This is a genomic window from Metabacillus schmidteae (assembly GCF_903166545.1).
In the GTDB taxonomy this organism is placed as follows: domain Bacteria; phylum Bacillota; class Bacilli; order Bacillales; family Bacillaceae; genus Metabacillus; species Metabacillus schmidteae.
Genome location: NZ_CAESCH010000001.1, coordinates 2,387,207 through 3,309,952, shown reverse-complemented (window position 1 = coordinate 3,309,952; position 922,746 = coordinate 2,387,207). Strand labels below are relative to the sequence as shown.

Annotated in this window: 904 protein-coding genes, 1 other RNA gene, 18 pseudogenes, 7 riboswitches and 4 other annotated features (2 of these 934 only partly in view); of the genes and pseudogenes, 541 read left to right on the top strand and 382 right to left on the bottom strand. The window is 34.9% G+C overall.

Annotated features, from left to right (window positions below; all coding sequences use genetic code 11):
* Both HWV59_RS16005 and HWV59_RS16000 read left to right on the top strand, forming a co-directional pair.
* Positions 1-777: the 3' portion of an IS1182 family transposase gene (locus tag HWV59_RS16005; RefSeq protein ID WP_175639464.1), read on the top strand. The gene continues 762 nt to the left of window position 1, outside the view; only the last 777 of its 1,539 coding nucleotides appear in the window; its start codon lies beyond the left edge, outside the window; its stop codon occupies positions 775-777.
* A 153-nt stretch (positions 778-930) separates the two neighbouring features.
* Positions 931-1,620: a reverse transcriptase domain-containing protein gene (locus HWV59_RS16000; RefSeq protein WP_175640090.1), complete on the top strand. Its 690-nt coding sequence runs from the start codon at positions 931-933 to the stop codon at positions 1,618-1,620.
* Positions 1,621-1,996: 376 nt separating this feature from the next.
* Here the strand turns inward: HWV59_RS16000 and HWV59_RS15995 are convergent, their stop codons facing one another.
* Positions 1,997-2,827, bottom strand: coding sequence for a DUF2935 domain-containing protein (locus tag HWV59_RS15995; RefSeq protein ID WP_175639463.1), 831 nt, complete (start codon positions 2,825-2,827; stop codon positions 1,997-1,999).
* A gap of 158 nt (positions 2,828-2,985) precedes the next feature.
* Between HWV59_RS15995 and HWV59_RS15990 the strand changes: the two genes are divergently transcribed.
* The 6 genes from HWV59_RS15990 (at position 2,986) to HWV59_RS15965 (ending at position 6,510) form a co-directional block, all read left to right on the top strand.
* Positions 2,986-3,465, top strand: coding sequence for a hypothetical protein (locus HWV59_RS15990; protein WP_175639462.1), 480 nt, complete (start codon positions 2,986-2,988; stop codon positions 3,463-3,465).
* Between the two features lie 87 nt (positions 3,466-3,552).
* Positions 3,553-4,383 (top strand): sugar phosphate isomerase/epimerase family protein, encoded by an 831-nt coding sequence (locus tag HWV59_RS15985; RefSeq protein ID WP_102228882.1) that lies wholly within the window; start codon positions 3,553-3,555, stop codon positions 4,381-4,383.
* Positions 4,384-4,502: 119 nt separating this feature from the next.
* Positions 4,503-4,694 carry a hypothetical protein gene (locus tag HWV59_RS15980; protein WP_102228881.1) on the top strand — a complete coding sequence of 64 codons (192 nt, stop codon included), beginning with the start codon at positions 4,503-4,505 and terminating at the stop codon, positions 4,692-4,694.
* 221 nt (positions 4,695-4,915) lie between these two features.
* Positions 4,916-5,329: a GNAT family N-acetyltransferase gene (locus HWV59_RS15975; protein ID WP_102228880.1), complete on the top strand. Its 414-nt coding sequence runs from the start codon at positions 4,916-4,918 to the stop codon at positions 5,327-5,329.
* A 134-nt stretch (positions 5,330-5,463) separates the two neighbouring features.
* Complete coding sequence (fabZ, locus tag HWV59_RS15970) at positions 5,464-5,889, top strand: 3-hydroxyacyl-ACP dehydratase FabZ (protein WP_175639461.1); 426 nt, start codon at positions 5,464-5,466, stop codon at positions 5,887-5,889.
* Between the two features lie 24 nt (positions 5,890-5,913).
* Positions 5,914-6,510, top strand: a complete 597-nt coding sequence (locus tag HWV59_RS15965; RefSeq protein ID WP_102228878.1) for a histidine phosphatase family protein — start codon at positions 5,914-5,916, stop codon at positions 6,508-6,510.
* Between the two features lie 78 nt (positions 6,511-6,588).
* Here the strand turns inward: HWV59_RS15965 and cyoE are convergent, their stop codons facing one another.
* Positions 6,589-7,503 (bottom strand): heme o synthase, encoded by a 915-nt coding sequence (cyoE, locus tag HWV59_RS15960; protein WP_102228877.1) that lies wholly within the window; start codon positions 7,501-7,503, stop codon positions 6,589-6,591.
* 169 nt (positions 7,504-7,672) lie between these two features.
* On the opposite strand from cyoE, the gene HWV59_RS27420 reads away from it, so the two are divergent.
* The 3 genes from HWV59_RS27420 (at position 7,673) to HWV59_RS15950 (ending at position 8,778) form a co-directional block, all read left to right on the top strand.
* Complete coding sequence (locus HWV59_RS27420; protein ID WP_328824288.1) at positions 7,673-7,843, top strand: helix-turn-helix domain-containing protein; 171 nt, start codon at positions 7,673-7,675, stop codon at positions 7,841-7,843.
* Complete coding sequence (locus HWV59_RS15955; protein WP_328824287.1) at positions 7,824-8,303, top strand: TetR/AcrR family transcriptional regulator; 480 nt, start codon at positions 7,824-7,826, stop codon at positions 8,301-8,303. The genes HWV59_RS27420 and HWV59_RS15955 overlap by 20 nt, the downstream gene beginning before the upstream one ends.
* Positions 8,304-8,586: 283 nt before the next feature.
* Positions 8,587-8,778, top strand: a complete 192-nt coding sequence (locus HWV59_RS15950; RefSeq protein WP_102228875.1) for a spore germination protein — start codon at positions 8,587-8,589, stop codon at positions 8,776-8,778.
* Between the two features lie 47 nt (positions 8,779-8,825).
* On the opposite strand, the gene HWV59_RS15945 is transcribed toward HWV59_RS15950, so the two are convergent.
* Positions 8,826-9,269, bottom strand: a complete 444-nt coding sequence (locus HWV59_RS15945) for a DUF2512 family protein (RefSeq protein WP_102228874.1) — start codon at positions 9,267-9,269, stop codon at positions 8,826-8,828.
* Positions 9,270-9,410: 141 nt separating this feature from the next.
* On the opposite strand from HWV59_RS15945, the gene HWV59_RS15940 reads away from it, so the two are divergent.
* The 7 genes from HWV59_RS15940 (at position 9,411) to HWV59_RS15910 (ending at position 12,976) form a co-directional block, all read left to right on the top strand.
* Positions 9,411-9,614, top strand: a complete 204-nt coding sequence (locus HWV59_RS15940) for a hypothetical protein (protein ID WP_102228873.1) — start codon at positions 9,411-9,413, stop codon at positions 9,612-9,614.
* 19 nt (positions 9,615-9,633) lie between these two features.
* Positions 9,634-9,927, top strand: coding sequence for a spore coat protein (locus HWV59_RS15935; RefSeq protein ID WP_175639460.1), 294 nt, complete (start codon positions 9,634-9,636; stop codon positions 9,925-9,927).
* A 114-nt stretch (positions 9,928-10,041) separates the two neighbouring features.
* Complete coding sequence (locus tag HWV59_RS15930) at positions 10,042-10,254, top strand: YozQ family protein (RefSeq protein ID WP_102228871.1); 213 nt, start codon at positions 10,042-10,044, stop codon at positions 10,252-10,254.
* Between the two features lie 119 nt (positions 10,255-10,373).
* Positions 10,374-11,372 carry a DUF3231 family protein gene (locus HWV59_RS15925; RefSeq protein ID WP_235991757.1) on the top strand — a complete coding sequence of 333 codons (999 nt, stop codon included), beginning with the start codon at positions 10,374-10,376 and terminating at the stop codon, positions 11,370-11,372.
* Positions 11,373-11,491: 119 nt separating this feature from the next.
* On the top strand, positions 11,492-11,779 hold the full coding sequence (locus HWV59_RS15920; protein ID WP_102228869.1) for a hypothetical protein: 288 nt from the start codon (positions 11,492-11,494) through the stop codon (positions 11,777-11,779).
* A 99-nt stretch (positions 11,780-11,878) separates the two neighbouring features.
* Positions 11,879-12,742 (top strand): manganese catalase family protein, encoded by an 864-nt coding sequence (locus tag HWV59_RS15915; protein WP_175639458.1) that lies wholly within the window; start codon positions 11,879-11,881, stop codon positions 12,740-12,742.
* 78 nt (positions 12,743-12,820) lie between these two features.
* Complete coding sequence (locus HWV59_RS15910) at positions 12,821-12,976, top strand: hypothetical protein (RefSeq protein WP_175639457.1); 156 nt, start codon at positions 12,821-12,823, stop codon at positions 12,974-12,976.
* A 73-nt stretch (positions 12,977-13,049) separates the two neighbouring features.
* On the opposite strand, the gene HWV59_RS15905 is transcribed toward HWV59_RS15910, so the two are convergent.
* Entirely contained in the window at positions 13,050-13,274 is a 225-nt protein-coding gene (locus tag HWV59_RS15905; protein ID WP_102228867.1) for an HPr family phosphocarrier protein, read from the bottom strand.
* Positions 13,275-13,547: 273 nt separating this feature from the next.
* On the opposite strand from HWV59_RS15905, the gene HWV59_RS15900 reads away from it, so the two are divergent.
* Positions 13,548-14,654 (top strand): HD-GYP domain-containing protein, encoded by a 1,107-nt coding sequence (locus HWV59_RS15900; RefSeq protein WP_175639456.1) that lies wholly within the window; start codon positions 13,548-13,550, stop codon positions 14,652-14,654.
* 224 nt (positions 14,655-14,878) lie between these two features.
* A complete protein-coding gene (locus tag HWV59_RS15895; protein WP_175639455.1) occupies positions 14,879-15,337 on the top strand; it encodes a hypothetical protein in 459 nt (152 codons plus the stop codon).
* Between the two features lie 33 nt (positions 15,338-15,370).
* Here the strand turns inward: HWV59_RS15895 and HWV59_RS15890 are convergent, their stop codons facing one another.
* On the bottom strand, positions 15,371-16,099 hold the full coding sequence (locus HWV59_RS15890) for a DsbA family oxidoreductase (RefSeq protein ID WP_175639454.1): 729 nt from the start codon (positions 16,097-16,099) through the stop codon (positions 15,371-15,373).
* 450 nt (positions 16,100-16,549) lie between these two features.
* Positions 16,550-16,628: riboswitch (ZMP/ZTP riboswitch) on the top strand.
* 135 nt (positions 16,629-16,763) lie between these two features.
* On the opposite strand from HWV59_RS15890, the gene HWV59_RS15885 reads away from it, so the two are divergent.
* From HWV59_RS15885 to HWV59_RS15865, 5 genes are all read left to right on the top strand, one after another.
* Complete coding sequence (locus tag HWV59_RS15885) at positions 16,764-17,963, top strand: phosphoglycerate dehydrogenase (RefSeq protein ID WP_102228863.1); 1,200 nt, start codon at positions 16,764-16,766, stop codon at positions 17,961-17,963.
* Between the two features lie 158 nt (positions 17,964-18,121).
* Positions 18,122-19,123: an LLM class flavin-dependent oxidoreductase gene (locus tag HWV59_RS15880; protein ID WP_175639453.1), complete on the top strand. Its 1,002-nt coding sequence runs from the start codon at positions 18,122-18,124 to the stop codon at positions 19,121-19,123.
* 165 nt (positions 19,124-19,288) lie between these two features.
* Complete coding sequence (locus tag HWV59_RS15875; RefSeq protein ID WP_175639452.1) at positions 19,289-19,957, top strand: DUF421 domain-containing protein; 669 nt, start codon at positions 19,289-19,291, stop codon at positions 19,955-19,957.
* A 374-nt stretch (positions 19,958-20,331) separates the two neighbouring features.
* Positions 20,332-20,769: an SRPBCC family protein gene (locus HWV59_RS15870; protein WP_175639451.1), complete on the top strand. Its 438-nt coding sequence runs from the start codon at positions 20,332-20,334 to the stop codon at positions 20,767-20,769.
* A 154-nt stretch (positions 20,770-20,923) separates the two neighbouring features.
* Positions 20,924-21,982, top strand: a complete 1,059-nt coding sequence (locus tag HWV59_RS15865) for an LLM class flavin-dependent oxidoreductase (RefSeq protein WP_175639450.1) — start codon at positions 20,924-20,926, stop codon at positions 21,980-21,982.
* A gap of 99 nt (positions 21,983-22,081) precedes the next feature.
* On the opposite strand, the gene HWV59_RS15860 is transcribed toward HWV59_RS15865, so the two are convergent.
* Positions 22,082-22,198 carry a biofilm-forming protein gene (locus HWV59_RS15860; RefSeq protein WP_102228858.1) on the bottom strand — a complete coding sequence of 39 codons (117 nt, stop codon included), beginning with the start codon at positions 22,196-22,198 and terminating at the stop codon, positions 22,082-22,084.
* 195 nt (positions 22,199-22,393) lie between these two features.
* On the opposite strand from HWV59_RS15860, the gene HWV59_RS15855 reads away from it, so the two are divergent.
* From HWV59_RS15855 to gnd, 8 genes are all read left to right on the top strand, one after another.
* On the top strand, positions 22,394-22,921 hold the full coding sequence (locus tag HWV59_RS15855; RefSeq protein WP_102228857.1) for a hypothetical protein: 528 nt from the start codon (positions 22,394-22,396) through the stop codon (positions 22,919-22,921).
* 117 nt (positions 22,922-23,038) lie between these two features.
* Positions 23,039-24,082 (top strand): flavin-containing monooxygenase, encoded by a 1,044-nt coding sequence (locus tag HWV59_RS15850; RefSeq protein ID WP_102228856.1) that lies wholly within the window; start codon positions 23,039-23,041, stop codon positions 24,080-24,082.
* 83 nt (positions 24,083-24,165) lie between these two features.
* Entirely contained in the window at positions 24,166-25,038 is an 873-nt protein-coding gene (locus HWV59_RS15845; RefSeq protein WP_175639449.1) for an AraC family transcriptional regulator, read from the top strand.
* Between the two features lie 82 nt (positions 25,039-25,120).
* The gene (locus HWV59_RS15840; protein WP_102228854.1) at positions 25,121-25,705 is read left to right on the top strand and encodes a cupin domain-containing protein; all 585 of its coding nucleotides are present in this window, start codon (positions 25,121-25,123) and stop codon (positions 25,703-25,705) included.
* A 223-nt stretch (positions 25,706-25,928) separates the two neighbouring features.
* Positions 25,929-26,198 (top strand): hypothetical protein, encoded by a 270-nt coding sequence (locus tag HWV59_RS15835; RefSeq protein WP_102228853.1) that lies wholly within the window; start codon positions 25,929-25,931, stop codon positions 26,196-26,198.
* A 22-nt stretch (positions 26,199-26,220) separates the two neighbouring features.
* Positions 26,221-27,033, top strand: coding sequence for a sulfite exporter TauE/SafE family protein (locus tag HWV59_RS15830; RefSeq protein WP_102228852.1), 813 nt, complete (start codon positions 26,221-26,223; stop codon positions 27,031-27,033).
* A 157-nt stretch (positions 27,034-27,190) separates the two neighbouring features.
* The gene (gene zwf / locus HWV59_RS15825; protein WP_102228851.1) at positions 27,191-28,702 is read left to right on the top strand and encodes a glucose-6-phosphate dehydrogenase; all 1,512 of its coding nucleotides are present in this window, start codon (positions 27,191-27,193) and stop codon (positions 28,700-28,702) included.
* Positions 28,703-28,736: 34 nt separating this feature from the next.
* Entirely contained in the window at positions 28,737-29,630 is an 894-nt protein-coding gene (gene gnd, locus HWV59_RS15820) for a phosphogluconate dehydrogenase (NAD(+)-dependent, decarboxylating) (RefSeq protein ID WP_102228850.1), read from the top strand.
* Between the two features lie 386 nt (positions 29,631-30,016).
* Here gnd and HWV59_RS15815 read toward each other — a convergent pair whose 3' ends face one another.
* Positions 30,017-30,322 (bottom strand): YuzF family protein, encoded by a 306-nt coding sequence (locus tag HWV59_RS15815; RefSeq protein ID WP_235991756.1) that lies wholly within the window; start codon positions 30,320-30,322, stop codon positions 30,017-30,019.
* 213 nt (positions 30,323-30,535) lie between these two features.
* Positions 30,536-30,638: riboswitch (SAM riboswitch) on the top strand.
* Positions 30,639-30,795: 157 nt separating this feature from the next.
* Here HWV59_RS15815 and HWV59_RS15810 point away from each other — a divergent pair.
* Positions 30,796-31,899, top strand: coding sequence for a 5-methyltetrahydropteroyltriglutamate--homocysteine S-methyltransferase (locus HWV59_RS15810; RefSeq protein ID WP_175639448.1), 1,104 nt, complete (start codon positions 30,796-30,798; stop codon positions 31,897-31,899).
* Positions 31,900-31,956: 57 nt separating this feature from the next.
* Here the strand turns inward: HWV59_RS15810 and HWV59_RS15805 are convergent, their stop codons facing one another.
* Together HWV59_RS15805 and HWV59_RS15800 are read right to left on the bottom strand one after the other, a co-directional pair.
* Positions 31,957-32,103 (bottom strand): hypothetical protein, encoded by a 147-nt coding sequence (locus HWV59_RS15805; protein ID WP_175639447.1) that lies wholly within the window; start codon positions 32,101-32,103, stop codon positions 31,957-31,959.
* A gap of 216 nt (positions 32,104-32,319) precedes the next feature.
* Positions 32,320-32,910, bottom strand: a complete 591-nt coding sequence (locus HWV59_RS15800; protein ID WP_175639446.1) for a TetR/AcrR family transcriptional regulator — start codon at positions 32,908-32,910, stop codon at positions 32,320-32,322.
* Between the two features lie 206 nt (positions 32,911-33,116).
* Here HWV59_RS15800 and HWV59_RS15795 point away from each other — a divergent pair, with 206 nt between their 5' ends.
* The 4 genes from HWV59_RS15795 (at position 33,117) to HWV59_RS15780 (ending at position 40,573) form a co-directional block, all read left to right on the top strand.
* Positions 33,117-35,117 carry an efflux RND transporter permease subunit gene (locus HWV59_RS15795; RefSeq protein ID WP_175639445.1) on the top strand — a complete coding sequence of 667 codons (2,001 nt, stop codon included), beginning with the start codon at positions 33,117-33,119 and terminating at the stop codon, positions 35,115-35,117.
* Positions 35,117-36,946: a coiled-coil domain-containing protein gene (locus tag HWV59_RS15790; protein ID WP_102232660.1), complete on the top strand. Its 1,830-nt coding sequence runs from the start codon at positions 35,117-35,119 to the stop codon at positions 36,944-36,946. The genes HWV59_RS15795 and HWV59_RS15790 overlap by 1 nt, the downstream gene beginning before the upstream one ends.
* Before the next feature lie 432 nt (positions 36,947-37,378).
* Positions 37,379-39,313, top strand: coding sequence for a fructose-1,6-bisphosphatase (gene fbp, locus HWV59_RS15785; RefSeq protein WP_175639444.1), 1,935 nt, complete (start codon positions 37,379-37,381; stop codon positions 39,311-39,313).
* An 84-nt stretch (positions 39,314-39,397) separates the two neighbouring features.
* Positions 39,398-40,573 carry a serine hydrolase domain-containing protein gene (locus HWV59_RS15780; RefSeq protein WP_175640089.1) on the top strand — a complete coding sequence of 392 codons (1,176 nt, stop codon included), beginning with the start codon at positions 39,398-39,400 and terminating at the stop codon, positions 40,571-40,573.
* Positions 40,574-40,622: 49 nt separating this feature from the next.
* On the opposite strand, the gene HWV59_RS15775 is transcribed toward HWV59_RS15780, so the two are convergent.
* The 8 genes from HWV59_RS15775 to HWV59_RS15740 all read right to left on the bottom strand — a co-directional run bounded on the left by HWV59_RS15775 (position 40,623) and on the right by HWV59_RS15740 (position 45,496).
* A complete protein-coding gene (locus tag HWV59_RS15775) occupies positions 40,623-41,099 on the bottom strand; it encodes a glutathione peroxidase (RefSeq protein ID WP_175639443.1) in 477 nt (158 codons plus the stop codon).
* A gap of 159 nt (positions 41,100-41,258) precedes the next feature.
* Complete coding sequence (locus tag HWV59_RS15770) at positions 41,259-41,405, bottom strand: BH0509 family protein (RefSeq protein WP_142385660.1); 147 nt, start codon at positions 41,403-41,405, stop codon at positions 41,259-41,261.
* A gap of 187 nt (positions 41,406-41,592) precedes the next feature.
* Positions 41,593-42,354, bottom strand: coding sequence for a hypothetical protein (locus HWV59_RS15765; RefSeq protein WP_175639442.1), 762 nt, complete (start codon positions 42,352-42,354; stop codon positions 41,593-41,595).
* Between the two features lie 96 nt (positions 42,355-42,450).
* Positions 42,451-42,726, bottom strand: coding sequence for a DUF4176 domain-containing protein (locus tag HWV59_RS15760; RefSeq protein ID WP_407941580.1), 276 nt, complete (start codon positions 42,724-42,726; stop codon positions 42,451-42,453).
* Position 42,727: 1 nt separating this feature from the next.
* Positions 42,728-43,444, bottom strand: coding sequence for a hypothetical protein (locus HWV59_RS15755; RefSeq protein ID WP_175639441.1), 717 nt, complete (start codon positions 43,442-43,444; stop codon positions 42,728-42,730).
* Between the two features lie 42 nt (positions 43,445-43,486).
* Positions 43,487-44,815: a ribonuclease YeeF family protein gene (locus HWV59_RS15750; protein WP_175639440.1), complete on the bottom strand. Its 1,329-nt coding sequence runs from the start codon at positions 44,813-44,815 to the stop codon at positions 43,487-43,489.
* 15 nt (positions 44,816-44,830) lie between these two features.
* Positions 44,831-45,106 (bottom strand): DUF5344 family protein, encoded by a 276-nt coding sequence (locus tag HWV59_RS15745; protein WP_102232653.1) that lies wholly within the window; start codon positions 45,104-45,106, stop codon positions 44,831-44,833.
* 15 nt (positions 45,107-45,121) lie between these two features.
* On the bottom strand, positions 45,122-45,496 hold the full coding sequence (locus HWV59_RS15740; RefSeq protein WP_175639439.1) for a DUF5082 family protein: 375 nt from the start codon (positions 45,494-45,496) through the stop codon (positions 45,122-45,124).
* Between the two features lie 431 nt (positions 45,497-45,927).
* On the opposite strand from HWV59_RS15740, the gene HWV59_RS15735 reads away from it, so the two are divergent.
* Entirely contained in the window at positions 45,928-46,992 is a 1,065-nt protein-coding gene (locus tag HWV59_RS15735; RefSeq protein WP_175639438.1) for a DUF5105 domain-containing protein, read from the top strand.
* A gap of 385 nt (positions 46,993-47,377) precedes the next feature.
* Here HWV59_RS15735 and HWV59_RS15730 read toward each other — a convergent pair whose 3' ends face one another.
* From HWV59_RS15730 to HWV59_RS15720, 3 genes are all read right to left on the bottom strand, one after another.
* On the bottom strand, positions 47,378-48,100 hold the full coding sequence (locus HWV59_RS15730) for a ZIP family metal transporter (RefSeq protein ID WP_175639437.1): 723 nt from the start codon (positions 48,098-48,100) through the stop codon (positions 47,378-47,380).
* Positions 48,101-48,364: 264 nt separating this feature from the next.
* Positions 48,365-49,594: an MFS transporter gene (locus tag HWV59_RS15725; RefSeq protein WP_175639436.1), complete on the bottom strand. Its 1,230-nt coding sequence runs from the start codon at positions 49,592-49,594 to the stop codon at positions 48,365-48,367.
* Between the two features lie 24 nt (positions 49,595-49,618).
* Positions 49,619-50,653, bottom strand: coding sequence for an ROK family protein (locus HWV59_RS15720; protein WP_407941579.1), 1,035 nt, complete (start codon positions 50,651-50,653; stop codon positions 49,619-49,621).
* Between the two features lie 177 nt (positions 50,654-50,830).
* On the opposite strand from HWV59_RS15720, the gene HWV59_RS15715 reads away from it, so the two are divergent.
* From HWV59_RS15715 to HWV59_RS15705, 3 genes are all read left to right on the top strand, one after another.
* Positions 50,831-51,016 (top strand): hypothetical protein, encoded by a 186-nt coding sequence (locus tag HWV59_RS15715; protein ID WP_175640087.1) that lies wholly within the window; start codon positions 50,831-50,833, stop codon positions 51,014-51,016.
* A gap of 11 nt (positions 51,017-51,027) precedes the next feature.
* Entirely contained in the window at positions 51,028-51,282 is a 255-nt protein-coding gene (locus HWV59_RS15710) for a spore coat protein (protein ID WP_102232646.1), read from the top strand.
* A gap of 159 nt (positions 51,283-51,441) precedes the next feature.
* The gene (locus tag HWV59_RS15705; RefSeq protein ID WP_175639435.1) at positions 51,442-53,499 is read left to right on the top strand and encodes a catalase; all 2,058 of its coding nucleotides are present in this window, start codon (positions 51,442-51,444) and stop codon (positions 53,497-53,499) included.
* A gap of 230 nt (positions 53,500-53,729) precedes the next feature.
* On the opposite strand, the gene HWV59_RS15700 is transcribed toward HWV59_RS15705, so the two are convergent.
* Complete coding sequence (locus HWV59_RS15700; protein WP_175639434.1) at positions 53,730-54,857, bottom strand: glycoside hydrolase family 88/105 protein; 1,128 nt, start codon at positions 54,855-54,857, stop codon at positions 53,730-53,732.
* A gap of 183 nt (positions 54,858-55,040) precedes the next feature.
* Between HWV59_RS15700 and HWV59_RS15695 the strand changes: the two genes are divergently transcribed.
* The 7 genes from HWV59_RS15695 (at position 55,041) to HWV59_RS15665 (ending at position 62,281) form a co-directional block, all read left to right on the top strand.
* Positions 55,041-55,835 (top strand): AraC family transcriptional regulator, encoded by a 795-nt coding sequence (locus HWV59_RS15695; protein WP_328824282.1) that lies wholly within the window; start codon positions 55,041-55,043, stop codon positions 55,833-55,835.
* A gap of 155 nt (positions 55,836-55,990) precedes the next feature.
* Complete coding sequence (locus HWV59_RS15690) at positions 55,991-56,980, top strand: N-acetylglucosamine kinase (protein WP_175639433.1); 990 nt, start codon at positions 55,991-55,993, stop codon at positions 56,978-56,980.
* The gene (locus HWV59_RS15685) at positions 56,970-58,310 is read left to right on the top strand and encodes a 6-phospho-beta-glucosidase (protein WP_175639432.1); all 1,341 of its coding nucleotides are present in this window, start codon (positions 56,970-56,972) and stop codon (positions 58,308-58,310) included. Before HWV59_RS15690 ends, HWV59_RS15685 begins: the two co-directional genes overlap by 11 nt.
* Positions 58,307-59,431: a polysaccharide deacetylase family protein gene (locus HWV59_RS15680; RefSeq protein ID WP_175639431.1), complete on the top strand. Its 1,125-nt coding sequence runs from the start codon at positions 58,307-58,309 to the stop codon at positions 59,429-59,431. Before HWV59_RS15685 ends, HWV59_RS15680 begins: the two co-directional genes overlap by 4 nt.
* Positions 59,432-59,613: 182 nt before the next feature.
* Positions 59,614-60,018 (top strand): VOC family protein, encoded by a 405-nt coding sequence (locus HWV59_RS15675; protein ID WP_102232640.1) that lies wholly within the window; start codon positions 59,614-59,616, stop codon positions 60,016-60,018.
* A 264-nt stretch (positions 60,019-60,282) separates the two neighbouring features.
* Positions 60,283-61,113, top strand: coding sequence for a DUF817 domain-containing protein (locus HWV59_RS15670; RefSeq protein ID WP_235991755.1), 831 nt, complete (start codon positions 60,283-60,285; stop codon positions 61,111-61,113).
* Between the two features lie 169 nt (positions 61,114-61,282).
* Positions 61,283-62,281 carry an SGNH/GDSL hydrolase family protein gene (locus HWV59_RS15665; protein ID WP_175639430.1) on the top strand — a complete coding sequence of 333 codons (999 nt, stop codon included), beginning with the start codon at positions 61,283-61,285 and terminating at the stop codon, positions 62,279-62,281.
* Between the two features lie 29 nt (positions 62,282-62,310).
* On the opposite strand, the gene HWV59_RS15660 is transcribed toward HWV59_RS15665, so the two are convergent.
* Positions 62,311-62,727, bottom strand: a complete 417-nt coding sequence (locus tag HWV59_RS15660) for a (deoxy)nucleoside triphosphate pyrophosphohydrolase (RefSeq protein ID WP_102232637.1) — start codon at positions 62,725-62,727, stop codon at positions 62,311-62,313.
* A gap of 226 nt (positions 62,728-62,953) precedes the next feature.
* On the opposite strand from HWV59_RS15660, the gene HWV59_RS15655 reads away from it, so the two are divergent.
* From HWV59_RS15655 to HWV59_RS15615, 9 genes are all read left to right on the top strand, one after another.
* Positions 62,954-64,093 (top strand): M20 family metallopeptidase, encoded by a 1,140-nt coding sequence (locus HWV59_RS15655; protein ID WP_235991754.1) that lies wholly within the window; start codon positions 62,954-62,956, stop codon positions 64,091-64,093.
* 305 nt (positions 64,094-64,398) lie between these two features.
* Positions 64,399-64,743 (top strand): PadR family transcriptional regulator, encoded by a 345-nt coding sequence (locus HWV59_RS15650; RefSeq protein ID WP_175639429.1) that lies wholly within the window; start codon positions 64,399-64,401, stop codon positions 64,741-64,743.
* Positions 64,740-65,078, top strand: coding sequence for a DUF1048 domain-containing protein (locus HWV59_RS15645; RefSeq protein ID WP_175639428.1), 339 nt, complete (start codon positions 64,740-64,742; stop codon positions 65,076-65,078). The genes HWV59_RS15650 and HWV59_RS15645 overlap by 4 nt, the downstream gene beginning before the upstream one ends.
* A gap of 460 nt (positions 65,079-65,538) precedes the next feature.
* Entirely contained in the window at positions 65,539-66,300 is a 762-nt protein-coding gene (locus tag HWV59_RS15640; RefSeq protein ID WP_175639427.1) for an ABC transporter ATP-binding protein, read from the top strand.
* Positions 66,301-67,050, top strand: coding sequence for an ABC transporter permease (locus HWV59_RS15635; protein WP_175639426.1), 750 nt, complete (start codon positions 66,301-66,303; stop codon positions 67,048-67,050).
* A gap of 553 nt (positions 67,051-67,603) precedes the next feature.
* On the top strand, positions 67,604-68,107 hold the full coding sequence (locus HWV59_RS15630) for an RNA polymerase sigma factor (RefSeq protein WP_175639425.1): 504 nt from the start codon (positions 67,604-67,606) through the stop codon (positions 68,105-68,107).
* A complete protein-coding gene (locus tag HWV59_RS15625) occupies positions 68,097-69,002 on the top strand; it encodes an anti sigma factor C-terminal domain-containing protein (RefSeq protein ID WP_175639424.1) in 906 nt (301 codons plus the stop codon). Before HWV59_RS15630 ends, HWV59_RS15625 begins: the two co-directional genes overlap by 11 nt.
* Positions 69,003-69,182: 180 nt before the next feature.
* The gene (locus HWV59_RS15620) at positions 69,183-69,518 is read left to right on the top strand and encodes a hypothetical protein (RefSeq protein WP_142385659.1); all 336 of its coding nucleotides are present in this window, start codon (positions 69,183-69,185) and stop codon (positions 69,516-69,518) included.
* Positions 69,519-69,674: 156 nt separating this feature from the next.
* Positions 69,675-70,358: an HAD family hydrolase gene (locus HWV59_RS15615; RefSeq protein WP_175639423.1), complete on the top strand. Its 684-nt coding sequence runs from the start codon at positions 69,675-69,677 to the stop codon at positions 70,356-70,358.
* An 87-nt stretch (positions 70,359-70,445) separates the two neighbouring features.
* On the opposite strand, the gene HWV59_RS15610 is transcribed toward HWV59_RS15615, so the two are convergent.
* Positions 70,446-70,940: a GNAT family N-acetyltransferase gene (locus HWV59_RS15610; RefSeq protein ID WP_102232626.1), complete on the bottom strand. Its 495-nt coding sequence runs from the start codon at positions 70,938-70,940 to the stop codon at positions 70,446-70,448.
* A 338-nt stretch (positions 70,941-71,278) separates the two neighbouring features.
* On the opposite strand from HWV59_RS15610, the gene HWV59_RS15605 reads away from it, so the two are divergent.
* The 14 genes and pseudogenes from HWV59_RS15605 (at position 71,279) to HWV59_RS15540 (ending at position 83,631) form a co-directional block, all read left to right on the top strand.
* Positions 71,279-71,743, top strand: coding sequence for a hypothetical protein (locus HWV59_RS15605; RefSeq protein ID WP_102232625.1), 465 nt, complete (start codon positions 71,279-71,281; stop codon positions 71,741-71,743).
* Between the two features lie 92 nt (positions 71,744-71,835).
* Entirely contained in the window at positions 71,836-72,429 is a 594-nt protein-coding gene (locus tag HWV59_RS15600) for a dienelactone hydrolase family protein (RefSeq protein WP_175639422.1), read from the top strand.
* Between the two features lie 283 nt (positions 72,430-72,712).
* Positions 72,713-73,639: a 2-dehydropantoate 2-reductase gene (gene panE / locus HWV59_RS15595; protein ID WP_102232623.1), complete on the top strand. Its 927-nt coding sequence runs from the start codon at positions 72,713-72,715 to the stop codon at positions 73,637-73,639.
* 532 nt (positions 73,640-74,171) lie between these two features.
* Positions 74,172-74,876 carry a class I SAM-dependent methyltransferase gene (locus tag HWV59_RS15590; protein WP_175639421.1) on the top strand — a complete coding sequence of 235 codons (705 nt, stop codon included), beginning with the start codon at positions 74,172-74,174 and terminating at the stop codon, positions 74,874-74,876.
* Positions 74,877-75,056: 180 nt separating this feature from the next.
* Positions 75,057-75,632, top strand: a complete 576-nt coding sequence (locus HWV59_RS15585; protein WP_175639420.1) for a GNAT family N-acetyltransferase — start codon at positions 75,057-75,059, stop codon at positions 75,630-75,632.
* A 286-nt stretch (positions 75,633-75,918) separates the two neighbouring features.
* Positions 75,919-77,151 carry an ATP-grasp domain-containing protein gene (locus HWV59_RS15580; RefSeq protein WP_175639419.1) on the top strand — a complete coding sequence of 411 codons (1,233 nt, stop codon included), beginning with the start codon at positions 75,919-75,921 and terminating at the stop codon, positions 77,149-77,151.
* 266 nt (positions 77,152-77,417) lie between these two features.
* Positions 77,418-78,284 (top strand): alpha/beta fold hydrolase, encoded by an 867-nt coding sequence (locus tag HWV59_RS15575; protein WP_102232618.1) that lies wholly within the window; start codon positions 77,418-77,420, stop codon positions 78,282-78,284.
* A gap of 180 nt (positions 78,285-78,464) precedes the next feature.
* A pseudogene (locus HWV59_RS15570) lies at positions 78,465-78,673 on the top strand (hypothetical protein).
* A 104-nt stretch (positions 78,674-78,777) separates the two neighbouring features.
* Positions 78,778-79,290 carry a GrpB family protein gene (locus HWV59_RS15565; protein ID WP_175639418.1) on the top strand — a complete coding sequence of 171 codons (513 nt, stop codon included), beginning with the start codon at positions 78,778-78,780 and terminating at the stop codon, positions 79,288-79,290.
* Positions 79,291-79,518: 228 nt separating this feature from the next.
* On the top strand, positions 79,519-80,418 hold the full coding sequence (locus HWV59_RS15560) for an ABC transporter ATP-binding protein (protein WP_175639417.1): 900 nt from the start codon (positions 79,519-79,521) through the stop codon (positions 80,416-80,418).
* Positions 80,419-81,159: an ABC transporter permease gene (locus HWV59_RS15555; RefSeq protein ID WP_175639416.1), complete on the top strand. Its 741-nt coding sequence runs from the start codon at positions 80,419-80,421 to the stop codon at positions 81,157-81,159.
* Positions 81,160-81,166: 7 nt separating this feature from the next.
* Positions 81,167-82,303 carry a sensor histidine kinase gene (locus HWV59_RS15550; RefSeq protein ID WP_175639415.1) on the top strand — a complete coding sequence of 379 codons (1,137 nt, stop codon included), beginning with the start codon at positions 81,167-81,169 and terminating at the stop codon, positions 82,301-82,303.
* A complete protein-coding gene (locus tag HWV59_RS15545) occupies positions 82,300-82,902 on the top strand; it encodes a response regulator transcription factor (RefSeq protein WP_102232612.1) in 603 nt (200 codons plus the stop codon). The genes HWV59_RS15550 and HWV59_RS15545 overlap by 4 nt, the downstream gene beginning before the upstream one ends.
* A gap of 270 nt (positions 82,903-83,172) precedes the next feature.
* Entirely contained in the window at positions 83,173-83,631 is a 459-nt protein-coding gene (locus HWV59_RS15540) for a DinB family protein (RefSeq protein WP_175639414.1), read from the top strand.
* A 71-nt stretch (positions 83,632-83,702) separates the two neighbouring features.
* Here the strand turns inward: HWV59_RS15540 and HWV59_RS15535 are convergent, their stop codons facing one another.
* Positions 83,703-83,987, bottom strand: a complete 285-nt coding sequence (locus HWV59_RS15535; protein WP_175639413.1) for a transporter — start codon at positions 83,985-83,987, stop codon at positions 83,703-83,705.
* A 270-nt stretch (positions 83,988-84,257) separates the two neighbouring features.
* On the opposite strand from HWV59_RS15535, the gene HWV59_RS15530 reads away from it, so the two are divergent.
* Together HWV59_RS15530 and HWV59_RS15525 are read left to right on the top strand one after the other, a co-directional pair.
* The gene (locus HWV59_RS15530; RefSeq protein WP_175639412.1) at positions 84,258-84,884 is read left to right on the top strand and encodes an NUDIX hydrolase; all 627 of its coding nucleotides are present in this window, start codon (positions 84,258-84,260) and stop codon (positions 84,882-84,884) included.
* 24 nt (positions 84,885-84,908) lie between these two features.
* Positions 84,909-85,223, top strand: coding sequence for a hypothetical protein (locus HWV59_RS15525; RefSeq protein WP_102232609.1), 315 nt, complete (start codon positions 84,909-84,911; stop codon positions 85,221-85,223).
* A 103-nt stretch (positions 85,224-85,326) separates the two neighbouring features.
* On the opposite strand, the gene HWV59_RS15520 is transcribed toward HWV59_RS15525, so the two are convergent.
* Positions 85,327-85,659 carry a hypothetical protein gene (locus HWV59_RS15520; RefSeq protein ID WP_235991838.1) on the bottom strand — a complete coding sequence of 111 codons (333 nt, stop codon included), beginning with the start codon at positions 85,657-85,659 and terminating at the stop codon, positions 85,327-85,329.
* A 436-nt stretch (positions 85,660-86,095) separates the two neighbouring features.
* Here HWV59_RS15520 and nikA point away from each other — a divergent pair, with 436 nt between their 5' ends.
* Genes nikA through nikE form a run of 5 tightly spaced genes read left to right on the top strand, consistent with a single transcriptional unit; the run spans position 86,096 to position 91,173 of the window.
* Positions 86,096-87,691 carry a nickel ABC transporter substrate-binding protein gene (nikA, locus tag HWV59_RS15515; protein WP_407941637.1) on the top strand — a complete coding sequence of 532 codons (1,596 nt, stop codon included), beginning with the start codon at positions 86,096-86,098 and terminating at the stop codon, positions 87,689-87,691.
* 26 nt (positions 87,692-87,717) lie between these two features.
* A complete protein-coding gene (gene nikB, locus HWV59_RS15510) occupies positions 87,718-88,662 on the top strand; it encodes a nickel ABC transporter permease subunit NikB (RefSeq protein ID WP_102232607.1) in 945 nt (314 codons plus the stop codon).
* Positions 88,659-89,492, top strand: coding sequence for a nickel ABC transporter permease subunit NikC (gene nikC / locus HWV59_RS15505; protein ID WP_102232606.1), 834 nt, complete (start codon positions 88,659-88,661; stop codon positions 89,490-89,492). Before nikB ends, nikC begins: the two co-directional genes overlap by 4 nt.
* Positions 89,493-89,507: 15 nt before the next feature.
* Positions 89,508-90,335 (top strand): nickel import ATP-binding protein NikD, encoded by an 828-nt coding sequence (nikD, locus tag HWV59_RS15500; protein ID WP_102232605.1) that lies wholly within the window; start codon positions 89,508-89,510, stop codon positions 90,333-90,335.
* 28 nt (positions 90,336-90,363) lie between these two features.
* Positions 90,364-91,173: a nickel import ATP-binding protein NikE gene (gene nikE, locus HWV59_RS15495; RefSeq protein ID WP_175639410.1), complete on the top strand. Its 810-nt coding sequence runs from the start codon at positions 90,364-90,366 to the stop codon at positions 91,171-91,173.
* Between the two features lie 101 nt (positions 91,174-91,274).
* Here nikE and HWV59_RS15490 read toward each other — a convergent pair whose 3' ends face one another.
* Positions 91,275-91,646 carry a VOC family protein gene (locus HWV59_RS15490; RefSeq protein WP_175639409.1) on the bottom strand — a complete coding sequence of 124 codons (372 nt, stop codon included), beginning with the start codon at positions 91,644-91,646 and terminating at the stop codon, positions 91,275-91,277.
* A 391-nt stretch (positions 91,647-92,037) separates the two neighbouring features.
* Between HWV59_RS15490 and HWV59_RS15485 the strand changes: the two genes are divergently transcribed.
* From HWV59_RS15485 to HWV59_RS15375, 24 genes and pseudogenes are all read left to right on the top strand, one after another.
* A complete protein-coding gene (locus HWV59_RS15485; protein WP_175639408.1) occupies positions 92,038-93,699 on the top strand; it encodes a glycoside hydrolase family 13 protein in 1,662 nt (553 codons plus the stop codon).
* 60 nt (positions 93,700-93,759) lie between these two features.
* Entirely contained in the window at positions 93,760-95,400 is a 1,641-nt protein-coding gene (locus HWV59_RS15480; protein WP_175639407.1) for a PTS transporter subunit IIBC, read from the top strand.
* A gap of 2 nt (positions 95,401-95,402) precedes the next feature.
* Positions 95,403-96,221 (top strand): endonuclease/exonuclease/phosphatase family protein, encoded by an 819-nt coding sequence (locus HWV59_RS15475; protein ID WP_175639406.1) that lies wholly within the window; start codon positions 95,403-95,405, stop codon positions 96,219-96,221.
* Positions 96,214-96,699 carry a PTS sugar transporter subunit IIA gene (locus tag HWV59_RS15470; RefSeq protein WP_175639405.1) on the top strand — a complete coding sequence of 162 codons (486 nt, stop codon included), beginning with the start codon at positions 96,214-96,216 and terminating at the stop codon, positions 96,697-96,699. Before HWV59_RS15475 ends, HWV59_RS15470 begins: the two co-directional genes overlap by 8 nt.
* 223 nt (positions 96,700-96,922) lie before the next feature.
* Complete coding sequence (locus HWV59_RS15465) at positions 96,923-97,795, top strand: LysR family transcriptional regulator (protein WP_175639404.1); 873 nt, start codon at positions 96,923-96,925, stop codon at positions 97,793-97,795.
* Between the two features lie 161 nt (positions 97,796-97,956).
* The gene (locus HWV59_RS15460) at positions 97,957-98,886 is read left to right on the top strand and encodes an AEC family transporter (RefSeq protein ID WP_175639403.1); all 930 of its coding nucleotides are present in this window, start codon (positions 97,957-97,959) and stop codon (positions 98,884-98,886) included.
* A gap of 156 nt (positions 98,887-99,042) precedes the next feature.
* The gene (locus tag HWV59_RS15455; RefSeq protein WP_102232662.1) at positions 99,043-99,321 is read left to right on the top strand and encodes an ArsR/SmtB family transcription factor; all 279 of its coding nucleotides are present in this window, start codon (positions 99,043-99,045) and stop codon (positions 99,319-99,321) included.
* Between the two features lie 71 nt (positions 99,322-99,392).
* A complete protein-coding gene (locus tag HWV59_RS15450) occupies positions 99,393-99,776 on the top strand; it encodes a VOC family protein (RefSeq protein WP_102232596.1) in 384 nt (127 codons plus the stop codon).
* Between the two features lie 161 nt (positions 99,777-99,937).
* Positions 99,938-100,318, top strand: a complete 381-nt coding sequence (locus tag HWV59_RS15445) for an SET domain-containing protein (protein WP_175639402.1) — start codon at positions 99,938-99,940, stop codon at positions 100,316-100,318.
* Positions 100,319-101,103: 785 nt separating this feature from the next.
* Entirely contained in the window at positions 101,104-101,586 is a 483-nt protein-coding gene (locus HWV59_RS15440; RefSeq protein ID WP_102232594.1) for a DUF2975 domain-containing protein, read from the top strand.
* A gap of 10 nt (positions 101,587-101,596) precedes the next feature.
* Positions 101,597-101,821, top strand: coding sequence for a helix-turn-helix domain-containing protein (locus HWV59_RS15435; RefSeq protein WP_102232593.1), 225 nt, complete (start codon positions 101,597-101,599; stop codon positions 101,819-101,821).
* Between the two features lie 236 nt (positions 101,822-102,057).
* Positions 102,058-102,216 (top strand): annotated as a pseudogene (locus tag HWV59_RS27310) (GntR family transcriptional regulator); the annotation flags it as partial.
* 90 nt (positions 102,217-102,306) lie between these two features.
* Positions 102,307-102,717 carry a GntR family transcriptional regulator gene (locus HWV59_RS27100; protein WP_235991753.1) on the top strand — a complete coding sequence of 137 codons (411 nt, stop codon included), beginning with the start codon at positions 102,307-102,309 and terminating at the stop codon, positions 102,715-102,717.
* Between the two features lie 518 nt (positions 102,718-103,235).
* Positions 103,236-104,831 (top strand): BCCT family transporter, encoded by a 1,596-nt coding sequence (locus HWV59_RS15425; protein ID WP_175639401.1) that lies wholly within the window; start codon positions 103,236-103,238, stop codon positions 104,829-104,831.
* Between the two features lie 78 nt (positions 104,832-104,909).
* Positions 104,910-105,605, top strand: coding sequence for a GntR family transcriptional regulator (locus tag HWV59_RS15420; RefSeq protein ID WP_175639400.1), 696 nt, complete (start codon positions 104,910-104,912; stop codon positions 105,603-105,605).
* A gap of 39 nt (positions 105,606-105,644) precedes the next feature.
* Positions 105,645-106,796 carry an LLM class flavin-dependent oxidoreductase gene (locus HWV59_RS15415; protein WP_102232590.1) on the top strand — a complete coding sequence of 384 codons (1,152 nt, stop codon included), beginning with the start codon at positions 105,645-105,647 and terminating at the stop codon, positions 106,794-106,796.
* Entirely contained in the window at positions 106,796-107,374 is a 579-nt protein-coding gene (locus tag HWV59_RS15410) for an amino acid synthesis family protein (protein ID WP_175639399.1), read from the top strand. The genes HWV59_RS15415 and HWV59_RS15410 overlap by 1 nt, the downstream gene beginning before the upstream one ends.
* Positions 107,374-108,183 carry an alpha/beta fold hydrolase gene (locus HWV59_RS15405; RefSeq protein ID WP_175639398.1) on the top strand — a complete coding sequence of 270 codons (810 nt, stop codon included), beginning with the start codon at positions 107,374-107,376 and terminating at the stop codon, positions 108,181-108,183. The genes HWV59_RS15410 and HWV59_RS15405 overlap by 1 nt, the downstream gene beginning before the upstream one ends.
* Before the next feature lie 15 nt (positions 108,184-108,198).
* Positions 108,199-109,680, top strand: coding sequence for an aldehyde dehydrogenase (locus HWV59_RS15400; RefSeq protein ID WP_175639397.1), 1,482 nt, complete (start codon positions 108,199-108,201; stop codon positions 109,678-109,680).
* A gap of 48 nt (positions 109,681-109,728) precedes the next feature.
* Positions 109,729-110,289, top strand: a complete 561-nt coding sequence (locus tag HWV59_RS15395; protein ID WP_102232586.1) for an NADPH-dependent FMN reductase — start codon at positions 109,729-109,731, stop codon at positions 110,287-110,289.
* Positions 110,290-110,578: 289 nt separating this feature from the next.
* Positions 110,579-110,851 (top strand): hypothetical protein, encoded by a 273-nt coding sequence (locus HWV59_RS15390; protein WP_102232585.1) that lies wholly within the window; start codon positions 110,579-110,581, stop codon positions 110,849-110,851.
* A 23-nt stretch (positions 110,852-110,874) separates the two neighbouring features.
* The gene (locus tag HWV59_RS15385; protein ID WP_175639396.1) at positions 110,875-112,317 is read left to right on the top strand and encodes an aldehyde dehydrogenase family protein; all 1,443 of its coding nucleotides are present in this window, start codon (positions 110,875-110,877) and stop codon (positions 112,315-112,317) included.
* An 11-nt stretch (positions 112,318-112,328) separates the two neighbouring features.
* The gene (locus tag HWV59_RS15380) at positions 112,329-112,583 is read left to right on the top strand and encodes a YciI family protein (protein WP_102232583.1); all 255 of its coding nucleotides are present in this window, start codon (positions 112,329-112,331) and stop codon (positions 112,581-112,583) included.
* A 153-nt stretch (positions 112,584-112,736) separates the two neighbouring features.
* Positions 112,737-113,714 (top strand): 3,4-dihydroxy-2-butanone-4-phosphate synthase, encoded by a 978-nt coding sequence (locus HWV59_RS15375; protein WP_175639395.1) that lies wholly within the window; start codon positions 112,737-112,739, stop codon positions 113,712-113,714.
* A 251-nt stretch (positions 113,715-113,965) separates the two neighbouring features.
* On the opposite strand, the gene HWV59_RS15370 is transcribed toward HWV59_RS15375, so the two are convergent.
* Complete coding sequence (locus HWV59_RS15370; RefSeq protein ID WP_175639394.1) at positions 113,966-115,657, bottom strand: MFS transporter; 1,692 nt, start codon at positions 115,655-115,657, stop codon at positions 113,966-113,968.
* 282 nt (positions 115,658-115,939) lie between these two features.
* On the opposite strand from HWV59_RS15370, the gene HWV59_RS15365 reads away from it, so the two are divergent.
* The 3 genes from HWV59_RS15365 (at position 115,940) to HWV59_RS15355 (ending at position 118,610) form a co-directional block, all read left to right on the top strand.
* Positions 115,940-116,893: a DnaD domain-containing protein gene (locus tag HWV59_RS15365; protein ID WP_235991752.1), complete on the top strand. Its 954-nt coding sequence runs from the start codon at positions 115,940-115,942 to the stop codon at positions 116,891-116,893.
* Positions 116,890-118,125, top strand: coding sequence for a replicative DNA helicase (locus tag HWV59_RS15360; protein ID WP_175639393.1), 1,236 nt, complete (start codon positions 116,890-116,892; stop codon positions 118,123-118,125). The genes HWV59_RS15365 and HWV59_RS15360 overlap by 4 nt, the downstream gene beginning before the upstream one ends.
* 62 nt (positions 118,126-118,187) lie before the next feature.
* Positions 118,188-118,610 (top strand): hypothetical protein, encoded by a 423-nt coding sequence (locus tag HWV59_RS15355; RefSeq protein WP_102233027.1) that lies wholly within the window; start codon positions 118,188-118,190, stop codon positions 118,608-118,610.
* 127 nt (positions 118,611-118,737) lie between these two features.
* On the opposite strand, the gene HWV59_RS15350 is transcribed toward HWV59_RS15355, so the two are convergent.
* Together HWV59_RS15350 and HWV59_RS15345 are read right to left on the bottom strand one after the other, a co-directional pair.
* A complete protein-coding gene (locus tag HWV59_RS15350) occupies positions 118,738-119,079 on the bottom strand; it encodes a hypothetical protein (RefSeq protein WP_102233026.1) in 342 nt (113 codons plus the stop codon).
* Between the two features lie 853 nt (positions 119,080-119,932).
* Positions 119,933-121,354, bottom strand: a complete 1,422-nt coding sequence (locus HWV59_RS15345; RefSeq protein ID WP_175639392.1) for a Na+/H+ antiporter NhaC family protein — start codon at positions 121,352-121,354, stop codon at positions 119,933-119,935.
* Between the two features lie 177 nt (positions 121,355-121,531).
* Between HWV59_RS15345 and HWV59_RS15340 the strand changes: the two genes are divergently transcribed.
* Positions 121,532-122,026, top strand: coding sequence for a hypothetical protein (locus tag HWV59_RS15340; RefSeq protein ID WP_175639391.1), 495 nt, complete (start codon positions 121,532-121,534; stop codon positions 122,024-122,026).
* Positions 122,027-122,268: 242 nt separating this feature from the next.
* On the opposite strand, the gene HWV59_RS15335 is transcribed toward HWV59_RS15340, so the two are convergent.
* The 3 genes from HWV59_RS15335 to HWV59_RS15325 all read right to left on the bottom strand — a co-directional run bounded on the left by HWV59_RS15335 (position 122,269) and on the right by HWV59_RS15325 (position 123,604).
* Positions 122,269-122,667: a YkvA family protein gene (locus HWV59_RS15335; protein WP_102233018.1), complete on the bottom strand. Its 399-nt coding sequence runs from the start codon at positions 122,665-122,667 to the stop codon at positions 122,269-122,271.
* Positions 122,668-122,930: 263 nt separating this feature from the next.
* On the bottom strand, positions 122,931-123,230 hold the full coding sequence (locus HWV59_RS15330; protein WP_102233017.1) for a hypothetical protein: 300 nt from the start codon (positions 123,228-123,230) through the stop codon (positions 122,931-122,933).
* 65 nt (positions 123,231-123,295) lie between these two features.
* Complete coding sequence (locus HWV59_RS15325) at positions 123,296-123,604, bottom strand: hypothetical protein (RefSeq protein ID WP_102233016.1); 309 nt, start codon at positions 123,602-123,604, stop codon at positions 123,296-123,298.
* 469 nt (positions 123,605-124,073) lie between these two features.
* On the opposite strand from HWV59_RS15325, the gene HWV59_RS15320 reads away from it, so the two are divergent.
* The 30 genes and pseudogenes from HWV59_RS15320 to HWV59_RS15180 all read left to right on the top strand — a co-directional run.
* Positions 124,074-124,583, top strand: a complete 510-nt coding sequence (locus HWV59_RS15320; RefSeq protein WP_175639390.1) for a DinB family protein — start codon at positions 124,074-124,076, stop codon at positions 124,581-124,583.
* A 529-nt stretch (positions 124,584-125,112) separates the two neighbouring features.
* Entirely contained in the window at positions 125,113-125,817 is a 705-nt protein-coding gene (locus tag HWV59_RS15315) for a nucleotidyltransferase domain-containing protein (protein ID WP_102233013.1), read from the top strand.
* A gap of 77 nt (positions 125,818-125,894) precedes the next feature.
* Entirely contained in the window at positions 125,895-126,188 is a 294-nt protein-coding gene (locus HWV59_RS15310; RefSeq protein WP_102233012.1) for a hypothetical protein, read from the top strand.
* Between the two features lie 83 nt (positions 126,189-126,271).
* A complete protein-coding gene (locus HWV59_RS15305; protein ID WP_175639389.1) occupies positions 126,272-126,793 on the top strand; it encodes a DinB family protein in 522 nt (173 codons plus the stop codon).
* 45 nt (positions 126,794-126,838) lie between these two features.
* Entirely contained in the window at positions 126,839-127,315 is a 477-nt protein-coding gene (locus HWV59_RS15300; protein WP_102233010.1) for an NUDIX hydrolase, read from the top strand.
* A gap of 399 nt (positions 127,316-127,714) precedes the next feature.
* Complete coding sequence (locus tag HWV59_RS15295) at positions 127,715-128,152, top strand: NUDIX hydrolase (RefSeq protein ID WP_102233008.1); 438 nt, start codon at positions 127,715-127,717, stop codon at positions 128,150-128,152.
* Between the two features lie 4 nt (positions 128,153-128,156).
* Positions 128,157-128,561 carry a GNAT family N-acetyltransferase gene (locus HWV59_RS15290; protein WP_175639388.1) on the top strand — a complete coding sequence of 135 codons (405 nt, stop codon included), beginning with the start codon at positions 128,157-128,159 and terminating at the stop codon, positions 128,559-128,561.
* 471 nt (positions 128,562-129,032) lie between these two features.
* The gene (locus tag HWV59_RS15285; RefSeq protein WP_175639387.1) at positions 129,033-129,563 is read left to right on the top strand and encodes a GNAT family N-acetyltransferase; all 531 of its coding nucleotides are present in this window, start codon (positions 129,033-129,035) and stop codon (positions 129,561-129,563) included.
* 123 nt (positions 129,564-129,686) lie between these two features.
* Positions 129,687-130,790, top strand: coding sequence for a GerAB/ArcD/ProY family transporter (locus HWV59_RS15280; protein WP_175639386.1), 1,104 nt, complete (start codon positions 129,687-129,689; stop codon positions 130,788-130,790).
* Positions 130,791-131,348: 558 nt separating this feature from the next.
* Positions 131,349-132,254: an aminoglycoside phosphotransferase family protein gene (locus tag HWV59_RS15275; protein ID WP_175639385.1), complete on the top strand. Its 906-nt coding sequence runs from the start codon at positions 131,349-131,351 to the stop codon at positions 132,252-132,254.
* A 270-nt stretch (positions 132,255-132,524) separates the two neighbouring features.
* A complete protein-coding gene (locus HWV59_RS15270) occupies positions 132,525-133,034 on the top strand; it encodes a hypothetical protein (RefSeq protein ID WP_175639384.1) in 510 nt (169 codons plus the stop codon).
* Positions 133,035-133,189: 155 nt separating this feature from the next.
* Positions 133,190-133,513: a hypothetical protein gene (locus tag HWV59_RS15265; protein WP_235991751.1), complete on the top strand. Its 324-nt coding sequence runs from the start codon at positions 133,190-133,192 to the stop codon at positions 133,511-133,513.
* 181 nt (positions 133,514-133,694) lie between these two features.
* Positions 133,695-133,910 carry a hypothetical protein gene (locus tag HWV59_RS15260; protein WP_142385671.1) on the top strand — a complete coding sequence of 72 codons (216 nt, stop codon included), beginning with the start codon at positions 133,695-133,697 and terminating at the stop codon, positions 133,908-133,910.
* A 611-nt stretch (positions 133,911-134,521) separates the two neighbouring features.
* Positions 134,522-134,734 (top strand): hypothetical protein, encoded by a 213-nt coding sequence (locus tag HWV59_RS15255; RefSeq protein WP_102232999.1) that lies wholly within the window; start codon positions 134,522-134,524, stop codon positions 134,732-134,734.
* A gap of 136 nt (positions 134,735-134,870) precedes the next feature.
* On the top strand, positions 134,871-135,077 hold the full coding sequence (locus HWV59_RS15250; RefSeq protein WP_102232998.1) for a hypothetical protein: 207 nt from the start codon (positions 134,871-134,873) through the stop codon (positions 135,075-135,077).
* 108 nt (positions 135,078-135,185) lie between these two features.
* The gene (locus tag HWV59_RS15245) at positions 135,186-135,380 is read left to right on the top strand and encodes a hypothetical protein (RefSeq protein ID WP_102232997.1); all 195 of its coding nucleotides are present in this window, start codon (positions 135,186-135,188) and stop codon (positions 135,378-135,380) included.
* 250 nt (positions 135,381-135,630) lie between these two features.
* Positions 135,631-135,876, top strand: coding sequence for a hypothetical protein (locus tag HWV59_RS15240; protein WP_102232996.1), 246 nt, complete (start codon positions 135,631-135,633; stop codon positions 135,874-135,876).
* A 141-nt stretch (positions 135,877-136,017) separates the two neighbouring features.
* Entirely contained in the window at positions 136,018-136,995 is a 978-nt protein-coding gene (locus HWV59_RS15235; RefSeq protein ID WP_175639383.1) for an HD domain-containing protein, read from the top strand.
* Between the two features lie 517 nt (positions 136,996-137,512).
* On the top strand, positions 137,513-137,953 hold the full coding sequence (locus HWV59_RS15230; protein WP_175639382.1) for a YaiI/YqxD family protein: 441 nt from the start codon (positions 137,513-137,515) through the stop codon (positions 137,951-137,953).
* A gap of 43 nt (positions 137,954-137,996) precedes the next feature.
* On the top strand, positions 137,997-138,188 hold the full coding sequence (locus tag HWV59_RS15225) for a hypothetical protein (protein WP_175639381.1): 192 nt from the start codon (positions 137,997-137,999) through the stop codon (positions 138,186-138,188).
* Positions 138,189-138,271: 83 nt separating this feature from the next.
* Positions 138,272-138,421 carry a hypothetical protein gene (locus HWV59_RS15220; protein ID WP_235991750.1) on the top strand — a complete coding sequence of 50 codons (150 nt, stop codon included), beginning with the start codon at positions 138,272-138,274 and terminating at the stop codon, positions 138,419-138,421.
* Between the two features lie 277 nt (positions 138,422-138,698).
* Positions 138,699-139,418 (top strand): MFS transporter, encoded by a 720-nt coding sequence (locus tag HWV59_RS27095; RefSeq protein ID WP_235991749.1) that lies wholly within the window; start codon positions 138,699-138,701, stop codon positions 139,416-139,418.
* A gap of 15 nt (positions 139,419-139,433) precedes the next feature.
* Positions 139,434-139,868 (top strand): annotated as a pseudogene (locus tag HWV59_RS27090) (MFS transporter); the annotation flags it as partial.
* Positions 139,869-140,164: 296 nt separating this feature from the next.
* Positions 140,165-140,359 (top strand): hypothetical protein, encoded by a 195-nt coding sequence (locus HWV59_RS15210; RefSeq protein WP_102232992.1) that lies wholly within the window; start codon positions 140,165-140,167, stop codon positions 140,357-140,359.
* A gap of 167 nt (positions 140,360-140,526) precedes the next feature.
* Positions 140,527-140,958 (top strand): hypothetical protein, encoded by a 432-nt coding sequence (locus HWV59_RS15205; protein ID WP_175639380.1) that lies wholly within the window; start codon positions 140,527-140,529, stop codon positions 140,956-140,958.
* A 576-nt stretch (positions 140,959-141,534) separates the two neighbouring features.
* Positions 141,535-141,942: a hypothetical protein gene (locus tag HWV59_RS15200; protein WP_175639379.1), complete on the top strand. Its 408-nt coding sequence runs from the start codon at positions 141,535-141,537 to the stop codon at positions 141,940-141,942.
* Positions 141,943-142,096: 154 nt separating this feature from the next.
* Positions 142,097-142,381 carry a hypothetical protein gene (locus tag HWV59_RS15195; protein WP_175639378.1) on the top strand — a complete coding sequence of 95 codons (285 nt, stop codon included), beginning with the start codon at positions 142,097-142,099 and terminating at the stop codon, positions 142,379-142,381.
* Between the two features lie 336 nt (positions 142,382-142,717).
* Positions 142,718-143,143 (top strand): GNAT family N-acetyltransferase, encoded by a 426-nt coding sequence (locus tag HWV59_RS15190; RefSeq protein ID WP_102232987.1) that lies wholly within the window; start codon positions 142,718-142,720, stop codon positions 143,141-143,143.
* 173 nt (positions 143,144-143,316) lie between these two features.
* A complete protein-coding gene (locus HWV59_RS15185; protein WP_102232986.1) occupies positions 143,317-144,144 on the top strand; it encodes a dihydrodipicolinate synthase family protein in 828 nt (275 codons plus the stop codon).
* A gap of 67 nt (positions 144,145-144,211) precedes the next feature.
* Positions 144,212-144,346, top strand: a pseudogene (locus tag HWV59_RS15180) (metallothiol transferase FosB); the annotation flags it as partial.
* Between the two features lie 530 nt (positions 144,347-144,876).
* Here the strand turns inward: HWV59_RS15180 and HWV59_RS15175 are convergent.
* Both HWV59_RS15175 and HWV59_RS15170 read right to left on the bottom strand, forming a co-directional pair.
* Positions 144,877-145,968: pseudogene (locus tag HWV59_RS15175) on the bottom strand (NAD(P)H-dependent flavin oxidoreductase).
* A gap of 44 nt (positions 145,969-146,012) precedes the next feature.
* Positions 146,013-147,179, bottom strand: coding sequence for a YbfB/YjiJ family MFS transporter (locus HWV59_RS15170; RefSeq protein ID WP_102232985.1), 1,167 nt, complete (start codon positions 147,177-147,179; stop codon positions 146,013-146,015).
* Between the two features lie 126 nt (positions 147,180-147,305).
* Here HWV59_RS15170 and HWV59_RS15165 point away from each other — a divergent pair, with 126 nt between their 5' ends.
* Entirely contained in the window at positions 147,306-148,166 is an 861-nt protein-coding gene (locus tag HWV59_RS15165; RefSeq protein ID WP_102232984.1) for a LysR family transcriptional regulator, read from the top strand.
* A 182-nt stretch (positions 148,167-148,348) separates the two neighbouring features.
* On the opposite strand, the gene HWV59_RS15160 is transcribed toward HWV59_RS15165, so the two are convergent.
* On the bottom strand, positions 148,349-148,972 hold the full coding sequence (locus tag HWV59_RS15160) for a hypothetical protein (RefSeq protein WP_175639377.1): 624 nt from the start codon (positions 148,970-148,972) through the stop codon (positions 148,349-148,351).
* Positions 148,973-149,379: 407 nt separating this feature from the next.
* Between HWV59_RS15160 and HWV59_RS27085 the strand changes: the two genes are divergently transcribed.
* From HWV59_RS27085 to HWV59_RS15120, 8 genes are all read left to right on the top strand, one after another.
* Positions 149,380-149,499, top strand: coding sequence for a glycerol-3-phosphate acyltransferase (locus HWV59_RS27085; RefSeq protein WP_235991836.1), 120 nt, complete (start codon positions 149,380-149,382; stop codon positions 149,497-149,499).
* A gap of 35 nt (positions 149,500-149,534) precedes the next feature.
* A complete protein-coding gene (locus tag HWV59_RS15150) occupies positions 149,535-149,954 on the top strand; it encodes an NAD(P)-binding protein (protein WP_175639376.1) in 420 nt (139 codons plus the stop codon).
* A 398-nt stretch (positions 149,955-150,352) separates the two neighbouring features.
* Positions 150,353-151,129, top strand: coding sequence for a DUF3891 family protein (locus HWV59_RS15145; RefSeq protein ID WP_175639375.1), 777 nt, complete (start codon positions 150,353-150,355; stop codon positions 151,127-151,129).
* A 462-nt stretch (positions 151,130-151,591) separates the two neighbouring features.
* The gene (locus HWV59_RS15140) at positions 151,592-153,157 is read left to right on the top strand and encodes a histidine kinase N-terminal 7TM domain-containing diguanylate cyclase (protein WP_175639374.1); all 1,566 of its coding nucleotides are present in this window, start codon (positions 151,592-151,594) and stop codon (positions 153,155-153,157) included.
* A 731-nt stretch (positions 153,158-153,888) separates the two neighbouring features.
* Positions 153,889-155,652 (top strand): alkaline phosphatase D family protein, encoded by a 1,764-nt coding sequence (locus tag HWV59_RS15135; protein WP_102233215.1) that lies wholly within the window; start codon positions 153,889-153,891, stop codon positions 155,650-155,652.
* 25 nt (positions 155,653-155,677) lie between these two features.
* Positions 155,678-155,878, top strand: coding sequence for a twin-arginine translocase TatA/TatE family subunit (locus HWV59_RS15130; protein ID WP_175639373.1), 201 nt, complete (start codon positions 155,678-155,680; stop codon positions 155,876-155,878).
* Between the two features lie 471 nt (positions 155,879-156,349).
* A complete protein-coding gene (locus tag HWV59_RS15125) occupies positions 156,350-156,847 on the top strand; it encodes an LURP-one-related/scramblase family protein (protein WP_175639372.1) in 498 nt (165 codons plus the stop codon).
* Positions 156,848-156,930: 83 nt separating this feature from the next.
* Entirely contained in the window at positions 156,931-158,199 is a 1,269-nt protein-coding gene (locus HWV59_RS15120) for a SpoIID/LytB domain-containing protein (protein WP_175639371.1), read from the top strand.
* A 38-nt stretch (positions 158,200-158,237) separates the two neighbouring features.
* Here the strand turns inward: HWV59_RS15120 and HWV59_RS15115 are convergent, their stop codons facing one another.
* Entirely contained in the window at positions 158,238-159,152 is a 915-nt protein-coding gene (locus HWV59_RS15115) for a class I SAM-dependent methyltransferase (RefSeq protein WP_175639370.1), read from the bottom strand.
* 367 nt (positions 159,153-159,519) lie between these two features.
* Here HWV59_RS15115 and HWV59_RS15110 point away from each other — a divergent pair, with 367 nt between their 5' ends.
* Together HWV59_RS15110 and HWV59_RS27080 are read left to right on the top strand one after the other, a co-directional pair.
* Positions 159,520-160,770, top strand: coding sequence for a methyl-accepting chemotaxis protein (locus tag HWV59_RS15110; protein WP_175639369.1), 1,251 nt, complete (start codon positions 159,520-159,522; stop codon positions 160,768-160,770).
* Entirely contained in the window at positions 160,722-161,267 is a 546-nt protein-coding gene (locus HWV59_RS27080; RefSeq protein WP_175639368.1) for a methyl-accepting chemotaxis protein, read from the top strand. Before HWV59_RS15110 ends, HWV59_RS27080 begins: the two co-directional genes overlap by 49 nt.
* Positions 161,268-161,469: 202 nt before the next feature.
* Here the strand turns inward: HWV59_RS27080 and HWV59_RS15100 are convergent, their stop codons facing one another.
* The 4 genes from HWV59_RS15100 to HWV59_RS15085 all read right to left on the bottom strand — a co-directional run bounded on the left by HWV59_RS15100 (position 161,470) and on the right by HWV59_RS15085 (position 163,984).
* Entirely contained in the window at positions 161,470-162,288 is an 819-nt protein-coding gene (locus HWV59_RS15100) for a carbonic anhydrase (protein WP_175639367.1), read from the bottom strand.
* A gap of 271 nt (positions 162,289-162,559) precedes the next feature.
* Positions 162,560-163,042: a DUF456 domain-containing protein gene (locus HWV59_RS15095; RefSeq protein ID WP_175639366.1), complete on the bottom strand. Its 483-nt coding sequence runs from the start codon at positions 163,040-163,042 to the stop codon at positions 162,560-162,562.
* 230 nt (positions 163,043-163,272) lie between these two features.
* Entirely contained in the window at positions 163,273-163,497 is a 225-nt protein-coding gene (locus HWV59_RS15090; RefSeq protein WP_102231521.1) for a helix-turn-helix domain-containing protein, read from the bottom strand.
* 10 nt (positions 163,498-163,507) lie between these two features.
* Entirely contained in the window at positions 163,508-163,984 is a 477-nt protein-coding gene (locus HWV59_RS15085; protein ID WP_175639365.1) for a DUF2975 domain-containing protein, read from the bottom strand.
* A gap of 249 nt (positions 163,985-164,233) precedes the next feature.
* Here HWV59_RS15085 and HWV59_RS15080 point away from each other — a divergent pair, with 249 nt between their 5' ends.
* The 8 genes from HWV59_RS15080 to HWV59_RS15045 all read left to right on the top strand — a co-directional run bounded on the left by HWV59_RS15080 (position 164,234) and on the right by HWV59_RS15045 (position 174,148).
* On the top strand, positions 164,234-165,313 hold the full coding sequence (locus tag HWV59_RS15080; protein ID WP_175639364.1) for a GntR family transcriptional regulator: 1,080 nt from the start codon (positions 164,234-164,236) through the stop codon (positions 165,311-165,313).
* A gap of 304 nt (positions 165,314-165,617) precedes the next feature.
* The gene (locus HWV59_RS15075) at positions 165,618-167,378 is read left to right on the top strand and encodes a glycoside hydrolase family 2 protein (RefSeq protein WP_102231524.1); all 1,761 of its coding nucleotides are present in this window, start codon (positions 165,618-165,620) and stop codon (positions 167,376-167,378) included.
* Between the two features lie 27 nt (positions 167,379-167,405).
* Complete coding sequence (locus HWV59_RS15070; protein WP_175639363.1) at positions 167,406-169,199, top strand: glycoside hydrolase family 2 protein; 1,794 nt, start codon at positions 167,406-167,408, stop codon at positions 169,197-169,199.
* Between the two features lie 186 nt (positions 169,200-169,385).
* A complete protein-coding gene (locus tag HWV59_RS15065; protein WP_175639362.1) occupies positions 169,386-170,639 on the top strand; it encodes an extracellular solute-binding protein in 1,254 nt (417 codons plus the stop codon).
* Positions 170,640-170,734: 95 nt separating this feature from the next.
* The gene (locus HWV59_RS15060; protein WP_175639361.1) at positions 170,735-171,667 is read left to right on the top strand and encodes a carbohydrate ABC transporter permease; all 933 of its coding nucleotides are present in this window, start codon (positions 170,735-170,737) and stop codon (positions 171,665-171,667) included.
* Positions 171,668-171,679: 12 nt separating this feature from the next.
* Positions 171,680-172,519, top strand: coding sequence for a carbohydrate ABC transporter permease (locus tag HWV59_RS15055; RefSeq protein WP_175639360.1), 840 nt, complete (start codon positions 171,680-171,682; stop codon positions 172,517-172,519).
* A 44-nt stretch (positions 172,520-172,563) separates the two neighbouring features.
* On the top strand, positions 172,564-172,986 hold the full coding sequence (locus tag HWV59_RS15050; RefSeq protein WP_175639359.1) for a hypothetical protein: 423 nt from the start codon (positions 172,564-172,566) through the stop codon (positions 172,984-172,986).
* 214 nt (positions 172,987-173,200) lie between these two features.
* On the top strand, positions 173,201-174,148 hold the full coding sequence (locus HWV59_RS15045) for a glycoside hydrolase family 43 protein (protein ID WP_328824273.1): 948 nt from the start codon (positions 173,201-173,203) through the stop codon (positions 174,146-174,148).
* A gap of 331 nt (positions 174,149-174,479) precedes the next feature.
* On the opposite strand, the gene HWV59_RS15040 is transcribed toward HWV59_RS15045, so the two are convergent.
* Entirely contained in the window at positions 174,480-175,490 is a 1,011-nt protein-coding gene (locus tag HWV59_RS15040; RefSeq protein WP_175639357.1) for a DUF3231 family protein, read from the bottom strand.
* A 1,070-nt stretch (positions 175,491-176,560) separates the two neighbouring features.
* On the opposite strand from HWV59_RS15040, the gene HWV59_RS15035 reads away from it, so the two are divergent.
* The 3 genes from HWV59_RS15035 (at position 176,561) to HWV59_RS15025 (ending at position 180,286) form a co-directional block, all read left to right on the top strand.
* Positions 176,561-178,180: an extracellular solute-binding protein gene (locus HWV59_RS15035; protein ID WP_217708465.1), complete on the top strand. Its 1,620-nt coding sequence runs from the start codon at positions 176,561-176,563 to the stop codon at positions 178,178-178,180.
* 240 nt (positions 178,181-178,420) lie between these two features.
* Positions 178,421-179,350 (top strand): ABC transporter permease, encoded by a 930-nt coding sequence (locus tag HWV59_RS15030; RefSeq protein ID WP_175640080.1) that lies wholly within the window; start codon positions 178,421-178,423, stop codon positions 179,348-179,350.
* 87 nt (positions 179,351-179,437) lie between these two features.
* Positions 179,438-180,286 carry a carbohydrate ABC transporter permease gene (locus HWV59_RS15025; RefSeq protein ID WP_407941636.1) on the top strand — a complete coding sequence of 283 codons (849 nt, stop codon included), beginning with the start codon at positions 179,438-179,440 and terminating at the stop codon, positions 180,284-180,286.
* A 92-nt stretch (positions 180,287-180,378) separates the two neighbouring features.
* Here HWV59_RS15025 and HWV59_RS15020 read toward each other — a convergent pair whose 3' ends face one another.
* A complete protein-coding gene (locus HWV59_RS15020; protein ID WP_175639355.1) occupies positions 180,379-181,032 on the bottom strand; it encodes a YesL family protein in 654 nt (217 codons plus the stop codon).
* 410 nt (positions 181,033-181,442) lie between these two features.
* Between HWV59_RS15020 and HWV59_RS15015 the strand changes: the two genes are divergently transcribed.
* Both HWV59_RS15015 and HWV59_RS15010 read left to right on the top strand, forming a co-directional pair.
* Positions 181,443-182,732, top strand: a complete 1,290-nt coding sequence (locus tag HWV59_RS15015) for a glycoside hydrolase family 27 protein (protein ID WP_175639354.1) — start codon at positions 181,443-181,445, stop codon at positions 182,730-182,732.
* 64 nt (positions 182,733-182,796) lie between these two features.
* On the top strand, positions 182,797-185,088 hold the full coding sequence (locus HWV59_RS15010) for a glycoside hydrolase family 127 protein (protein WP_175639353.1): 2,292 nt from the start codon (positions 182,797-182,799) through the stop codon (positions 185,086-185,088).
* Between the two features lie 98 nt (positions 185,089-185,186).
* On the opposite strand, the gene HWV59_RS15005 is transcribed toward HWV59_RS15010, so the two are convergent.
* Positions 185,187-186,038, bottom strand: coding sequence for a DegV family protein (locus HWV59_RS15005; RefSeq protein ID WP_175639352.1), 852 nt, complete (start codon positions 186,036-186,038; stop codon positions 185,187-185,189).
* A 296-nt stretch (positions 186,039-186,334) separates the two neighbouring features.
* On the opposite strand from HWV59_RS15005, the gene HWV59_RS15000 reads away from it, so the two are divergent.
* Both HWV59_RS15000 and HWV59_RS14995 read left to right on the top strand, forming a co-directional pair.
* Complete coding sequence (locus HWV59_RS15000; RefSeq protein ID WP_102231545.1) at positions 186,335-186,826, top strand: YehS family protein; 492 nt, start codon at positions 186,335-186,337, stop codon at positions 186,824-186,826.
* Between the two features lie 25 nt (positions 186,827-186,851).
* Entirely contained in the window at positions 186,852-187,559 is a 708-nt protein-coding gene (locus HWV59_RS14995; protein WP_102231674.1) for a M48 family metallopeptidase, read from the top strand.
* A 77-nt stretch (positions 187,560-187,636) separates the two neighbouring features.
* On the opposite strand, the gene HWV59_RS14990 is transcribed toward HWV59_RS14995, so the two are convergent.
* Complete coding sequence (locus HWV59_RS14990) at positions 187,637-188,563, bottom strand: alpha/beta fold hydrolase (RefSeq protein WP_175639351.1); 927 nt, start codon at positions 188,561-188,563, stop codon at positions 187,637-187,639.
* Between the two features lie 277 nt (positions 188,564-188,840).
* Between HWV59_RS14990 and aspD the strand changes: the two genes are divergently transcribed.
* The 7 genes from aspD to melA all read left to right on the top strand — a co-directional run bounded on the left by aspD (position 188,841) and on the right by melA (position 199,417).
* Positions 188,841-190,454: an aspartate 4-decarboxylase gene (gene aspD / locus HWV59_RS14985; RefSeq protein WP_175639350.1), complete on the top strand. Its 1,614-nt coding sequence runs from the start codon at positions 188,841-188,843 to the stop codon at positions 190,452-190,454.
* A gap of 269 nt (positions 190,455-190,723) precedes the next feature.
* Complete coding sequence (locus HWV59_RS14980; RefSeq protein ID WP_175639349.1) at positions 190,724-191,041, top strand: heterocycloanthracin/sonorensin family bacteriocin; 318 nt, start codon at positions 190,724-190,726, stop codon at positions 191,039-191,041.
* Positions 191,042-191,190: 149 nt separating this feature from the next.
* Positions 191,191-193,089 carry a putative thiazole-containing bacteriocin maturation protein gene (locus tag HWV59_RS14975; RefSeq protein ID WP_175639348.1) on the top strand — a complete coding sequence of 633 codons (1,899 nt, stop codon included), beginning with the start codon at positions 191,191-191,193 and terminating at the stop codon, positions 193,087-193,089.
* 2 nt (positions 193,090-193,091) lie between these two features.
* A complete protein-coding gene (locus HWV59_RS14970; RefSeq protein ID WP_175639347.1) occupies positions 193,092-195,038 on the top strand; it encodes a TOMM precursor leader peptide-binding protein in 1,947 nt (648 codons plus the stop codon).
* A 17-nt stretch (positions 195,039-195,055) separates the two neighbouring features.
* Positions 195,056-196,624 (top strand): SagB family peptide dehydrogenase, encoded by a 1,569-nt coding sequence (locus HWV59_RS14965; RefSeq protein WP_175639346.1) that lies wholly within the window; start codon positions 195,056-195,058, stop codon positions 196,622-196,624.
* Between the two features lie 281 nt (positions 196,625-196,905).
* Positions 196,906-197,796 carry an AraC family transcriptional regulator gene (locus tag HWV59_RS14960; RefSeq protein WP_175639345.1) on the top strand — a complete coding sequence of 297 codons (891 nt, stop codon included), beginning with the start codon at positions 196,906-196,908 and terminating at the stop codon, positions 197,794-197,796.
* 94 nt (positions 197,797-197,890) lie between these two features.
* Complete coding sequence (gene melA, locus HWV59_RS14955; RefSeq protein ID WP_175639344.1) at positions 197,891-199,417, top strand: alpha-glucosidase/alpha-galactosidase; 1,527 nt, start codon at positions 197,891-197,893, stop codon at positions 199,415-199,417.
* Between the two features lie 231 nt (positions 199,418-199,648).
* Here melA and HWV59_RS14950 read toward each other — a convergent pair whose 3' ends face one another.
* Positions 199,649-200,566, bottom strand: coding sequence for an AraC family transcriptional regulator (locus HWV59_RS14950; protein WP_175639343.1), 918 nt, complete (start codon positions 200,564-200,566; stop codon positions 199,649-199,651).
* A gap of 226 nt (positions 200,567-200,792) precedes the next feature.
* Between HWV59_RS14950 and HWV59_RS14945 the strand changes: the two genes are divergently transcribed.
* From HWV59_RS14945 to dgoD (HWV59_RS14910), 8 genes are all read left to right on the top strand, one after another.
* Positions 200,793-201,776, top strand: a complete 984-nt coding sequence (locus HWV59_RS14945) for an aldo/keto reductase (RefSeq protein ID WP_175639342.1) — start codon at positions 200,793-200,795, stop codon at positions 201,774-201,776.
* Positions 201,777-201,812: 36 nt separating this feature from the next.
* Positions 201,813-202,664, top strand: a complete 852-nt coding sequence (locus HWV59_RS14940) for an aldo/keto reductase (protein ID WP_175639341.1) — start codon at positions 201,813-201,815, stop codon at positions 202,662-202,664.
* Between the two features lie 487 nt (positions 202,665-203,151).
* Complete coding sequence (locus HWV59_RS14935; protein ID WP_175639340.1) at positions 203,152-204,195, top strand: LacI family DNA-binding transcriptional regulator; 1,044 nt, start codon at positions 203,152-203,154, stop codon at positions 204,193-204,195.
* Between the two features lie 61 nt (positions 204,196-204,256).
* Positions 204,257-205,390, top strand: a complete 1,134-nt coding sequence (dgoD, locus tag HWV59_RS14930; protein ID WP_175639339.1) for a galactonate dehydratase — start codon at positions 204,257-204,259, stop codon at positions 205,388-205,390.
* Between the two features lie 37 nt (positions 205,391-205,427).
* Positions 205,428-206,750 (top strand): ABC transporter substrate-binding protein, encoded by a 1,323-nt coding sequence (locus HWV59_RS14925; protein WP_175639338.1) that lies wholly within the window; start codon positions 205,428-205,430, stop codon positions 206,748-206,750.
* 62 nt (positions 206,751-206,812) lie between these two features.
* Positions 206,813-207,688, top strand: a complete 876-nt coding sequence (locus HWV59_RS14920) for a carbohydrate ABC transporter permease (protein ID WP_175639337.1) — start codon at positions 206,813-206,815, stop codon at positions 207,686-207,688.
* Complete coding sequence (locus HWV59_RS14915; protein ID WP_175639336.1) at positions 207,678-208,517, top strand: carbohydrate ABC transporter permease; 840 nt, start codon at positions 207,678-207,680, stop codon at positions 208,515-208,517. Before HWV59_RS14920 ends, HWV59_RS14915 begins: the two co-directional genes overlap by 11 nt.
* Before the next feature lie 23 nt (positions 208,518-208,540).
* Positions 208,541-209,659 carry a galactonate dehydratase gene (gene dgoD / locus HWV59_RS14910; RefSeq protein WP_175639335.1) on the top strand — a complete coding sequence of 373 codons (1,119 nt, stop codon included), beginning with the start codon at positions 208,541-208,543 and terminating at the stop codon, positions 209,657-209,659.
* A gap of 216 nt (positions 209,660-209,875) precedes the next feature.
* Here the strand turns inward: dgoD (HWV59_RS14910) and HWV59_RS14905 are convergent, their stop codons facing one another.
* Together HWV59_RS14905 and HWV59_RS14900 are read right to left on the bottom strand one after the other, a co-directional pair.
* On the bottom strand, positions 209,876-211,387 hold the full coding sequence (locus tag HWV59_RS14905) for a glycine betaine uptake BCCT transporter (protein ID WP_175639334.1): 1,512 nt from the start codon (positions 211,385-211,387) through the stop codon (positions 209,876-209,878).
* 263 nt (positions 211,388-211,650) lie between these two features.
* Positions 211,651-212,238 carry a TetR/AcrR family transcriptional regulator gene (locus HWV59_RS14900; RefSeq protein ID WP_175639333.1) on the bottom strand — a complete coding sequence of 196 codons (588 nt, stop codon included), beginning with the start codon at positions 212,236-212,238 and terminating at the stop codon, positions 211,651-211,653.
* A gap of 140 nt (positions 212,239-212,378) precedes the next feature.
* Between HWV59_RS14900 and HWV59_RS14895 the strand changes: the two genes are divergently transcribed.
* The 4 genes from HWV59_RS14895 to HWV59_RS14880 all read left to right on the top strand — a co-directional run bounded on the left by HWV59_RS14895 (position 212,379) and on the right by HWV59_RS14880 (position 216,430).
* Positions 212,379-213,254, top strand: a complete 876-nt coding sequence (locus HWV59_RS14895; protein WP_175639332.1) for a hypothetical protein — start codon at positions 212,379-212,381, stop codon at positions 213,252-213,254.
* Positions 213,255-213,392: 138 nt separating this feature from the next.
* Positions 213,393-214,253, top strand: coding sequence for a gamma-glutamylcyclotransferase (locus HWV59_RS14890; RefSeq protein ID WP_175639331.1), 861 nt, complete (start codon positions 213,393-213,395; stop codon positions 214,251-214,253).
* Positions 214,254-214,611: 358 nt separating this feature from the next.
* The gene (locus HWV59_RS14885; protein ID WP_175639330.1) at positions 214,612-215,517 is read left to right on the top strand and encodes a glycerophosphodiester phosphodiesterase; all 906 of its coding nucleotides are present in this window, start codon (positions 214,612-214,614) and stop codon (positions 215,515-215,517) included.
* A gap of 178 nt (positions 215,518-215,695) precedes the next feature.
* Positions 215,696-216,430: a polysaccharide deacetylase family protein gene (locus HWV59_RS14880; RefSeq protein ID WP_175639329.1), complete on the top strand. Its 735-nt coding sequence runs from the start codon at positions 215,696-215,698 to the stop codon at positions 216,428-216,430.
* Positions 216,431-216,733: 303 nt separating this feature from the next.
* Here the strand turns inward: HWV59_RS14880 and HWV59_RS14875 are convergent, their stop codons facing one another.
* On the bottom strand, positions 216,734-218,005 hold the full coding sequence (locus tag HWV59_RS14875) for an erythromycin esterase family protein (RefSeq protein WP_175639328.1): 1,272 nt from the start codon (positions 218,003-218,005) through the stop codon (positions 216,734-216,736).
* 376 nt (positions 218,006-218,381) lie between these two features.
* Between HWV59_RS14875 and HWV59_RS14870 the strand changes: the two genes are divergently transcribed.
* The 6 genes from HWV59_RS14870 to HWV59_RS14845 all read left to right on the top strand — a co-directional run bounded on the left by HWV59_RS14870 (position 218,382) and on the right by HWV59_RS14845 (position 224,358).
* The gene (locus HWV59_RS14870; protein WP_175639327.1) at positions 218,382-218,543 is read left to right on the top strand and encodes a hypothetical protein; all 162 of its coding nucleotides are present in this window, start codon (positions 218,382-218,384) and stop codon (positions 218,541-218,543) included.
* A gap of 475 nt (positions 218,544-219,018) precedes the next feature.
* Positions 219,019-219,786 (top strand): IclR family transcriptional regulator, encoded by a 768-nt coding sequence (locus tag HWV59_RS14865; RefSeq protein ID WP_175639326.1) that lies wholly within the window; start codon positions 219,019-219,021, stop codon positions 219,784-219,786.
* A gap of 73 nt (positions 219,787-219,859) precedes the next feature.
* Positions 219,860-220,756: a fumarylacetoacetate hydrolase family protein gene (locus HWV59_RS14860; RefSeq protein ID WP_175639325.1), complete on the top strand. Its 897-nt coding sequence runs from the start codon at positions 219,860-219,862 to the stop codon at positions 220,754-220,756.
* 64 nt (positions 220,757-220,820) lie between these two features.
* Entirely contained in the window at positions 220,821-222,293 is a 1,473-nt protein-coding gene (gene gucD / locus HWV59_RS14855) for an alpha-ketoglutaric semialdehyde dehydrogenase GucD (protein ID WP_175639324.1), read from the top strand.
* A 192-nt stretch (positions 222,294-222,485) separates the two neighbouring features.
* On the top strand, positions 222,486-223,244 hold the full coding sequence (locus HWV59_RS14850) for an SDR family NAD(P)-dependent oxidoreductase (protein ID WP_175639323.1): 759 nt from the start codon (positions 222,486-222,488) through the stop codon (positions 223,242-223,244).
* Between the two features lie 154 nt (positions 223,245-223,398).
* Positions 223,399-224,358: a phytanoyl-CoA dioxygenase family protein gene (locus HWV59_RS14845; protein WP_175639322.1), complete on the top strand. Its 960-nt coding sequence runs from the start codon at positions 223,399-223,401 to the stop codon at positions 224,356-224,358.
* A gap of 188 nt (positions 224,359-224,546) precedes the next feature.
* Here the strand turns inward: HWV59_RS14845 and HWV59_RS14840 are convergent, their stop codons facing one another.
* Positions 224,547-225,305: a CPBP family intramembrane glutamic endopeptidase gene (locus tag HWV59_RS14840; protein ID WP_175639321.1), complete on the bottom strand. Its 759-nt coding sequence runs from the start codon at positions 225,303-225,305 to the stop codon at positions 224,547-224,549.
* A gap of 681 nt (positions 225,306-225,986) precedes the next feature.
* Between HWV59_RS14840 and HWV59_RS14835 the strand changes: the two genes are divergently transcribed.
* The 12 genes from HWV59_RS14835 to HWV59_RS14785 all read left to right on the top strand — a co-directional run bounded on the left by HWV59_RS14835 (position 225,987) and on the right by HWV59_RS14785 (position 237,556).
* Positions 225,987-226,961 carry an SIS domain-containing protein gene (locus HWV59_RS14835; protein ID WP_175639320.1) on the top strand — a complete coding sequence of 325 codons (975 nt, stop codon included), beginning with the start codon at positions 225,987-225,989 and terminating at the stop codon, positions 226,959-226,961.
* A 36-nt stretch (positions 226,962-226,997) separates the two neighbouring features.
* Positions 226,998-227,495, top strand: coding sequence for an ABC transporter substrate-binding protein (locus HWV59_RS27075; protein WP_235991748.1), 498 nt, complete (start codon positions 226,998-227,000; stop codon positions 227,493-227,495).
* On the top strand, positions 227,434-228,285 hold the full coding sequence (locus tag HWV59_RS14830) for an ABC transporter substrate-binding protein (RefSeq protein WP_235991747.1): 852 nt from the start codon (positions 227,434-227,436) through the stop codon (positions 228,283-228,285). The genes HWV59_RS27075 and HWV59_RS14830 overlap by 62 nt, the downstream gene beginning before the upstream one ends.
* 73 nt (positions 228,286-228,358) lie before the next feature.
* The gene (locus HWV59_RS14825) at positions 228,359-229,243 is read left to right on the top strand and encodes a carbohydrate ABC transporter permease (protein ID WP_175639319.1); all 885 of its coding nucleotides are present in this window, start codon (positions 228,359-228,361) and stop codon (positions 229,241-229,243) included.
* A gap of 5 nt (positions 229,244-229,248) precedes the next feature.
* Positions 229,249-230,139 carry a carbohydrate ABC transporter permease gene (locus HWV59_RS14820; RefSeq protein ID WP_102231576.1) on the top strand — a complete coding sequence of 297 codons (891 nt, stop codon included), beginning with the start codon at positions 229,249-229,251 and terminating at the stop codon, positions 230,137-230,139.
* Positions 230,140-230,145: 6 nt separating this feature from the next.
* The gene (locus HWV59_RS14815) at positions 230,146-230,970 is read left to right on the top strand and encodes a PfkB family carbohydrate kinase (RefSeq protein ID WP_175639318.1); all 825 of its coding nucleotides are present in this window, start codon (positions 230,146-230,148) and stop codon (positions 230,968-230,970) included.
* 59 nt (positions 230,971-231,029) lie between these two features.
* Positions 231,030-231,755, top strand: a complete 726-nt coding sequence (locus tag HWV59_RS14810; protein ID WP_175639317.1) for a GntR family transcriptional regulator — start codon at positions 231,030-231,032, stop codon at positions 231,753-231,755.
* Positions 231,756-232,201: 446 nt separating this feature from the next.
* Positions 232,202-232,897 (top strand): GntR family transcriptional regulator, encoded by a 696-nt coding sequence (locus HWV59_RS14805; RefSeq protein WP_175639316.1) that lies wholly within the window; start codon positions 232,202-232,204, stop codon positions 232,895-232,897.
* Between the two features lie 167 nt (positions 232,898-233,064).
* On the top strand, positions 233,065-234,126 hold the full coding sequence (locus HWV59_RS14800) for a tartrate dehydrogenase (RefSeq protein ID WP_175639315.1): 1,062 nt from the start codon (positions 233,065-233,067) through the stop codon (positions 234,124-234,126).
* Between the two features lie 95 nt (positions 234,127-234,221).
* Positions 234,222-235,568: a 2-hydroxycarboxylate transporter family protein gene (locus tag HWV59_RS14795; protein ID WP_175639314.1), complete on the top strand. Its 1,347-nt coding sequence runs from the start codon at positions 234,222-234,224 to the stop codon at positions 235,566-235,568.
* A 153-nt stretch (positions 235,569-235,721) separates the two neighbouring features.
* Complete coding sequence (locus HWV59_RS14790; protein ID WP_175639313.1) at positions 235,722-236,909, top strand: mandelate racemase/muconate lactonizing enzyme family protein; 1,188 nt, start codon at positions 235,722-235,724, stop codon at positions 236,907-236,909.
* Positions 236,910-236,974: 65 nt separating this feature from the next.
* Positions 236,975-237,556: a CPBP family intramembrane glutamic endopeptidase gene (locus tag HWV59_RS14785; RefSeq protein ID WP_175639312.1), complete on the top strand. Its 582-nt coding sequence runs from the start codon at positions 236,975-236,977 to the stop codon at positions 237,554-237,556.
* Between the two features lie 158 nt (positions 237,557-237,714).
* On the opposite strand, the gene HWV59_RS14780 is transcribed toward HWV59_RS14785, so the two are convergent.
* A complete protein-coding gene (locus tag HWV59_RS14780) occupies positions 237,715-239,160 on the bottom strand; it encodes a DEAD/DEAH box helicase (RefSeq protein ID WP_175639311.1) in 1,446 nt (481 codons plus the stop codon).
* A gap of 280 nt (positions 239,161-239,440) precedes the next feature.
* Between HWV59_RS14780 and HWV59_RS14775 the strand changes: the two genes are divergently transcribed.
* Positions 239,441-240,472, top strand: coding sequence for a fatty acid desaturase (locus tag HWV59_RS14775; protein ID WP_175639310.1), 1,032 nt, complete (start codon positions 239,441-239,443; stop codon positions 240,470-240,472).
* A 75-nt stretch (positions 240,473-240,547) separates the two neighbouring features.
* Positions 240,548-241,090, top strand: a complete 543-nt coding sequence (locus HWV59_RS14770) for a response regulator (protein ID WP_102231581.1) — start codon at positions 240,548-240,550, stop codon at positions 241,088-241,090.
* Between the two features lie 311 nt (positions 241,091-241,401).
* Here the strand turns inward: HWV59_RS14770 and HWV59_RS14765 are convergent, their stop codons facing one another.
* Positions 241,402-242,160, bottom strand: a complete 759-nt coding sequence (locus tag HWV59_RS14765) for an MIP/aquaporin family protein (RefSeq protein ID WP_175639309.1) — start codon at positions 242,158-242,160, stop codon at positions 241,402-241,404.
* 12 nt (positions 242,161-242,172) lie between these two features.
* Positions 242,173-243,387, bottom strand: coding sequence for a formaldehyde dehydrogenase, glutathione-independent (gene fdhA / locus HWV59_RS14760; protein WP_175639308.1), 1,215 nt, complete (start codon positions 243,385-243,387; stop codon positions 242,173-242,175).
* 238 nt (positions 243,388-243,625) lie between these two features.
* Here fdhA and HWV59_RS14755 point away from each other — a divergent pair, with 238 nt between their 5' ends.
* From HWV59_RS14755 to HWV59_RS14715, 10 genes and pseudogenes are all read left to right on the top strand, one after another.
* Positions 243,626-245,389 (top strand): sigma-54-dependent Fis family transcriptional regulator, encoded by a 1,764-nt coding sequence (locus tag HWV59_RS14755; RefSeq protein WP_175639307.1) that lies wholly within the window; start codon positions 243,626-243,628, stop codon positions 245,387-245,389.
* Between the two features lie 172 nt (positions 245,390-245,561).
* Complete coding sequence (locus HWV59_RS14750; protein WP_175639306.1) at positions 245,562-246,236, top strand: NAD(P)H-dependent oxidoreductase; 675 nt, start codon at positions 245,562-245,564, stop codon at positions 246,234-246,236.
* A 513-nt stretch (positions 246,237-246,749) separates the two neighbouring features.
* Complete coding sequence (locus HWV59_RS14745) at positions 246,750-247,604, top strand: DUF3100 domain-containing protein (protein WP_102231586.1); 855 nt, start codon at positions 246,750-246,752, stop codon at positions 247,602-247,604.
* Positions 247,601-248,047, top strand: coding sequence for a hypothetical protein (locus tag HWV59_RS14740; protein WP_102231587.1), 447 nt, complete (start codon positions 247,601-247,603; stop codon positions 248,045-248,047). Before HWV59_RS14745 ends, HWV59_RS14740 begins: the two co-directional genes overlap by 4 nt.
* A gap of 38 nt (positions 248,048-248,085) precedes the next feature.
* The gene (locus HWV59_RS14735; protein ID WP_175639305.1) at positions 248,086-249,432 is read left to right on the top strand and encodes an amidohydrolase family protein; all 1,347 of its coding nucleotides are present in this window, start codon (positions 248,086-248,088) and stop codon (positions 249,430-249,432) included.
* Between the two features lie 56 nt (positions 249,433-249,488).
* Positions 249,489-250,268, top strand: coding sequence for a sulfite exporter TauE/SafE family protein (locus HWV59_RS14730; RefSeq protein WP_175639304.1), 780 nt, complete (start codon positions 249,489-249,491; stop codon positions 250,266-250,268).
* A 48-nt stretch (positions 250,269-250,316) separates the two neighbouring features.
* The gene (locus HWV59_RS14725) at positions 250,317-251,072 is read left to right on the top strand and encodes a GntR family transcriptional regulator (RefSeq protein ID WP_175639303.1); all 756 of its coding nucleotides are present in this window, start codon (positions 250,317-250,319) and stop codon (positions 251,070-251,072) included.
* Between the two features lie 466 nt (positions 251,073-251,538).
* Positions 251,539-251,631, top strand: coding sequence for a putative holin-like toxin (locus tag HWV59_RS27555; RefSeq protein WP_407941578.1), 93 nt, complete (start codon positions 251,539-251,541; stop codon positions 251,629-251,631).
* Positions 251,632-251,922: 291 nt separating this feature from the next.
* Positions 251,923-252,174, top strand: a pseudogene (locus HWV59_RS27305) (hypothetical protein); the annotation flags it as partial.
* 198 nt (positions 252,175-252,372) lie between these two features.
* The gene (locus HWV59_RS14715) at positions 252,373-253,593 is read left to right on the top strand and encodes an endo-1,4-beta-xylanase (RefSeq protein WP_175639302.1); all 1,221 of its coding nucleotides are present in this window, start codon (positions 252,373-252,375) and stop codon (positions 253,591-253,593) included.
* A gap of 852 nt (positions 253,594-254,445) precedes the next feature.
* On the opposite strand, the gene HWV59_RS14710 is transcribed toward HWV59_RS14715, so the two are convergent.
* Entirely contained in the window at positions 254,446-255,018 is a 573-nt protein-coding gene (locus HWV59_RS14710) for a LysM peptidoglycan-binding domain-containing protein (protein WP_175639301.1), read from the bottom strand.
* A 597-nt stretch (positions 255,019-255,615) separates the two neighbouring features.
* Here HWV59_RS14710 and HWV59_RS14705 point away from each other — a divergent pair.
* Both HWV59_RS14705 and HWV59_RS14700 read left to right on the top strand, forming a co-directional pair.
* Positions 255,616-255,903 carry a hypothetical protein gene (locus HWV59_RS14705; protein WP_175639300.1) on the top strand — a complete coding sequence of 96 codons (288 nt, stop codon included), beginning with the start codon at positions 255,616-255,618 and terminating at the stop codon, positions 255,901-255,903.
* 306 nt (positions 255,904-256,209) lie between these two features.
* Positions 256,210-256,878 (top strand): DNA alkylation repair protein, encoded by a 669-nt coding sequence (locus tag HWV59_RS14700; RefSeq protein ID WP_175639299.1) that lies wholly within the window; start codon positions 256,210-256,212, stop codon positions 256,876-256,878.
* 388 nt (positions 256,879-257,266) lie between these two features.
* Here HWV59_RS14700 and HWV59_RS14695 read toward each other — a convergent pair whose 3' ends face one another.
* Positions 257,267-258,751, bottom strand: a complete 1,485-nt coding sequence (locus HWV59_RS14695; protein WP_175639298.1) for an aldehyde dehydrogenase family protein — start codon at positions 258,749-258,751, stop codon at positions 257,267-257,269.
* Positions 258,752-259,135: 384 nt separating this feature from the next.
* Positions 259,136-259,480: a hypothetical protein gene (locus HWV59_RS14690; protein ID WP_102231603.1), complete on the bottom strand. Its 345-nt coding sequence runs from the start codon at positions 259,478-259,480 to the stop codon at positions 259,136-259,138.
* Positions 259,481-259,906: 426 nt separating this feature from the next.
* On the opposite strand from HWV59_RS14690, the gene HWV59_RS14685 reads away from it, so the two are divergent.
* Both HWV59_RS14685 and HWV59_RS14680 read left to right on the top strand, forming a co-directional pair.
* Complete coding sequence (locus HWV59_RS14685) at positions 259,907-262,903, top strand: PD-(D/E)XK nuclease family protein (RefSeq protein ID WP_175639297.1); 2,997 nt, start codon at positions 259,907-259,909, stop codon at positions 262,901-262,903.
* Positions 262,896-266,126, top strand: coding sequence for a UvrD-helicase domain-containing protein (locus HWV59_RS14680; protein ID WP_175639296.1), 3,231 nt, complete (start codon positions 262,896-262,898; stop codon positions 266,124-266,126). Before HWV59_RS14685 ends, HWV59_RS14680 begins: the two co-directional genes overlap by 8 nt.
* On the opposite strand, the gene HWV59_RS14675 is transcribed toward HWV59_RS14680, so the two are convergent.
* Positions 266,123-267,673, bottom strand: coding sequence for an IS1182 family transposase (locus HWV59_RS14675; protein ID WP_175639295.1), 1,551 nt, complete (start codon positions 267,671-267,673; stop codon positions 266,123-266,125). The two genes, HWV59_RS14680 and HWV59_RS14675, sit on opposite strands and share 4 nt — an antisense overlap.
* 215 nt (positions 267,674-267,888) lie before the next feature.
* On the opposite strand from HWV59_RS14675, the gene HWV59_RS14670 reads away from it, so the two are divergent.
* The 6 genes from HWV59_RS14670 to HWV59_RS14645 all read left to right on the top strand — a co-directional run bounded on the left by HWV59_RS14670 (position 267,889) and on the right by HWV59_RS14645 (position 274,498).
* Entirely contained in the window at positions 267,889-268,890 is a 1,002-nt protein-coding gene (locus HWV59_RS14670) for a helix-turn-helix transcriptional regulator (RefSeq protein ID WP_175639294.1), read from the top strand.
* A gap of 79 nt (positions 268,891-268,969) precedes the next feature.
* Entirely contained in the window at positions 268,970-269,533 is a 564-nt protein-coding gene (locus tag HWV59_RS14665; RefSeq protein WP_235991746.1) for a hypothetical protein, read from the top strand.
* Between the two features lie 42 nt (positions 269,534-269,575).
* The gene (locus HWV59_RS14660) at positions 269,576-271,816 is read left to right on the top strand and encodes an McrB family protein (protein ID WP_175639293.1); all 2,241 of its coding nucleotides are present in this window, start codon (positions 269,576-269,578) and stop codon (positions 271,814-271,816) included.
* Entirely contained in the window at positions 271,813-273,081 is a 1,269-nt protein-coding gene (locus HWV59_RS14655) for an McrC family protein (protein WP_175639292.1), read from the top strand. Before HWV59_RS14660 ends, HWV59_RS14655 begins: the two co-directional genes overlap by 4 nt.
* 111 nt (positions 273,082-273,192) lie before the next feature.
* Complete coding sequence (locus HWV59_RS14650; protein WP_175639291.1) at positions 273,193-273,825, top strand: hypothetical protein; 633 nt, start codon at positions 273,193-273,195, stop codon at positions 273,823-273,825.
* Positions 273,826-273,859: 34 nt separating this feature from the next.
* Positions 273,860-274,498 carry a hypothetical protein gene (locus HWV59_RS14645; RefSeq protein ID WP_235991745.1) on the top strand — a complete coding sequence of 213 codons (639 nt, stop codon included), beginning with the start codon at positions 273,860-273,862 and terminating at the stop codon, positions 274,496-274,498.
* A gap of 114 nt (positions 274,499-274,612) precedes the next feature.
* On the opposite strand, the gene HWV59_RS14640 is transcribed toward HWV59_RS14645, so the two are convergent.
* Both HWV59_RS14640 and HWV59_RS27065 read right to left on the bottom strand, forming a co-directional pair.
* Entirely contained in the window at positions 274,613-275,149 is a 537-nt protein-coding gene (locus HWV59_RS14640; RefSeq protein WP_328824270.1) for a cupin domain-containing protein, read from the bottom strand.
* A gap of 140 nt (positions 275,150-275,289) precedes the next feature.
* Positions 275,290-275,388, bottom strand: a pseudogene (locus HWV59_RS27065) (ketose-bisphosphate aldolase); the annotation flags it as partial.
* 433 nt (positions 275,389-275,821) lie between these two features.
* Here HWV59_RS27065 and HWV59_RS27060 point away from each other — a divergent pair.
* The 7 genes from HWV59_RS27060 (at position 275,822) to HWV59_RS14605 (ending at position 283,297) form a co-directional block, all read left to right on the top strand.
* Positions 275,822-275,914 carry a putative holin-like toxin gene (locus tag HWV59_RS27060; RefSeq protein ID WP_235991744.1) on the top strand — a complete coding sequence of 31 codons (93 nt, stop codon included), beginning with the start codon at positions 275,822-275,824 and terminating at the stop codon, positions 275,912-275,914.
* Positions 275,915-276,862: 948 nt separating this feature from the next.
* Positions 276,863-278,506, top strand: a complete 1,644-nt coding sequence (locus HWV59_RS14630; protein ID WP_175639290.1) for a DUF2075 domain-containing protein — start codon at positions 276,863-276,865, stop codon at positions 278,504-278,506.
* A gap of 4 nt (positions 278,507-278,510) precedes the next feature.
* Positions 278,511-278,849 (top strand): nucleotide pyrophosphohydrolase, encoded by a 339-nt coding sequence (locus tag HWV59_RS14625; protein WP_175639289.1) that lies wholly within the window; start codon positions 278,511-278,513, stop codon positions 278,847-278,849.
* 304 nt (positions 278,850-279,153) lie between these two features.
* Complete coding sequence (locus tag HWV59_RS14620) at positions 279,154-279,636, top strand: HXXEE domain-containing protein (protein ID WP_175640075.1); 483 nt, start codon at positions 279,154-279,156, stop codon at positions 279,634-279,636.
* 445 nt (positions 279,637-280,081) lie between these two features.
* Positions 280,082-281,389: an ABC transporter substrate-binding protein gene (locus HWV59_RS14615; RefSeq protein ID WP_175639288.1), complete on the top strand. Its 1,308-nt coding sequence runs from the start codon at positions 280,082-280,084 to the stop codon at positions 281,387-281,389.
* 98 nt (positions 281,390-281,487) lie between these two features.
* Positions 281,488-282,372 (top strand): carbohydrate ABC transporter permease, encoded by an 885-nt coding sequence (locus HWV59_RS14610; protein ID WP_102231614.1) that lies wholly within the window; start codon positions 281,488-281,490, stop codon positions 282,370-282,372.
* Positions 282,373-282,388: 16 nt separating this feature from the next.
* Entirely contained in the window at positions 282,389-283,297 is a 909-nt protein-coding gene (locus HWV59_RS14605) for a carbohydrate ABC transporter permease (RefSeq protein ID WP_180967976.1), read from the top strand.
* 4 nt (positions 283,298-283,301) lie between these two features.
* Here HWV59_RS14605 and HWV59_RS14600 read toward each other — a convergent pair whose 3' ends face one another.
* A complete protein-coding gene (locus tag HWV59_RS14600) occupies positions 283,302-284,198 on the bottom strand; it encodes an AraC family transcriptional regulator (protein ID WP_235991743.1) in 897 nt (298 codons plus the stop codon).
* A gap of 131 nt (positions 284,199-284,329) precedes the next feature.
* Here HWV59_RS14600 and HWV59_RS14595 point away from each other — a divergent pair, with 131 nt between their 5' ends.
* The 8 genes from HWV59_RS14595 (at position 284,330) to HWV59_RS14560 (ending at position 294,100) form a co-directional block, all read left to right on the top strand.
* Positions 284,330-285,967 (top strand): DUF6259 domain-containing protein, encoded by a 1,638-nt coding sequence (locus HWV59_RS14595; protein ID WP_175639287.1) that lies wholly within the window; start codon positions 284,330-284,332, stop codon positions 285,965-285,967.
* A gap of 150 nt (positions 285,968-286,117) precedes the next feature.
* The gene (locus tag HWV59_RS14590) at positions 286,118-288,055 is read left to right on the top strand and encodes a glycoside hydrolase family 127 protein (RefSeq protein ID WP_175639286.1); all 1,938 of its coding nucleotides are present in this window, start codon (positions 286,118-286,120) and stop codon (positions 288,053-288,055) included.
* Positions 288,056-288,222: 167 nt separating this feature from the next.
* Positions 288,223-288,399, top strand: a complete 177-nt coding sequence (locus tag HWV59_RS14585) for a hypothetical protein (protein WP_175639285.1) — start codon at positions 288,223-288,225, stop codon at positions 288,397-288,399.
* 153 nt (positions 288,400-288,552) lie between these two features.
* Complete coding sequence (locus HWV59_RS27300) at positions 288,553-288,762, top strand: hypothetical protein (RefSeq protein ID WP_175639284.1); 210 nt, start codon at positions 288,553-288,555, stop codon at positions 288,760-288,762.
* Positions 288,763-289,036: 274 nt separating this feature from the next.
* Entirely contained in the window at positions 289,037-291,283 is a 2,247-nt protein-coding gene (locus HWV59_RS14575) for an McrB family protein (protein ID WP_175639283.1), read from the top strand.
* Complete coding sequence (locus HWV59_RS14570; RefSeq protein ID WP_175639282.1) at positions 291,258-292,745, top strand: DUF2357 domain-containing protein; 1,488 nt, start codon at positions 291,258-291,260, stop codon at positions 292,743-292,745. The genes HWV59_RS14575 and HWV59_RS14570 overlap by 26 nt, the downstream gene beginning before the upstream one ends.
* Positions 292,746-292,769: 24 nt before the next feature.
* Complete coding sequence (locus HWV59_RS14565) at positions 292,770-293,093, top strand: nucleoside triphosphate pyrophosphohydrolase (protein ID WP_175639281.1); 324 nt, start codon at positions 292,770-292,772, stop codon at positions 293,091-293,093.
* Between the two features lie 17 nt (positions 293,094-293,110).
* Positions 293,111-294,100: an HNH endonuclease gene (locus HWV59_RS14560; RefSeq protein WP_175639280.1), complete on the top strand. Its 990-nt coding sequence runs from the start codon at positions 293,111-293,113 to the stop codon at positions 294,098-294,100.
* A 795-nt stretch (positions 294,101-294,895) separates the two neighbouring features.
* Here the strand turns inward: HWV59_RS14560 and HWV59_RS14555 are convergent.
* Positions 294,896-296,182, bottom strand: coding sequence for a DNA cytosine methyltransferase (locus HWV59_RS14555; protein ID WP_175639279.1), 1,287 nt, complete (start codon positions 296,180-296,182; stop codon positions 294,896-294,898).
* A gap of 122 nt (positions 296,183-296,304) precedes the next feature.
* Here HWV59_RS14555 and HWV59_RS14550 point away from each other — a divergent pair, with 122 nt between their 5' ends.
* The 22 genes and pseudogenes from HWV59_RS14550 to HWV59_RS27550 all read left to right on the top strand — a co-directional run bounded on the left by HWV59_RS14550 (position 296,305) and on the right by HWV59_RS27550 (position 318,987).
* Complete coding sequence (locus HWV59_RS14550) at positions 296,305-298,035, top strand: hypothetical protein (RefSeq protein WP_175639278.1); 1,731 nt, start codon at positions 296,305-296,307, stop codon at positions 298,033-298,035.
* Between the two features lie 899 nt (positions 298,036-298,934).
* A complete protein-coding gene (locus HWV59_RS14545) occupies positions 298,935-299,318 on the top strand; it encodes a MazG nucleotide pyrophosphohydrolase domain-containing protein (protein WP_175639277.1) in 384 nt (127 codons plus the stop codon).
* Between the two features lie 51 nt (positions 299,319-299,369).
* On the top strand, positions 299,370-300,059 hold the full coding sequence (locus tag HWV59_RS14540) for a response regulator transcription factor (RefSeq protein ID WP_175639276.1): 690 nt from the start codon (positions 299,370-299,372) through the stop codon (positions 300,057-300,059).
* A 1-nt stretch (position 300,060) separates the two neighbouring features.
* Positions 300,061-301,068, top strand: a complete 1,008-nt coding sequence (locus tag HWV59_RS14535; RefSeq protein ID WP_175639275.1) for a sensor histidine kinase — start codon at positions 300,061-300,063, stop codon at positions 301,066-301,068.
* A 122-nt stretch (positions 301,069-301,190) separates the two neighbouring features.
* Positions 301,191-301,874 (top strand): ABC transporter ATP-binding protein, encoded by a 684-nt coding sequence (locus tag HWV59_RS14530; protein ID WP_175639274.1) that lies wholly within the window; start codon positions 301,191-301,193, stop codon positions 301,872-301,874.
* On the top strand, positions 301,871-304,468 hold the full coding sequence (locus HWV59_RS14525; RefSeq protein WP_175639273.1) for an FtsX-like permease family protein: 2,598 nt from the start codon (positions 301,871-301,873) through the stop codon (positions 304,466-304,468). Before HWV59_RS14530 ends, HWV59_RS14525 begins: the two co-directional genes overlap by 4 nt.
* Before the next feature lie 412 nt (positions 304,469-304,880).
* Positions 304,881-305,212, top strand: a pseudogene (locus HWV59_RS14515) (NAD(P)-binding domain-containing protein).
* Positions 305,212-305,772 carry an NAD(P)-dependent oxidoreductase gene (locus HWV59_RS14510; RefSeq protein WP_407941635.1) on the top strand — a complete coding sequence of 187 codons (561 nt, stop codon included), beginning with the start codon at positions 305,212-305,214 and terminating at the stop codon, positions 305,770-305,772. Before HWV59_RS14515 ends, HWV59_RS14510 begins: the two are co-directional and overlap by 1 nt.
* 167 nt (positions 305,773-305,939) lie before the next feature.
* Positions 305,940-306,914 carry an aldo/keto reductase family protein gene (locus tag HWV59_RS14505; RefSeq protein WP_175639270.1) on the top strand — a complete coding sequence of 325 codons (975 nt, stop codon included), beginning with the start codon at positions 305,940-305,942 and terminating at the stop codon, positions 306,912-306,914.
* 96 nt (positions 306,915-307,010) lie between these two features.
* Positions 307,011-308,027, top strand: coding sequence for an aldo/keto reductase (locus HWV59_RS14500; protein WP_175639269.1), 1,017 nt, complete (start codon positions 307,011-307,013; stop codon positions 308,025-308,027).
* 430 nt (positions 308,028-308,457) lie between these two features.
* Positions 308,458-308,643, top strand: coding sequence for a DUF2187 family protein (locus HWV59_RS14495; RefSeq protein ID WP_175639268.1), 186 nt, complete (start codon positions 308,458-308,460; stop codon positions 308,641-308,643).
* A gap of 676 nt (positions 308,644-309,319) precedes the next feature.
* On the top strand, positions 309,320-309,889 hold the full coding sequence (locus HWV59_RS14490; protein WP_175639267.1) for an RNase H family protein: 570 nt from the start codon (positions 309,320-309,322) through the stop codon (positions 309,887-309,889).
* A gap of 550 nt (positions 309,890-310,439) precedes the next feature.
* A complete protein-coding gene (locus HWV59_RS14485) occupies positions 310,440-312,386 on the top strand; it encodes a ribonuclease YeeF family protein (RefSeq protein WP_175639266.1) in 1,947 nt (648 codons plus the stop codon).
* Positions 312,387-312,390: 4 nt separating this feature from the next.
* A complete protein-coding gene (locus HWV59_RS14480) occupies positions 312,391-312,774 on the top strand; it encodes an immunity 22 family protein (protein WP_175639265.1) in 384 nt (127 codons plus the stop codon).
* Positions 312,775-313,195: 421 nt separating this feature from the next.
* A complete protein-coding gene (locus tag HWV59_RS14475; protein ID WP_175639264.1) occupies positions 313,196-314,212 on the top strand; it encodes a pre-toxin TG domain-containing protein in 1,017 nt (338 codons plus the stop codon).
* A gap of 142 nt (positions 314,213-314,354) precedes the next feature.
* A complete protein-coding gene (locus HWV59_RS14470; RefSeq protein ID WP_235991742.1) occupies positions 314,355-314,759 on the top strand; it encodes a hypothetical protein in 405 nt (134 codons plus the stop codon).
* Positions 314,760-314,772: 13 nt separating this feature from the next.
* Complete coding sequence (locus HWV59_RS14465; protein WP_175639263.1) at positions 314,773-315,285, top strand: Imm6 family immunity protein; 513 nt, start codon at positions 314,773-314,775, stop codon at positions 315,283-315,285.
* Between the two features lie 475 nt (positions 315,286-315,760).
* A pseudogene (locus HWV59_RS14460) lies at positions 315,761-316,212 on the top strand (hypothetical protein).
* 329 nt (positions 316,213-316,541) lie between these two features.
* Positions 316,542-316,772, top strand: a complete 231-nt coding sequence (locus HWV59_RS14455; protein ID WP_175639262.1) for a DNA/RNA non-specific endonuclease — start codon at positions 316,542-316,544, stop codon at positions 316,770-316,772.
* On the top strand, positions 316,772-317,257 hold the full coding sequence (locus HWV59_RS14450; protein WP_235991741.1) for an immunity protein YezG family protein: 486 nt from the start codon (positions 316,772-316,774) through the stop codon (positions 317,255-317,257). Before HWV59_RS14455 ends, HWV59_RS14450 begins: the two co-directional genes overlap by 1 nt.
* Before the next feature lie 346 nt (positions 317,258-317,603).
* Positions 317,604-318,057, top strand: a pseudogene (locus tag HWV59_RS14445) (immunity protein YezG family protein).
* 483 nt (positions 318,058-318,540) lie between these two features.
* Positions 318,541-318,987, top strand: a complete 447-nt coding sequence (locus HWV59_RS27550; protein ID WP_175640072.1) for a pre-toxin TG domain-containing protein — start codon at positions 318,541-318,543, stop codon at positions 318,985-318,987.
* Positions 318,988-319,132: 145 nt separating this feature from the next.
* Here HWV59_RS27550 and HWV59_RS14435 read toward each other — a convergent pair whose 3' ends face one another.
* Together HWV59_RS14435 and HWV59_RS14430 are read right to left on the bottom strand one after the other, a co-directional pair.
* Complete coding sequence (locus tag HWV59_RS14435) at positions 319,133-320,344, bottom strand: MFS transporter (protein ID WP_175639260.1); 1,212 nt, start codon at positions 320,342-320,344, stop codon at positions 319,133-319,135.
* Positions 320,345-320,389: 45 nt separating this feature from the next.
* Positions 320,390-320,767, bottom strand: a pseudogene (locus HWV59_RS14430) (ankyrin repeat domain-containing protein); the annotation flags it as partial.
* A 144-nt stretch (positions 320,768-320,911) separates the two neighbouring features.
* Between HWV59_RS14430 and HWV59_RS14425 the strand changes: the two are divergent.
* From HWV59_RS14425 to HWV59_RS14395, 7 genes are all read left to right on the top strand, one after another.
* Positions 320,912-323,020, top strand: coding sequence for a BglG family transcription antiterminator (locus HWV59_RS14425; protein ID WP_175639259.1), 2,109 nt, complete (start codon positions 320,912-320,914; stop codon positions 323,018-323,020).
* Between the two features lie 66 nt (positions 323,021-323,086).
* Positions 323,087-323,395 carry a PTS sugar transporter subunit IIB gene (locus HWV59_RS14420; RefSeq protein WP_102231649.1) on the top strand — a complete coding sequence of 103 codons (309 nt, stop codon included), beginning with the start codon at positions 323,087-323,089 and terminating at the stop codon, positions 323,393-323,395.
* A gap of 37 nt (positions 323,396-323,432) precedes the next feature.
* A complete protein-coding gene (locus HWV59_RS14415; RefSeq protein ID WP_175639258.1) occupies positions 323,433-324,722 on the top strand; it encodes a PTS sugar transporter subunit IIC in 1,290 nt (429 codons plus the stop codon).
* Positions 324,723-324,752: 30 nt separating this feature from the next.
* Positions 324,753-325,151: a tetratricopeptide repeat protein gene (locus HWV59_RS14410; protein ID WP_175639257.1), complete on the top strand. Its 399-nt coding sequence runs from the start codon at positions 324,753-324,755 to the stop codon at positions 325,149-325,151.
* A 42-nt stretch (positions 325,152-325,193) separates the two neighbouring features.
* Positions 325,194-326,078, top strand: coding sequence for a class II fructose-bisphosphate aldolase (locus tag HWV59_RS14405; protein WP_175639256.1), 885 nt, complete (start codon positions 325,194-325,196; stop codon positions 326,076-326,078).
* Between the two features lie 95 nt (positions 326,079-326,173).
* Positions 326,174-326,800, top strand: coding sequence for an AAA family ATPase (locus tag HWV59_RS14400; RefSeq protein ID WP_175639255.1), 627 nt, complete (start codon positions 326,174-326,176; stop codon positions 326,798-326,800).
* 56 nt (positions 326,801-326,856) lie between these two features.
* The gene (locus HWV59_RS14395) at positions 326,857-327,123 is read left to right on the top strand and encodes a phosphocarrier protein HPr (RefSeq protein WP_175639254.1); all 267 of its coding nucleotides are present in this window, start codon (positions 326,857-326,859) and stop codon (positions 327,121-327,123) included.
* Between the two features lie 245 nt (positions 327,124-327,368).
* Here HWV59_RS14395 and HWV59_RS14390 read toward each other — a convergent pair whose 3' ends face one another.
* Positions 327,369-328,355, bottom strand: coding sequence for an NAD(P)-dependent alcohol dehydrogenase (locus HWV59_RS14390; protein ID WP_175639253.1), 987 nt, complete (start codon positions 328,353-328,355; stop codon positions 327,369-327,371).
* Between the two features lie 226 nt (positions 328,356-328,581).
* Here HWV59_RS14390 and HWV59_RS14385 point away from each other — a divergent pair, with 226 nt between their 5' ends.
* The 8 genes from HWV59_RS14385 to HWV59_RS14350 all read left to right on the top strand — a co-directional run bounded on the left by HWV59_RS14385 (position 328,582) and on the right by HWV59_RS14350 (position 336,609).
* Positions 328,582-328,923, top strand: coding sequence for a PadR family transcriptional regulator (locus tag HWV59_RS14385; protein ID WP_175639252.1), 342 nt, complete (start codon positions 328,582-328,584; stop codon positions 328,921-328,923).
* The gene (locus HWV59_RS14380) at positions 328,920-329,306 is read left to right on the top strand and encodes a hypothetical protein (RefSeq protein ID WP_235991740.1); all 387 of its coding nucleotides are present in this window, start codon (positions 328,920-328,922) and stop codon (positions 329,304-329,306) included. The genes HWV59_RS14385 and HWV59_RS14380 overlap by 4 nt, the downstream gene beginning before the upstream one ends.
* A 46-nt stretch (positions 329,307-329,352) precedes the next feature.
* Complete coding sequence (locus tag HWV59_RS14375; RefSeq protein ID WP_175639251.1) at positions 329,353-329,790, top strand: hypothetical protein; 438 nt, start codon at positions 329,353-329,355, stop codon at positions 329,788-329,790.
* 167 nt (positions 329,791-329,957) lie between these two features.
* Positions 329,958-331,760 carry a sigma-54-dependent Fis family transcriptional regulator gene (locus HWV59_RS14370; protein ID WP_175639250.1) on the top strand — a complete coding sequence of 601 codons (1,803 nt, stop codon included), beginning with the start codon at positions 329,958-329,960 and terminating at the stop codon, positions 331,758-331,760.
* Positions 331,761-331,958: 198 nt separating this feature from the next.
* Positions 331,959-333,314, top strand: coding sequence for a dihydrolipoyl dehydrogenase (gene lpdA, locus HWV59_RS14365; protein ID WP_175640071.1), 1,356 nt, complete (start codon positions 331,959-331,961; stop codon positions 333,312-333,314).
* Positions 333,315-333,332: 18 nt separating this feature from the next.
* The gene (locus HWV59_RS14360) at positions 333,333-334,289 is read left to right on the top strand and encodes a thiamine pyrophosphate-dependent dehydrogenase E1 component subunit alpha (RefSeq protein ID WP_102231661.1); all 957 of its coding nucleotides are present in this window, start codon (positions 333,333-333,335) and stop codon (positions 334,287-334,289) included.
* Between the two features lie 26 nt (positions 334,290-334,315).
* Entirely contained in the window at positions 334,316-335,353 is a 1,038-nt protein-coding gene (locus tag HWV59_RS14355) for an alpha-ketoacid dehydrogenase subunit beta (protein WP_175639249.1), read from the top strand.
* 11 nt (positions 335,354-335,364) lie between these two features.
* Complete coding sequence (locus tag HWV59_RS14350; RefSeq protein WP_235991738.1) at positions 335,365-336,609, top strand: dihydrolipoamide acetyltransferase family protein; 1,245 nt, start codon at positions 335,365-335,367, stop codon at positions 336,607-336,609.
* Between the two features lie 198 nt (positions 336,610-336,807).
* Here the strand turns inward: HWV59_RS14350 and HWV59_RS14345 are convergent, their stop codons facing one another.
* Complete coding sequence (locus HWV59_RS14345; RefSeq protein ID WP_175639248.1) at positions 336,808-337,680, bottom strand: AraC family transcriptional regulator; 873 nt, start codon at positions 337,678-337,680, stop codon at positions 336,808-336,810.
* A 269-nt stretch (positions 337,681-337,949) separates the two neighbouring features.
* On the opposite strand from HWV59_RS14345, the gene HWV59_RS14340 reads away from it, so the two are divergent.
* The 11 genes and pseudogenes from HWV59_RS14340 (at position 337,950) to HWV59_RS14295 (ending at position 350,589) form a co-directional block, all read left to right on the top strand.
* Positions 337,950-339,062 carry a glycoside hydrolase family 88 protein gene (locus HWV59_RS14340; protein ID WP_175639247.1) on the top strand — a complete coding sequence of 371 codons (1,113 nt, stop codon included), beginning with the start codon at positions 337,950-337,952 and terminating at the stop codon, positions 339,060-339,062.
* A 116-nt stretch (positions 339,063-339,178) separates the two neighbouring features.
* Complete coding sequence (locus tag HWV59_RS14335; protein WP_175639246.1) at positions 339,179-340,330, top strand: DUF2264 domain-containing protein; 1,152 nt, start codon at positions 339,179-339,181, stop codon at positions 340,328-340,330.
* 294 nt (positions 340,331-340,624) lie between these two features.
* Entirely contained in the window at positions 340,625-341,407 is a 783-nt protein-coding gene (locus tag HWV59_RS14330) for an IclR family transcriptional regulator (RefSeq protein WP_175639245.1), read from the top strand.
* Between the two features lie 84 nt (positions 341,408-341,491).
* Positions 341,492-342,958, top strand: coding sequence for an alpha-ketoglutaric semialdehyde dehydrogenase GucD (gucD, locus tag HWV59_RS14325; protein ID WP_175639244.1), 1,467 nt, complete (start codon positions 341,492-341,494; stop codon positions 342,956-342,958).
* Between the two features lie 28 nt (positions 342,959-342,986).
* Entirely contained in the window at positions 342,987-343,898 is a 912-nt protein-coding gene (locus tag HWV59_RS14320; protein ID WP_175639243.1) for a dihydrodipicolinate synthase family protein, read from the top strand.
* Positions 343,895-344,842, top strand: coding sequence for a U32 family peptidase (locus HWV59_RS14315; protein WP_175639242.1), 948 nt, complete (start codon positions 343,895-343,897; stop codon positions 344,840-344,842). The genes HWV59_RS14320 and HWV59_RS14315 overlap by 4 nt, the downstream gene beginning before the upstream one ends.
* A 138-nt stretch (positions 344,843-344,980) precedes the next feature.
* Positions 344,981-346,438, top strand: a complete 1,458-nt coding sequence (locus HWV59_RS14310) for a GntP family permease (RefSeq protein ID WP_175639241.1) — start codon at positions 344,981-344,983, stop codon at positions 346,436-346,438.
* Between the two features lie 32 nt (positions 346,439-346,470).
* Positions 346,471-348,675: a dihydroxy-acid dehydratase domain-containing protein gene (locus HWV59_RS14305; RefSeq protein ID WP_175639240.1), complete on the top strand. Its 2,205-nt coding sequence runs from the start codon at positions 346,471-346,473 to the stop codon at positions 348,673-348,675.
* Between the two features lie 140 nt (positions 348,676-348,815).
* A pseudogene (locus tag HWV59_RS27545) lies at positions 348,816-348,887 on the top strand (hypothetical protein); the annotation flags it as partial.
* Between the two features lie 273 nt (positions 348,888-349,160).
* A complete protein-coding gene (locus HWV59_RS14300) occupies positions 349,161-349,916 on the top strand; it encodes an RQC-minor-1 family DNA-binding protein (RefSeq protein ID WP_235991737.1) in 756 nt (251 codons plus the stop codon).
* 19 nt (positions 349,917-349,935) lie between these two features.
* The gene (locus HWV59_RS14295; protein WP_175639239.1) at positions 349,936-350,589 is read left to right on the top strand and encodes a DUF1801 domain-containing protein; all 654 of its coding nucleotides are present in this window, start codon (positions 349,936-349,938) and stop codon (positions 350,587-350,589) included.
* Between the two features lie 287 nt (positions 350,590-350,876).
* On the opposite strand, the gene HWV59_RS14290 is transcribed toward HWV59_RS14295, so the two are convergent.
* Positions 350,877-351,287, bottom strand: coding sequence for a hypothetical protein (locus HWV59_RS14290; RefSeq protein WP_175639238.1), 411 nt, complete (start codon positions 351,285-351,287; stop codon positions 350,877-350,879).
* A 286-nt stretch (positions 351,288-351,573) separates the two neighbouring features.
* Between HWV59_RS14290 and mscL the strand changes: the two genes are divergently transcribed.
* The 5 genes from mscL (at position 351,574) to HWV59_RS14265 (ending at position 356,589) form a co-directional block, all read left to right on the top strand.
* Positions 351,574-351,957, top strand: a complete 384-nt coding sequence (gene mscL / locus HWV59_RS14285) for a large conductance mechanosensitive channel protein MscL (protein ID WP_102231306.1) — start codon at positions 351,574-351,576, stop codon at positions 351,955-351,957.
* 240 nt (positions 351,958-352,197) lie between these two features.
* The gene (locus HWV59_RS14280) at positions 352,198-352,902 is read left to right on the top strand and encodes a response regulator transcription factor (protein ID WP_175639237.1); all 705 of its coding nucleotides are present in this window, start codon (positions 352,198-352,200) and stop codon (positions 352,900-352,902) included.
* Complete coding sequence (locus HWV59_RS14275; RefSeq protein ID WP_102231308.1) at positions 352,899-353,900, top strand: sensor histidine kinase; 1,002 nt, start codon at positions 352,899-352,901, stop codon at positions 353,898-353,900. Before HWV59_RS14280 ends, HWV59_RS14275 begins: the two co-directional genes overlap by 4 nt.
* Positions 353,901-353,987: 87 nt before the next feature.
* Complete coding sequence (locus HWV59_RS14270) at positions 353,988-354,752, top strand: ABC transporter ATP-binding protein (RefSeq protein ID WP_175639236.1); 765 nt, start codon at positions 353,988-353,990, stop codon at positions 354,750-354,752.
* The gene (locus HWV59_RS14265) at positions 354,727-356,589 is read left to right on the top strand and encodes an ABC transporter permease (protein WP_175639235.1); all 1,863 of its coding nucleotides are present in this window, start codon (positions 354,727-354,729) and stop codon (positions 356,587-356,589) included. The genes HWV59_RS14270 and HWV59_RS14265 overlap by 26 nt, the downstream gene beginning before the upstream one ends.
* A gap of 73 nt (positions 356,590-356,662) precedes the next feature.
* Here HWV59_RS14265 and HWV59_RS14260 read toward each other — a convergent pair whose 3' ends face one another.
* Entirely contained in the window at positions 356,663-357,271 is a 609-nt protein-coding gene (locus tag HWV59_RS14260) for a LysE/ArgO family amino acid transporter (RefSeq protein ID WP_175639234.1), read from the bottom strand.
* A gap of 122 nt (positions 357,272-357,393) precedes the next feature.
* Between HWV59_RS14260 and pdxR the strand changes: the two genes are divergently transcribed.
* Entirely contained in the window at positions 357,394-358,851 is a 1,458-nt protein-coding gene (gene pdxR, locus HWV59_RS14255; RefSeq protein WP_175639233.1) for a MocR-like pyridoxine biosynthesis transcription factor PdxR, read from the top strand.
* 136 nt (positions 358,852-358,987) lie between these two features.
* On the opposite strand, the gene HWV59_RS14250 is transcribed toward pdxR, so the two are convergent.
* Positions 358,988-360,100, bottom strand: a complete 1,113-nt coding sequence (locus HWV59_RS14250; protein ID WP_175639232.1) for a chitobiase/beta-hexosaminidase C-terminal domain-containing protein — start codon at positions 360,098-360,100, stop codon at positions 358,988-358,990.
* Between the two features lie 236 nt (positions 360,101-360,336).
* Between HWV59_RS14250 and HWV59_RS14245 the strand changes: the two genes are divergently transcribed.
* The 7 genes from HWV59_RS14245 to HWV59_RS14215 all read left to right on the top strand — a co-directional run bounded on the left by HWV59_RS14245 (position 360,337) and on the right by HWV59_RS14215 (position 367,675).
* A complete protein-coding gene (locus HWV59_RS14245) occupies positions 360,337-361,740 on the top strand; it encodes a sigma-54 interaction domain-containing protein (protein WP_175639231.1) in 1,404 nt (467 codons plus the stop codon).
* Between the two features lie 282 nt (positions 361,741-362,022).
* Complete coding sequence (locus tag HWV59_RS14240) at positions 362,023-363,360, top strand: acyclic terpene utilization AtuA family protein (protein ID WP_175639230.1); 1,338 nt, start codon at positions 362,023-362,025, stop codon at positions 363,358-363,360.
* Positions 363,332-363,658 carry an AtuA-related protein gene (locus HWV59_RS14235; RefSeq protein WP_102231316.1) on the top strand — a complete coding sequence of 109 codons (327 nt, stop codon included), beginning with the start codon at positions 363,332-363,334 and terminating at the stop codon, positions 363,656-363,658. Before HWV59_RS14240 ends, HWV59_RS14235 begins: the two co-directional genes overlap by 29 nt.
* 49 nt (positions 363,659-363,707) lie before the next feature.
* Positions 363,708-364,994, top strand: coding sequence for a CitMHS family transporter (locus HWV59_RS14230; RefSeq protein ID WP_175639229.1), 1,287 nt, complete (start codon positions 363,708-363,710; stop codon positions 364,992-364,994).
* 235 nt (positions 364,995-365,229) lie between these two features.
* Positions 365,230-366,063 carry an SPL family radical SAM protein gene (locus tag HWV59_RS14225; protein WP_175639228.1) on the top strand — a complete coding sequence of 278 codons (834 nt, stop codon included), beginning with the start codon at positions 365,230-365,232 and terminating at the stop codon, positions 366,061-366,063.
* A 192-nt stretch (positions 366,064-366,255) separates the two neighbouring features.
* Positions 366,256-366,723 carry a hypothetical protein gene (locus HWV59_RS14220; protein WP_235991736.1) on the top strand — a complete coding sequence of 156 codons (468 nt, stop codon included), beginning with the start codon at positions 366,256-366,258 and terminating at the stop codon, positions 366,721-366,723.
* A gap of 91 nt (positions 366,724-366,814) precedes the next feature.
* Entirely contained in the window at positions 366,815-367,675 is an 861-nt protein-coding gene (locus HWV59_RS14215; RefSeq protein WP_102231319.1) for a cation diffusion facilitator family transporter, read from the top strand.
* Between the two features lie 151 nt (positions 367,676-367,826).
* Here HWV59_RS14215 and HWV59_RS14210 read toward each other — a convergent pair whose 3' ends face one another.
* The 3 genes from HWV59_RS14210 to HWV59_RS14200 all read right to left on the bottom strand — a co-directional run bounded on the left by HWV59_RS14210 (position 367,827) and on the right by HWV59_RS14200 (position 371,229).
* Positions 367,827-369,473 carry a hypothetical protein gene (locus HWV59_RS14210; RefSeq protein ID WP_175639227.1) on the bottom strand — a complete coding sequence of 549 codons (1,647 nt, stop codon included), beginning with the start codon at positions 369,471-369,473 and terminating at the stop codon, positions 367,827-367,829.
* A 2-nt stretch (positions 369,474-369,475) separates the two neighbouring features.
* Positions 369,476-370,252, bottom strand: a complete 777-nt coding sequence (locus HWV59_RS14205) for an ABC transporter ATP-binding protein (RefSeq protein WP_175639226.1) — start codon at positions 370,250-370,252, stop codon at positions 369,476-369,478.
* 800 nt (positions 370,253-371,052) lie between these two features.
* Entirely contained in the window at positions 371,053-371,229 is a 177-nt protein-coding gene (locus HWV59_RS14200; protein ID WP_175639225.1) for a hypothetical protein, read from the bottom strand.
* A 262-nt stretch (positions 371,230-371,491) separates the two neighbouring features.
* On the opposite strand from HWV59_RS14200, the gene HWV59_RS14195 reads away from it, so the two are divergent.
* On the top strand, positions 371,492-372,310 hold the full coding sequence (locus tag HWV59_RS14195) for a polysaccharide deacetylase family protein (protein ID WP_102231322.1): 819 nt from the start codon (positions 371,492-371,494) through the stop codon (positions 372,308-372,310).
* 33 nt (positions 372,311-372,343) lie between these two features.
* Here HWV59_RS14195 and HWV59_RS14190 read toward each other — a convergent pair whose 3' ends face one another.
* Positions 372,344-372,523, bottom strand: coding sequence for a DUF4083 family protein (locus tag HWV59_RS14190; RefSeq protein WP_102231323.1), 180 nt, complete (start codon positions 372,521-372,523; stop codon positions 372,344-372,346).
* Between the two features lie 88 nt (positions 372,524-372,611).
* Entirely contained in the window at positions 372,612-373,988 is a 1,377-nt protein-coding gene (locus HWV59_RS14185; protein ID WP_175639224.1) for an aminotransferase-like domain-containing protein, read from the bottom strand.
* Between the two features lie 159 nt (positions 373,989-374,147).
* Here HWV59_RS14185 and HWV59_RS14180 point away from each other — a divergent pair, with 159 nt between their 5' ends.
* The 9 genes from HWV59_RS14180 (at position 374,148) to HWV59_RS14140 (ending at position 381,929) form a co-directional block, all read left to right on the top strand.
* Positions 374,148-375,071, top strand: coding sequence for a DMT family transporter (locus HWV59_RS14180; RefSeq protein ID WP_102231325.1), 924 nt, complete (start codon positions 374,148-374,150; stop codon positions 375,069-375,071).
* A gap of 63 nt (positions 375,072-375,134) precedes the next feature.
* Positions 375,135-375,335 carry a hypothetical protein gene (locus HWV59_RS14175; protein ID WP_102231326.1) on the top strand — a complete coding sequence of 67 codons (201 nt, stop codon included), beginning with the start codon at positions 375,135-375,137 and terminating at the stop codon, positions 375,333-375,335.
* Between the two features lie 53 nt (positions 375,336-375,388).
* Positions 375,389-376,333 (top strand): nucleoside hydrolase, encoded by a 945-nt coding sequence (locus HWV59_RS14170; protein ID WP_102231327.1) that lies wholly within the window; start codon positions 375,389-375,391, stop codon positions 376,331-376,333.
* 14 nt (positions 376,334-376,347) lie between these two features.
* Positions 376,348-377,304 (top strand): nucleoside hydrolase, encoded by a 957-nt coding sequence (locus HWV59_RS14165; protein ID WP_102231328.1) that lies wholly within the window; start codon positions 376,348-376,350, stop codon positions 377,302-377,304.
* 160 nt (positions 377,305-377,464) lie between these two features.
* The gene (locus HWV59_RS14160; RefSeq protein ID WP_102231329.1) at positions 377,465-378,133 is read left to right on the top strand and encodes a response regulator transcription factor; all 669 of its coding nucleotides are present in this window, start codon (positions 377,465-377,467) and stop codon (positions 378,131-378,133) included.
* On the top strand, positions 378,130-379,467 hold the full coding sequence (locus HWV59_RS14155) for a HAMP domain-containing sensor histidine kinase (protein WP_102231330.1): 1,338 nt from the start codon (positions 378,130-378,132) through the stop codon (positions 379,465-379,467). The genes HWV59_RS14160 and HWV59_RS14155 overlap by 4 nt, the downstream gene beginning before the upstream one ends.
* Before the next feature lie 123 nt (positions 379,468-379,590).
* The gene (locus tag HWV59_RS14150; protein WP_175639223.1) at positions 379,591-380,505 is read left to right on the top strand and encodes an ABC transporter ATP-binding protein; all 915 of its coding nucleotides are present in this window, start codon (positions 379,591-379,593) and stop codon (positions 380,503-380,505) included.
* Positions 380,502-381,209, top strand: coding sequence for an ABC transporter permease (locus tag HWV59_RS14145; RefSeq protein ID WP_102231332.1), 708 nt, complete (start codon positions 380,502-380,504; stop codon positions 381,207-381,209). Before HWV59_RS14150 ends, HWV59_RS14145 begins: the two co-directional genes overlap by 4 nt.
* Positions 381,210-381,929, top strand: a complete 720-nt coding sequence (locus HWV59_RS14140) for an ABC transporter permease (protein WP_102231333.1) — start codon at positions 381,210-381,212, stop codon at positions 381,927-381,929.
* 170 nt (positions 381,930-382,099) lie between these two features.
* Here the strand turns inward: HWV59_RS14140 and rbsK are convergent, their stop codons facing one another.
* Positions 382,100-383,014, bottom strand: coding sequence for a ribokinase (gene rbsK, locus HWV59_RS14135; RefSeq protein WP_102231334.1), 915 nt, complete (start codon positions 383,012-383,014; stop codon positions 382,100-382,102).
* 4 nt (positions 383,015-383,018) lie between these two features.
* Positions 383,019-384,011 carry a LacI family DNA-binding transcriptional regulator gene (locus HWV59_RS14130; protein ID WP_102231335.1) on the bottom strand — a complete coding sequence of 331 codons (993 nt, stop codon included), beginning with the start codon at positions 384,009-384,011 and terminating at the stop codon, positions 383,019-383,021.
* 258 nt (positions 384,012-384,269) lie between these two features.
* Here HWV59_RS14130 and rpiB point away from each other — a divergent pair, with 258 nt between their 5' ends.
* From rpiB to HWV59_RS14095, 7 genes are all read left to right on the top strand, one after another.
* On the top strand, positions 384,270-384,740 hold the full coding sequence (gene rpiB, locus HWV59_RS14125; RefSeq protein WP_175639222.1) for a ribose 5-phosphate isomerase B: 471 nt from the start codon (positions 384,270-384,272) through the stop codon (positions 384,738-384,740).
* A gap of 56 nt (positions 384,741-384,796) precedes the next feature.
* The gene (locus HWV59_RS14120) at positions 384,797-386,131 is read left to right on the top strand and encodes an ABC transporter substrate-binding protein (RefSeq protein WP_175639221.1); all 1,335 of its coding nucleotides are present in this window, start codon (positions 384,797-384,799) and stop codon (positions 386,129-386,131) included.
* Positions 386,132-386,205: 74 nt separating this feature from the next.
* Entirely contained in the window at positions 386,206-387,153 is a 948-nt protein-coding gene (locus tag HWV59_RS14115; protein ID WP_235991735.1) for a carbohydrate ABC transporter permease, read from the top strand.
* A 26-nt stretch (positions 387,154-387,179) separates the two neighbouring features.
* Positions 387,180-387,995: a carbohydrate ABC transporter permease gene (locus tag HWV59_RS14110; protein WP_235991734.1), complete on the top strand. Its 816-nt coding sequence runs from the start codon at positions 387,180-387,182 to the stop codon at positions 387,993-387,995.
* 40 nt (positions 387,996-388,035) lie between these two features.
* Positions 388,036-389,106, top strand: coding sequence for an ADP-ribosylglycohydrolase family protein (locus tag HWV59_RS14105; RefSeq protein ID WP_102231339.1), 1,071 nt, complete (start codon positions 388,036-388,038; stop codon positions 389,104-389,106).
* A 476-nt stretch (positions 389,107-389,582) separates the two neighbouring features.
* Entirely contained in the window at positions 389,583-390,161 is a 579-nt protein-coding gene (locus tag HWV59_RS14100) for a GNAT family N-acetyltransferase (RefSeq protein ID WP_102231340.1), read from the top strand.
* 113 nt (positions 390,162-390,274) lie between these two features.
* Positions 390,275-391,042 (top strand): MerR family transcriptional regulator, encoded by a 768-nt coding sequence (locus tag HWV59_RS14095; RefSeq protein ID WP_102231341.1) that lies wholly within the window; start codon positions 390,275-390,277, stop codon positions 391,040-391,042.
* A gap of 126 nt (positions 391,043-391,168) precedes the next feature.
* Here HWV59_RS14095 and HWV59_RS14090 read toward each other — a convergent pair whose 3' ends face one another.
* The gene (locus HWV59_RS14090; RefSeq protein WP_102231342.1) at positions 391,169-391,690 is read right to left on the bottom strand and encodes a hypothetical protein; all 522 of its coding nucleotides are present in this window, start codon (positions 391,688-391,690) and stop codon (positions 391,169-391,171) included.
* Entirely contained in the window at positions 391,659-392,153 is a 495-nt protein-coding gene (locus HWV59_RS14085) for a hypothetical protein (RefSeq protein ID WP_102231343.1), read from the bottom strand. Before HWV59_RS14085 ends, HWV59_RS14090 begins: the two co-directional genes overlap by 32 nt.
* Before the next feature lie 457 nt (positions 392,154-392,610).
* On the opposite strand from HWV59_RS14085, the gene HWV59_RS14080 reads away from it, so the two are divergent.
* The 10 genes from HWV59_RS14080 (at position 392,611) to HWV59_RS14035 (ending at position 401,856) form a co-directional block, all read left to right on the top strand.
* Complete coding sequence (locus HWV59_RS14080) at positions 392,611-393,861, top strand: MFS transporter (RefSeq protein ID WP_102231344.1); 1,251 nt, start codon at positions 392,611-392,613, stop codon at positions 393,859-393,861.
* Positions 393,862-394,000: 139 nt separating this feature from the next.
* A complete protein-coding gene (locus HWV59_RS27050) occupies positions 394,001-394,462 on the top strand; it encodes a hypothetical protein (RefSeq protein WP_235991733.1) in 462 nt (153 codons plus the stop codon).
* A gap of 132 nt (positions 394,463-394,594) precedes the next feature.
* A complete protein-coding gene (locus HWV59_RS14070; RefSeq protein WP_102231345.1) occupies positions 394,595-395,734 on the top strand; it encodes a sensor histidine kinase in 1,140 nt (379 codons plus the stop codon).
* Positions 395,727-396,359: a response regulator transcription factor gene (locus HWV59_RS14065; RefSeq protein WP_102231346.1), complete on the top strand. Its 633-nt coding sequence runs from the start codon at positions 395,727-395,729 to the stop codon at positions 396,357-396,359. The genes HWV59_RS14070 and HWV59_RS14065 overlap by 8 nt, the downstream gene beginning before the upstream one ends.
* Positions 396,360-396,484: 125 nt before the next feature.
* On the top strand, positions 396,485-397,417 hold the full coding sequence (locus tag HWV59_RS14060) for an ABC transporter ATP-binding protein (RefSeq protein ID WP_175639219.1): 933 nt from the start codon (positions 396,485-396,487) through the stop codon (positions 397,415-397,417).
* Positions 397,418-397,429: 12 nt separating this feature from the next.
* Positions 397,430-398,695 (top strand): ABC transporter permease, encoded by a 1,266-nt coding sequence (locus tag HWV59_RS14055; RefSeq protein ID WP_102231348.1) that lies wholly within the window; start codon positions 397,430-397,432, stop codon positions 398,693-398,695.
* Positions 398,695-399,795: an ABC transporter permease gene (locus tag HWV59_RS14050; RefSeq protein WP_102231349.1), complete on the top strand. Its 1,101-nt coding sequence runs from the start codon at positions 398,695-398,697 to the stop codon at positions 399,793-399,795. Before HWV59_RS14055 ends, HWV59_RS14050 begins: the two co-directional genes overlap by 1 nt.
* A gap of 89 nt (positions 399,796-399,884) precedes the next feature.
* Positions 399,885-400,310, top strand: a complete 426-nt coding sequence (locus tag HWV59_RS14045; RefSeq protein WP_235991832.1) for a VOC family protein — start codon at positions 399,885-399,887, stop codon at positions 400,308-400,310.
* A 171-nt stretch (positions 400,311-400,481) separates the two neighbouring features.
* Positions 400,482-400,829, top strand: coding sequence for a PadR family transcriptional regulator (locus HWV59_RS14040; protein WP_175639217.1), 348 nt, complete (start codon positions 400,482-400,484; stop codon positions 400,827-400,829).
* Positions 400,816-401,856: an HAAS signaling domain-containing protein gene (locus HWV59_RS14035; protein ID WP_175639216.1), complete on the top strand. Its 1,041-nt coding sequence runs from the start codon at positions 400,816-400,818 to the stop codon at positions 401,854-401,856. Before HWV59_RS14040 ends, HWV59_RS14035 begins: the two co-directional genes overlap by 14 nt.
* Before the next feature lie 144 nt (positions 401,857-402,000).
* On the opposite strand, the gene HWV59_RS14030 is transcribed toward HWV59_RS14035, so the two are convergent.
* A complete protein-coding gene (locus HWV59_RS14030; protein WP_235991831.1) occupies positions 402,001-402,423 on the bottom strand; it encodes a ribosomal maturation YjgA family protein in 423 nt (140 codons plus the stop codon).
* 205 nt (positions 402,424-402,628) lie between these two features.
* Between HWV59_RS14030 and HWV59_RS14025 the strand changes: the two genes are divergently transcribed.
* The 3 genes from HWV59_RS14025 (at position 402,629) to helD (ending at position 406,681) form a co-directional block, all read left to right on the top strand.
* Positions 402,629-403,594 carry an alpha/beta hydrolase gene (locus HWV59_RS14025; protein ID WP_175639214.1) on the top strand — a complete coding sequence of 322 codons (966 nt, stop codon included), beginning with the start codon at positions 402,629-402,631 and terminating at the stop codon, positions 403,592-403,594.
* Between the two features lie 301 nt (positions 403,595-403,895).
* Positions 403,896-404,027 carry a YjcZ family sporulation protein gene (locus HWV59_RS27540; protein WP_102231506.1) on the top strand — a complete coding sequence of 44 codons (132 nt, stop codon included), beginning with the start codon at positions 403,896-403,898 and terminating at the stop codon, positions 404,025-404,027.
* Positions 404,028-404,332: 305 nt separating this feature from the next.
* Positions 404,333-406,681 carry an RNA polymerase recycling motor HelD gene (helD, locus tag HWV59_RS14015; protein WP_175639213.1) on the top strand — a complete coding sequence of 783 codons (2,349 nt, stop codon included), beginning with the start codon at positions 404,333-404,335 and terminating at the stop codon, positions 406,679-406,681.
* Positions 406,682-406,856: 175 nt separating this feature from the next.
* On the opposite strand, the gene HWV59_RS14010 is transcribed toward helD, so the two are convergent.
* Together HWV59_RS14010 and kdgD (HWV59_RS14005) are read right to left on the bottom strand one after the other, a co-directional pair.
* Positions 406,857-408,407: an IS1182 family transposase gene (locus HWV59_RS14010; protein WP_175639212.1), complete on the bottom strand. Its 1,551-nt coding sequence runs from the start codon at positions 408,405-408,407 to the stop codon at positions 406,857-406,859.
* 339 nt (positions 408,408-408,746) lie between these two features.
* On the bottom strand, positions 408,747-409,679 hold the full coding sequence (gene kdgD, locus HWV59_RS14005; RefSeq protein WP_175639211.1) for a 5-dehydro-4-deoxyglucarate dehydratase: 933 nt from the start codon (positions 409,677-409,679) through the stop codon (positions 408,747-408,749).
* A gap of 382 nt (positions 409,680-410,061) precedes the next feature.
* Here kdgD (HWV59_RS14005) and HWV59_RS14000 point away from each other — a divergent pair, with 382 nt between their 5' ends.
* From HWV59_RS14000 to HWV59_RS13850, 31 genes are all read left to right on the top strand, one after another.
* Positions 410,062-411,390: an MFS transporter gene (locus tag HWV59_RS14000; protein WP_175640066.1), complete on the top strand. Its 1,329-nt coding sequence runs from the start codon at positions 410,062-410,064 to the stop codon at positions 411,388-411,390.
* A 34-nt stretch (positions 411,391-411,424) separates the two neighbouring features.
* Complete coding sequence (gene gudD, locus HWV59_RS13995) at positions 411,425-412,783, top strand: glucarate dehydratase (RefSeq protein WP_175639210.1); 1,359 nt, start codon at positions 411,425-411,427, stop codon at positions 412,781-412,783.
* A 163-nt stretch (positions 412,784-412,946) separates the two neighbouring features.
* A complete protein-coding gene (locus tag HWV59_RS13990) occupies positions 412,947-413,651 on the top strand; it encodes a FadR/GntR family transcriptional regulator (RefSeq protein ID WP_102231364.1) in 705 nt (234 codons plus the stop codon).
* A 387-nt stretch (positions 413,652-414,038) separates the two neighbouring features.
* Complete coding sequence (locus HWV59_RS13985; protein ID WP_175639209.1) at positions 414,039-415,055, top strand: mannonate dehydratase; 1,017 nt, start codon at positions 414,039-414,041, stop codon at positions 415,053-415,055.
* Between the two features lie 19 nt (positions 415,056-415,074).
* Positions 415,075-415,584, top strand: coding sequence for a tripartite tricarboxylate transporter TctB family protein (locus HWV59_RS13980; protein ID WP_175639208.1), 510 nt, complete (start codon positions 415,075-415,077; stop codon positions 415,582-415,584).
* A 12-nt stretch (positions 415,585-415,596) separates the two neighbouring features.
* Positions 415,597-417,102: a tripartite tricarboxylate transporter permease gene (locus HWV59_RS13975; protein WP_175639207.1), complete on the top strand. Its 1,506-nt coding sequence runs from the start codon at positions 415,597-415,599 to the stop codon at positions 417,100-417,102.
* A gap of 63 nt (positions 417,103-417,165) precedes the next feature.
* A complete protein-coding gene (locus HWV59_RS13970) occupies positions 417,166-418,170 on the top strand; it encodes a tripartite tricarboxylate transporter substrate binding protein (protein WP_175639206.1) in 1,005 nt (334 codons plus the stop codon).
* Positions 418,171-418,341: 171 nt separating this feature from the next.
* Positions 418,342-419,280, top strand: coding sequence for a 5-dehydro-4-deoxyglucarate dehydratase (gene kdgD, locus HWV59_RS13965; RefSeq protein ID WP_175639205.1), 939 nt, complete (start codon positions 418,342-418,344; stop codon positions 419,278-419,280).
* A 34-nt stretch (positions 419,281-419,314) separates the two neighbouring features.
* Positions 419,315-420,778 carry an alpha-ketoglutaric semialdehyde dehydrogenase GucD gene (gene gucD / locus HWV59_RS13960; protein WP_175639204.1) on the top strand — a complete coding sequence of 488 codons (1,464 nt, stop codon included), beginning with the start codon at positions 419,315-419,317 and terminating at the stop codon, positions 420,776-420,778.
* A 48-nt stretch (positions 420,779-420,826) separates the two neighbouring features.
* Positions 420,827-422,074, top strand: a complete 1,248-nt coding sequence (locus HWV59_RS13955; protein WP_175639203.1) for a nickel pincer cofactor-dependent isomerase, group 22 — start codon at positions 420,827-420,829, stop codon at positions 422,072-422,074.
* Positions 422,075-422,202: 128 nt separating this feature from the next.
* Entirely contained in the window at positions 422,203-423,735 is a 1,533-nt protein-coding gene (garD, locus tag HWV59_RS13950; RefSeq protein WP_175639202.1) for a galactarate dehydratase, read from the top strand.
* Positions 423,736-423,847: 112 nt separating this feature from the next.
* On the top strand, positions 423,848-425,179 hold the full coding sequence (locus HWV59_RS13945; RefSeq protein WP_175639201.1) for a TRAP transporter large permease subunit: 1,332 nt from the start codon (positions 423,848-423,850) through the stop codon (positions 425,177-425,179).
* A 143-nt stretch (positions 425,180-425,322) separates the two neighbouring features.
* A riboswitch (cyclic di-GMP riboswitch) is annotated at positions 425,323-425,418 on the top strand.
* Positions 425,419-425,526: 108 nt separating this feature from the next.
* Positions 425,527-427,569, top strand: coding sequence for a methyl-accepting chemotaxis protein (locus HWV59_RS13940; protein ID WP_175639200.1), 2,043 nt, complete (start codon positions 425,527-425,529; stop codon positions 427,567-427,569).
* 551 nt (positions 427,570-428,120) lie between these two features.
* On the top strand, positions 428,121-428,582 hold the full coding sequence (locus HWV59_RS13935; protein WP_175639199.1) for an SRPBCC family protein: 462 nt from the start codon (positions 428,121-428,123) through the stop codon (positions 428,580-428,582).
* A 118-nt stretch (positions 428,583-428,700) separates the two neighbouring features.
* Positions 428,701-429,096: a VOC family protein gene (locus HWV59_RS13930; protein ID WP_175639198.1), complete on the top strand. Its 396-nt coding sequence runs from the start codon at positions 428,701-428,703 to the stop codon at positions 429,094-429,096.
* A gap of 17 nt (positions 429,097-429,113) precedes the next feature.
* Positions 429,114-429,491, top strand: a complete 378-nt coding sequence (locus HWV59_RS13925; RefSeq protein ID WP_175639197.1) for a VOC family protein — start codon at positions 429,114-429,116, stop codon at positions 429,489-429,491.
* A 150-nt stretch (positions 429,492-429,641) separates the two neighbouring features.
* The gene (locus HWV59_RS13920) at positions 429,642-430,922 is read left to right on the top strand and encodes an MFS transporter (RefSeq protein WP_175639196.1); all 1,281 of its coding nucleotides are present in this window, start codon (positions 429,642-429,644) and stop codon (positions 430,920-430,922) included.
* A 110-nt stretch (positions 430,923-431,032) separates the two neighbouring features.
* A riboswitch (cobalamin riboswitch) is annotated at positions 431,033-431,221 on the top strand.
* A gap of 189 nt (positions 431,222-431,410) precedes the next feature.
* Entirely contained in the window at positions 431,411-432,382 is a 972-nt protein-coding gene (locus HWV59_RS13915) for an ABC transporter substrate-binding protein (RefSeq protein WP_175640065.1), read from the top strand.
* Positions 432,345-433,412: a FecCD family ABC transporter permease gene (locus tag HWV59_RS13910; RefSeq protein ID WP_175639195.1), complete on the top strand. Its 1,068-nt coding sequence runs from the start codon at positions 432,345-432,347 to the stop codon at positions 433,410-433,412. The genes HWV59_RS13915 and HWV59_RS13910 overlap by 38 nt, the downstream gene beginning before the upstream one ends.
* The gene (locus HWV59_RS13905) at positions 433,412-434,905 is read left to right on the top strand and encodes an adenosylcobinamide amidohydrolase (protein WP_175639194.1); all 1,494 of its coding nucleotides are present in this window, start codon (positions 433,412-433,414) and stop codon (positions 434,903-434,905) included. Before HWV59_RS13910 ends, HWV59_RS13905 begins: the two co-directional genes overlap by 1 nt.
* 3 nt (positions 434,906-434,908) lie before the next feature.
* Complete coding sequence (locus tag HWV59_RS13900) at positions 434,909-436,294, top strand: cobyrinate a,c-diamide synthase (protein WP_175639193.1); 1,386 nt, start codon at positions 434,909-434,911, stop codon at positions 436,292-436,294.
* Entirely contained in the window at positions 436,291-437,334 is a 1,044-nt protein-coding gene (gene cobT, locus HWV59_RS13895) for a nicotinate-nucleotide--dimethylbenzimidazole phosphoribosyltransferase (protein ID WP_175639192.1), read from the top strand. Before HWV59_RS13900 ends, cobT begins: the two co-directional genes overlap by 4 nt.
* 14 nt (positions 437,335-437,348) lie before the next feature.
* The gene (locus HWV59_RS13890) at positions 437,349-437,885 is read left to right on the top strand and encodes a cob(I)yrinic acid a,c-diamide adenosyltransferase (protein WP_102231382.1); all 537 of its coding nucleotides are present in this window, start codon (positions 437,349-437,351) and stop codon (positions 437,883-437,885) included.
* A gap of 24 nt (positions 437,886-437,909) precedes the next feature.
* Positions 437,910-439,439 carry a cobyric acid synthase gene (locus tag HWV59_RS13885; RefSeq protein WP_175639191.1) on the top strand — a complete coding sequence of 510 codons (1,530 nt, stop codon included), beginning with the start codon at positions 437,910-437,912 and terminating at the stop codon, positions 439,437-439,439.
* A 39-nt stretch (positions 439,440-439,478) separates the two neighbouring features.
* Positions 439,479-440,411 carry an adenosylcobinamide-phosphate synthase CbiB gene (cbiB, locus tag HWV59_RS13880; protein ID WP_328824261.1) on the top strand — a complete coding sequence of 311 codons (933 nt, stop codon included), beginning with the start codon at positions 439,479-439,481 and terminating at the stop codon, positions 440,409-440,411.
* Positions 440,412-440,424: 13 nt separating this feature from the next.
* Positions 440,425-441,510 (top strand): threonine-phosphate decarboxylase CobD, encoded by a 1,086-nt coding sequence (gene cobD, locus HWV59_RS13875; protein WP_175639189.1) that lies wholly within the window; start codon positions 440,425-440,427, stop codon positions 441,508-441,510.
* The gene (locus HWV59_RS13870) at positions 441,507-442,043 is read left to right on the top strand and encodes a bifunctional adenosylcobinamide kinase/adenosylcobinamide-phosphate guanylyltransferase (RefSeq protein WP_175639188.1); all 537 of its coding nucleotides are present in this window, start codon (positions 441,507-441,509) and stop codon (positions 442,041-442,043) included. The genes cobD and HWV59_RS13870 overlap by 4 nt, the downstream gene beginning before the upstream one ends.
* Positions 442,040-442,798, top strand: a complete 759-nt coding sequence (gene cobS, locus HWV59_RS13865) for an adenosylcobinamide-GDP ribazoletransferase (RefSeq protein WP_175639187.1) — start codon at positions 442,040-442,042, stop codon at positions 442,796-442,798. Before HWV59_RS13870 ends, cobS begins: the two co-directional genes overlap by 4 nt.
* The gene (locus HWV59_RS13860; RefSeq protein ID WP_102231388.1) at positions 442,750-443,379 is read left to right on the top strand and encodes a histidine phosphatase family protein; all 630 of its coding nucleotides are present in this window, start codon (positions 442,750-442,752) and stop codon (positions 443,377-443,379) included. Before cobS ends, HWV59_RS13860 begins: the two co-directional genes overlap by 49 nt.
* Positions 443,334-443,762: a bifunctional adenosylcobinamide kinase/adenosylcobinamide-phosphate guanylyltransferase gene (locus tag HWV59_RS13855; protein WP_175639186.1), complete on the top strand. Its 429-nt coding sequence runs from the start codon at positions 443,334-443,336 to the stop codon at positions 443,760-443,762. The genes HWV59_RS13860 and HWV59_RS13855 overlap by 46 nt, the downstream gene beginning before the upstream one ends.
* Before the next feature lie 19 nt (positions 443,763-443,781).
* Complete coding sequence (locus HWV59_RS13850) at positions 443,782-444,597, top strand: cobalamin-binding protein (protein WP_102231390.1); 816 nt, start codon at positions 443,782-443,784, stop codon at positions 444,595-444,597.
* Between the two features lie 51 nt (positions 444,598-444,648).
* Here HWV59_RS13850 and gdhA read toward each other — a convergent pair whose 3' ends face one another.
* Positions 444,649-446,031 carry an NADP-specific glutamate dehydrogenase gene (gdhA, locus tag HWV59_RS13845; protein ID WP_175639185.1) on the bottom strand — a complete coding sequence of 461 codons (1,383 nt, stop codon included), beginning with the start codon at positions 446,029-446,031 and terminating at the stop codon, positions 444,649-444,651.
* Between the two features lie 170 nt (positions 446,032-446,201).
* Between gdhA and HWV59_RS13840 the strand changes: the two genes are divergently transcribed.
* The 3 genes from HWV59_RS13840 to HWV59_RS13830 all read left to right on the top strand — a co-directional run bounded on the left by HWV59_RS13840 (position 446,202) and on the right by HWV59_RS13830 (position 450,201).
* Positions 446,202-447,107 (top strand): LysR family transcriptional regulator, encoded by a 906-nt coding sequence (locus tag HWV59_RS13840; protein WP_102231392.1) that lies wholly within the window; start codon positions 446,202-446,204, stop codon positions 447,105-447,107.
* Positions 447,108-447,406: 299 nt separating this feature from the next.
* Positions 447,407-448,057 (top strand): YdeI/OmpD-associated family protein, encoded by a 651-nt coding sequence (locus HWV59_RS13835; RefSeq protein WP_175639184.1) that lies wholly within the window; start codon positions 447,407-447,409, stop codon positions 448,055-448,057.
* An 833-nt stretch (positions 448,058-448,890) separates the two neighbouring features.
* The gene (locus HWV59_RS13830) at positions 448,891-450,201 is read left to right on the top strand and encodes an aminotransferase family protein (RefSeq protein WP_175639183.1); all 1,311 of its coding nucleotides are present in this window, start codon (positions 448,891-448,893) and stop codon (positions 450,199-450,201) included.
* Between the two features lie 71 nt (positions 450,202-450,272).
* Here HWV59_RS13830 and HWV59_RS13825 read toward each other — a convergent pair whose 3' ends face one another.
* Both HWV59_RS13825 and HWV59_RS13820 read right to left on the bottom strand, forming a co-directional pair.
* Entirely contained in the window at positions 450,273-451,385 is a 1,113-nt protein-coding gene (locus HWV59_RS13825; protein ID WP_235991731.1) for an ABC transporter permease, read from the bottom strand.
* 1 nt (position 451,386) lies between these two features.
* Complete coding sequence (locus HWV59_RS13820) at positions 451,387-452,316, bottom strand: ABC transporter ATP-binding protein (protein WP_175639182.1); 930 nt, start codon at positions 452,314-452,316, stop codon at positions 451,387-451,389.
* Positions 452,317-453,734: 1,418 nt separating this feature from the next.
* Between HWV59_RS13820 and HWV59_RS13815 the strand changes: the two genes are divergently transcribed.
* From HWV59_RS13815 to HWV59_RS13800, 4 genes are all read left to right on the top strand, one after another.
* Positions 453,735-454,226 carry a hypothetical protein gene (locus tag HWV59_RS13815; protein ID WP_102231395.1) on the top strand — a complete coding sequence of 164 codons (492 nt, stop codon included), beginning with the start codon at positions 453,735-453,737 and terminating at the stop codon, positions 454,224-454,226.
* A 211-nt stretch (positions 454,227-454,437) separates the two neighbouring features.
* The gene (locus HWV59_RS13810; protein WP_175639181.1) at positions 454,438-454,575 is read left to right on the top strand and encodes a hypothetical protein; all 138 of its coding nucleotides are present in this window, start codon (positions 454,438-454,440) and stop codon (positions 454,573-454,575) included.
* A 155-nt stretch (positions 454,576-454,730) separates the two neighbouring features.
* A complete protein-coding gene (locus tag HWV59_RS13805) occupies positions 454,731-455,672 on the top strand; it encodes a DUF4145 domain-containing protein (protein ID WP_175639180.1) in 942 nt (313 codons plus the stop codon).
* A gap of 53 nt (positions 455,673-455,725) precedes the next feature.
* Positions 455,726-456,199: a hypothetical protein gene (locus tag HWV59_RS13800; protein ID WP_175639179.1), complete on the top strand. Its 474-nt coding sequence runs from the start codon at positions 455,726-455,728 to the stop codon at positions 456,197-456,199.
* A 158-nt stretch (positions 456,200-456,357) separates the two neighbouring features.
* On the opposite strand, the gene HWV59_RS13795 is transcribed toward HWV59_RS13800, so the two are convergent.
* Entirely contained in the window at positions 456,358-456,654 is a 297-nt protein-coding gene (locus HWV59_RS13795) for an RNA polymerase alpha subunit C-terminal domain-containing protein (protein ID WP_175639178.1), read from the bottom strand.
* A gap of 299 nt (positions 456,655-456,953) precedes the next feature.
* Between HWV59_RS13795 and ilvD the strand changes: the two genes are divergently transcribed.
* Together ilvD and HWV59_RS13785 are read left to right on the top strand one after the other, a co-directional pair.
* Positions 456,954-458,630, top strand: a complete 1,677-nt coding sequence (gene ilvD, locus HWV59_RS13790) for a dihydroxy-acid dehydratase (protein ID WP_102231399.1) — start codon at positions 456,954-456,956, stop codon at positions 458,628-458,630.
* 214 nt (positions 458,631-458,844) lie between these two features.
* Positions 458,845-459,813 carry an NAD(P)-dependent alcohol dehydrogenase gene (locus HWV59_RS13785; protein WP_175640063.1) on the top strand — a complete coding sequence of 323 codons (969 nt, stop codon included), beginning with the start codon at positions 458,845-458,847 and terminating at the stop codon, positions 459,811-459,813.
* Between the two features lie 176 nt (positions 459,814-459,989).
* Here HWV59_RS13785 and HWV59_RS13780 read toward each other — a convergent pair whose 3' ends face one another.
* Entirely contained in the window at positions 459,990-460,625 is a 636-nt protein-coding gene (locus HWV59_RS13780; protein ID WP_175639177.1) for a cell wall hydrolase, read from the bottom strand.
* Between the two features lie 215 nt (positions 460,626-460,840).
* Here HWV59_RS13780 and HWV59_RS13775 point away from each other — a divergent pair, with 215 nt between their 5' ends.
* The 3 genes from HWV59_RS13775 to HWV59_RS13765 all read left to right on the top strand — a co-directional run bounded on the left by HWV59_RS13775 (position 460,841) and on the right by HWV59_RS13765 (position 463,985).
* Complete coding sequence (locus tag HWV59_RS13775) at positions 460,841-461,956, top strand: M20 metallopeptidase family protein (RefSeq protein WP_175639176.1); 1,116 nt, start codon at positions 460,841-460,843, stop codon at positions 461,954-461,956.
* A gap of 117 nt (positions 461,957-462,073) precedes the next feature.
* Complete coding sequence (locus HWV59_RS13770; RefSeq protein WP_407941577.1) at positions 462,074-462,304, top strand: YdbC family protein; 231 nt, start codon at positions 462,074-462,076, stop codon at positions 462,302-462,304.
* Between the two features lie 211 nt (positions 462,305-462,515).
* Positions 462,516-463,985, top strand: coding sequence for a methyl-accepting chemotaxis protein (locus HWV59_RS13765; RefSeq protein ID WP_175639175.1), 1,470 nt, complete (start codon positions 462,516-462,518; stop codon positions 463,983-463,985).
* A gap of 196 nt (positions 463,986-464,181) precedes the next feature.
* Here HWV59_RS13765 and HWV59_RS13760 read toward each other — a convergent pair whose 3' ends face one another.
* From HWV59_RS13760 to HWV59_RS13745, 4 genes are read right to left on the bottom strand one after another with little or no spacing between them, the layout of a single operon-like run.
* On the bottom strand, positions 464,182-464,862 hold the full coding sequence (locus tag HWV59_RS13760; protein ID WP_175639174.1) for a hypothetical protein: 681 nt from the start codon (positions 464,860-464,862) through the stop codon (positions 464,182-464,184).
* A gap of 53 nt (positions 464,863-464,915) precedes the next feature.
* The gene (locus HWV59_RS13755; protein WP_175639173.1) at positions 464,916-466,598 is read right to left on the bottom strand and encodes a site-specific integrase; all 1,683 of its coding nucleotides are present in this window, start codon (positions 466,596-466,598) and stop codon (positions 464,916-464,918) included.
* The gene (locus HWV59_RS13750) at positions 466,582-470,076 is read right to left on the bottom strand and encodes a hypothetical protein (RefSeq protein ID WP_175639172.1); all 3,495 of its coding nucleotides are present in this window, start codon (positions 470,074-470,076) and stop codon (positions 466,582-466,584) included. The genes HWV59_RS13755 and HWV59_RS13750 overlap by 17 nt, the downstream gene beginning before the upstream one ends.
* Before the next feature lie 22 nt (positions 470,077-470,098).
* Positions 470,099-471,493, bottom strand: coding sequence for a site-specific integrase (locus HWV59_RS13745; RefSeq protein ID WP_175639171.1), 1,395 nt, complete (start codon positions 471,491-471,493; stop codon positions 470,099-470,101).
* Between the two features lie 710 nt (positions 471,494-472,203).
* Between HWV59_RS13745 and HWV59_RS13740 the strand changes: the two are divergent.
* From HWV59_RS13740 to HWV59_RS13725, 4 genes and pseudogenes are all read left to right on the top strand, one after another.
* A pseudogene (locus tag HWV59_RS13740) lies at positions 472,204-472,915 on the top strand (SDR family NAD(P)-dependent oxidoreductase).
* A 30-nt stretch (positions 472,916-472,945) separates the two neighbouring features.
* Positions 472,946-473,380, top strand: a complete 435-nt coding sequence (locus HWV59_RS13735) for a putative periplasmic lipoprotein (protein ID WP_235991730.1) — start codon at positions 472,946-472,948, stop codon at positions 473,378-473,380.
* Between the two features lie 95 nt (positions 473,381-473,475).
* Positions 473,476-473,664 carry a hypothetical protein gene (locus HWV59_RS13730; RefSeq protein WP_175639170.1) on the top strand — a complete coding sequence of 63 codons (189 nt, stop codon included), beginning with the start codon at positions 473,476-473,478 and terminating at the stop codon, positions 473,662-473,664.
* 147 nt (positions 473,665-473,811) lie between these two features.
* Positions 473,812-473,991: a hypothetical protein gene (locus HWV59_RS13725; protein WP_175639169.1), complete on the top strand. Its 180-nt coding sequence runs from the start codon at positions 473,812-473,814 to the stop codon at positions 473,989-473,991.
* A 133-nt stretch (positions 473,992-474,124) separates the two neighbouring features.
* Here the strand turns inward: HWV59_RS13725 and HWV59_RS13720 are convergent, their stop codons facing one another.
* A complete protein-coding gene (locus HWV59_RS13720; RefSeq protein ID WP_175639168.1) occupies positions 474,125-477,634 on the bottom strand; it encodes a hypothetical protein in 3,510 nt (1,169 codons plus the stop codon).
* A 569-nt stretch (positions 477,635-478,203) separates the two neighbouring features.
* Between HWV59_RS13720 and HWV59_RS13715 the strand changes: the two genes are divergently transcribed.
* From HWV59_RS13715 to HWV59_RS13695, 5 genes and pseudogenes are all read left to right on the top strand, one after another.
* Positions 478,204-478,530 (top strand): hypothetical protein, encoded by a 327-nt coding sequence (locus HWV59_RS13715; RefSeq protein ID WP_175639167.1) that lies wholly within the window; start codon positions 478,204-478,206, stop codon positions 478,528-478,530.
* A gap of 146 nt (positions 478,531-478,676) precedes the next feature.
* On the top strand, positions 478,677-479,690 hold the full coding sequence (locus HWV59_RS13710) for a hypothetical protein (RefSeq protein ID WP_175639166.1): 1,014 nt from the start codon (positions 478,677-478,679) through the stop codon (positions 479,688-479,690).
* A 358-nt stretch (positions 479,691-480,048) separates the two neighbouring features.
* Positions 480,049-480,204, top strand: a pseudogene (locus tag HWV59_RS13705) (dihydrofolate reductase); the annotation flags it as partial.
* A gap of 265 nt (positions 480,205-480,469) precedes the next feature.
* Complete coding sequence (locus HWV59_RS13700; RefSeq protein WP_175639165.1) at positions 480,470-481,030, top strand: GNAT family N-acetyltransferase; 561 nt, start codon at positions 480,470-480,472, stop codon at positions 481,028-481,030.
* Between the two features lie 166 nt (positions 481,031-481,196).
* On the top strand, positions 481,197-481,622 hold the full coding sequence (locus HWV59_RS13695; RefSeq protein WP_175639164.1) for an HIT family protein: 426 nt from the start codon (positions 481,197-481,199) through the stop codon (positions 481,620-481,622).
* A gap of 124 nt (positions 481,623-481,746) precedes the next feature.
* On the opposite strand, the gene HWV59_RS13690 is transcribed toward HWV59_RS13695, so the two are convergent.
* Positions 481,747-481,941: a hypothetical protein gene (locus HWV59_RS13690; protein WP_175639163.1), complete on the bottom strand. Its 195-nt coding sequence runs from the start codon at positions 481,939-481,941 to the stop codon at positions 481,747-481,749.
* A 215-nt stretch (positions 481,942-482,156) separates the two neighbouring features.
* Positions 482,157-482,384: a binding site (T-box leader), on the top strand.
* Between the two features lie 62 nt (positions 482,385-482,446).
* Here HWV59_RS13690 and HWV59_RS13685 point away from each other — a divergent pair.
* The 17 genes from HWV59_RS13685 to HWV59_RS13610 all read left to right on the top strand — a co-directional run bounded on the left by HWV59_RS13685 (position 482,447) and on the right by HWV59_RS13610 (position 494,801).
* Entirely contained in the window at positions 482,447-483,394 is a 948-nt protein-coding gene (locus HWV59_RS13685) for an acetamidase/formamidase family protein (RefSeq protein ID WP_175639162.1), read from the top strand.
* 332 nt (positions 483,395-483,726) lie between these two features.
* Complete coding sequence (locus HWV59_RS27410; RefSeq protein WP_328824259.1) at positions 483,727-483,912, top strand: NUDIX hydrolase; 186 nt, start codon at positions 483,727-483,729, stop codon at positions 483,910-483,912.
* Between the two features lie 13 nt (positions 483,913-483,925).
* Positions 483,926-484,198 carry an NUDIX hydrolase gene (locus HWV59_RS27405; protein WP_328824258.1) on the top strand — a complete coding sequence of 91 codons (273 nt, stop codon included), beginning with the start codon at positions 483,926-483,928 and terminating at the stop codon, positions 484,196-484,198.
* A 246-nt stretch (positions 484,199-484,444) separates the two neighbouring features.
* Positions 484,445-485,245 (top strand): protein phosphatase 2C domain-containing protein, encoded by an 801-nt coding sequence (locus tag HWV59_RS13675; protein ID WP_175639161.1) that lies wholly within the window; start codon positions 484,445-484,447, stop codon positions 485,243-485,245.
* Between the two features lie 184 nt (positions 485,246-485,429).
* Entirely contained in the window at positions 485,430-485,990 is a 561-nt protein-coding gene (locus HWV59_RS13670; RefSeq protein WP_175639160.1) for a histidine phosphatase family protein, read from the top strand.
* Between the two features lie 191 nt (positions 485,991-486,181).
* Entirely contained in the window at positions 486,182-486,976 is a 795-nt protein-coding gene (locus HWV59_RS13665) for a class I SAM-dependent methyltransferase (protein WP_175639159.1), read from the top strand.
* Between the two features lie 141 nt (positions 486,977-487,117).
* Positions 487,118-487,585: an NUDIX hydrolase gene (locus HWV59_RS13660; protein ID WP_175639158.1), complete on the top strand. Its 468-nt coding sequence runs from the start codon at positions 487,118-487,120 to the stop codon at positions 487,583-487,585.
* A 190-nt stretch (positions 487,586-487,775) separates the two neighbouring features.
* Positions 487,776-488,246 (top strand): HIT family protein, encoded by a 471-nt coding sequence (locus HWV59_RS13655; RefSeq protein WP_175639157.1) that lies wholly within the window; start codon positions 487,776-487,778, stop codon positions 488,244-488,246.
* Positions 488,247-488,960: 714 nt separating this feature from the next.
* Positions 488,961-489,350: a tautomerase family protein gene (locus HWV59_RS13650; RefSeq protein WP_175639156.1), complete on the top strand. Its 390-nt coding sequence runs from the start codon at positions 488,961-488,963 to the stop codon at positions 489,348-489,350.
* A gap of 168 nt (positions 489,351-489,518) precedes the next feature.
* Positions 489,519-489,965: a GNAT family N-acetyltransferase gene (locus HWV59_RS13645; protein ID WP_175639155.1), complete on the top strand. Its 447-nt coding sequence runs from the start codon at positions 489,519-489,521 to the stop codon at positions 489,963-489,965.
* Positions 489,966-490,133: 168 nt separating this feature from the next.
* Positions 490,134-490,478 carry an HIT family protein gene (locus HWV59_RS13640; protein ID WP_175639154.1) on the top strand — a complete coding sequence of 115 codons (345 nt, stop codon included), beginning with the start codon at positions 490,134-490,136 and terminating at the stop codon, positions 490,476-490,478.
* A 112-nt stretch (positions 490,479-490,590) separates the two neighbouring features.
* Positions 490,591-491,136 (top strand): 2'-5' RNA ligase family protein, encoded by a 546-nt coding sequence (locus tag HWV59_RS13635; RefSeq protein WP_175639153.1) that lies wholly within the window; start codon positions 490,591-490,593, stop codon positions 491,134-491,136.
* Between the two features lie 120 nt (positions 491,137-491,256).
* Positions 491,257-491,515: a binding site (T-box leader), on the top strand.
* A 128-nt stretch (positions 491,516-491,643) separates the two neighbouring features.
* Entirely contained in the window at positions 491,644-492,114 is a 471-nt protein-coding gene (locus HWV59_RS13630) for a DUF5662 family protein (protein ID WP_175639152.1), read from the top strand.
* 218 nt (positions 492,115-492,332) lie between these two features.
* The gene (locus tag HWV59_RS13625) at positions 492,333-493,031 is read left to right on the top strand and encodes an HAD family hydrolase (protein WP_175639151.1); all 699 of its coding nucleotides are present in this window, start codon (positions 492,333-492,335) and stop codon (positions 493,029-493,031) included.
* 167 nt (positions 493,032-493,198) lie between these two features.
* Entirely contained in the window at positions 493,199-493,645 is a 447-nt protein-coding gene (locus HWV59_RS13620) for an NUDIX hydrolase (RefSeq protein ID WP_175640061.1), read from the top strand.
* Between the two features lie 36 nt (positions 493,646-493,681).
* Entirely contained in the window at positions 493,682-494,182 is a 501-nt protein-coding gene (locus HWV59_RS13615) for an NUDIX hydrolase (RefSeq protein WP_175639150.1), read from the top strand.
* Positions 494,183-494,240: 58 nt separating this feature from the next.
* Positions 494,241-494,801 carry an AAA family ATPase gene (locus HWV59_RS13610; protein ID WP_175639149.1) on the top strand — a complete coding sequence of 187 codons (561 nt, stop codon included), beginning with the start codon at positions 494,241-494,243 and terminating at the stop codon, positions 494,799-494,801.
* An 85-nt stretch (positions 494,802-494,886) separates the two neighbouring features.
* Here the strand turns inward: HWV59_RS13610 and HWV59_RS13605 are convergent, their stop codons facing one another.
* Together HWV59_RS13605 and HWV59_RS13600 are read right to left on the bottom strand one after the other, a co-directional pair.
* Entirely contained in the window at positions 494,887-495,105 is a 219-nt protein-coding gene (locus HWV59_RS13605; protein WP_175639148.1) for a Spo0E family sporulation regulatory protein-aspartic acid phosphatase, read from the bottom strand.
* Between the two features lie 56 nt (positions 495,106-495,161).
* Entirely contained in the window at positions 495,162-495,542 is a 381-nt protein-coding gene (locus tag HWV59_RS13600; protein ID WP_175639147.1) for a hypothetical protein, read from the bottom strand.
* Between the two features lie 116 nt (positions 495,543-495,658).
* Here HWV59_RS13600 and HWV59_RS13595 point away from each other — a divergent pair, with 116 nt between their 5' ends.
* The 11 genes from HWV59_RS13595 (at position 495,659) to HWV59_RS13545 (ending at position 500,450) form a co-directional block, all read left to right on the top strand.
* Positions 495,659-496,291, top strand: a complete 633-nt coding sequence (locus HWV59_RS13595) for a YolD-like family protein (RefSeq protein ID WP_175639146.1) — start codon at positions 495,659-495,661, stop codon at positions 496,289-496,291.
* Between the two features lie 80 nt (positions 496,292-496,371).
* Positions 496,372-496,731, top strand: a complete 360-nt coding sequence (locus tag HWV59_RS13590; RefSeq protein WP_175639145.1) for a hypothetical protein — start codon at positions 496,372-496,374, stop codon at positions 496,729-496,731.
* 261 nt (positions 496,732-496,992) lie between these two features.
* Positions 496,993-497,199, top strand: coding sequence for a hypothetical protein (locus tag HWV59_RS13585; RefSeq protein ID WP_175639144.1), 207 nt, complete (start codon positions 496,993-496,995; stop codon positions 497,197-497,199).
* The gene (locus tag HWV59_RS13580) at positions 497,199-497,753 is read left to right on the top strand and encodes a hypothetical protein (RefSeq protein WP_175639143.1); all 555 of its coding nucleotides are present in this window, start codon (positions 497,199-497,201) and stop codon (positions 497,751-497,753) included. Before HWV59_RS13585 ends, HWV59_RS13580 begins: the two co-directional genes overlap by 1 nt.
* Before the next feature lie 5 nt (positions 497,754-497,758).
* Positions 497,759-497,902 (top strand): hypothetical protein, encoded by a 144-nt coding sequence (locus HWV59_RS13575; RefSeq protein ID WP_175639142.1) that lies wholly within the window; start codon positions 497,759-497,761, stop codon positions 497,900-497,902.
* A gap of 135 nt (positions 497,903-498,037) precedes the next feature.
* Positions 498,038-498,637 (top strand): hypothetical protein, encoded by a 600-nt coding sequence (locus HWV59_RS13570; RefSeq protein ID WP_175639141.1) that lies wholly within the window; start codon positions 498,038-498,040, stop codon positions 498,635-498,637.
* Complete coding sequence (locus HWV59_RS13565) at positions 498,630-498,818, top strand: hypothetical protein (protein WP_175639140.1); 189 nt, start codon at positions 498,630-498,632, stop codon at positions 498,816-498,818. The genes HWV59_RS13570 and HWV59_RS13565 overlap by 8 nt, the downstream gene beginning before the upstream one ends.
* A gap of 94 nt (positions 498,819-498,912) precedes the next feature.
* Positions 498,913-499,080, top strand: a complete 168-nt coding sequence (locus HWV59_RS13560) for a hypothetical protein (protein ID WP_175639139.1) — start codon at positions 498,913-498,915, stop codon at positions 499,078-499,080.
* A 3-nt stretch (positions 499,081-499,083) separates the two neighbouring features.
* A complete protein-coding gene (locus HWV59_RS13555; protein WP_175639138.1) occupies positions 499,084-499,470 on the top strand; it encodes a hypothetical protein in 387 nt (128 codons plus the stop codon).
* Positions 499,471-499,614: 144 nt separating this feature from the next.
* On the top strand, positions 499,615-500,031 hold the full coding sequence (locus HWV59_RS13550) for a hypothetical protein (protein ID WP_175639137.1): 417 nt from the start codon (positions 499,615-499,617) through the stop codon (positions 500,029-500,031).
* Positions 500,032-500,180: 149 nt separating this feature from the next.
* Positions 500,181-500,450, top strand: coding sequence for a hypothetical protein (locus HWV59_RS13545; RefSeq protein ID WP_175639136.1), 270 nt, complete (start codon positions 500,181-500,183; stop codon positions 500,448-500,450).
* 343 nt (positions 500,451-500,793) lie between these two features.
* Here the strand turns inward: HWV59_RS13545 and HWV59_RS13540 are convergent, their stop codons facing one another.
* On the bottom strand, positions 500,794-501,339 hold the full coding sequence (locus HWV59_RS13540) for an ATP-dependent DNA ligase (RefSeq protein ID WP_235991729.1): 546 nt from the start codon (positions 501,337-501,339) through the stop codon (positions 500,794-500,796).
* 304 nt (positions 501,340-501,643) lie between these two features.
* Between HWV59_RS13540 and HWV59_RS13535 the strand changes: the two genes are divergently transcribed.
* The 13 genes from HWV59_RS13535 to HWV59_RS13475 all read left to right on the top strand — a co-directional run bounded on the left by HWV59_RS13535 (position 501,644) and on the right by HWV59_RS13475 (position 510,933).
* Positions 501,644-503,761 carry a penicillin-binding transpeptidase domain-containing protein gene (locus tag HWV59_RS13535; protein ID WP_175639135.1) on the top strand — a complete coding sequence of 706 codons (2,118 nt, stop codon included), beginning with the start codon at positions 501,644-501,646 and terminating at the stop codon, positions 503,759-503,761.
* 178 nt (positions 503,762-503,939) lie between these two features.
* Complete coding sequence (locus HWV59_RS13530) at positions 503,940-504,296, top strand: cupin (protein ID WP_175639134.1); 357 nt, start codon at positions 503,940-503,942, stop codon at positions 504,294-504,296.
* A gap of 151 nt (positions 504,297-504,447) precedes the next feature.
* A complete protein-coding gene (locus HWV59_RS13525; protein WP_175639133.1) occupies positions 504,448-504,945 on the top strand; it encodes a kinase in 498 nt (165 codons plus the stop codon).
* A 228-nt stretch (positions 504,946-505,173) separates the two neighbouring features.
* Positions 505,174-505,386, top strand: coding sequence for an ASCH domain-containing protein (locus HWV59_RS13520; protein ID WP_328824332.1), 213 nt, complete (start codon positions 505,174-505,176; stop codon positions 505,384-505,386).
* 242 nt (positions 505,387-505,628) lie between these two features.
* Positions 505,629-506,132 carry a DUF402 domain-containing protein gene (locus HWV59_RS13515; RefSeq protein ID WP_235991728.1) on the top strand — a complete coding sequence of 168 codons (504 nt, stop codon included), beginning with the start codon at positions 505,629-505,631 and terminating at the stop codon, positions 506,130-506,132.
* Positions 506,133-506,185: 53 nt separating this feature from the next.
* Entirely contained in the window at positions 506,186-506,608 is a 423-nt protein-coding gene (locus HWV59_RS13510) for a GNAT family N-acetyltransferase (RefSeq protein WP_175639131.1), read from the top strand.
* Positions 506,609-506,714: 106 nt separating this feature from the next.
* Complete coding sequence (locus tag HWV59_RS13505; RefSeq protein WP_175640060.1) at positions 506,715-507,236, top strand: DUF4269 domain-containing protein; 522 nt, start codon at positions 506,715-506,717, stop codon at positions 507,234-507,236.
* Positions 507,237-507,423: 187 nt separating this feature from the next.
* Complete coding sequence (locus HWV59_RS13500) at positions 507,424-507,975, top strand: GNAT family N-acetyltransferase (protein WP_175639130.1); 552 nt, start codon at positions 507,424-507,426, stop codon at positions 507,973-507,975.
* Between the two features lie 144 nt (positions 507,976-508,119).
* Positions 508,120-508,602: an NUDIX hydrolase gene (locus HWV59_RS13495; protein ID WP_175639129.1), complete on the top strand. Its 483-nt coding sequence runs from the start codon at positions 508,120-508,122 to the stop codon at positions 508,600-508,602.
* Positions 508,603-508,990: 388 nt separating this feature from the next.
* Positions 508,991-509,407, top strand: a complete 417-nt coding sequence (locus HWV59_RS13490) for a hypothetical protein (protein WP_175637770.1) — start codon at positions 508,991-508,993, stop codon at positions 509,405-509,407.
* A gap of 57 nt (positions 509,408-509,464) precedes the next feature.
* Positions 509,465-509,902 (top strand): DUF3997 domain-containing protein, encoded by a 438-nt coding sequence (locus HWV59_RS13485; RefSeq protein ID WP_175639128.1) that lies wholly within the window; start codon positions 509,465-509,467, stop codon positions 509,900-509,902.
* Positions 509,903-510,292: 390 nt separating this feature from the next.
* Positions 510,293-510,451, top strand: a complete 159-nt coding sequence (locus HWV59_RS13480; protein WP_175639127.1) for a hypothetical protein — start codon at positions 510,293-510,295, stop codon at positions 510,449-510,451.
* Between the two features lie 146 nt (positions 510,452-510,597).
* Positions 510,598-510,933 carry a hypothetical protein gene (locus tag HWV59_RS13475; RefSeq protein WP_175639126.1) on the top strand — a complete coding sequence of 112 codons (336 nt, stop codon included), beginning with the start codon at positions 510,598-510,600 and terminating at the stop codon, positions 510,931-510,933.
* Positions 510,934-511,051: 118 nt separating this feature from the next.
* Here HWV59_RS13475 and HWV59_RS27535 read toward each other — a convergent pair whose 3' ends face one another.
* Positions 511,052-511,297, bottom strand: coding sequence for a DUF4083 family protein (locus HWV59_RS27535; protein WP_407941634.1), 246 nt, complete (start codon positions 511,295-511,297; stop codon positions 511,052-511,054).
* A gap of 285 nt (positions 511,298-511,582) precedes the next feature.
* Here HWV59_RS27535 and HWV59_RS13465 point away from each other — a divergent pair, with 285 nt between their 5' ends.
* From HWV59_RS13465 to HWV59_RS13435, 7 genes are all read left to right on the top strand, one after another.
* Positions 511,583-511,948: a GntR family transcriptional regulator gene (locus tag HWV59_RS13465; protein ID WP_175639124.1), complete on the top strand. Its 366-nt coding sequence runs from the start codon at positions 511,583-511,585 to the stop codon at positions 511,946-511,948.
* A gap of 14 nt (positions 511,949-511,962) precedes the next feature.
* Complete coding sequence (locus HWV59_RS13460; protein WP_175639123.1) at positions 511,963-512,652, top strand: ABC transporter ATP-binding protein; 690 nt, start codon at positions 511,963-511,965, stop codon at positions 512,650-512,652.
* A complete protein-coding gene (locus tag HWV59_RS13455) occupies positions 512,649-513,485 on the top strand; it encodes a hypothetical protein (RefSeq protein ID WP_175639122.1) in 837 nt (278 codons plus the stop codon). The genes HWV59_RS13460 and HWV59_RS13455 overlap by 4 nt, the downstream gene beginning before the upstream one ends.
* Positions 513,486-513,499: 14 nt before the next feature.
* Positions 513,500-514,699: a hypothetical protein gene (locus tag HWV59_RS13450; protein WP_175639121.1), complete on the top strand. Its 1,200-nt coding sequence runs from the start codon at positions 513,500-513,502 to the stop codon at positions 514,697-514,699.
* 354 nt (positions 514,700-515,053) lie between these two features.
* Positions 515,054-515,824: a hypothetical protein gene (locus tag HWV59_RS13445; protein ID WP_175639120.1), complete on the top strand. Its 771-nt coding sequence runs from the start codon at positions 515,054-515,056 to the stop codon at positions 515,822-515,824.
* Between the two features lie 144 nt (positions 515,825-515,968).
* Positions 515,969-516,457, top strand: a complete 489-nt coding sequence (locus HWV59_RS13440) for a DUF3888 domain-containing protein (protein ID WP_175639119.1) — start codon at positions 515,969-515,971, stop codon at positions 516,455-516,457.
* 166 nt (positions 516,458-516,623) lie between these two features.
* Positions 516,624-517,118: a hypothetical protein gene (locus tag HWV59_RS13435; protein WP_175639118.1), complete on the top strand. Its 495-nt coding sequence runs from the start codon at positions 516,624-516,626 to the stop codon at positions 517,116-517,118.
* Positions 517,119-517,996: 878 nt separating this feature from the next.
* Here HWV59_RS13435 and HWV59_RS13430 read toward each other — a convergent pair.
* Positions 517,997-518,596 (bottom strand): restriction endonuclease, encoded by a 600-nt coding sequence (locus tag HWV59_RS13430; RefSeq protein ID WP_175639117.1) that lies wholly within the window; start codon positions 518,594-518,596, stop codon positions 517,997-517,999.
* Between the two features lie 83 nt (positions 518,597-518,679).
* The gene (locus HWV59_RS13425; protein ID WP_175639116.1) at positions 518,680-520,179 is read right to left on the bottom strand and encodes a restriction endonuclease; all 1,500 of its coding nucleotides are present in this window, start codon (positions 520,177-520,179) and stop codon (positions 518,680-518,682) included.
* Between the two features lie 168 nt (positions 520,180-520,347).
* Here HWV59_RS13425 and HWV59_RS13420 point away from each other — a divergent pair, with 168 nt between their 5' ends.
* Positions 520,348-521,328 (top strand): helix-turn-helix domain-containing protein, encoded by a 981-nt coding sequence (locus HWV59_RS13420; RefSeq protein WP_175639115.1) that lies wholly within the window; start codon positions 520,348-520,350, stop codon positions 521,326-521,328.
* A 174-nt stretch (positions 521,329-521,502) separates the two neighbouring features.
* Here HWV59_RS13420 and HWV59_RS13415 read toward each other — a convergent pair whose 3' ends face one another.
* Positions 521,503-522,111, bottom strand: coding sequence for a hypothetical protein (locus tag HWV59_RS13415; protein ID WP_175639114.1), 609 nt, complete (start codon positions 522,109-522,111; stop codon positions 521,503-521,505).
* A 394-nt stretch (positions 522,112-522,505) separates the two neighbouring features.
* On the opposite strand from HWV59_RS13415, the gene HWV59_RS13410 reads away from it, so the two are divergent.
* The 7 genes from HWV59_RS13410 to HWV59_RS13380 all read left to right on the top strand — a co-directional run bounded on the left by HWV59_RS13410 (position 522,506) and on the right by HWV59_RS13380 (position 527,171).
* Positions 522,506-523,537, top strand: coding sequence for an SMODS domain-containing nucleotidyltransferase (locus tag HWV59_RS13410; protein ID WP_235991727.1), 1,032 nt, complete (start codon positions 522,506-522,508; stop codon positions 523,535-523,537).
* Positions 523,530-523,943, top strand: a complete 414-nt coding sequence (locus HWV59_RS13405; RefSeq protein ID WP_175639112.1) for a hypothetical protein — start codon at positions 523,530-523,532, stop codon at positions 523,941-523,943. Before HWV59_RS13410 ends, HWV59_RS13405 begins: the two co-directional genes overlap by 8 nt.
* 23 nt (positions 523,944-523,966) lie before the next feature.
* Positions 523,967-524,935: a CBASS cGAMP-activated phospholipase gene (locus HWV59_RS13400; RefSeq protein ID WP_175639111.1), complete on the top strand. Its 969-nt coding sequence runs from the start codon at positions 523,967-523,969 to the stop codon at positions 524,933-524,935.
* Between the two features lie 131 nt (positions 524,936-525,066).
* On the top strand, positions 525,067-525,210 hold the full coding sequence (locus HWV59_RS13395; RefSeq protein ID WP_175639110.1) for a hypothetical protein: 144 nt from the start codon (positions 525,067-525,069) through the stop codon (positions 525,208-525,210).
* Positions 525,211-525,245: 35 nt separating this feature from the next.
* A complete protein-coding gene (locus tag HWV59_RS13390; RefSeq protein ID WP_175639109.1) occupies positions 525,246-525,443 on the top strand; it encodes a hypothetical protein in 198 nt (65 codons plus the stop codon).
* 213 nt (positions 525,444-525,656) lie between these two features.
* Positions 525,657-526,514: a hypothetical protein gene (locus HWV59_RS13385; protein WP_175639108.1), complete on the top strand. Its 858-nt coding sequence runs from the start codon at positions 525,657-525,659 to the stop codon at positions 526,512-526,514.
* A gap of 435 nt (positions 526,515-526,949) precedes the next feature.
* Positions 526,950-527,171 carry a hypothetical protein gene (locus HWV59_RS13380; RefSeq protein WP_175639107.1) on the top strand — a complete coding sequence of 74 codons (222 nt, stop codon included), beginning with the start codon at positions 526,950-526,952 and terminating at the stop codon, positions 527,169-527,171.
* 323 nt (positions 527,172-527,494) lie between these two features.
* Here HWV59_RS13380 and HWV59_RS13375 read toward each other — a convergent pair whose 3' ends face one another.
* Positions 527,495-527,677, bottom strand: a complete 183-nt coding sequence (locus HWV59_RS13375; RefSeq protein ID WP_175639106.1) for a hypothetical protein — start codon at positions 527,675-527,677, stop codon at positions 527,495-527,497.
* A gap of 900 nt (positions 527,678-528,577) precedes the next feature.
* Positions 528,578-529,765, bottom strand: coding sequence for a hypothetical protein (locus HWV59_RS13370; protein WP_175639105.1), 1,188 nt, complete (start codon positions 529,763-529,765; stop codon positions 528,578-528,580).
* Between the two features lie 253 nt (positions 529,766-530,018).
* On the opposite strand from HWV59_RS13370, the gene HWV59_RS13365 reads away from it, so the two are divergent.
* From HWV59_RS13365 to HWV59_RS13340, 6 genes are all read left to right on the top strand, one after another.
* Complete coding sequence (locus HWV59_RS13365; protein WP_217708461.1) at positions 530,019-530,519, top strand: methyl-accepting chemotaxis protein; 501 nt, start codon at positions 530,019-530,021, stop codon at positions 530,517-530,519.
* A 454-nt stretch (positions 530,520-530,973) separates the two neighbouring features.
* Positions 530,974-531,771 carry an amino acid ABC transporter substrate-binding protein gene (locus HWV59_RS13360; RefSeq protein WP_175639104.1) on the top strand — a complete coding sequence of 266 codons (798 nt, stop codon included), beginning with the start codon at positions 530,974-530,976 and terminating at the stop codon, positions 531,769-531,771.
* Positions 531,755-532,450 (top strand): amino acid ABC transporter permease, encoded by a 696-nt coding sequence (locus tag HWV59_RS13355; RefSeq protein ID WP_175639103.1) that lies wholly within the window; start codon positions 531,755-531,757, stop codon positions 532,448-532,450. Before HWV59_RS13360 ends, HWV59_RS13355 begins: the two co-directional genes overlap by 17 nt.
* A gap of 14 nt (positions 532,451-532,464) precedes the next feature.
* Positions 532,465-533,223 (top strand): amino acid ABC transporter ATP-binding protein, encoded by a 759-nt coding sequence (locus tag HWV59_RS13350; protein WP_175639102.1) that lies wholly within the window; start codon positions 532,465-532,467, stop codon positions 533,221-533,223.
* A 392-nt stretch (positions 533,224-533,615) separates the two neighbouring features.
* Positions 533,616-534,827, top strand: coding sequence for a Bcr/CflA family multidrug efflux MFS transporter (locus HWV59_RS13345; protein WP_102231407.1), 1,212 nt, complete (start codon positions 533,616-533,618; stop codon positions 534,825-534,827).
* An 82-nt stretch (positions 534,828-534,909) separates the two neighbouring features.
* Positions 534,910-535,734, top strand: coding sequence for an aldo/keto reductase (locus HWV59_RS13340; protein ID WP_175639101.1), 825 nt, complete (start codon positions 534,910-534,912; stop codon positions 535,732-535,734).
* Positions 535,735-535,780: 46 nt separating this feature from the next.
* Here the strand turns inward: HWV59_RS13340 and HWV59_RS13335 are convergent, their stop codons facing one another.
* The 4 genes from HWV59_RS13335 to istA all read right to left on the bottom strand — a co-directional run bounded on the left by HWV59_RS13335 (position 535,781) and on the right by istA (position 538,964).
* Positions 535,781-536,137: a hypothetical protein gene (locus HWV59_RS13335; protein ID WP_235991726.1), complete on the bottom strand. Its 357-nt coding sequence runs from the start codon at positions 536,135-536,137 to the stop codon at positions 535,781-535,783.
* A gap of 173 nt (positions 536,138-536,310) precedes the next feature.
* Positions 536,311-536,640, bottom strand: coding sequence for an MGMT family protein (locus tag HWV59_RS13330; protein ID WP_102231409.1), 330 nt, complete (start codon positions 536,638-536,640; stop codon positions 536,311-536,313).
* A gap of 177 nt (positions 536,641-536,817) precedes the next feature.
* Positions 536,818-537,543 (bottom strand): IS21-like element helper ATPase IstB, encoded by a 726-nt coding sequence (gene istB / locus HWV59_RS13325; protein WP_026562898.1) that lies wholly within the window; start codon positions 537,541-537,543, stop codon positions 536,818-536,820.
* Positions 537,540-538,964 carry an IS21 family transposase gene (istA, locus tag HWV59_RS13320; RefSeq protein WP_034333605.1) on the bottom strand — a complete coding sequence of 475 codons (1,425 nt, stop codon included), beginning with the start codon at positions 538,962-538,964 and terminating at the stop codon, positions 537,540-537,542. Before istA ends, istB begins: the two co-directional genes overlap by 4 nt.
* Positions 538,965-539,259: 295 nt before the next feature.
* On the opposite strand from istA, the gene HWV59_RS13315 reads away from it, so the two are divergent.
* Positions 539,260-540,219 (top strand): aldolase catalytic domain-containing protein, encoded by a 960-nt coding sequence (locus tag HWV59_RS13315; RefSeq protein WP_175639100.1) that lies wholly within the window; start codon positions 539,260-539,262, stop codon positions 540,217-540,219.
* Between the two features lie 520 nt (positions 540,220-540,739).
* Here HWV59_RS13315 and HWV59_RS13310 read toward each other — a convergent pair.
* On the bottom strand, positions 540,740-541,327 hold the full coding sequence (locus HWV59_RS13310) for a DUF6434 domain-containing protein (protein WP_175639099.1): 588 nt from the start codon (positions 541,325-541,327) through the stop codon (positions 540,740-540,742).
* Between the two features lie 77 nt (positions 541,328-541,404).
* Positions 541,405-542,253 carry a helix-turn-helix domain-containing protein gene (locus tag HWV59_RS13305; RefSeq protein ID WP_175639098.1) on the bottom strand — a complete coding sequence of 283 codons (849 nt, stop codon included), beginning with the start codon at positions 542,251-542,253 and terminating at the stop codon, positions 541,405-541,407.
* A 200-nt stretch (positions 542,254-542,453) separates the two neighbouring features.
* Between HWV59_RS13305 and HWV59_RS13300 the strand changes: the two genes are divergently transcribed.
* Together HWV59_RS13300 and ffs are read left to right on the top strand one after the other, a co-directional pair.
* Positions 542,454-543,059, top strand: coding sequence for a cell wall hydrolase (locus HWV59_RS13300; RefSeq protein WP_235991725.1), 606 nt, complete (start codon positions 542,454-542,456; stop codon positions 543,057-543,059).
* A 186-nt stretch (positions 543,060-543,245) separates the two neighbouring features.
* An RNA gene (gene ffs / locus HWV59_RS13295) (signal recognition particle sRNA large type) lies at positions 543,246-543,512 on the top strand.
* A gap of 57 nt (positions 543,513-543,569) precedes the next feature.
* Here ffs and HWV59_RS13290 read toward each other — a convergent pair.
* Positions 543,570-544,028, bottom strand: coding sequence for a hypothetical protein (locus HWV59_RS13290; RefSeq protein WP_102231413.1), 459 nt, complete (start codon positions 544,026-544,028; stop codon positions 543,570-543,572).
* Between the two features lie 283 nt (positions 544,029-544,311).
* Here HWV59_RS13290 and HWV59_RS13285 point away from each other — a divergent pair, with 283 nt between their 5' ends.
* The 6 genes from HWV59_RS13285 (at position 544,312) to HWV59_RS13260 (ending at position 550,850) form a co-directional block, all read left to right on the top strand.
* Positions 544,312-544,467, top strand: coding sequence for a hypothetical protein (locus tag HWV59_RS13285; RefSeq protein WP_175639097.1), 156 nt, complete (start codon positions 544,312-544,314; stop codon positions 544,465-544,467).
* A 208-nt stretch (positions 544,468-544,675) separates the two neighbouring features.
* A complete protein-coding gene (locus HWV59_RS13280) occupies positions 544,676-546,790 on the top strand; it encodes a transglycosylase domain-containing protein (RefSeq protein WP_175640057.1) in 2,115 nt (704 codons plus the stop codon).
* A gap of 189 nt (positions 546,791-546,979) precedes the next feature.
* Complete coding sequence (locus tag HWV59_RS13275) at positions 546,980-548,338, top strand: MATE family efflux transporter (RefSeq protein WP_175639096.1); 1,359 nt, start codon at positions 546,980-546,982, stop codon at positions 548,336-548,338.
* 165 nt (positions 548,339-548,503) lie between these two features.
* Complete coding sequence (locus HWV59_RS13270; protein ID WP_102231415.1) at positions 548,504-548,782, top strand: hypothetical protein; 279 nt, start codon at positions 548,504-548,506, stop codon at positions 548,780-548,782.
* A gap of 15 nt (positions 548,783-548,797) precedes the next feature.
* Positions 548,798-550,063 carry an MFS transporter gene (locus HWV59_RS13265; protein ID WP_102231416.1) on the top strand — a complete coding sequence of 422 codons (1,266 nt, stop codon included), beginning with the start codon at positions 548,798-548,800 and terminating at the stop codon, positions 550,061-550,063.
* Positions 550,064-550,241: 178 nt separating this feature from the next.
* Entirely contained in the window at positions 550,242-550,850 is a 609-nt protein-coding gene (locus HWV59_RS13260; protein ID WP_175639095.1) for a chloramphenicol phosphotransferase CPT family protein, read from the top strand.
* 12 nt (positions 550,851-550,862) lie between these two features.
* On the opposite strand, the gene HWV59_RS13255 is transcribed toward HWV59_RS13260, so the two are convergent.
* Positions 550,863-551,018 (bottom strand): hypothetical protein, encoded by a 156-nt coding sequence (locus HWV59_RS13255; RefSeq protein ID WP_175639094.1) that lies wholly within the window; start codon positions 551,016-551,018, stop codon positions 550,863-550,865.
* A gap of 447 nt (positions 551,019-551,465) precedes the next feature.
* On the opposite strand from HWV59_RS13255, the gene HWV59_RS13250 reads away from it, so the two are divergent.
* Together HWV59_RS13250 and HWV59_RS13245 are read left to right on the top strand one after the other, a co-directional pair.
* A complete protein-coding gene (locus HWV59_RS13250) occupies positions 551,466-552,023 on the top strand; it encodes an HPP family protein (protein ID WP_175639093.1) in 558 nt (185 codons plus the stop codon).
* Positions 552,024-552,559: 536 nt separating this feature from the next.
* The gene (locus HWV59_RS13245) at positions 552,560-554,080 is read left to right on the top strand and encodes a potassium/proton antiporter (RefSeq protein WP_175639092.1); all 1,521 of its coding nucleotides are present in this window, start codon (positions 552,560-552,562) and stop codon (positions 554,078-554,080) included.
* Positions 554,081-554,106: 26 nt separating this feature from the next.
* On the opposite strand, the gene HWV59_RS13240 is transcribed toward HWV59_RS13245, so the two are convergent.
* A complete protein-coding gene (locus HWV59_RS13240) occupies positions 554,107-554,700 on the bottom strand; it encodes a CBO0543 family protein (protein ID WP_328824331.1) in 594 nt (197 codons plus the stop codon).
* Positions 554,701-554,895: 195 nt separating this feature from the next.
* Here HWV59_RS13240 and HWV59_RS13235 point away from each other — a divergent pair, with 195 nt between their 5' ends.
* From HWV59_RS13235 to HWV59_RS13210, 6 genes are all read left to right on the top strand, one after another.
* On the top strand, positions 554,896-555,315 hold the full coding sequence (locus HWV59_RS13235) for an SRPBCC family protein (protein ID WP_175639090.1): 420 nt from the start codon (positions 554,896-554,898) through the stop codon (positions 555,313-555,315).
* Positions 555,316-555,645: an ArsR/SmtB family transcription factor gene (locus HWV59_RS13230; RefSeq protein ID WP_175639089.1), complete on the top strand. Its 330-nt coding sequence runs from the start codon at positions 555,316-555,318 to the stop codon at positions 555,643-555,645. It abuts the gene before it with no gap.
* A 192-nt stretch (positions 555,646-555,837) separates the two neighbouring features.
* Positions 555,838-556,365, top strand: coding sequence for a nitroreductase family protein (locus HWV59_RS13225; protein ID WP_102231423.1), 528 nt, complete (start codon positions 555,838-555,840; stop codon positions 556,363-556,365).
* A gap of 14 nt (positions 556,366-556,379) precedes the next feature.
* Positions 556,380-556,529, top strand: coding sequence for a hypothetical protein (locus tag HWV59_RS13220; protein WP_175639088.1), 150 nt, complete (start codon positions 556,380-556,382; stop codon positions 556,527-556,529).
* Between the two features lie 157 nt (positions 556,530-556,686).
* The gene (locus HWV59_RS13215; protein WP_175639087.1) at positions 556,687-557,217 is read left to right on the top strand and encodes an HXXEE domain-containing protein; all 531 of its coding nucleotides are present in this window, start codon (positions 556,687-556,689) and stop codon (positions 557,215-557,217) included.
* A gap of 65 nt (positions 557,218-557,282) precedes the next feature.
* A complete protein-coding gene (locus HWV59_RS13210) occupies positions 557,283-557,807 on the top strand; it encodes a DinB family protein (RefSeq protein WP_175639086.1) in 525 nt (174 codons plus the stop codon).
* 91 nt (positions 557,808-557,898) lie between these two features.
* On the opposite strand, the gene HWV59_RS13205 is transcribed toward HWV59_RS13210, so the two are convergent.
* Positions 557,899-558,846 carry a C40 family peptidase gene (locus HWV59_RS13205; protein WP_175639085.1) on the bottom strand — a complete coding sequence of 316 codons (948 nt, stop codon included), beginning with the start codon at positions 558,844-558,846 and terminating at the stop codon, positions 557,899-557,901.
* 270 nt (positions 558,847-559,116) lie between these two features.
* Between HWV59_RS13205 and HWV59_RS13200 the strand changes: the two genes are divergently transcribed.
* Positions 559,117-559,572, top strand: a complete 456-nt coding sequence (locus HWV59_RS13200; RefSeq protein ID WP_175639084.1) for a GNAT family N-acetyltransferase — start codon at positions 559,117-559,119, stop codon at positions 559,570-559,572.
* 77 nt (positions 559,573-559,649) lie between these two features.
* Here HWV59_RS13200 and HWV59_RS13195 read toward each other — a convergent pair whose 3' ends face one another.
* Positions 559,650-560,471, bottom strand: coding sequence for a hypothetical protein (locus HWV59_RS13195; protein WP_175639083.1), 822 nt, complete (start codon positions 560,469-560,471; stop codon positions 559,650-559,652).
* Positions 560,472-560,611: 140 nt separating this feature from the next.
* Here HWV59_RS13195 and HWV59_RS13190 point away from each other — a divergent pair, with 140 nt between their 5' ends.
* Both HWV59_RS13190 and HWV59_RS13185 read left to right on the top strand, forming a co-directional pair.
* The gene (locus HWV59_RS13190) at positions 560,612-561,112 is read left to right on the top strand and encodes a GNAT family N-acetyltransferase (protein ID WP_102231429.1); all 501 of its coding nucleotides are present in this window, start codon (positions 560,612-560,614) and stop codon (positions 561,110-561,112) included.
* 112 nt (positions 561,113-561,224) lie between these two features.
* A complete protein-coding gene (locus tag HWV59_RS13185; protein ID WP_175639082.1) occupies positions 561,225-561,518 on the top strand; it encodes a hypothetical protein in 294 nt (97 codons plus the stop codon).
* A gap of 138 nt (positions 561,519-561,656) precedes the next feature.
* Here the strand turns inward: HWV59_RS13185 and HWV59_RS13180 are convergent, their stop codons facing one another.
* Entirely contained in the window at positions 561,657-562,040 is a 384-nt protein-coding gene (locus HWV59_RS13180) for a GtrA family protein (protein WP_175639081.1), read from the bottom strand.
* Positions 562,041-562,316: 276 nt separating this feature from the next.
* On the opposite strand from HWV59_RS13180, the gene HWV59_RS13175 reads away from it, so the two are divergent.
* Complete coding sequence (locus HWV59_RS13175) at positions 562,317-562,628, top strand: hypothetical protein (protein ID WP_102231431.1); 312 nt, start codon at positions 562,317-562,319, stop codon at positions 562,626-562,628.
* Positions 562,629-562,731: 103 nt separating this feature from the next.
* Positions 562,732-563,313 carry a YitT family protein gene (locus tag HWV59_RS13170; protein WP_175639080.1) on the top strand — a complete coding sequence of 194 codons (582 nt, stop codon included), beginning with the start codon at positions 562,732-562,734 and terminating at the stop codon, positions 563,311-563,313.
* Between the two features lie 43 nt (positions 563,314-563,356).
* Here HWV59_RS13170 and glsA read toward each other — a convergent pair whose 3' ends face one another.
* Both glsA and ndk read right to left on the bottom strand, forming a co-directional pair.
* On the bottom strand, positions 563,357-564,286 hold the full coding sequence (gene glsA, locus HWV59_RS13165; RefSeq protein ID WP_175639079.1) for a glutaminase A: 930 nt from the start codon (positions 564,284-564,286) through the stop codon (positions 563,357-563,359).
* A gap of 75 nt (positions 564,287-564,361) precedes the next feature.
* Positions 564,362-564,811, bottom strand: coding sequence for a nucleoside-diphosphate kinase (ndk, locus tag HWV59_RS13160; RefSeq protein ID WP_102231515.1), 450 nt, complete (start codon positions 564,809-564,811; stop codon positions 564,362-564,364).
* Between the two features lie 404 nt (positions 564,812-565,215).
* On the opposite strand from ndk, the gene HWV59_RS13155 reads away from it, so the two are divergent.
* The 12 genes from HWV59_RS13155 to HWV59_RS13100 all read left to right on the top strand — a co-directional run bounded on the left by HWV59_RS13155 (position 565,216) and on the right by HWV59_RS13100 (position 577,798).
* On the top strand, positions 565,216-565,503 hold the full coding sequence (locus HWV59_RS13155) for an aromatic amino acid lyase (RefSeq protein ID WP_175639078.1): 288 nt from the start codon (positions 565,216-565,218) through the stop codon (positions 565,501-565,503).
* Entirely contained in the window at positions 565,475-565,885 is a 411-nt protein-coding gene (locus HWV59_RS13150) for an arginase family protein (protein WP_328824255.1), read from the top strand. Before HWV59_RS13155 ends, HWV59_RS13150 begins: the two co-directional genes overlap by 29 nt.
* A 179-nt stretch (positions 565,886-566,064) precedes the next feature.
* Positions 566,065-567,603, top strand: coding sequence for an ABC transporter ATP-binding protein (locus tag HWV59_RS13145; RefSeq protein ID WP_328824254.1), 1,539 nt, complete (start codon positions 566,065-566,067; stop codon positions 567,601-567,603).
* Positions 567,600-568,724, top strand: coding sequence for an ABC transporter permease (locus tag HWV59_RS13140; RefSeq protein ID WP_175639076.1), 1,125 nt, complete (start codon positions 567,600-567,602; stop codon positions 568,722-568,724). Before HWV59_RS13145 ends, HWV59_RS13140 begins: the two co-directional genes overlap by 4 nt.
* 26 nt (positions 568,725-568,750) lie before the next feature.
* Positions 568,751-569,680: an ABC transporter permease gene (locus HWV59_RS13135; protein WP_175639075.1), complete on the top strand. Its 930-nt coding sequence runs from the start codon at positions 568,751-568,753 to the stop codon at positions 569,678-569,680.
* Positions 569,681-569,756: 76 nt separating this feature from the next.
* Positions 569,757-570,884 carry a BMP family ABC transporter substrate-binding protein gene (locus HWV59_RS13130; protein ID WP_175639074.1) on the top strand — a complete coding sequence of 376 codons (1,128 nt, stop codon included), beginning with the start codon at positions 569,757-569,759 and terminating at the stop codon, positions 570,882-570,884.
* A gap of 7 nt (positions 570,885-570,891) precedes the next feature.
* A complete protein-coding gene (locus HWV59_RS13125; protein WP_175639073.1) occupies positions 570,892-571,884 on the top strand; it encodes an aromatic ring-hydroxylating dioxygenase subunit alpha in 993 nt (330 codons plus the stop codon).
* A gap of 442 nt (positions 571,885-572,326) precedes the next feature.
* Positions 572,327-573,391 carry a M14 family zinc carboxypeptidase gene (locus HWV59_RS13120; RefSeq protein WP_175639072.1) on the top strand — a complete coding sequence of 355 codons (1,065 nt, stop codon included), beginning with the start codon at positions 572,327-572,329 and terminating at the stop codon, positions 573,389-573,391.
* A 216-nt stretch (positions 573,392-573,607) separates the two neighbouring features.
* On the top strand, positions 573,608-574,612 hold the full coding sequence (locus tag HWV59_RS13115) for a TAXI family TRAP transporter solute-binding subunit (RefSeq protein ID WP_102231440.1): 1,005 nt from the start codon (positions 573,608-573,610) through the stop codon (positions 574,610-574,612).
* A gap of 75 nt (positions 574,613-574,687) precedes the next feature.
* Complete coding sequence (locus HWV59_RS13110) at positions 574,688-575,197, top strand: DUF1850 domain-containing protein (protein ID WP_175639071.1); 510 nt, start codon at positions 574,688-574,690, stop codon at positions 575,195-575,197.
* A complete protein-coding gene (locus HWV59_RS13105; RefSeq protein WP_175639070.1) occupies positions 575,190-577,160 on the top strand; it encodes a TRAP transporter permease in 1,971 nt (656 codons plus the stop codon). The genes HWV59_RS13110 and HWV59_RS13105 overlap by 8 nt, the downstream gene beginning before the upstream one ends.
* A gap of 134 nt (positions 577,161-577,294) precedes the next feature.
* Positions 577,295-577,798 carry a GNAT family N-acetyltransferase gene (locus HWV59_RS13100; protein WP_175639069.1) on the top strand — a complete coding sequence of 168 codons (504 nt, stop codon included), beginning with the start codon at positions 577,295-577,297 and terminating at the stop codon, positions 577,796-577,798.
* 46 nt (positions 577,799-577,844) lie between these two features.
* On the opposite strand, the gene HWV59_RS13095 is transcribed toward HWV59_RS13100, so the two are convergent.
* Positions 577,845-578,030, bottom strand: coding sequence for an alpha/beta-type small acid-soluble spore protein (locus tag HWV59_RS13095; RefSeq protein WP_026562562.1), 186 nt, complete (start codon positions 578,028-578,030; stop codon positions 577,845-577,847).
* A gap of 162 nt (positions 578,031-578,192) precedes the next feature.
* On the opposite strand from HWV59_RS13095, the gene HWV59_RS13090 reads away from it, so the two are divergent.
* The 6 genes from HWV59_RS13090 to HWV59_RS13065 all read left to right on the top strand — a co-directional run bounded on the left by HWV59_RS13090 (position 578,193) and on the right by HWV59_RS13065 (position 582,449).
* Positions 578,193-578,333, top strand: coding sequence for a hypothetical protein (locus HWV59_RS13090; protein WP_175639068.1), 141 nt, complete (start codon positions 578,193-578,195; stop codon positions 578,331-578,333).
* 268 nt (positions 578,334-578,601) lie between these two features.
* A complete protein-coding gene (gene bluB, locus HWV59_RS13085) occupies positions 578,602-579,252 on the top strand; it encodes a 5,6-dimethylbenzimidazole synthase (protein WP_175640055.1) in 651 nt (216 codons plus the stop codon).
* Between the two features lie 94 nt (positions 579,253-579,346).
* Positions 579,347-580,666, top strand: coding sequence for a M48 family metallopeptidase (locus tag HWV59_RS13080; protein ID WP_175639067.1), 1,320 nt, complete (start codon positions 579,347-579,349; stop codon positions 580,664-580,666).
* Positions 580,667-580,854: 188 nt separating this feature from the next.
* On the top strand, positions 580,855-581,139 hold the full coding sequence (locus HWV59_RS13075) for a DUF3219 family protein (RefSeq protein ID WP_175639066.1): 285 nt from the start codon (positions 580,855-580,857) through the stop codon (positions 581,137-581,139).
* Between the two features lie 12 nt (positions 581,140-581,151).
* Positions 581,152-582,147: an LLM class flavin-dependent oxidoreductase gene (locus HWV59_RS13070; protein ID WP_175639065.1), complete on the top strand. Its 996-nt coding sequence runs from the start codon at positions 581,152-581,154 to the stop codon at positions 582,145-582,147.
* Positions 582,148-582,215: 68 nt separating this feature from the next.
* Positions 582,216-582,449 carry a hypothetical protein gene (locus HWV59_RS13065; protein ID WP_175639064.1) on the top strand — a complete coding sequence of 78 codons (234 nt, stop codon included), beginning with the start codon at positions 582,216-582,218 and terminating at the stop codon, positions 582,447-582,449.
* 41 nt (positions 582,450-582,490) lie between these two features.
* On the opposite strand, the gene HWV59_RS13060 is transcribed toward HWV59_RS13065, so the two are convergent.
* Complete coding sequence (locus tag HWV59_RS13060) at positions 582,491-583,048, bottom strand: NUDIX domain-containing protein (protein ID WP_407941576.1); 558 nt, start codon at positions 583,046-583,048, stop codon at positions 582,491-582,493.
* Between the two features lie 235 nt (positions 583,049-583,283).
* On the opposite strand from HWV59_RS13060, the gene HWV59_RS13055 reads away from it, so the two are divergent.
* Both HWV59_RS13055 and HWV59_RS13050 read left to right on the top strand, forming a co-directional pair.
* Positions 583,284-586,466 (top strand): DEAD/DEAH box helicase, encoded by a 3,183-nt coding sequence (locus tag HWV59_RS13055; RefSeq protein WP_175639062.1) that lies wholly within the window; start codon positions 583,284-583,286, stop codon positions 586,464-586,466.
* Positions 586,467-586,595: 129 nt separating this feature from the next.
* Positions 586,596-587,750, top strand: a complete 1,155-nt coding sequence (locus HWV59_RS13050) for an alpha/beta hydrolase (protein ID WP_175639061.1) — start codon at positions 586,596-586,598, stop codon at positions 587,748-587,750.
* 50 nt (positions 587,751-587,800) lie between these two features.
* Here the strand turns inward: HWV59_RS13050 and HWV59_RS13045 are convergent, their stop codons facing one another.
* Positions 587,801-588,094, bottom strand: coding sequence for a Dabb family protein (locus HWV59_RS13045; protein ID WP_102231453.1), 294 nt, complete (start codon positions 588,092-588,094; stop codon positions 587,801-587,803).
* Positions 588,095-588,240: 146 nt separating this feature from the next.
* On the opposite strand from HWV59_RS13045, the gene HWV59_RS13040 reads away from it, so the two are divergent.
* The gene (locus tag HWV59_RS13040; RefSeq protein WP_102231454.1) at positions 588,241-588,615 is read left to right on the top strand and encodes a nucleotide excision repair endonuclease; all 375 of its coding nucleotides are present in this window, start codon (positions 588,241-588,243) and stop codon (positions 588,613-588,615) included.
* 68 nt (positions 588,616-588,683) lie between these two features.
* On the opposite strand, the gene HWV59_RS13035 is transcribed toward HWV59_RS13040, so the two are convergent.
* Positions 588,684-589,595, bottom strand: a complete 912-nt coding sequence (locus HWV59_RS13035) for a DMT family transporter (protein ID WP_102231455.1) — start codon at positions 589,593-589,595, stop codon at positions 588,684-588,686.
* Between the two features lie 278 nt (positions 589,596-589,873).
* Here HWV59_RS13035 and HWV59_RS13030 point away from each other — a divergent pair.
* A pseudogene (locus HWV59_RS13030) lies at positions 589,874-590,869 on the top strand (LLM class flavin-dependent oxidoreductase).
* Between the two features lie 37 nt (positions 590,870-590,906).
* Here HWV59_RS13030 and HWV59_RS13025 read toward each other — a convergent pair.
* The gene (locus tag HWV59_RS13025) at positions 590,907-591,119 is read right to left on the bottom strand and encodes a hypothetical protein (RefSeq protein WP_175639060.1); all 213 of its coding nucleotides are present in this window, start codon (positions 591,117-591,119) and stop codon (positions 590,907-590,909) included.
* Positions 591,120-591,430: 311 nt separating this feature from the next.
* Here HWV59_RS13025 and HWV59_RS13020 point away from each other — a divergent pair, with 311 nt between their 5' ends.
* The 3 genes and pseudogenes from HWV59_RS13020 to HWV59_RS27530 form a co-directional block, all read left to right on the top strand.
* Positions 591,431-591,748, top strand: coding sequence for a YjdJ family protein (locus HWV59_RS13020; RefSeq protein ID WP_175639059.1), 318 nt, complete (start codon positions 591,431-591,433; stop codon positions 591,746-591,748).
* Between the two features lie 804 nt (positions 591,749-592,552).
* The gene (xerS, locus tag HWV59_RS13015) at positions 592,553-593,641 is read left to right on the top strand and encodes a tyrosine recombinase XerS (RefSeq protein WP_175639058.1); all 1,089 of its coding nucleotides are present in this window, start codon (positions 592,553-592,555) and stop codon (positions 593,639-593,641) included.
* 222 nt (positions 593,642-593,863) lie between these two features.
* Positions 593,864-594,028: pseudogene (locus HWV59_RS27530) on the top strand (hypothetical protein); the annotation flags it as partial.
* Here the strand turns inward: HWV59_RS27530 and HWV59_RS26925 are convergent.
* The 3 genes from HWV59_RS26925 to HWV59_RS13000 all read right to left on the bottom strand — a co-directional run bounded on the left by HWV59_RS26925 (position 593,992) and on the right by HWV59_RS13000 (position 596,100).
* A complete protein-coding gene (locus HWV59_RS26925) occupies positions 593,992-594,201 on the bottom strand; it encodes a hypothetical protein (RefSeq protein WP_217708499.1) in 210 nt (69 codons plus the stop codon). The pseudogene HWV59_RS27530 and the gene HWV59_RS26925 sit on opposite strands and share 37 nt — an antisense overlap.
* Positions 594,202-594,335: 134 nt before the next feature.
* The gene (locus tag HWV59_RS13005; RefSeq protein ID WP_175639057.1) at positions 594,336-595,505 is read right to left on the bottom strand and encodes an MFS transporter; all 1,170 of its coding nucleotides are present in this window, start codon (positions 595,503-595,505) and stop codon (positions 594,336-594,338) included.
* Between the two features lie 196 nt (positions 595,506-595,701).
* Entirely contained in the window at positions 595,702-596,100 is a 399-nt protein-coding gene (locus HWV59_RS13000) for a hypothetical protein (protein ID WP_175639056.1), read from the bottom strand.
* Positions 596,101-596,436: 336 nt separating this feature from the next.
* Between HWV59_RS13000 and HWV59_RS12995 the strand changes: the two genes are divergently transcribed.
* The gene (locus tag HWV59_RS12995) at positions 596,437-596,643 is read left to right on the top strand and encodes an aspartyl-phosphate phosphatase Spo0E family protein (protein ID WP_102231466.1); all 207 of its coding nucleotides are present in this window, start codon (positions 596,437-596,439) and stop codon (positions 596,641-596,643) included.
* Positions 596,644-596,764: 121 nt separating this feature from the next.
* Here HWV59_RS12995 and HWV59_RS12990 read toward each other — a convergent pair.
* Positions 596,765-596,971 (bottom strand): annotated as a pseudogene (locus tag HWV59_RS12990) (hypothetical protein); the annotation flags it as partial.
* A gap of 476 nt (positions 596,972-597,447) precedes the next feature.
* Between HWV59_RS12990 and HWV59_RS12985 the strand changes: the two are divergent.
* A complete protein-coding gene (locus HWV59_RS12985; protein WP_175639055.1) occupies positions 597,448-597,942 on the top strand; it encodes a CBO0543 family protein in 495 nt (164 codons plus the stop codon).
* A 311-nt stretch (positions 597,943-598,253) separates the two neighbouring features.
* A complete protein-coding gene (locus tag HWV59_RS12980; RefSeq protein ID WP_102231468.1) occupies positions 598,254-598,742 on the top strand; it encodes a pyridoxamine 5'-phosphate oxidase family protein in 489 nt (162 codons plus the stop codon).
* Between the two features lie 93 nt (positions 598,743-598,835).
* On the opposite strand, the gene HWV59_RS12975 is transcribed toward HWV59_RS12980, so the two are convergent.
* The gene (locus HWV59_RS12975) at positions 598,836-599,591 is read right to left on the bottom strand and encodes a class I SAM-dependent methyltransferase (protein ID WP_175640054.1); all 756 of its coding nucleotides are present in this window, start codon (positions 599,589-599,591) and stop codon (positions 598,836-598,838) included.
* Between the two features lie 256 nt (positions 599,592-599,847).
* Here HWV59_RS12975 and HWV59_RS12970 point away from each other — a divergent pair, with 256 nt between their 5' ends.
* The 5 genes from HWV59_RS12970 (at position 599,848) to HWV59_RS12950 (ending at position 603,013) form a co-directional block, all read left to right on the top strand.
* Complete coding sequence (locus tag HWV59_RS12970) at positions 599,848-600,435, top strand: ECF transporter S component (RefSeq protein WP_175639054.1); 588 nt, start codon at positions 599,848-599,850, stop codon at positions 600,433-600,435.
* A gap of 155 nt (positions 600,436-600,590) precedes the next feature.
* The gene (locus HWV59_RS12965; protein ID WP_102231471.1) at positions 600,591-600,905 is read left to right on the top strand and encodes an ArsR/SmtB family transcription factor; all 315 of its coding nucleotides are present in this window, start codon (positions 600,591-600,593) and stop codon (positions 600,903-600,905) included.
* An 85-nt stretch (positions 600,906-600,990) separates the two neighbouring features.
* Positions 600,991-601,419, top strand: a complete 429-nt coding sequence (locus HWV59_RS12960; protein WP_102231472.1) for a DMT family transporter — start codon at positions 600,991-600,993, stop codon at positions 601,417-601,419.
* A 13-nt stretch (positions 601,420-601,432) separates the two neighbouring features.
* Positions 601,433-601,906, top strand: coding sequence for a DMT family transporter (locus tag HWV59_RS12955; protein WP_175639053.1), 474 nt, complete (start codon positions 601,433-601,435; stop codon positions 601,904-601,906).
* Positions 601,907-602,383: 477 nt separating this feature from the next.
* Entirely contained in the window at positions 602,384-603,013 is a 630-nt protein-coding gene (locus tag HWV59_RS12950; RefSeq protein WP_102231474.1) for a helix-turn-helix domain-containing protein, read from the top strand.
* Positions 603,014-603,654: 641 nt separating this feature from the next.
* On the opposite strand, the gene HWV59_RS12945 is transcribed toward HWV59_RS12950, so the two are convergent.
* Positions 603,655-604,872 carry a sugar efflux transporter gene (locus tag HWV59_RS12945; RefSeq protein ID WP_102231475.1) on the bottom strand — a complete coding sequence of 406 codons (1,218 nt, stop codon included), beginning with the start codon at positions 604,870-604,872 and terminating at the stop codon, positions 603,655-603,657.
* A gap of 363 nt (positions 604,873-605,235) precedes the next feature.
* Between HWV59_RS12945 and HWV59_RS12940 the strand changes: the two genes are divergently transcribed.
* Positions 605,236-606,138, top strand: coding sequence for an AraC family transcriptional regulator (locus HWV59_RS12940; RefSeq protein ID WP_175639052.1), 903 nt, complete (start codon positions 605,236-605,238; stop codon positions 606,136-606,138).
* Between the two features lie 98 nt (positions 606,139-606,236).
* Here HWV59_RS12940 and HWV59_RS12935 read toward each other — a convergent pair whose 3' ends face one another.
* From HWV59_RS12935 to HWV59_RS12925, 3 genes are all read right to left on the bottom strand, one after another.
* On the bottom strand, positions 606,237-610,001 hold the full coding sequence (locus HWV59_RS12935; protein ID WP_175639051.1) for an alpha-L-arabinofuranosidase C-terminal domain-containing protein: 3,765 nt from the start codon (positions 609,999-610,001) through the stop codon (positions 606,237-606,239).
* 681 nt (positions 610,002-610,682) lie between these two features.
* On the bottom strand, positions 610,683-611,375 hold the full coding sequence (locus HWV59_RS12930) for a hypothetical protein (RefSeq protein ID WP_175639050.1): 693 nt from the start codon (positions 611,373-611,375) through the stop codon (positions 610,683-610,685).
* The gene (locus tag HWV59_RS12925; protein ID WP_175639049.1) at positions 611,347-611,883 is read right to left on the bottom strand and encodes an RNA polymerase sigma factor; all 537 of its coding nucleotides are present in this window, start codon (positions 611,881-611,883) and stop codon (positions 611,347-611,349) included. The genes HWV59_RS12930 and HWV59_RS12925 overlap by 29 nt, the downstream gene beginning before the upstream one ends.
* 310 nt (positions 611,884-612,193) lie before the next feature.
* Here HWV59_RS12925 and HWV59_RS12920 point away from each other — a divergent pair, with 310 nt between their 5' ends.
* Together HWV59_RS12920 and spoIIP are read left to right on the top strand one after the other, a co-directional pair.
* Positions 612,194-612,733, top strand: coding sequence for an RNA polymerase sigma factor (locus HWV59_RS12920; protein WP_235991724.1), 540 nt, complete (start codon positions 612,194-612,196; stop codon positions 612,731-612,733).
* Entirely contained in the window at positions 612,723-613,682 is a 960-nt protein-coding gene (gene spoIIP / locus HWV59_RS12915; protein WP_175639047.1) for a stage II sporulation protein P, read from the top strand. Before HWV59_RS12920 ends, spoIIP begins: the two co-directional genes overlap by 11 nt.
* A 92-nt stretch (positions 613,683-613,774) precedes the next feature.
* On the opposite strand, the gene dat is transcribed toward spoIIP, so the two are convergent.
* From dat to yeiL, 3 genes are all read right to left on the bottom strand, one after another.
* Complete coding sequence (dat, locus tag HWV59_RS12910; protein WP_102231481.1) at positions 613,775-614,620, bottom strand: D-amino-acid transaminase; 846 nt, start codon at positions 614,618-614,620, stop codon at positions 613,775-613,777.
* Positions 614,621-614,688: 68 nt separating this feature from the next.
* Positions 614,689-615,534, bottom strand: a complete 846-nt coding sequence (locus HWV59_RS12905) for an aldo/keto reductase (RefSeq protein WP_102231482.1) — start codon at positions 615,532-615,534, stop codon at positions 614,689-614,691.
* A 94-nt stretch (positions 615,535-615,628) separates the two neighbouring features.
* The gene (gene yeiL, locus HWV59_RS12900; RefSeq protein WP_102231483.1) at positions 615,629-616,300 is read right to left on the bottom strand and encodes a transcriptional regulator YeiL; all 672 of its coding nucleotides are present in this window, start codon (positions 616,298-616,300) and stop codon (positions 615,629-615,631) included.
* Between the two features lie 79 nt (positions 616,301-616,379).
* Here yeiL and HWV59_RS12895 point away from each other — a divergent pair, with 79 nt between their 5' ends.
* Positions 616,380-617,552, top strand: a complete 1,173-nt coding sequence (locus HWV59_RS12895; protein ID WP_175639046.1) for an MFS transporter — start codon at positions 616,380-616,382, stop codon at positions 617,550-617,552.
* Between the two features lie 1,169 nt (positions 617,553-618,721).
* Here the strand turns inward: HWV59_RS12895 and HWV59_RS12890 are convergent.
* From HWV59_RS12890 to HWV59_RS12875, 4 genes are all read right to left on the bottom strand, one after another.
* A complete protein-coding gene (locus HWV59_RS12890) occupies positions 618,722-618,985 on the bottom strand; it encodes a hypothetical protein (RefSeq protein WP_175639045.1) in 264 nt (87 codons plus the stop codon).
* A gap of 163 nt (positions 618,986-619,148) precedes the next feature.
* Positions 619,149-619,565 carry a VOC family protein gene (locus tag HWV59_RS12885; RefSeq protein ID WP_175639044.1) on the bottom strand — a complete coding sequence of 139 codons (417 nt, stop codon included), beginning with the start codon at positions 619,563-619,565 and terminating at the stop codon, positions 619,149-619,151.
* Positions 619,566-619,785: 220 nt separating this feature from the next.
* Complete coding sequence (locus tag HWV59_RS12880; protein ID WP_175639043.1) at positions 619,786-620,229, bottom strand: SRPBCC family protein; 444 nt, start codon at positions 620,227-620,229, stop codon at positions 619,786-619,788.
* 108 nt (positions 620,230-620,337) lie between these two features.
* On the bottom strand, positions 620,338-621,552 hold the full coding sequence (locus HWV59_RS12875; RefSeq protein WP_175639042.1) for a translocation protein TolB: 1,215 nt from the start codon (positions 621,550-621,552) through the stop codon (positions 620,338-620,340).
* Positions 621,553-621,735: 183 nt separating this feature from the next.
* Between HWV59_RS12875 and HWV59_RS12870 the strand changes: the two genes are divergently transcribed.
* Positions 621,736-622,833 carry a GerAB/ArcD/ProY family transporter gene (locus tag HWV59_RS12870; protein WP_235991829.1) on the top strand — a complete coding sequence of 366 codons (1,098 nt, stop codon included), beginning with the start codon at positions 621,736-621,738 and terminating at the stop codon, positions 622,831-622,833.
* 155 nt (positions 622,834-622,988) lie between these two features.
* Here the strand turns inward: HWV59_RS12870 and HWV59_RS12865 are convergent, their stop codons facing one another.
* The 9 genes from HWV59_RS12865 to HWV59_RS12825 all read right to left on the bottom strand — a co-directional run bounded on the left by HWV59_RS12865 (position 622,989) and on the right by HWV59_RS12825 (position 631,975).
* Entirely contained in the window at positions 622,989-624,176 is a 1,188-nt protein-coding gene (locus HWV59_RS12865) for a Ger(x)C family spore germination protein (protein WP_175639040.1), read from the bottom strand.
* Positions 624,173-625,777 (bottom strand): spore germination protein, encoded by a 1,605-nt coding sequence (locus HWV59_RS12860; RefSeq protein ID WP_217708459.1) that lies wholly within the window; start codon positions 625,775-625,777, stop codon positions 624,173-624,175. The genes HWV59_RS12865 and HWV59_RS12860 overlap by 4 nt, the downstream gene beginning before the upstream one ends.
* Positions 625,778-625,979: 202 nt before the next feature.
* Positions 625,980-626,687, bottom strand: a complete 708-nt coding sequence (locus tag HWV59_RS12855; RefSeq protein ID WP_175640052.1) for a DNA alkylation repair protein — start codon at positions 626,685-626,687, stop codon at positions 625,980-625,982.
* Positions 626,688-626,812: 125 nt separating this feature from the next.
* The gene (locus tag HWV59_RS12850; protein ID WP_175639039.1) at positions 626,813-627,364 is read right to left on the bottom strand and encodes a hypothetical protein; all 552 of its coding nucleotides are present in this window, start codon (positions 627,362-627,364) and stop codon (positions 626,813-626,815) included.
* Positions 627,365-627,540: 176 nt separating this feature from the next.
* Positions 627,541-629,247 carry an arginine--tRNA ligase gene (argS, locus tag HWV59_RS12845; protein WP_102231493.1) on the bottom strand — a complete coding sequence of 569 codons (1,707 nt, stop codon included), beginning with the start codon at positions 629,245-629,247 and terminating at the stop codon, positions 627,541-627,543.
* A 52-nt stretch (positions 629,248-629,299) separates the two neighbouring features.
* Positions 629,300-629,510: a binding site (T-box leader), on the bottom strand.
* Positions 629,511-629,724: 214 nt separating this feature from the next.
* Positions 629,725-630,150, bottom strand: coding sequence for a histidine phosphatase family protein (locus HWV59_RS12840; RefSeq protein WP_175639038.1), 426 nt, complete (start codon positions 630,148-630,150; stop codon positions 629,725-629,727).
* 199 nt (positions 630,151-630,349) lie between these two features.
* A complete protein-coding gene (locus tag HWV59_RS12835) occupies positions 630,350-630,631 on the bottom strand; it encodes a DUF2277 domain-containing protein (protein WP_102231496.1) in 282 nt (93 codons plus the stop codon).
* A gap of 141 nt (positions 630,632-630,772) precedes the next feature.
* Positions 630,773-630,943 carry a hypothetical protein gene (locus HWV59_RS12830; protein ID WP_175639037.1) on the bottom strand — a complete coding sequence of 57 codons (171 nt, stop codon included), beginning with the start codon at positions 630,941-630,943 and terminating at the stop codon, positions 630,773-630,775.
* A gap of 120 nt (positions 630,944-631,063) precedes the next feature.
* Positions 631,064-631,975, bottom strand: coding sequence for a glycine-rich domain-containing protein (locus HWV59_RS12825; protein ID WP_175639036.1), 912 nt, complete (start codon positions 631,973-631,975; stop codon positions 631,064-631,066).
* Positions 631,976-632,279: 304 nt separating this feature from the next.
* Between HWV59_RS12825 and HWV59_RS12820 the strand changes: the two genes are divergently transcribed.
* Positions 632,280-632,756, top strand: a complete 477-nt coding sequence (locus tag HWV59_RS12820) for a small multi-drug export protein (RefSeq protein ID WP_407941575.1) — start codon at positions 632,280-632,282, stop codon at positions 632,754-632,756.
* Between the two features lie 53 nt (positions 632,757-632,809).
* Here the strand turns inward: HWV59_RS12820 and HWV59_RS12815 are convergent, their stop codons facing one another.
* Both HWV59_RS12815 and uidA read right to left on the bottom strand, forming a co-directional pair.
* Positions 632,810-633,307, bottom strand: coding sequence for a GNAT family N-acetyltransferase (locus HWV59_RS12815; RefSeq protein WP_175639035.1), 498 nt, complete (start codon positions 633,305-633,307; stop codon positions 632,810-632,812).
* 340 nt (positions 633,308-633,647) lie between these two features.
* Positions 633,648-635,456, bottom strand: a complete 1,809-nt coding sequence (gene uidA / locus HWV59_RS12810; protein ID WP_102231499.1) for a beta-glucuronidase — start codon at positions 635,454-635,456, stop codon at positions 633,648-633,650.
* A 115-nt stretch (positions 635,457-635,571) separates the two neighbouring features.
* On the opposite strand from uidA, the gene HWV59_RS12805 reads away from it, so the two are divergent.
* Positions 635,572-636,717: a helix-turn-helix domain-containing protein gene (locus tag HWV59_RS12805; RefSeq protein ID WP_175639034.1), complete on the top strand. Its 1,146-nt coding sequence runs from the start codon at positions 635,572-635,574 to the stop codon at positions 636,715-636,717.
* A 58-nt stretch (positions 636,718-636,775) separates the two neighbouring features.
* On the opposite strand, the gene HWV59_RS12800 is transcribed toward HWV59_RS12805, so the two are convergent.
* The 4 genes from HWV59_RS12800 to HWV59_RS12785 all read right to left on the bottom strand — a co-directional run bounded on the left by HWV59_RS12800 (position 636,776) and on the right by HWV59_RS12785 (position 641,760).
* Positions 636,776-638,188: an MFS transporter gene (locus HWV59_RS12800; RefSeq protein ID WP_175639033.1), complete on the bottom strand. Its 1,413-nt coding sequence runs from the start codon at positions 638,186-638,188 to the stop codon at positions 636,776-636,778.
* Positions 638,189-639,102: 914 nt separating this feature from the next.
* Positions 639,103-640,008 (bottom strand): gluzincin family metallopeptidase, encoded by a 906-nt coding sequence (locus HWV59_RS12795; protein ID WP_175639032.1) that lies wholly within the window; start codon positions 640,006-640,008, stop codon positions 639,103-639,105.
* A gap of 47 nt (positions 640,009-640,055) precedes the next feature.
* Positions 640,056-640,856, bottom strand: coding sequence for a GNAT family N-acetyltransferase (locus tag HWV59_RS12790; RefSeq protein WP_102229918.1), 801 nt, complete (start codon positions 640,854-640,856; stop codon positions 640,056-640,058).
* A gap of 226 nt (positions 640,857-641,082) precedes the next feature.
* The gene (locus HWV59_RS12785) at positions 641,083-641,760 is read right to left on the bottom strand and encodes a GNAT family N-acetyltransferase (RefSeq protein ID WP_102229917.1); all 678 of its coding nucleotides are present in this window, start codon (positions 641,758-641,760) and stop codon (positions 641,083-641,085) included.
* A gap of 240 nt (positions 641,761-642,000) precedes the next feature.
* Between HWV59_RS12785 and HWV59_RS12780 the strand changes: the two genes are divergently transcribed.
* Positions 642,001-642,477, top strand: a complete 477-nt coding sequence (locus HWV59_RS12780; RefSeq protein ID WP_102229916.1) for a hypothetical protein — start codon at positions 642,001-642,003, stop codon at positions 642,475-642,477.
* A gap of 268 nt (positions 642,478-642,745) precedes the next feature.
* Here HWV59_RS12780 and HWV59_RS12775 read toward each other — a convergent pair whose 3' ends face one another.
* The 8 genes and pseudogenes from HWV59_RS12775 to HWV59_RS12735 all read right to left on the bottom strand — a co-directional run bounded on the left by HWV59_RS12775 (position 642,746) and on the right by HWV59_RS12735 (position 648,815).
* Entirely contained in the window at positions 642,746-643,042 is a 297-nt protein-coding gene (locus HWV59_RS12775; protein WP_102229915.1) for a hypothetical protein, read from the bottom strand.
* Between the two features lie 71 nt (positions 643,043-643,113).
* The gene (locus HWV59_RS12770; protein WP_102229914.1) at positions 643,114-643,824 is read right to left on the bottom strand and encodes a class I SAM-dependent methyltransferase; all 711 of its coding nucleotides are present in this window, start codon (positions 643,822-643,824) and stop codon (positions 643,114-643,116) included.
* 123 nt (positions 643,825-643,947) lie between these two features.
* Positions 643,948-644,798: pseudogene (locus HWV59_RS12765) on the bottom strand (glycoside hydrolase family 95 protein).
* A 290-nt stretch (positions 644,799-645,088) separates the two neighbouring features.
* Complete coding sequence (locus HWV59_RS12755; RefSeq protein ID WP_102229911.1) at positions 645,089-645,844, bottom strand: isoprenyl transferase; 756 nt, start codon at positions 645,842-645,844, stop codon at positions 645,089-645,091.
* Positions 645,845-646,200: 356 nt separating this feature from the next.
* A complete protein-coding gene (locus HWV59_RS12750) occupies positions 646,201-647,448 on the bottom strand; it encodes a GGDEF domain-containing protein (RefSeq protein ID WP_102229910.1) in 1,248 nt (415 codons plus the stop codon).
* Positions 647,449-647,723: 275 nt separating this feature from the next.
* A complete protein-coding gene (cotJC, locus tag HWV59_RS12745) occupies positions 647,724-648,293 on the bottom strand; it encodes a spore coat protein CotJC (protein WP_102229909.1) in 570 nt (189 codons plus the stop codon).
* Positions 648,294-648,312: 19 nt separating this feature from the next.
* The gene (locus HWV59_RS12740) at positions 648,313-648,573 is read right to left on the bottom strand and encodes a spore coat protein CotJB (RefSeq protein WP_102229908.1); all 261 of its coding nucleotides are present in this window, start codon (positions 648,571-648,573) and stop codon (positions 648,313-648,315) included.
* Positions 648,570-648,815, bottom strand: coding sequence for a spore coat associated protein CotJA (locus HWV59_RS12735; RefSeq protein WP_102229907.1), 246 nt, complete (start codon positions 648,813-648,815; stop codon positions 648,570-648,572). The genes HWV59_RS12740 and HWV59_RS12735 overlap by 4 nt, the downstream gene beginning before the upstream one ends.
* Positions 648,816-649,508: 693 nt before the next feature.
* On the opposite strand from HWV59_RS12735, the gene HWV59_RS12730 reads away from it, so the two are divergent.
* On the top strand, positions 649,509-649,667 hold the full coding sequence (locus HWV59_RS12730) for a hypothetical protein (RefSeq protein WP_175639031.1): 159 nt from the start codon (positions 649,509-649,511) through the stop codon (positions 649,665-649,667).
* A 60-nt stretch (positions 649,668-649,727) separates the two neighbouring features.
* Here HWV59_RS12730 and HWV59_RS12725 read toward each other — a convergent pair whose 3' ends face one another.
* The 5 genes from HWV59_RS12725 to HWV59_RS12705 all read right to left on the bottom strand — a co-directional run bounded on the left by HWV59_RS12725 (position 649,728) and on the right by HWV59_RS12705 (position 654,469).
* The gene (locus HWV59_RS12725) at positions 649,728-650,381 is read right to left on the bottom strand and encodes a lysozyme inhibitor LprI family protein (protein ID WP_102229906.1); all 654 of its coding nucleotides are present in this window, start codon (positions 650,379-650,381) and stop codon (positions 649,728-649,730) included.
* Positions 650,382-650,707: 326 nt separating this feature from the next.
* The gene (locus HWV59_RS12720; protein WP_235991723.1) at positions 650,708-651,562 is read right to left on the bottom strand and encodes a sugar phosphate isomerase/epimerase family protein; all 855 of its coding nucleotides are present in this window, start codon (positions 651,560-651,562) and stop codon (positions 650,708-650,710) included.
* Between the two features lie 46 nt (positions 651,563-651,608).
* Positions 651,609-652,430, bottom strand: coding sequence for a phytanoyl-CoA dioxygenase family protein (locus HWV59_RS12715; RefSeq protein ID WP_175639030.1), 822 nt, complete (start codon positions 652,428-652,430; stop codon positions 651,609-651,611).
* 222 nt (positions 652,431-652,652) lie between these two features.
* Positions 652,653-653,219: a MobV family relaxase gene (mobV, locus tag HWV59_RS12710; RefSeq protein ID WP_102229903.1), complete on the bottom strand. Its 567-nt coding sequence runs from the start codon at positions 653,217-653,219 to the stop codon at positions 652,653-652,655.
* A gap of 209 nt (positions 653,220-653,428) precedes the next feature.
* Positions 653,429-654,469 carry an NAD(P)-dependent alcohol dehydrogenase gene (locus HWV59_RS12705; RefSeq protein WP_175639029.1) on the bottom strand — a complete coding sequence of 347 codons (1,041 nt, stop codon included), beginning with the start codon at positions 654,467-654,469 and terminating at the stop codon, positions 653,429-653,431.
* A gap of 337 nt (positions 654,470-654,806) precedes the next feature.
* On the opposite strand from HWV59_RS12705, the gene HWV59_RS12700 reads away from it, so the two are divergent.
* A complete protein-coding gene (locus HWV59_RS12700) occupies positions 654,807-655,211 on the top strand; it encodes a MerR family transcriptional regulator (RefSeq protein WP_175639028.1) in 405 nt (134 codons plus the stop codon).
* A 172-nt stretch (positions 655,212-655,383) separates the two neighbouring features.
* Here HWV59_RS12700 and HWV59_RS12695 read toward each other — a convergent pair whose 3' ends face one another.
* The 8 genes from HWV59_RS12695 to glyA form a co-directional block, all read right to left on the bottom strand.
* The gene (locus HWV59_RS12695; RefSeq protein ID WP_102229900.1) at positions 655,384-655,689 is read right to left on the bottom strand and encodes an iron-sulfur cluster biosynthesis family protein; all 306 of its coding nucleotides are present in this window, start codon (positions 655,687-655,689) and stop codon (positions 655,384-655,386) included.
* A gap of 221 nt (positions 655,690-655,910) precedes the next feature.
* Positions 655,911-657,401 (bottom strand): aminomethyl-transferring glycine dehydrogenase subunit GcvPB, encoded by a 1,491-nt coding sequence (gcvPB, locus tag HWV59_RS12690; RefSeq protein WP_175639027.1) that lies wholly within the window; start codon positions 657,399-657,401, stop codon positions 655,911-655,913.
* A complete protein-coding gene (gene gcvPA / locus HWV59_RS12685) occupies positions 657,394-658,764 on the bottom strand; it encodes an aminomethyl-transferring glycine dehydrogenase subunit GcvPA (protein WP_175639026.1) in 1,371 nt (456 codons plus the stop codon). Before gcvPA ends, gcvPB begins: the two co-directional genes overlap by 8 nt.
* Positions 658,748-659,143: a glycine cleavage system protein GcvH gene (gcvH, locus tag HWV59_RS12680; RefSeq protein ID WP_102229898.1), complete on the bottom strand. Its 396-nt coding sequence runs from the start codon at positions 659,141-659,143 to the stop codon at positions 658,748-658,750. Before gcvH ends, gcvPA begins: the two co-directional genes overlap by 17 nt.
* 31 nt (positions 659,144-659,174) lie before the next feature.
* Positions 659,175-660,287 (bottom strand): glycine cleavage system aminomethyltransferase GcvT, encoded by a 1,113-nt coding sequence (gene gcvT / locus HWV59_RS12675; RefSeq protein WP_175639025.1) that lies wholly within the window; start codon positions 660,285-660,287, stop codon positions 659,175-659,177.
* A gap of 14 nt (positions 660,288-660,301) precedes the next feature.
* Complete coding sequence (sdaAA, locus tag HWV59_RS12670; RefSeq protein ID WP_175639024.1) at positions 660,302-661,183, bottom strand: L-serine ammonia-lyase, iron-sulfur-dependent, subunit alpha; 882 nt, start codon at positions 661,181-661,183, stop codon at positions 660,302-660,304.
* A complete protein-coding gene (locus tag HWV59_RS12665) occupies positions 661,180-661,695 on the bottom strand; it encodes a serine dehydratase beta chain (protein ID WP_175639023.1) in 516 nt (171 codons plus the stop codon). Before HWV59_RS12665 ends, sdaAA begins: the two co-directional genes overlap by 4 nt.
* A 15-nt stretch (positions 661,696-661,710) precedes the next feature.
* Positions 661,711-662,961, bottom strand: a complete 1,251-nt coding sequence (gene glyA, locus HWV59_RS12660; RefSeq protein WP_175639022.1) for a serine hydroxymethyltransferase — start codon at positions 662,959-662,961, stop codon at positions 661,711-661,713.
* A gap of 242 nt (positions 662,962-663,203) precedes the next feature.
* Positions 663,204-663,305: riboswitch (glycine riboswitch) on the bottom strand.
* A 637-nt stretch (positions 663,306-663,942) separates the two neighbouring features.
* Between glyA and HWV59_RS12655 the strand changes: the two genes are divergently transcribed.
* Positions 663,943-665,529: a BCCT family transporter gene (locus HWV59_RS12655; protein WP_175639021.1), complete on the top strand. Its 1,587-nt coding sequence runs from the start codon at positions 663,943-663,945 to the stop codon at positions 665,527-665,529.
* A 753-nt stretch (positions 665,530-666,282) separates the two neighbouring features.
* On the opposite strand, the gene HWV59_RS12650 is transcribed toward HWV59_RS12655, so the two are convergent.
* The 9 genes from HWV59_RS12650 to HWV59_RS12610 all read right to left on the bottom strand — a co-directional run bounded on the left by HWV59_RS12650 (position 666,283) and on the right by HWV59_RS12610 (position 679,795).
* Positions 666,283-667,302, bottom strand: a complete 1,020-nt coding sequence (locus HWV59_RS12650; RefSeq protein WP_175639020.1) for an NAD(P)/FAD-dependent oxidoreductase — start codon at positions 667,300-667,302, stop codon at positions 666,283-666,285.
* Positions 667,303-667,428: 126 nt separating this feature from the next.
* On the bottom strand, positions 667,429-668,589 hold the full coding sequence (locus tag HWV59_RS12645; protein WP_175639019.1) for an aromatic ring-hydroxylating oxygenase subunit alpha: 1,161 nt from the start codon (positions 668,587-668,589) through the stop codon (positions 667,429-667,431).
* 99 nt (positions 668,590-668,688) lie between these two features.
* Positions 668,689-669,840, bottom strand: a complete 1,152-nt coding sequence (solA, locus tag HWV59_RS12640) for an N-methyl-L-tryptophan oxidase (protein WP_175639018.1) — start codon at positions 669,838-669,840, stop codon at positions 668,689-668,691.
* A gap of 31 nt (positions 669,841-669,871) precedes the next feature.
* Positions 669,872-672,301 (bottom strand): GcvT family protein, encoded by a 2,430-nt coding sequence (locus HWV59_RS12635; RefSeq protein ID WP_175639017.1) that lies wholly within the window; start codon positions 672,299-672,301, stop codon positions 669,872-669,874.
* Positions 672,302-673,676: 1,375 nt separating this feature from the next.
* The gene (locus HWV59_RS12630; RefSeq protein WP_175639016.1) at positions 673,677-675,377 is read right to left on the bottom strand and encodes a 2-isopropylmalate synthase; all 1,701 of its coding nucleotides are present in this window, start codon (positions 675,375-675,377) and stop codon (positions 673,677-673,679) included.
* A gap of 67 nt (positions 675,378-675,444) precedes the next feature.
* Positions 675,445-675,675 (bottom strand) — a binding site (T-box leader).
* A gap of 136 nt (positions 675,676-675,811) precedes the next feature.
* Positions 675,812-676,702: a TIGR01777 family oxidoreductase gene (locus HWV59_RS12625; RefSeq protein WP_175639015.1), complete on the bottom strand. Its 891-nt coding sequence runs from the start codon at positions 676,700-676,702 to the stop codon at positions 675,812-675,814.
* 74 nt (positions 676,703-676,776) lie between these two features.
* Entirely contained in the window at positions 676,777-677,589 is an 813-nt protein-coding gene (locus tag HWV59_RS12620) for a cytochrome c oxidase assembly protein (protein WP_175639014.1), read from the bottom strand.
* Positions 677,579-678,043 carry a DUF2243 domain-containing protein gene (locus HWV59_RS12615; protein WP_175639013.1) on the bottom strand — a complete coding sequence of 155 codons (465 nt, stop codon included), beginning with the start codon at positions 678,041-678,043 and terminating at the stop codon, positions 677,579-677,581. The genes HWV59_RS12620 and HWV59_RS12615 overlap by 11 nt, the downstream gene beginning before the upstream one ends.
* 135 nt (positions 678,044-678,178) lie before the next feature.
* A complete protein-coding gene (locus tag HWV59_RS12610; protein WP_175639012.1) occupies positions 678,179-679,795 on the bottom strand; it encodes an ABC1 kinase family protein in 1,617 nt (538 codons plus the stop codon).
* Between the two features lie 219 nt (positions 679,796-680,014).
* Here HWV59_RS12610 and HWV59_RS12605 point away from each other — a divergent pair, with 219 nt between their 5' ends.
* Positions 680,015-680,365 (top strand): hypothetical protein, encoded by a 351-nt coding sequence (locus HWV59_RS12605; protein WP_175639011.1) that lies wholly within the window; start codon positions 680,015-680,017, stop codon positions 680,363-680,365.
* Between the two features lie 187 nt (positions 680,366-680,552).
* Here HWV59_RS12605 and parC read toward each other — a convergent pair whose 3' ends face one another.
* The 3 genes from parC to HWV59_RS12590 form a co-directional block, all read right to left on the bottom strand.
* Entirely contained in the window at positions 680,553-682,991 is a 2,439-nt protein-coding gene (parC, locus tag HWV59_RS12600; RefSeq protein ID WP_235991722.1) for a DNA topoisomerase IV subunit A, read from the bottom strand.
* A gap of 4 nt (positions 682,992-682,995) precedes the next feature.
* Positions 682,996-684,963, bottom strand: coding sequence for a DNA topoisomerase IV subunit B (gene parE, locus HWV59_RS12595; protein WP_102229884.1), 1,968 nt, complete (start codon positions 684,961-684,963; stop codon positions 682,996-682,998).
* Between the two features lie 268 nt (positions 684,964-685,231).
* Positions 685,232-685,645 carry a CoA-binding protein gene (locus HWV59_RS12590; RefSeq protein WP_102229883.1) on the bottom strand — a complete coding sequence of 138 codons (414 nt, stop codon included), beginning with the start codon at positions 685,643-685,645 and terminating at the stop codon, positions 685,232-685,234.
* Positions 685,646-685,881: 236 nt separating this feature from the next.
* Between HWV59_RS12590 and plsY the strand changes: the two genes are divergently transcribed.
* Together plsY and HWV59_RS12580 are read left to right on the top strand one after the other, a co-directional pair.
* Positions 685,882-686,466 carry a glycerol-3-phosphate 1-O-acyltransferase PlsY gene (gene plsY, locus HWV59_RS12585; protein ID WP_102229882.1) on the top strand — a complete coding sequence of 195 codons (585 nt, stop codon included), beginning with the start codon at positions 685,882-685,884 and terminating at the stop codon, positions 686,464-686,466.
* A 153-nt stretch (positions 686,467-686,619) separates the two neighbouring features.
* On the top strand, positions 686,620-686,907 hold the full coding sequence (locus tag HWV59_RS12580; RefSeq protein WP_102229881.1) for a HesB/YadR/YfhF family protein: 288 nt from the start codon (positions 686,620-686,622) through the stop codon (positions 686,905-686,907).
* 100 nt (positions 686,908-687,007) lie between these two features.
* Here HWV59_RS12580 and HWV59_RS12575 read toward each other — a convergent pair whose 3' ends face one another.
* The 8 genes from HWV59_RS12575 to acnA all read right to left on the bottom strand — a co-directional run bounded on the left by HWV59_RS12575 (position 687,008) and on the right by acnA (position 692,653).
* Positions 687,008-687,316, bottom strand: coding sequence for a hypothetical protein (locus HWV59_RS12575; RefSeq protein WP_102229880.1), 309 nt, complete (start codon positions 687,314-687,316; stop codon positions 687,008-687,010).
* Positions 687,317-687,733, bottom strand: a complete 417-nt coding sequence (locus HWV59_RS12570) for an acyl-CoA thioesterase (protein WP_102229879.1) — start codon at positions 687,731-687,733, stop codon at positions 687,317-687,319.
* Between the two features lie 113 nt (positions 687,734-687,846).
* Entirely contained in the window at positions 687,847-688,092 is a 246-nt protein-coding gene (gene tlp / locus HWV59_RS12565; RefSeq protein WP_102229878.1) for a small acid-soluble spore protein Tlp, read from the bottom strand.
* A gap of 134 nt (positions 688,093-688,226) precedes the next feature.
* A complete protein-coding gene (locus HWV59_RS12560) occupies positions 688,227-688,370 on the bottom strand; it encodes an acid-soluble spore protein N (protein WP_102229877.1) in 144 nt (47 codons plus the stop codon).
* Positions 688,371-688,517: 147 nt separating this feature from the next.
* Positions 688,518-688,649 (bottom strand): FbpB family small basic protein, encoded by a 132-nt coding sequence (locus HWV59_RS12555; RefSeq protein ID WP_175639009.1) that lies wholly within the window; start codon positions 688,647-688,649, stop codon positions 688,518-688,520.
* A 137-nt stretch (positions 688,650-688,786) separates the two neighbouring features.
* Positions 688,787-689,296 (bottom strand): TlpA family protein disulfide reductase, encoded by a 510-nt coding sequence (locus tag HWV59_RS12550; RefSeq protein ID WP_175639008.1) that lies wholly within the window; start codon positions 689,294-689,296, stop codon positions 688,787-688,789.
* Between the two features lie 11 nt (positions 689,297-689,307).
* Positions 689,308-689,739: a hypothetical protein gene (locus HWV59_RS12545; protein ID WP_175639007.1), complete on the bottom strand. Its 432-nt coding sequence runs from the start codon at positions 689,737-689,739 to the stop codon at positions 689,308-689,310.
* Positions 689,740-689,926: 187 nt separating this feature from the next.
* On the bottom strand, positions 689,927-692,653 hold the full coding sequence (gene acnA / locus HWV59_RS12540) for an aconitate hydratase AcnA (protein WP_102229873.1): 2,727 nt from the start codon (positions 692,651-692,653) through the stop codon (positions 689,927-689,929).
* Positions 692,654-692,957: 304 nt separating this feature from the next.
* Here acnA and sspO point away from each other — a divergent pair, with 304 nt between their 5' ends.
* Positions 692,958-693,107 (top strand): small acid-soluble spore protein O, encoded by a 150-nt coding sequence (sspO, locus tag HWV59_RS12535; RefSeq protein WP_102229872.1) that lies wholly within the window; start codon positions 692,958-692,960, stop codon positions 693,105-693,107.
* Positions 693,108-693,285: 178 nt separating this feature from the next.
* On the opposite strand, the gene HWV59_RS12530 is transcribed toward sspO, so the two are convergent.
* Positions 693,286-693,546 carry a hypothetical protein gene (locus HWV59_RS12530; protein ID WP_102229942.1) on the bottom strand — a complete coding sequence of 87 codons (261 nt, stop codon included), beginning with the start codon at positions 693,544-693,546 and terminating at the stop codon, positions 693,286-693,288.
* Positions 693,547-693,676: 130 nt separating this feature from the next.
* Here HWV59_RS12530 and HWV59_RS12525 point away from each other — a divergent pair, with 130 nt between their 5' ends.
* Both HWV59_RS12525 and HWV59_RS12520 read left to right on the top strand, forming a co-directional pair.
* Complete coding sequence (locus tag HWV59_RS12525) at positions 693,677-693,823, top strand: small acid-soluble spore protein P (RefSeq protein ID WP_102229871.1); 147 nt, start codon at positions 693,677-693,679, stop codon at positions 693,821-693,823.
* A gap of 175 nt (positions 693,824-693,998) precedes the next feature.
* Entirely contained in the window at positions 693,999-694,388 is a 390-nt protein-coding gene (locus HWV59_RS12520; protein WP_175639006.1) for an Hsp20/alpha crystallin family protein, read from the top strand.
* A 336-nt stretch (positions 694,389-694,724) separates the two neighbouring features.
* Here the strand turns inward: HWV59_RS12520 and HWV59_RS12515 are convergent, their stop codons facing one another.
* The 20 genes from HWV59_RS12515 to HWV59_RS12425 form a co-directional block, all read right to left on the bottom strand.
* Positions 694,725-694,943 (bottom strand): hypothetical protein, encoded by a 219-nt coding sequence (locus HWV59_RS12515; RefSeq protein ID WP_102229869.1) that lies wholly within the window; start codon positions 694,941-694,943, stop codon positions 694,725-694,727.
* Positions 694,944-694,970: 27 nt separating this feature from the next.
* Positions 694,971-696,389 (bottom strand): PAS domain S-box protein, encoded by a 1,419-nt coding sequence (locus HWV59_RS12510; protein WP_175639005.1) that lies wholly within the window; start codon positions 696,387-696,389, stop codon positions 694,971-694,973.
* A gap of 216 nt (positions 696,390-696,605) precedes the next feature.
* Entirely contained in the window at positions 696,606-700,037 is a 3,432-nt protein-coding gene (locus tag HWV59_RS12505) for a glycoside hydrolase family 2 TIM barrel-domain containing protein (protein WP_175639004.1), read from the bottom strand.
* 83 nt (positions 700,038-700,120) lie between these two features.
* Complete coding sequence (locus tag HWV59_RS12500) at positions 700,121-700,798, bottom strand: GntR family transcriptional regulator (RefSeq protein ID WP_175639003.1); 678 nt, start codon at positions 700,796-700,798, stop codon at positions 700,121-700,123.
* A 61-nt stretch (positions 700,799-700,859) separates the two neighbouring features.
* A complete protein-coding gene (gene uxuA / locus HWV59_RS12495; protein WP_175639002.1) occupies positions 700,860-701,966 on the bottom strand; it encodes a mannonate dehydratase in 1,107 nt (368 codons plus the stop codon).
* Between the two features lie 93 nt (positions 701,967-702,059).
* Entirely contained in the window at positions 702,060-702,857 is a 798-nt protein-coding gene (locus tag HWV59_RS12490) for a Nif3-like dinuclear metal center hexameric protein (RefSeq protein WP_175639001.1), read from the bottom strand.
* A 36-nt stretch (positions 702,858-702,893) separates the two neighbouring features.
* Positions 702,894-703,607: a YesL family protein gene (locus tag HWV59_RS12485; protein WP_102229864.1), complete on the bottom strand. Its 714-nt coding sequence runs from the start codon at positions 703,605-703,607 to the stop codon at positions 702,894-702,896.
* Between the two features lie 77 nt (positions 703,608-703,684).
* Complete coding sequence (locus tag HWV59_RS12480; protein ID WP_102229863.1) at positions 703,685-705,313, bottom strand: ABC transporter substrate-binding protein; 1,629 nt, start codon at positions 705,311-705,313, stop codon at positions 703,685-703,687.
* Between the two features lie 155 nt (positions 705,314-705,468).
* Positions 705,469-706,338 (bottom strand): carbohydrate ABC transporter permease, encoded by an 870-nt coding sequence (locus HWV59_RS12475; RefSeq protein ID WP_102229862.1) that lies wholly within the window; start codon positions 706,336-706,338, stop codon positions 705,469-705,471.
* Between the two features lie 12 nt (positions 706,339-706,350).
* Positions 706,351-707,274, bottom strand: a complete 924-nt coding sequence (locus tag HWV59_RS12470; protein ID WP_235991827.1) for an ABC transporter permease — start codon at positions 707,272-707,274, stop codon at positions 706,351-706,353.
* A 324-nt stretch (positions 707,275-707,598) separates the two neighbouring features.
* Complete coding sequence (locus HWV59_RS12465) at positions 707,599-708,693, bottom strand: Gfo/Idh/MocA family protein (RefSeq protein ID WP_175639000.1); 1,095 nt, start codon at positions 708,691-708,693, stop codon at positions 707,599-707,601.
* 290 nt (positions 708,694-708,983) lie between these two features.
* Entirely contained in the window at positions 708,984-711,074 is a 2,091-nt protein-coding gene (locus tag HWV59_RS12460) for an alpha-glucuronidase family glycosyl hydrolase (RefSeq protein WP_175638999.1), read from the bottom strand.
* Positions 711,075-711,144: 70 nt separating this feature from the next.
* Positions 711,145-712,476, bottom strand: a complete 1,332-nt coding sequence (gene xylA, locus HWV59_RS12455; RefSeq protein WP_102229859.1) for a xylose isomerase — start codon at positions 712,474-712,476, stop codon at positions 711,145-711,147.
* A gap of 204 nt (positions 712,477-712,680) precedes the next feature.
* A complete protein-coding gene (locus HWV59_RS27400; protein ID WP_328824250.1) occupies positions 712,681-713,019 on the bottom strand; it encodes a hypothetical protein in 339 nt (112 codons plus the stop codon).
* A gap of 251 nt (positions 713,020-713,270) precedes the next feature.
* Complete coding sequence (locus HWV59_RS27395) at positions 713,271-713,405, bottom strand: hypothetical protein (protein ID WP_321197519.1); 135 nt, start codon at positions 713,403-713,405, stop codon at positions 713,271-713,273.
* A gap of 201 nt (positions 713,406-713,606) precedes the next feature.
* Complete coding sequence (glnA, locus tag HWV59_RS12445) at positions 713,607-714,971, bottom strand: type I glutamate--ammonia ligase (protein WP_102229858.1); 1,365 nt, start codon at positions 714,969-714,971, stop codon at positions 713,607-713,609.
* 348 nt (positions 714,972-715,319) lie between these two features.
* Positions 715,320-715,856, bottom strand: coding sequence for a PepSY domain-containing protein (locus HWV59_RS12440; protein ID WP_175638998.1), 537 nt, complete (start codon positions 715,854-715,856; stop codon positions 715,320-715,322).
* Between the two features lie 111 nt (positions 715,857-715,967).
* Entirely contained in the window at positions 715,968-716,684 is a 717-nt protein-coding gene (locus HWV59_RS12435) for a PepSY domain-containing protein (protein WP_102229856.1), read from the bottom strand.
* A 94-nt stretch (positions 716,685-716,778) separates the two neighbouring features.
* Positions 716,779-718,026, bottom strand: coding sequence for a sensor histidine kinase (locus tag HWV59_RS12430; protein WP_328824249.1), 1,248 nt, complete (start codon positions 718,024-718,026; stop codon positions 716,779-716,781).
* 92 nt (positions 718,027-718,118) lie between these two features.
* Positions 718,119-718,826 carry a response regulator transcription factor gene (locus tag HWV59_RS12425; protein WP_175638996.1) on the bottom strand — a complete coding sequence of 236 codons (708 nt, stop codon included), beginning with the start codon at positions 718,824-718,826 and terminating at the stop codon, positions 718,119-718,121.
* A 201-nt stretch (positions 718,827-719,027) separates the two neighbouring features.
* On the opposite strand from HWV59_RS12425, the gene HWV59_RS12420 reads away from it, so the two are divergent.
* From HWV59_RS12420 to HWV59_RS12400, 5 genes are all read left to right on the top strand, one after another.
* Positions 719,028-719,747 carry a 3-ketoacyl-ACP reductase gene (locus HWV59_RS12420; protein WP_175638995.1) on the top strand — a complete coding sequence of 240 codons (720 nt, stop codon included), beginning with the start codon at positions 719,028-719,030 and terminating at the stop codon, positions 719,745-719,747.
* A gap of 213 nt (positions 719,748-719,960) precedes the next feature.
* The gene (locus HWV59_RS12415; protein ID WP_102229852.1) at positions 719,961-720,509 is read left to right on the top strand and encodes a cysteine hydrolase family protein; all 549 of its coding nucleotides are present in this window, start codon (positions 719,961-719,963) and stop codon (positions 720,507-720,509) included.
* A 111-nt stretch (positions 720,510-720,620) separates the two neighbouring features.
* The gene (locus HWV59_RS12410) at positions 720,621-722,090 is read left to right on the top strand and encodes a nicotinate phosphoribosyltransferase (RefSeq protein WP_175638994.1); all 1,470 of its coding nucleotides are present in this window, start codon (positions 720,621-720,623) and stop codon (positions 722,088-722,090) included.
* 36 nt (positions 722,091-722,126) lie between these two features.
* Positions 722,127-722,951, top strand: coding sequence for an ammonia-dependent NAD(+) synthetase (gene nadE, locus HWV59_RS12405; RefSeq protein WP_102229850.1), 825 nt, complete (start codon positions 722,127-722,129; stop codon positions 722,949-722,951).
* Between the two features lie 268 nt (positions 722,952-723,219).
* Positions 723,220-723,726 carry an acyl-CoA thioesterase gene (locus HWV59_RS12400; protein ID WP_102229849.1) on the top strand — a complete coding sequence of 169 codons (507 nt, stop codon included), beginning with the start codon at positions 723,220-723,222 and terminating at the stop codon, positions 723,724-723,726.
* Between the two features lie 95 nt (positions 723,727-723,821).
* Here the strand turns inward: HWV59_RS12400 and katA are convergent, their stop codons facing one another.
* On the bottom strand, positions 723,822-725,276 hold the full coding sequence (gene katA, locus HWV59_RS12395; RefSeq protein WP_102229848.1) for a catalase KatA: 1,455 nt from the start codon (positions 725,274-725,276) through the stop codon (positions 723,822-723,824).
* 394 nt (positions 725,277-725,670) lie between these two features.
* Between katA and HWV59_RS12390 the strand changes: the two genes are divergently transcribed.
* Both HWV59_RS12390 and HWV59_RS12385 read left to right on the top strand, forming a co-directional pair.
* Positions 725,671-726,627 (top strand): phosphatidylglycerol lysyltransferase domain-containing protein, encoded by a 957-nt coding sequence (locus HWV59_RS12390; protein WP_175638993.1) that lies wholly within the window; start codon positions 725,671-725,673, stop codon positions 726,625-726,627.
* A 33-nt stretch (positions 726,628-726,660) separates the two neighbouring features.
* Positions 726,661-727,980, top strand: coding sequence for a YheC/YheD family endospore coat-associated protein (locus HWV59_RS12385; protein WP_102229846.1), 1,320 nt, complete (start codon positions 726,661-726,663; stop codon positions 727,978-727,980).
* A gap of 43 nt (positions 727,981-728,023) precedes the next feature.
* Here HWV59_RS12385 and HWV59_RS12380 read toward each other — a convergent pair whose 3' ends face one another.
* From HWV59_RS12380 to rfbA, 7 genes are all read right to left on the bottom strand, one after another.
* Entirely contained in the window at positions 728,024-729,400 is a 1,377-nt protein-coding gene (locus tag HWV59_RS12380; RefSeq protein WP_175638992.1) for a Mur ligase family protein, read from the bottom strand.
* A gap of 12 nt (positions 729,401-729,412) precedes the next feature.
* Positions 729,413-730,714, bottom strand: a complete 1,302-nt coding sequence (locus HWV59_RS12375) for a YheC/YheD family endospore coat-associated protein (protein WP_175638991.1) — start codon at positions 730,712-730,714, stop codon at positions 729,413-729,415.
* A 681-nt stretch (positions 730,715-731,395) separates the two neighbouring features.
* Positions 731,396-732,298, bottom strand: a complete 903-nt coding sequence (locus HWV59_RS12370; protein WP_175638990.1) for a hypothetical protein — start codon at positions 732,296-732,298, stop codon at positions 731,396-731,398.
* 26 nt (positions 732,299-732,324) lie between these two features.
* The gene (locus tag HWV59_RS12365; protein ID WP_175638989.1) at positions 732,325-733,239 is read right to left on the bottom strand and encodes a hypothetical protein; all 915 of its coding nucleotides are present in this window, start codon (positions 733,237-733,239) and stop codon (positions 732,325-732,327) included.
* 39 nt (positions 733,240-733,278) lie between these two features.
* A complete protein-coding gene (locus HWV59_RS12360) occupies positions 733,279-734,598 on the bottom strand; it encodes a UDP-glucose dehydrogenase family protein (RefSeq protein ID WP_175638988.1) in 1,320 nt (439 codons plus the stop codon).
* A 71-nt stretch (positions 734,599-734,669) separates the two neighbouring features.
* Positions 734,670-735,371, bottom strand: a complete 702-nt coding sequence (locus tag HWV59_RS12355; RefSeq protein WP_175638987.1) for a putative nucleotide-diphospho-sugar transferase — start codon at positions 735,369-735,371, stop codon at positions 734,670-734,672.
* A 64-nt stretch (positions 735,372-735,435) separates the two neighbouring features.
* Positions 735,436-736,305 carry a glucose-1-phosphate thymidylyltransferase RfbA gene (gene rfbA / locus HWV59_RS12350; protein ID WP_175638986.1) on the bottom strand — a complete coding sequence of 290 codons (870 nt, stop codon included), beginning with the start codon at positions 736,303-736,305 and terminating at the stop codon, positions 735,436-735,438.
* A gap of 252 nt (positions 736,306-736,557) precedes the next feature.
* Between rfbA and HWV59_RS12345 the strand changes: the two genes are divergently transcribed.
* Positions 736,558-737,265: a glycosyltransferase gene (locus tag HWV59_RS12345; protein ID WP_175638985.1), complete on the top strand. Its 708-nt coding sequence runs from the start codon at positions 736,558-736,560 to the stop codon at positions 737,263-737,265.
* Positions 737,266-737,485: 220 nt separating this feature from the next.
* On the opposite strand, the gene HWV59_RS12340 is transcribed toward HWV59_RS12345, so the two are convergent.
* From HWV59_RS12340 to HWV59_RS12305, 8 genes are all read right to left on the bottom strand, one after another.
* Positions 737,486-738,670: a hypothetical protein gene (locus tag HWV59_RS12340; protein ID WP_175638984.1), complete on the bottom strand. Its 1,185-nt coding sequence runs from the start codon at positions 738,668-738,670 to the stop codon at positions 737,486-737,488.
* Positions 738,671-738,748: 78 nt separating this feature from the next.
* Complete coding sequence (locus HWV59_RS12335; RefSeq protein ID WP_175638983.1) at positions 738,749-739,954, bottom strand: hypothetical protein; 1,206 nt, start codon at positions 739,952-739,954, stop codon at positions 738,749-738,751.
* Positions 739,955-740,089: 135 nt separating this feature from the next.
* Complete coding sequence (locus tag HWV59_RS12330) at positions 740,090-741,016, bottom strand: polysaccharide pyruvyl transferase family protein (RefSeq protein WP_235991721.1); 927 nt, start codon at positions 741,014-741,016, stop codon at positions 740,090-740,092.
* A 40-nt stretch (positions 741,017-741,056) separates the two neighbouring features.
* Positions 741,057-741,758: a galactosyltransferase-related protein gene (locus HWV59_RS12325; protein WP_175638982.1), complete on the bottom strand. Its 702-nt coding sequence runs from the start codon at positions 741,756-741,758 to the stop codon at positions 741,057-741,059.
* A gap of 89 nt (positions 741,759-741,847) precedes the next feature.
* Positions 741,848-742,711 carry a glycosyltransferase family A protein gene (locus HWV59_RS12320; RefSeq protein WP_175638981.1) on the bottom strand — a complete coding sequence of 288 codons (864 nt, stop codon included), beginning with the start codon at positions 742,709-742,711 and terminating at the stop codon, positions 741,848-741,850.
* A 527-nt stretch (positions 742,712-743,238) separates the two neighbouring features.
* Entirely contained in the window at positions 743,239-743,682 is a 444-nt protein-coding gene (locus HWV59_RS12315; protein WP_175638980.1) for a CotY/CotZ family spore coat protein, read from the bottom strand.
* Between the two features lie 135 nt (positions 743,683-743,817).
* Complete coding sequence (locus tag HWV59_RS12310; protein WP_175638979.1) at positions 743,818-744,855, bottom strand: YheC/YheD family protein; 1,038 nt, start codon at positions 744,853-744,855, stop codon at positions 743,818-743,820.
* A gap of 13 nt (positions 744,856-744,868) precedes the next feature.
* A complete protein-coding gene (locus HWV59_RS12305; protein ID WP_235991720.1) occupies positions 744,869-746,101 on the bottom strand; it encodes an ATP-grasp domain-containing protein in 1,233 nt (410 codons plus the stop codon).
* Positions 746,102-746,285: 184 nt separating this feature from the next.
* Here HWV59_RS12305 and HWV59_RS12300 point away from each other — a divergent pair, with 184 nt between their 5' ends.
* Positions 746,286-746,843 (top strand): DUF2179 domain-containing protein, encoded by a 558-nt coding sequence (locus HWV59_RS12300; protein WP_175638977.1) that lies wholly within the window; start codon positions 746,286-746,288, stop codon positions 746,841-746,843.
* Between the two features lie 78 nt (positions 746,844-746,921).
* Here HWV59_RS12300 and HWV59_RS12295 read toward each other — a convergent pair whose 3' ends face one another.
* From HWV59_RS12295 to HWV59_RS12285, 3 genes are all read right to left on the bottom strand, one after another.
* A complete protein-coding gene (locus tag HWV59_RS12295) occupies positions 746,922-748,004 on the bottom strand; it encodes a YheC/YheD family endospore coat-associated protein (RefSeq protein ID WP_175638976.1) in 1,083 nt (360 codons plus the stop codon).
* 320 nt (positions 748,005-748,324) lie between these two features.
* Positions 748,325-750,580 (bottom strand): YheC/YheD family endospore coat-associated protein, encoded by a 2,256-nt coding sequence (locus HWV59_RS12290; RefSeq protein ID WP_175638975.1) that lies wholly within the window; start codon positions 750,578-750,580, stop codon positions 748,325-748,327.
* Positions 750,581-750,820: 240 nt separating this feature from the next.
* Positions 750,821-751,549, bottom strand: a complete 729-nt coding sequence (locus HWV59_RS12285; protein WP_175638974.1) for a YheC/YheD family protein — start codon at positions 751,547-751,549, stop codon at positions 750,821-750,823.
* Positions 751,550-751,758: 209 nt separating this feature from the next.
* On the opposite strand from HWV59_RS12285, the gene HWV59_RS12280 reads away from it, so the two are divergent.
* Positions 751,759-752,370: a hypothetical protein gene (locus HWV59_RS12280; RefSeq protein ID WP_175638973.1), complete on the top strand. Its 612-nt coding sequence runs from the start codon at positions 751,759-751,761 to the stop codon at positions 752,368-752,370.
* 296 nt (positions 752,371-752,666) lie between these two features.
* Entirely contained in the window at positions 752,667-753,026 is a 360-nt protein-coding gene (locus HWV59_RS12275) for a coiled-coil domain-containing protein (protein ID WP_175638972.1), read from the top strand.
* A gap of 85 nt (positions 753,027-753,111) precedes the next feature.
* On the opposite strand, the gene HWV59_RS12270 is transcribed toward HWV59_RS12275, so the two are convergent.
* Entirely contained in the window at positions 753,112-753,594 is a 483-nt protein-coding gene (locus HWV59_RS12270; RefSeq protein WP_175638971.1) for a phosphatase PAP2 family protein, read from the bottom strand.
* Between the two features lie 156 nt (positions 753,595-753,750).
* On the opposite strand from HWV59_RS12270, the gene HWV59_RS27295 reads away from it, so the two are divergent.
* Positions 753,751-753,876 carry a hypothetical protein gene (locus HWV59_RS27295; RefSeq protein WP_268921765.1) on the top strand — a complete coding sequence of 42 codons (126 nt, stop codon included), beginning with the start codon at positions 753,751-753,753 and terminating at the stop codon, positions 753,874-753,876.
* A 37-nt stretch (positions 753,877-753,913) separates the two neighbouring features.
* Here the strand turns inward: HWV59_RS27295 and HWV59_RS12265 are convergent, their stop codons facing one another.
* From HWV59_RS12265 to HWV59_RS12255, 3 genes are all read right to left on the bottom strand, one after another.
* On the bottom strand, positions 753,914-755,227 hold the full coding sequence (locus tag HWV59_RS12265) for a DEAD/DEAH box helicase (RefSeq protein ID WP_175638970.1): 1,314 nt from the start codon (positions 755,225-755,227) through the stop codon (positions 753,914-753,916).
* Between the two features lie 156 nt (positions 755,228-755,383).
* Positions 755,384-756,949 carry a fatty acid--CoA ligase gene (locus tag HWV59_RS12260; RefSeq protein ID WP_175640050.1) on the bottom strand — a complete coding sequence of 522 codons (1,566 nt, stop codon included), beginning with the start codon at positions 756,947-756,949 and terminating at the stop codon, positions 755,384-755,386.
* A 159-nt stretch (positions 756,950-757,108) separates the two neighbouring features.
* Positions 757,109-757,894 carry a rhamnogalacturonan acetylesterase gene (locus HWV59_RS12255; protein WP_235991719.1) on the bottom strand — a complete coding sequence of 262 codons (786 nt, stop codon included), beginning with the start codon at positions 757,892-757,894 and terminating at the stop codon, positions 757,109-757,111.
* A gap of 150 nt (positions 757,895-758,044) precedes the next feature.
* On the opposite strand from HWV59_RS12255, the gene HWV59_RS12250 reads away from it, so the two are divergent.
* On the top strand, positions 758,045-758,206 hold the full coding sequence (locus HWV59_RS12250) for a Fur-regulated basic protein FbpA (RefSeq protein ID WP_175638969.1): 162 nt from the start codon (positions 758,045-758,047) through the stop codon (positions 758,204-758,206).
* Positions 758,207-758,300: 94 nt separating this feature from the next.
* Positions 758,301-758,429, top strand: coding sequence for a hypothetical protein (locus HWV59_RS27290; RefSeq protein WP_268921764.1), 129 nt, complete (start codon positions 758,301-758,303; stop codon positions 758,427-758,429).
* Between the two features lie 33 nt (positions 758,430-758,462).
* Here the strand turns inward: HWV59_RS27290 and HWV59_RS12245 are convergent, their stop codons facing one another.
* From HWV59_RS12245 to HWV59_RS12210, 8 genes are all read right to left on the bottom strand, one after another.
* The gene (locus HWV59_RS12245; protein WP_235991718.1) at positions 758,463-759,620 is read right to left on the bottom strand and encodes a glycoside hydrolase family 18 protein; all 1,158 of its coding nucleotides are present in this window, start codon (positions 759,618-759,620) and stop codon (positions 758,463-758,465) included.
* 76 nt (positions 759,621-759,696) lie between these two features.
* A complete protein-coding gene (locus HWV59_RS12240; RefSeq protein ID WP_175638968.1) occupies positions 759,697-760,827 on the bottom strand; it encodes a hypothetical protein in 1,131 nt (376 codons plus the stop codon).
* Positions 760,814-762,142 (bottom strand): F390 synthetase-related protein, encoded by a 1,329-nt coding sequence (locus HWV59_RS12235; RefSeq protein WP_175638967.1) that lies wholly within the window; start codon positions 762,140-762,142, stop codon positions 760,814-760,816. Before HWV59_RS12235 ends, HWV59_RS12240 begins: the two co-directional genes overlap by 14 nt.
* Positions 762,135-762,986: an MBL fold metallo-hydrolase gene (locus HWV59_RS12230; protein WP_175638966.1), complete on the bottom strand. Its 852-nt coding sequence runs from the start codon at positions 762,984-762,986 to the stop codon at positions 762,135-762,137. Before HWV59_RS12230 ends, HWV59_RS12235 begins: the two co-directional genes overlap by 8 nt.
* The gene (locus HWV59_RS12225; protein WP_175638965.1) at positions 762,976-763,968 is read right to left on the bottom strand and encodes an NAD-dependent epimerase/dehydratase family protein; all 993 of its coding nucleotides are present in this window, start codon (positions 763,966-763,968) and stop codon (positions 762,976-762,978) included. The genes HWV59_RS12230 and HWV59_RS12225 overlap by 11 nt, the downstream gene beginning before the upstream one ends.
* Positions 763,965-765,113: an ATP-grasp domain-containing protein gene (locus HWV59_RS12220; RefSeq protein ID WP_175638964.1), complete on the bottom strand. Its 1,149-nt coding sequence runs from the start codon at positions 765,111-765,113 to the stop codon at positions 763,965-763,967. The genes HWV59_RS12225 and HWV59_RS12220 overlap by 4 nt, the downstream gene beginning before the upstream one ends.
* The gene (locus HWV59_RS12215) at positions 765,103-766,092 is read right to left on the bottom strand and encodes a beta-ketoacyl-ACP synthase III (protein ID WP_175638963.1); all 990 of its coding nucleotides are present in this window, start codon (positions 766,090-766,092) and stop codon (positions 765,103-765,105) included. The genes HWV59_RS12220 and HWV59_RS12215 overlap by 11 nt, the downstream gene beginning before the upstream one ends.
* A 167-nt stretch (positions 766,093-766,259) precedes the next feature.
* Positions 766,260-766,826 (bottom strand): hypothetical protein, encoded by a 567-nt coding sequence (locus tag HWV59_RS12210; protein ID WP_175638962.1) that lies wholly within the window; start codon positions 766,824-766,826, stop codon positions 766,260-766,262.
* A 248-nt stretch (positions 766,827-767,074) separates the two neighbouring features.
* Here HWV59_RS12210 and HWV59_RS12205 point away from each other — a divergent pair, with 248 nt between their 5' ends.
* Entirely contained in the window at positions 767,075-767,668 is a 594-nt protein-coding gene (locus tag HWV59_RS12205; protein WP_175638961.1) for a TetR/AcrR family transcriptional regulator, read from the top strand.
* A gap of 33 nt (positions 767,669-767,701) precedes the next feature.
* Positions 767,702-767,836, top strand: a complete 135-nt coding sequence (locus HWV59_RS12200; protein WP_235991717.1) for an anti-repressor SinI family protein — start codon at positions 767,702-767,704, stop codon at positions 767,834-767,836.
* A gap of 71 nt (positions 767,837-767,907) precedes the next feature.
* Here HWV59_RS12200 and HWV59_RS12195 read toward each other — a convergent pair whose 3' ends face one another.
* The 6 genes from HWV59_RS12195 to HWV59_RS12170 form a co-directional block, all read right to left on the bottom strand.
* Entirely contained in the window at positions 767,908-768,087 is a 180-nt protein-coding gene (locus HWV59_RS12195) for a hypothetical protein (protein WP_102229813.1), read from the bottom strand.
* Positions 768,088-768,117: 30 nt separating this feature from the next.
* A complete protein-coding gene (locus tag HWV59_RS12190) occupies positions 768,118-768,789 on the bottom strand; it encodes a serine/threonine protein kinase (protein ID WP_175638960.1) in 672 nt (223 codons plus the stop codon).
* Positions 768,790-769,130: 341 nt separating this feature from the next.
* Positions 769,131-769,964: a pentapeptide repeat-containing protein gene (locus HWV59_RS12185; RefSeq protein ID WP_175638959.1), complete on the bottom strand. Its 834-nt coding sequence runs from the start codon at positions 769,962-769,964 to the stop codon at positions 769,131-769,133.
* A 90-nt stretch (positions 769,965-770,054) separates the two neighbouring features.
* Positions 770,055-771,008 carry a ribose-phosphate diphosphokinase gene (locus tag HWV59_RS12180; RefSeq protein ID WP_175638958.1) on the bottom strand — a complete coding sequence of 318 codons (954 nt, stop codon included), beginning with the start codon at positions 771,006-771,008 and terminating at the stop codon, positions 770,055-770,057.
* 273 nt (positions 771,009-771,281) lie between these two features.
* On the bottom strand, positions 771,282-773,582 hold the full coding sequence (metE, locus tag HWV59_RS12175; RefSeq protein WP_175638957.1) for a 5-methyltetrahydropteroyltriglutamate--homocysteine S-methyltransferase: 2,301 nt from the start codon (positions 773,580-773,582) through the stop codon (positions 771,282-771,284).
* Positions 773,583-773,733: 151 nt separating this feature from the next.
* A riboswitch (cobalamin riboswitch) is annotated at positions 773,734-773,924 on the bottom strand.
* An 81-nt stretch (positions 773,925-774,005) separates the two neighbouring features.
* A riboswitch (SAM riboswitch) is annotated at positions 774,006-774,117 on the bottom strand.
* 135 nt (positions 774,118-774,252) lie between these two features.
* Positions 774,253-775,353 carry an NAD(P)-dependent alcohol dehydrogenase gene (locus tag HWV59_RS12170; RefSeq protein WP_235991716.1) on the bottom strand — a complete coding sequence of 367 codons (1,101 nt, stop codon included), beginning with the start codon at positions 775,351-775,353 and terminating at the stop codon, positions 774,253-774,255.
* A 314-nt stretch (positions 775,354-775,667) separates the two neighbouring features.
* On the opposite strand from HWV59_RS12170, the gene HWV59_RS12165 reads away from it, so the two are divergent.
* Positions 775,668-776,228 carry a peptidoglycan-binding domain-containing protein gene (locus HWV59_RS12165; RefSeq protein WP_175638956.1) on the top strand — a complete coding sequence of 187 codons (561 nt, stop codon included), beginning with the start codon at positions 775,668-775,670 and terminating at the stop codon, positions 776,226-776,228.
* Positions 776,229-776,449: 221 nt separating this feature from the next.
* Here HWV59_RS12165 and HWV59_RS12160 read toward each other — a convergent pair whose 3' ends face one another.
* Positions 776,450-777,280: a sugar phosphate isomerase/epimerase family protein gene (locus tag HWV59_RS12160; RefSeq protein WP_175638955.1), complete on the bottom strand. Its 831-nt coding sequence runs from the start codon at positions 777,278-777,280 to the stop codon at positions 776,450-776,452.
* A 72-nt stretch (positions 777,281-777,352) separates the two neighbouring features.
* Positions 777,353-778,426 (bottom strand): Gfo/Idh/MocA family protein, encoded by a 1,074-nt coding sequence (locus HWV59_RS12155; RefSeq protein ID WP_175638954.1) that lies wholly within the window; start codon positions 778,424-778,426, stop codon positions 777,353-777,355.
* A gap of 142 nt (positions 778,427-778,568) precedes the next feature.
* Between HWV59_RS12155 and HWV59_RS12150 the strand changes: the two genes are divergently transcribed.
* The gene (locus HWV59_RS12150) at positions 778,569-779,429 is read left to right on the top strand and encodes an AraC family transcriptional regulator (protein WP_175638953.1); all 861 of its coding nucleotides are present in this window, start codon (positions 778,569-778,571) and stop codon (positions 779,427-779,429) included.
* Between the two features lie 110 nt (positions 779,430-779,539).
* Here the strand turns inward: HWV59_RS12150 and HWV59_RS12145 are convergent, their stop codons facing one another.
* The gene (locus HWV59_RS12145; RefSeq protein ID WP_175638952.1) at positions 779,540-780,292 is read right to left on the bottom strand and encodes a sugar phosphate isomerase/epimerase family protein; all 753 of its coding nucleotides are present in this window, start codon (positions 780,290-780,292) and stop codon (positions 779,540-779,542) included.
* A 446-nt stretch (positions 780,293-780,738) separates the two neighbouring features.
* On the opposite strand from HWV59_RS12145, the gene HWV59_RS12140 reads away from it, so the two are divergent.
* Positions 780,739-780,948, top strand: a complete 210-nt coding sequence (locus tag HWV59_RS12140; protein WP_175638951.1) for a hypothetical protein — start codon at positions 780,739-780,741, stop codon at positions 780,946-780,948.
* 118 nt (positions 780,949-781,066) lie between these two features.
* Positions 781,067-781,492 (top strand): DUF2621 domain-containing protein, encoded by a 426-nt coding sequence (locus tag HWV59_RS12135; RefSeq protein ID WP_175638950.1) that lies wholly within the window; start codon positions 781,067-781,069, stop codon positions 781,490-781,492.
* Positions 781,493-781,613: 121 nt separating this feature from the next.
* On the opposite strand, the gene HWV59_RS12130 is transcribed toward HWV59_RS12135, so the two are convergent.
* From HWV59_RS12130 to HWV59_RS12120, 3 genes are all read right to left on the bottom strand, one after another.
* On the bottom strand, positions 781,614-782,093 hold the full coding sequence (locus tag HWV59_RS12130) for a CcdC family protein (RefSeq protein WP_175638949.1): 480 nt from the start codon (positions 782,091-782,093) through the stop codon (positions 781,614-781,616).
* Positions 782,094-782,291: 198 nt separating this feature from the next.
* On the bottom strand, positions 782,292-782,651 hold the full coding sequence (locus HWV59_RS12125) for a response regulator (RefSeq protein ID WP_175638948.1): 360 nt from the start codon (positions 782,649-782,651) through the stop codon (positions 782,292-782,294).
* A 285-nt stretch (positions 782,652-782,936) separates the two neighbouring features.
* Positions 782,937-783,644, bottom strand: a complete 708-nt coding sequence (locus HWV59_RS12120; RefSeq protein WP_175638947.1) for a cytochrome c biogenesis protein CcdA — start codon at positions 783,642-783,644, stop codon at positions 782,937-782,939.
* 238 nt (positions 783,645-783,882) lie between these two features.
* Between HWV59_RS12120 and HWV59_RS12115 the strand changes: the two genes are divergently transcribed.
* The 3 genes from HWV59_RS12115 to HWV59_RS12105 all read left to right on the top strand — a co-directional run bounded on the left by HWV59_RS12115 (position 783,883) and on the right by HWV59_RS12105 (position 785,166).
* Positions 783,883-784,044 (top strand): aspartyl-phosphate phosphatase Spo0E family protein, encoded by a 162-nt coding sequence (locus HWV59_RS12115; protein ID WP_328824329.1) that lies wholly within the window; start codon positions 783,883-783,885, stop codon positions 784,042-784,044.
* Between the two features lie 185 nt (positions 784,045-784,229).
* Positions 784,230-784,415 carry a hypothetical protein gene (locus HWV59_RS12110; RefSeq protein WP_175638945.1) on the top strand — a complete coding sequence of 62 codons (186 nt, stop codon included), beginning with the start codon at positions 784,230-784,232 and terminating at the stop codon, positions 784,413-784,415.
* 319 nt (positions 784,416-784,734) lie between these two features.
* The gene (locus tag HWV59_RS12105) at positions 784,735-785,166 is read left to right on the top strand and encodes a YkvA family protein (protein WP_175638944.1); all 432 of its coding nucleotides are present in this window, start codon (positions 784,735-784,737) and stop codon (positions 785,164-785,166) included.
* A gap of 279 nt (positions 785,167-785,445) precedes the next feature.
* Here HWV59_RS12105 and HWV59_RS12100 read toward each other — a convergent pair whose 3' ends face one another.
* The 5 genes from HWV59_RS12100 to yneA form a co-directional block, all read right to left on the bottom strand.
* Entirely contained in the window at positions 785,446-785,664 is a 219-nt protein-coding gene (locus HWV59_RS12100; RefSeq protein ID WP_102229796.1) for a YneF family protein, read from the bottom strand.
* An 86-nt stretch (positions 785,665-785,750) separates the two neighbouring features.
* On the bottom strand, positions 785,751-786,200 hold the full coding sequence (gene sirA / locus HWV59_RS12095) for a sporulation inhibitor of replication protein SirA (RefSeq protein WP_175638943.1): 450 nt from the start codon (positions 786,198-786,200) through the stop codon (positions 785,751-785,753).
* A 279-nt stretch (positions 786,201-786,479) separates the two neighbouring features.
* A complete protein-coding gene (locus HWV59_RS12090; protein ID WP_175638942.1) occupies positions 786,480-786,710 on the bottom strand; it encodes a DUF896 domain-containing protein in 231 nt (76 codons plus the stop codon).
* A 170-nt stretch (positions 786,711-786,880) separates the two neighbouring features.
* Positions 786,881-787,537: a YneB family resolvase-like protein gene (locus HWV59_RS12085; RefSeq protein ID WP_175638941.1), complete on the bottom strand. Its 657-nt coding sequence runs from the start codon at positions 787,535-787,537 to the stop codon at positions 786,881-786,883.
* 35 nt (positions 787,538-787,572) lie between these two features.
* The gene (gene yneA, locus HWV59_RS12080; RefSeq protein WP_175638940.1) at positions 787,573-787,884 is read right to left on the bottom strand and encodes a cell division suppressor protein YneA; all 312 of its coding nucleotides are present in this window, start codon (positions 787,882-787,884) and stop codon (positions 787,573-787,575) included.
* A 155-nt stretch (positions 787,885-788,039) separates the two neighbouring features.
* Here yneA and lexA point away from each other — a divergent pair, with 155 nt between their 5' ends.
* Positions 788,040-788,660, top strand: coding sequence for a transcriptional repressor LexA (gene lexA, locus HWV59_RS12075; protein ID WP_175640045.1), 621 nt, complete (start codon positions 788,040-788,042; stop codon positions 788,658-788,660).
* Positions 788,661-788,739: 79 nt separating this feature from the next.
* On the opposite strand, the gene glnA (HWV59_RS12070) is transcribed toward lexA, so the two are convergent.
* The 4 genes from glnA (HWV59_RS12070) to hflX form a co-directional block, all read right to left on the bottom strand.
* A complete protein-coding gene (gene glnA / locus HWV59_RS12070; protein ID WP_175638939.1) occupies positions 788,740-790,074 on the bottom strand; it encodes a type I glutamate--ammonia ligase in 1,335 nt (444 codons plus the stop codon).
* A gap of 62 nt (positions 790,075-790,136) precedes the next feature.
* On the bottom strand, positions 790,137-790,538 hold the full coding sequence (locus HWV59_RS12065; protein WP_102229789.1) for a MerR family transcriptional regulator: 402 nt from the start codon (positions 790,536-790,538) through the stop codon (positions 790,137-790,139).
* Between the two features lie 105 nt (positions 790,539-790,643).
* Positions 790,644-791,918: a methionine gamma-lyase family protein gene (locus HWV59_RS12060; protein ID WP_175638938.1), complete on the bottom strand. Its 1,275-nt coding sequence runs from the start codon at positions 791,916-791,918 to the stop codon at positions 790,644-790,646.
* 2 nt (positions 791,919-791,920) lie between these two features.
* Positions 791,921-793,192, bottom strand: a complete 1,272-nt coding sequence (gene hflX / locus HWV59_RS12055; protein ID WP_268921763.1) for a GTPase HflX — start codon at positions 793,190-793,192, stop codon at positions 791,921-791,923.
* Positions 793,193-793,471: 279 nt separating this feature from the next.
* Between hflX and HWV59_RS12050 the strand changes: the two genes are divergently transcribed.
* Entirely contained in the window at positions 793,472-794,101 is a 630-nt protein-coding gene (locus tag HWV59_RS12050; protein ID WP_175638937.1) for a trimeric intracellular cation channel family protein, read from the top strand.
* 73 nt (positions 794,102-794,174) lie between these two features.
* Here HWV59_RS12050 and HWV59_RS12045 read toward each other — a convergent pair whose 3' ends face one another.
* On the bottom strand, positions 794,175-794,519 hold the full coding sequence (locus HWV59_RS12045; RefSeq protein WP_175638936.1) for a hypothetical protein: 345 nt from the start codon (positions 794,517-794,519) through the stop codon (positions 794,175-794,177).
* 332 nt (positions 794,520-794,851) lie between these two features.
* On the opposite strand from HWV59_RS12045, the gene HWV59_RS12040 reads away from it, so the two are divergent.
* Positions 794,852-795,175: a hypothetical protein gene (locus HWV59_RS12040; RefSeq protein ID WP_175638935.1), complete on the top strand. Its 324-nt coding sequence runs from the start codon at positions 794,852-794,854 to the stop codon at positions 795,173-795,175.
* A gap of 38 nt (positions 795,176-795,213) precedes the next feature.
* Here the strand turns inward: HWV59_RS12040 and HWV59_RS12035 are convergent, their stop codons facing one another.
* From HWV59_RS12035 to HWV59_RS11950, 18 genes are all read right to left on the bottom strand, one after another.
* Positions 795,214-795,549, bottom strand: a complete 336-nt coding sequence (locus HWV59_RS12035; RefSeq protein ID WP_175638934.1) for a hypothetical protein — start codon at positions 795,547-795,549, stop codon at positions 795,214-795,216.
* 230 nt (positions 795,550-795,779) lie between these two features.
* Positions 795,780-796,736: a stage V sporulation protein K gene (spoVK, locus tag HWV59_RS12030; protein WP_175638933.1), complete on the bottom strand. Its 957-nt coding sequence runs from the start codon at positions 796,734-796,736 to the stop codon at positions 795,780-795,782.
* A gap of 339 nt (positions 796,737-797,075) precedes the next feature.
* Positions 797,076-797,303 (bottom strand): RNA chaperone Hfq, encoded by a 228-nt coding sequence (gene hfq / locus HWV59_RS12025; RefSeq protein WP_175638932.1) that lies wholly within the window; start codon positions 797,301-797,303, stop codon positions 797,076-797,078.
* 38 nt (positions 797,304-797,341) lie between these two features.
* Positions 797,342-798,280, bottom strand: a complete 939-nt coding sequence (gene miaA, locus HWV59_RS12020) for a tRNA (adenosine(37)-N6)-dimethylallyltransferase MiaA (RefSeq protein ID WP_175638931.1) — start codon at positions 798,278-798,280, stop codon at positions 797,342-797,344.
* A gap of 277 nt (positions 798,281-798,557) precedes the next feature.
* Positions 798,558-798,731: a hypothetical protein gene (locus HWV59_RS12015; RefSeq protein ID WP_175638930.1), complete on the bottom strand. Its 174-nt coding sequence runs from the start codon at positions 798,729-798,731 to the stop codon at positions 798,558-798,560.
* A gap of 124 nt (positions 798,732-798,855) precedes the next feature.
* A complete protein-coding gene (mutL, locus tag HWV59_RS12010; protein WP_175638929.1) occupies positions 798,856-800,757 on the bottom strand; it encodes a DNA mismatch repair endonuclease MutL in 1,902 nt (633 codons plus the stop codon).
* Between the two features lie 38 nt (positions 800,758-800,795).
* Complete coding sequence (mutS, locus tag HWV59_RS12005; protein ID WP_175638928.1) at positions 800,796-803,393, bottom strand: DNA mismatch repair protein MutS; 2,598 nt, start codon at positions 803,391-803,393, stop codon at positions 800,796-800,798.
* Positions 803,394-803,558: 165 nt separating this feature from the next.
* Positions 803,559-804,101, bottom strand: coding sequence for an outer spore coat protein CotE (cotE, locus tag HWV59_RS12000; RefSeq protein ID WP_102229779.1), 543 nt, complete (start codon positions 804,099-804,101; stop codon positions 803,559-803,561).
* 358 nt (positions 804,102-804,459) lie between these two features.
* On the bottom strand, positions 804,460-804,894 hold the full coding sequence (locus HWV59_RS11995) for a RicAFT regulatory complex protein RicA family protein (protein ID WP_175638927.1): 435 nt from the start codon (positions 804,892-804,894) through the stop codon (positions 804,460-804,462).
* A 1-nt stretch (position 804,895) separates the two neighbouring features.
* Entirely contained in the window at positions 804,896-806,422 is a 1,527-nt protein-coding gene (miaB, locus tag HWV59_RS11990; protein ID WP_175638926.1) for a tRNA (N6-isopentenyl adenosine(37)-C2)-methylthiotransferase MiaB, read from the bottom strand.
* 245 nt (positions 806,423-806,667) lie between these two features.
* The gene (locus HWV59_RS11985) at positions 806,668-808,020 is read right to left on the bottom strand and encodes a YheC/YheD family endospore coat-associated protein (RefSeq protein ID WP_175638925.1); all 1,353 of its coding nucleotides are present in this window, start codon (positions 808,018-808,020) and stop codon (positions 806,668-806,670) included.
* 140 nt (positions 808,021-808,160) lie between these two features.
* A complete protein-coding gene (locus HWV59_RS11980; protein WP_175638924.1) occupies positions 808,161-808,757 on the bottom strand; it encodes an SCO family protein in 597 nt (198 codons plus the stop codon).
* A 40-nt stretch (positions 808,758-808,797) separates the two neighbouring features.
* On the bottom strand, positions 808,798-812,463 hold the full coding sequence (locus HWV59_RS11975; protein WP_175638923.1) for a multicopper oxidase domain-containing protein: 3,666 nt from the start codon (positions 812,461-812,463) through the stop codon (positions 808,798-808,800).
* Positions 812,464-812,480: 17 nt separating this feature from the next.
* Complete coding sequence (locus HWV59_RS11970; RefSeq protein WP_235991715.1) at positions 812,481-812,792, bottom strand: hypothetical protein; 312 nt, start codon at positions 812,790-812,792, stop codon at positions 812,481-812,483.
* Positions 812,793-812,825: 33 nt separating this feature from the next.
* Positions 812,826-813,212 (bottom strand): hypothetical protein, encoded by a 387-nt coding sequence (locus tag HWV59_RS11965; protein ID WP_235991714.1) that lies wholly within the window; start codon positions 813,210-813,212, stop codon positions 812,826-812,828.
* 22 nt (positions 813,213-813,234) lie between these two features.
* Positions 813,235-814,023 carry a hypothetical protein gene (locus tag HWV59_RS11960; RefSeq protein WP_175638922.1) on the bottom strand — a complete coding sequence of 263 codons (789 nt, stop codon included), beginning with the start codon at positions 814,021-814,023 and terminating at the stop codon, positions 813,235-813,237.
* Positions 814,024-814,059: 36 nt separating this feature from the next.
* A complete protein-coding gene (locus HWV59_RS11955; protein WP_175638921.1) occupies positions 814,060-814,524 on the bottom strand; it encodes a hypothetical protein in 465 nt (154 codons plus the stop codon).
* 21 nt (positions 814,525-814,545) lie between these two features.
* On the bottom strand, positions 814,546-814,965 hold the full coding sequence (locus HWV59_RS11950) for a hypothetical protein (RefSeq protein ID WP_175638920.1): 420 nt from the start codon (positions 814,963-814,965) through the stop codon (positions 814,546-814,548).
* A gap of 204 nt (positions 814,966-815,169) precedes the next feature.
* Between HWV59_RS11950 and HWV59_RS11945 the strand changes: the two genes are divergently transcribed.
* The gene (locus HWV59_RS11945) at positions 815,170-816,003 is read left to right on the top strand and encodes a hypothetical protein (RefSeq protein WP_175638919.1); all 834 of its coding nucleotides are present in this window, start codon (positions 815,170-815,172) and stop codon (positions 816,001-816,003) included.
* A gap of 87 nt (positions 816,004-816,090) precedes the next feature.
* On the opposite strand, the gene HWV59_RS11940 is transcribed toward HWV59_RS11945, so the two are convergent.
* From HWV59_RS11940 to HWV59_RS11445, 100 genes are all read right to left on the bottom strand, one after another.
* The gene (locus HWV59_RS11940) at positions 816,091-816,675 is read right to left on the bottom strand and encodes a hypothetical protein (RefSeq protein ID WP_175638918.1); all 585 of its coding nucleotides are present in this window, start codon (positions 816,673-816,675) and stop codon (positions 816,091-816,093) included.
* 132 nt (positions 816,676-816,807) lie between these two features.
* The gene (locus tag HWV59_RS11935; RefSeq protein ID WP_175638917.1) at positions 816,808-818,970 is read right to left on the bottom strand and encodes a DNA topoisomerase III; all 2,163 of its coding nucleotides are present in this window, start codon (positions 818,968-818,970) and stop codon (positions 816,808-816,810) included.
* A 184-nt stretch (positions 818,971-819,154) separates the two neighbouring features.
* Positions 819,155-820,027: a 2-oxoacid:ferredoxin oxidoreductase subunit beta gene (locus HWV59_RS11930; RefSeq protein ID WP_175638916.1), complete on the bottom strand. Its 873-nt coding sequence runs from the start codon at positions 820,025-820,027 to the stop codon at positions 819,155-819,157.
* Between the two features lies 1 nt (position 820,028).
* Positions 820,029-821,765 (bottom strand): 2-oxoacid:acceptor oxidoreductase subunit alpha, encoded by a 1,737-nt coding sequence (locus tag HWV59_RS11925; protein ID WP_175638915.1) that lies wholly within the window; start codon positions 821,763-821,765, stop codon positions 820,029-820,031.
* A gap of 185 nt (positions 821,766-821,950) precedes the next feature.
* Positions 821,951-822,874, bottom strand: coding sequence for a dipeptidase (locus tag HWV59_RS11920; RefSeq protein WP_175638914.1), 924 nt, complete (start codon positions 822,872-822,874; stop codon positions 821,951-821,953).
* Positions 822,875-822,974: 100 nt separating this feature from the next.
* Entirely contained in the window at positions 822,975-823,235 is a 261-nt protein-coding gene (spoVS, locus tag HWV59_RS11915) for a stage V sporulation protein SpoVS (protein WP_003181955.1), read from the bottom strand.
* A 215-nt stretch (positions 823,236-823,450) separates the two neighbouring features.
* Positions 823,451-824,245 (bottom strand): TIGR00282 family metallophosphoesterase, encoded by a 795-nt coding sequence (locus tag HWV59_RS11910; RefSeq protein WP_175638913.1) that lies wholly within the window; start codon positions 824,243-824,245, stop codon positions 823,451-823,453.
* Positions 824,246-824,501: 256 nt separating this feature from the next.
* Positions 824,502-826,064, bottom strand: a complete 1,563-nt coding sequence (rny, locus tag HWV59_RS11905; RefSeq protein ID WP_407941574.1) for a ribonuclease Y — start codon at positions 826,062-826,064, stop codon at positions 824,502-824,504.
* 478 nt (positions 826,065-826,542) lie between these two features.
* Positions 826,543-827,574: a recombinase RecA gene (gene recA / locus HWV59_RS11900; protein ID WP_175638912.1), complete on the bottom strand. Its 1,032-nt coding sequence runs from the start codon at positions 827,572-827,574 to the stop codon at positions 826,543-826,545.
* A gap of 311 nt (positions 827,575-827,885) precedes the next feature.
* A complete protein-coding gene (locus HWV59_RS11895) occupies positions 827,886-829,133 on the bottom strand; it encodes a competence/damage-inducible protein A (protein ID WP_328824246.1) in 1,248 nt (415 codons plus the stop codon).
* A gap of 23 nt (positions 829,134-829,156) precedes the next feature.
* Positions 829,157-829,735, bottom strand: a complete 579-nt coding sequence (pgsA, locus tag HWV59_RS11890) for a CDP-diacylglycerol--glycerol-3-phosphate 3-phosphatidyltransferase (RefSeq protein WP_175638911.1) — start codon at positions 829,733-829,735, stop codon at positions 829,157-829,159.
* 134 nt (positions 829,736-829,869) lie between these two features.
* On the bottom strand, positions 829,870-830,751 hold the full coding sequence (locus HWV59_RS11885) for a helix-turn-helix domain-containing protein (protein ID WP_175638910.1): 882 nt from the start codon (positions 830,749-830,751) through the stop codon (positions 829,870-829,872).
* A gap of 16 nt (positions 830,752-830,767) precedes the next feature.
* On the bottom strand, positions 830,768-831,559 hold the full coding sequence (locus HWV59_RS11880; protein WP_175638909.1) for a DUF3388 domain-containing protein: 792 nt from the start codon (positions 831,557-831,559) through the stop codon (positions 830,768-830,770).
* A gap of 108 nt (positions 831,560-831,667) precedes the next feature.
* The gene (locus tag HWV59_RS11875; RefSeq protein WP_175638908.1) at positions 831,668-831,925 is read right to left on the bottom strand and encodes a DUF3243 domain-containing protein; all 258 of its coding nucleotides are present in this window, start codon (positions 831,923-831,925) and stop codon (positions 831,668-831,670) included.
* A gap of 69 nt (positions 831,926-831,994) precedes the next feature.
* A complete protein-coding gene (gene ymfI, locus HWV59_RS11870) occupies positions 831,995-832,705 on the bottom strand; it encodes an elongation factor P 5-aminopentanone reductase (protein ID WP_175638907.1) in 711 nt (236 codons plus the stop codon).
* Positions 832,706-832,802: 97 nt separating this feature from the next.
* Complete coding sequence (gene yfmH, locus HWV59_RS11865; protein WP_175638906.1) at positions 832,803-834,089, bottom strand: EF-P 5-aminopentanol modification-associated protein YfmH; 1,287 nt, start codon at positions 834,087-834,089, stop codon at positions 832,803-832,805.
* Positions 834,086-835,363, bottom strand: a complete 1,278-nt coding sequence (gene yfmF / locus HWV59_RS11860) for an EF-P 5-aminopentanol modification-associated protein YfmF (RefSeq protein WP_175638905.1) — start codon at positions 835,361-835,363, stop codon at positions 834,086-834,088. The genes yfmH and yfmF overlap by 4 nt, the downstream gene beginning before the upstream one ends.
* Positions 835,364-835,523: 160 nt before the next feature.
* The gene (locus HWV59_RS11855; protein WP_175638904.1) at positions 835,524-836,756 is read right to left on the bottom strand and encodes an MFS transporter; all 1,233 of its coding nucleotides are present in this window, start codon (positions 836,754-836,756) and stop codon (positions 835,524-835,526) included.
* 148 nt (positions 836,757-836,904) lie between these two features.
* On the bottom strand, positions 836,905-837,858 hold the full coding sequence (locus tag HWV59_RS11850; RefSeq protein ID WP_407941633.1) for an ABC transporter permease: 954 nt from the start codon (positions 837,856-837,858) through the stop codon (positions 836,905-836,907).
* A 6-nt stretch (positions 837,859-837,864) separates the two neighbouring features.
* Entirely contained in the window at positions 837,865-838,911 is a 1,047-nt protein-coding gene (locus HWV59_RS11845; protein WP_175638902.1) for an ABC transporter permease, read from the bottom strand.
* Positions 838,908-840,437 (bottom strand): ABC transporter ATP-binding protein, encoded by a 1,530-nt coding sequence (locus tag HWV59_RS11840; protein ID WP_175638901.1) that lies wholly within the window; start codon positions 840,435-840,437, stop codon positions 838,908-838,910. Before HWV59_RS11840 ends, HWV59_RS11845 begins: the two co-directional genes overlap by 4 nt.
* 292 nt (positions 840,438-840,729) lie before the next feature.
* Entirely contained in the window at positions 840,730-841,806 is a 1,077-nt protein-coding gene (locus HWV59_RS11835; RefSeq protein WP_175638900.1) for a BMP family lipoprotein, read from the bottom strand.
* A gap of 193 nt (positions 841,807-841,999) precedes the next feature.
* Positions 842,000-842,725 carry a GntR family transcriptional regulator gene (locus tag HWV59_RS11830; RefSeq protein WP_102229748.1) on the bottom strand — a complete coding sequence of 242 codons (726 nt, stop codon included), beginning with the start codon at positions 842,723-842,725 and terminating at the stop codon, positions 842,000-842,002.
* A gap of 296 nt (positions 842,726-843,021) precedes the next feature.
* The gene (locus HWV59_RS11825) at positions 843,022-845,394 is read right to left on the bottom strand and encodes a DNA translocase FtsK (RefSeq protein ID WP_175638899.1); all 2,373 of its coding nucleotides are present in this window, start codon (positions 845,392-845,394) and stop codon (positions 843,022-843,024) included.
* Between the two features lie 136 nt (positions 845,395-845,530).
* Entirely contained in the window at positions 845,531-845,755 is a 225-nt protein-coding gene (locus tag HWV59_RS11820; protein ID WP_175638898.1) for a YlzJ-like family protein, read from the bottom strand.
* The gene (locus tag HWV59_RS11815) at positions 845,752-846,486 is read right to left on the bottom strand and encodes a ClpP family protease (protein ID WP_175638897.1); all 735 of its coding nucleotides are present in this window, start codon (positions 846,484-846,486) and stop codon (positions 845,752-845,754) included. Before HWV59_RS11815 ends, HWV59_RS11820 begins: the two co-directional genes overlap by 4 nt.
* 168 nt (positions 846,487-846,654) lie before the next feature.
* Positions 846,655-848,322: a ribonuclease J gene (locus HWV59_RS11810; protein ID WP_328824327.1), complete on the bottom strand. Its 1,668-nt coding sequence runs from the start codon at positions 848,320-848,322 to the stop codon at positions 846,655-846,657.
* A 280-nt stretch (positions 848,323-848,602) separates the two neighbouring features.
* On the bottom strand, positions 848,603-849,481 hold the full coding sequence (dapA, locus tag HWV59_RS11805) for a 4-hydroxy-tetrahydrodipicolinate synthase (RefSeq protein WP_175638895.1): 879 nt from the start codon (positions 849,479-849,481) through the stop codon (positions 848,603-848,605).
* A 258-nt stretch (positions 849,482-849,739) separates the two neighbouring features.
* Entirely contained in the window at positions 849,740-850,957 is a 1,218-nt protein-coding gene (dapG, locus tag HWV59_RS11800; protein ID WP_175638894.1) for an aspartate kinase, read from the bottom strand.
* Positions 850,958-851,026: 69 nt separating this feature from the next.
* Complete coding sequence (gene asd / locus HWV59_RS11795) at positions 851,027-852,070, bottom strand: aspartate-semialdehyde dehydrogenase (protein ID WP_175638893.1); 1,044 nt, start codon at positions 852,068-852,070, stop codon at positions 851,027-851,029.
* 125 nt (positions 852,071-852,195) lie between these two features.
* Positions 852,196-852,798: a dipicolinate synthase subunit B gene (locus HWV59_RS11790; protein WP_175638892.1), complete on the bottom strand. Its 603-nt coding sequence runs from the start codon at positions 852,796-852,798 to the stop codon at positions 852,196-852,198.
* 5 nt (positions 852,799-852,803) lie between these two features.
* The gene (gene dpaA / locus HWV59_RS11785; protein WP_175638891.1) at positions 852,804-853,697 is read right to left on the bottom strand and encodes a dipicolinic acid synthetase subunit A; all 894 of its coding nucleotides are present in this window, start codon (positions 853,695-853,697) and stop codon (positions 852,804-852,806) included.
* A gap of 219 nt (positions 853,698-853,916) precedes the next feature.
* Complete coding sequence (locus HWV59_RS11780) at positions 853,917-854,174, bottom strand: YlmC/YmxH family sporulation protein (RefSeq protein WP_175638890.1); 258 nt, start codon at positions 854,172-854,174, stop codon at positions 853,917-853,919.
* A gap of 84 nt (positions 854,175-854,258) precedes the next feature.
* A complete protein-coding gene (locus tag HWV59_RS11775; RefSeq protein WP_175638889.1) occupies positions 854,259-855,500 on the bottom strand; it encodes a M16 family metallopeptidase in 1,242 nt (413 codons plus the stop codon).
* Between the two features lie 23 nt (positions 855,501-855,523).
* On the bottom strand, positions 855,524-856,507 hold the full coding sequence (locus HWV59_RS11770) for a polysaccharide deacetylase family protein (protein WP_175638888.1): 984 nt from the start codon (positions 856,505-856,507) through the stop codon (positions 855,524-855,526).
* 135 nt (positions 856,508-856,642) lie between these two features.
* Positions 856,643-858,763 (bottom strand): polyribonucleotide nucleotidyltransferase, encoded by a 2,121-nt coding sequence (gene pnp / locus HWV59_RS11765; RefSeq protein ID WP_102229735.1) that lies wholly within the window; start codon positions 858,761-858,763, stop codon positions 856,643-856,645.
* A gap of 212 nt (positions 858,764-858,975) precedes the next feature.
* Positions 858,976-859,245, bottom strand: a complete 270-nt coding sequence (rpsO, locus tag HWV59_RS11760; protein WP_026559305.1) for a 30S ribosomal protein S15 — start codon at positions 859,243-859,245, stop codon at positions 858,976-858,978.
* 123 nt (positions 859,246-859,368) lie between these two features.
* Positions 859,369-860,316, bottom strand: a complete 948-nt coding sequence (gene ribF / locus HWV59_RS11755) for a bifunctional riboflavin kinase/FAD synthetase (RefSeq protein WP_175638887.1) — start codon at positions 860,314-860,316, stop codon at positions 859,369-859,371.
* A 59-nt stretch (positions 860,317-860,375) separates the two neighbouring features.
* Positions 860,376-861,299 carry a tRNA pseudouridine(55) synthase TruB gene (gene truB, locus HWV59_RS11750; protein WP_328824326.1) on the bottom strand — a complete coding sequence of 308 codons (924 nt, stop codon included), beginning with the start codon at positions 861,297-861,299 and terminating at the stop codon, positions 860,376-860,378.
* Between the two features lie 106 nt (positions 861,300-861,405).
* Positions 861,406-861,762: a 30S ribosome-binding factor RbfA gene (rbfA, locus tag HWV59_RS11745; protein ID WP_026559308.1), complete on the bottom strand. Its 357-nt coding sequence runs from the start codon at positions 861,760-861,762 to the stop codon at positions 861,406-861,408.
* 17 nt (positions 861,763-861,779) lie between these two features.
* A complete protein-coding gene (locus tag HWV59_RS11740; RefSeq protein ID WP_102229732.1) occupies positions 861,780-862,058 on the bottom strand; it encodes a DUF503 domain-containing protein in 279 nt (92 codons plus the stop codon).
* Positions 862,055-864,223, bottom strand: coding sequence for a translation initiation factor IF-2 (gene infB, locus HWV59_RS11735; protein ID WP_175638885.1), 2,169 nt, complete (start codon positions 864,221-864,223; stop codon positions 862,055-862,057). The genes HWV59_RS11740 and infB overlap by 4 nt, the downstream gene beginning before the upstream one ends.
* A 19-nt stretch (positions 864,224-864,242) precedes the next feature.
* Entirely contained in the window at positions 864,243-864,548 is a 306-nt protein-coding gene (locus HWV59_RS11730) for a YlxQ family RNA-binding protein (protein WP_102229730.1), read from the bottom strand.
* A gap of 4 nt (positions 864,549-864,552) precedes the next feature.
* Complete coding sequence (gene rnpM / locus HWV59_RS11725; protein ID WP_175638884.1) at positions 864,553-864,825, bottom strand: RNase P modulator RnpM; 273 nt, start codon at positions 864,823-864,825, stop codon at positions 864,553-864,555.
* Positions 864,826-864,838: 13 nt separating this feature from the next.
* Positions 864,839-865,972: a transcription termination factor NusA gene (nusA, locus tag HWV59_RS11720; protein WP_102229728.1), complete on the bottom strand. Its 1,134-nt coding sequence runs from the start codon at positions 865,970-865,972 to the stop codon at positions 864,839-864,841.
* A gap of 118 nt (positions 865,973-866,090) precedes the next feature.
* A complete protein-coding gene (rimP, locus tag HWV59_RS11715) occupies positions 866,091-866,561 on the bottom strand; it encodes a ribosome maturation factor RimP (protein WP_175638883.1) in 471 nt (156 codons plus the stop codon).
* Between the two features lie 378 nt (positions 866,562-866,939).
* The gene (locus HWV59_RS11710) at positions 866,940-871,253 is read right to left on the bottom strand and encodes a PolC-type DNA polymerase III (protein WP_175638882.1); all 4,314 of its coding nucleotides are present in this window, start codon (positions 871,251-871,253) and stop codon (positions 866,940-866,942) included.
* A gap of 163 nt (positions 871,254-871,416) precedes the next feature.
* Positions 871,417-873,120, bottom strand: a complete 1,704-nt coding sequence (locus tag HWV59_RS11705) for a proline--tRNA ligase (protein WP_175638881.1) — start codon at positions 873,118-873,120, stop codon at positions 871,417-871,419.
* A gap of 31 nt (positions 873,121-873,151) precedes the next feature.
* Positions 873,152-874,411, bottom strand: coding sequence for an RIP metalloprotease RseP (gene rseP / locus HWV59_RS11700; protein ID WP_175638880.1), 1,260 nt, complete (start codon positions 874,409-874,411; stop codon positions 873,152-873,154).
* Positions 874,412-874,426: 15 nt separating this feature from the next.
* On the bottom strand, positions 874,427-875,578 hold the full coding sequence (dxr, locus tag HWV59_RS11695) for a 1-deoxy-D-xylulose-5-phosphate reductoisomerase (RefSeq protein WP_175638879.1): 1,152 nt from the start codon (positions 875,576-875,578) through the stop codon (positions 874,427-874,429).
* Between the two features lie 42 nt (positions 875,579-875,620).
* Positions 875,621-876,418 (bottom strand): phosphatidate cytidylyltransferase, encoded by a 798-nt coding sequence (locus HWV59_RS11690; protein ID WP_102229722.1) that lies wholly within the window; start codon positions 876,416-876,418, stop codon positions 875,621-875,623.
* 17 nt (positions 876,419-876,435) lie between these two features.
* Positions 876,436-877,215, bottom strand: coding sequence for an isoprenyl transferase (locus HWV59_RS11685; RefSeq protein WP_175638878.1), 780 nt, complete (start codon positions 877,213-877,215; stop codon positions 876,436-876,438).
* A gap of 177 nt (positions 877,216-877,392) precedes the next feature.
* Positions 877,393-877,950 carry a ribosome recycling factor gene (gene frr / locus HWV59_RS11680; protein WP_102229720.1) on the bottom strand — a complete coding sequence of 186 codons (558 nt, stop codon included), beginning with the start codon at positions 877,948-877,950 and terminating at the stop codon, positions 877,393-877,395.
* Positions 877,951-877,952: 2 nt separating this feature from the next.
* Positions 877,953-878,675, bottom strand: coding sequence for a UMP kinase (gene pyrH / locus HWV59_RS11675; protein ID WP_102229719.1), 723 nt, complete (start codon positions 878,673-878,675; stop codon positions 877,953-877,955).
* A 159-nt stretch (positions 878,676-878,834) separates the two neighbouring features.
* Entirely contained in the window at positions 878,835-879,716 is an 882-nt protein-coding gene (tsf, locus tag HWV59_RS11670; protein WP_102229718.1) for a translation elongation factor Ts, read from the bottom strand.
* A gap of 193 nt (positions 879,717-879,909) precedes the next feature.
* Positions 879,910-880,614, bottom strand: a complete 705-nt coding sequence (rpsB, locus tag HWV59_RS11665) for a 30S ribosomal protein S2 (protein WP_026559324.1) — start codon at positions 880,612-880,614, stop codon at positions 879,910-879,912.
* A gap of 378 nt (positions 880,615-880,992) precedes the next feature.
* Positions 880,993-881,538 carry a hypothetical protein gene (locus HWV59_RS11660; protein ID WP_175638877.1) on the bottom strand — a complete coding sequence of 182 codons (546 nt, stop codon included), beginning with the start codon at positions 881,536-881,538 and terminating at the stop codon, positions 880,993-880,995.
* A gap of 12 nt (positions 881,539-881,550) precedes the next feature.
* Positions 881,551-881,853 (bottom strand): hypothetical protein, encoded by a 303-nt coding sequence (locus HWV59_RS11655; RefSeq protein WP_175638876.1) that lies wholly within the window; start codon positions 881,851-881,853, stop codon positions 881,551-881,553.
* 79 nt (positions 881,854-881,932) lie between these two features.
* Positions 881,933-882,700: a FliA/WhiG family RNA polymerase sigma factor gene (locus HWV59_RS11650; RefSeq protein ID WP_175638875.1), complete on the bottom strand. Its 768-nt coding sequence runs from the start codon at positions 882,698-882,700 to the stop codon at positions 881,933-881,935.
* Between the two features lie 92 nt (positions 882,701-882,792).
* Positions 882,793-883,293, bottom strand: a complete 501-nt coding sequence (locus tag HWV59_RS11645) for a chemotaxis protein CheD (protein WP_102229714.1) — start codon at positions 883,291-883,293, stop codon at positions 882,793-882,795.
* The gene (locus tag HWV59_RS11640) at positions 883,283-883,924 is read right to left on the bottom strand and encodes a chemotaxis protein CheC (RefSeq protein WP_102229713.1); all 642 of its coding nucleotides are present in this window, start codon (positions 883,922-883,924) and stop codon (positions 883,283-883,285) included. Before HWV59_RS11640 ends, HWV59_RS11645 begins: the two co-directional genes overlap by 11 nt.
* A 10-nt stretch (positions 883,925-883,934) precedes the next feature.
* Entirely contained in the window at positions 883,935-884,399 is a 465-nt protein-coding gene (locus HWV59_RS11635; protein ID WP_175638874.1) for a chemotaxis protein CheW, read from the bottom strand.
* Between the two features lie 66 nt (positions 884,400-884,465).
* Positions 884,466-886,487 carry a chemotaxis protein CheA gene (locus HWV59_RS11630; RefSeq protein WP_175638873.1) on the bottom strand — a complete coding sequence of 674 codons (2,022 nt, stop codon included), beginning with the start codon at positions 886,485-886,487 and terminating at the stop codon, positions 884,466-884,468.
* A gap of 82 nt (positions 886,488-886,569) precedes the next feature.
* The gene (locus HWV59_RS11625) at positions 886,570-887,658 is read right to left on the bottom strand and encodes a protein-glutamate methylesterase/protein-glutamine glutaminase (RefSeq protein ID WP_175638872.1); all 1,089 of its coding nucleotides are present in this window, start codon (positions 887,656-887,658) and stop codon (positions 886,570-886,572) included.
* Positions 887,659-887,664: 6 nt separating this feature from the next.
* On the bottom strand, positions 887,665-888,531 hold the full coding sequence (locus HWV59_RS11620) for a MinD/ParA family protein (RefSeq protein ID WP_102229710.1): 867 nt from the start codon (positions 888,529-888,531) through the stop codon (positions 887,665-887,667).
* A 6-nt stretch (positions 888,532-888,537) separates the two neighbouring features.
* A complete protein-coding gene (gene flhF / locus HWV59_RS11615) occupies positions 888,538-889,692 on the bottom strand; it encodes a flagellar biosynthesis protein FlhF (protein WP_175638871.1) in 1,155 nt (384 codons plus the stop codon).
* Positions 889,689-891,725 (bottom strand): flagellar biosynthesis protein FlhA, encoded by a 2,037-nt coding sequence (gene flhA, locus HWV59_RS11610; protein ID WP_102229708.1) that lies wholly within the window; start codon positions 891,723-891,725, stop codon positions 889,689-889,691. Before flhA ends, flhF begins: the two co-directional genes overlap by 4 nt.
* A 55-nt stretch (positions 891,726-891,780) precedes the next feature.
* Positions 891,781-892,863 carry a flagellar biosynthesis protein FlhB gene (gene flhB, locus HWV59_RS11605; protein ID WP_102229932.1) on the bottom strand — a complete coding sequence of 361 codons (1,083 nt, stop codon included), beginning with the start codon at positions 892,861-892,863 and terminating at the stop codon, positions 891,781-891,783.
* Positions 892,850-893,641, bottom strand: a complete 792-nt coding sequence (fliR, locus tag HWV59_RS11600; RefSeq protein WP_102229707.1) for a flagellar biosynthetic protein FliR — start codon at positions 893,639-893,641, stop codon at positions 892,850-892,852. The genes flhB and fliR overlap by 14 nt, the downstream gene beginning before the upstream one ends.
* A 1-nt stretch (position 893,642) precedes the next feature.
* Positions 893,643-893,912: a flagellar biosynthesis protein FliQ gene (gene fliQ / locus HWV59_RS11595; protein WP_026559338.1), complete on the bottom strand. Its 270-nt coding sequence runs from the start codon at positions 893,910-893,912 to the stop codon at positions 893,643-893,645.
* A gap of 15 nt (positions 893,913-893,927) precedes the next feature.
* Positions 893,928-894,593 (bottom strand): flagellar type III secretion system pore protein FliP, encoded by a 666-nt coding sequence (gene fliP / locus HWV59_RS11590; protein WP_175638870.1) that lies wholly within the window; start codon positions 894,591-894,593, stop codon positions 893,928-893,930.
* Positions 894,586-895,290 (bottom strand): flagellar biosynthetic protein FliO, encoded by a 705-nt coding sequence (gene fliO, locus HWV59_RS11585; protein WP_175638869.1) that lies wholly within the window; start codon positions 895,288-895,290, stop codon positions 894,586-894,588. The genes fliP and fliO overlap by 8 nt, the downstream gene beginning before the upstream one ends.
* Before the next feature lie 13 nt (positions 895,291-895,303).
* Positions 895,304-895,666 (bottom strand): response regulator, encoded by a 363-nt coding sequence (locus HWV59_RS11580; protein WP_026559341.1) that lies wholly within the window; start codon positions 895,664-895,666, stop codon positions 895,304-895,306.
* Positions 895,667-895,691: 25 nt separating this feature from the next.
* Positions 895,692-896,957, bottom strand: coding sequence for a flagellar motor switch phosphatase FliY (gene fliY, locus HWV59_RS11575; protein WP_175638868.1), 1,266 nt, complete (start codon positions 896,955-896,957; stop codon positions 895,692-895,694).
* Positions 896,947-897,945 carry a flagellar motor switch protein FliM gene (fliM, locus tag HWV59_RS11570; protein WP_102229703.1) on the bottom strand — a complete coding sequence of 333 codons (999 nt, stop codon included), beginning with the start codon at positions 897,943-897,945 and terminating at the stop codon, positions 896,947-896,949. The genes fliY and fliM overlap by 11 nt, the downstream gene beginning before the upstream one ends.
* 32 nt (positions 897,946-897,977) lie before the next feature.
* A complete protein-coding gene (fliL, locus tag HWV59_RS11565; protein WP_175638867.1) occupies positions 897,978-898,406 on the bottom strand; it encodes a flagellar basal body-associated protein FliL in 429 nt (142 codons plus the stop codon).
* Positions 898,399-898,620, bottom strand: coding sequence for a flagellar FlbD family protein (locus HWV59_RS11560; protein ID WP_102229701.1), 222 nt, complete (start codon positions 898,618-898,620; stop codon positions 898,399-898,401). Before HWV59_RS11560 ends, fliL begins: the two co-directional genes overlap by 8 nt.
* Before the next feature lie 51 nt (positions 898,621-898,671).
* Complete coding sequence (locus HWV59_RS11555; protein WP_175638866.1) at positions 898,672-900,183, bottom strand: flagellar hook-basal body complex protein; 1,512 nt, start codon at positions 900,181-900,183, stop codon at positions 898,672-898,674.
* A gap of 63 nt (positions 900,184-900,246) precedes the next feature.
* A complete protein-coding gene (gene flgD / locus HWV59_RS11550; RefSeq protein ID WP_102229699.1) occupies positions 900,247-900,672 on the bottom strand; it encodes a flagellar hook assembly protein FlgD in 426 nt (141 codons plus the stop codon).
* A gap of 12 nt (positions 900,673-900,684) precedes the next feature.
* Positions 900,685-903,000, bottom strand: coding sequence for a flagellar hook-length control protein FliK (locus tag HWV59_RS11545; RefSeq protein ID WP_175638865.1), 2,316 nt, complete (start codon positions 902,998-903,000; stop codon positions 900,685-900,687).
* A gap of 19 nt (positions 903,001-903,019) precedes the next feature.
* A complete protein-coding gene (locus HWV59_RS11540) occupies positions 903,020-903,616 on the bottom strand; it encodes a MotE family protein (protein ID WP_175638864.1) in 597 nt (198 codons plus the stop codon).
* 10 nt (positions 903,617-903,626) lie between these two features.
* Positions 903,627-904,070 (bottom strand): flagellar export protein FliJ, encoded by a 444-nt coding sequence (gene fliJ, locus HWV59_RS11535; protein ID WP_102229696.1) that lies wholly within the window; start codon positions 904,068-904,070, stop codon positions 903,627-903,629.
* Positions 904,070-905,389 carry a flagellar protein export ATPase FliI gene (gene fliI, locus HWV59_RS11530; RefSeq protein WP_175640040.1) on the bottom strand — a complete coding sequence of 440 codons (1,320 nt, stop codon included), beginning with the start codon at positions 905,387-905,389 and terminating at the stop codon, positions 904,070-904,072. Before fliI ends, fliJ begins: the two co-directional genes overlap by 1 nt.
* Before the next feature lie 13 nt (positions 905,390-905,402).
* Positions 905,403-906,155, bottom strand: coding sequence for a flagellar assembly protein FliH (gene fliH, locus HWV59_RS11525; RefSeq protein ID WP_175638863.1), 753 nt, complete (start codon positions 906,153-906,155; stop codon positions 905,403-905,405).
* On the bottom strand, positions 906,148-907,164 hold the full coding sequence (fliG, locus tag HWV59_RS11520; protein WP_102229693.1) for a flagellar motor switch protein FliG: 1,017 nt from the start codon (positions 907,162-907,164) through the stop codon (positions 906,148-906,150). The genes fliH and fliG overlap by 8 nt, the downstream gene beginning before the upstream one ends.
* 12 nt (positions 907,165-907,176) lie before the next feature.
* Positions 907,177-908,778, bottom strand: a complete 1,602-nt coding sequence (gene fliF, locus HWV59_RS11515; RefSeq protein ID WP_175638862.1) for a flagellar basal-body MS-ring/collar protein FliF — start codon at positions 908,776-908,778, stop codon at positions 907,177-907,179.
* 70 nt (positions 908,779-908,848) lie between these two features.
* On the bottom strand, positions 908,849-909,163 hold the full coding sequence (gene fliE / locus HWV59_RS11510; protein WP_102229691.1) for a flagellar hook-basal body complex protein FliE: 315 nt from the start codon (positions 909,161-909,163) through the stop codon (positions 908,849-908,851).
* A gap of 9 nt (positions 909,164-909,172) precedes the next feature.
* Positions 909,173-909,622 carry a flagellar basal body rod protein FlgC gene (gene flgC / locus HWV59_RS11505; RefSeq protein WP_102229690.1) on the bottom strand — a complete coding sequence of 150 codons (450 nt, stop codon included), beginning with the start codon at positions 909,620-909,622 and terminating at the stop codon, positions 909,173-909,175.
* A 2-nt stretch (positions 909,623-909,624) separates the two neighbouring features.
* Positions 909,625-910,017 (bottom strand): flagellar basal body rod protein FlgB, encoded by a 393-nt coding sequence (gene flgB, locus HWV59_RS11500; protein ID WP_102229689.1) that lies wholly within the window; start codon positions 910,015-910,017, stop codon positions 909,625-909,627.
* A 338-nt stretch (positions 910,018-910,355) separates the two neighbouring features.
* Positions 910,356-911,135, bottom strand: a complete 780-nt coding sequence (gene codY, locus HWV59_RS11495; protein ID WP_102229688.1) for a GTP-sensing pleiotropic transcriptional regulator CodY — start codon at positions 911,133-911,135, stop codon at positions 910,356-910,358.
* Positions 911,136-911,171: 36 nt separating this feature from the next.
* Entirely contained in the window at positions 911,172-912,572 is a 1,401-nt protein-coding gene (gene hslU / locus HWV59_RS11490; RefSeq protein ID WP_102229687.1) for an HslU--HslV peptidase ATPase subunit, read from the bottom strand.
* Positions 912,573-912,591: 19 nt separating this feature from the next.
* On the bottom strand, positions 912,592-913,134 hold the full coding sequence (gene hslV, locus HWV59_RS11485) for an ATP-dependent protease subunit HslV (RefSeq protein ID WP_102229686.1): 543 nt from the start codon (positions 913,132-913,134) through the stop codon (positions 912,592-912,594).
* A 24-nt stretch (positions 913,135-913,158) separates the two neighbouring features.
* On the bottom strand, positions 913,159-914,061 hold the full coding sequence (gene xerC, locus HWV59_RS11480) for a tyrosine recombinase XerC (protein WP_102229685.1): 903 nt from the start codon (positions 914,059-914,061) through the stop codon (positions 913,159-913,161).
* 70 nt (positions 914,062-914,131) lie between these two features.
* Positions 914,132-915,442: an FADH(2)-oxidizing methylenetetrahydrofolate--tRNA-(uracil(54)-C(5))-methyltransferase TrmFO gene (gene trmFO, locus HWV59_RS11475; RefSeq protein ID WP_102229684.1), complete on the bottom strand. Its 1,311-nt coding sequence runs from the start codon at positions 915,440-915,442 to the stop codon at positions 914,132-914,134.
* A 135-nt stretch (positions 915,443-915,577) separates the two neighbouring features.
* A complete protein-coding gene (gene topA, locus HWV59_RS11470) occupies positions 915,578-917,653 on the bottom strand; it encodes a type I DNA topoisomerase (protein ID WP_175638861.1) in 2,076 nt (691 codons plus the stop codon).
* Between the two features lie 302 nt (positions 917,654-917,955).
* Positions 917,956-918,822 carry a DNA-processing protein DprA gene (gene dprA, locus HWV59_RS11465; protein WP_102229682.1) on the bottom strand — a complete coding sequence of 289 codons (867 nt, stop codon included), beginning with the start codon at positions 918,820-918,822 and terminating at the stop codon, positions 917,956-917,958.
* A 75-nt stretch (positions 918,823-918,897) separates the two neighbouring features.
* Positions 918,898-919,800 carry a succinate--CoA ligase subunit alpha gene (sucD, locus tag HWV59_RS11460; protein WP_175638860.1) on the bottom strand — a complete coding sequence of 301 codons (903 nt, stop codon included), beginning with the start codon at positions 919,798-919,800 and terminating at the stop codon, positions 918,898-918,900.
* 18 nt (positions 919,801-919,818) lie between these two features.
* On the bottom strand, positions 919,819-920,979 hold the full coding sequence (sucC, locus tag HWV59_RS11455; RefSeq protein ID WP_175638859.1) for an ADP-forming succinate--CoA ligase subunit beta: 1,161 nt from the start codon (positions 920,977-920,979) through the stop codon (positions 919,819-919,821).
* 221 nt (positions 920,980-921,200) lie between these two features.
* A complete protein-coding gene (locus HWV59_RS11450) occupies positions 921,201-921,491 on the bottom strand; it encodes an EscU/YscU/HrcU family type III secretion system export apparatus switch protein (protein WP_102229679.1) in 291 nt (96 codons plus the stop codon).
* Positions 921,488-922,746 carry the 3' portion of a hypothetical protein gene (locus HWV59_RS11445; RefSeq protein WP_102229678.1) on the bottom strand. Its footprint extends 1 nt past the window's final position, so 1,259 of the gene's 1,260 nt are visible here — the last part of the coding sequence; its start codon straddles the right edge of the window (only 2 of its three bases are visible, at positions 922,745-922,746); the stop codon is at positions 921,488-921,490. The genes HWV59_RS11450 and HWV59_RS11445 overlap by 4 nt, the downstream gene beginning before the upstream one ends.

Genomic DNA, 922,746 nt, shown 5'->3' with positions numbered 1-922,746 from the left:
GTTGTTGACCCAGAAGCAAGAACAGGTCATAAATCTGATATGCGTAAAATTCAAGGATACAAAGATCATATTATGATAGATGAAGAAAGTGAAATTATTACTGCAGTTAAAGTCACTCCTGCAAACGCTGAAGATGGAGATCAACTTATGGATTTGGTAAATCAATTTCAAGAAAATCATGGTTCATTACCTTCTGAACTTTCTGCAGATAAGGGTTATTGGTCTGGGAAGAACCTTCGGTATTTACATAAAAATAGTGTTACTGGACATATCAGTGTAATGAAGACAAAACAACATACTCAAGGACTTTTTGCCCCAGAGGATTTTACATTTGATGAAGAAAAAATGACTGTAACTTGTCCAAACGGTGTAAGTACAAAAAGTTATAAAGAAAAGATTAGAAATGGAGAAAAAGAAGGCTATGATTTTCGTTTTACTAAAACCCAATGTAAAGGATGTCCACTAAGAGAAAAATGTACAAATAGTAAAACTGTACGATTCGTTTATATTAGTAATTATTACTTTGATTTAGAAAGAGGACGTCAACATTACAAAACAGATGAGTACAAAGAAGCTAGTAAGAATAGATGGTTAATTGAGCGTCGACATGCAGATAAAGTGAGAAATCATAGTTTACGTCGCAGCCGTTTCAGAGGATTAGAAAGAACATCTATTCACTCTCTTTTATCAACTATTGCTTGTAATGTAAAACGTATGAGTAAATTAATTACTCAAAAACGCCAACGGGAGAAGTCTGCCCTTTTGACGGTTTCATAAAACAAAAATAGGATAAAGGGGCAATAGTTTTACCTCTTCTAACCGATTTCCTCACAAAATTACTCCAAAAACACTTTCATTATCCAACAAATGTAAATCGAGGGCGCGATTAAGTGATTTTACCCCCTCTTTTTCGGAGGTCTCCAAGGGGGGATCATCTCACCAGTACTAGCTAATGTGTATCTACATTATACACTTGATTTATGGTTCGAAAAGGTGGTTAGGAAACAGTGTAAAGGTCAAGCCTATATGGTTCGCTATGCAGATGACTTTGTGTGCTGTTTCCAATTCAGAAGCGATGCAGAAGCCTTTTACTTAGCTTTAATCAAACGACTACAAAAGTTTAACCTCGAAGTGGCGGAGGACAAAACGAAAATCATTACCTTTGGGAGATTTGCCGAGAGGGACTGTAAACTAAATGGTAAAGGTAAACCTCCAACCTTTGACTTCTTGGGTTTTACTCACTATTGCAGCAAAAGCAAGAATGGGAAGTTCCGGGTTAAACGCAAGAGTAGTCAAAAGAAAGTAAATGCCAAATTAAAGAATCAAAAGGAATGGCTCAAGGCTCATCGAACTATGAATATAAAAGACATAATGACCAGACTGAAACGGTCGCTCACAGGCTACTACAATTACTATTGTGTCACGGACAATCTACGAACGGTGGAGAACTTTCTTGATTGTGTAAAACGATTATTGTTCAAGTGGATGAACCGAAGAAGTCAAAGAAAATCCTTTAGCTGGGACAAATTTAAACTCTTTCTTAAGAAGTACCCTTTGCCAAGACCTAAAGTAAAAGTGAACATATACGACCTGAAGAAAGACATTATCTATATTCTGTGAATGATGATAGGAAGAGCCGTGTGCGGTAGTACCGCTCGCACGGTTCTGTGAGGAGTGAGGAACACGCTCTCTCTATTTAGCGATAGGGAGTGTGTTCCCGCTTACTCGACCGGGAAGTGAGGAAAGGCTGAGACCCCGCAGGCGAAGCCGAGGAGGCTCAGCTTCCTCCCCGCGGAAAGCGAGTGTCTGCAGCGAAATGGAACGAAATAATTTTCAACTTTACTTTATCAAAACAACAAAGTATGCGAAAACAGCCTTGTAAAATAATTTTTATTTTTAAGGTTCATAAGTAGTATACAAAACGTCGAGTATTGATTACTCGACGTTTTTTCATTATGACTAACGTTCAGCGCTTTTAATTTACTTTTTGCAAAAATTATGAGGTATAAGAAAGTCTTTTCAGGGAACACTTACTGGCTTCTTCATACAATTCTGGAGCATAAAAACTTAACTTTTTAATAAAATAGCAGGTTTCCGGAAAATGATGCTCAAGGAAGCGAAGAGTTGATTTGTTTAAAATTGTTTTTTCTTTATATTTTTTCACCATTTGATAAATAAAGCCGCTCATTTCAATTGTGGTTCTACCAACATCGTTGGCAAATTCTTTTTGACGAGCAAAATTAGGTTCTTTAAAACGTAAATAACCTTTTAAATGACGATTCTGAATAATAAATGCTTGATAACTATTGATATAAACCTCTGCTTGTCTAGATGCTATCAATTCTATTGGATCAAGTAAATCTTCAAAAAGAAGAACATGTCCTAATTGATCTTCTAACCATAAATCCATTAAATCTGATAAAGGTAATGGAACAGGATTTTTTCCTTGGACTAAGAAAGTCAAAATACGAAGATATTCCTGATTTTCGGCAAGTGTTCCATTTAAATATGTAGGAGACAAATTTAAATTCACATTGTTATCAATTCGAAGGGATTGTAGATTTCCTTCAAATTCATAATAGCCTTTTGCTACAGGCCAAGCACTTTTAGCAAAGTAAACCATTGTTTCATCAGTTGGTTGTGCTGTTCTAGGAATAGTATTTAACATAGAAATGAGGTCACCAAATAAATGAATATACTGTTGTGACATATTTACATATTCAGCTTCACTTACTGAAAGATGGTCTCTTACAAAATAAGCATGATCCTGAAGTATTTCTAACCAAAATAAATGCTCATCCCATACAGGTATTAAATTATTTTTCATTCTCTCACCCCTATATCAAGATGTTTTTTATATTTTATGAATGAAAAGAGATAGAAATGAATGATTGAAAAAGATATCTTATTTATTGTGAGAATTTACATAACATATCCTTAACTTGGCAAAATAACATTATTACGAAAAAAAGGGTGTCTAGCAGAATGAGGAACACAAAACTCTTTATGATTTTAATGACTTTATTGCCTTGGGTATCCGCTCCACTATTAAATGTAAAAACATTTAAAAGATTTCTTCCAAGTTCACTTTTCATTTGTGTATACCTTATAGCAGAGGGATATCTAGCGGAAAAGAAAAAATGGTGGTGGTTTCCAATCACTGTAAAACCAAATGTTGTAGGTGAGCTGCCATTAATTTTCGGACCTTTCTTTGTCGGTTCATTATGGATCCTAAAATTCACCTTTGGAAAATTTAAAATATACGTGTTGATTAATCTTGTAATTGACGCCATATTTATATATTTTGCTTTAGATTGGTTCAAAAAAATAGGATATGTTTCGCTAATTAGACTAACTAAGTTTCAACTTTCCCTTTTATTTTTAATAAAATCATTTTTAATGTACGGAATTCAAGTTATATATGAGAAATATTTTTACCGTGATACAAATGCAAATGTAGATTGAATAAAGTTATATTAGTATTATCAAAAAGCAGGAAGATCTAACTCGCTCGGTGAATGTTTAAGTGATCAAGATTAGGAGGGGTTTGATATGCCACATCTATCACTTACTACATGGAGTCTTCACCGAGAGCTTGGCCCATTGAATTGGACTTATTGGGATGAAAAAGAAAAAACGCATAAAACGAGACAAGAACAACAGCCTGAAAACACAACTTTACTTGAATTACCTTCGATTATAGCGGAGCAACAATTTCAATCATTAGAAGTTTGTCATTTTCATTTTCCAAAACTCGATCAAGATTATTTGATACAACTTAAACGTTCATTTGAAAAGGCTGGTATCAATTTTCATTGTTTACTAGTTGATTATGGAGATATTAGCTCATCAGATGCTGTAAGGAGAAAAGAAGATCTTGAATTTTTAAAAAATTGGATTGATATAGCATCAGTTGTTGGGGCTAAAAATATTCGGATTATTGCCGGAGAAGCACCGCCGTCAGATAAACAAGCTTTACTGCGTTCAAAGCAAAGCTTAAATGAACTAATTTCATATGCTTTACCAAAACAAGTGAGAATACTGACCGAAAATTTCAAATCGCTTTCCTCAACGAAAGAAAACTGTATTGAATTAGCTACTAACAACAAGAGATTAGGGCTTACAGTAGATTTTGGGAATTTTAAAGCAGACGTTAAATATGATTCTATTAAGCAGTTAATGCCCTATGCGGAATCAATTCATGCAAAAGCTAATTATGACCAAAATGGGATCATTGATGAAAAAGAGTTTCGCAAATCCTTAGATATTGTAGCGTCTCATGACTATAAAGGTCCAATTACTCTAGTATACGATGGACCTGGAAACTCTTGGGCAGGAATTCAACGAGTTAAGGACATTGCTGAAGAATATTGCAGCAGTTAAATTAGCACTAAGTAAATGATTTAGCAATTATATATGCAAGAACCAAAGATAACGGCCCATACCTTTTCCCTAATCTCGAATAAAATGTAACGATTTAATTGAGATTGGGGAGATGGAATATGTCAAAGCCAAAAAAAGAACAAGTGATTAAAGTAGACAAATTGGTTATTCATGCCAATGAAGTAAAAATTATCACAGAAAAAAAACATGATCATGAAGATGATCATCATGAAAGAAGAAGAGATCCATGGGGACTGCTTTGGGGGAGAAGACCGATTTTGGATCGTGAAGACGATAGGGATGACACATAGGTAAAGCACATTAGACGGGGAAACTCGTCTTTTTTTTATCGGAAAATATATCATTTTAAGGATGAAATTATAAGAGAAACAAGGCTTTCACCATTAGAACATGGCGACAAGTCAAGTTTTTCTGATGTAAATTTAAAAAAACGTTGAATTTTTATTCAATCTAATGTATAAATATATGTATAGATACATAGAAAATCACGATTTATATAGAAGGTGAAAAAATGAATTATACGTATTCAAATGAACTTCCTTCTTTTGATCAATTTGTTCAACTGCATGAAGCAAGTGGACTAATAAAAAGCAAAAAAGGAACATATACACGTGAACAATTGTACCAAGCTGCAGAGAATAGCTGGTTTCATATATCGATCTATGATCAAGATAAATTAATTGCATTTGGAAGAATGATCTCAGATGGTGTCTATCAAGCACTCATTTGTGATGTAATGGTAGATCCGAGTTATCAAAAGCAGGGACTTGGCAAACAAATTATTGAACAGCTTCTTATAAAATGTAAAGAATCTGGCATACAATCTGTCCAACTTTTTTCGGCAAAAGGTAAACAACATTTTTATAAAAAATTAGGTTTTGAGGAAAGAGAACAAGATGCACCAGGAATGTCTCTTATTATATGAAAGGCTCAGTGATGATAACAACACTGGGCTTTTTATTTTATGAAAATGGTTGAAATCTTTTTTGTTAATTATTAGTACCAAGTACTAATAATAAGTGTTAAAATGGAAAAAGATACCTTAATAGGAGAGATGAGATGTTAAACATAGAAGGAATTAAAGAAATCATTCTGCATCGCTATCCATTTTTACTGATTGATAAAATTACGGACTTACAATTAGGGAAACGTGCAGTAGGAATCAAAAATGTTACTGCAAACGAAAAATTTTTTGAAGGGCATTTCCCTGATTACCCAGTTATGCCAGGTGTTCTCATTGTAGAAGCATTGGCACAAGTTAGTGCTGTTGCAATGCTAACGAAAGAAGGTAATAAAGGGCGTTTAGGTCTTTTAGCTGGAATTGATCAATGTCGATTTAAGCACCAAGTTAAACCGGGAGATCAATTAATGCTTGAAGTAGAAATCACAAGGGTCAAAGGATCGATAGGGAAGGGAAAAGGAGTAGCGACTGTTAACGGGATACTCGTATGTGAAACAGAACTCATTTTTGCTATTGGTCAGTAGTTTTTTAATAAGGGAGACAAGCTAATGGAAATCTCATTGATTAGACATGGTAAATCATCTTTGAATGACAACAAAAGAAAAAATTGTGAAGAATTTAAGGAATGGATTAACAAGTATAATCTAAATGGAGTTGTAGAGGAGGAAAATTTCCCTGAGACAACTTTTCAAAAGGTAGCTCTTGCTAACGTGTTGGTTACAAGTGATTTAAAGAGATCAATAGATTCAGCAAGATTTCTACGTAGTAATGGAGATGTTATGACAGATCCTTTGTTTCGTGAAGTGGAATTGCCTGTACCTTCAATCAAACTAAGGATGATAAAACTTTCACCTTCAGTTTGGTCCGTTCTATTGAGATTACTATGGTTCAGTGGTTATTCCAACAACTGTGAATCGTATACGCATGCGAAGTTTAGAGCAAAACAGGCAGCAAATCAACTAATCGACTATGCTAAAAACTATCACTCTGTTGTTCTAGTAGGCCACGGATTTTTAAATATGTTAATCGCAAACGAATTGCTTAATATGGGGTGGGAAGGTAAAAAAATGAAAAGCTCAAAGCATTGGAGTGTTTCTAGTTTTACTTTGATAAATGAATCTGAAGGTAAGAGATTAATGTATTAACTATTTCCTTAGAAGAAGGAGCGGATTGTTACCGATGTTGGTAATATGCACCGCTCGTTTAAGGAAGGTTAGGGTGTATTAATAGAGATGAAAAATGATCCCCATGAGAGAATAAATAATAACGGTAGAAAAAAGGACTGTCATGTGGATTAAGGAATAAATGAACAATGATTTTGCCCATTTCTCTGGATCCATCCTTTTATACCCGATAACACTTATTAAAAGCCAGATCACACTTAAAAGAAGTGCAACTAACATAAGACCAATGCTCAAAGAACTAAAAAGGAAACTGCTACCAATCAAAATGAGTAAGTAAATATTCGTTTGTAAATATGTTCTCTTAACTCCTTTTACAACAGGTAACATAGGAACATTAGCAGCCTTATACTCATCATGTTTCCTAATGGCTATAGCATAGAAATGAGGCATTTGCCAAATAACTGTGATAACAAATAGTCCAAGTATAGCAGGGTGTGAGATATCAGGATAAATAGCTGCCCACCCAATAAGAGGTGGCATTGCTCCTGAAATGCTTCCGATTTCGGTATTGTAAATTGTTTTTCTTTTGCTCCACATTGTGTACGGAAAAACATAAAAAAACAAACCTAGAAACCCTAGGAATGCAGCCAAAGGAGTTGTTAATGCGAGTGATAGTATTCCGAAAATAGACATTAGGATGGCAAGCCATAGGACCACTTTAGAGTTAATTTCTCCCGTAACAGTTGGACGGTTTTTGGTTCTCTCCATTATTGAATCAATATCGCGATCATACAGGTTGTTAAAAGCTCCAGCTGCCCCTATGATTAAAAAAGATCCAATAAATGCAAATATAATATCAGGTAATTTTTCAATAAGTCCGTATTGATAAGTATAAAGAGACAAAGTTAATCCAGCAAACATTGGGATTAAGTTTGATTTTATGATGCCTGTTTTTATCGTCAGTGCCAAGATTTGGGATAAAGGCTTTTTTTGTCGGATATCTGCTTGTTCCATGTTTCTCTGCTCCTTTTACCTTAATCATCTATTAGTTGTAAATAGATTTCGAAAATGCTATTATTCATGATTACAATAGAAAAAACAGGCACTAACAAAATTTATATACTACTTGGTATATTAATTATATATTGTATGATTGTCAAGGAATGGAGCAGGGGGAGTAAATGTGAGAAAAAGGTTAACTCAAAAGGAGCGCAAAGAGATAACAAGAAAGTTACTATTAGAGTCAGCAGTTGAAATCTTTGCGAAGTTTGGTTTTCACGGTGCGTCTGTTGATAAAATTGCGGATCATGCGGGATTTAGTAAAGGAGCAGTTTATGGTCATTTTTCAATCTAAAGAAGAACTCTTTTTAGCACTTTTGGAAAATAGAATGAATATGCATGCAGAAAACATCAATAATTTAATCGAACAAGAATATACAGTTTCTCATACGATTGAAAAAATAAATGCTTATTTTAATAGTGTAAAAGAGGAAAATCGAACAATGAGTATGCTAAATATGGAATTTCTGCTTTATGCAATGCGTAAAGAATCTGTTCGTGATAAATGGTCAGGTATGATTTCACAATCTGTTGGGAGAATATCAGAATCTATTGAAGTATTAATGAAAAAAGAGAATCATAAACTTAGTCTTCCATCACAAGACATCGCATGGATTATTCTTTCATTAGAAAACGGTATGTCAATATTCCATTATATTGGTGAAAATAGCGTTCCTTCTGATTTATATGGTAAAGCATTGAAAACTTTGCTGCTCGCATCAAAAAGAGAGAATGAAGACCATTTATTAACTTAAGTAAAGAAGCAATAAACTAGGCGGAGTGCGAATCTATATATGAGTACGTGTATTTTTCTGAAAGTCCTTTAGTAGAAAGAAAAATGTACAAAAAAGTATAGATATTTCAAATCTAACTAATTGAAAGCGTTTTATCAATTGCTTAGTTATAAACGTTTGCTTTTTCTATATGTATTTTTACTGTTTAATGTCCAATTTCTCCTTTCATAGGGACGTGTCCACAACAATGGACATTCCGTACATAGTATGCAACAAGGTCTCATGTGAAAAGGAGTTAATAACGATGCCGTGTTTTATTAAGAAAGTAACAATTGAAAGTGTTAATGGTGGAGTTGTCAATTTTGGAGATTCGCAATACATCTCTCCTAAAACGGTTGAATCAACGACTTCAGGTTCTGGTGGAGGAGGAACAGGTGATTTTCAGCTAGTAATACATGGTCAAAGCGTAACTAACAGCTCAGAAACAGATAGTTAAAACCGAATGAAATTGGCAAAGAAGGCACAAATGATAGTGCCTTCTTTTTATTCTTCATCTTTTATTTTATAAGGATCGGGTGTAATCTCTTCAGATATCTCTGTATTGTATCGTAAAGTACTAATTCTCCCAAAATCATCTTTTCGATGAAGAATACGGTTTATCATATAACGATGGAAGAACATTTCAAATAAAGCTACACCAATTGCGGTAAGAAAAGAAGCAAAAAATACGTTTGTCGTTGAAACAGTGATGTTGGCTAAGTAAAACCAAGTAATAAGCATTGCTATGGCAAAATCCGAAATGGTAGCCATAATGTTCGTTGTTCTAGGCAAAAGCATAAGATCTCCAAGCAGATAAGAAACGACACCAATGATCAATGTTAAGATAAATACATCTCCAATTGTATATTGAAACAGTAAACCTAAAATGATCAGAAGCAACAAGAAAGTAGCAGCTGTTTTGATCAAAAACGCCTGTAAATGGTTCACCTGAGATTCCTCCTATTTTTTTTCTTACTATTTACTCCAATCAAATAGCTTATGTAAGAAATTGTATCCAATTGGATAAAAGACATAGTCATAATCAATACTAGATTAGAAAAGGGTGAGATTTTGGAGGTGAGAAGAAAGATGAAACAGCTCACAATGAAAGAGCTTTCCTTTATAGAAGATGAAATAAGAGCGGAGGAAATTTTAGGGAAAACCATCAATTGGTGTGCCTCCCAATGTGATGATCAAATGTTAAAAAATGAATTAGAACAAATTGCAGAACAACATCAATTAAATGTTGCCGCTCTATCCCAGTATTTTAATCAATCAAAAATGATTCAATAAATTAAAAGGGGACAAGTTTATGCCAAACAATATGGAAGGGCGCGGTTTAACAGACCGTGAAATGATTCAGCTTTGTTTGGAGCTGGAAAAAGGAAGATGCCAAAGCATTAGCCACACGATGTTAGAAACATCACATAGAGAACTCCGTGAAATTTATAAAAACTGTCTTGAAATGGCAACTAATAATCATTTTCGATTTTATCAAATATTAGAGCAAAAGGGCTGGTACAAAACCGAGCTTGCATCACCGGATCAAATGGAAAAGGTTCAGGAATATATGCAAAATAATCTACATCCCGATCAACATTTTTGACACGATCCTGTTATTGAAAGGTCGAATACCTGAACAAAATAAGGTACATGGTTTTAGTACCTTTGGACATAATGGGAAAGAATTCATATTTTACGGGTGAAAAGGAGTGCAGACATGAAAAAAACCAATAAAACTGAATCATCTACTATTGCAGGAAAAACGTATGAGGTGGAAGATTACCAAGCAAGTAATACATTATCCTCAGGCTTAGCAACAACTCATGAGCAAGCATCAGATGCATATATGGAAGGCGAAGTTAATGCTGTCATTGATAATGTTGATGGTGAGGATGTTCAAGTAAAGAGAGAGAGCTATAAAGATCAGTAAGTATTGATAGAATAGGTTCAGAACATAATAGTTCTGAACTTTCTTTTTTGTGAATAAGTAAATATTTTACATAATTAAGGTAACAATACAACTAGCTGATTTTATGGAGGTAGTAGTTGATGGAAGGACATCATATTAGGCTTACATCATCAGAAATTGGATCACTTTGGAGTAATTATGTAGCAGATAGTATGTTTAAATGTGTCTTTAAATATTATTTAGCACATGTTGAAGATAAAGAAATTAAACTTGTCTTAGAGCACGCCCTTGATTTATCTCAACAACATATTGATGTCATAACAAAAATTTTTAAGGAAGAAGAGCATGCCATTCCTGAAGGATTTACAGATCAGGATGTGGATATTAATGCACCAAGGTTATTTTCCGATGAATTTTTTCTCTTTTATACATTTCAAATGACAAAGGGAGCATTAGTGACCTATGGAGCGGCACTTCCACATACATTTCGCAATGATATTCGTGAGCATTTTATGTCATGTATATCATCGGCTATGGAGCTTTTTAATGAGGCATCTAATCTTCTACTAGAAAAGGGACTATTGGTTAGGTCTCCACACATTCCATATCTTAAAGAAGTAGATATGGTTGAAAAACAAAGCTTTTTAGCAGGGTGGATGGGAGAGCAAAGACCGCTAACAGCAATGGAAATTACTAATCTTTTCTCAAATGTTCAAACAAACTTTATGGGTGGATTACTTGTCACAGGGTTTGGACAGGTTGCTCGTTCTGAGGATGTTCGTCGTCATATGAGAAGAGGAAAAGAGTTGGCAAAAAAGCAAGGTGATGTCTTAAATGAATATTTAAAAGAAAATGATCTTTCAGCATCAACATCATGGGCTGCTGAAGTACTAACAAACAATGAACCACCATTTTCGGATAAATTAATGACCTATCAGGTGGCCATGATGTCCGCAGCCGGAATTGGTAATTATGGAACATCACTATCAGCTAGTCCAAGGCGTGATATAGCGATGCAATACATGAATTTTCTCACTGAGGTTGGTTTATATGCAGAGGATGGTGCAAATATTTTGATTAAGCATAAGTGGTTGGAAAGACCTCCACATGCTGCTGACCGTGATTCATTAATGAAATAAATGATTTACTTAGAAGGTTTAAAAAAAATGTGTCATTAATGAGATAGCTGTTAATAGTAGGATTTTAACAAAATTTTCCAGGTCCTACTTCTAACAGTAAATAAAAACGGGGTGTATTGTTGAAAAAGAGAAAACCTATTTTTTCAATAATTTCATTACTTCTTTCGATTATTTCAATTTTTAACTTCTATTTACTCATTCCGTTCCCCTTTGACCCACCTGATATTCTGCTTGGAAACTTTCCAGCCTTAACTGCCTTAATTGGAACAGCTTTAAGCATTTTTGCTCTTATATATAAAGAGCCTTTCTACCTTTCTTTAATTGGGTTAATTATAAATGGCTTATCTTTATTAAATTTTATCCTTATCATCATTTTTATGTTCTTGTCCTTTGTTGTCGGGATTTAAAAGAAGTAAAGCATAAATGGTGATATTTGGTCACTATAATCCTTTAGTGGTCTCTCATACTAGAAAGGAACGTTATGTTAAATGTAAAGGGGAGTTTTGATGTTTTATCATGTAAAGGAATTGCAATATACCGCAAAACCTAGCAAGCCAGATCCCGTATATGCGAAGAAATTACAAGAAGTACTTGGCGGTCAATTTGGTGAGATATCTGTCATGATGCAATATCTATTCCAGGGATGGAACTGTCGTGCTGAAGGAAAATATCGTGATATGATTTTAGATATAGGAACTGAAGAAATTGGTCATGTTGAAATGCTTGCTACAATGATTGCACAGCTACTGGATGGAGCACCTGTCCAAGACCAGGAGGAGGCAGCGAAAGATCCTGTAATTGAAGCTGTTTTGGGTGGAATGAATCCTCAGCATGCAATTGTAAATGGTCTTGGTGCTCAACCGAATGACAGTGTAGGTTATCCCTGGACAGCCCGTTACTCAATTGCAAGTGGAAATCTATTAGCAGACTTTCGAGCAAATTTAAATGCAGAATCTCAAGGGAGACTGCAAGTTTGCCGACTATATGAAATGACAACAGATCCTGGTGTTAGAGATATGCTTTCATTCCTAATTGCACGTGATACCATGCATCAAAATCAATGGATGGCAGCGATTGAGGAAATTGAGCAAACACAAGGTTCTATTGTTCCAAGTAATTTTAATCAAGAGTTTGAAAAACAAGATGTATCTTATTCATTTATGAATTTCTCAGAAGGTGAAGATAGTAGCGCAGGCAGCTGGGCAAATGGACCGACTTTAGATGGACAAGCGAACTTCGAATATGTCCAAAATCCTGAACCAATGGGGCAAAAGCCATCTCTTCAGCCAGGTCCTGCCTCTTTGCATGGAACAGCTCCAGAAGAGTTAAGAATAAGACAGGGGTTAGGAAAAATGGAACCACTAAAATAACTTGCGAAGAAACACTATATTATGTGGACAGCCTGATAAATTTGGCTGTTCACTACAATGAGAAAGGAGTATTGGAAGATGGAAAAAGAAAAGAAAATAGAAAATGTAAGTTTAAATGGGAACAGAAAAGAAGAGCACTTAGAAATTAGTTCAACTGGCTATGGATTGGAATCTGTTACTACCTCCACAGAAGCTCTAGTGCAGGGTACAGAAAGGGAGTTTAATCAGCAATAGAAAAAAAGAAGTGGTTGCTCCACCTATTTAGACGGGGAGCAAATTTCTTATGTAAGTCAAACCAGGTAGAGTATTATCGAAATGCCTTCATATCCTCAAGTAAACCTGTAAAGTTAACATCTTCTTCAACTACCAACTTTAACTCTGTTTTAAAAGGTAGAGTATACAAAGAAAGGATAGAAGTTGCGTCATACTTTCGATCCTCACTATGAATCCATATATCGAAAGGATATTTTGACGCAATTTGGTTTAATTTTGGTACTTGTTCTTTATCAGATAATGTAAAATGAATGACCACGCAATCAACCTCCCTCTTTTAGAATTATAGTTTAATAATTCAAAATTGCAAGAAAAAATAACATAACAATTTCTTACTCTCAATTATTGAGATTGGAGTTTAGGGGGGATATTTCATTGAAATTCAACTAGATGTTGACTATAATCGACATTAAGATACATAATTCAGCATACATTTTGGTATAAGACATAATGGTCAAAAATGCAACACACAGACGTGAACGCATTTACGGTCACTTATAATAGAATATAGAAGGGGACAGGGGAAAGAAGGATGCGTTTAGTAAAATTAGATCATTGTCAATCAGGTATCAAATTAGGTAGATCCATCTACAGTGAAAAAGGAAAAATTCTTCTAACAAAAGGCACAGAGCTTACAAGTAGTTTTATAAAAAGATTGAAAAACTTAGGTATTTCCACGGTATACATAGAAGATCTAGCTTCAGAAGGTATTGACATTGTTGAGTCAATACCGGAAGAGCTTTTAATTGAAGCCACAAATGTCATTACAGAAGGGCTAGAATCAATTGCTCGGTTGAATGGAACTAAGCCTACATTTCACGCAATGATCGAAACAGAAAAAACAGTCAAAACCTTTCAAAAGATCTTTAAAGATATTATGACAAGCTTAACAGAAAATCCAAGTGTTCTTAATTTACTCGCTACAACAAAAATTCATGAAAGCCATGTTTACACACATAGCTTACATGTTACGATCTATTCTTGTCAGCTTGCCATTAAAAATAGTATGTCAACTAAGGAAATTGAAGAAATTGGTTTAGGTGCCTTATTACATGACTTAGGAAAGATTTTTGTTGCACCTGAAATATTAAATAAACCAGGAAAACTGACTGTGGAAGAATTTCAGCAAATGAAAGCACATTCTCAATTAGGGTTTGATATCCTTCGAAAAGTACATGAAATTCCATTGGTTGTGGCACATTGTGCTCTTCAGCATCATGAGCGAATTGATGGAAAAGGGTACCCAAGAGGGATCAAAGGAGACAAAATTCATCCATATGCGAAAATTTTAAGTGTAGCGGATGTTTTTGATGCTGTTACTAGTCATCGAGTCTATCGACCGGCAATGCTGCCTCATCAAGGAATGGAATTACTTTATTCAGGAAGTGGAACTCAATTTGATACAAAGCAGTTGAAGCTGTTTAAAAATTGTATTGCCATTTATCCACAAGGGCTAACAGTTAAATTAAATGATGGAAGATTAGGTATAGTCACCAAGTACAACTTTCACTCAGTAGGAAGACCAACTATTCGAATTATTAAAAATGAAGAGGGGCAAGAGGTTTCGCCTTATGAGGTGGATTTATCTGAAATAGGAAATTTAACTCTGGAAATTGTTGAGGCGGATGCGCTGTTATGATGAAATGACTTGTCAAGCTACTCTAAAAGTGCGCTTATAAGTCATTTTTGTATTTTCCAATATTTTCAAAATAGGGATAATGTTTTTCAATAAAGTAAAGGATAGAAGGGAGATTATAAAGTAGAACGGAGATATCTTTATGGTTTATTGCCTTTTTAATCCTAATAGTTATATTATCTATAAAAAGATCTTCTTTGTTACTCTATTTAGGAAGGAGTACTAAGTTGATTTTATTACTTCTTTCGGTCTTAATTTTTAATTTTCTAGCTTATATAACAAATAAGAAATTAACAAAAAATCAAATAGTCCATATTTGGGTTTTTACAATAGCTTTTCAGCTAATATTTGATATTTTTGTTGACCTGAAATATCACGGCTACTGGTACATAACGCCAGAAGTAGATTGGGAGGCATTTCCTGCCTATACTGTTTTAATTCCTCCTGTTAATATTATGTTTCTAAATTGGTTTCCATATAACCAAAGCTTATTTAGAATTGTACGTTATATTTTTATATGGGAATTATTTTTATTATTTTATGAATGGTTAGCTAGTTTTCCCTCTCCATGGGGATATTTTGAATATGGTTGGTGGAATTTAGGGATTTCTGCCTTTGTGAATCCCATTTTGTTACTTATTTTGGTTGGATATTATAAATGGATTCTAATAATCGAAAAAGAATGACTAGTTTCCTTAGACATTCTTTTTCGATTATGTTTACTTTTCGTTGTTTTTGGGTATGATGCAACCTTCATCAGAACATACATCTTGGTCAGATGTTGTTAGATCTTCAAATATTGGTTTTTGATGTTCCTCTTCCCATACCTTTTGAAGTGCATTTGCAAATGTTTCACTAGACTGTGCACCTGAGATAGCATATTTTTGGTTGATTAGAAAGAAAGGCACCCCTTTTATTCCATATTGCTGTGCTAATCTTTGGTCAGTTCGTACATCTTGCTCGAATTCTATTTCGTTTGATAAAATCTCTAGAGCTTTTTTTCTCTCGATTCCAGAATCCTCCGCAATAGCAATCAATGTGTCTATATCACCAACATTTTTCGATTTTGTAAAATAGGCTGATAATAGATTTTCCGTAAGTTCTTTGTCTTTTCCAATTATCTTGGCATATTTCGCTAAGCGATGAGCATTGAACGTATTCGTCGGTTTCATTTGTCCAAATTCAAAATCTAATCCTAGCTCAGCAGCTTGTTGTATAAGTCCTTTATTCATTTGCTTCATTTGTTCAACCGTTGAACCGTATTTTGCAGCTAAAGATTCATATATCCCTTGCTCTGAATGTGTCGGTGCATGAGGATCTAATTCAAAACTTTTATATTCAACTTCTACTTGATCCTTATGAGGAAATTGTTCCAGTGCCAGTTCCAATCTACGTTTTCCTATATAACAAAATGGACATACAAAATCAGACCAAATTTCAATTTTCATCTAATTCACCTCTATGATTTAATGAAGCTATTTTAGCAATAGGAACATTACCGTTGCAAATAGTTTAACCTGATCAATTACATAGCACCTTCTATATACATATAATCGACATTCATACCGCGAAAAAAGTCAGCTTATGCGCTTACCCAGGAAATGTTTTATGAATTATCAAACATTTTCTAGTAGGATAGAGCTCTTTATTATTCATACGTGAGCACTAATTAAACAAATGTTTATTTAATTGATATAGAATGTTTTTTGCTAAAGTTACTGTAAGTAAACTATTTAGGTTGATTGAAGCGGAAGGTGCGAGACTCCTGGAGCTGCAATCAACCATCCCTATACTAATTACTGTATATTACTGTAAAAAAATAAAATGATTAAAATAATAATATTCCGCAAATTACCCTTGAAGTTCGTTCAAAATATGATATGATATAAGTAATTAAAAAGGCTATGTGTAACTGGCGAAACACGGATTACCGTGAGGGAGCACATAGTGTCGAAGCCGTTCGCCTGGGCAAAGGTAAGGGAGTTTAATCCCTTACCTTTTTCTGTTTAATAAAGGTAGGATGTTTATGTCGAACTATGATATAATTCCATTATCTTATTAAAATGAAAATATTCATAAAATTTTAAAAACACCCGAAAAGAGGAGATTTCAATGAGTACAACAACATTAGAAAAAGTAAAAACAATTAAAACACTAAATAATATTGCAGAAGTTGGTTTAAATGTTTTTAGCAAAGGCAACTACGCAATTGATAATGATAGTGATAATCCTGATGCCATTGTTTTACGAAGCTTCAACATGCACTCAATGGAATTTGAGAACAACTTAAAAGCTATTGCACGCGCAGGTGCTGGTGTAAATAACATTCCTGTTGAAAAATGCACAGAGCAAGGAATCGTTGTATTCAATACACCTGGTGCAAATGCAAATGCGGTTAAAGAAATGGTTTTAACAACACTTATGGCTTCTTCTCGTAATTTATTTGCTGGTGTTGAATGGACGAAATCACTTGAAGGTGAAGGAGATCAAATTCCGAAGCTGGTAGAGGCAGGTAAGAAACAATTCGTTGGTAAAGAGATTAAAGGGAAAACTCTAGGGGTTATCGGGTTAGGTGCAATCGGTGCACTTGTAGCGAACGATGCACTTGGATTAGATATGGACGTAATTGGTTTTGACCCATTCATTTCAGTTGATACAGCTTGGAATTTATCTCGTAAAGTACAGCGTGCAATGAGCCTGGAGCAATTATTTGCAAACTCTGATTACATTACAGTTCACGTTCCATTAACTCCAGATACAAAAGGAATGTTCAATGAAGAAACATTTGCGATTATGAAGACAGGTGTTCACATCTTAAACTTCTCTCGTGGTGAGTTAGTAAATGAAGAGAACATGAAAGTAGCACTTGAAAATGGTAAAGTAGGCAAATATGTAACAGATTTCCCTAATGAAAATGTAATAAAAATGAAAAACGTTGTTCCAATTCCACATTTAGGTGCATCTACAAAAGAATCTGAAGAAAATTGTGCAATTATGGCTGCTCGTCAAGTAAAGGACTTTTTAGAGACTGGTAATATTAAAAACTCTGTAAACTTCCCGAATGCTTCACTACCATTCACTGGTAAGCGCCGTGTAGCGTCATTCCATAAAAATGTTCCAAACATGGTTGGTCAAATCACACAAGCGATTTCAAGTTATAACTTAAATATCGCAGACATGGTGAATAGAAGCCGTGGTGAGTATGCATACACAATGATCGACATTGATAACGAAGTTAACGGTGACATCATTCCTCAACTAGAAGCTCAAATCACAAAAATTGAAGGAATTGTGACAACTCGTTTAATTTAATAGTAAAAGAAGGCTGCTGTTCAAGGTAACAGCAGCCTTTTCGTATTTTTAAAGGTGAATTGAATCTAAATCGAAGTGAATCATAAGCATAAAAGTTTTTTTCTGGAGTTGGAATTGTTACTATAGAATCGTAACTTAATGAAGAAAGGAAAGTAGTAATGTCAAATATACAAATTCCTGTTTCAGTGTTAAATTTAGTGCCTATTCGTGAAGGTGAGGACAGCAAAGCAGCAATCGATTCAATGGTTGAGTTAGCTCAAGCTACAGAAGCAATGGGTTATTCTCGTTATTGGATTGCTGAGCATCATAACACGTCAACTTTAGTAAGCTCAGCCACTTCTATCTTAATGAAACATACGTTAGAACATACAAATAAAATCCGTGTTGGATCCGGTGGAATCATGCTGCCAAATCATTCACCTCTAGTTGTGGCCGAACAATTTGGAACGATGGCTACCATTTATCCTAATCGCCTAGACCTCGGCCTTGGACGTGCACCAGGTACAGATATGATGACAGCAAGTGCCCTTAGACGATCACAAAATGACTCAGTTTACACATTTCCAGATGATGTAAATGCTTTGCTTACGTATTTTGGTCCATTAGAAGAACAAGAATATGTGAAGGCATTTCCAGGAGTAGAAACTAATATACCTATATATATATTAGGTTCATCTACAGACTCTGCTTATTTAGCAGCAAAATTAGGGTTACCTTATGTGTTTGCTTCACACTTTGCACCAAGATACATGGAAGAGGCAATCTCCATTTACCGTAGTCGCTTCCAGCCATCTGAATACTTAGATAAACCATATATGATGGTTTGCTTGAATGTAATTGCAGCAGAAAGCGACGAAGAAGCAAGAAGAGAACAAACAACGATGCAGCAATTTTTCCTGAATGTTGTAAGAGGTACACAAAGTCCTTTACGTCCGCCAGTAGATAGCATGGATACTATTTGGCAGCCACATGAAAGAGAAATGTCGATGGCAATGTCAAGTGTTACTCTATTAGGATCAAAAAACTCGATTAAAGATCAATTGACAAGCTTTCAAGAAAAATACAATGTTGATGAAATTATGGCAGTATCTTATATTTTTGATCAAGAAAAACAAAAGAGATCATATGAAATATTAAAAGAAGTTGTTGATGGAAAATAATAGATAAAAACCCCCCTTAAATGTTAACAAAACGAGCATTTAAGGGGTGTTTTTTTATTTTTTAAAACTTAATAAATTGTTTTTTCAAATGGATGGAATGTACATACAGCATAGTACCGTAAAAAGTGGGGAAAATAGGGAAAAAAATAGTATGAGGTGAACATAATGGAGCTGCTCCTCAAGATTTTTGTTATTTACCTTTTAACGATTATGATCATGAGGTTAATGGGGAAATCCACCATCATTCAAATGACACCATATGATTTAGTTGCAATCATAATTGTGGGTACAGTTGCATCAGAACCCCTCATTAGCACAGAGTTTCTTCCTACTGTTTATGCTCTAGGAATTCTTGTCATCATCCATATATTGTTCTCGAAGCTTACATTATGGCAATGGGGAAACCGATTTTTTTTGGGAGAACCTACAATTTTAATTAAGCATGGAGAATTTGTTGAAGATAATATCGAAAAATCAAGGCTCTCCATTGCACAAATATTATCTATTTTAAGAAGTCAGGGTTTTCCAAAGGTATCTGATATTGACTATGCAATTTTAGAGCCAATTGGAGAAATTAGTGTCATAGCAAAACCTGAAAATACACCGGTAACTGTCCAGCATCTGCAAATTCAAATCAAAGATGAAGGGCTACCTATTTCGGTTATTATTGATAGAAGAATTCAAGTGCGTAATTTGAAATTATTAGGCAAAAACAAGGAATGGCTCAAAGATAAATTAAAAGAACAAAACCTCACGGAAAAAGATATCTTTTACGCCTATGTGAATGAAAAAACAAAAAGCTTAATTATTAAGAAAAGGATCAGTAATGTGTGACGTGAAAAATTCTTAAATATAAATTATTATCATATAGTCTATACATAAAATAATAATATTGAAAGGCGTGAAAACTAGATTTAGGTTTTCATGCTTTTTTATTTCAGCTTAAAGTACTTTATAGATACGAACTCCAAAAACAACCGGGGAACTTAATGATTCATTTCCTGAAGTAACCAGATATGCGATCATGAAACATTTGAGTATTTTAGAGGAAGGGAATTTGATTGTTACAAGACGGAGTGGGAAATTCAAGCTTAATTATTTAAATGCGGTTCCCCTTCAGGAAATGTATAACCGATGGGTCGAAAAGGAACATTATTAAAAAATTATGTAGAAAATAAAAAATAGGATGTAAGCTGGAGGAACTAAAGATGGTAGACGTACGAACAGACATAGAAATTAATCAACCGATTTCCATCGTTTCAGATTATGCAACAAATCCGGATCATGCTCCTGAATGGTATGTGAATATTCATTCTGCTGAGTGGAAAACTCCAAAACCCCTTACAATAGGTAGTCAAATTGCATTTAAAGCTAATTTTCTAGGACGGGACTTAGCATATGTATACGAAATTGAAGAGTATGAACCAGGAAAAAAATTAGTCATGAAAACTACAAACGGGCCATTTCCGATGGAAACAATTTATACCTGGGAGGAAATAGATTCGGGGCGGACACGTATGACATTACGGAATAAAGGAATTCCATCCGGCTTTTCAAAACTCTTTACACCAGTTATGGCAACGATGATGAAAAAAGCGAATAAAAAAGACTTAGAGAAAATAAAGCTTATACTCGAAACAAAATAACTAATAGGGACATCCACTAGTTTTAAGGGTGTTCCTATGAGTTGTTTTACTTCAAAGTATGAAATAAAAAGATTAGAATAGATTAAGTATACAAAATAGTTAAAAATACCTAATTGTTATACATACTATTTATCAGCAAAGGAGTAAAACAGATATGGAAATAGGGATTAGTACATTTGTTGAAACAACACCAGACGTAAAAACTGGTGAAGTGATTAGCCATGCTCAGCGAATTCGGGAAGTAGTAGAGGAAATCATTTTAGCTGATCAAGTAGGATTGGATGTATTTGGAGTTGGCGAGCACCATCGGGAGGATTACGCTGCTTCTAATCCAGCAATCATTCTAGCGGCGGCTGCACCTCAAACGAAAAACATTCGATTAACAAGTGCTGTAACAGTTCTTTCGTCAGCTGATCCAGTCCGAGTGTTTCAGGATTTTGCGACACTTGATGGGATATCGAATGGACGAGCAGAAATTATGGCAGGCAGAGGTTCCTTTATTGAATCTTTCCCATTATTTGGTTACGATTTGCAAGATTATGATGAATTATTTGAAGAAAAACTTGAATTGTTACTAAATATAAGAGATTCTGAGAAAGTAACATGGAGAGGCGGTCACAGGCCGGCGATTCAAAACAGAGGGGTGTATCCAAGACCTGTTCAAGATCCGCTTCCCGTGTGGATAGGCAGCGGGGGTAACTCTGAATCAGTTGTCCGTGCGGGTATTCTTGGACTACCATTAGTGTTAGCTATTATCGGTGGAAGTCCAATTCAATTTGAACCATTGGTCCAACTATATAAAAAAGCAGTCGCACATGGAGGACATAATATCTCAAAACTAACAATTGCCTCTCATTCTCACGGCTTTATTGCTGAAACGACTGAAAAGGCAGCAGATAAATTTTTCCCTTCCACACAACAAGCGATGAATAAACTTGGAAAGGAACGTGGATGGGGACCTTATACCAGAGCAAGCTTTGATGCTGCACGCAGTTCAAATGGAGCTCTGTATGTAGGGGATCCAAATACCGTTGCGGAGAAAATTATTCACCTTCGCAAAAATGTTGGAATTACAAGATTTTTGCTTCATGTACCTGTAGGGACAATGCCTCATGATGATGTGATGAGAGCAATTGAATTATTAGGAAAAGAAGTTGCACCGAAAGTTCGTGAGGAAATTGCTGAATGGGAAGCTCAAGGTGGAGTGAAATAAAAGGACATACAGAAATAATGAAAAAAGCACTTTGTAACTCGAGTGCTTTTTTTTCTGTTAAATTTTAAAAAGGAACCTATTGGCTCTTTTATCAGTGTTTTACTTTTTAGCCCCTTTGTTCTTTTGTTTTGCTCCCTCATTTTTAAACGCTGATTCTGTTTCATGATCATTTCTTTGTTGCTCAAGACTTGAATTTTGGAGACCTTTTTTCATTATCTGTTCACCGCCTTTTAAATGGTATGTTTGTCCTCATTATTATGATAATTATTAAGAAGAATATACCGGACTGATCAATTTTTATTCTATATACTATCGATGGTAAATAAAAAGGTATTGAAAGTTGGTTATTTTTTATTGAATTACAATAAAAAATATATTAAGCTATTATTATGAAGAGAGGAGATGTGAAAAATGATTTCACTATTATTTTTTGGTTTAATTGGACTTGTGATAATGATTATATATAAGAATCGGATAGGAGAACATTTAGCGAAAAATAATTCACTGGTTAATCAACTTGGACAACGACATTGGTTTCAAAATCAATGGTTAGCAGGGTTAAGTTTATTTGGATTAAATGCTGTTTTATTTTTCCTAACCGGAGGAGTATTGTATGGACTCATGTTTCTTTTAATTCCATACATCCACTTAGTCATCATGATTTTAGCGGTAATCGTTAGTATCTATCTTTGGGTTGTAATCAACAAAGCATGGGAAGGATCAAAAGTAAACCGATTGAAACTTGGAGCTGTTGGCAGTAGTTTTTACCTCATATTAACAATCGTTTCTATCTTTATGATGATAACATTAGAACCTCAATATCCTGGTGAAGATACGTTTATGAGATTTATTGGTTTATTCTTTTCTGGATTTGTTACGGCAGTTGCCTTTTTTACTTGTTTTTTTATCACGGGATTTTCAAAGTCTCGAAAAAATTAGGTATTTGGTGAGTGTTCTATTTATTTTCAATTAAATAATGAAAAAATGTGGTAAGTACAAATATTTCCAGGTAAAATGTTTATATGAGCATTCTTTCATATAACGGAGGTGTTTGTATTGTACGACACAATTATAATAGGAGCAGGTCAAGCAGGCCTTGCTGTTGGTTATTATCTTAAGCAGTTTAACAAAAATTTCATTCTTTTAGATAAAGGTCATGAGGTTGGTGAGAGTTGGAAAGAAAGATATGATTCATTAGTGTTATTTACTCCTCGAATGTATAGTGGCTTACCGGGTATGAAATTTCAAGGTGAGTTACATAGTTTACCAACTAAAGGTGAAGTAGTGGATTACTTGGGGGATTATGCTGAGAAGTTCAACATTCCTATTCATTTTCAAACAGAAGTTGAAAGTGTTTCAAAAATGGACGGTCATTTTTTTATTGAGACAAATAAAGGTGAATATGTAGCAAAAAATCTTGTTATTGCAACAGGTCCTTTCCACATACCATCTATTCCACCATTATCAAAGAAATTATCAGGCAGTATCAATCAACTTCACTCATCACATTATAGAAATCCAAAACAATTGGTTGATGGAAATGTTTTAGTCGTTGGTGGTGGAAATAGCGGTGCACAAATTGCTGTTGAAATTTCCAAAGAAAGAGAGACATTTTTAGCTGTTAGTCAAAAATTAAGTTACTTTCCTTTATTCCTATTGGGAAAGAGTATTTTCTGGTGGTTTGATAAGCTAGGAATCTTAAAAGCGACGAATACATCTTTTTTAGGGCAACTCATTCAAAAAAGAGGGGATCCTATCTTTGGATTTGAATTAAAAGATGTGATAAAACAAGGAAATATTAAATTGAAGAAACGTGTAACAGATGGGAATCAACACAAAGTATTTTTTGAGGATTCATCTGAACTGGAAATTCAAAATATCATATGGGCTACAGGTTTTAAAACTGATTTTTCCTGGTTGAAAATAGATCATGTTATGAATCATAAAGGACATGTCATACATAACCGTGGTGTAACAAATATAAAAGGGCTATACCTTATCGGTCTCCCATGGCAATATCGTCGTGGTTCTGCATTATTGGAAGGAGTAGGATATGATGCAGAGTACATTGTTGAGAAAATAAATAGTCCCCAAAATTAATCATACCCTACAAAATTGAACTCAAAAAGTCGGGTCGCTTCAATTATTATTTGTTATCTTGTTGGTAAAGGGAGGTCACCTGAATGGATTCGCTGAAAAATATGAATGATGCCATAATGTATATTGAAGATCATCTTACAGATGAAATTGACGTAAAGGAAGTTGCTAGACGGACACTGTGTTCTGAATTTCACTTTAAAAAAATGTTTTCCCTGCTGGCGGGTATTCCTTTATCCGAATACATCCGCAGGAGGCGCTTAACCCTTGCAGCTTTTGAACTTACACATAATCAAATGAAAGTGATCGATGCCGCCGTTACATTTGGTTATTCTTCGGCTGATTCCTTTACAAGAGCATTTCAGCAATTACATGGCATAACACCATCAGAAGCAAAACAGAATGGTCAATCATTAAAAGCTTTCCCGCCAATGACCTTCCAGTTAACCATTAAGGGAGGAAGCGAAATGAATTATCGAATTGAAGAAAAAGCACCATTTACTATTATAGGATTGATGAGGCGAGTTCCCATTGTTTTTCAAGGGGAAAACCCGGACATCACTGCCATGACAAAATCAATCACACCTGAAAAGATTCATCAATTAAAACAACTTTCAAATATTGAACCAAAGGGCATCATCAGTGCTTCAACTAATTTCTCAGAAGAGCGGATGGAGGAAAAGGGTGAACTTGATCATTATATTGGTGTTGCAACTACAAGAGATTGTCCTGAAAACTTTTCTCAACTTGAGGTTCCAGCTTTAACTTGGGCTGTGTTTGAGTCTGTTGGACCATTTCCAAATAAGCTTCAGGAAACATGGGGGCGCATTTATTCAGAATGGTTTCCATCTTCAAGCTATCAACAAGTAGAAGGGCCTGAAATCCTGTGGAATGAAAACAATAACTACTCATCACCAACATTTAGGAGTGAGATATGGATCCCGATTCAAAAAAAATAAAAAAGAAATTACGAGGTTCAAAGTCCATTCTCTCTTCCTATGCATAGGATATTCCTAGAACCTAGGAAAGGAGTTGAGGTAAATGTATTTTGTTCCTTATGTGCATCAGAATCAATATCCATACTATGCTCCAGCACCGGTGCCTAACTATGGAGGGCACTCAATATATTGGCCATACCCTGATGTAACAGAACAATCAAACTCAAATCATTCATATCGATTTTCAAATCCGAGAGTGGCAATTGCAGACTATGGAACGAAACCCTATGTCGTAAACATTAATGAGGCAACAAAGCAAAATAATACATTTCGAACTGCTATATGGACAGGTAAACATCTCCAAGTTACATTAATGAGCATAAACGTCGGCGAGGATATTGGCTTGGAAATCCATCCAAATGAGGATCAGTTTCTCCGGATTGAACAAGGACAAGGAATTGTTCAAATGGGGAAAAGCAAAGAAAATTTAAACTTTGAACGCAATGTCTATGATGATTCAGCAATCATGATTCCAGCTGGAACATGGCACAATTTAACGAATACAGGGAATGTTCCATTAAAGCTTTACTCAATCTATGCCCCTCCGCACCATCCATTTGGGACTGTTCATGCTACAAAAGCCGAGGCGATGGCAGAGGAAAGAAACCGAAGCTATAGAAGACCGTAAAATAGAGCACCTTACGGAATACTCTATCATGATAATTTCTAGCAATGAAGCGATCCTTATTTAAAGGGTCGTTTCGCTGTGTTCGTTAGGAAATTATAAAATTCCTGAACTGTGATAAAGGCGCTTGCGCGTTTGTTCATAGTTCATTCATAAAATAAATTGCTTAACATATATCAATCCTTCATACTAGAAAAATAAAATAATAGAAAAGGGGTGCAGGACTATGGCTGTGGTGAAAAAGAAGCCTACCCAAAAAAGCAAAAAAGACATAAGCTTCATGCAAAAACTCCGCCCGATTTTTTTGATCATTTTTTGCTTATTTATTGTTTATGTTTATTATCTATCTACAATAGATCAATTACTTCCGCAAATAATAAAAATCTTTTCTGCCCTTATATCGTATGCTCAGTCAATTCCTACATCGATTTTGCTGATCATCGGTTATACTCTTATTATTTTTTATGTGGGTTTTATAGTAGGGAAAAAAGCTTAAATCATAAATGGGAGATTTACATATGTTGTTGGTTTTATTATTAATGATAGGTTTAGTTGGAGGTATGCTTGGGAGCCTTGTAGGATTAGGGGGAGGTATCATTATTGTGCCTGCTCTGTTATTTATTGGTACATATACGAACCTATTGCCTTCCATTACACCACAATTTGCTGTGGGGACCTCGATGTTCATATTAATTGTGACAGGTTTATCCTCTACAATTGCGTATATGAAGCAAAAAACAGTTTACTTTAAAGCAGGCATTATCTTTTTTATCGGAAGTGGACCGGGAGCTTTAGTTGGAGCTCTTGTAAATAAAGAGATTGAACTGAATCAATTTTATATATGCTTTGGTATATTTGTTATTTTCATTTCCATCCTCCTAAGTGTTCAAAAGTACATAAAGCCTAAAACGAATCAAGTAGGCTCTGTTCATATCTTTGAAGATAAACAAGGGATAAAACATACATTATACTTTCAACCTGTTTTAGCAGTTGTGATTGCATTTATTGTTGGGGTTTTGTCTGGTTTATTTGGGATTGGTGGAGGTTCTTTAATGGTCCCGACGATGCTTCTATTATTCCGATTTCCTGCTTCAATAGCGGTAGCAACATCAATGTTTATGGTGTTTTTGTCATCGATTATTGGCTCAATTACACATATTCAACTCGGCAATGTTGACTGGTTATGGATCTTGGGATTAGCACCTGGAGCATGGATTGGCGCAAAACTTGGTGCTTATATTAATGGTCGTTTAAAAGATGGGACAGTTGTTGTAATACTAAGACTTGTGTTAGTAGTGGTTGGAATACGGTTAGTTTTTCAAGGTTTATAACGATCAATTAATGGGAATTAAATCCTTTATGTATAAACATGAAGGATTTTTTTGTTGTCGAATTGATCAATCATTGTAGATAAATTCAAAAAAGAACGGAAAGACTACTTAGTAATCAATTCTATCAAAATGATGTATGACTTATGGAGGTCGGAAAATGGATCATTCAACTTTTGTCTTATTTGGTGCTACAGGAGATTTAGCAAAAAGAAAAATCATCCCGGCCTTATTTGAGTTGTTTCTTCACCAAAAGCTGCCAGCCTCATTTTCAATCATAGGTTCAAGTATTACGGAATACACGGATGAGGAATTTCACAATTATGTACAACAATCTATTGAAACATACTCAGATCATTCAGCAAGTGACCCAAAAATGAGTGGTTTTTTACAACTTATTCGATATTGTAAGGTCGATGTGACACAAGGTTCAGAATTTGAAAGATTATTATCATTAATAAAAGCTCGTGAAATTGAGTTACATATCCCAGGAAACAGATTGTTTTATCTTTCGGTAGCTCCACAGTTTTTTGAGATCATTGTTTTAAAGCTGCAAGAGTCTAATTTAGTTCAAACAAAAGGCTGGAAGCGTCTCCTCATTGAGAAACCATTTGGGCATGATGTCACGTCAGCACGTGAATTGAATGAAAAACTTTCTAGTGTTTTTGATGAAGAAGAAATTTACAGAATTGATCATTATTTAGGCAAGCCAATGGTTCAGAACCTGGAAACATTGGAATTTGCAAATCCTGTCCTTCAAAGTTTATGGAACAATGAACATATCGCGAATGTCCAAATTACTGCAAGTGAAACAGTAGGAGTTGAGAAGCGGGCTTCCTATTATGACAAGGCAGGGGCGATTCGTGATATGGTTCAAAACCATATGATGCAGTTGCTGATGATGGTTAGTATGCATTTTCCTAAAAGCTTTTCTGCAAATACGGTACAACAAGAAAAGAGAAAGATAATGGAAGCTGTTCGTCCATTGAAAAAGGAAGACGTTTCTAAAGACGTTGTTAGAGGTCAATATGGTTCTGGAGAAATAAATAGTCAGCAAGTAATTGGATATAAGGATGAACCAAATATTGATCCATCTTCTATGACTGATACATTCATCGCTGCACGCCTTTGGATTGATGATCCGTTATGGAAGGGTGTCCCATTTTATATTCGAACAGGAAAGCGAATGAGAGAAAAATCCACTCGGATTGTGATTGAATTTAAAAATCTATTACCGAAATACGATGGAAAAACGGAGCCAAATCTATTGGAAATCGGAATTAACCCTGATACAGAAGTGTCATTCCAACTAAATAGTCGTAACCCTTTGAAAGAAGGGAAGATTGAACCGATCCATGTTGACTTTACACCTGAACAGAGTGACATTCCCGAGGCTTATGAAATTATATTGGTAGATGCATTAGAGGGTGATGCTACTTATTTTGCTCACTGGAAGGAAGTAGAATTATCTTGGCAACTTGTTCAACCAATTCTTGATGCATTTAAGGAAAATCTTGTCCCGCTTCATGAGTATCCATCTGGATCATATGGTCCAACTGCTGCACACAAACTACTTGAAGAAGATGGATTTGCATGGTGGTCAATTGACAACACAATTGAAAATGATATTCAAACTGAAAATAGATCTCAAAAGCTGAACAACAACAAGTAACCGTTGAGTCGGACTAATTAAAGGAGTGGTAGTAATGAAAGTAGGCTTAATTGGATTAGGTAAAATGGGGTTAAATATTAGTAAAAATCTCATCGATCACCAACATGAAGTGGTTGCGTTTGATATTAATGAAAAAACAGTAGATGAGATAAAACAATATGGTGCTCGAGGAACCTCGGATTTAAAGGAACTGGTACAGTCTCTTGAAAGTCCAAGAATTGTGTGGATCATGGTGCCACATAAAGTCGTTGATCAAGTGATACAGGATGTTAAGCCACTGCTATCTAGTGGTGATATCGTCATTGAAGCAGGTAATTCTCATTATAGTGAGTCAATGCGAAGATATGATGAGTTTAAGGAAGTGGGGGTAAGCTACCTTGATGTTGGAACATCAGGCGGGATGGAAGGTGCTCGCAATGGCGCAAATTATATGATTGGAGGCGACCAGGAGGCATGGGAGGTCGTTGAACCAATCTTCCGGGACACGGCAGTTGAAAAAGGCTATTTATATACAGGGAAATCAGGAAGTGGCCACTTCTTAAAAATGGTTCATAATGGGATTGAGTATGGAATGATGGCAGCTATCGGAGAAGGATTCGAGGTTCTAGAAAAAAGCCAATTCGATTATGATTATGAACGAGTAGCAAGAGTTTGGAGTAATGGTTCTGTCATTCGGTCATGGTTAATGGAACTTACAGAGAATGCATTTGCCAAAGATGCCAAACTACATGATATTAAGGGAATTATGCACTCATCTGGTGAAGGGAAATGGACGGTTGAAGAAGCGTTAGATCTCCAAGCAGCAACTCCTGTTATTGCACTTTCATTAATGATGAGATACCGATCGCTGGAAACAGATACCTTTACAGGTAAAGTTGTTGCTGCATTGCGAAATGAGTTCGGTGGACATGCGGTGGAAAAGAAATAAAGTAGTCGCTATGCCAAGGCATTTCTGCCAATTCAATTGGCATGTAAAAAAGCGTCCATCTGTCCCATGATCATCCTGGTCAGATAGACGCTTTTTATGTTTTACTTGATTTACTTTTTCATGTTTTGTTTTCGTCACTCTAGTGTTCATATCGGCTAATGCATATGTTCCTCGATTTAATACTGGATCTCTTTTACCTTCCCGCAATAATTTTTCTCTTTGCTTTTTTGCTTTTGATTTTGTCATCTGCTTCACTCCAATTTATAAAATTAATGTTCTCATTTCTATTATATTTTATACGAATATGTTTTGGTTAAACTAAAAGAAAGCTTATGTAAAAAAACTTTACCTCTCTAATGAGAAATAAAGTCTTATTCTCTGTAAGGTCATTTTTGAGAAGTGTCAGGCATAATCCAAACAACTTCACATAAGCGAACAAAAAAAGTAGATTCACGTTCTTGAAGAACAACATGATCTGGTTTTACATCCATAACAAGTCCAGCTACTCTTCCTCTTGTTGTTTCAAGTACTGCCCGCTTTCCAACTAATGTACTTGTTGCAGCATACACGTATGGTTCTACTACCATCACTTGCTTGGGCTGCATCATATTTTCCATGTGCATAGGCTGCTGCATCATATTCATATTGTCCATATGCATTGGCTGAGTCATAGTGTGATACATGTTATTCATTTATTATTACCTCCATCATCTGTTTTTCCCACAATCACAACATATTCAATGGTTTGGGTATTGCTATGGGTATTCACCCAATTCCAAAAATTCTATTAAGGATAAATATACTGTTACTTAATAGTTTATAAACTAGAAAATTTTACAATTAATGTTTGACATCTTACTTAAGGAAAGAGTATATTAATTGTATTAACTTAATATTTTGATATTTTCTTATCAAGAGAGGTGGAGGGACTGGCCCTATGATACCTCGGCAGCGGACTTTAATAAGTACTGTGCCAACTCCAGTAGCATGATGCTATAGAGATAAGAGGAGCAAGGTATAACTATGCTAACGAACCCCTCTTCTTATTTATGAAGAGGGTTTTTTAGTTTTAAGGTATTAAGTACTACAGTTAATTCGATTTGTTTATCGATATACATAGAAATTCTATACTGTAGGTAAATTTTTTAATAAGGGAGAGTTCTACATGACAAAAACATTAGTAAAAGCACCATTTAGAGCAGATCACGTGGGAAGTTTATTAAGACCGGAACGAATTCATAACGCTAGAAAAGATTTTCAGGCAGGAACAATTACAGCTCAACAATTACATGATATTGAAACAGAAGAAATAAAAAAAGTTGTAGACAAGCAAATTGAAGTTGGCCTGCAAGCTGTAACAGATGGAGAATTCCGCCGCAGATTTTGGCATACAGACTTTTTAGAGCATTTAAATGGTGTAGAAGGATATGTGCCAGGTCATGGGTTTAAATTCAATGGTGAAGAAACAGAAAGATACGATGTACGAGTAACTGGAAAAATCTCATTTAATCCGGATCATCCACACGTAAAAGAATTTATTGAATTTAAAGAAATCGTTGGTGATCGTGCGGTTGCAAAACAAACAATTCCTAGTCCTAACCAATTATTCAATGCAGGAATTCGCAATTTAGACATTTATCCAGACCTTGAAGAATATACAAATGATGTTATCCAAACATACCGTGATGCTATTAAAGCTTTTTATGATGCTGGTTGTCGGTACCTGCAGCTTGATGATGTATACATTGCAGGACTGAACGCACCGGAAATTCCGTTTAATGATAGTGGCTATTCTCGTGAACAGTTAATCGACTTAGCCTTACGAGTGGCAAATGGTGTATTAGAGGATAAACCGGAAGATCTTATTATTACAACACATCTTTGCCGTGGTAATTACCGTTCAACATGGGCATTTGAAGGCAGCTATGCTAAAATCGCGCCAACATTATTTGCAAAAGAAAAAGTAAACGGATTTTTCTTAGAATATGATGATGATCGTTCTGGAGATTTTGCACCGTTAGAATACATTCCAAATGGAGGACCACAAGTCGTTCTTGGGGTATTCACATCAAAGCATGGCAAGCTGGAAGATAAAGAAAACATTAAGGCACGTGTGGAAGAAGCAACAAAATATGTACCACTTGAGCAAATTTGTATTAGTCCACAATGTGGCTTTGCTTCAACTCATCATGGAAATATCCTAACAGAAGAAGAACAATGGGAGAAGTTAAAGTATATCGTTGATATTTCGAAAGAGATTTGGGGATAACATAATAAAAGCGAACATCAATTGATGTTCGCTTTTATTCATCTATTAAACTAATCATTACATATAATCGTAAACAGAATCTTCAAAATAGAGCCAGTGATAGTATTCAATTTGTGCATCTGACATTTCGGACACTTGTTTTTCACTAAATTTTTGTTTATCTAATAATTTATTCACTTTATAATCTCTGGCTACTTTGCTCATTTTAAAATCCTCCTTATGTATAAACCAAGACTTAATCTTTTGTTGTTATAATGTTGTAATCGCTTTCCTTAACTTCTTGTCTTTATTATATATCTCAAACTTAGATAAAACAAATATCAATTTGATATGATTTTGCGAAAACTAATATAGAATTGTTATTTATACATAGAGATGTAGTTTTATGGGTCAAGGGGACAGGTTCACTGTCCCTTTTTTTTACTTTGGGACAATTGACCTGTCCCCATGTCCCTTCATTCCATTTAATCCATTTTTTATTACATGATTAATGATTTCTGCCATTTCTTTTGGGGATTTATCCATACCTTGATTTAGCCATGATTTAATCGTATAGATACTCCCGCTAATAGTAAAAATACTTAAATACATAGACATTTCCTTACTTAGTTGTTTATCAGCTTTCCAGTTTTTCATAAAGATATCCTGTGCAAATTTGTTTTGAAATGTCGTGTCTACTTTTTCATTAAGAAGTGTCTGACACACCTCGTGCTTTGATGCGAAGTATTCCAATAATTTCTCAATCATCTGGAGATCGTCTTGATCATTTTCAAAGTTACACTGATGTAAATACCCAGCCATATCATCAATCAACTCATTTTCTATTTTGTCAAGAAGATCAAACTGATCTGTGAAATGAGAATAGAATGTAGATCGATTAATATCAGCCCATTCACATATTTCTTTAACTGTAATAGAGGAAATCTGTTTTTCCTTTAATAGTTGCATAAGACTATCCTTTAATACCATTTGCGTATATTTTTTACGTCGATCCAGTTTTGAACTAGACATAAAAATCACCTTTTCATATGCATTATCCAACATATATTGTAAATATGTTGTTCAACTAACGGATGTTAAATAACTGATTGTTGAATAGCCAACACCGTGTCAATATAATGATAGGGTGAACATGAAAAAAAGGCAAGAGAGGGTGAAAACTTATAAATAGTGCAGCACGAATTATTAAACATAAAAAAGCAGTCGTCATTACATTTATGATCCTTACCATCATCTGTTCCTTGGCATCATTAACAGTATCAGTAAACTATGATATGACAGATTACTTGCCGGATGATGCACAGTCAACAAAAGCATTGGACATCATGGAGCAGGAGTTTGAGGGGGGTGTTCCGTCGAACCGAGTTATGGTTAATGATGTGACCATTCAGGAAGCTCTTGCTTTTAAAAAGGAATTAGCTGTGATTGATGGTGTGTCAGATGTTACGTGGTTAGATGATGCGATCGATATAAAAGCTCCACTCGAAATGGCAGATGAAGAGACTGTTGAAACCTATTATAAGGATGGAAAAGCATTATTTTCGTTTAGTATTCGCGATGGAGATGAAGTTGCCATAACAGATGAAATCTATAAGCTTATTGGTGAGGAAAATGCGATGGCAGGGGAATCTCTGAATACGGCCACACAACAAAAAATGGCTGGAACGGAATCTATGTATGCAGCTGCTTTGTTAGTTCCTATTATTATTATCATTTTAGTTGTTTCAACAACATCCTGGGTAGAGCCGGTGTTATTTTTAACAGCTATAGGTGTGTCAATCTTAATAAATATGGGTACAAATATGTTTCTCGGCGAAGTATCCTTTGTGACTCAATCTGTTGCTCCAATCTTACAGCTGGCGGTATCACTTGATTATGCGATTTTCCTTCTACATAGTTTTTCAGATTATCGGAAGAAAATAGCTGATCCACAAGAAGCTATGCAGCTTGCCATGAAAAAATCGTTCTCTGCGATCACGGCAAGTGCGTCAACAACCTTTTTTGGGTTTATTGCACTCTCGTTTATGAACTTTGAAATTGGTTCAGATTTAGGGATTAACTTAGTAAAAGGTATTTTATTAAGTTTCATTAGTGTAATGGTCTTTTTACCGGCACTTACGCTAGTGTTTTATAAATGGATTGATAAAACGCAGCATAAACCATTACTTCCTTATATAAAGAACAAAGGTAATGCAGTAATGAAAATGAAAATTCCCAGCTTACTTATTGTTTTTTTATTAGTTGTACCGGCATTTTTGGCACAAAGTCAGACAAATTTTATCTATGGAATCGGTGATCAACCAGAAGAAACAAGAGCTGGCAGCGATATAGTCAAAATTAAAGAGCATTTTGGTGAAAGCACACCACTCGTATTGCTGGTACCAAAAGGAGATATTGCGAAAGAAGAAGAGTTAGTTCAAGAATTAGAAAATATTGAGAATGTGTCCAGCGTACTTGCTTATGTAAACACTGTTAGTTCGGCGATTCCACCTGAGTATTTGGATCCTTCTGTAACAGAGCAATTTTACTCAGAAAATTATAGTCGATTAATTCTTCAAACAGATACGAAAACCGAGGGAGAAGAGGCGTTTAAATTAATTGATCAAGTCCATAGCAGCGCAGAAAAATATTATGATCATGTCTATTCAGTTGGTGAAAGCGTCACATTATATGATATAAAAAATACCGTTCAAAAGGATAATACGTTGGTGAATCTTTTGACCATTATTACGATTGCGTTTGTCCTGATCGTTACATTTAAATCGATCTCCATTCCAATCGTCCTGCTTTTGACGATTCAGACAGCGGTATGGATTAATCTCTCGGTTCCATATTTTACAGATTCTTCATTAGTTTATGTGGGATACCTGTTGATCAGTATTATTCAGCTTGCGGCGACAGTTGATTATGCGATTCTTTTAACAGATGCTTATAAAGAATATCGACAGGACATGACGGCACTCGAAGCGATGAAGAAAACATTAGATGAGAAGATTTTCTCTATTGGAATTTCCGGAGCTATTTTATCGAGCGTAGGGTTTATCTTATGGATTACATCCACAAATCCAATTGTTTCTTCAATCGGGTTATTGCTTGGAAGAGGGGCAATGCTTGCCTTTATTATGGTCGTTTTCTTCCTGCCGGCAATGTTTTTGGTTTTTGATAAGCTGATTGCAAAAACAACGTTAAAAGCAAACTTTTATAAGGAGAAGAAATGATGAAAAAAAGCATAAGTAAAATACTACTTGTCTTGACAACAACGATTATCGTCATACCTTCTATACAAGTTACGGCTGCTACAAATGACAGCAACTCAAATGCTGAGTCTTCTCAACAAATAGGAGAAGTTTCATCTAAAGATGAGGTTGTCTATGCAAAACTTAGTGCCACTGGAGAAAGACAGGAGGCGTATGTTGTCAACATCTTAGATATAGAAAAGCCCGGTGAAATTATTGATTATGGGCCGTATACCAGCTTAAAAAACTTAACAGACTTAACACAGCTGGAACAAAAGAATCATACAGTCGAATTTACAGCCGATTCAAAGGGGAAATTTTATTATCAAGGCAATATGAAGGAAGAACCATTGCCTTGGAATATATCTATTTCCTATCTATTAAATGGAAAACAAATCAACCCTGATGAATTGGCTGGACAAAAAGGCCATGTGCAAATTGTGATTAATACTTCTGCCAATGAACAAGTAGATCCGCTATTTTTTGAAAACTACTTATTACAAATATCTCTTTCACTTAATACAGAATTATATAGCAATATAAAAGCACCAGACGGGATGCTGGCTAATGCTGGGAAAAACAAACAAGTGACCTTCACAGTCATGCCTGAAAAAGAGGAAGAACTAACAGTTGAAGCTGATGCTCTAGGTTTCGAATTAGATGGCATCGATATCACAGCTATTCCATCTTCCATGCCAATCGATGCACCAAACATTGATGATATGACAGGTGATATGGAGTTATTAACAAATGCGATTCGTGACATTAACAATGGTGTTGGCGATTTAAATGATGGAGTATCTGAACTAAATAATGGAGTCTACGAACTGAAGAAAGGATCACAAGCATTTAAAGAAGGAATGTCGAAAATAGATGGCTCTTCTAAAGAACTGATCAGTGCCTCCAAAAATATTCAACAAGCACTCGAAACATTGAATACCTCTCTTAGCAGTAGCTCAGAGGAAATGGGTCTCGGTGATTTTAAAAAATTGGAAGATGGACTCGGCCAAATTGCGGGTGGACTAAGAGAAATAGGTAAAGGCTTGACTACATTTAATGAAAATTATGCCAAGGCATACAATGAGCTAAAAAAAGCAATGGAAGCTATTCCTGAATACGAGATTACAGAAGAAGAAACGAAAGCGTTATATAGTAGCGGGGCAGATCAAGAAGTCTTGAATCAATTACTTGAAACATATGCTGCGGCACGCACAGCAAAGGGAACCTATTCGGCTGTAAAGGGAGCATTTGATGGAGTAAGTGCAACACTAAACCAGGTGAACGGTGCTTTAATAGAGATGGCGAACAATCTTGAAACGATGAAAAACGGAATTGCATCCTCACTCGAGCAGATGGACGTTGCTGACTCAATTGCGCAACTGCAGGACGGAATAAATAAACTTTCTTCTAATTATGGCGCCTTTCACTCAGGCTTAGTAGAATATTCAGGCGGAGTAGGTCAATTGTCAGACTCCTATGCTAAGTTACACACAGGTATCGAAGAGCTTTCAAATGGAACAGGTGAACTGGAAAATGGAGTAAGTAAGCTTCATGACGGAACAGAGGAACTTTATGAATCAACTAGTGATTTACCTGATCAAATGAAACAAGAAGTAAATGAAATGATCGACGACTATGACAAATCTGATTTCGAAGCAGTATCCTTTGTATCACCTAAAAATGAACAAGTAAACTCCGTCCAATTCGTCATCAAAACAGAAAGCATCAAAAAAGAAGAAAAACAAGAAACGCAAAAACCAAAAGAAAAAGAAAAAGGATTCTGGGCACGACTAAAAGATCTCTTCTCATAAAAATACTGGGTAAGAGTGGGTTGGGTCAGAGGGACAGGTAAACTGGACCACTGGCCCTTTTTTTATACTATCAGAAAGTATATGAATTTTCTGGCTTATAGCTTAAATATAACGAAGGCTATCACCATTAGGATTTGGCGAAGACCTGACCATTTCTAACTTTGACCAAGGAGTAAATCCCCTGACCTCTTGACCGTTTTCATAATGACATCTAGAATATAAATAATCCAAATTTTCATAATCTTGTATAATAATTTATGGATAAATGTGGGACAAGGGACCTGTCCCTCCGACCCACCTCTTGTAAATAAAGATAATAAAAAGATCATTTTCATTTTAATAATAAAAATAGTTTTCTCTAATAATATTAGTATTTCATCTCTATCAAGTCATTGTATAATAAAGAGAGAGTAGTGAAAGGGGATACAAAATTTGCACACTAAACACTTGGATTTATTAGCGCAAAAGTATGATTGTGAGGAAAAGGTCGTTACTGAGATTATTAATCTTGAGGCGATCTTGAATTTGCCAAAAGGAACAGAGCATTTTGTTAGTGATTTACATGGAGAGTTTCAAGCGTTTCAGCATGTATTACGTAATGGATCTGGGAAGGTAAGGGAGAAAATAGAAGATATTTACAAAAAAGTGTTAACTGAAAAAGAAATCAAAGAGTTTGCGACTTTAGTGTATTACCCTGAAGATAAAATCAAGCTAATGAAAAATCATTTTAGCAATGAAGAAGAATTATTCCAGTGGTACACCGTTATCATTGAGAGAATGATTAAGCTCATTTCCTATGCTTCTTCTAAATATACCAGATCAAAGTTACGTAAGGCTCTGCCTAGTCAATTTGTCTATATTATTGAAGAACTTTTATACAAAACAGATGAGTTTACTAATTTTAAAGAACCATATTATACAAGCATTGTTCAGCAAATTATAACTCTCGGCCAAGCTGATAAGCTTATTATTGGACTAGCCTATACGACACAACGTTTGGTAGTTGATCATCTTCATGTTGTAGGGGATATTTATGATCGTGGACCGGAGCCGGATAAAATTATGGAAGCTTTGATTAATTATCACTCGGTTGATATTCAGTGGGGGAATCATGATGTGCTGTGGATCGGTGCATTTGCCGGTTCAAAGGTTTGTCTTGCTAACATTATTCGTATTTGTGCGCGCTATAACAATTTAGATATTATCGAAGATGTATATGGAATAAATCTCCGACCACTTATGAACCTGGCAAATAAATATTATAAAGATAATCCTGCATTCAGACCGAAAATTCAGCCTGATGATAACGTTTCTGATGAAGAAAAACTGCAAATAACAAAAATTCATCAAGCAATCGCCATGATTCAGTTCAAGCTCGAAAGTCCGATCATTAAAAGACGTCCGACATTCAATATGTCTGAGCGACTTTTACTTGAAAAAATCGATTATGAAAATAACGAAATAACCATCGGAGGAAAAAAATATCCTTTAGAAAATACGTGCTTTGCTACTGTAAATCCTGAACAGCCGGACCAATTATTAGAAGAAGAGAAGCAAGTAATAGACAAGCTTTTATTTTCAGTACAGCATTCGGAAAAGCTTGCACGTCACATGAATTTTCTAATGAAAAAAGGAAATCTATATTTAAAATATAATGGTAATCTGCTGATACATGGCTGTATTCCATTAGATGATGAAGGAAATATGGAAGGAATGGTCATTGAAGGAAAAACATATGCAGGACGTGAATTACTCGATGTGTTTGAGCGTCATTTACGTCTCTCCTTTGCACATCCTGAAAAAACAGATGACCTTGCAACAGATATGGTGTGGTATTTATGGACAGGTGAATATTCCTCACTCTTTGGAAAAAGAGCGATGACAACATTTGAACGCTATTTCATAAAGGATAAAGCAACACATAAAGAGAAGAAAAATCCGTATTACCATTTACGTGAAAACGAAGAAATCTGTCAAAAAATCTTATTAGAGTTTAATCTAAATCCTGATCATGGACATATCATAAATGGCCATACACCTGTAAAAGAAATTGAAGGAGAAAATCCGATCAAAGCAAACGGGAAAATGATTGTAATTGATGGCGGGTTTTCAAAAGCATATCAATCAACAACAGGGATTGCCGGATACACCTTGTTATATAATTCCTACGGTATGCAGCTTGTCGCACATAAACACTTTAATTCCAAAGACGATGTCCTATTAAATGGAACAGACGTATTATCCGTTAAGAGAATCGTAGATAAAGAATTAGAGAGGAAAAAAGTGTTGGAGACAAATGTTGGAGAGGAATTATTACAGGAGATCTCAATTTTAAATAGTTTGATGGAATATCGATATATGAAATAATATACGATGAATCTAAGGGAAGGGAACTTATCTCTTCCCTACTAGTTTGAAGTGATAAATTTCATAGAGGAGTAGATCGAATTGATGGACCATAACGCAATAAGTCAACTAAAAAAAGTTGTTAGAAAAAGCATTGAAAATCAAGACCTTGCCGGTGCGAACATGCTTGTGTTAAAAAAAGGAGAAGAAATCTTTTATCATGAAGATGGTCTTGCTGATATTGAGGCGGGGCTTCCCATTCAAAGAGATTCTATTTTTCGTTTATATTCGATGACTAAGCCGGTCACTGCTGCTGCAGCAATGATTCTAGTAGAGCGTGGAGAAATCGAGTTAAATGAGCCGGTCAGTCAATTTTTAAATGGATTTCAGCACCAAATGGTCGAAAAGAAAGGAAGCTTAGTTCCTGTTGATCGGGATGTTACATTGCATGATTTACTTTCCATGACTTCAGGGTTAGTGTATGGTGGAGATGATAAAGCAGGACAGGGCACAACGGCTGTGTTTGAAGAAGTGGATCGAAGGCTTTTAGGAGATTCACCACTCGGGACCGTAGAAGCTATGAACAAACTGGGTAAAGTCCCACTTGCTTTCCAACCCGGTACATCGTGGCAATATGGAACTTCATCAGATGTGCTTGGTGCTGTCATTGAGGTTGTGAGTGGTCAGAGGTTTGGAGAATTTTTAAATAAAGAGTTGTTTGAACCACTTCAAATGAAAGATACAGGGTTTTGGCTCCCTGAAGAAAAACGATGCCGTCTTGTGAAAACGTATACAAATTCAGAAGATAGAATTTTAGAGCAATACACCGGCAACCACTTAGGGATCATTCATCAAATGGATCGAAATCCCGCCTTTGAATCTGGTGGAGCGGGTTTAGTCTCAACTGTTGATGATTATGCGAAGTTTGCTAATATGCTGATGAAAAAAGGAAGAGTAAATGGCACTCGACTATTACGGGAAAAAACAGTCGACTTTTTAACAACAGCTACGTTGAGCGCAGACCAGCAAAAAGGATTTGACTCGTGGGGGCAATCAGGATACAGCTACGGTAACTTCATGCGCGTCTTAACAAACCCGTCTCATGCTGCGAATTTAGGAAGCCTTGGTGAATATGGCTGGGACGGTTGGCTTGGTTGTTATTTCATTAATTGTCCAAAGGATGACCTTACATTCTTATTTATGATGCAGAAAAAAGAAGCAGGTACAACATCTCTTACAAGGAAATTGCGGAATATCGTTTTTAGTGCTTTGTGTGATTAAAGTTAAGCAGAGATTAACTCTCTGCTTATTTGGTGAATCAAAGAAGATATTACAATTGTTCTTTAATATCTTTATCTATTTTTTCAGGCTCTGTTGTTGGGGCATATCTTTTTACTACCTGACCGTCTTTATCGATGAGAAATTTAGTGAAATTCCATTTAATTTCTTTAGAAAGTAAACCTTTTTTCTGATCCTTCAGGTGTGAAAAGAGAGGATCTGCATTTTCACCATTTACATCAATTTTTGCAAACATAGGGAAGGAGACACCGTAATTCAACTGACAAAACTGAGTCGTTTCTTCAATATTGTCAAACTCTTGATCATTAAATTGGCTACAAGGGAATCCTAGAATTTCGAGCCCTTCATCTTTATATCGATCATACAGTTCTTGAAGTCCACTAAATTGTTTTGTTAACCCGCATTTACTCGCGGTATTGACAATTAATAATGGTTTCCCCTCAAATTCTTTTAATGATTTTTCCTCACCATTTGGTTTTTTTACAGTAAAGTCATATACGGTTTTCACAAAATTTCCTCCTAATAGAATAGATTAAATTGTGCGCAATTTAATTGTAGCAAATTAAAAGTGATTCTTCAATATTTTTGTGTTCAAGCAAGTTTGATTACAAATAAAAAAGCTTTTGTACGAGGTACAAAAGCTTTGTCAATTTATAGTTTATAGTTTTTACATATAGTCGTATACAGAATCTACAAAATAGAGCCAGTGATAATACTCGATCTGTGAATCAGACATTTCTGAGACTTCTTTTTCATTGAATTTTTTCTTTGCTAATAATGCCTTCACTTTAGATTCTCTCGCTAATTGGCTCATGTTTAATCCTCCTTAAATATCAGAAGTATCAATTGTTAGTTTGTTAAAACGTTCTTCTGAACTTCTTGATTTTATTATATATCTCAATTTGATATTAAACAAATATCAAATTGAGATGATTTTTCCAGAAATAATATGGATTGGTTATTTAAGGGGAGATTGGTCGAGAAAGCCATATTAAAAAAAGTTACCTAATTGTACTTCTTTCTTTTTCAGCTTGTTGTTCTGCTTTTTTTAACTCTCGATACTTTCTGTTAAGGGCCTTATTTGCAAATCGAACATGATATATGTTTTGTTTAATAAAAAAGTATCTGTGAAAGCTATTGGTCATAAATAAAATAAAAACAATAGCAAATGTCCAGAATATAAAGAATGAAATCAAACCAAAAAGGAATGCTGGGTATGGACCCATTATAAAATTAGCAAGTATACAAAGAGTCAATGGTGTTATGTATGTTACATACCAATATAAATGTGGAATTTTCTTTCTTTTAGGGATGTCAAATGACGAATATTTTTTATGTTCTGCTATAAAGAACAAATAGATAGAAAACAAATAGTGTAGGAACAAAATAAGTAAATAAAACGGCGATGTTAACCCTATGTAAAATTGAATAATCAATATTAATAAAGTTAAAAGAAAGGATCCAATTAAGCCTAAAAAACCAATGTAAAGAAGGAATTCCATTTGAGTGTTTTTCTTATTCTTAATTAGTAAACGAAAGGCCCAAATGTGTAATCCAACAAGCGGCAGTAGAAAAGAATAGAACAATAAAGGGGAACTTTGGAATAAAATATATACAGGCCATGCCAAAGGAACATCTAACAATAAAAAAGTTGAAACCCAAATTGTTTCTTTAATTGATAGAAATCCTATGTGAGGAGATAATCCTTCTTCAATATGGTCTGGCAAACTGCTGGTTTTTTTATTAATGTTAATTTTAAGCATACAAGGTAAAGCCTCCGTTATTATCTTACCGCTTAAACTTTCAGTTACTAAGTAATATAAAGCCTTAGTAAACCTAAGGCTTCGATGTTTTTAACGCTACTGCTTAGCATTAATCAATACTGATTGAAAGTCTTCTTCTTCTTCATTAACAAACCCTTTAAAAATAACTTCAGCAATATCTTTATGGTTAAATACGTAGGTGTATTCTGGAGACATAAAGCCTTCTGGAAAAGGGACAGCGAGGTAATCATACAATTTTCCATTACGCTCATCTTCTGTGAGGAGTACTTGTTTTCTTCCATAAATCATGAGTTTAATATTTCCGCCTTTTAGTAAAACAATAGAACCATTTGAGAGTAAAGTTTCATTCAATTTAATTACCTACCTTTTTAGCATTTAGCTTTTGATTTAATTCTTTATTCGCAAATCGAACGAGGTGAATATTTTTTTTAATGAAAAAGTACTTATGAAAACTTCTTGCAAAAATAAATATATAAGTTATGGATATCCCCCAGTATATGACAGACATAATGGAAAGCTCTAAAAAAGAGCCCAACCCAATTAGATAATGAGCAAATATATATCCTGCACTTGGTGCGATAAATGCCAAACCAAATTGCCAAGCAGGAGTCTTCTTTTTACCTTTTACTTCGAGTGAAGAATACTTCTTATGTTCATTTCTAAAAAAGAGAAAATTTATTAATAAATAGATTAAAAACATAGAAATATAATAGATAGGAGACTTTATTCCGACCATATAATTATATTTCATACCAAGTACAAAATAACTAAACGATCCTACAATTCCTAGATAGCCTAAGAATAAAAGTGATTCCATTTGTATATTCTCTCGCTTTCTAAAAAGTAGAGAAAATGCCCATAAGTTAATCATAACCATTAATGGTATCGTAATATATAATACAATTTTGTAAGTAGGAAAAAGAAGGGGGATCAGTATGAGAATATCTAGTAAAAAGAATGTTAAGACACCAATTACAAACTTTATTTGTTGAACAGGTAACGGTGCCAATCCTTCTCTTATATGATCAGGTAAATTATTGCGTTTTAGTTCTTTATTTATTTCAAACATATAGTAACTCCCTTTGTTAGCAGTAGTAAGCTTTTAGTCCAATTAATCAAACCAACCCGCTACAGTTTTTATACCACTTTGAACACCGTCTTTAATTGTATCGGAAACTGTCTTTTCGCCTTTCCCAAACTTAACTCCTTCTAGTATATACGCTGTTGCAGTTGATGCAAAAAATCCAATTGCTGCAACTCCAAGTAGGGGAATTGCACCCCCCGCCGCAACAGCAGCAACTACAGCAGCACCTCCAGCCAAGGATACAGCTCCTAAACCAACATCAACTATTGCATCACCGACAACTTTGGATGTCGATGCATTTGATTCAATGTTTTTATAAACATTTTCCCCAGCAGTTACTGCTATTCCCGCAATACCTAGCTTGCTTTTAAAAGCAGAAGTAACGGCAGCGGAAGGCCGGACTCTATTAGCAATTTCAAGTGAATTGCCTAATTTAGCTTGTGAATCTATGTAATTATTATGGTAGACCTTACCTTTTATCCCTATATACTTGCCATTTTTTACTCGAACATCCTGATCAGTAACATCTATTCTAACACCATGCCGTTTTACTACATAAGCTGTTTCAGTTAGGGCAGCTCCCTCAGAAAGGGTACCAAAGGAATTTCCAATTGAAGAAAAAGCTGTATAACCATCGACTAAGATAGATGGTGTTGATGAAATTGAGTAATTTGACCAATCTTTTTTATTTACCTCTTCTTGTAACTTTATAAAACTCTCCGTTTCCCTAAACCTATTCAGATCTGATGTATTAACAGAAATTTTTCCACCTTTAAACATAGAGGCAATTTCATTTATGTAATTTATGAGAGTAGTCATATCTTCTTCTATTTCTTTCAGTTCTTTCGTTTGATTTACATCAAAGTCTTCAAGATCTTCTATAGTATTTGTGATTTTTTTATGTACATAGTCAATTCCTTTAATCACGTCATCATCATTTAATTTTGGAAGTGAAACAATGTCGCTAACTTTATTTACGATTTCGTTTACATTGTCAGTCATACTAACAGTATCGTTTTTGAAAGTGTTTAAACCGGTTGTTAAGTCAACTTCCAAAAAGTCCTGAGAGACGAAACCATTTTCCTCAGGTTCAACAACAGGGTAAGCGTCCTTCATTCCGTTTAACGCACGACGATATTTAACTAGTAGTTGATCATAAAAAAGAAGAAAGGGAACATGACATTCCTCATAAAAAGCTCTGATTGCATCAGCACCTTTTCCAGAAAAAGCATCACCAATTGAAAGGAATGATTTTAAATCTGTTGCGAGTTGATTGATTTGATCCTGATGATCATTGATGGTTTGGATCGTACCATCGATACCTGATAATAAGGATTTAACATCTAAGGTTTTCATCTTCGTTTTCCTTCCTTATTTCTGTTTTATCGTTGAAGACAGTTCTTCATCAGCTTCTTTTAATGCTGATATCGATTGTTTGCTTGCATCAATATTTGAAAGTAATTGCTCTTTATAGGTGAGAGAAAGAGTTTGTAAGCCTTCATTTAGTGTAATGAGTTTGTTAACAACATCAAGTTTGTTACTGCCGGTAATGTCTTTAGCCGTTGCTGATAGTTGAGAAGCAGAATTTTTTAATTTATCTAAGGATGTCTCGACTTCTTCGTAGTTAACTTTAATTTCTTTACTCATTTATTTCCACGTCCTTTATCTACTTTTCTCTCTTTCTCTTTGCCTTCTTTCCTCAGCTTCTGCTTCGGCTCGTGAAATGGCATCGTAAAGGGAATCGATATCATTTTGTAACTCTACAATTTTATTATCGAGTACTGCGAATAAGAGAGGAAATTGCTGACTTATAATAGTTTGGTAATTAGTTTGTATTTCAGCTTCGCGAGCATCATCGAAGCTTTTGGCGATTTTTCCAGCCCATGTTTTTGAAGTTAAGGCAGGTTCCATACTGTTCTTTAAATTTACGGCATAGTCACTATATGCTTGATCAAGATCTGGAACAATAGCAGTCAGCCGTTGAAGTTGTTCCTGCTTTGCATATAGCCTGTTATATAAAGTGGAAAGTGAAGCCACTTGATCACACCTCTTTATCAAAGAATTTATCCTAACATTTCCATTTTAGCTGATGAAAGTATTGGTAAAAAGGTGATCATTAAAAAATAAGATAAAATACACAAATGTCTAAATTATTTAAGATAAATGAATAGGTATATAGGTTGGTACTGGTGTGACAAAAGTAGTAGAAAACTCCAAATAATGTGATTAGAGTGAATGCCTTAATCATACAAAGAATATTGAGATATTTATAAATATTGAGTATTTACGTCTGTTTCTAATATATTAGGAGATAATCATTATTTTAGTATCTGGAATATTTCGTATCAAAAGGTATTTGGAACTACAATACATTCATTTTGGTAAATTATAACTATTCCAAATCCAGGAATTTCTCTTTAGAATAATGGATGTTGTGTTTTTATGAAGATTCATCTAGGAGGAGAAAAATGATTAAAAAAAGAATTAGCATAGTGTTTTCTTTACTGATCGTCATGATACTGGCTTCAGCTTGTTCATCCTCAACGACAAGTAAGGAAAAAGAAGATGGGAAAAGCGCTGCAGGATCATCTGATTCAGTGGAGATTGCTGTTGATAAAGTTGAATATGTTCTCCCATCCGAGTATGATAGTGTGAACGAGAATCAACTTGTTCTTAAGGTTGATATCGCGATGACGAATAAACTAAAAGAAACACTCGATATTGAACCATCCAGTTTCACTCTGTACCAAGGGGATACAAAAGCGACTGAAGGTGAGCCTGAGGATTATAAGCAAAAGTTGGATTATACTCGTCTAACGGAAGGTAAGAAGGTGACGGGAAGTTTATTTTATGTTGTAGATAAAGGTGAAAAATATCAGCTTGTGTACACTCCAATATCATATGGTGACGAAAAACAGGATCCAATTGAAATCGATATAAATGGAGCCGATGAAAAGCTATTAAAAACAGCTGATAGATTACAAGACCCTGCAAAAGCTTTATCAGCATACTTAGATATTTTATTTTATAATGTTGATAATCCACGATTTGAAAAATTAACAGGTGAAAAGAAAGATACACTTCTAAAAGAATTTGATGCTGCGATTATGGAAGGCTTCACAAGTACAACTTATATGTCTGAAGATGAAATTGATCAGGAAGTTGTGATTAACTTAGTTAATTCCATGAAATCTGCTTTTAAAGAAAAAGTTGGCGCAACAGCCGTCACAAAAACAAGCAGTGGCGATAAAGCGATTGTTGAGTTAAAGGGGAAACCACTTGATGTTCCTTCCTTACAACCTGTACTGCAGCAGGAAATGGAAAAATACATCACATCAAATTCAAATGCAACTGAGGCAGAAGCATTAAACTTTGTATTTGAAAAAATGTCAAATGAGTTCAAAAACGTACAAACGGCTGAAGAAGTCGTTATTGAAATACAAATGGTGAAACATGGGGAAAATCAATGGAAGATCGATCCAAATGATTATCGATCGGAAGAAATTGCTTCTCCGTTTGTGAAGTTTTATTGAGATTCCATTTAGTAAAGTAAATAATCTAATATAATAGAAGAAAACCTACCTTAATTGATCGGATACTATTTTCTTAATAGTAAATGTATTTCAAAAAAGGTAGGTTTTCTTTTTTATAATAGTATAGGAAAAACTTGCACTCATGGAGAATATATCTTTCTATATAAGCAAAGGCGCTTTCAATCAAATGCTAAACGAGATATGGGTGGAGATAAAGCAACAGGAACACCCGAAGAATCAGCAAGGGGCATTATGGGTATCGTTGAGAAAAAGGTAAAATTGGCCGAAAATTTAACTTTTATAACTGCTAAGGGAGAACAAATGCCTTTATAAATAAAATAGACCCTCAAAGGTTGTTTGGGGGTCATTTATTATATGTGAATTTTCATCTAAAAAACTCTGTTAAACATATCATCGTAATAAATCCAAAGATAAAGGTAATTGTAGAAGCTCTTTCATGACCATCCCCGTGACTTTCGGGAATTAATTCCTTATAGACAACAAATAACATGGAACCAGCAGCGAAAGCCAATCCATATGGAACAATAGGCTGAAAGAATTCACCAAATAAATGTCCAATGATTCCCGCAAATAATTCGATTAAGCCCGTTACAGCTGAGTACAAGATTGCCTTCAATCGACTAATTCCCTGCGTAACTAAGAATAAAGCAACCAAAAAGCCTTCGGGTATGTTTTGTAATCCAATGGCAAAGGCAACGAGAGAACCAACCTCCAGGTTATGACCCACATTCGAAATCCCTACAGAGAGTCCTTCAGGAAAATTATGAATGGACATAGCGATCATAAACAACATCACATGAGCATGTCCTACCGAATGATTGGTGTGATCCAGGTCAGTGTGAGGAATGATACTTTCTATTAATGTAAGAACAAACGTACCGATTAATATCCCGATAACCAGAGTCGTCAAACTTGAGAGTTTTAAGGCAGACGGAATCAATCCATAGGATGAAGCGGCAACCATGATACCCGCTGTAAAAGCTAATGTTACATCTTTTCCTTTATGAGATAGGTTTTTTATAAATAGTACGGGAATTGCTCCAATGCTTGTACAAAGTGAGGAAATAAGGATAGGTAATAGGGACATAGATCTTCCTCCGATAAGGTAATTGATATATCCTATGTCAGTCCTGTTAGAAAAATGTTAAGTCAAAAGGAGGAATGCCCTGAACACGTTTATTGAAAACTTGGAAAAGATCAAATATATTTGAGCATAATAAGTGGTGTATTTGATTATTCGTGAAAATGAACAACATTGGGAAGTACTGATTGTGAATAATAAATCAAGAAGAGAGATAAATGAACCTCAGGATTCAAGGGAATTGAGGTTCATCTTAATCATGTTGAAACATCAAATTGTCGAGTTAGTACTTTTTGTAATTACTAATGTCTTTTTAAGTGAGTGATTCAATTTCTCAGAACATAAAAACATAACGACTACAAAACCGACAATACAAACAGGGAAGATCCCGATAGTCGATTGCGCCGCAATGAAACCAATAAGTGGAGGCATAAATGTACTGCCTGTATAAGCAATAGCCATTTGATAGCCCATAATCGTTTGGGAATGCTTCTTGCCAAAACGAGCAGGTGTTTCATGCAGCATACAAGGAAATATTGGGGCTAATCCTAAGCCCACCATAATAAATCCTATAAGCGAGAAAATGGATGGTAATGGCAGAAAAAGAAGGGCGGCACCTGCAAGTGCTAGTAATTGACCTGTTCGAATAAGAGTTAGATTATTCATTTTAAAGGTAATAAAACCAGTAATAAATCTTCCAACTGTAATTCCTCCGTAATAAAGGGAAACCCATTGTGCAGCAACCCCAGCCGGTAACTCTTTTACTTCTACCAAAAAACTACTTCCCCAAAGACCCATTGTGGCTTCAACCGCACAATAAAACAGAAAAGATAGTAAGGCTAGTTTAACACCTTTAATTTGTAAGGGTTTTATTTTTTCATTTTCCTCATGTTGTTTTGAAAAATCTGTTGTATCTACTGGCTCTTCGCTTAAGGCGGCAGAACGACTTTTAGTAACTTTGCCCCACAATGGTAAAGTAAGTAAAAGGATGATGACTAATAGAAATTGAATACCTGCAATGGTAAGATAGCCATTTTTCCAAGAATGTTGTCCTGAAATGAACTGAGCCATTAAGATAGGACCAAGAGTAGCTCCAACTCCCCAAAAACTATGTAACCAACTCATATGATGTGCTTTGTAATGTGTTGCGACATAATCGTTTAATCCCGCATCAACTGCTCCTGCACCTAATCCAAGAGGAATCGTACATAGAAATAACCAAATAACGGATGGAGAAAAGTGAAATCCGAGCAATGCACATGCAGTCATGAGACAACTGACAAATGTAACATTGCCTGTTCCAAATCGTTTAAGTAATCTTCCACTAACAATGCTGGATATAATGGTACATCCGGCAATTGCCATATAAAGGTATCCAGCAGTCTCAAGTGGGGCATTGAAGTCCGTTTGCATAACAGGCCACGCTACTCCCAACAAAGAGTCAGGTAGACCTAAGCTTATAAAAGCCAAATAAATGATGACTAAAAGGAATGTTGCCATAAATAACCCTCGACTTTCTATATTTTAGATGGTTGTTCCACTAAGCATTAGATCAAGTCCGAGACTTTGTAGTCCGTCTAAATAATCTTGTTCCCAATTACTCGTAGTAAGTTTTGGAACATGTTCAGATGGAATGTATTCAGAGCTGCCTTTGGCAACTTTATCTAAACTCATATCATCCATTTCATCGTTACAAAAAATGATCGTTTTAGGATTAATGATCGCAACAAATGTGGCTATTAATCTACTAATTGCGTCCATTTCATCATCTTTATTGATTGCTATTTTTTTAGAGCCGTTACCATTTTCTAAAGCTTGTCGAAAGTTACGGTCATCGTACATTGGGACAAAAGAAATTTCTCCAGAGAAAAATGTACTTCCACGCACCACATCACCATTAATCATAATCCCTGCACCAGGACCATTTTGACCAGAATACAAGTATATTAGTGATTGATTGTCTTTCATTCCTCTCGTGTTGTGATATCCAAGAACGGCAGCATTCATATCGTTCTCAATCACAACAGGTATAGAAAAATGTTCCTCGAAATACGCTTTTAAATCGAAATGTTGAAACTGCTCATACCCAGGTATATAAAAGATCTTTCCATTTTCAACAGACCCGGGAACGCCAATGGCTATAGAACTGATTTTTGGATAGGTGGTTATTAAATCTTCAATGAACGTAGTTAATAAACGTAATCCGTCATCCACTAATACACTCGGTGCTTTTTCCTGTTTTTTTATTTCTCCAATGCAATTAAAAATGGAATAATTCGTTTCTGATTTCTCTAAAAAAATAGCAAGACCTAAGGAATACTCTGGATTGTATGTAAATCTTTTTGCTCGTCGTCCACCACTGGACTCATCTAATCCGATTGTTCGAATTTCGCCATCCTCCTCCATCTGCGCCAAAAATTTACTTATTGTCGGGAGACTAACTTCTAATATATTGCTTAGCTCAAGCTTTGTTGCACTTCCAAGTTCTAACAGATTTTTACGAATACCACGGAGGATGATCTTTTTCATTGCTTTTGGAGTAGCTATTAATTCATCCACAAACATCAACACCTTAAACACTTTTTTAACTACTTTATAAAGTTCTTTAATAAGTCGTGATTACTATATCATATAAAGTTTTTGAAAACAATGGAATTATACATCATGCTAATACAACAATTTTTACATGAAAAGGAACAGAAAAGCACACATTATAAGAGAGGAAAGGAGGGGAAAATCGTGAATTTAAATGAACTTGAGCTTCAACACCTTCGACACTTAATCGGTGGACATGAAACTTGTGCAACAAAGCTTGATACATATGCGCAGCAATGTCAAGATCCACAAATTAAAGCGATGCTTCAAAACCACGCAAACAGTGCAAGACAAACAAAACAACAATTAATGTCATTTTTAGGATAGGAGGACAAATCATGCTACAAGAAAAGGATATGGTCTCAGATTACTTATCAAATTTAAACTCCAGTCTGGCAAGCTATGCACAAATTATTGCTCAATGTAACAATCAACAATTACGAGATACGTTAATCCAAATCCGTAATAGTGATGAACAAAAACAATGGGAAGTATACCAAGCAGCTGTTCAACGTAATTATTACAAACCAGCTTCACAAGCTGAACAACAAGATGTTATGGAAGTAAAGCAACAATTTCAGCAAGGAAGTTAAAAAAGCAGTCAAAAGGGACATTTCACCACACAATTTTGTGTTGGTTGGAATGTTCCTTTTTATTTTCATGGAGTTTCTCTAAAATTGTAGGAAGAGGTCTATAACCAAATGAAATACATATAAATTAGTGGTTGAATACTACCGAGGCGGTGATTACATATGGATAAGTCCTCTAGAAACAACAAGAAAGATAATCAAAATAAGAAGAGTGAACAGCTTGATAAATATCGTATAAAAAATGCCGGTAAGAGTATAACGACCAATGAAGGACTTAAGGTCGCAAATAATGATAGGACCTTAAAGGCTGGAGAACGTGGTCCGGTATTAATGCAGGATTTTCATTTTTTTCAAAAGCAAATGCATTTTGACCAGGAGCGTATACCAGAGAGAGTTGTTCATGCAAGGGGTGCAGGGGCTCATGGTGAATTTGTATGCTATAAATCGATGAAAAAGTATACAAGGGCAGGTTTCTTACAAGAACCTGGACTTTCTACACCTGTTTTTGTTCGGTTTTCAACCGTACAGGGTGGGAGAGGCTCAATGGACACAGCGCGTGATATAAGAGGCTTTGCTGTCAAGTTTTACACGGAAGAGGGAAATTATGATCTATTAGGCCTCCAATTTCCTATTTTCGTTCTTTTTGATGCGTTTAAATTTGTTGATTCTCAGCATGCACTTAAACCTGAACCACATAATGAAATGCCAACTGCATCTGCAGCGCATGATAATTTTTGGGATTTTGTTGCAAATAATCAGGAATCCGCTCATTTTGTGATGTGGGCGATGTCAGATCGAGCTATTCCACGAAGCTGGAGGATGATGGAAGGTTTTGCAATTAACACATTTCGATTTGTAAACGAAGAAGGAAAAGGAACTTTTGTTAAGTTTCATTGGAAGCCGATTCTTGGTGTCCATTCATTAGATATGGAGCAGGCACAAATAATTGGTGGAGTGGACCCGGATTTCCACCGACGGGATTTATGGGATGCTATAGATCGGGGAGCATATCCTGTTTTTGAATTGGGAGTCCAAATGATTGAGGAACAGGATGAACACAAATTCGAGTTTGATGTGCTAGATCCTACAAAGCTTTGGCCAGAGGAAATTGTTCCAGTAGACATAATTGGCAAGATGACTTTGAATAAAAATGTCGATAATTTTTTTGCTGAAACAGAGCAAGTTGCATTTGATGTGACAAATGTAGTACCGGGAATTGCTTTTACAGATGATCCGATCCTACAAGGTCGAACATTCACGTATAAAGTGACACAGCTGCACCGGCTTGGCGGACCAAATTACCAGGAGCTCCCGATCAACCAATCCCTTTGTCCATTTCATAATAACCAGAGACAAGGATTTAACAGAACTCGAATTGATGTGGATCAAGTCAACTATTATAGGAATTCTATTGCCAACAACACACCAGGTCCAACCAGTCCGGATAAAGGCGGATATGAGCACTATTCAGAGAAAGTAGAAGGTTTCAAGGTAAAAGCAAGTAGTGACTCTTTCAAAGATTTCTTCTCCCATGCAAGATTATTCTGGAACAGCATGTCTCCTGTTGAGAAAATGCACATTATTGATGCTTTTAGCTTTGAACTTGCTAGTGTAAAAAACAAGTCTGTACGTCAGCAAGTTGTCGATATGTACGTAAATGTTGATAAAGAAATGGCGAAGACAATTGCTGAAAATGTTGGGGTAAATCCTCCAAAAGGAGATCATGTGCCCGTTACAGCCTCTTCACCTGCACTTAGTCAGGAGAATACTCCTCACTATCCACATACATTAACAGTAGGTGTTTTGATCGGAAATGGGTTTAATGACAAAGAAGTTTTGAATGTTTTTGAAATTCTCCGTCAACATGGTGTGTTTATTGAAACGGTTAGTGAACAGCTTGGGACTGTAACTGGAGCAGATGGTACCAAAATAGCAGTCACGAAAACATTTCTTTCAACACACGATGTTCTTCATGACTCGCTATATGTTGTTGGGGGGCAAACTGACAATCAACGATTTTTCAATAGTAAAGTTACTCAATTTATTCACGGAACATATAAGCACTTTAAACCAATTGGTATTGCAACGACAGGGGAGGCGTTTATTCAACCATCAGAGCAAAATAATTTAGCAGGAGTATTCTTTGCCAGAACAAACAAGAACTTTGGTGACGATTTTGTCAAAGCTATTGCGAAGAAGCGGTTTTGGGAAAGGAAATAAAAGTGGATACATCTAAAAAACAGAGGCTTATGCCTCTGTTCAGTTTGTAGACAAAGTAAAAATCGCTAGCCCTTCAGACTGATTGCTAACGCTTGCTTTCGAGGCACGAAGCCTTGTGAGGAGCGGAGTTACCGGGGTTGGTAATGAGCACCGCAGCAAGGTGAGTAACGAAGAAAGCGAGCGTTTGTCAACAGTCTGAACAGAGGCTTATGCCTCTGTTTTTTTATTTTTTATATCTTGTTTTGTGCTTTGCTCATTTCCACACACATAAGAATAAACGCTCCTGCTCCGTGAAGGTCATTCTCGCTCGTAGGTCGTGCAATATAATGAGCGTAATCACCAATCCCGGTACCTATGCAGATATTGCCAATGAGTACGTTTCCATTATTATCGTAGTTCAGCGTATCAATCACACCTTGATACCCTTTCTGAGCATATTCCATATATTTGCTGTCAAGATAACCTAAACGAACCGCTTTCGCAATAGCTTGAACATATAAGGATGTGCAAGAGTTTTCCAACCAATTATCAGAAAGGTGTCCTTTGTCAACTACTTGATACCATAAGCCAGTTGCAGGATCTTGGTATTTGGTTAACGCTATAAGCAGGTCCTGAAGGATACTTATCAGCTTTGGTTTATCTTTATGATCCTCAGGAAGATAATCAAACATTTCCAATAAGGCTACAGGGTACCAGCCGATTGCACGGCCCCAGAACTCAGGTGCCATTCCAGTGATAGGATCTGCCCAATTTGCCGCTTTCGTTTCATCCCAGCCATGATATAACAAACCTGTATCCGGATCTTTTGTATGCTTTTCCATGAGTATTGCTTGATAGGTCATCATATCGAAATAGTCACTTTGATCGAAGGTTTTACCGAATTGAACGGCAATAGGTCCTGCCATGTATAAACCATCGAGCCACATTTGATTTGGGTAATGCTCTTTATGCCAGAATCCTCCTGATGGATTCGTCTTCCATGATTTTAACAAAGGAACCAGGTTGAATAATGCTTTTTTATAGCGTTCATCTCCTGTTTGCTCATAGAGGGTAAAAAGAAGCACACCTGGTTGTATATCATCGAGTTCGTTTGAGTTAAATTTCAATACGGTACCATCAGCAAGAATATGGCTATCTACCCATTTTTTCATATATTCATAGTATTTACTTTTGTTCGTTTGCCTCCAGCATTTTTCCATGCCAGATAGAAAAACACCTTGATGATAATGAAATCGTTCCGGCGGCAACAATTCCGGTTCAAATTTTGCCATTAACGTCTCACAAGCTTTTTCAGCCCATTCAAGTGGAGTAAGCGTTTCCTTTGATGTTTTATATGTACTAGATTCAGAAAAACTCATAGTAATCTTCCTCCTTCATTTGTTTAAAACTAGAGTAGCACAATGAAATGTACATTTTTTGCAGTAATTCATTAAAATCACTCATATCTTGCGGTAATATAAAACTAAATAAAAAATTGGGTTATGAAGGAGGGGTATCTTCTGAAGAATATTTTATACAAAAATGATGAGGAAACCTTCACAGTGTCATACCGAGAAGCACTTAGTCATCATATGCCAACAAATCATTTTCACAGTACATTTGAAGTATATTACTTAATGTCAGGTACACGGGAATTTTTTATAAAGGATCGGACGTTTGTTGTAAAAGAAGGGGATGTTATTATTATTTCTCCTAATATACTTCATCGAACGACGAATACAGAATTGCCAAAGCATGAGCGGTTTATTGTCAACATCCATGAAAGCTGCATGGGATCCTGTGACCAGTCTAATAGGGGAATTTTTCAGCCACTATTCGAGCAGGAGTACATGATTTTGAGATGTTCACTTCAAGAGCGGATATTGATTGAAGCACTCTCGAATAATATCATTCAGGAAATTCAGGATAAAATGCAGGGCTTCGAGATGTATGCTCAAACATTAGTGCAGCAGCTGCTCATAATATGTTGCCGGCATATCAAACAAAACAGAATACAGTCATTAGAATTTCCAAGTCCAATGCATGAAAGAATTTCAGAGGTTGTCCGTTATATAAACAACCATTATATGAATGATTTATCACTCAATTTACTAGCAGATAAATTCTACGTAAGTCCCTACTATTTAAGCCGATTCTTTAAAGAAGCAACAGGCTTTACATTTATTGAATATCTCAACAGCGTAAGAATCAAAGAAGCTAAAAAACTTCTGGAGCAGTCTACCATGAAAGTCAACTTCATATATAAAAAAGTAGGTTTCCGAAGTATTACTCATTTTGGAAGGGTATTCAAATCAGTTACAGGATATGCTCCATTACACTACCGGAAAAGAAAGTAGCGCTGGGCACAGAGGTGGTCCGTGGGACAGGTCCCTCGACCCACCCGTGGGACAAGGAACCTGTCCCCATGGACCATCTCTAGAATTTGTCATGTGCAGGTGAATTGTAGAATAGTTATATATGATAAGAAACGTGGTCATCAGGGGGGAGATAGATGCGTTATTTAATGGGTGTTGATGGTGGAGGTAGTAAGACATATACCGTGATTACAGATGAATATGGAAATAAAGTAGGGGAGGGTTTGTCAGGTAGAGGAAATCATCAAGATGTAGGAATTCATACTGCATTGAGGAACATTAAAGAATCGATTGAGAAAGCACTGGCAACTTCCGGTCTTCAATATGAAGATATTTCCTTCACACAATATGGGCTTGCCGGAGCTGATCGTGAAAAAGATTTTGCCATATTACGTCCAGCTCTGAGTACCTTACCCCTTAAGTCTTGGAATGTTGTATGTGACACTTTCGAAGGGTTAAGAATTGGCAGTGAAAATAACATCGGAGTAGTGCTTGTATGTGGCACAGGCACAAATGCAGCAGGAAGAAATAAGGAAGGGAAAGTCGTTCAAATAGGAGGTATGGGATATCTTTTCGGAGATGCTGCAGGTGGAATATATATGGCACGAGAGACTTTTCGTTCAGCCGTAAGATCATGGGAGCAGCGGGAAATCCATTCTATATTAACCGACAAAGTTTCCGGATTTTTTGGCTTTCAAACAATGGAACAACTTGTTAATGATTTTTTGGACCGGGATATTTATGAGGTACCTGGTGAATTAGCGATTGTTTTACATGAAGCAGCAGCAGAGGGAGACCACCTTGCGATTCAACTATTGAGGAAAACGGGTGAAGAGTTAGGGATTGCGGCGAATTCTGTGATAAAAAGATTAGGTGATTTTGAAAGCGATACCATACCAGTTGTACTAGTCGGTTCAATTTTACAAAAGGGGAGAAGTCATCATTTAATTCAATCATTAAAGTCGAAAATAGAAAGTGAAAATCCTAACATTTCAATCATCATTCCTGACATTGAACCTGTATATGGATCCATTCTGCTAGCAATGGATCATTTAGGAATCGAGACAACTGGTGAAATCTATCAAAAATTTAGGAACGATAGGAGGAAGAAAGAAAATGACAACTAAATTGAAAGTTGTTGTTATAGGCGGGGGCTCCTCCTACACACCAGAACTGATTGAAGGTTTTATTAAACGATATGAGGAATTTCCTATCGAAGAGCTGTATTTAGTTGATATAGAGCCAGGACATGAAAAACTGGAAACAGTCGGTGCACTTGCAAAGCGAATGATTGAAAAAGCCAATTTGCCTATTGATGTCCATCTGACGTTAGATCGAAGGGAGGCCATAAAGAATGCAGCCTTTGTAACAACACAAATACGCGTAGGAATGCTTGATGCCCGATCGCGGGATGAAAAGATTCCGTTAAAATATGGACTTTTAGGCCAAGAAACAACAGGTGCAGGTGGTTTTGCCAAGGCATTAAGAACGATTCCGGTTATTTTGGATATTTGTCATGATATAGAGGAGCTTTCTCCACATGCCTTTTTATTAAACTTTACCAACCCTGCAGGTATCGTAACAGAAGCTGTAACGAAGTATACAAAAGTAAAAACAATTGGTTTATGTAATCTTCCAATCGGTACCAAAATGTCAATAGCGAAAATGATGGATGTAGATGTGTCAAAAGTTGATATTGAAATGGTCGGAATTAACCATTTGAATTGGACAACAAAAGTATGGATAGAAGGGAAAGAGATAACAAGCGAAGTACTAGACATTATGTCCGGTGCAAAGGGTGTGACTGTTAAGAATATACCTGATATAGAATGGGATCCTGAATTTATTCAATCGGTTGGGATGATTCCATGCAGTTACTTAAGATATTACTATATGAAAGATAAGATGATAGAAAAGCAATTACAAGATTTTGAGACGAAAGGAACAAGAGCAGACGAAGTGAGGAAGGTGGAGGAAGAGCTTTTTAAACTCTACAAAAATCCTAATTTAAATAGTAAGCCTATTCAGCTTGAAAAACGCGGGGGGGCCTACTATTCTGAAGCTGCAGTTCAACTTATGACATCCATTTATAACAATAAAAAGGACATTCAAATTGTTAATGTTAAAAACAATGGACTCATTTCATGTTTACCAGATGATGTATCAGTAGAGGTGAATTGTGTCATAGATTCAGAAGGTCCGACACCATTACAACTTAAAACAACCTTACCGCCACATATTCGAGGCTTGCTACAAATAGTGAAAGCATATGAAGAGCTTACCGTAGAAGCGGCAGTACATGGTGATATTCAAGCCGGATTGCAAGCATTGACGATTCATCCTCTCGTTGGATCCGCAGAATTAGCGAAAAAGATTTTTAAAGATATATTAGATAAAAATAAGGAATATCTCCCTCAATTTAATAAGTCAAATGATAATAATGGAGGCATAAAATGATAGATAAAACAATTTCAAAAGGTAATCCAACTATAAGTACGTGCGCTTTTACATTTGATGATGGTCCAAGCAAACAGCCGTTAGAAGAATGGTTGGAAGCACTTGAACAATTCTCTGTATCAGGCACATTTTTTTTCACTGGAGAATGGATTGACAAACACCCGGAAAAAGCAAGAATGCTGATCTCACGCGGTCATGAACTTGCATCACATTCTTACCATCACCGTCGAATGTCAGAACTATCAAAAGAAGTATTTTTAAAAGAATTAAAGGAAACAGAACTAGCCTTTCAAGAAGCAACGGGACAGCCATGCCCGAACTTTTTCCGTTTTCCCTATCTAAATTATAACGAGCAAAACCTTAGTTGGCTTTCAGAATGGGGCTATCACAGCATAAAAGGGAATGATACAGGTGATTGGGCAGGAATTCCAGCTCAGAAAATTATCGATAACAGCCGGGGGTTTTTTTATAATGGTTCAATACTTGTTCTACATAGCAATGATATAACGAAAGAAACTCCCGCTGCACTAAAACAGCTTATTCGAAGTGCTCAGGAAAGAGGCATACAACCCGTAAAAATATCTGAATTAATAGAAGGGATCGGAATCACACCAAATTATAGGTCTTGGAAAATTTCAATTGATATTCCTGTTTCTGAATCTATTCCGTTACATGAGTGGACAATAGTAGCGAGCTCACAGGATAGACAAAGATTAGCTGCTGAAACATTGGAGTGGAGGTTAGATAAAATCCCTTCTGGAAAAGGTGCAGAAAATCAATGGATTCAGCATTTATCAGAACCATTAAAAGCGAATCATATTGTTGAGGACAGAGAGTTGTTTTCTGGACAGATGAAAGCAGACACGTTTTGGGGTTATGCCCGTTTCGGTATAAACAAAGATGAGTTAATATTGCTGGATTTTGGATTTAAGGAAGCACAAGCTGACACATTGGTAGATTTGCTGCGATGGTCAGTTAGTATTGCAAAAAAAGCAGGATGCTCCAAAATTGTTGCTAGACAGGACATGCGCAGAATTCATAAAATGTGTCAGCAGATGGGGTGGAAGTCAATGATTGAGGCTGATGAAAAATTATCAGCAAAACAATTAATACACTTATAGTTGTTTATTAAGTAGTTTAATCATGTAAAAAATAGTAAACATACTATATCAATTTTTTCAATGGAGCATTACACCAAGTGGGTAGTGCAGTTATTTTTTTATTAGGGAACATATGTTTGATTTTTGGTTTTGATTATGGTAAGATGTTAATGTAAAAACTATCCAAATAAAGGAGTGGTAATATGGCATTGAATCCCTACTTAATTTTTGACGGAAATACACGAGAGGTAGTCCTCTATTATGCAGAAGTGTTTGGTCTTGAGGAGCCTGAATTTATGACCTTCGGATCTATGCATTCAGAACATCTACCTCCGGGATCAGAAGACTTAATTATGCATACATATCTAGAGGTTTCCGGGACTAAATTGATGTTTTCGGATAATTTTCCTGGGACTCCTTATCAAGTAGGTAACAACATTACAATCGCATATGTAAGCGATAACGAATCTGCAATCAGAGATGCTTTTGGAAAACTAAAGGATGACGGTTCTGTTAAGATGGAGCTTCAAGAGACACCTTGGAGTAAATGTTACGGAAGTGTAACGGATAAGTATAATATCCATTGGCAATTTAGTCATGAAGATTAATGAATAATAATAGCATTTGTGTAACGATTGAGCATTCCTTCATAATGGGGAGTGCTTTTTTTTATGGGAAAAATGAAAGTGTTGTGAAATTAACAATAACAATTAATTAAAAAACACTATTTATTTATTGTAAATCAATAAAATGTGTGTTAAATTCAAATTGTTATAAATGATGGTTGTTAAATGTTAACAAGGGTCACTGATTTTCATTAAACCGTTCTTTAGGAAATATCTACAGTCAATCTTTCTATGGAGGTAGAAATCATGAGAGCACTAAAACAGCTCGCTTATTTTGGTTGGGAACAGGCCTTATCCTGTTTGTTTCCTGTCGTCATATTTGTTTCTTTGGCTATCACAAAATTTATATCACTTCCTTTTCTACCACGGTACGACTGGCTGCTTATCATCTGCCTTTTCATGCAGTGGTGGATGGTTCGTTCAGGACTTGAAACACGGGATGAACTAAAGGTTATTACACTGTTTCACATTATCGGGCTTGCTCTGGAACTTTTTAAAGTACATATGGGGTCATGGTCCTATCCGGAGGAAGGGTTCTTTAAAATTTTTGGAGTGCCTTTGTATAGCGGTTTCATGTATGCAAGTGTAGCGAGTTTTCTTTGCCAGGCGTGGAGGAGGCTTAAGGTCGAACTGGATAAGTGGCCGCCGTTTTTGGTCGTTGTGCCTCTGGCAGCTGCGATTTATTTGAATTTTTTCACCCACCATTATTGGATTGACATTCGTTGGTGGTTATCTGGACTTGTAATAGTAGTCTTTTGGCAATCAGTGGTCACATATGAGGTAAACGGAACTCGATACCGTATGCCGCTCGCACTTTCTTTTGTACTCATCGGTTTTTTTATATGGATCGCCGAAAATATTGCCACGTACTTTGGAGCGTGGGAATATCCAAACCAAACAGATGCATGGAGCCTGGTTCATTTAGGGAAGGTAAGTTCATGGCTATTATTAGTCATTGTTAGCTTTTTAATCGTAGCAACGTTAAAGCTTGTAAAGCGGGACATCATACAGGAAAGCGCTCCTGAAAAATCGGGAAACAGTAAACCGGATCGTGTGTCTAAGGGTATAATTTCCTAGAAGTGTTTATAAACATTTATAGTACAATGGATAAGAAACGATTCAATGTTCGTGAACTATAACATATATATACTAAAAAACGATGTTTATTATTTTAGGTTTTGGTTATTATTCATGTACAATAAAAAAATCGTTAAAACAGTACTATAAATTGTTAGGTGTGTTAAACATGGTGAAACAGAAAATATTGATCCTAATTGTTAGTTTGCTAGTGGTGTCCTTTAGCCTTTACTTCTTTCTTTCAGATTCTAATCAAACGAAACCGGCATCTGTCGAAACAAAAATTATGAATGAAGAGACAGATTCGAATGAAAATACAGAACAATCTTTAGCGGAAGAAAACCAAAATTCTAAAGAAACAGAACGTGAGAAAGAGGCAGTGGTTGAGGATGTTTCTGTTGAAATGGCAAAAGACGAAGAGAAGGAAAAAGTAGATGGTGAGAGTGATAAAGAGGACACAAAAACGGAAGGAATTAGGGAAAAGGTTAAGGGAGTAGTAGAAGGTGTAATCAAATTATTTGAAAAAGATCTAAATGTAGTAGCCATAGGTGATTCCCTTACTCAAGGTGTTGGAGATGAAACAAAAAACGGCGGTTATGTCGGGATCTTAACGAATACGTTTAAAGAAAATAATTTAGATATTTCCATTGAAAACTATGGGAAAAGAGGAAATCGAACAGATCAATTATTAAAACGTCTAGAAAAGAAAGAAATCGAAGCATCCATTCAACAAGCTGATGTTGTGTTAATTACAATTGGGGCTAACGATATAATGAAAGTAGTAAAAAATAATATTATGAATCTTCAAGTAGATCAATTTGACCAAGCAAAAACAGGCTATCTCGAAAGATTAACAGCCATTCTTGACAAGGTTAATGAAATAAATCCTGACACAAAAATATATTTAATCGGTTTTTATAATCCATTCGAACATTATTTTGGCGACATTAAGGAATTACAAATGATTGTTAACGATTGGAATGCGTCTAGTGAAGCCGTTACCGAACAATTTGAAAATGTAAATTATATCCCCACCTCAGATTTATTTAGTGATTCTGACATAGAATTATTATCTAAAGATCAATTCCACCCAAACACAAGCGGATACAAACTAATGGCAAAGCGGATTTTAGAGAACATTGATGAAGTTACCGTAGAACCAAATTAAGGTCCGAAGGGACAGGTTCCTTGTCCCATTTAATTGGGACAAGGAACCTGTCCCCCTGGACCAATTAATTTTTCAACGGCGGGAATGTCAGCGGGTGCCCATTTTAAGGAGACGAGATTTTCTCTTTTTAACCAGAGTAATGCAGAGTGTTCACGAGCTTCGGGTTGACCGCTAATCATGTTACATTTAATACATAGTAATTGAATGATAAAATGTTCATATTCATGAGTATGTTCATGAAATAGATCAACAGTTTCAATTGTGCAATTGAGCTCTTCCTTTATCTCTCTAACTAAGGCAGTATAAATATCCTCTTCCTTTTCTACTTTACCACCCGGAAATTCCCACATATTCGCCATGGTCATGTTAGGTGATCTTAGTGCACAGAGAATTTCGTTTTGTTCATTTTCAATAATGGCAGCGACTACTTTCACTAGTTTTTTCATTATCTCCTCCAACATTGTTTTTCTACATCTTCAATTACCGTTATTCTATACATGAAATCGAGCAACGTTGTAAAAACATGTTCCCCCTAATTATTTTACCAAATTTCTAGTGATTTGAATGCTTGGATTAAGAGACATCAGAATCGAGTCTGTTATTTGAAATAATATGTTTATTCCTCTAAATACAGTGGGTAATGAATTTATAAACAAGCATAAGGAGAGAGAAATGATTGAAACATATTTAGAATCAAAGAAACAAGAAATGTATGAGCTTTTGGAACGTTTAGTGAATACAGACAGCGGAACTTACAATAAGAAAGGGGTAGATGCAGTAGGTAACATTTTAATAGAGAAATTTGAGGAGATAGGAATGGATGTTAAGATTCATTCCGAACAAAAGCTGGGTAATCACTTAGAAATAAAAGCTTCAAGTGATAGTGACCCAAAAATTCTAATCATTGCCCATATGGACACCGTCTTTCCAAAGGGAGAAGCTAAAAAAAGGCCATTTCAGGTAATTGGCCATAAAGCTTTGGGTCCAGGTGTAAATGATGAAAAAGCAAGTCATGTTCAGGTTTTATATGCACTAAAGGCTTTAATGGAAGCAGGATCTGATGCGTATAAAAATGTGCATATTATTTTTAACAGTGACGAAGAAATCGGATCGCCTTCCTCAAAGCCATTAATTAAACAGGTTGCTGAAAACAAACAGTATTCTATCGTGGTCGAATGTGCGCGCCCAAATGGCGGAATTGTCACTGAACGTAAAGGTGTTGGCCATTTCACGTTGTATGTAAAAGGGAAAAGTGCCCATGCCGGCGTAGAACCTGAACTGGGAAGAAGTGCGATTGAGGAAATCTCTCATAAAATTCTCAAACTACAGCAGTTGAACAATTATGATGAGGGAATATCAGTGAACGTTGGATTAGTTAAAGGGGGAACATCAACAAATACAATCCCTTCGGTAGCGAGAGCTGATATTGATGTACGATATAAGCATGAAGATCAGGCAACAGAGATTGTTAGGAAAATAACGGAAATTTCACAGGAAGAGCATGTATCAGGAACATTTACCAAATTAAAGGGGGATATGAGTCGACCTCCGATGCAGAAAACAAATGAGACCGAGCAGTTGATAAATGTTATCCATGAAGCTGCAGCTGATCTTGATATGTCAATCCGAGAAGTAAGTTCAGGGGGAGGTTCTGACGCCTCCTTTACGGCAAGTGAAGGCATACCTACCGTGGATGGAATGGGTCCAATGGGCGAGTTTTCTCATAGTGAAAAGGAAGAATATACAGATTTAAAAACATTCCCTCAGTATACAGCATTACTTGCTAAGACGATTGAAAAACTAAGTAGATAATGTGTTAACTTAAAATGAATGTCTCTATATCATATGCTTCGATCCTATTTGTAAGCAAGATCAGACCAGGATAAAAATTATCCTGGTTTTTTATTTATGTAATCTTCTCAATAGGCAGGAGTAATTTCAGAGCTATCAAAATAAAAAATTATTAAGACAATAAAATTGGGCTTTTTTTGACTGAAAGTTTATTGACAACTAATGCTATTCTGCATTACTATATAGTGGTAGTGAGTAATACTAAATATCAGTATCACAAAATACTGGTAATAATAAGTACTGAAATATAAAGTGAGGGAAAACATGTGGAAAATATTACAGAAATGCTGAAAGGGGTGCTTGAGGGTTGTGTGCTTGAAATCATCAGTCGCGGCGAAACTTACGGCTATGAAATTACGCAACAACTGCGAGAACTTGGCTTCACCGATGTTGTTGAAGGCACAGTTTATACGATTACCATGCGGCTTGAGAAAAACAATCTGGTGGACATCGAGAAAAAGCCATCAACAATGGGACCGCCGAGGAAATTTTACACTCTCAATGAAGCAGGTCAAGAGCATTTGAAGAATTTTTGGAAAAAATGGGAGTTTGTTTCAAGTAAAATAAACGAACTCAAATCAAAAGTAAAAACAAAAGGAGAATTTTTATGAGTATATTTGATAAAATTATCGGAAGTATGGAAGACAAGCGGGAATGGAAGGCAATGGAGGCGCGAGGGAAGGCACTCCCAAGTGAGTATAGCAATGCTTACAACGCGATCAAAAAATATTTGTGGACAGCTGGTGGTCCAATCGACTGGAAAGACACGAGTCGTATTTTTGGTGGCATTCTCGATCTCTTTGAAGAAGGTGCAGCGGAAGGCAAGAAAGTCACTGACCTCACGGGTGAGGACGTTGCCGCTTTCTGCGACGAGTTAGTGAAGGATACGAAAACTTGGAATGATAAGTATCGCAAGAGGTTGAATGATACAATTGGTCGTGGCTAACGGAAATATTCTAATGTATTTTCCCTAGTATCGACACTAACGATCGTAACCTGTGTGGCAGAAGGAAGATAGTTGCTTAAAATACAGGGGAAATGTGGCGTCTTTAGCTGTTGAACTAGTGGCAAAGCTAAAACCTACTTCGTCAAGTAACGTGATAATATGATTCAGTGTGTCAAGTAGTTATTGAGAAAAAAGTAAATTCAATAGAATTATACCGGCTGAATAGATGGTCCAAATAGGAATGATACCTTCACTATTCAGTTCTATTTTTTATCCAGTAGTTAGTTATACAGATTATCAGTCAGACTAAGTAGGTGATCTTTTATGATAAGGAGATCGACCTGATAATTATACCTTTTCGTCTGAAGGCGAGAAATCAGTTCGTTAATTAAGACAAAGATCTCAAATTTCCGGATTTCGCAAGCGGCCTTGTTGCACTTTTAAAAAGGAGGAGAAAAGGATGAGCAATGAAGTGGTTTCTGTAAAAGGGTTAATAAAGTCTTTTAAAGACAAGGAAGTGTTAAAAGGGGTTGATTTTGAGGTGAAACGTGGCGAAATTTTCGCACTGTTGGGTTCTAATGGAGCTGGCAAGACAACGACGGTGAACATCCTCTCAACACTAATGAAGCCTGACGGCGGCGAAGTAGCTATTTGCGGGTATGACGTCAAGCGTCAACCGGATTATGTTCGCCAAAGCATCAGCCTGACAGGGCAGTTCGCAGCTTTAGACGGCATGCTCACCGGACGGGAAAACCTAATGATGATCGCCAAGTTACGGGGAGTTCCCAATCCTGCTCAAGTCGCCGACATTCTGCTGGCAAAATTCAGCCTAAACGATGCGGCCGATCGCCGGGCTGATAAGTATTCCGGCGGGATGAAGCGCCGGCTAGATCTTGCTATGAGCCTGATCGGAACGCCAGCAGTCATTTTTCTTGACGAACCGACGACAGGACTTGACCCGGAAGCGCGGATTGAAGTCTGGGAAACTGTTAAGGAGCTTGCCGAAGGAGGCACGACCATCCTGTTAACAACACAGTATCTGGAGGAAGCTGAACAATTAGCGGATCGTATCGCCATTCTGCATGATGGAAAAATCATCACAACCGGTACCCTTACCGAGCTTAAGAAGATGTTCCCGCCAATGAAAGTGGAGTACGTTGAGAAGCAGCCGACATTGGAGGAAATTTTCCTTGCGATCATCGGGAAAAAGGAGGAGATGTAAATGAATAGTAAAACAGGGGTATTATTGGGACGATTAATGCGGAATATCATGCGCAGCCCGGATACGATAATCACGGTGGCGATTACACCGATTATGATGATGTTGTTGTTTGTCTACGTATTTGGCGGCGCCATAGAGGCTGGCACGGACAACTACGTCAATTATTTATTGCCGGGAATTCTGCTGATGGCTATCGCTTCCGGAGTCGCTTACACGTCCTTGCGGCTGTTTACAGATGTAAAGAGCGGACTGATGGCACGTTTTATTACCATGCCCATCAAGAACTCGTCAGTATTGTGGGCTCATGTATTGACATCGCTTGTTTCCAATGCGCTAACTGTCATGATTGTTATCCTAGTTGCGCTCTTGATGGGTTTCCGTTCCAGTGCTGATATCCTTGAATGGTTATTGGTAGCTGGGATACTAGGGCTTTTTACGCTAGCGCTGACATGGTTGTCAGTCATTCCCGGATTGACGGCAGGGTCAATGGAAGGCGCGACAGCTTACTCCTACCCGTTGATTTTCCTGCCGTTTATCAGCTCTGCTTTTGTACCGACCGAAACCATGCCTAAAATTGTCCGTGCATTCGCTGAAAACCAGCCTGTGACGTCAATCGTGAATGCGATTCGTGCCCTCTTGTATGAAGAGTCTGTTGGCAACGATATCTGGACTGCACTTGCCTGGTGTATCGGCATCATGGTCATTGCATACTTCTTCGCCAATAAAGCATATAAACGTCAGTTAGGGTAGTTACATTAATAACTAAACAAAAAGGATCTTCCGAGAAAGATCCTTTTTAAATATTGAAGATTCAGTTATCGTTTTGAGTGATTAGTTATGTCTTCTGAAACATGTCGGATCATTTTTTACTTCGTTCATTTATTAGATGCTATTTCGCATCAGTTACTTGGTACTTTAAGTTACGCGTTACCAATTCAAATTGAAATTTTAGGATTATTAGGATTCTATTTATCATTACCTTTGTCGGTAGCAGTAATAATTTTAAGTGTTAGACTGATAAGAATAAAAAAATATGAGTTTTTTTCTTATGTTTCATTAAGTGTTTCAATTTTACTATTTTTAGCTGTTATGTATTCTTTATTTAACTGGAGCCAACCATAAATCTAACACTGGAATTCTAATTTTAGTACAGTAAATAGGACTAGACGTCCTTTTTTTATTGGAGAAAAAGAAGTGTGTGCCTCAAAGTTTTCAGGTGAAATTACATTTTTTATATTTTTCACCCCAAAAAATAACAACTTTTTTTACACGTAAACGTCTTATAAACATAGGGGGAGGGAGAATGGAAGAAACAATAAAGAATGAAGTCTTAAATAGAGAACTTAATATTGTTTTTCGTTATCTATTAAAAAAAGGTGTGCCTCACCTGGATGCTCAAGACGCTGTACAAGAAACAGCATACAAATACCTAAAATACTCTGACTCTATTCGTTCAACAAAGGTTCGAAGCTGGTTAATTCGCGTCGCATTGAACTATTATTATGACCAATGCCGAAAAAATAAAAAATACATATTGCATTTAGAGGAAGAAATGGTTGGTCTCCAGGTCGATGAACTTCCGGAGTTTATTATCCTAGCCAAGGAGCGTGCAGAGGAATTTAGTAGATTACTAATTAAATTAAAGCCGCTTTATTCAGAACTTCTTCTGTTAAAGTATGAATCTGATTTATTTTATGCTGAAATTTCTCAACTAATGGGAATAAGTACAGGTTCGGTCAAAGCGAATTTATTTCGAGCAAGAAGAAGTTTATTAAAATATTATAAGGAGGATCATGATGGACGATAAAAAAAATTCTAAACAAATCTCGGAAATTGACTTTTTAAGCGATTCTTTATTCCAACGTTCCATAAAGAAAACAAGATGGAAACAAATCGGTTTATATACACTTATTTCAATTATTACTGTGATGGTTTGTATTGTTATCATTCATCTTGGGACACAGTATCTCATTCATAAAAAGATACAAGCGGATGTCGTTCAGCAGTCTAGTGCCGGTAATGGAGACCCTGTAAAAGGAGCTGGAATTATCGGAAGCAGTACAAGGTATCACTATAATATTTTTAGCGTAACAGGTGAAACCATCTACTATAAACAAATAGGGAATAGACAATTCGTTTGGGACACAGTGACTAAGAAATATCCTGCCATAGGGAAAGTAGAAGTAATGGATCTTGGGAGTGGTATGACTGAATTAAATCGAATAGACGAAGAAGCAAAACGGTCTGTTAGGTACAATCAACTAAATAACGAACGTATTATCGACTTTTATTATCCCGATATAAAATATACCTTTTTACCACAGGAGTTAGATATTGCCACAGAGTTAGACGAAAACACTTTAATCGAGGTAGCCCTTTCCTTTAATAAACCAATGACACCAAATGACTTAGGTGAAGTATTAGGATATAAGAATGTGGATTGGCTATGGATTAATTCAAAAACAAAGAAACAAATGAAAAAAATCGAAGATATGCCAGGTTCTGATTCAGTAAAAGTTTTAAATGGAGATAATGCTTATGGTTTTGGAGTTACAAAAGAACATCCCTACTCTGATTTTCCTATAGAAGATACAATGATAAGCGGGGCAGTAATTAGTGGAACACCTAAAGAATTGAAAAGATTTCTAGATATGAATATTATTAGAACTTCAGTGATAGGTGCAACGATAGATAAATATTAGCATTAAAATTTTGGGTTAAGGGTGAATAAGCCATTGCGGCAACGGTCTTGAACAATCGAGCGCATTTCATTAATAAAAAATGTGCTCATTGTATTATGTAAATGATTATGGATAATTCATGAAGAAATATATTAATGGTAATTTAAATGGTAGTATTTAACAATAGAGAGGTATATTATGGTGAAATTTAGATTAAATTTATTAATCTCACTTTTTATTATTGGAGGTTGTAGTAATAGCTTACCAACTTATGAGCTGGAGGAAAACTTTAATACAACTGTAATTGATGGTGTTGAATATGCCCTTCATAAATTAATGATTAACGGTAACACATATATATCTGAACCGGAACAGTATATCAAATCTGACTATTATGATGAATTCAAAATTGGCAGAAAGATTGGAAAAACGGATGATGGCATGGAAATTTATCAAGTAGAAAATGATGAAAACCGGTTAGTTATCAAAGGATTTATGTATCCAGCAGATTTCTTTAAACTAGAAAGCTCTCCATAAAGTATAGGTTACCAATCAAGTGTTTTTATGAAAATGATTCCACAAAAAAGCCTGTAGCTAAATCTAAAGAAGTGGTATTATGATTGCAAATTATATTCAGTTGAAAAGATATATTGTAAATGGTGTAACCAGTCCAATTGTATTGGGAGGATGAATATGATTAAAACAGTTATATTCGATTTAGATGGAACATTGTTGAATAGAGATGAATCAGTTAAATTGTTCATAAATGCTCAATATGACAGGTTAAATAAGGTAGTAGGTCATATTCCAAGAGAAAACTATGTAACAAGGTTTATTGAATTAGACAGTCGTGGGTATGTATGGAAAGATAAGGTGTACCAACAATTAGCAAATGAATTTGAGATAACTGACATAACGTGGGAAGAGCTACTTCAGGATTATATTTGTGAGATGAAAAATAATTGTGTTCCTTTTCCTAATCTTATAAGTATGTTATATGAATTAAAAAGAAGGAACCTTAGGTTAGGTATCATTACAAATGGAAAAGGTCAGTTCCAGATGGACAATATAAAGGCATTAGGTATTGAGGATTTTTTTGATACTATTTTAGTGTCTGAATGGGAAGGAATAAAAAAACCTGACCCGGAAATTTTTAAAAGAGCTTTGAAACAGCTTAATGTTTCACCTAACATAAGCATATTTGTAGGGGACCATGCTGCAAATGATGTGAAAGCTGCTCAAAATGCCGGCATGATAGGGATTTGGAAAAAAGATATTCAATGGAGTAAGGTTGAAGCGGATTTTATTATTAATGATTTAGCCGAATTACCATTTGTTATAGATAATATCAACAACAATATGTTTAAATCTTACTGAACAAATGGGTAGCTCATAAAAAGCCGGGCTCCATTTTACATTTGGAAACCGGCCTTTTCCATATACAAATCTCTAATTATATCAGGTTTATTCATTTACTAATGGCTCATCCAAGTTCTTTAAATACCATGCATCCATAGCAGAATGTTCGGAACCTGCTAGTGGTTCCTGTAAAAGAGTAAAACCAAATTTCTCGTATAGTTTACATGCGGTTTTTAATTCAAGCTTTGTTTCCAAGTAACACTTTGTATAGTGTTCAGAAGCAAATGTTAAAGCTGTTTCCATTAGCTTCATTCCAAATCCTAAGCCTTGTGTTTTTGAACGTAAATATAGCTTTTGCAATTCACAAACGTTATCTTGTTCGTTAAATGGTGCAATACCAATTCCTCCAACAACTTCTCCATCAACTTCTACTACCCAATACTTTGCATGGTTTAAATGATGATAATATTGATAAAGCTCGTTAAGTTGAGGATCAAAATAAGCGGTTCCAGGAATCGCTAATCCAAGTGATTTTAATGAATCTTGTATGATTTCTTTTACTTTTGCATTGTCTTCTTTTTTCATTTCTCGAATAATCATAAACGAACTCCTTCTAGTAAGCCTGAAATAAATTGCACAGAAAATGGCATTTCTAAAACGTTGGCTTAGTCTCCATTTTTTTAAGATGCAGTTATGTTAATGGTAAAAGTGGACTAAGTCAACACAAGAAAGGAAGCTCTTAAATAGAAAATAGAAAAAACCATTTAATTTCTTAAAAGAAGAAGTAGTATTAATGTTAAAATTAGGAAGGGATTGGAGTTAAGGAAATGTCCTTTTCTTGGTTTAGCTGCTTCAATTGTGAGCCTTCAATTATATAAAATGAATAGTAATATTAAAAAATAATTCAACTAATTAAATTATTGAAATGGGGTTGGCATATGTCTGAAATTACATTTTTAGCTTCATCCAAACCTTTTAAAATACCCGAAGAAATCCAAGAGTACAATAATCGTACATTTTTTAAAAGAATGGAAGAGTTTATGAGTTTATGGGTGATCGAAGTGGATGCGGATGGATGGGGTGATTTGGTCAAAGGGCTTTTTAGCTTGCCGTACATTTATGAAGTCTCTGGTGCTGATAATCAATTATTTTTATTGTATCTTGAAAAATATATGGAAGAAGGAGATGTTTTGGAACTATTATACTTTCCCAATCAGCACGCCTATGAATACTATCAGAGTAAGTTGATGAATAACCCTGAACCAATACTAATAAATGTCAGGAGTTTCACCTATCAAAATAAATATGGAACTTATCAGTTAAATCCTAAAAAATGGGTAGAAGAGTTGAGTCATAAAAATTATTTATCAGAATACGGTATCACAACAATTGTTAAGTATTAATAAGTGCTTTTTAAATTTAAATCATGAATCAGTAGTCTTATTCTAGGAAGATATTAATTGTATAAAGTAAAATATTATATGTGAGGTTTAACATGATATTTAAACATAATAATTCAGAAGCTGTTATAATTGTTAATCACGAAATTTATGGAGTTAATCTCCATATAAAGGGAGTGTGTGAATCTCTTTTTAAACAAGGGTTTGATGTTATCTGCCCTAATTTGTTAGATCAAGAGGTAGCTTTTGACTACGCACACGAAGATGTTGCTTATAGCAATTTTATAGACAACATTGGATTTACAAGAGCTTCAGAAACAATAAATAAATTATTATTTCAAGTGAAAGATAATTATCATAAGATTTTTATTGTCGGTTTTAGTGTTGGAGCTACTATTGCCTGGTTGTGCGGCAATAAAGAGTTTATAAACGGTGTTGTAGGATATTATGGATCGCGAATTAGGAATTTTTTAGACGTAGTGCCTCAATGTACTACATTATTATTCTTTCCTCATGAAGAGGAATCAATTAATGTGGATAAATTAATAACCAAATTAGAAGAGAGGAACATAAAATCAATTAAGTTTGATGGTTTTCATGGTTTTAGTGATCCGTATTCCACAAAGTATCATGCAGAATCCTCATCAAAAGCATATAACGCAATGCTGGAATTTTTAATGAAAAATTGATGTATTTAGACTATGGTTATTTCATAAGATAGTATTTTGTGAAATTTATTGATTTCTAATGGATGAAAATATTTTGATATGTAAGGTAATCATTTTTCTATATCTTCTTTAACACAAGCATAAGGTTTATATATTGGAAGGAAAATTTGGTTTTTGTCGAATTGTTTTAAACCTGAAGTAGGATCTCAACAACCGATTCGCAAACAACTGTTGGAATAGTTATCATTAAAATATTATCTCATCCTATAATTTAGAGCAGAAACAGTGAAATGGAGGCATAAATATGCGGATTTTAGTAGTAGGAGCTGGAGGAATTGGCGGCTATTTTGGCGGCCGTTTAGTAGAAAAGGGAGAAGACGTTACGTTTTTGGTTCGTAATAGACGAAAACAACAGCTTGAAAAAAACGGCTTAGTCATTCGTAGTATAAAAGGTGATTACTCATTTACACCTAAATTAGTCACAAAAGATGAAAAATCAGATTCATTTGATATCGTCTTACTCTCAATAAAAGCTTATCATTTAGAGGAAACCATTAATGATTTGAAACCATTTATCGGTGAGAAAACGGTCATTATTCCTTTATTGAATGGTGTAGCACACCTATCTCCAATACAACAAGCATTTGGAAAGGATAAAGTGGTTGGAGGCTTATGTATTATAGAAACAACCTTAAATGAATTAGGTGAAGTAGTGCATACGAGTACATTTGATCAGCTTGTGTTTGGTGAACTGGATCATTCAAGTACAGAGAGAATTCAACAGATTGCTACTACATTCAGTGGGACAAAAGCCAACTTTATTTTGAGTCATCATATCAAGCAAGATATATGGAAAAAATATTTGCTAATCACAGTTATGTCAAGTGTGACAACACTAATGAGAGCAACAATGGGTCCAGTACGTGAAAGCGATGGTGGGATCGAGTTTATTAGAGGTTTGTTTGATGAAGCAGCAAAAATTATGAGAGCTTGTGATGCACCGCTTCCAGACGATATTGTTGATGTGCATATGAAAACAGTAGCCAACGTTTCTTATGATTTTAAAACTTCAATGCAGCGTGATATGGAAAAGGGCTTATCAATTGAAGGTAAGCATTTACAAGGATATTTATTACAATTGGCAAAAGAATTTAATATTGAAACACCAATGTTGAAGGTTGTTTATCAGAATTTAAAAGTATATGAAAAACAGCTGAGGGACGTTCATTAAATTAGGAATAAAATACATGAGGTAAGATCGAATAATTGTCTATGGCTTCCTACCTCAAGTCAAAGAGAGTGAGGGTGATTTTATAAAAAAGTATCTTGGTTTAATCTCATTGTTATTGATTTTTACTTTTATTATTTTATGTTTTATTATCCCACAAGCATTGAATCCCTTACCTGATTCTTTGGATTTATGGTTGTTATTACTACTACTGCTCGGTTCATTTTTCACCGCATTATTTAGTGTCAAAGGGCGCTTGAAAATAATTACTTTAACAATTTCTTCTCTTGGTATGGCAGTATTAATAGTCTTATGTATTTTCGTTATTGGTATGATGCTGTTTGGTAATTTTGGGACATAGACTAAAAAAGATTGCTTACAAAAGGGTTGTTTAAATCAATATTGATCCTCGCCTTCGGAGCGTCTTTCAGAATGATGGAAAGACGTCTTTTTTTGTTAGAAGTTTTAAAAAAGGTTAACATTACCAATTAATTTTGATAAAATGGATTTAATCTTTTATAAGAGGTGAGCTAAGTTGAGTATAGTTGAGCGGAGTACAAAGTTAGATTTAGATCGAATTGTTTTTATTGGAAGAACCTATGACGAGTATTTGGATATGCTCTCGCTTTCAGAGAAAGAGCTGTATGGAAAGAAAATACTCGATTGTCCAGCAGGAGCTTGTTCGTTTACTGCTGTTGGTAACAAATTAGGTTTAGATGTAACAGCTTGTGATATTGCATATGATCACCCGGTTGAAGACTTAAAAAATAAAGGGCTCCAAGATATTGAACATGCGATGGAGCACATGCAAAAAGTCCAAAGTAATTATAAGTGGGATTATTTCAAGGATATAGAAGGTCTTAGAGAAAAGCGTTTAAATGCCTTACAAGATTGCACCAATGATATGAGGAATTTCAGTGAAAGATACATTCCTGTTACTCTACCATCTCTACCATTTAAAAACGAAGAATTTGATCTTGTTCTCTCTGCACATTTTCTATTTATGTATGCGGATAGATTAGAATATCAGTTTCACATTGAAACGCTCAATGAATTATTGAGAGTAACGAAAGAGGAAGTTCGTATATACCCTTTAGTTGATTTAGAGGGTAATAGATATAAGCATTTGGATAAATTAATAAGCTATCTGACCGATAATAGGTATACAGTTGAAGAAGTGAAAGTACGGTATGAATTTCAGAAAAATGCTAAATCGATGTTAAAAATAATAAAAGGGTAGTAAAAAAGATCAACGTGTATGCGTTGATCTTTTTTACTTTCCTCTTGTTAAAAATCGGGTGAAAAGCTTATATATGTTTCATATTAATTGATGCCACGTTTTATCTTTAATGGTGTTCGTATTACATTTTTTAACATTTGATGAGTAGAGTGATAGAATTAAGAAAAGGGAGGTTGCTAAATGAATATGAAACTTGAATTATTAGAAGGCGAACAAGTTAACATCATTCCTATGAGGGAAGATCACATACAAGGGTTGTACGAAATAAGTTGTGATCGTAAAATATGGATTCATTTACCTAGAGAAATCACAACGTTTGAAGAAATGAAAAGTTTTGTAGAATCAGCTCTCTATAATAAAGAGAATGGTATGGAAATTCCTTTTGTCATTATACATAAAGAAACGAATAAAATAATTGGAAGTACCCGTTTTCTAACAATATCTCCTGTAAACAAAACACTAGAGATAGGATGGACCTGGTTATGTCCAACTGTATGGGGAACAGGGATAAATAAAGAGTGTAAATATCTATTATTAAGGTATTGCTTTGAGAGACTTGGAATGATTCGCGTTCAATTTAAAACAGATGAACAAAACAATAGATCTCAAAGAGCTATTGAGGGAATTGGTGCAACAAGAGAAGGAATCTTAAGAAACCACATGATTCGAAAAGATGGTTCTTATAGAAATTCGGTATTCTATAGCATTATAGAAAGTGAATGGGAAGCAGTAAAAGAGAAAATTTGTTCATGCTGATTTTCGGGCTTGTTTATTTTTAGGTATTATTAAAAAGGGAACCGTTATAAAGGGATCGTCATTCCTTTGTGTAACGGTTCCTTTTTTGTTTATTACAATAACAATTTCAATAGTTGTTTTTCTTTTATTAATAAAAAAATAGTAGAAAAATAAAAAAAATTAGGTTTAAGGATTGTCCTTTTCGTGAATTAAGAGGGTATAGAAATAATCAAGATTACTAGAATGCTGAAATGAAAGTTTTAAAATATTATTTTACCAAAACAAGGATTATAGGGAGGTTTTTTTAATGGGAGAAGCAGCTAAAAAATTATCGTTAACACAAAATCATCAGTTGGATTTTCGTCCGGAATATTCCATTCAAGACATTTATGGGGAAGACATCATCTTTAATCCTAAATTATATGCTGAAGATTATGAACATTTTTCAGGAGATTTATTAAGCTTAAATGCTTTAACAGGGAGAGAGTTAGGTGCCGTAGGAAACACACCGGTTGTATGTCATGCGGCATGTGCAACAAAACCGGCTTTAGACTTACTTAAAAAAGCAGGTCTACAATTGCCGCCAAAGATTTATATGTATGGAAATGAAGAAGAATATATCAATACACTTCAACTATTATCAAAACAACAGAAAAAAGTTATTTTTCAATATCCACATCCTGAAGATAAGGTGGCAAGGGAACTTTATCGTGTTGGTCCTGACGTGTTAGCCTATCTTTGTGATAAGCGAAATATTCCTAAGCTTGTTCCGGCTGAACATATACCGAAGCGAAAAATGATGAGCTTGGAACAAATTTTAGACGAAAAACCGCAACTGCCATTTGTTTTAAAGACAGGTGATGGTCGTCCAACTTCAGGTGGATATGGTGTTCTACTTATCAAGGATGAAAAACAACTTGAAGAAATAACTGAAAGCTTTGGGGATTTAACATCAATCATTGTTGAGGAGCAAATTCCTTACGAGAAAAACATTTCCGTTCATTATATGGCAGACAAAAATGGTGTAATCAACTTTTTAGGTCAATCAGAGCAACTCGTAACAGATGGAGGCAACTTCTGTGGTAGTTGGATTACTACTGAAATTGATGACAGTATAGCTGATATCGTGAAAACAGGTTATGAAGTGATGGGAAATATAGCTGATAAAGGATACGTCGGTGTAGCCGGCTTTGACGTCTTACTATACAATGGAAATTACTACTTTATTGATTTAAATGTCCGTTTTAACGCATCAACAAGCGGACTGCTACTATATAACGATATTCGTGAAAGATTTGGAACAAAATGTGTCCGTCTATGTAACTTCGACTGGAAAGACAATTTTAATGGTGCTATTCAGGCAGCCGAAAAATTCTTGGACAAGACTCAGTTTATTCCTTTAAGTGTATTAGATCCTAGTTATTTTCCGGAAAACCCTCAAGTAACAAAGGTGATTGGTTTGGTAATCGGACATTCTGCAGAAGAAGTCGAGGATGTGATTGAGGAGATGAATAAAGCTGGGTTTTGTTTAAAAGAATAATGAGAATAGAGATAGGTAATAGAAAATGGGGTTGCTGCAAGAGGCTAAGGTCTATGCAGCAGCCTTTTTTATGGTATGAGTTATCATCTTTCAACTAAAACTGCTAAATGCTTTTCAAAAGTAGTATGCCATGTACTTATTTAACTCTTAATTAGTGTAATAAATAGGAATTACATGTTAACATTTTATGGAAAAAACATATTTTATGGATTAAGATGATAGTAGTATATTCAAATTGATGTCATAGAAACCGGGAGATCGGACAAATGGAAAGAAGAATAGAGGCATATACTGTAGATGGGTTAACAATTGAATATTCTATCATTGGCAAAGGAGTTCCCATACTCGTATTTCATGGTGGACACTCAAACTGTTATGAAGAATTTGGGTATAAAGCATTAATAGAGAAGGGATTCTCACTAATTACTCCTTCTAGACCAGGCTATGGAGCAACATCGAAAGAAATCGGAGAAAGCCTTTTAATAGCGTGTAAGTTTTATAGGAAACTATTAGACTATTTAAACATAAAAAAAGTTCATATTCTAGCAATCTCTGCAGGGGGGCCGACAGGAATATATTTTGCTGCAACATACCCTGAATACGCACATACTCTTATTTTACAATCAGCAGTTACAAAGGAATGGCTTACTCCAGCAGACAAAGAATACAAAGTTGCCAATATCATATTCCGTCCTAAAACGGAAAAATTCACGTGGAAACTCATTTCTATGATTAATAATGCTTTTCCTCAATTTATATTTAAACAAATGTTTCCATCATTTAGTACACTTACCTTTAAAGAAGCAATAGATAAAATAGACATGACAGATATAGATGCGATAAGGAAAATGAATAATCGCCAACGATCTGGAAATGGTTTTATGATTGATGTGGTACAAGTAAATGAAGCGTCGACAGAAATTTTACAAGCCATAAATTGTCCCACTCTAATATTGCATAGCAAACATGACGGATCAGTACCATTAGAACATCCCTATTTCGCTCATGAAAAGATTCCTTTTTCAAAAATGACTTTATTGGACACATGGGGACATTTAATTTGGTTAGGTAAATCAGGAGAAGAAACAGATAAAAAGCTAATTGAGTTCTTAACATCTTATAAAATACAATGAAACATTGATTTTTGTTAGTGTCATTATTTAGTTAGTTAATACAAATTGTGCATACTATAGAAGTCATTTCTATATTTTTAAACAAATGATATAATGATAAGGTTAGGGAATTAACGAATACGCTTATAATAGAACGGATGCCAAGTAATAAATGCCTCCGCCTATAGGGAGGTGTAAGAGATGAATAAACGATGGACAATCAGTAAAATCAAAGAATTTATTGAGAGCAATTCGGAAACAAAGTTGTTAACAACGGAATATCACGGTTTTTCTCAAAAGTTACAATTAAAATGTGGATGTGGAAACGAGTTTGAAAAAACATTCACGAAATTCAAAAATAATAATCAACGAAAATGTGACGAGTGTCACCGCCAAAAGCGTCGCGTTAAATCTGAACAAAGTGCCAATTTCTATTTTTTAGAAACTGGCACTTTTTATATAATAGGTAGAAATGACTTGAATAAATCCAGGTTCTACAAAAGGGGGAATACAGATGAAAGTGAGGCTTGCAGAATATAGTGAGGATTGGATACAAATGTTTCAAATTGAGGCTCAATTGCTAAAAAGAATATTTATAAATGAAATTATTACAATTGAACATTTTGGGAGTACAGCAGTTCCAGGAATGAAAGCAAAACCGGTGATAGATATGATGTGCATCGTTAAAAACATTGAAAAAATTGATTTATTTAACGAGAAAATGGAATCTCTAGGCTATGATGTTGCAGGGGAATGGGGCATAAATGGCAGAAGGCTATTTCGTAAAGGCGGGGAAAACAGAACTCATCATATTCATTTTTATCAAGAAGAAAATCCTCACATAGAACGACACCTAGTCTTTCGAGATTACCTCCGTTCTCATCCAGAAGAGGTTGAAAGGTACAGCTCCTTTAAAGAAAGTTTGACTCAACAATTCGAAAACACAAGTGAATACAGTCCAGCTAAAAAAGCATTTGTAAAGGAAATGGAGCAGGAAGCGCTAAATTGGTTTAATGTAAATAAATAAAACAATCAATCTAATTTACAGGGTTAGCTCTTGCTCCAACTAATTAATTTCTATACACTCATAAACAATTATTTACTGTTTGTGAGTGTTTTTTTGGGGGTAAACTTTTCGCCTTCATCCTTTTTTCCGTTATACATGACAAATGTCACCTCACATCATGACATAATCTACTAACTCGATTTCACCCTCCATTGTAAACTTAAATTATAAATAATGGAGGTGTCACAAATGGAAGCTGTAATTGAGCTAAAGAACATAAAGAAGGTATTTAAAAATAAAACAGCTGTTGATGGGATAACATTTTCTATCCATAAAGGAGAAATTGTTGCCATTCTTGGACCTAATGGAGCAGGGAAGACAACTACAATGAATATCATGCTTGGTCTTATGGAGCCTAGCGAGGGAAGCATCCAGTTATTTAATAAACAACCGAAGGACAAATTCGTTCGTGAGAAAATCGGAGCGATGCTTCAAGAGGTAAGTGTTATTGATGCTTTAAAGGTTCGAGAAGTAATTCAGCTTTTTCGAAGTTATTATCCAAAGCCTTTGTCCTTCGAAGAGCTAGTTGCTTTTACCGGCTTTAGTCAAAGTGAACTACAAAAACGGGCAAATAAGCTTTCTGGTGGGCAGAAGAGGCGTCTTGGTTTTGCCCTTGCTATGGCAGGTAATCCGGATGTATTATTTTTTGACGAGCCAACGGTAGGCTTGGATGTCACCTCAAGAAAGGTGTTTTGGAATACCATAAAGGAGTTAAAACAGCGAGGAAAAACGATACTTTTCACAACTCACTACCTTCAAGAAGCAGATGATGTGGCTGAACGAGTAATTCTATTTAACGAAGGAAACATTGTCGGTGATGGAACCCCGAACGATATCAAGAGTAAGCTCACAAAACAAGCAATATCTTTTGCAGCTGATCCAACCATTCGACAAGATGAATTAACCTGCATACCTTTTGTTACAGAGGTGTATGAAAAGGATGGACGGGTGTTTGTCTTAACAGAGCAGCCTGATGATGTGCTTAAAGCCATAATCGTTAAGAACCTACCTATAAGAAACATTGGAATTGAACAGGGACGTCTAGAAGATGCGTTTGAACAAGTATTGGAAAAAAGGGAGGTTGTTTAAATGAATGGACTTTTGATGCAATGCAAGATTGAAATATTGAGGATTTTGCGAAATCCCTATTATGTGTTTTGGTCGTTGTTCATGCCTATTGCCTTTTACATTTTGTTTACAAGAATCTTTAACTCGGCAATGGAGGATGAACAACTATGGCAGGCACATTATTTAATGTCAATGACTGCCTTTAGTTTGATGGGCTCTGCTATTATGACACTCGGTATCCGTCTAGTTGAAGAAAGAGCCCAAGGATGGTCTACTTTTATGAGAATTACTCCTTTATCAGATCACGTTTATTTCTTTGCGAAAATGGTCGCGCAAACGATGATTCATATTCTGTCCATTGTCATTATTTTCACAGCAGGAGCCATTATTAATGGGGTATCTCTGACAGCTTTGGAGTGGTTGATGTGTGGGTTATGGTTATTGTTTGGTTCTTTGCCATTTCTTGCATTAGGAACATTGGTAGGAATGATGAAGAGGGTAGACACTGCTGCAGGGGTATCGAATATGGTGTATATGATTCTTGCTCTTGCAGGAGGAATGTGGATGCCGCTTGAGATTATGCCGAAATTTGTCCAGGCAATTGGAGAATGGCTTCCGTCTTATCATTTTGGAAATGGTGCATGGCAAATTGTTCGTAGTGAAAGTCCAGATTGGTCTAATTTTATTCTTTTAATTGGGTATCTTATCCTATTCGTGGTAATATCAGGGTATATAAGGAGAAAACAAGAAGCGGCGGTGTAAGCTAAAAATGAGAAATAAATTGAAGGGGTTTAAGGTTTTTCCAGATAGATATGGATTCTTTCCATTTGTATTCTTAATTTATCTTGTCATGCCTTCCTATTATGTAGCAATTGAAAAAGGTTGGAAACAAATGGCTGGAATAGGGTTGCTGTTATTGTTCCTCGTAACATATCGGCAGCTCTATAACTCCTTTGATAAGAAATCGTATACGTATTGGCTTGTAATACAGGTTGTAATCATTATCTTTCTAGCAATCTTTTATAATCTCTATAATATTTTTTTAGGTTTTTTTGCGGCTCATTTTATTGGATGGTATAAGGATAAGAAGACCTTTTACAGAGCGTTGGGTTTGTTTGCGTTTGCTATTATTTTTCCTTTAATTGTTCAATGGAAAACACTTGAATTAGCAAATGTTTTTTATTATGGGGTTTTTATTGTCATTATGTTCATCTCTCCATTTGGCATCAGATCAATGAGCAGTCGGATGGAGTTGGAAAAAAAGCTGGATGAAGCAAATGAACAAATCAAAGAATTGGTCAAACGGGATGAGAGGATGCGCATCGCGAGAGATCTCCATGATAATTTAGGGCATACATTATCACTCATTACATTGAAAAGCCAGCTGGTCCATAAATTAATCAGTAAAGATGCTGAAAAAGCCAAGTTGGAGACAAAAGAGATTGAAAGAACTTCTCGTTCTGCATTAAAGCAAGTAAGAGAATTAGTATCTGATATGAGAGCTATTACTGTGGCAGAGGAACTGATTGAGACTGAAATCCTTTTACAGGCAGCAGGGGTCTCATTTCAATTTAAAGGTGATTCAAAGCTCGAAGAAGTTCCTTTGCTCACTCAAAATATTCTCAGCATGTGTCTGAAAGAAGGAGTAACAAATGTGGTCAAACACAGTCATGCAAAAAACTGTTTCGTTCAGCTGGTGAAAAGAGATGGCGAAATTGAATTATCTGTCTTAGATGACGGCAAAGGACTTGATGAAACAAATGAGGATGGTAACGGATTAAAGGGAATAAATGAACGTTTAAGATTAATAGAAGGATTTATGAAAATCATTTCACACAAAGGAACAAAATTAATTATCACTGTACCCATCATTGTAAAGGAAAAGAAAGCTGGTGTTGGTTCTTGATTAAAGTAATGATTGCAGAAGACCAAGGAATGTTAAGGGGGGCATTGGGCTCTTTACTGAATTTTGAAGACGATATCGAAATTGTGGGAGAAGCATCTAATGGCAAAGAAGCATTAAAAATGATACTCTCCCTTCAACCAGATGTTTGTTTAATGGATATAGAGATGCCTTTTATGAGCGGCCTTGATGTAGCAGAAGAGGTAAAAAAACGTTTATTATCATGCAAGGTGATCATTTTAACTACATTTGCCCGACCGGGTTATTTTGAACAAGCAGTAAAAATTGGTGTACATGGTTACATGCTGAAAGACGGTTCCATTGATGAGCTCGCTGAATCAATTCGAAGTGTAATGAAAGGGAAACGCGAATTTGCCCCAGAACTGATATTTGGAAGTATAAAGAATAATAACCCACTTACCGATCGGGAAAAGGATGTATTGTTATTGGCTTCAGAAGGAAAGACCTCAAAAGAGATTTCATCAGAATTATATTTATCAGCAGGAACTGTACGAAACTATATGTCTGAAATCATCAATAAACTCGAAGTGAAAAACCGAACCGAAGCTGTGACGGTGGCGAAGGAAAAAGGTTGGATTTAGTCGTTACAAAATAGATTTAAATAAAATTTACATAATAAAAAAGGAGCTAAGAAATGAATTTATTAACAATGAAAAATGAGCTGTCTTAAAAAATAAGAATGTGTTCATCTCGTTGGTGGTTTTAAATTTATTCCTTATTATCGATTATAAGAAAAAACTGTTGATTTCATCTAAATTGAAAAAGATTACAACTTATCATCTTAGAGCAGCTGCATATAATGAAAGATAATATCAATAATTTAAAATTGTATAAAAGGGGGATAAGTTCTTTTGAAAACAATAAAAAGAATGTATGATCATTTACATTGGGCTAATCAGAAAATTTTAGAAGCTTTAAAAACGATGGAAGCTGTAGACAATCACAATGCTAGACGTTTATTTTCTCATATCCTTTGTGCGGAAAGAGTATGGTTAAGCAGAATTCAAGGAAGAGATAGCTCGCAATATCCAATATGGGCTGAACTTGAAATAGAAGAAGTTGAAATCCTTGTTAAACGTAATGAAAATGGCTTTTCTGAATTACTATCGGCATTAACAGAAGTAGACCTTGATCAAGTAATCATCTACAAAAATAGTAAAAAAGAAGAATTTCAAACTCCACTTATCGATATTTTAACTCATGTTGCTCTTCATGGACAGCATCACCGAGGTCAAATTAACTTACAACTTAGAGCAGCTGGTTTTGAGACTGTTCCTATAGACTTTATTACGTTTGCGAGAAAGGGTTGATAGATTTATAGTTATGGTCAATGAAAGATAAAAAAGCCCTGTGGTTATAGTCCCACAAGAGGCTATTGTTTTTAGTACAAAGTTGGGATTGGGTAACAAGCAACCGTTTCAATGAATCTTTCATCAAAGCCATAGAACGTCCAGAATGTACCGTTCCACCTATATCCTGCAACTTCTCCGTATTGCAGGTAAGTCGGGTAAAACCAGAATCCCTCACCATTTACTAACCAGACATAAGTGTAGTTATATAAGCAATCGACTATATAGTGTGAAGGAAACGGTTTCGGTGGAACGTAAGGAGGTGGAGGGGATTGTGGTTGTTGTCTCACCGTACTATAAGGTTGAAAGAATGCCATTTATTTTCACTCCCTCTTAAGATCATTACCCAACATAATATGCTGAATAGTATTAAAGAGTTAAAAATTAGGGTGAAAAAGATGAATAATTATCCAGCTTGTGAAGTATTGTACTTTTACTAAAATCCATGAATCCAATATTAATCAGTGAAACAATTTCTTCATCAGGGGAAGTAAAATTCGTTGTTAATTCTACGTAGACTTTTTTCAAAGCAGACTAAAAAATGGAACTATATGTTAAAATGAAACAAAAATAGGTAGGAGAAAACAATGGGAGAGCAAGAAAAATTAAAGATTTATGATGATCAGCGAAATCAAATAGGAGTCGCTACCCGAAGTGATGTGCATAAACTTGGGTTTTGGCATGAAGCGTTTCATTGCTGGTTTGTCCAAAATGATAAAGGAATCCATTATATTTATTTACAACTCCGCAGTAAAAAGAAAAAAGATTATCCTAATCTATTCGATATAACGGCTGCCGGACATTTATTGGCTGATGAAACAGTTGAGGATGGGGTAAGGGAAATTAAAGAAGAAATTGGCATTGATGTCAATTTTGATGATTTAATACCGCTAGGTGAATTAAAGTATTGTGTTGTGAAAAACGAATTTATTGATAAAGAATTAGCAAATGTTTTTTTGTATAAAAACGAAGAAGAATTCGATGATTTCACTCTTCAGGCAGAAGAGGTTGCTGGGATTGTAAGAGTAGAATTCACAAAATTTTCCCAACTTTGGTTTGGTGAAAGAAATGAAGTTGAAATCTTTGGATTTGAAATAAATAATGATGGTAAAAAAGTTGAGATTAAAGCACATGTAAACAGAGATCAATTTGTGCCACATGAGGTTTCTTTTTACAAAGAAATAATTCAGAGAATACAAGAACAAATTAAATGAAAATAGTAAAAAGGAGGACTACATTTGATTGGTTTGCTTAATGTTGGCAGCCTCTTGCTTGGACTCATAGCCTGGACACTTCCTGAAGTGAATCTAATGCGAGAAAAAAATTATGAGCAAAAGAATTGGATTGTGCTTTCTATTATAAGTTTGAGTGCCTGTGCGGTTTCACTATGTTTCAAGATGTTTTACAACTATCATCTTGTAAAGATTGAGGACTGGAGTGCACTTATGGACACAACTGGTGCAGTTGTGTCCATTGGAGCTTTTCTTCTTGTTATTACCTTACTATTAAATGCATTGACGTTAATTGTTTATCGTAATAGAACAGTAAACTAGAAGTGAAAAACTCGTCACATGACGAGTTTTATTTATTTTATACTATGTTTTATTAGTGTTCTTTTATTAAAGGAGTTTCCAAGGTGCATGTACTGTCGCAATATCAATTGTTTGGATGTATATAAGAGTTGTAAGTGTTTAACATTGATTTTCGTCTTATAAATAACATGATAATTAAAATTGCCTCGCTTATGACCAACATAACGATTCCTAATACTAATCCTCCAAAAAACATAAATTCATTTACACGCCACGAATAGAGAAACCAACCCACTATCGCAAAAACTCCTAATAGCAAAGTAAGTATACTAGAAATAATAGTTATTGGACCAAATAAACCGGTTTTTTTAATCATTTTTGAGCCGAAAATATAACTCATGATCAAGGAAAACACCATAAATACAACATAAATAGTTAAGGCTACTTCAATGTTCACTAATGTCAAAGTCTTTCACTCCTTTGTTAAGGTTATCATTAATTACAAAGTAACTTGAATTAATAAATACTAAAATCAGTCAATACTAAGGTATCATAAGTAACTTTTCTTGGAATCCCTCATCATTTTCCCAACAGATTCGTTGTTAGTTTTTGTTAATTAGTATGCCTAAAAATTAATCCAATTTAAATAATTATCGTGAAATAATCCTTAAATCTAACCATTTATTCGTCAGTAACCATTAAATTTAGTAAAGTAAAGTATAAATAGACAAAATTGTCTGGAAAAGAGAAATAGAGTAAATAAACTCTCAAATTTTATGAAAATTTCTACTATTATATTGACATGTTAACACTTTGAAATTATCATTGAAAATGATTATCATTACTGGCAGGAGGAAACAACATTGGTTAATAAATTATATAGTCAAAAGGCTATCATATTATCGGCATTTATTTTAATATTATCAACAATATTATTAGGGTGTACAAATTCTAGTCAAGACGTTAAAGGTTCGGGGGAGAAGAGTGAAAAGAACGCGCTAACATTTGCTTGGTCTAGAGATATAGGTGAAATGAATCCGCATGTTTATAACCCGTCTCAATTATTTGCGCAATCAATGGTATATGAACCATTAGTCAGCTATCAAGAAGGGGGAGAGTTAAAGCCTCACCTTGCAGAATCATGGGATATTTCTAAGGACGGTAAGGAATACATTTTTCATCTTCGTGAAAATGTGAAATTTTCTGATGGATCGAGCTTTAATGCAGAGGTTGTTAAAAAGAATTTTGATACAATATTAAATCATTTAGATATGCATAGCTGGTTAGGATTTCTTTCAAAAATCGATCAAACTGAAGTCATGGATGAATATACGTTTAAACTCACTTTAAAAGAACCATATTATCCGACGATTCAGGAGTTGGCAGTTGTCCGACCGGTTCGTTTCTTGGGTGAAGCTGGATTTCCTGAAGATGGTGATACCTCAAAAGGTGTTGTAGATCCAGTTGGTACAGGTCCATGGGTTTTAGAAGAGTATAAAACAGACGAATTTGCTGTATTCAAACGTAATGAAAATTACTGGGGTGAACTTCCAAAGGAAGAAAAAATCACAGTAAAAATTATTCCTGATGCAGAAACAAGGGTGCTTGCTTTAGAAAAAGGTGAAATTGATCTGATTTATGGAGAGGGATCTATTAGTCTGGATGCTTTTAAACAGTTAGAGTCAACTGGAGACTATGAATCAAGTATTTCTGAGCCTGTCGCCACTAGACAGCTTGTGATTAACTCGAAAAAAGAAAACCTCTCAGATGAAAAAGTTCGCCATGCACTACATTATGCTTTTAATAAAGAAGCATTGGTAGAGGGTGTCACGGCTGGATACGAAGAAAAAGCAGATTATATTTTACCAACAAATTTACCTTACACGAAAGACGTTGATGTATCAGTTATCAACTATGATGTAGAAAAAGCAAAATCGTTATTAGATGAAGCAGGCTGGACACTTTCTAAAGGGGAAACTGTTCGTGAAAAAGATGGACAGTTACTTGAAATTGAGTTAATGTATGATTCAGCAGATACCATTCAAAAAACAATGGCAGAAGTCCTGCAATCTGAGTGGGCAGCTATTGGAGTAAAATTAAATATTGTAGGCGTTGAACTCACTGAGCAGGTTCAACGATTTAAAGATAATAAATTTGATATTAATTTCTTTAGTAACTATGGAGCTCCTTATGATCCACATACTTTCTTAAATATTGTGGCATCAGTAGGGTTTGGATTTAATGAGGCGATATCAGCATATCCGAACAAAGATGAATTGTTGAAACAAATTGCACAGGTACCTCAGACAACAGATGAGGAAAAACGTCAGCAGCTTTACACATCAATTTTATTATCAATACAGAATCAGGGAGCGGTTATTCCTGTTTCATATATTAAGAAAACAGCAATCTATCAAAAAGATTTGAAAAACTTTACATTCCCTGCAAATCGTGATGAACATCCATTTACAGGTATTGAAATCGAATAGCAAGCAGCAACAGCAGGAGGTTTTTTATGGGCACCTTTATTTTGAAACGAATTCTCTCAATCGTTCCGGTTTTTCTTTTGGCAGCACTTTTTACATCTGGAATGATTCACCTTTCACCGGTAGACCCGGCTGAGGCTTATTTAACGGCTGCCCATATTCAACCTAATGATGAAATTTTGGAACAGAAAAGACAGGAGTTTGGATTAGATCAACCTTTTTTTATCCAATATTTGAATTCTATTATGAAGATAAGCCAGCTTGATTTTGGCATATCTTATGTTTCGAATAAGCCTGTTTGGGAAGAGGTTATCACGCGCATACCAGCTACAATCCAGCTCGCTGTGGGAAGTATTTTAATAGCGGTTATCGTTAGTATACCGCTTGGTTTTCTTGCTGGAGTTAAGAAAAATAGTGTAATAGATCATTTTAGTCGGTTTCTTTCCTTTATGGGGGCATCCATTCCTTCATTTTGGCTTGGGTATTTATTAATTTTTTTCTTTTCTGTGAAGCTTGATCTTTTTCCGGTCGAAGGAACAGGGACATGGCAGCATCTTGTTCTTCCATCCGTTACGCTGGCTCTTCCTTTAATTGCGATTTATACAAGACTGTTACGTGCCAGTGTACTTGAAAATTTGGAAGAGCCTTATGTCCTTTATGCGAGGACAAGGGGTATTAATGAAAAAACCATTATGGTAAAGCATGTGTTGAGGATTGCTATTTCACCAATGATTACCGGGTTAGGAATGAATCTTGGAAAATTGCTAACAGGAACCATTATCGTGGAAGCTGTCTTTTCATGGCCTGGCTTCGGCCGTTATTTTATAGAAGCAATTTTCAATCGTGATATACCTGTTATACAATGCTATGTGTTGATTGGAGCCACCTTGTTTATCATCAGTAACTTACTCGTTGATTTAATTCAAATGTATATAGACCCGCGTATTTCTAGGAAAGAAGGATACAATCAATGATCAAAAGTATACGTCAAATATTCATCAGTCAAAAAGTTATTCCGATCTGTTCGATTATTTTAGGTGTTCTTTTCATCATTGCTATATTTGCTCCTTGGATCGCACCGAATGACCCTATCGCTGTGAACATTGTGAATAAATTACAGCCTCCTTCTATGGAGTATCCGTTAGGAACTGATCAGCTTGGAAGATGCAATTTATCACGTATTTTATATGGTGCACGTATTTCGTTAGGGTTTGCGATTCTTATTTTTGTCTCATCGATACTCATTGGTTTGATTGTAGGAACCTTTTCAGGTTACAAAGGCGGTCTCGTTGATCAAGTATTAATGAGGTTCTGTGATGGGGTTATGGCTTTTCCTAGTTTAATCTTAGTTCTCGGTCTTGTTGGAATCTTTGGGCCAGGCCTCACACAAGTGATTATTGCCATTATGCTCGTGCAATGGGTTTATTACGCAAGAATGTTCAGGGGAATGGTGCTAAGCTTAAAGGAGCAAAACTTTATTGCGGCTGCCAGGGTGAGTGGCTCGTCTCAATGGAAAATTATTAAGAATCATATTATTCCAAATGTTCTCCCGCCATTAGTCGTAATGGGCACACTGGAAATGGGCTGGGCGATTATGGATATATCTGCCATGTCGTTTCTTGGTCTTGGAGTTCAAGCTCCTACACCTGAATGGGGAGCGATGATTCATGAAGGAAAATCGTTTATTCGGACAAATCCGGAATTAATGCTTTATCCTGGCTTGATCATAATGGTGGTTATCGTTACATTCAATTTATTAGGCGAAGCTTTATCAGAACGTTATGGTGTTAAACGCAGATTTTAAAAAGGGATGAGAAGGTTGGATACAGAACAAACAAATGTGCTGCAGGTCAAAGATTTACATGTAAAGATAAAAACAAAAAACGGTGAAATGCCTCTTGTTCAAGATGTCAATTTTGAACTGAAGAGAGGAAGTGTACTTGGGCTTGTTGGAGAAAGTGGCTGTGGTAAAACCGTTACAAGCATGTCTATCCTTCAGCTTCTTAACAAAAAAACAACAGCAATTGAAGGCAGTATAGATTTACAAGGACGTGAACTAACTGGATTAGATGATAAAGAAATTCGTAAAATTCGCGGCAAGGATATCGCCTTTATTATGCAAAATCCGATGAACGCATTTACACCTGTTTTTACTATCGGTCATCAATTTGTTGAAACCATCCGTGCTCATACACCTTGTAGTAAAAAAGAAGCAAGAGAGCTTGCGATTGAGACAATGAATTCTGTTAATCTACCTGATCCTGCTAGACTGCTGAAATCCTATCCTTTTCAATTAAGTGGCGGCATGCTTCAAAGGGTGATGATTGCGATTGCCGCTAGTACACATCCTGCTGTCATTATTGCGGACGAACCAACAACTGCACTTGATGTCAAAAATCAAAAAAAGGTCTTATATCATTTAGATAAAATTCGTTCTGAATATGGTTCAGCGATATTATTAATTTCCCATGACTTAGGAGTTATTTCTGAAATGGCAGATGAAGTAGCTGTTATGCAAAATGGAAGAATTATCGAAAAAGCAAATGTGTTTCAACTATTTGATGAGCCACAGCATGAATATACGAAAAAACTATTAAATGCTCATTCAACTTTTGATGTAGCTGGATCAAGTATCCATATGGCATAATTTTATTTTTTATTAGGAGGGATTTTACATGAGTTTATTACAAGTAAATAAAGTAACTCATAGCTACGGATCCCGATCTTTTTTTAACTGGAAAAATCGCTCGCAAAAGGTACTTTCCGATATTTCTTTTTCGATTGCTGAAGGAATTTGTATGGGAATGCTTGGCTCGAGTGGGGCCGGAAAAAGTACGTTAGGAAAGATTATTCTTGGATTGGAACGTCCACAAAGCGGGCAAGTTTTGTTTCAAGGACAAGATCTTCATACAGTAGATAAGCAAACACGGCAAAAATTTCGCCGCGACCTTCAAGTTGTTTTTCAAGATTCATACTCTTCCGTTAATCCTCGAATGACCGCAGAACGTATTATTTCAGAGCCGTTGGAAAACTATGAAAAGCTAACAGTTTCTGAACAAAAACGGACTGTTATAGAATTGTTAGAAAGGGTCGGGTTGAGTGAAAAAGACTTACGAAAATACCCGCATCAATTCAGCGGGGGCCAATTACAAAGAATAAATATTGCCAGAGCCATCTCACTGAAACCTAAGCTGATTGTCTTAGACGAATCAGTAAGCAGTCTGGATATGGTTACTCAAACCCTTATATTAGAATTACTCAAGGAGTTAAAAGAAGATTACCTATTATCGTACTTTTTTATTACACACGATATTAAAGCTGCTTACACGATTAGTGATAAATTAGGTGTTCTAGAAAAAGGTGAGTTAGTGGAGTTATACAACTCTAAAATTGAGTTTTTTACTTCCCAGCACCCGGTAACAAAAGAAATGAGAGATTCAATACTTGCAGAGCATCCACGGAATCGTTCAGTTAGAGTGAAATGACTATTCATTGAAGTCAAAATCGAGTGAGTTTCATTTATTAATAAAAATAACCTCAGTAATTAGAGCGCCTTTCTAGAACAAGGAAAGGCGCTTATTTCATTTTATCTGTGTTGATCAATAAGTATCGGATTTCCATCCGGGTCTTCTATAGTTATGAATGCTGGACCTGTACTTGATTCATCAGCTTCAGACTGAATAGTAATGCCATTTTCTTTCAACATTTTTTGCAGGTCACGTACGTCTGTAAAAGATTCGAGATTTTCCGCATTTTCGTTCCAACCTGGATTAAACGTAAGCATATTTTTTTCAAACATTCCTTGAAACAACCCAATAATACAGTTTTCGTTTTTCATGATAAGCCATTTTTGGGAAATATCCCCGCCTAATTCTTTAAATCCAAGATTAGAATAAAATTCTTTTGATTTCTGAATGTCTTTTACATTTAAACTAATAGAAAATGCACCTAATTTCATTCGTCTTCATCCCCTTATAAAGAATGTTGTTTCTCGTCATGTATAAATAAATATCATGTCATAAAATAGTATAAATGACAGTGTTGAAATTCACAAATAGTTCCATATTGTAAAGTTAGTCTGAACAATGGGAAAAGTAGATGTGCAATCGATTGCTCATAAAATATAACATTGTAGAGAGGAAATGATAATTAAATGATAGAAAGGTAAAATACACAAATTTATAAGTGATATTTGTGCAAGGCTATATATATGATTCTGTTTATTTTGCAGATTTATGTAAAGGTGATATATAATACTCACTAAATTTTTTTATGAAATTTAATGCAAACGATTGCTCAAATTCTAATAGTCTGCTATATTAGTTGTAGATTAAGAGGAGGAATGCTTCATGAATAGAATGTGGTGGAAAGAAGCAGTAGCTTACCAAATCTACCCTCGCAGCTTTATGGATGCGAATGGTGATGGAATTGGTGACCTGCAGGGGATTTTGAGTAAGTTGGATTATTTGCAGGATTTAGGAATTGATGTGATTTGGATTTGTCCAATTTATTCTTCACCAAATGATGATAACGGTTACGATATTAGTGATTATAAAGGAATTATGGAAGACTTCGGTACAATGGAAGACTTTGATCAGCTACTAGCCGAAGTTCATAAGCGTGGGATGAAATTAATAATGGATTTGGTTATCAACCATACATCAGATGAACATCCTTGGTTTATTGAATCTCGCTCATCAAAAGAAAATCCTTATCGAGATTATTATATTTGGCATCCTGGTGAGAACGGTGAACCTAATAACTGGGAATCGATTTTTGGAGGTTCAGCATGGGAGTTTGATCCGGAGACAAAGGAATATTATATGCATGTGTTCTCCCGCAAACAGCCTGATTTAAACTGGGAAAACCCAAATGTTCGAAAAGATTTATACAGCATGGTTAATTGGTGGCTTGATAAGGGTATTGATGGTTTTCGGGTGGATGCAATTTCACATATTAAGAAAGTTCCCGGATTTCCGGATTTACCAAATCCAAACAACCTTAAATATGTTCCATCATTTGAAGGCCATATGAATCGAGATGGTATTGAAGTTTTTCTTCAGGAGTTAAAACGCGAAACGTTTGCAAAATATGACATTATGACGGTTGGTGAAGCGAATGGTGTGAAGTCGAACCAAGCGGATGAATGGGTTGGAGAAGAAAAAGGCGTTTTTAATATGATATTTCAATTCGAACATCTAGACCTGTGGGGAAAAAGTGTGACAGGGGGAATTGATCTTCAAGCATTGAAAGAAACGTTTAACGACTGGCAGACAGCACTTAATGGGAAAGGCTGGAATGCATTGTTTTTAGAAAATCATGATCAGCCGCGCTCTGTTTCTACATGGGGAGATGATGATCAATACTGGGAACAATCTGCGAAGTGTCTTGCTACCATGTATTTTCTCATGCAGGGTACACCATTTATTTATCAAGGACAGGAAATTGGGATGACAAATGTTCAGTTTTCTTCAATTAATGATTATAATGATGTAGCGATTAAAAACCTTTACCGAAACGGAATAGAAGATGGTCAAAGTCATGATGAGTTAATGGAGGTCATTTGGAAAAATGGCCGTGATAATTCAAGAACACCAATGCAATGGACAAATGGGGAAAATGCCGGTTTTACGACAGGTCAGCCTTGGTTAAAAGTTAATCCGAATTTTAGTAACATCAATGTTGAACAGGCTATGAATAATCGTGATTCAATTTACCATTACTATAAGAAACTGATTCAATTACGAAAAGAACATTTGACTCTGGTTTATGGTAGTTTTAAGCTTATATTGGAAGATCACCAGCAAATCTTTGCCTATGTTAGAACTTCGGGAGATGACACCTTTCTGATTTTGACAAACCTATTTGCTAAAGAAGCATCATATCAACTACCTAGTGAATTCCAAAACAAAGAGGCGAAATTGTTGGTAGGAAATGAAAAGTTCACTCAATTGGATTATACTAACGGTATATTAAAGCCATTTGAAGCAAGAGTGTATCGATTAACATAATAGACTGCAACCGTTTATGCAAACGGTTGCCTGTATACTGAATAGTAGGGAGAGAAAAAAATGAAATTTATGTCGTTTGATTTTTGGCAAAAATTTGGGAAAGCTTTACTCGTAGTTGTAGCCGTTATGCCAGCTGCTGGTATTATGATATCACTTGGAAAGCTAATTGGAATGGCAAGTGGAGATATAGGTTTAGTGCAAACGATTTCTTTAGTCATGGAAGAAATAGGTTGGGGAATTATTGGAAATCTCCATGTACTATTCGCAGTGGCCATTGGGGGATCATGGGCTAAAGAACGTGCCGGAGGGGCATTTGCTGCATTGATTGCTTTTGTGTTAATCAATCGAATTACAGGTGCTATTTTTGGTGTTAATAGTGCTATGTTAAATGATCCGGAAGCAACTGTGACGTCCATTTTCGGAAGTGAATTAATCGTTAAAGATTATTTTGTCTCCATTCTTGGTGCACCTGCCTTAAATATGGGTGTCTTTGTTGGGATTATTTCCGGTTTCTTAGGAGCAAATATTTTTAATAAATACTATAACTTTGACAAGCTGCCACAATCACTTGCCTTCTTTAATGGAAAGCGTTTTGTACCGTTTGTTGTAATTGGGGGTTCTATTGTAACTGCCATCATCCTTTCATTAGTATGGCCATTTATTCAAGGTCTTCTCAATGATTTTGGGCGTTGGATTGCCACATCACGTGACACAGCTCCAATTATTGCCCCGTTTATTTTCGGAACATTAGAAAGGTTATTACTGCCATTTGGTTTACATCATATGTTAACAGTTCCAATGAACTACACAGAGTTAGGTGGAACATACACGATTTTAACTGGTTCAAGTGCTGGGACAACGGTTTCAGGTCAAGACCCTTTATGGCTTGCGTGGATTGCTGATTTAAACAATTTACTTGCAGCAGGTGACACAGCAGGGTATGAAGCATTATTAAATGAAGTCACTCCAGCTCGTTTTAAAGTTGGTCAAATGATTCTCTCTTGTGCTTCCTTAATCGGTATTGCATTGGCTATGTATAAAAATGTGGATAAAGATAAGCGTACAAAATATAAGTCAATGTTCTTTTCAGCAGGTTTAGCAGTATTCTTAACAGGTGTGACAGAACCGATTGAATTTATGTTTATGTTTGTTGCGCCAGTTTTATATGTGGCATATGCCGTTATGACGGGATTAGCCTTTGCGATTGTTGATATTGTTCATATCCGAATTCATTCCTTTGGCATCATCGAATTATTGACAAGAACACCGATGATTATGAAAGCAGGCTTATGGTTGGATTTAGTGTATTTTGTATTAGCTTGTTTACTATTCTTCGCCCTAAACTTCTTTGTTGCGAATTTCATGATTAAAAAGTTTAAATATGCAACTCCAGGTAGATTAGGAAATTATATTGAAGAAGAATCTCCGACAACTTCACAAAGCGGTGCAAATGTACAAGATGACACACTTGCTACAACTGTGATCGGATTATTAGGTGGAAAAGATAATATCGAAGACGTTGATGCGTGTATGACTCGCCTTCGTGTCACAATTAAAGATAAGAATGCTGTAGCTTCTGAGCAGGAATGGAAGAAAAACGGAGCACTTGGTTTAATCTTAAAAGATAAAGGTGTTCAAGCTATTTATGGGCCAAAAGCTGACGTATTAAAATCAGATATCCAAGACCGTTTAGGGGTTTAAAGATGAAATTATTAACACTTAATTGCCATTCCTGGCAGGAAGAACATCAACTAGAGAAAATAAAGATTTTAGCCGAAACAATTATGGAAAAATCATATGATGTGATCGCCCTGCAGGAAGTGAGCCAGTCCATTGATTCGGAAGTAATCTTTGGGGTAGTAAAAAAAGATAATTTTGTCCAAATTCTAATTGAGGAATTAGAAAAACTAGGGAATACTGACTATCAATTTGTATGGGATTTTTCCCATATAGGATATGATGTATATGAAGAGGGAATTGCGTTATTAACAAAACACTCAATTAATAAAACAACTTCCTTTTTTATTAGCCGTTCAGAAAATACGGAGTACTGGAAAACTAGAAAAATTGTTGGAGCGAAGATTCGGATTCACGCTGAAACTTACGCCTTTTATTCCTGCCACCTTGGCTGGTGGGGTGATGAAGAAGAGCCGTTTAAACACCAAATCGATGCTTTATGTCATCAGGCGAATGAAAATGAAAAGTATTTTCTTATGGGTGATTTTAATAATGGTGCACATATACCTGATGAAGGTTACGATTATTTGATTAGTAAAGGTCTTTATGATTCTTACAGTTTAGCTAAAGAGAAAGATCTAGGAGTTACGGTTTCCGGAAACATTGCCGGCTGGGACAAAAACAAACAAGATTTACGGATTGATTATATCTTTACCAATTTTTTCGCTAATGTAAAAAAGTCATCCGTCATTTTTAATGGAGAGAATAAACCGGTTATTTCGGACCATTATGGGGTAGAGATTAATATTGATGAAAAAGATGTGGGAGGAAAAGTAGATGTTTAAATCATTGTTTACACAAAAAAAGGAGCCCGTTCATGCTCCTTTAACAGGAAAACTGGTTTCATTAGAAGAAGTTCCTGATCCTGTTTTTTCTCAAAAAATGATGGGAGACGGAATTGCGATTGATCCATCAGAAAATCAAGTGTTTTCACCGGTTGACGGTGAGGTTGTAAGTGTGTTTCCGACAAAACACGCCATCACGATTCGATCAAAATCAGGTGCAGAGCTTCTCATTCATATGGGACTTGAAACGGTGAAACTAAATGGAGAAGGTTTCCATGTTTTGGTTGGTGAAGGTGACAAAATCAAAATAGGTAATCCAATTGCAGAATTTGATATTAACAAAGTATCAAATACTGGCACAAAAATCATTACACCGATTGTTCTTCTTAATGGGGAACAATTTAAAATCGAAAATAGGCAGAGCAATCAGTCCGTAACAGGTGGACAAGATATGATTATGGAAATTACTAAAAAGTAAATTTGTTCAAGAGGTCTTAGTTGGTATTCAGCTAAGGCTTTTTTAATTTTGTATAAAGGATTTGTCTTAATCTGATAAAATAGAAATAGAAGAAAGTTGAATTATTCAATTGGAAAGGTAATCCAATGTCTATTAATGGAAAAATCAAGTAATACAGTTTAATATAATGATATTATGTAAACAAGATGAAAGGGAACTACTAGGTAAAGTTTGGAGGAAACAGATGGATGAACGAGACTGGCTGATTTTAAAGGTTCTTTATGAAAAAAAGAATATAACGAAAACAGCACAAAGTTTATATATTTCACAACCAACATTAACAAAGAAAATTCAGCAAATCGAAAAAGAGTTTGAAGTGGAAATCATCAAGCGGGGAGCGAAGGGTGTTCAATTTACACCACAGGGGGAATATCTCGTAACATGTGCAAATGAAATGCTTACACGCCTTTGTGAAATGAAAGAGTCAGTTCAAAATATGTCTCATGAAGTAGGTGGGACGTTGCGATTAGGGGTTTCGAATTATATTACAAGACACAAGTTGCCAGGACTTCTTAAGCGTTTTCGTGAACAATTCCCAAATGTAAACTACAAGGTTACGACTGGATGGAGTCAAGAAGTATATAACCTCGTTTATAACAAAGATGTACATATTGGGATTGTAAGAGGGGAGTATCAATGGGCTGATGCTAAGCAACTGCTTTTTGAAGAAAATATTTGTATAGCCTCAAGGGAGAAAATTGAACTTAAAGATTTGCCAACATTACCAAGAATTCAATACGAAACAGATATTACATTGAAGACGCTAATTGATAATTGGTGGACAGGCACATTTCCTACACCCCCGATTATTGGGATGGAGGTAGATAAAGCTGATACATGCAAAGAAATGGTGTTAAACGGATTAGGGTATGGAATTCTTCCTAGTGTGCTTGTTGAAGATCAGCCTGATCTTTATCGTATTAATATAAATAATGAAATGGGCATTCCTTTTATAAGAAAAACATGGATGTTTTATCACAAAGAATCTCTAGATATGAACGTTGTAAAAGAATTTGTTGAATTTGTTAAGGGAATTGATGTTAAACAAGATATTTAGGAACAGAGCATAGTTACCAAACTATGCTTTTATTTATTCGTTTTTTGAATACCTCCCGATAGAAATTTTGTATTTTTGTTTCAATTTTAATGTTTTTATAATTTAAGTATATGTGGCTACTTATACTAGCTCAATGTAATTGGTAATGGAGGTTTAGGCTTATGGACGTTTTTTTTCTGATTTTATTACATGTTATATTACCCGTTTTTACTCTAATAGGCATTGGTGCATTTCTTCATCGGAGATTTACCTTTGATATGGGAACATTATCAAAATTAACTACATATCTATTATTACCTGTAGTAGGCTTTGTAAATGTTTATGAAAGTAAAATGGGAGGAGAAACCATTCTGAAGATACTTGGCTTTCTTGTGGTACAAAGTTTTTGCCTTATCATCATAGCCGAAGTGATTTCGAAGGTATGTAAATTTGAGAAAAGTTTATCTTCTACTTTCAAAAACAGTGTTGTGTTAATTAACTCAGGGAACTTCGGATTACCTGTCAGTCAACTTGTGTTTCAACATAACCCATTAGGTGCATCCATTCAAATTATTGTTATGATTTTTCAAAACCTTTTAACATACACATACGGTTTGTTTAACTCTGTTTCGGTTGGCAGTAATAAACTGCAAGCAATGAAAGTGTTCCTGAAAAATCCTGTCATATATGCGGTTTTATTAGGAATTTTACTCCATGTAACATCTATTGAACTTCCAGAATTTGTGTGGACACCTATTGAAACGATCTCAAATGCGTTTTTGGCTATTGCTCTTATCACACTTGGTGCACAAAGTGCCTATTTAAAAATAACCAATATATCTCTTCCTTTGGCACTAAGTCTTCTTGGTAGATTACTAGTAGCTCCTAGTCTTGCATTTATAATGATATCTATTTTACATTTGGACGGAGTAACAGCTCAGGCGTTGTTTATCGCAAGTTCATTTCCTACTTCAAGAAATAGTTCACTATTTGCTTTGGAATATGGAAATCATCCTGAATATGCTGCGCAAACGGTCTTATTGTCTACTTTATTTAGTATGATCACCGTTACGGTTGTTGTTTATCTTTCAAAGATACTTTTTCCAATATAGAGTGCAATACTTTTTAAATATGCATGTATGCAAAACTCTCTTTTTTAAATGAGAGTTTTTTTGCATACATTAAATCTAATTATTTTATATTCTGATATGCAACAATTTAGTTGCCTATCCTTGACAAGCAACCGTAAAGTTGCATATAATCAATATATGAATTGGGACAAAGACGCGATATTCAAAGCACTTGGCGATTCAACTCGTCGGTTAATATTAGACGAACTTTCCGAACATAATGAACAGACGTTGTATGAACTGACGGTACGTCTTATAACAAATCATGAACTTTCTATTACTCGGCAGGCGATAGCTAAACATCTTTCTGTACTGGAAGATGCAGGGCTCGTCACATCACAAAGAAAGGGAAAGTATCGAGTACTTATCTTTAACAATGAACCACTTAAAAATTTGCTAAAAGGATGGATTGAGTAATTTATTCATAAGGCTTTTCTACTTGGTTTACAGAGAACTAGTGTGATACATATTAAAGGAGGCAAAACATAATGAAAATCATTGTAACGAGTTTATTCGTCCAAGACCAAGATAAAGCACTGGAATTTTATACAGAGAAACTAGGATTTGCAAAAAAGCATGACATTCCTATGGGGAAACATAGATGGATTGCACTTGTTTCTCCAGATGATCAAAACGGCACTGAACTTATACTCGAACCAAATGAACATCCTGCTGCCCAGGAGTATCAAAAGAAAATCTTTGCTGATGGTATCCCTGCAACAATGTTTGGTGTTGCTGATATTCAAACAGAACACAAACGATTAGTAGAAAAAGGCGTGGAGTTTACGATGGAGCCGACCAAGATGGGCGACATAACAATAGCAGTTTTCAACGATACATGTGGTAACCTTATTCAGATTGCAGAGCAGTAGAAGTAAAATAGTGTCAAACGACTTCCATTTGACCCTGTCCTTATTTTAGGATAGGGTTATACTTTTGTCTAAATCATTGTTTCAGACTAACGTAAATTAACTTTTTTATTAATTTAATGTTATAGTTAAAAAATAACTTATTATGTGAAAAGGGGACTAACATGATTGAAATAAAAACATCACAACTTAGCGATGGAGAATTTAATAGAGGGGTATTTGCAACACGTGATATAAAAAAAGGGCAGCTTTTACATGAAGCACCAGTCATTGCTTATCCAAATGACGAGCATAAGCATATAGAGAAAACACTGCTTGCAGATTACGCATTTGAGTATGGAATCAATCACACGGCAATTCTTCTTGGATATGGAATGCTGTTTAACCATTCTTATCAACCAAATGCAACATATGAAATTAATTTTGACAATCACACATTTGACTTTTTTGCCTATACGGATATAAAAGCAGGGGAAGAGATTCTCATTAACTATAATGGGGAGGTTGATGACCAAGAGCTACTTTGGTTTGATAAAGAAAAGTAAAAAAGTGATTGGGAACAAGAGGGTCCGACCTTATCGGTTGGGGGATAAGGTAAAGCAACTGAGTTTAAAAAATAGACGGGAAAATTTCGCTTATAGTAGAAAAAGCATAAATAGACGGAGAGATTCCGACTATTAACTCGAAAAATGCGAAAAAGATAGATTTTGCTTTGCATAATCGGAATACATCCCCTTATTTATCCCGAAACGAGCTCCATTCTGCATCTAACAGGAAAATCTCCGCTTATTTTCTTTTTCCTGGTTACTCAATTTAGGACAAAACATCCTATTAAGAGTAAGTGAGGCTTTATAAAAAAAGGGAAAACTCATCAACAATGGCGAGTTTTCCCTTTTTATATACTAATAACAATTGCATTCGACTGTTATATCGGCACGTATTTAAAGAAAAGCACCTCAAAATGGAATCCTTTGTCAAAATAAAATTCGCATTTTAATTTAGTACTGATATAAATAAAAAAATCCCCTTACTTAATAATAATTTATTGAAAAACAATAAATAATAAGGTAAAATCTACTTTACAATAATGAAGTGAGTGAGGTGATCATCATTAATTGTAATAATGCTGGGATTTATCTGTACTTCAGCGTCAGCATTATTGCAACATTTGTGAATCTTCTACAAAAATTACTAAAAGAGACCATCGTTAGACAGGTAGAAAATGATCTAACGGTTTAAGTATAGACATATAAAATATATAATATTTTGTCGAAATTCACTAAATCACGTATGATAATTTATTGTACAATAAATCTGTGAGGTGTTTCTTATGAACCGAGGAACAACATTATTTTTAAAGATCGCTGTTATCCTTATTGGATTACCAGTTCTCGCTATTTGTATTTTTTTAGTGCCTGAGATAGGAATTTTTGCAGCAGAATTGTTTCCTGATTTTCCTTATATCAAATATCTAGTACTAATTGATTTGTATGCATCAGCTATCCCTTTTTATTATGCTCTGTATCAAGCTTTTAAACTTTTGAACTATATAGATGGCAACAAGGCTTTTTCGGATTTATCTGTGAGAGCGTTACATAAGATAAAGTTTTGTGCGGTTGCAATCTGTATTTTTTATGCTGCAGGAATGCCGCTTTTTTATTTAATGGCAGAAGTTGATGACGCTCCAGGTATCATTGTCATTGGATTAGTCGTTATCTTTGCGTCTATGGTCATTGCAGTCTTTGCAGCTGTGCTCCAAAGGCTTTTACAAGAGGCGATCGATATAAAATCAGAAAATGACTTTACGGTCTGAGGTGAATTACATGGCAATTATCATCAATATTGATGTGATGTTGGCGAAACGGAAAATGAGTGTTACGGAACTTTCGGAGAGAGTTGGCATCACGATGGCTAACCTTTCGATATTGAAAAATGGCAAGGCAAAAGCAGTACGATTTTCTACTCTGGAGGCAATTTGTAAGGCTTTAGATTGTCAGCCCGGGGATATATTAGAATATAGAAGTGATGATGACACTCAAGATACATAAATACAAACTTAGCGACACTTCTTAGGTGTCGCTAAGTTAGTTTTTCCTCATCTTTTTATAAAGACCTGAATCCCCGAATACTCAAATGTAAAACATAAATATGGTATTGTTACTATGAAAATAAACAAAAAATCCTGTCAATCCGAATTCCAAACCCAATTGATGTTATTTATTTTTTCCTTTATAATACAATTAAACTATTCTTGTATGGTACATGTTACGTGTAGAAATGAGGGATTATTATTAGTGATATATTAACAACAAGTATAACTTCTCAGGTCACAAATGCGATTCGAGAGGCCATCGTAAGTGGAGAGTATGAACCTGGTCAAAAATTATCAGAGGTTAATTTATCGGAATATTATAAAGTCAGCCGAACACCGGTAAGAGAGGCTTTAAAGCAATTAGAAAGAGAAGGTCTGGTTGATATCATTCCAAGAGTAGGAACTTGTGTAACTAAGCCTACTGAAAAAGAATTGAATGAATTGTTCAAAGTCAAGGAAGTGTTGGAAGGACTTGCTGCAAGGTTAGTAGCCGAAAATGGAAGAAAAGAGGATGTTGAAACCCTTAAGAACTCAGTTGATGAGATGGAAGAGGCAATTGCTAAGTCAGATAATAAACAATATGTCGAAGCTAATACAACATTCCATAAAGCGATTTTAGATGGTGCAGATAATTCAAAGCTGAGTTTTATGTTGAATTTGTTACTCAATCAAATACCGTATAATCGCTATGTTTACCTGACAATTGAAGATCCAAAAAGATTAAAGAAATCGTTAAGTGAACATAAGGCTATTTTAGCTGCTATTGAAAAAGGAGACCAGCTACTTGCTGAGAAAAAGATGCGTGAACATGTGAAATTAAGTGGATTGCAATTGGAGAACAAAGAAATTTAATTCTTTTTTAATTGTTGTGACACCCAATACTCGGTTATAGAGCAACTTTATAACATCATGTTGTAAGGTTGCTTTATTATTAATCTATTTTGTATACAATAACTTTATTGCTAGAGTAATAAGTTGTGCTTAAATGATTGAGGCTCCCACAGTTTTTGCAGAAACTTCGCATATCCGCCGTCAATCTACCTAGGCTTTTTAAAAAAATAGGTAACTAAAGTTGACAAGATCCTTTCCCAACTTGTGAAATATTACTAGAATGAAGTAGTAGTAAAGGTTGAGGTAGTTTTCAGATAAATGCCGGCATTAACTTTCAGAATTTATTGACAATTTAGAGGTTTTATATTATTTTATCTTGTATGGTACATGTAATGTGTTAATATAAAAAGGAATATTATATAAAAACAGAAAGGAGTTGATTGTGAAAAAATATAATGTAAGCGTATTCTTTATTGCTGGGATTATGGTATTGTATAACTGTGAGTTGGTTGATCAAGACAATATTGGGGAGGTAAACGATGAAGAAGGTACTAGGAGGCAACGTAAAAACAAAGGTTGATTGGCCGGTTTTTCTTCTAAGTGGTGGTATTCTTTTACTCTTTGTCCTTTTGTCAGTTTTTAACGTGGAGGGTATTTCATGGCTTGTAAATAAAGGGTTTGATTTATCTATTAAATATTTTGGAGCCTATTGGCAATTATTGCTCATCGCCACTTTTATCGTAGGGTTAGGATTATCACTGTCTAGGTATGGAAAAGTACGCCTTGGGAATATATCAAAACCGGAAACTAGTTTTTTAAAATGGACAGCAATTATTGTGACTTCTGGACTGGGAGCGGGGGGAGTTTTCTGGGCAGCAGCTGAGCCGATCTACTACTTTATGGAAGTTCCTCCAATGCATACTGGAATTGAAGCAGCGACGTCGGCAGCGATTGGTCCTGCATTAGCTCAAAGCTATATGTCATGGGGATTTACAGCTTGGGCCATCTATGGAGCTATTAGTACACTCGTCATCATGTATGCACATCATAATAAAGGAATGCCATTGAAACCGAGAACACTTTTGTATCCGATTTTCGGGGAGAAAATAAAAACGAGTGCATGGGGGACATTTGCTGATGTTGCCTGTATTATTGGCGCAGCAGCAGGGACGATTGGGCCAATAGGATTTCTTGGTTTACAAGTAAGTTATGGTGTTAATTCGATATTTGGATGGGCAGATAATTATACAACACAGGTGTTAATCATTGTTTTGCTAACGATTGTTGTTCTATTTTCTACTTTAACTGGTATTGAAAAAGGAATTCAATGGTTGAGTAATTTGAATGTAACAATAGCTGTAGCCATTGGAATCTTTTTATTGCTGTTTGGACCAGGTCAATTTATTGTTGATTCTTTTGTTTCTTCCTTTGGAACCTACATGTCTGAATTTATAACGATCAGTACATATAGAGGGGATCAGGAATGGTTAGGATATTGGATGCTGTTTTTCTTTGGGTGGTTTATTGGTTTTGGTCCATTAGTTGCGTTACTTGTAGCAAGAATTTCCCGTGGCCGCACAATAAGAGAAGTGTTCCTGGTGGTGTCGGTTGTTGCATCTTTGACGACTAACTTTTGGTTTACCATTTTAGGTGGGACAGGAATTTCATATGAATTAGAAAACCCAGGTTCAATTAGCGGGCCATTATTTGAAAATGGATTACCAGCTGCGATCATTGCAATCGCAAATAATATGCCATTAGGTTCCATTATGCCAAGTGTATTCTTGATATTAACCATTCTATTTGTTGTGACAACCGTCGACTCCATGTCCTACTCAATTGCCATGAGTGTAACGGGAGAAGGAGATCCTCCAAAAATAATCAGGGTATTTTGGGCATTGGTTATGGCCATTATTGCCATCATCTTAATCAAAATTGGCGGTGGAGGAATAAGTGCATTACAATCATTTGTAGTTATAGCAGCTGTACCCGTTTCAATTATTATGCTGCCATTACTATGGCACGCACCTAGGATTGCAAAAGTTATGGCAAAGGAACAAGGAATTATTAGCAATCATGAAGAAAATGTCGTTAGTTCTCCTGATAAACCTAGTATAAAAGTAACAGAGATTTAAGAGATTTAAATTTTCAAAAAATTAGAGTTGACGAAGTGGAAGATAGTTCCTATAATTGTAATTAATCTTGTATGGTACATGGTACATGTAACGTCTTATGTGAAAGGAGGGATTTCTATCGTTGGAATTTTAACAACAAGTATTACAGCGCAGGTTTCAAATGCAATTCGTGATGCAATTGTGAATGGAGAATATGAGCCTGGACAGAAATTGTCTGAGATAACTTTATCTGAATACTACCAAGTTAGCCGAACACCAATCAGAGAAGCTTTAAAACAATTAGAAAGGGAAGGCTTGGTTGAAATTATTCCTCGTGTAGGAACATGTGTAGCAAAACCGACTGAAAAAGAACTAAAAGAATTGTTTAGAGTCAAGGAGGTTCTTGAGGGGCTTGCAGCCGGATTATTAGCTGAAAATAGAAACAGAGACATCATCAATCACTTACAATCAACGATCAATGGTATGGAAAAAGCGATACAAGAGTCCAACAATAAACTTTATGTTCATGCTAATACAACGTTTCACCAAGCGATTTTAACAGGAGCAGATAATTCTAAATTAAGTTATTTGCTTAATTTGCTACTAAATCAGATCCCTTACAATCGCTATGTTTATCTCACAATTGAAAATCCAAAGCGTTTGGAGAATTCACTAAATGAACATAAAGCAATACTTTCAGCTATTGAAAAAGGTAATCGGGAACAAGCAGAAAGAGCCATGCGAGATCATGTGAAAGCAAGTGGATTACAGCTAGAGAACACAGGGGTAAGTTAAACTATTTACGCATGAAAATTGATCAAAGGGGATGAGGAAATGAAATTTGGAATTTTTGCAAACCTCGCAGGTCCAGGGAGACATGAGGAATTTGATAGAGTACTAGATGAAGCACGTGAACAGGCAGTTTATTGTGATCAAAATGGCTATGATTCCATCTGGTATACAGAACATCACTTTGGTCATGAGGGAAATGAATTAATCTCTAATCCTATTTTAATGGGAGCGGATATAGCTGCACGCACAAAAAATATTCGAATTGGTCAAGCAGCAAATGTGGCAACATTTTGGCATCCTCTTCGATTGGCAGAAGATATTGCGATGCTTGATCAATTAAGCAAAGGACGTGTAGAGGTTGGGTTAGCCCGCGGTTTGTATGGTCGCGAAGCAGCAAATCTTAATACACTAGCTGATCCGAAAAACCAAGAGCAAAACCGGGCACTGTTCGATGAAACGGTAGAAATTCTACAAAAAGCGCTATCAAACCGATTCTTCTCACATAAGGGAGATATCTACCAATTCCCACCAGAGGGATTAAAGTGGAGTCATCCAATGAGTCCTTCAACATCTGATTTTATGGATCTAGATAAAAATGAAATTAATAAAATATCCATTATGCCACCACCATACCAAAAACCATATCCATCATTATGGCAAACAATTGATTCCCCGCGTTCGATTGTTTCAGCTGCCGAGCAGGGAATTAAAGGGATTTTCTGGATGCCAACTGTGAAGGAATTGAAATTACGTTTTGAGCTATATCGTGAAACAGCTTCTAAAGCACGTGGATACGAAGTTCCTCTTGGTGAAGGTTTGGCTTTAGTACGTGATGTGTATGTTGCTGAAACTATGGAGCAAGCACAACAAGATGCGGCTGAAGCTGTACTTAACAACTACCGCTGGATTTGTCATTGGAGAGGACTTAGCAATCTAATGGACCCAGGTGAACAAGTAAAACCAGGTCAAGAGCTGGATTACGAGTTCTTACATCCAAGAAATTTACTATTTGGTACACCAGATTATGTAGCTGAAAAAATACAAGAATTGAAAGAAGAATTAAACATTCAAAATCTATTATTATGGGTAAACCATAATGGGCTACCACATGAAAAGATGATGAAAAGTTTAAAATTATTCACTGAAGAAGTTATGCCGAGATTTTCAACTAAAAAACAGGGGGTAGAGGTGTAATGGTAGAAATTAGAAAGGTTTATACAGCGATTGAAGAAACAAGAGTGGAGGGAGGCAGATCATTAGAAGAACCAATTAAAATGGTAGCAACAATGGCAGTCATTAAAAATCCTTGGGCAAACAGAGGCTTTGTTGAAGATTTAAAGCCTGAAATTGATGAATATGCACCACAAATTGGCGAACTGTTAGTTAGCGAGTTGTTTAAGCAAATTGGTTCTGCTGACGATGTTGAAGCATTTGGGAAAGCGGCTGTTGTTGGGGTTGATGGGGAAATCGAGCATGCTTCAGCATTTATTCATACATTAAAGTTCGGAAATAAATTCAGAGATGCTGTCAAAGGAAAAAGCTTCTTAAGCTTTACGAATACACGTGGTGGTGCCGGATCTAAAGTTGTCATTCCTATGATTCATAAAAATGATGATGCAGAGCGCTCTCATTATATTACATTTGAAGCGAATATTCCTGATGCACCTAGAGCAGACGAAATTGTTGTCGCAATTGCGATATCGACTGGAGGCCGTCCACATCCTAGAACAGGTAATCGCCATCAAGACATGATTGAAATGGGGCTTGTTTAATGGCAGTTGCTATGTATGATCAGGGGATGATTCATTATGAGGAACATGGTTTTGGTGAACCCCTCATTCTCATACATGGTGTTGGATTGGATCTTACAATGTGGGAAAGACAAGTGAAAGGCTTATCTGGAAAATTTCGCGTGATTTGCTACGACATGATCGGACATGGGGGATCAGAGCATCCTCCTGGTCCTTATTCCCTTTCCCAGTTTGTAGATCAGCTTCTAGCACTAATGAATCATTTGCAAATTAAACAATGTCATCTTGTTGGATTTTCAATGGGAGGAATGGTGGCACAATCTTTTGCCTTACACCAACAGGAAAAATTAAAATCGTTGACGATTATGAGTGCCGTTGCGAACCGAACGAATGAACAGACAAAGGCGATTTTATCGAGAGTTGAAGAGGTGAAACAAAATGGTCCATTGGCAACGATTGATCCAGCGATAAAACGATGGTTTTCTCCAGAGTTTTTAGAAACGGAAAAAGACATAATTGCCAAGATAAAAACACGTCTACAAACAAACAATCCACAATCGTATATAGCTGCATATTCATTGTTCGCAACAGCTGACCAGGAATTATCGCCAATTTTGCATCAAATAGACGTTCCAACTTTAATTATGACTGGCGAACATGATATTGGATCAAATCCATTGATGTCAAAACAGATGCATGAACAAATAAAGAACTCTGAATTAATTATCGTAGATAAGATGAAACACATGTTACCAGTAGAAGATGCTGAAACAGTAAATGAAATCATTCAAAAGTTTATTGAAAAACAACAAGTGATATCCGCCAATTAAAGGGGAGAAGTAATAATGGAACTAAAAAAATACAAAATGTTTATAAACGGCGAATGGATGGAGCCATCAAGTGGTGAATATTTTCCAAGCTATAATCCCGCAACAGCAGAGCCATGGTGTTATGTAGCGAAAGGGAGTTCTGAAGATGTTGATCGTGCTGTTCAAGCTGCACATCAAGCATTTTTACATTCTGAATGGGCTAGTATGACATACACTGAACGCGGACGATTAGTCCGAAAGCTGGGAGATCTAATTGCGGAAAAGGCTGATGAGTTAGCTCAGTTTGAATCACTTGATAATGGAAAACTGATCCGTGAAATGCGTGGTCAATTATCCTATTTACCGGAATTCTTCTATTATTTTGCTGGTCTTGCCGATAAGATTCACGGGCAAACATTGCCGATCGATAAAAAAGATATGTTTGCCTTTACAACAAGAGAACCACTGGGAGTTATAGCTGCCATTACACCTTGGAATTCACCCCTCTATTTAACTACATTAAAATTAGCTCCTGCACTTGTAGCAGGAAACACAATTGTCATTAAACCTTCTGAAGTAACCTCAGCCTCTCTCTTAGAGCTTATGAAACTTGTTGAAGAAGCCGGTTTTCCAAGAGGGGTTGTCAATGTTGTCACTGGTTTTGGAGATCCGGTTGGAAGCACGTTAACCTCCCATCCGCTTGTAAGACGTGTTGCATTTACTGGAGGAGCAGAATCAGCACGACATATAGTGCGCAATACGGCAGAAAATTTTGCCCAGCTATCTCTCGAACTTGGTGGTAAATCACCAAACATTGTGTTTGAGGATGCAAACATTGATAATGCTGCAATGGGGATTATTGCCGGTATTTTTGGAGCATCAGGTCAGAGCTGTGTAGCAGGTTCACGTGCCTTTTTACATGTTGATATTTATGACAAGGTTTTACAAAAATTAGTTGATCGTGTGGAAAAAATCAAAGTTGGAGATCCATTTCAAAGTGATACAGAAATGGGGCCATTAGCTACCGAAGCTCAATTAGAACGAGTAAAACAATATGTATCCATCGGTTGCAGTGGAGGAGCTAATCTCATTCATGGCGGGAAACCCCCTGAGAATTTAGATAAGGGCTGGTATTTTGAACCAACCATTTTTGAGCACACCGACCATAAATCCCGTATTACTCAAGAGGAAATTTTTGGACCAGTATTAAGTGTTATTCCATTTAAAGATGAAAAAGAAGTAATTGAATTGGCAAATAGTACAGATTATGCTTTAGCAGCAGGAATATGGGTAAGTGATATCGCTAAAGCTCATCGTGTTTCAAAAGCTGTTCGAGCAGGCATTGTTTGGGTCAATACGTATCGAAGTATTTCACCGATCGCACCAATTGGCGGCTCTGGGCTTAGTGGATACGGAAGAGAAGGCGGCTATGAGGCTATTCATGATTATACCCAAAGTAAAGTTGTCTGGGTAAATACATCAACCGAACCGATACCGGATCCGTTTATAATGAGATAAGTTACTAGTAACGAACAGACATATAAATAAGTTGGGAGGAGTTTTATTATGAAATTACTAGGAATATCCGGAACAATTACAGGTTCAAAGACAGGAATTGTTGTAAACAAAGTAGTAGAAGAAGTAAAAAAATTGTATCCGGAAATAGAAGTTGAACTTCTTGATATGAAAGAATATGATGTTCAATTTTGTGATGGCCGAAATCCATCTACATATACCGGTGAAACAAAAACAGTGATTGATAAAATTTCATCAGCAGATTTTTATCTGATTGGTACTCCGATTTTCCAAGGTTCCTTTACAGGAGTTCTAAAAAACCTATTTGACTTAGTGGATCCTAAAGTTTTTCGTCATAAAGTAATGGGATTTATTGCGACTGGCGGTACATACCAGCACTTTCTCGTCATTGAAAATCAATTAAAACCAATTGCAGGCTATTTACGTGCCTATACTGCACCAAGCTATGTGTATGCTCATAATGATCACTTTTCACAAGGTGAATTAGTAGACAAAGAAGTCATAGAACGTGTAACAAACTTGGCAAAAGAACTGGTTTTCATGCAGAAATCTCTAAAGCTAGAGAAAGAAGTAATTGGTGAAAGAGAATAATAGTTTTTATTTGTATTAAAGAATAATATCGCAAAACTGTTCCTATCGAAATCTATCTAACTCTATAGTGGAATGAAGCGGAAGACACTCGACTCCTGCGGGATGCAGAGGAAAGGCTGAGAACCCGCAGGCAAAGCCGAGGGAGGCTCAGCTTCCTCCCCGGCGCATCGTGTGTCTGAAGCGAAATGGAACGAACTAATTATCAACTTTTAATTTATATTTAAATTTTTTTCTAGACAGCCTTGTTTTACTAATAGATTTAATTCATTAAATTGTTAGGGGGAGCAAAATGTTATCAAACCCGGATAATATCATTCATTTAACTGATTTAGATTTTGCTCAACTCTGTCATAAGAAATATGGGTTGAATAAAGGAATTTATAATACAATCGATTCGTGGTTTTACAAACAGGGAATACAGAATATTCTAGAACGGCGAAAAAACATTTTATTTTTCCTTGAATTTCTTGATGGAAAAGTAGAAACAAAAAATCTCCGTCCGAAGTTTGGCAGTGGTGGATTAACAATTAAACTACAAGATTATTTTCTACATTCTATGTAAAAGAAGGAGGTTACGATAAATAAATGGCTACGATTGAAAATGTAACAAAAAAAAATCTACTTATTGGCGGAGAATGGATACAAGCAAAGGAGTACAGTCTTTTACGCTCTCCATATTCACAAGAGGTGATTGCTGAAATACCTGCTGCAACAGAAGCAGAAGCAAGTAAAGCGATTGAAATTGCCTTCCAAGCACGGGAAACGATGAAAAAAATGCCTGCATATAAGCGTGCTCAAATTTTAGAGAAAGTGGCAAGTCTTCTTGAGGAGCGGGCAAATGAAGCAGCGAACATCATTTCAACTGAATCAGCTAAACCGATCACTACAGCATTAGGAGAGGTTGCTAGAACAGTTGAGACTTACAAGTTTGCTGCTGAAGAGGCAAAACGGATCTACGGAGAAACTATTCCATTAGATGCTGCTCAAGGTGGAACCAATCGCATTGGGTATACTGTTCGTGAGCCAATTGGAGTGATTGGTGCCATTACTCCCTTTAATTTCCCTATGAATCTAGTTGCACATAAAGTTGGCCCGGCAATTGCTGCTGGTAATACAATCGTTCTAAAGCCGGCAAGCCAAACCCCGCTATCATCATTTTTTATCGCTGAGCTTTTCCAGGAAGCAGGGTTACCGCCGGGTGCACTAAATGTGGTGACAGGTTCTGGTCGGGTAGTAGGTGAATTGCTGGTGAAAGATCCGAGAGTAAGCATGATTACCTTTACTGGTAGCCCGGGAGTCGGGATTGATATTCGAAACAAGGCAGGATTAAAACGTGTGACATTGGAACTCGGCTCAAATGCAGCTTTAATTGTTGATGAAGGAATCGATCTAGATAAAGTCATATCACGCTGTGTAATGGGAGCTTTTTCGAATCAAGGTCAAGTATGTATTTCCTTGCAACGAATATATGTGTTGGAAAATATGTATGATGAATTTGTTCAAAAATTTCTAGAACATACAAAAACGTTAAAAATTGGGGATCCACTTGACCCAAAAACAGATGTATCTGCCCTTATCTCACCAGCAGAGGTTGAAAGAACATTAAACTGGATTCATGAGGCAAAACAAAGTGGAGCTACGATTGCAACAGGCGGGAAAGCTGTTGGACATATTCTTCAGCCCACAGTCATTCTTAATGCAGATAAGTATTCAAAGGTGTCCTGCCAAGAAGTATTCGCTCCAATTGTTCTGATTAATAAGGTAAAAACAATTGAAGAAGCTGTTAAGTTCGTGAATGATTCTACTTATGGACTGCAAGCTGGTATTTATACGAACAATGTCCATACAGCCATGGCTGTTGCAGAAGAACTATATGTTGGCGGTGTGATGATTAATGACATTCCTACATTCCGTGTTGATCATATGCCATATGGTGGTGTGAAAGAAAGTGGAACCGGGAGGGAAGGTTTGAAATACGCAGTGGAAGAAATGACTGAAATGAAATTGGTTGTTTGGAACCGTAATTAAGGAGTGAATGAATGGCTTATTTTGCAGCTTTTTTACACATGATTGACATAGAAAAAAATAATGAGGTACGCCCACTCCATATCAACTATTTAGAAGAACTTGATAAACAAGGAAAGATCTTTGCAAGAGGGCCATTTTCAGACCAATCTGGAGGATTGGTTGTATATATTGCCGATTCGTTTGAAGAAGCCATGTCACTTGCGGAAAATGATCCTCATGTTGTTCAAAAAGTGCGTAGACTTGAATTGAAAGAGTGGGTTATTTAATAATTCTGCTTTTAAATACGTAGTTAATTTTAAAAAGAGAACTTGATAAAAAGAAAGATTAAAAAGAGGGAAACTGATTTGTCGGATTCCTTCTTTATTATATTAAAGAAATAAGTGCATCAATGAGTGATTCAAAGAGGAGGTAGTATATGTATGGAAACCAAATTAGATTCTTTAAATATCGATGAAGGTCTAATAATTTTATTTGATGATGTGAATTCTCAAGTTGGTTATCTGATGGGTTTAGCTGAACATGTTAGTGGTGAAAGTATAAATTTTATGACACATGTGGCAAAAGGTTTAACATATGTATGTATCACGAAAAAACAAGCAATGAAATTGAATCTACATCTGTTTGAAAAGGAAGACAATTCAAATAGTAAAAGTTTCACAGAGTCTGTTGATTATATGACAAACTCAACAGGAATATCAGCATTTGAACGATCGGATACAATTAAAGCTTTTACCAGGCTGGAGGCAAAACCTGATGATTTTAAACGACCTGGCCATCTTTTTCCATTAGTAAGTAAAGACACAAACATGCTTGAACGAATTGGTATTGCAGAAGTAGCTGTTTTTCTTGCAAAACATAATCATAAAACCCCTGTCGCTTATGTAAGTGAAATTCTAAATGATAATGGAGAAATTGCAACGAAAAATGAAGTTATTCGATTGAGCCAATATTATCATCTACCAATTTTGACTTTTAGTGAAGTGGCAAAATTTCAATATGAGAGAACAAAATGGCTGACAATACTAGATTATAAATGTATAAGTAACTTAGAAAACATACTCGTTTATCATGTTAAGAATCACTTTAGTAATCAATTATTAAAAATGTACGTAAGATTGGGGGCAAGTGAAAACATAAACACCATCTTCTATCGTGAATGCCAGTTTGAACTCCTAAATGGCGACCAATGTAATTGTATAAGGCATTTTAAAGATTATTATTCGTTGTTAAAAAACAAAGAAATAGATGTAATTGTTTTTGAGCATGAGCATGACCATCACGGTTATCCCGATTATGAAATGATGGATGGAATAATTACCGCACAAATCAATGAATTAATTGATGAGATCAATCAGAAGCATAAAGTGGATAAAAAGGTAGTCTTAAGTAACTATTAATAGAGAAACTATTCTCTTCTAATTCTCAAATTCATAATTTTAAAAAAGCCAATGATGACGCATAGGAGGACCATTGGCTTTTTTACTTTTACTCTTAAATAAAATATACAAGCCTTTAGTGTGAAAAAACAATTAGGTTGTAATAATACTTAAGTGAATAATATTTTGTAGAGAGAAGGGCACCTAAGGATACTGTCATGTAAATCTTAAGCAGAAGTTAAGAGGGTACGTCTTGTAAGCGAGTTAGATATTTATTCCAAGCCCTCAATAACCATTTCCTTTACTGGCAGGAAATTTTCTCCTGTCTCTAAATAAGTTATATTCACATTATCCTGTTCTTGCAGGTAAATGGCTAATGGGTAATTTTCAGATGAGATGACGAAATTTTTATGATTGTCTAACAGGAATGATACAATCGTGAAATCTCCGGTCTTTTCTTTGTATACACGGACAACTGTACCTAATAAAGTCTTTTCTTCAGCATTAGACGTCCCATCAACACTACTTCCGCCTTTTTGTATGGCTAGTTTATATTTCTTTAAAGCATCATTAGGGGTAGTACCATACACAGATATTTCCGGATTGGCTGCAGAAACAATAAAGTAATTTTGTAAGAATCCGTTAGAGTCTAAAACAGGTGTTAACCAGCTGGCCTCTCCATAAAAATTATATAAAACCGGCATTTCTCCATGCCATTTTTTCTCAATAAATTTCTTTTCTATGATCTGTAGAGCACCTTGAGAATCCATATAAGACTCTTCTAAATTACCTGTATAATAGGTTGCTTTTCCTGTTCTTGAATTTGTAAGGGAGTACCCCAACATAGAATCTACGCCTTCTTTAGGACTGGTAAAATCGGTAAAGTAAAACATCTCCCCATTTTCATCAAAAATTGGGCTCACATTTGCTTCAGTTCCTTCATCGGAAGGCAGCTTTACATCTGATTTACCAAAAAGACTATTCCAAAATCCATGAATATAATTTCCGTAATAACTGTTCTGTAAGCTCACTGCTTCAGGTGAAACAGCTCCATCAATAAATGAAGGTACTTCAGCAAGTTTATAAGCCTTAGTATCCCCATTCTTAGGGTCAACAACGACTATTCCTTCAACCTTAAAACCATTACGAGCTGAAACAAATTGTCCATAGGTACGGATATAATGCGGCTGACCATCTTCGTCAATTTCTAATTGGACATCACCATAAAAAATGTGTTTTGGATAATTCATCCTGATATGACGTTCAACATTCTTATTAAAATAAGCGGAAGGTGTATACTCCATTTCATTTTTAATAAATGTTGGATTCGCTGAAGAGTCAGTGGCACTTAACGTGAAATAACCCGGTATTTCATCCCCATTTAACCATTTGAAAAAACCGGAAAATTCAACTGGTGCAATATAAATAAATTCTCCATTCACTTTTTGAATTTGAAGATTTCCAAGTTCATAATAACTTGTATTAGGTACCTGACCAAATGCCTTTTTCATTTTATTTCTAGCAAACTCCGGTGGAACACTTGCAGGTGTTTTGTTTTCGTCAAAAGCTTTTATTTCAACTTTTTCATTCATTTGGGCATATTCAAATTTTTCATTTGCATTAAATAGAGGGGCTGCGAGAATATAAATTCCAAACACAAGACTTCCCAGGAAAATAACACCCTTCACGATTCTTTCCTTACCTGTGGAAATGATTGCTCCTAATGCAGAAATGACAATGATAAAAATCCATAAAGAAGAAATATTGCGGTCTAAGTTACTTAGATAATAAAACGCAAACATAGCAATAAAAATTAAGACGAGTGAAAGGCTAAGTATTTTTATACTTGGAGTATTTTGACCGGTTTTGTTGTCTTTTTTTGCCTGTTTCTGTTTGCTAAAAGGAATAATGAGAATGGCTGTTACTAATCCAATGATAAGAGAAAAGATTAGAATATTTATCATGATGTTCTCCCTTCAATTTGTTTATATGTTTAATACGATTCACTTGGGTAAATAGTTTCAATTATTTGTTTGGGTTATTGTTCATAGAATGATAATTTTTGAAAAATCTATAAAAATATGAAAACGTTTCTTACACAGTGTGAACATCGTTTTTAATTTTAAGTAGGAGGTGTAATAAGTACTCCCCTAAAAAATAAAAAAATTCTATAAATTTTACGCTACTCTTTTCTTCAATTTTTATATATAACAGGCGAAGGACATTTTATAAATGAAAGGGTAGTGATGGAAATGACAAGATACCGTATGTTGAAAACTGATTTTTGGATGTCGCCGATTGTTGGAGAGGAATTAAAGAAAGATGAAAAGTTTTTATACATCTACTTACTTACCAATCATCTTACAACTCAAATTGGAATCTATCGCATATTAAAGAAGCAAATAGCGATAGATATGGATATTTCGATTGAGGAAGTGGAATCGTTAATGGCAAGTTTAATTGATCGTCAATTGATTCGTTACAATGCTGAAACAAGAGAGGTTGCGTTAAGAGACTGGGGGATAGCGATTCAGAGTAGAGGTGGAAAACCTGTCTTGGATTGTATTGAGTCTGAATTAAGAAAGGTCGTTGATACCTCGCTTATTTCTTTTGTTTTAGAATCTATTCAAAAAAAGGATATCCGTGACTTATATGAAAAATTTTGTGATCGAAATGTTATGACTTATGAGGATATTGACGATACGTCTACGACTTGTTATACGACTTGTGGGCAAGAAAAAGAAAAAGAAAAAGAAAAAGAACAAGAAAAAAAACAAAAAGCTTTTAACCCAAGTGTAGAGAATAAACCTGAAGAAGAGGTTCAGTCACAAATGGAAAAATCAAGTGATGTGAAAGAAATCATCGAGTTTTGGGACAACAATGGTTTTGGTTTCTCTAACGTGAATGCTAAACAACAGCTGTTATCTTGGCTTGATGATTCTCAGTTTTTACGGCCAAAAGAAGTGGTGCTAAAAGCCTTAACGATCGCCTGTTCGTATAACAAGCGAAAGCTAAACTATGTAGTTGGGATTCTTAGAAACTGGGAAAATGAATCGTTACTGACTCTTGAGGAAATAGAGTCTTATCAAGACAACAAAAAGTCTCATTCTCAAAATAGGCAATCACCCCCATCATTCCAAGCAGGGAGAGATATCCCAAGAGATGTTAACCTTGACATAACAGCAGGTGAAGAGGAATGAATATTGCAGAAAAAGCATTTCTTGGCAGCCTGATAAAGGCGGAATATCTTCTCAAAGATACGGTCATACAACCTGAACAACTGGAAAATACACGTCATAAAGAGTTAATGAGACGAATGTTGGAATTAAAAAAGGCGGGGAAGAATGTGTATTTATTCTCCTTAACCACTTTACCGGATCTTGAATCATTTGGTGGAATGTCTTACCTTTCGGAGCTGGAATCATATGCAGATCCTGAAAAATTTGAAGATCTGGAGAAACTCATTCTTGACATGTGGAAAGAAAGGGAAAAGCGCAATATTTTAAACATTGCGGCTATAAATGATTGGGAGATTTCTAAGGTTATAGCAGAATTGGATAATATTAACCAAGCGAAAATGGATGATCACACTCCTCTGGAACTAGCACTGTCAACAATTTATGAAGCTCCATGGGAAGATCAACCATTATCGAAGGGAGCAACAGCAGGTATTAAAAAGCTTGATGAAATGACAGGAGGCTTTCAAAGAGGAGAAGTAACAATTATAGCCGCAAGACCCTCCATGGGAAAAACAGATGTGATGCTTCATTTTGCGAAAATGTCTGGTTGGGAAGGATATTTACCACTCATCTTTTCATTAGAAATGCCCGAAAAGCAAATAACAACTCGATTAATTGCGTCAACAGGGGGATTCAACCGTAGAAAAATGAGAGATCCGAAGCAAATGCTGAATGATCGTCAGAAGCAGAAATGGTCCGATGTCATAGGTGAGCTTAATGAAACGTCTATGCAGATTTTTGACGGGGCTGGACAAACAATTGCTGAGATGAGAGCGAAAACCCGGAAATTAATTAACCAATTTCCCAACAAAAAACCAATTATTTTTATTGACTACTTAACCCTCATCAAAGCAAGTGAATCATACGGGGGGAATGCTCATTTACAAGTAACAGAAATCTCAAAATCACTCAAAACAATGGCGAAGGATTTTGATTGCCCGGTCATTTGTTTGGCCCAGCTCAATCGTTCGGTGGAATCAAGAGCCAATAAACGACCGATGATGTCGGATATCCGGGAATCAGGAAGTGTTGAACAAGACGCAGATGTCATTTTGTTTTTATATCGTGAAGCATATTACGACAAGGAAACAAAAGATCGTACTCTTGATATCATTGTCTCAAAAAATCGAAACGGTCTGGTTGGAACAATTAAGGTGAATTACAACGAGTTTACAGGAAGAATAGAAGAGTAAATGAAACAGAATCATACGTGGATAACTTTAAGAACGAAGGAGAAAAGGCGAGGTGTTAATACATGATTGTGAAAGATCTTTACCTGGAATCGATCCGCTCTGAGGAATCCTCATTGGCCCATTATATTTACCATCTACTTGAGGAAAGGAAAATATCATTGGATGATGACAAATCCAAAATAGACTTTGAACAAGCAGATCATCAAAAAGTAGCAGAATTGATTGAAAAGAATATTTTAGGATTTCATAAGGTCAGGATTTTTGCACTAAAGATGAGCCAAAATCATTTCGTTTTTATTTTTGCTGAAAACCAGGAAAAAGCCGTTCAATTCTATTCTAAAACATTTCATCAAGCCCCATTAACCTGTCAAGAATACACCTTGGATTTTCAACTCACCAGAGGAAACGGAGCCATTACATTCCGCGAAATGAGAAAAGAATTCGAAAGCTTTCCGGTTATAGCCGGGTACACGGGGACAGGTTAAGTGTCCCACCATTAATTGGAAAAGGTTGATCTAATACAACTTGAGATTAAGATATTATGTACATAATGTATCTTACATATTTAGATACAAGGGAGAATTTTAAAAAACTTTTGAAAAAGGAAGGTATTTATTTACTGGTAAATCCTTTTCCTACAACATTTTTCTTATCGATATCAACAAATACAGTGAGCGTTCCGGAGGTATCTGTCTCTGTATTATGAAAAGTAACACAATAAACTTCGTCCTTGTTATATTCACGATTAATGAGAGGTTTGTTCTCATGATCAATTGCTATTTTCTTAACAGTCGAATCTTTTGGACTTACTGGAATTAACTCTAATTCCTCACTTGTAAGGCTATTGAATGCTACCATTTCGATAGGTAAATCAGACTTTGAATCAAATAAATGGCAACCAGTTAGAGTTATTGTTAATAGAAGTAGTATTTGTATATAAACTAATTTGTTCATCTTAACCTCCCTTTTTATCTTTTTAGACGTTTTTATTTGTAGGAAGTTTCGTTTTGATAGTGTTTCATGTGAACAGTTATAAAATTTTACAAAGGGTTCCGTTTTGAGGTGCTTTCATAAAATACGTGATGATATGACAGTGGTATTGAAAACGATATTGATATATAAAAAGGGGAAACTCGCCATAGTAATGTAATGAGTTTCATTATTAGGAATTCAAAGCCTTAATTTATATAAAGTCTCACTTACTTTTAATAGGATGTCTTGTCTTGAATCGAGTAACCAGCAAAAGGAAAAATAAGCGGAGATTTTCCGGTTAGATGCAGTATTGAGCTTGTTTCGGGATAAATAAGCGGAGGTTTTCCGATTATGTAAAGCAAAATCTCTCTTTTTCACATTTTTCGAGTCAATAGGCGGAATCTATCCGTCTATTTATGAATTTTTTAATAATAATTCCTAAAATAAGCGAAATTTTTCCTTCTATTTTTTCAATCCAGGTGCTTTACCTTACCCCCAACAGATAAGTGCGCGGCCCCTCAATGTCTCAATAATTTGGTATTCAAAACAGCACTGTAAATTTAATGGTACAATTCTCATTGCCATCATAATAATGATGGCGATTGCTATGCCAAAGTTAAGGGGATTTCGTAGAAACCTTATAAATAAGGAAAAGGACGTATGCCAATCCATACGTCAATTTTTGTGTCATTTAGTAAGAATGCACCCGATTAATTTTAATTGTGGGATTTTTTAATCAGAGATAAATCTTTAACTTTATTAATTCTAGTTAAAGTTCTGTTTCCAGTAAATGGAGGGACAACAAACCTGTCCCTCCGTCCCTATCCCTCCGTCCCTAAAGAAACAAAGCACTCACAACAAATAACACAGCTGCAATAACCCCGCCAATCGTTGAGACCTTCAATTTGTAGCGTGCGTAGTCGATGAGGTCCATGTCGAGAATGGAGGCTGTTGTGATGGTTGTGTCACCCAGCGGAGAGGTGAGTGCACCAAATGCTCCGCTTGCAAAGACAGCACCAACTGTTAATGGGATGGAGGCTCCAGTGGCTACAGCTAGTGTGATGCCAAGTGGCATGAACAGTCCCCAAGTCCCCCAGGAGCTTCCAATAAAATACCCGACAACAGACCCAAGAACAAAAATTGCTGCAGGAGTTAGATATGCGGGCAGAAAGCTTCCTAGCGAGTTGCTGATAAACTCAGAAAAACCCAGATCTTCAGCCGCTAATGTTAATGCCCAAATGAGAATAAGGAGGCTGATTGCTTCCATCATTTGATTGCCGCCATCGTAAAAATGATAGAGAATTTCGTTCATTTTCACGCGTCTGACGACATAAAAAACATAGGTTAAGATAAGTGTAATAAAAACAGCCAGGAGCATCACAAACGTTGCATCCGCCATAGAAAAGGCTTCAAATATCGTCTCAGCTCCCTGTGCAACACCGTTTTGCCATAACAGAGATAAAGACAATGACAGCAATAAAAAGACAGGAACAATCAAATGCCAAGGCTGTGCTTTTACAAGGGATAATTCTTTTTTAATCCCCATGCGGTGGTATTCATGTTCCTCTTGTTCCAAATCCTTCTGTTCCTGGTTGCCCCTTTGTTTCGTTTTTCTAGGTTTCCAAAACGTCTGCACAATCCCTATAATTAGCATAATGATCGCATAAAAGTTAAACAAAATACTTAACAAAAACACTTCATAAGGAGACATCCCCAGATTTAACCCACTAATGCCGCCTTCCACCAAAGAAACCATGAACCCAACAAAAGCCGTTGCAACCGGAAGCAGCACAATGATAGATTCTGTTGAAATATCCAATGTCATTCCTACTTTTTGCTTAGAAAGGTTCATCTTTTTTATGAGTGATTTAATAATCGGCCCAATCATCATAATCCGAAACATCGGCATCATAAATGTAAAGGGTAGGGTAAGCCAAATAAAAATGAGCAATCCCCGTTCGGTACGGATTTTCGTCCCGGCCCATTCTGAAAACCCCTTAATACCTCCGGCGATATTCATCATCCCGACAAGACCGCCAAATAAATATAAAAAGCCGATAATTTTAATGTTCGTTGCATCGGAAAGTGTGGTGACGATATAGGATACCGCTTGCTCCATTCCCACCAACAGATTAGCAGAAACAATGATGGACCCCACTAAAATGCCAATCACTAAGCTAGGCAGGATGTTTTTTAGCCATATGGACATGGCGATGACGATGATAAAAGGAATTAATGAAAGCCAGGTTTGATTCAAGGTTATTCCTCCCGAGACAAAGAAATCCATTTCTCACATTAGTTTGCCAAGGGAGGGAGGGATTATGAATTCTTTTTACTAATACGAATTCTTGACGTACACAAATAAATAAATAATATTTTTTTGCTTAGAATATGAGTAGGAATGTTTATTCTAAGGAGGATAACTAACACGTATATGGATAAGTTTATCGAAAACTTAGATTTGTCTTCAAAAGGAATCTGGGTTCCCATTTCATTAGGTGTCATAATGTTAGCATATGTATTTTTTATGCCAAAGCGATTAAGCTGGGGAGAGATTTATTTTATCTTTTGTACCACGGACTATGTAGCAATAGTAATAGATGTATTCATTATGTTAAATTATCTTGATGTATTTGATCTGGGGCATGATATACAGAAAGAAGGAATAGGTGATTTCATAAGTTACGCAATCATCCCTTCGTGTTATGCCGTCATATATCTAAATTACTTTAAACAGGAAAAGAAATGGCTGTACATTGTTCTTTTCACAATCTTATCCTCCTTATCTGAATGGGCGCTTGTTCAAGTAGGATATATGAAGTTAAAAGGATGGCAAACTTGGTGGTCTATTCCTGTATTCATTGTTGTTTATGGTTATTGGTTGCCTTGGCAATTAAGCTTATTACGAAAAGTGCAAAGGTCGGTGTGAGAAAAAATACATTCTTTCTTTTTAATCTCTTTTGCAGAAAGAACAAGTTTTCAAACACAGTGGAGTGATAAAATGATTTATTTAAAAATTGCTAAAACAATATACTTAAAACGGGACTATTGGTCAACAACAATCTTCAATAGTTGAGCACATTGTTTCATTATGAATGCGTTTTTTTCTGTGCATGAAAAGAAAATTGCGAAGTAATGAAAAAAGACGAAGTAATCATCACATCGCCCTAGTTACAGAAAAAATCTATATATCAATTTACTAATCCATATTGCAAAGATAATCCATATAAAAATAAATAGAAAACCTACAAACCAATTTTTAGGCTTACCATTTTTTCTAATTTCTTCTGCTTTGGCTCGATTCTCATCGATAACTATTGTTGGAATTAATTTTAACGCTAATGAAATTCCAAGTGGGACAAGGACCAAATCATCAAGATAGCCCAGAACAGGTATAAAATCTGGTATTAAATCGATTGGACTAAAAGCATAAGCCACGACACAAATAGCAACTACTTTTGCAAACCAAGTGACTCTTTGATCATTATATGATAAATAAAGTACAAATAAATTAAGTTTTAATTTTTTTGCAAAGCTTTTTAATTTAGTTAATGTATTTTGTTTTTGCATTATGTTCATAACCTCCACTTTAATATGATTATAAATCAAAAAGGAGGTTTTTTTAATGAACTATTGGCTTAAATATTGAAGGAGTAAAATTCAGCAATACAGCGCTGTTCTACTATCCTATAGACAATAGCATCGTTCTTGTGGGCCAGATTATTGAAGGACACCTGCTAGCTTTTAATGGGTGGAAGTAAGTTTGTAAATATATACCTATTAAAAAGAAGTTTAGAGCTCTCTAATGGTACTATGTAAAGAAGAAAGGTGGTTTATAACCAGCTTCTTCTTCTTTTGTTGCTTTGAGGATAATCGTTTAATTTGGGTTTACTCTCAATGACTTTGTTTTGATTTAATTGGTCTCTTTTCTTATCCCTCTCTATTAATGAATCCAGCTTATCAATTGCCTTTTCTAATTGGAGGTCATCTAAATCCCCCTTAGCATATAAACTGCATATTAAACCATAAGCAATCGCTTTTGTTTCGATATCTATATTTACTACAAGGTCAACGTCTGAGTTTCCACTATTATCTATTACGGTTTTAAGTATGTTCTCAGCTGGAATCCTCATCCTTAATTCCTCCTTATTTTTACTAAAAGAGATACTAGAAAAACTAGTATCCCTATAAAACTTTATTAATCTTGTTCTTGCTCTTGTTCTTGATCCTGATCAGAATCAGCATCTGATCTAGCCCTTACTCTTGCTCGAGAGTCGCTATCTACAGTAATATCGACATCCAATCTAGAATTCCCACTATTAAACACCTTTGCTCTTGCAATATTTGTATTTTTATCTTTTAAATTAATATCGTTTTCATTATCTAGGTCGTTATCAAGGATAGATTCTACATCTGTGTCTACGTCATTTTTGACGTCATTTTTAACTTCATTTCTTGAACGTTTATTACTGCCGAAGATATCTTCGTTTCTCCAAACTCTACTCATTTATTTCTCCTCCTTTTATTGAGATGATTTATTCTATTCAAAAAGTAATTTATAGTTTGGACAGTTAGATCAATTTTATATAAACTATAGTATATTTTTAAAGGTTAATAGGTACTCATCATATAGAGATTTATTCAGTGTTCTTTAATTATCCGCTCTTGCAATGAATTATTAATTTAAACTTTATTTATTGACTAATGTGTGCTAATTAAAAGAAAAAAACTAACAAAAGTCATTTGTTGCACAGCACAGGAATCAATCAACGGTCTTCAGTAATAGAGCTCAAAAGAAAAGAATAGAGGGTTAAGGGTATGTTAGGTATTCTATGATCTTCAGAAATCGAAGCGCTGCTCTTGATTATGGGTGTCGCTCTTTTTCATTATAGGGCCATATATTAGATGTTACTCGTGGTACTAATTAGTGTATAGTAAAAAGAAAAATTTCACTTTATTAAAGGAGGGAAAAAACTATGGAGAAGATAGAATATGAGTGGGTAAAACAAACGCGTCAAATTTTATTAGATCAATGTAGAAAATTAACTGAAGATGAACTTACAAAAGAGTTTGAATTTGGTTTTCAGAGTATTAGAGATTCATTAGTTCATATGGCAGGATGCTATCATGCGTGGATAGGTTCTTTTTTGCTATCTGAGACATCATCTCCATTATTAACGAAAGAAGTAATTCATAATATGAAGGTAGATGATATTCAACGCTATTATAAACAAGCTGATGAATATGTAGAGAGTTTATTTGATCAATTCAAAGACAAATTTGAAGAGTATATCGAAAAAGAGCCTTCTTGGAAACCGGGTAGTGGGTTAGTAAGTAAAACTCCACACCAATTACAGTTCCATTCAATTACTCATGAATTCCATCATAAAGGGCAAATTGTAACGATATTGCGTTTACTTGGCCATATACCTAAAAACACAGACATTTTGGGGTTGTCTGATAAGGAATTCGCAAAAAGATCATAAGGAAATCTTTCGCAAACAAGCATCTTTCTGATATAAGAGGGGTGCTTATTTCAATTTATGTTATAAATTTTAGAAAAACAAGGATGATGGTTATGTTAAAATTAGGAAGATGCTGTAAGAAATGTACTTAACGACAGGCAGGGTAATAGAAGCTTAGTTTGATAATGGAGATTAGAATAAATGAGTACAATCACTTTAAAAACAAAAATATTATACTATCTTTCCTTAACTCTTTTTCTTTTTAGTGTTATTTCATGGGTACCTTATCTGGTGCTTAACATCCAAAAACCCTATGGAATGCTAACATTCATCCTTAGTCCAATAGGCTTTTGTTTCGGTTACCTAGCAAAGAATAGACTTTTGGCAATAATCAATTTAGCTATGCTATTTAGTTTTATCCCAGTAATGATTTATGTTTACTTTACTAAAGGATATATACCTATGTGAGATTTTTTTAAAAATATAGTCGTCGTACTTGTTAAACAATTGTTAAGCAGAAATAAAAAGATGGTTAGAGGTGCAGTGAGTGATGAAGATAGATCCAATAGTAGCAGCAAAACAATTTATTGATAAGAACTTTTCAAATTGCCAAGGAGCTATATTAGCTGGAAGTGTTGTTAGGGGGGAGGCTACAGAAACATCTGATCTGGATATTGTCATTTTCGATGAAAATCTCACATCATCATATAGGGAATCAATGTTTGACTTTGGATGGGCTATAGAGGTTTTTGTTCATAATTTAACTTCATACAAATACTTTATAGAAATGGACTGCAAGTCTGCTAAGCCTTCTATGCCAAGAATGATTTCCGAAGGGATTATCTTAAGAGATGTAGGAATCTTAGAATCTATAAAAAAGGAAGCTAAAGAAATTTTAGAAAAGGGGCCGGAAATATGGTCTAAAGAAATGATAAATACGAAACGATATTTTATAACTGATGCACTGGATGATTTTTCAGGAAGTAATAACCGAGCTGAAGACATATTTATAGCCAATACAATAGCTTACCTTGTTCACGAATTTGTATTAAGAACAAATCGTCAGTGGATTGGTTCTTCGAAATGGATTGTACGGGCTCTAAACCAATATGATGAGAATTTTACAGAAGAGTTTGTAGCGGCTTTTAATGTTTTTTATAAAACAGGTGAGAAAAAGAAGGTTGTTCAATTAGTTGATAAGGTATTGGAACCTCATGGGGGTCGTTTATTTGATGGGTTTTCACTTGGAAAATGAAAAGATATTCCATATTACCTTATAAAACAATTTAGAGAAATACTTTAAGGGTTTATTAAGTTTAGGGGGGGATCTATTTGTTAAAGGAACATAGTAAGGCATTAAGTATTATTTCATCTTTATTAGCAATAGCAGGATTAGTTCTGATGTTTTCAAGTATTTCTTTTGCAACAGCTCTAGGGGATTCTTGGCTCCTTGAGCAAGCAGATGGTATCGCTGATACAAGCCAATACAACATGATTGTTAATACGTATAAAAATAACTTTGTCATTATTGGAAGCATATTGTTTGGTGCAGGTCTATTAACTGCTATATTTACTTACTTTACATCTGTACTATTTGGAAAAAAGGAGAACAACCATATCGACTAATTGTTCATAAACAATCAGGCTATTTTTTGATTGGAAAGGAAAATTATGTTGGAAAATACAAAGAGGTCTGGGAGGCAGGATTTATGCTTTACGATTTAAAAGGTGAAAAAGATATGACACCCATCGTAGGAATGTTATATTCAGCTGTGAAAGAAAATAGTCAAAGACTACAATTTATAACTAATGGCATGTCGCAAGAAGAAGTAGAATACAAGGGTCCAAATGACAAGTTTAATAGCACAGCTCAGTTAATAAAACATATCATGTTTGTTGACCTCAATTGGGTTTATAGAATAAAAGGAGAACCACTTCCTGCTTCATTAAACGAACAATTTGGTCCCATGATAGATGCGAATGGCAGGCTTCCTATGTCCAAAGGCAAGACTTTGGAAGAGCTTTTGAATGAATATGAAAATGTATTAAAAATGTTAAATGATACATGTATACAATTGACAGATGATGATTTAGATTCAGTTGTCACTTTTGGTCATGGAAATGAAAAGAAAGCAACCATTCGATGGGGACTTTGGCACATCGCTGATCATAATCGCTATCATCAAGCTCATATTAATCAACTTAGAAAATGGTATAAAGAAAAAATCTAAATTCATTTGTCTATTTGCAGTTTTAAATAGTTGGGAGGAAATAGTTTGGAGCTCTGGGATCTATATGATTTCAATAGGAAAAAAATAAATAAAACACATAAACGCGGAATCCCATTACTAGAAGGTGAATATCATATAGTTGTTCATGTATGGATTAGAAATAAGAAAGGGGAAATTCTTGTAACTAAGCGACATCCAGATAAAACCCACCCCAACCTATGGGAGTGTACGGGAGGATCTATTTTAGCAGGTGAGGAAAGTCTGGAAGGAGCCCTTCGTGAAGTAAAAGAAGAAATAGGAATAGATTTAATAAAATTGAACGGTAAGTTAGTAAGAAGTGAACGTCGAGAAAATAATTTCTGTGATATTTGGGTCTTTGAGCAAACTTTTGATCTTTCAGGTGCGATGCTGCAACATGATGAGGTAATTGATATTAAGTGGGTGAACAAATCAGAGCTTGATAGTATGTATGATTCGGGTCTAATTGTTCCAACGCTTAGTTACTATAAAGAAATATTCTAATTTTAATTATATTACATATACTCTTCAAGCGCTTTTCTGGAACAAGGAAAGGTGCTTATTTTAGTTCGAATTCATCCTCTTAAAGAAACCTTACAAAGTTATTTGGATATTTATGTTAATATATATGGAAATAGTAGCTAGGATTTCGCTGACAGAAATGAAACGATCATTGATTTTCTATTTTTCTTATTGGAGGATCTTTTTATGAAACTAATTCAACAGAACAGTCATTTGTTTCGCATACCCGCCATTATTAGAGAGTTAAGTCATTTACTATGATTGAGTATAGTTGGATAGGAAGTAAAAACCATTATGTAGATGAAATTCACACCGAATGGTTGATCAATAATGTTGTAATAGGTCATTACGGTGGTAACTCTTCAGGGGGGATTTTAATTTATGAAACGAGTAGATGTCACGTATGTTCTTCTCTTTGATGACCAGGAGGAGAAAGTATTAATGGTTAAAAATAAAGGAGAAAATCATTCTTATTATACACTTCCTGGAGGAGCAGTTGAACCAGATGAAACACTTGAAGAAGCAGCAATTCGCGAAGTAAAAGAAGAAACGGGCTTAGATGTAGAGATAGATGGTGTTTTTTCTGTAAGTGAAACGTTTTTCGAAGAAAGAGGTCATCACGCGATTTTCTTTACTTTTAGAGGGAGAATAATCGGTGGAGACGTAAATATATCAATGCCAGAGGAAATCGAAGAAATTACATGGATGGACCCACAGCAAGCAGAAGAATATATACACATAACTGATTCAAAGGGATTGATAAAAAGTAAGTCATCAGTACCCTATTTACTTAGAAAAAGAGTTATTCATAACGCATAGTAATATGAAAAAAATAAATGCGAAAAAAATCCATCCGTCTATACGAGTCCTTCTTTCCTGTGCCACCTTAGATAATAAGATAGACCAAGAATATGAAAAATATATAAATGATCAAAACCGAAAGTTATTTGGTTTTGAATGTAACGGGAATTTTGTTGGATGTGTAGGAATTGAAATAACTAGTTTAAAAGAGTGTGTAATAAAACATATTGCTGTATCTCTAGAACAAAGAGGAAATGGCATCGGTAGCAAAATGATTAAATTTTTGACAGAACAATACCCAATCATTACTGCTGAAACGGATAAGGATGCAATCGATTTTTATCGAAAATACGGTTTCGAGATAAAGAGTTTGGGTGAAAAGTATCCAGGAGTAGAGCGTTTTTTATGTGAATATATTAATGAATGACCTTATTGAGTTTACAGTAGCTTTAGTTGAATAACGAACTCCAACTTTTAAAGCGTCACTTCAAAAGATTAAATGTATTTAGGAGGATAATAAGTGGAGATAAGAGGGAGGTTTTTATTATATTAACGCTTACATGATGGTTCAGCAAAAAAGGTTTTTCCTTTTTTGTAAGGATGTTGCCAGGTATTCTGGTATTTTTAGCTGCTGTAAGTATCTTCTATATTAGTATTGTTAAAATTAGAGGATTTGAGGGCGGAGTTTATGGTGTTCTTAGTTTCTTTTTAATCATTTTTGCCATAGTATCCTTTTTCATAGGAATCAAGGTTACTGCTAAACGATAAGAAAGATTAATCTACTTCTAAGGGCTTCCCAAATAATAGAGCTTGATTACTAAATATTGTTCTCTAATTTGTTTGGTAAATAAATGATTAGAATAATGCATTACATTACAGAGAGTGAGTGGAGTATAACATGTTTCCAATATTAGAGACAGATAGATTGATATTAAGAGAAATTACTAGGGATGATGCAGAGGGCATATTCTCTTGTTTTTCTGATGAGAATGTGACGAGATATTATGGTCAAGAGACGTTGAAAAATATAGAACAAGCAGAAGCATTTGTTGATTTCTTTGCAAACAGTTATAAAGAGAAAAAAGGAATACGTTGGGGAATTGAAAGAAAAGGAACTTCAGGAATCATTGGCACAATTGGGTTTAATGCTTGGTCTCCTAAACATAAACGAGCAGAAATAGGATATGAGATACATCCTAAACAGTGGAGAAAAGGTTATACTACCGAAGCATTATCAAAAGTAATTCAATATGGTTTTGACGAATTAGCTCTTACTCGTTTAGGAGCTGTAGTTTTTATAGAAAATGAAGCTTCTAATCAGTTGCTTTCCAAAATAGGATTTCAAAAAGAAGGCATTCTGAGGAATTATATGTATCAAAATGGAGAGGTATATGATACATATGTTTACTCAATATTGAAAAATAGGTAATGTTCCTATTTTAGTTAAACGAAACATTTAACAGGGTTTTCCTCTTTTTATTTTTAGACTAAATTGCCTAACTTAGGAAAGAATAGGAGGTGTTTACATAGTTTGTAAAAAGGTGGAATCTTCGTGTTAGATAACAAAAAAATATCACCACTTCAATTTGGTTTATTAGTGGTTGTTTTTACGATAGGAAGTTCGATTCTCCTTATACCTTCAGGGCTTGCTGGTATAGCTATGCAGGATGCGTGGATTGCATCACTAGTTGGGATCGTAATATCAATGATGATCATTATTTTATTTAGTATATTAGCTAAACTTTATCCCCGTAACACGTTTGTTGAATATTGCGAATTAATATTCGGGAAATGGATAGGGAAAATAATGGCTGTTCCATTTATCTATTTTTCTTTTATCGGGGCTTCGGGTTTATTATTTAATATGGGAAATTTTATGGTTACTCAAATAATGCCTGAAACTCCAATCGAAGTATTTAATACTGTGTTTGCGCTTGTTATTTTGTATGGCTTGCGCCTAGGAATAGAAGTAATCGCCCGAACTGCAGAAATCTTCTTTCCTTGGATGGTTCTATTAATACTCCTCCTTGTTATCGCTGTTATTCCTCAGATTGAAATCACAAGAATTCAGCCTATTCTTGAGGCAGATGTAAAAACAATTATTCATGGTGCCATTGTATATGCAAGCATAAGTGGGATGCCTTGTATAGTATTTGCAATGCTGATACCTTCATTACATAAACTAAAAAGTATTGGAAAGACTTTCGTAACGGCAAATATCATTGGCGGAATAGTCATTGCAGTCATTACATTTACTTGTATTGGTGTTTTAGGTGCTGATGTGACGTCACGTGCTGCTTTTCCAAGTTACGTGTTAGCAAAGAAAATCAGTGTAGCAGATTTTATGGAAAGAATTGAAGTTATTGTTGCAATCATATGGTTTATAACCCTTTTCTTCAAATTAACATTATATTTTTATGCAAGCATTTTAGGTACAGTTCAAATTTTAGGTTTATCCGATTATCGCACCATTTTAATTCCGTTTGGACTCCTGGTAGTTATCCATTCACTAATTATGTATCCAAATACAATTTATGAATCTGAATTTAACAATGGTGTATGGGTGCTTTATGCTTTGACAATTGGGGTTTTTCTTCCGATAGTATTATTGGTGATATCTAAAATGAAGCAGAAAATGAAAGCCATCTTAAAATAAATGACATGATCTAGGTGGTTCTATTTTTCTTGTTCCATGAGATATAGAGGAAAAGTCTACAAAATGGAAATGATAATGAAAGGGGAAGTTTGCTATCGAAAAAGAGACAAGCATTGATAAAGCTGTTGGTTACGCAAAAGCTTCTTTGGCACTAGAAGGGTTAACTTTAACTGAAAAAGAGGAGTTACTTGTAAGGGCTAAGTTGGAAGGCAAAATTTCGGAAGAAGAGTTTAACAAAAGAGTAATGGAAATAGTTAATGAGTGATATACAGAAAACCATCAGTCTGTCTATTGTTATCCTGGACAGATTTATTAAATTAGAAGAATTTTTACATCGATCACTAGACAGAACATTTTATTAAAAGTGAAATATAAAAACATTAAGAATTAATTAAACAAACATAATATCTGTTAAAATCTAAAAAAATTCTAAGGATAGCAGTCAAAGAGCTCTTTTTCATTAGTGCTGGATTGTTGAAGATTCCTAGAAGGAAAAATAATCCTCTTATAGATCATGTTTGAGAATATTATTTCATTTAAAAAAGGTGGGGGAAGGTTATGATTGAATCACTATCTAAACAGATACCCTTAATAAGTAATTGTAAGGAAATCAAACAGATTACAAAGGGGTTTTCTTTTGATGATAAATTTTTAATATATACACAGGACGAGAATAAAAAGTTACTACTTCGATTGTTTGATCTAGATGACTTTGAATCAAAAAAGAAAGAATATTCTATTTTAGGGAAAATGAAGGACTATAACGTTACTTGTTCAGAACCTATTTCTATTGGTGAAGTAGAAAATAGAGGATATATGATCACATCGTATATAGAGGGGAAGGATGGAGAGGAAGAAATCCCCAAATACTCACATAAAGAACAATATAATATTGGTGTTGAGGCTGCAAAAGAACTAAGAAGAATGCATCAATATACTGCCCCAGACAATGTGTCTTCATGGTATTCAAGAAAGGTAAAGAAACATAAGAATTACATGAAAGCATACTTAGAATGTGGAATAAAAGAAAAAAATGATCAAAAAATAATGAATTTTATTGAGAAGAACATTCACCTCATGAAAAATCGCCCAAACTTATTCCAACATGATGATTTTACACTCGGAAACATCATTGTGAATAATAAAGAATTTGCAGGAGTTATAGATTTTGGCAGGTATGATTGGGGTGATCCTATTCATGAATTTCTTAAGATTGGTATTTTCACTAGAGAAATAAGCATACCTTTTTCAATAGGACAAATTAGAGGTTATTTTAATAACAATGATCCTGATGAATATTTTTGGAGGTTGTATTCACTTTACCTAGCGATGTGCGTTTTTTCAACTGTCATATGGACGTTAAAAGCTATTCCAGAAAGCTTAAATGATATGCTAGATAAAGTGTATATGTTTTTAGATGATCATGATTATTTTGAAAAATTAATGCCTAAATGGTACATCTGAGAAACTGAATATCCAATTGTAGATTAGATTTACAAGTATCTAGAGATGAAGGCGCTTTATATATAAGGGGAATTGTATAATGGAAGGTGAATAATTGGATATAAGAAGAGCTTATTTAGATGTTATTTGGAGGTTTATTGAATAAGGGGGAGAATTTTCCTTAAGGGATAAAGCTTTTTCTTATTGGAGTAAGGTAGAAGTGATTAGCTTAGAAAGATCCTGAAACTTTCCTACATAGTGTTCCGTATTTTAATAGAAGGAAGTGATTAGTTGGAAGAGAAAAAGTTTTATAATTCAAGAATTTATATGTTTGTAATATTAATTGTTTTTGCTCCCTTGTTAATCTATGTGGCAGTGCTTTTTTATTCTAATTTAGGCGGTGAAATGAATTGGCTTTATTGGGCAGGACTGATCTGTAGGTTATTATTTGGGATGCTTTTCATATATATAACCGTTTATTCGTTTAAACAATTAATAAATCCTGCATTACTTATCACAGTGACAGAAACCGGTGTAATTGTTGAGAAAGATAAAAGAAACGTTGAAATTGGATGGAGAGATATCGAATCTTATATGATTTGTGGAAGGCCTAGTCAAAGTGGCAGCTTTCTTTATTTTTATATTTTCCTAAAAGATAAAATAGCTTCTAGCACTATTCCTAAGGAGCTGAAAATTGAATATCATTTTATGAAAAATAAAAAAATATTGAAAAAAGTCTTCGACGAAAATAAAATTAAAGAACTTCCACCGAATTATGAAGCCGTTAAACACATTAAATAAAATTAAGCTAATAAATACTGGAGTCTTCCAGAAAATCGCCTTTTCTTTTTTACTAAAGGAGCAGGATACTTTACTAAGCAACACAGAAGATTAATGAAACATTTATTCGATAACCCCGTATAATTATTAAGACTTTTAAAGTGGGGGGAGTTATTGTGGAAACAAATGTTCAAACGTCTCAAAACTTTGATATTGTAACTAAAAAAGAAGTAAGTATGAGAAAGTTATTAAATATAATAGGTACATTCATTTTTGCTGGATTAGCATTTAGTAATGTCACAACTCCACTTCCTTCGAGTGAAGACACCAAAGAATTTTTACTATTTATTGTTGGAAGTGCTATTATCTATTACTTTTTAGTGAATATCTATTTCATAAGGCAGATAGGGAGAATGATTGTTTTTACAATTCTTAGTCTTTTAGGTTGTTTTAGTATATTTATGGCTTTTTATCTTGGAACTAATTCAGTACCACACTAATAACTAAATTGAATTATTCTTTTTGTTCAAGTAACGGGTGCAAGAGTTTAAGTACGAGCGGTCAATGAGTCAGCTTTTTCCGTTCTTGAACTATAGGGCAGGTGAGTTGAAATGGAAAATATATCCCAATTAAGGAGTTTGAGTGTTACAATTAAAGTGTGCTAATTATAAGGGGGATAATGTGAACGAGAAAAAACCAAGGTTATCTTTGACGGGTGCAATAGTTATTTTAAGTATATGCATACTATTTTCTGCGTTTACTATATCAAGTGCTATAAGGGATTCAACAAGAAACAATTCAGATAACGAAACTTATGAATACGAATTAAACAGATTTAATGATAATTTTGAAGAACTGATAAAAACACTACAAGAAAATAATGAGGTGGGACAATAACCTTATTTGATATGATTGCTGAATGTAAAACACCATTTCTTGTTAAAGAAAAGGGTGCAAGATTGCAGGGGCTGCTACGACAGTCCTGTTTCTTCTTGTGCTAACGGGGGAGTTTTGTGAATGAATAATTGGTGGTACAGTTTTTACTTCTTGATTTTAGGTGTCATTGCTTTTTTTACAGGAGAAATTATAACCTTTATAATGCTTGGCTTTATATTATTAAGCCTAAATAATATAAACAACACACTGAAAAAGATATACAAAATTAACAGATGATCCTTTTATCGATACAACATTAGTACGATCTTTAGAAAAAGTAAACGAAGTACTATTAAAAACTCAATCAATTGGTTTAGAGAAACACAATAGACTCTCTAATTTTTTAGATGATTTGCAAAACGATATTCAATTGGTGTTCAAACAATTAAAAACACTTTAAATGGTTTAGAGAAGACAGCATATTGACATCTTTTTCTACTAACAGTTGTTTTACATAAATTAGGAGTAGAACACTTTTCTTATTATGCTAACGAAGCAGGTTAGTTTAATAAATGAGTTTGGGTATTTATGGTGAAATTTATTGAAGGGATTTTCAGAAAGGAGTTAAACCAATGTTGAGAATTATTGAATGGATTGGTTATATAATCTGTTTAGGTTCCGTACTGGCAAACGGTTTAATACGTCATAATGGCAATCATAATACCCTTTGGGATAGAGTTACATTTTTTTCAGTTTTCGTAGGTGCAATCATCACCATAGTTGCATTCTTGTTTAGAAAATATGGTGGTCACAATAAAGAAAATAGAAAAGAGTTTATGAAGTGATTATTGCACTAACAGGTGCAATAGTTTTACAAGGGGTTGCTGCGGCAACCTTTTTCTTATTGTAGTAACGGAGCAGAATACTTCAATAAGGATTATGGGTTTTTATGGTAAAATGTTACCTAATGGGGTGTGAGAAATGAGAAAAATAATTATGATTTCGTTTCTAATTGTTGCCATAGTGTCGATTGGACTTTTTACTTTTATAAAATCCAATCCACCTTTAGTTAGTGGGACGGTTGGTTCATCTGGGGATAAACATACAGTTGTTGTTGAAATAGGAAATAAAGGTTTTAGTGATGTAAATATTAAGAGTGTGTTTATAAATAATAATGCAGTACCATAAGACAAAAAAATTCAAATAAGTAATCCATTAAAAGGCTTCATTATTTCTGATGGTTTTGATGGTGAAGCAAAAGAATATGGAATTAAAAACATCAAGGATGTAAATATCTTGGCAAATACTTCTCCATCAAGACAGTTAGAAAAAGTAAATAATGGCACTGCTTCTGAAAATGATAAAAGCTATTGGTTAACAGTTATAAACAATAAACCTATAAACGAAGTAATTATACACTATAACTATATAGGGCTTTCCTTTGAAAAAAGTATTTTTGTTAAACTAATAATCGGATTAATTGAAGAATAATCGAAACCATCACTAATAAATTAACGTATACCTAGTAACTAAATATGAGGGATGTAAAATAGCTTCCACTATAGTTGTCATAATCATTATATCAGCTGTACTTCTCGATTACTTCTGGTTTGATGTTGATAAAAAAAGATGGGGATGGATGGAAAGTTGGTCTAAGTTTAATAAAGGATTATGGTTAGTGGTTTAGGTTTATCAAAGAAGACAATTAAATGTATTCACGAAGTAAAATAGGGGTGTTTTAATGGACATGAGAAACTTTATACTTCATCGAGATATACTTTCGGTTGAAGTAACAATAGATAAAAAGGATTACATTATTGGTGTTCAATGGAAAGCACCAGAAAAACCTTATGGTGATACATGGGTATTAAAGTCTTATTCAACTAAAGAGACTGGAAACAAGGATTTATCAAAAGAACAAATTAACGAGTTTTTAAAAACTATCAATGCTAATTGGAATTGGAATATGGATGACTTTAAAAAATAAGTTGTTAAGCTAACGGGTGCTTTATTCTATGATCATTCTTCAGCAATAGAAGCGTAAGAGTGGAAGATAGGGTGATTGCTATGTCAACTGCGTGCTATTTGTACTTAAAACCAACTACTTATGCAAGTTAAGGGGGAAACGATGGTTATAAGTGATGAGATTTATGGTGATTTCGAGGTAGATCAAGTAATAGAAGAAATAATAATGAGTAAGCCAATTCAAAGGTTAAAGGGCATACATCAGGGTGGAGCAAGTTACTTGGTAAATGAAAAATGGAACGTCACTCGTTATGATCATTCAGTAGGTGTCATGTTACTAATAAAAAAGCTTGGTGGTTCGCTAAAGGAGCAAATTGCAGGATTATTACATGATGTTTCTCATACTGCTTTTTCTCATGTAATTGATTTTGTCCTTGAAAATAAAGAAGAAGATTATCATGAAAAAATATATGATTCAGTTGTTAAAAACTCAGAAATTCCAACTATTTTAGCTAAATATAATCTGAATTATGAGGATGTTTTGCTTGATGATACTAAATGGACGTTGTTAGAACAGCCTGCACCAGATTTGTGTGCGGATAGGGTAGATTATACTCTTCGTGATATGTATGTGTATGGACATATAACGATAGAAGAGGTTAAGCGCTTCTTGGAAAACATAATGATTTTCGAAGGAAAAATGTATCTTACTAACATTGAAATTGCAGAATGGTTCGTCCAAACGTTTTACAAAGAAGTTATAGACTTCTTTATGGATCCGTTAAATATCTATGGCTATGATATATTGGCTAAGATCTTAAAACGATCGTTAGAGAAAAACATTGTGAACTTTAACGATTTTCTTGGTAAAGATGATGACTTAATAAGAAAAATAAAACTTTCAGAAGATAAAGAAATACTTAATTTATTTAGCAAGCTTCATCCAAATGTACGAGTAAAAGAGGACAAAGAAAATTATGATTTACATAGGAAAAATAAACTTCGAATGATAGACCCTTCAATCTTAAAGGAAGGTAAACTAATACCTGCGTCGAAATTATCAGAAAGAGTTAGAGCTATGAGGAATATAGCATATGAGAAAGCCGAGAAAGGGATGTATGTAAGAATCCTATCTAGCTAAAGTTAGCATTTAATGTTTTGAGATTTACCACACAACAATCTTCAACAATAGAGCGCTTTTCTGGTTAATGGCCAGATTGGAGAAGAACAATTAGAATGAAATTAAGATTATTAAGAGTTACACTTAAAGTAACGGAGTTTAGTTCAAGATGAAGTGATAAAATATTTAAAAAAGTTAATGAGTGAGGTTAATTTGAGTATTGAAGAAATTTAGGGAAGATGGGAACCAGTTCAGAGTTTTCCGAAGAGAATTTATTTATAGAGTCTAATTGATAATGAAAATGGTCTTGCTTTACTATTTGAAACAGAGGATGATAAAACAATAGCATTTAATTTCGACAGTGGAGTTTTATCTTATAGAAACGCCGATGAAGGAGATTTGTATTAGACATTATGCGATTTAGATAAGGAGTATGGGGTTGAATTTTATAGTAATTGGTTACTTTTCAAAGTGAAAATTCTTCTTATCTTAATTGGTTTTAAATAGTAAGTCGAACTTCTTAACAGGAGGAAGAAAGATGAAAATTTATGTGGATGCAGATGCTTGTCCGGTGAAAGATATTATTATTTCTGAAGCAAGGAATTTAGAAATCCCGGTTATCCTTGTTACAAGCTTTTCTCATTTTTCTAATGCAGAACAGCCAACAGGAGTGGAAACCATTTATGTTGATTCTGGAGCAGATGCTGCAGATTATCGAATTGTGAAGTTGGTAGAAAAAGGAGATATTATTGTGACACAAGATTATGGTCTTGCGTCGCTAGGTTTAGCAAAAGGAATTATCGTCCTCCACCATACAGGATTCAGTTATACAAATGAAAATATCGACCAATTATTACAAACACGTTATTTAAGTGCAATGGCTCGAAAAAGCGGACAGCGAACAAAGGGTCCAAAGCCTTTTAAAGCAGAAGACCGGGAGCAATTTAGGGATCTTTTTATACAGGTTATTACTAGTTAAAAATTTAGGCTAAACTCAGAGATTAAGAAAGGAGCTAAATATTTTGAAGTACATAAAATCGCAAATGCAACAACTAATTAAGGAAAATAAAGAACTGCATACCCGCTTTAAAGAACTGAAGTCAGAAATGGGTCTTGAAAAAAACAATGCCCTCAAGGCCTTGTACCATTCAGAAGTTGCCGATAGAGGAAAGTACCAGGTAGCTTACCAAGCACTTGATCAGCCCAAAAAGTAAATTCTTTTCTATTGTTTATTCTTACTAAAAGTTTGTTATAAATGTTAGATCGTTATATGTGAATTAAGTTAAAGGGGTGATTAGTGGGAGATGCGAAGGAAATAGCAAAGCTGTTACAAAAAGAACAAGAACAATATGGATTTGATGAAGCAATGATTATCAGTATTCCCCATTCACAAGAAAAACGCTTGGATGTCTATCGATTATTAGCAAGGGAATTGTTGTCAGTTTGAGTGAAGAATTACCTTAAACAAACGGGGGTATTGATCCAATAAGGATCAATACTCTTTTTTTATTCAGCAAAAGAGCAGCAATCCTGTAATAAAAGAAATAGCGAAAAAACAAATTTGTGAAGGAATGTACTTACACTAACGGGTGCTAGAGTTGAAGATTCAGGGTTGCTGCGGCAGCCCTTTTTGTTGTTCCACTAACGGGAGTTAACTGAACAAGAAGTCCTTTTTATGACTCTAAAGAATATACATATAACAATAAGTGTAAATGGAGGATGTAATGGACTCGCAAGGGAGAGTAAGTTTAAGTGTTGCTTGGATAACTTTGTTTCTAATGGGTACTGATTTATTTGTAGTGTCTCCGTTACTACCGTTCATTTCGGAGGCGTATAATGTTAGTTCAGCTATGACAGGATGGAAGGTAACTGTTTTTGCTGTAACATATGCTATTGTAGCACCTTTCTTTGGTTGGGCTTCAGATAAAAATGAAAGAGGGATTTTTATTACATTTGGGTTATTGTTATTTTCCTTCTCTAATATCTTAACTGCTTTTTCACCTTCTTTTACCTGGTTAATCATTAGTCGTATTTTAGCTGGTTTGTCGGTTGCTGCGATTACCCCATTGATTTATGCCATTATCGGGGATATTGCACCATCACATCGGAGGGGAACTTGGCTTTCTATTGTTGTTTCAGGACATTTAACAGCTCTTTGGGCAGGAGCACCAGTCGGTACGTTACTAGAGCATTTTCTTGGTTGGCGTTCAGTATTTGTTGTAATGGCTATTATAGGGACTATATTGGCAGTAGTAAATTTCAAAACGTGGAAATATGTTCCTAAAAGTGATTTTACAAGAAATCTATTAGAAGGAAATCTGCTAAGAATACTTGGTTCGGTAAGTGTTACCACCATTTGGGCGATTTCAATGTATGCTCTTTATGTTTACTTAGGTGCGGCTCTATATTCCGAAAATAGATTCTCATCATCAGAAACCGCATAAGCTGTTACTTTTTATGGTATTGGTGCTGTTTTAGGAAGTCTTATAAGTGGACAATTTACAGATAGGTTTGGAGCAAGGAAGATTTCGAAAGCTGCGCTAATTTTTTTGACTGTAATACTCGTTTGTTTAGGAATATTCTTCTCATCTGGAGATTGGATTTATTTCTTTCTGTTCATATGGGCTTTGGTTGGGTATGCAGGATTTACATCATACCAAGCACGATTAGCAGTCGAATATCCAAAGGACCGAGGAATTGTTATGGCGTGGAATAATACGGCTCTGTATATTGGTATTACCATTGGTTCAATGATTGGTGGTTATGTCATATCTAATTGGGGATACCCTTTCCTCCCGTATATTTGTAGCATTGCAGCAATCATTAGTTTTGTCCTTAGCACCCAAAAGGTCCAAGAAACAAAAAAAGAATCAGCTTTTTCAGCAAATAGATGACCTCAGAATGAAGTCTTTTTATTGAACTACCATGAAAATAAACTTCTGTAATAAAGCGAAAAAGGCAATACTGAAGAAGACGCAGCTCATTCGTTTTTTAAAAAAGAGGAGAGCGCCAATTTCATTGATCTTGTTAATAAATAAATTGGACTAACGGGTGCTCGAGATGAATACCAGGGGTTGCTACGGCAATCCTTTTTTATTCGACTATCGGAACAGTTTAGTGTAATAAGAAGGAATACTGTAAACTGTAATTATTGGGGAATTTATACAGAGTTAAATAGGAGGAGGAGCCAATGGGTAAGACAGTTACCTTTTCATTCAGTAGTACAAAATATGAAGGCACAGAGGCGACAGAAACATTTACCTTTAAAGAATTGGGTATTGTTGAAGATTTGAATGACGAAGCATTAAAAATAGAAATAGAGAGAATTTTTCAGGCTTGGGTTTGGGATAAACTTAATATTTCTTATAGTGTAGTAATAGAATAACAGAAACACACATAGTACAGATAGTTGACTAATGATTGAGATACCTAAAGTGGTATCGCATTCTTATTGTACTAAATGTGCAGGTTAGTATTAGAAACTACCTAAACCAGCAAATTCAAATTATGATATTCTTAGCTTATAACGGTTTTCTTTTAGGAGAGTTAATAATGATTGAAATAATATACGATGCTAGTTTCCTTGAAGGTTCTTGTTTTATAGAGATTCTCCCTGACAATTATAAAGGAGAATGTTGGAGTAATTCTTCTATATTCTTTTCAGAAGATAACTTTGGCTATATAATGCCTGTCTTTGAAAAGTGTTACAAAAATTTTGATTATTATGGATTCAATGAAATAGATATTGATACGTGGAAATCGATTATAAAAGAATTGCAAAAAATGAAGGATTATCTATCTAATAATCCTGAACCAAATTCGCTAAAAGCAGTTATTGGTTTTCCATTCATCTATTCTGAGGAAGAATTTATGGAAACCTATGATAATAATATAAAGCAACTTATAACTATGATTACGGAATTCCAAAAGTGGATAGAAGATAAAATCTCTTCAACTAAGGTTATTTCCATTTTAGGAATGTAATTTAGAAAGGTATGAATTTTACAGTAATCAAGCTAAATATGCATTTTTTTGTATAAGTTTTTGAAGCATTACACTTACACTAACAGGAGCAAGAGTTTAAGAACGAGCTGTCATTGAGGCAGCTTTTGTTATTGAACTATAGAAGCAGGTTAGTGCAATAAGGGTTTTTTTTGAGGAATGCTAAAGAAAACTTCAAATATACAAATTGAATCAAGGTGAGTTAAATGAAATTTAAAGTAAAACATATTTTGATAACAATAATCACAATACTTGCTGTATTTATGGTTGGTAAATATGTATTGGATACATTGTTTAGAGATATGTGTGGAAATGATATTATACAAAAAACTAAAGGGTGCCTTAGTTCGATAGCCATCTTCAACAAGAGAGCGCCATTCCTGAACAAGGATGAGCGCTCTTGTTATTGAATAAAGGATAGCGCTGATCTTATTTTAGGGCAGGGCAAATATATAAAACCTTCAAACTTAAAATTGGATATTTATGTTAAAATGTAATGAGGTTACGAAAGATTAGAATTTCTTAGAGGGTATCTTAAAAGAAGTAGGGAGATTTGATTTGAGAAAACTTATTTTTTTCGTTCTTTTACTACTACTATTACTAACAGGATATAGCATTCTTAATAAAGTTCCCCATAATGTAGAACTAGGGAAGTCCATAAATTCTATAGTAGAAAATGTAAATAATACTGAAATCAGTATTAAAACTTTAGCTGATTTTGACTGGGATAAAGGCTTCCTTTTTACACCTTATAGTACCCAAAAAGGTATAGATGAGCAATTAGGTGTTCATTTTAAAGATCCTAGTAATATTGATTGGAGAGACGATATATATCTTTTGGTTTTCATGGAAAATGATAAAGTTGTTCAATATGTAGAGATTGATCGTCAAGGTGCTGATTTTAAATTAGGGGAAAAGGAGTACCTTACTCCTTCCGATGATGTGATAATTATAGAAAGGTATTAAAGTATCTTTCATTATACTCTAACAAGCGCTGTTATTGAATAAGGATAGCTGCTTTTTGTTTATAAGGCCCGCTTTCATTAGGAAAACTGGACCTTCTAATATATTTTTTAAGATAAAAGTTCATCTTTAATAAAAGTTTAATGGGGGCATAATTATGTCGTTAATATTAGGACTCATTGCTATAGTATCAACTTTTATAAATCTTTATATGTATAAAACAGGAAAAGACTATAAACTTGCGATGGCAATGGGATTATCATTTACAGCATTGACAGTCTGTGCTGTAAATAGCCTTGTATCTAATTGGGTAAAAGCAGAGGATTGGGGAGCATTGTTGGATGTTGTACCTACTATGGAAAAGGCATTATGGTTTCTGACAATTGTTTTTATTTTACTAAATATAGTACCTATACTTTTAGAACTAAAGGATAAAAATTAATTACTTATTGTCACAACATTTATATAAAATGCAATTAATGTGTAAGTCATTATGTATAACAGTTTAATATGAATCTAATTAACATTGAAATAAAATTACTACTGTTAAAAAGGCTTTGCAAAGATCTTCAACAATCAAGCACCATTCTGGAATAAGGATGTCGCTCATTTTCATTTATAGAGTCATATTGTTGAGGATCAATGAGTTGCATAATAGTGATTGTGAAGAATTACACTTAAAGTAACGAAGCAGGTTACTTGAAGAAGGATTTTTAATTATCTTTAGTGAATGTTTATAAATTATCTATTTATTCTTAATTCACTGGGGGGAAAGAAAATGACCGTTAAATTGAATGAATTAAACATAAGTGACGATAAATCACTTTTAGATATTGATACAATTTTCGATTTTATGCAACGTAGTTATTGGGCAAATAGGAGACCAAAGGATAAAATCAAGAAATCTATTGAAAATTCCTTATGTTATGGGGTTTATTATGGTGGTAAACAGGTGGGTTTTGCCCGTGTTGTTACCGATTGGGCAACTATGTACTATCTATGTGATGTATTTATTGATGAAGAATACAGAGGACAAGGGATAGGAAAGAAATTGATTGAAGAAATAATAAGTTCTGAGAACTTAAAGAATTTATTTGGTTATTTGGGTACTAAAGATGCACACACACTTTATGAACAATATGACTTTATTCGAGAACAAGAAAAAGTAATGACTCGGATACCTGACTTTTTAAGAAATAAATAAAGGCATTTTGTTAAACTAACGGGGGCAAGAGTTGAAGATGGGAGCTGTCATTATCGGCAGCTTTTTCTTTTTGCGCATTACTTCAAGAAGGGTAATGCACTTTCATATTAAACTAACGAAGCAGATTAGTTAAAGTTAAAGTAGAAATAAAAAAGGATAAAGGAGATTATATTATGCTAAAAGAAACATATCACATTGCTGTACCAACTGCATTTTTTGAAGACGAATCTGTAAATATTCAGGGGACAATAGATCATATAAGAGATCTGTATAAACAAGGAGTAAAGTCTGTTCTTGTCTCTGGATCCACTGGTGAACAGCATAGTCTGAACCTTAAAGAGAAAATCGAATTAATAAACTGTTTAGTATTGGAAGAAGAACTTATTAATAATATGGAAATTTTATTTGGAGTGTCATCTATTAGACAGAAAGAGGCAGAAGAACTAGCTAAAAAGATTAGTACTACAAAAATATCAGGTATTTTGCTTGGATATCCGCCGTATGTTTTACCGACACAAGAAGAGGCATTAGTTTATACAAAAACCATTATTAATCTTAGTAATAAGCCTACTATCTTATATAACAATCCAAAAAGAACTGGATTTGATTTATCAGTAAACAGTATCATTCAGTTAAGTGAGATAAAATTAGTGGTTGGGTTAAAAGAAGCTGGCAATAAAGAAAAAGTTGGACTACTAAAAAAAGATATTAACAGAAACAACTTTCATTTTTATGCTGGGGGAGAAATGGAATTAGAGGAAAAAGTATTACAGGGGTTTGATCGTCTTTCTTCAATCGCTGGAAATATTTCACCAATTGAAATCAATCAATGGTTTAATAAAATGCTTACGAAAAATAATATTACTCAACAAGAAAGAGTAAAGGTAGAATCCATTATTCAACAAGTTTATCAAGGGTCACCTTTAGTAAACTTAAAGAAAAGTATTAATCAAAAGGGAATTGCAATGGGAATTTGCAGAAGTCCAATTGGAAATATTTAATTAGATAGAGCATAAACTTCTAAAACTAATGTGATAATTACATAGTTAGTGCCATTTTATAAGGACCAGTATTTATTTTACTGACCCAGATGGTCATAAGTTTGAGTTTCATACAGGTACTTTGCAAGATAGAATAGATTGCTACAAACAAGAAAAAGCACATATGGATTTTTTCGATTACAGGATTTCCTTGATGAACTAACGGGTACTTGAGTTGAATACCAAGGGTTGCTGCGGCAATCCTTTTCTTATTCGACTAAAGGTCATTTATATACAGTATCGACTTAAAATGATTGATAGAATGCACCTTTTATCATTGTTTACATATAAGCATAGTTAAGTGGTTAAGGACTTGACTTGGAGCCTCTGTGGGTATGATTGGTCTTGAAAGGCTGAAGCAGTGGTTTCAGTGGCACACAAGCCTATCATACCCACCCCTCCAAGTAAAGTCCTACCGTTGTTTACGTTGAAAACTATAATTACTTACTGTATATAATATGGTAAACAAAGTTAGAAAATAGCTAATTTTGTTTCGTTATTAACGATGAATACGGTCAAAAATCATACTGTATATAAGTGGCAGGTTAGTTGAATAACACAATATGCGTTACTGTACTACCCTGTCTACTTTTAGTAAAACTTTATAAAAAAGTTCAACTAGAAATATTTGGTTGACCTTACAAAAACCTATAGAAATTTAGATTAAAAAGAGATCTACATAAGAGCAATGAGTTAGTACAACCTTTGTATATCTAAATTTATTTTATTAGCTTCTACAATAATATTTTTAATTAATGATTCAACTGTTTGACTTTTAGCTAACCTTGGGCTTTGACCAGACCAAAGTGACACGTAATCTAGATTATTTTGATCACTAGAAGTCTTCCTAATATCCTGGGTTAGTATATTATCAACAGGGAAATCTGGTAAAAATCTTTCGTGCCTCTGCATTTCTAAAATAAATTTATTTTTTATTCCTCTTGCCCATTTACCAGAAAATGAACGAGTTAATATAGTATTGTCTTCGGTAGCATTAAGTATAGCCTCTTTATGTACCTTATGTGCTCCACTTTCAATACAAGTCAAGAAAGCCGTGCCCATTTGTACACCCTTCGCCCCTAAACATAAAGAAGCCATTAACCCTCTTCCGTCCATAATTCCTCCAGCAGAAATAACAGGAATATTTACATTGTCAACAACTTGTGGGATAAGTGACATTAAACCCACTAAACTCTCCTGATACCCATCGATAAAGTTCCCACGATGTCCACCAGCTTCACTACCTTGAACAACAACAATATCCATCCCTGCTTTTTCATTTTCAATTGCTTCTCTAACAGTAGTAGCCGTTCCCACCAAAGTTATGTTATTTTTTTAAAATTCAGCAATTACTTTCTTAGAAGGAATGCCAAATGTAAAGGAACAAATAGGAACCTTCTCTTCAATTACAACCATTATTTGGTCAATAAATGTTTCAAAAACAGTATTAAAATTAGGAATTTCAAAGCTATCTTTTCCTGGTAAATTCAGTTTCTCCCGAATAGGGTTTAATATCTCGTTAACTGATTTTACTTCTTCCTCTATAACATCATATTCATCGGGAACAAATAGATTTATACCAAAAGGGTTTGATGTTAAATGTTTTATTTCTTTAATTTGTTCTCACATTTGGTTAGGTGTCATATAACCTGCACCAATCATTCCTAGACCTCCAGAATTTGAAACCTCGGCTACTAATTTCGAAGTTGTTACTCCGCCAGCCATAGGAGCTTGTATAATAGGATACTGAATTTGTAAAAGTTCTGTCATTTCATTCTTTAGCATAAATCTCACCTCGTGATTTTAAATACATTCTTTTATTGTATTGATCAGTGATACTCTCTCTTAAATTGAATTCCAAATAAAAGAATCCCTGCTCCAATTAAAATGACACTAGCTGCTCCTATCAATGCTGAATTAAAATTATGAGTGAAAGATGTTAAGGCTCCAGCAAGTATTGGACCTATTAACTGTCCAATAGCATAAATAGCTGTAAGTGTGCCAATAGTACGACTACTATTAGATGGATTCATTTGTTGTCCCAATGTCGTAGCAATTGTAGTGATACCCATAAACGTAGCTCCAAACAATATTGCACTAATAATAAAACTAGATTGAGAGCCCCATAAGGCTGGCATTGCAATACCAAAGGCTTGCAAAGTCATTGCAAACACTAATGAATTAACATAACCCCATTTTTTAGAAAGAAAAGACCAGATGAGACAGGAGGGAATTGCAGCCAATCCAACAATCATCCAAACTAAGGTAGCCCCATTCTGAAAGGATGAGGTGTTTTCAGCGATAGATACGATAAACGTTCCTGTAACTATATAACCTAATCCTTCTAAACCATAGGCAATGTTCAACAATAAGAGTCCTTTATTGGAGGGGTCTTGTGTAAAAGTTTCTTGTTTAGTTTTCAACTCATCAGGGTTGGGTTTTTCATCTAGCCAGATCCATACGAAGAAAGTAAGGATTCCACTGACAACAGCTAGTCCTATCCAAGTTCCTTCCCACTGAAATAAATGGTTTAAACTCGGAATAAGTAGACTGGATAAAAAGATTCCAAGACCTACCCCTCCATAGAATAAGCCAGACCAATTGGTTTTGCTTATAGTAGCAAGCTTATCTAACACAATACCGGAGGCTATGACCAACACATAAGCACTAGAAATTCCTGATAGAAAGCGAAGTACATTCCAAAGTAAATTAGAGTATGTGAGACCCATCAGTGCAGTGGATAAAATTGTGATGATTAGGCTTATTCTTAACAAAATGGTTCTATACTTCTTAAAAGGAAAGGAACCTGCTAAAATTGCCCCAAGCAAATATCCTGCGTAATTACTTGATGCTATATAGCCAGCTATTGTATTTGAAAAAGAAAGTTCTTTTTGCATAAGTGGAAGAATGGGAGTATATGCAAATCTTCCAATCCCCATAGCAATGACTAAAGACAACATTCCCCCTATTAAAAAATGATAAGTTTGCTTCTTCAAATGAAAACCTCCAAAAAGTTAATCTATTTAAAGCATATATGTTTTTTGGTATATTGAATAATACATAATAATAATAGTTGCTATCAGATAATTAGATGGCAAAAAGTTAGGTGGGGGAGGAATACAATGGATTTGCATACATTAAAAATTTTTCAGACCGTTGCTAAGAAGGGGAGTATTTCTCAAGCAGCAAGAGATCTTCAATATGCACAGTCAAATATCACAATGAAAATACAGCAGTTGGAATCGGATCTTCAAACAACTCTTTTCTATAGACATAATCGCGGAACTGCGTTAACAGCCAAAGGAAGCTTGTTGCTAACGTATGCAGAAAAAATATTCGATCTTATTGAAGAAACTCAAAATATGATGACTGATGATCAAACACCTAAAGGTCCGTTAGTTATTGGTTCAATGGAAACAACCGCAGCAGTTCGATTACCAAGCGTACTTTCAAAGTATCATAAAGACTTTCCTGAAGTTGATCTAACATTAAAAACAGGTTCTACGGAAGAAAATATTCAAGGGGTTCTTCAGTATGAACTTGATGGAGCATTTGTAGCCGGACCTATTACGCACCCTGAACTGATTCAAAAGGAAGTATTTGAAGAGGAATTGGTACTAATAACTGATACAAAACATCCACCTATTTCTTCTATTAAAGATATTCAAACAAGGACAATGCTTGTATTTCGTACTGGATGTTCTTATCGGGAAAAGCTTGAACAATGGTTACACCAAGAGAGGGTTATTCCAAATAAGATAATGGAATTTGGCACCCTGGATGCAATCGTTGGTTGTGTATTTGCTGGACTTGGACTAAGTATGCTACCACTGAGTGTGGTTGCAAAGCATATACAAGAAGGAACCCTTAGACAGCATTCAATTCCGAATGAATATGGACTAGTTAAAACAATATTCATTTATAGAAAAGAAAGGTATGTATCTACGTCTTTAATTAAATTTATAAATACGTTAGGTGATTAAAGTTAGCTTTTATTTTTAATGGGTTAAAATTGTCTTAAATCAAAAGTTTGTGAAGAATTGTACTTAAATTAACGGGTGCTTTCCTTAAAGAAGGGGAAAGCACCCTTTTTTTGTATATTAAAAAATGGTATTTAGTGAAAAGAAGAAATAAATAAAATCTTTTCACAGTAAAAAACCTGCCCTTAGGCAGGTGTTGGAAGTTGTATTTTTTTCATTAATTCCAGAGCAAAGTCTTTGTGAGTTATTTGTTTCTCTTCATCAAAGATAGCAACGTAGACAAAAGTAGTTTCTTCGCCCATTTTAAATGCAGCGTATTTAGAACCACCATTGCCATTATGAATCTCAGCAACATAGTCGAATTTTCCCTTTAAATTCGGATATTCATTCAAATCAATTTCTTTGATTTCCGTACCTGGACCACCTGCTGCTTTAACAAGTTTAGACCAATCATAAATTTGTTTTTCTACATCAGGCATTGCTCTGCCTTTTTCAACAAAAACATTAATGTCCTGATACTCTCCGGTTCCAATGGCCTCGAATTGTTTTCCGTTCACTTGTTTAGTTTCAAAACCTTCAGGTAAATATACTTTTTTTGCTAATTGTGGTTGAACATCAGCTTCCGTCAATTCTACTTCCACTTTTTCACTATCAACCTCAAAAGCAAGAACATTTTCATCGTGTTTTTTCTCGACCACTTCTTGCGTTGGCTCTTCTTTATCCACCTTGGTTCCGCCTGTTTCTTCTCCACTACAAGCACCTAACACCAAAGCTGAAGAGAATAATAATAATAATAATCTTTTTTTCACATTTGTTCCCCTTTTTATGTAATATCCTATCTGAAAAGTATTCTCTGTAAATTAAATCTAAAATAATGGTTAATAATATACCATCCTTTTACTAAAGTAGAGAATTAAAGGTATATTTTAACTATATTAGTTGGTTCAGTCAATAGAGATTAGTATCTTTATTGATCTAAAAGGTGCATTACTTCAAGTAGAGGTATGTACCTTTTTATTGAACTAAAGGGCACCCATTAGTTGAAAAAGGTTTTTGAGTTTAAAAGGAGAATATGAACATTTGATAAAGGATTGTGTTGTTGGGGAAATAAAGTAATAAATTTACTTATATTATGGAAGAAGAGCGATGATTGATAATCTAAAGGTAATTTTTGCCGTTAGTTTTTGGCTATCTTTTAGGGAGTCTTAATACCGCTGTGATTGATTGGAAAATATACGGCCAGTACATAAGAAGCAACGGAAGTAAAAATGCTGGGCTTACTAATACTCTGAGAATTCTTGGGATATCTGCTGCGGTATTTGTTCGTATAATTTAAAAATGGGATTATAACTATTTGAAAGTGGTGATAAGATGAAAGCAATCATCATAGGTGCAGGAATCGGAGGGCTTTGCACGGCCATCGCCCTTCGTAAAATCAGGATGGAAGTGAACGTTTTTGAAAGCAAGCAAGAAGTGCGTTTCGCAGGTGCTGGGCTTGCAATCAGTGCGAATGCTATCCGGGCATTGCAACAGTTAGGTGTAGGCAATCAAGTTGTTCGGGAAGGGAAGGTATTAGAGGAACTTCGCATCTTAACACCTTCAGGGAAAATCCTGCAACGGAAAGAGACAGCTATAATTAGCCCCAAGTATGGACTTGACAATGTGGCGATTGAGCGAGGAAACCTCCTGGAGTTCCTAATGAGCGCTTTAGGTCAAGAGCAAATTGTCTATACCGGAAAGACCTGTAGGCGTTTTGAACAAAATGACTCCGGGGTGAAAGTATGGTTTTAAGACGGTTCAACGGAGGAAGGAAATTTGCTGATTGCTTCAGATGGCATTCATTCCACCATTCGTAAGAAACTGATGCCTAATGTAAAACCGCGGTATGCTGCAGGCTTTGGAAAGATATGAGGACGAACGAACTGAGCGAACCAGTGTAATTACCAGAATGTCAAACCGAATTGGAAAGGTGGCACAGTTGAATGACTGCGTTTCTGTAACTCTTCGGAATGCAATATTCCCGCATATCCCAGCCGGGGTTATGGAAAAACAGTTGAAATACCTGTATGAAGTAAAGTTTGAGGGGTTTCTGTAAATATGTTGCATTTAAATTATATAGACTGCCATAGTAAAAAGTGTTTTTTACATTTTTTATTATTGAGATGATAACAAAAACAGGGGGGATACGATTGATTATTAATGAACGAGAAAGAGAGTTTGTAATAATAGAACAACATAACCATGCTGTTTTATCAGGTGATCTATTTAGTTATTTGCAGGAAGAGTTTTTTACGGGTAAGGAATTCAAACAAGATATTCTTTTTGCCACACAATATCATGATTGCGCATGGATAGGACTAGATGCTGCCCCTCTTTGGGATGATAAAGAAAATTCTCTATACTCATTTATTAATTTACCTTCATCACTTAAACTTCCTCATTATAGATATGGGATTGATTGGATTGAACAACGAAACAAGTATGCTGCATTGCTTTGTAGTCGGCACTATTCATCTTTTTTTAGCAACACTAAGAGTGAAGGTGAGATAAAATATGTACAATATGAAAAGACACGGCAGAACAGATTATGTCGAGAATTGGGTATAGCAATAGAGGATAGTAATATTCATCTTGAGATATTAAAATTCTTGGATAACTTATCAATTTATATTTGCATTAATGAACCAGGTGTGAAAAAAAGTGATGAATTTCCTTGGTATCAAAATGGCTTTGAAGGTACAGAACTCTTTTCAATTGAGAAAAGTGATAGAATTGTAGCATATTGGCTTAATGAAAGGTATATCGGCTTAACTCCCTTTCCTTTTAGACGGGCATTCGAAGTAACCGTGCCAACAAAAATAGTAAGCAAATGTGATATTAAAGAAAAAGGAATTATTGAAGCCTATAAAGATGTACCTTTAGTATTTAGAACCTTTAAAATAGGTCCTAAGGGTTCAATCAGTTAAATAACTATTTATGAATATCTAATTTCACGTTTTATCTAACTATGCTAAGTCAAATGTCTTTCCATTTGGATATAATAATGAACAGTTTTGAAGAGAGGGAGGAAATTCCCTATTATTCTTAAAGTCTTAACTTCGTGTAAAATATCAATTTTACGATGACTGTATTTGATTTAGCGTGTATAAATTCAAGAATATAAAGCCCAATAACCTAAATTTGAAAAGTATAATGTTGATCATAATACCACTGCTAACGAAGTTCTATGTAAATCAAAGAGGTTGATTTAAACAAAAGTATATTACAAGATGGCAGGTTTTACAGAAAAAGCATAAATAGACCAGTAATAACGGTGCGGATATTTATCTGCATCCTTTTTATTTTACTACGATAGTACTAGTCAGAAATTCCATTGCTACATTATAATAGTTATAGCAATGCTTTTTGCAACTTATGGAGTTGAAATTATGACAAATGAAGCTTTCGTATACATAGTGGTCGTTTTTATTGCCGGAATATTAAGTTCATTATTATGTTTGTATGCTTACTTTCGCCTGAAGGATGTCCCCGGGGGAAAGCCGTACATATTTGTTACCCTGTTATCTGCTATGTTCACATTTTCCTATGCATTTGAGCTTTCAAGTACATCTTTGAAGAAAATGTTACTTTGGTTAAGTGTTGAGTACTTGGTTCTACCATTTATACCAGCATGTATCCTCTTAATGTGTCTGGGGTATGTAGGGAAAAAACTAAAACAATGGATGTACTATTTTCTATTTTTACCTCCTATTTTGACCATTTTCATGCATGGAACGAATGAGCTTCATCACCTCTATTACACATCGATTAAATTAAATAGTGACAGTCCATTTCCAATTTTAAAGCTGGAATATGGTCCTTGGTTTTATGTTCATTCTATTTATTTCTTTTTATGTTTTATGTTGAGTGTAATCTTTTTACTATTGGAACTAAGGAAAACAACGATTTTTCGGTTCCGTATGCAAATCATTTTAATGGTATCAGGAATCATTGTGCCGATCATCGCTAACTATTTTTATTTAAATGATTTGAGTCCATATGGCGTTGATTTGGGACCGGTTTCCATGAGTATTTCCTTTTTCCTTCACGGTGCTGCGCTTTTATCTTATCAAATGTTTGATGTCACCCCTGTTGCAAGAGAGACAGTTTTTGAAAACATGAAAGAAGGGGTCATTGTGCTAAATCAAAACGGGATACTTATTGATTATAACAGTGCAATGAGTGACATCATTCCAATATTAAACTCTCAATCTATTGGAAAATCCCTCGTGGATGTCATTGGAAAAGAACCTCAACTCGCTGAAATCATCGTTCTTGAAAAAGAATGTGATTATAGGTTACCTTTACGGGATAAAAATACCTATTATCATATTCGATTTTCAGATGTAAAAGTGAAAAATAAAATCATGAAAATTATTACCTTTATTGATGTCACTGAACGAGTTGATTTACAGGAAAAATTGCAGTATTTAGCTCGTATTGACGGCTTAACACAAGTCTTTAATCGTCATTTTTTTAAGGAAGAATGCGAAAGAATTGTAGAGTCTCAGAAAGGAAGATATGTATCCATTATCATGTTTGATATCGATCACTTTAAACAAGTAAATGATACTTTTGGACATGAAGCTGGTGATCTGGTTTTAGCTCAGGTAGCCAGTATTGTGAAGAAGTGTGTAAGTTCGCGTGATATGGTTGGGCGGTATGGCGGAGAAGAATTTATCCTATGTATGCCCGATACGTCTCTAAAGGTAGCAAAAGAGATGGCTGATTTCATTCGAATGAATATTTATCAAACAGATATACCGTATATGGAAAAAGAGATTCGTGTTACATCTAGCTTTGGCGTATCTTCCGTTCTAATAAGTGATGGAGATCATAGTCAAACCCTCCAAACTCTTATGAGAGAAGCTGATCAAGCTCTTTATGTTGCTAAACGTAATGGCAGGAATTGTGTTGAGCTTTTTGAAAATATAGGATCAGAGTTTATTCATTAGAAGGATCAATTCTTTAACTCATTTATAAAAGCTTTCCTGATTAATAAGCAAAGGGTTCCGTTTTGAGGTGCTTTTCATAGAATACTTGCCGATATGACAGTGGTAATGGCATCGGTATTGGTATATAAAAAGGGAAAACTCGCCATAGAAATAATTGAATTCGCGAGTTTCTTTATTAGGAGTACAGGATGTCTTGTTCTGAATCGAGTAACCAGCAATAAGCGGAGGTTTTCCGATTATGCAAAGTAAAATCACCTTATTTCGCATTATTCAAGTCAATAGGCGGAATCCCTCCGTCTAATTTATGCTTTTTTAAATAATAATTACTAAATAAGAGAAATTTCTTCGTCTATTTTTTCAACTCAGGTTCTTTCCCTTATCCCCCAACCGATAAGTGCGCACCCTCTCGAACCTCAATGAAACTGGTACTCAAAACAGTATTATGTTTTCCAATAAATGGTGGGACAATTAACCTGTCCCTCTGTCCCTGAAAGTAAACTTTTGATTACGTTACTGTTAAGTTTTATGGGGAAATTGTCGGAATTTGAGATAGTTTGGCTGGCTCATTTTTTCTTGTAATTTATTTAATTTGTTTTATTTTGTTCTTAATTACTACAATAGGTCTGGATAAAATCTACCTGAAGCGGAATGAGGATCTTTACATATCTTAACACTACCTTCAAATACTTTTTTTATACTTTCCCTGTAACTCAATTTGAGGAGGGATATCAATGACAAATGAAGGTAATTTTGATGAGTTGGTAAAGAAGTGGAGTGAAACGGCTTTAGAGAAAAATATGGACCGCAGGAATTTTATCTCGGGTGCGAGCAAGCTTGCCGGTTTATCTCTTGGACTTGCTCTTACCCAATCTGTAACAGGGATTGAGGTTATTAATGCGGCACCGAAATTTAATGATTATCCTTTTTCTCTTGGTGTAGCTTCTGGTGATCCACTACCTGATAGTGTAGTTTTATGGACAAGGCTTGCTCCGGATCCGCTGAATGGCGGCGGCATGCCAAATGAAGCGGTAAAAGTGAAATGGGAAGTGGCAAAGGATGAAAATTTCCGCAAAGTAGTTCAGAAAGGCAAAGTGGCGGCAGTTCCTGAACTCGGACATAGTGTTCATGTAGAAGTGGATGGCCTGAAACCAAATCAAGTCTATTACTATCGTTTCACTTGCGGAGGGGAAGTCAGCCAAACTGGAAGAACAAAAACATTGCCAGCAGAGGGTACAAGTGTAAAGAGTCTCACATTTGCTTTCGCATCCTGCCAGCAATTTGAACATGGTTTTTTTACTGCATACAAGCATATGGCAAAGGAAGATCTAGATATGGTCTTTCATCTCGGTGATTACATATATGAGTACGGACCAAATGAATATATTTCATCAACTGGTAATGTCCGGGTTCACAGCGGACCAGAGATTATGACAATTGATGACTATCGAAACAGATATGCTCAATACCGCTCAGATGTCCATCTACGCGCTGCCCATGCTGCTTTTCCTTGGGTAGTAACCTGGGATGATCATGAGGTAGAAAATAATTATGCCAATCTAATCCCAGAAAAAGGACAATCTGTGGAAGCATTTGTAAAACGCAGGGCTGCAGCTTATCAGGCTTATTATGAACATATGCCGCTACGCAAATCATCTCTTCCTGAAGGGGCAGATATGAGGCTATATAGAGGATTCTCATATGGAGATCTTGCTAATTTCTTTGTTTTAGATTCCCGCCAATATCGCGATGACCAGGCAAACGGAGATACAAGTTCTCCGCAGACAGAGGAATCATTGGATCCAAGCAGGACTCTCCTTGGTACAGAACAGGAAAAGTGGCTTGCTGATGGCTTGTCACGTTCAAATTCAAAATGGAATGTTCTCCCACAGCAGATCTTTTTTGCAGAAAGAAACTATGGGACACCTACGGAACCACGCTATAGTATGGATTCATGGGACGGATATCCGGCTGCGCGCGAAAGGGTAATGGAAGTGGTAAAGGCAAATGACATAACCAACCTTGTTGTCCTGACAGGAGATGTTCATGCAAGCTGGGCATCAAACTTAAAAGAGGATTATTCAGACCCTAATTCCAAAACAGTAGGTGTCGAGTTTGTCGGGACTTCCATTACATCTGGAGGCAATGGCGCTGATAAGCGTGCTGATACTGATAAAATATTAGCTCAGAATCCTCACATTAAATTCTTTAATGATTACCGTGGCTATGTGAGATGTACAGTAACACCGGAGCAATGGAGGACGGATTACCGTGTTGTTCCATTTGTAACTGAGCCAGGAGCAGACATATCAACAAGAGCATCACTTGTCTATGAAAAAGATCAATCAGGACTTAAGAAGGTTTCTTCTGCATTAGTGTCTGAAGGAGTCCAAAAGACGAATGAAGTGGAAGAAGACAGAACCCGCGCACATAACCGTGCACATGAAAAACAGAAACAAAAGAAGAAACAAAATGATAAACAAAAAGTCACTAATTAATTCACGAATGAAAGGAGCTGTATAAATGCTTTCAAATATAGGCATTCCCGGATTAATCCTTGTCCTTGTTTTAGCATTAATTATTTTCGGACCAGCAAAACTGCCGGAATTAGGTCGTGCTGTTGGTTCTACATTAAAAGAATTTAAAAAATCCACTAGAGACTTGGTTTCTGATGAAGAGCCAAGCAAGGAAGAAGTTGTCCAGGTCAAGAAAAAAGCACTTTAGTTATTAACATATTAAAGGGAGATGTAAGCAGTGTGCTTACATCTTCTTTAAATAAGTTATTTTTAGGTTTGAGAATAGGTTCTAAGTTTTTGTTTTGTGATGATGTTATTGGAGTAAAGGAAAGGTTGTATAGTTTTAGAAGGATAAATTTACCTTTTATAGAATATAAGAAATATGAGGGCCGATCTTTGATGCAAAGTAGGCTTTTTTTATTGTTGCAAAAGATTAATTTGTTTAAAGAAAAGATGTGAAAATGTGATATTTATAAAGGATGTTGTAAAAAAGAAAATTGGTTAGCAGAACTGAAATTTTATGAAATTTAGCTATAGCAATTTTTTGCATACTTATTTTATTACTTCAGTACTATTATAACTATCATAAATGGAAAAATATGAAAAGTAGTATGCAATGCAATACTGGTAAGAGGATATCATTTTACTTTATTCGCAGCTAATTGGAAGGAAGTGTAGGATGAAACAACTTTATATAAAACAGAAGGTATTCAGTCTAAGTGGTAAGTTTACGGTGAAGGATCAGCAGGAGAATGATGTTTTTTATGTGGAGGGAAGCTTTATGCAAATTCCAAAGACTTTCTCCATTTTGAATACAGCAAGAGAAGAGGTTGCGCTCATTACGAAAAAGGTGTTTAGCTTTTTACCGAAGTTTTTTGTAGAGGTAAATGGTAGTGAAGTGGTCATGATTAAGAAAGAATTTTCTTTCTTTAAAGCACGATATACGATTGATGCGGGAGGCATAGAGGTACAGGGTAACTGGTGGGGTATGGATTTTCAAGTCTTACAGCATGGTGAAGTAATCGGTAAAGTGAGCAAGGAGTGGTTCACTTGGGGTGATAGCTACAAAGTCCAAATAATAAATGAAGACATGGATGCCATCGTAATCGCACTAGTTGTAGCGATTGATTGTGTGAAGGCTGATCAAGCAGCTGCCTCATCAGCTTCTACTGTTTAAATGCTGATGAATCCTAATTTGAAAAACAAGGCAGTTAAAAAGAGAGAAGAATACGATCAGTCAAACTTTCGAATACTAAAACTATGAAACGTATAATTGCACTTTTCCTATTCGTTGTAGTAATGGCAAGTCAAGAATATGTATATGCGAATGAAATCATAAAAGTTAAGTTGAAAAATCACATAGGAGATAAAGAAAAGCTCACAATACAGGTCAGAGGTAGATATACATTATTGGATGGAATTGAAGATATAAAAGAAGATGTTACACATGTTTTATCTGTCAGAAAAGGTTCAATTTTATTAACCAATCAAAACGAAAAACTGGATTTAAATAAATCTTTTGTATTAATACCAGATCAATATGATGAAGAGCATGTTATATCAGTTAATAATAAAAAATACCTTGGTGCAATGGAATTCACCATAGAAGATGGTAAATACATTAGACCGATTAACCAAGTCCCAATAGAAGATTATTTAAAAGGTGTTGTACCTTTTGAGGTGTATCCATCGTGGAAACTGGAAACGTTGAAGGCACAAGCTCTTGCTGCTAGGACCTATACGATTACACATATGGACAAGGACATGGATGACACCATTCAGTTTCAAGTCTACGGCGGGTATGAATGGCATGAACAAGCTTCGAAAGCGGTTGAAGAAACAAAAGGTGAAATCATTACATTTAATAATAAGCCTATCAATGCTTATTATTCGGCGAGTAACGGTGGAGTAACTGAAAACAATGAGAATGTATGGGATGAAGCGGCAGAATCTTATTTTCCTATAAAAATTGATCATTTTGATCCTATTCAACCTTGGACACTCAATTTGCAAAAAGCGCAGCTGTTACTAAAAGATGTAGATGTGACTAGAATGTACTGGTGGGAGAAGTTACAAGAAAAAGAACCTTCTATAACAGAACCTATGAAAAAAAGGTTAACCAAACAAGGGTTTGAAGGAGATATAAAAATCGTATCTATTTCAAATCTAGATATTGCATCAGATCATTACGAATCACATCGTGCTAAAAAAGGTTCAATTAAAATAGAATTCTTAAGACGTTTGATTGAAGGAACAGTCGTCTATGAAGTTGTTGAGTTAAAAGATGTAGCAATCGATTGGATTAGACCTCTTATAGGAGGTTCCACCTTTAGAAGCTACCTGATTGATTCATTTGAAGAACACGATCAATATTATCTGATAAAAGGGAGAGGTTTTGGTCACGGTGTAGGAATGAGTCAATGGGGTGCAAGTATAATGGGGGATAGAGGTTACACATATAGAGACATCATCAATTATTATTATCCGGGAACAACGATTAAAAAAATAGCTGATATGCAAAAGGAATAGGAAAGCCTCTTAATTTTACTAAGAGGCTTTGTTGAGTATTATTTCTTAACAGCATGGATAAAATGAATGGTCTCGAATGAAGATAAATAATCCGTTCTATTTCTGAAAAAATGCTCATTTATTAATGTTGGTGATAAATGTTCATATATTAGTAAACCTGATTTTTCTAACAAATTCTCAATTTCATGATAAGTGAAACTTGATTTCATTGGTTCTCCACCTGCAGAGGCCATTTTTACCATATTCTCAACTCTATTAGACATCCCTTTTTCTTTAAAGAGTTTTTCGTCTGCATAATCAAAAACAATTGAGCTGCCTGTTGGGACGTTATTAAATAAATGTTGTATCAAGCTCGCATTTTCCTCTTTAGTTAAATAATAAGAAACCCCTAGAAGACTAAAAAAAGTTTTTTTGTACTTGAATCCTTCATCTATTAATTCTTGAAAAGAAAACGGAGTTGTGAAATCCTTAGAAACAAAATGAAGATTGGTAGGGATATTTAATTTCTCCTTTTCTATCTTTTTCTTTTTAAATTCTTGGGTAGTTGGATAATCAATTTCAAATATTTCTAAGCTGTTTTCCAATTCTGGATGTCGGAAGCAGAAAGTATCTAAGCCAGCTCCGAGAATGACATATTGTTGTACTCCTAACTTCATTTCATTAAGCAATACCTTTTCACAATAGGCAGAACGTGCTAAGGGTGTAGGGGAAAGCTGGACTTGTATAATCCATTTTAAAATTTCCTTTGGGTCATCTTTAAATCTTTGCCCAATATCTTTGTTGAAAAAATTTATACCGTTAATCATGTTCTTGCTAATCATTGATAATTCTTCTTCGGAAATTAATTTGTCTGCAATAAAATCATCAAAAATTTTTGGTGTGTCAAATCTACTGTGATATGCACGACTGAAAGCCGATACCAAGGAAGTTATACTGGACTTATTATGTTTCATTCCATTTTCCTCCCATACAAAAAATGAGATTCCCCTGGCCAGGAGAATCTCATTATAATATACAGAATAGTAAATGTAAATTATAGCATAAATAGAATTTTTTGTCAAATGTTTTACTTGTGATTCATTAAGTAAGAAGTTAATAACACATGTTTAATTAAAGTAAAGTGTAACTTTATGGAGGTAACTATAAACATGTAAATTCACTATTTTATAATCGGATTTAAAGCGATTCCTATAACTAAGTTTCCCCTTTCTTTTCTTATTTATATTTGAGAAAAATTTTTATTATATAAAGTCAAAAACACCTTAATTTTTTAAAAAATGGTCGATATATACAATGAGAAAACTTATGGGGGAACTAAATTTGAAGAGAAAATTCAAGGTCAACTGGCACAGTATATCAATTAAGATGATGGTATTACTTACTATTATCATTGTGTTTTCAGTAACAACAATGGGGTTAACTAGTTATTTTATAGCGAAAAATCAATTAACGAAAGCTGGTAAACAAGAGCTTTATCACATTGTGAATAGTTCGCTGGCTACATTAGAATCAATAAATAACCAAGTGGAAAGTGGACAATTAACTATAGAAGAAGGTAAAGAGGAAGCAAGGGTGCTTTTAAGTGGACCAAAACTGAAGAATGGGGAACATGATTACAAAAAATCCCATTTTTTATATAAAGGTGAAGGATATATCCTCGGCTATGATGCAAACTTTTCCTCACAAGTTCATCCTAGTAATCCTGTAGGGGATATTCCGGAGGACACGACAAACCGTGAAAAAATGGTTAAAGGTTCACTAGCTTCTACTATAGAAGACCGGTATGTATATTTTGATGATAAAAATGATGAAACAGGTGAGATAAGGGAAAAAATCTCTTATATGGAACATTTTGAGCCATGGGATTGGTACGTTGGTCTAACTGTATATGAAGATGAGTTTTATGAAGGGTTAGAAGTTGTTAAATTTATTATTTTATGGGGCACTTTAGCTATTATCATAATAAGTATATCAATATTTTACGTGGCGATAAGAAAAAAAATATCTTTATTGAAAGAAGTCGCAATATCATCGATAAATATTGCTGATGGAAAGATAAAGGCTACAAATCTATCAGAATCAAGAGATGAAATTGGTCAACTAGCAGGTGCATATAATAAAATGTCGTATCAGCTTCTTGAATTAGTCCAAAGTGTAAAAAGTACAAGTTCACATCTACTTGATTCAGCAACAGAGCTATCTGCAGTATCAGAACAAACTCTAGCAAGCAGCGAAGAGATTGGAACAGCTATCTCGGAAATTTCGTTAGGAACTCAGGAACAAGCTAGTGATCTAGAAAACATTAATCAAAGTGTAGAAACATTGACTCAATCAATTGATTCAATGAATCAACAAAGTAATATTATAAAAGAAGTTACGGGGAAATCTGAAAAATTATCAAACGAGGGAAATGAAATTGTTTCTTCATTGAGACAATCTAATGCAGCTTCTCTAGAAGCGTCGGAGAAAATAAATACAAGTGTAAAAAGTCTATATGATAAGAGTCAGGAAATTCACCATTTATGCAGACGATTGAAAACATTGCAGCCGAAACAAATTTACTCGCATTAAATGCTAGTATTGAAGCAGCTAGGGCTGGGGAGCATGGAAAAGGCTTTTCTGTAGTAGCAAATGAAATAAGAAAGCTTGCTGAACAATCTAAGGAAGCAACTTATCAAGTTCGAGGAGTAGTGTCAACTATTGCAGCTGAAACAAGTAATACGGTAGAAATTGTCGAACAAACCATGATCACATCCAATAAATTAAATGATGACGTATTGGAAACCCAATATAAATTTAATCTGTTATCACAATCAATTATTGAGACGATCTCAGCACTAGGTATTTTAAATGATGAAATTGTAAATATTACGAATCAAACTTTGCTGATAGGAGATGGAATTCAAAGTTCATCAGGTGTTTCTGAACAGACTTCTGCATCTGTTGAGGAAATTAGTTCTTCAATAGACGAACATAACAATGCTATAGGACAGGTAGCTAAATCTGCTGAGCAATTAAATGTCATGAATAAAGAACTCGATGACATGTTAAGGCAATATCAAATCTAAATGTAAACAGTAACTGGGAAACTATTGGCAATTCGAAAATATATGCTATATAAAAGATTTTATATGCAACTCAGCGCCTCACTAAAAATAGCAAACGAACTCTAAAAAAAGATTTGTTAAAAAGTGTACTAAATGTAGAAGCAGTTAAAAAATGACCACTTAACTTTTTCTTAAGTGGTCATCATTTATATAAAATCATTCGTTAATTAATTTCATATAATTCACGATCATTTAAAGATTGGACAGGACGATGGTTGTCGGGAAAAAGTTGCTGAAATGCTTGAACTTGTTCTTTCGACATTTGAATCGGCTGCTCAAATATGACCCATTTCACTTCTTCTGTACAAGGAGGTGTTGTTAACGATCCATTATAATGGAAAGATGTTTGATCTTGTGGAAGTAAACCTTGTAAATCGATCGGTTCTTTTACCGCAATATCTTCTCCTGTTTCTTCCTTTGGTAGTACATCCCAAATAGGTGCAAGTTTTTCATTTTCTTTTCCTTCTTGTATCATCATTCCAAGGACTGCGATGTTTCCATTCTCGTCTTTATGTACAAGGTGGAGCTCCATATCAAGATTATGACCATTAAATTGATGTTCACTAGGAGTATGGAAATGTAATTGAACAAGTTTGTATGTATTTCCTTCGACTAATAAACTGTTGCTATCTGTTGTGGCATTAGCCTGCACGGTATGACCGTTGTTTACAAGTGTAAAAGGTGTGGTCTCATATTGGATCTGAATGTTTCCGGTTTTTTTCTCGGTTTTTACTTGTGAGAATTCAATGTTAATTGGAGATTGTTCACTTCCGTTAACACACATGGAGTTTGCTTGGTCCAATTCTCCCCAGTGTTCCGGACCTGTTTCCCCATTATAGGACCAATGAGCAGTCTGTGTACTGTGATTCTCTTTTCCTTTACTTTCATTTGTATTAGTTGCTTCTTTGGTGTTCTCCGAGCAAGCTACTAATGTAAAGATGAAAGAAACAGCTAAAAACGGATATACGAATTTCTTCTTCATGCTTCATATGCCTCCCTTTTCTACTTTTTAGTATTCATATTAAATGAAATACTAAAAATAAAATGAAGACAAAACATTATCTTCCAGATAACGCTTACAATGTAAAATTAAGGAAAAAAGACTACCACTTTACGGAGTAAAAAGAACTATTATGTTACATGATTTGATATGTTTGTCATACAAATTTTTATATTTAGAATAGCATAGAAAGAAAAAGGACGAAACCCTCTTTAAGAGTATCGTCCTTTTCTTTTTACATGATTCAGAAGGTTTAAAAAATAACAGCCAAAACAAACCAGCCGATCATTAATAATTGAATCAATACTTTGGCAATACTGCCACCCAAGAATCCAATAACAGTAGCAAATCCAACTTTTGTTGCCTTTATTGCATCTTTATGAACAATCATTTCGGTTACAAGCACGGCTATGAACGGGACAAGGATGATTCCAAAAGGAGGCAATATGAACGAACCAACAATAGTCGCTATCGCTGCAACAGTCTCTGAAGTTTTAGAACCACCATATTTTTTAACAAAATAACTGTTTGCAATCAGATCTGCTGCGATAAGCACAGCACTTAATACCACCATACTAACCCAAAACCATAAGGACAATCCATCAGAATTAATGAGAAATTGATAAACTAAAAAGCCGCCCCAAATGGCAACAATAGAAGGGATAATAGGGTATATAATCCCCACAAAACTAAGGATAAACAAGACGATCGTTAATCCCCACCACACAAATTCCATGAAAACTCCACCTTTTATTATCAACATGTCGTTACAATAACATTATATTTGTATTTCGTTATGAAAACCAACATTTAATGTTTATTTAAAATAAGCTAAGTGAATTCCAAGCTGAAAAGAGGGGAGGGTATTCAATATTTTTATTTACTTCATCCATACTTTTCGTAAGCAGGGGTGTAGATAATATAAAAAGCCGAAGATTATACAATTCTCGGCATATTCGTTTAACTTTATGAACGATCTGTTTCTTCGTCTCTTTTGTATTCTAAAATATCACCGGGCTGACAGTTTAAAGCTTTACAAATTGCCTCTAAAGTAGAAAGCCTAATCGCTTTTGCCTTTCCATTTTTCAAAATAGAAAGATTCGCCATCGTGATTCCAACCTTTTCTGAAAGTTCTGTGACACTCATTTTCCGTTTTGCCAACATCACATCAACATTTATAATAATCGCCATTGTTTTCACCTCAGACCGTTAAATCATTTTCAGATTTTATATTAATCGCTTCTTGTAAAAGTTTTTGAAGAACAGCAGCGAATACCGCGATGACCAAGGAAGCGAAGATCGGAACCATCCCAATGATGACAAGTCCTGGCGCATCGTCCATCTCAGCAACGAAGAAAATAAAAGGTAAGATCACGACAAAAAGACCACTGATTGTCACTGCACAGAACTTGATTACCCTTAGAGCTTTAACAGACAACTCAGAAAAAGCCTGGTTTTTGTCAATATAGCTTAAAAGCTTAAAAGCCTGGAACAAAGCAATGAAGAATGGTATCACAGCTACATACACCCCTATAACAATGGGATAGAGAATATGGGCATAATCCGGGTTTGCAGGATTTTTAGCTAACCAAATGAACCCAAATGTACCGAAACCAAGAACCGGAGTTCCCATAAGAAAAACCGCTAACTTTAAAAAGAGTGTTGAACCTATTTTCATAAAAAGCACCTCGCTAAGTTATTTTCGATATAAATTTACCACATAGTTTATTGATTAACAATAAATATTTATTAATTTTTATTATTTTTTTGTTGAGTTATAAATTTAACGAAGCATTTCCATACAGGGAATTGCTTTACTAGTATTGAAGAAAAACAATTGTTCACGATGATTTTTTAAAAGCAATTTGTAGTATTGTATATTAACACTTAGTATAATTAGTATAAGTTAGAATAATATACTCTAAGGGTGAGTGACATTAAAAACGAGCCACTTTATCAGCAAATAAAAAATAATATTATTGAGCAAATACAATCTGGGAAGTTACGAGTAGGCGACAGGGTTCCGTCAGAAAAAGAATTGACTGAGGAATTTCATGTTAGTCAGATCACAACTAAAAATGCACTCGCTGGTCTTGCAGAGGAAGGTATAGTTGAAAGAATCAAGGGTAAAGGTACCTTTGTTTGTGAAAGTAAACTTACAAAATCAATTAGTCATTCAAAAACTTCAAAAGGAATAATTGCTTTAATTCTGCCTAGTATGAAAACGAAGATTGAGCAGGAGTTTGTTAATTATATTGAAAAATATGTCTCAAAAAATGGCTATCATTTAATTATTAAGATAACAAGAGAGTCTCAGTTTGAAGAAGCAGACGCAATTGAGATGTATAGAAAAATGAATATTGAGGGCATGATCATTTTTCCTACAGAAAAAGCATCATACAATGAGGCGGTTCTTAGACTTACATTGGATAAATACCCAATGGTTTTAATCGATAGGTATATGAAAAATATCTCAACCTATAGCGTAACCTCCGAAAATGATGTCGGTACTTCTGATGCCATTTCGTATCTTTTGACTAAAGGACATGAAAAAATAGGCCTTATTTCTCCCATTTTCACAAACACAGTAACAGAAGAGAGGGCGGCAGGATTCGAGAATGCTTTTTTAAAACGAGGAACGACAATTGATAAAAACCTATGGTTAACATTAAACTTCAATGATATTTCCCGAAGTAAAACTCCAACGTATATTAAAGAATTTCTAGTAAGCAAGCCTGAAATAACAGCTGTGTTTACAATGAATGTAGAGTTAGCAAGATATACTTACTTAGCAATAACCTCAATTAAGAAAGAAACCTTACGAGACATAGAATTATTATCCTTTGACCCTCCAGGTCTAGCTGGTGTTTCTTTTATCAAACAGGATATTGATGAGTGTAGTAAAAAAACAGTGGACTTATTAGTTGAACAAATTGAAGGTATCTATAATCCGCAGAGAATTTTTGTACCTGTTCAAGTAATTGTGAACGAAGAAGAACCTCTTTAGACAAATAAATACTAAATAGAAAAAACCAAACAATTGACCTCATCAGTCATATGTTTGGGTTTTTTCATTGGGTAATAAGATTTATATAAAAGTAAGTTAAACACTCTAAAAGTATATTATATACTAACCTTAGTATACAAATAGGATAATTAATATAATACATTAATTATGAAAGCGTTTATAATAAAAGCTTTTGATCCTCGGTTCATTTTATAGTGTGAAAATCTAGGATATTCATCATTAACATGTGCTTGAAGACTTTACTCGATCATTTTTTAGAATCTTATTAAAGGAGATAATTAGAATGACAAATATAAACATACCTAGAAAAGAATACCCGCGACCACAATTTGAACGAGCAGAATGGAAGAACTTAAATGGTGAATGGAATTTCAAATTTGATAAAGAGAATAAAGGTGAGAGAGAAAAATGGTATAAGGATGCTAATCATTTTGACAAAAAAATCAATGTACCTTTTACATACGAAACAAAAGCAAGCGGTATAGGTGAAGAAGGGTTTTGTCCTAATGTTTGGTATCAAAAAAGCGTGACAATCCCTAGTAAGTATGAAAACAAGGAGATTGTGCTTCACTTCCAAGCAGCAGATTATATAACAAAATTATGGGTGAATGGCCACTTTGTTGGTGAACGAAAGGGTGGACAAATCGCATTTTCTTTCAATATCACTGATTTCTTGGAAGAAACAAACGAATTATATATTGTCGTTAAAAACGAAGATAGTCAAAGCTGTTTTCAGCCGCGAGGAAAACAAAGATGGTTAGATCATAGTTATGGATGCTGGTATGTTCAGACAACAGGGATTTGGCAAACGGTATGGCTTGAGTTTTTAAATGAGGCACATATTCAATCGGTCAAGATGACACCAGATATTGATACAGAATCTATTGAGTTTTCTTATGAAGTTTCAGGGAATATTGATACACCATTAATTTTGAGAACCTCGATCTCTTATGATGGTCAGCAAATAAAGTCATTTGATCAAACTGTAAACCGTCCTAATCTAACAATGTCGACAAATCTTGCTAGTGAATTTCATCATTGGAGAGTTGTTCATTGGAGTCCACAATCACCTCATTTATATGATGTAGAATTTGCATTATATAAAAACGGAGACCTCATTGACCAAGTTACGTCATACTTTGGGATGAGAAAAATTTCAATAGAGAATGGAAATGTATTACTTAACAATGTACCACTTTATCAAAAACTAATTTTAGATCAGGGATATTGGAAAGAATCCCACTTAACACCACCTTCCGAGGAAGCCATTATTGAGGACATAGATAAAACCTTAGAAATGGGCTTTAACGGTGTAAGAAAACATATGAAGGTGGAAGACCAACGATTCCTCTATTGGGCGGATAAAAAAGGACTTCTTGTATGGTCAGAAATGGCTGCAACATATGAATTTTCAGATGAGGCCATCCAAAACTTCACAGAGGAATGGATCGAAGTTGTTAAGCAACAATATAATCATCCAAGTATCATTACATGGACACCATTTAATGAATCATGGGGTGTGAAAAATATCTTTACAGATAAAAAACAACAACAATTTACGGAGGGCATTTATCACCTGACAAAAGCTATTGACAGTATGAGACCTGTTATTGTAAACGATGGCTGGGAGCATACAGTGTCAGACATCATTACCTTACATGATTATATAGAATATGGTGATGAGTTCAAGAGTCGTTATCAAGATAAAGAAAAGGTTGTTCAGAACAATATTGCGTTCAATAAACATAAACATGCTATGGCAAAAGGGTATACCTATCAGGGGCAACCAATCATTGTCAGTGAGTATGGTGGTATTGCATTTAATTCGGAAAAAGGTTGGGGCTATGGCAATCAGGTGAAAAGTGAAGAGGAGTTTTTATCTCGTTATGAATCGATTACTCAGGCAATAAAAGATACTCCGTACATTAGTGGATTTTGCTATACCCAAATAACGGATGTTCAACAGGAGATTAATGGTCTTTTAGATGAAGAAAGAAATCCAAAAGTAGATGTAAGTAAAATTCGAGAGATAAATAGGAAGTAATTACGATATCCGAAGGAGAATACAACGATGGATCGAAATGAATATCCAAGACCACAATTAGTTAGACAAGATTGGCTTAATTTAAACGGAGAATGGAATTTTGAATTTGATGATGAGAATATCGGGCTGGAGGAAAAATGGCACCTCAAACATTCGCAATTTACCAAAAAGATTAACGTGCCATTTGCGTATCAAACAAAACGAAGTGGTATTAACGATCCCAGCTTCCATGATTGGGTATGGTACACAAGAGAATTTGACATCCCTGCATCAATGGTTAATAAGCAAATTATCTTGCATTTTGGAGCTGTAGATTATCGGGCAATGGTTTTTATTAATGGTAGTTTAGTAGGTACTCATGAAGGAGGACACACTCCGTTTTCCTTCGATATTACAAACTACTTAATCGAAGGAAAGCAATCGGTTGTTGTAAGAGTAGAAGACCCTTCTGAAGATGAAACAATTCCTCGTGGAAAGCAATATTGGGTTGAGAAGTCAGCAGGAATTTGGTATACAAGGACCACTGGAATCTGGCAAACCGTATGGTTAGAAGCAGTGAATAAAACGCACATTCATAAACTGAGATTTACTCCTGATATTGATGTTGGTGATATTTCAATTGATGTTGAACTAACAGGTGACTATGTAAATAAACAGCTTGAAATTGATATTTGCTTTAAGAATGAAGTTGTAGCAAGTGAAACAGTAAGAGTACATGAGAGTTTTACTAAAAGGTCTATTAATCTCTACAATCGGAAGATATTCAGAACAGGTTTCCATCATGCGGGTTGGAACTGGTCACCTGAAAATCCAAATTTATTTGATGTGACCATTCGTTTGAAAGAGGGAGATAGTGTTCTTGATGACATCACATCCTATTTCGGTATGAGAAAAATACATACTGAAAATGGGATGGTCTTTCTAAATAACAGACCATACTATCAAAAACTCGTCCTTGACCAAGGCTACTGGCCAGAAGGGTTATTGACTGCACCAACAGATCAAGATTTAAAGGGAGATATCGAATTAGCAAAGGAAATGGGGTTTAATGGCTGCAGGAAGCACCAAAAGGTAGAAGATCCTCGTTTTCTCTATTGGGCAGATCATTTAGGCTTCTTAGTTTGGGGAGAATGTGCTGCTTCACCTTCATTTAGCGAAGATGCCGTTGCTCGATTAACAAGAGAATGGATAGACATTATTGATCGGGATTACAATCATCCGTGTATCGTTACGTGGGTTCCGATTAATGAAAGCTGGGGAGTTCCTTTCATTAATCATAATGCCCAGGAAAAACACCATTCTTTAGCTATGTACCATCTCATTCATTCACTTGATAAAACTAGATTAGTCATTTCAAATGATGGATGGGAAATGACAACAACAGATATTTGTGCAATTCACAACTATAATCATGGCCACAAAGACGAACTCGAAAAGTACAATGAGTTTCGTCATTCGTTATTAACGACCGAAAATCTTCTTCATTCAATGCCAGCAGGTAGAAATATTTACGCACAAGAGTTTAATCACAGTGGCGAGCCAATTCTCTTAACAGAGTTTGGGGGCATTGGATTTAAAGCAGGAGACGAAAGTGGTTGGGGCTATACGTCTGTCACCAATGAGGAAGATTATGTAGCAGATTATGAAAGAGTGATGAAAGCAGTATATGAATCTCAATCCTTACACGGTTATTGTTATACACAATTAACCGATGTGGAACAGGAGATTAATGGGATTTTGACGTACGATCGAAAACCAAAATGTGATTTGCAAGAGATTCGTAGAATAAATGATATGTGGCATGTGCATGTGGTAAAGTAACTTGTGCATTTTAATAAGTCTCTTTTGACTGAAGTCTGGTTGGTTTCAGTCAAGAGATTTATATATAAAGCAATAATAGAGGATATTGTTAGTCAGATCTAAAATGTAAACGCTTTAATTGATGGGAGGTAAGGATTTAGTCTTATGTTGGTTGTTTAAAAAAACATATTTTCAGGGGGAGAAAGAATGAAAAAGAAAGCAGGGTTAATGTTTTCAATTCTCTTGGTATTTGTCATGGCATTATCTGGTTGTAGTTCATCTAGCTCTGGCACAGCTAAAAATGAAATTGTCTTTTGGAATCCTTTTACTGGTCCTGATGGAGAAAATATGAAACAAATTGTGAATGAGTATAATAAGACAAATCCAGACTTCAAAGTGAAAAATGTTTCAATTGCTGCAGATGATATGTATGCAAAGATCCCGACTGTCGTAAACTCTGGAAAAGGAATTCCTGATCTGACTATCGTACATGCAGAGAGAATCAAACAGTTTGTTGAGAGTGATATGTTATCAACTTATGATGACCTACTAGCTGACTATCCTGATATAAGTGCAGAAAACTATGTACCAGCAGGATGGGATATTGGGGATATCGATGGTAGTAGATATAGTATACCGTTAGATGTTCATAGCTTTGTTATGTACTATAACAAAGAATTACTAGAAAAATATGCTCCGACTGCACTTGATGATAACGTTATTACATTTGATGAAATTAGAGAAGCAGCAGAGGTTTCTAAGAAAGACGGCGTTGTAGGGATGGGGATTACATGGACTCGACCAATCTTTTTATCACTCTACAATCAGCTTGGAGGAGACATTACAAGTGACGGTGAAACACCAACTCTAAATACGGCAGAAGCGAAAGAAGCACTAGAATTATTAAAAGGAATGGTCGATGACAAAATAACGAACAAAGATGGAGAAGATCCTGGACAGTTATTTAAATCAAATAAAGCCATTTTCTACCCTGAAGGTATTTGGATGCAAAATAGTTTAAATGAAGTGAAAACATTGGATTGGGGTCTCACTAGTTTCCCTCAAGTTTCAGCAGATAAAATTGTAAACTGGACTTCATCACACCAATTCGTTATGTTACAGGACGAAAATCGATCTGAGGAGAAAATAAATGGTATGATGGATTTCCTTGATTATATTAGAGAAAATTCACTTCCTTGGGCTCAAGCAGGACAAAATCCAGCTGCATTATCAACATTGGAAAATCCGGAATTCAAGGAATTACCACATTCATTCTTAGTAGAAGACCCTAAGTTACAAGAGTCTCTTAAAATCTTTGATTATAAATATAATGGGTTTGTAGCGGAAGAGGTTGATAAATTAGTTGGTGATGCCATATTCGGAAAATTAGACATTGAAGAAGGATTGGAAAAAGCTCAAAAAGCAGTTGAGGATAAAATAGCAGCGAATAATAAGAAATAACTCTAAGTTTTTTTCAATCATCTATTGAGAATTCCTTATGTCGTCAGTAAGGAATTCTCACTCTATTCGATAACGGAAGAATAGGAGTTAATCATATGATAAAAACTGGAACAGATAAACAAGTAACTATGTCCACAGCGCTGGGTGGGAATACGAGTAAAAGAAGATTAAATTTATCTCCATATCTCTACATAGGTCCCCACCTCATTTTATTTGGCATCTTTTTTCTATTTCCGACTATATTTGGAATTTACATTTCATTTACCAATTGGGACCTAATAGGTGAGCCTGAGTTTATTGGGATGGCAAACTATACGGAAATCTTGTTTAATAAAGATTCTACTTTTTTCGAACAATTACGAATAGGTTTGGGAAATACATTTAAATTTGTTCTTTTTACAGTTCCTGCTTGTATCATTGTTCCATTGCTCTTAGCTGCAGGTCTAAATACAAAACCTAAAGGGTTGAAATTTTTCCAGGCATTATTTTACATGCCGACATTATTTTCAGTTTCTGCGGTTATGATCATCTTTTCAATGTTATACAGTGCTTCTTTTGGACCAATCAATCACTACCTTAAAATGGATACAAACTTGCTTGCTACTCAGCCGTATGCGTGGATGACATTAGTAACTGTAACGGTTTGGTGGACAATCGGTGCAAATATGATTATTTATCAAGCAGCGTTAAATGGGATTTCGAAAGATTTATACGAAGCGGCCTCTATAGATGGAGCAAACAGTGTTCAAAAATTTTTTAGAATTACTCTTCCCAGTATAAGAGCTCAATTATTATATACAGTCGTTATTACGACAATTGCCCAATTTAATGTATATGGACAACCGCTCATGTTAACAAATGGTGGACCAACAAGTTCAACAACTGTCCTGCTAATGTACATTCAAGAAAACGCATTTGGTTCCGGAATTTCAATTGCCGGTATTGGGGCAGCGATGGCTGTCATTCTCGGAATTTGTATTATGATTGTTTCAGCTATTCAATTCTTCTTTTTAAGAAACCGTGATTAGGAGGTGCTTTCTATGAAGAAAAAAAAGTTTCCTAAGTATATCTCATTCCTCTTCTTATTCATGATGGCTATTATATGGATTGTACCACTATGGTACACATTCTTTTCTACATTCAAAAGTGAAGCAGATATCCAATCAAATGCATTTACGATTTTACCGATAAATTGGGTTATCGGTAACTATCAGGATGTTCTTTTTGAGAATACGAGCGCTCCAGTAGCAAAGTGGTTTATCAATTCACTAATCATTTCTGTTTCTCAAACTGTTTTAGTATTAGTTCTTGTTTCATTAGCCGGGTATGGATATGCAAGAATGAAATTCAAGGGAAGGGATGCTATTTTTCTTTTTCTAATGGCTACGATGATGTTCCCAGCTGTAGTTAATCTCATTCCTCTATATAAAATTGTTGATACACTGGGGTGGGTGAACAGTTATTTGGCAGCCATCGTTCCGGGTGCTGCTGGAGTATTTAGTATCTTTCTTGTCAGACAGTTTATGTTAGGAATTCCTATGGACTTTGATGAATCCGCGCGAGTTGATGGTGCTTCTGATTTTCAAATTTTCACAAAATTAATCTTGCCTCTAATTAGACCTGTATTAACGGTTGTCGCCTTATTTACATTTACTGGGGCTTGGAATGATTTCCTTTGGCCTTCAATTGTGTTTAATGAAGTTGAAATGATGCCAATTACACCTGGTTTACAATTGCTTCAGGGAATGTATGGTTCACTTGAGGTTGCCCATTCTTTAACAGGAGCACTGATTGCCATTGTTCCAACATTTATCCTTTATCTATTTACACAAAAATATTTTATGGAATCACTTTCCTTGTCATCAGGGGTTAAAGGGTAATGATATTCGTTTAACAATCTGCTTCTGATCAAGGAGGTTAAATGATGAATAGAAAGCTAGAAAGAAGATTAGCTCTAATAGGGTCTGTATGGCAAGTCACTTCAGGTCTTCTGACGATTTTTTTGTATGCAACTTATATTAAAGGTGAAGGATTAAAAACATCGTCCAATTCTATTGCAAAGTTAGAGGCAGCAGACTCTGTTTTTGGGAGTTTGTATATGTTCTCCGTTTCTTTTGGGATGATATTTGTTATTTTAGGAATTCTTAACTTTGTGTTAGCAAGGACATTGAAGGATGATCAAACAGAAGTAAAAAAACCTATTTGGTTTATCCTGCTGGGATTAGCATCTTATTTTGTGATGGATATTCTAGGTTCGATATTGTTCCTTTCTGCTGGGATTTTAGCATTAGCTAAAAATAAGTCAATATCTAAACTGGCAAACTATCAAGTGCAAAATCAACAGTAACTTATACCGCGGTGGTCGTTACAATAGGTTAAAAAGTGATAAGTATTATAGCCAAAAGAAAAAAAGGATCCCTTCATTTCCTATTTTAGATTATTTTCAATTACTAAAGTAATATTTCATCAATGAACCTAGTGATTTTATTGCTCACTAGGTTTGTTGACATAGTAAGACGATGAAGCAGTTAAATAGTTCGATAAAAAAGGAGATTATAATGATGAAATCAACCTTTCATAACCCACTTTTAAATCCTGGCGCTGATCCATGGGTGTATAAAGATAATGGAACATATTATTTTATGGTTACTAAAAAGACTAGACTCGATTTATGGAAAGTTAATACATTAAGTGGAATTGCGGATGGTGATTGGAAAACGATTTGGACTGCTCCTGCAGAGGGGATTAATTGTGCCAATATCTGGGCACCCGAAATTCATAGGGTAAATGGGAAATGGTACGTGTATTTCACGGCGAATGACGGAAAAGGTGACGATCAAACAAGGAAAGTTTTTGTTTTAGAGAATCAAGCAAGAGATCCATTTAAAGGGGAATGGCTAGAAAAAGGATATGTTAACACAGAACACCCTGGTTTAGATGGTACAATTTTTGAACATCAAGGTCGTATTTATTTTGTATACGCAGGATATGGCAACTTTCCAGAGTATGGTTCAGCATTATATATTGCTGAGATGGAAAATCCATGGACATTATCCGGACCGAACGTATTATTGTCAAAACCTGAATATGATTGGGAAATGAAGGGTGGAATGGCAATAAATGAGGGACCAGTGATATTAAAACGTAATAATAAGTTGTTTTTGGTCTATTCCGCAAGCACAACCTGGTGTGATGATTATTGTCTGGGCATGTTAACTACTTCAGACGTTAAGAATGTGATGGACCCTAAATCATGGGATAAAGCATCCGAGCCTGTGTTTAAAAAAAGTATCGAAAATGGTGTATTTGCTCCAGGCCATAATGGATTTACCAAATCGCCTGATGAAACAGAAGACTGGATTGTTTATCATGCAATTCCAGAATCAGAAGGTGGTAGTCAAAGACGAAGCACCCGAATTCAAAAAATCAATTGGAATTCTGATGGTACCCCAAACTTTGGAGTCCCTTTGTCAACATCGGTGCCAATTATTGTTCCATCGGGTGAATGAGGGAAGAGTAAAACCTTGTAGGGACGGAGGGACAGGTTTGTTGTCCCAATGGACAACAAACCTGTCCGAGAATAGAGAAAAAGTCGCCCAAGACTTGGTCTTACGAAGTGTACACAAGTGACAGAAAAACTCAGCTGCATGGCATTTGAGTTTTATTTTGTGCGAAAACATGTCGGATTTTGTCAATTCGTAGATAAAATCTAAAAATCGAAGATAAACTCTCTAAAATCGCAGATAAATCACCTGTAATCGAAGGTAATTTGGAAAGATGACAGGTAATAGCTCCAGCTCTTCCACCTTTACATCCTCCTCAACGTTAGCCCCTTATCACTCAGTCATTTCCTTTAATAATTCCGTTTCGATTTTCCATTTGCGGAGGCTCTTCAAACCATCCATTTTTAAATTTAATTTCAATTCCTTCTTCTGCATAGGTATAAACATCTTTTGCTATTAACATGGTTTTCATCACTAAATCATTTCTTAAACTAAAGAAAGCTCCTGTTCCAGCTCCTACAAGTCCAAATCCATTTAGGATGTATATACAATGCATCATAAGTTTATCAGAAAAAGGAGGGACAGTGGATGTAGTGACTGTAGCTCCGGAGGTCGAAGAGAGTTGAACATCACTCTCTAAAAGAAATTTTTCCATGATATTCACTTGTTTTTTTGCTAGTTCTTTTCCTTTAAAGAAATATTTTCTTACTTCTTTGTTTTGTGCACATTGTGCAAAACCTGTTATCAGCTGCATCCCGATATTATTTACTTCAAGATTGTGATGGATAATCCCGACTTCAAGGTCATTTAATGGTCTCTTGTCGCCAAAAAGCTTAAAACCTTCTTTATATTTTTTATCTTTAATAAATTCCGTCGTTTTCGGCATGGTTACTTTGGGAGGAAGTGAGAGGATTCCTCTTTCAAGTAAATAGGAAGTTGAAAGTTTATATATTTTTTGCGTAACCGTAGTAAGTCCTTCATAAATTGCCATCACTTCTTTATTATAGGTCATATTCATTCCTAAAGTGTAAAGGCCCATACTGACTTCTTTTAATATACGAACAAACATAATGTCAAAACCATTATCGTATAATTTGGGGGCATCTAAAAAAACATCCTCTTTATTAAATCCAACCGGCTTAACCATTCCTTGTTTAGTAAATAATACTTCCATCTCAGTAACATAAAAATCTAGTTCCTGCCATAACCCACCCAAGATATTTCGAGCCTGCTGATCATCCGATTTTTCAATAAAGTATTCCAAAAATCTCATAATCAACGTCTTCTCTTGATACGTCTGCCAAATAGATCCTACTTCAGACACATTAATAGGATTCGTCAAAACCATATAAATTGCCTCCTGACAAAAATTGCTCAATATGTATACTTTATAAAATTTCCAATAAAAAGGAAAAACATACTTCGTTGTAGAGAGACAGCTTATAATGGCAGATAAGTCAAACACTAACTTGAGTAAGACCACCATATTTTTATATTTTTTTGGAGGGGATCATAGTCTACTTTCAAGAACGTGAAAGAATATTGAATTTATTCGTACATGTAGGGCAAGATCCATTAAGTCTTTATGCCTTAAATTAGTCAACAATGTAACCTACCATATTAGAGCAGCCTTAATTCAAGTTCTTAAATATGTAATGACTGTTTCATTTAATCGAAAAGCAGAGCGAACTTGTCCGGAACTATAGAGTGTAGGAAACAAATTAAGCATTAGCGTTAGAGGAGTAGTATAAAAGTAAAATAGACCTTTTCCCTTATCATTGTGTATAAAATAAGCATTTATTTAACATTTTTCATTGAAAACAATTAATTCTTAAAGCTTTTAAATCCTTGATGGAAAAGAAGGTAAACATGTAGGCACATGTTATATTCATAAAAATAAAATTTTTGTCATTGAAAAAAGTCTGAACATTCAATATAATTAGATTATACTTGCACATACGTACATATTTAATCCGTGCATTTATGATGGTTTATTCGTTCGTACAACAATGGGGTGGATGTAATTTATGTATGTTGTTCTATTGTAACTTAGGAATTAAATAACTGTAAAATGCTCACATAAATGTAAGCGTTAACAGAAAAATGTTTTTGCTAATTTACTAAGTTATTAGGACGATACTATTAAAAAAGGGGGGATGTTTTAATCGTAAAACATCAAAATTCTGTTAATCTTACCCGATGACACCAACATTTTCGTGTCATTAATACGGATTTATGTTTGTGTAACAAAACGTGTTTGTTGTTTATTTGATAGTTTCAGTAGGTTTGAAAATTAACCAGCATCAACAATATCCTGTCCTGCTAGCATAATTCCAGATTAGTTATAGGACAAATGGCAAGGTAAATTTCATGTCTTAGCGAAGCTCTTTTAAAAAACATGGTCAGGGGGAAGTTACAGTGAAAAAGAAAAAATTAGTGTCGATATTGATAACATCTTGTTTGGCCGCAACTACGCTGGCTGCCTGTAGCGATAAAACGAGTAAGGAGCCGGAGAAAACAGAAGATGGTCGAGTTGTTTTAACTGGTCTTATTACGAAGCATCCATTAACGAAAGATGTAAACGATATGGAATGGTTGGAAGAAGCGGAAAAGCGTGCTGGTGTAGATATTAAATGGGAAGAGGTAACGGCCGATTGGGATCAGAAAAAAGGTGCTATGCTTGCTGGCGGAGACATTCCTGATTTAATTGTTGGACCGAATGCCATTACAGATGCAGATTTTTCGAAATTCAAGGGATTATTTGAAGACTTAACACCGTTAATTGAAGAGCACGGACCAAATATTCAGAAAATGTTTGAAGAAAAACCAGAATCAAAAGTAATTGCTTCCCAGCTGAATGGTGAGATTTATGGATTGCCTAAGTATCAAAGATTTTGGCCTGATACGGCTACAAGACAATTCATCAATCAACAATGGCTCGATAATTTAGGGCTTGAGCAACCAAAAACATGGGATGAGTTATATGAGGTTTTGAAAGCGTTTAAAGAAGAAGATGCAAATGGAAATGGAGATCCAAATGATGAAATTCCAATGGATTTTGCGCCAGTTGGAACAGGTGGATTTGGTTTCTTCCAGCCTACAGTCTTACTTGGAAGCACAGGTATGACGATTGCTGGTGGAGGCGGTCAAGGCTATTTTGCTGAAGATGGTGAAGTGAAAAACTTTTTTGTAGACGAGCGGTATAAAGAAATGGTTGAGTTTTTAAATAAGCTCTGGAAAGATAAACTGATAAGTGCTGAAGCATTTACTCAGGATTATACGAAATTCCAGTCTGTTGCGCGCGGTGAAGGTGATCAGGCAAAGGTTGGATATACGTATGGTTGGGAGCTATCAGACAGATTTGGTAATGAATTAGCAGATCAATATACGACTCTTGCACCATTAAAAGTGGATGAGAGCAGTACAGTCGAGCCATCATGGTCATATGACTACAATGACTTAAACTATGGAGTTAATATGATCCAAATGTCTTCACAAACGAAAAATAAAGAAGCTGCAATGAAGTTTATTAATGAATTATATGATTCTGAAGTGAGCATGCAAGTATTATTTGGTTCTATAGGACCTAATATTAAGGATAATGGAGACGGTAGCTACACTGTCCTTCCGCCGGAAGATGAAAAAATGGATCCAGGTACTTGGAAGTGGACCTCTACATGGGCTGATAATGGTCCAATGTATATCTCAGATTCTGTGAATCTTACGCTAGGTACAGACATGCAATCAGTGGGTAAGCAAACAGAAGCCTTGCAAACTGCACTAGACTCGGTTGATACGAAAAACGATGTCTTACCTGGAACCTTCTTGAAATATTCGGAAGAAGACAATAATAAAATGAGCCTTGTCAATACAGAGCTAATGAACTTAGCGATGGCGAACTTCGCTAAATGGGTAACAGAAGGCGGCATTGATGCTGAATGGGATGCATATGTCGAGAAAATGAATCAAATTGGACTTCCATCAAACTTGGAAATCACCCAGAAATATTTCGACGAGTACAAAGCCAAAGTGGAATAAACGGTAGAAAAGATCGTTTTAAGCAAAAAGTAAATAAATAATTTGGAAGAGGAGGTTGACTTAAAAGGAGCTGTCCTATTCTTAACATATATATATGTATCTTCTAATCTATTAGGAGACTATATAATGTGTTGGAGGAACTGGCTGTATTCTTTGTTTTTATAGTCAACCTCATCTTTCATAATAAAGGAGAATTTATTTATGGCCTTTATAAACTCTCAAACCGAAAAAACAAATAATATGACGGCTCTTCCTACGGCAAAAAAGAAAACCATTTTTAATACGTTTAAGCGTGATTACCAGCTTTGGCTGTTAGTTCTTCCTGCTGTAATATGTGTATTGATTTTTAACTATATCCCAATGTACGGAATTCAATTGGCTTTCCGTGAATATGACTTTACGGCCGGGCTTACCGGGGGAGAATGGGTAGGGTTCAAATACTTTGAGCAATTTATTAATAGCCATATGTTCACTGACCTGTTGAGGAACACAATTGCTATTAGCTTAACAACAATTATCGTAGGTTTTCCAGCACCAATTATTTTGGCTTTATTGATAAACCAAATTCGCTGGAAAAGAGGGAAAAAGATCCTTCAAACGACGGTCTATTTGCCACACTTTATCTCAATCGTCGTATTGGTTGGATTATTAAATGTACTGTTGTCACCTAATACCGGTATAATCGGGCTTTTAGTGAAAAATTTAGGCTTTGCAGATTTAAACCTATTAGCTTCTACAAGTACATTTGTACCTGTCTATGTGCTTTCAGACGTTTGGCAGCATGTTGGATGGAACAGTATTATTTATTTGGCTGCGCTCTCCAGTGTGGATCCGCAATTATATGATGCTGCGAAGATTGATGGAGCTAACAGATGGCAAATTATTCGAAATGTCGAATTACCAGCGATCATCCCAACTGTGATCATTCTACTCATTCTTAACATGGGACATATTATTAGTACAGGCTTTGAAAAAATATTCTTAATGCAAAATTCGTTAAACCTTCCTGTTTCAGAAGTAATTGAAACCTATGTTTATAAAATCGGTATTATTTCGAATCAATTTAGTTATGCAGCAGCCATTGGCTTATTTAATACTGTTATTAACTTCTCATTATTGTTACTGATGAATTATATTGCGAAAAGAACGTCAAGAATTAGCTTGTGGTAAGGACCTGTCTAAAAATCTAGTAATCTGCAAGGAGGGAAGGTCATGGATTTTCCAAAGACTAAATTTAACTCTGACAAAATTTTCGATATGTTTGTCTATACAATTTGTGCCTTGGTATTTTTAGTGGTAGCCTATCCTTTATATTTTGTCGTCATTGCCTCAGTCAGTGATTCAACCCTTGTAGCTACAGGAAAAGTTTTATTATTTCCAAAAGGCTTTAGTCTTTTCGGCTATCAGGAAATCTTTCAGGACACAAGAATCTGGGTCGGATATCGAAATACAATGATTTATGCATTAGGAGGAACTTTTGTTAACCTGCTATTCACGTTACCGGCGGCTTATGCCCTATCAAGAAAAGAATTTAGAGCTAGACGTCCATTAATGTTTTTCTTTGTTTTCACAATGTTTTTTAATGGTGGGCTAATCCCTACTTATCTATTAATGAAAGACTTAAATATGATTGATACGATGTGGGTATTTATCTTTAACCCTGTTACTGTCAATGTCTTTAACCTCATTATTACGAGAACATTTTTTGAAAGTACAATTCCTCATGAAATGTATGAAGCAGCGATTATGGATGGTTGTAATCACTTTAAATTTTTCTCGAAAATCGTATTGCCTTTATCAAAAGCTGTCATTTCGGTTATCGGTCTTTATTACCTGGTATGGCATTGGAATGACTTCTTTACGGGATTGATTTACATTCGTGATTACAGCTTGCAGCCATTGCAAATTGTATTAAGGGATATTCTGATTTCGAACCAAGTATTCGCTGAGGGTGCCGGAAGTACGGGAAGCGGCTATGCTCAACGATATGCAGATCAAATTAAGTACGGAGTTATCATTGTTTCAACGTTACCCATTTTAGTTGTTTATCCGTTTTTACAAAAGTATTTTGAAAAAGGGGTTATGATAGGGTCTGTCAAAGGCTAATTGAATGAAGCTTATTCGTACTTTTATGAAAAGAGATACCGCAAAAACGCATTTGGAATAATATCCAAATGCGTCTTTTGTGTCTTATCTTTCTAACGGTCTGAAAGAGCGGTTAAGGACTGCTCTGCCTGATACTGACTCGAATCGATTGCCGGAAACGAAGCAACAGAAATTTTCATAATAATATAGCAGAATAGACTTACGCCAAAAACAGGAATGATACCAGGAAGCTTGATGTATAAAAACAGGGCAACACACAAGGTGAGAATCATAAGAACTGATTGTAATGGCTTACCAATACTAAGAATAAAGGCATACTTTATATAATCTCTTGTTTTCAAATGAAAATGAACAAAAACAGGGAATACATATAGGTAAGTCAATAAATAAAGAAATGCTAAAATAAATGTGAGGATGATAAATGCAAGATTAATAACATTTGAATCCAATTGTTGTAAAACTCTTATATTAACATACAAGATAAATCCACCAATGGAAAAGAGATAGCCAATTAAATTTGATTTAAGAAATTCAGCTTTAAATGTTTGCCAGAACAGCTTTACCATTGGAACATCATCTTGTGACATTATTAATTTTCTCATAACAGCAAACATGGCAACTGTGGCCGGGAAAATACCAAAAGCAAAAAGTCCCAGAACTGAAAATAAACACCATAATAGATTAAGGACGAATAAATGAAACGTCCATTCTCCAAATCGGATGTACCAACTTGTCACATTTTTCATTGATTTTCCCCCTGTTAATAGTTTAAGAAAGCGCTTTAAAAATAATGATAGCAGATAAAAAGCGAAGTAGGATTTATAGGACTTAAACAATAATTCCAATAGAATAAAAGAGAACGAAGAAGGAACCCATAAACCCTTGACAAATACAGAATTTTCTCATAATCTATATGTACGTACAAATAGTATACCACAGATAGTTGGAAATGTATCATATCCGTTCAAGTTAATTGTAACAAAAAAATGTTAGCGCTTTACTATCGGGTGTTTTGCTAATAGATTAAGAGATTGATACAGATCCAATTCGCTTCCTTTTTTTTCATCAAGTTCAGACCCCGCCGAAACCGATTCAACCAATTGATTCTTATCGTACACCTTTTAACCAATAAAAAAAGGAAGGGCAGGAAAAATACATGAAACATCATCAATATGCATTAACACCTCCAATGGGGTGGAATAGCTGGGATTGTTATGGAGCGACAGTTACAGAGGATGAAGTAAAGGGAAATGCAGATTATATGGCAGAGCATTTAAAACAATTTGGCTGGGAGTATGTGGTTGTTGATATCCAATGGTCAGAGCCGGGTGCTGTTTCTTCTGCTTATCGACCATTTGTGCCTTTGGAAATTGATGAGTATTCTCGATTGGTTCCTGCTGTGAATCGCTTCCCGTCAGCAAAGGATGGTAAAGGTTTTAAGCCATTAGCTGATTATGTACATAAACTTGGTTTGAAATTTGGCATTCATATTATGAGAGGAATTCCCCGTCAGGCAGTCCATCAGAATATGAAAATAGCAGGAACAGATGTAACAGCAAGAGATATTGCCCACCCTAATTCGATTTGTCCATGGAATACAGATATGTATGGTATTGACTCCTCAAAGGAAGGGGCTCAAAACTACTATGATTCTCTGTTTCAGCTATATGCAGAGTGGGAAGTGGATTTTGTTAAGGTCGATGATATTGCAGACTCAAAGCTTTATAGCACACATACAGAGGAAATCAAAATGATTCGAAAAGCAATAGATCGATGCGGTCGTCCAATGGTATTGAGTCTTTCTCCTGGTCCAGCACCACTTGAGCATGCAGGCTTATTCGAAGAAAATGCAAACATGTGGCGAATGACAGATGATTTTTGGGATCTTTGGGATTTGCTGTATAACATGTTTGAACGTTGTTATAAATGGAGTAAAAATATCGGTCCGGGCTACTGGCCGGATGCAGACATACTGCCATTAGGACATATCGGAATTCGATCAGTAGACGGAGGGGCAAGTGACCGTTACACAAGGTTTACGAAGGATGAGCAGGTCACGATGATGACATTATGGTCCATATTCCGCTCACCACTGATGTTTGGCGGTGAACTTCGTGATAACGATGACTGGACATTGTCATTACTGACAAATGAGGAAGTCCTTCATATGCACAGAAACAGCCATGGGGCACGCCAAGTGTATCGAGAAGCTGACAAGGTTGTGTGGGCTGCGCACGGAGAAGATGGAGACCTATATGTCGCATTATTTAATATTGGTGAAAAAGTAACAAATGTATCAGTATCATTAGAGCAACTTGAATTACCTTCAACAAAGGAAGTACAGCTAAGAGATTTATGGAAGCATGAACATTTAGATTCGGTAAAAGAAGTGATTGGTTATGATCTCGAGCCACACTCATCCGTTCTATTGAAAATAACCGTGTAAGTAAGGTGCTAAATGAGCACTAGAAAGGGTCGAAACTATTCTATAAAAGAAGGTGATGATTAAAATGAATGATGTAAAACTGTTAAATGGAATTTACAAAGATTCACAGGAAATTGGAAAAGATTATTTACTGTTTCTTAATGTTGATCGACTTGTAGCTTCTTGCTATGATGCGGCATCGCTGACACCTAAACAGCCACGCTATGGCGGTTGGGAAACAAAGGGAATTAGCGGACATTCAATCGGACACTGGCTTTCTGCTGCTTCTACAATGTATGCGGTAACAGGAGATGAGAAATTAAAGGAAAAGCTGGATTATGCAATCGAAGAGCTTGCCTATGTGCAATCATTTGATAAGGACGGGTATGTCAGCGGGTTTCCGCGAGATTGTTATGATAAGGTGTTTGCAGGCGGTGACTTTGAGGTTTCAAATTTCAGTTTAGGTGATTCATGGGTTCCATGGTACAGCATTCATAAAATCTATGCCGGTCTAATCGATGCCTATCAGCTTGCTCAAAGTGAAAAGGCTCTTGAAGTTGTGATCAAACTCGCAGATTGGGCAAAAAAGGGAACAGATCATCTAACAGATGAAGAATTTCAAAGAATGCTGATTTGCGAGCATGGCGGCATGAATGAAGCAATGGCAGACTTGTATTTGATTACTGGCAATCGCGATTATCTTGACCTTGCGATCAGATTTTGTCAAAAGGCAATTCTCGATCCTTTAGCAAAGGGGATTGATGAGCTGGAAGGGAAACATGCCAATACGCAAATTCCAAAAGTCATTGGAGCAGCTAAGCTTTATGAAATCACTGGTGAAACCTATTATCGTGATGCAGCTATCTTTTTCTGGGATCAAGTAACGAAACATCGCTCTTATGTGATTGGCGGAAATTCCAGAGATGAGCATTTTGGAATTGAGGATTCTGAACGACTTGGTGTCACGACAACAGAAACCTGTAATACGTATAATATGATGAAGCTCACTGAGCATTTATTTAAATGGACACATAAAGCAGAGTATATGGATTATTATGAAAAAGCCTTATACAATCATATTCTCGCATCACAGGATCCTGATTCAGGGATGAAAACCTATTTTGTTTCAACACAGCCCGGGCATTTCAAAGTATATTGTTCAGCAGAAGATTCATTCTGGTGCTGTACAGGAACAGGAATGGAAAATCCGGCACGCTATACAAGAAGTATTTATCATCAAGAAAATAATGACTTGTTTGTAAATTTATTTATTGCTTCAGAAATTACGTTAGATAACAATACGATCAAATTAAAACAAGAAACGGTATCCCCTGAGTCTGCTAATACAACATTAACGATTCTGGAAGCAAAGGACGAGCCATTAACGGTTCATATCCGTGTGCCATATTGGGTTTCGGGAGAAGTAAAAGCAGTTGTAAATGGGGAAGAAACATTCAAAGGTACTAGTGACGAGGGTTATTTATCCATTAGCCGCAGCTGGAACGCCAATGATACGATTGAAATCAGCCTTCCAATGGAGCTTCATACGTATCGGGCAAAGGATGAGGCGACAAAGGTAGCGTTTATGTATGGACCGATTGTCCTTGCTGGAGCATTAGGAAGAGATAATTTTCCAGAAACTGATATTTTAGAAGATCATCTAAAATTAAATAATCACCCATTAATCAATGTCCCAACACTCGTTACCGCAGAATCAGATATAAAAAAATGGATAAAACCTGTTCAAGGCTCTGCATTAATGTTTGAAACTGAAGCGATCGGACAGCCTGGAAACATTAAATTAACCCTAATTCCTTTTTATGCGCTTCATCATCAGCGCTATACATTGTATTGGAACCTAATGGACGAAGCAGCTTACGAGAATTTCTTAACAGAAGAAAAAAGTGAAGCGGAAAAGCTGGAGTCAATTACAGTTGATTACATCCAGCCTGGTGAACAGCAGCCAGAGGTAGAGCACTCAATTAACATGGAAAATTCCTTTTCCGGATATACTAATCTAGTTCATAAAGGCTGGCGCGATTGCCGTGATAACGGATTTTTCAGCTATGAAATGGCAGTCGAGCCAGAAAAAGAAATGTACTTACATGTCACTTATTTTGGCGGAGACCGAAATATCCATTTAGATGGAAAGCATTATGAACGTGATTTTCACCTTCTTGTGAACGGAACAGAAATTGGTAAGCAAAAGCTGAAAGGCAATATGCCTGACCACCTTTTTGATGTGACCTACAAAATTCCATTTAGCTTGACTGAAGGAAAGGACAAAATTGAAGTAAGGTTTACTTCAAGCGAAGGTAAGATCGCAGGCGGAGTTTACGGAGTAAGAATTCTTAATGACGTGATTAAAAAATGGTAAATCCTTTTTATAAATGTAAATTAGAGCAACAAAATTGAACAGGTTGACTATACGAGGTTTGTTGTCCCATTTTAGGAGACAACGAACCTCGTTCTTTCTCAAAATTCTAATCCTGCAATCCCGAAGCCGCCTGGTCCGGCATGGGTTGAAATCATTGCGCCGGCTTGAATCCAAGTGACATTTTTGAAGCCATATTCTTTTGCCATTTCATCCATCCGCTGTTTAATTTTTTCATCAAGTCCGATTGAGTATTGAAAATAAAGTTGATTTTTATCAATATTATATTGAGTTAAAAAATCGTGTACAAGTTTTTCTGAAACAACACTCATATGACCTCGATATTTTTTAGTTGAAACAAGCTTTCCATCTATAAGTTCGATACGGGGCTTTATTTTTAACAAAGCTCCACCAATATAAGCAAAATTACTTACTCGTCCACCCGCTTTTAAGAATGCCAAGTTCCCTGGAACGAAAGAAAGCCTTGATTTAGGAACGACTGATTGAACTTTTTCTATTAATTGTACAGGATCAATCGAAGGATCTTCTTCTACTAGAGATACAGCATACATGACTATAGCTGCTAATCCACCAGTAACGTTGAGAGCATCTATTAGATAAATATCATCATACTCTTCTGCAGCGCTTACCGCATTTTGGAAAGAAGAAGAAGCCTTTGACGTATAACCAATATGAATAATGATACAATCGGGAAAATCCGCTTGAATCTTCGTAAAGAAGGCTTGATATTCGTAGGAATTTGTAGCTGTTGTTGAGGGTATCTGTTTTGTTCGCTCATAATAGTCATAAATATCTTCTACAGGTAACGAACCATCTAAATAATCCTGACCCTCCATAATGACATGCATCGGAACCACTTGAACAGAATGCTTGTCAGCTAAATCTTTTGGTAAATCCGCTCCGCTTTCAGTAGATAAAATAATTCTTCTCATCTAATAGCCCCCTCATTAAAAAACAAAACAATTCTACTTTCACTATACATGAAAGATGATAATGAATGGTAAATAATAATGCAAATGTGCGTTGTTCATCAGATTAAGTTTTAGAAAAAGTGAATTATTCATAAGTACATTTACACTCATAAAAAATTTAAGAAAGAAGCTAAATGGAGAAAATATATGGACATAGAGAATTTCTTCTTCGTTTATAGTAGACGAGAGGTTGTTGTAAAGATGGAATTAAGATAGACTGAATATCTGTAAGTATAGGTACCATAGGAGGTCAAGTAATGGATAATAACGATATATTAATTAGGTTGAGATATGCATTAGAAATCAAAAATAAACAAATGGCAGAAATATTTGAACTTGGCGGTGTGGAGGTATCGGTTCCAGAGGTGACACAGATCCTTACCAAGACGGACGATGATGAAGATGGTGATCAAATACTATGTACGAATAATATGTTAGATTCATTTTTAAACGGACTTATTATTTTCAAAAGAGGGAAGCAGGATCCTAAACCGGGACAGCCTGAACCACCAGCACAATCGTCAATGAATCGTGAACACGTTAATAATCTTCTATTAAAGAAAGTGAAAATAGCGATGGCATTAACAACAGAGGATATGATCGAACTTTTTGAAGATGCGGGAATTAGGGTAACAAAAGGAGAACTTGGTGCCTTATTGCGAAAAGCAGGACATAAAAATTATATGGAGTGCGGAGATAAATTCGCAAGAAACTTTTTAAAAGGACTAGCTATTAAATACAGGGGATAAATAGTTATTGTTTATAGGTGAGGACATGCTGCATACATACGTAGGAAAGACAATACAATTTGAGATAAAATACAAAAATCGAACTTCCATAGGAATTTCAATCAATAACTATGGAGAAATTGAAGTACAGGCTCCGAAAAGGACACCAGATGAAAAAGTTGTTCAGGCACTGGAGGACAAATGGGATCTCATTCAGATGAAACTAAAAGAAATGAAGGATCGGATGAATGGCCCTCAGGAAAAGGTATATGAGAATGATGAAAGCTTTCTATATTTAGGTAAAACATTTCCCATTAAGATCATCGAAGATACAAATTTAACGCAAGACCATGTTGTGTTTGAAGGTGAAAAGCTGGCCGTTTATGTAAAGCAGCTGGAAGATGAAAAAATAAAACAAGCATTAAAACGATTTTATTACCAAAAATGCAAAGAATTGGTCAACAAAAGTGTATCTTCCTATCAACAATATTTTAAAACGAAACCGCGGTCTATACGGATTACGGACAGTAAAACAACATGGGGAACCTGTGATTCCAAATACCAATTAACATTTAATTGGAGACTCGCAATGGCACCACGAGAAGTCATCGACTATGTTGTCGTCCACGAAATGTGCCACATGCTCCACCTAAACCACGACCGCTCCTTCTGGCGCCTTGTTGGAAAAATAATGCCCGACTACAAAGAAAAAGAAAACTGGCTGGCACTATCAAATTGGAAAATGACAGTTTAGGAACAGGGGGTTCGTTGTCCCTAAACGGGACAATGAACCTGTCCCCCTCATCCCTATTAGGACAAGAAACCTAGTCCCTATACAATACTATTCAAAAAGTCTATTATTCCATCCTCAACTTCATCCCTAATATCTCTGTAGTTATGGATTTCATGTCTATAACCAGAATATATCTTTGTTTTTACTTTGTTTCCTGTTTCTGCTAACCAATTCGATACGGCATAAACACCTTCTCCATACAGCCCAACCGGGTCCTGATCTCCGGCAATGTTGTAAACAGGAATGGATGCTGGAACTTTTTCTGCCCATTCTGTCCCGACGATCGTTTCCATCATCATCCCAAAGTAGTATAATGACCGGATATTAGGTGGTGATGTAAAGTTATTGAATGGATCATTTGCATGGTCTGCAACTACGTCAGGATCTCCGGCAATCCAATCGTTTGGTGTGTTGGGATTTTCAATCCGCTCTGTCATCCAGCCTAAAAATTCCCCAAGTAAATCAGGGTTTATTTCATCTCCCTTTCCTTCATCTATCAGTTTTTTCAGGACAGGGACCATTTCACCTGCTTTTGGAAAAATACCTGATGTTCCACATAAGATCAATCCGGAAAGTCCTTCTCCATATTTAGCAGAATACCCTCTGGCAATCATGGAACCCATACTATGTCCAAACATAAAATAGGGTAAATCAGGATACTTTTTCTGTACAATTTGACGAAGTGTATGTTCATCTTCTGCCATCGTCATATACCCTTTGTTTCCCCAATCACTCCAGTTTCCAGAATCAGAGGCCGTTTTTCCATGCCCGACATGATCGTCTGCTGCTACCACAAAGCCAGCCTCATTCAATTTGAGGATCATGTGCAAATATCGACGGGAATGCTCACCAAAACCATGAACAAGCTGAACTATTCCACGTGGTTTACGAATAGGCGTATAAATCCAAGCTTTAATGGAATCTTTTTGACTAAATGAATCAAAACTCAGTTCTTGAAATGACATAAATAAACCTCCAGAACATAGATTTTTTGGTGATGATAGGCGTTTAGAAAACAAAAAGAGACACACTAATTATATCTTTAGATAAGTGTGTCTCTAAGGTCTCTTCACAAATTGATTAACTTATAGATAAGTATAATTCCATTTTGGTAGCGCTGTCAATAATTTGAAATTGTGATATAACTAATTATCACGACTAATGCATGTGTCCAATCATATTCCGTTTCCAATTGTGGAATACTCTTCTAATGAAGATAGCAGTTTGTTTAGGAGGAGCATGATGGATGAATTAATAAAGAAACATCATCAATTAGAAAGATTAAGTCCATTTGAATTAAAAGACAAGCTCATTGATCTTGCAAAAGAAAAAATGAGAATAACGAGAACCATGCTGGATGCAGGACGAGGGAATCCAAACTGGATCGCTGCAACACCTCGTGAAGCGTTTTTTGCACTTGGACAATTTGCTGTAACAGAATCAAGACGAGTATGGGATGAAGGTGATTTGGCAGGGATGCCACATCGAATTGGAATAGCAGATCGGTTTAACAAATATGCGAGAGAACATCATCAGGTTCCGGGAATCCAATTGCTGAAGGATATTGTTGATTATGGAATCAATACAAAACAGTTTGAACCAGATGAATGGGTCTATGAATTAGTAGATGGAATCATTGGTGATAACTATCCTAATCCGGACCGAATGCTCGTTAGAACGGAAAAAGTTGTTCATGATTTTTTATCTAGTGAGCTCTGTGGTCAAGATACGTCTTGTGGAACGTTTGATTTGTTTGCTGTTGAAGGAGCAACGGCCGCGATGTGCTACATATTTGAAACATTATATAAAAATCACTTACTACCTAAAGGGTCAAAAATAGCGGTGATGGTTCCGATTTTTCCACCGTATATAGAGATTCCGGAACTTCCGAACAATACTTACGAAATTGTGAAAATTAATGCAACAGAAATCGATGATGAAGGCCACCATACATGGCAATATCCATATGAGGAATTGGAAAAATTAAAGGATAAGGATATTAAAGCTCTTTTCCTTGTCAATCCGAGCAATCCACCATCTGTGGCAATAAAAAAAGAATCCATCGAACAAATCATACGAATTGTAAACCAAGAAAATCCGAATCTTATGATCATTTCCGATGATGTGTATGGCACGTTTGTAGAAGGGTTTCGTTCTCTAATGGTAGATTTACCTTTCAATACAATTGGAGTCTATTCCTTTTCCAAATATTTTGGTGTGACAGGCTGGCGTTTAGGAACGGTCGCTATCAACCAAACCAATGTGTTTGATAAATTAATTAGTGAGTTGCCTGAAGAAGAGAAAGATGTATTAAATAAAAGATATGCTTCCCTTACGAGGGATCCGGAAAACCTTAAGTTTATCGATCGAATGGTCGCTGATAGCAGAGAAGTTGCTATGAATCACACAGCGGGATTATCTTTACCGCAACAAATCCAGATGGCGATTTTTTCTATTTTTGCTCTCCTAGATAGGAATAATGAATACAAACAAAAAACGATAGACATTTTACATCGTCGAATGATTCTACTATACGAAGGTCTAGGTTTACCGAAAAAACATTTACCAAACGACGCAGACTATTATACAGAAATCGATTTGGAAATATGGTGTAATCATCATTATGAAAAAGGATTCACGGATTACCTTAAAACGAACTATAAACCTGTTGATATTTTATACCGCTTGGCTGAAAAGTCATCGATTGTCTTATTAAGTGGTGAAGGATTTTTAGCACCGGAATGGTCCATTCGCGTGTCTCTTGCGAATTTAAATGATGAAGCATATTCGCGTATAGGCCAAGAATTAAAAAATGTACTGGATGAGTATGTTGTCCAATGGAAAGAGTTGAAATAGTAACTATTCAATAAAGTACAAAAATCGTTAAATGACAGGACCCTACCTGAATATATAGGGTCTTTTTTTGTAATTGAACTATTTAGATAGAATTCTTACTCTTATTAGATTTTAGAATTCAAATAATTAGGCTCTTTCATCAGTAACAATACCCACCCAATTTACATAATTTGTTGAAGAAGTATTTAACTACCAGAAACCCAGCTTGAACTTACATGTTTGTTTCTCGTCATTGTTTCCAGGCCATTATTTTGAGGAGGTTTTTTTAAATGAATAATTTTCAACAAGATCTTCAAATGTTAAATCTAGGTGATTACCAAGCTACTCCGGCGGTACCTTATGACCCGAATCAATACTATAATACTGATGAAAGGCTTTACGTTGGTGTAGGAAGTGTTTTACGCTGTTTTAGCTGCTTTAGTTGTTATAGCTGTTTCAACTGTCATAGCTGCTTTAGCTGTTATAGCTGCTTTAATTGTGGAGGTCGCTGTGGTGGCGGTGGTCGTTGTGGTGGACACCGTTGTAGTGATGGTCGTTGCGGCGGTGGTGGCCGTTGTGGCGGCGGAGGTCGCTGCGGAGGAAGATAAAAAAAGTTTCATAAAGAAATACCGCAAGCCTCTACACTTTTGTAGAGGCTATTTTCATTGAAAATGAACATAACGGACAATTTCCAGTACATAAAATAATAGTAATGAAATGGAAAGATAATAGCAGCTACGTTCTAAGGAGGTTCACTATGGCGAATTTGGACCCTTCTACGCGTCTGAAAGTGAAAAGGGACACGTTTTATCTCCCGGAAGCTAACAGCGGTGTATATTTTCGAAACAATACGAGTTCGTTTCGTATGGAAGGCAGTATGATTGATAAATGGGTTGAAAAACTAGTACCTATGTTCAATGGAGAACACTCTCTGGAAAGTTTAACAAACGGATTACCGGGACCGTATCGTGATCGAGTGTACGAAATCGCGGAAACATTGTATCAAAATGGATTTGTTAAAGATGTAAGTCGTGACCAACCGAACGATTTAACGAAACAGGTTTTAAAAAAGTATGCTTCCCAAATTGAATTTATTGAAAGTTTTGTAGATTCAGCTGCGTTTCGATTTCAGACTTATCGTCAGGCAAAAGCATTGGCAATTGGTTCAGGAGATATGTTAGTTTCAGTAGTTTCAGCATTACTTAATTCAGGTTTACCAAAGTTTCAAATTAACATTACAGGAAGGAATCAGACGAATGTACAGCGACTGCAGGAACTCGTGGCACAAGCCCAAACAACAGATGCAGAGGTGGAAGTTGAAGAGATTTCAGGAAGTTCATGGCGGGAGATTGTGAAGCCGTATGATTATATATTGTACGTATCACAAAAGGGGAATATAGAAGAACTAAAACGGCTCCATCAGATTTGTAGAGAAGAAAAGAAGGTGTTTATCCCGTCTATATGTACTCAACAGATTGGAATGGCGGGTCCTTTCGTATTACCAGAGTCAGAGAATTGTTGGGAATCTGCATGGCGGCGACTGCATCGGTCGGAACTTTTAAAACAAATTAGAATTTCTAATTCTTCCGCTACAGCAGGAGCGATGCTGGCTAATCTCATAGTATTTGAATTATTTAAAAACATAACAGGAGTGAAGGAAAGGGAACAAAATAATCAATACTTTTTATTAGATTTAGAAACAATGGAAGGAAATTGGCATTCATTTCTCCCTCATCCAATAGTAGGTGGAAATACAGTAGCTACAATTGTAGACGATTATGATAAACGAATTCAATTAGATTTGAAAAGAGAAGCAACTGGCGAATTACTTCTTTTTTTCGATAAGTTAACATCAAATGCAACAGGGATTTTTCATTCTTGGGATGAGGGAGATTTGCTGCAACTTCCGTTAGCACAGTGCCGAGTCCAACCCATCGATCCATTATCTGATGGACCTGCTGAATTTTTGCAAAGTATCATTTGTTCAGGATTAACACACGAGGAGGCAAGAAGGGAAGCGGGTCTAGCTGGAATCGAAGCATATGGACATCGATTAACGACCTTACTCGATCTGCCTACACACGTACAAGTTGGTACAGGTGAAACATTTGCAGAAAGTGTATGCCGTGGATTGCAGAAGTATTTAGTTGAGGAAATGAAAATAAAACAAGCAAACCACAAGATTTCTCTAACGCGAATCCAGTTGAATACAATTGATGATGTACGATGCAGATTTTATTTACAGTCATTATCAAAAATCCAGGGTGATCCATTGATCGGATTAGGAGAGGAAGTATCCGGCTTCCCAGTCATATGGATTGGCACGAGGAACGGTTGGTATGGAAGTGTAGATATCAATATAACATTTGCATTAAGAAAAGCATTGCAACTGGCTCTTTATAAAACACAAAACCATGAAGATCCCGTAACATCCGAAGGCTTAGTCGTATCATCCGTGCTACTTGACGAAAAGGCACCTCAACTACTAAATATACTTGATGGTCATGACCAGAACTATTCTGTACTACTGCAATCTGCGAAGGAAGTATTGGATCGAAACGGAAAGCAACTTGTCATTTATGAACTTGATCTAGAACCAAGTTTAAAAGAAGGTTTAGCAGGGACATATGGAGTTGTGGTTCGAGAGGAGGAATGAAGGTGAGTGCTGATTTGTTGGTCGTTGGTGAGGGCTTGCTGGCAGACCTTTTTTGTACAGAACTTTCCTCAGAATATTTAATTGTTCGCAAAACTAATCTTGATTCAGGCATGCCCAAAACAACTGATGTAGCTTTGGTCCTGCAAGATGAATGGAATCCTTCTGTATATCAACATGCAGAAGAGGTGTTTCGGGCAAGCAACACCCCTTGGCTTCGGGGCTTTGTATCATTTGGAGAAGGCATCATAGGCCCGTTGGTTCACCCTGAAATTCCAGGTTGCACACAATGCGCCGATCTACGCCGTGTTCTTACAGGTAGACATCGTAAAGAAATGTGGGATATGCAAAAAAAGTTAGAGAACTCAGGAATAACACAACAAGAAGCATGGGCATCAAGATCAGGTTTTTTGCAAATGGTTCATCTACTTAAAGCAGAGGTTCAAAGGTTTATCAAAGGAAAACAAACTCTTCCAGAGAAGAGGCTGGGCTTCATCAACTTAAATACATTGAAGTGTTCATGGCATTCCTTCCTGCCTGTCCCCCAATGTTCAGTATGCAGTTCCATACCAGACGATTCAGCGGATTTAGCCCGAATTTCTCTTCAAAAAAGTCCGAAAGTCAGCCTGGATAGTTACCGCACACGTTCATTAGATGAGTTAAAAAGTGTGTTAGGTAATGACTATCTTGATGCTCGTGCTGGTCTGCTTAACGATAAGATGTATAATCTTGTGCCTCCATTTGCGGATGTCAGTGTAAACTTACCTTTGTTTGAAGGGGATGAAGGAACAGCCGGTCGTACAAATTCCTACGCGATAAGTGAATTGACCGCTATTTTAGAAGGCTTGGAGCGTTACTGCGGCCTCCAGCCCCGAGGTAAACGGACAGTGGTATATGATTGCTATCAAAATGTAAAAGATCAAGCATTAAATCCTCAATCGGTTGGTATACATGATGAAGAACAGTATCAACGACCAGGTTTCCCCTTTGAAAAATTTGACCCTAACCGGCCCATAAATTGGGTATGGGGTTATTCGTTTTCACAGGAGCGTCCAATATTAATTCCAGAGTTACTTGCCTATTACAGTTTAGGGTGCGGTTCACAGGGATTTGTCTATGAAACGTCAAACGGATGCGCACTAGGAGGAAGTTTAGAAGAAGCCATTTTTTACGGCATTATGGAAGTGGTCGAGCGTGATTCTTTTTTAATGACCTGGTACGCAAAATTGCCATTACAACGTCTTGATCCTTACTCTTCTGAAGATGAAGAATTAGTGTTGATGATTGAGCGGATGAAAGCAGTTGGCGGATATGACCTGTATGTCTATAACTCGACAATGGAACACGGAATTCCAAGCATTGTCGCATTAGCCAAAAACAGAAAGCAAAAAGGCTTAAATCTAATTTGTGCAGCAGGAGCTCATTTGGATCCGGTGCGTGCTGTGAAAACTGCTGTTCATGAATTGGCTGGCATGATGCTAACACTTGATGAAAAATTAGAGACAAACAAAGACGAATATGAGCGAATGATACATGATTCTTCCTTAGTACAACAAATGGATGACCACGGGATGTTGTATGGCTTACCACAAGCAGAAGAGCGCCTGCATTTTTTACTTAACAATAACACTACGATGAAAACCTTTAACGAGGAATTCAAGTGGAAGTCGAACCATGCTGACCTTACTGATGACCTTCGAGATATTCTGCAAGCGTTACAGACCGCAAACTTGGATGTCATTGTAATTGATCAAACAACACCTGAAATTAAACAAAATGGATTACATTGTGTAAAAGTGTTGATTCCCGGGATGGTACCGATGACCTTCGGAAATCACCTAAAGCGCGTAACAGGGTTAGAGAGGTTATTAAAGGTCCCTATGGAGCTGGGGTATACAACAGAACCATTGACACGCGAAAAGCTAAATCCACTTCCACACCCATTTCCATAAGAAGGGAGGCTGGAAGGATGAATCTTGATGAGTTTCTGCATAACTTGCATTTTGACATTGATAAGGCAAGCATACCAAACTGGGAAGTGGATTGGGAAGATGGCCCGCTAGCTTATAAGCTTTACTATGATTTACCCGAAATCCCTCTATCTTCAGAAATACCGCTAACTCTTGAAAGTCAGGAACCACCCAATAAACCTGATCTTAAGAGAATTGGTCACTTCCTTTGGTATGTTTATGGTCTGACACAGTTTAGCCATTCCGTTTTTCCGATGGATTCTTCAGAAAGTCAACTGGAAATCATGCAATCATATAGAAGGTTCGCCCCTTCAGGTGGAGGGTTGTATCCAAATGAAGTATACGTCTATTTAAAAATCGACGATGTACCAGGAGGGATTTATCATTACGATACATCACACCATCGTTTAGTGTTAGTACGTGAAGGTTCTTTTGATGATTATCTTACCCGGGCGCTTGGATGCCGTTGTAATCTAACAACTTGTTTTGGGACCGTTTTTATCTCTACGATGTTTTGGAAAAACTTTTTCAAGTACAATAACTTTTCTTACCGCCTGCAAGGATTAGATGCAGGTGTTCTGATCGGACAGTTAGGAGAAGTGGCAAAACGTTTTGGGTTCTCATCAGGTGTGTACTATCAATATCTTGATCGTGCAATTAATCATCTTCTTGGGCTTAAGGAGCAAGAAGAGAGTGTATATGCAGTCATCCCGCTTTCAGTTGAACCAACCAATTGGTCAGCAAAAAGTCATGGCGTGAATGTATTAGCTGCTGAATTGGTACGAGAAATACCTTCTATTCAGCCTAAACATTATGTTCGGTCAAAAAGAATAAAAGAGTTTCCAATGTTACGAAAAATGAATGAAGTCTCTATGCTCGATTCTACAGTTTTTCGATGGATAAAGGAGAAAAAGAGTAGAACGGTTGAGGGTGGAGTGTTTCCTTTACCACAAGTTAATCGCCTTTCGTATGATTTCATAACAATCTGCCGAAAGCGATTTTCACCTGACATGGATTTCGTGTTGGAAAAAGTAAGCCTACAACAACTTGCTGATCTGCTATACGAGGCAACAGCAGCTTTCCGTTATCGTAATGATTTAATGGTAGAAAAAAATATAGAAGAAACACGGATCTCTATTTTTGTCTGTTTGTATAATATTGAAGGAATTCCTAATGGGGCTTATTTCTATGACAACAGTGAACATGCATTACGTTTGATAAATCCTGGAGACCATCGGCAAATGCTGCAATCAGGTATGTCTTTAGGAAATGTAAATCTCCTCCAAGTGCCTATCACCCTGCATGTTGTCGGTAACAAGGATTATGATAAAAATACACTTGGCTACAGAGGATACCGAATTCAACAAATGGAAGCGGGAATGCTTGTCCAAAAATTATTATTAACAGCATCAGCCCTCGAAATGGGTGGACACCCGCTCCTCGGATTCGACGTCAACCAGAGTGATCAAATATACAACTTGGAATCACTAGGAAAAACATGCTTAATCCAAATCCCAATAGGTCCTCATCGACAACGACCTTGGCTAATGGGAAGCCTTCACACTTAGCGGGACAGTAGGGACAGGTACACTGTCCCACTTTCCCGCCTTTATTCTTCTTCTTTCATCTCTTTTACATAATAAATCTCCAGCCCAAAAAACCTCACATGCAAAAGAGAAATACCTACGAAATTGCTTCAAGATAAAGTATAGTATAGACGCCAATTACATAAAGTACCCAAAAAACTCAATTAGAAAGTCATAGGTTACCTTGATGAAGTTGAGCTGATATAATTGTTTTGTGCGGGACAGAGACAGAGATTCCTTGTTCCTAAGTAGGGAGTGAAAAAATGAATCTAGGTAGTCTGTACTCAATTAATAATAGAGATAACTGTCATCCAAAGGTAACGGCGTATTACTTTAAAGAGTGGAATGAATTTCAGATGATGTATCATTCTCATGAAGCGATTGAAATCATGTATGTACTTTCTGGTCAATGTATAATTGAAATAAATGGAAAAGCTTTGCATTTAAAAAAGAATCAGTTTGTTTTAATTGATAGTCAAGTACCTCATCGTTTAATCGTTAATAAGGATCAGCCATGTCGGATGCTGAATTTAGAATTTACTTTGACCGAGGTTACGAGTAGATTTCCATCCATTAAAGAGTTAGCAAAAGAGAGCAAGGAAATTCTAGGTTTACTCTCTTCTGAACAAGATTATCATCTGTTAAAGGATAATAATGGAGTTTATAATTCTCTTAGAAATTTGGTCCTGGAATTAGATAGTAAAAGTAACGATAACCAATTATTGGTATATCTCTTAATCTCTCAATTATTAGTTCTAATATCAAGAACTGTTGCTGAAGCAAAAGTAAAATCATTTCAGCAATCAGATGTTTATGTTAAAAAAGTAGTCGATTATCTTCATGAAAATTATGATTATGATATTAAAATAGAAGATCTGTCTTCCCTCACACACCTTCATCCAAACTATCTACACCGAATCTTTAAAGAAACAATGGACTGTACGATTATTGATTATCTTACAAAAATAAGAATTAACAAAGCGAAGATGCTTATTTCACAAACAGATATTCCAATTACAGATGTATCCAGCTTTATCGGTATGAACAGCAGTCAATATTTTAGTAAAGTGTTTAAAAAATATACAGGATATACACCAATGGAGTATCGGAAACATGTTTGTGATACGTATAAACGATTTGATGTGAAAAGTTAGAATAGTGCACAAACCTCTTTCAAAACAACGAGTATTTTTAAAGCGTTTCCATTCGTGTTGATGATAACCTGATGGTATGAAAAGGAGGAATAATATGACATTCAAAGTTACCTTCATTGGCGCTGGAAGTATCGGTTTTACGAGAGGATTACTAAGAGATTTACTATCGGTACCGGAGTTTAAAGGAATTAATGTATCATTTACAGATATCAACCAGGATAACTTAGAAATGGTGACAAAACTTTGTCAAAGGGATATTCATGAAAATGGATTAAATATAAAAATTCAAGCTACAACAGATCGAAGAGAGGCATTAACAGGTGCAAGATACATTTTTAACGTCGTCCGAATTGGTGGATTATCTGCTTTTGAAAAGGATATTGAGATTCCATTAAAGTATGGTGTTGACCAGTGTGTAGGAGATACATTAAGTGCCGGTGGTATTATGTATGGACAACGAGGAATTGCGGCAATGTTAGAAATTTGCAAAGACATACGTGAAGTTGCAGAAGAAAATTGTTTGCTATTAAACTATGCAAATCCAATGGCGATGCTAACCTGGGCATGTAACAAATACGGTGGAGTTCGAACTATAGGCTTATGCCATGGCGTTCAAGGCGGGCATAGACAAATTGCAAATGTGCTTGGTAAGAAAAAAGAAGAGGTTGACATCGTTTGTGCAGGAATTAACCATCAAACCTGGTATATTAAAGTGAGTCATGAAGGAAAAGATATGACTGACCAACTATTATCAGCATTTGAAAATCATCCTGAATATAGCAAAACAGAAAAAGTAAGGATCGATATGTTAAGAAGGTTTGGCTATTACAGTACTGAGTCTAATGGTCATCTAAGTGAATATGTCCCGTGGTATCGCAAACGTCCAGAAGAAATAAAAGATTGGATTGACCTTGGAACATGGATAAATGGAGAAACAGGCGGTTATTTACGCGTATGTACAGAGGGTCGCAACTGGTTTCAAACAGATTTTCCTAATTGGTTAAAAGACCCGGCATTAGAGTATACGTCTGAGAATCGCAGTGAGGAGCATGGCTCTTATATCTTAGAAGGTCTTGAAACAGGTCGTGTATATCGAGGCCACTTTAACGTTGTGAATAACGGAGTCATCACAAATTTACCTGATGATGCCATTATTGAAGCTCCTGGATATGTAGATCGAAATGGGATAAACATGCCGGTAGTTGGAGATTTACCATTAGGTTGTGCAGCTGTATGTAACGTCAGTATTTCAGTCCAACGCTTAGCAGTTGAAGCAGCAGTCACTGCAGATGACCAATTACTACGTCAAGCTATGATGATGGACCCCCTTGTTGGTGCTGTTTGTAATCCAAAGGAAATATGGCAAATGGTTGATGAGTTATTAGTTGCTCTTGAAGAATGGTTACCACAATATGAAGATGCTATTCGTGATGCAAAGGTAAGACTTAAGAGCAGTGAATTGCTTCCAACAAAAGAGTACCGAGGTGCAGCTAGATTAGAGGTTAAGTCTGTAGAGGAAATGGCAAGGAATAGAAATGAAGCAAATAAAAATGCCGGTGAAGCTGACAAAGCAAAGGAACGGCCGGCCAGAGATGTAAAAAATTCTGTACCTCTTTTATAATTTCTTACTCGAGATATGATGAACTCTCTTGGATTTGTCACTGTGACATATAGAATCGTAGTAATTTAAAAACTCTACTCTAAAGTAGGATAAAGTAAGCGGATACAAAGATAGATATATGGCAGAATAAAAAAGTGCATGAATCTTTAATTAAGATACATGCATTTTTTTATATAAGTTAAATTGTAATTAACACTAAAAGGAAATAGAATTAGACCACATGTTAAGAAATTAAGCTTTTACCCTCTGTTCATATTGCTCCCTCAGAAGCTTTATATCTTCTTTTGGTGGTAAACCAAACATGCGCGAATATTCACGACTGAATTGTGAAGGACTCTCATAGCCTACACGGAAAGCGACATCCGCTGCATCCGATGACTCGGTTAGCAACAGGCTTCTAGCTTCTTGAAGTCTTAGTTGTTTTTGGTATTGAATTGGACTCATCGCAGTAACTACTTTAAAGTGCCTATGTAATGAGGAAACACTCATATTTGCTAATTCCGCAAGCTCCTCGATCTTAAAAGACTTTTCATAATTTTTCATAATATGTTTTATCACGTCACTGATTTGATGAGTAGAACTGCCTGCTATTGCTATTTGTTTTAGCATACTACCATGCTCTCCATGTAGAGCCCTATAGATAATTTCTTTTCTGATTAAAGGAGCAAGTACTTTGATGTCATTTGGAGAATCTAGTAAACGCGCTAATCTTGTTACCGCATCAAGTAAAGGTTGATCTAATTTGCTAACATACATACCTCGTTTTGCATTTCCCTTCTTATCGGCTTCCATTTGAAATTCACGTAACACATCTAAAATTTCACTCGGTGTGAATTCAAGTTTAAGAGCTAGATAAGGAGCTTCAGCAGAGGCTTCAGTGACTTGTCCGGTAATAGGAAGGTTAACAGATGCAACAAGGTAATCGGCCGGACCGTATCTGTAGAGTTCCTGTGAAAGCAATACCTCCTTCATTCCTTGAACAATAATACATAAAGAAGGCTTGTAAACTCCATAATTTGGTCCAGTTGCATAACAATAATGGGAGAAATATAAAGACGGTATGGAAGTTAGTTGAGTTCCGTTTCTTCCCGAGTGCCTCTCAATGATTTTTGCAAGCTCAACTCTTTGTCTATATAATTGTTCAAACATAAAATCCTCCTTTGTTTCCTTATATGGTGGTTCCATTATAAAGAAAATTCTCTTATTACGTAAATAGCAGCGCGAGGATTATGCAATCATTTGATACGATCGTGATACCATTCATATTTTCAATTGCTGCATAATAAGGTTACTGAGTTATTTATATTCTATTTTATGCTCACTGTATGTCTCTAACAACTAAGAGCAAATTATAAAAAGGAAGGATGAATGAGAATTGGAAAAACGTATATTAGGAAAAAGCAACCTGGAAGTTTCTGCGATCGGACTTGGATGCATGGGCATGAGCCATGGTTATGGCCCTGCATCCGACAAAAACGAGATGATTTCCCTTATTCACTCGGCGATTGACCGAGGTGTAACATTCTTTGATACAGCTGAAGTGTATGGTCCATTTGTAAATGAAGAGTTGGTAGGCGAAGCACTTGCCCCTTTCAAAGGAAAGGTTGCCATTGCTACTAAATTTGGTATCCAAATGGAACATGGCAAGCAAGTTCTTAATAGTAAACCAGAACAAATCAAAAAATCGGTTGAGGGTTCACTTAAACGTCTAAATGTTGAAACGATTGATCTTTACTATCAGCATCGTGTTGATCCTAATGTACCAATTGAAGAAGTAGCTGGAGTTGTAATAGAACTAATAAAAGAAGGGAAGGTCAAGCACTGGGGTCTTTCCGAAGCAGGGGTGGAAACCATTCGTCGTGCACACGCGGTTCATCCGCTTACTGCTATCCAAAGTGAGTACTCCATGATGTGGAGAAGTCCTGAAGAACAACTGCTTCCTACCCTTGAAGAGCTTGGAATCGGCTTTGTTCCGTTTAGTCCGCTAGGCAAAGGCTTTCTTACCGGGAAAATTGATAAAAACGCAACATTTGAAAGCTCTGATTTCCGGAGTATTGTTCCTCGTTTCAAATCAGAGAATATCGAAGCGAATCAGGTTTTGGTCGATTTGATAAAGACGATTGCTGAAGAAAAGGAAGTAAAACCAGCTCAAATTGCACTAGCATGGGTACTGGCTCAGAAATCATGGATTGTTCCGATTCCCGGCACAAGGAAATTAGAGCGATTAGAAGAAAATCTTGGTGCAACGGAAATTGAGATAACTCCTAAAGAACTATTAGATTTAAATGAAGCACTCTCAAAAATTGAAATATCGGGAGAGCGCTACCCGGCAGAATACGCAAATAGAGTGGGGAAATAAAAGCCACGTAAATTTAATAAACAGGAGGAATTTTTTATGCAACAAGTTAGGTTAAATAATGGAGTTGAAATGCCGATACTAGGTTTTGGTGTTTTTCAAATACAAGATGAAAAAGAATGTGAACAAGCTGTTTACGACGCTATTACAGCAGGCTATCGTCTGATAGACACTGCTGCCTCTTATCTAAATGAAGAAGCAGTCGGCAGAGCTATCAAGCGTAGTGGAGTATCAAGAGAGGAATTGTTTATTACCACAAAACTCTGGGTTCAGGATGCTGGTTACGAGAGCACAAAGAAAGCATTCGAAAAATCACTTGAAAGACTACAATTGGATTACCTGGATTTATATTTAATTCATCAACCATACGGCGATGTATATGGTTCTTGGCGTGCAATGGAGGAATTGAACGCGCAAGGAAAAATCAAGGCAATTGGCGTTAGTAACTTCCATAGTGACCGTCTAGTAGATTTAATTCTTCATAATCAAGTAGTTCCTGCCGTAAACCAAGTTGAAACACATCCTTTCTGCCAGCAAATAGATAGTCATAACTTTATGAAAGGGAACAATGTTCAAATTGAGTCTTGGGGACCATTTGCTGAAGGGAAAAATAACATGTTCCAGGACGAAATGTTAGTATCAATAGCAGATAAGTATAATAAATCTGTTGCCCAGGTTATTTTACGATGGTTAACACAAAGAGGAGTCGTGGCGATACCGAAGTCTGTTCGTAAAGAAAGAATCATTGAAAACTTCAATATCTTTGACTTTGAATTAAACCAGGATGATATGAGGAAAATTGCGGCATTAGATACGAAAGAGAGTTTGTTCTTCTCACATAGGGATCCTGAAATGGTGAAATTGCTTGGTACCCGTAAGCTGGATATTTAATGTTTCTTCATATCAACACAATCAATAATAATATATTATATTTTGTGTAATAGTTAGTTGTTAGTTAAAATCTATAAAAAAGCGTGTGAATTTTATTGTGAATTCACACGCTTTTTTATTTGAATGCAATATCCTTAAATTGAGTGGAACAGGCAAAGTAGCAAAAAATCGAGATAATGGATAAAGGTATTTTGCGAGTGATTTTTGTCTATCAATTTATGCAACTACTGTTTTTTTGAGGATCTCTTCATGCTGATCGAACAATTAACTGAACAGAATACGTCAATTCTTTGAAAAAGAAACATATTTTCTTCTTATTATTCGAACGAGTTATATTATTTCCAATAAATGGTGGAACGACGAACCTGTCCCTCTGTCCCAGTGAGGGACTTTTTTTGATTTTCTGTAATACTTGGTTACACATTGTAATAAGCTTTAACATAAAACCGATTTCAGAAACCGTTTCGAGACTTTAGGAGGACCAATTATGACGACAATAGAAGATGTTGCAAAAAAGGCAGGTGTTTCAAAAAGTTCTGTTTCGAGAGTGTTAAATCACAACTATAAACATATGTCAGATGAAATGAAAGATAAAATACTTAAGGCAATTGAAGAATTAAATTATCGTCCTAATTCTGTAGCCCAAAGTTTAAAAAAGAAAGAGACAAAGGTAATTGGTCTCATTGTAGCGGATATGTCTCCTTTTTGGGCAGATGTGATTAAGGGAATACAAGAGGAATGTGTAAAAAAGGGATACAGCTTAATGGTGAGTGACTCGTCTATGAGTGCAAAGCAAGAGGAAGAAAATATTAAAATGCTAATTGGAAGACAAGTTGATGGATTAATTATTAATACAATTCAGCCACAGTCAGAGCTTTTTGCTTACCTGCAATCTATCAAGTTTCCAGTTGTATTTATCAATAGTTCCCCATCGAATATTCAGGAGGATATGGTCATTGTTGATAATACAACAGGAACGATGGAAGCGATGAATCATCTCTTATCTTTAGGTCATGATCGAATTGCGATAATGCTTTATCCTATTGAAAATATCCTTGTTCGCGGAGAAAGATTGGAAGCTTACAAAGAAGCATTAGAAACAAATCGTGTACCCGTTGATAAGCAGTTAATTAATATCATTAAACAAGAGAAGGGACATGGTGTAAAGACAACACTACGATTACTAGAAAGTCCGGATCCTCCAACTGCATTTTTATCTACCAATATCAATTTAACGTTAGAAGTGATAAAGGCCGTTAGAGAAAAAGGCCTGGAAGTTCCGAAAGATGTTTCGGTAATTGGGTTCGATGACTTTGAGTGGACTGGATTGTTGGATCCTCCACTTACAACTGTTGCCACTCCCGTTCTGGAGATGGGGGCAAAGTCTTCCGAGCTGCTATTTAAAAAAATCAAACGTAAAAAGCATACGAAACCTGTTAAATTCGAGGTTATACCGGAACTTATGATCCGCAAATCGACATGTAAAGCAAAAATAGAAGATACATCCATGCCGCAAATCATTGGCAAGTAGGCTAATTCGATCGATGGAGATGCCCATTCAGTCATTTTTGTATAAAAAAGGAGGGACATGATTGAAGATTAGTAAGCTGGAACTATTTCATATCTTACCAAGATGGCTAATTCTTAAAGTTGAAACAGATGAAGGGATTGTTGGGTATGGTGAGCCAATTGTTGAAGGAAATTCCCATACGGTAGAAGCTGCAATAAAAGTACTCGAATCCTATCTTATTGGTCAAGATCCACTTAAGATTGAGCACCATTGGCAAGCAATGTATCGAGGAGGATTTTATCGTGGAGGCCCTATTCTAGTAAGTGCAATTAGTGGAATTGAGCAAGCACTATGGGACATAAAAGGAAAATATTATCATCTCCCAATCTATGAAATGTTAGGAGGGGCATGTCGTGACAAAATTCGAATGTATGCCCATTGTCATGGAGACACGATTGAGGATGCTGTTCATTTAGCACTTAAAAGAAAAGAACAAGGCTTTAATGCGATTAAAATAGCTCTTGATGGACCGGTGCAAATTGTTGATAGCCTCGCCTATGTCAACAAACAGGTTGAGAAATTGTCTGCCATTCGTAATGCAGTTGGAACTGAAATGGATATTGCTATTGATTTTCATGGAAGAGTGAGTCCTGCGATGGCCATTCGGCTTGCCGCAGCATTTGAACCATACTATCCAATGTTTATTGAAGAGCCTTGTTTACCGGAGAATGTTGAGGCAATGGTGAAAATAGCGAATTCGACTACCATTCCAATTGCTACAGGTGAAAGACTGTATACGAAATGGGGATTCCGTGAGGTGATTGAAAAACAAGCCGTTTCAATCGTTCAGCCTGATTTATGTCATGCGGGTGGAATCTTTGAATCTAAGAAAATAGCAGCACTTGCAGAAACCTATTATGGTGCGGTTGCTCCTCATAATCCCTTAGGTCCTATTTCATTGGCGGCATGTATTCAATTAGATGCTTGTACACCTAATTTTTTAATACAAGAACATCCAACTTTAGATGATAAGTCTGATTTAGGGCATGGTATTCTTAAAAATTCGTTCAAAATTGAAGACGGTTACATTGAAATACCAAAAAGTCCTGGATTGGGAATTGAAGTTGATGAAGAAGCATTAAAAGAAAGAATGTATGAAGGAGACTGGGAGACACCCCGTCTTTATCATAGTGACGGTTCTATAGCAGATTGGTAGTCTGCTTTTGGAATAATTAAATTCTAGGAGGTTCAACATGAGAAAAACTAGATTTCCAAAGCTTTTTACAGTAATAGGACTTATTTTTATGATGCTTGTTGCAGGTTGCTCTAATCAAAGTAGTGGTTCTGGAGGAAGTGATTCTGACAGTAGTGACACAATTACCCTGAAAGTTCTATCACCGACAGTTGTAGAGAGCCCTGAAGGAGATGTAGAAAAACAGATTGCTGAAGATTTTATGAAAGAAAATCCGAATATTAAAATTGAGTTTATTGGTGTACCGATGAATGAAATTTACACAAAACTAACAACTATGGCAACGGGTGGTGAAGTCCCAGATATCTTTATAAATAGCCCGGAGTTTTATGGGAAAGCACATGAAATGGGAATTGTCGAAGATTTAACTCCACTGTTAGGAGAAGAGTATATTAATGGTTTTTATCCAGCAACATTAGATGAAGCCATGATTGATGGTAAGCTGCAATACGCTCCATGGTTTACGATTCCTACGGGTTTATTATATCGAAAAGATTGGTTTGAAGAAGAAGGGCTAAACCCTCCAAAAACATGGGATGAATTTTTGACAGCAGCGAAAACGCTAACAGGCGATACAAATGGAGATGGTGAAGTTGATCGCTGGGGCTTTGCGATGGTTGGGACAAATAATGGCTCTGGTGGATCGCGATTCATTCCAATTATGAGAACATTTGGAGCTGAAGAACTTACGAGCGAAAATGGTGAATGGACAACAGGATATGATTCGAAAGAAGCAATTGATGCGTTTTCATTCTTTAGTGAGCTTGTAACTGAGCATGAAGTTGTTCCTCCTGGTCCACTTCAAACTGGGTATCCAGAGGCGGTCAGCCTAATGGCGTCTGAAAAAGCGGCAATGATGGTCACTGGTCCGCATTCAATTGGAAGTATCCTAAATCAAAACCCTGAATTGGAAGGGAAAATTGCTGGTGTTCCTCTCCCACATGAGGAGGGGCAAACGCATAAAGCGGTTTTAGGCATGTTAGGTTTCTCCATCTCGGCAACAAGTGAGCATAAAGATGCTGCAGTAAAATACTTAAAATTCTTATTAAACAAGAAAAATCAATTAGCTTGGAATGAAAAAACCGGACGGATTCCTGCAAGAATGGAAGCAGGAAATGATCCTGCTGTTAGCACACCTGAGTTGCAAGGGTTCATTGAAGCATTGGATTACGCATTCCCATTACCAAATACACCTTATTACCCGAGTGTACAGTTAGCTTCAGCAGAAGCGTATCAAGCAATTATCTCTGGAACAATGACAGCGGAAGAAGCAGCAAAGAATGCCGCTGAAAAGGTTCGCCGAGAAATTGAAAATAATAAGTAAAAGTTTATAGAGGGAAAGGAAAATTCCTTTTCCTTTCACTACCTTTAAAGGAGGAGGAGAGGTTGAAGAGCAGCTATTCACATCAAGGAAAATGGGCTGGTTATTGGTTTATCTTTCCAACAATCATTACCCTTCTTATTTTAATTGCCTATCCATTACTTTACGGTGGATATATTAGTTTATTTGATACGAATCTATTAAATAAATGGGATTTTGTTGGACTGGAATATTATATTCAGGCTTTTAAAGATCCTGAGTTTATTCAAAAGATTGCTCTTACTTTTCAATTTACCATTCTTGTTGTTGGTGGGAACTTAGTTGTTGGTACTCTCTTAGCCATCATCTTAAATATGAATATAAAAGGAAGGGTGTTCTTTCGAGCCCTGCTCATTTTACCATGGTTATTCCCGGAGGTTGTTGTAGCTCTATTATGGAAATGGCTATTTAACCCGATGTATGGGTTATTAAATCATATTCTTAGTGGTTTACATATAGTTAGTGAACCGATAGCCTGGCTCGATTCTCCATCATTTGCCTTAATTGGCGTAGTGATTGCATGTATTTGGAAAGGGTATCCATTGGTTCTGATATTAGTTCTTGCTGGTTTACAAGCTATTTCTAAAGATTTGTATGAGGCTGCAGAAATAGATGGGGCTAATAAATGGCAGGCGTTTCGTCACATTACAATTCCAGGTCTTATGCCAGTACTAATGGTGACAATAATATTAGAAACAGTATGGTGGTTTAAGCACTTTACAATCGTTTGGTTATTAACGGCGGGTGGGCCAGTCAATTCGACAAGTGTCATCAGTATTGATATATATCAAATCGCCTTCCAAGATTTCAGATTTGGTAGAGCAGCAGCAACAGCTGTCATTGTATTCTTTATCTGTCTGCTTATGAGCTACCTTTATAGGAGGTTTTTAGATGACAAATAAACGGAGGAAACTCGTAAACAATATTACAGCTTATCTTATTCTCGTCTTTTTTTCACTTATAGTCATTATCCCCGTGTTTTGGATGTTATCAACTTCTATAAAAAATGATCAAGCTATTTTTACGATTCCACCTAAGTGGATTCCAGATGAAATAACGTTCCAGTCATTCTCAAGAATATGGACCGATTATCCATTCGGACAATACTTCTTTAATAGTATTTTAGTCGTTTCCGCAGCAACATTTATATCATTAGCATTTTCGTGTTTAGCAGGATATGGGGCATCACGGTTTAACTTTAAGGGAAAAGGTGCTTTCCTTACGTTTCTATTAGTTACCCAAATGTTTCCTTCCATTATGCTGTTAATTCCATTTTATAAAATTATGCAAACACTCGGACTTGTAAACACCTATCTTGGATTAATTCTAACATATATTTCCTTTACCATACCGTTCTGCTCGTGGATGATGATGGGCTATTTTAATAGTATACCAAAAGAATTAGATGAAGCAGCAGCTATTGACGGATGCAGTCCATTTCGGACATTCCTGCAAATTATTTTCCCGCTAAGTTTACCTGGAGTGGCTGCAACAGCCATTTATGCGTTTATCGTAGGTTGGAACGAGTATATGTTTGCCCTAGTTTTAACACAATCGGAAACGATGAAAACAGTACCTGTAGGAATTGGGCAGCTCATTGGCCAATATCGGATCATGTGGAATGATATGATGGCAGCCTCATTAGTAGCTACAATTCCATTATTAATTTTCTTTTTATTTTTCCAGAAGTATTTAATTAGTAGTTTAACAGCAGGATCAGTAAAATCTTAAAAAATTTTGAGAGGAGATAGTCAATGAAAATCACAAAACTGGAAGTCGTACATGTAAAACCGAGATATTCATTTTTAAAAGTGCATACAGATGATGGGATAGTTGGGTTAGGGGAAGCTTGTTTAGAAGGTAGAGCAAAGGTAGTAGAAATGGCGATAAAAGAGTTTGAATATCTGTTAATTGGGCAGGATCCGAGGGAGATCGAGCATCTCTGGAACTTGATGTACCGTGGGACTTTTTACAGAGGCGGTGCTATTCTTTGTAGTGCCATAAGTGCTGTAGATCAAGCATTATGGGATATCTTAGGGAAAAGTTTAAACGTTCCTGTATATACACTCTTAGGAGGAAAGGTTCGTGACAAAATTCGAGTTTACCAGCATGTGCACGGTGATGACCTGGAGGAATTCAAAAAAAATGCGAGAGAGGCTGTAGAAGAAGGGTATACGATGATCAAAACAGCCGTTCATGAAAAAGCACAGCATCTTGAAACTTCAGCATATATAAATAGACAAGTAGAAAGGATGTCCATTTTAAGAGATATCATTGGACCAGACCGTGACTTTGGCATTGATTTTCATGGTAGAGTAAGTCCTGCATTAGCAATCCAGTTGGCAAAGGAATTTGAGCCATTTAAGCCACTCTTTATTGAAGAACCATGTCTTCCTGAAAATGTTGATACGATGGTAACAATTGCTCGATCAACATCCCTTCCTATTGCGACTGGTGAACGACTTTATACGAGATGGGGATTCCGGGAAGTGTTAGAAAAACAGGCCGCATCTGTGCTGCAACCAGATTTGGCTCATTGCGGCGGAATTACAGAAGCAAAAAAAATCGCGGCAATGGGTGAAGTGTATTATGCAGGGTTTGCTCCTCATAATCCGTTAGGACCTATTAACCTTGCTGCAAGTATCCAATTAGATGCGACCGTTCAAAATTTTGTTGCCCAAGAACAAATCACACTGGGAGAAGGTCTGATTAAGCAGCCATTTGTTATGAAAGACGGATATATCGATCTTCCAAAGGCACCTGGATTGGGAATTGAATTGGATGAAGAAGCATTTGCTTCTGACATTTATGAAGGTGACTGGAGGTTACCTCACTGGTTTCATGAAAAAGATAACTCATTAGCGGAATGGTAGGATGAGTGCGTTTTTTAAAATAGGTAACAAAACCAGTAAGAACTACAACTGCAAATTCTCACAATGGCTGTTTAGTTCTATCACCAAACAATCTTTTTATTCATAAGATCGTATCAATTGTCAGCAAGGAAGTTTAATCGACTTAGTAGCCAATATAATAGTTTCTGGAAGTCAAGATATAAACGACATAGTATCCCAACTATGTCGTTCATAATATCATGCCTTCCTTTTTTTAATCTTTCCAATTCCAAGCTGTTTGGCTTCTGTGCGTAAAGCCTTAACTAAACTGATGGTCATTAAAGCGATAATGATTGAAAATGGTAATGCCGCAATAATCATCATATTTTGTAATGCTTGAAGACCGCCTGAGTATAGAAGTGCTAATGCAATAGCTGAAAGTAATATTCCCCATGTGAATTTTACTTTATTACCAGGTGAGTGTGATCCATTTGTTGTCATCATTCCTAATACATATGTCCCTGAATCGGCAGATGTAATAAAAAATGACCCGATAAGCAACATGGCTGTAATGGATGTTACGAGAGGAAATGGATAATTCGCAAATACACCAAATAACGATTCCTCTGCAGATAATGTAGAAATTTGTGCAATACCATTGTGTTCAAGTTCAATGGCTGAACCTCCGAAAGCGGAAAACCATAGAAAAACAACGATAGAAGGGATAAGCAGGACATAAAAAACAAATTCCCTTATACTTCTACCTTTGGAAACACGGGCAATAAAGATCCCTACAAATGGAGACCATGCAATCCACCAAGCCCAATAGAAAATCGTCCAGCCATTGATCCATTCCCGAATGTCTTCATTTAAAGGCGCAATTCTAAAGCTCATTTGTGGTAACGTTTGAATATACTGACCAATTGTATCGGTAAATAAATTTAAAATGAATAATGTTGGACCGAATATAAACATCAGCAACAATAAAGCACCAGCTAAAATCATATTCGCGTTACTTAATATTTTTATTCCTTTCCCTAATCCAGACATTGCCGATAGTAAAAATAAGACGGTAACAATCGCAATAATCAAAAATTGAATTCCAATTGTTTTAGGAATGTCAAATAGATATGCCAGGCCTCCATTAATTTGAACTGCCCCAAAACCGAGTGATGCTGCTACACCGAGTACAGTTGCCAATACAGAAAAAACATCAATCGCTTTTCCTGCAACGCCGTTTACCTTATCACCGAAAAGGGGCTCCAATGTTGCACTAATTAAACTCAATTTCTTATGTCTAAAATGAAAATAGGCAATTGCTAGTGCAACCATGGCATATATACTCCAAGCGTGAATTCCCCAATGAAAAAAAGTAAAGCGGAGGGCATCCTTTATCGCTTGATTTGTTCCAACTTCACCTGTAGGAGAACTAATTGCATAATGGCTAATTGGTTCGCTCGTTCCATAAAAGACAAGCCCGATCCCCATACCTGCACTAAACAACATCGCAATCCAGGTGGGCGTAGAAAATTCAGGCTTTTCATCTTGGTTTCCAAGCTTAATTCGTCCAATAGGTGAAATGAGCAGAAACAAACAAATGACAAGAACAATAGTGACGAGGATTAAATAATACCATCCAAACGCATCAGAAAAGAAAGCTTGTATATTAGCAGTGACCTGCTCTAATGCATTCGGAATCATAAGTCCGGCAATAACAACTAAAGAAAGAATAATTAATGATATATAAAACACAATAAACTTTTGTTTCATAAAATAACCTCCCACATGTGTTAACGCATAAGTTAGTATCTTCTTTTTTCCTAATTTCATGTAAACATAATGGGGAAGGAAGACTGACGGAGGCAAAAAAAATAACTCACCCTATACAATAGGTAAGTTACCCAGGATTTACTTCTTTAAAACCAAATCTGTATGATAATCTTTTTTGTGTAACATGGTCTGGAAATTGCTCATTAACTCCTTATCCTTTTTTACTACTTGGTCTTTACAGGAATAATTTTTGTAAAGATACATCAAAAAAGCTCTTTCTTAGAAAGAGTCTGCTTCATGATTTTAAAAACTTCTTCTGAAGTGAATAATTTCTCATTATCAGAAATCATGGATTGAACTCTCATTCCATATCCTAAAATAGTAAAAAAAGCAGAAACCCGATCAGCATCGAGGTCACTTGGGATAGGACCTCCATTTTGACCGGACTTTATCCAGTTTACGGCAAGCTGATAGTTAAGTTGCTGGAAGTCCAGAAGAATTTGCTGATCTTCCTCATCATTTTGGTGACTTAATAAATAAAAAAAGATTTGGTTAGAAACACTAGTTTTTGTATGGATAAAAGATCTTAGCGTTTCCCGCAGCGGGTCTCCAAGCTCTGCTCTTTCTTGTTTCCCTATACTCTCATGAAACCTTTCATCCACTTGCTTTAATTGTTGCTTTAAGACAAGGGCAAAAAGTTCATTTTTACTGTTAACGTAATGATAAATAGCTCCTTTCGATAACCCGCTGCGCCTGATTATTTCGTTAAGTGTTGTTTTTTGACAACCTTTTTCAGCAATAATTTTTTCTGTAACATCAATTAATTTATGTAAGCTTTCACTCTCAATCATGATAAAACACTCCATTTTGTAAGGTAGTTTAACTATACAACTGAAGAAAGAAGAAGTAAACCATTTACAAACCGACGGTCGGTATGTTAAATTCGAGATATTAAATTTAGTTAATTTCATTAAGAAGGGTTGATGAATAAATGGTTCATTTTATCGGTCGTATTGTAAATCATCGAATACTTTTAGAAGAAAGGTACATGTTTTTAACAGGATTGTTAGGGATTTTATTAGGTGCTGTTTGTTTGGTGACCATTTTATTTACTGGAGCCTCTATACCACCAGAAGGTGATTTATATAAAGCGGTGTCCTTCAACATCGCGATTGGTACTTTTATTATGACAACTGCCGTCATTTTACGATATGTCAATTTTTCAATAAGAAAAAGGCGGTTTTTTCGTTGGATGTTGATTATTTCCACGTTATATAGCTACGGAGTGGAAACCATCCAACACATGAGAGGCATTAACCCGAGATTTACACAGGTTGGAGAGATACAAGATCAGATTCTCGGAGGGCTGTTTGGATTAGTCTCATTAGTCATTATTATTTTATATATTGTATTAGCGGTATCGATTTTTAAACAAGGTGATAAGAAGCGAAATCCTCTCATGTCAAACGCTTTACGCTATGGAATACTCTCAACGTTAATTGCCTTCTCAGGTGGCATCTGGATGATTGTGCTTCAAGGGCGATTTACCGGTATAGATGGTAATATCATCTGGCTTCATGGATTAGGCTTTCACGGACTTCAAGTCATTCCTTTGATTGCATGGTTAACGATGCTATCCACGTACGCTAATGAAATGAAAGCAAAGATCATACATTTAACAGGTTTGACTTGGAATCTTGCATTAATCATGCTGGGTATCCACACAGCCATGGGTAAAGCAGTTTTTGAATTAACAGTCAGTTCAATTAGTTTCTATTTCCTTACAATGATATGGATCGTTGTATTAGGTTATACATGTTTAAAACTAGTAAGAGACAAGAAAGTTAAGGTATCGACGAGCTTGTAAGGTAATCGATACGAATTTATAGAAGAAATTCAGAGAGCATAGCTGTGTATCTGCAGAAGTGCTCTTTTTTATTTGGAACTAATCGAACTTTTCAAAGCATATACTTGTGAAAAAATGGCTGGAAAGGAGAATGTAAGGATGGAAAAATTAAACATGATATTTGTTTACGGTACATTACGACAGCATGAAACTAATCACTACTTATTAAAAAATGCGAAGTGTGTCAGTCGTCAATGTTGGACAAATGGGATTTTATATGACACTGGCTATGGATATCCGGCTTTGTTTACAAGCAATAAAAATAGAGTCTACGGGGAGGTATATGAAGTAACCGACAAGCAACTTGCAAGTCTTGATGATCTCGAAGGCTATGAAGGTAAGGGAAGGAACAATCTATATGAACGTATTACACAGGTGGTTCATACAGATTTCCATACAATCGAAGCGTATGTATATGTATATTCTTCAAGTAACGATACTAATCATGAGGAAATTAAGTTTGGTGATTGGAAGTGTCATCGATACTTACAACAAAATGAATTATTGTATTTTGCCTATGGGTCATGCATGGATGATGAGCGCTTTAAGCTGGCAGGTGTTAACCACGAATTTGAAAAAGTAGCAGGCTGTGGTGTGGCAAAGAATTATTCATTAGCATATACCCGAAAATCTCATGATGGTGGTAGAGCAGATCTTATTGAATCGGCGGAGTATGTAGAGGGGAAAGTCTATCATATATCCCGCGAAGCATTAACTTACTTATTCCACCGAGAAGGTGTGATGGGTCAAATTTATCGTCCTTCATTTATTGATGTAATGATAGATGGAAAAACCTATAGGAATGTATTAACGTTTTTCGTCGTTGATAAGGCAAAGGAAGTGGCCCCACCTGAGCACTATTGGACAGAAATTCTTAGAGGTGCAAAAAGCTTTGTAAGTGAAAGCTACTATCAGAAACTGGTGAAGCATTTGCTTGAAAAATTTGGAATTGCAGAATAAGGAAAATACTTTGTTAAAATAAGCTCATCCATGAGTTTTGTAAATTTCTCGTAAAAATATTTCCATTATTCCATCTTTTTTGTAAACAAACAGACGTGTTAATAAAATTTTACTCGCTTTATATAAAATGACTAACAATGAAAACAAGACGATTGATGGGTGATAATAACTACTATTTCATAAGATTATAAGCAAATAAAACTATTATATGACACTAAATGGTAGAAGTGATATTTAATAGAACAGGATTTTTTTCCTGTTTTTATTTGTAAATGAATTATTTACGATCTATCAATCTAAGATTTACATTTCCCTAGTAATGTAAGTATAGAACTTACAAAAAGGGAGTGTAATATAAATGAAGAAAAATTTAAGAAAGACAGCATTACTATGTTTGACATTAGGGTTAACCCTGCAAGTTTCTATACCTGGTGTTGCGGCTGCAGCTGGAAAATCAAGTTCTCCAACAACTGAAACAAAACTATTAAACGTTGCACATCGCGGCGCTTCTGGACATGCTCCTGAGCACACAATTGCAGCATACGAATTAGGTGAGGAAATGAAGGGGGATTATATTGAAATCGACCTTCAAATGACAAAGGATGGACACCTTATTGCCATGCATGATGAAACGGTAAACCGAACTACAAACGGCACTGGATTGGTTAAGGAAAAAACATTAGAGGAAATAAAAGAGCTTGATGCCGGTTCATGGTTTAATGAAAAGTATCCAGAATATGCAAAAGAGGAATATGAAGGACTTCAAGTTCCTACATTAGAAGAGGTATTTGAAAGGTTTGGCCGTGGTGCTGATTACTACATAGAAACAAAATCACCGGACGTTTACCCTGGTATGGAGGAAAAACTACTAGAATTACTTGAAGAATACAAGCTTACAGGTGTAAATGGGCGCTCAAGTCATGTTATTATCCAATCGTTCAGTCAAGAAAGTTTATTAAAAATGCATGAACTTAACTCACAGATTCCATTGGTACAACTTAAATCGTATCGCTCTCCAGCAACAATTACCGAAGAAGAGATCAAGGAAATAAAGGAGTATGCCGTAGGTGTTGGTCCAAACTTTGCACGAATTGACAAGGCATATGTAGAAAAAGTGAGAGAGAACGGTTTGCATATTCACCCATATACAATTAATGAGAAGGATGACCTCAGAAAAGCATTAGAATGGGGAGTTACAGGTGTGTTTACAAATTTCCCGGATCGATTTAATGAGGTTTTGAAAGAATTTAAAAGTGGAAAATAAAATACACTTCAAACAAACATGCGGGTATATTAACCTGCATGTTTTTTGTAGTTTGGATGATCTGATTAGAAAAACTAAAGTGTGGAAAGGGTAAATTTCTATCATCTACATTGTATATCTCTTCAAAATGAATGGAAAAATAAAGAGAAAATAAAGGGGTTAATGAGAGGGGGTTTCTATGAAAGCTATAATCATGTTGTTTATTTGTTATTTAATCTTAATGCTTCCATCTCAAACTTCTGCACAGCAGAAAGTCCCGATTTTAGTTTACCATTCAATCGACGAATATAAGGGTCTTGGTTCAAAAGAGTTATATGTAACCCCGGAAAACTTTGAAAAACAAATGATTTATTTACGAGATCATGGTTATACTTTATTAACTTTTGAAAGATGGAAAGACATTGAGAACGTGAAAAAACCGATTTTTATTACCTTTGATGATGGATATAAAAATAATTTGAATGCTTTTGCAACCTTTCAAAACCTAACAAATGAACAGTTTAAACCAAACGGAACTATTTTTGTTATTTCTGATTTTATTGGTCGTTCAAACCGATTATCGAATTCGGAAATAAAAAAGATGGTTGATTCAGGAATCATCTCAATACAATCTCATACGGCAACACATCCAGATTTAACAAAAATAAATGTATTTGAAAAAGAATTAAAAGGATCTAAAGATACGATTCAAAAAATAACAGGCAAACCTGTTATTGCACTTTCATATCCTTACGGCAATACTAACGACAAGGTTATAGCAGAAACGAAAAAATATTATTCGTTTGGACTCACAACAACTCCTGAATTATTTACTAAGAAGGGCATTAAGGAAGAACTTTATCTTTTACCGCGTATCTATATTAAATATTCAACGACTCTTGATGAGTTTGCAAAGATTGTTGAGGGAAAGTAATGGGGGAAAGGTTTTGACTTCAAGGACCTTAATAATTGTTTGGTGTTGTCTATCATATCTTTTAGAGACAAAAAATAACCCACCCTTGAGCTTTGGACGGCAATAGGGTGAGTCATATACCCAACTTCGCTGATCCCCTTGAAGGGAATAGCTATTGTATGGCTGTTTAGTGTTCCAGCACCGAACAGTCTCTTTTAGTTTATGCAAATTCCTACTATATATTATTTCCAAAGATGTCTGTATTGGAAAGTCTGTTGATTTCATAGGGGTACATGTTAAAAATTCTTAAGGTTTTCTCTCTTTCTAGTTTAACTCGAACATTTTCGTTGGTGTAGCATTCTTCACAATGATAATACTGTCGTAAGCCTGATCCGGCACCATTTCAATCGTATAAAACATCTTTAATAGCTTATACCATGAACGAAAGTCGTCGCCTATATTTGCCATTTTTTGTTCACTTGAAAGAATAGTCTCCAATTCAGCAGATTCACGGCTCATTTCAAAATCAACATAAAAGATATTTTCCTCAACACCGCTAAATGCATCAACTAGTTCATTATGATTCTCTACTGTAAAAACTTTGCGGCTGCCGGAATCATCGCTCTTCGCCTGAAATTCGCTGTTTATAAAATCAGTACCTATTGCAAAATACTTCGTTCCATATATCTCATCCAAATAATTACCCATCGATTTATAGCCAGCAGCCGAGGCAGATGTTTTTTCGACATGACCATTATGTCCGGTGAAGAATACTTTATCATTTCCGCGTTTTTTTTCATATTCAATAATCCATTGTAAATTTTCAGCTAAATATTGATCGCGTAGATGTGTGTAGTTTTCTTCATTTAAAAACAATTGTGCACGCTGCTTCATATTTTGTGCATATGCTGTGGCAAACGCGAAGTCTTCAGGAGACGATTTTTCCAAATACTCCGCTTTGTTTGATTGTAAATCTCCAATGATGTCATCGACCGTATCATCTACCTTTTCCAATTTTTCAGTTGTTAATTCCCGCATTGTTTCGTTGGAAACATGGTTCAACTGTTCTGCATATTTATTTGCAACCTCCTTATTTACACCAGCATAATAAGCAAATAGTTCCTTTTTACTGAAATCATAGCGCTGCATATCATTACCATAAAAACGAATTTTTTCATCCTCTTTTACCGACTCGTTATAATCATGCATCCATTGAACAAGATCCATCATTTGTTTGGTTTTATAAATGCTATAATCAAGGGAGTTTACAACTGCTTCTGCGGTGCCTTCTCCATTTACGATATAGTTGTTGATCTGCTGCCCGCCTCCGAAATCACCTTCCAAGATAAAGACGCGTACATTTTCCTTTTTTATTAATGTTTCAAAGACCTGTTTTTTTAATTCTTGAAATTCAATGTTACCATGTGTTGCTTCTCCTAACCCAATAACTTCTACATCATCTGGAATATCCATTAAATCCACTGTTGAAATATATTGATCCGCATTTTCTATCGGTTCACCTTTCCCACAACCCGAAAATAAAGCAGTAAAAGCAATGACCGCTATGAAAAGTGTACAGCTTTTTAAAAAAGACATTTATTTCCCTCAACTTTCTATTTTGTCTAATACAAACAATTTCTCAATAATTAAATGATACATGACGAAATTTAAATTAAGTTTAAATCTGAGTTATGAATAGTTAAATTTGGCGGAGACAACTAGTTAAATAAGTAGGTGAAAAATTAACAAGGATGTGTATAGAGTATCAACTAAGCTCGTTTTAATTCTTTAAGTTATAATGATGTGAATATAATCACATTTTTAAAAATATTTTTGTGAAAAACGGGATATAAGACTTATATATTGATGATATAATAGAACTACAGACATGAGTTTATGTAGTAGTGTCATTATTATGTTTTCTCATCGTTCTATAACTAAAAGGAAAATATCATAAAAGGAGCAAATGGACATGAGCAAAGAGGAAGTAAAACCAACTTATTATGATGGTTCAGGAAGTACAAATTTTTCTCCTGCAGTGCATACGTCAGATACATATATTATTAAACCTGATTATGATAAAGAAACTCTTGTTAAATATCCTTATTTTCCTTATAAGATTCTAGTTAAATAATAGCCTTTGAGCTTAGGACAACGTTAAGGTGAGTAATTTACTCCATTTTTCTGATCCGCTTGAAGGAAATAGCTGTAGCTGGCTGTTTGGTGTTGATGCACCATACAGTCTTTTTTAGTTTATGCTAAATACATTGGAAAGCCATGGTGTAAGGGGAAGTGAAGATCAAAGGTTTTCAATAAAAAATGTCGAATTAAGAAAATTTAAAATTTAGTATTGAAAAAATAATCATAGTACTATATGATTACCATAAAGTTGCTATAATATAAAATTTAGTTTTACATTATAAAACGTTTATTATGTAAAGAAATGAAAGCGTTATAAAGCTTGTTTTAAAACTATACACATTGTATCAATTGGTCTTTCTTAAAAGGTGTAATTACACTATAATAACGAATATGTTTTAATATCTAGGAAAACAAATGTAATATATAATTATTTTAAATCGCTTAGTTACCAAAAAGGAATGAGAAATGTGCCAATTATCCAATCAGTAGAACGAGCTTTACGAATTTTAGAACTTTTTGATGATCGTGAATACGAATTAAGCATTACAGAGATAAGTAAACGAATGAATCTCCATAAAAGTACAATTCATTCATTATTGAAAACATTACAGGCTCATAGTTACATTAAGCAAAATGAAGAGAATGGAAAGTATTCCTTAGGCCTTAAATTGTTTGAACGTGGTAATTATGTTATTGAAAATATGGACCTTCGTACAAATGCAAGAAAATATTTAGAATTATTATCATATCAAACAAAGAATACTGTTCATTTAGTTATATTAGATGGCCAGGAAGGCGTTTATATTGATAAAGTAGAAGGTCATGGAGTTACCGTGTTTTATTCGAAAATTGGGCGTCGTGTCCCAATACACACAAGTGCTGTTGGAAAAGCTTTAGTAGCTTTTAAAAATGATCGTGAAATTGAGGATATCCTGTCTAACTATCAATTTAAGCAAAGAACTGATAAGACAATAACAGATAAAGAAGAGTTTTTAAATGAACTTCAAATCGTTAGAACTAAAGGGTTTGCTATTGACAATGAAGAAAATGAACCTGGGATCTTTTGTATAGCAGTACCAATTATGGATCATACAGATAAGGTCATAGCTGCTATCAGTATGTCTTTGTCTTCTGCTAAGGCTAAAGATGAAATAATAGATGAGTATAAAACATTATTAAAAGAAACAGGTGAGCAAATATCCGTATCAATAGGTTATGGATATAAGAGGATTTGATTAGAATAGGCTTAGCCTATTTTTATCTATATAACAGAACAGAGTTTTATAATATAAAACAGGAGGGTTTTTAATGAGAATAATACGTTATAAGAAGAATGAAGCCAAACTTCAATTAGCAGCAGTTGATAGGGAGGGTTTTGTTTTTGACTTACCATACTCTGATTTTATGACGTTTGTTAACGACGCAGAGAAACAAGGAAAGACAGTATTAGCATTAGCCCAAGAGTTTATTGTAAATGAACCACTTGAAAAATATGAAAATATGATCCTTACAACACCAATAGATGCACCAGAAGTATGGGCATCTGGAGTTACATACGAAAAAAGTCGTGATGCTAGAAATTATGAAGCAACGGAAGGAAAACTGGATGCTACAACGTTTTATGATAAAGTTTATGATGCTGAGCGTCCGGAAATTTTCTTTAAATCAACAGCTGCACGAACAGTTGGTCCGGGACAGGAAGTTTATCTTCGCTCAGATTCTAATTGGCAAATTCCTGAACCAGAATTAGGATTAGTTCTTAATAAAGGTGGAAAAGTTTTAGGCTATATAGCTGGGAACGATATGAGTTGCCGTGATATTGAAGGTGAGAATCCTCTTTATCTTCCACAGGCAAAAATGTGGAAAAATTCATGTTCAATTGGTCCTGCAATCTTACTTGCTGATGCTGTAGAGGATCCATATGCATTAACGATTACTTGCCGTATTTTCCGTCAAAATGAGAAGGTGTTTGAAGGAAATGCCGGTGTAAATCAATTAAAAAGAAAGCTTGATGAATTAGTTTCATACTTAATACTTGATAACGACATCTTTGATGGCACAGTACTGTTAACTGGAACTTGTGTTGTTCCTCCAAATGAATTCACATTAAATGACGGAGATACAATTGAAATTGAAATTTCAGGAGTTGGCACTCTTAGAAATCCAGTAAAACAACTAGTGAAAAAAGAATCTGTTGCTAACTAAGGGTGATTTTATTTATCAACCTGGGATTTTAATAAGTTAATTTTTTAATAGGGAGTGGATTTTTGTGAGTCAAACTAAAACAGCAGCACAAACATTTTTAAATTTTATTAATAATGAATGGAAACATTCATCTGATCAAGATGTGATTGCGAGCTATAATCCAGCAAATAAAGAAGAGGTTGTAGGTCTTGTACAAAAATCATCAAAGTCTGATTTAGATGAAGCTGTAAATGCAGCACACAATGCCAAAAAAGGATGGCGTAAGTTAGGTCAAGTTGCACGTGGGCAATTGCTTTATAAAGTAGCGGATATTCTAGAAGAAAACCTTGAGGATATCGCAGTAACGATGACACGTGAAATGGGTAAAACATTACCAGAAGCAAAAGGTGAAACAGCAAGAGGAGTGGCTATTCTCCGTTATTATGCTGGAGAAGGAATGCGTTCAGAGGGGGATACAATTCCATCAACAGATCCTGAAGCACTTATGTTTACGAGAAGAACTCCTCTAGGTGTTGTCGGTGTTATTACACCATGGAACTTCCCAGTAGCTATTCCTATTTGGAAAATTGCACCAGCATTAGTGTATGGAAATACCGTTGTGTTTAAACCAGCTACCGAGGCTGCAGTGACTGCTGCTAAAGTTGTTGAATGCTTTGCGAAAGCCGGATTTCCACAAGGGGTTCTTAATTTCATTACAGGTTCTGGGTCCGTTATTGGTCAAGGACTTATCGATCATCCATTACTTAATGGCATTACGTTTACTGGTTCAGAAGGTGTTGGTAAAAACGTTGCGAAATCAGCAACAGATAGAGGGATTAAATACCAACTTGAAATGGGTGGTAAAAATCCAGTAATCGTAGCAAAAGATGCTGATCTACAATTAGCTGTTGATGCTGTATTAAGCGGCGGCTTAAAATCTACTGGACAAAAATGTACGGCAACAAGTCGTGTGATTGTTGAGGCAGATATTTATCATCAATTTAAAGAATTACTGCTTAATAAAATAGATGAAATTACAATCGGTGATGGATTGAAAGATGGTATTTGGATGGGACCTTGTGCAAGTGAGGGCCAATTCAACACGGTATGCAGCTATATTGAAAAAGGTAAGCAAGAAGGTGCCTCACTTATTTATGGTGGTGAAGTGCTAACTGATGCAGAATATCAAAATGGTTTCTTTGTTCGTCCAGCCGTCTTTGAAAATGTAAACTCTGACATGAGCATTGCACAAGAAGAAATTTTTGGACCTGTATTAGCATTATTGAAAGTAGATTCATTAGAAAAAGCAATTGATGTTGCAAATGATTCAAAATACGGATTAAGTGCATCAATCTTCACAAGTAATATTAGTTCCTTCTTACGTTTTATTGATGATATGGAGGCAGGTCTTGTTCGTGTAAATGCTGAAAGTGCTGGTGTTGAACTGCAAGCTCCATTTGGAGGAATGAAGGCTTCAAGTACTGGTTCTCGTGAACAAGGTGAAGCTGCAAAAGAATTCTATACGTCAATTAAGACTGTTTTTGTAAAGGGTTCTTAAACGTTATCTTTTAATTAAATGACTCCTTAACTTACTGAATTAGCATAGGAACATTGACACCACCACATGGTACGATCATGTTCACTACCTGTTTATTTATGTTATCAATAGTAGTATACAGTTCATAAAATTTGTTCCAAGTAGTTCTCTTTGGTTACCAACTTTTAACTAAAAGATAAAAGAGGTGTTACGATGGATTCATTTAAAGGTCAAGTTGTATGGATTACTGGAAGCAGTACAGGTATCGGAAGATCTGCAGCTTTAGAATTTTCTGAAAATGGAGCAGATGTTATTGTTCATGCAAACAGTAACATTGAGCAAGCACAATCTTTAGTAGAAGAAATTCAATCTAAAGGCAATCGAGCTTTTTTAGTACACGGAGATGTTTCAAACAAAGAAAACGTGGAATCAATGGTTCAACAAATAGATCAAGAATTTGGGAAAATTGATATATTAGTAAATAATGCGGGTGCATTAATTAAAAGATCTAGATTAGAAGATTTAGAAGAAGAGTTATGGGATCAAATTATCGATGTGAATTTAAAATCTGTCTATCTCGTAACGAAAGCAGTGCTTCCTCTTATGAAAAAGCAAGGAAAAGGCAGAATTATTAATCTTACTTCGATCGCGGCAAAAAATGGAGGCGGAGCAGGTAGTATTGCATATGCAGCATCAAAAGGTGGAGTAAGCACATTAACAAAAGGTTTAGCCAAGGATTTAATTGAATATAATATTTTGGTTAATGCAGTTGCCCCTGGAGTCATTACAACTCCATTCCATGACAAGTATTCTACATTAGAACAAAGGGCAAATGCGGTGGAACAGATTCCAATGGGAAGAGAAGGTACCCCTGAAGAGACTGTAGGTTCTATATTATTTTTAGCATCAAAATATGCTAATTATATAACGGGAGAAATAATAGAGGTTAATGGCGGACAGTTAATGAGCTAGTTAGTTTGATGATTATGATAAAGTCAGTCAATGACGGATGTTATTTTTAAAATATAGTAATAAGTTGGAAATAGACGAGATTTAGAGACGAAAGATAACACACCCTTGAGCTTTTATTACTTTAGTCTATCCATACTTAAAGATAAGGATATGAATGACGAAATATAAGGTGCTAAATCAGGAACAAGTCAATCAATTCATTGAATTAGGTTGGGTAAAGGTTGAACAAGCTTTTCCAAAAGAGGTGGCGTTAGAAGCTCAAAAAATTGTATGGGAAAATGTTGAGAAACGAGGAGTACTAAAGAATGATCGATCAACTTGGACGGAAGAAATGGTCCATTTACATGAAAACTATGAACATGAAGAATTCCAGAAATGTAATACAAAAAGATTAGCAGATGCAATTGAAGATCTTGTCGGGGAGGGCCGATGGGCGAACAGGACAGTATATGGTGAGAGTGAAAAGAAGGTTGGCTATGGATGGTGGCCAGTTAATTTTTCTCAAGGTGCTGACCAACCATGGAATGTAGCGAATACAGGATGGCATTGGGATGGTATTCATTTTCGCCATTATATTGACAGCCCAGAACAAGGCCTGCTTTGCTTAAATTTATTTTCTGAAATAGGAAAACAAGGCGGGGGAACGCTTGTAGCAGAAGGCTCACATAAAGTGGTAGCAAAATTTCTTTCCAACCAACCAGACGGAATTGAGCTAGGTGACGGCATTCGTACTTTGAATGAGCAGCACCCGTGGTTTTCGGAATTAACTGCCTCTAATAAAAAGGATAATACAGGTACTAGTTTTGAACAAAATGAGCTAAAACATGAGAGTGTTGAACAGTATCGGATAAAGAAATTTATGGAAAGTCCGTATGTTGATGAAGATGGGATCAAGCTTCAGGTTGTTGAAACCACCGGAAACCCTGGAGATGTTATTTTATGTCATCCATTTTTATATCATGCTGCATCACAGAATCACTCAGGCGTTCCTCGTTTCATGTGTAATCGGACCACACCACTAACTGAGAGAATAAACTTAAACCGTCCAGATGGGAACTATTCACCATTGGAGTGGAGTATTAAATCGGTTATACATAAAGAAGCTGCGATTTAAAAAAATAATAGTGGAGCTGCAAGTATTTAGCAGCCCCTCTTTTTTTTGGATTAATTCCTAATATTTATATTTACCAACAACTTCAACTGTACCAGCTATGTCACCTCCTGGAATAGAGAAAAAATTGAGGTAATTTAAATGTTCCTTTATCATTTTGATCCATAAATAAATCCTCTACTTACCATTCTTTATAGTATAAACCCGCTATATACCATTCCTATATTAACGACGATATGAAAAGCAATACTCGGATAGAGACTGTTTGTTTTGAGTGTGATTAACGCATAAATTACTCCTGCGACTGAAATTAACAAACTGAGAAAAATAGAAAAACCAATTGCTAGATGGAGAAGTCCAAAACCAACACTTGTTACGATGACAGAATACCTTGTGGTACTAAACTCCATAAGAGACGAAAGCATGATTCCTCTCCAAATAACTTCCTCAAAAACGGCATTAATCATTGAAAAAAACAAACAAAACAATAGTAGAGATTGGATATACTCTACATCTTTTTGAACAATAAAAAACAAATAGATCATGCCATTAACAATTATTCCAATCAACCAAAACCTAAAAGTATTAATTTTATGGAACGGTAAGACGATCGGATTTTTCCAATCAGGTTTTTCATTATACAAACTAACCTTCTTATGAAAAAGGAGATGGATAAAAACCATTCCTATAATTATAAAAACGAGAAAAAAACGATTAAGAAGGATCTTTACTTCCTTTGAAATGGTTAACGGTTCAACGAAATTATTGGAAACCGTAAATATGATAAAGCCAATTAAAAACGATAACAGCAGCGATATAATGAATTGTCTTTCTTTATCGGTAAATAACAAAATAATGAAGGCAATACATATAAAAGCAGTAAAAACGGCTTGTTGATAGGAAATAGACGCAATGCCTAAAAAAAACAATACCGCAACAAACAGAAACACAAAAAATTCCTCCTTTCCCAAGTAAATGACAAAACCACCTTCCTAAGTACTATTTCTCAATAAACTGTATTAGTTACATTCAATATAATTCCATCAACTTCCTTTTAAATTTTAACATAAATATCCAGTAAAGCTTTTTGAAAATTGGAAGATCGCACTGTATTAGCCCAAGACTAAGCATACACATTCGAACACAGACAATAACTTCTTTATCATTAGCTCCTCATGTTCAATTGTTTTGTAAATTTATTTTGAAAATCATTTCAGTATTCTAACTTTTTGGAAAACGAAAAGTAGATTTTATAGAAGTTTGAACGCTTGATATATAAGGACAACATGTAATAACAAGACTTTAGAAGACTATTAATAGTTACGGCTTCATACCCTCTTGAGTATATAAAACGATCAATCCATCCTTTACTAGGAGAAAGGATATTTAATAGATCCCATTTTAAAAACAGAAATCTTCCTCAGTCGATGAAAATAGACTTTTTCAACTTAACTCTAACCATTTGAAAATAAATATCAGAAAATTTCCACTAAACCGTTGACCTATGACATCATATGATGTACTATTACCTTAGATATGATGTTACATGACATCATAAAACTTAGATAGATAGAGATGACGAAAAAATCACTATCTATCTAATGTAAAACGTAAAGGGGAGAGGTATATTTATGAAAAAAGAACATGTGGAACAAATTGAAAACGTTATCGAGGCAGTAAAAGGAAAGGATATTAAAAACATTTTCTTTGTTGCATGCGGCGGTTCAATGGCAGCGCTTTCAATAGGGGATTATTTTATTACGAAGGATACTGACTTGCCGAGCTTTGTCTATACGTCAAATGAATTTATTCATCGCGCACCAAAAGCATTAGGTGAAAACAGCCTTGTTATATTAAGGTCACATTCCGGAACAACGCCAGAAACAGTTGGAGCTGCTACATATGCTAGAGAACAAGGTGCATTAACTGTTGCCATTTCAATGGAGGTTGAATCTCCTCTATGTCAGGAATCAGAATATACAATACATTACAATTACAAAGATGGCTCCGACGCAATTGATGGGGAAATAGGAATATACTACACATTACTCTTTAAATTACTTAATCAATTAACCGGAGAAGAGAAGTATCTCCGTGGTGTGGAACAACTCTCAAAGCTAAGTCAGTTAATTGAAAGTAACCAAGCTAAGCATAAGGATACAGCTGATGCATTTGGAAAGAAATATAAGCGTGACAAAGTTATTTACACAATGGCAAGCGGGGCATACATCCACCATGCTTATTCATTCACAAGTTGCTTGTTAATGGAAATGCTTTGGATCCACTCAAATGCGATTCATTCAGGAGAATATTTTCATGGACCATTTGAAGTAACTGATTATGATGTACCATTTTTAATAGTAGTTGGTGAGGGGCCAAGTACACCTCTTGATCAACGTGCTCTTGATTTTGTCACGAAATATAGCGAAAAAGTTGAGGTTGTGAATGTGAAAGAGTTCGATTATAGCGGTGTGGACGAAGATCTTAAAGAGTATTTTGGTACAGCTCTAGCAGGTCCTGTATTACGCTTATACGCTGACGGTTTAGCTGAACATACTGGACACCCGCTATCAGTAAGAAGATATATGTGGAAAATGGAATATTAATAGGATAAAAATTGGTTACGAGGAGGGAATAATGTAATGAAAAAGTTAGTATTCTTTTTAGTTATTATTTTAACTAGCTCTATGTTTTTAGCAGCATGTTCTTCCTCCAATGAAAGCAACGGCAAAGCATCTGATGGTGATCAAGTAGTGATTGATTTCTTTCATAGATGGCCGAATGAACCAAGAAAATCATTTTATGATGAAAAAATTGCAGAATTTGAAAAGCAGCATCCTAATGTGAAAATTAATGTTGACGCTGTTTTAAATGATTCATATAAAGAAAAAATTAAAGTATTGGTTTCAAATGATGATCTTCCTGATGTTTTCACCTCATGGTCAGACACGTTTGCCGCAGATTTAGTAAGTTCAGGACGTATTATGGAGCTAAACGATATCATGGCGGAGGATACAGAATGGTCTGGTAATATTATTGAGTCTCAATATGCTGGGTTTACGTTTGATGAGGTTACGTATGGAATACCATTTACTGTTGATGGTAAAGCATTCTTTTATAACAAACAAACAGATATTTGAAGAACATAATATAGCTGTACCAGAGTCATATGATGAACTTATCAATGCATTAGATCAACTGAGGGAAGCCGGCTATGAAACACCGTTAGTAGAGGGGTTGACAAACGGTTGGGCCATCTCTCATTATTTGGGAACTATTTTTGATAGAGTCATAGACAATGATGTACTTCTTAAAGACTATAGCATCGAGACGGGTGAATATACAGACCCTGGGTATATACGCAGTCTAGAGCTCTTTAAAGAGTTAACGAAGTACATGGGTGATGTTTCAACGGCTATTGATCATGAAGCAGCTCGAAACATGTTTGCGGCGGGTGAAGTTCCAGTACTATATATGCAATTTGCAGAGGTTGGATATGTAGAAGATGCTGGCGATGTGGAGTTTGGGTTCTTTAATTTCCCGGCAGTTGAAGGTGGAGAAGGAAGACCTAAATCACTTACTGGTGCACCAGAAGGATGGATGTTAAGTAAAAATGCTCCGCCTGAAGCCGCAGAGTTTTTAAAGTTCCTGACTTCAGAGGAAACGGCTAAAGCATTTACGAAAGCAGATGGTCAGATGAATGCTGTTAAAGGCGGTGTAACAGAAGAAACCTCCAACCCAACAAGTCTGGAAGCCTATCAACTTATTCTGGATGCATCAGATTCGACCCCTTGGTTTGATAATGCGGTTGATATCTCAATTGCTGATATTTTCATGCGGGGTGGTCAAGAATTAGCAACCGGTCAAACGACACCAGAAGAAATTATGGCAAAAGTACAGGAAGCAGCTGCTAAATTACGTAACCAATAAAAGAAACGAATTGCCCTACCTAAGATCGTAATAGGTTAGGGCAATTCTTCAAAATAAGGGCGGGGGGTTTGAAATGAAGGTTAAAAAGGTGAAAATAACACCAATCTTATTCATGTTACCAACCATATTATTTTTAGGACTATTTATTTACATACCACTTATACAAAACTTCTATAATAGTTTTTTTGAATTTAGTGTATTTTCTCAATCGAAAGAGTTTGTTGGTTTGAGCAAACTGAAGGAATTACTTGTTGATGAGGTAGCCATCATTGCATTAAAGAACAATGTCAAGTATGCGATCATTTCCGTATTACTGCAAGTGTTCTTTGCTTTAGTACTGGCTGCTATTTTAGAGGATAAATTGATTAGACGCATCGCTCCGGCTTTACGAGTTATTTATTTTATGCCGGTCATGATTTCAATTTCAGTTATTGCCTTATTATTTGGATTTGTCTATAATCCGCAAATTGGGTTACTAAATAGTTTCTTAGAGCTCATTGGATTAGATCAGTTAGCAAAGCCTTGGTTAGGTAATTCAACAACTGCCATATATAGTGTTATCGCAATGTCTCAATGGCAAAGTATTGGTCTCATTACAATGTTGTTTATCGTTGCGATTCAGAAAATTCCAAAGGAGCTATATGAAGCTGCAGAGATCGATGGTGCTGGAAAAATACGAAGATTCTTTAGTGTAACGGTACCGCAAGTGAAAGAAGCTATGTTTGTTAACTTACTAGTTACAGTGACTGGATCTATTTTAGTATTTAATGAGCCTTATATTCTCACAAACGGCGGCCCGGGAAATAGTTCCATGACATTAGCGGTTCACATGTATCAAACAGGCTTCATTAAAGACGACATGGGCTATGCATCAACATTAGCATCTCTTATCTTCTTATTATCTGCTATCTTTGCACTTATTCAAATCAAAATTTCGAAAACAGGGAAGGAGGATTGAAAGACATGTTAAAAACGAATGTGAAAAAGGCAACTTTCCCTAGTACCATTCCTACAAATAAAATGAAAATCCCAGTTCAGACACGAATCACCCAAAATATTGTATTGCTCGGTTTGCTGTGCTTTGCCGTTCTCATTCTCTATCCACTATTTTGGATGTTCATCTCATCCTTTAAAAGTTATCAGGAAATCTACAGTAATGTATGGGCTTTACCAACGGAATGGAAGTTTGAAAACTATACCCTGGCTTGGTCGAAAGGGATTTCGAACTATTTTATCAACAGTGTTTATGTAACCGCTTTAACGATTATCTTAACTGTTATAATAGGATCTATGGCTGCGTTCGTATTATCCAGGTATAAAAATCGATGGATTGACGCGTCACTTCTAATTATTATTGGCGGGTTAATGATGAATCCGCAAGTTGCATTAATCCCTTTATTTGAAATTTTAACAATAACAAACTTATTAGATACCCATTGGGCACTCATTATGACCTATGTTGCCTATCGGTTACCTTTAACGATTATATTGATTCGGGCATTCTTTTTAACAGTGCCTAAAGAGTTATCAGAATCAGCATTGATGGATGGTTGTAATGAATTCGGGATTTATTGGCGCATTTATTTGCCAATATCATTACCTATCGTCGTTACATCTGTTATTTTAACCGCCTATTTTGCCTGGAATGAATTCTTATTCGCGACCGTATTCATTAATTCCAGTGAATTAAAAACGATTCCATCAGGATTAATGGTCTTTCGTGATGCTCTTCGCACAGACTGGGGAGTATTGCTATCAGGAATGGTGATTGCAACAGTGCCAATGATTGTTCTACTTATTTTCTTACAAAAATATTTGGTTAGAGGTCTTGCAGAAGGATCTGTGAAAGGATGATATCTTATGAAATTAATAACAATTGGTGATAACGTAGTTGACTGCTATTTGGATCAAGATAAGTATTATCCTGGGGGTAATTGTGTCAATGTTGCAGTAAATGCCAAACGTAACGGGGCAAGTGTTGTTTCGTATATTGGGATATTTGGGAATGATGAGCCTGCTAATCATATTAAGTATGTACTTAGTCAAGAAGGGATCGATTATCGTTTTTCCCGCGACGTGATTGGTATTACTGGGCAGCCGCAAGTTACATTAACAGAAGACAATGACCGTGTATTTGTTGGCGGACCTAAAAATACCGTTCAGCATAAATTTAAAATTCAGCTCATACAAGAAGAACTGGATTATATAAAAACCTTTGATTTAAGCCATGTGAGCTGCTATTCCTCCATGGAAAGTGAACTGCCAAAATTGTCACAAGTGGTGAAAGTATCGTATGACTTTTCGAATAGGAAAGAACTGCCTTATATTGAATCAATTGCTCCGTATATTTCGTATGCTTTTTTCTCAGCTGCCGAGCTTTCTGATGAAGGTCTCGAACGTTTCATTAGAGATTTGAATAATTTTCAGTTTGAAATCATTGGGTTGACGAGAGGAGCAAGGCCGGCGATTTTTATCAAAAATGGAGCGATTTATGAGCAGAAGATAAAGAAAATTGAGGTGGTTGATACAATGGGTGCAGGTGATAGCTTAATCGCAGGATTTTTAACTTCTTATATGAGTGGTGATGACATAGAAGCTGCGATTGAAAAAGGAACGAGGTCCGCAGAAAAAACCTGCCAAGAATACGGTGGATTCGGTTACCCTAAACAAATACAAAAAGTTTAACGAGTATACAATGTTAATGTATAATTATTGGTAACGCTAAAAATATAGGAGCGAACATGATGAGTAACCGCGATCAAATTCAAAATTATTTATATGAAGAAATTATGACCGGAATTAAACAATATATTGAATCGAATCAGCTAAATCAAGGTGATCAAATTCCTACTGAAGCTGAATTATGCGAAATTTTTCAAGCCAGCAGAATATCCATTCGTCGTGCCATTAAAGAATTAGTAGACGAAGGTGTTCTTCAAATTATTCGTGGAAAAGGTACATTTGTGAATACGTTTCGTAAAGAGATTCACCTTTTACATTTTCAGGGTTACACCGAAGGCTTGACGACTAAGAGTGATTTTATTACAAAAGATATTATTTCAATAGAGAAAATAAAGGGTACACCCCATATTAATCATAAGTTTGACAATAAATTTGACGAGTATATTGAGCTGGTTAGAAAAGTCTATCGAAATAACCAAATCCTAAGTTTGGATTATGCCTACTTTCCAACAGCACTTTATCCCTCAATTGAAAATAAAATAACATCAGAAAGTTCAACGTTTAAGATTATTAATGACGAGTATGGAATAAATTTCAAAAAAGTTTGTAAGGATCTTGAATTTGTCCATCCAACAGAAGTGGTACAAAAGCATCTTGAGGTCAATAGAATGACACCTATCATTTTAGTAGACAAAATTATTTATAATGAAGAATCAATCCCTGTCCATTATTCAAACTACTATTTAATTGCAGATAGGGTAAAGTTACGGCTGGAAACGGATTATTAGCGGAAGATGTAAATTAACGTACATTGCAACGGCTGCTTAGTTAGGAATTGATAAGGATTTTGCCGGTGATTATCATGTTGATAACATTGGGACAAAATTAAATGATGAATATGTAGTAATGATGCTGTAGTAACGCATCAAGCTGGTAAAGGGAATTGATCGCAGTTGGAAACAAGGGATTGAGCGAGAATAAGTCGTTGACGAAATATTGATTAAAAGTTAGTTTATAGTAGCCAAAAGTAATTCCCCGCTTCGATAAGTGGGGAATTTTTAATCCAAGTAAATTGCCGTTCGTTAATTGAAAATACATTTTGTCTTGTTAAATTTACTGTTTCCAATAAATGGCGGTACAGTTGACCTGTCCCCTTGTCCCATTTAAAATTATGAAGAGATACATAATTTTTAAAAAGAAGAATAGATAAAAGCCGATAGGTTGAGGTGATAGAATGAGTGATGTTTCTATAGAAAAGTCACAGCCGTATTACGAGCAGTTTTACCATATGATTAAAAAGATGATTTATGAGGGGAAGTTTCAGCCTGGAGAACGGATTAATGAAACGCAATTAGCAAAAGAGTTTAATGTAAGTAAGAGTCCGATTCGAGAGGCGATTCGGATTTTAGAAAAAGAGGGTCTATTAGTTGTAGAAAAGTTAAAGGTGGTTGTGTATGAGCCGACATTAAAGGAAGTAAGGGATATTTATTTTTGTCGGAAGGCTTTGGAGTCCTTTGCGGTGAGCTTGACCACCCAAATAGCGAGCGACGAGGAACTCCGGGAAATTGAAGATTTGTTAGAAAAAACAGAACAAGCTATTCAAGCTAATGAAGAGCCGAACACAATCATTTCACTCAATGAACAATTCCATAACCTAATTATGAACTTTACCCGGAATACACGCCTTCAAAAGCAAGTAGCTGATTTAAGAGGATTAATTACCTACTTCCGCATATTAAATTTTAAAGGTGAAAGTAGAGCCGAAACCATACTAGATCAGCATCGTCATATTTTTAACTTTATGAAAAAGAGAGATGAAAAATTAGCCGCAGAGGAAATGATTAAACATCTTGAACTGGATGTAGAACATTTAATTGAAGTTCTTTCAACACCGGATGAAGGGTCGAAAATCGTACTTAAAGATAAATAAATTATGTCTGAAAATGCTGTGTCTTCTAATAGACAGAGCTTTTTTTCTTATAAATATATTTTGAAAATACAAATGTTAACCTTGACTGTTTTTAGAATATTTTTTATTATTTGATTATAAACTATAAAGAGTCGACCGACGACTCTCTGTTATAAGGGGGCTATATTATGAAAAAATTGAAGGTCGCTTCCATTCCAGGAGACGGAATTGGAAAGGAGGTTGTTCCTGCAGCAATCGATGTTTTGAAAGCGGTATCTGAGATCCACGGTGGGTTATCTTTTGAATTTACGGATTTCCCCTATAGCTGTGAATACTATTTAGAACATGGATCCATGATGCCGGAAGATGGACTTGAAAGGTTAAAAGATTTTGATTCTATCTTTTTGGGGGCTGTTGGAAATAGTAAGCTTGTACCGGATCATGTATCATTATGGGGCTTGTTAATTAAACTTCGTCGCGAGTTTGAACAACAAATAAACATTCGCCCGGCCAAGCTACTTAACGGTGTTCGTTCACCACTAGTAAACCCTAAAGACTTCGACCTTATTGTCGTTCGCGAGAATAGTGAAGGGGAATACAGTGAAGTCGGCGGTCGCATTTTCCGTGAAGAGGATGAAATTGCTATTCAAAATAATATCTTCTCCCGAAAAGGAACAGAACGTGCTATGCATTATGCCTTTGACCTGGCTTCTAAGAGAAAAAAGCATGTGACAAGTGCGACAAAGTCAAATGGAATCGTTCATTCCATGCCATTTTGGGATGAGGTATTTAAAGATGTTAGCAAGATTTACCCGGAGATTGAAACAGATTCTCAGCATATTGATGCGTTATCGGCCTTCTTTGTCACACATCCGGATAAGTTTGATGTAATCGTAGCTAGCAATCTATTTGGAGATATCTTAACAGATCTTGGTGCAGCCATTATGGGAAGTATCGGTATAGCACCGGCTGCAAATATCAATGTTAATGGGAAATATCCATCTATGTTTGAGCCAGTTCACGGATCCGCACCTGATATTATTGGAAAGGGAATTGCGAATCCAATCGGTCAAATCTGGACGGCTAAGATGATGCTGGATCACCACGGAGAACATGAAATTGGCAGCGTATTATTGGATGTTGTTGAAAGCATAACTGCTGATGGGATTATGACTCCGGATATCGGTGGAAAGCATTCAACAAACGAAATAGCAGAGGAGATTATTAAACGATTGAAAGCAAAAGCATAAGAGATGAACCTACTGAATCTATTTGACAAAGAATAGATTCAATCTTTCCAACATAATGCAAACGCTTACTTTACCTTGAAAAGGAGTGTTTTACAATGAGTAATTTGCAAAATGATCCTAATGTTGAAAGTATTGGTTTAAAATCAAAAACAAAGTGGAAAATTGCAGGAATCGAAGCACCTATTTTTCTAGCTATTGTCGTTATCCTATTAATTGGAATTTATATGGAAGCTCTGCCACAAAACCTCGCTGGCGGACTGATTGTAGCGATGGTGTTAGGAATTCTTTTAATGTGGATTGGAGATCAAATACCTGTCTTTAACACGTTTGGTGGCGGTCCAATTCTATGTATCTTAATTCCGGCATTATTCTTATATTGGGGTCTTTTACCTGAAAGTGTGGGAACTCTGACAGACCATTTTTACAACGAAATAGGATTTTCTGATTTTGCCGTAACAGGCATCATCGTAGGTAGTATCCTAAGTATGGATCGAAAAATGCTCATGAAAATAGGAAGTCGCTTTTTTATTCCTCTTCTTGGTGGTGTAATTTCCACGTTACTTATTGGAGGACTTGTTGGAGAGTTAATTGGATTTGGTTTTGCTGAAACGTTATTCTTTGTCGTAGGCCCAATTATGGGTGGAGGAATGGCCGCTGGAGCTGTTCCAATGTCTGAAATATTGGCTGAGAGCAGCGGCGGAAGCGCTGGTGATATCCTTGCCAAAATTGCTCCTGCCGTAATGGTAGGGAACATGATCTGTATCATTGTTGCAGGTGCCCTTAACGGGTTAGGTAAAAGAAAGAATCGTCCCAAAAACTTCTCCGGTGATGGGGAAATGATCAGATTGAAAGAAGGTCAGAAAAAAATCGACCTTAGCGGCAGTGGTTCTTCTAAATTTGCATTTTCTATCAATAGTTTAATAATAGGGATCATTGTGGCAACAACAGTATTTGCTTTCGGAAAAATTGTCTCGACTATTTTCCCAACATTCCATTCTTACGTATACATTATTCTAGGTGCAGCAGCTTTAAAAATTTTTAACGTACTTCCTGAATACATTGAAAAAGCCGCGGAAGATTGGTACGACCTCATTACAAAAGCGTGGGTACCTGCTATCTTAGTAGCGATCAGTGCAGGTATGGTTGACTTTAAAAGCGTGATCGAAATAGCGACTAACCCAAGCTATATCTCATTAGTCATATTAACGGTTGTTATCGCTGTATTAGCAGCTGGTTTCCTTGGAATATTAGTAGGCTTCTATTTTGTAGAATCTTCTATCTCTGCTGGTCTTGGAATGGCAGACATGGGCGGTTCCGGAGATGTTGCCGTATTAAGTGCTGCTAATCGCATGGGCTTAATGCCATTTTTGCAAATTTCATCACGTATAGGCGGCGCGATCATGTTAGTGATTCTATCGTTAATTGCACCGTTCCTGATGTAGCTAGTGCACTAGTAAAAAAAGGAAAATATGATGGATTTCCAATATCCGTTGTATTTTCCTATCTTTTTTAAGGACAGATAAAGATAGGTGTGTTGGGTAATTAAAAAATCTCACCTTATTTTTTCATGCAGATAAAATAGAGGAGGTACTAAAGTGAAAATTGCTGATATTCAAGTCATTCGGGCTAATCGTTTTTTATATGTCAAAGTATTCACAGATGAAGGCTTAACAGGCTTAGGAGAGTCGGGAGCATGGGGATTTTTAGATGCATCTGCAGAGGCTATTATCACGTTTAAATCTTACTTAATCGGTAAGGATCCTTTACAAATTGAACATCACTGGCAATATATGTACCGTTCCTTTCATTTCAGAGGAGCAGCCATTATGGGAGCCATTAGTGCCATTGATATAGCACTATGGGACATTGCGGGTAAACGATTTAACGTCCCAACGTATATGCTTCTGGGTGGAAAAACGAGAGAAAAAGTAAGAACCTATTACCATGTTTCCGGTGAGACGACGGAAGAACTAGTTGCCAACTGTGTGAAAGCGAAGGAAATGGGCTTCACCGCCATAGGTCACCTCTCACCATTTCTCGATGAACCGCGAAATAAACCTTATTTTCTCTCCTATGCCAGGATGATCAATGAAGCAGCAGATCGTGTCGGCATGATTCGCGATGCAGTTGGAGATGACGTAGACTTATGCTTAGAGCTGCATCGCCGCATGAAGCCGGGCGAAGCAGTAGCCTTTGCACAAGCCGTTGAACAATATCGTCCATTCTTTTTAGAAGACCCGACAACACCGGATAATTTTGATTCCATGGGGTTGATCGCAAGTAAATCAACAGTTCCAATTGCAACCGGTGAACGAATCCACACGATTCAAGAGTTTGAAATGCTGCTATCCAGAAACGCCATGTCCTATGCCCGTGCAAGTGTTTGTTTATGCGGCGGAATTACGGGCGCGAAAAAAATTGCAGCCATTGCAGAAGCTCACGGTGTTCAGGTTGTACCACATAACCCATTAAGTCCCGTTAGTACAGCTGCTTGTATGCAAATTGCGATCTCAACTGAAAACGTAGCAATACAAGAGTTGCCGGATCATGAAACAGTATCGGCCACAGAAAGATTTACAAGTTCTAATACAGTTGATGTAAGCAAATTTAAACAAAGTGATATGGTCACATGGGTACCTACGGTGAAGGAAGGATTTATTGAAGTGGAGGAACGTGTTGGAATTGGGATTGACTTGGTTGAAGATATTGAAGAAAGATTTCCTTATGAACGGCGAGTTGTTAATACTAGATTACATGTTGATGGATCGATAGTTGATCAGTAGGAGTATTTTCAAGAAAGACTTACCAGCTTTTATTAACGTCAAGAATATTAATAGTGATATTTATAGTGTCTAATAATTTCATTGAAACGATGACAATTTCAAATGAATTCAAAATTATTGTTAATCGTCTTTTTCTTGTTGTTATTTTACTAGGAATCTTTTTTCATTTACGGCTTTTTAAGAAGAAGGTTTCTTGGTATAATGCAAAACCTGATTGGAAAAACCCGATCAACTTGCCGTTTCATAAGGTTAATACATTTTGGTTTTGGATGATTGGAATAGTAGTTAATGGAATCGTATATTTGTTTTTTATTGTTCAAAAAGATGTAGAATATATCGTATTGCTCTTCTGGTTTTGTTTATTTTTTTCTCTAATTAATGCCGTTTTTGAGGAAGTTATTTGGAGAGGGGTTATGCTTTCGGCTCTTAATGAATTCACATCGACAGGGTATGCTATCTTTGTTACAAGTGTTGGTTTTGGGCTACTCCATCTCGCAATTGGTTTTTCTATTCCCCTTAGTTTGTTGATTTCAGTTGCAGGAGTAATATACGCAGTAATCACACTTAAAACAAACAGTGTCTATCCAAGTATTGTTTTTCATATCATCATTAATATTGGAATGGTGTACAGCGGATTTATTATTTAATGAAAGATAGGGAATAGGGTTCTGAAAGTAAATTCCTAATCTAACAATAAATGGTCCATGTAATACAGCTAAGTAAAAAATAGGGAAGTGATTTAGATATTTCATAACTTCCCTTATTTTATTTAGTTGGGAATTTTCTTCAGCAATATTGATTAAAATTATTTAATTGCTTTGCTCACTTTCAGTTTCTTACCTTTGATTGTTGCATTTTCCATTGCTTGTAAAACAAGTGAGCCTTTTCCATTAAGAATATCAACGTATGACATATTATCATGGATAGTAATAATACCAATATCATCTGCTGTTACTCCAGGAATTTTCGCTATAGTTCCGACAAAATCTACAGTCCGAATCTTTTTCTTTTTTCCACCATTGAAATGAAGTTTAATAATATCTTGGTTAATTCGAGCAGTTTTATTGTTCTTCACGATCCTGCGTCCACTCATTTTTTCTTCGAAAGCGGCTGTTCCTTTAGCAACTTCCTGATTTGTAGGAGCTTCCCTTACAGGTATTTCAAAACCAATGTACTTTTCTATTGCTTTTATAAATTTCTCTTCATAAGGTGTCGCAAATGTAATGGCTTTTCCTTTATTACCAGCACGACCAGTTCTTCCTGTTCGGTGAACATAGCTCTCTTTTTCCATTGGAGTGTCATAATTGATAACAAGTGTTACATTATCAATATCAATTCCTCTTGCGGCAACATCGGTTGCGACAAGATAACGGAAATTCCCCATTTTGAAACCATCCATCACAGCAAACCGTTCCTCTTGCTCTAAACCTCCATGGATTTTTTCACAAGAATATTGAGATCTTTCCAATTCGCTATACACTGTATCTACGTTTTCTTTAGTTTTGCAGAAAATGATACAGCTCTCAGGGTTTTCAACGATTGTAACGCTTTTAAGAAGTGAAATCTTATCTCCCTCTTTAACTTCAATTAACTGGTGTTCAATACGATCTGTGGTTATCTCAGTTGCTGCAATTTCGATATTAATAGGCTTTTTCATATATTTGTGGCATAGATTTTCTACATCTCCAGGCAATGTAGCAGAAAAAACCATCGTTACTCTGTCTAAAGGTAGCTCCTTTATTATTGTTTCTACGTCGTCAATAAATCCCATATTAAGCATTTCGTCAGCTTCATCAATAATAAAATACTTAACTTGGTCTAAAACAAGGGTCCCTCGTTCGATATGGTCAAGAACACGTCCTGGTGTACCGACGACAACATGATTTTTTTGTTTCAATTCTTCTTTTTGTTTCGTAAAAGGCTCTTTTCCATAAACGGCCAAAGCTTTAATCCGCTTTAACCTTCCAATATTCGTTATATCCTCTCTAACTTGAACAGCCAGCTCCCTTGTAGGTGTAAGAATTAATGCCTGTGGCTTTTTTTCTTCCCATTTAACCATTTCGCAGATAGGTATACCAAAGGATGCGGTCTTGCCACTACCTGTTTGAGATTTAACGACAAGATCTTGATTTTCCAATGCTAATGGTATTACTTCGTTTTGAACCTCTGTGGGGGTTTCATATTTTAACACTGCAAGTGCTCTTTTTATTTCCTTGCTTAACTGATAATCCTCAAAACTTTTTTTACTCATGAATTAACCTCTTTTTTAGTATTATCCGACTTATGTATAGGATTCTCTTAAAAAAATCCTCATATGCAAAATCTGAATATCGTTCATTATACTTGAAATGCCACACAAATCATCTTTTATTTTGAATTTTATACGGATAATGAATATATTTTCCCTTTTTAGATTAACGGTATATGACATGTATCATACCATGTACATGATACATGCTACTAACAAGTCCATTATTTTTCGTTTATAATTCACTTAATCACACATAACAAGGAAGGAAACTTCAAATATAATGAACTTACAAAATACAAAAACTTTAAGAAAACAAGTTGCTCCATTTGAAAAAACAACAACAATGAAAAGTACATGGCAGATTACCAATACAATCGTTCCATTTATTACATTATGGTATCTTGCCTATATATGTCTGTCCGTTTCTTATTGGTTAGCATTAGTGCCAATAGTGTTAGCAGCTGGGTTTCTGGTAAGAGTCTTTATTATTTTTCATGATTGCACCCATCATTCCTTTTTTAAAAGCCGTCGCGTCAATCGAATAGTTGGAACAGCTATGGGTGTTTTAACTTTATTCCCGTTTGATCAATGGGGGCATGAGCATTCTATTCATCACGCTACAAGTGGTAATCTGGATAAGCGTGGTACAGGAGATATTTGGACACTTACAGTGGATGAGTATTTGGCAGCACCGCTAAGACTTCGTTTAGCATATCGTTTTTATCGTAATCCTTTCGTGATGTTTGGATTGGGGCCAATCTATGTTTTCCTTCTAAAAAATAGATTTAATCGCAAAGGGGCCAGAAGGAAGGAACGCTTGAATACTTATTTGACGAACGTTTTATTGGTTGCATTAATTGGAATTCTCTGCTTGACAGTAGGATGGCAGTCGGTGCTTTTAGTACAAGGATCTATTTTCTTGCTATCAGGGTCACTAGGCATTTGGCTGTTTTACGTTCAGCATACTTTTGAAGATTCTTATTTTGAGGAAAATAAAGAATGGGAATATGTAAAGGCAGCTGTGGAGGGAAGTTCCTTCTATAAGCTTCCAAAATTTATTCAATTCTTGACGGGGAATATTGGTTATCACCATGTTCATCATTTAAGCCCTAGAGTCCCAAACTATAAATTAGAAGAAGCACATAATAACACACCTCCCTTACAAAACGTACCAACAATTACACTTACTACAAGTTTAAAATCGCTCCGTTTCCGTTTATGGGATGAAAAAACTAAGAATTTCGTAAGCTTTAAAGACGTTAAAGAGTTAGCTAAAAAAAGAGTTTCGGTTCAAATAAAACCTGAATTGTAACTTTACTAAATAGAGCTCCCCATTATTTATGGGGAGTTTCTGTTTAACAGTAGCTTTCAGAAGGAGAGAACTAAAATGATTCGAATTGTCATTGCTGAGGATCAGGAGATGCTGTTAGGGGTAATAGGTTCCCTTCTTAATTTGGAAGAGGATATGGAAGTGGTTGGTCGGGCTAGGAATGGGGAAGAGGCTGTTACTCTTGTGTCCCGATTGCAGCCTGATGTTTGTATCATGGATATAGAGATGCCTAAAATGAGCGGACTTGAGGCAGCTGAAGCATTAATGCCAGCTGGATGCAAGGTAATCATTTTAACAACATTTGCTAGGAATGGTTATGTAGACCGTGCACTAAAAGCTTGTGTAAATGGTTATTTATTGAAGGATAATCCAAGCAAGGAGTTAATCTGCTCGATCCGAAGCATTATGGATGGAAAACAAATTTACTCCCCCGAACTAATGGATGTTTCAAGAGATAGCAGACTTGGAACTGAAGTGTTAGAACTGTTTGACGATGGTCAAACTATAGATAAAACCTCTAATGGACCTAGAAACAAAAAGGGATCTGTGAGGAATTATTTTTCAGCAATTATTGATAAAATAAAGTTACAGACAGGTTAGGAAAATGTTTTCTAGTTACCATAAAATAACAAACAGAACAGGCCTGCAAAATAAATGGATCCCTGTTTTAAAACGATTCACACCGACTACGAAGCCGGAAGATATAGCAGGGGATATTGAGAAGTTATTAGTGAAGTAAAAACTGATAGAAAAGTATCGTAATTAATAAGGGGAGAACCAATCAACGGTTTTCCCCATAAGTATTAAAATTAATTTGATTTAAGTTTTGAACCTGAATTTTGTTCTTTACTAAAATCGGCTAATTATAAAGGGTATCGAACCGCCCCACACTTCTCAAACAATTTAACTCTTCACACTTTAACAGAGTGGGGGTCAGACCCCGTGACCTGCTTCTTTGTTTTTGTTAATCCTTTATATGCAACTGCTCCGCCTATCGCACCGATAATCGGTCCAATCACATAAACTGGAAACTGTGCCCAGCTGATCGTACCACCTGCTAAACTATTCATCACATAGGGACCAAAAGTCCGAGCGGGGTTAAACGAAGCACCAGTTGCCCCAGCCGTTAACATGATAATTCCTCCTACCGTCAATCCAATCACAAGTCCTGCCCAGTTTCCCGGGGCTTCTGAATCAACAGCAATTCCCATAATTACAAACATAAGTACAAATGCTGCAATCGCTTCCACAACTATGCCTTGTACATAGCCCGTACTTGAACCAAGTGAAGTTGCACCTAACCCACCAAGATGGATACCATCCATTCCAAGAACAGCAACAATTCCCATTGCACCGATGATACCGCCAACACACTGAGAGATGATGTACGCGGGGACGTCTTTCCAAGCAAAGTGACCGGTGACGGCTAAACCAATCGTAACGGCAGGATTAATATGACAACCAGAGATTCTTCCAATTGTAAAAATCATCGCCATGACGACAATCGCAAAGGCAACACTTATAACGCCGATATCCGCAAGCGTCGCCGCCGCATTATTACTTGCTGTAATGACCCCATTAAACGCCGCTGTTCCAGCACCAATGAGTACGAGTAAAGCAGTTCCAATACCTTCAGCTACACATCGTTTGAACAGAACTGGGGGTTCCATGACAGACCTCCTCTATTTTACAAGTCCATGCGGGTCAATGACAAACTTTCTCGCTGCACCTTGATCAAACTCTTGATATCCTTTTGGCGCATCATCTAAAGTAATAACCGTTGCATTAACAGCTTTCGCAATTTGTGCTCTTCCACTTAAAATCGCTGCCATTAAGTCACGGTGGTATTTCATAACAGGTGTTTGTCCGGTTACAAAGGTATGGGCTTTTGCCCAACCAAGGCCAAGGCGTACCTTTAATGTCCCAATTTGTGCATCTTCATCAATTCCACCAGGATCACCTGTTACATAAAGCCCTGGAATACCAAGTCTCCCGCCGGCACGTGTTACGGTCATAATTGAATTAAGTACGGTTGCCGGCGCTTCTCCTGCATTTGCTCCATGTCCTGATGCTTCAAATCCCACGCAGTCAACGGCACAGTCGACTTCAGGAACCCCTAAAATTTGTTCAATTTGCTCACCAAGATCCGGATGTTCACGAAGATTTACTGTTTCACATCCAAAGCTTTTTGCTTGTTGTAGACGCTCCGCGTTCAGGTCACCGACGATGACAACAGCCGCACCGAGTAATTGAGCTGAGTGTGCTGCTGCTAATCCAACTGGACCTGCTCCAGCAATATAAACCGTCGAACCTGGTTTAACTCCAGCACTGACTGCACCGTGATAACCTGTTGGAAAAATATCTGAGAGCATGGTTAAATCTTTAATCTTTTCCATTGCCTGGTCTTTATCCGGGAATTTTAATAACTGAAAATCAGCATATGGAACCATAACATATTCTGACTGACCTCCAACCCATCCGCCCATATCAACATAGCCATAGGCTGAACCCGGACGATCAGGATTTACATTTTCACATATATGAGTATCACGCTCTTTACAGCTGCGACAGCGTCCACAAGCAATATTAAAAGGCACAGATACGAGGTCGCCTTTTTTAATGAACTCAACATCACTTCCAACTTCAATAACTTCACCTGTAATTTCATGGCCAAGAATAAGTCCGGTTGGAGCAGTCGTTCTTCCGCGCACCATATGTTGATCGCTTCCACAAATATTCGTTGTGACAACTTTTAAAATGACACCATGGTTACATTTGCGACCAACATTTAGTGGATTAACACCAGGGCCATCTCTTAACACTAAATCGGGATAACCTATATCCTGTATTTCCACCTTACCTGGTTTTATATACGCGACTGCTCTGTTTCCACTCATTTGCAATTCCCCCTCAAGATAAATGTTAGGTAGTACACTTTACAAATTGCAAGAAGCGTGCCAAGATCCAAACTTTTATTTAGAGCCACTTTTTATGATGAGTGGGTATTAAACCTGCTAATTTTCTGAACAATAACTGTCCTATTTTAGGACAGTTGTTCATTTGAACTTGGAAATATTTTACCAAGTAGTATAATAGAATTAGAGTAAACCTTTCTATTTAAAGGGGGACAAGCAAATGCTACAGGGAAACCTTGTCGAGCGGGTTGATATAATCGACCGTTCTTGGAAGCGTTGTCAAACCTATGGACTTTCACCCTTCGACCCTATGGATGACTCAATTTTAACTGGTAGTGATTTAGAGGAGGTATTAACTGAAAATCAGTCGATGATTCGGCACGCAACATTCATTTTAGAAACCCTTTATCCTGCCATTCACTCACAAGGACTCGTCACGGTGATTGTTGATCGAAATGGAACCATTATTTACAAAGTAGGTCATTTGGATCGTAATGAGACGATCGATTATTTGCCAGTTGGTTCCAATTGGTCTGAAAAAAGAAAAGGCACCAATGCGATGGGACTCGCCATCTACGAAAAGAAACCAATCATTACGCACGCTGAGCACCATTTCTACGTAAAAAATCACTTTCTTACCTGTGCAGCTAGTCCCATTTATTCTCCAACTGGCGAGTTAATTGGTGCGATTAATATTAGTGCAAAAAAAGAGAGGTATCACCCTTTTACAATTTCCTTAACCATGATGATCGCCGAAAGTATACAGACCCGGCTACTTCTTGACCAGACTAAGCAAGAAAATGTGTTAGCAATAAAAGAACTTGAGGCAACATCAAACTTATCAACCGTTCCGCTTCTTACCCTTGACCGTGAAAATACGATTATTCGTGCCAATCAAAAAGCCCGCTTAATCTTAGGAGAAGATTGTATCGGGGATGAGTTTCATGTCGCAAAAGGGTACTCTGTTGAGGTCATCTCAGATCAATTACATAAAGTTTACAGCTCAGTTGTTTCTTTAAACAAAGCAAACAAAATGGACGAGGTGGCAAAAAAACTATATAGCACCTCAGATATCATTGGCTCTTGTCCCAAAATAGAAAAGGTCCGAAATATGATAACAAAGGCAGCTGTTTTTGATTACCCTGTTATTATTTACGGGAAAAGTGGAACAGGAAAGGAACTTATTGCACAATCATTACATAGCCATGGAACACGATTCGGGAAACCATTTGTCGCTGTAAACTGTAGCGCGATTCCGGAAAATCTTATCGAAAGTGAATTATTTGGCTACGAAAAAGGGGCATTTACAGGGGCAAACATCAAAGGATCTCCAGGCAAATTTGAAGCAGCAAATGGCGGAACCATCTTTCTCGACGAAATTGGCGATATGTCCTTAAAGGCCCAAGCAGCTTTACTCCGTGTCTTACAAGAAAGTATTGTTACACGAGTCGGCGGTGTAAAAGTCATCCCGATTAACACAAGGGTTATCGCGGCTACAAACAAAAACTTACGAGAAGAAATGAAAGCAGGACGCTTTCGAGAGGACTTGTACTACCGGCTTAAAGGAATTTTCATTACCCTTCCGCCACTGAGAGAGAGAACCGACATCCTTGAATTAGCAGAGCATTTCATCCATACATTAGACTATTCATCAGTCTCGTTATCGGATGAAGCAAAGGAAAAAATCCTTGCCTATCATTGGCCGGGAAACATCAGAGAACTTATAAGTGTTCTCACTCAAGCCTCCTTTTTGGCCGTAGGAAACGAGATTAAAGCAGATGATTTACACTTTGAAGATGTGTATGAACAGCAAACTCGGCAAATAGCCATTATAGAAAATAAACCTTCTTCACTCGGACAGACGGAAAAAGAAGCCATCACCCAAGCACTAACATCTTCTGGATGGAATATAAGCAAGGCTGCGAGGATGTTGAAGATTAGTCGAAATACGCTGTATCTTAAAATGAAGAAGTATGAATTGTGAAGCAAGGGGAAGGTTCGAGACGGGTGAAAAAGAAGCGAAGTAACTTTTATAGAGGGAGAGGGAATAGCTTAAAAGGTAGAGCTAATTCTTTGATAAAAGTAAGCTAAATTATATACAATATGTCTTGAACAAACCATGTTTTGTAATCTATTAAGAAGAGGATGATTTCATCATGAGCAATCATGACGCAAAAAAACAAAATATCCTTGCTGCATTTAATTTTCGCCATGCAACTAAGGTATTTGACCCAACGAAGAAAATTTCCGATGAAGATTTTACATTCATTCTAGAAACAGGCCGTCTGTCTCCAAGTTCGGTTGGATACGAACCGTGGAAATTTCTTGTTGTGCAAAATAAGGAGTTTCGTGAAAAGCTAAGAGAGGTTTCATGGGGTGCCCAAGGACAGTTGCCGACTGCAAGTCATTTTGTAGTTATTCTTGCACGTACAGATGTAAGATATGATTCTGAGTATGTGCAGCAGCTGCAAAAGCATGTAAAGCAGATGCCTAATGATTTACTAGAGACCCTAAAGCCTAGATATAGAAGCTTTCAAGAGGAAGATCAGCATCTTTTTGAAAACGACAGGGCATTGTTTGATTGGGCGAGCAAGCAAACATATATTGCACTAGGCAATATGATGACAGCTGCGGCGCAAATCGGTATTGACTCTTGTCCAATTGAAGGCTTTAGTTATGACAAAGTTAATGAGATTTTGGCGAAGGAAGGACTTCTTGAAGATGGCAAGCTTGCCGTATCTGCTATGGTTGCATTCGGCTATCGCAAAGAAGATCCGGTACGTCCGAAAACGCGACGAGCTATGGAAGATGTTGCACAGTGGATTAACTAACAATAAGAGAGTAAAAACTTATGTGAAATAATTGATAAACTACATTTTATTATATTTTAGTAATCCAAACACCGGTTTTTCTCAGCTCTATTTAGAAATAAAAATGATGACAGAGCGCCGTTGTATTAAAATTTAACAGCAATAAATTTAAGTCTTTCCAAAAGGGAAAGGCTTTTTTTTCGTTATAGTTTTATATCTTGGTGCTTTAAAAACAGATTAGGTAGGCTCCAATTTCTCATTAAAAAGTTTTTGGAATTGGTAAAAAAGACCGAATGGAATCTACAGGTTTACATATTCTTGTAAGGATCTCATAATAAAAAGATGAACATTAATATAAAAATAGTAAATATCGTTAAGTTTTTAAGTGTTTTAAGAACGATAAATGGTGATATAAAGAATAAATTTAAATAAATGGTCAAAAGTTGTTTACTTATCAGATAAGTTAGTGGTAGTATTCTAATATAAAATTTTAATAGTTTAAAGCAATCATTATTTATTTGATGGAGGGGTTTTATGGAAGGGTATAGTTCACTTTCAAAAAGGTTTAAGAAAGAATACAAGATATATATTGTAGCTTTTCTAATTCTGTTAATTGCAGATTCGATTGGTTCATTCGCAATTCCGCTTGGTCCTGGTATGGTGTACATATTCCCTATTTTTTATGGGATCATTATTGGTTTGATTTTAGGCCCCGACCTAATAGGATTTTTTAAAAAGGAAGAGGTAAAAGCAGCATCTCCTTTAGTTTTAGTGGCCATTGCTCCTTTTATTGTGAAGCTTGGAATTCTAGGGGGAGGCAATATCCCGAAACTTCTTGAGGTTGGACCGGCTTTATTACTTCAGGAACTGGGAAATATTGCTACCGTGTTTATTGCTTTGCCATTAGCACTTTTTCTTGGGTTGAAAAGGGAAGCTGTAGGTGCAGCACACTCCATTGATAGGGAAACGAATCTAGCCTTAATAAGCAATCTATATGGTCCATCGTCACCTGAAATGAGAGGAACGTTATCTGTCTATATCATTGGCGGGTTAATTGGAACCATCTACATGGGTTTTTTAGCTACTTTAGTCGCATCAACAGGGTTATTTCATCCATATGCGTTAGGAATGGCATCAGGTGTGGGTTCAGGAATCATGATGGCTTCTGCTACTGCCAGCTTGGCTCATATGTATCCTTCATTCGCTGAAGAAATCTTAATGCTTGGTGGGGCAAGTGATATGCTGACAGGATTAACCGGTATCTACGCTGCGTTATTCATTGCATTGCCTCTTGCAAACAAGCTTTATAGCGTTTTAGAACCCAAAATAGGTAGAAGTAGAAAATCCAAAACAGACATGTCGAACAACGAAGAGAGGGAAATAGGATGAAGATGAAGGAATGGGTTGCTGTATTAGTTTTTGTTGCCATTGCCATTATCACTTCTAATCTAATAGGGTACGATGTATCCGTCTTTGATTCTTTAACTGGAGTTCTGATTTTATGTGGCATTGCTCTCATCGCGGTATTATTATCAAAGGTCATTCCATTGAAAGTGCCAGTTATTCTTTTATGTTCATTATTAGGTTTATTATTCGCTTCGCCTATCTCTCCGATAGGTGATCTAGTCACAGAATCAACAAGTGTAATTGAATTTAAAGCTCCTCTTACGATTGTAGGTGCATTAGCTGGGATTTCTATTGGGGCAAGTTTTCACTTATTTAGAAAACAAGGCTGGAAAATGATTGTTATCGCTCTGGTTGTGATAACAAGTACGTACGTTGGTTCTTTAGTCATTTCACAGCTCGTCCTAAAACTTACAAATGCAATTTAATAGAGAGAATTCTATAAAAAAACTAGAGGTTGGATCATATGAAAAAATTAACCGAAATTGATTTAATGATTAAAGACTGTTCCATCTTAACAGCTGATTTTGAAATAAAACATAAACAGTCGATTGTCATTAAAGACAGTACAATTTTAGCCGTGGATGATGCTTCTGTTATTGGTAAAACCTATCAATCAATGTCATCTATCGATGGTAAAGGAAAGCTATTCATGCCTGGTTTTGTAGATGCGCATATGCATACATGCCAGCAACTATTAAGAGGGAGAATTGCTGACGAATATCCAATGATTTGGACTCGCATTATGGTTCCGTTTGAAAGCAACCTAAGAGAAGAGGATGTGCATATAAGTGCACAACTAAGCTGCTTAGATATGATTAAGAGCGGAACAACTGCCTTTGTAGATGCGGGTGGTACTTTTATGCATAAAGTTGCGGAAACGGCGATACAATCCGGACTAAGAGGCACGATTACCTGCTCAACGATGAATGCAGGAAACCAAATTCCCGAAAACATGAAATCAACAGAAGAGGAGTTACTAAAAAGGAACACTCAGTTATTTAATGAGTTTCATGGTTTAGGAGATGGAAGACTAAACGTTTGGTTTTCTCTTCGTTCGATCATTTCATGTACCCCAAGCTTGATTACAAAAGTATTTGAAAAAGCAAAAGAACTAAATACGGGTGTTCAAGCACATATGAATGAATATCCAAATGAAATTAGCTTTTGTTTGGAGAATTTCCAGAAGAGACCTTTTGAATTTCTCGAATCATTAGGTGTTCTGGATTTGAATTTCCTGAGTGCACATAGTATCCTTCTTTCCGAAAATGAAGTTGACATCCTTAAACATTACGATGTAAAAGTTGCTCACTGTCCAATAAGCAATGCGGGGAAGGGAATCCCAAAAACCCCAAGCTTATTACAAAAAGGGATTAGTGTCGGGATTGGGACAGATGGCGCTGCACACTCCGGATTAAGTGTGTTTGATGAAATAAAAACATTTAAATCGTTAATGAGGGCTTTTTGGGGAACACCGATTTTCGATCCAAAGGTCATGCCTGCAAAGAAATTATTAGAACTAGCTACATTAGGGGGCGCAAAGTCCATGTTGCAGGGTGATAATTTTGGTACGATAGAAGCAGGTAAAAAGGCAGATTTAATCGGTATAAATATTGATCAGCCACATATTCTACCAACACATAATTTGGTCAATAGTTTGGTAGAATCAGTAAATAGTACAGATGTATCCGATGTGATTGTAAATGGACAAGTCATTATGAAAAATCGGGAAGTACTTACACTGGATGAAGAAAAAATTATGTTTGAAAGTAAATTGGCTATGGAAAGCATGTCACTCAGAGCTGGAATTTAGGCAGCTTAAACCTCCTAAAATGGTAAAAGCAATAATGAAAAGAAGTGAGGGTTAACATGCTGACATATTTATTTGTAATGATTTTGATTGCTAATTTTTTTGTAGGAGTACTACTAGGAATCTCCAGTATTGGGGGATTCCTTCTTCCTTTGATCTTTGTAGGTTTTTTAGATATGCCATTAAGGGATTCACTTGCGTTAAGTTTTTTTTCATTTGCTGTGGCTGGCTTAATTGGCGCTTATTATTATTGGAAATCGGGGAACATGGATGTAAAGCTAGCTACGTTTCTTTGTATTGGAAGTATCCCCGGGGCTTTGATAGGAGTAAAGCTTAATAGTTTAATTCCTGATCATACAGCCAAACTCCTGTTGTATCTTTTCGTTCTTATATCGGGTGTTTTACTGTTATTAAAAAGTAAAAAGAGCAATCGTAACGTTTCAGCTAAAGCTCACAAACCCTCCAAACTACTGGAAAGTAAGACTTCAACCATTATTATCGGTTTAATCTCGGCTGCTATCTGCTCGTTAACGGGGGCTGGAGGTCCAATATTATTGGTGCCGTTGCTTTCTAATTTAGGAGTAAGCATAAGAGTAGCGGTCGGAGTCTGTTTATTAAATTCTGTCGTGATCGCCATCCCTTCTGTATTTGGTTATTTTCAATATTCGGATATGGAGAATTTCTCACTATTGTTAGTTGCCAGTATAATTGGGCAGATTATTGGAACGATAACAGGCTCAATTTTTTCAAATAAAGTTAAATTAAACCACTTAAGTATTTCCATTGCAGCGCTAACGATGATATCATCAACTTATATGATCATCATGCTATTCATATAGCATGATGTATTGTTTTTAGTTTATCAAAGTAAGGATAAGGATGGTAAAATGTCTCTTCGAAATATCCCAAAGGTACATAAACAAACAGCTGTTAAACAAGCTATTGAATATTTGAAAAAATATATATTAGAATCGGATAATCCAGATCAAAAAAAACTTCCCTCGGAAGCTCATTTAGCCGCGGAACTGGGAATTAGCAGGTTAACGGTCAGAGAAGCTCTTACCGTACTCGAAAATGAAGGGTTTATTACAAGAAGCCAGGGAAGCAGTAGTACGATTACTACTTTTGCAAGAAAGCTTACTGAGAAAATTGACCATGCCGGAGAACTAAAGAAGTTTATAAAAGACTGCGGCTACGAAGTGTTGATTGATAACATTACGTATTCCTGGGAAAAGTCTACTAAAGAACAAGCAGAAGCTCTAAACATAAACCGCGGCGATGAATTACTTATCGTAAAAAAACGGTTTTGTGCAGACAATAAGCCGGCTGTTTACTGCATTAACAGAATACCAAGAATCTATATGAACAAAAAAACGTTCACTGACCAAGAGGTAGGAGAAGACATCTTTTCCTTCGCTGAAGAAAATAATAATTTTTACTTTAGTAATGATTTAATGGAACTTGTCCCAAGTGTAGCTGATGATGAAATTGGAGAAATGCTACATTTAGAAAAAAACACTCCTTTATTGCGACTGGATATCACAAAATATACAGACAAAGGGATTCCTGTCATGCTTAACACAGAGTACTATGTTCATGAGCTGATAAAATTCACTGCGAGTAGAACGATTACTCATCATTGACAGCTGACTAAATATAGTTTGGACCTTGTAAACAAAAAGGATTTTCGGATTGGATATTCTAAAGCTAATAATTGGAAATTTGAATATGACTATAAGAACTTTAATAAATCTGAACCCTCCCTTTGGAGGGTTTTTCTTGCTTCTTTTTGAGAATTTTTCAGTTGGAATTTGGGTCTTTACTCTAAGCTGAAGTCCTTAAGTTAAGAGAGTTCTTGCAAAATCTTAAAATGTTGTAAAGGATTCAGAAGATATGTATTAAGATAGTAAAAACTTGCTACTTGCGATAAGATTGACGGTACAATTACGTTTCAAGGGCGACAGTACGGATAAATTAGGATAGAAAAAGAAATAACAAGAAGAGGATTTTTCGAAATAGGAACGTATGTTCTGTTTTGTGTTATAATAGAATTGCAATAGCTAGATAAACTCAAGGGTGGTCGGCGTTCCCCCGGATTGAAAGGGGGTGATGCTTATGTTGACAATATTTCAAACGTTAATGCTGATGATTGCATTTGCAAGTTTGGTACTGTCTATCATAGATTTTAGAGACAAAAAATAACCCACCCTTGAGCTTTGCCGGCGATAGGTGAGTTATCTTCCAAAATCGCTGATCCCCTTGATGGGAATCAAGCTATTGTATGACTGTTTGGTGTAATAACACTGAACAGTCTTTTTTAGTTTATGCAAACTACTATTATTATTATAACCAAAGATATCTGTGTTGGAAAGTTATTGTATAAGATAAATAACTAATAGGATCTAATTTATGAAAATAATTAGAACTTAATTTATGAAGGGAAGGATAACTTTGTCAGTATATTCATTTTAAACAAAGCTAGCAAATGGAGAAGAAATTAGTCTGGGTGCCTATAAAGGAAATGTCATGTTGATTGTCAATACAGTCAGTAAATGTGGATTTACACATCAATATGTAGGACTCGAAAAATTAGGCACGAGCAAGGCTAAATACCGGGCTCGTGTCCTTTTTTTGCCTTCATTCAATTTTTGTTGTAATAGGGGTAACATCATGAAACGATGGAAATCTCCTTCCTCTTTGAGAATAGTGGATATTTTATATCTATATGAAATCGATTTCCTTTAGAAATTAAAGTAAGATATTTAGTTTCTTGGTATTGATAAAATCTAGTGGTTGATATAATAACTCTGTAATAAAAATTAGCAGATAAATAATGAAAACTATAGTAAGCCTTTTTATTCTTTATCTGCTAGCAAACTATTAATAGGAGGGTGGATTGCAAATTTTTTGTAAGCCTTTTCAAATGATGAAGGAGTTGAAAACATGCTAAAAGTTTTACGTAAACCTATTATTACTGGATTAGCTTTGGCCTTATTATTACCAACAGGATCGAATGCTTTAGCTGACACTACGAAGATTGAAAAAAAACCCACTATTAGCGCATTAACAGCACCAAAATTGGATCAGAGATATAAAGATTTTTTCACTATTGGTGCAGCTGTTGAGCCTTATCAATTATTAGATAAAAAAGACTCTCAAATGTTAAAACGCCATTTTAATAGTATTGTGGCAGAGAATGTCATGAAGCCTGTGAATATTCAGCCAGTAGAAGGTCAATTTAACTTTGAAGAAGCAGATAAAATTGTCAAGTTTGCAAAGGAAAATAAAATGGACATTCGCTTCCATACCCTTATTTGGCATAGCCAAGTACCAAATTGGTTCTTCAGTAATAAACAGGGTGAGTGGATGCCAAATGAAACAGATCCAGTAAAGCGTGCGGCAAACAAAGAGCTATTATTAGAGCGTTTAGAAACTCATATTAAAACAATTGTTGAACGCTATAAAGATGATGTGAAATCTTGGGATGTAGTCAATGAAGTCATCTCTGATGGAGGTGGGTTACGTACCGATTCTAATTGGTATAGAATTGCAGGACCAGACTATATTAAAGTTGCTTTTGAAACAGCGAGAAAATATGGTGGAGAAGACATTAAGCTTTATATCAATGATTACAATACAGAGGTAGAACCAAAGAGATCTAGTCTTTACAATCTAGTTAAGGATTTACTAGATCAGGGTGTTCCAATTGATGGTGTTGGTCATCAGGGACACATCCAAATTGGATGGCCTTCTGAAGCAGATATTGAAACGTCAATTAACATGTTTGCCGAACTGGGATTGGATAACCAAATTACAGAACTTGATGTTAGTATGTATGGCTACCCCCCAAGAGCGTATCCAACTTATGCCGCTATTCCAGAATTTAAATTTATGGATCAAGCAGCTCGCTATGATCGTTTGTTCAAGTTGTATGAGAAATTGGGCAATAAAATTAGTAATGTGACATTTTGGGGCATTGCCGATAACCATACCTGGCTCGATGACCGTGCAAATGTTTACTATGATGCAAATGGTAACGTTGTAACAGATCAAAATGCACCATATGCAAAAATTGAAAGCGGAGCAGGAAAAGATGCACCTTTCGTATTTGATCCAGATTACAATGTAAAACCAGCCTATTGGGCAATTATCGACCATAAATAGGAGTAAAGTAAATCAGCTTTGTGTTGACAGAGCTGATTTTTATATTGGAAAGAACACATATATAATGGCACCCTTAAGACAGGATGCCATTTTTGTATTGATTAGATCATTACAGCACTTCTCGGATTTAAAACACATCCTAATAAAAACACAGAAATTAAAGTGACCATGAAGTAGGTTGGCATTATATTTTTTTAGGTTTGAAGGAACTAGTAGAAACAGGAAAAATTTCATATCCATCATTATAATTTAATTTAAAAGTAACAGAGGTTTTACTTAATAATGGATATAGCCTTTCATATGTGAAAGATGTCTATGCACAATTGAACTAGGTTAAATTTAAGTAAAAGGGCGCCAATCTTAAGGAATTGCCGCTCTTTTTGCATTTTAGGGCTATATTGTGGAACAACTCTTTTATTACGTTGTAGACTTTATACTATTCAGTAGAAAAAGATATTCTAAAAAGGTGATAATCGTTAAATACACTTCTTTAAAAGGTAAACACTACTACATCCTTATGTCTGCGAACACCACTCAAACCACGTTGAGTGTGTTGCGTTAATTAGAGCGGATATTTAGAAGGTTTTATGTCCCCTCACTGGAAGGCTTGGGATTTTAAAAGAAAGTAATATTCTTACTGGGACAAGATCGAGGAATTTATATCTAATGAAATGAGTGTATTAAGCGAAAAGTTAGTGCGCCTGTCCTTATTTCAATTCTCTCTGAGAGTTTTAATCCAAAAGCTGGCGGACCAGCTTTTTTTCGGAGACCTGTTGCATTTTGAAAACAAATGCAAGGAGCTGCCTCTCAGTCACACATGACCAAGGACAGCTCCTTTTGCTTCTATTGATTTTATTGACAATTCCAAAGAAGAATAATACCTTCTAAGACAGGTGCACCTGAAGTGCCGGCCAACGAATTAGTAGGACGTACTAACACTCGCGAGTTTGGCGTAACGGCTGCAGCGGTAGGAAGTTCTATTCGGGATGACCAAGTAGGTGGGTCTTCGGGAGTAGCAAATAACTGGTTTATAAAGGTTCCAGTCCCGGGAATAAGAATTTCACATGTATACTTGTCAAAATCACCGAAAAATTGAGGTTGCGGTAAGGTTACCATAATGCTTACAGCCTGACCTCCTCTTGGACCAAAATTCACAAAAGCTACGCCGCCTGTACCGAATGGTGCCCTCCCTCGGGGCTGTAAAGACGTACAACACGGGTAAGGAATTAAACCTGGAACGCAGAGAATGTCACCGGGGAATAATACATTAGGATCTGGAATATGGGGATTGTTGACTGCAAGTGCTTCTATTCTTACTCTAAACATCTGTGCAATGGCATAAAACGTGTCTCCTGGTATTACGGTATACCGACCCAAAAACCCCTGTGGACAGTTTCCTGGTATTCTTGCTCTCTGTCTATTCATAAATACTGCCTCACATTGTAGAAACCTTATTTATGGTATGTGGTAACGTTTAAAATGGGTATGATTTTTTGTAATCTTGAATTATTTATCATCAAAACAGTATTTTTTTAGTAACCATTTTAAAGCATCTCTGAAAAAGGTTAAGTTTTGTCCGTTTAGTTTGAGGCCCAATAGTGGTTACGCAACTCTTACGGATAAAAGTAACAGATTCATTTTGCTGCGCTGAACAAGAAAAGGAAAACACCAGAAAACACCAGGACGGTTCGTATGTTTCAAAAAGTTTTCGAAAGGAAACAGTAGATCCTTCCCCGTGTTTTCCCTGAGATTGCGGAGTAACCCTTATGTTCTGTATTACACAATTACTTCACAGTAAACTAATACCGCACAATAATATGATGATTATTAGGTGACTTTGTGAAACAATGTACTTAAGCTAAACGTGGCAGGTTTGTTCAATAAGAAATCACAAAAGGAGGATCATTTACTATAAAATAAGATTTGACCTATTAGTGTCTAATAAAAAAGTAATGCAAAAAATTGAGATGATGCACATTAGTATTATTACACGACAAAAATAAAAAAATATGGAGGTTAGTAATGTTATTCATGATATTTGGAGTTATTGCAATAGTAGCAACTTTTATAAATCTTTATATGTATAAAGTAGGAAAGGATTATAAGATTGCTATGGCGATGGGATTATCATTTACAGCATTAACACTTTGTGCAGAATACAGTCTTGTATCGGTGTGGGTAGAAGTGGAAGATTGGGCAGCTTTAATGGATGTAGTACCTGGAATGAAAAGGGCATTATGGTTTTTGACAATTGTTTCTATCTTACTAAATATAGCACCTATACTTTTAGAACGAAAAGGTAAGAAATAATGACTTATTGTCACATCATTTATATAATATGCAATTATTGTGTAAGTCTTATGTATAACTAACGGGGTCGTTTCTTTAAAAAGGAATGCTCTTCTCGTATCTAATTAAAAGGAAGTAAAGGTTATTATTATATTAAAGATGGTTGCTCCTCTATTATAGGTGGAGATAGCTTTAAAACGATATATACTACAATATTAACTTTGGAGGCACACCACTGAATTAAGACTTTTAACGGAAATTGAGTTCTTGATATATCCCGTCAAGTACATATTATGAAACAGTGCTTTAATAAAGGAGTTATATAAAATGAATGAAAATAAAGGTACAGAAATAAAACACTCTTCAAAAGCAGAAAACATTCTAACTCAGATCAATAGTAAAACTAAGCTAGGCGACTTACGAAAAATCGCGAAGGACATTAAAAAAGATCACGAACTAGCTATGGAACTTTGGTCAACCAAAGAGTTTTTGCCCAGACTATTAGCAATCTTAATTATGGATAAAAAACTTCTTTCACAAGATGTGCTAAATAAGCTTGATAAGGATATGCAGACTCATCCTTTTGTTGAGCGAAATAACTTAATGGATTGGTTAATGGCTAATCAGCTCACTAAAGACAAGAAGAAAATTGCATTGATGGAGTCATGGGAAAATAGTCCTTCTGCTCTTCAAAGGAGAGCTTTCTGGTATTATCAAGGGCGATTAAGATGGACTGGACAAACACCGCCTGATAACACCGCAGACTTACTATCTGCTTTAGAAGCTAATATTACGCAGGAAGAACCGGAAGTTCAATGGGCAATGAATTTCACCGCAGGCTGGATAGGCGTTTATGATGAAAAGAATCGCGCACGTTGTATTAAACTTGGTGAGAAAACGGGTCTTTACAAAGATGAAATGGTATCAAAAGGATGTACTCCCAACTATTTGCCAGAGTTCATTACCATTGAAGTTAACAAACGACAAAATAATTAGTTACCTCTGAAAAATTATTAGGGTTAATGCCAAAAATAAAGGAATTCAAAGCCTCAATATGAAAATTGTAATAGGCTTGGACCGAAAAATATAGAAAACAACGTGTTTTGGCAGCTAGTTAGTAAAATATGCAAGGAAGAGGTAAAGGATTAACCCACTATCTTATCTTTTGGAGACAAAAAAACCCACCCTTGAGCGTTGGAGTTCAATAGGGTGAGCCCTTTACCTTAAAACGCTGACTCCCTTGTAGGGAACCTGCTATTGTATGACTGTCTGGTGTTACAGCACCGAACAGTCTTTTTTTAGTTTATTCAAATCTACTATTATTATAACCAAAGATATCTATGTTGAAAAGTCATTGTGTTAGAGATGCCAAGAAATTCAGTTGTTATTTCTTAGAAATCCAAACGCTCTTAACTTCAGTGTAGTTGTTCAATGCGTAAGATCCCATTTCACGGCCAATACCCGATTGCTTGTAACCGCCAAATGGTGATGCTGCATCAAAGACATTGTAGCAGTTTACCCACACTGTTCCTGCACGAAGGTTTTCCGCAATATAGTGGGCTTTTGCCACATCCCTTGTCCAAACTCCTGCAGCAAGTCCATACTCACTATTATTTGCACGAGCAATCAGATCATCTATATCATCATAAGGCATAGCTGAAATAACAGGACCAAAGATTTCTTCTTTCGCAATTGTCATGTCATCATTCACATTTGTGAAAATAGTAGGAGAGACGAAGTAACCTTCTTCATACGGTTTTGATCCACCTACTAATAGTTCAGCACCTTCACTTACACCTTTTTCAATATAGCCTAATACACGGTTTTGTTGTTCTGTTGAAACAAGTGGACCAATTTCTGTATCAGCGTGGATTCCTGATCCTTGTTTGATTTTTTCTGCGTGACTCACCATATCTGCCACGACATTATCGAATTGTTTCTTTTGAACGAATACGCGGGATCCAGCACAGCAAACCTGCCCCTGGTTAAACATAACCCCGTTTAATGCACCTGGAATGGCTTGTGTAAGGTCAGCATCAGGTAAAATGATGTTCGGAGATTTTCCGCCTAATTCAAGTGTGACTCGTTTTAGCGTTTTAGCGGCCTTTTCCATAATTAATTTTCCAACTTCAGTTGATCCTGTGAAGGCAATTTTATCTACTTGTGGATGGTCGACAAGCGGCTGACCTGCCGTCTCACCAAAACCAGGAACAATATTAAGTACTCCTGCCGGGAATCCAGCTTCTTGAGCTAATTCTGCTAAGTATAATGCAGATAAAGGTGTTTGTTCGGCAGGCTTTAATACAACTGTACAGCCAGTTGCCAAAGCAGCGCCCAGCTTCCACATTGCCATTAATAATGGGAAGTTCCAAGGGATAATTTGTCCGACTACACCAACAGCCTCATGACGGGTAAAGTTAAAATACGGTCCATTGACTGGAATTGTTTGACCGACGATCTTTGTCGTCCAGCCTGCGTAATAACGCATATGTTCTATAGCTAAAGGAATATCAGCATTCGTTGTTTCTCTAATTGGTTTACCATTATCTAATGTTTCTAATTGAGCTAAATCATCTTTATGTTCTTCCATTAAATCTGCCAGCTTGTACATTAAGCGGCTTCTCTCAGCAGTTCCCATCTTAGACCATGGACCTTCATCAAAGGCTTTGCGAGCAGCTTTTACAGCTAAATCAATGTCCTCACGACCTGCTTCAAATACATGTGCTAGCACTTCACCTGTAGCCGGGTTATAAGTCTCAAATGTTTTTTGCGAAACACTCTCCACAAACTCTCCATTAATAAAGAGCTTCTTCTTTCCATTCAGAAACTTTTCTACTCTTTCTCTTAATTGAACTACTAATTGGCTCATGCTATTCCTCCTCATGATTTGTATTATGTAATGGTCGACACAAGAAAAATAAGTGTCAAAATATTACACTTACAAAACTAGTTTTACATAGTAATAGGAAGAAGTGCAAGGAAAACGCTTCCAAATAATTTGACAAAGTATTTGGATTGGGTGCCAGTTATCATCATTTCTTGTCGAAGTTGATAGAATTTTAGATGGTAGGTTTTATCAGAAATATCTCCTACAGATATTTGTGACTTGATTGAAACTATGTAATGTCCGATTAGAAACAAAGCGTCCTGCATAAAAATTCTGGACGCTTCTAAAATAGGAAACTAAACATATTACGATAAAAATATAAAATTCAGATTGTTAGTAATCAAGAGAAATCAAATACATAAACAATTATTGACAACATACGCAATAGAACAATGTACCGGACATTATAGCATTACCAAAGGAACTTGGATTATCAGAAAAGGTTGCAGTTACTAATTGTACTGAAGAGAATGATCGGCTAGTTGACCCATTTGGTTCTGGGGTAATTGCTAACACTTCTTCATCATTTTCATCAAATACTCTGAATGTTACTGGACAATCGGAAAAATTTGAAAAACTAAGTACTGCGCCGACATTTACAGAACTAGTTTCTGCTTCATATAACACTACTTCCTGACCAACACATGGTCCAGATTGAAAGGTATTGATATTCGCAGAAACTACATTACAATTTACATGCCTTAATCCCAAATATAACACCACTTTCTGTTTAATTTACTAAATACTATGAACATAATGATCGATTGATTGGACCAATCACCTCAAATGAGCTAGCTTTTTTATAAGTCATTTAGTAATGGTAGTTGTAATCTTTAATAAAAGGATGCTACTTTCTACATTAAATTAAGGTAATAAGACTCAATAATTGTTGATGTAAATCAAAAGAGAGGTGCTGAACACTATGTGATTTGCACCCCTTTTACATTCCTTCGTTAAAAGGGTGTGCCAAAACTGGTACACCCTTTTGTTTATACTAAAAACAGGAATAACAACCCATGAATAAACTGGATATTTAAAGCCTATTCAATAATAGATCATTCATCACAAGACAAACCTACCATAACTGGATGGAAAAAGTGTAAAATAATAGGGGAACTTGTAAAAGGAGGAAGTAGAATGAATTCACTGATGAAAGAATTAGTTACTATTAATACGAAATTTCCTTACCAAGAAAAAATAATTCTTGTTGATTCTTATACAGTAGGTGCACATATTTTAGAGGCATTTACAGATCTCGGACACAGGGCCATAAATGTAACCTTTAAAACAGTAACAGATCTCGCCGAAGAATTAATCGAACTTCACCACCCTAATCAAAAAGAAGTAGTTACTGATACGATTGGATCTCAATTCGTGTATACCATTCTATCTCAATTAAAAGAAAATCATTCATTAACATATTTTAAAAATATGGAAATAACATCCTCATTTAGTCGCGCGATGTATCAGATACTCCATACACTCCGAATGGCTGGGTATACGAGTGATACTTTAAACACTGACGATTTTCTGACAGCTGATAAAGGGAAAGATATGAAATTGCTACTATCACAATATGAAAATTCCTTACATACATATCAAATGACAGATCATGCCGAAACTCTTCGATTGGCAACACAATATGCAATCAAAACAGCAAATCGGGTTTATATTCTTCAATCGAATCTATCTTTATCTCAATTAGAAGAAGAATTTCTCTATACACTATTACCAGACCATACATATAAATTGCCTCTGCAGAAAGTGTTAGGTGTGAAAGTATCGGAAAGGTCAAATCTTCGGTCGATTGTTTGGGGAGAACCTACTCCATTAAGCTATCTTTATGACTTGGAACACAAAGTAGAGACAGAAAATGTCACTCTTTTTACAGCTAAAACCGAGGAAGTGGAAATAAAGCAGATTCTCCATAAAATAAAAGAATCCCAAGCGAAACTGGATAAGCATGTGGTTTATTACACGAATCGTGAACCGTATGTAACTCACTTTTACCATTTATCACAAAAAACCGAACTCCCGATTACATTTGGTCAAGGTTTACCAGTTTTAACGACTCGTCCAGGACGGTTAATAGCAGGGATATTACAGTGGACTTCATCAAATTATAGTGTCAATGTGTTTCTTGATTTAATACATGAAGGCCTGCTACACCTGGAGGAAGACATGCCATCGGGTGTGAAAATGACAAGGATTCTTCGTGATGCTAGTATTGGTTGGGATAAAAAGCGTTACATAAGTCAGTTGACGGAAGAAATAAACCGCCTTGAACTAAAACAAAATGAAGCAACAGATGAACTAAAGGCAGAATATTATCAAGAAAAAATGAATCAATTAATCACTATCCAAAAATGGTTTGTAAAATTGTTCAAAAACTTACCTGACTATAAAAATGAGTTGAATTATCGAGAATGTTTACAAGCAATTGCCTATGTACTCAAACATTATTGCCGAACATCTTCAGCCGCTGATCAAGTTGCGAAAACAGAACTGCTTGAAGAAATTGAAAAATTATTACCATATTGTGATGAAACGTTGACACGTTTTAAAGTTTTTGAAAAGATGAAGGATTTATTACTAAGTATTAATGTACTAAAGTCAAGTGCCAAGCCGGGTCATCTCCATGTTACTTCTTACGAACGTGGAATATATGAAGCACGCCATTTTGCTTATATAGTTGGTCTGGATAGTCGGAAATTTCCCGGTAGTGTCAACGAAAACCCACTACTACTTGATACGGAAAGGAATCGTTTAGGTAAAGGCTTGAATGTTAACGAACATAAAAGTCAAGAAAATCTTTATCATCTCGTTCAATTACTTGCACAACAAGAGGGACATGTATCACTAAGTTATTGTAATTTTGCTGTAACCGATAACCGGGTTGTTCATCCCGCACATGTCTTTTTACAAGCCTACAGAATGACAAGTGGGCACCATGACGCAGATTTTAAAGATGTAGCCAAACTTCCATCTTCCTATGTTGCTGAAGAGCTTATAAATGAACAGGATTATTGGGCACAAAAAGTCATCACAGACCAAAAAGTGAAGGTTAAGAGTGATGTTTTATCCCATTTTTATCACTTAGAGTCAGGAATCAAAGCAATGAACGCACGTGAAGAAATGATGTTTACGGAATTTGACGGGAAAATTACCATCGATCAAGCTATGTTTGATCCACGTATCAATCAAGAACGTTCCATGACAGCAGGTCGATTAGAAACACTTGCGAAATGTCCTTATTCCTACTTTTTAAGTGAAGTGTTAGGAGTTCGACCGATTGAAGAAGTAGCTTTTAACCCTAATAAATGGTTGGACGCTGCAACTCGTGGCAGCTTATTACATAGCGTTTTTGAAACATTTTATAAGACATTGCAATCAAGTGAAGCAAAGCCATCTTTTATTCATCATGAAGAAACCATCCTGGCGATTGCAAACGAACATATCCAAGTTCAGCGTGATATCTCACCGCCACCGAATGAACGGGTGTACGAGCTAGAGTTAGCTGACATTATCGAGTGCTGCAGAATCTTTTTAAAAGAAGAAGAGCAGCATTGTGAAAGCTACAATCCTCTCCATTTTGAGTACACATTTGGTGTCGGTGAATTTGAAGCAGCTGAAATAACATTACCATCAGGTCAAAGCATGAAGATTGCCGGAAAAATTGACCGTGTTGATGAAACAAGCTCTGGTACATATCATATTGTCGATTATAAAACAGGAAGCACATACGGCTATAGTACGAATGGAATGTTCAAAGGAGGCCGACAGCTCCAACATTTTGTCTATGCACTAGCAATTGAGCAACATCTTCAGCTAAAAACTGGTGCAGTCGAGGAAAGTGCTTACTATTTTCCAACAGTTAAAGGACTTGCTCAACGTTTCGTACGTAAACAGGATGAGACTGTTCGTGCTCAAGGATTAACGCTGCTGGAAAATTTAATTGAGTTAGTCTCACAAGGGATTTTCACGATGACTGATGATGAAAATGACTGTAAATTTTGCAACTATAAATCTGTTTGTAAACGACACTTCTATGACGAGGAAACACTAAGTGCCAAGAGAAGTGACAAAACATATGAACCTTTACGTCAATTTTTGGGGGTACGCGCACATGACTAATAAAGTAATTGATCAATCCGCTCGGGATAAAATCAAACATGCACTGAATACTAATTTTCTTGTCGAAGCAGGAGCAGGTTCAGGAAAAACAACAAGCCTTGTTGAACGAATGGTGCAACTCATTTATACGAACACATGTAACATCGAACACATTGTCGCAATAACCTTCACCCGAAAAGCAGCAGATGAGTTGAAAATGCGTTTCCAATCTAAGCTTGAAGCTGTCTGGAAAATGGAGAAAGATGCAGCTATTAAAGATCGATTAGAAGCAGCCCTGCAAAATATCGACCGTTGTTTTTTAGGAACGGTTCATTCCTTTTGTGCAAAGCTTTTGCGTGAACGTCCAGTCGAAGCATCCTTAGATCTTTCATTTAAAGAAATGGAAGAAGCCGACGATATACAATTACTAGAAGAATCCTGGCAGTTATTTCTCCAAAAAGCTCAAACAGACCAGTCTCCGCTACTGGCTGAAATAAACGAACTTGGAATAAAAGTGGATGACTTATACGAGAGTCTTTGTCAAATGAGGCAATATACAGATGTTGAATGGGTAACAGAAGAAACAGAAAAGCCTGATCTACAATCTGCGTATCTTTCATTAATGAATATCGTAAAAGAGGCGATTCGATCCGTACCTGAAGAAGAACCGCCAAAGGGGTATGATGCATTACAGAAAATCATCATCACTGCCCTGCAAAAACAACGTTTTATTAATCCTTCAAACAATCGTGACATCATTGCCCAGTTTGAATTGTTTAATAAAAAGCTAAACGTAACACTAAATCGTTGGCACTCAAAGGAAGATGCAAAATTTTATAAAGAAAAACTAACAGATTATGTAGAGACAACAATTCTACCACTTTTACAACAGTGGAAAGAGTATTGTCATCCTAAAGTTGTTTCTTTTTTACAAGAAGCCGCTTCCGTGTATAGCAACTTGAAAAAGGAAAGATCACTATTAAACTTTCAAGATTTGTTACTACATACAACAACACTTTTAAAAGACAATGCAGAAGTAAGAGGGTATTTTCAAGAAAAATATACTCATCTGTTAGTGGATGAATTTCAAGATACAGATCCGATTCAAGCGGAAATGATGTTTTACTTAACAAGCACGGATTTGGATGAAAAAGTATGGACAAAATGTACACCTAAAACAGGATCATTGTTCGTTGTGGGTGATCCTAAACAGGCAATTTACCGCTTCCGCCGTGCTGATATTGATACATATAATCGTGTAAAGCAATTAATAGAAGTACATGGTGGAGAAGTCCTACAATTAATGATGAACTTTCGAACGGTGGACACGGTAACAAATAAATTGAACAGTGTATTTGTTCAGCACTTACCTGAACAGGAAACAGTCTATCAAGCAGCATACCGACCGTTAAATTCGTTTCACGAAGATGATGGGAAAGGACTATCAGGTATTAAGTCTTTAACAGTACCGGTAGATTTCTCAAAAAAAGATGAAGTCATTGCTGAAGATGCGCGCAACATCACCAGGGCAATCTCATCATTGCTTCAACAAGGCTACAATCCTCGTGATTTTATGGTCTTAACTAGATACAATGACGGAATGGCGACATATGCACAAACACTTGAAGACAGTGGAATTTCCGTCAGCATTAGTGGTGAAGTCATCATTGGCGAAACAAGAGAGTTTCAAGAACTCAGCATTCTACTGCAAACCTTCATTGATCCAACAGACACAGTGGATCTTCTTGCGACGTTACGTGGAGTCTTCTTTGGGTTTAGTGACAATGAATTATATCAATGGAAAAAAGCCGATGGAATTTTCTCCATTTATAGTGAAGTTCCTGAAGGTTTATCAGAACCATTGCAGGAAAAGTTTGCAGGTGCCTTAGCAAAGCTAACAACCTATCAAAAGTGGGTCCGTACTTTTTCACCTACCATTGCAATTGAAAAAATGATTGATGATGTTGGGTTTTATCCGTTGCTCATTAAAAATGGCCGCAATAAACGTGCTTACAAAAGTTTACTTCAGGTGATTGAACATATTCGTCATCAAGAATCAGCTGGTACATCTACATATAAACAAATATGTCAGCTTCTAATGGAAAGCATTCATAACAAAACAACGGTTCTTAATATTGAAGAAGGTGCCAATAGTGTAAGAGTAATGAATGTGCATAAAGCAAAAGGATTAGAAGCACCGATTGTCTTTTTAGCCCATCCGGCAAAAGTTGTTTCTCAAGAATCGTTTTTATCACAACATATTAAACGGGAAGATGATGCATCAAAAGGCTACTTTTCCTTTTCGATCCGCAACGGCTTTCAAACAAAAGAACTGGCTCTGCCAATCGATTGGGATACCTTTAAGCAGGAGGAACTGCGTTATTTAGTAGAAGAAGAGCTTCGCATTCTGTACGTAGCTGCAACACGCGCCGAAAAAGCAATCATAATCAGTTACAGTGCAAAGAATGACAAGAAAAACCCTTGGAATACATTATTTGAAATAAGCAATATTGAAGAATTTGTGAGTCTTGATGAAATGACCGAAAGTACACAAGAAGAAATCGAAGAAATTTCATTACAAGACTACCAGGCGAAAACAGTCGGCATGTCAAGATGGCTCGAACATCGCAAACAACGATCATTTGACTACTGGTCACCAACGAAAGACAAAGATTATTCTAGCGTAGTTTCCATTGAAAGAGAAGCTGGCGGCGGAAAAGACTGGGGAACCATCGTCCATCATGTACTTGAGAAAGTTGTCAAAGGTCATGACGTGACAAATTATATTTCTTCTTTATTAAAAACGTACAAAGTTCCAGCCGAAAAAGCAGAAGAAATAAACCAAATCATAGAAACATTTAAAAACTCGCCAATCTGGGCAGACTTACAAATCGCTGACAATGTACTACCGGAAGTTCCTTTCATGCTTCAAGTGGACAGTGAAGACCCATTGTACAAACTCATTCAGTCACCAAATGGAGAAAAACATCCATACAAAGTAAAAGGAATCATCGACCTGATTTATAAAATAAACGGAGAATGGACCATTGTCGACTACAAAACAGACAACCCGGTAGACAAAGCCGACTTTGCCCAGCTACGGAACTACTACCAAGACCAGCTCCTATTCTACAAAAATGCCTGGGAACAAATAACAGGCGAAAAAGTAAAACACACTGAGCTTTTCTTTATCAATGAGGGACATGGGGACAGGTGGAGACCACTGAAAAAGTGCCCTTTTTAAATACTCATTTTATGAAATTTACGGATTCCAACTATATATTTCAAGAAAATGGAATAAAAAATGACTATAGCTGACTTTTTAGAGGATAGTATCGCTGCTATCCTCTTTAAATTTACTGCTAATGCAGTTAATTTTGCTTGTAAGGCCACGCTTTTTAGATCGTACCCCCTGGCACGATCTAACCCGTGGAAATTCTTCATCTCACCATTTTTCCATTCGTGAGAAGCTCTTTCCCGATATTTTTCTTTGAATTCATCTGACTTTTGTTGTTGGCTGTATTCATAGAATTCTGGAGTATTGATCCCAACCTCTAAAGCTTTCGCTACAGTTTTACCAGAAATACAAACATCTCTAAACGGGCAACTTCTGCAAGTTTCCTTTCCAAAGTAATAACGATAGGATTGTCGGTTTTTAGTCTTTTTGTGGTATTTCCTTACGGAAATATTCCCCTGAATACAGAACCATTCATCAGAATCTTTATTGTAGCTGTAAAGTGCTTCATTTACTCTATAGGCCATTTCACTTACTGGTATGTATGCTTTAGCTCCAATTTCTTTTATTCTATCTAGTATTATCTTACGAAAATAAGCCTTATCGGCAAATATTTCTTCTATGAAAATACCGCCTTTTTTTGTTTGTTCTAATAACTCGTCAAACATTTTACCATCCACATAGGCCCCATTATCAACATGAACTGCTGTTATAATTCGCTCTTTCGGTATCATCATAAATTCTGTTTTATAACCAAAGAAATGGGAAGTTTTACTTTTATGTCCAACTCTAGCGTCTAGATCTACAATGGAACGAACTCCTTTTTGTTCCAGAAATTTAGGGTCCTCCAGAATTTCTTTCGTAACCTCTAGTAATTCCTTCACCTTGGAGTTGTTTTGTATTTCTGTATGTTCTTCTACACTTGAAATTATCTCTTCGAGATAAGACTTCATGGTTGCCTTAGCTTCTTTATGATCTTTTATTTCTTTATAATCTGGAATCTCCTGATTTATTTCCTTCGGTACTTCACCGTTTTCGTTCTCCACAGTTTTAAAAATCTTTTTAGCTAGACGCTTCATTACTCTTTCTGCGGTACATTTAAATGTGTTAGATGCTGTGTGAGTTGTATCAATGCTTATTCCCGTTCCCTGTATAATCCCTTTATCTACACATTGTTTTACGATTTTAGAGATGATGTCATCAATCGTTAAATTTCCTTCTAATTTATTTTTACGAAACTTAGTCAAAAGGCTTGGATGAGGTAGATCATCTTCGGGGTTAATGCCTAGAAAATACATGTAAGCAAGGTTCAATGAAGCCTCTTCAATAACACGTTCGTCTGATAAATTATAAAGATATTGTAAGACTAAAAGTTTTACCATAAGCTCAGGCTCTTTTGCCGGTCTACCATAATACTTACTGTAGGTTTTTTCGAGTTCTATGTTAATGAAACTAAAATCTAATTCGTCTCTAAGAATTTTAAGTTGATGATTTTCAGGAATTTTATTGTATAATACTGAATAGATGCTTAATTGCATATCTTTGTCTTTAAGCATAAAAGAAAACCTTCCTTCTTTTGATTAATTGTTTCTTGGTCGATTCAATTATACCAAAAATAGGAGGGTTTTCTTTTTTATTATATATCCCCATTATTTAGGAGGTGTTTTTCAGTGGCCTCGGACAGGTGATCTGTCCCAATTCCTGATTTTTTCCTTATGAAAATGAGTAACCAAATGATAGGTAACTATTAACCAAATTATGGAGTGATCATGTGAGTGAAGCAAAAACAGGTAGAAGATTGCTAGCCTTAAAAGAAATCTTTCTTCGAGATACAGACGAAAACAAACAGTTTTCCATTAAAGAATTAGTAGAAAAGCTAAAAATAGAAATTCCGGAATGCACAGCAGATGCAAAAACAGTAAAAAGATATATCCAAACATTAAGGGCAACAGGCTTTGATATCATCGAAAACGTCGAAAAATATGGTGAAATCTATTATAGCCATCAAGACCGGCTATTCGAAAGCTATCAGCTTCGATTGCTTATTGACCCAATTTTATCAGCACGTTTCATTACAGAAGAAGAGAAAAAGAACATTGTGAAAAACGTCAAGAAATTAACGAGTAAGCATGTGGCCAAAACGCTGCCAGATCCAATTGTATACCAGCAATCCATTAATCAAGACTATCAATTAATTAAATTGCATATTGATAAAATCCATAAAGCCATTTCAGAAAGCAAAATGATTACATTCCAATATGGCGACTTTGATATACATAAACAATTCCAATTACGCCACAATGCTAAAAACTATCAAATTAAACCATTTGCGTTAATTTGGGAGTCGGATTTTTATTATTTAATTGGTGAAGATATTGATCAAAGCCCAGAAAGTAATCCTCGAAATTACCGTCTGGACCGCATGCGAAATGTCATTGTTACCGAAAATCGCTTTGTTAAAAAACAACAAGACATCAGCACATATGTACATAATTCTTTTCACATGTTTGGTGGAGAAGACCAATGGATCACCTTACAATTCACGTTAAATCAACTTGTCTTAAATGGTGTCATTGACAAATTTGGTATCGATGCTGATATTCGAAAAGGTGAAAACAACACCTTCATTTTAAAGGCAAAAGCAAAACAAAGCATGGGCTTAAAAGGATGGATTCTTGGCTGGGGAAGCTATGTAAAAGTCTTATCACCAACATCATTAGTTCAAGAAATAAATAAAGAAATCGAGAAAATGGCTGCGACATACAAAGAATAGGGTGTGCCAAAAATGGTATACCCTGTTGTTTATAATAAAAGTAACGTAATAGAAATAAAGTATAGGAGGACTGATTAACATGTTAAGCCTATCACAATACATAACCGACTTTTTCAACTATGCAGAAAAAACCAAACTGGAATTATACAACGAATTTAGTCTTCAACATGAACTAGGAATCTATTTGCGAAATGCCCTTTCAGATTATAAAGTTCAGTTTGAAAGAAATATTTCGTTTTTCACACCAGATACACACACGATAAAAAAGGAAATTGACATCTCCATTTTTAATGAAGAAATGAACGAGAAATATGCGATCGAGCTGAAATTTCCTACCAATGGCCAGTATCCGGAACAAATGTATTCCTTTGTAAAAGATGTTAAATTCATGGAAGAAGTAAAAGACAGAGGATTCACGAAGACGGCAGCTGTAGTATTCGTATCTGATAAACTATTTTATGAAGGAAAACTAACACAAGGAATTTATAAGCACTTTAGAAACGAATTTTCTCTCTACGGCGACGTATACAAACCAACAGGAATGAATAAAAACGTGGAATTAGTAACCCTGTCGAAAAGACACGATTTTACGTGGGAAAGCCTGGAGGATCAACGAAAATATTACATAATAGAGATTTCATAGGAAACATAACTCAAAACTATAACAACTGGGAGAGCTGAGTAAATGGACAGAATTCAAGCCATCATTAATAAATATAAAGGAATTACATTAGATGAGATCTTAACAAATCATCGGGATCTATTTGAACAAGAATATGAAAAAGAAGGTAAGTTCCATAAAGACTATTATGACCGTGTCAATGAAACGAACTGGGACGATGAGACAAAAGCAGCGTTTACGAGAGTCATAGACAAAATAAAAAGTTCTTCGGAAATATTCACAGAAAATGATATCGATGATTTAAGTACGTTTATTAAATCAATTGATTCCATCGTCAGAACGAACAATTTTATTAATAATTTCACTCAGACACGAGTGAATCTAGTAACGTTATTTAATGTATCAAAAGAAGAGCAGGACTTCCGTCAAGTGATTGAAAAAATAAAACTGGCAACAGATTTACACGGCCATTTTGTCCATTTATTTTCAATCATAAAGAATATCCAATTTCCAGATGAGTTTGTTGTTGCCTATAAATTTGAACGAAGTATCAACAAACATATTTTAAACAAAAGCGAAGAATACAATGACTTGCTTGAATCATATCGTTCATTCCCGGATACAGAACGTAAGAAAGATCTTGCTTACTATACATATGACATTATCGTGCAAAAACTAATTGAAAAAGAGGTAAATGAATTACATCCTCCTTTAAAGCAAAAAGAAGTGAGAAAACTGGACAGATACTTTTCGATGATCGGTCGTGCCGAAACATTACGAATTGATAGTGAATTATTCTCTTATTTAGATACTGACACCATCACGAAAATTGAACAGCAGCTAACCACTGATTCGGTTGTAGCGATGGTTGAGACAGATGAACTGAACTTGAAAACGTTAGTTACGCTAGATAAGACGAAATTATACATATGTGACCGTTCAACAAAAGAAGTTGGCTGGATCGCAAGCGTTGAAAACGTCTGGCTGAATGAAGAAGATGTACCATCACAATCAATCATTTTACCATTTGGCGAACCTTCTTTAAAAGGTAAAACAGTTTGGATTAACATCACGAAACTACTTACATTACAACCTAAAATGATGTTAGAACAGCTAAAACCAGTCCATAGAAAAATGGAGCAATTATCACCACAAGGACTTCACTTACTATTTAAAACGGAAACGGAGACAGCAAAAGTGGAAAATCAAGAAGAGATCATAACAGAAGAAGTAACACCAGACTATGAAGAAGAACTACTTTATCAAAATCCCAATATTATTCTTTATGGACCACCAGGAACAGGAAAAACCTATCAACTAGCCTCAAAATCTGTGGAAATTATCTATAATAAGCATGCAGATGAGCTGGTAGATCAACTCGGTGATCTAAAACAACTGTTTAAAACATACCAGCAAAAAGAACAAATTCAATTTGTAACATTTCATCAATCATATTCTTATGAAGATTTTATTGAAGGTTTACGTTCAGATCAGGAAGGAAAATTTGTTCCCACAGATGGAATGTTTAAAAAAGTAGTCATTGATGCACTATATGCCGGATTGCAAAATCTGGTTGAAGCAAGTGAATATGAAGCAAGAAAACAGCGTGTGCTTCATGCACTTCAACATAACGAGGAATTTGATTTTTCTCAAGCAAATCGATATGTCATGATTATTGATGAAATTAACCGTGCCAATATATCAAAAGTGTTTGGCGAATTGATTACTTTAATAGAAGACGATAAACGGTTAACAAAAGAAAATGAGACACGTATTCATTTACCATATTCAGGAGAGACGTTTGTTCTACCTCCTAACCTTTATATTCTGGGAACAATGAATACAGCTGATCGCTCAATTGCCTTGCTTGACACAGCATTACGCAGAAGGTTCTCATTTGAAGAAGTAATGCCGATCTATCATATATTACCTATCGTTGAAGATATCGATTTACCATCACTCCTTCATCGAATGAATCAACGAATTGAAGTTCTATACAGCCGGGACCATATGATCGGACATGCTTATTTTAACCGGGTTCAAACAGTTGAAGATATTATGACAACGATGCAAAACAAAATCATCCCGCTTCTAAAAGAGTATTTTTATGACGATTGGGAAAAAATTGCGATGGTACTTGGCGGAGTGGGGAAGAGTGAGACAGATACATGCATTATCTACAAAGAACAAATTGATATAGAGGCATTATTCAAGCGTTCATCTTATACAGCCATGGATCTTCCGGATAAATATCATGTGAAAACAAATCTTACGGTGGAAGACATCAAAGGAATATATGAATGAAACAAGTGATCATAAGAGAAGCATACGACTGGATTTTCTGTAACGAAGAAATGACAAACGGTCTTACTGAAACAGAGTGGGACCACCTTCTTCACTATTTGGAAAATACATATAAAGGTGAAAATGTCATCGAGTATGCACATCAAAAAATCCGATTTATTAACCTTGTCGGTGTCATCCAACTCAAGTCCGTAAGAATAGAAATTTTGCCCAAGATCAATTTAAACCAACATGACGAAGCCTTAAACAGGAGAGCACTGTTAAACATGTTATCAGTTGCGAAAAAACTGCCGGTTGAACTAACAGAACAAACATTAAGTCAGTTTGAAAAAGTAGATCTGCTCCATATTCTTGCAAGGCTGTATATTGTTGAATTAATGAAAACCTTAAACCGAGGAATGTATCGTGAATATCAAGGGAGAGTAGAAAACATTGCAACCTTAAAAGGAAGACTGCTTGTTTCAGACCATATCCGCCATAACGTAAAAAGGTCAGCAAATGCATTTTGTGAATTTGATGAACTAACACCAAATATTTTCCTGAATCAGGTTCTAAAAGCAGCATTGAACATTGTCTTTCGCTATGTCCAACATTCACCGTTAAAAATAAGTTTAATGAACGGCCTTGCCATGTTGGAAGATGTGGAGGATTGCTTTATACCAAAGGAAAAGGTAGAACAAATTCAACTCAATCGTCAAAATACACACTATGAAAAAGCATTGCAATTGGCCAAAGCCATTATACAATCAACATCCATGAGCAGTCAGCAAAATCAACAAATCGCCTTTTCTTTCTTATTTAAAATGAACGATTTATACGAAACATACATTGGAGAAGTTTTAAAACGAATGCTCGTCTCAACCTCTTACGAAGTGAAGCTTCAGCATACAGCAAAAAAACTGCTGCAAAATGCAGATACAGGAAGAGACAACATTCTCTTAAAACCGGACTTTGTCATTGAAACAAGAGAACAAGAAGCGAAAATCATCATTGATACAAAATGGAAAAGTGTCATTGTAAATGGAAAGAGAAATTACAAACAAGGTGATATTTATCAAATGTATGCCTATATCACAACATACAAATCAGCCGAACGGTGCCTACTACTTTATCCTCAAACAAACGAGGAAGGTGATTTGCCTAGATGGATAGTACCTGATTCCTTTCCAAAAAAGTATATTGAGGTTCAAACAGTGCGGCTGGATCGGATGAAGCATACGATGGATGATTTGGGAGAGATGTTGGAGGAGATTGTAAAAGGCTAAGAAGATACCAGAAGAAGTTAAAAATAGATGGGAATCATTGCTATAAATACCTTATGTAAGAGAGTGTAATAGTAAGGGATAAGAGCAAAAAGTACCTTAGGAGGAACCTGTATGAAAAGATTTAGCAACTTATTTATTGTCTTTATGATCTCATTACTTGCAGCTTGTGGAAATAATGAACAAGAAAATACCGCTGGTAAAGGTGAAGAGTCCGGTCAACAAAAAGAAGAACAAAAGGATGAAGGAGCGGTCGATGTTGAAAAAGGCCTTTTAAATGTTGAAGTTACATTACCTGCTTCCATGTTTGAAGGTGAAGACATTGACACTGTTATAGCAGATGCAAAAAAAGAGGGAATAAAGGAAGTCACCAAAAATGAGGATGGCTCACTTACTTATAAAATGTCAAAAGCTAAGCATAAAGAAATGATGGAAGAATTAAGGAAAGGCATACTGGAAACTGTTGAGGAAACAAAAAATAGTGAAGATTACGTGTCAATCAAAGATGTTACATATAATGATTCTTTTACGGAGTTCACGCTATTGGTCAATAAAAGCGACTATGAGAATAGCATGGACGGTTTCGCTGCATTTGGTTTAGGCCTGTCAGGTATGTACTATCAGCTCTATAATGGCGTTGATCCTGATAAATACAAAGTAACCATATCTTTGAAGGACGAAGCTACCAATGAAGTTTTTGATGAAATTGTATATCCTGATGATTTGGAAGAAGAGGAAACAGAATAACATACCCATTCTAAAAATTGAAGGAGGAAGCAAGTTGAATAAAAAGATAAGAAACCTATTTATCTTCGTCGTATTGTTACTCTCTTTACTTGGAGGGTGTGGACAAGATACGAAAGATATCACTGTTGATGAGGAAGAAAAACAACAAACTGATGCATCAGAAGAATCAGAGGAACCAGAGAATAAAGAAGAAACTGAATCAAAATTAGGATCTCGTTCCAATCCTGTTCCTTTCAAAAAAACAGCAACAGTTGACGATGAGTTATACAATGATGAAGGTGACTCTTTCCCAATTAAATTCGATCTGACAATTGTAGAAGTAGATCGCGGTGATGCAGCATATAAAAAATTAGTATCTATGAATGAATACAATGAAGCTGCTCCAGAAGGGTATGAGTGGGTATTAGCAAAAACAAAAGTGAAATTTGTTGAATCTGCAACTGAAGATTTGGCATTCCATATTGACGGAATCATGAATTTCACCATGGTAAGCGAGAATGGAGATATTTATAGTGGTGATATAATTGGAACAACTGAACCCGATTTTAGTTTTGAAATGTACGTAGGAAGTGAAAAAGAAGGGTATATATCCGGCTTAGTGAAAACAGGAGAAAAGGCACAACTTCGGTATGAGGAAATGTTAGGTGGACAAGTTTTCTTTAATTTACAATAACTCTATAAAAACAAGAAATCAAAAAACCAGCGGATTATAAATTCGCTGGTTTTTTATCATGTTACTTAGTTACAATGAATTAAATTCATCCCAATAAATAGAAAAGACGGACTATTATTCTGGTATTCGTTTTATTCTCGGGTCAGTAAAAATATCTGTCTCATCCTCACTATTGGATGAAAATTCAGAGACAATAGCTCCTTCTTCTCCCGCCTTAAACCAGTGCTTCGTATTTTCCGGGATAGTGTATTGTTCACCAGGATGCAATACAACTTCATGAAATACCGTATAGTATTTGAAATCTTCTGCAGGAGGAGATGTTATCGGTGACACTGTAGGTTCTCCTTCTACATAGAGATAAACGGTTCCCCTGCGGCATCGAAACGTTTCTAATTTGCCGGGGTCTCCATTTTTTCTAGGTGGATGACGATGTTCCGGACATGTTTGATGTGGAAATAAAACTAAGTCTTTCGCACAATAACGTTCGGTATTCACATAAGTAATTAATTGAAGTCCTGTCTTTTCAAGATTATTTAAGCCGAAATCTGCTATCTCAATCGCTTCTTGTTCTGCTTGAGTTAAGATAATTCCTGTATCAGCAAGCATTTTCGTTACAATTGCCCGGTAATCCTTTGTTTGTAAATTAGCCATATAAAACAACTCCTCAAATAAAGTGAATTTTTAACAGATATTTTTGTGAAATCTTGTGAGAGGTTCTAAGTTTGGTATATTTGTGAGATTAGAATTGTGAAGTGTCTAGGTGTGGGTTTATTTTGTGAAAATATTACTGATATAAGTGTTAGAAATGTACTATCTGCAACATTAAACGCTCCAACAGCAAATTGATTTTCTTTTGCAACAGTTAATATTTCTTTCATTGTAATTAACATAAGGTGATCTCTCTTTTTATTATAATACTTTTTTGTATACGCTTACTAATAAAAAATAAAAAAGATTTTTAGATTCCAATAATTGATTAGGTGCAGACCTAAGTAATGCAAAAGAGTTTTTTGAGACTGTTTAGTGTTTAAAACTAGACGGTCTTTTTTATTTCTATTGACTACTTATTAATTTTCAAGTAATTTAAACACTTAATGAAAGTAACTGAAAAAAATTAATAATTATTATAAATAAATTTTATAAACTTGCTAAGTATTACTTAAAAAAATAATCAATAAAATGATGATTAAGGAAAAATCTCATTTATTAAACAATTCGACCAAATAGAAACATACGTTCTATAACTATGATATAATAGAATGACAATAGTTAGGTAACTCAAGGGTGGTCAGCATTACCCTGCAAGGAAAGGGGGTGATGCTTATGATGACAGTATTTCAAACGTTAATGCTGATGATTGCATTTACTAGTTTGGTGTTGTCGATCATATCATTTAGAGACAAAGACAAAAAATAACCCACCCTTGAGCTTTTGCACGGCGATTGGGTGAGTTATTTACCAACATCGCTGATCCCCCTTGATGGGAACCCAGCTATTGTATGACTGTTTGGTGTTCGAGCACCGAACAGTTTTTTTAGTTTATGATTTCTCTATTATTATTATAACCAAAGACTAGATGTTTGAAAAGTAAATACAGGCATAGCAAGTAATGTATTATTCGTTTATTGGGACTCATGGGTATATGATTTTCCTAAACAAGGATCAATTTCAAAGTTGACAGAATCAAAACATTAAGAGAATTTCGCTCATCAACGAAAGAAATTGTCGATGAAGTAACAGGTGATGAAACATCAAAGGAAAAAGAGAAAGGAAATGTTTAATACTTGTAAATAGTATAGCAACTTTTCATCCTAAGTTATAAAGTATCACATCAATGATAGAAAATTAACAGGCATCAACGATCTGTATATTAACTTCATTCGATATGAAGTCAGGTGTGGAATTGCTTCGGTAAGCTCTTATTCATGCTGGTGTTAATATGCTGCAGAGATAGAGGGGTGGGTCTTTACTTCCTAAGAGGAAGCGAAAAAGCCGACCCCGTGCTAACTTCCTAATATTGTATTTTTAAAAACGTTTTGTTTCACGTCCATAACCATCAACTTACAATGAATCCTTGAATACGCGAACAATCGAGTAGGAATTTGTATCATCGGTTTCGACCATTCCTTTGAGGTTTACATAGTGAATTCTAGGATTAAACACAGTAGTATCAAAAAAGGAGTTATTTAATCTAAGTAGTTCCAATATATTCCACTATTAATTGGTATAAAAGGTATATAATTGGTGATCAGAAAGAGTGTTACTAGTCTAAAAGTGATATAATTAACAATGCCTTGCCACTTTTGGCAATCTTTTCATTGCGTTTAGAAATGTTATTTTAGAAAAAATATCAAGGTGGTATATATGTCAGAAGTAGAAATTGTTTCATGGCAATTTAGAGAAGATAGCATAAATCAACTTAATAACAGGGAATCATATCTAAATTATCCAGTCATTTATTTATTGAATAATGCTAAAGAAGCATATATCGGTGAAACAGTCTATTTTAAGAAACGTATGCGTGCTCACTTGAAGATATCTGAGCGGCAAAAACTGAATCAAATGCATCTAATTAAACATGATAAATTTAATCGTTCTGCGACATTTCATTTAGAAACAAAGCTAATCAATTACTTTTTAGGTGATGAACGGTACAAGCTTCAAAATAAAAGTAAAACGACGAATGAATTTTCTCATAATTATCATAATAAACCCTATTTTGAACAAATGATTTTTAAGGATATTTGGAAGGAACTTGTTACAAAAGGTGTCGTTACACATGAACAACATGTAATTGAAAATAAAGATATCTTTAAATTGTCACCTTTTAAAGAGTTATCATTAGAACAATTAGATTTAAAAGAGAAGGTTATACAATTTTGTGAGAAACAGGTTCAATCCGAGCGAAGTGAATATGGTAGCTTGTTTGTTGTAAGGGGAGAAGCAGGCGTTGGAAAAAGTGTAGTATTAAGTTCTATATTTAATACAATACAGGAATACACGAAAGAGGCATCTTCACCGTTTCATAATACTGAAAATTATTTAGTAGTAAACCACGAAGAGATGATAAAAACATATAAAGGTATTGCGTCTCAATTAAAGTATTTAAAAGCAAAAAATTTTGTTAAGCCTACACCGTTGATTAATCAACTAAAGAAAAAAGATAGGAAAGCAGATATCATATTAGTTGATGAAGCACACCTACTCTTAACACGATCCGATACATACAATAATTTTCATGATCAAAATCAGTTAGAAGAATTACTAAAGCTAGCAAAAGTAGTTGTAATGGTATATGACGCGGATCAGGTATTAAAGTTAAAAAGTTTGTGGCAGGAGATTACACTAGAAAATTTGATTTCAAAAAGTGGACATGCTGAATTTTATGAGTTATCAAATCAATTCCGTATGCAAGCAAATGATCAAGTTATTGAATGGATAAATGAATTCAAACAAAAACGACTATTACCACTTCCTGTTGACGAAAATTATGAATTTAAAGTATATGGATCTCTAAAAGAAATGCATGAAGAGATTAAAAAGAAGAATTCACGCTTTGGTTTGAGTCGTGTTGTATCTACGTTCGATTATATACACAAGAAAGATGGAGACATTTATTATATTAAGGAAGATAGTGGCAGTTACCAAATTCCATGGAATATAACAGATAGTAAATACACATGGGCAGAAAGAGAATCCACTGTAGAAGAAGCAGGTTCAATTTATACGATTCAAGGGTTTGACTTAAATTATGTTGGAGTAATATTAGGTCCTTCAATAACTTACGATGAAGATAAAGGTCAATTGGTCGTTAATATAGATGCATATAAAGATATTGGAGCTTTTACAGGAACAGAAGGTATCTATAATGTAGATGCAGCAAAAGAACGAATTATCTTAAATTCAGTCAATATTCTAATGAAGCGAGGCATAAAAGGGCTATATTTATATGCTAGTGATGAAGCATTACGAAACCAACTTCTAAATTTTCAAAAAGAAGGAAGGTGAAAATATGAGTGAACTCAAACGATTAACAGATATGGTAGTAGCTTTTAGAGATGAGCGTGATTGGCAACAGTTTCATAATCCTAAAGATTTGGCGTTATCAATCTCATTGGAAGCAAGTGAATTACTTGAGAATTTCCAATGGAAAACAAGTGAAGAAGCTGTTGAAAAAAACGCAGAAAATATAAAGGATGAACTAGCTGATATTGTCATTTATTCTTTATTATTTGCAAATGAAACAGGAATCGATCTTGTGGAAGCTATCGAACAAAAAATCCAAAAGAATAATGAGAAATATCCAGTAGAGAAAGCGTATGGGAGTAAGACAAAATACTCTGAGTATTAAAAATGTTATTAAGAATTGGGTGGGAATACCCGGGAAAATTTTCGCTATGTCCCACAGATCTTTGAGGATTAAAACTTCAATTGCCTACTTTCATAGAAGCATTAAGGTAGAGTTGTACAACATACTCCTTATTCAAGTAAACAAGGCTAATCTTCGAGAAGGAGATTTGCCTTTTGATGTTAAAGTAAAAATCAGAAAAAGATACGAATTTAAAAGGGTTTCCTCCATGTCGAATAATAAACCTAATCAAAGAGGAGGAAAACATGGGAAACTTTAACGAAGAAGATGGATCAAAGTTTAAAAAATATTATTACTTTTTCCACTCCTATATTTCATTCATGATCTTGAAGAAATCATAACAGTAGAAAAATTTATTGAAGAAAAATCAAACATACTATCTTTTAGTATAACAATTTTGGAGTTTTCATTTGCATTTATTCTACTATGGATTTTTGCTTCAATAGGATGTTATAAAGCATTTTTTGTTAAAAGGTTTATGGGCATGAATCCAACTACTTACCTTGCATTTTTAGTACCTGGAATTCTTTTGGCAAATGGTATTGGTCATTTCTTACAATTTATTTTCTTCAAAGAATACGTTCCAGGCATTATTACATCCATCTTTATTTTGTATCCTTATTCTTTTTTTACAGCCAAAGTTCTTATTACTGAAAGATTAATGACTAAAAAAAGACTTCTTAGCTATTTTCTAATAGAATTTGTATTACAAGCACCGCTTGCACTCATTGCACTTTTTATTTCAAAACGCATATTATCTTTATTTTGAGTTAAAGGAGCATTAATTAAGACATGTAGCAAACAGTAAATTTTAATTATCAATTGTATAAATCAGATACCTGAGTTAGTAGCTTAATATATTTTCAAGGGGACTGTTCTCTGAATACAACGTTTGTTGCCAGAGAATCGTCCCTTTATTTATCTTTAGGAAAACATGAAAGGGAACTTAACGAAGATTAATATTTTATTAAAGTAATTTATCTTAAAGCTAACAAAAGTCATTTTTGTACACCTATTGTTATTTTAAGTCCACTTACAAGTTAAGGTCGAGGTGATAATATAAAACTATCGAAATAAAGCGCTTACAAATTAGGTAACGGATTTAATTTAGAGACTAGTTTTAAGGACAATGGTAGAACCTTCACGAATCGCAATGGTTCGTTGAAAGTTATAATAAAAATTTTCAACAATTAATAAAAGGGGAGGTATGTAAGATGAGGAAGTGGATAAAATTGCTTTTTGTGATGGCCATGGTGTTTTCTTTAATTCTAGCAGGGTGTCAGTCAAAAGAGAGTTCATCTGGTGGAGGAAGTAAGGATGGAGTAGTAACTCTAAAGTTTATGGGATGGGAAGCAAGTCCACTGGAAACTGAAAGTGTAAAAAAAGGGATTGCAAAATTTGAAGAGGCTCATCCAAATATTAAAGTTGAGTATACACCAGTACCAGGTGATCAATACGCATCTAAATTACTAACGATGATGGCTGGTGACGCAGCTCCCGATGTATTCTTCTTAGGAGCTAGTGACTACCGTTCTTTCCAGGAACGCGGTGTTTTACTTGATTTAACTCAGTACTTTGAAAATGAGTTAGACATAGACGATTTTATCCCCTCATCTGGTGGAATAATGTCAATTGATGGAAGCATTTATGGAGTGAGTAGCTGTACAGTATCTCCTGTCTTGTATTACAACAAGGATTTATTTGATCAAGCAGGTATTTCTTACCCACCAAGTAACCCTGATGAGGCATGGACATGGGATGAGTTTACAAAAGCTGCTGCACAATTAACTGTTAAAGATGGAGATAAGGTAACACAATTTGGAACTTATGGCTTTGAAACATTTGCAAATACAATAGCAGGAATCCTTGAAAATGAAGGATCTGTTTTTAATGATGATTTCACTGCAACAATAATAAATTCACCACAAACAAAAGAAGTGTTAGAAGCAATCTTAACTGTTAAACAAAATGGTTATAGTCCAGAAGCAAAATTGTTAGAGGAGTCTGGTATGAGTGCTTCACAAATGCTTCAAACAGGTAAAATTGGAATGCTGATTGAAGGTTCATGGGCACTACAACAACTTGCACAAATGGACTTCCCTGTTGGCGTTGCTGCATTACCTAAGTTTGATGTAGCTAGTACCACTGGCCAGGCACACCTTCACTCTGCATCGGCCAATACAAAACATCCTGAAGAAGCATGGGAGTTTATTAAGTTTCTATCCTCAGAAGAGTATCAAACTGACTTAATTAGTTCAGGTCTATGGATGCCTAATAGAACTTCTCTTTATACAGAAGAAGGAATTGAAAAATGGTTTAATGCAGACGTACACCCTAAAGAATTTAAAGAGTTAGTCCCTTATTTCCAAAATGCAGCCGTTGATCCATTTGCAATCAACAAGTTGAATCAGATTGACGATATCATGATCGAAGAGTTGGATAAATTCTGGTATGATGGACAGCCGTCGGAGGATATCTTAGCGAACATCGAGAGAAGAGTGAACGAAGAGTTCGCTAAATAGACTGAATGTTCAGATTATGCAGGTGTATGATGATGATTTAATAGATTAAACTCAGATTATACCTGCATACTTCTTCTATAGATTAAGGGGGGATAAATTTGAAGCAAAAGCTTAAAACACTATTACATAAGGATGGTCCATGGGCGTTTATCTTGCTGCTACCAAGTATTCTTGGATTCTTTATTTTTGTTCTTTTCCCTGTAGTTGCATCATTTCTTCTTAGTTTTACAAGTTGGGATTTACTAACTCCTATAAAATGGGTTGGTTTCGAAAATTATTTCAAACTTTTTAAGGACGAAACCTTTATAAAAGTGTTGTGGAATACATTATATTTTACAGCGGTGACAGTTCCAATTGGGATTATTATCTCTCTCTTTCTAGCTGTTGCCCTGAATCAGAAGATAAGATTTATTAAGTTTTATCGAGCTGCTTACTTTTTACCAGTTATTTCTTCTATGGTTGCTGTGGCTGTCATTTGGCAGTGGATTTATAACCCTGAATATGGTTTGCTAAATTTCATTTTAAGTCTTTTTGGAATTGATGGTCCTAGCTGGTTAAGTGATACAAAATGGGCGATGCCAGCAGTAATGATTACGAGTATTTGGAAGGGCTTAGGCTTTAATATGTTAATTTTCTTAGCGGGTATTCAAGGAATATCGGAATCCTATTATGAAGCAGCTGAAATTGATGGGGCAACATGGTTTAAAAAGTTTATTCACATCACTGTCCCGTTATTAAGACCAACAACATTTTTCGTTACAGTTATGGCAATCATAGGGTCATTCCAAGTATTTGATGCGGTTTTCTTATTAACACAAGGAGGCCCAGCACGATCTACATCTGTTCTTGTCCATTATTTATATCAAAACGGTTTTGAGTATTTTCAAATGGGCTATGCTAGCGCGATGGCTTATATTTTATTCTTTTTAGTTCTTGCCTTCACATTAATACAGTTTACATTGCAAAAGAGAAGAGAGGTATAAAAAAGGGGGGATATGAATGAGTAAATCAACACCACAGGATTCATTGAGTGTTTCACCTGTGAAAATTAGTCCCAATAAAAGACTAAACTTAAAAAGGAGAAAGGTATTTAATTACCGAAACTTATTGGCCCATCTATTTCTGGGGCTAGGTGCGATTATGATGTTATTCCCGTTTGTTTGGATGGTTAGTACTTCATTAAAAGATTTGAGCGAAGTATTTGTCTTTCCACCTACCTTGTTTGGAGAAGAAATCAGATGGGACAATTACTTAAGAATATCTGATCGTTTTCCATTTATGACTTATTTTCTAAATAGCTTAAAAGTAACTGGTGTAATCGTTATTTCACAATTGTTAACTAGCTCTATGGCAGGCTTTGTTTTTGCAAGATTAAATTTTAAAGGTCGTGATTTATTATTTGGCTTGTATATTGCAACCTTAATGATTCCAACACAAGTAACAATGATTCCTAACTTTGTCATTATGCGTTTTTATGGATTAGTTGATACACATGCAGCCTTAATTTTACCAGGATTGGTTAGTGCATTTGGAACGTTTTTAATGAGACAGTTCTTCTTATCTATTCCAAAGTCATTAGAAGAAGCAGCCAGAATTGATGGTTGTACTCCATTCGGTATTTATTGGCGTATATTTGTTCCGTTAACAAAGCCAGCAATGGCAACCCTAGGAATCTTTGTATTTATGGGCGCTTGGAATGATTTCTTTAGTCCACTCGTTTATATTAATACCCAAAGTAAAATGACACTTCCTTTAGGATTAGCATCCATGCAAGGAATGTATGCAACAGACTGGCCAGTACTAATGGCTGGTACGGTAATTAGCGTATTACCTGTGATCCTTGTTTTCTTGCTTGCTCAGGATGCGTTTATTAAAGGTGTTACTCTATCGGGCATAAAAGGTGAGTAATAAATTATTGTTTATTCATTTTCGTCCGAAAATAGGATTCGCGATATTCTGTTGGTGTCATTTTCTCGTATTTTTTGAATAATTTCATAAAATACTTTTCATCTTGGACACCAACATTATATGCGATTTCCTTTATAGAGTCATTCGTACTAGAAAGATAATCCTTGGCTTTTGAGATCTTTAGTAGGTTAATATATTCAATTAATGTCATACCTGTACCTTTCTTGAAATAACGAGATAAATATTCGCGATTATAATTGAATTTATCAGCTATTTCGGTAACAGTAATGTTCTCTAAAGCATGGATTCTTGTCCACTCCATAATTTTATTTAAATTAGTATCAGCTATAACGGAAGAAGAATTGAAGTTAAAATTTGAAATGATTTGCTCTGTTACTTCAATGAGTAGTGAGGTGACTAAATAGTGCCCACTATGATACGTATAATAGTTTGATCGATAGACATGTAATAATTGTCTAAACATGATATTAATCCGGTCAATACTTGCTGGTGTAAAGAACATAGGAATGTAGATATATGTATTAGATTTGTAATAATTAGGATTTCTGCGTAATTTTGCAATCTCTTCATTCATTGTTGCTTCATCAATTAGTGTGAAGTTATCTGAACATAAAAAATGGAACCAGTAAAAGGATACCTTTTCCTCACACGTGGCAAAACCTCCATGTGGTTGATGAGGAAGAATGAGTAAAACATCACCTGGATTGACTTCATATTTATGCTCACCTTGCTCCATATATAGAGTTTTGTTGACGCCAATAATGATTTCAAAGCTATCAATATTACGTTTTGAGTGAATCCAAGGTGTTTCGGACATAAAATACCCACCTGAGATAAACTCAATCGGGGTGTGAATTGAAGTCTTTAAAAACATTGTCATCCTTTTCCCACCTTTATATGTAAGGATTTATTTTTTAAAAGAGATATATACTCTCAATCTAGTTTTTATTAACTATTCGATGGTTATGAATTAATACCTTTAAATTTTTCAAGGAAGATCGGAGGCTTTCTATGTACACAATTGGTTATGATTTTGGAGATACGCTTATTCAATTAAAGCAACTACAATTTGCTGTCAGGTTATTTACTGAAAATAATGTCTATGCACCAGACCCTGATAAAGTAACCGTGAGTAAAGAAGCGAACCTCGTATCTCTAAAGGCAGATGGCCTGTCTTGGGCTGGAAATCAAGAAAAAGCAGACGGTAAAATAGAAGTAGAAATAACGGTTGAAAAAGATGGAAGGTATGTTGTTCATGCGAAGGGTTCGCATTCAACGGAACGTTGTAAATCAATGCTAGTGCAGGTACTAGGTATTAATTTACAGTCTATTCAATTTGATCAAAATAAAAAAGAAGTGATTGAACGAAATAGCTACAAACGAGATATAAAAGCAAAACATTATCCAACTTCGATGAAGATGCCGCTTGTATTTGTCGAAGATCAAGCGAACAATAAATGGTTTGCATTATCAAAAGATGACAAACTTAGATTAAAAGGCTTTGCTAGCCATTATGATCCATATCTTCAAACACAAATACTAGACTTGTCGCATGAGGAAGACAAACGTTTTCGTTCCAATGAGATTGTCATGCCACCATGGCATATAGGCTTCACACAGAATGAGAATGAGATCATTCTAGAGAGATGCAATGACTTGGAACAAAACTTTGGTTTAGTGCCTTTTCACCAGAGAAAGGATACGCCCGAGTGGTTAAAAGATATTAAACTGGTAACCATTCTTCATGGTGAACACTGGACAGGACATGTGTTCAATACTTTTTCCGATATGGAGAAGCGGTTGGAATGGATTACGAATGAAATTGATGGAAAAGAAGTCCTCGTTTTTCTCCCTGGTTGGGATGGAAGATATTATAATAACTATCCGGAATACGAGCCTAGTAAACGGATGGGAGGAGAAGAAGGGCTTAAGAGTTTTGTGAATAGAGCACACGAACTTGGTGTGAGGGTTGTACCTATGCTAGGAGCAAATAATGCAAACATTGAGACGATGAGGAAACTTGGTCTAGAAGATGCCGTAACACGAGATTCCTGGGGCCTTGAGAAAAGATGTGACTGGGTTGATTGGGATTACGATCTATCAACTGAAAATAATTGTATGCTAGCGAATATGGGCCACCCTGGCTTTCTACAGCATATGATAGATAAATCTAACTATCTAGTAGAAACCATTGGTGTAGATGGAATCTTTTTAGATATCAGCATCTTTTGGGCAAATGATCCACATTACTCACCTTATGAGGGCTTAGTTAAGTGGGCGCAGGAGATGAAAAAACATCATCCTGATTTACTATTGTTTGGAGAAAACAGTTATGATGTGCTCTGGGGTGTATTCTCTATTTTCCATGAATTAGGTTATCCTGCTGGTCATGGCCATGCGCTTTATCGATACTGCAGGCAAACCCATTATCTTGCATATCCAGCCCCAGGCATGGGATCCGGTGGTATCCATGAATTTGCATGGAACCAAAGCGGGTTACCATGGGAAAGAGAGGTTCCAGAGTTAATCCCAACGTTATCAGTTGTATCAGATACAATTGATAAAAATGGGCATGGGACTAAGTATCTCATCCATAAAGCAAGAAATTGGAATCAAGTCTATCCTGGAGTGACAGGTTATCAAGAATAGAGATTGATTAGTAGATTCAAAAAGTCATTTTTGTCCACCTATTGTTTGTTTATTCTACCGACTACTTTAGTTGAAACTGCTATTCTTATATTGATGTAATCGCTATCAATCGTTATCTAAAAAAATATTTGTTAGGAGAGATGAAAGCTTATGAAAAAAACAATTGAAAACAAGGCAAATAAAACTCAAATCACAGACAAATTTTGGGGACATTATTTAGAAGTTGTACGCGATCAAGTGATTCCTTATCAATGGGAAGCATTGAACGATCGAATCCCAGGTGCATCACCAAGTCATGCAATTGAAAATTTTAAAATTGCAGCGGGAGAAACTGAAGGTGAGTACTATGGAATGGTGTTCCAGGATAGTGATGTAGCAAAGTGGCTAGAAGCAGTAGCATTTAGTTTGGAAAACCACAAAAATGAAGAACTAGAGAGAACAGCTGATGAAGTGATTGCGTTACTAGGTAGAGCGCAAGGAGAAGATGGGTATCTTAACACATATTATACAGTTAAGGAACCAAACAAACGCTGGACAAATGTCAGGGATAATCATGAGCTCTATTGTGCTGGACATCTAATAGAAGCGGCAGTTGCTTATTTCAAAGCAACAGGTAAAAGAGAATTCCTTGATATTATGTCTCGTTATGCTGACTACATTGATACTGTTTTTGGACCAGAAGAAGAGAAGTTAAAAGGCTACCCTGGGCATCAGGAAATAGAGCTTGCCTTAGTCAAATTATATGAAGTAACTAATAACGAAAAGTATTTAAATCTAAGTAAATACTTTATCGATGAGCGTGGTAAACAACCGCATTACTTTGATATTGAAAAAAAGAACAGAGAAGATGAAAGACCGTTTTGGTTTAATAACGATTATGCATATCATCAGGCACATCAACCTGTAAGAGAACAAGACAATGCGGTAGGGCATGCGGTTCGTGCTACATATATGTATACTGCAATGGCTGATCTTGCTGCAAAAATCGGCGATGAGGAACTAAAGAAAGCATCTGAAAGACTATGGGAGAATGTTACTCAAAAACAAATGTATGTAACAGGTGGCATTGGTTCAATGGTATTCGGAGAGGCATTCTCGTTTGATTATGATCTGCCAAATGACCTTTCTTATACTGAAACATGTGCATCTATTGCGTTAGTATTTTGGGCAAATCGCATGCTTAACCTTGAAGCCAATAGTAAATATGCTGATGTCATGGAAACTGCATTATATAATGGAACAATTAGTGGAATGGATTTAGACGGCAAAAAGTTCTTCTATGTGAATCCACTTGAAGTTTTACCAGAGGCAAGTGAAAAGCGGAACGATAAAAAGCATGTTAAAGCAGTGAGACAGCCATGGTTCGGATGTGCTTGTTGCCCACCTAACTTAGCTAGATTAATTGCCTCAATTGGCCATTATATCTACTCTCAAAAGGAAAAAGAATTATTTGTGCATCTTTATATGGGTAACGAAACAACAGTTGAAGTGGATGGAACGCAAGTCCAAGTTATTCAAAAAACAGATTACCCATGGGACGGAAATGTGTCTATCCAAATCAATCCTGAAAAAGAGCAAGTTTTCACATTAGCATTACGTATTCCAGGTTGGGCAAAAGGAGCAACTGTGAAAATTAATGGAGAAGGATTTGATCATATTCCATTGTTAAAGAATGGCTATGTGTACATTAACCGTAATTGGAAAGCAGAAGATACAGTAGAGCTCGTATTCCCGATGGTCATTGAACGTATCCAATCAAACCCTCAGGTCCGTCAAAATGTTGGAAAAGTGGCATTACAACGTGGACCAATTGTTTATTGCCTTGAGCAAGTAGATAATGATGAAAATCTACATGGTTTCTTCTTACCAAGAGATGCTGAATTAACGGCAGAATTTGTTCCAGACTTACTTGATGGTGTTGTTGTCATTTCTGGTGAAGCTGAACGAATTGTAGAGGCTGACTGGAATAGTTTGTATCGTCCTGTTTCTGATCAAACTACACCTGTTCAAATTAAGGCTGTACCTTACTATGCTTGGTGTAACCGTGAACCAGGAGAAATGATTGTTTGGATTAATGAGAAAAGATAATAGAAGATAGGAAATAATCTAATTTGAAAAGGAACAGGGATCTGTATGAAAATACGGTTCCAATAAAGCAAAATGAGGTTTGAATAAAAAAAGTCCCCTTGGTATGATACTAGGTGTTCAAAGCTGCGCAGCAATAGGACCCTTAAATAGACCAAGGAGGACTCAACATGAATTTTAAACAAAATGATAGGATTTTACAACTGACAGAAAAAACCTTAATTGTGGGAGTGGATATTGCTAAACATAAGCAAGTTGCTCGTGCCCAAGATTATAGAGGTATTCAGTTTGGGAAAGCTCACACGTTTTTAAATTCATTTGAGGGATTTGAAGGCTTTATTCGATAGGTTAATAATAAAGGTGCCTGTCACTGCCCGAAGTATGTTGAAACATATCGACAAACTTCGGGTGGTGACAGGCACTTTTACTAAGCACATTTAGTAGAAGAGCTTGATGAGTCATTTTCGGAACGTTTGTTACGGCTGTTTGATGAAAGAGGGATGACGGACGTTGAGACCTATAAATGGGCGAATATTGATCGTCGTCGCTTGTTTTCAAAAATACAAAATGAAGCCGAGTACTCTCCTAAAAAGAAAACAGCCTTTGCCATTGCTTTAAAGCTAAATGAAGATGAACAGACGAATTGCTGTCTGCCGCAGGATATAACTTTGTCTAGTAGTAGTAAATTTGATGTCATTTTATACAAGTGATGATGTACGAGCGGATAAAGTAATATTCGTCATTACAACGGATGGAATGGAAAATGCAAGTCGCGAAAGTATAAGAGATTGAAAAGTAATGAATACAAAGTAATAAGGATTCACTATCATTAAATTCGTATTTGAAAGTTTGAAATTTGTCCTACATATCAATTAGCCAATAAAAATTGGATTTGACAAAAACCTTCATATTTAGTTAAAAATCTGAATTTTATGTATTAAAATAGTAATAGGTATATTCTTACTATTTAAGGAAGTGACAATCATGATACAAGCAAACAATCTAGTTGAAATAATGAACATAGAAGATACAACCATAAGAAACCAAAGAATCCTAGATGAAGTCCAGCCATTAGCAAGACGACTCATGGACTCTTTTATCGCAAAATACAGTGAACGTGATTCTTATTTACTTCAATTAAAAATACATACACATGAACAAACAATTAAAACGACGATTACAGATTCAAAAAATCCTAAATACGCAGAAAAGAAACAGCACTACGGAAACAAGGGCTTCGTGGAATTAATTGATGAGAAATTATATGAAAGTCCATTATTTATCCTAAAACTTGAGTTCCATTTAGCATCACGTGAAATCCGCATGATGATGAGCTCTGATTTTTATCCATTTTGGGTTTTATCGAAACGATCACAGATCCATGAACTTGAGAGAATGGTAGAGGAGCTAGATGATGATCTTCAAATCTTTACGATTGAAGAGAAAAAGAACTTTATCGATAAAAATGAGTTTACTGATAGAATTTGGCAGTACATAAAAAATAAACGAAAGCCCACCATTTACTTCGGAAAAATTGTACTGCTGGAGGGGTTGATAGAAGAAGAGGAAGTTGTTGATCAGCTTTGGGATACATATCAAAAATTAACCCCGGTGCGTAGCGTTCTAGAAAAAGAAGCAGCTGAGCATAGTCATGCGATGTTATTGATTAAGAGAATCCAAGAAGGAACAGATCCTTTTAATATAGAACTTTTCTCCAAATCATATCAAGTCATCATTGATGAAGAAGTAAAAAAGGTAAAAACAAATGATTATAAGCAAATGTTTTACATATATGATCAAGATCAATTAATTACAGAAGGACATATTGGATACTTTACTCGTGATCCGCACGAATCTATTGGAATATTTATTGGCAATTACGGTCAGATTTTTCATCGAATCCGTAAACTTGCGAATCAAACAAATTTTGATTGGTATATTAAAAAGGCGTTTTACCATCGAGGTAAGTATAACCAAAACAATGAAAATCAAATCTATCAGGAAATTTCAGTAAAAGAATTAAGAAATCATAACTATAACTTAAGTGCTGCAAATACTTTTTATGTTGGAACATATAAAGGAGTTGACGAAAGCTTTACAGAACCTATTTCAACAATAAAAGAACGCCTTGTAACAGCAGCAGCTATTTTTGCTGATACAACTGAGTTTCTAACCTTTCCAAAGGGAGTTCAAGCACCTGAACCTTCTGAAGAAGAGGACGAAGAGTTTGATCCAGAATTGGAGAGTTCCTTCGACTTCGCCAGCATCCTGGACCTTGTCGAACAAAGTGGTTTCACGTTCTCACTCGATATTATAAGAGATTTCTACTTAAACCTAACAAGCCTAGACGACAAGCACTTTGTCATCTTAAGTGGTATTTCCGGTACAGGTAAAACACAGCTATGCCGTGTATTTGCCAATGCCGTATACGGACTTGATTATAGCGAGGAAAATCCATACTTAAAAATCGTTCCAGTCCGACCAGATTGGATGGATGCGACATCACTATTTGGCTACTACAGTTCGTTTGAAAAACGATATATGAGAACCGAGTTTTTAGATATGCTGCTGCAGGCGAACGAAGAAAAAGACAAGCCACACTTTATCGTCTTAGATGAAATGAACCTGGCTCGAGTGGAGTATTATTTAAGCGACTATTTAAGTGCGGTTGAATCAAGAAAACCGATTCAGCTGCACAATATAGATGATCTAAAGGATGTACCTAAAACGATTGAAATCCCGCACAACTTCTATGTCATTGGAACGATTAACGTTGATGAAACAACCCATAGTATTTCGGACAAAGTACTTGATCGCTCCTTTGTTATGACTTTATCAGATGTTGATTTTTCAAGCTTCTGGGATCGTTTAGAAGAAAAATTCAAGAAAACGGTCAAAACAGAATGGGATTTATTATTAACGATTCATCGACATCTTACAACATACGACCTACACTTTGGTTATCGAACAATGAATGAAATGATTCGCAAATTGTATAAAAATAGTATGTTAGCTGAGGAGCTTCGAATGGAGCCTTTAGTTGCACTAGATCGTGTTGTAGCTGAAAAGGTCATCCCAAAAATTAGAGGGGATGAACGAATCACAGATTTATTAGACACCCTAGCAAACTTATTTTTCCAACAGTTTGGCGATAAAGCTCAATCTTATAAACATATAGAACGCATGAGAGAGGAATTAGAGCGATATGGCTCCACTCAATTCTGGCGTTAACATAACTGTATGGGATGATCATCAAAAAAACTGGGTAGCACTAAATAAAATCTATCTTGAAGAAGCAAAAATCTATCGATGGAAAACACGATCAAAGGGAACATTTCAATTTAGAATGCAGCACCTTTCCTTACCAATGACCAAAACACATGAAGGCTGGGAGGGAGTCTTTGAAACTCCCTTTCAAAGTGGAATTGTTTCATTTACACTCAGCACTCAAGAAGCCGAAGATACGATTGAAAACTATGTGTATACCGATCATCGGAAGCTAACAGTGCAGCAATACCAATGCCTTTTAGATGAGTTATTAAAAGAAGCAAGCATTTGTTTTCAACAATCTGGATTAGAAACGAATATATCAACGAGCGGATTCACAAGAGAATGCTCCATGCTACAGTGGATGTATATTGAATCATCCCTATACAAACTAAGAAACACCTTTCAAAAAATCGAAGCACATCCATTACGAAATCTACGCAAAGAAGAATTATTAATGAGACGCGAACGTGTAAAGTCTGTGACACCAAGAAGCATCGCATGGTTGGAACGGTATGGAGAAAGCTTTGGTGGAACACCAACCAAGCTACCAAGCCACATTCAAACAACAAAAGTAGAAGAAACATATAATGTGTACGAAAATCGAGTCATTCTCTTACAGCTTAATGAGCTAGAGTCACTACTAAAAACGTACAGACTTATCAATGATGTTGATATTCAAAGAAAAGCTTCTCAATATCTGGACTGGATCAGTCTATGGAAAAAAACAGAATTCCTACAAGGACTAAGGCCTCATTCAGGACCTGTAAAAATAACTCAAGTGTTTCGAAAGCATCCCGTTTACAGACTTTGGTACCAATGGTTTCAGTCACTTTATCAATTTAAAACCATTACCTTTGATATCGAACAAAAGTTGAGTTTAAAAGACACGTATCTGTTATATGAAATGTGGTGCTTCATGCAGATCATTCGTACCCTACGTGAACTTGGACAACTAAATGATACTGCTGAGTTATTCACCAAAAAGGACGGCTACCATTTCTTACGTTTGGCTGAAAACAAAGAAAGTGTGATAAAGCTTAATAATGGTGGAAAGGTAATCTACCAGAAGATTATTCAATCAAATACAAACCCATACTACACATACACGCAAAGAATGATCCCTGATATCGTCATTGATTATAAGAATCATTTGTATGTCATGGACCCTAAATACCGGATTCCTGCTAATCTTCCGATGGCGCTTGGAGAGATGCATAAGTATAGGGATGGGATTTTAGCAAGAGATGATGATAAGAGGGTTGTGAAAGAGGTTTATATTTTGACTACGACTGAGTGTTATATGCCGAGTGAAAAGGATTTTTATGATGGTGGGTTTCATGAGAGGTATAGAATGGGAGCGTTTTGTTTCTCACCGGGGGAAAATAGTAAGATTTTTAAGGAATGGGTAGAAAGAATATTATAAATAGCACAAAAAGGAATGGGATCTATGCCAACCTATAACAAACTAGTCCGAGATAAAATACCTGAGATCATAGAGGCTTCAGGTAAGGAATTCCGAACAAAACAATTAAATGAAGATGAATATATAAAAGAGTTAAGAACAAAATTAGATGAAGAAATTATTGAATATCAAGAAGCGAATACAGACGAACAAGCACTAGAGGAACTAGCAGATGTGTTGGAAATCATACATAGTCTGGCGGTTGTTCATGGGTCTAATTTTGAAGCAGTAGAAGAAATTCGCAAAGCAAAACAAATAAAGCGTGGAGGTTTTCAGGAAAAAATTTTCCTGATTGATGTGGAAGATTAGATTCAGGAGGAAAGGTATTGAGCCATAAATTAAAAATCGGTGAGCTAAAAGAGACGTACCTAACTGATGAGGACATATGGAGAATATACACCATCGTTTTATCAAGCAAATCTGTCAAATCGTCTACATACAAATATGCACTCATTAAAGCGTTAATAGAAAATTTGTATCAAATAAATGAAGAATTTGAATTAACTTACGATCAACTAGCTTATTCGTTTACTAAGATCTATTGGAACTTAATAGTCCATCACAACTTGTTAAACCAAAACAGAGGTAAAACAGCTAGAGTGGTTTCAATTATTAAAGAGGAACAAAACAAAAATGGCATTCCCTCTGAAATGGTTTTTGATAAAATCGATGATTCATTACAGGTGAAGCTAGTTAATAGAGTTAAGACAACAATGAAAGAAAATGTATACGGTGCACTCTATGGAGATACCAGAGGAAGCTTTTATGCATTTGATCATAAAAAAGAGGTCCTAAAACTTAACCCTTCTGTTCACGCGTTTATGCTGAACTATCAAAGACTAATTGTGAACCTGACAAATTACCATATGGCAGCCATGATTGAACAACTAAATGAAGTACCAAGTATTAATTATCTGTTAGGGAAAGTAGAGAGCATTGCAAAGCGATCCACGCTAAAGCCTTTTGAGAAAATACTATTAACCTATTTTCAAGCTGAATGCTTCTATTGTGGTAAGAAATTATCCGATAGCAAGAGAGAAACTCACGTTGATCATTTCATTCCATGGTCATTTGTTCAGTCGGATCATATATGGAATCTTGTTTTAGCTTGTCATACATGTAACAGTTCGAAAAGTGATAAGTTACCGACGAGAAGCTATTTAGAATTAATTATTGATAGGAATCAAGCATTAAGTGATAAACAGGAGGATTCTTCCATTAAAACTTTAATGAATAATTATCAGTCAAAAAAGATTATTATGCTTTATGATTATTCGATTAAGAATGGGTTTGATTCGATATGGTTGCCTAAATAGTTGGTGCTTCATATCTTTAATGAAATTTTGTACTAGAACCATCATATTTACCAGAAAAATATTATGTAAACTTAATGTTTTCTTTCAAAAATACAAGATCGAATGCCACCAATACGAACAACGGGACGGTTCGTTTGATTCAAAAAGTCTTCCAAGAAAACAGTAGATCCGCCCAGTGTTTTCATAAATTAAATTCGTATTTAAAGGTAGAAAACCGAATATTACACTTATAATGTTCGGTTTTTGCCTCTATTTCTCTTTTCTAACACCTTTAAATGGAGAAGATGAACTAGTCTATTGGTCCATAATTTTTCCTGTTTCTGTAACTCTTATTATCCAATTCCAGTTTTTAGGAAGATTTTTAAACTGATTAATTAGAATTTTTAATTTAGAAATAGGATATTTTTTTGATAAAACATGGCAGGCTTCAGCTTGCTATGTTTTGTTTATATAAACAAAGGTACACTCGAATAATGAATGTACTTAGAAAGAATCGATAAGAACAACTACTGGATTATAATTGCATTGTACAAATCGATAGCTATAAGACCTAAAAGTTTTGGATTTTATCACGAAAGAATATGGATCATTAATTTCGAAAGCCCATAATTATGAAGAATAGATGCGAGAAAATAGCAAGTAGATTAAGGTGTGAAGATGGCATTAGTTGCCAGGTATAAATCCCCCTAGACAATATAGAAATATTTAAAATGTTGTCTAAGGGGATGTAATAATCAAAGTTGTTATTGAAATTTTATAACCATAAGTCAATTATCTGAATATCAATACTAATGTCTAATTCTTGTTGATTGAATCAAATAATTCAAGTTGTTGTGAGTTTATTCTCTTTTCGATTACTGTCTCTATATTTTTCAAACTCCACTCTGCGATAGGATAGGCAATAGCCCTAGCAAGTTCAACAGGGACTGCATTCCCAATTTGTTTATATATTTTATTTAATCTGCCATTAGTACTGATAGCTTGATTCCCATCCGAAAATTTAAACCAATCAGGGAAAGTTTGAATTCGTGCTATTTCTTTTATTGAAAGTCTTCTATGCGACTCTACACTACCGGGTAATTCCCATTTATCAGGTCCAACTTTTCTCATTGGGTTACCACCTGGGTGTAGTGGGGCTTGTCTACCAGAAGCTTGAATTGTGAAGCTTTGTTCGTCCCATTGCTTTTTTCGATTACGTGAGAGGTAAATAGATGAAAAGCTTCCTTCATACCATTCTCCTGGATCTGCTTCTAAATCCCCTATAGCATCTTTTAATGTGACATATGGTTTTTGATTGTCATTGTTACCATGTGTAGGAGCAGGAAAATCATATTCAAAGTCAATGTCTTCTCTAACACCTACAATAAATACACGTTCTCGAAGTTGTGGTACACCATAGTCTCTTGCATTAACAAGTTTATATTTTACTTTATAGCCCGCTGATTCAAAATCTTGAATAATTTGCTTAATTACTTCACCTTTTCCTAGAGTTAACATACCTTTAACATTTTCTGCAATAAAAAAGGCAGGCTTAGTTTGTATTAAGCAGCGAATAAAGTGGATATACAAAAAATTACGTTCATCATCAATTAATCTAGGACCTGCTTCACTAAAGCCAGGGCAAGGAAAGCCGCCCAATACAATATCACATGTTGGGAAAAAATTTATTTTTCTTATGTCCTTTTCTTTCTGAATCACAGAATCTGGAAAATTAAGCATATAGGTTTGATTTGCTTCCTTAAACATATCAACTGAATATATAGTATGAAAAATACTTTTATTTCTATTCTTATTAAAATTATTTTGATTAGATAAGGCAAGATTAGTATTCTGTCTCCCAATTACTGCATCTAATCCTGCTAATTCGACACCAAGATCTAAACCACCACATCCAGAAAACAAACTCACTAAATTAATTTTGTTAAAATCTAGATCTATTTCGTCTATTTCATCTACGTTAGCCATGGCAAGTACCATTTCTTGTTCATGTTTTATTTTATCTATTAATAAAAGTTTAACTTTATCAATATCATATTCCTTTAATGGTCGGTATTTCGCTCTACCTCTTTCTTCAATTCTCATACAAGCACCTCCAAGACTCTTGATTATTTTAACATTAATAATAAAAAAAGGTCAGTATTTATTATTCTGTGTAATACTTTCAAAAAATGAGTTAAAATGTTTGTTAAATAGGAGTGAAAATGATGAAAATATCTCGTAGAATTGGCGATCAACATGTAGTGGATGTTTCTTCAGCATTAAATAACTATATTAATAATGAATCAATAAATGAATACTCTGAAACAACGAGAGAAACTGTTGATTATATCGTTAAGCTTTATCCAAATATTAAAAGTATAATAAATAAATTTGAAACTGAAAAACCTGATTTTAGCCCTGATCTTTGTTTACGTCTTCATAGTTACGAAGAAGTCAAAGTAAACCTTTTCTACATTAAAGGAAATGCTTCCATACAACCCAAAAACATAGGAGCACTAAGTTTCCTTAAAAAATATTTTCTTTCGGAAGAATTACAACATTATTTTAATGATTACTTTAAGAATGAGTATTACAATTTTTTGAAAGTAGTAGTTAATAAACGGGAAAAGAAAACTACTTATGATAATATACAAGGTATTAAGAAAAAAGTAAAAAGCTACTTTCCTGAGTTTACAAAAGAAATTGAATCTAATCGACAAATCTTTTTGTTTAACCTTAGAGAGTATTGTTTTCAATTAATGAAGGATGAATTTAATAAAGGTCAAACAGGGATTAGGAATGCCTTTAAAGTATTATTAATGTCTGATAGTACTAATATTATAACCCGATACACCAAAGAGAACAAATGTTTGTTTGTGGAAGAATTTAAAAGTGATATAAATTTTGAAAAAGACATTAAAATTTATAAAAAAGGAAATTATTCAATAGGTATTAGATGTGATAAAGAGTCGCTACTTCTTAGGTTTAAATTTGAAAGTAGCCCTGTTTCTTCAATTAAATTAGCTACGAGTTATGAACAGTTTCCTACTGAAAAAAATATTTTGCAATTTAATAAAAGTACTTTAATAAAGTTTGAGGAAATCATAAATAAACATAACAAGACAAAATCTCAAAATATTAGTAACGCTGTAGGAAAATGTAATGAAGCCATGGTTTATTATCAAATTCTTAAAACAAAACCAGAAATAAATCAGATAGAGCCGCAAGAATTTCAAATTATTTTAGAAAAATATGCACCAGTAATAACACATAGTGATTTGTTAAATTTAAAAGATGCCTCCGAAATTACTATTAAAAAACTATTTGAATACCTTCGGAAGAAATATAGCCAGTATATAATTGATGGTATTCAGTTAGTACCTAATAATTATATTAAAGATAGACTTGATACTAGTGATTTAAAACTAATATTAATAGTTGACAACAAATATATTGAGGAATCTATATCATTAAAGGCTTTAACAAGAAAAACTAATAAAATTACTGCGAAAAATCCTGGAATTGGTCAAATTTTAAGTGAGCAATATTTTGATATTGGATCTCTTACTAAAGTGGTTAATGAGGTAAGAGAAAAGTTTTTACATGAGGTAATTGATCATACAGAAAGTCTAAAAGAAGTATCAGCAGTTTTAGGTCAAAGATTGAGTGAAGCTAACCAGGGACAATTACGTAAAGGTGTTAAAGCACTTCTTGGTAGTTCAATGATAGTCATTACATTTTATAAACAGAATGATAGCGTTATTTTGGAACACGGTAATGTTAACAGTATGATTACCGTATTTCCGAAGTACCCTAGTCCAATACAGACAACTTTAAGATGGAATGATAACCATGAGGAACTATCATTAAGAGTAAAATTTAGTGCGGGACAAGCTAAGGGGTGGTCTTCATTAAAACTAGCATGTGAATTTAAAGTGAATTTTGTAAGTGAATAATTGTTAAAAGAATTAATCAACTATTTTTAATCGATAGAAGGGGAAAAGATGAAATGCATTTTTTGTGCAATAATAAAAACTACTTGAAAATAATAATTAAGCCTATGTCTTTTTGACAAATACCCCGTAAAGGGAAACACCGTGACGGTTCGTATGTTTCAAAAAGTTTACAAAAGAAAACAGTAGATCTGTCCCCGTGTTTATTATGTTCAGGGCATGTATATAAGTTACATTACCTTATTTTAGCCACACAATTTCCCCAACACATAATAAAGACTTTCTAGAATACTTGAAGATAGTGAGTATTTTTTAAAAGGATATATTTCTTTTTAATAAGTCTCTGTTAAGGGTAAATGTTGATATTTGATACCTTTCTGTATTCTTAGTAAAACTAGCGTAAGAACAAACGTTTATAGTGGGTTTTAAGGGTGAACAAAGCGTTTAGTGAATAGGTAAAGGACATCGATAAACTATGATTTTCATCAACTGTGTGTCAGAGATATAGATATAGCTATCTATGTAAAAGTAAGTTATAAATTTTAGTGAACACCAACAAACTGTGTTTTTAAGAATCGAAATGAGAAAGTGATCACGTTTAGCTATTGTATGATCGTTCGCACATCAGAAATATTAAATCTGACCATGATTAATGGTGAAGAAGATAGTAGATAATAATTAGCTTGTGTACAGTCTTACCTTATATATATAAAACTTCATAACTTTCTATATTTGCACTTCATTCTTCTTAGAAATAATAAGAATAAAGTGTTTTTTCTTATTAAAAAAGACCATCTATAGCGATCAGCTAGTATAGCGGTGAAAGTAACTTATTCTATATTACAATGATAATAAGTTATATAATCATACTAATACACAAGAACAAAAGAGGGATAACAGAGATGAAAAAACTACAAGAGTTTTCAAAGCAATATCAAAACGAGATGAACTGGGAAATCAAAACGGATCATTATGAAAGAACAAAAGCTTCTCTATTAAATAATTACATGCTACTAACCACTGAGGTTGCTGAGATAGCTGAAGAATTACGTAAAGCTTTTAATATGACGAATACACTTATTAATGAGGGAATGGATGAAGAGAAAGCATTTGAAATGGCGAAGGCTAGCGTAAAAAATGAACTCGGGAATGAATTTGCTGATTGTCTTGCCTACATCACTAAATTTGCTAATTACTTCGACATTGATTTAGAGGAAAGCTTTTATCAGAAGATGGAAGAAGTAAGGAATAGAAAAAACAAAGACGTGGGTATCGTTAAAAAATAGTTCAGTTTTTAAATAATAAAGATTGAAACGAATCAAGAAAAGGTGTTAGATATGAAAATATTACTTGTCGAGGATGATAAAACAATTGCAATGGGTCTAGATTACTCATTAAAGCAGGAGGAGTTCGAAACTGTTGTTTGCTACAATACTGAACAGGCAAATAAAGTGATTATGCAGCAGCTACATGATATTGATTTGTGCTTGTTTGATTTGTCTTTACCAGATGGAAGTGGCTATGAGCTATGTGAGTTGGTGAAGAAAAGCTCAGATAAGCCGGTTATCTTTTTAACAGCCTTGGATGATGAAGTCAATGTTGTGATGGGACTTGATATGGGGGCTGATGATTATATTACTAAGCCGTTTCGAATACGAGAATTGCTTTCTAGAATTAAGTCAGTGTTACGCCGATACAATAAGCAAGCAACAGCACAATCAAAAAATATCATTGATATCAAAAACATCCGCATCAATACATTAGAAGGCAAGGTGTATAAAAATGGGGTGGAGGTGCTGCTCACTGCATTGGAATATCGTCTTCTTCTAATCTTTGGGAACCATGTTGGACAGGTTCTCACCAGAACTCAATTGCTTGATCGAATTTGGGATGTAGCAGGTGACTTTGTCAATGATAATACATTAACGGTTTACATAAAAAGATTACGTGAAAAGCTAGAAGATGAACCGCAAAATCCAACCATTATAAAAACGATACGTGGTATGGGCTATAAGGTTGGTGACTAGGATGCTACGAAACAGAGAGATTCAAATTTTTCTACTAGCGTTACTTTTTATTACGATAGTATCTACTGTGGTTACGTACTTTCTTATTTCGGGCGTAGAGGCAGCTTTATTGGTTTTTCTAACCTCCGTTCTGCTCATTACCTGTAGCCTACTTTTTACAAAATGGAGATACCGTGAAATTGAAATGCTGTCGGGATATTTACGTAAAATCTCAAGTGGTGACTATACACTTGATCTTCGTGATAATTATGAAGGTGAACTTAGTATTTTAAAAAGTGATATTTATAAAGTAACGTTAATGCTATCTGAGCATCGTTCACTGTTACAGCAGGATAAAGTGAAGTTAACGAATGCCATTTCAGATATCTCGCACCAACTTAAAACCCCATTAACATCGATGATGGTGATGGCTGATCTTTTAGGTGACGCAAAGCTTGATGAAGGAAAACGAGAAGAGTTCACCAATAACATACGAGTTCAGCTAGAAAGAATTGATTGGCTTGTAACTTCTTTATTAAAACTCTCGAAAATTGACGCTGGAACGGTTCCTTTTAAAAAAGACACGATCTTTATTTCCGAGTTAATTGAAAGGGCTATTCAACCTGTTTTAATCCCGATGGATATTAAGCAGCAAACTATAGAGGTAATAGGCGATCAAGAAGTATCGTTTATTGGTGACTTCAACTGGACAGCTGAGGCGATACTCAATATTTTGAAAAACAGTGTGGAGCATACACAGCAAGGCGGAAAGTTGACCATATCGTTTACTGAAAACGCATTATTTACCGAGATACTTCTTACTGATAATGGCAAGGGAATTCTAAAGGAAGAATTGCCTTATCTATTCAAACGGTTTTACAAAGGAAAAAATGCTGGTGAAGATAGCGTTGGAATTGGCCTTGCAATGTCATATAGCATCATCAAAAGTCAGCAAGGTGATATTGAAGTGAAAACTGAAGTTGGAAAAGGAACACAATTTATTATTAAATTTTATAAACAGGTTATTTAAAGGGGCAACGGACCTGACCGCCTGTCCCATTAATGTGAATAAATTGTCACTTTGCTAGTCACTTTATTGTCATATTAGACAGATAAACTAAATGTAAGATTGATATATGGAGGAAAAAGATAATGAATATTTTACAAATTGAAAATCTGTCTAAGGTATATGGCAAGAGTGATACAGCGGTTAAAGCACTTGATAATGTTTCATTTTCAGTGAAAAAAGGGGAGTTTGTTGCGATTATTGGTCCTTCAGGTTCAGGGAAGTCGACGCTGCTACATCTTCTTGGAGGTGTTGATCGACCTTCAAGCGGGAAGGTTTTCATTAATTCAACAGATATTTATGACCTGGATGAAACGCAACTTGCAATTTTTAGAAGAAGACAAATCGGACTTATTTATCAGTTTTACAATTTGATTCCGATTTTAACAGTAGAGGAAAATATTACTCTCCCAATGCTGCTGGATGAGCATAAAGTCGATCCAGTGCAAATGAAAAACATCGTCACAACATTAGGATTAGAACATCGATTAACTCATTTACCTAACCAGCTTTCTGGTGGTCAGCAACAGCGCGTTTCAATCGGACGGGCTCTTATCAGTAATCCGGCCATTATGTTAGCAGATGAACCAACTGGCAATTTAGATAGTAAGAACAGTGCGGAGATTATTGAGCTTTTAAAAATGTTCAATAAAACGTTTAACCAGACACTGATCGTTATTACACATGATGAACGTATTGCTCTACAAGCGGATCGTGTCATTTCCATTGAAGATGGAAGGGTTGCTAAGGATGAGGTGATCCGTCCATGAACATTATCAACAAACTTACGATTCGACATCTTAAAGAAAATAAACGAAGAACACTCGTAACCATTATAGGTGTAATCATATCGGTTGCCATGATTACAGCGGTTGCAACACTAGGTGTATCGTTTTTGAACTTAACGGTTCGCGAGAATATCGCACAAAATGGTGAATGGCATGTTAAATATAAGGACGTAAATAAAGAACAACTAAAAGCCATTGAAAAGGATCATGAAACTGAAAAGATCATGCTATCAAAAGACGTTGGATATGCATACTTACCAGATTCTGAAAATGATAGTAAGCCCTATTTGTTTATAAAAAAATATGACACAACTGCATTCAAGCAATTTCCGATTGAGGTATCGGAAGGACGTCTACCTCATGCTGAAAACGAGGTAGTGATTTCTAATGAGATTGAAAAAAATGCGAAAGTAAAGTATGAAATTGGTGACAAGCTTACTCTTGATATTGGAACTCGTGTTAGTAACAATCAAGAAGAGGGACTAGATCAATCGTATGGTTTAACAATAGATGAAAATGGAGTAGCGGAAGATCTCAAGATTCAATCAACAGAAACCTTTACCATCGTTGGTAAGATTAAACGACCAAAATGGGAGCCTTCATGGGCACCAGGCTATACAATCATAAGCTATATCGATAAAAGTGTAGTAAGCAATGATGAAAAAGTAGATGCAGTCGTTGATGTAAAAAAGGTGAAAAGGTCACTATTTAAGCATGCGGAAGAACTTGCTAAACAACATAATATAAACATTGAAACAATTAGTTATAATACGGAATTACTTCGATTTTATGGCGTAACGAAAAATGAAAACTTATTTACCACATTGTTCACACTTTTGGGAATCATCATGCTTGTTATTATTGTTGGTTCAGTGGCACTCATTTATAATGCATTTGCGATAAGTGTTTCTGAACGTTCTAGACATTTGGGAATGCTCTCGAGTGTTGGTGCTACGAAAAAACAAAAACGTAATTCTGTATTTTTTGAAGGGTTCATCATCGGAGCCATTAGTATTCCTCTTGGCTTACTTTCTGGAATTGGTGGTATGATGGTCACATTTGCCTTTATTAATGCGTATCTACACGATGCACTTAATACATCGGTAAATCTAGAGGTCATTGTGACGCCAGCTTCTATAATGGTCGCTTGTATTGTTTCTGTCGTAACGATTTTCATCTCAACGTTTTACCCTGCTAAAAGAGCTTCAAAAGTGTCAGCAATCGATGCAATTCGTCAAACGCAGGATGTGAAATTAACGCAAAAAGCAGTGAAAACGTCTAAGTTTGTTCGCCGTTTGTTCGGGATAGAAGCTGAAATAGGTCTTAAAAACTTAAAACGAAATAAACGCAGATATCAAGCAACTGTGTTTTCATTGGTTATAAGTATTGTCTTATTTTTAGCGGTTTCATTTTTCACAGACAATATTAAAAAATCACTAGAGCTAGCTCAAGGCGATGTTAGCTACGATATCCAGGTTCATGGATCCGGGATAAGCATAGAGGAACTAAGACCGCTTAGAAACATTGACTATGTTACGGATTCAACATTGCTAAATGAAGTGAATGTGAATGCGATGATCGATGTAAAAATGGCATCAAAAGAAGTACGTGACTTCGTGAAAGAGGACAATTCTAGTCTTAAGGACGGAAAATATCCTTATTACGCAACGATTCATGCACTAGATACTGATAGTTTTCAAGAATATGCAAATCGAATTGGAGCAGATCGTGACATACTGGAAAATGTCGATCAGCCTAGTGCGATTGTTATAGAAAAAACATCATATGAAGATCCCGAAACCGGTAAAATCATTGTATCAAAAACGATTTTTAGCGAAGTTGGTCAGATGCTTGATTTAGTTACGATGGATTATGAAGGTAATGGAAATCAGGAATTTTTAAATATGGTAAAAATTGCTGGATTAACAGACCAAGTTCCAATGGGCGTCCAAACAGCAAGCGTCGGTGGAATTGATCTTATTGTCACACAAAAAACGCTCGACAAACTAATCGGAACAAATAAGCAGCTAAAAAGTGAAGTTCAACCATATTTGTATATGAATTCATCTGACCCAATTGGCACACAGAAAGTATTGGATGATGCACTATCATCAAATATGTATGCTTATAACGTATATGAAAGAAGACAAGAACAAGAGCAAATGGTCCTTTTGTTGTCAGTCTTCACATACGGATTTATCACATTAATCTCGTTAATATCTATAGCCAATATTTTTAATACCATCTCAACAAGCATTGCCCTCCGTAAACGAGAATTCGCTATGCTACGTTCAGTAGGGATGACACCAAAAGGCTTCAATAAAATGATAAACTACGAGAGTATCTTTTATGGAATGAAAGCACTAACATACGGAATCCCCATTAGCGGAATCATCATGTATTTGATGTACCTTGGACTACGCCAAACGTTTGAATACGGGTTTGCGATCCCATGGATGAGTGTGGCATTTGTCATTGTCATTATGTTCATCATTGTTGGATTGTCTATGCTTTACTCGATTCAAAAAATTAAAAAAGAGAACATCATTGATGGGTTGAAACAAGAGAGTATTTGATTTTTGTCTGAAAATATGAAAGGAAATGGAGCTTGGTAAAAAGAATAGCGTTTATTTCTGTGGCAGCTTTGATAGCATGATTGGGGCAAGCAAGTTGGATGGTAGGCTCTTTATAATGTTGGTGAACAATAAAAGCGAGGAAAATAAAGGCTTTACTGTCGTTCATAAGGCGGATGAACGACAAAAGCTAGGAGAAACACCGTGACGGTTCGTATGTTTCAAAAAGTTTACCAAAGGAAACAGTGGATCCGTCCCCGTGTTTTTCACCCTGAGTAAAGTTACTATAAATTTTATAGTAAGTAACTTATTTATTATTATATCAAAAATATTTCAGTACTATTAAAGGAATAGCGTTACATTTTATACTAAAAATAGAACTTTGTTAATTTAATACAATAATACAAGGAGGATAATGAAAAAAAAAGTTGGCTTTATCGGTTTAGGTACAATGGGTCTTCCAATGGCTGGTCATTTATTAAAAAATGGCTATAAGTTGTTGCGTATAATCGTACGAAAAATAAAGCTGAAGTCCTTGAAAAAGAAGGCGCATTCATTGTATCCTCACCTGAAGAAGTTGTGAAAAAAAGCGAAATTGTTTTTACTATGCTAACTGCGGATCAGGCTGTTGAAGAGGTTATTTTAGGTGAAAAAGGTATTATTAAAGGAGCACACCCTGGCTTAATTGTTATCGATAGCAGTACAATTTCGCCGAATACAACTAAGAAAATAGCAGAAACCTTTTAATCGAGGGTATTGAAATGTTAGATGCACCTGTTACAGGCAGTGAACCTCAAGCAATTGAAGGTATTCTAACTTTTATGGTTGGAGGAAAGAAAGAAATTTATGAAAAGTGTGAGCCTCTATTTTATATAATGGGGAAACAAGCTTATTATATGGGGGAAACTGGATCAGGTTCATATACAAAACTAGCTAATAATACGATGGGTGCTATTAATTTATTGTCTTTCTCAGAAGCCATAACGATGGCAGCAAAATCTGGGGTCGATCCTGAGCTATTTATTAAAGTCGTCAGTGGTGGTGGTGCTAGTAGCGGAATGATGGTAAATAAAGGCCCGAAAGTATTGAACAGAGATTTCTCTCCTAACTTTAAGACTGATCTTATTTATAAAGATTTAGGATTAGCAGCTAATGTTGCAAAAGAACTTGAACTACCTACCCCAGTATTATCCTTAGTAAAAGAAATGTTTCAAATGGCAAGAGCTAAAGGATATGGGGGCGAAGATATGAGTGCAGTAATAAAATTGTATGAAGAATTAGCAGGAATCGAAGTAAAAATGAATTAAAGTTTTGTAAAAGTAAATATCTCTCTTGATCTTTTACATAAAAATAAAAGGTATTCACCGATTGTGCTCAGTCTTATCAATAGAAATAGAATCATTTTTTAGGTAACTCGTCCTTCCTCTTGAAACAAATTTTCATAAACTAAAAATCATAGCAGGAGTGATTCAAAATGAAATATCGTCGTTTAGGGAATAGTGGGTTAAAAGTTAGTGAAATTGGACTTGGTAGCTGGCTAACTTATGGAGAAACAGTAGGGAACCAAAACGCTATTGATTGTATTCATCAGGCTTATGAGCTTGGTATTAATTTTTTTGACACTGCAAACGCATACAATCGAGGCGAGGCTGAAAAAGTGGTTGGTGAAGCCCTTAAATCTTATTCTAGAGAAAGCTATGTGCTTGCAACAAAAGTGTTTTTTCCTATGGGAGATGGTCCGAATGATCGAGGTCTTTCACGAAAGCACATCATGGAGCAATGCGATGCTAGCTTAAAACGATTAGGTGTTGATTATCTTGATCTTTATCAATGTCATAGATTTGATGAAGAAACACCAACAGAAGAAACATTACGTGCATTAGATGATTTAGTTCAGCAAGGAAAAATCTTATATTACGGTGTTAGTGAATGGACAGCAGCACAGATTACGGATGCTGTACATATAACAAAGGAAAAAAATCTACGACCACTCGTTTCAAATCAACCAATCTATAACATGCTTGTACGCTATATCGAAAAAGAGGTTTTACCAGTTTCTGAAAAAGAAGGGATTGGACAAGTTGTCTTTTCACCTTTAGCCCAAGGAATTCTTACTGGTAAATATAAACCAGGTCAGGATATCCCTTCCAACACTCGTGCAGCCAATGACAACATCAATCGTTGGATTAAAAGCTACTTAAATGATGATGTTTTAGGACGAGTTGCCCGCTTGGAAGGAATTGCAAATGATTTAGGAATTAAATTATCCCAATTAGCCGTTGCCTGGATATTAAGACAGCCTGGTGTTAGTTCTGCAATTGTCGGAGCAAGCCGACCGGAACAGGTAATTGAAAATGCGAAAGCCGCTGAAGTTGAACTTTCTAATGATGTATTAACTGAAATCGAAGCCATTTTAAGAGAAATTGATGGATTTGTACCTATTTGGTAAAAGGGTGAACCAACTGGCTTTCATTCAAGTTGTGGCTTCTTTTTGAAAAATAAATTAGGTTTACATTAACTATTATATATTAGGAGTGGTGATTCAATGGAATATCGCTATCTAGGGAAAACAGGTTTACAAGTAAGTGAGCTTTGTCTTGGGACGATGACATTAGGTCGTGAAACGAGTGAAAAAGATAGTTTCAGTATATTAGACCGTTATGCTGAAGAAGGCGGAAATTTTATAGATACTGCTGATGTCTATACTCGTGGTGTTTCTGAAGAAATCGTCGGTAAGTGGCTAAACAACCAAAATCGTGATGATTATGTTGTTGCAACAAAGGTTCGTTTCCCTATGGGGGAAGGGCCGAATGATGTTGGGCTAAGCAGAAAACATATTATCTCTGGTGTTAAAGAAAGTCTACGCCGACTTGGAACCGATTACATCGATCTTTATCAGGTTCACGCATGGGATCCTCGAACACCTTTAGAAGAAACGTTAAGTACATTAAATGATCTAGTTCGTGAAGGCCTTGTTCGATACATTGGAGCAAGTAACTTTAAAGGCTGGCAGCTTCAAAAAGCAATAGACTTAAGTCACCAAAAAGGGTGGGAACAGTTTGTTTGCTTACAACCTCAATATAATTTGCTATGTCGCGCTACCGAGTACGAATTAATTGATGTTTGTGAAAATGAGGGTCTGGGCGTGATCCCATGGAGTCCGCTTCGCGGAGGATGGTTAAGTGGTAAGTTTACACGAGACATGGTCAAGCCACCAGAAAATTCTCGGATATCTGTTGCTGAAGAAAAAGGCTATAGTGAGACATGGGATAAGTACAATAACGATTTCACATGGAATTTGTTAGATACGTTATATAGTGTTGCAGATGAAGCGGGTAAGACTCCAGCTCAGGCAGCAATCAACTGGCTTCTAAACAGCCGCGGTGTTACGGCCCCAATTATCGGAGCACGTACAATGGAACAACTTGAAGCTAACTTAGGTTCTGCTGGATGGTCTTTAACAAATGATCAACTAGAACGTTTAAATAAAGCGAGTGAATTGTTTGTTAGCTATCCTTATGATATCGATGCAATAAATCAGCGCACGAAAGGTAGAGAGTAGAGGTTAGATCTGCCCCAATAAAATAAGATATTCCTTTTACAATTATTTCTTTTCATTGCATTATGTACCTATCAAACTGCTAGAGTAATTAAATGGTTGTAATTAGAATTTAGTTAGACCCTGACCACCAGTAGACGAATTATTAGTTTATAAGAAGAGGACCCTCATTGAACTAATCTTTGAGGTTCCCTTCTTTTTTATCCTTTTTTCTCTCAGTTATACAAAATAAGTTATTTATAGGGGATCTGTATATAATATTAATGAATTATTAGAAAATAACAATGGAGAAAGTATATGTCCATATGATACCCGGAATCTTAAAATTTTATATTGGTAAAGAAAGAATATCTCGATTTTCATTACAAGATGTAAGAAACTGTTTCTGTATTTCTTCGCCCTTTTTGGACATTATAAATGCGAGGTGATGGAAATGGCGACTGCAAAAATTGGTGATGTAATTTCTTTTAAACGCGAGGGTGAAACCTTTGAAGGAGTCGTATCAGGGATCAGGGAAAATTCTGTTATGGTCGATTACGGCATGTCAAAAGAAAAAAATGAACCGCTTAAAACTATTGTGAATCATAAAAATTACAAATTAAAAAAATCGAACGGTTGATCTTATTATTTTTAATATCAATAAATTTTTAAACTTAATTACCTTAAGGATCCAATTAGTAGAAGAGAGTAATGAACATACCCCTTTTATTTTTGAGGATATTTTTTGCATTAACTTAAATCTTTTTACTTGAAAAGATTTCTAGAAGAGAATCATATTATTCCTTGAAGTAAGTCATTATCAAAGACTTGAATTTTCGTGTTGTTTTTATAGTAAAATAAAATACTTAAAAATAGAGCTCATGAGTCGATAAAACTCATGAGCTCTACTTTTTATTCCATAATTTATATATTAGTTATTAGTATAGAGGAGACAACCATGAAACTTAATAAAAATGTATCAGATAAAGTAAAGACATTTTGTTTATCCAATAAAAAGTTTAATGGTAAAGTATATTGCTTTGAGCATCAGAAGATCATAAGTTAAGTTGCATTCTTTGAACCTGAAAAACTATTTAACGACAACCACCTCTTTAAATATTTGACCTAGAACTTTCAAATGTTTTGGGTTTTATCCTTTTTATTTTCCTATTTTATTAAGGGACGGTAATTCTATGGTGCTATTAAATTTGTAAGAATATAGAACTAACTTTATGTGATCACAATGAATAGAAGAATAATGAGCAGGAAGCAGCAGCACCAAGCAAAAATGAGTAATCTTTAAAAAGAGGTGTGAAATGAACAGTAAAAGTAGATCTTCTAATGCTCAGGTGGGAAAACTAAATTTCTGGGGGAAGTATGCTCACCGAATACAAGAGGATAAAAAGGAATGGATATACGAACAGTATTTGAGTAATGACGTTTTATACATATATTGTGATACTTCTATTGCTACTGAAAAAGGCAAGGGTGCTATAGCATGCACGTATGTAATGAATGGCAAGATTATTGTTAAAAGCCAACTTGTATATCTCCCTAATAAAATGAAAAGTTCTAATATATACGGAGAATTAAAGGCTCTTAATTTTGCACTTAGCCATTTTCATAAATACATCGGTACAGGAAGTGAGGTTGTTATTTATTCTGACGTAAGTACGATAGGATTCATAATGGAAGACGTATTTGAACTTAAAGAAGATGAATTAGAGAAAATAAAAAAAGAGACCCATCGAATGTATCTACAAATCATACAGTCTAATGTTAATTTAAATCTATCTATTAAGTATTTGGTTAAAGATTTACAAACTCACAATTCATTTTATAAATCAGCTCATAATACTGCAAGAAAGCTTCTAAATAAAGATTAAATGTACTATTATCTTTTTCGAAAAAAACTACTTTTCACCATAATGCTAAAAAAAGCTCCATATTAGTGTTCTTTATTTTGTTCAGAAGCATCTCCGCTCTAGTTCAAAGTAACTTTCAATTGTAGATTTTAGTAAACACCTTAATCGCTAAAGTATTCGGTTCAAACACCTTCACCATTCTAAGTCCCTTGTTAATTTTGTGTGAGAAAATATAATGTTTATTTTTATTATTTCTATTGAAAAATGGGATACACAGTCCATTTTTTAATACACTCCCTAGAGTCCTCATATTCTTAGTGATTTCCCTTTATCTTAGTACTATATCACTGGTTTTATTATGTTTAATATGTGATTTATTTCCTGGTTACAAAAAGCTATGTAAGTAAAAAGTTTCGATTACATTTACATTTATATGAAATTATCCACTTAAATGGATAAATATGTTATATGTAATAAGTGTGACATTTCGATCAAAGACGAATATAAAACGATACTAACTCATTAGCCATGATTATACATAAAAAACCAGGAAGTGAGGGATGATGACGACTTGAAAGTATTAGAAACAAAGACATTAATAGAATCAATGGAAGATAGGGCGAAAGTGTACACAGATTTTCGCGATAAAATTGACACATTAAAAAAAGAATTTACAGATATTACACAGTTGGATGATGCCTTACAAGGTAAAGGGGCAGACGCCATAAAAGGGTTTTATCAGGCGCAAATAGATGTAGCAGATAGCCTGCTTCGTCTTGTTGACATGCAAATTGCTTTTCTAAATGGTGTATCAGGAGCTATAGCGGATATTGATTTATCAGGTGACACAGTGGTAGACGTCAACTTTCTAGAAACTGATCTATCTATCCATGCTTCGAACCATATCGCAATGGTAGAGAGCCAACGGGAAGATCTACAGAAAATTATTGATGGAATTGACGATATTGTTAATCTCGAAGCATTTTCTGCTGATGATTTCAATACCGCAATGGATGATGCTAAGAAAAAGCGAGAAAACACCGTCAAAGATGTTGATGCATTGGATCAACAATTACTTGAGGAATACAAGTTATCAGAAAATGCAGAATTCCATATTGGGGCTCTTTTCCAAAAACTGTTAGAAGCAACAGCACAAGGTAACGCCATTTCTCCAATCAACTTCGATGCTCAAGCATACAAAGCGAGTGAAGCCTATCAACTTTCAGATGAGGTCCAGCAATACGCAGACGACTACCTTTCTTTTAAAGAAGATCAGGAAAAAATTAGAGAAGAGTTAAAAAAGGCAGAAGAACTAGAAAACCGTCCGATATACGAAAAAGCATGGGATACTGTCAAAACGTTCACTGGAGAAGCAACTGGGTATTATGATTTTCTCCGTGCAAAAGATGGTGTTGACCCCGTTACCGGAGAAGAACTAACAGATGGTCAACGAGTAGCCGCTGGCGCCATGGCCACCGCAGGATTCATACCGATTGTCGGTTGGGGAGGAAGACTCTTCAAAGGTGGAAGTGCAATTTACAAAACCGCCAAAGGAATGAACAGTGCCGAACAAGCACTAAGTGTTTACAAAACAACCAGCACATTTTCAAATCTCCAAAAAGCAGAACTTGGAATCTACGGCCTGGCATCCGCAAACGGACTTAGTGAATATATCACAGGGAAAGATATGTTTGGCAATGAACTAACAGATGTTCAAAGACAAGCGAGTTTATATAATAGTATCCTAGGTGCTTCTTTGGTCGCTTCACCATTCGTGCCAACTTTAGTGAAAAATGGTAAACTAGTAAAAGAAGAAACACTTAACCAGATGCATAAGCTAGCGACAAATACGAAAGCTAGTGCGCGGTATGTTTATGATGAAGTAAGAGGTGGCATGCGGGTTCTTTTTGGAAATCAGAATATGAATTTAGCGTATGCTGGGGCAGATGGGGTAAAACCGATACTATCTAATGTGATGAATTCTCAGGAAGTTAAAAAGAGGATTGAAGAGGCTGTTTCGAGGTTTTCTTTTGGGAAGAATTTGAGTGGTAGTGATGGTTCAGGAGATGCAGTAGGGGTTATTGCTAAGGGTACGGGTAAAGAAGTTCGAATTCCATCAGTTAGAAATAATCAATTTAATATGTGGTTTGATAAATTATCAGTTGAGGAATTTGAGGAAATGTGGAATGTTCCACATTTGAGAAGTAAGATAGAAGATAGGATAAGACGTCCAGGAGGATACCATGAGTGGCATCTTGTTGCAAGAACCCCAAAATTTAAACATTGGGGTATTAGTATGGACGTTATAAAAGAAATGAGATCTTTAACTAAAGATGTTGAATTTGTAAATCCTCCCGGCCGTCATGGAAGTCGAGGTTCAACAAAAGCTCATAATGAAATTTTAAAGATTATAGATTCTGCTACTGATTATGAAAGTTTTGTTAGAGGATTAAATGAATGGGCAAGCAATAGAATGAAAAATGGAGTTATGGATTTACCAGAAGGTCTAAGGAGGTAATATAATGAAAAACGATGTTTCTTTGTGGTTGGGCTGGTTTAATAATTATGATGAAGTCGAAAAATATACTGAAATTAAATATGATGAAGATGGAGATAGTATACCATCAGTTTTTGAAAGAGAATTTAAATTAGGCTATTATGATAGAGGCTTAATTGAAAAAGATTGGATATCGGATGCTGAAGATAATGTAAAGAAGCTCCTGGTCGATTTTTCATATGATGACCAATTAATAAAGCAGTTTAATAATATTATGTTAAACTCTAAATACAATACTATCATTTTACTTTATAACTACAACTATGAAAAAGATGGTAGAGCTGTGAATTCTGTAGATAAAAATGCATATAAATTGGATTTTATTGGTACAGCAGAATATATAGATTAAATTGTTATACTATATTGAGCACTATAAAGCACTTGATTGTTCGAAAGACATCAGGTGCTTTTTGTATTGAATTTTTCTACTTTTAATTAATGGGTTATTACACCCAAACTTACTATATAGTGGTAGCCTTGCTGCGTTTAATTGACATGCAAATTGCTTTTATAAATGGAGTGTCCGGAGTAATATCGGATGTTGATTTACCCGTGACACAGTGGTAGACGTCAACTTTCTTGAAAGTGATTTATCTATCCATGCTTCTAACCATATCGCAATGGTGGAAAGCCAACGGCAGGATCTACAGAAAATTTTTGATGGAATTGAAGATATCGTTAATCTCGAAGCTTTTTCAAAAGATGATTTCAATACCGCAATGTAAGATACAAAGAAAAAGCGAGAAAACACCATCAAGGATGTTGATGCATTGGATCAGCAATTACTTGAAGAATACAAGGTATCAGAAAGTGCAGAATTCCATATTGGTGCTCTTTTCCAACAACTGTTAGAAGCAACTGCACAAGGAAACACAATTTCTCCAATCAACTTTGATGCTCAAGCATACAAAGCGAGTGAAGCCTATCAACTTTCAGATGAGGTCCAGCAATACGCAGACGACTACCTTTCTTTTAAAGAAGATCAGGAAAAAATTAGAGAAGAGTTAAAAAAGGCAGAAGAACTAGAGAACCGTCCGATATACGAAAAAGCATGGGATACTGTTAAAACCTTCACGGGAGAAGCAACAGGGTATTATGATTTTCTCCGTGCAAAAGATGGTGTTGACCCCGTTACCGGAGAAGAACTAACAGATGGTCAACGAGTAGCCGCTGGCGCCATGGCCACCGCAGGATTCATACCGATAGTCGGCTGGGGAGGGAGACTCTTCAAAGGTGGAAGTGCAATCTACAAAACCGCCAAAGGAATGAACACCGCCGAACAAGCACTAAGTGTTTACAAAACAACCAGCACATTTTCAAATCTCCAAAAAGCAGAACTTGGAATCTACGGCCTGGCATCCGCAAACGGACTTAGTGAATATATCACAGGGAAAGATATGTTTGGCAATGAGCTAACGGACGTACAAAGACAATCGAGTTTATTTAATAGTATCCTAGGAGCTTCTTTAGTCGCTTCACCATTCGTGCCAGCACTCGTAAAAAATGGTAAACTAGTAAAAGAGGAAACACTTAACCAGATGCATAAATTAGCGACAAAAACGAAGTCTGGTGCGGTGTATGTATTTGATGAAGTTAGAGGTGGCATGCAGGTTCTTTTTGGAAATCAGAATATGAATTTTGCGTATGCTGGGGCAGCAGATGGGATAAAACCAATTCTATTTAATGTGATGAATTCTCAGGAGATTAAAAGAGGGTTGAAGAGGCTGTATCGAGGTTTTCTTTTGGGAAGAATTTGGGTGGTAGTAAAGGTACAGGTGAAAATGTAAGGGATGTTATTACTAAGGGTGCTGTTGAAGAAAGTAAAATTGATATTGGTAAAACTGATATAGATTCCTAAGGAAAAAATGGAATGTTCCAGAAACTGAAACAGTTGCAGTTGGAAGAACTGATATAAAAGGATTAGAAGATTTGACTTTTGAAGGTGGTTCACCGAAAGTACGAAAAGAAGCAGGATTACCTGATTTAGATGAAATAATGCCTGAAAGGAATATTAAAGCCCCAGGGAATAACCCTTTGTTCACTAGGCATGCAGAGGAAGGGGTACTAAATGAATTTGATTTGGCAGTAATCAAGAAAGGAATAAAATCAGAAGATGTAGTTGGAACTTTAAAACTTCATCAATCAAATCCTTCTGGGGTTTGTAGAAAGTGTTATCAGGGACTAGCGAACGATAAGGTTCCACCTGGTGTGTTAAAGCAGTTAAGTTTAAAATATCCTAATCTAATAATTGAAGTAACTTCGGAAATTGATGAAAGTATTAAAGTAACTGGTAGACTTAATTTAAAGATAAAAAATGGAAAGTATATTGATTAGTTGGGGGTAAATTATGGATAATACTTACTTCAGTAATTTAACAGAGGACGCTAAAGTAATATTTTTTCTTGGGCTTTCAGAAAAAGTTTTGTCAGTATTTTCTCATAAGGAAGATCAATTTTTAGCCCAGGAAGTTATATATAAATGTTGGGATTGGGTAAAAAATAAAGAAAATATAGGAGAATTCCTTTATGAATTATTGGACAACGAGGAAAATGGTATAACTATCATCCAAGAGATGTCAGATAATGAAGTAGATGACAATGCTTGGAACTGTATTATTGACGCTGTTGCTTACACTAGTAGAAAAGCATATGAAAAAGAAGGTGTTAAATATTATCCGGAACCAATTGCTTTAGTTGATGATACATTAGTTGACCATTTTACAGATTGTTTTGAAAAGTGCATAGAGGATACGAACAGTTATATTCAAAAAATAATTTCAGTATTGAATGATTATGAAAATGGTAATTTTGTGGGAGATTTGCGAACAGAACTTTTAAGGAAGCTACAATTAAAAAAATAACCATTTCTCTATTTTTATGAACTTTTATATATTTGAGTTATCTAATTAGAAAAGGTAATGTATATATAGTTTCAAGAAATCTTAATGTATAGAAGAAGCGCTTGATTCCATTTAGGAAACAAGCGCTTTTGTTTACTTAAGAAGTATTTTTAGCTGGTTGATAAATTGCTTGTGTGAAATTCTAAGTGATTATACAGATAGTTTACCAATAAGCTGAAAAGTAAAGAATGATATGTAATAAGTGGGACTAAAAGACTGCACTAAGTTATTTAAATGAGTTTACTAAAAAGTATTCTTCTAGTTTAGAAATTTCAACTGGGAAATTCAATACTAATGCTTTAAAAGGTGGTCGACTTTAAGGAGAATTAATTTTAGAAGTCCCTGTACAAATAAAACCAATTCCACAAAAAATTATTGAAGAGGCTAATAAGAAGGGGATTATTATTCGTGATATTACTGTGAAGGTGTATAATTAATGGAACTTTACTATTGTGATAAATGGTCTAATATTAAAAAGAAACCTTGGAATATAATTGATGAAAAGACAGCAAAGACATTTCATGATAATCGCCAATCGTATACTGCCGTACTAAGTGATGGGGAACAACCAAAGTATCTAGTAAACGGCACTGATAAATGGGTATCAGTAAGTTTTATGATGATTTCACTCGTAAGTATCTAAATTATGACTTTGAAGTTATGAGTGAGGGTAAGATTTTTTTAAGAGCTGCAATGTATTGGGAATATGATGAGGAAACTAGTAGTTTGATTTTGGGTTTCCGCGAAGATGGCTATATAGTTATGAAAAAAAGAGACTTTAACAATGGATTAGTAGAAGAGCGGGAGAGTAGAGATACTCTAGAAAGGAACTGGGATATATTTCCTAAATTTGGTCAGTATTTATATTTGTGCAAAGAAGAAAGATAAGTGTAAGTAGTCACAACGAGAAGTTGATGAGGTTATACGTTTTAATAAAAAGAAAATATCTCATAATATATACAATAATTATATGGAATATGGAATTGCCTATAATACTACTAAATTGAGCACTAAATTGTCTAATTGACAACTAGTGCTTTTTCTTATGTAGTCATGGTAAAGTTTAGGTGAATAAAAGATGCTGAGGGGAAATAAGTACGTTCTAGCAATGTGGATTAGGAAAGTAACTAATCAAATTAAGTAATTGCATCTATGCTTCTTTTTAGTAACATGGATTCTATTATGCTGAAAAAAGTTCTTGGTGAAGTAAAACAAGCTTGAATCTTATACCACAAAATAGCCAAATTAATAGAAGAGGTGTAGTTTGGTACGAAATGGAGACGGAGAGGGCTAACGCCTTGAAAGAGATCCCGCCTAAAAAAGTCTCTGTAAGCATTGAACCAATTTATACTAGTAATTCTATGCGTCCTAATTCATTTATGGTCGAATATGAGATTGAAGGCGAATTCCCAGTGATTCGTGAAATTGCAAATAAGTCAGGAGGCTGATGTCAGTGAGTTTTGAATTAGAATTAAATAGGTTATATAATGAAATCTTACAACAGGTTAATGATATGATTCCAACTGATTGGGAAAATATATATTTCAATGGTGAAGTTAAGGAGGGTGAGGGAGGAGTATTCTTCTTTTTCACTCCGAAAAATGACGGTAAACACATTTTTTCGCATTATATTCCAAAATTATATAGTGTAGATAAGAGAGCTTATAATAAAGAAGTTCATAAATTATTTCAACTAACTGTCGAACTTCAAAAAGTTTTTACTGATAACGATCAAGAGCCATGGTTTTCAGTGACATTATTATTAAATGCATCTGGAAAATTGAATGTGAATTTTGATTATACTAATTGGTTTGAAAGTGAATTTGGTCCAACAGCAAGAATTAAGTATTTTGAATACAAATATTTAAGCCAAAATAATGAACAATTCGATTTAGACTTAATTGAGAAAATGAAAAATTTCGAAGAGAAGTAATCTTATAAAGCACCTGGTTTGTCTTTATGCAAAAGGTGCTATTTTTGGTTAGAACTGGTTTGCTCGAGGAAGTAGAGATTGCATTAGTCATTAAAATAAAAAAATGTTTATAACAAGTATTTGAGAACCTTGATTAGCATTTGCTATTCAAGGTTCTTTTTCGAGGTTTTTCAAGCTGTAAAAAACTTATAGTAATCATCTATGTAAATTTGGTCTTCGCTTGGTGTAGATGTTGAAATAGTCTATTATGAGAAATATGCGCTCAAAGAAATTTGTTGTTATTTATTTAATTGATGGTGAACCGGGCTTTGCAACATTTAACAATTTTTAAAGGAGTGCAGGTAGTATAAAAGAATTTGAATATAGATTTAGTGAATTACAATCCGATATTATTTCAATATGTATGGAATATGTTGAAGATAGAGCTGATAAAGTATACGTCTATGCTTCATGTGAAGAAGGTATGATATCGGGTAAGTTCTTTTATTTAATTAACAATCAATATGTAAAGTGTCACAAGGTGAATGATGCATTGAAGATTGGAGAAGAAAGATATGATGTGTCTCCTGGACGAATGTTTAAGGTTTTACAAATTATAGGAGAAGATATTGAAAAAATTGAAATCTTATGCTAAGAATTTGAGAGAGAAATGCCAACTGAGATGAAATTAATATTTGATGTTAAGAGTGGCAAGTTTCAAGCTGAATACAAGTATGATTTAATACATACAATTGATGATTTAAAAACTGCAGACGATATTGCAGATGAGTGGTGAGGAAATCAAGAACAATAATGTTTAAAATTCTTATAGTTTTTTAAGCATAATAATTCAAATTGTTGTTTGACTTGAATTGTATAAGCATATTGATAAAAGCAAATTCAAAAAATATATAAGGTTATTAACCTAATAGCTAAATTGTTTTACAACTTACTACAAGCACTTGATTGTTCATTAGACATCAGGTGCTATTTTCATAATTAAATAAATTTGGATAATCATTAAAGTTTTAAATTGAAGAACATGAAACTGAAGAAACAGGTTTTTTCGGAATTAGAATAATAATTATGCTTATGCAGAGGCAGACGAAGTTAAACAGATACTTTCTAATGTGATGAACATAAAGGAAATTAGTAAGAAGATTGAAGAATTAGTTCAACCAATGATTTCAATCCCGCAATAGCCGCTGTAAAGAAAAAGAGAGAAAACACCATCAAGGGCGTTGATGCATTAGATCAACAATTATTAGAAGAATACAAAGGTATCAGAAAGTGCTGAATTCCATATTGGAGCACTTTTTCAACAACTGTTAGAAGCAACAGCACAAGGTAACACAATTTCTCCAATAAATTTTGATGCGCAAGCATATAAAGCGAGTGAGGCCTATCAACTGTCAGATGAGGTCCAGCAATACTCAGATGACTACCTCTCATTTAAAGAAGAGCAGGAAAAAATTAGAGCAGAGTTAAAAAAGGCCGAAGAATTAGAAACCGGTCCGATATATGAAAAAGCGTGGGATACCATCAAAACCTTTGCTGGAGAAGCATCTGGATATTACGATTTTCGCCGTGCAAAAGATGGCGTTGACCCCGTAACAGGCGAAGAACTATCAGAAGGCCAACGAGTAGCCGCTGGCACAATGGCCACCTCAGGATTCATACCGGTTCTAGGCTGGGGAGGAAGAATACTCAAGGGTGGAAGTGCGATCATCAAAACCGCTAAAGGAATATAAATGTTTTTAGAACAAATATTAGAGGAACCTTAATCGCAAAGGAAACAATAATCGTTCCTTATTCCATTAAATGGCTATATAGGAGATAACGCAAATACTACCCCAAAAACTAGATTTTGACTCTAACTTTCGGGGACATTGATAGTTAAGACATGTATTTACTTTTGGTTTTTGATAAATTTATTGTATTACTTTTTATTAGATGAACTAATAAGGCGATTAAAGGCAAAGCTGTTCCAATGATTAAAGTTACTTCACTATTAAATTTGTAGTAAGTATAACTTCCAATCCATGAACCAAAGGCTCCTCCCAAGAAGAAAATAGTCATATATAATCCATTAAGTCTGTTTCTTATTTCAGGATTCAAACCGAAGATAACTTTTTGACCTAATAGTACATTTCCGGATACACCAATATCAATACTTATACCTGAGATAGTTATTAAAATAACACTAGTTAGTGAATGATCTCTAACAAAGAATAATAGAACAATCGATAATAATACAAGCATCATTGATACATTAGTCATTATAGAAATAAAACCTTTATCTGCTATTTTACCAATAGTAGGAGTCAATAAAGCTCCCGCAATAGCAACAAAGCCAAATAATGCAATTTCATTATTGGAAAAATGTAATGGCTCAGAACTTAATAAAATTGGCATGACTGTCCAATACAAACTAAATGTTGCAAATAAACACGCGTGATAAAATGCTCTCTGTTGCAAAGGAGATGTATTTATTAGTAGCTTCACCATAGAAGCTATTAATTTTGGATATGACATGTTGCTAGTCGATACTACTTCATAGTTGGGCAAAAATTTTATAATTAACAGTAACATAACAACTAGAGTTATTAATGAAAAAAGAAATACCATTCTCCAACCAAACCAACCCGCTATTCCGATAGATAAAGGGCGAGCAATCATAATCCCAATCAATAAACCACTCATTACTCTACCCACATATTTACCTGTCTCTTCAATTGGCACTATCCTCATTGTTAGTGGAACTAACATTTGAGCCGCACAAGCTCCGATGCCAATTAACGTTGTTAACAGTATAAAAACAATTCCATTTTCTGAAATAAGCGTCCCAATTAATGAAATAATTGTTAGTCCGATAAGAATTCCTATTATTTTCTTACTCTTAATTAAGTCAGCTAAAGGTACGATTAAAAACAATCCCAATCCATACCCAATTTGTGTAAAAGTAGTGAGCAATCCAGATAATTCAGAAGAGATGTTAAGTTCTCTTGCAATGAGTTGTACTATTGGTTGTGCATAATAAATATTAGCAGCAAGTGAACCACAACTAATTGCCAAAATAAATATTAGAAAGTTTGCTTTTTTAGTCAACTGTGTGATGGTTGTATCATCATAGAATATTTACTTTTTAACAGCCTAATCTTTTTCATCCAACTTTTGCTTTAAATATTCTGCAATTTCTATTTGTCCTCTTTCAAAATCAAATTCATATGCTCCCATATCTTTCATAGTACTTAACAGTGATATCAATATCATTCTGAACAAGAAACTCTACAATATCAAGGCACCCACCATAAATCTGAGAATAAAGAATTTCTATTAGAGTCACTTACATCTAATTTCACACCATGATTAATTAAGTACTCTACAATACTTAATTGTACCTTCACTAGTTGCATGTGCTATAGGAGCTGACTTTGGTACACTTTGTTTTATGTTAATATCTATACCAAATTCAATTAGAAATTTTATCATATCCAATTTTCCAGCTCTAGCTGCAACATGTAGCCATAATTTCAAATGGTGTGTATCATCAAGGATGTTGATTCATCGGAACTTTGTTAACGCTTACAAATTTGCAAATTGAACTTGCAAAAAGATGTACTAAACTATCTGATTATTTCGACTTATAATGAAATCGTGAAAGGGGTTACAGATATGAAAGAAAGGACACAGCGTGTACTCACTAGATTTTTGTCAGTAAATACCTTTTTAACTTGTGAAGATTTGAGTAAAGAGTTCAATGTTAGTGAACGTACATTTCGTAACGAATTGACCCTGATTAATAAATATCTAGCTGATAATAATTATCCTTCCATTACATCGACTAGAGGAAAAGGGTTGAAGTTGGAATTGTCTGAGGAGGATCGTAAAGATATCATTTCTAAAATTGGGGATGACAGAAAGTCTGATTTTTATAGTCCCAATGAACGTTTTCTTGCTTTACTCTTAGATATTGCCAATACGACTACAACGACAATGCTCTATGAAATGGAAGAAAAGCTTCAGGTGTCGAAAAGTACCATGGATGAGGATATGAGAAAACTTCGTCAATATCTACAGGATTACGGAATTTCTGTCGTGAGTTTAACGAAGCAAGGAATTGTATTCAAAGGTGATGAACGATCAATACGCTCCATGTTGTACGACGTGATTAATAGTATGACAGATATTGATTTATTAATGGGATATCGAGATATTGACGCTGTGAATACCTTTGCAGACCAATTTGTCTTAGATTATTTGGACGCACATGTTTTGAGGACGATTAGTAAGCTTTATGACAAAGTCATGGAAAAATCTAAGGTAGAGATTAATCATGTGTATAGAAATCAAAGCATTCTGTTTCTAGGTATATGGGTAAAACGGCTACAAGAAGGTAATACACTTACTGAATTATCAAAGGTTCGAAGCGAAATCAGAGAAGGTTTTGTCAGAAATTTTGTCGATTCGATTTGTGTAGAGTTTGGCTTATATCCATCTCTAAAGGAAATCAAATATACGACCTTTACAATTGAATCTTTTAATCCAAAGGATATGAATAATTCCTTCGATTGGGTTACCGCACAGTTATTAGCTATTCAATTAATTGAACATGTGGAAAAGGTAACTAGAATTCCATTTTCTCAGAGAGAAGAAGATTTATATGAAGGGTTATATAGGCATATTACAGGTTTATTAAGCAGGGCAAAGAATGATCTTCAGGTGTTTAATCCGTTAAAAAATACGATTAAAGAGTCTTATATTGAGATTTATCAAGCAATAACAGGCTTTAGAAAGAAAATTGAGGGTTACATTCAAAAACCATTACTAGATGATGAGATTGGATTTTTGACTGTCTACTTTTCAACTTCTGCGAGCCAAATTAAGCAAAAAGAACATCATGTTTATCAGGCTGTTGTTCTGTGTAATCACGGAATTTCAACTGGTAAACTGTTGGCAGCGAATTTGAAGGAGCAATTCAATATCGAGATTGTAGCGGTATTGAGTACGTATGAATTAGCTTTTATTGACAAGCTAGATGTTGATTTGGTTTTTACAACCATTTCAATAGATTATCAAAGAAAGCCTGTCTTGATGCTTAATCCAATTTTAAGAGAAAGCGATAAAAAGGAAATTAAAGATTTTTTATTCAAAAATAAGGATAAGAGAAGAACCGTATCCAATAAAGTGGATGCTACAAAGCTCATGCAGGATATTCTTACTTTAATTGTTGAAAGCGGTGGCAAGGTTACGAAGGAAAGCTATCAAAAGGTAGAAGAAACATTTAAAGAACATCATCTAAAAATTAATACAAGGGAGATACAGCCGATGTTGCAGGATATTTTGAGTGATTCCAACATTCTACTAAACCAAGAATGTAAAGATTGGAGAGATACAATCATAAAAACTGCTCAGCACTTGGTCATTGAAGAGGTTATTGAAGAGAGATATATTGACGCCATGATTAAGTCAGTTGAAGATTATGGGCCATATATAGTGGTAGGAAAGCATTTAGCATTAGCACATGCAAGACCGGAAGACGGCGTAAATAAATTAGGGGTTAGTGTCATGACGTTAAAGGATCCGGTGAATTTCGGAAATCCGGATAATGATCCGGTGAAGATTGTATTTTGTCTAGCAGCAGTGAATTCTTACTCCCATCTAAATATCATGAAAAATCTGATTGCGTTAATTAATGATGAAGAAAAATTAGACCAATTAATTACAGCACAAGATGTAAGTACATTTAAACAGGTGTTATATGGAAGTAAAGTGATGGAGTGAAGGATGTAATGGAAATAATAGGAATTTATGAATAAATAATCCCAAAATGAAAAAGGAGAGAGTGAAATGAAAAAGTTATCGATTTTATTTGTTTGTGGAGCGGGTTTAGGAAGCAGTTTTGCTTGTCAAATGGCGGCAGAAGATGTGTTAAGCAAATTAGGTGTCAATGCCAAACTTGATCATAGTGATATCTCCTCTGCCGTTTCAGTAAAGCCCGATATTATTATTACGGCACAGAATTTTAAATCTCAATTTGAAAAGTTTACAGTGGATCCCAAACTAACGACAATTGTTTATTTGAGAAATATTGTATCTAAACCAGAGATTGAAGAAAAAATCACCCCGATATTAAAAGAAAAGGGAGTCTTAGTTTAAAAATAATGGAGAGCTAATAAGAGAAGGGGGTTAAAAGATGAGTATCGTAAACTTCATTATCGAGAATATTTTAACTCAAGCAGCAGTCACAATCGCATTGATTGCCATGTTGGGATTATTATTACAAAAGAAATCAGCAGGGCAAGTGATTTCTGGATCATTTAAGACGATGCTAGGATTCATGGTATTGTCAGCAGGTTCTAGCATTATTGTTGGAAGTTTAATCTATTTTGGCAAAATTTTCACAGAAGGTTTTCATATGCAAGGGATTATTCCTTCGATTGAAGCGATTAACGGCCAAGCAATGAATGAGTTAGGCTTGGGGCGTGATATCGCACTAACCTTCTTAGCTATCTTTGTTTTTAATATATTAATTGCAAGGTTCACTAGATGGAAATACATCTTTTTAACAGGCCAGGCTATTCTTTGGATGGCTACGATGACAACTGTTTTTGGTTACTTTGCAGGTTTACGCGGAATTGCATTGATAGTAGTAGGCGGCTTCATTGGCGGCGTCTTTGCGGTAGCAATGCCTGCGATTGCACAGCCATTTGTTCGTAAGATTACTGGTATGGATGATATTGCATTAGGACACTTTTGTACGGTTGGGTATGTGTTTGAAGCAGGTGTAGCGAAGCTAGTTGGCGGAAAAGGCGAAAAGAAAAAATCTGTTGAAGATTTGAAATTACCAGCTCAATTTGAATTTTTACAAGATACCTATTTATCTTTGATGGTCGTCATGACTCCGCTTTTTATTATTACAGCAGCGTTTGCAGGTGAAGAGTTCGCTTCTTCATTATCAGGAGATACGCATTATTTAATGTTTGCTTTCTTACAATCTATCCAATTCGTAGTTGGAGTGTATGTTTTACTAGCTGGGGTTCGTTTATTGCTAGGTGAAATTGTTCCGGCATTTAGAGGGATTGCGATGCGCTTGGTTCCTAATGCTAAGCCTGCATTAGATTGTCCAGTTCTTTTCCCGTACAGTCCTAATGCTGTCATTGTTGGGTTTATTACAACGACTATAGGTTCCATTATTGCCATGTTTGTCTTACCAGTCTTTGGGTTGGCAATGATCCTGCCAGGTATGCTTACAGCTTTCTTCGCTGGTGGGACTGCCGGTATCTTCGGTAACTTAACAGGCGGTATACGCGGAGCTATTATTGGCGGTATTGTACATGGTTTCTTTATTACATTATTACCAGCACTGTTAGTAACGACTTTCAACTCAATGGGGTTTGTCAATGCAACAGCTACAGATGTCGATACAGTATCAGCTGCATTACTTTATGCATGGATTATTGGTCCACTTTTAAAAGCTTTCTAGAATGTGAGAAAGAGAGTAGGAGGATAAAAAATGTTTGGATTTGGTAAGAAGAAATCGAAAGAACCGAAAAAGGAAGTAGTCGAAGAGGCAGTGCTAACATCAGAACGAAAAGAAGAATTACTACACATGATCTCTCTTAAAAAAGAGAAGCTGAATCAAGCTGGGGGAGAAGAACAAGCAAAAATGTATGAGGAGATTGGTCTGGCATTTCATGAGCTGGGTGAAGAAGACCATGCAATTGATTCGTTAGAAAAAAGTATTGAGACCAAAAAAACATTAGGAAATGGCTACAAAACATTATTAAAACTATATAACAAGAAGCGTGCAGAGGCTGCCAAAGTAAATGATAACGAAGCATTACAAATATACCTAAAGAAAATGGATCAAATGATGCAAGTTTCAAAGGAAGTTACACGAGGTGTGAGATAAGAAAGAAAATAAAAGTTCATAATAAAAGGAGATTAATTAATCATGTACACAACATTAAAAGAAGTTACACGTATGGCAGAACAATTGAATTATACAGTTGGTTCATTTAATGCACATAATTTAGAGATGTTACCTGACATGATACGTGCAGCAAAAGAATTAGGAGCACCAATAATTATTCAAACAAGTATCGATACTGCGAAATATATTGGTCATGAAAATTTTGTAGCTGTATGTAAATCCATGGCATCAAATGAAATGGTAGATGTAGTATTACATTTAGACCATGCAAGGGATTTTGATGATATTAAAGAGGCAATTGATAAAGGATATACATCAGTGATGTATGATGGTTCTCATTTACCATTTAAAGAAAACATTATGAAGACAAGAGCAGTAGTGGCATATGCACACAAATATGGTGTTTCAGTAGAGGGCGAACTAGGGACTATCGGAGGTACTGAAGAAGGGATTCATGTAGACGAGAATGATAAGGTTTATACCGATCCAAAAGATGCAGAAGAGTTTGTTAAAGCAACAGGGGTAGACGCTCTGGCTATTGCGATTGGTACTAATCATGGGCAATATAAATCTAAAACAGAAGTAAATCTGCCACTACTAAAAGAAATTAATGCTGCAGTAGATGTACCTTTAGTTATTCATGGAGGTACAGGTGTAAATGAAAAGGATATTCCTGAATTAATTCATAACGGAATTCGTAAATTTAATGTTGGAACTGAACTGTTAGTAGCGTGGACACAAACAGCAAAAGAAACATTCGGAGAAACAAAAATAACTAAATCATTACGACATAATATAATTCCCTGTAATAAGGCAGTAAAAGAAATTGTCAAACATAAAATTGCCATCTTCATGAATAAGAAAGACCGTACCTTTCAACTAAATAATTATGAAAAAGTTCAATAATCTTTTTCAATAGGATATTGATAATGTGGCTGATGAAGTGAGTATAGGGAATTCCTTATACTCTTTCTATATTCATTAGATGATGAGGTGGTAGGATGGATAAAGTCTTAATCTTATTAGCCGGTTTACCAGGAACAGGAAAAACCTACCTAAGTAATATCATTCAAAGTAAATTAGGAACATTTTATAACCTTTCTCAGGATAGCTTGAAAGAATATTACTTTGATATGTATGGTTTTCATAATTTAGAAGAAAAGCAGGAGATCGAAAAGATAGCATGGACGAAGTACTATGAAATAATGGAACAGCAAATGCAAGTAGGTAAAAATATGATGTCGGATTATCCTTTTAGTCAGAAACAAAAACCTCATATTCAGAAATTGGTAGAAAAATATGGTTATGAGGTCGTTACTATTCGGCTAATTGCAGACTTAGAAGTTTTGTTTGATCGACAAAAGAAGCGAGATTTGGATCCGACAAGGCATCTGAGTCACATTGTGAATTCTTACAAAAAAGGAGATCATTTACCTAATAGAAGGAATGCGGATAATTTATTAACCTATGAAGAGTTTATCAATAGGTGCACAACAAGAGGGTATGAAACGTTTGAATTAGGAAAATTATATGAAGTGGATGTATCAGATTTTACAAAAGTGAATTATTCTATGTTGGTAGAAGATCTAAGAAGATGGTGCATGACAAAAACTAGCAAAGAAATTTGAAATCAAATCTAAATAAAGAGAATTATTAAAGTTTTAATAGAAACGGAGGAAATAATATGGTTGAAAAAGTATATAAAATCATTAGCGACTCTGGAATTCATGCGAGACCAGCAACCTTATTAGTTAACATGGTTACGCCTTATTCTTCAGATGTATTAATTGAGTATAAAGGAAAACAGATAGATTTAAAATCAATTCTGGGTGTAATGTCTCTAGGAATCCCAGAGGGAGAAACGATTAAAATAATTGCTCAAGGCGATGATGAAGAACAAGTATTAGCAAATATTGACGAAATGATGAAAATAGAAGGATTAGGAGTTTAAATTCAGTTTCAAGTTTGATAATTCAAAATTCACCATTGATTGGAATTGTAAATAAATTATTAATGATATTAGTAAACAATCAAAAATCACCTATTATTTGTTGAGTATTAGGTGATTTTTCCAATTATAAAATTCTTATTTACGGCATTAAAATTAGTTTTTATTCACAAACTTATGATTCTTAATATTGTAATCTACATTACTGACCTATTTACCTAGGGTCGGTCATTTAGGTCTATATTAATTTAGGATTTTAAATTATCTCCCACATTTACCACAACATTCCCTATCTTATGCCCTTTCTCCACATAACGATGAGCCTCAACAATCTCATCAAACTCATAATACCTATCAACGACAACCTTCAATTTCTCATTCTCAACAAGTTCCTTAAGAAAGTCCAGTGCTTCTGAAGTTTCAGGTGCATTTCGACTCAATAACAATTTTTTGCTGCTTGTCAAATGAGTCCATAGCATTTGATCATCTGGCAGCGGTTCAGTGACATTAATATAGGTACCGCCTTTCTTTAACACCTTCATACAAGCTGAAAAGGAACTCTTGTTTACTGCTTCAAAGATCACATCATAAGACTCACCCTTACTAGAAAAATCTTCTGCTGTATAATCTATTACTTTGTCTGCTCCCAGTGATTTAACCAATTCCAAGTTTGCAGTACTGCATACCCCTGTAACGTTCGCTCCGAAATACTTGGCAATTTGAACGGCATAACTTCCTACACTTCCTGACGCACCATACACGAGAACCTTTTGTTCGTTTTGGATATTTGCTTTCCTTATAAAATACAACGCTGTTCGTGCTCCAATTGGAATGGCAGCAGCTTCCCCAAAAGTAATATTTGAAGGTTTAATAGATACAGGACCATCTTCTGATAAACATTTATATTCTGCATAAGCACCAAACCCCGAGAGAGATGCTGCAAAAACTTGGTCACCCACCTTAAACCTTGTGACATCTTTTCCAACAGACTCAATTTCTCCAGCTAACTCCATCCCTAATATCTCTTTTTTTGGTTGTCTAAAGCCAAGTGTTATTCGGGCAGGCAGCCAAAAAGCGGGAGGAACGGTAAAACTCCGTGATCGAATATCTGCTACTGTTACGGTTGTGGCTTTTACTTTTACCAAAATCTCATTTTCTTTAGGGATAGGTTTCTCTACCTCTTTCTGTTGAAGAACGTCGGGGGGACCATAATTGGTATACACAATTGCTTTCATTATCCACCTCTAATTCGTTTTGTTAACTCTATCATACGAATCTTACGAATAAATAGACCATTGGTTCCACTTTTAAATATTAGTTCTAAAGTTAAAAATGGCTGTAGCCATAGTGAAATCTACAAAACAGCCAAAGAAATGAATGCAGATAAATAAATTCCAGAATTTTACTAGTTTTTTCGAATATATACTTGAAAGAAGTATATAATTTTGTTAAATTTATCCTATGGATAGAACAAGTTTAATTAAAGGTCACTTAGAAATGTGTGTATTATCTATTTTGTCAAAAGAAAAAAGCTATGGTTATGAAATTATGAAGGAGCTTGAAGAACATAATTTAAAGCTGAAAGGAGTAGGAAGTATTTATCCCATTTTGACTAAACTTAAAGATCAAGAGTGGGTTGATACATATCGGGAAATGACAGATAACGGAAAGGTTAGAGTTTATTATGAAATCAATGAAAAAGGAAAAAAGCATCTTCAGATAAAAATCAATGAGTGGTTGGAGTTACAACAAGATATAAAATCTTTACTGCAAAGTGGGTTGAAAGGAGATCAGTTGAAATGAATATGAAATTGAACAGGGAAGAACAACAATTTTTAAACGAAGTTCTTGATGAATTAAGACAATATCAAATAAGTACAAAAGCTAGAAGGAATATTAAACAGCAACTTCTGGAACATATTCAGGAATCTCGTGAACACGGGAGAGATAGCTTAGAGGATTTAGGTGATACGCAAGACTTTATAAAGGATTTTTTAGAGATCTATGGAAAAGATCTTCATTCAGAAATAAAGCAGGTACGAAAATCAAAAAGTAAAACAGGTGTTTTATTTGTAATAGGATTCTTTTCTTTAATCCTTACCTACCTTGGCTCCCAGCTATTACTCTCTATGTTTTTAACGGAATCCTTTAATCCGCAAAATACTGACAGTTCATTTAACGCCTGATTCACATGCAGAAGTATTCTATATCCCGGAAAAAGGTTGGGGTGGTGTGATTCTTACTAATAAAAATCATATTTTAGAAGAAGAGGGACTAATATTCCTAAAGCAAGGGATTATCAATCTATTAAATGGAGAGGAGCCAGTTGATATCCCTCCATTCAAGCCTATTACTCAATTCATTTTAATAGGGATTGGATGCCTGCTTTTTGGAATGTTCATTTATCTACTTGTAAAGATTAAATCAAGAAAAATTCGCAAAATAAATGTATGGCGTATCTCCGGTAGTATTCAACTCATTTTATCTGTTGCTATCATTCCTTTACTAATCTATGGTACGGGTTCACCATGGCATTCGATAACAGTATTTGCAGCTGATGTTGCTTTACTTACTAAAATAATTGTTATCTTGTTGGCTTTGAATGGTTTATTATCACTATATATTTCATTTAGACATTTAAGAGTTACTAGATATAAAGTGCCGTTTTAGAAAATGCGTAGGACAACGTCTTGGTTCTTTCTATACAATAACAAAAGAGGTATTTCCTCATAACTAAATAGGAATTGCCTATTGGTTTTAATTTAAAGAACACCAATCCATTTGAACCAAACCCACGACAATTATATAATGAAAGGGGATACAAAGGAGGGGTGTACATGAGTTTGGAGATTCGGCAAACGTGGGAGAAGTACATTCATGAAAATAAACTGGATCCGTCTAATATTGATAAGGTTATTCTTGATTCTTGGAAGCTTAGTAAAAAGTTTAACGTGAACCCGAATAAAGGGATTGGCAGCCGAATTCTTACGGCAAATGATTTTAAAACGAGATTAAGAGAAAATGAGACGATGATTTCATTGGCTAAAAGAAGCTTGGACCGCTTTAGTATGTTGTTTAAAAATATAGAGTTTATCCTCGTCCTAACAGATGCTGACGGGTATATTTTATGGCAATCAGGCCATGAGGGATTGAAAGAAACTGCGAGAGATATTGGGTTTTGGCAAGGTTCTCAGTGGACGGAATCTGTGGTTGGTACGAATGCGATTGGAGTGGCTTTGCGAACAAAAGAAGCGAATATCATCCATGGATACGAGCATTTTGCTAAAGCCTCCCAAAGGTGGAGCTGTGTTTCTTCTCCCATATTTGGAGTAGATGACCAAGTGAAAGGGGTAGTAGACTTATCGATGCCTGCCCATTATCCAAAGGAAATTGATTTTCTCGTAAGGGTCCAGCTGATTGCAGACTTTATCTCGGAAGCATTACAAAGAAAGGCATATGAAGACCAAAAGTATATGCTGCAATATTACTCTAGTAAAAAACAACCTGGTATTTTGTGCGACTCCTCAATGATGATTCTACATTTATCCTCTGAACTAATAGACGAGCCTGATTCTTATATAGGAAAAAAACTTCATGACATAACAAAGAATGAGAGGATTATAGGAAAGCAGGAACCAATTTTGAAAGAAGGTACCTGTATCGGCTACTTTGTACATGGCTTGAAACAAAGAGTAGCAGATCAAACGTTTGAATTTCCATATGTAGCTGGGCGAAGTAAAACATTTCTTGAATTATTAGAAGAAGTAAAAATCGTGGCTCCTACTTCAGCACCTATTCATTTGTTTGGTGAAACTGGGACAGGGAAAGAAGTGTTGGCAAAAACGATCCATGCTAACAGTCCGTTTTCGAAGGGGAAACTCGTTAGTGTCAATTGTGGCTCCATACCGAAGAATTTGATGGAAAGTGAATTGTTCGGTTACGAAAAGGGAGCTTTTACAGGTGCAAACGCTAATGGCTATCAAGGAAAAATTGAGCAGGCCAATCATGGGACCTTGTTTCTTGATGAAATTGAAGATATGCCTGTTTCGATGCAGTCTGACCTGTTGCGCGTTCTTCAAGAGAAGAAGCTGACTCGAATTGGTGGAACCCAAGAAATCCAACTGAATTTTAGACTCATCACAGCAAGCAATCAAGATTTAAAATCCCTGGTCATGAATGGGAAATTTCGAGAAGATTTGTTTTATCGTGTTTATGTTTGTCCTCTACATATTCCACCTCTAAGAGAGCGGAAAGAGGATATCCGTGAGTTCATAAAGTCATTTGAAGACGCGAATAATTGGTATCCTTTATGGGAAAAAGAGTTAATTGAAGTTGCAGAACAGAACCAATGGAATGGAAATATCCGTGAGTTGAATAACTTTTTGGAAAGGTGTCATGTGTACTACAGAGAAAGGACTCCAACTAGGGAACAGTTAGTGCAGTTGATTCATAAAGGCGGGTTATTTACACCGCTTCAAGAAACTAGCAGCAAAAACATCAATTTTAAGGAACAGTTAGAAAAAGAAAACATTATGAATGCCTTAATTCAAAACAATGGCAATATCCCTTTCACCGCCAAACAACTCTCCATGTCAAAAAGCACTCTTTATCGTAAAATCAATAAATATAAGTTGAATTAAAATGATTCAAAATGCGACGATTTGAAACGATTGTCGCATTTTTTATTTTTTGTTTTATAAAATCCGCTTTAGAAGTGGGTGTTGAAATTGGCACGATAATTGCAAGTATAGTTAATGAGATCATCAATAAACAGTTATTGATGTCTTCAATCTAAAACATATTGTAAAAGTCGTATTTTAAGTGATAGGAGGGAAGGAATCTTGCAGCACTTTGATTTAATTGTCATTGGCGCCGGACCAGGTGGGTATGTCGCAGCAATTAGAGCAGCACAAAAAGGGAAGAAAGTCGCGATCATCGAAAAATCGTCTTTAGGTGGCACTTGTTTAAATGTTGGGTGTATCCCATCAAAGACATTTTTGCAGCACAGTGAATGGATTAACAACATAAAAAAAGCGAATCGTCATGGCATATCAGCTGAAGTACAACATATTGACTATGAAAGGCTTGTTGAACGAAAAGAAAAAGTAGTCGGGACGTTGGTACATGGCATCGAATATTTGTTGCGAAAAAACAATATTACCTTGATTAAAGGCGAAGCAACTGTAGGAGAAAGCTTGGTTGTTGTGGTAAAAAATCAACAGTTCAAGGGCAGAGATATCATCCTTGCTACAGGAAGCAGACCTTTTGTTCCACAGATCAAGGGGCTAGACCAAGTCTCGTACCATACGACAGATAGTTTTTTTAATCTCAAAAAACAACCTAAAGATCTGATCATTATTGGCGGCGGAGTAATTGGAATTGAATTAGCCTTTGCGATGGCTCCTCTTGGCACAAAGGTGACTGTTGTTGAGGTAGCAGATGACATACTTTTAACAGAAGATGCCGATGCTCGTGAACAAATAAAAAAGAAAATGGACCAACTCGAAATCGCTTACTATACAAAGGCTAACATTCTTGAAGTAACACCTGATGATGTTGATTTAAAAAATCAAAAGATTCCTTATACAACTCTGCTTGTGGCAGCAGGTAGAAGAGCCAATATCGAAATTGCTCATGACTTACATTTAGAATTAGATGATAAAAAGAAATTTATAAAAGTAAATAGCAACTATTTAACGAGTAAAAATCATGTATATGCAATCGGTGATGTCATAGGAGGATATCAGCTTGCACATGCGGCAAGTCAAGAAGGATTAGTAGCTGTCTCAGCCATTTTCAATGAACAACATCCAACATTACATCAAGATGAAATTCCTAGATGTGTGTACACACACCCTGAAATTGCTTCCTTTGGCCTTAATGAAGAGGAGGCGAAGGCAAAAGGATATGATGTAATCACGAAAAAAATGTCTTTCAATTCAAATGGAAGAGCGATCGCAATGGATGAAACTGACGGCTTTGTCAAAATCATATCCGAAAAGAATGATCATGAAATTTTGGGGGCCGTTGTGGTTGGGGCAAATGCAAGCGAGATACTGAATCAAATACTAGCTGTAAAACATTCAGAAGGCAGAATTGAGGAAATGAGCACCCTTATCTATGGACATCCAAACCTGTCTGAAACGATTAGAGAAACAACTGAGAGTATGTTGTTTAAAGCCATTCATGAATAAGGAAGAGGAGGAAATAGGATGAAAAAGCAGGATGCAATATGGATCTACCAAAAAATGAATGAAATTCGTCAATTTGAAGACAAAGTCCACGAAATATTTGCGAGAGGTGAAATACCTGGATTTGTGCATTTATATGCCGGTGAGGAAGCTGTTGCAACAGGTTTTTGTGCACATTTAAGTGATAGCGATTACATTACGAGCACCCATCGAGGACATGGACATTGTATTGCTAAGGGGTGCGATCTAGATGGAATGATGGCAGAAATTTATGGTAAAGAAACCGGACTTTGTAAAGGGAAAGGGGGTTCCATGCATATTGCTGATATTGATAAAGGCATGCTCGGTGCAAATGGAATGGTTGGCGGGGGGATTCCGCTCGCTGTAGGTGCAGGGCTTAGGAATAAGTATTTGAAAACTGATTCTGTCGTTGTTTGCTTCTTCGGTGATGGAGCGGCCAATGAGGGAACATTCCACGAAGGACTTAATTTAGCGTCCATTTGGAAACTCCCAGTTATCTTCGTTTGTGAAAATAATATGTTCGCAGAAGCCACACCACAATCCTATGCCTCAGGTTCAAAAACAATTGCTGAACGGAGCGCTTCATATAACATGCCTGGAGTTAGAGTAGATGGAAAAGACGTGTTTAAAGTTTATGAGGAAGCGGAAAAAGCGATAAAACGTGCAAGAAACGGGGAAGGACCTGCTTTAATTGAATGTGTCACATATCGTAACTATGGTCATTTCGAGGGAGATGAACAAAAGTATAAAGCTTTAGATGGAGCAGAAAAAGAGCTTGCGGAAAAAGATTGTATTAAACTATTCCGCAAGCAGGCAATTGAACAAAATCTCATGTCAGAGATCGAAGCAGATGAAATTGAAAAAATATCGGAAGAAAAGATCGTTGGAGCGATAAAATTTGCTGAGAAAAGCCCAGAGCCAAGACCAGAATCTTTATATGAAGATGTATTTGCTTAATAAATACAAAGGGAGAGTGTTGGGAAATGGAAAGAAAAATCACAATGATGCAAGCAATTAATGAGGCGTTAGATATCTCAATGGCTCAAGATGAACGAGTGATCCTGCTTGGAGAAGATATAGCAGGTGGTGCGACCGTTGAGCATTTAAATGAAACAGGAGCTTGGGGAGGTGTATTCGGCTTAACGAAAGGGCTAGTGGAAAAGTACGGAACAGAACGTGTAATCGATACACCAATTTCTGAAATGGGTTATATGGGCGCAGCAGTAGGGGCTGCAGCAACAGGCTTAAGACCTGTCCCGGAATTAATGTTTAATGACTTCCTAGGGTTTTGCTTTGACACGATCCTTGGACAAGGATCGAAAATGCGTTATATGTTCGGGGGTAAAGCAACTATTCCAATGACAGTCCGAACCAATCATGGTGCAGGTGCTTCAGCAGCAGCACAACATTCAGGGTGTTATTACGGGATTCTTGGTTCTATTCCTGGAGTCAAAGTCGTGGTTCCTTCCAATCCATACGATGCAAAAGGATTGCTTCTTGCTTCTATTGAGGATGATAACATTGTTGTATTCTCAGAAGATAAAACCATATATGGTCTTAAGGGAGAAGTGCCTGAAGGACATTATACGGTTGAAATTGGAAAAGCAAAAGTGAAAAGAGAAGGTACGGACTTAACGATCGTTTCAATCGGAAAAATGTTATATGTAGCAGAAGAGGTAGCAGATCGTTTAGCAGAGCAAGGTGTCTCAGTCGAAGTTATCGATTTATTAACAGTGGCACCATGGGATCAGGAAACTGTTATCAATTCAGTTAAGAAGACCAACCGATTAATTGTCATTGATGAATCGAATCCACACAATAATACAGCTACTGATATTGCAAGTGTAGTTTCAGATAAAGCGTTTGATTATTTAGATGCCCCAGTTAAATGTGTATGTGCACCGAACACACCTGTGCCTTTTGCAAAAAACCTTGAGGATCTGTACATTCCAAATGCAGATAAAGTGTTAAAAGTAGCGGATGAACTGATCTTTGATTTAAAAAAGACAATCTTAGTGTAAGGTGGTGATCAATGATGGCAACAGATGTTTTAATGCCTAAGTTAGGGTTAACGATGACGAGTGGAAATGTGGATGAATGGTACAAAAAAGAAGGCGAACCTGTTAAAAAGGGAGAACCGATCTGCACGATTAGTTCTGAAAAATTAACGATGGAAGTTGAAGCACCAGCAGATGGGGTGTTAGTAAAAGTCATTGCCCATCAGGGGGCTGAAGTACCAGTTAAAGAAGTAATAGGAATTGTGGCTCAAGAAGGTGAAACACCCCAATCTCAGCCTGTCGAACAATCCCCGGAAGCCAAATTAGAAAGGAACGAAAAAGAACAGAAGAATGTGATTCCGGCCGAAAAACCAATCGAATCGCACACTGGACGTATTTTTGTGAGTCCACTTGCTAGGAAATTAGCAAAAGAGAAGAATATTAATCTTTCTTTGGTTAAAGGTACAGGTGGAAATAATCGGATTACTAGAAGAGATATAGAGGCTTACGAAATTTCTTCTTCTAAGGAAGTAGCTCCTGCGGTGGAAATCCATTCTTTCCCGGTGAACACAGCCGACCGAAATCTTGGTACTGGACTCACGGGAATGCGTAAGATTATTGCCAAAAGAATGAGAAATAGTTTAGCGCAATCAGCCCAATTGACGATCCATCGAAAAGCTGACTTAACTGCATTTATGATGTTTAAAGAGAATATAAAAAATCATCTTACCGAAACAGAAATTGCTGGTAGTCTTAGTCTAACTGTTTGTGTTGCCAAAGCAACAATTCTAGCATTAAAAGAATATCCTGAAATGAATAGCTGGTATGAAACGGACACGAATGGTTTCCAGACCTTTGAAGAAGTCCATCTTGGAATGGCAACGGCCATATCTGTTGGCCTGCTGGTACCCGTTATTCGGAATGCTCACCAAATGAGCTTAAAGGAGTTAAGCGGAAACATCACAAAGACTACGCAAGCTGCACGAGAAGGTAGCCTTGCAAACGATCTAGTAACGGGATCAACATTTACCTTGACGAATCTAGGACAAAGCGGTGTCGAATACTTTACTCCAATTTTAAATACACCTGAATCTGGTATTTTAGGAGTAGGAAGTCTTCAAGACAAACTTACCTTGGATAAAGAAGGCCAAGTGATTCAGAGCAAAGAACTGCCATTAAGCTTAACGTTTGATCATCAAATTATTGATGGGACCCCGGCCGCTGAGTTTCTGGAAAGAATAATCTACTATTTAGAGAATCCTTATTTACTTGTATTATAGAAGATAGCCCCTTTCGAAAATCATTCACTAGAAATGGAGCTGAATAAAAAGACACTTCATATTTTTATGGGAAGTGTCTTTTTTTATAGAAATGCTAAGTCTAAAACTAGGCTGTAGCAGACAAAACTCTTGTTATAATAAATAGGGTTATGATTATGAGCGACCTCCATTGATCCTACTTTAAAAACCCACCATTTCCTATTTATAATTCACCTGATGATAAAGCCTATACTGATGTGGAGTCGTCCCAATCATCTTCTTAAATAACTGAATAAAGTAGGAAACACTCCCAAAGCCCACACTCTCACTAATTAATTCAATAGGTTTCTTAGTGACCTGTAGCAATTGACATGCCTGCTTCATTCTCCGAATGGTAAGATATTCTGTTAAGCTGCTTCCGGTTTCGCGTTTGAAAATCCTTGAGACATATGATTTTGATAAATGGAGATCATCTGACAATTGTCCCAAGTCAAACGGCTCCATATAATGCTCTTCAATCCATTGCATGATTTTTTCCGAATAGTAAAGTGAACGGTAGTTACTATGAAAGGATGAATTTAGATCAATATTGTGTATCTTTGATCGGATACATGACAACAATTGCATGAGAAAAAGCTGACTGTCTTCCTCCCAGTTGCTGGTATGTAATGATTTATTAAATATCTCACATGCTTCATAAATGTACTGATAAGAATCTTCTAAATTAAATGCTTGAGGTTCATTTACACCGTTTTGTAATTGGTTTAAGAGGGCATTAAGACCAGGGAATATTTGTGAAGTGTTCTTCCCGAGTGTAAGTGGATCAAAGTGTATGATACTTCGTTCATAGGGAGTTTTCGGGGAAACTTCAACATGGACTTTATGCAATTGAAAGGGTTGGAAAAAGAAAAGCATCCCTTTTTTGATATCATACGTCTGCTGGTTCACAATGACACGTCCTTGTCCACGATAGACAAATAATAATTCACAGCCTTGATGCCAATGATAAAACCCTTCAAAATTTTCTTCAGAAACCCTGCGATAGACCCAATTAAAAGGCTTTAGGTCAATTTGTTCAAATAAATGCTTCATATTCTCCCCTCCGTTTATTTCATAATTATATATAATGAAAACTTGTTTGTTCATAACGTTCTAATATCAAGTTTTATCTTAATGTTACTTTTAAACTCGAACCTTACTAAGTTATTACCTTATGCCTATTAGCTTCAATATATCATATTTTAGTCACTATTAATCCCGGTACTCTAGAACAACACAACGATATTTTTAGTTATTATACAACAACTTTTATTAGAATAGTGACGCTATACTCTATGTATTAACTTTATAGGAGGGAAAACATGCACAAGTTGAATCAAGAAGAACTATTAAAAAAGCTTGAAGAAAAAGTGGAGCGTATGGTTGATCAAATAGGAGATAAGTCACCACATGTTGCGAAGGCTGATGGGATCTATGATGATATGCCACATGAATGGTGGACATCAGGCTTTTGGCCGGGGTTATTATGGGTTCTATATGATATGACTGAAAATGAGAAGTTTAAAGATGCTGCGATGCCTTGGGATGAAAAACTACAAAAGTGTTTTTCCCACCATCCTAATGAATTGTATCATGATGTAGGGTTTCAATTTTTACTATCTGCAGTGCTGGAACATGAAATCACGGAAAGCGAGAAGGGCCTTGGAATTGGGTTGGAAGCAGCTAACTACTTAGCGGGACGTTTTAACCCTGCAGGAAATTTTATCAGGGCATGGAACGGGGATAAAATAGGATGGGCAATTATTGATTGCATGATGAATCTTTCGCTATTATTCTGGGCAAGCCGCGTGACTGGTGATCCTAGATATAAACATATTGCTACCCTGCATGCGGAAACGACTTTAAAGTATGGAATTCGTGAAGATGGTTCATCCTGCCATATTTTATCGTTTGATCCAGAGTCAGGAGAATTCATTGAATCAATTGGCGGTCAAGGGAACGCCCCGGATTCTGCATGGAGCAGGGGAAATGCATGGGCACTATATGGATTTGCTAATACGTACAAACATACAGGAGATTCTAAATTTCTACATGCTGCAAAACGGATTGCACATCATTTTATCGCAGGTCTACCGGAAGATTATGTTCCATATTGGGATTTCCGATTAGAGTCAATCGAAAATGAGCCTAGAGATAGCTCTGCCGCAGCAATTGCCGCTTCCGGATTGCTTGAAATTGCAGATTCGGTCCCTGCTAATGAAAAAAAACTTTATGAGGATGCTGCCAAAAATATAATAACTTCTTTAACTGAAAATTATGGAACATTGGATCAGCCGGAGCACCAAGGAATTCTGGTCCAAGGGACAGGACATAAGCCGGCTAATGAAAATATTAATGTATCGTTAATATATGGAGATTATTATTATATTGAAGCGATTGCGAAGTTAAATGGCTGGGAACGTCGTATATTTTAAAGATAGAAATGTGTTGATGAAGAAAGGTTTGCATACGCATTCGTCGAATGCGTAACAGCATTGGAGCATATGTGAGGAATTTATGTTAATGGAATAGATCGATTGGGGTGGATAAGATGACATCATTACTAACCAATGACCGAAAGTTCTGGCTCGATTCCATGTTGAAAATAGCAAGCCCTGTTTTGCTTCATTTGAAACATAGAACATTAAAACAAGAAATGCCAGTTGAGATGAAAGAAGGAACCGCTCGCGAGAAGTTTTCACATCTTGAGGCATTATCTCGATTATTAGTAGGGATATCACCTTGGTTGGAAAGTGAATGTGAACATGAAGAGGAAGAAACTCTTCGCGTGAAATATGCTGAACTTGCTAGAGAAGCAGTTGATGCTGGAACAGATCCTAATTCACCGGATTATATGAACTTTTCGGATGATTTCCAACCAATTGTAGACACTGCTTTTCTGGCTCATGCGTTCTTGAGAGCTCCTAATGAATTGTGGGGAAAACTTGATGGTAGAGTGAAACAAAATGTGATTACTGCAATAAAAGCTACCCGAACAAGAAAGCCTGTTTTTTCTAACTGGTTATTGTTTTCTGCAATAATTGAAGCGTTTTTATACAAAGTAGGTGAGGAAGACTGGGACCCTATGCGAATCGATTATGCGATCAAACAATTTGATCAATGGTATCTTGGGGACGGAGTCTATAGTGATGGCCCTGAATATCACCATGATTATTATAATAGCTTTGTCATTCATCCGATGTTAGTAGATTTAATCGATACAGTTGGAGATGAATATAGAGATTGGACTGTACATAAAGAATCGATCATAAAAAGGTCGCAAAGATATGCGGTTATTCAGGAGCGGACTATTTCACCTGAGGGTACGTTTCCGCCTGTCGGTCGATCTCTTGCTTATCGTTTTGGTGTATTTCAAACATTGGCTCAACATGCGCTTCGAAAGGATTTACCAAAGGAACTTCCTCCAGCACAGGTGAGAAGTGCTTTAACAGAAGTAATAAAAAGGACATTATCGGCTCCTGGTACATTTATGGAATCAGGATGGCTTACCATTGGATATTGTGGACATCAACCGAGAATTGGCGAACCATATATTGCTACCGGAAGTCTCTATTTATGCTCGGCAGCATTTTTGCCATTAGGTTTACCAAGCTCGGATCCGTTTTGGTGTGATCCGCCAATGGAATGGACATCTAAGAGAGCTTGGTCAGGGAAGGAAATTCCTATAGATTTTGCATTATAGGTCAAACTATTTCTATCGATCACATTTATAACAACTTATATACAATAACGAAAAATTCTCCTCTATTTGGCTTTGAAATACCAAGCACAAAAAGAGGAGGATTTTTTTATGTAAGAAAGTAGCATATGCAATAAAGCCTCACATTTGTTTCGTATAAAAAAACCAATAAAAAATAAAAACTCAAAAAAACTATTGAGAAATCTGACTATTCCGTTACAATAAGATTATAAGTTTTAAATAAAAAACTCAGTTTATTATATTAAACCGAATGAAACATCAGAGGTGATAACAGGTATGAAAGAAAAATACTGGGTTCCAGCTATAGAACGAGCAGATATGGTATTAAAAGAAATTAGTAAAAAGCCCCACCAGCTCCGGTTGATTGATTTATCAAAAAACTTGGAGATTAACAAAAGCTCTCTCTTCTCTTTGTTAAACACGTTAGAACATTTAGGGTGGATTGTGAAGGATGGGGGAGACAAGTATTCTTTAGGATCTTCAATAGGTGCGTTTAGTTCAGCTTATCTTAGCCAGTTTAATCTCCTGCAATCTTTTCATAAAGAAGCAGCATTATCTGTTTCAAAGGTAAATGAACATATTCAATTAGGTGTTCTTCAAAAGTCAAATGTCGTTTACTTAGGAAAAGTTGAAGGAGATTCCGGTGTACGGTTAGTCACTGATCCTGGCATGCAATTTCCCGCATATGCTTCGTCGATTGGAAAGGTCCAGCTAATCCAGCACACGAAACAAGAGCTCAAAGAAATTTTCCCGTCAGGAGATTGGGAGAAGAAGACACCGTATACAACGTCAAACCTTGATGAGCTATATGAAAAAGTTCAACAAGCAAAACAATACGGTTATGCGACTGAAAATCAAGAATCTGCTTTAGGTTTTCACTGTGTAGCTGCACCGATTTATAATCATGAAAATAAAATAGTCGCCGGTGTTAGTTTTTCCATGACAACTAGTAGCTGGGAAAGTAAAAAAGAGGCAGCGAAAGAGGAAATTATCCATCTGGCTGATCGATTATCACAACTTGCAGGTTATACAGGTCAAGTAAAACAAAGGGTGGATTAATAGGCAGCAACCTGTTGCCTTCTAAAAAGGAGAAAAATTAAAGCGCATTCATAATCACTAAACTTTTGAGAGGAGTATTCAATGATGCAAACATTATCTAAAGAAACGACGTATAAAAATTTTATTAATAACCAATGGGTGGATTCTTCTTCACAAGAAACGGTGAAAAGCATTAGCCCGATGAATAAAGAGGAAGTCGTCGGACTTATTCATAGCTCAACGAAGGAAGATTTAGAGCAAGCTGTAAGCGCTGCTGATCAAGCAAAAAAAGCTTGGAGAAAACTGGGGCAGGCTCAAAGAGGTCAATATCTATATAAAGTAGCAGATATTCTTGAAAAAAACCTCGATGACATTGCTGAAACGCTGACAAAGGAAATGGGGAAAACACTGCCAGAAGCAAAAGGAGAAACAGCTCGCGGTGTTGCCATTCTTCGTTATTACGCAGGAGAAGGCATGAGAAAAAATGGCGATGTGATTCCATCTTCAGATAAAGACGCTTTAATGTTTACAAAGCGAACTCCACTTGGTGTTGTTGGGGTCATTACTCCTTGGAACTTTCCTGTAGCTATCCCAATTTGGAAAATGGCTCCTGCCCTTGTTTACGGAAATACCGTTGTCTTTAAGCCGGCAACTGAAGCGGCTGTCACAGCAGCTAAAGTCGTTGATTGCTTTGCACAAGCTGGTCTCCCTGAAGGAGTTCTGAATTTTATAACAGGCTCAGGTTCTGTGGTCGGTCAAGGGTTAATTGATCATCCATTATTAAATGGCATTACCTTTACAGGGTCTGAAACGGTCGGTGAAATTGTGGCGAAATCTGCTTCTGCACGAGGAATTAAATATCAATTAGAAATGGGCGGCAAAAACCCAATTATTATCACAAAAGATGCTGATCTAAACGCTGCGGTTGAAGCTGTGATAAGTGGCGGATTCCGTTCTACAGGACAAAAGTGTACTGCATCAAGCCGTGTCATTGTTGAATCTGAAGTTTATGATGAATTTAAAGAAAAACTCGTACAAGAAACAGAGAAAATCAAGGTAGGAAATGGTTTACAAGAGGGAATTTGGATGGGTCCTTGTGCAAGTGAAAGCCAGTTCAATACAGTCAAACACTATATTGAGATTGGAAAAAAAGAAGGTGCCGAGCTTATAGCTGGTGGAGACGTTTTAACAGGTGAAGAATTTGATAAAGGATTTTATATTACACCTGCTATTTTTGACAATGTAAATCCGGATATGGCGATTGCTCAAGAAGAGATTTTCGGTCCGGTTATCGCGCTTATTAAAGCTGAAAACTTAGAAGAAGCCATTGAAATGGCTAACAATACGAAATACGGTTTAAGCGCATCCATTTTCACAACTAATATTGGTTCTTTACTAGAATTTATTGATGAAATTGAAGCAGGTCTTGTTCGTATTAATGCTGAAAGTGCAGGTGTTGAACTGCAGGCACCATTTGGAGGCATGAAAGGCTCTAGTACCGGATCTCGTGAACAAGGGGAAGCTGCTCAGGAATTCTATACTTCTATTAAAACTGTTTTTATAAAAGGATAGTAGATTGATAGAAAGGGTGAAACGTAAAATGACATTTCACGGGATCATCCCGCCAGTTGTGACATTATTTGATGAAGCTGGAAATCTTGATGTAGCTTTAAACCAAAAGTATGTAAATGAACTGCTCAAGCATAATATCCACGGTATTTTGCTGATGGGCAGTTCAGGTGAATTCTCATCATTAACCATTAAAGAACGAAAGCTGTATGTAGAAGAAATGATCAAAACCATAAACAAGAGGGTTCCAGTTCTCGTCGGGATTGGTCATACATCATTACAAGAAGTACTTGACCTATCCTGCCATGCTGAAGAACGAGGGGCAGATGGTGTTTTAGTCGTCAATCCGTATTATTGGAAGTCTTCGGAGGAACAACTCTATCACTTTTTCTCTCTTGTTGCCAAGAATACTAAGCTTCCAGTGTTCCTGTACAACATTCCGTCACTAACCGGTCAGACACTATCAGTAGATTTAGTGAAAAAACTGGCTGCCAATCATACCAATATTTGTGGCATAAAAGAAACAATCAGTGATTTTAGTCATATTCGAGAAATAATTATGGAGTTAAGCAAAATCCGAGAAGACTTTAAAGTTTTCACAGCCTTTGACGACCATCTGCTCCCAGCCCTGATGATTGGATCAGCAGGAAGTATTAATGGAAGCTCTGTTTTTGCTCCCGAAATTTCTGTTTCATTGTATGAAAATTATAAACAACGTAATCTAGATGAAGCTGAAAAGAACCACCAAATGATAACAAAATTAATGGATATTTATACAATCTGTCCAACGTTTTTTACGACAATGAAAGAAGCCGTCCACCAAAGATGGTTGACTGAAAAGACAGGACACCGTGCACCTTATGATGTATACCCATCAGATCTTTCAGAAAAAGTTTCATCACTTTTAAATTTATTTGAAGAGAAAGAGGGATTAAAATCATGAAAGAATCACGTGAATTATTAGAAAAGTTAGGATATCCATCATCAGATTTAACAGAACTGCCTACATCTACAAAAAGATTTCCAGATGGTGCTCAATATCGCATTGAATTGCCTAGTACGGAAGGGCCTGCTGCTTTAAGAGAAACTTTAAAAGAAATTGACCGTTACGGATTAACGATCCATCGTATCTCACAAGGAAGCGGAATTATGCTTCTTACAGATGATGAAATTAAAGAAATGTGTGAAATGACAGCAGAACGAGGGATGGAACTTAGCTTATTTGTCGGACCTCGCGGCACATGGGATATTAGCGCAGCTCCTTTGACAAGTGGCGGTAAATCACAGGCACTACGTCATGAAGGTGCCGATCAACTTGTGTATGCAATGGAGGATTTAAAAAGAGGGGCGAGACTTGGATTAAGAGGTGCTTTAGTAGCTGATGAAGGATTGTTGCTGTTGACAAAAGAAATGAAAAAGAACGGTCAACTTCCTGAAGATTTTGTCGTAAAGGTCTCTGTACAAATGGGCGCAGCTAACCCTATTTCAGTCAAGATCATGCAAGACTTAGGTGCAGATACATATAACGTGCCAACAGCTTTAACATTGCCAAAACTAGCAGCTATTCGCCAAGCAACAGATTTACCGATTGATTTGTATGTTGAAGCACCAGATAATTTTGGCGGATTCCTTCGTTACTACGAAATTCCAGAAATCATCCGTGTACTGGCACCTGTTTACATCAAGTTTGGCCTTCGAAATCACCCGGATGTATATCCTTCTGGAAAACAGTGGGAAAGTACAAATATTTCGCTCGTACAAGAGCGTGTGCACCGCGCTTCATTAGGGATACAAATGATTGAGCGCTATTATCCTGAGGCACAAACATCAAAATTAGGAGCTGAAGGTCTCGGTATACCTAAAATCAATCCAATTCTTTCAAATTAAAGCGCTAACAAAAATGGTAGCTTAAGGTAGAATAATATATTACTATAAAGAGGAAGTGAGTACTCCTCTTTATAGTAAGCGTTTTCTCTTAATGGGAGAAGGGTGTAGTATTGACTTCACTTTAAAGGGGTAGATAATGTGAGCACAGTAAGTTTCGTAACGGTTTTGTGTGTAAGTTTATTATTATTAATTTTCATGATCTTAAAATTAAAAGTCCATCCAGTTTTAGCTATGTTTGTTGTTGCCGCGGGGATGGGAGTAGGATTTGGGAATACGTTACTAGAAACGATGGGATTAATTAATGAAGGATTTGGATCAACACTAACCGGAATAGGGTTAACGATCATTCTCGGATCCATATTGGCGATGGGTATTCAGGATATTAGAGCAACTGATTCTGTTGCAAATTTCTTTAATAAATTGTTTCGTGGAAAGAATATGGAACTTGCTCCTGCTTTAACTGGATTTTTTGTTTCCATTCCTGTTTTTTCTGATGTCACAATGATTCTCCTTGCACCAATTGCATCTAAGATTGCTCATTTGAAAAAAATCTCGATGTCTACCATGACAGCGTTTACAGGTCTAGGGTTAGTTCTTACGCATGGCTTAGTTCCTCCGACCCCAGGTATTTTAGCTACAGCGATTACACTGAAAGCTGATCTTGGATTTGTTATCTTTTGGGGACTGGTTGTGGCCTTAGTTTCATTCTTTGGTACATGGCTATTATTAAGAAAATGGACAGAAAAGGAATTTATATTACCGCTTGATAAGTTTTTAGGAGGAGAAGAAACACGTGCTGATCAGTCGGAGGTTGCTGCGACAATAGAGCCTGCTGCCGAAGCTCCGTTAAAAAATGATACTGGTAAACGTTTACCACCTTTTTATCTTGCATTTCTTCCTATTATACTACCAGTGGTTTTTATCGCGTCTTCTTCCTTCGCTAATATTTTTCTCGAAGAAGGGTCATATTTACAACCATTTTTTGCAACATTAGGTGACAAAACGGTTGCGTTATCTGCCGGTGTGCTCGTTGTGTTGATTTTAGCGTTTATGTATAAACAAAACGTCTATGAATCTGCCATGAAAGAAAGCAGTGATGAAGTCAATCGAGATACACCTTTTATGTATATTTTAGTAGAAACATGGGTAACTCGTGCCCTTCTTGTTGCTATTCTACCGTTATTAATCACGGCTATGAGTGGAGCAATGGGAAATATTATTAAAACAAATGAAACAGTTGAAGCTCTAGCGATTAGTATTGCGAATACAAATGTACTGCCAATTTTACTTCCGTATTTTATCGCTTTTGCCATTATGTCTGCAGCAGGGTCAATGACAATGGCTGCCCTTACAACAGCAGCAATTGTTGTACCGATGATGCCAATTTTGGATTTGTCTCCAGTAGCCGTTACATTAGCGATTGGTGCAGGAACGTTGGCATTGAGTCATTTGAATAATAGTGGATTCTGGATCTTGATTAAATTTTTCAACTTACCGACAAAACAAGGTTTTAAATATATTACAATTCCAACCTTGCTGGCATCCATTATTGCGATTGTTACAATCATTGTGATCAATAGTGTTGGCCTGATTTAATACTAATAGAAATCTTTTAGGAGGTTTTACATATGGCTGTCCAATTTCCAAAAATAGAAAATTCAATTAATGCTTATAAAGATAATGTGCAAGGAAAAGCAAATGAACCGATCACGGTTGCCGGTTTATTAGACCGATCAAAACAAATCCTGGGAATGGAATATATGGGTTCTACTCCTGATTGGACATTAGAGGAAATTTATAACCGTTTAGAAGAAAATGCACCTCGTATTGCTATTATCGGTGGTTCTTCTGATCATCCGGCACATATTATGGACTTTAAAACGTCAGCACATGCTGCGATCAGAATCTGGCAAAATGGTGGTGTACCATTCTACTTTTCTACACCTGTTTTGTGTGATGGTACAGCACAAAATAATATGGGAATGAGCTATTCCTTACAAAGTAGAAATGCTGTAGCGCAAATGATCGTCAATCAAATGGAAGCCCACAGCTATCATGGTGCCTTTATTATTCAAGGATGTGATAAACAGCCTCTAGGTGTTGTAAGCGCAATGGTCCATTTAGACCGTCTTCGTCAGGAAAGAGGAGAGGCACCGGTTTTTGCTACATTTGCTCCTGCTCATGTTTTACAGGGAGGAACGATTCCTGAAGATTTGTTCACAGAATTAAGTCAAATAGCAGTGAAGGCAGAAAATCATGGTGCTTCCGATGTAGCAGATGATTTAAGAGATGCTATGGATTATATTTTACAATGCTCCTCTAATACCGCGTTTCAGGGTGTATTAAAACGAGCTCAAGAACGTGGCCTCATTACAGAAGCACAGCATAAAGAGTATGAAAGAAGATTGGCTGTTGCGACATGTGATGGTAGTGGGGGTGTTTGTGCTTTTAATGGTACAGGAAACAGTTCACGACATTTAGTTGCAGGGTTTGGGTTAGTTCATCCAACTTTAGAGCTTTTAACGAGTGCACCTAATCAAGTACAAATAAATGATGCGATTGATAGTTTAGCTACGATGATTAACAATCCTGTCTTTAGTGCTTCCAACATAATGGCCAATAATATCCGGAATGCCATCCGTATTCATAGTGCTTCAGGCGGTTCAACTAATTTGATGATGCATATTGTAGCAGCCATGTTATACGGTGGTTACAAATTTAGTTTATGGGATTTAGATGAAATTCATCATTCACACCCAATTCCGGATTTGTTTAACTATAGCTTAACTGAGGGACGAGATATTTTCTCACTTGCTACACAATGCTGCGGCGGAGATAGCAGGGGAATGGAAACATTATTTTATGAATTAATTCAAAACGGTGTTCCAATGGATGTAGATGCTCCAACTGTAACAGGAACTAGCTGGGGTGAACGTTTAGCAAATACGGATAGGCTACCAGCGTCTAATGTGAAAGAAAACCCGGTAATTTTATCTAAGCCTAGAAGACCGTTTAGTGGTGTAGATGTCTTAACTGGTAATTTCTTTGAAAGTGCCATCGTGAAAATTAGTGGAATGGCCACACCGCAATTGGATCAATTTGATAAAAAAGCGGCATTTGTCCTTTATTATGAAAATGAAGATGAAGCAAATCAAGGATTATTAGACACTCAGCTTTTACCTAAACTAAGAGATAACCAATCATTTTCTCATGAAAATTTATTAGGTCTATTAAAAGCAAATGCACCTGACCAATATGATGAATTAAAAGCCTATGACTATGACAATCTCTTTGATAAATTAGTCGAGAAAAGTATTTTGAAAATTGCGGTCATCGTGTCAGGTCAAGGTCCGGAAGCATTCGGCATGCCTGAAATGTTTACACCAATGCAACATATTAATGCGAATCGAAAACTACAACGGATTGCTGCATTGATTAGTGATGGAAGATATTCGGGAGTTTCCTATGGCGCTGCGATTGGTCACATGACACCTGAAGCGATAAATGGCGGTGGAATTGGATATCTTCAAACAGGAGATTTATTATACCTTGATCTAAGAGGAAGAGAAATTAACTTTCTCGATCAAAACGCTCTACAAAACGGCACAATTAAGTTCGACTTCAGTACGATAAAAGAAGAAAGAACAGCATTAGCAAATGAAAGAAAATCATTGCTAAAAATACGCCAGCGAAAAGTAGCGGCAAGTAACCGATTAGTCGGTCACACAGATGCAGCAAAAGGTGTAGTTCTATCAATAATAGATGAAGAAGCGGAACTTGATTACAATACGGATATCGTAAAGTACGAAGTAAAACAGGTAAGTGAAAAGTAAGAGATTAATTTAATCAAACGGCAAATGGAGGTTACTAGTGAAAAAGTAACCTCCATTTTTAAATATCAGATACACCAATGTTTTTTCTATATGCATGACCTTCGCTTTCAATATCAGTATAATTCCCAAACGAAACAAAACATGTAAAAGTGAAGGCAGTACCTTATTGCTCTTGGGGAAATCGGGGTCCTAGAGAAGAAATGCTTGTTTAGATTAATGAAATGTAGTTTAACACAAGATCCTTGTCTATAATACGTTAATAAAAGTAACAAATTAAACTGGGATCGCAAATGCGGTCCTTTTTCTTGTTAACTTAAACTATTAAAACTTATGTCAAGTAAGTTTGTTTTATTTCAACATTGGCCAATCTGGTATTCCTTATAAGATTTTGCTAGAATCTAAGCATAGCTATAGCAAGTTGGAGGCCTAAAGAACAACCGAAAAAATAAAAATTCTTTAATTACTGAGGATTGGGATGATTTATCGTGTTGAAGAAAATAGAATGTTTATCGGATGAAGAAATAAAGGTGATATTAAGAGCTGCAGATGGAATTATAGCAAGTGGTGGGAGAACACTTCTCGCGAAAATATTAAAAGGCTCACGTGAGAAAAAACTTTTAGAATTAGAGTTAGATAAATGTCCAGTGTATGGTTATTATAAATCAGAAAAACTGGAAGATGTAATGGATAAAATTGATTGGATGATCGATTTTGATTTTCTGGAAATTCAGTATAGTGGTAAACTACCTATGATTGTATACACAGAACGCGGTTGGCAAATTGAATGTGATCAATATGCAGATGAACTTTTAAGTGAATGGAAAAAATGGCTCGAAGAAGAAAAACAAGATATTGATATGACCTATTTAAAAGATCGTAATAGGCAAATGATTTTATTATTGCTTGATAAAGTGAAGGAATCAGGAAATAAAGCGTTTATCCCATATTTAAAATTATGGGAAAAGATCGAGTATAAGAAAGTAAAAGAAGCAATACGAACAACAACTAAAGCATTGGAAAATAACGAACAGGTTGATGAACAACTCATTAAGGAAAGAATTGCAGCAAACACTGAGGCCTTAAAGGGCTCAGCACCGCAAGACCTATTGCTAAAATGTTGGGATTGCGGAGACCGATTTACTTTTTCAATAAGTGAGCAGAAATTTTTTAAGCAAAAAGGCTTCCAGTTGCCAAAAACCTGTAAAAAGTGTCTCGAAAAAAGGAAAGAATTGTTTTATTAAAGAAAAGGAGGGTTCCTAAATGTACAATAGTAGATTACATCCAAAAGTTGATGAGTTTTTAACGAAGGAAAAAAAGTGGAAGGCAGAATTCGAGAAGTTGAGAGAGATCGCTCTTGACTCTGAACTAACAGAAGAATTTAAGTGGATGCATCCTTGTTACACCTTAAACGGTAAAAATGTTGTTTTAATACATGGATTTAAAGAATACTGTGCTCTTTTGTTTCATAAAGGTGCCTTGTTAAAGGATGATCATAACATTCTCATTCAACAAACAGAAAATGTCCAGTCGGCCCGTCAAATCCGGTTCACCAATGTACAAGAAATTAATGAAATGGAATCCATCCTGAAAACGTATATTCAAAATGCCATTGAAGTAGAAAAAGCAGGTTTGGAAGTGAAACTTAAAAAGGATACAGACTACACAATTCCTGAAGAACTCCAAACTAAATTTGAAGAACTCCCTGCCTTGAAAACAGCTTTTGAAGAATTAACACCAGGAAGGCAAAGAGCATACATTCTTCATTTTTCGCAGCCAAAACAATCCAAGACACGAGAATCCAGAATTATAAAATCGATAGAGAGAATTCTTATTGGAAAAGGCTTGAAAGATTGCATTTGCGGTCTATCTAAAAGAATGCCCAACTGTGACGGTTCGCACAAGAATATACAGTAAAAATAGTAACCTACATAAGTATAAAGATACTCATAAGAGCGTCAAAATAGTGTGGATTATAGTAAAGGTAGTGAATTTCAAAAAATTTTTTTCGCCTTCTATATAAAAGAAAGTAATAGATTACATAATATTATTATGTATAGTAGATTAAAGCTAATGTCATTTTATACGTCGTGTCCTTTGCCGGTATGATGCACATTTCCTCAACAAACAGAGCAGAATAATGAAAAGATAATCCCCATTTGTTATATACAAATGGGGATTATTTAAAGCGGATTTAGTTTCAGTTAATCATCAAACTCGATAAATTCTTGATGTTTGAACGTCATTGCTGCTGCAGTACGTCCGTCCTCTTTCCCACCAGACAAGGTTACTACTATTTTATTTCCATCTTTCTCTATATCGCCCTCAACAGCTACACGAAGCATGTTGTTACCTTGGAAGGTACATGGTCCAGCATCTAATTTTAGAACTGCACAGTTCCCCGCAGGTATTTTAACTATTTGGTGACAAATCTCTATCTCTGGTGGAGTAGATGGGTATAGTTCAACATCTCTACAAACATGAACTGATACTTTAACGGTTGAAGTTATATTCGCAAGATTCTTTAAACCAATTAATAGAAATTCAACTGCTCCACTCGGAGTGCCATCAATAGATAGTGGTACAAAAAATGGTCCAGAAGTAAGTTTCCTCATTTGTAAATTTCCCTCCTTTCATCTTTTGTAATACAGCATATTCTGAGAGATATTTTATGAAAGGGACAAAATACTATTTTTACTAGGGAATATTAAAAACTCTTAATTAATAGGACACTTTTAGTATATTTGAATAACAGATGATCACTTAATGCTAATAGAAGGAACCAGGTAAATGGAACTCTTTATCCTTTAATGGGTGCTTCTTTACTTATCGTATTTGGTTTTCACACTGCATTCTAGTATAATAAACATTTATTATGCTAAGAAAGGTGAAATAATCGTAATGTGGAATGAATTTAAGAAATTTGCACTAAAAGGAAATGTCCTGGACTTAGCTGTCGGTGTCGTTATCGGGGCAGCCTTTGGTAAAATTGTAACATCACTTGTTAATGACATCATAATGCCGCTTGTTGGACTTCTAATGGGAGGAATTGATTTTACAGATCTGACTGTAAAAGTAGGCAGTGAAGAACTGAAGTATGGTTTATTTATCCAGAATGTGGTTGATTTCCTGATTGTGGCCTTCTCAATCTTTCTATTTGTGAGAATCATCAACAAATATTTTAAAAAGAAAGAAAAAGAAACCCAGGCAGCACCTGTTGTCGATAAAAATATTGAGTTATTAACGGAGATAAGAGATTTATTAAAGAACAAATCCGAGTCTTAATGGAATAAAATTCTTACATACTGTTAAAAGACTTAACAAATGAAACCTCACATTATAGAGGGGATTCGTTACTATTTTACTTAGATAATTTTTGGACCTTTACTATTATAGTATGGTCCTTTTCTTTATGAAGAAATATTATGATAGAAATTGGTTTAGTTGTGTTGGCATTTCAGAGATTTCTTTTGTACGTCCTTCTTTTATATGCCATAATTAACCATGAACCAAGGAGTGATGAACATGCAAAAAATAATGATCGTAGAAGATGACCCGAAAATATCAGATCATTTAAAAAAACATATAGAAAAATACGGCTACGAGGTAACAACTGTGATAGATTTCGACCATGTTATGGATGAATTTTATCGCACCAAGCCCCAGCTTGTTCTTCTTGATATTAACCTTCCAAGCTTTGATGGGTATTACTGGTGCCGGCAAATTCGAAAGGAATCGGTGTGCCCGGTTATCTTTATTTCTGCGCGCATAGGTGAAATGGATCAAGTGATGGCCCTTGAAAATGGCGGTGATGATTATATAACAAAGCCCTTCAGTGCAGAAATTGTAATGGCTAAGATCCGCAGTCAGCTTCGCCGTGCATACGGAGAATATGCGACAAAGGTAGAAGAGAGGGTGTTGGAAAACAACGGACTGAGTCTTTTCCCGGAAAGATTAGAAATAACATTCCAGACAAAAACTGTGTCTTTATCGAAAAAGGAATCAGACATTATCGAAAGCTTGATGGAACGGTATCCACGTGTAGCAGGACGGGAAGATTTACTAGAGAAACTGTGGGATGATCAAACCTATATAGATGAAAATACATTAAATGTGAATATTACAAGAGTAAGAAAAAAGCTTCAAGAAATTGGCCTGGAAGATGTTGTAGAAACAGTTAGAGGTGCGGGGTATCGATTGCATATTTCGTGGGTGGAGAAAAAGGGATGAAATTATTTTTCAGGGAACATTCCTTATTACTTGTTGTCCAAACGATTCAATTGATCGTTATCCTTTCAATCTTCTGGCTTGATGGGTATCATGATCTCAAGCTGTTTTTATATGCTGCCTTTCTCTGTTTCTTTATCCTAGCTATTTATCTTATTTATTATTACATAAGTCATCGCAAGCTTTACCAACGTCTTCAAAAACCTCTTAATTCACTAGATGATACCTTTCAAACAACAGATAAAGCCGCATTGTCAGTTGCTTTTGATAAGGTATTGCGTGAACAATATGTCCTTTTTCAAAGTCAACTGGAATTCATTGAAAAGCAACAGGAAGAGCATCGAAAGTTTATGGATCAATGGGTGCATCAGATGAAAACACCACTGTCAGTGATTGAATTAACAGCTCAAAATTTAGATGAACCAGATTCATCAAGTATTCGTGAAGAAACAGATCGAATGAAATCAGGATTAAATACTGTCCTCTATATGGCACGATTTAAAACAATTGAACAAGATTTTCATATTAAACCGGTTAACTTATCGAAAGTTGTTCAGGAGGTAAACGGAGAAAATAAGCGGTTCTATATCCGAAACTCAGTATATCCAAAGCTAGTCATAGAAAAGGAAGGAATAACAGTTGAAACGGATGAAAAATGGCTGTTTTTTATCCTATCTCAGCTTATTAACAATGCGGTTAAATATTCTATAGGGAAAAGTAACCAAATTTTAATTTCCATTTATGAAAAAGAGAAGGAAGCTGTGCTTGAAGTAAGAGACTTTGGGATCGGAATTCCTGAAACAGATAAGCGGCGAATCTATCAACCATTTTTTACCGGAGAAAATGGGCGGAAATATCGGGAATCAACAGGAATGGGTTTGTATTTAGTAAAAGAGACATTAGATCATCTTGGACATCGCTTGGAAATGGAGTCAGCAGAGGAAACGGGATCAACCTTTCGAATCATCTTCTCTGAAACCCAAAACCTTACACCACTGTAAGGAAAGTGAAAGAGGAATCGATAGTTTAGCAAGACATGAGCGCGTTATACTAATCACAGATCAGATAACGTGAAAGGAGATCTTGTGATGTTGGAAGTTAAAAACGTAAGTAAAATTTATGAAGGTAAAATCGCATATAAAGCATTAAGGGATATTCAATTATCAATTGAATCAGGTGAATTTGTTGGAATTATGGGTCCATCTGGTAGTGGAAAAACAACCTTGCTGAATATGATAGCAACAATTGATGAACCAACAACTGGAGAAATCTTAATTAATGGAGAAAACCCTCATCTTCTGAAGAAAGAAGATCTGGCGAAATTTCGCAGACGAGAGCTTGGCTTTGTCTTTCAGGACTTCAATTTATTACACACTTTAACTGTTGAAGAAAATATTGTTCTTCCCTTGACACTTGATGGGAAAAAGGTAAAAGAAATGAAACAAAAGGCGAGTGAAATTGCGGAAAAATTAGGGATTTCTCAAATTATGAATAAACGAACTTATGAAATCTCGGGTGGCCAGGCGCAGAGGGCAGCTGTTGCAAGAGCAATGATACATGTTCCAAAGTTACTTCTTGCAGATGAACCAACAGGGAATCTTGATTCTAAATCATCGAAGGATGTAATGCAGATGTTAGAATCAATTAATCGTACAGAACGCACAACAATGTTACTTGTCACACATGATCCGCTGGCTGCAAGCTATTGTAATCGTGTCATTTTCATTCGTGACGGACATTTTTATTCGGAAATTCATCGTGGAAATAACCGACAAGCATTTTTCCAAAAGATAATCGATACACTTTCACTGCTGGGAGGGGATGGAAATGACCTTTCGCAGATTCGCGTTTAACAACGTTTTCCGCAATAAACGATTGTATGCTGCCTACTTTCTAAGTAGTATGTTTACTGTTATGGTCTTTTTTACGTTTGCTATATTTGCTTTTCATCCGACATTGAGTGGAAATGAAATGAATTCTTATGTGAAAATTGGCATGTACACGGCTGCAATTATCATTTATGTCTTTTCGTTTTTCTTCATCATGTATTCAATGAGCTCATTCTTAAATACGCGTAAAAATGAGTTTGGTTTATTAATGATGCAAGGAATGTCAGTAAGGCAAATTCGTCTTATGGTGTTTCTTGAGAACATGGTTATTGGATTTTTTGCAACGATATGTGGTATTTTATTTGGGTTAGTTTTTGCGAAGGTCATTTTACTGGTCGCAGAAAATGTCCTTGTCATTGAAGAAGGTCTTAACTTTTACTTTCCGCTGATAGCCATTCTTTCAACATTTGTTTCATTTATCGTATTATTCTTTTTTATTTCAATATTTGTCTCATATATTCTACGCAGTAGGAAACTAATTGATTTAATAAAAGGAAATAAGAAGTCAAAAGGGGAACCAAAAGCGAATATTTTTCTAACAATTCTTGCATGTGTTTTGATAGGAATTGGGTATACTGTTGCTCTAATAGTGGAGGGGCTGCAAGTAGTAGCAGCACTGCTGCCTGTTGTGATCGTGGTCATTTTGGGGACGTATTTACTTTTTACCCAATTAAGTGTTTATATTATCCGTAAATTTAAAAACAAGAACAATGTCTTCTGGAGAAAAACGAATATGATTTTATTATCCGATCTTTCTTTTCGAATGAAAGATAATGCTCGTACGTTTTTCTTGGTCGCAATTGTTTCAACTGTTGCCTTTAGTGCAATCGGCTCCCTTTACGGTTTTCAAAGCATTCTTACATCCACGTTTAAAAATACAAATCCAACGACATTTTCCTATCGGGTAATAGACAATAATGAAGATAAAGATGTTTCGTTGATTAATAAGACAATAGATCAAGAAAACATGAAAGCGGATCATGAGCAAACACTGCTTCGCTACTATGAGGTAGGGGAAGATACAAATCTCATAACGAGTGAATCAGATTTTAACCGTTTTGCTGCCTTGATTGGGGAAGATACGATTGAGATCGAAAAAGGTCAAATAAAGGTTGTGGAATTTACAGATTCATCATATGGACAGACAGATGAGTTATTAAGGCAATCCATAAAATTGAATACCGGTGAAATCTTAAAGCCAATGGAAGTTATATTCTCAAGGGCGCTTCCTGAGATTGACTCTTACTATGTTGTGTCAGATCAAAACTACAAAGAGCTACAAACTCCAGCAATGGAAGAGATTTATCATGCCTGGCAGGTAACGAAAGGTGAAGAAAACATATTAGAAGCTTCTGAAACGTTAGTAAAAGCACTTCAGCCTTATGAATTCACTTCTGTCGAATACCAAGTCTATGAAATTAATAAAGGTTTCGGACTTGTTATGTTTATTGGACTATTTATTGGAATTGTCTTCTTCGTCTCTGCCGGAAGCTTCCTGTATTTCCGTCTTTACGCCGATTTAGATGAAGATAAACAAAAGTTCAAAAGCATCTCAAAAATAGGCTTAACTGAAAAAGAACTAAAAAATGTGCTGACGAGACAAACGGCGATCCTTTTCTTTGCACCAATAGTCGTCGCACTGATTCATGGAGCGGTTGCACTTACAGCATTGTCACACATGTTTTATTTTAATCTATTCCAACAATCTGTCACGGTATTAGGGACATTCTTAGTGATCCAAATTGTATACTTTTTCATCGTTCGCTTTTTCTACACCAAGCAGGTTAAGAGTGTGCTTTAAGAATAAACTCAAGCGTATTAAAGGAAGGATCCTCGTACAACAAAAGAGGATTCTTCCTTTTGATTTTTTTGAATTAGAATAACTGTAGCCCCATATAAACTGCCATTCCCCAAATAATCAAAGCAGAGACTTGATTCATTCTTTTTAATAGAATCCCAGAAGTATCAATATGTTCGATCTTTTTTCCGATTATCGCTAACGTAAAAAACCAAATCCACGATACCCCAATGCAAGATACAGTAAATAGCCATTTATCAAAGCCTACATAGACTAATGAGCTAGTGCCAATAACTCCGATTGTGTCCAAAATGGCATGAGGATTTAATAAAGATACAGATGCGGCAAACATAATCTGACGTTTAGTTGAAAAGTGGTTCGAGTTTTGATCGTTTCTCACTTCAGATGTGCTTTTCCACATCAGCCATCCCATATATGCTAAGAAAAAGAATCCTATTAAAAACAAAAAAGTCCGCAGCCATTCAAACGTTAAAATCATGATCGAAACACCTGCTACAGCTAATAAAATAAGAATCGTATCACAAATACCTGCCGTAATAATCGCCGGTAAGGCATTGGAAAATCTCTTGTGTGTAGCACCTTGGTTAAAAATAAAAACATTCTGCACACCTAAAGGTAAGATTAATCCGAAGGCAAGCATCATTCCATGCAGTATTGGTTTCAAATCTTTTTTCCCTCCTGTTCCTATCTAGCATAAGGGACGAATCAAGATTTGTCTCCAACCAATTGGTTGGTAATCGACCCAACCATTTTGATACAATGAAAGAAAAAGAACGGAGAAAGAAAATGTCAGGAGAAGATTGGAAACCAATTAAATCTTCATCAGTCCCATTACATGTGCAAATTACCACTTACATGAAAAACAAAATGGTGAACGGAGAATGGACAATTGGTACAAAGTTGCCTTCACAACGAACGTTAGCACTACAATTTAATGTCAATCGCAGTACCGTTGTAACAGCTCTTGAGGAATTAGTTGCTGAGGGCTTACTTGAATCGAAAATTGGGAGTGGGACAAGAGTTATCAATAATACATGGAGTTTGATAGCTTCTGCTCCGCCGCCTGATTGGATTAGTTATGTACAATCAGGTATCCACGAGCCTAATATGAACATCATTCAAACAATTAATAAATCAGAGGCGAATCCAAACATCATCAGACTTGGAACGGGGGAACTTTCACCGGAATTGCTGCCAAATAAACAAACGCTACAATTGCTGCAAACAGATCGTGAGGATATTCTGTCTTTAGGATATGAAGAGCCAAAAGGAAGCTTTGCCTTAAGACAAACAATTAGCTATTACTTAAAAAAGAAAGGAATTAGCGTATCACCTGCATCTATCTTGATTGTCTCCGGAGCCCTTCAAGCACTACAATTAATCTCAATTGGTTTGTTAAAACGAGGTTCTGTCATTTTTCATGAGATACCTTCTTACCTCAATTCAGTCCATGTTTTTCAATCCACCGGGATGAATTTATTGGGAATACCTATGGATAAAGAGGGGCTCAAGTATGACTCGATCGGCCGTTTAAAAAGACAGCACAATGCAGCTTTATTGTATACAATTCCTTCATTTCATAATCCAACCGGTATACTAATGTCGGAAGAAAGAAGGAAACAATTACTAGACGTATGCAAACAGGCAGCACTGCCAATTATTGAAGATGATGTGTATAGTGAGTTATGGTTTGATTATCCACCGCCAAATCCATTGAAAGCAATCGAGTCTCAAGGTAATGTTTTATATATCGGAAGTGTATCAAAGTCATTAAGTCCAGGACTACGAATTGGTTGGGTTGTTGGGCCTGAACCTGTAATAGATCGCCTTGCGGACATAAAAATGCAAACAGATTACGGGTCTAGTTCGATCTCGCAATATGTTGTACATAAGTGGATACAAAGCGGATTGTATGAACAATATTTAACTCAAGTAAGAGAAAACCTGAAACAACGGAGAGATTATACTGTTAACCTTTTACATACTTATTTTTCTGATTTCGCAACTTGGGAAATTCCAAAAGGAGGCTTTTATATATGGCTGCACTTAAAATCAGGTGTTTCAACACGGAAATTATTTGATGCAGCTCTACAGGAAGGGATACTATTGAATCCTGGTAGTGTTTATGATAAATATGATCAAGAGCATCTTCGTATTTCATATTCGTATGCATCATTGGAGGAACTTGAAAAAGGACTAAGATTATTATCGGACTATATAAAAAGGTTAATGGTAAATAATTAGTATTGAAAAAAAGATGAAGGGTGTAAAACAATGTGACTAAGAGTTCAATCCATATTTATAGATCGCATTGGTAGTAAGAATATTCATTATCTTTTGTGCCTGATTCCTCTCAAAAAGAATCAGGCACTATTTTATGTCAACGTTTAACCTGTCTAAACATCCAATCGATCATTTCTTGGTTATCATATGCTGGAACCCATGAGCCGTGGTTATAGCCTAGTTCAGCAGGATATTCTGTATAAATAGGATTTCCGCCTGCTTCTCTGATCGCTTCAATCGCATTTCTCGTGTGAGAAACAGGGATTACTGCATCGTCTTCAGCATGGAATGCCCAAACTGGTTTGTCTTTTAACAAATGAACTTTACCAGGATCCCCACCACCAGCTATAGGAACCATCGCCGCGAAAAGGTCAGGATATGCAACATTTAAATTAAAGGTCCCATAACCCCCTTGGGAAAGTCCTGTAGAATACAGTCGATTAGAATCAATATTGTATTCTTGAGTAACTTTTTGAAGGATATTGTAAGCTGTTCCTAAGTCTTGGGAGAATTCAAAAACTTTAGCTAAATCGACAATATTATCTGAGTTTCGGGTGATTCCGAATCCTCCATCATGTTGGTTTCTAGCCTGTGGTGCCAGGACAAAGGCAGGATGTTTTGCTTGGTTCTCAGGCGCTGCCCAAATAACCGCGCCATCATTTCCCAGCAATTGTTTTTCATTGTCGTTACCACGCTCTCCACCCCCGTGAAGAAATAAAACGAGTGGATAAGAAACGTTAGGATCGTAATTTTCTGGAACATATAGACGATAAGGCATGTTATGATATTCAAGTGTCAAAAACTGATCGGCTATTTCTTGTCTATCAACAAAGTCATAAGTCAATGTTACCACCTCACTGTTAGTTTTTCCGTTACTTTTAGTAAACGCATGTTCGTTCACATTACCGCGTATAGCAAAAGCTTTAATCGTTACATCTTCATTGACCGTAATAGGAACTGAGTACAATTTGCTTTTTTTCGTAGGAGTGCTACCATCTGTCGTATAATAGATTTTTGTGCCCGGAGTACTAGTTTTTAATGTAATCTTCTGTTCCTTGTAATAATGTCCAGGTTCAAGAGAGGGAGAAGGCGGTTGGACTGTCCCGTTGTTTTTTCCAGTAGCAGCCAATGCTGGTAATGTGAAAAGGAAGATCAAAGACAGTGTGATAATCGTGCTTTTGATGAGAATCTTTATTCTGCCATTTAACATAAAAAAATCTCCTCCGAGTTCAGTTTAAGATAACAGAAAGTATAATAGTGAATAAAAAAACTTTTTCAAAAATCAGAACTTTCTGTTAACGCTTTCATAGTAATACGGAAAAATTTAAACTGTCAATATCAACCTTTTAAACTTGTAAGTGAAATAAGTAGATTTTTCCTGTTAAAATAAGGGTCAAATAAACGAAAAAGATTTTTAAAAAGATATTTTTATGAGGAGGGTGAGCATTGACATACGAAAACTTTAAGGGACTTTCCATAGAAGACCAATTAGAGTGGTTTAAAGCTGCAATCTACTCGATTCATGATGGAGTGCTCGTCATAGATTCAAAAGAGATTGTTCGATTAATCAATCCGGAATATTCACGAATTACAGGCGTTGACCCAAAAGATATCATTGGAAAACCACTTCGGGATGTACGCCCAAAAGCTCAACTTGTTGAAACTCTTAAAGATGGTAAGGAACGAATAGGTGTTTACCGCAAAGAGGGAATTGTAGAATATGTTGTTGATATGGCGCCAATTCTTTTAAACGATGAAATAATTGGAGCTGTATCGATTTGTAAAGGGTTAACGGAAGTACATAAACTTTCAAAGGAACTGGAGAAGAATAAGCAAAAGCTTTCACAATTGAAAGAAAGGATGGGGACTTTATATCAAGCGAAATATACCTTTGATCAGATTATCGGTACAGAAGGTGGATTAAAAGATGCTGCCTATCTAGGACAAAAAGCGGCGAAATCAAACTTACCTGTTTTAATTGTCGGTGAGAGTGGAACAGGAAAAGAACTTTTTGCTCAGGCTATACACAACGCGAGTCCTCGGGCAGATCGACCGTTTATTCCGGTAAACTGTGCATCGATTCCTGCTTCACTAATTGAAAGTGAGCTGTTTGGATACGCCGAAGGTACCTTTACGAGTGCGAAAAAGGGTGGAAAGTTGGGACTTTTTGAGATCGCTAACTCAGGAACAATCTTTTTAGACGAGATAGGAGAATTATCATACGATTTACAAGCAAAGCTTCTTCGAGTTTTACAGGAAAACACCCTTAGGCGTGTTGGGGAAGCGAGGGAAAGGCAAATTGATGTCAGAGTGATTGCTGCTACTAATCGTGATCTTCATCAACTTATCGAGAAAAAACGATTTCGTGAAGACTTGTATTATCGGCTTAATGTCTTACACCTTGAGATCCTTCCACTTCGAGAGAGAAAGCAGGATATTCCGTATATTGTCGAGTTTATTTTGAATAAACATGCTGTGCACTCTGAAAGAGAACAATCTTATGAACTAAATGAATCAACTCTTGCCATTCTTCAAGCCTATGATTGGGTAGGAAATGTTCGAGAATTAAAAAATACAATTGACTTTGCTGTTTGTATGACAGATACCAATGAAATTTTACCAGAGCATTTACCAAGTAATCTTCACAGTGATATGATGCATATCCCAAATAAACAAACTAGTCATCTATTAAAGCAGGCAGTAGAGAAGACTGAGCGAAATGTTATCATCGATGTGCTGAAAAAACATGGATCTGACCTCGAAGATAAGAAAAAGGTAGCCAAAGTATTAGGAGTTTCTTTAGCTACACTTTATAATAAAATGAAAAAATATAATATAGGTGATTTCTAATAAATTAGAAATGGGCTTGAAGTATTCTAAAATTTTAGAATATATTGATAAACTACCGATAAGTCAATAAAAAAAGGTTTTACTTTTGGTTCAATTTCTAAATATTTAGAACTCATACTTATAAAACGCTTACAAATAAGCGTTTTTTTATTTTGGCACGGAAGTTGCATTACTACTAATAAAGGAGGAGAACATGATTTAACGTCAGAAATGAAATGTACGATAAACCAAAGCAAGTTACGCGGTAAAAAATACCGGTTAGTCATAAGAGAGGTGAAAGTAATGTTAAAAATAGGTAGTGGAGCCGGATTTTCAGGTGACCGACTGGAACCTGCTGTTGAACTAGCAAAAAAAGTAGACTTAGATTATTTAGTTTTAGAGTGTTTAGCAGAAAGAACGATTGCGATTGCACAAAAGGAAAAGAAAAAAGATCAAAACAAAGGGTATGATCCTCTGCTTGTTAAACGGTTACAGGCATTATTACCAGTTTTGAATGAGAAGCGGTTCCGAATTGTCACAAATATGGGGGCGGCCAACCCAATTGCCGGTGCAAAAAAAGTTCTTGAGATTGCAAGAGAAATGGATATTTCATGTAAGGTAGCTGTCGTAACAGGTGATGATGTAATCCAAGAGCTAGATGGTGATAATGAAATTCTTGAAAACTCCCAAACATTAAAAGATTACCAAGTCATCTCTGCCAATGCTTATCTTGGGGCGGAGGCACTTCTACCAGCTTTGAAAACGGATGCAGATATTATTATTACAGGCAGAGTGGCTGATCCATCGTTATTTCTTGCACCAATGATCTATTATTACAACTGGTCTCTTGAGGATTATGAAAAATTAGGTCAAGGTACTGTCATTGGACATTTGCTTGAATGTGCGGGCCAAATTACAGGCGGTTATTTTGCTGATATAGGAGAAAAGGAAGTAGAGGGATTAGCAGAACTAGGATTTCCTTATGCTAGTATTGACCAAGATGGCACGGGAATCATTATGAAAACTCCTCAATCTGGTGGAGTTATTAATTTAAAAACTGTTAAGGAGCAATTACTTTATGAGGTTCATGATCCAAGTCAATACCTGACACCTGATGTGACGGCAGATTTTTCTAACGTAAAGCTAACACAACTAGAAAAAAACAAAGTAATGGTAACAGGAGGTAAAGGGAGAAATAAGCCCGATTTTTATAAAGTATCGATTGGTTATCATGCTGGTTTTATAGGGGAAGGAGAAATTTCATATGCTGGCTCGACTGCTGTTGAAAGAGCGAAGATGGCAGAAGAAATCTTAAGAATTAGGCTTTCCAAGTCAATTCAAGATTTGAGGGTTGACCTTATTGGACTATCCTCTGTCCATAGAACAAATTTTGGAAATGAACACCCCTACGAAGTGAGGGTTCGCGCAATAGCACTCTGTCCATCTAATGCTGACGCCATTTCTCTAGGTAATGAAGTGGAAGCTTTATACACAAATGGTCCGTATGGTGGCGGAGGTGCTAGAAAAAGAGTTTCAGAATGTATTGGTGTTGTGTCAACGTTTCTAGAAAGAGAACGAGTCGATAAAAGGGTAAAAACGGAGGTATTAACTAATGAAAGGGAAACTAATCAAACTATATAAAGTAGCACACAGCAGAGCAGGAGACAAAGGAAATACATCAAATTTATCCTTAATACCATTCAATGAAAATGATTATGAGTGGATTGGTCAAGAGGTAACAGCAAGTAGAGTAAAAGAACATTTGCAGGATATTCTTAAAGGCGATGTAATACGATATGATTTACCTTCTATTAAATCATATAATTTTGTTTGCAAAAATAGTTTACTAGGTGGCGTAACTACTTCACTAGCGATAGATACCCATGGTAAAAGTTTAAGCAGTGCTTTGTTAGAGATGGAGATACCTCTCCCTAAATAGGAGAGTGTTAAGAGAAATGTAAACGCTTAAAATTACAGGGGGAGAAAATATGATTGCAACTTTGGGGTTTTTAACGATTGCAGTGTTTTTGATTTTGATTTTAACGAAAAAAGTCTCAGTCATTGTCGCGTTAATTGTTGTTCCAGTTGTATTTGCTTTAATAGGAGGATTTGGCCCTGAACTAGGAACACTTATGTTTGATGGTATTCTAAGTGTTGCTCCAACAGGAATTATGTTAGGTTTTGCTATTCTTTTTTTCGGTGTTATGAATAATGCAGGATTATTTGACCCTATCATTTCAAGAGTCTTAAGAATGGTTAAGGGTGATCCCTTAAAAATTGCGGTTGGAACAGCAGTTATCGCTATGGTTACTCATCTCGATGGCTCAGGTGCCTCTACTTTTTTAATCACAATACCTGCACTTCTACCATTATATGACAAATTAGGAATGAGTCGATTAGTGTTGGCCGGTGTCGTTGCTTTAGGAGCTGGGGTTATGAATATCATGCCCTGGGGTGGACCTACTGCTAGAGCAGGTAGTGCATTAGAAATTGATCCTGGGGCGATTTTTACACCACTTATTCCAGCCATGATTGCAGGGATTATCTGGGTAATTTTTGTTTCCTATATTCTTGGAAAAAGAGAGCGAAAACGCTTAGGAATTAAGGATATGGAATATAACTATGATCAAGAGCTTTCAGATGAAGAAAAAAACATGAGAAGACCTAAATTATTTTGGATTAATCTCGTTATCACCATTTTAGCCATTGTGGCACTTGTGAAAGTTTGGTTGCCTCTTCCGATTGTATTTATGGTCGCTTTTGCGATTTCCTTACTACTAAATTATCCTAAACCACAGGATCAACAAGAACAAATTAAAAGTCAGGCAATTGGGATGGTTACGGTTATTTCAATTATTTTTTCAGCAGGAATTTTTACTGGAATTCTAAGTGGAACAGGCATGATTGAAGAAATGGCATTGGCGATGGTAAATATTATCCCTGAGGGTGTTGGGGGATCAATGGCCTTGTTAATTTCCGTCATTAGTATGCCAATCAGCCTTCTCTTTACTCCTGATGCATATTACTTTGGAGTACTGCCGGTTTTAAGCCAATCAGCAGAAATGTATGGAGTGGCGCCAATTGAAATGGCAAGGGCTTCAGTTTTAGGTCAAATGACAACAGGTTTTCCGTTAAGCCCATTAACAGCGTCCACCTTTCTCCTCATCGGTTTAGCCGGAGTCGAGTTAGGTGACCACCAACGCTTTATTTTTAAATGGGCATTCGGAACATCAATTGTGATGGCGATCGTAGCCGTTATTATAGGTGCTATTTAGCTTAAACTAATACTAAAAGGAATAGGGAATTATCAAGAGGTAAGCCAACTATTACAGTTGGCTTTTTGTCTAAGGCTATTCTGCAAGACTTTGTACTAGTTTGCACAAGGTTGGATTAGCTGAGGTTACCAATGATATAGTAATACATATAATTGGAAATGTTATAGTGAATGATTGAGAGGGTTATCTAAATTAAATAAAAAGCAAATCTTAGTAAATATACAAGAGGGATCAAATGAACATACAAGTAAAAGAAACACAGGCAAAGAAAATACTAACAGAAGCAAAAGGATATTTAGACGTTGGATTTACCCATTCTTTAAATCCATACAGTGGATGCGGTTTTTCCTGTTTGTACTGTTATGTTAGGGAGATGCCGATCCAACGCTTCAAAGACATTCCATGGGGAGAATGGGTAGATATTAAAACGAATGCAGCAGAAAATTATCGGAATGAAATACTAAAACTACGCAAAAAAACAAAACCGGTAAATATTTTTATGTCATCTGCAACAGATCCATACCAGCCAATTGAACGTAAAGCAACCATCACAAGAGGGCTTTTAGAAGAAATGAATGAACATCCTCCTAATTATGTGCAAATACAAACACGTAGTCCACTCATCAAAAGAGATATAGAATTAATCGTTAAATTACAAGAAAAATGTAAAGTACTTGTCTCAATGACAATTGAGACAGATAGAGAAGATATCAAGCGGATATTTACCCCGTACGCTCCGGGAATAACATTACGCCTAAAAGCTTTACAAGAACTACATGATGCAGGCATTTCAACTCAAGCATCCATTTCTCCCGTTTTACCCTTTACCCCTGACTTTCCAAAAATATTGGAAGGTAAGGTGGATCATATTTGGATTGATACGTTAAGTATAGGGGATGGTTCAATGGGGAAACGTTCAGAACGTTTAGGTATGCCAACGTTATTTAAAGAGCATGGTTTATCAAAATGGTATCGAAAAGACATCCATGTAGCAGTGGAAAAATATTTTCGAAAATTTTTACCAAGTGAAATGGTCAGAGTTTCTAAAGATGAAGCGTTTCTGGAGTAAATATAATAGTTAGGGATTTATTCGAAAAACAGCCACCATTAAGCATTAGTGGCTGTTTATTTATTTACTTATAAAAAAACTTATATTAAGTGAGTTAGAGCATTTTCAGAATGGATATAATGAGTAAAACAAAGTAAAAAACACATGAGTTAGTTTTATATAAATAAATTCTGTCCGAATCTGGGGGTCATTATGAAGAAACAAAAATGGAAAATGTATATATTGCTTCTTTTGCCATGGTTATCTGTTATGAAGCTTGGTAAGTATTCGTTTATTAGATTCCTGCCAACTATCATTTTTAGTGACCTGGTTATTGCGATCATTAGTGAATTATCACGAGAATTGAAATGGTGGAAAGTGAAAAACCCTATAATCCCTAAATTAGCAACAGATATATCTTTTGTCTTTGGGCCGTTTACGATTCTAAACTTTTGGATCTTCAAGTTAACATATAAAAAATTCTGGTTGTATTTGCTAACTAATATTATTTCTGATTATTTATTTGCCTACCCTTTAACATCCTTAGCAGAAAAACTAGGTGTATATAAAATGGTGAAAATGAGCCGCAAGCAGCTTTTCCTCTTAAGTGTTGTAGTAGCTATATTTAATTATCTCTATCACTCCTTAATTGTTGAAAAACTAAGGAAAGATCAAAATTAACTGATATGAGTTAGGTGTATTACCGTAATAAAATCACCTGATAAAGCAAATTCTATTTGTACATATTAAAGGGTCTAACTAGGAGGATTTAATGGGTAATAACAACCTAAAGAAAGCAGAACGTGGTGTATGGATCAGTATTTTTGCTTATATCTTTTTGTCAGCAGTCAAATTAGTTTCCGGTTATATTGGAAACTCTGATGCCTTAAAAGCCGACGGATTAAACAATTTAACAGATGTGATTGCATCGGTAACAGTTTTAATTGGCTTAAGATTTGCACAAAAGCCTGCCGATGAAAACCATAAGTATGGACATACGAGAGCAGAGACAATTGCATCATTAATTGCTGCGATTATCATGTTCATCGTAGGGGTACAAGTCATTGTTGATGCTTTTAAAAATTTCACTTCCCCTACAGATACCAGACCAGAACTATTTACAGCATTTGTCGCGTTATTTTGTGCTGTGTTTATGTACTTTGTTTACAGATACAACCGAAAGCTATCAGAAAAACTTAAAAGCAAAGCACTATTTGCTGCTGCCCAAGATAACCGTTCAGATGCATTAGTTAGTATTGGGGCAGTTATAGGGATTGTAGGGTCATTTTTAGGTTTTATTCTTTTAGATTCTATTGTAGCTGCCATAGTTGGACTCATTATATGTCATACAGCATGGGGGATTTTTAAAGAAGCCGTTCATGACTTAACAGACGGCTTTGATGCCGAAAAACTAAAAGAAATAGAAGAAGAAATAAAAAATACACCAGGTGTTACCTTCGTAAAAGACATAAAGGCGCGAGTTTCAGGGAATCAAACAACTGTAGACGCAATCGTCTTCGTCAAATCAACCCTGACAATCTTAGAAGGACACAACATCACTGACAAAATCGAACAACGACTCAAAGACACACACAACATCGAAAACGTCCACATCCACCTTGAACCAAACTAGGTCCAGGGGGACAGGTCCCTTGGACCACTTTATCTCTTTATACATAAAAAAGAACCCATAGAGTATCTATGAATCCTCAACATCATCCTAGTGGTTGATATCTATAAAACGCTGTTGATGTTCGTATCAACAGCGTTTTATACATTCCTAATTAGCTTATTACCTGCTCCCACGTAATATTAAAAGCCTTTCTCCACATCAGCCACAGACTGACAATCGAAATGACTAAATACAGATAGATTCCAAATGAAAACAATGTGCTGAGAAAATGCAAACCGGCAAATACTCCGGCAAGCAGCATTAATCCAAACATAAGTGCACCATTGCTAGTTTGATTAGCCTCAAATGACTCTGAAAAAGGAAGAGTTTTTTCAATAATGGCAAAGCAAATAACAGCATATAGACAGGCACTACTAAACACGAGTAAAAGATCCGGTAGAATTCTCACACCAAATAATGCAATGAATAAGACACACAAAAGCAGGTAAACTGGTAAATACAATTTAAAAAGAAAAGCCTTTATTGTACCACTTAACAAAGGTTTTAATTGTTTTAGCGGAGCAACCCTGTATATCCATGAGCCTTTGAACTTTCCAGAAAACTTCAAAAGAATGATGGTAGTAGGGATAATGATTAAGCTAAAATAAATGGAAAAGTATGATTTGCTTGTCGACAACTGATTTAAATCAAAACCCGTATCAAAATCATTCATAATAAATATAAACGGGATCACAACAGAAAACCCCAGAGAAGGGTAAACCTTTAATTTAAAATCTCGTTCATTTTTCATCATTAAACTAGCAAATCGAAAAAACGTTCTCTCCTCATGTGACCGACACAGGATCTTAAGAAGCGCCTGACCGATATTACTGCGTCGTTTTTCTTTTGCTTTTCCTTGATATATCAGCTTTTGGAGGTTTTCCTCAAAAACAGGATTAAAAGTAATATAAAGCCAAATGGATAGGAATGGGAATATGATGCCTAAAGCTGAAAATAATAAATATAGCGGCTGAAAGTCACCATTCATGATACTTTCCATATTTGCTCCATACCACATTGGGAAGATAAATACTTGCCACCACTGAGGCTCAAATGAAATTGCTAAATCAATAATAGTAAAGGAACGTGCAAGTAATTGATATCCAATCATTATCGCAAGCGATAGAAAAATTTGCACATAGTTAATGATATCTTTTAATTTTTCCCCATCAAAGACTACTAAAATAGCCAAATAGAGAAGTGCTGTTAGTCCAACGACAAACATGTCAATTAGAATGACGTTGATTATTGAAACAAGAAAATACACCAATCCATTTTTAATTAATCCAACAACTAAGGGGATTCCTACAATTGCAATGGTTAAAAAGGACAGATAAATGATGACGTGAACCATTTTCGCTGTACTAATTGTTCTTTTATTAACAGGCTTTGGGAACAAAATATTTCGGTCGCGTAGGTCTAGCAAAACAGAAGAAAAATCGGAAATCATGGATGTCATAACAAAAAAGGTAAAAATTCCGTAGAAAAAGCTCATTTGGAAAAGATAATTGTCTCCCATAAATAAAAATGGAACCATAAATAATCCAAATATGACATAAATCCATAACGATTTTATATACTGATTGCTATCGTCTTTTTCTTTTTTTGGTGCATTTTGCGAGAAAATAGTTGGAACGCGCCGTCCGTCCATTGTTAACTTTATTTGGAGGATTTTCCTCATGATTTTATAATCAATGTCAAAGCTTGTGAAAACTTTCTCGAACCGGTCCAATAGTTTAAGTGTACGAAAATCTTTCATGATTACATCTCCCTTACGACAGAAACAAATCGTGAACCAAGTTCTTTATGTTCATTAAATCCGGTAAGTTGGTTGAAAATCTGTTCAAGTGAACCATCCGTTTCTGATTTTAACTCTTCAAACGTACCATCTGCAGCAATCTTACCATCATGCAAAAGTATAATCCGGCTGCTTATTTTCTCAACTACGTCCATAATATGGGACGAGTAAAAAATCGTTTTTCCTTGTGCAGCAAGCTGGGTCATAATTTCTTTGAAAATCATCACACTGTTTGCGTCCAGCCCATTGATAGGTTCATCAAAAAACAATAGTTCAGGGTTATGTATTAAACTGGAGATAATTAAAAGCTTTTGCCTCATACCTTTTGAGTAAGAGGAAATACGAGAGTGATAGACTTCCCCAATTCCAAATAGTTCCATTAAGCGCTTAGCTTTATATTCGGCTATGTCAAAATCAAGACCATACAACTCACCTATAAAGGTTAAATATTCATGGCCAGTTAAATTATCGTACACTTCAGCAATTTCCGGAACATATCCGATTTTTCGTTTATATTCAATATTTCCATCTGAAATATCATGGCCGAATATTTTGACCTCACCGGAATAATCACCTTCAATACCAAGCATAATTTTAACTGTTGTACTTTTCCCAGCTCCGTTAGGACCAATATAGCCAATGATTTCTCCGCGTTTCACTTGAAGAGACACACCATTTAATACCGTCTTAGATCCGTAGCTTTTTTTCAACTCATTAATTGATAATATCGTTTCTTCCATCACCTATATCCTCCATTTTTTCCATATGTTGTTATTTTAGTGTAACATTAACTCCTTTCAAAAGGGGAGATTTACTTTTTAAATCTTTTACATGCAAAAATTGTAGCGGTAAGGAGAGATAGGAAGCCAAGAAGTGAACCAATAATTGGAGAGTATTAAATAATGATCGTAATAAGTTTCTCCAAGTAAGAAGACTACTGTCAAATTTGCGTATTTATACAGAAAAAGTCACCACCTTATACATTATTATTTACGAAAAAACCTTTAAAAAGTTTCGTAGTATCGTAAAAAACAAATAAACTTGCAACATGCAAGTTAAGAAAACTTAGTTAAAAATTATAAGAAAAGACTTAAATGCAGCGATAGAAATGAAGAATAGTACAGATGGCCATTTTGTGGACTTTTTATTTCGATAACTTATTAACACATTTTGTGTAAACTGATGATGGCTAGGGGTATATTTAAAAAAACATGAAAAAAGCCAACCCATAAAAGTTGGCCCTTATTTTAATCTGTAAATCAGATCATCTAAACTAACTAAAATAATCGCGTTTTCCAAGCTTTGGATTTCATATAAACCGTTACCATGTTCAAAGAAGATGAAATGGATTCGACTGTTATATACTACTTTTTGTCCAAATTTAATATATACCACCCTTAGTTTTGTTATAAATAAATATAACAAAGTCTTTAATAGGACTCTAAGTTAATCCAACTCATTTGTATAGTTGGATCAATTATATATTAACATAAATTAACATAAAATAGCCAACCATAAATCTGGAAAAAGAAAGAGCATATCACTCTTCATTTCGCGTTACTTCGAGACCATCAAGTTTTTTTGATATCTCTAAAAGAATATTATTACGATCTTTTTGAGCATTTATAAGAGTAATAGCAAACCAAATAGTGAATCCAATAACAGCAAGATAAATAATACCTATAATTAATACCGGTAATAATGCCAATGCATCCATTGATTATAAGCCTCCTTGATCTTAGCTAAAATTTTCAAAAAAGAAAAAGATAACATAATTTATGCAGCTCAATATGTTTTCATGAGTAATGGCAAACATATAGAAAAAAAGAGTGTTTTAGTGGAATAATTGTAGCCGTTTCATGTGGATAAAGGGTATTGCCTCCAACTTAAATGCTTTTTTGAAGGTATTATCTAATGCAATAGAGAACTTCATATATAGGTAGATTGATAAATTTAAATGATTAAACGGGGTGAACGGAATGCCAAAAGTGGTCATGACCTTTCCAGGAGGAAGGCATAAAGTACTGACAATGAGTTATGATGATGGAAAAGCGGCTGATAGAAGGCTTGTAGACATTTTTAACAGATATGGAATAAAAGGAACTTTTCATATTAATTCCGGTTTGTTTGGAACAGGGGACAGAATTCCTGAACATGAAGTGGCTGAGCTTTACAAAGGACATGAAATCTCAGCTCATACGCTGACACATCCAACTATTGCAAGATCCCCAAAAGAACAGCTGATACATGAAATAGTGGAAGATCGTAAAAATCTGGAGAAGATCGCAGAATATACGGTTAGAGGAATGTCCTATCCAAATGGCTCTTATAATTCATATATAAAAGAATTACTCCCATACTTGGGAATAGAATACTCGAGAACAGTTAATAGCACCGGAGGCTTTTCGATGCCGGATGATTTGCTGGAGTGGAACCCAACCTGTCATCATAATAAAGAACTTATGCAACTAGCTGATGATTTTATTCAACTCCATAAAAAACAGTATTTGTATATGATGTATGTATGGGGGCACAGTTATGAGTTTGACAATGACCAAAACTGGGATCTCATTGAACGTTTTTGTAAGTATGTTGGGTCCCGGGAAGAAATCTGGTATGCAACGAACATAGAAATCGTCGATTATATAAAAGCTTTTAAAGACCTTAAATTCTCTGCAGACAGCCGGTTCGTTTACAACCCTTCAGCGAAATCCGTCTGGCTTAGTGTGGATGAAAGGATTTTTGAGGTGAAAGGCGGTACCCAGATTCAACTAACTAAAAAAGCTTTGACTCAGTAAGTAAACACAATTAATAGAACAGGATAAAAAATACTATTTTCTATCCTGTTCAAGTAACTCAATGATTCTATCAAGCTTTCTCTCAATTTCATTTTCTTTTTTCGGCTGCTGATTCCTTGAAAGCAGGGAACGAACAAGAAAGAAAACGACTGCAAAAGTGCTGAATAGTATCAAAAACATAACCAGTTGAAAAATGACATCACCAATATTCAAAGTATTACCTCGCTTTACAAGTTCTGAATTGATCGTATCACAAAATTCTTCTAAGAGATTAAAAAATTATAAAAATAATAAAATCAGATTAAAAACGAAAATAGTTATTTAATATAATCCGATTTTTTCTACTATTTAATAAAGCAATACATTTAGCCAATCGCTCTACTCCTACTTTAATTTGACTTTCATCCACTTGAGAAATGCATAGTCGTAGAAGATTTTCTTTTTTATATTCGGGTAAAAACATCCGAGAAGCATCATCAACAAATACATGCTGCTCATTTAGCATAAGAACAACCTGTTTTGCTGTCACATTTTTTGGCAATGTGATAGATAGATAAAATCCTGATGTTGGTTTTGTAAAGGAAGTATAATCTGGTAGCAATAACTCACATGCTTCCTGAAGAATTTGCATTTTTCTATGGTATACCTTTTTAATTTTCTTAAGATGTCTATCAAACATACCACTTTTCAAATAGATTTCAAGCGCACCTTGAGAAAGTGCTGAGCTATTAAAATCTGTACTGAATTTATAACGTAAAAAACTGTTCAGCATCGATGAAGGAAGAACCACTCCAGCCATTCTTAACCCCGGGAGGAAAATTTTTGAAAAGCTTTTTATATAAATGACTCTTCCGGTTGGATCAAAAGAAAAGAAAGGATCTGATTTTGTATTTAGATCAAGATCTCCTAAAAAATCATCCTCTACAATGTATACATCGTATTTTTCCGCTAATTCTACTATTTTTTTCTTTTCTTTATTTGTATAACTATGTCCAAGCGGATTATGAAATCTTGGAATGACATAAAAAAATTTAATCTCATTATTCCGAAACATGTTTTCCAGTCGATCAAGATCAATCCCATCCATGGATAACTCAATAGCTAAAGCTTTAGCTTTTTGTAAATGAATGGATTCAAGAAAACCAAAATAAGTAGGCTGCTCTAGTAGTATCTTGTTTTTTCCATTAGGGAAAGGCATGGAAATCAATAAATGAAGGACTTGCTGTGAACCTGAAGCAATGACTATTCTTTCAGGTTGTGTGAATACCTGGAGATTTTGCAGATATTTCACCAGCTGTAATCGTAATGAGTAAAGCCCTTGCTGATCAGAGTATGTAAAAAGCTCTCCTTTATATTGTTCGATAGCTTGATTCATACAATGCTGAAAATCAATATAAGGCATCACATTTTGATCGGGACCTGCTGACAAGAAATCAATCACGTCATAATGATCCGTTTTCTGTTGAAACTCTTTCACAACGAAGTAACCGCTTTTAGGAACAGAATAAATGAGATGCTCTTTTCCAAGTTCTTCGTATGCTTTTATCACCGTATTTTTACTACATGAAAACTGTTCAGACAATTGACGAACTGAAGGGAGTTTGCTCCCTGCGATAAGCGAACCATTTGTAAGTCGTAATTTTATTTCATCGATGATCTGATTATATTTTAAGCTCAAGCAAGGATCCCTCCTAGTCTGTACCTGTACAGTTAGTTAAAAGTGGTGTTTATTTTCACTCTCAATACCTATTAATATGGTAATTATATCACAGCCATTTATTACCACCGGAAAAATGGTACAGATATAATTTGTCCAAAAAGGGTAGGTATAAGATCCATGCAGAATGTAAAAAGAGCGAAAATGGGATTATTTTTAGGGTTAGTAGGTGTTATTTGTTTTAGTTTAACACTCCCTGCGACCAGTATTGCAGTCGAGTATTTTGGGACTACATTCGTCGGATTAGGAAGAACTGTTGCAGCTGCTATTTTAGTAGCTGTTGTGATATGCATACGGAAAGAAAAACTTCCTACTCCTCGTCAATTTAAAAGTCTAGTTATTGTTGCGTTTGGTGCAGTTTTAGGGTTCCCTCTGCTTACTACATGGGCAATGAAATCCTTGCCTGTTTCACATGGAGCAGTGGAATTGGCTCTGTTACCATTAGCCACAGCCGGATTTGCCATGTTAAGAGCTGGTGAGATTCCATCTGTTAAATTTTGGATTTCAAGTATAATGGGTTCTCTTGCCGTAATCGTGTATGCCCTTAATCTTGGGTTCGGACAATTACACGTTGCTGATTTAGCTTTACTGGCTGCAGTGCTTATCCTTGGATTAAGTTACGCAGAAGGGGGGAAATTAGCGAAAGAATTAGGTAGCTGGCAAGTCATAGCGTGGGCAATTATGATTGGTGCACCATTTTTCATGATTCCAGTTGGACTAAATTTTACGTCTGAAATGATTTATGCACCAATTCAAGCTTGGCTTAGCTTTTTTTACCTTGCTGTTGTTAGTCAATTTTTAGCATATGTTGCTTGGTATAGCGGGATGGCAATGGGAGGTATAGCAAGAGTTAGCCAAATACAATACCTACAACCTTTTTTGATGATTCTCTTTGCAACAGTTTTTCTCGATGAATCTATTACATTCTTTACGATCGTCATAGCAGTAATTGTTGTTCTTTCTGTTATATTAGGTGAAAATTCAACTATAACAAAAAAGAATAGTCATTCGGGGAAACGTTCTTCATTTAAGAGCCACAGTTGACAAGCCTTAAAGAACTTGATAATTTCAGATGAGAATAGATAAGGGAGTAACAGGTAAGATATCATGAAGATATACAAACTAAAAAATAACTTTAGAGAGTTTAAGAAAGGTACACAATTTTATTTGATTGCTGAGTCTGAGTTTATAGGTGTGAAAGACTTTGTTTTGCGAACGAAGGATTTAGCGATCAGATTATCTATTAGTGAACGCGAGCTGCTTCACAATTTTATTTTAATAAGTGAAGGTAGTGGAATCCGTATTTAACAGAATTTTATTTTACTTATGTCCTAAATGAACAAATTAGAATGGAGATCAATATGAAAAAGAAAATTTACTTTAATCATGATGGCGGCGTAGATGATTTAATCTCATTGTTTTTATTACTTCAGATGGACACTGTTGAACTAACTGGTGTGTCAGTGATTCCTGCAGATTGTTATTTAGAACCCGCAATGTTTGCGAGTCGTAAAATTATCGATCGATTTGGACATAATGGTTCAGATCTGGATGTTGCAGAATCAACTTCTCGCGCGAAAAACCCTTTTCCAAAAGACTGGCGAATGCATGCGTTTTATGTTGATGCCCTGCCAATCCTTAATGAATCAGGAAAAGTTGATACACCTGTCGCAGACATCCCTGCACATCTACATTTGATCAAAACACTTCGTGAAACCGAAGAAAAAACAACGTTGTTATTCACAGGCCCACTTACCGATCTAGCCCGTGCATTAGATGTTGCTCCTGAAATCGAAGAAAAAATTGAACGACTTGTTTGGATGGGTGGAACATTCCGTGAAGAAGGAAATGTTCATGAACCTGAACATGATGGAACAGCTGAATGGAATGTTTATTGGGATCCGGAAGCAGCGGCTCGCGTGTGGGACACAAACATAGAAATCGATCTAGTAGCACTTGAGAGTACAAACCAAGTCCCGTTAACATTAGATGTACGCCAGCGTTGGGCAGCAGAACGCAACTATATTGGGGTTGATTTTCTTGGCCAATGCTATGCAATGGTACCGCCTCTTGTACACTTTTCAACGAACTCTACCTACTATTTGTGGGATGTATTAACAACTGCGTTTGTCGGTGATCCTGATCTAGTGAAAGTACAAACGATTAACAGCATTGTTGTAACAGACGGTCCAAGTCAAGGGCGAACGGTTGAAACAGCTGATGGACGTCCGGTACATGTCGTTTATGATGTAAACCGTGATGCATTCTTCGATTATATAACTGAACTAGCAAAGAAAAGTAAGTGAGTGAGGATATCTAAATGAACGAAAAAAAACGAGTTATAATTGATACAGATACTGCCGGTGATGACACAATTTCAATCTTAACAGCTCTTCATTATTTTCAAGTAGAAGGAATAATGGTTACTGGAGGAAATGTTGAATTTATACAACAAGTCCAAAATGCACTTTACACCGTTCAAATTGCAGGAAAGAGCGGCCAGGTTCCAGTTTACAAAGGATATGAACGTCCATTAATGGGCCTTGGTGAAAATAAGCATCTTACAGTTGAAGATGTACATGGTAAGGATGGCATGGGTGATTCGTTTTTTGAACAAGCAGTCCAGTCCCCATCAGAAGGGCATGCAGTGGATTTTCTGATTGATACAGTACACAAGTATCCGGGAGAGATACATATATTGGCTATTGCACCATTAACGAATATTGCAATGGCAATCAAAAAAGATCCGACTATTGTTTCAAAAATTCCTCATTTGTATATTATGGGCGGTACCAACAATGCATTAGGAAATATTACACCGAGTGCTGAATACAATTTTTTCGTTGATCCTGAAGCTGCAAAAATCGTTCTTCATTCCGATATTCCGATGACAATGGTTGGCTGGGAAATGTGTACCCGATATTCAATTATGGATGATGATGATCATCATGACATCGAAGCCTTAGCTACAAAGGGTTCTCAATTTTTTAAAGATGTCAATAAAGTCGTCATGAAATTTAACAAAAGTGTTCACAAGTTAAATGGAACAACACATCCTGATACATTATTAGCTGCTGTTGCAGCAAATGAACAAATCATGACAAAATCAAACCTTTATCATGTTGATGTCGAAACCGTCGGAGAGCTTACAAGAGGCTACAGTCTTGTAGATGTAAATAACCGATTGAATCGCCCAAAAAATGTTCGAGTTTGTGAAGCTATTGATCGAGATGGATTTAAAATGATGTTAGTGGATGTATTAGGTGCAATCAAATAAATTATGTAAAGGTGGGGAGGGAGCGTTTTAACCTCACTCCTTTTTTATTTACCCTAATTTTAACGAAAACAAAAGAAAGATACCAAACTTGGCAATTTCAACAAATAATATATGATATAGTTTACATATATTTACTTAAAGAGAAAGAGGATCCTATTTTATGAGAATTCTATACATAGAAGATGAAGAAGAATTAGGCTCATGGGTATATCAAGATCTAACGAAGCGAGGGTATCAAGTAAAGTGGTTAAAAAACGGTGACACAGCCATGGAACACTCCAATACATCTGATCTTGCCATTCTTGATGTGATGCTACCGGGATTAGACGGGTTTTCAATTGGAAAGCGCTTGAAAAAGGCATCGCCATCACTTCCAATTATCATGTTATCAGCACGATCACAAGTAGATGATAAACTCGAAGGTCTGGAATTTGCAGATGACTATATAACAAAACCATTTCATCCAGATGAACTTGCTGCAAGAATTGGGGTGTTGTTACGTCGTTTTGATCGAATTATGCCTTCAGAGGTAAGAATTCAGCATTTACGCTATTTGCCAAATCACTATCAGCTTTTCAAAGAAGATAAACAAGAAGAAATTATATTAACATCTAAACAGCTTCAAATTTTTGATTATTTATTAAAGCATTCCGGTCAAATTATGACAAAAGAACAAATTTACGAATCGATTTGGGAAGAAGATTATTTTGAAGGTGACAAGACGTTAATGGTACACATTCGCTATCTTCGGGAAAAAATTGAAAAAGATCCAGCTAAGCCTACGATCATCGAAACAATTCGGGGTATTGGCTATAGGCTAAAACAATGAAGATACGGAACACACTGCAAACAAAGTATTTGGGATTAATTGTTTGTGCAATGTTGATCCTTCCAATTGCGTTCCCACTCGCATCAATGCTTGTTTACCTCCCGCCACTTATCATTAATTACAATGATATGGATGTTTATGATAGTGAGAAAGTAGAAACAGAGTGGCATGAGAAAGCCATGAACATAAAAGGCCTTACTGAAGCAAAAACAATTGCTAGTTTAAAAGAAACTACCACCAACATGAAAGAAGCTACTGTATTTTGGGTAGATGAACGTGGCACTACACGGTATATATCTGACAAAACAGCACAAATACCAGACCACTGGTCATCAACTTATACAGTCTCATTTATGAAGGAAAGCTATGGTGGAGATCCTTTTACAGTTGTCTCATTCATTGGAGAAGAAAAAAACAACGGATTTATTGTTTTGCAAATAGATAGAGAGTATATGGATTACCCGATTCAACAACTGGAATATTATTTTGAAATTATATATGTAGTTGTTGTCGGATTGTTATTACTACTATTTATCTTTCTTTCCTGGCTGTTCTTTCGGTCCATTCGAAAACGGATTGTACGGCTGCAAACATCAATGGAAATTAAGGATCAACGTATCCCAAGTAAAGTATCTGTTGGAGAAAAAGACGAGGTAGGAGAGCTTGAAGAATCATTCAATAAAATGATTGAACGATTAGAGGAAAGCCGTTTGCGTGAACAAGAGGAAGAAAAGCTGCGTAAAGAGCTTATCGCGAACCTTTCCCACGACCTGCGAACACCATTAGCAACGATTAGAGCTCATACTTATACATTGAAAAATGAAGAGATCTCCTCTGACGGACAAAAATCAATTGACATCATTGATAAAAAAATCGATCATCTGCATACGTTAATTGAAAATCTTCTTTCTTATACCCTATTAACTTCGGGGAAATATACGTACAAACCGCAAAACACAGATGTAAATCGAGCTATTCGTCTGTCACTTTCTGCTTGGTATCCGATTTTTGAGAAAGAAGGATTCACAGTCGATATTGATTTGTTTGAGAAAACAGTCTTCTGGAAGATGGATCCAAACTGGTTTGAGCGAATTTTAGATAATTTATTTCAAAACGTTGTAAGACATGCGAAGACAGGTAACTATATTCGTGTTTTTTGTGAAGGAAATACGATTAATATTATAGATAAAGGACCTGGGATGAAAAGTAAGTCTGAGCATGCTGGTGTAGGAATTGGACTTTCCATTATTGAACTTATGACAAAGGAAATGGACATTAGCTGGAGCATTGACACCTCAAGTGATGGAACAACAATATGCTTAACGAAACACTAAAGAGTACGATTGGAATACCATCGTATTCTTTTTTTATGTCTTCCTGGATTTAAACAAAATTTAAACATAAGTACCACTTCGTTTTAAGATTCATTGTTTATCGTGTAGTTAGAGGTGATCAAATTGAATCAATATGTCGTGGAAACTAATCAATTAACGAAAACATTTAATGGAAAAGCTGCGGTTAATCAAGTGAATTTATCTATTCCGAAAGGAGCAATATACGGTTTTCTTGGACCAAATGGTGCAGGTAAAACAACAGCAATCAAGCTGCTTTTAGGTTTGATGAAGGAAACATCCGGTTCCATCCGAATTTTTGGGAAAGAGTTAAAAAAGGAGAAGCAAACGATCTTGCGAAATATCGGTTCATTAGTTGAATCTCCATCTTATTATGGAAATTTATCAGCAAGAGAGAACCTGGAATTACTTCAAATCATTTTGCAAACTCCTAAAGAACGAATAGAAGAAGTTCTCAGGATTGTCCGATTAGAAAAGGATGCCAATCGGCCTGTTAAAGGATTTTCATTGGGGATGAAGCAGCGACTCGGGATTGCCTCTGCATTACTTGGTAATCCTGAACTCCTTATTTTAGATGAACCTACGAATGGATTAGATCCATCAGGAATCATTGAAATGAGGGAATTGATTAAAAGTTTACCAGAAAAATACGGTGTGACTGTGCTCGTTTCAAGCCATCTATTATCAGAAATCGATCAAATGGCCACTGAGGTTGGGATCATTTCAAAAGGATCTCTTATATTTCAGGATTCCATTGAGGTTTTGCGAAAGAAATCTGTTAGTAAAATTCGGATCCAAACGAACAACCGTGAAGCTGCTTGGAAAGTACTCCTAAAAGAAGGCTTAAAAGGGAATGTAGAGGGTGATTATCTATCATTTAATCAAAGTACAAATAAAGATGTTGCCGCAATCGTAAGGATTCTAGTCCAAAATGAATTGGATGTGTTTCGCGTGGAGGAGGAGAAACGTTCACTTGAAAGTATTTTCCTCGAAATGACGAAGGAGGCACAAAGCCTATGATCCTTCGGTTATTACGTATTGATTTTAAGAAAATATCAATTGGCATGTGGATTCTTGTATTCTTAGGTCCCATTGGGATATTTGCTTTAACCACAGTCAATTATTTAGTTCGCTATGACTGGCTTATCCGTCAAACAGATGATTATTGGCTCCAGCTTCTACGGCAAATTAATCTTTTTCTCGCACCGGCTTTGCTATTAGGAACAACGTTGCTTGCATCCCTTTTTGCCAATGTTGAACATAAAACAAATGCATGGAAACAATTGCTAGCAATGCCGATCAGCAGAATGAAGGTGTATGGTTCAAAATTTATGACAATCAGCTATATGTTATTTATCTCTTCATTGCTTATGTTTATTGGGACAATGATTTTCGGCAGCTTTTTTAGTTGGGAGCAGAGCATGCCTTTAAAGGAGATTGCAATCAATAGTTTTTATCCTTATTTTGCAGCCTTGCCGATTTTAGCCATCCAGCTATGGTATTCTGTTGCATCATTGAACCAAGGTACACCTTTAACCATTGGAATCATTGGTTCAGTAGTGTCGATGTATACTTACGGTGGTCCTGAATGGCTAATTTGGAAATGGCCTTTGCTTCAAAATAAGTGGGAAATTCCGGAAATCAGTGTATTACTAGGAGTCGTAGTTGGTGGGATTATTTTTATCGTTAGTCTCATCCATTTTGAAAGAAAGGATGTGAAGTAAATGCTTAGTAAGCTTATGTACACAGAATGGTTAAAGCTCAAAAAGTCTAAGGTTTTACAAATTTTATTTATTAGTCCGATTCTATCCATGATTGCGGCTTATTTTCCCTTCTTTGATGATCCAGGTAATGAGTGGATGAATTCGTTTTTATCAATGATCATGGTTCAGGCGATTCTTTTTCTGCCATTACTTGCAGGTATATTTGCTGCAGCTGTTTGCAGATATGAACATGAAGAAGGGGGATGGAAGCAGTTATTAGCTTTACCTGTTAATCGGCTTCAGGTGTATAGTGCAAAGCTTATCATGATTTGTACGTTTGTTGCATTAACTCAAATTCTATTATTAATCGGATTGTTACTCGTAGGATTGGTTCATGGCTATAGTGATCCATTTCCATGGCATGAAGTGTTATTGCGTTTATTTATGGGATGGTTAGGATGTTTACCAATTATTACTCTTCAATTATGGGTATCTACCGCTTGGTCAAGCTTTGCAGCTCCTGTTGCACTAAATGTCATCTTAACTCTACCAAACATTCTCATAGCGAATTCAGCGACATACGGACCATGGTATCCTTGGGCACAGCCGTTTTTAGGGATGGTGATGGACCAGGAATCAGGATTTACGTTTTCAGTAGATACATTAGTTTTTGTTATTATCGGTGGGTTTTTAATCTTTACGATAGGAGGCATGGCTTATTTTCATCAGAAAGCTGTTTAGTGTTTTTTAATACACTAAGAAAAAACTATCTTATTAATGCATTTTTAGATTAGAAGGCAGAATTAGAGAAAATCTAGTTTTAATTTGGATATGTATATTTTGTGTATTACAATTCAGGATAACGGTTCTTGTACCTAAAGGATCTTGACAGCAAGAACCGCTCCCATATTTTAGTTATTCCTTTTACCAGTTACCTCACTTCTATTTGGAAATGAAGGCTGAGCACCACTCTTCGTCACGGAATAAGCAGCTACTGTTTGTGCAAAGTGAATGGATTCAGTAATGGTTTTTCCTTCAGCAATAGAGACTCCAAATGCTGCATTAAATGCATCACCTGCACCAGTTGTATCTATAGCCTTTACTTTATGTGCATCAATGTGAATAATTTTTCCTGTTTGGTCGTTAAAAACTACTCCTTTTTCTCCTAATGTTACAATGGTATGTGAAACACCTATTTCTTTTAATGTGTCAATTATTTCCTCTGTATCTCCAAAATCTTTTCCTACTAATTGTTTGCTTTCCGTCTCATTTGGTATTAAATAATCTATTTGTTCCAATAATGCAGGTTCAAGTTTTATTGCTGGTGCTGGGTTTAAAATAACAGGTATGTTATGCCTCTTTGCTATTTTTACAGATTCAACTATAGATTCAATTGGGATTTCTAATTGAAGGAGTAAGACATTAGCTTTTTTAATTAGGTGTTCGGAGTTACGAATTTGTGTTGGAGAAAGGTTGCTGTTAGCACCCTGAGATAATATAATCTTATTTTCACCGTGTTTGTTTACAGTGATGAGTGCAATACCGGTGTTTTTATTTGGTATTATACTTATACACTCAGTCCCAATATCTTCATTATCCAAAATACCTATAACTTCTTTACCGTATATATCATCACCGATACAGCCAATAATATCAACATTTGCCCCAAGTCTTTTTGCTGCAACAGCTTGGTTAGCACCTTTTCCTCCAGGAATTCTATGAAACTCTTCTCCTATAATTGTCTCACCTTTATTTGGAAACCTATTAGTAAAAATGACGAGATCCATGTTGATGCTTCCAACAACTACTATGTTTACGTCATTCATTGCCTCACCTCATTTTCAAACTGGTTTGTCTAATTTTTAAATCAGGCTTCATAAGTTCCTTAACATAGTCAATTTTTTCAGAACGATTATTTATAGTCTCAAGGAGAATTTGTGCTGCTCTTATGCCTATATCATATATTGGTTGCTTAACAGTTGTAAGTTTTGGATTTACATACTTTATAAATGGAATGTCATCGTAACCAACAATACCTATTTGTGCATTTTTTTCTGATATTGCCTCTAATACACCCAGGGCCATTAGGTCATTTGCGACGAAAACAGCATCTGGCGGATTAGAGTGAGCAAGTAAACGCAGCATTGCGTTATAACCACTTTCTTCATGAAAATCACCAATTTGAACCAATGTAGGATCGTATATAATTCCATATTCCTTAAGTATACATAGATAGCCTTTATATCTGTCCTCTGCAGTAGAGCTATCTAAAGGTCCTCGAATATGTGCTATCCTTGAGAAACCTTGTTCAATTAAATGTTTCGTAGCAATTTTTCCACCAAAATGATTATCAGTGCGGACCGAATTAACCGGTAAAGAATCAGTATTTACATCAATCATAACGAGTGGAAGATTTTGTTCAGTAAATTCCTGTATATGATTACTCTTTATTTCACCTGCAATGATAATACCATCTACAGATTTTTGCTTTAAGGTCTTAAAATGATTACTTACTTTTAAAATGTCGTTATCTGAATTGCAAACAATGATAGAGTATTTTTCCCCTTGTACTGTATCTTCGACAGCACGTGCTATTTCGGGGAAGAAAGGGTTAGAGATATCAGGTATGATAAGTCCGATAGTTTGGGTGTCACCACGCACCAGACTCCTTGCTGCCTGATTAGGAGAATAATTAAGCTTCTCTATAGCTGCTATTACTTTTTCTTTTGTTTCTTCATTTACATAACCAGTATTATTAATCACTCTTGAAACGGTTGAGATTGAAATGCCGGATAGTTTTGCTACATCTTTCATGGTAGCCATAAATAACCCTCCTCAAAGAAAAACATGGTAGCCTTTTCATATATTTCAGAAATATGTTTCCTTTCCCAAATACATTCGCATTAAAAATAAAAAAATATTGTTGCATAAACAATGATTACGCTTACATATATTCTTTTTAAGTATTAAAATTTAGCGAAAAAAAGGAGGCGAAATCCCTTTTTTGAAAGGCTTTTCATTTGATTTTCTTGATTGTAAAAAATCATATACCAATAATTAAGAATGAAAGGAGGAGGTAATATGATTATAGCATTAGGATGCGACCATGCAGGTTTTCCATTAAAGGCTGAAGTCATGAATTATTTAAAATCACAAGGAATTACTGTTCTAGATTATGGATGTCATTCTATAGAAGAAGTGGATTTTCCCGATATTACAAGATCCGTTTGTCAGTCAATCAAAAATGGTGAAGCAGATAGAGGGATAATGGTTTGCGGCACAGGAGTGGGTGCCTGCATTGCAGCAAATAAGTTTGTCGGAATAAGAGCTGCAGTATGCCATGATATACATTCTGCTCACCAAAGTGTTGAACATGATGATGTTAATGTCATGTGTATTGGAGCTAAAATTGTAGGTCCTTGGCTAGCAAAAGATTTAATTCATGCTTTTGTTAATGCAGGATTTAGTACAGAGGAGCATTTCAGAAGGAGAGTTGGTAAGTTACATCAGTTAGAATTAGAGATTGCTAGAGAGTTACAAAATAAACTTTAACCGATCTAGAAATTTCTCTTTTAAAAAATTAATATCAAACATCCGGGGGGATACTAATGAACAAGAGGTCTAGACGTATATTCCTATTGTTGATCGTTTCGGTAATTTTCTTATTTAGTGTTATTGGGTGTTCGAACAGTCAACCTAATGGAGAGAAAGACAGTACTAATAAAAATAATTCAAATAGTAAAGAAAAAGTTGAAATTACCTTTTGGCACAACTGGGAAACTGGACCATCTGGAGAATCAATTGAAAAATCTGTACAAAAATTTAATGAAACACATCCAAATATTGTTGTTAAACCCGTCTATGTAGCTCCTGATGGCGGCGACTCTGTTAGTTCAAAACTAGTTACTGCAGTTGCAGGGGGAAATCCACCAGACGTTATGCTTGCCAGTAGATATGGGATTGCTGAATATAAAGAAGCTTTAGAGCCAATTGGAGAGTTAGCAGCAAAGGATGGTATAACAGAAGATACTTTTTATAACTGGGCATGGGGAGAAGCATCTTATGAAGGAGAACTGCTAGCACTTCCATATGATGGTACGGCCAGAGCACTCTTTTATAATAAGGAACATTTTAGGGAGGCTGGATTAGATCCAGAGAATCCACCAACTACTATAGAAGAATTAGAGATTGCTGCTGAAAAATTAACAAAAAAGGAAAACGGGAAATATACTAGATTTGGTTTTATCCCTTGGTTCGGAGAAGGATGGTTATATTCATGGGGATGGGCATTTGGTGGTGAGTTTGTAAATAGTGATAATGAAGTTACAGCAAACGATCCTAAAATTGTAGATGCTCTTAAATGGGAAACAGACTTTGCTGAAAGATTTGGAATAAAAGACGTAACTAGTTTTGTTAGCTCTGCTGGTACGAACGCAACGAATCCATTTTTTACAGGTCAGCTATCCATGATGGTAACTGGAAATTGGATGCTCAGTCAAATTGATGAATATGCTCCAGATTTAGATTATGGTGTCACATATATTCCTACACCTAGTGGAGAAGACTTTAATACTTTTGTGGGAGGTAGAGTGTTACTAATACCTAAGGGAGTGAAGAATTTAGATGCATCTTGGGAATTTGTTAAGTGGATGTGTGCTACTGAAGAAGGGCAAAGTTTTAAAGAGATTACTGGTGAATTTGCAGCAATGCCAGAGGTTAATGAAAAGATGTATGCAGATGATCCAAGACAGGATATCTTCCTTGAGGTATTACCAAATGGTAAACATAGACCGGTCGTCCTGGCAGGAAATATGATGTGGGATGAGTTGGCAAAGGCACCTGATTTAGTAATGAATAAGCAAGGTACACCTAAAGAAATACTAGATTCAATAACAGAAAAAATTAATAAAGAAATAGAAAATAAGAAAGCTCAATTAGAATAATTAGAATAACTCAATAAAGGAGAAGAATTAGCTTTTCTTCTCCTACACTATTTATTTGAAGGGAGGGGTTGTTATTGTCTAATCTTACAGAGGTTACAAATAGTGATGTTAAAGAGAAAGATAAGAAGAAAGCGGTAAGTATGGAAGCGAGAATACAGCGTGCAGGTATTTTATTTGCCCTTCCATGGATTATTGGTTTATTAGCATTTTTTGCATACCCTCTATTTAGCTCTATGTATTATAGTCTTACTAATTATAATGTCATTAGTCCATCCCAGTGGATTGGATTCGAAAATTACGTCACACTTTTTAACGATAATTTGTTTTGGAAAGGTCTCAAAAATACACTCATATATGCATTCATGCAAGTTCCGTTAGCGATAATGTTTGGAGTCACGCTTGCGATGTTACTTAATATCCCGTTATTTGGTCAGGGAGTTCTACGGACAGTATTCTTTCTCCCGTCCTTATTACCTGTAATAGCAACTACAATATTGTGGCAATGGTTGTTAAATCCACAGTTTGGTTTGGTTAATGCGTTCCTTGAAAAAATTGGTATAACAGGTCCTGGGTGGTTAGGTGATACAACCTGGTCTAAACCATCTTTGGTGATTATGACACTTTGGGTATTAGGTAATTCTATTTTAATCTATTTAGCTGGACTTCAAGATATCTCCAAAGATTATTATGAAGCTGCAGATATTGATGGAGCTAATTGGTTTCAAAAAACATTTCACATTACACTTCCGCTATTAACTCCAGTAATATTTTTTAATATGATCATGGGAGTTATTCATGCTCTGCAAGAGTTCACATTACCTTATGCACTAACCTATGGAACAGGTAATCCAGCAGAATCTCTTTTATTTTATAGTATGTATCTCTATAATAATGCATTTTTGTACATGAAGATGGGCTACGCGTCAGCAATGGCTTGGATTTTATTTATTGTTGTAATGGCTATTACAGTGGTCCTATTAAAATCATCTGGTAAATGGGTATTTTACCAAGGAAAGGACTGAGGTGGAAAAAATTGAGGAGCAATTCATTGGTAAAAAGAATAGCTATTCCCATTCTTTTGTTTATAGCAGCAGTAGGTTTTGCTCTTCCATTTATCTGGATGGTATCCACATCATTAAAAGCAGCAGATCAACTCTTCGTACACCCGCCGGTTTGGATACCTAACCCAATAAATTGGGAGAACTATGTGAAAGCTGTAACAGAGATAGCATTTTTTACTCAATTTAAGAATTCACTTATCATAGCTACGATTTCTACTATTGGTGTCATCATATCTTGTCCATTAGTTGGATATACCTTTGCAAGATTAAAATGGAGGGGAAGAGACACTTTATTTCTTATCACCTTGGCTGTAATGATGATTCCTTTTCCAGTAACAATGGTTCCTCTATTTATTGTATGGTCAAAGATTGGTCTTGTTGGAACATTTTTTCCTATGATTATTCCAGCGTTCTTCGGTGTTCCATTCTATATTTTTCTTATGAGGCAGTTTTTTAAGCAATTACCTAGGGATTTAGAAGATGCAGCCAGAATAGACGGTTGTTCGGAATTTGGCATCTATTTACGTATCATGTTACCACTATGTCAACCTGCAGTTTTAACGATTGCATTATTTCAATTTATGGCATCATGGAATGACTTTTTAGGCCCACTTATTTACTTAAATGATGAAACAAAGTATACCTTGCAACTAGGTTTACAACAATTTAGAACCGCACAAGATACTGCTTGGGGACCATTGATGGCTGCTTCAGTATTGGTTGCTTTACCAATCATATTTCTTTATTTTATTGTTCAAAAAAAATTTATACAGGGAATCACCTTTGGCGGTGTCAAAGGTTAATAACATAATATATTAAGATAATAAGAAGGGTGGATATTATATGACTTCAAACGTATCATTAAAAGACAAATTTTTAGGCTGTATTGCAGGTGCACATATTGGATCAGCTATGGGAGCTGCTGTTGAAGGGTGGTCATATCAAAAAATAGAAGAAACATACGGAACTGTCGACCGTCCATTATCTTATGAACACTATAACAATGGTTGGAAAAGAGAGCCAGGTACGACTGAGGATGGTATTGAAAGACAAAAATTAATGATAACAGCGATTATTGAAAAACAAGACCGAGTAAATGCAGAAGATGTAAAAAATATCTGGGTTAGAGATATAAAACCAATATCAATTGGGATGGTATCAGAGCCATTCGAAGCAACTCTGCTAGCAATGGCTAAAAGTGGAATCCCTGCAAGAGATTTAGGAAAATATTGTGATTACGCAGGATTAAACAGTTTCGCTCGTTCCTGTCATCCAATAGGTTTAATCAATGCCGGAGATGTAAAAGGAGCTATTGAGGATGTATTAGAAGTTGGTCAACTCTATCAGACTTCAAATAGCCGTGGACTCAAATGGGCATCAGTTACAGCTGTATCAATTGCTGCAGCGACAAAACCTAATGCAACTGTTGATAGCGTCATTGGTGCTATATATGATAATTGTGATCAAGATCTTGTTGTTAAAGAAATCGATAGAGAATTAAAACATACCGCAAATTGTACAGATTTTAGAGAATTACGTGTTGCTTTTGATGATGTCTATAGTGGAAAAGGAACCCCATATGCTTTTGCTTCTGCAAATGAAGTTGTAACAAAAGGGATCTGTATCTTTAGAATGGTAAAAGGAAATTTAAAGGAAGCTATGATATCTGGTGTTAATTTTGGTAGAGATATTGATTGCATCACTGCAGTTGCTTCAGGTATTTCCGGCTCGTTGACAGGAATTTCCTCTTTACCGGATGAATGGATTAAGCAAACAGACCATGCAACTAGTGTAAACATCTATACAAACTCGCAAAGAACAATTAAAGAAACAGCAGATGGATTATTTGATGCCTATCAGGCAAGACTTTCTAAAATGCAAAATTTCGTAAAAGAAATGGCAGTTTTTAACTAAAAGTATACCAAAAATGTTCATGTGCAAATAGTTTGGTTTTAATCAATTATATATTCTCAGTTCATTATATAAAATATTGAGATACTGAACTTGTATATATAAACACCTATTTATTTTAGATCTCTTCAATTATGGAGAGGTCTTTTTTTATGGTACTTTTTCAATAGCATTAAATTTATGATGAGCTTGGATTCTTAAGCCGGCAAGAATTAACTCATCAGGATAAGAATTTATGGACAACAAAGTTCACACAGTAAAATTGAAGCGCCGCATACGTAATCGGTACGTACGGTATTGTGAGAGGGCGAAAATAAACATCTTATTTTCCCACTATTCGTTTATGTGAAAAACCAAGGTTATTAACGTAGAGAATGTATATAGTCATAGAAAAACAAGCTATAATTTTAATATCAAACAGATAGAAAATGAGATAATCTTTGAATAATATTCTAAAAACCACATTAGGGGATGTAAATATGACTGAACAAAACAAATTTCCTGTCCTTGAAACAAAACGTTTAAGATTAAGACAAATAACAACAGCAGATGCAAATGATATTCTAAAGTATTTATCTGATCAAGAAGTAATGAAATATTATGGATTAGAGCCATTTAATTCAATAAATGATGCGCTAAATGAAATCTCATGGTATCAATCAATATTTGAAAAGAAAACAGGCATAAGATGGGGGATAACTATAAAAGGGCAAGAAAAGATGATCGGAAGCTGCGGTTTTCTGAATATCGTTTCTGAACATTTTCGTTGTGATATTGGTATTGAATTAAGTAAGGAGTACTGGGGACAAGGCATTGCCAGTGAAGCATTTACTGCAATTATTACATATGGATTTGAACATTTAAACATAAGAAGAATACAAGCATTAATTGAAACCCCGAATATATCATCACAAAAATTAGCAGAAAGCCGAGGTTTTATTAGAGAAGGTCTATTAAGGAATTATGAGTTTACATGTGGGAAATTTGATGATTTATATATGTATTCATTGTTAAAAGAAGATTTTATTAAAAATTGGTCTACACATTCAACAGATTGATATCGAGTTCACCAGCCCTTCACGATTTTAACGCGAATAAAAAAATTCCATTCAGGTGTTGACCTTAACGTTGCGTCAAGGTGTAAAGTGAAATTGTCAGGGAGGGAATCAAGATGGAATACACGATACAGAAACTAGCTGAATTATCGGGTGTCAGTACGAGAACGTTACGATATTATGATGAGCTTGGAATTCTTAAGCCGGCAAGAATCAACTCATCAGGATACAGAATCTATGGACAACATGAAGTAAATCTCATGCAGCAAATTCTCTTTTACCGCGAGCTAGGTCTGCAACTCACCCAAATAAAAGATATTGTGAACGATCCTGCATTTGACTTTTCCAAAGCATTACATGAGCATCGGGAGCAACTCCTTGATAAACGAAGCCAATTAGACCAACTAATTGCAAATGTCGAAAAAACAATCGCACAATCTGAAGGGAGAATGAAGATGACGGATAAAGAGAAATTTGAAGGCTTTAAACAGAAAGCTTTAAAAGAAAATGAAGATAAATACGGAAATGAGATCCGTGAAAAATACGGGGAAGAAACAGTTAAGCAATCGAATGAAAAGTTCATGAATATGTCTCAAGAGGATTACGAAGAATCAGTTAGAATCGAAAGTGAAATGAGAGAAATGTTAAGCAATGCAATGAAATCGGGGGATCCTGCGGGTGAATTAGCTCAAAAGGCTGCAGAGTTGCACAAGAAATGGTTAATGTTCCACTGGCCATCCTACAATAAAGAGGCCCACGCAGGTCTTGCTCAAATGTATGTGGATGATGAACGATTTACAATCTACTATGATAAAGAAAAACCTGGTACAGCTGAGTTTTTGAGAGATGCCGTTCATATTTATACTGGGATGAAGGACAGATAAAATGGAGTGCAAACAATAGTTAGAATATAAGATAGTATCGAGTGCATTAATCCTAACAAGATTGATGCACTTTTTTAAGTATACAATAGATAGTAGAATTTTCGATAACAACATTCACACTAATCTTTATCGTTGAACAGATTTTACTCGTTCAGATGAATAGTTCAACTGTTTTGTCATCAATCTATAAAATATAACATGTAATATATACACTAAAATATATACTAAAAATGAGTAAAATAAATGCCAATTTTGATACTGAAAAACATTAAAATAAACGGATGTTCTCTCAGATATCGTGCTTAATAGGGTCCAAGCAAGAACATTAACCCACGATGGAATCGAATGAAATTTATCATAGAAATAATAGAATAAATATCCATAAATCGAATAGACGATAGAATACGTAATTTCATCGAATAATTCATGTTTATTCGCATCAAAGCTATCATAAATATCAAAAGGTGGAATAGCGAGAGTAGTATCCACAGTACGACCTATAAATGAATTAATTAACAAAAAAAGTATTAGTAAATGAATGGGAAATCGTTTTGGTAATAAGATAAAAATGAGAATTAAACCACCTGCAATTATCGAGACAAAAATTTCATTTTGATCAAAACTTATTGGCATTGTTAATATACCCATTTAACATTCCTGCCCTCGCCAGTAATTTTCTATATTTGAAAAAAATGAATAAGTTGACCAATAAAACAGCACACCAATAAAAAACTGAAAAATAATATGGTAAATTTTTAATATTTATTAATCCTAGGTATTCATATAGATAAATAAATGTCGTATGAAGTACTAATGAGATAGAAAAGATTATTATTTTTTTTGAAATCGAAGTTGCCTTTATAAAAATTGATAGAAAACAAATTGTTATCATTGGAATTAAGTATACTTGACCTATAATGACTGTAATAGCTGATAGTTTATCATTTGATGCATTTATCACTTTTAAGTTTGAAATGGTGATGAGAATAAATTCTACATTAATTAAAGCATTAATCATTCCATTTAAAACAATTTCCGCTGGTAAAAAGGTATTTTGACTATTGATCCCTAAGAGAAAGGTTGCACATATAATAAATAAAACAAGTACCAATAAAGTTTTTCTCCCTTCCGTAGTCTTTTTCCTTATCTTTATCCTGTTCATCCTAACATTTGTTTATCCCCAAGATTTCCTCTTCTCAGTTACTCTAAAATGATTGATGCGGGATAGGATTAAAAACCTATTGATTGACAGGGGCTCTTTTGCTATGATTGAAATTAATATGGATGAAATGGAGGTTTTCCTTTTGACAGCATCAATGAGATTAAGATTCCTACACTGCAATCGTTAATTGAATACGTTTGTAAGCTCTGCCTATGTTCAGAGCTACGGGATTGGTCTGTCTATTTTTAAGGAAACCTTTATTTAACGGTTATTAAAAAAAGAGGGGATGCAGATTCCCTCTTTTTTTGTTGCTTAAAAATAACTATCAATAGAACGGTTCAATGTTGATGGATGTGGGTGAAGTGAATCTAAAACTAAAAATTTCATAGAAAAGAGTTGTTAAAACATGAGTACAGTAAATAACAATCTCAAAGAAAATTGGCTAAAGAATATTATTCTCTTTTTAAGCAGTCAGACAGTATCATTGTTTGGATCTTCTTTGGTGCAGTATGCGATTATGTGGTACATCACGTTGGAAACAGAATCAGGTTTAATGATGACATTGTATATCATTTGCGGGTTTATACCTACATTTCTATTGTCTCCAGTTGCAGGTGTTTGGGCAGATAGGTATAACCGCAAAATGCTTATTATGGTAGCAGATGGACTCATTGCAACAGCTACACTTATTTTGGCCATTCTCTTTTTAATGGGATATGATGCAACATGGTTACTTTTTGTCATGGCCGCAATTCGTGCTTTTGGAACAGGGATTCAAACACCTGCAGTTGGAGCAATCCTTCCGCAAATTGTTCCGAAGGATAAATTAACAAAAGTAAACGGAGCGAACGGAAGTATCCAAGCGATCATCATGTTTGTTTCGCCAATGGTAAGTGCAGCACTTTTGGCAACGACGTCAATAGAAATCATCTTTTTCATTGATGTCATTACAGCAGTAATCGCGATTGTTACACTTCTAGCCTTTTTAAAAATCTCTACCCATGAGAAAGCAGCAGAAAAACATACAACAAGCTACTTTAGTGATTTTAAACAAGGCTTACAGTATGTGAATAACCATGCATTTCTTAAAACGTTTTTTCTATATTTTGCTGTTTTCTTTGTCTTAATGGCACCTGCAGCATTCTTAACTCCATTACAGGTTACACGTACGTTTGGTGATGATGTATGGAGATTAACGGCAATTGAAATAGCCTTTTCCATTGGAATGATGATCGGCGGAGGTGTAATTGCTTCATGGGGCGGCTTCCCAAATAAAGTGAAAACAATGGCGTTATCGAGTCTAATTATGGGGATATGTACATTCGCACTTGGTATAGCGCCAATTTTTTGGATCTATTTAATGTTCATGGCATTATTTGGGGTAGCCATGCCAATCTTTAATACACCAACAACCGTATTATTACAGGAAAAAATTGAAGAAGATTATCTTGGAAGAGTTTTTGGTGTCATGGGGATGGTGTCAACTTCAATGATGCCAATCGGAATGCTTATCTTTGGTCCGATTGCCGATTTTATCAAAATTGAATGGCTCCTGATTGGTACAGGAGTATTCATGATTATTCTAACGATCTTCATGAGCCAAAACAAAGTGCTGGTTGAAGCGGGAAAACCGGTTGCTTTGAATGAAGTAAATTAACTAGTTCTTTGTGAATGATGTAAAAGCTCAGCATATCGATATGCTGGGCTTTTTAATGAAAAAAACTAAGATATTGAAACTTTTTCAATGTGTAATCGTATGTAAAAGTAGAACGTCTTCTCATTAGGAGGTCTATTTCATGAACGAACATATTGATCACATAAACACGATGATAAACGAACTAAAAGCTACAAACAACAAAAAAATCAGTGCAAAGCTTGATTTAAATAAATGTGAACGACTTGCAGATAAGCTAGCTTCTTTATCAAAAGATTGTCAGGATTGTGAGCAGCAGCTAAAAGAATTTAAAGATCATATAATACAATTAAATAAGAAGAAAGATCAAATAGACAAATTTGATCTTAAACAACATACTCAAATTATTCATCAAATTTATTCCCATCTTCAGAAACAACATAAATTGCTGCCTGAGGGATATTATATGTCAATCTACATGTCTATTGGAATAAGTTTGGGTGTCGTGTTTGGCTTAACGATTTTCGAGAATATCGCATTAGGAATACCGATCGGCATGTGTCTTGGAATCGCAATTGGAGCTGGGTTGGATGCTGAAGTTAAGAAAAAAGGAAATACAATCTAATCATTGGGAGGACTTTTTTAAAAAACCTCCTTTTTTTATTTTAAATTAAGTCATAACCTATCATTCGTTGTATACTTAAAGAAAAAATGGATATTACTTCCTATGTTTTTTCAGAGGAGCTTGTAAATTAAAATGAAGAAAATGTATCTTATTTGGTTGGCAATTAATTGTACAGTTTGGACAGTAGCTTTTTTTGAAATTCCAACACGTATTAATGAATGGCAACTGCTGGGGACAAGTTTATTTCTGCTTATTTTCTTTTTTCTTCCTCTATTCAGGGAGAAACCAATCCTGCAAACACTCTTCTTCTGTATCCAAGCCCTGTTAACGACAATCATCTTTTATCCGATAGATAGTTTATTAAATCCATATTCTTTTTTAATACACTCATTACTAATAGCAGAAGCTGTTTATTATTTACCGCGATTGAAAGGCTTTTTAGTGGTTGTAGTACAAACAGGTTGTTTAACATCGCTTGTTTTACAATCAAATCTTACAGTTCCACATATAACGTGGTATACCTTTTTTTATTTCTTATTAATCTCAGCATTATTTCATTATCATGGTGTACATAAACGAGAAAAAGAAACTCGTCAAAAGAATGATGCTTTACTTGATGAGTATAGGAAGATGAAAAGACAGCTAGTTATGGCAGAAGAACAAACGAGACAGGACGAGCGTATGCTTATTGGTCATGAAATACATGATTCTGTTGGGCATAAACTCACAGCACTTATTATGCAGTTTGAGGTATTCCGAATACAAGCAGATGAAAAGGATCAGGAAAAAATAGCAACGCTGAAACAACTTGCGGAGCAAAGCTTAGAGGAAACAAGAAGCGCTGTTAAGTCTTTTAAACAGCCGGAAGTTGGCGGCTTACAAGGTGTAATTCGCCTAATTCGGAAATTAGAAATGGAAAACTTTATGAAAATAAATTTTTCTGTTAAACATGGCGCATTTGCCGTCCCGCTAACAGGGGAGCAGTCTTTTGCGATCTATCGTGCTGTACAAGAAGCCCTGACAAATATAATGAAGCACAGCTCTGCGAGAGAAGCACATGTATCGTTTGAATCCCCCGGTGGAAGTATTTTTAGATTTGAAGTATTCAATGAAGCTCCCTCTCATTCTACTTTTCACGAAGGATATGGATTGAAAGCGATGCGTGATCGATTAGAAAAAGTCGGAGGTTCACTAGAAATCGATCAAAATGAACGCCATTTTATCGTGAGAGGGAGTATACGTTTAATTGAACGGAGAGTGTCATATGATTAAAGTTTTACTTGCTGAAGATCAAGTGATGGTACGTCAAGGGTTAAAGGCAATGATTGAAACAGATGATGAGATAAAAGTAACCGGAGAAACTGATAATGGCAAGGAAGCTATCAACCTATGTGAGAAGCAGGGTTTTGATGTAGCCATTTTAGATATACGCATGCCAGTAATGGATGGAATTGAATCAGCAAAAATATTACGGTCACGTTTCCCTCTAATGAAAATTCTAATACTTACAACATTTGATGACCAAGAATATGTGATGGAAGCATTAAAATTGGGTGTAAGTGGTTATATGCTGAAAAATGGTGATACAGAATCACTTATTCGGTCAATAAAAAGCGCATTAAATGGCGGACTTTCACTTGAAGATAAGGTGGCTGCAAAAGTAATGCCTGTCTTGCTTCAAAAGCAGGTGGAGAAATCGATAGATCCGCGACTAACGCCCAGGGAAAGAGCGATTTTAGCTTCTATTGGTGAAGGATTAAATAATAAGGAAGTAGCAGAACGGCTGGGCTTGTCGGTCGGAACAGTCAAAAATCAAACAAGTATGATTTTAGAGAAATTAGAACTAAGGGACCGGACACAGTTAGCAATTTATGCCATTCGCAATCGACTTGTCTGAAGTTAAAAAAGTGACAAAAGTAATAAGTGTCGTTTCATACAGTGACCAGAGTCAGTAGTGACTTTGGTTTTTTTGTTTTAAGATACAAACATGGTATTGATTAAAACATCAAAGGAGGCAAACTCGTGCTTGAGACAATCAATTTAGTAAAGACATTTAAAGGAAAAACCGCTGTGCAAGAAGTGAACTTATATTTGGATCAAGGTGAATCTGTTGGCTTATTAGGACCAAATGGAGCTGGAAAATCAACAACAATTTCAATGATATCAAGTTTGATTAAGCCAACAAGCGGTGAGATAAAGCTAAATGGTGTAAACCTTGTCGAGAAACCAAGTGAAATTCGAAATATTCTAGGTGTCGTACCACAGGAATTAGCGCTTTATCAAGAGCTATCAGCCTACGAAAATCTCAAATTTTTTGGATCTATCTATAAAATCAAAGGAAAGGAATTGGAGAAAAGTATTCAAAATGCTTTAGATATTGTTGGATTAAAAGAACGCCAAAAGGATTTAGTCAAAACATTTTCCGGTGGAATGAAACGCAGGGTTAATATAGCAGCAGCCTTATTACATCAACCGAAAATACTTATCTTGGATGAACCTACTGTTGGAATAGATCCACAATCGAGAAATCATATTCTTGAAATGGTTCGGCATTTAAATAAAAAAGATGGAACAACCATTCTTTACACAAGTCATTATATGGAAGAAGTAGAACAACTCTGTGACAGATTGTACGTTATGGATCATGGTGAAATTATTGCCTCAGGTACAAAGGCTGAGCTCTTAAGCATTTTGTCAACAGAGGATACATTAAAAGTGGAGTTAAGTAAGATGGACGAAGCATTTGTAGAGCATGTAAAGACGATAGAGGGGGTTCGTAAGGTTGAAGCCTCTAATGTGCAAATGAAAGTAATTGTGAAAAAAGGAAGTCATTTAATCAGTGAACTCGTTCATTTAGCTGACCAACATCATATCCAGATCGTTAATTTTCATACTGAAACTCCTAGCTTGGAGGATGTATTCCTTCATTTGACTGGTCGAACATTACGGGACTAAGGAGGCGTACCTATGTTAAGTTTCATAAAAAAAGATTTACTGATATTTTGGCGTGACCGTAAGGAGATCATCACCGTACTTGTGCTTCCAATTATTTTAGTCCTTGTGTTAAACTTCGCTTTTGCCGGGTTGTTCGGTTTCAATGATGATGCGAAGATGGATTTGCAACTAGCAGTCGTGAATCAGGATAACGACACAGAAACAATGACTCAATTAAAGGAACGGTTACTCAAAGAGGCTTCATTAAATGAAGAGCAAACAATGGAAATTATGGGTCAAGTAACTTTAATAAAACCTATTTCAATGTTAGAAGATTATCTTCAAAGTGATGATTTGAAGGAATGGGTAACGGTTTATGAAATGAAGGAAACTGAGGCAGTTGCTAAAGTAAAAGAAGGGGAATTAGACGGAATTCTAATCATACCCGATGGATTTACTGCTGATAGTTTGTATTCAGCGATAATGGAAGAACCGCCAACTACCCTATTGAAATATAAAGTAGAAATGGAAACGAATGATACCAACGCGATATCACAAATAATCCAAGGGTTTATGGATCAAATGAATTATCAGTTTGCCCTACAGAAAATGGGAGGTGCCTCGCAGGAGGAAGTTATCCTGCCAGAAGGAGGCATTGAGAAAATAGGAGCTGGTGAAAGCTTTACACTCACACAGTATTTTCCGATTGCAATCGGAGCGTTGTTTTCATTATTCCTTGCATCAACCGTAGCAACGAAAACAGGAGAAGAAATTAGACAACGAGTATTCCATCGGATTTTATTGACCAATAGTCATCCATTTCATTTTCTAATAGGTAAAGTTGTCTCAACATTCTGTTTAGCTTGGTTACAAACTATGTTTGTATTTATTTCGTCACACTTTATTTTAGATGTATTTCCTGGTCGGACAATTTCCTTCTGGCTTGGTACCATTGGGATTGTGACATTACTATCCTTAGCAATATCAGGGTTATCTGCCGTCTTTACCAGCATATCACTCAGAGTCCCTGATATCGATGCAGCGAATGGTATTTTTATGATCGTCATCATTCTATTTGGTATCATCGGTGGAAGTTTCGTACCTGTTTATCTATTACCTGACTGGCTGCAACAGATCGGTGAGTGGACACCGAACGGTCTTTCCTTAGCTATTATGACACAATGGGTTCAATTTGAGGAGTTTTCCACCATCATCATCCCGTGTATGATCCTTGTTGTGTTTTTTATCGTAATGACAGTCATTGGTTTAGTTCTATATCCTAAAAAGGGGGAAGCGTAGTGAATTCAGTAGTATGGGCACAATTTACAAAGGATAAACGCAACCCTATCTTCATCCTGTTATTTATCGCGGGGAGTATTCTTGCAACGTTAGTCTTTGCCGGAGGTATTTATTCACCGACAAAGGTAGCTATTTTCAGTGAAGAAAAAAACGCCTCAGAAATTGAGAAAAAATGGGAAGAACTGTTGAATGTGGATGACTCCTTTCAGTTTGTTGTTGTAGAACCGAATGAAGCTCGCGAGGACGTAAGGGATGGTAAGCTTGATGTAGCTGTAAAGTTAATGGAGACAGATTACAGGTTAGTTGCTACAAGTGAGCTTCCAACGGTTTCGTATGTTCAGCAGCATGTTGACAAAGTATTTCAACAGGAGGCACAATTTAGTGCAATTGTTCAATCAAAAGGAAACGGAAACGTTAGAGAAGAACTCGAACGGTATTTAAATGAAGCACCTTTTCAAATGGAGACTCAGGGACTTGAAAGTGAGAAAGTTCCGAATTATAACATGAGTACTCAATTATTATTTGCTTTTACATTTTTAATTTCAATGTTTATTCTTGGCCTAAAGGTAAATAATGTCACACATGATAAAGTCTCTGGCATTTGGAATCGAATGATCCTATCACCAATTAGTAAGACCAAGATGTATAGTGGGTATATATTCTATAGTTTTTTGATTACACTATTTCAAGTAGTTGTTGTACTCTTGGTGTTTAAGTACTTGATGAAATATGAGCTGGGAGATCAGCTATGGTTAATTATCTTAATTGCTGCGTTCTTTATTTTTAGTATGATTAGTATAGCGATGTTAATTACCGGGTTTGTAAAGACGCCGGAGCAATTTTATGCCATTTACCCATCAGTTATCCCCCTCATACCGATTGTTAGTGGCGCTTATATGATGCCGGGGACGATTACGAATTCTGGCTTACTGTTCATAGCAGATCTATTTCCGATGGCACATGCAATGGATGCGATTATGTTGGTTATTTTTTACGACGCCGGTTTTCAGGATGTGATTATGTCGTTATTATTTATGCTGCTAATTGGAGTAGTTGCTATGGGAGTGGGAATTAACCTTATTGAAAGAAGAATAAGATAGGCTTCTATTAATTGTGTAGAAGGAATCTTTATCCCCCTTCTAGAAAGTAAACAACAGACATTATTTAATAGGAGGGAATACATGTGGTCATGCAAAGAGTTAGCTTGCTTACAATTGGGGCTTATGATCTGCCTGCTCTTCGGTCTTTTTATCAAAAACTCGGGTGGGAGGAAACTGAATTCAGTTCAGATAACTATGCCGCATTTAAAACTGCAGGTGTGAATGTAACGCTTTTTCCTATTGAAGAATTAACGAAAGATGCAGGAATCCAAATTACACAAAATAGTAAAGAGTTTCGCGGTGTGACGTTTGCCATCAATGTAGATAAACCGGAACAGGTAGATACAACAATTGAAGAGGTTCGAAGTATAGGTGGAAGGATTTTAAGAGAACCTAGTGATGCATTTTGGGGAGGAAGAACTGCCTATTTTGCTGATCCTGAAAATAACCTTTGGGAAGTTGCACATAATCCTTCCGCAGTGTTTGATGAAAGAGGAGCAATGCTTTCATTTTAATTCAGTATAAACTAACTGTTTAACCACATTTTAGATAATGAAAATGTGGTTTTTTCTTATTTTATAACATTATTTAAAATTCTAAATTGATTGCGTCACAACAATAGTGTATGATGCATAGTATAAGACAAATACTGTATGACATATAGTAAAAATAAAGAGGTGGGTGAAATGAGTAATATATTACAATCATTATCGACTGAACTCCGAAGAGGTACGCTGACACTAGCTGTTTTAAGTCAATTACGAACTCCTCAATATGGATATTCTCTAGTTCAGTTATTGGAGGAATCTGGTATTTCAATTGATCAGAGTACGTTATATCCATTGCTGCGGCGTTTAGAAAAACAGGAGTTGGTTTCGAGCAGCTGGGATACATCTGAAAGCAGACCCCGAAAGTACTATGTTTTAAGTGAATTTGGTGTAGAGGTGTTTTTGCAATTGAAAAAGGAATGGATGGCAAATTCAAAAGAGCTTTACAACTTATTGAAAGGGGAGGAAGAAAATGAATTTAATTGACATATATATTCATGAGGTTACAAGGAGATTACCAGAGAAAAACCGTGAAGATATTGCTCTTGAGCTACGTTCTACAATCGAAGATATGCTGCCTGATGAATATAATGAGCAGGATGTAAAGAAAGTACTTGAGAAATTAGGGAGTCCTGTTTTATTGGCCGGCGGTTATCGCGACCAGCCAATGCATCTCATTGGCCCAAGATACTTTGATGTTTATATGTCACTTTTGAAAATGATCTTACCAATCGCTGCAGTGATTTCACTCATATCAATGATGGCGGAATATTTTATTAGCTATACAGGGAATGAAGCAATTATTAATGTTGGGTTGCGCATTATGGGAGAAGGAATATGGAGAATCATTGAGGTAGGGATGCAGGTATTCTTTTGGCTTACACTAATTTTTGCCATTTTAGAAAGAACGGATAAAGGAAAAGATAGAATACCCTTAACAACCAGTCTAAAAACATGGACTCCAGATGATTTACATTCAATCACGTATATCCCTAAGAAAAAAGCAATCTCAAAGTGTGAGATTTTTGGAAGTTTAATGTGGACAGCAATTTGGGCATCACTCTACTTTTATGCTAATCACCTAGTAGGTGTATATAGAGGGGGAAGTGAAGGCCTTGAATTTAGAATTCCTGCATTAAATCAAGACGTATTGCTTCAATACTGGCCGATCGTCGTCGTTGTGATTGCTCTTGAAATCTTATTATCTTTATATAAGTTGATAAAGGGCCAATGGACGAGAAGATTAGCATTATTCAATACAGTCGTTCAACTAGTTGGAACTGTTGGATTTATAGTCATCTTAGTGAACCCTAATCTATTAAGCATGGATTTCATTACTTTTATGGCGGATATATTTACAATAAGTACCAACCAATTCAAATCCTCATTCATAGGCGGCATACTCTTCATCTTCATCATCTCAGCAGCAATCAATATCTACGATGGGTATAAGAAGGCGTGGTACATGGGGACAGGTGAGTTGTCCCATAGACAGAACAAGATTGCGAAGTAACGTAGTCTCCTCTTAAGTTTATATAATGCAAATAGGGTGTCTTAATCAGTCGTGAATTGACAACCATTTGAGCACCCTTTCTTTTTTGTTTTCATTAGTATTTCATTTTACAAGGCGTTCGCTATTCATGTTCGAGTTTTTCAATTAATTTAAAATGCGAGAATGAATCACTGAAGATAGTCTATCAATAAAAAAAGCAAAAATAATACCAACTGAATATCGAATTAAATCCACAAACAGAAAACCCTTGCCCAAAATCAATCCTCCGAGCAATGTGTCACGATTTTGATTTAACCAACCTGCCTGATAAAATTGACTTATCTCAATGCCGAAGCTGAATAAAAAGCTTAGCAATACAGCGATGAGCAGGCTCTTATTTACAAGTAAGAATCTAAGACCAAAATAAACCATCATTGCCCACAACATATCCCCTGCGTTTAATGCAACAAATTCCACTAGGAAGGTACTATATTTTCTGGAAGCAACCCCTAGAATTATTGTGACAATTAGAGAAATGAAATAAAATATTCTTTTAGTACAAATCATTTTATAATGTATGTTATTCATAGATTCCAACAAAATCATTCCTTTTATAGATTGAGATTTATTACTATAAATGGATAAGTTATATTAATATTATAGAATTTTATGAAATTTATTGGGAGTATCCTTGGATAAAACATAAAATATAGTGAAGTGGAGATTGTATAAACAGATTCTGAAATGTAGTAGAGAAATAAACGAATGCATTTTATACTTGGAGAATGAGAAAATGAAAAAGAGACTTATTATTATTGGCTCCCTTATTGTAGGACTACTAGTAACTGCCTATTTCTTAGTCGGCAACTATTTCTACAAATACGCATTAAATGTAGACCGTGAAAAAGAATTTTTAGAAGATAATCCACACCTGGAAGAAAGCGAGGCAGTCGTTGCATCAGTTGCCAAGGAAGCTGAACAAGCTGATGATGTGTTTAAGGAAGAACTAAAGCCATCTCTATTAAATGTTGTCACATCTGATCAGCATCAATTTAAACTGAATGCTTATGTATATGAACATAATCAAGTAAACCATAAGTGGGCAATTGTTGTTCATGGCTACAACAGTAAGGCTAAGTCTATGACGAGATATGTGCGAAATTTTTATGAAAAAGGCTGCAATGTACTGACTCCTGACCTTCGCGGACATGGAGAAAGTGAAGGGGATTATATCGGAATGGGCTGGCACGACCGAAAAGATATGTTACTCTGGATTGATCAGATAATCGAAAAAGATCCAGAAGCAGAAATCATGTTATTCGGCGTATCAATGGGTGGCGCAGCCGTTATGATGACATCAGGTGAAGACTTACCGGATAACGTAAAGGTAATTGTTGAGGATTGCGGCTATTCCTCTGTAAGTGATGTTTTTGTTTATCAATTAAAAGATCTCTTTGGATTACCCGAATTTCCTGTCATGAATGCAGCGAATACCATAACAAAATTACGAGCAGGGTATGACTTATATGAAGCATCAGCAGTAGAGCAAGTCGCTAAAAGTGACACTCCGATGTTGTTTATCCATGGAGATGCAGATACGTTTGTTCCGTTTGAAATGCTTGATGAAGTGTATAATGCAGCAGATGTTGAAAAGGAAAAGCTAATCATTCCGGAAGCGAACCACGGCGATGCGGAAAAAGTAGATCCAGAAACGTATTGGAACACTGTGTGGGGATTTGTAGATTTTTATATTGATTAAATCTTGAAATCAAAAGTATGAGTCTAGGTATATGTCTATGACATATACTATTTTTTATTTTTAAATGAACAGAGGGACAAAGTACTTCGGGTTATTATGAAAAATGGGCTTCATTTTAGGTGCTTTCATGAAGCATTCTTCCTACTAGACGGGCTCCAAATGAAGGGTAAACGTATATACTGTATCGTCTTAGGATTTTCAAAAACGAAAGGAAGATGATTAAATGTACGGTTATGAAAACAGCCCAAATATGATGGCAGCTGCAAATGCACCACATGTTGCAGGTGCATATCAACCTGAAATGTCTTGTGGTTATGTAGCTCCTGCTTACGGATATTGCGCTCCTCATTATGGAAATTCGTTCGCGCTTATCGTTGTACTATTTATCTTATTAATTATTATTGGTGCAACGATCTACGGCAATAAATGTTAACCACATACACTTGAAAAAGACACTATTATTTAGTGTCTTTTTCAAATAGTAGGCGATTTTTCACATACATTATCTTCAATGTGTATATTTTAGATTAGATATTGAATAAAAAGAAAAACCAACCGATATCTCGATTGGTTTTTTTATTAACAATATAGAAATTAGATTGCGAAAGAGTAGCAGGTATGTTAAATTAATATAGAAACACTTTTTCGGTTAATAAGTTAACATATTTGTCCTTATTTTAATTATAATGTAAAACAAAATCCCTGTCAATCCCCAATTTTTTTAAAGGAGTGCTTTATATGAACCAAGAACTTCAAAAAGAACAGAACCGTTTAGACGAGGTAATGCAAACAATTACACAACAAATCAATACAATTGAAGTTGATACGTCTAAACGCAAAGAAGAAGTCATCCATATCCGAAAGCACTTTTGGGATGATCTCAAGGTTAATATGGATACTTTTGACGATTATCTTGAGACAATCATTGGTTTAAGACAACAGGCACAAGACTTATCAGTTAGCCAAAGTACACATAAACATTCCTCAATGAGATTATCAACTTTGCGACGTATGCAGGATGTGCCTTATTTTGGTCGTATAGATTTTAAGGAAGAAGGGACATCAGATTCGGAACAAATTTATATTGGAACATCAACACTCACAGATCAAACTGGAGAAAACTTTCTGATCTACGATTGGAGAGCACCAATTTCCAGTATTTATTATGATTATCCTCCTGGACATGCGGAATACTCAACTCCCGGAGGCATTGTAAAAGGTGAGTTAGAGAATAAGTATCAATATATTATTCAAGATGGTGTAATTAAATCCATGTTTGATACAAGTATCACAATCGGAGATGAGATTTTACAGCAGGTACTCGGCAAAGGGACAAACAAACATATGCGCAGCATCGTTGCCACCATCCAACAGGAGCAAAACAGGATTATTAGGCACGATCGTGGAAGGCTACTGATTGTTCAAGGTGCAGCTGGAAGTGGAAAGACATCAGCAGCCCTTCAAAGGATTGCATACTTACTTTATAAATATCGGGACAGATTAACAGCTGATCAAATCATTTTATTTTCACCAAACACTATGTTTAATAGCTACGTATCGAATGTACTACCTGAACTTGGAGAAGAAAATATGCAGCAGGTAACATTCCAGGAATACTTAGACCACCGTTTAAGTAAATCTTTTGAGGTTGAGGATCCTTATGAGCAATTAGAATATTTGTTAACAGCAGATCATGACGATTTTTATAGAACGAGAACAGCAAGTATTCGGTATAAAGCTTCCATTCATTTTTTTGAGGTAATTAAAAAATACAGAAAATCACTAGAACTATCTGGAATGATATTTAGGGGAATAAAGTTCCGGGGTAAAACTCTGGCGTCTATTCAACAAATTTCTGAAAGATTTTACAACAATGACACTTCATTAGGCTTATACAATAGAATTGAAAAATTGAAAGAATGGTTACATCAACTAATAGACGAAACGGAAAAGAAAGAGCTAAACAAACCCTGGGTACAGGAAGAAATTGAATTACTTAGCAAAGATGATTATCAGAAGGTTTATACCTATTTAGAGAAAAAACACGGCTTTACCGAGGATTCTTTTGATGATTATGAGCAAGAGAATAAATTACTTTCTCGTATGGTCGTTCGAAAAAAGTTAAAGCCATTACGGAGATGGGTTAGAGCCTTACATTTTATTGACATAAAGAAAGTATATCAACAGCTTTTTGAAAATCCTTCGACGATCAAACAATGGAATGAAGGGGAAACGCCTGAAGAATGGGGAGAGATTTGTTTATTAACGCAAGAAATGCTGAGTGAAGGAAAACTATACTACGAAGATGCAACACCATTTTTACTGTTAAAGGAGTTAATTCAAGGATTTCAGACAAATAACATGATCAAACATGTTCTTGTCGACGAAGCACAAGATTATTCTCCTTTTCAATTTGAGTTCTTAAAACAGTTATTTCCTTCAGCGAAAATGACGGTCCTTGGAGACTTTAATCAAGCCATTTTTGCTCATGCAAGTGAACGTGTAAATTTCGAAAGTCTAACCAATCTATATGGACAAAGCGAAACAGAGAGTATCATCTTGAGTCAAAGCTACAGATCTACTAAGCAGATCATTGAATTTACACGTGAACTAGTTCCTGATGGTGCTCGAATTAAAGCTTTTAACCGTAATGGCGAGAAGCCTGTCATTACAAAAGTTTCTAACCGTGGGGATTTACATCAAAAAATAATGGCTAAAGTGAAAGATTTCCGGAATTGTAATTACAATACGGTCGCCATCATATGCAAATCTGAAAAGGAAAGCATTGACGCATACGAAAGCCTTAGTAGCTTTGGAGAATGTAAACTTGTCAAAAGTGGCACGATCGAATATGAGCAGGGAGTGATTATCATACCCGCATATTTGGCGAAAGGCATTGAATTTGATGCAGTAATTATATACGATGCTTCATCTGAAGTTTACGGAAATGAAAGCTTAAGAAGATTGTTCTATACTGCATGCACGCGTGCAATGCATACCTTACAGATTTATAGTCTGGGGGAGCCTAGTCCTTTTTTACATTTGTCACACGATGGAGAACCAGCTATCCTCGATATTAGTAAATGAAAGTAGTTTCAATAAAACAGGGTGGAGCTTTGAGAAGTGGGATTTAGTGATATATTCTGTGAGGGTTTAGATATTGAATTTTGAGGTGTATGTCTTCTTTAGACATACACCTCATTTATTTTATGAGAAGTTAGGGACAATGGACCTGTCCGAGACCACTGAAAAAGTGCCCTTTTTAAATACTCATTTTATGAAATTTACGGATTCCAACTATATATTTCAAGAAAATGGAATAAAAAATGATTATAGCTGACTTTTTAGAGGATAGTATCGCTGCTATCCTCTTTAAATTTACTGCTAATGCAGTTAATTTTGCTTGTAAGGCCACGCTTTTTAGATCGTACCCCCTGGCACGATCTAACCCGTGGAAATTCTTCATCTCACCATTTTTCCATTCGTGAGAAGCTCTTTCCCGATATTTTTCTTTGAATTCATCTGACTTTTGTTGTTGGCTGTATTCATAGAATTCTGGAGTATTGATCCCAACCTCTAAAACTTTTGCTACAGTTTTACCAGAAATACAAACATCTCTAAACGGGCAACTTCTGCAAGTTTCCTTTCCAAAGTAATAACGATAGGATTGTCGGTTTTTAGTCTTTTTGTGGTATTTCCTTACGGAAATATTCCCCTGAATACAGAACCATTCATCAGAATCTTTATTGTAGCTGTAAAATGCTTCATTTACTCTATAGGCCATTTCACTTACTGGTATGTATGCTTTAGCTCCAATTTCTTTTATTCTATCTAGTATTATCTTACGAAAATATGCCTTATCGGCAAATATTTCTTCTATGAAAATACCGCCTTTTTTTGTTTGTTCTAATAACTCGTCAAACATTTTACCATCCACATAGGCCCCATTATCAACATGAACTGCTGTTATAATTCGCTCTTTCGGTATCATCATAAATTCTGTTTTATAACCAAAGAAATGGGAAGTTTTACTTTTATGTCCAACTCTAGCGTCTAGATCTACAATGGAACGAACTCCTTTTTGTTCCAGAAATTTAGGGTCCTCCAGAATTTCTTTCGTAACCTCTAGTAATTCCTTCACCTTGGAGTTGTTTTGTATTTCTGTATGTTCTTCTACACTTGAAATTATCTCTTCGAGATAAGACTTCATGGTTGCCTTAGCTTCTTTATGATCTTTTATTTCTTTATAATCTGGAATCTCCTGATTTATTTCCTTCGGTACTTCACCGTTTTCGTTCTCCACAGTTTTAAAAATCTTTTTAGCTAGACGCTTCATTACTCTTTCTGCGGTACATTTAAATGTGTTAGATGCTGTGTGAGTTGTATCAATGCTTATTCCCGTTCCCTGTATAATCCCTTTATCTACACATTGTTTTACGATTTTAGAGATGATGTCATCAATCGTTAAATTTCCTTCTAATTTATTTTTATGAAACTTAGTCAAAAGGCTTGGATGAGGTAGATCATCTTCGGGGTTAATGCCTAGAAAATACATGTAAGCAAGGTTCAATGAAGCCTCTTCAATAACACGTTCGTCTGATAAATTATAAAGATATTGTAAGACTAAAAGTTTTACCATAAGCTCAGGCTCTTTTGCCGGTCTACCATAATACTTACTGTAGGTTTTTTCGAGTTCTATGTTAATGAAACTAAAATCTAATTCGTCTCTAAGAATTTTAAGTTGATGATTTTCAGGAATTTTATTGTATAATACTGAATAGATGCTTAATTGCATATCTTTGTCTTTAAGCATAAAAGAAAACCTTCCTTCTTTTGATTAATTGTTTCTTGGTCGATTCAATTATACCAAAAATAGGAGGGTTTTCTTTTTTATTATACTGTTTTATTATATATCCCCATTATTTAGGAGGTGTTTTTCAGTGGCCTCGACCTGTCCCTATGTTCCACATCAGTATAGTAAATTATTTCAGATAGGATTTTGTTGCCTTTGATGTTTTTTAGAGAGTCTCTGGCTTCTTGTTCTGTTTGGTATTCATACATGAGAATATTGTTATTTGTGTATAGAGTGATTACCCACATTATCGATCCTCCATTACATGTTTTTTTTAAGTGATTAGTCCATTTACTAAATTTAAATGGATGGAGCTACTGTTTCTTTTGGGTAACGATTTAGGGCATTTTCTAAAATTCTTTCCAGTTCTACATAGTGTTCTTTTTCCACAGGCAGGATTGGAAGTCTTACTGTTTGACCAACAGGAATGCCCATAATTTCCATACCGGCTTTTATCAGGGATACCGCATAGCCATTACGCTGGCGTCTAATATTGTTAATAGGTAAGATAACGTGTTGATATAAATCATCAATTGTTGCTTGGTCATTTTCAATCACTGCATCAAAGAATTTCCGTGAAATATGCGGGATATAGTTTGAAATCGCTGATGAGTAGGAATCAAAACCAAGTGGAACATATGCTGGCATTGTCACTTCAGCCAAAGGCATGCCGTTTAACCACCCAAAACGTTGTTTAAAGGTCTGCGTTAATAGTGTATTTAACTCCATATTGCCTAATCCATCTTTTACACCAACAACTTGCGGCACATCGGCAAGCGTTTCCAATACAGGGATCGATAATGCGATTTTATCACGCTGATAAACAATCGCATTTAAATCCGTACTCTCTGCAATCGTTTTAAAATACTGTGCTAATCCTGCTTGTTCACCTGGCACAAGGTAAGGAGGGAGGATCAAATAACCATCAGCTCCTTTTTCCTTAGAAATTTTTGCAAATTCTAAAGATGTTTGAATGTTACCGCCAACTCCTGTGTAAACAGGTACCCTTTTGTTCGTAACACTAACTGCTACATCTACCATTGCTTCGTATTCTTCTTTACTTAAAGAAGGATATTCACCAGCTGCACATGCAACAAAAATAGCTTCAAGACCTTCATCTAATAAAAATTGAATATTATGAGCAAGTTTCTGTTCATCAAGCTTATTGGTTTCGGTAAATGGTGCGATAGGGAATCCTAAAATACCTTTTGGTGCAGTTCGATTTTGACACATATTTATTCCTCCAATTTTTAAGTTGTATTTTGTAATATTGTAAGACAAATAGAAGAAGAGGTCAATTACTGAGTTTTTAATTTTTATTTTTTAAAAAAAGATCTCCTTAAATATCCGGATTATTTCCTATAAATATATAAAAATAGACAAAAAAATTTTAATTTTTTTCTAAAAAAAAGCATTTGACAACTTTTTTTATTTGTCTTACAATTAGACAAAAATATAAATAAATGTAATTATCAAAAAATAAAGGCGTGATATTTTAATGTGAAATTCGACAAAAAAGGTGATGGATGTATTAGTATTTATGTAAGCGATGTCAATTAAACATAAAGGAAGTGAAGAAATGGGTGCTCCAGAAAAAGTAATTAGTACTTCACCAATGATTCCTGCAACAGAGAAGAAAACACGTACACGTTGGTTTATCGTTTTTATGTTGTTTTTAGTTACAGCTCTTAATTATGCGGATCGAGCCACATTATCAATTGCAGGCTCAGATATGTCCAATCAATTAGGCTTGGATTCCGTGATGATGGGGTATGTATTCTCAGCATTTGCTTGGTCTTATGTAGCAGGACAAATTCCTGGCGGCTGGCTACTTGACCGATTTGGATCTAAAAAGGTCTATTTTTGGAGTATCTTCCTTTGGTCAGTTTTTACTCTATTACAAGGATTTATCGGATTTTTTGGAACTGCCGGCACAGCCGTTATGGTATTATTCGGTCTCCGTTTCCTAGTGGGGTTATCAGAGGCACCATCTTTTCCCGCGAACAGTCGTATTGTTGCTTCATGGTTTCCAAGTCATGAAAGGGGTACTGCAGCAGCGACATTTAATTCAGCACAGTATTTTGCAACCGTTCTCTTTGCTCCTATAATGGGTTACATTACATACCAGTTCGGTTGGGAATATGTCTTCTACTTTATGGGTGTAGTTGGAATTATCGTTGCTTTTTGCTGGCTTAAAGCCATTCACAGTCCAAAGAATCACCCGCGGATTAATCAGGCTGAGCTTGATTATATAGAATCAGGTGGAGCCTTAATTAATATGGATCAAAATGAAGGTAATGAAAAGAAGGAAAAGAAGGGTGAAAACTGGAATAATATTAAAAAATTATTATCCAATAAAATGTTGTTAGGAATCTATCTTGGACAATATTGCATTACAACTCTTACTTATTTCTTTCTTACTTGGTTCCCTGTTTATCTGGTTCAAGAAAGAGGCATGACCATTTTAGAAGTTGGATTTATTGCTTCATTGCCAGCTATTTGCGGATTTTTGGGAGGAATTCTTGGAGGGATGTTCTCAGATTTCTTACTTCGAAAAGGTTTCTCTTTAACCATTGCCCGTAAAACACCGATTGTCATTGGTATGGTGTTGTCAATGAGCTTGGTTGCTGCAAATTATGTGGATGCACAGTGGATTGTTATTTTTGTGATGGCATTAGCATTCTTCGGTAAAGGCTTTGGAGCACTTGGTTGGGCGGTTGTTTCTGATACATCGCCAAAAGAAATGTCTGGAGTAAGTGGCGGTTTATTCAATACATTTGGTAACATCGCCGGAATTACAACACCAATTATTATTGGTTATATTATTGGCACAACTGGTTCCTTTAACGGAGCACTAATTTTCGTAGGTGCAAATGCACTTGTCGCTATCTTTAGCTATCTGTTCCTGGTGGGCGAAATTAAACGTGTCGATTTAAAAGCTTAATTGTTAAAAATATAGATTGATAGGAGAGATAAATATGGAAAATCAATTAGTAAAAGAAACAGTACAAAAGAGTGCACCAGTAATTAAGGAAATGACGGTTATCCCTGTTGCAGGTCATGACAGTATGCTTCTAAATTTAAGTGGAGCCCATGCACCGTATTTCACTCGTAATATTGTCATCTTAAAAGATAATAATGGGAATACAGGTGTAGGTGAAGTACCAGGTGGGGAAAAAATTCGCCAAACACTTGAAGATGCAAAATCACTTGTGGTTGGTCAATCTATTGGAACGTACAACAATATTCTAAATAAAGTCCGCAGTCAATTTGCTGATCGAGATTCAAGTGGACGTGGTCTACAAACGTTCGATTTACGTATTACGATTCACGCTGTAACCGCTTTAGAAGCAGCTTTACTAGATTTAGTAGGTCAATTTTTAGGTGTGCCGGTGGCAGCTCTTCTTGGTGAGGGTCAGCAAAGAGATAAGGTTGAAATGCTTGGCTATTTATTTTATATAGGTGATCGTAACAAAACTGATTTAGCTTATGTAAGTGATCGTGATGCAAATGATGCATGGTCCTACCTTCGTCATGAAGAAGCGTTAACACCAGAAGCGATTGTTCGCTTAGCAGAAGCAGCTCGTGAACGTTATGGATTTAATGACTTTAAATTAAAAGGTGGAGTTCTTCGAGGAGAGGAAGAAATTGAAGCAGTAACAGCTCTGGCAGAACGCTTCCCTGATGCTCGTATCACATTGGATCCAAATGGTGGTTGGTTATTAAAAGATGCTATTAGACTTTGCAAAAATCAGCATCATGTATTAGCTTATGCTGAAGATCCATGTGGTGCAGAAAACGGTTTTTCTGCACGAGAAGTAATGGCTGAATTCAGACGCGAAACAGGTCTTCCTACTGCAACAAATATGATTGCAACTGACTGGCGTCAAATGGGTCACTCTATTCAGCTTCAATCAGTTGATATTCCATTAGCAGATCCACATTTCTGGACAATGCAAGGTTCTGTTCGTGTTGCACAAATGTGTCATGAGTGGGGATTAACTTGGGGTTCTCACTCTAATAATCATTTTGATATTTCTTTAGCTATGTTTACGCATGTTGCAGCAGCTGCTCCTGGAAAAATCACTGCAATTGATACTCATTGGATCTGGCAGGATGGGCAACGCTTAACAAAAGATCCATTCAAGATTAGAGGTGGAATGGTGGATGTTCCTACGAAACCGGGATTAGGTGTTGAAATTGATATGGATCAGATCGAAAAAGCACATCAGCTTTACAAAAAAGAAGGACTTGGTGCACGTGATGATGCAATCGCAATGCAATATTTAATTCCAGGGTGGAATTTTGATCCTAAAAATCCTTGTTTAGTGAGATAAAACTCTTAATTTTAAAAGGCGTTGCTCGACGAGTGACGCCTTTTAGTATAGATGGAGTTTTCAAACTTAATTAATGCTAAATCTTGACAATATACCATAATTGAATTACGATTTAGTATTATTGTCATACAATTATCTATCACAGAAAGGAGGCGGCCTACAAATGGAAAATAAACAAGTGGATTTAAAATCCCTTAGTCGTAAAACACTGTCTAATCAGGTAATTGATGAAATTATCTCTTTACTTAACACAGGTCAACTTAAACCAGGTGATCGACTTCCTTCAGAATTAGAATTAATGGAAATCTGTAATGTCAGTCGACCAGTCATAAGGGAAGCGATGACCTCTTTAGAAGTGTTAGGTATTGTTAATCGAAAAACCCGTAATGGTACATTTTTTTCTGATAAAATTGGAAGCAAGCCATTTTCGATGATGCTAGCGCTTTCCGCAACAGATCTATCTTCTATTATTGATACACGGGTTGCCTTGGAACTTGGTCTCATTACATTAGCAGCCGAAAAAATAACGGATGAAGATTTAGCAAAGTTACGAGAGTTAATTGAAGAAATGAGAGGACTCCCAACAGAGGATTCCTCAGATGTTGATAAAGAATTCCATAAAGTAATAGCACTTTCTGCGAATATTCCTTTATTTGAGGCAATTATCGACCCCTTACAAAGATTTCATCATAAAGTATTAGAGCAAATTCCGTTAAAAGATCGAAATCTAGAGCAAACGATCCAATACCATGTGGATATATATAACGCACTTGAAAAGCGTGATCCAATAGAAGCTTACGCTAGTATGTATCGTCATCTTGATTTCGTAAGGCAGAAGGCACTGAAAAACTTAAAAAATAACAATTAACCCGAACAAGTTTGTTCGGGTTATTCTTATGGGGAAATTAGATAGTATATATCAATGCTCTACACAGTAAACCGTTCTTCACAATCTATTTCATACCATAATTAAATTCTATTTACTGGGTGAAACATCACAATTACCATTAAAACCTACCATTTATTCTACATGAATGAAAATCATTATCAATACAAATAATTGATTGGTAGAAAAATGGGATTATTAGCTTTAACTAAAATGGATTTTTCTGATATATCAGTTTTTTTCGAATTATGGGTTGACTACCTATTTTTATTGTCTTACAATTAAAATGTAATAATTAATAAAATATTTACTATTTAATATAAGCGGATACTATATTTGCTGCAAACATTAACAAGGGGGAATTTTGGGATGATGAAAGTGTCGGTGACGACAACCAAATTTGATTTAACGGATGCTGAGTTACGCCAAATGTGTCAGTTAGGGGTAGATTGTATTGATTTTGGTACAGGTTCTTCATTTCCTGGTGTAAAAGAACAAGGGTTTCCTGATTTGGACGAACTTTTAAAAATGAAGCGGAAAATTAGATCTTTTGGTCTTGATATCAACCGTGTAACTTTACCAGATATATCTTCCAAATTTATGAATAACGAAGATGGTAGTGAGATAGAGCTAGAAAACTCAGTCAATGCTGTAAAGGTGTTTGGAGAAGCCGGGATAAAGATTGTCAGGCAGCGTTTTGCGGGCGACACATTTAATTACATGACAAAAAGCTTCCAGGCAAGACAAAGAGGGGGAGCCATTGCACGTGGTGAAAGCTTAGGGTTTAACAAAGAACCTTATGAAACTCCTACTCTTGAAGAACACGAAAAATGGTGGGGCCGTTTCCGTGACGCTTATTCAAAGCTTGTACCTGTGTGTGAAAATTATGATGTTAATTTAGGGATGCATCCTTCTGATTCACCAAATCATGATACTCCATTTGGCGGTCTTGGTTATCGACGAATTATGGATGAATTCCCAAGTAAAAATGTTGGATATATCTATTGTGTTGGAACCAGGGCTGAAGAAGGCGGACGTTCACTCGTATTAGATGAAATTAATCATTACGGGAGAAAAGATCGTATTTTCCTCGTCCATTTTCGAAATGTAAGAGGAAGTTTGCCGACAGCAGGCGCTTTTGAAGAGGCGTTGCTTGATGATGGTGATATGAATATGTTTAAGATTTTACTAGAGCTTCGAAAGGTTGGCTACAATGGATGTTTAAATCCCGACCATGTTCCGATGATGGAAGGAGATAACCCCGACCTTGATGGAAACTGGGCTCACTCTAATATTGGCTGGAGCTATGGCAGTGTAGGTTTTGCTTATTCCATTGGTTATATTAAGGCATTGTTAGCAGCGTTGGTAGAATTCGAAGGAAGATGATAGAGGGGGGGAAGGAGATATGGCAAGGATCAATAAAGATATATTTGCAAGCGCTTTCTTCATTGTGTTTTCAATTGTAATGTACATTGCCTCTAACAGCATTATAAAGTTAACTGTTTCTAAAGTGGGCGCCGACTTTGTACCGAAATTAGTTGCGATCGGAATGTTAATCTTAAGTATTTTCTATTTAATCAATTCTGTGAAACAACAGATTCGCTCAAAAAAAGAATTGAATTCACAAACCTCAGTGAACAAAGAAGAAGAGGTTGTTGAAGAGAAGAAGAAAATCAGTTCGCTATCTGTGTTAGGAACAGTGGGTTTGTTGGCACTCTATATCACTTTATTACCATATTTAGGGTTTCTTATTATGACAACTGTTTATTTATTTTTCCAAATGTATTTATTAGCAGCTAAAACAGAAAGAAACATACCTTTATTTATTGTCATATCCATTATTACATCAGTATTTATCTACTATATTTTTAAATACGTGTTCCACTTAATGCTACCAGCAGGAATTTTAGGGTAAGGGGGGTTCAACATGTTTGATTTATTTATTGACGGATTTTCCTCTGTTTTAAACATTACGACAATTGTTTATATTCTTGGTGGTGTCGCTTTAGGATTAGTATTTGGTTCAATCCCTGGCCTAACTGCTACAATGGCGATCGCTATCACATTACCGATTACATTTGGGATGGAACCGATCTTGGCTATGTCTTTACTGATGGGGTTATACATAGGTGGAGTATCAGGTGGACTCATCCCTGCTATTCTATTAAACCTTCCAGGAACGCCTTCTTCAATTGCAACAACGTTCGATGGTTATCCGATGGCCCAAAAAGGGCAGGCGGGACCTGCATTTGGCTATGCGATTGTATTTTCCTTCATAGGAGGATTAATTAGTATTATTGTACTAATGCTATTATCTCCTCCACTTGCAAAATTAGCACTTAAATTTGGGCCTTTTGAGTATTTTGCCATTACAATCTTTGCGTTAACGATGATCTCTAGTTTGTCAGGTAATTCATTAATCAAAGGGTTATTAAGTGGATTAATCGGAATTTCATTAGCGATGGTTGGTTCAGCCCCAATCGATGCTTTCCCAAGATTCACGTTTGGATTTGAAGACCTTAATGCTGGTTTTCAGCTATTACCTGTACTAATCGGTTTATTTGCGGTATCGGAAATCATTAAATCTTCTGAAGCGAAGCTAGGAAAGGGACAATCGGTCCAATATAAATTAAAAGGGTTTGGTTTTACTGTTGGTGACTTTTTCAAACAAGGCTGGAATGGGTTACGATCAGCCCTAATTGGGATCGGGATCGGGATTTTACCTGGAATAGGTGGAGGAACAGCCAATATAATCGCTTATGTTGCTGCGAAAAACCAGTCAAAAAAACCTGAAAAATTCGGTACTGGAATTCCAGACGGTATTGTTGCTTCAGAGACATCGAACAATGCTGCAGTAGGTGGAGCACTTGTCCCGTTAATTTCTTTAGGTATCCCTGGAGACACGGTCACAGCCTTGCTTTTAGGTGGATTAATCTTACACGGACTTAGTCCTGGACCTTTACTTATCGAGAATAACGGAGATGTTGTTTATAGTATTTTTGCTGCTTTAATTATCGCAAACTTTTTCATGATTGCCTTACTATTCTGGGGGATGAGACTCTTTACGAAGGTCCTAAGTATCCCGCAATATATCCTTTTACCAATTATCCTTGTACTTTGTGTAGTAGGAGCAATTGGTGTAAATAATCGTTTATTTGATGCAGGAGCTCTTTTATTTTTCGGAATACTTGGTTATGCGATGTTAAAATTTAATTTCCCAATAACACCGGTAATTCTAGGATTTATTTTAGGACCACTTGCCGAAACGAATTTACGAAGAGGACTTATGTACTCAAAAGGAGACTTTACACCATTTATAACAGAACCTATCGCTGCTACTTTCCTAGCTCTAGCCGTTCTATCAATTCTTTTCAAAATAATAAGTAATTTTAAGAAGAAAAGAAATATAGATTCAAATTCAATAGGAGCTTAAGAAGTACCCTTAAAGGTGGTTTATAGGAAATACCTATAGATAAAAAATAATAGGAGGTCTATTATGAAAAAAACATTCAAAGGGATTATGGTATTAATCACAACGATTTTGGTCGCAGCATTATTTGCTGGGTGCTCACAATCGACTAGTAATGAGGGGGACACTAGTAATAAAGACAGTAAAGGTGGAAGCAATTATCCTTCACAACCTATCACAGTTGTCGTACCAGCAGGAGCAGGTGGAGATACGGATGCAAATGCAAGATTACTAGGCAAATATTTGGAAAAGGAATTAGGTCAACCAGTAGTTATTTCCAATGTAACTGGCGCGGGTGGAACAGTTGGGGCAAACGAAGTGTTAGATGCTGATCCTGATGGTTATACAGCTCTATTCTTCCATAATTCTTTATTACTAAACAGAATAATGGGCTTGACAGAAGATAGCTATGATTCCTTCAAACTTGCAGGCATTTCCGTATTAGATCAGGGGAATACGTTTATGGTGAGTGCTGATTCTAAATTCAAAGATCTTAAAGGCATGATTGATTATGCTCGTGATAATCCAGGTGAAGTTTCGATCGCGACTGAGGTTGGTGGGTTTACTCACTTGCAGCTATTAGCATTACAAGAAGACCAAGGAATTGAATTAAATATCGTCGATGTAGGTGGTGCAGCTGAAAAAGTAACAGCTTTATTAGGCGGGCATGTGGATATTGTTCCAACATCGTATGGATTAGTAAAGAACTATGTAGAATCTGGAGACATGAGATCACTTGGTATCATGGCAAGTGAACGAGTTGATCTTATGCCTGATGTACCAACATTTGTAGAACAAGGAGTTAATAGTGAATTTGAAAAATTCTTCTTCTTTGGCTTTAATCCTGATACACCTGATGAAATTGTAGAAGCATTTTCAAAGGCTGTTGAGAATGTAGTAAATGATGAAGAATATGTGAAAGAAGCAGAGAAATTCCTTGTAACACCAACATATATGAATCCGGATGAATCATTTGAATATATGAAACAATCCGAAGAAAAGTATATTGAAATTAATAATGCTAGTAAATAATTCCCGGATTGTGTGCTCATAACAATGAACTGTTGTTATGAGCTTTATCAATTACCGATAAAAGATTAATTTTTTTCTATATTCAAAGTTGACAATCATTTCTATTTGTCTTACAATTTAATTAATTGTAAGACAAATAGACAATTCAAAGTAGGGAAAGGGATGGTTGAGATGACAGAAACAAGGAAAGCTCCAACAGGAATTTTAGGATTTCCAACGGCGCCATTTAATGAACAAGGCAACATCGATGAACAGGCGTTAGCAGCCAATATTAAATTTTTAATTGATTCAGGGCTTTCATCTATTTTTATTGCGTGTGGATCAGGTGAATTTCATGCACTAAACAAAGCTGAATATCAAACAATGCTTGAGGTTGCAGTTGCTGTCACAAACAAGAAAGTTCCTGTCTATTCAGGAGTTGGAGGTTCGATTGCAGAGGCTGTTGAATTAGTCAGACTTTCAGAAGATCTTGGTGTAGACGGATACTTAATACTTCCTCCATACTTAATTGAAGGCGAACAAGAAGGATTATATAATTATTACAAAACGATAGTAGGCAGCAGTGATTTAAATGCTATTCTTTATCAGAGAGATAATGCAGTCTTACAATTACCAACAGTAAAGCGCTTACTAGATGAATACCCGCAAATTGTTGGGATTAAAGATGGTCATGGAAATATGGAATTAAATCTAGAGTTAACACAAACGATTGGGAATCGTGTGGAATGGCTAAATGGCATGCCTTTTGCTGAAATTACAATGCCTGCTTACAAAGGAATTGGATTTAACTCATATTCTTCTGCAATATCAAACTATCTTCCGCATGTTTCTAGGTTATATTTCGACGCATTACGGCAAGGGAATGATCAATTAGCAAATGAAATCTATTTGGATGTGCTTCTTCCAATTAATTATATTAGAAAGCAAAGAAAAGGATATGCCGTTTCCTTAATTAAGGCTGGCATGAATATAATGGGGTTCCCGGTGGAAAATTCGGTTCGACCACCATGTGTTCCAGTCGAACAAGAGCATTATCAGCAATTAAAAAATATTATTGAAGAGACATTGGAAAAATACCCGGCCCAGCAGAGAGAAGTAAGTAATTCTTAAAAATAAATACGTAAAAATTAAAGGAGGAACATACATGGCTGTAGAAACAAAAAATATAACATACAAAAACTTTATTAATGGAACTTGGACAGAATCTTCAAGTGGCGATGTTCAAAAAAGTATCAACCCTGCAAACAATGATGAAGTTGTAGGTTATGTTCAAATGTCAACAAAAGACGAAGTTAATCAAGCAGTTGCTGCTGCAAAAGAAGCTCAAAAAGTGTGGAGAAAATTAGCAGGAAGTGAACGTGGTGCGTACCTTTATAAAGCTGCTGATATTTTGGAAAAACGTTTAGATGAAGTAGCTGAAACGATGACTCGTGAGATGGGAAAAACATTACCTGAAGCAAAAGGTGAAACTGCACGTGGTGTGGCAATCCTTCGTTATTACGCTGGTGAAGGCATGCGTAAAGTAGGTGATGTGATTCCATCTACAGACAGCAAAGCATTAATGTTTACAAGCAGAGTACCATTAGGAGTAGTTGGTGTCATCACACCGTGGAACTTTCCAGTAGCTATTCCGATCTGGAAAATGGCTCCTGCTCTAATTTATGGTAATACTGTCGTACTAAAACCAGCACAAGAAACAGCTGTTACAGCTGCAAAAGTTATTGAATGCTTTGAAGAAGCAGGCTTCCCGGCAGGAGTAGTGAATTTTGTAACTGGCTCAGGTTCCGTAATCGGCCCAGCGCTTACCGACAATCCAGATGTAAACGGAATCACATTTACAGGTTCAAACGGAGTAGGTAAAGGAATTGGTCAAGCGGCATTAAGTCGCGGAGCAAAATACCAACTTGAAATGGGAGGTAAAAACCCGGTTATCGTTGCTGCTGATGCTGATCTGGATTTAGCAGTTGAAGCAACAATCAGTGGTGCCTTCCGTTCAACAGGACAAAAATGTACGGCAACTAGCCGAGTAATTGTTGAAGCGTCAATCTATGAAACGTTTAAAGAAAAGTTAGTTGAGAAAACAAAAGAAATTACAGTTGGAAATGGTCTTCAGGATGGAATTTGGATGGGACCATCTGTTAGCGAAGGACAATTAAACACAGTCCTTTCATACATTGAAAAAGGAAAAGAAGAAGGTGCAAGACTAGTTGTTGGTGGAAACCGTTTAACAGGTGAAGAATACGATAAAGGTTATTATGTAGAGCCAACGATTTTTGATAATGTTACTTCAGAAATGACAATAGCACAAGAAGAAATCTTCGGACCCGTTATTGCGCTTATTCAAGTAAACTCAATCGAGGATGCACTTGCAATTGCAAATGATGTTCAATACGGTTTAAGTGCTGCAATTTTCACAAGTAATATTGCAAACATGCTTTCCTTTATTGAAGATATGGAAGCAGGGCTTGTACGCATTAATGCAGAAAGTGCCGGTGTTGAGCTTCAAGCCCCATTCGGTGGAATGAAACAATCCAGCTCCCATTCTCGTGAACAAGGGGAAGCTGCTAAGGAATTTTTCACTTCAATTAAAACAGTGTTTGTTAAGTAAGTTTGATAGATTAGAAGTGACTGTTAAGTAAATTGGGTGGTGTCTGAAATGAATGTCATTGAGGAACTAGTTAAAGGCGTCCAGATCCCTAAAATGATAAAAGTTAGACAGAATTTCTATGCTCCAGAAGTTCCAAATGTAATTGAAGCAGTCCATCAAACAATAAATGAAGCAGGAGTATTATCTAGAATTACAAATGGTGATTCGGTTGCGATTGCAGTAGGTAGCCGTGGTATCGCAGATATTCCAATTTTAACGAGAGAAGTTGTAAAAGCAGTTAAATCTGCAGGTGGCAAGCCATTCATCGTACCAGCGATGGGTAGTCATGGTGGTTCAACAGCAGAGGGTCAGCGGGAGGTATTAGAGAAACTTGGTGTTACTGAGAATTTTATTGAGGCACCAATTAAATCTGGTATGGACGTCGTGGAATTAGGAAGATTGCCAAAAGGACTACCTGTCTATCTTGATAAGCATGCGTATGAAGCAGACAAAATTATCTTCATCGCTCGAATTAAGCCGCATACTGCTTTTCGGGGTCCGCATGAAAGTGGTCTTGCAAAAATGATTACAATTGGGCTTGGTAAACAAAAAGGGGCGGATGCCGCTCATTCATACAGCTTTAAATATATGGCTGAACATGTGCCGGCTATGGCAAAAGTTACATTAGCACATGCTCCTATTATATTCGGTCTAGGTACAATCGAAAATGCCTATGATCGGCCAGCAAAAATTGTCGCTGTTCCAGCTGAAAAAATCTTTGATGTGGAACCTGCCCTGCTGCTTGAAGCAAAATCACTTATGCCGCGTTTATTGTTTAATTCACTAGATGTTCTTGTTGTTGATGAACTTGGAAAAGATATTTCAGGGAGCGGTATGGACCCTCACATTACGGGGCGATATCCAACTCCTTATGCAACAGGTGATCAACAAACAAATAAGATCGTTGTATTGGATTTGACTGAACAAACTCATCATAATGCGAACGGAATTGGTTTAGCTGATATAACGACAAAAAAGGTTTTTGAAAAAACTGCTTTTCATAAAGGCTATGCAAATGCACTCACTAGTCTTGTCACAGATGTTGTAAAATTTCCAATGTTCTTTGAAACACCTGAATTGGCTGTAAAAGCAGCAATCAAAACAGCTGCAGTTGTCGATCAAAGCAAGGCAAGAATTGTAAGGATAAAAAATACCCTTCAAATAAAAGAACTCTATATCTCTGAGTGTTTACTTGAAGAGGCAATCCAAAATGAAAAAATTGAGATTCTTGGCATACCTGAGGTTATTACCTGGTAAAGGCATATATAAATATGATAACAAGCTTATGCGACATATACTTTTAGGTTACAAAACATTTAGGTAGGGCGATTATTTCGTCCTACCTAGAGTACTATCATCAATCAATGCAAAGGGGATGACTTAACATGACCTTGAAAGAAACGAAGGAAATTCCTCTCTATATTAAAGTAAACCCACAAGATAATGTTGCCATCATTGTGAATTCAAAAGGTTTACCAAAGGGAACTGTTTTTCCATGTGGTCTGACATTAGAGGAATATGTCCCACAAGGCCACAAAGTGACGTTAACAGATTTGGTAAAAAACCAAGCAATTATCCGATATGGTGAAGTAATTGGCTACGCACAAGACCAAATGAAAAAAGGAAGCTGGGTAAAAGAATCATTAGTCAAACTTCCAACACCACCTGAATTGGATGAACTTCCTTTAGCTACAAATGTTCCTGATTCACAGCCACCTTTGAAAGGGTATACTTTCTTAGGTTATCGAAACTCTGATGGCAGTGCCGGAATAAAAAATATCCTTGGTATTACAACAAGTGTTCAATGTGTTGCAGGTGTACTTGATTATGCTGTGAACAGAATAAAAAAGGAAATCCTTCCAAAGTACCCTAATGTACACGACGTCGTCGCCATTAATCATACATATGGATGTGGTGTTGCCATCAATGCTCCTGAAGCGGAAATTCCCATTCGAACGATTCAAAATATCGCGACACATCCAAATTTCGGCGGAGAGGTCATGGTAGTCGGCTTAGGATGTGAAAAGTTAGCACCAGGTCGATTGGTTCCGGATGGAGATGTAGAAAAAATTGTTTCTTTACAGGATCAACAAGGTTTTATGAATATGATCGAAACAATTACGAACATGGCAGAGGAACGATTACAAATATTAAATGAACGACAAAGAGTTGAGTGCCCAGTTTCTGACTTAGTTGTAGGATTGCAGTGTGGAGGCAGTGATGCGTTTTCAGGAGTCACGGCAAATCCTGCTGTTGGTTATACAGCTGATTTATTGGTCCGGGCCGGTGCAACCGTTTTATTTTCTGAAGTAACAGAAGTAAGAGATGCTGTACATTTATTAACTCCAAGGGCTATTAATGAAGAAGTTGGTCGAGCACTTATCCATGAAATGAAATGGTATGACGACTACTTAAAAAGGGGAGAGGCCGATAGGAGTGCTAACCCATCACCTGGCAACAAAAAGGGCGGATTATCCAATGTCGTTGAAAAATCACTAGGATCAATTGTCAAATCCGGTAGCACACCAATTACCGGAGTTGTACCACCGGGTGAAAAAGCCAAACAAAAAGGGTTATTGTTTGCAGCTACTCCAGCAAGTGATTTTGTATGCGGTACTTCGCAATTAGCAACTGGTATGCATCTCCAAGTATTCACAACAGGCAGAGGAACTCCGTATGGTTTGGCTATGGCTCCTGTTATTAAAGTATCCACGCGTAATACACTAAAGGAACAATGGCAGGATTTAATTGATGTAAACGCCGGTCAAATTGCAACTGGTGAGGCAACGATCGAGGATGTTGGTTGGGAACTCTTCCATTTCATCTTGGATGTTGCAAGCGGGCGCAAGCAAACCTGGGCTGAACATTGGGGATTGCAGAACGATTTAGCTTTATTCAATCCTGCTCCTGTAACATGAATAAGACTAGTAAGGCATCCCTGTGTTGAGGGTTGCCTTACTCTTTTTATAGAGTAAAACTAGCTATAGGAAACATTTAAAGGATCCAGAAATTGATAGGAGATGAGACAACTTGCGAAGCTATCTCATATTGTTAATGTGTTTATTGTTCCTTGTTCAATACTTCCTACAACATGCATGGTTGGGGTATGTTGTTGTCGTTTTCGTGATCGCTGCTTTTATTGCCAGCGTTATGAAAGCAAAGGGATTTCCACGCATTATCGGGTCTATAATGATGGGAACAGGTATTGTGCTGGAACTATATAAAGGTGCCGGAATTGACGGAATAAGTAATGGAATTCTATTAATCTTACCTCTTTTATGTTTAGTAACACTTGCACCACTTCTTTCGATTCCACTTAAACTAGGAGGTTATTTCGAAGCAATTGATTCGCTATTACGGAATTTGTTACACCATCCGAAAAGGCTTTTTGCCGGGATTACGACTTCCTTATTTCTCTTGAGTCCGATCTTAAGCCTTGGTTCAGTCCGTTTGATCAGTGAATTCCTATCAGAATTAAAACTACCTTCTGCAATGTCTGCTAAAAGCTATCTTATCGGTTTTTCAACGGCCATTTTATGGTCACCGTATTTCGCTTCTGTCTCATTGGTTCTCTATTATTTAGATATGTCTGTAGGAAAATATATTTTATATGGAATTGGTTTATCTGTTCTATCTTTAATTGTAGGGAATATTTTGTTTGCCATTTGGGCGAAAAAACATCCATTTGAAGATCAAACTGGACCTAAGAAACCATTGGCCAAAAAAACGAGAAAACAGCTTATTCAATTAGCCTTATTTGTGACATTTCTTATGTTAACTTCCTTAACAATTGAGTATTTGACCAAATGGTCGATGATTGTGATTGTATGTTTAATATCCATTATCATGCCACTTATATGGGGAATTGTAACAAATGGCTGGGCAAAACTCATGCCTTTATTGAAGGATTACCGAGACCTATCAGTACCAATGATGAATAATGAAATCATGTTGTTCAGCAGTGCAGGATTGCTGGCACATGCCTTACAAGGAACAAATGTAGCAAATGAAATTAGCGCTGTGTTAACAATTGTTGCGAATCAATCGTTTTTGTTATTTGCCTTATTTGTAATTGTACTTGTTGTTGTTACCACTTATATAGGTATCCATCAAATAGCAATTATTGCTGCCTTAGCCATGCAATTGAATGCAGAACAACTGGGAATAAGTAATTTGTCATTAGCTATGCTTCTCTTACTTTGCTGGTCGATTTCAACTGCATTAAGCCCATTTTCCGGACTAAACTTGATGGTTAGCAGAATTGTAGGAATTTCCGGCTTTGAAGCAGGTGTTCGAGCAAATGGCCTTCATCTAGTAGTCATGGCCATCATTGGTATAGGAATCATTATGTTTATTAATTAACCCAGTGAACATCTTGACCTTGACGTATAGTAAAAAGGTCTCATTACTATATTAGCTTTAAACTAGAAACTATTCCCATGCAAAAATCATATTGAAAGAGTTATCATGTTCATGTAATATTACTCTATTAACATATATATTAAAAAGATAAAAGGCACACTATTCGAAAGGATAGGTCGCAAAGCTTAGGGTCTAAAGTACCAGTAATTGCTTGATGCTATGATCGCCTGGCTACCAAACTTTTGATCAAGATGATCTGGGAAAATTGGCTGCTCTTGTTAATAGGGTAGTCTTTTTATATAGTGTAAAAAATTATTCACATTACAACAAAGGAGAAATAAGACAGCATGAGAAAGCAGAATCTAAAATATCGATTTTTCAAAATGAACTCAATTCGAACAAAATTTACAGGTTGGTTTCTTTTATTAGCACTAGCCCCATTAATTATTGTTTCTATTTTGCTTTACCAAATAAGCAGCGGTGTTATCCTTGAAAAAGAAAAAGCCAGTATGCAAAGCTTAGTACAAAGTAAAGCAGAAACGATGAGTGAATGGTATTATTCACAAAGAAATCAGCTTGAAGTAGCAGCTGAGAGTGATACGATCAAATCCCTTAATAAAGATCGTATTACACCATTCATTTCGTCCTTAAATGATCGATCTGATGTATTTGAAACTGTGTTTTTAGCTGATCCTAAGGGAAAAGTAATCGCACATACAAACCCGGATAAAATAGGTAATGATTATAGTGATCGTGACTATATCAAAACAGCCGCAGGAGGAAAATCAACCTTCTCTGACATGCTAGAATCCAGAGCTACAGGTAATCGTGTTATTAATATTGCTACTCCTGTTAAAGATGAAAATGGCGATGTGATTGGTGTTTTGGCAGGTTCAACCAACTTTGAAATCCTTGTTGATCAGTTTTTAAACAACACTGAGTTTGCAGCCAGTGATGATGTTGAGGAAATCTCTACACTTATCACCTTAGTAGATAATTCAACTCGTCTTCAGGTTTCGCCACAGCAGGAACTATTGGGGCTCACTATTGATGAAATAGAGAAAGATCTAGGAGATGTATTAAGTACTTCGTTAAAGAATAGCATTTCTCAAACAGGTGTAGCTTCTTTTGATCGTTTTGATCAATCGTTTTTAATTGCTTATGCACCAATTGAAGCTGTTGGTTTTGGTCTCAGCTTGAACTTGCCTGAATCACAAGCACTTGCAGATGCCGAATTCATAAAGCTATTATCAATGATCATTATTGGTATTACAGGAATCGTTGTAATAGCACTGGCAATATTCATTGTTTCGAGAATAACAAAGCCAATGCTGACGGTTACAAAAGGTATGAATCACATAGCAGGTGGTGATCTTACTCTAGAACCTCTACCAATTACTTCAAATGATGAAATTGGTGAATTATCTCATAACTTTAACAAAATGGTTCATAATATTAAACAATTAGTCTCGCAAATCGCCAGTACTTCTGAAAATGTAGCTGCTGCCTCAGAGCAATTAACCGCCAGTGCGGAAGAAACTAGTAAAGCAACAAATGAAATTGCTAGTTCTATTCAATCTGTAGCAACAGGCGCAGAAAATCAAGTAGAAAGTGTTTCAAGTGCAAAAACAACTTCACTTGAAATATCAAATGGAATTGATCAAATGGCCAGTAATGTGAATGCTGCGAGTAACGTTTCTGCAGTAACTAAGCAAAAAGCTGAAGATGGTCAAGAGGTTATTCGACATACTGTTCAGCAAATGGAAGTGATCAATACGAAAACAATCGAGATTTCCCAGGTTGTTAATCAATTAGGGGGAAAATCTAAAGAAATTGGTACGATTGTTTCGTTAATCACTTCGATTTCTGATCAAACGAATTTATTAGCTTTAAATGCCGCAATTGAAGCTGCAAGAGCGGGTGAACATGGGAAAGGGTTTGCTGTTGTTGCTGACGAGGTACGTAAATTAGCTGAACAATCTAATCAATCTGCTAAACAAATTCATTTATTGGTACAAGATATTCAGCAAGATATTCAGCAATCGATTCAGGCGATGGAAGAAGGGAAACATTCTGTTGCAGAAGGTAAGACACTTGTCGAACGTGCCGGAAGCGAGTTTGAAGAGATATCCGTTTCTGTCTTAGAGGTAACTTCGCAAATTCAAGAAGTTTTCACTACAGTACAAAAAATAAAAACAAACGCTCATTCAATGCTTTCAGCAATGGAAAACGCATCTTCAATTGCAGTAAAATCAGCTGAGTATTCCGAAAATGTCGCTTCTTCTGCAGAAGAACAAAATGCCACGATACATGAAGTAAGTTCAGCAGCCAGTACTCTTTCCGCAATGGCGGAAGAACTTCAAAAAGCAGTTAATAGTTTTAAACTTTAAGTTTATTAAACCTTGCTTCTCTTTCTTTTAATAGAATGTCTTATCCTGAAAACGAGTAACCAGCAAAAGGAAAATAAGCGGAGATTTTTCGGTTAGATGAAGAATGGAGCTCGTTTCGGGATGAATAAGGGGAGATATTCCGATTATGCCTAGCAAACTCTCCCTTTTTTGCAATAAACTAGTCCATAGACAGAATCTCTCCGTCTATTTGTACTATTTTGAATATTAATTACTGAATAAGCGAAATTTTTCCTTCTATAGTAAAAATGCGCCCAAAAATGGAACCCCTTTATACTTTGAAGGCTAGTTTTTTTTCTACAACCATAAATTTATTAAGGAAGATCATTTAGGAAAAACGTATTCAATTACCATTAGTACTAGGCCATAATCCAGCTTTTCTAAAATAAAATAACGGAATTACGACAGTTCAAGCGTTTTGGTGAAATAAACTATTATTATAACTTTTTTAGTACTTATACATAGTGCATAATTATAGTAAGTTAATGTTTATATCATAATATGTATTCTAAGAGTTTTTAGGAGGAAGTTATATGAGCATTCGTTTTGAAGTGGTAAGATCTGTCCAGGTAACAAAACAAAAAGCATATTCAGCTTTGTTAGACCTTGACACTGCAAAGGACTGGATGCAAGGTCTAGTCAAAATCGAGAAGTTGGATGAGGGACCATTAAAAGTAGGAAGTGAATGGAAGGAAACAAGAAAAATGTTTGGAAAGGAAGCTGCTGAACTGTTTGAAGTGGTTGAATTGAAGGAACCTGATAAAATCGTGCTGCGCTGTGATGGAACAAAAGGAACAACAGGAAAAGGTGAATTTGTGTTTACATACATACTTACCTCAAAAAACAATCATACAGAGATTAAGTTAGATGGGGAAATAAATGAACTTACAGGAATAGCAAAATTTTTCGGGAAACTGATGGCTGGTACCTTTAAAAAAGCTTGTGCGAAAGATTTAGATTCTTTGATAAGCTATTTGGAGAAAGATCGACTTTAAGGAAAACATTGTATAAATATTGTTCGTTATACCATAATGAAGTAGGAGTACGAAATCCTATGTAGAATATATATACTTGAAAATTCAAATTTCGATGGGTAAACAAGGAGGCAAAAAAATGGGTAGAATGGTACATTTCGAAATTCATGTTAGTGACATGGATCGAGCTAAAAAGTTTTACGGTGAGGTATTTGGCTGGAAGTTTGAAGATTGGAGTGAATATGCCGGAATGCCTTATTTCGGAGCTGTAACCGGTGATGCTAATGAGCCGGGAATTAACGGAGCTTTAATGCAACGTCAAAGTGCTCCGCCAGAAACTGGCCAAGCTTTGAATGGCTATGCGTGTACAATGGGAGTGGAAGATTATGATTCAACAGAAGCTAAAATTATTGAACTAGGCGGTAGGGTCGCTCTTCCAAAATATGTTCTTCCAGGTATGGCGTGGCAAGGATACTATATAGACCCTGAAGGAAATACCTTTGGCATTCATCAACCGGATGAAAACGCAAAATAAATGAAGGCGGAAAACTGATGATCAATAAAATTGCGAAAATTACTGTATATGTACAGGATCAAGAACAGGCAAAGGAATTTTGGCTGGAAAAGCTGGGATTTGTTTTAAAGTTGGAACAACCGATGGGACCGAATGCTAAATGGATTGAGGTCGGACCAAGTGATGATGAGTTTACTACCCTTGTTTTATATTCCAAGTCAGCAATGGAACAACAACAACCTTCAAAGGTTGCACATCCATCAGTCCTTTTCAGCACAACTGATATTGAATCAGCTTACGAAAAAATGGTGCAAAAAGAAGTAAAAGTCGGTGAAATGTTGAGAATGCCGTTTGGAACGATGTTCACTTTTTATGACCAGGATGGTAATGAATATTTACTAAGGGAAGATAAATAAGAAACTTTTTAAAGATACATATACTCCGTAAAATTAAACCCTATTTCAATTATTGTTGAAATGGGGTTTTGTTTTGATCATTTTTACCCGTCAATAAAAAATTTGGTTTATAATGAACAAAGTAATCTATAAAAACAGGAGCATAAACAAATGAACAAACAAAACAGTAAGTACAGATGGGTCGTTTTTGCTTCAGTACTGTTCACGTATTTTCTAATTGTTAGTCAACGAACAGCACCTGGTTTAATTACTGACAAATTAATGAGTGAATTTAACGTTACAGCAGCAACCATTGGATTTATTGCAAGCATTCAATTTTTTGCATATGCAGGTTTGCAAGTGCCGATTGGTATTTTGTCTGATCGCTTCGGCCCTAATTTCTTTCTTATCATTGGGACATTCTTAACCGGAACTGGGACATTAATGTATAGTCTTGCACAAAATGAAACCTTACTTCTTATAGCAAGGTTAATCGTTGGTACGGGTGATTCTGCGATATGGGTAAATTTAGTGTTGATTTTGAGTCAGTGGTTTAAAGGAAATGAATTTGTTAAGTTGCTGGGAATGGCAGGTGTTTGCGGAAGTCTCGGGTTCTTACTGGCAACAGTACCATTTTCACTTTGGATCAGCTTAATTGGCTGGAGATCATCCTTTTTATCAATGGGAATTCTATTATTTCTATGTGGAATCCTTCTTTACATTGTACTCATTCATCTTCCAAAACAAATGGCCAAAAACAATCGATTACCAGTTTCATCACTAAAAAAAATAAAGGCTGAGCCTGAGAAAACGATGGTGATTTTAAAACGGATTTTTACGAATCGACAAGCTTGGGCAGCTTTTTTCTGTCATTTTGGAGCTGTAGGTACGTACGTAGGCTTCATCGGTTCATGGGCCGTTCCATATGGGACTTCTGTATTTGATATGTCATTGTCAGCAGCAAGTCAATTTATTATGATCGGTCTTTTTGGAGCTATTATTGGTGCTCCAGTCGTAACCATGGTTTCAAGCCGTATACATTCTATTAAAAAGCCATATTTGATTATCCATTGTATGATTTTTCTCAGTTGGGCTACATTTCTAATTTTCAATGGAAAACCACCACTTTTTATGCTAATTGTGCTTTTCTTCATTATCGGCTTTGGAAATGGTGCAAGTGCTTTAACCTTCGCAGTTGTTCGCCAGTCATTTGATTCAAAAGAAGTCGGTGTTGCTACGGGTTTTGCTAATATGGGCGGTTTTTTGAGTGCTGTATTGTTACCAAGTATTTTTGGAACAGTATTGGACACAATTCAAACAGCTGATCAAAGTATAGGTTATTTTTACGGATTTATCATTCCAGTGACTTTTTCCCTTTTAGGTTTGTTTGGTGGGTTGTTGATTAAAGAAAAACAACAGGAAGTAACACAATCGAAGGAACTCACTTATTAGTTGTCATTTAAATTAACTATAAAAATATGAATAGAAGGTGAACTTATATTCGCTAATCTATTTTACAAACCAAACAGTCTATACTATACTCACTAATAGAAAACAAAAAAATGAATACAAAGCAAATAGGTTTCTTATAAAATGTAAGACTAAGAGGGAAGTTTGGTGTAAATCCAACACGGTCCCGCCACTGTAAGCGATAAGGAAGGTTATGCAAATCCACTGTGTGTTATCATGGGAAGGAGTAACCGACTGCCATATTCGTAAGTCAGGAGACCTGCCTATTTGTTTTTAAGCTTCCTCGAGGAAAGGAATGTTTAAAGTGCCAGTCATCTCTTATTGCCTTTTTGCTATTATTTATATAGTAAACTGTTTTTATACATATACAAGAGAGTGAGATCTTTTACGCCTTTATTCAACGCTTTCCCAATAGGAGTAGCGTTTTTTTGTGTTCAAAAAAGAAAGGGAGAATTTGTATGAAAGCATTTATGAATAAGTGGGGTCTATTAAGTGTTGTTCTTCTGTTAAGCATGTTTATGATTGTAGGCTGCGGATCACAGGAGGATCAATTACAAAGCGAAGAAACGACACAAGAAGAGTCAAATACCGAAAATTCCAAAAGCTTTCCAGTCACGATAACCGATGATGCAGGACAGGAAGTAACCATTGAATCTGAGCCTGAATCTATCGTCTCTATTCAAGCAAGTAATACGGAAATTGCCTTCGCTCTTGGATTAGGTGATAAAGTGAAAGGTGTATCTGATTACGATAACTATCCTCCGGAAGCATTAGAAATAGAAAAAGTTGGAGGACAGGATATCAAGGTTGAAAAAGTACTTTCGCTTCAACCGGACATTGCGCTGGTTACTGATTATCATTACGAAACACATCCTGATATTTTAAAGCAGTTTGAACAAGCTGGAACGAAAGTTATTGTTGTCGGTGAAACATCTTCATTTGAAGAAGTGTATAAAAATATCGAAATGATTGGACAAGCAACAGGAACAGAAGAAAAAGCAAATGAAATTGTAACAGACATGAAGAATCGTTTAGCTGTGATTAAAGAAAAAGCAGCAGAAATTAAAGAGAAAAAGAAAGTATGGGTTGAAGTTTCCCCATCACCGGATATCTTTACAACAGGTAAAAACACATTTATGCATGAGATGTTAGAATCAATTCAAGCAGTTAATGCTGCTGAAGATCAAGAAGGTTGGGTTAAATTAACGGAGGAAGAAATTGTTACATTAAACCCTGACGTAATTATTACAACATATGGATATTATGTAGATAATCCAAGTGAGCAGGTTTTAGCACGTAAAGGCTGGGCTGACGTACCAGCGATAAAAAATAAACAGGTGTTTGATGTTGATAACGACACTGTCACAAGACCAGGTCCACGTTTAATTGAAGGAGTCGAGACACTTGCGAAGCTTATTTATCCTGAAGTGTTTGAAAAGTAAAATTACGTGGCTGTATATTCTAAGCGGAGGGTTTGTACTTAGTACAGCCCTCCTTGGCTTATTTATTAGCAGTGTCCAGGTACCCATTTCAACTATTTTACACATTATATTTGAAAATGCACTCGGTTTTGGCTGGCTTGAACAAATACCAACAAATGAAGAAATGATCATATGGAATATACGTTTGCCAAGGGTGCTGCTTGGATTTTGTGTTGGCGCATCTTTATCATTAGCAGGAGCAGCCTTTCAAGGTCTTTTACGAAATCCATTGGCTGATCCTTATACGATTGGGGTATCGTCAGGGGCATCATTAGGTGCAGTGTTCGTGATCTTTTTTCAATTTTCTATCATTGGTTTAGGAAGCTTTACTCTTCCAGTCGTTGCCATAGTAAGTGGTTTTCTCACGTTATTTCTCGTTTTTGGACTTGTGAAATTAAGCAGTCGAAACATGGCAATTGAAACGATAATTTTAGCTGGAATCATAGTAAGTGCTTTTATAGGTGCAATAGTTTCGCTCATTATTTCATTAAGTGACCGTGATGCAATGACACAAATTATATATTGGCTTTATGGCAGTGTTGGAATGAGGAGTTGGGAACATGTTCAACTTATCGTTCCGTTCCTGCTGCTTGGTTCTTGTATTTTATTTTTTAATCACCGAGAGTTAAACGCGTTAGCCCTTGGTGAAGATGCCGCAGACCATATAGGTGTTGATGTGAGAAGAAGAAAAATTTATATCTTAATTGGAGCTTCTTTATTAACGGGGGCAGCTGTGGCGGTTTCCGGTTCGATCGGTTTTGTTGGACTTGTTATTCCACATCTTATTCGTCTTATTACCGGACCGAATCATCGCCATGTTCTTCCATTGTCAATGCTAGTTGGCGGTGCTTTTCTTATATTGGCTGATTTAATATGCCGTACCATCATTGCTCCAAAGGAAATGCCGATTGGAGTCATCACTGCTTTAATAGGTGCACCTGTTTTTGCACTTATATTAATTCGAGAACGTATTGGGCGGAGGGGATCATAATGTTAAAAATTCAAAACTTAGTTGGTGGCTATTCACATCCGCCCATCATTAATGGGATTGATGCAGAAATCAAAAAAGGAGAATTTTTCACCCTCCTTGGTCCGAATGGCAGTGGAAAAACCACAATTTTCAAGCTCATAACTGGTCAACTACCGATAATGAGTGGAGAGGTTTTGTTAGATGGTCAACCCATTCCGCGTTTTTCCAAGCTGGATAAGGCTAAAAAAATGGCTGTACTTACCCAGGAAGCAAATGTTTCATTTGATTATACAGTTGAAGAAATTATTGCTCTTGGTCGTTATCCACATCAAAAGGGATTTCTTAAACAGCTGACAAAACATGATATAACCTTGATGAATCACGTCATGGACATGGCAAATATTGCACATCTAAAAAACACCCCATTTCGGATGATAAGTGGCGGGGAAAAACAAAGAGTCTTGTTAGCTAAGGCTTTAGCGCAAGAGCCGGAAATTTTATTGTTAGATGAACCTACAAACCATCTGGATATTAAGCACACGTTTCAAACGCTTGATTTACTAAAAAAACGACAGCAAACAATGGGATTAACGATTTTTGCGATTTTACATGATCTGAATGTAGCATCACTTTATTCCGACCGCATTGCTCTGCTTCAACAAGGTGAATTTATGGAAGTGGGAGATGTGGAAACGTTAAGAAAAGTGGATCAGTTAAAAAAAGTGTACGAAGTGGACATACTTCCGCAATCACATCCAACTATTCCTAAGCCACAACTATTAATGACACCAAACCACATAAAATTAGAACCTAATCTGAATTTTAAGAAGTCATATGAAATTAAACAAACAAAAGACTACATACATGTTCAATTCAATCATCCATTAAAATCAATATCAAATGGTGTCATTGGAGATGGAATTCAGTGGCTTACACACTTTTGTAATTTTCATGTAAAGAAAAATTATCACTGTGATGAACCTGCAAAAGATGTGCAAACATGGATGACACAATTCAACATTCCTTATGAGCAGGCACTCGGGATGATGACAGCTGTTATATTAGAGGATGCAGTGATCATAGAGGAAAAAATAGGTGGTATTCCAATCCTGGCAATTGTCACAGCAGGTGTTGGAAATGCTGTTGACATTACAAAGCAATTGAACTCTGAAGCAACCCAAACGATTGGGACAATTAATACTATGCTCTTTATCGATGCTCATTTCACTGATGGAGCACTTGTCAATGGGTTACTTTCAGCAACAGAAGCAAAAGTCAAAGCAATAGCAGATTTAAACATAAAAGATCCTCAAACAAAGTCAATGGCAACTGGAACATCCACTGATGCACTTGTTTTGGGATTAACGCAAAAGGGAGAAAAAACAGCTTATGCCGGCTCTGGAACAGTTGTTGGACGGGCAATAGGCCAGGTCATTTATCGTGCAACACATGAAGCAATCAAGAAATATGTACAGCGTGTTCATGAGGGGCGTTATGATCATAGGGGGGAATAAATGATGACACAGAGAAGATTCGTAATCGCAGGAACAGGAAGTGGTGTTGGAAAAACAACACTGACAATTGGGCTAATGTCTGCATTCATTAAACGTGGACTCACAGTCCAAGGATTTAAATGCGGCCCTGATTATATTGATCCTACTTATCACACAGCAGTAACAAAAAGAGCTTCCCGTAACTTGGATAGTTGGATGCTAACACATGATAAAGTCATTGATATTTTAAATAATGGAAGCATAGGAGCTGACATTTCAATTATCGAAGGTGTTATGGGCTTTTACGATGGTAAAAATCCAGAAACGAATGAAGGAAGTACGGCAGAAATCAGTATGATCACGAAAAGCCCTGTTATATTAGTTGTTAATTGTGAAAGCATGGCTCGTAGTGCAGCTGCTATTGTGAAAGGCTTTCAACTTCTTACTGAAGAACCAAATATAGTTGGTGTCATTGCGAATAAAGTCGGAAGTGAAGGTCATTATCAGCTCGTAAAAAAAGCGATTGAGAAAGAATGCCATGTTCCTGTTATCGGGTATTTAAAAAGAGAGCTGGACATTGAGATTCCTGAACGCCATCTCGGTCTAATCCCTTCAATTGAACGAGGAGAACTTGATACATTTTTTCAGACATTGGGAGACTTAGTCAGCGAGACAATTGATATGGAAAAACTACTGGATTTATCAATAGCTGATCCAGTACCTTCGAGCAAAGATTCTTCATTATTTAACAAGAAAAAAGAACAAATTGTAAAAATAGCTGTAGCAAAGGATGCTGCGTTTAACTTCTATTATCCTGAGAATCTTGAAATTTTAGAAGCTAAAGGAGCAGAACTTGTTTATTTTTCACCACTTGATGAGGTGTTACCGGAAAATATCGATGGACTTTATTTGGGAGGAGGTTTTCCTGAGGAGTTTGCGCAACAACTAGAGAAGAATGAACAAGCAAAGAGCACCATCAAAACAGCTATCAATCATGGGCTACCAACCCTTGCAGAATGTGGTGGATTCATGTATTTAACAGAATCGATTCAAACAACAGATAAGAAAACCTATCAAATGGCAGGAGTTATTCCAGGTAAGGTAAAAATGCAGCAAACATTAGCAGCTTTAGGTTACAGAGAAATAAGCGGACAAAATGACAACTATCTATTGAACAAATTAGTTGCAAGAGGACATGAATTTCATTACTCCACCTATGAATCTACGGAAGGAAGCATTCCTTATGCTTATGAAACGAAAGGTCTAAGAGGGATAAAAAAAGAAGGCTATTTACTTAAAAATGTTGTCGCCGGCTACACACATTTCCACTTTGGCTCTTGCCCTGACATGGTCGACAATTTGATTGCAAAATGTCTTGAATACAAACAGAATGAGAGGACTCAACAATGACAGAACACACATTTACCATTCCACAAAAATCTATGGACATGGGGAAAAAAGTATCTGATTATATTAATACATTAACAAAGCCGCTTGGAAGTTTAGGGAGATTAGAAGAACTAGCTATTTCATTGGCTGAAATGAAAAATGATCCGTTTCCATCAGTGAGCCCTGCAGGTATTCTTGTATTTGCTGCAGATCATGGAATAACAGATGAAGGGGTATCCGCCTATCCTAAAGCTGTCACAGAGCAAATGGTACTCAATTTTTTAAATGGTGGAGCAGCTATTAATGTGTTCAGCCGACAAATTGGAGCCCTTCTAAACATCATCGATATTGGTGTTGCAAATGATATCAATCACCCTCAATTACTTAACAAAAAAGTTCGATATGGCACAGGAAACTTTTTACATGAAGATGCAATGTCTCTTAAAGAGGTTGAGAAAGCAATTGAAATTGGCTTTGAACAAAGCATGGAAATCATCAACAAAGGGGCACAATGTCTTATTCTTGGTGAAATGGGAATTGGGAATACAACAGCAAGCAGTGCGCTTTTGGCTTTATTGAGTGGGAAAGAGGTAGAAGCAGTTGTAGGAACGGGAACGGGGATTACAGAAGAGGGGTTACAGCATAAAGTAAATGTCATACAACAATCTCTTCAAAATAGAAAACCTGATCCGGCTAATCCGATTGATCTCCTAACGAAGATTGGAGGACTTGAAATTGCCGGGATGACTGGAGCCATGCTTGGAGCGGCAAGCAAACGAGTCCCGATACTTGTTGATGGATTTATTTGTACAATTGCTGCATTACTTGCAAAACAGCTTTCACCAAATGTTGCTGATTATATGATCGTAACACATCAATCTGTTGAACAAGGGCATGGAATCGCTCTTTCATTATTAGGGAAAAAACCAATCTTAGACTTAGGTCTCAGATTAGGAGAAGGTACAGGAGCAGCTATTACATATCCGATCATCCAATCAGCTGCATTGATGGTTAAGGAAATGGCAACATTTGATTCAGCTGGAATTTCTCAAAAACACTAGGAGGTCAGGTTCAGATGGAGAAAAAAGGGTTAACACTCGTGTACACAGGTGATGGCAAAGGAAAAACAACATCCGCTCTCGGTTTAACATTAAGAGCAGTTGGCAGAGGCTTCAATGTGAAAATTTTTCAATTTATTAAATCTCCACAACGTTCATATGGAGAACAAATTGCCTTAAATAAACTGGGAGTTGAGATGGTACAACTAGGAATTGGGTTTACATGGACGAAAACACCTGAGGAGCATCGGGAAGCATTGAAAATTGGCTGGCCGAAAGCGAAGGAAGCCGTCCTAAGTGGAGAATATGATGTCGTAATTTTAGATGAGCTAAATAACGCACTTGCTATTGATTCCTTCCCAATTGATGATGTTTTACCATTACAAGAAGTGTTAGATGTCATCAAAAATCGTCCGTCACATGTTCATCTTGTTATAACTGGTAGAAATGCGAAACAAGAAATAAAGGACATCTCAGATCTAGTTTCTATCATTCATCCAGAAAAACATTACTATAATGAAGGAATTCCTGCAGTAAAGGGAATTGAATTTTAGCATATCGTAAAGGAGTCTGTACATATGAAAAAGGCTGTACCATTAATGATTCAAGGCACTCATTCTGACGCAGGAAAAAGTGCAATCGTCACAGCTTTATGCCGAATATTTATGCAGGATGGTTTTAGGACTGCTCCTTTTAAATCGCAAAACATGGCGCTCAATTCCTATATAACTGTTGATGGAAAGGAAATTGGCAGAGCACAGGGTGTACAAGCAGAGGCAGCTAGAATAAGCGCAACAACTGATATGAATCCGATATTGATCAAACCCACTGGTGCCTATCAATCTCAAATTGTTGTTCATGGAAAGCCATATAAAAACATGAAAGCCGGCGAATACCGCCAAGACTTTTTTCAACAAGGGTTAACCTTAATTCAAGATGCGTATGAACGTTTGTCGTCAAGCTATGACCGAATTGTGATTGAAGGAGCCGGTAGTCCAGCGGAAATAAATTTATATGACCGCGAGCTTGTGAATATGCGTGTTGCCCGTATAGCCAATGCACCCGTTATATTAGTCGGGGATATTGAAAAGGGTGGAGTTTTTGCAAGCTTAGTAGGAACACTTCAGCTGTTAGATCCGGTAGATCGAAATAGAGTAATAGGAGTGATCATTAATAAGTTTCGAGGAGATGTTTCTTTATTAGAGCCTGGTCTTAAATGGTTTGAAGAGTACACAGGTGTTCCGGTATTAGGGGTTGTACCATTTATTGATCATTTAATAATTGAAGCTGAAGATTCTGTTGTTTTAACGAATTATTCTTCAAAACCGGATGATTCAATAGATATCGACATTGCGGTCATACGACATCCATTTATTTCAAACTTTACGGATATCGATCCATTTTTCGAAGAACATGATTGTCATGTGCGCTTTGTAAACCATGCAGCTGAACTAGGAAATCCGGATTTACTCATTTTACCTGGTAGTAAAAATACAATAGAAGACATGCTGTATCTACATAGCAGTGGTCTGGCTAATATAATATTAGACCTGGCTCAACGAGAAACAATGATTATTGGGATATGTGGTGGTTATCAAATGCTTGGTAACACAATAGAGGATGAACACAAAATAGAATCACCTCACGTAAAAACGAATGGTTTAGGCGTGGTTCCAATGAAAACCATTATTACAGAGGAGAAAAAAACGGTCCAATCAGAAGGAATTGCGAGATTCGGAGAGAACGAACTACCAGTAAAAGGATATGAAATTCATATGGGAGAATCATATTTTGATAAAACTTGCGAGCCATTTATACATATGGCAAATAGTCAAGATGGGATCATTACAGAAAACAAGAAATTAATTGGAACTTATTTTCATGGTATCTTCCATAATGATGCATTAAGGGAAGTTGTTTTAAATGAAATTCGAATCAAAAAAGGGTTAGAACCGATCCTAAATCGAGCTTCTTTTGCACAAATAAAAGAAGAGGGCTTTGATTTACTGGCTAGTGAAGTTCGAAAGCATGTTAAGCTTGATCAAATATATCAATTATGCGAGGATTTCAGAGAAAAACTAGTACCCAATAATGAAGTAAAGGACTAAACAGTTATGTTATTTAACATATTTTCAGGATATCTTTTTTTGATAATAGGAGCTGCTATTTTACTTGATTTGATCATAGGTGATCCGCGGTGGATTCCTCATCCCGTCGTTCAAATGGGGAAGCTCATTTCATTTTTAGAAAATAAGTGGAATCACGGAGCTCATCGGGTGAAAAAAGGAATGGCTCTTACAGTAACTGTCGTTGTAATCGTTTTTCTCGTAACCTTTGCTATCCAGTTTATTGCTTATAAGCTCCATCCAGTATTAGCTATTATCCTTAATATTTATCTTATTTCAACAACTATTGCAATTAAAGGTCTAGCCTCTGCAGCAAAAGAGGTGCTTTCGCCTTTAGGAAAAGGAAATATCGTTGAGGCAAGAAAGAAGCTTAGTATGATTGTTGGACGAGATACGGAAAGCTTGCCGGAAAAAGAAATTGTTAGGGGTACAGTGGAAACTGTTGCAGAAAATACGGTGGATGGTATTACAGCTCCATTATTTTGGGCGATCATCGGTGGAGCGCCCTTAGCACTTGTTTATCGTGCAATTAATACACTGGATTCAATGGTTGGGCACAAAGATGAACGATATGGTCAATTTGGCTGGGCATCTGCAAAACTTGATGATCTTGCCAATTGGCTTCCTGCCAGAATAACAGCTCTCTCTATATGGATTTCAGCCTTTTTCATAAAAAAATCAAAACAAAAACACGCCTGGAACATCACTTTAAGAGATGCCAGAAAACATCCCAGCCCTAATAGTGGCTGGTCTGAAGCCATGGTTGCCGGTTTGTTAGGCGTACAATTAGGTGGCACGAATTACTATAGAGGGATAAAATCGGAAAGAGCAACAATGGGAGACCCAAATAGAGAGCTTATACAATTTGATATAACAAAATCAATTCAATACATGCATGGAGGCTGGATTGTTTTTCTTCTAATTGTAGGAACCGTTTTTTATGTCGTTATATAAATGAGGTGAAAATATGAAGTGGCCAAATCATGGTGGACAGCCGAACGTAATTCAACAATTGTTTCAAATGAACACTGATCAACCAGTGTTGGATTTTAGTGCAAATTTAAATCCTTTAGGTCCTCCTAATTGGTTAAATAATGCATTACATCAGGCATATGAAACAATCTCTCGTTACCCTGATCCATCTTATACAAACTCAACTGCTGCAGTAGCACAATTTGAAGGTATTCACCAAGATAATGTGTTAGTTACAAACGGTGGAGCCGAGGCAATTTTTTTAGTTGCAAAGTATTTTGAAAATGGAAAAGCCTGTATTGTGCATCCAACTTTTTTAGAATATGAACGGGCATGCAACCATTATCATCTCAACATAGATGAAATGTTTTATGATCAAGATAATGGTTTTTCATTGCCGATGTTAGAGTTAAAACACCGACTACAAGAGACTGATGTTCTGTTCCTATGTCGACCTAATAACCCAACAGGACACGTTATAGCAGAAACTGAGATCAAACAATTACTAGAGCTTGGTTTATCAGTTGGTACACATATTGTCGTGGATGAGGCGTTTGCTGATTTTCTACCATCTAACACTCACAGCTTAACACGTCTTTTAGAAACGTATCCAAATTTAATTATTTTGCGTTCGTTGACAAAAATGTATACAATTCCAGGTTTAAGGTTCGGGTATGTAATGGCACACCAGTCTGTCATATCGGTTTTAAAACATGAACAAATTCCATGGAGCATTAATTCCTTAGTCGATTCGATTATACCTAAGCTGATAGCTGATAGAACCTTTGTTGACAAAACAAAATCATTGCTTCATGGGGAATCGCAATTTTTACATAGGTCATTAACTTCGATGGATTTTTATCTATCTCCTACTCAGGTGAACTTTTATTTATTGAGAGATCGAAAGCGTCCTAATGAAACAGAAGAGCTTTTCATTTTTTTACTCCATCATGGAATTGTGACAAGACATACTCATAATTTTAAAGGACTTCAGGGAGATTTTCTTCGTCTAGCTATTCGCTCACATGAAGAAAATAAACAACTGGTGGCAGTATTAAAAAAATGGAGAGAAGATAAATGATTGCTTTTGTATCAGGTGGTGTAAGGTCTGGAAAGAGCCAGTTCGCAGAAAAAACAGCCAAAATGTTAGCAAAAGAGAGGAAAGGTAACCTGTATTACCTCGCAACAGCTAGAAAAAGTGATGAAGAAATGGTTGAGCGAATACGTATGCATCAAAAGGACCGAGGAAAAACATGGAACACAGTAGAAGAACCGTATGATATTGAAAAGGTTCTTAAAATTCTTGAACAACATGATGTGATCTTACTCGACTGTTTAACGATTTGGTTAAGTAATGTCATGTTTGATCTGGACTACAGAATCACAAAGTTGGAAGAATCGGTCATCAGGTGGATTACTCTTGCAAGAAAAAAGCAATTTTCTCTTGTGATTGTATCTAATGAAGTTAATGAAGGAAACCCTTTTTCCGATGAATTTGTCCTTACCTATATCTATTCAATACAAAAACTACATCAATTAATCGTTAAAGAGGCCGATGTTGCGGTGGTGGTACAAGCTGGAATTCCTACGTATTGGAAGGGAGGAGGAGAATGAAGAATATCATCTATGGATTTTTTCTTGCTATTCAATTTTTAACAAGAATTCCTATCCCTATCCAATGTCCATGGAATAACAAAACAAGTAGATGGGCATTAAGAAGCTATCCTGTTGTTGGTCTCATATTAGGAATGATTCTCATGATTGTTTATTTTCTATTAGAACCACATCTCCATGCACATCTCTTAACCTTGCTCATCATTTCAGGATGGGTATGGCTTACAGGGGGACTGCACTTAGATGGCTGGATGGATGTGGCAGATGCAGTTGGATCTAATGCTCCTCTTGAGAAAAAGTGGGAGATTATGAAGGATCCTCATGTCGGGAGCTTTGGTCATATTGCGCTTCTGTTTTTGCTCGCTTGGAAAGCAGTATTCATTTATGATTTGCTTCAATTTGACAAGCTTTTCATTGCATTTCTTTTCATTATCGCCTGTTCCAGACTAGGAGTGGTCATGTTAATGATTTTCCTTCCAACAGCTAAAAGTAATGGACTTGCATGGGAATGGAAGAAGCATATCAATCGCACAGACTTCATTTTTGCAATTATCCCAGTTTTAATACTTGTTTGCCTTTTTCCTGAGTTTTTCTTTTATCTTCCTGCCTACCTATTGTTTGTCATTCTGTACGGCGCTTGGGTAAAGAGTGTATTTAAAGGAACAAATGGAGATCTTTTAGGAACTGCGATTGAAGGAGGAGAATTATGGGGACTAGTCATCACGTGGATCTATTTCTCGTTCGTCATGGCATAACAGAATGGAATGAACAAAAAAGATATTTAGGGCATACCGATCAAGGATTAGTAAGAAAAGAATTATCTAAATTGGATCGACTGAAAAGTGAGTTGCAGAAAAAGAGATTTGATTACGTTTTTACAAGTGATTTGCAGCGCTGTATAGATACATTTCATTATATGCAAATTCCTATAAAGGCTATAGTTGATCATAGGTTAAGAGAGATGAACTTTGGTGACTGGGAAGGGAAGACATACAGTGAGTTGAAAGACTTAAAAGCTTACCAAAACTGGCTGGATAATTGGGAAGTTGCTTCGGTGCCGAATGGAGAATATGCATCACTCTTCAAAACTAGAATTGATTCTTTTTTTCATGAGCTATTTCAGCGTGTAAATGACCTAAATGGTTCTCAAAAAATATTGCTTATCACACATGGCGGCGTCATCCGTTATGTGGTATCCAAATTTACAGCATCCACAACTTTTTGGGATGTTTCCATCACACATGGACAAGCGCTTCAATTAAAGTTTGAAAAGAAAGAGGGGGAATGGAAATGCAGCTCGTTCTCGGAGGTGCTTTCACAGGAAAAAGAAAAGTAGTGAAAGAAAAGCATCAAGCAATCAGCTGGTTATCTTCCTATCATAAAGGTGAATTATGGGATTGGAAATCGAAATGGTTAAAAGATACAACATTAGTGCTTGAGGGCTGGGAAAAGTGGATTTTACATGAAGTTAGAAATAATGAAAGCAATGACGAAATCAGAGACAAGTTTAAACGTCTTTTTCATTCTTTTGTACAAGAAGAGAAAAAAAGAAATAGCTCAATTGTTCTTATTATGCTTGAAATCGGTAAAGGGATCGTTCCTCTTGAGAGAGAAGAGAGAAGGTTGAGAGATATTGCCGGCTGGATAGCACAAGATGCAGCACAACTATCGGAGCAGGTTGAGATTGTTTGGAATGGGTTGTCCAAAAGATTAAAATAATTGTCAAAGGAGAGATATGATGAAATTAATTTCCATCTGTCCGAGTAACACAGAGCTGGTTGGTTATTTAGGTTTAACATCTTCTTTAATCGCAGTAGATGATTATTCAGACTGGCCGGAGGATATTAAGCAATTACCAAGGCTTGGATCTGATTTAAAAATAGATATGGACAAAGTTGAAAAGCTGCAACCTGATTTAGTACTTGCCTCACTGTCAGTTCCAGGTATGGAACGGAATATTGAAGAGTTAAAAAAGCGAAACATTCCACATGTGATTGTACCGAATCCTAAAACCCTTACAGAGGTTGGAGAGAGTTTACGTTTTGTTGGGAATGTAACAAATACCCAGGAAAAGGCAAATGAATTATATGTCAAGTACAATCAAATACTTGATTATTATCGATTGATTTCTAAAAAAGTAGTAAAAAAGAAAACAATCTATTGGGAATGGTGGGCCAAACCTATTTTTACTCCAGGTGCGTACAATTGGTTAACGGAAATAAGTAATTTAGCAGGTGGAAAAAATGTTTTTGACGATGTAGAGAAGGCCAGTGTGCAAACAGATTGGGATGATGTAAGAAATAGAAATCCCGATGTGATGAGTATCATATGGGTAGGGGTCCAAACAGAGAGAGTAAATCCAAAAGTGATTTTGAAACGGACGGATGCTGAAAAAATATCAGCTATAAAAAATGATCAATTGTACATATTAGAGGAGCCATTATTTTGTAGACCTTCACCACGATTACTTCTCGGATTAAGTAAGATTGCAGAAATACTCCATCCTGAACTTTATCCTAATTTTATTGAAGGGAAGGATCCTTTACTTTCCTGAATGTAGAGTCAGTCATCCAATGATAGATTGGATGACTGACTTTTCTTTTAGTTAAATAACACCTTGTTCGATCATCGCATCTGCTACTTTAACAAACCCGGCAATATTAGCACCGACAACAAGATTACCAGGAACACCATATTCTTGTGCTGCTTGCTTACTGTTTTGGTAGATGTTTTTCATGATTGATTGTAGTTTGCAATCAACTTCCTCAAATGTCCATGAAAGCCTTGCACTATTCTGAGCCATTTCTAAAGCGGAAACAGCTACTCCACCTGCATTCGCTGCTTTTGCAGGTGCAAATAAGACATTGTTTTCTAAAAATGTTTCAACAGCATCCAATGTTGACGGCATGTTTGCACCCTCACCAACTGCTTTTACACCGTTTGAAACTAACATTTGTGCAGAAATTTGATTGATTTCATTTTGAGTCGCACATGGTAAGGCAATATCACAAGGAACTGTCCAAATTCCACTGCAATTTTCCGTGTAAATAGCGTCTGGATGTTCGCTAACATAAGCACTAATTCGCTGCTTTTCTACCTCTTTAATGCGTTTAACCGTTTCTAGGTTGATGCCATTTTGATCATAAATATACCCATTCGAATCACTGCAAGCCACCACTTTTGCACCTAATTCAGCCGCTTTTTCCATAGCGTAAATCGAAACATTTCCTGATCCTGACACAACAACAGTACTGCCTTTAAAGCTTTCTCCTTGGTCTTTTAGCATTTCTTCCACAAAATATACTGTTCCATAGCCTGTTGCTTCTTTTCTCGTTAAGCTTCCGCCATAACCGAGTCCCTTTCCTGTTAACACACCAGCTTCATAGCCCCCGCGCATTTTTTTATATTGTCCAAACATAAAGCCAATTTCTTTACTGCCCACACCGATATCACCAGCAGGAACATCTGTATCAGGGCCGATATATTTACTAAGTTCAGACATAAAGCTTTGACAAAAACGCATAATTTCACCATCTGATTTCCCTTTTGGATCAAAGTCAGCTCCACCTTTACCACCACCGATAGGTTGACCAGTTAGAGAATTTTTGAATGTTTGTTCGAATCCTAAAAACTTAATAATACTCGCGTTTACAGAAGGGTGAAACCTTAATCCACCTTTGTATGGACCTATGGCACTGTTGTATTGAACACGGAAACCTCGATTAACCTGGACTTTTCCTTGGTCATCTACCCATGGTACACGAAATGATACAATTCTTTCTGGCTCAACCAAACGTTCAAGAATAGATTGGTTAATATATTGTGGATTTTTTTCAAGAACTGGTACTAAAGAGTCAAAAACTTCCTTTACCGCTTGGTGAAATTCATCTTCATTAGGGTTGCGCTTTTTGACCGTTTCAAAAACTTGATGTACATATTGTTGTACACTTTTAGTATACAAATTTTGGTTTTTTTCAATTGTTTTCATGGTGATACTCTCCTATATTTTATAAATTTTTGAAGAAAAAATTTTCAAAATTTTCTTTTTTGGCTGAATTGTTATTATGAAATATTTTATAATTAAAGAATTAATCGAATCAATATAAAGAAACGATAATATTAATGCGTTTTTCGCATGAATAGTAAAGGAGGATACCAGTGGATTTTAGACAAATAAGGTATTTCATGGAAGTAGCAAATCTTGAACATATGACGGAAGCAGCAGATTTGTTACACGTTGCACAATCCTCTGTTAGTAGACAAATCGTCAACTTGGAAAGTGAGTTGGGTGTGGATTTATTTATAAGAGAGGGACGAAGGGTTCGGCTAACACCCATTGGAAAAATATTTTATGAACGAATGAAAAATGCGATGAATGTAATAGATGATGCTAGGCGTGAGGTGGAAGAATATTTAGATCCCGAAAAAGGAACAATTCGTATTACATTTCCAATCAGCTTAGCAGCATATACGCTCCCAACCGCGATTTATGCTTTTAGACTGCAGTATCCCGAAGCAAAATTTCAGCTGAAACAAGCACTTTATCGGGACTTAATTGATGGTGTGATAAAAGGAGATTTTAACCTTGCTTTAATCGGACCATTACCTCTTGAAGAAAAAAAACTTAATCGAAAAATATTATTCACTGAAAATATTGTCGCTTTGTTACCTATTCATCATCGATTAGCTAAAAAGCCTTCAGTTAAACTTCAAGATTTAGTAGACGAACCATTCTGTGTACTGCCAGAAGGATTTGTTTTTCGAGACATTGTTATGGATGCGTGTCAAAACATTGGATTCACACCGAAGGTTGCTTTTGAAGGGGATGATATTGATGCTTTAAAAGGTCTTGTTTCAGCTGGATTAGGAGTTTCCCTTATGCCTGAGGTAACATTAGTTGACAGCTTACCACGGTCAACAGTAAAGATACCTTTGGTAGAACCAAGTGTAACAAGAACAGTAGGTGTCATTACTCCTAAAGACAGGGTTTTATTACCAACGGAGAAATTATTTTATGATTTTTTACAGGAGTTTTTTGAGAGATTAGATGAGTTTAATCAATAGGGGATTAGTATGCTGGAATAATGAAGGAAAAATGCCTATCTATTTACATTCATGTATAATTAGAGTAGATAGCAAAAAAATTGAGCTAAATGTATTAAAAAAGGCTGTTTTTGTTAAGATTTTGGCTATTAAAACACTATTTTAAGTCTATATTGAAATGGAGCGGAAGGCACTCGACTCCTTCGGGAAGTGAGGATAGCGAGTGACTGCAGCGCAATGGAACGGACTAATTTTTATCTTTAACTGCAACAAAAACAACAAAATATACGAAAACAGTCTAAAAAAATAAGGAGACATTCATGTCAATCGTAGAAAAATTAAATTTATCAAAATACAATAATATGGCCGTTATTAATCAACCAGACGATTATTCAATTTTCGCGAATCAATCCACAGCCTTTTCAGAAGCACATGATGCAATTTTTATTTTCGTAAAAACGATTGATGAAATGGTTGATCATACAGAACATATCATTAACCACAATCTTTTAGAAGAAAAAGGCTATTTATTTTTTGCATATCCGAAAAAAGGAAACAAGCGCTATGAGACGTTCGTCCATCGAGATGAAATCTTTCCAGCGATGAAGGTTGGAGAAGATGGCTATGTAGGGGAGAGTGACATTAAATTTTCCCGTATGGTCAGCATGGATGAAGTATTTACAGTGGTTGGATTAAAGAGAGAGAAGAAGAAAGTGAAGAAAACTGCAGCTGCCAGTCAATGTGTAGCTGATTATGAAGATCACGTAACAGATGTTGAACAATTACTAGCAGAGCATCCTTCTGAACTTCAATTTTTTCAAGGTTTAACACCAGGTTATCAGAAAGACTGGGCACGCTATATTTTCTCCGCCAAACAGCAAAAAACGCGTGAGAAGAGACAAGCACAGATGATTGATGTTCTTTCACAAGGCTATAAAACGATGGATTTGTATCGTCAAAACAAGAAGTAAAATATTAAACCAGCTTGATCTTATCTAACGGGTTCGGTTTCCGATTACAAAAACTAAATTAGCACACCAATTAGCAGTCCTATTCGCAACTGAATAAGACTGCTTCTTTTTTGTTGATATATATGGGTTTCATAAAATTGACGGTAAATACGTGCTGAATTTCGAACCCGTTTTTACATGTTGACATAAGTTTTTGTCAGCATGAAAATTCGCTTAGCTCATTGTTATTCCAATTGATTTGCTAATAATGATAGTTAACTACCAGGGGTGGGTGATGATGTCTGAGAGGCTGATAAATAAAGCAGACCTTCTTGCTTATCCTTAATTAAGTAACTAATAGTTTAAATAAGCGGAGTTTTTCCGGTTATACTAAAGAATGGAACTCGGTTTTGGGGATATAAAAGGAGTTTTTCCGGTTAAGCAAAGTAAAATGGTCCATTTTCATCTTTTTCGATTAAATAGGCGGAATCTTTCCGTCTATTTAATCTATTTTTCGTGCTATTTCCTCAATAAGAGTAATTTCTCCGCTTATTTTAGCAGCTTATTTCCAGGCGATTCTTGAAAATTTAGAAATCGCTTAATCGGGTTCTTTTCTTGGTATAAAAAATGCTCTAAGCATTTTTCTTTGCTGATTTACTTGCTAATTGCTTTTTATCTTAGTGCGAATTTCTATACGAAAAGAAATGTTATTTCCTTTTCTTTCTTCAAAACAGAACCCGTTTGCTCTTATCAGGCTGGATTATTTATTGATAACCTCCTCATATTCAACCCATACATCAACATAAAATGAAGAAATAGACTTGATTAGTAAGAAATATGAGAGGATGGTTGAAATGCAACGAAATCCCAATATACAAGATGATTTGTCAGAACTTGATAGAATACATTTTCTCCACCCGACATCATCGATTCAACAACAACAACAGCACGGTCCTGCATTTATTTTTACAAGAGGTGAAGGCATTCATCTTTATGACCTATCCGGTAAAAAAATGATTGATGGCATGTCATCTCTTTGGAATGTAAACATCGGTCATGGACGACAAGAGCTTGGTAAAGTAGCAAAAGAGCAAATGTCAACGCTTGCATTCTCTTCTAATTTTGCAACATTCAGTAATGAACCGGCCATTCGACTAGCCAAAAAACTCGCTGACATTTCACCCGGTGATCTGCAGTCAACTTTTTTTACGTCAGGTGGATCTGAAGCTAATGATACAGCGTATAAGCTGGCTCGTCATTATTGGATATTAAAAGGACAACCGAACCGCAAAAAAATCATTTCAAGAACGAAATCTTACCATGGAGTTGCGATTGGAGCTACCAGTGCAACAGGATTAAAACCATTTCGAGATTTCACCAATTCTCTTGCACCAGATTTCCTTCATGTTAATTACCACTCCTCAAACTCACTACGGGAACTTATTGAAAAGGAAGGTCCGGACACAATCGCTGCCTTTATTTCTGAACCTGTACAAGGGGCTGGAGGAGTTCACCTTGCACCCCTTAATTACTTTAAGGAAGTAAAGAAATTGTGTGAAGAGTATGACATTCTCTTTATCACAGATGAAGTTATCACTGGATTTGGCCGCACAGGAACATATTTTGGAATTGAACATGATAAAGTTGTGCCGGATATGATGTGTTTTGCCAAAGGTGTAACAAGTGGTTATGCCCAATTAGGCGGGGTGATGCTATCAAAGAAAATACACAAAGTGTTTACCGACATGTCAACAGGGACATTGCTTCACGGATATACCTATAGCGGACATCCGATGGCATGTGCTGTAGCTCTAAAAAATATTGAAATAATTGAGTCTGAATGTCTAATTGAGAATACTAAACGGATTGGAAAAGAACTTTTAGATGGGCTAAAATTGCTTCAAAAAAATCATGCAGTTATTGGAGAGGTTAGAGGAAAAGGGTTAATGGGAGCTATAGAATTTGATCATACAGTTACGGCAAGTCCTATTGCACCTCTTATTGTGAACGAAGCTGTGAAACGAGGTCTTATTTGCCGGTCTGTTGTGTTTGATGGGCAGGATACATTAGTAATGGCTCCACCTCTTATTATAACTAAGGAAGAGCTTTATCATATACTAGACATTTTAGATGACTGTATTCATGCAGTAAAAGAAACGATGTGAGATTCATAGAATTCTATAATGAACAAAAGCAAAGCTAAAGAATAATAAATTAGCTTTGCTTTAATTTTTCATTATCTAACTGCCACAATTGATTTTCTTTTATATAATAATGATCCCAACACAAATGTAAATACTCCCCACAAGACTATTACACCAGTACCAACCCATAAATCAGCTGAAAAAATACTTGTTTGATACACCATACTTTCACGCAAACCATCGACAAAATAGGTGAGAGGCAAAACATTAGATATCGGTTGAATCCATTCCGGCATTGTTTCAATCGGAAAAAACACACCACTTAGGAACATCATGACAAAGTTCAAGATATTTGCTACACCCATATACGCTTCGGTTGTTTTGCTAAAGGAAGAAACAAAATATCCAATTGCAGTAAATGAAAGAGTCCCAAGTAAAAATACAACCAGAAGACTCGGGAAATTAATAAATAAGTTTGCACCGAAGATAAACACACCAATTAATGATAATAATAAGATTTGTACAATACTAAATAGCACGCGCATAATCATATCACTTAAACCAAAATAATTCATATTTGCAGGTGTCATTCGAAGTCTTTTGATTAACCCTTTTCGCCCCATTTCTACTAAGCCGACCATCCCAAACATTCCACCTTGAGCAATGGAGAGGGCAATCATACCAGTTAAGAGAAAATCAGTATATTGCAGTTCTGCATTTCCGGACGAGATTGATTCAATTTGTAATTCATAAGTTGGAGTTACACCAGCTGCCGAAAGATTTGCTTGTTGCACAAATTGGTTCAGCATACCAGAAAGGGCTTGTGCTGTAACCCCTTGTTCGTCTTCTTTGTTAACAACCAACTGAAGGGAAGAAGCCTCAACAGATTCTGGTAAAATGATGGCAGCATCCACTTCCTGATCCTCGACCAATTTTTCAGCATCTACTCTTGAAATAGGTTCTTCGTTCTCGAACTCAAATACAGGAATTTGTTTAATTTGCTCAAGTAACATCGTAGAGGATGGGTTTGGATTTTCATTTACGACCGCCACATTAGCTGAGAATTCATTGTCATTTCGACCGCTGAAGATGGACATAAAAATAACCATTAAGATAATTGGGAAAAAAATCCCCCAAAACCATGACTGTTTCTCACGAAATGTTAATTTGAGCTGAACCATAAACATTTGCTTAAATTGGTTCAAGTTAATCCCTCCATTCCTTCCCTGTAAAAGCAATAAATACATCCTCTAAGCTCATTTCCCGAATGGACACCTGTTCTACCTGGTAGCTTTTTTCCTTCGTAAAACCAAATAAATCAAATAACGTATCCTCTGGACCTGTCGTCCACAATTTCAATAAAGAACCCTCACGCTCTGTTCGGGTCACAGATCGAAGAGTTTTTGCAAACGAATTAGCTTCCTCTGCTGCATCTGGACCATCAATGAAGGAAAGACGAACTTCTCTTTCTTTTGTTAATTTTTTTATCAGTGCAGAGGGAGTATCCAATGTTACAACTTTTCCTTGATCAACGATACAAACTCTGTCACTTAGTTTTTCGGCTTCTTCCATATAATGAGTGGTTAATATCGTTGTTTTCCCTATTTGCTTAAGTTGCAATATAATATCCCAAATGTTGCGCCTTGCCTGTGGATCTAAACCGGTTGTTGGTTCATCTAGGAAGATGATGTCAGGATCACTAATCATAGCAAGACCAATCGCTAGGCGCTGCCGTTGTCCACCCGATAGCTTTTTTACATAATTTTTCCTATGGTCTGTTAGATTGACTAGTTCAAGAATTTCATTAGTAGGGCGAGCTTTATCAAAAAAACTTGCAAAAAGGTTGACGTTTTCTTCAGGGGTTAATAAATCAAACATAGCACTTGATTGAGGCTGTACGCCGATTTTCTTTTTTATCTCATGGCCATTCTTATTCCAGCATAATTCTCCGAAGCTAATTTCTCCAGCATCAGGAGGTACTAATCCTTCAATCATTTCAAGGGTTGTTGTCTTTCCAGCTCCATTTGGACCAATTATGGTGAATATTTCGCCTGCTTCTACTGAAAAATTAATATCCTGCACTGCATGAATCGATCCAAACGACTTTTTTAAATTTTTCACCTCTAATACAGTCATTTTTTTTCTCCTCCTTCTCGTTAAATTGGCAACCATATAATTTTACGTAAGAAATCCAAGAATAGTTTCACTATTTTTAAAATTCAAAACTTAGGTTTCAAGGCAATTTAACCCATCTTCGAGAAAAAACAACAGATCCAATCCTTTTTACTATTTTTGTGTAGAAAGATTCTGTATCTATAGCTCAAGTAATTTATAACAAAAGTGATGTTAAATTTGTGAAGTTTAATCTTTGTGTCTCGCTTGTTGGAAAGATGTGTATGTTTTTACAGAGCCAGACAGCAATAAAACATTAGCAAAATCCAATAAAAGGAAGATATGATCTCAAAAGCGATGAAAATTGTAATTATTAACCATTCGCGTATCTTTTACAAGGTAAAACGGTGTTAAATGCATTCGCAAATTAGAAATATGATTGCTTTCTCATAGCTAAACAATAATACACCATTCGATTAATCCAATAAATGGTAATAACGATCTCTTAATACTACTAAATTGTAATTAGTATCCATTCACGTATCTTTTATAAGGTAAAACGGTTTTTTAATGCATTCGCAAATTAGAAATATGATTGCTTTCTCATAGCTAACCAGTAGTAAACCATTCGATTAATCCAATAAATGGTAAAAATACTGTCATGTGACTCGTAAATTGTAATTATTATCCATTCACGTATCTTTTATAAGGTAAAACGGTGTTAAATGCATTCGCAAATTAGAAATATGAATGCTTTCACATAGCCAAACAGTAATAAATCATTCAATTAATCCAATAAATGGTAATAACCATGTCATAAGACTACTGAATTGTAATTAGTATCCATTCGCGTATCTTTTACAAGGTAAAACGGTGTTAAATGCATTCGCAAATTAGAAATATGATTGCTTTCTCATAGCTAACCAGTAGTAAACCATTCGATTAATCCAATAAATGGTAAAAATACTGTCATGTGACTCGTAAATTGTAATTATTATCCATTCACGTATCTTTTATAAGGTAAAACTGTGTTAAATGCATTCGTAAATCAGAAATATGAATGCTTTCACTTTGCCAACCAGTAATAAACCATTCTAAAATCAAATAAAAGGTATAAATAATCTCGAAATCTTAAGAAATGTTAATATTCACCATCTTTGTACCCTTTATATCTCAAAAGGAACACATCGATTTTATTTGGAAAGTAGCTGGTAAAGATGAAAGATCCGTCCTATGCAGAGGTAAATTTGCTCTGGGATACGCAATGAGATAACTAAAGACGGACTGTAGTAAACAGTTGCAAATGGTACTAAGAAGTATCCAAAAAAAATTCAAAACTAAGTATTTATAAAATTTGATAAATCCATTGGTCTCTAAATGGTATATTAATAAGTAGTATACAAATCGTTTGTCTTTGTACTTTTATACATGGAGGAAGTCTTATGGTTAAGGTAAAATCATTGAAAATCGATGGTGAGGAGATTCACGTATTTAATAGCGCTATCTTTATTTTTGAAGCAAGTAGTGGATTAACTTTGGAATGTAATTTAGTTGTGACTGAAGTTGTTGTGAAAAGATATCAACGTGAAGAAAATGTCATTGTAGAAATAGAATTGGAAGATGGTAGATTGATTAATTCGATTATGATGGTAAATACAATTCATGGAGGGCTGCCACAATTACACTTATGCTGCGATCTTGATGATATTGGAGAATATGAGGACTTTGACCGCGTAAATGAACATGATACAAGATTCCCAAACATTGAAGAGGGAATTACGTTAGAAGATATTCGAAAAGTGGAAATGCCGATTGAATCAATTACTTTAAAAATAAAGCTGCCTATTGATCAAGTTGAATGGTTAAAAAAGCAAAAAAAGAGTGAATTAGAAGAAATGCTGAGTCAGTTTATTGAGATGAAAAACAATGAATGAAAAACTCGCAACTGGCTAGGCTGATAAGGCGTAAATGCACTCCTATTTAATACTATCAACTAGCTAAAACGTCGAATGATCATTCACGCTACTAAATTTACAAAATCTTAACGTAAAAAGTTTTCTATTTTGGTACATTTTATGACACATTTTCATTCCTTCAACATATATTAGCTTCTGTGAGAAATTTTATAGGAAAGGAATTGTGAATATGAGCAATTATCAAATTAAGCTTCCAATAAAGGAAGAATTAAAAGGTGGAAATACTGGATATAAGGTTATAGAAGTAAATGTATCCAATTCAACCGATAATTTATATGCTGTTGTCACTCCTGTTAAAAAAATGTAAAAACTCAGAAAAACAATCTTTTATTCATATACATAGAAAGATTGTTTTTCTTTTTATATAAAATTAAGATACCCCTTAAAATCTACTAATTTATGTTAAAATAATGTTAGTTTAACGTTATAGACAAAATAAGACAAGCACAGGTGATAGAAATGATGAATGATTCAATATTTACATTTGTAGGGGAATTTTCAACCGAATTAATGGAACTAGCTTTCAGTATGGAGAATCAATTACATGATCAACCTCAATCGGCATTAATGCAGGCTAGATTATATAGTGAAGTATTAGTAAAGATCCTAAGTACAGCAGAAGACCTTGAAACAGTCTATTCACTTAAGCATTCTGAGCGTATACATAAATTATTCCGTCAAGATATAATCGATGAAGAAATTTATACAAAACTTGAATTTATTCGAAAAAAAGGAAACAAAGCAGTTCATACTATTAAAGAAGCGGATGTTCTTGATGCGATTCAAGTTCATAAATTTCTTTTTGAATTAAGTGTTTGGTATATGGAAGTCTATGTTAGCTTTGATTTTAAGGCACCGTCTTATAAAGTTCCGTCAAATTCAACATCAACGTATTTACAAGAAAAAGAAGTAGAGGAATTTATTAAGCCATATTTAGATCACACATTACAACAAATTGAAGAAGTGAGAAGAAAGGTTCACGAGCAGCTTGAAGCTTTGAAAAGTGAAAGAAAAATAAACCTCTCTGAAACGAAACCTAAATTAGTTAATACAAAATCAGAACCTAAAATGAACATTTCTAATTTAATAGATGTTTTCAATAAAAACCATTTTACAAAAAAGAATGAAACCAAAAAGGCGATAGAGTTCGAAAACAATAGAACAAAGGAACTTATCTATTTACTTCCTAACAAAGAAATAAGTATTGTATTAAATCCAACAACAATTCGCGATTCATTAAAAACTGAAGATAAAATAAGGTTTAGCACTGCACTTAGAAAATTCCCTAAAAAATTAAACAAAGGGAAAACTGCATTATCTTATGGCTATATGTATAAATTTAAAAGCGAAAGTGAATTAGATACGTTCCTAGAATTTTATTTCAGTACAGCTTTGCCTAAATAGACTGTATCAAACCTGATTATGGAGGGCATAGTAAAAATAAAAAGGAATTAACCATGATTTTACTTTTTGCTTCCATTATTTTATTTAATTTTATCGCTTTTAAATTTTCTAAAAGGCTATCGGACAATCAAATTTGGCATATAGTGCTTTTCACCATTGCCTTTCAAGTTATATTTGATTTATTTATGGAGTATCAATATAAGGCATATTGGTATTTTGATAAAGATGTTGAGTGGTTAGGGTTATTGGCACATCTATTTTTAATTCCACCAGTGAATATTATATTTATAGATTTTTACCCATTTAAGGCAAACCTTCTTAAAAAGTCATTATATATAGCGTTATGGACATGTTTTGTCGTCATCTATGAATTCTTATCAATTTTGCCTGAGCCATTTGGATTTTTCCATTTAGGCTGGTGGAAGGTGTGGTACGATTTCATCGTTGCCCCTATTCTCTTGGTAATCTTATTGGGGTATTATAAGTTTATTTTAATTTTAGAAAAAAGGCTTTTAGATAGTAAATGATAAAAACGCCAAAAAATCTTAGCGTTTTTTGACGTTAAGAAAGCATAAATTCACTTATTCGACTTAGTCGCCAATTTAAGTATAAGTGCAAACTACATCACGCTTCGCCATTACTGACTCGCAAATTGGCGAGTTTTATTTATATATTCTACATCTTTTTAACCGTTTTTAAACTCCAATCCTTTTTCCTGAAGTGCATTCCGAAGCTTAGGCATAGAAGCAGGACCTATTCCATGCAATGATAAAATCTCTTTTTCTCTATATTGAGCAAGGTCTTCTACTGTCATTATTTCTTTGCTCTCAAGCGCTCGGAGTGCTGGTGCAGAAAGAATGGACAAAAAGCCGGTTTCAGGTTTACGTTCGTTTTCGCAGATAGGGCATGTAGGACAATCACTGCTTTTCTCATACACATGCCCATATATACAGGTCCGTTTTGTTTTTTTGGAACTAGTCATTCGTATTGGCTCCTTTATTTCAGCTGTTTTTATACTATTTTATCAGACAAAACAGTCATTATCTTCTATTACCCAGTATAGAAGGAAGATTACCTTCATTTGCAATTTGAAAATAATAATTTAGGTGGTTTATCACCGAGAAAAAAGATTTTTCTTATTATATACCAACATTCTATCTTTTCTGAAAGATAAATTAATATAATATTATTCAAATAAGAAGAAATATATTGATTATTTAGTCAATTAGAAGTACCCTTATAATATCATTCTTGAATTATGTTTAGTGAAGGGAGTTTTGAATGATGAATTTACGTAGCAATATGATTAAAAAAGGCTTTGACCGCGCTCCACATCGCAGCTTACTTCGTGCTGCCGGGGTAAAAGAAGAGGATTTTGATAAACCGTTTATTGCGGTTTGTAATTCATATATTGATATTGTACCTGGTCATGTACATTTACAAGAGTTTGGAAAAATCGTAAAAGATGCTATCCGTGAAGCTGGCGGAGTTCCGTTCGAGTTCAATACGATCGGTGTAGACGATGGAATTGCAATGGGTCATATTGGTATGCGTTATTCATTACCGAGCCGTGAAATCATTGCTGACTCAGTTGAAACTGTTGTATCTGCACACTGGTTCGATGGAATGGTGTGTATTCCAAACTGTGATAAAATCACACCTGGTATGATGATGGCGGCATTGCGTATCAACATTCCTACACTATTTGTTAGTGGAGGTCCAATGAAGGCCGGTGTAACAAGTGATGGTAAGAAAATCTCTCTATCTTCTGTTTTTGAAGGAGTAGGTGCTTATCAATCTGGTAAACTTGATGAAAAAGGCCTAACAGAGCTTGAGCAATTCGGTTGTCCAACTTGCGGGTCATGTTCAGGTATGTTCACAGCAAATTCAATGAACTGTTTAGCAGAAGCACTTGGACTGGCAATGCCAGGTAACGGAACTATTTTAGCCGTTGATCCTAAACGTAAAGAATTTGTTAAAGAGTCTGCAACACAATTAATGAATTTAATTAAAGATGATATTAAGCCTAGAGATATTGTGACAGAAAAAGCGATTGATAATGCTTTTGCACTTGATATGGCACTTGGTGGTTCTACAAATACAGTATTACACACATTAGCATTAGCACATGAAGCTGAAATTGAATATCCAATTCAACGTATTAATGAAGTGGCAGCACGTGTCCCTCATTTATCCAAGCTTGCACCTGCATCAGATCATCACATCGAAGATTTACATGCAGCAGGTGGGGTATCAGCTGCATTATATGAGTTATCGAAAAAAGAAGGAGCTCTTCACCTTGATACATTAACAGTTACAGGTAAAACATTAGGTGAAAACATTGCCGGCTGTGAGGTGCAGGATCATGAAGTCATCCGACCAATTGACAATCCTCATACAGAAAAAGGCGGACTTGCTGTTTTATTCGGTAATCTTGCTCCAGATGGTGCAATTATTAAAACTGGTGGTGTCCAAAATGGCATTACAAGCCACGAAGGCCCTGCAATTGTTTTCGAATCACAGGAAGAAGCAATCAATGGTATTGCAAATGGTAAAGTAAAAGAAGGACATGTCGTGATTATCCGTTATGAGGGACCAAAAGGTGGTCCAGGAATGCCGGAAATGTTATCCCCAACTTCTATGATTGTTGGAATGGGATTAGGACCAAAAGTTGCACTTGTTACAGACGGTCGTTTCTCAGGTGCATCTCGAGGCCTTTCAATCGGGCATGCTTCTCCAGAAGCTGCTGAAGGCGGTCCACTTGCATTCGTTGAAGACGGTGACCATGTTGTTATTGACATTGAAAACCGTACAATGGATGTTCAGGTAGCAGAAGAAGAGTGGGAAAAACGTAAAGCAAACTGGAAAGGCTTTGAACCTAAAGTGAAAAAAGGGTACTTAGCACGTTATTCTAAGTTAGTTACTTCAGCAAGTACTGGCGGAATTATGAAAATCTAATAAATAATACTTTCAAGGGGTTGGGAAATGAATTTTCCAACCCCTTTGCTTATTTGAATCAACAGTTATTACTCTGGCGAACAAAATACCCTTTCACCATTTAAAACCTCCAACACTTTCCATTCTAGTGAGAAAGTCTTGTACATTAATGGGCTTAATTTCCTTAATCAAGAATAATATATAGAAAGGCTAGTTTTACTAGGGAGGAATTTATATAAAAGCAATCTATTACAGCAAATACGGCACACCTGAAGTCCTGGAAGTAAAGGAAGTACAAAAACCAAGTGTGAAAGATCATCAAGTTTTAGTGAAGGTCCATGCAGCTTCAATAAACTATGGAAATCTCGTCTTATTAAAAGGGGAGCCTAGGCTGGCGCGTCTAGTTTATGGGCTGTCTAAACCAAAATATTCAATACCCGGAGGAGATATTGCAGGGACAGTTGAAGAGGTTGGATCACTTGTAAAAAATTTAAAACCTGGGGATGAAGTATTTGCTGATTTATCCAATGCTGGTTGGGGTGGTTTTGCCGAATTTGTATCTGTTCCTGAAAAAGTACTAGTGAAAATGCCTTCTAATTTGACGTTTGAGGAAGCAGCAGCTGTCCCAATGGCGGCAGTGACTGCTCTACAAAGTTTGAGAGATAAGGGGAAAGTTATTAAAGGTAAAAAAGTACTGATCTATGGAGCATCCGGTGGTGTTGGTACGTTTGCCATTCAAATTGCGAAGTCTCTTGGTGCTGAGGTTACGGCAGTTTGCAGTACACGAAATATTTCATTAGCAAAATCCCTTGGAGCTGACTTTGTTTTAGATTATAAAAAGGGGAATTTTGAAGAAACAACAAAACGTTATGATGTTATTTTAGGAGTAAATGGTTATCAGCCAATATCAATCTATAAACGAGCACTAGCAGCTAACGGCGTTTTTGTCCATGTTGGAGGTTCTGAGGCACAGATGTATCAAGCCATGATTAAAGGTCCTTGGATTAATTTGACTGATAGAAAAAAAATATATACATTTTTACAGAGAGCAAATGAGTCAGACTTGCAATATATTAAAGAACTTATAGAAGCAGGGTATGTAAAACCTGTAATTGATCGGTGTTACAAGTTAAGTGATGTGAGGGAAGCATTTAACTATTTTGCTGAAGGGCATGCTCAGGGAAAAATCGTTTTAACAATCTAGATGGTAAACAAAAATGTGGAACCATTCTAGCTTTGATATGGTTCCACATCTATTTTTCAAAAAGATCATTGAGTATAAATTTCTTTAAAAGTTTATGTATATAAGTTATAGAAAAAATTTATTTGAACAGGATAAGAGGTCCTGGTAGTTATAAATCTAATTCTTCTTTAGTAAATCTAGTTTTTAAATACATGTTCTCCAATCACAACCGTTGTCTCTCTGGAATCTAACCAACGATTTGTAGCAATATCAGGGTTATAGAAAAATAAGGCGTCTTTTGCAATTTTTCTCATATCAGATAACGCGGCGAATACTGCTCTTCTAGATTCCTTATCAGCCGGTTTGTTAATTTCACCATTAGAAACTGGTTGGAATTGCCCTGATTGATAAATAACATCTTTAATTGTATCAGGAAACTTCGGACTATCTACCCGGTTTAATACAACACTAGCTACTGCAACTTTCCCTTCAAAAGGTTCAGTTTGAGCCTCAGCTCGTACAATTCTTGCTAATAGATCTATTTCTGTTTCTGTTAAATTCACTTTGCTCGAAATAGTTTCACCTCGACTTGCAACAGTTGGCCGATTTTTTTGTTTGTTTTTCTGTTTGATATCTATATGAATTTCCTGCCCCACATAAATGAGATCAAGATCTTTTACCTGTGGATTTACTGAAGCTAATTCAGATAGTGTTAACTCATTATCTCTAGCAATTTTATACATTGTATCTCCTTTTTGAACAGTGTACGCTAGTATTGGTTCCGCTGATAAAAGAGTGACCAGTAATGTTAGTAAAAAAATTAGTTTTTTCAAAATAAGTCCTCCTAGATTGTTTCTTTTTTTGAACTCTTGTCTCTTTCCATTCCTATGTGAAGAAAAATCCGAATAGTGTTACAATTTAATTACATAGACATTACAAGAAGCTAGAAATATATTAATATAGGAAGAAATAGGAAATTATTTATTTGTATAATATAATAGATTCTCTTATTTTCTATGCAGTAATTTTGAGTAAAGGATGAGAAACAGTGGAATTAAAAAATCTTAACTTAACAAAAAAATTGCGTCATGAACTTCATCAACATCCTGAGCTTTCAAATCTTGAAATTTGGACAAAGAGTCATTTAATCCAATTTTTAAAAACAAATACTTCTCTGGAGGTTGTTGACAAAGGGCAATGGTTCTACGCAATTTATAGGTCTGTAGAAAGAGAGGGAAATATTGCATTTCGTGCAGATTTTGATGCCTTGCCGATCGATGAAACGATAGATATTCCACATGCTTCTAAAAATACAGGTGTCTCGCATAAATGTGGACATGACGGTCATGCTGCATGCCTGGCCGGCTTTGCTCTTGAGGTTGACCAGAAAGGGGCTGATAAAGATATCTACTTTCTTTTTCAGCATGCAGAGGAAACCGGGGATGGAGCCATTCAATGTGTTTCATTTATAAAAGAAAATAACATAGAAGAAATTTATGCCTTTCACAATATGAGCGGAATGCCATTCAATTCGGTACATGTTATAGACGGAACAGCACATTGTGCATCAAAAGGAATGATCATACATTTGGAAGGTACACCTGCACATGCAAGCCAGCCTGAAGATGGAGTGAATCCGTCTTTTGCCTTTGCAAAAATTATTGATTATATTCAAGAAATCTCTTCTTCAAAAAAATATCGAGGAATGGTATTATGCACGGTCGTTCACGTGAACATCGGGGAAAAAGCATTTGGCGTTGCAGCAAGCAAAGGAGAATTAATGCTCACAATTCGAGCTTTTTATGAAGAAGAATTAAATCAACTTCAGCATCTTCTGGAGAATGTCACTTACAACTTAGCAAGTCAATATGGTCTAAAAGCAAACATTTCATATCAAGATAGATTTCCAGAAACAGTGAATCACACTGAAAGTTCTAACAAGATTCGAATAGTTTGTCATAGAAAAGGAATACAATTAGTAGAAATGAAGGAAGCATTTCGTGCATCAGAAGATTTCGGTCATTATTTAAAGGAAACAAAGGGTGCAATCTGTTATATTGGCAATGGCGAAGACTATCCACATATTCATACTGTTCAATATGATTTCAATGATCGTATTATCGAAACAGCTGTAGAGCTCTTTAAAGGTCTAGCTAATATGTAAATTTATATATGGCATATAGGGCCAAGCTTTTACATCTAAATAAACAACAACATTTTTTCTGGAATTTTCTTATGATAAACTATCTTAAAAGATGTTCTTTCCAGACAAATAAAGGAGATGTTCGTTTTGGCAAATATAAAGTATGAAATACAAGAGAATGTTGGAACAATTTCTGAAGGTGCCAAAGGATGGAAAAGGGAATTAAATTTAATAAGCTGGAACAACAGAGATCCAAAATATGATCTGCGTGATTGGGATGAACAACATGAAAAAATGGGAAAAGGCCTAACACTTTCAAAAGAAGAGTTAATAAAATTGAGAGATCTATTAAATGGATTGGATTTGTAGGAGTCTTCACATATGAAGGCTCTTTTTTATGAAGAGGTAGACTTTAAAAATGCCTTTTTAACTTTAATTCCAACAAATGAAAAAAACCTATATATAACCCACCGCAATTCAATTTATGACTATAGACGTGAGATACGTTCGCTGATAAACTAAATAGGTATATTTTCATAGGTACATTTTTATTTTTGACGTTGGAGGCATGAAAGGACACATGATTAAGACATTAAAAGCAAAATTATTTCTTTCACTATTATTAGTATCCATTGTCCCATTATTATTTGTGAGTATAGTTCTTTTTCTAAAAACAAATCAGGGATATGATGCTGTATTAAAAAATGAACAAACCGTTAATGTGGAATCGATTTCCGATCGTTTAAACAGTATATCCAAAGAACTACTTGAGTTATCAAAATTGTATGCTACTCAACCTGAAATAATAGAAGGCTTTAAACAAGGTGACCGTGATAAGACAGCTCTGTTGCTGGAACCATTATTTGAGCGATTACAACAAGAACATCAGTTGGATGTTTTTGAGCTGGGAAATGCAAATGGGTCAGTGTTTTTTAGAAGTCATAACCCGGAAAAGTATGGAGATGACAAAAGTGATAAGCCAGTTATACAAGCTGCATTGCAAGGAAACGAATTAGCTGGTTTTGAATTTGGAACAAGTGGTTTAGGTGTGAGGGCCTTTGTTCCAATTATGGATAACAATAAAGTTATTGGTACATTACAAACAGGCTTAAATGAAAATGTTATAGAAGAAATCACGCAATCAATGAAAGGGATAAGATTAATAATAGCAAATGTAGAAGGTGATATTTTAGTAGCTTCTCATGAAAAATATGTAGGTGGTAAATTAGATAATTCTTCAATCCTTAAAAAAGTTTCACAAGGTGAGGAAGTTTCAAGCGAAGCTAAAGAAAGTTTAGAATACTACATGCCCCTTTTTGATCCAACCCATACAGAAGTCATTGGGGTCATTCAAATTGTCCAGGACACAGGAATCATCCATCAGTTGAATAATCAAGTATTGATATACCTAGCCATTACTGCTATAGCTACTTTAATTATCGTTATTATCATTGCTATGTTATTAAGTAAAAGCTTTTCGACACCTATTAAAGAAATAACCATTTTCATGGGAGAGCTTGCCAAAGGTAACCTGAAAAGTTCATTAAAAAACAAAAAGAGAAATGATGAAATTGGACAGCTTTCTCATTCTGTTGTTGAGACACAGACGAGTATGAGAGATATGTTACAGAAGATTTCTACACTATCCTCAACAGTGCTACTGGAATCATCTGCGATGAAAGACGCATGTTTGGAAATTAATGAGGGAAGTCATCAAATAGCAGCAACAATGCAGGAAATTGCCCTGGGATCAGAAGAGCAAGCAAGTAGTTCCTCTCATTTATCACAACAAATGGACCTTTTTGCAACTGGAATTAGACAGGCTAATGAAAATGGAATCATGGTACAAACATCATCAACAGAGGTTATACACATCACAAAACAAGGTGATTTTTTAATGAAAGAGTCCATTCAGCAGATGGATGCTTTATATGAAATTATGAACCAAGCAGTTCAAAAAGTGGATCGACTTGAACAGCAATCATTTGAAATTGCGAAAATAGTAAATGTCATTCAAGCAATCTCAAATCAAACAAATTTATTAAGATAGGCACGATTAGGCATTGGGCATAATTGCAAATCTCAATGACATCAAGGGATATACCGTATTTTGCCCACGTGTAAAAAACTATATTTTTTATTAGAAGCCATTTAGATTCCTTACATTTTAAAGAACCCCTTATTATTTCTGTAACAATAAAAAAAATCGAAAAGATTTACTTCTCGATTTCATCACTTCATTATATTTAAAAACGGTCAGTTAATTTTCGAATCTGTTCCTTTTTTAAATCTACAACTTTTTGTTTTTTCTCAATATTTTCTTTCTCTATCAATTTTTTTTCATAATGGTTTAAAAAAGCGAGTGGGTTATCCCATAACTTTTCTAAAGCAATTTTGGTTAGTTCTTTTGTTTCACTACCAGTTTCATTAAAAATGTACCGTGATAATGAATAGATCGCATCTTGTAAATCTTGATTGTTGGATTTTAGATTTTTTTTATCTTCAGTAAGTTTTTTATTCTTTTCTAACAATTTTTGTTCACGTTTTTCCAACTCATCAAGTTCTTGTTGAATAGGTAATAAGGCTTTAAGTAGGGCATTCTTATCATTAAAATTTTTATGAATCGAATCTGCTAAATTATATGTACGCTTCTTTTTTCCATCTGGTGTTATAAAGGTTTCAATATTTATTTTATTTGCAAGAGCAATTCGTTCATAACCAAGACGTTCTTTTTTCCTCCAAAAATCAACTTTTGGTAAATCTTCTAATCGATTCTCTCTTTTAAATTTTTCCTGTGCATATTTATAAACACCTTGGTAAGTCACATTACCGACTATATTCTTTTCTTCTTTATAACAAGAGATTATGCTATCAACTTCTTCAGGAGTTAGTTTATGGTTGCGGCCAGCTTTTTTCTTACTCGTCATAGGAAACACCAACTATCTACGTAATTACAATTAGATTGTCAATAAATTCTTTTTTACTCTTCACTTTCTTCAAACATCTCATCATTAAAATATGAGCCAATCTTTGCAAACTGATCAACTTGAGAATTCAGTTCATTAATTTTAGTGTTAATTTCACTAAAGGAATCCACGCTATTTCGATATAATTCATCAGAAAGAACAGTTCGTTGTAGTTTTTGAATCATATCTATCAATTCATCGATATTCTTTCTTCTTTTACCTAACTTCCTTTTTATTAACTCCTGTTTTTCTAAGAACTCTTCAGGTGAACAACCCCAATGATCACATAGCATACATTCGGAGGATTGACATCGTTGTAATTCATCAGTGCAAAAGCCAATTTCTCTTAACTTTAATTTAACTTTATAGGGCTTCTTAGGATACGCTTTATCTTTAATTACCATCGATATGAATCCTTCGAATTCTTTATTATTGTTTTTTAGATACTTATACTTTTTCATAAGTTGATGAACTTGTGAATCAACCCAATACTCATGATGGTAGGAATAATGGTATTGTGCTTGAACTGTTTGATGTCCACCTAATCTTGCTATCTCAATAGGGGAGATACCTTGCAACATTAAATTAACAAATGCAATATGTCTAGAATGATAGGGAGTTATCTTTTGATCTTTTGGAAAATCAATTTGATAAATCTTCAATAAAACCTCATTATAAAACTTTTTAATAAGTCTACCTAATATATGGTTAGAAAAATAATCAGGGTCTTTCTTTTCATCTCGATTGTTATTATCTGCAAATATTAAAGAGCGATAGGATATAAGAGTTTCTGTATTTCCATATTCATTTGTCATCTCAATATACTCATTAATTAGGTCTCGCAGTTCCTTATCAATCAATATTTTGTCTAAGATTTGAATCCTGCTATTGTTTAGCTTTTCGCGAGGAAGGTTAATATGGTATTTAATTTCTCCATCTTCTTCTACAGGATCGGGTAAACATTCTCTAACAATGTCGCAAAATTCAGAAGGTCTAATAGGTATTTTCGTCGTTAATTTCCACCAAATCAATATTGGAAAAAATAGAATTTTTAACTTTAATAGTTCATCTGTTAAACCAGCTTCATTGATTTTCTGGTTAATATCTTCAAAAAACTTGTTAAGATAATCTTCAAAAAGCAAAACGTTTTTTGATTTTGGTAACATCCTTATCTGGAACCCAACTTTTAGCTTGTTGCGTAATTCAATCAATTTAGGTGTATAAGTCTCACCAGATTGTAGATCGGAATAAGAAAAGAAATTTAACAGTGCGTTAATTCTAGAAGCCTTAGTAGCATCTGAATCGTCACTATTTTTTAATTCCTTACAAAAAGAACTAACCATTTTAACTGAAAAACCATCTGTTTTACTATAGGAAGTGCTTATAGTATGGAACAGTGACTTAATATAAGGGATAGTGTATTCACCAGTTTCCCTTAAATTTAAGATCCAACTTTTAATGATTAATACGAATTCTTCTTTGTGATACTTACGAAAAACAGTAAAATCAAAGGAAAGTGTATTACCCTTTAATTTTTCATGTTTCATTGTCCATAGCTCGCCATCAAATGTACCTTCAATAACATAGCCATCTCGCACTAATTGATTAAAGTACTTTTTAGATTGTACATGGCTTAGGGTGGAGACATACATTTCACCAGATGTTGGTGATAATTCTTCATCAGTTATTGCACTCAATCATTTCAACTCCTTTTTCAATTCTGTATTTTGAGGAATAAGTTAAGTAGCTCTCAACTGATTTGCCATTTACAGCAAATTTCATGACGTCTTCATAAATATTGTTTAGTTCGGCTAAACCAAAAGGGGTGTCATCAACATTTTTATTAAAGAAATCAAATATTATAGAACCAAATTCGCTATAAGCATCCATCAGTGCATCCATATACATAGCAAATTGATTTGCTAGTTTTGTTCGTTCAGCAGGGAACATCTCTGATTGTTCAAAAGAATCTACAATACCTTTCATAGTATGTTTAATACTTTTAATAATTTGTAAAATCGCATAGTAGTTAGGAATAGAAAAGGGACAACCTTGGCAATTTTCCCTTTCAGGTTTTTTACAACTTTCACTTGAGAAAATACATTGTATGTTTTCTTCCTTACTTGGCATTAAATTTGCATTTAAAGAAAAAAGGAGATCAGAAGCTTCTTTGCGTCCCATTTTAAGGATCATATCTGCTACAGTTCTCTTTTCAGAAAGAACAGAAAGTAAAAAACCACTCGTTGCCTCAACTCCTTTTAGTCCGCCAAAGCCTTTTTTAATAGCTATAATTTCTTCCGTTCGTTTAGCACGGTTGCTTTCATCAGTTTCGAAGAGAACATTAGCTAGCAGGTTGGGAATATATCCAAAACTGCCTCTTTTAAAAATGTTATCTACTAAAAAGTCAAGTTCTTTATCAGGAATGACTAGATAGATGTTAGTAGTTTCAAAATCAAAGTGACCGCGTAGTCTTTTAGCAACCTCAAGAGCTTGAGAACCTTTTCCTTTTTTAACTAATACCAAATACATAATGACAAGAAGGGTGCGATTCATTTTTCTATTCTCAAACTTAATGATTAAATCCCCAAAAAAAGAATCGCTTATTTCTTTCATAAATAGATTTCTATTATTACCAAAAGTAATTAGGTTTGTTGAAACTTGTCCTTTATCACTTATAACTTCTGGATAAAGTTTATTTGCTATAAATGTGCATATGATAGCAGCTGTTGCCAATGAAGCGGCTAACTGATCCGAACAATGAAAATGGTTAAACATTTTGTTTTTAGACATTTGATATTTCTTTAGCTTCAAAGGAAGTAAAATACGTTGAGTAAGTTCTTCAGTTAAGTTAAGATCTCTAAATTCTTCAATAGTTTCTATACCTAAAATAGATAAATCTACGCGAGGTATTAGATGGATAATATCATTATGCCTCCATGCATTGTTCAAATGGGCCAAGATATACATCCATGATGAAGCATAGTGGGTAAATTTTGCATTTTCTGTTTTCTCATTAGATAAGATATGTAACGCATCATCAATTGCTTTATTTTTATGATGTTCCAGATTGTTAGCATAGTCATAGATTGAATTAAACTCCTCATAGCTATAGAGTTCTTTTTCTTTATGTATAATTGTCTGCTTGTTTGGGTCCAATAGTTTATCAACTTTAAACTTAGTTTTTTGGTTTTTAATTCTTAATAATTTATGGTAAACGTTAATGAATGCAATTAATTTTAATCTGGTTCCTTTTGCTATATCGTAATTGAACATATGTGTGTTCAATGTGTTTGTTGTAATATCTTTTAGTTCATTGTCTTTAATGGTATTTACAAGCAACTTAGTACACCGAGCATAAATCCTGACTAAATCAGCAAAGGAATTTTTGCTAGCTTCTGAATTATGTAGTTTATTTTCTACAAATCCATACCAGTATTGCTCTGTTTCTAATGTGTTAATATCAAAATAAATTTTTTCGATTTTTAGTATTTCTTTAAATGCTTCGAATCCACTAGAAAGATCTAAAGACATTAGTCTTGTCCGTTTTTCTTCTTTTTTTATTAGTTCATATACGTCTTGAATTGCATATATATATTTGCAACCTTTAAATAATACCTTCATTAGAGTCGTAGAGAATACTACAGGTTTCAGTTTTTGTAATTGATTTCTTGTAAGATTAAATATCGTTAATGCTGTTTTAGAATCACAATAATCCCTCTTAATTGTATTAATTTTATTTATTAATAATTTATAGGATTCATATTCAAAAACATTACCCTTAGGAAAAAGGTGGTATGTTTTAAGGTTTTCTTCATTTTTGATTTTTTGAAAAGTATCTCTTCCTAATTTGTATTTATCTCTAATTTCTGATGGGGTTTGAATTTGATTAAGCATTCTTGTATAGGAGCTAATAAATTCAAGGGCATCCCACTTTGATATATATTGACCTTTAAGAATCAAAGTATCCATCATCATTTTGATTTTTAACTTTTCTATTTTAGGCACCATTATCTTGGGAAACAACTTTTTAATGACCTCGTCGAAAGAAATAAATGTACTTCTAAGATACTTTTTGGAAAAGTATGTGTTATTTGTTTTAATAAAAGATGCTGGTATTAATTCATTAAGTTTCACTGTGTTTTTTATATGCGGATTATAGTCAAGGATAAGGTGTAACTCATCCTTGGAAATGCTATTTATTTTACAAACATCTTTATAAGAATAAAAGGTTTCCTTTAAATAGAAAATGTCTTGTTTCAGAAAAAACTGTTTTGTAACCAAATATAATGGATATGGGTTATAGATCGTTCTGACATTATTTTCGTTACAAAAACTTATAAATTCTTTCATTGATACACGAGATTGGTCTTTATTCAGAAGATAACAATATGCTTCGTTGAAAGATAAATAATTTTCTTTAATATTTTTTATAAAAAATGCTATTTTTTCTATATCTTTTACATACAGAATAGGAAAGCCATTGTGATCTTTATTTAATTTTATGAACCCTTTATTAATTAACTCATTAAGTCCAGAAATAGTTATTTTGTACTTTCGTTCAGCCTCATTTCTATTAATCCAATCCCCTGAATCATAAAAAAATCGAAAGACTTCAAGTACAGCTTTTTTATCGATATATTGATAATTTATAGAAGATTTCTTTAATAAATCGTTTTTCTCTACAATTCTACCTAAACTAAATCTATTTAATGAAGTTACAGTTAGTACTTCATTAAATGAAAATACACTTGAGCGAAAATTCAGGACATCTTTTTTGTTATAGAAAAAGGTGTCATCTAGAGTACAAGAATCCTTAAAATACAATCTGCGAATTTTAAATACTTTGCAAATTTTTTCAATTAAATCAGTAAACAATTTTGGGAATATAGGCAACTCGTCACCTTTACTCAATAGCAAACTATATAGCTGCTCTCGTGTAATGTATTCATCTGTCAATGTTTTTTTGAATTTATATGTTTTAGATAATTGATTTAAGTCATTTTTTAAGATAAAGAATTCATCGCAATACTCTAAATAAGTAATGCTATTAGAATCAATAAGATGAAACAATAAAGAGGGTGATAAATGATTATATAAATTTGAAGCTTCTTTTATAGTGATCCATATATTGGGGTCTGCTGATTTTAAATCATTTTGTTCTTCTATTGGACCCATTAGTGTATCCTCCAATCATTAATTATGACTTCCGATAGTAGATTGAGCCATTTCGGTGAGTTATATCATATTGAGGTCGCCACTTGTCATTCTTAATGTCGTCGCTAATCAAGCCAAACTCCTTTTCATCAACCTTTTTTAATTCTTTCAAGGCCTGTTTGATCGCATCTTGTGAAAACTTATCATCAATATATTCAAATACTGAATCAATGCTTTTATCTCCACGGGCGATTGCAATTTGAGTAATTGTTAAGTTCATACCTATTAAAAAGTGTGTAAACACACCTCTACAGATATGGGAATTCCAATAACCTTTTTCTAGATCTTCTTGAATAGGGTGATCTTTAATAGAATCCAGGAAAAACTTTTTCACACGATTGAATCGCTTTTCATAGACCTTACCAGACATAGGATTTCCATTATCATCAATAAATAATGCTTGTGGATTGCTCATTTTATGTAGGTTTTTATCAAGCCATTTGATATGTTCCTCATAGACTTCCCATACAAGATCATTATCGAGTATGGTTTGTTTAGCCATTTTATTGTTTTTAAGATATGACAGTCGTTTAGGATTCAATTTTGTAATATCTTTAAGCCTAGAAAAAAGTAGTTTCCTGTTATCTTTAACTTGTACTTCCATTGATTTCCTAAGTGCGACATCCAAGTCTTTACGTGTAACATTTATCACTTCGCCTAACCTTAGTCCTCCATAAAATTGTAAGCAAAGACCAAGTGCAATGTTTGTATTAAGTGCTCTGGCAATTTGTATGAAATGCTGTGTAAGATAATACCGATCATCGCCGAAGTCTTTACGTTTTTGTTCTAAACCTTTATCTTTATCTTCATCCCCATCCTTATCCTTGTTTTTTAAAGTTACGGTAACATTATTAGGCAATTTCCTCCTTAACTTCGGATCACTAAATATTGAGGTTTCAATAACGGTATTTCCTTTTTTATCTATCACATAGGTGACTTCAAATTCTTCCTCTATATAGTTAAATTCTTTTAAATAATCATAGAAGCGGTTTAAGCAGGATTCGTAATCCATAACTGACTTTTTTTCTAGACCATCATAAGTTTTACTAGTAATAAATTCAGCCCCATGTAATCGAGTCAATCCCGTAATACCTTTACTTTTCAACTCTTTAAAATTGTCGTGACCTTCACGTGCCTTTTTATAAACGTAATTAAGGAATCTACAAACTATGTCTGCAGCTTTTTTCGCTGTGTTTAGTTTTTTACCATCGTCATCATATTTTGTGTAAATAAAATGAGAAAGAGGATGGCCGTATATAATATCTTTATCTTTGTCATGAATGCAGATTTGAACGTGGTTGACCTCAAAATATCGATCTCCGAACTTATCTATGCTTTTAACCAATCTTGAACAAAAATGTCTGTCTTTAGGATTCATATTTTCGCCTCCTTTGGTATGTATGAATATATGTTCTATTTTATAATGTGATTATATAAGAGCATACGTTCTATTTCAATAATAAAAAACGATATGATCAGTCATAAACTTCCTTTCATTTATCGATAAATCATAGGATGTTTCTATTAAAACCCATATCAAAAGCAAAGAAAATCCAATTAAATTGGAAATATGCTGTGGATAACTCAACTTTTTATAAAAACATTAAATTTATAAGTGTTTTATGTGGAAATACAATGATGTTTTTCTATTAAGTAAGTAGAAAATAAAATCTTTAATTCCAACACTTTAATAAAAGTTCATATTTTGCAAACATAATAGAAATTAAATGAATGAGTGAAGCAATAGAAGCACTAGCTCTTTTAAATAAGTGGGTTCTGTAACATTGATGTATATTGAGGATAACGCAAGGGTGATGATTAACGCATTGATCATAAACCAGTGAGAGTGTTAGCAATAACTATATTAAAAAGCACTAAAACTAGAAATTAATTTGAAATATGAGGAAGCTGATCTTCCGCAATCGGGCCAGATTGAGATTGTTGAACATCTAGAATGATGATCATATTTTTAAATTAGGAAATGCCTGTGAAGTAATACACTTTATTGGGAGGATTTATGGCCCTCTTTATAGAAGGGGAATAGGAATAATTTACAATTTTGTATTTATTCTATTGAGGGGTGAATTAATGAAAGGAAAAGTATTGATTACTGGTGCAAATAGAGGGTTGGGCTATGAATTGTTAAAAGTATTCCATTTGAAGAATTATGATGTATTTCCGTTGGTTCGTAGTGAAGAATCTTCACACAAGCTTTTATCTGAATTCCCGCATAGATGTTTCCCAATTGTTGCTGATATAGGTCTAGATAGTTGTAAGGAAATTATAAAGACCACTCTAGATCAGCATACCAAAGAGATAGATATTGTGATTAATAACGCTGGTATATCTGGGAAGGAATATCAAATTGAAAAGGTAACTTCTGAAGAAATGATGAATTTAATAAACATACATTGTCTTGGAGTCATGAGAACAGTTCAAGGTTCATTAGATTTTTTAAGCAATTCGTCAAATCCTAGAATAATTAATGTATCATCGCGATTAGGATCATTGACCAAAATGGTTTCTGACGAATTCAAAGATAGATATTTTTCATACTCATACAGAGTTGCAAAAGCCTCACAAAACATGCTTACAGTGTGCCTTTATCAGGAATTAAGAAAGAAGGGGATCCATGTTAGTGCAATAACATCCTGGAAAACTAAAAACAGGCACAGCATCAGCTGATGCTGATATGGAAGCCTCAGAAGCATCAAGATATATATTTGATTGGATAGAATCCATAACATTGCAACAGTCAGGCATGTTTGTAGAGCCAAATATAGGTGAAATGCCTTGGTAACACTAGTTCTTATTTTGGAGGAGAAGTAATATGAAGAAAATAGCTGCTTTATTACTTACAATAATGCTATTAACAGCTTGTTCAGAAACTAGCACCAATGACTATACATTTAGTGGAGAAAGTAAATATTGGGAAGCTGAATACCTCTATAAAGGAACAGAAAAATGGGGAGAAAAAGACGAAAAAAAAACTTATTCTAACGAAGATAGCTATAAGTTCGTATTAAAATATAAAGGTTCTTTAGAAGAGTTGTCTTCATTACAAAAACTTGAATACTCATATGAAACTATTAATAGTAGTGGGAAAAGCACTGAAAAGTTCACTGAGCCCCCATCAACACTAACATTTTCATCTTCAGGTAGTTCGGAAGGTGGGGCAAAAGTAAGTGAAGACGAAGTTATAATAGTAAACGTAAAATGGGAGGACTTTGAAGAGTCATTTGAACTTCATAATAATAGTAAGTAACTTTGTTAAACTAAGAATCGGATTAATTGAAGAATAATTGAAACCATCACTAATAAATTAACGTATACCTAGTAACTAAATAGGAGGGATGTAAAATGGCTTCCACTATAGCTGTCATAATCATTATATCAGCTGTACTTCTCGATTACTTCTGGTTTGATGTTGATAAAAAAAGATGGGGATGGATGGAAAGTTGGTCTAAGTTTAATAAGGGGTTATTCTTTGCTGGTTTTATAATTGCTTCGGTATTAATTTATCTTGGTTTAGACACAGAGTATTTCTAATTAAATTAAGCTATCATTGAACTATAAATAGCCTTGCTTCATAAAGAAGTAAGGCATTTTTTCTTATTCGACTAAAGAAGCAATTTAGTAGAAGAAGTTGGTTATTAGAGATAGTATTAATGAATAATGAAATGGGGAGTTTTATGAATGAATAATTGGTGGTACAGTTTTTACTTCTTGATATTAGGTGTCATTGCTTTTTTTACAGGAGAAATTATAACCTTTATAATGCTTGGCTTTATATTATTAAGCCTAAATAATATAAACAACACACTGAAAAAGATATATAAAGTTAATCAGCAAGATAAATTAGATTCAGGAGATTAGTTATTCTTATTGAAGTAACGGATGCTTTAGTTCTAGTATATTCTTCAACAATCGAGCGACATTCTGAATAAGGATGACGCTCTTTGTCGTTAAAAGGCCTGAACTTTATTAATATAAGAGTTTAAGACCTTTATTAATGATGTGGCTCAAATTGTTCCAATACATTGTTAATATTATGTTTTTGAGAAAAGGTTATGTAATTCTCAACAGATATTCCGTCTGCAGAAAAACCACTTACAGTATCAAATAATTCCTTAAGATCAGCTAATCCAAATGGGGTACCATCCTCACTTTTTTCAAAGAATTCAAATACAACCTCACCAAACTCAACATAAGCATCCATTAAAGCGTCCATATACATAGCGAATTGATTTGCCAGTTTAGTTCTTTCTGCAGGATATTGTTCTGCAAGATCAAAAGATCCTACAATTTCATATACCACACGCTTCATACTTTTTACTATTTGTAAAATAGCATAATAATTCGGAATGGAAAAGGGACATCCTTGACAATTTTCCCTTCCAGGTTTCTTACAATCCTGACTTGAGAATATACATTGTATGTTTACTTCCTTACTTGGCATTAAATTAGCATTCAAAGAAAACAGTAGATCCGAAGCTTCTTTACGTCCCATTTTAAGGATCATATCTGCTACAGTGCTTTTTTCAGAAAGGATATAATGTAAAAAACCACTGGTAGCCTCGATCCCTTTTAGTCCACCAAATCCTTTCTTTATAGCTACAATTTCCTCAGTTCGTTTAGCACGGTTATTTTCATCTGTTTCTAATAGAACATTTGCTAACAAATTAGGAATATATCCAAAACTACCTCTTTTAAAAATTGTGTCTACTAAAAAGTCAAGCTCTTTATTTGGAATGACTAGATAGATGTTAGTAGATTCAAAATCAAAATGACCGCGAAGTCTTTTAGCAACCTCAAGGGCTTGAGAACCTTTTCCTTTTTTAACTAACACCATATACATAATGACAAGAAGGGTACGATTCATTTTTCTATTCTCAAACTTAATGTTTAAATCTCCAAAAAAAGAATCATTATGATCACTGTTAAATAAGTTTCTCTTATTCCCGAAGGTAATTAGATTTGTTGAAGCTTGTTTTTTATCAGATACAACTTCTGGATATAGTTTATTTGCTATAAAGGTACATATAATCGCAGCTGTTGCCAGGGATATTGCAATAGGATCAGAACACTGGAAATGATTAAACATCTTATTCTTAGTCATTTTATATTTTTTCGTTTTTAATGGAAGTAGTAATCGTTGTGCAAGCTCATATGATAGTTCCAAATCTCTAAAGTCTTCCAAAGTTTTTATTCCTAAAATCGATAAGTCGACTCGTGGTATTAAATTAACAATATCGTGGTGTCTCCAGGCATTATTTAAATGGGCGAGAACATATAACCAAGTTGATGCGTAATAACAGTATCTAGGCTTATCTGACTCCTGATCGGATAAGATTTGTAGAGCATCATCAATTGCTTTATTTTTATGATGTTCAATGTTATTGGCATAGTCATAGACTTTATTGAATTCTTCATAACTGTAAAGCTCTTTTTCTTTAGGAGTAGTTGGCCCTTTATAGGGATCTAAAAGTTTATCGATCTTAAACTTAGTTATCTGATTTTTTATTCTTAATGAGTTATGGTAATGTTTAATAAAGGCTATTAATTTTTTCCTAGTGGTTTTAGCTATATTGTAATTGAACATATAGGTGTTCAATGTATTTGTGGTAATATCCTTGAGTTCATTTATTTTGATTGTATCAACAAGTAACTTAGTACATCTAGCATAAGTCCTTACTAATTCAGCAAAGGAAATTTGATTAGCATTTGAACTATGAAGTTTAAGTTCTACATATCCAAGCCAGTATTGCTCTGTCTCTAGGGTCGTTTGACTAAATGTTATGTTTTCTACTATTAGTAATTCATTGAATGCTTCAAATCCTAATGAGTAATCAATATAAGTATCCGAATTTCTATTATCTTTAGTCAGATTTCTTTCCAAATCTTTGATCGAGTACAGGTATTCACTTTTGGGACATATTATAGCCCTAATTAAAGCAGTTGTTTTTACACGCTTTATTTTTGAAAAGTCGATATTCTCAACTTCAAACATCTTTTTGGCCATATTTGCACTACAATATCCCTTATAATCATTTTTTATTTTCTTAATTTTTTTCTCGAGCTCAACAAACGAATGTTTTTCAATACATCTAATTTTAGGATAAATAAAATAGTGATCTATGTTTTCTTCTTTAGCTATAAGTTCCTTGTACATAAAACTAGTGATGTTATGCTTGTTTAGAAAATCACTTAAAACCACTGCATCGTTGTTAACATTAAAAAATTTATTAACGATTTTTTTGGGGAGAAATTTATTATTAATAAGTTGTTTATTAAAGGTCTTATTTGCTAAAAGAAGAGAGCGGAAGTTTTCTATTGGCCCTTTGTAAAAAGAATTTGCAACTTCAAATACTGTATAATGTGATTGTTTAAATTCTTTTAAATATTTTTCATTAAAAAGATGTAAATGTTTATGTATTACGTCTTTAGGTAATAAAGCTTTAAGAATTAAAGAATCTAACAATTCACAATTACTTTCAATTATAGTCAATAGATCATCATAATTAGCATTAATGAAGTTTTCTTGAATATCTACAATGGAGTAATATTTATCTTTTAACTTATAAACATCTTCTATTAAGTAAAATTCTTTTGACCTACTAATAGGTAATTCATTTATTTTCAGTTGGACTTGATTTTCTAGTAGAAATCTTTTTAGTTCTGTCCTTTTGGTATCAAACAGAGAAGGAATATTGGTGAAGAACATACTAATTTGTTTCAATGTAAAGTAGTTTTCCTTTAATTCGTCCATGTAACTAGCTATTTGTTTCAAAGTTGAATGTTTAATGAGTAATTTGCCAGCGTGGTCTTCAATAGTTTCAATAAGGTTTTTATCAATTAGAAGATCTATGGTCTTTTGATAAAAACCATAACTTTTAATGGCAACTTCCTTAGTAGTCCATTTATCTTGTTCGAATATCCACTGAAATTTTTCTTCGACTACATTGCTCAATAGATATGTTTTTCCGATATACGCTTCATTTAATGTTTTATTCTTTCTTATAATTCTTCTAAATGAATCATTAGAGTAGTTGGTATGTTTAAGAAGCTCATTTATTGAATAAACAATTGAACGAAACTTTACAATGTCTTTTTTATTGTAAAATTCTAAACTCTTGCAATCTTTAACGTAAAAATTTAGCACGAGCTTATCGATGTTAAATCTACGCGTTATCGTTTCTACTAGTTCATCCAGCTTTGCAGAAGGTCTCGGTAACATATCACCAAGATTCCTAAAGTAAGCAATAACCTCATTTTTTGTTAAGTAATTTTCTTCAAGCTCTTTTTTTAACTTATTAATATAAAGAAGGTCATTTATACTGATATATTGTATATTACCTTTTTTATGACACCCTAATTCCCCATTTTCTATTAAGTGATCAATAATATGATTTGATAATTTAAATTTAATCATTGCCTCGTCATAGCTGATCCATTCACTTTTTTCATGGTTTGATCTAAACGTTCTATTATCTTCTTTATTTAAATCTTCAATTAACATTTTAGACACATCCTATACCATTTAGTATTTGATCTTGATTGAAAAGAAAGCCAGTTTTATCAACATTAAAGTTAAAACAGTATCACGAACATATGTACCATTTACAAATCAATCATATACGAACATACGTTTTTTTTCAATATTTAACCTAAAACTGATTTCATAAAATCCTTGTGATTTTAAAAAGGATTAACGCTAGCTTTTACTGTTTACTTGTGTGATTTTAAGTGATAAATATCCGTGAGAAAGAGACGAAAATTGAAGACATTTACTATAGGGGCATAAACCCTACATGGGGGCTGCTTAAACAAAGTCTTCTTCTTTTGATCTTTTCTAGTGAACTAATTGTGTAGACAATTCTATAAAAAAATAAACCAGAAGATAAAAAGTGACTTATAATATGAAAGTTTACTTACTTATTTCACTTAAAAGTAGGTAATACAAATTGAAATAAAATAAAGAGGAGGTTCTAAAAAAGCAATATTAGTGACCGAGCCCAATAGTTCAGGATTTCAAATGATAAGAAAATATCTTAAAGAACTAAGAAAGAATGCTGAAAGGATGAAAAAATGGAATACGTTAAAATAAGCGGAGACAATGTGGTTATTGAAATACCAATTAAAGCGCTAGTCGATGAATTCAATAATGATCGTTATAACAAATGGCAAGGAATAAAAGTCAAGCAAAGAAATGAGTTTGCGCAGGGTGTTGCTCAAATCTTAGATGACATATTTTTTGATCTATCTATATATGGGGTTGAAAGTGTTAGTGAGTTTAATGATGTTTTACTACTCATTTTTGCGACAATTTTAGATAATAAAGATGATTATAAATGCGTTAAGTTCCCTAAAGTAATGAAGCCAATAGATGACTACCCTATAAAAGGTTTAGAATAAGACAAAGAAAAATTACAGAACAAAACTGATAGAAATATAAAGAATTAACAGTTAGAAATGAAACTGGTGAATTTACATTATATTACTAATCAATTAAACTAAAGTTATTAACAAGGAAATATAAATATTGTGTAAGAGAGTGTAACATGAAAAAACTATCAAAATTTACTTTTCTATTGTTCTTACTAATGGTTTTATGGAATTTCCTTTACCCAGTTATATCAGATGTTTTGCTCGGCGATACAAAGGACCAAATAAGTAAGGTAATCACACCTTATTTAAAGCCGATCGCAGCAAGTTTTTATATCCCTTTAATCTTACTTCTAATAAGCGTCATCTTCTTTGCTTATACTTTATGGAATGAAAAAGAGGCTTTGCAAGAAGAGTTAGATGATGCTAATGAAAAAATTGATCAACTAGAGAATAGAATTGGCAACTTAACTGATTCAAAGGTTTCCAAGCCGCAATTTACAATTGTATCTGACAGCAAATGTAGTAAGTTGAAATTTTTAGAAGAAAAGATGAAAATCTTCGTTAATAATGAGCGCAATATTAATGGAATACAACTTTATGAGTTTTCATTAACTAGTAAAGAAATTCGAATTGAAAGAGCAGTTGAATATATTAACGATGTAAGTAGCTGGGATAACATTACTTTAAGAATAAATAGTCAGTTATACACCCAATTTAAAGAAGCTATAAATAATCGTAAATTAAAGAAGTTTATAAATGATTGTCAGTCAACATTAGATTCAAAGGATTCATTAAGCTTAAACGACAATGATTTATACCAATACTGTTTAATGAAAGCAGCAGTAAGGATTTTGACTGATAATGGGGAAAAAGTATATAATTCAAGTATTAACATCAAGGTAGAAAACAACTTGTTTAAAATGAACAAAAGAATTGGCATTATTGAAGCCATCATCTATATTAAAGAAACAAATGACTTAAACTTTTATATATTTAAGAAGAGATACGGAGATCTTGAGAAATTTGGTCGATATTACTTTAATGCTCTATATTCAGTCAATAACAAACCACACATTTTGTTATTCACATTTGACAAGAATATAGAAGGCATGAGGAAATCAAATGAACCAGTTGATCAGATTTTGTTACATAAAGTTGAAGAATTTATGGAATTCTTAGAAAAATAATCTTATAATATGGATAAGAGAGGTGTTTAGATATGTTCAAGATGCTATCTAAAAATCGGAAGCAACATACAAAAGTTAGAATTCAAAGCAAGAAAAAGCCATATTATACTACAAAACTTGAGGATTCAGCAATGAGTGAGGTTATAACTTACAGATCATCAGGTAAGATGAAGAAAAGATACGGTATTTAAAACACTTAAAAGGAAATGAAAACAAAATAGAAATTATGAAATTTAAGTGCGATAAGATTTTTATCGTACTTTTTTGTTTCTATGTAAAACCATTTTTAATTTCGATCTAAATATTAAAGTCAATATTGTTGTTAAAGGACTTTTATTAGAAATTTCCAACAATCGGGCTGTTTATCACAAAGATACAACATGAATTCGAAGGAGATACTTTTTTTCCAGAAGTGAATTATGAGGAATGGAGTGAGGTATTTGTACAAAAAGGGATAAAGGATGATAAAAATCCATATAACTACTTTTTTCATGTATATGAAAGAACATATTAAGTTAACAGTGTTTTAACTTAATAACATCTTCAACAATAGAGCGCCATTCTTGAATAAGGATGTCGCTTGTTTAATAGCCAGAAAGTTGAAGATTAATGTTAAAGCATAATAGAGGTTGGAAAGAAATGTTCTTAAAGAAATGTTCTTAAAGTAACGCTCAGTTTAACATAAGAAGGAATTCCATTTATTGTATCGAAAAGTATATAAACAAGGGTAATAAATTCAGAAGTTATTAAAAAGAATATAAAGTTGGTGAGAGTAAGTAATGAACCCATTGTTGATTGAATTTCCTTCTGAATTTTATACTGATAGATTGCTGATACGTATGCCTAAACCTGGTGATGGAAAAGCAGTTTATGATGCAATTCAAGCATCAATTGACGAACTTAAACCTTGGATGCCCTTTGCACAGAAAGAACAATCTGAACAAGAGACTGAAATTAATATTAGAAATGCTTATGTAAGATTTATAAATCGTGAGGATTTACGACTGCTTATTTTCCTTAAAGATACAGGTGAATTTATTGCTTCGTCTGGGTTACACCGTATTAATTGGGATGTTCCAAAGTTTGAAATTGGGTATTGGATAGATACTCGATATAGTGGGAAAGGCTACATAACCGAAGCTGTTCAAGGAATCTCTAATTTTGCTTTTAATGAATTGAAAGCTCGTAGAATTGAAATACGGTGTGATTCAAAGAATGAAAAAAGTCGTAGGATCCCTGAAAGGTTAGGGTTTACTTTAGAAGGGATTTTTAAAAATGATGCTATTTCAGCTGATGGAATAGGACTTAGAGATACATGCATATATGCTAGGATAAAATAAATTTGGTATACGATTACGTTTCTTAAAGCTTTTTTACTTATGTTGGAAGAATAGTACTTAAAATAACGGAAGCAATAGTACAAGTGCTACCTTCAACAATCGAAAGCGCAAAACTTGAAGATAAGGATTGTGCTTTTTTATTAATGGCAAATGGGGTGAAATCGAAATGAACTGTTTAGGTTGTAAATTAGCAAATAAAGAAGAAGCAGTTAATGTAGTATACGAAGATGACTATGTTTGTTGTATCTTAGACCACAACCCTTATAACGAAGGACATATACTGATTTTACCTAAAAAACATATCCGATACTTTGATGAACTTGACGAAAATACTGGGAAATCGATAATTAAGGCATCAGGAATTATTTCAAAAGCTATAAGAAAATTGTTTAATCCAGATGGTATAACTATTTGTCAAAACGGTGGAGTTTTTGATGAATTAACACATTTTCATATGCATATTGTTCCTAGATATGAAGGACAAGACTTTGCAGAATTCTATACAGAAGATGGAAAAACACACATTGAAGAAGTAAACAAATTAGAAGAGACAAAAAGAAACATTATTAAAACTTTGAATGTATTGAATTAAAATCCAATACATTTTGATGAACAATCTACAGCAATCGATCGACGAGCAAGGTTTTGATAATTTAAAAGTTTGCAATAAGCAAGTATTATTTTTACCTATTATTTATTAGGATTTCTTTTTGAAGTTAAAATATTTCATTATCGATTTCTAATAAAGCTTCGCTCAATGCCTTACGTTTAGCATATAACTCATAGATTTTCGCTCTTTTTTTGATAGTATATCTGCATATATCTGCAACTTTTATGTTAATAGCTTCAACACTAAAGGCTGAGAAAAGATTCATACAAAGAAAGATTATTACAAACCTTCTTATATACATAAGTTCCCTCCTTGTATAAAGGTTAATTTATATTGTGTTAAAAATTGGTTTTTTATGTAAATAACCATAATGTACAAGATATATAAGATTGAATATGTAATTATTTTAAGATAAATGCAAAATGGTTTAGGTGAATACAAAATAATGGAATTAAATAGTAAATAAAGGTTGATTATTCTTTAATAAAGTCTTAGAATAATTAAAATCAGAAAATTCAAAACTCAATGATTGGGATTATTAAGGATTATTCATCGAATAGAGAGCTGTTGGTTGGTGAAAGACAGTCGATGAACTCCCCAAGTCACCCATAAGTGGCAAGGCTGATGTCTAATGATTAGGTCTTGACAGGTAACCACTGTAATCAGGTTTAACAAGTGGATTCTTAGACAGTTAATTGAATCAAAAAGAGTGGTACCGCGAAGGCAAAACCTATCGTCTCTTTAATTAGAGATCATAGGTTTTTTTATTTAGTCTCTTCAATTAAGTAAATGAAAGGATTTTTTCTATGAAAACATATTATGTAAAACCTGAAAGATCGACTCTACACGGTTCTTTCTCTAGAGATTACCCTCCAATACTAACAATTGATTCAGGTGATACTGTTCGTTTTTCAACTCTTGACGCACTTTGGGGATTAGAGCCATTTAGTACAACTGGAGACCGTAAAGCCTTTGAAACCAAAGATTTAAAAGGAAACAGTGGTCATGCACTCTGTGGACCTATTGCAATTCAAGGTGCTGAGGAAGGTATGGTTTTAGAGATAAGAATTAATGAAGTTATCCCTGAATCGTGGGGGTGGAGTTTTGCTGGAGGCTCAGCTCAAGTAAAAAAACGACTTGGGATAAATGTTGATGAGGGCTATCACTTGAATTGGAACTTAGATGTTAAAAACATGATTGGTGTCAGTCAATATAACCACAGTGTGGATATAAAACCTTTTATGGGGACAATGGGAATGCCTCCTAATGAACATGGAATTCATTCTACTGTACCTCCAAGGTATTGTGGTGGAAACATTGATTGTAAAGAACTAGTTAAAGGAAGTGTTTTATACCTACCAATACCTGTTAAGGGCGGATTATTTTCAGTGGGAGATGGACATACAGTCCAAGGTGATGGGGAAGTTAGTACTCAAGCAATTGAGTGTCCAATGGATCTTGTTGATTTAACTTTTACGCTTAATAAGGATTTAAAACTATCGATGCCTCGTGCATGTACTCCTGCAGGTTGGGTTACATTTGGATTTCACGAGGATCTGAATGAAGCTAGTGTGGTTGCTCTAGAAGGAATGCTAGATCTTATGGAAGAACTATATAGCTTTAAACGTAATAAAGCCTATACCTTAGCTAGCTTAACGGTAAATATGAGGATTACTCAAATGGTGAATGGGGTTAAGGGTGTCCATGCTTTATTACCTCACTATGCAATCGCTAAACCCATTATTTTTCAGTGAAAATTGTGGGGGGGAAATAGAAATTTGCATGACCCTGATAATCTTATTTATGATATTTCTTGGAAGTCAATAGAAGAAATAAAAACTTTAAAATTAAGCTTTCTCGAAGATAAAGATTCTCTTATCAATTACATAACCGAAGTATCTTATTCTAACCCGTATTGAACTAAAGGTTATTTTTAGTTTAAACAGGTTTTTTTCCATATAAACGCTTATCTAGGATGATGAAATGCTTGTTCCTTTAGAAGGTAGTTTGTTAGAGATCAGTGTGAATCGATTGTAAAGAACTGTAATAAAACCAACAATGCAACTTATCTATTAGGAGGGTTTTAATGAACATTAGAAATTCATCAAAAGCAATTATAATGAATAGTGATGGAGACAAGATATTACTTACAAAAAATCGAGATAGAGAAGGTTTCTTTTATCTTTGTCCTGGTGGTGGGCAAGAGCATGGTGAAACACTTCATGAAGCCTTAAAAAAGAGAATGTTTGGAAGAGGTCGGATTCCAAATTAATATTGGAGAACTATTGCACATACGAGAATATATAGGAAAGAATCATGAATACTCAACAACCGATTATCATGTTCATCAAATTGAATACTATTTCGTTTGTGAACTGAAAGACAATGAAAATTATCATATAGATCCTATTGATCCTGATAGTCATCAAGTAGGAATGGCATGGGTACAAGTAAATGATTTAATGCAATACAGACTTTATCCGAAAGAAATTAAAAAATATATTGTTAAACACTTTAATAGAGAAAAAGCTCCTGTTTATCTTGGAGATGTTAATTAAACATTATTAAAGTGCCTAACCCAATTTAAATCCATATAATTATAGAAAATCCACACTTTAATTGGATATTTATGTTAAAATATATGGATTATCTAAGATGTATTCCCTAACAATTACCATAGGATTGAACGGTTTCTATTTTTAATTGGAGGATCTTTTAATGAAACTAATTCGAAAGAACATTCAGTTGTCTGTGCAATCAATGGAGAGCACATACCATAATAATAGAAAGTTAAGTGATTTATCATGAATGATTATAGATGGGTTGGGAGCCAAAAGCATTTTGTGGATGAAATTCACACCGAATTGTTGATAAAAAATGTTGTAATAGGTCATTTTGGTGGTAATTCTTCAACAGGACAATATAACAATGAAGATGGATGTTTATTTTGGATTAATCAGGAAGAAGATTGGGAGTTTGCTATTATCCTAGATGCTCATAATACAGCGCAAAGTGCAGAATTAATTCTTACAACCTTTGAAAAAGAAAAAGACTTATTGCATCAAATATTAAAACTACAGTCTGGAGAAGCTTTTGATAACATATCTACTTTTATTCTTAGTATTTTCAAGAGTGAAGTCTTTCGAGAAGCATGTAAAAATGTTCAAGGAGAAACAGCATGCTTATTTGTTATTAGGAAAGACAAGTTTCTTTGGTGGCTGTCGATAGGAGATTGCATACTTTATTTGTTTCACTCTGAACTTAAAGCGCTTGGAGAATTTCAACAGAATCATAGAAGTTTTTATGAATGGGTAGGTCAAAATAACACATTTGACTTAGCAGTACCTTGTTACAGTTCTGGTAGAAAAGAATTAAGAAAAGGTGAAAATCATATTTTCTTAACAACCGATGGGCTTATCGAGTGTCCAAATACTAAATTTGACAACCCAGTTGAAATTTTTAATGCCTTTGATGGATTATCCAATCAAGATGGTGTGCAGCAATTATTAGAAGAAATTAAGGAAAATAATGTACGCGATAGCACAACTATAATTTCATGGAAAGTGACTACCAACAATTTTGCAACGCTGCCTAGCGATATTTAGACAGATAACTAGATAGTCAGTGAGTTATCTATAATAAATTTGTAATATACATTAAGCGTTTAGTTTGAAGTATGAAGAGGTAGTACTTAAACTTTCTTCTTATAAGAGTTAAGATCAGTTAAGTTTAATAAAGTAAATGACTATTGATCTTTAAATAAAGATTATTCTATTGGAGAGGATAATTTTGCTAACTAATTTGTACTTTGTACGTCATGCACATTCCACATATACACCAGATGAACTAGGCAGACCTTTATCTACAAAAGGTTTTTCTGATGCAAAAAGAATTACTAACATCCTTGAAAATGAAGATATAAATATTATTATTTCTAGTCCATACAGAAGAGCTGTTCAAACAGTCGAGGGAATTGCAAATGTTATAGGCAAAGAAATTGTGATTGAGGATGGCTTTAAGGAACGGATCTTGTGTGTAAAACCTGTTGAGGACTTTAATTTAGCTATTACAAAAGTATGGGAGATACCAACCTTTACTTGGGAAGGTGGAGAATCTAATGTTAATGCCCAGAAACGGGGAATTAAAGCTACTTTAAATGCTTTAGAAGCGTTTGAGGGAAAGAACATTGCAGTAGGAACACATGGTAATATTATGGTCCTTATAATGAATTACTTTGATCAAAAATATGATTTTAGTTTTTGGAAAGACCTTGAGATGCCTGATATATATAAATTAACATTTGATAAAAAGAATTTGATAGACGTAAATAAAATTTGGAATAAAGCATAAGGTTATTATTAAAAATTAAGGTTTACTTTATTAGTTGATCTTAAGTAATAAAGCGCTTTCTATAACAAGAAAGGCGCTGTTTTAGTTTAAGGCAATATTGGATAAGATCATCATATGTTTGGTAGTACTGGTTAATCAAAAGGTGCATTCTTTGTGGTTAAGAAAATTTATAAGGAAGGAAGAATGGTTTAATGATAGATTACGGTAAAAACTTGTTTGAAGGAACAGCAAGATATTATTCGCAGTATAGACCTATATATTCAGCCTCTTTAATAAGGTACTTAATTAAGAAGTTTTCTCTCGACGGTAAAGGACATATGCTTGACTTAGGCTGCGGATCGGGACAATTGGCATTCAGGTTATCCGATTGGTTTGAAGGAATAGTTGGGATTGATACAGAGCCTGAAATGATCAAGGAAGCGATGCGACTTAGCAAAGAAATAAGAGTTGAAAATATTGAATTTTTTAATGGGGATCTTGATAAATATAAGGTTAATTCAAATAAAAGCTTTAAATGTGTGACTATTGCAAAGGCATTTCATTGGATGGACAGGGAGAAGGTTCTAGAAACGTTATATGGAATGGTCTCCAATGAAGGAGGAATTGCTATAATAGACAATTATTCTCCAAATAAAAACCTTTTACCTTGGCAAGAGAAAGTTAATGAATTAGTAAGTCTATGGTATGGAAATGAACGAAGAGCTGGTAATTCTACATACTCGCACCCAACCATTAGTCATCAGGAAATTGTAGCAAATTCAAAATTTAATTTAGAAAGTTATCAAATTCCTACATATGATCAAATGTGGTCAATAGAATCAATAATCGGTAACTTATATTCAACTTCCTATGGATCTAAAAGGTTTCTCGGAGATAACGTAAATTCATTTGAACAACATTTAAAAGAAGAATTGTTATCTATCGAAAAAACAGGTGTATTTAAAGAACAAATTAACACAAAGGTTATTCTGGCTTTAAAAAACTAACTAATGGCCATCTTAAGTAACCAAGTACATTCTTGAATAATGATGTCGCTCTTTTTCATTTATAAGGCCAGATTGAATTCAAGAAGGATAATCTATCTTAAATAAAGAATAAGAAACTACCAAAGGGAAAAGGAGAAAAAGATGGATTATATAAAACATTTAAGAAGTATGGTTGGAAACGAAAAAGTAATAATGGTGGTGGCGGGTGCATTTGTTTTCGATAAGGAAAATCGCTTGCTTATGCAAAAACGTACTGATAATGGACAATGGGGATTTCCAGGAGGATTTATGGAATTAGGTGAAAGCGTTCAGGATACTGCTAAGAGAGAAGTTTACGAGGAGACTGGACTTCTATTAGACGAACTTAAACTATTTGGAATTTATTCTGGCCCTCAATATGACAAGACATTTTCTAATGGAGACCAAGTAGCATTAGTGCTAATTTCATTTATTTGTAAACATTACAGTGGGGAATTAGTTGAAAGTAACGAGGAGTCCATACAAAATCGCTTCTTTCCACTTGAAGAAGTACCAGAAAATATTTTTACCGAACATCAAATGTTGCTCGATGATTTATTATCAAAAAAACCACTTCCGATTATTGGGTAATCTCGAACAATATTATATTAAATACTTTGTGAATAAATGCTATAAACCTAAACGGATGCTTTCCTGATAAGAGGATAAAGCATCCTTTTTTGTAGAAGTTATTGAACTAAGTGTGCAGGATATTGATAAGAAGGTAATTTCTGTTAAAGAATCGAATATGTATATAGAATTATACATGGAGAGTGACAATATGAGTGAGGATTGGAAAAAAGACCGTTTTGGAGCTATAGAACGTGGAGAAAATCCCATGGTTCTTACAAAAATGAAAAGTGGTTATGCAGTTATTGGGGATACTCAGTTTTTACCTGGATACTGTGTTTTACTTGCATATCCGAAGGTTGACAATCTTAATGATTTAACAATTGAACAACGAAGTAATTATTTAATAGATATGAGTTTGATAGGTGATGCAATTCAATCTGTATGTAATCCTAGACGCTTAAATTATTCGATGTATGGGAATTCAGATGCTTTTTTGCACTCTCATATTTTTCCTCGCTATGAGTGGGAACCTGAAGATAAGAAACCTTATCCAGTTTGGCAATACGGTGACTTATGGCATTGGGCAGAGCTACAATACAGTGAGGATAAACACGGTAAATTAAGAAAGAAAATAACAGAAAAGTTAATTGAAATAATGAAGGAGAAATATGGTGATTAGACCTGCCTTCATTATTAAATGGTGCAAGTGTATTAGAACAGAACTTAATTGTAGCAGCGTTTCTTCTTCACTGACGGATCATGTTAGTTGAAGGAGTTATACTTCAATATTAATTAGGATATGTGTTTATCGCTCCCTTTCAAAGTGGGAAGCAGGACAGGAACTCTATCAGGTAGCAATAAAGGCTGTTATATTAGATAGATTAGAAGGATATTCAAAAATAGAAGTATTCCTATCTGCTTGTGAAACAGCCTCAAAATGGGGTTGTGAAATATTGTACTTAAACTAATCCGTGTGTTAATTGAAAAAAATAATGAATATCCTGAGGATCATTAAGAGTTAGTGAAATAGTCATCATTACAAACAAGCGCTTACCTGGAAAAAGGATAAGTGCTTGTTTTCCTTTAAAATGACCAGATAATAGCATTATGAATAAGGAGATTAAATTAGAATTAGAAAGTAATGGTGAAGTGACAGAAGTATCTTTTAATGCAGATTAATAGAGGAAGTTATTTCGATTCTTTTATCGAATTTCATTTGGAAAATGAGGTTTAAGTAATTCAGTTGGATATTTATGTTAATATATACATAGGTAAATAGTTAGGATTTCCATAACATGCATGAAAGCAGCAAGTTTTGCAAGTATGATAAATTCTTGATTTTTAGAAATTTTTTCTTGAAAACGAATTTAATAAAAAAGATAGGAGTGGTTACATGCCGTTAGTTAAAGTGTATCTAAAAAATAGAGAAGATATTGACAAACATGGAATTGCAAATAGCTTAAGGAATATTATGCAAAAAATATTACATGTGCCTGTACAAGATGGACCAGTAACCTTTTTAGAAATTGATGCTTCAAGTTGGTTTATGCCTGAAGGGTGGGAGGAAGAGTTTGTGTTTGTAGAGGTATTAATGTTTCCAGGTCGAAAAAAAGAGACTAAAGAAAAATTAATCACGGAATTTGCAAACGCTTTATCACACTCTTTAAATATAAGTAAAGATTCAGTAATCACTACCTTACATGAACCTAGCCTTGATAATTGGGGTATAAGGGGAGGAAAGCAAGCTTCTAGTACTGGTATTAGTTTTAACCTAGAAGTATAAATGTAGCAATTCTTAATCTATAGGTTTAAGAATTTTAAACAATCGGAGCACATTCATGGTGAGATGTGCCTTTTAAAGTTTCAACACAGGGAAAGTCAGTATTATTAGTCAAAACATGTAAAATAAATAATCTTTAAGCTATAAAACATTCAATGTAGGTGAGAAGAAATGATTAGAGCAGCAACTTTATTGGATATACATTGTATAACAATCCTTAAACAAAAAATGTTTAAAGAAGTTGGAATGGAAGGTCTTCTTAAAGGTAATTTTGTTGAGGAGGTTGAAAAGACATATAAAGAATTGTATGACTTAAGTAAAGCAACTCACTATGTAATTGAACACAATAATAAGATCATTGCTTGTGCTGGAGCTTTTATTAAAGAAGACATTCCATATTGTTTTTATAAAGAAGATAAATACGGATTTATTGGAGATGTCTATGTAGATCCTGAATATAGGAATCAAGGTTATGCACGGAGGTTAACAAACGAAGTTTTAAAATGGTTTTCTAAAAGAGAGATTCATACAATCCGATTATTAGCAAGTGATAATGCAAAATCATTATACAAATCAATAGGTTTTACTGAAACTGATCAAATGGTATTTCGAACATAGCAATACTCTTTTTTTAACCTAAATTCATCTGCGATCTTCTCCAATCGAGCGAAAGTATTATATAAATAATCGCCTCTTGACCTAACTAGCAAGTTTATAGAAGAAGGGGTTATTTTCTTAATTAGAGGATTAATAATGAGTTATCAATTTTTTTGTGGGGGATCTATTATGGCAGCAAACGAATTCAATGACTTTTATTGTAATGAGGTACTAAGTGGACGTACACCTGTAGAAATAGTTAGAGAAACCGAAAATGTCCTTGCTTTTTATCATACTCGTCCTTTTTATGAAGAACATATTGTTGTAATACCCAAAAGGCATATTCTATCTATAATTACTGTTAAACAAGATGAATTGGATATATTGAAGGAAATTTTTAGTGTTATTAAGGACATTGCTACCGAAATGAACAAGAAATTTGGTGCTTGCACAGTTTCTACAAACGTTGGAAGCTATCAAAGCACTAAACATATGCACTGGCACGTACGCTATGGTAATAGAATTAGGGATTAAGGAATAATTTCATTGTCATATCAAGTTTATATATAGAGGGAATATCAGATATAAAATGGGTTCATTTAAAAACAGCCAATAAATTATTATTGGGAGTGATTGTATTATAACTATGAGTATGACTATTGGTATCGCTTCTTTATTGACTGGAAATGAGAGAGATAAAGTATTACATTTTTGGAATGTGTTCGAAACAGAATACAAATCTATAGGTGTACAATCGTTTGAACATCCCAACATAGGGTTTCAAGGAGGCAGTTGTTTAAGCGTTGATCCACTTAAAGAAGAATTGTTGAATCTTTGTAATAAACTTTCTCCCTTTGAAATTTTAATAGATGGTTTTGACTTTTTTGAAACGACCCCAAAAGTTGTGTATTTAAAGGTGATAAAAACAAGCGAACTAATTGAATTACATAAGAAAATTAACAATTTATTAGAAAAGTGTTGTGTAGATTTGTTCGAGTTATATACGCCTGCAAATTGGGTTCCACATATAACACTTGCAATGGCTGATTTATCGGAGACATCTTTCAATGAATTTAAAAAGAAAAATAGAGATAATTTTCCATCATTTTGGCAAACAATCTCCAATCTTGCATTAGTTGAATTTAAAGAAAATGGATGTGTAGAGTTGCTTTCAAATTTTCAAATAAAATAAAATCATTCTTCAATAAAGAATGAAGCACTAAGTATACACTGATGAAGTTATAGGAAATTATTAATAATATTACCTTTACAAAAAACGCTTACATTGTTAATATATATAAAATCAAAATTTGTAATTACGATGATGAGAAGAGTAGATAAAATTAATTCTTTACAGAGAGCTCCAGATGGTGAAAAGGAGTAAGAATGTTTTATTGAAACAAGCCTCTGAGTATCACATTGGAACTTAGTTTTAAGGGATATTGTGACAGGTGCTCCTGTTATAGAGCTAGGGTATACGTATTTAAGTTTAATACCGTACCTGAAGAGGTTAATATGGTGACATGTTAACAAACTGGGGTGGTACCACGATATATAATCTCGTCCCCAAGACTTATTTAGTCTTGGGGGTGGGGTTTTTTTATTTGCATTTAATTCGTGGAGAAATAGAAATTTGGTCATAAAATCTAAAAACTCAAATTAGAAAAACGTAGTTATACTAATAAAGGGGGAAAAATATATGTTAAAAGCATGTTGGAGGAATTTCCTATATATTCTGGATCATAAACTAAATGTTCTCATTGAATGTTGGCAAGAAGGATTATATATTCAAGGGATTGTTCATGATTGGTCAAAATTTTTACCCATCGAATTTATGCCTTATGCAAAGAAGTTTTTCTACAAGGATGAAAAAAGTGCTGAAGATGAAATGAAGTGGAAAAAAGCTTGGCTCCATCATCAACATAAAAATAAGCATCATTGGGAATATTGGGTAGTTGATCCTAATAATAAACAAGCCTTACCTATGCCAAGAAAATACCTTATTGAAATGGTGTGTGATTGGCGTTCCTTTTCAAGGAAATGGGGCAGAAAGGTTAAACCAGCAACGTTGGATCTAACTGATAAGATTTTGCTTCATCCTGATACAAAAAAAGAACTAGAAATAATTATGAAGAAGAAAAGAGAAGAGGAGAACAAAGTGGTTGTTTAAATAACACATCATATTTATTGCTCTAAGTCAGTTAGATTGTGAATAGATGCGTTGAAATATTGTAAACGGTTAATTACGTAACGATCATTAACAATCAAAGCAAAGCGATTGCATAGTAAAAGCAATCGATTATTCATTTATGGAAGGAATAGTAAAACGGGTGAAGAATTGATTAAGGTAATGTTATATACATTTTATCAGTAGAAGGAGAACTAGAAGTGATTTTTTTTGATATTGATGGAACACTGCTTGATCATGACAGAGCAGAAAGCATGGGTGCAATTGATTTTTTAAAAGATAATAGAAACGAGTTAGAATACAGTGACATAAAATTTGTAGAAGTATGGAATAAGTTATCTGAAAAATATTTTAACAAGTTTTTAGCAAAAGAAATATCCTTTCAAGACCAGCGAAGAATGCGAATAAAAGAATTGTTCGGCCAATACTTAACTAATGAACAAGCAGATAGCAAGTTTAATACCTATCTGGAGCTATACAAAAGAAATTGGTCAGTTTTTAAGGATGTAGTTCCTTGCCTAGAACAATTAAAACAACTGGGTTTTCGCCTAGGAGTTATTAGCAATGGTGACTATGATCAACAATTAGAAAAATTGGAGATTCTAGGGATTCGTAATTATTTTGAATGTATTATTACTTCAAGTGAAATAGGAGTAGCTAAACCAGATCCTACTATCTTTAAAAAAGCATGTATAAAAGTGAAGGTTCCAATTAGGAAAAGTTATTATATAGGCGATAGGCTTGAAACTGACGCAATAGGAAGTAATGAAGCTGGGATGGTAGGTATATGGTTAAATCGAAATAATAAAGCAGCAAATACAAATGTCAAAGTAATATATAGTCTTAATGGGTTAACAGATATTATAAATAGAAATGATACTATTTTATCTACCAAATAGATTTTAAATCTCTTCTTCACAATCAAGCAACGTTTTGAGAATAAGGATAAGAACCTTTTTTGTTGAGTTATTTAAGGATAGAAAGAAATACTTACAAAATAAGAAATATCTTATATTCTCATTTAAAAGAAGGTAATCTAACAGTCTTAATTAAAAGTGGTAAAGTAATGGCTGAATACATAAAAGAGATGAGAGAGCTTATTGGTAGCAGACCATTCATTATGGTTGGATCTACTGTAATTGTTATAAATGATAAAAAAGAAATACTACTTCAACACCGATCCGATACTGATGAATGGGGTCTTCCAGGTGGGGCTATGGAAATAGGAGAAAGCTTAGAACAAACTGCTGAACGTGAACTTTTTGAAGAGACTGGTTTAAAAGCTGAGAATTTTAAATTTCTTGATGTTTTGTCAGGAAAAGACTTTTATTTTCAATACCCAAACGGTGATGAGGTCTATAACGTTATATGTGTATACCTTGCAGAGGGTACCAGTGGTGTTTTATCCATTAATGATGATGAAAGTTTAAATTTAAAATATTTCAATATTGGTGAGTTGCCTCCTCATATTGATGAAAGGGCTAGGTTTATTATTAATAAACACATTATTTAGTTTGTACAAAATAAGCTTATAGGAGCTGATCCTTAAATGGGGATGTCTGACTATTATAAAAAACTTCGGGAAAAGGTTGGAAATGAATTATTATTTGTGCCAAGTGTTGCAGGAATAGTCCGTAATGAAAGGGGAGAGATTTTATTTCAGAACAAAGGGAATGGAGAGAGGTGGAGTCTGCCAGCTGGAGCAATTGAAGTTGGAGAAGCACCTGCTGAAGCAGTTGTACGTGAAGTTTGGGAAGAGACAGGACTAATTGTTATTCCAAAGAAATTATTGGGGATATTTGGTGGTAAAGATTTTCGTTATGAATATCCAAATGGTCATAAAGTTGAATATAATGTCTATGTTTTTGATTGTGAAATAAAAAGTGGTGACCTAAATCCAATAGATAGCGAAACTGTTGAATTACGTTATTTTAATCCTTTGAATATACCAGAATTGGCTGTACAATACCCAAAATCCTTATTCTTAAATGAAGAAAATTCAGAAGCTTATTTTCAGTGGAACAAACAATGGTTGGAAAATCTTTCTTGAATTAATAATATGGTTCTTTGACTAAATGGCCTGTATTCTGCAGAATGGAGTTGCATTTATGAAAAGGTTAGTTATTATTACAGTCGGCAAAACCCATAGTGGTAAAACCACATTTGCTAAAGCTTTAGAACTTCAGTTAAACGACTCACTTGTAATTGATCAAGATAACCACGCTGAATTTATTAATTCATTTTACAAATCCATAGTACCTAAACAGGGACCTAATACTTTAAAGTATGCTATAACTCAAACAATTGTTGATTATGCAGTTAATGAGGCTAATAATCACCTCATTCTTTGCAACGCAAATCGTAATCAAAAAGGTCGGTTAGATCTACTTGAACATTTTCATAATAAAGGATTTGTAAGTATCATAGTTAATTTTGATATACCAGACCAAGTTCTTCGTGAGAGAGTCGAAAAGAGCCAGCGAAGTACGAGTATTTTTAGAAGTGCTTCTTCTTTTATGGAAGTGCTAGCTAGACAACAGTCTGAGTACGATAACTGGGATGTTATAGCACCAAAAGAAGGAGAAGCAGATCATTTATTCTTAATTAAAGATAATGAGGAAATAAAGACTGTTATTCAAAGAATTGTAAGTATTGCAAGAAATTCCTAATTTTTATAGCTTATTTAATAAAGAAAAGATATATAGAAGTAAAAAATCTGCTGGTATTATTTCCAACAGATTTTTTTATATATAATCAGAAAATCCTATTAACGGATCTCGCCTTATTCATGTTGTTAATTTTTATGTATTGACATTCTAAAACGTATTGATCAATCTCACGGCTAATATCTAACGTTTTTGGGTTTATAAAGCCATTAGAATTTATTGAAAGTTTAAGGTCCTTTTTTAGTTTATTAATTTCAGAATCTAAATGAATCATCAAATCAGACAGCTGCTTATCGGTGGAATTCATTTCAATCACTCTCCAACTATTTAATCGTTAAAAATATGGCGAATAACTCTAAACGTTTAGTTATGTATTCGAAAACGTGGATCAATAAGACCTGTAAAGACCTTTGTTTTTGAATAAGTTAAGTTACAAATAAATGTGTTGAGAGCAAGTTTTACAATCCAGTTAATCTTTGTAAAGTTAAAGTGCTGTAACGCAATGTTGAATAAATCTTCTTTTAAGCCGTTTGGTAAATAGCACTGTAACCTAAATTTGTCGTCACCTTCTGGTGGCACTAATATACCAATAACACTAAAGCCCTCATTATTAACCATTTCCCTAAATGAATACAAACTTAGAAGAATAATAGCATTTTTAGACATCCCAATCTCTTCTGCTAATTGATCAAGTTGATTGCTAAGATCCATTGGAATATCTAGTTGATAGGAGTCTTTCTTCATATAACCTCTCCTTTTTTGTCAGCATTTTGATTGAGCAATTTGATCTTTCCGATTATTGAACACGAACATATATTCGATTATACTTTAACTAACAAATTAATGGAAGGGGGTTTCCAATGAATCATGATGAACAGTATAGGATTATGTTTGTAATAAGAGTGCCTTCTGAGTTGCAATTGTTAACCATTGTTGGCACAGATTATTGGAATGGAAGTTTATTCGTGTGTAAGCTGCATTCACCCAATGATTCAATTGATCTAAATTACAACACAAGTCATTTTCCTAAAGACTTGTTAAACCATATTGGTAAAGAAAAAGAATTAATAGACAGAGGTTTTTATGATTTACAGACGTATGAAATTAGTCTTTTTGAAAAGAAGATTAAGGCACAGAAGGAGTTCAAGATGAAGAACATTAAAGATCGAGGACTAGCTAAGAAGTGGGCTCCTTTTCAAAGTCTACCTGACCAATGGAAGGGAGTTCGAAAAGTTTTTCAAGATGATAATAAAATAGCCAAGCCTATACTTGATGAGGATGAATTAGAAGTGATCAACAATCATATTATGGAATCCTTAGAAATGGAAAAACCAATAATGTTTAAGCTATATGAAAATCAAGGATATGTTAAAAGCGAACCTGGAGTTGTATCAAAGGTCGATCCATTTCAGAAAATGATAAAAATAATTGATGCAGAAGGGTCATTAAAATCTATTTCTTTTAAACAAATTGTTGGTGTAGAAGCTATCTGACTTTTAAAGAAGGGGAAGTGTGATCGGCTTAATTGATGTAATCTTGTTCGTTTTAAAGAAGGTTGTATAGTAAGTGATCCTTGAACAATCATGATATACCATTTAATTTATATTTCATGGTTAGCACGAAGTTAATAGGAACGAGTGATTCTATGTATTGTAAAAAACATGATAACAATATTGATCCTGAAAGTTATAAATATTCGGAGAAGATTTTTAATCAAATTAGGTTGGATGATAATTGGGTTGATTTAGACGTTAAATTAGCCTTTAAAGAGCTAATCGAAAAGTATGAACCTCATTATGCTGTTTTTGAGTTAGTGAGAAAAGGTGTGCAAGATAAAGAAATTACTTCCTTGTTAGAGTTTGCTGGCATTTCTGAACAAATAGCTAAACACTTAATAAAGAAGAGTAAATATAGACTTAGTAAGCTCTTATAAAAACAGTTTGGTTAACAGAGTTTTCTTGATTTTAACCTTAGCGATACAGTACGGAAGGAATGGCCATGTATAAAAACTTATAAGAAACAGGGATTAAAATGTAATGAAATCATATAGTCCCAACCTGAACATGACTATTCAATATGATTAACAAGAAGGCTTCTATAGAAGGAAGCCTTTTATATCCAAGACAATAAGGTCTTGTACATTTAAACCTGTTATAAAGGTGTTTTAAAGACTTATTGAATAAGAGTGATGATAATGAGAGAAAAAAATGACGCAAAAAAACTAGAAAGATTGAAGTATTATCACAAAAATGATTTGAAGTTTATTAAAACCGAACTTGATGACATCAAACGTCTTCTTTCACAGAAAGATTATGAATGTGTGAACTTTAATTTAGATTATCTTATTGATAGAGTCGGAAATTGGATCAAAAAAGCTGAAAAGGAAGAAGGGATAAGGTGATGGGAACATTTTATACACTAGGAATTATTCGTCAATTCGAAACAACAGCTGATAAAGGACCTGTAAATCGTTGGGGTAGAGAACATCGTTCATTAACAAGAGAAGAATGGATTAAAGCTTTACGGGAAAGAATTGATCCTTATATTTACCATTTAGAACTACAAGAAGACGGATCAATGCATGGATTTTTAAAGAATGAAATTTTCCAACAGAATATCAACGGATTTTATGACGTTTTGCGTGAAATCTTAGGAGAACGAAGAAACACGAACATTGATCATTATGCAGAGTTTACTTGTAATAATAAGAAAGGTATTCATGATGATTCTGACGATAGCAATGGCTATTCTATCGAGGGTGCACACCCTATTCACATTATTAATAAAGATGGTCTCGGCATTAAGATCAAGTATGATTTTATTATGCTTATGTTAGAAGGCAAAGTGTTAGTTGAAGAATTTAATACCGATCCAGTATTAATTAATTACTTATTCCGTAATAGTAACATCAATAATCCACTTAAAGGTGCTGTTACCAGTCAGGTCGTTGAGTGATAAAAATGAGTGATAAAATTAATGTCGATGAAATAGTTGAACAGTTAATAGCCCTCTGGAAAAAGGGTGTATCACAAGAGATTTTAACTGATACTACGAGAAATTATCTAAAAATGTTAAAGCTTGCAGGCGATGAACAAGGCTATTGATTCCAAAAATAAAGAAAAGGCAGTTGGAAGAAATTGAGTGATAAAAATGAATGTGTATAATGATTGGTTGATGCTTATTACGTTTGTAATTGCTATTATCAATTCCCTTGTGGCTATTATCGGTGTGAAAGATGCTTGAAAAAAAACATCGGCTACTGTAGAAGAATTAAAGAAATCGAAAAACAAACAGCTGGAACTTTCACTATTACTATTAGTGGTTATGTTTTACTACTTAATGGAGGTGTTGTTTGGTTGAGTGAACGTAAAGACGATAAAGCAGCGTGGGAAGTACTTGCTGACGAACTTCTAATTGAGGAAGAAAAGGCGGAATGGTTGAAGAAAAAAGATCGTGAAGAAGTGAAGGGTTACGATATTCAACAAGGCGTTAGCACAAGGGACTATTACGAAAGAGTTTTAAATGATTTTGTTGAGTCCCAGCGACAAGGTTTCGAAGGTATTAAAAAAGAAATCGAAAAAGCCAAGCAGCTAATGATCGATAGAGGATACACTTTCGATAAACAAGAGACAGTCGAACATAAGGATCCTCAAATTAAACCCGAAGAATTTCTGCTTAGTGATGAAGAGATACGTAAATTGGCTGAAGAATCTGCTAGAGAAAGTGGAATATACTTGAAACAAGAAAGGTATATAAGAGCGTTCACAAAAGGTTTTAAATCGGCTCAGGAACGTACATATAAAAGATTAAAAGAGTTGGAGTGTGGTCGGAATGAGTAAAAAAGATCGAAACTATGATGATTTTGCCGAAGCTGAACGAAGAGCAGAAAGTCCAGAAGAAGAATGGGTTGAATTCGATGAAAACAAAACGGCAGAGGAATATGTTGACGAATTACTGCAGCTACACAAAGAAGGTAAGTTGAAGCTGAAAGCTGATCATGAACTAAAAGATAATGATTAACTTAAGTCCTGACATCGAACATTATTCCATTTTATTTATCTTTTTTTCGTTCTTTATCTTTTTTCTCGTGGTGAAATTCAAAGGGAATGCAAGTTTGAAGGACAGAATTAATCTGTTTTTTAACCTTTATGAGAATGATGAAGAGTTATCCGAGGAAGAAGTACGAGTAAACAACATAGCAAGTAAGCTGATGGAGCATACAGCCATGATTTATATAGGCTTTATAATCGCTGGTGCTATTTGGTGGATTGGAGGTAATTGATTAATGGATCCTAAATTTTTAGCTGAATTTGAGGGATTTTATCAAAAGGGAATATCTCAATGGGATGAGGATATGGTCAAGAGGATGAGAGTTACATATACAGAAGAACAACTTCGAGAAATATTTATGTATGACTTTCAGCGAGAAAAGAATAAACCTAAACTTGAAATAAAACTTGAACCGCAAGCGATTAATTATGATGTGGTGGAATATTACCTACCTGAAAAGTGGGAGATGGATAACGGTTTTCTCTTACTAAGTGAAAGAGATCGTTATGATGCCTGGAAGATACTTACCTACAATTTCGGTTTAAATAAGATGCTAGATACATTACCTTGTGAGTTGATAGAAGAATATCTCCAGAAAAGGCTGCGAAATGAACATGAATGACAAAGACAAAGAAAAAATAAAAAAAGAGTTCATCAATCGTTGTAAAAATGCTGTAAATCAAGGGTTTGAAGTAAAGAAAATCACACCACAGTATTCATATCCCTTTAAATTCAATATTAAATTACGGCTGGAGGAAGAAACTAAATGAATGAAAGACTATGGGACTATCTTTTAGATGATGAGAAAGAGAGTTTTGAGCTGGCACAAATGAAGATAAAGTATGCAAGGTCAGAAGGAGATCTTATACTTTCAGAAACAGTGATCAAAAGCTTAGTAAAAAAAGCATATGACAGATTTAAATCCCAAGAAGATTACAAAGAAGAAGCTTCAAAAATGAAAGAAAAGTTATACAAAGATTTAGAGGAAATTAAAAATAAAATATTTTCTCCTATAATTGAATTACATAGGCTTAAAGACCAAGATTTTGAAGTTTTAAAAGACAAATCTATTAATGCAGTAGAAATGGATCGTTATCTGCAGCAATTAATGTCCGAATCTTCAAGTGACCATGAACAAATCTTAAATGAGATCACAAAGTATGTGTTCGATAAAGCAAAATAAAGGGTTTGGATCATTTAAACCACTAAAAAAAATCGTTGAACCAGCTGGGACCTTAAGTAAGGAAATATATGTGTCAAAGACTGGTGTTAAATTAACGACAGTAACGGTAAAAGGCAAAGGAAAAATAAAGTTTTCTAAGTAGGTGTGAAATGTATAGACATATCCATCAAAGAATTAAAATAACTGGAAAAGAAGCTGCTGACATCATAAATGAACTATCTGGAAAAAAGATAGAATCTGACGAAGAAGTTAAGGCGCGTGAGGAAATGTTTAAGAAATCTAAAGACTTGCACTTAAAACATGGGCCAATGGTCAATCAAAATAATCCTTACAAAATAGAAATCTATCCATCACACCCTCTCTATGAGGCAATTAAGGAACTTCTAAAAAAACATGAAGAGACCGAAAAATCGGAGTAAAAGTCGTAACAATATATGTTCTTATTAAAAGAACCCCTTATATGGAGTAATTAAAGGACCTTTAATATCATTTTAAAGGTCCTTTCACTGTATCCACTGATTGAATGATGGTATTCTCAATTTTTTAGATGAAGTTAGATTACGATATTTCACATTACATTTTATAGGATCAATTAACTGAAGGTCTCCTCTTGTCTCGATAATTAGCTTATTTTTATGAAATAATTTACGTTCTTCTACTGGCATGAACTCCATAACACCAACATGTTCACCTTTATTTGAAACATAAAAAGAGTTGTCCCTTTCGTTAAATCCATAAATATCGACGTTCATAAATTTGTAATTAATAACTTAACCAATCATAAGATCTTTTATTGATTTGGTATGTGGAATCAACCTTCTTCATAACAATACCTTCAAGATCTCTTTCTTTTACTAAATTAAAATATGCTTCTCCGTGACCAATAACGTATTGTGATTTAGCAATATGAGGATGTTCTCCATCACGTATCACCTCATCTAATATTTTCTTTCTAGAGAGCAAAGGTAAAGAAGTTATATCTTTACCACCATGGTAAATTATATCGAAAACAACAAATTGTACAAAATGTTTACTTTTTGATGATTTAAAGCGCTCAATCATATATTCGAAGTTAGGGACTCCATTTTGATCAGAAACAATAAGTTCATCATCTAAAATCTTTCCCTCTTCTATATCTAATAATTCTTTGAAATTATAAGTTATTTCATTACCATGCCTAGTATATAATCTCGTTTGGGCATTAAACCTCGTTAGAATCATTCGTATGCCGTCAAATTTGATTTCTGATATGAAAATATCATCATCAAAAGCTTCACCTCTATGAAGGAGCATAGGGCTAATAAACATAACATTCACCTCTATAATTATTCAAACAAGGTTATAAAGAAAGATAATTAGTAATTAAATGGAAATATGGGGTTGCTAAGAAAGGTCTAAAAATTGAGAACTTGAATGATTAGATAAATTTAATCCCTTATTCAACAAACAGGCCAGATTGTGGAATAAAACGAATGCATAATTTTATTTGTATCCTTTTTATGTAATGGGGAAAAACATGTCGACTTTTGAATCTAGTTTGTAGTTTTTGTAAAAGGGTCCATATGTTAAAATATTCCTAGTAGTCATCAAATTGTCGTAAACGAGGTATAAAATGAATTTTAAAAAGTCAGTAAATATGAATCGAGGATCTGCATTTCTAGCAATAATTTTTTTGATTTTGTTTATAGTAATCTTATTTCGCTTCTTATATATAATGGTCACTGGATCAATAGATGGTGTTAACCTTGTTGAAAATAAGGAACGTAGAATAACCAAAGAAGGTATTTTAGAAGGTAAAAAAGGAGAAATTCTTACAAGAGATGGTGAGAAAATCGCTATTGATTCACAAGTATACACAATTATAGGTGTACTAAATAAGAAAGATCCAAACCACATAAAAGATATTCCTGATACTGCATCAAAATTGGCTAAAGTATTAGAAACAGATGCAAAAGAAATTGAACAATTGTTAAGTGATAGTAAAGCATATCAAGTCGAGTTAGGTAAAATAGGTAGAAATATAACCTTTTCGCAAATGAAAGAAATAAGTGATCTTGAGCTTCCTGGTATTATCTTTTCTCCAGACATTAGAAGAACGTATCCTTTGGGAGACTTTTCATCGCATATTGTTGGCATTACTGATTTTGATGGGAAAGGTATATCGGGCATTGAAAAAGAGTATGCAAATAAGTTATCAGGTACTGATGGTTACATAAATAAGAAGATTGATGGGTTTCGAGGATGGGGTTATGAGTTGCCTCAAGAAGAGTCTGAATCTAAGCCTCCTCAAAATGGTAACAATATACATACAACATTGGATACGAACATTCAGACTATACTAGAAGACTCAATGAATCAAGTTGTAAAAGAATATAATCCTGGGAAAATTATCGGGATTGTTATGGATCCTAAAACTGGTGAGATATTAGCTTTAAGCAATAGGCCCTCAATATATCCCAATGAACAAAATGAAGTTAACTATTTAAACTACGCACTATCATCTTCCTTTGAGCCTGGCTCTACAATGAAGATATTTACACTTGCTGCTGCTATTAATGAAGGGGTATATAACGGAAATGAAAAATATAAATCTGGGTCCATTGAAGTTACAGGTACACTAATTCACGATCACAAGAAGGAAGGTTGGGGAACGATTACTTACGATAAGGGTGTTCAACTTTCTTCTAATGTTGCATTTACTATTCTAGCAAAAGACAAACTTGGTTTTGATAGATTCTATCACTATTTACAAGAGTTTGGATTTGACAAAAAAACAGGCATAGATATGGGTGACGAAACATTAGGTAAGTTTGTTTATGAATTTCCACTTGAAAAAGCTACTACATCTTTTGGTCAAGGATCTACATTCACCCCGATTCAATTAGTAACTGCAGCTTCTTCTATCGCCAATGATGGTAAGATGATGAAGCCTTATGTTATAAAGAAATTTACGGATGAAAATGGAAAAACACTTAAAGAAACCCAACCCAAAGTATTGAATAAACCAATAAGTGCCGAAACAGCAAAGCAAACTAGAGAATTACTTACGTCTGTTGTAACTGATGGTACAGGAAGTCACTTTCAATTAAATGATTTTCAGGTTGCTGGTAAAACAGGAACTGCACAAATTCCTGATGGAAATGGTAATTATCAAGTTGGAAGAAATAATTATATGTTTTCATTTTTAGGAATGGCTCCTGCAGATGATCCAAGATTAATTGTCTACGTTGCAGTAGAACAACCTAATTTAAAGTCTGATCAAGTAGGTGCAGATCCTGTTTCCGAAATATTTAATGCAGTTATGGATTATGGATTAAAAAAATTAAATGCTACTTCTGATGTAGACAAAAACAAAAGTAACACTGATGAATTAACCCCAATAATTGTGGATTCTTCCAAAGACAAATTAGTTAAATATACCGTAAGTTCCCTTAAAGAAAAAGGGGTAGAGCCAATAATCCTTGGTAAAGGTGAAAAGGTAGTAGAGACAGCTCCAATTGAAGGAACAGAATTATTAAAAGGTTCAAAGGTATTAATAAAAACAGAAGGTAAAATGGTTATGCCCGATATAAGTGGATGGAGCTTTTCTGATGTTATGAAGCTAATTAGCTTAACTGGATTAGAATTCCAACACGAAGGAAATGGATTTGTTACTTCACAAAGTATTGCTGCAGGTAAAGAAATTAAAGAAGGTAATAAACTTTCAGTAAAATTAGAAAAAAATAGATAATGAATTATTTATGAAGGGGCAGTTAATGCTCTTTCTCTATGAACAAGTGACCTTCTGCAATCAAGCGCTTATCTTGAATAAAGGTAAGTACTTTTTTTTATCTTTTTAGAGGGTTTGGATAAATAATAGCGAATATCATCTATTCATCCTAAAGTTTAGAAGAAACAAGGAGAACTTAATGGAGATTTATTCATTTAGAAAAGATGTCGGGAAGAGAATTAATCATTTTAGTTCTGATTTTATTATGTCACGTGTAATTAACACACACATGCCTGCTCATGTTGGCTGTATGTATTTAGAAGAGAATGGTGTTATAGGTTTTCATCAAGCTGTAGTTCCTCAACTTTTAATTATTGTTAACGGCAAGGGGTATGTTAGAAGTGAAAATAAAAATTATTTTGAAGTTCAAGAAGGAGAGGCCGTGTTTTGGACAAAAGGAGAATGGCATGAAACTAAGACGGAGACAGGATTAACTGCAATTGTCATTGAAAGTGAGGAGTTGGTTCCAGAATCTTTTATGGCATTAATCAAATAGATAAAAAGTATCTAAACGTAATGGATGCTATATTATTTATCCCACAATTCATGTTGCGATCTGTAATAAGCAGAAAGGATTTTTTAAAACAGGTCAGGCTACATAACAAGCCTATGTGATAAAATAATTCAAAAACTTGGGGGGGGGAAATATGGAATCTAAGCTAATTATCATCCGAGGAAACTCTGGAAGTGGAAAAACAACGACTGCGAAAAGTCTCCAAAATCAATTGGGGCATGGAACACTATTGGTTTCACAGGATGTTGTTCGCCGTGAAATGTTGAAGGTTCACGATAGAGACGGGAATCTATCAATTGATTTGATTAGTCAAATTGCAAAATATGGCAAAGGTAAATGTGAATTTATTATTGTGGAGGGAATCTTGTATAAAAGCCGTTATGGTGAAATGCTTGATAAATTAATCCAGTTCTATAATCAAAATGCATATACTTATTATTTTGATTTATCTTTTGAGGAAACAGTGATACGTCACAAATCTAGTTCGAAAAAGTTGGAATTCGGAGAAGAATCTTTACGTGCCTGGTGGAATCCAAACGATTACCTTGGTGTGGATGGAGAAACTATACTGACTAATGATATGTCACAGAACGATGTATTGAAACTGATTTTAAATCAACTGCAAAAGTAACTATTGGTTGCCATGCTTCAATAACGTATTCAGCAATAGAAGCCATATTATTGAAAAACAACTTAAAGATTGTGAAGAATGCAGGTTAGTACAATAAGGAGATATAATACATATAGAGGTGAAGAAAAAGTGGTACATCAAATGGGGTTATATGGAGAATACTTCAAAGTTATTAAAGAAGGAAAAAAGAAGGTTGAAGTTCGTTTAAACGATGAATAGAGGAGAAAAATCAAAGTTGGCGATACCATTGAATTCGTTAAATTTCCTGATCAAAATGAAACAATGAAAGTTCAAGTTACTGAACTAAGAAAGGATATTGCATTTCAAGAATTTGGCTGTAAAGGTTGGACAATGGAAGAAATGTTGAAAGGAACTTATGAAATATATACACCCGAGCAAGAAAATCAATGGGGTACATTGGCTATTACAATTAAGAATTAAGCCTAAAATTACTTCAACTAAAGAAGAATAATTACAATCTTCAGCTATATAAGCGCCATTCTGGAACAAGGATGAGTGCTTTTTAGTATTTAAAGCTCCTGATTGAAGATTCTCACTTATGAAAACGATAATCAAGATTTGGGATATTTCATTTAGAAGTTGCAACATGTCAATTAAAGAAGGAACATCCTAATAATTAGGAGAAATATTTAGAATATAAATTATTAAAAGGAATGATTAAATTGGGTAAAGTTTTAAAAATTAAGGCTTTTAAATTCCCTGATATTCCACACTATGAATGGGAAGGAGAAATACTTCACCAAACCTCTGACTATTTACTTCTCATTTGTAAACCAGGCCGTAAACTGATTCATCATAGCAAAAATAAGGTTTTTACTTTCAACAATACCTCAATAGAATTTTTTTCATTGAAAGAATGGTACACTGCTGCTATGGAAATTGAAAAGGAAGAGGTTGTTTCTGTTTACTGTAATATCGCAAAACCTTGCGTTTTTAATAACGAAGAAATCTGTTTTATTGATTTGGATTTGGATTACGTTTGGGAAAAGAACAATGAATGGAAAGTAGTTGATGAGGATGAATTTGAAGCAAATAGTATTAAATACAAGTATACAGAAGAGCTAATAGTTGGAGCTATAAAAGCACTCGCAAAGTTAAAAGAAGAAGTAAGAAAAGGAAATTTCCCATTCAATAATCAATTTACTTTCAACTTGAAAACTTACTAGTCAGATTGTCAAATGGTTTATCAGTGCTCTTTAATAAAGAAAAGGATAATTATATGAAAAAAATACTCAGTGAAAAAATTGATCCATCTATACGGGAACTTCTTTCTTTTGCCACTTCATATCATAAGATCGATCAAGAATATGAAAAATACTTGGGATCCTTAAACCGAATTTTATTTGGTCTTGAACTTAAAGAGGAAATTGTTGGTTGCATAGGGGTTGAAATTATAAATTCAAAAGAGTGTGTAATTAAACATATTGCTGTATCTTCAAAACAAAGAGGAAAGGGAATTGGTAGCAAAATGATTACATTTCTTACCGATCAATACCCATTTATCACTGCTGAAACGGATAAGGATGCCGTAGATTTTTATCGGAAATATGGCTTTTTTATAACAAGTTTAGTAGAAAAATATCCAGGAGTAGAAAGGTTTTTGTGTGAATATAGAGTTGAAAACTTTAATAGTATTTTCTAAGCAGTTTAATACAACAACGATCTTCCACAATAGAGCGCTTACGTTTTTTAATAGTTTATATCTATAGCTTAAGGGTGATGATTTTTTGATTGATTTATTTGAAGGGATGAAAACAGGTAATAAAAAGCAACAAGATGCATATTCAGTAATCATAGAACTAAATATTTTTAATGAGTTGAGAATCTACAATCCCGTTCTATGTGGAACTCTACCCATTGGTATAAATGTCGAGGGATCAGACCTAGATATTATTATGGAAGTACAGGAGTTAGAGCATTTTACAGAACAGCTGCAAACTTTATACAATAATAAAGACAACTTTACGATAAAACGAACAACTATAAGAGGAAGAGAAGTCGTTAAAGCAAAATTTTTCTTTAATAATTTTGAATTTGAACTGTTTGCTCAAGATCAACCTGTACATAAGCAAAATGCTTATCTCCATATGATTATTGAACATAAACTGTTGCAAAAAGTTCCTATTCTTAAAGAGAAAGTAATAAACCTTAAAAAACAAGGGTACAAAACAGAGGAAGCATTTTGTAAACTTTTAGACATTACTGGAGATCCTTATGAAGGTCTCATCAGACTTGGTGTTGAAGAAGGAATTGTAACAGACGTATTTTAAAACAGCTTATTCAACAATATAAGCGCTATTCTTGAATAAGGATGTCGCTCTTTTTCATTTATAAGGCCAGATTGGAGAAGATCACTTATAAATTAATATGGATATATATTAAAACGTTGTTGAAATACATTTAGAAATAGAAATGACTTTAATGTTTATCCTTTGAATAAGGTATAGGGGGATCAAGATGTATAAAGTAACTATTGATTCAGAAATTCACCTCTCAATTTTAGAGCCAAGACACGGAAATGAATTATATAAATTAATTGATGAGAGTCGTGATAATTTAGGGGAATGGCTTTCTTTTCCCGAGAAAACCAACAAAGTTGAGGATACATTAATATTTATTGTAAGATCTTTAAAAAGGCTATCCGAAAATAATGGATATTGGGCTGGTATTTGGCATAATGGCTGTATTGCTGGTTCTATTGGTTTCTTATATATAGATTGGAGTGCAAGAAAAACTGAAATTGGTTATTGGTTGGGAGATGAGTATATTGGTAAAGGGTTGGTAACAAAAGCAACAAAGAGACTTATTGACCACTCCTTCCATGATTTAGATTTGAGAAAAGTTGAAATAAACGTTTCTATTAAAAACTTGAAAAGTAGGACAATACCTAGAAGACTTGGTTTTACAGAGGAAGGCACAATTAGAAATTTTGAATACTTAAATGGAGAATACCACGATAGGGTTATTTACGGTTTGTTAAAAGAAGAATGGAACCCTTATGATATGTAATCAGTAGTTTATATAATACATAATCGCATTATAGGAAAGAATGTGCTTTTTATTTCTCTTTTTCATATCCAAGAAGGAATGTTTCCTAGTATATGGAATATAAAATGTTTAATTAAAAATATTAAATGGTTAGGAGGATATATTTTGGAGCTATGGGATCTATATGATTTGAATAGGAATAAGATAAATAGAACACATAAACGCGGAATTCCATTACTAGAAGATGAATATCATATAGTTGTTCATGTGTGGATTAGAAATGAAAAAGGGGAAATTCTTGTTACTAAGCGTCATCCTGATAAGACACATCCAAATCTATGGGAGTGTACTGGAGGATCTGTATTGGCAGGTGAGGAAAGCCTAGAAGGAGCTTTACGTGAGGTAAAAGAAGAAATAGGAATAGAATTAGTAAAATCGAACGGTAAGCTAGTAAAAAGTGAAAGACGAGATCTATATAATAATTTCGGTGATATTTGGATTTTTGATCAAACCTTCGATCTTTCAATTGCGGTTCTGCAAGAAGATGAGGTTGTTGATATTAAGTGGGTAAACAAGTCAGAGCTTGATAGTATGTATGATTCAGGTCTAATTGTTCCAACGCTTAGTTACTATAAAGATATATTTTGATTTTCATTATTTCACATAATAATCTTCAACAATAAAGCGCCATTCTTAAATAAGGATGAGCGCATTCTTTTATTTAAAGGTCAAAATTACGGGACAATGAAAATGGAAAATATGTTAAAATCAGGGAGAAGTTAATGGAGAATATGAAAAATAGAACGTGGATTAATAATTAGAACATTCAAGTAGAGGTGAGATACAAGAAAACTATCAATTCACAAAATGATTGAAACTGAAGAAGAACTACGTTCAATTGTTGGATCTCCAAGTGAATTAGTAATAAGTAAAGCAACTTCATACATTGACCATAAGATCATAATTTATTAAAAAAGTGAGAAACTTTATATCAAATCAATAATATTAATTTTTTTACATGATAAGGGAGAAATGTATGAAAAAAATAAAGTTAATCATCTTTGTGTTAATTTTAATCATTCCAATAACAATCGTAGTTTTATTCAATATTGTTCTTTTTAAAGTTGGAATTGATATTAGGGTATCAAATCAGACGGACAACGAAATTTCAGGATTATACGTATCTTATGATGAAATAAAATCAGAAGTTAAAATACCAACCTTAAAACCAAAAGAGAATTATATACTGGAAGTTAGCGATAGTAAAAACTCAAATGAAAACTTCGATGAAGCAGCGTTGTTATTAGAATATAAAGACAAAAGTGGGAAGTTACACAGAGAATATATAGTTGGTTATATTGAAAGAGGATATTCTGGCTTTGCAAATATAAAAATAACAGATAAGGATGAAAACGGAAAACTTAAAGTGGAAATTATGGATTTAGCATTTTAAAAGTGTACTTTTCTTAACTTTGATGGGAAAAGTGGTTTAAGAAAATGAGGTAGATTGATGTTTAATAACCAAACATATCACTATTTAATAATAGCTGTAGCACTATTATTCATTTTAACTAGCTGCTCAGGAACGGCAGATTACAGCATTGATCTCCCTGGTGATTACGCTGTTGTTAGAAAATCTGCGCATCAAGTGAATATAAGCCCTAAAGAAGGTGATAACATTTGGGGAAGTGATGTTATTCCACCAAAAGTTGTCGAGGTTGCATGGGATAGTAATTATATTCTAGCAAAACAATTTGGATTAATAGATGATCCAGAGAGTAGTAATGGTTATCAAATACCTGATATAGAGAATGTTCATTTTTGGATATTTAATTATAAATTGGGAGAAGTATATGGTCCATTAGATGAAGAAAATTTTAGTCGAAAAAAGAATGAGCTAGGAATATCTAAAAATGTGATATTGAAAGAAATTGAAGATATACAGTAAAGGGGATGCTATAAGGGTTAGGAAGTATATGATTTCTTAAGATATATTTATATTATTTTTATTTTTAGTTTAATTGCTTTTTTCATTATTTTAATAGATCAAAGTAAAGTAAACAAAACAAAATTGTAAATGGGTTTACATTGAGTATTATTTCGATAATTTCTATATTTATTTCTGTTATTAATCTTATAATCGAAGGAACATAGTTGGTGAATTAAACTTGGGTGGAGATGCTATATTAGAGTGCTATCCATGAATAAGTATTGGAGCTAAAAATTAGCGCAAACCTTGAAGATAAGGATTGTATTTTTTTATATGTTTGTGATTAAAACTAGTAATCAATGACCATAATTCTTATAAACTGATAAAATGGTAGGAGTGTGAAATAGATTGCTATTATCTGAAGCATGGAAAAAATATGAATCTGATAAAAGAATTGAAAACGACTCAATTCTTCCACTAGAAGACTTAATAGAAAATATTTTTCCTGAACATCAAATGCTGCTTGATGATTTATTATCAAAAAAACCATTTTCCGATTATTGTTAATAACGAACAATATTTTATTGAGATGCCGTACACGATAATTAATAAGAAGGTTAATACCTGTTCAAAAATCAAAATATCCATAAAAAATAAAAAGTGGGGATTGGAAAAAAGATCGTTTATGAGTTAAAGAACGTTGAGAAAACCCTATGGTTATTGCAAAAATGAAAAGTGGGTATGCAGTTATAGGGGATACTCAGTTTTTACCTGGATACTGTGTTTTACTTGCATATCCGAAGGAAGACACACTTATTGATTTAATTATCGAACAACGAAGTAATTATTTAATAGATATGAGTCTAATAGGTGATGCAATTCAATCTGTATGTAATCCAAGACGCCTAAATTATTCGGTGTACGAATATTCAGATGTTTTTTTGCAGGCTCATATTTTTCCACGCTATGAATGGGAACCTGAGGATAAGAAGCCTTATCTAGTTTGGCAGTATGGTGACATATGGCATTGGAAAGAGATAATGATTTAATCTTTTAAAGGAGGTCATAACTTGAAATGATCTTCAGCAATAAAGCACCTATAAAGAATAGGAGTGTCTCCCAAATAACAGTGATAGACATTACAGGAAGGATAAAAAGAACAAATGACTATGCCTTTTTATCCTTTTCGAGTAAATCAATTATTCTATCAAGCTTTTCTTCAATGTTATTCGATTTTTTATATTTTTTCCCTATGTAGGAACTGTAAATATAAAAGGAAACAATGAATACCACAAAACTTATAATAAAATTCCCTACTAGAAGTACTACATCCCATATATCCACACAATTACCTACCTTTACAATATTTGTATTTATTGTATCACATTTAATTGTTGCATAGTTTAAATACATAGTGAAGAAGTGATCATCAACAATAGGGAGTTTATCTTGAAACTTTTGTCTTCTTAGGTTTTTTTCTTCACTATATCTATGTATATACTTATTAAATACATTTACAAAAACTGGTTGACAATGAACTAATTCAAACATTAAAATATACATATATTAGCGTATTAAGACAATAATACACCAAGTATTTCAGTGCTCTAATACATAAATTACATATTTTTTTGTTCATAGTGTATTAATAATATAATACATTAATACATCTGATAAAGATATTTAGGAGTTGGGGTCATGAATTTTAATAATAGGGAACCTGTATATATTCAAGTTATCCGCCATTTTAAAGAGCAGATGGCATCAGGTAGCCTTGAGCCAGGACAAGAAATATCATCACGAAGAGAATTGGCAAATAAGTTAAAAATTAATCCAAATACTGTTCAAAGAGCTTATAAAGAAATGGAGGATCAGGGTTTGATCTATACAGAACGTAATTCCCCAAGTCGCATAACAAAGGACGAACAAATCTTAAAAGAAGTAAGAGAAGAACTGATTTTACAAGCTGTAGATTCTTTTATAAACTCGGTGCGCTCAATTCAAGTCCCATTAGATGAAGTATTAGAATTAATTAAAAACAAATATCAGATGAGAAATGAGTAATTGGGGGGATAGAAATGATTGAAGTAAAAAATGTCAGAAAAAAATTTGGTAGAAAAAATGTATTAAAGGACATATCCTTTAGTGCTGAAAAGGGAGAAATAACATGTCTGATTGGATTAAACGGTGCTGGTAAAACGACTATTTTAAATGCCATAATGGGGCTTACACCTATACAAGGTGGTCAAATTCTAATAAACGGAGAAGTATTACATAAAGAAAGTTATGAAAAAATTAGTTATATACCAGATACAATTAGCATGTCACCACAAATAAAAATCTCACAAGGTTTTCAGTTTATGGATGATTTTTATTCTTCATGGAATCAAAAGAAAGCATATGAACTTCTAGATTTTTTTACATTAAGTGAAAATGAACGAATATCTAGACTATCTAAAGGAAATATTGCAAAATTGAATATTCTTCTAGGATTATCCCTTGATGTAGAATTCATTATCATGGATGAACCCTTTTCAGGTATTGACTTGTTTAGTCGAGAACAAATTTCAGAAGTATTTACTAGTGATCTTATTGAAGATCGGGGAGTAATTATTACAACTCATGAAATTAATGAAATAGAGCATTTAATTGATAAAGCAATTCTATTAAACGACGGAACTGTGTTAAAGGAATTTTGTACTGAAGAAATTCGTGAAAAAGAAGGCAAATCTGTTGTAGATGTTATGCGGGAGGTATATCAAAAATGAACAAGTATTTTAAGCTAGTTCACTTTGAATTTAATCGTTTTTCAAACATTTTCTTTATCTTGATAGGAATAACAATTGTCTCTCAAATAATAAGTGTTTTTACTTCAGCAAATAATTATCTAAGTAATCTCAACCATATGGTTTATAGAGAAGGCATGTCAAAAGAACAATTTATTGAACAATATGATTACATGTCTCTTCAACAAGTTACTGCTAGTGTTTGGTTTGTTGGGCCGATTGCCGTATGTATTGTGACGTTATTAATCTATTTGTTTTTTATTTGGTACCGAGATTGGTTGGGTAAAAACTCATTCATTTACCGCCTGTTAATGCTGCCAACTTCACGTGTAAATCTTTATATGGCTAAGGTCACAACAATAATGCTTTTGGTTTTTGGGTTAGTTGGTTTACAACTAATATTACTACCTATTGAAAATATTCTACTTGAAATAATGATACCTTCTGAATATATATTAAATTTACCAGTTTACGAGACGTTTTCTTATAGATATGGATTTTTGAATACCTTATTCCCGATGAAATTTATGCAATTTTTAATTTATTATGGTGTAGGTTTAATGGCTGTATTAGTCTTATTTACAGCAATTTTATTTGAAAGATGTTTTCGTTGGAAAGGCATTGCCTTAGGTATAATCTATTGCATAGTATCAGCGCTCGTTTTCACTTCGCCGTTAATAGTTCAAAGTACATTTTTAGATGATTTCTTTTATCCAATTGAGCAGTTAGGGCTTATTGTAATTACGGGTTTAATAGTTACTGCTGCTTCTATTTTGGTAAGCCTCTACTTACTAAAAAATAAAATTACAGTTTAAGAGGAGGAAGAAAAATGAAACGATATTGGAAGTTGATTTCAGTTGTTCTTGTTATAGTTTTAGGTATTGGTATTCATTATTATCAATCTGCTACTGCAGCAAGTAACAATCCACAGTTTACCATAAATAAAATAAGCGGAAATAGTGAAGAAGGCAACAATATTAAAGTTTTAGGGGAGATTTACTCTACAAATGGATTCCGTGAAAATTTGTATATAGATGAAGAGAAGACTGTTTATCAAAAGGAAATTTCTTTTCTTGAAGATTTAAATGGTATGTACTTTACACCAGAATTAAAACGACTCCAAAATGACTATCGAAATTTTATGCGTGGGAAAGATATAAGACCTGTTCAATACTTTGAAGATGAAACTTACATAGCCTATATGATTACTGATATGGTTTTTAGTGGAGAGAATTTAGGTCCAAGCGAAACTACATTTAGAGGTGAAGTCTTAGACAAACAAACAAATACTGTTGTTGATATAAATGAAACTATGCCAAACCAAAATGTTTATGATTATGCTTTTGTTGAAGATGTTCAAATGATCAATGGCGATTTAAAGGTTGTTGTTCGCCAAAGTAAAAGAGTTGTTGACGGTGATCAATATAGTGAAGAAATCCATGTATACACTTTTGATACTAATAGTCAAATGTTAATTAATGATGAAACACTTGTTTCTGAAACCAATGGTCAAGATATACTATCAGATTTCAATGATATTGATTATCAAGAATATCTATTGATCCAGAAATCTAATGAAGAAGTAACAGATAGTAGTGAATCTACAAAAGAATCGAATAGTGAGTTAATTGCTTATAACTTTGAATCAAGTAAGTTAATTAAAATACCCATTAGTAAGGAACAATTAAAATACAATACCATTATTATTGATGGTTCAAAGATTTATATGTTCAAAATTGCTAAGGATAGTCTTGAAACATTTGTATATTCAATAGATGAAGGGCAACTTATGCCAACGAAAACATTCAAGATTAATGGACTTGAGGAAGATAGCAATCCAATTATAAAAATAGAGAACAATAAATTATATGTTGTAAACCCCTTAAATGTTGGAGAAAAAGATGGATCTGTTGTCGTTACCGACTTAACCACATTGAAACCATTGTATGAAGGCACTATTGAAAATACCAATTTGTCTAAATATCAAGAAAATTACACTTTACATTTAAATAGTCTATATATCGATTAACAAAAATTTATTTCTTTCAATTATCAAAGGGGGGACTAACAATCTATTACTGAACAATTAATATAAAAACAAGGATATTGAGTAATATATAGCAATTGCTAGTGGTCAGATAAAAACACTTCTATATGAAGTGTTTTTAGCAATATTCCTTCTTGATTTCTTGCTTATTATTTGAAGTCAAATTCATACAAATACAGTAATTATACACATAATAACAGTTCGATTTATAAATAATGATCCCAACGATGCTTTTAAAAAGCATCGTCTTTTCTTATTCTGTACAAATTTTTAAAGGTTAGAGGCTTATACATATAATTTAATAATGAAGGAAGAATATGTATGGGGTGATATTAAGTGAACAATAGATTGTTGATTGCTCTACTAGTTTCTATTGGATTGTTTTTGTCTAATATACAAGTTGCTATGGCGGGTGACCAAAAGGATACGGACGATACTATAAGGTTGTTTCTAGAAGCATGGATGAAAAAAGATGAGAATAAGGCTCAATCATATTTAATGGAAGGTGTAAAAATTCCAGAATTAAAAGAAAGCACACCTATTAGAAGAATTACAGGATTACCTTCACCAACTAAGGGAATTAAAGTAATGGTAGCTTTTTTTGATGGTGAGTTAGGTGGAGAGCGTATTGCTTTCATTTGGGAGGTAGCTGTAAAAAACGAAAGAATAACACAGATAAGGGTTATTCATGATGGTACAAACCCATTTATGGAAGAAGCAAAAGTAGTTAAAGAATATGAAATGAAGTTCAAAAAAAATATATTAGTACCGAGTAAATTTCCCTTTGAAATCACTGGCTGCAATGGATACATAAATAACAAAGAATTATCAGTATATTACACAAATGAGAGTATAAATGGATTTCTTAAAATAACTATTTTCCCAATCAGTGTCGATTTAGATAAATATAAAGGTAAAACCGATAAGTACTATACTTTGGATGATGGAACAAGAGCCCTATACAGAGGAGAATTTGATTTAGGATATGAGATGAGGTTTCAGAAAGATGGATTGCAATACACAGTAGTAATCGGTAATAAGAAGGAACTAAAGAAGAAATTCAAAGCCGAGGATTTAATTAGAATTGTTGAATCTATGCATTATTAATAATGTTTTAAGTCGGAAATTAATCACACTATCAATGAATACACATTCCTTTTCATGATCTTTGATTACACACATAAATTCGATCAAACTAACTGATTCAATCTAGTATTTTATTATTCAAAATATAATGTTAGGGGCCAAGATATGAAACCATTTAAAAATTCGATGGTTCTAATGTTACTTATACTTTTATTCTCTACACAGCTTACTTATGCAGAAGAATATCATCGTAAGGGGTATAGTGAGGACCTGTATAATGCAACTCAAGAAGTAACAGAAGAACAATATCTTAAAAACTTTATGATCGAGCTTTTTATGCCTTATATAGTCAAAGAAACTCAAAAATACTACAGAGATCAATCGGCAACTGGTATAAAGTATGACTGGGAAAATAAGTACAATGTAGTTGAAATTATTCATCAGATAAACCAAGAAAAAGACAATGAATTCTACAACTATGTTGTTAAATTTACGGTTATTGTTCATAACGGAGATATAAAAAACTATAAACAATTTGGGACTGACACTTTAACATTTCGTGTTAATCCATTTCTAATCAACCACAAGGAAATAAAAGAACAACCAGCAATTAAACTCGTCGATTACAAACACAATGAACCAAAAAGTAAGTAGGACCAATAAGTCAGTTGAAATAATGTCAGCCCGAACACCTTTTGTGTCCTAATAAGGTTAGTTAAAATATTTCAAATGATGTGCGTTAAAAGCAGAATTTTACTTGGAATATTATCATTTATTTCGGTGATAATATCCATAAAATTACTTATTTGGAGGTATTATCATGCTCAAAATTGTAAAAGCAACTTTATTTGTCTTATTACTAATAACTTTTGGTAGCCTGACAAGTGTAAATGCAGAGTCAAACGAAATATTTGATGTTCCTGTATCTCAAAAATCAGATCAATGGAAAGTTGAACTGGGTGAAGTAAACTATAACTCTAAAGAGATCAAAGAGGCTAGACCTAAAAAGGGAGAAAACTTTGAAATGTACAGTTTGAAGATTACGAATATTGGAAATGACGTACATAATGCAGAATTTGAAACATATAGAGATGACCCTAATTCTCCAACTAAATTTGGATTAAGTCTTCAAGATGAGGTAAAAGGTATTTTTAAACAAGGCAGAGATGTTAAATTTGCAAATATGCCTATATACGTAAAAGCAAACGAATTCGAAGTAGTAATAAGCTGGCATGGTGATCCTGTTACATTAAAAGATGGAACAGTAGATGAAGGTAGGGAGTTTAAAGAGACTTTTACCTTTAAACGGAAATAAAAAATAGTTTAAATAGCGATAAGTTAATTATAAGTAATGTGATTTATTTTGCACATAAAGTAAGACAGTATTATCATGGATGAATTACTTGCAGATCCTTGCCACACAAATATACATTCATTAAAATGGGATGTACCAATTTTCATTTAAAAACAAAGAAAATAATATACTACTGGTATTGCTGGTATGTATATTATTTGCTCGCACCACTAAGCAGAATTAGATAATTTTATCTTTATGGTTAAGTAATCACATAAAGCATTAGGATCTACAACAATTTTTAATGATAAAGTTGATACATGTGATTATGGGGAATAACTGTGTATTGGAATTTTCGGAGTAAGGTAAATCATTAATAAATATAAAACAAAAATGCTGTTCCTTTCAATTTTATGAAAAGATCAGCATTTTTGTTTAAGTATGAATAATAAATATTAAATTTATTTGTTTGCGAGTTCCATTTCTTTTTTGTAGAAAGGAACCCGCAAACATCTCAATTTATTTTATTTAATATTACTTACGTTTTTTAAACACTTTTTTATTAAACTCCTGAGCATTTTCCACTCATCTGTCATTAAAAAATTGATAATTAACCCCAAAATCACTAAGATATATTTATGTTCCATAATGCTTCTCCACCTTAATGGAGATGTTGCGGGCTTTATACTTTTAAAATATATGACACAAAATACAGAAAGATACTAATAAGAGTAATTTTCACTAAATTATTTGAAATAGTTTTAAATAGACAGATACAATTTTCCTACTATTTTTGCTTCTAAATTTGCGTTCACCGTTATTATTTAGTTACTGAGAGAAAGAATGGGGGTTATTACCATAACTACAATATATTGCAGCTAATCTTCAATTCTACAAGCCTATATATGCCTGGGAATTAGACCCTTTATTTCTACTTCGGACTTTTGTAAACCTGCCAGCCATAACTCCACTAACTTTACACCATCAATCAATTCTATGTCTAAACCCTCAGCATATTGCCTTGCAGCTTTCGTAAATGAGCCAGTTGTAATCACATAACCACCTTTGGCACCATCTTTAACCATATTGGAGTGTACCAACGCAATTGGATCAAATCCAAGGTCACCTTGATAACATTTAACTTGTCCTAAGAACAATCCTTCATTTGTTCTGTGTTCAAAATCAATCCCAAAATCACCAGTTGAACGTGAAACCCATGTACTACCACCCTTAGCAAGCTCTATCACTTCTGCTACGAAATGCTCAAACTGTGCGGGATCTTGCTTAATATAATTTGACGAATAGGTCGGAGGGTTATCATGATTTTCCTTCTTGAACCTTAAATATAAACCCATGGCTAGCGTTCGTTTCATTTCATCACTTTTATCAATATGTTCAGCGAGTAGGGAGGACTCATATTCATTTTTCTTTTTTGATAATGTAAAGTGTACAAAAGCTGCGAGTAATATAATTGCAGCTAAACCTTCTATAAAAAGCATGTAATCACTCCTAATAATTAATACTTATAGAAATAGTAAATATGTTTAAGTTAAAACATCAATAAATTACATTAGGACTTACTTTAATTGGCTTTTTCTTTCTTAACTAGATCAATACGGACTTTATAACCAAAGTCTTGAAATAAACTCATTAAATTCGGTCCATCTATCAACGTAATTGGCTTATCTTTAACAAATTCTCTAGTATCATTACCAAAATAACTAGTGGTAACAAGAATTCCTTTTGATGCTACTTCATCGGACATTATACCGTTTAATTCACGTACAGCTGTAATTGGAACAACGTTATTGTAACGTTTAGCTTGTATGATAAATTTCCCCCCGCGTATAGGATCAGGATCAATAGCAACTGCATCCACACCACCATCACGGCTACTTCTTGTCACCTTAACTTCTATACCATCTTTTGAAAAATATAGGCTGAACAATTCAGTGACTAAATGTTCAAAATCGTCCCATGGCATTTCTGCTAAGTTAGGGATTGAATTGACCTCAGCGAGAATTTCTTTCGATTCGATAAAACGTTTGTCATCCTTATCTAAATGCATGATTGGCCTAATAGGTGCTAGTTGATGAAGAGCTCCAGCGTTTATACCTTTTAAGCTGCGAAAACAATCTTTTGGTACGACCTTTGTAAGGTTTAAGTTTTGAAATTCTGATTTAGAAGTTTGTAAGCTTAAAATACAAGAGTGAAAATCCTGTCCGTTTGATGTGTCTACTCCTCGAGACCATCCATTAAATACAATCAATTCCACAGAATCAGCATAATCAGAATCCAGGCATTCATGAATTGTTCGAAGTGTTATTTGATATAAAACATCGTCGTAATATGGGTCAAAGTCCTTTTTCTTCATGGTTTTAACTGATACTACTTGTCTTGCTTGTACAAACCTATGCTCAGTGATTTGAGGTAGATCGTCATGATGCGGCAGATCAAAGTCTATGATTAATGTTTTGGTTTCGTTAAGATATTGGACATCGAAATTCTTCTTTAATCCTTTAGGATATATAGAGCTATTTAAAACTGCAGTAAAATATCTCTCAACAAAAGGAGTAACAAACTCTTCATACGCCTTTTTAAAATTATCAATTGATTGGTTATGATGTTTTTGTTCATTGTAAAATTCATTTCTTGTATGCTCATATTCAGATTTTGCATTTAAATAAAGTGCCTGAGCTTCTTTTTCTTTTTCCAATCGTTTTGTTCTTTCCGATTCGAGAAAAAATTCAATAAACTTGTTTTCTTTTGGAACACCTACATGTTGAATAAACTCTTCTAGATTAGGCTCGACTCCGTTAAATGACTCATTTCTATAAAGTTCATCCCAATTAAATTTATGTTGTTTTAAAGTGGACGATAAAAGTAATGATTGGTATTGATATATTAAATCAAGGGCTTTGTCCGTGTCTTCAATTGCTTTTATCTTTGCTTTTTCAATTATTTCTTTCTTTTTCCATGCTTCTTTTTGCTTTCTAACCTTTTGATCAAAATCAAGTTGTGTCTTAGCTGTAATCAATTTTGATTCACCTAAATATCTATTCGAAATACGTGATTGATACAATTTAGAAACCTCCACAATAAGTCTACAATTACAGTTTATCCAATAATTTACCAAGGTATAAAAAGTAGGTAAAAAAGCTTGGTTGATCATTAAAAACTTAAATTTTTACAGCCTAAAGTAATAGGACGAATTTATCTGAACATAACCTTTTAATTGAGGTGATGATAATTGATTAACAAAATTATTAGCATACCGATTAAAAAAATAATATATGATAAATCTTCGTATAGAATTAACTTGGATAATAGCTCCTTGTTTCAGGATATAGGTGTAAATGGATTAAAGGACCCTCTTAAGGTCGAAGGGCCCAATGAAAATGAAGAGTATTTTCTTATTAAAGGATATAGAAGGATCGATGCAATAAATCAAATACGAAAACAAAACCCAAATAGGTTTAACACAGTAGATTGCTTTTTAGTTGGAAATATATCTTCAAATATTAATAGAAACATAGAAAGGTTAGGGGAGTCATTACACAGTAAAAGAATGATCGGCAGCGAGAAGCAGTTCATAATTGAAGAAACACTTGCTAGCGGACTTTCAGATAAAGAATTAGCAAGAAGGTTAAATGTTGACGTGGCAACTATTAGAAGGTATAAGAAAGGCACAGAAGTTCCAAAAGAATTACGATTAGAATTTGCTAGGTATAGAGCCAGTCAAGAGGCTTTAAGAGTTATCTATAATTTAGATGTGGTTCCTGAATTGTATGAAATCCTTCTTGAAAATTTGAGAGAAGGGTTGATTACGACGGTCCATTCTGATGCTATTAAAAAGATTAGTAAAGATCCTTTATTTAAAGAGTTAGATACGAATGGGCAAGAGGAATCAATAAATGAAGCAATAAAAAGCGCAAAATTCACAGAAGAACATGCACAGAAAATAAATTATAAAATTGCAATTAATGAAAACCCACACCTGTTCAACGATTTAATAAACAATTGGATAAAAGACGTGAACAAAGAATTGGAGATTCTCTCAAATAGTATAAATCCAGAAGTATCTAAATACGTGAACGAGTTTGATAAGCAGAAAATAAAGAGATCACTTAATGATCTAAACCGTAAGTTGAAGTGGGTGTATGGTGAAAAGACAAAAAAAGATGGCTACCAATATCGTTTCACTGAAGAAGATACAAATAATGGTGGTTAAATGTAGCTACTAAGATGATCGATCAGAGTGAATGTACTAAAAAAAAGACATTTCCAACGAAATGTCTTTTTATATATATACTTGTCCTTGTAATATATAAGCTTTGTGAGAAATCTTGCTAAAACTTAGTTGTTAAGCCTCTTCTGTTTACAAGACAGTTATACAGAACAATAATTATAAATTAATCTCCATAACTACTTCTAAAGCTGCAGAATTTTTTTTGATAGGCATTTTATATTCTTTAAATATCAATTTTAGATTTGATACATCGTCTGAGATAGGGGGAGATACAATGAAATTATAACTTAAATGTCCATCAGTACCACTACCACCAGTTATTCTGCTATCGTATTCCTCGCCAATGTATAAGTCCCAGAAGCATTGTCTATGAAATCTTTCATCAAGTGAATCCTCATTAGGCTCCCAATCAATATTAAAATTAATTACACTAGCATTTTTATATTGTCTAATAAATACAGCAGAATAGATAGTATCATCAATTATTACTGACTTTGAAACAGGTATGTATCTCACGAAATCTGTAGGTTCAATTTGTGGCCGAAAGTGGTCATCATTTTCTATGGTACCGAAGATAGCTCTTAACAAATCTTCATATAGGTCATATTTTTCCGACCACTGTTGTATATCTTCAAGTGGAGGAAAACCAGGATTATTATTCGAGATTTCTTTTCGTTCTTTCAATAAAACACATAAACGTTCATCAATTGAAAATACTCGTTTATCATAATGGTCTGTTGGTGGTTCAAATGGCATTCTTTTCATTTTCTGATCACCTCATGATTTGATTTGATAGGCTAAAACAATTTTAACATATTTTGGATAGAAAATAGGTTAGAGATCATTTATTTATCTGTTTTCACCTGTATTTTTAACAGTGATTAATCATTTAAAGGTTTAAGGCCACAATAATAAATCAATGTAAGTTGAGAATAACGACAAGGGAAGAATATATTCATCAATTAACACATGTAGTATTGCTCTTTTTTTATGTTCACAAATATGCTCCAATTTTACTGAAAAGCAAATCTATCAATATAAATAAACACTATATATACTACTAAGAACAAATATTCGTCACAACATATTGATTTCCTAGCAATATCGTATTATACTACATATGGGATAAATATATAAATTTTGGAAAAGGAGAATGCATTTGAAATTAAATGACTATTTTAAAAAATTTGTTGCAAACATCTCATTAAACCCTACTAGAATTGCTCGAATTGAGAGTGCAATTACTAATTGGGAAACCAAATTTAAAGAAGATGAAGAGCTAAAAGATAAGTTTATAGATTACTATACACAAGGATCTTATAGCACTGATACAGGTGTACGGCCTAAAGGTGAAGAGGAATTCGATGTAGATGTGGTATTAGTGTTAGATATAAGTGAAGCTGATGAACCTAAGGAAACCCTTAATTGGATCAAAGATAGAATAAAAAGTCACAAAGGATTTGAAAACCGTGTAAAAGCGAAGGATCGATGCGTAAGAATTGATTATGCAAAGGATTTCCATGTAGATGTGGTACCTGCTTTTGTTTATGGCGATTATATTAAGATCCCATCGAAAAAAGAGAGTGAATGGACGAAAACAAATCCCACAGGCTTTAAAGACTGGTGCGATGGTATTAATAATGATTCGGATGATTATTTTTCTAAGACAGTAAAGGTAATAAAGCATTGGCGAGATGAAAAAGTAGGAAAAGATACAGCACCTAAATCAATACTGCTAACAACACTTGTGGGTAACGCTCATATTAAAAAAACATCAATTGCTGAAACTCTTGTTGAAACATTAGACAATATGAAAGATCACTTAAGAGATCTTGTTAATGGGTTAGAAGAAAATGATGATGTGCCTTTTGTAGAAAACCCTTCTTTAGCTGATGAAAACTTAGCTCGAAATTGGACCAAGTTAAAAGCACAGAGATTTTTAAATAAATTAACCACATTAAAAGAAGACTGCCAAGCTGCATTAGATGAAAAAAATAAAGAAGAATCAATTAAACTATGGCAAGATATTTTCGGTAGTTCATATTTTCCGTCTGAACTTGGAGAAGCATCAAATATGGCTCGAAGTATTCAATCTGGATCTGTATTAGTTAGTTCAACAGGCGAGTTGAATTCATTCCAAGGAACTCCGATTAAAGAACATCGTTTTTATGGAGAAGGTAAGAATGAGTAAATTCCCTCCAAAACCCCCTAATAATCCTAAAAGTTTAAATCTTGGCATGCAAGATATGCATATCCAACGAAAGTATTCAGATTTTAGCTTAAAAAGAGAAGGTAAGAAGTGGGTTTGGACAGGCTATCTTAAACCAACGGATAACTCTGTTCGTTATAAAGTAAGAATCGAGTACCATCCATATCAGCCAAAGGTTTTTGTAGTTGAACCAGAGGTGTTAAAATTTGCACCACATCGTTATAGTGATCAATCACTATGTTTATATCATCCAAACGATAAAAGTTTTGATGGTGAAAGGTTAATTGCCGATACAATCATTCCATGGACGAGTGAATGGTTGTATTTTTACGAGGTATGGTTAAAAGAAGGGATCTGGTGGGGCAGAGAAGCCCCACACAGTCCTTAAAAAAGGTTAGGAGTAGATATATATTGAATTGGAATCAGTATAAAGAAGGAAAGATACCTACTAAACACCCAAATGAGTTAAAAATATTATGTATAGATGGCGGTGGAATGAAAGGTATAGTCCCAGCTATCTATTTAAAACGTATTGAAGAACAGTTAGGTGCTCCTATATATAAATTCTTTGATATGATTTGTGGAACCTCGACAGGTGGAATAATAGCCTTAGGATTAACTGCTGGAATTAGCGCAAAAGACATATCTGATCTTTATATTAAAAAAGGGCAAGAAATCTTTCCTAAAAATCTATTTACTAATAATCTTAAGTCTTCTAAGTATTCAAATAAAAATTTACTTTCGCTTTTAAAGCAAACATTTGGTGATAGAAAAATAGAAGATGCGCACACGATGATCTGCATTCCTTCCATTGAACATCACAAAGCAGAGCCAAAAGTATTTAAAACTCCTCATCATAGTGACTATATTTTAGATGGGTGTAGATATATGTGGGAGGTAGCACTTGCTACTTCTGCAGCACCGTTATATTTTCCTGCAGCTGAAATTGGTGAATCTGAGTGTAAGATAGATGGTGGCTTATGGGCAAACAATCCTTTATTGGTGGCAATAGCAGAGGCAAAAAAACTTGGATTCGACCTTGATCAGGTAAAGATTTTCTCGTTAGGAACAGGGGATGCTATCTACCAAGTCAATAACGAAGTAGCTAAAAATAGTGGACTGTTGAGTTGGAAAACAGGCATTGTTGATCTTACTTTCCAGGTCCAATCAAAATCGGCTACTTATACTGCTAGTTACCTGTTAGGAGACAATTTGTGTAGAGTTTCACCTACTTTTGGTAGAAGGCTTGAATTAGATACTACTGAAAAAGAAGATGTAGAATATATGATTAATGAGGCAAATCAGCTTTACGAAAAGACGTTTATTAAACAAAATGTAAGAGATAAGTTCTTTAGCTCTTTAAGTAAAGTTAAACATTAAATTTTGATATACTAATTGAAAGGCTGTATTCACAAACTTTATCGTTTTTAACTAATATACATTCAATTGATTATAATTTATTTAGTAATTAATAAGAGGTGGAAATACCGACATAAGGAGTAGTGGAATAAATGGGTAAAAGTTTGACTTTTGAAGAATTGGAGGAGCAACCAGAAGGAGAAGTTGTATCAATGAGTTGTCCGAATTGCGAAGGTTTCGAGAAGCATAAAAAAGTAAATGGAAATTGGGTTTGTCAGTGGTGCGGCCATAAGTAATCAGTATCGCAATTCGCTTAGAAGGAGGTAATGAAATGGTTGACAATGAGTTGGAAAAAGAAACACTTGAACTTCACAGAAGAGTGCTGCATACTATGGGAAATAGCTTAGATTGGCATAGGATGTTAGCTAGATATACAAAGAAAACAACTAAGTTAAAGAAACACTTGTTTAACATTAGCTTTATGGAGGAATCGATAAAGGATTATAAGCAAGAATACAACTTAAATTAATTTACTTTTCGCTTAGTTAAGTGTTAATGAATGATCATCAGTAATCGAGTGACTTTTTTAAATAAGAATGAGCACTCTTTATCATTGATAAGAGCCAAGGTGGAGAAGGTCATTGATAAGAAGCCTTGATTATTATGATTAGGGTATTTTTAGACAAATCCTACATATTATGCGAGAATTTATCCAAATTTTCTATAAATGAGGTATTGAATAATGAATGACTGGAGAGATCCTTTAAAAGATGTACATAAATCTTTATCACTAATGGAGCAAATGAAAGATCCTTTAAAGAGTGTGCGAGAAACACTATCGTTGGCGGAACAAATAAGGGATCCTTTAAAAGATGTACGTAAATCGCTATCGGCAATGGAGCAAATGAAAGATCCTTTAAAGAGTGTGCGAGAAACTCTACCGTTAGTGGATCAAATGAGGGATCCTTTAAAAGATGTACGTAAATCGCTATCGGTAATGGATCAAATGAGAGATCCTTTAAAGAGTGTGCGAGAAACACTATCGTTGGTGGATCAAATGAGGGATCCTTTAAAAGATGTACGTAAATCGCTATCGGTAATGGATCAAATGAGAAATCCTTTAAAGAGTGTGCGAGAAACACTATCGTTGGTGGATCAAATGAGAGATCCTTTAAGGGATGTACGTAAATCTTTATTAGTAATGCAAGGAATAGTAAAGGAATTAAAACCAGCTCAAACTAAGGAATTTTACGAAGAAATAGTGCAGATTGTAAGAGAAGTTGAAAGTATACCAGACGAAATTACAGAAAATGATAATGCAATAAATGTTTATTCAATAGTAAAGTTTAATGAATTATGCTATAAGATGTTAACAGGTATAGTTATTATACTCGTGAGTTTAGGTCTAACAACTGAAGAAATAAACCAAATTATAAAACAATTCTTTGATGTTTTAGGTGCTATCACTGCAACTAAATCATTAACTGATAAACCTAGGGAAGAAATAACCGTAATTAATAATTATCATATCCATGTAGGTAGTAACGAGGAAGCAATGGAAATTGTTCAACAAATTAAAAAAGATGATAAAGAACAATAAAGAAATAAAAAAGTCATCAAATAAATAATGAGTATTATTTAGTTAAGAGTATCCTTAGATAGGTTCTACTGGTTGATCCTATTGAAAAGAAGTTAGAGACTTCTTTATGAATCCGTTAAATATCTTATAGCTTTGATATATAGGGTAAGATCTAAAAGAGGTATTTATAGAAAAGACTTTTGAACCTCAATGATTTTCTGAGTAAAGATGACGAATTAATAAATAAAAAGCTCTGCTTTTGAAATTTTTATTGTTTTTTTAAACAACATTAAAATTCCATATATAATTTATTTAGATAAAAAAGAGATAAATCTAAATAAAGGAGCAAATAATATATGCGAAATAAGGAAGTCCCATTAGAGAAGATCCAAGAACCTATTTGAATTCTTGCAAGGAAATAACAAAAGCGAAAATATTGAAATTCCTGAGGAGAAAATGCCTAAATTAACTTCAAAACAAGCGTTTTCTGTTATTTACTACTTACAAGAAGCACTTGGAGTTATACCTGATGTGTATGAAAAATGCGATGAATGTGACTCATTATTTGACACAGATAATAGCGGTCACTATAACGAAACTAAGGGTAAATTTTATTGTAGTTCCTGTACGCATTTGCATGATTTTGAAGAAACAGATGAAGGTGATAAAGTAGGATAAAAAAACGTTATTAAAGACAATATGACCTCAATTGGGGTCTTTTTTCGTTTTCTATAAAAACACTTCAACTGTTGAAAACAAGATTTTTGGCAAGCTGAAAGTAGCATGCGCTCTATCTGTTTTACAAGAGATAAATACACTTGTATATCTAGCCTATGGAAAGGAACCAGTATTTATTTATTTCGGTCTAGATCTTTGAACAGAGCAAAAAGGCAAGATCCAGTGAAGAAAACCATAATTAGTGGTATCCATAAAACAAATTTTGAGAGTGTCGAGATGTTTAGATGTGTATAAAAAAGGATCTCAAAATGAAGTCAAAGTACTTATAACTTCATGAATATTACTGCATAGTAATCAACTGATTCTTTGTGTTTTTCAGCAAAAAGAAAACCTTGTTCTTGAAGATACTTCTGAAATTGAGCTATACGGCTTTCTTTCAATACTTCTAACTTACCTACTTTTTTAAGTGTATTTTTCATTAAGGATAAGTCATATATAGATAGCATCTTTCTCCTCCTTTTATCTTTACTATGATTCCTAAAATACTTAAAAATATAAGAAAATTATCCCTAATCAATTTACCAAATATCTATACCAGGATTGTTGATGTTCATAAATAGCGTTGAATTGTGTTTTATGGAGATTCGTACAAAATATTGACAATACTAATAAACAAATATATACAAGGCAATGGGGTGGTAGTATATGTCTATATTAATAATGATAATAGGTATAATTCATTTTCAATTAATTAGATCCAAAATGGCACTAAGGAATATCTCCGAATGAATTTAAAGGCGATGTAAAACTCATAAGTTGCATATTTTTTTGCTTTAACTATTGTATGCTTTGGTTTGTGTTAATTGTTAACATAGTAAGAGAACAAAATAATTATGTAATATTTTCAATACTTGGATTATGCATATTAGTTTATTTAAATTTCAGAAGTAGAAAGAGTAACGAGCTGTAACTACATTATAACAATATTACATGCAGCAAGGGATAGTTTCCATGTAAGTGATTGAGGCATTACGATGTACGTATAAATTATTATATATACTAACATCCTTTATAATCGAGGAATGTCTTCGCTACAAATATAAATTATAAGCAAGTTTAATTACATAATACATAATAACTAATATAGAGGAGTAACTACACTAATTATAAGATCAATGTATTGTTGATTAAGCAATTTAAAACTGTTTAGGATTTCTGACTGACTGGGCAGTAAAGATTAGGAAGAGTTTCATTTAAATTTTGGGGTGTGAATAAGAACTGGTAATGAACTTTAGGACGTTCAGAATGCCCACTCATAGTAAAGAAACATTAAATAATATATAAACCCTTATAAGACAGAAATAAGCGTGGAGAACGATTACACGCTTATTCCATTTATTATATATTTAATTTTCATAAAGTTCTAACGTATGGCTTAGTTTACTCAAGGCTTCATTGAAAAGTTGTTGATCGTTTTTTAAAGAAATTAGTAAAGCTATAAACTTTTCAATGAAAATTTTTGATTCATTTAGTTGTTCTTCTGAGTTCTGTTTTAAAATTGTCTCAATCAACATGAATAAACGCTCTTTATTTATATCAATAGGACCATCTCTTAAAATATCGTCCCTAGAGATTCCTAATTTCTCTAATATAAACATATCTTCAAGTTTGAAGCTAGAATGACCACTAAATAAGTTCTTACCCTGACTGGAACTTTTCCATTTCCATTCTTCAAAAAAATCAGTAATAATCGTTTCCTTTTTTTCTTTTATTTTTGTTTTGACTGTCTGATTTATATTAGATATTAATTTCTGTTTATATTCTTCTTGTAATTTAGAATTTCTTCCATTAGGTGATTCAGGAGAGAAAATAGTGCCAAATTTAGATTCAGCAACTGCTACATAGTTGTAATAAGAAAAACATATTTCTTCATAATTAGTTAACTTAACACCATCTAGTTTTTTTAAAAAGGTATTACTTAATGTTCTACCTATATTTTTATTATGATGTAAATAATAAAAATTTGAAACAAAAAGGATTGCTTTCCTAAAATTAGACCTATGTGAGTATTCCCCATAAATTTTATAACTATCTTCAATACGCTCGCCTATATCACTTAGTATATGTCGAACTATTATTATATGCATAAATCTAAGGTTATGAATTTGCTCATTAAAAGGCATACTCCTTAGCTTGTTATATACATTAGGATCTATATTGATTTCCTTAAATTTAGAATTATTAGATGATAGTCTCGAAATGTATTTTTCAATAAATTGGTATTCTTCAATTATGTTCCTGCTTTTAAGGCCATTTTTAGGTGCTCTCCTTATTGTTTTCTTAAGGGATTTATGTAATTCATCCCTAATAAAAGCATCTTTCATTTGTATTTTTGTGATTAACTTGTATACAATTTCAAGCTCTTCAGATGGGTGCGTATTGTTAAGCCTTATCGCTCTGCTAATATGGTAGTTTTGCAAATCTATCGTATTTGTACGAAAATCATAAATATCTTTATAAACTAATAGTTTCTGACCTACTGTATAATTATTATAATTTTTATACAAATCCCTTAATTTAATTGTTACTTTCATTTTATACCCTCTATCTTATTAATATATCTATTCTTTAATTATTATCTTTTTATTTTAAAATATCATTGCACAATTTATTCCTTATTTAAAATCAATATTTTAAATTTGCCCACCTAAATTATTTATGCCCATTTTTATATGTCATGGGCATAATAGAATAATAGACAAGAATATTGATGTATCAATGGTTGATCAGCATATATTATTACTATGAGATTATTTTAACCCTAACCTGTACCTATATCTCTTAGCATTGAATGCTGCTATTGAGGCTGCAAGAGCAGGGGAGCATGGTAAAGGGTTTGCCGTTGTTGCAAATGAAGTACGAAATCTCGCAGAACAAGTATCACATTCAATTTTAGACATAACGACGATTGTCACGAATATTCAATCAGAATCCACCAGTGTGATTGAAGCATTAACCGATGGTTATAACCAGGTTGAGGAAAGTTCAAATCAAATACAGCAAACAGGAAAAGCATTTCATGATATAAATGAATCTATTATAAATATGACTAATAAAGTGACAAACATTACAACACAGCTTTCAGATATTGCACATCATAGTCAACAAATTAATCAATCCATTGACAATATTGCTTCTATTTCGCAAGAATCAGCAGCAAGTATAGAAGAAACAACCGCAACAGTTCAACAAACAACCAGCTCTATTGAACTGCTTTCAAGAAATGCAAATTCTCTTGAAAAGCTATCAGAAGAATTACAAGAAATGGTTAAAAAGTTTCGTATTTGATCGAATGAAAGAGCACCATTAAGGTTAATACATTTTTTATTTATACGTAAAAGATTTAATATAATATTCAGCTGGCTATCGAGGAAAACACAATAGACGTTTTAAGTAAAGAAGAAAGAAAAAGAATTGCCCAATCTTATTACGAAAAATTAAATATGCTAAAAAAGATATGCATTAATAATGAAAGCAATTAAGAATCGGTGTTATCACTGATTCTTTTTTAGTTTGTTTGATATTATTGCAATTTAGATCTTGGACACATTTTTAAAATGATATTTTGGTAAAAACGACAAAAATAGGTAATGATAAAAGAAAGAAGACCTTGGCATTATCACTTAAAGATTTGGTTTGAAAATTGTCTGGGTAATTTAGGATAATCATCCACTTAATAATACTAAAATAGGGATCCTTATTTACCTCAAAAACAAGTAATAAATAACCTAGGAGGTATACCATGAAGAAATTATTTTTGAGTGTGGTTATGGCAATATCGTTTATTTTTCTATTAGCCGCTTGTGGAGCAAACCAGGAAAATGCAGACGATACTACCGATTCAAAAGAAACAGCTGAAAAGGAAGTTCTTAAAGTAGGTACTGAGGGGACTTACGCACCATTTACCTTCCATAATGAAGAAGGCGAACTAACGGGATATGACGTTGAAGTAATCAAAGAGGTTGCAAAACGTATGGAAGTTGAAATTGAATTTATGGAAACACAATGGGATTCTATGTTTGCTGGATTAAACTCAGAACGTTTTGATTTAATTGCAAACCAAGTAGGAATTAATGAGGACCGTTTGGCGAACTATGATTTTTCAACACCATATACATATTCTTCATCTGTTATTGTTACACCAGCCGATAACAATGATATTACCTCATTTGAGGATCTAAAAGGGAAAAAATCGGCACAGTCCTTAACAAGTAATTATGGAGCAATTGCTGAAGAAAATGGAGCAGAGCTTGTTGGGGTAGAAGGTCTTGCCCAATCGATCGAGTTAATTAAACAAGGGCGTGCTGATGTAACAGTAAACGATAAACTAGCTGTTTTAGACTACATGAAAACACAAAAAGATAAAAGTGTAAAAATCGTAGCAGAGTCTAATGATGTTTCTGAAATGGCGTTTACATTTAATAAAGGAAATGAAGAGCTAGTTGAAAAGGTTAATGAACAATTAGAGGCAATGAAAGAGGATGGCACATTAGCGAAAATTTCTAAAGAGTGGTTTGACGAAGATGTATCAGCAAAGTAATACAATAACAGCAGATATGGGAGGTTGGGAGTTATTTATTAACTCTCTTCTTCCTATGATTACAGGTGCAATCCAATACACGATTCCACTTACATTAATATCATTTACAGGTGGAATTATTTTAGCGCTAATCACGGCAATGATGCGGATATCAAAGTCCCGTACCTTACAATTACCTGCAGTTGTGTATGTATCAGCAATCCGAGGTACACCACTGCTAGTGCAATTATTTATCATTTTTTACGGCTTACCTAACTTAGGCATAAATCTTGATCCATTTATTAGTGCCATTATTGCTTTTGTGTTAAATGTAGGTGCGTATGGGTCTGAAATTATGCGGGCTTCTATTTTATCAATTCAAAAAGGTCAATGGGAGGCAGCTTATACGATTGGAATGACAAGATGGCAGGCTCTTTATCGCATCATTCTTCCTCAGGCTGCAAGAGTTTCAGTACCTCCATTATCGAATTCATTTGTTAGTTTAGTAAAAGACACATCACTTGCATCACTTGTGTTGGTCTCTGAATTATTTCGCAAAGCACAGGAAATTGCAGCAAGAACATATGACTTTCTACTTTTATATGTTGAAGCAGCTCTTATCTATTGGATCATTTGCTTTTTGTTGTCACTCGTTCAAATTGTCATTGAAAAACGACTGGATCGTTATGTTGCAAAATAAAGGAGGTGTTGAGCTTGTATTTAACAATAAAAGGATTGGCAAAATCATTCGGTCAAAATGATGTATTAAAAGAAATAAATATTGATATTCAAGAAGGTGAAGTAGTATCTATTATTGGCCCGTCCGGATCAGGGAAAACAACACTACTTCGCTGTTTTAATGGCTTAGAGCATCCTGACAAAGGACTCTTTACCTTCCAAGATGGACTTACTTTAAATTTTGAAGACAAAATGAATAAACGTGATATGGTTAAGTTTAGCAGAAGGTCAGGTATGGTTTTTCAAGCTTATCACCTTTTCCCTCATAAAACGGCATTGGAAAATGTAATGGAAGGACCAGTAATTGTTCAAAAGCGCAATAAAACTGAAGTTAGACGTGAAGCTGAAATTCTCCTCGAAAAAGTAGGATTAAAGGATAAATTGAATTTCTATCCTCATCAATTATCAGGAGGCCAGCAGCAAAGAGTAGGAATTGCAAGGGCATTGGCACTAAAGCCTGAATTAATGTTATTTGACGAACCAACATCCGCTTTAGACCCTGAATTAATTGGCGAAGTTTTAACTGTGATAAAAGATTTAGCGAGAGAAAATTGGACAATGATTATCGTCACTCACGAAATTCAATTTGCTGGTGACGTGTCTGATAAGGTTTTATTTATGGATGGCGGATACATTGTTGAGCAAGGAACTCCAGAAAAAGTCCTGAAGTCACCTAAGGAAGAAAGAACAAAGAGATTTTTACAAAGAATTTTAAATCCCTCTATTGGATCGTGACACTGATAAGGGTATTTTCAATATAATCTCTAGGTGTGGAATTGGCCTAGAGAAATTTGAGAATAAAACGAAATAGAAAAAGGATCCTTATACAAAGAAAGATACTATTCACCTTATCATATAATAAGCGCTAATCATTTCGCTTGACGAAATAATTTCTCATGTGCTAATTTTGTATGCATGCACATACATTTTTAGGAGATTACATAGCCCTTTAATGTACATAATGATTGAACCAGCATACAAATTTAGAAATGACCGATTTCTTTCAAAACGTAATAACAAATGCAAAGTTAACCGGTTAAAAATGAGAAAGGAGGGTTTAACTTACATTCTTTTCATCATCGTGAATACTCTATTTTTTAACTTAATAACAGAGAGGCGAGAACAACTTGAATAAATTATCCGGAACAAAACGAATACAGCTTGCATTGCTTTTAGGATCACTTGGACTTTTAGGACCGTTCACGATCGATATGTATTTGCCTTCATTTCCTACCATTGTCGAAGATTATCAAACGGAAGCTTCTCTCGTACAGATTAGCCTAACAACCTGTCTTTTAGGTCTGGGATTAGGTCAATTAATCATTGGTCCGATGAGTGATGTTCAGGGTCGACGGAAGCCATTACTTATTTTCCTTATTTTATATTTACTAGCATCATTAACTTGTTCCTTTGCACCTAATATTTATACCTTCATTGCATCGCGTTTTGTCCAGGGCTTTGCAGCTGCAGGTGGACTTGTAATATCGAGAGCTGTCGTTCGTGATGTTTACAGTGGGAAAGAATTAACAAAGTTCTTTTCATTATTAATGTTGGTTGGGAATTTAGGTCCGATCGTTGCACCGATCGTAGGAGGCGGGGTTCTTGCGTTTACTAATTGGTCAGGAGTCTTCATCGTATTAGCTTGTGTAGGATTGATCTTATTTTTGATTGTTTCATTGAAATTGGAAGAAACATTACCGAAAGAAAACCGAGTGCCAAGTAACTTTAAACAAGTTGTTAAAAATTTTAGTTCATTATTAAAGGATCGACAATTTACAGGCTATGCACTCACACAAGGATTTATGATTGCCGGAATTTTTGCCTATGTATCTGGTATTCCATTTGTCTATCAAAATATTTATGGCGTGTCACCACAAGTATTTAGTCTACTATTCGGAGTAAATGGCATTGCTTTAATTATTGGGACCCAATCTGTTGGTCGATTAACTGATTATATTTCAGAGAAAACATTCCTGAAAATTGGATTAATTCTTTCAAATACAGCTGGTGCACTCTTACTTATCGCTTTACTTTTTAAAGCACCACTTATTTTAGTTGCTGTTCCAATCTTCTTTTTAGTAGCATCGATCGGAATTATTTCAACGACGTCATTTGCACTTGCAATAGAAACGCAAGGTCATATTGCAGGAAGTGCATCTGCATTATTAGGTTTATTACCTTTTGTGTTAGGATCTTTAACAGCACCGCTCGTAGGTATTGCTGGAGAATATAATGCTATTCCAATGGGAGTCGTAATCTTCTCAGCGAGCTTTTTAGCATTTTTATCTTATTATGGCTTGGTTCGTAAATCTTCTGATAGCATTCAAACTGCTAAATAATGCGTATTCTTTTCCATTTGAATGGAATTCTAGTATAGTAAAAAATGAAACATAGACTTTTTCATAAAGGAGAGAGTGTAAAATGAATTTTGTTACGTTAAATAACGGATTAAAGATGCCGCAGCTTGGTTTTGGTGTATGGCAAGTCGAGGATGACCAAGCAACAAATGCTGTTTCAAACGCCATTAAGGCCGGTTACACTTCGATCGATACTGCCATGATTTATCAAAATGAAGTCGGTGTTGGAAAAGCAATCAAAGAAGCATCTGTGCCTCGTGAAGAGTTATTTATCACAACAAAGGTATGGAATACAGATCAAGGGTATGATAATACATTAAAAGCATTTGATGCAAGCTTAGAAAGATTAGGACTTGATTATATTGATCTTTATCTTATTCACTGGCCAACTCCAGAGTTTGACCAATATGTCGATACATATAAAGCATTAGAAGAATTATATAAAGATGGAAAAGTAAGGGCAATTGGTGTATGCAATTTTGAAATTGAACACTTAGAGCGCCTAATCAATGAATGTGAAGTAGTGCCTGTACTAAATCAAATTGAATGTCACCCATATCTTGCGCAAAATGAAATAAAAGAGTTCTGTGCAAAGCATAATATTTTTGTCGAAGCATGGAGCCCGCTTGATCAAGGTGGAGAAGCATTACAAGATGAAGTTATTAAAAAAATTGCAGAAGCACATAACAAAACAACAGCTCAAGTAATTCTACGTTGGCATTTACAAAACAACACGATTGTTATTCCAAAATCAGTCACTCCATCAAGAATTGAAGAAAACTTTAATGTTTTCGACTTTGAGCTTACATCTGATGAAATGAGCGCAATTAATGAGCTTAACCGTGACCGTCGTAAAGGTCCACATCCAAATGATATGAATGTACGATAATCAAAAGCCTGCTTCCAAATCACTTGGAAGCAGGCTTTTTGTGTTCTTATTTTTGGGATAATTTCCAGGCTGGGATTAATGAATGAAAATAGAAAAAATAGCTCATAACGATATGAAATACTGTGTAAATTCCAAGAGTTGTCAGATAAGTAAGAAACCACTGACCAACAGAAGCACCTAAAAAGAAAAATAATAAGATCATGCCAACTGGAAAGGGAACTAAAACGATCAACCAAATTGGAGCTCCAACTGCCTCTGTAAGTGCACCCAGTGAAACCACAGAAAATCCAATCAATAACGCCTGCCAAAAGGCAATTCCACCACTTATGAGTAAACTTCCTAAGTCATAGGAGATGGCTGTAAGAACAATTGCCAGCATAAAATCAACGAAATATTTCACCATGTTTCAACTCCCTCAGGTAGTCTCTTACTATTTTACCATTTTCGCCCAGATTCGTCATTAGATTATAAAATAATGGTTTTAAGACTATTAAAAGGGGAGAGGTGTTTGCTTTCTTTTATACTCAGAGAAGATAACAATAATATTATTATGTAAACCAGATGAATAAATGATCTTTATTTTAGCCATTCATCTTCTACAGCTTGGTAATGTTGATATTTAGTTAAATCAATACAGCCTTCCTCTGTCACTTTAATGCCTTCACTTTCGAGTAATTGCTTCTGTAATTGAAAGGAGGTTTGATCTTTTAAGCCAATTTCTCCTTTTGAATTAATAACTCTATGCCATGGAAGATGGTATTTGGTACTCATAGAGTGGAGGATTCGAACGATCTGTCTAGCACCCCTGGGACTGCCAGATATTCGGGCAATTTGTCCATAAGTCATGACCCGACCGTGGGGGATTTGCATAATAATCTTTATTGCTCTTTCTGTAAACGGACGCATAAATAAAAGACCTCCAAATTATAGCTATTCCTATTATTAATAACCAATATAAGACGATAGATCATCTATGTATTTTTCAGTTATTATAACACATATTAGCATAGTGTATTTTGCAATAGAAAAGTGCAGAAAAATGCAAAGAAAAGTACAGAGGTTTGTCACCCGAATTACTTTTCTTTATTTTCTTTTAGATAATGCATTCGTTAAGCGATAACTCTCTCCTTGATACGAGATGATATGTGCATGATGAATCAACCGGTCTACCAATGCTGCGGTCAACCTAGAGTCTGTGAATATCCTGTTCCATTGACTGAACTCTAAATTTGACGTGATTATTAAACTTTTTTGCTCGTAGAATTCAGAGATAAGTTGGAAGAGAAGCTCAGATCCCTCTTTACTAAACGGCAGGTAGCCCATTTCATCTAGGATGATTAAATCTACCTTTTCCAATTTCTTACGAAATGCTGAGAGCTTATTCAATCTTAAGGATTGCTCCAATTCTTCTACTAAATGAGCTACACGGTAGAATCGAACCTCATATCCATTTTCACAAGCCTTCCTTCCCAACCCTGTTGCTAGATGTGTTTTCCCAGTGCCAGGAGAACCTACTAGTACAACGTTTTCTCCTTTTTCAATAAAACTCAAACTGCATATTTCCTCTTTAGATGTATGAGGTGGAAACCGAATCTGTTCTGTCCATTCATAAGTGTGAAGAGTCTTCTTGTCCAAAAACTTTGCCTTTTTTATTAATCTTATAGATTTTGTTTGTTCTCTTAACTTATGTTCCTCGTCAAATAAGTCATTAAGATATTGCTCCTTATTCTCGAAGGGAATTTGATCATAAATTTCTGCTATATGGGCCAAACGCAGAGTCTTACACTTACTTCGTAATTGATCACTCATTTGCTGGCCTCCTCAATTGGAGTGAGGGCATCATATTGGTTCCAATCCACTTCATAAGGATTGATATCGCCATTTAAACGATCTTTCTCAATTAAGTCATAAAACTCTTCATTAATTCGTTTCATATCATATGTAACTAAGAGTGTAGAGAGGGCCTCTAAACGTTTTCGCCGAATGAGCAAATTGTCCGTTAGTAGAAACTCCTTTACTCTTCCCGGAAGGTAGTCACAATATCGAGAATAGTTTAGAACCCTTGGTTTATAGATCCATGTTTTTATAATAGATAACCACGGGAGTGCTTTTCGCTTGTTCATATAAGGACGGAAGTCCTCCAACAGAATTTCACCGTCTGGTGAAACAACTTTAAATTGATCCCAGCTAAGGAGTAGGTGCAATTGGCTATAGTTAAATGCACGTGGCACATGTATAAGGGAATTGTCAATTTTCACTTCATTGTACTTATTTACCTTTGCCAGGTCTTTTTTGAATACTGGATATTCCTTCTCAGGCAAAGCTAGTAAGTACTTGGTCTCTTGCTCCCATAACTCTTGGATTAGAACTTCTTTCTCATAATGCAGCCTCTTACGATCTTCCTCCAGTTTTTCCTTTAACTGTAAGGTTAGATCTTCAAAGCTTTTCATCACAGGTGCCTTAGTGAAAAAGTTATATCGAATATAGCCCACCTTATTTTCTACATTTCCTTTCTCATGGCCACTTCTAGGATTACAAACTTGAACTTCAAAGCCATAATGGTTCTGAAATTGCATAAATTCATCTGTTAGTTTTGCCTCTTCCATTTTTGATCGGGTTTGTTTTACTGCAGGTGTAAGGTTGTCAATTCTTAATGACTTTGGCACTCCACCAGCTTGAATGAACAGTTCCTGCAATCCATGCAAAAAACATTCTTGATTCTCAGATGGAAGAGGTATTGCAAAGCCTGCGTTGCTATAAGGCATAGACATGATCAATGCTCGAACATCTACTAGATCCCCATCTTGAACAGCTTCCATTACTCCAAAATCCACTTGTGCTTCACCCGGAGGGTGCGCTAATCTTTCATGTCCTTTATCACGTTCTTCTTGATGACTGCTTTTCCACTCTTTTACAAAATTGCATACAGTTCTATATGAGCCAGTAAATCCATATTTAATCAATTCGTTATGTAACTCTTTATTTGTCCTTCTAGATTTTCTTTTTAATCTTTGATCTTCGAACAACCAATCGGCAACCATTTCTCCCCATTTTTCCTCATACATCATTCCTTTTCTAGCTTTGAGGGTTTCTTTAGGAATCTGGTCATCATCAGCGTATTTCTTTGCAGTACGCCAGTTAACTCCCACTATTTTCTGTATTTGGGAGATTGATAGTCCTTTGTTGTTTCTTAAATTTTTGATACAATTAATATCAGACATTGCTAGCATCCTTCCGTAACCTCCATGTATTGATTCGACACCATTACATTAGAGGGACTTGGGGTGACTGGCAAGTCTTTTTTTATGCCCTTATTAAAATAAGTGCAGGACTCTGCATTTTTCTGTTGCAAAGGTCTGCACTTCTATTTTGCAATAAACAATAGTGAAATTTAAACTATATCACTACTAAATAGAATTAATTTTTTTATAATTCCCAATACTTTTACAAAATCTGTTGACACTTCATCATCATTATGGCAAATTTAAAAGATATATTTACATAATTCAGGAGGAAATGATAACTATGGCAAATCGCTCGAATATAATTGACTGTACCATTCGTGATGGCGGGTTAGTGAATAATTGGGATTTCAGCGTAGAATTTGTTCAAGACTTGTATCACGGCCTAAATGAGGCTGGGGTGGAGTATATGGAAATCGGTTATAAAAATTCTCCAAAACTTTTAAAGGCAAGTGAACCAAATCCATGGAGATTTCTTGATGATCATTTTTTAAAAGAAGTCATTCCACAGAAGAAAAACACAAAATTATCTGCACTTGTTGATATTGGACGTGTTGATCCAAACGATGTGTTACCACGTGAACAAAGTGTTTTAGATATGATTCGAGTTGCTTGTTATATCCGTGAAGTAGATAAGGGCCTTGAGCTTGTTCAAATGTTCCACGATCTAGGGTATGAAACAGCGCTCAACATTATGGCATTATCCAGTGTTCCTGAAAACCAATTAATAGAGGCTTTTGAAATGGTAAAGGACAGTCCGGTAGATGTCGTGTATATCGTTGATTCGTTTGGAAGTTTAGATCCTTCTGATATAGAACACCAAGTAAAGAAATTTAAGGGCATGCTACCAAATAAGCAATTTGGTATTCATACACACAATAATATGCAGCTTGCTTTTGCTAATACTCTAACTGCTATGCGGAATGGCGTAAGTTATCTTGATTCATCCGTTTATGGAATGGGGAGAGCAGCGGGCAATTGCCATACAGAACTACTTGTAACACATATCCAAAAATCCAGCTATGAGTTGAAACCAGTACTTGGTGTGATTGAAAAACATATGCTCGACATGAGACAAAAGTGGGAGTGGGGCTATATCATTCCTTACATGATTTCCGGTACATTAAATGAGCATCCTCGTGTAGCAATGGCTTACCGTGATAGTGAAGATCGTGATAAATTTGTTGAATTTTATGATAAAGTTACTTCTCCTGAAGCGTCGGTTGCACCTGCGAGTAAGTAAAGTATAAGTTTGGTTTGTGTACAAATTCATTTAATAAAGAAGGTAGAACAGGCGAGATATTTTTAAAGAATGCTCGCCTTCTTTTATTTCTATGTTTTATGTGAGTATGAAGGACAAATCTCATACACAGCTTTTCTGGAATGTTCTTCATCCTCGGTATGAAGGACATAACTCATTCACAACTCTTCTGAAATGTTCTTCATCCTTGGTATGAAGGACATAATTCGTATACAGCTTTTCTGAAAAGTCCTTCATCCTTGGCATGAAGGACAAATCTCATACACAGCTCTTCTAAATTGTTCTTCATCCCTGGTGTGAGGGACATTACTCATTCACAGCTCTTCTAAAATGTCCTTCATCCCTGTTATGAAGGACATAACCAGTTTCGAGCCCTTCCAAAAAGCCTTTCATCACTGTTGCTAAAATAACCTAATAATCATTTATCATCCAATACCATTCTAAATCCAATTTTTAAATAAAGCAGTCTTTTCACATGATAAACTTCATTGCACTGGATGTCTTATTTTGATTTCGAATCTACCATAATAGGATCATATTTGTTGCTGCCGGGAAGTTTCTTTATTTTGTTCCATGCTTCAATTGCTTCTGTGCGAGTTTTCCCTTTATTATTCGGGTCTGCAAAGAAGTCACGAGTGAATTGGTTGTATTCAAATTGTGGTCCGATCTTTTTTGTATAGGATGGGTCTTTCTTACGTTCTTCCTCAACATACCAAGCATCAACAACATCGCGGTACGTTTTTCCAACATTATTTTTAAAGTAGTTCTGAATATAAGTTGAAAAATGAAATTTTGGGATAACCGTTTTTAAAAAAGCTCTCACTTCTTGACTGCATCGATGGTTTTCTGTAATAACTGTATCAAGACTTAAGTCTTTCGAAGGTACAGCAAAACTGGTTGCTTTTAACTTTCTAGTAGGTTTTTTTATCTCTCCAGTAAGAAGAAAAGTTTCAATCCTATCCGATATTTCCATTTTTGAACCAGTGGCACTGATCCCATTTTCTCTGCAAAACGTTTGTAATTCCTCTTTTAACCAATAAAACTCTTTAAAAGAGTGGATGCTGATCTCTTTAGTCAACCTTGGTCTCACTAACAACTCCTCCTTAATGTCTCATAACACTCATTATAGAACAAGTGTTCCAATCCTTACAAGGAGATTTTCTGCCATTAATCCCCAATAAAGTCATATAACACATGACGATTCTCACGTCGTTTTTCAACATTAAGCATGCCATATAGAGTACGGTAAAAGTATCCTTCAAAACTTGTATGTATTTTTCTCATGCGTTTCATAAATACAGTTTGTTTAAAAGCATATACCACTACATCGATTAAATCATCAATATACCTTTGTGGGTTAATTTTGTTATAGGCAATAAGCACACGGTTCCATAATCTGTAGATATCAGTAGCATGAAAAAAAGGCTTGACCGCTTCAATAAACTTTATGTGAACAATTTCTGGTAAAAAACTCTCATCTATTTCATGATCAGAGATTGAATCAAAAGTATTACTCTTTAGTTGTTCAACAGGTTCCATGTTTTCTAACTCTGTTACGTTAGTTCGTATTTTAGTTTTATTCTCACAGAGTGAACTTTGCTTATTCTCTGTTTTATTAGGAGTGACATCTCGAGTGACATCATGGGGTGACATATTATTAGGTAGTAATTCTTCAATTGATTGAAAAGGTTGAATTACAAGTAAATTTACCCCTTGTTTTCCATTCATTCTGGCAGTTGGAACTTTTTTTATAAGGCCAAGATTTTCTAATGTTTTCACCACGCGAATAACGGTTCTTCGATTCAACTCAACCTCGTCAGCTATTGTATCGTATTTGGCAAATGACACCCCAATTACTTTTACAGAATGTCTCCAGATAAACGTTAAAACTTTTAATGTTCCTTCAGACAATGAAGATTTATATGTATATAAAAAACCACGAACAGCTTGATCCATTTCTTCGATAGTTGGAAAAGATTGATACGATTTTATTGTGTCATAATTTAATTTTTGCATTGTTAGAAGTCCCCCTAATGATTAATAGTTCATTTCACTTTTTATATAGGGATTTTTCTAGGGAGAGTAGCGTGGAAAATAAAAAAAATTCATTTTATTTATTTCGTTTTCCAATAATTTACTAATGAGAAACTCTTGCAAACCTGTTAGCCTTGTATATGACCTGTTGCGAACAACTAAACAAACAGGAGGTATACAAAATGAAAAAAATAATTTCTTTATTTATAACGTTGAATATGGTCTTTTTTACTTATAATGTGACAAATACAAATGCTGAAGAAAATGCTGAAAATCAATCAGTTGACTCATTACATTTAATATTGAACAAACATGGAATCCAAACTGAGACAAACAACGCACAATCAATTGACTTACGATTTCAACAGAAAGAAACTATCAATAAAGAATCCATAATAAAAGCTGAAGCTGATGATAAAAAGAGCACGAAGGTATCAAAAGAAGAAAAGAAATTACTTGCTCAGCTGGTGCATGCAGAAGCAAAAGGGGAACCATTTGGTGGTAAGGTAGCAGTTGCTGAAGTCGTACTTAACCGTGTCGAACATGAACAATTCCCGGATACGATTAAGCAAGTTATTTACCAAGAAAATGCCTTTGAACCTGTAGCAAATAATTCTATTAATAAACCAGCTGACAAAGAATCTTATAAGGCTGTTCAAGAAGCATTAGAAGTAAATGATAATAGTAAAGAACTTCTTTATTTCTACAATCCTGAAACAGCTACAGACGATTGGATACGATCTCGTGATGTTGTTAAAACAATTGGAAATCATGCATTTGCTATATAAAAAAGAAACGCGTACAGATAAAGTAAAGAGTTGTACGCGTTTTTTAATTAAGACATACGTTTTGGAACTAAGTGGAACAGTTTTACCATTATATACAACTTCACTAACTTACTCATCTATGATAAATTATATATATACGGTAAACACCGTATCGACAAACATACAACTTACTAAGACTTATACATACCGTGCTAGATGGGGAGATGGCGGTGCCCTGTTACCTGCAATCCGCCTTAGCGGGGTTGAATTCCTCTTTAGCGGTATGGTTCATGTAAGGTTTGCCTTATGCAAGCAGTGATGAAAATTGGGGTCCGCGCAACAGACATCTGTGAATCTGGTCAGGCCTGGAAGGGAGCAGCCATAAGTAGATTCGCCTGTGTGCCGCAGGGTAGCCCTGATCGAGCTGGCTACATAAGTAACGCTTATGTGACCGTATCAATAAGAGGTGCACGGTTTACATATGAATGAATAAAAAAGATGACTCCTTCACAAAAAAAGGAGTCATCTTTTTTATTCATTTATCTTATTTGGCTTAAACATCTTTTTCGAAAAAGCATTTAACATATTTAAAAATCGATTAAAGCCAAAGCCTACAAAAAAAGCGATGCTGATTTGAGCTAAAGGAGTTTCTTTGTAATCAATAAAATCAATCAAGAAGACTCCACTTTGAATTAATGTAACAGCTATAACAGCTGTTCCTGTAGCAAAAACCGGATAAAAAATATACATAATCCATTCTCTATAGTCCGTTAACTCACCTTTCATGTAATGAGAGCAAAACATGTAAAGATGTCGGAGGGAGCCACCGATTGATCCGGCAAAAAAATAATAGAGAAAGACTTCAATTGAAGAAATGAACGGAAAAACCTTTTCTAAAACACCTGTCCATAAAGCACCAACTGCAAAAAAGCTGCCAAAAAACAACAGGGAAAGATAAAGTAAAATCACGGCTTTTAACCATCGTTTCATTCTACCACCCCTTGATAAGGTAAGGTATTATATGAATGGATGGATAAAAACGTGTTTGATTCCATAAAGGCATTTTAATTGTATTTTTTCCAATTTTATATAAGTGTTTATTAATAAAAACAGCATGGCATTAACCATAAAGCACATACCCAAAATATATAATATATATTCATCTTTTTAAGTAGGGAAGATAATACATTATTTTTTGGAATATTCTTAAAAAATGTTATCAAATTTAAAGGAGAAGAATATAATACAGGAACATCATGTAGGGGTGTGAAATATGATTCATCAACAAACGATTGAGTTGGTTGAGGAGCTGTTACAGTCTCGCATTAATGAAATCCTACTAAAAAACGAAGCAGAGTATTTTGATAAACTGCCAGGATTAGTCGAATCATTAAAACTTATTAAAGAGCAGTTTTCTAATAAGTCGTAAATGCCTGATATGTTATAAATAAACAATATATAGTCCAAAGAGACATATTTCTTTGGATTTTTTCCATTAAAGAAACAGGTCTATTCTCACACATAAAGGTTAAGACTTATGACAGGTTGACGAAAAATATCTACTGATTAACAATAAATCAATATATGTAAAAGCTAATTGTTCAGTTGTTAAGAAGGTGGGACAAGTCTTGGGAAGAATGGAAAGAAGAAATAATCAAAAATCCTTGAAGAAAAAAACGCTATTTTCTTATAAGGTAAGTATTAAACTCGTTGGAGCACTTTTAATATTTGCAATCTGCTGTGTCATAGTTTTCAATATTTTTATTTGGACAAGTGATGTGAGCAAATTAGAAAAACCTGCTCCCCAACCAACAATTATTTATGATCAACATGGAGAAATAGCCAGTAAACTGTCTAATTCAAAAATTGAAGGAGTTTCATTAGATGAAATATCAAAACATATGATTCATGCTGTAATTGCTACAGAAGACCAACGTTTTTATCACCATCATGGTATTAATTATTTTGCTGTAGCAAAGGCATTTGCAACAAATTTGTTGAAAGGCGAAGTCGTTGCAGGTGGAAGTACAATAACTCAGCAGCTTGCTAAAAATGTATTTTTATCACATGAACGGACCCTTACAAGAAAAATGAAGGAATTGATCCTAACAAAAAAGATTGAGCGTTCTTATAGTAAAGATGAGATACTGGAACGGTATTTAAACCAAATTTATTTTGGGGAAGGAGCGTGGGGAATTCAGCGTGCTGCAAAAACCTACTTTGGAAAGAATGCATCTGAATTAACAGTAAGTGAATCAGCAATGTTAGCAGGACTGATAAAGGCACCTTCATCATTATCACCTATTAAAAACTTTGATCAATCAATTCAGAGAAGAAATTTAGTTTTATCTTTGATGGAAAAAGAAGGGTACATCACTAGAAATGAGTTGAAAATTGCAAAAGCTGAACAAGTTGTTTTAGATGTAAGGAAGGTTGAGGACGAATATAAGGGCAATTATCCATATTATGTGGATTATTTAATTGAAGAAGCTATTAAAAAATATAATGTTACTGAAAATGAAATATTATCTGGCGGGCTTCATATTTATACAGAATTAAATACAGTCATTCAAAAGGCTGCAGAAGAAGTTTACAATTCAGAGACTCTTTTTCCAGAGAGTCAACCCGATCAAATTATTCAAAGTGGTGGTGTATTTATTCATCCTTCAACTGGTGGAATTAAAGGCTTAGTAGGGGGAAGAGGCGAACATACATTTCGTGGATTTAACCATGCAAGTCAACTCGTCCGTCAGCCTGGTTCAACAATGAAACCAATAGCTGTCTACACACCTGCCTTAGAAGAGGGATATGAACCATTCAATAACTTAATAGATCAACCTATAACATTTAATGGCGAATATCAGCCTCAAAATTATGACCGTCAATATCGTGGTCAAACCACTATGTATGACGCTGTTATTCATTCCTACAATGTTCCAGCCGTTTGGCTTTTAAATGAAATAGGCTTAGAAAAAGGAATACAAGCTGTTGAACGGTTTGGTATACCATTGCAGGAGGAAGACCAGAGCCTGCCGCTTGCTCTAGGTGGAATGTCTAAAGGCACCTCACCGTTAATTATGGCACAAGCATTTTCAGCGTTTCCAAATAACGGTGTCATGGTTGAAGCCCATTCAATTCGGAAAATCGAAGATGCCAACGGTGAAGTGATTGCCGAATGGCAAAGTAAAGCAACACGCGTGACGGAGCCTGAAGTTGCGCAAAAAATCACGTATTTACTAAATGGAGTTGTGGAAGAAGGAACAGGTAAAAATGCCAAGGTTGAAGGAATTGATGTGGCAGGAAAAACCGGAACAACACAATTACCATTCGATAGTAATGGTGGATCAAACGATCACTGGTTTGTTGGCTATACCCCCGAATTAGTAGGTGCTATATGGTTGGGTTATGACAAGACAGATCAACAGCACTATTTATTATCGTCCAGTAGCCAAACTGCTACATTTGTTTTTAAAGAAATTGTTACCTTATCTAAATCTGAATTAACAGACACATCTTTTGATTTATCACTTATTGACGAAAATATAAAAAAATCGCTTGAGATAAGAGAAAAGGAAATTGAAAAAGAGAGAGAAAAAGAAGAGCAAAATGAAGAAAGAGAAGAGGAGGAAGACAGAGAAAAAGAAAGGGATGAAGAGAAGGAGAAAGATAAGAAAGATGAGAAAGATAAGAAAAATGAAAACAAAGGCAGAGGGAAAGAAAAAGGAAAAGATGAACACGATAAAAAAGATTAAGCCTCTGAGTGTAAAAAGTACTATAAGTTGATGTAAGAAAGACAGACAAAGTATGAAATTGTCTGTCTTTTTTATAAGATCTGGTAAAGTCGTTATTCGTTTATTTACTTGACAAATACACTATTAATCTATATATAATAAACCTTAATTGTTACGATAATTATCGTGCAATAGCAGAAGGAGAAAGAAATGAACCAATTAGAAACACAAAAAGAAATAAGTCATCGAGACTATCTAACATTAGCAATACCACTAATCATATCCGGTATTTCTACACCGTTAATTGGTGCTGTCGACACAGCCGTTGTAGGGAGAGTGTCTGAAGCCTCTGCAATCGGAGCAGTTTCACTTGGTGCTGTTATCTTTAACACAATGTACTGGCTTCTCGGATTTTTAAGGGTTAGTACAACTGGGTTAACTTCACAAGCAAGTGGGGCCAATGATGAAAAAGAGATTGTATACTCCTTCATTAGACCAATTTTTTTAGCTATTTTAATAGGATCCCTGTTTATTCTATTTCAGCTTCCAATTATAAACGTTTCTCTATATATATTCGGAGCAAACCAAACAATTGAAGAACTTACTTCTACTTATTTTTCAATCAGAATATGGGGAGCACCATTTGCTTTAGTCAATTATGTATTAATAGGATGGCTTATGGGAATTGGTAAAGTAAAACGATCACTTGCCACTCAAATATATATGAATGTAGTAAATATTAGTTTAGACCTTTTGTTTGTATTAGTTTTCGGATGGGGTGTATCAGGTGTCGCATATGCAACTGTTATAGCAGAAATTAGTACGGTTTTAATCGGATTAGCCTTTGTTGTGAAGTCAGGAAAACTTACATCTCTTCATCTTAATTTATCTTCTATGCTGAAAAGAGCACCAATAATTAAGATGCTTGTTATAAATCGGGATTTGTTTTTACGAGCAGTTTGTTTGCTATTAATGACAGGGATTTTTACTACCATAGGTGCAAGAATGGGAGAAATTGAGTTAGCTGCAAATGCCATACTATTGCAGGTTCACTATATCATGGCTTACTTAATTTCCGGGTTTGCTAATGCTTCAAGTATTTTAGTTGGCAGATCAATAGGAAGCCATCAACTATCTTTATTTAAAAGAGCCCTTTCTTTATCATTTAAGTGGGGATTAGGGACTGCCATTTTCCTTTCAATCTTTATGTTCGTTTTTGGTCATTTCCTATTAATCGCATTTACGGACTTAGAGGAAGTAAAGAATCTAGCAGGAGAACTCTTTATTTGGATGGCTGTTTATCCAATTGTTGCTTTTTGGGGACTTCAATTGGAAGGTGTGTTCTCAGGTGCAACAGAAGCTAAATTTATTCGAAACACAATTTTTTGCGCACTTATCGTTTTTATTATTTCCATTTGGATTTTTGGCTCAGAGATAAATCCTCATCAACTATGGTTTACATTTAATATATTTACCTTAGGAAGATCATTATTTTTATCTCTCGCTTTAAAAAGGTTAACTCAAATAAAATTTGTATTGGAGAAAGAAGAAACCAGTTCCATAATATGATTTAGGAACTGGCTTTTCATTGTAATAATTTATATAAGAAAATAATTGTTTATCCTTTGTCAAAACAGCAGGAGTTTAACACTTTATGTGGAACTTAAGAATCATACATGAATGCTACAAACCGCTAATATAGTGAATAACATATGACAATGAGGAGGGGGTCCTTTGTACGAGGTAATTGCCGTACTTTCTTTGTTTTTTGTTATCTATTCACTTTATCGTTCACATCAAAATAAAAAATGGAAGTTAATTAACTCCAGTCTAAATCAAGATGAACATTTGTTGCTACTCGATATTTTAACATCAGCAGACATTCCCTACAAAGTACCACCTCCAACGTCGAGGCAAACCCATTATGATATTTATGTTAAAATTAATGACGAAGTGAAAGCGGTTTATTTGTTGCAAACTGTTATTAATTCAAAAAACATTGCTAGCAAATAGAAAGAAGGACAACAAATGAATGAACTCGAGTTCAAGCACACACCCCTTAAAAGGATTTCAAATAACGCCAAATATAATTATATTTTAATGCTATTGATTGTGTTTGGTGGATTTCTAATTTTTGGATTATCTGAAAATGTACGAGGGCCTGCCATACCGATTATTCAACAAGATTTTCACTTAACACAGACTCATCTTGGTACTCTATTAGCTTTAAATTCTCTCGGATATTTACTTGCATGTTCATTTACATCCATTCTTGCGAACAAAATTGGCATAAAGTTGACAGGTATCGCTGCATTTTTATCGATGACTGCTGCTGGATTTATTATCTATTTTTCTACAACCTTTCCAACTCTTTCTGCTTCTTTTTTCTTTTTATATATTGGTAACGGTATGTTGGAAATTGGACTCGGAATTATGGCTGCAAGGATTTTCACGAAAAATACCGGTATGATGATGAATCTATCTCACTTTTTTTATGGATTAAGCTCAACGGTCGCCCCTATAATGGCTGCTTCCATTATGGGATGGAATGGAGTAAGTGGAGAAGAATTTGGATGGCGGGGAATGTACCTTTTTATATTATGTTTTTCATTACTACCGATCATTCCTTCATTACTAGGGAAATTTCCCACTGAGAATATGGAGGAAGGGTCTGTTTTATCTTTTAAAAATCTTTCAAAAGATCCAATTGCTTGGTTAATCGTTGCAATTTTATCCTTTGGCGTCGTATCAGAGCTTGCCGTCGGGGGATGGTTAATTAATTATTTAGTAAAGGCTTATCAATGGGAATTAACAGATGCTTCAAATATGCTTTCTTTATTTTTCCTGTTTTTCATGCTATCTAGATTATTGCTTGGACCATTAACTGATAAAATTGGATTTATAAAATCAATTATGTTGTTTTCTGCTTTTTCAGGTCTATGCAGCTTTGCGGCTATTATTATAGGTGAAAAAGGCGCCATGTTATTTGCCATCTCAGGTGTTGGAATTGCGTTGATTTATCCAACTGTTATGGCACTTTTAGCTAAAAGGTATCCTAAAGGAACTGGAACTGCTATTACTTTTACTGTAACATTAATGGGGATTGCCAGTGTAATTGGAAATTTTCTGATTGGTTTTATTATTGACTTTGTTACAAATGTATTCAGTAATGGTGAAAATGACTTGATAGGCTTACAAGCAGGTTATGGTTTTATCGCATTACTAGCATTGTTATGTTCTATCTGTTGTTATTTCCTTTATCACATTCTTCGTAAACGAAATGAATTAGTGTAAGATTTTTATGCATGGCAACTTTTTGTCATGCATTTTCCAATTGAATCCTAGTAGATGATTAATATAGGAGCTTATCTTAATCATTGTTTTAGAAGGTATTGGAAAGAAATCAACTAAAGTTAGCATTGTTTTAGACGTAATAAAAGAGACTCATCATCAAATAAAAGGTGGAGAAAAAATGGAGAATATCGGGAATATCATTATCTTAAATGGTGCTCCAAGGTCTGGAAAAACAAGCATTGCCAAATCTATACAAAACAACTTTGAAGGTGTGTGGATGAACCTAGGTGTAGATCAAATGATGAAAATGACCCCAGATGCTTATCAACCAAGTATTGGCTTGCGTCCTGGAGGAGAGAGACCTGATCTCGAACCTGTAATTGAACGTTTATACATCGTCCTGTACGAGTCGATTGCTTCTTTTAGTCGAGCAGGTCTAAATATTGTAGTAGATGTTGGTCATCATGATGGATATTCCAATTCATTAGGTATACTAAAAAAATGTGCACTGATCCTGAAAGAATTTCCTGTTTACTTTATAGGTGTTCGCTGTCCTATAGAAGAGATTATGGAAAGAAGACGTATGACATGGAATATGGGCTACACATCAGAAGGTGAGATTCCAAAGCCTGTACAGTTATGGCAGAAACTTGTTCATAAGCCAGGTATTTATGATCTGGAAGTAGACACGTCAATTTTATCCCCGGAAGATTGTGCTAATCTCATTAAATTAAGAATAAAACATGGACCGCTGCCTACTTCTTTTAAAGAAATTCGTAAGTTGTAACTTATAAAAATCTTAATTTATGATTTGTATATCTGAATCGCTTACTAATAAAATTTGTTCTCCAAAAACAATTTCATAATTCCCATTTCCATAATTATAAATAACTTCACAATTTATTCCTTTATAGATCACGATTTGCTGAGTCATTGTACTCGTTTCGTTTGACATGAATACTCCTCCTATTAAGGTAATGACTTACTTTTCATTTTCTACACTATGTTTAATCCTCTTGATAAAAATGAAAAACCGTCAATACATAACCATGCTGATAAAAGCATGCTGAAAGATGAATGACGGTTAGCTTCAAGCAGGATACCCTATCATTAAACCAACTGTTATAACAACGTTTTCCATCGACTTAAATTGCGGACAGGTTCGCTATCTCAACTCAACTCGACACATTTACTATTCTAACAACAATTTAACAACGTTTGCACTACTAATCATCCGACAATTTTAGTCAAACTTTTTATGCTTCATATCACTTTTTGAAAGGGTTTTCAATAGTAATTCTCAAAAAATATCTTTAATATTTTTACCATTTCCATTACAATAAATTTTACGGAAGATTATCTTACATACTTCTTGAAAAACTCAACGTAAGGGGAAAATTTTATGAATGTTGAGAAAACACTACAAAAAAATCAGCAAAGTGTCATTTTATTTTTTCATTCTTATCTCATGAAAATGAAGGGAAACCAAAGAATTCATACAAACGTGAAGCTTGGGGATACGATTATTTCTGCGGGCGGCGGCTTAATTGCCATTACACTTATTAGCTTTGTAGCAGTTATGTTAGGCTATCCAATGATTTTAGGTCCAATGGGTGCCAGTTGTTTATTGGTATTTGCTGCACATTCATTACCATTTTCACAACCACGACAAATTGTTGGCGGACACCTTGTTTCAACATTTACAGCATTATTGATTTGGAGTGTATTTGGTAAATCTCATTTATCGATAGGACTTACACTTGCTATTGTATTATTCCTTATGATTACCTTTAAATTAATTCATCCACCTGCAGCAGCAAGTGCAATGGTGGCAATTAACACAGAAGCAGGCTGGGGCCTTTTATTTTCTATAGTCTTGTCGTCTGTCCTCCTCATTTCAATTTCAGTACTTTATAATAATTTATTTAAAAATAGACAATATCCTAAACAGTGGATATAAAGTAAAGGTAAGAGGCTGCTCATGCAGTCTCTTTTTGTGCTATCAGCAATATTATGGATGTAATTAAAGGCTGTTTTCGCATACTTTGTTGTTATTTAATGCAGTTTATAGTCATAATTAGTTCGTTCCATTGCGCTCCACTATAAAGTTATATTCTTTAACTGCAACAATTTTTACGAAAACAGTAATTAAAAAATTTTAAGGATTTGCACTAGGACTTAGCGATAAGCTAAGTTTTTCTATTTTTTTCACATCTTAAAGAAATAATAAGAACTATGAAGATGAGCATATGATTATTAATGTTACATAATATATGTTAAACTGATATTAAGTAACTAGGTCGACTGATTAAAAACAGACGTAAGAGAAAAAACCCTTACAGCGAAATCACATAGAAATTATTTAGTGTTTTTATGTAGAAACATGACTCATCTCGTGCACAAACACTTAGATATATCGGGGTTAAAAAGAAGGAAGGGTATGAAGTGAAGGTTGATGTTAATTTATCATGCGATCGATATGAAGGGGGAGCATAGATGTTAGAAAATTTCGAAATAGATTACTTTATTTTTTTCACAGCATTTTTACTCATTATGGGGGTCATTACGACCAAATTCTCATCAAAACTTGGTGTTCCTGCACTTGTATTATTTATGGGTGTTGGAATGATTATGGGAAGCGATGTTTTAGGACTGATTTATTTTGATAACCCTAAACTCGCTCAATTAATTGGGATACTTGCTCTTGTTGTTATCTTATTTGAAGGGGGATTACAAACTAAGTGGTCTTCAGTAAAGTCTGTTGCAACACCTTCATTATCTTTGGCAACATTAGGTGTTTTAATCACTACAATCGTTGTGGCAATAGCAGCAAAACTGATCTTTAATGTTAGTTGGCTTGAAGGATTTTTATTTGGAGCAATTGTAGGTTCAACTGATGCTGCTGCAATTTTTGCGGTATTAAAGGGTCAAAACATAAATGAGCGTCTCAGTTCAACACTAGAAGCTGAATCTGGTACAAATGATCCGATGGCTGTATTTTTAACTTTATCTCTTATAGAAATGTTAAGCTCTGATACAACATCATATCTCATGTTAATAGGTTCTTTTGTTTGGCAGATGGCTGTTGGATTAGGATTAGGTTATATTTTAGGCCGTTTTGCAAGTTATGCAATCAATAAGATCAATTTGGATTCAAGTGGTTTATACCCTATATTTGCTTTAGCTTTTTCTCTACTCACATACAGCTTGACTGATTTAATTAATGCAAGTGGTCTTTTAGCTGTATATATCGCGGCAATCGTTATCGGTAACCGTGATTTAACATATCGACATTCCATTTTTCGTTTTAATGAAGGTTTTGCCTGGATGATGCAAATTTTAATGTTTATCATACTCGGTTTACTCGTTTTTCCATCTCAATTTCTTTCTATTGAACTTATTTTTAAAGGATTGTTACTCTCCATCATTTTAATTTTCATTGCTAGACCTGTTGCTGTATTTCTATCAACCATTAAAATGAAATTTAGTATAAATGAAAAAATCTTCTTGTCTTGGGCGGGGCTGAAGGGTGCCGTACCTATTGTACTTGCGACATTTCCTATGACTATGGGGATAGAGAATAGTCAATTAATATTTAATGTTGTTTTCTTCGTTGTTCTAACTTCAGCCTTAATACAAGGCTCGACGATCTCAATTTTTGCGGAAAAGCTTGGACTTAATGGACCGAAAAAAACAGAAGCACCACACACTCTTGAGCTTGTTTCCATCGGAAAAGCAAATGCTGAGATTATCGAGGTAGAAGTCAATGCCCAAGAACATATCATAAATCAACCGTTAAAGGATATCGAATTCCCTAAAGAAGTGCTAATAAACGCGATAATTAGAAACGGATTATTAGTAACACCTCATGGAGATACAAAAATAAAGTCAGGAGATATTCTTTATATCCTTGTTTCTAAAAAGAAAATGAACGAATTAAAGCAATTTTTAACCCGAAAAACAACTTTTCTAAATGATTCAGAGGGATTAGAGCAAGAGCAAGCTACCAATGATTAAATCTTGGTAGCTTTTTATCATTTCATTTACTGATTATTATGTTTGCTTTCTATCCTCTTAAATATTTTAATAATGCTCCAGCAGAATAAGCCTATAACCCAATAGATAGGAAACGAATAAATGTTCTTCCATGTTATTTCCATGTACATATTTAATCTTTCCATTGTGGTTTCTGCCACAAATGCAATAAGTAATGCAAGTAGGCCTGTTGAGAAAAAGAACGTTTTGAATGTCCTCCCTGATAGTTGATATATAAGCATAAAAGGAATGATGATAATTCCTACATCATACGGATACATCTGCGGGTACAAATAAGGAGTTAATCGAACAGGATATGTCCATACCATTGCATTACTTCCTATTGAATCTAAAAAAATTGCAATGATGCCAAAAAACATTCCGAAAGCAGTTATTTCAGTAATTCTTTTTTTATCAACAATAATAAACCAGACAAATGGTGACAAGATACTTAATGTAACTAAAACCCACCATTTAATAGTTAAGTAATTATGTTCTTGCCAGTAGGAGTGAAGAGTTTGATAAAAAAGTTTTTCCTCCTGCAGCAGCTCATCTAATGATATCGATTGTAAAAATTGAATTGGTAAAAAATCTATAACCATTTCCAATCACAGCACCACATTTTGTCTTATTTGTCTTTAGTCTTACCAAAAAATATAAGAATAATTAAAAGTTGTTAGTTGAAGTAGTGAATAAAAATTGAAAATTATCTTGATATTATAGACATGTAACCAAAAGGTGTTATAATAAAGTGTAACCAAAAGGTTTCATTTTCTTTATTTATAGGAGTGATTTATATGCCGGAAGTACAAGATATCAAGAAAACTACGATTTTTGAGGCACCAATTCAGAAAGTATGGAAAGTTATATCAACAGCAGAAGGAATTTCCGAATGGTTTATGCCTAATGATTTTCAACCAAAGGTTGGACATGAATTTCATATACAATCTCCATTTGGTCCGTCACCTTGTAAAGTTTTAGAAGTAGATGAACCAACAAAAATTGTTTTCTCCTGGGACACTGATGGTTGGATTGTCTCATTTTTCTTAAAAGATTTAGATGGTAAAACAGAATTCACATTAATTCATAGTGGATGGAAAGATTCTGACGATATTCAACAAAAAGCAAATGAAAAAGCTTCTGTTGTACGTGACAGAATGAATGGCGGATGGGAAAATATTGTAAATGTTAATCTTCGAAAGGCTGTTGAACAATAAGTGGTTCAAGCAAAGCATGATGTGTTTCAAGCTATTGCTGACCCGACTAGAAGAGAGGTTCTTCGTTTACTAGCTAAAAAAGAGTTACCGATAACAGAGATTACAGCACATTTTCCAATTAGCCGTACAGCAATCACAAAACATCTCCATATTCTTTCAGAAGCAGAATTAGTGAGTGGAAAAAAAGTAGGCCGGGAAAAAATTTATCAACTTCACACTGAACCACTCATGGAATTAAAAGATTGGCTTTCATATTACGAGCAATTTTGGGATAACAAGTTATCTATGTTGAAACATTTGGTTGAAAATGATGAAGATAACAATCTTTAATAAAGTATCAAAAAAACGCACTTGTTTAGGTGCGTTTTTTAGTATACATATAAAGATTTTTTTCCAGGATTAGTGGTAAACAAAAGATTTTTAGATCATGAATTTAAAAATTTCTTTAACTTTTACAGCCATTACTTGTAAACTAAAGATATAAATAAAATATATGTTTAGCTTACAAGAAAGGAGTTATTTATGGATTTTAAAGAAGTAGTCAAAAATAGACGAGAAATTACGAAGTTTTCAAACAAAGAAATTCCAATGGAAATTTTAGATGAAATCATTCACCAAGTTTCTTTATCACCAACAGGAAATAATTTACCATCTAGAGAATTTGTTATCGTTCAAACCCGGAAAACATTAGACTATTTATCTGTAACGACTCCTTATATGCAATGGTTAAAAGAAGCTCAAACTGCAATTGTTATAACCGGTTGCCCTAATATAAGTAAGTATTGGCTGCAGGATGCATCCATTGCCAGTAGTTACATATGGTTAGCAGCTGTAAATGAAGGATTAGGGTGTGCTTTCGGTGCTGTGTACAATATCACGAATGAAGCCGAAACTTCTCAAAGAGAGAATTACGTTAGAACTGCACTCTCAATTCCTCATGATCGAAAAATCGTTGCCATTTTAGGTTTAGGATATGTGAGTGAACACCCATCTAAAAAGAAAATCATTCCAAAAGAAGACATCTTCCATTATGAGGAATTCAATCAATAAATAGGAGGTTTTCTATGGTTGAAAAAATCGGTGAATGTGTATCATGTAAAAAAATCGTTTACTGTACGAACGGGTTTTTAAATGGAATAGTCATAAATTCAGAAGTTTATTGCTTTGCTTGTGCAGAAAAAAATGATCATCAAAGCGGACCTTCTACGGATTAACCATAGAAACAAGGTATGGGGAACCGTATATGTAGAAAGGTTCCCCACTTATAAATATAATAAGTAAAAAGACTATTTTCTATTAATATTGTAAAAATAATCCATTCGTATTAAAATTTAAATTAAATGTACCTTTAATGAAAAGAGTAGAGAAGACATGTTTGAATGGCTCAATCATAATATTAGTTTAGCAACACTTTTGTGGTTATTTCCGATCACATTTTTAATACATGATTTTGAAGAAATACTTTTTGTTGAACGATGGTTTAAGAAGAATTATTCCACTACTTCTCACAAAGTACCAGAATTCTTTAGACATACATTTCAGAAAATGTCAACAATTACGGCTGCACAATTCACTTTACCTGTCGCCCTCCAATTTTTCGTATACATTATTTCTACATACTTTGCTGTAGAGCATCAATATTATCCCATGTTCCTTGGCTTTAATTTGATTTTACTATTACATGTGTTTATGCATATTGGTCAATCGATGTTGTTAGGTGTATATGCACTTGGACTTGGTACAGCTGTGACAGTAACCTTACCATATTCAATATACTTATTTTATAGGTTGGTAGATGAAGGTATAGTTGAAATATCAACAATTCTCACTTCTTTGCCATACGGACTGATAACTATCTTAATTGTCTTATTAGGACACAAAATGGCACACAAACTGTTATAACTTTCATTTTAGATTCCGATTAATAATTAAAGAATATGATTAACTAAACTTGAAAGAGTGATAACATGAACTTTTCATTGAAAGAAGCTGTTGAAATCCTTGAGCGTACACCCAAAACATTACCGGTTTTTTTAACTGGTGTATCACACGGTTGGATTCATAGTAATGAAGGTGAAGGAACATGGAATGTTAAGGAAGTCATTGAACACTTAATTGAAGCAGAAAAACACAATTGGATTCCGCGCTTAGAATTTATTCTTCGAGAAGGTGATCGTCAACCGTTCCCGGCATTTGACCGGTATTCGCATCTACAAAATGTAACAGAAGCTTCAATAGACGAACTTTTAGAAGAATTTACTGAAATCCGCGAGGAAAACATAAAAATACTAGTTAAACTAGTGCAAACTGAGAACCAATTGAAGAAAGTTGGCTATCATCCTGCATTGGGAACAGTAAAGGTTAGAGAATTAATTTCAACATGGGCTGTTCACGATCTAACCCATTTATCACAGATTGTAAGAGTAATGGCAAACAGATATAGAGAAGACGTTGGTCCTTGGCAGGAATATTTAGGGGTATTAAAGAAGTAATCGTTTTTATCATGTCAAACATCATGTAAATGGATTTATAGATAGATTAAGGAAAAATCATGAGGATTTCCTCATGATTTTTATGTGAAATCTACATTTTTACTTTTCTAGCACCTAAATAACATGGTTTCCAATAGGAATTGTTCATATCTGTAATTGTCACACCTGTTGACGAACCGGCATGGATAAATTTATTGTCTCCGATATAAATACCCGCATGAGTGGGGCTTTTTGCTGTTGTAGCATAGAACACTAGATCTCCTTTTGCAGGTGAAGTTACAGGTGTTGTAGCATCCCAAATTGTTGCTACTGTGCGGGGAATTGTAACTCCCTGTGTTTGAAAGACATATTTCAAATAACCCGAGCAATCAAAACCAGATGGAGTATTTCCAGCCCATACATATGGAACACCAATATATTTTTTTGCTTCAGTTATTAGTTTTTCTGTATTCAAAGAAGATTGTGTGATTTGTTGTTCCGTTAAATAGAGTACTTGTCCAACTTTAATCGTATCAGTGGATAAATTATTTATCGCTTTTAATTGCGTTACAGATAATCCGGCAGAAAGAGCGATCTTCCATAATGTATCTCCAGGTTGAACCGTATAACTCTCACTTGTCATTTTTGTAGATGAACTCGTTTCTCCTGTAGTTGCAGCGGAATTTGGTACAGTTAAAACTTGTCCGATATAAATAATATCAGAACTTAATTGATTCATAGATTTAAGTTCAGTGACGGATATTCTGTAGATTTTTGCAATCAGTGATAAAGAATCACCTGATTTCACCGTATATGAGGCTGTTTGTTCATGTGAATGTGGTGCCAGTAGTGATAAATTTTGTCCTACATAAATAGTAGAAGATGTTAATTGATTGTACTGCATAATTTGCTCTACAGTTAAATGATGAGATGAGGCAATTTTCCATAAAGAGTCACCAGTTTGAACTTGATATGTTTTCTCATGAGCAGAAGCTTGATTGGAAATCCCAATAGTAAGAATGCCAATTGTAGTAAACGCCAAGATGACATGCTTTTTCAAGTGTACACACTCCTAATTTGTCAAAAGACACATAATAAAAACCTATTTAATCATAACCGGATCCTTTTCGTACTTATACTGTAAAAATGTTGGAGAATCAGGTGAGAATTTCCATTTATTTATTAATGAAAAAGCAAAAAATAAATAGAGTATAGAAAACGATGAATGATACTTAAAAAATACTTATTGGAATAGAGAGAATAAGAAATAAACCTTTTTATAGGAGTTGAAAAGAGTTGACGAAATTCAATTTAAAACTTGGAGAAAAAAATGAAGATTAGACAATTAGAGAATGGTGAGCAAGTTCCAATCGAGTTGTTGCTTCAAGCAGATCCATCAGAAAAATTAATTAATGAATATGTTAGGATAGGTGAATGCTATGTTGCGGAGTTAAAAGAAAGAGTAATAGGAACATATGTATTACTTGAGAAAAACACTACTACAATTGAATTAAAAAATATAGCAGTGAATGAAGAATTTCAAGGTCGAGGATTAGGAAAAGAACTTCTTTTTCATTCAATTGAACAAGCTAGAAAGATGGGTTACAGGACAATAGAGGTAGGTACAGGTAATTCGAGTATTGGACAATTGGCATTTTATCAAAAATGTGGATTTCGAATCATTGAGATTGACCATGATTTTTTCTTGCGACATTATCCTGAACCCATCGTTGAAAATGGAATTCAATGTCTAGATATGATCGTATTGAGACTGGTTTTACAATAAAATCTAAATAAAGTTGTGGCTGGATGGTAATTCTCAACTTATCCAACCACCATCTTTTATAAAGCTTAATCGCTAGTTTAATGAAGATCCAATCTAAAAATTCTTCGATAAATAGATCTTGAACTAAACACCATAAAACTGTACCAAAGTAAAGTCCACTTTTGTAAACGTCGATTTACAGTCAGTATCCCTAATTTTAGTAAAATGCTATTAATTATTTTATAAATGAATAGATGAATGATTCGAATAGTCATTCCCTTTTCTTTCGCCAAAAAAGTAGATACACATGACATAACAAGACTATATAGTGGTGCAATCATAAAGTGAAGGCGAATGGATTGTTTTTTACCAATTCTAAATCGAATCATATCAAGATAGGCTAAAACAAACATAATATTTGTTTCAATTACCATGATTGTTAAATAAGTAGCTAAAGTTCTCGTTATTATTTTTTGTTGCTGTAGACCTTTGTACAGGACGTCACTTAACCCATAGTAAATAGGTAATAAGATAACTGTGTAGATTGGTCTCCACCAATTTATATGATAAATTTTTAAGAATATAAATAACCGTTCAATACAATAAAAAAAGATTGTAAATCCCACTTTCCATGTCCATTTCATATTAAATATGGTTATAAACGTGGAAGACACGGGAATATACAGTCCTTGTGAAAGAATGGCGCCAAAAATATTATCAAAATAACGTTTTTTTAATACTGTTGGTTTATACGTATAAGCTTGAAATAAATTCAAAACAATATATTCAAATATAAACGCCATTCCTATATTTGAGAAAAACAAAACCCACGTATTAGCTGATTTATGCTTCTTTAATATAAGAACAAATACAGATTGAAACAAAGCTAAAAGTAAAAAAGGAACTGACCTTCTCTTCAAACGGCCCCTCTTTTTCATAAAATCACCAACTCTTCAACCTTTCCTATTATCATGTGTAATTAATACACAAAATATGAGGAACAGGGGGAGGAACAGGGGGACAGGTTCCTTGTCCCAAAAATAATTGGAGGTCTTTACATATGAAGATTCGATTGCTAACAGAATCAGATTCAACTAAATATAAATCCTTACGCTTAGAAGCATTACATAATAATCCGGAAGCTTTTAGCTCAAGCTATGAAGAAGAAAAAGACATGTCAATTCAACAAACGGAAGTAAGGCTAAATTCCGGGCATTCCTACACTCTCGGGGCATTTATCGAAGAAGACTTAGTCGGTGTTGCCACATTAGTTGTTGAAACGAAAAAGAAAATTCAACATCGTGCAACAATTGTGGCAGTATATGTTCATCAAGATTTTCGATATGAAGGAATCGGAAAAAGACTCATCACAGAACTAACTACAATGGCTAAAAACAAGCCGAAAATAGAACAGATTTATCTGACCGTAACTGCAAGCAATCTACCGGCAAAACAACTTTACACTTCTTTAGGTTTTGAATCGTACGGAATTGAAAAAAGGGCATTAAAAATTGATGATACGTATTATGATGATGAGTTAATGGTGTTATTTATCAAATGAAGAGTAACATTTTTCACAATTTTTGGGTGTTTTTCTCTATATATAGGTAAATACCCAAGAATTCCGCTCCCAACTCGCATAAGTTTATAGTGAAAAAGGGAGGAGTACTTATATGCAAAATGAATATCAAGTACCAATGGTAAATGAGTTTAATGAAATTAATCCTAACGATACACGAATTTTCGGAAGACCTTTTGGTAGACCGTTTGGATTTGGAAGACCTTTTGGGTTTGGATTTGGGAGACCGTTTGGATTCGGATTTGGGAGACCATTTTGGGGAGCACCTTTCTTAGGAGGAGTTTTAGGAGGACTTTTAGCTGGTTCATTAGCATATCCATATGGCTATGGATATCCTTATCCTTATCCTTACTATCCTTACTATCCTTCGTATCCATATTACTATTGAGAATTTTACATTGAACCTTAATCTTTAAGATTAAGGTCCATTTTCATTTTATAATAATTCAATGCCAAAATTCCCATTCAGCGTGCCCAAAAATCTCTCCTAGGTGGACTCTTATATTGGAAAGTTGAAGTTGCCAATCTATTTAAATGTCCAATAATAATTCAAACAAAAATTCACGAACGGTATGACAAAAATAGTCACCAGTTCACCAATCAAATAATGAAAGTCAAATACACTTACGATAAGAAACATAATTCCTAAATTCAAGAAAAACCCTATAATCGCTACAATTGAAAATCGTAATAATTCATGATGTGAATAAGCCCCACCAAATGTATACTTTTTATTCAAAAAGAATGAAGCTATTGTCATGATAACAAAGGAAATCATGGCACTAATAACTGGATTTCCCTGCCATATTTCCACTAGGAGAAACATGCAAAGAAAATAAATTCCTGTACAAAATATCCCCACAAAACTATATTTAATAAATTTAATGATAGGTAATTTCTCTACTAGCATCTTATAATCCTTTCTATTGAAACAGCTACAATATTATACCATATTATGGTTGTATACCAATAAGATAGATGCGATGTTTCACATGGTTATTGATATAAACTTTGTCGCTAAAGTAATCATTAGAGTGTATAGCTAATTGAAGACTAAACCAACAATCTTTAAGAAAAGATCCTTTTTTTATTAGTTATTAAATGGATAATATAGTAAAATCAAGATAACTTTTAGTTTAGCAATTTCATATAATTAATAAAGGAGTCTATATTTGAGGAGAATAGTATGAAAAAACAAAGAACCTGGATACCATTAATAACTCTAATTATTGTAATTTATATACTTCATTCAACACCACATATGTCCCTAAGAACATATGTCTTTTTTACAGGCTATCCGATTCAAGCCTTTACCTCTGGTATTGTTGATGATACGTACCACAATGAAGTTGATAAAGAAAATTATGAAAAAATGAATGCAAAGGCTTATACCTTCACAGATCCACCAACTGACAAGCAAACACAAGGTGTACTTAGTAACTATTTAGTACGTAAATATACCTTTATCTATATAACGGATTACTTGGGTGATACATAACATTAGGTACAAGCAAAAAAATAAAATCAACCTTTCTATTCAAAATAAATATTCTTCCGAATACTCTCATAAACTATAACATGTCCTATTTTGGGGGAGAGACATGAAGTATGTGAGAATCGGTGTCATGATTAGTATTGGTAGTATTATTCTATCAATAGGCATCAATTTATTTTTAACACCATATAAAGTGTTAGATGGAGGAATTATAGGAATAGGATTAATCTTGCATTATTTATTGGGGTTAAAAGCAGGACTGATGATTATTTTCCTGAGTATTCCAATTTTTTTCATCGCATGGATTTATTATCGAAAATACTTTTATAATAGCTTGCATGGAATGCTTATTTCTTCTTTCTTTATCGATTTGATGAAGCCTTTTTCAGGAATCATTCACCTAGCTCCTCTTATAAGCTCGATTATTGGAGGGATATTAGTAGGACTTGGAATTGGATTGATGCTTCGAATCGGTACAAGTACTGGAGGAACAGATTTATTAGCTCAATTTCTATTCGAAAAGACCGGGATTAATGTTGGAATCTTGATCTTTTTCATTGATGCTGTCGTTATTTTGCTCGGAGGCTTGTTAATTTCAGGTGAAACATTCTTACTTTCCTGTGTGACAATATTGGCGGTTGGGTTAACGACAACCTTTATTTCATCTAAATCTAGTCATCCTGTTTAATAAAAGAGAAAAGCCCTCCCTAATAGTGGAGGGCAATTAGTTTTCAAAACATACTTAGCTGATAATCTTTTGATAACAATTCCAATAATCGTATACCCGCAATACTGTTTCCTTTTTCATCTAATGAAGGACCAAAAATTCCAATTCCGAATTTTCCAGGAACAGAGCCCATAATTCCACCTGAAACGCCGCTTTTGGCAGGAATTCCAATTTTTATTGCAAATTCGCCTGACGCATTGTACATCCCGCATGTAACCATAAACGTTTTACAAATCCTTGTAACATCAGAAGGAATGAGCTGTTTTCCAGTCTTAGGATCAGCTCCATCCAGTGCAAAAACTGCACCGACCCTCGCTAAGTCCAAGCAATTCATTTCAATCGAGCACTGTTTAGAATAAAGGTCTATTAATTGTTCGACATCTTCATTTATGATTCCGTGTTGCTTAAGGAAATAAATTAAAGAGCGATTTAAGTCTGCAGTCTCAAATTCTGATCGAGCGACTTCTTTATTAAAAGTAACCGCTTGATCATTTGTTAGACACTGTACAAACGATAGTAATCGATTGAGTCTTTCTTCGACAGAGCTTCCTTCTATCATATGCGTCACAACGAGTGCTCCGGCATTTATCATCGGATTTAATGGTTTTGCAGGAGCCATTGTCTCCAATTTAGCAATGGAATTAAATGGATCTCCTGTTGGTTCCATTCCAACTCGTTCAAATACATAATCTTTCCCCTTATCCATTAACACAAAAGCAAGGCTAATCACTTTTGAAATACTTTGAAGAGTGAATTTCTTTTTAATATCTCCTGCTGACACACATTCACCATTTGGGTAATGAATTGCAATGGACAGATCATAGGGGTTTTCTTTTCCGAGTGCAGGGATATAATCTGCCACTTTTCCTTTTTTCGTCCATTCTTTTGATATTTCCACATACCTTTGTAATTCATCACTTGTTCTACATAGCATTTATGATCACCTTCAATGTAAAAATGTCTTTCGTTGCCGGAAAATGTGTCCATGCAATCAAAAGACATTTAATAATTAACTTGATTTGCGGTTATTATACATTTGGTCAGAAGAACGAAGTTGCAATGGATCAAAGAAATTTGCAATCTCTCTTTCTGCACTTTCTAATGAATCTGAGCCATGAATTACATTTTCTTCTTTTTTGAAAGCAAAATCACCACGAATGGTGCCTGGTTGAGCTTCGGTTGGGCTAGTTTTACCAATCATCGTACGTGAAACTTCAATAATATTTTCGCCTTCCCATACCATGGCAAACACTGGAGATGATGTAATAAAATCAACTAATTCACCAAAAAACGGTCTTTCGTTATGCTCCTCATAATGATATTCCGCTTTTGATCGATCAATTGTCATTAACTCTGCATTGAGTAATGTAAATCCTTTTTGTTCAAAGCGTTTCACAATCTCCCCAATTAATCCTCGTTTTACACCATCCGGCTTTACCATGATAAACGTCCGTTGCATTGTCATTTTTATCACCTCTATAATTTTTTTGAAAAGTATCCAATAATAAGTATTGACAACATTTGAGCAATCTTAAACTATTTAACAAAGTTATTGTGATCAATTATTTTCTCACCGCATACAATGGAAACAGACAATAGTTATTAGGTAAGAATCCAGATGAAAGAGTTGTTTTATATGGCATTGAGTAAAGATCGGCTAATTGGGAGGAAAGCAATTCTCCTATTATTATCAGTAGAACCTGACATGCAATTAAATCAACTCATGAGAAACAATTGGTCTGGGAATTAACCATATATGAAATGCCCATAGCCAAAATAGTGAGTAGGGGGCTATATCTTGAAATCCAATGATTTCATAGATATAGTCCCCTTTTCTATTTAAAAGAAGATGGAGGGAGAAAGGTGATTACGTTAAATGGTCTAAATCTAACGTTGAAAACTCTGCAAAAAATCATTATTGATCGACAAAAAGTTAGGTATACAGAAGATAGTATGAAAAAAGTGATAGAAAGTAGAAAAGCAGTTGAGCATATTGTCTCTAAAGGAAAGATTGTATACGGAGTTACAACAGGTTTTGGAAAATTCAGTGATGTTTTTATAGATAAAGATGACGTTGAAAACCTGCAGCTCAATTTAATTCGATCACATGCATGCGGTGTTGGTGATCCTTGGTCCACATGGTTATTATAATGCCAAACCATTAGTAGATTTCGCTAACAAACACCAAACTAAAATCATCACTTTAAAAACAGCACGGAAGACAGGAGTAAAATCAACTGTCATTCAAGCGCTTAAGACTTTATCCACTAAAGTGGATCGCATATATGTAACAGTTGATCTTGATGTACTGGACATCTCTTTTGCTCCAGGGATACCGGCATCAACTCCAGGTGGAATGACCACAGAGGAATTATTTGATAGTTTATTAGAAATTGGAAAGCATTCTAAAATTAAACATATAGATTTTGTTTGCCTGGATCCTAGTAAAGATACACCAGTGGATGAAACAGTAAAAATTGGAGCTTATGCGTGGATGCAGTTTGTAACAGGCTGTGTGTTAGGAAAGAAATAAGGATAATCCACACATCAGTTTCCCATTTAAAGGGAAACTGTTTTTATATTATGTAACTTTTCATTACAAAAATGACCTTAATATAAGATAACTATGTAACATTATGCTACAGACTTGTGGACTGAACGACCAATATGGATGATAATTTAGAAAATTCCAATAATTGAGGTGATGGATGATTGCCACCTAATCATTATGCCATTAAGATGACAGATATCGTAAAGAAATTTGGCACCGTAATTGCAAGTGACCATGTTAATTTTTCAGTTAGGAAAGGGGAGATTCATGCATTACTAGGTGAAAATGGTGCTGGAAAAAGCACGATTATGAGTATGCTGTCAGGCATTTATAAAGCAGATAGCGGATCAATTTTCATCCATGGTCAACCAAGTCAAATATATTCACCAAAGGAATCTATGAAGCTGGGAATTGGCATGGTACATCAAAACTTTCGATTAGTACAGACACTAACAGCTACTCAAAATATTATTCTCGGAGAAAAAGGGCAAATATGGCGAGGTTCATCTTGGATGAAAAGTAAATCAAAGGAGATTGAACAAATTGCCGAGCAATATGGTTTATCATTCCCTACAAATGTCCCTATCTGGCAACTTTCTGTTGGAGAACAGCAGCGTGTAGAAATTGTCAAAACACTCTATAGAGGGGCGGATATTATCATTTTTGACGAGCCTACATCCGTTTTAACACCTGGTGAGGCAGAGCAATTATTTTTAACGATGCAGGAACTTAAACGTCATGAAAAAACAATGATTATTACAACTCACAAGTTAAAAGAAGTCATGGAGGTGGCCGATCGGATTTCAGTTATGAGAAAAGGTAAAATGATTGCCCATTTAAACAACGAGGAAACAAACGTTCACGAATTGGCCCAGCTAATGGTCGGAAGAGAGGTAACGAAAGGAATAACTGTTGAACCACATTCTATAGGGAAACCTATTCTTCAAGTGAATAAGCTTACTGTACAAACAGAACAGGGCTCAAATGCTTTGAATCAGATAGATTTTACTATTCATGAACATGAAATTATTGGAGTTGCCGGAGTCGCCGGTAATGGACAAAAAGAGCTTGCTGAAGCATTAACAGGGCTTATCCCATGGACAAGTGGAACTGTTACCTATAATGACAAACAATTAGTCAACCCTTCTGTTCAAAGTTTAATTGATAAAGGAATTGCACATATACCTGAAGATCGAATGAAGAGCGGCCTTGCTGGAAGCTTAGGTGTTGTTGAAAATTTATTGTTTAAATCCTATCGAACAAAAAAACGAACATTATGGGGCCTATTAAAAAAGAAACAAAATGAGCAATGGGCTAGTGAGCTGGTGAAAAACTTCGATGTCCGTACATCAGATTTACATAGTCCTGTCCAACAGCTTTCAGGGGGAAATCAGCAAAAACTTTTATTTGCAAGGGAAATAGATCAAAATCCAAAGTTGATGATCGCAGTTCATCCTACACAAGGATTAGATGTAGGTGCAACAGAAGCTGTTCATCAAATGTTACTCAATCTTCGACGTTCAGGTGGAGCAATTCTGCTTATTTCTGAAGACTTAGATGAAGTGATGCAGCTATCAGACAAAATACTTGTTCTTTATAACGGAAAGATAAATGGTGTCATCAAAAGGGGGAGAGAAGAAAAAGAATACCTCGGTCAATTAATGGCTGGTTTAGATGCAATGGAAGGAGTTGTTTTATGAATCAAAAAACATCAATAGAACAAACAGTCATAAATGGTAATAGCACAAAAAAAAGGGGTGGATTACCGTTCCGTTTTGAATTAGATCCACACAAAAAATCCAATAGCATCCTTGTTCCACTTCTTTCGATCATCGTTGCTTTACTACTATGTGCTCTTTTTATTTTATTAAATGGACTAAATCCAATTACTGTGTATATGAAGATGCTGCATGGTGCTTTTGGTTCAAGCTTTGGAATAAGTGAAACCCTTGTAAAAGCAACACCACTTTTACTTTGTGGGCTTGGCGTAGCAATCGCTTATCGTATTTCCATATGGAATATTGGAGCAGAGGGACAATTTTTATTAGGGGCGATCGGTGCCACTGCGATTACGATTTATTTTCCACAGTTACCGGGAGTTATCTATATTCCCTTAATGGTCATTGTTGGTATTGTCTCTGGTGCATTGTGGGGCTTATTAACCGCCATTCCGCGTACATACTTTCAAGTAAATGAATTGATTACTTCTCTCATGTTGAATTATGTAGCTCTTTTATTATTAGATTATTTTGTTTTTGGTCCATGGAGAGATCCGCAAGGCTTTAACTTTCCTGGAACGCCAATATTTGTTCCTTCTCAATTATTAGCGACAATCGGAGACACAAGATTACACATAGGAATATTTTTTGCGGTTTTAGCTGTGATTCTTTTTGCTTTTTTGACCTTAAAAACACGTTGGGGCTACGAGTTACGTTTATTAGGTGCAAATCCAACAGCTGCAAAATATACAGGCATACGTATTAATAAACATATTTTGATCGTCATGATGATAAGTGGAGGTTTGGCTGGTTTAGCAGGAATGGTAGAGGTGTCAGGAGTAGCGGGAAGACTGATGTATGGAATTTCCCCCGGCTATGGGTATACCGCCATTATCGTTGCATGGCTTGCAAAATTAAATCCATTCGCTATGATTCTATCTTCCATTTTTATTGGTGGTCTGATTGTTGGAGGCTATAGTGTTCAGACAATTGGATTACCGTCATCTTTATCATTCATGTTACAAGGGGCAATCTTATTTTGTTTAATTGGTGGAGAAATGATTAGTAAATACCGTGTAAAAAGAGTGATGAATGAAAACTAATAGAGTACTAGAAAGGAGGTTAAGATATGGATGTCATTGTACTCTTATTATCAGCTGCTATATCTTCCGGAACACCCTTGCTCTTTGCTGTACTTGGGGGAATATTGAGTGAAAAAGCAGGTGTTATCCATTTAGGTACAGAGGGCATTATGCTCATTGGCGCCGTAACATCCTGTATTATTTTTCTTCAAACTGAAAACTTAGTTGTTACATTTTTCATTGCCTTGATAGCATCTGCAATACTTGGCCTGATTCATGCATTTTTGTGTATAACTCTTCGCGCAAATCAGATAGTCAGCGGACTTGCTATTACTTTATTCGGAACTGGCATGAGTGCCTACCTTGGAAAAGCCGTAGCAGGGGTTGCTTTATCAGTAAAAGTTCCAACAGTTCCATTATCATGGCTGGAATTCATCCCTGTTATAGGAAACATCTTTTCAAACCTTGATCTCTTTATTTGGTTGAGCATTGGTTTAGCTTTCCTTCTCTACATTTATATGTATAAAACTTCTTGGGGCCTTCACCTTAAAGCTGTAGGTGATAGCCCATCAACATCGGATGTAATGGGGATATCTGTAATTGGCTTTCGCTATGTTCATGTTATTGTTGGCTCTATGCTGATGGGGCTTTCAGGCTTTTATTTAATAATGGCCTACTCACCTAACTGGATTGAAGGAATGACCGCCGGGAGAGGGTGGATTGCCATTGCCTTAATTATCTTTGCAAGGTGGAATCCACTATACGCATTAGCTTGTGCCTACTTTTTCGGCGGACTTGATGCATTAGGCTTTAGAATTCAATTATTTAATATTGGCATACCATCTTATTTTCTAAAAATGATTCCATATGTCTCTACAATTCTAGTCCTTATGTTTATTGGATGGAGAAATAGACATAAACCACCTATCGAACCGAAAGCATTAGGGCTGCCATATTTTCGTGAACAGCGTTTTTAATACCTTTCATAGCGTTAAAGGAGGTGAATAATTCTCATAAACAATTAATTGATGAAACAAATTAAGGGGGATTTAGATGAAGAAAAAATGGTTAGGTCTAATCATACTAATGCTTATGGTTTTCATGATCTCAGCTTGTTCACAGGAGAGCTCGCAACCTGCAGAATCATCGCAAAATGAAGAAGAAACAGAAGCAAAAACAGAAACAATCGAAAAACCAAAGGTTGCCTTTGTCTACATTGGTGTGCCGGGAGATGGGGGTTGGACATTTGAACATGATAAAGGGAGACAATTAGTTGATGAAACGTTTGAAATCACCTCAACAACAGTTGAAAATGTCCCGGAAGGCCCTGATGCAGAACGAGTCATTGAAGAGCTCGCACAAGATCACGACATTATCTTTACAACCAGTTTTGGCTATATGGATCCAACCGTTAATGTAGCGAAAAAATACCCGGATATTGTCTTCATGCATGCGACAGGCTATAAAACAGAAGATAACTTAGGTACATATCAAGGCAAAGGCTATCAACCTGGCTATTTAGCAGGTATAGCTGCTGGGAAATTAACCGAAAACAACAAAATAGGCTATGTTGGCGCATTTCCAATTCCAGAGGTTATTTACACGATTAACGCCTTTACATTAGGAGCTCAAAGTGTAAATCCTGATATTGAGGTCTCTGTCGTTTGGAGCAATACTTGGTTTGATCCTGCAACTGAGCGACAAGCAGCTATTACTTTATTAGATGAAGGAGTTGATGTTCTCGCAAACTATCAAGATTCACCTGCAGGTATCCAAGCTGCTGCTGAGCGGGGAGTTTGGGGTATGGGAAATGACTCTGATATGAATAAGTATGCTCCTGATACGTATGTAACAAATCCAACACTAAACTGGGGACCATATTATGTTGACGTTGTCCAAAGCGTAATCGATGGAACGTGGGAATCAGGTTCATATTATGGTGGTTTAAAGGAAAAAATGGTCGATCTAGCACCATTTGGTAAGAATGTTCCGCAAGAAGTACAAGATGCAGTTGAAGCGAAAAAACAAGAGATCATTGATGGCAGTTTTGAGGTCTTCACCGGACCGATCACCGACCAAGCTGGAAAAGAAAAGCTTAAAGAAGGGGAAACCCTGCCATTAGAAGAGATATTAAGCATGAACTGGTTTGTGAAAGGTGTAAAAGGTACGATCCCGGAATAAAGAAAGGATGACAACGTTGTTAGTAAAAGACCCTGTATTAGTTCATCAATGGCATCCAGTTTTAATGTCTAATGAATTAGAGGAACAGCCTAAAGCTATTGAAATATTAGGAGAGAAAATCGTTGTTTTTCGTACCTCTCAAGGTGTTCATGCCTTTAAAGATTTATGTATACACAGGGGGGTTCCTCTTTCTCTCGGGAAAGTCGTGAATGACGAAATAATATGTCCCTACCATGGATGGACATATAATAGTTGCGGAACATGTACACGAATTCCAGCACTACCAGAAGGGAAGGCAATTCCTACTAAGGCAAAAACAATAACCTATAATTGTACAGAAGCGTTTGGTTTCATATGGGTTTGTATAGGAAACCCGGAAAGGTCAGCACCCAAAATAGGTGAACTAACATCCGAGCGCTCTCCATTTATTCAAGTAAAAATGGGGCCATATGAGTTGGAAGCAGCAGGACCAAGAGTGATCGAAAACTTTTTAGATGTCTCACATCTAATGTTTGTTCACGAAGGATTATTAGGAGATAGTCAATTTCCAGAAATAAGCGACTACCAGGTTCATCAAAAAGAAGGTGTCATTATTTCAGATGAAATTGATATTTACCAGCCTGATCCTGACGGAAGAGGTCATGGTGTCCTAGCAAAATACACATACAAAGTGTATCACCCTTTATGTGCCGGATTTAGAAAAAGCATTGAGTATTCAGATGAATTCTTTGATTTATATCTCATTGTTTTGCCTATAAATGAACAAAAAAGCAAAGCTTACATGGTAATGGAACGTAATTATGCATATGAGGAGGATGAGAACGTATTTATCCAATTTCAGGATCTATTAATTGAACAAGACCGGGTAATTGTCGAAAGCCAGAAGCCTGAATTGTTACCATTGGATCTTCAAGCGGAATTACATCTTAAGAGTGATCGCGTGAGTATCGCATATCGGAAGTTTTTGAAGGAAATTGGATTAACGTTTGGAACTGAATAAGCAAAAATAGTTTCATCTTCATAGCAAGTAAATCTTATACGTCAACAAAAGAACTTCCAGTAATGGTAGTTCTTTTTTTACTATTTTTCTTATCGAAAATATAATACAGAATAGTAGAGATATCTTATAGGATAGAAAAAAACTACATATTCCACTTTTCCTTCGACAAAAACTTTATAGGTTCATTATGAACAAGATACTTTAGAACGAAAAATAAAAAAATGCTACCCGCATTATAGTCAAAAACACCTTGATCCCTATTTAATAATACATCTTTTCGACTATAAAAATATATGAACAAAGAAAGACACAGCTATAATTGTATTCCATTAATAACTGCTAATTATGTCTAAATGATAGGATTTCTATTCTATTAAAACCCTTTCAATATAACTGTACAATAACATTGTAAAAGAACTAACAAATGGGAGGAAGGGAAAAAATGAATCTAAAAAAGAAAGTAATTTCTGTCTCTTTATCGAGTCTATTAGCTTTCGGGGCAATGACAGCTGTTTCTTTACCAGCAGGTGCGGTTGGTAACGGACCAAACACAGGTAATGGGTCTATCCAAACGTCTATCCTACATACATATGATAGCTTAGTAGAGTATTTAAAAACACAGGATAACAAGCAGGATGCAATGGAGCTTGAAGTAATCGGAAAAACGGTAAAGGGTAGAGATATCTATATGGCAAAATACATATCAAACCCGGAAAATCCAACCATATTATTTCTTACACAGCAGCACGGCAATGAGCAGTTGACAACTGAAGGAGCACTTGAATTTATTAAACATTTAGGGACTAATAAAACCAAGGGTGTATTAGATAATGTAAACATCCTTATTATCCCAATGTTAAATGCAGACGGAGCAATGGGTGACGTTAACTTTTCATTGGACAATTATTTAGCTGATGGAGATCGTCACTTAACACGTTATAATGCCAACAATGTTGATTTAAACCGTGAACATGATAAGGCAACTAGTGAAATGGAACCTGAGGCAAGAGTTCTACATGAAAATGTGTTTGCAAAATACAACATTGATTATATGATTGATCTTCACCACCAAGGTACACGAAGTGAAACAGAAGGTGAACTTGTATCCGGTTCGATTTTGTATCCAACAAATGCTAACGTTAAACCTGAGGTCCTGGAGGGATCGAAGAAACTAGGTTCAGTTGTATATCAGACCCTTGAAAATACAGGCTGGGGTCATATCGGAAAATACAACGGAGGAAATGGTGAAAACATAGGCCGTAATGGTGCTGCCGTTCGATATGATATCTCTACTTTATTATTTGAAATGCGTGGAATGTCAGATCATTTTATCGAATCTTACGCACTTGGTCAAAAAAGCAATGGATATTTGATCAAACAAACAATTACAACATTGGATGCTACTGTTCGAGCTATTGGTGATGGTTCTATTGATAGAGCAGATACGAGTTTCTGGGACACTCTGCCAACACAAACTAATCGTTCAAATGAAGAATCTGATGAATAAGTAATGAATATATGAGCACATCCATGATTTAGATAAGGATGTGCTCATATTTGTAAGATTAATGAAATCGTGATTTTTCAATATGTTACATCCCATACATCACCAAACTCTATGTCGAAAAATCTAACATTTCAATTGACAAGCTTATTATAACCTATGGTAGTATAATGATGTGTTTTTATTCACAAAATTACCAAAAAAAGGGGGCTTTACACAATGAAAAAACTTCGTCGTAGTTTTTTATTCATCATGGTACTCACACTCGCAATGATTATTACTGCTTGTGGCGGTGGTAATGAAGGCGGTACAAGTGGAGCTGGTGAAGAAGAAGGTGGCACTGATGGCGGGAAACAAAACCTTAGCCTATTAACTGGTGGTACTGGTGGTACATATTATCCACTTGGTGGACAAATCGGAAATATTATTTCTGATAACACTGATGCAAATATTACTCCTCAAACTTCCGGGGCATCTGCTGAGAACATGGAAACATTGAGAAATGGTGAAGCAGAAATTGCTTTCTCTCAAACGGACATTGCTTCTTATGCTCTAGAAGGAAAGGAAATGTTTGAAGGCGCTGCTATCGATAACATCCAAGCGATTGCATCTCTTTACCCTGAAACGATTCAACTCGTTACGACAGCTGATAGCGGTATTAAATCAGTTGAAGATTTAAAAGGAAAATCAGTATCTATCGGTGCTCCTGGTTCAGGTGTTTTCATCAATGCGATGCAAATTCTAGAAATCCATGGTTTAACAACAGATGATATTAAAGCTCAAAACTTATCATTTGATGAATCTACTGATGGAATCCAAGCAGGTAATATTGACGCAGCATTCGTTACTGCAGGTACGCCAACAGGTGCTGTTGAAGCATTATCAGCACAAGCAGATGTTGTAATTGTTCCGCTCGCTGATGACAAGATTGCTGAGTTAGTGGAAAAATATCCATATTACTCAGAAGATTCAGTACCAAGTGGAACATATAAGCTTGAATCTGAAGTGAAGACAGTTGCTGTTAAAGCAATGTTAGTCGCTTCTAAAGATCTTGATGAGACTTTGGTTTATGAAATGACAAAAGCAATGTTTGAAAACACTGACCAAATCACTCATGCAAAAGGAGAGCTTATTAAAGCTGAAACTGCACTTGAAGGTTTAGGTGATATGGAGCTTCATCCTGGAGCTGCTAAATATTTTGAAGAAAAAGGCATTTCAAAATAATTGCTTGTACATGTCGATAGATCGCATGAGCGGTCTATCGATTTCATATGTTTTTTGCATGTAAGGATGGGTATTATGAAATTAAAAATAGCATTACTAATCATACCTCTACTTTCGCTTATCGCATTTTTATTATTCTTTCCTTATAAACAAATTATTGCCTTTACCTTTGAAGATAAAGATCAAGTTCTCTGCTTTTTACCTTTAAAGAATGAAGACACCTTTCAAATTAAATACACCCATTCCATTCACCTCTCAGATGTGATCGAAACATATTCCGCCTCGGAAAATGAGATCACGCTAAAAGAGCTTTCTTACAAAGATTTTGCAGTTGGAATGCCTTCTAACGCGGAAGGAGACGAGGTATTTGAGGTAAGAAATGGTACATACTATATAACAAATATGAATCGTCACTTTCCATATATAGATTTAAGACTCGGACAAGTGAGAGCGGATCATCGAATTATTTATAAGGACCACACATATACATTATCTAAATTTATAGAACCAGGAACCTGGATAAGAATGTCACCACAAAAAATTTCATATTGGGAGCAATTAAAAGGAGTGAACATCAGTGAGTAATAAAGAAGAAATAAAAACTTTAACCGAAGAAGAGCAACAGGCCCTTTTAGAGAAGTATGATCCTGAAGCTGGTACAAGGAAGCTTACTGGAATTATTGGTTGGATAGCATTTTTAGGTTTATTAGCATTCTCCCTATTCCAATTATATACTGCTATTTTTGGAGTATTTACGGCTCAAATACAAAGAACCGTCCACTTAGGGTTTGCACTTTCCTTAATCTTTTTACTATTCCCTGCTAATCGAAAGAAGCGTCAAAAAGGAAAACTGCAGATAGCATGGTACGACGGAATTTTGGCCTTACTAAGTGTTGCTGTTGGAGCTTATTGGCCACTATTCTTTAATGATTTAGTTATGAGTGTCGGACGTTTATCAACTTTAGACTTTGTCGTTGGGATTATTGCGATTATACTTGTTTTGGAAGCAACAAGAAGAGCAGTTGGTTTACCTATTACCATCATTGCCATACTCTTTTTGTTATATGGAATCTATGGTCAATATATGCCTGGATTCTTAGCACATAGAGGATTATCTCTCGAACGTCTTGTTCAAACAATGTTCTTTACAACAGAGGGGATTTTAGGAACTCCTCTTGCTGTATCTTCAACTTTTATATTCTTATTCCTGTTATTTGGAGCTTTCCTGGTGAAAACAGGTGTAGGACAATATTTTAATGACTTGGCTGTTTCAATTGCCGGACGAAGAATTGGGGGACCTGCAAAAGTTGCCATTTTCTCTAGTGCCCTACAAGGAACCATAAGTGGAAGCTCAGTAGCAAACGTTGTTACATCAGGTTCCTTTACAATTCCAATGATGAAAAAGCTTGGATATAAGAAAGAGTTTGCTGGAGCAGTAGAAGCAGCAGCTTCGACCGGCGGCCAGCTAATGCCACCAATCATGGGTGCTGCTGCATTCCTTATGGTTGAATTTATCGGTGGCGGTATTACGTACTGGGAGATTGCAAAAGCAGCTGCAATTCCAGCCGTTCTCTACTTTGCTGGAATATGGATCATGACTCATTTTGAAGCAAAAAGAATTGGCTTACGTGGGTTAACAAAAGAAGAAATGCCTGATCGTAAGGAAGTAGTCAAGAAAATATACTTATTGCTGCCAATTGTTTCAGTAATAGTTCTATTAATGTCAGGCGTAATTGTTACACACGCTGCACTTTATTCTATTTTAATTGCGATTCTTGTTGGATTAATTAATAAAGAAACAAGAATGGGACCTAAAGAATTTGTATTAGCTCTTGTTGATGGTGCCCGTTCAGCATTAGGGGTTGCTGCAGCAACAGCAGCAGCAGGGATTATCGTAGGTATTGTAACGAAAACAGGTCTTGGGTTAAAAATGGCGAATGGGTTAATTGATCTTGCAGGGGGATACTTAATCCCTACATTAATGCTGACAATGCTGGCAGCATTAGTACTAGGAATGGGATCACCAACTACAGCTAACTATGTTATTACATCAACTATCGCTGCACCAGCTATTATTTTGCTTGGTGTACCTGACTTATCAGCTCACTTATTTGTGTTCTATTTTGGAATCATTGCAGATATTACACCTCCAGTTGCATTAGCAGCATTCGCAGCAGCAGGTGTTGCCGGAGGGGAACCATTACGAACCGGCGTAAATTCAGCAAAATTAGCCATTGCCGCCTTCATTATCCCGTATATATTTGTTCTTTCGCCACAGCTACTCATGATTGATACAACATGGCTTGAGCTAGTCTGGGTTATCATAACTGCATTCTCTGGTATGATTGCGATTGGTGCAGGTATCATTGGGTATTGGTTTAGAAAGTTACACTGGGCTGAACGGATTATAGCCATCATTACAGGATTGCTATTAATCTACCCGGAAGGAATTTCTGACATTACAGGTATCATTGCCTTTGTTACATTACTTGCGCTACAAATTTTTTGGAAACGAAATAAAGAGAGCACCTTAAAAATGTCAAATTAATCTCACCTAGCCTGAATCTATAAACTATAGATTCAGGCTTTTTAATCATATAAATTGACTGATTATTCAGTGAAGAAATAAAATTATGAGGTAACTTTATTTCTTATAAGTAATTAGGATAGGAGATCGTATCAATGAATATTAGAGACGCATTACTAAAAGAAAGACCATTAATAAGAACACAAAGGATAGAGGCATATAGTGAACACGCAAGTGTCGTTTCTGAAGAACACTGGCAAGCTCTGCAAACTGCCATTTCATCTGAAGCCGATGCCCAACCTGGTGTAGAGTTAATCGTTGCAGAAATAGATGGAAAAATAGTTGGAAGTGTTGCATTGTTCCCGCCTCAATCTGATGCTTATGAAGGACTTGTTGAGCAGGTTGACTATACGGAAATTCGTTTGCTTGCAGTAAATTCTGAAGCTAGAGGTCAGGGGATTGCGACAGCACTTGTATCTGAATGTATTAATAGAACAAAGAATAGCGGCATTGATTTTATTGGATTACATACAGCTGATTTTATGAAAAATGCAATAAACCTATATAAAGGTTTAGGTTTTGAACGTGTACCTAAATATGATTTTGAACCTGCAAACGACGGTGTTATCGTAAAAGCTTTTCGACTGAATATAAAGTAGTAAAAGGGACCTCAAAACATTCGAGGTCCCTAAAAATGAAATCACATTATTGGTTTCGAAGCTGGTTTTCTGCCATAGCAACTAAACGCTTGGTCATTTCCCCACCAACTGAACCGTTTGCGCGAGCGGTCGTATCGGCTCCAAGTTGTACCCCAAATTCATTCGCGATTTCCTCTTTCATGGAATTAAGAGCATTTTCTGCACCTGGCACAACTAATTTATTTCTTGCCATCGTACAACACCCCTTTTGAATGGTTTTGGAACTCTAAGCACTGATATCAAATGCTCAACAATAGTTTGTCCAATTTGCTATATTTTATAAAAAGCTAATATGAGCCACAGTATAACCTTTTTCATAAAAGGGAATCTTAAAGTAAAAAGGGGGAAAAGACCGATGGATATGTTTGAAAAATTTCCGGTTGCACATTTAGATCCTGATCAACTTCAAAAAATCCTGACACTTGAAAAAGAACTTCGTAATGAAACAAATGAGAACATTGTGTTGATCGCTTATGATGAGCAAGGCGAGAAATAGATCGTTATTTCAATAAAAGAATTTTTTGTAAATTTAACCAAATTTTTGTTGATATTTCATATTCATTCTTATATGATGATATCTGTTGAACACTTACACTCTATGCCTTGTATTAATTCTGTTGTTAAAGGTATTTCCCGCTCAGTTGAACTGGGCGGATTTTCATTTTTCATTTTGTCTACTTTTTTGAAAGCATACGTATACTAGATTAAGAGTGATCTTGTTTGTAAGTTTTTTAATCAAACAGATTTGAGGTGTATACGATATGTTGTTTTCTAATGAAGAAAAAGATGCTTTGTACAAAGTAATTGCAACGAGAAGAGATGTGCGAAGCTTTAAATGTGATCCTGTACCACCCGATGCTGTCCATAGGATTTTGGTAGCAGCTCATCAAGCACCTTCTGTAGGGTTTATGCAGCCTTGGAATTTCATTTTAATTGATTCTGATGATTTGAAGCATAAATTAGCTTGGGCTGCGGATAAAGAAAGAAGAGCTCTTGCCATTCACTATGAAGAAGATAAGCGGGCATCATCATTTCTTCAATTAAAAATTGAAGGAATTAAAGAAGCTCCTATTACCATATGTGTTACATGTGATCCAACTAGAGGCGGAGCCCATGTGTTAGGGAGAAATTCAATTCCGGAAACTGATATGTTGTCAACTGCCTGTGCCATTCAAAATATGTGGTTAGCTTCATGTGTTGAAGGTATCGCAATGGGTTGGGTAAGTTTTTATAAAAAAGCAGATGTTCGTGATATCTTAAAAATACCGCCACATATCGATCCTGTTGCACTCATTTCTCTAGGCTACACAGATGTTTATCCTAAGGCACCCATTTTAGAAACAGCAAAATGGGAAAAGAGACAATCATTACAAAACTTAATTTATAAAAACAAATGGGGGGAATTAGTAGAATAAAGAACATTCAGATACACATGAATGGCTTTCATGTGTATCTTAAGCACGTATTTCATTCTCTAAAATCATAAGTTCATAAAGGAGTACATATTAAATGAAAGAAAATCAGTTAGTACATAAGCATGAAGAAACACTTTTTATCTTTTGTGTCATTACCACATGTTTGGCCGCTTTATATTTGCTTATATCTATCGTCGGAATATTTATTTTCCTGGTACTTGGTCTTATATCACTTTTTTCACACATCATCTCGATGTCACATATTCAGTTAAACGGGGTTAGACTTCGCGAATCTCAATTTCCAGATTTGTATGAAAAAGTTGTTAACTTATCTGCTAAGATGGAACTAAAAAACATACCTGAGGTTTATATCCTTGAATCTGGTGGATTATTAAATGCGTTTGCGACAAAAATTCTCGCAATATCAGGAAAAAACATGGTTGTTTTATATTCTGATTTTGTTGATATTGCTGAAGAATCTTCAGATTTTGATATCGATTATATCATTGCACACGAACTGGCTCATTTAAAACGTAATCATATTTCAAAAAGCATCTTTGTCTCTTTAGCTATGTGGATTCCTTTCTTAGGAACTAGTTATCTACGAATGGCTGAATATACTTGTGACCGTATGGCTGCTTATTATACAGAAAAGCCCCAAAATGCAATTAATGGTTTATTAATCTTAGCAGCAGGAAGACGGTTATATAACAAAGTCAACTTAAATGATTATTTAGAGCAGTATAATGAGAAAAAAGGGTTCTTTGCAACACTAACAGAATTATTGTCAACACACCCGCCAATTCCTAAGCGAATTCATGAAATCGAAACATTTATTAATGGTGGTGACAACGCAACTGTAAAATTAGTAAGCAAACACAAGCAAATTATTTTTATTATTGTGCTCGTTTTCTTCCTTTTACCAGGTTTATTTATTGGTGTGACTGTTGGAGCTACATTAGCAATTTCTAAGCTTGATTTCTTAAGTGAATTGGCAGATCCATATGAATATGAAACTGGATACGAAGATGTGCCATTGATGCAAGCAATTGTAGATAATGATGTGGAAACCGTTGAACAATTATTAGAGGATGGGTCAGATCCTAATACGATTAATGAATACGGGGAAAGTGCTCTTATGATTGCTGTTATGAATGAGAGACCTGATTTTGTTCCAATTCTTCTTGAATATGGAGCAGACCCGAACCACCAGGATGATTACGGATGGACACCGTTAATATCAGCTGTAAGTGCATGGGACCTTGAATCAGGAAAATTATTGCTGGAGTCTGGTGCCGATCCAATGTTACAGGATACAGATGGCCTGTCAGCTATTGATCATGCTATCGATTATGATAATAAGGAATTTATTCAATTACTTGAATCCTATTCAGAAGATCCTAATACGTTCTAATTACGTATAGATTGATTTAATGAATAAACCATACAAAAAGATGAACATAAACAGGTTCATCTTTTTTATTTGGTGTTTTTTCGGAAATATTATTAGGAGAGATTTCTCCTCAAGTCAATTTGTTTTCCTTAAAGAGAAAATTATTATATGATCGTACATACATATAATGAATACTAGGAGGTTATTTAATGGTATCTGAAATTATGTTAAACGATACAACTATATCTATAACCAATTACGAAGAAAAAACGAAAAATAACCTTATGCAAATATCTTTTGATTTTCTAGTTACAAGTGATAAATATCATGAAATCACGACTTTACTTTATAAAAGCGAGTTTGATGTGAAAATACAGGAAAAAAATCTTTCTTTTCATGGTGTAATTAATAATTATTCCACTTCCTTAACAAACTTGTATAAGGAAAACCAAGTATCTCGTTTTTCATTGCAAATCATAGAACAGGAAAACTAGAGAGGCGATATGATGAGACTAAGTATATTAGACCAGGCACCCATTTCATCAAATCAAACACCTCAAGATGCATTAAAGGAATCAAAGCGGCTAGCACAGGTTGGTGAGCAGCTTGGGTATACTCGTTTTTGGATAGCAGAACATCATGATTTAGCAGGGCTGGCATGCTCAGCACCTGAAGTGATGTTGTCTTATATAGGTGCAAATACTAAAACAATACGAATTGGTTCTGGAGCTGTATTATTGCCTTATTATAGACCCTATAAAGTAGCGGAAACATATAACATGCTTGCTACCTTATTTCCTAATCGAATCGATATTGGGATTGGCAGAGCACCAGGTGGTTCAGCAGAAGCAACAAATGCACTATCAGATCGATTTCTCCAGCAGGTGTGGGATTTACCAAAATCATTAGAGGAGTTACTGCATTTTATTTATAATGATTTTCCAGCAGATCATGAATACGCTAAGGTAAAAGCAGCTCCAATTCCAGAAACTGCACCTGCACCATGGCTTCTTGGAACTAGTAAAAAAAGTGCCTTATTAGCAGCAGAAACAGGAATGAGCTATGCATTTGGACAATTTATGAGTGAGAATGACGGCCAGGATATTATCAAACAATATCGTGATTCATACAAACCAAAAAAAGAAGAACATAAACCTAATGTTATCGTTACCGTATCTGCTATATGTGCAGACACGACTGAAATAGCAGAAGAAATTGCGTTAAGTTCATTGATATGGGCGATTCAAAAAGAAAAAGGAGAAGGAAACAAAGGAATTCCTTCAGTTAAAAAGGCGAAAGAGTATCCGTTAACAGAAGAAGAAAAGCATAAAGTAGAAAAAATGAAACAAAAAATGATCATTGGTAATCAAATGGAAGTTAAAAAGAAATTACTAGATCTACAAGCTTCTTATCAAGCTGATGAAATCATGATTGTCACGATCACACATTCACCAGAAGATCGATTAACTTCTTACAAGCTAATTTCAAAAGCATTCAAGTAACATGTATAAACCATCTCTTAACGCTTATTCTAAAGAAAGGAAAGCGATTTGAATGAGGAGATGACAAAATGAAGGATTATGAAATTACACATATAATTATTGATGATGGCTTATATGGTGAAGAAGCTGTAACAACTGAATTCACGCATAACAATACTACTTACAGTATCACGTTTAATAAGTCAGACCTGGAAATCTTAAACAAATGGGTATTGGAAGACAACACCTCTCTTCCCGCAAATCTTTCTGAAGAACTTATTGAATTGATTAGGAATGAAGTAAAGAAGAGCATAAACAAATAACCTCAACAAAGTAGATGTACTACCTTGTTGAGGGTTGTATTTTATATTGAAAAAAGGATAGAATCTTTTAGGATTGTTTTCTCATCTTTTTGTAGTCCACATTCAACATCTTCAAACGCTATTTTTACTAACCATCTTGTAAATGGGGCTACATTCATTTCTTCAATTTCATCAAGACTATAAAAACCTGCCTCATCTGACTCAATGCCATCAGGTATCGGGTCACCTTCCACATAATCCATAGCAAAGGCAATATAAACATTATGTACTTGGCGTGGAAGATCACGCAGTGCGACAATTCGATTCACTTTTGCCGTAATCCCTGTTTCTTCCTTAACCTCTCTCACAACTGTTTCTTCAATACTTTCTAATTGTTCAATATATCCACCTGGATTTGTCCAATATCCTTTACCGGGATTATGAGCACGTTTCACAAGGAGAACTTTGTGATCCTTTATCACTAAACCTCCAACTCCGATACTATAATCGCCCCAAAAGACAAACTCACAGCTGGAGCACGCATATCTTTCTACACCATCGATTTCACGAATACATATTTTGGAACCACATTTCATACAAAAGTTAACTGACAAATTCATCATCCTTATTTTCTTAAATTCTTTGTTTATATTCTCCTGTCTAGTCGCAATACCCTTTATTTTGTAGAAAATAGAGTGAAAAATTTAACGAATCAGTAAGAGAAATGACAGTTTTTGCGCTTGCCCAGGAAATGTCCGAGTTATTTCTCATTACCAATACTGATTAAATTCATGGTAAACTGTATTTTGACATTCATCTCACTATTAAAAGTTCACTTCAAAGGGAGGCCAGACATTGACAATAAGACTAAATCATCAAATCATAAAAGAAGTGTGTGGCATAACATCCTTTAAAAGAGGAAGTGCTTTTTATCACGCGAATAAAGTAGTCTTTGATTCTTATCAAGACAATCAATATAACGCAACAGTCTCTGGTACAGAAAATTTTCACGTAACTATAAAACATGATGAAAAAGGAGAATTCAGAGCGGCATGCACATGTCCCAAGCTAGCTTCCTTTGATAAAGATTGTCAGCATGTTGCTGCTGTATTGTTATCAATTTATGAACAGCAAAGAAAAGTGACAGGGCCGGTAGAAAATAACTCATCACCCGATCAATTAACAGAAGGATTATTTGGTTTATTTAATGGGTCTTCAATACGGTCAAGTCAACATCAAAGACACTTTGAAAATCGGGATGTACTGGAAGCGGAATTTATTTGTAAACCTTTCAAAGCGGAAGACGGACATCACTTACTTGGTATAGAGATAAGCATTCAACAACAAAAAGTTGAAAACATCCATTTGTTTTTAGAAAAATTAAAGCATGGGAATAGTATCAAACTTGCATCATTTACGTTTAATCATGACAAGCATTGCTTCCTCAAAGAAGATGATATGATTTTACAACAGCTTATTGGAATTGTTCATGACGAGAAAATATACAATGACCATAGATCATCTCATGCTCAGTTGTTATTGATTCCACCGACCTCATTTGGAAAGCTTTTTCCGCTGCTCTTGCAAGCACCGATCGTGAAGATAGAAGATAAGGAAAAACGATATTATAGGATGAAGCAATCAAACGATTTGCTTCCAATAGATTTTCATTTGAGTAGAGCACACCATAATGGCTATGAACTATCTATTGATGGGCTAGACAAACTGGTAGTTTTTCAGCCATATCAATGTGTTTTATATGTAAATACAGTTACATTTTTGGAGAGTGAAGATTCAAATCGATTATTTGAAATACAGCAGATGCTCAAATCCTCTGGCACTAATCGACTGATGATTCCTCAAAATCAAATAGGCATTTTTATTGAAAAAGTGGTTCCAGGTCTTCGTAGACTTGGCAAAGTATCCTTATCAACTGACATAACAAATTTAATGATGAAAACGCCATTAGTAGCAAAACTGTATTTAGATCGAATTAAAAATCGTTTACTTGCAAGTATTGAATTTCAATATGATACGATCATTCTTAATCCGCTTGAAACACGTGAGCCGCCAACGAACACATTGCTCATAAGGGATGTTGAAAAAGAAAATGAAATTTTAAAGCTAATGGAAGAGGCAATGTTTTCGAAAACAGAAGAAGGCTATTATCTTCAAAATGAAGAACTCGAATATGAATTTTTGTATTATCTTGTTCCAAAACTTCATAAGCTGACCCAAGTATATGCAACAACTGCTGTTCGCTCCCGCCTCTTTAAGGATAAGATGAAACCACAGATACGAATTAGAATGAAAAAGGAACGGACAAATTGGTTAGAGTTCAAGTTTGAAATGGAAGGATTTGCAGAAAAGCAAATCCGGGAAGTATTGGCAGCACTCGAGGAAAAAAGAAAATATTATCGATTAAAAAATGGCTCATTGCTTTCACTTGAATCGAAAGAGTTTCAGGAAATTCAACGTTTTCTTCAAACTCCTTTTCTTGAGAATAAAAGCTTATCTAATGGTCTGGATTTACCGTTTGAGCAGTGTATTCAACTGCTTGATTATGTCGATAGCAATGAATCATTTCAAGTAGAAGCTTCTTTTCGTGATTTTCTTCAAACAATTCGAGATCCCGGCAGTCTTGACTTTCCAATACCTGACAGCCTGGAATCGATTTTAAAGGATTATCAAAAAACAGGATACAAGTGGATGAAAACACTTGCTCACTATGGGTTCGGAGGAATACTGGCAGATGATATGGGTCTTGGGAAAACGATCCAAAGCATCGCATTTATTGTGTCAGAGCTTTCAACGATTCGTGACACGAAAACTTCTGCTCTTATTATTTGTCCTTCATCACTCACCTATAATTGGTTAAGTGAACTGCTCACGTTTGCTCCGGAAGTACAAGCTGTCGTATTAGATGGGAGCAGAACAGATCGTGAAGCCCTGCAAAAGGATTTAACAAACTTAGATGTCGTCATTACGTCTTATCCATTATTACGTAAAGACATTATGTGGTATGAAAAACAAGAATTTCATTCCGTATTTTATGATGAAGCACAAGCCTTTAAAAATCCTATAACACAAACTGCTAGAGCTGTTAAGAAAATTAAGGCAAACAATCGATTTGCTCTTACAGGTACTCCTGTAGAAAATTCAGTAGAAGAGCTTTGGTCGATTTTTCATGTTGTGTTTCCACAGCTGTTCTTAGGATTAAAGGATTATAGCCAGTTGACAAATAAGACGATATCACGCAGAATTCGTCCGTTTTTATTAAGACGAATAAAAGAGGACGTACTACATGAATTTCCTAAAAAATACGAAGAGATTGATTCTGTTGAACTTCTTCCAGAGCAAAAGAAACTTTATGCAGCGTATTTAGCAAAACTAAGACATGACACATTAAAACATTTAGATAAAGATACCATTCGAAAAAATAGAATTCGAATTTTAGCAGGATTAACGAGATTACGCCAAATTTGTTGTCATCCAAAACTGTTTGTAGACGGATATACAGGAAGTTCAGCAAAATTTGAACAGCTTTTTCACATTATTGAAGAAGCAAAACATGCCGGGAAAAGGTTGTTAATTTTTTCACAGTTCACGAAAATGTTGGAGCTCATTGGAAAAGAACTCACATTAAGAGGACTTTCATACTTTTATCTTGATGGACAAACTCCATCTGAAGAGCGGGTTGAAATTTGTCAGCGATACAATCAAGGGGAGAGAGATTACTTTCTCATCTCATTAAAAGCTGGAGGGACTGGCTTAAATTTGATGAGTGCGGATACAGTCATACTATATGATACATGGTGGAATCCTGCTGTAGAAGAGCAGGCAGCCGACCGTGCCCACCGTATTGGCCAGAAAAACGCTGTTACCGTGTTAAAGCTTGTTGCCAAAGGAACGATAGAAGAAAAAATGAATGAACTTCAAGATAAAAAAAGGAATCTTGTAGAGGAACTCATTGATTCCAACGGTGATATATCTCAAAGTCTAACAGAAGATGATATTAGAGAAATATTAATGCTGTAAGCCTTCAATCCTCATATTGAGGGCTTTTTCCTATGTTACCTGAAATTGGTTTACTACTACCAGTCACTCTTCTATTATACTATAATAATAGACTTTTAAATAGGGAGGGAAGCGAATGACCGCATTATTATGTTAAAGCAACTAAAGAAATTCGTCCTCTCATGTATGATGATGATTTTACTTTGTGTTCTTGGAATTATGATAACAGTGGAGTATTGGAGTCACACAGAAGCAGGGAAAGTACCAGTCAAAACAGGTGTTCTATTACATGCAGTTGATCAGCGTATTGTAACTTCCGGGATGAAAGTTCCAAAAATCTTTACAGGTTCTGGAGAATCACGTTTTTTTCGTAAAGATATGATGATTCCTATGTCTGATGGGGAAGAGATACCAGTAAGAATCTATCAACCTAAGGCAGAAGGACAGCATCCTATTATTCTCTATTACCACGGTGGAGCTTTCTTAGAAGGTTATGGTAACATTCAAACTCATGATAATATTGTTCGCGCTTTAGCCTCTAAAACTAACAGTGTCGTCATTTCTGTTGAGTACCGCTTGGCACCTACATATCCTTTTCCAACTGCGACAGAGGATAGCTTTCAGGCACTTGTATGGGCAGAGAAACATGCTGATTTATTCCATGGAGATCCTTCTAAACTTGCTGTTGTCGGCGATAGTGCCGGGGGAAATCTCGCAACAGTCGTAACATTGATGGCCCGTGACCGCAACGGACCTAACATAGCTGCTCAAGCATTATTATATCCTCTCACAACGTTCCAAGATGTTCCTTTTGCTTCACGTGACAGTTATGATAACGGCTATTATTTCATCTCAAGAGGTGTCATGGAAAAAGCAAGAGAGTATTACACTCCTGATGAAAAAATGTGGTCAAACCCATACACATCACCACTAGACGCAAATCTTGAAAACCTTCCTCCTGCGTTAATCATTACAGCTGAATTTGACCCGCTCCGTGATGAGGGAGAAGAATATGCAAAACGTTTAGCCCAATTTGATACTCCGGTCACCGCGTCTCGATACAATGGAGTCATGCACGGATTTGTTTCATTATATGAGGTTATGCATAGGGGAAAACAAGCTTTAAACGAAACGGCAACTTACTTAAATACTGCTCTTCAGGAAAACCCTGAATATCAACCGAATAGCTTTACAATAAATGATGAGCAACCAGCATTAACAAAACTTCAAGAACGTGGAGAAGCATATGCAATCGGAGCCTTTTTAATCGGAAAACAAGCTTTTACTATGTTAACATCTTGGTAATAATAATAAAAAAGGATGATCAAGTCATTACACTTTGATCATCCTTATACTTATATTTCAAAATCAACGACGATTTTGTCTGTGAGACCAATTTCTTCTAAGTAAGAAACAGCCGCTTGGTGTTTTTCATGAGGACCATACGCTTCAAGGGCTTGTTTATCTTCAAAGCGTACAGTTAGACCTAATTGAAAGCCCTGGCTTCGCTCCGAAAAATTCAAACCAGCTTGAATATCAACAATACCGGAGATTTCATTTTTTAAATTTTTCAGCTTTTGAATTGCTTCTGTTTGTTGTTCAACAGTAGTTGTACCATTGAATTTAAAAATAACGATATGCTCAACCATTGCTTCTCCTCCTAATATGTAAACCCTTTTTCATTCCTATTATTGCATAATTCAGAAGAGAAGATCAATTAAAAAAAGATTGTGTAATAGACGCAGGAAAGCTATAGTTAAATGAGTTTAGAACTACTAATAAAGGAAGTGTCAATTTGATAAATATTGAAATACCAAAGAGTGATGTTTCGATCATCAAAAGAAAGCAACCTGCACAAGATAACACACCTGTCATAAAATCTATTGGAGGATTTATCGATCTTCATGAAATCCCTAGAGATAAAGGCGGAGTAATTTTATTTTACAACAGACAAGATGAGCTGCTGTTTGTCGGCAAAGCAAGAAAACTAAGACAACGTGTTAAAAAACATCTTGAAGATACCGTTTCACCATTAAAAAATCATCGAGATGAAATATTTCGTATAGATGTTTCTATCGTAGAAGATCCAATGGAAAGAGAAATTTACGAAACGTATTTGATCAATACGCTTCAAGCAAAATACAATGTGGACAAGGTGTTTTATAAATAAAAACGATAAAGGTGCTAAGCAGTATAAAGCTTAGCACCTTTACTGTTTTCTGTAATTGACTGAGATACCTAGGTCTTTATTACCGAAAGTTTTTGCACTTTTTCTTTATTACCTTTTACACTTGTTAAATAAACTCCAATAAAGACTAATATACCTCCTATAACTTGGACAAAGGATATGGAATTTCCAAGTAATAGACTGAAAATTGCTGTAAATACAGTAATTAAATTCAAATAAACTCCAGCTTTACTTGCATCTATTTGACGAAGTGAGATATTCCAAAATATAAAAGATCCTACTGAAGGGAAAATCCCCATATATACAATACCCATGACAGCATGTTGACTTAAATGAAAATTAAAGTTAGACCCTGACACCACAACCATTGGAAGCATGATGATTAACGCAAAAATGACAGATATTGAAGTAGCTGAAATAGGTGGAATCTCTTTTGTTTTCCTGCCAATAATTGAATAGATTGTCCAAACTAGGATTGCGATTAACATGAGCAGATCCCCCTGATTATAGGCGTTATGAATAATCAGATGTAATTGACCCTTCGTTAAAACTAGAAGGACACCTAGAAGAGAGACAACTAAACCAATTCCATTTTTTGAAGATATTTTTTCTTTTAAAAATAAAACAGAAAATAATACAATTACAGCAGGATTAATCGAGTTCACTAAAGCAGCATTAAGGGAAGTCGTATATTGCAATGCTTCATACAACAGAAAATTATAACTAATGACTCCAAGCAGGGCTAAAATAAAAAGAGTTTTCCACTCTTTCCAAACATTTCTCCAATTTGGCCGTTCGATCCAATGGGCAAGCGGAACTAAAAAGATAACTGCGATTAGCCATCTTGAAAAGGTCATTTGAAGAGGCGACATTTCAGCAACCAAATACTCTCCAAAAACGTAGTTACCGGCCCAAAACAAGTTTGCTAACACAAGGAATAAGAGGACATAGATTTTCTTCATATTTACTTCACACTCGCTATTTTTTCGAAATTTTTTATTCTGTTAATATATCAAAATGGAAGAAAATGAGCAATTCATATTTAAATATAATTGAAGGAGAACCATTATAATCTAAATTATTACATATTTTAAAAAAATAAAATTATCATTATCAGTTGGAAGAATAACAGACAGAATGATAAAAATGGGAAGAGTAAAATATATAGACTAGAAAATTTGAGAATCTGAATGTCTTATATTAGACTAAGCAAAGAATAAATGTGAAGAAAGGGATGACCATCATAAAACTAAGTGTTCTAGATCAATCCGTCATAAGAAAAGGTGAAACAGCTGTAACAGCCTTTCAACAAACACTCGAATTAGCTATGCTATCTGAAGAGCTGGGATATACAAGGTTTTGGGTAGCGGAACATCATAATACGAGCGGAATAGCTGGTACGTCACCTGAAATCTTAATTTCACATATTGCTTCTCAAACAAACTCAATTCGTATTGGATCAGGAGGTGTGCTCCTTCCACAATATAGCCCTTTTAAAGTTGCTGAGAATTTCAAGCTACTCGAGACACTTTATCCGAATCGAATTGACTTAGGAGTCGGACGATCTCCAGGAGGCTCACCAGCAACACGTTTGGCGTTAACGGATAGTATTCGAAAAAGTTTGAATGAATTTCCCAGACAGCTAACTGATCTGCAAGGTTACATGGAAGACACAATTCCAGAATCTCATCCTTATCATAACGTAAGAGCGTATCCTGAAAGTAAAACACTGCCAGAACTATGGGTGTTGGGAGTCACACACCGCGGAGCTAGAGTAGCAGCAGAAAAGGGCACAGCATTTACATATGGTCATTTTATTAACCCCCACAACGGGTTAAGAGCATTGCAAACATATCGGGAAAACTTTCAGCCATCTAACACGGTGAAAACGCCAAAGAGCAATTAGTGTATCTTTGTTATATGTGCACCTACACAGGAGAAGGCAGAGGAGATCGCGATAAGTCAAGATCTATGGTTATTAGCCGTTGAAAAAGGGTTTGATACACATATTCTTCCTGTTCATGAGGCAAGGAATCGTAAACTGACTAAAAAAGACAAAGAAAGAATTGAGGAAAATAGAAGGAGGGTGATCATTGGTACTCCTGGAAAAGTTCATGAAGAAATAGTAAGACTCAGCGATTATTATCAGACAGATGAGTTTATGATTATCAATAATACATATAGCTTTCAAGAAAAGTTGCTAACCTATACGTTACTAGCAGAACAGTTTCTTTAAAAAATGCGGGTAGTATAAGCTAACCGCATTTTTACTATTATCGTTTTTTCTTTTTATCATTACCTGCCGGCTGGTTCTTAAGCTTTTTCTCAAGAATCACATTCACTTGAACAAGATCATCGAGGTTCTTAACGCTTAAGACCGTTCCTTTACGTCCTTTAATTTTAACCGCATCATTCTCAGCAGGAACTTGATTTAGCAACTGACACAATAATACCGTATTTTCTTCCAAAAAATGAACAACTGTCATTTTCATTTCTCCTTTTCATCAAATGGTCAAAAAGGATTTCTTTAACTGATCTCCATATGTTAGTACATTGTTATATGATATGAATCTATGAATGGAAGGACACAGAATCAATAAAAAATACCATTTTATAGAATATATTTAAAAATATATTGGAAAATCATGCTATTATATATAAAGTTCATATAAGAGTATTATGTTACATTTTGAGGTGCTATCGTGGAAAACAAATTTATAAGAGGAACTATTTTCTTAACTGCTGAAACATTTATTTCAAGATCTTTTGGTATAAAAGAGTCCAAGGAGTGATTCTAATGAAAACTCATTATATTGTTCAAATAGGGGTAGGATTGATGTTTTTCATTATCGCAACGATCGCAGCATGGTACGAAGGAAGTGCGTTAGTCGATTATCCGAGTGAATGGAAGTATACGGCTAAAATAACATACTGGTTAAAGGGTGCACCAGAAACTTATAAAGATATCAATCAACTGGACTTCTTTATTTATGCTGCTAAATTCAGACCTGTTTTTGCTTATGTTATGTGTATTAGTGCGATGTACCTGTTCGTATTAAGCTTATTCCTTGTTTGGAAAAGAGTTAACATGCAAAGGAAATCCACTAATTTATAAATTTGAGAGCATAAAAGGGAGGGGGCAGTATGGAAGTGAAGAACAAAATTCTATTTTTGTTACTATGGGGTTAAATATTATTCTTATTGGATGTAGAGGATGGGGAATAACCAAAATGAACTTTGTAAAAGAACAGGTTTTAACTACAGAAGTTAAAACATGACGACCTCAACAGATATGGATACGATTATGGACAATCTGAGGAAGTAACCGATAAAATATCGGTACCACTAATAGGTAAATAAATGGGGGCTGGTATTTAATTTGTTACTAAAAGAAAGCATGTGATCTACACACACATCCAAACTGATAATTAAAAAGTGAGTAGATCATAGATGCTGAATGTTTACAAATACGGTTATATTAAATGGAATTCAATTCTTCTTCAAAATAAAACGTATTTGGATATTCTTTTAATGTATACGAATATCTCTTCATATTAGCAACGTAACTACTGTTGCTAATGGTCACAATTTCCTTAGTAGCCTTAATACAAACCTTCTCATTAATTTCAAATTTATTTTGTTTATTTTTCACAAGTTACCAACTTTCTTTATAGGGGTTAGTATTAGTATCTCACAAAATGGGGTTTTTTAGGTCAGTTAGAGAAAAATATTTTACTAATTTAAAGGTAAGAATGAAGGAAGACATACTAAGTGCTAAATTGATTAGTAAACCAAAAGATCATAAAACAGGCAATATTAATATTTCGAGTAAAAACATTATTACGTAAAATATAAATTTGACGTAATAATGTGTATAATTTATAATGGTAGTATAGAAAAATCGTCTTGAGGTGTTTTTATGGCTACGGAATCACAGCAACAGCATTATAAAAAATTACAAGTTCTACTTAAAGAATTACCTTGGTATGTTGAAGAATACATTGATCATAAACGCAGAAAACTTTCTGCGGCATCATTACTTAATTATTGCCATGATTATAAAATTTTCTTTAATTGGATCATGTCAGAGCAACTTTACTCTGGTAATATAAAAAATATCCCATTAGACCTTCTCGAAACATTAACAGTTCAGCAAGTTGAAGGCTTTTTATATGTATTACAGTACGAACTACATAACAAAGAAATAACCGTTAATCGCAAATTATCAGCTTTAAAGTCCCTATTTAACTACTTGCAAAACATTGCTGAAACGCGTGATCTTAAGCCTTATATACAAAGAAATGTTATGGCAAAAATTGAGTTTAATGAGCTTAAAGACAGCATGGAAACGATCGCAAACAAAATTGAAGGGAAAATTCTTCTCGGAGATGAATATGAAAACTTCCGCAGGTTCATTGCTCATGATTATGGTGAGCTAAATAAGGAAAATAAAAAGTTATTTAACTTTTATAAACTCAACCAGGAACGCGATACAGCTATTGTTTCATTAATTTTAGGCTCAGGTCTCCGTCTATCTGAGGTTGTGAACCTTGATCTTGACGACATTGATTTCAGCAAGTTTACAGCACGTGTTATTCGTAAAGGAAATAAAGAGCAATTCGTTTTCTTCAGTAAAATTGCCATGGATGATCTTCAGGTATACTTAAAAATAAGAGAAAATCGCTATAAAGTCGAGAAAAACAATAAAGCATTATTTGTAGCAGCACCAATGGGTCCAAAAGGAAAATCAAGACGCTTAACAGCAAGATCAATCGAAAAACTAATTGAAAAATATGCTGCAGCATTCGGAAAACCATCATTATCTGTACACAAATTAAGGCATTCATTTGCAACAAGGTATCATTCTGAAATCAATGATGTGCCAAAGTTAAGAAGACAACTGGGACATTCATCGATTCAAACGACGATGATTTATACGCATATACGAAATGATGATTTAAAAAGTGCTGTAGATCGTATGGATATGCCGAAGGATCAGATAGAGTAAATTCCTGGTCCCTCGGCATAATTTTATTTTCTAGTTTACATAATATGTATTATACGAAGTTAGATTAAAATGATATATTCTGTCTCAAAAACCTAGATTACTTGTGATATTGAGACAGAATAAAATTTTGAGAAGTTCCTTTTGCCAACTTGCAGATAAACTTTTAGTCACTACCGCAAGTATTTCAACAAGCATTAGAATGATTGCTCACGGTATCTTGAAGTTACACAAAATTATTCCCAAAATACCTCAGGAAACTATGATAGTGATTTATATATCTTCCTTACCTTCTTGCAAAATCATGAGCAGTTATCTAATTCAGATGATCGCCCCCTGCCTTGTTCTCCGCTTTATTCAATATCAAAACTACTCCTAAAAAAACGATGAGAGTCCTCTCTCTCATCGATTTGTTGTCTTATTACTTTTATTATTCCTTCTGTCGTCGTAATTCTCGTTTTGAAAAAAGCCAAAACATTTTCGGTTTCTAAAACTATTTTCACAGGTGTTCTCCCACTTAATACCTCGTCACAATAAAAGTCTTGATATTCGTTTGCCTCCATAATAATCCCCCCAAAAAAATAGTAATGTAAGGAGGTTTTTCATTATACTCTTTTTAGGATTTATTGATTACGCCAATTTGTTTATTACTTACTGTCCCTCTTCATGGGAGGCAGCTAGCAAGTAATTCTCCGAGTCATTTATCTGTTGAGAAAGCTGATTCTTTTTTGGCTTCTTGTACCTTTTGGGTACTAAGCACAAAACTTCCGATTGCTGCAACGCTACAAACATATGGGAGTATAGAATATCCCCAATTAGATATGACAAAACCTCCAATTATTGAACCTAAGGTAATACCAATATACAGAGCCGTATTATTCCACGCCATTACAATTCCTCGTTCTTTTGGATATTCCACAGATAATCGTGCTTGGTATGATGTAAATCCTGCATACCCAACTAAAGCCCAAATAAAAAGAAAGAAATAAACCCAATCACCAGTTGAGAAGAATATCCCTAGACAAATAAGTATTAGAATTAAGAAAATTAGCGTAGCCTTTGAAATTTTCATTTCTCCAAATTTATCTGTTAATTGCCCGCTTGTAAGGCTCCCTAAAACAGCACCGACACCATAAAAAGTTACAGCTAATGCGATTTCTGATGATGAGAATTTATTTTCGGAGTAAAGAGCTGCTCCTAAATAAACATAAAGGGTATACATTGAAATCGCCCAAATGGTAGTTACACTTACAGAACAGAGTACTCTTAACAGATTTCCTTCTAATCGGTTTCTTGTTAAATCAATTTTAGGAGAAGATTCCCATGTTTTAAAATTCACTACCGCCAATATGGCTCCTATGATTGCCATTACAACAAATATTGAGCGCCATCCAAGAAAATTCTCTAATATCGTACCTAATGGCGCTCCTGCCCAAAGAGCCGTCAAGTGTCCTGAGACAATAATCGAAAGCCATATTCCTCTTCGATTTGGTGGTGCAATATCTCCAATGATTGCGTATATCAAAGGGGTGATTGAAGCAACAGATAAACCAGCTAAAATACGGCTAATAATCATCCATAAAAAGGAAGGAGAAAATGCTGTTAGCGTATTAGAAATAGCGAACAGCAATAAGCCAAATGTAATCAATGTTCTCCTTCCTTTTTTATCTGAAAGCCAACCGAAGATAGGAGCCGATAAAGCATATGTAACTGCAAAAACAGTGATCATCCATCCAGTGGTCGATGCACTTACTTTATATGCTTCCGAAATAAACGGTAATAATGGAGATACCACAAATAAATCAGTACCCATTAGAAACAAAGTTATCCAACCAACGCTTAAACTTATCCTCCCTTGCAACTTCATATAATCCCCCATATAAAAAGTATTTTTTCATATATATTCTCTAGGGGGCATAAAAATCATAAAAAGGACTTAATGTGTGTTTTATTTGAATTATTGTGAGATTCAGTCTTTCCACTTTTAAGTATAATTGAATCTATAAATAATACTCATACGAAAAGCATTTATAAAATTACATATACCGCTTTATAAGTCATCCTTAATACTGCATAGATTCAACAATTTTGATTAAATCCCCGGCTTTGAATTTCTTACTTAGACTCTTCTTATTACCGATTGCTACTGTGTATTGCAATCCATCTTTCTGAAACCTCATCTCATATCCTAAATCAAATTCTCCTCTGTATATAGCTCTTGTTCCATCATCCAAAGTATAGAACTTATCGGTTTTACCTTTACATTTATCTAAATCGACACTAATTGGAGAAACAGTTATTTTAAGAAAACCATTTATACTCTCAATTCTATAATATATTGATAATTCTTTGTCATTAATCGATCCATGGCAGCCAGTGATTTCGAACGGAAATTTACTCGGTACTAATATATTTTTATTGAATTTCTTTTCATATTCTTTAACTACTTTTGCTTCTTCCATAAATGGGTTTGTACCATCATGAATAACTCTTAATTTTCATTTTCTATAGACCCACAATAAAAAAAGATAAAATATTTTCATCATTAATTAGGTCCTGCTGAATCTTTTTTAACATAATTTCGCGTTGCTCAGGAATTTTCAAGTCTCTTAAACGATATTTATTTTCAAATCCCACTCGTATATAACAGCTCCTTTTAAATTAGCTTATGACTTGTTTGAAACTACATTTCCCCTATATTTTGATTATTTTTCAAAAAAACCCATTTTACAATCTTTAATGGGTACTTAAAAAAGATTATAATTAAATAGTTAATGTCAACATTATTGGAGGCTAAAATGGATATTAAGATAATTAATAATGGTTCATTTAACATAGAAACAACTACTGCACTTGGTCAATACATCGAATTCCTAAGAAAAGAATTAATAAACACGGGACAACAATATGGATTAAATAGTCGAGAAGCACTCGAAGTAAGCCAAGAACTGGACAAGTATCTTTCTGTTTGTCAAAGATGTTGTCCAAAGGGTATATGCAATTAAAAACAAAGAAAAGTTCAAATAATACAATAAATAAGCACTCCTCACTGTTACAGAAAAGCTCTATTTTGTCGAAGATCATAAAATATAAACGATCATTTGTTCAGCAGACTCTCCTTTTAGTTCAATTAGAATTTAAGTAGTCTAAAACAATATCTACTCTTTCATTAACTGAATGATCTCCTTCAATTTTTAATATTGGACAAGATAAAGCTGCTATCCAATCCTCATGTAAAGCTTTACTTCTAACTTCCATTACAACACTATCATATAAAGAAGCCCACTCTAAAAATGCTTTCGATTGTTCATATTTGCTACCACCAGGTAAAATGTGAATTTTATTTTTCATGATTCCTCCACCCTTAATTATTTTTAGTGTCATACAATTTCCTATTTGACCATCACTGCTAATTCGATAGTTAAAGTTCATTCTTCTCAATTTACGCGGTTTACGAAATAAAATTTTGAATAAATTATCTGTATGTACTTGATAATAAAAACGACTATTACCAGTAAAGGAATGTTGCTCATGCTTAACAAAAATGTAACTAAAGGACTTATGTATAGTACAGTTTTATCAACAATCTTAAGTATAATCGGAATAACATTAACTATTTATCATCACACAAAAGTTAAAGAATTAATAATAAACTCAAATAAAACAGGTAAATCAGAATAACCATCACTCAAATGTTAGTTGTTTCACACTTTAGATCCAGAATAAATTCTACAATAAGATATCAATTAACCCTTTTTGTAATACCATTTTTATCAATACTATTTCTTTAAATTGATTCGAGGTAAACCATGAAACAACAATTTGAAAAAAACACTCTAAGACTATTATTGGTCTTTGGAATAATGATGTTATTAAATCTAATGAGGAAACCTCCCACAAAAGACTGGATGTTAGTTTTTCTATTTAAAGGTTATATCGCTTCCATTCTTGATAAGTTAGCAGTTACTAAAGGTAAAATTGTTTACCCTATAAATTTATTTAAATGGTTTGACATTAGCTTTATTTTTGACTATTTACTTTTCCCAGTAGTATGTGTTTACTATAACCAAGCTACTAAGACATCGAATATTTTTGGAATAATAGCAAAGTCATTTTTGTTTAGTGTCCCAATGAGCTTAGTCGAATATTATTTTGAGACACGCACAAGCCTAATTAAATTTAAAAAGGGTTGGAATATTTATTTAAGCTTTATATCACTGACTTTGACTTTTATTTTTTCTCGAACATATATTGCACTAGTTAGAAAAGCTGATAATAGTCGTATTCCAAAGAATAACGATTAATTTTATTATCAGTTTTTTTATTTACTTACATTTTATTGGGATTATTCAAGAAAGCACTTCGTTTGCAGAAGATCGCTCATTAAGATTTGTTAGTTGACTTACTATTAAATATCTCCTCATATTACAAAATTGGAGTAAGAAAAGCTTCATTATTTCCAATAATACTAGTACATTTAATCCTTAAGCATTCTCACTCCCCCTTTTTATTTCCTGTTGTAAAGCATCATTTTGTTGATTTAGTTTAGTAATCCGCGATTAAAAGTTGGTGTAAAGGGTAGTATACCTCTATAAAATATAATGAGGTGATGGAAATGTCTAACATGATGAAACAAGAAGAAATAGAAACATTAAGAGAGTTAATCAAAGACGTAGACACGGCCATGCTGACTACGGTAACTGAAGAAGGGCTTATTTCTCGGCCTATGAAAACACAAGAAGTAGAGTTTGATGGTGATTTATGGTTTTTCACTAAAAAAGAGACTAATAAGTATGAAGAAATTTTACATGATCATGATGTTAATGTGGCTTATGCAGGTAAGTCCTATGTCTCGGTCCGTGGAAGAGCGGAAATCGTTGAGGATTTAGAGAAGAAAAAGGAATTGTGGAGCCAAACATATGAGAAAATTATGCAAGCTTCTTATGATGATCCTAACGTTGTCTTGATTAAGGTAAAAGCGGTAGCAGCCGAATATTGGGAAACAGGCAATTTCACGAAGAAAATCGCTTTTTTCTATAAGCGCATGACAGGTCAAAGTTCTAGATCGGCTGATATTAATGAAACGATTGAACTGAATAAATAAATGCAAAATGGGTTGTCTGAATAAAGGACAACCCATTTGCTATGTGAGTTATTATCATCCCTTTCACACTCAGAGATAATATTTATTGTTTTATTACACTTTTCCTAAATAGCTTCTTGTATTATTTTGGATAACTATTTTTCCATTTTCACTGTATTTCTCAAATAAATTCGATAATGCAGCAATGAAGGGGGTATATTCCTTGTCGATCTTTTTTGGTGAATAGGAAGCGGATAAGTACCTACCCAAAAATCCATTAAAATCAATTTGCAAGTCATTTCGAAAGTTTTTATAATCATACTTTCCATCTTTGAAAAACTGCTGATATACATCTGGAGTTTCCTCTATTCCACCACTAAAACCTTTAAAATTTGGACAGTACTTTTGGCAAACTTCAGCACTTTCCTTGTTTAAATCGCTCGAACCATCCCTGCTATTCCATACAAGGGCCACTTTCCCATCCTGTTTTAAAATCCGTTGGCATTCTAATCTGAACTTCTTTTTGTTAAACCAATGAAATGCCTGTGCAACCGTAACTAAATCTAAACTATTATTATTTATTGTAGTGTTTTCTGCCGTTGCCTTAATCGAGATAAAACGGGAAAACCGCTTCAACGATTGTTCCGCTACGGTTCTCATATCATCATTTGGTTCCACACCGATTACAGTAAATCCCCTTTCAATGAATTGCCTGCTTAATATTCCAGTTCCCGAGCCAATATCAGCAATCATACACTCCTCATTTAATTTAGCTTTAGTGATTAAATATTCAATATATTCATCGGGGTAATTAGGACGGTATTTTGCATACACCTCAGCTTTGTCTGTGAATTTATCCGTTGATTTCATAAAATCACCCTCTCCATATTTTAAATTACTTAATCCTAATACCATATTATTCTTTTTTAGGGATAATCAACAGCCTAGACGCTTATACTCCTTCCAAAGAGGATTTATGTTGAAGAAAAATTGTACTTAAAACAAACTTAAAAAGAACATTAAGTATTTACCAACTTTTTCCCCCTTTCCCCTGTCTCCCTATTGTCTCTTATGCATCTATAGAATTATAATGAGGAATGGATTATTAGTTAAAAGGAGTTTATTCATGAACAAAGAAAATAAGACATTCCGAATGGTCCTATTAGGGATGCTTGCTTCCATTATCATTATTCAAACGACAATCCCATTTTTAGGATATATCCCAATTGGACCGCTTAGCTTAACGATTATTCAGGTTACGGTCATAATTGCCGCAATCGTCCTCGGAACGAAAGAAGGAGCCATTGTTGGGGGCATATGGGGAATGATCACGTTCATCAGGGCATTTGTCGCACCGACAAGCATAATTGCACCAATTGTTTTCACGAATCCGCTTATATCCGTTTTGCCTCGGATTTTAATTGGAGTGGTTGCTGCATATGTATTTCATCAAGTACTCAGCAGAAAGCTCAATGAAACAGTAAGAATGAGTATAGCAGGTGTGCTGGGATCTTTCACAAATACTGTATTAGTGCTTGGATTCATTTATTTATTTTATCGGGAACCATATGCGAACTTTTTGAAGATGGACTTGGAGCAGCTCTTACCTGCGCTGCTGACGATTGTAGCAACTAATGGAATTACTGAAGCAGTACTTGCAGGTGTGTTGACGCCAATTATTTCCAAACCTTTATTAAAATTGAGAAAAAAATAGCCCCCTAGCCTACTAAAGCTGTCGAAAACGTATTTGTTTTAAGTTTTTCGGCAGTCTTTTATTTCGGCTGTTATCAAAAGAGAGAAAAACTATCCACTAATAAGGTACTGCTCTTAAGTTGACATATCGAAAAAAACCGATATATAATTTATCCTATGGAACCAATCGATGTTTTTAAGGCGTTATCAAACAAAACTAGACTTAACATTTTACAGTGGTTGAAGGAACCAGAGAAGCATTTTCCTAAACAAGGTGCTCACCTGCCAAAGGAGGTAAGTTATAAAGGAGGAGTATGTGTAGGAGACATTCAAGAGAAAGCCGAAGCTTCTCAATCTACGATATCTCACTACTTAAATATGATGCAGAAGGCTGGTCTTCTTGAATCTGTTCGTTATGGTCAGTGGACGTACTATCGAAGAAACGAAGAAGCCATTCGTCAGTTTGCTGAATATCTTAAAACAGAAATCTGAGTTGGTTGATTTCTGTTTTTTTACGAAATAATATATCGATTATTCTAGATATTTAAAAATAAAGAAATTAGGAGGGATTCCTTTAATGCGTTACATCACATATATATTAGCGCTACTAGCAGGTGCAGCACTTAGCTTTGAAGGAGCTATCTATGCTGAACTAGGAAAATCAATTGGACAAATAGAAACAAGCTTTTATAACTTCTTTATGGGTTCTATCATCATGGGGCTATTGTGGCTCTTTTTTGGAAAAGGGAAACTTTCCTATATAGTTGAAGCACCTAAATGGACATTACTTGGAGGTGTCCTTGGTGTTGTTTACTTAACCTCTATTGTTGTAAGTGTACCATTCGTTGGTGTTGGCATAACAATGGTGGCTGTAATTATTGGGCAATTAGTAATGAGTATGGTTATTGAACATTTCGGATGGCTTGGCAGTAAGAAAACCAGGATTAATAAAGAAAATATTTTTGCAGTTATTTCAATGATTATCGCACTTATATTAATAAACTAGGAGGTCTGTAATTATGGGTCTATTAATGATTTTATTCACGTTAATTGGCGGCATCACATTAAGCGCACAATCATCAATCAATGGTACATTTAGTCGAAAAGCAGGAACAATTGAAACAACATTTTTAACCTTTCTTACCGGAACAATGTTTCTTATCATTTTCATTTTGTTTTTTGGCAGTGGAAATGTGCTTGCATTGTTAGAAGTACCTAAATGGCAATTGAGCGCTGCATTTTTGGGAACTATGTATTTACTTCTAACTGTCGTAGCAGTTCCAAGAATTGGAGTTATCGCTACTAATATTGCTGGTATAGCTGGTCAACTTGTGATTGGTTTGATTATTGATCATTTTGGATGGTTCAATAGTTTAGTTATAGAATTAGATATGAAACGTACTTTCGCATTACTATTTATGATTATTTCTCTATATTTAATCTATCAAGGAAATAAACGCTCGAGTGAAGAAACCCAAGTACAAAATACTTAATAAAATAAACTAAAATGAAAAATAGAGCCCTCTCACTACCGAGACGGGCTCTATTTTTCATTTTCAACCGAGAGTTGAAGTTTTTCAATTGAAGTTAATAAGAACCATCTAACTAACATATAATAAAGAAACCTCGCTGATTGGCGAGCCAGTTGCACTTATACTTTGTACTTAAAAATTGGCCACTACGTTGAAAGCTCCCCCACTGCCAATTTATATTTTCTAAACGAAAAAAAAGACACCAATTGTGTCGTCATTAATGATTATTTTATGATCTTACATAACTCAAGAAAATAGGATTTATCTTGTATTAATCAAGGAAGCTAAGTTCGACTCCCTTTCAGTTTTGCAAAGATTACGAACGCTTTCCAGTGCCACCTACATCTCTTGTTACATCTTTTCTTTCATCTTTTGTCATTTTTAGCACCTCGCTTATTTTGTTAAACATATCTTGTCCACGTTTAGGAGGCGATATACATGAACATGCGAAAAAAGAATAATGCAGAACATACTAAAGTTGTGTATATGGACTTAGACGACAATCACACAACCGAAACAGAAGGTACACCGAAAAATGATGGATATGTATATGTTAAAGTAGGGTTTAAAAGGGAGAATTTTGAAAAGATACAGTCCTATACAACATATGCCAATGTGGAAGCTAAAATGGATAAAATAAATATTGAGTATACCCCGGAAGATTTCATCAAGGGTGCAACCATGTATTTTATCGATTCCATGCTGGATAACATTGATGCTCATAAACCTAAAGAAATAACCAGGAAATTGTATGAATCACTTCCTGAGTTTCTTCCCTTTTTAAATGAAGCAGCCAAACAACTGGGAAATACTCCAAGGAAAAATGTCGAACCGCTTATTAATTATCATGACGGCTTGATTAAAAATAACATGAAGAAAATAATGAAAGAACGAAAAATGACGCAAAAAGAACTTTCAGAAATGACAGGCATCGATAAAAGTAATTTATCCATTTATATGAATAATAAATCACAACCTTCTATAGAATTCTTTCTTAGAATTTGGCATGCCCTAGATTACCCGCCCCTCAACGAAATCTTATATAGAGAAAAATCTGGTGATGATTAATCTTTTTTTTTGCATTATGGTTGAAAATTTTTAACTTTTATTAAAAATTTTCAAAAAAGCGTCATAAGACACGCACTTAACTCAATATTCTATATCATAACTGCCTAAGGGAGTGGTTTTAAATAGAAAGTGGAATAGGATTTATTTGGTAGCTAGGTCTTCTATTCTGCGATAACAAAATGAAAGTCGCATGAGGGTTTGCTTGTTCTGCCTCTCATAAAGGAGGTGCGACTGATGGACATGAGTACAGCAATGTTTATGATAGCATTAGTAACGTTAATCGTCCTATTAATCGAAAAAATAAAAGAGTAATCCACCCTGTTGTTTGGCGACAAAGGTGAGTTACTCTCAAGCATAAAACCTTATTACTTCCAATCGCTTACTTTGTGAATCGCAATTGTATAGATAACCGTCGTGTTGGCGCACTACGGTTATTTTTTATTATATGTGTTTGTTAAATAAATATTCTTTTCACTATTTCCTTACACATATTGAAAGCTAAGATCAAGGTACTTATATATCCCTTTCCCTCATTACTACACCTGACGAAACATTGACAGTTGAGTAACTCATATCCAAATACCTCTCTTTTTAGGTATGGTTAACTAAGAAATTTTAAAATAGCGAACTAATCTCGATTATTAAGTACTAGTGTGTTTTGTAGATAATTTAATTTCCCCATATTCCCTGGTTCTCCATAAGATAAAGAATGAGAAAACTACAAGTGCTAGACAAATCCAATAAACATGACGAAACCCCGCAAACTGTGCAATGAAACCTCCGCTGAGACTCCCTATTAACCTTCCTATGATTGAACCGTTGTAATAGATGGTTGTTGCAAGCCCCGGTGAATCAGGCAGCAGATCTGTGAAATAACTTAGTCCATTGCCCATGATTATTGCCACAAACGTTGCCTGCAGAAGTTGAGCTGCGATCAGTTGCCATGAATGGGCTGATACACTTAAGATTATGAAATAGATAACAGCAATACAGCATCCGTAAATCATTAGGGTATGGTTCGATACCTTTTTACCAAGTGAACCTAGGACAAGCATAATAGGAATTTCCAAACCAGCACAAACACTAACCACCAATCCAACCTCTGTATGTGTGCCCTGAAGATCGTTCACAATAAATAACGGAGTAATTACCCCATTAATAGCATTGACCATAAACAGAAAAATAAAGGCGATAAATGGCTGCCTGATCTGCCTGTCTTTAAGTGTATAGGAACCTGATTTTTTCTGTTTTTTTATATCGCTTGGGGCTGTACTTCGTTTTTGTAGAAATAGAAATACAAGAGATGCAATTATAAGATAAATAACAGATGTGCCCAAAAAAAGCCCCTTGTATCCAATAACAGCCAAAATTAATGTCCCACATAGTGGTCCTATCAGAAATCCCAGAGATACCAGTGTACGTAAGGTTGACATTGCAAATGTTTTATCATCGGATTTGCTTACATCTGCCGATTCCTTTGCATATGCGTACATTTGCGGCATTGCAGCAGCACCCAATCCATTAAAAAAGGTGACTACAATCAGTAGAATAAAATAGTTATGAAATACTAAATACGAAGCATACCCTAAAGAAGAGGAAAGCATGGCTGTAATAATAATCCACTTTCGGTCCATTCCGTTATCCGAACGTTTTGCAATGAAGGAGTTGACCAATACGCCGCTTAATGAACTCACTGCCATAAAAATACCAACTGCCCCAGCGCTTATTCCAAAATCTTCTGTTAAAAACAAAGATAAATAAGGCAATGTAATAGAAATTCCTATGCCGACAAGTAGCATACAAATGATGAATAAACTATACCCTTTGATTGAAAACAGATTTTTAAATCGTTTATACACCTATTCGACCTCCTTACAAATTACAAATATTCACATATTGACATATTCACAGTAGCATAGGTCAATCTTCCTTTTGCATGTGGATATCATGGAATCATACCGATCTTTTCTCTTTACAAAAGAAAGGCAGCTCCTTCACCTCCTCGCGGTACTAGTGGTAAAATTGATTCTGCTCCGAAACAAACCATGTCCACCCATTTCTCTCAATTGTTTGTAACGCTTTCATTATTATGCAACAGACTAAGACACGACTGATATCACAATAGTATCAAATGATTGCCTAATCCTCTCACACCCCCTTCCTCAACAAACGAATATACATTAGAATAGAACTAGCAGAAATAAAGAAACAAGGAGGATTTTATGACTGATACAATCTATAAAAATCAGGTTGAGCTTGCCAAAATATTAGAGAAATATTCAGAACATGATGGTGCTCATGTAACAACGATTCCGTCTTTATTTTTTCTGCGCCGTTCCAATGTTACTGATTTAAGTCACAGCGTTTATAATCCATGCATATGCATTATTGTTCAGGGTGCAAAGGAGCTTTTCCTTGCACAGGAGTGCTTTAGATACGGTCCTAGTGATTATCTTTTAGCATCAGTTAATCTCCCTGTTTCAGGACAAGTGACGGAGGCCTCTCCTGACGTTCCGTACTTGGCGCTCAAACTTGAATTCACACCAAGTCAAATACTAGAAGTAATACGCGAATTTAAAATTCAAGGGATAAAAAAAGAAAATGCTAAGCGTGGTATGTATGTGAGCCCAATCGATTCATCGATGTTAGACGCGGTATTGAGGTTAACGAGTTTGCTAGAAAATCCTGACGATATTCCTATACTTGCACCATTATATATGAAGGAAATTCTCTATAGGGTTTTGCAAGGTCCGCATGGGCGTTCGGTGGAACAAATCGCAATTGAAGGAAGCTCTACCTATCTTATTAGAGACGTTATCGAACAGATTATTAATAACTATGATCGCTCTATTCGAATAGAGGATCTTGCACAAAAAGCAAATATGAGTGTTTCTACGCTACATCGTCATTTTAAGGTGGTAACCGCTATGAGCCCAATTCAATTTCAAAAACAACTAAGATTACAAAAAGCGAGGCAATTGTTATTTACTGAGTCAAAAGATGCCGCAGATGTCGCATTCACAGTAGGTTATGAAAGTCCCTCGCAATTCAGCCGTGAATATTCCCGAATGTTTGGTTTACCGCCAATTGAAGATATTAACCGCTTAAAAGCAACTTATATATAAAAAAGTGCCTTAATCATCTCCAGATTAAGGCACTTTATAAATTCTGAAAGTTTTCTTTATTATTTGAATTCCTCTCTTATAACCCTGTATTTGATTCTTTAAATTGCACTTTGCAGATCTAATACCATGACATTCACAGAATTTGCAGGTAATGTGACAACTAAACAATTGTCGTCCAGCTTGATTTTAGTTTCAGCAGGGACAACCTTTTCATCGTTCTTTTTATTTACATTCGGAGTATTAACAAGGGATGCATCACCAGTCAATGTAATTAGTTTTCCTGCTTCTTCTACGTTAAGATCCTTCAACAAAATTTTTGTTGTTTTTTCAACGGAATCAGCATTTACAAGCTTCACATAAACATGGTTGTCATCTTTTGTTACTGAGTTGAAAACCTCGTTATTATAAGCTTCTAAATTGTAATCCAACACCTTGCTTTGGTATGCACCGTCAGTGTAAGAGCAGATGAGACGATCTCCCGTACCTCCGCCATAATTCACTGAAATTGTGTATGGAGTATGATCTGCCAACTCTTCATAACAGCTTGCTCGTAAGTTACCGGCTGCCGTACTGGATGAATAGTCACCTAACATATACCCTTGCACACCCTGCTTATATACTTTTACACCGGTCGCATTTCCGTTATATCCGATAGCGTATTCAATTACATCTTTTTTCTCCGGTGAAATATCCATCAAACCAACACCGACATAAAAACCGTCTTCACCAGATCCTTTTGAAGCTTTTACTTCAACCTTATAATTGGTCCAGCTATCATTCATGATATATAAACCATTTAATCCTCTGTTTTGGGCTTGTAAAATCAAGCCTTTTTCCGGATCCATCATATACCCTGCTGAACCTGGGATAACCTCCCATGCAGAGTCCAATTCTTTCGTGAAATCTTGTTCAAACAGAACATTATTGCTTGTATTATCGATAACTTTCACACGTTTTACATGAACCTCAGCATTACCTGCAGCGATTTCAATTCCTCCGCGGGGAGCGAGTTCTGTTAACTGTCCTTTTCGATAAGTGGAGAAAGAAGTTTCCAATAATTTATTACCAAGATACTTTCCAAATAATGCTTGAGCATAATAATTCGGTGTGTACCAAACTGTTTCATCATCAAACCAAATTAAATCTGGTGTCCAGCGATAAGAACCATCAGTCAATACTTTGTTAAACAGCGGTGCATAGGCAGCTAATCTAACTACATCAGAATTTTTTTCAAAGCTAGTCATAATCGCAGCTTCGGCAATTGCTCCAGCCAATGTATTCTTATCTGTTGAAGCAAACTCTCCAACGAAAACTTTAGAAGTTTCGGACTCATTCAAGCTTCCGTCTTGCTCATATGCTCTGTAATAATAGTTGTAACGATCCACATTGTTCAGCAAATATTCGTTCGAGCGATAGTAATGCTCATCAGCAATCGTATCCATGTAATTTGGCTGCTTCTCGTACCATGTAACCGTCTCTTCTATAGCTGTCTTACCGTCTGTAAAACTTATCGTTTCTGCTCCAGTCATATTGCCGCTTAAGAACTTCCACCCTTGCTGGTAAGCATCATCGTCTGCTTGAGCACCAACTGTCGATATGATATGCAATTCATAGCCTGGATATTGCTGCTCCATGTATTCATCAATTTTCGTTTTAAAATATTCAAAGTTCGCAAAAAACTCTGTGCCCCAGTTTTCATTACCGACACCTAAGTAATGCAGGTCGAACGGTGTCTCATGACCCATCTTTTTACGTAAAGCAGCCCACTCGTTATGTTCAAAATCAGTGCTAATCGCAAAATCAATTAAATCTGTGAAGCTCTTGACATAATAATCTCTCAGTTCACCACCTGCAGGGTGGACATAATTTGAACGTGCCTGACAAAGTACACCACAGGCCATAACAGGAAGAGGTGTTGCATTTAGATCTTCTGCTAATTGGAAATATTCCATGTAGCCTAACCCCATCGTCATCATATATCCCCATACATTAAAGTTTTCTTTACGCAGTTCAATATCGCCTACAGAGTCCTTCCATTCATACACATTGTCCCATATGAAGGAACCTTCCGAGATACAACCGCCAGGGAAGCGCAGGAACGTTGGGTGCAAATCAACCAGTGCATTCACCAAATCTTTTCGCAAACGATAGTTTGGATTTCCTTTATAATTCGAATGTGCAGATTGTGATCTCTCTTCTTCACCAGCTCCCCAAACGTCTTGAGGCATCAATGAAACCATGTCGATTGATATGTCACCGTTAAAGGTTAACGCAAGCTGACCAAGCTCTGTTTTAGTACCATTTAAGGCAATCTTCGTATCAACTCCATACTTTCTCCAATTATTTCCGCCTTCAACCTGTATCTCTACTGAATCACTAATTGCTGTACCTTCCTGATTTTGCAGTTGTAAAGTGATTGCTCCGGCTGTTTCCGCTTTTGCCCACACCGTAAAATCATACTGAGCATCTTGTTTAATTGACATCGCACAATAATGATTGGAATCGGTAAAGCCTTTATTGATAATAGTGCTGCCGTCCGTTACGGTTATATAATGAGAATTGGTATCTTGATCTGAAACGCCAAAAAACTCATTTAATCCTCCGGCACTATTTACAGTTACTTTATCAAGATCTCCAAACCAAGCATGAAGCGGTTCACGGTTTCTACCTGTAGAGCAGCCGCACTCTCCGGAAGCATGTGAATAGGTATCGAATACGAACGATTCAAAAGAACGGTTTTGAACAAGCTCAGCATAAATGCCGCCGTCCGCTGCATTGTTGATATCTTCATAAAATAGACCGTATAATGTCTTGCTGATATCTAAAACTTCGTTACTTCCATCAATTGTTAAATGATAGGAAGGCACCCCCTTAGGAAGGACAGACACCGAATACTCTTTGTCAATCGTGTAATTACCCCTATTTAACAAGGCGGTAAAAGTTACTCCATTAGGTGTATGGATGTCTCCAACAACTCCATCATTTGAAATCACTTCTTGATTACTGGACTTCCAGGTAACTGTCACATTTCCGCCCATGAGTGAAGATGGCAATGCAAGATCCTTTGAGACAATGTTTGTTGGAAACGATAAGTATTTATCTTTGGCAAGTTGAACGATTTCTTCATCTGTAAGGGATTCACACATTACCTCAATTACTTCATCCTGTGATAAGCCAGCTTTGTAAATACGGAAATCAGTTAAGGTACCATTAAAATCCGGATCTGCTTCAAATTGTGATTTACCGATATAATTATTGCTATAATTGGACGGATCCTTGAATGTTTCAAACCAACTGCGTAGTTTTGCATACGTACCACTTGAAGTCTGGCTAATTGATCCATCTCCAGCTACTTCTCCATTCACATATACCACTGGCCCGGCACTGCTTAATGTACCACCTTCTGTACCAATTACCGACATAGCAACATGGATCCATTCACCTGCTGAGTATGTTTTACCTGGATCAGCAATAAGTTCTCCTCCAGAAGAACAAACGCCACGGATATTTCGCGTTAAGAAAAGATGCGACCCGTTTGTATTATTGCCGAAATCAAAAATTCTTTCCCACATATTCATGCCTTTTCTCAAGTAAACCCATGTACTAATGGTAATCCCTGTGTGATCACTTATATCACTAAGTAATTCGGATGGAAGTTTCAAATAAGAAGTGCCATTGTTTCCTCCTGTAAATGTAACAGCTTTTCTTCCTCCAACTGTTTCTAGAATTGGTTTCGTTGTTCCTTCTAACGTTGCCTCATTGTTATTCACAGAGATGTCTTTACCAACTTTGTCATAATCATCAAACTGATAGTGCGCAATAAGAAGATCTTTATTAGAATTATTTTCGATGTTTTGCTTCATGGAGAATCCTCCCTTATCAAAATATAAATCATTTAGAAAATTCATCTTTCCTTAAAACTTAATAGAATAGATTTTAACCATACTTGATAATATAAATATAAATATATTAATATTTTTATTAAACATAATTTATATTAACTGTAATTTCTTTATTTTTCAAGTTTCCATATGAAAAAAAGGAAAAAATCTGCCGTCTTTTAATGTAGTATCAACATATGATTTGTATTTTTATTAATCATACAGCATACTATTATCATTAAAATATTTACTTTTACTATTTTTGTAACGAAAGTGAATAAATTAAATTTGTTTCTTGCCTACATAAAACCTATCGCTTATAGCGTATAAACAAAAAATACTCTATAAAACTACCTCAACAGTTGTTTTATAGAGTATTTATAAATTTAAAAGGTACTACTTATTAATTAGTATATAGATTACACTTCTAAGTCAAAATTAATCCCAATACTAGATGCCTGCTTTCCTCCTCTAATTCCCCAATTATCAGCGGAATAATAAGTACAAAATTATTACTCCGACAACAATAAAGCCTCCTATTGTGGGGCTCCCATAAAGGGTTCTGTTCCAACCATCATCAGTTTCAATTTTACTTTTTTCACGTTCGTCCTTCTTATCCTCCAATGAAATCACCTCAATAAATTTGTTCAAACTTGCAACAAGCTACTCAACCTTCAAATCAATTCCATATTCATCTTTTAACGACTGTTTTACTTCTTTTGATAAATCGTATTGCAATGTTTTGGTTCCTTCATTGTATTTATACTGTTTAAAAATGTTTTTCTCATTGATAATCCATTTTGATTCTTCTTTATGGTATTTAATATATAAATATCTTTTATATGTTTTTTCCGCTTCAACTGCTACATCCTCAACTGAATATAAGATAACCGTTTTATGATCGGAATATAGTGGCGTAAGTTTTTCAATCACTATAGGTCCTTTTTGGGGAGCTGTCATATTCAACGATTCTTCTTCAGTCAAAGTGATAGAGCTTTTCTTTCCTAAAGTTTCAAGATATGTATCATAATCACCTTTATTAAATGCTGAGATATGGTTTCTGTATGAGGTTACAACCTCTTCAAGGGCTTTATCACTAATTTCTTGACTAGTTTGAATTGGAAATTCAGCATTTAGATATGGTGCAAGCACTAGAAAACTTATGAGACATAAACATACACCAGCAAGTGTCATTCTTATCTTTCTTTGCCTATTTTCTTTATGAAGCTGATATGATTGACGAGAAATTTGGCGTTGAATCTCGGTTTTAAGCAATTCTTTTCTATAGTTGCTCCATTCAATTTCTTCATTTATCTTACAAAATTTATCATCTAGTGAAAGACGTGATTTCTTCATAGTCGTCCTCCTTTAACAATAACTTTTCAAGACTTTTGTTTGCTCTGTGTAATGTTGTCTTGACCTTTGATTCAGTCCAATTTAAAACTTGAGCTGTTTCCTTTATTGTGAATCCATGAACCTTTCTTAAAAGGATCACTTCTCTATGTGACGCCTTTAATCTTTTTAGGGCATCTAGCAATCGTTTACTTTCTTCTTTCACTTCAACAATCTCTTCTGCAGATGGATATACATGATTCTCATTAGAAAGTCCATTTAGCAATCTTTTAATCTTTGATTCTTTTCTGAAGAAATCCATTGTTGTATTGTGAGCAATCCTATACAGGAAGTTTTTGACCTTATCTTTATCATTTATATGTATCTGGTATTGATATGCCTTTAAAAATGTATCTTGTAGGATATCTTCTGCCGTTTGCGGTTCTTGTACCATAGAAAATATGTATTTAAAAAGGGAAATACTATATTCTTCATACCACCACATGAATTCATCTTCGTCTGTACATTTCATTAAAAAACCTCCAGGAATAACCTTTAAGTGAGACGTTTCTAATAACGTTACACTATTAACTCTTAATTTATTAATTATGACTATTACTTCCAAAATTTTGCACCTTTTTAAAATACCATATAATAACAATTATATAAACACCAACAGAACATTCATCCATAACTGAATGTTAAATTATGAACTGAAGTTAAACTGTTATAATTATAAAAAAAATCAACTTTATTATTTCACCAAAAAACAAATGGTAAATCTGTAACCTTTTTTAAAGTCAAACGATTAATAAATGACCACACAAAAAGGAGGGTACAAGTTGAGACAATCCGGCAACCTCGAAAACATCATTAGTGAGTTATATGGACTTTATTATCAAGATGTTTACAGATTTTTAATATGTTTTACTGGAAATCAAAACGATGCCGAAGATCTTACTCAGGAAGTTTTTATGCGTGTTCTAAAGTCTTATCATAATTACCATCATCAAGGCTCTATCAAAACGTGGATTATTTCAATCGCAAAATATGCTGCTATAGATCAACTAAGAAAAAAGAAGTTTTCTTCCATATTTAAAGACACATTTTTTAAAGGTATACCTTCTAACCAGAAATCTCCCTATGAAACAATTGAACTACAAGAAGATATAAAATTATTATACGAGGCCATTTTAAAGTTAAAGCCTAATTATCGCTCAGTAATCATTCTTAGGGCTATCAACGAGTATACAGTTAAAGAAACTGCCGAAATTTTAGGATGTAAAGAATCAAAAGTAAAAGTAGATTTCCACAGAGCCATAAATATGTTAAGAAAGAAATTACATATCGCTCCAGAGGAGGTTTTTAACAATGCGAACTGAGGAAGATTTATTTCACGAACTGAAAAACTCATCAGACTTAACCCCTAATAATGAATTTATAAACAAAACACGAAATAACTTGATGAAACAAGCAAGAAAAATGGATTCCAGACGTAAGTTTATGAAAAAGTCTTATTATATAAGTAGTACTCTTGCTTCCGTATTAATGATTTATTGGATCTTTTTTTTGGGAGGAACTCAATTCATCTCAACCAGTTTCAATCATCTTTCTTCTGCAATCAATATAAATAGTATTAAAGGTCCTTCTATTGAAAATAAACCAATAACTGATCTTGGCAGCAAAAGCACTAAACCTGAAGTATTTATCTATCATACTCATAATACTGAATCATTTCGTTCATTTACTGGAGAAACCATTCCATATGCTTCAAATGATCATAATGAAAATATAACAGCCGTTGGAAAGAAACTTTCTCAGTTTTTAAATGAAAAAAATGTTCCTGCATTACACAATGACGCAGATATTAATAGCATTCTAAAAGAAAAAGGCTGGAGTTTTTCAAAATCATATGAAGTGTCAGGTGAAATTGTTCAAAGTGCACTAAATAAATATGAAAACATAAAGTTGGTTATTGATATACACAGAGATTCTCAAATAAGAAGTGATACAACCTATACAATTAACGGTCAGGATGTTGGTAGAATTTCACTTGTTGTTTCAAAGAATAGTAAGAAGTTTAAAGAAAATAAGAGAATTGCTGACTTAGTTGGGATGAAAATTGAAGAAAAATATCCTGGTTTACTTAGAGGCGTTTTTATCAAAGAACCATATAATGATGGAACTTTTGAGAACCAGAACTACAATCAAGATTTGTTTGGTCAGTCATTATTGATTGAGGTTGGCGGTGTAGAAAATACGTTAGAAGAAGAATATCGATCAATCGAAATATTATCTGAGGTTATTAAAGATGTCCTAAATGAACTATAACAAGTTGACTCCCTTCCAAAAGGTCGGGAGTCTTCATACCACTTTTAAAAATAAGCCCGACGAAAGAATCGTTACATCAGGATTAAAGATGATTAAAGCTGTTTAATTTTTTCATCGTATTTTGCTTGTATCAATTTTGTCACTTCACCAGGTTTTCCACTTCCAATTAGCCCCTTATCCTTAATTTCAATAATCGGTGTAATTTCTGATACGGTTGCTGATGTAAACACCTCATCACTGGACAATAAAAAATCTACTGTTATGGACGTTTCTTCAACATCTACTCCCAATTCCTTTGCAATATCAAGAATCGTTAATCTAGTAATACCATTTAATATAAAATTATCTGCCGGAGAAGTATACAGTTTATTATTTTTATAGACAAATACATTTGAAACACTGCCTTCTGTCACGATATCTCCTCTATGTAGTATTGCTTCAAATGCACCTTCTTTGTGGGCTTTTGTTTTAGCTAATACACTACCAAGTAAATTTAAGCTTTTAATATCACACTTTGTCCATCTTTCATCTTCATGTAAGATAGCTGTTGCACCACTTTGCATGAGGCTGATCGGTCTCGTTGCTGCTTCCACATATGCTATAAGTTGAGGCTTTAATTCCTCTTTATTATAAATATGACTTCTTGGTGCATTCCCTCTCGTTAATTGTGTATACACATAGCCATTTTCTATAGAGTTCTGCTCCAAAAGTTCATTAAACAGCATCTCAAGCTGCTCCAAATCAAATTCTGTATCGATATCAATTTTTTCTGCACTTTCAATATACCGGATTAAATGCTCTTTCAATTTAAAATATTTCCCATCATAAAACCGAATAACTTCATATACTCCATCACCAAATTGATAACCACGGTCATAGATCGATAGCTGAACTTCTTTTTCATCAATAAACGTATCATTCACTAAAAATTTCTTCATCTCTATCCATTTCTCCTTTGTAAGTTAAAAGCACATCTCTGCATTCGAAATGTGCCATTCTTTCTTTTTTAAAATTCTTCATATGTAGCAGGGTCTTGATTTTTTAATCTACCATCTGGTCGAGACAATGATGAGATCATAGCCATTTCTTCTTCTTCAAGATTAAAATCAAATATAGATATGTTTTCAAGTTGTCTTTCAGGTGATGCAGATTTAGGAATGGAAATGGCACCTAGTTGATAATGCCAACGTAATATTATTTGTGAAACAGACTTTCTATGACTCTCTGCAATTTGTTGTAATGAGCTCTTTTCTAAAATATCATTTGCACGAGCTAATGGACTCCAAGACTGTGTAGCGACATGATTCTTCTTGTGCCATTTTACTAGTTCGGATTGATTAAAAAATGGGTGTAATTCGATTTGATTTAAACTTGGTTTTACACCTGTTTCCTGTTCAAGACGTTCGATATGCTCAGGCAGAAAATTACAAACACCAATTGAACGGATAAGACCTTGTTTTTTGGCATCAATTAGAGCCTGCCATGCCTCTACATAGTGATTTTGCTTAGGATTTGGCCAATGAATCAGGTAGATATCATAATAATCTAAATTTGCACGATATAACGACTCATGAACTGCGATCATAGCTTTCTCATACTCTTGATATCTTCCCGGCAGCTTAGATGTAATGATTAATTCATCTCTCGAAATTGAGCTTCGTCTAACCGCTTCCCCCACTGTACCTTCGTTTTCATAATTATAAGCAGAATCAAGTAGCCGATACCCTAATTGATCAACCCCATATTGGATAGATTGAACACCTTGATTACCTTTTAAATTATATGTACCTAAACCAACAACAGGTATCCTTAGCCCATCATGTAATGTACTTTCAGGAATTGAATTGCCCATTTACACCCTCTCCCTTCGTAGATTAGATTACCATAATTTAGAATGCATTTCATGAATAAAGCGTTCTGAATACTTCAAAAAACCTATTTATTTTTTAATTATTCCACAACATTTCGGCAAGTTCATAAAGTGAATGATGCTGAATTATACGATATTGCCGTCCTTCCTTATGTAAATATCCTTTTTGGCAAAATTGTGCCAACACATGCATAAGGTGCCGATAGGATACACCTAAGAACTCACAAACAGTGACATGTTTCTCCTTATAAATACCATCGTCAGAAGTTTGCAAGATAAATTCTGCCAATCGATTTTCGAGTGGAAAGGATAAACTTTGTGAATACTTAGCCGCCATTTTTGTTGCTTTCATACTTAAAAATTTTGTTAATTCCCTTAAAAACACCACATCTTCTAATAATTTTTCCCGACAGCTATGAAAAGGAATGGCAAAACATATTGTCTTTGTAGAAGCCTGAATCCCTTTTGTATAATAGACTTCATGTAATAATTCCATTTCTCCTATGTAATCATTTTCATTGATAAAATTAATTAAAGAAACTTTTCCATTCTGATGTGTGACATATATTTTGGCTTTACCTTCAATAACATAAAATAAATAAAATGGCCTTTTTCCTTCCTGAATCATCCATTCATCCCGTTCATATTCATGGACTTCAATAAATTCTTCTATTGGGAAAGAAAATAAATGGGCAATAGAATGTTCCATCATATATCTTTGTTTTTTCTCATTTTTATAAATTTCCATTTTTCACCCCAAAATATGAGATATCTCCTATTATGTTATGCATTGTTATTATATCATCCTTACAAAGGAGAGAGATAAAATGAATACACAACACTGGATGAGCAGACAATATTTTAGTTTTTTTGTAACATGGGGGATCTTTCTTCCATATTGGACAGGATGGATGATTAATGCAAAGGGAATGACGATTTCACAGGCAGGTTTAATCATGAGTTTAGGACTTGCTGTGAGAGGTATTTCTACATTATTTATTTTCCCGTTCCTCTCAGAAAAGCTAAGTAATAAAGCAATTTTAAATACTACGGCAATCGGCACACTTGTTGCTCTTCTTTGCTGTATTCCTGCAAATTCGTTTACAAGCTTACTTATTGCAACCTTGCTATTGCATATTTTTTACCCAACTTTGATGCCTGCTTTAGATAGTACAGCTGGCGTACTTTTGCAACGTAAGCAATTAAAAAACTATGGGAAGAGTAGATTATGGGGCTCCATTGGCTTTGTCGCGGCAGGTATGACCTTAACATTCTTTACCGGCTCTTTTGGTGATGAAGTTATATTATGGGCATTGTTAGTAGGAATAGTAATATTTCTGATTCTTGGTTTTCTGGAAGCTCCCAAAGTTTTATTAGAAAAGCCTCAGAAGGATTCTGCAATAAAAAGTAGTATGATAGATCTGTTTCGCAGCAAGCACTTTGGAGTAGTACTCATCATTGTCATTTTACTGCAAGCTGCCCATGCTTCCTATTACAACTATGGTTATATTTATTTACAAGAAATTCATGCACCAAAATATCTCATCGGCTTTATCATTAACATTGCCGTACTAGCAGAAATCATATTCTTTTCAATCGCAGATAAGCTTTTTCAAAAACATTCAGTAGGCTCCTTACTGACATTAGCGGCATTGGGATCAACAATTCGTTGGATCATTGTGTTCACTTTTCCAAATGTAATTTTGTTTAGTTTTTCACAATTATTCCATGCATGTTCATTCGCGATGGCTCATTATGCTTTTATGAAATACTTAATAAAAAATATCCCAAATAGACAGATTCCAAAAGCACAAGGGTTATACTCAGCATTAGCACTTAGTTGGAGCACGGCCGTATTTACGATTTTCGGTAGCTATTTATACGAAATTGAGCCAAGGTTTGCTTTTATTGGTATGGTTTTAAGCACCATTCCAGCACTTGCTCTCACATTTTTTTATAGAAGGGTTGAACTCAAAAAACAAGAAGAAGTTGCTATATAGCTTTTTTAGAAACGTAACTATAATTATTAAAACTTTTTAAAAAGCATTTGATTAAAATATATAGCTAATAACTAAACTATAAATAATAATTAACCATAACAGCCCTTACTTTGAATAAATAAGGGCTGTTTTCAATTATATTAAGTGATAATATCTCTATCATACTAAGTTAGCTTACCTTGCAAAACATCTCCTCTTAAACTAATTACTTCCTATCTGTCACTACTGAATATCTATGTCAGGGTTGCTTCTCACTGTTGGAAAATAGTTGGGCAAAATAGCTTATAGTTCAAGAAAACCTACTTCATAACCCATATCAGTCAGGTAAACGATCAGTTCTCCTTTATTCAAGATAAGCGCTTAGATTGTTTAAGAACAAAGACTTTTGAGATGCCTTATTTTACGAATGCTTTTTTTACTTTCACATCTTATAAATGATACAGAAATGGTTAATAATTGCAATTTTTATCGATTTTGAGTTCATTTCTTCCTTTTTTTTGGTTTTATCGAATGGTTTTAAAAGGTCTGACTTTGTAAAAACATTCATATTTCTTTTTTACGTATGCTTTTTTTACTTTTTCATTTAATAATGATACAGAAATGGTTAACACTTACAATTTTTATCGATTTTGAGTTCATTTCTTCCTTTTTTTGGTTTTATCGTATGGTTTTTTAAGGTCTGGCTTTGTAAAAACATTCATATTTCTTTTTTATGTATACTTATTTTACTTTTCATCTTATAAATGATACAGAAATGGTTAATGTTTACATATTTTGCTAATCCTAGATCCGTTTTTCCTTTTTTTGGATTTTGTGTATGGTTATTAAGGCTGGCTTTGTAAAAGCATACATATTTCTTTTTGCGTATGCTTTATTCACTTTTTTTTATTAAAAAGCATACGCAAAGAAATCTATAACTATAACAAAACTGTTTTTGATATCAACCAAATTCTATTATTGTTAAAAAATTTAATAGAACGGCCCTTTTCTGTAAACGCTTAAAAATCTAAAGATGTTATTCTCGTTTGGAATGTTTTCAGATCTTTAAATAATACTCCACATAATATTGAGATTTCGGATATATTTTTTAAAATTTATACTAAACCTAAGGCAAGTAATTTCATGGCAAAGTCTTTAATTGTGTTTTAGTATAGTTATTGCTATATATTTTATTTGCTGTTATTATCTTTTCCTTTAACTTTTGCTTCCTTCTCATTACCCCTTTTAAAATTACCTGTTATCTTCGCCATCACTAATTGTACATCTTTTTCATTTTCAGCTTGGTTAACTTTCCTTAAAAACTTCTCAGCTTCTTTCCCTTTTAAGATTTTCACTTGTCTACCATAATACTCTAAAAATATGGTCTTATCTTTATTGACGCGATAACTAAAAGGAGTTTCGTCTAAATGGTTCCTTTTATCAATTTTCCCCATTCTACACACCTATCCTATATTTTTTTACACAACTTACTCTAATGTTTCTTTGGTGTACACAATTTTACAGTTGAAATTATTCTTGATCTATCTAAAAAAAGATGATATCTATTAAGACATCATCACTCTAAAAAGTCATTCTAAATAGCATCTATATTAATATTTACCCTTGATTCATAGCACTTTCATCAATATAAACGACTTCCCAAATGTGACCGTCCAAGTCTTGAAAACCCCATCCATACATAAATCCATGATCTTGAGGGTCATTTAAGATTTTACCACCGGAAGCTATTGCCTTATTTACCAACTCATCAACTTGGTCTCTACTATCAGCCGATAAACATAAAATTGCTTCAGCAGAAGTGCTGGTGTCCACGATTTCCTTCTTACTAAACTCTTTAAAACGATTCTCAGTCATGATCAAGGCAAAGATATTGTCATTGATAATCATACTTGCTGTGTCGTCGGTGGTGAATTGGGCGTTGAATTCAAAACCTAGCGAACAGAAGAAGTTGGTTGCCTTTTTTACATCTTTCACTGGTAGATTGATAAAGATATTCTTTGACTGAAATGCCATTTTTATCACCTCAAGGTAAGATTATGATGAGCAAAGTGCACGATCAATAAAAGTTAGATAGATTCAAAATAATAAACGAAAAAGAATTAAAGTTTCTAAATGATAATTGGACCCCTATCCCTAACTTTTCTATTTACAGTATTCGACTCTCATACTTAGATTCCTTTAATAATTATTCTCTATTACGAAATTTTTATTTTTTTAATTTTCAGATTGATTATTAATGGATTAAGGATGCTCTCATGTTATTAATATCGTTTTCAAGATAGCATTTTAAACAAGAAAGCATATATACCCAGCCTTCTTTTTGTCCCATCATTTTGTTAACTACTTCAGGGTCTTCTTCTTTAAATCCGGATTCGGCAACTTCAACAATTGTACTTCCATTATCAGATTTTTTTAGTGTGATTGTTACAACTGTTTCTTCATTGTGTTCCTCACCCCAAGAAAAAACAATTTTCTTATTTTCCTTGAGCTCTAATATATTTATTGCTCCTTCAGCGTTATATTCATCATATTTTAATATAACCCTCTTCCCTTGCTCCCATCTTTCAGAACTAGAAGAAAACCAAAATTTTCCGATTTTTTCCGGATCTACTATTGCTTCAAATACCACATTAGTTGGTTTATGTATTTTCATTTTTGCTGTTACTTCTTTATTCATTAAAACACACCTTTTCTTGTTTTCATTTTTTATATTCTTTACTTTCCTTGGATCCAGTTATAAATTATTCTTCAATTACTTTCAATCCCTTTTTTTAAAACTTCCTGTTTAGTTATTGGAAAAAAACACTGGCGCTGAATCTACATTTCTTATCCAAATATGATCAGTGCCATTGAGCCCTTCTTTTACCCAAACATTCCCTTTTGATTCTTCATCTCTTTTACGAATCCATGTTAGATAAGATCCTATCACCTGCGGATCTTCATCAATCTCTCTATTAGTTGGGAAAGTTATTTGATTCTGATCTTTATTTTTTATATCGATCATATAAAGGGATGTAAACATCGTTGGAACCGGTCCTTCTTCCCAGTCTTTGTTTTCTTTAGCACGAGCCACAATGATCTTACTTGAAGAGAACCACTCCAAATCTAGGTCAACATAGCCCTTAGGTGTGTATTCTTTTTGTTGGTTAGATACAGGCATATCTTTGATCGTGGTGTTCTTGTTCTCTACAAAAAATCTACCTTCACCCGAAATGTAAGCTAACTGATTGGCAGATGGAGACCATTTCACCCAATCTTCATAGCTTAGCATTTTCCCCACTGTTTGAAATTGGGTTCCTTGTTTTGATAACACACCTAATGTATTACTATCCATTGCCCAGGATGCTGTAGGAACAGCTATAAAACTAACCCATTTCCCATCATAGCTCCATTTAAAATAGTCAACATAAATAGCAAATAAGTCAGGTATTTTTGTATCAATTGTATAAAAAGGCATCATTTTTTTATTATCGAGATTTGCATCTTTTGGAATTCTAAAAATTTGTACAGGTCCCCAACCTGTCGGTAATAAATTGGCTTGTGAGGAAACGATAAATTCTTTCCCATTTGGAAACCATTCAAAAGCACTAACACCTAAAGAGACATTTTCAAATCCATGTGGACGACCATCTTTAAACTTTGTAACATTTAAAACACCACCTGAAGTATAGGCTAATTGATTACTGATTGGTGACCATTTAAAATCTGTTGTTTCAATCGTTACATAAGGCTTGTAGTTTTCTTTCTCTTTTCTATCATAAATGAATAAATTTGATTTTTCTTTCATATTACCGTCAACATAAGCGATAAACCGACCATCATGAGACCATTTTGGAGAGTGAAAAAAGCGTCCTTTCGTAAGTTGATATTCTTGATCCCCTGTTTTAATCCAAAGTTGATGATCACGAATAAATGCAGCTGTTAATGGTACTTCAGCACTTGCAATCGTTGAAAATAGTAAGCAGTTCAACATGAATAGTAATAAAACTCTAAATAGCATCACATATCCCTCCTATTTTTAGATTGTCCTAATCTAGGGAGGAGATTCGTTCCTACTATCTTAAAAATCACATTGCCTCATACAAAAAATCACTAAAATACTAGAGGTGCTCAATATTTAAATGATCATTTTTTGGCTATACTAGTTAAAAGTTGAATGTTGGAAGATAAAAGGTTGAAAAGTATGGAAAAAATCACAAAAAGTCAATTATTTTCTTTAATGTTATTATACGAAGTTGGGAGTACAACTTTGTTTGCATTAGGTATTGGAGCAAAGCAAGATGCTTGGATTGTGATATTAATTGCAACAATGATTAGCTTAGGATTAGTATGGATTTTTACAGAGCTTCAAAAGCAATATCCAGATAAAAACCTAGTAGAAATTTTACAAATTTTATTAGGAAAATGGCTATCTGTTCCCCTTATTCTCCTTTATGCTTTGTACTTTTTTTCAAGTGCAAGTTTTAATTTCTATGAATTTGGCGAAATTATTCGGACGACTTTTCTTGTGAATACACCACAACTAGTGATATTAGGTGTTTTTATGTTTACTTCTATCTATATGATTACTTTGGGATTTGAGGTAATAGCAAGAACAGGTGAGATCTTAATGCCAGTTCTTATCATCTTTTTGTTCACAACCTATTTTTTAGCGAGTATTTCTGGAGCACTTGATCTTCAAGAAATACTTCCTGTTTTAGAGAATGGGATAAAACCTGTATTAAAAGAAGTCTTACCGGTAGTTAATTTTCCATTTGGAGAAAGCGTTGTATTTCTATTATATTGGCATATGATCAATAAAAAGGAATCAATTCGTAAAATTGCATTACTTGTTATTTGTATAACAGGTGTCATTTTAATTCTGACAAATTTGATGATTATTACAATGTTGGGTCCCGAATTAGCTGCAAAAGCTGAGATTCCATTGTTACGCGTCCTATTTGATATTAATATTGCTGACATCGTTACAAATCTAGATATTATTGGGGTTATTGTCATCTTTATTGGAGGCTTTTACAAAACTGTCCTTAACTTTTACGCTTCAGTATTGGCAGTCTCAACGTTATTTAAGTGGACTAATAAGAAGTGGTTGACCATTATAATGGGGTTAGGTCTTATTGTTTATTCAGTCACTTACTTTGAAAATATTTCCTTTCACCGGTGGATCGGCTTCGAATTTAATACAAATTATTTGCACGGCATTTTCGGTTCATTGCCAATTCTCATTTTGATGCTGACTTGGCTAAAATCTAAAACAAATAATCAAAAATTGAAAAGGTGAATTCTTATGCTGACTTTACAATCATTATATGAAGCCGGTGTCGTACCAAGCGTCTTAATAATTGGAGGATCGCTTTACATGGCAATCCTCCTAATACTTAACGTGTATTATTTCTTTATTTACTTCTTAAGACGTCTTTTTAATAAATCTTCACCTTAATCTTTGGATTTCAATGGCTCTTTTAAAAGTTCGCGTGCTCCGATATCTGCTTGAACTTTAACATTAACAGTTGCGTTCTGAAACTGGTCTTCCAACCATTGGTCTTTTACATCCTTCCATATCTTTGGATCTTTTTTATTCAAGTGAGTTCCAAATCCAAAAATATCTGTCTGATAATCTTGTTGTGCTTTTTCAACAACATTCAACACTTCTTCCTCAATGAGTTTTTCAAGTCCCTTTTCTATGTGATTCAAATAATCATACTGTTCTTTTCTAGTTTTAAATGTTCCAGCACCTTGCTGTTCCACAAGAATGGCAGATGTTTTAATTTCAATAGCAAATGAGATCTTACCACCTTTTATATCAGGCTTAATCTTTGATTTCGTTTTTCTAATTTCAACAGAAACGAGTTTGTTTTCCTCCAATTTCGAAGGAAGGGTAAGAATACCACTGTTTACTTCACCTATTATCCAATTATATCCACGTGCTTCTTTTTCATTTAAATATCCAACTAATTTGTCACCTTTTACGACAGCACCTCCTGTTAGTTTCACTTGTTGTACTGTCTCAGTTTTACTTCCATTTGATGATGGATTTTCAGACATTTCTAAAACCCCAATAACTGGATTAGTACCTAATGATAATGACTTTTTATAGAAATCATTCAATTGTATGACTGTCACATCAAAATTTAACTTTTGATTTTCATGTAGGCTCTCTAAATAGTTTGCAGGTACTTGTTCAATCCCTTGCTGGTTTTGATTTAGAATAGTACTCGCTTGCATACCTTTTGCAATACAAATCCATACATATCCTCGTGATTCCTTTCCTCTTGTAATGGCATCAAGAATAGGGAGGATTCCTTCTTTTGCTAACTGTTCGCCAATAACGATGACCTTATTATGAGCGTAAAAATTATTACGATCAAACTCTTGATTAACATTTCTTATCGCTTTATAAACGGTATCACCAGTCGACGTGATTATTTTAACAGGAGATCCTGATCCTCCTTCCGGCTTTAATACGGAAGGGTTCACAACTTGAGATGTAAAGAGGATTTCTCCGGTATCAGGATTTCTATCAATTCCCATTGCACTAACAATTCCTAGCTCTTTCAATTCTCTTCGATCCCAACAGCCAGATAGTAAACACAAACTGAAAAAAACAACAATAACACGTTTCAACTTTCTTCACTTCCATTATCGGGAGGTTGTGGCTTTTGATGACTACCTTGGCGTTTTGTTTCATGCTCCCATGTTATTGATTGTGGTCTTTGATTCATTTTCCAAAGTGGGGCTCTTATCAAGGTATCTTTCCATTCCCTTAAGATAATTGGGGCATGTGGCGCTAAATATGGTGTACCAAATGAACGTAATGAACACATATGTGCCAGGATAATTAAAAACCCGATTAATACTCCGTATAAACCAAGAACCCCTGCAAGTAAAACAAAAAATAACCTCGATAATACAACAGCATCATTTATTGCGGGTACTATAAAACTGGAAATACCAGTTAAAGCCATGGCAATTACCATGGGTGCACTAACAAGTCCAGCTTGTACAGCTCCTTCCCCAATGATTAATGCACCAACTATCGAGATGGCCGAACCGACTGGTCTTGGTAAACGAACCCCTGCTTCTCTAAGAATTTCAAATGCTATACCAATTAATAATGTTTCAATTAGAACGGGAAATGGAACTGTTTCTTCTGCCGCAGCCATAGATGTTAACAAAACAGTTGGAATCATTGCATGATGATAGCTTGTAAGCGCAACATAAAATGCCGGTATTGTAACGGTCAAAAACAATGAAAGCAACCTTAATAACCGAATCGCAGATGCAAAATATGGCCGCGAATAATAATCTTCACTAATTTGAAAATTTTCAATAAACATGTAAGGAACAGATAAAACAAATGGGGTACCGTCACATAAAATAGCTACTTTCCCTTCTAATAACCTAGCAGCGATAATATCAGGTTTTTCACTATTACCTACGGTAGGAAAAATAGAAGTAGGATGGTCCTCAATCAATTGTTCAATATATCCAGACTCTAAAATAGAATCTATATCAATATCCTGCAATCTCGTTTTTACTTCTTGGACAACTTTTCTATTTGCTATTCCCTCAATATATGCAATTCGTATTTTCGTATGAGTTTGTTTACCAATTGTAAACTTTTCAAATATAAGTTTCGAATTAACAATTTTTCTACGAATTAACCCTGTATTCACTTCAATATCTTCAGTAAAACCTTCTCTAGGACCTCTTACCACTGACTCTGTATCAGGTTCAGTGACATTTCTCTTTGCATACCCTTGCGCTTCAATGATAAGGGCAGTATCTGAACCATCTATAAATAAAGCAGCCTTACCTGATAATATTTGATCAGCTACAGACTGTAATGTTGTATTTTCCGAAAGACTCCCAACATCTAAGACATTATTTTTTACCATTTCAAGAATGTTATCTTGCGGTAAAATCACCTGATTATTGATAAAGTTCCGTTCTTGTAAGGGTTTAACAACAAACTCATTTATATATTCACTATTTGCTATAGTAGAAAAGTAACAAATAAAGACCTTTACAGGTTTATCAATAAAAGCTACAAACTCTCTGAATACAACATCATCATTAACATCGAATAGCATTCTTAACCGATTGATATTGTTCTCAACATTTAACTCAAACTTTTCATCCTTACCTTTCGCACCCGGCTCGGTATCGGGTGCTGTAACCTTTAGTTGTTTTTTCTTTCGATGGAAACGAAATTTTTTAAACACGTAAATACATCAACCACCTTTGAAACTTCGTCTTATGTAGTATTATTTGTCATCGAAAGAAAATTTATCAAAAATTGCGCTTTAAACAATCAGATCATCCTTTAAACAGAGAAAAGCGTCTTTCTTTGTTCGAAAGAGACGCTTACTTGTTAAAATTATATATTTTTTTAGAAGTTTTATTTAAAGAGAGAGAATAATAATACTAACACCTAACATACTTGCGTTTAAAACCAATTTTCCCTCGATCTATTTCCTTTTGAATTGTTTCGGAAGCACGAAGTATGCTACTATTCTTCTTGTCACGTCCAATTTCAACTTGGCCTATTGCTTTAGCAGTTTCCACTGCCTTTTGATGTAACGGCAAATATGAAATTCCAACAGTATAGATAAAGCTATTCATGGCAGATTTTGTACGATCAGGAGAATCGCAAATCGTTTTTTCCACCTGATCAAGCATCTTAGCAAGCTTGTCTTCATTAAATTCGGAGTCAGGGCGATTACCCAAGAGCCAGCAATAACAGCTCCAACCTGCTGACATTTTAAGTTCTTCACCGCTCGCTATCCATTTATCACTAACAGCTTGTGCAATATCAGTTTCAGCCAAAGTCACTGCCACAACATAATCAGATATCATATAAAAATACGCCGAATCTATCCAACGCTCGAAATCTTCCTCAGTCATTTTCGCTGGCTCCGCAATGATACCTGCAAAATACATGGCATCATAGTTGCCAGTGGCGTAAAGTTGTTCTGCTAATGGTTGGTTCTTTCCGATTTTCTTTGCAAGTGGCTTCATTGCACCCGTAGCCACACCAAATACAGGCTCTTGTGCGCCATTTCTTATATACGTTTTTTTCGTTCTTTCCTTGCCTAGCGATTCCAGCTCTTGCATAACTGTTTCAATATCCATTGGTTGGCACTTCCTTTCTATTTTCATACAATCTTAAATGAAAACTATTAAATATTTTTTAATTGAAAGCATTAACTTGATGGTAACATTTATTTAAGATAGGTATATACCTTATTATAAATAAGTTACTCCAGTCTGAAATTCAACATACTTCTTCCTTGAATGACCTCTTTGTCTTTCCATAAAAATTCCACAGCAAATTGTGACCCTAAATAACTTTCATCAATTTCTATTTCTAATGGCGTATTAGTAGTATCCTTACTTTCTTTACTCAATTCTTTTCCATTAATAGGGTCTATCATCATTAAATTTACTTCAATTGGTTTTGGTTCCATCTTACCCCAATCAATCACGATCTTATTTCCTGGTTCAACACTTCCGGAATGAATATCAGGATAGTTATAAATATTATTGGTGGCACAATTATTCCAGCATACTTCTGAATAACTATTATCAAATTCCAGCGCTTCCAACATCTTATCATTGTTGATTTTTTTAATTGAAGGTTTCTCCATCTTATTAAAATTTGGTAGGGTTTTGTTAATTTCGTGATTTTGTGTGATAATTTTATCTTTAACTGGTTTTTGCGTTTTTTGGTTTTCATTTTCAGTGCTGCATGCTGCTTGAATGGAAAACACAATTAGAAGCAGCAGCATCAATAGAAATCGTTTTTTCATTTTTTTCCCCTTTGTTTATTAACAGACTGTTTCTCAAGTCAGTAACTAGAGTAAAAATCGTAACATCATTTTATATTATTCTGCTACCTTATATTGAACTCCTTTATCATGAGCATAAAAAAGAGGCACATTTCATATTCAAATATGCCACATTGAAATGAAACAAGATTTAATTTCTACATTTGCTCAGGTGCCTTAACTCCCAACAAACGTAATCCTTCTTTTAGTACGATCGTTACTGATTTTACTAGTTGTAATCTTGCCTGTTTTTGTTCGTCCTCATCTAAAATTCGGACAACACCATAATATTTATTAAAGGCTTGAGCAAGGTCAATTGTGTATTTGGCGATTTGAGAAGGATCAAACTGATGATATGCTTGTTTAATGACTTCTTCAAATTTCATTAACAAAGATAAAACAGTCCAGGCCTTTTCATCTTTAAATGCCTCTAAAGAAACGGGTTCATGTTCTATAACGTTAGCTTTTCTCAGGATAGAACATGCACGTGCATGCGTATATTGTACGTATGGTCCAGTTTCACCTTCAAAAGTAAGCATAGCTTCCAACGAGAATTCTACATCATTTAAACGATAATTTTTAAGGTCATGAAAAATAACCGCACCGACTCCGACCATTTTTGCTACTTCCTCTTTATGAGCAAGATTTGGATTACGGGTATCAATATTTTGAGCTGCAAGTTGGATGGCTTCTTGAAGTACTTCCTCTAAGAGCACAACCTTTCCTTTACGAGTTGACATCTTTTTTCCGTCTTTTAACATCATGCCAAATGGTATATGGTGCATTTCCTTAGACCACTCATACCCCATCTTGTTCAGAACGTGAAAAACTTGTTTAAAGTGTAGAGACTGTTCTCCACCTACAACATATAACGCTTTAGCGAAATCATACTCTCTTTTTCTATACAGAGCTGCAGCCAAATCTCTTGTTGCGTACAAAGTAGCACCATCTGATTTTTTGATCAAGCAAGGTGGATGGTCATATTCTTCTAATGAAACAACCATTGCTCCATCTGATTCTGTTAGTAATTTTTTCGTTTCTAGCTCATTTACAACAACATCCATCTTGTCATTGTAAAATGCCTCACCATTAAATGAATCAAACTCAATGCCCATAAGCTGATAGATTCGTTCAAATTCTTTTAATGATTCCTCTCTAAACCATTTCCAAAGCGATAGTGCTTCTTTATCCCCGTCTTCTAATCTTTTAAACCAGGAACGACCCGTATCTTCAAGTACTGGAGTCTGCTCAGCTTCTTCGTGAAACCGAATATATAGTGTAAGTAACTCCTTAATCGGTTCCCTCTTTACTTTTTCTTCAACTCCCCACATTTTATATGCTGTTATTAACTTTCCAAATTGCGTACCCCAGTCACCTAAATGATTAATTCTAATTGGAGTGTATCCACATTTCTCCACAATATTTGCTAAAGCATTTCCGATAACAGTTGAACGCAAATGGCCCATCGAAAAGGGCTTTGCAATATTAGGAGAAGATAAATCGATTGTAATTTTTTTCTTATTGCCAATCGAGAGTTTTCCGAAGTTGTCTTTTTCATTAAGGACTTCCGAAACAATTTCCAATCCAGCTATTTGTTTATCTAAAAAGAAATTCACGTAAGGTCCAACCACTTCTACTCGTTCAAGATACTCATTCTTTATGAGAACACTAAGTTCTTGTGCAATTTGAACTGGCGCTTTCTTTAACTCCTTTGCCAGTATAAAGCATGGGAATGCATAATCACCCATATCCTGTTTAGGAGGAATTTCTAATTTTTTCTCGACTTCTGCTTTAGACATAGTGCTAATACCCATTTCCATTAACACGTCATAGATTGTAGAAATTATGACTTGTTTATACTTCATTATATATTCTCCTTTTCCTGTTGAAATACAAAAAACCCCCATCTCTAAATATTTTAGAGACGAGGGTTTAACTCGCGGTACCACTCTATTTGCTTAAATAGCCAGCTTAAAATTGTAACGGTACATGACCGGACTTATCTACAAAATTGTTCAATAAGCCTTCTCCGAGGTGCGCTTCATAATCATTTTCGTACCAGGCTCCCACCGTCCCCGGCTCTCTAAGGCGAAATTTTGATTACTACTCTCCTCTTCTTAGAATTATCTTTATGAAAATGTTATTGCATATTATACATCAATTTTCAAAATAAAATCCATTTCTTTATTATAAAGTTTGTATTTAATGGAGTTATTTCTTTTCTCCATCTCTATCTATTTTTTTCAACGAACATTCTAGAGCAATTGACCATATACAACACTTATTACTTTAGCAACAATTTTCCCGAAAACATTTTTCAATAAATGAAAATAAAAATCTTTTTATATAGAAACCTTTAAATTTCCATGTGTAACAATAATTGTATTGTCATATTCACTTTCAAATACCTCTTCCACAACCTCAACTATTCTCTCCATAGCTTCTTGACTAGATTCTCCACCTTCATATTTCAGTTCCATATCATCGAATGTATTACTTAGCTTTTCAGGCCAATCGGAAAGATTTTTGCTACTTAAAACACGTTCAGTTAATTTATCGTTCGTCTCAACCTTTATATTATAAGCTTCTGCAAATGGTTGTATGGTATCAATTGCACGTTTAAATGGACTTGAAATAATACGTTCTATATTCTTTTGAGAAAAATTATTAGATAGATTCAAAGCTTGATTCCATCCTCTTTCTGTAAGAGGTGCTTCAGGCGGCTGACCTTCGGCTTCACAATGCCTAATGACGTAAATTTTTTTCAAATTCATCACTCCTAATATTAGTTATGAGGAATGCGGAATAATAATTTTTTATTTTTTAACAGGCATAAAAGAAGCTGGATCAATATCTTCACCTTCAATAACAATAGCAGTTAACCCTTTATCTGACTTCGTTTTATGCCATTCTCCTTTCCTCCAAAAGATGCACAAATCAAATCATTAATTGTGCCTCTTTTAATAATTAGTTCTCTATCTCGTTTCCAAACCTTTTTGCATTTCTAGCACGAGCACGCTCAGCTTCTACTTCACGATTTCGTGGTTCTGCACTGGTTTCCAGTGTGGTCAATAGTTCTATAGACACCAATGCAATCTCATTAACAGCACGATTAAATGCCTCCTCGTTCAGCTTTGAGGGCTTATTATAGCCAGATATTTTTCTTACGTACTGTAGGGATGCTGCAAGAATTTCTTCATCAGTAGCTGGTGGGTTAAAATTAAATAGAGTTCGAATGTTGCGGCACATATTAGGTTCTCCTTTTGCTTACATTTTATTGTATTATTTTCTACTAGATTACATAGTATCGTTACAATGCTACTCCAATTAATATATGGATAAGCATACAAATTATCAATATCTACCTTTTTGTACGTGTTTAGTTGAATATCAATCTATTCCATGTGTTCCATTTGAATTAATGCCATTTTGATTGATTACTTCTCCTAGCTTTTCATCCTGTATATGTTCATCAGGTGGAGTCATACCAGACCTTTTATCAAAATAAATGGCAATTCCACCTAGAATAACAACAGGTATTAATAAATACAGCCAAATCATAACAAACTCTCCTTTCACTTCTCACTTAATCCTAGAATATTCCAATATTGTCTTAATAATTAATTATAGATTAAATTCAATTGATCAATATTCTTATTTTATTATCATCATCAATTTTCATTAATCTCCGCCTCCACCTCCACCACAGCTGGAGCAGGAACTACCCGAAGAACACGAACTGGCCGAACTACAAGAAGAACTGGATGATCCACAACTTGTACAACTCGATGTACTTTTGCTGCTAATTTTCATATAGCTTGAAAATTCATCATAATGAAAATAAGAAACAGATAAGAAAGGCACGAGCATTGTGTTATAGTTTTGCTCCCTTTTGCTTTTTCTCATTTTCTCGTGGATGACACTTTGTTCATAATCTTTTACTTTATTTGCCGTTTTTTTCATCTTTGAGATAACAGAGAGCACAGTAGTCATATATTTTGCATCACTTTTAAAATATAAATCTATAAGTTCAATTTCTGATAAATATTTAAACTCATCGATGATATCTGGATGTACTGGATACCTGAAAAACCCCTGATAAAGATGGATATTCTCTTTTCTTATGAAAAAAAGCTCAGCATACATCCAATCAAAAAATCCCCGCAAATCTGGATCAGGATCTACCTTAACATTTGGACTGTGATGAAGAGTAGTTCCAAGGAATTCTTTTGAAAACTCATCATACTGGCGGGTAAACATGAGCATCTGATGCCATAGGTCATCGACTTTATCACTAAACATTGGTGCCTCTTTTAATAATGACGTAAAAATAAAATAACGTTTTAAGTCCTGTAGACGCCACGGATACTCATTTTCCTTTAGCTTATTCTCTCTCCGTACCCTTTCTTCTACGTTTTCCATATAGCTTTTACTAAGCGACTTTTCCAGCACATCACTTACCTTTTTTAATCCTTTAACTGGTTTTAACTCCAATGTTGTTGGAGATAGACCAAATTTAAATGAGAGTTTTTGGCGTAAAAATAAAATTAACCAAATAACACCTGCTATTAAAAAGATGAGTAACAATTCCATCTAAATCCCCCATTCCTTTAAGATATTTATAATTTTGCTGATACGTCTAGAACATCAATCATCCTTTCTTTATTACTATTACGAAATACTTTTTGAAAAGTTCCGAATTTTACCATTATTATAAGTTTATACTGTATAAATTGATATGTCTTTATTTATTATCATAGGCATAGTTGTATAGTTTCAACTTCTCTATTTACTTATTAATTTAACAAATATTAGGAATAAATATGAAACTTTATATAATGTGTAAACGTACGTAGAGACATAACATAATTAACCAAGATTTTGGAGGAACTTTATCGTGATGGAATTGCTTCAACAAACAGATGGTATTTGGCAATATGTAGTATTATTTTTATTGGCTGCAGCACCTATTTTAGATGTTTTTATTGTCGTACCGCTTGGAGTAGGATTGGGTTTGAACCCTATAGCTGTAGGTATTATTGGCTTTGCAGGAAACTTTCTCATGGTTCTTATTTTAGGTCTCTTTTTTAGACAGTTTTCTAGGTGGAGAGAGAAAAGAAGACAAAAGAAGGGGATAACGGAACCAACAAAAAGAGAAACAAGAGCACGGAGAATCTGGGAGCGATACGGATTACCAGGTCTTGCAATAGTAGCACCAGGTATTGTAGGAACTGACTTAGCCGCAATATTAGCACTCACATTTGGTTCTTCACGGGTCCGTGTAATTGTGTGGATGGCCATAAGTCTTGCCATCTGGACAATTGCTTTGACAATCGGTTCTGTATATGGGTTTGATTATATGAAAGCAATATAAATAAAAGAGACTGTTGAGAAGTTTTTCAGCAGTCTCTTTTAACACTCACATTGCTAAAGATTGTTTACTACAATGCTCCGAGGAATTAAATTTTTTTTCATCGAAACAACTTTAATACTAACACCATTTGGCTTATATACAACTTCTTCATTGTATATCTCATAACCTAAGGAATTATATAAATAAATGTTCTTTTGTACATTCATACGGACTTTACATAGAATAGTAGATACATTAACTTTATGTGCGTAATCCTCTAAAGATTTTAATAGCCTTTTTGCGATGCCTTTGCCCCGCATTTCTGGGATTATTGAGAGTCGAAAGAAATATACCCCTTCTTCATTTACTAGAAATCTCACCATACCGACTGGGATATTCTCTTCAAAAGCGATTAATGCTTTTTCTCCTTTTACTAATGATTCTGAAACAGACTGAACAGTTTCATTTAATGCACTAGAGGGTGGGGTTTCATTTTTATATTCCATAAATGCTCTAATCATTAGATCATGTATTACTTCTGCATCTATACTTGTTGCAGAGATTATGTTCATTTTCATGCTCCTTTTCTAAAACTGAATATATATAACTTTATGATATCTGTCATCTTCTCGATACCCATCCCCCTTAGCAGCTTAGCTTCTTTATTTAATAGTTCTTTGTTTATTGAAGAATTCCTTTATGGTTATGATGTTTAATCCTTTTCAAATTGACATCTCCATTCCAAAACCATTCTGCACCCTTTTTTGATATAGTTTAAAAAATCCAGTACATACAAACTTTACTTATCATAATAGTCTTTGAACAATCTTTTCCTCATAAGAAAAAATCCTGTAAAAATGGATACAGGATTTTTCATTATATAAATATAAATAGGAAATATTTTAATATATCTTATAGCTGCTGTTCCTTCACTTTTTTATACCCAAATTCCGGTATATCCTTCCATCGTTTTCGCAATTCATGTGCGACAGCTTTCGGCTTACGATCGCGTGTGAAGATACCTTTCTTGTTCCCCTGTACGCGCATAATTCCTTGGCTTGTTGCGAAATCAGCAAAGTTCCATACTTGCTCACCGATGAACTCATCATACTCATCAAAGATTTCATGATTGACACGATAATATTCAACCTGAAACTCTTCTGTGAACATGACAGGATCTACATCATGCAAACCTGCTACAGTGTCTGCGCCATACTCAGTGAACATAATCGGTTTGCCCGGACAACGTTTTCTCCACCCGTCAAATTCTTTGCGAATATTTTGACGAACCATCTCCCAATCCCCGCTATCTACATACCAGCCATAGTAGCGGTTTAGAGCTAGTACATCAACGATCTCAGCAATTTTGTCTGTTTCCGGGTTAGACCATTGATGTGTGACAATTGTAACTGGACGCTTTTGTGGATCAAGTTCTTTCGTGAGGTTCACTAAAGGTTCAAAGTATTCCCGTGCCCCTTCTTCTTCTGAAGCAGGTTCGTTTGCCACAGACCACATAACAACACATGGATGGTTTTTATCCCGTTCAACAAGCTCACGTATTACTTGCTCATGGGCTTCTCTTGTACCAATATATTCCCATGTATTTCTCTTTTCTCTTTCACCGAACAATGTGGCGGCAAAGTTTAAATGAACACCAACGGCAGGAGTTTCATCAATAACGACAAAACCTTCCCGGTCTGCTGCACGCATCATTTCTTCTGAATACGGATAATGAGCAGTACGGAACGAATTGGCGCCAATCCATTTCATCAAGTTAAAATCGAGCATGTTTGCAGCTTCATTAAAGCCTCGTCCATGTATATGTGTATCCTCATGTTTACCAAACCCTTTAAAGTAAAAAGGCTTTTCATTTATAAGAAATTGGCCATCTCTAACCGAAACTGTACGTACTCCAAATGGCTGTACGTACATATCTACTGCCTCACCATTTTTTAAAAGTTCCACACGTAATGTATATAAATAGGCATTTAGAGGTTCCCATAGTTTTACATTTGGTATTTTTACAAATCCTTCTAGATCAACTGCTTCAGCAACAGTATAACCATCTTCATCTACGACTTTTACAATTGCTTCAGCTTCTCCCTCAGCGACTATGTTGTACTGAATGGTACCATCCAATTCTGTTACAACTGTTATATCTTTCACATATGTTTTCGGAGTGGTATAAATTTTTACCGGACGGTGAATGCCTGCGTAGTTGAAGAAGTCAAAGTTTGGATTGTTTTTCGCCTTCTTACCGATTCCGTCAACTTCTACTTCTGAATAAAAGCCAACCGGCAGGGTTGATTCATCAACAATGTTGTTCACTGCAACTGTCAGACGATTTTGTCCTTTTTGCAAATAGTTGTTAATTTCTGCTTCAAACGGAGTGAAACCTCCTGTATGTTCAACAACAAGTTCTCCATTCACAAATACTTTAGCTTTATGTGTTGCAGAACCAAAGCGGAGGACAATTCGTTCAGAAGTTAAAATAACTGGAACAGTAAAATCTCTTTCGTACCAAACCCAACCGACATGATGACGAATCTCTGCTGTAAGACCTACATCATTATAGGATGATGGAACAGACATACTCATTGCATTAGTCAATGGTTTCGAAAACCACTTTTCGTCAAATCCATAACCATAGTCAAGCTTAAATTTCCAAATGCCATTTAAGTCAATGACTGTACGTGTATCTGTTAGAACTGGGTATAACATATGATTGCACCTCTTTTTTGTAAGTGTTTACAACCATTATTATAAGGCGTATAATGGAATCAAAAAATAATAATTATTGCATTTATTGAACTATTTTGATCAGGAGATGAAAAATTTGAGAGATACTTTTCAATTATCTTCGTCCATCATGACCTTTTTTCAACTAACTCATATGAATGTACATGCATTCGAAGGTGCTGGTACAATGCTGACACTTCATGCGCCACACTTGATCCCTGAAAGACTGAACCAAGAAGCTTTCCCTATACTTATTCAGGCGGTTCATCAACAGCCTTCTTTATGTCACTTTTGGCATTACGATCAAATTGTGTATATGGCAGCTGCATATGATGAAGACAAAGTGATTATTGCAGGACCATTCTTAACGCAACTTCCTCATGAGAAAGTCGGCTCAATAGATGAACAAACACTTCGTAACCTGCCAATTTTAAATCAGGCTACCCAACAAAGTACCGCACGGTTGCTCATGCATCTTAATAAAATGGATGCCGTCACAATTTCTTCTATTGAAGCAACCGAGTCCCTATCTTCCAAATCAATAGCAAGTGAAGAGGAAGCTAACACAGCGATCATAAATTTACGTTATAAGATTAGCAATGACATGATGCATGCAATTGAAGCCGGTGACAGCGAGACAATAAAGACAATTAACAAAAAAACAGGTAATTTATTTGATTTTTCATCACGCTTTCCCAATAAACCACTTCGGGCAGTTAAGAATAGTTTAATTATTTTAAATACGATGTTCCGGTTGGCAGCAGAACGTGGAGGTGTTCCACCAATACTATTGCATCGTCTTTCCGAAAAATTTGCAATCTCCATTGAGAAAATTAACAGTCTTCATTCTTTGAACCAGCTTCAGGAGACAATGGGGATTGAATATTGCCAGCTAGTTCATACCAATCAAATTAGCGGCTATTCAATGCTAATCAAAGAAGCTGTTCGTTATTTGTATTCACATTTTACAGAACCTTTTGATGCAGTCGCAATTGCTGATGAACTGAGTGTTCATCCCTCCCACCTTGCACGGCAATTCAAAAAAGAGACCGGCTTCACAATGGGACAGTTTGTCCATCGGCTCCGTATTCAGAAAGCAAAGAGACTCTTAAAAAAAGATCTTGCTTCCATTGAACAGATCACCGGTGAATGCGGTTTTGAAGATGCTGCTTATTTTATTCGCGTTTTTAAAAAGTTTACCGGCATGCCCCCTGGCAAATGGCGATCACAAGAAAGTGACTGAAAAGAAAAGAAGAGGTGCCTCTATGTCGTGTACACCGACTTCAAAGCACCTCTATACATTATATTTGTTCTTTTCGTTTTTCAGCCAGATCAACGGCCAATTGATTTGTTTTTTGTTTATTTAGAGGATATAAGAAAATAAGAATAAGGAATATCCCCCCATAAATGATAGCTGGAACGATTGTAGCGAGCGAGTGAATACCATTTAGTGCTTCTTCTGTCTGGGCAGCACGAGCTGCATCGTAACCAACTGCCGAAACGGCAAATCCACCAACACCGCCTGCAATTGCCTGCCCGATTTTTCGTGCCATAGAATAAATAGAGTAAACGGTTGCATCCTCTCTTAAACCGGTTACATATTCATGATAATCAATTACGTCTGTCACAAACGCCCAAATAACAAGATTAAAAAAGGCAAACCCAAACATACCGACTGCCGAAATAGCTACAAACTGGATCGCTGAAATATCTTTAAGGAAGTACAAGATAACGTATACAACAGCAGCAAGTGCCATGCCGATTGCTGCTATTTCTTTTTTGCCGAACTTCTTCACTAACGGTTTTACAAGCGGAATGGCGATAAATACTGCTGCTGTTTGAACTAGTCCAATCATACTTAAAGCAGATGTATTGCTGAAATAATCCTTAAATAAATATATATTTACCGCACTAATCAGCATCGTGTTTACCATGAAAATAAGGGAAGCAATTAAGATCCAGATAAGAGGCTTATTTTTCAGCAACCCCTTCATCGTTACTTTCATGTTGCCTTTATAATGATTCGATTTCGATGCAACAAGACGCTCTGTTGTCAGCTTGTAGCATGCAAAGTAACAAGATAAAGCAAGTATGCCGAATAGAACGGCTACCATAAGCATACGATCTGCTTGAATCTCGTTATCCACGAATACAACTAGAGGACCTAGCACATTAATAATCAATGCCGCCAACATTGCGCCCATGGTTCTCCAAGTTGAAAGGGCAGTCCGTTCTACAGGATTGTCTGTCATAACCGATGCCATGGATCCATATGGAATGTTCACTGTACTGTAAAGTGTACCCCACACAATATATGTGACAAATGCCCATGCCAGATAAAAACCGTCAGACATTCCGGGCAATTGAACGAACATGAGCACACCTGTTAATACAAGAGGAAATGACATCCGTAAAATCCACGGTCTGAATTTACCTTGGGCAGTTGGTTTTCTTGTATCAATAAAACGTCCCCAGGCAAAATCTGCAACTGCATCCCATAAGCGAGCTACAAGAAATAACATCCCAACTAACGCAGCGCTAATATGAAAAATGTCTGTATAATAAACCATTAAAAAAGCACTGACGAGCATAAAAAAGAAATCATTTCCAAGATCACCAAACAAATAGCCAATTTTGTCCTTCAATCCAAAAGGAGCGCTTTCTTTTTTTTCCTCATCGGGTATCGTAGTGTATTCCTGTTTTGCTTCTTCCATTAAAAATTCCCCCAAATCTTTCATTTCCATTTTGTTTGAAAGTGTTTACATTTTCTAATTATAGATAATTTACGAGAGAGGAAAAGTATGATTCTTGCATTTTTTGTATATATTTAGCGTTAATAATAAAACTCATCAAGGAAAATCGTCCAATAAGAAAAGATTAAACTGTAATCAAATTCGTTTTCAACTTTCAGAGTTCATCCTTTTTAAGAGAAAAAAATAGAAAAAACACATTTCTTATGAAATGTGCCTGTTTTTAAAAATTGCTATATTCATTGACTTTTTCCGTCAAATGCGAAAAAATTGTAAATAAAAACCATTTGTGTATCTTTTAATTGATAAAGAGTGAAGAAAACATACGGAAACTAGAAATACGTATGCTTTTTCGAAGCCAGTAAGAAAAACCTTTTCTCAAAAACAAAAAAAAGGTAGAAATGACCTCAAACGTGATAAAAATTGTAAATAAAAGCCATTTGTGTATCTTTAATAGGTGAAAGAGTGAAAAAAACATACGGAAACTAGAAATACGTATGCTTTTTCAAAGCTAGTAAGAAAAAGCCATTTGCAATAACCAAAAAACGGTAGAAATGACCTCAAATGTGATAAAAATTGTAAATAAAAGCCATTTGTGTATCTCTAATAGATGAAAGAGTGAAAAAAACATACGGAAACTAGAAATACGTATGCTTTCTCGAAGCCATTAAGAAAAAACCATTCGTAAAAACCAAAAAAAGGGTGAAATGACCTCAAATGCAAAAAAATTGTAAATAAAAACCATTTGTGTATCTTTAATAGGTGAAAGAGTGAAAAAACATACGGAAACTAGAAATACGTATGCTTTCTCGAAGCCAGTAAGTAAAAACCATTCGTAAAAACCCAAAAAGGTAGAAATGAACTGAATTAATATTAATCTATTTATAATAATCTTTTAAATCATTTTCAAAATCGACCAATTCTTTCCTGGTAACTTGTTCAAGAGCTTGATAGAAATCATTTTTTTCCTTTGTTCGTTCCATCACATCATGGATTGTATTCTCTCCATACACTTCTAATAAATAGTTAATGGCAAAATATGACTGTAAGTATGGGTTCACATCTTCTGTTAACCTTGCATCTTGCCATTGATTATAACTGCTTAATTCCTTGAGGGTAAGCCATTTAAAATTGAAAGGCTCATATTTTACTGTCGTTTTATCACTTCCAACATATTCTGCTATACCTTCTATAAACCAATGAGGAAATATTGTATTATTTACACCTATCTCATCTAATTTTCTATTTGTTGCATAATGGGTGTACTCGTGCAAAATAGATTTCTGAAAAAAATACGATTCTGTTTTTTGTTCTTCTACAATTTTCTGAATATCTTCATCAAAAACATGAATACCTATTAATTTGTCAAAATCAGAATATACTCCTGAAACATTTTTAAGACCTGTAAACTCCTTCATATCTTCCGATTTCAAAAAAATGAGATCTACAGGTTTCATATTATAACTTCCTAGCAATCTCATCGTTTTATCGTCAGCCCTCGTCAAAATCTGAATCGTTTTAGGTAATAGATCTTCTACTTGATCATTATAATGAATCGTAACATTGTTCACTTTTTTCTTCATTGCACTGTTCTTGAGATCTTTTTCCAGGCTACTATCAAAGTTTTGTGTCGTTACTGCTTTAACCGTTTCAAAGAATGTAAGGTTTGCCCCTGTTCTCCCTTTTAACTCTTTTTGGAAAGATTTGAAAATGAAAAAAGTAATACAAATAGTAAGGAGTATAAAGATATATATCACAAATCTAATCCACCTACTTTTACTCATTTTCTTACACCCCATTCATTTTTTAACACCAATCCATTCTAAGAAGATTACTTTAATTCGTACCGAATCATTGTCCAAAATCCTATGTCGGTGAATCCTAATCGTTTATAGATTTTTCCTGCTGCAGGATTATCATAAAATAAACAAAGTGATTTCCCCTCTGCTAATAATTCACTGCAAAGCTTTTCCATGCATATCGTTGCATAGCCTTTCCGTTCAAAGCCGGGTCTTGTCCCAACACCAACGATCATAGCTGATTGAGAATTTTCAGCCGTGGAAGATGCAGATGAAACCATTACCCCTTGTTCATTTCTGACAACATATGTTCTTCCTGTTTTATATTTTTCAGCAAGTTCTCTCGCTTCGACACTAAAATTCCCAGTTGAAAATTCAGGAATTGAACTCAACATCTCTACATTTTCAGCATACTCTGACGGCTGTAAATAGTTTGCACACTGTACTCTTGATTTAGATATCTCATAACTTAAACCTGTACATTTTGCATAATAAGTTCCACTATGTTTTCTTACATCCCTATTTATTAATTTTTGTAAAGGCTCTACTACATGCTTTAATCCACTTATTTCAATTTGAGCAGGATTACTGTTAATGATATCTGCAAAACCCTTTACGTCATAAGATTGCTCGCTATATGGGATATAATTTCGGTCGTACCGTAATAAAACAGCTATCAATTTCTCGTTATGAAATTGACCCCATATCTCTTGAATATCAGATTCATAACCAAATGCTTCAATATCACCTATAATAAATAAATTTTCTGCCGGCTTATGGCCAATAAGCGCCATTACTGAATCATTGTCATCTTTATTTAACTTACGAATCATTCTCTCTTCCCCCTCAAAAGAAATGCCTATATTTTAATAAATTTCTATCTTTTATTTTACTAGGAAAATGAAAAAGATGGTATTAAAATCCAATTTTATACGATCTTTTCATATAACCTAATTTATTAAGCGCTTTATGTTAAAACTCTAAGCATTAATCCGAATAAGTTAAGTCAAAAAAGCAGCTGCATAACGCTTTAATTGACTATTTCTCATGTTAAATTGCTTAAAAGAACTCATCTTCCTCAAATCCCATCTTTCTAAGACATTGATTGAGTACCATTTTATCAATTTCATTTATCTCAAAATACTTTTCTTTATAAATCGTTTTAACAGCTAATTTTATTTCTTCCTTACTTAGATTAGTATTGCCTGGGTACTTAATCAAAAGATTTAGTGGCATATCTTTTACATCATCATGTAAAGGTGGTTGAAGATAGTTGATTTCGTTGTACTTAACATAGTTATTCCCGGAAAAGAATCTATTCCTTTTGATATAATCTTGTTTTTCAACTTCTGTATGTACCAATTCTTGTGTTTCTGTTTCTAAGTAAATTGCTTTAATTGATGAGTTGCCTGCTGAAATCGCGTCATTATTTAATAAGTCTTCTATTTTCATTAGTGTTTTTGAACCTATCCCACTACTTCGTGCATGAAGGTTAGTAGCAATATACACAATAAATCCTGAATTTATATTTGCAAAGTAATGTCCTGTTGCAAATGAAACAAGTTGATCTCCTTCAAACCCTAACAAGAAATGATAATAATTTTGTGCATATTGTAAACCTCTTAGAAAAATATCATGCGGTTCTCTCACTTCAATAGGAAAAGCTTTGTCATACAATTCCATAGCCATTTCAAAATAACTTACATTTCCCTCTTTAATTTCTACCCAATTTATCATTATTACAAAGCCACCTTGATTAATTTTCCATTCATTATACCACTTGTTTTTCATTTTGGATGGTCAAAAAGGCAGCTACTTTTGAAGACTTTGCAATGAATATCTTTTACGACTTCAGGAAAAATTATTGCGAACTCTTTGTGAATAATTACATGCTATTCGAGTTAAAATATCTTTGAAAAGATATACAATTTATTGAATTTCTAGATAAGAGGCTTACTTCCAAAAAGGAGAGTATCTATGGATACATTTCTACATAATTTAGACCTGGGAGCAAAAGGTCTTTGGTTTCCCGTTACAATTAGTATTGTATTAGTTTTAACAGCTTTGTTCATTCCTAAGAAAAAGATTTCCTGGATAGAAATGTATACTACTTTTGGTATTGTAGGTCTATTTACTTGGATAACCGATGGCATTATTGCCAGGGGATTCGATCTTATAGATTTAGGTGATCCTAACACAGGAGGAATTGGAGAAATACTCTCTTATACGTTTATACCAACTTCTCTTTCCATATTATTTATAAATTATTTTACTAAAAAAAACAAATGGAAATTAACGATCCTATTTACAATATTATCATTATTGATTGAGACAGGGATGCTATATTTCGGATACATGGAGTACTCTGGATGGAATAGGTTTATTTCTTTCATTGTTTTTATTATTGCTTTTTATTTTTTAGTACCGCTTCATATAAAAATTATTAGAAGATAATAAAAAGTGCTTTTCATTTATGAAATGTGCTTTTTTATCAATGGTATTTTATAAACAAGAACAAGTAATATATTTAATGAAGTATATTGTGTGTTTTTATCCAGTTAAGGATACTGTGTAAATTTTTCAATATTATCAAGCTACATATAAAAAGAATATCTACTCTTTGTAGATATCCCCTTTTCGCTAAAATGACATTGTGAGTTTTTTCCTATTTTGATATTTGACTGAACTGCGTACTTCCCCTTCTATACATAAGCATGTTTAATTACTCAATTCCATCTTTGTAGATTTTATTCCAATTTTTATCTCCTTCATGTTCAATATCCAGTAATGTTTTCTCAAGTTCATTCAAAATTGTCATTTTCATTTGATTTATAGTATCTAAAAAGGTTTTCTCCTCGATTGGATCTGGCTTTACTCTAGCAGTTGCACTTATTCCAACAAATCGTCTATGTTCATCAATTAATTTATCAAAAGCATCAAATATATGTCTTGTTAAAACAGCAATATCCTTATGTTCTTCTGGTAATTGATCTCTAATATTTTCTATTCGATTATACATGTTAAGTCCTCCTAAATTATTCTAAATTTAGAATTCCCCAATGTAATATTTTTATTTCACTCAACGTTTGTTTAATGTTTTTTCATTGCCTTAATAATCAAAAAATTAGGTTGGCTCATTAGCCTTTGATAACCTTCTGGATTTAATGTTTTAAATTCGATTGTAGGTTGAGGTTCAACTATCCTTTCGATGGCAAAAAACTCAAGAGTTTTATTTATTATTTCATTCAAGGGTCTTCGATAGAAAGGGACGTCAATGATCTTTCCCTGTCTTTCCCATTGGTCCACAATTAACTCTTTCGAAAAATATTCATTATTTTTGGAGAATTTTATATCCATAAGTGGATGATGGATTGAAAATAAAAATATACCTCCCGGCTTCAAAATCCTTTGAAACTCACTAAAAGTTCTATCCCAATCTTTTATATAATGAATGACAAGTGAACTGATTATAAATTCAAATGATTCATTTTGAAAAGGCAATTCTTTTTCCAGGTTAATATTAAGAACTTCCACTTTGTTTCCAACACGCCTTTGTGTAGCTGCTACCATTTCTTCACTTATGTCAGTTGCAGTGACTTCAGCACCAAGTTCCAGTAACTTTTCTGTATACCAACCTGCTGCACAACCTGCATCCAATACTTTAATAGTAGTCAAATCTGAAGGAAATAGCTTTACCATTGCAGGTCTTTCATAATGAGAATTCCATGGATTTTTAGTATCGACATTATGTTCATAATCGCTTGCAAGTTGATCGTAAGCTGCCTTTACGCTTATCTCCATATTTATCCCTCTTCTCAATTTAGTATTGGTAACTTTCGTATATATGAAAATAATTTACCTAATAATAAGAGTTTTACAACCTGGTATCCGTCACTTCTCTACTATGACTAGCATACATCCTATTTAGATTCTTTTAACCAAATAATTTTTCCCAGCCATTGTTTCGAATGATACCCTATTATTAGCCATTTTTTTAACAGATATGTTCTTCCCATCTTCAAACACTTCAAAGGATGGTTCTATCACTAAATAAAGTGTCACAGTAGTAGCTCCCATTATATGTATACCATTATGATCAACCTTAACTGAGCCATCCTCTGTTTTCACACCTAAGCGTCCTTCAAATGTTATAGCTTCTGTTGTCACAGGGTCCCCATAAATGATCGGTTTATTTGTATTATAGTAAGAAGGATCTACATGTTCCGGACAGATGCCTCTAAGAATAAGTTGATCTTGATTAGAAGTAGTTTGAAACATTAAAGAGCTCCCTAAACTTGCTGTAAAATGTAAGTAACCCGGTTTGCTTGTATGTAGACGGATAACGATGATTTGGTCTGGATAAGATGAGAACATTTCACGGGTATACTTTACTTCACCAATCTTATATTCAACATGACTAGTAGCTGTCTTTAAATTGAGATTTCGCTCAAATGAATGAACCGCTTGTCCATGATAAAATTGGATATGCAGATCACCTAATGGCATATATGATTGGGTGTATGGACCCAACATCTTCTTTGACATAGATCTGCCTCTTCATACTTCCCTTCGAAGATCAGCTGACGGACCTTAGGCAGCAGTTCCTTTGCATTCGGATTATTACCGTTTCCTGGTGTTCCTGACCATAAGGTATCCTCATTGAATTGCAAATGTTCTTTATCAACCCCTCCAAAAATCATTGCACCGAGACGGCCATTTCCGATCGAAAGCGCTTCATTCCATGATTGAGCAGGCTGATTGTATAGTAACTTCATAATTAATCCACTCCCATAAGAATATTTTTAAATTATAAATATGATACCGTTAACAAAACATTAAACTTTTTTTCCAAAAACGCCAATGAAATTGAGAAAATATTGGAAAAATAATATAGTTTTAGTAACTAAAAATCAGTCTAAGTCCTTGTCGAAATTTTTTTCACATTAGATTTTTTTTGAAATCACTATTATATAAACAGATCGTTCCTAATAAAAAAGAGCCGAAATGTCTGCCAACAATCGGACTCTTAATTGCAGTTTTTTCCCTTCTTGTTCAATTTACTACATTATATCCCGCCATACCTTCTTTTTCGTGTCTGGTATTCTTCCAATGCCTGAATAAATTCTTTCTCAGAGAAATCTGGCCAAAGCACATCAGTAAACCAGAACTCCGTATATGCAAGCTGCCAAAGCAGGAAATTGCTCAATCGTTTTTCTCCTCCGGTACGTATAAGTAGATCAGGATCTTTTAGCCCAGCTGTATTAAGGTATCCTGAAAATACCTGGTCATCTAGATCTTCCAGTGACAATTTCGCATTGTTTATATCCAAGAACATCTGTTTCATGGCATTTAAAATCTCGTGTCTGCTTCCGTAATTAAGCGCAATATTCAGCTGAAGACCGTTATTTTCCCGCGTTCTGTTGATGGCATACTGTACGGCTTCACGAGTATATGCTGGAAGCATATCCATATTACCAATTGCCTCAATTCTAACATTATTAGATATAAGCTCTGGTAGATAAATAGTTAAGAACTCCTTGGGAAGTCTTAATATAAAGTCTATTTCGGGTTTTGGACGTTTCCAGTTTTCCGTGGAAAACGTATATAGTGTCAAAACCTTTACCTTACATTTGACTGCTGCCTTGACAATTTTCACGACTGTAGATACTCCTTCTTTATGACCAGCCGCTCTTGGCATGCCACGCTTTTCGGCCCAACGTCCGTTTCCGTCCATGATTATTGCTATATGGTGCGGTATATTTTCTTCTGGATACTGAAAGGACTCCAGTGAATGTATATGATTTAAAAATGGGATTTTCATTTAAAATTTCCGCCTTTCGAGGATAGTTGTTCTCTCTAATTACCAACAGGGTATAATTTTAGACTGCAGATATAATTTATTTTCCAATGCAGTAACTGCTATCATTTTAAAAGAGCTGACACTTGTTTAAAGATAAACAACTCATTAATTATTGTCATTTTGAAATTAACATATTATTTATTGATTAGCAATAAATTTTTATTAAATATTATTTTATTTTTATTGATAAATGATTTTGAACAAAATAAAAAGCATTTCCTCTTTTGAGAGAAATGCTCTATAAAACTTAGACTATTTAAAACAAAACAAGACACGTTATTAAATCAACCTGTCTTGTTAGTTAAGATGTTTCTTTTCTAACCTAGTACTCTACTCTTTTCAAGTCGCTCTACACGATTTTTTCCATTTGATTTTGATCGATAAAGAGCATGATCAGCATGTTCCAGCAACTGTGGAATGTCATTTTCATTCTTAACATAATCAGTTGCAATACCAACACTTATTGTCACATGATTTGTAACAGGAGAATATTCATGCGGAATTTCAGCTGCATAAATAGCTATTCTTATGTCTTCTGCAAGTTTGTCGATTTCTAAGTCATTCCTGTCAAATACAGCAATTACAAACTCTTCCCCTCCAAACCGGGCAGAAATGCTAAATGAGGAATCTATTACATGATTTTGTATCATTTGTGCAACTGACTTAATTATCTTATCCCCTTCCAAATGTCCATAATTATCATTGAATAATTTAAACGCATCAATATCAATCATGATAATAGAAAGTTTCCGTTTTCCATTGCTGTAAGTCAATGATTCCTGTATATATTGCTGAAAACCTCTTCGATTTGGAATATTGGTTAATTCATCAATAATCGTCATTTCCTTGAGCTGTTCATTTGCTTTTGCCAACTGCTGATTAATCTTTTCATTTTCTTCGATTTTCAATGCTAGATTACTGTTCGTCTCTGTTAGGAGCAGCTTATTAAAAAAATTGGTAGATTGGCTGATATATAACATTCTTGACGCCAACCAACAAAAAAATAAAAAGACAGAAAGATTGATGTAGTGTCCCGTTAATATAGCGTCTGAAGATTGAAAAAAAGGTAAACCAATAAGCAGCACACTAATAGGCAGTATGTACAATAATAGGATTGTCCGGTTTGAAGCGTGAAAAAGAATGGATACACACATAAAGTTAACCGCAAATGCCATAACATGTCCATATTCTTTTTGATCAATCAGTGTAACAACAGATCCCCATACTAAAAAGAAATTAACAAAACTTAATAGTCCGACCTTAAACCTTTTATATTGAGCTTTTGTATAAGAAGTTCTTTTTTCAAAAAGACGTATGTATAAAAGCATGAAAGAACTCATTATTAACAATAAGCAATACAACATTAAATAAGGATTTATTACAATTTCCCCTTGACTCTGAAACATAGATGACAAATTCATCAAAATCAAAATACTTTCAAACAAAATGACAATGCTGGCAAAAAGCTTGCATCTCTGAAGATTTTCATTAAATAAATGCTTTTCAAGTAATTGTTTTTTTTCAAGGGAAACTTTTGGACTAACAAAAGCGAATTTATATTTCATTTTATGCCTCGTATTTGTTTTTTTCTTGTATTATACAAGAAATATGACTTATGGCATACATCTTTTGTTATCTGAAATTCTGAATAATAGTTAGAAACATTACAATTAGTAACATATATTTGTAACTATAAGTGCTATTGTTATTAAAGAGGTTTCTAATATAACTAGGAAACTATTATCTTCAAATAAAAAGAAGACCGACTCATCGATCTTCCTTTAAACCGTTTTAAACTAATCAACAACATGAAGAACCGGTACTTTCATTTTACAACTTATTAAAAAATCTTTTTCCTGTCTCTCTCTTCTTTTAATATTTCTACAGCTTCACGAAAACGTTGTGAATGTATAATTTCACGCTCTCTTAAAAATCTCAGACTGTCGTTTAAATCTGGATCATCTGATATGTCTATTAGCCATTGGTATGTAGCTCTTGCTTTTTCTTCTGCAGCAATATCTTCATAGAGATCGGCAATTGGGTCTCCTTTTGCTTGGATATAGGTTGCTGTGAAAGGAACACCGGCAGCATTATTATAATAAAGCGCACTGTCATGGTTCACATAATGTTCTGTTAATCCAGCTTCTTTCAATTGCTCAGGTGTAGCATCTTTTGTAAGTTTATAAATCATTGTTGCAATCATTTCGAGATGAGCAAATTCTTCAGTGCCGATATCATTTAATAATCCCACAACTTTATCTGGAATTGTATATCGTTGGTTTAAATATCGAAGTGCAGCTGCCAGTTCTCCATCTGCTCCTCCGTATTGTTCCATAAGATATTTGGCAAGAGTCGGGTTACATGTGCTTACTTTAACCGGATATTGTAATTTCTTCTCATAAAACCACATATACTCTCTCCTTTCTCACCTAAATTTGCCAAGGCCATGGAGTTGTTCCCCAACTCCAATTCGCATCTGTAAAGCTATTTCCAAATTGTTGTAAAGGTCCATATTTTGCTTCAAAATTCTGTTTTAGTTGTTTTGAATATTGAGCATATTCATTAAATTGTATCATCGCCTGCTGATCACTCGGATGAGTATCTAAATAAAGCGTTAATTCAACAAGTACAAAATCAATGGCTTGAATTTCCTTTAAATCTTCATAATATTGTGGAGGTAATTGTTTCATGATTGATCCCTCTTTTTCCCTTCATATGGGTTTTCATAATAATCCCAAAAGGCAGGCCACAAAGTTCCTTTTTTTAAGGCTTCAGCTGGTGAAAATTGTGGCATATTTGGTTGTTGAAATCCTATATATAGGTGTGGAGGTGTCGAATAGTACTTTATTCCAATTGGTCTGCAAGGATCATACAAGCCATGAAAGGGTTTATACGCTTTTAAAGTCGTAAATGCCGATTTATTACTGTTCATTTTAGACCTCCTTCTAAAAAGACCTTGATAAATAGTATGCATCCATAAAAGGGTTCATGTTAAAACTTTCTAATATATAGTAAATAGAGCTTCGTGCTCATTTTTAGGAAAGTTGTCCGAGAGTCGAGAAGCATCTTTCTCAGTAAATAAGTTAAAAATATATAACTTTTTCTTGGTATTTACATAGAAATTTTAACCGCTTGACATTTGAATTCTCCTAAAGTATTTTTTATTTTAACCACTTGTCATTTATTCCTTATTCCAACAATATAAATTTAATGAAAGGTGGTGTAAACGTGATTAAGACCATTACAAAAAAGACACAATCCGTTTTCAAGTTCTGTCCTCAATGTAATAAAAATAACCCTTATTCAGTTAATTACGTTTCTGGCTCAATTTCTTGTGCGAAATGTGGATATTTCCATTCAGCTCAAAATTAATACTTACATAATTAAGACATTGCATGAGAAAAATTTTGCAGGCAAGACTTAATTAACTATAAGGATGTCTTTTAGAAAAATAATTGCTTTTTATATTGCGCATATAAATAGAGCCCACTATATAGTGAGCTTTTTTTATATTTTATCCGTTAACTGATCAAGGATTGAATTCCTGTGTTTCTTTTCTCTTATGGAATTTGATAAGTTTTTTTGTCAATAATAAGATTGTTTAATTGATTAAAGGAGGACATCTATGCGACAGGATCAACAGGCTACAGCCAACATAAATTCTACTATGAAAGCAGAATTTGCCGGAACTGATGCACAAAAGGTAAAACAAGAAATCCAAAAAGATGTAAACGAAGGACAAGGTGCAATGACTTCTCGGGAGGCAGGAGCAATGCGAAAATAAAAACCACTAAGAGTGGTTTTATTTTAATGCTCATTTTTTCATAAATGTTTGAGAAGAAAATCACTTCATATATTTAGCAACTAACTCATAGCATCTTTCTCTTGTTAGACTTGCTTGTGTAGCCACATATTCTAATGATTCTGTCGAGCCGCCTTCATATTTTAGTGAAGATGCTTTTGCAACTTCATCTCTCTCTTTTATCCAATTTCTCTGCTCTTCTCTTAATTTTTCCATTTGTTCAGCATCAAGCTTTTCTTTCAATACACCATAAATTTCATTCAATTCCTTATCCCATTTTTTATATCGTTCCTCCTCTTGTTCTTCCATTTCTACCATAGTTGTTTTAACTTCTGCGTATCTGTCTGCTTCTTCCATCTTATTTAATTTCTTTAGGTATTCACCTTTTTTACTTTCAGTCATTTTATTATTATTACCGGACTTAGATGTCTCTACATCATTTGAACTTGTAGATGTTGAATTCGAATTCTTTTCTTGCTCATTTTGCTCGTTGTTTTTAGTACTTTCAGAAGGATATTGTGCTGCTTCCTCATTTTCCTCTGGAACATCTATAGTATTTGAGTCAACGTTTTCATTTTGGGATGTATTGTTTTCTGAAGGTTTAGCATTTGACTCCGTACTTGAGTCTCCACAAGCAGTCAATAATCCTAATAAAACTGTTCCTATTAGGATTGAGAATTTTCGATTGGTATTCATTTTAAATCTCCTTTGAAAATTAGATGTATAGTTTACTCAAAGAGTTCACTAAGATTGCCTCGTTACCTTTTAAATTAAGAAGGATATCCTTAACCAATACGAATATAATGGAGCATGCTAAAATCCATATTGTCTCGTCAGTCCTCCCCTTACCAAAAAGTTTTAGGAAACATTCTTCGGTAGTGACCTTCATTATCTATCCTAATTTTACCATAACCTTTAACCTTGTTTAAAAAAACAATTTTAAACAAAAATAAGCACCTACCCATGTACCAGGAAGGCGCTTCAACTACTAAACATTGACTATTTTTATAAAGAAAAGAATCTTATCTTGTAACTGAAGAGTGACTTTGAACTACTCTTCCCCATGCTTCTTCTAAAATCCGTTTAAACACAATCGCTTGTTCCCAGCGATCTGATATCTCAATCGTATCGATAGATGTATGTTTTGTGATTGAATAATCTGGTGGTCCAAGCTCACAGACAAGAGGAAGAACATCCCCTTGATTTGCTTCCTGCAACCAGTATGACATACCTTTTTCCCACCATTTTACGAATCTTTCCGTCATTGGATGGTTACCGTCTGACCCAATATCAATTTGAATTTGATGTCCATTCGATACACGTGCATGGATTGAGGACGTTCTTTTTAAAAGGATATCAAAACATTCTTCTGCTTTTTTTGAGTGACACCCTTCACCAGCTACAACATAATGTGATAAATCGACGGTTAAACGTAAATCCGAAATTTCTTTTACATAGTTCACAGTTCTAATCAAGTCTTGAGTAATTCTTCCTCGATGAGTTTCCACAAAATAGGGGATATTTACTTTTTTTGCCTCGTCAACTAGACTTTTTAATAACTGAACTGCTTCTTCTCCGATAATAAAATCATCCATAACTTGAGAACTTACGTATTGTACTCCAAATTCTTTCGCTTTTGTTAGGAGTTGTTGAAGATCTTCTCTTTTGGATGGAAAAGAATGTATTCCAAAGCTAAACTGATACTCATCAAGTAACCGTCTCCATTTATCCATATCATGTTCTTCCGGAAGCTCCCCCATGATACCCGTAAAGCCTGCTTCGGCTATTTTTTCAAACTTTTCTTCCATCGTCCACTCTCTATTATCATTGCCTAGTCCATTCATAGCCCACCAGGACTGTTGGATATCAATTTTCACTTTTTTATCTCCTTTTTCTTTATTTCTACTATTCAATCGTAACTCATTAATGAGGATATTCTACATCAAAAACCTCTCCACACGGGCCTGAATCTAAATTTGTTTCAGGTTCTACCTTGCTGCCATTTCCCTTAAATAACGGACTGTAAAAACTTCCTATCTTTGTAGTAGACTCGCCGGCATAATGACATATAAACGATTTTCTGAATCGATCTTTTGTTTTGTTTCGATAGGATCCGTGAATTAAATTTCCATTAAAAAATAATACATCTCCTTGATCTAAAATGGCTGGCTCAGCTTTTAATCCTTTAGGCACTTTTACATAGTGAGTTGTAAATGATTCCTTAGCGTCCGCTTTTTCAGGACAATAAAGTTCATCGTTATTTGTTTTCGGTACAACGAGTAATGTACCATTTTCTTGATCTGCACTGTCAACAGCTGTCCAAGCAGCAATGCAAGTGCCAGGTTCTACCTTTAAATAAAAGTTATCTTGGTGAAGAGCCTGCCCCCGTGCCCCAGGTGGTTTAAAGTAAAACATACTTTGAGCGGCTAACGCCTCTTCTTCAAACAAATCGGCTAGTATTTTCATAACCTTAGGATGTAGCATATATTTCATCGCAACATCATTTACACGGTGTGGATGCATCATTCTGGGATATCGTTTTAGAGGGTCACCTTCGCCTTCTTTTAATGACTGACTTAGGTCAGGAGCAAAACATCCGGGAATTACTTCATTACTCATGCTCATAAAGTTTTCATCAATCTCTTTAATTTCTTCTATCGTAAAAACTTCTTTTACAATTAAATATCCTGCTTTTTCAAACTGTTCTTTTTGTTCATTCGTAATGGTCTTTAATTTTGTTGTCACCTGAACCATCTCCCTTTTTATCAATAAATGCAAATCTTTCTATATCAATAGTGTAAACATCCTCCTCACATTATTGAAGTAATGAAACAACTAAAAACTATAACAATCCTGCTATTTATGTATAAAATTAGTTGATATTAAAAAAAGTTAGAAAGGGTTTGCAAAATATTGAAGGAGGCAGAAATATGACAGATTTTGGGAAGGTAATCTGATGCTTAAAAATCACAAACCATATATATATTCCCGTTTATTAGAATCTGACCGTTTTAAATCGAATCCGGCTTCCATCATATAATTAAGAATGTCATCTTGAAGCATGGCCAAATGTAACCTTGTAAATATAGAGTTTGCATGAAGTCTAAAATCTTCTGTTATCGGTACAAACCCTACGTGCATATGGGGAGTTTTTTCATAGTAATGAACATTTGCATAGATGATATTTTCTTTTCCATACTTGTCTTGAAGAAAGTCTAATCCCTTTTTAAAAAACCTATTTTTTTCTTTATCTGAAATGCTATCAAAAAACTCTTTTTCAGAAGTGATAAGAAATTCACATAGTCTTACTGCATCTTTTCGAATTTTCTTTTTGGAAAAAACGACGTTGTCTAGTCTTTTTTCGACAGCTTCCAAATAATCTATTTTTTCCTCATTAACAAGATCATAGTTTAAATTTAAACACCCATTATGGGAGATTGTTTGTTCCATTCTTTCCCCTTGATTGTGTATTTGAATGCCCCGTATATCTGAGGCTTTTAATTTTTGCATTTTTATCATAAAAAAATAACTCATTAGACAAAACCTCGCTTCCAAACTAATGATCTACAAGAAATGAACTATATAAATCGAAGAAGACTACATAATTTATATAAATGAAAGATAAGGAATTTAATTAATTTTTAATGGACTTATATATTCTGGCATTAAAGAGTTTCTTTTAATTATCAACTGAAAATGATCTGTTCATTAATAAATGAACAGATCATTTTCTTATAGGCATCTTACATCGTGCTAATATCAATAACAAATCGATACTTCACATCTGAAGCTAAAACACGTTCGTATGCTTCGTCAATTTGATCAGCTGATATCACTTCTATATTAGGAACAATATTATGTTTTCCACAGAAATCCAACATTTCCTGAGTCTCACGGATACCACCAATCATTGACCCTGCAAACGAACGGCGATGAGGAATAAGAGAGAACACATTAACAGCCAATGGCTCTGCAGGAGCACCAACATTTACTAGGGTTCCATCCAGTGTTAATAGTGAAAGGTAAGCATTAATATCGATCTGCGCACTTACCGTGTTGATGATTAGATCGAATGTACCAGCAAGATTCTGGAATGTATCCGGGTCGCTAGTCGCATAATAGTTTTCTGCACCGAATTGCAAGCCATCTTCTTTTTTCTTCAATGTTTGTGACAGCACGGTAACTTCAGCACCCATGGCGTGTGAAATCTTGACGGCCATATGACCAAGACCACCCAAACCAACTACAGCTACTTTTTTACCTGGACCTGCTCCCCAATGATTTAATGGTGAATATGTAGTAATACCTGCACAAAGCAATGGTGCTGCAACATCAAGTTCAATATTATCAGGTATTTTGACTACAAAATCTTCCGTTACGACAATGTGTGTAGAATAGCCTCCTTGTGTTGGCTCGCCGTATTTGTCAACACCCGCATATGTAGGGATATTTCCTTTTAGACAGTATTGTTCTTCTCCTTTTCGGCAGTTCTCACATTCACCGCAGGAGTCAACCATACATCCGACCCCAACACGGTCACCGACCTTGTACTTTGTAACCTCGGCTCCAACATCTGTGACAATTCCCGCTATTTCATGTCCAGGTACGAGCGGATAGTTCACTTCACCCCACTCACCGTGCGCAGTATGGATATCAGAATGACATATTCCTGCAAATTTAATTTCAATTAAAACATCATGTAAATCAAGATCACGTCGTTTAATTTCAGCAGCTCGAAACGGTTTGTCCGGACCATCGACAGCACGTGCTTTAGCAGTAATCATTAAAACAACCTCCTATTTTTTCCTTTTTCAAGAGAGTGTATATTCACTTTTAACAGGTAAGTGACTAAATCAAGTTGATTTACATCCCTGCTCCCTTCTACAAAACAATGTTAAATCCTATAGTTAACTCTAGGTCAAGAGGTTTACTGATATTTTTTTATTCTTCTTCAGTAAGGATTTAGATCAATTATCATTATCTTCTCTAGTTAACTAGAATTTATAGAGTTTGAATCTTCTATATTTTTATACTTTGACATAAAGCAAATGGAGTGATAAAATCCCCACATAAATATAGAGTTAACTCGAGGTCTATATATGGTAGAAAGGGAGATACAAATTGAAATCATATTCTATAAGTGAAGTTGCGAAAGAATTGAACCTAACAGTATATACTTTGCGTTATTATGACAAAGAGGGACTAATGCCCTTTGTTGAACGGAGATCTAACGGAACGCGATTGTTTAAGGAATCTGATATTGGCGCTTTAAAAGTTATTGAATGTCTTAAATCTACCGGGATGCCTATTAAGGAAATTAAAAACTTTATTGATTGGTGTTCTGATGGGGATTCTACATTGCAGCAAAGATATGACATGTTTATAGAACGAAAAGCTAATGTGGAATCACAACTAGAGGAATTAAAAAAGACGATGGAACTCATCGAGCATAAATGCTGGTATTACAAGACGGCTTTGGATGCCGGAACAGAGGATATTCATAAAAATAATAAAATAGAGATTTAGAATACTAATAATAGAAAGCCACTTGTATTATTGAAATACAAGTAGCTTTCTTTGTTCACGTTTACCAAAACACACATTTTAAAAAAGTAAATAATAGTGGCGTATTTATATATTTGGTTTTCTTAAATATCTTTGTAATATATTGAGTTCCTTGCACCTTATAAGCTTCTTATTACACAAATTCAATGGAACATGCACCTGAAGCAAAACGTTCTCCAACAGAAAATTGGTGTTCCTCAGAATAATCAATTTGAGTTTCATTATCTAAATAACGCTTGGTAAATGGATCAATTTGAATGGTAATTTCACCATATTTAATGACAATATCGTTTCGGCGTGGCTCATCAAAAATTAGTGAGAATTTGACAAATAATCCACATCCTCCAGCTATATCGGCATCAATTCTAGGTGCGTGTTCTCTTTTCCATTCCAAATTTTGTAGCTTTTCTAATGCTGCTTCCGTAATGGTAATAAACATCAATCCCTCTCCTTTTCATTAAACATCTTAATGCCCTTTACCTCTTCTTCGGTATGATAGGAGGAGCGAGTAAGTGGTCCCTGCTATACAATGATTTAAGCCTTTTGACAGTCCAATTTTTTGTTCCTTAAAATCCTGTGGGGTTCAATTATTTGAATTCCAATAGCATCATAATATTCTTATATTTAATATTGATAAAGAGAAGCCAAAAAAAGATTTGGTTATACTTGGACAGATTCTTTTACAAGTTCTACTACTTCTTCTTTTGTATAACGTAAAATTGGTTGTCTTGCTGCTTGAACTTCATCCAATCGGCCTATAACTGTTGTATGTGGTGCTTCTAATACAATATTAGGGTTATCCTCAACTTCTTTCGCGATTTGAATCATCACTTGTGCAAAAGCATCTATTGTTTCTTTTGTCTCCGTTTCTGTCGGTTCAATCATTAAACACTCTTCCACATTAAGCGGGAAGTAAATTGTTGGTGGATGGTAACCAAAATCAAGGAGACGTTTTGCAATGTCTAACGTTCTCACGCCAAGTTTTTTCTGCCTCGAGCCAGAAAGAACAAATTCATGTTTACACACTTGTGAGTATGGTGCCTCGAAATAAGGCTCTAGTTTCTTACGAAGGTAATTCGCATGGAGAACAGCTCCTTCAGATACTTGACGCAGTCCTTCAGGACCCATTGTACGAATATACGTGTAAGCACGTACCAATATGCCAAAATTTCCATAGTAACCTTTTACTCGTCCAATTGATAGTGGCTGATTAGAATTAAGAACATACAGATCACCGTTTTTTTCAATACGCGGTACTGGCAGATAAGGAATGAGCTTCTTTTTAACACCAACTGGGCCAGCACCAGGTCCCCCGCCACCATGAGGTGTAGTAAATGTCTTATGAAGATTTAAATGAACGATATCAAAACCCATTTTACCTGGTGTTGTTTTACCTAAGATCGCATTGGCATTAGCACCATCATAGTAAAGTAATCCCCCTGCTTCATGAACAACCTTAGCAATTTCAACAATCTCTTTTTCGAATAACCCAAGTGTATTTGGATTTGTTAACATTAATGCAGCTGTATCATTGTCAACATGTTTCTTTAATTCATCTAAATCAACTAATCCATTTTTATTTGAAGGAATTGTAACGGTCTTAAAACCAGCAACATTAGCACTAGCAGGGTTCGTACCGTGTGCTGAATCAGGAACAAGCACCTTTGTTCTTTTTTCCCCTTTATTTTCTAAGTAGGCTTTCACCATCATTAACCCGGTCCATTCACCTTGAGCTCCTGCAGAGGGTTGTAATGTTACGGCGTCCATTCCTGTGATAACAGCTAAATCCTCTTGTAATTCGTAGAGTAGCTCTAATGCACCTTGCACTGTTTCTTCGGACTGGTAGGGATGTATTCGACTAAACCCTTCTAACCTTGCAACATCTTCATTTATCTTTGGATTATATTTCATCGTACAAGAGCCAAGTGGATAAAAGCCATTATCAATTCCATGGTTTTTATTTGATAAAGCTGTATAATGACGAACAAGCTGCAGCTCCGAAACCTCAGGGAGTTCCGCTGGTATATCTCGGATTAGATGCTTTGGGAGTCTGTCTTCTATATTAATTCGGTCAACATCACTTTCTGGAAGGCTTGCACCGACACGACCAGGTCGACTTATTTCAAAAATCATTTCATTATATTCAACCATAAATAACCGCCTCCAAAACCCTTATATATTGATCAATCTCTTCTTTTGTCCGCTGCTCTGTAACTGCTATCAGCACCTGGTTTTTAAAGCCATAATCATTTTCTAAATTAAATCCACCAATAATCCCCTGGTCTAGAAGCTTTTCATTTGCTTCTTTTATTGAACATGGAAGTTCAACAATAAATTCATTAAAGAAAGGTGAATGATTTTTAATTACGAACCCTTTTTCCTGTAAAGATTTTGCCATATAATTGGTCTTGTCAAAATTCAGTTGTGCCATATGACGAATTCCTTGTTTTCCAAGTGCAGTCATACAGATGGAAGACGCTAATGCATTTAATGCTTGATTCGAACAAATATTTGATGAGGCCTTATCCCGACGAATATGCTGCTCTCGAGCTTGAAGGGTTAACACAAATCCACGTTTTCCTTGCTCATCTGTTGTTTGTCCGACTATTCTGCCTGGAATTTTCCGCATTAATTTTTTATTAACTGCAAAGTAACCACAGTGTGGTCCTCCAAAAGACATTGGAATACCTAATGGCTGCATATCACCAATAACAATGTCTGCTCCAAGCTTTCCAGGAGATTGTAAAAGAGCTAATGCAAGCGGATTTGCACTTACAATAAACAATGCCCCGTTTGCTTTTGCAATATCGTTCATAATCGCTAAATCTTCAATTGATCCAAAGAAATTTGGATATTGAACAATAATAGCAGCCGTATCTTTATCAATTTGTGCTTCCAAGTCTTTCATATCTGTTATGTCTTCGATTAAATCCACTTCACTAACACGAAACTCTGGGCCAGCTGCCACTGTTTTTAAGATTGCACGTGACTCAGGATGAACTGATTTTGATACAAGCACTTTTGAACGCTTTGTTGATACAACTGCCAGTGATGCTGCTTCAGCTAGAGAGGTAAACCCATCATACATAGATGAATTGGCAACATCCATACCGGTTAATTCACAAACCATTGTCTGGAATTCAAAAATAGCCTGTAATTCCCCCTGACTAATTTCTGGCTGATAAGGTGTATAAGCAGTATAAAATTCTGAACGTGAAATCATATGATTCACAACACTCGGAATGTAGTGATCATAAGTACCGGCACCTAAAAATGTTGAGTAGGAATTGGCATGTTTATTTTTTGCTGCAAGCTGACTCATTTTTTTCACAAGCAATGGTTCTGGTATGGCTTTCGGAATCTCTAATTCTTCATCTAGGCGAATATCCGTTGGAATATCCTTAAATAAATCATCGATTGAATGTACGTTTAAATAAGATAACATTTCCTCTTGATCTTGTTTTGTATCTGGAAGATATCGATAGGTAGCAGTCACGTTATTCCTCTCCTTCATTAATAAATGATTGGTACGCTTCTTCGTTCATTAGGGCCTTTAGTTCTTCTGGATTGGATAATTCTACTTCTACTAACCACCCTGCTTCATAAGGATCATTATTTATTGTTTCAGGTTCATCCTCAAGCTCTTCATTCACCCGGACAACCTTCCCGGATAACGGAGCAAATAATTCAGAAACTGCTTTTACAGACTCGATCGTACCCATTGTGTCATCTACTGTTAATTCATCATCAAGTTGAGGTCCTTCAATAAATACAATATCCCCCAGTTGTTTTTGTGCATAATCGGAAATTCCAATTCGTACACGGTTGTCATCTACTTCCAACACCCATTCATGTTCCTTGCTATATAGTAAGTTTGCTAGTTTATTAGCCATTATTTATCCTTCTTTCTGTTATTATATTTTTTTATTTTCCCTTTTTATAGAAAGGAGTTGGTACTACAACTGCATCTACTAATTTATTGCGGACTTGAACTTTTAATCGTGTTCCTACTTCGCCATATTTTGCTGAAACAAATGCCAGACCTAAACTTTTCTTTAATGTTGGTGAGTGTGTTCCTGAAGTAATAAATCCGATTTCCTCTTCCCATTGGGTAAAAACTTTATATCCATGCCGAGGAATTCCTCTTCCCTCTAGTTCAATTCCAACGATCTTCCGACGTAGCCCGATTATTTTTTCATTAACAAGTGCAGCTTTACCTATAAATTCACTTTCCTTGTTTGTTTTGACTGCAAAACCAATTCCTGCTTCAATTGGATTGATTTCTTTTGTAAGTTCTTGACCATATAGGGCTAGACATGCTTCAAACCGCAGCGTATCACGTGCACCAAGCCCACATGGTTTAAGTCCATCCTCTTCACCTACCTTCAATAGCAGCTTCCACAGCTCTTTTGCTTTATCTGATGCTAAATACAGTTCGAAGCCGTCTTCTCCTGTATACCCTGTACGGGATACGAGAACTTCAGATATACCATTTAGATTAACATCCTGTTCAAAACGGAAGAAACCTATGGTTGATAAGTCGAGTTCCGTTATTTTTTGCAAAATACTTTCCGCCTTTGGACCTTGTATAGCAAGCTGAGCTACTTCATTTGAAATATTTGTTATATTTACTTCTGCAGTTACATGTTGCGCCATCCAATTTAGGTCCTTTTCAATGTTGGCTGCGTTAATTACAAGGAGAAATCTATGATCTTCTAACTTATAAACGAGTAAGTCATCGACGGTTCCACCGTCCGAATAACACATTGCTGTATATTGAGCCTGGTTAATATGAAGCTTTGTGACATCATTTGTTACAAGAGTGTTAATATACGTTTCTGCATCCCGCCCCTCAATAAGAACCTCTCCCATGTGGGAAACATCAAAAAGCCCTGCTTTTGTTCGAACCGTCTGATGCTCTTCTAAAATACTTGAAAACTGGACTGGTAAAGCCCACCCTCCAAAGTCAATCACCTTTGCACCATGATTTTTATATACATCAAATAGTGGTGTTCTTTTCAATACGGTTGTTTCCATGCTTACACCTCCAATTAAGATTTCTTGCAAAATACTCTTTCCTTTACTTGTTTAGCGGTTTCTGTTGCAGCGAGTCCACCAAGTGATGTTTCTTTTAAGGTTCGCGGCATTTCTTTTCCTATCATATACATGGCCTCAATCACCTCATCACACGGAATCCGGCTTTCTACACCCGCAAGAGCTAAGTCTGCGGCTGAAAAGGCGATCGATGTCCCAATGACATTTCGTTTAATACATGGTACTTCAACAAGACCAGCAACAGGATCACATACTAAACCTAACAGTGATTTCATGGCAATAGCCGTCGCATTTACGGCTTGTTCCGGAGTGCCTCCTTTTAGCTCGACGATGGTTCCAGCAGCCATAGCAGTTGCAGATCCTACTTCTGCTTGACAACCTCCAGCTGCTCCTGAAATAAACGAGCGGTTTGCAATCACATAACCAAGCATACTTGCTGTAAATAACCCCATAACTAACTCTTGATGGGAAAAATGATCGTTTTTAAGAAGTGAAAAAAGTACACCCGGTAAGATTCCTGCCGCTCCTGCTGTCGGCGTAGCAACAATGACTCCCATTCGTGCATTGTTTTCTGATGTTGCTAATGAGTAAGTCATGGCATCGCTAATATAGATTCCTGAAAGTGATTTTCCTTGTGTTGTATACTCAAACATTTTCACCGCATCACCTCCGGAAATACCACTTGGTGCAGTTGAGCGATCTTTTATCCCGTTATCTACGGCTTCCTTCATTTTTATTAATCGTTCTTCCATCATACGGATAATGGTTTCTTCCTCTTTTCCCGACTTTTCTACTTCCAACATTAACATCATTTCACCAATGTTTTTTTGCTCACTCTGACAAGCTACAATCAACTCTTCCATAGACTGAATGTTCATAAAAGTAACCCTGGGTATACTTTCCCACATTGTTCAACCTTTTTGGCAAGTGCTGCATAGTCATCATCTGTGCTTAGTCGAATATCAACCAGTTCATCGTTGATCATAAAGATTTTTGATATACCGCCCCCAAGGGATACACCGCCAACCTTAACATGGCGATCACCACGCTTCGCTTTTACAACCGTTGTATTTGGATGAGGAAAATAGTCGCAGTGAACGTCAAATTCCAAATCGTACTTTACCCCATACTTTTCTGCTAATTCTAATGATTGTCTAATTCGCAAATCATCTGTTTTTAGCCCAATCAAGCCACCAAGCAATGCTTTATCAGTTCCATGACCTTGATAGGTTTCAGCAAAGGAATCATAAAAAATAATGTTAGCCACTTCGGGACATCCACCAACCAACTCATGAATAAACTTTCCAATTGATACTACTCCTGCTGTATGAGAGCTTGAAGGACCTACCATGATTGGACCAATAATATCAAAACAACTTTGAAATTCCATGATAATCACACTCCCTTAAACATAAATTGATTGTTGAAATAAAGGATAAATACCGCAAATGACTTTCGTTGTTTCTTTAGCTTTTTCAAGCACCGTTTTTTCACCTTTATTTTTTAAAATCTCAGCGATCATTTCACCAATTTTCACCATTTCTTCCCGTTGCATTCCACGAGTTGTTAGTGCAGCAGTTCCCATCCGAATTCCGCTAGTTATAAACGGACTCTCTGGATCATATGGAATCGTGTTTTTGTTAACGGTAATACCTGCTTCTTCCAATAATTTTTCCGCTTCTTTGCCAGTTAAGCCCCATGGGCGAACATCTAATAGGACAATATGGTTATCCGTACCACCAGAAACAAGTGTTGCTCCTTCCCTTATTAATGTTTCACTTAATATCTTTGCATTAGTAATTACTTGCTTAGAGTATTTATAAAAACTAGGCTGTAGTGCTTCATTAAAGGCAACTGCTTTAGCTGCAATGATGTGCATAAGCGGTCCACCCTGAATACCTGGAAAAACAGCCTTATTTACAGCTTTTATGATCTCTTCTTTATTTGTTAAAATAACTCCGCCACGCGGTCCTCTCAAGGTTTTATGTGTTGTGCTTGTTATGACATCTGCATATGGAACTGGTGATGGATGAAGACCCGCAGCAACGAGTCCAGCAATATGTGCCATGTCGACCATAAATTTTGCTCCAACTTGATCTGCAATGCTTTTAAATCGTTTAAAGTCAATCGTTCGTGGATAGGCACTTGCCCCTGCAATTATTAATTTTGGTTTCTCTTTTTCTGCAATGCTTTCAACTTCATCATAATCAATCAAGTGAGTATCTTCTCTTACACCGTAGGACACAATGTCAAACCATTTTCCAGATATGCTGACAGGACTTCCATGTGTTAAGTGACCACCATGGGAGAGATCCATTCCCATCACTTTATCTCCTGGCGTTAGCAATGCATAAAAAACAGCGAGATTTGCTTGTGCTCCCGAATGCGGCTGAACATTAGCATACTTAGATCCAAATAATTCCGTTAGACGCTCAATCGCTACTTGCTCGGCTACATCAACAAACTCACATCCGCCATAATAGCGCTTCTCTGGATATCCTTCTGCATATTTATTTGTCATGATGCTTCCCATAGCTTCTAAGACATCTTCACTAACAAAGTTTTCTGATGCAATTAACTCTAGTGTTTGATGCTGACGGCACTTCTCCTTCTCAATCGCTTCAAAAATGGTAGAATCATTTACGCGCAAACCCATTCTCAATTCCTCCTTGAAGATAGATCAGTTTTCTTTTAGTAATCAGTTACTAATCTATTTTTCTAAGAAAACTGTTTAATACAGGATGCTTCACTACCTTTTTTGTACACAAAAAAGGACAGAAAAGGGTAGCGTAGCGTTAGCTCCCCTTCTCTGTCCTTTTACCTGAGAGTTTAAACTCTAACATTCTTAGAGTCTTCCCCTTTGGTGGCGTCATACCGTATACGCGCTCTCCAGAGTTGCGTCCAGTTGTAGTTCCATCTACCTGAGAGATTTATTCCAAGGGTATTTTTGGAACTTGCTCCTTCGGTGGCGTGTTACTTGCACTCTCCCACAACTGTCATCCGCTCTTATTAAATTTTTGTTATTTTTAGAATAATTTGATAATAAGAAAAAGTCAATCGCAATTTTAAAAATATTGTAAGTCAATTTATTTATACGTTTTAACCATTTACCTCACTCATTTTTCTCACCTATTCGGTAAATAAGAACTCCGCTATCCGATATCTAGATTATAAATCCAGTAATAATAAATTTTAAGTAGTCACTTTAATATCATTTAGTATAAAAAAGTATACTTGTTATATTATTTTGTTTATGTCATGTGTTTATCTGCCAAAATATCCCCATTACTGCTTCGTATAACAAACTTCAATTTCTTATTGTTATTTAGTAAGAAGAAACTATCTACGCAAAAAATTCATCGTTACATTTTCTACCAAATCAATTGTACAGAACCTTTAAACTAATATAAAAATGTAATTAAATATCTCATCTCAAAATAAAGGGAGTTGGCGTTATGTTAATCTTCTATAAATTGTTTTCCTTTTTTTAGCTATTATGATTATTTAAAGAAATTCTGAATTCATACAATTATCTCAACTTCATGTACTAATAATTCTTTACATCAAATGGACTGTTTTATCCGTAACTAAAAAGTAAAATTCCCAAAAAATATCTAAATGAAAAGGAGAGCTATCTATGAAAACCAAGCCTTTATATTTAAACAGCTTATTTTTTATCTCGATTTTACTAACCTGTATCTTTATTATTTGGGGAATCTTTTTCACTGAAAATATGAATACAATTACTTCCGCATTATTTGATGGTACTGTTTCCAACTTAGGATGGATTTATATTTTAGGAGCATTTTTCTTTGTATTATTTTCCTTTTACCTAATGTTCTCAAAGTATGGTAAAATCCGACTCGGTAAGGATGCTGATAAACCTGAATTTTCAACAGGATCCTGGCTTGCGATGTTATTTGGTGCAGGTACAGGAATAGGAATTGTCTATTATGGTGTTGCTGAACCAGTGCTACACTACACCTCACCTCCAGTTGGAGAAGGATATAATGCTGCTGCAGCTGAAAAAGCTATGGAATATTCATTTTTTCATTGGGGGTTACAACCCTGGGGAATATACGCTGTTATAGGGCTGGCATTTGCGTTTTTTCAATTCAAAAAGGGACTACCTGCTTCCGTTAGTTCTGCCTTTTATCCCATCTTAAAAGAAAAAATTCACGGTCCAATAGGAAATATAATTGATATTCTTGCTATTATTGCAACTGTTTTCGGTATAGCAACTTCTTTAGGATTAGGAACTATGCAAATCACTGCCGGTTTAAACCACTTATTCAATATTCCGGATACTCTACCCATTCAGTTGACTGTTATTGGTGTTGCTACAATTCTTTATATGTTATCAATCAGTACCGGAATAGGCCGTGGAATTAAGATCCTGTCAAATACGGCCCTGCTTTTATCTATCGCAATAATGGCTATTATTATCGTTGCAGGTCCAACCACCTCTATTTTTAATACGCTAATAGATTCAACAGGTGGTTATATTAGCAATTGGGTTAATATGAGTTTAGGATTAGTGCCATTCGGAGATGCATCGTGGTTACATGGTTGGACGCTCTTTTACTGGGCATGGTGGATTGCATGGGCACCTTTTGTTGGCTTATTTATTGCTAGAATCTCTAAAGGGAGAACAATTAGTGAATTTATTTTTGGTGTATTAATTGTTCCAACTCTTGGCACTTTTTTATGGTTTTCTGTCTTTGGTGGTTCAGCATTACATATTATTCACAACTTAGGAAACACAGAACTTGCCACAGCTGTCACTTCAAATCTTTCATTATCTATTTTTAACTTCTTTGAGTATTTACCATTTCCTTTACTTTTAAGCATGTTAGGCTTTTTAGTTATAGCAGTATATTATATTACAGTTGCTGATACAGCTACCTATGTTTTAGGAATGCTCTCAGAGAGAGGGAGATTAACACCATCTACTAGCGTTAAAATAACATGGGGAATTATTCAAGCACTGGTTGCTACTGTTTTACTACTAGCCGGTGGATTAGAGGTTCTACAACGATTTTCTATTGTAGTAGCATTCCCTTTCGCTATTATCATGTTTCTAATGTGTTGGTCTTTGTTTATTGAATTAAGAAAAGAAGTTAATATCAATTCAAAGAAGTATTCCTTGGTAAAGGATCGTACAGAGAAACATATTGAGCCTATAACAAGTACAGAAAATAAAACTGGTACTAATTCTTATTAAGTAAGTATCCTATAGGAGGATAGGTATTATAACATCTATCCTTTAAATAATATCCTTTCTTCCTAAACAATATAAACCTTCAATAAAAATCTCCCTTGGATCTCGTAATTTGTCCAAGGGAGAATTTTATATACTTGAATCCTCATCCCCCGTTTTAATTCTTAACCTATAAATAGTATTCCTTTTTCATAAGTTTCTAGTTTCTAAAATTAATATCTATCTATAATCATTACTTTTCACTTTCTTTCCCACAAGTAGTTCTTGTCAAGTTGCTAATATTGTTCTGATGTGTTTTCCTTGAAATAAAGATAACTTCCTCCTTTTCTAAATTCAAACCAAAAAGGAATAGTTGTTGCACTATTCCACTTTGATAAATTTGTATGTTTTCTCTAAGTGATCCTACATTTTCTCCTTTTGAACCTCTCATTAAAATGAAATGGTGAACAGTTTATATAAGGATAGCGGTAATAAGATTATTGCAATAAGAAATAATAATAAATGTGTAAATTGCAAGTTACCTTTACGCATCCCTTGGATAAAAAGAAATATCCAGAGAATACTTAAGCTGATTTGTATGGCAGATTCAATAATTTATACCACCACCTAAATTTGTGCTATTTTATTAGCTTGTTTATGGAACTAGAATTGATATTATCTTACTCTATATAGAGAAAAAGAACAGAGAGGGGCAGTTATTTTTGTCCCTTCTTTGTCCTCTTATCTGAGAGTTTCATCCCAGACGTATAGATTGAACTATTGTGTTACAGCAACACTCTTTTTTTCAAAGTTCATTGAAGAACTATGCCCTGGCTGAACTTTTGCTTTTGGGTCAATATATGCTTTTGCATTATTTACTGCAGTTGGTGCTTCCCCGAAGCCACTTGCAATGAGATTCACCTTGCCATCATAGGTACATATATCACCTGCAGCATAAATTCCTTCAATATTTGTTTCCATTCTAGAATTAACAACGATTGAGTTTTTTTCAATTTCAAGACCCCACTCTTTAATTGGTCCAAGAGAAGAAACAAAACCAAAGTTTACAATTAGCTCATCAATAGAAATGGTCTTTATTTCACTTCCTTTTACAGCTTCTAGAACAACCTCATTAATTTTATCTTCACCAATTAACTGAGTTGGGACATATGGTGTTAATACTTCAACGGTTGATTTCTTTAACAATTCAACACTATGTTCATGTGCACGAAATTTATCACGTCGGTGAGTCAGAAATACTTTCTCAGCAATTGGTTCGAGCATGAGCGCCCAGTCAACTGCTGAATCTCCTCCACCAGCAACCATAACACGTTTTCCAGAAAACTTATTGATATCTCCTACAAAGTAATGTAAATTCGTAGTCTCATATTTAGTAGCTTCTTCAAGTTCAAGTTTACGAGGTTGAAAAGCTCCATTTCCTGCTGTAATAATGATTGACTTTGTATAGTGAATATCTTGGTTTGTCGTTATCTTAAACGTACCGTCTGAATCCTTTTCAACAGATTCTACTTTCTGTTCAAGAGCAATAATTGGTTCGAATTTTGCCATTTGATCCTTTAAGTTATTTATCAAATCCTGTGCAAGTATTTTTGGAAACCCTGCTACATCATATATATATTTATCAGGGTATAATGCACTAAGCTGCCCTCCCAATTGTAGTAGGCTCTCTATTATTTTTACGCTACATTGGCGCATTCCTCCATAAAAGGCAGTGAATAAACCTACAGGACCTCCTCCAATAATAGTAATATCAAATATCTCTTTATTTTGAGACATAGCATTCTCTCCTTTTAAACTTTCTAGATATAATGGAATAAAAGATAAGGACGTCATGATATCAACGTCCTGTTGTTTGAAAATTCAAAATATAATCTATACTATAATTGAAAGAAGTTATTGCATTTAATTAGCCATTTGATTTGATGATAATCCAATCGATTCTAGAACATAATCATAAAAGTGAGAAACATGATGCTCAATTGGTACCAGAATTCCTCCGTTCTGGTAGGCTTTTGATCTCATATTTTCTTGACACCATTGACATGCCTCGAAGTCTTGTTCATTTACTCGATGAAATAATTCAACAGCATCTGTAGCATCAAAATCTGTTTTAGCCATTTCATCTGGATCAAATAACCAATCACAAATAACAATAGATCTTTCCGCACTGATTGGAATGATGCGATGTATGATAACATGATCAGGTGTTAAATTAATAAATATATGTGGATTTATAGTCATTCCGTAATATAACCGATCATCCTCTGGTAATAACCCTTTTAACATTGGTCGATTTCCTTTTCCACTAATCGAGAATGCCTCTATATTTTCACTAAAACTTGCTCCTGAACCTGTTTCATTCTGTGTACCAACTCCAGTACGGAATTGAGGGAAAGCTGAAGTAAGTTCTGGATGAATAGCTGAGCAATGATAGCATTCTTGAAAGTTTTCTACAATAATCTTCCAGTTTGCTTTCACATCATATTCTTTACGTTGAGCAACTCTTAAGTTTTGAATTTGGTATCTAGCTAATGTCTCAAGCTCACCAAAACGATCAATTATTTGCGGATTTAATTGTTCCTCAAGAGGCAGTGGATTTTCTGATAAGTTCAACCAGATTAATCCATGCCATGTTTGGACATACACTTTCTCCAAACCATAACTTTCATTATTTACTAACTCCTCGCGGCAATCACTTGATTTTGGAACCCCTGCTAATCGACCATCAAGTCCATAGCTCCATGAATGGTAAGGGCAACGAATAATACCAGTTTTCCCTGAAGAATCACTACAAAGTGTAGCACCCCGATGACGACATACATTTAAAAAACCACGTAGCACAAGATCTTTCCCTCTAATAATCAATATATTTTCACCTTCAACCTTAAGTGTGATATATTGACCAGGCTCAGCCACGTCATACTCATAGCCCACAAAAAGCCAGTGTTTTGCAAAGATATGCTTTTTTTCTAATTCAAAAATCTCTGGGGAAGTATACAGTTCACCTTTTAATGTAGATTTAATTTTTCCATTACCATTTACAACATTTTCTTTAATTATCATTTTCCTGTTCTCCCTTCAAACATCCTTGACATTATTAATGATTAAATGAACGATGAAATTAAGAAACTACTAACTTTTATAGTTAACCCCTAAATGAATTTATTGATAGGCAAAACGTTTTGGACTAAATAAATCAATAGGATGATTCGTTTTTCCATCGATCACTAAGTCAGCTAAAATTTCCCCGACTACACTAGCAAACTTAAATCCGTGTCCTGAAAAACCTGCAGCAATGGCCACTTGTGGATGTTCTGGATGCTCCGATATAACAAAATGTTCATCTGGTGTGTTTGTATACAGGCAAGTTTTACCTTGTAAAAATCGACCGTTTAACTGTGGAAGACCTTGAGATATATACTCTCTCATCATCTCCACTTCTTTGTCATACACGTTTCGATCAATGGTTTCAGGCAAACATTGCTTCCCTTTGCGGAAAAAGGCAATTTTTGCTCCTTCCGCTCCTATTCCAGTAGAAGGAAAACCATATAATTGAACTCCATCATCAGCTTCCCATATATAAATAGGGTGTTTTCCTACCTTGAATGGTTCAATTCCATTCTTTGGCTCAAAAAACATTTGAATATGTCGCTCTACTTGTAAGGTTATTCCTAAATCTTTTAATAACGTTGGTGCCCAAGCTCCTGCTGAAATAACTATTTTTCCAGCTTCATATGTTCCGCTACTTGTTAGGACACGAACACCTTCACCAGAGGGATTCGCTTCCCAAGACTGAACAGATTCAAAAAACTTAAGATCAGCGCCATATTTTTCCGCTTGTAATAAATGAGTATATACACTCTTTTCAGGTCTAACAAAACCTGCGAGTTCTTCATATAAACCGACAGTATTAGAAGTGGGATTAAAAACCGGAAAACGTCTCCGTATGCTTTCTGCGTCAAGTACTTCATAGGCTAAATTCCACTGAATCGCACTCTTAATACTACCTGAGACTGTTAAACTATCTGGAGATCCAAACATTAGACCACCTGTTATCGTTAAAATTTCTTCTCCACTTTCTCGTTCGATCTCATCCCACAGTTCATATGCTCTAAGTAATAAAGGAACATAAGCAGGATCCTCAAAATAGGATTGTCTTATAATTCTTGAACCACCATGGCTAGAACCTAGATCATGTGCCGGACCAAATTGTTCAAGTCCAAGAACTTTCTGTCCTCTTTTTGCTAGTTGGTACGCAGCCGTACTCCCCATAGCACCTAATCCAATAACGATAACATCATAATGCTTTGACATATTCATTCCCCCGGTTCTTATCATGACTAAATTATTTGGAGCTTACTAGTGTGTTGTTTATTACTTGAGCTTCGTAACGTTTGTCGAAATACTCAATACTTAATTCACTATTCTGATGTAAAGCTTCTGGGTTTAACATTGCGAAGACGATCCCACAACCTTTGCTGTAGCTATAGCCCGCACTAGTAATAAATCCTACAACCTTATCTCCACTCAAAATAGGTTCATACCCCATAACAACTACAGAAGGTTCTTTTATCATTAACTTTACTAATGATACTTTTGGACCATGTTCCTTCCGGTTCACTAATGCCTCTTTTCCAATAAAGGATGGTTTTGTCAAATCAATCATATGATCTAAATCAACTTCATAAGGATCATGCTCACTCCAGAAGTCTTTACCACTTCTAGCTGAGAGTGAATTAATTCGAAGACTCTCAAGTGCACGAGCGCCCCCTGCGATAAGATGAAATGGGTTTCCTGTATTCATTAATAGATCCCATAATGGTAAACCTTGATCAAATGTTGTGAATAACTCCCATCCTTCTATTCCATCAAAAATATCGTAAACTACAGTAACAGGGACATTCCCAACATATATTTCTTTTACATTTTTCAATTGCCAGTTTGCTAGATTAAATTTCATTTTATCAAGAGATTCCATAATTTCATTTGCTTTAGGACCTATTAAACGAAGGCCACATACACCAGATGTATGATCATTTATACTAATTGAGCTAGAAAGTGGAATGTGCTTTTCTATCCAACTTGCTTCAACCGCACCTGAACAAAAAATAAAAAACTTGTTTTCTTTCAAACGAATAATCTTTATTTCATCCTTAATACCGGCTATTTTGTTTAACATAAAAGTGTTTGTCATCTGTCCAATAGGGATGTCAACATTACTTGTTGTTAATTCCTGGAGGAAATCAAGTGCGCCGACACCATTTATTTCTAATCGCTTTTTGGATGCAGTGACGTCAAATAGACCAGCATATTGGCTTACATGAAGTTGTTCTGCTTCAATTATCGGTGACCAGTACCTAGCCTCCCATCCTTTTCTCATTAACATTGAATCTTCATAAGTAGTAACAAGCGGAGCATTTCCTTCATACCACTGTGGCTGCTCCCAACCTGACGTTTCACTAAAATAGGCACCGAGTGTTTGTTGTCGTCCAAAATAAGGACTGAATCTCATATTGCGCGAGGTGTCAGCAGACTCAAAAGGGTGATGAATATCATATACTTTTTCATAGTTTTCAACAGAACGTGATTTATAGAATGCCGGGCTTTGAGCATATATATCAAAGCGATTTATATCACACAGCTCTAAATCAAGAGTTGGTGCACCGTTCACAATCCATTCAGCCATCTGTTTTCCAACTCCAGCTGAATGGGTTACCCAAATAGCTTCCGCGACCCAAAAGCCTCGAACCTTTTTTGATTCTCCTAATAATGGCATTCCATCAGGTGTAAAGGAAAAGATTCCATTTATTCCTTTTTTCCATCCTGCTTTTTCTAATCCTGGGATGAGTTCAACTGCATCTTCCCACGGTTTCTCAAAATCTTCTGGAGTAAATGGTTTAACCGACGGCATTTCTTTCGTCTCTCCATATTTAGAAATTTCACTCACCTCAACCGGTAATGGCCGATGTTGGTATGAACCAATACCAATTCCATTAAAGACCTGACGAAAATACATAGACGTATCTTGATCCCTAACGAGTGGAGCTGTAACCTCTTCTATTTCATTTGCTAATTCTACTAAATCATTAGAGATTACATATTGATGAGCAATTGGCTGAAGAGGTATGGTCACTCCTACCATTTCTCCTATTCTTGGTCCCCAAAATCCTGCACAACATATAACAACATCCGCTTCAAAGCTGCCAATACTGGTTTCCACTGTTTTCACTTCATCATTTACAACATGAATACCAGTAACTTCTGTATGCCCAAAAAACTGTGTACCGCAAGATTTTGCAAAACTAGCCATTTTATCTACAGCTCTAAGTGGTTTAGCAATCCCATCTGAAGGGACATATAAGCCTCCATAAATAATTTCACCGTTTATCAAGGCACATTTCTCCACACATTCCTCCGGAGAAAGAATCAAAGCCTCTATTCCCCAAGACTTTGCTATTCCTACTTTTCTCTTTAAGTCTTCAAATCTTTCAGGTGTTTGTGCAACCTCAATACTTCCAACCGAGTAGAATGATGAAGCTTCATCAATACTTAATTCTTTAAATGCCTCCACTGTTTGAGAAGCTAATGTAGTAAGCACCTTTGATGTACTCAGTTGAAATACAAGTCCTGGAGCATGTGACGTTGATCCGCCGGTTTCAAATAAAGGACCTTGTTCAATAACTGTAATATTTTTTTGTCCCTGTTTGCTTAAATAATAAGCAGTACTACAGCCAACCACCCCAGCTCCAATAATGACAATCCTTTTTTGATCCATACGCTTATTCCCTCTCTTCCTGAAAGATCTAAGAATTTTTACAAAAGATAAAATAGTTCCCTTTCTTAAATCTCTCAACCAATCTTTGTAAATCCTCAATCCACTAAAACAAGAAATAGGTTAAAGAAATTAAATGTGTTTCAAAAATCTCATCCTCCTAATTCCCAATTTTGTGAAACTCGTTGATCTATTTTTACTTCAATTTTCTTCACTTACACAATTCAATTGTAAGAATATGTAACGTCTTTTTTTCGCAAAAATTTTTTATACCTTTTTTCTTCCTACTAAACGGAATAAAGCCTCTCTTAATTAATATTTTTGATTGACTGCTTAAAAAAAGGATTACCAAAACCAAATTACGTAAAATCAGATCGTTCACTTTATAGATAATAATTCTTGAAAATCTTATTTTGTCCAATACTCTTGACTTTTCCTGCATTAAGTATACTTTTAGGCACTATATGTTTTTAAAGTGCGTACTTTTTTTTATGATTAATTAAAATATAATTTAAATTAAATAAAAATCAGAAATTTTAGGGAGGAGTAAAATATTGAATCACGTGCAAATGAGGTAGAAAAGAACATGGAGGTGATTATATTTGTACATACAGAAGTTACGACTGTAGAGCTGCTGAGGAAAATTACTTTCAATAGCTATGTGTATAATTGAATGTGTTGTAAATAATGCACAAAAAGCTATTGCTGGAGAGATAAAGTTAGAAACACATCCAAAAGTATTCAAGGAAAACCAGATTTAGTTAATATTGGTGAAGGAATTACAAGTAAAGGAGATAATAAAGCAAAATTTAAAATTATAAAACAAGAAGCTTAGAATGAGGTTTAATCAGCATAACAAGAAAACTGTTAAAAATTCGAAGGCTGTAATAAAGAACATAGTCAAATCTTGATGATGAAAAGTTATTGCAAAGGGATCGAGAGCTATTCTCAAGACTATTTCTTAGAAATAAGTCATTGAGTATCGGAAGATTCTCACAAATAATTTGCCCTTTTTGTTAATGTTCAAAGAAATTGTTAATGCATAATCTTTTTATATAATAAAATGAATATTCCACAAATCACTGTTACTCCTATAAAAGTTAATAGATAGAAAAAAGGGGAAGTAGCTTTTCCAAAATCAACTTCTTTATGTAGTGTTACTACTTTTCCCCATGCACTTTCAATTTGATAAAAACATTGAAAGGTTCTTCAATTACTGAACAATATATTCACTGAGCCGACCTTTATTTCTTTTACCAACATTACTTTACCATAAAAATCCATCACATTTTTTCAATATCATCAAAATAAAAGGCCGTTATAATACTAATTTCAGTATTATAACGGCCTTCTTTTTATGTTCACTATTAAATCATCATCACTTTTTCGCACTTATTAATTCTTTTTCAACAGCTTGTAAGTTTGTTACAACCTTGTTTATGGCACTAAATAAAGCTTTTACAGATGATGTCATAATATCTACATCAATGCCGCAGCCCCAATAAATTGTGCCATCTTCTGCGGTAATTCCTACATAAGAAACAGCTTTTGACCCGGAGCCTATTTCAAGGGCATGTTCTTTGTAGACTAAATCTTTATACTGAATACCTAATTGTTTTTGAATCGCGTTGCTGATAGCATCCAGCCTTCCATTTCCTTTACCGACAAGCTTATGGACTTCATTGTTTATCCCAATAGTCACATTCGTCTCGTATTCTTCATTTTGAATGTAATTGTAATTAATAAACTCAACAGGTTTGTTAATATTCACATATTCATTCATAAAAATATCATAAATTTCATTAGGCATTAGCTCTTTATGTTTACGGTCTGACACATTTTTCACACTATATCCAAAGCTTTCACGCATTTCGACAGGTAAGTCAAGGCCATATGTTTGTTGAAGCACATATCCAATACCACCCTTACCAGATTGGCTATTAATTCGAATAATATCTCCTTCATATTCTCTGCCGATATCCATTGGATCAATTAATAGATATGGTACAGTCCAATGCTCACGTTCTTTTTCTTCGCGCCATTTCATTCCTTTTGCAATGGCATCTTGATGTGAACCTGAGAATGCAGTAAATACAAGTTCACCACCATATGGGTGTCTTTGGTGAACTGTCATTCTTGTTAATTTTTCATACACAGATATAATTTTTGGGATATTTTCAAAATTTAAATTAGCATCAATTCCATGTGAAAACATGTTTAGTGCTAGTGTGACAATGTCCACGTTACCTGTTCTTTCACCATTTCCAAACAATGTTCCTTCAACTCTTTGTGCTCCAGCAAGCATGGCAAGCTCTGCGTCTGCAACTCCAGTTCCTCTATCATTATGAGGATGGACGGAAAGAATCACATTGTCCCTGAAATTAAGGTGATCGCTCATATACTCAATTTGACTTGCGTAAACATGCGGCATAGACATTGATACAGTTGCCGGAAGATTAATAATGACCTTGTTATCAGCGGTCGGTTGCCAAATATTTAGTACTGCATTACAAATCTCAAGCGCGAATTCCATTTCTGTTCCTGTGAAGCTTTCTGGAGAATATTGAAATTGGAACTCCCCTTCCGTTTCAGCAGCATACTTTTGAAGCATTTTTGCACCGTTTACGGCTATGTCAATGATTTGTTCTTCTGATTTCTTAAATACTTGCTCACGCTGTGCAACAGAAGTTGAATTATAAAGATGAACAACTGCTTTTTTTGCACCACGTAGCGCTTCAAACGTCTTACTTATGATATGTTCCCTTGACTGAGTTAATACTTGAATTGTCACGTCATCCGGAATAAGATCTTGTTCAATCAATGTACGTAAAAAAGCATATTCTGTTTCCGAAGCAGCTGGAAATCCCACTTCAATCTCTTTAAATCCTACTTCTAAAAGCAATTGGAAATATTCTAATTTTTCTTCCAGACTCATAGGGACGATCAAAGCCTGATTTCCATCACGAAGATCCACACTACACCATGTAGGCGCTTCTGTAATATACTCTTTCTCAGTCCATTTTAAGCTTGTTACCGGGGGCATAAAGTATCCTCTAGCATACTTAGTTGTATTTTCCATGTTAACTTCCACCTTTTTAATAGTTAGTTTTTAGTTTTAATATAAAATATAAAAAGCCTGTCATCTCATAAGAGACGACAGGCTTAGCCTACGTGGTACCACTCTTTTTGGTTCATTAAATTATTAAAATACGAAATGAACCCGCTCAATGACTTTATTACGGTCGTCAACCGTTAAGACCTACTAATATCAGTCTTACCACTCCCGGGCGAGTTGGGGATATAATTGACTGTCTTTCACCAACCGACAGCTCTCTGAACAATTATGCTTCCTTAATACTCCCGTTCAATGTGTTTCATTATTAGATTAATCTGATTTTTCTAATCTTATAATGAATTTAGAAAATATTCAAGACTTAAATGTAAATTTTTAATAATTAATTATGCATCTATTATCGGAGATTCATTTCTACGCTATTCATTTATTATCTGTCATTAAGCTAATAGTACATCCTCTAATGTTTTATCAAGAGTATCGTATGTAAACGAAAATCCTTCTTTTAGTAGTCTATCAGGTAAGACCCAACGACTTTTCAATACAAGCTCCGTTTCCGTACGAATGAAGATTGACCCTAACTCAAGCATCCATTTAGGTGCCGGAAATCCAAAAGAAACATTCATTACTGTTCGCAGATTTTGCATCAATTCCTGGTTCGTTACTGGATGTGGAGCTGAGCAATTGAATACACCTTCAAGATCTTGTCTATTCTGCAAAAACAAAACAATCCTGAACAAATCTTCTACATGAATCCAACTGAATTTTTGATGCCCTGTTCCTTGATTACCACCTAAGCCAAACTTGACTAAGTTTCGATAAGGGATCATAACTCCTCCATTTTTTCCTAAGACGATCGCAATTCGCAAGGCTATTTGTCTTGTATTTGGAAAATGAAATGAAAAGAAGGCTTCTTCCCATGATGTTGCAACATCTACGGAAAAACCGGAACCAATTTCTCCATCTAATTCTGTCATCGGTCGATCTTCTGCATGACGGTAGATTGTTGCTGTGCTTGAATTAATCCACAATTTAGGCGGAGTTGTACAACGTTTAATTGCTTCTCCTAATCGGTTCGTTGTCATTAATCTTGAATTCATAATTTCCCGCTTATTTTTCTCATTATAGCGACAGTTGACTGACTTACCTGCAAGGTTAATGAGGAGTTCAGCATGATTTAATGCCTCAACAATAGCTTTTTCATTTTCCCACGAAACATGTTGTGGTCGTCTTGATATGATGATCACATCATAACCGAGTTTGATAAATTCCCGCTCGAAAAATTGTCCGATAAAACCCGTTCCTCCAGCCAATACAATTTTCTTCTTCATTTTCCCCATCCTTATCACCACTTGATTACCTAAAGTTTACCATATGTATACAGAGAGAAGGGAGATATGGAATATCAGAATGATTCTTTCATTGAATTGGTCGTCTTTTTGGGGATTTTTTCAAGCTTCCTTCCTCTTACACGGTACCATTGAAGACAAAGGATAAAAATTAATCCAAGATCAATTACATCCCCACCATAATACATAACCAGCGCGCCTAACTCAGCTTCATTTCGGGTTATCCCTGAAGGCGGATGAACATATAGTAGTTTAGACAATATTCCATGAGCTGCGATAGCTAAAATTAAGATTGAAGCTCGATATGGAAATGACGTTTTATGTGCTGATGAGTCTATACATAGAATAGAGAAAGTGAAAGCATAGCCTGCCAAAAACATGTGGAGATGAATCAGGCTAGCTATCATTGCGTTCTCATGCATGAGCGAGAAAAGGTCTGTTGTATAGAGAATCCATAATCCACCCACATTTAGAAACGTTGTAACAATGGGCTCAGACAGGATTTTAAAGGGCCATCCTTTTAGTATGGCTGCTAACTTCCGTGCATATTTCACAGGTAAAATGTTAAAAAGTAAGGTGATTGGACTTGCCAATACAAGAAGAAGAGGACCAAGCATTCCTAGCAATATATGTCCAATCATATGATACATAAAATGGTGGTGTGCTTGGCTTGCAATAGGTCCAACGAATGCCAAACTTATGCATGTCACTCCCATTAACCAGTAGTAGAATTTGATGATCGACCAGTTCTTCCTTTTATGTTGTAAGTGAATAACAGCTGCTAAATAACCTACCACTAATAAAAATAGGAAAATTAATAATAATTGATGATAAGGAATGACACCTTCATGATGGAGATTATTGATCATATGCCTTATTCCCTCTATTCAACTTTTCTTGTTTTTTAGACTGATTCAACAAAATAATCCCCGAAAGAATCATAATGATCGCAACCCCATTCCAGACTAAATCATAGACGAACACCTCGTCTACATACCTAATTTGATGGATTCTCATAAGCTTGTGTTGAATTGTCCCATCATAAAGCTGAAAACCTCCAGAACCAATCAAAGAACCTCCCCACCATCTTTTCACAGAGAACTGCCCCCTGCGACGGAGATCAGCGAACATAAATAACCCCATCACAGTAGCAAACCAACTAAAAGCATGAAAAAGTCCATCAGAAATTAGTCCAATTTCCGTTGTTGATTGATCATAAAAATGGTGCCAATGTAATAACTGATGAAATACCGTTTCATCAATAAATGCGACAAATCCTATTCCGAAAAAGATACCGGCCCAAAGACTTCTTTTAGTATCCATAATATAAGGTCCCCCTAAAAAAGTAATGACGTTAATAAAGTATTGACGGTGCCTCCGAATTCCTATACCCGTTACATACACTATGCAAATAGGCTAAACTCCATCTTTATGAGTTTAGCCTTTTCTATACAAATCCTAACGTCCCTCTTGCATATATTTCATCCACTTTTTTAGTCTGTACCCATAAATACCATATCCAATAACAGAAAGGAGTGTTAGACTACCAGATAATTGCCACAATATAGCCTGTGAAGAGACAATACCATAACCAATTCCTATAAGACCAACTAAAACAAGTTGAAAGCAACGCTTTTTATTATTTTCAATAATGGTAAACTGAAAATGTCTTCTTTGTTCCGTTTCTTTTACCATTTCATACTTGTTAGGAGCTTGAAGGAATTCAGTTGCGGAATGAATAATTTTAAAAAGTGGTTGAGACTGTGCCCATTGCCACAAAAATGCCCATTTGTTATTGCCTTGTGTTTGTAACCATTTCATAAAAACAGGCTTACCAAGCTCTAACAATTCTTGATCTGGAACCAGATTTCGTATATTCCCTTCAATGGTAACTACTGCCCGACCTAAAAATACGAATCTAGTCGGCACTTGAATCGGCAAAGCTTGTAAAAGATCATTCATTTCGAGTTTTAATTTTAGTAAATCTGCTTCTTTTAGTTGAGTTGGATCAAAGGACACAAGCTCTTCCATCAATTTTTCCATCGTTCGGGAGTTTTCCTGGGAATGTAAAAATTCTAATTGATATAAGCATTCTACTGCTTTTGTATAATCTTTAGCTAGTATACTACCGATTAAACTTTGGAAATAAGCAGCATCCTTTTTTGAGATCTCTCCGACCATTCCAAAATCTAACAAAATAACTTTTCCATCTGATGAAAAAAGAATGTTTCCTGGATGAGGATCTGCATGAAACAATCCAGGCTCTAACCATTGTGGAAGAAAAACACTCATTAACCGTTTCGCAAGCTCCTCCCTGCTTAAAGGCAACTGATTCATTTGCTGTTCATTCGTAATCCTTATCCCATCAATCCATTCCATGACAAGAATCTTGGGTGTACAAAGTTCCTTGTATACTGAAGGAATTTTCACGATATCTGAGGACTGATAACGGTCCTTAAAGTATTTGAGTGCTTTCATTTCTCGTTGAAAATCCAGTTCTTGTTCGATCACTTGCTTTAATTCTTTGAATAACACCTTAAAATTAATAAATCCCTTTGGAACCGGCACAAAATGGTCAGCAAACCAAATAATGATTCTTAATGTACGAAAGTCTGTTTGAATAATCGATTGAATATGCGGTCTCTGGACCTTTATTGCAACAGCTGTACCATCCTTTAAGACTCCTTTATACACCTCTCCAATTGATGCTGAAGCAATTGAATGATGTTCAATTGAGCGTAAATGGTATTCAGGCTTTTCTCCCCACTCATTTTCCAATTGCTTTTCGATTTCATCCCAGTTTGAAGGCGGGACCTTGTCGGTTAAATCTTGAATTTGGCTGATAAAACCATGGGGAAGTAGATCAGAGCGAATACTCAAGATTTGTCCAATTTTGATTAAGAGACCGCCTAATTCAAATAATGTTTTACGAAAGTTCTTACCAATTTCACACCATAATTCTTCCCACTCGGCTTCAGACTTTTTCCTTAATTTATACCAATAGATTTTGAGAAAAATTGAGAAAAATAATACTAGAACCTTATACATTCGTTTCCATTTACTTTTCACTGCCATCTAAATACCTCATTATTATTTTTTAACTCGAATCTCAAAGAACTTTTCTTTTTATCCTTCTAAATTATACCATTTATTAGCAAATTGTTCATTTTCTTATTGCAAAAGAGATGTTAACCCTTTCATAAATGTATCCTGTCAAGTTTCAAAACAAATGTCTTTTCAAATTGTAAAAAAAGGATTAAGATAGGTCTATGAATTGGCAAAGGGGTGAGATCATTGAGACAACGTTTGCTATTTAAATCATTATTTTTGCTATTGATCTTCATTACTAGCATACATCTCGTTTCAATGTCGCAAGTACATCATCCTATTAGTCTAGGTAAAGTGGTTGCCGTAGAAAATGACGCAGCATCTGGATATACAATACTGGAAGAAGATCAAAAGCAATTTGATTTATATGGCAGTATGCCGGAAATTGTTTATACAGTATTAATTTCACTAACATTATTGCTATTTAGCTATTTTGCTATACGGAGACAACGAATTAGGCAATTTTTGTATGCTGTTTATTATCAATCTTCTTATTTTTCTAAAGATCGTTTATTTCAATCATTCCAAATAAATTAATTGAAAAATTGGAGGTTATATAAATGATGTTTGTATTAAGATTGATTCCGATCGTATTGTTTTCAGTAACAGCTTTAAGTCTATTTACGTACCAAGGTATTGAAATTGTTCATGCGTTTACAGACTATTTTCAAAAAAAATAAACGTATAAAAAGGCTGATCCTCTATGGATCAGCCTTTTCGTTCTTTACTTTTCAATTTCCTCTGATTGTTCTATCCATGTTTCTTTCACAGACCCTGCATCCTGCTCATCCATTATAAATGAACCGTTACTGTATCGATCATTTGCTCTTATTGTTGATACATCAACACTTTCGATCAGACCTTTTTCAGATTCAAGGAAAAATTCTTCGTTCTTATAAACAATCCCAGCACCGACAATTCGATGTGGATTATTTTTAAGTTCTCTTAGCATAATGAGCCCACGCTTAGCTCTAGATGACTTTTCAAAGTCATTCAGAGACATTTTTTTCACTGCACCTCTTTGTGTAGCGATCACTAAAAATGCTTTTGTATTCGGTTTTAATACATTTCCACTTACAACATAATCATCCGGCTTTAAGTTAATCCCTTTTACTCCAGCAGCCCGTGGACCAACAATATTCACTTCTTCTTCTGTAAACCATAATCCATAACCCAAGTGTGTAACTATGAATAAATCCTCATTACCTGTTGTGAGGTGCACATCCACCACACTGTCATCACCTTTAAGATTTACAGCAACAAGTGGTTTTGAATATCGTTGTGCTTTATATACATTAAGCTCAGATTTTTTCACCATCCCCGACTTAGTCACAAACGTTACGAAAGAAGGTTCTTCAAAGTTTTTAACTGGGATTGCCTTGATTATTTCTTCATCACGATCAATTGGGATAATATTGGCAATATGTTGCCCTAGATCTTTCCAGCGAATATCAGGCAGTTCATGTACCGGACAGTATAAGTAATTTCCTTTATTCGTAAACAACAGCACAACATCTGTTGTATTAATGTCAATTTTAGAAAGTAAACGATCCTTTTCTTTCATACCAAAATCTTGCCCATTAGATGCTGCATAGGACCTTTGGCTTGTTCGTTTCACATAACCGTCTTTAGTAACAGTTACAATCACATCTTCAGATGCTACCATTACTTCAAGATTAATCTTAATTTCTTCAATTTCTGCTTCAATGACAGAGCGACGTTCATCTGCATAAGTTTTCTTCACTCTTTTAAGATCGTTTTTAATGACTTTTAATAAGACTTTTTCATCATTAAGAATATTTGTTAATTCTTCAATTTTATTAGCCAGCTCTTCTGCTTCATTTCTTAATGCTGTAATATCTGTATTTGTTAAACGATAAAGCTGTAACGAAACAATTGCTTCTGCTTGCGGCTCTGAGAATTGGTATTTTTGAATTAAATTATCTTTCGCATCTCTCTTGTCCTTAGAAGCACGGATAGTTGCAATTACTTCATCCAAAATAGATAAAGCCTTAATTAGACCTTCGACAATATGCTGTCGTTCCTGCGCTTTTCGCAGTTCATATTTAGAACGATTAGACACAACCTCTTTTTGATGTCCAATATAGGCATCAAGGATAGAAGTTAAACTCATTAACATAGGGCGACGATTATGTATCGCGACCATATTAAAGTTATATGTAATTTGCAAATCACTGTTTTTATATAGATAATTCAGAACTCCTGCAGCATTTGCATCTTTTTTCAACTCAATCACAATACGTAATCCTGTACGATCTGTCTCATCACGTACTTCAGCAATTCCTTCAACCTTACGTTCGATTCTGAATTCATCAATGCGCTTAACGAGATTAGCTTTATTTACTTCAAATGGAATTTCTGTAACGGTGATTTGCTGTTTACCACCACGAACCTCTTCTATTTCCGCTTTCCCACGAACAATAATTTTCCCTTTACCTGTCTCATAGGCTTTCTTAATCCCCTCAACACCTTGAATAATTCCACCTGTTGGAAAATCCGGACCTTTGATGACTGTCATTAACTCATCAACAGTACATGTTGGCTTATCCATTCGTTTAATGACGGCATCAATAACTTCCCCTAAATGATGCGGTGGAATGTCTGTAGCATAACCAGCCGAAATACCTGTTGAACCATTCACTAACAGGTTTGGAAACATTGCCGGCAACACTAATGGTTCCTTACTAGTATCATCAAAGTTTGGAACAAATTCAACGGTTTCTTTTTCAATGTCTCGCAATAATTCTGAAGCAATTGCCGATAATCTTGCTTCAGTATAACGCATTGCGGCAGGTGGGTCACCATCAATACTTCCATTATTTCCATGCATTTGAATGAGTAAATTGCGGACCTTCCAGTCTTGACTCATCCGAACCATGGCATCATAAACAGATGAATCTCCATGAGGATGATAATTACCAATAACATTACCAACTGTTTTTGCTGATTTACGATAGTTTTTATCATTTGTATTCCCGTCAACATGCATTGCATATAAAATTCTTCGTTGTACAGGTTTTAATCCATCACGTGCATCTGGTAATGCACGATCTTGAATAATGTACTTACTATAACGTCCAAAACGGTCACCAAGCACATCTTCAAGAGGTAAATCGCGATATACTTCTACTGAATTATTCAAAAGCTTATACCTCCTCTGCGACCGATAAGTGCTCATTTTCTAATATATTTGTTTCTTCATCAAGACCAAAAGCAACATTGCTTTCAATCCATTTTCTGCGTGGTTCTACTTTATCACCCATAAGTGTTGTTACACGTCTCTCAGCACGGGCTGCATCATCAATTTTCACGCGAATAAGCGTTCTTGATTCTGGGTTCATTGTTGTTTCCCAAAGCTGATCTGCATTCATTTCTCCAAGACCTTTGTATCGCTGGATCATATAACCTTTTCCAACTTTAGAAATAGCATCACTTAGTTCATCATCAGACCATGCATACTCAATAACTTCCTTCTTGCCTGACCCTTTACTTACTTTGTAAAGAGGTGGCAGGGCAATAAATACTTTTCCGTTTTCGATTAGCGGTTTCATATAACGATAAAAGAACGTCAATAAAAGTACTTGAATATGGGCACCATCCGTGTCGGCATCAGTCATAATAATGACTTTGTCATAATTTATATCTTCTAAAGTAAATTCTGCTCCAACACCCGCTCCAATTGCATGAATAATCGTGTTAATTTCCTCATTTTTAAAAATGTCCGCCAACTTCGCTTTTTCTGTATTAATAACCTTTCCTCTTAAAGGAAGAACAGCTTGGAATCTGCGGTCTCTACCTTGTTTAGCAGAACCACCTGCAGAGTCACCCTCAACAAGATATAATTCATTTTTTAATGGATTACGTGACTGTGCTGGAGTAAGCTTACCACTTAATGTTGTTTCTGAGCGCTTTCGCTTTTTACCGCTTCGAGCTTCCTCACGTGCTTTGCGGGCTGCCTCTCTCGCTTGAAAAGCTTTGATCGCCTTTTTAACAAGTAGTGTTCCTGCATCAGGATTTTCTTCTAAAAAGTATGAAAGGTTTTCAGACACAATGGCATCAACTGCTGATCTTGCTTCACTTGTTCCAAGCTTTCCTTTTGTTTGACCTTCAAATTGTAAAAGCTCTTCAGGAATTCTTACTGATACGATCGCTGATAAGCCTTCCCGAATATCAGAACCTTCCAAGTTTTTATCTTTTTCTTTTAGTAATCCTGTTTTTCTCGCATATTCATTAAATGCTCTTGTCATCGCTGTTTTAGAGCCGGCTTCATGAGTTCCGCCGTCTTTTGTCCGAACATTATTAACGAACGATAAAATATTTTCTGAATACCCATCATTGAATTGAAAAGCAAATTCAGCTTCAATGCCATTTTGTTCACCCTCAAATGAAACAACTTGATGTAACGCATCTTTCTCTTCATTTAAGTATGTAACAAATGCTTCAATACCAGTTTCATAATGATAAACTTCAGATTGATCATGACGTTCATCGATTAACTCAATTTTAAACCCTTTCAAAAGAAAAGCAGACTCACGTAGACGTTCACTTAATGTTTCAAAGTTATAAGTTGTCGTACTAAACATGGTTGGATCCGGTTTAAAATGAATTTTTGTACCGGTTTTGCTCGTTTTTCCTTTTTTCTCTAAGGTTGTCACCGGCTTCCCGCCGTTTTCAAATCGCTGTTCATAAATAAAACCATCGCGTTGAATCGTCACAACAAGCCACTCTGAGAGGGCATTAACAACTGATGCACCTACCCCATGTAAACCACCACTTGTTTTGTAACCACCTTGCCCGAACTTTCCACCAGCATGAAGGACCGTTAAGATGACTTCAGGTGTAGGTTTTCCGAGTTTGTGCATACCAATCGGCATTCCTCGTCCCTTATCTTGAACAGATATACTGTTATCTTTATGTATTTTTACAATTATATGATCTCCGTGGCCTGCTAAAGCCTCGTCCACAGAGTTATCTACGATTTCGTACACAAGATGATGCAACCCCCGACTATCAGTACTACCAATGTACATACCAGGTCGTTTTCTTACAGCCTCAAGACCTTCGAGGACTTGAATCGCATCATCATTATAATCAAACTGTTGCTTCTTTCCCAAGCGACTAAACCCCTTTCAGTGACAAACAATTAAATCTTTTTTCACAATAGAACGCATGTTTTAGTATTTTATACAATAATTTGCAGATCGACAACCCCCACAAAAGCAGAGAAAATCAAGTTAAAGTTTTCTTACACTTATTATCTTACCAATTGCCTCTTATCCATGCTTTATTGTATATGGTAAATTGGTTTTAGGAAACAGTATTCGCATAATAAAATAAAAATCCTTGTTTATACAAGGATTTTCTTAAAAATAAGCAAATAAATTACTTTGTCATAGCATGCTCAACCTTAATACAACGATTCATGATAACGGTTTTATTATTGTCTTTCAATAATTGATACGCTTCTTCATTTTCTAATCCAAGCTGAGCCCAGTATACGTCTGCGTCTATTTTCAAAAATTCCTGTGCAACCTCCAACAAATGTTCTGAACGGCGAAAAACATTTACGATATCAACATGGTCTTTTATTTCACTCAAACGTCCTACTGCTTTTTGACCTAATACTTCATCAACCGTCGGATTTACAGGAATAATTTTGTATCCCGCGTCCTGCATAGCTTTACTTACCAAATATGATGTACGATCAGGATTGTTAGATAAACCGACAACCGCTATCGTCTTACTGTTCTTTAAAATTTGGCCAATTTCTTCTCTTGATGGATTTTCAATTGCCATTATCCCATCTCCTTTTCCTCTATCATAACAAGTTTGAGACACACCAAACAATGAATTTGCCTAGACTATCTGGAATCAATTCCCATTTGTATGGAATTGTAACTTATCTCTTATACTATGTACGTCATAAGAATGTTACTAATAACATGAGAGTTTTTATCTTTTTTTATTCTCTCATAGTGTTTTTTTCAGTTATCATGATAGAATATAGAAAGAATACGCAAAGGAGTACAAACATGATTGAAGCCATTATTTTTATCTTAGCTTATTTACTAGGCTCCATTCCATCAGGTCTTATTGTAGGCAAGCTTGGGTATGGAATTGACATACGGGAACATGGGAGCGGGAATTTAGGTGGAACAAACACATTTCGGACATTAGGTGTAAAAGCAGGCTTAATCGTTACAGGTGCAGATATCTTAAAAGGAACACTTGCTGCTGCCCTACCTTTAATCTTCGGTCTTGATCACCTGCATCAATTGTTAGTAGGGATTTTCGCCGTTATCGGACATACATATCCAATTTTCGCAAAATTTAGAGGCGGAAAAGCAGTTGCCACATCTGGGGGCGTACTATTATGTTACGTACCGCTATTGTTCATTACAATGTTAGCCTTCTTTTTTATCGTTCTTTATATTTCAAAATATGTATCACTTTCTTCTATGCTTGCAGGTGTGTATGGGATCATCTACAGTTTGTTTACAAAGGACATTCCCCTTATCATAGTCATAACACTTATGACTGGGTTTGTTATCTATCGCCATCGTGCAAATATTAAACGTATAATGAATAAAACAGAACCTAAAGTAAAGTGGCTATAACTTGAGGAGATAAGTAAAACAGAACTTTTCGAAAGAAGAGATTTTGCTTTACTTCATCTTCTTTTTATTTTTTTCGTAAGATTCATTATTAGCCCTATCAACACATCTATACTATAATAAATTTAAGATAAAAAACATAAGGAGTGTTCGGTCTTGAAAATAACCATTGATAACAAAGCAGCTGATTGGTATATAAATGAATTACAACTTGAAGAAGGTGACACAGTTCAATTTTTTGTTAGATATGGTGGATGTAGTAATGTACAAAAAGGCTTTTCACTCGGAGTAGTAAAGCAAGTACCAGAAGAAATCGGATCCAGTGTAGAAAGTAAAGGAATTACATTCTTTGTTGAAAATCGTGATTTATGGTATTTTGATCAGCATGATTTACATGTTGATTTAGATGAAGATGCTGAAGAACCTGTTTTTCAATATAATTAATTTAGACCATTTTAAATGGCATCTAATTATTAAAACTGGCATTGCACGGAAAAAGGGGAAATTTCACAAGTTCTATTGTCTAGTGAAATTTCCCCTTAAGCTAAGTTATTCGTATTTTAAAACGTTGTATGTGGTCTTCCAGACCATTTTCTTGCAAAATGGTCAATTGTGTTGTTCCCATCAAATCAAAATGAGGATAATGCTTATAATGGTGAATCCATTCTTCTTTTAATCCGTATTGCTTACCCCATTTTGCTAATTTTTCAATATCCTTACAGCCAACCTTTGTCACGCAATGACTGTTTGGAAACCGTTCGTCCACCCAAAAATGAGTTAAAAACGCAATGTTCCCCTTATCAATCTCCTGTTTCCATGTATGTAATTCTTTACGGGAAATGCCAAATGCCATTTATTTTTTCGCCTTCTCATATGCTTCATGCCAATCAGGGAACATCTTTTTAAATTTAACAGGTCTAAATGTCTCCTTGTTCACACAAACATGACTTGATTTTGCTTGAACAGATAGCTCACCGGCTGGTGAATATATTTCATATCCATATACACTTTTAATCCCATTATATTCATCAATCCATGTGTGAATTGTAGCTGTTTCACCGTATCTCATTGGTTTTTTATATGAAATTTCCAAGTCTATGACTGGTGAAATAATTCCCTGTTCTTCCATTCCAGCATAAGAAAAACCAAGATCTTGAATTAGTTTTGTTCTCCCCACTTCCATCCAAACTAAATAATTTGCATGGTATACAACACCCATTTGATCTGTTTCCGCATACCGGACTTCAATCTCAGCTTTTGATATAAGCATTCTTTCTTCTCTCCTTGTTTCGATGATCCATTACTAACGATAACTTCAACCAATAATAACATATCTTTTTTTGTGTGGCTAAAAATATAAACCAGGCTAGAAGCCTGGTTTATTTACTGATCATAACGATATCCATTTTCTCGAGCTTGTGCTTCATCTTTAATTTCATTGCGCATCGCATTGATACTTTCCTCACGGCGAAGGTTTTTAGCTTCAATACGTTCACGCTCTTCTGAATTTGCAAATTGCATGGAGTCCTGTGCTTCTTCAATATTTTCTATTGTGTTTTGAACCATGCTTTGAAGCTTCTCTACATTATCAGAACGATCATCTGGATTTGGTCTAGTATGTTTTGTCATCGTGTATCCTTCCTCTCATTGTGAAGTAATATGAAAAGCAATGAAACAATGTTAGTCTGCTTTTTTGAAGAAGATTTTAAACACGTTTTATGTTAATTGAAAGAATTTCTATCTTATAATATAACTACCTACTATTACTCGCCTTTTGTTTGAATCACTTGAGCATGTTTTCCGGAAGTATCCTGCATTTGTTTACCTTTATTGTTCCCGAAGCCACGTGATTTTGTACCTACATGATTGGGATTAAAATGAGTTTGTTTATCGTTTTGACCTGCCATTGTTATCGCCTCCTCAACAAGTAGAATACCCTTTATGAGGGGATACAATGATTAGAAAAACTTGGCTTGCCTCGAAACAATAATAATGTTAGCCTTAGTTGTTTTTATACAAAAAAATTTTACATTCATTTTGTACCGGCAGACCAATTAATCCAATCTTTTTAGAACACGTTGCTCCCATCGTTCCTCCAATAAATCAAGTGCTACTCGATCTTGTAACAATTGCTGTTTATTTTCTTTTACTAACTCTTCAAATGATTTTTTTCTTGTTTTTCTCATGTTGCCTTTCACCTCCGTCTTAATTTAAATAAAGGATACCCAATTTTCTGACATTTAAATCGATATTTTGAAAAGTAATGAAATTTATGTATTAGAAAAATTAAAAAACCGAACCAATTTAGGTACGGTTTAAAGGTTTAAAGATTATTAAGAAAATCATTCATCTGATCATATGATAACGCCCCAACAAATTTCGTTTGAATCACACCATTTTCATCTACAAAATAGGACGTAGGATATGATAGCACTTCAAATTGATTATTGATTTTCCCTTTTCCATCAAGTAATACAGGAAATGTCAACCCTAATTCTTTTACAAAGCTGTCAACTGTTTCTACACTGTTCTCAGAACTCGTAAGGTTCACCGCTAATACGACTACATCACCATTGTGTTCATTTTGAATTTTTTGCATATCAGGCATTTCAGATCGACATGGTGGACACCAGGTCGCCCAAAAATTGATTATTACTTTTTTACCTTTTAAACTCGATAAACTCATGCTCTCTCCACTTAGAGTTTCTAATTCAAAATCAGGTGCAGCACTTCCTTCAGATACACCTACTTTTGGTGAACTTGGATTTATAGCAAAATAAACAGCGTAACCTATAAGGAAAATCAAAATAGAAATCGCCAAAACCTTTTTCATTTATTTACCTCCTAAAGAACGGACAATACAAGAAACTTAATTAATTGAAATACGAGCGTAAAGGTTAACAAAAGTCCCATTAGCGTTAGTATAAAAAACTTTACCGGGATATTTTCTTTTCTTATTTTCCAAATTAAAAAAATAAAACCCACTAATAAGCCAAGATAAAAGCCATTTATTCCCCCGGTAAAAAAAATCCAGCGGGTTGTTAATAACAGCTGTGGCTCAAATACGACAATACTAAATTTATATGTAATAAAGATAATAAACCAAAATGTAAGATAATGCTGCTTATAAAATTTCTTTATCATTGAATCAGCAATGAATCCATCAAAAATGAAATATGTAACTAAGATCGAACCTATGTAGATCAGAAGGATATATTGAATCGTAAACGGTCCAAGTTGTAAAGCGTCATACATACAATGCAAAAGTCCTTTCATCGTATTACTTCATTTCTCATTTAAGCATGGTTTAACGAAAAGAACAACGAAAACACATTAAAATTCTAATAATAGTCATAAAAATACAAATGAGAAACGTCTTTATCTATACTATCGTTATAATATAGTTAACGTACATATTGAGCATAACAAAAAGGGAACGAAATATCGTTCCCTTTTCCTTATGTTAAGCTTTTAATTTATCACGTAATACCATTTGAAGGATTCCACCATGACGGTAGTAATCAATTTCTACTTCGCTATCGAAACGAACTAGTACTTCAAATTCTGTTTTATTGCCAGCTTCGTCAGTAGCAGTAACTTTCACGAAATCACGTGGTTTTACTGTTTCATCGATTTCAACTTCAATTGTTTCCTTACCAGATAAACCTAGTGTTTCTGCGCTGTCTCCATCTTTAAATTGAAGAGGAAGTACACCCATTAACACAAGGTTACTACGGTGGATACGCTCAAAGCTTTGAGCAATAACTGTTTTGATTCCAAGAAGGTTAGTACCTTTAGCCGCCCAGTCACGAGAGCTTCCCATTCCGTAATCATTACCAGCTAAAACAACTAAACCTGTACCATCTTCCTTGTAATCCATGCATGCATCATAGATTGATTTAACTTCACCTGTTGGCCAGTAAGTTGTGTATCCTCCCTCGGTACCAGGAGCAATTTGGTTTTTGATACGGATGTTTGCAAACGTACCTCTCATCATAACTTCGTGGTTACCACGACGAGAACCATAAGAGTTGAACTCTCTTGGTGTTACCCCGTTTTCTTGTAGGTAACGTCCAGCAGGTGTATCTTTACCAATTGAACCAGCAGGTGATATGTGGTCAGTTGTAACAGAATCACCGAATTTAGCAACAACTCGTAAGTCTTTTAGAGTTTCTACTTTACCTGGTTCAGCTTCTAACCCTTCAAAGAATGGAGGATTTTGAATGTATGTTGATGACTCATCCCATACATATAATGCTTCATCAGTAGTTTCAATTTCATTCCAACGAGCATTATCATCAAATACTTGCTCATATTGTTCTCTAAACAGTTCAGGTGTAACTGTTTTGTTAACAACTTCATTAATTTCATTCGTACTTGGCCAGATGTCTTTAAAGAATACATCATTACCATCTTTGTCTTTACCTAATGAATCACTTTGTAGATCAATATCAACAGTACCTGCTAATGCATAAGCCACAACAAGCGGTGGTGATGCTAGGTAGTTACCTTTAACAAGAGGATGAATACGACCTTCAAAGTTACGGTTACCAGATAATACAGATGTTACTAATAAATCGTTAGCCGCTACTGCTTCTTCAATTTCATCAGCAAGTGGACCAGAGTTCCCGATACATGTTGTACATCCATAACCTACAAGGTTAAATCCAAGATTCTCAAGATGTGGTAATAAACCAGATTTTTCTAAGTATCCAGTAACAACCTTAGATCCTGGAGCTAAAGATGTTTTTACGTATTTAGGTACCTCTAAGCCTAATTCAGTTGCTTTTTTCGCAACAAGACCTGCAGCAACAAGTACGTATGGGTTAGATGTATTTGTACAACTAGTAATTGCGGCAATGGCAATTGCACCAGTTTTCATGTTTGTTTCTTCACCGCTTTTGAACTTAACAGTGATTTCTTTGTTTATTTCAGTTGCCTCTAAACCAAAGCCTTGGTTTCCAGCAGGAGCAACTAAATGTTCATGGAATTTATCCTTCATCATTGAAAGAGGAATTAAATCCTGTGGACGCTTTGGACCAGAAAGGTTTGCTTCAATTTCAGAAAGATCAATTTCAACCACTTTTGTAAAGATTGGATCTTCATTTTCCGGTGTGAAGAATAAACCATTCGCTTTACAGTAATCCCCAACTACTTGAATTTGCTCTTCATCACGGCCGGTTAAGCGCATGTAATTAAGAGCTTCTTCATCAACTGGGAAGAAACCGCAAGTTGCTCCATATTCAGGCGCCATGTTAGCAATTGTTGCACGGTCTGCAAGTGGTAGTTTTGCTACACCAGGACCAAAGAATTCAACGAATTTACCAACAACACCTTGTTGACGTAGTACTTGAGTTACTTTTAATGCTAAGTCAGTAGCTGTTGTTCCATTTGGAAGCTCGCCTGTTAATTTAACACCAATAACTTCAGGTACTGGGAAATACGATGGTTGTCCTAGCATACCAGCTTCCGCTTCGATACCACCAACACCCCATCCAAGAACACCGATACCATTAATCATTGTTGTATGTGAGTCTGTACCAACTAGAGAATCTGGGAACGCTTCAAATTCACCTTCATCATTTTGAACAGCATGGACAACGTTAGCCAAATATTCCAAGTTTACTTGGTGAACAATACCAGTTGCAGGTGGTACTGCACGATAGTTGTCAAATGATTTCTTTGCCCAGCTTAAGAATTTGTAACGCTCTGCATTACGCTCAAATTCAAGATCCATATTAAATTGAAGAGCATCTGGAGTTCCGGCTCTATCAACCTGTACTGAGTGGTCAATAACAAGGTCAACAGGAATTTCCGGGTTAATCTTATCAGGATCTCCACCCAAATCTGCCATTGCTTTACGTAATGATGCTAAGTCAACAACAGCTGGAACACCCGTGAAGTCCTGCAAAATAACACGTGAAGGCTTGAAAGGAACGTCAATTTCTTTAAGGTCATTAGTTCCCCATTTTGCTAGGTTTTCAACATGTTCTTTTGTAATGACTCTGCCGTCTACTTGACGCAAAACTGATTCTAAAAGAACCTTTACTGAATAAGGCAGACGTGAAACGTTACCAATTCCAGCATCTTCTAGCGCTTGTAATGAATAGTAGTTGTACTTCTTTCCATTAACCGTAAAGTTTTTACGAGCTTGGAAAGCATCTTGTTTCGTAGTCACTTGATTAGTCATAAATTCTCCCCCTTAAAAAGATCAAGGTCGACAAATGTCGAAGGATGATACCCCATTTTTAAATACTTTTCACAATTTAATCTTAATACAAGTAGTAACATAAGTAAATAACAATGATGTTATTGATATGTATAAGGTTTCCTTATGAAAGCGTACTAGTATTGCTTTTCTACTATACCAAATTTTTAAGTAAAATGGAGGAAAAACTTTTCACTTTTTTCAAAATTTTTTACAAACTGCCCTTTTTGAATGTTTCCCGTGAATTGAGACAAGCTAATTTTGAAAGTGGGAGGTGAATGCAGGAATGGCTAAACGTAAAGCAAACCACGTGAGAATGGGTATGAATGATGCAAGTGCACAAGGTATCGGTACAGGCTATAATGAAGAATTACAAAATGAGCCGCTAACAGCTGCTCAAAGGCAGAACAATAAAAAACGCAAAAAAAATCAATAATAATTTTTTATAACGACAAAAAACGACGGAACTCCGTCGTTTTCCTTTGTACAAGCTGAAAGTATAAAGCACCAAACTCCTCTAATGACTACCACACAGGAATTGAGGACAAGAACATCTGTTATCCGGAGCGTCTTATACTTGTCGGAGTGCCTTCGAGGTACTAACGCTTTTCAAATCATTCCGATTGATTTACATCTCGAACAATTTGTTCAAGGTCACGCTGGTATTGTTCTAATCGTTTTCTTTGTGTTTCAGAAGCATTTTCCAGTGCATTATTAATTTGCTGATATGCTTCATTTACTTCTTCTGCCAGGTGTTTTAGTTGATGCCCATAATCTGCACTGTCTTTTACAATATTATCAAAAGCATCAAAGGCATCTGTTGCACCTTGTTGCGCTGCTTGGAATGATTGCTGGTTATTTTTATTATATGGCATATTCTTCACTTTCCTTTCTTCTACTATATAAAGCCATATATAGGATTGGTTATTATGATCATTTTTATTCATGCTTCACATCGCATGTTTTTTCATTTTTGACTCATCCTATTATGTAGGAGGGATGAAGATGACGAACAAAAATACAAGTAAAGATATGCGTAAAAATGCACCTAAAGGAAACAATCCTGGCCAACCAGAACCATTGGATGGCTCAAAAAAAGTAAAAAACGCTAATCATACTCGTCAAAAGAACAATAAAGGTCATGATATGTAAAGAAGGAAGAGAATGGTGAATCTCCATTCTCTTTTCTTGATTTTAAATATGTCCAAATTCAAATCAATTTCTCTTCAATTGACATTATTATCTTCACAAACAATAAATTTTTTGAATAAATTAAATGTTAAAGGGATCTAGTTTTATTATAAGAAGTCTGTGGAGGTCAATTGAAATGAGCAAAAAAAAATGTTCGAATCCAATGGACATTAAAGGAATTGAGGAATGGATGACACAGTTTTTTACAGATCCATTTACCAGTTTACTAGACGAGCAAACATTTCGTCTTGATTTATTTGAAACTGGGGAAGAGTTTATTGTCGAAGCTGAGCTTGGGGAAGAAATAGAAAAAGAAATGATCAACATAGTTGTAAAGCAGGATTGTCTCCATATCACCGTTTTAGAAACTAATCATGGAAAACATGAACGAAAAAGAAAGGTTGTCCTTCCCTTTCCAATTGAAAAGAAGAAAATAGCTGCCTCCTTCACCAATGGTATTTTAGAAATCAAAATATCAAAAATCTCTCCATCAACTCAAACTTCTTCAAAAATTATCATTCAATGATGAAAACGTAATCGTTTCCATTTGTGAAAAGTTTTTTATCACCACACCCTATTAGGTTTTAGTTTTTCAAATAGTTAAACCGAATTCTGAATAGAAGTGAAAAGACTCTCCAGTTAAAAGGAGAGCCTCTTATCTTATTCGTTCATGTCCCATTTTCCTCAACTTGCCTATCTTTCTGATTTTGGACACTAATTGATATATGTTTAAGATCCGAATTTCCACACTTTATACAAGGTTGCTCCTCTTCATACAATAACATGCATTTTGAGCAATAATATTTCGTCATAAGGAAATTCCCCTTTTTCAATCAATATATGTGAAGAAGGGACATTTGTTTCATTCTTCAATTAAATGTTCATAGCTATTTTGATACACTTTATCTAAGGCATCTATTTTGTAAATAAAAAATTCATGATCTGAATATTCATCAAGGTTATTCACTATTTTATATTCATCTCTTACTTTTTTAGCTTTATCTATAGACGTAAAGATTCCGAGAATATTTGAGCTTTCTCCACATTCAGAACATCCCTGGTCCAAAACGACGTAATACATGTCTATTATCACCTCTGTTTTACTTAATTACATTGGTAGTGTAACAGATACGCTCGTCCCTTGACCAACAATTGAATCAATTTCTATTTTCCCGTGATGATTTTCAATAATTTGAAAGCTTGTCATCAAGCCCAGACCTGTTCCTTTTTCCTTTGTTGAATAATAAGGTTCACCAATATTTTTAAGGCGTTCATTCGAAATTCCTCGTCCATTATCGGTTATTTTCACCTTTAGGAGATCATCGTCAGCAGACATATCAACATAGACTGTTCCTTTTTCTTCCAAAGCATCTAAACCATTTTGAATAATTTGATAAAAGACGTGTTTCAGCTGACTTTTGTCCCCTTTTAAAATTGGATTTACCACCGCATTTTTGTATTTAATCTCTTTATTTTCCAAAATAGCTTGTGTATTTAAAAGAGTGATGACTTGTTTGATTAATTCATCCAAATCTAGTTCTTCGTTTTTTTCTTGCTGAGGTCTAGCCATCGTTAGAAATTCTGAAATAATTTCCTCTACTCGATTCAACTCATCTTGAACAATTTTCATATACTCCTCATTACATTCCTTTGTTTGGGAAAATAATTGGATAAAGCCTTTTATCGATGTTAATGGGTTACGAATTTCATGTGCCACAGCTGCTGCAAGCTGGCCTATCACAGCCAATTTTTCCGATTTTTTCAGCAGCTTGTCTTTTTCTAATCGACTAGTTATATCACGGGAAATAGATAATAAGCCGGTTATTCTGCCTGTACTTTCATCAGCTATTGATTGAATACTTGATTCAACCCATATATATGTATCATTCTTATGTTTAAACCGATAAGTAATAAGAATAGGATGACGATTTTCCAATAGGGATAGATGCTTCTTATGGACATAGGAAATGTCATCAGGATGAATATATTGATACGGTACGTCTCCGATTAATTCATCTGTATCATAACCGAGTATCTGAGTAATTGACGGTGAACAATACATGAATTTTCCATCTGGCAAATACAAATTAATAATATCTGATGAGTTATCCGCCAATAACCTGTATTTCTGTTCACTATCAGTTAAAACTCTTTCCAAATTTTTTTGTTCAGTTATATCGTATATTTGAGCTAAAAAATATTTTTTAGGAGAGTGTGGGTCTTCAATAGCCGTAACGTTTAAGGAGCCCCAAATAATTTCTCCTGACTTATGGAAATACCGTTTTTCCATTTGATAGGAAGGACGTTTTCCAGTAAAAACTTCATGATACAATTGCATATCAAGTTGATGATCTTCAGGATGTGATATCTCCTTTAATGTTAATTCATCCCATTCATCTTTTGAGTATCCAATAAATTGAAAAAATGCATCATTTGCTATATTATTTTTGAAATTATATTCAAAAATCATTTGCGGAATCCTGGATTGAAAAAACACTCTTTCTAAAATTGATGATTTTAATACCATATTGCATCCGACCTTCACTTACTATTCATTGTAAATTCATTTCCACTTAAACTACTATATCAATTTTCTATAAGAATAACCATGAATTTTGTATGTTATCCCAAAATTGGACTTTTCTCCTAAAGTCTATTAAGAAGGCTGATGTGAATGAGGCTTATTACAAATAAAAAAAGTTGACAACCGCTATGGATTATCAACTTTATAAAAACACATTATTTATGAATCAAAACGGAACCACCCAAAATCAAAATGACATCCCGGCAAAAATATAAATGTCACTTTTAGTTTACCTGAGATCTTTTCTAAATCGAAGACTCTTTGTTCAAACTTTTCAGATTTTGTAAATTCGATGATTTGTTTCGTTTCCCCTTCTTCACCAGCAAAAGAAATTTGAATTGTATTTTTATCATGATGGGATCGACCGTAAATGGTCAATTTTGTTGGTCCTTCACCAGTAAAATGCATATCATCAAACTCAAGGGATACATTGTTTCCAATACCTTCTACACTGTTTTCTTTCATCATAAAACTATCGCCATAAATATGATCACATTCAGTTGCCATGATCTTTTCAGTTGCTTTGTTCTTTTTCTCAAATGTAAATCCTTTAATATGCACCTTTTGATTGAGCACAAAGCATATTGATGAAATTCCATGAAGGCGCTTGGATAATTGATATGTTTCCTCTTGATAAACATTCCATTTTGAAGGTTTTTGATAAATAACATCTGCAAGTAATTGACTGCCTTCTTCATCTGGCATGCCTTCCCAAATTTGAAGCGGGTATTGTTCACTTGATAAAGAAAAAATAGGGATTGTTATCGTATCAGAGCCGTAAAAGCCAAAATCGATTTCCCGAAATCCGACCTGTGTTTCTCCATCCCTGCTTGTTGCCACACCTCGCTCGTTCCCATTTGTCACTTCACCTTTACTATAATCATACAGTCCTGCAGAAATAAATTCATAAGGGTCTTTATATGCCTTCCCAAGTCCCTCTGCCTTAAATTCCAATTGAGAAATGAGCCTGATCTTATCACTGCCATTTTTACTTGTACATCGAATCCGAAATTCTCCATCTCCTAAAGCGGTAACTAACGCTTTCTTTCCATTACTTGTAACTTTTGCAATATTTGATTTAATACCAGATTCATTTACAACGCTCCATTCAACATCTTGGTATGTGGCGTTAAGAGGATAAATATTTGCATATACTTCCATTTCATTCAAACTTTCATTAAATAACTGACCGGACTCACTGATTATCTCGATTTTTCGTACAGGTAATTCATCTTTTTTTCCCAAGACAATTGGCATTTCTTGATTTTTTACATTTGCTGTAACACCTTGTAAAGATCTATTTTGAATTGAGATTGACTCAATTTCAATTGATTGAGTATCTAATCCGTTTGAAGAAACTTCGATCATAATCTTTCCTGCTTCTAGTGTCGATGCGATTATGGCCATTAATTTACCACTAAATAATCTCCTGCTAATTCCTTTATACTGATCATAATCTGTACTATCACCATTATCCAATCCAACTAATCTACCGGCACCAGAAACATGTACATCCACACGATTTAATGCATCTTCAACAGGATTACCATGTTCATCATCCAATGTGATTTCTACAAATAGTAGATCTGTCCCGTTTGCTATTACATTTTCCTTATCAGGCTGGAGGGAAATGTACTTTGCATCTCCAAACGACCTTCGTACATCCATAGCAATTTCTTTCCCTGTTTCATCATAGGCAATAGCTTTTAATTCGCCTTCTTCGTAAGGAATCTTCCACCACCCAACAAGGTTCTCACCTTTTTCATGGTCAATATCGTGTGTACCAATCTTAAGTCCATTAAGTTGTAATTCAATTTTCGGTGCATTTGAACAAACACGAACATCAATCAATTGACCTTTATTAAAATTCCAATATGGAAAAATATGTACCATTGGTGCTGTTTTATAATTGGTCCATGCTGATTGATAGATATAATACGAGTCTTTCTTAAAAGTAGCTGTGTCAACCTGACCGAAATACGAGTTTTTGGTATGATATGGTGTAGGTTCTCCTATATAATCGAAACCTGTCCATATAAATTGTCCGAGTGAAAATGGCGTATCCCTTTCTGCCAGAATACAAGCTTCAGCGGACCTGGCCCCCCAACTTGTTGAACTATTTCCAAGGGCCGAACATTGCTCATCATCATCTGCGAGAATTGACTTTTCAAAAGGGAAATGATAGATTCCCCTGCTCTGCACAACGGATGCCGTTTCACTGCCATAAATCATCCAATCAGGATGTTCTTCGTGATGTTTTTGATAGTATTTTTCAGCATAATTATAGCCTGCTACCTTCACGATATCTGCACATTTTTGGGCATTTTCCCAGGGCATATAATTCGATCCAATCGTAATGCTTGCATTTTGCTTCGGATCAAATTCTTTCACATATTGCATTAACAATTTAGTAATTTCCTGACCCCTTTCATCCGCATGAGTATCATAAATCTCATTTCCAATACTCCACATTAGTAAGCTAGGATGATTTCTGTCTCTCATTACCCAGCTTTTCACATCAATATATGCCCATTTCTTAAAGAATCTAGCATAATCATAGGGAGTTTTTGGACGCTCCCACATATCAAAAGCTTCCGTCACCACAAGAAATCCCATTTCATCTGCTAATTCCATTAATTCTTTTGCAGGCATATTGTGGGCTGTACGGATGGCATTAACACCCATTTCTTTTAAAATAACGAGTCTTCTTTTTAAAGCTGTTTTATGAAAAGCAGCTCCTAGTGCTCCTAAATCATGGTGTTCACATACTCCATTTAATTTCAACTTTTTCCCATTAAGATGTAACCCGTTGCTTGGATTTATATTAATTTCTCTAAACCCAATTTTTTGTGTAATTGTTTCAATTTCTTGATAACTACCCTTACTCTTATTCACCAAAAACAACTGCGTTTTTAACTCATAAAGATAGGGATTATCTGTGTCCCAGAGTACTGGATTTTCAACTTCTAAAACTTGTTGGTTAATTGAAGTGGAAGAATCTGAACTTATCTTTTCTTTATTGATGGAAATAACATGATCATCATCAAGAATAACATGGGAAATAACAACATCATGATCATGGTTGATTTCAGTTTCCACCTCTATTTGCCAGCTATGTTCGTTCTTATTAGTAGATATATAGATTCCATTTGTCACAATATGGTTTTTGTCTCTTGTCTTTAACCATACATTTCGATAAATACCGGCTCCAGAGTACCACCGACTGTTTGGACTTTGATGAACTACCTTTACCAAAATTTCATTTTCACCATCACCTAATACATCTGTAATATCATGTTCGAAAGAAGAATACCCATATTTCCATTCACCTACATACTGATTATTTACAAAAAGAGATGAATCCATATACACTCCATCAAAGGCTAATAGAACTTGCTGCTCCTCTTTCTTTAACGTGAATTTTTTCCGGTACCATCCAATACTATTTTCATACAAATTTAAGGTATTATAAATTAACCAATCATGAGGAATATCAATTGATTCAAAGCTTAATGAAGATGGATCATGAGGACTTTCTAGACTGGTTTTTGCAAACTCCCATCCATTATTAAAAAGTGTCTTTTTATTCACATTGTTACCTCACTTTCTTATTATTCGGTACAATTAAAACTGACAAAAATTGCAAATCTTATCATGTTCATAATAGTAAAAAGCTATTTAAAATAATTCGGATATGATCGTTTTAAATATTCCTTATCAATAACCGCTAGCATTAAATGCTCCTGCATCAACTTCTCTGCTTTATTAGGGTTTTTCTCTTTTATTCCTTCAAAAATTTCTTTATGTTGCAAGTAAATGGTATACCAGTTAAAGTCAGTCGCTAACCTGAGCATTCTACTTCGATTAAAGTGAACATTCATTTGTTGAATAACTGTCCATATATTATACTTTTGACACCCCATAAAAATGGTCTTATGATATTCTTCATCCAGCTTAAACATTTTTCGGTAATCCTGCTGTTCAATACAAACCTTTTGCATGCTGAGATTCATTTCTAATGTAATTAGTTTATCTTGAGGAAATGCTTCACAAGCTAATCGAATGACCGCTCTTTCTAAATGCTCCCTCATAAATCTTGCTTCTTCCACTAAATTTAAGTCGATTAAAGAGACAAACGTTCCTCTTTGAGGAAAAACGTTTAATAGCCCCTCTCTTGAAAGTCGTAAAAAACTTTCCCGAACCGGAGTGCGACTTACATTGAATTTTTCAGACATCTCCTTCTCTGAAATACTTGTACCTGGTGAGAGTTGTAAATTTAATATTTGTGATTTTAGTTCTTCATACACTTGATTGCTTGTTGTTGAAGATCTTGGTTTATGGTCTATATACATTTGATACTCTCCAATCAGCTAATGTAACCGTTCTCCATTATCCTATTAAGAATTTTTTTCCTTATAAATATAACGTCCCACGTTTTTTATTCTTTTGTGCTTTGACTTTTTCTAAGCTGTCCCAAATGCCAAGCAGATACATAATACCTAGTGCACGATCATATAAGCCGTATCCCGGTCGAGCTTGCTCTCCCCAAATCATCCTTCCATGATCTGGTCTCACATATCCTTTAAAGTTTGTATCATGCAAAGCTTTAACAATTTCATAAATATCTAGGGATCCGTCAGAGCTTCGATGGGAGCTTTCAGTGAAATCTCCGTTCTCTTCAATTTTTACATTTCGTATATGAGCGAAGGGTATCCTGTTTATGCTTGAAAAATACCGCATGATCGCGGGAATATCATTATCAGGACTTGCACCAAGTGAACCAGAACATAATGTTAAGCCGTTCGAAGGACTATCCACAAGATTCACAATCCTCTTTAAATTCTGAAAATTTGTCACAATTCTTGGTAATCCAAAAATTGACCATGGAGGATCATCAGGATGAATGGCCATCTTTATATCATGTTCCTCAGCCACAGGAATTACTTTCTTTAAAAAGTATTGCAGGTGTTCAAATAAATCTTCTTCTGTAACATCTTTATATAATTCAAATGCTCTTTTAATTTTTTTAATTCTTTCAGGTTCCCAACCTGGTAGGGAAAAGCCATTTGCTGAGTTTTCAACATTTTTTATTAAAACTTCAGGATCTTCACGTTCAATCTTTTCCTTTTCATAAGCAAGTACTGTTGATCCATCAGGTAACACTTTGGCCAGATCAGATCTAATCCAATCAAAGACAGGCATAAAGTTATAACAAATGACTTTTATTCCAGCTTGTGCTAAATGACGAATTGTTTGTTGATAATTTTCTATATAATGATCACGGGATGGTAATCCCAGTTTAATATCTTCATGTACATTTACACTCTCAATAATATCAAGGTTTAAGCCTTTTTCATTTACCTCTTTCTTTAAATCGAGAATTCTATCAAGCGGCCACACCTCTCCAGCGGCTATATCATGCAGTCCCCCAACGATGCCATCCATTCCCGGAATCTGATTTATTTGATCAAGAGTAACACTATCATCTTGACTTCCAAACCAACGAAACGTCATTTTCATTTTTTCTGCCTCCTTGTTTACTTCCTAAAGTAGATTTGTATGTATACTATTCATACTAGTATGGTAGTTTAGTGATTATACGTAAGAACTTTATTATTTAGGATGAATCAAATTTTCATTATTAGATAGAAATGTTGTCTGTATCGCAGGAAAATAGGACTTGAGTTTTTCCGCTAAGTATTCCATCCCGGGTTCTTCGCTGGCAGCATGACCAATCATGATTAAGACCTTTTTCTTACCTTGAACTCCTGCGTCACGTATATATTCCGGTGTTTCCCACTCCTGACCTTCTCCAGTGATAATCAAGTCCACGTTTTCTTTTTCGAATAATGGGATAGCTGTTTCTCCACCTCCTCGAAAACCAACTGTAAGTCCAATCCTAGCGCATTCAAGGCTTAAGTCTCCTACGACTCGAACAAATGGAATAGAAAGCTTTTCTTTCACATACGCAACGATTTCTTCACCTGACATGCGTGGGATAGCCAGAATTGATGATGTTTGATTATGTCTCTCTAAATATCCGTTCCACTCTAATTTCTGGATAAGCCCTTCTGTTATTAGATCAGGCGTGTATTTGTGAACATGGTCATGCAATCTGTAAATAGCGATTCCTGAGTTTTTAATTAGTTTTAGCTTTTGAGCATATACTCCATTATTTTTTAAAACTTCATCGTTTTGAGTATGACTGTAAAATATTCCTTCATGTGTTACTATCATGTTTGCACCTATTTTTTTGGCATGTTCAATAGCAAAATGTGATGCGACGAATGCTACTAGTATGCCACTTACCTCATCATCACCATTTCCAAATAGGAGCGAGTCTACTGTTGATTCAATATTCCCAACAGGAGATTCTAATTGTTTCAAAACATCTGTTACTTTTATTCCCATCATATTCCCCCCACGCTTTTGACATCATTTTATTAACTACACCAGTTGTTGATCTGTATGTTTTGGACTTGTTTTTAGGAAGTTCATTTCAATATCTGAAAGCATTTCCTTTGTATTAAGGGCCAAGAGGTAAAAGACAATGCTTGATACAAAAAGAATTAAAAAGTCAGTTGTAATTGTCGTAATAAATGCTAGGATAAACAGAATCAACATATTTCCTACTGTGTTTTTCACCTTCATAAAACTGTAATAAACAGATAGTTTCCAAATATCTCTCATTCTAAATTTAAAGCGCGAACTAATTGCAACGGCATTTAATATCAACATAGTCCATAAGACGATCAGAACGAAAATCACTATAGATAAAATTTGATTTAATTCTGTTGGTGTTTGGCGAAGATACTGTAAATCAACGATTAAAATAAAGTAAACCAAAAGAATTGGGAACCAGATGGATAATATATCTTTTACATTCTTTTTAAATCCGTAGAAAAAGTCATGCGTTGGAGAAAGCTCTTTCGTTCTCACAAGTTTTTCCATAGAGTAGTATAAAGCTGCTACAGCTGGACCTGTGGGGATTAGAGCTAAAAAGTACAGGAGAATGTTTGAAAATGAAGGTTCTAATGTCATAATAAAAAAAATAAGCAGACCATTAGTTAAGACAAAATAAATGTTTGTTAGCAGAAAAGCATAAACATAGTTAGTAAATGTATATAAAATCCCTTGACCAAATTGATTCTTTTCATCCATTATTATTGTTCACCTGCTTTTTAGTTGTGGTTAACTAAACGTGATATGAGTCACGTTTAGTTAACCTTTTTATTAGATTATTTTTTAGCGTCTTTATACGTTTTATTTGCTAGATCAACGTATTGTTGCAAACCTTGACCCTCTAATTCTTTTACAAATGCATCGAACTCACTTAAGTCACGTTCACCTAAGATAAATTTCAATGTATTTTGATCAGTATAATCTTTTAATGGCGTGCTTAATAATGTTACTTGTTCTCTATCTTCAACTGTGTAAGGTATTGGTGGCTCTGCAGGAACAGTTGTTTTTCTATTTGCCATATCCTCTTGGAACTTGATCTCCTCTTCACTCATCATAGAACGAAGAAGGTCAGTTGTTCCACCATAAGCAAATACGCCTCCTGAGAAACCATAATCGATACGTAAGTCTTTCGTTCCAGCAGGGTTTAAGCCATTATAATTAACCTCTTCAACAAGAGTTCTAGTTCCATCTTCAGCCTTTGTAAATGTCGTACCTTCAACTCCCCATTTAGTAAACTCTTGACCTTCATCACTATAATATAACCAATCAATGAATTGGATGATCGCGTCAAAGTATTCACTTTCTTTAACTTTAGAAGAAATCATTACCCCATTTTCTAATCTTGAACCACCCATAAGATCTCCAGCAGGTCCACCAGGAACAGTTATCTTCGCAATAGAATAATTCCCTTCACCTAACGTTTTATCCATATCAGTTCGATGTTGAACAACCGTTTGTGAGTTTCCATTTATAATAAATGACTTACCTGTAACAAACTTCTGAACAGCCTGATCATCTTCTTGAGTAAAGCTTTCTTTATCCAATAGACCTTCTTTAACTAATTTATTAAAATAGGTTAGCAATTCTTTATACTCATCTGTTGTTGCTGTTGGTACGAATTCATCCTTAGATTCGTCATATGTTAAACCATTTCCAAAACCCCATCCAGCTTTTGTACCAAAGTTAACTGCTGCAATATTTAGAGTACTATTGAAAGTAAATCGATCAGAAAAAGGTGTAACGTCAGGATATAATTCCTTTAATTTTTTCATCGCTGTATATAATTCATCCCATGTTTTCGGAATCGCAATATTATGCTTTTCGAAAATATCTGTTCTCACAATTAATGTATAATCTGGCCAAACAGCTTCATGTAAACCAGGTAAAACGTAAAATTTCCCGTCCTTCTGACGAAGTCCTTTTAATTCATCTTCAAGTTGCCATTTCTCCACTTTTTCCTTAAAGTGAGGCATTTTATCCATGTAATCACTTACAGGCAATGCAGCTCCAGAAGCAACAAACGGTGCTTCTTCACCTGGATACGTTTTTGGAATAATTAACGGTGCATCACCAGAACTAATTAAGAGACTACGTTTCTGTGGATAATCACTTAAAGGTACAATTGTTGGTTTTAATGTTACATTCGTTGTTTCTTTAATATGATCCCATAACAGCCAGTCTTCCTTGTATGGATATGTAGGTTGATCCATGTAGAGAATTGAAAGATCAAATGCTTCACTAGATTTAAAAGTATCACCTACATTGTATGATTCCATCGCTCCTTTTTGATTTACGTTCTTCTCCTCTGAACTCGATGTTTCATTGTTTGAACACCCAGCAACAACAAGTGCTGATAAAGCCAATACACTAAATGTAGACTTTAACCCTTTTAGACCTTTCCCCATTTCTTTTCCTCCCTTTTTTTTGTTTTGGCGATTTAAACAAAAGCGTTTTTATCTACTTAGGCGATAAGACGCTCATTAAAAGAAGGATCATCCATTCTCTTAATGAGAGTCTCATTGCTCCTAAGTAAACAATGAAGCTTTCACGATTTTGTATTTTACTTAACAGATCCGAGCATTACTCCCGACACAAAGTATTTTTGTACAAATGGATAGATTGTTAAGATTGGTAAAATTGTTAAGACCATCGTAACTGATTTAATGTTTGCCGATATTTGAGTTAAATTATCAGCAGAAGAGGCACCGGCAGATGTTGCTCCAGTCACACCTGCTATCATATTTCTCAAATACATCGTAACAGGGAATAACTCTTTTTGATCTAAGTATAAGAATGCTGGAAACCAGGAATTCCAATGTCCTACTGCATAAAACAAAATCATTGTTGCAATAACTGCCTTACTGAGGGGCAGAACAATTTTTAATAAAATTCCATACGTATTTAATCCATCGATTGAAGCCGCTTCCTCTAATTCTTCTGGCATATTTTCAAAGAATGACTTCATAATTAACATGTTATAAACACTGATCGCACCAGGAATGACGATTGCCCAAATAGAGTTACCAAATCCTAAACTATTAATTAATACATAGTTAGGTACTAACCCACCATTAAAAAACATGGTAAATACGGCGAAAAATGTTAAAAACTTTCTCCCTACCAAACGTTTCTTTGATAATGCATAGGCAAAGATTGTTGTAAGAAACATAGAAATCGCTGTTCCTACAACTGTATAAACAACTGTATTTTTATAATTGATCCAAAACATACTATCTTGTGCAATTGTCTTGTATGTGTCTATATTAAATCCTCTAGGGTAAAGAGTAACTTTCCCTGCATTAATATAGGCTTCACTACTAAATGATTGAGCGATTACATTTACAAAAGGGTAAAGTGTACAAAAAACGATGATGATTAAAATTGATACATTGAAAACTTTAAAAATTTTATATTGTTTTGACTCTCTCATTTTATCAACCCCCTACCACAAGCTTCTTTCGGTTAATTTTCTAGAAATTCCATTAGCTGATAATACTAAGACCAAGCCTATAAGTGATTCAAATAACCCAATCGCAGTTGCATAACTAAAATTACTAGATTCCAAACCAACTCGATATAAATATGTTGAGATAACATCTGATGTTTGATAAGTTAATGGGTTATATAAAAGTAAGATTTTTTCAAAGCCTACTGCCATGAAGCTCCCGATATTTAGAATAAGTAAAACAACAATTGTTGGAAGAATTCCTGGTATTGTGATATGAAGAGTTTGTTTCCAGCGATTTGCACCATCTATTTTGGCAGCCTCATACAATGATTCATCTATTGTTGTAAGTGCAGCTAAGTACAAAATTGCTCCCCATCCCATCGTTTGCCATATCTCTGAAGTTACATAAATGGTTCTAAACCATTCTGCTTGTTGAATAAAGTTAATCTTTTCACCCGTGAAAAACTCTACAATCGAATTGATAGTACCATTAACAGCTGTTAATTGAAGAATCATTCCTGCTACAATAACGATTGATAAAAAGTGAGGTAAATACGATGCCGTTTGGACAAACTTCTTGAATTTTTTCGCTTTAATTTCATTAAGCAATAAGGCAAAAATGATCGGCATCGGAAAACAAATAATAAGTGTTAACCCACCAAGCATAAGGGTGTTTTTAAACACATTCCAAAACGTTGGATCATTGATAAACATCTTAAAATAATGTAGGCCTACCCAAGATTCCCCGTATATTTTACCTCCAGGCATAAATCGTCTAAATGCAATGATATTCCCAAACATAGGTCCATATTTAAATATGATTAAGTAAATGATGGGTAGAACTAGCAAAGAGTACAGTTGCCAATCTCTTCGTATGATAGTTCCCACAACAGCTAATTTACTTCTTTTGATAACAATATTTGATTCCCCACTTGTTTCGACTTTAAATTCAGCCACAATAATCCCCCCACTCTTTTCACAAAATAATTAAGATCGAAAACCGCACACTTTGAAGCGCTTACAAAAAATCGAGAGTTTTATATATTTGTGTTTGAAAATAAATGAATATTACTAATACTAGTATGGTAGTAGTGTGATCATTAAATTTACAAACCAAAATTTTTTTATGGGCAATAAAACCAGTTGGAGCAGGTTTTTATGCGATCCCTGTAAATAAACAATATGATATTACTGTCCTGCCCCATCCATTTGGTTATACTAATTTTTTCTACTACTTAAATACTAGATTTGTATTTCTTCTTCATTTGAGATATTGATCGCATTTAGCTGTGCAAGCAAGCATAACTCAGCAGCTTTAAATGTATGCTCTTGAGTCATGGCAATCTCTGTTCCATTTAAGCAGTCTAAAATAAGTGACCCGAAATATGGAAAACCCACTTTTCCATTTACTTTAAAATGTTTTTCACCAACTTCATTGACTAAATATAAGTGACTACCGCTTTTTTCTCTTGCAATATCAACATATTTTCTTAATTCTATATAGCCCTCTGTACCTAAGATGAGTGTTCTTCCATCTCCCCAAGTACTTAGACCGGCAGGAGTTAACCAATCAACCCGGAAATAACCTGTTGCTCCATTATCAGCAATCAAATTAGCATCTCCAAAATCTTCAAGCTCAGGATATTTTGAATGTTTGTAGTTTCCTACTTTACTATGGACCACTTTTGCGTCTTTAGCTCCTGTATAAAATAAAAACTGTTCAATTTGATGACTTCCGATGTCACATAAAATTCCGCCATAATATTCTTTTTTGAAGAACCAATCCGGTCGATGATCTGGATTAGTACGATGTGGACCTGTACCCATCACTTGAACCACATCTCCGATTGCACCTTGCTCAATAAGCTGACCCGCAAAAATAGCACTTTCATTATGAAGACGTTCACTATAATAGACAGCCCATATCATTCCAGTTTCTTTCACTTTATCTTTGGCAGCTTGTAATTGACTTAATGTTGTAAAGGGTGCTTTATCAGTAAAATAGTGCTTACCTGCATTCATGGCTCTCAAGCCTAATTCACATCGTTTAGATGTAATGGCCGCACCGGCAACTAACTGAACTGAAGGGTCCTGAAGAACTTCTTCCTCAGATGCAGCAACCTTCACGTTTGGAAAGATTTCACGAAATCTTTCCACCTTTTTTTTATCAGGATCATATACCCATTTTAGTTCAGCACCAGCCTCTATTAATCCATTGCACATTCCATAAATGTGTCCATGATCAAGTCCAATAGCAGCAAAAGCAAATTCACCTTCTTGAACAACAGGATCATATTTACCTCTTGGCGCATAATTCATGCCATCATGTGTTTGCATAATATCCTCCTTGACTCGCATTATTTACTCGTGTTTGCCACCTGTTTTCTCAATTAATTTCTGGTTCAGTACATGACTTAAATTAATAATTGGATTCTGCTAATGCAACGATTTTACATTTTTCCGAGAAAGTATAATACGCTTTAACATGGGCAGAAGCTATTCCATCGGCACCGATAATGGCAATATTAATCAAGGGACCATTTTCTTTCCGACTAGAAGATTAATAATATCCTAGTAATACTAGTATGGTAGTGTACTCAAAAAATTGTTATGTCATTTCAATGATATTAGTAAATGAGACGACTGTGTTCATCCTGGATACCGGAATGTCTAAAGAAATACGTATTGATTCGATCTCTCCACTCAATTGCGTTTTCTAATTGCATGTTAAATCGATCTAATACATTTTTATACCGATAGGAATCTATGTTATGTTCAAGCTGTTTCCACTTATGAATCATATCCTGAACCTGTTCAACACCTAAGAAGTGTGTATCGTAAATATGTTGAATAACCGTCTTACCCGATTTTAATTGATGACGATAAGGGACATGATGGAAAAATAATAATAAATTATCCGGACATGTTTCAATTGAATCGTAAAGACTGGTGTTTTCAGGATAATATTGTGAAGTATACCCAGTTCCGTCTTTAATCGTTCGATTCACTCCTGTACCAAAGCAATCTGAAAAATGATACGTTCCCCACAATGAGTATTCATACCCTTCAATATTAGGTCCATAGTGATGATCTGGATTAATCATCCAGCCAACCCCAAGCGGTGCTGTATAATTCTCATAAATTTCCCAAGAATGAAGGAGCATTTTTGTAATAGTTGAAACAACTTCTTCATCATGACCAAATGTAATACGAACCCACTCATTCGCAATTTCCTCTGATGTTAATTCGGTATTCCAAATTAAACGGCCATAGCCAAAAAAGTTTGCTTGAGCAAGTGTATTTCCTGTCCAGTTCATATCATTTCCAATATTAGATACAGCTGTAATCCCACTATATGTTAGGCCAAACTGTGATCCGTCTACAATCGATTTGATTGTGGTTCCTTCTCCCTTTGCATACGTGTCAAAGTCCAAAACTTCCTTCCATTGTGGAACAAGAAAGCATAAATCTTTTTGTTGCCCTGTATATTCTTGTGCCACTTGAAATTCAAGGACATGGTTTGTGTTCTGCAAGGCACCAAATAAAGGTGAAACAGGTTCTCTTACTTGGAAATCCATTGGACCATTTTTAACCTGGAGAATAACATTATCCATAAACTCTCCGTCTAATGGTTTAAAATGATCATATGCTGCTCTTGCCCGATCTGTTTTTCGATCACGCCAATCTTGAAGACAGTTGTAAACAAAACATCTCCAGAAAACAAGCCCACCAAATGGCTCAAGTGCTTTAGCCAGCATATTTGCCCCATCTGCATGTGTACGATTATATGTAAAAGGCCCGGGACGGTGTTCTGAATCCGCTTTCACAATAAACCCACCAAAATCAGGTATATGTTGATAAATCTCTTTTGTTTTCTCAACCCACCATTGCTGTACATCTTTATCCAAAGGATCTGCTGTTGGAAGATTACCAATTTCCATTGTACTCGCATAATTAACACTTAAATATGTTGTAATGCCATAACATCTCATAATATCAGCAATTTCTGCAACGCTCGGCAGCATTTTTTTTGTTATAAGATTAGTCTCTACTTTATGCACGTTTACATTATTAATAGATAAACTGTTAATTCCGACTGAAGATAACAATCTAGCATAGTCCTTGATTCTTTTTGTATCATGTGTAAATTCATAGTCTTTATAGAAAATGGAATCTCCAGAATATCCCCGCTCAATACTACCGTCCATATTATCCCAATGATTAATCATTCGAATTTGGTTAGACGGATTTTCTATAATCGCTAATTCGTTAAGGTTTTCTCGCATTTGCATAAGTCTTAAGAGATGAAATGCCCCATATAACACACCTTTATCCTGTTTTCCGATTATCACGATTGTATGATGGTTTTTGTATGTAATCGTTTGGATCATGTAGCTGTCTTCTTGTAAATGATCTAAAACTGTTGTATTAATACCATAATCTTTTAAATGGTTATTTTCATAAGTTGCTAAAACAATTGATGGTTTTTCTATTGGGACTGCATGTACTGAGGGAGGGTGTATCATAGAAGTAATGCCTTGTACCAGCTCTTCTTTAGCTGCCTGAATGATTTGTGAATGATCTAAAAAGATGAGAGTTTCGCAATATGTCTGATAATGTTCTGTTATTGAACTGTCAAGCTTATTATATTGCAGCCAACAATGATACGCTGCTTCTAAAGTTTGTTCTTTGATTTGGATATTAGTGGAATTGTTCAAAGAATTACCCCTTTCCTTTTAATGGAGGATGCCTCTACAGGCAGAGTCATCCTCCTTTTCATGAAAGAATTTAAACCGTTACATTTGCCAATGTTTCAATAATATATTGGTTTACCGTTGCTTTTAAACGCTCTTGTCTTCCTGAAGCATTTTTGATTTCTGTTAATTGTAATGCATACTCTTCTAGCTTACGAAGGTTTGTTTTTCCTTCAACAATCTCTAATCCAATTCCTTTTGTATAGCTGCTATATCTTTCTTCGACAAAGCTATCAAGCACTTTATCTTGAATTAATTTATTCGCAACTTTTGTACCGATTGCAAATGTGTCCATTCCGGCAATATGTGCATGGAAAAGATCTTCCGCTTCAAATGAACCTCTTCTTACTTTTGCATCGAAGTTTAATCCGCCTTTCCCTAAGCCATCATTTTTTAGAATTTCATACATTGCTAATGTAGTAGAATATAAATCTGTTGGGAATTCATCTGTATCCCAACCAAGTAAAGTATCACCTTGGTTTGCATCAACTGATCCCAACATATTGTTTTCACGGGCTACACGTAATTCGTGTTCGAATGTATGACCTGCCAGAGTAGCATGGTTTGCTTCAATATTAAATTTAAAATGGTCTGTAAGATCATATTTTTGCAAGAAAGCTAGCCCAGTCGCAACATCAAAATCATATTGGTGTTTAGTTGGTTCTTTTGGTTTTGGCTCAATAAGGAACGGTGCATCAAAGCCAATTTCTTTTGCATAGTCAACTGCCATATGGAAGAAACGTGCAAGATTATCTAATTCTAATCCCATGTTTGTATTAAGAAGTGTTTCATAACCTTCACGACCACCCCAGAATACATAGTTTTCAGCACCTAGCTCTTTACCAACTTCAAGGGCTTTTTTCACCTTTGCCGCTGAGTAAGCGTAAACATCAGCATTATTAGAAGTAGCAGCACCATGAACATATCGTGGGTTTGTAAACATGTTCGCTGTATTCCAGAGTAACTTCGTTTTGCTTGTTTTCATATATTCTTTAATCATTGCAACAATAACATCTTGATTTTTATTCGTTTCAGCTAATGTTGCTCCTTCTGGTGCAATATCTACATCATGGAAGCAGAAGAATGGTACATTTAGCTTTTCAAAAAATTCAAATGCTGCTTCAACACGAGCTTTTGCTAAATCTAAACCTTGCAGGTGATTCCATGGACGAATAGCTGTTCCTACACCAAACGGATCAGAGCCATCAGCAGTAAATGTATGCCAATATGCTACCGAAAATCGAAGTAGATCCTCCATTTTCTTTCCGTTAATGACTTCCTCAGGGTTATAGTATTTAAAAGATAGTGGATTTGTAGAACCAGGTCCTTCATATTTAATTTGGTTAACGTTTTCAAAATAAGCCATAATATTTATCCTCCTATTAATCAATTAATTCTTTCATACCATTTGTCAGCGCTTTCGGAAATCATTTATATTCTTAATAATTACTTACATACATATAGTAACACTTCCTACTTAGTTTGTCTATTGGCTAAACTAAGTATTTTGTAAATTTTTTTCTTCAAAAAATAAACTAATCCAATCATTGGATTAGTTTATTCTCCCCCACTACATTTTAATAGTCCTGACTGAATAACCTACCAAACCAAGAAAAAAAGCTACAAAGCTGCTTTTTCTTTCTTCTGGCAACTCTTCCTTTAGTACATTTAATATGATCCCACCAGCCAAAAAGGCTGTAAGCAGTGAAATATAAATTTCTTTTAATTCAATAAATACTCCAACCAACCATCCTAAAAGTATCGCAAATGTAAGTAACCATCTTCCAAAACGGTCGTATACTTTCTTATGATCTTTCCTTAGACTGTGGTCATTTGTAACAAAATGGACTGCCAACGCTAAGAAGTAGAAAAACATTCCCCAATGACTATTATATTGCTCTCTAATCAAAAGGTAGCCTATTAAAGCGTTATATACAAAAAAGATGATATATGGATCCAGAATACACCCGTTTTCGGTTTTTGTGTATCACTTTCTTTCTTTGAATTCTTAACCATTTTTTCAAGCCCATAGAAAACGGATAATCCAAATAAGGCGATCAGATATACGTGGTTCTCAATTACGCGGAAAATGCCTTTATCTACTGCTTTCTCCAATACTTTTTGATGTTTATTTAATTCGGGTAATAAATGAATAAAAACTTAAGAAACTGCAATACCACCAGCAATAGAGAGAAATCTACTCCTAGGTGTATCTTTGATAAACTTCATCGATTTAGAAAAGAAATGAATGAATGTAAATCCAATTACAAAAACAAAACTCATAATAATTTCCATTTAAACCCCACCTAGTTTTAGTTATGTTACTTAATTAACCTAAATCGTTGTAACAAAACAAAAAACTAGGAGATTTTACCCTAAATCGATAAATTCAACCTATGAACTTGACTGCTGACCAAAAAATGCTCAAAAAAAAGTTGGTCAAACTTATGAAACGTTTGACCAACCATGAATGTGCTATATCAATTTTAAACTTAATTAAAATTTTGCTTGATAGTTTTCAATTTCCCAAGAATGAACTGCAGTACGATAGCTATCCCATTCTGATTTTTTAGCTGCTACATACTCTCCGTATACGTGCTCACCAAGAGTTCGGCGACCGATTTCTCCGTTTTGGAATTCAGCGACAGCTTTTTCAAGGCTTCCTGGAAGATTTTCAATTCCAAGCTCTTCGCGACGCTCTTCTGTCATGTGGAAGATATCCTCATTAATAGAAGCTGGTGCTTTTAAGCCTTTTTCAATTCCATCAAGGCCTGCAGATGCAATAATTGCAAATGTTAGGTATGGATTTGCTGATGGATCTGGACAACGAAGCTCAACGCGAGTTGCCATACCTTTTTTAGCCGGGATACGAATTAACGCTGAACGGTTTGATGCAGACCAAGCAATATAGCAAGGTGCTTCATATCCAGGTACTAAACGCTTATAAGAGTTTACTAGTGGATTTGTTACAGCAACAATGTTTTTTGCATTATCTACTAAACCAGCGATAAATGAATAAGCTTCTTCTGATAATTGTAGCTCATCTGCTTCATTATAGAATGCATTTTCTCCATCTTTGAAGAATGACATATTTACGTGCATACCAGAACCGTTGATTCCGAAAACCGGTTTTGGCATAAATGTAGCATGTAAACCGAATTTTTGTGCAATTGTTTTTACAACCCATTTATAAGTAGTAGATAAGTCTGCTGCACCTAAAGCATCAGCGTATTTAAAGTTAATTTCGTGTTGACCTTCAGCAACTTCATGGTGAGAAGCTTCGATTGTGAAGCCCATTGCTTTTAATGCGCGATAAATTTCTAAACGTACACGCTCACCTAAGTCTTTTGGTGATGGCTCAAAATAACCGCCGTTATCATCTAATTGTTGAGTTGGATTTCCATCCGCATCAGTTTTGAATAAGAAGAACTCTAATTCTGGACCTACAGAAATTGTGTAGCCTTTATCAGCTGCACGTTCAACAGTCTTTTTTAATACGTTACGAGTATCTCCTTCAAAAAGAGTACCATCTGGATTTACTGCTGAGCAAAGGAAACGAGCTTCAGAGTATCCTTCTTCAACTGACCATGGTAAAACTGCGAATGTTGAAAGATCTGGTTGCAAGTAAAGATCTGATTTGTTAATTGGAGAGAAACCTTTTACAGATGAACCGTCAAACATTTGCTTTCCTGCAACAACATCTTCTAATTGTTCTACCGTTACTGTTACATTCTTAAGAATACCCTCTATATCTACAAATTGTAGATGGATAAGCTCTACACTTTTAGAGCTGATGATTTCTTTAATTTGTGCAAGAATTTCCGTATCATTTTTACCTTTTGAAATAACCGCTTCACTCATGTTAGATAACCTCTCATTTCTACGTCGTTTTTTATAACATGAGTTTATTATATTTAAAGATTGTAAATTTGACAAGTGTTTTTCTATTAAATTTTCTGTATTTTTATAATATTTTTGTAGAAACCGTTTACATCACTTATTGTTGTGTATAGATTGCTAAACTTATACATTATTAATAAAAACCCATAATAAAATCAACTCTCGAACTAATATTTATACAAATATATTTATATCCTTACAACCCTCACTGGTGATTACAGTCATAATTAACTATGTACTTGAATAAGTATTCTTCGCTTTACAGCAAAAAAGAACCTTCATATACAAGGTTCTTTCTACTGCTATCCATTAATCATCATTATCGTTATCATTTTCAAATTCCACAATTTCTTTTGTTTCTGCATCAATTGTTATTTCTGCTTCACCAGTTGAAGTTCTGAATTCCATATCATACACATATCTGCCGTCATCTTCGTCAAGTTCAATTTCATTAAGTTCTCCATTAATTTTTGTTTTTGCTATTTCGATGGCTTCTTTTTCTGTAATCAATGACTTACTTGAAAGTTTATTTGCATTAATGTTATCATCATCATCGTTATCGTCATCAATTTTTTCTTCTACTTTACTAATTTCGGCTGTCGTTGCATTAACGTAAAGATCATAATCCTTTTGATCTTTGTCAATTTCCACTTCATAAACAGGCTGACCTAATCGATTTTCCAGTTCTACACTTTCAACAACACCATCAACCTTCTTTAACGCTGCTTCTTTCGCTTTATCGATTCCAATTGTTTCATTGTTTTCTTGTGCATAGCTATGGTTTATCGCTACTGCACCTCCCAATACGACTGCCGCTGCTAATGAGAATGTAATTATTTTCTTCATTTCTTTTTCCTCCTTGGTTTTGTTTTGTTCTTACATATCTAACTTTAACCAACATTCATGAGAGGAAAAGGAAAGGAAGATTAAAATTTGATGAGAAAACTCTAAGATTTTTTATGAATCGTCTTCATCTTCTTGTTCTTCCCAGCTTACCGAAATCGCCTCTTTTTTATAGGCATCAACTTTAATTGTAGCTTCCCGATCATCATCGGCTTCAATTTCAATTAAATAGTAGGGCGTTTGACCTTCACGTTCAATGAAGTCGACATCATCCACTTCACCATTAACTGCTTCAACGGCTAAATTAATTGCTTCTGTCTCTGATAAAAGTCGTTGAGAGGTTTTCGTTGAGTTTGTCACCTTACCCGTATATGGATCAATGGATAATGTATGTTCTTCATTTTCCCTTTGTACGATTGCCTGGTAATAAGATGAAGAATCAGCTTGGATGAGTTCAATTGATTTGATCGTGCCTTGTGTTCTTATTTTAGCTTTCACTTCTTCTTCAGTTAAAAGCTTTTTTTGATCTTCTGCAGGTATTTTATCCGTATTTTTTGTTTGTTGTGTTATGGAAACAATATCCCCGCTCATTGCATGAATAATAATCAAATATATTCCAGTCTCAGCTTTTAAGACAAAATGATACTCATTATCTTTTTTGGTTGTATCAATAATTTCACCTGTATATTTGTCTAACGCCTTATCTTTCGCCTCTTCTTCCGTTAATGCCTGAGCCTCTGATGTAGGACCCCATAACTGGATAGCAGAGAAAAGAATGACACCGACAATCGCAAAACTGCCAATAAGAAAAAACCATCTTTTTTTATTCATTTTTCACCCCCGTTAATTATTACGTTAAGTATAGGATAGAAACATGAGAATTCGCTGAGAATTATATCTCTAGACACAGTAAATTATTTATTTTCTATAAGCTTAGTTTGACAGTTGTCCCAATACCTTCGACACTTTCTACAAGAATATGAATATTTAGAGCTTCTGCAATTTCCTTTGCCATTGAAAGTCCTAATCCACTTCCTCCTTGCTTGCGGGTTCGCGCTTTGTCAACACGATAAAACCTATCAAAGATTTTAGGTAAATCATTTTGGGGAATTCCAATTCCTCTGTCCGTTATTCTAATGCATGGACGCCCTTTGTTTTCTTCTATATAAATAGAAATTTCCTCTTCACTATACTTTTTTGCGTTGTCCAGGAAAATAAATAGTAATTGCTTTAACTTTTGAGGATCTGTTAAGGCATAGATCGCACCAACTGACTCAAATTCAACTGTTCTTTGGTATGCATTCTGAAAAATTTTTGCCGATTCTTTTACTAGCTCTGTTATATTGGTATCTTTTTTATCAATATTCCATTTTTCATCATGTTTAGCCAATAGAAGAAGTTGTTCAATCATGTCTCTCATTCTAACAGCTTCAGAATGAATGGCCTCAATAGACTCATCAATTACTTCAGGTCTCTGCTTGCCTCTTCTTTTCACTAAATCTGCATAACTCTCGATAATAGTTAAAGGTGTTTTTAATTCATGGGATGCATTTGCTACAAACTCCTCCTGTTTTTTGAAGTTTGTTTGCAGAAGATCAATCATTTTATTGAAGGTATTCCCCATCTCGACTAGTTCATCTTTAGACTTTTCCTCGAGGTGTATTTTTTTGAATTGTCCACTTTCCTGAATATCCCTCATTGTCTCTGTCATTGTTTTAATTGGTCGGGTGATCAAATTACTTAATATATTAGTTGATAATAGGATCGGGATAACGGCAATAATGGTTACTGCAACTAAAACAATTTTGAGGACTGAGAGAATCTCATCAGTTGTACCAATACTCTTTGTTACTTGCAGGCTTACAATACTACCATCTGTCCAAATTATTGGACTTACGGAAAAGGCATAGCTTTTATTCTCATACTTGATGACCTCACTTTTTTCTCCTGTATAATATGTTTTCTGTATTTTACTTAGAGTTTTTTCAGAAATTGATGTATTATCAGGTGCAACTGATAATCCTCCTGAAGATAATACTCGAATCATCCCATCAACGGGTACGTACGCCTGCAACAGTTGGTTAGGATCTACTTGTTTTATTCCTTCACTAACCTCATTTGCAATCTTCTCAGTTTCAGCACTAATTTGCTCCAACTCTTTTTCAATCATCATGTTATTAAACACCATAAATATTGATGAGTTCATCAATAAGATAAGCAATATAAATAAAAATGCAGTATATAAATTAATTTTATTTCTCAGCTTCATTTTGCTTCCTTTAATACGTAGCCAACACCACGTACTGTATGTATAAATGGATAATCAAATGGAAAGTCGATTTTCTTGCGTATATAGCGGATATACACATCAACAACATTTGTATCACCAAAATAATCGTATCCCCATACTGCTTCGAGAATTTGCTCACGGTTAAGAACTTGCCTCTTATTCCTTAGAAGAAATAGAAGCAAATCAAATTCCTTAGGTGTTAACTCAATCTCATGTTCACCTCTTAGTACTTCACGTGTTTTTTCATTCACCCTTAATTCACCGGCAATTAGCCAGTCATCAAGATCCGTTTGTTCACTTTGTTGAGGTGGCCTGGAGCTCATCCGCAACACAGCACGTATTCTTGCAAGTAGTTCCTCCATTTGAAAGGGCTTTGTTATATAATCATTTGCTCCTAAATCTAAACCTGAGACTTTATCTTCAACAGAGCCTTTCGCTGTTAGCAAAATTACAGGTGTATATGCATCTTTCACTCGAATTCGGCGAAGCAGCTCAATTCCACTCAAACCAGGGAGCATGACATCTAATAAAATAAGATCAAAAGTCCCTTTTCGATAAGCTTCCAATGCAGTAACTCCGTCTATCGCTTTTACAATTTCATAGCCTTCATAGCCAAGCTCCAGTTCAAGTAATCTTAAAATTTTCTCTTCATCTTCAACAATTAAAATAGATTCTTTGTTCATTAGAACCTCCCTCAAGATCTTCATTTATTTTTCTGTCTTATTTCCCTTTTCATCATATCAAATAGCTGAAGTTGATTTCTATTTTTGAAACGTTGAGTCGTCAAATAATTTCTCATACATCTATCGTGCACTTCTTTTGACATTCATTTTCCCAGTATGTAAGATAAGAACGCAACTTACATATTGAAAGGGGCCAAAAATATGGCGCAATCATTAAAAGGGAAAGTCGCTCTTGTAACTGGAGCTGGAAAAGGTATTGGACGTGCAACGGCAATCGCCCTTGCTCACGAGGGAGTAAATGTTGCATTATTAGCACGAACAGAACAAGATTTAGTGGAAGTAGCAAAAGAAATTGAAGCTCTCGGAGTAAAAACCGCCTATGCAACAGCTGATGTTTCGTCAATCGACGACGTAAATGCTGCTGTAGAAAAACTAAAAACGTCTCTAGGTCCAGTTGACATTCTTATAAATAATGCAGGTATTGGAAAGTTCGGTAAATTCCTTGAACTAGAACCAGAAGAGTGGAAAAAAATTATCGATGTTAACTTAATGGGTGTTTATTATGTTACTCGTGTAGTCTTACCTCAATTAATTGATAAAAATGGTGGAGATATTATTAATATCTCTTCAACTGCAGGTCAAAAAGGTGCTCCTGTTACAAGTGCATACAGTGCTTCAAAATTTGGTGTTTTAGGACTAACAGAATCACTTGCATTAGAGGTACGCAAGCATAATATTCGTGTAACAGCTCTAACACCAAGTACCGTTGCAACGGAATTAGCTTACAAAGAAAACCTTACAGATGGTAATCCCGAAAAAGTCATGCAACCAGAAGACCTTGCAGAATATATGGTAGCACAATTAAAGCTTCATCCTAGAATTTTCATTAAATCTGCAGGACTTTGGTCAACAAATCCTTAAAAGCGATAAAAGGGCTGTCAATTTATTATGACAGCCCTTTTCTTCATATTTTTTATTCTTCTTAGCTATGAATCCTTCAAAACATTCTTTTTCCATATTTGATTAAATGCTAAGTTCGTGTAAAATTGAATATATTATCCATATTATTAGGTTTTTCCTTACTATAAATATACAGTAGACGTTGTTTTTCTTACTATTAAGGAGGTATTAGTGTTGAAAAAGGCATTAATCAACATCGATTACACATATGACTTTGTTGCAGTTGACGGTGCGCTTACTTGTGGGAAACCCGGTCAAGATATTGAAAAGGAAATCGTTACAATTACAAAGGAATTCATCGAAAAAGAAGATTATGTTGTATTCGCTGTAGATCTTCATGAAAAGGATGACCAATTTCACCCGGAGACAGCATTGTTTCCACCACATAATATTCGAGGTACAAAAGGAAGAAATTTATATGGTGAGCTCCAGGATTTATACATAAACACCAAGGAAAAACCGAATGTACAATTTATGGATAAAACACGTTACAGTGCCTTTGCGGGAACAAATTTAGAATTAAAATTAAAAGAACGGGCAATTACTGAAATACATCTGGTTGGGGTTTGCACAGACATATGTGTTTTACATACTGCAGTTGATGCATTTAATAAAGGATTTTCTGTTGTTGTTCATAAGAACGCTGTTGCCAGTTTTAATGAGTCAGGTCATGATTGGGCATTGCAGCATTTTTCTTCTTGCTTGAATGCCAAAGTGATTTAGTTTTTTTCTTATTTCTACATATTTAATGAACATATGGTGCCTCCATTTTTTCATTAAATTAACGACCATTTTGGTCTTTGTGAAAAATTGAACGAACTTGGAGGAAATAAAATGAATATACATTATGAAGACGATAGTCTTGCTCTCCACACAGACCTTTATCAAATTAATATGGCTGAATCTTATTGGGAGGATTCCATCCATAATCGAAAGGCAGTGTTTGAAGTATTTTTTCGAAAACTTCCCTTTGGAAATGGTTATGGAATTTTTGCAGGACTTGAAAGAATTATACAATATCTGGAGAACTTTCAATTTTCCAAAAGCGATATAGACTATTTGCGTGATGATTTAGGTTATAGAGATGACTTTTTAGAATACTTACGTACGCTCCGATTTACTGGAAATGTTTATTCAGTCCAAGAAGGGGAAATGGTATTTGGAAATGAACCTATCATCCGAATTGAAGCTCCTTTAGCTGAGGCACAATTGATTGAAACGGCGATATTAAACATCGTCAACTACCAAACATTAATTGCGACAAAAGCAGCTCGAATTAAACAAGTTGTTGGAGACGATACAGTAATGGAATTCGGTACTCGTCGAGCTCATGAATTAGATGCTGCGATTTGGGGAACAAGAGCGGCTTACATAGGGGGATTTCATGCTACATCTAATGTAAGAGCCGGAAAACTATTTGATATTCCTGTTTCAGGTACACATGCTCATGCATTTGTTCAAGCATACAAAGATGAATATATTGCGTTCCATAAGTATGCACGACGTCACAAAGAATGTGTATTCCTTGTTGACACGTACGATACATTAAAATCAGGTGTACCAAATGCGATTAAAGTAGCAAAAGAATTAGGAGATAAAATTGAATTTAAAGGCATTCGCCTTGATAGCGGGGACCTTGCTTATTTATCAAAAAAAGCTAGGAAAATGCTTGATCAAGCTGGTTTTTATGAGACAAAAATTATTGCTTCTAATGATCTGGATGAATCAACAATTATCAACCTAAAATCACAAGGTGCCAAAATTGATGTTTGGGGAATTGGAACAAAATTAATTACTGCTTATGACCAGCCTGCTCTCGGCGCTGTATATAAGCTTGCTTCAATCGAGGATGATAATGGAAAAATGATAGACACGATCAAAATAAGTGGAAATCCTGAAAAAGTGTCTACACCTGGTTTAAAGAAAGTTTATCGAATCATTAATAGGCTAAATCATAAATCAGAGGGTGACTATATTACCTTACAACATGAAGATCCTGAAAGCGAAGAGAAATTAAAGATGTTCCATCCTATTCATACGTTTGTCAGTAAGTTTGTTACAAACTTTGAAGCCAAAGATTTACATCATCTCATTTTCGAGAACGGATCACTTGTATATGACTCCCCTTCTCTCCAGGAAATGCAGGACTATACATTGGCGAACCTGGGTTTACTATGGGATGAATATAAACGCGCCCTTCATCCTGAAGAATATCCTGTAGATTTAAGTCAGGAATGCTGGGAAAACAAAATGAGAAACATTGAAGAAGTAAAACAAAAAATATCCGAAATGAACAAACAATAGTAATTCTTAAAAGTACTTCAATTGGAGGCATAAAAAATGAGTTTACAAAAACGAATTATGAGTGAACTACATGTAAAAGAAACAATAAATCCAAAGGAAGAAATAAATGCACGTGTATCATTTTTAAAAGAATATGTGAAAACAACAAGTGCTAAAGGCTTTGTTCTTGGTATCAGCGGCGGTCAAGATTCAACTTTAGCAGGACGTTTGGCTCAATTAGCCGTTGAAGAATTACGCAGTGAAGGTTATGATGCAACGTTTATTGCTGTAAGACTTCCCTATGGTGTTCAAAAAGATGAAGATGATGCACAATTAGCTCTTTCTTTTATCAAACCGGATAAAAGTGTTGCTTTTGACATTTCAGGTGCAGTTAATGCATTTGCTAACGATTATGAAAAAACAATGGGAGAATCACTCTCAGACTTTAACAAAGGAAATGTAAAAGCAAGAACTCGAATGATAACACAATATGCAATCGGCGGTCAGGAAGGACTTTTAGTCATCGGCACAGACCATGCTGCAGAAGCTGTTACAGGATTTTTCACCAAATATGGTGACGGAGGAGCCGACTTATTACCACTTACAGGTCTAACAAAACGCCAAGGTAAACGTCTATTACAAGAATTAAATGCTCCTGAGCGCTTATATCTTAAAATACCAACCGCAGATTTATTGGACAATACTCCACTTCAGGCAGACGAAACAGAGCTTGGTATTTCCTATGATCAATTAGATGACTACTTGGAAGGTAAACTAGTCGAATCTGAAGTAGCTGAAAAGATCGAAAAACGTTACCTTATCTCACAGCATAAGCGTGAAGTACCAGCTTCCATGTTTGATGATTGGTGGAAAAATAAATAAGAAAAACAATAGCAAAATGCTCAAGATATATTATCTCTTGAGCATTTTTGTTTCCAGGAGGAAAAACTTCCTCCCTAGCGAATCTTGTGTCTGGAGTTCAATGGAACGAAACGAACTGAATTCACCTATATCAACATTAAAAATTCAACAAAGAATGCCTAAATATGTCTACAAATAAATACAATGTTAGAATGTAAAACAAATAAATTGAAGATGTTAAGAAAAGAGCTAATAATATTAATATCATGACACCTAAGGAGAGGATACAATGACAAACAGTGAAGAAAAAACATGTAAAGAATCCCTTGTGATTAAGACAAGTAGAGTATTTCCATTGGACACAAACAACCATAATACGTTATTCGGAGGTAAATTAATGAGCTATATTGATGATGTTGCCTCCATTTCAGCAGCTATGCATTCCAGATGTGAAGTTGTAACAGCTTCAACTGATTCTGTTGATTTCTTAATTCCAATCCGTCAAAGCGACTCTGTAAGTTTAAAATCGTATGTTTCATCTGTAGGTCGCTCATCTATGGAGGTTTTTGTAAAGGTCATTGCCGAAGACTTAAAAACAGGTGAACGAAAACTTGCCGCTACCTCCTTTTTAACTTTTGTGGCATTAAATAACCAAGGTAAACCACAGCCAGTCCCTAAGGTCATTCCGGAATCTGATGAGGAAGTTATGCTGTTTAATACTGCACAACAACGAAGAAATGTCCGTAAAGAGCGACGTGAGCATAGTGAAGCTTTTGCAAATGTTGTGACATTGTAAATAAAAAAGTAAAAAAAAAACGCATCCAATCTTATGGATGCATTTTTAAATGAGAATAATTGAGAATAGTATGAGAATCGTAAATGTATTTAAAATTATTTAACTTCTGATGGTACAGCTAAACCTAAGCCTTCTGCTATACGAGTTCCGTATTCCGGATCTGCTTTGTAAAAGTGGCCAATTTGACGTAATTTAATATCGTCTCTTTCGACAGGCTTCATTGCAGCAACAATGTTTGACACTAAGTGTGCACGTTGTTCTTCTGTCATGAGACGGTATAAGTCACCTGCCTGGGTGTAGTGATCATTGTGATCATATGCTACACTTTCAGCAACTCCAGAAACCGGGTATGCAGCTTGTTTGTTTTCTGGTGTTTCAGTTGGACCACCGAAGCTGTTTGGCTCATAGTATACTGATTTTCCACCGTTATCATCAAAGCGCATTTGGCCGTCACGTTGGTAGTTTTTTACTTCATTTTTTGCACGGTTAATTGGAAGTGCCTGGTGATTAGCACCTACACGGTAACGGTGTGCATCATGATATGCGAATAAACGTCCTTGAAGCATTTTATCCGGTGATACGTCTACTCCTGGAACTAATGTACCAGGTGAGAATGTTGCCTGCTCCACCTCTGCAAAGTAGTTTTCCGGGTTACGGTCTAATACCATGCGTCCTACTTCGATAAGTGGATAGTCTTTTTGAGACCAAACCTTTGTTACATCAAATGGATCCCATTTGTAAGTATTCGCATCTTCTAAAGGCATAATTTGTACGTATAATTTCCAAGCTGGGAAATCGCCTTTTTCGATTGCATTAAATAAATCTTCAGTATGATAATCCGGATTTTCACCAGCAATTTGTGCTGCTACTTCCGGTGAGATATTTTTAACACCTTGCTCTGTTTTGAAGTGATATTTAATCCATACTCCATCACCTTCAGCATTTGTCCACTTAAATGTATGACTTCCAAATCCATGCATATGTCGTAATGTCGCCGGAATACCACGATCAGACATAAGAATGGTTACCTGGTGTAATGATTCTGGAGATAATGACCAGAAATCCCACACTGCATTAGGATTTTTCAAATGTGTTTGCGGATCACGCTTTTGCGTATGTATGAAGTCCGGGAATTTAATAGCATCACGAATAAAGAATACCGGTGTATTGTTTCCTACGATATCGTAGTTCCCTTCTTCCGTATAAAACTTAACAGCAAAACCACGTGGATCACGCACTGTATCAGCTGAGCCATTTTCTCCTGCGACAGTTGAAAAACGAATAAATAATGGTGTGCGTTTTCCTACTTCAGAGAAAAGATTTGCTTTCGTATATTTTGTCACATCATTTGTTACTTCAAAATAACCGTGTGCACCTGCACCTTTGGCATGAACAACACGTTCAGGAACACGTTCTCTATTAAAATGTGCAAGCTTTTCTAAAAGGTGTACATCTTGTAATAATGTTGGGCCGCGATTTCCTGCTGTAATTGAATTCTGGTTGTCCCCTACTGGAGCACCCCAGCTAGTAGTTAGTCTGTTATTTGTCATTTAAGAATCACCTCATATTTTGTTTGGCTATGAATCTATAATAACATGTCTCAATTAAAAATCAATACTTTTTTATAATAATTATAATTTAATATTTAAATTAATTTAATAGTAACTATTACTCCTTTATTATTTTATGTTTACAAGGCCAGATATATGTCATGGAATATAGTCTATTAAGTAAACTAATAAATTTTCTTGAAAATTACATTTCCTTAACGGCTAGAATTGAATTTTTCCAAGCTCTAGTGAATTCAACTAACTATTTCAATGTTACTTTCCATATATAGTTTTTATTTTAGTTCCCTGTCAAATGTAGATAATCGCACATTCACTTTTAAAATGATGACATAAAATATACAGTATTTAAATGCTGATATAAGGGGGAAGGAACTTGTATAAAATCAAGAATTTTGGTCTAAGTGAACTAATGTTAGAAGATTTACACCTCTTTAATAAATATATAAAAGCCTCTACCTATTTCACTGGATTATGGGCATCTAATTTTCCATACATTTGGAGTATTTCACGGTTGAAAAATATAAACGTTTATTGGAAAATCATTGATTCAATGCTTGTTACGTTTATTATGACAAAAAAAGGATTTATGTACGTATGGTGTTTACCTTTCGGAAAAGGGAATGCCGATTATGTTATTTCCGTAACTAAAAAAGGGTTAGAGTTATGTAATGAGTGGAATGCTCTCCACAATTATAAAAAGAGTGCATATGTAAACTTGTTAAACGAAAAACAAATACAGTTTCTAGCTTCATCAAATTCTTTTAGAAAAACATTCCTATATAAAAAGTTTGATAGTAAAGAAATTATCTGGAGTGTAGATAAAATCACTCAATTAAAAGGAAAAGAATACAGAGAAATTAGAGCCATAAGAAATAAACTGCACAGAGACTATCCAAGTATTACATTTCGCGAATATTCACCTTCAGATTATAAGGGTGTCTTAGCTTTAAAAGAACTATGGAACAAAACTTCAGGTCAAAAATATGAGAGAATTACAGATCGCAACCTTTTTCACCAAATTCTCCATCATTATCAGGAGTTAAATGAGATGATCTATGTAGCAACAATTGAAGAAGAAATAGTAGGATTTGTCACAGGCTCAATCTTACCAAATGGCTTGTCATGGGGGTGCTTAGCAAAAGCGCATCCAAATTATAAAGGAGTTTCAATTTATTTGTATACCGAGTTTGCTAAAGTCATCCGATCAAAAGACCCTAATGTTAGCTTAATTCATGTTGGTAGTGATAATAATGAGAAAGGATTACGATATTTTAAAGAAAAGTTTCGTCCAGTTGAGAAACTGTCACAATATGCATTGAAATTAAGGTAACTTTGGAAATTCATAAGTAAGGTGGTGATTGAAATGAACCTTCTATATAAAATTAAACCTAAACCTACTGAAAATGACGTACTTATCATTAAAAACATTTCTCCAGAATTGAATAACAAAACGATGAAACTATATTTCGGACAAAATTTCATCAATGTAAAAATTCAACTCTCTGATGACATAGAAGCTAATGAAATTGTTCTTTCTGACAATATCCTTGAACATTTAAAGATACCGTTATACTGTTATTACCAATTAAATGTTCAGTCAGATCGGTTGATTGTGGGTCCTTTTATTGGAATATTAGCTAATCTTTCCGAGATTGGCCTTGAACGTCGATTATTAGACCTCTATAGTTATGTAAAACATTATAGTAAGATCGGTGGTATTATTACTGCCTTTTCACTTGACCAAATTAATATTGGTCAATCCTATATCGAAAAAGGCTATGTCTATCATCCACAAAAAAAGAAATGGCTCCCTTCAACAAACATACCATTACCTGCTTCTATTTTTAATAAATGCAAGGTCATCATGAATGATAAGTGGAAATTCCTTTCAAACTGTTATAAATCAAATATGTTTAATTTTCCAACCTTCGATAAATGGGATATGCACAAGTGGTTCTCTCAAGATTCCTTATTAAAGCAAACCCTTCCTTCTACTAAAATTTGTTCTCACCCAAATGAGATCTTAGATTTCCTTAAAAAGTATAAACGTGCATACCTTAAGCCTATAGGAGGCACATTTGCACAGGGTATTATAATCCTTTCATACCATCAACAAGGCGTATCTATTCAATATGAAAAGAAAAGAAACATAGTTAAACACAACTTTTATAAAAAAATCGAGTTCAAAAAGTTCTTCAAGAAAATATTACGCCGAGGGGATTACTTAATTCAAGAAGCTATTTCCCTTCTCACATCTGAAAACCGTGTGATCGATTTTCGATTTATCTATATAAAAAATAAAGAAGGAAATTGGGAAGATAATGGATTATTTGCCAGATACGGAAAATTAGGAAGTGGCATAAGTAATCTAACTCGAGGAGGAACACCAAAAGAAGGAATCGCTGCATTAAAAGAATTTCTATCAGAAGAAGAGGTAAATCAAAAACTTGAGGAAATGAAATTGATTGCTGAAAAGGCATCTTTAATGCTTGAAAAGAAACTTATTCAATGTGGAAATCTCGGCTTTGATTTCGGCATAGATATCAACTACAAACTTTGGATTATTGAAATAAATAATGAGGATCCAGACCATCGTATCGCTACTGTATGTAAACGGAAGGATATCTTATATAATGCTCGATTACAAAACATGCTTTTTGCTAAGAAATTAGCAGGCTTCTAAAAAGCACATCTTAAGTCGTAATCTGCGACTTAAGATGTGCTTTTTATTTTTGTCTTAACCGTTGTATTAGATCCTTATAGGATTGATACATAGAGGTTTTCACTAATACAATCGTATCTGCATCTGTCTTCTCCAAAAGATGTTGATATGCTTCTTTTGGACTCTGACAATGATAACGTTCACCACCCATACCCATTTTCGACGCTTGCTTACTAATAAGTTCTGCATCCTGCCCTATTGTTATAAGAATATCGATCTCTTCTTTTGCTAACATATTTCCAACAAGTGTATGAACTTCATTCGTTTTATCACCTAAAAATTTTATTTCACCAATTACAGCGATCTTCTTTTTACCTTGAGAGATATTTTTTAATACGTCTAATGAAGACTCAATGGAGGTAGGATTTGAACTCCAAGTATCATCAATCAATGTCGAACCATTTAACCCTTTTACCACTTCAACATGTTTCGGAAGTAGTGGAAACGTTTTTAACCGTTCAATACTGTCAGTTATTGGTACACCAAGCTGGTTTGCAGCTGCAATTGCAGCTGCAGCATTATACACATTGTGCTTTCCAAGACCAGGAACTATTCCCTCAAACCTTCTATTTTTATAATTCAATTTAAATTTCATTTTATTCTTATCGTAATCAATATGTTCTATACGGAAATCTGCTTTTGGGTTCATTCCGAATGTGATGACTTTTTTATTTATGTTTCCTAAATCAATTTGTTGGACATATTCATTATCACCATTAACAACTATTGTTCCTTTAGGATCCATAATTTTAAAGATAGATAGCTTTTCTTCTATATATGATTCTAGGTCTGGAAATCCATTTAGATGATCTATTCCTATTGATGTTAAAACCCCTACATGGGGCTTAAAGTATCGATAAGCTTTTCTTAAATGCCGAGGAGCGGCTACCGCTGTTTCCATGACAACAACCTCTGTTTTACTATTAATACCTAACAAATAATCTAAATGTCGTGATGGATCATTTTCATTTTTTATAGTCTTATAGACATTATAATTCTTAGAAAAAATCCAGCTCACCATTTCCTTTGTCGTTGTTTTCCCACAAGTGCCTGTAATTGCGATAAAAGGGATTGTTAGCATATTTCTATAAAAATCAATAAAATTCCAATAGGCGATTTTAACGTTATTTACTTTAACAATTGTGACGTTATCTACTATATCTGTAATCAATTGTGGAGTAGCCGTAATGATAACTAGATGTTTAAAGTGATTTGACTTTTTTAGAGAAAGAGTGTTTTTTACGTGGAAATACATTGTGTGGTCTTTAAGTAATCTATATTTTGGTACCTTAATTACATGTTTAATTAGTGGGTTTGTTTCACCATACACCACTTTCCCCTTCATTATTGGTAACAATTCTTTTAGATAAATCGGTCTCATCTTTATTCACCCTCAATTTTTAAATCCTGTTAATGCTTTTGCATATGAAATAGGTGTTTGCCAAACTTTTTCATATATAGACTTTGGTAATTGATAAAGACGTTCGTCAGCAGCATAACTTACCTGGACCTCAAGAACCCATACTTTCAGTTGATTATCTACCACAACATCAATAGCTACATCTGCAAGGATTTGATTCTTTTCTTCAAGTGCTGTACACACATTTTTGCACACTTGAATCATTTCTTGCTGGATTTCTAATCTTCGGGCATTTTGTAGTCGGAAAAACCTTTTTAATGCAAGATCTATTGTTAAAACTTCTTGACTATGTTTTAAATTCGTTATAACCCGATTTGGTTTTGACACTCTTCCATATATACCTGAACAATTCCAGTTCTTTGTTTCATCCTTTTGCATATAAACTCGAAAATCAACCAAGCTTTTCCCATACATATAAGGAACACCCTGTTGAATGATATAGTTGCGATTTTTTGTAAGACTAGTTATAAATGACTCTAACTCTTGCTCTGTAAATAAAACCTTTTCCTGATTATTCGTATCCTTTATAAGATAACCAAGTTTTAACTTCTCCGCCTTGTAAATACCCCTACCTCTTGAAAGATTTGTTGGTTTTAAGTACACCGTTTTGAAGTTATTAATCATTGCTATGAAGCTATTCAAATCACGAAGCGTCTGAGTATAAGGGAGGTGCATATTAACAGATGGATCTTTCCTTAATAACCTCCAAAGCTTTGATTTAGTCATTAAGCAGTTATTAAACACTTTCATATCTACATTTTTCTTTAATCTTTTATAATGGCTTTTCTTAAGATAAGTGCGATTATATAAAACTTTTGGAAATGGGAATATTCCTTCTTTCCATTCACCATGGACTGAATAATAGTAACCTCTTATTAATTTTCTCTTGACATCTATCCAATCTTGACTTCCTACAAATACAACACCCTTCCCTGTTTCGTTAGAGGGGATTCTCTCTTTGAAGTGTTCTAATACTTTAGTTGTTAATTTTTCATGGTTTTTAACCAGTAACATTCCAATTAAGGGTCCGAGATGAATTTCGTTGTTTTTTATTTGGACTTCAATTTTCACATCAGTAGGAAGGGTTACTTCTTCTGTAAAATGATTAGAAAGTCCAATTGTTTCATCAGCCAAATTTTCGTTGATTTCTAATGCCCTTACTATTGTTAAGTTACCGTAATTGACAGGTATAAGATGATTCTCTTTGAGGTTTAATTGTTTCATTGTATTTGAATTCATCAGGATAAAGTTCGTGTCGTACCATTTTCCAATCATTTAATATGCTTCCCTTCAAAATTGTTTAGGTTTAATACGCTTAAACTATAGAAATCAGGAACAAAAAGAAGGTTTTATTAAAATTACAGTTCATTTTCTCTTTTTTCTAAATTAAAAAAGTCTCTTTATTATTAAATGCAAATAAAAAGAATTGGGTTCGGGCTAATAACCAAAATATCACCCTTTTTTGATGCTTTTATTTATTCGTAAAAAAAAGATAGAATATATTATTTTCTACCTTTTTTGTCTATGATATTATGGATAATCTATGAATAAAGCCCTTAGAATCCGAAACGGTTTTTTCCGATCTTCCATTGGAAGATCTATTTTTGTCTAATTGCTAAAAAATTATTTCTTTAAAGTTTTTATTGAAACCTTGTTAGTGTAAAAACCATACTTATCAGGATTTAGTCCTTCGAAAGTTAACCTTCAATTTTTAAAAATGGGATAAAACATTATTTGAGTAGATTAAAGCAATAAGCTCATGAGGAATATTAAATCAATATCTTTTCAACTTATAAAAAAGAGAATTTTTTATGTTAATTTTTAAAAACAAACTCTCATATTATACTTCTATAAGAATATAAATATTTGGCCATCATATAAGAGGAAAAAATTCTAGTTTCCGGCTTTTATTATAAAAAAACGGAAAAGGATTTGTACAGAAAGGAGGCATGAAAATTATTTAGTTTTAAAATAGCTATAAAACCATTCACTTAACTCAACACCCTCAGTGTTGTAATTTTTAGCGGACACATCATTATTCTTCTTCTTTAGTATCATCGTGTTATTATCACCATGAGCAAGAACCCATGTTAATAAAGGTATATTGACGAGTGAATAATTTTTTTTCATATTTCTTAAATGTTTTAAAACTCGACCGTGATGTTTAATAACGACTCTGAAATTTGACTTGCGAATGTCTGTTTTTTTTGTGGTTAGTGGGAATTCTTCATTTCTAAAATAGAATACTTGACTTGTACCACAGCCTCCATAAAAACGGCTTCTCATCCACAATTCTTTTTTGAATATATTTACCATGAATCCTTTATTAAATATATATGCATCTGAAATTGGACAAGATCTAATATATTCTACAAATTTATAATGAATCCAATCATCAGCATCCACAGGCATAAAATATCCAGAATATCCTATTTTTCTTAAATAAGTTCCTATTACTTTACGTTTTCTAATTTTGTCCCAGAAAAAACCTTTTGGACTTTTGGGAGGAGCAAATTTAACACGTATCCATGTAACTTTTTCATGTAATAATTCTTCGATATCGGGCTTTTTATGACCTGCAATTATTACTCGATAGTTTTGGTCAGTATTACTAAAGATTGTTTTTAAAGTTTTAGATAAATTTTTTTCAACTCTTTTCCAATTTCGTGATGATTTCTTACTTTTTAGTGAGATAGCAAATGCTATTTCAGGACTTTTTTCTTTAACTGATATATGTTTTAAATAATTGTCTATTTGGATTAGTTGATTTTCAATTGAGTTTGAATTTTTTGATACATATTCATTAACTGAATCATTTATTAATAAATCATGCATCCGATTTATATTCCTTTTTTGCATCATTCCACCTCAGTATTATAGTATCATTAATCTAATACCTTAAAATAATTATAGAACCGACTATCAAACTTCTCTTCCTCAGCCTGATATCTAATAGCTGAAATATTGAGATCGTGTTTCCCTAGAATAATACTATTATTATCCCCATGTGCAAGAACCCATGTTATTAAAGGAAATTCAACAAGTGTATACATTTTATTTCTTTTTTTCAAAAATTCTTTTATAAATACATGAGATTTTAAAACCACTTCAAAATTTTTATCAACCGTGGCATTCCATAGAGCGGACTTAGGAAGCTCATTATTATTAAAATATAAAATTTGACTAGTTCCGCACCCCTTATAAAAAGATTGTTTCCTCATCCAAATGTTTTCATTAAATAGATTGAACATGAATCCTTTGTTTATAATAAACGCATCAGATAATGGACAGTTGCGTATATATTCAATAAATCTATAATGAATCCAATCATCCGCATCTATTGGCATAAAGTATCCAGAAAAACCTACTTTCCTTAAATAGTTTCCGATAACCTTTCGTTTGTGCATTTTGTCTCTACTAAAACCTTTTGGGCTTTTAGGAGGTGAGAACCTCACTCTAAGCCAAGTTACTTTTTCATGATTCAATTCATTTATAATTGGCTTTTTATGTCCCGCAACAATGATCCGATAGTTTTGGTCTGTGTTTCTAAATATGGACCTTAAAGTTTTGGAGAGGTTCTCTTGTACTCTATCCCAATTTTTTGAAGACCTTTTACTTTTTAGTGATATAGCAAAAGCTATTTCTGGACTATTTCCTTTATTGGTTCGTATATCATGAGTAAGAAGGTTTTCTAAATTAATTAATTTCTCATTAATCGTACCAGTATCCAAAAGTTTATTTTCAGATAATTCTTTTAGTGATTTACTATCTTTTGTTTTATTTTTCATTCTTTTTTTCATATATTTAACGAAACACCTCCCAATTCAACATGATTACATTTAGAATAATCGTTCATTTACAATAGGTCTGCCAATTGAATAATATTCAATTGGATATTTCTTTACTTCATCAAGAGAATAGCAATTTCTCCCATCAAATATAATGGCAGTTTTCATTTGTTTTACAAATTTTTGTAAAGGAAATGTAATAAATTCTTTCCATTCCGTTACGATGAAAACGGCATCAGTATCTTTAATTGCCGCTTCAACACTCTCCGCATATTTAATCCTTGGATCTAATATTTTTCTTGCATTGTTAGTTGCAACTGGGTCATAAGTAATAACCTCTGCACCTTCTTGAAGCAACAAGTTTGACAGACTAATAGAAGCTGCTTGACGTATATCATCAGTATCTGGTTTGAAAGCTAGGCCTAATAAAGCGAATCTTTTGCCAGTTAAATCTAGGAACCTCTCTTTTACTTTTTCTAAGAGAATAGTTTTTTGTTTGTTATTCACATTTACTACTGCCTTTAGTGTTTCAAAGTTATAGCCAACTTCATTAGACATTTGGATTAGTGCACTTGAATCTTTTGGAAAACAAGATCCACCAAATCCTATTCCAGCTTTTAAAAATTTTGAACCAATTCTACTATCTAACCCGACACCAAATGATACATCCTCTACATTCGCCCCAACCAACTCACAGATTAAAGCTATTTCATTTATAAAACTTATTTTTGTAGCCAAAAATGCATTTGAAGCATACTTAATCATTTCAGCACTTTTCATATCTGTTTTATATATTGGAATATTAAATGGCTTATAAATCTCCTCCATAATTTCTGCTGCGTAATCACTGTTTGTGCCCACAACAATCCTATCTCCTGAAAAGGTATCTTTTATTGCAGATCCTTCTTTCAAAAATTCAGGATTTGAAGCCACTTCAACTCTAACATCGTGTTGTAAGTTTTCATTTATTATTTCTAGAATCCGATCATTTGTTCCAACTGGTACAGTGCTTTTTGTTACAATCAGAACATCTTGTTTTATATGGCAAGCAATTGATTTTGATACATCTATTATATATTTAAGATTTACTGAGCCATCATCATTTTCAGGTGTACCTACTGCAATATAAATAACCTCGGCATCCTTAAATCCCTGAGCATGATCAGAAGTGAAGTACAGATGACCCCTTTTTATATTTTTTACTATTAAATCCTCTAAACCAGGCTCAAAAATAGGGGACTTTCCTTTTTTTAACAAATCCACTTTCTCTTGATCGAGATCAATACATGTCACGTTATGACCAATTTCTGAAAGACAAACACCTGTGACAAGACCTACATATCCAGTTCCTACAACCGATATATTTCTCATACAAATCAACACGCTCTCCAATCATTTATTATTTTCCTAGTAGTTTTTAAACTTTTACATTATTAAAATCTTTAATTATTTTTACTAATATTTTTTAAAAATTGCTGGTAGCTTTTTTTCATTCGATATAACCTCTTTGAAAATTTCATTCCACAATGATGCATGATAATTGGATTTTTTGAAGTGTCTTTTCTATTTGGCCTACTATTCCACTTAACGTCCAAGGCACCTATATACGGAGTATATTTAGTAGGTCCGTTATAGCCTAGTACTTTTACTAGTCTATTTTTATAGCCCAATAAATTTAGAAAAGCTTGTTGATCCCACCAACCTCGGCCATTTTTACGTTTAAAATTCCACACTTTCTCTAAAATTTCTATTGTCATTTTGTCACGCTTAGCAACAATTATCCCTGAGTTAGGAAACAAAGGATTTCTTCCAAAATAACTAGTCATATAAATAACATAATTCGAATGTAATTCATCTCGTATATTAACTGTAGGATCAACGATTATAGTATCAGAATCCATCCACATGACAGTTTCATAATATTTGAGTAAATTTGCAAGTAGAAATATTTTATTTTTTTTTGCAAGTTTAGAGGGAACTAAACTTTCGGTAAAAAACAAAGTATCAATATTATGGATTTTCCCGTAATATTCCACAGTTGGTCTCATTATTTTCAATGCTGCTTCATGGTTGCTCCCCACTCCTAGGCAGCAAATGACCATATCACTTTTCGGTTCAATATTAAAATTATAATTAGGTATCACAATTTTCCACATCCATGTATTAAATTTCGGATAATAAAAAGTTACCCCCAACAATCAGTTAGTCCTATTTAAATTTAGAAGTTTGGACTAAATGAGTTCCATATCCACTTTTCAATAAGCTCTGCGCTAATGAAACTAACTGTTCTTTTGAAATATATCCCTTTTCATATGCAATTTCTTCAATACAACCAATTTTAATACTGTGTTCCCTTTCCGTCTCCTCGATATATTTTGTAGTTTGATATAGTGAATGATGAGTGCCGGTATCAAACCATGTGAACTCATCCCCTAATAATTCAACATGTAAATTGCCCATGTCTAAATATTCTTTGTTTATGTCTGTAATCTCTAGTTCTCCTCGTTCAGAGGGTTTCATTTTTTTTGCTATCTCGACTACTTTATTATCATAAATATATAAACCGGTTACAGCATAATTTGTTTTTGGCTTTTTTGGTTTTTCTTCAATTGATATGACTTTCCCATTTTTATTGAATTCTACAACCCCAAACCTTTCAGGGTCGTTTACGTGATATCCGAAAATAGTGGCGCCTACTTTCCTCTTTATAGATCTGCTCATTATTGCTGAAAAATCATTTCCGTAAAAAATGTTGTCTCCCAAAATTAATGTTACACCTTCATCTCCAATAAATTTTTCACCAATAATAAATGCCTGAGCTATGCCCAAAGGTTTGGTTTCTATTTCATAATAAATTGATATTCCTAACTGTTTACCATCTCCTAACAAATCTATATATCTCTCTTTATCTTGTGGGGTTGTGATGATTAATATTTCCCTTATGTTAGCTTCCATTAATATTGAAAGTGGGTAATAAATCATCGGTTTATCGTATACAGGTAGTAATGCCTTAGAAATAACCTTTGTTAAAGGACTTAATCTAGTACCATTTCCACCAGCAATAATGATGCCCTTCAATATTTATCTCTCTCCTCTCTTATCATATCTATTTCATTTTGTTTAACCGTACTACCAGACGAAGTATATATTTATATTATTCAAAGCTTAATGTTGATGCATAGGTGTTTATCTTTAGAAAAGTTAGATTTTTAACTATTTTGTGTTAAATAAATATAGATATAACAAAATGTTGTTGTACAAATTACTCTGCTTAATCACTTTTTGTATGGAACATCATATATAGTTAAAAATGGATAATGGAGGAGTAAAATGATTTCAATCATAGCTTGTACAATAAGGGATTCAATGATGGAGAATATTTTCAATAATTTTAATAGACAGATATTGGAAGAAAAAGAATTACTCATTATATTAAATAAAGATAATATGAATAAAAATAAATGGGAAGAAATGGCAAATAAGCATCAAAATGTATTTGTCTATCAATTACCACAGAAGAAAACTCTTGGAGAATGTTTAAACTTTGGAATTGAAAAGGCAAATTTTAATATTATTGCAAAGCTTGATGATGATGATTATTATTCCGAGTATTATTTAAGTGAAGCAATGTCAGTTTTTAACACAACCGATGTTCAATTAGTAGGAAAAGGAATGGCTTTTATGTTTTTTGAAAAACAAAAATTATTAACCATCAGAAAACTTGGAAGTGAGAATAAATTAGGGAAAAGTTCTATAAAAGGTGGCACTATTATATTCAGAAAAGAGATATATCCAAGTATAAAGTTCCCTTCACGTAAAGGATCTGGAACAGATAGTGTCTTTATTAAAAGATGCAAGAAAAATAACATTAAAACTTTTACAACAAGTCGTTATAATTATGTTTATATCAGAAGAGTGAATCCAAAGAACCATACGTATAAAAGATCAAATAATGACTTAATTCAAAAAAGCATAATAATCGGTAAGGTAAAAAATTATGTCCCAATTATAACTAGAGCTATTTTTTCTTCTAAATAAGATTAAAAGTTAAAGTTACTTATCTTTATTTTCCTAAATAAGAAGGATTAACAAAACCTTTCAGACTGATTATCATTTAAGTCTTTTAAAAACTACTAATAATATTTAATGTTTTTGAACATTATTTCAGTCTGGAGGTAATTTTCTATTTTTCCTTTCACTATTAAACCCTAAAAATTGTAATCTCTGTATTTTTTTTGTTCAAATGGGACTATTTTTTTCACTTTCTTTTAAATTTCACCATTAAAATCCAATTACAAAATTCATAGTATTCTGAGTCAATATTATGAATGATTTCACTTATCTTATGTTGAATCATAGTCCACTGATGTTTATTTATTTTAGCAAAAAACCTTTTATTACTTTTCATCCTTTGTAATAAAGAATTATCCATATCAAATCCATGTTCACTTGGATTTAACCCTTCAATTAATAACATCGCCATTGTTCTTGCGCATTTTTCACAAGTGCTACAATTGCTTTCATTATTAGATTTCCAACACACTCTTAATTTTAAATCATAGTTTAAGTCTCTTATATAATTTGCGATTATTTCTAGCTTTTCAAACCTATTCAGTTCTATTCCATCTAATTCAACTTCTGTTTCCCCCCACTTTAGATTATTTTCAATAGAAGGATGAGACCCCCATGCCACAAAAGATAGTTTATTATCTTTAGATATAAGGGGGGTGGATGCAAAATAAACTTTTTTTATTCCATTCTTATATGTTAATGGGGCAGATAAACCTACTAATCCTAAACCATGTTGTACGCTAACCCACCAATTTTTCAAACCATTTCTAGAAAACTTATAAAGATTTTTTTCATTTAGGAAGGATCTAAAATTCGATTTTAAATATACTGTATTTAAATTGTGACGGTTTGTAAATTGAGTAATATCATTCTTCACTTTATTCCAAAATTCTCTTTTTTTTAATGGTATGTCAGCTCCCCAAACTGTTATTAAAGTCGGCTGTTCTTTTCGATTTCTAATAAAAGATGTTAAAGAATCTACTCCACCACTAAAAAAAAGTCCACATTTCTCCTTACCGTAATCCTTATTATTCCTTTTTGTATTGAATATTATGGTTCCATTAAAACAATGTTTAGGATACATTGTTTTAAAAGAAATTTTTATAGTCTCTAGAGCTTCTAAAAACTCCTCATCAATTTCATTTACATAAATATCTGCTCCAGTTATCCAGGCCACCGGAGCAATATTTGCTAATACAGGAATAATTAAAATGCTTTTTGGGATTTTTTCGACGCTTTCCGAGTGGTGTAAATAAAAGATATTTTCTGTAAAATATTCCCCGACTTCTCCTGAGCATTTAAAATGACAATAAATAATATTCCCCTGTCTAACTTCTGGATCTTGAATTTCAATTTTATTTTGATTACTCATGCTCTAACTCTCCTTCTTTGGTAAAAAAAAGCCTTTGGATTTATTTTAATAAGAAATCCAAAGGTAAAATTACATTAATTAATCCTTTTTACGTTTAAAGTCTGTTTGCAATATCCATTGAAGAAAATGAAAAAATTCAAAATTCTCTTCAAAAATAGTATTACTTAACCTTTTTTTAATGAACTTCCATTGAAGCTCTTTATTATCATTTAATTTAGAAAAAAACTGTTCATTTCTTAATAAAGAATGAATCGAAGGGTTGTAGGTATTAAAACCTAAATCACTTGGATTTAACCCTTCTAATAGAAGCGCAGCCATTGTTCTTGCACATTTTTCACAATTTCCACAATTATCACCTGACGTTGACTCCCAACACACTCTTAATTTTATTGAAGAATCATAATTTCTTAGAAAATCTGCAATAATAGTTATTTTGTCAAATCTATTTAATTCCATACCTTCTAACTCTGTCTTTGTCTTCCCCCATTTTAAATTGTTCTCTATAGATGGGTGTGAACCCCATGGAGACGAATCTAAACAACTTTCAACTGAGAATATTCCAGGAGATGTAGCAAAATAAATAGTATTAATTCCCTTAAGATAAGTTAGGGGTGCAGATAGACCTACCATTCCAAGTCCATGTTGAATACTTCCCCACCAATTAGAAAGGCCGGATTTGGAAAAGTTTTTATTTAATTTTCTTTCATTTAGAAAAGTTCTTAAATTTGACTTTATAAAAACAGGTACCAAATGATGTTCTAATGCAAATTCCATGATGTTTTTCTCTACTTTAGAACATCCTTTAATATCTGATTCAGGAATATCAGCTCCCAAAACCGTCATTAAATAAGGGGATTCATGTCGTTTTCTTATAAAGGAGGTAACTGAATCTACACCACCACTAAAAAAAAGTCCACTTGCTTGAGATTCATAATCTTGGTTTGACACAATTTCCTGATGGTAAATTTCTCCTCTAAAAGTATGTTGTGGATACAAACTTTGAAAAGAAGCTTTTACTTTTTTTAACGACTCTTGGAAATTTTTGTCGATTTGATCTATATAAATATCTGATCCAGTAATCCAAGCAATTGGACAAATATTTGCCAAAATAGGAATGTTTAGAATGCTAATTGGAACAGAATCAACGATTTCATTTACTTCTAAGTAGAAGGTATTGGTATTAAAATATTTATTTACTTCTCCAATACATTTGAACTTACATAATATTTTATTCCCATCTTTGACAACAGGTGTTTCTATGGTTATAATATTTGGATTTTCCAATTTGAAAATCTTCCTTTTTTGAAAGAAATATACAATATATCAGCATAATTTAAATTATTAATTTTAAATAAATGGTATTACGCTTGACATTTAAAAGGTTTTATTAATTATAGAAGGTATTTTAATTGAAGGTTTTTATTCTTTTACGAATGTAGTGTATTGAACAGTATGAGTCCAAGCATTATAATATTCAACATTTTTACCATAGGAATTATTATAGAAAGTATTTCTTTTATTTAATAAACATGCCAAAATGTGTCCATGTAACCTCGTTGTAATTACTTCTTGATGATTACTGAATAAACTTATTGCCTTATCAATTAAATAATCACTAAATTTAATCCAAGAAGCAGCATCACTTACACCTAACCTTTTATACTCTTCTCTAATTTCTTGAACCACCTTTTTATCTTTTGTTGTTAATAAATTAATCCAATCTTTCGTTACCTTAATCCTGTCAGGTTGAATTTCTACATTTTTATTTAGTTCCTTGTCCTGTCGTAGTAAATAAAGAACATTTTTTGAAGGATTTGCTGTAGTTTTAAGTGGCCAAAGCTCATGTGCCATGTCTGGAGACAAATATATATTTTTAGAAAACCCCTCTAACCTTTTAAAACTTTGTTTATCTCTAGCAAAAATATGAAGGTCATTATGTTTATTAAATAGTCTCTTTGATTTATTATAATTGTTTTTATTTTTAAAGTAGATCGTTTGAGGTAGAATGACTATTTTATGGTTGGGGTATCTTTTTATAACCAATTCTCGTAATCTCTGATGACTTTTCCATAAATCACCGAAGTTTCCGCCACCTTGAAAAACGATAATATGATCATTAGGTATTTCTAATTCATTTGGAAAATTAATGACAGAGTATCTAGCTTTTACACTAATATCATGTTTCTCAAAAAATTGTTCAGTTCCCTTCCAAATAAGTAAATCACCAACATTGGTATAAAGTGGATAATCAAGAAAATATATTTTGGAGCCTGGCGGTATAACATTAAGGATTTTCTCTAAGTGACTTTTTAACATATCCATTGGATGTTTATTTTGTTCATTCAACTTTTAATCCTCCAATTGAAGTAATTTGTTTTTTATATGATTAATCATTTCGCTCATTAATTAATTTTTCCATTCCTTTTTTATTACCTCTTAATGCTGCATATCTATTGTATAATTTATTATTATCTTGAATCTTTGGATTACCCTTAGAACCTACTTTGGTATGCCACAAATGATAGATCGTTTGATTATCAAGGCGTTTATAAGGGCCACATAAAGTGTTCATAGCATCTCTAAATGCATTATCCTCTCTTCCCCAACCAACAAATCTTTCATCAAAACCATTAATATTATTAAAGTTTTTTTTAGTAGTTACAACAACACCACTTATTGGTTTAAACTGTTTATTTTTGAACGTTTTCTCTTTTGATTCAACCTTAATAGGAAAAGGCCATTGCGGTTCTTTTGATAAAAGTAAGTCTGTACTTTCTTTTGAAACATTAAGCCATTTTCCATAGGGAATTACCCAAGCATGTTGATCTAACAATTTAATAGCTTTTGTTAAGATTATCGGATCGTAGAATACATCTCCATCGGCAATAACAAATATATCCTTCGTCGCTTTCTTTGCTGCCAAATTAACCGCCTGTGACCGATTAAATGGTTCGCTTAGTGATTCACCAATACAGACTTCAACTTCCGGAAGAACATTCTGATAAAATTTATTAACCCATTTGAACAATATATCCCTCTCACCGTAGTCAGGTTTATAAGGAATCAATACAGAAACACGATTTAACATCTAATAATATCCTCCTTTATGATAAGCGACTTCAATTTATAGTTCACTTATTTTTCGTGCACAGATCACAACAATCTTTATCCAAATAACTAATCTATGACTTTAAAATAATTGTAGATCCAGTCTTCTAAAATCTCACCATTTGCATTACAGTCTTTAGCTGAAAAATCATTGTCAAGTTTTCCTTTTAAGATACTATTATTGTCACTATGACCAAAATACCTAAATACCAAAGGAATTTTCACTAGTTTATAAGGTAAACCAATTTTTTTTAGATTTTCTTTAATGAAGGGATGTGCTTTTACAGTTACAGAATACCTCTTTCTATTTGTATTTGAATCAATATATACTAGAGCACTACTTCCACATCTCCTATAAAAGTTCTTCATAATCCAAACTTCATTGTTCCTAATGTTACTAAAAAAACCATTCTCCAATATTAAAGCTTCTGATAAGGGCTGGCTCCTAATATATTCTACAAATCTATGATGAATCCAATCATCTGAGTCTAGCGGCATAAAATAACCTTTAAAATTATCATTTCTTAAATGACTTATAATAGCTCTTCGTTTTCTCATTTTGTCTCTGGTATATTCGTTTGGACCTTTAGGTGGTGCAAATTTCACAGTAATCCAGGTTATTTTCTCATGATCCAGTTCTTTAATAGTTGGCTTTTTATGCCCTGCTACAATTATGCGAAAATGTTGATCTGTATTTTTTAATATAGATTTCAATGTTTTTGATAAATTATTTTGTACAACCTTCCAGTCCCTTGAAGCCGTCTTACTTTTTAGAGATATCGCAAAAGCTATTTCTTTCTCTTTGTTGTTTTCATAAGGTTGATGTGAATTTTCATCATTTTCCTTTAATACTTGATTAAAACGATTTTCAAATTCCAATAATCCTTCTTGGATTGAAAGCAATTCATCGTCTCTACTTTCTTGTTGTTCCAAGTGTATCCTCCTTTTTATTAAATAAATCTAATTTAAAACGATTCGAATTAGTTACATTCTATTCATATCATTTCATTTAGCAACGGACATAACACTATGTATATAAAATATGTAAAGTCACCATTTATAACGCTAAAATAGAAAATATTGAATATATTGTACTCCAATATCCTAGCTCCAATAACTCTTCCAATTCAAATTTAATATTTGAACTAAAGGTCATTAATATTTAATCGATAAATTTGTTTTTTATGAGGCAAACCAACTAAATTAACTATAGAAACTTTGGTTGAGACCATCAGCCACGAGTCATTAGAAAGCCACGACTTACCCTCCCAAATGGGCGAAGCAATATCAATTCATATATTTAAATATTTTAATAAAATAAAAAATTCTTAAACTAAAAACGAGAGGTGCATAATCCAAAATTGGACTTTACAGCTCTCGTTCTCTTGTTCCTTAACTGAATTCTTTACTTTTTGTCACATTTTCCCAAATATGCCATATTACAGTAACTAAAATTTATCCTACCACTTCGGTTCAACAATAACCTTTTTCATTAAATCTATATCTAAACATTGCACAGCACACAAGCACTCAGTATCAACTGTAACACAGATTTTAGTTCTCTCTAATCTTTCAACATCACATATTTCTTTCGCAAAAGTGCCATACAAAGTAATAGGTCGAAGTAAAGATAGTGTTACACATTTCTTATCCTCATCGAGTTTTTCAATTCTAAAAAAACTTGTATGAAAATGGGAATTTTTCTTGCCATAGAGGAAGCCGCCCAATTCAAACGGACCTTCATTTGTTAACAACATAAATGGAATCGTATCTACTTTCAATAATTTCTTTAAAAGGCTTGTATAACAACATGAAGTACTTCCCTCAAGTTGGTCTTGTTGTTTTTTCAATTCTTGGAGTGCTTCGTAGACACAATTCGGGTTAGATTCAGTTTCATATGTCATCTCACCCTCCCTCCAATACTCTTATTTTTAATATGATATTTGTCTATTAGGATATATGTGCAGTTATGAAAAGAAAATGGGTCTTTTTACCATTTTTTCAACAATAAATTTATTGACAATAAATCTTATGGGATATTAACCTGCTGATAAAGGCTTATTTTTTTTGTTATTAGCTAAATACTTAGCATAGGGAATTAGTTGTTTTGCCACTTCAAACTCTCGATGCTTTGCTCCTGGCCGCCAGTTGACTTCAAATATCCAAAGTTTCTGATGTGAATCAATCCCTACATCAATCCCAAGTTCATCAAAATCATATTTATAAAGACTATCAAAATGCTTAGGAAAGGACAAAGCAAATTGTTCAACTATTTTTTTTATCGTTACGTAGTCCTCTCCGAATTCCTCCATTAAGAAAGGATCAAGTTCTCCTCGATAACCCCCGCTGCTAATATTACTGACCAATCTCTTGGATCCACTTATTCGAGGGTATATAAGTGTAATCCCCCACTCACCTTTTCCGTTCTTTTGTACATGAAGCCGCAAATCATACGTAAGACCATTTTTCGTTTTGCATTCGATATATGGTTGAAGCATATACTTTTTCTCACTTAATAAATGATCTAAATATATTATTAGGTCATCTTTTAGAAAATTATAGGATTGGTTTCCGTCTGTTATGTTATACATTTGATCGCTTATGTTTTTAATAAACAATACTTTTTTCCCATGATTTCCAGACAATGGCTTAATTACATTTGTTTGCTGTGTTTCAAAATATTTTAATACGTCTTCTCCTTTTCTTACTCTATGTGAAGGAATAATAGAATTTGAAAATTGTTTTGCTTTCTTAATTTTCATATAAACTCTCATTTTATTTCCAACCGGAAAGCTAGTAAACTCACAGATTTCTTTTAGTTTAGTATGAATCTTTCTTTGTTTTTCATTTCTAGGTGAAATACTATTGATTACTACATCTGGAAAATCCATTTCTTTACGTATCCATTCATGATTTTCATAAATCCAGCCATTTATCTTTTTTTGTTCAAGATTCACAGATCCGTAAGTAAAGTAAAAAAAACTGATTTTTTCTAATTTTGCAATTGCCGCATATGCATATGCCTTCTTTACTTTGGATGGATCTTTTCGACGATGTAACATTCCAATTAATGTCATACCATCACCATCCTTACATCGGTTCCAGGAAAAATCTTATTTGCTTTGCTGCATTTAGTGCATTTCTTTGTGCTTCTTCTTCTGTTTTCCCTGTTGCTAATACATATGCATAACGATCTCCCATTGATAAAGGAGGAGTTAATATCTTGCCTTTTCTTGGCTTGATGTAAACGTCTATTACCCCTTTATGCCTTTGTGCTCTTTTTTTGCCAGTTACCTTTATTAAGACACCTCTCCTTTGTATAATTACATAATGTGCATATACATACTGGAATTTAGTTTTTTCGAAGGAAGGCTCTTTTCCTAAGTTTAACTTTATTGTTTCTTTTACTAAATTAATCCCTGTACCGTGGAGAATGATTTGATTCATGGCACCTCCTGAGATTCTTGGGTTGATCTCGATTAACTTCCATTCCCCGTTAACTAATCTCATCTCCAAATGACAAGGTCCATTAACAAGACCTAATGTTTTTACAATTTCACATATACTTTTTTCCAACATATATAATTCATTTGATTTTAATTGGGCAGGAAATTGATACCCAGTTATTATGAACCTTTTTCTATTTGTGATCTCTTGTTTTATAATGGCAACAATTGAAACTTTGTTTTCATGTACAATTACCTCAATTAAATATTGAGGTCCTATTAAGTATTCTTCAACCAACAAGGGTACTGTTGTCTTTCTTTTTTGTACGGTCAAAAGTTCTTTTCTTAATTCATCTATAGTATTTACTAAGACAACATCTTTTGAACCGTTCGATTCAGGTGATTTAACGACAAGTGGTAAATGATCTTTCGTCTGCCTGATAAAAGAATCAATCGATTGTGTTTTATCATAAACAGAGAAAAATGGTGTGAATGAATGACCGTTAAGTGCTTTGCGAAAACGTGTTTTATTCTCCATTTTGTATAAGGCTTCAGATGATAAATGTTGAAGGCCCAACTCTTTTGCTAATTGAGAGGCGATGGATACAAATGGGTCAACCAAACTAAGACACGCTTTAACATCATATCCTTTTTCAACCAGTCGCTTAATCTCATTTAGAACACTTTCTTTTTTTATTAAATCTTTCAAAAATATCATTAGATGTACATCAGGAAACTCTTCTCGTTGTTGTAAAAACTTTGCTCGATCTGTAAATAAAATAGTGTAGTAACCCATTTGCTTTGCAATATTTAAAGCTTCTCTACTCGTACCGGATTTATTTGATCCAATAAAGACAATTGATTTCAATTTCCTCACAGCTCCTTTAGCAGGAGTTTTTCACCCAAATATTTTATATTATCCTTATGTAGAGCAGGAAGAAAGGTTACAATAAATCATACAAAAAATTAACATAAAAAACTTCCAAAACTTCTATATACATACTAAAAAATTATGTTATGATTTCGTTATAAAATTTGGTCTTAGAAAGGAAATCAAAAACATGCTCTTACAGGCTTTGCTAATTTTTATACTTCAACTTATTTATGTACCAGTCCTTACGATACGAACAATACTTCTTGTTAAGAACCAAACAACATCTGCAGCGGGTGTTGGACTATTAGAAGCTATCATTTATATCGTAAGTTTAATCTTTGTCTTTCAAGACCTTTCTAATATATACAATATCGTTGCCTATGTCCTTGGTTTTAGTGTTGGATTACTTTTAGGTGGCGCTTTAGAAAAGAAACTAGCTATTGGATTTATTACCTATCAAGCAAATATTCTAGATAAAAATATGGACTTGGTAAACGCCTTACGTACAGCCGGTTTTGGAGTTACTGTGTTTGAAGGTGAAGGCATTAATACTGCACGTTACCGATTAGATATTGTTTCAAAGCGTTCAAGAGAAAGTGAATTATTGGACATAATCAATAAATATGAGCCAAAAGCATTCTTAATGTCATATGAGATTCGGTCATTTAAGGGCGGTTACTTAACAAAATCAATGAAAAAAAGAACAATTAACTTTTTAAAAAAGAAAAAAATGACCGACATGTAGTTACCCATTATTAATAAGGGGTGCTGTTATCTATTCAGCACCCCTATAAATTACAATTCAATTTGCATTTTAAACCAGCTAATTTTTTGTTTTTGTTTGTATTAAATATTTTACATATCCGATAGGTGTTGTATGTGTTTCTTTCCACTCTTTATCCATTTTGGCATTTCTAAATGTGACTCTTAAATCCCTGCCATTACATTCTATAAATTTAGGTATTCCCTCGTGCGTAAGACCAATGTCAAGACCCAAATCTGTCATAGGAGGTAATTCTCTTTCAAGTTGCTTAGCAATTCTTAAGGATAAACACTTTATATCGTTATTGACTTTTTCACGGTCTAGATGGGGTAGATCTTTAAGTAGTTCGTTAAGGGGGTAACACGTTGCACCTTTTGCTACATTTGTAATAAATTTATCATTATTCGCTACTTTTCCTACTATACCGGAAACTTGCCATTCTCCAATATCATTTTTTTGTACAGAGACTCTCATGTCAAATATTCCACCCTTGCTTTTAGCCAGCGGAATCCTTTCTTGAATAATAATCCTGGGATTATTTAATAATCTTTTTAATTCTAAAGGCATTTTTGATGAAAAACTTTTCTTTACCATAACTTTTTTCTGAAAATAACTGAATTCCCACTCATTTTCATTTACCTTGGATAATTTAGAGATACCACTTCCTAAACTTCCACTATTCGGTTTTATAATTAGTTCATTATATTTATTCATCATTTCCTTTAGATTTTCTTCACTAATTTTTACAGTTTCCGGAAGATTTGGTAACAGCTTTGGATCTTTTTTTAGAATTTCATAAATTCTTAGTTTCTTAAAGCGATTTTTTTCATTTATAAAAGTAATTCCTTCTTTCTTAAGTCTCTTTAGTTTCCTTTTTGAAGATACTTTCCCAGTCAATATTCTATTATGAATAATCTTTGGTTTTGGAATGGATGCCAAAGCAAATGTGCCATCTTCTTCTCTTACATATGCTGTTATTGTACTGATACCTGGATTTATATCATCAAACCGGAAATAACAAGGGATTAAATTATACTTTTCTCCAGCTTCTTCATAAAAAGATAGGTTTTCGTAATAAGTTTTTCCTTTTTTTATTCCATTGAACACAAGTTTTCCAACCATAATTCCAACATATTCTTTCACTTTTAATAATGCCTCCTAATATCATACGTGTAAAAGCTACATAAAAAGAATCTAAATAATGAGTCATCAAGCGTATTACTCGATTCGTTCAAATTAAATAAAATTCTGATTTTTCTTGAGAAGAGATTTAAATTTTTACAGTTCCAATTGTTAAATTCCAACGAATAAGAATTTAACTACATAGTTATTGTATATTTTATGTTAAATTGAGTTATTAATATTGTGCTATTGCCTAAGATAAAGAGATATATTAGAGACAAGACACGATGCATGAAAAAAAACAGGAACCGCTTATGTTTCCTGTCTTTTTCAATCATTAATTAAGCATTATGAACTTTTGTTAAGGAAGAACTTTCATCTAACACATTAAATCCTTGTATGTTTACAGCATAATATAGCGGTTGAAAGCGAATCTTTAAATACGTATTATAATCCATTTTTTTAAACCCTTTAAAACTCGGGTAAATGTTGGCTTCCAAAATCCATGGATGCCCCTCTTGATCTAAGGCAATATCTAACCCAAATTCTGCGTAATGTTCCCTTTTTTGATCCATTAACGTGCAAAAATTTTGACATACCTTTAAGATTCTACTATGAATAGTTGTAAAAGGGATTGTTATATTTGACGTTGTAATAGCCTCATCTAGAGACATTGCCTGACCACCGCGAGCTATATTTGTTAAATCTTCGTTTTCCCCAGCAACCCTACACTCAATTCCGGAACACTTCCAGTTCCCTTTTTGATATTTTTGCATGACCACCCTAACATCAAATGGACTATCTTGAATCTTTAAAAGAGGAATATATGTTTGATAAAGATACTCACGATCAAGAATATTTAATTCAGATAACTTATTATAAAGCTCTTTGGTACCAATTAGATTATGGCAGACTTTAGAACCAGCATTATATTCAAAAAGATTAAAAGCATCAGCATCCTTATCTTGTATTTCTAAAATAAAAATACCTCTCCCCCTGGATAAACTTACTGGTTTTAAAATAATCTTCTCTTTACTCTTTAAAAATTCAAATAGTTTGTTAAACTCATCCAGAAGATAAGTAGAAGGTATGTGTTTACTAATTATTGTTTCATTCTGCATTGAATGTAAATCTGATTTATTAAAGTGGTGAGAATTAAAAAGTTTGTTATTTGTCATTTCACTTAACTTTGAAATTAGTTTCTCATCTTGATGAAAATTTCTTCTATAAATAACAGATGGAATTGGTGTTGAATCATATCTCCATTCCTTAGATAAAAAATCATAAACAAATCCATATGCAATCTTCTTGTTCCAATTAACAGAACGTGGTGAGAATGCTATCACAAGTCCACCAAAACTTTTATACTCTTCAAGTCGATCTTTATACTTTTGCATATATTTTAAATTATATGTCTGATTCTTATCTCCTAATAAAAAGCCTATTGTAGGACCAATTACTACCTGATCGTTCAAGAAAAAAAGCTGAAATACCATATCTAATGGAATATACATGTTTTCAACTAAATCCTTAGAAATTGAAATCTCAAAAGGATTATCATAAGTGCTTTTTCTATATGAAGGAATATCACCCTCAACAATAATCCTACATTGTTCCTCTATAACCCCAAACTTAAGAGAATCTAAATTTGCTAAGTTAGTATCAAAAATTTTTGATGGAAATCTAACAGTTCTTGTTTCATCGGTTACGTTAATCTTTACCCAATAACGATCTCCAGATTCAGTTTGTTCCAAAACCTGTAATTTAGGTTCAATTTCCACTAATTGATTTGAATTTACAGTATTCATATTATAAATAGAATCAGCTATTATAAATGGATATTCAGTAATTTTCTTTACTACGGATGATTTCCAGTTTGTCAAATCGTTAATAACATCATTTATTGTACAAGTTGATTCAAATAATAATTCTCCATTACTATTAACAATTAACTTTAAGCCGAGTTCGGATATCCCTGGAAAATAATAATGAATTGCTTTTAAAATACGTTTTGATATTTCATTGAGGTATTCTTCTGAATAGTAAAAAAAAGACTTTTGGTTCGAAAAAGGAAATTCATTAATTGTATATTTCTCTCCATCTATATCCTTTACATATTTGAACGGAATTTCCCAATCAAGGTCGTTCTTCTTTTGACAAACAACATGAATGATATAAAGTGGAAGTTCTTGACCTAGCTCTTTTTTAAAGAGAATATTTAATTTATGGGACTCCAAAATTTCTGTCAAGTGTTTCTGTTTAATAAGATGATGTTCATTAATTATTTTTACTCGTTTGCTTTGGACTAACGCTCTTAGCTTTCTTATATTTTTCTTCTTATTATATTTGTTAGGATTATATATTAATTGTGGGATTTTAATCCGACTAACTTCGTTTAGAAGGTCATCCTTCAATTGAAATGCTTCGACCTGATCTTCTTTAAGGCATAGATGATCTAATGTAAAGAAAACTACATTTTTACCTAATTTTTTAGCTGAATAATAATATTGGAAACAATATGAATTCTTATTTTTCTCAATAATCATTTCTTTCCATTGTGATTTTGATAATAATATTCCGATTGGTTCCGAGTTCAATCATTGCACCTCCAAGCCCAAATAATCACTAGAACCTCTTTTATAAATATATGCATATGCACTATTAAGCGTATAGGCACAAGGACATAGATGATTTCATTATAAGAATCAATGAAACGTATAATTTACAAAGCGAAAAAAATATCATCCATAAGTTAAAATAATATTAATTGTACTTCTTCAAAAAAGCACAGCTTTTCAATTATATTTTCAAGTGTATTTATTAAGTTATTTAAATTTTTAATTTTTTTTATATTCCCTTATTTTACTCATCATCTGCTTATCTTTAAGTTGTTTAAAATAGACGAAACTCGGGTTACAATTCACTTCAAATATCCACGGCTTTCCAGCTTGATCTAACCCAATGTCCAATCCGAATATCTGTTGCTTTGGATAATAACCTGATAATTCTTGGGCAGCTGTTAATGAAATCTTCTCTAAAGTTCTGACTAAATCATTCGCATCATCAATTGATATGTTTGATTGTTCAATTGCACTTTGAACATCCAATACTTTTTTAGTAACATTCGTAATAAAATAGTTTTTTGAGGCTACTTTCGCTAACATACCGGTTACAACCCATTCTTCTGATTCTTTTTCCCTTTGTACCATAATCCTTAAGTCAAATGGAGAACCATTTATTGTTGATAGGGAAATTCCCTTTTGAACAATATTCTTTTCCTTAATTAAAGAACGCTCTACTTTATTAAGTAACTTTTCTTCTCCTGTAATAGTGAACTTATTCATCTCGGAATGAAACTCAAATACATCTTGATCAATTTTTTTTATACTAAATACACCTTTCCCGCGTCGTCCCCAACTAGGCTTTACCACTACTTGACCGTGCTTTTCAATAAATTCCCATAGCACTTCTTCATTGAATAGCTCCGTTTCAGGAACAAATGGAACTAAACTTTCATTCTTAATTAGAAACCTATACTTTGCCCATTTCCCTTTTGAATACTTCATAAATCCCTCACTCTTTTTCTATTATATAGTTATATATTACTCAAAAGTTTATTGTCTTCCTGTGTATTAATCTATTTATTAAACGTATTCTATATAATTAGGCAATTCTACCAAGGCAAATTACCATTTTTTCCAAAATGACAAAAAAAAAGGACGCTTCTCACTAATAAGAATATATATGATTCTATAACAAGAAAGGAGTTGACTTTATGGGAAAAAGACCATTTTGTCCACGTTCACAAGGATTCTACGCTGCTGGAGGTCAAGGTCCAAGTTTTGGTATTGGTACCTTTACCGCAAATGAAATTTGTGATGCTATCCAATGTATTAGACTAAATTCAGACTTTTTTGATAGAGTTTTACAAGGGAATGTTTTGTGTCCTAGTGCTACAGATGCAGAATGTCCTAATGATCTAGCACTTGAATCTTGCGCTGCTACCATTAGAAATTTATTAACTGTACCTGGCGCTGCTGCAGCTTTAGCTAGTGAATGTCCGGGAGATCCATTCCCAAGTGACAATGCTATTTTACGTCAGTATCTTGTAAATCTTTTAAATGTTTGTATTTCAACAACTACTGATAATGGTTGTGTCGGTGGGGTACTTGTAGAATATGTAGTAGATTTAACTGAAGATCAAGCTACAGCTTTAGGCTTCGGGACAGATGAATGTGTAACTGTTGAAGAGATATTAGATTTAGCAGAGTTAGCACTAAATAATTGTGGTAATGTAACATTCTCAACTGAAACACTTGCAGAAGTATTAGGAGATATGGCCCAAGATGCTGGTGTAACTATTATTATGCCTATATTCTGTCCTTAAATAAAGATAACACTAAATATTTAATACCCTAAAAAATTCTTCTTTTTAGGGTATTTGTTTTTTCATTACAATTCCTCAATACTCACTTTTATAATAAATAAAAAAAGAAGCTTTTCTCTTAAACTAAGATCATGCTCCCCCTCATTATTATTTTCTAATTCCAATATTTATTACGATATATAGGTTTTACAGTAGCACTAAGCTATTACCTACATATTAATATATGGATAAAACAGCATTCCAAAATTCAATTTTATATTTGGATCATGCTAAATAAATAAAGGAGTGTTTCCTTCATGTATCAATATCCATATGTTTACCATGTCGATCATTTTCCTCAATTCACACAAGGCCAACAGTCATTTTATCCGATTATGCAGCAACTGGAACAACCTGTGGAAAACCGTCAACCTAATCTTGAAAGAAGAGTAAATGCATTAGAGCGTCAAACGGAACGACAATCAAGAGAAATAAATAGGCTAAATGATGAGTTAAAGAGACAAAATGAAGAAATTAGACGAATAAATCGAGAGGTTAACAGATTAAATGATCGTGTTGAACAGCATACACGTAGACTTAATCGCCTAAACCAAAGACTTCGAGCTGTAGAAACAAAGTTCAGTCTACCATTTTCTCCTGGAGAGGGTGGCTTCTAATTATAATTTGAACTTAAGGTGTTACTTAAAGCTCATTAAAATAAAGGTTAAGAATCTAAGGACAAAAAAGGTGATAGGTGACCTATCACCTTTTTAATAACAAGGTAATAGCACTACCTATAATAGAACTTCTAAAAATATCAGAAGGATAATGAGCACCTACCCAGATTCTTGATATTCCCGTAAATAAAGACATAGCATACATAATTAATCCTAAATATCGGTTTTCTTTATAAACCAATGTAGATACAGAAAAGGACAGTAATGTATGTTTACTTAAATAGGTAGAATCAAGTTTAGAAGGTAATAGTACAGTTGCTTTTCTTGTTAAAAAAGGTCTGGGTCTATATTTAAGGTGATTTACTACTCCATTGAGTATGTTGTTCACGACTAAAGATAGCATACATTGTAGAAACAATTTTTTTCCTCGAGGGTTAAAAATAAATACAACAAATAATATTATTGCATAAATAAACCGGAATTTATTTGAAGCAAATACCATCATACGATCAATTTGATGATTCTTCCCAGCAAATGAATTAATAAAATCAAATAACTTTTGATCCATTTTTTAACCCCTTACATATAAAAAATTAAATGCAACAGAAAATAGTATGGTCCAATTCATAGTTAGTATGCGTCCTAAATATATTTATTTACTATTTTAAAAAAGCATTTATTACATATAATAACAAATGACAAAAATCCTGAGGAGGTGCATTCAATGACAAATCGCAACGATAACCGTGAGCGAAAAAACAAATACCCGAATAATAAGAAACAAGATACTGAATTTTCTAAGGATCTTACCATTAGAAGTGAGATAACAAAGAAGGATTTAAATAAATAAAAATAAACGGGTATCGATGAGATACCCGTTTATTTTACTATTTCCTTTTTGATCTGCGATTTCTTGACACTGGTTTTTGAGTATTCTTTTGTTTATTTTCAACGGTTTTTCTTCCGCTTGGTCTGCTGGTGGAAGAGGTTCCTCTCCTTCCCCTGCCTTCACTTTCATTTGAACGTCTTGATTTTTTCATTTGATCTTTTCTTATTTGGTCATAGTCCTCCCGGTCGGGAACACTGATTCCTTTTATAACCTGTTTTTCCAAGGTAAGATGGATGCCTTTTTCAATCATTCGTAAAAAATCAACATCCTTTGGTGCAACGAGAGTATAGGCAACACCTGTTCCACCTGCACGACCTGTTCGACCGATTCTGTGTACATAGCTTTCAACATCATGAGGAATATCATAGTTATAAACATGTGTAACACCTTCTACATCAAGTCCCCTAGCCGCTACATCAGTTGCAACTAAAAATTGAATTTTAGCTTCACGAAAACGTTTCATTGCTTTTTCTCGTTTTGCTTGAGTTAAGTCACCGTGTAACTCATCAGATTCGTAACCGTTTGCGATTAATGCCTCTTGCAGTTTTTTTGCGCGAATCTTTGTACGGCAGAAAATAATCGCTAAAAATGGACGATGCTCTTGAATTAAATGCAGCAATGTAGCTTGTTTTCTTCGATCAGTTGTTTCTACGACAATTTGTTTAATTTCATCTACAGTTATTCTTTTTGCCTGCACCTGTATGTTTATCGGATCTGTCATATATATTTTGGCCAGAGATTTTATTTCGTTTGGCATTGTTGCTGAAAATAACATCGTTTGTCTTGTTGAAAGGGTTTCATAAATAATGTCCTCAACTTCCGGAAGAAAACCCATATGTAACATTTGATCTGCTTCATCTAACACAAGCATTTGAACAGTTGATAAATCAATTGTTTTTCGGCGAATATGGTCTAATAATCTGCCTGGTGTTGCTACTACAATGTGTTGAGCACCTTTTAATTTTTTTAACTGGTGTTCAACATCCTGCCCCCCATAAACAGCCAAAACATTAAGACCATCCACATTTTCAATCATTCTTTTTATTTCTTTTGAAATTTGCTGTGCTAACTCCCTTGTTGGAGTTAAGATAAGCGCTTGTACTTCGTCATTTTGTATATTGATTTTTTCTATGATTGGGAGAACAAAAGCAAGTGTCTTACCTGTCCCTGTTTGGGCTTGTGCAATGACATCTTTACCTTCAATAATCTTCGGAATCGTTTGCTCCTGTATTGGAGTTGGCTGTGTGAGCCCTAATGATTTTAATGTATAATGAACTTCTTTTCGTATCCCTAATTGTAAGAAATCGGTCAAGGTTTATCACATCTCTTTTCTATTCATACTAATTGCTAGTCTTTCCTAACAACAGCTAAATAACTATACCATATTAGTTACCTTTTTTCATGATGAATTGAAGAATAGAAAAGAGGCAGTCCTTTTGGGATCTGCCTTTCATCACATTAAATAAAACTAATATTGAAGCTTATCTTGAGACATTGTTTCTCTTAATAAAAATTTTTGGATCTTTCCGCTTGCATTACGAGGAACCTCATCAACAAAAACATATCTTCTCGGTCGTTTATATGGTGCCAGCTTTTCAGAGTCCTTTAAAAATTGATCAAGCTGCTCACCTTTTAGGTGTTGTTCTTTTTTCACAACAACAACAGCAATAACCCTTTCTCCCCAAAACTCATCAGGCTCTCCTAATACGGCCACATCTAAAATTCCTTTATGTTCATATAACGCATCTTCTACTTCTCTTGGATATACATTTTCTCCGCCGCTAATGATCATATCATCTACCCGGTCTGCGACAAACAAATAACCATCTTTATCGAAATAACCGAGATCACCTGAATGATACCAGCCCTTGTACATTGCTTTTTCTGTAGCATCTTCACGATTATAGTAACCAATCATCATGCAAGGACCTTTAACAATAATTTCTCCAATTTCTCCTAGAGGAAGGATATCATCAGGTTCTGATGGTCCTTGATCATTTGGCTTGACCACTCTTATTTCATGATTAAAGCATGCTCTTCCAGCTGAACCAGCTTTCGAAAGTTGCTCATCTGTTTCTAAAAATGCAATAGCAGGTCCCATTTCTGTCATCCCGTATGCTTGAACAAGTTCTAGTCCTAATCTATCTTTACAAGCTTTGACAAGTACCGGAGCCATTGGGGCTGCACCGTATAATCCAACTTGAAGTGATGACAATTTATATTGTTGCAATTCTTCTTGGAGGAGCATATTCCACATTGTTGGAGCAGCAAAAAGCATGGTGATTTTTTCTTCCTCAATCGTTTTTAGCACTAGTTTTGAATCAAAATGATGTTGTATGACATTTTTAGCACCTGAATGAACACGTGGTAAAAAACTGCAATGCAGTTCTGCACAATGAAACATCGGAGCTGTTACTAATCCGACATCCTTAGATGTTATTTGAAGGGCATTGATACAGATTAAACTTTGTTCAACCATATCACGATGGCGGTGCATAACCCCTTTTGGACGACCAGTTGTTCCACTTGTGTACATAATCGCATACGTATCATTTTCATTTATTTCACAATTTGGATTTGTTGTTGGAGAATGTTTGATGATGTCTTGATAAGAAGAAGCATATGGTGAAGTTGTCTCATCGATGCTCCAAAATATAATTGTTGGAAATCGATTGTTTATTTTCGTAATTTGTTCTTCCAAGTCTTTCTCAAAGAGAACGATTTTTGGTGCAGCATCCATAAATATATATGAAATTTCATCTGCTTTTAACCTAAAGTTAATCGGATTAATAATCGCTCCTATTTTTGCAGCAGCAAAATAAGCTGTTCCCAATTCAAAGCAATTAAATAACAAAGTTGAAACCCTATCACCCTTTCTTACACCTGCAGCAAGCATGGAATGCGCAAGTTTATTTACCTCTGCATTCCACTCATTAAACGTTTTCCGTACATCCCTGGATTTGTCGACTACAGCTTCTTTGTTCCCATATTTTCTTACAGTTTGTTCAAATAAATGACCAATCGTGACGTACATATGCATTCAACCTCCCACCTAAAGGTAAGCGTTTTCAAAATATTAGTTAAGCTTTATATATGTATTTCAAGGAAAAATAAAAAATTCCTCTATGAGGAGTAAATTTTTCCAAACTGCAAAAAGAGGCTATCCCTTTTTCTGACAGCCACTAATAGGTTCTTATTCTTGATTAATATAGTGTTGAAGAGGAGAATTTATTTCAATCAAACCTTTAGCAACCAACGCTGCAATTTGATATGCACCTTCCTCTTGTAAATGTGTATTATCTTTTTTCCCTTCAGGAAAGTGATCATATTCACCTGGTTCGAGCCATAAAAACACTTTTTTCGTATTTTCAGGTCCTATTTCATTAAACAACTGCTTGCTCTTAGTCGTTAAATCTATTAAATCGACATTCTCTTCAGCAGCTAATTGCTTCATGGCTAAAGGATAATCACCATGGGAATCGATTATTGCTCCATTTGCAGAGAAATTTCGTCTCTCAACAGGTGTCACCAGTATAGGGACTACTCCTTTTTCCTTTGCTGCGGCTATATATTTTTTTAGATACACCTTGTAGGTCGTAAATGGATCAGTGTATCGCCTTGCATCCGCTTTTTTAGCATCATTATGACCAAATTGTATTAATAGATAATCGCCTTGCTCTAATTGCTTGTTTACTATTTTAAATCTTCCTTCTTCATAAAAGCTTTTGGAGCTTCTTCCGGGAACAGAAAGATTGTGAACGACGACACTGTCATGAAAAAATTCGTTTATTTTTTGCCCCCACCCCATTTTAGGTGCCGCATTAGGTTTATAGGTGGATACTGTAGAATCACCAATAAGGTAAACGTGTATAGAATCTGGGTTTTTTCTATTTATTAAAGCAACCGAATCAAATGAAACGAATAATATCGTTGAACATATTAAGACAAAAACAAATAAAATCCAAAACTTCTGATTCAAAATGACTCCCCCCTTTTATTATCATTTTTCTCAAATCCATTATAAAAAATGTACATTTAAATAGACTTTAAAGTAAAGAAGAAGATTGACAAGCAGAAAAATTTTCTATATTATATATTTGTAAACGCTTTCAAATAAGAGGTGATTTTTATGTGTGAACCTACAAAAGAAAAATCCAAATCCGAAATTATTACAGCCTTGATTGATCATAATGTATATAAAATGCCTGATGGAAGACAATTTTATGAAGCTTCTGAAATTGAGCTTAAGACTATCCTTTATACACATTCTAATATTAAGCATATTTGTTAAGTAGCATATCCTGGCCCATAAGGCCTTTTATTTTTTTGTATAGTACCTCCCTCTCATGCAGACGATAATAATAAAATCGCAAGGAGGTCCATCAATGAAAAAAGAACATTGTGAAGAAGAGATGGATTATCTCAACCATTATCTCAATGAACAGATTACACGTATTTGTGTCATAGAAGAAGATGAAAGAATGAGAGAAGAATTAGATAAAAAAAATAGTTAATTCAAATATTGAATAAAGACTAGGCATAAATCCCTAGTCTTTCGCAAAAATAGACGGTTGTTCATCTTCCTTCGTCAACTCATTTAAAATTGTACTTGTTAGACTATAATTTCCTTTAGCATCATGCCCTAACTCCCATATCATCATGCCTCCAAATCCATTTTCCAAAGCCAGATTTGTTTTCTTTTTCATTGTTTCTACACCATTGTAGTGATAGGTTGTACCATGTAACTTTACAGTATCCCGTTTGGCATTTTCCGGATTCTCATTAACAATGGCGCCATATGACATCTGGTTAATGGAGACATCTTCCGGTTGTGCATAGAATGGAACACCTAAGACAAGTTTTTCTTTAGGTAAATGATGTTTATTAAACAAATTTGACCAATACTCTACAATATCTTCTGCAAACCTATAAGGAGATAAATTTGCCGCATTATACTCGCCGTCCCATTGGCCGTCATATGCCATAATATTCACAAAATCAACATGCTTGAACATCTCAGGCTTAAACACCACAGATTGTATTTCTGTTCCTGTAACACTATGAATCTTTGAATATACGGCAATCGTTAATTCTTTATCAAGCTTAGACAACTTTTCATCAAGCATTTTAATAAAAATATTCAAGTTCTTTGCATCTTCATTAGATCTCGGATGTTCAAAATCGATGTCTATTCCATCAAGGTTTTCTGTTTTTGTTATAGAAATAAGTTCATTTACTAGTTTTGAGCGTGACGTAGTAGAAGAAATTGCAGCTTTAAAATATTCGTACGACTCTCCACCTTGGATGTGGTACCAGCCACCAACAGCTAATAATACTTTTGTATTGTGCTCACGTGCTTTTTTCACCATTGTCTTTAAATTTATTTTAGCTTGTTCTCCATTCATTAGAACACTTCCATCCTTTGCAGGGTGAGCAAAGGAAAATATGACATGTGTTAGGTTTGTATAATCAATAGTGGATGGATCTCTGAAATCCTGCACATACCCAATTAATACTTTTTCTTTTTCTTTTGAATATTGAGGGATTTCCTTTTCAGTCGGTTTCTTTTTCGATCCCGGTGCTTTTGTTACCAACTTTGGAGTATTCGTTTGCTTATCGTTATTATTTTGAAAAAAGATGCCTAATAAAAAGCCACCTGTAAATACTAGTATGATCATTAGGAATATGATGATGTTTTTCCTCACATTTCTCCTCCTTAGAAAAAACGTTATCCTAAAGATCGTAACAAAAAAACAGGTATCCTTTCGATGGTAATATTAGTTAAAACCCTTTCTTCTTTGCCATTGGCTCAACAAATAAGCTCATAATTGCTTTAAGAAAACTCCATGCTAACCTTTTATGAAAAGGTAAATGCATTTGAAAGAAATAGGTATATTCAATATGTTGAACTGAGCCCCGCATTCGCTTAAACCCTCCGGCACCAGCACTTCGATGACCAACATAGTTTTTTTGCAGTATATTTTCTGTTATCAAATAGGATAAAACCCTGTATAAGCCTTCTTTTTTATCACTATTGGTGGTATATCCGAGAATTGGTGTAGTAAGAACACCCTCCCTAACCCAATATCCGATTACACCTTTTACTGCTTCTCCCTGGCATATTAATGAAAACCGTAAGAATTTATGATTAATTGCATGTTCGAAAAACTCTTTTGTAAATTGTGGATTGTGTCTGGAGTATTTATCAATGTATAAATTATTATACAATTTCTGTATGTGAGCTATATCGTCAACTCCAGGTTCCCGAACGTAATAGTGATATTTTTCAAATAAACGCTTATCCTGTTGAAGGGTCTTTTTTTGTTTTTTTGTTAATGTGAAAGGATGATCAAATAAGTAAATGGCCCGTGACATGATTTTTTGATAACCAACATGATCCATTGTCTCCAGAAATTGATGATGCAATAGCTCAGTCATTGATCGAAACAAAATGGTGTAATGTGGAAATGTTGATGTTATAAACCTTGTCAACCTCTCTAATTGACTCTTCGTTAGTAATGGTCCCATTAAATTTGTTGACAATAACCAATTATTCACAATCACTACTTTATTTACATTACTATTTCTTAATAAGCCACCGAGTATATCAATCATTGGTGAAAATATTTTTTCAAGAATTGGATTTTTCAACTCCCAAAGTTCTTCTTTGGCATAGCTAATATAATGTGTATATGGAGATGTTACATAAGAATTATTGAATTCTTTATTATTTACCGTAAGTGGTAACAAAAGATCATCTATTTCTATAAGAAAAAGGTCTGTTTTAACATTTCTCATAAAATAAGTACTTCCATGTTTCATCAAAGGTTCAAAGTAATGCTTGATCATCCCGCCGTCTTTTTTCGTTTCCCAATCAATATCGTCAATCATTGATCTATCATATAGTTTCATGCTGGATTTCTTCCTTTAGGACACTTTCTATTCGCTTTCTTTTACGATCGGAGGCAATCAAATCGTATTCTGTAAAGGAAAACTGAGGTAAGACAAGCATATGTTCTTTCCATAGCTTTACTAACTCTTGTATAACCAATGCTTCTACTTCTGATCTATCATGTTTCACCTTTAACTTAATATCAATACTTAGAAGTTCCTTCTGTGTTACCTTATATTCTAGTATATCTTCTGAAGAAAACATGATTGCTCTCCTGATGAAATCTGGAAACAGCATATGTTTCTTTTCAGTATGCTTATGGACTCCATAAAAGATATCATCACATCGTCCATCAATACGCTCTAAGGCTAAAAAATGTGATCCACATAGACAAGGAGTTTTCCTTTCAATTAAAACATCATTTAATCGATAACGTATTAATGGCTGTGTTCTTCTAGTAAAATCAGTAATGATAGGAACGAAAATTCCGTTTTCTTTATCTAAATACTCTTTCTGTATAGCGAGTAAATCTTCATTCATATGAAGTACACCTTGTGAGCACGTTGTTGCTAAAAATCCTTCTGTTGCTTGATAAACCTGATGTAGTGTTTGCTGAAAAATATCTTCAATAAAAATTTTATCAACATCTTCTAAAACTTCAGCAACTGAAATGACTTTTTTAGGATTAATATCAATGTGCTGATCCCTTTTCCATTCTGCGATTATTCGTAACATAGATGGAGGTGCTATGATAATCGTAGGCTTCAAGTCATTCAGTTTACTCATATGATGATGTAATTCTTCAACTAAATCAAAGAAATGAAAGCTTATTTTACTACTTTTTGTTGATTCATATAAATTATTGTTTGCACGCAGGAAAAAAGCAATTTTATGTTCTTGAAATAGACTTCCAGGTAGTAATTTTGCAAGTACCTCGCCAGCCCACATCGCTGATTCTTTTTCACTTACTAAGAATACCCCGCGATTTCCACTTGTCCCGGAGGATAAACCAATTGACACATCATCAATCTTCGGTGAAAAATCCCTTGTAATCTCAGCTTTGGCTGCTAATTGAAAGGCTTTCTCCTTCTCTATGCCTACCGTGTTTAATTCATCAAAATGATCCATCATTTCTCTCTTTGATATAACGGGTAATGTTTCCCAATGAAGCTGGTGATTCCGATAATAGTTCTGATAAAAAGGAGAATAATTTAAAACAAATGATAGATGCTTTTTAATTTTTTTATGTTGATATGCTTCTATAGCCTTTCTTGAGTGAAATCGTCTTATATATTTAGATATCATATATTGTTTTAAAAGTACTAATTTATTCATATATACAACCCTCTTTCACCAAATTCCATGTTTTTTGACAATGGGTTGGCAAAATATCAATACCAGGTGAATTCTTTGAAAGTTGATGGAGCTTCTCTATATTTTCCCGATAAGCAGCTCTATCTTCAATTAACAAATTAGCAATTTTGTGAGGGAATACTAATTCCTCATATGCCTGACTTGTCCAGACTGCATCAGCACAAAGCAATAATTGTTTTCCACTTTTCAAGAGGATAAAAATTCCGAACTGCCCGATTGCATGACCTGTTAAATCAACAGCAAAAAGAGAACCATCTCCAAATACATCAAAGCCTTCATGAAACGGATGAAATTCACTGCTTAATAATATTTCAGGTTGTTCATCTATAAAGTTCATCCTATTAGGTAAATCCTCTGGTAGTAAATCAACTAAACATCCTTTTGTTAAAGCTTTAATTTTGTTAAATTGCTTAATATGATCATATGCCTTTTTAAAAGTTAGGATTTTCGCAGAAGGAAAATCATCTAGCCCTGCTGTGTGGTCTCCATGAAAATGAGATAAGATAATATATCGTATCTCTGATGGATGAATTCCTTCATTTTTTAGTTGATTTTTAATCGATTGTGTTTCTGAATAAAATACAGGAGTTAGTTTTGCATAAATTGAATAAGGGAATGATCTTGTTGCATCTAAAAAACCCTTTGAATAACCTGTATCAAATAAGATATATCCTTTCGTAGGATGCTTCAATAATGCTACTGTAGCTGGAAACTTTATTTTCTTAAAAGGCCTTTTAGGATTTACGATCTTTTCAGGATGTGTGCAATAACCACATTCGAATAGTTTGACCATTTCAATGCGCATGATTTTTCCACCATTCAATAAATTCATTTGTTCCTTGTTCAATTGAAATCGCCGGTTCATACCCTAATTCTTTTCTGGCTTTTTCTATTGAAAGGGTTTGTGATTGTGATAAAACGCTGACTGTATAACGTGTTAATAAAGGTTCTTTTCCTCCAAGTAGCAGGGTTGAAATCCGCTCCAGGGATTTCGCCAGGAAAAATGCCTTTTTAAATGAAATTTCTTTATATGTAAATGATTTTTCTAATCTGTTCATCACCAATTCAATCATGCTATATAAATTTACTCGTTCACCATTTGTAATATTGTATTTTTGTCCAAGGGTAGAATCACTGGATGATAAACAAAGAACGATTGCATCGACCACATTCTCTATATAGGTCATATCTATTTCAACTTCGCCGGAACCAATCTTCGGAAATATCCCTTTCTCACATACTTTAATTAATCTCGGGAAAATAGCTTGATCACCTGGTCCGAATAATGCACGTGGCCGAATTGTGATTGCGGGAAGACCTTGTTGAAATGCTTTGTCTATTTCAAGTTCTCCAAGATATTTTGTTTTAGCATAATGGTTAACAAATTTAGTTGGTAATACATCATCTTCTTTTACATTTTTTCTTTCGTCATAATAAAAATAAATGCTTGGAGTCGATACATGAATTAAACGGTTTACATTCCATTTTAAACAGCCTTCGATTACGTTTTGTGTTCCTACCACATTTGCTTCATAAAAATTCTTGTATTTCCCCCATGGTGATGATAGTGCACCACAATGGATCACAAAATCTTGATCATGACAAAGAGCCACTATGTGATCCCTGTCTTCTAGTGCACCACGAACAAAGCGAATTCCATTTTGTGATAACTCTTCACCAATCTTAACATTTCGACCTGTCCCTATTACTTCATACCCCATCAAAGCAAGGCGTTTTGCAACTTTCATTCCTAAAAATCCTGTTGCACCTGTAACAAGCACTCTCATTTTTCATCACCGTCCCAGCTTATATCATAAGTTGATTGTTTGAGTAAAGAAACAGCGTTTTTCTTACTTTCTCTCCACATTTTTATAAGACTAATGAATTGAAAAAAATATGGTAATGGATCTGTTATGCGAAAGGTAATGTCTTTATATGTTATGACAATTTTCAGCCATTCTCCTAACCTCCGCATATTATCAATCTGTGGAAGTCCATATAAGAACATTGCTAATTTGATTGCTTCCTTTTTCTTCTTTTTAGGAATTACATATTTGATAGACTTCAAGAGTAAAGCTTCTACAACTTCTTGATCAAACAGGTGTAGCCCACTTGTAGCCCTTGGATTACATTCAATTGGAAACGCCCTATTACGGTTATCTACAATAAAATCAAATGATATTTGTCCTGTAAAATTTAGATGTTCAACTATATGACAAACAAACTGGTTAATATCACTTTTTTCGATATGTTCAAACGAAATGGTTGCACCTAAACCCGCTGTAAAGTTACTTTTATACACAGCCTGAGCAAGAACTTTCCCATCTTCTGCAATCGAATAAGAACAATATTGTTCTCCCTTCACTCTTTCTTGAAGAATCCAGCTTGAATCGTTTAAACATATTGGAGGTATCTCACTTTTTGTAGATAAAAAAATAACAGAATCCGAAAACCTCGAAAATACTTTTTTCAATACTAAATCGGTTTCTTCAGGCAATGTATTTACCTTCGTGTTTTCAGTTAATAACGTAGTAATTGGAACTTGATACCCTAAAAATTCTACTAATTTTATAAACTTGTATTTATTATGTAATACGTTTAATTTGCTGAAATCATCCACCAGGACGATACAATATTGACTAATTACTTCTTTATACATTGAGATATAAAAAATCTCTTCACATGTAGGAATTAAATAGTCAATCTCCTCCTTTTTTACAATTTCTACTAATGCCTTAATATAATTTTTTGTTTCAAATTTTGGAGAAGGAGTGAGGATATACTTCTTTATACTACTAGATACTTTAGTTAGTGGCGAATTGGTACAATCAGTAGCATAGACTTCTGCACCAGACTGCTTTAATAATCGGCAAACATGGAGTGTAACAGGAGCCCGAGCCCCTGTTACCAAAACTCGCAATCTAGTATTCAAGCACAATACCTCCGATTGATAAACCCGCAGATGTGCCTAATAATAAAACAAGATCTCCCCTTTTCAATTTTCCAAGTCTCAGAGCCTCGTGGAATGCTAGAGGAATAGATGCTGCAATGACATTTCCATAATCCTCAATTATGCTCATAAACCGCTCCTCTTCAACACCCAGTTTTTTCCGAATGATTTTCATTGCGGATGCACTCGCTTGATGTGGAATGACCATTTGCATATCTTTCATTGAAAGTTGAGTTTGTTTAAACAATCCTTCGAGAAATTCAGTTAATCGTTTATAAGAGAGTTTAAAGATGGCACGACCGTCCATATCAAATAAAAAGTCGTTTTCAGTCTGCTCACTGAAATTTCTTGGATGTATTTTTGTTCCCCCACCTCTGATTTCTGAAAATTCAGCTCCTTCACTAAACGTTTCCATTTTCGAAGCAATAATTCCAGAAGATTCATTACTATGTGTCAGAATAAAGGCACAAGCTCCATCTCCAAATAAAATGCTGCTTTCATGCTGACTCCAATTTAAACCAACAGATGAAATCTCCGAAGAGACAATTAATACATGTTGAAATCTTTTTTGATCAATAGCATAAGACATCATATCAAGAGCTGTTACAAAACTAAGACATGTTGAGTTAAAGTCAAAGCATGGTATCCCTGAATCTTGGAGACCTAATTGTTTTTGTATTAATGCGGCATTGCACGGAATAGCCTGTTCATTTGTGCCACTTGCACTCACGATACAATCGAGATCAGACAATGATATTTCCGCATCTTTAATCGCTAACTTTGCTGCCTCTGAAGCCATATATGACGCTGTTTCGTTTTCGACAAAAAACCTTTGCTTCACACCTGACTTTTTCTCAGACCAGCCTTTTGTTTTTCCAATTAACACATCAATTTCTTCAGCTTTCACGACTCGCTTAGGTACATAAGATCCTGTACCAAGAATTTTTACTTTGCGTTTCATTTTATCTTACACCTCATTTATGCAAACCATCATAAGTATATTTTCATGATTTAGATTCTTAATTTTACCATTTTTCCTCCAGATACATAATGATTTTTAGTTAATGAATTAGAAAAAGGACGTTCCCTACAAAGGATTGTGTCCATTATGTATCTGAAAAGCTTCACTTATATTTTTTCATTGGCTTTCCAATGTTTTAAAACTCTTGTAAATAAATATGCTGAGAATGCAATTCCAAGATCGATTAGAAATAAATAAAGTTGATTCATGCCATTATTAAATTCCACTGTACCTAATAGAACTTCAATTGTTGCAAATCCAAATGCAAAAATAACACTTAAAACAACTGTATAGAGAATAAAACTCTTTTTATGATTAGTACAATACTGATACACAAGTAAATATCCAACCGGTAGTACTGAAGCTGTCATATTAAGAGCATATGGTAACAAAGGTGTAAGGAAGAATTTATGAACAAATAAACCGTTTCTTGCGAGGATAATATCTATATATGTCCAAATGATGTGGACAGTATATCCAAAAAAGAACACCTCAAACAATCTTTTTCGATCTACTGTGAAATAAAGTAAAAGTAGTGGCATGACCATTAAAGAAAGAGTTAACCAAAACTGCGAAGTTCCAAAGCTTGAGTACTCATTCCAGTAAGAAGAAAATAAAGGAATTAACTGTTGATTATTCTCTTCAATTTTTTGCCAGTATTCATTTATAGTCATTATTTATCCACCCTATCCCAATTACCCGGTTTACTATGTACATCGATACTTTTTACTCGTAAATTTATCATCTTTTAATATGCAAATACAAACATAGTTTAATCAATTGTTGTTCTTCTATACAAAGTTAAATGAGAAGTCAATCTAATTATCTTTGAGAGAACCGCTAGCATATAATCCTTGACTAATTCATTCATTTCATTGGATAATACTTATGAGTAATATAATTCAAATGGGGTTTTTGCATTATGGGACAAAGAGGTCGAAAACAAGGTTCAAATGGACTAGAAAGTAAAGCGAAGTTACTATCAATTGCAACCGAAGAATTTGCCACAAATGGATTTCATGCAACAAAAATTAGTACAATCGTTAAAAGAGCTGGTGTTACTCAACCGACTTTTTATCTATATTTCCATAGCAAAGAAGCTATTTTTCAGGAACTAGTTAATCATTTTCGGACTAAGTTATCGCAACTTTCACAAGAAAGTAGACTTGAATCCGGATTGGATGGTACCAATCTTCCTGGAAGAATAGCCGGTGGGCTTGCCGCCATCTTTTCCTTTCTAAACGATGACCCTCATTTAACTAAGATCGGTTTTTTCATTTCAGCAGAAGCTGATGATATTAAAAATCAAATTGCAGAGCAAATAACAAGTAACTTAATCTCAGAACAGAATGATGGATATTTTCGTCAAGATCTTGACATGAGAACGGTTGCAGATAGTTTAGTCGGAGTGATTGAACGTCTTACTGTGACAAGTCTTTTTAATGGAATTAAGAAACCGGAAGAATTAGCAAATGAGATTGTTAATCTTTATTTGTACGGGTTGCAGTCAAAATAGTTTCAAGAACCTTTCATAACGGGGATGATTATAATGATAAATTCAGCAAAAGAAATGAACGATGAAAGTTTGGATTTAGAGTGGATCGAACTAATGAAAACAGCTATAAAGATTGGGTTAACGGTAGAGGAAGTTCACGAATTTCTAATGGAAAACAGGAAAAGTTAATCCGTTTACATATAAGTTTGAAAGACAGCATAAAAAAAGGATCGTTTTGAACAATCCTCAAGAATTTAATCTTAACTGCTATATGAACTAAAGAAACTGCCAGATTTATGTTTTCTTTTATAGTGATGATGTCCATACTTTGATGGATGGTGATGTTTTGAATAGCTTCTTCTTTTGAAATCACTTGAGCTGTACTTCCCATAAGGTTTTGATTTTTTGCCTAATAAAGATTTTAATATTTTATCTAACATGTTAATTCCTCCTTTATATTTCCAATTCCTTTATTTCCAAAAAACTTTTAGTTTTAATACATCTTTCATAAACTCTTCGATGGAAGAATTTTTTCTTAAGTTATACCACCTTTGGATGGTTTCCATAAGCCAAATGGGAATCGCCTTACCATCAACTAAGTGGTAATAATCATCATAGGCTTTCTTCAAATGCTCCCAGCGGTGATCATTTCCGGGTTTTAAGTATTCAGATACATCAATAACTTTTGCTCTGCCATTCTGTAGTAAGATGTTCTTTAAATGTATATCCCTTGGGTTTAGGTTCTGATCTTGCGCATACTTTCTTGCATTCTCAACATCAGCAATTGCCTGTGAAGGAATATGGATACCTTGTAGTAGACAATCATAAAGCGTAATACCCGATTCAAAGCTTAATACTAAATATCTATCAAAAGCTCCAAAGCATTTAGAAAAGAATGGTGAGTCATTTAATTGTTCATAGACATTTGCTTCTGTTTGAATTTTATCTTTTTTCTCTTCAGCATAGAGCTTAAATGCATATGATGGTTCATGAATATATTGAAAAACAGCAGCATCTGTTCCAACACCAATACAACTTAAATCATGAACATTTCCTGAAATCGTTACCGGCTTATTGTTAGGATTTGATGTAATTGTAATTTGTGACAATAGTTCGTCTACTACTAATAGATCTTTTTCCAAACTTTCACCCAATTTCTCCGAAGTAACTTTTCGTTTAAATATAACTAAAATATATTGCTATTCATCACTCCTATTTATAGAATTAAGCTAAAAGAATGAATTCCTTACCAAATGAAAAAGACCTTTACCGATGATGGTAAAGATCTAAAAAAAGACCTTTACCAATTTATAAGTATCAATTGGCAAAGGTCTCGCTAGCAATATGATTGCCAACAAAGCCGGGGTAAAACCCGAAATGACGACTTTGTTTTCCAGCTACTCCCCTTTGGAGGAACTAACGTTCAATTAACTTATCTCAATTTTAACAGAATTTTCACACTAAGTCAATTTATAACCATTATTTAGTTTAACCAGTGGGAAGGAATTTCTAGAGATGGTGGCAATTTTGTACGATGATCTCCATTTGCAGAATTAACTTGTACTTGAGTTAAAAAGATACTTCCTGTTAAGTTTGCTCCACATATATTTGCATCCCGTAAGTCTGCCCCAATGAAATCAGCAAATCTTAAGTCCGAATTTCTAAGATCACATGCAATTAGAAAGGCTCCCCTTAAATTTGCTCCTTTGAAATTTGCGCCCTTAAAATTTGAACCAATGAGATCAATTCCCTTTTTTAATTTAACCCTTTGTTTTTGATCATGTTTAACATTTGCCCGTACGTATTCACTTGTTTGAATGAGTAAATGATTAACATATTCCCTATGTTGGATTATATCTAATTTTAATATCGATTGTGGATTTAGGTGAGTAAGACGTTCTGTTTTTTCTATTGCTTGTTGTATGTTTGTTTGGATTCCACTAGCTTCTTTTCTATTTAATGCTTCATATAAATAACGAAGCATTTCATGAAGTTGCTGCATAACAGGAAATACTTCAAACATTTCCTTTTCAATTTCTTTGTTTTTTCTCCAGTCTCTTCCACTGTATGTAAATTGTGAAACCTTTTGACCGGCTCCAAAACATTCATAAACTGTACAACCGCGAAATCCACTCTTTCTTAAATTACGATGAATCCCACACCGGTAATCTGTCTGAAGATTTTCACAAGGAATTCCGCTATCCTTATCATAAGCAAAGTCCGCAGATTTTAAGTAAGGTAAAGCAACACAACATAAGCCAAAGCAATTCTCACAATCTGCCTTTACACTTTTTAAGTCTTCTATCTCAACACTCAAAATTCCACTTCCTTACACCTTCGATTGGAAATTTCAACAATAAGAATAACCGGAGTTTATATTGGCTCCGGCTTTTGCTTCATAAAGTGATTATTGTACCAACTCGTCAACTGATTGTTTTTCATATATACGTTTTATCGCTTCACTAATTAATGGCGCAACTGATAGCTCAACTAGTTTATCGATCCTTTTCTCTTCCGGAAGTGTAATCGAGTCAGTTACAATCAATTCTTTTATTTTGGAGCTTTGAATTCGTTCAATTGCAGGACCAGATAAAACCGGATGTGTACAACATGCATACACCTCTTTAGCACCGTGCTCTACTAATGCATTTGCCGCTAATGTTATCGTTCCTGCTGTGTCAATAATATCGTCGATTAATATCGCCGTTTTACCTTCAATATGACCAACAATATTCATAACCTCTACTACATTTGGTCTCGGACGTCTTTTATCAATTATGGCAATTGGCGCCTTCAATCGATCTGCTAATTTACGAGCTCTCGTAACTCCGCCATGGTCTGGTGATACAATGACAATATCATCTAAATTCTTATTAATGAAGTATTCTCCTAAAATTGGTACACCTAATAGGTGGTCAATTGGTATATCGAAGAAGCCTTGTATCTGTGGTGCATGTAAATCCAGGGCAATCACACGAGTAGAGCCTGCTCTTTCAAGCAGATTTGCAACCAGCTTTGCAGTAATAGGCTCCCTTGCTCTTGCTTTACGATCTTGACGAGCATATCCGTAATATGGAATAACTAAATTAATGGTTTTTGCAGATGCACGTTTTAAAGCATCTACCATTATTAATAGTTCCATTAGATGTTCATTTACAGGATTGCTAATCGATTGGATGATATATACCTCATCTCCTCGGATACTCTCCTCAATGTTTATTTGAATTTCTCCATCACTAAAACGAGTAACAGAACTCTTTCCTAATTCAACGCCAAGTAATTCTGCAATCTTAGTAGCTAACTTGGGATCAGAGTTTAGTGAAAATAGTTTTAAATTAGAATCTGCGTAGCTATTAGGCATGGTAAAATGTAAACCTCCAGTAGGACTATTAATTTGTGGCTTTGTTATAAACAAGTATTGATTTTTAACACTAAGATAAATGTTCGGAAATCAACAGGAAATATTAACAAAGCCTTAGAAATGAGTAATTTGTATAATCTTTTCTTATTTTACACTATTCCTTGTGAGTTCAATAGTAACTTCACTATAATTCTTTTAATTTTTTAGTAACTCTTTATGTAAAAAAATGCGAGACCTAGTATGGTCCCGCATTTTTATTCATTCATCGTCTTTTTATCTTTTGTTGACAAGTAACTTCTCTCTCGTATGCTCAGCAGCTTCTACCATAACTTTTAATGCAGCAACCGTTTCTTCTATTCCCCGAGTTTTCAAACCACAATCAGGGTTAATCCAGAACAATTTGGGATCGAGTACTTGTAGGGCACGATCGATATTTCGTAATAATTCCTCAACTCTTGGTACTCGTGGACTATGGATATCATATACTCCTAGACCAATCCCTTTGTTATAAGTTGTTTCTTCAAATGCTTGAATCAATTCCCCATGACTTCTTGATGTTTCTATAGAAATAACATCTGCATCAAGTGCATCAATCGTATCAATAATATTTTTGAAATCTGAATAACACATATGTGTATGAATTTGTGTTTCATCTTGCACAGATGTTGTAGCAAGTTTGAATGCATAAACTGCGGCATTGAGATAATTCTCCCAGTTTTCACGCTTTAATGGAAGTCCTTCCCGAATCGCCGGTTCATCAACTTGAATCATTTGAATGCCATTTTTTTCAAGGCTATCAACTTCTTTCCGAAGCGCCAAAGCAATTTGATTAGCCACTTCATAACGAGGGATATCATCACGAACAAATGACCAATTTAGTATTGTAATTGGACCTGTTAACATTCCTTTTACAGGTTTTGATGTTAATGATTGAGCGTACACTGTTTCCTTTACTGTCATTAATTCCTTCAAGTCAACATCGCCATAGATAAGCGGTGGTTTCACACACCTTGACCCATATGATTGAACCCATCCGAACTTTGTGAATTGAAATCCTAGTAGTTTTTCTCCAAAATATTCAACCATATCTGTCCGCTCGAATTCCCCGTGGACAAAAACATCTAAACCGAGTTCTTCTTGAATATCGATCCATTTTTTAATCTCTGCTTTAATATAATCCTCATATTCCACATCGGTTAACTCGCCTTTACGCCATTTTAACCGCTTATTTCTAACTTCTTTTGTTTGTGGAAAGCTACCGATTGTAGTCGTAGGAAGCAAAGGTAAATCAAAAGCATTTGCCTGTAATTCCTGACGCACAGATAACTCTGCTCTCCGGTCTACATCATATAAATGAATGTTATTTACGGCATCCTGTACTTCTATATTGTTTCGGAATGATGATTTGTTTAAAGATTGGATGGCTGATGTACTCTCTGTAATTTGGTTTTGTACTGATTCAATGCCATTATTTAATGCTCTTGTTAATATGACAACTTCATTTATTTTTTCATCTGCAAAAGATAATGCATTTTTTATAACTTCATCAAGCGTTTCTTCACTTTTTACAGTTACTGGTACATGCAATAAACTTGATGATGGCTGAACGATTAAACGATCCCTTGAAACAAACGTTGATAGTTCAGTAATAGTTGCAAGCTTCTCATCTAGATTGCCACGCCAAATGTTACGTCCATTGATTACACCAGCAGCTAACACCTTATCCTGTGGAAAACCAAATTGATTTAAAGCAGCAAGGTGATGGCCGCCATCATGGACGAAATCGAGTCCTATCCCTTGGACTGGAAGAGAACAAACTTCTTTGAAATAATCAATACGATCAAAATAAGTTTGCAAAATCACCTTAACATTTGGTGCTGCTTCATGTAACTGATGGTAGACCTCCTGGAATAATTCAAGCTCATCAAGAGAAACATTTGTTGCTAAAATCGGTTCATCGATTTGAACCCACTGGACACCTTCTGTTTGTAATTGCTTAAGGATCTGAGCATACAGGGGTACAAATTTTTTGACTACGTTATTAAAATCAGACTTCTTGTATCCTTTTGAAAGCTTCACAAAGGTTATTGGTCCTAGAATGACTGGCTTTCCATCAATATTTAGCTTTTGTTTTGCTTCTTTGAAAAATTGAAGCGGGCGGTTCTCTACCAGTTTAGGCTCTACATGATGTAACTCCGGAACAATATAGTGATAGTTTGTGTTAAACCATTTTGTCATTTCACAGGCAACTGCACCTTTATTGCCTCTCGCCATATCAAAATATGTTTCTAATGAAACTGGTCCATTACTATTATTTTCAAAGCGCTCTGGTACAAGTCCAAACATGACAGCTGTATCAAGGACATGGTCATAAAAGCTGAAATCTCCGATAGGAATTATATCAATACCTTGCTCTTTTTGCTTTTTTAGGTGTTGAAGCCTAATCTCTTCCATTTGTTTTAAAAATGCATCCTTTTCAAGGTTCCCTGCCCAATAATGTTCAAGCACCTTTTTCCATTCTCGTTTTTCACCAATACGTGGATAGCCTAAATTCGAGCTTTTTATTTGATTCATACCTTCATACACTCCTCTAATTTTTTTGTCCCAAACTAAAAAATCTCTCTTTTCAAATTAGAAAAGAGAGATTCATACGCATGGCTAACTAGAATTGAGACATCTTGGCTTTCTCAACACGTATTCCTCACTCCTCCCTATCATCCGTAGGTACAAGCGCATATATCAGGCAGGTCTCCTGACTTAGGTTCATCGCTTCTTATCCCTTCCCATTTCATCAAGAAATAGTGGTGAATGATAAGTTGCTCCCCAATACAGTGGCGGGACCGTGCCGGATTCTCACCGGACTTCCCTTTTAAGCTATGATTAAATTTTCACAGCACCTGATACATTTGATATGTAATTTTCAGACGATTTCTTCCTCAATAAAACCTAAAGACCTCTCTATTAAGAATAGAGAGGTCTTCATTTTATTGAAATCCCCTCTTATTTTACAAAGACACATACTTTGTAGGAATTAGCACCTTTTCAACAACGATGGTTGAATGGTTGCCGGGCTTCATCGGGCCAGTCCCTCCGCCACTCTTAATAAGAGTTTTTTGATAATTAATGATATTTTGAATTTAATAGCATATTAGCATGAGAAAAGAAAACTGTCAAAGAGAATTTTCTTATTTTTCCATTATTAATTAAAAGGAAATTGTAGATAGAACTTATTTTTGGTAACCTTTTATTCTATTAAACCATTAGGATAAACGATCACTTTTAAACTTTCTTTTTTATTTAACCTAGCACGTTCCATCGCTTCTTTCGTTTCGTTAAGAGTATAACGGTCTGTAATTAAGCTATCTAAATTGTAATTTTGTGATGACAAAAACTCTATTCCTTGAGAATACGTATTTGCATATCTAAAGATTCCAAAAATGTCTAATTCATAATCTGCAATAAGTGGAACATTGAGAGCAATTTCATCTTGTGGCGGCAATCCAACAATGGCTAATTTTCCACCTCTTTTTAAAGATTTCAGGGCTGATTGAAGCGCTTTCGGATTACCTGCTGTTTCAAATGCAACGTCAACACCTTTTCCAGCGGTGATGCTTGCAATTTCTTCATTTGGATCTTGCTCTAAAACATTTATAACATGAGTTGCGCCAAGTTTTTTTGCAGCCTTCAAACGGTTTTCCTCTAGGTCAGTAACGATTATTTTTGAAGCCCCAAAGGCTTTAACTGCCGCAATAGCTGTAAGTCCAACAGGTCCCATACCCATGATAACCACTGTTGATCCCGGTTGTAGGTTTGACCTTTTAGCTGCATGAATTCCTACAGAAAAAGGCTCAACAAGTGATGCTTCTTCAAACGATAGATCATCTGGAATAGGAAATAAAAAATCTTCCCGGTGTTTTATATATTGAACAAAAGCACCATCTACTGGCGGAGTTGCTAAAAATTGAACTTCTGGACAAAGATTATATCTTCCTTCCTTACAATATTCGCATTGTCCACAAGTAATGCCAGGTTCGATTGCCACACGATCTCCAATTTTCAACCTGGAGACTTGTTCGCCAACACTTACAACAATACCTGCGCATTCATGACCTAAAATAATGGGCTTTTCAACAACATATCTTCCAATTTTTCCATGTTCATAATAATGGATGTCAGATCCGCATATCCCAACAGCCATTACCTTGACTAATACCTCATTACCTTTAACTTTTGGAACAGCAACTTCCTGAAGTTCAATTTCGTAAGGCTTCGTCATTACTGCAGCTTTCATAATAGTTGGAATTTCTAATTTTTCAACATTCTTGACAATAGATTGATTCGTCATCTTTTTTTTATCCCCTTTCTTACCCTAAAACGAAACCGCTTTCTAAATTACTTATTTAGAACAGTTCATGTGTTGATTGTCTGATAATTGATTCTGGAATGTTATACTAATCTCTTTTAGGATACCATCATTTTTATATTCTAAAAAGATAAAAAAACAGGATTTTCAATTTGTTTTATTAATTTTGTAATAGATTTCTGAAAAATTTTTCAATTAATCAATGAATCTTTTTTAAAAAATGATCATTCAGATGAAACAATTGTTAAGTCTCTCTCGTTTCATATACGAAAAACAAACAAAGGGAGATGTTTCATTTGAATAAATTAAAAAAGTTATCAGCAACTGTATTAACTGCTTCTGTATTATTATTAGGAGTACCTGCAGGAGGAGTAAGTGCCCAAGAAAGTATCAATTATTCTATCTTTGACTTACAAGGTATGTTGAAACAAGGATCTAAAGGAGAAAACGTTAAAATCATGCAGCGCGCATTGAACGAAGTAATGGGTGCTGAATTATCTGAGGATGGGATATTTGGTCCTAATACCAAAACAGCTGTTATGGCGTTTCAGAAATCTAAGAAAACACTAAAGGTTGATGGCATCTACGGACCAAATACACATGCAGAGCTATCTAAAGAAATTAACTCTTTCGGCTTTGAGAACACTGTTTTAAAAGTAGGCAGCCGAGGTGAAGCTGTAAAAACACTACAAAAAGCATTAAATGATATGAGCTACAATGTGACAGTAGATGGAATATATGGACCACAAACAAAAGGTGCTGTTATTAAATTTCAAGAACGCTTCCCAGAACTAAAAAATGATGGAATTTTTGGACCAAAAACTAAAGCAGTTATGGATAAAGTTTTAAATGACTAGTGAGAAAGGCGATCATTTTTATGATCGCCTCAGACTGTTGACAAACGCTCGCTTTCTTCGTTACTCACCTTGCTGCGGTGCTCATTACCAACCCCGGTAACTCCGCTCCTCACAATGCTTCGTGCCTCGAAAGCAAGCGTTAGCAATCAGTCTGAAGGGCTAGCGATTTTTACTTTGTCTACAAACTGAGGCGATCATTTTTATGATCGCCTTTACTACTTTTATATTTTATTAAACACTTTGTCAAACCCAGCTTTAGAGCGTCGTATTAATTCATCACTTGATTCTTTTGGTTGTGAAGGAGTTAATACTTCTTGTGATATTGGACCGCTATACCCGGTTTCCTTTATGCTTCTTAAGAATAATGGTAAATTAATGATCCCCTCTCCAGTGTAAAGCCGATCATTATCTTTCAGATCTTCCACCGGCAAATCAGCGGCATCATTAATATGAACATGAACAATTTGCTGCTCATTTAAATTCGTCAGATCCTCACTTGAAAGCCCTGTTGTGTACCAATGATATGAATCTAACAACAATCCCACATTTGGTAATCCTATTGCATCAATTAATTGCAGAGTTTCCTTCTGCGTCCAAATAAATGGATTTTTCCACGTATCTCTTAAATGGTGGGGACCAACATATTCTAAACCAAGTCTTATATCATAAGAACCTAGAACTTCTGCACAAATTCTCAGACGTTTTATTGCTAAGCTCATGAATTGTGCAGAATTGAAATCTGTTGATGGTAATATATAAGTGCAACATCGTGTACATCCTAAATCTTTAGCAGCCTTAGCAGATGCAGCAAGTTTAACCAAATCGTTTGAAAACACTTCGTCGGAACTTCTCCATTCAACTGGTAATCCTATTGCCCCTATTCGTATGTTATTAGTTTGTAATATCTCTATTGCCCCTTCTTTACCATAGGCTTCAATAAAATCCTTTGCATCCAGATCAACTGTTTGAAAAGAGTATTCTGCTGCTAACTCAACAAATTGTTTATCATCTTCGAGAGTTCCTAACCCGGCTTTGGTTAATCCTCTTAACATCAAAAAATCACCTCTTTAGGATAATCTATTTGATAACGTCACTCGGTCACAAGTCCAATTATTATTATCTTATTAAATTTCCCAATCTAAAATGACTTCACGTCCTGTTTTAGATGATTTATAAATCGCATCTAAAATGAGATTATTTGTTAACCCTGACATTGCAGAGGTAATCGGTTGTTTTTCTTCTTGAATACACTCAATAAAATGTTTACTTAATAATACTCTATCATCTTCTTCACGGTCCTTCTCGGTAAGTTCTAGATCTATTGCTTGATCAAATTGCTCTGTTAATATCTTTACAGAATTTCCGTTTATAGAAGCACCACCTTCAGACCCCATTATGTGAATAAAAGGATTATTGCTTGTATCCATATTAACAGCCCAGCTAACTTCAAGAGAGAGCGTAGATCCGTCCTCCATTTTAATTAAAGCAGTTGCTAAATCTTCAACATCATATTGCCCATTCCAATTCGGAGTTCCCCAGTTTCCTATTCCTTTCTTTTTTGGTCCGAATTCGGCATAAGTTGATCCGTATACAGAAACCGGTTTCGGATTTCCCATTAAATAAAGTCCTAAATCTAACATATGAACACCTATGTCAATTAATGGTCCACCGCCAGCTTCTGACTTTGTCGTAAACCAGCTTCCCCAACCTGGAATCCCCTTTCTACGGAACCAGCCTGTTTTGGCATGATAAATCTTTCCAAATGAGCCCTTTCCTACTTGTTCTTTTATTTGCTGAATTTGCCATTGCCATCTCATTTGATGTCCAACCATTACGACCTTGCCTGAATCCCGTTGTGCTCTGACAATTTCTTTTGCAGCTTCACTGTTAATCCCCATAGGTTTTTCGACTAACACATGCTTTCCTGCCTTTAATGCTTGGATTGCTAGTGGTGCATGCCATTTATTAGGAACACCAATAATAACTGCATCTATATTGCTATCTTGAATCAATTCCTCAGCACTATTAAACACTTTGTTCACTTTATATTCATCTGCTCTTTGTTCAGCTAGCGGAAGATACACGTCTGTAATCCCTTGCAGAACAATTAAGTTTGTTAATTTTGAAAATGTACTTAGGTGGACATTTCCAATTGCTCCTGCTCCAATGATCCCAATTCTAATCTTTTGATTACCCATTTGTCTAACCTCCATCACTCAATATTTCCTTTTAGCAAAGCATAAAAAACGCTTACAACTATGATAAAATAAAATTGATAGAATAGCAGATCAATTTTTCATCTAAATATCTCATTTTTTCTGATAGGAGGAAACGGTTTTTATGACCACTTTTCCGATGTATTTATCTGAATATCCAAATATGAATACAACTTTCCCGTTTCATCTATCAATACATAGAATCCAAGAACACTTTCCTTCACATCGACATGATTATCTTGAATTTTCTCTAGTCATTGAAGGCTATGGAAGTGAGTTAATCAACGGCAAAGAACATAAAATGGAGCCAGGTACCTTTACGTTTATTCTTCCTTATCAAATTCATGAAATCTCAGCCGCAAAGGAATCTACTTTGGTTTTATTCAATTGCATCTTCGATCTAGGTTTACTTCACAATTTGGGGTTATTAAACTCTTTAGTTAAAACAGAGGAAATCTTATTAGATCCTTATATTAAAATTGATGCTCATCATTTCTCGAGAATGAGAAGCATATTGGAAGAAATGCTTGAAGAATATAAAGAAAATTATCATCATCGAGACATTTTAATAAAAGCCAAGCTTGCAGAAATATTGGTGTTATTTGAACGGTTGAGACGTAGGAATAATTCGACTCACGTTTCTAGTGGAAAGACAACAAAAAAAGGGATCATTTGGGAAGTCATTCAATACATTCATATTCATTATCACGATGACATTTCTTTATCCCATTTAGCAAATAAATTTCATGTAAGTGTTCCATATTTAAGTGAACTTTTTAAAGAACATGTGGGACAAAACTTTGTACATTTCTTACATGAAGTCAGAATTCGGCATGCATGCAGCTTATTAACTTCAACAACCATTCCTGTTACAGATATCGCTCTAGAAGTTGGTTATCGTTCATTCCAGACGTTTTCACGCGTTTTCCGTGATCAAAAAAAATTAACACCAACAGCTTATCGAAAAACTCAACTTTCTAAATAAACAGGCAAAACTGAATTATTCAGTCTAAGAATTATAGTTCTTTTTTATGACAAACTACAAATCTATCTAAAAGTGGGAGCACTCATTCTTGGAGTGCTCCCACAAATCAATTAGTTTATTTTTAAAAGCTGATCTTTTAAATAGTTAATACTTATTTCCACACTTTCAAGTGGCGAGCGCTTACATCTATCTTGCTCTACTACCACCCATTCAACTTTTGCTTCATCAAGGCTATGTAAGATTCCTTCCAGATTAACCCCACCAGTTCCAAGCTCTGCAAATGTACGATCAGAATCAGTTGTCATATCCTTTAAATGAATTAATGGCATACGACCAGAATATTTTTTTATCCAATCAACAGGATCTTCACCTGCAAGTGTTAACCAATATACATCTAATTCAGCCTTTACATACTCTGGATTCGTCTCATCAAATAATCTTTCAAGATGTGTGCGACCTTCCTTTTTTTCTAATTCAAAATCATGATTATGATAACTTAGAGCAATTCCCTCTTGAAAGCATCTTTCTCCAACTTGATTTAATGTTTGCGTGAGTTGATCATACTCTTCTCTTCTTTCCTCTACCAAATAAGGACAAACAATATTTTTACAGTTAAGCGTTTTCAAATATGCTATTTCATTTTCTAAATTTTGTTCCATTCGTTCCAATGGTACATGGCTACTTACAGCAGCTAATCCAAGACGATCCAATGTTTCTTTTAATTCATTAGCATCTTTACCATAATAACCAGCTAGTTCCACACCATTAAAACCTAATGCAGCTACTTTTTCTAAAGTACCATAAAAATCCTGCTCACACTCTTCCCTTAATGTGAATAATTGAACAGCAATGAATTTCCCCATTATATATTACTCCCTTTCATGCTAGTTTTATTTTTATCATACCAGAATACTCCTATGAAAATATATACAAAAATAACAAATGGAGTTTTTTTATTACTTCTAATGTATCGAATATGAATTTGATTGAACTATTATATATAAAGTAAATGTACAGGGTAATATTTACCAAAAATAACATTTGATCTTTCCTTTACATTTACAAAGTAATTGACTACACTAACATTATCCCTTCCGAAACATTCGCTTGTTGCGGGACACTTAACCAATGTACGGGTCGGGAGGGATAGAAGGTGGTTAAACTTAGGTTTAACCACCTTCTTTTTGTAAAGATGACTATATTTACCGGAAAGTTAGTGCGCTTTAAAACGTTTTCTGCTATTATTAAATTATATATTTATCTTTAATTGGCCAACTTAGGATTGGTGTCTTCTTTAGGAGGAGCTTTTATGTCACGTACATATGAATTTGTTTACTTACCAACAGATGTTGGGACGATTCGACTTGATATATTCTATAAGCATTCCATGTTTCATGTTCAAGCTGAATTGAATGACTTGATGACGTCTTCTTATGACCGAAAAAAAGTGGAAGCTGTCAAAAAGTCATTGCTCCTCTTAGCAAAAGAGCATCATGCTTTTGGGCATCATCATGAGTAGAACGCACTATATTGAATTAAATATCAAACATAAATAAGCAGTTATGCAATAAGAAACTTAATTGCGTGAGCTGCTTATTTTAATCCCTTTATATGTTTTAAAACAAGAGGTGAAAATTGTGTTAGAAGGTTGGTTCCTTTGGTTTATCTTATTTTGGGTTGTATTCCTTCTATCTATGCTAGTTATCGGTGGCTACTTTATGTTCCGTAAATTTTTACAAAGACTACCTAAAGAAGATGGAAAGTCAGACCTGGATTGGCAAGACTTCTATTTAGAAAAGACAAAGCATATGTGGAAAGATGAAGAAAAAAATTTGCTGGAAGAGCTGGTAGAGCCTGTTCCAGAGTTGTTTCGTGATGTTGCAAGGGCTAAAATTGCAGGCAAAATTGGCCAATTAGCCTTTGATGAGAAAGCCTCATCAATTAATTTAGATTTAATTATAAGAGGATATATTATGGCCACTCCCAAACGTGATCATAAATTTCTTATGAAAAGACTTAACGAGAAACAAATTGACTACTCTGAATATAAAACACTATTCTAAGGTCGATGGTTTCTCCCCTATTTCTACTTTGTTAGCACTATTCACAGTTTCATGCATTTAAGCATTTTAAGAATGAAAAAATCCGAAATCATCAGATTTCGGATTTTTTATATGTAGTTCATCATTTTTGGTGGTTTTTAAATGTAAGCTCTTCTTGTACCCGTAAAAACGAACGGTACATAGCAATTCTCCATGGAACAATCATTCCAAATGCTAAAATCCAGAACATCCCGCTTAATTCTCCAACATCAATTGTGTTGCTCAAAAAAGATTTCATGATGATTCGAATAATTAATAAACCAATTAATATAAAAGCAAATGCCTTTGAACGCTTTAAGTAAATGTTATTATCTCTAATTTCAAAATTAGAAGTTTTAATTAAAAAAATCGAAAAAAACATTCCTATAAACAGTGCCTCAAAAAATTCTGCAGCTGTTACCCGAAAAAATGGATGAATAAACATTAATGCCCCTGTACTCATAAAGATTGGGGGCAAAATAATTTTTTTTGCCGTTGCAGGTTTTTTAGCAGATTTAAAGCGAATGAATAAAACAAATAAGGCCATTGCTACAGCAATGAAAGATGAAACTACCGTTAACAATACTATCAATCCTTTACTAGTCAACTCTACATGTACTAGTATAAACGAATTTTGATTAGATACCTAGAAAATCTCAAATAAAAATATTGCCTTACTCAGAAGATAGATCTCTCCAATACACAATAAAAATGAGTTCGGCTGGATTTGACAAGCTTAAAAACCATTTAAGAAAGAGTATTCTTAAATGGTTTTTTGTCATTATCCTAAAACACGATCAATTGCTTCCAATACTCTATTTTCATCAAAAGGCTTAACAATGAAATCTTTAGCACCTGCTTCAATCGCTTCAACAACCATTTTTTGTTGGCCCATCGCTGAACACATAATGATTTTAGCATTAGAGTATTGCTGTTTGATTTCCTTTAGAGCTTCTATACCATTTTTCTCTGGCATTGTAATATCTAAAGTAACTAAATCCGGCTGTTCCTTAATAAAAAGTTCAACTGCCTGTATACCATTTTCAGCTTCTCCAACAATTTCATGGTTCGCCTTTTTTAATATATTTGACAAAGTCATTCTCATAAACTTGGCATCATCAACAATTAATATCCTAGCCATGCCTAGCTCCTCCTCATTCATGGTGAGAAAAACTTAGCTTCCCGCCACATGTTTAACCGACGAGAGCTTATGTTTTTCTTATACTATCAGATATAAAATAAAATTCTGACAATATAAAGAAAGGTTGTGTCAACAAACTCTCTAAATAGAAGGCGATTGACATTTGACATAATTGAGGCTATCAAATTTTTCATAACCTTCAATTCAATATCCATCACACATATGACCATTATATCAAATTTATCTCTTAAATATAGTAAAATGTCACTAAAAATAGAGATTGTATTAAAAACCAGTGAATCCACCAAAAAGTCTTGTTAAAAAAATAATAATAGATGTCATGATATCAAAAAATAACAAGATTCCCATAAGAATCATGAGATACCCGCCAATTTTCATAATGGCCATATTATGCTTTTTAATCCAACCAAGTTTCCCGATAAAAAAAGATAATACGATAAAGGGTACTGCAAAGCCTAAAATATAGGCAATCATATATATCATAGCGGATCCAGGATTTGTTGCTGCTAACCAAATTACCGCAGAGAGAATTGGACCTGTGCACGGCGTCCAACCTGCTGCAAATGCCATACCAATCAAAATTGTACCTAAATAGCCTGCAGGGCGGTTTTTAAATTCAAACCGATGCTCTTTCATTAAAAACTTTGGAGTAAAAACACCGATAATCATCAGACCAAATACAATAATTAACAATGCACCAATTTGTCTTATTAAATCTTGATAATTTTGAAACAGCTCTCCAATAAACGAAGTTCCAAACCCCAGAGCAATAAAGATTGAAGAAAAACCAATTAAAAAGAATATAGTATGTAAGAAGCTTCTCTTCTGTAAGAATGCATTTTCAGATTTAAGTTCACCTACTGATACACCTGTAATATACGATAAAAATGCAGGATAAAGTGGTAAACAGCACGGAGAAATAAACGATAAAAAACCAGCTCCGAACGCTAAAAAAATATTCACATCAGCCATATTACTCCTCCTAAAGAGAATGTCTTCTCTATTCTAGCAAATGTTACATTGTTTTAAATGTTTCTTAATGTGACATTTTTATGTCAATTTTATTTTTTATGGCAAATTTTTCTTTTCATACCACCTAATAACCATTTATAATATAATCATTGCTGTTTATTTCATAAGATTTAAAATGATATAATATAAATAGCTAATCTCTGCAAAGAAAGGACAAGTTCTCGTGTCTAAACAAGAAATGCTTCAAATAATTGAAAAGAAACGAGCCGAGCTAATTGACATTGTCCTAAAAAATGGGCTAAACTCAAACATTTCTATTAAATATAGCCAAGAGCTTGATGTATTATTAACACAATATATAAAAGAAGATTTACCTCATAAAAAGCAGGTTTGTTCATAAATATACAAAAATAGCACGTTTTTCGTGCTTTTTTCAATTTCTCGACATTGATCCTTTACCACCCTTCACATACTTTTTTGAAAACACCCCTTATTAAATCCTTCTAAAAAATGAGTCTTTAGATGTGTATATATGCAAATATTTTTACATATTATCTAACAATCCAATAGGAAGGAGGAAAAACCATGAATACTCGGATTTTCTTGTTCCTAGCAGCACTTTTCAGTGGATTTGCACTCATTCGAACTCCATTAGCAGATACTTTCTTAGCAAGTATCGAACCCGTAACAACAACAATCGGCGTATTAACGATTCTAATATTCTCACTTGCCTTAATTTATTACGGTGTAAGAAATTTGTTTAGTAAATAGAATTTTTATTGCGGTATAGGAAGGCATGCTATATAGGTGCTTTCCTTTTTTGCATACAACCTGTTAATTGTTCAAAGATCATGGTTCCCCACTTTCTAACAACATATGTTCAGTACATTATCTTTAAATACAAAAGCCTCCCTTCCTCTTACCTCTTTTTGATTTGACATCTTAACACCGTAGCTTTACTGCATTTTTTACAGACCACTTTTCTCAATTTACCGATTCATTTACTAAACAATATATCTCATTTATAAAATTTTCTGGTAAAATAGATTTATGTCATGACCCAAATAAATATTATATGTGAGGTATTATAATGTCACAGGATGTAAAACCTGAAAACTTTTCTAAGCATTTTTCGAATGATTCTTTTTGGAGTAAGCTAAAGAAATTTGGCAAAAAAGCTGGTGTTTCAGTTGTTTATGTAGCACTTTTACTTTTTTATACTCTGCAAAAACCAACAACTCCTGTTTGGGCTAAAACTGTAATTATTAGCGTACTAGGATATTTCATTCTTCCAGTTGATCTCTTCCCTGATTTACTTCCTGCTGGTTATACTGATGATATGTCAGGATTATTTGGAGCACTTGTTACAGTAGCAATGTTTATCGATGACGAAGTGAAATATAAGGCAAAAGAAAGAGTTAGAATATGGTTTGGCGATCAAGCAGTCTCTGAGACTGAAACTGTAGATGATAAAATGAATAAGAAAGTAAATCAAGAAGATAAAGAAAAGGATGAAGATTAATTCTACCTGGCTCTCTAAGGAGCCTTATTATTTTATTGTTTGGTATAACCTGTGTCAACTATAATAGATACTCTTCAATTCATCCTAATAACAAAAAAAACCACCATTCATTGGAATAGTTTCCAACAAAATAAGTGGTTTTGATTTGGTCTAATGAAAATAAATCAAAAATAAGAACGATACTCTGATGAAAAATTCACTAATTGTTTTTATTCATAAAAGATAACGTATAATATATATCAACACAAGTCTTTAAACCTTGTTATACCAACGTTTTTCTTATTTTTGCATTTTGTTCATTTGAGACATCATTTGATTAATTTTCTTTTGGGATGGTTTCATTCCCATTTGCATCATCATCATTTTTAGCATTTGCTCATTAATAGGTGGATTTTTCTTCAGGTAATCCATCATATATTTACGCGCAATGAAAAATCCTAGTGCAACTCCAGCAAGTAGTGCTAGAACGCCTACTAGAATAACAACCCATAATTCCATTGGTACTCCTCCTTCATGTTGTCTATCTTACAGTGTACTAAATCAATAGCTATTATACAACATTTGAACTATAATTTCTCTATATTTCAGCCAAAATTTCTTTCTTTTATAGGGTTTAACCAACCATATCTTTCACCTTTAAAATCCATTGCTAAAAAACAAGGATCAAACTTTCTTAACACTTCAAAAAAAATGGTTTCCGCTTCAAAACTTCCATCAGAAGAAAGTTCTAGATGGCGATTTTTTACAATAAGCGTTGCGTTGCCGACGTTTCCTTTTAGTACAATTTTATGTATATTATGAAACATTTGATAATCCGAACGTTTTGATAGATGAGTTCCTAGCAGTTGATGTATAAATAATGCCGGGATTGGCTTAGTGATATACTGTATTTGCTTTTCAATTGTACTTCCATGAGCTGAACGTACTGTTGTCCAGTGAAAGTCTTGAAACAGATGGTAGATTTTAGATTCCCGTCCAAAGTAGTGACTTGCAAACTCTTCTTCTATTAAATATATATAATAGTGTCTCACCATTTCACTCTCCCCAACTATCTATTTCTCACATTATATAAGAAATCAAAAGAAATAATTGTCTTAAACTGGAGAGAGAAGACACTATTTTTGTCGAACAGAACTGATAATTTTTGTTATAATATAGATGTTAAAAATATTACGGTTCCACTGCAGGCACTTTCTTTCCATGGACAGTACTGGAATGCACCTGCATAGCTTTCTTAAGCACCAGGCTTACCTCAGCTCTCCATGCTCTACAGGAAAATAAAAAATAGGAGGAATGATAGTTGCTCCTCCTATTTAATGAAGATCTTTTCTTCTCTCATTTTTAATTTTTTGAGGGGTTACATCATTGCCATTTGGATCAACAACTGTAACACCTTTTAGTGTATTCTTCATCGAAGAACGAAAAGCATGTAAATAATCATTGCGTAAAGTTTGTTGTTCTACCTTCTCTTCTTCCGTTAAGCCCTCAGTTTTTGATTTCTTTGATAATTCATTTATTCGATCTATTTTAGATTTAGGTAACATTCAATACTACTCCTCTCAACACTAGTCTATTCTAAACAGGTAAAATAGTCTAAATTATGTTTTAACAAAATCTATAATTTAGATATACTTTTCCTACAAATGTCATCATACTAAACAGCGAGACAAATGACAACTAATAAGTATGGAAGTACTAGTACTGAGATCAACTCTCATTTCGAGTTGAATTGAGTTTCTTCAATGTGCTCTTTATATCTTCTATGAACTGTAGCTTTACTAACATCAAATCCAAGTCCTCTAAGGGTAGCAGCTATTTCTTGAAATGTTAGATCCTTATTTCTCAACTTAATTATTTCTTCAAGTGGGACCTCAATCTTCTCTCTACCTCCTGCTTGGTCTTGGTTCTTAAGATTTTTTTGAGGATTAAATCCATTCTGGATAGCACGCTGCATCCCTCTTTTAATCTTATAATTTATCAGCTTTCTTTGAAATTCTTCAACTGTAGCCAGTATACTCAGTATCATTGAATCTGTTTCAGATAACTCCGGCTCACCTTTTTCGTTTAAAGTGAAAATGGATGCTTGTAGTTTCTTTATTTCATGTAAAAGCGCGATCTTTGCGTGACCACGCCCTAATCTAGTATCATCTTGAACTAAAAGGACAGATGCTTTCTTATCTTTTAACAACTCAAGCGCTTCAATAATTCCATCCCTATCTACATCATATCCACTATGTCTTTCTTCTATTATTTTAATAACGTTCATATTGTGAGTTGCAGCTAGTGAAAGAAGCTCTTCTTTTTGTCTTTCAATTGAAGTATCTTGTGTATCTTTCTCTGTACTAACTCGACAATAAATAACGGCCTTCATTTTTATCATCACCTATTCACTAGATCTGTGTTAATTCATTCACTTGCTATTTGTTGAAATTGATGAACTTCTTCTTTATGTATTGGTACAAAAACGATTTCTCCTGGTGTTAATGTAGAAGAATGAATCTCATTTTTCTCCTGAACCCACTTGACAAAATCCTGTTTTGAAATATTATGTTTATCTTGAAATTGATCTGCAATCGTCCAGAGACTATCACCTTTTTTAATTTCAACTTGGTGATAGTTTTCTAAACTATCGGTTTTATTGGTATAAGTAATTCCTACTGTTATGGCTAATAGTACAACAAAAAAAGCTAGAATGTAAGATAAAGACTCTTTTTTCATAAGTAACACCTCATAAGAATATTTGTTCGTATTTATAAGTAAAGTATAGTACGAACAATTGTTCTAGTCAAGTGTTTTTTCGAACTTATGTTTGTATATAAAGGTAAATGATGCTATAATAAACATAAATTAGAGGATCCGAGGTGTCACAAAAGATGACAAAACTATCAAAAAGACAACAAGATATCTTAAGCTTCATAAAAGATGAGGTCCAAAAGAAAGGATATCCACCTTCTGTTCGCGAAATTGGTGAAGCGGTGGGACTGGCTTCAAGCTCAACGGTCCATGGACATTTAGCTAGATTAGAATCCAAAGGATTGATTAGAAGAGACCCCACAAAACCTAGAGCAATTGAAATCTTAGAAGAAGAAACAAATCATATTCCAAAAATTAATGTAGTAAATGTCCCGGTCATCGGGAAAGTAACAGCAGGGCTTCCGATTACAGCTATCGAGAATGTTGAAGAATATTTTCCTTTACCTGACCGTTATGTTTCGGAAGATGAACATGTTTTTATGCTGGAAATTATGGGTGAAAGTATGATTGAGGCTGGTATTTTAGATGGAGACTTAGTAATTGTCCGTCAGCAACAGACGGCTAACAATGGTGATATTGTTGTTGCTATGACAGAAGATGACGAGGCAACATGTAAGAGATTCTTCAAAGAAAAAGACTATATTCGCCTGCAACCTGAAAACTCTACGATGGAGCCAATTATTTTACGAAATGTTAGTATTTTAGGAAAAGTAATTGGGGTTTATCGAACAGTACACTAAGCTTATCTTCTTAGAAGATAAGCTTTTTTCATATAAAAAAACAAATAAAGCCTCAACAGAGGTTGAGGCTTTATTTCTATTAATACATTGACATGTATTGTTCTCTTTCCCATGGGTGTACTTGCGTGCGGAACATATCCCATTCGATTTCTTTCGCTTCAATGAAGTGCTCGAATAAATGTTCACCTAATGCATGTTTCATAGTGCTGTCTGCTTTTAGTAAATCTAATGCTTGAGCCAATGTTGCCGGTAAATCAACAATACCATTTTCAACACGCTCTTCTTTTGACATAACATAGATGTTACGGTCAATTGGTTTTGGAGCATCAAGATTGTTTTTAATTCCATCAAGACCTGCAGCTAATAAAACACTCATTGCTAAATAAGGGTTTGCAGCAGGGTCAACACTACGTACTTCAACACGTGTACTTAAGCCGCGAGATGCTGGAATACGAATTAATGGACTTCTGTTTTGTGCAGACCAAGCAACATAACAAGGTGCTTCATAACCAGGTACAAGACGTTTGTAAGAATTTACTGTTGGATTTGTAACTGCTGTAAATGCTGGTGCATGCTTGATAACACCTGCAATAAATTGTCTTGCCGTATCACTTAATTGAAGATCTCCATTTGGATCCAGGAATGCATTTTCCCCTTTGCGGAATAAAGATAAGTTCATATGCATACCTGAACCATTAACTCCAAATAATGGCTTAGGCATAAATGTAGCATGTAAACCATGTTTACGAGCAATTGTTTTAACAACTAGCTTGAATGTTTGGATATCGTCACATGCTTTAATTGCATTTGCATATTTAAAATCGATCTCATGCTGTCCTGGTGCAACTTCGTGGTGAGAAGCTTCAATTTCAAAGCCCATCTCCTCTAGTTCAAGAACGATATCACGACGGCAGTTTTCGCCAAGATCTGTTGGTGCTAAATCAAAATAACCACCATTATCATTTAGTTCTAGAGTCGGCTCGCCTTTTTCATCTAACTTAAATAAGAAAAATTCAGGTTCTGGCCCTAAGTTGAAATCAGTAAAGCCAAGCTCTTCCATTTCAGCAAGAATACGACGTAAATTATTACGTGGATCACCTGCAAACGGAGTACCATCCGGATTGTAAATATCACAGATAAAACGAGCTACTTTTCCTTTTTCTGCTGTCCAAGGGAAGATAACAAATGTATCTAAGTCAGGATATAAATACATATCAGATTCTTCGATACGTACAAAACCTTCAATTGAAGAACCATCAAACATCATTTTATTGTCAAGTGCTTTATCTAACTGACTTGTTGGGATTTCAACGTTTTTGATCGTTCCAAGTATATCCGTGAATTGTAATCGGATATATTTTACATTATTTTCTTTTACTAAACTTACAATATCTTCTCTTGAATATTTAGCCACTTGAAAATCTCCTCTCCAATTTCAAAAAGTTATATTCAATTTTTTCATTGCTACTATAATAATTAATGGAAGAATCTTGACATGTCTCCATGTCTTAATGTAGGCCGATTAAAACGACCTGCCTGCATAAGCTCGGATTTAAGAAGTTTTCGTAATTCTGAATCGCTAAGATCAGGTTTTTCAACCGTTTTAGGTTGCTCTTGTTTTTCTTCATTATGTGTACTTTTACGAGAGAAAATTTCTTTAATTCCCGCTAGGTTCACACCCTGCTCAATCAGATTACGAATCTCCAATAATTTATCTACATCGTTAAAAGAAAATAATCTTCGATTGCTCTCCGTTCTAGCTGGAAAGATCAATTCATTTTCCTCGTAATAACGAATTTGCCTTGCAGATAAATCAGTGAGCTGCATAACAATTCCAATAGGAAATAGGGGCATTGAGCGTCGAATATTATCACTCATGTTATTCGCTCCTTTTAGTTAACTGATTTCATTATAACCTATGTAACATTATGTGTCAATCAAATGTCAGCTTACATAACATAGATTCACCATCTATTTTGGTAGTTAACTAACAATTGAGATTAAGTTTTTGTCTAGTAAAGAATCGACTGCTGAACAAACTGCAATCTTCACATGAGTGTATGTAAGGCCGCCTTGGACATATGCGACATAAGGCGCCCTGAGTGGTCCATCTGCAGACAACTCAATGCTAGCTCCTTGTATAAACGTACCTGCTGCCATTATGACATCATCTTCATACCCAGGCATATAATTCGGATATGGTGTTACATGAGAATTAATAGGTGAAGAATATTGAATTGCTTGACAAAATGCAACCATCATGTCAGGATCATCAAATTGAACAGACTGTATTAAGTCCGTTCTCTTACTGTTCCACATCGGGCTTGTCTTTAACCCAAGTTCCTCTAAGAATGCGGATGTGAATACCGCTCCTTTCAAAGCTTGTCCCACTACATGTGGAGCTAAGAAGAAACCCTGGTACATTTCCTGCAGACTATATAAAGATGCTCCAGCTTCGGCTCCTATTCCCGGAGATGTCATGCGATATGAGCAAGCTTCAATTAGCTCTTGCTTTCCTACAAGATAACCTCCTGTTTTAGCAAGTCCTCCGCCAGGATTTTTAATTAGTGATCCGGCCATTAAATCTGCACCAACATGACAAGGTTCTAATTGTTCTACAAATTCACCATAGCAGTTATCTACGAAAATGACAATATCTTCTTTTAAAGATTTAACAAAATTTATCATTTCTCTTATTTCTGCTATTGTAAACGATGGTCTTGTTGCATATCCTTTTGATCTTTGGATTCCAATCATTTTGGTTTTGTTTGTAATAGCATGTTTCACTGCTTCATAATCAACTGCTCCATTATCCATTAATTCAACAGTTTGATAACCGATTTGGAATTCTTTTAAAGATCCGACCCCACTACCTCTTATTCCTACAATTTCTTCAAGCGTGTCATACGGCTTGCCTGTGATATATAGAAGTTCATCACCTGGTCTTAAAACTCCAAACAGCGCGATGGATATGGCATGAGTGCCCGAGATAATTTGCGGTCGAACTAATCCTGCTTCACCGCCAAACACATCTGCATAAACCTTTTCCAGTGTATCCCTTCCTATATCGTCATAGCCGTAGCCTGTAGATGGCATAAAGTGAGAGTCACTAACTCTATGATGTTGAAAGCTTTTTAAAACCTTGAATTGATTCAGTTCACTCATTTTGTCTATTTCTAAATGAATAGATTGTATCTTTTTTTCTACATTTTCAACTATCGGTGCGAGCTTTTCACCATATTTCAAAAAATTAAACATTTTTAACCCTCTCCGTTAAACTTCTCTAGTTGTGAATTAATTGAATGTTCAGGCAGAACAAACCCCTCAATTTCATACATTTCTCTTTCCTCATTAAACTGTAATTGTACAATTAATGACTCTGTTTTTAATTGAGAAATTAATCTCCCTTCATTTGATGGTACAAGGATGGAATAGTGTTTCATAGATCCCTTAGCAATCGATTCAACTTTAGCTAATAAATGTTCTAAATCTTTTTTGTCAAATGCTGTAATTTTTACATAATCAGCAGAAGGAGACGGTACAAATGAATTTGGAGCATTATCCTTTTTATTATAAACTGTTAAAATCGGCTTATCTGTTACCTCGAGTTGATCTAAAAGTTTATAAACTGTTTCTTCATGGTTGGAATAGTCATCATTAGAGCTATCCACTACATGGAGAATAAGATCAGCTTCCTTTACCTCCTCCAATGTTGAGCGAAAAGCTGCAACAAGTGTAGTTGGAAGGTCTTGAATAAATCCAACAGTGTCTGTAATTAATGCTTGATATGTTGAAGGTAACAACACCTTGCGTGTCATCGGATCTAAAGTAGCAAATAAAAGATCTTCTTCAAAACTTCCTGCTGTTGTTAATCGATTAAAAATTGTTGATTTACCAGCGTTTGTATAGCCAACTAATGCAATTTGAAACGCCTGGTTTTTCTTACGACGCTCCCGATAACGATTTCTATGACGAACTACGGCCGAAAGCTGTTGTTTAATTTCATTAATTCGATTTCGTATATGTCGACGATCAGTTTCCAATTGAGTTTCACCAGGACCTCTTGTTCCAATTCCTCCGCCTTGCCGTGACAGGGAGATACCTTGACCTGATAATCTTGGGAGTAAGTATTGGAGTTGTGCCAGTTCAACTTGAAGCTTTCCTTCTTTAGACTTTGCACGTTGAGCAAAGATATCTAATATCAACTGTGTACGATCAATAATCCTCACATCTAAAATCGCTGATAAATTTCTAAGCTGACTTGGTGATAATTCATCATTAAAAATGACAATATCAGGACTAAGCTCTTCAACTATATTTAATAATTCATCAACTTTTCCTTTTCCAATATATGTAGCAGGATGTGGTCTCTCTCGTTTTTGAGTTAATTGAATGAGAACTTCCCCATTTGCTGTTTTTGTTAATGAAGCGAGCTCTTCCATCGAATACTGAAAGTGTTCATCATCCATCGTTTGTAACTGACACCCGGCTAATAAAACCTTTTCTTTAAGTGAGTCTACTGTATTATTCAATAAAAAACCCTTCCCTTACGCTATTTTAGCAACTTAATCATACCAAAGATTTACTCTCTTCACTAATTATTTCTACAGTATAGACATAATTATTCTGAATGTATTCTGGAGTTTGCAAGGAGTTTGGAATAAAATTCATTAGAAAAACACGACTTACCGCAAAGAATGGCGGAAATATATAGTTTAAATTATTCTTAAAGTACAAAAAAGCGTTGACCTTTACCTGTTTTCCCATTTAAAATTGTCTGAGCTATAAAAAGAGCACTCGGAGGAATGAAAATGACTTGGGAAGTATTAAGTATTATTGGTACCATAGCATTTGCAATAAGTGGAGCAATTGTGGCAATGGAAGAGGAATATGATATTTTAGGTGTTTATATTTTAGGAATTGTCACTGCTTTTGGTGGTGGTGCCATTCGAAATCTTTTAATTGGGGTTCCTATTTCAGCATTATGGGAGCAAGGACTTTTGTTTCAAATTGCTCTTTTGGCTATGACACTGGTATTTCTCTTTCCACATCGCTTATTAAAGCACTGGCATAAATGGGGAAACCTTACTGATGCGATTGGACTTTCTGCATTCGCCATACAAGGTGCTTTATATGCAGTTGAAATGGAGCATCCTATAAGTGCGACCATTGTTGCGGCTGTGTTAACCGGAAGTGGTGGAGGAATAATCAGAGACTTGTTAGCAGGAAGAAAACCGCTCGTACTAAGAGCTGAAATATATGCATTTTGGGCAATCATTGCGGGGTTCCTAATCGGTTTCAAGGTAGTGGATCAATCAATCGAACTGTATATTCTTTTTATTCTCATTGTTGTATTTCGTGTTCTGTCTTATACCTATAAATGGCGACTACCGAACCGAAGTTTCCAAGTACCTTCAAATAAAAATACAATGTCAGGCTGAATGGATTTTCTAAAAGGTCTTATATATAAAAAAAATGGCAACTTACGATAGATAAGTTGCCATTTTCTTTCACTCAAGCACTTAACGGCCTGTTTACTGCTTTCTTTGAGTGATTTATTTTACATTTTATATATGTTTGGGTTGTATCAAACATATCCGCCACATATAAAGTAGCTCCATAATATGTTTTGTCATTTGACATTTCTTTATTTACTATATAATCATAAATTGCTGCTTCAATATCATTGAAAAAAGGTAGTACTCGGTGATTTTTTACAATTATTTGGTAAAGTTGAATAATTAAAAATGGATTTTTATTGTATCTTTCAACTAAACTGTTAACTCTATTTTCATTAAGTGACAATTCATTTTCTACAAGATATTTTAGCTCTTCTAAAAATAATTTGTTATCACTCATTATGATCACCCCTTCTAATACTTAGTATTTTATCATTTACACACTTGATTTGAAAGCGTTTCCAACACATTGTTTTATAGCTTTTTTCGATCAAATTATTGATCTTTTATGCTTTTTTCATATCACTTTAAATAGTTATATAGACCTATGTGTAATCCAAATTCTAAACCTTAATTTCACAGGTTTATTTACGTATTCACTTAAGTTAATTTTCTTTTATGCACAACATCATCATATTTACTCTTTTTAATACTAAAATGAAAATATGATCACATAAATTATGAAGTTAGAATAACTTATTAAAAATGTTTTTAAAAAGGTGTGATGCAATTTTGAAATGGAGAAATTATGGATTATGGATGTCTGTTGCATCTCTTTTATATATGGTTTTTAAAGATTTAGGACTTCAAATCGATCTTACTAGTTGGGAAACCTATGTTACATCTATATTAGGGATCCTTGTTACACTTGGAATCATTTCCAATCCTGAAAATGGAAGAGGCTTTTTCAACGCAAAAACACCGACTCAACCTTCAGATCACTCGATGAATAGACAGCAACAAGTACAGCATAACACTGCCACAAATGAGATCAATAACAATATCGCTTCGGATGAAAAGATGCCGGATCGTCAATATACTCCATATGAAAAATAAGATAGCCTTCAATTGGAGGCTATCTTTTTACTTTTTGCTTATTCAATCTTCTCAACTTTAACAATACCTGCTATATGATTCTCAGATTCTACATATGCTAAAATTTTATCATTAACTTTAATTGAATCTGTGATTGGATGTTTTACATCATCTCGATGAAACTGTATTTTTGACTGTCCATCAACAGATTCTCCAAAGTACTGATTTCCATCCACCTCAGTAATGATGTAAGTAAGGGTTTTGTAATGATCCTCTGTTTTAGAATTAGCTACAGTTTTTTTGAAATCTCCATTAAAAAAAGGATGAATTAGTATGATCGATAACGTGAATAATACTGCAAATAAAAGGATTAAAATAAAAATCTTTGTCTTCATCATTACCTCCATTAAAACATAAGAAAACCAATTTTTTAGCCAAATATGAATCCCATAAGTCTTGATTTCTCTTATACTATTATGATCTAAAATTTTAATTCTTCTAAGAAAAACAATCTTGTGATACTTCCTTACTAACTATGTAAAAACCATATCATTTAGAACTACTTTCATATGCTTATCAAAGAAAAAAACAGGAAGATTGGGTATCATTTCCTGCTGTAAGATTATTATTTTTCATCTGAAAAGACTAAATCCTGACTTCTTATAGTCAATAGATCTTCTCTATTATATTTGTCAGTTAATAATAACCTCATCGCTTGCGATCGAATTGATTTCTCTATTATGTTTCGAACATATCGGCCATTACTGAATTTCGATGGATGTGTCACTGATTTAACACCCATTAAATGTTCTTTAAGTTTTATTGCCGCATCTTGATGAAACTTATATTCTCTTTCTGCCATCATTAGATTTGATATTTCGATTAAATCGTCAACTGAATAATCTGGAAAATCAACGACTAACGGAAACCTGGACAATAAACCTGGATTCAATGATAAGAAATGTTCCATTTCTCGAGGATATCCGGCTAATATTAAGACAAAATCATGCTGCTTATCTTCCATATGTTTAACCAATGTATCGATTGCTTCTTTCCCGAAATCCTTTTCTCCACCTCTTGCTAGGGAATACGCTTCATCAATAAATAAAATTCCTCCTAGAGCTTTTTTTATTAAATCTCTTGTTTTTTGAGCGGTGTGACCGATATATTCTCCGACAAGGTCAGCACGTTCTGCTTCAATAAGATGACCTTTAGAAAGGACATTCATTTGAAAAAATAATTTGCCAACAAGTCTTGCTACAGTTGTTTTTCCCGTTCCTGGATTGCCTTTAAACATCATATGAAGTGCTTGTTTGCCTGCTTTCAACCCCTGTTCTTCACGTTTTTTATTAATAAAAATCCACGCATAAATTTCTTTTATCATTCTTTTCATTTCATTCATGCCAACAAGTGAGCTCATTTCTTCTTCAATTTCCTTTAAAACTGCGTGTTTAACCTCAGACTTAGGAATCTTTAAATCATATGAAGAAGAACTTGCTTCTAACTTTTCTTTTGACTGATTGTTTAGGATTATGTTAATCTGTCCATTTGTTTTATATGTGACTGCTTGATCCCGTTCCAAAGATGTTCACCTCACAATCTGCTCCGATTAAAGAAAAAGCTTTATTAAAACATTCACAATTCTCTATTCATAAAATTCGTTTGTAAAGAGTTTAACAAAGCCAATGGTTAAGGAATTTGATGATTATTTGCGAAACCACAAGAATCTTGTTATAATTTGCGCTTTCCCAAGAAATAATCATTCCTTTATTTATATTCCCGTTTATCTATTTTACAACCTTAACTTTTGCTTCTATATAAAATGTATGAAGGTAGACGAAACTACATGAAAACTTTTTGTTCTGTAATAGAGATAAAAAAGAAAAGGAGTTGATGAATTATCATCAACTCCTTTTAATCATTACTGCTCTAAGTCAATTTGAATATTTTTTTGTGGTGAAAATGTAGAAATTGCATGTTTATAAATTAGTTGCTGTTTTCCTTCTGTTTCTAATAATACGGTGAAATTATCAAATCCTTTTACAAGGCCTCTTAATTGAAAACCATTTAGTAAAAAGACTGTAACAAATGTCCCATCCTTACGTAATGTATTAAGTACCTGATCCTGAATATTAATTGATTGCTTCATGTTTCGTCCTCCTCTTTTCTCTATACCTTTTAATTCGATTAAAGTTTAAGCTTTCCTGCTATGTATGAAAAAATTTCATCCACCATTTGTTCATGTTTTAACGGTGGTGTCATATCAAACCAGTTGACATCAAGTTTGTTTCGAAACCATGTTAATTGACGTTTGGCATATCTTCTAGAGTTTTGTTTTAATTGATTCAGTGCTTCATCATACGATACTTTTCCATCAAAATAGTCATATATTTCTTTATATCCAATTGCTTTTATTGACTGTGTATCTCTCAATCCCAGATCATAGAAGTGTTTTACTTCATTCATGAGACCATTTTTAACCATTAAATCCACCCGGTGATTAATACGTTGATACAAAACATCGCGATCCATTGTTAAACCAATTAAAGCAACATCATACAACAACTTATTTTCCTGTTGTTTTAGGTGATCGTCCATCGGAATGTTTGTACAATGGAAAATCTCAAGAGCTCTAATTACTCTTCTTGTGTTATTCGGATGTATCTTTTTGGCAGACTCAGGATCCACTTGAGCTAATAATTGATGAATCGCCTGCTCACCTTTTTGCTGCAGTTCTAATTCCAGCCTTTTTCGAAATTCTGGATCAGATGGAGACTCTGTAAACTGATAATCATATAGTACAGATTGTATGTAAAGGCCAGTCCCACCAACTATCATCGGCATCTTGTTTTTATCCATTATTACATCAATTAATGGTCTGACTGTTTCTTGGAATTCAGCAACTGAATAATCATCATCAGGTTCTTTAATGTCAATAAGATGATGTGGAACCCCTTCCATTTCTTCTTTGGTTATCTTAGCTGTTCCTATGTCCATTCCTTTATAAATTTGCATTGAATCTCCACTGATTATTTCTCCATTTAATCGATGTGCAATTTCAATACTAAGTTTAGTTTTCCCAACTGCTGTTGGTCCAATGATGACAACGAGTTTCTTTCTATCCAATCACAACCACTCTTTCAAAGCAAATAGATTCTACGTTCATCATCTTATCATGTGACCGATATGAACACCAGTTTATTGTTTCCTTTTTAACATAATTGTAAACATATGTGTTAGGAATACTTTAGTCAGTTTACATAATAATATTATCGAAAACAAAAAAGATAAAAGACCTTATTTTGTTTACATAATATTATTATTGTTTAACCCGATGATAAATAACCTGCATTCCGTATATAAAGTCTTTTAAATTAAAATAAAAGCCCTCAATTATGAGGACTTATCGGTTCCTGTTTTTATATTTAATCTTTTGAACTAGCTCTATATAAGAATCCAACAAAACTATTGGCCAAAAAAGGACTGTTAAAATTACCTTAATTTTATTAATTTTCTTAAATTTATAAAATGCGAAGACGATCCCAATCATCATGTAAATAATTAGTTCAATAAACATGACAATCCCTCCTTTTTGGGTATTATATTCAGAACTCTTATATTTGGTTAAAAAATAAAAACAAAACTATATGTCATAATAAAAAAGGTAAAGCTCTTCTGTATAAAGAGCTTTACCTAATTTACTACATTACACGCTTAAACATCTTTTCCATTTCATACGTAGAATAATGAACAATAATTGGCCGTCCATGCGGGCATGTAAATGGGTCCGATGACTTTCTTAACGTCTCCAATAAGGCGAATATCTCATCATTTCTCAAGTGATGATTGGCCTTAATGGATGCTTTACAACTCATCATAATGGCCGCTTCTTCTCGAAGCTTTTTAATATTAATTTTCTTATCATCAAGCACTTGCTGAATGATTTCCTCAATTGTTATGGCTTCATCACCTTTAGGAAACCATTGTGGATGTGAGCGCACAATATAACTGTTACGACCAAAAGGTTCTAGAAAAATCCCAACGCCTGCTAAAGTATCTAAGTGTTCTTCAATAATCATTGCTTCAACATTGGAATACTCAAACGTTAATGGAACTAATAGCTCCTGAACCTCAGAATGAACTTGACCAACTTTTTCACGATAGAATTCATACTTAATACGTTCCTGTGCTGCATGTTGATCAATAATAAAGAGTCCTTGATCATTTTGCGCCAATATATATGTTCCATGCATTTGACCTATTGGATATAGCGGAGGAACTCGATTTTCCTGCTGAAAAACAATTTCCTCTTCATCATTCTGAGGTTGTTCAATATGATTAGGCTCCATTTGAGAAACATGCATAATATGTTCATGCACTTCTGTTTCTATTTCATCATGATCTTCTTCTGTTGCATTGTTATCCATTGGGTAAAACGGCTCTGCTTCGGTCTGCTGCGTGTTCATCGTTTCTTTTACAATTGAACTTTTTACAGAATCATACAAAATGGGCTCAGTTTTCGCCACTGCTTCAGCATGGTGTTCAAATGAAAATTGTTGTTGATGGTCAGTTGTTTTCACCGTTTTTGTTTTTGGAATGTCTACTGATGGTATCAACTGTTGCTGCCTAAACACATCCTTAATTCCATTTGTAATTAATTCATTTAGTTCCGCTTCCTTACTGAGTCGTACTTCAAGCTTTGATGGATGTACATTCACATCTACTAGTAATGGGTCCATGGTGATTTCTAAGAAGACGATAGGAAAACGCCCGATTGGCAGCAATGTATGGTATCCTTGTTGAATTGCCTTTACTAAAGGATAATTTTTAATAAAGCGACCATTAATAATGGTAGAAATATAATTTCGGGAAGCACGTGTTATTTCAGGTAATGCTAAAAAACCATTAATCTCAAAATCTAATGATTCTAAAGATAGTTTTTTCATTTTTTTCGCTATTGAAAGTCCATAGATTGAAGCTAAGACTTGACGAACATCTCCATTCCCGGTTGTATGAAGAAGCTTCTTTCCATTATGAACTAATCGAATGGAAACTTCAGGATGAGCAAGGGCTATTCGATTGACGATATCTGAAATGTTTCCTAGCTCTGTGTGTACAGTTTTCATATATTTTAATCGTGCAGGGGTATTAAAAAAAAGATTTCTTACTGTGATGTCAGTTCCTTTTCTACTGGAGGTTGACTCATGTTTTTCAATCTTTCCGCCGGTTAAGATAAGATGTGTACCTGCCCCTTCTCCTGTGCTTGTCTTCATTTCTAATAACGAAACTGAGGCGATACTTGGTAAAGCCTCACCCCTGAAGCCTAATGTTCTTATTCTGAACAGGTCATTCTCATCTTTTATTTTACTTGTAGCGTGACGATGAAAAGCATTAAGGCAATCATCTGGTTCAATTCCGTCTCCATTATCAACAATTCGGATTTTACTTAAGCCAGCTTCCTCAATATCAATTTCAACAACTGTACTATTTGCATCAATTGCATTTTCCAGCAATTCTTTGACAACTGATGCAGGTCGCTCAACTACTTCACCAGCTGCAATTTTGTTTGAAAGCATATCGTCTAGACGTATTATTTTCCCCATGTTTTCACCGCCTTTAATCTTTGCTTATCTCTTTAAAACTATTTTACCTTTTTTTGTAACTGATAAAGTTCATTCATCGCATCAAGAGGTGTCATTTCTAACAGATTCAACGATTTTAATAGTTCAAGAACGGATTTCTCCTTTTTAGTCAAAACTGGTTCTTTTACAAGGACCGGTTTTTCATCAGGGAATAAAGATAGCTGTGAATCCTCATGAGATTCCTCTTTCACCACTGGTTTTTTCATTTGAGGCAGTACTTGAGAATCTGTACGATCTTGTTCTAATTCTGTTAAAATCTGTTTAGCTCTCATAATGAGTGAACCTGGAAGCTCCGCAAGCTCTGCAACATGAATACCATAGCTTTTATCTGCTGCGCCCTCTTCAATTTTGTGTAGAAACACAACTTTACCATTCTCTTCAATCGCTTTAACGTGAATATTTTTTAATGAGCTTAATTGTGTTTCAAGTATTGTTAGCTCATGATAATGTGTTGAGAATAATGTTTTTGCACCAATTTGTTCGTGTATATGTTCAATAATTGCTTGGGCAAGTGCCATCCCATCATAGGTTGATGTACCTCTTCCAATTTCATCAAAAAGAATTAAACTTTGTGAAGTAGCATGAGCAATTGCATTTTTCGCTTCCAGCATTTCCACCATAAATGTACTTTGACCTGAAATGAGATCATCTGCTGCTCCAATTCTCGTGAAAATTTGATCAAAAATCGGCAGCACTGCTTCAGAGGCAGGTACATAACATCCGATTTGTGCTAATATCACCGTTAATGCTACTTGACGCATATACGTGCTCTTACCCGACATGTTTGGTCCTGTAATTAGCAACATTTGACGTTCTTTACTGAAATAGCAATCATTCGCAACATATTCTTGGGAATCCATCACTTTTTCAACAACTGGATGACGACCGTCTTTTATAAATAACTCGTTATTCTTAGAAAAATGAGGCTTACAATAATGTCGGTTTTCACTTACTGTCGCAAAGCATTGTAACACATCTAGTTCACTTATACGTTTAGCCAATTCTTGTAGTCTAGGAATATATTGCTTAATCTTCTCACGAATTTCAGTAAATAATTGATATTCAAGTTCAACAATTTTCTCTTCTGCCTCTAATATTAGTGATTCTTTTTCCTTAAGAGCCGGTGTAATAAATCGCTCAGCATTTGATAAGGTTTGTTTTCTTTCATACATGCCTTCTTCTAAAAGGTGAAGATTTGCTCTTGTTACTTCGATATAATAGCCGAACACTTTGTTATAGCCAATTTTTAACGACTTGATCCCTGTTTTTTGACGCTCTTGCTGCTCTAATTGAGCAATCCATGTCTTTCCGTTGCGACTGGCATCACGATATTGATCTAATTGCTGATGGTATCCATCTTTTATTATATTTCCTTCTTTAACAGAAAGGGGTGGATGATCAATGATACTTTCTTCAAGGAGTGCTGCTAAGTCAGTACAAGAGTCAAGTTTCCTTAAAGTGAAGTGGTCATTCTGTAAGCCTGAACAAAGCTCCACAATGGAAGGAACCTGTTGTAATGATTTTTTTAATTGGATTAAATCTCTCGCATTTACGTTTCCAAACGCCACCCTGCCTGCTAATCTTTCAAGGTCATATACCTCTTTAAGAAGCTCTCTTAACTCTTCTCTCTCAAAATAATGATCTATTAATGTTTCAACCATCATCAATCGTTCTTCTATTTGTTCACGATTAACAAGAGGCTTGTCTACCCACTGTTTTAACAATCTGCCTCCCATCGCTGTTTTCGTTTCATCTAAGAGCCATAGCAAGGAGCCTTTTTTCCCTTTAGAACGAATGGTTTCCGTTAACTCAAGATTCCGTTTTGAAAACAGGTCAATTTTCATTGCGTCTTGGAGATAATACACTTTTACATTTTGTAAATGATCAAGACTACGCTTTTGGGTCCGTTCAAGATATGTGATAAGCTTTGCAAATGTTGTACCAAGACGGTCATCATTTACATCACTGAGTAATGATTTAAAGTTGTCCGGAATAAGAGATTGTGGCTGATAGGACAATGTTGCTTGACAGCGATCAATTATTTGTTTTTTCCACTCTTCCGCTAAATCATTTGATATTACTATTTCTTTTGCACCAACAGAGTAAATCTCATTCAGCAGCTCATCAAAACTCATGCAAAGAGCAACCAGGTTTTCGCCTGTTGTTAAATCACTAAGAGCTAAACCAAATTGATTTTCGAAAACAGAAATGGAAGCAATATAATTATTCTCTTTGTCTTGAATGCCTTTCCCATCCATCACAGTACCAGGTGTAATAAGCTGGACAACTTCTCTTCTTACGACACCCTTTGCCTGCTTTGGATCTTCTGTTTGCTCACAAATTGCTACCTTAAATCCTTTTGATATAAGCTGTTCTATATAATTCGGTGCAGAATGGTAAGGAACTCCACACATCGGAATTCGCTCTTCTCCCCCACCGTCACGACTTGTTAATGTAATTTCAAGCTCTTGCGATGCAGAAATTGCATCCTGGAAGAACATTTCGTAAAAATCTCCTAAACGAAAAAATAAAAAGGCATCTTCATAATCTGCCTTAATCTTTAAATATTGCTGTATCATCGGCGTATAAGTAGCCATGTTAAACCTCCAATACCACTGTTAACGTGCATTTTTTCATACAGATCATTATAACATAAATCGACAAATAACTGTGGTATTAGCTAATAGGGAATTTACGTAAATAAGTCTTATATTTATATGTATATACATATAAAAAAACTAGGAGGTTGCTTCCCCCCCTAGTTATTCTTCAACATCTCCAACTAAAAATTCCGGATTCAAATCTTCAAACTCATCATCTAATTCTTCTTCCCAATCTTCATCATCTTCGCAGCCTTCCGGATTCACGTGAACACATACTTTTGTTTCACCGATAACTTCAGCAAGGTGTTCGCGTTCTGCTTGAACGATAATCTTGTTCCCATTAGGTGAAATTGTCACTTCCAGGCAGTTTGGTTGTTGAAGGGCTTTACAGATAACTTCATGTTCATCATCAATAAAATTATCATCTTTATATCGCAATTTTATGATATCCACATATTCAACGCGTTCTGTTACAACTTCTGTTTTTGTATTTTCGTTGTAAGAATACCATACGTTAATATCATAAGTACCTTCTACTTCAACTGTTCTGCCATTCTTTTGAGCATCATAATTATGGTTAATAATCCAACCACCTAAAATGCTCGCTGGTTTTTGCGATGGTGAAATCGTATGTGTGCATTGTGAAAATTTACGTCCTTTTGCAACAACAGCTTTCGTAATAATTTCTCTGTATTCAGACATTCGAGCATACCCTCCTCAATAAATCTTCATTTAATCCTATGCTAGGCTAATACCAGGTGTGCTAAGTAATTAAATGAATGCATGACATGTTACGCCAACACATGTAACGTATAGTACATTGTATGCTAGGGTTATAGAATATGTGCCTAAAAATAAAAAAAGGTGCATGGATAATAAAAAAATAATGGCCTATTTTTATTTGAATTTGACACAGAAAATCCCTTAATAAAACAAAGGCTTTTCAAAAAAATGTATGAGGAATGAATAAAACTTATGCCTAATTTTACTTACAAATGGAAAAAGGATTCGAATATACAATTCGAATCCCATCGTAATAGCTAAATATGATATTGTGCAATTAAGAACAACTACTGCCAGGAGAATTTCTTAGTTTTGATCCAGTTTCCCCTTGTAGTAAGTCTCCGCCAGTTGACGTGATAATTTCATTTGTCACTTTATTTGAAATTGTATGTGAAACTAACTGAAGCAAATCATTTACTTCAACTTGAGATTCTTTAAATTCTTGAATGATCGGAATCTCGTCTAATTCAGCTTGAATATTATCAATCTTAGCTTCAACTTGCTTTAACGCTTCATGTTTTCCATAGTGTTGGAAGTTTACTGCTTGTTTTTGTAAGCTTTTAATACTTGCAATCATTTCACGTACTTTTTGATTTTCATTAAGTTGTGCTTCTGCACGTTTAAAGAAATCCACTTCTTTAGATTCAGAAATCATTTGGGCAAGTTCACGTGCTTTTGCTACGATATCATCTTTTGTATAAGTTGTTGTCATCTCATTTCACCTCAACCGCTTCTTCTACCATTTCTCCGTCTAATGTCCAAGTTTTTGCTTTTGTAATTTTCACTTTTACAATTTTTCCGATTGCTGACTTAGGTGCTCTAAAATTTACTAGCTTACTTTTCTCTGTATATCCTGCTAGAACATCAGGATTGTTTTTGCTTTCCCCTTCAACTAATACTTTTACAATTTGGCCTTCATATGCTTTTAATTTCTTAGCAGAAATCTCATTAACTACCGCATTAAGACGTTGAAGACGTTCCTTTTTCACTTCCATCGGTACGTTATCTTTCATTTTCGCTGCAGGTGTACCTTCACGTGGAGAGTAAATGAATGTATAAGCACTATCAAATTCTACTTCACGATATAATGAAAGTGTTTCTTCAAATTGTTCTTCTGTTTCATTTGGGAAGCCTACAATAATATCTGTTGTTAAAGATGCATTTGGCATTGCTTCTTTAATTTTGCGTACCAGCTCCAGGTAGCTTTCACGTGAATATTTACGTGCCATAATTTTTAATATTTCGGAGCTACCTGACTGAACAGGTAAATGAATATGATCTAACAGGTTTCCACCCTTTGCCAACACTTCAATTAAATGATCATCAAAATCACGAGGATGACTTGTTGTGAAACGGATTCTAGGAATATCAATTTTATGGATTTCGTCCATTAAATCACCTAATCCATATTCAATGTCCTCAAAATCTTTCCCGTATGCATTTACGTTTTGGCCAAGAAGTGTGATTTCCTGGTATCCTTGTGCTGCTAAATGGCGCACCTCTTGAATAATTTCTTCAGGACGTCGACTACGCTCTTTACCACGTGTATAAGGAACAATACAGTACGTACAGAACTTATCACATCCGTACATAATATTTACCCATGCTTTAATATTACCTTTACGAACTTTTGGAAGATTTTCAATAACATCTCCCTCTTTTGACCATACTTCTACGACCATTTCTTTTGAAAGATACGCCTCGTTTAAAATCTGAGGTAAACGGTGAATATTATGAGTCCCAAATATCATATCAACAAATGGGTGTACTTTTAGTATACGGTTTACAACTGATTCTTCCTGTGACATACAACCACAAACACCTAATAATAGATCGGGTCTCTGCTTTTTCAATGTTTTAAAATGGCCTAACTCACCAAATACCTTGTTTTCTGCGTTTTCGCGAATGGCACATGTATTAAGCAAAATAACATTTGCATCTTCGACACCATCAGTTGGCTCGTAGCCTAGAGCCATAAAGATTCCAGCCATTACCTCTGTATCATGCTCATTCATTTGACAGCCATATGTCCGAATATAGAACTTGCGACCTTGTCCCATTCCTTTGAACTCTTCAGGAATAGAGAAGCCATCATACTTTACTTCTTCTTTCCCACGTTTCTTCGCATCTTTTAAAGAAGGTGGCATATATACTGTTTGGAAATACTGGCTGTAGTCCTTATCGGATTTTTTGTCCGAAGGAGTTACTTGAGTGCTTTCCTTACGTTGTTGTTCGTTCATTGTGTTTATCTCCTTTCAAACAATCTTTATCCATATTCAATATATAGATATTCGATTTTTTACAGATCCAAAACATGTTCATTATTATTTAAATATACAACTTAAAAGTATATCGTTTATAGTACAAGAAAACAATCTTTATCCATACTGAATAGAATTTTACACGGAAAAAAGATAAAATGCGAGTCTAGTTTTTGGGATACTAGGTAAAAACTAACCAGTTACTAGAAGTTACTATAAATCTATTATTTAAAACCTGCCAAAACTGATGCATACTCAATAGGTGTTATGTGAATCGTATTTAATAATTCATTTTCCTGAAGAAGGTGCAAACTCTTTTTCCCATAAAGGTTATTCACTTCCAAAATCCATGGTTTAAAATGATGATCAATAATAACATCAATTGCAACATCTCCAAAGTGACCTAATCTTTTATCTATTGTTTCACATACTTTCATGCATGCTGTAACGGCATCTTTCATTACTTTTTTTGCTTCTGAATCTCTCATTTTATAGACAATTTTTATTGTTTTTTCGCCACTTGTAATATGGGCAAGATGTTGTAAGTTTGTAACTATACTGTCCTCTTGAGCAACTCTACCAATTATCCCTTGACATACCCATTCAAGTTGGGTGTTCTTTTGAAAATATAAACGAAAATCAAATTGTTTGTTTTTATAGACTGTTGGAACACCTTGTTGAATAATATAGGCTTTATTTAGAAGAATCTGATCTAAATACTGGCCTAATTTATGAATTGAATGGAACATTTTCTTTTCTTTATTATTATTTAGTAGTAAAATGCCATCCTTTTCTTTCTTTAATACAAAGATACCAATCCCTTTCAACCCTTTTATTGGCTTCATATAGATGGTTTCATATTTTGGAATCATTTGAACCAAATCATTAAATGATTTATAGAATTTGGTTTCCGGGAGAAACTGATTGACCTGTTCATCTAAACAGGCTTCCCATAATTCAAATTTATTAAAAAAATTTGTATTAAAAAGTTTATTTCCAGTAGCATCTTTTAATGAAATCTCTTTTTCTTGCGGAATCCGGATCTTTTTAAAAAATGAGTCTGGATAAGGAAATTCATCAATAATCCAACTATTTTTGATTTTATTCGTTCCATAATAATAACCTTTAATGAGTTGATTATTGATATCAATACTGTCACTCGAACAAATAAGAATAAATCTGCCGTAATCTTCATCCAATTTAAATCGATTTTTATAAATTTCTAACGTATTCTTCGTTATTTGTTGAAATTTATCTTTCACGATACATGCAATGTATGGTCCAATATGAATAACATTCATATTCACCTTTATGTTTAAATGCATACTCTCTGGGATTTTATAAGGAAGAAGATTTTTAGATAATCCGATTTCATTCAAAGACAGATGATTATTCGTCATTATCATAAAGCGTTGAGACCAATTCCCGAATTTGATAAACACATGCTTTGTATTTATTTGATGCTTCCTAAGAAATGATTTTGATAATTGTATTTTAGGAAGCTCTAATTTGCCTTCTTTATCCTTGTTAAAACGTGTATTTATTTTTTCATTAGCATTATAGACAATTTTTATCATGTACTACACTCCAATTTTCGTGTCTTAGAAGTATTCTATGAAAACTTGTATATATATGATATTTATCAAGATACAATTGGGTGTATAAAAAAACATTACTGCCATTTGACAGTAATGTTTTTATGGAAATGAAATTCGTTTTACTCATTATTGACCAGTTCAATAATATCCTGTAGTATTCTTTCCTTTTCAACAGGTTTTTTCCCATTAGCCATCTCATACAAAGCACGGATTTGGTTTTCAGAATCTATTAAGTACATGGTAATTGTGTGTGAAAAGAAATCACCATCTAATTTTTGATACTGCATTTGTAAATCCGTGGCGATTTTCTTTGTTTGCTCAGAAGTGCCTCTTAACCACTTCCAACCTGAAGGATCGGCATGAAAAGCACTCGCATATTGTTTTATAACAGAAGGACTGTCATGTTCAGGATCAATTGTTATTGCAACAAGTTCAACATCCTCTGAAAATAACCCTTTACTTTTAAGCTCTGCTTGAAGATCCTTAAAATCAACCATTGTCATTGGGCAAATATCAGGGCAATTTGTATAAAAGAAAGCTACCAGCTTTACCTTTTCATTATCTAATTCATAAATCCCTCCATGTACTTCTTCCATTTGAAATCCTTTAATTTTATCCATAACTGGCAATTGATCATCCTTTGGCCAAAACCAATAAACTAAAATAAAGCCAACTAAGCTGATGAAAAGAAAAATCAAAACTTTAGCTTTCCTCATAAAGCCACACTCTCTTCTAAAAATATATGCAAAATATGCATTATTTTTTGTTTCGCTTTAAAGCAGCCAGGTTTTTTTGTTTCTTTTCATGTACTCGGAAAATACCCCACATTCCTTGTTCAATGTCCCAACGAATGTTACCGGAACGATACATATAGTCCCCAGGGTTACTTAAAAAGCCACCAGCCCCATAATGTAATGCTAAATCCCGAGCATGCCCGATTACAATATGGTCTTCAATTGACTTTACTTGTGAAAAAATATCTCGATCGTCTGTATGCCAATAATGTCCATGCAAATGGAAGGTATGTGCACGTCTACGCTCTGATGGATTAACTAGTCTAATAGTTACTGGATCCCCAGTATATGCTTCAAAAACAGGTGTAGACGGATCACCATGAACATTTGAACTAAATAAATCTTTTAATACAGGATGTTTACGGAGACGATTAATCAATCGTTCAGTTCGATAATTAAAGCCCCTTGATCCATTATCATACGTATCAACTAAATCACCAATCTCATCAGGATCTACTCCAGTTAATATTCCGTCCACTGGATCTATGATGACACAGCCATTTTTATCTTCTAATCTCGCTCCATCATACATGACTAAAACAAATTCTCTTTTTTCTGGTAAAAATGGTTGCTGAAGTATAACATTTTCACTTGTTATAATTGCAGCTGTTCGATTGATTGGATCTAAAACCTTTGTACCTCTAGGTTCTGCAATGAATGCACCAAATGTACCTAGAGACCTATGGTTTCTAATATCAGCCATATCCCACATTCCACATGCACCTACAGCTACATCTACGTACCATCGATATGTTACCACTTCACCGGGTCCTGCAGTTTGATCTGGATTAAAGCCAACTGTTTCTCCTGCAGATGTTTTCACGTCATATTGAATGAGCTGTGGATGTAATGAAATTCTTACTGATGGCGGATAAAAAGCTTGTTCTTTAACAGGAGGATATGGCCAAATTCCATCCGGGAATGGGAATTGGTCAAATTCTAGTAAACTTCTTAAATTCACTTCAACAACATCGCCCTGATTCGCTCGAAGAATAAGTGGAACTGGCTGTTTCTTTCCACATAGGATGTCTTCCATATCTTCTTCGAGTGCAAATACAATTCCGAACGGGTCTGTTTCTTCCCAGTTGCTATATATAATTGGAGTATGAAATGCAACAATATTAAATTTCTTAAAAGGTGCGTTTGCTGGTGCTTCTACGTCTACATATTTTGGAGGCTCAGGAGGTTTTCCATTACATACAGGTAAAGGTTTTGTTCTTTCAGGAGGACAAGGACGATCTGGTAACGGGATTAAGCAGTCAACTTTCTCATCAAAAGCACGAATTAAGCCCCAGCACCCATTCCAAAGATCCTCTTCCGTCTCAAAGCTCCAAAGATAATCACCTGATTTCGTAACTTCCATTTCAAATGTAAAGGATTCTGATATACCAATATGTTCTTGTGCCTGAAACTCAGTCTCTACATCAGGACGCTCCTTCTTCCATCTCAATCCATGGATATTGAAACTATGTGATTCTTCTTGTGCCCCTTGTAGAACACGAACTCGGATTGGGTCTCCTTCATAACAGTTTAAGATTGGTGTAACTGGATCTCCATTCACAAATGAACTGAATGAATAGGCAGGATCATTGTCTTTTCCTAACCGAAACTGTAAGGGTTCATTTTTATAGTTAACAGCAAATAGGCCGGGGTCATCCTGTGAGCCGGGATATTCTGGCGGGTTTAATGGACATCCATTTTCATCAAAGAGTAACGCAAAATCATGAACCATTAGAACAAAATCCCGATAGTCGGGTATAAGAGGGTGTGTCACGGTCACTTGTGGACCAACAACAGTTTCCTCACCAGTCTTTGAATCTAGGACTTCAGAAAATCTGCCATGAACAACTGATGCACCAAAAACACCGTGCTGCTGATGATAAGCTGCAAACAAATGATCATGGAAAAACCAGGCTTTTAATTCAACATCTGCAAAATATTCATACCGGATTGTCTCGCCCGGTAAAACGCTTGAATCATAGTTCCAACCAACATTAGCACCATCACTAACTAGTACATCAAATTTTACAAAGTGAACATGAAAAGATGCTTCATATGTTCTCGTAACTAACTGAAACGCATCACCACTTGCTACTTCCGGAAGTCGATTCGTAAAATTCACCGAGATACATGAACCAGCATTCATATGAAGAATAAGAGGTTCCGGTTCTTTTCTACCTGCTAACACATCATCTACATCTTCATCAAGTACATAGATTCTTCCTTTGGGATCATTCCAACCTTGACGGTTATAGATGATTGGAATTTCAATAAGAGACACATTAAATTCTTCAACTACAGGATTTTCCTCGATAATACATGGATCAACAAATACAGCCCCTGGCCTTGCTGTCGGAACAGCTGCATTTCGTTCCAGCTCTGTTAATCCTCTATCACCTACTATCCCAAGAGGTGGTCGGGGAGCTTTACAGCCAACTTTTCCCGGAATAAAATTTGGAAATCCCGGTTTTTCCTTTGTAGGTTTGGGTGGAATAGGACGGTCTGGTAGTGGTTGCAATGCTTTAATTGGAACTCCATTTGGATAACACTGGCTTCCATCTTGTAAAGTATCAAAAACTCTATTTATTGCCCACATACCAACACCAAAATGTGGATATAAGTGACAGTGCATAATAAAATCTCCATAAGCTCCAACAAGAGATCCTAATCCATAAAGAGTATCAATGGTATACCAAGTTTGCGGACTAATTGATAATGCATCAAAAACGTCTGAATCCGTGTTGAGTGGATCTCTAAAAAAACTATGTGCATGATAATGAAAAACATGAGTTTCCTTTACGCCAGCATGAACAAGTCTAAATTTAGCCGGATCCCCTCGATACCCCTTATAAATTGGGGTGGCCGGATCACCAAATGTCCATGAATCATGGTGTACTTCTTCTCCTTCACAATCTGGACAAACAACACCCTCTTCAATTAGTTTTTGACGATTTTGCACAGGTTCATACCGATAATTAATTGCATGAGTTGACTCCCGTTCCTGATTTGTTACAGGATCAAGCGGCCGATTTCCAGTAATATCCTTTGTGGACATTTCATCATGAAAAATGAAGGCATACTCACGAAAGGATGGTGAAAAGGGATGATGGACATCTGCATATACACCGCTTTTTAATGGACCACCTGTTTCCGGATCTGTCCACCATGAACCTCTCTTTTGAATAAAAAGACAACCAAACAAACCATTTATACTCGTTCCTTCGTCACTGCTATCCGGATTACCTAAATCAGTAAACAGCGCGATTCCTTCATGATTGAATTGTAAACGATATAAAATTTTCTCCCCGGGCTCTGCTAAAGTACTTGGATTAAAACCAACATTTGCACCATCAGAATTTAGCACATCATAATCAGCTTCTTGAAAATGCATGCCTGTTGCATAATGGATTTTATTCTCAAATAACACCTCTACGGTATCCCCTACATTTGCTCGAATACATAGTGGTTGAACTAGCTCAACTGGTGTAAACGGATTTTTCTTAACCGCTTCTTTTACCTTGTCTTCATTTTCCTTTAATACGTACATCATCCCAGTTTCGTCGTAATCACCAAAATTATTTAATACAATTTTAATTGGAATTGCAACAACGTGGAAGAAACGTTTCATACGTTATCACCCTTTTCCTACATATCGTCTTTTAATTGTGGAATTTTAGGCATTCCCTTCTGTTCAATATAAAACACTTCAATTTGATGGATATGAATGGACCATATCCTGTCTTCCAGCTCTCCAATTGAGGATACTTTAACATCAACAACTACATTATCACCCACTACCTCAACAATGCGTCCTATAAAAACAAACGGAAAGGATGGAGTTAAGATAAAAATATTTTTACCCACTCCTGCTTCAAATTCATTTATTAAGGCTTCATCATGTATATCATTGGTTGAAGGAATCGTAATATTAGTAAATGCTGCCCGATTTTGGTTCACAAGGAAAACCTCCTTTTCATTAAACAACTCATACTAAGTAAGTGGAATTCGCTGATTACAATCAAAATTCGGTGTGAAATGTGCTATCTTTTCTAAAGGAATATTTAAAGGTGTCGGAAATTGAAAAAATGGTGCATTAATCATTTTAATATTAACTGGAAATAACGTAACATCTCCTTGTGTGACATTAATAATCGTCCCACAAAAAATTGGCCGAAATGTTTGGCCAAATAAATTAAGTTGATCTGATTCGGTCACAATTAAGATGCTTTCATCAATCAAGCCTTGAAGTTCCTCAAACAATCGGTCCTCTATATTGGAAATATTAATTGTAATGGCTCCATTGAAATATCTATTGTCTTTTTGATCATCCTTTTCTTGTTTATGATGCATTTCTTCTTTCTTTTTTCTTTCTGTCATGTCAAATCTCCCCCTTCTATAATTAACGTGAAAGCGTCTTATAAAAATGGCTAATTAGACTAAAAAGACGCAATGTTTCAATAAATTTCACTTCCCTTATTTTTAGTGAAACATCTTCCCCAAAAAATATAAGATTAAGACTTGTTGCATCTACTTGACGAATCTTTCCTATTTTTTTTGTCCTTTCATTTAGATAAACAGCAACAAATGTCTCTCTCCAAGAGTCTAAATTAGTTTGAAGTGACTCTTCAAAAAATTGCTGCTTTAATAAATCGCGCTTTGATACCGTTTCACCAAATTGATGTACCAGTTTTTTTCGTAAATTATTATCATAAAGATAATGTTGGTGTGTATTTGAATAGTTAGGAATTCCAAATGGTATATTAGCAGATTCTATAACAGAATATGGTATCCACATTCTTTCCCTTAAGTTTGTTATCATCACAAAATCACGCCCGACGGTACTCACTTTACCTTCTTTGTAATGTGCTTCAGCACCAATTTTGAAATATATTTCAACTTGTTGATTACGTTTTGATTTAAAAAACTTTCGTAGCTTAATCAATTTCCCCCTTTTTTCATCATGCTTTGAAATATTAAACATATTCGCCCGATCAATATATTCCATTAGAAGTCTTGTTTCTTCTGTAGTTGTACTAGTCGTTGGAGATGTAAGGCCGAGTCCATTTTTTATATTAAACTCATTTATAAGATTTTCTTTTTCTTGTTCTTTTTTTCTCTGTTCTAACAATTTCTCTGTGTATTCGTTTAAATATAGTTTTTTAGGCGGTTTACCCTTATGCCTCTCCATTGAACATAATCCCCCTTAGCCAAGGTGGTTAACTGCTTATACTCTTAACGAATAATAAATTAAAAAAGATGTGCTTAAAACTAGACAAGTAGAAAACAGACTAAATATTATCGTATTCTGCTGAATAGTCTCTACATATGCAATAGGTAGACTACAGAGTGCGGGATCTAATACAACAGCACCAAACATACTTCCCATAACACTACCTAAAATCCCTTGAGAATATCCAGCTAAAAGAGATTGAAATTTCACTAACGAACCAAACAAAACACCTATAAAGCCACCAGTGAGTACAGTTATAATCATCAATGGTACAGAAGGAACTGAGAACAAAAATTGAATGTTCATTGCAATACTTAAACTTATCACTCCACTTAAACTCATGGCCATAATCATGCCAAAACGGTCATTAAAGATTTTCTTTTTTCTAACTAGAATTTTATAAATTGTAATACTAATTAACATGTTAAATATAACGGTACAAATAAGAAATATAGTCATTGAGAAAGTATCCTTTCATCACTATGTATGTCTTGCAGAAAGGACGAATAACAAAAGTGACAAAATAAACATTCCTTCTAAAAAAAATAAAAAGATAACACTATTTTTTGCAACTGCCCCAATCATCGGAGCCATTAGTCCCATCATTAACCCATTTGCATAACCAGTTAAAAGTGTTTGATAATCAAATAATCCTCCAAATAATGCACCAACTATCATACCGATCATCGTTGTTACAATCGTAACTGCAACAAACTGCATAGGAAATTGGTAAATTAAAATAACGCCTGTGACGATCGTAATAAATCCTCCAGCCATATTCGTAATGTTCATTCCTAATTGAAAACCAATCAGCTTTCTAATGTGAAATAAATACAAATAAGTTATTGCGAGTAGCAACAAATTCCCATAAAGAAGAAACCCTAGATAACCTCCTAGCATGAAAAAACCACCTTATGATCGTCCTATGGTTCATTTGTATGAAAACTAGGCTTGTCGTTATTCTATTGATATTCTATCAATTGGATTTTTTTTGTAATTAAATTGTTGCCATTTAAATTTACCCCTTTATTAATCTTTATCTTTCATCGCCCATACCAAAACCAATTTCCATCCATATACTGGGTATATAACTATGAAAGGAGTGTGCCTTCCATTAAACAACTAAGAAGAAAGAATTCTAAAGTTACAGCTAAGAAATTTAATAACGAAGATATTCACTGCTTTGATTGTGCCCCAGATAAAAACAATCGTGATTTTTTCTGTACATCAATAACATGTCCTGTGGACCACCGTCAACCAGCATTCCCCTCTCCTAACAGTACATTCTCACTAAATGAATTGGCGGAGATTACAGAATGTATTGAACAAGCTAATGAACTACTGCTCTCATTAGCGTTAGAAAGAGATGAAGAAAATTTAAGAACCATTCAGTTAAGTTTAAAAAAATTAGTGAATCAACATGTTTCCGTTACCATAAATTGTCAGGAAGAGCAACAAGGACTGGAGGGATACCTTGTCGATGTTGGCTTGAACTTTGTCCTTTTAGAGTCTAGCGTTGGAAACATTTTCGCTATCCCATTTGAACGAATCATTTTAATAAAAGATATAAATATAGAAGAAAAAAATTCAGAACAAAAACCAAAACTAATTGATATTCATCCTTGTCTTAGAAGATCTCTTACATTTAATTTTGCTCAAGTAGTTTCAAAAAGTCCTTTTCTTATCAACCTTTTTTTCGGTTTAAAATTAGAATTATTTCTGGAAAGCTATGTAGGGTGTTTCGTGTATGTGAGAGCTGATAAAAGTAAAGATGAATTAGACGGAGTTTTAAGGAATGTTAATAATAGAAGAATAGAAATCACTATGGATAATGAAAAACAAGGTATAGATTTTGATGAAATGTGTTGGATTGAAATTGAACAAGAAGCATTGACTAACAAGTATTTGAATTGTAATGAACATCAAATTTCTACGTAATTTGAATTAAATAAAAGAAAGAGAAAGCCTTCGAAAAGAATTCGGAGGCTTTCCCTTTCTTTTATTTGATATCATCCTTGATACTCTTTATATATTAATTCTAACTTTACAACCTTTATGCTTCCATAATTGAAAATTCAGGTCATCTGTAAGACCAGCTAATCGTATTTCGAAACGTTCGTCACATAATGGAATGGCATGATCACAAAAGCAAGTAAAGTCTTGATGACAGCGGTCATGATGATGGCTACACTCTTTTTTTCTCTTTTCCAACCAACTACAAGCAGCTTTTTTACATTTCATGCATTTATTATTTCTTGCCCTCATAGAAATGCGTCTTTTTTGATCATCCTTATCTTTACATTCCAGGCATCTATGAAATTCTATACATTTACACGAATCGTGACAATGACATTTATCAGCAATTTCACGACATTTTGGATCCAGCCATTTAATATTCGTAATTTTTTCTGTCATAATAGTTGTTAGACAACCTTCATCTACTATGTCGACAAAATCAAGACCAACTTGATAAATTGTTCCTTCAACATAATAATGGTTCGAATGTTCATGAATATCGTTGATATATTTAAACCTTACGGCTTCAGGACCGATACCTTGTATGTTCTCATTACCTAAGCCTTTATTGTTTAACACTTTCCTAAGATACATATTCTCCCCTCCTAAATGGACTAATGTAGCATATGAATATTCCATTTAGGGGGTTCAATAATAGGGTGATTGCCTAGATTTTTGGGTTATAATTCTATAGCTAACAACTAACAATCATGATAGTGTTATAAACTATGTTTTTTTTGAACCTACTTCAAAAAGAAAACTAATTTTTCCCGATTTCCATTCCAACTTTGCATCAAAAGTCTTTTCACCTTTTTTAAAGCCTTTTATCAAGTTTGTCTGACCCTCTTTTAAAAGTTTTTGTGCATTAGTATGCGAAATCTTCTTCCCAAGAACCTTTTTTGATATGGTAAATTTACATTGATTATTTTTGTAGTTTGCACAACCATAAAACTCGCCCTTATCGACGACATCACCATCACAAAGCTTACATTTTCCAACCTTCTTTCCTATCGTAAATCGTGATGAGGAACTTCGTTGAATGGATTCAACCTTTAAGCCTTCAAAATTCCATGAGTTTGAAACAGTGATCGCATCTGAAACGATTTTCGAAGAAAGCTTTTTGGTTTGTTCCATAAAAGCAGAAGGTGATGCCTGCCCCTCACCAATTTCTGAAAGTCTTTGTTCCCATTTTGCTGTCATTTCCGGAGAAGCCAAAATATGATCACCAATCGCCCTGATTAGAACTTTGGCTTTATCAGTTGCATAAACTTGATTTTTCTTAATTTCAATATATTTTCGATCTTTAAGCATCGTAATAATACCAGCTCTTGTGGCTTCTGTTCCTAATCCTTCCACTTTACTTAATACCTTTTCAAGTTCGTCATTTTCTAGGTACTTACCTGCTGTTTTCATTAACGTTATTAATTGACCTTCTGTATACCGTTTAGGAGGTTGTGTTTTTCCTTCTTTTGTATCTATTTTATCCACGATTCCATTATCATTTATTTGCAGATTAGGCAGCAACTCATCTTTTTCCTTATCATCCTGAAAAATGACTTTACGCCAGCCTTCCTGAATTTGCTGCTTACCTTTTGTTATAAATTCCGCACGATTATCAACGAGTGTAATGAGAGTTGAATAATCGTAAATTGCCTGGTCATAGTGGGCAGCAATCAATCTTCGGACGATCATATCATAAATTTTTTGTTCATCTGCAGGTAGCTTCTTGGGATCACGTACTTGTTCTGTCGGGATTATGGCATAGTGATCTGTTACCTTTTTTTCATTCACATAACGTGGGTTTTTTAGAATAGAATTTTTCGGTAAAGGAAATAGGTTTCTATATTCTTCAAAAGCACTTACCTTTTGAAGAATCTCAGGAAACTGTTCTGCTTCACCCCTTGTAACATATGTTGAATCACTTCTTGGATAAGAAACGATTCCTTTCTGATACAGAGACTGAACGATATCTAATGTTTTCTTTGGCGAAAATTTGAATGCCTTGTTAGCAGTTGCCTGAAGAGATGATAAATTAAATAAAAGTGGTGGCTGATATTCTTTACGTTCGGTCTTTAAATCCTTAATGGAAGCTGGCTTACCATTACAAAATGCTGCAATCTTATTTGCAAGCTCCTGATCCATCACTCGTGTTTGCTGATCTTTATGCCATTTTCCTTTATATTTTTTACCATTCACCTTAAAAGTGGCAATAATTTCCCAAAAGAGTTCCGGTTTGAATTCATCAATCTCTCTTTCACGTTTGACAATAAGCGCGAGTGTTGGTGTTTGAACACGTCCTGCAGAAAAAACATCATTCATTCCATGGTCTTTTAACAGAAGAGAATATACTCTTGATGCATTCATACCGACTAACCAATCAGCACATGCCCGGGAATAAGCTTCATAAAATAGATTTTTTGTTTTTTCATCATCTAATAACTGTTTAAAACCTTCATATATTGATGCAGGAGTTAAAGACGAAATCCACAATCTTTTGATTGGTTTTTTTACACCGATCAAATGAATAATATTCCGAATAATTAACTCTCCCTCTCGCCCAGCATCCCCTGCATGGATAATTTCTGTAATTGCTGGATTTGTAAGAAGCTGTTTAATAATATAAAACTGCTTTGCTTTGGATTTCGTTACCTCATATTGAAACTTCTCAGGAATGATCGGCAACATTGGAATGGACCATTTTTTCCATTCAGATTTGTATGCTTCCGGTGGACTTAATTCTGTTAAATGTCCAATCGCCCATGTACAAAATGCTCCATTAGGGAATAACTCATTTGGTTTTATTTCAAAATACCCATCCCGTTTTATTCGTTGAAATTGTGCACAAAGGGTTGAAGCTTGATCAGGCTTTTCAGCAATGATTATTTTCATAACTTTCTTACACCTACTAATTTACTTTTCTTATTCTAGTTTACTTTATATTTTCTACTTTGAAAAATTACAGAAATTCAATTTTACATGATGTTTCGTAATAATTTCAATTGGATAAAAATTCAGACATTCATTTTCTAACAAGTAAAGGACTGATGAATCATCATCAGTCCTTTTTGCTAACTTACATAAATTCTGCCACTAGTTTATTGAACTCTTCCTCATCTATTTCTAGTTGCGTTTGTGAAAGCGGAGTCTCGCTGTAGCCATTGATCATATCTTGGTATGATTTTTGCTCTGTATTTTGATAGATTAATCCTGTTACTAATCCATTATGTTTCATCAACGTTTGCATAGCCAACTCTTTGTTGTGTGGATCATATTCTTCAATTGTTGCAAGTTTTGTGAGATTTTCTTTAAACCAGTCATATGTGTTTACTTTATTGTACGTAACACAAGGACTAAATACATTGATTAAAGAAAAACCTTTATGGTTAATCCCAGCCTCAATTAATGCTGTTAAATCTTTCAAATCAGTTGAAAAGCTTTGTGCAACAAAAGTTGCTCCTGCCGTTAATGCCATTTCCATGACAGAAAGTGATGATTCAATTGATCCTTGTGGTGTACTTTTTGTCACGAACCCTGCATCACTTCGTGGTGAGGTTTGCCCCTTTGTCAGACCATAAATTTGATTGTCCATAACAATATACGTGATATCAATATTACGGCGAATCGCATGGATGGTATGGCCCATCCCGATTGCAAAGCCATCACCGTCTCCACCAGAAGCAATAACGGTTAAATCTTTATTTGCCATCTTAACTCCCTGAGCAATTGGCAAAGATCTACCATGAATACCATGGAAACCGTATGAATTGATATAGCCTGAGATACGTCCAGAACAACCAATACCAGATACAACAGCTAAATTTTCAGGTGTAAGACCTACATTAGCGGCAGCACGTTGAATAGCTGCTTGTACAGAAAAATCGCCACATCCTGGACACCAGTTTGGTTTTACATTATTACGGAAATCTTTAAATGTTGTTGCTGCCATGTTAGATCAACTCCTTGCTTCTTGTATGAATTTCATGAGGTAAGAATGGATTTCCATCATATTTTAATAGGGATGATATCTTGCCAGCATGTCCCACATTCATTTTTAATAAACTTGCCAGTTGACCTGTTGCATTATTCTCAACAACAATCACACTTTTAGCTGCCTCTACTAATGGCAGCATTTCTTCTGTTGGGAATGGGTGAATTAAGCGAATTTGTGCATGGTTTACGTTGATTCCATCTGCTTCAAGCCTTGCCATCGCTTCTTCAATAGTCCCTCTAGTTGAAATGTAGCCTACTAATAAAACATCAGGATTTTCATGGGAAACATTTTTATGAACTGGATTCTTAAATTGTAGATTGTTTAATTTTCTTAAACGTTTATCCATTTGATCTACACGATTACTTGCTGATTCCGAAGGCTTTCCTGTTTCATCATGCTCTACACCCGTTACATGGTGAATACCATGTTTCATACCCGGAATAACACGTGGTGATACACCATCCTCGGTTACTTCAAACCTTTTAAAATATGCCTTATTTTCAGCCTCTGGTAAGTCATCAGATACTAATTTTCCACGACGGATTTCAATTTTACTATAATCTAATGGCTCAACAGTTTGTTTTCCTAATGAAAGTTGTAAATCTGTTAAAAGAATAACAGGAACTTGGTATTCTTCCGCTATGTTAAAAGCTTCAATCGTGTCATAAAATGCTTCTTGAACTGTACTTGGAGCCATAACTACTTTAGGTATTTCTCCGTGTGTGCCATAGATCATTGCCATTAAATCAGATTGCTCCTGCTTTGTTGGCAAACCTGTACTTGGTCCACCACGTTGTGTATCAATAATCACAAGCGGTTGTTCAGTCATTCCTGATAATCCGATTGCTTCCATCATAAGTGATAAACCAGGTCCTGCAGATGCAGTAAATGTACGTGCTCCAGCATAGTTTGCACCAATGGCCATTGTACAAGCAGCAATTTCATCTTCTGTCTGAATAACAGCTCCACCGAATTTAGGTAATTTTTTAATTAAGTATTCCATTATTTCAGAAGCAGGAGTTATTGGGTATGCCGCCATAAAGCGTGATCCTCCTGCAATTGCACCTAAAGCAATTGCATCATTACCGATCATAAACATACGCTTGTTTCCGTCAGCTTTTTCTAAATATAGATCTTCTCGATTATATGAAAGCTCCTCTTTCAGGAATTTCGCTCCATTTTCTATGGCTTGCATATTCTTTGCAACAATTTGTTCACCTTTTCGGCCATAAATTTCTTGGACTACCTCGTGATATTGACCTGCATCAATATCTAAAATAGCACTTGTCGCACCAATAGCTACCATGTTTTTCATAAGCGAAGTTCCAAGTTCTGTTGCAATTTCCGTAAATGGAACAGAAAATAGTGTTATGTTCACATTCTCAGGAATTGTCGGATTGAACTTTGCATCTGCAAGAACAATACCACCATCTCGAAGTTCATGAAAATTCACATCAATTGTTTCTTGATCAAAAGCTACTAAAATATCAAGCTCATCAGAGATAGCACGTACTTGTGTCGTACTAACACGGATTTTGTTATTCGTGTGGCCACCTTTAATTCGAGAAGAAAAATGGCGATATCCATATAAAAAATACCCTAGTCGATTTAAAGCAATTGAGAATACTTCTCCAGTACTTTCAATACCCTCACCTTGCTGTCCACCAACTTTCCAGGAAAGTTGACTAATCATGTATACTACACTCCCCAATTTTCACATTCGATTTATTCTCTTTTTTAGATTTAAACATGTTTTAGTATACTAACTTTTTTATTAGTTGCTATGTAGTTCAAAGCTTAGTAAAATAATTTGATTTACACTAAACGTATTCAATTGTAGACCTTAAAAAGAAAAAATTCAAGAGCTTACATAAAATATTAAAAAGGAAGATAATCAACTAAATTCCGATAAAGGAACTTTTTCACTTGGGTATCAGAATAATGACGAAGTAACTCATTTGCTAATTCTTCATAGCAAGAATAATTTTCAAGTCCAACAATCGTTTCATCAATTCCATCAAAATCTGACCCAAATCCAATTTGATTTTCTCCACCCAATGAGCATAAATAATCAACATGTTTGATAAGAGTAGCAATAGTCGGTTTAGATTGGTCTGAAGTAAAAAAAGGAACAAATGTCACACCTATGACACCTTTTTTCCTAAAAAGTGCAACGATTTGTTCGTCTTTCAAATTTCGAACATGTGAGCATAATTGATAGACATTTGAATGAGTAGTAATTGGAAAGTCTGCTAAATCTAAAGCTTCCCAGAAGCTTCTTTCACTGGCATGTGATAGGTCTGTCCACATCTGTTGTCTGTTTAAAAAGAGAATAACTTCTCTTCCAAAGTTAGTTAAACCTGCATTTCGCTTTTCTAAGACACCATCTGCCACTAAATTGGCATAATTCCACGTTAACCCAACAGAGCGAATCCCAAGTTCATATAACAACTCTAGGTTAGCAATTTGATCGCCTATGGCATCACATCCTTCAAGTGTTAAAATAGCACCTGTTTCCCCCTCTTTTAGGTCTTCAAGATCAGCCTTACTCTTTAATAGTTTTATCTCCGGGAATTGGTGCAATATTTTTTGATAAAAGATATTGATTTGTTGTTGTGCAACAGATAGCCGTTGTGAAAAAGGGATATTCTCAGGTACAAAGATCGCAAAACACTGAATACTCTTGTTTCCTTTTTTCAGACTGGATATATTTACATGTAGACGATCATCCTTAAAAACATCTATTTTTGGATTTTCCCAAAGTTTTAAAAGCATGTCACAATGTGCATCAAATATTTGCAAGACCATCGTCTCCTTCATCTTCTTTTCTTGTACTTATCATCTTTAGCATAAAAAAACAGGGCTTGACTCATAGAGTCAAACCCATTTTTTAGTAGAGGTATTATCTAGGCTCTACGATTAATTTTATAGCAGTACGTTCTTCACCATCTATTTGAATATCTGTAAATGCAGGAATACAAATTAAATCAACACCGCTTGGAGCTACGAATCCTCTGGCGATTGCTACAGCTTTTACCGCTTGATTAAGGGCTCCTGCACCAATTGCCTGGATTTCTGCAGCACCTCTCTCCCTCAAGACTCCGGCTAAAGCACCAGCAACTGAATTAGGATTTGATTTTGCTGAAACCTTTAATATTTCCATTTCTAGTTCCCCCTTATTTTCAATGAATCCTTGAGTGTTCATTAGAACAATCTTTGGTCTATATTGTTTAAAAGGACCTCCCCTAAATTCCTTTCAAACAGTGTTAGTTATATATCCATTGATACTATATTCACTAGAGTTTAAATATATTCCTGCTTGTTCGCACATTATTTCGAAAAATTCACACTTATATATAAATCTACTTTATAAAATGCTTATTCAAAGAACATATGATCATCATTTATTTGAATACGGTCTATTTTACTTGCTTTTCCAGTTTTATCATTTACATCAATTACGACACCACTTAATTGAGTTTTACCCTCTGCAACGTCATGACGGACTGGAAGACCTGTTAAAAATCTCTTTAAAATCATGTCTTTGTCTACACCTAAGATTCCATCATAAGGACCTGTCATCCCAACATCTGTAATGTATGCAGTCCCTTTATCCAATATCCGCTCATCAGCTGTTTGAACATGCGTATGTGTCCCTACAACAACAGAAGCTCGCCCATTTAAATACCAGCCCATGGCTTGTTTTTCACTCGTTGCTTCGGCATGGAAATCAACAAAAATAATCGAAGTTCGTTTCTTAGCTTGTTCAATTAACTCATCAGCTTTTTTAAAAGGACATTCTGAAGGTGGTAAAAATGCACGTCCTTGTAAATTAATAACCGCTATTTCTTTTCCACCTACAGAAATAAAAGTCATACCTTTTCCAGGATTATTTTCAGGAAAATTGGCAGGCCGGATCATTTGAGTTGTATCATCAATAAACTCAAAGATGTCACGGTTATCCCAAGTGTGATTTCCCATTGTTACTACATGTGCACCTTGTTGAATGAATTGCTGATAAATCTTTTCTGTAATACCTCTTCCATGTGCTGCATTCTCTCCGTTGATAATAACAGCATGTGGTTGATATTTTGTTTTTAACTTAGGTAAATATTCTTTCACCATATCACGACCTGGTGATCCAAAAACATCCCCGATAAATAATATTTTCATTTATGTACCCTCTTTACTTTTAAGTATTACATCTAGTGTTGCACAAAATAGTACAAAAGCGCAAGCTCCTTGGTCAGGCCCGACAAGCATAAGACGCAAATGAATAGAAGACGTTTTTTGTCTTCAATTCATTTGTGGCTTATGACCTCGAGGGGCTAGGCGCTGGAGCTGGATGTTAAAGCGTTTATCCACAGTTCAAGAATTTTATAATTTCCTAAACAAACACAAAAATAAAGTGGCGCATTTCTGCACCACTTTATTTTGCATATTCAACTGCTCTCGTTTCTCGAATCACAGTAACTTTAATATGACCAGGATAGTCGAGCTCTTCTTCTATTCGTTTTCGAATGTCTCTCGCCAAACGATGCGCCTGTAAATCATCGATCGTGTCAGGCTTAACCATAATACGAACTTCACGCCCCGCCTGAATAGCAAATGATTTTTCAACACCCTCATAGGATTCAGAAATCTCTTCAAGCTTTTCTAAGCGACGAATATAATTTTCAAGCGTTTCACTACGTGCACCAGGTCTTGCAGCTGATAATGCATCAGCAGCAGCCACAATGACAGCAATAATTGAAGTTGGCTCTGTATCACCATGGTGTGAAGCAATACTATTAATGACAACAGGATGCTCTTTGTACTTCGTAGCTAATTCTACACCAATTTCTACGTGGCTTCCTTCAACTTCATGGTCGATGGCTTTCCCGATATCATGTAGTAATCCTGCTCGTTTTGCCAGTAATTCATCTTCACCAAGCTCTGCAGCCATTAAACCTGATAAGAAAGCAACTTCCATTGAGTGCTTTAATACATTTTGGCCATAACTTGTTCTGAATTTTAAGCGTCCAAGTATTTTAATCAAATCAGGGTGAAGTCCATGAACTCCTACTTCAAACGTCGTTTGCTCACCGATTTCACGAATGTATTCATCCACTTCACGACGAGATTTTTCAACCATCTCCTCGATTCTGGCAGGGTGAATTCGTCCATCTTGTACAAGCTTGTCTAAAGCAATTCTAGCCGTTTCGCGTCGAATTGGGTCAAAGCCTGATAAAATGACCGCCTCTGGAGTATCGTCAATGATGAGATCTATACCTGTTAGAGTTTCTAATGTACGGATATTACGTCCCTCACGTCCGATAATACGACCTTTCATTTCATCATTTGGAAGATTAACTACAGACACGGTTGTTTCGGCTACGTGATCTGCTGCACATCGTTGAATAGCAAGTGACAGGATTTCTTTAGCCTTTTTGTCAGCTTCTTCCTTAGCACGATTCTCACTTTCTTTAATCATGATCGCAATATCATGTGTGAGTTCATTTTCAACCTTTTCAAGAATGATGCTTCTTGCTTCATCTCGTGTAAGGCTAGAAATGCGTTCAAGCTCTGTCTGCTGTTTACGCACAATCTCGTCCACTTTGCTTTCCATCTCTTCAATATGCTGTTGTCTTTCATTCAGAGAACCTTCTTTTCTCTCTAGCATAACCTCTCGTTTATCTAAAGACTCGTCCTTACGGTCAAGATTCTCTTCCTTTTGTAATAAGCGATTTTCTTGTTTTTGAAGCTCATTGCGTCTTTCGCGAACTTCTTGTTCTGCATCAGTGCGCAGCTTATGGATTTCATCCTTTGCTTCAAGAAGGGCTTCCTTCTTAGTAGCCTCAGCGTCACGTTTTGCATCTTCAAGAATTTGCTCTGCTGCATGAGTAGCGCCAGCAATTTTCGCTTCGGCAATCGATTTTCGAACAAAATAGCCAACAACTGCACCGACGATTAGGCCAAGCAAAATGGAGATGATTATTGATACTACGTCCATCATTACACCTCCTCTTGCTATGAACTTGTTTTTCTAGATTAAAGTGTCGGCATGTACATTGTTCAATTATAAGTTGTCAACATACAGCTCAAAGCTTTTTTTTCATGTTGAACTCTTTGCGTCTTTACATGAGATGAGATAAGACAAAATAAAGTACCAACATTTTCTGCTTTCAAAATGCTTCAATCATGATTCTACAAAAATGTAAAATATACATCTCAATTGTAAATCTGTGAATTTTTATTGTCAAGCCTGTCACAATAATGTTTCCACGCATATTGAAAGTTAATATATCAGAAGGAGTGGGTCTAACCCTAAAAATAAGGTTGGATTATGTAGAAATATGTCATATTATTTATTCAAATAAAGTAGATTAGGTTTAATATTGCTATAGTTCTACCTTGGAAATATTTGATACAAATTTATTTCCCCATAATAAAAAGGGCAAAAATTGCCCTTTTAAATAAACATTATTCTCCTAAAGTTCCATTTCTTCCTGGCTTTCATCCGGAGCAATTACCTCTTCATCCAAACCGTAATGTTGACGAATCTTTTCCTGAATTTCTAATCGAATGGAAGGATTTTCTTTTAAGAATTGCTTTGCATTTTCTCGGCCCTGACCTAAGCGTTCTTCATTATATGAATACCAGGATCCACTTTTTTGAACGATATCAATTTCTGAACCAAGATCAATAATTTCTCCCTCTTTAGAAATACCTTCTCCGTACATGATATCAACTTCTGCCACTTTAAATGGAGGTGCAACCTTATTTTTTACGACTTTAATTTTTGTTTTATTCCCAACCATTTCATTTCCCTGTTTAAGAGTTTCAGCACGGCGGACTTCTAAACGAACAGAAGAATAGAATTTTAGCGCTCGGCCACCAGGAGTTGTTTCAGGGTTACCGAACATAACGCCTACTTTTTCACGAATTTGGTTAATGAAAATTGCGATTGTTTTAGATTTATTAATTGCACCTGACAACTTACGCAATGCTTGTGACATTAAACGGGCTTGTAATCCGACGTGAGAGTCACCCATTTCACCCTCAATTTCGGCTTTTGGTACTAATGCAGCAACTGAGTCAATAACAAGAATATCAATTGCACCACTACGAACAAGTGCCTCAGCAATCTCAAGGGCCTGTTCACCAGTATCAGGCTGAGATAGTAATAGTTCATCTATATTAACACCTAATTTTTGAGCGTAGACTGGGTCAAGTGCATGCTCTGCATCAATAAATGCTGCCTGTCCACCTTTTTGTTGAACTTCTGCAATAGCATGTAGAGCAACAGTTGTTTTACCAGAACTCTCCGGTCCATATATTTCTATAATTCTACCTCTTGGGTATCCACCGATTCCTAACGCTGCATCCAAAGCTAAGGATCCACTTGGGACAGTTGATACCTTACGATCTGTTTGCTCTCCTAATTTCATGATAGAACCTTTACCGAATTGCTTCTCTATTTGTTTTAACGCCATATCTAAGGCGGCTTGACGATCGCTCACAAAATTTCCTCCTTTAAATCAATCTATAATAAATATAACGCTTTTTCATTCATTTGCCAAGTAATAATCGAACATTTATTCGATTATTTTCCCCGTAAATAAAATGAAAAAATACAATTTTCCTCTAATAAAAAACTCAAAAATAGACAGTACTTTTCCATACACTATTTAATTTTAACTATTTTTTATTATACTAGGAAACTACAATAATATTGATGCAAAAGAATTGAAAGAAGTATAGTTTACCCATAAATAAAAAAAGCCTGCTATGCAACTCTTTAAAGGAATTTTGCATAACAGACTACATTATATCATTCTATTTCATTTAATAGTTTGACTAAATAATGACATCCATACTTTACCGTTCTGGTACGGATTCCTTTTCTTGAACCCGCTAAATTTAAGGCATATACGTTTGATTGTTCCTCTGACGCAATACCGATGAACACAGTTCCAACAGGTTGCCCTTCATGAGGCTCAGGTCCGGCTGCTCCAGTGAAGCTAATACCAATATCACTGTTAAGGAGTTTACGAACTTGTTCAGCCATTTCCTTTGCACATTGTTCACTGACAGCCCCGTATGTCTTTAGAGTATCTTCTTTAACTTGTAAACTTTGTATCTTTACTTCATTTGTATATGAAATAATACTTCCATTAAAAATTCGAGAAGCACCATTTAAAGAAGTGATGAGTTCTGAAAACATACCGCCGGTAAGACTTTCTGCTGCAGCTACTGTTTTTTTCTTGTTGAGTAGTTGTGCTTTTAACTCATTCATAAGAGTTGTTTCATTAAACCCATAGAAAAATTCTCCTACACGAGCATTAATCTTTTTTTCAACTTCATCTAGCAATTCTTGGGCAATTTTTTCATCAATATGCTTTGCCGTTAACCTTAGTGTGACCTCACCTTCTGTTGCTAAAGGAGCTATAGTTGGATTTGTTTGTCCATCAATAAGGTCTTGAATATCTGTTTCAAGCTGGGATTCACCAATTCCAAAATATCTTAGCACGCGTGAAACAATTTTCTCTTGCATACCAAGTCGTTTCTGAAAATACTCTTTCCCATAATTCTGAAACATTGGCCTCATTTCACTAGGTGGTCCAGGTAAAAGCATATAGATGATTTGATCAACTTCCAACGCCATTCCAGGTGCCATGCCATTATCATTTTTTAATATAGTTGAACCCTCAATAACAAGTGCCTGCTTTTTATTATTTTCAGACATTGTCCGTTTTGTCTGGGCAAAGTATGATTGAATACTTTCCAAAGCATCGATATCAAATACTAGAGTTTTGCCTAAAGTTTTTGAAATAGTTTCTTTTGTTAAATCATCTTTTGTTGGGCCAAGTCCACCTGTAAAGATAATGATATTTGAGCGTTCTTTCGCAATCTTCAATGCTGACTCAAGCCGAGCCGGGTTATCTCCAACAACAGTATGATAATAAACATTTAACCCTATCTCAGCAAGCTCCTTTGACAAAAATTGAGCATTGGTATTGACAATCTGACCTAATAATAATTCAGATCCAACTGCGATGATTTCAGTACGTATATCCATTGAACATCTACCTCTTGTCTATATTATTTAGAATTAACAAAGGCTTGTTTATTTTTATTAAAATAATCCCAACCCGAGTAGACAGTAAAAAATGTTGCAACCCATAATGCAATTGTTGCAAAAGGGATATTCATTAATTCAAATGGCAAGTTATGTAATAATAATGCTGAGATGGCAATAATTTGGGCCCACGTTTTAATTTTTCCTAACATGTTTGCTGCAACAACTTCTCCTTCTCCAGCCAAAACCAGGCGTAAGCCGGTAACGGCAAATTCACGGCTGATAATTAAAATAACCATCCATGATGGGGCTAGTTCTAACTCAACTAAAATGATAAGAGCAGCAGATACTAATAATTTGTCTGCCAATGGATCCAAAAACTTACCCAAATTTGTGACTTGATTAAGCTTTCTAGCATAATACCCATCAATCCAGTCAGTAGTGGAAGCAATGATAAATAAAATTGCTCCAACAAAGTGCGTCACTAAAATTGTTTCATTGCCAAAGGTAAGTTCTCCCCAGTTAAAAGGTGCCAACATAATCACCATAAAAACTGGTATAAGTAATATTCTTGATATGGTAATCTTATTCGGTAAATTCATCTAACTTTCCTCCGTAATCTCTAAAGTATGTTGATAACTAAAATGGGACGACTCATTAAGGGTCTAATCCCTATCCTAACATACCATAGCTAAAGTGTTAGGATAAGGATTGACCACTTCATTTGAGTCTGTCCCTATTCTTTCGTATAAATTATGGTAATGTTTTGAGGTGTCTTCTTTGGATCCTCATATTGGACAAGTTCACCATTGACTTTCAAATCAGTTCCAGGTACATTCCCTACTCGAACTGTAATCTCAGTTTCAGCGGTAAAATCATGTACCTCTGAATTTCCTTTGGCTATTTCTGCTCCAAAGAAAGACTTACCCTTACCATTTTTTATGCCAACCCATGTACGGTCTTTTGCAATAACCTCAAGCTCAAATTTTTCAGCTCCAGTTAATTCATACGTCGTTTTAGATCCTTCTGCACCTTTTAATGTTAGTGTTTGAGCAGGTGTTTCCGGTTCCTTCTCTTCTGCCTCTTCTTCCACTGCCTTTTCATTTTCTTCGGCAGGAGGCCCTTGTTCTTCTTGTTCTTCATTTGTAGCAGTGTTTTCTATTTTTTCAAACTCAACCTCACTTGTTTGATCAGTTGATTGTTCATTAGCTGTGTTTTTTTCAGTTGCATCTTGTCTCCATAACCAGAGGAGAACAGCCACAATGAAAATAACAGCAACCACTGCCAATTTTGGAAGAATCTCAATGAATTTTGAAGCAGTTTTAGGTAACTCCTTATGTGTTTTGACTCTTGATAACTGCTCAGGAACATCTTCTTTGTATGTAGTGGGTACTTCATTTTTATATTCTTCAAAAAGCATTTCCGGATCTAAATCAACAGCCTCGGCATATTGTTTCATAAATGCACGGGCATAAAATTTTCCGGGCATCATTGAATAATTACCCTCTTCTAGACCAATTAAATAACGTTTTTGAATTTTTGTGATTTCTTGGAGTTCATCCAAGCTCATCTTCTTCTCTTCTCTTGCTTGTTTGAGTCGATTACCTAATTCACTCAAGCGTAACACCCCATAATTAAAAGTCAAATCCTGATAGACCTGAAGAGTCAAACATCATTGGTGGACTTTCAACATCTCTATATGTAATTTCTTCATCAGGTTCATTTCGGATTTCTATTATGTAATCAAAATCATCAATTGTGTACTCTGTGTTTTGGACGAAAATGTCTGGATGTTCTACAACTTTTGTTGCAGAAAGTCTCATAATTTCTCTTACCAATTGAAAGTGTTGTTCCGACCCTCTTCTTGTCGAAACAATTCCATCAATTATGAACACATTATCTTCGCTATACTCATCAGCTATTAATTGACTGCGAATTGTTTGCTTTAACAATGTCGAGGATACAAATAACCATTTTTTATTAGCACATACACTAGAGGCAACAATTGATTCAGTTTTCCCTACTCTTGGCATTCCACGAATCCCAATTAATTTGTGTCCATCTTTTTTATAAAGTTCTGCCATAAAATCAACTAATAAGCCCAGTTCGTCACGAACAAAACGAAATGTTTTTTTGTCATCAGCATCTCTTTGAATATATCTTCCATGTCTTACTGCTAACCGATCACGAAGCTTTGGTACTCTAAGCTTTGTAACTGTTATATTGTCCATTGTATTTAAAATTGATTCAAGTCTACGTACTTGATCATTGCTTTCACATTTAAGTAAAAGGCCACGTCTAGAATCATCGACCCCATTGATCGTAATAATATTAATTGACAACATTCCCAGTAATGAAGATACATCACCTAATAGTCCGGGCCGATTTTTTTGTATCTCGTATTCTAAGTACCACTCAAATGGCAAAGAAAGCCCCCCTTAAAATAACCACTACCAACTATAATAAATGATTTTACTAAAAGAAGAAAGTATGAAGACAATGAAATCATTGAAAAAGAGAGGATCTCTCCTCTCTTAATGTGAACCGTTATTTTGAACAAGCTTGACCATCATACTAGCAATGGCATGTTGCTCTTGTTCAGTTGCTACACTCCATAGATCTGCAAGTACTTTTTCTTGTGGATTTTTAGCTTCAACTTGCTTAGCTAAATAATCTCCAATTTCGAATGCTAAGTTAGAAACAACTTGCTCATTCATACCTTCGTTTTGAGCGTGGTGCAGGCGATCACCTAAAAAATTTTTCCATTCATCCCAATTTTCTAAGACAGACATAGGAGTTCCTCCTTTTTAATTGATACAAAATTATTGTTCCTATAGGAGGTTCAATTTATTCATCATTTTTTAGATCCATCCACCATTTACAGAAATGACTTGCCCTGTAATATAAGAAGCCTTTTCAGAGGCTAAAAAAGACACTGTATCAGCAATTTCCTCTGGTTGACCAAGTCTCCCAAGAGGAATTTCCTCTGATAATTCCCTAATTTCATCCTCAGAAAAATGAGACAACATTTTTGTTGAAACAGCTCCGGGAGCAACTGCATTGACTCTTATTTTGCTTGGTGCAAGCTCTTTTGCCAATGCCTTTACATAAGCATTTTGGCCACCTTTTACCATTGAATATAAGACCTCACAAGATGCACCTGTAATTCCCCAAATAGAAGATATGACAATAATGTTACCGGATTTTTTTCGAATCATAGGAGGAATGAGTTGTTGTACTAATTTAAACGGACTAGTTATATGTAACTGAACCATGTTATCGATATCATCATCTTGCAAATCTGTAACTAATCCGTATAAACTAATACCGCTGTTTAACACAAGTAAATCAATAGGCATATGAATCTGATTTAATAATGCTTTAACACCTGATTTCACTGTTAAATCGGCTTTTACAGGAATAATATTAGTTGAATATGCTTTCAATTCTTCTATTGCTTGAGCATTTTGGTTGTAATGGACATAGATTATGTAGTTATCTTCAATCAGTTTTTTTACAATGGCAGTGCCAATTCCTCCACTTGCCCCTGTTACTAATGCATATCTTTCCATAAGTACTCCTTAATATATCGAAAATAAATTTCTATTTTTTGTATTTATTATGTTCTCAAGGAAAAAAGGCCTGACAATGCAGGCCTTTGCGAGTTCATTATTTTGGAACAACCTGGCACACTGAAAATAGTGTTTCCTCCACGGCTTCGTTTAACACATTTGTCATATCCTCTTTTGAGAGTGATTCCAAAGTTGGTACAACATCAAAAAGATTCATTTCATTAAATGCATATCGAGTAAACTGATTGGCAATATACTCGGGAGAATTAATGGCTCTTAAAAATGCACCAATTTTTTTCTTCTTCGTTGCTTCAAAAGTGGAGAAGTCAACACCATCATTTTTTGCTTTAAATAATATTTGTTTAATTTTTTCAGCTAAGCGGTCCGGATCCTCTGTATCCCCGCCGATCATTGCGAATCCAAAGCCACTTTCTTCTGTATAATCGTAGCTGAATGTATCATCAATTAATCCTTCTTTATAAAGCTCTTCATGGTTCGTAGAGCTTTTGCTAAAGAGCATATCCAGAAGAATATTCATCGAAAGTTCATACCTTAACAGTTCCTCACCGGTTCTGTTCGGCTTTTTCGCTTTTAAGCCTACTAAACACTTCGAACTTTGTACGTTCATTTTTAACTTCTCAATTTCTTTAAAAACAGTTTCAGGTTCAGCTGGAAAATCTCTTTTTATTTCAGACTGTGCTGTAAAATTCTTTTTTTGTTGATTTTCTCTAACTTGCTGCAGAATTTTTTCAGGGTCAACAGCTCCCACAACAAATAACAGCATGTTACTTGGATGGTAGAATGTATGGTAGCATTCATAGAGAGAATCTTTTGTAATTTTTGCGATTGAATCAATTGTTCCTGCGATATCAATTCTAACAGGATGGTGATGAAATAGATTTTGAATAAGGCCAAAATATAAACGCCAATCAGGATTATCATCATACATATTAATCTCTTGCCCGATAATTCCCTTTTCTTTTTCAACTGTTTTTTCAGAGAAGTAAGGATCTTGAACAAAATCAATCAAAGTTTCCAAGTTTCTTTCTACTTGACTGGTACTCGAAAATAAATACGCTGTGCGCGTAAAAGATGTAAACGCATTTGCTGATGCTCCTTGTTTACTAAATTGTTGAAAAACATCTCCATCTTCTTTTTCGAATAGCTTATGCTCTAAAAAGTGGGCTATACCATCAGGAACTTGGATCATTTCATCCTTATTTAGCGGTACGAATGTATTATCAATTGATCCGTATTTGGTTGTAAAAGTGGCATATGTCTTATTAAATCCTTTTTTAGGTAAAACGTATACATCTAATCCATTATCCATCTTCTCATAGTAGAGAGATTCCTGTAATTGATCAAAACGAATAGGTTTTGTCATGCCGTTCCCCCCATTCCTTTTAAGAAGTAGATTGTATCAAGTTCCACTTTTTTCGCAACTTCAACAACCTCTTCCTTTGTTACGTTTTCGATACCTTCTAAATATTCATCAAAAGAACGGTTTATCGAGGCAATAACGTTATGATAAACGATTTCTACCAACCCATAAGCAGTATCAATTGTTTCTAATAACTGATTTCGAATAACCGCTTTCGTTTGGTCAAATTCTTGATCTGTAAATACCCCATTTTTCATTGCGCCCATTTGCTCTTTAATAATGGTTACAGCTTTATTATAATTTTGAACTTCTATTCCGGACATCACCATTAAAAGTCCTTTATGACTTTCTACTCTTGATGCTGCATAATAAGCTAAACTTGCTTTTTCACGAACATTAATAAAAAGTTTAGAGTGTGAGAATCCACCAAAGATACCATTAAACACCTGCAGAGCATAATAGTCATCGTCTCGGTATGTACTGTTTGTTCTATAACCGATATTTAGCTTACCTTGCTTTACATCTTGCTCTTCAATGACTTCATTCTCTACAACTTGCTTTGTTTCTTTTGAGTGTACAATGGATTGCGGAGTATTCTTTAAAGAAAAGTAACGTGTAACATATTCTTCAACTTCCTGTTGATTAATGTCTCCCACAATATAAAGGTCTATTTTGTCTTGGGATAAAATGTTCTTATAATATTCAAAAAGTGTTTGCGGAGTAATTTCTTCAATATCCTTTAATTCTCCATTTACATGTAATGCATATGGTTCATTTTTGCACATTTCCTGAACAAGTCTAAGGTTGGAGTATCTCATTTTATCATCATATACAGACTGAATTCTTTGCTTTAATGTCCTTTTTTCCTGTGTAACATACTCTTCTTTAAAAACTCCACCTTCTGTAATAGGGTTTAATAAAATATCTGATAGTAACTTTAACGCTTTTTCTAATAGTGGGGTTGAATCAGCTAAAAATTTCTCATTAGCCACTTCCATACGAAAAGAGATAATATGATGTTCACCTTTCTTGGATAAATCAACATTGAGTGTTGCACCATATAGTTCATCCAAATGCTGTCTTAAACGGGTACTCGTAGGGAAATCCTGTGTCCCTCTTTGCAGAATAAAAGGTAATATGGCTCTATATGTAACATCTTTTTCATTAAGTGGTGCCAGTAGCTTAAGAACGATCGTATTTGTTTTAAATTTGGTTGTTGCGACTGTGTGAAGTGAAATTCCGTCAATATCTGTATGCTGTTCATCAATATAAGACATGAAGACCCTCCTTTTACAAATTCATTGATAGTAATTATATCAATACGAGGATAATAAAGGAAATAATACACATTTTCTATTTATATCTTTACTCTTTTGAATTATATCTATACCTCTAGTGTTAAAGTGCAAGACAGTTCTTTTTTGAACTGTCTTACTATTATGCAAGCTTTGGAAGTTGGTTAGGATCTTTTTCAAAATCTTTGTCCGGTTTAATAAAGAGCATGACAACCATGACTGCAACGACACTTGTGCCAGCAGAAATATAATAAACCAGATGTTCACTAACGGACATCAAATAAGAAAATACTGGTGGTCCCGCAGCTACGCCAATGAACCGCATTGAGCTGTAAATGGAAGTAATAGTACCTCGTTCTTCTTTTTCTATTCCTTCAGTGATTAATGCATCTAAGCTCGGTAATGTAATTCCAATCCCAACTCCGGTAAGAACTAAAAATGAAATTAAGAAAATTAATGAGTGTTGAACTCTTAAAGCAATAAAGGAAAAAGTAACTAAACACATCCCAACTATAATGACACTTTTCATAAGGTGCCTATCTTGACCAATTTTTTTACCTGATACATATGAACCAATCGATAACGCTAATAATGGGATTGCTAATACTAATCCTTTTTTTACGCCATTTATTTCATATTGTTTTTCGAGCATATCTGAAAGGAAAAATAATATGCCAAATAAAACAAACATTATCGTACAACCTACAGCAAAAATAGCAAATAGCCATTTACCATCACGTTTAAAGATATCTTTAACACAAGAAGCAAATTCCTTAAAACTTTGCTTTTCAGATTCTTCCTGTTTTGGTACTTTCACTAAAAAAAATACAAGCAGCACACTGATTAAACTGAAAAAAGGAATAAACCAAAAAGGCAAAAACCATATAAAAGTAGCTAAAACAGCTCCTATTATGGGACTTAATACCTTCCCGGCAGTATTTGCTGTTTCAGTCAATCCAAGACCTGCACTTATTTGTTCATCATCATCAAACATATCCCCTATTAATGGCATAACAACAGGTGCCGCACCTGCAGAGCCTATCCCTTGTAATACACGTCCTAATAGAATCAAGATATATGGATCATCCATTTTCCACGAAGCCCACCCCGAAACAGCTCCACCTAGTCCAGCAATAATTAGACAAGGAACCATAACTGCTTTCCTGCCAATCCGATCTGATAGATATCCTGCAATTGGGATTAAAATAATTGCAACAATGGAATAGACGGTAATAATTAATGAAACTTGAAAAGCACTAATCCCTAATTTTTTTGAGATTTGAGGTAAAACAGGAATAAGCATTGAGTTCCCTAATGTCATGACAAGAGGAACAGAAGATAATGCAAGTAAATCCAGCTTCTTACGTGCTTCCATATCGTCTTCACCTGTCTACTAATTATTTTGTTAACAAGTTCATTTTGTGTTAAATGACCCTAACATATACTGGAATTAAGTAGCATCTATATCTAGAAGTAAAAATTTTAAAAAAAGCCTTCTCCACTATTTGGAGAAGGCTTGATTTTTAACGTTTTCCTTTTTCATATGGATTGCCAAGAGCCTTTGGTGAATCTGCACGTCCTATAAACCCTGTTAAAGCAAGAATAGTTAGAACATATGGCAGGATTAATAGATATACAGAAGGAATATCCTCTAAAAATGGAATTGTTCCTCCAATAATACTCAATCCTTGTGCAAGACCAAAGAACAAAGCTGCTCCCATTGCTCCAAGTGGATGCCATTTTCCAAAGATAACAGCTGCAAGAGCCATAAACCCTTGACCACTAATCGTTGCATGGCTAAAATCTCGTGAGATGATTGTGGCATATACTGCGCCGCCAATACCAGCGAAGGCACCGCTTAATATGACGCCTATATATCTCATTCTTGTTACATTGATTCCCATTGTATCAGCTGCCATTGGATGTTCACCCACAGAACGTAAACGTAAACCAAATGGTGTTTTATAGATCACATACCAAACTACAACAGCTAAGATAATAGCCAAATATGAGGTAATATAGCCACCTGAGAAAAAGATTTTTCCAATGACTGGTATATCGCTTAATAGCGGAATGTCCATTTTATTAAAACTTGTTGAAATACGGTCTGTTTGACCTTTTTCATAGATATTTTTTACAAGGAAAAGGGATAAACCTAAAGCTAAAAAGTTAATTGCTACACCACTCACTACTTGATCTGCCTTGAATGTTATGGACGCTACTGCATGTAGCAGCGAAAAAAGTGCAGCTGCCACCATTGCGGCCAATATGGCAAACCATGGGGTCGCCTTACCTAACAGATCATCAAACTGTAAGTTAAAAACAATGCCAACAAATGCCCCGACTATCATTAAACCTTCAAGACCAATGTTTACAACACCGGATCGCTCACTAAATACACCACCAAGTGCGGTGAAAATAAGTGGAGCCGCTACGAACAAAGCTGTTGGGATAATAATTTCTAAAGCTTGTAAAATGCTCACTTATTTCCCCTCCTTTTTGAAACGTAATAATATCCAACGGATAAAATAGCTTGATGCTACAAAGAAGATAATAAGTGCAATAATGATTTCAACAAGCTCATTTGGTACTCCAGCCTCTGAAGGCATATTTAGAGCCCCAACCTTTAATCCACCAAATAAAAGTGCAGAGAATATAATTCCAAGAGCAGCATTTCCACCAATTAGCGCAACTGCAATTCCATCAAAGCCAATCCCTGTAAATCCACTTTTTACAGAAACATATTCAAATGTTCCTAAGCCTTCCATAGCACCTGCTACACCTGCAAAGGCTCCTGAGATGACCATAGATAAAATAATATTTCTACTTACATTCATTCCTGCATAATGTGCAGCATCGTGGTTAAAACCTACCGCACGTAATTCAAAGCCTTTTGTGGTTTTCTCAAGTAAGAACCACATGATAAATGCAGCAATGAGAGCAATAAAGATTCCGTTGTGCATACGTGAGTAATCCGTGATATTCTCAAAGGTTTCTGAACGTAATGAAGCAGACGGGAAGATCTTATCAGAAGTGTCATTATTGTCTGTTATAACATTTCTTATTAAATAATTCGTCACATGTAAAGCTATGTAGTTCATCATAATTGTGACAATTACTTCATGAACCTTAAATCGTGCTTTTAACAGACCAGGAATAAATCCCCAAAGTGCGCCAGCTAAAGCAGCAACAATGATAGCTAACGGGAGATGAATAATAGCTGGTAATTCAAAAGCTACCCCAACCCAAACAGCTGCAAACCAACCTACTATAACCTGACCTTCAACACCGATGTTAAAAAGTCCTGTTCTATATGCAAATGCAACAGCTAGACCTGTTAATATATATGGTGTTAATTGTCTGATCGTTTCTCCAATATAGTAAGAATCACCAAACATTCCATACCATAGTGCATTATAACCTGCAATTGGATTGTACCCGCTAACTAACATGATGATTGCACCACAGAGAATACCTAAAATTACCGCGATAATAGGAATTAACAAATTCATATAGCGATTTAAGTTCATGATTGATTACCTTCTTTCTGACGTTTACTGCCCGCCATAAGGAGTCCTAATTCCTGCTCAGTTGTTTCTTTAGGGTCAACAATTTCTACAATTTCACCTTCATAAATGACTGCAATTCGATCGCTGACATTCATGATTTCATCTAATTCAAATGAAATTAATAAGACCGCTTTTCCATTATCCCTTTGTTCAATAAGACGACTATGAATGAATTCAATTGCTCCAACATCTAAACCACGGGTAGGTTGTGCTGCTATTAACAAATCTGGATTACGATCTACTTCACGACCTATAATTGCTTTTTGCTGATTACCACCCGAAAGGGCTCTAGCAAGAGTAGAGGAACTTGGAGTCCGCACATCAAATTCTTTAATAAGGGCCTTTGCTTTATCATAGATTGTTTTAAAGCTAAGAACACCTTTTTTTGAGAATGGTTGTTTATAGTAGGTTTGTAAAACCATATTTTCTCCGATAGGAAAATCAAGAACTAATCCGTGTTTATGGCGGTCTTGGGGGATATGCCCAACACCTGTTTTAGTAATTTTTCTAGGATGCATATTTGTGATCTCTTTATTATTTAACTTAATTGTACCGGAGTCTGCTTTCCTTAATCCTGTTATTGCCTCAATCAATTCTGATTGACCATTGCCGTCAACACCGGCAATACCAACGATTTCTCCTGCACGAACAGAAAGACTTAGAGAATTCACCATAGGTACTTGACGATTATCTTTTACTGTTAGACCACTTATCGTTAATACATCCTCTTGAGGTTTAGCTGGTTTTTTTTCTGTTTTGAATGAAACCTCCCGGCCAACCATCAATGATGCTAGTTCGTTTGGATTTGTATTCGCAACATCAACTGTCCCAATACCTTCTCCCTTTCGAATGACTGTTACACGATCACATACTTCCATAATTTCTTTAAGCTTGTGGGTTATTAGAATGATCGATTTACCTTCTTTAATAAGCGTTTTTAAAATTTGAATTAATTCTTTTATTTCTTGTGGAGTTAAAACAGCAGTAGGTTCATCAAAGATTAAAATTTCTGCCCCTCTGTATAGGGTTTTTAAAATCTCAACACGCTGCTGCATACCTACGGAAATATCTGATATTTTTGCTGTTGGGTCTACTGCAAGCCCATAGCGTTCTGAGATTTCTTTTACTTGCTTTTCTGCATCCTTAATACTGACAGATAGGCCTTTTTTCGGTTCGTTTCCTAATATAATGTTTTCTGTAACTGTAAAGGTATCAACAAGCATAAAGTGTTGATGAACCATTCCAATTCCAAGATCATTTGCAATATTAGGATTCGTAATATTCACTTTTTTTCCTTTAACTCGAATTTCCCCTTTTTCAGGTTGGTAAAGTCCGAAAAGAACATTCATTAATGTTGATTTCCCTGCTCCATTTTCTCCTAAAAGAGCATGAATTTCGCCTTTTTTCACTTGCAGTGTAATATTGTCATTTGCTACTATGCCAGGAAATTCCTTACGAATATTCAGCATCTCAATTACATAATCCACATTTGTTCACTCCTTTTTCCTGAACAACATTAAGGTTTAAATCTTTCATTTCGCTACTTCAAGCATTATTTCGCTATAAAGTATCCTGGTATGAAAATCACCAAATGTAAATTCACTAAATGTTGATTATACTTATCCGGAATATCTCGAATAGTTAGAAGATTTAAATTTAATGATTTTCAGGAATAAAGGCTGACTTTTACTCTATTCACATCCTCTATCTAAAAGCCTATATGCGCGCTATTTGATGGAGGACTTTGAATATTCAAGTAAGTCAGCCCTTATCTATTTATTATTTTGTTGGTACTTCAATTTCACCATTAACAATTTTTTCTTCGTATTCTTTAACTTTTGCTTTTACTTCTTCTGATAAATGTTCATCACTAGGTGAAATTCCGATTGCATCTTCTTCAATACCGTATTCGATTACTTCTCCACCAGGGAATTCACCATCTTTAGCTTTTGTAGAAAGGTCTTGAACAGCAACATCAACTCGTTTAACCATTGATGTTAATGTAATGTTAAATTCTTCACCATCTTTAGTTTTGCCATTTCCTTCTTCATGTTGATCTTTGTCAACACCAATTACCCATAGTTCACGGTCTGGATCTTGAACTTTTAAATCAATTGCTTCAGAGAATACACCATTACCAGTACCACCAGCAGCATGATAAATAATATCAGCCCCTGAACCATACATACTTGAAGCAATTGCCTTCCCTTTATCTGCTGCATCAAAAGCTCCTGCGTATTGAACATCCACAGTTGCATCAGGATTTACAGCTTTAACACCTTCAACGAAACCTACTTCAAACTTTTTAATTAAATCGCCTTCAACACCGCCAACAAATCCAACTTTATTTGTTTTTGTTGTTAAACCTGCAACAACACCTACCAGGTATGAACCTTGGTGTTCTTTAAATGTAATACTAGCTACGTTTGGTTGTTCTACAACACTATCTACAATTGCAAAATGAGTATCTTTTTGTTGTTGTGCAATTTCTTCAACTGCAGGCTGCAATAGGTATCCAATTCCGTATATTAAATCGAAATTTTTACGTGCTAACGTATTTAAATTTGTCACATAATCTGCATCACTTTGAGATTGGGAATAATCAAAACCGTTAGTTCCTTTTTCAAGTCCGTTTTCCTTACCGAATGCTTGTAATCCTTCCCAAGCTGATTGGTTAAATGATTTGTCATCTACTCCACCAACATCTGTTACCATTGCTACAGTAAATTGATCTTCAGCTGCTTCTTTGCCGCCCTCAGTACCGGCACCTTCATCATTGTTTCCGCCACCACAGCCAGCTAGTAAAGTACCTGCTGCTAAAAATAAAGATAATGCTAGTCCATGTCTCTTTTTCATTTTATAGCCCCCTAAAAATATAGTATAAGTATTAAAATAAACAAAAAGTTACAGCCTATACGAGAAAACCACCTCCTTAAATATAGACAATGTACACTTGTTAATTTTAAACAACCATTATGTGTAAAGCACCTATCATTGGAGATTATCTAACAAACTTTATGTATGTATCTAATTCTTTATCTATTCTGACTTATAAACGTTTTCTTACAACATGGAAACTAAAGTGATCTGCTCTAAAATAATTTAAGGAATATAGAACCGGTTGATCTTTTTCATCATAATGCATTTGTTTTAGTAAGAGTAGTGAGGTTTCAGGGTCACATTCTAATATGGGAGATATTTTTTCATGATAGCCTATTGGTTCAATATGAGTAACAGCATAGCTTATATATATATTAGCGTTATCCTCTAGTAATTTAAAAAGAGATTCCTGTTCATGATCGAATGTCTCAGGTAATACAGATGTTGGAATTTTGTCAAGGCAATACACAACAGGTTCGCTATTTGCTGTTCGTACTCTTTCAAGTAAAAAGATTTCTTCATCTCTTTTACACTTAAACTTTTTAATTTCTTCCTCTGTTGCACCTGTTATGGAGGAGGAAAGAAACACTGTACCAGGCTTAAGGGTTGCTTGCTCAATCATAGCTGTTACACTATTCAACTGTTCAATACCGGATGTGAATTTAGGTTTGGAATTCACAAAAGTACCAACACCATGCCTTCTAATGATAACGTTTTCTTCTTCGAGTGTTCGTAGTGCTTCTCTTAATGTGGCTCTACTGACACCTAAGGTTTTAGAAAGTTCAAATTCTGATGGAAGCTTTTCTTTTTCCCTATATATACCATTTTCAATATCTTCTTTTATTTTGTCAATTACTTGTAAATATAAATGTCGATTGTCAGACTTTATGGTCATTGATATGTCCCCCATTTTACCCACTATGTATAAGAGATCAGACATCTGATGTTATACCTTCTTCTAATCGAAAATACTATATCATGTTTTTACCTAGAAATAAATAGAAACAATGAAAATTGTCGAAATAATAAATGTAATCAATATTGTATAGTTTGTTTCCTTACATATGTTTTCATCCCTATACTTTGCATTATCCTTACCTATCGTACTCTTTTTGTCGCATAATGTCGATAACAAAAAAACTAAACAGTAAATGGTGATTTCATTTCACCATATCTGTTTAGTTCTATGTTTTATGATGTTAATTCCTCATGTTTTTCTTTTGAAAGTAAGACATCACGTGGTTTTGATCCTTCATAAGGACCAACAACACCACGGTCCTCCATTGCATCAATCAATCTTGCTGCCCGGGTATATCCAATACGGAAACGTCTTTGCAGCATAGATACTGAAGCAGTTTGCATGTCAACTACAAGTTGTACCGCATCCCCATATAAGTCATCCTCTACTTCAGTAGTTGATTCTGCTACTTCAGTTGGAATCATTTCTTCCTGATATTGCGCCTTCTGTTGAGCAATAACAAAGTTCACAGTTTGCTCCACTTCATCATCAGACAAAAATGCACCCTGTACACGAACTGGCTTTGATGCTCCAACAGGAAGAAAAAGCATATCTCCTCGTCCTAGCAGCTTTTCCGCTCCACCCATGTCTAATATTGTTCTTGAGTCTGTTTGTGAAGAAACACTAAATGCGATACGAGAAGGAATATTCGCCTTAATAACTCCTGTGATAACATCGACTGACGGGCGCTGTGTTGCAATAATGAGATGGATACCCGCAGCACGTGCCATTTGTGATAACCTTGTTATGGAATCTTCCACATCTGATGAAGCAACCATCATTAAATCAGCTAGCTCATCAACAATCACAACAATATATGGAAGCTCTGGTTGTTTAGCTTCTTCTTCTAGATTATTTCGCCTAATTATCTCATTATAGCCTTCAATGTTTCTCGTTCCAGTATGTGAAAATAGCTCATATCTTCTTTCCATTTCGTTTACAACTTTTTTAAGAGCCTGTGATGCTTTTTTCGGATCTGTCACAACAGGAGCTAATAAATGAGGTACTCCGTTATATACATTTAATTCTACCATTTTAGGATCAATCATCATTAATTTTACTTCATGTGGTTTTGCTCTCATTAATATGCTTGTAATAATTCCATTAATACATACGCTTTTTCCACTACCTGTTGCACCTGCAACAAGCAAATGTGGCATTTTATTGAGTTCAGCTAGAACGGCATCACCTGATATATCTCTTCCTAATCCAATTAGAAGTTTTGCATCTGGACGATCGTTTGCTTTTGATTCCAGTACCTCTCTAAGAGAAACCATAGCAATTTCAGAGTTAGGAACTTCAATTCCAACTGCTGACTTTCCAGGAATCGGTGCTTCAATCCTAATATCTTTCGCCGCTAAAGCCAATGCTAAGTCATCGCTTAAGTTGACAATTTTACTTACCTTAACACCTACATCAGGATACACTTCATACTTTGTCACAGCTGGACCTAAATGTACTTGTGTTACTTTTGCTTTAACGCCAAAACTCTGAAATGTTTTTTCAAGCTTGCGTGCATTTTCATATATATTTCGCTTATCTGCCTGCTGCGAATTCTGCTTTGGTGCTTTTAACAAATCTAGTGGCGGAAGTTTGTAATCTTTATTTTCCACCTCAACAAAAGCCATTGTTTGAATAATTTCCTTATCTTGGCTTGTTTCTTCAGCTAATTGTTCATATTCACTTTTCGGTTTATCTAACAAAGCCTCATTTACCTTAGAAGGACTTTGTTTTGAGTTTTCCATTGTATGTATAATCATTTCTTGATGATCTTCACTGTCAGAGAAACTTGAGATTATTGGCTTAATATCTTCTTTATCATCCACCAGTATGTCATCATCTTCAGCGTCTTCTTGTCGTTTCTGTTGTTTTCGGTCTTTTTGTTTTGTTCTTTTCTGTTTAATAGCTCCCGGCAGACTCTTCATGTCATTTAAAAAACCAATCGTTTGGTTTTTTATTACTTTTCCAATTGGACTGAAAACTTTTGCAACTGTTGCCTGTAGGGACCGTCCCGTTATTAGGATCAGGCCAATGACAATTAGGACAATTGAAATAATTCTCGATCCTGCTTCTGCAAACAAATAATAAGAAGAAGCAAAAAAAATGGCACCAAGCATTCCTCCACCTAAATCAACATTACTTGCTTCTCCTTTAACATCCATCCAAAATAATTCCAAGGTATTTGAAATAACACTTGGAGAAGCAAATGCCCCATTATGTGATAACATATTGAATAATTTAACATGACTTAATAGTAATAATGCTGCTGTTACACAATATAAACCGACCATCTGTCTGTTAAAAAGCCTAGGAACCTCCCTCTTCCAAATTAAATATAGGGAAAATAGAACAAGACCTATTAAAAATAACATGTACCATTCACCACTAAAAAAGCGAAATAAATGTACAAATGTAGATCCGACAAAACCTAGTTTGGATATGGAGATAAGAGCAATTGCCAAAATAATTAAACCGGTCAATTCGAACTTTAATGTCCTTTTCCAATCACCTTCTGACTTCCTTTGTCTTCTTTTTCTTTTCGCCATTTCCATCACCTGTTATTCATAATCTTTATTATATCAGCCAAAGGCTTTCGTTTGAGGATTTCACAATCAAATGAAGAAAGCAGCCGAACATGGCTGCCTGTTTGTACTTACTTTCATTTATTATACCACATACATATTAATTGATCGAAAGTGACATCGTAATTTTTTGACCCGGACATAATTGAGAGTCAAGATAATGCTGTGGGTCACTGCTCATAACACGAATAATTTCGAACTGAGCATTTTCTGTTTGCTGGACAAGAAGTTGTACACCATTTAATTCAACGATTGATTGTTTTTCATAATCCCTATCAACAGTAGGGAACATAAGTTCCTCTGGCATCATTGTATAGTATATCATTGTAACACCTGTTTTTCATTATTTTTTTCTAACATACTGTTAAGTTTTTGAATAGCTTGCCCAACACCACCGACTTCATCAATTAGTCCATATTCAACTGCATCCCTTCCCACAACATTTGTACCGATATCTCTTGTTAAATTACCTTTTGATAGCATTAGCTCTTTAAATTTCTCTTCAGCAATGCCTGAGTGGCTCGTAACAAAATTAATTACACGTTCTTGCATTTTATCCAAATATTCAAAAGTTTGAGGAACACCTATTACTAAACCGGTTAATCTGACGGGATGAATTGTCATTGTTGCCGTTTCTGCTATATAGGAATAGTCACAAGAAACTGCTATTGGAACCCCAATGGAATGACCTCCTCCTAAAACAATAGAAACTGTTGGTTTTGAAATAGATGCAAGCATTTCTGCAATAGCAAGACCAGCTTCCACATCTCCTCCAACAGTATTAAGGATAACAAGCAAACCTTCTATATTTGGATTTTGCTCGATCGCGACGATTTGAGGAATAACATGTTCGTATTTAGTTGTCTTATTTTGAGGTGGCAATTGAATATGTCCTTCAATTTGTCCTACTATTGTTAAACAGTGAATTTTAGAATCATTTCCCATTTGCGGTACATTCGTTTGTCCAAGCTGTTGAATTTTCTCAACAATGGAACTTTCTTTATTTTCCTGTTTTTCAGCATCCTCGTTTTTTATGTAATGATCATGATTTTCCATGTCAGCCATCCTTTCTTTATCATTCTGTTTGTAGTATTTACAACCTTGTTGTTTTCATACAAAGCGATAGAAGGATGATTACTATACACATTATTTTTTTGCTATTAACTGTAAAATTTCATGATAGTACAAAAAAGCATTGAATAAATCAATGCTTTTTTAACAATTTTATATTTCCATTATGATAGGTAAAATCATTGGACGTCTCTTCGTTTTTTCATATAAGAACTGATTAAGTGCTTCTCTAATGCTTAATTTAAGTTGTGACCATTCTATTGAATATTCCTGCATGGTTCGTTCAACGATCGTTGAAACGACATTTGTCGCATTTGTAATAAGTTCTTCTGATTCTCTTACATAAACAAATCCTCTTGTGATAATCTCTGGACCGGAAATGATCTGTTTTCTTTGTTTATCCAATGTTACCACAACAATTAATATACCATCTTGTGATAATAATCGGCGATCACGAAGTACAATATTTCCTACATCACCAATTCCTAATCCATCGATTAAAACATTGCCTGATGGAACTTTTCCACCTGTGTATACCTGGTCCCCTTTAAACTCAACAACATCGCCTTTCTCAACTAAAAAAATATTTTGAGCCTCAATACCAACTTGTTTAGCAAGTTTCTCATGTGCTTTTTGCATTTTATATTCCCCGTGTACAGGGATGAAATAAGATGGTTTCGTTAAGTTCAGCATCATTTTTAGTTCTTCTTGGTGTCCGTGACCTGACGTATGTATTTGTTTTTGTCCAAAAACAACATTCGCACCAGCTCTACTTAAAATATCGATTGTTTTTGAGAAAACAAGTTCATGCCCTGGAATTGGTGTTGCAGCTATTAAAACCGTATCACCATCTTTTACATTTACTTGTTTATGTGCCTGTTTAGCCATCCGGGATAGAACAGCAAGTGGATCACCTTGATTGCTTGTTGTTAGTATGGCAATTTCTCTTTCAGAATGTTTGTTAATGTCATTTACCGAAATAAACAAATCTTCTTCAACGGAAATATAGTCTAGATTAATAGCTAAGTTAAGAATATTTCTCATACTTTTCCCAACAACAGCTAGCTTTCTGTTATTTTTGACTGCTGCATTAATGATTTGTTGAATACGGTATAAATTAGAGGCAAATACGGCAATAATGACCCTACCTTCTGCATTATACATAACATCTGAAATTTCCCCGCCTACAACGGCTTCAGAACCGGAATATCCCGGTTTTTCTGCATTCACACTATCGGATAATAAACAAAGGACACCGTTTTCACCAAGGCTCGCAATCTTCCCAATGTCCATGTGACTATCTCCAACAGGTGTTTGATTAAATTTGAAATCACCTGTATGAACAATGGCGCCCATAGTTGTAGAAAAGCTAATTCCCACTGAATCTGGTATACTATGATTTGTTCTAAAGAAGGAAACATTTGTACTTCCAAAGGACAATTCCGTTTTATTATCAATTTCTTTTACTAAAATAGATTGTTTCATTTTATTTTCTTTTAGTTTTTCACCTACTAATGCAAGTGTAAGCTTTGTCCCATATATAGGAACACTAATATTGTTTAATAAATAAAAGATTCCACCTATACTCTCATCGTGACCATGTGTTAAAAAGATTCCCTTTACTCGATCTTTGTTTTCCTTTAAATATGTTATATCCGGTATGACCATGTCAATTCCTAACATTTCACCCTCAGGATACATAAGACCAGCATCCACCACAAAAATGTCGGAATTAATTTCAACAATAAACATATTTTTCCCGACTTCTCCAACACCGCCTAAGGCGATTAATTTTATATTTTCTGTCTTTTCCATGAAAATCCTCCCTACTGAAGTACCCGTTCAACGTCACTTAGAAATATTATAACTGATGAAAGAAATGGAAGACAAGGAAATTTTAGTCCTATAATATGTATTAACAGCTTCTATAGGCGAATTTAGAAAAATATTCTATCGCCAAGTCTTATGGTGAAAGCTTTTAGTTTTTCTATAACTATCATCCATAAAATTTTATATTTTTTGATTGTAAAAAAGGAAACTAAAAAGATGGTGCTAACAGATAGCACCATCTCTAAGGTTTCCCTTAATAAGAATGATAAAATTAACCTAGATTGTTTTGGATAACAGTCATTAATTCGTTTCGTTCTGAACTTGTTAATGGTAATAACGGCAGACGAACCGACCCAACGTCTAACCCTTTAAACTGTAAAGCTGTTTTTACAGGACCAGGGTTTGGTGAAGTAAATAATTGTTTCATAATTGGTAATAATTTACGATGCTGTTCAGCCGCAGCTACAGTCTCACCTGATAGATAAGAACTTATCATTGCTTGCATTTCGTTTCCTATAATATGAGAAGCTACGGATACAATTCCATCAGCTCCAATTGCAAGAGCTGGCAAGGTTAAGCCATCATCACCAGAGTAAAGGGCAAAATTCTCTTTTGTTCTTGAGATAATTTCAGCCATTGCATCTAAATCTCCACTTGCCTCTTTTACAGCAACAACATTAGGAAACTCAGATAAACGCACGATTGTATCGACTGACATGTTGATAACACTTCTACCCGGAATGTTGTATAACATAACTGGTAGTGAGGTTGATTCAATAATTGCTTTAAAATGCTGATAAAGCCCTTCTTGGCTCGGCTTATTATAGTATGGCACAACAAGCATAATTGCATCTACACCAGCTTCTTCAGCTTGGTTTGTCAATTTTATTGAAGCTGCTGTGTTATTGCTACCTGTTCCTGCAATGACAGGGACTCTGCCATTTACTTCTTTCACCGTATGTTTAATAAGGGCAATTTTCTCCTCTGTACTTAATGTTGGAGATTCCCCTGTAGTCCCCGAGACTACTAATGAATCTGATCCATGATTGATCAGGTAGTCAATTAACATTGTAGTTTTTTGAAAATCAATATTATTGTTTTTATCAAACGGCGTTATCATCGCTGTAGATACTTTTCCAAAATGACTCATTATTACCTTCACTCCTTATGCTGCGCATTGTAACTAAAATGCTATCTTACTCAGTCTTATAAGTAGTCTGTTTTTCGAGAATTTTTTTCACAGAGCGACCTTCCTTAATGCGACCTAAAGTCTTTCACTTATATATAGACCCTTGTGTCCCGCCGTGATCTAATTTCATCTTCAATTAATAACTGAATAAATTGGAACATGTCGAAAAGACTTTTAAAGTAAGATTTTCTATCTGAAATTTTCAAAAAGCATTTAACTCTATTTTGATAGATTAAAGGCTTCATGTAAAGCATTAACCGCTTTTATCATATCCTCTTCTTTTACAAGCACCCAAATCGTGGTATGGCTATCAGCTGATTGAAGGATTTGAATTTCTCTTTCTGAAAGAGCTGTTACGATTTTGGATGTTACTCCTGGAACTCCCATGATTCCTGCTCCTACTGCAGATACCTTTGCACAATTCCTAGTGATAGAAGGTTCATATCCCAGCTTCTGGAGGATTTCAACCGCTCTTATTGTTACCTGATCTGTTACAGTATAGATAACAGACTTTGGTGTAATATTGAAAAAGTCAACACTAATCCCTTCCATTGCCATTGCTTTAAACACTTCAGTCTGAACATTGTACTGCCCTTCTTTGGCAGTTACTTTGATCTGCGTTACATTTGAAACATGAGCAATGCCCGTTATCAATCTTTCGTGAACATCGCTGCCTTTTTTATCAGTCTGATTTGAAGAGACTAATGTGCCTGGCATTTTTGAGTAAGTTGATCTTACTCGAATTGGCACTTCAGCCTGCATAGCAATCTCTACTGCTCTTGGATGAATAACCTTTGCTCCCTGATAGGCAAGATTGACAATTTCTGTATATGTTACTTTAGAAAGTGGTTTTGCATTTTCAACAATTCTAGGATCTGCAGTCATAACACCCTCTACATCTGTAAAGATGTCTACAAACTCAGCACCAACTGCAGCACCTATAGCTGCTGCAGAGGTATCGCTTCCTCCCCGGCCAATTGTTGTCACATCACCATTTGTTGTTGAAGCACCTTGGAAACCAGCCACGACAACGACATCATGCTGGGACAGTGTGTCTAACAAGCGGTCGCATTTCATCTCTAAAATTTTTGCATTCGTATGCTCTTCACTTGTCACAAAACCAGCTTGAGCACCTGTTAATGATGTTGCTTTTATATTATTATTAATTAAGAGACTGGAAAACACGATAGACGAAATAACTTCTCCGCATGAAAGAAGCATGTCTTGTTCTCTATTAGAGATATTATCCAACTCACCGTAGACTAGGCTTAATAACGTGTCAGTCGCGTATGGATCTCCGCTTCGTCCCATTGCTGAGACAACTGCAATTACTTTGTATCCTTCATTTATTGCATCTTGTATATGGCCTAGCGCCATTTTGCGACCACGGTCATCCTTTACGGATGTTCCACCAAATTTTTGAACAATAATTTTCAATGATAACACCTCTACTATAGACGTGAGAGAAGAGAGCCGGCAAAATACCATGCTCTCTTCTTTAAAGAGTTAAACTAGTTGTAATTTCACTAAACTTTCAGCGATTTGTACAGAATTCCATGCCGCACCCTTTAAAAGGTTGTCAGAAACAATCCACATATGAAAACCATTATCACGGTCTAAATCTTTTCGGATTCTTCCAACAAAGACATCATTTTTACCAACACAGTTTGCCGGCATTGGATAGATTTGTTGTGAAGGGTCATCTTGTAATGTAATTCCATCTGATTCTTTCAATAATTCTTTTATTTGTTGAGCAGAGACTCCTTCAGAATCTACTTCAATATAAACTGATTCAGAATGTCCTGTTTCAACAGGTAAACGAACACATGTTGCAGCTACATGTAGCTTAGGAGTGCTCATAATTTTTTTCGTCTCATTAATCATTTTCATTTCTTCAAAAGTATATCCATTATCTTGGAATTTATCAATTTGCGGAATTGCATTAAAAGCAATCTGATAATGTTTCTCATCACCGCTAACAGGAAGAATTTCCGGAGTGAAATCATCTCCATTTAAAATTGCTTTTGCTTGTTCCTTTAGCTCATTGATTGCAGCTGCTCCTGCACCTGAAACTGCTTGGTAGGTAGAAACAATTACTTTGTTTAGACCAAATTGTTGACGAATTGGCTCAAGAGCAACAACCATCTGAATCGTTGAGCAGTTTGGATTTGCGATGATACCATTATGCGCTTTTAACGCTTCTTCATTTACTTCGGGAACAACTAATGGAACATTCTCATCCATGCGGTATGCACTTGTGTTGTCTACTACAATTGCGCCACGCTTTACTGCTTCTGGTGCAAGTTGCTTTGACACACCTCCACCTGCTGAGAATAGTGCGATTTGAACACCTTCAAAACTTTCTGGAGTTGCAGCTTCGACAATATATTCTTCATCTCTGAACATTACTTTTTTCCCTGCTGAACGTTCAGAAGAAAGCAAAGTTAATTTAGAAATAGGAAAATTTCGTTGTTCTAATGTGTGAAGCATTTGCTGCCCCACAGCTCCTGTTGCTCCGACTACTGCTACATGATAACCTTTTGCTTCCATTTAACACTAGCTCCTTCCAGCTATATTCACTATTTTAAATACAGCTTCAAATCTTTTACGTACTATTCTATCACATAAATTGTCGAATGGATGAAAAATTTTGATTCTTTGATTGAATAATAAAATTATTTCTCTAAATCACGAAATTTTTCTACAACAACCGGTTGATATTGTTTTCCTTCTAACGCAGCTAAAACAGTATCAAGTAATGCTTCCATTCTTGCAACCATTGAATTTGGTTTTTGATTAGGTGCATCCTGACCGAATGGGATAAAATATATATCCTTTGTTGCCATTAGCCGCATGAGGTTTACACCATTTAAACCGAGCGCATCATTAGTAGAAATTCCAACAACAACTGGACGATGTGTTCTTAGAGTTGCTTTGGCAGCCATTAGGACAGGTGAATCAGTAAGTGCATTAGCAAACTTACTCATTGAATTACCAGTTAGTGGAGCGATTATCATACAATCTAACGGAAGCTTTGGGCCAAGAGGTTCCGCTGCAACGATGGAATCAATGACTTTATTCCCTGTTAATTCCTCTACTTTTTCTACCCATTCTCCTGCTTTTCCAAAGCGGGTTGTTGTGTTTTTCACTGTAAATGTGACAACAGGAATAACATCTGCACCCTCATCTAATAACGATTTTATTTGTGGATAAACATCCTCGTATGTGCAATGTGAACCCGTAATACCAAATCCAATTCGCTTACCTTCTAATTTCATGAAGATTACTCCTTTCCATCTATCTTTAAATTACATAGAAGCTGTGTTAGGACATTTGCAACGATTTGGCCGGCTGTTTTGGGTGCTACGATTCCTGGTAATCCAGGAGCCAATAGTGCCTTAATTCCTCTTTTTTCCGCGTAGCGAAAATCTGTTCCACCAGGTTTGGAAGCAAGATCAATAATTAATGTGTGTGCTGGCATATTGGAAATGACTTTTGCCGCTATAACCATTGCCGGGATTGTATTTATACACACATCAATGTCTTTTACCTCTTGCTGAAGATGATCAATATGGAATGGAATAAGACCCATTTCAGTGATTCTAGCTAAGTCTGCCGTATCTCTTGCTCCTACTTTTACTTTTGCACCTAGTGCAGAGAACGTTCTTGCGACACTCATACCTACTCTACCTAATCCTAATACAGCAATCGTAGAACCATGAATGGTTATATCGGTATGTTGAATAACCATCATAATCGTTCCTTCAACTGTTGGAATTGAGTTATAGATTGCTACATCATCTCTTTTGAAAAGTTGGACTAATTTTTTACTTGTCGATTGAACAAGATTATCTAAATAGGAATTTGAAATACCTGAATAAATGGTACAATGAGAAGGTGTTTGACTTATTAACTCTTCAGTTAAGATAACCTCTTCATTTGAAAAAACAGTTTCCACAATCCCCTCTTGATTCGTACCAGGGATAGGCAAAATAATTGCATCTATTTCTTGGAATGGAACCTCATCTATTTTTACTTTTGTAGCACCAGTAAAGCCATGATCTAATTGGTCAAAGCCAATGAGAAATAGCTTTGCATCAAGTTCAGTTAATTTACGGATAACTTCTAACTGTCTGGCATCACCACCGATAACAGCTACGTTTAATCCTGTTAACATGTTGTATGTTCACCTTCTTTTGCTTGTGTTTCTGTTAATAGTTCCTTGAAATCCTAGGATAACTTACTTCAACATACTATGTAGAAATCCGCATATGGGTGAATAAACAGAAGAATAAAAAGAAAGAGGTTTTGTTATGAGAGTGCAGGATGTACCGGTGATAATATTCTTACGGAAAGAAATAAAAAAAACGATCGGCAAATGCCAATCGAATGTGGGTTAGGATTCAATTTTTTCGATTTGTTCATCCGGAATATCAAGAATAATCATATCTGTCCCAATCTTTTTAATATGCAGCCATGGAACTCGTATTTCTTGACCTTGTTTTCTTAAACCAAACCATTTTAACGAGGGGATGATAAGTGTAGTTATTTGTCCTTGCTCATTAATCTCTAAGTCCGTTTGTCCAAGTACACCTAAACGTTCTGCACGTTTCACATCAACAATTTCTTTACCCGAAAGTTCGCTAAGTCTCATCTCCATTCCTCCTTACTACTATCTTATCAATCGACCTTATAAAAAAATGCCTACAATTTAAAAATAAATCGTAGACATCCCTTTTTATGATTGAAGTTTTTTTGGAAGTTCTCCCTCCGGACTAATTAGGGCAACTGAATAAGTATCAGTGAAAATTTTATTAGCTAGTGTATTTACACTATCTTCACTTACCTCATTCACTTTTTCAATAATTGTATCTAAAGAGCGATGATAGCCAAGTAATAGTTCATTTTTTCCATTTCGGCTCATTCGACTGTTTGTACTTTCCAGGCTTAACATAAGACTTCCCTTCATTTGCTCCTTGCTATTTGCTAGTTCCTTTGCAGTAATTCCTTCAGCTTTTAACGTTGCTAATGTTTCTTGAATCGTATCAAACAAGAGATTAAGTTGCTTACTACCTGTTCCACCATAAATAGTGAGAAGACCGTTATCTTCATATGATGAGTGATAGGAGAATACCGAGTAAGCAAGACCTTTTTGTTCACGAACATCTTGGAACAAACGGCTGCTCATGCTGCCTCCTAATATATTATTTAAGACAATTAAGCTATATATATCATCGTGTCCAACCTCAAGGCCGTTATATCCAATACAAAGGTGAGCTTGTTCTGTATCTTTTTGCCTAGAGAGTTTTTCATCATAAAAACTCGGTTTTTCAAAAGTTCGTGGTTTGGAAGTTGTTTCGTAAGAACCAAAAAACTTTTCAACGTCTTTAATAAAGCTTTCGTTTACGTTACCAGCAACAGATATGACAACATTTTCAGGGGTGTAATGATTGTTCATGTATTCTCTTAATGTATCACCATTAAAAGAGGCTAAAGTTTCCTCTGTTCCTAATATAGGGTAAGCTAGAGGGTGCTTTCCATAAGTAGCTTTGCTCAAAATATCATGGACAATATCATCAGGAGTATCTTCATACATCTTAATCTCTTCATATACAACGTTTTTTTCTTTTTTTAATTCTTCCTCATCAAAGGTTGAATTAAAAAACATATCTGCAAGAACATCCAGAGCATAGCTTGCATGATCATCAAGTACTTTCGCATAGTAGCAAGTATATTCTTTTGATGTAAAAGCATTTACTTGACCACCAATGCTGTCAAAAGATTCAGCTATTTCTCTAGCTGTTCTTGTTTTCGTTCCTTTAAAAAACATATGCTCAAGAAAATGCGATACACCGTTATTTTCAAGGTTTTCATTTCGAGATCCTGTTCCAATCCAAACACCGATAGCAACAGATCGTACCGTAGGAATATTTTCTAATACAATTCTTACTCCATTTTGACACGTATATTTTTTGATCAAAAGTGTTCCTCCTTCTTTGTTGTTTACTCTTTTTTAGTTTTGGGATCATCTCTAAATAATCGTTCTTCGTCAACAAGCATTGATACTGAACCAAACGAATACCCTTTTTGCTTTATTGATAAAATTAAGGTTTCTAAGCTTTTAGATGTTGAAGAAGTTGGATGCATTAAAATAAGTGCTCCATTATGGACTTTACCCATTACTCGAGAAACCAACACATGTGGTTCTGGACGTTGCCAATCAATCGTATCCACACTCCACATCACTGTTTTCATTTTCATCTCATCCGCAATCTTTACGACTTCACTCTTAAAACTGCCGCTTGGAGGTGCAAACCAAGTTGGAGTAACATCTGTTACCGATTTTATCACTTCATTCGTTTTCGATAATTGCTCTCTTATCTTACCTGCAGAGAGCTGACTCATATCTGGGTGTGTATAGGAATGATTACCTATTTCATGTCCTGCATCAACAATCATCATAGCCATATCAGGGTTTTCTTTTACCCATCTTCCTTCTAGGAAAAAGGTAGCTTTTACATGGTATTTATTTAATGTTTCAAGCATGTCAGGAATGTATTCATTCCCCCAAGCTACATTAATAATAAAAGATACCATCGGCTTATCAGGATGACCTCTATAAATTGGCTCTGCATTTAGATCTTCTAGGTGAACAGAAGGTTTGACTTGCCGATAAACAAGGAGATTTTCATCAAAAGAGCCCTTAGCTTTCATTTTTTTATACGACTCATCAATATCTACTTCTATCCCATTATAACCAGGGGTCGCTTTCCACACTTTATGTATTTCTGCATTTTGAGCTGGTATTTTATATTCATCTGCTTTAGTTGCAATTTCTTCATACAGCTTATCCCGGTGTTTTACAACCGTTATATCAGCTTTTTTTATTTGATCAAGATAAGATGAGGTAAAAGGATTTTTTATAAAACCAATGGCGATCGTTATGATGAAAATAAAACCAGCAATTTGAATGATTTTCCTTTGCATTATGTATCCCCCTTTTTACTAAAAAATATGTAAAAAGGGGACAAGGTAGAACAAAAATGGCGCTTGTTCTATAATTGACTTCTGAAGCATTTAATCGAAAAAGAAGCCTGGTTACCCATGGCCTCAATCATTACATCAACCTTGTTGCTCTGGTTGATTTTCTTTTTGTTCCTTTAATACTGCTTTTCTTGATAAGTTTACTCGACCTTGCTTATCAATTTCAGTAACCTTTACCAATATTTCATCACCAATAGATACAACATCTTCAACTTTACCGACGCGCTCTTCCGCCAGTTCAGAAATATGAACTAATCCATCTTTTCCACTGAAGATTTCAACGAATGCTCCGAATTTTTCAATTCGCTTTACTTTTCCTAAATACATTTGTCCCACTACTACTTCACGAACAATGTCTTCAATGATTTTCTTCGCTTTTTGATTCATTTCTTCATTTACTGAAGAAATGAATACTGTACCATCTTGTTCAATGTCAATCTTAACACCAGTCTCTTCAATAATTTTGTTAATTTGTTTCCCGCTTGGTCCGATAACATCTCGAATTTTGTCCGGGTTAATCGCCATCGTTAAGATCTTAGGAGCATATTGTGATAACTCGCCTTTTGGAGTAGAGATCGTTGCCATCATTGACTTTAGAATCTCCATACGACCCTTTTTCGCTTGTTGTAACGCTTCTTCTAGAATCTCACGGGATAATCCATCAATCTTGATATCCATTTGCAGAGCTGTTACACCTTTCTCAGTTCCAGCTACTTTAAAGTCCATATCTCCTAATGCATCTTCCATACCTTGAATATCTGTTAAAACAGTATAATGTTCACCTGACTTAACAAGACCCATTGCAATACCTGCTACTGGAGCTTTAATCGGAACACCTGCATCCATCATCGCAAGAGTACTAGCACAAATACTCGCTTGAGAAGTTGAACCGTTTGATTCAAGTACTTCTGAAACTAAGCGAATTGTATATGGGAAGTCTTTTTCTGAAGGAATGATCGGCTCTAAAGCACGCTCTCCTAATGCCCCATGACCAATCTCACGACGTCCAGGACCTCTCATTGGTCCAGTTTCACCAACGCTGAATTGTGGGAAATTATAATGGTGCATAAATCGTTTTGATTCTTCAATCCCTAGTCCATCTAAAATTTGCACATCCCCCAGAGCTCCAAGTGTACAAATACTTAATGCTTGAGTTTGTCCACGTGTAAACAGGCCGGAACCATGTGTTCTTGACAATAAACCGACTTCTGAAGAAAGTGGTCTAATTTCATCTACTCCACGCCCATCAGGTCTTACCTTATCCTCAGTAATTAATCGACGAACTTCTGCTTTCACAAGCTTAGATAAAATTTGCTTAACCATTTTAATTGTAGCTTCGTCAGCCTCTTGGGATTCATACTTTTCTAAAACACTATTTTTCACCGCATTGATTGCATCCTCACGAGCATGTTTTTCCTGAACTTGAATTGCTTGTAGAAGCTCTTTCTCAGCAAGTTCACGAATACTTTTCTCTAAATCAGCATCAAGATCAAAAAGTTGTATTTCCATTTTCTCCTTACCGACAGCTGCCGCTACTTCTTCTTGGAAAGCAATAAGACGTTTGATCTCATCGTGACCAAACATAATCGCCTCTAACATTGTTTCTTCAGGAACTTCATCTGCACCAGCTTCAACCATGTTGATAGCATCTTTTGTTCCAGCCACTACAAGATGTATATCACTTTGTTCAGCCTGGTCTACATTTGGATTAATAATAAATTCATTATTAATTCTTCCAACTGTAACCCCAGCGATAGGTCCCTCAAAAGGAATATCAGACACACATAATGCCAAAGATGACCCAAACATTGCAGCCATTTCTGACGAACAATCCTGATCAACACTCATAACAATACTAATAACTTGTACTTCATTTCTAAAGCCGTCAGCAAACAAAGGTCTTATTGGACGGTCAATTAAACGACTTGCTAAAATAGCCTTTTCACTAGGACGGCCTTCCCTTTTAATAAACCCGCCTGGAATTTTCCCAACTGCGTATAAACGCTCCTCATAGTTAACAGTAAGTGGAAAAAAATCTAGTGGTTTTGGATCTTTTGATGCAGTAGCAGTACTTAGTACCGCTGTATCACCATAACGAATCAGTACAGATCCGTTTGCTTGTTTTGCAAGCTGACCAATTTCAACAGTTAAGTTTCGACCGGCCCACTCTATGGAAAACGTTTGTTTATCTTGTCCCATATATGTAAAACTCCTTCACTTTTTTAATTGCATTATGTAATAGTATGAACCATTTAATTTCAACATATCAGCATAGTTTTTATATGTAAATAGATTTTAGACAACTTTTAAAAGCTGACCATTTTATTAATCCTAAAAGAATTAGAATCAATTATTGCATTTCCAATTTTAAATACACTAAAAAAGCGGGAGAACTCCCGCTTTTAAAGTAATTATCGACGTAATCCAAGCTTGTTGATTAACTCACGATAGCGAGTTACGTCTTTATTACGTAGGTAAGTTAATAAGTTACGACGTTTACCTACCATTTTTAATAGACCGCGACGAGAATGGTGGTCTTTTTTGTGAACACGTAAGTGATCGTTAAGATTATTGATGTCCTCTGTAAGGATAGCAATTTGAACCTCTGGAGATCCAGTATCAGACTCATGTGTTTTGTATTGAGCGATAAGTTCGTTTTTACGTTCTTGTGTGATAGCCATCCTTTTCACCTCCTTAATTTTCAAAACCCCAATTACCGAGCAATCGTTGGTGAATCGAATTGCCAAGCAATGGTTTTAAACTACATCAATTAGAATACTATTTTTCAGAAGATATTGCAAGGACTAAACCATCTTTTTCTGAAAGAATTCTTGAGACTGTTCTTTATCCTTTGATATCTGTGCAATGAGTTCATCTACATTATGGAACTTTTGTTCACTTCTTATACGTTTATACCAGTAAACTGATACATTTTTACCATAAATTTCGTTCTGAAAGTCAAAAATATGAACTTCTATACTTGGTTTTATCGCTTGTTCATCTTTAAAAGTAGGTTTATATCCTATATTACACACACCTTCATAACTTTTACCCTCTACGAGAATTGAAACTGCATAAACGCCGGTTGGAGGTAATAAATAGTTTTCTTCCACCTCTATGTTTGCAGTTGGAAACCCTATAGTTCTGCCTCGTTTATCACCATGTATAACTGTCCCGTTAACAGAATGCGGTCTGCCGAGCAGGATTTCAGCGTATGTCACATCACCACGATGTATTACTTCTCGTATAAGTGATGAACTTACTTTTCGATCATGATCAGTTAATTTTTCAACAGTTGTATGTAAAAACTGCTCTCTTGAATGAAATGGCATAGTCTCCATAGACCCTTTACCTAAGTGGCCATAAGTAAAATCAAATCCTGCAACAACATGTTTAGCATTAAGATTAATAATAAATTCATCAACAAATTGTTGAGGTAATAAGGAAGCAAATTCCTTTGTGAATTCTACTACAAATAAAAAATCGATACCCATTTGTTCAATTAATCTAATCTTTTCATTTAGGGGTGTTATATATTCTATGTCTTCCTGCTTTCTAAGAACAACGAGCGGATGTGGATGAAATGTCATAACAGCACTTTTCAATCCTGAATCCTCAGCAATTTCCTTTGCCTTTAGTATGACTTTTTGATGCCCTTTATGTACCCCATCAAAATAACCTAGGGCCAAAACCATCTCAGGTTGTTCTGAACGATCTAAATGATGTGGGTGAGACAGGTTAATTCGTTTCACAGTCAACTTCACCTTTTTCGCTTATAATGCAGATTTCTTACCTTTTTTAAAAAAGTATCTTATGATTCAATATATAAGACTTTTGTTGGCTTCATAAGATGACTTTTCGTAGGATGCTTTGAATAGATAGCTAAACATTGTTGGTTCTCGTTATATATTACTATTGGAGAACCAGGTTCTAACCCTTGAAATTGCGACGGCAGCTCTAACACTGCACCATTTTTCACTTTCTCTGCTAGAGTATCATGGATTAGTAGTTTCGGCAAATCATTTAGTGCATTTCCTATCGGAAGCAAATACTTATGCAGTTCATTTTTTTCTGCCGCTTCTTCAATTTCTTCAAATGTATAACACTCATTTAAATGAAAGTTACCTGATTTTGTACGAATAAGATGTGACATATGTGCAGGATAACCAAGGCTTTCCCCTATCATGACAGCTAATGTTCTAACATATGTACCTTTCGAACATGTTACTCTAAAACGAAATGTTACTAAATCATCTTTTTGATTTACATCTCCAAGCAAAATAAGTTCGCTTATTGTAATAAGTCTGGCAGGTCTGTCTACTTCAATTCCAGCACGTGCATATTCATAAAGTTTTTTACCTCTTACTTTTACAGCGGAATACATTGGTGGAATTTGTTCGATTGTACCAATCATTGATTGAAGTGCATTTTCAACCATTTCTTTTGTTATTGAAGCTTCTACTTTTTTCCTTTCAACTACTTCTCCCGATGCATCCTCAGTTGTTGTAGAATAGCCTATTGTTATTTCTGCTTCATACGTTTTTGTTGCAGCAGTTAAATATTCAACTATTTTGGTTGCTCTTCCAAGGCAGATCGGAAGTACACCAGTAACATCAGGATCCAATGTTCCTGTGTGGCCTACTTTCTTAGTCTTTGCTAGCCTTCTCATTTTTGCAACACAGTCATGAGATGTCATTCCTACGGGCTTATTTAATAAAAGAACACCTTCCATTATATATTACCTCCGACAATCAAATATAAGGACACTGTCAACAAACACAATGTCATAGTAATACTAAATAAAAAGGGATAGACGAAGGTGTCTATCCCTTTTCAAGGAGTTATTCCTCCTCTTTATTCTCCACATTTAACTCATGAAGTAATGTTTCAATTCTATTTCCATAATCGATTGATTCGTCGAATTCAAATTGAATTTCAGGTGTTTTTCTTAGACGAATGCGTTGGCCGATTTCAGAGCGGATAAAGCCTTTTGCCTTCGCAAGACCTTTTAACGTATTTTGACGTTGTTCTTCATCTCCTAAAACAGATATGAAGACTTTTGCGATTTGCAAATCTCCTGAAACATTTACATCTGTTACAGTCACAAAGCCAATACGCGGGTCTTTTATTTTACGGCCAATAATATCCCCTAATTCCTTTTTCATCTGTTCTCCGACACGGTTTGCTCTTAAGCTCATGTCAATCACCTCTTAACTTAAAACCATTCAAACATCGTAACTGTACGCTCTATTTCAGGAAATGAATCAATAAATTGTAACACACGCTGTAATTCTTTTTCTGTTTGTACTTTAGATGTACTTATAGCTACTATCCCAAATTTCGTGTGTTGCCATGTATCTTGAAAATCTATTTCTGAAATAGAGACATTGTACTTTTGTTTAACTCTTGTTAAAACTCGTTGTAAAACGGCTCTTTTATCTTTTAATGACTGTGAGTCATAAATCAAACATTCACAATCAACATATCCGATCATTTACGTTCAATTTCTTCCATAACATATGCTTCAATAACGTCGCCTTCCTTGACATCATTGTAATTTTTAATTGTGATACCACACTCATAGTTACGGGCTACTTCTTTCACATCATCTTTGAAGCGTTTAAGTGTATCAATTTCCCCTTCAAAAATAACAATGCCGTCACGGATTAAACGGACTCCGCTATCTCTAGTAATTTTCCCTTCTGTTACATAACAACCTGCAATTGTACCAATTTTAGATACTTTAAATGTTGTACGAACTTCCACTTGACCAATGATTTTCTCTTCGAATTCCGGGTCAAGCATCCCTTTCATTGCAGACTCAATTTCTTCTATAACTTTATAAATGATGCGGTGAAGACGAATATCTACTTCTTCAACATCTGCTGTTTTCTTTGCTCCTGCATCTGGTCTTACATTAAATCCAATAACAATTGCGTTAGATGCTGCCGCTAAAATAATATCAGATTCAGTGATTGCACCTACACCAGTGTGAATGATTTTCACTCGGACACCTTCAACATCTATCTTTTGCAGCGCAGCTGCTAAAGCTTCAACAGAACCTTGAACATCTGCTTTAACAATTAAATTGATGTCTTTAATATCGCCTTGTTTAATTTGTTCAAATAAATCATCGAGGCTTAGTTTTGAACCTTCACTACGTTGTTCATCTAGTTTCTTCTGAGCTCTTGCTTCCCCTACTTGGCGAGCAGATTTCTCATCTTCAAATACCATGAACTGATCTCCAGCTAATGGAACATCATTTAAACCTGTGATTTCAACAGGTGTAGAAGGTGCTGCTTCTTTAACACGGCGACCAAGATCATTCACCATTGCACGAACACGACCAAAAGTGTTTCCTACAACGATTGGATCACCAACTTTTAAGGTACCGTTTTGAACAAGAAGGGTTGCAACAGATCCGCGACCTTTATCTAATTGCGCCTCTATAACTGTACCAGTAGCACGGCGATTAGGGTTTGCTTTCAATTCTTCAACTTCTGTTACTAACAAAATCATTTCAAGCAAGTCATCGATACCATCACCAGTTAATGCAGATACAGGTACAAAGATAGTATCTCCACCCCAAGCCTCGGGTACTAGTCCATGTTCTGTTAATTCCTGCATAACACGATCTGGATTCGCCGTTGGCTTATCAACTTTATTAACGGCAACAATGATTGGTACTTCTGCTGCTTTCGCATGGTTTATTGCTTCGATTGTTTGAGGCATAACACCATCATCAGCTGCCACAACTAAAATCGTAATATCTGTAACTTGAGCTCCACGCGCACGCATAGTAGTAAAAGCAGCGTGACCTGGTGTATCTAAAAACGTGATTTTTTGGTCATTTGCAACAATTTGGTATGCACCAATATGTTGTGTAATACCACCTGCTTCTCCTTCTGTTACCTTTGTGTTTCTAATAGAATCAAGAAGAGTCGTTTTACCATGGTCAACGTGTCCCATTATCGTTACAACTGCTGGACGGATTTGTAAATCTTCTGCACGATCTTCTTCTTCATATTTTTCAAATTCTGTTTTCTCAAATACAATTTCTTCTTCTACTTCAACACCATACTCACCAGCAATTAACTCAATAGAATCTTTATCAAGTTCTTGATTAATTGTTGCCATTGTACCTAATAGAAGAAGCTTTTTAATGATTTCTGAAGGCTCTTTTCCTAGCTCGCCAGCAAGTTCACCAACAGTTAAGCTACCTGAAAATGTAATTTTTTCCGGAAGTTCTTTCTTAGGTTTTGGTTGCTGAAAACTTTGGTTACCTTTATTTTTTTTGTTATTCTTTTTTCCTTTATTATTGAAAGAAGGCTTGTTTCCAGGCTGATTTGGTTTTTTATTTTGATTGTGCTGAGCTTGTTTTTTGTTATTTGAAGGCTTTTGTGTACTATTTGTGTTATTTGTGTTATTTGTATTATTATTTGTATTATCCACTTGTTTCCCCGGTTTCTTTGTTGATTCATTTTTTGTGCTTTCATTATTTGTTGCTTTATATTTTTGATCAAGCTTTGTTATCACGTCATCTTCAATTGTTGACATATGATTATTTACCTCTACGTTCAATCCTTTTAACGTAGAAATAATGTCTTTGCTGGATACATTCGTTTGTTTCGCGTATTCATATACTCTCATTTTCGACATACGTTCACCCCCAAGAATATTAATCGAGCAAGGTTTTTAACTTTGCAGCAAAGCCTGCATCATTTATCGCTACAACGACTCTCGCTTCTTTCCCGATTGCTTGCCCTAATAGGTAGCGATCTTCAACCATTTTAAAGGGGACCTGATAAAACTTACATTTATCTGTTACCTTTTTCATTGTATTAGCGGATGCATCTTGTGAAAGAAGAACAAGCTTAGCTTTTTGTTGTCTGATCTCTTTAACAACAAGTTCCTCTCCCGAAATAACTTTTCGTGCTCGATTTGCTAAGCCCAATAAGGACGTCCATTGTTGCTGCGGTTTCATCTATTTATTGCTTCTCCTTCTCAGCCAATCTGATCAACTCATCATAAATCGATTCATCAACATTGGCTTTTAATTGATTGGAAAGAATATTTTTCTTTTTTGCAAGCAAAATACTTTCTTTATCAAGAGTAATATAAGCTCCACGTCCGTTTTTTTTACCTGTTAGGTCGACTGATACATCGCCTTCCTTTGACCGGACAACGCGGACCAGCTCTTTCTTACTTTTCATTTCCCCAGTTGCAACGCATTTACGCAAAGGAATTTTGCGATTGTTCATGTGATTTCACCTCTTATTCACTTAGCTCAGGTTCTTGAACACTTGTCAAAAGTGGTTCATCATCATCAACATCTACATTTGAATGATTGGCTTGAACTGGATAAATCCCTGCTTTTTCTGCATCTGATTCACTTTTAATATCAATTTTCCATCCAGTCAATTTAGCTGCTAAGCGGGCATTTTGTCCTCGTTTTCCAATTGCTAGTGATAGTTGATAGTCCGGGACAATAACAGTTGTTGCTTTTTCCTCTTCATCAACTAGTACCTCAACTACTTTTGATGGGCTAAGAGCATTGGCAACAAACTCTACTGGATCTTGTGACCATTTGACAATATCAATTTTTTCACCTTTAAGCTCATTTACAATCGCTTGTACACGTTGACCTTTTGGTCCAACACATGAACCTACTGGATCTACTTCCGGATTGTCAGAATGAACAGAAATTTTTGATCGATCTCCTGCTTCACGTGACACAGATTTAATTTCAACTGTACCATCGTAAATTTCAGGTACTTCAATTTCAAACAATCTTTTTAAAAGTCCAGGATGAGTACGTGAAACAAAGATCTGTGGACCTTTCGTTGTTTTTTCAACCTTAGTAATAAATACTTTGATGCGATCATGTGGTCGATATGTTTCATTAGGCATTTGCTCACTTACAGGTAAAAGTGCCTCAATTTTACCTAAACTCACATAAATAAACTTGTTATCAATTCGTTGAACAATACCAGTCATGATATCTTCTTCACGATCGATAAATTCCCCATAAATCACTCCGCGCTCAGCTTCTCTTACACGTTGAGTTACCACTTGTTTAGCAGTTTGAGCAGCGATGCGACCAAAATCTTTTGGAGTTACTTCCATTTCAATGACATCATTCACCACATAGTTCGGGTTAATGCCTTGTGCTTCACCAAGTGAAATCTCTAAGCGAGGATCATAAACCTCATCAACAACATCTTTTCTAGCAAACACCTTCATTGTTCCTGTTTCACGATTTAAATCAACTCGAACATTTTGTGCTTGATTAAAATTACGCTTATACGCAGAAATCAGTGCCGCTTCAATTGCTTCAATAATAATTTCTTTGCTAATGCCTTTTTCCTTTTCTAAAATTGTTAAGGCATCTAATAATTCACTACTCATTTTAACGGCTTCCCCCTTAAAAAATAAGCTTCATGTAATACTTCTTTTATCTCTTCTTTATAAAGTGTCTGAAGAGAACCTATAGGGTGCATAAATAAGATAATTCCTTATTTATACCTCAAAAAGTGACAGCGAGACGTGCTTTTGCCACTTTGTCATAAGGGATTTCAACTTGTTTCTTTCTAGTTTTTATTGTTACAGTGACTGTAAGCGTTTGACCGTCGAAATCAGTTAAGACACCTTCAAATACTTTTTCTCCATTGATCGGCTCATAGGTCTTAATGTGGACGTGCTTTCCGATTGCTCTTCTTAAATCAGCTTCTTTTTTTAAAGGTCTCTCTGCACCAGGAGATGAAACCTCTAAAAAGTAGTTGTGCTGAATTGGATCTAACTCATCAAGCTTCTCACTTAATCGTTCACTCACAACTCCACATTCTTCAATATCAATACCTGTTTCAGAATCAATGAATAATCGTAGAAACCAATTAGAACCTTCTTTTACATATTCAATATCAACTAATTCAAGGTTCATATCCTCTAATATTGGTGAGACTAATTGTTCAACGATTTCTGTTACTTTTTTGCTCATTCTCTTCCTCCTTGTAAGAAAAGCGCATTACCTATCTGCATATTAACTATGATGAATGTTAAAGGGATCTCTTTTATACATTATCTCATCATTTTAAGTACTATTATGGCCTGTTACGCTAACTTTACATATGAACAATAGCAGTCATCTTTAGCTGCTGAAAAACCCTGCCTTGTGAGCAGGGAATGGTATGTAGTATACTATCCGAATGACAAGGGCGATTACAATACGAAAGAGTGGGTGATGACCCCACTCTTTTCCTCTGCTTATCGTTAGCATTTCCATTAAAAGCATAACATAACCAACTTTTTTATGCAAATTATTTAAAAAAGCGAACATGAGATGACTAAGCAAAAAATGTAGTTGATTATCTGCTAATTAAAATAGAGATAGCTGATTTTGGTCTGGTAATTCCTCTAGGCAACCATGGGTATTTAGATACTCAATGATTGTTTTTGACACTTTTCCACGCTGTTGTAAGTCCTCTTTAGAAAGGAACTCACCATCTTCTCTGGCTTTTACAATATTAATTGCAGCGTTAGTTCCCAGTCCTGGAATCGAATTAAATGGTGGAATAAGGCTATTACCTTCTATTATAAACTCATCAGCACTTGAGCGATAAAGATCAACCTTCTGGAAAGAGAAGCCTCTTTCACACATTTCCAAAGCCAATTCCAGAACAGTTAGAAGGTTTTTCTCTTTTGGTGAAGCTTCTAATCCTTTAAGGTTTATTTCTTCAATTTTTGCACGAATTGGAGTTGGGCCTTTAACCATTGTATCAATATCGAAATCATCAGCACGAACTGTAAAATAAGCAGCGTAATATAAAAGCGGTAAATGAACCTTAAAATAAGCAATTCGAACAGCCATTAATACATAAGCAGCTGCATGAGCTTTAGGGAACATATACTTAATCTTTAAACAAGAATCAATATACCAAGAAGGAACGTCATTCTTTTTCATTTCCTCTTCCATTTCTTCTGTCAGCCCTTTTCCTTTACGAACAGATTCCATAATCTTAAAAGCAAATGAAGGTTCAAGACCTTGATAAATTAAATACACCATAATGTCATCACGACACCCAATTACCTCACTAAGTGTACAAGTCCTGTTATGAATAAGTTCCTGTGCATTCCCTAGCCATACATCTGTTCCATGTGACAGACCGGATATTTGGACTAATTCTGAAAATGTTGTTGGCTTTGTATCCTCTAACATTTGTCGTACGAATCTAGTACCGAACTCAGGAATTCCAAGAGTTCCAGTTTTACACATAATTTGTTCTTCTGTTACACCAAGAGACTCTGTACCACTAAAGATTTTCATCACTTCAGGGTCGTCTGTTGGAATAGTCTTAGGATCAATTCCACTTAAATCTTGAAGCATACGAATAACAGTTGGATCATCGTGACCTAGAATATCAAGCTTTAAAAGATTATCGTGAATGGAGTGGAAGTCAAAATGAGTTGTTCTCCATTCTGATCCTGTTGCATCTGCAGGAAACTGAATTGGTGAAAAATCGTATATATCCATATAATCGGGAACTACGATAATCCCCCCTGGATGCTGACCTGTTGTTCTTTTCACCCCGGTACAACCTTGTACTAGTCGATCAACTTCTGCGCCGCGGTAGATAAGATTACGATCATTAGCATATCCTTTTACATAACCATAAGCTGTTTTTTCTGCAACAGTTCCAATTGTACCAGCTCGATATACATAATCCTCACCAAAAAGAACTTTTGTATAGTTATGGGCTATTGGCTGATATTCCCCCGAAAAGTTCAAGTCAATATCAGGTACCTTGTCCCCTTTAAACCCAAGGAACGTTTCAAACGGTATGTCGTGTCCATCTTTGGTATACTGTGCACCGCATTTTGGACATTCTTTGTTTGGTAAGTCAAAACCAGAACCTACTGAACCATCATTAAAAAACTCAGAATGCTGACAAATCGGACATACGTAATGAGGTGGTAATGGATTAACTTCAGTAATCTCTGTCATCGTAGCAACAAATGAAGACCCGACAGAGCCACGGGAACCTACAAGATACCCATCATCAAGAGATTTCTTAACTAACTTATGAGAGATTAAATAAATAACAGCGAAACCGTGCCCGATAATACTTTTTAACTCTTTCTCTATGCGGGCTTCCACGAGCTCAGGAAGATTCTCGCCATATATACTTCTCGCCCTAGAGTAGCTCATCTCACGAATTTCCTCATCTGCACCTTCTATTTTAGGTGTATACAGATCATCTTTAATCGGCTTAATTTCTTCAATCATATCAGCAACTTTATTTGTATTCTCTATGACAATTTCTTTTGCTTTTTCACTGCCCAGGAATGAAAAGCATTCAAGCATTTCATCTGTTGTTCGGAAGTGAACATCTGGCAGTTCATGTCTATTTAAAGGGTTAGCTCCACCTTGAGAACTAACCAAAATTTTCCTGTAAATTTTATCAACTGGATTTAAATAATGAACATTTCCAGTTGCAACAACCGGTTTTTCAAGTTTTTCACCCAATTTAACAATATTCGTAACGATTTCTTGTAGTGCTGTATCGTCTTTAATATAATCAAGGGCTATAAGATGCTTGTACACCTCTAAAGGATGAACCTCCAAATAATCATAAAATGCAGCTATTTCTTCTACTTCCTCTGGAGATTTTTGCATCATCCCTTCAAAAACCTCACCTTTGTCACATGCAGAGCCAATAATTAGCCCCTCGCGTAATTTATTTAATTGAGAACGAGGCACACGTGGAACGCGGTAGAAATAATTCATATGAGATATAGACACTAATTTAAATAAGTTCTTTAATCCTATTTCATTTTGTGCAAGTACTGTAGCATGGTAAGGGCGGGAACGCTGATACGCATTGCCTTTTCCCATATTGTCATTAAATTGATGATGATACTCAATACCTTTTTCAGCTGCATCCTTCAACATTTTTATTAACAGATATCCAGTTGCTTCTGCATCATAAATAGCACGGTGATGCTGAGTGAGCTCAATATCAAATTTCTTACATAAAGTGTTAAGACGGTGATTTTTCAGCTCAGGATATAAAAAACGCCCTAGCTCTAACGTATCTATAACAGGATTTTTTGCTTTTTCTTCACCTAAAAGCTTTTTGTACCCAACATTTAGAAATCCCATATCAAAGCTCGCATTATGGGCTACTAAAATATCTTGACCAATCCAATCCTTAAACTTTCGTAAAACTACATCTACATTTGGAGCATCTCTTACCATATCATCTGTAATACCAGTTAATTCAATTGTTGTAGCTGAAAGTGGATGATGTGGATTAGCAAAGGATTCAAATCGATCAACAATTTCACCACCACGTATCTTAACAGCAGCAAGTTCAATAATCGTATCATAAACTGCTGATAGACCTGTTGTTTCAACATCGAATACGACAAATGTTTCATCTGGTAAATATCGGTTATCATCGTTATATGCAATTGGAACACCATCATCAACTAAATTAATTTCAACACCGTAAAGAATTTTTATTCCATTTTTCTTACCTGCAGAGAAAGCTTCAGGAAATGATTGTGCAACAGCATGGTCTGTTAAGGCAATTGCCTTATGTCCCCATTTTTTCGCTTGCTCCACATGTTTGCTAATTGAAGTTACAGCATCCATTTGACTCATTGGTGAATGTAAATGTAACTCTACTCTTTTTTCACCCTCTGGAGACCGATCTTGTCTTTCCTTCGCAGAAATCTCATTAATATCGTTTGCGATCATTACAAGATCCCGAACAAATGTATCATTCTGGATGCTGCCGCGGACTTTAAGCCACATGCCTTTTTTAACAGCTTGAACTAAGACTGCGTCTTCTTTATCTCTTGCAAACATTTTTACTAGTATCGAGCTTGTGTAATCAGTAATTTTAAACGTTAATAATGTTCTTCCGCTTCGTAACTCTTTCGTCTCAGCATCAAACACATAACCTTGAATCGCAATTCTTCGTTCTTCATCCTCAATCGACGCCATTGTTCTAATTTCTTCATCGTCTTTAATGGTATAGCCAATCGTTAGTGGACCTGTCCACTCTGGTGTACTTGCCTCTTCCTTCTCAGCATTTTCCATATCAGTTAAAGCTTGTAGTCCTCTTGCTTTATCCTCTTGAAGCTTTAACTCCTGGAAATGCTTGATTTCTTCTTCAGAAACAGCCACAGTTGTATCTAATTGAAAGGCGGGAAAACCAAATTGTTGAAAACTATCTTGGATTAAAGAAGCATATTTACGTTTAATAGTCATAGCTTCTGTGTCATTTTTTGTTTTCACAATGACTTTAACACCTTGTACTGTTGGCTTTTGCTCATTAAGCAGTGCTAACATCGGTGGAGAAATCCCATCCATTTCCTGTATACATATTGACCAATAATCCTGAACCAATTTTTCATCAAAAGTGGTGTCTCTTGCTTCAAAGCTGAATGACACATCTGCTATATGTGAAAATGCTTTTGTTAGTTTTGTATAAAATAAATGGTACACATTGAAGGGCAATATTTTTTCAAATTGAAAATGGAAATGCCATTTCTTTGATTGCTTATGAATAGTTAAACGAGCAATTGAGCCATTTCTAAAATGAACAATTGCAGCATCTTCTGTTAAATTTATTTGCTGAAGCAAAAGTTGAAATTTTTCAACTTGACTTGTTTGCATATCCATTTTTTGTTCCCCCTCTCAGGTTAAGCATTGGATTTGTTCTTTCACAATTGAAGAGGCTGCCCCATTTAGACTATTTCCAAAGGAAATGGTCCTATTAAATCGAGTCAGCCTCTTCTTGTCATTTTATTATTTTAACACGGTTTTAACTTAGGAGTAAGTTTTTTTAGTTTCCAAGTAATTCGGTTATTTTTTCTTGAAGATCATTAATTGATACTTCAAAAGACTCTCCGGTTTTTCGAAGTTTTACTTCAACAATACCTTCATCGGCTTTTTTACCTACCGTAATTCGTACTGGTATACCGATAAGATCTGAATCTGCAAATTTCACTCCTGCACGTTCTTGACGATCGTCTAACAACACTTCATATCCAAGCTGAGCGAAGCTGCTGTATAGTTTATCCCCTAATTCTCTTTGGGTATCGTTTTTCACATTTACTGGAATGATGTGTAATTGGAATGGTGCCACAGAATTTGGCCATAAAATTCCATTTTCATCATTGTTTTGCTCAATGATTGCAGCTAAAGTTCTTGATACTCCGATTCCATAGCACCCCATAATCATTGGTTGTGTACGTCCATTTTCATCTAAAAATGCCGCACCCATTGCCTCACTATACCTTGTTCCTAACTTAAATACATGACCTACTTCAATACCTTTTGCAAATTTAATCGTCCCTTGACCGTCAGGAGAAGCATCTCCTTCCTGAATAAAGCGGAGATCCACATATTGAGAGACATTTACATCTCGTTCAATATTTACACCTGTATAATGGAACGGTTCTTCATTTGCTCCGCAAACTCCATTTACAATTGCAGCTACTGCATGATCTGCAATAACTTCAACTTGATCTGAAACATTAATTGGACCGACATAACCTGGAATGCAATGCAACACTTCTTTTGTTTCTTCTGCAGTTGCCAACTCAACGACAGATGCTCCATATATGTTTTTCACTTTTATGTCATTTACTTCATGGTCTCCACGAACAAGGACCAGAACAAATTTTTCATCAACTTTAAATAAAACAGATTTAATACATTTCTCTTTAGAAACTTGCAGGAATCCTGAAATTTCTTCGATCGTTTTTTGGTTTGGCGTTTCAACCTTTTCTAGATCATTCAATGCTTCACTGCTTTTCTCATAAGTTGTAATAACTGGTGCCATCTCAATATTAGCTGCGTACTGAGATGTATCAGAATAGGCGATCGTATCTTCCCCAATTTCAGATAATACCATAAATTCATGTGTATCCGTTCCACCCATTGCACCTGAATCTGCAATTACCGCTCTAAAATCTAATCCACAACGAGAGAAGATATTCTGATAAGCGGTAAACATTTTTTCATAGCCTTCATCCAGACTCTCATTTGTAGCATGAAATGAATAAGCGTCTTTCATAATAAATTCTCGTCCTCGTAATACTCCAAAACGCGGACGCTTCTCATCACGAAATTTAGTTTGAATTTGGTATAAAGCTAACGGAAGACGTTTATATGATTTTACTTCGTCTCTAACAAGACTTGTAATCATTTCTTCATGAGTAGCACCAAGTGCAAATTCTCTATTATGGCGATCTTTTAATCTCATTAACTCTGGGCCATAGGAATACCAACGCCCGGATTCTTGCCACAATTCACTTTGTTGCAGAGCTGGCATTAGTAATTCTGATGCACCTGCATGATCCATTTCTTCACGGACAACTTGTTCAATTTTTTTTAATACCTTTTGTGCTAAAGGTAAGTAGCTATAAACACCACTTGTGTTTTGTCTTATAAATCCAGCTCGTAGCATTAGCTGATGGCTTTTCACTTCAGCATCAGCTGGAACTTCTCTAAGAGTAGGAATAAACGTCATACTTTGTTTCATTACGAGCACCTCTATTTAATTTAACTTTAATTTATAAAAATAAGCGTTGGATATCATTCCACGTCACAACAAGCATTAACAGCATTAATAATGAAAAACCGATAAAATGGACAATACCTTCTTTTTGTCGATCAATAGGCTTGCCTCTCAATGCTTCAATAAATAAAAATAACAAACGGCCTCCATCTAAGGCTGGGATAGGTAATAAATTAACGATACCTAAATTAATACTCAGCAGAGCGGCCCATCTTAAAAGGTTCGTTGTCCCTGACTCGGCAACTTGGTCTGTCATGTCATAAATACCAACCGGACCTGAAAGCATATCTATCGAAAATTGTCCTGTTACAAGCTTCCCAAAACTTATTAATATTTCTTTTGTCCAATTATATGTTTCAACAAATCCATATTTAAGGGAGCTTCCAAAAGATTTATCTACCGGATTATACGCACCGATGCGCCCGATCACATCTTCCCCAACTTTTGTTGCTTCCGGGACAACCTCATAACTTAACATTTCACCATTACGTTCAACTTCAAAGGTTAATTCTTTATCAGGACTTTCTTGAATGATAGAAACAACTTTTTCCCAAGTAGTAGTTGCTTCTCCCTCAATCGAATGAATGACATCTCCTTCTTGTAGCCCAGCTTTATTTGCAGAACCATCGGAAGTTAACTCACCTAATTTAGCTTCATTAACCGGAGCTCCTTGGATAAATCCAAGAGAAAACAAAATAACGAATGCAAGCAGGAAATTCATAAAAGGTCCAGCAAAAATAGCTGCAATCCTTTGACCAACGGTCTTGGATTGAAACTGACGATTGAAAGGAGCAATTTGTGTTTGTTGTCCATCTACAATGAAAAAGGATGTCTCACTTACTTCAAACCTTTTTATATATTCCTCTTCTCCGTGTTCATAACCTGAAATGAACATATTATGCTCCAGGTCTACATTTTCTACCTCAATGACTCTTGCGTTTGGGTATTTTTCCTTATTATTTAAAATTATTTTCTCTACTTTTCCTTCGTTATTAAAAAGTAATCCAACATTATGACCCGGCTTTACCTCAATGACCTCAGGGTCCTCTCCAGCCATTCGAACAAAACCGCCAATTGGCAATAGACGAATCGTATAAACTGTTTCATTCTTTTTGAAGGATAAGATTTTAGGACCAAAACCGATTGCAAATTCCCTGCAAAGGATGCCAGCCCTATTTGCTAGTATTAAATGACCGAGCTCATGAAAAAAAACGAGAGCACCGAAAATAAGGACAAACGCTATCACTGTATTCATCTTGTATGACCACCTTTATGAGATTAATGTTTGTACAAAATTTCGAGTTTGTTGATCAACATCTTGAATTTGCTCTAACCCTGGATGTGCGATGCTCTTATGCTTATCCATTGCTCTTTCAATAAATTCTTCAATTTGAAGAAACTTTATCTTTCCATTTAAAAAAGCAGCAACAGCTTCTTCATTGGCTGCATTAAGTACTGTTGGCATTGTTCCACCTATTTTACCTGAATCATAGGCAAATTGTAAGCATTTGAACCTGTTAAAGTCTGCTCTTTCAAAATGTAATTTTCCAACTTCCCATAATTCAAGTCTCTTCGAGTTTTTCACTTGTAATCGATTTGGATATGTTAAAGCATATTGAATAGGTACCCTCATATCAGGCGTTCCCAATTGAGCAATAATGCTGTGATCCTGAAATTCGACTAAGGAATGTATGATACTTTCTTTATGTAATAGCACATCAATATTTTCATAAGGGATATCAAATAACCAATGAGCTTCTATTACCTCTAGCCCCTTATTCATCATTGTAGCAGAATCAATTGTAATCTTTGCACCCATTGACCAGTTAGGGTGATTCAAAGCTTGTTCCACGGTTACGTCGGTTAATTCTTCCCGAGTTTTATCACGGAAACTTCCTCCAGAGGCAGTTACAATCAATCTCTCAATACTCTTAGGATTCTCTCCTTGTAAGCATTGAAATATTGCTGAATGCTCGCTATCTACTGGTAGAAGATCAACCCCAAATTTTCTTGCATGCTCTGTTACAAGGTGACCAGCTGTTACAAGAGTTTCTTTGTTTGCTAAGGCAATTGTAATGTTATTTTCAATTGCCTTTAATGTAGGGACTAAACCGACACTACCGACAACTGCATTCACCAAACAATCGACACCATCAAAAATAGCTGCCTCAATAAGGGCTTCTTGACCATAACCAATTTTTACAGCATCATTCGGTAGCTCTAATTTTAATTTTTCATATGTTTCTTTATCTTTTACAGCAACAAAGCGTGGTTGAAATTGATTTATAATGTCAATTCCTGATGAAATGTTGCTGCCAAAAGACATGGAAACCAGTTCAAATTGCTCAGGATGTGCCTTTATAACATCTAATGTTTGGATGCCGATTGATCCTGTAGCACCTAAAAGACTAATTTTTTTCACGAAGTCACTTCCAATCAAAAAAGAAATACGTTTGTTTGGACTTTATAACCTAAAAAGGATACTTAAAAAATGCATTAAAGGTAAAACAAATAATAAACTATCAAATCGATCCAGAATTCCACCGTGTCCAGGGAGAATACTTCCTGAGTCCTTTACTTCATAGTGGCGCTTGAATGCAGATTCTACAAGATCTCCTATTTGTCCAAAAATAGATAGAAAAACGGTCATAATAATCACGATGAAATAATTCTCGAATACATCTGTAAAATATTCATAGATACACGCAAAAATAACCGCAAATACTACACCGCCAAGTGCACCCTCTATTGTTTTATTTGGACTAATTTCCGGCCAAAGTTTGTTTTTCCCCAATGAACGACCAACGAAATACGCACCTGAATCTGTCACCCAAATTAAAATTAATGCATAAAATACAAGGCTTAAATCCAAGTTTCTTGTTTCAATAAAAAAGTAAAACCCAATACCTAAATAAAATACAGCGATTACGACAAATCCCACATCATCAAAGGTGAATTTGTTTTTCGTCAGAACTGTATATGTCAAAAGCAACAATAGTCCAAGTAATGCAAATTCAGCTTTAGAGAAGATTAAGTCATTTATTAATGATATATAAGAATTTGGTATTAATAGAACCCATAAAATTAATAAACTTATGAGCCCCGGAAAACTAACCATTGAAATTTTCTTCATTCTTAGTAGTTCATATAATCCAATTGAACCGAGTATATAAACAAATATCGTAAACGGAAGCTTTCCGTATATGACAAAAGGAAGAAATAAAGCTGCAGCTAGAACTGCTGTTAAGATTCGTTGTTTCATTTTTTACTTCATCACCTTTATACGCCACCAAATCTGCGGCCTCTTTGTTGATATGTGTGGATTGCTTGTAATAGGCATTGCTCATCAAAATCCGGCCAAAGTACGTCTGTAAACCAAAATTCTGTATATGCTAGCTGCCAAAGCATGAAATTACTTAATCTTATTTCTCCACTTGTTCGAATTAGCAAGTCAGGGTCAGGTAATGTTTGAGTCATTAAGTAATTCGAAAAGGTACTTTCATCAATATCTTCTTTTTTTAATTTTCCCGACTCTACTTCTTTAGCGATTTCCTGAACAGCAGAAATGATTTCAGTCCGACTGCCATAATTTAATGCAAAATTTAAAACTAGCCCATCATTTGATTGCGTATCTTCAATTGCTTTATTAACAGCTTTTAATGTATGTCCTGGTAGTCTATTTTTATCTCCCATTACACGAACCTGCACATTCTCTTCGATTAATTCAGGTAAAAAAGTTGTAAGAAATTCTTCAGGCAGCTTCATTAAATAGTCTACTTCAATTTTTGGACGTTTCCAATTTTCTGTTGAGAAAGCATACAATGTAAGAGCATTAACACCAAGAGCGTTAGCTTGCTTTGTAACTCGTCTTACAACTTTCATACCCTCGTGATGGCCAGCCATTCTTGGAAGTGCACGTTTTTTCGCCCATCTTCCATTTCCATCCATAATGATTGCAATATGGTTGGGTATTTCCCCCTTTATTACTTCCTCTTGACTAATGATTTGTTGGTTGGAAAGTTGAGGAGACCCTTTCCATTTTTTTAATATGTTGAGCATGTGATTCCTCCATCACCCAATAATTCATGTTTATCATTCTAATTAATGACGTTAACAGTATTAACAAAAAAACCCCCTGTAAACATTAGAGGGTCTTTTCATACCTATTGTACATATTTTTTGTCGATTAGGAAACTGAAAACTTCCATATCGAACGAAAATCAATTTATGAATAATTTAGACATCCATAATTTCCTTTTCTTTATCTTTCGCAACTTGATCGATTTTAACGATGTATTCATCTGTTAATTTTTGGACATTTTCAGTATTGCTACGCAATTCATCTTCTGTGATTTCACCATTTTTCTCAAGTTTTTTCAAATCATCGTTTCCATCACGTCGAATATTTCTAATAGCTACTTTCGCTTCTTCACCATATTTTTTAACTAATTTCACAAGATCCTTACGTCTTTCTTCTGTTAGAGCAGGAATAGACAAGCGAATTAACGAACCGTCATTAGCAGGTGTTAAACCTAGATCAGATTTTAAAATTGCTTTTTCAATATCACCAAGAACTGTTTTGTCGTATGGTTGAATAACTAATAAGCGGGCTTCCGGAACACTAATTGAAGCAAGTTGATTAACAGGAGTTGGAGCACCATAATAATCAACAGAAATTTTATCAAGTAGATTTGCGCTTGCTCGACCAGCCCTTACAGACGCTAATTCACGACTTAAAGAACCAACAGCTTTTTCCATTTTTTCTTTTGTGTTTGCTAATACTTGTTTAGCCATGATTATTTCCCCCTAACAATTGTTCCGATATTTTCACCTGTTACAGCACGTTTAATATTTCCTTCTTCCATAATAGAGAATACAATTAATGGAATATCATTATCCATACATAGAGATGATGCCGTTGAATCCATAACTGCTAAGCCTTCTTTTAGAACATCCAAGTATGATAATGTCTCATATTTTACAGCATCCTTATCAACCCGAGGGTCAGCACTGTATACCCCATCAACATTGTTCTTTGCCATAAGAATGACATCTGCTTCTATTTCTGCAGCACGTAAGGCAGCAGTAGTATCAGTTGAGAAGTAAGGATTTCCAGTTCCAGCTGCAAAAATCACAACTCTCTTTTTCTCAAGGTGACGAATAGCTTTTCTTCTTATGTAAGGTTCTGCAACCTGTCTCATTTCAATCGATGTTTGTACACGTGTCTGAATTCCTTGTGTTTCAAGGCTATCTTGTAAAGCCAAGGAATTCATCACAGTTGCAAGCATTCCCATATAATCAGCAGTAGCACGGTCCATTCCCATTTCACTACCGATTTTCCCGCGCCAGATGTTTCCACCACCAACAACAACTGCAACTTCAACATCTAATTCAGCAATTTCTTTTACTTGTTTTGCAATTGATTGGATAACTGATGGATTAATTCCAAAACCATTGTCACCTGCAAGTGCTTCACCACTTAATTTAAGTACAATACGGTTATATTTAGGTTTACTCATGATTACCTCCAACTCTCTGTCCGCTCTTAAACTTTACGTCCTACATTTTCTCTATGGAATTGTCTATCTCGAAAAGAAGGGAACACTGGTTGTGTTCCCTTTTTCCATTATAAGAAAATCTCTTCAGCTTTAAACACAAACTTAAACGATGTGTTTAAATTATTTTTTTACTTGACTCATAACTTCTTCTGCGAAGTTATCTTGACGTTTCTCGATTCCTTCACCAACTTCATAACGAATGAAAGTTTTTACTGTTGCGCCTTTAGACTCAACAAATTGTTTTACTTTTTGGTCAGGGTTTTTAACGAAACTTTGATCTAATAAGCAAATTTCTTCAAAGTATTTTCCAAGACGACCTTCAACCATTTTAGCAACAATGTTTTCTGGTTTACCTTCGTTTAATGCCTGCTCTGTTAAAATTTTACGCTCATGCTCAGCTTCTTCAGCAGAAACTTGGTCACGAGAAACATATTTAGGATTAACTGCAGCAGCATGCATTGCAACATCTTTAGCTGCTTCTTCATCAGTTGTACCTTCTAATAATGTTAATACACCAATACGTCCACCCATGTGAAGGTATGCACCAAAAGCATCATTATCAGTTTTTGTTAACACTGTAAAACGACGAAGAGTGATTTTTTCACCAATTTTCGCAATAGCAGAGTTAATGTAATCAGCTACTGTTGATCCATTACTCATTGTTTCAGCTAAAGCAGCTTCTGCATCAGCAGGTTTCTTTTCTAATAAGAAATCAGCTAAACCGTTAATTAATTCTTTGAAACCTTCATTTTTTGCAACGAAGTCTGTCTCAGAGTTCACTTCAAGAATAACAGCTTCATTTCCGTTTACTTTTACTAAAGTAGACCCTTCAGCTGCGATACGGTCAGCTTTCTTAGCTGCTTTTGCAATACCTTTTTCACGAAGGTAATCAATTGCCTGTTCCATATCTCCATTTGTTTCAGTTAACGCTTTTTTACAATCCATCATTCCAGCGCCAGTTTTTTCACGTAATTCTTTAACCATTTGAGCAGTTACTGCCATAACGGTATTCCTCCTTAAGGTCATATAGGTTTAAAATCATCAAATCATCCATTTAATGGAATGCTCTCAACATTATGTTAAGTTACACCTTATGTTGTAATACATAACATAAAAAATTAATTTATTCATTAGTATGTAGCATGCTTTAAAAAAAGGTGATAAAAGGTCAAATCCCCTTATCACCTTTTGCACATTAAGCAGGTGTTACTGTTTCTTCACCTTGTTTTGATTCTAAAATTGCATCTGCAATTTTTGCAGTAAGAAGTTTTACAGCACGAATTGCATCATCATTTGCAGGAATTACATAATCAATTTCATCCGGATCACAGTTTGTATCAACGATACCAACGATTGGGATGTTTAATTTACGAGCTTCTGCAACAGCGATGCGCTCTTTACGAGGATCGATAATGAATAATGCATCTGGTAATTGCTTCATGTCTTTAATTCCGCCTAGGAATTTCTCAAGACGCTCAAGCTCTTTGTTAAGTTGTACTACTTCTTTTTTAGGAAGAACTTCGAAAGTACCGTCTTCCTGCATTCTTTGAATATCTTTTAAACGTTTAATACGCTTTTGGATTGTTTCAAAGTTAGTTAATGTACCACCTAACCAACGTTGGTTTACAAAGTACATTCCAGAACGTTCTGCTTCTTCTTTCACAGAATCTTGTGCCTGTTTTTTCGTACCAACGAAAAGAATTGTACCACCTTCAGCTCCAAGTTCTTTTACGAATTTGTATGCTTCTTCAACCTTTTTAACAGTTTTTTGAAGGTCGATGATGTAGATTCCGTTACGCTCTGTGAAGATGTAACGTTTCATTTTTGGGTTCCAACGGCGAGTTTGGTGACCGAAGTGAACACCAGCTTCAAGCAATTGCTTCATTGAAATAACTGACATGTGTTTGTTCCTCCTAAATGGTTTTTAATCTCCTCCGCTTATATCATCTTTAAGCATAACTGTTCTTTTTAAGCATAAGATGTAAAAAAAACAGCACCAATACTTAAATCTATAAGCGTGTGTAATAACACCAAAAATTACTATACCATATCGATATATGACAATCAAGAGTAAAGTGAAGAAACTTTACAGGATCTCCAAAATTTCGACTTATTAGAAAAAGTAATGCGCTAAGCATTCGGCGACAAGCATAATTCGAATAGGAATAGAAGGCGTTCTTTACCTTCTATTCCTATTTGACTGACCCTAGTGGCAGACAAAGACGCTACATCCTGTGCTTCAGAACTAGTCAACTAAAACTAAGTACGAATGTATAGTCTATAATTGCCGGAATTTAAGAAGCAGTTCAACTTCTGTCTTTCCTTTATTTAACTTCTTTGCTATCTGCTCTACATTATAACCTTCTTTATAAAGATTTATAGCCTCAACTTCAAATGAGGGCTTTTTTTTATTGTCAGTTTGTGTGATTTCAACAATATCCTGCATTTCGTCAATTCCTGACAAATGACTTGGCAACTCTATTGAATTTTGATCTGAAACTATCTTGTTAGTTTTGTTTGATTCATTTGAAACCTTAACATTATATGGTTCTGCGTTTGAAGTTCGGTTTAGCCCAATCAACTCTTCATTAATTGGCTGTTTCTTCAGATCAGAAGAAGACAACAATGTTTTCATAAATTTGTCGTTTTCATCCTTCATATCAATTAAAAAACTCGTCATTGAATTTTCTGTTTCTTCAAGAATCTGACGTTGTGTGTCAGAGAGATTCTTCATCGTTGAATATTTCATATAAAGGACGATAATAAAATAAAAAGCTACTACATGAAGTAGTAAACTTAATAATAGTAAGATGGTAGTTGTCATAGGCATCCTCTCTTAACCAAAATAGTCAATTTTCTTCCCTTTATAAGGGTGGTTAGGATTCTCCTCTTGTTTTCGGTCTTTTTTCTTTTTTTTATTTTGCTCTTGATGCTGTTGGGAATGATCTTTATTTAAAAATAATTTATCACTTTCTTTATTTTCTGATACTTGGGTTCTTTTTAAGTCTACTTCCTTTTGAAAAGAATGTGCAAGTTGATCTTGAATTTGCTGGTTTCTTTGGTTTAATTGATCTTGAATTTTCCCCGCATCATGTGTTCGTGGGAGAGCTATTTGCATTTCAATATTTTTAAGGCTCAAACTCCATCAACCCTTATGATTAGTTAATTGATCATGCTAGACTAATCTATGGTGACTTGTACTTATATTTCTCATATTATTAATGGATAACATTTTCTAATATTTTTCGCAACTTGAATAATGCTTTTGAATGAATTTGTGAAATTCTTGAGGTTGATAAGTTCATAACTTGTCCAATCTCTGTTAATGTTAATTCCTCTTTGTAAAAAAAGCTAATAACGAGCTGTTCCTTTTCACTTAATTGAGTGATCACTTCTGATAATTGAGCGATTAACTCGTCATCTATCATCTTTTCCTCAGGTGTTTTTTGATTTTCATCTTTTACAGTGAAACCAATACTTTCACCATCTTCTTGATCAAACATTTGATCGTCAATGGACAGAACATTGGCGAAAAAGCCTTCATTCATCACACCGACTACCTCTGCCTCAGATAAGCCCATCTCTGCAGCAATTTCCTTTGATGAAATATTACGGAGATACTTTTGCTCCAATTTATCAATCGCTGCTTCTACACGTTTTGCTTTTTCTCTCGAGCTCCTTGGTAACCAATCTTCTTTTCTTAATCCATCAATAATGGCTCCTCGTACTCGGAATGAAGCATATGTGTCAAACTTCAAATCCCTTTTAGGGTCAAATTTTTCTAAAGCATCATACAGACCATATAACCCTAAGCTCATTAAGTCATCTTTGTTCACATTTTTGGGAAGTCCTACAGATATTCTTTGAACATGATAAGATACAAGGGGCATATATTTTTTGATGAGTGCATTACCAGCATGTGTGTCACGTACATCAATCCATTTTTGCCAAATTACATGTTCGTCGGTTTGTGTCAATTGTGTCATTTTTATCCCCCTGATCAGCATAAATATCATGAAAAGTTCTAATCCAAATTCAGCATTTTGAACCCTATTACTAGAACGTCACTGGATTAAACCTAGATTATTTTTGTCCCTTGGTTAACAGTTCGAATCATTAATTCAGATGTTTTTGGGTCAAATTCAATCGTTCTGCCACTATTACCACCCACATCTTCACTTAGAATTGGGATGTTATGAGTCCGCAAGAAATTCTTTACTGCTTCTACATTTCTAGGTCCTATTCTCATCATGTCATTTGATGATTGAAACTGGAACATCTGAGCACCACCAGCTATTTTTGCTTGGAGGAACCTCATTTTTGCTCCAGAACCCTCTAATTTATTTATTAATAATGGAATTGCCGTATCTGCATATTTTGCTTGGTTAATCGTTATTTGATTAGCTAGTGATGAGGTCGGTAACATGATATGTGCCAAACCTGCAATTTCATTGATTTTATCAAAAAGGATTAATCCGACACAGGAGCCCAGTCCTGATGTCCGAATTCTATTAGGTGGTTTTACAGTATTGAGATCAGCAATTCCTACTTTTACAATTTCATACACTTCATTTTTCATCAGGAATACCAAGTGCATCAAATAACTTTTTAAAGGAATTAGGATCAGGTAATAAAAAGAAATGACCTTTAACAGAATCTATATCAAGCTGATCTTCTTCTTTAATTGCTGTATCAATGATGATTGCATAATCACTTACATGTGATAATTCAATTAATCCATGAGATATTACTGCTCCGAACATATCAATTGTTAAAGCAGGTACCGAAGGGTAGATTCTTAAATCTGTTAAATCTGATAATGACGATAAATACGCCCCTGTTAAAATATTTCCCAGCTCCTGAAAAGCAGATAACCCCAACTCATTATATGGCATTTCTTTCAATGAAAAGTCTTCATCAGCAATTAACTTCTTAATGAACCGCTCAGCTTGTTCAATGCTAAGAACAAAAAATAATGAACCCGGGATGTCACCTTCCATTCGCAAAAACACACTTGCAACAACCACTTCAGGTCCACCAACTAGATCCATAAGTTCATTGAATGAAATAACCTTTACATCAGGTACTGTCATATCAATTTTTTTGTCTAGCAACATAGACAAAGATGTGGCAGAATGTCCAGCACCAATATTCCCGACCTCTTTTAATATATCTAAATGTGTAGACGTTATTGATCTCGTGTAATCCATGACTCTTTTCCTATACACCCTGAAGTGCTAGATTTTGACCGGTTTTTAACACTTCTTCAAGATCAATCATCACGATTAATCGCTTCTCTAATTTAGCTACACCTTGGATATATTCAACCTCTACTGAGCCAACTACTTCTGGTGCAGGTTCAATAATATCCGAATGAATATCAATGACATCATTGGCTGAATCTACAATAAAGCCAACTTCAATATCCTCTTTGGATACAATGATCATTCTAGTACTTTCAGTATCCTCAAGTTCTTGCATTCCAAATCGTTTACGCAAATCTATAATCGGAGTGACAACTCCACGTAAATTAATCACACCTTTAATATACGGAGCAGTTCTCGGAACTCTTGTAATATGTTGCACTTTCTCTATTGAACGTACTTGTTGAACGGGTATGCCATACTCCTCGTCCTGCAACTGAAAAACGATTACTTTAAGGTCACCAATTAAATGTTCATTCATTGTAAAAACTCCTCTCTAAAACATGAAACACCTATTTTCGTTTTTTCATAACCAACTAGAATCGAATTATTTAATAAGAGCATTACAATCAACAATTAGTGCGACTTGACCATCTCCTAAAATAGTGGCTCCCGAGATAGCAAACACTGAATTCAAATAATTACCTAACGATTTTAATACAATTTCCTGCTGACCTATGAACGAATCAACAACCAATGCTGCCATTTTTTCACCTTTACGTACAATTATTAATGAAACAAAATTTTCTTCTTCTTTTGTCTCAGGAACTTCAAAGATCTCTGATAAAAAGACTAAAGGAACAATTTTCCCTCTAAAATCAATGACTTTTTGATTGTGCGCCTGAAGAATATCTTCTTTCTTAATAACCGCGGTTTCAATAATAGATGATAATGGGATGGCGTATTTTTCATTTCGTAATTCAACAAGCATAACTGAAATAATCGATAATGTTAGTGGGAGCTGTATTGAGAATAATGAACCTTTACCTTCTACAGCATCAACAGTAACCGTACCACCGAGAGATTCAATTGTACTTTTTACAACATCCAGTCCTACCCCACGACCTGATATATCTGAGATTTTATCAGCTGTTGAAAAACCTGATGAGAATATAAGCTCATATACTTGCTTATCCGTTAAGGTCGCAGCGATCTGCTGTGTCACAACCCCGCGATCTAATGCCTTTTTGAGTACTCGTTCACGATTAATACCTGCTCCATCATCTTCTATTTCAATAAAGACATGATTTCCACTATGGTATGCACTTAATACAACATGACCTTCTTCACTTTTGCCGTTTTTCATACGTTCCTCTGGCATTTCAATTCCATGATCAATCGCATTACGTAATAAGTGAACAAGCGGATCTCCAATTTCATCGATAACTGTACGATCAAGCTCTGTTTCAGCTCCAACAATTTCTAAATGAATCTTTTTATTTAAATCTTTTGCTAACTGTCTAATCATTCTTGGGAAACGATTGAACACAGTTTCAACAGGAACCATTCTCATATTTAAAATAATATTTTGTAAGTCACCAGAAATTCTAGACATTCTCTCAACTGTTTCATTCAGTTCAGAATTATTTAAATCTCTTGATATTTGTTCCAATCTACCACGATCTATAACAAGCTCCTCAAAAAGGTTCATCAAGATATCTAAACGCTCAATGTTTACACGAATTGTTTTAGAACTTGTAGCGGCAGCCTGTTTCGTTGCTGTTTTTATTTCCTGCTTCGGCTGTTCAATTTCTTGTTTATCAATTATTTCTTCCTGCTTCACATCACTTAGTTCAGAAACAGCAGTAGTAGCATTATCAAGATTAATTTGTCGCACGATAACATCTTCAATTTCTGACACTTTCATTACTTTCTCTTTAAGATCTTCTGCAGTTTCCTTTGTAACAAGAGCTACCGTAAATTGATGGTCAAATTTTTCTTCCTCTAGCAATTCGACAGAAGGAAGCGATTTAATGACCTCACCTGCTTGCTCTAAAATTTCAAACACCATAAATACCCTTGCCGCTTTTAATAAGCAATCCGTTCTTAAAGTAATTGTTAATTCCAAAGGTGAAAAACCTTGCTCTTTTGATTGTTGGATAACGGCATTTTCATAATCATCATATGATTGAATAGATTGCAAAGATTGTTCAGGTGCTGCTTCGCTTTTGGTATCAGCTGTTACTGTTTCACCGTTTTCAATCTGTTTTAACATTTCAACAACTTTTGTAACATCTTTCTTCCCGTCTCCACCTTCAGCAATTGAAAATACCATTTCTTCTAAATGATCTACAGAAGCAAAAACCACATCCAAAATATCAGCTGTCACACTCAGCTTATCATTTCGGATTGCATCAAGAACGTTTTCCATTTGATGTGTTAAGTTAGCTAAATCTTCATATCCCATTGTGGCACTCATACCTTTTAGTGTGTGAGCAGACCTGAAAATCTCATTCACAATTGATAGATCCGCAGGGTTTTTCTCTAATTCTAGTAATTTTTCATTACATGCTTGTAAATGCTCTTTACTTTCTTCAATAAACACTTCTAAGTATTGATTCATTTCCATACGGTAACACCCCTATGTTTCGAGTTAAGTATCGGATCAAACAGCTTTTACACTGTTGTATAGTAATATATAAGAAAGACATTTATTTATTAGTAGTGGAAAGAAAATATAAAATAGCGTCAGCAATTTCATCCACATTAGCAACTCTATCAACTAAATTCGTTGCAAAAGCTGATTTAGGCATTCCGTAAACAATAGAAGTGGCTTCTGATTCAGAAATAGCTTTAACAACCCCGCTAGATTTCATCTTTTTTAGCCCTTCTGAGCCATCAGAGCCCATTCCTGTCATAATGACTGCAATTTTCCGATAATTCTTTAGTTCACTTATTGACTCAAACATCACATCAACCGATGGACGATGTCCATTTCTAATGTCAGATTGGTCTATTTTAATCATTAATGCTGATCCAGAATTCACAATTTTCATATGTGAGCCACCAGGAGCTATATATGCTGTTCCATTTTTTACGACTTCCCCATCGACACCTTCCTTTACCACAATTGAAGAGATGGTATGAAGCCGATTTGCGAGTGACTGTGTAAACCCAGGAGGCATGTGTTGAACTATAAAAATAGGTGCTCGCAAATCAGATGGTAATTTTGTTAAAACATGTTGCAAAGCTCTTGGTCCTCCTGTAGAGGTTCCGATACAAACAATTGATTGACTTTGATTGTTTTTGTCGAAGAAAATAGTTTTTTGATCAACACCTGAGTCTATTTTACTATAACTTGTTGTATTTTGTAATAATCGATTGTTTACTTTCTTTAAATTGGCAGATTTCGCAAGAATAACTTTGCTTTTAAGCTCTTCTTTGACTTTATATAGGTCTAAAGAAATTGAGCCAGAAGGCTTAGGAATAAAATCAAATGCACCATACTGAAGTGATAAAATGGTGTTCTCAGCACCACCTTTAGTCGTGCTTGAAAGCATGATCACCGGTCTTGGACATTGCTTCATAATCAATTTTAATGCTTCTAATCCATTCATAATCGGCATTTCAACATCAAGAGTAACAACATCAGGATTCAACTCTTCAATTTTTTTTAATGCGTCCGACCCATTTCTCGCTGTCCCAACCACAAGAATTCGTTCATGTTCAGATAAAAAATCAGATATAAGCTTTCTCATAAAAGCCGAATCATCGACAACTAAAACACTAGTTTTTTCCATAAGTAATTACCTGCCTTTCATGAAGAAATGCTTTAGTTTCGAAATAAAAGATGCTTCATCTTGAACTTCTTCAATGGTATTTTTCATTTGCAAATAATTTTTAGAGATCATAACTAGTGCTTTACTAGCCTGACAGCTTGGCTGGAAAAGAGTAAACGGTTTTTGATCAATCACAGCCTTCATAATAGTAGAATCATCAGGAATTATGCCAAGCAAAGAAACTTCCCGATGTAAAAATTGATTGATCGTCTGTTCTAATCTTTTATAAGTTAATTCGCCAACTTTCTTATTAAAAGCTCGGTTTACAACGATAGAAAATGGGATTGACTTATTATTAACACAAACATTTTTTATTGCAGCATACGCATCAGTCATGGAAGTTGGCTCAGGTGTAGTAATCACAATAATTTCATCAACAGATAATAAAAATCTCAAACTGTCTTCTGAAATACCGGCCCCCATATCAAAAACAATATAATCGTATAATTTAAATAGTAATTCAAGTTGTTGAAGAAATCGTTGAAACTTTTCTTCATCCAAAGAAAAAATCACACCCAGACCTGTTCCACCTGAAATATAATCCAGGCCATTTGGACCGGATGAAATGATTTCAGAAAGCAACATGTCCTGATTGAAAAAGTCAACAATTGAATATGGTGAACTTTCACCAATTAATATATCGATGTTTCCCATACCAATATCTAAATCAAATAACAATACTCGTTTATTTTCTTTTTGTAGTGCCAGTGAAAAATTAAGTGAGAAGTTTGATTTTCCTACTCCACCTTTTCCACTCATAACAGCAATAGATTTTGCTTCTGTTTTTAAGCTGTTCAAACGCTCTCGTAGACGCTGTGCTTGATCATATGCCATTTTTCATTACCTCAACATCTGTTCGACTATTCGTTCTCTTGTTGCTACTTCGATATCTTCCGGAACATTTTGTCCGTGTGTTGTATATGCAATGCCTTTTTTTGTTTTCTTCATGACATCGAATAATGATCCTCTTGTTGATGTTTCGTCCATTTTGGTGAAGATAAGTTTATGAATAGGAATCACAGCAAATTGTTCATAGACTGCAAGCATATCAGCTGGTTTTGCGGTAGCAGCTAAAACTAAAAAAGTTTCCATTTCATCATCGAAGGAAATAATCTTCTGCAAATCAGAAACATACTTAGGTTCTAGAAAATTTCGTCCTGCTGTATCAATAAATATATAATCATACATTGCGAGATTTTGCTTTGCTTGTTTAAAATCTTCCGTCGTATAGCAGACTTCAATGGGAACATCCAAAATTTTCGCATATGTTTTTAATTGATCAATCGCTGCAATTCGATATGTGTCTGTAGTAATAAAGGCAACTTTTTTCTTTTCTTGAAGAACACATTCAGCAGCCAGTTTAGCAAGAGTTGTTGTTTTCCCTACTCCTGTCGGACCAATAACATTAATGTATTTCCGCTTATAAGAAATACCTCCGAAGTCAAAACCTTCCAGTTGCAAAGCAAAAAATCTATTCTGTTTTTTATATAAATCGGTATGCGAGATCTCACCTTTGTGTTCATACCAAGTATCTAAAAGCTCTGCCATCACTTGGCCAATAAAAGTAGGTGAAATCTCCTGTTTAATCATTTTTTCATAAATGTCCTTTAATGGTGGTGGATACACGTCACTTCTTTCATTTGTAGAAAGAGCCTTGATCATATTTTTTAATTCAGTGATTTCCTCTAATACTGGTTTTTGATTAACATTTTCTACTGTACTTAGTTGACCTTGATGTTCTAAATAGTTACTGCTGTTCTGGACAGTGTGTTTTGCTGTTTCTCTAGATAAAGGTTTTACAGCTTTCGACTCATTTGCGGGAACGTCCGGATCTATTGCAGCGATCACTTCAATATTCTTTTTGGTAAAAAGCCCTAAAAAACCTCCAGTTTGAACTACCTTAGAGTTTAAAATGACTACATCGTTTCCCATCTCTGATCGGATCTTTTTCATTGCCTCTTGCATAGATGGTGCTACATACTTTTTTACCTTCATTCTACATTCACAACCCCAATACTCTGTACTTCAACATTTGCCTCCAGCTCATTGTAAGACAAAATAGGAACCTGAGGAAAATATCGATCGGTTAATTGCCTTACATACATTCTCACTGCAGGGGAACATAATATGATCGGTGTTTGCTGTTGGATTGATAACATTTCAACTTCCTTTGCAATCGATTCAATGATCGATTGTGAAACATCTGGACTTAATGATAAGTAATTGCCATGTTCAGTTTGTTGTACACCATCTGCAATTAGCTTTTCTATTTTTCCTGATAAAGTTACAACTTTTAAGGTCTGATCTTGTTCAGCATACTGTGCGGTAATTTGCTTGGCTAAAGCTTGCCTTACATATTCCGCCAGCAATTCTGTATCTGAAGTCATCTTTCCAAAATCGGCCAATGTTTCAAAAATAATCGGCAGATTTCTTATTGAAACTTTCTCACGTAATAATTTAGCAAGAACTTTTTGAATTTCACCAATACCAAGTGGAGTTGGAGTCACTTCTTCTACTAAAATAGGATACGTTTCTTTTAAATGATCGATTAATTGTTTAGTTTCTTGTCTGCCTAATAATTCATGTGCATGTTGTTTTATGACTTCTGTTATATGTGTAGAAACAACGGACGGAGGATCAACTACTGTGTACCCATACATCTCAGCTGTGTCTTTCATTTCCTCTGTTATCCATTTTGCAGGTAAGCCAAAGGAAGGCTCAATCGTATCGATTCCTTCAATTGAATCATCTTCAATGCCAGGAGCCATAGCTAAATAGTGATCAAGTAGAATTTCACCTTTAGCCAATTCATTTCCCTTGATTTTTAGACGATATTCATTAGGTTGTAACTGTATATTATCTCTTATTCGTACAACAGGAATAACGATACCAAGTTCAATTGCTAACTGCCTTCGAATCATAACCACTCGATCAAGGAGATCTCCACCCTGATTCGTATCAGCAAGGGGAATTAAACCGTATCCAAACTCGAATTCAATCGGATCAATATTGAGGAGATTGACTACACTTTCTGGACTCTTCATTTCATCCATTTCAATTTCTTGTTCGATTTCTTCTTCATCAGGAATGTTTTGCTCTTTAGATTTTGAGATCATATAACCACCAACAGCAAGTAAAGCCGCAATTGGGAGAGTTAATAAAATACCAATCGGTGTAAAAATACCTAATAAAAAAATCGTTCCTGCTGCTACATAAAGCATTTTAGGGTAAGCAAAAAGTTGTTTTGTTATATCTGTACCTAAGTTACCTTCTGATGCTGCACGGGTTACCACTATACCTGTGGCAGTTGAAATTAATAATGCTGGTATTTGGCTAACAATACCATCACCAACTGTTAGCATTGTGAAATGGGAGGCAGCCTCATTTATAGGCATTCCAAGCTGCATCATACCAATAATGATACCAAATAACATATTGATCAATACCATGATAATACCAGCAATTGCATCACCTTTAACGAATTTGCTGGCACCATCCATTGCCCCATAGAAATCAGCTTCATTGGCAATTTTGTCTCGTCTTTCACGAGCTTGTTGCTCCGAAATCATGCCTGCATTTAAGTCAGCATCGATACTCATTTGTTTACCGGGCATCGCATCTAGTGTAAAACGGGCAGCTACTTCTGATACACGCTCAGAACCTTTTGTAATAACAACAAACTGAATAACAATTAAAATAATAAAAACAACAAACCCTACTAAAACATTTCCTCCAGTAACAAACGTACCAAAGGTTTCAACTACTTTACCTGCATCACCTTCTGCTAAAATCGCTCTTGTCGTTGACACGTTTAGACCTAAGCGAAACAGAGTTAATAGAAGAATTAATGACGGGAAAATTGAAAATTGCAGCGGCTCATTCATATTCATTGACGTAAGAATTACTAATAGTGCAAGAGAAATATTTATTATAATTAAAAAGCTTAACAACCAGCCCGGGAACGGAATGATCAACATTGCCACAATTAAAATAACACTAAGTAATACCGATAAGTCTTTTCCGGACATGTTTTTTTCTCTCCTTAAACCCAATCAATCTATTGTACTAGTAGAAATAGACCCTTTATGAAATAGATTTTGTCTGATACACATACGCAATAATCTCTGCAACCGCCTGAAAAAACTCATCAGGAATTGCCTGTCCAATATCTACCTGTGCATACAAAGCTCTTGCTAAAGGACGATTTTCTACCATCATGACGTCATTTTCTTTTGCGATTTCTTTTATTTTTTGTGCAACCATATCTACTCCCATGGCGACAACATAAGGAGCATCCATTTTCGATTCATCATATTTTAACGCAATAGCATAGTGTGTTGGGTTAGTGATGACAACATCGGCAGTAGGAACATCCTGCATCATTCTTCTCATCGCCATTTCACGTTGCCTTTGCTTTATTTTCGATTTGATTAGTGGGTCACCTTCAGATTTTTTATATTCATCTTTAATGTCTTGTTTAGACATTCTAAGGTTTTTTTCATAGTCAAATTTTTGATACAAATAATCTAATAGTGCTAATAGTAATAGAGCAATTGATGCAAACAGCCCCATCTTAACCGTTAAAGACCCAATAAATTGAAGTGACTGTTCAACAGTCATATATGACAATCTCAAAACATTATCAAGTTCAAGCCATAAGACAGAAAATGTAACAGCTCCAACAAAGGATATTTTTAATAACGATTTAATTAACTCAACAATTGCACGCATTGAATAGATTCGTTTAAAGCCTTGGATTGGATCTAACTTATTCAACTTCATTTGAATAGCTTCTGTAGAGAATAAAAAGCCTACTTGTAAATAATTTGCCAAAACCCCGGCAACTAAAGCAATACCCATAACTGGTGCTAAAATAATGGTTGCTTGATAAGCTAATGTTAAAAAGACGTCATGGACATTTTGAGTTGTTACATCAAGTAATAAATAATCCTGAAAAAATCCTCTCATCATAAGAAGAATATGATCTCTCATGAAAGCGCCAATGAATAAAAACGATAAAAAAACCATTAGAAGGGAAAGCGCCGTATTTACATCAGCACTTTTAGCTACCTGACCTTTTTTCCTTGCATCTTGTTTTTTTCGTGGAGTAGCTTTCTCAGTCTTTTCACCAGAAAAAAACTGCAAATCTAATTTAAGTAGGTTGATTGCCTCCACCTCCGAACAACTCCATCAGACCACGCATTGTATACGTCATCGTTTCAAATAATTGTGACATTAACAAAAATAATGCACTCATTGTTAGAATGAGCATGATAAAGCTAACAATAATCTTCAACGGTAACCCAACGACGAAAATGTTTAATTGGGGAACGGTTCTTGCTACAATTCCTAAAGCTATATCAACTAAGAAAAGTGAGCCTACTACTGGAATAGACATTTGAAAAGCTATGATAAACATTGAATTAAACGATGTGATAATAAATTCAATAATATTTTCATTTCCCATCGGAAGGAAAGGTTGATTAATTGGCACGAATTGATAGCTATAATAAACACCATCTAATAGGAGATGATGCGCGTCGGTAGTAATAAGTAACAATAATGCAAGTGTATACAAGAATTGACCGACAAGAGGACTTTGTGCGCCTGTTTGAGGATCAATAACATTTGCAATTGCAAATCCCATTTGAAAATCAATAAAACTACCAGCAATTTGAATAGCAGAAAGGATAAAATAAGCCGAAAACCCAATAGCTAGGCCAAGTAATACTTCTTTTATAATCAGCATGAAATACTGCCCATCTACTTCAATAGCCGGCGGATTTATAGAAAAAAACATAATCCATGCTAAAAAGAAGGAAAACCCAATTTTATGTGTATTAGGAATGGTTCTGTAAGAGAAAAATGGCAATGTTACAAAAAAGGCCGTTACCCTCATAAAAATTAGTAGAAATGCAGGATAATTTTCAAGTAAAGTTGCCATTTTATCCTACAAACCTATTTAAATTACCAAAAATATCTTGTGCATATGATATAAGCGTAGATAACATCCACGGACCAAAAAAGATCAATCCAACTAATACTGCAACAATTTTCGGAATAAATGCCAGTGTTTGTTCTTGAATTTGTGTTGTTGCTTGGAAAATACTTACGATTAATCCAATAACCAATGCTACTAGCAGAAGAGGTCCACAGATGATCAATACAGTATATACAGCTTTTTCAGCTAGTGAAATAACAAACTCGGAGCTCATTCATTCACACCCCTTCTAAAAACTTTGTAACAATGACTTTACAATTAAATACCAACCATCTACTAATACAAACAGCAGGATTTTAAAAGGTAAAGAAATCATAACTGGTGGTAACATCATCATTCCCATGGACATTAAAATACTTGCAACTACCATATCGATAACTAAAAAAGGAATAAAAATCATAAAGCCTATTTGAAAAGCTGTTTTTATTTCACTTATTGCGAAGGCAGGAACGAGAGCAGTTAATGGTATGTCTTCAATAGACTTTGGGTTTTCAATTCCAGCATAATTCAAAAATAAAGCTAAATCTTTTTGCCTTGTATGCTTGCTCATAAACTCTTTAAAAGGAATTGCCGCTTTTTCATATGCTTCTTCTAAACCTATTTCCTCATTAAAAAGAGGCGTTAACGCCTGCTCGTTTACTTGAGAAAATGTAGGTGCCATTATGAAAAATGTGAGAAACATAGCAATTCCAATCAGAACTTGATTCGGTGGCATTGATTGTGTTGCAAGTGAAGTACGGACAAACGACAATACGATAATAATCCTTGTAAAACAAGTCATCAATATTAAAATACTGGGTGCAATAGATAATACCGTTAATAATAATAGAAGCTTTACAGATGTACTAACATCTTCAGGATTGCTATTATTAAAAAACTCCATAAACTCATTCATTCTCTTTTATACCCTTTCTTTTAATATCCTCAAGTTGTCTAGTCCGATCTTCCTTTATTTTCTGTAATTGTTCATTTAGCTTTGTTGAAAAAACAGGAGAATTTGAATTGATTTTCTTCCCTTTTGTTTGCTGAACAATTGCGGAAGTTAATTTTTGAAATATATCTTTTGAATCAATAACCAATTCTTGCTTTTTCTCAAAGTCTTCAATTATACCCTTGCTTTCTTGTTCATCGTCAATCTCTTTTAATAAGGTAATCGACTCGCCAACTCCAACAACCAGCACACGTTTTCCAACTTTAACAATTTGAACTGATTTATTTTGTCCTAAATTGGTCCCACCCAAATTCACAATAGCTTGTCCTTGCTGGAATACACGGTTTTTCTTCGTAACAAACTTCAAAAGGACATAAATGAGAAAGATAATAAAACCTAGAGCAAAGAGCATTTTGATAAAATCCCAAGCTGTAATAGAAAGAGCATCTCCCTGTATTTGGGGATCTTCATTTTGTTGTACTTGATCTTCACTTGCAGGGTTTTCATTTAATTTATTTTGATTATTATCTTCCTGTTGCTTGTTTAAGTTTTCATAAACACTTTCATTTTGTGAGTTCTCCGCATGAACAATAGATGTAACATGCGGAGAAATTAAGATAAAAGCTATTACCATCATTATGAGGCAGTTTCTATGAAGCAAAGTCTCTCCACCTTTAACTTAATGTTTTTCCAATAGCCTCTAAAACACGATCAGCCTGGAAAGGTTTCACGATAAAATCCTTCGCACCTGCTTGAATTGCATCAATAACCATTGCTTGTTGTCCCATTGCCGAGCACATGATAACTTTAGCATTGCTATTAATTTTTTTAATTTCTTTAAGTGCTGCAATTCCATCCATTTCCGGCATTGTTATATCCATTGTTACTAAATCTGGTTGATGTTCTTTATATTTTTCTACAGCTTGTGCACCGTCAGCTGCTTCAGCAACTACTTCATACCCATTTTTTGTTAAAATATCTTTAATCATCATTCTCATAAATGCTGCATCGTCAACAATCATAATTTTGTGTGCCATTTTTCCCCACTCCTACTTTACAAGTTTATTTTAATTTACTTAATCTCTCTGATTGACTAATAATGTCTGTTACACGAACACCAAAGTTCTCATCGATAACGACAACTTCACCTTTTGCAACAATTTTATTGTTAACTAGTATATCTACATGTTCACCAGCGAGTTTATCTAATTCAATTATGGAACCTGAAGATAATTCAAGGATTTCTTTTACTGAACGTTTTGTTCTACCTAATTCCACCGTTACCTTTAACGGAATATCCAACAACATATCTAAGTTTTGAATTTCTTGCTGTTGATAAGAAACTGGCTCAAACGAAGCAAACTCAGCAGGTTTTACATTAACTGAAGGCTGCTGTTTTTGTTGAGTATGCTGATGAGGAACAGATCCGTACATAGGTTGTCCCATTTGCTGGTGCTGTTGGTGATTATTAAAACTAGCCTGTTGTTGCGGTAATGGTTGCTCATATACAGGCTGACCATACGAATTATTTTGTTGAATATCAGGTTGGTACAGGTGTGTCATATCAGGTGTTACTGCTTGTGGTTCGGAAACCTCATTTATTACTTCGACAGTAGCAGCCTCTTGCTTAGGATTAATTAATTGATCTATAAGATCTTTCGCAAAATATAAAGGCAATAATTGCATGATATTTGAATCAATTAATGTTCCAATTTTCAACCTGAATGATACTTGAACTAACAAATCTTCATTAGGTATTGTATTTGTATCCTCTGTTTCATTTGCATCGAGAAGTTCAACGCGCGGTGGTGAGATATCTACTTTTTTATTAAAAATTGTTGACATAGACGTAGCTGCAGAACCCATCATCTGGTTCATCGCTTCCTGTACTGCACTAACTTGAATTTCTCCTAACATTTCATCAGGGTTTGTTCCATCTCCACCAATCATTAAATCTGCAATGATAGCCGCATCACTTTGTTTAATAACCAGCAGGTTACTTCCTGAAAATCCTTCTGTATAATTCACTTCAATTGCAACATAAGGATGTTGAAATTGATCACCTAAATTGTTCTTGTGAATAATTGATACACTTGGTGTTGTGATTTCAACTTTTTGTTGTAAAAGAGTTGATAAAGCTGTTGCAGAGCTTCCAAATGATATATTTCCTATTTCACCAATTGCGTCCTCTTCCATCGCATCAAAGTAATCTTCATTCTTTAAACGTATTCCTCCATCTGTCTCCACAGGATTTTCTTCTTCATCAATACTTGCCCCTTTTAATAGCGCATCGATTTCATCCTGCGATAACATATCATTACTCACCATCTTCGTCACCTCTTGATAAGTGGTCAATAATTTGAACCGCTAATTTTTTGTTTGTTTTTCCAGGTTGTCCAGTAAACTTTGGCTTATTACCTATTTTAACCACCAATGGTTGGTCGATGGCGCTATCTAATTGAATGACATCACCAGGTTGTAATTGAAGAAAGTCTTGTATGGATATATCTGATGTTCCAAGCTCAGTTGCAATTGTAAGATCGGCTAGATTGATTTGCTTTTTTAAAGCATCAATCTCATGTTGCTTTGGCTCTTTTCTGTCAGATTGCATCCAATAATGTACAGATAACTTCGGGATAATAGGTTCTAATACAACGTGCGGGATACACAGGTTTATCATACCGCTCGTTTCTCCCACTTGAATATTCAAGGAAATAACGACTACAGTTTCATTAGGAGAAACCATTTGTAAAAACTGTGGATTAACTTCAAATTCCAACATATTTGGTTCAATTTCAATTAAGGATTCCCATGCCTCTTGATAATTATCTAATGATTTCTCAAAGATATTTGAGATAATTTTTGTTTCGATTTCAGTTAAGTTCTCTATTTTATTAACACTTGCTCCTATACCACCCATAATTCGATCCATCATTGCGTATGCTATATTAGGATTCACTTCCATTAGTACTCTTCCTTCTAATGGAGCTACTTCAAAAATATTTAACACCGTCATTTTAGGAATCGATCGGATAAATTCTTCATATGGCAACTGGTCAACAGAACCAACTGTAATTTGAATATATGTTCGCAATTGCGCTGAAAAATGAGTTGTTAACAACCGTGCAAAGTTTTCATGTATTCTAGTTAAACTTCGAATTTGATCTTTTGAAAAACGCAAAGCCCGTTTAAAATCATAGACCTTAACTTTTTTGCTTGACTCTTCTTTCTTCAACTCATCTGCATCCATCTCACCAGTTGAAATGGCAGATAGCAAGGCGTCAATTTCACTTTGTGATAAAATATCACCTGCCAAAGTTTTCACCTCCTATTTGTTATGTTGTTCAATTATTGAAGGATATAGGATGTGGTATAAATCTTCTTGACCTTGCCTTCTTGCATTAATGCATTAATTCTATTAGAAATTGACTCTTTTAACTTGTTCATTCCTTCGGTTCCTTCTAATTGTGCAGCATCCAGATTTGCCAGCTCAGATATGACAATATCTTGTGCTTGGAAAGACCTTTGTGTTAATTCTTCTTTTGCTTTTTTCGAATCTGTTTCAATTTTAAATGATATGCGCACAATATTACCACTGGATAAATTTGTGGTTATTTCGGGTATATCAACAGATGCTTCAACAACCTCTTCTATCGAAGGTTCTTTATGCTCGTCTTCATTTCCTACAAATTTAGTAACGACGACAAGTGCTGTAACACCAATTAAAGTAATAGACCCTATAATAACAAGCATAATAGTTAAAAGCTTCTTATTCATCACCCAAAACCTCCGTGTCTTTTCTCAAAGACAAAACATTGATATCCCGATAAAAGGAAGAAATTTTCATAGCCACCTCTTGTTGAGGTTCTTTTACAACATATTTGTGCCCGTTTGTTAAAGTAATGGTTGTATCAGGAAATGACTCAATCACTTCAATATATAACGCATTAAGAGTAAAGGGTTTTCCATTTAACCTTGTTAATTGAATCATATTTTCAGAGGCTAACGAAAAAGTGCAATGTGCTAGCCTCTTCCCCCCTTATTAACGTTTTAGCCCCATTAATTCTTGTAAAATTTCATCTGAAGTTGTAATAATCTTTGTATTTGATTGGAATCCACGTTGAGCAACGATCATTTCTGTAAATTCTTCTGATAAATCAACGTTTGACATTTCAAGAGCACCTGCAATGATGGAAGCAACACCATCTGAACCAGCTACAGATAATTCATCAAGTTGAATTCCATTGTTGTTTTTGTCAATTGCACCAGAGTTTGCAGATTCTCTATATAGGTTGCCCCCTTGCTTTTCCAGTCCACCAGCATTTGCAAAAGTTGCTACACGGACTTGCCCTGCTACATTAAGTTCTCCTTTATCATTAACGAAGGTAACAGTACCATCTGATCCAATACTAAAGCTCTGAGCTGTTAATGGAATTTGAATTAAACCGGCTTCTCCACTTAATCGATTTGAAAATTTTGGTTTTTGTAAGTCTTCAGCAATACCTTCGAAATTAACAACTGCTCTTCCGATGTTTTCTAATTCGATTTGGTATGTGTTAAAGGTAGAGATAATATCGTTCATTTGTGAAATTTGATTATCTACATTTTCCCATTCTGCAGGTGGAGTATTGGTATATTCCCCTTCAATAGTTGCAATAGTAGAATTAATCTCTTTTACAATTGTCCCTATTGGGTCAGCACCGTTGAATTCCCTGATACCTTCTGTGTTAAAATCTGTAACATTCTCAGTTCGAAATGTCTCAGCAATATCATTGTAATTACCTGCTGTTTCATCAAATTGAGCAAGTATTGATGTTAAGGCAGTATGAGAACTTTGCATAACATTGAACAAAGGACCATTTTCATCTGGAGCTTCACTCTTATTATAATTACTCACTGATTGGTTGTAGTCTTGATATGCACTTAGTAAATCATTTGCTTGTTTTGAAATATCCTCTAGAACTGTTAACATGTTACTATAAGATGTACCAAAATTAGTAATTTCATTTAATGCATTTTGAGACTTTGTTATTGAATCTTCATCAGGTATTGTCTTTTCTCCAGCTTCTCCGATTAAATACATTCCTTCAGCAGTTACTAAGTATCCTTTATCATCTAAATAGAAATTCCCTGCTCTTGTATAATTCAAATCTACAGCGTTATTAATTGAACCGGTTATGATATTGTTTCCAATCTGATTTCCTTGATCAATACTAATGTTTGCTAAATCAGTAATTTGTGCTACTGGGAAGAATCCATCCCCCGATAAAGATAAGTCAAGTGTTCGTGAAGTTGTTTGGGTTGATCCAGCTGTATGAATTGTATCAATTGAACTTATTTTTGATCCTAATCCAATTTGTTGAGCATTTGTACCTGCATTTGTTTGAGTTGCTCCAGCTGCACCTGCAATTTGTTGATTAACTAAGTCAGCAAATGTTGTACGTGATTTCTTGAATCCATAAGTATTAACATTAGCGATATTATTACCAATTACATCTAATTTTGTCTGAAAATTTTTCATTCCACTAATTCCCGAATATAATGAACGTAACATACGTTTTCTCTCCCTTTAATAGATAATTAGATTCAGTTGCTTCTGTTATATTAAATCCAAAATTTACTCTGCTTTGCTTACTTTAATGATGTTATCTACTGATATGAAAGATCCATTTTCAAGTTCCAGTTCAAAGCCTGTATCACTTTTTTTCACAGATTTTACGATTCCTGTTCCAGTTTCTTCATTGGAATCTTTCCATTCGATTTGCTTTCCAATCATTTCTGAATACTTTATGATGGAATCTCCCTGCGTTTGTATATTAATAAACTTCTCCAGTAAACTGGCCATATTTGTTGTTTGCTCTAATGTAGAAAACTGAGCCATTTGAGCAATAAACTCTTTATCTTCCATCGGATTTAACGGGTCTTGATTTTGTAATTGAGTCATCAATATTTTCAAAAACTCATCTTTACCAAGGTTGGAATTACCTGTACTTTTTGTTGATGGTTTATTCGATATTAGTAAGCTAGGATCGATCGACGTCATGCTATCGCCTCCTTATACAGTAGTATTTAATGCTTCTTTTAAAGAATCTACAAAGCTTTGCTCACTTTTGTTTTCTTCCTCATGCTGTTGCTGCTGTTCACTACTGCTTTCTTTTCTGTTCTCAGAATGGTCTCTCAACGTTTTTTGAGATTGTTCTGTTTGAATATCATAGCGCTCAATTTCTATTTGGACAGATGGAAGTACCTGTTTTAATTGATGAATACTATGTTCTAATAGATCTTTTGCTGAATTAGAAGATGTAATAAGATGAGCAACCATTTCTCCATTTTTTTGAACGAGCTTAACCGTAATTAAACCTAAATGCTCCGGATTTAGCTTTAAAATAAGTCTATTAGCTCCATTAGGAACTTGAGCAAATTTACTATTCTTAAATGCATTTAAAAGCTGGTTTGTAAACTCTTGGCGAATTGAAGTATCTTGTTTTGTTGATTGAGATCCTTGTAACTCATTTTCAGTTACACTTATATGGTTTAGTCGAAGGACAAATGTTTCTTCCTTGATTTCACTAATAAACTTTTCATCTTGTGGATTAATAGCAGCATCTGTCATCTGTACTTGCGGTAAGATATTTATATTTTTCGAACCATGCTCACTAATAATAAAATCAGTTGAATTACTTTTTAAAGTAGGCTCTTTATTTAACTTTGCTACATTGTCTAACTGATTTTTTATCATTAAAGATCTCAAATGGATTGCCAGGTTATCAACATTCTGGAATTGTTTGAATTTGCTTAATTCAGACTGTACAGCTTCCTCCATGTTAGAAAGGAATGGTGTAAAAACTTGATTTTTCGAGGTTAATAATTGAATTCCATCAACAATTGATTTTATTCCTTTAACGATCGAATCCAGAGTAGAAACATCTAAAGTTTTTATTGATTCACCCTTTAAGCTGTTTGTTAAATTTGGTTGTGTTTGTTGACTTATTTCTTCATCATTTTCTAACAAGTTACTTATAACAACTGTTTCCTGAGCCTTAAAGCCAAATTTCTCTGATTCTTGTTGCAAAAGTAATAATGTGTTCAGTAAAGGATGTGATTCATCTGATAGGACGATTTTGTTAGTTGAAGGAGCTTTCACTTCATCGCTCTCCGATTTTGTAGCTTCATTTAAGATATTTGTGAGAGACTCTTTTATTGTTGTAAAATCTATTTCTGCATTACTTAACTGTCGTAATCCTGTTTCAATATGATAAATGGATTGTTCAAGTATAGGATGTTGTTTTACCTGATCTTTTTGTAGAGTAGTATTTACCTGCACCTCTACATAAATTTCATTATGTTTCGGTCGATCGATAGTATTCACTTCAAAAGGCAATATCCTTAAAGAGTTTTCTTTATCAAAATTCGTACCAACCCTCATATAAATAGCATGTTCTTCGAAAGTATTTATTAACTGATTCTCTTTTTTATCATTATTCTGTAAGAAACGATTAACTGTATGATCTAAAATTGATTCGATCGTTTGTATATCTGATTTTTTAAATAAATTATCAATTAACAAAAGTGTGTCCGAAGATGATGATGAAATAGAGCCTAATTCAACCAATATCTCTTGTTTCACTTGAATATTAGAATGGATTGATTCAAGTTTATGAGAACTTAATTTATTGCTTATACTTGTCAATTTATCCAATACTATATCAAGTTCAGATTCTTGACTTATTAAACTATCAAGTAAAACCTGTCCTTCAAGTTGTTCTTGATCATTTGATTTCATCTTTGCCATGCTACTTAACATATTTTCTAAATTAACTATTTCGTTATTTTTAAATGAAGGAAATTCCTGTTCAAAAAACGTATTAATATCTGATAATACTGGTTGAAAATCCGATTGTTGTGAACCTTTTACACCTTCAACTGCTTTAACAAAAGATAAAAGATTAACAATAGAAGGTTGGTTATTCATATGAGTAACTAGTTCGTTAATTGATGGATTCTCAGTAAGTACATCTTTTAAATCATTTTTTATCAAAAAGAATGTTGGTGACATCTCAGTAAAATCATTATTAATAGAAAGTACATTTAATTCTTCCAACGAACCGGAAGAATATTCTTCTATGGAGGAAGATTTTGATACATCCATCTCAACTGGAAGCTGTTCAATAATATTATTTAAATCTTTTATAATTCCTTTAAGTGATACTTTCTCTATTTCTGGAATACTCATATGACTTACAGCTGTAGTTTGCTGATTTATTCCTTCTCCTGACAAAAAGTTTCGAAAACTCAAACTACCAGGCTTAGGTCCTATACTAGTAGATTTGGTTAGTGAATTTACATTTTGTAATAATGGTAAGATCTCCAACTTTTCACCTCCCATCTACCTACTGTGAGTTTGACGATAAAAGATTAGTATATTTTACAGCATCATCTACAGACATTTTTGACAAAATATCTGCAACTTGTTTGTCATCCAGAGACGAAAGTATTAGTAGGGCATCATCCTGCGTGAGGTTTGGAATGATCTCAGCAGCTTTTTTGCTGCTCATATTATCATATAGTTTAGCTATATCCCTCGATTGGCTTTCTTCTTCGGCATTTGCTAATTCTTCTAATTGTTTCTCCAAAGAACTAATTTCTTGTGTTAACTTTTGGACTTCCTTTTCTTTTAATTCAACATCGTTTTCGAGTGCACTAATCATTGTTTCTTGTTCTTCGATTGTTTTCTCTAACTTCTTTTTTTCTTCCTGTTCTTCTTGTTTTTTTACTTCCTGGGCAATCTCATCCGGGTTTTCTTCATCTTTATTGAGTAGACTCTCAATAGCAGGTATACTTGTAATCGTTGATTTTGCTGTTCCTAATACGTTAAAGCCAGCAACAGATAAAATAATAACAACAAGTATTAAAGTGAAAACAACCGGAATAAAAATGACAAAGAAAAACCATTGAAGTTTACCATATTCCTGCTTTTCGGTTTTCATCTGCATTCACCTAATTTCCGCGGTACATATAAGTTTGAATCGAAAGGTCATCCATAAATTTGTTTTCAAGTTCCTTAGAGTGTCTAACAAATTCGTTATTCTGTTTTTCTTTTAGCTTTTCATATTTTTTCAATTCCATGTTTTGATACATGAGCTTTGTTTGCTTTTCATTCATACGATTACGAGTTAACATAACCATTTTTTGATAATGAGAGATGGTCTTTTCCATGTTCGTCACAAATTGCTGATAATGTCTAATCTCTTGGACAGACATCCCTTCATTTAGTTTCGAGAGGGTATTTTCCTCTAACTCCTCTTTTTGTTTTAGAGATTCATAGAGTTTGTTTGCCACTGTTTCAAAATCATTAACAGACTGGTTATATTCTGCTTGAGACTGCTCTTTTTCATTTTCTTTAATATCCATGATTTTTTGAAATCGAAAATGAATTGACATTAATAATCACCTTTTTCAATCAGTTGACTAAGAGATCCTATACTTTGATCTATTATTACTTTATCTTCAACGTTTTGTTTCAAGAATGAAATGATTTTTGGATAATACTTAATGGCTTCATCTATTTCTCTTGATGAACCTCTTTTGTATGCACCAATATTGATTAAATCTTCAGAGTTTAAGTAAGTGGATAAAAGGTCTCTTAGCTTTGAAGCTGAGCTTCGATGATTAGAATCAATAATTTGATTCATTACACGACTAATACTTTTTAACACATTAATCGCTGGAAATTGACCTTTATTTGCAAGCTGTCGGTCTAATACAATATGTCCATCTAAAATCCCTCGAACAGTATCAGAGATTGGCTCATTTAAGTCATCACCGTCAACTAAAACTGTATAAAAGGCTGTAATCGTTCCATGTTCATTCGTACCTGTTCGCTCCAAAAGTTTTGGTAATATAGCAAATACAGAAGGAGTATACCCTTTTGTCGTGGGCGGCTCTCCTACAGCAAGGCCTATTTCCCGTTGGGCCATTGCAACACGAGTAACCGAATCCATCATAAACATTACATTTAACCCTTTATCACGAAAGTACTCGGCAATAGCAGTTGCCGTATATGCCGCTTTCAATCTCATTAATGCAGGTTGGTCAGAGGTTGCAACAACAACGATGGACCTTTTTAATCCTTCAGGACCTAAATCCCGGTCAATAAATTCTCTTACTTCACGACCTCGTTCACCTATAAGGGCGATCACATTTAAGTCTGCATTAGTATTTCGGGCAATCATACCCATTAATGTACTTTTACCTACACCACTTCCTGCAAAGATACCTACACGTTGACCTTTACCTACAGTTAACAGACTATCAATTACACGGACACCCACTTCCATTTTTTCATGGATTGGAGGGCGTTTCATTGGATTTGGAGGTGATTGATCCGTTGGTACGCTGGTTAATCCTTTCGGTAGAGATGATTCATTTAAAGGTAAACCAAATGAATCCAGCACTTGCCCAACAAGACCTGATCCAACCTTAACAGTTAAAGGCTCTTCAGTTGCTTCAACAATGCTACCGGGAGAAATATTTGTTACTTGTAAATAAGGCATAAGAAGCACATTTTCTTCCTTAAAACCAACAACCTCTGCAGGAATTTTCGTTTTATTTGTAGAACCAGCATAGATATAGCATAAGTCACCAATAGAGCTTTCTGGTCCTCTTGATTCAATCATAAGACCGACTACTCTTTTCACTTTTCCATATCGTTTATAAGTATCTAGCGTGTCGATAGCATGTATCAAATCTGCTGCTCTCAGGTCAGATCACCTCTTAGCCTAATAAATCGATTAATTGTTTTTTCAATTGTTCTAATTGTGTATCTATGCTTAGATCTATTCTTCCGAATGCAGATTCTATAAAACAATCATGCTCATTTATTTCTGCATTTGCATAGATATTAAAGTCTGTGTCATTTGTCAACAATGTTCTTAGTTCATCTTTTTGATTTAAGACTAATTCGTAAAAATGAGGATGGACATGAATTTTAATATGTTCATATTCTTTCACTTCGTTTAGTCCTTTTTTTACAAGAGGAAGTAAATGATCGGGTGATTCTGTTAATTTAGCAACTATGATTTTCTCTGCAATCTTTACCGAAAGTTCTAAAATAGCATTCTCAGCAGATTGGATTTTTTCATCATAATCACACTTTGCCAATTCGATAATTCTATTCGCTTCTTCAATGGTAGACTCGTATTTTCTTAATGCTTCCTGTCTACCAAGTTCTATACCTTCTGCATATCCTTCTTGTCTTGCTTGCTCAATTAAGTGTTCACGTTCCTGCTCCCAGTTATTCTTTTCAAACTGTATTTGCTGATGGATGATTGAAGATTCTTCCATTGCTGCATTGATCATTTGTTCTGCCTCATTTTTTGCTGATTGGATGATAAAAGAAGACTGACTAACTAATTCAGGGTCATTTTCTTTCTGTTTATCTTGGAGCAGTGCTCTAATTGTTTGAACAGCAATCTTTTTTCCCTCTTCATGATGATTTGTATATTGTGACTTAATCAGCCTAGACAATAATATCATCTCCTCCACCACGGGCTATGACAATTTCACCAGCTTCTTCAAGTCTTCTGATCACACCAACAATTCTCGATTGAGCTTCTTCAACATCTCGAAGTCTAACAGGCCCCATATATTCCATTTCTTCTTTAAACGTATCAACCATACGTTTAGACATGTTCTTATAAACAACTTCACGAACTTCCTCACTCGCGACTTTGAGTGACAGCATTAAGTCTTCATTTTCTACATCTCTAATTACACGCTGTATAGCACGATTATCAAGGGTTACGATGTCTTCAAATACAAACATTCTCTTTTTAATTTCTTCAGCTAAAACAGGATCTTGTATTTCCAGAGAGTCTAAAATTGTTCTTTCTGTTGTCCTGTCAACTCCATTTAATACTTCTACAACAGCTTCAATTCCACCGGTTTGTGTGAAATCTTGAGTCACAGTTGATGAAAGTTTTCGTTCAAGGATTTGTTCAATTTCATTGATAATTTCTGGAGCAGTTCGATCCATTACAGCTATCCGTCTAGCAACATCTGCCTGTAATTCTTGAGGAAGTTCAGACAATATTTGACCAGATTGAGCCGGTTCTAGATACGAAAGAATGAGCGCAATCGTTTGTGGATGCTCATTTTGAATAAAATTTAGTATTTGGGAAGGGTCTGCTTTCCTTGCAAAGTCAAACGGTTTTACTTGTAAGGATGATGTTAGCCTGTGAATGATGCTTGTTGCCTTCTCAGGTCCCAGAGCTTTTTCCAGCACTTCTTTTGCATATGCGATACCACCTTGTGTAATAAACTCCTGTGCCATCGCAATATCATGAAACTCTTCTATTATTTCTTCCTTCTTTTCAGCTTCAACCTTGCGAACCCCGGAAATCTCCAACGTAAGTCTTTCAATCTCTTCTTCAGATAAATGTTTGTACACAGATGCTGACACCTCTGGGCCTAAAGAGATTAAGAGAATGGCAGCTTTCTGTTTTCCTGTTAATGCGTTATTGTCTTTTCTTGCCAAACCTCTAACCTCCTAGTCCTCAGCTATCCAAGTACGTAATAGTTTTGCAAAATCTTCCGGATTTTCTTTTGCCATTTTTTCAAGTTGTTTTTTACGAACAGTTGTTTCTGATTCAACTTCAATGTTAATGTCTGGAACATTAAATGTAGTGACAACAGGTGTTTCATCCTCTTCGTATTCCTCTTCATTTTCTTTTTTCTTTCTAATGAGAAGAATGATAAGAACGACAATCGCTAATAAAAGAATGCCTCCAACAATATACATCCACATTGGAATCGTTTGACTGGCTTCTGTCTCTTCCGCCTGAAGTTTGCCATCAAACGGTTGAACGGAAACAACAATTTTTGAAGCAATTTCCTCATCTGTTATAGGCTCTTCCGAGTAATCTTTATTAATAGATGTTCTAACTACTGTAGAAAGGATTTGTTGTATGTCTTCTTCTCTTTCAGGAGTAAATGAAAGGGGATCTTCAGGATTTGGTGGTTCAACCATTACTTGAATGCCCAGGTCACGAATTTTATAAGGACTTTCAACAATTTGTTTATTTATTCGATTCACTTCGTTATTAATTCTTTCCTCAATCCGTTCATAATCTCCATCACCGGTACCTTCTGCTGTCGCTTGATAGCCTGGAACATCAGTGTCACCAGTACCGTTCACACCACCAGCAGCTGCAGCTCCATTTCCAGTATAAGCTTCAGTAATTCGTTCAACACTTACAGCAATTCCTTCATCTTCACCTTCTACAACAGGAGATACAAGATTTTCTTCACGATTTTCCTGAGTAAAATCGATATCAGTTGTTACGGCAACTACTACCTTATCTTGACCCATCATTGTACCTAATAACTTTTGGACATCTCGTTGAATATCTTGTTCTATTTGCGATTTTATTTCTTGCTGTGATGCATAGCTTGTACCTGGTGAAGCACCTTGACCATCATTTAAATCATAATAATTAAAGTTTTGATCCATAATGACGATATTATCAGTTGTAAGATTTGGTATACTTTTTGAAACCAAATGAAAAAGTGCATTTACTTTATCCTGATCCAGCTGAGCTCCAGGCTCCAGATTAAGAACAACGGAAGCGGAGGACCCTTCTTGTTGATCACCAACGAAAACTGATTCAGTTGGAAGGTTAATCATCACACTTGCCTCTTTAACTCCATCGATTCCTTTCATTAAATTAGCCAGCTCAGTTTGTGTTGCTTTAAGTTTAATAACATCAAACTCCTTATCCGTCATCCCAAAACCGGAATCCTGACCGAAATATGAATAATCGATCATTCCAGTATCAGGAACTCCTTCCGCAGCTAACTCAACCATTAACGTATCGACCATCTCTTTTGGTACCATAATCGATGTACCGTTATTAGAGATTTCTGATTGTACGCCTTTGGCATCAAGAGTCTCTTTTATTTGTCCTGTTTCAGCTGGAGAGAGATTTGAATAAAGAGGAACTAAATTTGGTCTGGACATAAAGTAAGTAATTAGGCCAACTATGACAAAAAACACGATTATACTTGAAATATAAAATGTTTTTTGCATCTTACTTTTCTGTTGCCATACCCCGGTTAGTTTGTCTTTTATATTCAATATTTTTTCGTTCATTCCATAAAATCCCCCGGTACAATGACATTTGCATTTTTAGTATTTAATAATATAGAAAGATACTTATATACTAAACTTGCATTCTCATCATCTCTTGATAAGCCTCGATCGCTTTATTTCTCACTTCTATAGTTGTTAAAAGTGTAATACTGGATTTTTGAGATGCAATCATCACATCATGTAGTTCTACATTTTTTCCGGTTGCTAATGCTTCTGTCATTTTGTCTGACTCTATTTGTGCTTTATTAACATTGTCAATTGCATTTTTGAGGGTTTCCCCAAAACTTGCTTTATTTTCTGCTTGATTTGCATTATTTGACAAGAACTTAGGTTGTATTTGAACTGGTTCGGTTGTTAGTTTAAATGGACTTATACTATTTATCATCTCGATCACCTATTTTCCTATTTCTAAAGCTTTCATTAACATTCCTTTAGATGCATTCATAACTGTAACGTTAGCTTCATACGATCTCGTGCTGCTAATAAGGTCAACCATTTCTTTTAATGGGTCCACATTAGGCATCGCTACATAACCTTCATCATTCGCATCCGGGTGTTCTGGATCATATACAAGTTCAAAGGGAGTTTGATCCTCAGTAATTTCGGTAACCTTGACGCCTCCCGTTGTTTCTTTTGAACCCATTGCCTTACTTAAAAAGAAAGAAAATTGATTTCCTTGCGGTTGGGTTACAACCATTTTCCTACGATATGGTTGCCATTCACCATTCACAAATTCTCCTCTTGTTGTTTCCATATTTGCCATGTTAGAAGAAATAACATCCATTCTTACCCGCTGTGCAGTTAAAGCAGAACCGGATGTATTGATTGATTGAAAAATTGACACAGTTAATTGCCACCTTTTATTACAGTTTTTAAAGAATTAAACTTGCCGCTTAATCTCTCAATTAATGCATTATATTGGATTTGATTCTTTGCCATTTCAGTCATTTCTTGGTCTATATCAACATTATTTCCATTATGATTGTAATTCGTATTATTCTTAGCTACGATTTGATAGCTGGATGAATCTGCCCCACCGAATTCAATATGCTTGCTGTTTGTTTTATATGCTCCAAGCTTTTGCATTTCATTTGTTAATGCAGTATTAAACCGAACTTCTTGAGCTTTATAATTCGGGGTATCGACATTTGCAATATTATTTGAAATGACTCTTTGTCTTGCTGTTGATTGAGAAATGGCTTTTTCAAGGCTTGTAATAGTATTTGAAAATAAATTCATGATATCCCCTCACAAAATTAAACATTGATACGTATCGTATAGTGTCGAAATATGTTAATTCCTCTATAATTGTATGAAATAATAGTCTTAAAGTCTATTAAGACTTTGTAAAAAAAAGTCGGATTTTCTATCTATTTTCAAAAGAGGACTATTGTACTATGCCGACTTTACCGCATAAATTAAAATATACTAACAGAAATCCTTTTTAATACCTTAATAAAATATCATAAAATGCGACAAATCCCTACATAAATATTATTTCCATTTTTAATATTTGTAATAAACCTGTAATAAAAAAGAGGATGATCATTGATCATCCTCTTTTTACCAAGTTTTTATTAATTTGTTTTCAATTTTTCTAATTCAACTAAGAACTTTGCATTCAAGACTTTAATATATGTCCCTTTCATACCGAGAGAACGTGATTCAATAACACCAGCACTTTCTAATTTACGAAGTGCATTAACAATTACAGATCTTGTGATTCCTACACGATCAGCGATTTTACTCGCTACTAATAATCCCTCATTACCATTTAATTCTTCAAAGATATGTTCAATTGCCTCCAATTCACTATAAGAAAGTGAACTAATCGCCATTTGAACAACCGCTTTGCTACGTGCTTCCTCTTCGATTTCTTCTGCTTTTTCCTTTAAAATTTCCATACCTACAACCGTAGCACCGTATTCTGCTAAGATTAAATCTTCATCAGCGAATTGCTCTTGAACTCTTGCCAGGATAAGTGTTCCAAGGCGTTCTCCCCCACCAATAATTGGCACAATTGTAGTTAGACCATTTTCAAACAATTCACGGTTTTCAACAGGGAAAGCAGTATACTCACTATAAACGTCAATATTTGATGATGTTTCCGTTATGTTAAAAAGATTATTTGTATAACCTTCAGGGAATTGACGATCTTCCAGCATTTTTTTCATTCGTTCATTTTCAATTTGTTGATTAATCGCAAATCCTAGTAACTTCCCTCTACGGCTAACTACAAATATATTCGCTTCAATTACTTCGCTTAGCGTCTCTGACATTTCCTTGAAATTTACCGGTTTTCCTGCTGCTCTTTGAAGCATAGCATTAATTTTACGTGTTTTTTGTAATAAAGACATGTATGGTTCCTCCTGTAACATATGAAATTGTAAGTACTATAAAATAAATTGGCTTAAATCTTTATTTTTTGATATTTTCCCTAGTTTGTCTTCTACATATTGTGGAGTTATCACAATCTTCTCAAGGTTAATATCAGGAGCTTCATAAGAAAGGTCCTCTAATAGTCGTTCAAGAATTGTATGTAATCTTCGGGCACCAATATTATCAGTGTCCTGATTCACATCAAATGCTACTTCAGCTACTTTACGAATAGCTTCGTCAGAAAATTCTAATTCTATACCTTCCGTCTCTATTAATGCTTTATATTGCTTTAATAAAGCATTATCAGGCTCAACTAAAATTTTCACAAAATCCTCAACACTAAGTTTTGTAAGTTCTACTCGAATCGGAAATCTCCCCTGTAATTCAGGGATAAGGTCTGATGGCTTCGCAATATGGAAAGCACCGGCGGCAATAAATAACATATGATCAGTCTTAACAGATCCGTATTTTGTTACAACCGTTGAACCCTCAACAATTGGAAGGATATCCCTTTGTACACCTTCACGGGAAACGTCAGCAGATCCACCTTTTGACTTCCCGGCAATTTTATCAATTTCATCAATGAAGATAATCCCTGTTTGCTCTGCCCTTATGACAGCCTCTTGAGTCACTTCATCAAGATCAATTAATTTACTTGCTTCTTCATTCGTTATTACTTTTCTAGCTTCTCTAACAGTTAATTTTCTTTTTTTCTTTTTCTTTGGCATTAAGCTTCCTAACGCATCTTGCATATTCATGCCCATTTGTTCCATACCCGACCCCTGAAGCATATCAAACATTGATGCTTGTTGTTCCTCAATCTCTACAGTAACATAATGATCCTCTAGTTCACCCAATGCTAATTGATGTGCAATACGACGGCGCTTTTCATGAAGAGATGAATCATCAGCTGATTGGTCATCCTGTTCATGTGTTTGCTGATTTGCTGCTCCAAATAGCATCTCAAGTGGGTTTTTGGCAGTGGTTTGTTTTTTCTTACCAGGAACAAGAAGATCAATTAACCTCTTGTTTGCATTTTCTTCGGCAAGGCCTTTTACATCAGATATTTTTTCTTCCTTAACTAATCGAACCGCAGTTTCCACTAAATCTCTAACCATAGATTCCACGTCTCTACCGACATATCCGACCTCAGTAAACTTTGTTGCTTCAACTTTAATAAATGGAGCATTTACAAGCTTTGCAATTCTTCTTGCAATCTCAGTTTTTCCAACACCTGTGGGTCCTATCATAAGAATGTTTTTTGGGACAACTTCTTCACGGAGCTTTTCACTCAATAAACTTCTTCGATAACGGTTTCTTAATGCAACAGCTACCGCCTTTTTTGCATCCTTTTGTCCTATGATATATTGATCTAAACGTTCAACAATTTGTTTTGGTGTTAGTTGATTATTCAATTAGCTTTGCCTCCCTTAATTAAAGTTCTTCAACAATAATATTCAGATTTGTATAAACACAAATTTCACCAGCAATCGTTAAAGCACCCTCAGCAATTTCCTTAGCTGTTAATTGATCACCTGAAAACCGTTTAAGAGCACGGCCCGCAGATAAAGCATAATTTCCACCAGAGCCAATAGCTAAAATACCATCGTCCGGCTCTATTACTTCACCTGTTCCTGATACTAATAATAGATCTTTCTCATTCATGACGATCAGCATTGCTTCTAAACGCCTTAATACCTTGTCACTTCGCCATTCTTTTGCCAGTTCTACAGCAGCTCGTTGCAAATTCCCATTATATTCTTCCAGTCTACTTTCAAAGAGTTCAAATAATGTAAAAGCATCTGCTACAGATCCTGCAAATCCTGCAATAACTTTGCCATTAAATAATTTCCTCACTTTTCTGGCAGTATGCTTCATAACAACTGCGTTTCCTAGCGTTACTTGTCCGTCACCTGCCATAGCAGCTTTTCCATTGTGATGTATAGCAAAAATTGTTGTTGCGTGAAATTGAGACATTTTTTCTACCTCCATTATTAAGCATTAAGCTCGAGGATGATGGGCCATGTACATTTTCTTCAGGTGTTCTTTTGTTACATGTGTATATACTTGTGTAGAAGATAAATGTGAATGACCTAGCAATTCTTGAACACTTCTCATATCAGCACCTTCATTTAATAAGTGTGTGGCAAAGGTATGTCTAAACATATGTGGGTGGATATGAAGAATTGAAGAGACATCTTTTATCATCTTATTTAGGATATGTCTAACACCTTGGTCTGTTAGCGCTTCACCACGATGATTTACGAATAAATATGGATGGTCTTCTTTCCGCTTGCTCATTAAAGTTCTTCTGCCACTGTTAATATATCGTTCAATAGCCTCTTGAGCAAAGCTTCCAAATGGAATATATCGTTGTTTTCCACCTTTACCAGACACAAGTATGGTTCCAATAAAAAAGTCAATATCAGATATCTTGATTTCACAACATTCACTCACACGTATCCCGGTGCCGTATAAAATTTCAACTAAAGCTTGGTTTCGTTGTCCTAAAGGAGTGTGAATATCCGACACTGAGAATAATTGATTAATCTCATCTTCATAAAGAAACTGAGGAATTTTCTTCTCCTTTTTAGGGATAGAGACAAGTAAAAAAGGGTTTTCCGATAGAAAGTTTTCTCTAATAAGAAATTTATAAAAACTTCTTAGTGAGGATATCTTCCTTGAAATTGTTTTTCTAGAATACTTTCTTGTATGTAACTGAGTTAAATATAACCTTGTATCATTATATGTAATTTCTTCTAGATGTAGGATTGCTTGTTCTTTCATAAAGGAAAAAAAATCTTCAAGATCTTTGGAGTAATTCACAATTGTATATTTTGAATAATTTTTCTCAATTTGTAAATATTCAATAAACAAATTTAAATAATTCTTAACATTTGTCACTCGATACACCTCGCACAACAAAAGGGCTACTAAATGTTATCATAACAGTAGTAGCCCTTGCAAATTATTTCTATAAATTTTTCGAAATTTTTTGAATTGTTTCTAACGCTCGCTTGGCATGCATTTCATTACGTTCTTTTTTACTTTTAATTTTCTTTGGAAGTGGAGCAAATATTCCAAAATTCGCATTCATCGGTTGGAAATTATCTGCACTTGTTGATGTAATGTATGTTGCCATACTTCCAATTGCTGTTTCATTAGGAAATACAACTAACTCCTTATCTAAGACAAGCTGTGCTGCATTTATCCCCGCTACTAATCCTGATGCTGCAGATTCAACATACCCTTCAACCCCTGTCATTTGCCCGGCAAAGAACAGATCTTCACGATTGCTATATTGATAAGTTGGCTTTAAAAGTCTTGGAGAGTTTATGAATGTATTTCGATGCATAACCCCATATCGGACAATTTCGACATTTTCTAATCCCGGGATAAGGGATAACACTTCTTTTTGAGGCCCCCATTTCAAATGTGTTTGAAAACCAACAATGTTATAAAGTGTCCCTGCTGCATCATCTTGACGTAATTGAACAACCGCAAATGGTCTCTTGCCTGTTTTCGGATCTTCTAACCCAACCGGTTTAAGGGGACCAAATAACATCGTTTTTCTCCCTCTTTGCGCCATCACTTCAATAGGCATGCAACCTTCAAAGAAAATTTCTTTTTCAAATTCTTTTAATGGGACAGTTTCCGCAGCAATTAACGCTTCATAAAAGCGATCAAATTCTTCTTCAGTCATTGGACAATTTAAATAAGCTGCTTCACCCTTATCATAACGGGATTTTAAATAAACCTTTTCCATATCAATGCTATCTTTCTCAACAATTGGGGCTGCAGCATCATAGAAATACAAATATTCTTCACCAGTTAATAACATTAATTGCTCAGAAAGATTCTTTGATGTAAGTGGGCCGGTGGCAATGATTGTCGGACCATTTGGTATTTCAGCAACTTCCTCATTTATTACCGTTACATTTGTATGTCCTTTAACTAACTCTGTTACTTTTTCTGCAAATTCATGTCTATCAACTGCAAGTGCCCCACCAGCGGGCACAGCACATTCGTCAGCTGCCTTAATAATGACAGAATCTAACATCCTCATTTCTTCTTTTAATACACCAACAGCATTTGTTAAATTATTAGCTCTTAATGAATTACTACAAACTAACTCTGCGAATTTATCTGTGTGATGTGCTGGAGTTTGCTTAACTGGTCTCATTTCATATAATCGAACCTTTATTCCTCTTTTAGCTAACTGCCATGCTGCTTCACTGCCAGCTAAACCGGCACCTATTACATTAACTACTGCTTCATGATTCATTATTACCTAACCCTCCAACTACTTATAGGAGCTATAAATTATTTATTATCTTTCAGGGATATTGAATACATCCATGTGTGTTCATTATGTTTCCCGTTTAGTATCCTTAAAAAAAGTGAGCGATACTCCGCTCACCTATTGTTGCTGTTCCTCTTTATAATCGCATTCCATACATTGTACTTGAATACCTTTTTTCAACTTTTTCTCAACAAGCATGTTGCTACATTTTGGACAACTTCTTGCAATTGGTTTATCCCATGAAAGAAATTCGCATTCCGGGTATTGATTACACCCATAAAAAATTCTGCGTTTTTTTGATTTTCTCTCAACGATCATTCCTTCCTCACAGTTAGGACATTTTACCCCGATCTCTTTTACAATCGGTTTTGTGTTGCGGCAATCCGGAAAGTTAGAGCAAGCCATAAATTTCCCGAATCTTCCCATTTTAAATACCATTGCGTGACCGCATTCCTCGCAATCTACACCTGCTGGCTCATCTTTAATCTCAATTTTCTCCATTTCATTTTCTGCTTTTTCAAGCCTTGGAGAAAAATCTTTATAAAAATTATCGATGATTTTCATCCACTGTATATGACCGTCTTCTACTTCATCAAGGCTGTTTTCCATATTTGCTGTAAATTCCACATTGATAATTTCCGGAAAAAACTCTCTAATTAGCTCTAGAACAATTTCACCTAATTCAGTTGGAATAAATCGTTTATTATCTAATGTAACATAGCCTCTTTTTTGAATTGTATCAAGTGTAGGTGCATATGTGGATGGTCTACCTATCCCCAGCTCTTCTAATGTTTTAACAAGTCTTGCTTCAGTATATCGTGGAGGTGGTTGAGTAAAATGTTGAGATGGCTCAATATCTTTTGAAAAGATTTCATCACCTTCCTTTAAATCTGGAAGCAATCGATCTTTTTCCTCTTTTTGATCATCATTACCTTCAACATACACCTTCATAAAACCAGGAAATTTAATTTTTGATCCATTTGCTCTAAATACTACTCCATTGTTTACTAGATCGACACTCATTGTATCGAGGACTGCTGAAGCCATTTGACTTGAAACGAACCGTTCCCAAATCAACTTATACAATCTTAATTGGTCCCTACTTAGAAATTCTTTAATGCTGGAAGGTTCTCGTAATGTTGATGTTGGTCGAATCGCTTCATGAGCATCTTGAGCATTTGTGTTCTTTTTAGCAGACTTAGCGGCAGTACCAACAAACTCTTGACCATATTTATCTGTAATGTACTGTGTTGCTTCAGACTGGGCAGTCTCAGAAATCCTAGTTGAATCTGTTCTCATATAAGTAATTAATCCAACTGTTCCTTCTTTCCCTAAATCAATACCCTCATAAAGCTGCTGAGCAATCATCATTGTTTTCTTTGCTCTGAAGTTTAGTTTTCTAGCTGCCTCTTGTTGTATAGTTGATGTTGTAAATGGTACTGCTGGATTACGCTTCCGTTCTTTCTTCGTTACTCTTTCAACAATAAATTTGTTTTCTTTTATTAACTCCTGAATTTCTTTGACTTCTGATTCTGTATTTAAAGCTTTTTTCTCTCCATTTACTCCGTAAAACGATGCTTCAAATTCTTTTTGCCCTTTTAAGAATTGACCTTCAATTGACCAATACTCTTCAGGTACAAATGCTTTTATTTCGTTTTCCCTATCAATAATTAGTCTTACAGCGACAGATTGTACCCGACCAGCACTTAGACCCTTTTTCACTTTTTTCCATAGTATTGGACTTATCTTGTATCCAACCAATCGATCTAACACACGTCTTGCTTGTTGAGCATCAACTAAATCCATATTAATAGATCGGGGATGCTTGAAGGATTCTTTAATAGCATCCTTGGTAATTTCATTAAACACAACACGGCAATCAGAGTTAATATCTACATCCAGGCTGTGAGCTAAATGCCACGCAATCGCTTCCCCTTCGCGATCCGGGTCAGCCGCTAAATAAACTTTCTTCGCTTTTTTAGCTGCTGTCTTTAACTCTTTGAGTACAGAGCCTTTTCCTCTAATTGTAATATATTTCGGCTCAAAGTTATGTTCAATATCCACGCCAATTTGACTCTTCGGCAGATCACGAACATGTCCCATTGAGGCCTTTACTTTATATTTTTTTCCTAAATAACGTTCAATTGTTTTTGCCTTTGCGGGTGATTCCACAATAACTAAATAGTCCGACATGCCTGGTATCCTCCTTAAGAGGTATTCTCTCTTTAATATTTCTTTTTCATTTTTATTGGTTTATATAAAATAAACGTAAGCTTATACGGGTAAAGATTTAAAACTTGCTCTTACTTAATCCATAGGTTATTAAATGCTGATTCTATACTGAAATCTCCACTATTATTAAATATTCCTATAAGGTTTGTCAAACAAATTAGAAATAAATTACCCTAATCATATACCAAAACTTTACGAAAAAACATGAATATTTTAACTAAATTAACATTTTTTTCGTTAATGGGTATAGTTTTTTGTATTTGCTACCTAGGAAATTCTTCAATAATATGTGAGACATCTTGTACCAGCTTTGCCCCGTTCTGGATTAAATCGTTCGTACCTCCGCTGTATTCATCAAATATAGAGCCAGGGACAGCGAATACTTCCCGATTTTGGTCAAGTGCCTGCTGGGCTGTAATAAGTGATCCGCTTCTTTTCTGAGCTTGTATAATAATCGTGCCTTTAGAAAGACCACTAATTATTCTATTTCTCATAGGAAAATGCCATCTTTGAGGTGGTGTAGACGGAGCATGTTCAGAAAGAATGAGATGTGAGGTCATAATCTGTTCTGCTAGAGTTTGATTTTGTTTAGGATATAAATGATAAAACCCGCCAGCTATTACTGCAATAGTTTTACCTTTTTGATTAATCGAAAGTGTATGCGCCATTGCATCAATACCATTCGCCAATCCACTTACAATAACCCAATTATTTACGATTAATGGTTTTATGATGAAATTTAGTGCTGATTTACCATAATGATTTGGATTCCTAGTACCTACTACACTGATGATTTGTGCTGAATGAGATAATGCAATATCACCTTTGTAAAACAAAAATGGCGGGGGATCAGAAATCTCTTTTAATAAAGGTGGGTATGCTTGATCATAGAGAGAGAGGAACATAATATTATCTTTTTTATATTGTTTTTCTAGTTCTATGAATGACATAGAGTGATATTCTTCTTTTATTGCTTTAATTCTCTCTTTATTAAGCTGAAAATAAGCTTCCCATTCATGATCCTTCAAATGAAAAAAAAGCTCAAGGGTAGGATCTACTTTCATCATTTTACGTAAAATCTGTTGACTAACTCCCTTACAGTGAGCTAATAAAAACAATCTTTTATTCATATTTTCTTAAAATCCCTCCTATATTAGCATGACAAATAGGAACAGGAAAATTACCTGTTCCTACTATTATATTTATTAATGTGTTTTACATTTTTCAAGTAAGCCTTGCTCTTCTAAAACCGAAATAAGTGTTTCTCCCATTACAGATGGAGTATCAGCCACTTTAATTCCACATGCATTCATTGTTTTAATTTTTTCTTCAGCGGTACCTTTACCACCTGAAATGATTGCTCCTGCGTGACCCATACGTTTTCCAGGAGGAGCTGTTTGACCACCAATGAAACCAACTACAGGTTTTTTCATATTTGCTTTTACCCATTCTGCAGCTTCTTCCTCAGCTGTACCACCAATTTCCCCAATCATGATAACAGCATATGTGTCTTCATCTTCATTAAAAGCTTTAAGAACATCAATAAAGTTTGTTCCATTAACAGGATCTCCACCAATTCCTACAGCAGTGGATTGGCCAATACCCGCTTGTGATAATTGATGAACCGCTTCATAAGTAAGAGTACCAGAACGTGATACAACGCCGACATGTCCTTTTTTATGAATATATCCAGGCATGATACCAATTTTGCACTCTTCAGGAGTAATTACTCCCGGACAGTTTGGTCCTACCAAGCGAGTATTTTTACCTTCCATATAGCGTTTCACTTTCACCATATCCATTACAGGAATATGCTCTGTAATACAAATAACCAAATCTAATTCTGCATCTACACCTTCCATAATCGCATCTGCAGCGAATGGAGCAGGCACATAGATAACAGATGCATTTGCACCAGTTGCTTGAACTGCTTCTTGAACTGTATTAAATACAGGTACACCTTCTACCTCTGTACCACCTTTACCAGGTGTTACTCCTCCAACAATATTTGTTCCATATTCAAGCATTTGCTTTGTATGGAATAACGCTGTTGATCCAGTTATACCTTGCACAATAACTTTTGTATCTTTATTAATAAATACACTCATGTTTGTCCCCTGCCTTTCTTACTTCACTAATGAAACGATTTTTTGTGCGCCGTCAGCCATAGACTCTGCAGAAGTAATATTTAAACCAGATTCATCTAAAATTTTCTTTCCTAAATCAACGTTTGTACCTTCAAGACGTACAACAAGAGGAATTTCTAAGCCAACTTGCTTGGTAGCTTCTACTACACCTTCAGCTATAACGTCACATTTCATAATTCCACCAAAGATATTAACGAAAATTCCTTTTACATTTTTATCGGATAGAATAATTTTGAATGCTTCTGTTACTTTTTCTGCAGTAGCACCGCCCCCAACATCCAGGAAGTTTGCAGGTTCGCCGCCATAATACTTAATAATATCCATTGTCGACATAGCAAGACCAGCTCCATTTACCATACAGCCAATATTACCGTCTAAAGAAATATAACTTAAGTCATATTTAGAAGCTTCAATTTCTTTTGGATCTTCTTCTTCAAGATCACGATATGCCACAATATCTTTATGGCGATATAATGCATTTGAATCAAAATTCAATTTTGCGTCAAGTGCCATTACTTTTCCATCACCAGTAACAACTAATGGGTTAATCTCAGCAATTGAACAATCCTTTTCAACAAATACTTGATATAAACCCATCATAAACTTAACTGCTTGACCAACTAATTCTTTTGGAATATTAATATTAAATGCAATTCTTCTAGCTTGATAGCCTTGTAGGCCAACAGCAGGATCGATAACTTCTTTAAAGATCTTCTCAGGTGTTTGCTCTGCTACTTCCTCAATCTCTGTTCCACCTTCTTCAGAAGCCATTAAAACCACGCGTGAAGTAGCACGGTCTAATACAAGACCTACATAATATTCTTTCTTAATATCACAGCCTTCTTCAATAAGGAGACGTTTTACTTCCTTACCTTCAGGACCAGTTTGGTGTGTAACAAGCGTTTTTCCTAAGATTTCTTCAGCATATGTACGTGCTTCATCAAGGTTTTTCGCAACTTTTACCCCGCCAGCTTTCCCGCGTCCACCTGCATGGATTTGAGCTTTTACTACTACTACATCTGTTCCGAGTTCTTTTGCACCTTCAACTGCTTCATCAACAGAAAAAGCAACTCGACCATTTGGTACTGAAACTCCGTATTTTCTAAGGAGTTCTTTTCCCTGGTACTCATGGATATTCATTTGCCATCCTCCTAACAAATTTCGCATAAAAATTAGACTGCGCTTTCATTTTATATAATAGTTCGAACCTTGTCTACAATTACACACAAAATATTAAAATTCAAGTTAATTTTTATTTTTTTAGAATAAAAGAAAATTAATTATTCAGGACTTTTAGTCTAAAAAACTGACAAAAAACCTATAAAATGAGATTATAAATGAACTCATCTTATTTTATAGGTTTAAATATCGGTTTCTTTTGAAATTATTTCTTTTTCCATGTTATACACAAAAGCAAATATTTCAGCTACAGCCTCATATAATTCTTCTGGAATTTGCTGATGAATCTCAAGTTTTGATAAAAGCTCTACAAGTGCTTCGTCCTCATGCACATGAACATTATGATGTTTTGCTGTCTCAATTATTTCTTTTGCAATTAATTCTTTACCCTTTGCAATAACCTTTGGTGCATGCTCCTTACCTTGATCGTACCTTAAGGCAATCGCCTTTTTTACAGATTTATCATTGTTCATACTTTCACATCTATTCTTGTATAAGATTCATTTCTACTAGTTATGTTTAATTGTGTTTTTGAATGGTTTTGTTTGTCGGTTGGATCAAAGGATACAACTTGTATGGAAGATAAATAATAGTCCATTTCATTTAAAAGCTCTTTCAATTTATCTGTATGTTGAGAGACTAAGGGTTTTAAAACTTCAAGATTGTTTGTGATGATTATCTTCATAACTCTGTTTTGTATTTGAACATCAACCATCGTCTCTTTGAGGGTTGGTAGCTGCAAATAAAAAAGGATTCGACAAAATGATGGATCAATTTTCCCATTCCCTAGTTTTTTTCCGTTCCACTGTATGGTTAAATCTGTATTGTTTAAAGCAAACAATGGCACTTGAGTGATCATTTGTGATGTTGGTCCAATATCTTGCTGAAGCAATGGTTGACCATTCAAACGGTAGAGGAGAGAATCAATCTGATCTTTGACTAACGGCCCTACTACTTCTTCTTTACTTACCACACCTAGTATCTCTCTTACAGTTTGAATTTCCACTGAAGCTTCTTTTATCAACAGACCATTCTCCAACTCTAAATCAAATGGCCTTAATGAGAGGAGATCATTAGATGTTTGTCTAAGGTTTAATATTGAATGTTGCAATTGTTTTACTAATTCCGAAGGCTGCTCCATACTTTGTATTGAATGTAGTAAAGTATCAATTTGATTTGCTAAAGGTATGTTGGATTTTGCTTGAATCAGGGATTTTATCACATTTTCTGTTAGTGGGAAGTCTTGCTTAATCACATATTTTACCGCTTCTATAAACGTCGTTATATCCGTTTTGGATATATCTTTGAGCATCTCTATAGATGTTAGCAATTGCTCCTTTGTGAACGGAATATGATCTTTTGCTAGTTCACTAGCTAATAATATATTATCTTTTGATGTTTTTTGTTGGAACATTAAGAGTAGATCTTTTGCGACTGACTGGTTCGTAAAATGATCTCTTTCTACTTGCTTAATGATCTTTAGTTGAAGACCTTGTTTTTCTGATCCATTTACACGAAACCAGTATCGTTCCGAAGTGTTTATTGAAGCTTCAAGCTGAGCAATAAGCTTTGAATGCCCAACTTGAATGAGAGCTTTTTGATCCGGAAAAAGATTAAGTACTTTTCCTTGAACAACTTGATTTTTCATTAATGTCAACTTATTTGTTGACATTGTCATTTGTGTAATTGAATCATTAAGCAATCCTTTCATTGCTGAAAATTGAAACA

Coding starts and splice junctions, on each gene's coding strand:
- HWV59_RS15995 (WP_175639463.1), bottom strand. CDS start 2,827: ATGAAAAATAATTTAATACCTGTATGGGATGAGCATTTATTTTGGTTA.
- HWV59_RS15990 (WP_175639462.1), top strand. CDS start 2,986: ATGAGGAACACAAAACTCTTTATGATTTTAATGACTTTATTGCCTTGG.
- HWV59_RS15985 (WP_102228882.1), top strand. CDS start 3,553: ATGCCACATCTATCACTTACTACATGGAGTCTTCACCGAGAGCTTGGC.
- HWV59_RS15980 (WP_102228881.1), top strand. CDS start 4,503: ATGTCAAAGCCAAAAAAAGAACAAGTGATTAAAGTAGACAAATTGGTT.
- HWV59_RS15975 (WP_102228880.1), top strand. CDS start 4,916: ATGAATTATACGTATTCAAATGAACTTCCTTCTTTTGATCAATTTGTT.
- fabZ (WP_175639461.1), top strand. CDS start 5,464: ATGTTAAACATAGAAGGAATTAAAGAAATCATTCTGCATCGCTATCCA.
- HWV59_RS15965 (WP_102228878.1), top strand. CDS start 5,914: ATGGAAATCTCATTGATTAGACATGGTAAATCATCTTTGAATGACAAC.
- cyoE (WP_102228877.1), bottom strand. CDS start 7,503: ATGGAACAAGCAGATATCCGACAAAAAAAGCCTTTATCCCAAATCTTG.
- HWV59_RS15955 (WP_328824287.1), top strand. CDS start 7,824: ATGGTCATTTTTCAATCTAAAGAAGAACTCTTTTTAGCACTTTTGGAA.
- HWV59_RS15950 (WP_102228875.1), top strand. CDS start 8,587: ATGCCGTGTTTTATTAAGAAAGTAACAATTGAAAGTGTTAATGGTGGA.
- HWV59_RS15940 (WP_102228873.1), top strand. CDS start 9,411: ATGAAACAGCTCACAATGAAAGAGCTTTCCTTTATAGAAGATGAAATA.
- HWV59_RS15935 (WP_175639460.1), top strand. CDS start 9,634: ATGCCAAACAATATGGAAGGGCGCGGTTTAACAGACCGTGAAATGATT.
- HWV59_RS15930 (WP_102228871.1), top strand. CDS start 10,042: ATGAAAAAAACCAATAAAACTGAATCATCTACTATTGCAGGAAAAACG.
- HWV59_RS15925 (WP_235991757.1), top strand. CDS start 10,374: ATGGAAGGACATCATATTAGGCTTACATCATCAGAAATTGGATCACTT.
- HWV59_RS15915 (WP_175639458.1), top strand. CDS start 11,879: ATGTTTTATCATGTAAAGGAATTGCAATATACCGCAAAACCTAGCAAG.
- HWV59_RS15910 (WP_175639457.1), top strand. CDS start 12,821: ATGGAAAAAGAAAAGAAAATAGAAAATGTAAGTTTAAATGGGAACAGA.
- HWV59_RS15900 (WP_175639456.1), top strand. CDS start 13,548: ATGCGTTTAGTAAAATTAGATCATTGTCAATCAGGTATCAAATTAGGT.
- HWV59_RS15890 (WP_175639454.1), bottom strand. CDS start 16,099: ATGAAAATTGAAATTTGGTCTGATTTTGTATGTCCATTTTGTTATATA.
- HWV59_RS15885 (WP_102228863.1), top strand. CDS start 16,764: ATGAGTACAACAACATTAGAAAAAGTAAAAACAATTAAAACACTAAAT.
- HWV59_RS15880 (WP_175639453.1), top strand. CDS start 18,122: ATGTCAAATATACAAATTCCTGTTTCAGTGTTAAATTTAGTGCCTATT.
- HWV59_RS15875 (WP_175639452.1), top strand. CDS start 19,289: ATGGAGCTGCTCCTCAAGATTTTTGTTATTTACCTTTTAACGATTATG.
- HWV59_RS15870 (WP_175639451.1), top strand. CDS start 20,332: ATGGTAGACGTACGAACAGACATAGAAATTAATCAACCGATTTCCATC.
- HWV59_RS15865 (WP_175639450.1), top strand. CDS start 20,924: ATGGAAATAGGGATTAGTACATTTGTTGAAACAACACCAGACGTAAAA.
- HWV59_RS15855 (WP_102228857.1), top strand. CDS start 22,394: ATGATTTCACTATTATTTTTTGGTTTAATTGGACTTGTGATAATGATT.
- HWV59_RS15845 (WP_175639449.1), top strand. CDS start 24,166: ATGGATTCGCTGAAAAATATGAATGATGCCATAATGTATATTGAAGAT.
- HWV59_RS15840 (WP_102228854.1), top strand. CDS start 25,121: ATGTATTTTGTTCCTTATGTGCATCAGAATCAATATCCATACTATGCT.
- HWV59_RS15835 (WP_102228853.1), top strand. CDS start 25,929: ATGGCTGTGGTGAAAAAGAAGCCTACCCAAAAAAGCAAAAAAGACATA.
- HWV59_RS15830 (WP_102228852.1), top strand. CDS start 26,221: ATGTTGTTGGTTTTATTATTAATGATAGGTTTAGTTGGAGGTATGCTT.
- zwf (WP_102228851.1), top strand. CDS start 27,191: ATGGATCATTCAACTTTTGTCTTATTTGGTGCTACAGGAGATTTAGCA.
- gnd (WP_102228850.1), top strand. CDS start 28,737: ATGAAAGTAGGCTTAATTGGATTAGGTAAAATGGGGTTAAATATTAGT.
- HWV59_RS15815 (WP_235991756.1), bottom strand. CDS start 30,322: ATGAATAACATGTATCACACTATGACTCAGCCAATGCATATGGACAAT.
- HWV59_RS15810 (WP_175639448.1), top strand. CDS start 30,796: ATGACAAAAACATTAGTAAAAGCACCATTTAGAGCAGATCACGTGGGA.
- HWV59_RS15805 (WP_175639447.1), bottom strand. CDS start 32,103: ATGAGCAAAGTAGCCAGAGATTATAAAGTGAATAAATTATTAGATAAA.
- HWV59_RS15800 (WP_175639446.1), bottom strand. CDS start 32,910: ATGTCTAGTTCAAAACTGGATCGACGTAAAAAATATACGCAAATGGTA.
- HWV59_RS15795 (WP_175639445.1), top strand. CDS start 33,117: ATGATCCTTACCATCATCTGTTCCTTGGCATCATTAACAGTATCAGTA.
- HWV59_RS15790 (WP_102232660.1), top strand. CDS start 35,117: ATGAAAAAAAGCATAAGTAAAATACTACTTGTCTTGACAACAACGATT.
- HWV59_RS15780 (WP_175640089.1), top strand. CDS start 39,398: ATGGACCATAACGCAATAAGTCAACTAAAAAAAGTTGTTAGAAAAAGC.
- HWV59_RS15770 (WP_142385660.1), bottom strand. CDS start 41,405: ATGAGCCAATTAGCGAGAGAATCTAAAGTGAAGGCATTATTAGCAAAG.
- HWV59_RS15765 (WP_175639442.1), bottom strand. CDS start 42,354: ATGCTTAAAATTAACATTAATAAAAAAACCAGCAGTTTGCCAGACCAT.
- HWV59_RS15755 (WP_175639441.1), bottom strand. CDS start 43,444: ATGTTTGAAATAAATAAAGAACTAAAACGCAATAATTTACCTGATCAT.
- HWV59_RS15750 (WP_175639440.1), bottom strand. CDS start 44,815: ATGAAAACCTTAGATGTTAAATCCTTATTATCAGGTATCGATGGTACG.
- HWV59_RS15745 (WP_102232653.1), bottom strand. CDS start 45,106: ATGAGTAAAGAAATTAAAGTTAACTACGAAGAAGTCGAGACATCCTTA.
- HWV59_RS15735 (WP_175639438.1), top strand. CDS start 45,928: ATGATTAAAAAAAGAATTAGCATAGTGTTTTCTTTACTGATCGTCATG.
- HWV59_RS15730 (WP_175639437.1), bottom strand. CDS start 48,100: ATGTCCCTATTACCTATCCTTATTTCCTCACTTTGTACAAGCATTGGA.
- HWV59_RS15725 (WP_175639436.1), bottom strand. CDS start 49,594: ATGGCAACATTCCTTTTAGTCATCATTTATTTGGCTTTTATAAGCTTA.
- HWV59_RS15710 (WP_102232646.1), top strand. CDS start 51,028: ATGCTACAAGAAAAGGATATGGTCTCAGATTACTTATCAAATTTAAAC.
- HWV59_RS15705 (WP_175639435.1), top strand. CDS start 51,442: ATGGATAAGTCCTCTAGAAACAACAAGAAAGATAATCAAAATAAGAAG.
- HWV59_RS15700 (WP_175639434.1), bottom strand. CDS start 54,857: ATGAGTTTTTCTGAATCTAGTACATATAAAACATCAAAGGAAACGCTT.
- HWV59_RS15690 (WP_175639433.1), top strand. CDS start 55,991: ATGCGTTATTTAATGGGTGTTGATGGTGGAGGTAGTAAGACATATACC.
- HWV59_RS15685 (WP_175639432.1), top strand. CDS start 56,970: ATGACAACTAAATTGAAAGTTGTTGTTATAGGCGGGGGCTCCTCCTAC.
- HWV59_RS15680 (WP_175639431.1), top strand. CDS start 58,307: ATGATAGATAAAACAATTTCAAAAGGTAATCCAACTATAAGTACGTGC.
- HWV59_RS15675 (WP_102232640.1), top strand. CDS start 59,614: ATGGCATTGAATCCCTACTTAATTTTTGACGGAAATACACGAGAGGTA.
- HWV59_RS15670 (WP_235991755.1), top strand. CDS start 60,283: ATGAGAGCACTAAAACAGCTCGCTTATTTTGGTTGGGAACAGGCCTTA.
- HWV59_RS15665 (WP_175639430.1), top strand. CDS start 61,283: ATGGTGAAACAGAAAATATTGATCCTAATTGTTAGTTTGCTAGTGGTG.
- HWV59_RS15660 (WP_102232637.1), bottom strand. CDS start 62,727: ATGAAAAAACTAGTGAAAGTAGTCGCTGCCATTATTGAAAATGAACAA.
- HWV59_RS15655 (WP_235991754.1), top strand. CDS start 62,954: ATGATTGAAACATATTTAGAATCAAAGAAACAAGAAATGTATGAGCTT.
- HWV59_RS15645 (WP_175639428.1), top strand. CDS start 64,740: ATGAGTATATTTGATAAAATTATCGGAAGTATGGAAGACAAGCGGGAA.
- HWV59_RS15640 (WP_175639427.1), top strand. CDS start 65,539: ATGAGCAATGAAGTGGTTTCTGTAAAAGGGTTAATAAAGTCTTTTAAA.
- HWV59_RS15635 (WP_175639426.1), top strand. CDS start 66,301: ATGAATAGTAAAACAGGGGTATTATTGGGACGATTAATGCGGAATATC.
- HWV59_RS15630 (WP_175639425.1), top strand. CDS start 67,604: ATGGAAGAAACAATAAAGAATGAAGTCTTAAATAGAGAACTTAATATT.
- HWV59_RS15625 (WP_175639424.1), top strand. CDS start 68,097: ATGGACGATAAAAAAAATTCTAAACAAATCTCGGAAATTGACTTTTTA.
- HWV59_RS15615 (WP_175639423.1), top strand. CDS start 69,675: ATGATTAAAACAGTTATATTCGATTTAGATGGAACATTGTTGAATAGA.
- HWV59_RS15610 (WP_102232626.1), bottom strand. CDS start 70,940: ATGATTATTCGAGAAATGAAAAAAGAAGACAATGCAAAAGTAAAAGAA.
- HWV59_RS15605 (WP_102232625.1), top strand. CDS start 71,279: ATGTCTGAAATTACATTTTTAGCTTCATCCAAACCTTTTAAAATACCC.
- HWV59_RS15600 (WP_175639422.1), top strand. CDS start 71,836: ATGATATTTAAACATAATAATTCAGAAGCTGTTATAATTGTTAATCAC.
- panE (WP_102232623.1), top strand. CDS start 72,713: ATGCGGATTTTAGTAGTAGGAGCTGGAGGAATTGGCGGCTATTTTGGC.
- HWV59_RS15585 (WP_175639420.1), top strand. CDS start 75,057: ATGAATATGAAACTTGAATTATTAGAAGGCGAACAAGTTAACATCATT.
- HWV59_RS15580 (WP_175639419.1), top strand. CDS start 75,919: ATGGGAGAAGCAGCTAAAAAATTATCGTTAACACAAAATCATCAGTTG.
- HWV59_RS15575 (WP_102232618.1), top strand. CDS start 77,418: ATGGAAAGAAGAATAGAGGCATATACTGTAGATGGGTTAACAATTGAA.
- HWV59_RS15565 (WP_175639418.1), top strand. CDS start 78,778: ATGAAAGTGAGGCTTGCAGAATATAGTGAGGATTGGATACAAATGTTT.
- HWV59_RS15560 (WP_175639417.1), top strand. CDS start 79,519: ATGGAAGCTGTAATTGAGCTAAAGAACATAAAGAAGGTATTTAAAAAT.
- HWV59_RS15555 (WP_175639416.1), top strand. CDS start 80,419: ATGAATGGACTTTTGATGCAATGCAAGATTGAAATATTGAGGATTTTG.
- HWV59_RS15550 (WP_175639415.1), top strand. CDS start 81,167: ATGAGAAATAAATTGAAGGGGTTTAAGGTTTTTCCAGATAGATATGGA.
- HWV59_RS15535 (WP_175639413.1), bottom strand. CDS start 83,987: ATGGCATTCTTTCAACCTTATAGTACGGTGAGACAACAACCACAATCC.
- HWV59_RS15530 (WP_175639412.1), top strand. CDS start 84,258: ATGGGAGAGCAAGAAAAATTAAAGATTTATGATGATCAGCGAAATCAA.
- nikB (WP_102232607.1), top strand. CDS start 87,718: ATGGGCACCTTTATTTTGAAACGAATTCTCTCAATCGTTCCGGTTTTT.
- nikC (WP_102232606.1), top strand. CDS start 88,659: ATGATCAAAAGTATACGTCAAATATTCATCAGTCAAAAAGTTATTCCG.
- nikE (WP_175639410.1), top strand. CDS start 90,364: ATGAGTTTATTACAAGTAAATAAAGTAACTCATAGCTACGGATCCCGA.
- HWV59_RS15490 (WP_175639409.1), bottom strand. CDS start 91,646: ATGAAATTAGGTGCATTTTCTATTAGTTTAAATGTAAAAGACATTCAG.
- HWV59_RS15485 (WP_175639408.1), top strand. CDS start 92,038: ATGAATAGAATGTGGTGGAAAGAAGCAGTAGCTTACCAAATCTACCCT.
- HWV59_RS15480 (WP_175639407.1), top strand. CDS start 93,760: ATGAAATTTATGTCGTTTGATTTTTGGCAAAAATTTGGGAAAGCTTTA.
- HWV59_RS15475 (WP_175639406.1), top strand. CDS start 95,403: ATGAAATTATTAACACTTAATTGCCATTCCTGGCAGGAAGAACATCAA.
- HWV59_RS15470 (WP_175639405.1), top strand. CDS start 96,214: ATGTTTAAATCATTGTTTACACAAAAAAAGGAGCCCGTTCATGCTCCT.
- HWV59_RS15465 (WP_175639404.1), top strand. CDS start 96,923: ATGGATGAACGAGACTGGCTGATTTTAAAGGTTCTTTATGAAAAAAAG.
- HWV59_RS15460 (WP_175639403.1), top strand. CDS start 97,957: ATGGACGTTTTTTTTCTGATTTTATTACATGTTATATTACCCGTTTTT.
- HWV59_RS15455 (WP_102232662.1), top strand. CDS start 99,043: ATGAATTGGGACAAAGACGCGATATTCAAAGCACTTGGCGATTCAACT.
- HWV59_RS15450 (WP_102232596.1), top strand. CDS start 99,393: ATGAAAATCATTGTAACGAGTTTATTCGTCCAAGACCAAGATAAAGCA.
- HWV59_RS15445 (WP_175639402.1), top strand. CDS start 99,938: ATGATTGAAATAAAAACATCACAACTTAGCGATGGAGAATTTAATAGA.
- HWV59_RS15440 (WP_102232594.1), top strand. CDS start 101,104: ATGAACCGAGGAACAACATTATTTTTAAAGATCGCTGTTATCCTTATT.
- HWV59_RS15435 (WP_102232593.1), top strand. CDS start 101,597: ATGGCAATTATCATCAATATTGATGTGATGTTGGCGAAACGGAAAATG.
- HWV59_RS15425 (WP_175639401.1), top strand. CDS start 103,236: ATGAAGAAGGTACTAGGAGGCAACGTAAAAACAAAGGTTGATTGGCCG.
- HWV59_RS15420 (WP_175639400.1), top strand. CDS start 104,910: ATGGTACATGTAACGTCTTATGTGAAAGGAGGGATTTCTATCGTTGGA.
- HWV59_RS15415 (WP_102232590.1), top strand. CDS start 105,645: ATGAAATTTGGAATTTTTGCAAACCTCGCAGGTCCAGGGAGACATGAG.
- HWV59_RS15410 (WP_175639399.1), top strand. CDS start 106,796: ATGGTAGAAATTAGAAAGGTTTATACAGCGATTGAAGAAACAAGAGTG.
- HWV59_RS15405 (WP_175639398.1), top strand. CDS start 107,374: ATGGCAGTTGCTATGTATGATCAGGGGATGATTCATTATGAGGAACAT.
- HWV59_RS15400 (WP_175639397.1), top strand. CDS start 108,199: ATGGAACTAAAAAAATACAAAATGTTTATAAACGGCGAATGGATGGAG.
- HWV59_RS15395 (WP_102232586.1), top strand. CDS start 109,729: ATGAAATTACTAGGAATATCCGGAACAATTACAGGTTCAAAGACAGGA.
- HWV59_RS15390 (WP_102232585.1), top strand. CDS start 110,579: ATGTTATCAAACCCGGATAATATCATTCATTTAACTGATTTAGATTTT.
- HWV59_RS15385 (WP_175639396.1), top strand. CDS start 110,875: ATGGCTACGATTGAAAATGTAACAAAAAAAAATCTACTTATTGGCGGA.
- HWV59_RS15380 (WP_102232583.1), top strand. CDS start 112,329: ATGGCTTATTTTGCAGCTTTTTTACACATGATTGACATAGAAAAAAAT.
- HWV59_RS15375 (WP_175639395.1), top strand. CDS start 112,737: ATGGAAACCAAATTAGATTCTTTAAATATCGATGAAGGTCTAATAATT.
- HWV59_RS15370 (WP_175639394.1), bottom strand. CDS start 115,657: ATGATAAATATTCTAATCTTTTCTCTTATCATTGGATTAGTAACAGCC.
- HWV59_RS15365 (WP_235991752.1), top strand. CDS start 115,940: ATGGAAATGACAAGATACCGTATGTTGAAAACTGATTTTTGGATGTCG.
- HWV59_RS15360 (WP_175639393.1), top strand. CDS start 116,890: ATGAATATTGCAGAAAAAGCATTTCTTGGCAGCCTGATAAAGGCGGAA.
- HWV59_RS15355 (WP_102233027.1), top strand. CDS start 118,188: ATGATTGTGAAAGATCTTTACCTGGAATCGATCCGCTCTGAGGAATCC.
- HWV59_RS15350 (WP_102233026.1), bottom strand. CDS start 119,079: ATGAACAAATTAGTTTATATACAAATACTACTTCTATTAACAATAACT.
- HWV59_RS15340 (WP_175639391.1), top strand. CDS start 121,532: ATGGATAAGTTTATCGAAAACTTAGATTTGTCTTCAAAAGGAATCTGG.
- HWV59_RS15335 (WP_102233018.1), bottom strand. CDS start 122,667: ATGCAAAAACAAAATACATTAACTAAATTAAAAAGCTTTGCAAAAAAA.
- HWV59_RS15330 (WP_102233017.1), bottom strand. CDS start 123,230: ATGAGGATTCCAGCTGAGAACATACTTAAAACCGTAATAGATAATAGT.
- HWV59_RS15325 (WP_102233016.1), bottom strand. CDS start 123,604: ATGAGTAGAGTTTGGAGAAACGAAGATATCTTCGGCAGTAATAAACGT.
- HWV59_RS15320 (WP_175639390.1), top strand. CDS start 124,074: ATGGAGAAGATAGAATATGAGTGGGTAAAACAAACGCGTCAAATTTTA.
- HWV59_RS15315 (WP_102233013.1), top strand. CDS start 125,113: ATGAAGATAGATCCAATAGTAGCAGCAAAACAATTTATTGATAAGAAC.
- HWV59_RS15305 (WP_175639389.1), top strand. CDS start 126,272: ATGCTTTACGATTTAAAAGGTGAAAAAGATATGACACCCATCGTAGGA.
- HWV59_RS15295 (WP_102233008.1), top strand. CDS start 127,715: ATGAAACGAGTAGATGTCACGTATGTTCTTCTCTTTGATGACCAGGAG.
- HWV59_RS15290 (WP_175639388.1), top strand. CDS start 128,157: ATGAAAAAAATAAATGCGAAAAAAATCCATCCGTCTATACGAGTCCTT.
- HWV59_RS15285 (WP_175639387.1), top strand. CDS start 129,033: ATGTTTCCAATATTAGAGACAGATAGATTGATATTAAGAGAAATTACT.
- HWV59_RS15275 (WP_175639385.1), top strand. CDS start 131,349: ATGATTGAATCACTATCTAAACAGATACCCTTAATAAGTAATTGTAAG.
- HWV59_RS15255 (WP_102232999.1), top strand. CDS start 134,522: ATGTTGAGAATTATTGAATGGATTGGTTATATAATCTGTTTAGGTTCC.
- HWV59_RS15250 (WP_102232998.1), top strand. CDS start 134,871: ATGAGAAAAATAATTATGATTTCGTTTCTAATTGTTGCCATAGTGTCG.
- HWV59_RS15240 (WP_102232996.1), top strand. CDS start 135,631: ATGGACATGAGAAACTTTATACTTCATCGAGATATACTTTCGGTTGAA.
- HWV59_RS15235 (WP_175639383.1), top strand. CDS start 136,018: ATGGTTATAAGTGATGAGATTTATGGTGATTTCGAGGTAGATCAAGTA.
- HWV59_RS15230 (WP_175639382.1), top strand. CDS start 137,513: ATGAAAATTTATGTGGATGCAGATGCTTGTCCGGTGAAAGATATTATT.
- HWV59_RS27095 (WP_235991749.1), top strand. CDS start 138,699: ATGGACTCGCAAGGGAGAGTAAGTTTAAGTGTTGCTTGGATAACTTTG.
- HWV59_RS15210 (WP_102232992.1), top strand. CDS start 140,165: ATGGGTAAGACAGTTACCTTTTCATTCAGTAGTACAAAATATGAAGGC.
- HWV59_RS15205 (WP_175639380.1), top strand. CDS start 140,527: ATGATTGAAATAATATACGATGCTAGTTTCCTTGAAGGTTCTTGTTTT.
- HWV59_RS15195 (WP_175639378.1), top strand. CDS start 142,097: ATGTCGTTAATATTAGGACTCATTGCTATAGTATCAACTTTTATAAAT.
- HWV59_RS15190 (WP_102232987.1), top strand. CDS start 142,718: ATGACCGTTAAATTGAATGAATTAAACATAAGTGACGATAAATCACTT.
- HWV59_RS15185 (WP_102232986.1), top strand. CDS start 143,317: ATGCTAAAAGAAACATATCACATTGCTGTACCAACTGCATTTTTTGAA.
- HWV59_RS15165 (WP_102232984.1), top strand. CDS start 147,306: ATGGATTTGCATACATTAAAAATTTTTCAGACCGTTGCTAAGAAGGGG.
- HWV59_RS15150 (WP_175639376.1), top strand. CDS start 149,535: ATGAAAGCAATCATCATAGGTGCAGGAATCGGAGGGCTTTGCACGGCC.
- HWV59_RS15140 (WP_175639374.1), top strand. CDS start 151,592: ATGACAAATGAAGCTTTCGTATACATAGTGGTCGTTTTTATTGCCGGA.
- HWV59_RS15135 (WP_102233215.1), top strand. CDS start 153,889: ATGACAAATGAAGGTAATTTTGATGAGTTGGTAAAGAAGTGGAGTGAA.
- HWV59_RS15130 (WP_175639373.1), top strand. CDS start 155,678: ATGCTTTCAAATATAGGCATTCCCGGATTAATCCTTGTCCTTGTTTTA.
- HWV59_RS15125 (WP_175639372.1), top strand. CDS start 156,350: ATGAAACAACTTTATATAAAACAGAAGGTATTCAGTCTAAGTGGTAAG.
- HWV59_RS15120 (WP_175639371.1), top strand. CDS start 156,931: ATGAAACGTATAATTGCACTTTTCCTATTCGTTGTAGTAATGGCAAGT.
- HWV59_RS15115 (WP_175639370.1), bottom strand. CDS start 159,152: ATGAAACATAATAAGTCCAGTATAACTTCCTTGGTATCGGCTTTCAGT.
- HWV59_RS27080 (WP_175639368.1), top strand. CDS start 160,722: ATGCAGACGATTGAAAACATTGCAGCCGAAACAAATTTACTCGCATTA.
- HWV59_RS15100 (WP_175639367.1), bottom strand. CDS start 162,288: ATGAAGAAGAAATTCGTATATCCGTTTTTAGCTGTTTCTTTCATCTTT.
- HWV59_RS15095 (WP_175639366.1), bottom strand. CDS start 163,042: ATGGAATTTGTGTGGTGGGGATTAACGATCGTCTTGTTTATCCTTAGT.
- HWV59_RS15090 (WP_102231521.1), bottom strand. CDS start 163,497: ATGGCGATTATTATAAATGTTGATGTGATGTTGGCAAAACGGAAAATG.
- HWV59_RS15085 (WP_175639365.1), bottom strand. CDS start 163,984: ATGAAAATAGGTTCAACACTCTTTTTAAAGTTAGCGGTTTTTCTTATG.
- HWV59_RS15075 (WP_102231524.1), top strand. CDS start 165,618: ATGACAAATATAAACATACCTAGAAAAGAATACCCGCGACCACAATTT.
- HWV59_RS15070 (WP_175639363.1), top strand. CDS start 167,406: ATGGATCGAAATGAATATCCAAGACCACAATTAGTTAGACAAGATTGG.
- HWV59_RS15065 (WP_175639362.1), top strand. CDS start 169,386: ATGAAAAAGAAAGCAGGGTTAATGTTTTCAATTCTCTTGGTATTTGTC.
- HWV59_RS15060 (WP_175639361.1), top strand. CDS start 170,735: ATGATAAAAACTGGAACAGATAAACAAGTAACTATGTCCACAGCGCTG.
- HWV59_RS15055 (WP_175639360.1), top strand. CDS start 171,680: ATGAAGAAAAAAAAGTTTCCTAAGTATATCTCATTCCTCTTCTTATTC.
- HWV59_RS15050 (WP_175639359.1), top strand. CDS start 172,564: ATGAATAGAAAGCTAGAAAGAAGATTAGCTCTAATAGGGTCTGTATGG.
- HWV59_RS15045 (WP_328824273.1), top strand. CDS start 173,201: ATGAAATCAACCTTTCATAACCCACTTTTAAATCCTGGCGCTGATCCA.
- HWV59_RS15040 (WP_175639357.1), bottom strand. CDS start 175,490: ATGGTTTTGACGAATCCTATTAATGTGTCTGAAGTAGGATCTATTTGG.
- HWV59_RS15030 (WP_175640080.1), top strand. CDS start 178,421: ATGACGGCTCTTCCTACGGCAAAAAAGAAAACCATTTTTAATACGTTT.
- HWV59_RS15025 (WP_407941636.1), top strand. CDS start 179,438: ATGTTTGTCTATACAATTTGTGCCTTGGTATTTTTAGTGGTAGCCTAT.
- HWV59_RS15020 (WP_175639355.1), bottom strand. CDS start 181,032: ATGAAAAATGTGACAAGTTGGTACATCCGATTTGGAGAATGGACGTTT.
- HWV59_RS15015 (WP_175639354.1), top strand. CDS start 181,443: ATGAAACATCATCAATATGCATTAACACCTCCAATGGGGTGGAATAGC.
- HWV59_RS15010 (WP_175639353.1), top strand. CDS start 182,797: ATGAATGATGTAAAACTGTTAAATGGAATTTACAAAGATTCACAGGAA.
- HWV59_RS15005 (WP_175639352.1), bottom strand. CDS start 186,038: ATGAGAAGAATTATTTTATCTACTGAAAGCGGAGCGGATTTACCAAAA.
- HWV59_RS15000 (WP_102231545.1), top strand. CDS start 186,335: ATGGATAATAACGATATATTAATTAGGTTGAGATATGCATTAGAAATC.
- HWV59_RS14995 (WP_102231674.1), top strand. CDS start 186,852: ATGCTGCATACATACGTAGGAAAGACAATACAATTTGAGATAAAATAC.
- HWV59_RS14990 (WP_175639351.1), bottom strand. CDS start 188,563: ATGTCATTTCAAGAACTGAGTTTTGATTCATTTAGTCAAAAAGATTCC.
- aspD (WP_175639350.1), top strand. CDS start 188,841: ATGGATGAATTAATAAAGAAACATCATCAATTAGAAAGATTAAGTCCA.
- HWV59_RS14980 (WP_175639349.1), top strand. CDS start 190,724: ATGAATAATTTTCAACAAGATCTTCAAATGTTAAATCTAGGTGATTAC.
- HWV59_RS14975 (WP_175639348.1), top strand. CDS start 191,191: ATGGCGAATTTGGACCCTTCTACGCGTCTGAAAGTGAAAAGGGACACG.
- HWV59_RS14965 (WP_175639346.1), top strand. CDS start 195,056: ATGAATCTTGATGAGTTTCTGCATAACTTGCATTTTGACATTGATAAG.
- HWV59_RS14960 (WP_175639345.1), top strand. CDS start 196,906: ATGAATCTAGGTAGTCTGTACTCAATTAATAATAGAGATAACTGTCAT.
- melA (WP_175639344.1), top strand. CDS start 197,891: ATGACATTCAAAGTTACCTTCATTGGCGCTGGAAGTATCGGTTTTACG.
- HWV59_RS14950 (WP_175639343.1), bottom strand. CDS start 200,566: ATGTTTGAACAATTATATAGACAAAGAGTTGAGCTTGCAAAAATCATT.
- HWV59_RS14940 (WP_175639341.1), top strand. CDS start 201,813: ATGCAACAAGTTAGGTTAAATAATGGAGTTGAAATGCCGATACTAGGT.
- HWV59_RS14935 (WP_175639340.1), top strand. CDS start 203,152: ATGACGACAATAGAAGATGTTGCAAAAAAGGCAGGTGTTTCAAAAAGT.
- HWV59_RS14925 (WP_175639338.1), top strand. CDS start 205,428: ATGAGAAAAACTAGATTTCCAAAGCTTTTTACAGTAATAGGACTTATT.
- HWV59_RS14915 (WP_175639336.1), top strand. CDS start 207,678: ATGACAAATAAACGGAGGAAACTCGTAAACAATATTACAGCTTATCTT.
- dgoD (WP_175639335.1), top strand. CDS start 208,541: ATGAAAATCACAAAACTGGAAGTCGTACATGTAAAACCGAGATATTCA.
- HWV59_RS14905 (WP_175639334.1), bottom strand. CDS start 211,387: ATGAAACAAAAGTTTATTGTGTTTTATATATCATTAATTATTCTTTCT.
- HWV59_RS14900 (WP_175639333.1), bottom strand. CDS start 212,238: ATGATTGAGAGTGAAAGCTTACATAAATTAATTGATGTTACAGAAAAA.
- HWV59_RS14895 (WP_175639332.1), top strand. CDS start 212,379: ATGGTTCATTTTATCGGTCGTATTGTAAATCATCGAATACTTTTAGAA.
- HWV59_RS14890 (WP_175639331.1), top strand. CDS start 213,393: ATGGAAAAATTAAACATGATATTTGTTTACGGTACATTACGACAGCAT.
- HWV59_RS14885 (WP_175639330.1), top strand. CDS start 214,612: ATGAAGAAAAATTTAAGAAAGACAGCATTACTATGTTTGACATTAGGG.
- HWV59_RS14880 (WP_175639329.1), top strand. CDS start 215,696: ATGAAAGCTATAATCATGTTGTTTATTTGTTATTTAATCTTAATGCTT.
- HWV59_RS14875 (WP_175639328.1), bottom strand. CDS start 218,005: ATGTCTTTTTTAAAAAGCTGTACACTTTTCATAGCGGTCATTGCTTTT.
- HWV59_RS14870 (WP_175639327.1), top strand. CDS start 218,382: ATGAGCAAAGAGGAAGTAAAACCAACTTATTATGATGGTTCAGGAAGT.
- HWV59_RS14860 (WP_175639325.1), top strand. CDS start 219,860: ATGAGAATAATACGTTATAAGAAGAATGAAGCCAAACTTCAATTAGCA.
- HWV59_RS14850 (WP_175639323.1), top strand. CDS start 222,486: ATGGATTCATTTAAAGGTCAAGTTGTATGGATTACTGGAAGCAGTACA.
- HWV59_RS14845 (WP_175639322.1), top strand. CDS start 223,399: ATGACGAAATATAAGGTGCTAAATCAGGAACAAGTCAATCAATTCATT.
- HWV59_RS14835 (WP_175639320.1), top strand. CDS start 225,987: ATGAAAAAAGAACATGTGGAACAAATTGAAAACGTTATCGAGGCAGTA.
- HWV59_RS27075 (WP_235991748.1), top strand. CDS start 226,998: ATGAAAAAGTTAGTATTCTTTTTAGTTATTATTTTAACTAGCTCTATG.
- HWV59_RS14830 (WP_235991747.1), top strand. CDS start 227,434: ATGGAATACCATTTACTGTTGATGGTAAAGCATTCTTTTATAACAAAC.
- HWV59_RS14825 (WP_175639319.1), top strand. CDS start 228,359: ATGAAGGTTAAAAAGGTGAAAATAACACCAATCTTATTCATGTTACCA.
- HWV59_RS14820 (WP_102231576.1), top strand. CDS start 229,249: ATGTTAAAAACGAATGTGAAAAAGGCAACTTTCCCTAGTACCATTCCT.
- HWV59_RS14815 (WP_175639318.1), top strand. CDS start 230,146: ATGAAATTAATAACAATTGGTGATAACGTAGTTGACTGCTATTTGGAT.
- HWV59_RS14810 (WP_175639317.1), top strand. CDS start 231,030: ATGAGTAACCGCGATCAAATTCAAAATTATTTATATGAAGAAATTATG.
- HWV59_RS14805 (WP_175639316.1), top strand. CDS start 232,202: ATGAGTGATGTTTCTATAGAAAAGTCACAGCCGTATTACGAGCAGTTT.
- HWV59_RS14800 (WP_175639315.1), top strand. CDS start 233,065: ATGAAAAAATTGAAGGTCGCTTCCATTCCAGGAGACGGAATTGGAAAG.
- HWV59_RS14795 (WP_175639314.1), top strand. CDS start 234,222: ATGAGTAATTTGCAAAATGATCCTAATGTTGAAAGTATTGGTTTAAAA.
- HWV59_RS14780 (WP_175639311.1), bottom strand. CDS start 239,160: ATGAGTAAAAAAAGTTTTGAGGATTATCAGTTAAGCAAGGAAATAAAA.
- HWV59_RS14775 (WP_175639310.1), top strand. CDS start 239,441: ATGAACTTACAAAATACAAAAACTTTAAGAAAACAAGTTGCTCCATTT.
- HWV59_RS14770 (WP_102231581.1), top strand. CDS start 240,548: ATGATTCGAATTGTCATTGCTGAGGATCAGGAGATGCTGTTAGGGGTA.
- HWV59_RS14765 (WP_175639309.1), bottom strand. CDS start 242,160: ATGGAACCCCCAGTTCTGTTCAAACGATGTGTAGCTGAAGGTATTGGA.
- fdhA (WP_175639308.1), bottom strand. CDS start 243,387: ATGAGTGGAAACAGAGCAGTCGCGTATATAAAACCAGGTAAGGTGGAA.
- HWV59_RS14755 (WP_175639307.1), top strand. CDS start 243,626: ATGCTACAGGGAAACCTTGTCGAGCGGGTTGATATAATCGACCGTTCT.
- HWV59_RS14750 (WP_175639306.1), top strand. CDS start 245,562: ATGAGCAATCATGACGCAAAAAAACAAAATATCCTTGCTGCATTTAAT.
- HWV59_RS14745 (WP_102231586.1), top strand. CDS start 246,750: ATGGAAGGGTATAGTTCACTTTCAAAAAGGTTTAAGAAAGAATACAAG.
- HWV59_RS14740 (WP_102231587.1), top strand. CDS start 247,601: ATGAAGATGAAGGAATGGGTTGCTGTATTAGTTTTTGTTGCCATTGCC.
- HWV59_RS14735 (WP_175639305.1), top strand. CDS start 248,086: ATGAAAAAATTAACCGAAATTGATTTAATGATTAAAGACTGTTCCATC.
- HWV59_RS14730 (WP_175639304.1), top strand. CDS start 249,489: ATGCTGACATATTTATTTGTAATGATTTTGATTGCTAATTTTTTTGTA.
- HWV59_RS14725 (WP_175639303.1), top strand. CDS start 250,317: ATGTCTCTTCGAAATATCCCAAAGGTACATAAACAAACAGCTGTTAAA.
- HWV59_RS27555 (WP_407941578.1), top strand. CDS start 251,539: ATGCTTATGTTGACAATATTTCAAACGTTAATGCTGATGATTGCATTT.
- HWV59_RS14715 (WP_175639302.1), top strand. CDS start 252,373: ATGCTAAAAGTTTTACGTAAACCTATTATTACTGGATTAGCTTTGGCC.
- HWV59_RS14710 (WP_175639301.1), bottom strand. CDS start 255,018: ATGAATAGACAGAGAGCAAGAATACCAGGAAACTGTCCACAGGGGTTT.
- HWV59_RS14705 (WP_175639300.1), top strand. CDS start 255,616: ATGTTATTCATGATATTTGGAGTTATTGCAATAGTAGCAACTTTTATA.
- HWV59_RS14700 (WP_175639299.1), top strand. CDS start 256,210: ATGAATGAAAATAAAGGTACAGAAATAAAACACTCTTCAAAAGCAGAA.
- HWV59_RS14695 (WP_175639298.1), bottom strand. CDS start 258,751: ATGAGCCAATTAGTAGTTCAATTAAGAGAAAGAGTAGAAAAGTTTCTG.
- HWV59_RS14685 (WP_175639297.1), top strand. CDS start 259,907: ATGAATTCACTGATGAAAGAATTAGTTACTATTAATACGAAATTTCCT.
- HWV59_RS14680 (WP_175639296.1), top strand. CDS start 262,896: ATGACTAATAAAGTAATTGATCAATCCGCTCGGGATAAAATCAAACAT.
- HWV59_RS14675 (WP_175639295.1), bottom strand. CDS start 267,673: ATGCTTAAAGACAAAGATATGCAATTAAGCATCTATTCAGTATTATAC.
- HWV59_RS14665 (WP_235991746.1), top strand. CDS start 268,970: ATGTTAAGCCTATCACAATACATAACCGACTTTTTCAACTATGCAGAA.
- HWV59_RS14660 (WP_175639293.1), top strand. CDS start 269,576: ATGGACAGAATTCAAGCCATCATTAATAAATATAAAGGAATTACATTA.
- HWV59_RS14655 (WP_175639292.1), top strand. CDS start 271,813: ATGAAACAAGTGATCATAAGAGAAGCATACGACTGGATTTTCTGTAAC.
- HWV59_RS14650 (WP_175639291.1), top strand. CDS start 273,193: ATGAAAAGATTTAGCAACTTATTTATTGTCTTTATGATCTCATTACTT.
- HWV59_RS14640 (WP_328824270.1), bottom strand. CDS start 275,149: ATGGCTAATTTACAAACAAAGGATTACCGGGCAATTGTAACGAAAATG.
- HWV59_RS27060 (WP_235991744.1), top strand. CDS start 275,822: ATGATGACAGTATTTCAAACGTTAATGCTGATGATTGCATTTACTAGT.
- HWV59_RS14630 (WP_175639290.1), top strand. CDS start 276,863: ATGTCAGAAGTAGAAATTGTTTCATGGCAATTTAGAGAAGATAGCATA.
- HWV59_RS14625 (WP_175639289.1), top strand. CDS start 278,511: ATGAGTGAACTCAAACGATTAACAGATATGGTAGTAGCTTTTAGAGAT.
- HWV59_RS14615 (WP_175639288.1), top strand. CDS start 280,082: ATGAGGAAGTGGATAAAATTGCTTTTTGTGATGGCCATGGTGTTTTCT.
- HWV59_RS14605 (WP_180967976.1), top strand. CDS start 282,389: ATGAGTAAATCAACACCACAGGATTCATTGAGTGTTTCACCTGTGAAA.
- HWV59_RS14600 (WP_235991743.1), bottom strand. CDS start 284,198: ATGACAATGTTTTTAAAGACTTCAATTCACACCCCGATTGAGTTTATC.
- HWV59_RS14595 (WP_175639287.1), top strand. CDS start 284,330: ATGTACACAATTGGTTATGATTTTGGAGATACGCTTATTCAATTAAAG.
- HWV59_RS14590 (WP_175639286.1), top strand. CDS start 286,118: ATGAAAAAAACAATTGAAAACAAGGCAAATAAAACTCAAATCACAGAC.
- HWV59_RS14585 (WP_175639285.1), top strand. CDS start 288,223: ATGAATTTTAAACAAAATGATAGGATTTTACAACTGACAGAAAAAACC.
- HWV59_RS27300 (WP_175639284.1), top strand. CDS start 288,553: ATGACGGACGTTGAGACCTATAAATGGGCGAATATTGATCGTCGTCGC.
- HWV59_RS14575 (WP_175639283.1), top strand. CDS start 289,037: ATGATACAAGCAAACAATCTAGTTGAAATAATGAACATAGAAGATACA.
- HWV59_RS14570 (WP_175639282.1), top strand. CDS start 291,258: ATGGCTCCACTCAATTCTGGCGTTAACATAACTGTATGGGATGATCAT.
- HWV59_RS14565 (WP_175639281.1), top strand. CDS start 292,770: ATGCCAACCTATAACAAACTAGTCCGAGATAAAATACCTGAGATCATA.
- HWV59_RS14555 (WP_175639279.1), bottom strand. CDS start 296,182: ATGAGAATTGAAGAAAGAGGTAGAGCGAAATACCGACCATTAAAGGAA.
- HWV59_RS14550 (WP_175639278.1), top strand. CDS start 296,305: ATGAAAATATCTCGTAGAATTGGCGATCAACATGTAGTGGATGTTTCT.
- HWV59_RS14545 (WP_175639277.1), top strand. CDS start 298,935: ATGAAAAAACTACAAGAGTTTTCAAAGCAATATCAAAACGAGATGAAC.
- HWV59_RS14540 (WP_175639276.1), top strand. CDS start 299,370: ATGAAAATATTACTTGTCGAGGATGATAAAACAATTGCAATGGGTCTA.
- HWV59_RS14535 (WP_175639275.1), top strand. CDS start 300,061: ATGCTACGAAACAGAGAGATTCAAATTTTTCTACTAGCGTTACTTTTT.
- HWV59_RS14530 (WP_175639274.1), top strand. CDS start 301,191: ATGAATATTTTACAAATTGAAAATCTGTCTAAGGTATATGGCAAGAGT.
- HWV59_RS14525 (WP_175639273.1), top strand. CDS start 301,871: ATGAACATTATCAACAAACTTACGATTCGACATCTTAAAGAAAATAAA.
- HWV59_RS14505 (WP_175639270.1), top strand. CDS start 305,940: ATGAAATATCGTCGTTTAGGGAATAGTGGGTTAAAAGTTAGTGAAATT.
- HWV59_RS14500 (WP_175639269.1), top strand. CDS start 307,011: ATGGAATATCGCTATCTAGGGAAAACAGGTTTACAAGTAAGTGAGCTT.
- HWV59_RS14495 (WP_175639268.1), top strand. CDS start 308,458: ATGGCGACTGCAAAAATTGGTGATGTAATTTCTTTTAAACGCGAGGGT.
- HWV59_RS14490 (WP_175639267.1), top strand. CDS start 309,320: ATGAACAGTAAAAGTAGATCTTCTAATGCTCAGGTGGGAAAACTAAAT.
- HWV59_RS14480 (WP_175639265.1), top strand. CDS start 312,391: ATGAAAAACGATGTTTCTTTGTGGTTGGGCTGGTTTAATAATTATGAT.
- HWV59_RS14465 (WP_175639263.1), top strand. CDS start 314,773: ATGGATAATACTTACTTCAGTAATTTAACAGAGGACGCTAAAGTAATA.
- HWV59_RS14450 (WP_235991741.1), top strand. CDS start 316,772: ATGTCAGTGAGTTTTGAATTAGAATTAAATAGGTTATATAATGAAATC.
- HWV59_RS14425 (WP_175639259.1), top strand. CDS start 320,912: ATGAAAGAAAGGACACAGCGTGTACTCACTAGATTTTTGTCAGTAAAT.
- HWV59_RS14420 (WP_102231649.1), top strand. CDS start 323,087: ATGAAAAAGTTATCGATTTTATTTGTTTGTGGAGCGGGTTTAGGAAGC.
- HWV59_RS14415 (WP_175639258.1), top strand. CDS start 323,433: ATGAGTATCGTAAACTTCATTATCGAGAATATTTTAACTCAAGCAGCA.
- HWV59_RS14410 (WP_175639257.1), top strand. CDS start 324,753: ATGTTTGGATTTGGTAAGAAGAAATCGAAAGAACCGAAAAAGGAAGTA.
- HWV59_RS14405 (WP_175639256.1), top strand. CDS start 325,194: ATGTACACAACATTAAAAGAAGTTACACGTATGGCAGAACAATTGAAT.
- HWV59_RS14400 (WP_175639255.1), top strand. CDS start 326,174: ATGGATAAAGTCTTAATCTTATTAGCCGGTTTACCAGGAACAGGAAAA.
- HWV59_RS14395 (WP_175639254.1), top strand. CDS start 326,857: ATGGTTGAAAAAGTATATAAAATCATTAGCGACTCTGGAATTCATGCG.
- HWV59_RS14390 (WP_175639253.1), bottom strand. CDS start 328,355: ATGAAAGCAATTGTGTATACCAATTATGGTCCCCCCGACGTTCTTCAA.
- HWV59_RS14385 (WP_175639252.1), top strand. CDS start 328,582: ATGGATAGAACAAGTTTAATTAAAGGTCACTTAGAAATGTGTGTATTA.
- HWV59_RS14380 (WP_235991740.1), top strand. CDS start 328,920: ATGAATATGAAATTGAACAGGGAAGAACAACAATTTTTAAACGAAGTT.
- HWV59_RS14370 (WP_175639250.1), top strand. CDS start 329,958: ATGAGTTTGGAGATTCGGCAAACGTGGGAGAAGTACATTCATGAAAAT.
- HWV59_RS14360 (WP_102231661.1), top strand. CDS start 333,333: ATGAAAAAGCAGGATGCAATATGGATCTACCAAAAAATGAATGAAATT.
- HWV59_RS14355 (WP_175639249.1), top strand. CDS start 334,316: ATGGAAAGAAAAATCACAATGATGCAAGCAATTAATGAGGCGTTAGAT.
- HWV59_RS14350 (WP_235991738.1), top strand. CDS start 335,365: ATGATGGCAACAGATGTTTTAATGCCTAAGTTAGGGTTAACGATGACG.
- HWV59_RS14345 (WP_175639248.1), bottom strand. CDS start 337,680: ATGAAGCATTTATTTGAACAAATTGACCTAAAGCCTTTTAATTGGGTC.
- HWV59_RS14340 (WP_175639247.1), top strand. CDS start 337,950: ATGCACAAGTTGAATCAAGAAGAACTATTAAAAAAGCTTGAAGAAAAA.
- HWV59_RS14335 (WP_175639246.1), top strand. CDS start 339,179: ATGACATCATTACTAACCAATGACCGAAAGTTCTGGCTCGATTCCATG.
- HWV59_RS14330 (WP_175639245.1), top strand. CDS start 340,625: ATGAAAGAAAAATACTGGGTTCCAGCTATAGAACGAGCAGATATGGTA.
- gucD (WP_175639244.1), top strand. CDS start 341,492: ATGCAAACATTATCTAAAGAAACGACGTATAAAAATTTTATTAATAAC.
- HWV59_RS14320 (WP_175639243.1), top strand. CDS start 342,987: ATGACATTTCACGGGATCATCCCGCCAGTTGTGACATTATTTGATGAA.
- HWV59_RS14315 (WP_175639242.1), top strand. CDS start 343,895: ATGAAAGAATCACGTGAATTATTAGAAAAGTTAGGATATCCATCATCA.
- HWV59_RS14305 (WP_175639240.1), top strand. CDS start 346,471: ATGGCTGTCCAATTTCCAAAAATAGAAAATTCAATTAATGCTTATAAA.
- HWV59_RS14295 (WP_175639239.1), top strand. CDS start 349,936: ATGTACAATAGTAGATTACATCCAAAAGTTGATGAGTTTTTAACGAAG.
- HWV59_RS14290 (WP_175639238.1), bottom strand. CDS start 351,287: ATGAGGAAACTTACTTCTGGACCATTTTTTGTACCACTATCTATTGAT.
- mscL (WP_102231306.1), top strand. CDS start 351,574: ATGTGGAATGAATTTAAGAAATTTGCACTAAAAGGAAATGTCCTGGAC.
- HWV59_RS14280 (WP_175639237.1), top strand. CDS start 352,198: ATGCAAAAAATAATGATCGTAGAAGATGACCCGAAAATATCAGATCAT.
- HWV59_RS14275 (WP_102231308.1), top strand. CDS start 352,899: ATGAAATTATTTTTCAGGGAACATTCCTTATTACTTGTTGTCCAAACG.
- HWV59_RS14270 (WP_175639236.1), top strand. CDS start 353,988: ATGTTGGAAGTTAAAAACGTAAGTAAAATTTATGAAGGTAAAATCGCA.
- HWV59_RS14265 (WP_175639235.1), top strand. CDS start 354,727: ATGACCTTTCGCAGATTCGCGTTTAACAACGTTTTCCGCAATAAACGA.
- pdxR (WP_175639233.1), top strand. CDS start 357,394: ATGTCAGGAGAAGATTGGAAACCAATTAAATCTTCATCAGTCCCATTA.
- HWV59_RS14250 (WP_175639232.1), bottom strand. CDS start 360,100: ATGTTAAATGGCAGAATAAAGATTCTCATCAAAAGCACGATTATCACA.
- HWV59_RS14240 (WP_175639230.1), top strand. CDS start 362,023: ATGTTAAAAATAGGTAGTGGAGCCGGATTTTCAGGTGACCGACTGGAA.
- HWV59_RS14235 (WP_102231316.1), top strand. CDS start 363,332: ATGAAAGGGAAACTAATCAAACTATATAAAGTAGCACACAGCAGAGCA.
- HWV59_RS14230 (WP_175639229.1), top strand. CDS start 363,708: ATGATTGCAACTTTGGGGTTTTTAACGATTGCAGTGTTTTTGATTTTG.
- HWV59_RS14225 (WP_175639228.1), top strand. CDS start 365,230: ATGAACATACAAGTAAAAGAAACACAGGCAAAGAAAATACTAACAGAA.
- HWV59_RS14220 (WP_235991736.1), top strand. CDS start 366,256: ATGAAGAAACAAAAATGGAAAATGTATATATTGCTTCTTTTGCCATGG.
- HWV59_RS14215 (WP_102231319.1), top strand. CDS start 366,815: ATGGGTAATAACAACCTAAAGAAAGCAGAACGTGGTGTATGGATCAGT.
- HWV59_RS14210 (WP_175639227.1), bottom strand. CDS start 369,473: ATGAAAGATTTTCGTACACTTAAACTATTGGACCGGTTCGAGAAAGTT.
- HWV59_RS14205 (WP_175639226.1), bottom strand. CDS start 370,252: ATGGAAGAAACGATATTATCAATTAATGAGTTGAAAAAAAGCTACGGA.
- HWV59_RS14200 (WP_175639225.1), bottom strand. CDS start 371,229: ATGGATGCATTGGCATTATTACCGGTATTAATTATAGGTATTATTTAT.
- HWV59_RS14195 (WP_102231322.1), top strand. CDS start 371,492: ATGCCAAAAGTGGTCATGACCTTTCCAGGAGGAAGGCATAAAGTACTG.
- HWV59_RS14180 (WP_102231325.1), top strand. CDS start 374,148: ATGCAGAATGTAAAAAGAGCGAAAATGGGATTATTTTTAGGGTTAGTA.
- HWV59_RS14175 (WP_102231326.1), top strand. CDS start 375,135: ATGAAGATATACAAACTAAAAAATAACTTTAGAGAGTTTAAGAAAGGT.
- HWV59_RS14170 (WP_102231327.1), top strand. CDS start 375,389: ATGAAAAAGAAAATTTACTTTAATCATGATGGCGGCGTAGATGATTTA.
- HWV59_RS14165 (WP_102231328.1), top strand. CDS start 376,348: ATGAACGAAAAAAAACGAGTTATAATTGATACAGATACTGCCGGTGAT.
- HWV59_RS14160 (WP_102231329.1), top strand. CDS start 377,465: ATGAGAATTCTATACATAGAAGATGAAGAAGAATTAGGCTCATGGGTA.
- HWV59_RS14155 (WP_102231330.1), top strand. CDS start 378,130: ATGAAGATACGGAACACACTGCAAACAAAGTATTTGGGATTAATTGTT.
- HWV59_RS14145 (WP_102231332.1), top strand. CDS start 380,502: ATGATCCTTCGGTTATTACGTATTGATTTTAAGAAAATATCAATTGGC.
- HWV59_RS14140 (WP_102231333.1), top strand. CDS start 381,210: ATGCTTAGTAAGCTTATGTACACAGAATGGTTAAAGCTCAAAAAGTCT.
- rbsK (WP_102231334.1), bottom strand. CDS start 383,014: ATGAATGACGTAAACATAGTAGTTGTTGGAAGCATCAACATGGATCTC.
- HWV59_RS14130 (WP_102231335.1), bottom strand. CDS start 384,011: ATGGCTACCATGAAAGATGTAGCAAAACTATCCGGCATTTCAATCTCA.
- rpiB (WP_175639222.1), top strand. CDS start 384,270: ATGATTATAGCATTAGGATGCGACCATGCAGGTTTTCCATTAAAGGCT.
- HWV59_RS14120 (WP_175639221.1), top strand. CDS start 384,797: ATGAACAAGAGGTCTAGACGTATATTCCTATTGTTGATCGTTTCGGTA.
- HWV59_RS14105 (WP_102231339.1), top strand. CDS start 388,036: ATGACTTCAAACGTATCATTAAAAGACAAATTTTTAGGCTGTATTGCA.
- HWV59_RS14100 (WP_102231340.1), top strand. CDS start 389,583: ATGACTGAACAAAACAAATTTCCTGTCCTTGAAACAAAACGTTTAAGA.
- HWV59_RS14095 (WP_102231341.1), top strand. CDS start 390,275: ATGGAATACACGATACAGAAACTAGCTGAATTATCGGGTGTCAGTACG.
- HWV59_RS14090 (WP_102231342.1), bottom strand. CDS start 391,690: ATGGGTATATTAACAATGCCAATAAGTTTTGATCAAAATGAAATTTTT.
- HWV59_RS14080 (WP_102231344.1), top strand. CDS start 392,611: ATGAGTACAGTAAATAACAATCTCAAAGAAAATTGGCTAAAGAATATT.
- HWV59_RS27050 (WP_235991733.1), top strand. CDS start 394,001: ATGAACGAACATATTGATCACATAAACACGATGATAAACGAACTAAAA.
- HWV59_RS14070 (WP_102231345.1), top strand. CDS start 394,595: ATGAAGAAAATGTATCTTATTTGGTTGGCAATTAATTGTACAGTTTGG.
- HWV59_RS14065 (WP_102231346.1), top strand. CDS start 395,727: ATGATTAAAGTTTTACTTGCTGAAGATCAAGTGATGGTACGTCAAGGG.
- HWV59_RS14055 (WP_102231348.1), top strand. CDS start 397,430: ATGTTAAGTTTCATAAAAAAAGATTTACTGATATTTTGGCGTGACCGT.
- HWV59_RS14045 (WP_235991832.1), top strand. CDS start 399,885: ATGCAAAGAGTTAGCTTGCTTACAATTGGGGCTTATGATCTGCCTGCT.
- HWV59_RS14040 (WP_175639217.1), top strand. CDS start 400,482: ATGAGTAATATATTACAATCATTATCGACTGAACTCCGAAGAGGTACG.
- HWV59_RS14035 (WP_175639216.1), top strand. CDS start 400,816: ATGAATTTAATTGACATATATATTCATGAGGTTACAAGGAGATTACCA.
- HWV59_RS14030 (WP_235991831.1), bottom strand. CDS start 402,423: ATGAATAACATACATTATAAAATGATTTGTACTAAAAGAATATTTTAT.
- HWV59_RS14025 (WP_175639214.1), top strand. CDS start 402,629: ATGAAAAAGAGACTTATTATTATTGGCTCCCTTATTGTAGGACTACTA.
- HWV59_RS27540 (WP_102231506.1), top strand. CDS start 403,896: ATGTCTTGTGGTTATGTAGCTCCTGCTTACGGATATTGCGCTCCTCAT.
- helD (WP_175639213.1), top strand. CDS start 404,333: ATGAACCAAGAACTTCAAAAAGAACAGAACCGTTTAGACGAGGTAATG.
- HWV59_RS14010 (WP_175639212.1), bottom strand. CDS start 408,407: ATGCTTAAAGACAAAGATATGCAATTAAGCATCTATTCAGTATTATAC.
- kdgD (WP_175639211.1), bottom strand. CDS start 409,679: ATGTGTCAAAATCGAACTGCACCAAAAGGTATTTTAGGATTCCCTATC.
- HWV59_RS14000 (WP_175640066.1), top strand. CDS start 410,062: ATGATTCCTGCAACAGAGAAGAAAACACGTACACGTTGGTTTATCGTT.
- gudD (WP_175639210.1), top strand. CDS start 411,425: ATGGAAAATCAATTAGTAAAAGAAACAGTACAAAAGAGTGCACCAGTA.
- HWV59_RS13990 (WP_102231364.1), top strand. CDS start 412,947: ATGGAAAATAAACAAGTGGATTTAAAATCCCTTAGTCGTAAAACACTG.
- HWV59_RS13985 (WP_175639209.1), top strand. CDS start 414,039: ATGATGAAAGTGTCGGTGACGACAACCAAATTTGATTTAACGGATGCT.
- HWV59_RS13980 (WP_175639208.1), top strand. CDS start 415,075: ATGGCAAGGATCAATAAAGATATATTTGCAAGCGCTTTCTTCATTGTG.
- HWV59_RS13975 (WP_175639207.1), top strand. CDS start 415,597: ATGTTTGATTTATTTATTGACGGATTTTCCTCTGTTTTAAACATTACG.
- HWV59_RS13970 (WP_175639206.1), top strand. CDS start 417,166: ATGAAAAAAACATTCAAAGGGATTATGGTATTAATCACAACGATTTTG.
- kdgD (WP_175639205.1), top strand. CDS start 418,342: ATGACAGAAACAAGGAAAGCTCCAACAGGAATTTTAGGATTTCCAACG.
- gucD (WP_175639204.1), top strand. CDS start 419,315: ATGGCTGTAGAAACAAAAAATATAACATACAAAAACTTTATTAATGGA.
- HWV59_RS13955 (WP_175639203.1), top strand. CDS start 420,827: ATGAATGTCATTGAGGAACTAGTTAAAGGCGTCCAGATCCCTAAAATG.
- garD (WP_175639202.1), top strand. CDS start 422,203: ATGACCTTGAAAGAAACGAAGGAAATTCCTCTCTATATTAAAGTAAAC.
- HWV59_RS13940 (WP_175639200.1), top strand. CDS start 425,527: ATGAGAAAGCAGAATCTAAAATATCGATTTTTCAAAATGAACTCAATT.
- HWV59_RS13935 (WP_175639199.1), top strand. CDS start 428,121: ATGAGCATTCGTTTTGAAGTGGTAAGATCTGTCCAGGTAACAAAACAA.
- HWV59_RS13930 (WP_175639198.1), top strand. CDS start 428,701: ATGGGTAGAATGGTACATTTCGAAATTCATGTTAGTGACATGGATCGA.
- HWV59_RS13925 (WP_175639197.1), top strand. CDS start 429,114: ATGATCAATAAAATTGCGAAAATTACTGTATATGTACAGGATCAAGAA.
- HWV59_RS13920 (WP_175639196.1), top strand. CDS start 429,642: ATGAACAAACAAAACAGTAAGTACAGATGGGTCGTTTTTGCTTCAGTA.
- HWV59_RS13915 (WP_175640065.1), top strand. CDS start 431,411: ATGAATAAGTGGGGTCTATTAAGTGTTGTTCTTCTGTTAAGCATGTTT.
- HWV59_RS13905 (WP_175639194.1), top strand. CDS start 433,412: ATGTTAAAAATTCAAAACTTAGTTGGTGGCTATTCACATCCGCCCATC.
- HWV59_RS13900 (WP_175639193.1), top strand. CDS start 434,909: ATGACACAGAGAAGATTCGTAATCGCAGGAACAGGAAGTGGTGTTGGA.
- cobT (WP_175639192.1), top strand. CDS start 436,291: ATGACAGAACACACATTTACCATTCCACAAAAATCTATGGACATGGGG.
- HWV59_RS13890 (WP_102231382.1), top strand. CDS start 437,349: ATGGAGAAAAAAGGGTTAACACTCGTGTACACAGGTGATGGCAAAGGA.
- HWV59_RS13885 (WP_175639191.1), top strand. CDS start 437,910: ATGAAAAAGGCTGTACCATTAATGATTCAAGGCACTCATTCTGACGCA.
- cobD (WP_175639189.1), top strand. CDS start 440,425: ATGAAGTGGCCAAATCATGGTGGACAGCCGAACGTAATTCAACAATTG.
- HWV59_RS13870 (WP_175639188.1), top strand. CDS start 441,507: ATGATTGCTTTTGTATCAGGTGGTGTAAGGTCTGGAAAGAGCCAGTTC.
- cobS (WP_175639187.1), top strand. CDS start 442,040: ATGAAGAATATCATCTATGGATTTTTTCTTGCTATTCAATTTTTAACA.
- HWV59_RS13860 (WP_102231388.1), top strand. CDS start 442,750: ATGGGGACTAGTCATCACGTGGATCTATTTCTCGTTCGTCATGGCATA.
- HWV59_RS13855 (WP_175639186.1), top strand. CDS start 443,334: ATGCAGCTCGTTCTCGGAGGTGCTTTCACAGGAAAAAGAAAAGTAGTG.
- HWV59_RS13850 (WP_102231390.1), top strand. CDS start 443,782: ATGAAATTAATTTCCATCTGTCCGAGTAACACAGAGCTGGTTGGTTAT.
- gdhA (WP_175639185.1), bottom strand. CDS start 446,031: ATGAAAACAATTGAAAAAAACCAAAATTTGTATACTAAAAGTGTACAA.
- HWV59_RS13835 (WP_175639184.1), top strand. CDS start 447,407: ATGTCAATCGTAGAAAAATTAAATTTATCAAAATACAATAATATGGCC.
- HWV59_RS13830 (WP_175639183.1), top strand. CDS start 448,891: ATGCAACGAAATCCCAATATACAAGATGATTTGTCAGAACTTGATAGA.
- HWV59_RS13820 (WP_175639182.1), bottom strand. CDS start 452,316: ATGACTGTATTAGAGGTGAAAAATTTAAAAAAGTCGTTTGGATCGATT.
- HWV59_RS13815 (WP_102231395.1), top strand. CDS start 453,735: ATGGTTAAGGTAAAATCATTGAAAATCGATGGTGAGGAGATTCACGTA.
- HWV59_RS13810 (WP_175639181.1), top strand. CDS start 454,438: ATGAGCAATTATCAAATTAAGCTTCCAATAAAGGAAGAATTAAAAGGT.
- HWV59_RS13805 (WP_175639180.1), top strand. CDS start 454,731: ATGAATGATTCAATATTTACATTTGTAGGGGAATTTTCAACCGAATTA.
- HWV59_RS13800 (WP_175639179.1), top strand. CDS start 455,726: ATGATTTTACTTTTTGCTTCCATTATTTTATTTAATTTTATCGCTTTT.
- HWV59_RS13795 (WP_175639178.1), bottom strand. CDS start 456,654: ATGACTAGTTCCAAAAAAACAAAACGGACCTGTATATATGGGCATGTG.
- ilvD (WP_102231399.1), top strand. CDS start 456,954: ATGATGAATTTACGTAGCAATATGATTAAAAAAGGCTTTGACCGCGCT.
- HWV59_RS13770 (WP_407941577.1), top strand. CDS start 462,074: ATGTTCGTTTTGGCAAATATAAAGTATGAAATACAAGAGAATGTTGGA.
- HWV59_RS13765 (WP_175639175.1), top strand. CDS start 462,516: ATGATTAAGACATTAAAAGCAAAATTATTTCTTTCACTATTATTAGTA.
- HWV59_RS13760 (WP_175639174.1), bottom strand. CDS start 464,862: ATGACGAGTAAGAAAAAAGCTGGCCGCAACCATAAACTAACTCCTGAA.
- HWV59_RS13750 (WP_175639172.1), bottom strand. CDS start 470,076: ATGGGTCCAATAGAAGAACAAAATGATTTAAAATCAGCAGACCCCAAT.
- HWV59_RS13745 (WP_175639171.1), bottom strand. CDS start 471,493: ATGAATCCTAAAGACAGACATTTTTGTTCAAGATTGGTTAAAAGCATA.
- HWV59_RS13735 (WP_235991730.1), top strand. CDS start 472,946: ATGAAGAAAATAGCTGCTTTATTACTTACAATAATGCTATTAACAGCT.
- HWV59_RS13730 (WP_175639170.1), top strand. CDS start 473,476: ATGGCTTCCACTATAGCTGTCATAATCATTATATCAGCTGTACTTCTC.
- HWV59_RS13725 (WP_175639169.1), top strand. CDS start 473,812: ATGAATAATTGGTGGTACAGTTTTTACTTCTTGATATTAGGTGTCATT.
- HWV59_RS13720 (WP_175639168.1), bottom strand. CDS start 477,634: ATGTTAATTGAAGATTTAAATAAAGAAGATAATAGAACGTTTAGATCA.
- HWV59_RS13715 (WP_175639167.1), top strand. CDS start 478,204: ATGGAATACGTTAAAATAAGCGGAGACAATGTGGTTATTGAAATACCA.
- HWV59_RS13710 (WP_175639166.1), top strand. CDS start 478,677: ATGAAAAAACTATCAAAATTTACTTTTCTATTGTTCTTACTAATGGTT.
- HWV59_RS13700 (WP_175639165.1), top strand. CDS start 480,470: ATGAACCCATTGTTGATTGAATTTCCTTCTGAATTTTATACTGATAGA.
- HWV59_RS13695 (WP_175639164.1), top strand. CDS start 481,197: ATGAACTGTTTAGGTTGTAAATTAGCAAATAAAGAAGAAGCAGTTAAT.
- HWV59_RS13690 (WP_175639163.1), bottom strand. CDS start 481,941: ATGTATATAAGAAGGTTTGTAATAATCTTTCTTTGTATGAATCTTTTC.
- HWV59_RS13685 (WP_175639162.1), top strand. CDS start 482,447: ATGAAAACATATTATGTAAAACCTGAAAGATCGACTCTACACGGTTCT.
- HWV59_RS27410 (WP_328824259.1), top strand. CDS start 483,727: ATGAACATTAGAAATTCATCAAAAGCAATTATAATGAATAGTGATGGA.
- HWV59_RS13675 (WP_175639161.1), top strand. CDS start 484,445: ATGAATGATTATAGATGGGTTGGGAGCCAAAAGCATTTTGTGGATGAA.
- HWV59_RS13665 (WP_175639159.1), top strand. CDS start 486,182: ATGATAGATTACGGTAAAAACTTGTTTGAAGGAACAGCAAGATATTAT.
- HWV59_RS13660 (WP_175639158.1), top strand. CDS start 487,118: ATGGATTATATAAAACATTTAAGAAGTATGGTTGGAAACGAAAAAGTA.
- HWV59_RS13655 (WP_175639157.1), top strand. CDS start 487,776: ATGAGTGAGGATTGGAAAAAAGACCGTTTTGGAGCTATAGAACGTGGA.
- HWV59_RS13650 (WP_175639156.1), top strand. CDS start 488,961: ATGCCGTTAGTTAAAGTGTATCTAAAAAATAGAGAAGATATTGACAAA.
- HWV59_RS13645 (WP_175639155.1), top strand. CDS start 489,519: ATGATTAGAGCAGCAACTTTATTGGATATACATTGTATAACAATCCTT.
- HWV59_RS13640 (WP_175639154.1), top strand. CDS start 490,134: ATGGCAGCAAACGAATTCAATGACTTTTATTGTAATGAGGTACTAAGT.
- HWV59_RS13635 (WP_175639153.1), top strand. CDS start 490,591: ATGAGTATGACTATTGGTATCGCTTCTTTATTGACTGGAAATGAGAGA.
- HWV59_RS13630 (WP_175639152.1), top strand. CDS start 491,644: ATGTTAAAAGCATGTTGGAGGAATTTCCTATATATTCTGGATCATAAA.
- HWV59_RS13620 (WP_175640061.1), top strand. CDS start 493,199: ATGGCTGAATACATAAAAGAGATGAGAGAGCTTATTGGTAGCAGACCA.
- HWV59_RS13615 (WP_175639150.1), top strand. CDS start 493,682: ATGGGGATGTCTGACTATTATAAAAAACTTCGGGAAAAGGTTGGAAAT.
- HWV59_RS13610 (WP_175639149.1), top strand. CDS start 494,241: ATGAAAAGGTTAGTTATTATTACAGTCGGCAAAACCCATAGTGGTAAA.
- HWV59_RS13605 (WP_175639148.1), bottom strand. CDS start 495,105: ATGAATTCCACCGATAAGCAGCTGTCTGATTTGATGATTCATTTAGAT.
- HWV59_RS13600 (WP_175639147.1), bottom strand. CDS start 495,542: ATGAAGAAAGACTCCTATCAACTAGATATTCCAATGGATCTTAGCAAT.
- HWV59_RS13595 (WP_175639146.1), top strand. CDS start 495,659: ATGAATCATGATGAACAGTATAGGATTATGTTTGTAATAAGAGTGCCT.
- HWV59_RS13585 (WP_175639144.1), top strand. CDS start 496,993: ATGAGAGAAAAAAATGACGCAAAAAAACTAGAAAGATTGAAGTATTAT.
- HWV59_RS13580 (WP_175639143.1), top strand. CDS start 497,199: ATGGGAACATTTTATACACTAGGAATTATTCGTCAATTCGAAACAACA.
- HWV59_RS13575 (WP_175639142.1), top strand. CDS start 497,759: ATGAGTGATAAAATTAATGTCGATGAAATAGTTGAACAGTTAATAGCC.
- HWV59_RS13565 (WP_175639140.1), top strand. CDS start 498,630: ATGAGTAAAAAAGATCGAAACTATGATGATTTTGCCGAAGCTGAACGA.
- HWV59_RS13555 (WP_175639138.1), top strand. CDS start 499,084: ATGGATCCTAAATTTTTAGCTGAATTTGAGGGATTTTATCAAAAGGGA.
- HWV59_RS13550 (WP_175639137.1), top strand. CDS start 499,615: ATGAATGAAAGACTATGGGACTATCTTTTAGATGATGAGAAAGAGAGT.
- HWV59_RS13545 (WP_175639136.1), top strand. CDS start 500,181: ATGTATAGACATATCCATCAAAGAATTAAAATAACTGGAAAAGAAGCT.
- HWV59_RS13540 (WP_235991729.1), bottom strand. CDS start 501,339: ATGTTTATTAGCCCTATGCTCCTTCATAGAGGTGAAGCTTTTGATGAT.
- HWV59_RS13535 (WP_175639135.1), top strand. CDS start 501,644: ATGAATTTTAAAAAGTCAGTAAATATGAATCGAGGATCTGCATTTCTA.
- HWV59_RS13530 (WP_175639134.1), top strand. CDS start 503,940: ATGGAGATTTATTCATTTAGAAAAGATGTCGGGAAGAGAATTAATCAT.
- HWV59_RS13525 (WP_175639133.1), top strand. CDS start 504,448: ATGGAATCTAAGCTAATTATCATCCGAGGAAACTCTGGAAGTGGAAAA.
- HWV59_RS13510 (WP_175639131.1), top strand. CDS start 506,186: ATGAAAAAAATACTCAGTGAAAAAATTGATCCATCTATACGGGAACTT.
- HWV59_RS13505 (WP_175640060.1), top strand. CDS start 506,715: ATGAAAACAGGTAATAAAAAGCAACAAGATGCATATTCAGTAATCATA.
- HWV59_RS13500 (WP_175639130.1), top strand. CDS start 507,424: ATGTATAAAGTAACTATTGATTCAGAAATTCACCTCTCAATTTTAGAG.
- HWV59_RS13490 (WP_175637770.1), top strand. CDS start 508,991: ATGAAAAAAATAAAGTTAATCATCTTTGTGTTAATTTTAATCATTCCA.
- HWV59_RS13485 (WP_175639128.1), top strand. CDS start 509,465: ATGTTTAATAACCAAACATATCACTATTTAATAATAGCTGTAGCACTA.
- HWV59_RS13475 (WP_175639126.1), top strand. CDS start 510,598: ATGGTTATTGCAAAAATGAAAAGTGGGTATGCAGTTATAGGGGATACT.
- HWV59_RS27535 (WP_407941634.1), bottom strand. CDS start 511,297: ATGTATTTAAACTATGCAACAATTAAATGTGATACAATAAATACAAAT.
- HWV59_RS13465 (WP_175639124.1), top strand. CDS start 511,583: ATGAATTTTAATAATAGGGAACCTGTATATATTCAAGTTATCCGCCAT.
- HWV59_RS13460 (WP_175639123.1), top strand. CDS start 511,963: ATGATTGAAGTAAAAAATGTCAGAAAAAAATTTGGTAGAAAAAATGTA.
- HWV59_RS13455 (WP_175639122.1), top strand. CDS start 512,649: ATGAACAAGTATTTTAAGCTAGTTCACTTTGAATTTAATCGTTTTTCA.
- HWV59_RS13450 (WP_175639121.1), top strand. CDS start 513,500: ATGAAACGATATTGGAAGTTGATTTCAGTTGTTCTTGTTATAGTTTTA.
- HWV59_RS13440 (WP_175639119.1), top strand. CDS start 515,969: ATGAAACCATTTAAAAATTCGATGGTTCTAATGTTACTTATACTTTTA.
- HWV59_RS13435 (WP_175639118.1), top strand. CDS start 516,624: ATGCTCAAAATTGTAAAAGCAACTTTATTTGTCTTATTACTAATAACT.
- HWV59_RS13430 (WP_175639117.1), bottom strand. CDS start 518,596: ATGCTTTTTATAGAAGGTTTAGCTGCAATTATATTACTCGCAGCTTTT.
- HWV59_RS13415 (WP_175639114.1), bottom strand. CDS start 522,111: ATGAAAAGAATGCCATTTGAACCACCAACAGACCATTATGATAAACGA.
- HWV59_RS13405 (WP_175639112.1), top strand. CDS start 523,530: ATGAGTAAATTCCCTCCAAAACCCCCTAATAATCCTAAAAGTTTAAAT.
- HWV59_RS13395 (WP_175639110.1), top strand. CDS start 525,067: ATGGGTAAAAGTTTGACTTTTGAAGAATTGGAGGAGCAACCAGAAGGA.
- HWV59_RS13390 (WP_175639109.1), top strand. CDS start 525,246: ATGGTTGACAATGAGTTGGAAAAAGAAACACTTGAACTTCACAGAAGA.
- HWV59_RS13385 (WP_175639108.1), top strand. CDS start 525,657: ATGAATGACTGGAGAGATCCTTTAAAAGATGTACATAAATCTTTATCA.
- HWV59_RS13380 (WP_175639107.1), top strand. CDS start 526,950: ATGCCTAAATTAACTTCAAAACAAGCGTTTTCTGTTATTTACTACTTA.
- HWV59_RS13375 (WP_175639106.1), bottom strand. CDS start 527,677: ATGCTATCTATATATGACTTATCCTTAATGAAAAATACACTTAAAAAA.
- HWV59_RS13370 (WP_175639105.1), bottom strand. CDS start 529,765: ATGAAAGTAACAATTAAATTAAGGGATTTGTATAAAAATTATAATAAT.
- HWV59_RS13360 (WP_175639104.1), top strand. CDS start 530,974: ATGAAGAAATTATTTTTGAGTGTGGTTATGGCAATATCGTTTATTTTT.
- HWV59_RS13355 (WP_175639103.1), top strand. CDS start 531,755: ATGTATCAGCAAAGTAATACAATAACAGCAGATATGGGAGGTTGGGAG.
- HWV59_RS13340 (WP_175639101.1), top strand. CDS start 534,910: ATGAATTTTGTTACGTTAAATAACGGATTAAAGATGCCGCAGCTTGGT.
- HWV59_RS13335 (WP_235991726.1), bottom strand. CDS start 536,137: ATGGTGAAATATTTCGTTGATTTTATGCTGGCAATTGTTCTTACAGCC.
- HWV59_RS13330 (WP_102231409.1), bottom strand. CDS start 536,640: ATGCGTCCGTTTACAGAAAGAGCAATAAAGATTATTATGCAAATCCCC.
- istB (WP_026562898.1), bottom strand. CDS start 537,543: ATGAGTGATCAATTACGAAGTAAGTGTAAGACTCTGCGTTTGGCCCAT.
- istA (WP_034333605.1), bottom strand. CDS start 538,964: ATGCTAGCAATGTCTGATATTAATTGTATCAAAAATTTAAGAAACAAC.
- HWV59_RS13315 (WP_175639100.1), top strand. CDS start 539,260: ATGGCAAATCGCTCGAATATAATTGACTGTACCATTCGTGATGGCGGG.
- HWV59_RS13305 (WP_175639098.1), bottom strand. CDS start 542,253: ATGCAAAAATTAAATTATGACACAATAAAATCGTATCAATCTTTTCCA.
- HWV59_RS13300 (WP_235991725.1), top strand. CDS start 542,454: ATGAAAAAAATAATTTCTTTATTTATAACGTTGAATATGGTCTTTTTT.
- HWV59_RS13290 (WP_102231413.1), bottom strand. CDS start 544,028: ATGAAACGATGGTTAAAAGCCGTGATTTTACTTTATCTTTCCCTGTTG.
- HWV59_RS13285 (WP_175639097.1), top strand. CDS start 544,312: ATGATTCATCAACAAACGATTGAGTTGGTTGAGGAGCTGTTACAGTCT.
- HWV59_RS13280 (WP_175640057.1), top strand. CDS start 544,676: ATGGAAAGAAGAAATAATCAAAAATCCTTGAAGAAAAAAACGCTATTT.
- HWV59_RS13275 (WP_175639096.1), top strand. CDS start 546,980: ATGAACCAATTAGAAACACAAAAAGAAATAAGTCATCGAGACTATCTA.
- HWV59_RS13265 (WP_102231416.1), top strand. CDS start 548,798: ATGAATGAACTCGAGTTCAAGCACACACCCCTTAAAAGGATTTCAAAT.
- HWV59_RS13260 (WP_175639095.1), top strand. CDS start 550,242: ATGGAGAATATCGGGAATATCATTATCTTAAATGGTGCTCCAAGGTCT.
- HWV59_RS13255 (WP_175639094.1), bottom strand. CDS start 551,018: ATGTCAAACGAAACGAGTACAATGACTCAGCAAATCGTGATCTATAAA.
- HWV59_RS13250 (WP_175639093.1), top strand. CDS start 551,466: ATGAATGTTGAGAAAACACTACAAAAAAATCAGCAAAGTGTCATTTTA.
- HWV59_RS13245 (WP_175639092.1), top strand. CDS start 552,560: ATGTTAGAAAATTTCGAAATAGATTACTTTATTTTTTTCACAGCATTT.
- HWV59_RS13240 (WP_328824331.1), bottom strand. CDS start 554,700: ATGGTTATAGATTTTTTACCAATTCAATTTTTACAATCGATATCATTA.
- HWV59_RS13235 (WP_175639090.1), top strand. CDS start 554,896: ATGCCGGAAGTACAAGATATCAAGAAAACTACGATTTTTGAGGCACCA.
- HWV59_RS13225 (WP_102231423.1), top strand. CDS start 555,838: ATGGATTTTAAAGAAGTAGTCAAAAATAGACGAGAAATTACGAAGTTT.
- HWV59_RS13220 (WP_175639088.1), top strand. CDS start 556,380: ATGGTTGAAAAAATCGGTGAATGTGTATCATGTAAAAAAATCGTTTAC.
- HWV59_RS13215 (WP_175639087.1), top strand. CDS start 556,687: ATGTTTGAATGGCTCAATCATAATATTAGTTTAGCAACACTTTTGTGG.
- HWV59_RS13210 (WP_175639086.1), top strand. CDS start 557,283: ATGAACTTTTCATTGAAAGAAGCTGTTGAAATCCTTGAGCGTACACCC.
- HWV59_RS13200 (WP_175639084.1), top strand. CDS start 559,117: ATGAAGATTAGACAATTAGAGAATGGTGAGCAAGTTCCAATCGAGTTG.
- HWV59_RS13190 (WP_102231429.1), top strand. CDS start 560,612: ATGAAGATTCGATTGCTAACAGAATCAGATTCAACTAAATATAAATCC.
- HWV59_RS13185 (WP_175639082.1), top strand. CDS start 561,225: ATGCAAAATGAATATCAAGTACCAATGGTAAATGAGTTTAATGAAATT.
- HWV59_RS13180 (WP_175639081.1), bottom strand. CDS start 562,040: ATGCTAGTAGAGAAATTACCTATCATTAAATTTATTAAATATAGTTTT.
- HWV59_RS13175 (WP_102231431.1), top strand. CDS start 562,317: ATGAAAAAACAAAGAACCTGGATACCATTAATAACTCTAATTATTGTA.
- HWV59_RS13170 (WP_175639080.1), top strand. CDS start 562,732: ATGAAGTATGTGAGAATCGGTGTCATGATTAGTATTGGTAGTATTATT.
- glsA (WP_175639079.1), bottom strand. CDS start 564,286: ATGCTATGTAGAACAAGTGATGAATTACAAAGGTATGTGGAAATATCA.
- ndk (WP_102231515.1), bottom strand. CDS start 564,811: ATGCAACGGACGTTTATCATGGTAAAGCCGGATGGTGTAAAACGAGGA.
- HWV59_RS13140 (WP_175639076.1), top strand. CDS start 567,600: ATGAATCAAAAAACATCAATAGAACAAACAGTCATAAATGGTAATAGC.
- HWV59_RS13135 (WP_175639075.1), top strand. CDS start 568,751: ATGGATGTCATTGTACTCTTATTATCAGCTGCTATATCTTCCGGAACA.
- HWV59_RS13130 (WP_175639074.1), top strand. CDS start 569,757: ATGAAGAAAAAATGGTTAGGTCTAATCATACTAATGCTTATGGTTTTC.
- HWV59_RS13125 (WP_175639073.1), top strand. CDS start 570,892: ATGACAACGTTGTTAGTAAAAGACCCTGTATTAGTTCATCAATGGCAT.
- HWV59_RS13120 (WP_175639072.1), top strand. CDS start 572,327: ATGAATCTAAAAAAGAAAGTAATTTCTGTCTCTTTATCGAGTCTATTA.
- HWV59_RS13115 (WP_102231440.1), top strand. CDS start 573,608: ATGAAAAAACTTCGTCGTAGTTTTTTATTCATCATGGTACTCACACTC.
- HWV59_RS13110 (WP_175639071.1), top strand. CDS start 574,688: ATGAAATTAAAAATAGCATTACTAATCATACCTCTACTTTCGCTTATC.
- HWV59_RS13100 (WP_175639069.1), top strand. CDS start 577,295: ATGAATATTAGAGACGCATTACTAAAAGAAAGACCATTAATAAGAACA.
- HWV59_RS13095 (WP_026562562.1), bottom strand. CDS start 578,030: ATGGCAAGAAATAAATTAGTTGTGCCAGGTGCAGAAAATGCTCTTAAT.
- HWV59_RS13090 (WP_175639068.1), top strand. CDS start 578,193: ATGGATATGTTTGAAAAATTTCCGGTTGCACATTTAGATCCTGATCAA.
- HWV59_RS13080 (WP_175639067.1), top strand. CDS start 579,347: ATGAAAGAAAATCAGTTAGTACATAAGCATGAAGAAACACTTTTTATC.
- HWV59_RS13075 (WP_175639066.1), top strand. CDS start 580,855: ATGGTATCTGAAATTATGTTAAACGATACAACTATATCTATAACCAAT.
- HWV59_RS13070 (WP_175639065.1), top strand. CDS start 581,152: ATGAGACTAAGTATATTAGACCAGGCACCCATTTCATCAAATCAAACA.
- HWV59_RS13065 (WP_175639064.1), top strand. CDS start 582,216: ATGAAGGATTATGAAATTACACATATAATTATTGATGATGGCTTATAT.
- HWV59_RS13060 (WP_407941576.1), bottom strand. CDS start 583,048: ATGAATTTGTCAGTTAACTTTTGTATGAAATGTGGTTCCAAAATATGT.
- HWV59_RS13050 (WP_175639061.1), top strand. CDS start 586,596: ATGTTAAAGCAACTAAAGAAATTCGTCCTCTCATGTATGATGATGATT.
- HWV59_RS13045 (WP_102231453.1), bottom strand. CDS start 588,094: ATGGTTGAGCATATCGTTATTTTTAAATTCAATGGTACAACTACTGTT.
- HWV59_RS13035 (WP_102231455.1), bottom strand. CDS start 589,595: ATGAAGAAAATCTATGTCCTCTTATTCCTTGTGTTAGCAAACTTGTTT.
- HWV59_RS13025 (WP_175639060.1), bottom strand. CDS start 591,119: ATGACAGTTGTTCATTTTTTGGAAGAAAATACGGTATTATTGTGTCAG.
- HWV59_RS13020 (WP_175639059.1), top strand. CDS start 591,431: ATGAAAACTCATTATATTGTTCAAATAGGGGTAGGATTGATGTTTTTC.
- xerS (WP_175639058.1), top strand. CDS start 592,553: ATGGCTACGGAATCACAGCAACAGCATTATAAAAAATTACAAGTTCTA.
- HWV59_RS26925 (WP_217708499.1), bottom strand. CDS start 594,201: ATGGAGGCAAACGAATATCAAGACTTTTATTGTGACGAGGTATTAAGT.
- HWV59_RS13005 (WP_175639057.1), bottom strand. CDS start 595,505: ATGAAGTTGCAAGGGAGGATAAGTTTAAGCGTTGGTTGGATAACTTTG.
- HWV59_RS13000 (WP_175639056.1), bottom strand. CDS start 596,100: ATGGAAGAAGCAAAAGTAGTTAAAGAATATGAAAAGAAATTCAATAAA.
- HWV59_RS12995 (WP_102231466.1), top strand. CDS start 596,437: ATGGATATTAAGATAATTAATAATGGTTCATTTAACATAGAAACAACT.
- HWV59_RS12985 (WP_175639055.1), top strand. CDS start 597,448: ATGAAACAACAATTTGAAAAAAACACTCTAAGACTATTATTGGTCTTT.
- HWV59_RS12980 (WP_102231468.1), top strand. CDS start 598,254: ATGTCTAACATGATGAAACAAGAAGAAATAGAAACATTAAGAGAGTTA.
- HWV59_RS12975 (WP_175640054.1), bottom strand. CDS start 599,591: ATGAAATCAACGGATAAATTCACAGACAAAGCTGAGGTGTATGCAAAA.
- HWV59_RS12970 (WP_175639054.1), top strand. CDS start 599,848: ATGAACAAAGAAAATAAGACATTCCGAATGGTCCTATTAGGGATGCTT.
- HWV59_RS12965 (WP_102231471.1), top strand. CDS start 600,591: ATGGAACCAATCGATGTTTTTAAGGCGTTATCAAACAAAACTAGACTT.
- HWV59_RS12960 (WP_102231472.1), top strand. CDS start 600,991: ATGCGTTACATCACATATATATTAGCGCTACTAGCAGGTGCAGCACTT.
- HWV59_RS12955 (WP_175639053.1), top strand. CDS start 601,433: ATGGGTCTATTAATGATTTTATTCACGTTAATTGGCGGCATCACATTA.
- HWV59_RS12950 (WP_102231474.1), top strand. CDS start 602,384: ATGAACATGCGAAAAAAGAATAATGCAGAACATACTAAAGTTGTGTAT.
- HWV59_RS12940 (WP_175639052.1), top strand. CDS start 605,236: ATGACTGATACAATCTATAAAAATCAGGTTGAGCTTGCCAAAATATTA.
- HWV59_RS12935 (WP_175639051.1), bottom strand. CDS start 610,001: ATGAAGCAAAACATCGAAAATAATTCTAATAAAGATCTTCTTATTGCG.
- HWV59_RS12930 (WP_175639050.1), bottom strand. CDS start 611,375: ATGAAGAAATCACGTCTTTCACTAGATGATAAATTTTGTAAGATAAAT.
- HWV59_RS12925 (WP_175639049.1), bottom strand. CDS start 611,883: ATGAAATGTACAGACGAAGATGAATTCATGTGGTGGTATGAAGAATAT.
- spoIIP (WP_175639047.1), top strand. CDS start 612,723: ATGCGAACTGAGGAAGATTTATTTCACGAACTGAAAAACTCATCAGAC.
- dat (WP_102231481.1), bottom strand. CDS start 614,620: ATGAAGAAATTTTTAGTGAATGATACGTTTATTGATGAAAAAGAAGTT.
- HWV59_RS12905 (WP_102231482.1), bottom strand. CDS start 615,534: ATGGGCAATTCAATTCCTGAAAGTACATTACATGATGGGCTAAGGATA.
- yeiL (WP_102231483.1), bottom strand. CDS start 616,300: ATGGAAATTTATAAAAATGAGAAAAAACAAAGATATATGATGGAACAT.
- HWV59_RS12895 (WP_175639046.1), top strand. CDS start 616,380: ATGAATACACAACACTGGATGAGCAGACAATATTTTAGTTTTTTTGTA.
- HWV59_RS12890 (WP_175639045.1), bottom strand. CDS start 618,985: ATGGGGAAAATTGATAAAAGGAACCATTTAGACGAAACTCCTTTTAGT.
- HWV59_RS12885 (WP_175639044.1), bottom strand. CDS start 619,565: ATGGCATTTCAGTCAAAGAATATCTTTATCAATCTACCAGTGAAAGAT.
- HWV59_RS12880 (WP_175639043.1), bottom strand. CDS start 620,229: ATGAATAAAGAAGTAACAGCAAAAATGAAAATACATAAACCAACTAAT.
- HWV59_RS12875 (WP_175639042.1), bottom strand. CDS start 621,552: ATGCTATTTAGAGTTTTATTACTATTCATGTTGAACTGCTTACTATTT.
- HWV59_RS12870 (WP_235991829.1), top strand. CDS start 621,736: ATGGAAAAAATCACAAAAAGTCAATTATTTTCTTTAATGTTATTATAC.
- HWV59_RS12855 (WP_175640052.1), bottom strand. CDS start 626,687: ATGGATATTGAAACAGTTATGCAAGAGCTGGAATCGCTAGGCAAGGAA.
- HWV59_RS12850 (WP_175639039.1), bottom strand. CDS start 627,364: ATGAAAAAACGATTTCTATTGATGCTGCTGCTTCTAATTGTGTTTTCC.
- argS (WP_102231493.1), bottom strand. CDS start 629,247: ATGAAGTATAAACAAGTCATAATTTCTACAATCTATGACGTGTTAATG.
- HWV59_RS12835 (WP_102231496.1), bottom strand. CDS start 630,631: ATGTGCCGCAACATTCGAACTCTATTTAATTTTAACCCACCAGCTACT.
- HWV59_RS12830 (WP_175639037.1), bottom strand. CDS start 630,943: ATGATTTGGCTGTATTTATTAATACCTGTTGTTATTCTAGGTGGAATT.
- HWV59_RS12825 (WP_175639036.1), bottom strand. CDS start 631,975: ATGGAATTGTTACTCATCTTTTTAATAGCAGGTGTTATTTGGTTAATT.
- HWV59_RS12815 (WP_175639035.1), bottom strand. CDS start 633,307: ATGAACATAATCTCTGCAACAAGTATAGATGCAGAAGTAATACATGAT.
- uidA (WP_102231499.1), bottom strand. CDS start 635,456: ATGTTATACCCAGTTCTAACAGATACACGTACAGTCATTGACTTAAAT.
- HWV59_RS12800 (WP_175639033.1), bottom strand. CDS start 638,188: ATGGAAGAAGCAAAACAGGAATACACTACGATACCCGATGAGGAAAAA.
- HWV59_RS12795 (WP_175639032.1), bottom strand. CDS start 640,008: ATGAGTAAAAGTAGGTGGATTAGATTTGTGATATATATCTTTATACTC.
- HWV59_RS12790 (WP_102229918.1), bottom strand. CDS start 640,856: ATGATTCGTAAGTTAAATAAAGATGACAATGATTCAGTAATGGCGCTT.
- HWV59_RS12785 (WP_102229917.1), bottom strand. CDS start 641,760: ATGATAAATTGGGTAGAAATTAAAGAGGGAAATGTAAGTTATTTTGAA.
- HWV59_RS12780 (WP_102229916.1), top strand. CDS start 642,001: ATGGATACATTTCTACATAATTTAGACCTGGGAGCAAAAGGTCTTTGG.
- HWV59_RS12775 (WP_102229915.1), bottom strand. CDS start 643,042: ATGTATAATCGAATAGAAAATATTAGAGATCAATTACCAGAAGAACAT.
- HWV59_RS12770 (WP_102229914.1), bottom strand. CDS start 643,824: ATGGAGATAAGCGTAAAGGCAGCTTACGATCAACTTGCAAGCGATTAT.
- HWV59_RS12755 (WP_102229911.1), bottom strand. CDS start 645,844: ATGAAAATCCCATTTTTAAATCATATACATTCACTGGAGTCCTTTCAG.
- HWV59_RS12750 (WP_102229910.1), bottom strand. CDS start 647,448: ATGAAATATAAATTCGCTTTTGTTAGTCCAAAAGTTTCCCTTGAAAAA.
- cotJC (WP_102229909.1), bottom strand. CDS start 648,293: ATGTGGTTTTATGAGAAGAAATTACAATATCCGGTTAAAGTAAGCACA.
- HWV59_RS12740 (WP_102229908.1), bottom strand. CDS start 648,573: ATGAAACAATTACCTCCACAATATTATGAAGATTTAAAGGAAATTCAA.
- HWV59_RS12735 (WP_102229907.1), bottom strand. CDS start 648,815: ATGAACAGTAATAAATCGGCATTTACGACTTTAAAAGCGTATAAACCC.
- HWV59_RS12730 (WP_175639031.1), top strand. CDS start 649,509: ATGCGACAGGATCAACAGGCTACAGCCAACATAAATTCTACTATGAAA.
- HWV59_RS12725 (WP_102229906.1), bottom strand. CDS start 650,381: ATGAATACCAATCGAAAATTCTCAATCCTAATAGGAACAGTTTTATTA.
- mobV (WP_102229903.1), bottom strand. CDS start 653,219: ATGAGTTATTTTTTTATGATAAAAATGCAAAAATTAAAAGCCTCAGAT.
- HWV59_RS12705 (WP_175639029.1), bottom strand. CDS start 654,469: ATGATTACTGCTAAAGCACGTGCTGTCGATGGTCCGGACAAACCGTTT.
- HWV59_RS12695 (WP_102229900.1), bottom strand. CDS start 655,689: ATGTTTATTACCATTACGGAAGCAGCATTAGAAAAGCTACAAAATTTG.
- gcvPB (WP_175639027.1), bottom strand. CDS start 657,401: ATGGTTGAATATAATGAAATGATTTTTGAAATAAGTCGACCTGGTCGT.
- gcvPA (WP_175639026.1), bottom strand. CDS start 658,764: ATGAAGGAGAGGAATAACGTGACTGCTACCTATCGATATCTTCCAGAT.
- gcvH (WP_102229898.1), bottom strand. CDS start 659,143: ATGGCTAATAAACTAGCAAACTTACTATATAGCAAGGAACATGAATGG.
- gcvT (WP_175639025.1), bottom strand. CDS start 660,287: ATGGAAACAACCGTATTGAAAAGAACACCACTATTTGATGTATATAAA.
- sdaAA (WP_175639024.1), bottom strand. CDS start 661,183: ATGAACATTCAGTCTATGGAAGAGTTGATTGTAGCTTGTCAGAGTGAG.
- HWV59_RS12665 (WP_175639023.1), bottom strand. CDS start 661,695: ATGGAATTTCAAAGTTGTTTTGATATTATTGGTCCAATCATGGTAGGT.
- glyA (WP_175639022.1), bottom strand. CDS start 662,961: ATGGGTTTGCGCGTAAATGATTCTACCATTTTTGAAGCGATTGAGAAG.
- HWV59_RS12655 (WP_175639021.1), top strand. CDS start 663,943: ATGAAAACCAAGCCTTTATATTTAAACAGCTTATTTTTTATCTCGATT.
- HWV59_RS12650 (WP_175639020.1), bottom strand. CDS start 667,302: ATGTCTCAAAATAAAGAGATATTTGATATTACTATTATTGGAGGAGGT.
- HWV59_RS12645 (WP_175639019.1), bottom strand. CDS start 668,589: ATGATAATTAAAGAAAATGTTGTAAATGGTAATGGAAAAATTAAATCT.
- solA (WP_175639018.1), bottom strand. CDS start 669,840: ATGTCAAAGCATTATGATGTTATCGTTATTGGATTAGGTGCTATGGGG.
- HWV59_RS12635 (WP_175639017.1), bottom strand. CDS start 672,301: ATGGATCAAAAAAGGATTGTCATTATTGGAGCTGGGGTGGTTGGCTGT.
- HWV59_RS12630 (WP_175639016.1), bottom strand. CDS start 675,377: ATGGAAAATACAACTAAGTATGCTAGAGGATACTTTATGCCCCCGGTA.
- HWV59_RS12625 (WP_175639015.1), bottom strand. CDS start 676,702: ATGAAGAAGAAAATTGTATTGGCTGGAGGAACGGGTTTTATCGGACAA.
- HWV59_RS12620 (WP_175639014.1), bottom strand. CDS start 677,589: ATGATCAATAATCTCCATCATGAAGGTGTCATTCCTTATCATCAATTA.
- HWV59_RS12615 (WP_175639013.1), bottom strand. CDS start 678,043: ATGGATACTAAAAGAAGTCTTTGGGCCGGTATCTTTTTCGGAATAGGA.
- HWV59_RS12610 (WP_175639012.1), bottom strand. CDS start 679,795: ATGGCAGTGAAAAGTAAATGGAAACGAATGTATAAGGTTCTAGTATTA.
- HWV59_RS12590 (WP_102229883.1), bottom strand. CDS start 685,645: ATGGCAATTGAAAATCCATCAAGAGAAGAAATTGGCCAAATTTTAAAG.
- plsY (WP_102229882.1), top strand. CDS start 685,882: ATGATTGAAGCCATTATTTTTATCTTAGCTTATTTACTAGGCTCCATT.
- HWV59_RS12575 (WP_102229880.1), bottom strand. CDS start 687,316: ATGGCATTTGGCATTTCCCGTAAAGAATTACATACATGGAAACAGGAG.
- HWV59_RS12570 (WP_102229879.1), bottom strand. CDS start 687,733: ATGCTTATATCAAAAGCTGAGATTGAAGTCCGGTATGCGGAAACAGAT.
- tlp (WP_102229878.1), bottom strand. CDS start 688,092: ATGACAAAACATACTAGACCAAATCCAGATGATCGTTCTGATAATGTA.
- HWV59_RS12560 (WP_102229877.1), bottom strand. CDS start 688,370: ATGGCAGGTCAAAACGATAAACAAACTCATTTTAATCCCAATCATGTA.
- HWV59_RS12555 (WP_175639009.1), bottom strand. CDS start 688,649: ATGAGAAAAACAAGAAAAAAATCATTTGAAGAGTTAGTAAAAGAAAAT.
- HWV59_RS12550 (WP_175639008.1), bottom strand. CDS start 689,296: ATGAAAAAGGTTTTGGCGATTTCTATTTTGATTTTCCTTATAGGTTAC.
- HWV59_RS12545 (WP_175639007.1), bottom strand. CDS start 689,739: ATGAAAGGACTTTTGCATTGTATGTATGACGCTTTACAACTTGGACCG.
- acnA (WP_102229873.1), bottom strand. CDS start 692,653: ATGACTAATCAAGTGACTACGAAACAAGATGCTTTCCAAGCTCGTAAA.
- sspO (WP_102229872.1), top strand. CDS start 692,958: ATGGCTAAACGTAAAGCAAACCACGTGAGAATGGGTATGAATGATGCA.
- HWV59_RS12530 (WP_102229942.1), bottom strand. CDS start 693,546: ATGCCATATAATAAAAATAACCAGCAATCATTCCAAGCAGCGCAACAA.
- HWV59_RS12525 (WP_102229871.1), top strand. CDS start 693,677: ATGACGAACAAAAATACAAGTAAAGATATGCGTAAAAATGCACCTAAA.
- HWV59_RS12520 (WP_175639006.1), top strand. CDS start 693,999: ATGAGCAAAAAAAAATGTTCGAATCCAATGGACATTAAAGGAATTGAG.
- HWV59_RS12515 (WP_102229869.1), bottom strand. CDS start 694,943: ATGTATTACGTCGTTTTGGACCAGGGATGTTCTGAATGTGGAGAAAGC.
- HWV59_RS12510 (WP_175639005.1), bottom strand. CDS start 696,389: ATGGTATTAAAATCATCAATTTTAGAAAGAGTGTTTTTTCAATCCAGG.
- HWV59_RS12500 (WP_175639003.1), bottom strand. CDS start 700,798: ATGTATATAGACCATAAACCAAGATCTTCAACAACAAGCAATCAAGTG.
- uxuA (WP_175639002.1), bottom strand. CDS start 701,966: ATGAAAATGACGTTTCGTTGGTTTGGAAGTCAAGATGATAGTGTTACT.
- HWV59_RS12490 (WP_175639001.1), bottom strand. CDS start 702,857: ATGGGAATAAAAGTAACAGATGTTTTGAAACAATTAGAATCTCCTGTT.
- HWV59_RS12485 (WP_102229864.1), bottom strand. CDS start 703,607: ATGGATGAAAAGAATCAATTTGGTCAAGGGATTTTATATACATTTACT.
- HWV59_RS12480 (WP_102229863.1), bottom strand. CDS start 705,313: ATGGGGAAAGGTCTAAAAGGGTTAAAGTCTACATTTAGTGTATTGGCT.
- HWV59_RS12475 (WP_102229862.1), bottom strand. CDS start 706,338: ATGAGAGAGTCAAAACAATATAAAATTTTTAAAGTTTTCAATGTATCA.
- HWV59_RS12465 (WP_175639000.1), bottom strand. CDS start 708,693: ATGCAAACACATGATGGCATGAATTATGCGCCAAGAGGTAAATATGAT.
- xylA (WP_102229859.1), bottom strand. CDS start 712,476: ATGGCTTATTTTGAAAACGTTAACCAAATTAAATATGAAGGACCTGGT.
- HWV59_RS27395 (WP_321197519.1), bottom strand. CDS start 713,405: ATGGAAATTATTATGAGTTTTGTTTTTGTAATTGGATTTACATTCATT.
- glnA (WP_102229858.1), bottom strand. CDS start 714,971: ATGAGTGAAGCGGTTATTTCAAAAGGTAAAAATGATACGGAAATTCTT.
- HWV59_RS12440 (WP_175638998.1), bottom strand. CDS start 715,856: ATGAAGAAAATAATTACATTCTCATTAGCAGCGGCAGTCGTATTGGGA.
- HWV59_RS12435 (WP_102229856.1), bottom strand. CDS start 716,684: ATGAATAAAAAAAGATGGTTTTTTCTTATTGGCAGTTTTGCGATTGTC.
- HWV59_RS12430 (WP_328824249.1), bottom strand. CDS start 718,026: ATGATGATTGAAAAAGAGTTGGAGCAAATTAGTGCTGAAACTGAGAAG.
- HWV59_RS12425 (WP_175638996.1), bottom strand. CDS start 718,826: ATGAACAAAGAATCTATTTTAATTGTTGAAGATGAAGAGAAAATTTTA.
- HWV59_RS12420 (WP_175638995.1), top strand. CDS start 719,028: ATGGCGCAATCATTAAAAGGGAAAGTCGCTCTTGTAACTGGAGCTGGA.
- HWV59_RS12410 (WP_175638994.1), top strand. CDS start 720,621: ATGAATATACATTATGAAGACGATAGTCTTGCTCTCCACACAGACCTT.
- nadE (WP_102229850.1), top strand. CDS start 722,127: ATGAGTTTACAAAAACGAATTATGAGTGAACTACATGTAAAAGAAACA.
- HWV59_RS12400 (WP_102229849.1), top strand. CDS start 723,220: ATGACAAACAGTGAAGAAAAAACATGTAAAGAATCCCTTGTGATTAAG.
- katA (WP_102229848.1), bottom strand. CDS start 725,276: ATGACAAATAACAGACTAACTACTAGCTGGGGTGCTCCAGTAGGGGAC.
- HWV59_RS12385 (WP_102229846.1), top strand. CDS start 726,661: ATGAACCTTCTATATAAAATTAAACCTAAACCTACTGAAAATGACGTA.
- HWV59_RS12380 (WP_175638992.1), bottom strand. CDS start 729,400: ATGAGACCGATTTATCTAAAAGAATTGTTACCAATAATGAAGGGGAAA.
- HWV59_RS12375 (WP_175638991.1), bottom strand. CDS start 730,714: ATGATTGGAAAATGGTACGACACGAACTTTATCCTGATGAATTCAAAT.
- HWV59_RS12370 (WP_175638990.1), bottom strand. CDS start 732,298: ATGCAAAAAAGGAATATAAATCGGATGCATGATTTATTAATAAATGAT.
- HWV59_RS12365 (WP_175638989.1), bottom strand. CDS start 733,239: ATGAAAAAAAGAATGAAAAATAAAACAAAAGATAGTAAATCACTAAAA.
- HWV59_RS12360 (WP_175638988.1), bottom strand. CDS start 734,598: ATGAGAAATATATCGGTTGTAGGAACTGGATATGTAGGTCTTGTCACA.
- HWV59_RS12345 (WP_175638985.1), top strand. CDS start 736,558: ATGATTTCAATCATAGCTTGTACAATAAGGGATTCAATGATGGAGAAT.
- HWV59_RS12340 (WP_175638984.1), bottom strand. CDS start 738,670: ATGAGTAATCAAAATAAAATTGAAATTCAAGATCCAGAAGTTAGACAG.
- HWV59_RS12325 (WP_175638982.1), bottom strand. CDS start 741,758: ATGTTAAATCGTGTTTCTGTATTGATTCCTTATAAACCTGACTACGGT.
- HWV59_RS12315 (WP_175638980.1), bottom strand. CDS start 743,682: ATGACATATGAAACTGAATCTAACCCGAATTGTGTCTACGAAGCACTC.
- HWV59_RS12310 (WP_175638979.1), bottom strand. CDS start 744,855: ATGACATTAATTGGAATGTTACATCGTCGAAAAGATCCATCCAAAGTA.
- HWV59_RS12300 (WP_175638977.1), top strand. CDS start 746,286: ATGCTCTTACAGGCTTTGCTAATTTTTATACTTCAACTTATTTATGTA.
- HWV59_RS12285 (WP_175638974.1), bottom strand. CDS start 751,549: ATGAAGTATTCAAAAGGGAAATGGGCAAAGTATAGGTTTCTAATTAAG.
- HWV59_RS12280 (WP_175638973.1), top strand. CDS start 751,759: ATGGGAAAAAGACCATTTTGTCCACGTTCACAAGGATTCTACGCTGCT.
- HWV59_RS12275 (WP_175638972.1), top strand. CDS start 752,667: ATGTATCAATATCCATATGTTTACCATGTCGATCATTTTCCTCAATTC.
- HWV59_RS12270 (WP_175638971.1), bottom strand. CDS start 753,594: ATGGATCAAAAGTTATTTGATTTTATTAATTCATTTGCTGGGAAGAAT.
- HWV59_RS27295 (WP_268921765.1), top strand. CDS start 753,751: ATGACAAATCGCAACGATAACCGTGAGCGAAAAAACAAATACCCGAAT.
- HWV59_RS12260 (WP_175640050.1), bottom strand. CDS start 756,949: ATGTACGTCACGATTGGTCATTTATTTGAACAAACTGTAAGAAAATAT.
- HWV59_RS12250 (WP_175638969.1), top strand. CDS start 758,045: ATGTGTGAACCTACAAAAGAAAAATCCAAATCCGAAATTATTACAGCC.
- HWV59_RS27290 (WP_268921764.1), top strand. CDS start 758,301: ATGAAAAAAGAACATTGTGAAGAAGAGATGGATTATCTCAACCATTAT.
- HWV59_RS12240 (WP_175638968.1), bottom strand. CDS start 760,827: ATGAAACTATATGATAGATCAATGATTGACGATATTGATTGGGAAACG.
- HWV59_RS12235 (WP_175638967.1), bottom strand. CDS start 762,142: ATGAATAAATTAGTACTTTTAAAACAATATATGATATCTAAATATATA.
- HWV59_RS12230 (WP_175638966.1), bottom strand. CDS start 762,986: ATGCGCATTGAAATGGTCAAACTATTCGAATGTGGTTATTGCACACAT.
- HWV59_RS12225 (WP_175638965.1), bottom strand. CDS start 763,968: ATGAGAGTGCTTGTTACAGGTGCAACAGGATTTTTAGGAATGAAAGTT.
- HWV59_RS12215 (WP_175638963.1), bottom strand. CDS start 766,092: ATGAAACGCAAAGTAAAAATTCTTGGTACAGGATCTTATGTACCTAAG.
- HWV59_RS12210 (WP_175638962.1), bottom strand. CDS start 766,826: ATGACTATAAATGAATACTGGCAAAAAATTGAAGAGAATAATCAACAG.
- HWV59_RS12205 (WP_175638961.1), top strand. CDS start 767,075: ATGGGACAAAGAGGTCGAAAACAAGGTTCAAATGGACTAGAAAGTAAA.
- HWV59_RS12200 (WP_235991717.1), top strand. CDS start 767,702: ATGATAAATTCAGCAAAAGAAATGAACGATGAAAGTTTGGATTTAGAG.
- HWV59_RS12195 (WP_102229813.1), bottom strand. CDS start 768,087: ATGTTAGATAAAATATTAAAATCTTTATTAGGCAAAAAATCAAAACCT.
- HWV59_RS12180 (WP_175638958.1), bottom strand. CDS start 771,008: ATGCCTAATAGCTACGCAGATTCTAATTTAAAACTATTTTCACTAAAC.
- metE (WP_175638957.1), bottom strand. CDS start 773,582: ATGAATCAAATAAAAAGCTCGAATTTAGGCTATCCACGTATTGGTGAA.
- HWV59_RS12170 (WP_235991716.1), bottom strand. CDS start 775,353: ATGACGAATCAATCTATTGTCAAGAATGTTGAAAAATTAGAAATTCCA.
- HWV59_RS12160 (WP_175638955.1), bottom strand. CDS start 777,280: ATGTTAAGAGGATTAACCAAAGCCGGGTTAGGAACTCTCGAAGATGAT.
- HWV59_RS12155 (WP_175638954.1), bottom strand. CDS start 778,426: ATGGGTAATCAAAAGATTAGAATTGGGATCATTGGAGCAGGAGCAATT.
- HWV59_RS12150 (WP_175638953.1), top strand. CDS start 778,569: ATGACCACTTTTCCGATGTATTTATCTGAATATCCAAATATGAATACA.
- HWV59_RS12145 (WP_175638952.1), bottom strand. CDS start 780,292: ATGGGGAAATTCATTGCTGTTCAATTATTCACATTAAGGGAAGAGTGT.
- HWV59_RS12140 (WP_175638951.1), top strand. CDS start 780,739: ATGTCACGTACATATGAATTTGTTTACTTACCAACAGATGTTGGGACG.
- HWV59_RS12125 (WP_175638948.1), bottom strand. CDS start 782,651: ATGGCTAGGATATTAATTGTTGATGATGCCAAGTTTATGAGAATGACT.
- HWV59_RS12120 (WP_175638947.1), bottom strand. CDS start 783,644: ATGGCTGATGTGAATATTTTTTTAGCGTTCGGAGCTGGTTTTTTATCG.
- HWV59_RS12115 (WP_328824329.1), top strand. CDS start 783,883: ATGCTTCAAATAATTGAAAAGAAACGAGCCGAGCTAATTGACATTGTC.
- HWV59_RS12110 (WP_175638945.1), top strand. CDS start 784,230: ATGAATACTCGGATTTTCTTGTTCCTAGCAGCACTTTTCAGTGGATTT.
- HWV59_RS12105 (WP_175638944.1), top strand. CDS start 784,735: ATGTCACAGGATGTAAAACCTGAAAACTTTTCTAAGCATTTTTCGAAT.
- HWV59_RS12100 (WP_102229796.1), bottom strand. CDS start 785,664: ATGGAATTATGGGTTGTTATTCTAGTAGGCGTTCTAGCACTACTTGCT.
- sirA (WP_175638943.1), bottom strand. CDS start 786,200: ATGGTGAGACACTATTATATATATTTAATAGAAGAAGAGTTTGCAAGT.
- HWV59_RS12090 (WP_175638942.1), bottom strand. CDS start 786,710: ATGTTACCTAAATCTAAAATAGATCGAATAAATGAATTATCAAAGAAA.
- HWV59_RS12085 (WP_175638941.1), bottom strand. CDS start 787,537: ATGAAGGCCGTTATTTATTGTCGAGTTAGTACAGAGAAAGATACACAA.
- yneA (WP_175638940.1), bottom strand. CDS start 787,884: ATGAAAAAAGAGTCTTTATCTTACATTCTAGCTTTTTTTGTTGTACTA.
- lexA (WP_175640045.1), top strand. CDS start 788,040: ATGACAAAACTATCAAAAAGACAACAAGATATCTTAAGCTTCATAAAA.
- HWV59_RS12065 (WP_102229789.1), bottom strand. CDS start 790,538: ATGAGTGATAATATTCGACGCTCAATGCCCCTATTTCCTATTGGAATT.
- HWV59_RS12060 (WP_175638938.1), bottom strand. CDS start 791,918: ATGTTTAATTTTTTGAAATATGGTGAAAAGCTCGCACCGATAGTTGAA.
- HWV59_RS12050 (WP_175638937.1), top strand. CDS start 793,472: ATGACTTGGGAAGTATTAAGTATTATTGGTACCATAGCATTTGCAATA.
- HWV59_RS12045 (WP_175638936.1), bottom strand. CDS start 794,519: ATGAGTGATAACAAATTATTTTTAGAAGAGCTAAAATATCTTGTAGAA.
- HWV59_RS12035 (WP_175638934.1), bottom strand. CDS start 795,549: ATGAAGACAAAGATTTTTATTTTAATCCTTTTATTTGCAGTATTATTC.
- hfq (WP_175638932.1), bottom strand. CDS start 797,303: ATGAAGCAATCAATTAATATTCAGGATCAGGTACTTAATACATTACGT.
- HWV59_RS12015 (WP_175638930.1), bottom strand. CDS start 798,731: ATGTTTATTGAACTAATTATTTACATGATGATTGGGATCGTCTTCGCA.
- mutL (WP_175638929.1), bottom strand. CDS start 800,757: ATGGGGAAAATAATACGTCTAGACGATATGCTTTCAAACAAAATTGCA.
- mutS (WP_175638928.1), bottom strand. CDS start 803,393: ATGGCTACTTATACGCCGATGATACAGCAATATTTAAAGATTAAGGCA.
- cotE (WP_102229779.1), bottom strand. CDS start 804,101: ATGTCTGAATACAGAGAAATTATTACGAAAGCTGTTGTTGCAAAAGGA.
- HWV59_RS11995 (WP_175638927.1), bottom strand. CDS start 804,894: ATGACAACAACTTATACAAAAGATGATATCGTAGCAAAAGCACGTGAA.
- miaB (WP_175638926.1), bottom strand. CDS start 806,422: ATGAACGAACAACAACGTAAGGAAAGCACTCAAGTAACTCCTTCGGAC.
- HWV59_RS11985 (WP_175638925.1), bottom strand. CDS start 808,020: ATGATAAAAATTGTCTATAATGCTAATGAAAAAATAAATACACGTTTT.
- HWV59_RS11980 (WP_175638924.1), bottom strand. CDS start 808,757: ATGAGGAAAGCTAAAGTTTTGATTTTTCTTTTCATCAGCTTAGTTGGC.
- HWV59_RS11975 (WP_175638923.1), bottom strand. CDS start 812,463: ATGAAACGTTTCTTCCACGTTGTTGCAATTCCAATTAAAATTGTATTA.
- HWV59_RS11965 (WP_235991714.1), bottom strand. CDS start 813,212: ATGACAGAAAGAAAAAAGAAAGAAGAAATGCATCATAAACAAGAAAAG.
- HWV59_RS11960 (WP_175638922.1), bottom strand. CDS start 814,023: ATGGAGAGGCATAAGGGTAAACCGCCTAAAAAACTATATTTAAACGAA.
- HWV59_RS11955 (WP_175638921.1), bottom strand. CDS start 814,524: ATGACTATATTTCTTATTTGTACCGTTATATTTAACATGTTAATTAGT.
- HWV59_RS11950 (WP_175638920.1), bottom strand. CDS start 814,965: ATGCTAGGAGGTTATCTAGGGTTTCTTCTTTATGGGAATTTGTTGCTA.
- HWV59_RS11940 (WP_175638918.1), bottom strand. CDS start 816,675: ATGTATCTTAGGAAAGTGTTAAACAATAAAGGCTTAGGTAATGAGAAC.
- HWV59_RS11935 (WP_175638917.1), bottom strand. CDS start 818,970: ATGAAAATAATCATTGCTGAAAAGCCTGATCAAGCTTCAACCCTTTGT.
- HWV59_RS11930 (WP_175638916.1), bottom strand. CDS start 820,027: ATGGCAGCAACAACATTTAAAGATTTCCGTAATAATGTAAAACCAAAC.
- HWV59_RS11925 (WP_175638915.1), bottom strand. CDS start 821,765: ATGATTAGTCAACTTTCCTGGAAAGTTGGTGGACAGCAAGGTGAGGGT.
- spoVS (WP_003181955.1), bottom strand. CDS start 823,235: ATGGAAATATTAAAGGTTTCAGCAAAATCAAATCCTAATTCAGTTGCT.
- HWV59_RS11910 (WP_175638913.1), bottom strand. CDS start 824,245: ATGAAAATATTATTTATCGGGGATGTTTTTGGATCACCAGGTCGTGAT.
- rny (WP_407941574.1), bottom strand. CDS start 826,064: ATGGACGTAGTATCAATAATCATCTCCATTTTGCTTGGCCTAATCGTC.
- HWV59_RS11895 (WP_328824246.1), bottom strand. CDS start 829,133: ATGGATATACGTACTGAAATCATCGCAGTTGGATCTGAATTATTATTA.
- pgsA (WP_175638911.1), bottom strand. CDS start 829,735: ATGAATTTACCGAATAAGATTACCATATCAAGAATATTACTTATACCA.
- HWV59_RS11875 (WP_175638908.1), bottom strand. CDS start 831,925: ATGTCTGTCTTAGAAAATTGGGATGAATGGAAAAATTTTTTAGGTGAT.
- ymfI (WP_175638907.1), bottom strand. CDS start 832,705: ATGGAAAGATATGCATTAGTAACAGGGGCAAGTGGAGGAATTGGCACT.
- yfmH (WP_175638906.1), bottom strand. CDS start 834,089: ATGACAAAACCTATTCGTTTTGATCAATTACAGGAATCTCTCTACTAT.
- yfmF (WP_175638905.1), bottom strand. CDS start 835,363: ATGTCTTATATTGATGAACAGCATACAGATATTGACGGAATTTCACTT.
- HWV59_RS11855 (WP_175638904.1), bottom strand. CDS start 836,756: ATGGAAGCACGTAAGAAGCTGGATTTACTTGCATTATCTTCTGTTCCT.
- HWV59_RS11845 (WP_175638902.1), bottom strand. CDS start 838,911: ATGAACTTAAATCGCTATATGAATTTGTTAATTCCTATTATCGCGGTA.
- HWV59_RS11835 (WP_175638900.1), bottom strand. CDS start 841,806: ATGAAAAAGAGACATGGACTAGCATTATCTTTATTTTTAGCAGCAGGT.
- HWV59_RS11830 (WP_102229748.1), bottom strand. CDS start 842,725: ATGACCATAAAGTCTGACAATCGACATTTATATTTACAAGTAATTGAC.
- HWV59_RS11825 (WP_175638899.1), bottom strand. CDS start 845,394: ATGGCGAAAAGAAAAAGAAGACAAAGGAAGTCAGAAGGTGATTGGAAA.
- HWV59_RS11820 (WP_175638898.1), bottom strand. CDS start 845,755: ATGATATACTATACAATGATGCCAGAGGAACTTATGTTCCCTACTGTT.
- HWV59_RS11815 (WP_175638897.1), bottom strand. CDS start 846,486: ATGGAAAATCATGATCATTACATAAAAAACGAGGATGCTGAAAAACAG.
- dapA (WP_175638895.1), bottom strand. CDS start 849,481: ATGAGTCATTTTGGAAAAGTATCTACAGCGATGATAACGCCGTTTGAT.
- asd (WP_175638893.1), bottom strand. CDS start 852,070: ATGGAAGCAAAAGGTTATCATGTAGCAGTAGTCGGAGCAACAGGAGCT.
- HWV59_RS11790 (WP_175638892.1), bottom strand. CDS start 852,798: ATGAAATTAGAAGGTAAGCGAATTGGATTTGGTATTACGGGTTCACAT.
- dpaA (WP_175638891.1), bottom strand. CDS start 853,697: ATGTTAACAGGATTAAACGTAGCTGTTATCGGTGGTGATGCCAGACAG.
- HWV59_RS11780 (WP_175638890.1), bottom strand. CDS start 854,174: ATGAGACTTAGCGAACTTTCGGGTAAAGAAATTGTTGATGTGAAACGT.
- HWV59_RS11770 (WP_175638888.1), bottom strand. CDS start 856,507: ATGCAAAGGAAAATCATTCAAATTGCTGGTTTTATTTTCATCATAACG.
- pnp (WP_102229735.1), bottom strand. CDS start 858,763: ATGGGACAAGATAAACAAACGTTTTCCATAGAGTGGGCCGGTCGAAAC.
- rpsO (WP_026559305.1), bottom strand. CDS start 859,245: ATGGCTATCACACAAGAACGTAAAAACGAACTTATCGCTCAATACAAA.
- rbfA (WP_026559308.1), bottom strand. CDS start 861,762: ATGAGCTTAAGAGCAAACCGTGTCGGAGAACAGATGAAAAAGGAATTA.
- HWV59_RS11740 (WP_102229732.1), bottom strand. CDS start 862,058: ATGATCGGATATGTTGATTGTGAATGTTTGATTTATGACTCACAGTCA.
- infB (WP_175638885.1), bottom strand. CDS start 864,223: ATGTCGAAAATGAGAGTATATGAATACGCGAAACAAACGAATGTATCC.
- HWV59_RS11730 (WP_102229730.1), bottom strand. CDS start 864,548: ATGAAACCGCAGCAACAATGGACGTCCTTATTGGGCTTAGCAAATCGA.
- rnpM (WP_175638884.1), bottom strand. CDS start 864,825: ATGAACAATCGCAAAATTCCTTTGCGTAAATGCGTTGCAACTGGGGAA.
- nusA (WP_102229728.1), bottom strand. CDS start 865,972: ATGAGTAGTGAATTATTAGATGCCTTAACAATTTTAGAAAAGGAAAAA.
- rimP (WP_175638883.1), bottom strand. CDS start 866,561: ATGAGCAAAAAAGTAACAGAAATCGTTGAACAATTAGTCTCACCAATA.
- HWV59_RS11710 (WP_175638882.1), bottom strand. CDS start 871,253: ATGGATATGCAAACAAGTCAAGTTGAAAAATTTCAACTTTTGCTTCAG.
- HWV59_RS11705 (WP_175638881.1), bottom strand. CDS start 873,120: ATGAAACAAAGTATGACGTTTATTCCTACTCTTAGAGAAGTTCCAGCT.
- rseP (WP_175638880.1), bottom strand. CDS start 874,411: ATGAATACAGTGATAGCGTTTGTCCTTATTTTCGGTGCTCTCGTTTTT.
- HWV59_RS11690 (WP_102229722.1), bottom strand. CDS start 876,418: ATGAAACAACGAATCTTAACAGCAGTTCTAGCTGCAGCTTTATTTCTT.
- HWV59_RS11685 (WP_175638878.1), bottom strand. CDS start 877,215: ATGCTCAACATATTAAAAAAATGGAAAGGGTCTCCTCAACTTTCCAAC.
- frr (WP_102229720.1), bottom strand. CDS start 877,950: ATGGCTAAACAAGTATTAGCAAACACAAAAGAAAAAATGGAAAAAGCT.
- pyrH (WP_102229719.1), bottom strand. CDS start 878,675: ATGAGTAAACCTAAATATAACCGTATTGTACTTAAATTAAGTGGTGAA.
- tsf (WP_102229718.1), bottom strand. CDS start 879,716: ATGGCAGTAACTGCTCAAATGGTTAAAGAATTACGTGAAAAAACTGGC.
- rpsB (WP_026559324.1), bottom strand. CDS start 880,614: ATGTCAGTTATTTCAATGAAGCAATTGCTTGAAGCTGGTGTTCACTTC.
- HWV59_RS11660 (WP_175638877.1), bottom strand. CDS start 881,538: ATGACAACTACCATCTTACTATTATTAAGTTTACTACTTCATGTAGTA.
- HWV59_RS11650 (WP_175638875.1), bottom strand. CDS start 882,700: ATGACACAATTGACACAAACCGACGAACATGTAATTTGGCAAAAATGG.
- HWV59_RS11645 (WP_102229714.1), bottom strand. CDS start 883,293: ATGAAAAATGAAGTGTATGAAATTGTAAAAGTAGGAATTGCTGATCTC.
- HWV59_RS11640 (WP_102229713.1), bottom strand. CDS start 883,924: ATGGATTACACGAGATCAATAACGTCTACACATTTAGATATATTAAAA.
- HWV59_RS11635 (WP_175638874.1), bottom strand. CDS start 884,399: ATGAATGAACATTTAATTGGTGACCTTAAAGTAATCGTTTTTCAGTTG.
- HWV59_RS11630 (WP_175638873.1), bottom strand. CDS start 886,487: ATGGAAATGAATCAATACTTAGAAGTGTTTATTGAAGAAAGTAAAGAG.
- HWV59_RS11625 (WP_175638872.1), bottom strand. CDS start 887,658: ATGGAAAAAACTAGTGTTTTAGTTGTCGATGATTCGGCTTTTATGAGA.
- HWV59_RS11620 (WP_102229710.1), bottom strand. CDS start 888,531: ATGGCATATGATCAAGCACAGCGTCTACGAGAGCGTTTGAACAGCTTA.
- flhF (WP_175638871.1), bottom strand. CDS start 889,692: ATGAAGGTAAAAAAGTATGTAGCACCATCTATGCAAGAGGCAATGAAA.
- flhA (WP_102229708.1), bottom strand. CDS start 891,725: ATGTCCGGAAAAGACTTATCGGTATTACTTAGTGTTATTTTAATTGTG.
- fliR (WP_102229707.1), bottom strand. CDS start 893,641: ATGGCAACTTTACTTGAAAATTATCCTGCATTTCTACTAATTTTTATG.
- fliQ (WP_026559338.1), bottom strand. CDS start 893,912: ATGAGCTCCGAGTTTGTTATTTCACTAGCTGAAAAAGCTGTATATACT.
- fliP (WP_175638870.1), bottom strand. CDS start 894,593: ATGAATGAGTTTATGGAGTTTTTTAATAATAGCAATCCTGAAGATGTT.
- HWV59_RS11580 (WP_026559341.1), bottom strand. CDS start 895,666: ATGGCACACAAAATTATGATTGTTGACGATGCAGCATTTATGAGAATG.
- fliY (WP_175638868.1), bottom strand. CDS start 896,957: ATGGTGAGTAATGATATGTTATCGCAGGATGAAATCGATGCGCTATTA.
- fliL (WP_175638867.1), bottom strand. CDS start 898,406: ATGAATAAGAAGCTTTTAACTATTATGCTTGTTATTATAGGGTCTATT.
- HWV59_RS11560 (WP_102229701.1), bottom strand. CDS start 898,620: ATGATTCAATTAACAAGGTTAAATGGAAAACCCTTTACTCTTAATGCG.
- HWV59_RS11555 (WP_175638866.1), bottom strand. CDS start 900,183: ATGTTACGTTCATTATATTCGGGAATTAGTGGAATGAAAAATTTTCAG.
- flgD (WP_102229699.1), bottom strand. CDS start 900,672: ATGACGTCGATCGATCCTAGCTTACTAATATCGAATAAACCATCAACA.
- HWV59_RS11540 (WP_175638864.1), bottom strand. CDS start 903,616: ATGAAAACCGAAAAGCAGGAATATGGTAAACTTCAATGGTTTTTCTTT.
- fliJ (WP_102229696.1), bottom strand. CDS start 904,070: ATGTCAATTCATTTTCGATTTCAAAAAATCATGGATATTAAAGAAAAT.
- fliF (WP_175638862.1), bottom strand. CDS start 908,778: ATGAACGAAAAAATATTGAATATAAAAGACAAACTAACCGGGGTATGG.
- fliE (WP_102229691.1), bottom strand. CDS start 909,163: ATGATAAATAGTATAAGTCCATTTAAACTAACAACCGAACCAGTTCAA.
- flgB (WP_102229689.1), bottom strand. CDS start 910,017: ATGAATTTATTTTCAAATACTATTACAAGCCTTGAAAAAGCCATTTCT.
- codY (WP_102229688.1), bottom strand. CDS start 911,135: ATGTCTTTATTACAAAAAACACGTAAAATTAATGCTATGCTTCAAAGA.
- hslV (WP_102229686.1), bottom strand. CDS start 913,134: ATGTCTCAATTTCACGCAACAACAATTTTTGCTATACATCACAATGGA.
- trmFO (WP_102229684.1), bottom strand. CDS start 915,442: ATGAATCATGAAGCAGTAGTTAATGTAATAGGTGCCGGTTTAGCTGGC.
- topA (WP_175638861.1), bottom strand. CDS start 917,653: ATGTCGGACTATTTAGTTATTGTGGAATCACCCGCAAAGGCAAAAACA.
- dprA (WP_102229682.1), bottom strand. CDS start 918,822: ATGAATAAAAGATTGTTTTTATTAGCTCACTGTAAGGGAGTTAGTCAA.
- sucD (WP_175638860.1), bottom strand. CDS start 919,800: ATGAGTGTATTTATTAATAAAGATACAAAAGTTATTGTGCAAGGTATA.
- sucC (WP_175638859.1), bottom strand. CDS start 920,979: ATGAATATCCATGAGTACCAGGGAAAAGAACTCCTTAGAAAATACGGA.
- HWV59_RS11450 (WP_102229679.1), bottom strand. CDS start 921,491: ATGAACAATGATAAATCTGTAAAAAAGGCGATTGCCTTAAGGTACGAT.